This window comes from Streptomyces sp. NBC_01429 (assembly GCF_036231945.1).
GTDB lineage: Bacteria > Actinomycetota > Actinomycetes > Streptomycetales > Streptomycetaceae > Streptomyces.
The window spans coordinates 629,545-1,552,290 of record NZ_CP109599.1 but is presented as its reverse complement, the minus strand read 5'-3'; the positions used below and the strand labels follow the sequence as shown (position 1 = coordinate 1,552,290).

The window sequence follows — 922,746 nt, the reverse complement described above, 5'->3', positions numbered from 1 at the left end:
GGTCATGCCGCGGAGCACCTCGCGGACGACGCGTCGTGCGTGGTCGTCTCCAGCGCCATCCGCGCCGACAATCCCGAGCTGGCGCGGGCCGCCGAGCTGTCCGTGCCCGTGGTGCACCGCTCCGACGCGCTCGCCTCGCTGATGACGGGCGCCCGGTCGATCGCCGTCGCCGGCACCCACGGCAAGACCACGACCACCTCCATGCTGGCCGTCGCGCTCACCGAGCTGAACCTCGACCCCTCGTACGCGATCGGCGGCGACCTCGCGGGCCCCGGCACGAACGCGCGCCACGGCGACGGGGAGATCTTCGTCGCGGAGGCGGACGAGAGCGACCGCAGCTTCCAGAAGTACGACCCCGAGGTCGCGATCGTCCTCAACGTCGAGCTGGACCACCACGCGAACTACGCGTCGATGGACGAGATCTACGAGTCCTTCGAGACGTTCGTCGGCAAGGTCGTCCCCGGCGGCACCCTGGTGATCGCGGCCGACCAGCCGGGCGCCGCCGAGCTGACCGCGCGGGTCCGCGCCCTGTCCACGCCCAAGGTCGTCACGTACGGCGAGTCCGAGGGCGCTGACGTACGCGTCCACAAGGTCACCGCCCGCGGTCTGACCAGCGAGGTCACCGTCGTCCTCGACGGCCGTTTCCTCACCTTCACGGTCTCGGTCCCCGGCCGCCACTACGCCCACAACGCGGTCGCCGCGCTCGCCGCGGGCGTGGCGCTGGGCATCCCGGCGCACAATCTGGCCTCCGCGCTCGGCAAGTACACCGGCGTCAAGCGCCGCCTCCAGCTCAAGGGCGAGGCGGCGGGCGTCCAGGTCATCGACTCGTACGCGCACCACCCCACCGAGATGACCGCCGACCTGGAGGCGATGCGCGCCGCGGCGGCCCCCGGCTCCCGGCTCCTCGTGGTCTTCCAGCCGCATCTGTTCTCCCGCACCCAGCAGCTGGCCGCGGAGATGGGCCAGTCCCTCGCCCTCGCCGACGCCTCGGTGGTCCTCGACATCTACCCGGCCCGCGAGGACCCGATCCCCGGTGTCACCAGCGCGCTGATCACCGACGCGGCGCGGGCGGCGGGCGCCGAGGTCACGGCCGTCCACGACAAGGACCTGGTCCCGGACGCCGTGGCGGGAATGGCACGGCCCGGTGATCTCGTTCTCACCATGGGCGCCGGCGATGTGACGGACCTCGGTCCGCGCATCCTGGCCCGGCTGACCGACCGACCGGCCGACTGAGGAGAACGACATGCCGTACGACATCGACAAGCCGGACGAGCAGTGGCGCGCGGAGCTGTCGCCCGCGGAGTACCAGGTGCTCCGCAAGGCAGGCACCGAGCCCGCCTTCGTCGGTGAGTACACGGACACGAAGACGACCGGGGTCTACTCCTGCCGCGCGTGCGGCGCGGACCTCTTCCGCTCCGACACGAAGTTCGAGTCGCACTGCGGCTGGCCGTCCTTCTACGACCCGAAGGACACCGACGCGGTCGAGCTGATCGAGGACAACTCCCACGGCATGCGCCGGGTCGAGGTGCGCTGCGCCCGCTGCGGCTCCCACCTGGGGCACGTCTTCGAGGGCGAGGGCTACGCGACCCCGACGGACCAGCGGTACTGCATCAACAGCATCTCGCTGCGGCTGGCGCCGGACGAGGGCTGAGCCCGGCGGCGGGCCCAGCCCGCCGGAGAACGATCCCGGACGACGAGCGCCGGTCCCGTGCGGACCGGCGCTCACCGTTCGGGGGACGCGCCGTCAACCCCCGGGACAGAACCGGTGCTTGTTGCCTAGGGTTTCTCCGTGCAGACGCACGCGAGCCCCTGGGGAGGGTGAATGGCGAGCCGAAGGCTGCCACCGTTGCCGCAGTATCAGAAGGACGGGGTGACGCGGCGGCTCTGCGCCTCGGCGCATCTGGACGAGGACTTCGCCCGGCACGTGCACAGGGAGTTCACGGCCGACCGGATGACCGCCGTGGGCCTGCCGCTCGGCGTCAACCTGCTGGCGCTGGTACGCCACGCGACCGCGGCGGTACGGCGCTTCGACACCCGGGACCGCCGGCTGGCCCGGCTGTCCGCCGGGGCGCTGGGGGCTGTCGTCGTCGCCCTCTACGGTCTGGCCGGCGGGTCGTCCACCGTGGTGGGCGCGGGCTGCGCCGGGCTGCTGGCGGCCCTGGGCACCGCCTGGTGGCTCGTCCACGCCGAGGAGAGCGCGGCCCGGGACGCCGCGTTCGCGGTGTTCAGGTCGGGGACGAAGCCCGAGGAGCTCGCGACGCCGGTCGCGGGCGAGGTGGAGGACCGGCTGCGGGAGCTGAGGCGCGCCAACGTCGTGCCGTACACGGCCGCCGCCGAGCGCACCAACCCGTTCGTCGGCAGCGGGACGAAGATCAAGGAGTCGGTCTGGCAGCCCATCGACATCAGCCGCCCGGCCGCCGACCCCGCCGGCGGCAAGCTGACGATCACGCCCTTCGACGCGGTCGACCTGCATACGTACATCGCCCGTGAGATGGAGAACATCGCGGGCCTCGAAGGGCTGCGGGCCCAGAACCGGCTCTATGTGCTGGGTACGCATGTCCGTCTCATCGGCGGCGATCTGCTGCCCGATCCGCTCGGCAGGCCGCGCGCCAGGATCTCCCCGAAGCTGGTGCAGTCGGGCCTGGTCCAGCCGGGCGCGGGCGCCCGGACCTATCTGAGTCTGGAGCGGATCGGCGAGGGCGGCCGGATCATCGTGTCGATGCATCTGCGCGCCCGGCTCCAGCACCCCAGTCTGTCCTGGGAGGTCGCCGCCTACGCGATCCCTCCGGTGGGCGGCCGCCACTACCGCGTCGACACGCTGCCCATCGACGGCTTCGAGCGCTGGTGGAGCCTGGTGCGGTACGCGAGCGGGCGGTTCTGGCCCGCGCTGCGGGGCGCGGCGGGCCGGGGCCGCCGCCGTACCGCTGAGCAGAACCGGCGGCGGCGCGAGCTGGAGAAGTGGCGCAAGGACATCGGCAAGCGCCATGCCGTCTACGACCACGGAGCCGTCAGCAGCCTGCGGGAGTGGGTGTCGTCGTGGGACGGCGTCGGCCACTCCGAGCGCACGGACTCCCAGGACTTCCTGCACCGGCTCCAGCAGGGCGTCCTGATCGCGACGGAGAAGTTCCTCAAGGACCACCACGTCGACACCGGCTCCTTCGACCAGGCCCAGCAGGTCATCAACGCCCAGACCTACAATTTCTCCGGCGATGTCACCGGCCCCAGCAACTTCGGCAACAACGGCCAGATCGCCTACGGGCCCGGCCAGCAGCCGGCGGGCGCGCCGGCCGGCCCGTGACCGACAGCCTCCGACCGGCCCCGATCAGCCCGACCGGCCCGACCGGTTTCGACCCATCAGGAGTCCCATGAGCACCTTCAACTTCCACGGCGAGATCTCGGGGCCGAGCAACTTCGGCGACGGGGGAAGGATCGAGGTCCATCACCACGGCACGAGCGCGGCCGAGGCCGTACGCCTCGCCGCCGAGCTGGTGCGGCAGTTGCGCGCCGAGGACAGCCCGGCGCTCGCCGCGCAGGCCGAGGTGGTGCGCGGCGAGCTGGTACGGGCCGACGAGGAGGGCCGCCCGGCCGACCAGGGACGGCTGCGGCAGGCGCTGGAGACGATCTCGCTGGGCCTCGCGGCCGGCAGCGGAGGCGTGGCGCTCGCGCAGGAGATCGGCCGCCTGATCGGGCTGTGAGACTCCGCCCCTGTGAGACTCCGCCCCCGTCCCGCGCCGGGCCGGAACTCCGGCCCGGCACGGGCAACGCGGCGGTGAGGAGGGCTACTTCGCCCGTACGACGGCCTGCGCCCCGCCGAGCGTGAGTTCGAGACCGGAGCGCAGCGGTACGGTCTGGCCCGGCGCGATGCGCTGGCTCGTCCCGTCGGAGCGGGTCCCGGTCCACTCCGTGTCCGAGCGGTTGGCCAGCCCGAACCTGCCCGGCCTGCTGGGGTGTTCGGTCAGCTCGGCGACGAGCGTGGCGTCGCTGTAGTCGTGCCGCGCGGGCTCCGGCGCCAGATGGTGGGTGTGCAGCTTGGCGGTGCGGCGCAGCCGGACGTGGCGTTCGGTGCGCGGCGGCGGAGTGGTGATGACCAGCCGCGGCGGCAGCACCAGCGCCCCCGCGCAGGACCAGCAGGTCCCCGCGTCCGTCTCCTCGGGCTCCGTCATGTTCTGCCGCCCGCAGTGCGCGCAGTCGACCACCGAGTCCAGCACGGCCCGCAGCGCGTCCCGCCACTGCGACTCCCGTACCCGCGTGGCCGGATCGCGCAGCCCGGTGGTGAAGTTGTGCGTGAAGAGGTCCTGAAGGGTCCGGGGCGCGGCGGCCCAGGTGTGCAGGACCGTGGACTGCTCGACGGGGTCGGGCGCGTTGGAGTTGTCCGCCGGGTCGAAGACGAACAGGGGCTGCCTGCCGTACAGCCTCCGCTCCGCCGCCTCGTCGAGGCAGTGGATCGCCAACTCGTTCCTGCCCTTGAGCGGGTGATGGTTCATCAGGAGCATGAACAGCAGGACCGAGAGCGAGTGCAGATCGGTCTGGGTGCCGGGCCTGGCGCCCCGGTCCGCGCGGACCAGCTCGGGCGCCATGAACTCCATGGTCCCGGAGATCCCGCTGCTGTCCCCCTCCACCACCGCGTTGTCGTTGTCGCAGACGAGGACCTCGCCGGTGTCCGGGTCGAAGAAGATGTTGCCCCAGGAGATGTCGCGGTAGGCGATCCCCTCCGAGTGCAGCGCCTGGTACGCCTCCACCGTGTAGAGCGACGCCGCCAGCAGGGCGCGGGGCGTGGTCCGCAGCTGCCGCCGGAACAGGGCCGGCAGACCCTTGTAGCGGTCCGGACGGATGTCCATCAGATACCCGAACCCGTGCGGCGCGCGGACGTAGGACGTCGGCCACAGGAACCGGTCGTCGTCGAAGCCGCGGTCCACCAGGTCCTGGACGATCTCCTCCTGCTCGGGGGTCGCGCAGGCCGGGTAGTACCACTTGAGCGCCTTGTCGCCGCGCGCCGTCGTCACCTGGTAGACCTCGCCCTGGCCCCCCGCGCCGAGCATCCGGGTGACCTCCACCTCGTCGCCGTTGTCGGCGGTGAGGCGGGTGCCGCTGTCGAGCATGCCGGTCATCGTCTCTCCCCGTTGTCCCTGTCGTGCGTGTGCTGCGTGTCGTGCGTGTCGTTCCCGTGGTGCGGGTCGTGCGGGTCGTGCGGGTCGTGCGGGTCGTGCCGGTCGGGTCCGGGCCGCGACGGTGCCGGCGCGGGTCCGGGTGGCAGCCGTCGCCCGGCCGCGAGCGTGGTGTCGTCGCCGGAGTGCCGCGCCGCCTTCGCCAGCCACGTGGGCAGCGCGGCCCGTACGCTCTCGGTGCCCTCGTCGTCCAGCCTGCTGTCCAGACCGGTCACGAACCGGGAGAACCCCTCGTCCGAGGCGTAGCTCTTGGACAGGCCGTCCGTGGAGAGCGTGATGAGCCGCGGGGTACGGGCCGGGTCGACGATCGGCGCCCAGTGCACGCGCATCAGCCGCCACGCGTCCCGGCCGCACAGCGACTCCGTCTCGTCCCCGAGGTCCGCCTCCAGGGGCGCCAGCGGCAGTGCCGGCCGGCCGTCGCACTCGATCACCGCCAGCTCGCCGTCGCCGAGCTGCCACGCCGCGAACAGCCGTGGCGTCAGGACGGCGCCGATCAGCGTCGTACCGTACAGCAGCAGTCGCTGCTCGTCGCTGGGCCCGGGGCGGGAGCCGGATCCGGGCAGCTGACCGGATCCCGGGGTTGATCCGGGGGCCGGGGGTACGGAGCCGGGTGCAGGGCGCGGTGGGTTCCGGTCGTAGTGGCCCAGCATCTCCCGCTGCCAGGCCGCGACCAGCCTGCGCGGCATCACATGCCGGGCGTAGTGCATCAGCCGGCTCAGGCTGGGCGGCCCCGCCGAGCCCTCCGCCCTGGCGAGCGCCGCGAACTCCCGCGCGTGCGCGGCGAACAGGTCCGTGGCGCGCTGTGCCCCGATGTCGCTGCGGGCGTGCTTGGCCGAGCCGTGGCCGTCCGCGACCGCCAGCACCAGCGGCTCCTCAAGGGTGCCCGTGCCGTCCACCACGCACGCGTCCTGATTGCGCTGCTTGTTGACGCCCTGGACGCTCTCGGCGAGCGTCTCCCAGCGCGGTGCGTCGACCACGTTCACCACACGTCGTCATCGTCGTCGTCCAGCTGCGGCGGGGCGTAGGGCGGCTGCTTCACCAGCGGGTCGGGAAGGCCGGCCACCGGCTGCGAGGCGGCCTTGACCGCAGCCGTCGAGGCCCAGCGGATCGCCGCGGCCAGCTGCTTGGGGCTGTTGGCGTCCAGCGGCTGGAGCTCGGGGTTGCCGAGGAACTCCCGCAGCACGTCCCGGTCGGCGTCCTCACCGATGGCGATCGCCACCCGGACCGCCTTCTTTCCCCACGGCGTGGCGTCGACGGCCTTGAGGCCCGCCCGCCAGTCGTCGGTGGGCACCCCGTCGGAGACCAGCGCGAGCACCGGCTTGAGGGCGCGCTGCGGCATCGGCGGCGACCTGAGTTCGAGCGCGACCAGTTGCAGCGCTTCACCCAGATTGGTGACTCCGTCCACGGGCACGTCCTGCCAGACGAAGTCGTCGACCGGCACGGGGTCCTTGTGGTGCCACTGGGCGGTGGTGGAGAAGGTCAGCGTACGCAGCAGGAGCTGCGCCGCCGGGTTGTCGTGCGCGACCGAGCGCATCTCCGGGACGGCCTCCCGGATCGCGTAGTTGAGCTGGCCGATCTTCTGGCCCTGCATGGAGTAGGAGCAGTCCAGCAGCCAGATGAAGTGGACCGGCCGGTTCGCCATCGGCCCACCGGGGATGTCACTCACACCCATGTCCTCCCGTTTCGGATTCGGTTCCGGTACAGCTGTCGGTTGGGATGTCGGTTCGGATGTCGGTTCGAAGCGCGGATCAGGCTCGGTTCCTGTCCCGGCGCCGGTTCTCCGCGCGGTGGCGGGCTCAACCGACCAGCCCCGAAAGGAGCCAGAGGGTCACCGCCAGCAGCGTGCTGACGGTGATCAACAGCGCGGCGATGAACAGGCCGAGCACCATCCTGCGCCCTCGTACGACATGCGGAGTCACCACCGGCATGCTGTGTTCGACCACCTTTCCCCGTCATCTCTCTTCGCTCTCCTTCCCGCGGATCGTCTCCGGCCGGTCACTTCCCGGCCGCCGCCGCGACGCGCAGTCCCGAGCGCGACAGGAGCCACAGGACCGGTGCGGCGGCCCGCCGCTGCTCGCTGTCGAGCGCCCCGGCGCCGGTGGCCGCGTGCGCGCTCACCGACCAGTAGCGGACGGTCCCGAAGTCGTGCCGCAGACCACGCACCAGCGCGCCCAGCCCGATCTCCGTCAGCCAGCTTTCGAGGGGCGCGCCCGGTTCGCCTGATGCCCCCTGGTCCGGCGGTACGGGCAGGCTCTCCAGCCGGTCCAGGGTGTCCCGCTTGGTGATCACGACCGCCACCGGAAGGCGCCGCCGCCGTCCGGTGAGGGCCGCCAGCTCACCCGTCAGCCGCTGGTACGTGTCCAACGGCCCCTGCTCGGCGGGCCGGGCGCCCGCCGCGCGCAGCCTGTCCACGTCGTCCAGGGCCCGCCGCACCTGCGGCTCGGCCAGTACGTCGGCGACCAGGATCACCCCGTCCGCGTGGGCCAGGTAATGCTGCTCCCGTACGGAACCGGCGTCGCGCAGCGACTCGCCCATCGGGTCGTACAGGTAAAGCAGCCGGCGCCGCATGCCCCGGCCGACGGACAGCATCAGGGCCCGGGGCTGGCCGCCCTGGGTCTTGAGCGCCCAACCCGTGCTGTTCAGCTGCTGGTTGAGGGATCCGGTGTTCCGCTGATCGGTGGTGGAGGCGTAGTCGAGGGTCAACGGGCCGCCGCGCGAGAAGGACTGGAGTCCGGCGACCATCGCGGCCAGCAGCATCGTCTTGCCCGCCGACGTACCCCCGACCAGGGGCAGGTGCACGACGCGGGTACCGGCGACGGCCCCGGGCAGGTCCTGGGCGCAGTGCGGGCAGCGCATCGTGAGACGGCTCCGGCGCGCCAACGCGGTGGTGGCGAGCCGCAGACCGCAGCCGCAGGTGTGCCACAGCGCGCCGTAGCGCCCCGGCCGCAGCGCCGCGTGGGCGGTGTCGCAGTTCGGGCAGGTGTGCACGGCCAGCGGGAACGGCCGGTAACAGCCGGGGTGGGGGCACTTCATACGGACCGAGCGCGCCCGCAGCCCGAGCGCGTCCGCGCGGCGCAGCGCGAGCGCCGTCGCCGCGCCCGCGGCGTACACCACGCCGAGCAGCAGCGCGAGGACGGCGAGCACCGCCGAGACGAGCAGCGCCGCCAGCAGCGCCCCAGCGCTCGCGCCCAGGGCGGCGGCGGGCGCGGTCAGGCGCAGCACCGTACGGTTCAGCGGGCTGCGGCCCCGCGACCCGCCGGGCCTGCGGCCGCCGAGGAGATTGCGTACCGTACGGCCGAACCACCACGCCACCAGCCGGTGCCGCAGCGCGCCCAGCGCGCCGTCGGCGGCGGACCGGCCGTCCAGCCACATCTGCCGCGACCAGTAGGCCCGGTGGGCCGTCTCGCCCGCGCCGAACCGGGGGATGCGCGGATCGGGCACCCCGGCCCGCCGCGGGCCGAGGACCCGCACCGCGGACGTGAGGGAGAGGCCGAGGAAGTGCCAGAACGTGTAGCCCACGCAGAGCAGCACGGCCGCCCCCACGGTCAGCCGCAGGAGGAGGGTGCCCAGCCAGACGGCGGCCAGCAGCGGGAAGATCACGGCCGGCCGCCGTCCTCACGCGGCGGCTCCACCCCGCCGACGCGCGGCCCGTCCTGGACGGGCCGGCGGCCCCGGCCGCCGAAGCGCAGACCGAGCCGGCCCAGGGCGCCCGGCCGGTTCCAGGTACGGAACTCCTCGGCCCTGCTGCTCGCCGTACGCCGCAGACACCGCTCGACCGCGTCGGTGTCCTCGGCGGGCAGCGCGCGCACCACGGGCCGCAGCACCTTGTCGAGCAGGCCCGTACGCGTCTCGTCCCAGGCCCGGTTGGCGCCGGGCAGCGAGGACCACGCGGTGAAACAGTCCGCGGCGTACGCGGGTACGGTGCGCAGCCGCTCGCGCACCCGCTCCTCGCGGGCCGCCCGGTCGTACGCGGCGATCAGCTCCGGATCGCCGCAGTGGACCAGGGCGTACAGCTCGCCGTCGGGCCGTTCCTCGGAGAGCAGACCCCGGGCAAGGACCCCGAACGCCGTGTCCAGTACGGCCGGTTCCACCGGCTCCGCGACGGCGCGCAGCGACAGCGCCCGCTCCGTCCAGCCGGTGTCCGCCGTGCCGGCCACCAGCTTTCCGGCGAATTCGAGGAGCAGCAGGGCGCCGCGCTGCCGCGCCTCCAGCTCGCGCGGGAAGCAGCGCAGCAGGTCGTGGGCGAGATCCGGGGCGTCGGCGCGGTAGCGCGCGAGGGCCTGCGAGGCGGCGGCGGACGCGTCGCCGCGGCGGTCGGCGGACGGCTCCCGGGCCGTGTCCCCCGGCCCGTCGAGCGCGGCCCCCACCAGGGCGCTCCAGGTGCCCGCCGCGCGGTGCGCGTCGGAGCCGGTCTCGGCGAGCAGCAGCCGCGCCTCACCGGCGGTCGGCGCCCCGCCGTCCCACACCAGCCGGACGGCGGTGCGCAGGACGAGCGGGTCGGCGAACGGGGAGACGCCGGAGGCGCGCAGCACCTCGTTGAGCGCGGTGACCCGGTCGTCGCCGAGCGGGGGGAAGCGGCCGGCGCCCCCGGGCGCGGCACCCACCGGGCCCCCGGGCGTGCCACCCACCGCGCCCCCGGCCGGGGCACCCACCGGCGTCCCGGGCGCGGACATCCGCGCGCACATCCGCAGATGCGGCAGCGTCTGCACCCCCTGCGGCGAGAGCGGGACGAGCCCGAGCAGCCGGACGGCGGCCGGGGGATCGGCGGCGGCCAGCGCGTCGAGCGCGCTGAGCAGCGCGCTGCGCAGATCGAAGTGGTCCTCCAGCGCGGCCGCCACCCCGGGCGTGTAGGCGCGCTCGGGGTCGGTGATCAGCGCCTGGGACAGCCGGCGCGCGAGCCCCGGCAGCAGATCCGCGCAGTCCACGCCGAGCGGCTCGGCGACCCGCAGCAGCTCCACCGCGCGGGTGGTGGGCGGCCCGTCGTCGGCCGCCGCACCGGCGACGCCGTCGCGCAGCTCGTCGGCCAGCTCGGCCGCCAGGCGGCGCCTGAGATCGCCGGGCAGCGAGGCGGGGCGCAGTGCGCCCAGGTCGATCCCGGCGTCCGGCGTACGGACCGCCTCGGTCAGTACGAGAGCCCCGAGCGGCGCGGTCGCTGCCATCGGAGCCCGGCCGTCGAGGGCCGCGAACAGCCCGGCCAGGGCGGCCGTCTCGGCGGGCGTACGGTCCTCGGCGGGCGCACACAGCCCGTCGAGGAACCGGGGCAGCCGCTCGGTGTCCAGCGCGTGCGTGTGCGCGGGCTCGCGCGCCCAGCGGGCCGCTTCCGTCCGGCCGTCCGTCCCCGGGCTGATCCCCGTGCACAGCGCGAGCGCCGCCAGCGGCCCCGCCGTGAACCGGCCGCCCGGCAGCCCGGCCGCCTCGGCGAACAGCTCGGGCGCCCTGCCCAGCCAGACGCGCGCGGCGGTCAGCGCCCAGGCGTCCGGCGCCGGGCGCTCCGTCCCGTGCGCGGGGCGCGGCTCGCGGGCCGGGCCGCCGCCCCCGGCGCAGTCGAGCACCAGATAGCGCGGATCGTGCCGGTCCAGGCCCTGCGCGTCGTCCGGCAGCACGCCGACGATCTGCTGCCGGGCGAGCTGCGGGCGGCGCGTGTACGTGGTGAAGGTCAGCCGGTGGGCGCTCGCGCGCGGCAGGACCGTACTGGCCAGCGCGATCCACCGCGCCACATCGGCGCTGTCCCGCTCCACCAGGACGATCTGCGGCGCCGTCTCCCGCAGCACCAGCTCGCGCAGACCGGCGAAGAACTCAGCGAGCCACGCGGCGCGGCCGGCCGCGAACGACACCAGCCCGCGCCGGTCGAAGCTCCGCGCCACCGGCAGCTCCGCCAGCGGCGCCGGACTGCCGCCCTCGGGGGTGCCGGCCGCCCACTGCGGGGAGTCCCAGGCGCTGATGGGAGGCACGCCGGGGGAGAGCGGGGTGTCCGCCGGGACGTGGACGGCATGGGCGTGGAAGTTCCCCCAGCGCCCGCTGTAGTCGGCGCCCGTGTACACCGTCCTGGCCAGCAGCCGGCTCCCGTCGGAGAGCACGCTGTGGCTGAACGCCTTGGGGAACAGGTCGAGTTCGGCCGCCGTCGGGCGCGGCGGTGCCTCGTGCGGCGGCTCGTACCCGATGAGCTGCTCGGCCTCTCTGAGCAGGGACTCGGGGACGCCGGGCGTGACCGCCGTGAAGCGGAAGCCGGACCCGTCGGGTCCCGGCGGGGCCGAGGTGTAGTGCAGCTGTGCCAGGCTCATGCGCCGGCTCCCTTACTCCGCGACGTGCTGTTCTTCTGTACGGGAATGAGACCGCGCCGCCCGAGCAGCCACAGCAGCGGGTCCTCCACCCGCAGCGGCCGGGGCCCCGACGTGGGCGCGTCGGCCGGGGCGTCGGACGGCGGCGGCGAGCCGAGCGCGGAGACCCCGAAGAGGGACAGCTCGGCGAAGTCGCGCTCCAACTGCCGGTAGAGCGCCCCGGAGTCCCAGCCGTCCATCAGCGAGCGCAGCTCCTCGTGCGCGGCCAGCCGGTCGTCGTCGTCCAGCGCGCCCCCGCTGTGCGGCGCGTTGCGCAGGACGGCGGAGTGCGGGCCCAGCAGCGGCCGCAGCATGTCCGACTTGCTGATCGCGACGGCCATCGGGGTGGAGATCCGGCCGCGCGAACCTCCCCGCCCGTGCGCCCGCAGCTGCGCGGCGAGATCGGCCGCGATCTGCTGCGGCGGGGTCTCGACGGCGGGCGGGGGAGGGCCCTCACCGGGCACCAGCTGGTCCCGTACGGCGCCGAGTTGGAGCGGATCGACGAGCAGGATGATGCCGTCGGCCGCGCCGAGGTAGTGGGTGTAGCGGTCCATGGCCTCGGAACTCTTCAGGTCCTCGCCCGCCGCGTCGAAGAACACCAGCGCGGTGTGCCGGGTGCCGTCGCCGAGACGCCCCCGGCGGGGCAGGCTCAGCCGGTACAGCAGCGGGTCGTTGAAGCCCAGGGCGGCCGGGCGGGTGGTCCCGGGCAGCCGCAGCCGCTCGTAGAGGTCCTCCGCCATCTCCCGGTCCCGGCGCTGGGTGTCGCTGCCCATCGCGGCGAGCGACGCGTCGAACGCGCGCCCCACCCGGTTGCGCACCTCGTTCACCAGCACCGACACATAGGTGCTCTTGCCGGACGCCTTGGCGCCGACCAGCGCGATGATGCGGCTGTCCTGGTCGCAGTAGTCGCTGGGCAGGTCGCTGTGGCAGCTCCGGCAGACCCGCACCGGGGTGGACACCCCGCAGCCGGGGCACGCCGCGCGCGATCCGCCGCGCGGCCCGGTGAGCGCCCCGAGCGCGCCCAGTCCGGCGCGCCCCCGTCCGGGCGTGAAGACCGGCCCTCTCATCCGGAGCGCGGGAGGCACGCTCGGCCCCATGAACTCACCCCAGACATCGTCGCGTTCGGCCGCGCAGGGCGTGCCGCCCCGGACGCCCGTCGCCGTCATCAGACAGCGGTAGGGCAGCCGCGCGGCCGGAGCGCGGTCGAAGCAGTAGGGACAGATGACGCTCGTCATGTCAGCGAACCACCAGGTGAGCGGGGGAGGGTTCTTGGAGACGTACGGAGGCCGCCCGGCCGCCGAGCAGGAAACCGCGCAGGGCGTACGGGGGCGGGCAGCCGGCCGGCTGGAGCGCGCGCTCGACCGTACCCGCGCGCCGCAGCTCCGCACCACTGAGCCGCAGCACGACCGTACCGTCGCCCGGATCGCGCGGCCGGACCGGTGAACGGCTGTCGCCCGAACGGGCGACCAGTACGAACTCGGGCAGCCCGGAAGCCGGTTCGTCGTCCGGCGCGCGGAGCGTGACCCGGACGGTGGCTGGCTTCCTGCGCAGCGGACGGCGCGGCCCCGGGATGATGCCGTACGCCACGATCACCTCGGACGGCAGCACGGTCTCGGCCCGGCCCAGCGGGACGACGACCGCGTCCGGGACGGTCGTCACGGGGGTCGCGGCGACCCGGGCCCCGGAGCGCGCCACGGGCACGTACAGCCCCTCGCGCACGAACACGCTGCGGGTCACCCGGTGTTCGGCGTGCCGCCCGTCCTGCGTCACGGCCACCGTCACCTGCCCGGCCCCGTCGGGCCAGTCGAGGCCGATCCGCGCGAGCCCCTCGTCGGTGCGCTCGACGGTCAGCCCGGTGACCGGGTGCGGCGCATCGACGAGGACGTCGGGACCCGCCACCGCGCGGTCGCCGAGCACCGCCAGGGCCACCACCCGGGTGGTGGTGCCGGGCGGCGGGAAGGACACCTCGCCCGTGCGCGGCCAGTCCAGCGGCGCGGGGGAGGCCGCGGACACGGCCGGCAGCTCCGTACCGGGCGCCGGTGGCGCGCCGGTCCACTCCACCAGGCGCACGGTGGCGCCCGCGCCGCCGGTCCAGCCGAACCGCACCCCGCCGCCGTGCGGTTCGGCGGTGAGGGCGAGCACCGGCCGCGGCCACACGCGGACGGTGCCGGACGCCTCGACGCCCGGCGACGCGACGTCCCGGCCGTTCCCGGCGCGGTAGTGGCAGCGGATCCGTACCCGGTATGCGCCCGGCGCCAGCCCGCGCGCGGTGAACCCGGCGGACGGCGTCCCGGCGTCGACCTCCCGGCCCTCGGAATCCGTCAGCGTCACGGTGACCCCGGCGGCCCGGGGCGGCTCGTGCCAGGCCGCTTCGAGGCGTTCGGGGCCGTCGGTGAGGACCAGTCCGGTCACCTCGGGCATGACGCGCAGCGGCGCCGACACCAGCGGCGGCGCGTCCGCCCTCCCGCCGCGCAACGGGAGCACCGCGTACCGGACTTCGCTCCCGAACGGCGGACTCGCGTCGCGCGCCGAACCGGCCCGGGTGGTCCCCCTCGCCGGGATCCCGGCGACGATCGGGGAACGGCCGGGCGTACAGGTGAGCCTGATGACCCGCCAGGAGTCCGGGACCCGCTGGGCGAGCGCAGTGTCCCAGGACAACTCCACCGCGTCCGGGGCCAGTCGCGCGGTCAGCCGCTCCGGCGCGCCCTCGGCGGGCAGATGCGCCCCGACGAGCCCGCGCAGCGCCCGTCCGCTGTCGGACGCCAGCCGGACCGCGCGCAGATAGTGCTCGCCGGCGCCCTCCGTGTCGCCGGCGCCGTCCAGCAGCCGCGCCCGGTCGAGGACCTGCGCCGTCTCGCGCTCGCGCGCGGCGATCCGTCGCAACCGCCGGGCCAGCGGCGGGTCCTGTCCACCGTCGGCGGGCAGCAGCGCGGCCAGCCGTACGGCGCCGCGCAGCCGCCCGTCCCGCCAGGCGTCCTCCAGCCCCTCCGCCGCGCCGCGCTGATCCCGGTTCAGCCGCCGCCGCGCCCGAGCCGCGTACACGAGCGCCGCCGCCTCGTCCGGATCGACACCGAGCGCGACGGCGGTCTCCGCCCGCGCACCGTCCGGATCGTCCTGCAACAGCTCGGTCAACTGGTAGAGCAGCACGCGCCGCAGGGCCTGCGGATCCCGGTCGTGCAGCGTCTCCAACCGGCGCAGCAGCGCCCCGTCGCCGGAGCCGCTCCCCTGGAGCCGCCGCAGCGTGTCGCCGTCCAGCCGCCGCCAGCCGCGCGGCGCGCGCGGCAGATACACGCCGTCGAGCACGCGCAGCCTCCCGCCGCGCGCGACGAGCGCCTCGCCCAGGTGCCGCAGCCCCAAGGCGCGCTGCCGGTCGAGGAGTTCGCGGTAGCCGGGGACGAGGGGAGCGAGCGGGAGTCCGGGCAGGGCGGAGGGCAGGCCGAGGTGATACCCGAACTCCAGCCCCACCGTGCGCCCCCGTAGCCCCTGTTCAGCTCTGCGTCACCGTCCCAGCAGATCTTCTACCGCATCTTTCACCGCTCGCGACAGCTTTTTGGGCATTCCGGCCTTTCGGCCCGGCCGGACGGGACTTCTGTGACAAGGACGGGACACGGCGACGGGCCCTGGGGGTGCGATATGCCCTATGCGGGCTGGAGCAGGTCCCAGCGGTTGCCGTAGAGGTCCTCGAAGACCGCGACCGTGCCGTACTGCTCGTGGCGGGGCTCCTCCAGGAAGCGGACACCGGCGGCCAGCATGCGGGCGTGGTCGCGGGCGAAGTCCTCGGTGTGCAGGAAGAAGCCGACCCGGCCGCCGGTCTGCGCGCCGACGCTCGCGCGCTGGGCGTCATCGCCCGCGCGGGCGAGCAGCAGGCCGGACGAGCGGTCGGGGGCCGGGACCCCGGGGGCGGCGGCAGAGTCCGTGGATGCGTCGGCCGGGCTCGCGGGGCCGGCGGCCGGTCGCGGGCGGACCACGACCCAGCGGGAGCCGTTGCCCCGGTCGGTGTCCTCGACCAGCTCGAAGCCGAGCGCGTGCGTGTAGAAGGCGATGGCCTTGTCGTAGTCGTCCACGACAAGAGTGACCAGGGCGATATGTGACATGAGAAGTACGTTATACGTATGACTTGTCAGGTCGCAAGCATGGCCCGGCGGGGCGCTAGCATCGAGGTGGGGGCGATCACGGGGAGCCTCGCGCGGCGAGCGCGCGAAACGGACACGACGGACACGGGCGGAGGCGATGGTGTGGGGCTGTTCCGGCGAGGGCCGAAGCGCGACGGGCGCGACACGCCCCGGGACCCCGCGTTCTCCTTCTTCTCGGTCGACGAGGCCGCCCTCTTCCGCGGCCAGGTCCGCGAGGCGTTCGCGGAACACGGCCTGGAGGTCACGCTCTACGCGGACATGGTGACGGACAGCTCCGGCCGCCGGTTCGGTCTGGGCAATCTCGCGGCGGTCTGCCACAACGACGAGCGCGGGCCGCGGGTCTGGGGCGACCTCGCCCGCCGGCACGCGGGCATGGTGCTGCGCACGATGGACGGCCCCTCCGCCCTGGACACCCTGCCGCCCGAACAGATCCGCGCCCAGCTCTACCCCCGGGTGATCGGCGAGGACAGCCTCGACCCGCAGTCCTTCGGATACGCGCGCTCGGTCGCCCCCGGGCTGTACGAGGTGCTCGCCCTCGACCTTCCCGAGAGCGTCATGATGCTCACCGACGAGGCGCTGGAGCCGCTCGGCGAGATACGGCGGCTGCGGCAGCGCGCGCTGGAGAACCTCCGTGAGCTGCCGGTGGAGGGCCGCGAGACGGTCAAGGACGCCGACGGCATGCGCTACGAGGTGATCCTCGGCGACTCCTTCTACACGGCGAGCCGGGTGCTGGCCCTGGAGTCGGTCGTACGGGACGTCACGGGGCAGTGGATCCCGCCGGAGGGCGCCCTCGTCGCGATGCCCTTCCGGCATCAGCTCGCCTTCCACGTCATCAGGGACACCACCGTCGTCCCGTCCCTGAACGCGCTGGCGTCGTTCGCCGCCTCGGGGTACGAGGACACGCCGGGGGCGATCAGCCCGTACGTCTACTGGTGGCGCGGCGGCACCCTCACCCAGCTCAGCGCGCGGGACGGCGACGGGCTGCGGATCGTCGTCGGGGACGACTTCCACGAGCTGCTGGAGCGGCTGAGCGCGCGGGACCTCCCGGAATAGGTCCCGCACGAGGGCCGGTTGACGAAGCGGCATGCCGACCGGCCGGGGCGGTACGGGGGTCACCCGTCGGCCAGCACCACGCACGACTCCGGCGGCAGCCGCAGGACGCCGTCCCCGGCCGGTTCCTGGCGGTCCCACGAGGCCAGTACCCGGACCCGCCCGCCGGCACCGCCCACCGGGATCTCCACCGCCCGCGCCGAGAGGTTCACCGCGACCCGCAGATCGCCCCTGCGGTAGGTCAGCCAGCGCGCCACCTCGTCGTACGCCACCCGCACCGCCGCCAGGTCCGGGTCGGAGAGGTCCGGCTGCGCGTGGCGCAGCGCGATCAGCTCGCCGTACCAGGCCAGCAGGCGCGCGTGCGGCTCCCGGGCCCGCTCGGAACGGTCCAGGCAGGAGCGCTCGCGGGTCCGGGGGTCCTGCGGGTCGGGGATGTCCTCGGCCGCCCAGCCGTGCGAAGCGAACTCCCGCCGTCTGCCGTTGCGTACGGCCTCGGCCAGCTCCGGATCGGTGTGGTCGGTGAAGAACTGCCAGGGCGTTCTCGCGCCCCACTCCTCGCCCATGAACAGCATCGGGGTGCAGGGCCCGGTCAGGACGAGCGTGGCGGCGCAGGCGAGCAGCCCCGGGGAGAGCGTGGCCGGGAGCCGGTCGCCGAGCGCGCGGTTGCCGATCTGGTCGTGCGTCTGGGCGTAGCCGAGGAAGCGGTGCGCGGGGGTGCTCGTACGGTCGACGGGCCGGCCGTGCGTCCGGCCCCGGAAGCTCGAATACGTACCGTCGTGGAAGAAGACCCGGGTGAGGGTCTTGGCGAGCGCGGCCAGCGGCTCGCGGGCGAAGTCGGCGTAGTAGCCCTGGGATTCGCCGGTGAGGACGGTGTGCAGGGCGTGGTGGAAGTCGTCGTTCCACTGCGCGTGCAGCCCGAGGCCGCCCTGCGCGCGTGGTGTGGTCGTACGGGGGTCGCCGAGGTCGGACTCGGCGATCAGGAAGAGCGGACGCCCCAGATCGGCGCTCAGCGAGTCGACCGCCGCCGACAGCTCCTCCAGGAAGGTCAGCGCGCGCCCGTCCGCCAGGGCGTGCACGGCGTCGAGCCGCAGCCCGTCGAGGCGGAAGTCCCGCAGCCAGGCCAGCGCGCTGTCCAGCAGGTAGGCGCGCACCTCGTCCGAGCCGGGCGCGTCGAGATTGACGGCGGCGCCCCACGGGGTGTGGTGCGTGTCGGTGAAGTACGGGCCGAAGCGCGGCAGATGGTTGCCGGACGGGCCCAGGTGGTTGTGGACCACGTCGAGCACCACGCCCAGGCCGAGCCCGTGCGCCGTGTCGACAAAGCGCTTGAGCCCCGCCGGGCCGCCGTACGGCTCGTGGACCGCCCACGGCGACACCCCCTCGTACCCCCATCCGTGGGTGCCGGGGAACGGGCACACCGGCATCAGCTCGACATGCGTGATCCCCAGCCCGGCCAGCTCCGCGAGGTGCTCCGCCGCCGCGTCGAAGGTGCCCTCACGGGTGAAGGTGCCGATGTGCAGCTCGTACAGGACGGCGCCGGGCAGCCCGCGCCCCGGCCACGGGACGCGCCACTCGTACGCGTTCTGGTCCACGACGGCGCTCGGTCCGTCCGGCCCCTGCGGCTGGCGGCGGGAGCGCGGGTCGGGCAGCGGGGGACCGCCGTCGAGCGCGAAGGCGTACCGGGTGCCGTCGGCGGCGTCCGGCACCTCGGCCGTCCACCAGCCGGGGCGCTCGGGGTCGGGGCGCATGGGCCGGCCGCCGGCGCTCCCGCCGGCGGCCTCCCGCTCCGCGTCCATGAGCTGGAGTACGACCCGGTCCCGCGCCTGCGGCGCCCACACCTCGAACTGCACGAGCGGTTCCCCCTCGTCGTCGCCGGTCCTGCCGTCCCCCGTCATCTCCCATGGTGACAAGAGTGACGGCCCGGGGCCCGGTGATCGCGGCGAATCGGGTGGCCGCGCTCACCGGACCCCGCCGGACGGCCGGGGCGTGGCCGGGGCCGGGCGACGGGGGCGGGCGGGAATGACGGCCCGTCTGGACACCTCACGTCCTTCGGAAGGACAATCACGTCTGTGACGTCCTCCTTCGAGTCCCACACGTCCCCCGCGCGGCTCTCCGACGCCGAGCGGGACCGTGTCCTCGCGGTGCTCAGAGAGGGTGCGGCCCAGGGCAAGCTGTCGCACGACACCTTCCTGCGCCGGATGGATCTGGCGCTGGCCGCCCGCAGGGTCGAGCAGTTGCGGCCGCTCACCGCGGACCTGGAGCACGAAGCCCCCTGGGCGCGGCGGCTGTTCGGCGCGGTCGGCGGCGTATCGGCGTTCTCGCAGCGGCTGCGCCGGGCCTGGCAGGCCGAGAAGCTCCCGAAGCTGCTGCTGCCCCAGCCGGGCCCGTACCCGCTGCGCATAGGCCGCGATCCGCTGAACGGACTACGGCTCAGCCACGACACGGTCTCCCGGCTGCACGCCGAGCTGAGCATGCAGGGCGGCCTGTGGATCCTGCGCGACCTCGGCTCCACCAACGGCACGACGGTCAACGGCCGCCGCGTGACGACGACGGCCGTGGTGCGGGACGGCGACATGGTCGGCTTCGGGCAGATGAGCTTCCGCCTCGCCACGAACTGAGCCCGGCCGCGCCCCGCGTGGGGCCGCCGCGCGGCTCCGGTCCGGGGCGGGCCCCGGCGGACCGGGGCCCCGGCCCGCCGTCACAGGGTGGGGGGTCAAGACGGCGGGCCGGGTGTTTCCGGCGTCCGGTGGGGGCCGGGCCGGAGTCGGGGACCGGCCACCGGTCGGTGGACCGGCGGGCCGGCCGGGACGCTGGTCCCCGGGGTCGGAGGGTCCCTGGGCTCGGAGGGTCAGTGGACCGAGCAGGGCGGGGCGGTGGCGGTGTCCGGCGGTCCTCCCGTGACGACATAGCTGAAGGTGGTGGAGGCACCGGCCGCCAGCGAGCCGTTCCAGTCGACGTTGTGGACCATGACCTCCTGCCCGCCGTAGGTGGCGCTGCCGTTCCAGAGGCTGTCGACCTTCTGGCCGCCCGGCAGGGTGAACTCGACCATCCAGCCGAGGATCGGGTTGGGGCTGGTGTTCTTCACCGTGACCTCGGCCTGGTAGCCGCCCGACCACGAGTTGGTGGTCGCCCTGGTGGCGGTGCAGGTCGCCGTCGGGTCGGTGGGCGGGTCGGTCGGGGTGCCCGCCTCGCCGACACCCGTCACCTCGCCCTTGCCGCCGTCGAACACGACGTCGGAGCAGCTGTAGAAGGTCTCATTGCTGTCCGAGCGCTGCCACACCATGTAGATGAGGTGCCGGCCGCTCTTGCCGCTGGGCAGGGCGCCCGTCCACTTGTAGGCGCCCTCGACGGTGCCGGCCGAGCCGGTGACCTGCGGGTGGTCGACGGTCAGGAAGGGCTGCGGCTCCAGGTCGTCCCAGCTGGAGGTCTTGGTGGGGTCGTAGCCGTCCTTCGTGATGTACACGTAGAACCAGCCGGGGTGCGCCGCCCAGGCGTTGTACGAGAAGTCCAGCGACGCGCCCGAGGTCAGATGGGTCAGCGGCCAGTCGTTCCTGGCCAGGTCGAAGCCGGTGAACGTGGAGTTGCCGCCGCTGCACAGCTGGCCGTCGGGGATGAAGCCCTTGGTGCGCCCCGCGCCGTCGGAGCGCAGGACCGAGAACCAGTTGTAGAGCGGGGTCGTGCCGCCCGCCGCGACGGCGGCCTTGCAGGCGGGGTTGACGGGCTTGATCTCACCGGTGCTGGTCAGGCCGTCACGCCAGCACATGAAGGTACGGCTGGCGGGCTGCATGGGGGTGCCGTGGGCGTCGGAGGTCCCGCTGCCGGTCATGACCAGGGCGAGGGCGGGCAGGACGGCGAGCAGGACGAGGAGTACGGCTCTGCGGGGGTGTAACAGCCACAGTGGGGGGCGGCGGTTCATCGCGCGAGTCCCTTCGGCGTGACGGACGGTGCGGGGTGCGTCGGGCGAGGAGCTTGGGGGCGACCGCCGGTGATCAGGATGATGAGATCATGACAATCGGGTGCATGGGAGCGCTCCCATTTCGGAACGTAGCGCGGCTGGGCCACTCTGTAAACGACTCCGTCCGGATTTCCGTCCGGATTTTCTGCCGACCGTACGAACGCGTCCCTTCCCGCGCCCCCTTCCCGTGCCCCTCCCCGCGCCTCTCTCCGATTTCCGGGTCGCTTTCCCGCGCCCCGCGACGCGCCCGCCGCCCCGCCTCAGATCACGGTCAGCAGCGCCACCGGGGAGTCCGCCAGCAGTTTCCCGAGCCGCACCGCGCCCGACACCTCGCGCCCCGTCAGCACCTCGCGCCACCGCCCCGCGGGCAGCGGCAGCTCGGTCGCCCCCCAGCCGCCCGCCCGCTCCAGCCCGTACGGCAGCCGGGTCACCACCGTGACCACCCGGCCGGTGCGCGCGAAGGCCAGGCAGTGCGCGGCGGCCGGGCCCACCGCGTGCAGCGGGGTGTACGTGCCCGACTCGCCGAAGACGCCGGGCTGTTCCCGGCGCAGCCGCAGCGCCGCCGTCGTGATCACGGTCCTGTCGTCCGGCGGGCCCGTCCTGAACGGCCGCCGGTTGTCCGGGTCCACCAGCGCGACGTACTCGCGCTCCGTGCCCTGGTAGAGGTCCGGCACCCCCGGCATGGTCAGCTGCACCAGCGCCGCGCCGAGCGCGCCCGCCCGCACGTGCGGCGCGAGCGCCCGGTTGAACGCGGCGACGGTCCGCCGCGCCGGTCCGGCGGGGCCCGTCTCGACGAACTCCGTCACGGCGCGCTCGTACAGCGGGTCCGGCTCCGTCCAGCTGGTGTGCAGCCCGGCCTCCCGTACGGACTTCAGCAGCGCGGGCACCATCCGGGCGCCCTCGGGCGGGCTGCCGTCCGAGGCCGGGGTGAAGCCCACCGCCGTCTGCCACGCCTGCCACGCCACCTGCGGATCGGGGGCAGGCGCCCCGGTCGTGGCCAGCTCCTCGGCCACCTGGGCGAGCAGCTCGTCCCACCGCTCCGGGCACTGCGACAGGACGGCGATCCCGGCCCGTACGTCCGCGCTGCGCTTGGTGTCGTGCGTGGTCAGTACGGTGCCGGTGGCGGGCCAGTCGCGCGCCAGCCGGAGGCAGTAGGCGTGGAAGCGCTCCGGCGACACCGAGGGGTGCCCCGGGTCCCCGCCCACCTCGTTGGCCGAGAGCAGCGGCACGTACCGGTAGAACGCCGTGTCCTCCACCGACTTGGCGCGCAGCGCGGACGCCGTCTGCGCGAAGCGCGCGCAGAACGCCACGTGGTCGGGGCCCGAGCCGAGCCGGCCGAGCGCCAGCTCCCGCACCACGTCCACGGCCGCCGCCTCCCGCTCTACCGCGAACACCGCCTTCGCCTGCCGGACCGCCTCCTCGGAGACCGCCGCCTCGGCCGCCTCCGGGCAGGGCCCGCCCGCGCCGGCGTACGGGCGGTAGACGGGCACCCGTACGAGCAGCTCCCTGACGGCCGTGAGCAGCGCCCAGGGCGCGTGGTCGCGCAGCGCGGGGTCCGCCGCGCAGACGCGCTCCGCCGTCCGGACGAGGGCGGCGGTCTCGGCCGCCAGCTCGTGGAAGACCACCTTGTAGGCGGCCCTGCGCACGGTCCCCGCCCAGTAGCCGCCCCGGTCCCCGACCGGCGCCGCGACCTCGCGGTAGCGCCGTTCCAGCGCCTCGGCGCCCGCCGGGTCGGTGAACACCCCGTCGATATGGCGCAGCGCGTCGTACCCGGTGGTGCCGGCGACCGGCCACCCGGCGGGCAGCACCTCGTCGTCGGCGAGGACCTTCTCCACGACCGTCCAGCAGCCGCCCGTCGCCTCGCCCAGCCGGCGCAGATAGCCCTCCGGGTCGGCGAGCCCGTCCGGGTGGTCGACGCGCAGTCCCTCGACCACGCCGTCCCGTACCAGTTCGAGGATCTTGGCGTGGGTGGCGGCGAAGACCTCCGGGTCCTCCACCCGTACCCCGATGAGTTCGGAAATGGTGAAGAAGCGCCGGTAGTTGAGTTCCGTACGGGCCAGCCGCCACCAGGCGAGCCGGTAGTGCTGGGCGTCGAGCAGCTCGGGCAGCGGGAGGTCCTCGGTCCCGGGCGCGAGCGGGAAGCACAGCTCCTCGCCGTGGCGGAGCGTGCCGTCCTCGACCCGCAGCGCGTCCAGTTCGTCCCCGACCGGGCCCGGCAGCACCGGCAGCAGCACCTTGCCGCCGCCCGCGGCCCAGTCGATGTCGAACCAGCGGGCGTAGGGGGAGGCCGGCCCCTCGCGCAGTACCTCCCACAGCGCCTTGTTGTGGCGGGGCGAGGCGGCCATGTGGTTGGGCACGATGTCCAGGACGATCCCGAGCCCGTACTCGCGGGCCCGGCCCGCCAGGGCGCGCAGCCCCTCCTCGCCGCCCAGCTCCGCCCGTACGGCTCCGTGGTCGACCACGTCGTAGCCGTGCGCCGAACCGGGCACGGCTTCGAGGACCGGCGACAGATGCAGATGGGAGACCCCGAGCGCGGCGAGATAGGGCACCGCCCGCGCGGCGGACGAGAACGGGAAGTCCGGCTGGAGTTGCAGCCGATAGGTCGCGGTGGGAGTCATACGGTCGTACGTACCCCGGATAGCGGGTGATGCGCCATACGAGTGGGCCGTGTGCTCATGGCTTGTACACATACGGCGTGGTCGTGCTCAGCGTCGTGAAGCCGAGCCGGTCGAGGACGGGCCGGCTCGTCTCCGCCGCGTCCACCTGGAGGAAGCGGTAACCGCGCGCGGCGGCGATCCGGGCCCGGTGGGCGATCTGCGCCCGGTACAGCCCTCGGCCGCGCCACCGCGGCACGGTGCCGCCGCCCCACAGACCGGCGAAGTCGGTGCCGGGCACCAGCTCCATCCTGGACGCGCTCACGGGGACGCCGTCCGCCAGGACGACCACCGCCGCCAGCGTCTCGGGAGCCCGGGCGAGCCGGTCCTTCAGCCGCTCGCGCAGCGCGCCGGCGTCCTCGCCGAAGGCGAGTTCATGGACGTCGGCCAGCAGATCCACCCCCGCCGCTTCGGTCACCGGGAGCAGCCGTACGCCGTCCGGCGGCCCGGCCCCGCCCGTCTGCGCCGCGCTCTCCGCCACCATCAGGGACTCCGGGGGCCCGGGGACGAACCCGGCCGCCCGCAGATGGCGCGCGAGAGCGGCGGGCCGGTCGTGGGAGTAGAGCTTCCACTCGAACCCGACGCCGAGCGGGGAGAAGTGCTCCACCTGCTCGGCGACGGCCCGCGCCGCCGTGCCGTCCCGCAGGTCCGACCACAGGACCCCGTTCCAGTCGTGCGCGCCACCGGTCTGCCGTACGACGTCGCCGGCCCGCTCCACCCGGGCGCCGGCGCCCTCCGCCGGGGCGTCCCGTCGCATCTGCCGGTCGAACGCGGCGAGCACTTCCTTCGGATCCATCAGGCCACGGGACCACCGGCGGGGCGGCGCGGCAACCGGTTTTCCCGGCCCGCGCCGCGCCGCACCGCCCCGCGCCCCGCCGCACCGCCCCGCGCCCCGCCGCACCGCACCGCCTACGCCGGCCGCATCAGCACCGTCATGCTGCGGCCGATCATCGTGAGCCGCTCACCCCCGTCGACCTTCTCGCCCTGCCCCGGGACCACGCCCTCCGGCCGGGCCGTGTCCACCATCAGCTGCCACTGCTCCCCGTGGTTGACCGGCACCACGAACTCCAGCTCCTCGGCGCTCGCGTTGAACATCAGCAGGAACGAGTCGTCCGAGATCCGCTCGCCGCGCGGACCCGGCTCCGAGATGGCGTGACCGTTCAGGAAGACCGTCATGGCCTTGGCGTGCGCCGCCTGCCAGTCCTGCTGGGTCATCTCCTCGCCCTCCGGCGTGAACCACGAGATGTCCGACAGGTCGTCGTGCGTCCCCTCCACCGGCCGCCCGTGGAAGAAGCGCCTGCGCCGGAAGACCGGATGGTCGCGCCGGAGCCACACCATCGCCTGGGTGAAGGCCAGCATCCCGCCGTCGGTCTCGGCGCCCTTCTCCGGCCAGCGGACCCAGGAGACCTCGTTGTCCTGGCAGTACGCGTTGTTGTTGCCGCCCTGGGTGCGGGAGAACTCGTCCCCGTGGCTGAGCATCGGCACGCCCTGCGAGAGCATCAGCGTCGCGATGAAGTTCCGCATCTGGCGCTCGCGCAGCTCGACGATCCCGGGATCGTCGCTCTCGCCCTCGGCCCCGCAGTTCCAGGACCGGTTGTGGCTCTCGCCGTCCCGGTTGTTCTCGCCGTTGGCCTCGTTGTGCTTGTCGTTGTACGAGACGAGGTCGTGCAGGGTGAAGCCGTCGTGGCAGGTGGTGAAGTTGATGGAGGCCAGCGGCCGGCGCCCGTCGTCCTGGTACAGATCGGACGAACCGGTCAGCCGGGACGCGAACTCCGCGAGCGTCCTCGGCTCGCCGCGCCACAGGTCGCGCACCGTGTCGCGGTACTTGCCGTTCCACTCGGTCCACAGCGGTGGGAAGTTCCCCACCTGGTAGCCGCCCTCGCCCACGTCCCAGGGCTCGGCGATCAGCTTCACCTGGCTGACCACCGGGTCCTGCTGGACGAGGTCGAAGAAGGACGACAGCCGGTCCACCTCGTGGAACTGGCGGGCCAGCGTCGCCGCGAGGTCGAAGCGGAAGCCGTCGACGTGCATCTCGGTCACCCAGTACCGCAGCGAGTCCATGATCAGCTGGAGGACGTGCGGGCTGCGCATCAGCAGCGAGTTCCCGGTGCCCGTGGTGTCCGTGTAGTAGCGCTGGTTCTCGCCCAGCCGGTAGTACTGCGCGTTGTCCAGGCCCCGGAAGGAGAGCGTCGGGCCGAGGTGGTTGCCCTCGGCGGTGTGGTTGTAGACGACATCGAGGATGACCTCGATCCCGGCGCGGTGCAGCGCCCGGACGGCCTGCTTGAACTCCAGGACCTGTTCGCCCCGGTCGCCCCAGGAGGCGTAGGCGTTGTGCGGGGCGAAGAAGCCGATGGTGTTGTAGCCCCAGTAATTGGCGAGCCCGGCGTCCACCAGCCGGTGGTCGTTGACGAACTGGTGCACCGGCATCAGCTCCAGCGCCGTCACCCCCAGCTCCGTCAGGTGTTCGATCACCGCGGGATGGGCCAGTCCCGCGTAGGTGCCGCGCAGCTCCTCGGGCAGCTCCGGGTGGAGCATGGTCAGGCCCTTCACATGGGCCTCGTAGAGCACCGTGCGGTGGTAGTCCGTACGGGGCAGCCGGTCGTCGCCCCAGTCGAAGTACGGGTTCACGACGACCGAGGACATCATGTGGGGAGCCGAGTCCATGTCATTGCGCGACTCCGGCTTGCCGAAGTGGTAGCCGTACACCGACTCGCCCCACTCGATGCTGCCGCTGATCGCACGTGCGTACGGATCGAGAAGCAGTTTCGCGGAGTTGCAGCGGTGTCCGCGCTCCGGCTCGTAGGGCCCGTGGACCCGGAAGCCGTAGCGCTGCCCCGGCATGATGCCCGGCAGATAGGCGTGGCGTACGAAGGCGTCCGTCTCGCGCAGCTCCACCGCCGTTTCTGAACCGTCGTCGTGCAGAAGGCACAACTCGATTCGGTGGGCGGCCTCTGAGTAGACCGCGAAGTTGGTGCCGGCGCCGTCGTAGGTGGCGCCGAGGGGATACGTCTGTCCCGGCCAGACCTGCATAGATATGACTCTTCCACTTCTGATCCGGGTGCTGCGGGCTTCTTGAGCCAGATCTTCCCCGAAATCGGGGCAACCTCCTAGGACCCCGAGAAGTTCTCGGCGCTTCTCGCCGGGCGTCAACCCCGGGCGTCAACCGCGTGTGCCGCACTGCCGGGCGCAGTGCGGCCCGGCCGGGTTGACGGGCTCGGCGGCCTCTGGGGCGTCCTCTCGTCCCGTGCGCCCCGGCGCGGACCGGGCGCAATTCCTATGAATCAGCTCACTACGGCTCAACTCGACGCCAGGAACAAGCCTCATGATCAAGGGAGTTGAGAAAGGAGACGGTGCATCCTGCTGCACCGTCTCCGCTCGGCGGAGTACCCTTCCTTGATCGTTGAATAGGGAGAGAAGGCAGGTGCGCGGGTGAGCTCGGGAGGGCTGGAGCTGCCGCCCGGTGACGCAGGTCACGCGGGGGAGTCCGGCGACATCCCGCCCGGAGCGGTCTCCCTCGCACGGCCGATGGAGATCGGGGCGGAACTGGACTGGGGCGCGGACGCCTGGAGCGAGGTCCGTACGCGCGCCCAACGCGCCGGGCGGGCGTATATCTGGCTGAATCTGGTGGAGCAGCGGCTGCGCGCGGTCGTCGCCGCGGTCCTGCGGCCCATCTACGAGCCGGTGCACGGCGAGGAGTGGGTGGTCGCCGCCGCCGGGCCCGCCGGACAGGAGTGGGTGCAGCGCGCCGTCGCCGTACGGGAGGTGTCGCGGCGCAAGGGCTATCTCCTCGACCCGGCCGACGACAACGTGCTGAGCTTCCTCACCCTCCCGCAGCTGCGGGAGCTGATGGTCCAGCACTGGCCCTGCTTCGAGCCCTACTTCGACGACCGCCGCGACGTGGAGCTGGCGCTCGACGAGCTGGAGGTCGCGCGGAACGTCGTCTCCCGCAACCGGGCGCTCTCCGAGACGGTCCTCGCCCAGGCGGAGCGGGCCTCGGCCCGGCTCCTGGAGATCCTGGGCGGCGGCGGGGTGCCGTCGTCGGCGCGGCTGCGGGTCGACGCGGTGGAGGACCTGGTCGGCGACCGGTACGCGGACGTCGTCTCCGTGCACTCCGACCGGGTCAGGCTGCAACGGCAGATCCCCGCCGAGGACCTCTTCGGCGGCGCCCGGCGTGTCGACGCCATCGGCATCGGGCTGAACCTCCTCGTGCAGAACTTCTCCGGGCGCCGGCTGATCCGCCTCGCCGAGTCCGGCTGCCGGATACGGCTGGTCTTCCTCAACCCGGCCAGCAGCGCGGTCAAGCGCCGCGAACGCGAACTGGGACTGCGCAAGGGCGAGCTGAGCCGCTCGGTGGAGATGAACATCCTCCATATGCGGCGGGTGCGCTCCAAACTGCGCGACCCGGGCGCCTTCGAGATCCATGTCTTCGACGAGACCCCGCGCTTCACCGCCTATCTGGTCGACGGCGACGGCCCGGACGGGCTGGCCGTCGTGCAGTCCTATCTGCGCCGGGCGCGCGGCATGGAGGCGCCGGTGCTGGTCCTGCGGGGCGGCGGGCGTGAGGTGGTGCGTTCCGGGCAGGACACCGAACACGGACTCTTCCAGACCTATCGCGAGGAGTTCGAGTCGGTCTGGACGGACTCCCGGCCGGTCTCCTGACCGGCCCCGGGTCGCCCGCCGGCCGCCGCGCCGGCCTCGTTGTCAGTGCCGCGTGGCAGGGTGAATGTCCAACGGGGGAAGCTCCACCGCGGCATGAGGGAGGGCCATGATGACCTGGCACGGTGAACCGCTGGTCGGTTTCGATCTGGAGACCACAGGGACCGACATCGAGTCCGACCGTATCGTCACGGCGGCGCTGGTGGCCGTGGAGGCGGACGGCCGGCTGCGGAGCGAGCGGACCTGGCTGCTCGATCCCGGGGTGCTGATCCCCGCGCAGGCGGCCGAGATCCACGGCATCTCCACGGAGCACGCCCGCAGGCACGGGAGGCCGGCCGCGCCCGCGGTCGAGGAGATCACCTCGGCGGTCGCCGAGGTGCTGCGCTCGGGCACCCCGCTCGTGGTGATGAACGCGCGCTACGACCTCTCGCTGCTGGACCGCGAGTGCCGGCGCTACGGGGTGGAGCCGCTGGCCGGGCGGCTGCGCGGCAAGCCCTCGCCCATCATCGACCCGCTGGTCCTGGACAAGCACGTCGACCGGTACCGCAAGGGCAGGCGCAATCTCCAGGCGCTCTGCGATCACTACGGCGTGACGTTCGACAACGCGCACGACGCCGTCGCCGACGCGGTGGCCGCGGCTCGCACGGCGCGGAGTCTGGGTGTGAAGCACGCGAGGATAGGCGCGGCGGCCGCGGCGGATCTGCACGAGCTTCAGGTGCGTGCGGCGGCCGAGCAGTCGGCGTCACTCCAGAGCTATCTCCGGCGCACGTCGAACCCCGAGGCGACCGTCGAGGCCGCCTGGCCCGTCGTGCCGTACAGCCACTGACGTCCGGACCCGCTGCCGTGCGGCGGTGGTGGCGACGCTTCGTCATGCTATGGCCGGTGATTCCGGGTCCTATGCGGTTTCTTCCGTAAAAGTGCCCATGAGCCCTCGGTTCTCTGTCACCGTGGCACGACCCAGGCAGGGCCGCCGCCGCTGTCCGCGCGACAGGAGACCGTCTCATGACCGCAGAGCTTCCGTACGCCGCACCCCGTACGCCCGAGGAGGAGTCCCGGGCCCGGGACCGGTACAGCGAGGGGTTGTTCAGCCACGCGATCGACGGTGAGCGGCAGCGGCTGGCGCTGCTGGAGTCGCTGCTCGACGGGCACACCCGGCGGCGGCTGACCGCGCTGGGGGCCGGGCCGGGGACCGATGTGCTGGAAGTGGGCGGCGGGGGCGGGTCGGTGGCGCGCTGGCTGGCCGGCCGGGGAGCGCGGGTGACGGTCACCGACCTGGACACCCGCTTCCTGGACGAGCTGGGGGAGCTGGGCGTGCGCGTGCTGCGGCACGACCTGTGCGCCGACGACTTCCCGCCGGAGTCGTTCGACCTGGTGCACACCCGGTACGTGGTGATCCACCAGGCGGCCCCGGACCGGGCGGTGGCCCGGCTGGTCCGCTGGCTGCGGCCCGGCGGGGTGCTGGTGCTGGAGGAGCCGGCGTCCTTCAGCGTGATGGAGTCGCCGCATCCGGCCTACCGGAAGGTGATGCGGGACTTCCGCGCCCATCTGGAACGGTCGATCGGCTCGGACACCGGCTGGGCCCGCACCCTGCCCGAGCCGCTGCGACGGGCCGGTCTGACCGGCGTCGGGCTGGACGCGCGGATCCAGGTGGTCCACGGCGGCGGCACGGAGGCCCTCTGGTGGCGGATGAACCTGGAGCGGTCCCGCGCGGCGATGGTGGCGCACGGGGAGGTGTGCCACGAGGACTTCGAGGCGGCCTACGAGGAGTTGGCGTCGCCGGGCTTCCACGACCTGGCCCTGACCGTCATGACGGCCTGGGGGCGGCGGGCGGGGTGAGGGCCTGGCCCGTCGCCGGCTCCGCCAGCAGATCGGCCGGGATGCCGCCCTTGCCGGGGGCGTAGTAGTTCTTGATCTCGGCCTCCCAGATGTCCACCCCGACCCGGTCGGCGTCGTCGGGCTCGAAGGCGTCGAAGAGGGCGTGGATGTTCGGCAGGCCGAAGCCGACGCCCCGCATCATGCCGATGAACACCGGGCGGGTGACGGTACCGCTGCCGTCCAGGTCGCCGAGGCGCGCGAAGCCGGCCGCGAACTCGCCGACCGCCTCGTCGAAGCGCTCGGGGCTCAGGACGCACGCCTGGTACTCCTCGTAGCTGATCCGGCCGTCCCGGTTGGCGTCGAGTTCGCTGAGCAGCGTGGTCCAGTAGCGGGTGAAGCCGGCCCGCATCGCCTGCTTCCGGGCCTCCTCGGCGCCGGGTACGGCCGCGGCGACCCGGCTGCTCATCAGATCGAAGTCGTCGGATTCCAGGAAGCCGTTGCCATCGGCGTCGAACAGGGTGAACACGAGCTTGACCCGGTTGACCGCTTCTGCGCGCATGGTCTCTCACCTCTTGTCAGGCCAGGGAGGGGCGTTGTGCCGTCACTATGCGGGCTGCGGAATTCGGGTTCGTGAGGAAGGCCGAGCTTTCATCAGAAAGAATGAAAAAGGCGGCACTCCGGCATGAACCGCCCACTCGTTGGCCGTGTTCGGGCGATGTACGCGTGGTTCAGAAGGGGTACCAGCGGACCTCGGGGTCGTCCTGGCGCAGCGAGGCGACCCGCCGCCGGAACTCGTCCAGCGCCTTCGGATTGGCCGGGGCGTGCTGGGCGACCCAGGCGCAGCTGGCCGTCTCCCGCGCGCCGCGCAGCACCGGACAGCCGGACCACTCGCGGACGTCCCAGCCGTAGACCTCGGTGAAGGACGCGTACGCCTCGGCGGGCAGACCGTACCGGTCCCGGGAGAGCGCCATGACCACCAGGTCGTGCTCGCGGAAGTCGGCGGAAAAGGTCTCCAGGTCCACCAGGACCGGTCCGTCCGGGCCGACATGGACGTTGCGCGGCAGCGCGTCGCCGTGGATCGGGCCGGTCGGCAGCCGGGGTACGAGGGTGGCCGCGGCCTCGGCGAAGCCGTCCCTGCGGCCCCGCAGGTAGTCGGCGTCGGCCGGGTCGATCGCGTCGCCCGCGATGCGCAGCCAGCGCTCGACGCCGCCCAGCAGCTCCCGGCGGGGGAGCGTGAAGGAGCCGGGCGCGGGCAGCGCGTGCACCAGCCGCAGCAGCGACGCCAGATCGGCGGGCCCGGCCGGCCGTACGGCGGGCGGCAGCCGGTGCCAGAGGGTCACCGGGTGCCCCCGCACCGAACGGGCCTCGGGCTCGGCGGCCCGTACGGCCGGAATGCCCGACTCCGCGAGCCAGGACGCGAGGGCGACCTCGCGCCGGGCCCGGTCGAGCAGCTCGGTGTGGGCCGTGGCGTCCCGGCCGACCTTGACGACCAGCCCGGCCGTCCCGAACACCGCGTTCTCGCCCAGGGCCAGCAGCTCCGCGTCGTGCGGCAGTCCGGCCCCGGCCAGGATCTCCCGCGCCCGCACCTCGTCCATCGATGGCTCACTCACGTCAGGTGGTTCCGATGGGCCAAAGTCTCGCATCCGGGCCGGGCGCGGTCCGCGTGGGGAGTGAGGGCCGGGGCGGCGGGGGCCCGGACGGGGGCCCGGGGGAGCCGGAGGCCCGGAAATCACATTGCACGAGACGTCTCGTCTCGCTTACGGTCGCGTCATGACCGCAACGAAGCGTTCCCATATCGCCATGTTCTCCATCGCCGCGCACGGCCATGTGAACCCGAGCCTCGAAGTCATCAGGGAGCTGGTGGCCCGTGGCCACCGCGTCAGCTACGCGATCCCCGCCGTCTTCGCCGAGAAGATCGCCGAGACCGGCGCCGAGCCGGTGATCTACTCCACCGTCCTGCCCTCGCCCGACGACGACCCCGAAGCCTGGGGGACGGAGCTGATCGACAACGTCGAGCCGTTCCTCACCGACGCGATGCGGGCGCTGCCGCAGCTCGCGGCGGCGTTCGAGGGCGACGAGCCCGATCTGGTCATCGGCGACACCACGTCCTTTCCGGCGCCGGTCCTCGCGCACCGCTGGGGGGTGCCGTTCTTCCAGGTCTCCACGCACATGGTCGGGTGGGAGGGGTACCGGGAGGAGGTGGCCGAGCCGATGCTCGCCGAGCTGGAGTCGTCCGAACGCGGCCGGGCCTACCGGGCGCGTTTCACCCGCTGGCTCCAGGACAACGACATGGGCCACACGGATCCCGACCTGCTGTCCGCCCGGCCGGACCGGTCCATCGTGCTGATCCCCAAGGTGCTCCAGTACAAGGCCGACCGGGTGGACACCTCCGTCTTCACCTTCGTCGGCGCCTGTCAGGGCGACCGCACCGCCCAGGGGCACTGGCAGCGGCCCGCCGGGGCCGAGAAGGTGCTGCTGGTCTCGCTCGGCTCGTCCTTCACCAAGCAGCCGGACTTCTACCGGGCCTGCGTCGAGGGCTTCGGGAATCTGCCGGGCTGGCACGTCGTGCTCCAGATCGGCGCACATGTGGAAGAGGCCGCGCTCGGTGACGTACCGCCCAACGTCGAGGTGCACCGCTGGGTGCCGCAGCTCTCCGTGCTCAAGCAGGCGGACGCGTTCATCACCCACGCGGGCGCGGGCGGCAGCCAGGAGGGGCTGGCGACGGCCACGCCCATGGTCGCCGTACCCCAGGCCGTCGACCAGTTCGGCAACGCCGACATGCTGGTCTCGCTCGGTGTCGCCCGCCGGATCGACACGGAGGCGGTCACGCCCGAGGCGCTGCGCGAGGCGGTGCTCGCCCTGGACTCCGACCCCGAAGTGGCGCGCAGGCTGGAGGAGATCGGCCGGGAGATGGCGGCCGAGGGAGGCACCCACCGGGCGGCGGACCTGATCGAGGCGGAGCTGCCGAGGGCATGACGGCTCCGGTGTCGGACCCCCGCCCTATCGTGGGGCCATGACCACGACGTACGCGGCGCTCCTGCGCGGGATCAATGTGAGCGGGCACAGACCGGTGCCGATGGCGGACCTCCGCGCGCTGCTGTCGGAGCTGGGGCACGGTGAGGTCCGTACCCACCTCCAGAGCGGCAATGCCGTCTTCAGCAGCTCGTCGGACGACGAGACCGCCCTCGCCGTCGCTCTGGAGCGCGCCGTCGAGGCGCGGTTCGGGTTCGGTGTCGACTGCCTCGTGCGGAACGCCGCGTATCTGCGGGCGGTGGCGGACGCCTGTCCCTTCCCCGCCGCCACGCTGGAGGGCAGGCAGCTCCACTGTACGTTTCTCTCCGGGGGCGTGGGCCCGGAGAGATTCGCGTCCATCGACCCGGCGGTGTATCTGCCCGAGGAGTTCCGGCTGGGCGACCGGGTGCTGTATCTGTACGCCCCCGACGGGCTCGGCCGCTCCAAGCTGGGCCAGGCCCTGTCGCGACCGGCCCTGTTCAAGGGGGTCACGGCCACCAGCCGCAACTGGAACACCGTCGTCAAGCTCGTGGAGATGACCGGCGACCGGTCCTGACTAGACCGGTGCGGGACCCGGACCCGGGCCCGCCGTCGCCGGGGCGACCCGTTCCGCCCGCGCCGTCCAGCGGCCGTCGGTGCGGGAGATCCGTACCGGATGGTCGAAGCACTTGCTGACCCGGTCCGTGGTGAGGACGTCGTCGGCCGGGCCCGAGCCCACGCACTGGCCCGCCCGCAGCAGCATCGCGTGGGTGGTGGAGGCGGGCAGCTCCTCCAGGTGGTGGGTGACCAGCACGGTCGCCAGCTCGGGGTGTTCCAGGCGCATCGTGTCCAGGCTGCTCAGCAGCTGCTCGCGGGCGGCGAGGTCGAGACCGGTGGCCGGCTCGTCGAGCAGCAGCAGCCGGGGCCGGGGCATCAGGGCGCGCGCGATGAGCGTACGGCCGCGCTCGCCCTGCGAGAGCGTCGGCCAGCGCGCCTCCTCCTTGCCCGCCATGCCCAGCATGGCCAGCAGCTCCTCGGCCCGCTCGCGCTCCCGCGCCGGCGGCGACCAACGCGGCAGCGGCTCGACGGAGTTCGTCAGCCCGGTCAGGACGACATCGCGGACCCGCAGCGGCGAACGCAGCGGATGGCGCGGATTGACATGGCCGAGCAGGGCGCGCAGTTCACGCAGATCGACCCGGCCGAGCGCCTCGCCCAGGATCTCCACCGTGCCGCGGGTGGGGTGCGTGACCGCGCCCACCATCCCGAGCAGGGTGCTCTTGCCCGCGCCGTTGGCACCGAGCAGCGCCCAGTGTTCCCCGGCCCGCACCGTCAGGGAGATCGAGTCCAGGAGCAGTTTTCCCTCGCGTACGAAATCGACCTCGTCCGCGCGCACCACCATGGTCATGAATCGGATCGTATCCCTTCGCGCCGACGGCCCCTCACCCGTCTCGCCCATCACTGTGAGGCAACGTTCGTCGCCGCGCGTCACGATGGGTGCAGAACGCCGCCCCTCTTTCCCGACGTGCGGCCTGCTGCCCGAGCACCGTACGGCGGAGATGCCCCGTCCCGGTCGCGGGCGTCCGAAAGGATCCCAGGAAATGAGCGAGATATCCGGCAGGCGCCGTCCGGTCCGCATGGCCGCCTGTGTCTTCAGTCTTGCCCTCGCCGCCGTCGGCACGGCCGGTACGGCCGGTCTCGCCGTCGCCGACGGCGCGGGCGCCGCGGGCAGCGGCCCCGACTTCGGCTTCGGTCCCGCGCCGACCGGCGACCGTACCGTCCAGCCGCTCAAGAACGCGTGCTCGTCGGGGCGGCCGCAGGCCCTGTGCCGCAACATCGGCGTCACCGACGGCTGGTACGAGGGCAGGACGGTCACGTTCCTGTACACCCAGAACTTCTACTGCGATCCGTCCGTCCCCTCCGGGGCGGCCAGCAAGTGCGAAGCCGGTACGAAGGCCAACCGCGTGCCGCCCGGGACCACTTCGGAGCGGTTCACCGACCCGCTCTACATCCCGGTCCCGCTGTTCTCGCCGGGCCCGGCCGCGCTCCAGTGCCCCGCGAACGAGCCGTGTGTGGACCACCCCACCAGCATCGACCTCTCGGCTCTCTCCGCCGCGCTCAAGACACCGGCCGCGAAGCTGAGGAACACCATGCTCCCGGGGCACGACCACATCATCGCCGACCGCAACAAGGACCGGCCCGAGTGGTGGCCCGTCAAGGTCGTCGCGGTCAGCGACCCCGACTCCTACGCCAAGATCCGGGCGGGCAAGGACCTCGCCACGGTGACCAAGCTGGCCGCCGACCCCCACTCGGGGGTCACCCGGCCCATCGACACCAATGTCTTCCTCTGGTTCCAGACCCTTCCCGGAACGAACCAGGACGGCGCGACCGACGACGGTGTCCCCGAGAACAGCGCCTCCGACGACGCTGCCGCCGAGAACAGCACCGCCGCCGAGAACAGCGCCTCCGACCACGCGGACGCGCCCAAGGCCGCCGACACCCCGCGGGCTTCCCGGGACGGCATGCCGAAGGGCGGGGTCGCCGCCGGGGCGGGCAGCACCCAGGGCCTTCAGCACCCCGTGCTGCTCGGCGCGGGCGGCACGCTGCTCGCCGGAGCCGCGGGCGCCCTGGTGCTCCGGCGCCGGCAGAACACCGCCCACCGGAACTGACGGCGACACGGGGAGACGACACGATGAAGCAGGGCCCGCACCGGGCCCGCCGGGACGGCCGCCGCACGCTCTGGACCGCGGTGGCCGCCCTGTGCGCGCTCGCCGGAAGCGTGGCGATCGGCGTGGCCGTCGCCGATCAGACGCCCCCGCCGCCCCGGGCCGCGGTCGCGGGGACCGTACCGCCCCGGACCCCGGCGGACCGTCCGGGACAGGCCGAGCCGCCGGGCATGCCCCGTTCCGTACCGGTCGAGGTCGCCATCCCCGAGGCGCGCCTCGCCGCGCGCCTCCAGCCGGTCCGCACGACCGGCCGGGGCGAGCTGCCGCTGCCCGCCGATCCCGCGCGGGCGAGCTGGCTCGCGTCGTCGGTCACCCCGGGGGAGCGCGGCACCGCCGTCCTCGCCGGACATGTCGACTCGGCCGACGGCCCCGCCGCGTTCTACGGACTCGGCGCCGTCACCCCCGGCATGGCGGTCACGGTCCGCCGCGCCGACGGCAGCACCGCCCGGTTCACCGTCGCCGCCGTCGCCGTCTACCCCAAGGACCGGTTCCCCGACAGCGTCTACGCCCCCACCGCCTCCGCCGGCCTGCGCATGATCACCTGCACCGGCTGGGACCGCGCGGCGCGGACCTACCGCGACAACGTCGTCGTCTACGCCACCGCCGCGACGGAGCGGCACCGGACACCGGAGAAGTGAATCCCCCGGATATTCCCGGGCTTTACGGAGAATCGATCCTGCGTCCGCGCGAATTTCGCGCGCGCCGATACCGCTCCACCTCGTCGGCTTATTGCGACTGATATGCAATAGGGTCGCGGTGGTATCGATCGGCCCAGTCGTCCGGCCCGTGTCGCGAGGGGTTTTCCGCGCCCCTGTGGTGCCCGTACCACCCGCTTCACCTGCGGTTGTTCGCGATCGCGCCGCGCGATGGCACGCCACGGCCGCGCCCTGTCGGCGTGTACCGCCCGCTCTTCGTGGTTCTCTGCGTTCTGCGCATCGATTTCCGGTGCGCGGTGACAGCCGACCTGCGAAGGTGCCCTGACCTTCGTGGAAGCCGCCCGGACACGTTTCGATGTCCTGCCCGCTGGGTCGATGCATCACACCTCCCCCATCTGAATTCCCTCGCGCCCGCGTGCGGCAGGACGGTACGCGGGCCGGGTGGCTTCGCAGCGAGAGGAACCCCATGAAGACTCCTTCGGCACGGCCTCGTACGCGCCGTGCTCTCGACCATTCCCTGCTGGTCCTGGGTGCGGGCGCGCTGGCCACCGGGCTCGGCGCGCTGACCCTGGCCCCGGGCGTCAGCGCCGCCTCCAGCCACCGCGAGGCTCCCCTGATCGCCGGGGACCCCCGGGCCGACAACACCGACGTGTACGCCTTCACCAGCCCGGACCGCTCCGACACGGTGACGCTCGTCGCCAACTGGATTCCCTTCGAGGAGCCCAACGGCGGCCCGAACTTCTACGCGTTCGCCGACGACGCCCGCTACCACATCAAGATCGACAACACCGGGGACGGGCGCCCGGACGTCACCTACACCTGGCGCTTCCGCAATATCGTCCGCGACGACGCGAACCAGTTCCTCTACAACACGGGCCCCGTCCGTACGCTCAACGACCCCAACCTCAACTTCCGGCAGGTGTACGACCTGACGGTGACCGACCACGGGCGCACCCGCACCCTGCTGCACGACGCGCCGGTCGCCCCCTCCCGGGTCGGCCCCGCCTCGATGCCGGACTACGCGTCCCTGCGCGACCAGGCCGTGCGTAACGCGCCCGGTGGCGCGAAGGCGTTCGCCGGCCAGGCCGACGACCCGTTCTTCGCCGATCTGCGCGTCTTCGACCTGCTCTACGGCGGCAACCTCAGCGAGGTCGGCCAGGACACCCTGGCCGGCTACAACGTGAACTCCGTCGCCCTCCAGATCCCCAAGAAGGACCTGGCCCTGCGCGGCAACCCGGGCCGCAACCCGGTCGTCGGCATCTGGTCCACCACCGAGCGCCGGGGCGTGAACGTCACCGACAGCCGCGCCAAGGACACCGACGGGGGCTGGCGGCAGGTCTCCCGGCTGGGCAACCCGCTGGTGAACGAGGTGGTCGTGCCGCTCAAGTACAAGGACGCCTTCAACTCGATCTCGCCGGACCAGGACCGCACGGTGCAGCCGGTCGTCGACAAGGTCTACGACCCGATCCTGCCCAAGCTGATCCAGAAGGTGTACGGGATCCCCGCGCCGAAGACGCCGCGCGACGATCTCGCGGAGATCTATCTGACCGGCATCTGCAAGGCGTGCGGGCCGATCCAGGCCGACCTGAACGCGCACAGCCTCAACAAGGACGCGAACCCGGGACAGTTGGTCCCGGCCGAGGAGCTGCGGCTCAACATGGCCGTCGCACCCACGGCGAAGCCGCAGCGGCTCGGCGTGCTCGCCGGCGACCTGGCCGGCTTCCCCAACGGCCGCCGGCTGACGGACGACGTCATCGACATCTCCCTCCAGGCGGTCGAGGGCGCTGCGCAGACCGGCAAGCTCGTCCCGGCGCTGGCGGCCGGTGACAAGGTCAACGCCAACGACCTTCCGTTCGGGGCCCGGTTCCCGTACCTGGCGCTGCCGCACACCAAGGCCGTGAACTCGCCGAGCACCGGGGCGAAGCGGTCCTCCGTGCTGCACCCGGACAACGCCGTCGCGATCGGTGGCCTGGGCGCGCTGCTGCTGGGCACCGGCGGGTTCCGCGTCTGGCGCCGCCGGGCCGCCAAGGTCTGACACGGCGGAACGACAGGCCGGGCTGGGCCCTTCTCCCGGGGCCCCGCCCGGCCCACCCCATCCGTGCGGCCGGAGAAGCCGCGTACCGCACCCGCAGCCCGTAGCCCGCACGCAGCCGCAAGCCGAGGAGGACCGTGCCTCAGCCGCATCCCCACTCCCACTCCCACTCCCACTCCCCGTCCCAGGTCCCTCCTCATCCCCCTTCCCCTTCGCCGGTATCGCCTCCGCCGCCCGGTGAGCGGGGCGTCGGCCGGGGCCGCGGACGGCTGCGCGGTACGGCGGTGACCCTGGCCCTCGGCGCGACGCTCTTCGCCGCCGGCGCGGTCGGGCTGACCCCGGCGGGCTCCGGTACCGGTGCCGACGGCGGCCCGGCGGACACGGTGACGGCCGGAGCGCGGAGCGGGTCGCCGGAGGCGATGCGCGAGCGGCTGCGTCGGCTGCCCGAAGACGCCCCCGGCTGGGCCTCGTTGGGCATGGCCTACGTACAACAGGCGCGCACCACGGCCGATCCCGCCACTTACGTGAAGGCGGAATCGGCGCTGCGGACCTCTCTGAAGGTCCAGCCCGCGGACAACTACGCCGCCCAGACGGGCCTCGGCGCCCTGGCCGCAGCCCGGCACGACTTCGCCGGGGCCCTGGACTGGGGCCGCAGGGCCGTCACCACCAACCCTTCGGGATCCGCGGCGTACGGTGTGCTCGCCGACGCGCACACCCAACTCGGCCGGTACGAAGCCTCGTACCGGGACGTCCAGCGCATGACCGACCTGCGTCCCGACACCTCCTCGCTGGCCCGCGCCTCGTACACCTGGGAGCTGCGCGGCGATGTCCCGCGCGCGAGAGCGCTGATGAAACGCGCGCTGGACGACGCGTCGACGCCGGGGGACAAGGCGTTCACCCGTGCCCATCTCGCCACCCTGGCCCAGGAGTCGGGCGATCCGCGCACCGCGCTGCGCGAGGCGGGGCAGGGGCTGCGGACCGCTCCGCGCGACCCGCAGCTGCTGGAGGCGCGCGCCCGTGCCCACGGGGCGCTCGGTGACAGCGGCCGGGCCGTCGCGGACTACACGGCGGCGGTCGCCGTCACCCCGCTGCCGCAGTACGTCCTGGGTCTCGGCGAACTCCAGCAGTCGCTGGGGCGGGCGGACCTGGCCGAGGAACAGTACGAAGTCCTGCGCGCCCAGGACCGGTTGCGCGCGGCGGCGAAGGCCGTGCCCGATGTGGACGCCATCCTCTTCGAGGCCGACCACGGCGACCCGCGACGCGCCGTCCGCCTGGGCCGCGCCGCCGTCGCGAACCGGCCCTTCATCGCCGTACAGGACGCGTACGCCTGGGCGTTGCACCGCGCGGGACAGGACGCGCGGGCGCTGCCGTACGCCGACCGGGCGCTGGCGCTCGGCACACGCGGCGCGCTCTCCCACTATCACCGGGCGATGATCGAACGAGCCCTCGGCGACCCGGCGGCGGCCCGCCGGGACCTGGAGACGGCCCTCGCCATCGATCCGCACTTCCACCCCCTGCACGCATCCGCCGCGCGGTCCGCGCTCCAGCGAATCGACACCGACACATGAACCTCCGCCCCCTCTTCCGCGCCGTCGCGGTGTGCGGCCTCACGGCGATCGCCGCCACCGCCTCCGCCGTCGCCGCGCCGACGGCCTCGGCCCACCCCCTGGGCAACTTCACCGTCAACTTCCACACCGGACTGACGTTGCGTCAAGACGGTGTCGACGCCACCCTCGTCGTCGACCGCGCCGAGATCGCCGCCGCGCAGGAGCGGGTACGCGTCGACCGTGACGCCGACGGGACGGTCGACGCGGCCGAGGCCCGTACCCACGCCGGCGAGGAGTGCGCCACGGCGGCGGGGCTGCTACGGGTGGAGGTGGCGGGCCGGCGGCTGGAGTGGACCGCGACGAGCAGCGCGTTCACCTACCACCCGGGCGAGGCCGGGCTCACCACGAGCCGGCTGACCTGCGGCCTCACCTCGGCGGCTGACCTGCGCCGCCCGTCACGCATCACCGTGCGCACCGGATACGACAGCCGCCGTATCGGCTGGCAGGAGATCACCGCACGCGGCGAAGGGGTCACCCTCACCGACTCCGACGTACCCGCCCGTTCGGCCACCGACGCACTGCGCCACTACCCCACGGACCCGCTGGCCGACCCCCTCGACCAGCGCTCCGCCGCGGTGCGCACCGCGCCCGGCGGGGGCGCCGGGGCCCCGGAGGCGTCGGCCGCCCTGCCGGGCACCGGGCCGTTCGCCACCGTCCTGGACCGGGTCTCGGGGGTCTTCGACTCATTGGTCGGCAGCCGTGAACTGACCGTCCCCGTAGGGCTGCTGGCGCTGCTCCTCGCCGTCGTCCTCGGTGCCTCGCACGCCGTGCTGCCCGGCCACGGGAAGACCATCATGGCGGCGTACCTCGCCGGCCGGCGAGGCACGCCCAGGGACGCGGTCACCGTCGGCGCCACGGTCACGCTCACGCACACCGCCGGGGTGCTGGTCCTGGGGCTCCTGCTGCCGGTCGCGACCACGCTCGCGGGCGAGACGGTGCTGACCTGGCTGGGGCTGGCCAGTGGGCTGCTGGTGACCGGCATCGGACTGTGGCTGCTGTACGGGGCGGTACGCAACCGGCCCACGCACGGCCACAGCCATGGTCACGGTCACGGACACGGACATGGGCATGATCACGACCATGCTCACGGACACGACCACGGGCACGACCACGGGCACGACCACGGGCACGACCACGGGCACGACCACGGGCACGACCACGGGCACGACCACGGGCACGACCACGGGCACGACCACGGGCACGACCACCACCCTCACGCCCCCCGCCCCCGGAGCGAGCCGAGGAACCTGCTGCCCGGCCGCCGCCGGCCCGGCGCCGCCACCGTGCCCGCGGCGGACGGCTCGGCCCTCGCCGTCCTCACGGACGAGCACACCCACGCGCCCCGTGCCCACGCGCCCCACTCCCACACCCACGCACCCCACACCCACGCACCCCACACCCACCACAAGGCCCCCGGCGTGACCCGGGGCGGGCTGATCGGCATGGGCATCGCGGGCGGGCTCGTGCCCAGCCCCTCCGCCCTCGTCGTCCTGCTGGGAGCCGTCGCCCTCGGCAGGACCGCCTTCGGCGTGCTGCTGGTCGTCGGGTACGGACTGGGCATGGCCGCCACCCTCACCCTCGCCGGGCTCCTCCTCGTCCGGCTGCGCGACCGCCTCGACCGCACCGCACGCGCCGCCACCACCGGATCCCGCTGGGCCGGGCTGCGCCGGTGGGCCAGGATCGGGCCGGTCATCACCTCCACGCTCGTCCTGCTCGTCGGCGTCGGACTGACCCTGCGGGCCGCCGCGGGCCCCTGGTAGGAAGCCCGGAGCCTTCCCCCGAGGGGGCGGGGGGGGAGGGGCTTGATCCGTTCCAGCGGACGAAGGAGACTGGAACGGTCGCCACGCCACCCAGCCGCGCCACTGCCCCGCGGCCCCATCCGAGCGGAGTCAGGATGCGCCACGTCATCATCGGGGCCGGAGCGGTCGGCGGCGCCATCGGCGGACGGCTCGCGGAGGCGGGGCAGGACGTGGTGCTCGTCGCGCGCGGCGCGCACTACGAGGCGCTGCGCGAGCACGGCCTCACACTCACCACCCCCGACGGCACCCGCGTCCACCGGGTGCCGGTGGTCGACCGGCCCGAAGCGCTCGAACTGCGCCCGGACGACGTCCTGTTGCTCGCGGTGAAGATCCAGGACAGCGTGGCGGCGCTGGACGCGTGGTCGGCGCGGCCGGTGGCGGGCGCCGGTCCTGCGGGCGCCACGGCCGGGGAGGTGCTGCCGCTGGTCTGCGCGCAGAACGGGGTCGAGGGCGAGCGGCTCGCGCTGCGGCGCTTCCGCCGGGTCTACGGCATGTGCGTCTGGCTGCCCGCGACCCATGTCGAGCCGGGCGAGGTCGTGGCGCAGTGCGCCCCGTACACCGGCATGCTCCACCTCGGCCGCTACCCCTCGGGCGACGACGGGACGGCGCGGGCCCTCGCCGCGAGCCTGGAGAAGGCCCGGCTGCTCGCCCCGCTCGCCCCGGACGTGATGCGCTGGAAGTACGCCAAGCTGCTGTCCAACCTCGTCAACGCGATCGAGGCCGTCACCGGCCTGCTCGGCGAGGATTCCCGCGACCTCGTCGACCGCGTGTACGCGGAGGGTACCGCCGTGCTCGACGCCGCCGGGATCGCCTTCGCGAGCCGGGAGGAGCAGGCCGCGGCCCGGGGCGACCTGGTCTCCTTCGCGCCCACCGCCGGTGGGCCGCGCGGCGGCGGCTCGTCCTGGCAGAGCCTCAGCCGGGGTACGGGCACGATCGAGGCGGACTATCTGAACGGCGAGATCGCCCTGCTCGGCCGCCTCCACGGTGTCCCGACCCCGGTCAACGACACCCTCCAGCGCATCGCCGACGCCTTCGCCCGGGAGCGCCGCGCCGCCGGTTCCCTGACCGTCGCCGAACTGACCGCCCTCATCGACGCCGTCTAGGGCGGCAGGAGCCCCGGACACGCCCTGGAACGTCCGGCCCGCCACCGCTCCTTGGGGTGAAGCTCCCCCCCACGGGCTGTCCGCGTCCCCGCCGCGGCGCGACACTGGCTGCTCGGAGGTGACAGGCAATGTCGATTCGTCGGGTGTCGTGTCCGGCACGGATCCTCTTCCTCGATGCGGAGATGGCCGTGCTCGACAAGCTGGAGGGCGGGTTCGCCCCCGAGCGCGCGCTGTGGTGCGCGCTGGAGGAGGGCCACGAGGGGCTGCACCATGTGATCGCGCAGTGCGTGGGCGGTACGGAGACGACGGCGCCCTGGGTCATGTGGGCCCGGTGGCCGAGGGGCAACGAGTACGGTCCTGAGCGCGAACTGCTGCGCCTGGACCCCTGCCCCGCCAAGTTCCTCGCGGGCGCCGTGTCGGAAGAGGCGTGCAGTCTGCCGCTGGGCCATGTGGGCCGCCACGACTACGAGTTCGGGCCGCCGCTCACCGAGGCGGACGTCATGCCGGACGCGCTGCTGCGGCGCCTGGACGAATAGCGGGAACGGATCCCGGGCTACGCGGGCCGCGCCAGCGCTCCGTGCCACTTCGCCGTGTGCCACCGCGCGCGAGGCGGCCGCTCCTCGGCCACCGCCGCCTCGTACCGCCGCAGCAGCAGCCGTGCCAGCTCCGGCGCCGCGCCCAGCACCTCGGCCAGGACGTCCGCGCCGCCCGCGCGGGCGCCGTCCGCGATCCGGTCGGGCAGCCGCCCGGGGGCGATGACGTACGGGGCGACGGCGACCCGCCGTACCCCGGGGGCCGCCCGCAGCTCCCGCACCACGTCCTCGGTGCGGGGCAGGGACGCGGAGGCGAACGCGGGCCGCACGGCGCACCAACCGCTGTGCCGCCACTCCCGCGCGAAGCCGGCGATCACCGCGATCGCCTCCGGGTCCGACGAGCCCGCCGAGGCCAGGACGACCCCGGTCGAGCTCCGGTCGCCGGGCGTGAGCCCGGCCTCGAACAGCCGTCGCTCCAGCGCCTCGGTCAGCAGCGGCGCCGGGCCGAGCACCCCGGCCTGCCGGATCCGCAGCCGCGGGTGGCGGTGCGCAGCCTCGCGCAGGACGGCCGGGATGTCGGACTTGGCGTGGAAGGCCCGGGTCAGCAGCAGCGGCAGGGCCACCACGTCCCGTACGTCATCCGCCGCCAGCCGGTCCAACTGTCCATGCGTCGAGGGGGTGTTGAAGTCCAGGAAGGCGGCCTCCACCCGCAGTCCGGGGCGCAGCGCGCGCAGCCGGCCGGTCAGGGCCTGCACGGTCGCGGCGTGCCTCGGGTCGCGGCTGCCGTGGGCGATGACGAGCAGCACCGGCGGCGCGGCGTCCGGCGGAACCGGCTCGGACACCGGCCGGGGTACGTACAGGCGCATCGCGATCAGCTCCTCGCCAGCAGACCGCGACCGCGCAGCACCCGTCGCTCCAGCGGGCTGAAGATCAGCAGGTCGATGGCGATGCCGACGATCAGGATCAGGAATATGGCGAGGAACACCATCGACATGCTGCTGTTCGTGCGGCCGTTCTCCAGCAACTGGCCGAGCCCGACGCCCAGATCGGGCGAGGACGCGATGATCTCGGCCGCCATCAGCGACCGCCAGGAGAACGCCCAGCCCTGCTTGAGACCGGCCAGATAGCCGGGCAGGGCGGCCGGCATGACGATGAGCCAGGTCCCGCGCAGCCCGGTGGCGCCGAGCGTGCGGCCGGCCCGCAGGAAGAGCGGCGGCACCTGATCGACGCCGGACACCAGCCCGTTGGCGATCGAGGGGACCGCGCCGAGCAGGATGACCGCGTACATCATGGAGTCGTTCAGCCCGAGCCAGATCACGGCCGGCGGCACCCACGCCACCGACGGCAGCGACTGGAGTCCGGACAGGATCGGGCCGATGGCCGCGCGGACGAACTTCACCCGGGCGACCAGCAGTCCGAGCGGGGTGCCGATCACCAGCGCCAGCAAAAAGCCAAGCAGCCCGCGCGAGACACTGGTCCAGATGTAGCCGAGCAGGGTGCCCTGGGCCCAGGCGTCGGACAACTCGCCCCACACCGCGCCCGGTGACGGCAGTTTGTAGTCGTCGGTGACCTTCGCCCAGACGAGGACCTGCCACACCACCAGCACCAGCGCGACGGCGACGACCGGCGGCAGGACCTTCTGGGTGAGGGTCTGGCGCAGCGGTGTACGCCGGGTCTGGACGGTGTTCAGCGCGTCGAGTCCGGCCTCCAGACCGGCCATGTCGCCGGGGGAAGCGGCCTGTTCGGCCTGTTCGGTGCGGGAGTCGCCGGGCGCGGAGCCGTCCGGCCCCTGGGCCTTCGGCGCCGTCGTCTCAGTGCTGGCCATGGCGGCGGATCTCCCCACGCAGTTCTTCGGTGATCTCGACGGACAGCTCCGCGACCGCGGGGTCCTCGATACGGCGCGGCTGAGGGATGTCCACCCGCCACTCGCGGGCGACCCGGCCGGGCCGCGACGACAGCAGGACGACGCGCTCGGCGAGCCGTACCGCCTCCCGCACGTTGTGCGTCACGAACAGCACCGACAGCCGCGTCTCGCGCCAGATCCGGGTCAGTTCGTCGTGCAGCACGTCTCTGGTGATGGCGTCGAGCGCCGCGAAGGGCTCGTCCATCAGCAGCAGACTGCTGTCCTGGGCGAGCGCGCGGGCCAGCGCCACCCGCTGCCGCATCCCGCCCGACAGCTCGTGCACCCGCTTGCCGTACGCGCCCTCCAGCCGCACGAGACCGAGCAGCCGCTCCGCCTCGCCGCGCCGCTCCTGCTTGGGCACCCCGCGCAGCCGCAGGGCCAGTTCGATGTTCTTGCCCGCGGTCAGCCACGGGAACAGCGCGTGTTCCTGGAACATCAGGGCGGGCCGGCCGCCCGGGGTGTCGATGGACCCGGCGGACGGCCGGTCGAGGCCGGCGACCAGATTGAGCAGGGTGGACTTGCCGCAGCCCGAGGCTCCCAGGAGGGTGACGAACTCGCCCGGCGCGACATCGAGGGTGATGTCGTCCAGGACGAGCTGTTGTCCGTCCGGTGTCGCGAACGACTTCGAGACGTGCGCGATGCGGGCGGCGTGGTCCACCGCGGGCGTGGACTCGGCGGGCTTGGCGAGGATCGATGCCACGGTCGTCACCTCCTGGGAACGGGGGCTGAGGGCTACGGGAACAGGGGCTCGGGCGGGGAAATACGGGTCACTTGACGCCGAGTCCGGCGTCGGAGACCTCGGGCTCCCCGGCGGCCTTGAGGACCTTGTTCAGGGGCTTCAGGTCGTAGATCCCGTCCAGGTCCGGCTTCTTGAGCAGACCCGCCGCCACGGCGTGGTCGGCCTCGGCCCGGAGCGTGGCGGCCAGCGGGTCGTCGGTGAACCGCAGCGACTTCCAGGCCGGGTCCAGCACATCGGCGGGCAGCGCCTTGCCGGAGAGGCCCTCCAGGGCCTTGTTGGCGCTGGCCTTCGCCTCGTCCTCGTGGGAGTTGATCCAGGCGTTCGTCTTCACCGAGCCGCGCAGGACGGCCTCGACGGCGGCGGGGTGCTCCTTGAGGAACTTCTGCGACACGATGATGTTCGTGATCACGAACTTCTTGTCGGGCCACAGCGTCGCCTCGTCCAGGATCTCCTTGGCGCCCTCGGCGACCAGCTTGGACGCGGTCGGCTCCGGCACCCAGGCGCCGTCGATGGAGCCGGACTTGTAGGCGTCCGGGGTGATCTTGTTGTCCGTGCGGACGACGGAGACATCGCCCTTGCCGGACTGGGCGTCGACCTTCCAGCCCTTCTCCGCGATCCAGTTGAGGAACGCCACGTCCTGGGTGTTGCCGAGCTGCGGGGTGGCGATCTTCTTGCCCTTGACGTCGTCCAGGGTCCTGATCTTCTTCGGGTTGACCACCAGCTTCACCCCGCCCGACGCGGAGCCGCCGATGATGCGCAGGCTCTTGCCGCCGGTCTGGGTGAAGCCGTTGATCGAGGGGGAGGGGCCTATGAAGCCGATGTCGATGCTGCCCGCGTTGAGCGCCTCTATCTCGGACGGGCCCGCGTTGAAGGTCGAGCCGACCACCTTCGTCCCGCCCAGCTCCTTCTGGAACAGGCCCTTCTGGACCCCGACCAGGGCGGTGGCGTGGGTGAGGTTGGGGAAGTAGCCGATACGGACGGTGTCGAGCCCGTCGGTCTTCTTCGCGCCCGTCGCCACTCCGGTCGCCTCGCTGGAGGCCGTCTTCTCGGAGCCGTAGCCGCAGGAGGAGAGCACGACGGCGAGCAGGGGCAGGGCGGCGACGGCGGCCACGCGGCGGCGGGTGGTGGTGCGGGAGGCAGGCACGGGAGGGGTTCCTCTCGTTGGCCCGGTGCTCACGCCCTGAACGGATACGGGGGCGTGGCCGGGAGAGCGGCAGATCTTCGACGACTGTCGTCGAGCGGGTGGTACGGGTGGGGCTGGTGGTGCGTGCTGGCGCGCGAGCGGTGCGCGTACGTCATCGCGCACATCGCGCCACCCCGCCCGTTCCCGCGCCGAGGGCGCCGCTGCCCACCCGGCCGCCCTCCTTCGCGAACGTGCCGTACATGTCGTACACGGCCGAGGACATCAGAAGTCCCAGCCCTGGTCGTCGTCGGCCGGAGCGGCCGGCTCCTCGGCCGGGGCCGCGGAGTCCGAGAAGGCCGCGCCCGCCATGCCTGCGGTCAGCGTGGTGCCGTCGGCGGGGTCGATGAGCAGGAACGATCCGGTACGGCGCGAGTCGGCGTACGCGTCGAGCGCGAGCGGCTCCGCCGTACGGACCACCACGCGGCCGATGTCATTGGCGACGAGCTTCCCGGGGGCCGGGTGCTGGGACAGGTCGTCCAGGGTGAGCCGGGACGGGATGTCCTTGACGATCGCCTTGACCGTACGGGTGGTGTGCTTGAGCAGCACCCGCTGGCCCACGTTCAGCGGCTGGTCCGCGACGTGGCAGACGGTCGCCTCGATGTCCTGGCTGGTCGTGGGCGCGTCCCCGGAGGGCACGATCAGGTCGCCGCGCGAGATGTCGATGTCGTCGTCGAGGAGCAGCGTCACGGACTGCGGGGTCCAGGCCGTGTCCACGGCCTTGCCCAGCAGGTCGATCCCGGCGACCTTCGACGTACGGCCGGAGGGCAGTACGGTCACCTCCTCGCCGACCCGGAACGCACCGGCCGCGATCTGGCCCGCGTACCCCCGGTAGTCGGGGTGTTCGGCGCTCTGCGGCCGGATGACGTACTGCACGGGCAGCCGGGCGTGGCAGGTGGCCAGGTCGTGGCTGACCGGGACCGTCTCCAGGTGTTCGAGGACGGTGGGGCCGCCGTACCAGTCCATGTGCGCGGAGGGCTCCACGACGTTGTCCCCGGCGAGTGCGGAGATCGGGATCGCGGTGATCTCCGGCACGCCGAGGGAGGCCGCGTACGCGGTGAACTCCTTCGCGATGGCGGCGAACACCGGCTCCGCGTACTCCACCAGGTCCATCTTGTTGACGGCGAGGACGACATGCGGGACGCGCAGCAGGGCGGCGACGGCGGCATGGCGGCGGGTCTGCTCCACCACTCCGTTGCGGGCGTCCACGAGCACGACGGCCAGCTCCGCGGTGGAGGCGCCCGTCACCATGTTGCGGGTGTACTGCACATGGCCCGGGGTGTCGGCGAGGATGAACCGCCGCCGGGGCGTGGCGAAGTAGCGGTAGGCGACGTCGATGGTGATGCCCTGCTCGCGCTCGGCCCGCAGCCCGTCCGTGAGCAGCGCCAGGTCGGGTGCCTCCTGGCCGCGGCTCAGCGAGGCGCGCTCGACGGCTTCGAGCTGGTCGGTGAGGACCGACTTCGAGTCGTGCAGCAGCCGGCCCACCAGGGTGGACTTCCCGTCGTCCACCGAGCCCGCGGTGGCGAAGCGCAGCAGGGTGGGCTCGGCGAGCCGCGTGGCGTCGTCCGTGTGAGTGCTCGGCATGGCTAGAAGTACCCTTCGCGTTTGCGGTCTTCCATCGCGGCCTCGGACATCTTGTCGTCGGCGCGGGTCGCGCCGCGCTCGGTGAGCCGGGAGGCGGCGATCTCGGTGATCACCGCGTCGAGGGTGGTGGCGTCGGAGTCGACGGCCCCCGTGCAGGACATGTCGCCGACCGTGCGGTAGCGCACCAGGCGCGTCTCGACGCTCTCGCCGTCCTTGGGGCCGCCCCAGTCACCGGCGGTCAGCCACATGCCGCTGCGGCTGAACACCTCGCGCTCATGGGCGAAGTAGATCTCCGGCAGCTCGATCCCCTCGCGGGCGATGTACTGCCACACGTCCAGCTCGGTCCAGTTGGAGAGCGGGAAGACGCGGACGTGTTCGCCGGGGGCGTGCCGGCCGTTGTAGAGCTGCCACAGTTCGGGCCGCTGGCGGCGCGGGTCCCACTGGGAGAACTCGTCCCGCAGCGAGAACACCCGCTCCTTGGCGCGCGCCTTCTCCTCGTCGCGCCGCCCGCCGCCGAAGACCGCGTCGAACCGCTCGGCCTGGATCTTCTCGGTCAGCGGCACGGTCTGGAGCGGGTTGCGCGTGCCGTCGGGCCGCTCGCGCAGCTTCCCGGCGTCGATGTACTCCTGTACGGAGGCGACGTGCAGCCGCAGTCCGTGCCGCTCCACCGTGCGGTCGCGGTACTCCAGCACCTCGGGGAAGTTGTGGCCGGTGTCCACGTGCAGCAGGGTGAACGGCACCGGCGCGGGCGCGAACGCCTTGAGCGCCAGATGCAGCATGACGATGGAGTCCTTGCCGCCGGAGAAGAGGATCACCGGCCGCTCGAACTCGCCCGCCACCTCGCGGAAGATGTGCACGGCCTCCGACTCCAGCGAGTCCAGGTGGCTCAGCGCGTACGGGGCGCTCGTGCCCTCGGTGACGGCTGCGACGGTGGTGGTCACGCGAGACCCCTCTCGGTGAGCAGCGCGTGAAGCGCGCCGGCGGACTCCTGCACGGACTGGGTGTGCGACTCGATCCGCAGATCGGGCCTCTCCGGCGCCTCGTAGGGGTCGTCGACCCCGGTCAGCCCGGAGAGTTCACCGGCCGCATGCTTGGCGTACAGCCCCTTCACATCGCGTACCGAGCACACCTCGACCGGTGTGGCCACATGGACTTCCAGATACCGGGTGGCGGCGGTCTCGTGGTGCTTGCGCACGGCTTCGCGGCTGTCCGCGTACGGGGCGATCACCGGGACCAGCGCCTTGACGCCGTTCGAGGCGAGCAGCTCGGCGACGAAGCCGATCCGCGTCACGTTGGTGAGCCGGTCCTCGCGGCTGAAGCCGAGGCCCGCGGAGAGGAACTCCCGGATCTCGTCGCCGTCGAGCACCTCGACGCGGTGGCCCTCGGCACGGAGCCGGTCGGCCAGCGCGGTCGCGATGGTCGTCTTGCCGGCGCTGGGCAGACCGGTGAGCCAGACGGTGGCGCCCTGCTCCGCCACGTTCAAGGATTCCTCCTGATGGTCCGTCATCAATGCAGCCCGCATTCCGTCTTGGTCCGGCCGGCCCAGCGGCCGGCGCGCGCGTCCTCGCCCGCCAGGACCCGGCGGGTGCAGGGAGCGCAGCCCACCGAGGCGTAACCGTCCGTCAGCAGCGGGTTGGTGAGCACGCCGTGCTCGGCGACGTAGGCGTCCACGTCGTCCTGGGTCCAGCGGGCGATCGGCGAGACCTTGACCTTGCGGCGCTTCGCGTCCCAGCCGACCACGGGGGTGCCGGCCCGGGTCGGGGACTCGTCGCGGCGCAGCCCGGTGGCCCAGGCGTCGTAGCCGCTCAGCCCCGTTTCGAGGGGCTGGAGCTTGCGCAGGGCGCAGCACAGGTCGGGGTCGCGGTCGTGCAGCTTCGGGCCGTGCTCGGCGTCCTGCTCGGCGACGGTGCGCGTCGGCGTCAGCGTGATGACGTTGACGTCCATCACGGCGTCGACGGCGTCCCGGGTGCCGATGGTCTCGGGGAAGTGGTAGCCGGTGTCGAGGAAGACCACGTCGACACCGGGGCGTACCCGGGAGGCGAGGTGGGCGACCACCGCGTCCTCCATCGAGGAGGTGACGCAGAACCTCGCGCCGAAGGTGTCCGTCGCCCAGGTGAGGATCTCCGGCGCCGTGGCGTCCTCCAGCTCGCGGCCGGCGCGCTCGGCGAGTGCCCTGGGATCGTCGGTCTCCGTCAGTGCCGTCATATCTCTTCCCCTCCGTCACTCCGCTGGAGCCCCCGGGTCAGCAACCCGAGGAACTTCAACTGGAATGCGCGATTGCATGCCGCGCATTCCCAGGCGCCGTGACCCTGCTCGTTGGGACGCAGGTCCTCGTCGCCGCAGTACGGGCAGTAGAAGGGTGCGGCGCGCTCGCTCATGACAGTGCCTCTTCGCCGGCGCGCGCCGCCCAGGTGGCGAAGCGCTCGCCGTCCTCGCGCTCCTTCTGGAAGCGGCCGAGCACGCGCTCGACGTAGTCGGGCAGCTCCTCGGAGGTGACCTTGAGCCCGCGGACCTTGCGGCCGAATCCGGCCTCAAGACCGAGCGCGCCGCCCAGGTGCACCTGGAAGCCCTCGACCTGGTTGCCGTCCTTGTCCAGCATCAGCTGGCCCTTGAGACCGATGTCCGCCGTCTGGATCCGGGCGCAGGCGTTGGGGCAGCCGTTGAGGTTGATGGTGATCGGCTCGTCGAACTCCGGGATGCGGCGCTCCAGTTCGTCGATGAGCGTGGCGCCGCGCCGCTTGGTCTCCACGATGGCCAGCTTGCAGAACTCGATGCCGGTGCAGGCCATGGTGCCGCGCCGGAACGGCGACGGGTTGACCCGCAGGTCCAGCGCTTCGAGACCGGCCACGAGCGAGTCGATCCGGTCCTCGGTCACATCGAGGACGATCATCTTCTGCTCGGCGGTGGTGCGCAGCCGCCCCGAGCCGTGCGCGTGCGCCAGCTCGGCGATCTTCGTCAGCGTGGTGCCGTCCACCCGGCCGACGCGCGGCGCGAAGCCGACGTAGTAGCGCCCGTCCCGCTGCCGGTGCACCCCGACGTGGTCGCGCCAGCGGTGTACGGGCTGCTCGGGGGCGGGCCCGTCGATCAGCTTGCGCTCCAGGTACTCGTCCTCCAGGATCCGGCGGAACTTCTCCGGACCCCAGTCGGCGAGCAGGAACTTCAGCCGGGCGCGGGTGCGCAGCCTGCGGTAGCCGTAGTCGCGGAAGATCGAGATCACACCGGTGTAGACGTCCGGGATCTCGTCCAGCGGCACCCACGCGCCGAGCCGCTGGCCGATCTTGGGGTTGGTGGAGAGCCCGCCGCCGACCCACAGGTCGAAGCCGGGGCCGTGCTCGGGGTGGTTCACCCCGACGAACGCGATGTCGTTGATCTCGTGCGCCACGTCCAGCGAGGGCGATCCCGAGATGGCCGACTTGAACTTGCGCGGCAGGTTCGAGAAGTCGGGGTTGCCGACGATCCGGCGGTAGATCTCGTCCACGGCGGGGGTGCCGTCGATGATCTCGTCCTCGGCGATGCCCGCGACGGGCGAGCCGAGGATCACCCGGGGCGTGTCGCCGCACGCCTCGGTGGTGGAGAGCCCGACCTCTTCGAGGCGCCGCCAGATCTCCGGCACGTCCTCGATCCGGATCCAGTGGTACTGGACGTTCTGCCGGTCGGTGATGTCCGCCGTGCCGCGCGCGAACTCCTGCGAGATCTCGCCGATGACGCGCAGCTGCTCGGTGGTCAGCCGCCCGCCGTCGATCCGTACCCGCAGCATGAAGTACTCGTCGTCCAGCTCCTCCGGCTCAAGGATCGCGGTCTTGCCGCCGTCGATCCCGGGCTTGCGCTGGGTGTACAGCCCCCACCAGCGCATCCGGCCGCGCAGATCGTTGGGGTCGATCGAGTCGAACCCCGCCTTGGAGTAGACCGTCTCGATCCGTGCCCGGACGTTGAGACCGTCGTCGTCCTTCTTGAACTGCTCGTTGCCGTTGAGCGGAGTGAAGTGACCCACGGCCCACTGGCCCTCGCCGCGGTGACGGCTCACCTTGCGGCGGGGCGTGGGGGTGGACGGCTTTTCCGGGGTGGCGGCCATGACGAATACGTCCTTCGAGACATGCAGGAGGGCGGCTCTGAACCGCACACGCGCGCGAGGGCGCGACAGTGCGCGGCAGGGACAGGTGGGACGGGGAATCGCGGGGGCGCTGGGACTCTCAGCCCGCCGGACAGATGGCGCTGGACATACGGCCGAGGTCGACGTGGCGCCGACTCACCAAGGCAATTCCAGCTCTGGACATGACGGAAGCGTGTCACGCAGATCTCGGGGCAGTCCACTACCTTCCAGCATGTGGACTCGATCGTCTCAGTTGGTGGGACGTTGTGGTGTCCGTCACGGCAGGCTGGGGTTTAGGGCCGCGCTCCCCAGTCGGTCTCCGGCTCGGTCCTGGTGTCGAAGAGCCGGAATCCCCGGCGCAGATAGTTGTCCATGGCGTGCGGGCCGTCCTTGGAGCAAGTGTGCAGCCAGACCCGCTTGGTCGGGGTGAGACCCGGCCAGCGCTCGGCCAGGTCCCAGGCGCGGGCCGCGCCGTACGACAGCAGATGACCGCCGATGCGCCGGCCGCGGAAGGCGGGCAGCAGGCCGAAGTAGACGATCTCGACCGTGGCGCCCGGCTGCGCCGTTAGCTCCAGATACCCGGCCGGCGTGCCCCTCTCGTACGCCACCCAGGTCTCGACGCCCGGCCGCTCCAGCGCCTGGCGCCACTGCTCCCGCGTCAGCGCGTTCCGGTCCGTCCAGCTCACGTCGGCGCCCACCGACGCGTACAGGAACCGGCTGAACTCCGGCGAGGGCACCTCGGCCCGTACGATCCGCACCTCGTCCGGCACCGTCGCGGCGGGCCGCAGATCGGCGGGGGAGGTCTGCTCCAGGGACCACGTGGTCACGGTGATGCTCATGCGGGTCAGGAGAACACGTGTCCGCTCCGCGCTCCAAGCCGGTACGCGACGGACCCGGCGTCCCGCGGCCCCCGCCGGTGACGGCCGCCGGCCGCCCCGTCGTCATGGGTACGGCGGCTGCCGCGCGCTCAGCACCGCCGGGGCCGTCGAGTGGGGCAGCAGCAGGGCCGGGTCGTCCGGGCCGACCACCTCCACCTCGACCTCCTCGCTGAAGCGGTAGGGACGGTGCGCCAGCACACCCGACAGATGGCGCCGCACCCGCGACATCTCGGCCCGGACCGTCACCGTACGGGTCGGATCGCCGAAGACGTCGGCGGCCAGCTGCGCCGCGCTGCGGCCGTCCCGGTGCACGGCCAGCACATAGAGCAGCTCGGCGTGGCGCGGGGTCAGCTCCTGGGTCCAGCTGCCCGCGGAACCGGACACGGCCACCGACCAGCGCCGGGGGCGGCTGAGGTCCAGCACGACCCGGCTGGCGGGCTCGCTCGGCGGCTGCCCCGGATCGTCGTGCACCTGTATCAGCCAGCCGCCGGGCAGCGGCTCGACCGTGCACATGCCCAGCGACGGCTGCCAGACCCGGCCCGCCCGGAACGACTTCGGCAGCGGCAGCCGGTCCACCGGCGCCATCCCCGTGACCGCCGCCGTCCAGCCGTGCGTGTCGACGGCGAGGGCGCGCCCGCCCAGCCGGCACATGATCGGCGAGGCCACCGAACGGAGCCGGTCCAGGGCCCGCCCGTGCCGCTCGCGCATCTCGCTCTCGGCGATCCTGGCGACCGAGCTGACCAGCGCCAGGGTCGTCGGATGGAAGCCGCGCGCGGGCCCGCTCACATCGATCACGCCCAGCAGCCGGCCGTCGCGCGGATCGTGGACGGGGGCCGCCGCGCAGGTCCAGGAGTGCAGCGCGTGCGCGAAGTGCTCGGCGGAGTGCACCCGTACCGGCCGGCGCGTCACCAGCGCCGTACCGATGGCATTGGTCCCGGTGGTCTGCTCGGACCAGGCGGCCCCCTCCTCCAGCCGGATACCGCTGGCCCGGCGCAGCACGCCGAGGTTCCCCTCACGCCACAGCACCCGGCCCTCGCCGTCGCTGACCACCATGATCTGGAGCGACGCGTCGATGATCCCGCCGAGGGACTCGCTGATCATGTGTAACGCCTCACCGAGCGAGGAGGTACGGCGCCGGTGCTCCAGCTCGTCCGGCTCCAGCACCGTGTCGCCGCCGGTCGGCCGGCCGGGGTCGAGCCCCAGGCGCAGCATGCGCTGCCAGGACGCCTCGATCAACGGCCGCGGCGCCACCGGCGGCCGCTCGCCCGCGAGGGCGGCGCTGTGCACCTGGTGGAGCAGCCGGCCGGCCTGCGCGTGGTCCATGGCCATGAGCGTGGTCAGGTCGAGCGGAGGATTCTTCAGCGGTGTGTCCTTCATCGGGGTTCCCCTGTGAATCAGCGGTGCGGTAACGGTTCTCCTGCAACGGCCTGCAACTCTGGTAAACGGCAGGCCGGTGCCTGAAAGTGACTGTGAGTCAGGGGTGGCGCCGTGTCGGCGCGGCGCCACCCCTGGCCACCTCCGGCCCTCGGCACGGGCGGGGCCGCGGACGTCTCAGCCGACGGGCCGCGCCCGGTCCACGACCGACGCCAGATCGAGCGTGTGGGGCAGCGTGCCGAAGGCCGTACCCCAGTCCCGGCCGAGCCGGGAGGCACAGAACGCGTCCGCCACCTCCGGCGGCGCCCAGCGCACCAGCAGCGACCCCTGGAGCACCAGCGCGATCCGCTCCACCAGCCGTCTGGCCCGCGCCTCGATGCCGCTCAGATCGGCCAGCTCGGTCAGCAGCCCCTTGATCGCGCCGTCCAGCCGGTGATCGGCGCCGCGCGCCGCGCCGACCTCCTGGAGGAAGGCGTTCAGCGCCGCCGGCTCCCGCTGGAGCGCCCGCAGGACGTCCAGGGCCTGCACATTGCCCGAGCCCTCCCAGATCGAATTGAGCGGCGACTCGCGCAGCAGCCTCGGCATGCCGGACTCCTCCACGTACCCGTTGCCGCCCAGACACTCCAGGGCCTCGGCGGTCACCGGCGTGCACCGCTTGGTCACCCAGTACTTGGCGGCGGGCACCGCGAGCCGCAGAAACGCCCGGTCCTGCTCGGTGTCCGCGTCGTAGGCCGCCGCGAGCCGCAGCGCCAGCGTCGTCGCCGCCTCCGACTCCAGCGCCAGATCCGCCAGCACGTTGCGCATCAGCGGCTTGTCGATCAGCTCCCCGCCGAACGCGCCCCGGTAGGTGGCGTGGTGCACCGCCTGTGCCACCGACTGCCGCATCAGCGCGGCCGACCCCAGCACACAGTCGAGCCGGGTGGCGGCCACCATCTCGATGATGGTGCGCACCCCGCGGCCCTCCTCGCCGACCCGGCGCGCCCAGGTGTCCTCGAACTCGACCTCGGCGGAGGCGTTGGAACGGTTGCCCAGCTTGTCCTTGAGCCGCTGGAGCCGGAAGACGTTGCGCGTCCCGTCCGCCAGCACGCGCGGCACGAGGAAACACGTCAGACCGCCCGGGGCCTGCGCCAGCACCAGGAATCCGTCGCACATCGGCGCGGAACAGAACCACTTGTGCCCGGTCAGCAGGTACTCGCCCGCCGCGTCCAGCGGCCTGGCGGCCGTCGTGTTGGCCCGTACGTCACTGCCGCCCTGCTTCTCCGTCATCCCCATCCCGAACAGCGCGCCGGCCTTCCCGGCCGCCGGCCGCAGCCCCGGCTCGTACCGGTGGGAGGTCAGTCTCGGCTCCCACCGCGCCGCCAGCGCCGGATCGGCGCGCAGCGCGGGCACCGCGGCGTGCGTCATCGACAGCGGGCAGCCGTTCCCGGCCTCCGCCTGCGTCCACACGAAGAAACCGGCCGCGCGCCGCAGATGGCCGTCGGGCCTGCCCCACGCGTCGGTCAGCCCGGCGCCGACCGCCCGGTCGAGCAGCCGGTGCCAGTCGGGATGGAACTCGACCTCGTCGATCCGGTTCCCGTAGCGGTCGTGGGTGCGCAGGACCGGCGGGTGCTCATTGGCCCGCCTGCCCCACTCCTGTACCTCGAAGGAGCCGGCGGCGCGGCCGAGCCCGGTCAGCTCCGCCCGGGTCGCGTCGAGCAGCCCGGGCGCGCTGTGCCGCTCCACACCCTCGGCGAGGGCCCGGTCCGTACCGAAAACGTCGTATCCGACCAGCGGAGGTACCTGGTTGGTCACTGTGTGGGTGCTGGCTGCCATGCCGATACGGTAAGGAGGTGCAGGCAGCAAAAGAAACACCCGAGCGGCCAGCGGGTCGACTCCACCGGGCCAGAGTCCTCTACCGCAACGTCTCGAAACGGAAGATGGCCTGGCTGCTGCTCAAGGACACGGTCAACTCGTGCGTCGAGTACCGCATCCTGGGACTGGCGGCGGAGGCGGCGTTCTTCACGCTGCTCTCGCTCCCGCCGCTGCTGCTCGGACTGATCGGTCTCCTCGGCTACGTGGACGACTGGACCAGCACCGCCACGGTCGCCTCCTTCGAGAGGAACATCCTCGCCGCCGTCGGCACGGTGCTCTCCGACCGGGGCGTCAACCAGATCGCCAAACCGCTGCTCGACGACATCACCGAGGGCGGCCGGCCCGATGTGATCTCGCTCGGCTTCGCCATCGCCCTGTGGTCGGGCTCCCGCGCGGTCAACGTCTTCGTCGACACCATCACGGTGATGTACGGGCTCGACGGGCAGCGCGGCATCGTCGCCACCCGGCTCCTCGCCTTCCTGCTCTACATCGTGGCGCTCCTGATCGGCGCCGTGGTCCTGCCGCTGGCGGTGGTCGGCCCCGACCGGGTCGTGGAGCTGATCCCGTGGGGCACGGAGGTCGTCAGCGTCCTGTACTGGCCGGTGGTGATCCTGCTGTCCATCGCCTTCCTCACCACCCTCTACCACGTGTCCGTACCGGCCCGCTCGCCCTGGGTCGAGGACGTGCCCGGCGCGCTGGTCGCCCTGGGCATGTGGGTGCTCGGCAGCTTCCTGCTGCGGATCTATCTCACCAGCACCGTCGAGGGCCCCACCATCTACGGCTCCCTCGCCGCGCCCATCGCGGTGCTGCTGTGGATAGGCGTCTCCGCCTTCGCCGTCCTGGTGGGCGCCGCCGTCAACGCCGCCATCGACCGGGTCTGGCCGTCGGTCGCCACCGCGGCGGCGCGCGCCGCCAACGACCGGCAGCGCGCGGCCCAGGCGGCGGAGACGGTGGCCCGCGTGTCCTTCTCGGACGACGCCCCGGACGGCCCGCAGGACGACGACGTCACCGATCCGGACATGCCCTCGGAGTTCCCCGAGCGCTGGTCCCGGTTCCTGCCGCCGGACGACGTGAAGTCCCGCATCACGGGCCGCGACCACCGCGACGCACCGTAGCGCGCCGCGGCCGGCGCGCCGCGCGTAGCCTTGAGGGCATGTACGAGGAACGGGCGGCACGACTGGACGGCGCGGTCGTGTGGACCCGTACCGGCACGCCCGGCGACCGCTCCGACCCGTACCCCGTCCTTCCCGACGGCTGCATGGATCTGCTCTGGACCGGCGGCCGGCTCCTGGTCGCCGGGCCCGACACCCGCGCGCACATCCCGCGGGGACCGAGCACGCGCTACTGCGCCGGAGTGCGCTTCGCGCCCGGGACCGCGCCCGCGCTGCTCGGCGTTCCGGCGCGCGAACTGCGCGACCTGCGGGTGGAGACGGCCGATCTGTGGTCCCCGGCCGAGGTGGGCCGGCTCACCGCGCGGCTGGCCGCGGCCCCCGACCCGGCGGCCGTCCTGGAGGATGTCGCCCTCGGCCTGGCCGCCGGGGCCGGGCCGCCCGATCCGCTGCCGCGCGCGGTCGTCGGCGCGCTCGACGCGGGCCGTACGGTCGCAGCGACCGCCGACGCCGTCGGCCTGAGCCCCCGCCAGCTGCACCGCCGCGCCTTGGACGCCTTCGGCTACGGGCCCAAGACGCTGGCCCGGGTCCTGCGGCTCCAGCGCGCGCTGGCCCTCGTACGGCGCGGCGTGCCGTACGCCGAGGCCGCGCTCGGCGCGGGCTGCGCCGACCAGGCGCACCTCGCGCGGGAGGTGCGTGAGCTGGCCGGACTGACCCTCGGCGGTTACGCGGCGCTGGCGAAGAGGGAGACCTCGCAGCCGTCCGGGTCCAGGACCACCGCGTAACGCTGCCCCCAGACGGCGTCCCACGGCTCGATGCCGCTCCGGTATCCGGCCGCGACCAGCGAGGCGTGGGTGGCGTCCACCTCGGCGGGTGCTCCGCACAGGAAGGCGAGGCCGACCCGGCCGCCGCCCTGCGGCCTGGTCCAGCCGGGATCGTACGACCGTACGGTCTCCTCGGTGTCGAACAGGACGCGCAGCCCGCCGGGCAGCACCGCCTCGGCGTGCGGCGCCGCGTCCGCGTCCGCCGGGACGTCCAGGCCGAGCAGCCGGTAGAAGGCGAGCGAGGCGGCCATGTCGGAGACGACCAGGCCGATCGCGTCGAAGCGCGGGGTGGTGGGTGCCGGGGAGCCGGTCGGTGAGGTGTCGGTCATGTGCCCCACCGTAGGCAGCGGCGCCGGGCCCGGTCTTGAACGAATCGGACGTCACCGCCGGTCGTGATCGCGGGTGCGCACACACGCGCGGCGGGCCGCGCACCAGGTGCGCGGCCCGCCGGTGGAGCGAGAGGCGGGTCAGGCCAGGCTGACGCCGTACGCGTTCAGGGCCGCGACGACCGGCTGGAAGAACGTGGTGCCGCCGGAGGTGCAGTTGCCGCTGCCGCCCGAGGTCAGGCCGTACGCGACGGTGCCGTTGAACAGCGAGCCGCCGCTGTCACCGGGCTCGGCGCAGACGTTGGTCTGGATCAGGCCGGTGACGATGTTGCCGCTGCCGTAGTTCACGGTGGCGTTGAGACCGGTGACCGTGCCGCTGTGGACGCCGGTGGTCGAGCCGCTGCGCCGGACGGTCTGCCCGACGCTGGGGTTGGCGGCCGAGGTGATGGTCTGGTACGAGCCGTTGTACAGGTAGACCCGGCCCTCGGAGTTGGCCGAGCTGCTGTGCTGGATCAGGCCGTAGTCGTTGCCCGGGAAGCTGGAACCGACGCGGGAGCCGAGCAGCGCGGTACTCGACGAGTTGGTGTACCAGGTGGCGCCCGCGTTGGTGCAGTGCCCGGCGGTCAGCGCGTAGTACGTGGAGCCGCTGCGCACGTTGAAGCCGAGGGAACAGCGGCTGCCACCGGTGTAGATGGCCTGGCCGCCCGCGATCAGCTCACTGAACTGCCCCTCGGTGTGCTTGATCGTCAGACCCGCCTCGGTGTCGGCCACCGTGCTCTTGATCGTGGCGATCTCGGCGTCCGTGACGGTGCTGTCGACGGTGACGACGACCTTGCCGGTGGCCTTGTCCGTGTACCAGGCCGTGCCGGCGATGTCCGTGTCCTGGACGGCGGCGCTGGCCGTCGCCAGGGCGGCGGCGGACGGGAGCGCTGCCGGTGCGGGCTGGGCGACGGCGCTGGGGGCCGCAAGCGCGACAGCGGTGACCAGACCGGAGGTGACGGCGAGGAGCCGTACGCGTCTGGAGACCGAGCCGAGGGGGGAGAAGCGCTTGAAGGTCACAACATCCTCCATTGGGTGGGGGAAACACGCGGCCCGTTTGGGTGAGCGGGCCACAGAGGCGCGACCGTCCGCGGTCAGGTTTTTGACCGTGAACCTGTCAATGCATGACTGAATCGTTGACTTCGTTTGACCTCCGGGCAAGGTTCACTTCTGGACCGGTCTCCCCGGGCGACCCGTACGGCCCCGATTCCGGGGCGAATCGCTGCCCGGAACCGCCGCGGGGCCCGGGCGTGTCGGCCTCGCCGGTGATCCCGCGGGCGCGATCCGCGCGGCCTCGGGCGGCGGGGGAGAGGCCGGGTGAGGGAGTGTCAGAACACCCGCTCAGCATGGGAATTGCCCGCTGACGTCATCCGGCCACCTGGCGAGGGCGCCGCGTATCCGTATGCGCCACGGTGCGTGCTGGGTGTATGACGCAGTGAGTTCGATATCCGGTGAAGGGTGGGTGATGGGTCCCAGGTCTACGCGCGACACTCGTCCGCATGTGCGAGGTAACCCCGAAATGCGCTCGTGTTGATCATGGCTGAATATCGCCGTAACGGAGCAGGGGAGGGGGCGGATTGACGCCACGTCGCCCCCGGATTCGACCGGAGGGGCGCTCTTGCGTGGCCTGTGTGGCGTGTGCTGTGCGAGGTGTGCCGGGGGAGTGCCGCTGGAGTGCCGGGGAGGGACCGGCGCGCGCCGGTGGGGGAGGGGCGCCGCTGTCGGCGCGCGCCGGGCCAGGCCGCTACAGCGCGCCGTACACCGCGTCGGTCAGCGCCGTCCGGCGCGGATCGTCCGCGATCCTCGACCCCATCCGGTTCATGACGTACCCCAGGCTGACGCCCGCCTCCGGGTCGGCCAGCCCGCAGGAACCGCCGGCGCCATCGTGCCCGAACGCCCTCGGATTGGGCCCGTACGAACGGTTCTCGCCGCTCAGCCAGAGCCCGAGACCCGCCTCCGTCTCGTGCGCGAAGCCGGGACCCAGCACCAGGTCCCGGCCGCGGCCCTGGCCCTCCCGCACCCGCTCCACGGTCTCCGCCGAGAGCACGCGGTGCTCGCCGTACCGGCCGCGCCCGGCGAAGATCCCGTACAGCGCGGCGACCGCGCGGGCCGTGCCGTGGCCGTTCGCGGCCGGGATCTCGGCGGCCCGCCACGCGGCGCTGTTGGCGATATCGGGGGTGAGCACGGGATTGGTCATGGCCGCCAGTGCCACGGGCGGCGCCTGGGCCGACAGGGCGGCTGTCCCGGCGTCCGAGGGCGGGGTGACGGGCGGCACCAGCTCGGCGGCGCGGTGGGCCTCCTTCTCCGGCAGTCCGATGGTGAAGTCGATGGCGAGCGGTTCCGTCACCTCCTGGCGCAGAAACGCGCCGGGCGGCAGACCGGTGATGCGCCGGACCACCTCACCGACCAGGAAGCCGTAGGTGATCGGGTGGTAGCCGGACCGGGTGCCGGGCTCCCACCAGGGCTCCATGGCGGCGAGCCGCGACGTGGTCAGCTCCCAGTCGTAGAGCTGCTCGACCGTGTGCGGCTCGCGCAGCCCGGCCAGCCCCGCGCGGTGCGCGAGCAACTCCCGTACGCGCACGCCCTCCTTGCCCGCCGCCGCGAACTCCGGCCAGTACGCGGCGACCGGCGCGTCCGGGTCGAGGAGCCCGCGGTCGATCAGCAGGTGCGCGCACAGGGCCGTCGCCCCCTTGGTCGTGGACCACACATTGACCACGGTGTCCCGCTGCCAGGGTCTGGTGCGCGCGGCGTCGGCCCAGCCGCCCCACAGGTCGACCACCGTCTCGCCGCCCACGGTCACGGCCACGGCGGCGCCGAGTTCGTCGTGCTCCCGGAAGTTCCGCTCGAACGTGGCGCGTACGGCGGCGAACCGTTCGGCGCACTCCCCCTCGATCCGCGGTACGAGTCGTGTCATGGACCCCTCCCTCACCCCGGTCGGACCCGGTGGGCCCGCTGAGATCCGGCTCCCGGGCAACATACCGACTGGTCGGAGGGGTGTGGAAGGTGCTGGACGGCGCCGGGCCGGGCGGCGGCCGACGGGGGCTTGTCGGTCCGGGGGCCCTGTCAGTCCGGTGCGGTGCGCCGCCGGTGGCGGGTGACGGCGTCGTTGTTGGCGCACCGCACCGAGCAGTAGACGCGCTTGCCGTTGCGCGAGGTGTCCACGAAGGCCAGGGCGCACGCGGTACGGGCACACCGGCCGAGCCTGGTGTGGCTGGCGAAGCAGACGACGTACGCGAGCCCGGCCGCCGAGGCGGCGCGGATGTGCGCGACCGCCCCCAGCGCGGGGTCCGCGTAGTGCAGATGCGGGCCGTGGCCGTCGTGCGTCGTGATGTACGGCCTGCTGGCGGCGTCGGCCAGCAGGCCGTTGACCCGGTCGCGGCGCTCCTCCAGCTCCTGCGGGCCGAAGCAGGGGGCCAGCCGCCGGCTCCAGACCTCGACGGCGGCGGCCTCGGCGGCGGACAGCGAGTGGCGGACGATACCGCGCGCGATCAGCAGCGGCTCCAGCCCCTCCGGGGTGAACGGCCCGGGCGCGTTCGACAGATCGGCGGCGAGGAGCGCGGCCTCGCCACCGTAGTGATTGAAGCGCATACCGCCAACGTATCGAATGTAATGGTTGAACGTCTCTAGGTGATGACGTCAACCTGATCGTATGCGTAGTTGCGGCAGTGACGTATGTGCGAGCGACGACCGGTGCGCGGTGTGCGACAGGGTCGGGGCGGCGGACGAGTCCAGCTGGTCCCTGCTGTCCTGTCACACGACGTCGGAGGGGATGGTGGAGTACTGCGTCTGCCGCTGCGGCACGGTGGCGGTCCTGACCGACGGCCGGATCACCAAGGTCTTCGGCGCCCGGGACCGGCGCGCGGCCGGGAAAGGCGCGCCGACGGGGTGACGGCTCCGCTGAGGGGCCCGTACGGGGGTAACCGTAAGCGGAAGCGGCACGGCCGACCCGGCGTGCGGAGCCCTCCAAGCCCCAAGGAGGAGAGCGCGTGAGCGACCTCCAGATCATCGTCGTCGTAGGCGCCCTGCTGGTGGCAGTCACTCTGGGCGCCGCGATCACCCTGACCGTCCGGCTCGTCAGGACCCGGAGCGCCCTGCGCAAGGCCGGGGTCCCGGTCGAGAACCGCTGGGTGTTCTGGGCGGCCATCGCCTATCTGATCCTGCCGTTCGACGTGCTGCCCGACCCCGTGTACATCGACGACATCGGCGTCCTGCTGCTGGCGCTGCGCTCCATGCGCTCGGCCGAGGGCAAACTGCCCTACGCCGCGGCCCAGCTGGGCAAGCTCAAGCACGGGCCGCGGCCCTAGGCCCCGGACTGGGGGCCAGGCCCCGGTCCGGGGGCCTGGCCCGGCCGCCGGACCTGCCCCGTCCGGTCGGATGATGATCGGACCGCGCCACTAGAGTTCCGCTGATGCTCATCCCGGCACGAGAGGTATCAGTGACTCAGCACGGCAGCGTCAACGGTGACGGCAACGACAGTGGCAGTGGCAGTGGCGGCGGCGACGGGAGCGGTGGCCCCGGCGACTGGTGGCGCGAGTCGGTCGTCTACCAGGTGTACGTCCCCAGCTTCGCCGACGCGGACGGCGACGGAATGGGCGACCTGCGCGGCATCGCCGACCGGCTCGGCCATGTCGCGGAACTGGGCGCGGACGCGATCTGGCTCACGCCGTTCTACCGCTCCCCGCTCGCCGACGGCGGGTACGACGTCGCCGACCACCGGGACGTCGATCCCCGGCACGGCACCCTGGACGACTTCCGGGTCCTGCTCGGCCGGGCGCGCGCGCTCGGGCTGCGCACCATCGTCGACATCGTGCCGAACCACACCTCCGACCAGCACCCCTGGTTCGCCGAGGCCCTGGCGGCGGACCCCGGCTCGGCGGCCCGCGACCGGTACGTCTTCCGGGACGGCACCGGCCCCGACGGCGCGCGGCCGCCCGCCGACTGGCAGTCGAAGTTCGGCGGCGCGGCCTGGACCCGGGTCCCCGACGGCCAGTGGTACATGCACATCTTCGCCGCCGAACAGCCCGACCTGAACTGGGAGAACCCGGACGTCATCGCCGACTTCGAGCGCACCCTGCGCTTCTGGCTCGACCTGGGCGTGGACGGTTTCCGCATCGATGTGGCCCACGGCCTGCGCAAGGACCTCGCACCGCCGCTGCGCGACACCCGGGGCGGCGACTCGGCCTCCCTCAACTCCCCGCCGAGCGGCGAGGACCATCCGTTCTGGGACCGCGACGAGGTGCATGACGTCTACCGGGCCTGGCGCAAGATCACCGACTCGTACGCACCGCCCCGGATCATGGTCGCCGAGGCGGGCGTCAGCGCGGCCCGGCTGCCCCTCTACACCCGGCCCGACGAGCTTCAGCAGGCGTTCAACTTCTTCCATCTGCGCTGCCCCTGGGAGGCCGGGGCCTTCCGGGGCGTCATCGACACCTCGCTGGCCGGCGCCGCGTCCACCGGGTCGCTGCCGACCTGGGTGCTCTCCAACCACGACGTCGTGCGCCACCGCAGCCGCTACGCGCTGCCCGACTCCACCGACCTGCCCGGCTGGCTGCTGACCGGCGGCCTCGACCCGGCCGCCGACGAGGAGCGGGGCCGCCGCCGGGCGCGGGCCGCCGCCCTGCTGACCCTCGCACTGCCCGGCACGACCTATCTCTACCAGGGTGAGGAGCTGGGGCTGCCCGAGGTGGCCGACCTGCCCGAGGACGCCCTGCGCGATCCGATGTGGGAGCGCACCGGACACGCGCGCAAGGGCCGCGACGGCTGCCGGGTGCCGCTGCCGTGGACCGGTACGGGGCCCTCGTACGGCTTCGGCCCGCAGGGCAGTTGGCTTCCGCAGCCGGACGGCTGGGGCGCGTGGTCGGTCGAGGCCCAGAGCGGCCGGCCCGGCTCCTTCCTGGAGCTGTACCGCACGGCGCTGGCGCTGCGCCGGGGCTTCCGCGGCGACGAGCGCTTCACCTGGCTGCCGTCGGCCCCGGGCGAACTCGCCTTCAGCAAGGGCGCGGGCCTGGTCTGCCGGGTCAACCTCTCCGGCGAGCCGCTGCCGCTGACCGTACCCACCGGTTCCGTGACCCTGCTCACCAGCGACGAGTTGACGGCGGACGGGGCGGGGAACGCCGACGGGCCGGGCCTGCTGCCGCCGGACACGGCGGTCTGGCTGGATTCCAGGGCCCGCTGAACGACGCGTGCCCGTCAGCCGCGTGGGCTGACGGGCACGGAGGAACTCCGGCGGTGCCGGGGCGTGTTACGGGTACGTCTGCGCGTGCTTCGGGTTCGCGCCGTGCGCGTTCGGACCCTGCTCGCCCTCAAGGGCGAGGAAGACGATCAGGATGATGAAGCCCACCAGCGGTACCAGGGCTATGAGCAGCCACCAGCCGCTCCTGCCGGTGTCGTGCAGCCGCCGCACGGCCACGGCGAGGCTCGGGATGAGGATGGCCAGGCCGTAGAGCGCGTTGAGCAAGTTCTCCGCGCCGATGACGCCGCCGATCACGCCCACCGCGATGGAGATCACGAAGTTGAAGAGGAAGAACATCCAGTATTCCTTGCGGCGCGCCCGGCCGCTGAACACCGCGTACTGCTTCAGGACGTCGACGTACCAGTTCATGCGTTTCCCCCGAGAGTGGTGAGAGTTGACCTGCCGTGGCGGCTCGGGTCAGGGCGAAAGGTATGTGGCTTGAACTGCACAGGTCAAATCGGCCGGTCGCGGACGCTTCGCGTGCGTTCGGTACCGCGGCCGCTACCGCGCGTGCCCCGTTTGCGGGATAGATTCTCGGTAGCTAACCTGACACTCGGTTTCACATTCGACATCTGGACTCATCGCCGGGTTCGAGGGCTGGGCGCGAGAGCGGGCGGCGCGCCACCCCGGCCGGCCGAATTGGAGACGTGACCCCATGACCGAGACCGAGACCCTCGGACTCATCGGCACCGGCATGATCGGCGGCGCGCTGGCGCGCCTCGCCGTCGCCGCCGGCCTGGACGTCGTACTGAGCAACTCCCGAGGCCCCGAGACCCTCTCCGGCCTGGTCGCCGAACTCGGCGCCCGCGCCCGCGCCGCCACCCCCGCCGAGGCCGCGCTGGCCGGGGACCTGGTGGTGGCGACCGTCCCGCTCAGCGCCTACGAGCGGCTGCCCGCCGCCGAGTTGGCGGGCCGGACCGTCATCGACACGATGAACTACTACCCGGAGCGCGACGGCCGCGTCGCCGTGCTGGACGAGGGCGGGCTGACCTCCAGCGCCCTGGTGCAGCGGCACTTGGCCGGGGCCCACGTGGTCAAGGCGTTCAACAACATCGACTTCCACCGCCTGTTCACCCTCGCCCGGCCCTCCGGCGCCCCCGACCGCAGCGCCCTGCCCCTCGCGGGCGACGACGAGGCCGCCAGGGCGCGGGTGGCCCGGCTGCTGGACACCCTCGGCTACGACGCGGTGGACACCGGCACGCTCGACGCGAGCTGGCGCAGCGAACCGGGCACCCCCGTCTACGTACAGCCGTATCTCCGGACGCGGCCCAAGGGGCTGAGCGAGGAGGACAAGCAGAGCTGGTTCTTCGACACCCCGGGGGTGCCGGTCCCCGCCGACCGGGTGCGCGAGCTGACGGCCGCCGCCGTCCGCGGGCCCGCCGGCGGCTCCCGCGCGGCCGTCATCGACGACTGAGCGCATCGACGACTGAGCGCGCGGGACGGGGGCGCGCACAGGGCGGGGCGCGGCCGGGAAAATGCCTCGCGGTGGTGTGCGGGGTGTGGCTAGGGTGGGCGTCGTCCGGGAGCGGCGGCCGTAACGTGCCGCCTTCGGGGCTTTGCCGGCGTGTGGAGAAGCAGGAGGTGAGGACATTGATGACGGTCACAGTGCTGGGCGCTGCCCAGGTTCAGAGGTTCATCGTTCCCACCCCTGTGGTCTCCGGCTGACCTTCCTGCTTCACTTCCGCGCCTGTGCGCGCGTGCCGGGACCGCCCTTCGAAGGGTTTCCCGTTGTCTTTCTCCTCTCTTGAGGTCTCCTCCGTTGCGCATCCTCTCGCCGCTTATGGCTGGGACGCGGGCCGGGAGGCCGAGTTCGCCCCGTACGCCGCGCAGGGGCTGGTGCCCGGTCGCGTCGTCCGGGTGGACCGTGGGCTGTGTGATGTCGTCACCCCGGACGGCACCGTACGGGCCGACACCGAGTTCGTCGTTCCCCGTGACCCGATGAAAGTCGTGTGCACCGGGGACTGGGCCGTCGTCGACCCGGACGGCGACCCCCGGTACGTACGCGCGCTGCTGCCGCGCCGTACCGCGTTCGTACGGTCCACCTCCTCCAAGCGGTCCGAGGGGCAGATCCTCGCGGCCAACGTCGACCACGCGGTCATCGCGGTCTCCCTCGCGGTCGAACTCCACCTGGACCGCGTCGAACGCTTTCTCGCCCTGGGGTGGGAGAGCGGCGCCCTGCCGCTCGTCGTGCTCACGAAGGCGGATCTCGTGACCGACCCGCACGTCGTCGACCACCTGGTCCAGGACGTGGGGACCGTCGCGCCCGGGGTGCGGGTGCTGACGGCCAGCGCGATGACGGGGGAGGGCGTCGACGTCCTCTCCGCCGTCCTGTCCGCCGGTACGAGCGTGCTGCTCGGCGCCTCAGGGGCCGGGAAGTCGTCCCTGGCCAACGCCCTGCTCGGGGAGGAGGTGATGGGCGTGCGGGCCGCCCGTGACGTCGACGGCAAGGGGCGCCACACCACCACGACCCGCAATCTGCTCGCGCTGCCCGGCGGCGGGGTCCTCATCGATACGCCCGGACTGCGCGGCGTCGGACTGTGGGACGCGGAGGCCGGCGTCGGGCAGGTGTTCTCCGAGATCGAGGCGCTCGCCGAGCGGTGCCGGTTCCACGACTGCGCCCACGACGCGGAGCCGGGCTGCGCCGTGCTCGCCGCGGTGGCGGACGGCTCGCTGCCCGGCCGACGGCTGGAGAGCTACCGCAAGCTGCTGCGGGAGAACCGGTTCATCGTCGCCAAGACCGATGCCCGGCTCCGCGGCGAGCTGCGGCGCGACTGGAAGCGCAAGGGCGCGGAGGGCCGCGCGGCGATGGAGGCCAAACGCGGCCGCATCAGGTAGCCCCACCGCCGGTCACGGCATCTCCCGTACGGCGAGCGTCCCGTACGGGCCCGGTCTCTCCCGGGGGCGCCTCGGCGTCCCCGGGAGAGGGACGGACAGGAACACGACTCGGGACTACGGGCTCACGCCGTCCAGGCCCCAGCTCTGGATCTTGCGGGGGTGAATGCGGATCAGTTCCTCGCTGAGCAGCTCACCGAGATCGTGCGGGCCGATCAACAGCTCGGCCTCACCCCGGATGTCCACTCCGCGTACCGCCCACGGTTCGGTGCTCACGATGTCGTCCACGACGAGCGCCACCCGGGGGTTTGCCTGGAGGTTGCGCCACTTCTTGGTGGTCCCCAGGGCGAAACCACCGATCAGGAGGGTTCCGTCGTCCTGCGGGTAGAACGCGACCGGGTTGGCCTGCGGCTGCCCCTTGGGGTCGACGGTCGCCATCCGCCCCAGCCGCTGGGTCTTCAGATACGCGCGCTCGGCCTCACTGAATTGGGTCATGAGGTCAGCCTCACACGGGTACGCGCGCACGCGCATCGGTTCCTGGTCCTGGTCCCCTGGTCCTGGTCCTCCGATCCGCCCACCTGTTCCGGTCACCGTTCCTCGGTTTCCGGACACCGTCCCGCGAGGGGATCAGGCCCAGATCACCGTTCCCAGCCACGCGCCCACCACCAGCAGACACGCGAACAGCTCCACCAGCAGCGAGCTGCCCGCCGCGCGCATCACCGTACGGGTCGACGCCCAGCCGTCCCGGTGGCTGCCCAGCCGTACCCGCTCCGCGCCGTAGATCCCGCCGACGAACCCCGCGATCCCGCCCACCACCGGCACCACGAAGAACCCCGCGATCCCCGACACCCCGCCGGTGACCAGGGTCCGGTGCGGCGCCCCCGTCCTGCGGGTCCTGCGGCCCGGCAGCAGCGGACGCAGCGCCTGGTTGAGCAGGAGCAGGGCCGTCGCCCCGATCAGTACGGCCCAGGCGGGACGGGTGGTGTCGGTCAGCGCCCACCAGAGCACGGCGGCCCATACGATCGCCTGCCCCGGCACTCCGGGGACCAGCACGCCGAGCAGACCGAGCAGCATGACCAGGCCCACCAGCACGAGCTGCCACACTTCCATTCGCCAACTGTGCGGTATCCCGGTCATTTCCGCAGGTCGCGTGCCACCCATTCCTTCTCGTACGCGTGCCACCCCAGCTGGAGCCGGGTGGTCACCCCGCTCAGCTCCATCAGCCCGCGCACCCTGCGCTGCACGGTCCGCAGCCCCAGATCGAGCTGTTTGGCGACGCGCGCGTCGGTCATCCCGGCGAGCAGCAGCGAGAGGATCTCCAGATCGGTGGCGTCCGGGCCGGGCAGGCGGTCCTCCGCCACCGCGCCCGCCGCGCCGCCGCCCTGGTCACCGGCGCCGCCCGCGCCCTCCGTACGGAGCCGCAGCGGCAGCGCCTCGCGCCACACCGCCTCGAAGAGGCCCATCAGCGACTCCAGCAGCCCGCTGGCGTGCACGACCAGCGCCGCGGGCTCCGCACCCGGCCCGGTCAGCGGGACCATCGCCAGGGTGCGGTCCGCGACGACGAGCTTCGTCGGGACGCGCTCGGTGACACGGACCCGCTCGTCGCGGCCGAGAGCCGCGGACAGTTCGCTGACCCCGGCGGGCAGCGAGAGCACCTCGCGCTCGATCACCACTCGGTAGGCCACGCCGCGCGCCGCCGCCCGCTCCTCCGCCTCGTTGTCGATGCCCGTCACCGCGACGGGCTGCCCGGTCACCAGGGCGCAGACCTCCTCGACGGCCCCCAGCTGGAGCTGGCGGAACCGGTGGGCCACGGCGCTCGCGCCCGTCACCACCTCGATCAGATCGTGCACGGCCTGCTCGGTGGCCTCCGCGCGGTACTCCTCCGCCAGCACCACCGCCGCCAGCTCGGCCCGCTCCAGCTCGTGCCGGTGCTGGGTGAGCAGCGCCCCGAGGGCGACGGCGGGCGGCGCGGCGACCCAGCGGCCGGTACGGGACGAGGACTGCGCGGCCAGCCCGTGCCGCTCCAGCCTGCGCAGCGCCTGTTCGGTGTCCGGCTCGGGGAGCGCCAGCCGGTGCGCCAGATCCGCGACCTCGGCGGCGCCGATCGCCACCAGCGCGCGGTACGCGGACTCCTGTCTCTCGTCGAGACCTATCGCTCCCAGCCCCAGCACTCCCGCGACCTCCCTGTACGACCGGTCCATGACCGGTCCGTGACCGATGCACGCACGGCTTCGCGTACGTACGGCTTCTCGCACGTCTTCCGTACGGCCCGCCCCCGGCGCGCCCGCCCCGGACGCGCTCCGTTCTCCGGCGGGCCGTGGCGGATACCGGCCACGGCGTAAACCCGCCGCCCCCATCATCCCTGTAGCGGCCGCCACTCTGCCAAGGTGGCGCCATCACAGCTGCGACAGGCCGCGGTCATATGCCCCCTGGGTACCCTTGACCCGGCTCCCGCCCGGGAGCGACGACGTGTGGGGCCACGGCCCCCCGCGTCCGCACCGGCCGGCCCTGTGACTGTTCGCCGGGCGTCCTTCCCGTGGGGGGTGGGGCCGCCCGGCGGACTCTTTTTCCGATGTCCGTGTCCGCGCCGCCGGCCCGGCCGACAATGGGCACATGAGCCAGCAGGGGGAGACACCCGCCGCCGACGAGTGGTGGAACCGGCTGTACGACGAGTCCGCACCGGACGCCGGTCCCGCCGCCGCGCGAGCGGAAGAGACCATTGACGACCGCTTCGACTCGGCGGCGCACGCGGTGACCGGCCCGGTCACCGACGCGCTGCCGGGAGCGGCGCCGGAGCCACCGGCCCCCGCCCGCCCCGAGCCGCGCCGGGCGCCGCCCGGCCCCCGTACCGCCCCGACCCACCTCGGTGACCGGCCGCCCACCTACGACCCGGAACCGACGGCGCTGCCCGTCGCCCACGCCGACCGGCTGGACGAGATCGTCCCCGACACCGTGCTGGACGGCGCCTCCTACGGGACGTACACCCTGCGGGCCGTGTCCGTACGGGGCGACTCCGCGCGCTACCGGGGCGAGCCGCGCAGGGACGCCCTGCTCACCGCCCGCTTCGGCACCGGCCCCGGCGCCCTCGTCCTGGTGGCCGTCGCCTGCGGCGCGCGCGGCGTCGAGGGCGCCCACCGGGCGGCGGCGGACGCCTGCCACTGGATCGGGACCGCCGTCGGCCGCAGCCACGGCCGGCTCTCCGACGACATACGGGCCGGCCGCCGGGGCGATCTGAAGTCCGGGCTGCACCGGCTCACCGACCGCAGCTTCGGCAAGCTGCGCGCCCGCGCCGCCGAGCTGGGCGTACGGCCCGAGGAGTACAGCGCGGGACTGCGCTGTCTGCTGCTCTCCGCCGACCCCGAGTGCCGGACCCGGGTGTTCTTCGGGATCGGCGACGGCGGACTCTTCCGGCTCAGGGACGGCGCCTGGCAGGACCTGGAGCCTCTGCTGCCCGATCCGGCCGCCGTCACCGGCGCCCCCGTCGTCGGCTTCGGCTCACCGCCCCCGGAGAGCCGGGTGGGCGCCGGTGCCGGTCGCTCCGCACGGCCCGCGGACGGCGAGCCGGCCACCATGGACCCGGACATCGCGGGCCCGCGCTCCCCGTACACCGAGGGCCCGCTGCCGCCGCCGCCCGAACCGTTCCGCTTCCGGGCCTCGGTCGCCCGGCCGGGCGACACCCTGCTGCTGTGCGGCCCCGGTCTCGCGGAGCCCATGCGCGACGAACCCGCCCTGACCAAGGAGCTGGCCGACCGCTGGGCGGCCGCGGAGCCGCCTGGTCTGGCCCAGTACTTCGAGGACGCCAGCCTCAGGGTCAAGGGGTACGCGGACGACCGCACGGCCGTCGGCGTCTGGGAGGCGTAGGGCCTAACCGCGCGTGCGGGACCGCGCCCGGCGTGGGTTGATGGACACCGGAGCCCCCCCGGCCCGTCGTCCGCGCCCCTCCGGCGACCAGAAAGGTGCGCGTCCCATGGCCAAGCAGAACGTGGCGGAGCAGTTCGTGGACATCCTCGTCCGGGCAGGTGTCCAACGGCTGTACGGAGTCGTCGGCGACAGCCTCAACCCCGTCGTGGACGCCGTCCGCCGGACCCCGGAGATCGACTGGGTCCATGTCAAGCACGAGGAGACCGCCGCCTTCGCGGCCGGCGCCGAGGCCCAGATCACCGGCAAGCTCGCCGCCTGCGCCGGCTCCTGCGGCCCCGGCAACCTCCACCTCATCAACGGCCTGTACGACGCCCACCGCTCCATGGCGCCCGTACTCGCCCTCGCCTCCCACATCCCCTCCAGCGAGATCGGCCTCGGCTTCTTCCAGGAGACCCACCCCGAGCAGCTGTTCGGGGAGTGCAGCCACTACAACGAGATGATCTCCCACCCGCGGCAGATGCCACGGCTGCTCCAGACGGCGATCCAGCACGCCGTCGGGCAGAGCGGCGTCAGCGTGGTCACCCTGCCCGGGGACATCGCCTCAGCGCCCGCGCCCGAGAAGGCGGAGGAGCACGCCCTCGTCACCTCGCGCCCCTCCGTACGCCCCGGTGACGCCGAGATCGACCAGCTGGTCCGCATGATCGACGAGGCGGACCGGGTCACGCTCTTCTGCGGCAGCGGCACGGCCGGAGCGCACACGGAGGTGATGCGGTTCGCCGAGCGGATCAAGTCGCCGATCGGCCACGCCCTGCGCGGCAAGGAGTGGATCCAGTACGACAACCCCTTTGACGTCGGGATGAGCGGACTGCTCGGATACGGCGCCGCCTACGAGGCCACCCACGAGTGCGATCTGCTGATCCTGCTCGGCACCGACTTCCCGTACAACGCCTTCCTGCCCGACGACGTCAGCACCGTGCAGGTCGACATCAGGCCCGAGCGCCTCGGCCGGCGCTCCAAACTGGACCTCGCCGTGTGGGGCGACGTCCGCGAGACGCTGAACTGTCTGACGCCCCGGGTACGCGCCAAGTCGGACCGCCGCTTCCTCGACAAGATGCTCAAGAAGCACGCCGACGCGCTGGACGGCGTGGTCAGGGCGTACACCCGCAAGGTCGAGAAGCACATCCCGATCCACCCGGAGTACGTGGCCTCGGTCCTGGACGAGATCGCCGACGAGGACGCCGTGTTCACCGTCGACACCGGGATGTGCAACGTGTGGGCGGCCCGCTACCTCACGCCGAACGGCCGCCGCCGCGTGATCGGTTCGTTCAGCCACGGCTCGATGGCCAACGCGCTGCCGCAGGCCATCGGGGCGCAGTTCACCGACCGGAACCGGCAGGTCGTCTCGATGTCCGGCGACGGCGGATTCGCCATGCTCATGGGCGACTTCCTCACCCTCGTCCAGTACGACCTGCCCGTGAAGGTGGTCCTCTTCAACAACTCCGCCCTGGGAATGGTCGAGTTGGAGATGATGGTGGCCGGACTCCCGGCGTACGGCACGGACAACCACCCCACCGACTTCGCCGCCGTGGCCCGCGCCGCCGGTGCCCACGGGGTACGGGTGGAGAAGCCCAAGCAACTGGCGGGTGCCCTGAAGGACGCCTTCGCCCACCGGGGGCCCGCCCTGGTGGACGTCGTCACCGACCCCAACGCGCTCTCCATCCCGCCGAAGATCCGCGCGGAGATGGTGACGGGCTTCGCGCTCTCCGCGAGCAAGATGGTGCTGGACGGCGGGGTCGGCCGGATGGCGCAGATGGCCCGCTCCAACCTCCGCAACGTGCCCCGCCCCTGACGCTCGGTGCGGGAAGGGGCACCAGGAGGTGACGAACGCCATGAGTGGCCCATTACGGGCTGGGAATGCATCTCTTGAACGAGGCGCGCGCAAGGCGCCGTCGGCCACCAGGGGCGGGGGGACAGCGTGACAAGAGGTATCCGGCGCAGAGTGGGGGGCGCCGATCTCGCGGCCGTGCCCGAAGTCAGGCACGCGCTGCGGGAGATGCTGCGGCACTGGACGGAGCGGGACTCCGCCGAGGTGGCGGAGCTGCTCATCAGCGAGCTGGTCACCAACGCCCTGGTCCACACGGAGACCGGAGCGGTGGTCACGGCGACGGTCGCGGACTCCCGGCTGCGGGTGGAGGTGCGGGACTTCGTCGCGGCGCTGCCCCGCCCGCCCTTACCCGACAGGCCGGTTCCGGACGACTCCACGCACGGCAGGGGGCTGGCGCTCGTGCGGAGTCTGGCGGACGACTGGGGGATACGGGCCAGGCCGGTCGGCAAAGTGGTCTGGTTCGAGCTGAACGGGGAATGCGCGTAAAGGACTTGGCCGCGGACGATGCGTAGACGTGATCATCCCGGGGTAGGGACCGGGTATGGATACAAGAAACGTACGGGACGCGAAGGACCGGCGTGACGGTCGTCCGCCACACCGGTCCAGGTGGTGATCGCGCTTCGTGCTGTCGGACTCGGTCCGCTCAGCCCGCCCGGCCTCAGCCGAACTGCCGCTCCATCTCCTTGAGCTTGCGCTCCAGGGAGTCGAGCCGCGGCAACGCCTGGGTGTCGTCCTCGGCGGTGAGATCCACGGTGCGGGTCTCATTGCTCTGCACGGGCTGAAGGGAGAGCCGAGATCGCTGGGGCAGCTGTCCCGGCTCGGGTATAGCAGGCTCCGCGGCGGCCTCGACGGCCGGCTGGGAGCCAGAACCTCCATTCGAGGGAGGAAGGGCGACCTGGCGGCCGCCGCGGCCCCAGGCCCGGTGCTGACGATTGAGCGCCTTGATCTGAGCGCGCTCCATCTTCTCCTGCTCGCGCCGGGTACGGCGGTTCTGCTCCTTCTGCCGCCGGTCGTCGCGGACTTCGTCGACCGCCTCGTCCAGCGTGCGGACTCCCTCGAGAAGCATCAGCGACCAGGCGCCGAAGGTCTCGCGGGGCGCGCGGAGCCACCGGACGATCCGGATCTGCGGCAGCGGACGGGGGACCAGCCCCTGTTCGCGCAGCGCCGCCACCCGGGTCTGCTTCAGCGCGCGGTCGAACAGCACCGCGGCCGAGAGGGACATGCCGGCGAAGAAGTGCGGAGCGCCGTCGTGGCCGAGACCCCTGGGCGCGTGCACCCAGTTGAACCAGGCGGCGGCACCCGCGAACGTCCACACGAGCAGACGCGAGCCGAGGGCCGCGTCGCCGTGGCTGGCCTCGCGCACCGCGAGGACCGAGCAGAACATGGCCGCGCCGTCGAGGCCGAACGGGACGAGGTACTCCCAGCCGTCCGAGAGGCCGAGGTTCTCCTGTCCGAAGCCGACCAGGCCGTGGAAGGAGAGCGCGGCCGCCACGGCGGCACAGCAGAACAGAAGGGCGTAGGAGGCGATGCCGTAGATCGCTTCCTTGCGTCTACGGCGCTCCTCACTGCGTTCCCAGGAGTCCTCGGCGGCCGAGGACTTCTGACTGGCGCGCTTGCCGCGCGCGAGCAGAGCCACCGCCACCAGGATTCCGACGATCAGCACGACGCCGGGAAGCAGCCAGTTCAGCGATATGTCGGTCAGTCGCATGCGGTGTTCCTTGCATCGCAGTAGGGCGTGTTGGACGCCATTTTGGCGGAAGTACGGTGCCCCTCAGAGGGTTTCGGGACAAGAGAACACCAACGAGGCGGTGCGGCACACAAATATGCACGATCGGCTAGCGCTACCGTTCGGCAGGTGGCTGTCATGTTCGATTAATATCACCCCGTGGGGTGGCGTGGAATTCGAGGTGACGAGCAGTCAGGAGCGCACGCCGAGCTTGCGGATCCGGTCGTCGTCGCAGGTGCGCGGACAGGTGACGCAGGTGTCCTCGGGACGCAAGGTGTAGAAGAGACAGCAACTCGCCCGGTCACGGGTCGGCAAAGATTCGCCGTCGGGTCCGGTCAGTTCACGGAATCCCGCCGTGCCCACGTACGGCTTGGTCGTGCCCGGCAGCAGCTCCTCCAGCTCCGTCATCGCGCGCCGCTCCTCGCCCAGCAGATGCGCGAGGTACCAGAGCCCCTCGACGATCTCGTCGGTCGCCATGCCCCACAGCGCCCTGCGGCCGCGCCGCATGTGCGGGGCGAAGCCGTCCAGGACCGGTTCGAGATGCTCGGCGACGGCCGCGCGCACCTCGGCGCGCAGCGCCTCCTCGTCCGGCACGACCCTGGCCTGCGGCAGGGTGGCGGCCGGGTCGTCGGGCAGACAGGCGAACGGGCCGGACCTGACGGTCATCCGGCCCAGCGCCCGCTGGAACGAGACCGCCTCGACCGGCACGCGCGGCACCCGGCGCAGCAGGAACCACGGCATGGTGATGAGCAGACAGGCCGGCCAGGCGTAGCGGTGCAGCGCGAAGCTGGCGATCACGTCGGGGCGGGCCCGCTGTCCGTAGTCCCGCAGCACCTGCGCCTCGTCCCAGGCGAGAAAGGTGTCGAGCGCCGGGCCGCCGGCCGCGAGATCGGCGGCGCCCACCCAGCCACCGCCGAAGGGCGGCCGCTCACTGTCGGTGAGCACATCGATGCTCAACGACGGGAACACCTCGGTCAGACGGGCGTAGGCGTCCGCGACGGGGGAGGCGGCAGCGGCGGGGAGCACAGCGGGGACGGTCATGCAGGGGACCACCGAATCGGGATCGTTTGCAGGTAAGCCTTACCTTACCGGATGTGATCGAGGTTTGAACTGCGGCTCGGTCGGCCTATCGTGCACAGGGAAGATCCGGCCCGCCGCGCGTGGCGTCGGCCGGACGGTGGAGGAGGACCCGGGTGGAGCAGGGCAGAGGGCGTGCGAACGCGGCGTCCGCCGCGCCCGCGCCCGGTGCGCCCCCGGCCGTGCGGTACGCGGCGGCGACTGGGCCGTCCGGGTCGGTGCCGCCCCGCGTCCCGCCGCCGGCCACGCCGCCCTGTGTACCGCCGGTCCTCCCGCCTGCCGCGCCGCCCGCGGTCGGCCCCGGCGCGGCCTGCCGGGTGCCGGAGCAGCCGCGGACGACGGCCCGTCCTCACGGCGGGCAGGACGGCGTGCGCGGGGAGCACACGCACAGTGACCCCGTACCGCCCGAGGGCGCGGGGGGCCACGCCGTACGCCGGCACTCCGTGCGCGGGCAGGTCCTCGACGCGCTGCGTGACGCGCTCGTCGGTGGCGAGCTGGTGCCCGGTGAGATCTACTCGGCCCCCGCGCTCGGTGAGCGCTTCGGCGTCTCGGCGACTCCGGTGCGGGAGGCGATGCAGCAGCTGGCGCTGGAGGGGGCGGTACGGGTCGTGCCGAACCGGGGCTTCCGGGTCAACGAGCGCAGTACCCGGGAGCTCGCCGAGCTGGCGGAGGTGCGGGCCATGATCGAGGTGCCGGTGATGCTGCGGCTCGCCCGTAGCGTCCCGGCCGAACAGTGGGCGGCGCTGCGGCCGTTGGCGGAGGCCACGGGCGCGGCCGCCGCCGTGGGGGACCGGGCCGCGTACGCGGACAGCGACCGCGCGTTCCACCGGGCGGTGCTCGCGCTCGCCGGCAATCAGCAGCTGGTCATGGTCGCCGAGGATCTGCACCGCAGGTCCCAGTGGCCGCTGGTGAGCGTGCCCGCGCCGCGCCAGGCCGATCTGGTGGCGGACGCGGCGGAACACTCGGCGCTGCTGGACGCGCTGATCGCCCACGATCTGACGGCGGTCCAGTCCCTCGTACGGGAGCACTTCACGGGTGCGGCGGGCTGACCCGCCCCTCGTCGGCGACGGCACGCGGGGCGGGCGCGGGTCAGCGGGCCGCGGTCAGCGGGCCCGGGCCGCCTGGGCCGCGGCGACGGAGGCGGTCAGCAGCTCGGCGTCGAACAGCGTGGCGTCGGCGAGCCGGTTGGCTCCGGCGTAGGCGTTGAGCATGGCCTTCGTGGTGCGCAGGGCCGAGGGGGAGCGGCGGAGCAGCGGCTTGGTCCAGCGGTCGATGGTGGCGTCGAGCTGGTCCTCCGGGACGACTTTGTGCAGGATGGCCAGCTCGGCGGCTTTGGCGGCGTCGAACTTCTCGGCGGTGAGCAGCAGTTCGCGGATCCGGGCCGCTCCCGTCTCGTACAGCATCCGCGGTGTGATCCCGCCCCAGGCCGGCGGAACACCGAGTCCCAGCTCGGGTATCCGGTAGTGGCTGGTGTCCGCTCCCACCCGCAGATCGCAGAAGACCGCGAGCCCCAGCCCCGCTCCCATCACCCCGCCGTGCAGCCGCGCGATGGTGACGACCCCGGTGTTCGCCAGCAGGTCGCACATCCGGCGTGCCTTGTTGGCGAGCGCGCGCATGTGCGCGTTGCCGGTCTCCGGGGAGAGCAGCGAGGGGAACTCGGCACGGTCCCCGCCGAGACAGAAGTCGGCGCCCGCTCCGGAGAGGATCAGCACGCGGACGGTGGGGTGGTCGTCCAGCGCGCCGAGAACGGCGAGGAGTTCGTCGAGGAGCAGGCCGGATATGGCGTTTCCGGTCTCCGGGCTGTTCAGCCGCACTCTCACCACCGCATCGTCGTGCTCGACATGCAGGGCCTTGAGATCATCAATCATGTTTTTCTTGATTCCTGACGGACGGTTCTGGAGCCGGGACGGTGATGAAACGATTCGTCACTTTTGTCGAACCCGGCTCAGGCCGCCGTCACCATAAGACGGTTGAGCCGGCGGAACGAAACCCGGGGCTCCCAGGCGGGTGCTTCGCTTATACGGAGCGCGGGCATCCGCTTGAGCATCGAGGTCAGCAGCAGTTTCCCTTCCAGCCGGGCCAGCGGCGCACCGAGGCAGTAGTGAATTCCGCTGCCGAAGCCGAAATGGGACGGCCTGCGGCCGACGTCGAAGTTCTCGGGGTCGGTGTACTGCCGCGGATCGTGCTGGGCGGCCCCGACCATCAACTGCACCATCTCGCCCTCGCGTACCAGGGTGTCCCCCAGCACGGTGTCCTTCGGTGCCACCCGGCTGATCGCGTGGATCGCCGGGTCGTAGCGCAGGGTCTCGTCGACGACGTGCGGAATGTGCTCGGGGTGGGCGCGCAGCCGGTCCAGCTGCTCGGGGTGCTCCAGCAGCAGCCGGACCATGCTGGACAGCAGGTGTTCCGTGGTCTCCAGCGCGGCGACGATCACGAAGACCGCCATGGAGTGGGCCTGGGCGTCGGCCGTCTCCCGGTCCGGCTCCAGCGTGTCCCAGGTCGCGATCCACGAGGAGACCGGATCGTCCCCCGGCGCCCGGCGGCGTTCCCGCACCAGCGCGGTGAAGTACTCCTGGAGGCCGTGGGCCGCCGCGTCCGCCCGCGCCAGTTGGCTGGGGGTCGGGAAGAATTCCTGGCTGAGGGTCTGATCGTTGGTCAGGGACCTCAGCAGTGAATAATCGGCGCGGGGAAGTCCCAGCCACGTTCCGATCGACATGACGGGCAACTCGTCGGCGACCAGGGAATTGAAATCGGCCGGACCTTCGAGCAGTTCTTTCTCAAGACGATCGAGAACCACATCGATGTTTCCGGCGATCGATCCCTTTATTTCTGTCAGGGTACTTCGGTCGAACATGTTGCCCGCCGAACGCCGCACTCTCGTATGGTGTGGCGGATTGAGCATGGGAAGTGATTTCGCCGTTTGCAGTGAGGCCGGTGTGTTCCAGCGGGCCGCGTTGCCCTGGCTGGTCCGCCACTGGGTATCCGGCACTCTCCACGTTCTGCTCCTCATGACCTCGTCGCACAGAGCGTACGAGGTGACGAGGTGTCCGCCCCAGGGAGAGGGGAATATGTCGCCGAGATTCCTCAGTTCCGTGTAGAGGGCTTGAGGATTCGACTGGCCTTTCCTGGTCCGTAGCCGAGAGAAAAGAGAGGCCACAGTGCGGCGGTCGACGGCTGGGGTGGTCAGGGTGGGTTCCACGAGAATCTTTCTCTCAAAGGATCACGTAAGGTTTCCAACCCTGACTACCCCTCGGGTGGAACGCCCATGCGACGGTGGGCGTCCCTGTGGTGTTGCAGATGTCACCCCTTCCACCAGGAGAGGAAACCACTCCAGAAAGTCCCCTTTTGGGGGCGTCGCTGTTGTTCCGTCACCGGAGTTTTCGGAGCGGACCGGGCATCGGCCGGGAAACCCGTGGCGGCCGGACTTTCCCTTCTTACCGGGGTGAACCGGGCGGGCAGCGCGGCGAGCGCGCGGTGCAGCGGACCCGGCCGCCAGGTCAGGGAGGCGACCGGAACGCTCAGCTCGATGTCCGGCAGCTTGTTGAGCAGCTTCTCGATCGTCAGGATGGAGATCAGCAGCGCGGGATCCTTCGCGGGGCACGCGTGCGGGCCCGCGCCCCAGGCCAGATGAGCGCGCTTGCTGAGCGTCTGACGGCTCGTGGAGAGACTCGGGTCGCTGTTGGCGGCCGCGAAACTGATGAGCACGGGGTCGCCGGCGTTCAGCTTCGTTCCCGAGAGATCCACGTCGTACACCGGATAGTGCCCGCCCCAGTTGGCTATGGGCGGGTTGTTCCAGAGCACGTCGTTGATGGCGTCCTCGACCAGGAGGCTCGCGCCGTGCTGGTCCCCCGCGTACCTCTCGTCGGAGAGCAGGAGCCGCAGCGCGTTGCCGATGAGGTTCTGGGTGGGCTCGGCGCCGCCTCCGATCAAGGTCATGATCTCGGAGATCAGTTCCTCGTCCGTCAGCCGGCCCGGATGCTGCATCAGCCAGGAGGTGACGTCGTCACCGGGCTGGGCACGCTTCAGAGCGATCAGCTCCATCAGCGTCTCCGTCAGCAGCTCGATGGCCTTGTCCGCCTCGACGCCGTCCATGAGGCAGGAGATGCTGAAGACCAGCTGGTCGCCCAGTTCCGGGGGGCAGCCGAAGAGGTCGTTGAAGACCAGCAGCGGCACCAACTGGGCGTAGTCGGCGACCAGGTCGACCCTGCCCCGGCCGTTGAACTGGCTGATGAGATAGTCCGAGACCCGGTCGACATGCCGGCTCAGCCGGTGTGTGTCGATCTTGGCGAACGTCTCCGTCACGACCTGACGGTGCCTCATGTGCTCGGCGCCGTCGGAGTAGAGCGAGTTCGGCCGGTAGAGCATCATCGGGACGATCGCGCTGTCCAGGGGGACCTCGCCCGCGTTGAGCGCGCGCCAGCGCCGCGCGTCCCGGACGAAGGTCTCCGGGTTCTGAAGGACGTGCAGCGCCGCCGCGTAGTCCGTGACGAGCGAAGCCTCCACGCCGGGCGACAGCTCGACGGGGGCGGCGGGGCCGAACTGCCGCAGGTACTCGTAGAAGCCGTTCGGATCAGCGGCGAACTCGGGACCGTACAGGGGGACGCTCTTGCCGCTGCCGTGCGCCGGGCAGCCCGGTGGTGGGGAGGGGAAATCCGAGGGGGATTGCATGGGCCGGGCTCCTAGGTGAGGCGTGTCTGGAGGTAGCGGACGAGCGAGATGAGCGCGTTCGCCGAAGAACGCTGGTCACGCGCGTCGCAGTTGACGAGAGGCGTCTCGGGGAGCAGGTCGAGTGCCTCCCGGATCTCCGCGTCCTCGTGATTCGGCCGGTCGTCGAACCGGTTCACGGCGATGGCGTACGGGATCCCGTAGTGCTCGACGAGGTCCATCACGGGGAAGGACTCCTCCAGGCGCTCCGGATCCACCAGTACCAGTGCCCCGAGCGCACCCCGGGACATGTCTTCCCAGACCTGTACGAAGCGCTGCTGCCCCGGCGTCCCGAAGAGGTAGAGGACCAGCCGCTCGCTGAGCGTGAGCCGGCCGAAGTCCATCGCCACCGTCGTCGTGGTCTTGCCGGTCGTGCCCTTGAGGTCGTCGATTCCCTCGCCCGCCTGCGTCATGACCTCTTCGGTGCGCAGCGGCGGAATCTCGGACATCGTCCCGATGAATGTGGTCTTGCCTACGGCGAAATGCCCGACCACCAGGATCTTCGCCGCGGTCTGCACCGATTCGCGCAGATAAACACCATCATCCAAAGCGGGCTTGAAGGCCATGCAGCACCTCCTCCAATATGTTCCGGTCGACAAGCTTCGCGGCAGGGATAGGGGCCCGCGTGACGAGGTACCCGCCCTGGGTGAGATCGGACAGCAGAATCTTGACGACGCCCACCGGGAACTGGGTGTGCCCGGCGATTTCGGCCACCGAGAGATGGCCCCCGGAGCACAGCTCCAGAAGACGGCGCTTCTCGGGGTCGAGATGCTGGATCGGCGGAGAGTCCTGCGCCGTGGTCACCAAAGTGATCAGCGAGAACTTGTCGTCGTCCAGCAGACTGCGCCCGTTTGTGATGACATATGCCGGAACTAATGGGGTGGCGGCCTGTTCCTGATCCGGTTCATCCGGTGTCGTCATGCCTTGGTGTCAGCAATCTCGCGAGGGGGGCTGGTCAGGGCTTTGCCGAGCTGGCCGACGAGCTGCTGCATACGGAACGTGATCTCGGCCATGTCGACCTCGGGCGTCGCGGAAACCGCGAGATAGGCGCCTTCGCCGGCGGAAATGAGGAAGACCCAGCCGTGGTCGAACTCCACCAGGGTCTGGCGCCACTGCCGCCGCTGGTTTCCCGGCACGCCGCAGAAGTCGACCACGGTCCGGCTCAGCGACTGTATTCCGCTCATGGCGGCGGCGACGGTGTCGGCCTGGTCCTTGCCGACATCCTTCGACCGCGCCATGAGAAGGCCGTCGGCCGAGACGAGAATCGCGTGCTGCGCCTCGGGCACTTCCAGGGCACTGTCAAGCATCCATGACAGGTCGTAATTCACTGAGTCTCATGCCCTTCGCTGCTTGCGTTGGTGGAACGGCGGCCGGACTGCGTTCCGCGCTGGAACGCGCCCATGACGGAGGCGGCTTGTTCGCTGGAGCGAGCCGGGATGTCCGGGGTGTCCGCGGCGGGGACGATGGATATCGCGCCTCTGCGCCGGCGTTTGGGGAGGCCGCCGAAGGTGGTTGAGGGGGCCACGGGGTTCTCCTCGGGCGGCATCGGGGAAGACGCGGCCACGGTGGGGAACTCCTTCGGCTCGGGCTGGGGCTCGGGCTCTGGCGCGGGCGCTGGCATGGTCGTGAGGAGTTCCTCCGGGAGCAGCACGACCGCTCGCACACCGCCGTACGGGGATGTCGAGTCCACGGAGACGGTGAAGCCGTACCTGGCGGCGAGGACACCGATCACGGTGAACCCGAACTGCGGCGGATTGCCCAGACCCGAGACGCCGGGGGAGCGGTCACTCGAAAGGAGCTTCGCGGCGCGGCTCTTCTCCTCCTCGTTCATACCCACACCGGCGTCGTCGACGATGATGCAGACGCCCTTGGGCACGGGCCGGATATTGATCTCGATGATCGTTTCCGGCGCGGAGTAACTGGTCGCGTTGTCCAGCAGTTCGGCCAGGGTCAGCGCGACCGGTTCGACGGCGCGGCTGACGATCGCGAAATTACTCTGGGCCCGGATCTCCACACGGGTGAAGTGGCGGATTCGGCCCTTCGCGCTCCGGACCACGTCATAGAGCGAGGCGGAGGCGCGCTGCCTGCCGAGCCAGCCGTCGCAGAGCACGGCGATGGACTGCGCACGCCGCGCGAACTGCGAATTCATGTGGTCGATGTCGAGGAGGTCCTGGAGAATCTGGAGTTCTCCGTACTTGTCCTGCAACTTCGTGATGGCCAACTGCTGCTCACTGGCGAGACCCTGAAGCGTACGCATGGCGGACTTCAGCGCCGTCTTCGTCGCCTCCTCGGCCCGGTCCTTCGCCTCTTCCACGGCCTCGGTGTAGTGGTCCTCGAGGTTGGCGTAGTGAGTCTTCAGCTCCTGTTTCTCTTGGCGTAGCTCGGCATTCTTCTTCCTGCCGCGAATAATCGCGGTAGCGGCGACAGGAGTACCAGCGATCAGACCCCAAAGCGCTGGATCCTGGAGGTATTGCGTCATAAGGCTCTCTTCGGGCGACTGGGCCACCGGTTACTGAATGGCTGGCGGGTGCTGTCGAGTGCGCCCCCAGTTACAGGCATCTCGCGGCCACAGATATGTGGGATCGGCCGCGCATACTCGCCTGGCCGGACAGCCTCGAAAGGCCCGGCTGATGGCATAGTTCTCCCCCGGGGTGGCGGATTTCTGGGCCGATGCGCTGACTTTCCTGTTATGCCATAGCGGGTTTGGCACCGCTTGGCAAGCTTGGCGATCTTATCACCACGAGCTGATCGGACCCTGGGTCGATCTGTTCCCTTTCCGGCGTCTGACGGGTATTCAGCGATGCTTCCGTTTTGGGGGAGTTGGTGAGCGTTGCGGGCCCCTCGGAAGCGGCTCCGGTCCGGGGGCGTTGCCTATTTTTCGGGCGAATCATCCCCTCGGCCGTGCCGGTCGGCACGTGCCACGGGCACAGTCGTGATGAGGTCGTGATGAGGTCGTGCGAAGCCGGTGCGGATGTGGCTGCCCCGGCAGCCGCTGTCGACGGAACTTTCCACGGCCCGGGGGCGAATTTCCGCCGTCCTGCTCGGCGGCCCCGAACGCTCGTTAGGGTGCGGGGAATGGGTGACTCGTACACGGAGCCAGACGTCCCTGACCGGCGCGGCGGGCTTGCGTTACTTGTGGTGGCTGGTCACGAGCCAGCGCGGACGAGCGGCCGTCGGCGCGACCTGGGGCAGCGTCTGGATGGTCGGCCTGACCCTTCCTTCGTATCTGCTCTCGCGCGCGATCGACGACGGGCTGGAGCCGGGCGACCGAACGGCGTTCCTCGGCTGGACCGGGGTGCTCCTCGCGACCGGTGTGCTGACGGCGGGCGCGAAGTGCTGCGCGGTGTCGATCTGACCGTGAGTCCCGGCGAACGGCTGGCCGTCGTCGGCGCGTCCGGCGCCGGCAAGTCCACCCTCGGCAGGCTCCTCGCGGGCATCGACCGCCCGCGCGAGGGCGCGGTGACGGTGGGCGGAGCGGAGATCGCCGCCCTCGGCCCGGAGCGACTGCGCCGCCAGGTCGTCCTGGTCACCCAGGAACACCACGTCTTCATCGACACGGTCCGCGACAACCTGCTCATGGCCGCGCCCGGGGCCACGGACGGCGAGGTGCACGCGGCGCTCGACGCCGTGGGCGCGGGGTGGGTGGCGGACCTGCCCGACGGCCTCGACACCGCGCTGGGTGCGGGGGAGTTCTCCTTCGACGGCGCGAGGGCCCAGCAACTCGCCCTGGCGCGCGTGGTGCTGGCCGACCCGCACACCCTCGTGCTGGACGAGGCGACCGCCCTGCTGGACCCGGCCACCGCGCGCCACGCGGAACGCGCGCTGGCCGCCGTGCTGGCGGGCCGCACCGTCATCGCCATCGCCCACCGGTTGCACACCGCGCGGGACGCGGACCGGGTGGCGGTGATGGACGACGGTCGGCTGACGGAGCTGGGGACGCACGACGAACTGGTGGCGCGGGGCGGTGCGTACGCCCGGCTGTGGCACTCCTGGCACGGCGACCCGGCGCCGCCGACAGCCGCGCCTCCCGCGACCGCGCCTCCGGCCCCCGGCGGTGGTGCGGCGTCGATTCCGGCCCCCGGCGACGGCCGGGCGGTGGTCACAGAGCGGGGGCCGGGGGCGGAGTGAGCTGCTCGGCCAGCCAGGTGGGGACGCCGCCCAGCAGCCGGAACAGCCGGCCCGCCTCCGCGCGCAGCCGGGTCGCCTCCGGCTCCGGTTCCGCGTCGGCGAGCGCGGCCAGCGCGGGCGCCGTACCCACCAGGTAGCCCAGCTCCTCGCGGATACGGAGGGACTCCGCGAAACCGTGCCGGGCTTCCGCCAGTTCGCCCTCGCGCAGCGCCAGCCCGGCCAGATGGCGCCAGGTGAACGAGAGCAGCAGCGTCTCGCCGTGCGCCGTGGCGGCGGCGTGCGCCCGGCGGTACGCGGCGCGCGCCGACTGGGGCGAGTCGGAGAGGTGCTCGGCGACCAGCCCGCGCCGGAAGTCGAGCAGCGCGCGCCCCCGGGCCGTCGGATCCAGCAGCGCGGCGGCCCGCCCGAGCGCCGCACGCGCCTCGTCCGCGCGGTCGCGCACCCCGAGGACGGTCGAGGCGTAGGCGAGATGGCCGCGCTCACAAGCGGCGGCCCCGCGTTCGTGGTCCTCGCGGGCCGTGGCCTCCGCCGCGCGCAGGGCGTCCTCGGCCTCCGGCCAGCCGCCGCCGGTGAACAGACAGCGCTCCACGAGCAGCGCGGCGCGCTGGAGCGCCGGGGCGGGCGCGGTGGCGTGCGGCGCGAGCAGGGCCGCCGCGTCTGTCCAACAGCCGCGCGAGCGCAGCCGCCATATGGCTGTCTGGAGAGGGTCGTCACCAGAGATGGTTCCGGAACCAGACATGGCGGATTGCGCCACATTGCCCTCCCCGAGCGCGCCATTGTGCTGTTGAGTGTGGAGGCATCTCAGCATGGATCACCACGTCCGGCCAATAGGTCAGGTGAAAGAATTCACAATCACCTGGTCGCCGGAGGGGACCGTGAGGGGCGCCGCTCCGGGGCGCGCGGCCGGCCGCTGTGGACCCCGTCGAGCCCTCGCCACGCCCGTCACCTGGGGCGACGGCTTCCCGACGGTCCGTGGCGGGGGCGCCGCCCACCGTGCACGCGACGTGGTGGATCTTCCCGCCGGCTTTCCGGGTGACGCGGTCAACGACGGTTGAAGGCAACGCCGGTTGAAGGCGACGCCGGTGACGGTGGCTCGGGTCAGACCATCCTCAGCGCCAGGAAGAAGTCCAGCTTGTCCTCCAGGCGGGACAGATCACGGCCCGTCAGCTGTTCGATCCTGCCCACCCGGTACCGCAGCGTGTTCACATGCAGATGGAGCCTCGCCGCGCACCGCGTCCAGGAGCCGTCGCAGTCGAGGAACGCCTCCAGCGTGGGGATCAGCTCCGCGCGGTGACGCCGGTCGTACGCGCGCAGCGGGTCCAGCAGCCGGGCGGTGAAGGCCCGGCGCACGTCGTCCGGCACGAAGGGCAGCAGGAGGACGTGGGAGGCCAGCTCGTGGTGGCCCGCCGCGCAGACCCGGCCGGGCCGGGCCGCCGCCACCCGGCGCGCGTGGCGCGCCTCCTCCAGGGCGCCCCGCAGCCCCTCCGCCGACTGCACCGCCGCGCTGACGCCCAGGGTCAGCCTGCCGTCGTCCGCGAGGCCGCGCGCGAGCGGGGCCTGTACGGCGGCGAGGAGGGCGTCGGCCTGCACCCCGGCGGCCGCTTCCGGCGCCCGGTCCGCCGCCGGTGTCTCCGTACCCGCTTCCGCCGCGCCGTCGACTCCGGTGGCTCCGGCCGCCTCGGGGGCCCGCGTCACCACGGGCAGCGGGACCAGCGCGATCGCCTCGTCGCCGTCCCTGGCCACCGCGATCCTGTCGTACTCCCCGCCCGCGCCCGCTCCTGTCCCCGTACTCGTGCCCGCGTCCGTTCCCGCCGGGGAGATCAGGATCTCCTCCAGCAGCGACCGGGCCACCGCGCCGTCCGCGACGGTCTCTCCCGGCGCGGAGCCCGCGCCCGTCTCCCCGCGCGTCCAGTCGACCCTGGCCACGACCAGCTGCCACAGCGGCGCCGTGGCAGCGCCCGGCAGCAGCACCGGCGCCGCCACCCGCAGCCGCGCGTCGATCTCGGCGGCGGCCGCGCCCGCCTGGACGAGTTCCAGGATCTCCTCGGCGAGCCGCCGCCGGACCGTACGGGACGCGTCGCGCCGTTCCCGTTCGACCGCGATCAGCTGGGCCACCCCCTGGAGCAGATCCAGCCGCTCGGCCGGCCAGTCGGCCGCGTCCGCCTCCACCGCGAGCAGCCAGTCGCACAGCGCCCGCTCCCGTACGTCGCCCGCGTCCCGTACGCCCTGATCGGCGACGGCGACCGGGAACAGCGAGTAGACCGTGGAGTCGACGGCCGTACGGTGCGGGCCCCGGCGCCCCGCGCGCACGGCGGCCAGCTGTTCGCCCGCGAGCGCGGCGGCCCGCGCGGGCGGCAGCGCCTCGGCAGCGCCCGCGATCCGGCGGCCGGTGGGGGAGAGCACCCAGGCCCGCAGATCGAGATCGGAACCGAGCAGGTCGAGGACCACCTCGGGGCCGCCGCCCGCCGGGCCCGAGGTCATCAGCCTGCGGTGCCGGTCGACGACCGCCGCGAGGTCCCCGGCCCGCTCGCCGGAGACCTGGCGCACCACGTGCTCGGTGACGGTGGCGAAGGCCACGCTCTCGTGCACGGCGAAGAGCGGCATCCGGTGGCGTACGCACGCCTCGATCAGATCGTCCGGGATACCGGCGAGTTCCGCCTCGCCCGCCGCGAGCCCGGCGACCCCGGCGCCCGCCAGGATCCGTACGAACGGCTCCGACTCCTCGGCGTCCCGGCGCCAGGCGAGCCCCGTCAGGACCAGCTCGCCGCCCGAGAGATAGCGGCTGGGATCGCGCAGATCGGTGGTCATCACCCCGCGTACGGTCCGGTCCAGTTCGTCCGCGCCGCCGAGCAGCCGCAGCCCCAGCGCGTCGGTCTCCAGCAGTGCGCGCAGCCGCATCTCGTCGCCGCCGATCTCTCTTGTGGTTTCCGGGCTCCGACGGGCCCTCGGGTGGCGGGCGGACGCCGCGGGTTTCGCGCGGAAGACCGTTCGGTTACGGGTGCCTCGCCTTTCGTTCGAATCTACAAGACTCTGATGGAGGGCGGCCAATTCCTTCATGGTTTTGGTGACTGCCCGGCACGGAACCACTGCTTGTGTACTTGTGCGAACCCGCCGTTTCCCGGACTCCCAACGATCGCGATCGGTCGAAACAACAGAATCCAAGAATGAAGAGAGCCACTCATGGACTTCCTTCGCCCCGCCAGCTGGCAGGAGGCGCTCGCCGCCAAGGCCGCGCATCCCACCGCTGTGCCCATCGCGGGTGGCACGGACATCATGGTCGAGATCAACTTCGATCACCGGCGGCCGGAACATCTGCTCGATCTGAACCGCATCGGGGAACTGCGCGAGTGGAGCGTCGGCGACAAGGCCGTCCAGCTGGGCGCCTGCGTCCCGTACGCCCGCGTCATGGAGCACCTCCGGGGCCCGCTGCCCGGTCTCGCGCTCGCCGCGCACACCGTCGCCTCGCCGCAGATCCGCAACCGGGGCGGCGTCGGGGGCAATCTCGGCACCGCGTCCCCGGCCGGTGACGCCCATCCGGCGCTGCTCGCGGCGGGCGCCGAGGTCGAGGCCGAGTCGGTGCGCGGCTCCCGGCTCATCCCGATCGACGACTTCTACACCGGAGTGAAGCGCAACGCGCTCGCCCCCGACGAGCTGATCAGAGCCGTCCACATCAAGAAGGCCGGGGGACCCCAGCAGTTCTCCAAGGTCGGCACCCGCAACGCGATGGTCATCGCCGTCTGCGCCTTCGGGATCGCCCTGCACCCGGAGTCCAGGACCGTGCGGACCGGCATCGGCTCGGCCGCGCCCACCCCCGTACGGGCGCGCGACGCCGAGTCGTTCCTGACCGCCGCGCTGGACGAGGGCGGCTTCTGGGACAACGGCAGGATCATCACGCCCTCGATCGCCAAGGAGTTCGCCACCCTCGCCTCGGCCGCCTGCGCCCCCATCGACGATGTGCGCGGCACCGCCGCCTACCGCCGCCACGCGGTCGGCGTGATGGCGCGCCGCCAGCTCGGCTGGGTCTGGGAGCAGTACCGAGGCGCCCGGCGCCCTCTCGAAGGAGCTGCGTAACCATGCGGGTCAATTTCACGGTCAACGGGCGCCGGCAGGAGGCCGACGACGTCTGGGAGGGCGAGAGCCTCCTGTACGTCCTGCGCGAACGCATGGGCCTTCCCGGCTCCAAGAACGCCTGCGAGCAGGGCGAATGCGGTTCCTGCACGGTACGGCTGGACGGCGTCCCGGTCTGCGCCTGTCTGGTGGCGGCCGGGCAGGCCGAGGGGCGCGAGGTCATCACGGTGGAGGGGCTGGCCCAGTACGCCAGGGACCGCGCGGCGGACCGCGCGGAGGGGCACACCGACGCGGACGAGGAAGCCGGCGCGGACGAGGAAGCCGGCGCGCTCTCCCCCGTCCAGCAGGCGTTCATCGACGCGGGCGCCGTGCAGTGCGGTTTCTGCACCCCCGGCCTGCTCGTCGCCACCGACGAGATGCTGGAGCGCAACCCGTCACCCTCCGACGCGGACATCCGCGAGGCGCTCTCCGGCAACCTCTGCCGCTGCACCGGCTACGAGAAGATCCTCGACGCGGTCCGGCTCGCCGCCGCCCGGCAGGACGAGGTGACCCGGCCATGACCACCCCCCGTACCCCGCTGGGCGTGCCCACCAGCCTCACCCAGGGATCCAGGACCAGGGGCGGGATCGGCGAGTCCACCCTCCGTCCGGACGGCACCCTCAAGGTCGAGGGCGAGTTCGCCTACGCCTCGGACCTGTGGCACGAGGACATGCTGTGGGGCCACACGCTGCGCTCCACCGAGGCCCACGCCGAGATCAGGTCCATCGACACCGCCGAGGCCCTCGCCACCCCGGGCGTGTACGCCGTACTCACCTACGAGGACCTCCCCACGACCGTCAAGACCTACGGTCTGGAGATGCGGGACACCCCCGTCCTCGCCCACGGCAAGGTCCGTCACCACGGCGAACCGGTCGCCCTCGTCGCCGCCGACCACCCCGAGACCGCGCGCCGCGCCGCGGCGAAGATCCGGGTCGACTACGCGGAGCTGCCGCTCGTCACCGACGAGGCGTCGGCGACGGCCCCGGACGCGCCGCTGATCCACGAGGACCGGACCGACCACCACAGCGGCCACGTCCCGCACCCGAACATCGTCCACCGCCAGCCGATCGTGCGGGGCGACGCCGCGCAGGCCGCCGAGCGCGCCGACGTGATCATCACGGGCGACTACGTCTTCGGCATGCAGGACCAGGCGTTCCTCGGCCCGGAGTCCGGCCTCGCCGTGCCCGCCGAGGACGGCGGGGTCGAGCTGTACGTCGCCACCCAGTGGCTCCACTCCGACCTCTGGCAGATCGCCCCCGTCCTCGGCCTGCCCGAGGACAAGGTCCGCATGACGCTCTCCGGGGTCGGCGGCGCCTTCGGCGGCCGGGAGGATCTCTCGATGCAGATCCACGCCTGTCTGCTCGCGCTGCGCACCGGCAAGCCCGTCAAAATCGTCTACAACCGGTTCGAGTCCTTCTTCGGCCATGTCCACCGCCACCCCGCCCGGCTCCACTACGAGCACGGCGCGACCCGCGACGGCCGGCTCACCCACCTGAAGTGCCGGATCGTGCTGGACGGCGGCGCTTACGCCTCCTCCACCCCGGCCGTCGTCGGCAACGCCGCCTCCCTCGCCGCGGGCCCGTACGTCGTCGAGGACGTCGACATCGAGGCGGTCGGGCTCTACACCAACAACCCGCCCTGCGGCGCGATGCGCGGCTTCGGCGCCGTACAGGCGTGCTTCGCCTACGAGGCGCAGATGGACAAGGTGGCGGCGGCGCTGGACATGGACCCGGTGGAGTTCCGCCGGATCAACGCCATGGAACAGGGCTCGCGCCTGCCGACCGGCCAGCTGGTCGACTCCCCGGCGCCCGTCGCCGAGCTGCTGCGCCGGGTCAGGGCCAGGCCGCTGCCGCCCGAGCGGCAGTGGCTGTCGGCCGGGGAGGCGGCGGACGTACGAGAGCTGCCGGGCGGTCTGTCCAACACCACGCACGGCGAGGGCGTCGTACGGGGGGTCGGCTACGCGGTCGGCATCAAGAACGTCGGCTTCTCCGAGGGCTTCGACGACTACTCCACCGCGCGGGTACGGCTCGAAGCGGTCAACGGGGTGCCGGTCGCCGTCGTCCACACGGCGATGGCCGAGGTCGGCCAGGGCGGCGTCACCGTCCACGCGCAGATCGCCCGTACCGAACTCGGCGTCACCCAGGTCACCATCCACCCGGCGGACACCCGGGTCGGCTCGGCGGGCGGGACGTCCGCCTCCCGTCAGACGTATGTGACGGGCGGCGCCGTGAAGCACACCTGCGAGAACGTCAGGGCGAAGGTCCTGGAGATCGGCCGCCGCAAGTTCGGCACGTACCACCCGGCCTGGGCCACCGCCGAACTGCTGCTGGAGGACGGCAAGGTCGTCACCGACGGCGGCGAGGTGCTGGCCGGCCTCGCCGACGTGCTGGAGGACGAGGCGGTGGATCTGGAGCTGGAGTGGCGCCACCGCCCGACCGAGGCGTTCGACCGCCGTACGGGACAGGGCGACGGCCATGTCCAGTACTCGTTCGCCGCGCACCGGGCCGTCGTGGAGGTCGATACCGAGCTGGGCCTGGTCAAGGTGGTCGAGCTGGCCGTCGCGCAGGACGTCGGCAAGGCGCTCAACCCGCTGTCCGTCGTCGGCCAGATCCAGGGCGGCACGACCCAGGGCCTGGGGGTGGCGGTCATGGAGGAGATCATCGTGGACCCGGTGACCGCGAAGGTGCGCAATCCGTCCTTCACCGACTATCTGATCCCCACCATCCTCGACACCCCGGCCATCCCCGTCGACGTGCTCGAACTCGCCGACCCGCACGCGCCGTACGGTCTGCGCGGCGTCGGCGAGGCGCCGACGCTCTCGTCCACGCCCGCGGTCCTCGCCGCCATCAGGAACGCGACCGGCCTCGAACTGAACAGGACACCGGTACGCCCGGAGCATCTGACCGGCACCGGCACCGGCACATGAGGAGGCGGGCATGCTGGACATCGCCGACGAGCTGAACCGGTGGGTCGCCGAGGGCCGTGAGGTCGCGGTCGCCACCGTCGTGGCGGTCAGCGGCAGCGCGCCCCGGCTGCCGGGAGCCGCGCTCGCCGTCGACGCCGGGGGAGCGGTGATCGGCTCGGTCTCCGGCGGGTGCGTGGAGGGCGCCGTCTACGAGCTGTGCCGGCAGGCCCTGCGCGACGGCGTCACGGTGCTCGAACGGTTCGGCTACAGCGACGACGACGCCTTCGCCGCCGGGCTGACCTGTGGCGGTGTCATCGACATCCTGATCACGCCGGTACGGGCCGACGCGCCCCGGCGGCCGGTCCTCGCCGCCGCGCTGTCCGCCGCCGTGCGCGGGGAGGCGGTGGCGCTCGCCCGGGTCGTCGAGGGCCCGGAGGCGCTGCGCGGCCGGGCGCTGCTGGTGCGCCCCGACGGCTCGTACGAGGGCGGCCTCGGCGGCGACCCGGAGCTGGACCGTACGGCGGCGGCCGAGGCGCGCGCCCTGCTCGACGCGGGCCGCACGGAGACCGTCGTCATCGGGGAGCGCGGCTCGCGCTGCGGGCAGCCGCTGACGCTCCTGGTCGAGTCCGGCACGGAGCCCCCGCGCATGATCGTCTTCGGCGCCGTCGACTACGCCGCCGCGCTGGTCAGCACGGGCAGGTTCCTCGGCTACCACGTGACGGTCTGCGACGCGCGCCCGGTCTTCGCCACGCGCGAGCGTTTCCCGGACGCCGACGAGGTCGTGGTCGACTGGCCGCACCGCTATCTGGAGTCGGCCCGGGTCGACAGCCGTACGGTGCTCTGCGTGCTCACGCACGACGCCAAGTTCGATGTGCCGCTGCTGAAGCTCGCGCTGGGGCTGCCCGTCGCGTTCATCGGCGCGATGGGCTCGCGGCGTACGCATCTGGACCGCGAGAGGCGGCTGCGTGAGAGCGGCGTCACCGACGCTCAACTCGCCCGGCTCCGCTCGCCGATCGGCCTGGACCTCGGCGCCCGTACGCCCGAGGAGACCGCGCTGTCGATCGCGGCGGAGATCGTGGCGGCCCGGCGGGGCGGCAGCGGGGTCCCGCTGACGGGGGCGTGGACCCCGATCCACCATGAGCACGACCAGCGGCGCGAGAGGCGGCGGACGGCGCGGTTCGGCTCGCCCCGGTGAACCGGTCACGGCCGCTCGGGCCCCGCCCGCGCCGGGCGGACGTCATCCCCGTATGAGGCTCCGTTGTGCGCCGCGTCCCCCACGGATGGGGCGCACAACGGAGCCTTCGCCCGCCTCTTGGGCGGGGGCGGCGCTCCCAGCGCCGGGTTGCGGCAGCCCGAGCGGGGCGGCATTGGAGGAGCCGCCTCCTCCGGTGTGGGAGCGCTCCCATGAGTCTTGTCGAGCGGCCCCCGCCGCGTCAAGGCCGGTGACGGTGCCTCATGTCCGCAGGCCGAAAAGGCCCGTTGGTCCGCCGGTCAGAGGTCACCCGACCGGTTCTCAGCCCGAGGCGCGCTTGACCAGTTCCGTGCGGAGCACCACGTGCTGCCAGGCCGCCGAGGAATCCGACAGCGTCTCCAGCAGCACCCGTGCCATCGTGCGGCCCATCTCCGCCACGGGCTGGCGCACGGAGGTCAGCTGGGGGTCGGTGTGCCGGGAGATGGGGGAGTCGTCGAACCCCACCACTGCCACGTCCTCCGGCACCCGCCGGCCCGTGGACCGCAGGGTGTGCAGGGCGCCCACCGCCATCACGTCGGAGGCGGCGAAGACCGCGTCGAGGCCCGGGTTGCGGGTCAGCAGCTCGCCCATCGCGCGCCGCCCGCTCTCCTCGGTGAAGTCGCCGTGCGCGATCCAGGAGCCGCCGTCCCGGGCGTCCCCGACCGCCTCCTCGTATCCGCGCAGCCGGCACTGCGCCACGTACATGTCCAGGGGGCCCGTGATGGTCCCGATCGCGCGCCGTCCGGACTCCGCGAGATGGCGCACGGCCGCCCGCGCGCCGCCCACGTTGTCCGAGTCGACGTACGAGACGGACTCGTCCCCCGACCGCCGTCCGCTCAGCACCGTCGGCATCTCCATCTCCGCGAGCAGATCGGGCAGCGGGTCGCTGCCGTGCACGGAGACGAGGAGGACGCCGTCGATGCGGCGGGCGCGGGCGTACTGGAGGAAACGCTCCCGCTCCTTGTCCGTTCGGACCAGGGTGAGCAGGAGTTGCAGATCGGTGTCGGCCAGCGCGTCGCCCACGCCGTGCACGATGTCGGAGAAGTACGGCTCGGCGAAGAACCGTTTCTCGGTCTCCGGTATCACCAGCGCCACGGCGTCGGAGCGGCTGCCCGCCAGGGCGCGCGCGGCCCGGTTGGGGATGTAGCCGAGCTGGGCGATCGCCTGCTCGACCAGGTGTCTGGTGGTGTCCTTCACGCGCGGCGAGTTGTTGATGACACGGGACACCGTGCCCCGGCCGACCCCCGCGAGCGCGGCGACCTCCTCCAGGGTGGGCTGGCCGGTACGCGCCTTCGTCACCTTCGTCACCATCGTGGGACCTCCAGTCGGCCTGTGCCCGGCCTGATGGGTGAGCGGCGTACGGGCTGCCAGTCATCCAACCACTGGGAGCGCTCCCATGCACAGAAAAGGCCGGTCAAGAGGGCCCGGCGCGAGAGAGGGCCGAACGGGCGACCCGGGCCCGTCGCCGGCCGCCGCTCCATTTGACAGCAACGGAATTGACGATCCGTCAGTTCTTGTTTGTTCCCGTGGGGGCGTTCTCACTATTATCCGGCGATGATCATAAGTAGACGGTCGGCAGCCGCCGTGTGCGGTCTGGTGGCCACCCTGGCCGTAGGGCTCTTCCCTCCCGCCGCAGCCGCCGCCGATGAACCCGCGGGGAATCCGGCGCCGAAAGTCGATCTCGTCCTCGATGTCAGCGGCTCCATGCGGACCCGCGACATCGACGGCAAGTCCCGGATGACGGCGGCCAAGCAGGCGTTCAACGACGTACTGGACGCGGTGCCGCAGGAGGTGGAGCTGGGCATCCGCACCCTCGGGGCCGACTATCCGGGCAAGGACACCAAGGTCGGCTGCAAGGACACCAAGCAGCTCTACCCGGTGGGCCCGCTGGACCGCACGGAGGCGAAGACCGCGATCGCCACCCTCGTCCCCACGGGCTGGACGCCCATCGGCCCGGCGCTGCTCGGCGCGGCCGACGACCTCGGGGAGGAGGGCGACGCCAGCCGTCGCATCGTCCTCATCACCGACGGCGAGGACACCTGCGCCCCGCTCGACCCGTGCGAGGTGGCGCGCGAGATCGCCGCCAAGGGCATCCACCTCACCATCGACACCCTGGGCCTGGTGCCCGACGAGAAGACCCGTCAGCAGCTCACCTGTATCGCCGAGGCCACCGGCGGCACCTTCACCGCCGTCCAGCACACCGACGAACTCTCCCGCCGCGTCACCCAGTTGGTGGACCGCGCCGCCGACCCGGTGGTCAACCCGGTCGCCACCGAGGGCGCGTCGCGCTGCGCCGACGCCCCGCAGATCAAGCCCGGTCTCTACAGCGACCGGGAGAAGTTCTCCGAGCACCGCTGGTACCGCGTGGACGTCCTCCCCGGCCAGGAACTGCGCGCCTCGGTGAGCGTGGGCGCCGACCGCGCCGTCGACCAGGACTACGGCGTGCTGCTGCGCGCCGTCACCGCCAGCGGCCGCGAGATCGTCCGCGGCTCGGAAGCGGGCGACGGACGTACGGACGTGATCTCGTCCGGCCTGCGCTATCCGAAGCCGGAGCAGGACGACACGGACGACGACGACAAGCCGGCCGCCGAGACGGTCTGCCTCCAGGTCAGCAACTCCTTCTCCGCGCCCGCTTCGGTCAAGACCACCCCCGGGCTGCCCGTCGAGCTGACCGTCGACCTCGTCGACGCGCCCGACACCGCCTCCGACGTCGCCTCGTTCGGCCTCGGCCGGGGCTGGTGGCTGCTCGGCGTCCTCGCCCTCACCGGGCTCGTCGCCGGACTGCTCTGGGGCTGGATCTCGCGCCTGCGTCTCGTCTGGAGCAACTGATGCGTATCACCGGCATGTTCACGGGTTCCCTGCTCGCCGCCGTGCTGCTCCTCGGTACGGCGGGCGGCGCGGTGGCCGACGAGACCCCGGACCCCTCCGGGACGGCCACGGGCTCCTCCGACGGCTCCGACAGCGCGGAGGCGCCGACGGAGGCCGGTACGTCGTTCCGTACGGCCACCGCCTTCCGGCCCGGCCAGCGGGCCACGGCCGGCGCCTCGACGGGTGACTACCTCTACTGGGTCTTCCCCGTCGACGTGGGCCAGCGCGCCACCGTCAAGGCCAAGGTCGCGCTGCCCGACTCCGCCGCCGCCCGCAAGGGCCCGGTGACCTGGCAGGTCGACGTCTACGACGGGCTGCGCCGCCGCCAGGCGTGCGTGTACGGCGCGCAGACCAGGACGCTCGCGGCGGACAAGCAGTCGGTCGAGCTGCGCTGCGTGCTGCGCACCGTCCGGGCCTGGGCGGAGCCGTGGTCCAACGACCCGCTGCCGGGCAGCTACTTCGTACGGCTGACGGTCCTCGACGCCCAGGAGCAGGACCTCGGGCTGCCGGTCCAGACGGAGATCGAGGCGCAGACACCCTCCCAGGGCGGCGCCCACGCGGTCGACGGCAAGCTGTCCGTACCGCTCACCCCGGGCCGTACCACCGTCGCGCAGAGCGGCGGCGGCGCGTCGGGCGACGGCGCGCGGCTGGCCGCGTCCGGCGTCGAGCCCGAGGGCGGCTGGTCCACCGGCCGCTGGACGGACCGCTGGCTGTGGACCGTGGGCGGCGGCGTGCTCGGCGCGCTCGCGGGCATCGCGGGCTACTGCCTCGCCCGGCCCGCCCGCCGTGCCTCGGCGCCCCGGGTGTAGGAAATGTGACGGAGTGACGGGGGCCGGTGGCCCGGGGGAGATCCCCGGCCGCCGGCCCCCGCCTCGTGGTACGGAAGGTACGCGTACGCCTCCCGCGCCCCTGCTCCGCGCCGTAGGCGCCCCCCCATGGCGCGGTCCAGGATCTTCGCCAGCGCCAGCGGCTCGGCGCCCGGCGTCCACGCGATCAGCGTCGCCTCGACGCACCCCAGGGCCGCGGCGATCACCGCGTGGGCGCGCGGGTCTCCCCCTCCGTGCCTCTCCCAGTGGGCCGGGGAGTCGGTTCAGGGCAGCAGCCCCGCCCGCCGCGCCGCCACCACCGCCTCCAGCCGGGTGGCTGCGCCCAGCTTGCGCATCGCCGCGCGCAGATAGCCCTTCACCGTCTCCGGCCGCAGCCCCAGCGCCTCGGCCGCCGTCGCGTTGGTCGAGCCCGCCGCGACACACGCCAGCACATCCACCTCGCGCGGCGCGAGCGCCACCGGGAACGGGCGGAGCCGTTCCTCCCCGGCCGGCTCCGCCGCACCCGCCAGCCGTCCGCAGGCGGCGAGCAGCTCCTCGCGCAGCTCCGGGTCGGCGATCCGGGGCGCCAGCGCCCGCAGTTCGCCGTGCGCCGCCCGTACCTCCTCCCAGGCCCCCGGGCCCGCCACCGGCTCCCGCGTCACCGAGAGCAGCCGCCGCACCTCGTCCCGTACGACCAGGGCCTGTTCCACGTCCCGGGCGGCGCTCACCGCCGCGTCGAAGACGCGCTCACCGATCGGCAGCGCGCCGCGCAGCGCGCCGTACAGCACCCCGCGTACCTCGCGCCGTACGACCACGGGCACCGCCACCACCGAGCGCAGCCCCTCGGCGGCCACGGCGGCGTCGTACTCGTGGCTGATGTGGCGCGCCACCCGGTAGTCGGTCACCGCGCAGGGGCGGGCCAGCGCGATGGACTTGCCGCCCAGCCCGTTGCCCGAGGAGATCCCCAGACCGCGCAGCGCGACGGTCGCCGCGCCGGTCAGCTCGGCGATCCGCAGCCGCCCCACCTCGTGCAGCAGCCCGCCGAAGGCCACCGGCAGCCCGGTCGTCCTGCGCAGCCGCAGCAGCGCCGCCCGCATCTCGGCTACTCCGCTCGCTCCGGCCGCCCCGGCACCGCCGTTCGCCTCGGCCACGCGTCTTCCTCCCGCCGGCTGTGTCACCACCCCCGTTCGGGGCTGGTGGGGCCTGTGTCACTGATTACACGATGTTAGTGAACGGTCCCGCAATGAGGAGGACACATGACGGCAAGGAAGCCGGGTGGCCCGACCGGACCCACCGAGCGGTTCAGGACGGCCCGGGACTTCCTCCTGGCGCACCGGGAGGACTACGCGACGGCGTACGAGGGCTTCTCCTGGCCGCGCCCCGAGCGGTTCAACTGGGCGCTCGACTGGTTCGACCGGATCGCCGAGGGCGACGGCGGGCGGGCCGGCGACCGCGAGGCGCTGCACATCGTCGAGGAGGACGGCCGCCGCACCCGCGTCACCTTCGCCGAGATGTCCGCGCGCTCCGACCGTGTCGCGAACTGGCTGCGCGAGCGGGGCGTACGGGCCGAGGACCGCGTCCTCGTCATGCTCGGCAACCAGGTCGAGCTGTGGGAGACCGCGCTCGCCGCGATGAAGCTGCGGGCCGTCGTCATCCCCGCCACCCCGCTGCTGGGCCCCGCCGATCTGCGCGACCGCGTCGAGCGCGGCCGGGCGGGCCATGTGATCGTCCGCGCCGAGGACACGGCGAAGTTCGCCGAGGTCCCGGGCGGCTTCACCCGGATCGCGGTGGGCGACGAGGTGGCCGGCTGGCTGCCCTACGCCGAGGCGTACGAGCGGCCCGAGGGCTTCGAGCCCGACGGTGTCACCCACGCGGACGATCCGCTGCTGCTGTACTTCACCTCCGGCACGACCGCCCGCCCCAAGCTGGTCGAGCACACCCATGTCTCGTATCCGATCGGCCATCTCGCCACGATGTACTGGATCGGGCTGCGCCCCGGTGACGTCCATCTGAACATCGCCTCACCCGGCTGGGCCAAGCACGCCTGGTCGAACCTCTTCGCGCCCTGGAACGCCGAGGCGACCGTCTTCATCCACAACTACACCCGGTTCGACCCGGCCCGGCTGATGGCGGAGATGGACGACGCGGGCGTCACCAGCTTCTGCGCTCCGCCGACCGTCTGGCGGATGCTCATCCAGGCCGATCTCTCCCAGCTGCGCACCCCGCCGCGCGAGGCGGTCGCCGCGGGCGAACCGCTCAACCCCGAAGTGATCGAGACGGTGCGGCGCGAGTGGGGTGTGACGATCAGGGACGGCTTCGGCCAGACCGAGACGGCCGTCCAGGTGGCCAACGCGCCGGGCCAGCTGCTGAAGGCGGGCTCCATGGGGCGGCCGACGCCCGGCTACAAGGTCGAGCTGCTCGATCCGGTCACCGGGGCGCCCGGCGCCGACGAGGGGGAGATCGCGCTCGATCTCGCGGCGCGTCCGGTGGGTCTGATGACCGGCTACCACGGAGATCCGGACCTGACGGCCGAGGTGATGGCGGGCGGCTACTACCGGACCGGTGACATCGGCGCGCGGGACGAAGACGGATACGTATTTTATGTCGGTCGATCGGATGACGTATTCAAATCCTCCGACTACAAGATCTCCCCGTTCGAGCTGGAGAGCGCGCTCCTGGAACACGAGGCGGTCGTCGAGGCGGCGGTCGTGCCCGCGCCCGATCCGCTGCGGCTGTCGGTGCCCAAGGCGTATGTCGTCCTGGCCGAGGGCTGGGAGCCGGGGCCCGACACGGCGAAGCTGATCTTCGCCCACTCCCGGGCGCTCCTGGCCCCGTACAAACGCGTCCGGCGCCTGGAGTTCGCCGACCTGCCCAAGACCGTGTCCGGGAAGATCCGCCGCATCGAGCTGCGCGAGCGGACGGAGAACGGGGGCGGCGTGGAGTACGACGAGGGGGACCTGCGGTGACGCGGCGGGGCGCACCGTCGTACACACACGGCACCGGTACGACTCCCCTGCTCGGCTCCACCATCGGCGCCGACCTCGACCGGGTCGTCGCCTCCTTCCCCGACCGCGAGGCGCTGGTCGACGTCCCCTCGGGGCGGCGCTGGACCTACGCGGAGTTCGGCGCCGCGGTCGACGAGCTGGCGCGGGCGCTGCTGGGGAGCGGGGTGGCCCAGGGGGACCGGGTGGGGATCTGGGCGGTCAACTGCCCCGAGTGGGTGCTCACCCAGTACGCCACCGCCCGGATCGGCGCGATCCTGGTGAACGTCAACCCGGCTTACCGGACGCACGAGTTGGAGTTCGTCCTCGGCCAGTCGGGGACCTCGCTGCTGATCGCGTCCCTCGCGCACCGCACCAGCGACTACCGGGCCATGGCCGAGGAGGTGCGGCTCCGGTGTCCGGCGCTGCGGGCCGTGCACTACATCGGGCATCCGAGCTGGGACGAACTGCTGTCGCGCGGAGCCGAGGTGACGGACGATCACCTGTCCATACGCGCGGCGGGGTTGTCCTGCGACGACCCGATCAACATCCAGTACACCTCCGGCACCACCGGCTTCCCGAAGGGAGCCACCCTCTCCCACCACAACATCCTCAACAACGGCTATTTCGTGGGGGAGACGGTCGGTTACACAGAGCGCGACCGGGTCTGTCTGCCGGTCCCCTTCTACCACTGCTTCGGCATGGTGATGGGCAATCTCGGCGCCCTCTCGCACGGCGCGTGCGTGGTGATCCCGGCGCCGTCCTTCGAGCCGGAGGCCACCCTCCGCGCGGTCCAGGACGAGCGCTGCACCTCGCTGTACGGCGTGCCCACGATGTTCATAGCCGAGCTGAACCTCGCCGGCTTCGCCTCGTACGACCTCACCTCGCTGCGCACCGGCATCATGGCGGGCTCCCCCTGCCCGGTGGAGGTGATGAAACGGGTCGTCGGCGAGATGAACATGGCCGAGGTGTCGATCTGTTACGGCATGACCGAGACCTCGCCGGTCTCCACCCAGACCCGGCGCGACGACGACCTGGAACGGCGTACGGGCACGGTGGGCCGGGCGCTGCCGCACATCGAGGTCAAGGTGATCGATCCGGTGACCGGGGTGACGCTGCCGCGCGGCGAGCCCGGCGAACTGTGCACCCGGGGCTACAGCGTGATGCTCGGCTACTGGAACGAACCGGAGCGCACGGCGGAGGTCATCGACGCCGGCCGCTGGATGCACACCGGCGACCTGGCGGAGATCGGCGCGGACGGATACGCGCGGATCGTCGGCCGCATCAAGGACATGATCATCAGGGGCGGGGAGAACGTCTACCCCCGCGAGATCGAGGAGTTCCTGTACGGCCACCCCAAGGTCGCGGACGTCCAGGTGGTCGGCGTCCCCGATCCGAAGTACGGCGAGGAGATCCTCGCCTGCGTGGTTCCCCGCGACCCGGCGGCGCCGCCGTCCCTGGAGGAGATCGTCTCGTACTGCCGGGAACGGCTCGCGCACTACAAGATCCCGCGCCGGGTGGAGGTCGTGGACGCCTTCCCGATGACGGTGAGCGGAAAGGTCAGGAAGATCGAACTGCGGGAACGATTCGCCGGCCCGCGGCCTCGATAAGAGCCCCGGGCGCCGGAGCCCGAGCGCGATCCCGAGCGCGATCCCGAGCCCGAGCCCGGGTCACGGCCCGGCCGAGACGAGTTCGTCCGCGGGGCCGTTGACGGGTTGCGGGGTGCCGGTGAGGTCCAGGACGAAGAGGGGGAGACCGAGGGCGTCGGCGCGGCTCCGCGCGTCCTCCGCGTACCCGGCCAGCGCGAAGTAGACGCTCGCGGTCGACGCGCTGAGCCCGTTGAGCCACAGGCACTCGACGGCGCGCAGGGACGCCGGGCTGGTCGTCGGGTCGACCTGGGCGACGACATCGGGACCGTGCAGATCGACACCGGCGTCCCCGGGCGCGCCGGGCGGGGGCGGCCCGTCGGGGGAGGGCGGCGCTCCGGCCCGTACGACGCTCTTGAAGCCCAGCCAGCGCAGATAGAGCGCGGCGGCGGTCACCACGTCCTGGGACGTACGGATCGTCATGGGCCGGAAGGTCGGCCGGGGCGTCCGGGGGGTGCGGGGCAGCGGGATGTGCGCGGGCCGCTCGGCGCCGGGCGCCGCCCGCGCAGGCTCCGGGTCCCGTTCCCGTTGCCATTCCCGTCCCTGAGCGGCGGGCGGCGTCGGCTCCGTACCCGCGCCCTCCACCGGGATCCGCAGCGCCGTACCGCACGGGCAGCCCAGCTCCGGCCGCGGCCAGTCGCCGTCGCGCCCGCACGCCGCGCAGCGGACCGTCACCCACTCGTCCTCCCAGGCGCGGTGCGCGACCGGCTCGGCGGGCGCGTCCGCGCGCAGCGGCGGTGACACGGGCGAGCCGCACACGCAGGGGTGCGCGGCCGCCCTGAAGACATGGCGGCTGCCGCAGGACGGACAGCACACCGAAACGCTCTCTCCCATCACGCCTCGCCTCCTCCGGTCCTTCTCGTTCGGGTTCCCCGGCCCATGGTCCACCAGGAGCGCGTCGTCCGGGGCGGGTTTCCCGCTCCGCGCGCTGCCGTGCGCCAGGTCGTTACGCTGGGTCCGGCAGCTCGCGCCCCTCGGCCACGAGGGAGGCGCGGCCCTGAACGGTGCGTGGAGGCACGGTGCGTTTGCGAGTGGAGTTCACGACCGAACCCTTCGACCTGGAAGAGGCGCCCGCCCACGCGGTGGTGGCCCGCGAGGTCGTGCGGGGCGCCGCGCTGGACGCCGTGGACGTCGGCCCGTTCGGCAATACGGCGGAGGGCGGCGCGGACGCCGTACTGGCGGCGGTGGACACGATGCTGCGCCGGTCGCTGGCCGTGGGCGCCACGCGGATCTCGCTCCAGATCAATGTGATCGAGGGCGCGGCAGGTGAGGCTGTCCCCGACGATGCCGGTGACCCCGCGGCCCCGGAGGCCGGCCGGTGACCCCGCGGCCCGACCACCCCTTCGTCGCGGCCGTCAAACCGCTCGTCGACGCCATGGGCGGCGAGTTGCTGGCCCCGGAGGCCGCCGAGCCCGACGATGTCGTCCTCGCCTGGGAGGGCGAGGCGCTGCTCGCCGTGCGCCTGCCGCAGCTCTCGGACTCCCTGGACCACATCCTGGCGGCGCTGGAGCGCCGGCACGGCATCCCGCTCGCCGATCTCGACCGCAAGGCCAAGCAGTCGGTCGTACGGAATCTGGAGGCGCGCGGCGCCTTCTCCGTACGGCACGGCGTCGAGACGGTGGCGAGCGCCCTGGGGGTCAGCCGGTTCACCGTCTACAACTACATCAACTACGCCAACGAGCAGCGGGCCAAGGCGCAGGAGTCCAAGGCGCAGGGGGCCAAGGCGCAGGAGGGCGACGAACGGCCGGCCCGGGGCGACGGCTGACCCCGCGCCGGGACAGCCGCCCCGCGCGGATTACGGAGCCACCGGGTAGGAGGGCAGATCGAGCGAGGAGTTGGCGATCCTTCCCGCGTCGCCGACCTCCAGGTCCTCGCCGGTGAACAGCGCCTGGTCGCGCCGCCTCAGCTCCTCGGCCGTGCCCGGGGTGATGGCGGCGAGTCCTTGGAAGGCGAGCGCCTGGTTCGTCTCCACGAACGTGCGGGTCCGCTCCTCGTAACCGGCGAAGGCCGTCGGGTGGTCGGCGGCCGTGGCCAGTTCGCCCGCCAGGACGTAGGCGCCGGCCAGCGAGATGCTCGACCCCTGCCCGGAGTAGAACGAGGGCGCGTGGGCGGCGTCACCGGCGAGCGCGACCCGGCCGTGGGACCACCGGGGCAGCTGGATCTGGCCGGCGGCGTCGAAGAAGATGTCGTCGGCGGCGCGCATCGCCTCGACCATGGGCGGAATCTCCCAGCCGTATCCGGCGAAGGCCGACGCGACCAGATCACGCTGGGCGGCCGGGTCGCGGAAGGTGCCGGTGGGCGGCTCGGGCACGGCGAAGGTCAGGAGGGCGAACACCTGGTCGCTGTCCCGGACGGCATAGCGGGTCGCGGACTTGCCCGGGGCGTTCCACAGCACGGCCTCGTGCGACAGCCCCAGGTCGTTGGGCATGGTGAAGCCCATGAAGCAGTGGCCGAGGTAGCGGTGGTACGTCGCCTCGGGGCCGAAGGCGAGGCCCCTGGTGTGCGAGTGGATGCCGTCGGCCCCGACGACCAGGTCGAAGGTGCGCCGCGATCCGCTCCGGAACGTGATGTCGACCCCGGCCGCGTGCTCGTGGAGGGTGTCGATGGAATCCCCGAAGAGGAACTCGACGTCGTCACGGACGCTGTCGTACAGGGCGAACGCGAGTTCTCCGCGCGGCACTTCGATGTCGCGTCCCTCCACCCCGCCCGTCAGCTCCTCGGGCCGGACGGAGCCGACCGGGCGCCCGTCGACGTCGACGAAGGAGGCTTTCCGGCTGTCGATATGGGCGTCCCGCAGCCGGGGGAGCAGGCCCATGCGGTCCACGACCTCCACCGCCGTGCCGCGGATGTCGATGGGGTACCCGCCGCCGCGCACCGTGGCGGCCTTCTCCACGACCGTGACCTCGAAGCCGTACCGGTGGAGCCAGTGGGCCAGGGCCGGGCCGGCGATGCTGGCGCCGGAGATGAGGACGCTTCGCTTCGGTGACCTGCTCATGTGTGTTCTCCTCGGGTCCGGTCGCAGATTCCCATCATCTGCATACCTGAGTTAGGTATCTTTTCTGAGGGCGCGGAGCGGGGCCCCGTGCGGTGGTGATGAGGTAACTGTATACCTAACTTAGGTATACGAAGTCTCGCATGATCGGCGCCCGGGAAATTCAACAAACTGTTGACGTGGTGTCGCGCGGGGCGTTAGCTAGGACTCGACCCGCCCCGGCGTGGGCTCCCGCCCCGCGCGGTTCCGTCCGGCGCGCCGCCGCCCCACGTACGTACAGCCACGGAGGCTCCCGTGACGTCGACACCGGCTCCGCCCCCGGGCCTCGCCCGCTTCAACGCCGCGCCCGACCGTACGGCCCTGGCCGCGCTGCGGGACGTCTGCGCGGCCTCCGGGTGGGGGAGCGCGCTGCTCGCCGGGCGTCCGTACGCCACCGCCGACGGCCTCCTCGCCGCGAGCGACGCCGCGACGGCCGCACTGGACGGTGCGGAGCTGGACGACGCGCTGGCCGGGCATCCGCCCATCGGCCGGCCCAAGCCCGGGGATCCGGTGTCGGCCCGCGAACAGCGCGGGATGGCGGGCGCGTCCGAGGTGCTCAGGGCCGAGATGCTCGAACTGAATCTGGCCTACCAGGACCGGTTCGGCCATGTATTCCTGATCTGCGCCACCGGGGCGAGCGCGGAGGGGATGCGCGACGCGCTGAGGACCCGGCTCGGCCATACGCCCGAGCGGGAGCGCGAGATCGCGCGCGCCGAACTCGGCAAGATCAACCGCATCCGGCTGACCCGGCTCGCCGAGGGGGCCGCTGCCCCTGCCTCCGGCCCCGGTGGTGTCCCCGCGGCGGCGGCCTCGGTCTCCACCCACATTCTCGACACCAGCGCCGGACGCCCCGCCGCCGGTGTGCCGGTGTCCCTCGCCGCCCTGGTCGGCGCCGACGACGCGCGCTGGGTGGCGCTCGGCGGCTCCAGGACCGACGGCGACGGTCGCTGCAAGGATCTGCCCGCCCTGCCGGAGACCACCACGCGGGTACGCCTGGACTTCGCGACCGAGGAGTACCTGGCGGCGAAGAACACCACCACGAACACCGCGAGCACCACCACGAACGCCGCGAACAACACGAGTGCCACCACGAACACCGCTCAGAACGCCGACGGAGACGGAGATACCGGCGGTGGTGCGCCGTTCTTCCCGGAGGTGACGATCACGTTCCGCGTCAGCCCCGGCGAGCACTACCACGTACCGCTGCTGCTCAGCCCCTTCGGCTATTCGGTATACCGAGGGAGCTAGAGACGGACATGCCCACGATTCTCGGCCAGAACCAGTACGGCAAGGCGGACACCCGCGTCGTCAAGGTCGTGCGCGACGGCGCCACCCACCACCTCAAGGACCTCAATGTCTCCATCGCCCTCTCGGGTGACATGGACGACGTCCACCACTCCGGCTCCAACACCCATGTCCTGCCGACCGACACCACCAAGAACACGGTGTACGCGTTCGCCAAGCGGCACGGCATCGAGTCGGCGGAGCGGTTCGGCATCCTGCTGGCCCGGCACTTCGTGACCAGCCAGGAGCCGATACACCGGGCGCGCGTCCGGATCGAGGAGTACGCCTGGCAGCGGCTGGGCGGCCACTCCTTCGCCCGTACGGGCCAGGAGACCCGGGTCACCGAGATCACCTTCGACGGGACGGCGTGGCAGGTCATCTCCGGGCTGAAGGACCTGACCGTGCTGAACTCGACGGACTCCGAGTTCTGGGGCTACGCGAAGGACGAGTACACCACGCTCAAGGAGGCGTACGACCGTATCCTCGCGACCGACGTCTCAGCCCGCTGGCGGTACGGCTGGTCCGGCGACGAGGCGTCGGAGCCCGACTGGGACCGGTCGTACGAGGAGGCCAAGCGCCACCTGCTCGAAGCCTTCGCCGACACGTACTCGCTCTCGCTCCAGCAGAGCCTGTACCGGATGGGCGTGCGGGTCGTCGACCACCGGGACGAGATCGAGGAGATCCGGTTCTCGCTGCCGAACAAACACCACTTCCTCGTCGACCTGGAGCCGTTCGGGCTGAAGAACGACGTCGAGGACGGAGCGGTCTACCACGCCGCCGACCGGCCGTACGGGCTGATCGAGGCCACGGTCCTGCGGGAAGGGGCCGAGCCGCGTATCCCGGTGGACTGACCGCCGTCCGACGGGAGGCAGGCCGACGAGAGAAAAGCTCGCGAGAGAAACGAGGGGCACCGCCATGGCGGCTTCGCGCATCGTCATAGAGAACTGCGCCATCGCGACGGTGGACGCGCGCGACACCGAGTACGCCTCGGGCCATGTCGTCGTCGCCGGCCGGCTGATCGAGTCCGTGGGCGCGGGGAGCGCCCCGGCCGGCCTGGAGAACGTGGTGCGCCGCGTCGACGGCACGGGCCACCTCGTGACCCCCGGCCTGGTCAACACGCACCACCACTTCTACCAGTGGATCACCCGGGGCCTCGCCACCGACCACCACCTCTTCGACTGGCTCGTCGCGCTCTACCCCACCTGGGCGCGGATCGACGAGCCCATGGTCCGCGCGGCGGCCGCCGGTTCGCTCGCGATGATGGCCCGCGGCGGTGTCACCACGGCGATGGACCACCACTACGTCTACCCGCGAGGCGCGGGCGATCTGTCCGGCGCGATCATCGGGGCGGCGGCGGAGACGGGCGTACGGTTCACCCTCGCCCGGGGCTCCATGGACCGGGGCGAGTCGGACGGCGGGCTGCCGCCCGACTTCGCCGTCGAGACGCTCGACGACGCGCTCGCCGCCACCGAGGAGACCATCGACACCTACCACGACGCCTCGCCCGACGCGATGACACGGATCGCCGTCGCGCCGTGCTCGCCCTTCTCCGTCTCCACCGCGCTCATGCGGCAGGGAGCGGAGCTGGCGCGCCGCAAGGGGGTCCGGCTGCACACGCACGGCAGCGAGACGGTGGAGGAGGAGCAGTTCTGCAAGGAACTGTTCGGCATGGGCCCCACCGACTACTTCGAGTCCACCGGCTGGCTCGGCTCCGACGTGTGGATGGCCCACTGCGTCCACATGAACGACTCCGACCTCGCCGCCTTCGGCCGTACGGGCACCGGGGTCGCCCACTGTCCGTCCTCCAACGCCCGCCTGGCCGCCGGGATCGCGCGCGTCCCCGACATGCTGGCGGCGGGCATCCCGGTCGGCCTCGGCGTGGACGGCACCGCCTCCAACGAGTCGGGCGAGCTCCACACCGAGCTGCGCAACGCCCTGCTCGTCAACCGCCTCGGCCCGCACGGCCGACGGGCCCTGACGGTACGTCAGGCGCTGCGCCTCGGCACGTACGGTGGCGCGCAGGTGCTGGGCAGGGCCGACCGCATCGGCTCCCTGGAGGCCGGGAAGCTCGCCGACCTCGTGCTGTGGAGGCTGGACACCCTGGCCCACTCCTCCATCGCCGACCCGGTCGCCGCGCTGGTCCTGGGCGCTGCGGCCCCCGTCACGCTCTCCCTCGTCAACGGCCGCACGGTGGTCGAGGACGGCCGGCTGACGACGGTCGACGAGGACGCCCTCGCGCGCGCGACACGGAGCGAGGCGCGACGGCTGGCGCGGATCACGGCGGACGGCCGCGCGTAGGACTCTCGTCCCGACCGCGCGCGGCTCAGCCGATGTGGTACGAGTCGCCGTACGTCTTCCAGTCGAGCGGCGGGTCGAGGTCCAGATTGCCCCGGTCGAGGAAGACGCGCTGCTCCGTGTCGATCCGGCTGGTGTTCGTGTGGGACGGTTCGCGGCGCATCGCGGCCACGCGCGCGTCGAGGAACGCGTCGAGATACGCGGTCTCGTCGCCGCCCCGCTCGGGCGACTCGGCCTCGCGCAGGGCGTTCTCCCGGATCGTGCGGAAGCCGATCGAGCCCTTCGCGTCGCCGTATCCGTGCATCACATACGCGTCGTAGTAGATGAACTGCCCCAGCGCTCCGAGCCCGTCGGCCTTCGCCCGGGAGACCGCCGGGGTGAAGTAGATACGGTCGCGCTCCGCGTCCTGCGCCGCGCGCAGCGCCTTGTCCTCGGCCGCCTTCTTCCACGCCGTGGTGAAGGCGCTGCCGAGCCCCTGGTGGGAGTCGCTGCCCTCGACGGCCCGCAGCGCGGGCAGGAAGCGCGCCAGCGCGTTGTCCGGCCGCGCCTTGGTGTAGCGCTCGACGACATGCAGCAGGTCGCCGCAGCCGGTGCAGAAGCCGACGATGCCGGCGGTGTAGCCGCGGCCGTCGCCGATGTCCTCGATGTAGCCGTACTGGGCCCGCCAGTCCAGCGAGGAGTTCTCCGCGCTGGAGACCAGCCGCATGGCGATGTCCTTCTTCGTAGGGCCGTCCAGCCCGGCGGACGCGGACCCCGACGCCGAGGACGTGCTGCATCCCGCACAGAGGACGAGCACCGGCAGCAGCAGGATCAGCAGCAGTCGGCGGAGCGCGTGGATCACGTATCGGCCCTTTCCCCGTGGTATGTACCGGCCTGACACGACATTACGCGAGGCCGCGACAGCCCGGTCCGGCCTGTGGACAACCCTCGCTTGACAAACAGAGTTGCCGATACGGCAATGGGAGGATGGCGGACACGAGAACAACAGGCACGGGTGCGGGCGAGGGCGAGCACCCGGCGGCGCGTACCGAGCCGGACGACGGCGGCTTCACGACCGTACTGACCGGGGTCGGCCCCCGGCTGCGGGCCATCCGCCGGGATCGCGGCACCACCTTGAGCCGGCTCAGCGAGGTGACCGGGATCTCCCTCAGCACGCTCTCGCGTCTGGAGTCCGGACAGCGCAAACCCACGCTGGAACTGCTGCTGCCGCTGGCCAAGGCGTACGGGGTGCAGCTGGACGAGCTGGTGAACGCGCCGCGCACCGGCGACCCCCGTGTCCACTTCCGTCCCTTCACCCGGCACGGCATGACCTTCCTGCCGCTGACCCGCCACCTCGGCGGCGTACAGGCGTACAAGCTGATCATCCCTGCCGGGCGGCAGCTACAGGGTGAGCCGGAGCAGAAGGTGCACGAGGGCTACGAGTGGATGTACGTCCTCGCCGGACGGCTGCGGCTGTTCCTCGGCGAGCACGATCTGACCCTCACCCCGGGCGAGGTGGTCGAGTTCGACACCCGTACCCCGCACGCGTGGACCAGCGCAGGACCGGAAGCGGTGGAGGTCCTCAGCCTCTTCGGACCGCAGGGCGAGCGGATGCACGCACGCGCACGTCCGGCCGGGCAGTAGCGGTCCGGAGGGGCATTGTCAGACCCCCGTGGCAGTATCCGGAACATGAATCTCACACAGAGTGACGCCCCGTCCGTCGCCGAGGTCTTCTCCGATCTGGACGACCGCCCGTGGGCCGAGCTCGACCACGCCTACGGCGACGCCGACGATGTGCCGGACCTGCTGCGGGCGTTGGCGAGCGAGGACGGGGCGGAGGCGGAGGAGGCCATCAGCGAGCTGTACGGCAGCATCCTCCACCAGGGGTCGGTGTACAGCGCGTCGGCATGCGCCGTGCCGTATCTCGCCGGGCTGGCCGCGGCCGGTGTGCGCACCGCCGAACTGGTCGCCTTCGTCGGCGGCATAGCCGAGGGGGACGGCGTGTACGACGGGACGCCGCCCGGCCACTGCCAGGCGGCGGCCGTGGCACAACTCCCGCTGATCCTGCCGCTGATCGAGTCGGACGCGGTGGACGTACGGCAGGCGGCGGCCTGGACGGCGGCGAGCACGGGCGCGGCGGAAGCGGTGTTTCCCGCGCTGGCGGCTCGCTGGACCCGGGAGAAGGAGCCGCTCGTACGGGCGGAGCTGCTGGCGGGGCTGGTGAGGCTGGCCGAAGCGAGTGCGGACGCGGCGGAGACCGCACGGACGCTCGCGACGGCGTCGCTCGACGGCGAGGAGCCCGCCGAGCTGCGGATCGCCGCCGTCCTGGGCTGTCTCGACCTCGGCCTGCCGTGGACCGGCGCGCACCACGACACGGTCCTGGCGCTGCTCCCCACCGACCGGCTGGTCGCGGGCAGGCTCGACACCGAGCGCACGGAACCGCTCCAGCGCGTCACCGACGCCCTGCTCCGCCGGGACACGCCCGCCGACCGCGAAGCGGCCCTCGCCCTGCTCGACGCCGCGCTGAGGACGACGGACACCGAGGCCCGCGCGGAGGCGCTGTGGGCGGCCGAGCAGGCATGCCTGTTCTCGCGGGCCGCTCCGGCGCGGCTCGCGGACGCGGTGATCGCGCTGCTGGCCGACCGGGCCTCGGCACGCTCCGCCCTGAGCGTCCTCGACAAGCTCGGCCCGCTCGCCGGTCCTGCCGTTCCCGAACTGGTCGCGCTCACCTCCCACGAGGGAGTCCTGGCGGATCTCGCGCTGAAGGCCCTGGTCCGACTGGCCCCCGCGCAGGCCGCACCGCTGCTCGCCCGGGACCTGGGTGACCGTCCCCATGCCCTGGGCGCGGCGGTCGGATTCCTCAGCGGCCGGACAGCGGCCCAGGCCCCGCTTCCGTTCGACGAGGATCTGCTGGCGGCCGTACGCGCCCGGCTGACCACGCCGGATCTCGACGGCAACGAGCCGATCCACCTCGCGCTGCTGCTCACCCCCTGGGGCGAGCGGGCCGCCGCAGCGGCGCCCGAACTGGCACCGTATCTGGACGGGTTCGCCCTCTCCGTGGCCCCCGCGCTGGCGGCCATCGGCCCCGAGTGGGCGGTGGGCCCGCTGACCGGGACCGCCACCGAGGGGTCCGAGACGGCCCGGTTGCCCGCCGCCCGCGCGCTCTTCGGTCTCACCGGCACCACCGAACCGCTGCTGACGGTCATCACGGCCGACCTTGCCTCCGGCGACACCTACCGCGTCCGGCAGGCCGCGGAAGCCACCGAGGCGCTGGGCCGTACCGAGGCCGGGCCCGCCGCCGTACTGCTGCCGCGCCTGCGGGCGGCCCTGGGCACGGACGGGAGCCGCACCACCCACCCGAGGATGGAGGCAGACCTGGCCATCGCCCTGGCACTGCACCGCCTGACCGGCGACCCGGCCGACGCGCTGCCGGTGATCGAGAGCGTCCTGGGGGCGGTCGACGACGAGTGGATCCGCTGGCCCGCGGTCCACGCGGCCCGCGCCGCCGCCCTCCTCGGCCCGGCCGCCGCGCCCCTGCGCCCCCTGCTGGAACGCGGCCTCACCCGCCCCGAACTGGCCCCCGCGATGGCCCTGGCCCTCCTGGCCACGACCCCACCCGGCCGGCACGGGCACACCCCCGACCTGGCCGACGCACTCCTGACCTCGGCCGAGACCGACGCCGACCCCATGGGCGCGCTCGAAGCCCTGACCGCCCTGGGCGCCGACGCCCTCACCACCCCCCAGCTCCACCGGCTCACCGACCTCGCCACCCGCGACCGACGCGTCCTGATCACCGCACTGGAACCCCGACCGGCCCACGCCGACGCCCACTTCCGCGAGACAGCGCAGGCACTCCTGCGCACCCGCACGACCCAGCCGTTCTGACCCGTTGACGATCCCTGCCACCGCCCCTCGCCGTCGGCCGGACGGGTTAGGGTCGGTCAGCAGAAAGACACCATCCCCGAGTACACGCACCACGGAGGTCGGACCGTGACGGCTGAAGGAACACCCCCGGTGCCCCGCCCCGGCCCCCCGCGGTCCGGACGGCAGCGCAAGCCGGGATGGTTCCAGCCCAGGCGGTCGACCCACACCTGGGAGCAGGACGGGCTCGACCACATTCGCCGGCTCATGCCGAACACCGAGCCGTACCGGGCGTGGGCGACCTTCTCCTTCACCGCGGCCTCCGGCCGTACCAACGAGTGCGACCTCTTCATCGCCGTCCCCGGCGGGCTGTATCTGCTCGAACTCAAAGGCCACCCCGGCAGGGTGGTGAACCACAGCGACACCTGGCAGTTCCACGACGACCGGGTGCGCACCCTGAAGAACCCGCTGCATCTCACCGACCTCAAGAGCAAAGAGCTGAAAGGACAGTTGGAGCGTGCGGCCCGTGCGAAGGGTGTGGACCCCCGCCGGGTCCCGTTCATCAAGCCCGCCGTCTTTCTGCACGGCCCCGGTCTGGAGAGCGGACTCGACGAATTCCAGCGCATCGGTGTCTACGGACGTAACGACGGCTCCAGCGGTCTCGGCCTGATCTGGGACGATCTGCTGGGCCGGCCACCGGAGCGCGAGAGCTGGCGCATCACACCGCAGTCCGCCCAGCTCGTCGACGAGTTGATGCAGACGATCGGGATCAGCCACTCCACCGCCCATCTGCGCTTCGGCGACGACTGGAAGCTCGAACCCCACGCCCTCGACGCCGGCCACGGATGGGAGGACAGGCTCGCCGCCCGGGTCGACGGACTGGTCCAGGAGGAGGGCCGCGTCCGTATCTACCTGGTCGAGCAGCTGGCGAGCGACGCGGCGCGGCGGGCCGCGGACCGCGCCGCCCGCCGCGAGTACCAGGTGCTCCAGGGCATCACCCACCGCGGAATCGCGCAGGCCGCGCAGATCAGGGAGCATCAGGGCGGGCCGGCGATCCTCTTCCGCCATCGCCATTCCGATCTGCGGCTCGACGCGTATCTCGACGCGTACGGCGGCCGGCTGACCTCCGCGGTACGCCTCGATCTGGTCCGGCAGCTCGCCGAGGCCCTCCGCTACGCCCACCACCGGTCCCTCTACCACCGTGCCCTCGCGGCCCGTTCGGTGTACGTCACCGCGAAGGACGACGGCACCGACCCCGTCGTACGTATCACCGACTGGCAGACCGCCGCCCGGGACTTCGACACCAGCTCGATGCGCTCCATCGGGGACACCCCGCTCGACCCCGGGCTGATCGAGGACGCGGCCCAGATCTATCTCGCTCCCGAGACCGACCGGGAATTCGCCGACCCGGTGGACCTCGACGTCTTCGGCCTCGGCGCGCTCGCCTATCTCCTGCTCACCGGCGAGCACCCCGCCGCCCGGCGCACCGCGCTGATCGAGCGGCTGACCGCCGACGGCGGCCTGCACCCGTACGCCGTCTCGGACGGGCTCACCGACCGACTCGACGACCTGGTGTTCCGGGCGACCCGCGCCGAGGTCAACGACCGTCTCCCCTCGGCGGACCAGTTCCTCGATCTGCTCGACAGCGCCGAGCAGGAGACCGTGGCCCCCGAGCCGGCCGTCGTCGACACGGACCCCCTCACCGCGCTCCCCGGCCAGCTCCTCCACCCCGACTGGACCGTACGGCGGGTGCTCGGGACCGGAGCGACCGCACGAGCCCTCCTCGTGGAGCGGATCGTGGCGGGTGCGGAGGGGCTGGACGGAGAACCGGTCCGGGAGGAGCGGGTGTTCAAGGTCGCCCTCGACCGGGACAAGGACGCGCGGCTCTACGCGGAGGCGAATGCTCTCAAGGCGGTGGGCGGCGGGCGTATCGTCCGGCTGCTCGACGGGCCGCGGGAGATCGCCGGCCACACCGTCCTCGAACTCGACTGCGCGGGGGAGACGTCGCTCGGCGGGCGCCTGCGCGACCGGGGCCGGCTCAGCTATGCGGAGCTGGAGCGCTACGGGAACGACCTGTTCATCGCTCTCGACCAGCTGGCAGCCAAAGGCGTCCGGCATCGCGACATCAAGCCGGACAATCTCGGTCTGTATCAGCGCGACGACGGATCCTCCCAGCTGATGCTCTTCGACTTCTCGCTGGCCGATGCCTCCGAGCGGGACGTCACCGCCGGCACGCGCGGCTATCTGGATCCCTTCCTCGGCAGCGTCCGCAGGTCCCTGTACGACGACCACGCGGAGAGGTACGCCACCGCCGTCACCCTGCACGAGATGGCGTCCGGAGAGCGGCCCGTCTGGGGTGATGGCCAGAGCGACCCGCGGATGAGCGAGGACATCCGGCCGTACATCGCCACCGAACTGTTCGAAGCCGATCTGAGCGACGGACTGACCGCCTTCTTCCAGCGGGCCATGCACCGCGACGTCGACCACCGGTTCGACTCCTTCCAGCAGATGGAGGATGCCTGGCGGCAGGTCTTCCGCGCCGCCGATGCCGCCCGGCCCGCCACCACCCCGGCGACCATCGGCTCCGCCGCCGCGACCACCGAAGAGGCCCGTGACGCGGCGGCCGCAGCCGCCGACCTCACGCTCGCCCTGGGGCCCGCGGGACTGTCCCCCCGCGCCGAATCCGTCGCCAATGGTCTGGGCGCGGCGACCGTGGGCGAACTGCTCGACATCCCGCTGCACACCGTCGCCCGGGCCCGTGGCGCCGGCGTGCTCGTACGACGGGAGCTGGGCCGCCGCCACAAGCAGTGGACGGCCCGGCTGCGTCGGCCGGGGGCCCCGCCCGAGCCACGGCCCGCCCCCGCACGTACGGCAGGATCCGCGACGGCGTCCGTAAACCCTGCCGACCGCCCCGAGGAGCCGTCGGCCGAGCTGATCGCGCACGAATCCGTCGACTCGCTCGCCGTCCGGCTGACCCCGGGCCCGGCCAGGGGCAACAATCTGCGCCCGGCCGTCGTCCGGCTGACGCTCGGCATTCCCCAGCCGAGGGACGAGGGCGGCGGTGTCTCCCCCCTCGGCCCCTGGCCCCCCCAGACCGTGATCGCCAAGCATCTCGGCACCAGCCAGGCCACGGTCTCGCGCCACCATGTCGCCGCGATCGAGGAGTGGAGCGCGGCACCGTGGCTGACCGCCGTCCGGGACGAACTGGTGGGAATCCTGGAGCTGTCCGGCAGGGTCATGACCGTCCAGGAAGCAGCCGCCGAGCTGCGTATCCGGCACGGTGCGGCGGACGACACCGCCGAGCGGACCCTCGCGAAATCTCTCGCGGTGGTACGCGCCGCCGCCGACGCGGAGGTCTTTCAGCGCGGTGCGTCGGCCGAGGAGTACGAACCCCGGTTCGCCGTGCTGCGCCGGGGCTCCCGCGTCCTGCTGGCCCTGGAATCCCTGCCGGGTGCCGACGATCCCACCCCGCAGGAACTGGCCGACTACGCGGCGGCCCTGGGCCTGGCGGCCGACCGGCTGGCGGCCGAGGACCCGCTGCCCGGCCGTGGTTCCGTCGTCCGTACGCTCCGGGGCACCTCAGCCCCGGACGGTATGCCGCCCCTCGCCGACACCCGGCTCGTCTCCCTCGCGGCCTCGGTCGCCCAGGACGCCGCGGCCTCGCCCCGGCTGGAGCTGTATCCGCGCCGGCTCGGCCTCGCCCGCGCGCTGCGTATCTCCCAGGCTCCGGCCGGACTCCGGCAGGAGACGGGTATCTCCGTCACCGAACTCCTGGCCCGGGTGAAGGTCCGCTTCCCGTCCCTGCCCCTCGCCGAACCACCGACCCATGTCGAGATCGGCGACGCGCTGAAGGAGGCCGGCTTCGACACCGAGTACGACGTGGACCGCAGACGGTTCTTCCCCCGGGCCGTCGAGCCCGTGGACCGGACCAGCTCCACCCGCACCCGTACGAGCGTGCTCCTCGCCGCCGCACAGTCCGCCGCGGTCACCGGCCGCGACCCCCGAGCCGTACTGCACACCAGGCTGACCGAGTCCGTCCGGAGCGGCGGCTTCCTCGCGATCACGGTCAAGGGCACCGAACTGCCCGGCACGGCCGCGGCGCTCGCCCGCGCCTATGGCGTGGTGCCGGTGGACCTGGGCGCCGAGTTCATGACGACGTTCCGCGCGCTCGCCGAGGAACTGGGCACGGAGTGGCCGAAGGTTCTGCGCGCCGACGCCGCGTTCACCTCCTCAGGTGAACTCCGGCCGGGTCTGCGCTCGTACGTCGAGCAGGTCACCGAGCGGCTGACGGCCCGGCTGTCCGCCCTGGCCGAGGAGTCCGGTCCCAGAGCGGTGCTCTTTCTCCACAACGCGGGCCTGATCGCACGGTACTTCGACGGCGGTGGCCACACCCTTCTGGTGACGGTCCAGCAGGCCGCCCGCCGTCCGTCCCGGACCCCGCACGGCCTGTGGGTGCTCTGCCCCATGGAGGACCCGGCCCAGACACCGACGCTCGACGGCCGGACGGTCGAGGTCGTCGACCGGGCCACGGAATGGGCGGTGCTGGACGCACTGTTCCTCAAGGAACTGCGGACCGGTGCAACAGCTGAACATCAGGTTGACGAAATCGGGCGTGTTGGATGACCCCTGCTGATATGCACATATCTCCAGGGGGGCCTGCCGGAAGGGACACCCCTGTGTCCGCGGCCCCAGGAGGTCCTTCCGTATGCCCCATCGGCACACGACCGCCCGATCCGTCGGGAGCGACCCCGGACTCGACCGGCTGAAGACGGTTCTGGAGAGCTGGCGCACCTCCCTGCTGGACATGGGCGGACGCAACCGGCTCCTGAACTTCCGGCACGCCGGAAAGAGCGGCACCACACTGGAGTTGACCTCACCCGACCCCTCCGTCCTGCTGGACGGACTGGCCAAGGGGTGGGACTTCGCCCGGGTCGTGGAGGAACCGGACTCCACCGGGGAGGACGCGGGCAGCGGTACGGAGACCGGTAGCGTTGAACGCCCTTTCCTCCCCGGGCCGGTCACGCCCGGGCTGGTCACCCAGAAGTCCACCCAGGCCGCGCTGGACAGCGCGCTGTACCGGCTTCGCCAGAAGGCGGGCCAGATGTACAACGACTACGGCCTGTGGGTGCTGTGGCTCGGGGTCGGCATGCTCGACTGGCGCGAGGACGGTGCGTACGAGAGCAGCTCGGCCCCGCTGCTGCTGGTCCCGGTGGAGCTGCGCAGGGACAGCAACCGCCGCTTCCGGCTGTACCCGGCCGAGGGTCAGGACCGCATGCACAATCCGGCCCTCGCGGTGAAGCTGGAGCGGCTCGGTATCGACTGGACTCCGGTCACCGCCAAGGACTCCGCCGACCTGGCCGCCCTGCTGTCCGCCGCGCGCGAGGTAGCCGCGGGCCAGAAGGACTGGTCGGTCGACGACCGGAGAGTGCTCGGACTGTTCGCCTCGCACCGCGAGGCCATGTACCAGGACCTTCAGCAGAACGAGGACCGTATCCTGGCCCATCCGCTGGTACGGGCCATCGGCCTCGGCCCGGATGCGGGCCTGCCCGACGAGCTGATCGGCTTCGAACCCCCGGAGCTGGACCGTATCGACGACGTCCAACTGCCCGAGAAGACACCGCTGGTCATGGACGCCGACGCGTCGCAGCGGCAGTGCATCGCGGCGGCTCTCGACAACCGTTCGTTCGTGATGAGCGGCCCGCCCGGCACCGGCAAGAGCCAGACCATCACCAATATGATCGCCGCCCTCATCCACTCCGGCCGCAGCGTGCTCTTCGTCAGTGAGAAGGCCGCCGCACTCGACGTGGTGCGCAACCGGCTGCGCGGGGTCGGGCTCGGCGACTTCGTCATGGCGCTGCACAGCGGGGACATCAGCAAGAAGGCGGTGGCGGGCGAACTCGCCCGGGTCCTGACCACCGAGGCGCCCGTCAGCGGCGCCGCCGAGCACGAGCTGGAACGGGCCCGGCAGCTGAGGGTGGAGCTGTCCGCCTACGCCGCCGCGATGAACCAGCTCCGGGAGCCGCTCGGGCTCACCCTGCACGACGCCCTGGGACGCCTGATCCAGCTGGCCGGAGAGGACACTCCACACCTTCCGCTGACCGCCCGGAACGCCGGCACCGTCAGCGGACTGAGCGCAGGCGGCCTGCGTGAACTCCGTACCGCCGCCGAGGCCATCAGCCGCGCCTGGCGCCCCGCCGCCGAGGGGGACTCCTTTCCCTGGCGCGGACTGACCGGCGCCTCGGCGCCCGCGGTGCTCTCCGAGGCCGCCGACGCGCTCGACGCCCTGCGCACGGCCGCGGGCCGCCGGCCGTTCCCCGCAGCGATGGCCGAGCCGCGCTCGGTGCGCGAACTCCAGCAGACGGTACGGTCGCTGCGGGCCGGCCTCCCGGCTCGTACGACCACCACGGCCTCCGGCCTCCCCGAAGACGTATCCGGTCAACTAGCCGAACTGGCAGACCTGTTGGGCATGCCCAAGCCGGATCGGGCCGACGCTGCCTCCGCCCTGTGCGAGCTGGCCGATCTGACCACCGCCACCCACCGTCCGCCCCCGGGCTGGTTCGACACCGGCGCCCTGACCGAGTCACACCGGGCGGCACAGGAGCTGCGCGACGCCCTCGACGTGGAGGCGAAGGCCCGGGCGGCGGCCGAGGATGTCTTCGGCGAACAGGTCCGGGAAGCGAGCGACCTGCCCGCGCTGGTCCAACGGTTCGCGAAGGATCACCGCGGACCGATCGCCCGCTTCTCCGCCCAGGCCAGGGCCGACCGCGCCACCGTGGCCGCCCTCACCCACGACGGCGGCTGGAACAAGAAGCTCCCGGCCCGGCTGGATCAGGCGCTGGCCTGGCACCGGGCGGCGACAGGGACGGCCGGTCTCAGGGAGAAGCACAGCGGCCTCCTCGGCCGGTACACCCCGGACGCTCAGGACGGCCTGGAAGCCCTCGACAGCGCCCTGGCCACCGCCGACCGCATCGCGACCCTCACCCGCGACACGCCTCCGAGCCCCCTGGCCGCCGACCGCCTGGCCGACGGCGCCGACCCCGACCCGCTGCCCGGCCTCCTCGCAGGCCAGGTACGGCGCGCACTGGGCGACTGGTGCGACGAGGCGACCCGCCGGGCGACCCGCTGGGCGAGCGCCGCCGAGAAGCTGATCGGTCTCTTCGACGCCGCCCGCGGAGCCCAGCTGTCCCCGGCCCTCCTTGGTGGCCTCGACCAGGCCCGGCATACGGTCGACGGCCTGCTCGCCGACCCCCGCGGCCCCGAGGAGTGGCAGGCGTACCGCGACGGCCTCGCCGTCCTCGCCCGGCACGGCGCCGACGATCTCGTACCCCGCGCGGCCGAGCGCGGCATCGATCCGACGCACCTGCCCGCCGTCGTCGAACAGGCAGTGTTGACCTCCTGGACCGACGGCATACTCGCCACGGACCCCCGGGTGCGCAGCACGCGCTCGGACGACCTCGACGCGCGGGTCGCCGACTTCCAGGAGGCCGACCGCCGCCTGGTCGCCGCCGCGGCCGGCGCGGTGATCGAGGCGTGCAACAAGCGCCGCCCACGGCGCTTCGGCGGAGGCGGCGGAGCGGTCATCGTCCGGGAGGCGGAGAAGAAGACCCGGCACCTGCCGGTGCGCGAGCTGCTCGGCAGAACACGCGACGTCGTCCAGCGGATCAAACCCTGCTTCATGATGAGCCCGCTGACGGTCAGCCAACTCCTGCCCGCCGAATACGACTTCGATGTGGTGATCTTCGACGAGGCATCCCAGGTCCGTCCCGGCGACGCGGTCAACTGCGTCTACCGGGGCAGAAGTCTGGTCGTCGCGGGGGACGAGAAGCAGCTGCCGCCCACCTCGTTCTTCGACACCTCGGTCGAGGACGATCCCGAGGACGACGTCGGGGACATGCCCGACTCCTTCGAGTCGCTGCTGCACGCGTGCAAAGCCGGAGCCATGCGCGAGCTGTCCCTGCTCTGGCACTACCGCAGCCGCCACGAGAACCTGATCACCTTCAGCAACCACTCGTTCTACAAGAACTCGATGGTGACCTTCCCCGGCGCCCTGGACGAAGGCAATGACGTGGGCGTCGCCTTCCTCAAGGCCGACGGCGTCTACGACAAGGGCGGCCGACGGGACAACCTGAAGGAGGCGGACTTCGTCGCCGGGCGCGTGATCCACCACTTCGACACCCGCCCCGGCCGCACCCTCGGTGTCGTCGCCCTCTCCCAGGCCCAGGCCACCGCCATCGACCAGGCCGTCCAGCAGGCCCGCCTGAGCCGCCCCGATCTGGATCACTGCTTCACCGAAGGACGGCTCGACGGCTTCTTCGTCAAGAACCTCGAATCGGTCCAGGGCGACGAGCGCGACGTCATGATCATGTCCGTCGGCTACGGCCCCGACGAGCACGGCAAGCTCGGCCTGAACTTCGGCCCCATCAACAAGGGCGGCGGCTGGCGCCGCCTCAACGTCGCCGTCACCCGCGCCCGCTACCGGATGGAGGTCGTCGCCTCGTTCCGTGGCGGCAGCCTCGCGGACAGCACCAACGAGAGTGTCCAGCACCTCAAGCGCTACCTGGAGTACGCGGAGAACGGCCCGTCCGTCCTGGCCCGGGACGTCGTCCAGAGCGACGCGGAGCCGGACAGCCCCTTCGAGGAGTCGGTACTCGGTGTCCTGCGCGGCTGGGGCTATACGGTCCAGCCCCAGGTCGGCGTCGCGGGCTACCGCATCGACCTGGGCCTGCGCCACCCGGAGCTGCCCGGCGCGTACGCCCTGGGCATCGAGTGCGACGGCGCCATGTACCACTCCTCCAAGGCCGCCCGCGACCGCGACCGGCTGCGCGAGCAGGTCCTGAACGGCCTGGGCTGGCGGCTCTACCGGATCTGGGGCACCGACTGGTACCGGGGCCGGACGGCGGCGGAGCTGCGCCTCCGCACGGCGGTGGAGAAGGCGATCGCCGAGGGCCCGCTCATGGACCGGGCGCCGGTGACGCCATCGGGCGGCGGTGATGCGGGTGGTGCCCATGGTGCCGGTGACGCCCCGACGTATGGGACGGCAACCGGCCCGTACCCCCCTCAGGCCATCACGGGGACCAAGGATCCGGCGGACGCGGCCGGGGGCACGGTGGAGGTCGTGCACGAACGGGTGCCGGTGGCCCTCGCGGAGGCAGACCGTGGGTGGAGCGCCCCGTACCGGACCAGTTCCGTGGTGGTCACCCCGCGCCACGAACTCCACACCCTGGAAGCCAGGCCCGCCCTGCGCAAGCTGCTGACGGCGGTCATCGACGAGGAGGGCCCGGTCCATACGGATCTGCTCGTCCAGCGTGCGCGGGAGGCGTGGGGAGTGGCGAGAGCGGGCAGCCGCATCCGGCAGAACGTCCTCACCGTGGCCGACGCGCTGGTCAGGTCGGGAAGGCGACCGAGCGCGACGGCTTCTACAACAACGCCGGCCGAACCGTACCGGCGGCCCGCCGTCCCGACGGAGGCGAGACGGCACGGAAGGTCACCCAGATCGCCCCGGTGGAGCGCAGGCTGGCGCTGAGGAAACTCGCGGCTGAATGCCCCGGTATGTCAGAGGATGAACTGATTCGTCAGGCGTGTGAGTTCTTCGGATGGCGCCGACTGGGCAGCGATATCCGCGATGCCCTGGCGGACGACATCACCGAACTCCACGAACGAGGCACCCTCACGGGCGGGCCGGACCGTATCAACGCCGGTTGAGCGGTCGGGCGTGGCGGGCCTGCGGAGGAAAGCGCGGGCCGAGTAGGTGGGCGCGGGCTGGCAGGATGGACGGGTTGGACGGTGGGCCCCTGGGCCCGGACCGCGAGCCCCCGGCTCTTGACGGGGGTGGGGGCTGTGCGCGGGACGGCGAGAAGGGGGGATGTGTTGGGAACGACGGAGAGAAGGACGCCCCGGTGGACAAGGCCGCACTGCTCAAGGACCTTCGAAAGCAGGTCACCGCGCTGGAGGACGACCTGCGGGCCCGCACGGAGTCCGAGGACGACATCCGCGCACGGCTTGAGCAGGAGTACGAAGCGGCCCGCGCGGCCCTGCGCACGGCAGCCACGTACGGGGCCTGGCGGGACGAACGCGTCACCCAGGCGGCGGCGGCCTGGATCCTGGCCTGCGTCTTCGTCCGCTTCTGCGAGGACAACCGCCTCATCGACGTCCGCTTCCTGGCGGGCCCGGGCGAGGGTCTGGCGGACGCGGAGGACCGGCACGCGGAGTTCTTCCGTACATCTCCCGAGCTGAACGACCGCGACTGGCTCGAAGCGTCCTTCACGTACCTGGCAGGCGCGCACGAGGCGGCGGCCGGCCTCTTCGACAAGGCCCACAACCCGCTGTGGGAGCTGTCGCCGTCGTACGGCGCGGCAACGAGGCTGCTGCAGTTCTGGCGGGCGCGGGGAGCGGACGGCGAGATCGTCCACGACTTCACGCAGGGCGCGGCGGGTGTGGGGGTGAGCGCGGGTGACGGCGCTGGGGTGGAGGGCGCCGGGGCCGAGGGCGCCGGGGAACGTCAGGACGAACGTGGCCTCGACACCCGTTTCCTGGGCGACCTCTACCAGGACCTGAGCGAACACGCGCGCAAGACGTACGCGCTGCTCCAGACTCCCGAGTTCGTCGAGGAGTTCATCCTCGACCTGACGCTGGAACCGGCCGTCGAGGCGTTCGGCCTGGAACCGGAGTGGAAGTACGGACCGGTCGGGGAGGGCGGCGCGGCTCGACGCGGGCTGCGCTGCATCGACCCGGCCTGCGGCTCGGGGCACTTCCTGCTGGGCATGTTCCGGCGACTGCTGGAGAAGTGGCGCGCCCTGGAACCGGGCACTCAGGACGACGTACTCATCCGGCGCGCCCTGGAGTCCGTCCACGGCTGCGACAAGAACCCCTTCGCAGTGGCCATCGCCCGCTTCCGGCTGCTGGTCGCGGCGCTGGGGGAGTACGGCGAGACGCGGCTGGCGGCGGCGCCGGGGTTTCCGATCAACGTCGCGGTCGGGGACTCGCTGCTGCACGGTCGGGACGCGGGGCGCGACAGCGACCCGACGTTCGATGACGTGAAGGACGCGGGGCCGTTCTTGTACCGGACTGAGGACGTGCGGGAGTTCAAGGAGAGCGTTGACCTGCTGGGGAGGGGGAGCTACCACGTGGTGGTGGGCAACCCTCCTTACATCACGGTCAAGGACAAGCAGGAGAACGAGAATTACCGCAGGGCGTATTTTGCTTGCGCGGGGAAGTATGCGTTGTCGGTGCCGTTCGCACAGCGGATCTTTGAGCTTGCGGTGCGGGGGTCGGGGACGGATCGAGCAGCTGGGTTTACGGGGCAGATCACGTCGAACTCCTTCATGAAGAGGGAGTTCGGCAAGGTGCTTATTGAGTCATTCCTGCACGGGGGGCCTTACAAGGACCCGGTGACGAAGCGGAAGGGCGACTATCCGGGCGTTGACCTGAGCCACGTGATTGACACGTCCGGGGCGTTTATTCCGGGGCACGGGACGCCGACGGTGATTTTGGCGGGGCGTAACCGGACGGCTATGCAGGGGGATCCGGTGCGGGCGGTGCTGGGGGTTCGGGGTGAGCCGAATCAGCCGGAGGATCCCGCGCATGGGCTGGTATGGAGGGCAATCGTCGAGCAGGTGAGTCAGCCAGGATACGAGTCGGGCTGGGTGAGCGTGGTCGATAGGCAACGAGGCAGCCTTAGCGAGTTCCCCTGGAGCCTGAGTGGGGGTGGTGCTTCGGATCTGAATGCTGCTCTGGATGCGGCACCTCGCGTTCTGGGGTCTCTGCTGGACAGACCCATTGGCTTTGCCAGCTTCCCGGGGCAGGACGAAGTTTTCTTCCTCTCGGAGTCTTGGTTCCGTCATCACCAGGACTCTGCGGATCTGCGTAGGGAACTGGTTATCGGTGAAGTAGTGCGGGACTGGCGTGAGGCATGCGAGACACCGGCGTTGGTTCCGTATGACGAGGCCCATGCTGCGGTGCCCTTGGACGTAGACACAGGTTGGGGGCGTCACCTTTGGACAATGCGGCGGGTGCTGGGTTCAACGACGGGCTTCGGAGGTGACACACGTGCCGACTCTGATGAGCCCTGGTGGACCTGGTATCGATGGGTATCGGAGAGGTATCGGACACCACTCTCGATCACGTTTGCATTTGTGGCGACGCATAACCACTTTGTGCTGGACCGTGGTGGGAGGGTTTTTAACAGGTCCGCACCTGTGATCAAGCTTCCGGAGAGGGCAACGGAGGATGAGCATCTGGCGCTGCTTGGGGTGCTGAATTCGTCGACGGCTTGTTTCTGGCTCAAGCAGGTCAGCCAGGGCAAGGGCGGCAGCGGTCTGGGGCGTGGCCTCCAGGACGAGGAGTGGGAGGAGCGCTACGAGTTCACCGGAACCAAGCTTCAAGAATATCCCCTGCCAGCAGACCTCTCCCTGAACCTCGGTCGGCTCTTGGACTCCCGGGCTACATCGCTGGCAGGCTACGAGCCTTCCGCCATCACCGCCGCAGCTCTCCCGACGCGTCTCCGTTTTGATGAGGCTCGCACCAAGCACGCCAGCCTCCGCGCCCAGATGATCGCCATCCAGGAAGAGCTGGACTGGACCGTTTACGGTTCGTACAACCTCCTCACCCCCGCTGAGGTGGCCCGTACAACGCTTCCCAGCCCGACCGACACCCCCGAAGTCGCCCTCGGTGAGCGGGCCTTCGAGATCGTGCTCGCGCGCAAGGTGGCCGCCGGGGACGCGGAGACCGCGTGGTTCGCGCGGCACGGTTCGACGCCCGTCACGGAGATCCCCGTGCACTGGCCCGATGCGTACAAGGCCGTCGTCCAGGCCCGGATCGACATCATCGCCTCCCGCAAGGACATCGCGCTCATTGAGCGTCCCGAGTGCAAGCGGCGATGGTCCAGTGAGCCCTGGGAGAAGAAGGAGAAGGAAGCCCTGCGGGCTTGGCTGCTCGACCGGTGCGAGGACGAGAAGCTGTGGTTCGGCCTGCGCGACGGCTACCGCGCGCCGCGCACGCTCACCGTCTCTCAACTCGCCGACGCGCTGCGCACGGACGCCGATGTCGTGTCCGTTGCCGAACTGTACGCGGCCGACCACTTGGGCAAGCGAGATGCGACCCTGGCGACTGTGCTGGCCGAGGTCATCGCGGCGGAGCACGTGCCGTACCTCGCGGCGCTGCGTTACAAGGACTCCGGTCTGCGGAAGCGGGCGGAGTGGGAGCAGGTGTGGGAGCTTCAGCGCGAGGAGGACAAGACGGGCGAGCGGCTCGACATCGCCGTACCGCCGAAGTACTCCTCCGCCGACTTCCTCAAGCACTCCTACTGGTCACATCGCGGAAAGCTCGACGTACCGAAGGAGCGGTTCGTCTCCTATCCCGACGCGTCGCCCGACTCCGATCCGACGCTTCTGCTCGGCTGGGCCGGCTGGGACCACAAGGATCAAGTGCAGGCACTCGTCAACCTCGTCAACGACCGCACCATCCAAGCCGACTGGCAGACTCCGCGCATCGCGCCCCTGCTGGCAGGCATCCAGGAACTGATGCCATGGGTTCGTCAGTGGCACGGTGAGCACGACGAGGAGTGGGGCGGAACTCCGGCCGAGGAGTATCAGGCTTTCCAGGACGAGCAGTTGCCCAAGCACGGGTTGTCCGTCCAGGACCTGGCCGCCTGGCGTCCGGAGAAGAAGACGCGCGGTACGGCGAAGAAGAACAGCGACTGACCCGAGAGGTCGTGCAGGGCCCTGGCCCCGGATCGCTTCCGGCTCCAGGGCCCTGCCCATGCCGGTTCAGACCTGTCTGGCGAACCCGACGAAGTCCGACCATGAGTCGATGGTGATGGACAGGACCGGTCCCGTGCTGATCTTCGAGTCCCTCACACGTACGGTGTCGGGGCACTTCGCCACCTCGATGCACTCGCCGCCCGCCCCGCTGCTGTAGGTGCTCTTGAACCAGGCCAGTTCACGGGCGCTCTTCGTGGCCTCTTCAATGATCATAGTTCTCCCAGCAACTGCTCGACGAAGGACAACGACTCCTGTGGGGTGAGAGCCTGCGCTCGGATAATGCCGTACCGCGCTTCAAGCGCGCGAACCGACTTCCGATCCGTCATGAGACGACTGTCCTCCTGGACTTCCACGTACGCGACCCGCTGCTGCCGATTGGTCTCAATCAGGCTCATCGGACCGCCCAGCCCGGCATGATCCTCACGGTCTGTCGGCATCACCTGAATATCCACGTTACGCGGCTGACCGGACAGGAGAATCTGCTCCAACTGGCGTCGCCGTACTGCCTGGCCGCCCACTGGGCGTCGCAGAACAACTTCCTCGATGACGAAGCTCACAAGCGGGGCGGGCTTGCGCGAGAAGATCTTTTGGCGTGCGAGTCGTGCCGCCACACGGAGCTCGATGGTCTCCTCGTCCAGCATTGGCCGCCACATCGCGAAGACCGCCCGCGCGTAGTCTTCGGTCTGGAGCAGCCCCGGCACCGCGTGGTTCGCGTACACATGCAGCTCGACCGCGTCCGCCTCCAGCTTCGCCGCCCGCCGGAAAAAGCCCGGATACCGCGCCCGCTCCACCTCGTCCTTCATCGCCTTGAGCACGCCCCCGGCCGCCAACACCTCGTCGGCCTTGTCGATCATCCAGGGCTTTGGCACCCGCCGCCCCTGTTCCACCGAGGCCATCTGGTCCGCGCCGTAGTTGAGCTGCACCCCCAACTGCGCCTGTGTGAGACCCGCTTGTCTCCGGAAAAGCTGTACCTGCTTGCCGAAGCACTTGAGGAACCGGGCCCCCGAGTCGTCCCGGTCGTCCAGCCCGTCAACATCGATATCGATGTCCCCGTCGGTGTCGGCGCTCCCGCTCACGCTCCCGCCCGCTGTGCTCTCCGTCCCCACCCCGCCCGGCGGCTCCGGCCGCGCCCCCGGCCCCGGCGCCGGCCTTGGGCCCGTACCCGAGACCGCGTTCGTACTTCCGCCCGCATCCGCGTCGGTCGTCATGTTCCACTCACCTCCGCCGCGCCGCGCGCTGCGCGTGCGCCCCGAACTCGCATGGTTTTCTCAACGGTCGTGTCGTCGTTCGGCGTTACTCGTACCGGCCGTACAGATTGCTTCCGCACTCGTACACGCAGCCTCGGTGCTGCCAAAGGGGCTGGTCAGCCGCCAGAACGGACAGCCAGGGTCGGTGCGTATGACGACCGAAATGCCCGCCCTCTCGTCCACGCCTCCCCCCTCACCCGTCTCTCGTACCTCGCCCACCTCGGCGGCCTCTCCCACTTCGTGCACTTCATCGGCCCCTTCCACCTCGTCCACGTCGTCCACCTCACCCACCGTTCGTGAGTTCGCGATGCGGTTCACCTCCACTCCCCGGGGTGCGCGGCTCGGGCGGCGGTTGGTCGCGTACCGGCTGGACGAGTGGGGGTATCCGTACACCTCGGACGTCAACGAGACGATGACGCTCATCACCGCCGAACTCACGGCGAACGCCGTGCGCCATGGGCACGTCCCGGGCCGGGACTTCCATCTCCGGCTGACGGATTCCGAGACTGCCGACACCACGCACTCACGCCGGTTCACCCTGCGTGTCGAGGTCACCGACACCCGCTCCGAACGGCGGCCGGCGGTAGCCGCGCACCCGAGCCCGACGCCGACATCGACCTCGTACCCGAATCTGAGTCCGAACCCGCACCCGCACCCGGCCCCGAGCCTCACCCCGTACCCGATCCCCGAGCCGGAGGCCGAGTCCGGGCGTGGGCTTTTCCTGGTCTCGCAGTTGGCCGACCGGTGGGGAATCGCGCCGCGCGACGGTGGTGGGCCCGGCAAGACCATCTGGGCCGAGTGCACGGGAGAATCAGCCACAGGGCGCCCTTCCGGCAGCAGCACCCGCATCGCCGCCCGCTCCGGCGACCGCACCGAGCCCACGGCCGGGCTCGTGGGTCTCCTGACCGGCCTGCGTCACGATGACGTCCTCCAGCCGGACGGAGAGGGCCTGCGCGCGCCGGGAGTCCCAGAGCCAGACCCGGTCTCCGGAGGTGCCGAAGGTGAGCAGGGGCCACTCGGTATCGAGCGGACCATTGAAGACGGCGATCCTGTCTTCTACCGGCTCGACGCAGACGAACCGGCCCTGAACACCGAAGTACGAGGCGGGAGTCCGGCCGGAGCGGGCGTCGGCCCACGCCCTGCCTGCGGCGTTCTCGAACTGGACCACTCCGGCCAGCAACGAGATGGAGACAACGACGAGTGTGGTGAACGGGATGCCGGTGATCACCAATCCACGGGAGTTGACCCACTGATGGAAGTGACGCATCCATCCGGCGAAAGCCAGTACCAGCGCAGCCATCAGGAGTGCGGCGGCCACCGGCGCGGCTGACGCCGCGTACTGCCAGTACACGGATACGGAGGCGGCTTCCGAGGGCAGCCCGAAGGCACGGCGCAGATACATGGTGTGGAGCAGACCGCCGAACCACGGCAGTGCCAGCGCGAGAGCCGATGCGAACGCTGGTAGCGCCCAGTTGGCGTGACGGCCGAACCACGAGTGCACCAAGGCCCAGGTGAGTCCACGGATGATGAATGCCAGGAGCCCGATGCCGAGCGCGGCGAGCAGCGCCACGAGCGCCGCCTGCCGGGGTGTTCCGGGCGCGTTCCTCGCGTACATCGCACCCGTCAGAAAAAGAAAGCCGATCAGTCCGGCGCCCGAGGCGAGCTGGGTGGCCAGACGCGGACGCCCCCACAGCCTGGTCATCGCCCGGCCGGTGGGCCACACCAAGCCCACCGCCACCGCCACGGGCGCCAAGGCCCATGCTCCGTCTCCGTGCAGGACGACCATCGCGATTCCGCTGCCCATGACTACCGGCACGATTCCGTACACCGGAAGGAGGAGACGCCAGTAAGGAACGGTGGGCCGGGGCGACGGACCGTTCGGATCACGGCCCACCATGCGGTCCGGGACCCGCAGCGAGTGGGTGTCGCGGTCGTACGGGTGGCCGGTCAGCGCCCCTGCCGTCAGGCGAGCCGCGACCCGGTCGACGTCGGGCGTTCCGGCCCGGCGGATGAACCTCTCCGTGGTCACCAGGCCCAGTGACGTCCGCAGCCGGGCCAACCGGGCCTGCCGCCGCGATGTCGTCGGCAGGGTGCGGTAACTGTGGTAGCCGGAGCGGTAGTCGTATTCCAGATCGTGCTGGATCAACTGGGCGTCCACCACCCACATGCCCGCCTGGTATCGACGCGCCAGGCTCACGATCTCGTCCGACGCAGCTGCCACGGCACCGAACTTCGCCCCATGGAGCCTGACTTCGGCCATCAGTCCCGTACGGCCGTGCCCCAGCCACTCCGTATCCCGCCCCCGCGCTTCTCCCCGACCGTGTCCCTCCCACCTCCGGACCGGCCAGCCGCGCGCCTCGAGCAACTGCGTGGCCAGCATGATCTCGTTCGGGTTGTCAACGACCGCGACCAGCACGTCCACCCGTCGGTTGAAGGACCCCGGCGGGAGGGGGACCGCCGCCGCCGGTTCGGCGGGTCCGGAAGGTGAGGGCGCCGGGGGGACCACCGGTGGGACTGCCGGAGGGACCGTCGGTGGTGGCGCCGTGCCGTTCCTGGGAGACGGGATCCTGGTGTTCCTGGTGCCTCCGGTGTTCCCGGCGTTTCTGGTGTTCGTCGTGGTCCTGGTGAGTAACGTTCGGATGAGTCCCCATGCCATGTCCCGCCTCCTGCGCTGACGTTGTCGTCGTCGTTGTGGCTGTGACGAACGTATGCCGCGTAAGTGAGCAAGGAGGCCATTGGCGAGTAGATGCCAATTCCTCCGCATCCCCTCCTATGGCGACGCGCACGCTGTAACCCTCGTAAACCCTCGCCTCGCGCGCCCCGAGCTGGAACAATGGCCCGTCACGCCGTCGGGTGGGTGGCGGCCTGGGGGAGAGGCGCGGGAACATGGCGTACGCGGGGACGGGCGGGGCGTCGGGCGGGGATCCGGACAGCGGGTCCGACGCGGAGGCGACGGGTGAGACGGACGGCGCGCAGGCGCCGCGCGGGATCTTCGACTGCGACGAGGCACACCGTAGCCCCGTCGATGCCGACTACGCGCGGATCTTCAGCAGCGGGATGGTCGTGCTGGACACCAATGTGCTGCTCAACCTCTACCGTTCCAACGAGCAGACCCGCCGCGACACCTTCGCCGTACTGGCCAAGCTCCAGGAGCGGTTGTTCGTACCTGACCAGGTGCTGACGGAGTTCTGGCGGAACCGGGAGCTGAGGTCCGTACGCCATCACCACAGCACCAAGGCCAAGGAAGCCACTTCCGCGATGGACAAGCTCCGGCGGTCCGCGGTGGACGCCGTCGAGCGCTGGAAGAAGGACGTACGGCTCAAGGAGGACGAGCCCGCCACCGAGGACATCGACGGCGCGCTGGGCCGGCTCGGCGAGACGGCGGCCGAGCTGAAGGAACTCATCGAGGAGCAGGCGGCACGTGATGTGCTCGCCGGTACGGAGGCGACGCACACCGACCCCGTACTGACGGATCTTGAGCCGCTGCTGCTCGGGAGGATCGGTGGCCCGCTGTCGGAAGCCGCGTACGACAAGGCCGTACAGGATGCCCAGGCACGCGCCGACGAGCAGATTCCCCCCGGGTACGAGGACTTCAAGACCAAGTCGTCGGAGGGGGCGGCCGGGGACTATCTGCTCTGGCTGCAGGTGATGATCGAGGCGGAGGCGCGCGGCCGGGGCGGTGACGTACTGCTGGTCACCGGCGATGTGAAGAAGGACTGGTGGGTGACGCGGGACGGGGAGATCCCGGCGCGTCCCCGGCCGGAACTCGTCGTGGAGCTGAGGGAGTGGGCGGGGGCGCGGCTCTACATGCTCACCCCGGGTGAACTCCTGGTCCACGCGGAGAAACTGCTGGAGGGGCTCCAGGTCGATGTGGGCTCCGTATCGGACCTGGAACAGCTGCGGGAGGAGGGATGGGAGAAGGAGGGTGCCGCGAGCGGCTGGACGCCGGACTCGCTCGGTGCTCTGCTCGGTGAGCTCTCCGAGCGTTATCCGTCACATGGCAGGGTTGTGGTCAAGGCCGCGGCCAACGGCGGCTTCGTGGACCGCGCCACCGTTCTGGAGGTGGCCGGTTACGGTCCCGACCGGCAGCTCAAGGGGTTCACCCGGCCCATCAGCACGGTGACGCGCGACCTGGAGGAGCAGCAGGTCCTCACCGGCAAGGAGCCGTTTCTGCTGCGTACCATCTACGGTTCGGAGTCCCAGCCGAACAGGGCGTCCGGGTTCCGGGTCGCCGAGGAGGCGGTCGCCCTGCTGCGGAAGATCTTCGAGGACGAACCCGATACCGACGAGGGCGACCCCGCGTAGAAGGCAACCTCGGCATGAAGGGCGACCCCGCCCAGTAACCGCCCGACTGCGCAGCCGTACCTCCCCGCCGTTGTCACACGGCGTGAGCTGGCAGGATAAGGGTGAGGTATGACGGGTAGGTGCCGTACTCGCGACCACGGCACATCAAGCCACCGAGCAAGGGAACGAGAGTCACCGATGCCCACGAATGAACTCTTCCTGCGGGATGTCATCGACATCAAGGAAGACGTCCACGCCGGCGATTTCAAGGTGGAACTCTCCGGAGGCTTCTCGGAGTCGGCCGCCCGCGTCGGTGAGTACGTGGTCACCGACCAGTTGAAGCAGGCGTTCGGCTCGGCGCTCGGGATCGTACGGGCGGCCGTACGGAGCGGGAATTCGCACGCGGTGTATCTGCACGGTTCGTTCGGTTCCGGTAAGAGCCACTTCCTGACCGTGCTGCACGCGATCCTCAACAACGACCCCGCCGCCCGCGCCAAGCCCCGGCTCCAGGAAGTGATCGCCGAGCACGACGTGTGGCTGAAGGGCAAGCGGTTCCTGATGGTGCCGTACCACCTGGTCGGCTCCACCGATCTGGACTCGGCGCTGCTCGGCGGGTACGTGGCCACCGTACGCAGGCTCCACCCCACCGCTCCGACCCCGCCCGTCTACCGGGCCGACGCGATGCTCGCGGACGCGCGCAAGCTGCGGTCGAACATCGGGGACGACGCGTTCGTGAAGCTGTTGCCGGCGCAGGCCGGGGCGGCGGAGGGGGACGACGGTGATCTCGATGTGATCGGCAGCGTGGGCGGAAGCTGGACGGCCGCCGAACTGGACCGCGCCTTTGCCGCCCAGGCCGGGGACGCCCAGCGGGACCGGCTCGTGTCCGCCCTGCTGTCCGGGCCGATGGCGTCGTACGCGGACGGTGCCCGAGGCGATCACAAGGCGTTCCTGCCGCTGGAGAACGGGCTCGCGGTGATGAGCCGGCATGCCAAGTCGCTCGGGTACGAGGGGCTGATTCTCTTCCTGGACGAGCTGATCCTCTGGCTCCAGGCACACATGTCGCACCGCGAGAAGGTGAACACGGAGGTCAGCAAGCTCGTCAAGCTGATCGAGTCGGGTGACGGCGCCCGGCCGCTGCCGATCGTGTCGTTCATCTCCCGGCAGCGGGACCTGTCCCAGCTCGTCGGAGCCGATGTCGTCGGCGCCGATGTGAAGAACCTGGAGTATCAGGTCGAATATCTCGCCGGGCGCTTCGACGTGGTGAGCCTGGAGGACCGCAACCTTCCGGAGATCATCAAGAAGCGGGTCCTCGAACCGAAGGACACCCGGGCCAAGGCAGCGCTCGATGAGGCGTTCGCGACGATCGAGTCGACGAACGCCCAGGTCAAGGACGTGCTGCTGGATGCCAATGGTGCTACCCGGGCGGACTGGCGCGACTTCCGTGACGTATATCCGCTGTCGCCCGCGCTCCTGAACGTACTGGTGGCGCTGTCGGGCGCGCTCCAGCGGGAGCGGACCGGTCTGAAGCTGGTCCAGCAGATGCTCGAACGGTCCAAGGACTTCCCGCTGGGGCAGCTGATTCCGCTCGGCGATCTGTGGGACGTGCTCCAGCGCGGCAAGGGCGAGGCGTTCACCGACCGGCTGCGCAGCGAGGCCGAGGCGGCGGACCGCTTCCACCTCAAGGTGAAGGCGCATCTGCTGGAGAAGTACGGCTCGGAGGAGAACGAGAAGTTCATCGCCGACGAGCGGTTCGTCAAGACGCTGCTGCTGGCGGCGCTCGCGCCCGACGTATCGGCGCTGAAGCGGCTGACCGGTGCCCGTATCGCCGCTCTGAACCACGGATCCATCCGGTCCCGTACGGTCGCGCCGGGTTCGATGGTGGTGGGCAGGCTGCGGGAGCTGCAGGCCCGGTTCGGCGAGATCCGCTCGGACGGCCAGCAGGATCCGGTGTTCACGCTGCACCTGTCCGACCTGGACATCGAACCGCTGCTGGACATGGTGGCCGACGAGGACCGGATCGGGGCCCGCCGGATCTGGGTCAAGGACCAGCTGTGGAAGGCGCTCGGGCTGCGGGACACCGGCGCGTTCGTCTGTGAGCACGAGGTCATCTGGAAGGGCACCCGGCGCACCGCCGAGTTCGTCTTCGAGAATGTGCGGGACCCCGCGCAGCTCTCCCCGGAGCAGTTCCGGCCCGGGATGGAAGGGCGCGTCAGGTTTGTCCTGGACTACCCCTTTGATGACGGAAAGCATTTTCCCTCCGATGCCCTGAGCCGGGTCGAGGAGTTGCGCCGTGACGGGTTCACGGGGCCGGCGCTCGTCTGGCTGCCGTCGTATCTGTCCGAGCAGAAGAAGACGGAGCTGGGCCGGCTCATCAAGATCAATTACCTGCTGGAGCGGGACCGGCTCGACGACTACGCCGTCCACCTCAGCTCGGAGGACCGGGTCCGCGTCCGCCACCAGCTCTCCGCCCAGCGGGACAATCTGAACTCGCAGCTCGCCGTCGTCCTCGGCCAGGTGTACGGCATCTCCAAGGCCGACGAGGGCAGCGTGTCGATCGAGGTGCAGGGCGGGGTGCATGTCCACTCGCTGCTCCCCGAGTACGGCAGGCCCCAGCTCCAGGGGGCCAAGCCGTTCCGGGACAACATGCTGCACCTGTCCGACGGCATGTTCGACGCGCTCTACCCGGAGCATCCGAATCTCGACGTGCTCGGCGAGCGCAAGCCGGTCAGTCTCCAGGAGCTGAAGACCGTGCTGACCTGGATCAGCCGGGCCATGGACGTGGGGGACCGGCGGGTCGCCGTCGACAGCCACCAGCTGAAGACCGTCAAGAGGATCGCCGAACCGCTGGAACTCGGCCATGTCCACGACGGGCCGCTCGTACTGCGCAACGACTGGCGGGCCAGAATCAACCGCGCCGCCCAGCAGCACAAGCCGGGCGAGGAGAACCTGTCGGTCGAGGACATCCGCACCTGGATCGCCCAGGATCTCGGCTGGACCGGACTCGACAAGAACGTCAGCAGTCTGATCATCGCCACCTACGCCCTGCTCGACGACCGGGCCTGGGTCTACTACGGCAGCCCTGTCTCGCAGGTGCCCGAGCTGGAACGGATGGGCGCGGGTTACGCGCTGCGCGCCCAGCAACTGCCGAGCGAGGAGGAGTACGCCACCGCGCGCGAGCGGGCGGCGAAGATCTTCGGACTCTCGGTCGAGCCGACGCTGTTCGCGAGGAACGTCACCAAGCTCTATACCGGCGTACGGGAGAAGACGGACGCGTTCGAACGGCCCGTCAACGCCCTGCGCACCTCGCTGAACCGGCGCGCCGGCGAACTGGGCATCGCCCGGGACTCCGGCACACGGATGTCGTCCTCGCGGGACGCCGCCGACCTCCTGGCCCGTCTCATGCGGCACCACAACGCGACGGCGCTGGTCCAGGAGCTGGCCGCCGTGGCGTACGACACCACCGACGACGTACTGGCGACGGCGATCACTTCGGCACCCGATGTGCTCACGGCGCTCGACGACGCGGACTGGAAGCTGCTGGAGAGCGTGCGCGGCTTCGCCGGGCGCCAGGACGGCGTGGGGGAGCGCGCGGACCGGCTGCTGGAGGAGATCACCACGGCCGCCTCGCACAGTGAGTTCGAGCGCTCGCTGATTCCCGTGCTGGATTCCATCAGGAACCGGTCGGTGGCACTGATCCAGGAGGCGGCGCGGCTCGTACAGGTGGCGGAGCCGCCGGCGCCCGCTGTCCCGGAGCCGACGGCGGACGACGTGTCGCTGACCCGGCACGGCGACCCGGCTGTGCCCTCTCTCCCCACCCCCACCGATCCGACCGTGTCCCCGGTGGCTCCTGGACCGTCCGTGTCCACGTCGTCGGCGCCGAAGTCCGGTTCCATCCGCGTCGACCCCAGCCACCTGGAGCCCAGCCACCTGGAGAACGTGCTCAGCCGGGCGATCGACGAGCTGTGGGACGAGATCCTCGCGTACTCCTCCGCCCACCCCGGCATGGCGGTGGAGATCAGCTGGCAGGAGGTGCCGGCGGGCGGGACCGCCGCCGGTGGTGCCACCGGTACGGGCCTGGCCGCGTCCGAAGGAGACACGGCCTGATGACAGCCCGGCCACTCGTCGACCGGAAGATCATCGAGGCGCTGCTCGGCACCGAGATGGGCAAGACCGAGGACCGGCGGCTGCTGCTGGTGAACGCCCGTTACGAGGAAGCGGCGCCCCGGGAGTTCACGGCGCGGATCGGCGGCAGGGCACGGCAGGTGCGCGTCATCGACGAGGATTCCGTGCTCGGCATCGTCGACGCGTGGCAGCGTCACCGCGCGGAGCCCGGATCGGACCGGCTGCTGGTCGTCGCGAGCGGGGTGTCGGTGAATCAGCTCGGCTGGGACCTGCGGGCGTACGCCGTGGGGCGGCGCAGCCTCACCGTCGACCGGGCCGAGATCGTCAAGCAGCTGTTCGGCGCCGCCGAGCTGGACGCGCGTATGTACCGCGAGACCTGGCTGCTCGACGCACTGCTCGACGCGGAGCCCGGCGACGGCTGGCCGCGCGGGGAGGCACTCCTCACCCGGGACACCGCCGTACGGTCGCTGGTCCGGGTGCGGCTCGGGCTGGGGCCCGGGGGCCCGGGCGACCCACTGGACCTGGACGTCAGTGTGCTGCTGGCCTGGTCCCGCACGATCGGTGGCCCTGCCCGGTTCGCGGAGCTGGCGGCGGCGGAACGCGCGGGCATCACCGGCTGGCTCACCGAAATCGTCGGGGCGGCGGCTCCCGCCCTGCTGGCGCTGGTCGCCGACGGGCGCGGCCAGGACGCCATGGCACTCGGCGTGCTCGGGGCGGCGCTCAGCGCGCCCGGCGCGCCCGCGGGAGCGAGCTTCGCGCTGGGTGGCCTCTTCGGAGGTTCGGCATTCCGCGCGCACCAGGATCTCCAGCCCTTCGCCGACGCGGTGACCGGCACACTGGCCCGCTGGATCGCGGAGGCCGAGAGCCACACCGTTCAAGGAGCGGAAGCAGGACAGCGCGTCCACGCCGTGCTGGAGCGCGCCGACCGGCTCGCCGAAGAGACAGACCTCCTGCGAGTGCTGCGAACCGACTCGCTGCTCCCCTCGGGCTTCAGAGCCCGGCTGCGCGATCTGGCCGCGGCCCTCGACGACTCGTCGCGGGCCGCCGAGGCGGCACTCGGCCAGGTGGTCCTCCACCAGCTCGCGAGTCTGCATCCGGAGAGCTGCGACTCCGCGCGCATGGCCGTGCGGCTGCTGCGCTGGCTGGACGAGCCCCTGCCCCCGGTGGAGTCGGTCGCGCGGGCCGTCGGCGACCAGGTCGGCCAGTGGGGGTGGGTCGACCGGGCCCTCACGGTTCTGTCGTCGGGCGACCCGATAGGCGATCCGGTGGTGGGACAGGCGTACTACCGGCTCATCGGAACCGTACGCGAGCGGCGCGCTTCCCTGGACGGGCAGTTCGCCCGCCGCCTCGCGGCCTGGACGACAACGGCTTCGCAGCTCGCGCCCGGTGGCGCGCTGCTCATCGAGGACGTGCTGGCCCGGCTGGTCGTGCCGCTCGCCGCGCAGGCGCCGCCTCTTGTGCTCGTACTGGACGGGATGAGCGCGGCGGTCGCGGCACAGCTCGGTGACGAGATCGATCGCAAGGTATGGACCGAAGTGGTGCCCGCGCCCACCGCCGGTGTTGGCGCGCACCGTGCGGCAGCGGTGTCGATGCTGCCGTCGGTCACCACCATCAGCCGGGCCTCGTTGCTGACCGGGGAGGCGAAGAGCGGCGGGCAGAACGTCGAGACCGCCGGGTTCGCGGCCTTCTGGCAGCGGCACCGGCGTACCGGAAGGCTGTTCCACAAAGGGCGGATCGGCGGCGCCGAGGGGCACCGGCTCGCGCCCGCCCTCCTGGAGGAGCTGGCCGGTGACGGCGTCGTCGGCGTCGTACTGAACACCATCGACGACGCACTCGACCATGGCCAGGAGGGCGCGCGCACCACATGGCGGCTGCGGGACGTCAGCCACCTGCTGGATCTGCTCAACGCGGCGCGCGGGTACGGCAGACCGGTGGTCCTCGTCGCCGACCATGGGCATGTACTGGACCGCTCGACGCCGGACGACGGGCCCGACCGGGGAACCGAGCAGGGGCCGAACCGTGGGCCGGTGAAGGTGCGCGGCGCCGGGTCGGCCCGCTGGCGTACGCAGTCGGAGGGGACCGGACGGGACGGCGTCGCCGGTGACGGCGAGGTCGAGCTGAGCGGGCCGCGCGTTCTGGCGGGCGGGGGCACGGTCGTGGCGCCCTGGCGCGAGGACATCCGCTACACGCCACGCCGGGCCGGATACCACGGGGGAGCATCCCTGGCCGAGGTGACGGTGCCGGTCCTCGTCTTCGTACCCGCTCAGGAACTGCTGCCCGAAGGATGGGTCGTCCTGCCCAGCGAACGGACGGTTCCCGGCTGGTGGCAGGGCCGCCAGGAGCGTACGGAGACCTCCGCCTCCGCTGCTTCCTCTGCTTCCGAGGCGAGGACGGAGTCCGGTGGCAGGCAGCCGCGGCCCGCCAGGCGGGTTCCGCGACAGGAGGGCGAGGGCCTGTTCGGCACCGGGGATCTGACGCCCGTACCGGCAGGGGCAACGGCTCCGGCGCCGGCCTCCGCCGTGGCGACCGAAGGACAGCGGGTGGTCGCCTCGGCGCGCTACAAGGCCCAGAAGTCCTTTGTCCGCCGTCCGCCGGAGGGGAAAGTGGTCGCCGCGGTCATCGACGCGCTCGCCGCGGCGAGCGGCAGACTCACCCCCGACGCGGTGGCCGCGGTGGCCACGGATGTCGGAGGGCGGTCGCAGCGGAACGCGGAGGTGTTCGTCACGGTGCTGCAGCGGCTCCTCAACGTCGAGGGCTACGCGGTGATCAACCTGATCGACGCCGGACGGACCGTCGAGCTGAATGTGCCGCTCCTCAAGGAGCAGTTCGGAACGGAGCAGCCATGACGGAACCGACCGGGGCGAGCGCGGCGCGCCGCCGCGAGGTGATCGACGCGCTGCGGCGTGGAACCGTACCGCAGGCCGGGCTTGATCTGTTCGCCGTCGGCCTGGACCGGTTCGCCGCGGCTCTCGACGATGATCTCGCGACGGCCGCACGCGGTGGAGCGGCCTTCCACGCCGTCCGGGGGGAGTACGGCTCCGGCAAGACCTTCTTCGCCCGGTGGCTCGCCGAACGGGCCAAGCGGGCCGGGCTCGCCACCACCGAGGTGCAGATCTCCGAGACGGAAACACCCCTGCACCGGCTGGAGACCGTCTACCGCCGGCTCACGGAACGGCTGGCCACCGGAACCCACCGGCCCAGCGCCCTGCGGGCCGTGATCGACACCTGGTTCTACACGTTGGAGGAGGAGATCCTCGACGCGGGCGAGGTGGCGGACGACGACGAAAAGGCCCTCGCGGAAGCCGTCGACGCGCTGATGGAACAGCGGCTCGCGGAAGTCGCCCGGACCACCCCCGCATTCGCCGCCGCCCTGCGCGGCTACCGTCTGGCGCGAGCCGCGGGGGACAACGCGACAGCGGATGCCCTTATCGCCTGGATCGGCGGCCAGAAGTCCGTATCGGCCGCCGCCCGGCGCACGGCAGGTGTCCGCGGTGACCTCGACCATTTCGGCGCGCTCGGATTTCTCCAGGGGCTGCTCACGGTGCTCCGCGACTGCGGACACCCCGGGCTGCTCGTCGTCCTCGACGAAATCGAGACGCTGCAGCGGGTGCGCGGAGACGTCCGCGAGAAGGGCCTCAACGCCCTGCGTCAGCTGCTGGACGAGATCGACGCGGGCCGCTTCCCCGGCCTCTTCCTCGTGATCACCGGCACCCCCGCCTTCTACGACGGACAGCAGGGCGCGCAACGGCTGCCGCCGCTCGCCCAGCGGCTCGCCACCGACTTCACCACCGACCCCCGGTTCGATTCACCGAGGGCGGTACAGCTGAGGCTGACCGGCTTCGATCTGGAATCGCTCGGCGAACTCGGCCGGAACGTAAGGGATTTGTACGGCCATTCGGCCAGGGAGCCGGCGCGGATCGCCGCGCGGGTGGACGACGCGTATATCGACGAACTGGCCGCGGCGGTGACCGGCGGCCTCGGTGGCAAGGTCGGGGTGGCACCGCGGCTCTTCCTGCGGAAGCTGGTCGCCGATGTACTGGACCGGGTTGACGAGTTCGACACGTTCGAACCTCGACGGCACTACGCGCTGACCGTGTCCGCCGCCGAGCTGACGGAAGTCGAACGCAACGCGGCGGCATCCGCCGGTGTCCCCGGAGGGGCCGCCGGCCCCGATGACATCGCGCTGGACCTGCCGTGACCGAGGCGGAGGCCGGGGCGGACAAGAGACTGGGGGCCGACGCGCTCGACTCCGTACTCGTCCATCACCTCGTCAACACCCTGGGATGGCCGGGGCTCCGGCCCCTTCAGGAACAGGCAGTCGCACCGCTGCTGTCGGGAGAGGACACGGTACTGCTCGCCCCCACCGCCGGCGGCAAGACCGAGGCGGCCGTCTTCCCGCTGCTGTCCCGCATGGCGGCGGAGCGCTGGACCGGCACCTCGGTGCTGTATGTGTGTCCGCTGAAGGCGCTGCTCAACAATCTGCTGCCGCGGCTGGAGACCTACACCGCGTGGATGGGGCGGACAGCGGCGCTGTGGCACGGTGATGTCACCACCGGGCGGCGCCGCAGGATTCTGGCCGACCGGCCCGATGTCCTGCTCACCACGCCGGAGTCGCTGGAAGCGATGCTGGTCAGCGCCAACGTCGACCATCGTGTGTTCTTCGCGGGGCTGCGCGCGATCGTCGTCGACGAGGTGCACGCGTTCGCCGGGGACGACCGCGGCTGGCACCTTCTCGCCGTACTGGAACGGCTGCAGAAGACCGTAGGGCGCCCGGTGCAGCGCGTCGGCCTCTCCGCGACCGTGGGGAACCCCGCCGAACTGCTGCACTGGCTCCAGGGTTCGGCGGCAGGCCGACGGCCGGCCCGCGTCGTAGCACCGCATCTCGACGCGGCGGCCCCCGTGTCCGCCGCGGGCCCGCCTCCGGGCGACGTCCAGCTCGACCATGTCGGATCCGTCGCCAACGCCGCCACCGTCATCGCGGCTCTGCACGCGGGCGAGAAACGGCTCGTCTTCTGCGAGTCACGGCGGCTGGTCGAAGAACTGGGCGAGAAGCTCCGACTCAAAGGAGTGACCACCTTCCTTTCGCATGCCTCCCTGTCGGTGGACGAACGGCGGCGGGCGGAGCAGGCGTTCGGGGAGGCGCGCGACTGCGTGATCGTCTCCACGAGCACGCTGGAACTCGGGATCGACGTGGGTGACCTGGACCGGGTGATCCAGCTCGACGCGCCCGCCACGGTCGCCTCGTTCCTGCAACGCCTGGGCAGGACCGGCCGCCGGGCAGGCAGCGTACGGAACTGTCTCTTTCTCGCGCTGAGCGAAGAGGGCCTGCTCGCCGCCGCGGCGTTGCTCCTGCGATGGTCCCGGGGCTGGGTGGAACCGGTCGTCGCGCCGCCCGAACCACGCCATATCGTCGCGCAGCAGCTCCTTGCTCTCTGCCTCCAGGAGCACCGGGTCGGCGAGGAGCTGTGGCACGAGTGGTGGAACGGCTTCGGGCCCTTCGGCGCGTCGGCGCAGCCGGTCGTACGCCACTTGGTGGACGAGGGATACCTGGACCGGGACGGCGGCATGCTGTTCATCGGTCCCGAGGCGGAACGCCGCTTCGGGCAGCGGCACTTCATGAACCTCACCGCGGTGTTCACGGCGCCCCCGCAGTTCACTGTTCTGCACGGCCGTACGGAGATCGGCAGAACCGATCCCGAACTGCTGACCGAAGAGATCGAGGGCCCGCGAAAACTGCTTCTGGGCGGGCGCAGCTGGCTCGTGACGTACATCGACTGGCACCGCAAACGCTGCTTCGTGGAGCCGGTCGACAGCGGCGGCAAGGCCAAGTGGAGCGGATTCGGCTTTGCCCGCGTCACGTCGTTCGAACTGGCACGTGCCACGCGGGAAGTGCTGCTCGGGGCCGACCCGGAGGTGCACCTCACCAAACGCGCGGTGGCGGCGCTCCAGGAGGCCAGGGAACACTTTCCGGAGTACGTCCACCCGGGCGGCACCCTTGTCACCCGCGGACCCGGTGGCTACCTCCGTTGGTGGACCTGGGCGGGACACCGTGCCAACGCCACTCTCGCCGCGACCCTCGGCACCGTCGCCGCGCCCGCTCAGCGGGTCAACGACTGCTGGATCCGGCTGCGCGAGGACGTGAGCCAGCAGGAATGGCAGCAGACCCGGTCCGACGCACCCGATCATCTGTGCCTCCCCGACATCGACGAACGGGCCGTGAAGGGACTCAAGTTCGCGGAGGCTCTGCCGCCGCGCCTGGCCCGCGCCACGCTCGCTGTCCGGTTCGCCGATCCGGAAGGAGCACGGAAGGTACTGGACGAACCGGTCAGGTTTGTGAGCGGGACAGGCTGAGAAGCCCGGCCCGGTCACGAACCTGACGACCTGGTGCCCGACAGTGAGCGGGCTCCGCTCAGCCCCGGAGCTGTTCGTACGCGGGGAGCGTCAGGAAGTCCGCGTAGTCGTCGTCCAGCGCGACTGTCAGCAGCAGGTCGTGGGCCTGCTGCCAGCGGCCGGCGGCGAAGGCTTCCTCGCCGAGTTCGGCGCGGAGGGCGGTGAGTTCCTCGGCGGCCAGCCGGCGGGCGAGGTCGGGGGTGACCCGTACGTCGGGGCCTTCGGGGGAGGGGAATTCGACGCCCGCGTTGATCCACTGCCAGATCTGGGAGCGGGAGATCTCGGCCGTGGCCGCGTCCTCCATCAGGTTGAAGATGGCGACCGCGCCCATGCCCCGGAGCCATGCCTCGATGTAACGGATGCCGACCTGCACGGCGTTGCGCAGGCCCTCGTACGTGGGGCGGGCGTCCAGGGAGTCGATGGCGGTGAGGTCGCCGGCGGCGACGGAGACGTCCTCGCGCAGCCGGTCCTTCTGGTTCGGGCGGTCGCCCAGGACCGCGTCGAAGGAGGCCATCGCGACGGGGACGAGGCCCGGGTGGGCGACCCACGATCCGTCGAAGCCGTCGGCCGCCTCGCGGTCCTTGTCCGCCCTGACCTTCTCGAAGGCGACCTTGTTGACCTCCGCGTCGTGCCGGGAGGGGATGAAGGCGGCCATGCCGCCGATGGCGTGCGCGCCGCGCTTGTGGCAGGTGCGGACGAGGAGTTCGGTGTAGGCGCGCATGAACGGCGCTGTCATCGTCACCGCGTTGCGGTCCGGCAGGACGAACTTGGAGCCGCCGTCGCGGAAGTTCTTCACGATGGAGAAGAGATAGTCCCAGCGGCCCGCGTTGAGCCCGGAGGCGTGGTCGCGCAGCTCGTAGAGGATCTCCTCCATCTCGTACGCGGCGGTGATCGTCTCGATGAGCACCGTCGCCCGGACGGTCCCCTGAGGGATGCCCACGTACTCCTGGGCGAAGACGAAGACGTCGTTCCAGAGGCGCGCCTCCAGGTGCGACTCCGTCTTCGGGAGGTAGAAGTACGGGCCCTTGCCCAGCTCGATCAGCCGCTGGGCGTTGTGGAAGAAGTACAGCCCGAAGTCGACCAGCGCGCCGGGGATCCGCTCGCCGTCCAGCTGAAGATGGCGCTCCGCCAGGTGCCAGCCGCGCGGGCGCATCACGACGGTCGCCAGCTCGTCGGCGGCCTTGAGCGCGTACGACTTGCCGGAGCCCGGGTCGGTGAAGTCGATACGGCGGCGGTAGGCGTCCCGCAGGTTCAGCTGGCCGCCGATCACGTTCTGCCAGGTGGGAGCCGAGGCGTCCTCGAAGTCCGCGAGCCAGATCCGCGCTCCCGAGTTCAGCGCGTTGATCGTCATCTTGCGGTCGGTGGGGCCGGTGATCTCCACGCGGCGGTCCGCCAGCGCGGCCGGTGCCGGCGCGACGCGCCAGCTGTCGTCCTCGCGTACGGCGGCGGTCTCCGGCAGGAAGTCCAGGCTGGAGGTGCGGGCGATCTCGGCGCGCCGCTCGGTGCGGCGGGCGAGCAGCTCGTCACGGCGGGGGGTGAACCGCCGGTGCAGCTCAGCGACGAAGGTGAGGGCGGCGTCGGTGAGTACCTCGTCCTGCCGGGGCAGAGGCTCGGCGTCGACGATCGCCAGCGGGGAGGGCGCTGCTGCGGACATGAGCTGTCACTCCTTCAGGGACGCTTCTGACTCGTGGAGAATAGTTTTCTCATGGTGGAAGTTCAATGGTTTGTTGAAGAGGGTGGTTCCGGCGCCGGTGCGAGGCGCCACAGATCCTCCTCGGTGTCGATGTCGTAGGCGCTCGCGACATCCCCGCACTCCACCGCGACGATCTCGCTCCCGTGCGCCTTCAGGTAGACACGTGCCCCCCGGTCGCCCCGCGCATCCGCCGCCACCCCCGCCCAGTGCTCGCTGCCGAGCAGCACCGGATGGCCGCGCCTTCCCCCGTACGACGCCGTCGCGAGCGAACGCGGGTCGCGGTACGCGGCCACCATCCGGGCCACCGCCGCCGCGCCGATGCCCGGCTGGTCCACCAGGAGCACCAGCGCCGCCGCCGCGCCCGTACCGGCCAGGGAGTCCAGCCCGGCCCGCAGTGAGGTGCCCATTCCCTCCTGCCATCTCGGGTTGCCGACCAGGACGCAGCCGGCCAGTCCGGACGGTCCGGGCGGTCCGGTCGGCGCGGGCAGTCCTGCCGGTCCTGCCGGTCCGGGCTGTCCTGCCCGTTCCGCCAGGTCGCGTACCTCCCGCTCCGCCGCGCCCAGCACCACGTGCACCGGAGCGCAGCCCCCTTCGCGCAGGGCGCGCGCCGCGTGCTCGACCAGGGGGCGGCCCCGGTGCGTCAGCAGCGCTTTCGGTCTGCCGCCCAGCCGCCGCCCTCCACCCGCCGCGAGCAGCAGCCCGGCCACGGGCGGAGCGGACGGTCCGGGGGCGTGAGCGGCTGGTTCGCCGTGGGCGTCTGTCACGGGTGCGGCTGCCATGCGCCCTGCATACCATCCGCGCGCCGCGCGCCTCCTGTGCCGCCGGTTGCGCGGAGTGGCGCGTACGGCACGCGATGGCGTTAACTTGCGCGCGAACCTTGGCGCTTGACCACCGTCCAGGGGGGAATCGGTATAGCGGCACGGAGCCGTGCCCGGGTACATCGGTGTGCCCGGGGCGAGGGGCGAGGGGGAGAGCTGTGTTGCGGAGCGTGGGGCAGCCGTCGGTGACGGAGCGGGGCGAGGATCCGAGAATCGTGGGGCTGGGTGTGGCGGTGGCCCAGCTCCGGCGCGAACTGGCCGGGTATCAGGCGGAGTTCCGGGACCGGGCGATCGCCGAGGACGAGCTGGCGGCCCTCGCCGCGATGGTGGCGGGCGGTGCGCCCGAGACCGCCAGGATGCGCCGCTCGCTGCTGCTGATCGTGGGCTCGATCGGGTCGGTCAGCGCGCTGCGGAAGCCGCTGATGGACGTACGCAACGCCGTCGACCTGTTCGGCGACACCCCGCGTCCGCCCCGCTGAGGCCCCGCTGAGGTCCCGGTCCCGCTGAGGTCCTGGTCCGGCTGAGGTCCCGGTCCGGCCGAGGCCCGGCCGGGGCCCGGGCCTCTCGGCCCGCCGGTCGCGCGTCAGCCGGCCGTCGTCGCGCTGGTCAGAGCCACGGAGAGATCCCGCGCCACCTCCTGGAGCACCGGGACGATCCGCTCCGTGGCCTCCTCCGTCACCCGGCCCGCCGGGCCCGAGATGGAGATGGCCGCGGCCGTCGGGGAGTCCGGGACGCTGACGGCCAGGCAGCGGACGCCGATCTCCTGCTCGTTGTCGTCGATCGCGTACCCGGCCCGGCGCACCAGCTCCAGGGCGTCGAGAAACCCGTCGGGCGTCGTGATCGTCTTCTCGGTGGCGGCCGGCATCCCGGTACGGGCCAGCAGCGCGCGCACCTCCTCCGGCGGGAGGTGCGCGAGCAGCGCCTTGCCCACCCCCGTGGAGTGCGGCAGCACCCGGCGGCCCACCTCGGTGAACATCCGCATCGAGTGCTTGGACGGGACCTGTGCGACGTAGACGACCTCGTCGCCGTCGAGCAGCGCCATGTTCGCGGTCTCGCCGGTCTCCTCGACCAGCCGCGCCAGATACGGCCTGGCCCAGGTGCCCAGCAGCCGTGACGCCGACTCGCCGAGCCGGATCAGCCTCGGCCCGAGCGCGTACCGCCGGTTGGCCTGCTGGCGCACGTACCCGCAGACGACCAGGGTGCGCATCAGCCGGTGGATGGTCGGCAGCGGCAGCCCGCTGCTGGCCGACAGCTCGCTCAGCCCTACCTCGCCGCCCGCGTCCGCCATCCTTTCGAGCAGGTCGAAGGCACGCTCAAGAGACTGGACGCCACCGCCGGCGGCGGATTTGGCGGAGTCGGTGGTGCTGGCGCTGGACGACGGCACGGCAACGGTCCTTTCGGGACGGGCGAAGCGGACGCGGCGGGCGGGGGAGGGCAGGCATGCAGCCTACCGGCCGCGCCGTCCGGCCCCCGGCGGACGAGCCGCCCCCTCCGCACCGCCCTCCGCCCCCTCCGCGCACATCGCCGCACCGCTCCCCGCACCGCTCCCCGCACCGCTCCCCGCGCCGGGCAACGCGCCGGAAACGTCTCGGGAGCGCGCGGGGAACCCTGGTGCCCTTGACTGGTCCTGCGTCCTGAGTGAAGACTCCTTCAACAGTTCGTTGAATTCGCTGGTACGTCCGGAAGGGCCACGCGTGTCCGATGTGAACCTGGTGCTGCGTTCCACCCGCGTCGTCACCCCCGAGGGCGTGCGCCCCGCCTCGATCGCGGTCGCCGGTGCCACGGTCGCGGCCGTCCTGCCGTACGCGTGCGAGGTGCCGGCGGGCGCCCGGCTGGAGGACGTCGGGGACGACGCCGTACTGCCCGGTCTCGTCGACACCCACGTCCATGTCAACGACCCCGGACGCGCCGAGTGGGAGGGGTTCTGGACCGCCACCCGCGCCGCCGCCGCCGGTGGCATCACCACGCTGCTCGACATGCCCCTCAACTCGCTGCCGCCCACCACGACCCCCGCCCACCTGGAGACCAAGCGCGCGGCCGCGCGCGGCCGGGTCCATGTCGACGTCGGCTTCTGGGGCGGCGCGGTGCCGGACAACGTGAGGGACCTCTGGCCGCTGCACGACGCCGGGGTCTTCGGCTTCAAGTGCTTCCTGTCGCCGTCCGGGGTGGAGGAGTTCCCCGAGCTGGACCAGGAGCGGCTGGGCCGCTCGCTCGCCGAGATCTCCGGCTTCGGCGGACTGCTGATCGTGCACGCCGAGGACCCGCACGCCCTGGAGTCCGCGCCCCGGCGGGGCGGGCCCGCCTACGCCGACTTCCTGGCGTCCCGCCCGCGCGGCGCCGAGAACGCGGCGATCGCGGGCCTCGTCGCGCAGGCCGAGCGGCTCGACGCCCGGGTGCACGTCCTGCACCTGTCCTCGTCGGACGCGCTGCCGCTGATAGCCGCGGCCCGGCGCGCCGGGGTGCGGATCACCGCAGAGTCCTGTCCGCACTTCCTCACCCTCACGGCGGAGGAAGTCCCGGACGGGGCCACGGAGTTCAAGTGCTGCCCGCCGATCAGGGAGGCCGCGAACCAGGACGCGCTGTGGCAGGGGCTCGCCGACGGCACGATCGACTGTGTCGTCTCCGACCACTCGCCCTGCACCTCCGATCTCAAGACCCCCGACTTCGCCACCGCCTGGGGCGGCATCTCCTCCCTCCAGCTGGGACTCCCGGCGATCTGGACCGAGGCGCGCCGGCGCGGCCGGCCGCTGGAGGACGTCGTGCGCTGGATGTCGACGGCCCCCGCCGCGCTCGCGGGCCTGACCCGCAAGGGCGCGATCGCGGCCGGACGCGACGCCGACTTCGCGGTCCTCGCGCCCGAGGAGACCTTCACCGTGGACCCGGCCGCGCTGCACCACCGCAACCAGGTGACGGCGTACGCGGGCAGAACCCTGCACGGCGTGGTCAGGTCGACCTGGCTGCGCGGTGTTCCGGTCGTCCGCGACGGCGCCTTCACCGAGCCCGCCGGACGACTGCTCGAAAGGAACGAGTGAACGTGCCCGATACCCGGTTCACCGGTGACGCCCGGCCGTACGGCGGCGGCGACCCGTACGCCGACTACCGCGCCGCCGACTTCCCCTTCACCCACCTCACCGACCTCGCCGACCGGCGGCTCGGCGCCGGGGTGACGGCCGCCAACGACGAGTTCTTCGCCGAGCGCGAGAACATGCTCAGGCCGGAACCCGCCGCGTTCGAACCGGAACGCTTCGGCCACAAGGGCAAGATCATGGACGGCTGGGAGACCCGCCGCAGGCGCGGCACCGGCGCCGCGCGCCCGCACCCCGCCGACACCGACCACGACTGGGCGCTGGTCAGGCTCGGCGTCCCCGGGGTGATCGGCGGCATCGTCGTCGACACCGCGCACTTCCGGGGGAACTACCCCCGCGCGGTCTCCGTGGAGGCCACCGCGCTGCCCGGCACCCCGTCCCCCGATGACCTCCTCGCCGACGGGGTGGAGTGGACGGTCCTCGTGCCCCGTACGGAGATCGGCGGCCACGCGGCCAACGGCTTCGCGGTCGACGTCCGGCGGCGCTTCACCCATCTGCGGATCAACCAGCACCCCGACGGCGGGATCGCCCGGCTGCGGGTGTACGGCGAGGCCGTGCCCGACCCGGCGTGGCTCGGCGCCCTCGGCACGTTCGACGTCGTCGCGCTGGAGAACGGCGGCCGGGTCGAGGACTCCTCCGACCGCTTCTACTCACCCGCCGCCAACACCATCGGGCCCGGCCGCTCCGGCCGGATGGACGACGGCTGGGAGACACGGCGCCGCCGCGACCGGGGCCACGACTGGATCCGCTACCGGCTCGCCGAGCAGGCCGAGATCCACGCCGTCGAGATCGACACCGCCTACCTGAAGGGCAACGCCGCGGGCTGGGCCACGCTCTGGGTACGGGACGGTGCGCCGGAGCCCGAGCCGGATCCGGCGCCGGGAACACCGGCGGAGGAAGAGTCCGGGACCGGGGCCGGGACGGGCGGCTGGACCGAGATCCTGCCCAGGACCGCGCTCCAGCCCGATACGAACCACCGCTACGTACTGCCGGCCGGCGTGGTCGCGTCCGAGGCGCGGATCGACATCTTCCCCGACGGCGGGATCTCCCGGCTGCGGCTGTTCGGCTCCCTGACGGACCGGGGCGCGGAGCGGCTGGCCGCGCGCCACCGCGAACTGGGCGGCTGAGCGGCCGGGAAGGAGCAGGGGAGGAGCAGGGACCGGCACCGAAGTCGGCAACCCCGCGACTTTGGTACCGACCCCGCTCCGGCGCGCACCACCACGTCTCCCACCTGCGTAACTTGGTGGGCATGACACGCACGGACTACTCCTGGCTGCTGCCCTCGGAGATGATCTACCCGAGGGACCCCGAGCCGGCCGGAGACCACGACCTCGACCCCGGCCCCGACCGTGCCCCCGGCCTCGACCGTGCCCCCGGCCGGTACGGCGCGGCCCGGGTCCGGCCGCGCCGTACCGTGCGGGACTGGATCGTCGACACGTTCATGACGCTGCTCGCGGCGGGCATCGGGCTGCTGACCCTCCAGAGCATCCAGCAGACGGACAACTCCGATCCGGTCCTCTTCCTCGATATCGCCGGGACGGTGCTGGCCTGCTGCGGCCTGTGGCTGCGGCGGCGCCGGCCGGTGGAGCTGGCGCTCGTGCTGGCGGTGCTGAGCATGGTGGCTCCGGCCGCCGGCGGGGCCTCGGTGGTCGCGCTGTTCTGTGTGGCCGTGCACCGGCCGCTGCGGCCCGTGCTGATCGTCGGTGTGGTGTCGCTGCTCACCGGGATCGGGCAGGCGTACCTCCGCCCGGATCCGAACAGCTCGGTCCCGACCACGGTCATCGCCACCCTGGCCGTCATCCTGCTGTCGGTCGGCTGGGGCATGCTCGTACGGGCCAGACGCCAGCTGGTCGCGGCGCTGCGCGAGCGCGCGGTGCGCGCGGAGGCCGAGGCGGCGCTCCGTGCCGAGCAGGCGCAGCGGCTCGCCCGCGAGGAGATCGCCCGGGAGATGCACGACGTCCTCGCGCACCGGCTGACGCTGCTGAGCGTCCACGCGGGCGCGCTGGAGTTCCGGCCGGACGCTCCGGCGCCCGAGGTCGCCAGGGCGGCGGGGGTGATCAGGGACAGCGCGCACGAGGCGCTCCAGGACCTGCGCATGATCATCGGGGTGCTGCGGGCGCCCGGCGACGAGGGCGACCGGCCGCAGCCCACCCTGGCCACCCTGGACGCGCTGGTCGACGAGGTCGGGCAGGCCGGGATGGACGTCGCGCTCGACAGCCTCGTCGACGACCCCTCCGCCGTGCCCGCCGCCCTCGGCCGTACCGCCTACCGAGTCGCCCAGGAGGGCCTGACCAACGCCCGCAAGCACGCGCCCGGCAGCCGGGCGACCGTCGAGGTCGGCGGCGGCCCCGGGGAGGGGCTCACCATCGAGGTGCGCAACACCCCGCCCCCGGGCGAGGTCCCGAAGGTGCCCGGCTCGGGACAGGGGCTGATCGGGCTCACCGAACGGGCCGCGCTGGCCGGTGGCCGGTTCGAGCACGGGCCCACCGGGGACGGCGGGTTCGCCGTCCGGGCTTGGCTACCGTGGAGTCCATGACCACCAAGGCCATCAGACTGATCATTGTTGACGACGACCCGCTCGTTCGCGCCGGGCTCACCCTGATGCTCGGCGGCGCCGACGACATCGAGATAGTGGGGGAGGCGGCCGACGGCACGGAGGTGTCCTCCCTGGTCGAGCGCGTCGCGCCCGATGTCGTCCTGATGGACATCCGGATGCCCTCCATGGACGGCCTGACCGCCACCGAGGCGCTGCGCGCCCGCCCCGGCGCCCCCGAGGTCCTGGTGCTGACCACCTTCCACGCCGACGAACAGGTGGTACGGGCGCTGCGCGCGGGCGCGGCCGGCTTCGTCCTCAAGGACACCCCGCCCGCCGAGATCGTCGCGGCGGTACGCCGGGTGGCGGCCGGTGATCCGGTGCTCTCGCCCGCAGTCACCCGTCAGCTGATGACCCGGGTGGCGGGGGAGGGGACGGCGGCCGGGAGCCGCGGGAACAGCGCCGCCGACCGGCTCGCCGCGCTCGCCGAGCGCGAGCGGGAGGTCGCGCTCGCGGTCGGCCAGGGCCGGTCCAACGCGGAGATCGCCGCGAGCCTCTACATGAGCCTGCCCACGGTCAAGGCGCACGTCTCCCGGATCCTGGCCAAGCTCCGCCTCAACAACCGGGTGCAGATCGCCCTGTTGGTGCATGACGCGGATCAGGCCGCCGCGGCCGGATCCGCTCGCGGCCGGTGGAGCGTGCGGGGCGGCGACGTAGGCTGATCCGATGGCTGTTATCGAACTGGCGGACTACGGACCGGACTTCAACGTCAACCCCTACCCGTACTACGCGAAGCTGCGGGAGACGGGACCCGTCCACGAGGTGATCTCCCCGGACGGCAGACAGTTCTGGCTGGTCGTCGGATACGAGGAGGGGCGCGAGGCCCTCGCCGACCCCCGGCTCTCCAAGGCGCTCGACACCATGGGGTACGAGTCGGCCGACGAGGCCATCATGGGCCCGCACGTCCTCGTCCTCGACCCGCCCGACCACACCCGGCTGCGCAAGCTCGTCGCCCCCGAGTTCACCGGGCGCCGGGTGGACCGGCTGCTGCCGCGCATCCAGCGGATCACCGACGAACTCCTCGACGCGATGGGCCCGTCGGGGCACGGCGACCTGGTCGACGCGCTGGCCTTCCCGCTGCCCATCACCGTCATATGCGAGCTGCTCGGCGTCCCGCACGCCGACCGTGACACCTTCCGCGCCTGGACCAACGAGATCGTCGCGCCCACGACCCCCGACGGGGCGCGGGTCAACACCATCGAGCTGTGCGCGTATCTCGACGAACTCATCGAGGACAAACGGGCGGCCGGTCCCAGCGACGATCTGCTCTCCTCGCTGCTGCGCACCAGGGCGGAGGACGGCGACCGGCTGTCGGCCGCCGAACTGCGCGCGTGGGCCTATGTCCTGCTGATCGCCGGACACGAGACCACCGTCAATCTGATCGCCAACGCGGTACGGTGCCTGCTCGCCCACCCCGACCAACTGGCCGCGCTGCGAGCCGACTTCGGGCTGATCGACGCGGCGGTCGAGGAGACGCTGCGGTTCGAGGGCCCGGTGGAGAGCAGCACCGTACGGTTCACCCGCGAGCCGGTCACGCTCGGCGGGGCGGAGATACCGGCGCAGCGCACCGTCCTGGTCTCGCTCGCCTCGGCGGACCGCGACCCGGCCCGCTTCCCCGACCCCGACACCTTCGACATCCGCCGGTCGGCGACTCCCGGGCGCGGCCCCGGCCATCTCGCCTTCGGCCACGGCATCCACTTCTGCGTGGGCGCTCCGCTGGCCCGGCTGGAGGCCCGGATCGCCCTCCGCACGCTGCTGGAACGCTGCCCCGATTTGGCGCTCGACCCCGAGGCCGGGGCGTACGACTGGCTGCCGGGGCTGCTGATCCGCGGGGTGCGCACGCTCCCGGTGCGCTGGTAGCCGTACGGCGTCGGCGGCCCGGTGGCCCGGCGACCCGGAGGTCCCGGCCGGCCTCAGCCGCCCGGGATCTCCGCCAGACTCACCGGGCGCCGCTCGCGCCGCGACAGCTCGCACGCCTCCGCGATGCGCAGCGCGTGCAGCGCCTCGCGGCCGTCGCAGGGGTTCTCCAGGGTGCCGGTGACGACCTGGAGGAAGGCGTCCAGCTCGGCCTCGTAGGCGGGGGCGAACCGCTCCAGGAAGCCGGGCCACGGGTTGTCGCAGGGCGGCGGGCCCTTGGGCTCGGTGGAGGTGATCGGCGTACGGTCGTCGAGGCCGACCGCGAACTGGTCCAGCTCACCGGCCAGTTCCATCCGTACGTCGTAGCCGGCGCCGTTGCAGCGGGTCGCGGTGGCGGTGGCCAGCGTCCCGTCCTCCAGGGTGAGTACGGCGGCGGCGGTGTCGATGTCGCCCGCCTCGGCGAACATCGCGGGCCCCGCGTCCGAGCCCGTCGCGTACACCTCCACCACCTCCCGCCCGGTGACCCAGCGCATGATGTCGAAGTCGTGGACCAGACAGTCGCGGTACAGACCGCCGGACAGCGGCAGATACGCGGCGGGCGGCGGCGCCGGGTCCGAGGTGATCGCCCGTACGGTGTGCAGCCGGCCGAGCCGTCCCGACCGTACGAGCTCGCGCGCCATGGCGTACCCCTCGTCGAAGCGGCGCATGAAGCCCAGCTGGAGCACCGTGCCGGCGGCCTCGACCTCGCCCACCGCGCTCAGGGTGCCCGGCAGATCCAGCGCGATCGGCTTCTCGCAGAAGGCGGGCAGCCCGGCCCGCGCGGCCCGGCTGATGAGGTCGGCGTGGGCGGAGGTCGCCGAGGCGATCACCACGGCGTCCACGCCCCACGAGAAGATCTCGTCGACGGAGGGGGCCGCCGTCGCCCCCGTACGGTCGGCCACGTGCGCGGCCCGCGCCGCGTCCGTGTCCGCGACGACCAGGGAGCCGACCTCCCGATGACGGCTGAGAACGCCCGCGTGGAAGGTGCCGATACGGCCGGTGCCGATGAGTCCGATGCGCATGGCCCCAAGGTGTTCACAGGGCACACACGCTGTCAAGCAATTGTCCGGACAACCTGACTTCCCGGCTTCCCGTCAACATGGCATGCGACTACGCTCGGCGCGTGCCCCCTCAGCCGAGATCATCCCGACCCGGACCGGAGACGGCCGGAAGCGAGACGGCCGGACCGCAGACCGCCGGACCCGAGACAGACAGTGCCCCGCCGCCCGCGCCCCCTTCGTCCCCGCCGCCCGAGCCCTCACCGCCCGAGCCCGCGCAGCTCCAGCTCGGCGTCGACCGCACCAGCCCGGTCCCGCTCTACTTCCAGCTGGCCCAGCAGCTGGAGGCCGCCATCGAGCGGGGCGGACTCGCGCCGGGCAGCCTGCTCGGCAACGAGATCGAACTCGCCGGCCGGCTCGGCCTGTCCCGCCCCACCGTCCGCCAGGCCATCCAGTCGCTCGTCGACAAGGGGCTGCTGGTGCGCCGCCGGGGCGTCGGCACCCAGGTCGTGCACAGCCAGGTCAAGCGCCCGCTGGAGCTGAGCAGCCTCTACGACGACCTGGAGGCGGCCGGCCAGCGCCCCGCCACCCGCGTCCTGCGCAACACCGTCGAGCCCGCCACCGCCCAGGTCGCCGCCGCGCTCGGCGTGCCCGAGGGCGCCGAGGTGCTGCTCGTGGAACGGCTGCGGTACGCCCACGACGAACCGATGGCGTTCCTGCGCAACCGGCTGCCGGTCGGGCTGTTCGACTGCGACACACGGCGGCTGGAGTCCACCGGGCTCTACCGGATGATGCGGTCCGCCGGGATCACCCTGCACAGCGCCCGCCAGTCGGTCGGCGCCCGGGCCGCCACCGCCGAGGAGGGCGAGCTGCTGACGGAACCGTCCGGAGCCCCGCTGCTCACCATGGAGCGCACCACCTTCGACGACACCGGCCGGGCCGTCGAGTTCGGCTCGCACATCTACCGGGCCTCGCGCTACGCCTTCGAGTTCCAGCTCCTCGTACGCCCGTAGCCGGCCGGCGGCCCCCGGCCGGGCGTCCTTCCGGGGACTATCCCGTACCCGATGGGTTACGTGGGGATGTCCATGACCGATACTTGGGCGCCGGGCCGGGTCTGTACGAGCCCCCGGCCGCTTCCAGGACTACTTCAAGAAGGGCACGGCGTCGTGGCAACGGTTCGGACAGGGGTACGCGCGATGCGCGCGGTGCTGGCTGCGGTCCTCGGGGTATCGGTCCTCGCGGGATGCAGCAGCACCGGCGGCAAGCGCGCCGAGGAACGGGCCCAGCGGGCCGCCGAGGGGCGGGCCGCGGTGAACACACCCCGCTGGACCGTGGCCATGGTCACCCACTCGGGAGACGGCGACACCTTCTGGGACATCGTCAAGGGCGGCGCCAAGCAGGCGGCAGTCAAGGACAACATCAAGTTCCTGTACGCCAACAGCGACGAGGGCCAGCAGCAGGCCCAGCTCGTCCAGTCGTACATAGACAAGAAGGTCGACGGGCTGATCGTCACCCTCGCCAAGCCCGACGCCATGAAGGACGTCGTCACCAAGGCCGTCAAGGCGGGCATCCCGGTGATCACCGTGAACTCGGGCGCGGCGGAGTCCAAGAAGTACGGCGCGCTCACCCACATCGGCCAGGACGAGTCCATCGCCGGTGAGGCCGTCGGCGAGGAGCTGGACGAGCGCGGCAAGAAGAAGGCCCTCTGCGTCATCCACGAGCAGGGCAACGTCGGTCACGAGCAGCGCTGCGCCGGTGCCAAGAAGACCTTCGGGGGCACCATGCAGAACCTCTACGTCGACGGTACGAACATGCCCGACGTCCAGGCGTCCATCGAGGCCAAGCTCCAGACCGACAAGAACATCGACTCCGTCGTCACCCTCGGTGCCCCCTTCGCGGACGCCGCCGTGAAGGCGAAGCAGAACGCGAACAGCAAGGCCGAGATCGACACCTTCGACCTCAACCCCAAGGTCGTCTCCTCCCTCAAGGCGGGCACCCTCGGCTTCGCCGTCGACCAGCAGCCCTACCTCCAGGGGTACGAGGCCGTCGACCTGCTCTGGCTCTACCGCTACAACGCCGACGTCCTCGGCGGCGGCCGCCCCGTCCTGACCGGCCCGCAGATCATCACGGAGAAGGACGCCGACGCGCTCGCCGAGTACACCAAGCGGAGCACCCGGTGAGCGTGACCGCACCCCCCGCCGGCGACGAACGCCTGCTGCGCACCTCACCGCTGCGCCGGCTGCTCGGCCGGCCCGAGCTGGGCTCGGTCGTCGGCGCGGTGGCCGTCTTCCTCTTCTTCGCGGTCATGGCGGACTCGTTCCTCCAGCTCTCCAGCTTCGGGACGGTCCTGTACGCGGCCTCCACGATCGGCATCATGGCCGTCCCGGTGGCCCTGCTGATGATCGGCGGCGAGTTCGATCTCTCCGCCGGTGTGATGGTCACCAGCTCCGCCCTGATCTCCTCGATGTTCAGCTACGAGATGACGGCGAACGTCTGGGTGGGCGTCGGGGTGTCGCTGCTGGTCACGCTGGCCTTCGGCGTCTTCAACGGATTCCTGCTGACCCGCACCCGGCTGCCCAGCTTCATCATCACGCTCGGCACGTTCCTGATGCTCACCGGCCTCAATCTCGGCGTGACGAAGCTGATCAGCGAATCGGTGTCGACCAAGACCATCGGCGACATGGAGGGCTTCGCCTCCGCCCGCGCGGTCTTCGCCTCGCAGCTGTCCCTCGGCTCCATCGACCTGAAGGTCACCATCCTGTGGTGGGCCGCCCTCGTCGCGCTGGCCACCTGGATCCTGCTGCGGACCCGCTTCGGAAACTGGATCTTCGCGGTGGGCGGCAACGACGACGCCGCCCGCGCGGTCGGCGTCCCGGTGGTGCGGACCAGGATCGGGCTGTACATGGGCGTGGCCTTCTGCGCCTGGATCTCGGGCCAGCACCTGCTGTTCTCGTTCGACGTCGTCCAGTCCGGCGAGGGCGTCGGCAACGAGCTGATCTACATCATCGCGGCCGTCATCGGCGGCTGTCTGATCACCGGCGGCTACGGCTCCGCCATCGGCTCGGCGGTCGGCGCGTTCATCTTCGGCATGACCAGCAAGGGCATCGTGTACGCGGAGTGGGACCCGGACTGGTTCAAGTTCTTCCTCGGAGCGATGCTCCTTCTGGCCACCCTGCTCAACGCCTGGGTGCGCAAGCGCGCGGAGGCTTCCCGATGACCCTGGTCGAACTCGACGACGTCAGCAAGTACTACGGCAACGTGCGCGCGCTGGAAGGCGTCTCGCTGGAGGTCAACGCCGGCGAGATCAGCTGTGTGCTCGGCGACAACGGCGCCGGGAAATCCACCCTGATCAAGATCATCGCCGGGCTGCACCGGCACGACGCGGGCGTCTTCTCGATCGACGGCGAGCCCACCTCCCTGGCCTCCCCGCGCGAGGCCCTGGACCGGGGCATCGCCACCGTCTACCAGGACCTCGCCGTCGTCCCGCTCATGCCGGTCTGGCGGAACTTCTTCCTCGGCTCCGAGCCGACGAAGGGCGCGGGTCCGTTCAAACGGCTCGACGTCGCCCTGATGCGCGAGACCACCCGCACGGCGCTGCTGGGCATGGGCATCGACCTGCGCGACGTCGACCAGCCGATCGGCACCCTGTCGGGCGGTGAGCGCCAGTGCGTGGCCATCGCCCGCGCCGTCCACTTCGGCGCGAAGGTCCTGGTCCTGGACGAGCCCACGGCGGCCCTCGGGGTCAAGCAGTCGGGTGTGGTGCTCAAATACGTGGCCGCCGCGCGTGACGCGGGACTCGGAGTGGTCCTCATCACGCACAATCCTCACCACGCGTATCTCGTCGGTGACCGATTCGTGCTGCTCAAGCGCGGCGTGATGGCCGGGAGCCACACCAAGGACTCGATCACCCTGGACGAGCTGACGCGCCAGATGGCGGGCGGTTCCGAGCTGGAGGAGCTGAGCCACGAGCTGGAGCGCGCCCCCGCCCCGCCCGTCCCCGGCGGCCCGGCGGCCGGCGGGAACCCCGAGGGCTGAACCGGCGTCCTGTCCTTCCGTAGGACGCTCCGTACGACCCTGTCGTACGACCCGCTGTGCGGCCCCCGACGGGCCGCACAGCGAACCCGCCCGCCCCGGATGGCACAATCTGGCAGGGCGGACACCGTCCGCCGCCGCTGCCCGTCCGGGCCAGCCGGCCCCCGACCCGCAGGGACGACACGACTCGTGCGAGCACCCAGCCGCCGCCCCACTCGGTACGGCAAGACTGAGCCGACGGCCACGAGGGGGACGCGCCGATGAGCACCTACCGCGACTTCGCCCACCGGGGCACCGCGCGCGCCACCGTCCTGCGGACCGTGGGCACCCGGGAGCGCCGCTCCCTCCTCACCGCGCCCCGGGTGCCGACCGTCGGCATCGACATCGGCGGCACGAAGGTGATGGCCGGCGTCGTCGACCCGGACGGCAACATCCTGGAGACGCTCAGGACCGAGACGCCGGACAAGTCCAAGAGCCCCCAGGTCGTCGAGGACACCATCGTCGAGCTGGTCCTCGACCTCTCCGACCGGCACGACGTGCACGCCGTCGGCATCGGCGCGGCCGGCTGGGTCGACGCGGACCGCTCGAAGGTGCTCTTCGCCCCGCATCTCGCCTGGCGCGACGAGCCCCTCAGGGACGCGCTCTCCTCGCGGCTCGCCGTCCCGGTGATGGTCGACAACGACGCCAACACGGCCGCCTGGGCCGAGTGGCGCTTCGGCGCCGGGCGCGGCGAGGACCATCTCGTCATGATCACGCTCGGCACCGGGATCGGCGGCGCCATACTGGAGGACGGCCAGGTCAAGCGCGGTAAGTTCGGCGTCGCCGGCGAGTTCGGCCATATGCAGGTCGTCCCCGGCGGCCACCGCTGCCCGTGCGGCAACCGCGGCTGCTGGGAGCAGTACAGCTCGGGCAACGCCCTCGTACGGGAGGCCAGGGAGCTGGCCGCCGCCGACTCCCCGGTCGCGTACAACATCATCGACCGGGTCAAGGGCAACGTCCAGGAGATCACCGGACCGCTCATCACCGAACTCGCCCGTGAGGGCGACGCCATGTGCGTCGAGCTGTTCCAGGACATCGGCCAGTGGCTCGGCGTCGGCATCGCCAATCTGGCCGCCGCGCTCGACCCGTCCTGCTTCGTCATCGGCGGCGGCGTCAGCGCCGCCGACGATCTGCTGATCGGCCCCGCCCGCGACGCCTTCCGCCGTAACCTCACCGGCCGCGGCTACCGCCCCGAGGCCCGGATCGTCAAGGCGCAGCTCGGCCCCGAGGCCGGCATGGTCGGCGCCGCCGACCTCTCCCGGCTGGTGGCCCGGCGCTTCCGCCGCGCCAAGCGCCGCCGCGTGGAGCGCTACGAGCGGTACGAGCGCTACGCGCAGGCCATCCGCAACCCGCGCACGCCCCAGGACCCGGCCTCATGACGCTGGGAAGCGTGCGCGACAGCGCCGTGGCGGGAGCCGGGGGTACGGGCGACGGGGGCGGCGGCGAGATCCCCGGCCCCGGTCCCGGCCCCGGCGGCCGGCCGCCGGAGGACCGGCGGCACCGCAACCGCCGCCGCTGGCTGACGGCCATCGTCATCGTGCTGCTCATCGGCATCCCGGCCGGCTATCTGGTGATCTCCGCCGGGCAGAGCCGCGACAGCGGGCGCGACAAGGAGCTGGAGTCGTCCGCCACCGGCCTCCAGCAGCTGCGCCCGTCCAAGATGAAGCGGCGCGTCTTCGAGGTGCCCGTCCCGGCGGGCGCCACGGACGTGCGCTACTACGAGACCAGCAACTGGCGCACCAGCCGGCTGTACGTGCAGTTCGACGTCACCTCCGGGCGGCTCGACACCTTCCTGACCGAGCTGGGGACCACCCGTTCCGCGCTCAAGGACGGCTCTCTGACCATCGCCCCCCGTGACCGGGACGTGGTCGGCTGGAACTTCGGCATCCCCGGCCACGACTGGGCGGGCCTCAGCCACCGGCAGGAGAGCCCCCGGCCCAGCCAGGACGTCGTGGTGGACCTGACCGACCCCGGATTCCCCCGGGTGTTCGTCGTCTCGTCCACCACGCCCTGAGGCACGCGGGCCCCGCGGCCGCGGCCGGCGGTGTTTGCCGCCGCTGTCTCCGGGCACCTGACCGTATGACCCGTAACGACCCGTACGACTCGATTTATCACCCTCCGGAGTCGAACGTGAGCGTCGCCCGTGCGCCGGGCATTCCCGAGGCGCCCCTCTCCGGCGTGATCCGGGGGGTTCGCGGAAGGAGCGGCATGAACAGCGAACGACTCACCGAACTGGCGCAGCAACTGAGGGTCGACTCGGTACGCGTCGCCGACACGGCGGGGTCCGGACATCCCACCTCCTCGATGTCCGCCGCCGACCTCATGGCGGCCCTCCTCGCCAACCACCTGCACTACGACTGCGACCACCCCGAGCACCCGGGCAACGACCGTCTGATCTTCTCCAAGGGCCACGCGTCGCCCCTGCTGTACTCCATGTACCTGGCGGCGGGCGCGATCGACGAGGAGGAGTTCCTCACCTACCGGACGCTGGGCAGCCGGCTCGAAGGCCACCCCACCCCGCGGCTCCCCTGGGTCGACGTGGCCACCGGCTCGCTGGGCCAGGGGCTGCCCGTCGGCATCGGTATGGCGCTGGCCGGACAGCGGCTCGGCCACGTCCCGTACCACGTGTGGGTGCTCTCCGGCGACAGCGAGATGGCCGAGGGCTCCGTGTGGGAGGCGATCGAGCACGCGGGCGACCAGCATCTCGACTCGGTGACCCTCGTCATCGACGTCAACCGGCTGGGCCAGCGCGGACCCACCCGCCACCAGCGTGACCTGGACGCGTACGGCCGCAGGCTGCGCGCGTTCGGCTGGCACACCGTCGAGATCGACGGCCATGACATGGACGCCGTGGACGCCGCCTTCGGCGAGGCGAGGTCCACCCCGCGCCGGCCGACCGCCATCATCGCCGGCACCCGCAAGGGGCGCGGTGTGCGCTCGGTCGAGGACCGCGAAGGCATGCACGGCAAGCCGCTGCCGGACGCGGAGAGCGCCATCGAGGAGCTGGGCGGCCGTCGCTCCATCCGGGTACCGGTGGCCAAGCCCGCCGAGCCGGGGACGACCCTGCGCACCGGGCGCACGACCGAGCCCGTCGAGCTGCCGCGCTACGACGTGGGCGACGAGGTCGCCACCCGCGACGCCTACGGCAGGGCGCTCGCCGCCCTCGGCACGGCCCACGAGGACGTCGTCGTACTCGACGGCGAGGTCGGCGACTCCACCCGCGCGGAGTTCTTCGCCAAGGAGCACCCCGAGCGGTACTTCGAGTGCTACATCGCCGAACAGCAGATGGTGGCGGCGGCCGTCGGCATGCAGGCGCTTGGCCTGTCCCCGTACGCGTCGACCTTCGCCGCCTTCCTGACCCGCGCCCACGACTTCGTGCGCATGGCGGCCGTCAGCAGGGCCTCCCTCACCGTCGTGGGCTCCCACGCGGGCGTCGCGATCGGCCAGGACGGCCCCTCCCAGATGGGCCTGGAGGACATCGCGATGTTCCGCGCCGTACCCGGCAGTACGGTGCTCCACCCCTGCGACGCCAACCAGACGGCACGACTCGTGGAGACCACGCACGAGCTGTCCGGGGTCCGCTATCTGCGCACGCTCCGGGGCAGTACCCCGGTCATCTACGGGCCCGACGAGCGGTTCCCCATCGGCGGCAGCAAGACACTGCGCCGTTCCGACGGGGACCGGGTGACCCTGATCGCCGCAGGGACCACCGTCCACGAGTGCGTCGAGGCCGCGGACGCGCTCGGCCGCCAGGGCATCCCCGTGCGCGTCATCGACCTCTACTCGGTCAAGCCGGCCGACGAGACCGCGCTCCAGGCGGCCGCGGACGACACGGGCTGTCTGATCACGGTGGAGGACCACCATCCCGAGGGCGGGATCGGGGACGCGGTGGCCGAGGTCTTCTCCGACGGCCGTCCCGCGCCCAGGCGCCTCGTCCGGCTGGCCGTGGGGAACGTGCCGGGCTCGGCGACACCGGAGGAACAGCTGCGTTCCGCCGGTATCGACGCCGAGTCGGTCGCCGCGGCGATCCGGCTCCTGGTGGAGAAGATCATGGTCTGACGCGGGGAGCGGCCGCCCGCCGCCCGGCCGCCCGTCCCGCGTGCTCACCGGTTACGGGCCGCCGCGCACCGCCTCGGCCCGCTCGCCCCGCACCGTGTCGACGAACGCCGCCGGGTCCCCGGGCAGTTCGTCGCCGCGCCACGCCACATGACCGTCGGGGCGGACCAGCACGAAGGCGCGCTCGTAGAGCTTGGCGACCTCCGCGCCGCCCCCGCCGCGCACGGTCAGCGGCACCCCTCGCTCGGCGAACGCCCGCTCCACACCGGCGAGTTCGGTGCTTCCCTCAAGTCCGCCGTGCTCGGCGAAGCGCAGCAGGACGAACCCGCGCCCGAACAGGTCGAGCGTGGAGGCGGTGGCGTCCCACCACGCGTGCGCGGCCCGGTAGCCCGGCTCGCTGCCGGGCCGCCAGCCGGCGTCCGGCCTGCCGCGGCGCACCGGCACGCCGGGATCCTCGATGACGGCGGGGGATCGGTAGCGCTGCCCGAAGTGGATCTCCGGGGCGTCGAACTCCCGCTGTGCGCCGCCGCTCTCCAGCCGCTTCGCCATCTCCGCACGGGCCCGTTCGCCCTCGGGCCCGTCCAGATGGATCTCCGGCGGCACCTGTCTGCGCATGGTGCGCTGAAGGTTGAGGTTGGCCTCCTCCAGGCTCGCCAGCGCGATCGGTCTGCGCTCGGTCTCGTACGTGTCGAGCAGGTGGCGCCCGGCCCAGCCGTCCAGCGTGGCGGCGAGCTTCCAGCTCAGGTCCGCGGCGTCACCGATGCCGGTGTTGAGCCCGAAGCCGCCGGCGGGCGCCAGTGTGTGCGCGGCGTCGCCGGCGAGGAAGACGGGCCCGGCCCGGTACCGGTCGGCGACCCGGTGGGTGAGATGCCACGCGCCGTCGCTCAGCAGCTCCACCGGGGTGTCGAGGGCGAGGGCGGCGCGGATCAGCGCCAGCGCGTCGCCGCCGCCGGCGTCGCCGTCCGCGCTCACCACCAGGTTGTACAGGTCGCTGCCGTTCAGCGAGCGCATGGGGAAGCGCAGTGTGGACGAGAGCATGAGGAAGTGGACGAGGGCGGCGCGGTCGCCGAGCCGCTCCTTCAGCTCGGGGGCGCGGAAGAGGATGTTGCGGAAGACCTGCGTACGGTGGCGCGCCGGGGCGCCGATGCCGCAGGCCGCGCGGATGGGGGAGGCGGCGCCGTCGCAGGCGACCAGGAACCGCGCCCGGATGCCGCCGGTCGTGCCGGTGGCGTGGTCGGTGAGGGTGGCGTCGACATGGCCGTCGGCCCGCCGCACGCGGTCGATGGTGGTACGGAGCCGCAGCGGACCGTCCGGGTGGACGCCCACCGCCCGCGCCAGCACCGGATTCAGCCAGTGCGCCGGGCACATCTGGTCGGGCTCGGGGGTGTGCGCGAACGCCGGGCGGTTCCCGGCCGTTCCGCGCCGGTACCGGAAGACCTCGTGGCCGCCGACCCTGGTCACCCAGGCGATGTCCAGGGGGTGGTCGGCCGGCCATCCGGCGCCGCGGACGGCGTCCGCGACACCCCAGCGGCGGAACAGCTCCATCGACCGCGGACCGATCGTGCTCACCTTGGGGTGCCGGACGGTTCCGTCACCGGCGTCGGCGACCACGCAGCCGATCCCGCGGTACGCCAGGTCCAGCCCCAGCGCCATCCCGACCGGGCCGCCGCCCACGATCAGCACGTCGGTCCGCTCTCCGGAACGTGTCATGTCGCCCCCGCCCTCTCGCCGTCGGTCCCGCTCATGGGCGTTCCGCGATGACCAGGAGGCAGCCGAAGTCGTCGACCCCCGCCAGGTCGGACGGCCGGAAGGCGTCGTCGGTGAAGTCGAAGTTGCCCTCGTTCATGGCCGCGGGGCGGTCCTCCGCCGTCGCCACCTTGGCCAGCTCCTCGGCGAGGCGCAGCGTGGTCTGCTCCGTGATGTCGAGGATGCCGCGCAGCCGCAGACCGGACCGGTGCAGCAGCGCCACGTAGTCGTCGATGTCGGCGGTGGTGGACATCAGGTCGCGGCAGAACTTGTCGATGCCGGGGTGCCGTACCGCCTTGCGCGGGTGGCGCTCGAACACGTCGGTCAGGACGATCCGGCCGCCGGGGACGAGCACCCGGGCCACGTCGGTGAGCACCTGCTGCCGGTCCGGCATGTGGCAGAGCGACTCCAGGGCCATCACGGCGTCGAACGACCCCTCGGCGAAGGGGAGTTTCATCGCGTCGCCGTGCTGGAACACGGCCCGGTCGGCGAGCCCGGCCTCGTCCGCGAGCCGGTTGGCGGTCTTGATCTGTTCCTCGCTGATGCTGATGCCGGTGACCCGCGCGCCGGTGTGCGCGACGACCCGCAGACCGGGACCGCCCACCCCGCAGCCCAGGTCGAGGACGTGGGACGAACCGTCCACCTTCAGCCAGTCGGTGAACACATCGGTGAGCCGGTCCATCGCCTCCTCGATGGTGGCCCTGGAGTCCGGTGTGTCCCAGTAGCCGATGTGCACGTTGGGGTTGAAGCTGCCGTCGTGCATCGCGCTCAGGGTCAGCCGGTCGTACAGCTCTCCGACGGCTCCCGGTACGGGCAGGGTCCGGGTGGATTCGGTCATGGCAACGGCCTTTCGGTTCGTGGTGCGGGACGGTGGTACGAGAACGGCGGTACGGGAGGGTGGTGGTCGGGCGCGGCGGTCAGCCGCGCGGGCCGGGGGGCCGGGCGTCCGCGACCCCCGCGGTGTCCGGGAGCCGTCCCCGCTCGATCTCCCGGCACCGTTCGTAGTCGGGCAGCAGGCCCCGCTCCCGCGCCTCGGCGAGCGTGAGCGCCGCGCGGTCCCGCGCGGAGAGGACCGGCTCGCCGGCGGTGAGGGGCAGCCCGAGCGCCGGATCGAGGACGGACAGGGCGAGTTCGTGCTCCGCGACGTAACTCCCGGAGAGCATGTACGACATGACGGTGTCGTCCTCCAGTGCCACGAACGCGTGGCCCACTCCCACCGGGAAATAGCTCGTCCGGTGGTCCCGCTGGTCCATCAGCACGCTGTCCCACGCGCCGAACGTGGGCGAGCCGACCCTGATGTCGACCACGATGTCCAGGGCGCTGCCGCGTGCGCAGTAGACGTACTTCGCGGTACCGGGCGGCGTCGCGGTGTAGTGGATTCCCCGCACCACGCCGCGCCGGGACACACTGTGGTTGGTCTGCGCGACGCGGAAGAGGGGGGCGCCGTGCGCCTCGGTGAACGCCTCCTCCTGGAACGGCGAGAGGAACAGGCCCCGGTCGTCGGGGAAGACGCTGGGGGTGAATTCGAGTGCTCCCTCGACGGCGAGTTCGCGTACTTTCACATCGGCTCCCATGGCTCGGTGGACGGCGGGACTGGGTGTCACAGCGTGGTCAGCACCTCGCGCACCGCGTGGATGACCTTGTCCTGGAGGTCGGCGGAGAGCGCGGGATACATCGGCAGCGAGAAGATCTCGCCGGCCAGCGCCTCGGTGACCGGGAGCGAGCCCTTGCCGTACCCGAGGTGCGCGAAGCCGGTCATGGTGTGCACCGGCCACGGGTAGCTGATGTTCAGCTGGATGTCGTACGCCTTGAGGCGCTCGATGACGGCGTCGCGCCGGGGATGGCGCACCACGTACACGTAGTACACGTGCTCGTTGCCCGGTGCGGTGCGCGGGAGTTCGAGGCCGGTGCCGGCGAGACCGTCGGCGTAGCGCCGCGCGACGGCCCGGCGGCCGGCGATGTAGGTGTCGAGCCGCCCGAGCTTGCGCCGCAGGATCTCGGCCTGGACCTCGTCCAGGCGGCTGTTGTGGGCCGGGGTCTCCAGGGTGTAGTAGCGGTCGTCCATGCCGTAGTACCGCAGCCGCCGCAACCGGTGCGCCACGGACGCGTCCGAGGTGATCACCGCGCCGCCGTCGCCGTACGCGCCGAGGACCTTGGTCGGGTAGAAGGAGAACGCGGCCGCGTCACCGGTCGCGCCCGCCGGCGTACCGCCCTGCCGGGCTCCGTGTGCCTGGGCGCAGTCCTCCAGGACGACCAGGCCGTGCCGGGTGGCCAGCTCCTTCAGGGGGGCCAGGTCCACGCACTGTCCGTACAGGTGCACCGGGAGGAGGCACCGCGTGCGGTCGGTGATCGCCGCCGCCACCTGGCCGGTGTCCATGAGGAAGTCGTCCGCGCGGATGTCGACGAAGACGGGGGTGGCGCCGGTGGAGTCGATGGCGACCACGGTCGGCGCCGCGGTGTTCGACACCGTGATCACCTCGTCGCCCGGTCCGACGCCCAGCGCCTGGAGTCCGAGCTTGATCGCGTTCGTGCCGTTGTCGACTCCGACGCAGTGGCCCACCCCGTGGTGGGCGGCGAACTCCGCCTCGAACCCGCGCAGGCTCTCGCCGAGCACGAGCTGCCCCGAACCGAAGACCGTCTCTACGGCGTCGAGGATGTCCTGACGCTCGTTGTCGTACTCCGCCAGGTAGTCCCATACACGCGTGGTCATGTATCAGCCTTTCCGGAAATCGGAGGTGGTTGCCCTCACCGGCTCTCCTGTTGGTGCCGGGCCAGGGCGGCGACCGTGCGGCGCACCCCTTCGGGGAGCGATGTCCGGGGGCGCCAGCCGGTGGCGGCCCGGAACGGGGAGGAGTCGATGGTCACGCTGCGGAAGTCCGTCACGGGCGCGTGCGAGGGCGGACTGACGCACACCACGGGTACGGGGGGCCGCCCGGTGTGGTCGGACACGGTCCGGGCGACGAGCCGGAAGACGTCGCCGAGCGCGTCGCCCCGGCCGGCGCCGATCAGCCAGTGGCCGCCCACCAGCGGGTCCGGGTGGTCGAGCGCCGCCGTGAACGCCGCCGCCACATCGTCGACATGGACCAGATCGCGCCGTACGGTGCCGTCGTGCCACATGGTGAGCGTCTCGCCCGCCAGCGCCCGCCGCGCCATGGCGGACACGACACCGCGGTCGGCGGCGCCGGGCGCCGCGCTCTCGCCGAACACCGTGGGCAGGCGCAGGCTGATGCCGCGCACCCGGCCCTCGGCGGTGGCCTTCTTCAGGAGGTGTTCCGCCGTCAGTTTCTGCCGGTCGTAGGCGGTTTCGGGATGGTCGGGCTCGCTGCCGTCGAGCGGCTCGCGCGGCGGTGTGCCGACCTGCGAGGCGGCGCCGCCGTACACCAGCAGCGGGGGCGCCGCGCCGTCGGTGCCCGGCCGCAGCACGTCGAGCAGGTCCCGCATCACCCCCACGTTCACGCGCTCGGCGCTTGGCTCGCTCTCGGCCGCCCGCCACCCGCCGTCCGCCAGGAGCAGATGCACCACCGCGTCCGATCCCGCGACCGCCTCGGCGAGCGCCGCCCGGTCGGTGAGATCGGCGGTGACGACGGTGGTCCCGGCCGGGCCGGGGACCGGCTCGCTCGGCCGGCGCGCCACCGCCCGCAGCCGGATCGGACGGCGCGCCAGTGCGCGGATGACGGCCGAGCCCACGAAGCCCGAGGCGCCGAGCACGGTGATCAGCGGTCCGGGGGCCGCCGGTGTGCGCGTCATGTCACACCCCTTCCCGGGGACGCGTCGCCGTGGCGTTGAGGCAGGCCAGCAGGGTGCGGGCCTCGACGTTGAGATAGTGGCCGTGCCGGGTGAGGGCGCTGAGCTGGGCCGGGGTGGCCCACGTATAGCCGGGGGGCGGGTCGAGCGCGGCCTCGCTCCCGTCGGCGTCGACGGCGAGATACCGGTTCCTGGCGTTCAGGAACCGTCCGCCCTCCTCGGAGTGGACGGCCTGGTAACGGATGTGCGACGAGGGGGCGTTGAGGACGGCGTCGAGGAAGCGCGGACGGTTCTCCACCGGGAGGTGGGCGTAGTTGCCGGGCGTGCACTGAACGGTCGGGGCCAGCTCGACCGTGTCCAGACAGCCGCCCTCGGCCCGCGCGTGCACCAGCACGTGCCGTACCCCGTCGATCTCGCGCACGAGGAACGCCGCGATGCCCACGCCGACGGGTTCGAGCAACGGCTGTGTCCAGCTGACCACTTCGCGGTTGCCGGCCCGTACGGAGACGGCGGCGATCCTGAAGTAGCGGCCGTCCTCGTGCTCGATCGTCTCGGCGCCCTGCCGCCAGCCGCGCACCGAGGCGAGCGGAATGCGCCGGGCGCGCACGTCGTGACGGGAGCGCTCGCCGGTGAACCACGACAGCAACTGGACGTCGGAGAGCAGCGCGCCGGACGTCCGGTCGCGGGCCGGCAGACAGGACAGCACGGTCCTGGCATTCATGTTGATCAGGTCGTCCACGTGCAGCAGTTCGGCGATCTGGCCGAGGGTGAGCCAGCGGAAGTCGTCCAGTTCGGGGACCTCGTCGAAGGTCTCGACGATCATGTTGCGGTTGGACTTGTGGAAGAACCACGAGCCCTGCTCCGACTGGAGGACGTCGACGATGACACGGTCGGGGTCGGGCCGGAAGAAGGCGTCGATGAGCTTCACTTCCGTACCCCGGTGGGCCCTGGTGTAGTTGCTGCGGGTGGCCTGCACGGTCGGGGAGAGCTGCAACAGATTGGGCGTGCCCGGCTCCATCTTGGCCTGCATCAGGAAGTGCAGCACTCCGTCGAACTCCTTGGCCAGGATGCCCAGGATGCCGACCTCGGGCTGTCTGATGACCGGCTGCTGCCACTCCCGCCTGGGGCCGTCGCCGTGCGGGCCGTCGCGTTCCACCACATGCATCCCCTCGACGGTGAAGAACCGCCCGCTGCGATGCGTGAGATTGCCGGTGCCGCTCTCGAAGTGCCACTCGTCCAGCGCCGCGAACGGTACGCGTTCCACGTGGAAGACGTTGGCCCGGCGGCGCGCGGCCAGCCAGTCGCGCACGTCCTCGGTCCGCAGCCGCGCCCCGCGGCCGGTCGCGGCCGACAGAGCGAGACGGTCGGCCTGCTCGCGGTCCTCGCGCGGACGCACGGCGGTGGCGGCTGCGGCGGCGGGCGGTGGGATGAGACTGGAGGACATCGAAGGACTCCCTGTCTGCGGGGCATCGGAACGGAATCGGTGTGCGCCCGGCCGGCACGCGCCCGGCCGCACCCGTCGGATCAGGGCCGCCGCGCGGTGATCAGGACGTAGCCGGTGTGCGGGTGCTTCCCGAAGGTCTCCATCAGGTCGGCCGCCGCGTCGATGTGCTCCGCCGCGGCGGGGTCGAGTGAGGCGGCGAGCTGCCGGAAGGCGGCCGAGACATGCCCGTAACTGGGCCGTACCCGCTCGCTGATGTCCGTCATCTCCAGCAGCTGCCAGCCTGATTCCGCCAGGCGCGCGCGGTGCTCGTCGGGTGTGTTGATCCCGGCGATCTGATAGACGCGCAGCATGTCGTCGAGCAACGCCCTGTCGTGGCCGGTGAACGGCTGCCGTTGGCACTGATCGGCGATGACCAGCAGACCGCCGGGGCGCACGGCCCGGTGGATCCGTGCCAGGGCGGTCGCCTGGTCGGGCATGTGCAGCAGCGATTCGATCGCCCAGGCCCCGTCGAAGGAACCGTCCTCGAAGGGGAGGTCCATGGCGTCGGCGAACCGGAAGGAGACCCGGCCGCGCGCGGCGGAGCCGTCCGCCCGCTCCGCCGCCTGGGCGAGCTGCTGTCGGCTGACGGTGATGCCGGTCACGTGTACGTCGTGCGCTCCCGCGACGCGCAGCGCCGGATCGCCGTTGCCGCAGCCCACGTCCAGGAGCCGCTGCCCCGGCCGGAGGGCGAGCCGCCCGGCGACGAGGTCGGTGAGCCGGTCGGTGGCCTCGTCGATCGGGACGTCGTGGCCGTCGTCCCAGTAACCCACGTGGATGTTGCCGCCCAGGGCGGTCGTGGCGCCGGCGTCGGCGAACTGGTCGTACGCCTGGCCGACGGAGTCGGGGGCGGTGTCGGACTGCTGCGTCATACGTGCCTTCTTTTCGTGCGGTGCCGGTGGGCCGCCGCGGGTCACGGGAGGTCGGACAGGGTGAGGACCAGACGGGACGGCCCGTGGAAGACCATGTCGTCGGCGTAGTCGACCTGCTGGCCGCCGCCGCTCAGGCCGGGCAGGCCGTCCAGCAGCGCCTTCAGGCCGATCTCGGCCTCGGCGCGGGCCAGCGTCGCGCCGAGGCAGTAGTGGATGCCCATGCCGAAGCCCAGATGCCGGTCGGCGGGGCGGCGCACGTCCAGGTCGTCGGGGCGCGGGAAGCGCGCGGGATCCCGGTTCGCGGAGCCCAGCAGGGCGACCACGCGGCTGCCGCGCCGCACCTCGTACGCCCCGAGGCGGGTGTCCTCGTACGCCCATCGCGTCACCGCCTGCACCGGCGGATCGTGGCGCAGCAGCTCCTCGACCGCCCCCGGGGGCAGCTCGGGGGCGGCGCGCAGCTCGTCGAGGACCCTCGGGCGCGCCCGCAGCGCCAGCACCGCCTTCGCCAGGAAGTTGGTGGTGGTCTCGTGTCCGGCGGTGAGCAGGTGGACGCAGGTCCCCACGATTCCGTCCACGGTCAGCGGCGCGCCGCCGTCCCGGGCGCGGACGAGGAGCGTGAGCAGGTCGCCGCGATCGTCGCCGTGCCGTCGGCGCACCTCCCGCCGGAAGTAGCCGGCGAACTCCCGGGAGGCGGCCTCGGCCCGCGCGTAGCCGCCCGTGCCGCCCCGCGAGCGGGTGGTACTGGCCTCCTGGAGGGCCACCGCGTTGGCGCGCAGCCACGCGTGGTGCTCGCGCGGGATGCCGAGCAGTTCGGAGATGACGAGGACGGGGAACGGCGCGGCGAAGCCCTCGACGAGGTCGGCCTCCCGCTGCCGTCCGAGCCGCTCCAGCAGCTCGTGCGCGATCTGCGCGATACGGGGCCGCAGACCGGCCACGACCGAGGGCGAGAACTCCGTGCCGAGCAGGGAGCGCAGCTCGGTGTGGCGCGGCGGGTCCATGAACACCAGCCAGTTCTCGACGACGGCCCGCAGGGCCCGGTACTCGGCGGGCACCGGGACGGGCACCGTGCCGGGATCGCCGGACGCCACGCGCGCGTCCCGGCCGAAACGCGGCCCGGACAGCACCCGGACGACCTCGTCGTAGGAGAAGGCGTAGAAGGTCTCCGGCCCGCCCGTGCCCGGCGCTCCGCGATGGACGGGCGCGCTCTCCCGGTAGCGCCGGTACACCGGGTACGGGTCGGCGATGTCCTTCCTGTCCCAGCCCTTGAGGTCGAACCGCGGCAGTGTCGCGGATGGCATGCGGTCTCCTTCGGTTGGCGGTGTGGCGTCGCCGCTTCGGGCACGCCGCCGGGGGCGCGCTAGCGGCGCGGCAGCCGGAAGTGGTCGGCCCAGAACGCGCTCATCTCGCCCACGCGGGCGGGCACCAGGGGGTGCTTGCCGCAGGCCGCCGCCAGATGGTCGAGGCGCAGCGCGATACCGCGCCGCGCCACGTCCGGACGGGACACCGGCGCGGGCTGCTCGGCCAGTTCGAACGACGGCCCCGCGGTCCTGCCCCGGCGCCCCGACGGCAGGGTCACCAGCAGTTCCGCCAGCGGCCGCATCAGGCCCGTCATCATGTCGATCGCCGCGTTCATCAGGTCGGACCGCCGCAGGCTCTCGTCCGGGCGCTCGCCGAAGTGCTGGACCATGAGCTGGAGCGCCATGAAGTAGGAACGGTTGAACAGCTCCATGACCGCCCGGGCGTCCGGATCGGTGACCGTCTCGGCGGCCGGGTTCCCCTGCCCGAGGGTCGGGTTCCGTACGACGGGATAGGCCGGGTTCCACCGTTCGCCGCCCGGGTGCGGCCGCCCGGTCGGTGCGTGGTGGAGCAGCTCGGAGACGCGCAGGAACGACGTGTAGTGCGAGTCCTCGGCGGGCGGTCGCCCGCCGTGCGCGTCCTGAGCGGTGCGCGGCCCGAGCACCCCGCCCTCTCCCTGCTCGGTGATGACGTCGATCGCGAACAGCGCCCCGGCGAGGTCGTCGACCTCCAACTGGTAGTCGGGGTGGCGCCGGTTGACCGACTCCCGCAGGAAGAGGTGGTGTTCACCGCCGCCCCGGCCCTTCTCCACCAGGAACGGATCCGGGACGCGTTGCAGGCCGTCCCTGAGGTCCGCGTACAGCTCGCTCAGCGAGGCGTAGGGGTGCCGGTCGTCGTGGGCCGCGGGGGCCGCCCCCGTGTCGCCCCGCCGTACGTCGCCGACGAGGCCCTCCGGCCGCTCGATCAGTACGAACCGCTCGACGCTGCCCGGTCCCAGCCGCTCCAGGGAGAAGTCCAGCGGCACCGGAAGCTCGTGGTTGATCGTGCCGAAGTCGATCCGGGGCGTGTGGAACGGCTCGCCCACCGCGGTGAGGATGTTGTTGACGAGGAGGAAGTGGATCATCTCCTCGCGGGCGATGTTCAGCAGCATGCTGCGGATGCCCTCGTCGAGGGTCTCCCCGCCGTCGCCGCAGGCGAGCCGGAGCTGCTCGGGCGTCCACACCCCCCGCCGCACGTACTCCAGGCCCGCGCCGTGGGTGGGCACCGAGTAGGCCGCGTACAAGTACTGGAGCATGACGGCCAGTTCGATCGTCGCGGCGTCGCGCAGCGCCTTGACGAGCCGGCCGCGGGTGGTGATCCGCCCGCTGCCCTGTCCGCCGCGTGGACTGCCGCTGCCGCTCGCGCGACCGGCCGCCGGCACCGTCAGGAGTACCTCGTCCGGCGCCTGCTGGGCCCGCAGGTACGTCAGCAGGAGCCGCGCCTTCGGCTCGGACAGGTCCCGGGTCGGCGGCATGTAGTAGGTCTTCGCCTTGTTGCGCGGGTCGCACATCTGCCAGATCAGCTTCGCGTACGTCTCCACCTTGCACCGGTCCGCCAGGCTGAAGACCTCCGCCTTCATGAAGGAGTACAGGTGCTCGTAGTACGCGAAGACCTCCGCGTACACCAGGTCGAACGTCACCTCGTCCTGGCCGATCCCGGCCAGCCGCCAGTCGTCGGGCAGCACCCGCACCGACACGTACCCGGCGCCGGGCCAGTAGCCGAGCGCGTCGTCCCGGTCGTCACCGAGCGCGGCGGAGCCGGGGAGGTCCGGGTCGCACGGCAGGTCACCGGCGCCGGTGGACAGCAGGACCCGGGCGGTACCGGCCGCCCCGCCGCGCAGGGTGAACCAGCCGAGGCCCGCGTCGTCCGTGTCCAGCTCGCACGCGCCCGACCAGGTGCCGGAGCCGTCCCGCCGGCCCGTGCGCAGCCGGACGACCTCGACGTCGGAGCACCGCGCCTCGGGGGAGCGCGCGGACGGATCGCGCGGCAGGGCGCGGGGGTTGAAGAACTGCCGTACGCCGATCCCGCCGACGGCGCGGGGACGGCCCCGTACGAAGGACCGCACGCGCACCTCGACGTCGTGGTCCGCGTCGTCCGGGCCCCGGGGATGCTCCAGGAAGAGACACGCGTCATCGGCCTGGACGTTGATCTCCTTTTCGCGCAGGTGCACCACCGGGCCGCCGGGGCCGGTGCCCACCAGGCACAGCGCCTCCGCGGCGGCGGCGTCCGCCGGGATGCCGAGGGGGACCGTCACCAGGCCGCCGGTCAGGACGTACTCCTGCCCGAGGTACGCCTGCCGGGGCACCCGGGCCACCAGCCGGTCGCTGTCCGCCGTGCGCAGTTCGAGATCGCCGACATCGACGGGCACGGCGGTGATCATGTTGAGGGTGACGTGGCCGTCCGTCAGCTCGACGGTGAGGTTGTGCGGCCCGCGGGGGGCCCGGCCGGACACCCGGCGGTCCGGGACGAGCAGCCGGCCCGCCGGGTAGGTGCGCGGCTCGTGCGGGCGCCAGGGCGCGATCGTCCCGCGCAGCCGCCACCGGCTCGGCCGGTCGGGTGCCTGCGGAGGGGACAGGTGGCTGAGCGCGAACTGCACCACCAGGCCGCCGGCCTCCCCGGATTCCACCGCGGCCCGCAGCCGCCGCACGGCCGGCGAGCCGGCCGCCTCGTCGAGCCAGGTCAGCTCCTCGTGCTCGGTCACGAACTGGTGGACCACGGAGCGGCCCAGCGGCCTCGCCCGCCGGTGACCGCCGGCGTCGTCGATGTCTACGTCGCCGACACGGCCGGAGTTGTGCCACCTCGGGGGGTGGAAGCCCCGGACGGCTCCGGCGGCCGCGTACCCCACGTCGTGGGAGCGTCCGTCGCGCCCGAAGCAGAACTGTCCGACCATGAGCGCCGTGGTCCAGTCGGAGGACGGATCGACGTCGAAGACCCGGGCCCGGTTGACCGTGGTGGCCAGGTACTCGTTGTAGTGCCCCCACATGTCGACAGCGCGCCCGACCATCGGATCTGCGGTGTCGATGTCGCCCGCGCGGGCCTCGGCACTGACGATCCGCGCGTCGATCGAGAAGTGCCCGTTGCCGGCGAAGTCCTCGCCCTTGGCCGCGCTGAAGGGCCCGTCGGGCGTCGGCCGGCCCGTGCTGTCGAACCGCGGCCCCAACCGGTCGAGGTAGTCGTGGTACTCGGCGGCCGGCCGGTGCGCGGGGAAGGGCTCCCCGTCGGCGGTGAGCGCCGTGTTCGTCGCCAGATCGACGAGACCGCCGCGCGGCCCGGTGGGCAGGTGGGTCGTCGCCACTCCGCGGAAGTGCAGCCGGGGCAGGTCGAAGACGCTCACGCCGACTCCTCCGAGCGGCACGGCCGGGTGACGGCGAACACCCGGCTCGCCCGCGGCTCGTACCACTCGATCTCGTGCGCGGCGTCGATGGCCGACTCGATCGCGCCCTCGATCCACGCGGGCTTCGACGAGCAGTGCTCGCCCGCGAAGGAGAGGCCCTTCTGCGGCCGGGCCGCCTCCCGCCGCTCCGCCTCGCGGAGAGCGGCCTCCTGGTTCCAGCGGACCGTCGCCGCGCCCCGGGACCAGCGGCGCGTGCCCCAGTCCCGGGCCGCCATGCCCAGGATCATGCCCCGTCGGCGCAACTCGGGGTGCATCAAGCTCAGTTCCTTGAGCACGATCGCGTTCCGGTCCGCCTCGCTGAGCCGGCTGAGCGTGTCGGCGTCCGGCCCGATGCTGTAGCTCGCGAGCAGCACCGCGCCGTGCGCCGGATCGCCCTCGGCGGGCGGGTAGTAGGTCTGCCGTACGTGCCCGCCGGTGAAGGAGGCGCCCCCACCGATCCCGTCCTTCTCCCAGAAGGGTTCACGGCAGTGGAAGGCGATCTTCGTCGCCGCCCAGTACTTCGTCTGGTGGACGATGTCCAGCTTCTCCTGGTCGAAGCCGGTCAGGCGCATTCTCTTGAGCACCGTGAACGGGATGGTGCACACCACGTAGTCGCAGGTCTTGGTGAGGGTTCTGACGCCCTGACGGATCCGCAGCACCACCGCGTCGTCCCGTACGTCGATGCCCACCACCTCCCGGCCGGTCGAGATCTCACCCCGGATCCGCGAGGCGAGCCGCCGGGGGAGCGCGTCCATTCCGCCCCGCAGCCGCACGATGGTGGAGCTGGTCTCGTCCAGCACATCGTCGAGAAAACGCTCCAGGCGTGGCGGGCAGAACGACCGCACCTGCGGATGGTCGGAGAAGAAGGCGTGCAGATCGATTCTGTTTCTCGTGGTGCCACATCTGTAGGGCGTCAAATCGATGTGATCGACGAGATTCAGCAGTTCCACTCCTATTTCGTCGTGCAGTCCGTCGTAGAACTGACGCGGCGCGATGGCTCTTATGCTGGCATCCAGCCAGGCGCCGAACAGTAAGGTGTCGTCCCGGTACTGACGGTGAGGCAGCCCGGCGGCGAATTCGTCCACGAGCGTTTCATGGGCGTCGCGCACCCGAAGGTATCCGGCGGAACTCGGCAGGTAGGCGGCGTCGTCGGAGAACAGCGTCCGGAACTCGCTGACCTGGTTCTGTAGCCCCAGCTCGGCGATGTAGTGCATGGTCAGCCGGTGCCCGGCGGGGATCCGCATCGCGCCCAGCTCGGCGATCGGCCCGGACTGGCCGGCGCCGGGAAAGCGATGGGTGTGAACGCGGCCGCCGATCTCGTGGCTTCCTTCGATGACGTGGACGTGATGTCCGAGGCGCTCCAATTCATAGGCCGCCACCAGACCCGCGATTCCGGCGCCGAGGACGGTGACTTTCTTCGGTCCGCCGATGGAGCCGTCCCGCCCGTCAACGTCAATCTCCTGTAGGTGTGCCGTCACGGATTTCCTCCAGTACGCGATGTCCGAGGCCGGGGAGCATGTCCTGGATCGACGCCAGCGCCTTTCCCGGTCCTGGAAGGGCGATGCCGGGGAGTGCTGTCCGTAATTCTCCGCGCGGTGACGGCGCGCCCGTATCCCCCGGCGGACCCGGGCACGGACGGTTCGGTCGGCGATCCGCCGGCGCGGCCGGGGTGTCATGGCGGCGCCATCCCGCGCGAACGCGTGGGGTTTTCACCGCACCCCCGCCCGGGGCCCGCAGCGGGGCGATGCTGGCGTGCGTGGCCGAACGGCGAACGAGAGGTGCTGACGCGGCCAGGTCCGTGAGCGCTCCCGAGCGCTCCATGACCGCCGGGGCCGACCGGCGGGAACGGTGACACGAGAACCCGAGGGAGGCGACGTTGACGCGCGTGCTGATCGCTACCACACCGGCACCGGGACACATCGTCAGCATGCTCGAAGTCGCCCGCGAACTGGCCCGGCGCGGGCACGAGGTGCGCTGGTACACGGGCCGGGCCTTCCGCAAGCAGGTGGAACAGGCCGGGGCGTGCTTCGAGCCGATGAGCGCCGGGCTCGACTTCGGCGGCAAGAGCAGGGAGGAGGCATTCCCCGGCCACGCCGGGCTGACCGGGATCGCCAGTTTCACGATCGGTGTCCGGGACATCTTCTACCGGACCGCGCCGCGCCAGATGGACGACCTGCTGGCGGTGCTGGAACGGTTCCCGGCGGACTGCGTCGTCGCCGACGACATGTGCTACGGCGCGTGCTTCGCCGCCGAGCGCACCGGGATCCCGCTGGCCTGGCTCAGCAACTCGGTCTACATCCTGGGCAGCAGGGACACCGCCCCGCTCGGACGGGGGCTCGGGCCCAGCTCGTCGCCGCTCGGCCGGATACGCAACGCGCTGCTGAGATTCGCCGGGGACCGGGTGGTGATGCGGGACCTGCGCCGGGAGGCCGACCGGACCCGGGCGCTGGTCGGGCTGCCGAGGCTGAGGACAGGCGCCATGGAGAACATCGCGCGCCCACCGGCCCTCTACCTGGTCGGCACGGTGCCCTCGTTCGAGTTTCCGCGCAGCGACCTGCTCCCGGGCACCCACTTCGTGGGCGGACTTCTCGGACTTCCCCCCGACGACTTCGACCCGCCCGGCTGGTGGGCGGAGTTGCGCGGCGGCCGGCCGGTCGTGCTGATCACCCAGGGCACCACCGCCAACGACGTCGAGTGGCTGCTCGTGCCCACCGTCCGGGCACTGGCCGGCCGGGACGTCCTCGTCGTGGTCACCACCGGGAGCGGCCTGGACGTCGACCGGCTGCGGCCGCTGCCGGACAACGTCCGGCTGGAGCGGTTCATCCCGTACCACCATCTGCTGCCGCACGTGGACGTGATGGTGACCAACGGGGGCTACAACGGCGTCAACGCGGCCCTGGCCCAGGGGGTGCCCCTGGTCGTCGCGCCGCGCTCGGAGGAGAACCCCGACGTGGCGGCGCGCGTCAAGTGGGCCGGGGCCGGTGTGGTCCTCCGCCGGCGGGCCGTATCGGAAGCCGGCCTGCGCGACGCGGTGGCCACCGTACTGAACGACGAACGCTACCGGCGGCGCGCACGCGCCCTGGCCGAGGAGCACCGGAGCCGCGACGCCCCGCGACGGGCCGCCGAACTGATCGAGTCCATGGCCGATTTCCAGGGCCAGATTCCCACCGGAGGAGCCACACGGTGAACACCACGACGAACGTCACAGCAGAGACCGGCCTGGCGGAACCCCCCGAGACGACCATGCCGACGGACCCGGGGCCCTTCGACTGCATGCCGGATCTGCTGGCGGCCGCGCGGGTGGCGCCGGTCGTCCGGATTCCCTACCTCGACCACCACGCCTGGGTCGTGTGCGACCCGGAGCTGGTGCGGATCGCGCTCACGCACCCGCAGTTGGACAAGGACGTGTCCCTGGTCCCCGACTGGATGCGCAGGCCGGGTCTGATGGTGGGATCGCAGCCGGACCCGGAGTACGCCCGCGCCATGATCATGAGCGACGGCGAGCACCACGCGCGGATCCGGCGGCTGCACGCGCCGGTGCTGAGCCCGCGCAACACCGAGCGATGGGGCGCGCGGGTCAGCGTCAAGGTCGACGGATTCCTGGACGAGCTGGAGCAGTCACGTTCCGGAGCGTCCGCCGAGGTCAACGTGGTGACGGACTACACGCACCGGATTCCGCTGGCGTTCATCTCCGAGATGCTCGGCCTGCCCCCCGAGGCCGAGCGGCAACTGCGCGGCATCACCGACGTCATGCTCTACTCCTCCGACTACCCGGCACGCACGGCGGCGGTCGGCGCGCTGTACGGGGCGGTCGAAGGCTGGGTGCGTGACCCGGCCCCGCTGCGCGACGGCGTGATCACGGGGCTGCTGGCCTCCTCCGACGGGCCGGACGCGGCGGTCACCGAGGGCGAGGTCATCGTCTGGACACTGGGGATGATCATCACTGGCTACGAGACGACCGGGAGCCTGATCTCCGCGTCGCTGTACGAGGCGCTGCGGCGGCCCGCGCGGGAGCGGCCGGAGACCGACGACGAGATCAGGGCATGGGTCGAGGAGACCCTCCGGGTGCACCCGCCCTTCCCGCACCCGACCTGGCGCTTCGCCACCGCGGACATCGATCTCGGCGGCTATCTGATCCCCAAGGGCACCCCGGTGCAGGTCAGCATCGCGGCGGCGAACCGGGAGCCGGGCGAGGAGGCCGACAGCTTCGCCGCGGAGCGGCAGGGACAGGGGCATCTCACCTTCGGCCTGGGCATGCACTACTGCATCGGCGCCTCGCTGGTCCGACTGGAGGCGCAGATCGCGGTACGCGGATTCCTGCGCCGGTTCCCGCGGGCGCGGCTGAGCACCGGCAGCGCCGTGGAGTGGGAGTCGGAGTGGATGATCCGCCGGATGAGCGTCCTGCCCGCCACGCTGTTCTGAGGACGGCGGGCGGGATGCTCATCCGGCGGGCGGCGGGCGGCGGGCGGCGGGCGGCGGGGGAGAAGCGGGGAGGGACGGCTTCTCCCCGGGGTCCCCATCAGGCGGTGAACCGGCTCAGGGCCACCCGGGACCGGATCCCGAGCTTGCGGTAGATCTGCCGCAGATGGAACCCGACCGTGTGCGGGGAGATGAACAGATGGCGCGCGGCCTGCTGGTTGGTGAGCCCGCCCGCCACCAGTTCGGCCACCTTGCGTTCCGTCTTGGTGAGGCTCTCCCAGCCGGAGTCCGGGCGCTTCGCCCGCGTCCAGTGCCTGCGCCGCACGCCGAGCCGGCGCAGCCGGGCCCGCACGCGTGCGGCGTCCCGCTCGCCGCCGAGCGCGCCGTAGGCGTTCATCGCGCGGTCCAGCTCGCCGATCGCGGTCTCGTGGTCGCCGCGGCCGAGCAGGAGCCCGGCATGGTCCTCGGCCGCGGCGGCCCGCGCCCACGGGCTCCGGTGCAGCCGGCCCGCCTGGACCAGGGCCTCCACGTCTCCTTCGGCGAGCGCGCGGGCGTGCGTGGCCGCGGCGAGCACCGCGGGCACGCGCCGGTTGCGCGCGCGGAGGTACTCCGTCGTGTCGATCACCGCCCGGACCACGTCCGGCATGTCGGCCGCGAGCGCGCAGCGGACACACCAGGCCGCGGTGGCCGGATCCTCCAGGACGAGTTCGCGGAGCGCGCCGGCGTTCGCCCCGATCTCCGCCAGTGTCTCCGTCGCCGCCCGGGGGCCCGCCTGGGCCTCGGCCAACTGGGCGTTCAGCAGCCGGCGCGCGGCCCACCAGGGGCTGGAGACATCCTGCGGGAAGTCCTTCTCCAGGGTCCTGATGTGCTCCTCGGCCTGGGCGAGCGCCCCCCGGCGCAGCGCGACCTGGGCCAGCACCAGCCACGCCTGCGGCGCGAGCATCGGCAGGTACGGGCCGTCCGCGCCCACACCGCCCCGTACCGCCTCCTCGGCCTCGTCCAGGCGGCCCTGGGCGAGATGGAGCGGTGCCAGGAGCAGGGCCGGTACGGCGGTGGCCAGCGTCCTCGTCTCCGAGGCGGCCGCGCGGGCGGAGCACCGGATGACCGTCGCCGCCTCCTCGTACTCGTCGGTCCTGGTGAGCGCGAGGGCGAGGAACCAGCGCGGATCGAGGAGCTGGGTGTCCTCGCCCTCCCGGTCGAGCGTGACGGCTCCGCGCAGGGTCCCCACCGCGTCGCCCACCCGGCCCTCGCGCCACTGGCCGCACGCGTGGAAGGTCAGCGCGCCGACGCGCACGGCCCGGGAGTGCAGGTCGGGTGCGCCGACGATCTTCCGGGCCCGTTCGTCCGCGGTGCTGTCGCCGGTCAGGTAGGAGGCGGCGAGATGGGTGATCACGGCTTCCGGGTGCTGGAACCCGTCCTCACGCGCCGCGAGCGCGTCGCGCGCGGTCCGGTGCGCCATCCGCGTGTTCCCCAGCAGCAGCAGCGCGGCCGACATCGACGCCCGCAGCGCGCCGATGTCTCCGGTGAGCGCCGCCGGCAACGGGGCAGGGAGCCTGCTGGCCTCGTCGATCGTGTCCTTGGCGAGGGTCATGGCCCGGTCCAGGTCGCCCGCCCGGGTGAACGCCTCGACCGCGGTCTTCGCCAGCCGCACGCGCTCGGCCCGCCCGGGGGCCAGCAGCTCCATACCGCGGGTCGCCAGCCACGCCGCGGTCGACGGATCGGCGGCCAGCAGCCGTTGGGCTCCTTCGGCGATGACGCGCAGCGCCTCCCGGTTGCCGGGCTGGGCGATGTGCACCAGCTGGAGCGCGGCGCGTTCGATGCCGCCGGGACGCGCCAGCAGCATCTCCGCCGCCTGCCGGCGCAGCAGCGCCCGTAACGGTGGCGGTACGGAGTCGAGCAGCACGCGCCAGACCGGCTCGCTGCGGAACGCGAGGTCGTGCTCGCCGCAGACCAGCAGCCTCCGGCCGACCGCCTCGTCCACCGCCGCCAGCAGGCCGACCGGTGCCTCGCCGAGCATGGCAGACAGATCCTCCGGTGCGAACGGCGAACCGAGCACCGCCGCCAGCCGCAGCGCCTTCATGGTGGGCTCGGAGAGCGACCGGAGATCCCTCCGGATCAGCGAGGAGAAGCGCGCCGGTACCGGCGCGGGCATGCCGCGGCCGACCCCGGCGGGCGCGTCGCCGAGCGCGCCGGGCCGCAACCGCGAGGTGCCGTCGACCACGCACAGGTCGCCGTCCTCCGCGAGCCCGCGCACCAGCTCGATCACCGCACGCGGCGTGCCGTTGACGCCGTCCGCCAGGGCGAGGAGCGCGGGGGCGGGGACGGCTCCGGTGCAGTCGGCGACCAGTTGCGTCAACGCGTCGCCCGGCAGCGGCCCCAGCTCCCGCACCGGTTCCACCGGGACTCTGCCCCGGAGCTTGTCGAGACAGGTCTTCACCGGCTCGTACGGCGCGGCGTCCAGGTCCGGGGTGAAGGCGAGCAGCCAGAGGACCGGGCGGCCGCCGAGGGCCGCGACGAGGTCGCACAGGGCCGTCAGGGCGGGAGGGTTCGCCAGTTGTAGATCGTCGAGCGCGACGAGGGCCCGGAGGTGTTCGGTGTCGTCGCGCAGCCAGGCCCGCGCCGCCTCGATCGCGGACGCCGCGCTCGGGTGGTGGAGTCTGTCCTCGCCGGCGCCCGGGGTGTGCGGGTGGGTACCGGTGGGAACCGGAGCCGTCCTGCCGCGGGCGGTGTCGGGGCCGGCCGAGACGCCGTTGACGACCGCGAAGCCGTTCCTCTCCGCGATGGTGACGGCCTCGGTGAGCAGGCGGGTCTTGCCCGCGCCGGGTGGCGCCTCCACCAGGAGGACCTTGCTCCGCCGGGCGTTCGTCACGCCGCGCAGGTTCGCGCTGATCTGTGCCAGCTGTTGGTCCCGCCCGCGCATCTGCGGCAACGGCCGTGCGTGAGGACCCATGACGGCTCCCTGTCGCGAGGTCTAGTCCACGAACTTGACGCTTCTGAAGACGGCGCTGGTGTGGCCGTGCGGGTCGACGGCGTGGGTGGGAGTGCCGGGACAGCCCGTCAGGCTGTAGAGGAGTGCGGTGGCGTTGGTCCTGTTGAGGACGAGTCCGTCACCGGTGACGGACTCGCAGCGGCCGGAGGAAGGGTCCGTGAGCGTCTCCGGGGCCGAGCGCGTGGCGTAGACGAGCGTGCCGCTGGCCTGCCGGACGACCAGCACGCTGCCGAAGGGGATGTCGTCCTTCCCCGTGTCCGGGGCGACCTTGACGGGAATCCCGGAGCAGTTCGGGCTGGGGAAGAGCTGGACCTCCTGGTTGGTCAGGTTGTCGACGCCGATGCCGCCCGGGGAGGTGCGGCAGCCGTACGCCGGGTCGGTGACGATGTGCGATTCAGGGGGCGGGGTGTAGGTGAAGATCCCGCTCGCCGCGGTGGCGGTGCTGCCGGGCGATGTCAGGAACAGGGTGAGGGCGGTGACGGACAGCGCTGCGCGAGAGGTCGGCATGTGCGGATGGTCCTTTCGGCGGGCCGTACGGCCGCGCGGCGGAGCCCGGCCACGGGGGGCGGGGCCGGCCCACCGCGCGGTGGGCCGGCCGGCCGGCTGCGGGAAGGGGGCAGCCGATGGAAGGGGCAACCGGCGGAGGGCGTCAGCAGATGGGAGGGATCAGCCGATGAACTTGACGCTCCTGAACTCCGCCTCGTAGTGCTGCGCGTGCGGATCGAGCTCCACGGCATGGGTGCCGGCGCAGCTCCGCTCGGCGTACAACAGCGCGTAGGCGTCGGTCTTGTTCAGCGTGTTCTTGATGCCGGTGACGTTGTAGCACTTGCCGGTCACCGGGTTTTCCAGGGTGGCGAGCTGGTCGTTGGGCTGCGTGTAGACGAACGTGCCGGCCGCCGCGTACGCGCTGGTGGTGGTCCCCAGGGCGAGCATGGCGGCCGTGCCTGCTACGGCCGCGCACAGAGCAACGCGCTTCATGAGGAAGTTCCTTTCGGTCCGCACTTCTTGCTACTCCCCGAGTTCGTCCGACTCCATGGAGTAATGGATTCCAGGCTGGCACGGCCGCCACCCGGAAACCACCCCGCACAACAGGTCACTCCACGGCGCTAGCAGCACAACTGTCGCGGCCCGCACCTCCATACGCCCCCGGAGTGCCGGTATGGAAAGCCGGATGTGGAGGATCTTCGTCCGGCGGCGGACACATGAGGAGGTCCGGCGCGTGTCCCCGACCCACTCCCCGAGGAACTGCGAGATATGGGAGCGTGAGCGGGCGAGCGAGACGACGACCAGGGGTGCTTGATGCCCGGCTCGACGAAGAACGCACGGCGGACACCGACTTCGGTACACCCGGACTGAAGCGGTGCGCCGCGCGGTCACTGCGCCCGGTTCCGCGAGCGCCTCGGGTCCGCGACGGGCATCTCGCCACGCTCGGAACGCCGCGGTCCCGTTGTCCGATTCGCGCCGCGCGGCGGGCGACCGGCCCCAGGGAACGGGGGCGGCGAGTCGCGCAGTGCGCGCCGCGTGTCCACGGTGGCACGGGGTGACGCCCGTGGAGCTCGCCGGCGCGCCGGTGCGAGCCGCACTGCGCGGCGTGCCGGCGTACCGTGGCTTCCTGAACGCCTTCGGCCGGTTGAGCAGGCCCGTGGTGACGACCGAGTGTGTGAGTCGCGGGTGGCGCCACGTCAGGAACGAAGGGTGCGCAGGCCGGTACGGATTTCGCCGACCAGGATCTCGGGCTGTTCCAAGGCCGCGAAGTGCCCGCCCTTGTCGGCCTCGCCGTAGTGGATCAGATTGCTGTAGGTGTCTTCGATCCAGCTCCGTGGCAGGCGTGGGATGTCCTTGGGGAAGACGGTCACCGCGACCGGAAGCGTCAGCCGCGGGCCGGCGGGAGTGGCCGATCTGTTCTCCCAGTAGACGCGGCCGGACGACGCCGCGCTGTTGGTGAACCAGTAGAGGGATATCGCGTCGAGCATGTCGTCCGCGCTGAGGGCGTCCTCGGCGAGCCCGTGGTTGTCGGTCTTGGACTGGAACTTCTCGTAGATCCAGGCTGCCTGACCAGCGGGAGAGTCCGCCAGGGCGAATCCGACAGTCTCCGGCTTCGTGCTCTGAAGGTGGTTCGAGCCACCGAGATCGCCGGTGTAGAGGGCGAGGGTCTCCACGGCGTAGCGCTGTTCGGGCGACAAGGTGTCGGGTATCTGTGCGGGAAAGGCGAACTGGGTGTTCAGATGAATTCCGAGAAGCCCCTCGGGTCGCATGGCCCCGAGGGCGGTGGTGACGACGGCACCCCAGTCGCCGCCTTGCGCGGCCCATCTCGTGTAGCCGAGACGCTTCATGAGCTCCACCCACGCGCTTGCGATGCGCGACACCGTCCACCCGGTCTCCGTGGGCTTCTGGGAGAACCCGAACCCGGGGAGCGACGGGACGACGACGTCGAACGAATCGGCGGCGTCTCCTCCGAACGAAACCGGATCGGTCAGCGGGCCGATCAGCTTCAGGAACTCGACGATCGAGCCGGGCCATCCGTGCGTCAGGATCAGCGGCATCGCGTCGGGATTCTTGGACCTGACGTGGATGAAGTGGATGTCCAGCCCATCGATCTCCGTCAGGAATTGAGGGAAGTGATTGAGCTCGGACTCGAAGCGCCGCCAGTCGTAGCCGCGCTCCCAGTAGTCGACCAGAGCCCTGGCGTTCTCCACGCGAACCCCTTGCGACCAGTCGCCCACCGTCTCCGGGTCCGGCCATCGAGTTCTGGCCAGTCGCTGCTTCACGTCATCGATCTCCGCATCCGAGATCGAGATGGTGAACGGGCGGACGAGGGTCGAGGGTGGCGGCGTCGGTGCGGTCATCGTCTTCTTCTCTTCTCCTGGGCTTCGAGGCACAGCACAACCCTTCATTGCACACTGGTGTGCAGTGTATTTCGTTGCACGCCAGTGTGCAACACTGCTGTCGTGCCTACCGAGTCCTCCCGTGTGCGCTCCATGAACGAGACGCGCGATCGCATCCTCGACGTCGCCCTCGATGTGCTGGGAGAGAACCCCGACGCCGGAATGGGCGACATCGCCTCCGCTGCCGGCGTCGTCCGTCGCACGGTCTACGGCCATTTCCCCTCGCGCCTCGACCTGGTTCGGACACTCACGGCGCGGGCCGTCGCCGAGATGACGGCCGTCCTCGCCGAAGTCAACGCCTCCGACGTGGAAGCCGACGCGACGTGGGTCGAATTCATCGCCCGCGTCTGGCCGGTGGCGCACCGCTACCGCGTGCTGTTGGCGCTGCGCCGCGGCGAGTACGGCGAGGCGATCCACGGCCTGCTCGGGCCGGTCGATGAGCTCCTCGCCGACCTCGTGAAACGGGGCCAGGACGGCGACGTGTTCGCACAGCACCTGCCGGCGGGCATTCTGAGCCAGGTCGCCTACGGCGTCGTGTTCGCCATCGCGGACAGCGACCTGTCGAACGGGACCGTCGGCGCCCGAGCGGCGACGATCACGAGCCTGCTGATGCTGGGAGTTCCCGAGACGCGCGCGATCGCTCTCGTGGGCGACCGGTCCTGACCCGCCGTCAGGTGCGCCTGTACGACGCTCGGGCGTCCTGCCTCACATATCTCGCCAACATGGGCGTTCCGGACCACCTGTTGGCCCGGTGGGCGGGACATACGAACGTCCTGACCACCAAGAAGAGGTGGTACGTCGAACCGGGCGTGGAGGACCTTCGTGGAGCTGCCACAGTGCGGGGCGGGCCGCATGGGTCCGGAGACGACATACCGCGCTGTCGTGAGAGATTGTGAGATATGAGAGCGTGAGGCGGATGAGCGAGACACCACCCAAGACCCTGCAATACCGCTTTGACGGGCCAGAAGACGCCCCGGTCCTCGTGCTGGGTCCCTCACTTGGTACCACATGGCACATGTGGGACCGCCAAGTGCCCGAGCTGGCCCGCCAGTGGCGGGTGCTCCGCTTCGATCTGCCCGGTCACGGCGGCGCTCCCGCGCATCCCGCCACCAGCGTCCCCGAACTGGCCGAACGGCTGCTCGCCACCCTCGACGGGCTCGGCGTGCAGCGCTTCGGATACGTGGGCTGCTCCATCGCCGGGGCCATCGGCGCCGAGCTGGCGCTGCGCCGCCCCGACCGGATCGCCTCGCTCGCGCTGGTGGCCGCCTCGCCCCGCTTCGGCACCGCCGACGAGTTCCGGCAGCGCGGGGTGATCGTACGGGCCAACGGGCTCGACCCGGTGGCCCGCACCGCGCCCGAGCGCTGGTTCACCCCCGGGTTCGCCGCCGCCCAGCCGGCCATCGTCGAGTGGGCCGTCCAGATGGTCCGCACGACCGACCCCGGCTGCTACATCGCCGCCTGCGAGGCGCTCGCCGCCTTCGACATCCGGGCGGAGCTGGGCCGTATCGCCGTACCGACCCTGGTGCTGGTCGGCGCCGAGGACCAGGTCACCGGACCGGCCGAGGCGCGGACCCTGGTCGCCGGGATCCCCGACGCGCGGCTGGCGCTGGTGCCCGGAGCCTCCCACCTGGCGCCCGTGGAGCAGCCCGCGGCCGTCACGGACCTGTTCGTCCGCCATTTCTCCACCGCCTGGTTCAACCCCTCCGACACGGCCACCGGCCTGACGGTGCTGCCCGACCGGATGGCGCAGCCCTCCGTCTCGGCGCCCGCCGGACCGGTCGCCGAGATCGCCCCCGCCGAACAGCCCCGCGCCGTCTCCAACGGCCGCGCCGATCCGTACGAGGCGGGGATGCGGGTCCGCAGGGAGGTCCTCGGCAACGCCCACGTGGACCGGGCCACGGCGGTGGCCGACGGCTTCTCCGGCGACTTCCAGGAGCTGATCACCCGCTACGCCTGGGGCGAGGTGTGGACCAGGGAGGGCCTGGACCGCCGTACCCGCAGCGCGGTGACGCTGACCGCGCTGATCGCCGGCGGCCACCTGGAGGAGCTGGCCTTCCACACCAGGGCCGCGCTGCGCAACGGGCTGACCCCGGCCGAGATCAAGGAAGTACTGATCCAGACCGCCGTCTACTGCGGCGTTCCGGCGGCGAACACGGCGTTCCGGGTGGCCGGGGACGTCATCCGGGAGGAGACGACGCCCGAGGCGTAGCAGGATGGAAGGTGTCCGGCACGACCCGGGGGACCCGGCAGCGACGAGAGAGAGGCGGCGAGCGGTGAGACTCACCAAGAGGACCCACGCCTGCGTACGGCTGGAGAAGGACGGGCGCACGCTCGTCATCGACCCCGGCGCCTTCACCGAGGAGGACGCCGTCGTCGGCGCCGACGCCCTCCTCGTCACCCACGAGCACCCCGACCACTTCGACGAGGGACGGCTGCGGGCCGCCCTCGAAGCCAACCCGGCCGCCCGGCTCTGGACGCTGCGCAGCGTCGCCGGACAGGTCTCCGCCGCGTTCCCCGGCCGGGTCCACACGGTGGGGGAGGGCGACGCCTTCACCGCGGCCGGATTCGACGTCAGGGTCTACGGCGAGCTGCACGCCGTCATCCACCCGGACCTGCCGAGAGTCACCAATGTCGGCTATCTCGTGGACGGTTCGGTCTTCCACCCGGGCGACGCGCTCACCGTCCCCGACCACCCGGTCGACACGCTGATGCTGCCCGTGCAGGCACCGTGGAGCAAGATCTCCGAGGTGATCGACTACGTGCGCGAGGTCAAGCCGCGCCGCGCCTTCGACATCCACGACGCCCTGCTCACCGACCTGGCCCGCCCCGCCTACGACCGGCAGATCGGCGCGCTCGGCGGCGCGGAGCACGGCCGGCTCGCCTCCGGCGAATCCGTCGACCTGTGATCGCCGCGCCGGGCACTGTCGTACCCCGCCGCTAGGGTGTCTTCCATGCGCATCGCCACCTGGAACGTCAATTCGATCACCGCCCGGCTGCCCCGGCTGCTGGCCTGGCTGGAGAGCAGCGGCACGGACGTGCTGTGCGTCCAGGAGACCAAGTGCGCCGAGGCGCAGTTCCCGGCCGACCAGCTCCGTGAGCTGGGATACGAGTCGGCGGTCCACGCCACCGGCCGGTGGAACGGGGTGGCGCTGGTCTCCCGGATCGGTCTGACGGACGTCGTCAAGGGCCTGCCCGGCGGCCCGGAGTACGAGGGGGTGGCGGAGCCGCGGGCGGTCTCGGCGACCTGCGGCCCGGTCCGCCTCTGGTCGGTCTACGTGCCCAACGGCCGCGAGGTGGGCCACGACCACTACGGCTACAAGCTCGCCTGGTTCGAGGCGCTGCGCGCGGCCGTCACCGAGGACGCGGCGGGCCCGCGCCCCTTCGCCGTGCTCGGCGACTTCAACGTGGCCCCGGCGGACGAGGACGTCTGGGACCTGTCCCGGTTCGAGGGCGCCACCCATGTCACCCCCGCCGAGCGGGCCGCGCTCGCCGCGCTGCGCGAGGAGGGGCTGAGCGACGTGGTGCCGCGCCCCCTCAAGTACGACCGTCCGTACACCTACTGGGACTACCGCGAGCTGGGCTTCCCGAAGAACCGGGGCATGCGCATCGACCTGGTGTACGGCAACGCGCCGTTCGCCGGGGCCGTCAAGGACAGCTACGTCGACCGCGAGGAGCGCAAGGGCAAGGGCGCGTCCGACCATGCCCCGGTCGTGGTCGATCTCGACGTCTGACCCCACCGCGTCCGGGGCCGCTCCGCCCCCGCTCCGGTTCAGCGCGCTCCGGCGGCGGCGGGGGCCGGCCCGCCGGAGCGGGCGTGGCCGCGGATCGTGTGCCAGACGCGGTGGACGGTGGCCTCGGTGAGCAGGGGCGAGCCCAGGGCCGCGCGCAGGACCTGACGGCCGTCGACGGCGCTCGCCGTGAGGGCGACGGCCGGGTCCCCGGCCAGGCTCTCGGCGACCTCGCGGGTCCGCAGGTCGGTGTCGAGCCGGAAGACGACGAGGCCGAGTTGATGGGCGACGAGATGGAAGCCGGCCTCGCCCGCGACGAGTTCGGCCAGCAGCGCGGCCATGCGCACGTCGTGGCGGATGGCGTCGCGCAGCCCCGTCAGGCCATGGGCGCGCATGACGTACCAGAGCTTGAGGGCGCGCATGGGCCGCCCCAGCGGGATCTGCCAGTCGCGGTAGTCGACCACGTGTCCGGCGTCGGTGGCGTCGTTGCGCAGATAGGCCGGGGAGACGCTCATGGCCTCGGTCAGTGACCGGCGGTCGGCGGTCCACATCACATTGCACGGGGTGCCGGTCCGCATCCACTTGTGCGCGTTGACGGCGTAGGAGTCGGCTGCCTCGACGCCGTCGTTGAGCCACCGGTGCTCCGGACACAGGGCGGCCGAGCCCGCGTAGGCGGCGTCGACATGGAGCCACACCCCCTCCTCGCGGCAGATCCGGCCGATCTCCGCCAGCGGGTCGACCGCGCAGGTGTTGGTGGTGCCCACGGTGGCGACCACGATCGCCGGGACGGCGCCGTCCCGGCGATCGGCGGCGATCCGCCCGCGCAGCGCCTCCGGGTCCATCCGGGCGGTGCCGGGCAGGGTGGGGACGGCGGCGCTCTCGCCGAGGCCGGCGACGCGGGCCGCCTTGGCCACACAGGAGTTGGCCTCGTCCGTGCGGTACAGCCGGTAGCGGCCCTCGGTGCCGTGACCGCGCCACCGTCCGTGCGAGGCCCGGTGCAGGGCGGCGACGACGGCGACCAGCACGGCGGAGGAGGCGGAGTCCTGGATCACACCCCCGCCGTTGCCGGAGGTGTGGAGGAAGTGTCCGGGCAGGCCGAGGGCCTGGGCGAGCCAGTCGGTGACCACCTGTTCCAGTTCGGTGGCCGCGGGTCCGGTCGCCCACATCATGCCCTGCACCCCCAGCCCGGCGGTCACCAGCTCGGCGAGCACCGACGCCGGTGAGTTGCTGGTGGGGTAGTAGGCGAGGAACGCCGGGTGCTGCCAGTGGACCAGGCCGGGCACGACGGTGTCCCAGGTGTCCTGGAGGATCCGGTCGAGCGGCTCGCCCTGTTCGGGCGGCTCCGCGGGCAGGGCGGCGGCGGTGGCGCCGGGGGCGCGGAGCGGCTCCACCGGCAGCCGCTCGTCCGCCAGGGCCCGCCAGTGGTCGACGAGGTGGTCGACGGCCTCGTGGACGGCGGCGCGGAACGGCTCAACTTCGTTACCGAGAGACATGATGGCGAACTCCGAGCGATCGTGGGCTACCTTTCGTTCCGCTATGGAACGTCATATCCCGTTACTCGTCCTCGCCCCGCCCGACCGGCTGCCCGCCGGCTTCGACGGCCTGCGCGCCGCGAACGACGCCGGGAATGCCGGGGACACCGGGGGCGCCCCGCCGGACGCGCCCACCCACACGTTGCCGGACCCCCGCGAGGCCGCCTATGACGCCTACTTCCGCGTCACCCGTTCCTCCCGCCCCCCGGCGCCGCTCCTCGCCTCGGCCCTCCGGCAGACCCTCTCCGCAGTCCGCACCGGCCTTCCCGAAGCCGCGCACGAACCCGCGTTCGACGAGGTGCTCGCCGTCGCCGGCTTGACCGGGCCCCCGGCTCCCGCCCCGTCTTCCGTCTCGGCCCCCGCCCCGGCTCCCGCACCGGCCCCCGCCGACGGGCCGGCCCGCTGGCTGCACGGGCACCGTCTCTTCTTCGCCCTCATCCAGGCCACCACCGTCGGGCTCGCGCAGGCCGTCCACGCCGCCGAACCCGGCACGGCCGACCGGGGCGCCACGGCGGCGGCCGTCTGCCTGCGGGCCGCCACCGCCGCGCTCCGTATCGCCTCCGACTTCCCCGCGACCGACTACGAGGAACTCGTCCGGCCCTCCATGGAGCCGCCGCGGCAGCCACTGAAAGGGTTCTCCGGGCTCTGGTCGGCCGATCACCACGTCCTGATCGAGCACCTGCGCGTCTGGGGACGGTCCCCCGGGCGCGCGAGGGGGCCGACGCCGGGCGAGCCCTGCGCGCGGCCCTGGAGGAGGCGTACGCGGCCCACGTGGGCGTCTGCCGGCGCTTCGTCGGCGCGGGGCCCTCGCTGCTCGGCGGATCCCAGGACGGGGCCGCGACGCTCGCCGAACTGGGGGCGGCCCGCCGCCGGCTCCTGGACTGACCCCGCCCACGCCCACGCCCCACGCCCACGCCCCACGCCCACGCCCGCGCCCCTACTCCCGCTCGCAGTCGACGGACCACGGGCCATCCCGCATCGCCACCATCAGCCACCGCCCCAGGAGGCCGCCCATGCCCCATCCCGCCGCCCCCGGTTCGCACTGCCCCGCCCGGCGCCTCGTCCTCGATCCGCTCGTCGGGGACATCGAGGACGAGCACGCCCGGCTGCGCGCGGCCGGTCCGCTGGTCGCCGTCGAGCTGCCCGGCGGGGTGCCCGCGTGGGCCGTCACCCACCAGGCCGAGGCCAGGCGCCTGCTCACCGATCCGCGCCTGGTCAAGGGCATCAACGCGTGGCACGCCTGGCGGCGCGGCGACATCCCCGCCGACTGGCCGCTGATCGGGATCGCCGACCACGGCCGGTCCATGTTCACCGTGGACGGCGACGAACACCGCCGGCTGCGCGGCCCCGTCGCGCAGGCGCTCAACTCCCGGCGGGTGGAGGGCATGCGCGCGCGGATCACCGAGCTGACACGGGAACTCCTGGACGCGCTGCCGGACGACGGAGGACCGGTCGACCTGAAGGCGGCCTTCGCGCTGCCGCTGCCGATGAACGTCGTCAGTGAGCTGATGGGCGTCGGCCACCGGCAGCGGGCCGGGTTCCAGGCCCTGTTCGACACCTTCCTCTCCACCCAGACGGCCCCCGCCGAGGTGGCCGCCAACCAGGCCGAGCTGACCGCGGTGATGCGCTCCCTGGCGGCCGCCCGCCGGGAGCGCCCCGGCTCCGACCTGACCAGCACCCTCGTCGGGACCCGGGGGAGCGACGACCCGTTCACCGACGAGGAGATCGTCAGCACGCTGCAACTGATGATCGGATCCGGCTACGAGACCACGGTCTGCCTGATCGTGAACGCCGTCGTCAACCTCGCCACCCACCCCGGCCAACTGGCCCTCGTCCGCTCCGGTGCCGTCGGCTGGGACGCCGTCGTCGAGGAGACCATGCGCTACTCCGCGCCGAACTCGAACTTCCTCATCCGCTTCGCCGCCGAGGACGTCCCCGTGGGAGACACCGTGCTCGCGCGCGGCGAGGCCCTCGTCGTGTCCTACGGGGCGATCGGCCGCGACGAGCGGTGGCACGGCCGGACGGCCGGCGACTTCGACATCACCCGCTCACCCAACCGGCACATCTCCTTCGGCCACGGCCCGCACGTCTGCGTGGGGGCCGCCCTGGCCCGGCTGGAGGGGCAGGTGGCGCTCCGCGCGCTGTACGAGCGGTATCCGGACCTGACGCTCGCCGTCCCCGCCGAGCGGCTGCCCCACCAACCCGCGGTGACCCAGAACGCGCTGAGCGAGCTGCCGGTGCTCCTCGGGCCGCGAGCCCCTATGGTGCCCGGGCCGACGTGATGGCAGTCTGGCCGGCATGAACATCCCTTTCTTGGACAACTGGCGCAAGCGGCACGGCGAGGACGCCGGGGCGTCGCTCGCCTCCGCCGCCGGCGGTGACCAGGAGGGCGTGACCGAGCTGCTCTCCGAGTGCGAGCTGCTGCGGGTCCTGGCGGGGCAGAGCGGGCTCGAACTGGACGACTCCCCGGCCTCGTTGGACGCGCTCGACCAGCTGCCGCCGCGCTGGCGCGACGACCCGGAGGAGCTGCCCCGGCTGGGCAACGACGCGGGGCTGTATCTGGGCACGGTGATCGTCCGTACGGTGCCGGGCGCGGTCTGGCAGATCTGGCCCGGCGGCCACCCGGTGGTGCGGCTGCTCTCGGGGCGCGAGATCCAGGTGGTCGAGGCCGGACTCGACTGGGCGGCCACCGGAGCGCCCGAGTTGTCGCAGGTGTACGGGGAGGCCGCCGAGGTCTGACCCGCCCCTGCGCCCCGCCCCTGCGCCCCGCCCCGGCACCCGCCCCCGGCACCCCGCCCCGCACCCGCCCCGCCCGGTGTTCGGCGGTCCGCACCCGGCCCGGGCCGGCCCCCGCCTCTCTTTTGCAGTAAATACGGCTTATATCCCGTATGCGCGTGTCGTGTGTGAAGTCCCTTGCCCGGCTGGATAGTTTGCGCGGACTTCGACACAGCCGAGAGTGGGTGGGGCAGGGTTATGGCCGTCGATCCGTTGATCGAGCTCCGTGACGTCAACAAGTACTTCGGGCAGCTCCATGTCCTCCAGCACATCGATCTCACGGTCGCGCGCGGCGAGGTGGTCGTGGTCATCGGCCCCTCCGGCTCGGGGAAGTCCACCCTCTGCCGGACCATGAACCGCCTGGAGACGATCGAGTCGGGCCGGATCACCATCGACGGCCGCCCCCTGCCGGAGGAGGGCCGCGGGCTCGCCCGGCTCCGCGCCGAAGTGGGCATGGTCTTCCAGTCGTTCAACCTCTTCGCGCACCGGACCGTGCTGGCCAATGTCTCGCTCGCGCAGATCAAGGTACGGGGGCGCAAGAAGGAGGACGCCGACCGGCGCTCCCTCGAACTCCTCGACCGGGTGGGACTCGCCGACCAGGCCGCCAAGCTGCCCGCCCAGCTCTCCGGCGGCCAGCAGCAGCGCGTGGCCATCGCCCGCGCGCTGGCGATGGACCCGAAGGTCATGCTCTTCGACGAGCCGACCTCGGCGCTCGACCCCGAGATGATCAACGAGGTCCTCGAAGTGATGCGGCAGCTCGCCCGCGACGGCATGACCATGGTCGTCGTCACCCACGAGATGGGCTTCGCCCGGTCCGCGGCCAACCGCGTGATCTTCATGGCCGACGGCCGCATCGTCGAGGACCGCACCCCGGAGGACTTCTTCACCGCGCCGGCGAGCGAGCGCGCCAGGGACTTCCTCTCCAAGATCCTCAAGCACTGACGGGGGCGCGGCCGATGACACACCTGCCACGCGGGAGAAGAGCCCTCACGGTGCTGGTCCCGCTGCTGCTGGCGCTGCTCGCGCCACTCGCCGCCGCCGGCTGCGGCAGGGCGGGCAGCCCGCCCGTGAAGGGCCCGAGGGCCGACGCCCTGCCGCACTACCGGGTGGACCGGTCCTTCCGGCTGCCCGACTCGCCCGTCTGGAAGAAGGCCGAGCGGCGCGGCCATCTCGTCGTCGGAGCCAAGGAGGACCAGCCGTACATGGGCGAGAAGGACCCCGCCACCGGTGTCTACTCCGGCTTCGACATCGAGATCGCCAAGATGATGTCGGCCTCGCTGGGCTTCGACCCGAAGACCGTCCAGTTCCGCACGATCGCCTCGGCCAACCGTGAAACCGCCCTCCAGAACGGGCAGATCGACTACTACGTCGGCACGTACACCATCAACGACAACCGCAAGAAGCTGGTCGGCTTCGCGGGCCCCTACTACATGGCGGGCCAGTCCCTGCTGGTGCGGACCGACGAGCACGGCATCGACGGGCCGCGCGACCTCGACGGCAAACGCGTCTGCTCGGCGTCCGGATCCACCCCGTACCAGCGGATCCAGCACGACTATCCGCGGGTCGAACTCGTCGGCTACGACACGTACTCCGTCTGTGTCGACAACCTGCTGACCTACCAGGTCGACGCCGTCACCACCGACGACACCATCCTCCAGGGCTACGCGGCCAAGGTGCCCAAGGAGCTGAAAGTGGTCGGCAGACCGTTCTCGAAGGAGCCCTACGGCATCGGCGTCCCGCGCGGCGACAACGCCCTGCGGCTCGCGCTCGACGACGCCCTCGCCGTCCACGAGCGCAACGGCGACTGGCAGAGGGCCTACGACGCCACCCTCGGCCTCTCCGGGCGCAAGGCCACCCCGCCCCCGCCCATCGACCGCTACCCGGCGAGCTGAGGCAGGCGCCATGGACGTACTCACCAAGAACTTCTCCCTCTACGGCAAGGGCTTCCTCGGCACCCTCGAACTGACCGTCTACGCCTCGCTGCTCGCGCTGGCGCTCGGCTTCGTCATGGCCTCGTTCCGGGTCGCGCCGGTCCGCTCACTGCGCGCGCTGGGCACCGTATGGGTCACCGTGCTGCGCAACACCCCGCTGACGCTGCTGTTCTTCGCGGTCGTGCTCGGACTGCCGCGCTTCGGTCTCGTCCTGCCCTTCCAGCTGTTCGCGGTCCTCGCGCTCGGCTGCTACACCTCCGCGTTCATCTGCGAGGTGCTGCGCTCGGGCATCAACACCGTGCCCACGGGCCAGGGCGAGGCGGCGCGCAGTCTCGGGATGGGCTTCGGCCAGACGCTGGGCACGGTGGTGCTGCCGCAGGCGTTCCGTACGGTCATCCCGCCCATCGGCTCCACCCTGATCGCTCTCGCCAAGAACTCGGCGATCGCCGGCGCGTTCAGCGTCACCGAGCTGCTCGGCACCTACAAGAGCCTCAACGAGATGGGCTACAGCATCGTCTGGACCTTCGTCTGGATCGCCGTCGGATACCTGATCATCACGCTGTCGATCAGCGCGCTGTTCACGGTCATGGAGAAGCGCTGGGGGACCGCCCGATGAGCCGTACGACCGTCACCACCGGGCCGACCGCCCTCTACGACATCCCCGGGCCCAGGACCCGCCGCCGTCATCGTCTCTACGGAGTGGCGGCGACGGCCGCGATCGCCGCGCTCGTCGGCTGGCTGCTCTATCTGCTCTTCGACACCGACCAGTTCACGGCCACCAAGTGGAGCCCCTTCGAGTACCGGGGGATCCAGGACCTGCTGCTGCGCGGCCTCGGCAACACGCTCAAGGCGTTCGCCCTCGCCGCGGTGCTCTCGCTCGCGCTCGGCGCGCTCCTCGCCTCGGGCCGGCTCTCCGAGCACCGGCCGCTGCGCTGGACCGCCACCGTCCTGGTCGAGTTCTTCCGCGCCATGCCCGTGCTGGTGATGATCTTCTTCATCTTCGTCGCGCTCAAGGTGCAGGCCCTGCCCGCGCTGGTGGCGGGGCTCACGCTCTACAACGGCTCCGTGCTCGCCGAGGTGCTGCGCACCGGAGTGAACTCGGTGGAGCGCGGTCAGCGGGAGGCCGCGTACGCCCTCGGCATGCGCAAGACGCAGGTCATGTCGTACGTGCTGGTGCCGCAGGCGGTCCGCGCCATGCTGCCCACGATCATCAGCCAGCTGGTGGTCGCTCTCAAGGACACATCGCTGGGATATCTGATCACTTATGAGGAGTTCCTCCATGCCGGAAAGCTCATCGCGTCGAATCTCGACTACGATTTGCCGTTCATCCCCGTGGTGATGGTGATTTCGCCGATCTACATCGGGATGTGCATGCTGCTCTCCTGGTTCGCCCACTGGCTGGCCAGGCGTCAGCGGCGCAATCCGAGAACCGGTGGAGCGGGTGACGCCCCGGCCTCCCCGGGGACGCTGCTGCCGGGCGCGCGGTAGCACAGGGCAGTGGCCCGCCCGGCGGCAGCCGGAGATCACTTCTCGTACGACGGGGAGAAGGTCAGCTGCGCGCCGGACGGGCCGTGCTCGGGCCGGGCGGCGGTCGGTTCGTGCCTCGGGTCAGCCGGCGGACGGCTCGGGTTCCGGGGCGGGTGCGAGGGCCGTCCGGGTCACGTCCGCCACCAACTCCACCACATCGGGCCCGTACGCCTGCGAGTTCACGACCTTCAGCAGCAGACAGAACGACTTGTCGCCGTGCTTGCGCGCGAGCTTCTCGTGGTGGCGCGCCAGATAGCGCGAGGCCGCCTGGTTGGTGATCGCCCGCTGTCCGCAGAAGAGGAACACCGGCCGCGCCTCCTCACCGGCCGTCAGCCGCGCCAGCAGCACGTATTCGGCCACTCCCGGCTCCACGCGGTAGTGCTCGGTGCCGATCCGCAGGGCGCCGCGCTCCGCCTTCGGCTCGGGCTCCGTGTTCATCCTGATGCCGGGCAGCAGGGAGGACAGGTGGGCCCCCATGCGGCGATTTGAACCGGGCCCGCCGACGCAGAACTCGGTGCGCTCCCCGAACCCCCGCCGGGCCGTGTCGTGCTGGACGATCTCGGCGTGCGCCCCGCACCCCTTGATCAGGGCCGACAGCTCCAGCAGCGCGAAGACGTCGTAGCGGTGGACCGCGCCGTCACCGCCCGCCTCGCGGTTGACGACGAGCAGACATTCGGAGTGGCCGGGCAGCCCGAAGAACGCCTGTTTCCTGCGCAGTCCGCGCCGCCAGAGATAGGTACGGGCGAGCCAGCCCAGCGAGGCGCTGAGGCCCGCGGCGACCACGCCGAGCACGAGATTGCGTATGTCGTCAGTCATGGGCGCGCATGCTAGCGGCAGCCCGCCGAAGCCGAGACGGTCCTGACGCGGCGGGCGCCGTGAAGTTAGGCTGCGCGGACTGTTCCTGACTGGAGGTACGGATGCGTCGCTCCGCTGCGCGGAATGTCTCGCTGGTGGCCCTGGCCGCCGCCCTGCTGTCCGTCGGGGCGGCGCCGCCCCCGTCGGCATCCACCGGTTCCCCGGCCGTGCCCCCCACGGCCAAGACACCGGTCGCCGCGGGGTACGGGGGCGCGGTGGCGAGCGTCGACGCCGACGCCTCGGCCGCCGGGATCGAGGTGCTCAGGCGCGGCGGCAACGCGGTGGACGCGGCCGTCGCCACCGCCGCGGCGCTCGGGGTGACCGAGCCGTACTCGGCCGGAATCGGCGGCGGCGGCTACTTCGTCTACTACGACGCCAAGTCCCGTACGGTGCACACCATCGACGGCCGCGAGACCGCCCCGAAGTCCGCCGACAGCTCGCTCTTCCTGGAGAACGGCGCCCCGATCCCGTTCGCGGACGCGGTCACCAGCGGCCTCGGTGTCGGTACCCCCGGCACCGCCGCCACCTGGGACACCGCCCTCGGCGCCTGGGGCAGCCGGTCCCTGGGGCAGGTGCTGGCGCCCGCCGAACGGCTGGCGAAGAACGGCTTCACCGTCGACGAGACCTTCCGCTCGCAGACCCAGTCCAACCAGGCCCGGTTCGCCGACTTCCCCGCCACCGCGGAGCTGTTCCTGCCGGGCGGCCGGCTGCCGGTCGTCGGATCGGTCTTCAAGAACGCCGATCTGGCCCGTACGTACGCCGAGTTGGGCCGCAAGGGCACTGGCGCGCTCTACCGGGGCGAGCTGGGCCGCGACCTCGTGCGTACGGTCCGCAAGCCCCCCGTCGACCCGGCGGCCGACCGGGTCGTCCGGCCCGGCGACCTGACCGCCCAGGACCTCGCGGCGTACCGCACGAAGCGCCAGGCGCCGACCGAGGTCTCGTACCGGGGGCTCGACGTGTACGGCATGGCGCCCTCTTCCTCGGGCGGTACGAGCGTGGGCGAGGCCCTCAACATCCTGGAGGGCACCGACCTTTCGAAGGCGAGCCGGGCCGGGTATCTGCACCGCTTCATCGAGGCCAGCCGGATCGCCTTCGCCGACCGGGGCCGCTGGGTCGGTGACCCGGCCTTCGAGGACGTACCGACCAAGGGCCTGCTCTCCCAGCGGTTCGCGGACTCCCGGGCCTGCCTGATCAAGGACGACGCCGTCCTCAAGAGCCCCCTCGCGCCCGGCGATCCGAAGAACCCCGCGCCGTGCGACCGGGGCGGCACGGCCGCGCCCACCACCTTCGAGGGGGAGAACACCACCCACCTCACGGCCGCCGACAAGTGGGGCAATGTCGTCGCCTACACCCTGACCATCGAGTCGACGGGCGGCAGCGCCATCACCGTGCCCGGCCGCGGCTTCCTGCTCAACAACGAGCTGACCGACTTCTCCTTCGCCCCGGCCAACCCGGCGGTCCACGACCCGAACCTGCCGGGTCCGGGCAAGCGCCCGCGCTCCTCCATCTCCCCGACGATCGTGCTCGACCGGCACGACCGGCCGGTGCTGGCCGTCGGCTCGCCGGGCGGCGCGACCATCATCACCACGGTGCTCCAGACCCTGACGGGACACCTCGACCGGGGACTGCCGCTGGTCGACGCCATCGCGGCCCCCCGCGCGAGCCAGCGCAACGCGGCCGCGACGGAGCTGGAGCCGGGACTGTGGAACAGCCCGGTGCGCGCGCAACTGGAGGCGCTGGGACACGTCTTCACCCAGAACCCGGAGATCGGCGCGGCGACCGGGGTGCAGCGCCTGCCCGACGGGCGGTGGCTGGCCGCCGCCGAGCGCGAACGCAGGGGCGGCGGCTCGGCGATGGTCGTCCACCCGGCCGGGAAGCGGTAACCCGGGGCGGGGACCGGGCCGGGGGCGCGGAGGATCAGGGCCGGGGGTTCGGGGCCCGGGGAGTCGGTACGGCCGGTCCCCGCGCCCTCAGAGCGCGGTGAGGATGCGCGGGCCCTCGTCGGTGATCGCGACCGTGTGTTCCGTATGGGCCGCGCGGCTGGCGTCCAGGGTGCGCACCGTCCAGCCGTCGCGCGCCGTGAAGTGCCGGTCCGTGCCGCTGCCCGTCAGCATCGGCTCGATCGCCAGCACCATCCCGTGACGCAGCGTCATGCCGCGTCCGGCGCTGCCCTCGTTGGGCACTCCGGGGTCCTCGTGCATCTGGCGCCCCACCCCGTGACCGCCGAGGCCGTCGGGGATGCCGTACCCCGCCGCCCGGCAGACGCGGCCGACCGCGTGCGCGATGTCGCCGACGCGGTTGCCGACGACGGCCGCCGCGATCCCGGCGTTCAGCGCCTCGTACGTCGTGTCGATGAGCCGCAGGTCGTCGGGGCGGGCGCGGCCGACCGTGAAGCTGACCGCCGCGTCGCCCACCCAGCCGCCGAGCACCGCGCCGCAGTCGATGGACACCAGGTCGCCGTCGTGCAGCCGGTAGGAGCCCGGGATGCCGTGCACGATCGCGTCGTTGACGGAGGCGCAGATCACGGCGGGGAAGGGCGTGGGCGCCCAGTCGGGGTGATAGTCGAGGAAGGGGGAGCCCGCTCCGGCCTCGCGCAGCACGCCCCGGGCGGTCGCGTCGAGCGCGCGCAGGGCGACGCCCACGGCCGCCGCCTCGCGTACGGCCGCCAGCGTCCGCGCGACGACGCGGCCGGCGGCGCGCATGGAATCCAGGGACGCGTCGGATTTGATCTGCACCATTCCCACAACTATGCCGGTCGGGAGCGCGGACCGGAATCGGTGTCTCCGCGCGGAAGTTCCGCGGGACCGGGACCGGCCGCGCCCCCGGCCCCCGCACGTCCGCCGCCCTCCACGCGCCGGTTCGGGCTAGGGTCCGTGGGGTGACCACCATCGAGGAACTCGGCCGCAGCCGCTACGTGAGCATCACCACCTACCGCAAGGACGGCACCGGCGTCGCCACCCCCGTCTGGCACGCGGTGGACGGCGGTGAGCTGTTCATCTGGACCCGCTCCGACTCCTGGAAGGTCAAGCGGATCCGCAACAACGGAAAGGCGCTGGTGACCGCCTGCGACGCGCGTGGCAGGATCGCGCCGGGGGCGGTGGGCGCCGAAGGAGTGGCGCGGCTGCTCGACGCGGCGGAGCTGGGCCGGGTGCGCCGGCTGATCGGCGCCAAGTACACCTGGCAGTTCTGGCTGGTCGACTGGCCGGCCATGGTCGTACGGCGCGGCAAGCGCCCGCACACCGGCATCGCCGTCACGCTGGACGCCGCACGACCGGACGGCTCCGGCGCGCCTGAGACCGCCGCCTGAGACCGCCGCGTGAGGCCGCCGCACCGCGCCGGAAAACTGTCCGTAGCCGTCCCGTAACACGGCTGGGGTGAAATGCCCGCAGACCGAAGTGTGTTCCCTCCGGCAGGGGACCCGCAGGGACGGGGCAGCGATGGCGGGGCATCAACTCCCGGCACAGACCGGGGACTTCGCGCGGTATTTAAAGGACCTGGCGGCGCGGCTCGACCCGGCCGGCGGCTGGTACGGCGTCTTCGGGCACCGCGACCCCGAGGGGCTGCGCGCCTGCTTCGACGGCAGCCAGATCCCGCCCTGGGACGTGGTCGAGTCGCTGCTCCAGGACTTCGCGGCCGGCCGGGACCAGCGGCTGGCGGTGCGCGAGACCGAGCGCGCCCGGCGGCTGCACGCCGCGTCCGTCGCCGCGTACGACCGGCTGCCCGGCGGCGGCGAGGCGCTGTCGGAGCGGCTGCGGCTGATGCTCCGTGAGCAGACGTACGCGGCGGGCCGGGCCGACGAACTGGCGCGGCTGCTCCGTAGCGCGCCGGAGGGCTCGCCCCAGGGGGAACAGCTCGGCCACGACCTGGCCTGGGTCCGTGACGACCACGCGCGCGCCACCGCGCGCTGCGCCGAACTCCGCACCAGGCTGGCGGCCCTGACCGCGCCCGGCTCCACCGCCCCGCGCCCGCGCCCGCCCGCTCCGGACGGCTGGTTCCGCGCGGAGCCTGCCCCGGCGGACCTGGTGACGGCCGCGCCCGACGGTGCGCCCCACGGTGTGGTGGAGGGCCCGGCGGGCGGCGCGGCGGACGTCCCCGGCCCCGAGGCGCGGCCGGAGGGCAGGAGCGGGAAGAAGGCGCGCAAGGAGAAGCGCCCCGCCCCCCAACGCAAGCCGCGCGGCGCCCGCTTCGCCGGGATCGAGGACGAGGAGCCCGACGCCGCCGCGCCCGCGCCGCTCGCGCCTCCACAGGGCGCCCCCGCCACCCCGCGTGGCGCCCGCTTCGGCGGTGTGCCGACGGCCCGGCCCGTCGGACCGACGGCGCCCGAGGCCACCCCGGAGGACCAGCGCGCGGCGACGGAGACCGTCGCCCGGCTGATCCGGCTGCGCGCCGAGGGCCGTTCCGGCGAGGCCCATGTCGTCCTCTGCGAGGCCGCGAGCCGCCCGCCCGGCCAACTGCCGCAGCTCGCCGCCGAACTGCACCGCGCCGGGCTCGGCGCCGACTGGGCCGAACTGCTCTGGGAGGCCGCCTTCCTGCCGCCCGCGCAGCTCGCGGCGGCGGCCGGGGCGCTCGCCCTGGCGGGCCGGGACGACGACTGCGGTCAGCTGCTGCGCCAGGGCGTCTCCCGGCCGGCCGGGGAGATCAGCGACGCCGTCCTCGCGCTCGGTGACGCGGGCCGGGGCCAGGAGGCGCGGGCGCTGCTCACCGCCTTCGTGCAGGCCCGTGCGCCCGAGGACGCGGCGCTGGTCGCCGCCCCGGATCCCGGCAGGCTCGTCCCGCAGCTGATCGACGCGGCCCGTACGGTCTCGGTCGCCAGGGAGCGCGACCTCGTCCACGCGCTGCGCGTCGCGGGGATCGGCAACGCCTGAACCGGGTGTACGCGCCCGGTGCCGTAGCCGTAGCCGTAGCCGTAGCCGTAGCCGTAGCCACTGCCGGGGCCGCGCCGTACCCGTGGCGTATCCCTCGCCGTACCCCGCGCCGTCCCCCGTACTTCCCCAGTGTGTGCCCCATTCTGGCGTGAACCGCCCGATGTCGACCGCTCGGGTGTGAAACTTGATCGACTCTGCGGGTTAACGACGATGGTCTTGCCCCCGTGTGGGACGGGGCTTACGTTCTCCTCCTACGCATCGAATCTACGTGCGTAGAGCGCACCGACGCACCCGCCGAAGGAGCAGCTCGTGGCCTCAGTCGTACGCGCCGCACTTGTCCAGGCGACCTGGACGGGCGACACCGAATCCATGATCGCGAAGCATGAGGAGCACGCCCGCGAGGCGGCCCGGCAGGGCGCGAAGATCATCGGATTCCAGGAAGTGTTCAACGCGCCCTACTTCTGCCAGGTGCAGGAGCCCGAGCACTACCGATGGGCGGAACCGGTCCCGGACGGACCGACCGTGACCCGGATGCGGGATCTCGCCCGGGAGACCGGAATGGTGATCGTCGTTCCGGTCTTCGAGATCGAGCAGTCCGGGTTCTACTACAACACGGCGGCGGTCATCGACGCCGACGGCTCGTATCTCGGCAAATACCGCAAGCACCACATCCCGCAGGTCAAGGGGTTCTGGGAGAAGTACTACTTCAAGCCGGGCAACGCCGGCTGGCCCGTCTTCGACACCGCCGTCGGCAAGGTCGGCGTCTACATCTGCTACGACCGCCACTTCCCCGAGGGCTGGCGCCAGCTCGGGCTGAACGGCGCGCAGATCGTCTACAACCCCTCCGCCACCTCCCGGGGTCTGTCCAGCTACCTCTGGCAGCTCGAACAGCCGGCCGCCGCCGTCGCCAACGAGTACTTCGTCGCCGCGATCAACCGCGTCGGCCAGGAGGAGTACGGCGACAACGACTTCTACGGGACGAGCTACTTCGTCGACCCGCGCGGCCGGTTCGTCGGCGAGACGGCCAGTGACAAGCAGGAGGAACTCCTCGTCCGTGACCTGGACCTGGGCCTGATCGAAGAGGTACGGCAGCAGTGGGCGTTCTACCGGGACCGCCGCCCCGACGCGTACGAGGGGCTGGTGCGGCCGTGACGGAGCTGTACGGCCGGCACCGCGCCGTCCTCCCCGACTGGCTGGCGCTGTACTACCAGGACCCCATCGAGATCACCCACGGCGAGGGCCGCCACGTGTGGGACGCCGAGGGCAACCGCTACCTCGACTTCTTCGGCGGCATCCTCACCACCATGACCGCCCACGCGCTGCCCGAGGTCACCAAGGCGGTCAGTGAGCAGGCCGGGCGGATCATCCACTCCTCCACGCTCTATCTCAACCGCCCCATGGTCGAACTCGCCGAGCGCGTCGCCGGTCTGTCCGGCATCCCCGACGCCCGGGTCTTCTTCACCACCTCGGGCACCGAGGCCAACGACACGGCGCTGATGCTCGCCACCGCGTACCGGGGGTCGAACCAGATCCTCGCGATGCGCAACAGCTACCACGGCCGGTCCTTCTCCACCGTCTCCGTCACCGGCAACCGCGGCTGGTCGCCGACGACGCTCTCCCCGCTCCAGACGCTGTACGTGCACGGCGCCGTCCGCGACCGGGGACCGTACGCAGGGCTCACCGACGCGCGGTTCACCGAGGCGTGCGTCGCCGACCTGGAGGACCTGCTCGGCCACGTCCGTACCCCCGCCGCGCTGATCGCCGAACCCATCCAGGGCGTCGGCGGCTTCACCGCCCCGCCCGACGGGCTGTACGCCGCGTTCCGCGAGGTCCTCGACCGGCACGGCGTCCTGTGGATCAGCGACGAGGTGCAGACCGGCTGGGGCCGCACCGGCGAGCACTTCTGGGGCTGGCAGGCACACGCCGGGAACGGCCCGCCCGACATCCTCACCTTCGCCAAGGGCATCGGCAACGGCATGTCGATCGGCGGCGTCGTCGCGCGCGCCGAGATCATGAACTGCCTGGACGCCAACTCCATTTCGACCTTCGGCGGCAGCCCCGTCACCATGGCCGCCGGGCTGGCCAACCTCTCGTACCTGCTGGAGCACGACCTCCAGGGCAACGCCCGCCGCGTCGGCGGACTGCTGATCGAGCGGCTGCGCGCCATCGGCGCGCGCGTCGACTCCGTCCGGGACGTACGCGGCCGGGGGCTGATGATCGGCATCGAGCTGACCAGGCCGGGCACGGCCGAGGCGGCGCCGGAGACGGCCGCCGCGGTCCTCGAAGCCGCCCGCGAGGGCGGGCTGCTGATCGGCAAGGGCGGGGGACACAACACCAGTGTGCTGCGCATCGCGCCCCCGCTCTCGCTCACCGTCGCCGAGGCGGAAGAGGGCGCGGAGATCCTGGAACTGGCCCTGCGCAGCGCCTAGTCACTCCCCGGCCGCGCGGCCCCCCCCCGGCCGCCCGTCCCCGTCCGTCGTTACGAGAGGGAGCGTCACCAGCATGAGCAGCACCCGCACCCTGATCCGCGGCGGTCTCGTCGTCACCGCGTCCGACGAGATCCACGCCGATGTCCTGATCGAGGACAGCCGCATCGTCGCGCTCGCCGCACACGGCTCCGGCACGGCCGAGGGCTGGACCGCCGGCCGTACGATCGACGCCACCGGGAGGTACGTCATCCCGGGCGGTGTCGACGCGCACACGCACATGGAGATGCCGTTCGGCGGCACCTTCGCCGCCGACACCTTCGAGACCGGCACCCGGGCCGCCGCCTGGGGCGGTACGACCACCATCGTGGACTTCGCCATCCAGACCCCGGGCGGGTCGCTGCGCGAGGGCCTGGACGCCTGGTTCGCGAAGGCCGACGGCAAGTGCGCCATCGACTACGCGTTCCACATGATCATGGCGGACGTCAACGAGAGCTCCCTCAAGGAGATGGACCTCCTCGTCCAGGAAGGCGTCACCTCCTTCAAGCTGTTCATGGCCTACCCGGGCGTCTTCTACAGTGACGACGGCAAGATCCTGCGGGCCATGCAGCGCGCCTCGTCCAACGGCGGGCTGATCATGATGCACGCCGAGAACGGCATCGCGATCGACGTCCTCGTCGAACAGGCCCTGGCCGAGGGCCGCACCGACCCCCGCTACCACGGCGAGGTGCGCAAGGTCCTGCTGGAGGCCGAGGCCACCCACCGCGCGATCCAGCTCGCCCGGGTCGCCGACGCGCCGCTGTACGTCGTCCACGTCTCCGCCGAGGAGGCCCTCGCGGAGCTGGCCACGGCCCGGGACAAGGGGCTGCCGGTCTTCGGCGAGACCTGTCCGCAGTACCTGTTCCTCTCCACCGACAACCTCGCCGAGCCGGACTTCGAGGGCTCCAAGTACGTCTGCTCGACCCCGCTGCGGCCCAAGGAGCATCAGGCGGCCCTCTGGCGGGGGCTGCGGACCGACGACCTCCAGGTGGTGTCCACGGACCACTGCCCGTTCTGCTTCGCCGGTCAGAAGGAAATGGGCCGCGGCGACTTCTCGAAGATCCCCAACGGGCTGCCGGGGGTGGAGAACCGGATGGATCTGCTCCACCAGGCCGTGGTCGAGGGCCGGTTGAGCCGCCGCCGCTGGATCGACATCGCCTGCGCCTCCCCGGCCAGGATGTTCGGCCTCTACCCGCGCAAGGGCACCATCGCGCCGGGCGCCGACGCCGATGTGGTCATCTACGACCCGCACGCCGAGCAGACCGTCTCGGCGCGCACGCACCACATGGCCGTGGACTACTCCGCCTACGAGGGCAAGCGGATCACCGGCCGGGTCGAGACGGTGCTCTCCCGGGGTGAAGTGGTCCTGGAGAAGGGGGAGTTCAAGGGCAGGGCCGGACACGGCCAGTACACCCCCCGCTCGACCTGCCAGTACCTCGACTGAGTTCAGTACCTCACCTGAGTTAGGGAGCGTCTCACGCCATGGACTTCGGACTCGTTCTCCAGACCGATCCGCCCGCCTCGTCGGTGGTCGGCCTCATGCGGCGCGCGGAGCGCAACGGCTTCCGGTACGGCTGGACCTTCGACTCGGCCGTGCTCTGGCAGGAGCCCTTCGTCATCTACAGCCGCATCCTGGAACACACCACCAGCCTGGTGGTGGGCCCCATGGTCACCAACCCGTCCACCCGGACGTGGGAGGTCACCGCCTCCACCTTCGCCACCCTCAACGACATGTACGGCAACCGCACCGTGTGCGGCATCGGCCGCGGGGACTCCGCGATGCGGGTGGTGGGACGGCGCCCCAACACCCTGGCGACCCTGGGCGAGGCCATCGACACCATCCGCGACCTGGGGGAGGGCCGGGAGGCGCTGATCGACGGCCGGCCGGTGCGGCTGCCCTGGGTGCGCGACGGGAAACTGCCGGTGTGGATGGCGGCGTACGGCCCCAAGGCCCTGGCCCTGGCCGGGCAGAAGGCCGACGGCTTCATCCTCCAGCTCGCCGACCCGTTCCTCACCGAGTGGATGGTCAAGGCCGTCCGCACGGCCGCCTCCGACGCCGGCCGCGACCCCGACTCCGTCACGATCTGCGTGGCCGCGCCCGCCTATGTGGGCGACGACCTCGCGCACGCGCGCGAGCAGTGCCGCTGGTTCGGCGGGATGGTCGGCAACCACGTCGCCGACCTGGTGGCGCGCTACGGCGAGCACTCCGGGCTGGTGCCTGACGCGCTGACGGACTACATCAAGCGGCGCGAGGGGTACGACTACAGCCACCACGGCCGCACCGGGAACCCGGACGCCGGCTTCGTACCGGACGAGATCGTGGACCGGTTCTGTCTGCTCGGCCCCGCCGAGGCGCACATCGAGAAGCTGCGGACGCTGCGCGATCTGGGCGTCGACCAGTTCGCCGTCTACAACATGCACGACGCGAAGGAAGCGACGATCGACGCCTACGGCGAGCGGATCATCCCCGCGCTCCGGTAACCGGACCGGCCCCGCTCCCCGCGCCGCTCGCACCCACCCGCCCGCACGGCCCCGTTCGACGTCCCCGCCATCCGCCCTCGAACGAAGGGTCCCGCCGTCATGACCGCGACCGTACCGCCCACCTCCGAACCGGACCCGATAGCCGAAGGGCGGGGCCGCGTCGAGCTGCCGCCCGGCGCGATCCCCGAGGACAGCCGCTACGCCAACGCCGATCTGCTGCCCGTCCCGGTCGCCCGGCGCAGCTGGACGACGTACAACTTCGCCGCGCTGTGGATCGGCATGGCGCACAACATCCCGTCCTGGATGCTGGCCTCCGGACTGGTCGCCCTGGGCATGGACTGGAAACAGGCGGTCCTCACGATCGCGCTGGCCAATCTGATCGTGCTCTTCCCGATGCTGCTCACCGGCCACGCCGGACCCAAATACGGTGTTCCGTTCCCCGTGCTCGCCCGCGCCTCCTTCGGAGTGCGCGGCGCCAATCTGCCGGCGCTGATCCGGGCGGCCGTCGCCTGCGCCTGGTTCGGGATCCAGACCTGGATCGGCGGCCAGGGCATCTTCGTCCTGCTCGACAAGGTCTTCGGCGGATGGGCGCAGGCGTCGCGGATCGGCGGCCAGCCGTGGACGCTGTGGGTCTGCTTCGTGCTCTTCTGGGCGCTCGAACTCGCCATCATCTACCGGGGGATGGACACCCTGCGGCGGTTCGAGAACTGGGCCGCGCCCTTCGTGATCGTCGGCGCGCTCGTGCTGCTCGGCTGGATCACCGTCAAGGCGGGGGGAGTCGGCCCGCTGCTCGGCCAACCCTCCCGGCTGGGCTGGGGCAAGGACTTCTGGCCGGTCTTCTTCCCGTCGCTGATGGGGATGATCGCCTTCTGGTCCACCCTGTCGCTCAACATCCCCGACTTCACCCGCTTCGGCGCGGGCCAGCGCGCCCAGATCTGGGGCCAGACCCTCGGCCTGCCGACCACCATGACGCTCTTCGCGCTGCTGTCGGTCTTCGTCACCTCCGGCTCGCAGGCGGTGTACGGGACGACCATCTGGGACCCGGTCGAGCTGGCCGCGCGGGCCGACAACGTCTTCGGACTGCTCTTCGCCCTGGTGACCGTGCTGATCGCGACGGTCTCGGTGAACATCGCGGCCAACATCGTCTCGCCCGCCTACGACCTCGCCAACCTCGCGCCGAAACTCATCAGCTTCCGTACCGGCGCGCTGATCACGGGCGTCGTCGGGGTCGTCATCATGCCGTGGAAGCTCACCGCCACCCCGGAGCTGTACATCTTCACCTGGCTCGGCCTGGTCGGCGGTCTGCTCGGTACGGTCGCCGGCATCCTGATCGCCGACTACTGGATCATCCGCCGTACCGTCCTCGACCTGGCCGACCTCTACCGCCCCGGCGGCCGCTACTGGTACGTGAAGGGCTGGAACCCGCGCGCGGTGCTCGCCTTCGCCTTCGGCGGGCTCCTGGCCGTGGGCGGCTCCCACTCGGCCCCGGGAGAGGGCCCGTTCCCCGAGGACGGGCTGATCCCCTACCTGAAGCCGCTCGCGGACTACGGCTGGGCGGTGGGGCTGACGGCGTCGCTGGTGCTGTACGTCGTACTGACCCTGCGGACGACGCACCGCGGAGCCCTCCCGGGGACCGGGACGGACACCCGTTAGGGAACCCGCGCCGTCCACCGCGCCGTGGAGAACTTCGTCGCGACCAGCTCCTCGGCGCGCGCCAGCTCCGCGTCGGTGGCCCTGCCCGTCGTGAGACCGTACCGGCCCCGGAAGGAGTCGATCATCCGCTCGATGACGGCCTCGCGCTCCAGCCCGGTCTGCCGCCGCAGCGGATCGACCCGCTTCTTCGCGCTGCGGGTGCCCTTGTCGGACAGCTTCTCCCCGCCGATGCGCAGCACGTCGAGCATCTTGTCGGCGTCGATGTCGTACGCCATGGTCACGTGGTGCAGCACCGCGCCCCGGCCGTCCACGACGCGCTTCTGGGCCGCGCCGGCGATCTTGCCCTGGTCGGTGGCGATGTCGTTGAGCGGCTGGTACCAGGCGGTGATGCCCATGTCGCCGAGCGCGGAGAGCACCCAGTCGTCCAGATACGCGTAACTGTCCGCGAAGGAGAGGCCGGAGACGAGGGACTGCGGTACGGAGAGGGAGTACGTGATGGTGTTGCCGGGTTCGACGAACATGGCGCCGCCCCCGGAGACCCGGCGCACCACCGTCACACCGTGCCGCCGCGCGCCCGCCGGGTCGACCTCGTTGCGCAGCGACTGGAAGCTGCCGATGATCACGGCGGGCGAGTCCCACTCCCAGACCCGCAGCGTCGGCGGGCGCACCCCGGCGGCGACCTCGGCCGTGATGACCTCGTCCAGCGCCATGTGGAGGGCGGGGGACTGCGGTGGCTCGTGGATCAGCTGCCAGTCGTAGTCGCTCCACTCGGTCGCCCCCGCCAGCGCCCGCCGCACGGCGACGGCCACGCCCTCGGCGCTCAGCCCGTACATCACGGTCCCCGCGGGCAGCGCCGCCTCGATCCGCGCGGCGAGCCCGGCGGCGTCCGTGTCGGCGGGGGCGCCCTCCAGGGCCCGGTCGATCGCCCCGATCGCCTCGTCGGGCTCCAGGAAGAAGTCCCCGGCCACCCGCACCCCGCGCAGCGCCCCGTCCGCCACGTCCAGGTCGACCACGACGAGCTTGCCGCCGGGGACCTTGTACTCACCGTGCACGCTCATGCCTCCGCGTCCGCCCGGGCCCGAACGGCCCGGCTCCGACCAGCCACAACGCCCGGATCGGGGCCTTCATTCCGTAAGGCCCGTTCTACCCGCCCCGCTCCGGCCGCCCCGCTCCACCCGCTCCGCACGCGCGCGCCGGACGTGGGTAGCCTGCTGCCGGCGGAGCGTCCGTTCCAACGGTGAGGTGACACAGGTGCGGTTCACGACCCGGCCCACTCTCCAGGGCACCTTCGGCATGGTGTCGTCCACCCACTGGCTCGCCTCGCAGTCCGCGATGGCCGTGCTGGAGGACGGGGGCAACGCCTTCGACGCCGCCGTGGCCGCCGGGTTCGTGCTGCATGTGGTGGAGCCGCATCTGTGCGGGCCCGCCGGGGAGGTGCCGATCATCGTCGGGCCCGCCGGGGGAGAGGTGCGCGTGCTCTGCGGGCAGGGGACCGCGCCCGCGGGGGCGACCGTCGAGCACTACCGTTCCCTCGGCCTGGAACTCGTCCCCGGCACCGGGCCGCTGGCCGCCGCCGTGCCCGGGGCGTTCGACGCCTGGATGGTGCTCCTGCGCGACCACGGCACGAAGCCGCTCGCGCGGGTGCTGCGGTACGCCATCGGGTACGCGGAGGACGGCCACCCGCCCGTCGAGCGGATCGGCGAGACCGTCGGGACGGTGCGGGAGCTGTTCGAGACGGAGTGGACCTCCTCCGCCGAGGTGTACCTGCCCGGCGGCCGGGCGCCCGCGCCCGGGACACTGCTGCGCAACCCCGCCCTCGCCGCGACCTGGCGCCGGCTGACGGCCGAGGCCGAGCAGCGGGGCGGGGACGACCGGGTGGGCCAGATCGAGGCCGCCCGGCGGATCTGGCGCGAGGGCTTCATCGCCGAGGCGCTGCTCGCGCAGTCCGCCCGGCCGACCCTGGACACCAGCGGCTCCCGGCACACCGGCACCCTGACGGCCGCCGACCTGGCCGGCTGGTCCGCGACGTACGAGGCGCCCGTCACCCACGACTGGGACGGCTGGACGCTCTGCAAGGCGGGCGGCTGGAGCCAGGGCCCCGTCCTCCTCCAGCAGCTGGCGCTCCTGCCCCCGCGCGCCGCCGACCTGCCGCCGTACGGCTCCGGCGCGTACGTCCACCGGCTCATCGAGGGCTCCAAGCTCGCCATGGCCGACCGGGAGGCGTGGTACGGGGACGCCGCCGACGTCCCCCTCGGCACGCTGCTCTCCGAGCCGTACAACACCGCGCGGCGCGCCCTCATCGGCGAGCGGGCCTCGTACGACCTGCGGCCGGGCAGCCCCGACGGCCGCGTGCCCGTGCTCAGCGCGCACGCCCACGCCGTCGCCTCGGGCCGGGGCCACCTCGACCCGCCGACGGCACCCGGGGCCGGCGAGCCGACCGTGGCGGCGAACGGCGGCACCCGGGGCGACACCTGCCACGTCGACATCGTCGACCGCTGGGGCAACATGGTCGCCGCCACCCCCAGCGGCGGCTGGCTCCAGTCCAACCCCGTCGTGCCCGAGCTGGGCTTTCCGCTCGGCACCCGGCTCCAGATGGCGTGGCTGGAGCCCGGCCTGCCGAACTCCCTGACCCCGGGCCGCCGCCCCCGCACCACCCTCACCCCCTCCCTCGCGCTGCGCGACGGGGTGCCGGTGCTGGCGTTCGGCACGCCCGGCGGTGACCAGCAGGACCAGTGGCAGACCCACTTCTTCCTGGCGCTCGCCCTGCGGCCCCCGGTACGCGGCGGACTCGACCTCCAGGGCGCCGTCGACGCGCCCAACTGGCACCACGACAGCTTCCCCGGCTCCTTCTTCCCGCGCGGCATGCGCCCGGGCGCGGTGACCGTGGAGGCGGGCACGGACCCGGACGTCATCGCGGAGCTGCGCCGCCGCGGCCATGACGTGACCGTCGGCCCGGCCTGGTCGGAGGGGCGGCTGTGCGCGGTCGCCAGGAATCCGGCGAGCGGCGTCCTCTCGGCCGCCGCGAACCCGCGCGGCATGCAGGGTTACGCCGTCGGACGCTGACCGGCCACCCGGTGCGCCCCGCTGCCCGTCACGGCGGCGTGATTGGCTGGGCACATGATCGATGACTCAGTGTTCGGAACGGTTCCCCTGCGCGGCACGGCCGACGGCCCCGGCGTGGCCGCCGTCGAGGCGGCGGTACGCGCCGCGGCGGCGGCCGAGATCATGCCGCGCTTCCGGCAGCTGGCCGCGCACGAGATCGTGGAGAAGAGCGGCCCGCACGATCTGGTGACCGTCGCCGACCGGCGCGCCGAGGAGCACCTCACCGCCGCCCTCACCAAGCTGCTGCCCGGCTCGGCGGTGGTCGGCGAGGAGGCCGTCCACGCGGACCCGGCGGCCTACGGCGCGCTGCGCGGCGACGCGCCCGTGTGGATCGTGGACCCGGTGGACGGCACCCGCCAGTTCGTGCGCGGCGAGCCCGGTTTCTGCACGCTGGTCGCGCTCGCGCAGCAGGGCGAGCTGCTGGCCTCCTGGACCTACGCGGCGGCCCTGGACCTGATGGCGATCGCGGTACGGGGCCGGGGCGCCGTCCTCAACGGCGCCCGGCTCAACTCCGGCGCCCCCGAGCCCGGCGCGGCCCTGAAGGTCGCGCACTCCCACCCCGACTACACGTCGGACGCGCAGAAGAACGCGCTGCTCGGCCTGGACTGCGCGGACATCGAGGCCCGGCCCTGCGGTGCTGCGGGGATGGAGTACCTGTCCGTGGCGCGCGGCACGCTCGACGCGGTGGCCTTCAACTGGGAGCTGGCCTGGGACCACGCGGCCGGGCTGCTGCTCGTCACGGAGGCGGGCGGCGCGCAGACCACGCTGGCGGGCGAGCCGTACCGCATCGCCGGCGGCAACACGCTCCCGTTCACGGCGGCGCGCGACGCGCGGACCGCGCGGCGGGTACGGGAGCGGCTGCGCGCCGGGGGCCGGGGGACGGCGGGTGAGCGGGACGGCGGGTGAGCGGGGTGTGAGGTGGGCAGGACGTCAGGTGAGCAGCCCGAGCAGCCGCTCGCACGCCGCGCGTTCGCTCGGGTCGCGGGCGACGACCTCGTACGCTCCGCGCTCGTACGTCCCGGTCTCCCACGCCCCGTCCCCGGCCCTGCGCAGAAACAGGAAGTCGGGGGGCGTGGGGACCGGTTCATGGACTCCCTCGATGCGGTAGTAGCCGTCGGGTACCCCGGCCGCGCTCAGCGCGGCCCGCAGCGTGTGGCGGTCCATGGCGGAGACGTTACGCGCCGGCCGGCGCGAGGTAGTCGTGGTCCAGCAGCCACTTCACGCTCAGCCGCTCACCGGGACCCGGGTCGAGGAACACCGGGTCGAGCTTGATCTGCTGGCCCCGGCCCGGCTGCTCGAACCACGGGGCGATGCCGCCCTGCCACACGGAGAACGGCTTGACGACCTTGTAGACGTGGTAGTCGCAGGGGAACGCCTCGTCACGGGTGTTGAGGTTCTGCGGCGGCAGCGCACGCTTGGCGTACGCGTCACCGGCGGGCGCCAGGTAGGAGCCGAACTCGGAGCCGAACCGGTCCAGACGCTCACCGGCGCGCAGCTCGGTGGCGTTCTTGTCCGGCACGCCGTTCACATCGGCGAATCCGTCGTTCGGCGGGTACTTCCAGCTGCCCGAATCGGCGGGCCCCTCCCAGTACTTCTTCAGGAAGGCCGCGGGTGACAGATGCCCGGTCCGGTGGTAGCCCTTCAGCAGCGGACCGACCGGCGCCTGCCACCTGTTGGGCAGGTGCTCGGGGCCGAGCCGCGCGTCGTCCCGGAACTTCCCGGTGCAGGGCTCGGGCCGGGGCGGGAGCGGGATCGCGGCGGTGGGCGGGGCGGACGCCACGGCCCGGCCGCTCTCCGTCGGCCGCTCGGGGGGAGCCGCGTGGGCGGCGGGCGCCATGGCCAGGAGGGCGGTGATGCCCAGCCCGGCCAGGAGAGTGCGCATTCGGTTCACTGAACGAGTCCCTTCACAGGCTGATGCCTCATCGAACGACGAGGAATAGTGACGGAGGGTAGTAGATCACGTGCGAGAAGTGACATCGCGTCCGGGGGCACGCCGCCGAACCCGCCCCGCCGCCAACCGCCAACCGTCAACCGCCCGCCGCCGAACCCGCCCCGCCGCCCGCCGCCGCTGTCAGCCGTCCGCCTCCAGCACCGCCCGTACCTCCCGTACCAGCGCGTCCGCCTCCGCCACCGCCCGCGCGGCCGGCGCGCGCAGCGCCTCCGCGACGCGCCGCCCGAAGCCCGGCGGGGTGTCCGGGAGAGCCGCGGCGGCGGCCGTCGCGCCCTTCTCGTTGAGGCACCACGTCCGGTGGTGGGCGTGCAGGCACTGGACGAGGACGCCGAAGGCCCGGGACAGGCACAGCGCCACGAACAGCGCGTCGTCACCGCCGGCGCCGCCCTCGCGCCCCAGCGTCTTGCGGGCGGCGGCCACCGAGAACTCCGCCTCCCACACCGCCCCGGCCAGCGCCGTCCGCAGCGGCTCCGGGTAGTCGGCCGTCTCCGCCCGCAGACGCGTCAACTCGCCGTACGGATCAGCCAGTACGCGGCAGAGCGCGACCTCCCCGGCGTACGCGGGCGACCAGAAGCCGAGGGGATGGCCGGGCTGGATCCCCACCTCGTACCGGCCCTCCCGGCAGTCCGTCCAGACCCGCTCCACCCGGTCGAGATCGCGCAGGATCCAGTCCACGGCGACGCCGTCGACGGTCAGCCAGCTGCCGCCGTTCACCCAGGGCCCCCAGCCGCCCGGGCCCGCGACCTCCACCGGTGAGCCCGCCGGTCCTTCGGCCACCTCCGCCGCCAGCGCCGTCAGCGCCGCCACGTCCGGCGTCCCCCGGTAGTAGACGCCCAGGTCCCAGTCGGAGCCCGGGCGCTCGGCACCCCGGGCGCGGCTGCCGCCGAGGGACACGGCGCGTACGCCCCGAACCCCGGTCAGCCGCGCCGCCATCGCCCCGATCACTTCTTCCATGGATGCCTCCACCGGCCGGTCCGCATGCGCGTTCATGGTCGCGGACCGTACCCGCTCCCGGGCTGTCGGTGCCCGGGAATATCCTGGGGTCCCTGGCCGGTGGCTGACAGAGCTGACAGAGGAGCCGAAGGTGACGTCGATGCTCGATGCGGTCGTCGTGGGGGCGGGGCCCAATGGGCTGACCGCCGCCGTCGAGCTGGCCAGGCGCGGGTTCTCCGTGTCCGTGTTCGAGGCCAAGGAGACGGTGGGCGGCGGGGCGCGGACCGAGGAGCTGACCCTGCCCGGATTCCGCCACGACCCCTGCTCGGCGGTCCACCCGCTGGGTATCGGCTCGCCCGTCTTCAAGACGATGCCGCTGGCGCGGTACGGACTGGACTGGCTGCACCCCGAGTTGCCCATGGCGCACCCCTTCGACGACGGCACGGCGGCCGTGCTGTCGCACTCCGTCGCCGAGACGGCCGCCTCCTTCGGCCCGCGCGACGCCGGGGCGTACCGGCGGCTCGTCGCCCCGTTCCTCGGCAAGTGGGACTCGTTCGCGACGGACTTCATGTCCCTGCCGCTGACCGCGCTGCCGCGCGACCCGGTCACCCTCGCCCGCTTCGGACTCGTCGGACTGCCCCCGTCGACCTGGCTGATGCGCCGCTTCCGCGACGACCGGGCCAGAGCACTCTTCGCCGGGCTCGTCGCCCATGTCATCGCCCCGCTGGGCGGCTTCGCCACCGGCGCCGTCGGGCTGGTCTTCGCGCTCGCCGCGCACGCGGGCGGCTGGCCGATGCCGCACGGCGGCTCGCAGTCGATCTCCGACGCCCTCGCCGCGTATCTGCGCGCCCTGGGCGGCACCGTCCACACCGGATACGAGGTCAAGCGGCTGGACGAGCTGCCGCCCGCCCGCGCCTACATCTTCGACACGTCCCCGACCGCCCTCGCCCGGATCGTCGGCCTCGGCCGCGCCTACGACGGCTACCGCTACGGCGCCGGCGTCTTCAAGATCGATTACGCCCTGGACGGCCCGGTGCCCTGGACGGCCGAGGAGCCGCGCCGGGCGGGCACCGTACAGATCGGCCCCAGCAGCCGGGAGATCGGCACCGCGCTGCGCCGGGCGGCGGGCGGGCAGGCGCCGGACACGCCGTTCCTGATCACCTCGCAGCCCAGCCTGGTCGATCCGTCGCGCGCGCCGGAGGGCAAGCACGTCTTCTGGGCGTACGGCCACGTACCCAACGGCTGGCAGGGCGACTTCACCGACTCGATAGAGCGTCAGATCGAGCGCTTCGCCCCCGGTTTCCGCGACCGGGTGCTGGCCCGTGCCACGGCGGGACCGCGCGAACTGGCCGACCGCAACGCCAACTACGTCGGCGGGGACATCGCCTGCGGCGCCGCCTCCGGGCTCCAGCTCCTGCTGCGCTCCAAGCTCTCGCTCTCGCCGTACACCACCGCGCACCCCGCGGTCTTCCTCTGCTCCTCGGCCACCCCGCCGGGGCCCGGGGTACACGGCATGTCGGGGCACAACGCGGCGAAGGCGGTGTGGCGGCGGCTGCGCCAGGACTGATCCTGCGGGTGGCCTCCCGTCCCGTACCGTCCCGGGCCGGCCCGGGACGCGGCGCACGACCGGCCCTTCCCGGCACCGTTACGGGCACACGGGACCCGGACGCTCGACGGCGCGGTCGTGCGTCGCCCCGCCCCGGGGGGAGCCGGGCGAGGACCGCCCGCGGGCACGCGCCTATGCGGGGTTCGTACAGGCTTCCGGCGACCGCTGGGTCCTGGTCGACCGGGGCTCCGACGGGAAGCCGCCGCTGCCCGGACCGCGGGGCCGAAGCCCGCGGCGGCCGAAGGCTGATGTCGTTTTCTCGCCAGTCGGGAGGGTGCCGGTGCTGGATGATGGAGCCATGCGCACCGCGATGCACACCGACACCGAACGCTGTGTACGGGCCGTCAGATCCAACGATGCCCGGTTCGACGGCTGGTTCTTCACGGCCGTCCTGACCACCGGGATCTACTGCCGGCCCAGCTGTCCCGCCGTGCCGCCCAAGGCCGAGAACATGACGTTCTACCCGAGCGCCGCCGCCTGCCAGCAGGCCGGGTTCCGCGCCTGCAAGCGGTGCCGGCCCGACACCAGCCCCGGATCCCCGGAGTGGAACGCCCGCGCCGACACCGTCGCCCGCGCCATGCGGCTCATCCAGGACGGGGTCGTGGACCGCGAGGGCGTCCCCGGGCTCGCCGGACGGCTCGGCTACTCGGCGCGACAGATCGAGCGCCAGCTGCTCGCCGAGCTGGGCGCCGGTCCGCTCGCGCTGGCCCGCGCGCAGCGGGCGCAGACCGCCCGGCTGCTCATCGAGACGACCGCGCTGCCGATGGCCGACGTCGCCTTCGCGGCGGGATTCGCCTCCATCCGCGCGTTCAACGACACCGTCCGTGAGGTCTTCGCGCAGGCACCGAGCGAGCTGCGGACCCGGGCCGCCGCGCGCGGCCCCCGCGCCTCCGCCGCCGACGGCACCCGAGGGGTGATCTCGCTGCGCCTGCCGTTCCGCGCGCCGCTCACCCCGGACAACCTCTTCGGCCACCTCGCCGCGACCGCCGTGCCGGGCGTCGAGGAGTGGCGGGACGGGGCCTACCGGCGCACGCTCACCCTGCCGTACGGGCACGGCATCGCCGCGCTCACCCCGCGCCCCGACCACATCGCCTGCCGGCTCTCGCTCACCGACCCGCGCGATCTCACCCTGGCCATCAGCAGCTGCCGCCGCCTGCTCGACCTGGACGCCGACCCCGTCGCCGTGGACGAGCAGCTGCGGGCCGACCCCCGGCTGGCGCCGCTGGTCGACAAGGCCCCGGGGCGGCGGGTGCCCCGTACCGTCGACGCCGCCGAGTTCGCCGTACGCGCCGTACTGGGCCAGCAGGTCTCCACCGCCGCCGCGCGGACACACGCGGCGCGGCTGGTGACCGCGCACGGGGTGCCGGTCGAGGACCCCGAGGGCGGGCTCACTCATCTCTTCCCGACACCCGCCGCGCTGGCCTCGCTCGATCCGGAGGCCCTGGCCCTGCCCCGCACCCGGCGCACCACCCTCACCACGCTCGTCGCGGCCCTCGCCGACGGCTCGCTGCGGCTGGGACCCGACAGCGACTGGGAGCAGGCGCGCGCCCAGCTGGCGGAGCTGCCCGGATTCGGGCCGTGGACGGTCGAGGTGATCGCGATGCGCGCGCTGGGCGACCCCGACGCCTTCCTCCCCACCGACCTCGGCATGCGCCGGGCCGCCCAGGGCCTCGGCCTGCCGTCCACCCCCGCCGCGCTCACCGCGCGCGCGGCGGGCTGGCGGCCCTGGCGCGCGTACGCCGTCCAGTACCTGTGGGCCACCGACGACCACGCCATCAACCGCCTTCCCACGTAAGCACCCCCCACCACCCTCGGGTATCCGCGTAAGGAGATTCCCCATGACCACCCCGCGCACCGTGGACACGGCTCAGGTCGTCCACACGGTGATCGACAGCCCCTACGGCCCGCTGACGCTCGTCGCCACCGACGGCGCCCTGAGCGGCCTCTACATGACGGAACACCGCCACCGTCCGCCCCAGGAGACCTTCGGCGTCCCCGACCCCGGTCCCTTCACCGAGGTCGCGCGTCAGCTCGGCGCCTACTTCGACGGCGAGCTGACGGAGTTCGACCTCCCGCTGCGGATGGCGGGCACCCCCTTCCAGCGCGAGGTCTGGGAGGAGCTGAAGAAGATCCCGTACGGCGAGACCCGTTCCTACGGCGAACTCGCCGAGGCCCTCGGCAAGCCCGGCGCCTCGCGCGCGGTGGGGCTGGCCAACGGCAAGAACCCGGTCAGCATCATCGTCCCCTGCCACCGGGTGATCGGTTCGACCGGCAGCCTCACCGGATACGGCGGCGGGCTCGACCGGAAGCAGCGGCTGCTGGCCTTCGAGTCGGCCGGAGCGCAGGCCACGGAGACCGCGACCCTCTTCTGAGCGCGGCCCGCGCCGGTGTCCGGCCGGATCCGATCGGGGATCCGGTCAGGCGTCCGGCCGGACACAACAGTGCCCCGGCCGGACACACCGGCGCGTGAACCGCCGTCCCGGGTCGCCCGTCCGGCGCGATCGTTGTTCTACGTTGACTCCCCACGGCACAGGCACACTCCAGGGACGCGACGTATGAGCACCCTCAGCACATCGCCCGACGAAGCCGTGGGCGAGCGCGCCACGGGACGGCTGTTCGGCCTCTCCGACGCGGTCTTCGCGATCGCCATGACCCTGCTCGCGCTCAACCTGAGCGTGCCCTCGCTGGGCGACCACCCGAGCGAGGGCGCGCTGCGCCACGCGCTGGCCGAGCAGGGCCCGCACTACCTGGCCTTTCTGCTGAGCTTCTACGTGACCTCCGTCTACTGGCGCCGCCACCACGCCGAGATGCGCAGTGTGCGCGTCAGTCACCCGGCCCTCGTACGGTGCACGATGATCCTGCTCCTCGCGGTGAGCGCGCTGCCGTTCGTCGCCAACCTGCTGGGTACCTACGGCGGTCAGGCCGGGATCGTGCTCGCCGTCTACGCCGGGGTCAATGTCGTCGCCATCGGAGCGCTGCTGCTGATCCGCTACGTGGTGCGCCACCACCGGCTCTCCAAGGATCCGGGTCCCCGGCCCGAGAGCCTTGAACTCTGGTTCGACTTCGCCGCGTTGCTGCTGGCCGTCCCGTCCGGTTTCCTGTTCCCCGGCCACGGGGTGATCGCGCTGATCGCCCTGCTGCTCGTCAGCGGCCGGGCCGGCTGGTTCATGACGCGCCTGCGACGGCGGCGAAGGGATTCGGCACATTCCCCGTCCAGCGGCGCAGGACCGCACGGCCGGTCTGGAGGGTGACCCCGTCGGCCCGTACCGTGCCGGCCTCGGCGACGTAGTACAGCCCGTCGTCGAGCGCGACCAGCCCGTACTGCCCGGCCGACTCCCAGCCGTACACCCCGGACCCGGCGTCGTGCAGCCCCTGCGGCAGGAGCGACAGCAGCCGGCCGCGTTCGGGCGCGGGCTGGCCCCGGACGACGCCGTCGACGGGACGCTTCGAGCCGTCCACGACGAAGAGCGAGTAGTCGGGGAAGTGTGTTTTGGTGCCCTTGTAGACGGCGAGCAGCCAGTTGCCGGTGTGCCGGTCGTACTCCAGATTCTGCACCCCGTAGGTGGTGTTGCCGGTGTACGCGAAGTACTTGCCGTCGGGGGAGGCCGGGCCGCTGGTGTGCGGCGCCCGCTCGGTCAGCGGGCGCTCGTAGCTCTTCCACCGCCGTACGTCGTACTGGAGCAGGACCTGGTGGTCGTTGTCCTCGCGGCCGGTGTTGGCGTAGACCCCGTACGCGACGGTGAGCCGCTCGCCGCCCGCGCCGTCCAGGGCCGGGCCGAAGGCCACCCCGTCGATGCCGCTGCAACCGTAGCGGTGGTCGGGGGTGTCGGCGGTGTCACCGTCGAAGACACCGTTCCCGTCCATGTCGGCCGTGTAGTCCCGCACGACCTCGCCGAGATGGACGGTGGAGACCACACCGGTGGAGGCCGCGTCCATGTCCATCCGGGTGATCCGCTCCCCGTCGAAGACGGCGATGTAGAACGCCTTCGCCGCCTTGTATTCGAGGGAGCCGTAGACCCTGCCGTCCCGCTCGTTGAAGTCCAGGTCGCCGAGGTGGCCCGTGAAGCCGGTGACGGAGCCGAGCGGGGTGCCGCGCAGATCCGTCTTGACCAGCAGGTTGGTGAAGGAGAAGTACAGGTGCCCGGCACGGCGGTCGACGGCCATGCCCTGGAGATGACCGGACCGCCAGGCACCGCCGTCGACCGACGCGGGGAGCCGCGGGAGCTTCCGTACGGTGGCGACGGGGGCCGCGGTCGCGGGGGCGACGGTGGCGCGGGCGACGGCATCGGAGGGCACGGCCCGCGGCCCGCCCCCGCCCGCCAGTATCACCGCGGTCAGCACGGCCGGTACGACGGCCCCCGACGCGCGCAGGACGGCGGCCGCCCGGCCACGCGCCCGGATGCCACTCGTTCGGGTGGGACACGCCAGGGTGTTACGCGCCTGACGGTTCCTCAGTCTGCTGGATCGCGTGCGCATCGGGGCCTCCGCGAGTCGTGGGGGGACTCCAGGATGATGCCGCTCCCGCGTGCACGGCGGACCAACGCGGCGTGAACGGCCCGGCATGCCCCCGACGGTCCATCAACTCACCGCCGGGGAAGGCGCTCCTCGTCCTCGGCGTCAGCCCGTCCGCTCCGGCAGGGCGACGGGCATCACCAGCGTGGTGAAGCCGCCCTGGTCCGCGGAGCGCACCACGACCGGTTCGGTGGCGGTGGCGATCTCCAGCAGGATGTCCGGGCCCACGCTCGTCTCCAGGGCAGCGACGAGTACGGCGGGATCGAAGCCGATCCGCAGGGGCCGCTCGCCCATGCGGACGGCCGGCAGATCCGTGGCCCCGGAACCGTCGGGCAGCGCGACGGTCAGCTCGTCCGTACCGAGCCGCAGCGCGACGCCCGGGGTGTCGCCCAGGGCGCCGACGGCGGTCAGCAGGGCCGCCCGGTCCACGATCACCCGGTGCCGATGCGGCGTCAGGGCCGCGAGCATCTCGCGATAGGCGGGGAACTCTCCCTCGAAAAGGGGAAGTTCACGGGTGTCCGTGCCGTCCGTGTCGTGCGCCCCGGCACCGTCGGGCCCCGCCTCCAGGGTCACCGCCGCGCAACGCGCCGCCCAGGCCCCGATCTCCACCAGCCGTTCCGCCGCCACCAGCAGCGCCCGCTCCGGCCCCTCCACCGTCATCACCGGCTTCAGCCCCCGTACCGCCATGCGGTAGCGGTCGGTGGCCACCAGCCGCACCTCGTCCGCGTCGATCTCGACGAGGACGTGGCCGAGGACCGGGATCCCCGGGTCCGTGCCGATCGCCGGTACGACCTGACGTATCGCGCTCGCCAGTTCGGCGCCGCCGAGCCGGACCCGGGTGGGTGTCGGGGTCCCGTCGTCCCCGGGGGCGGGGGAGTCCGCGCCCGGCATGGCGCGCAGCACGGCCGCGATCGCGGCGTCGGCCGTCCTGCTCCGGTCCCGCACGGTGGTGCGGTGCCGCTCCAGAACGGCGCGCGCCTCGGCCACCTCGCCGTCGAGGACGACCGTGACATCCGCGAGCGGAAGTCCGGCCTCCCGCAGGCTCCGCAGCATGTTGGCGCGGATCGCCTGGTCGGGGCTGTAGGAGCGGTAGCCGGTGAGCGCGTCCACCCGGGCGGGCGGCAGGACGCGGCAGTCGTCGTAGAAACGCAGGGCGCTCGGCGTGAGACCGACGCGCCGGGCGAAGGCGCTGATGCTCAGCAGTTCGGGCGGTGCGCCGAGGGTGAGATCGACGAGGGTGCCGCGCGTCGCGCCACCCGCCGTACCGCCCGTACCGCCCGCACCGTCCGCGCCGCTCCTGCCGCCCGTACCGCCCGTGCCGTCGGTCCCGTGGGGAGTGTTGTCCGTAGTGCTGTCCATGGCGGCGATTCTCGACGTTCACGCCGCCTGAAAGTCAACTCCGGCCGGGACCGGCCCGTTTCGTCAGACGCGGTGGCCGTTCTCCAGCTCCACCGTGCCCGTGCCCGCGCCCCCGTCCGACTCCAGCGCGTCGAGCGCGATCAGCACCCGCCGCCCGAGCGACCCGGGCAGATACGCGGGGACCTCGGCGCGCTCCACCAGCCGCCACGACAGCAGTTCCTCCTCCTGGAGAACGATCGCCGCGAGCCGCTCCTCGCTCAGCACCCCGCCGTCGTAGAGGTACGAGGCGACGGGCGGCCGGCTCTCTCCCTGCACCCAGTCCACGGTCAGCAGCGTCCCCGGCCGGATGTCGAGGCCGATCTCCTCCAGCGTCTCGCGCCGCGCGCCCTCGCGCGGGGTCTCGCCGTCGTCGGACTCGATGGTCCCGCCGGGCAGCGCCCAGCCCTCCCGGTAGTTGGGCTCGACGATCAGCACGCGGCCCGCGCCGTCCCGCAGAAGCACGGCGGCGCCCGCGAGGATACGGGGGAGCGAGGCGATGTACGCGGCGTAATCGGCGGCCTCGGCGGCGGCCGCGTCGGATTCCTGGGCGATAGCGGTAGCGGGAGCGGGGGTCTGGGTATCGGTGTCCGTCACACGCGAAGAGTATCGGGCGGGAGGGGCGCGCCATACATACGTAAATATCCAATATCGGCTCGTGGTATGCGGTGCCGGCCGGAGGGTCCGGGCCGGTGACCATGGGCATACCCCTGCCGTGCGGATAGGGTCGGACCGGCGCGACACCTGTTCGAAAGCAAGGGATACAAGGTGACGGACGGAGCGGTAAACGGTTCGGCACGCGTACTGATCGCGGCGGACAAGTTCAAGGGCTCACTCACGGCTCTGGAGGTCGCACAGCGGGTCACGGCGGGGCTCCACGAGGTCGCCCCCGGGGTGCCGGTCGAGACGCTGCCCGTCGCGGACGGCGGCGACGGTACGGTCGCCGCCGCGGTCGCGGCCGGCTTCGAGCGGCGCGAGGCCCGCGTCACCGGACCGCTCGGCGACGAGGTGACGGCGGCCTACGCGCTGCGCGACGGCACGGCCGTCATCGAGATGGCGGAGGCGTCCGGCCTCCAGCACCTCCCCAAGGGGGTCTTCGCGCCCCTCACGGCGACCACCCACGGCTCCGGCGAGCTGCTGAGCGCCGCGCTCGACGCGGGCGCCCGCTCCATCGTCTTCGGGGTCGGCGGCAGCGCCACCACCGACGGCGGCGCCGGCATGCTCGGCGCGCTCGGCGCCCGCTTCCTGGACGCCGGCGGACAGCCCGTGGGCCCGGGCGGCGGCGGACTGCGGGACCTCGCCACCGCCGACCTCTCGGGTCTCGACCCGCGTCTCGCCGCCGCGGACATCGTGCTCGCCAGCGATGTCGACAATCCGCTGACCGGCCCCAAGGGCGCCGCCGCCGTCTACGGACCGCAGAAGGGCGCCACCCCCGAGGACGTCGCCACGCTCGACGCGGCGCTCGCCCGCTACGCCGGGGTGCTGGAGGCGGCCCTCGGGTCCCGTGCCGCGCATCTCGCGTTCTCGCCCGGCGCGGGCGCGGCGGGCGGTATCGGGTACGGCGCGCTGGTCGGCCTCGGCGCCCGCTTCCGCCCCGGCATCGACGTCATGCTCGACGTCCTGGGCTTCGCCCCGGCGCTGGCCAGGGCCACCCTGGTCATCACCGGCGAGGGATCGCTGGACGAGCAGACCCTGCACGGCAAGGCCCCCGCGGGCGTCGCGGCGGCGGCCCGCGCCCGGAACATCGAGGTCATCGCGGTCTGCGGGCGGCTGAGCCTGCCCCCGGAGGCCCTCGGCCGCGCGGGCATCCGCCGCGCCTACGCCCTCAGCCACCTGGAGCCGGACCCGGCCGTGTGCATGGCCGAGGCCGGCCCGCTGCTGGAGCGCCTCGCCGCGGACATCGCGCGCGACTTCCTGGTCTGAGCGAGCGGACCGTCGCGGTCAGCAGGCCGCGAGCGGCGGTCGGCGGACAGCGGACAACGGAAAGGCCCGGGTGCGAGAAGCACCCGGGCCTTTCCACGTTGCCACGTACCGCTACGGCAGCTGCGCCGCCCGTGCCTCGCGGCGGTTGCCGCGGAAGGTGTTCACCCGGCGCGCCGTGGCGAAGAGCGGGATCACCGCGCCCGTCACCACCTGGAGCGCACAGCCCGTCTGGAGCAGCAGCTGACCGCCCGGCGCGTCGAACGCCCAGGCCGCCAGCAGCCCCATCGCGGCGACGATCCAGCTGAGCATCGCCAGCGCGAGCACACCGCGCGGCTTCGGGTACTCGACCCGGCTCACCATCAGCCATGCCACGCCGATGATCGCGAGCAGCGTCGGTACGAAGGGCAGCTCCAGCAGCACGATCGAGATGACCGTGAGGGCGCCGAAGGGGCTCGGCATGCCCTGGAACATGCCGTCCTTCAGCGTCACGCAGGAGAATCTGGCCAGCCTGAGCACGACGGCGAGCAACACCACGATCGCCGCCAGCGCCGACACCCGTTGATGCGCGTCGTCCGCGACCATTCCGTACACCAGTACGAAATAGGCCGGGGCGAGACCGAAGCTGATCAGGTCGGAGAGGTTGTCCAGCTCCGCGCCCATCGGAGAGCTGCGCAGCTTGCGCGCCACGAGACCGTCGAACAGGTCGAAGATCGCCGCGGCGAGCATCAGGATCACGGCCGTCGCGGCGGAGTGCCGCGCCATGCCGCTCTCGTCGCTGCCCGTGAGGTGCGGGATGAGAATGCCGGTGGTGGTGAAGTAGACGGCCATGAAGCCGCAGGTGGCGTTACCGAGCGTGAGGGTGTCCGCTATCGACAGCCTCAGCGACAGCGGCATCTCCTCGGCTTCGGCATCCGCCTTGGCCTCTGCCTCGGCGACCCAGCCTGCTTGCGTATCGGGATCAATCACGGTCAATTCGAGTCACCCCTGCGGTCGTGGTCTGGCCGACCTCGACAGCGACATCGACACCTTCCGGAAGGTAGATGTCGACGCGCGAGCCGAACCGGATCAGGCCGATGCGCTCGCCCTGTTCCACCTTGGTCCCCTGGGGCAGATACGGAACGATGCGCCGGGCAACCGCGCCCGCGATCTGCACCATCTCGATGTCGCCCAGCTCGGTGTCGAAGTGCCAGACAACGCGCTCGTTGTTCTCGCTCTCCTTGTTGAACGCCGGAACGAATCCGCCGGGGATGTGCTCCACGGAGGTCACGGTTCCCGCGAGCGGAGCGCGGTTGACATGAACGTTCAGCGGGCTCATGAAGATGGCGACCCGAGTGCGCCCGTCCTTCCACGGCATGATGCTCTGCACCACACCGTCGGCCGGGGAGATGACCCGGCCCTGCGTGATCTCGCGCTCCGGGTCTCTGAAGAACCACAGCATGCCCGCCGCGAGCGCGGTGGCGGGCACGGCGAGGGCTGCCGCACGCTTGGAGCGGCGGGCACGGGCCAGGCCGATCGCTGCGGTCGCGACGGTCGGCAGGAGCCACGGCGATGCTCCGCGTGCGATGCGGACCCGGCCGCTGGGTGCAGAGGTTTGGCTGTGGGGCATGGATGACCTTCGTAGCGGATGATGCCGCGCTGGCAACGGGGGACGGCGGCTTTCCAGCGATGGTACTGGTTGTGAGCCGCAACTGAGCAAGCCAGCACCCGAGTCGAGCGGCTTGAAGCGTGCGGCACACGTCGATCTGGTGTGATCTTCTTCGCCGTCAAATCGGTTCAAAGGCGATAATTATCCCTGGAATCGGTACTCCTCCAGCAGTCGGCGGCCGATGATCATTTTCTGGATCTCGGCGGTACCCTCGCCGATCAGCAGCATCGGCGCCTCGCGGTAGAGGCGCTCGATCTCGTACTCCTTGGAGAAGCCGTAACCGCCGTGGATACGGAAGGCGTCCTCGACGACTTCCTTGCAGTATTCGGAGGCGAGGTACTTCGCCATCCCTGCCTCCAGGTCGTTTCGTTCCCCGGAGTCCTTTTTGCGTGCCGCGTTGACCATCATCGCATGGGCGGCCTCGACTTTGGTAGCCATCTCGGCCAGCTTGAACTGGATCGCCTGGTGCTGGGCGATGGGTTTTCCGAATGTGTGGCGTTGCTGGGCATATGAGACGCCGAGTTCGAAGGCGCGCTGTGCGACCCCGCAGCCACGCGCCGCGACATTCACCCGGCCGATCTCGACACCGTCCATCATTTGGTAAAACCCTCGACCGGTGGTGCCGCCGAGTACCCGATTGGCCGGAATGCGAAGTCCGTCCATCACCAGCTCGGTGGTGTCGACGCCCTTGTATCCCATCTTGTCGATCTTCCCGGGGATGGTGAGGCCGGGCCGTACCTCGCCGAAGCCGGGCTCCTTCTCCACCAGGAACGTCGTCATCGACTTGTGCCGGGCCGTCCCCTCCGGATGGCCCTCGTCGCTCCGGCAGAGCACGGCGACCAGATGGGACGTACCGCCGTTGGTCAGCCACATCTTCTGGCCGGTCAGTACATAGGAGTCCCCGTCCCTGGTCCCCTTGGACGTGATCGCCGAGACGTCCGAGCCGAGAGCCGGCTCCGACATCGAGAAGGCGCCGCGCACCTCGCCGGCCGCCATGCGCGGCAGGAAAGTGTCCTTCTGCTCCTGGGTGCCGTACTGCTTGAGCAGATACGCCACGATGAAGTGCGTGTTGACGATGCCGGAGACGGACATCCAGCCGCGCGCGATCTCCTCCACGCAGAGCGCGTAGGTGAGCAGGGACTCACCGAGTCCGCCGTATTCCTCCGGGATCATCAGCCCGAACAGTCCGAGTTCCCGCAGACCCTCGACAATCCTCGTCGGATATTCGTCGCGGTGTTCCAGTTCGGTGGCGACCGGAAGGATCTCCTTGTCGACAAAGTCCCTTACGGTCGACAGGATCTCCCGCTGAATATCGGTCAGCCCCGCGGTCTGCGCGAGTCGGCTCATCACTTCTCCCGTGGCGTCGGCGCGGACTTCGGCGCGGATTTCGGTTGCGGGCGGCCGGGCTGTTCTCCGCCGCGCTCCTTCACGCAGGACTCGGTGGGGACCATTACCTTGCGGCGGAACACACACACCACGGTGCCGTCCTGCGTATAGCCCCGGGTCTCCACCTGGACGATTCCGCGGTCGCTCTTCGACTTCGACGGCGTCTTGTCCAGGACCGTCGTCTCGCCGTAGAGCGTGTCGCCGTGGAAGGTCGGCGCGACATGCCGCAGCGACTCCACCTCCAGATTGGCGATGGCCTTGCCGGAGACGTCCGGCACCGACATTCCCAGCAGCAGCGAGTAGACGTAGTTGCCCACGACGACGTTCTTTCCGAAATCCGTCGACCCCTCCGCGTAGTGGGCGTCCAGATGCAGCGGGTGGTGGTTCATGGTGAGCAGACAGAAGAGATGGTCGTCGTACTCCGTGACCGTCTTGCCGGGCCAGTGCTTGTAGACGTCGCCGACCTCGAACTCCTCAAAGGTGCGTCCGAACCGCATCGGGCTCACCCCTCCGGCGCTTCGAACGAGGAGGTACGGGACAGCCCGGCGGCCCGGCCCTTGCCGGCGATCACCAGCGCCATCTTCCGGCTCGCCTCGTCGATCATCTCGTCCCCGAGCATTGCCGAGCCCTTCCGGCCACCGGCGTCCGAGGTGTGGAAGTCGTACGCGTCGAGGATCAGCTCGGCGTGGTCGTAGTCCTCCTGCGAGGGCGAGAAGACCTCGTTGGCCGCCTCGATCTGACCCGGGTGCAGCACCCACTTGCCGTCGTAGCCGAGCGCGGCGGCGCGGCCGGCCACCTCGCGGAAGCCGTCCACGTTCCTGATCTGGAGATAGGGGCCGTCGATGACCTGGAGGTCATGGGTGCGGGCCGCCATCAGCAGCTTCATCAGGATGTAGTGGTAGGCGTCCGCGGGATAGCCCGGCGGCTGCTCGCCCACCACCAGGGTGCGCATGTTGACGGAGGCCATGAAGTCCGCCGGGCCGAAGATGATCGTCTCGGTGCGTGGTGAGGCGGCGGCGATCGCGTCCACGTTCACCAGCCCCTTGGCGTTCTCGATCTGTGCCTCGATGCCGATCCGGCCCACCTCGAAGCCCATCGTCTTCTCGATCTGGGTGAGCAGCAGGTCCAGCGCCACGATCTGCCGCGCGTCCTGCACCTTGGGCAGCATGACGCAGTCCAGATTCGGTCCGGCGCCCTCCACGACCGTGATCACATCGCGGTAGGTCCACTCGGTCGTCCAGTCGTTGACCCGCACCACCCGGGTCTTGCCCGTCCAGTCGCCCTCGTTGAGCGCCTTGACGATGGTGTGCCGGGCGTCCGGCTTGGCCAGCGGCGCGCAGGCGTCCTCCAGGTCCAGGAAGACCTGGTCGGCCGGGAGCCCCTGGGCCTTCTCCAGGAATCGCGGACTCGAACCCGGCACGGCCAGGCAGGATCGGCGCGGCCGGAGCCGGCCGGCCGTGGTGACGGGCGTGGTGGTGGTGGGCGGGGTCATGCGGGAACCTCCAAGGGGTCGAGCTTGTTCGCTTTACGGATCTCGTCGACGATACGACCGATGATCTCGGTGATCCCGAAGTCCTTCGGGGTGAAGACGGCGGCGACTCCGGCCGCCCGGAGCAGCGCCGCGTCCGCGCTCGGGATGATCCCGCCGACGATCACCGGCAGATCGCCCGCGCCCGCCTCGCGCAGCCGTACGAGCACATCGGGCACCAGGGCGGTGTGCGAGCCCGACAGGATCGACAGCCCCACGCAGTGCACGTCCTCGGCCAGCGCCGCGCCGACGATCTGTTCCGGCGTCAGCCTGATGCCCTGGTAGACCACCTCGAAGCCGGCGTCCCTGGCGCGCACCGCGATCTGCTCGGCGCCGTTGGAGTGTCCGTCGAGTCCCGGCTTGCCGACCAGTAACCGCAGCCGTCCCGTGTTCAGCTCCGCCGCCGTACGGGACACCTTCTCCCGTACGGCCGCCAGCGGGGTGCCCGCCCCTGCGGCCACCGCGACCGGTGCGCCGCCCACGCCCGTCGGGGCGCGGAACTCGCCGAACACGTCGCGCAGCGCCCAGGACCACTCGCCGGTCGTCACCCCGGCCCGCGCGCACTCCACGGTGGCGGCCATCAGATTGCCGGTGCCCGCGGCCGTCCGCTTCAGCGCGGACAGCGCGTCGGCGGCCCGGGACTCGTTGCGGGCGTCGCGCCAGTCGTGCAGGGCGGCCACCACCCGGGCCTCGTTGGCCGGGTCGACCGTCATGATCGCGGTGTCGAGATCGGCGGTCAGCGGGTTGGGCTCGGTCGACTCGTAGCAGTTGACACCGACGACCTTCTCCTCGCCGGACTCGATCCTGGCCCGGCGCTCGGCGTGCGCGGAGACCAGCCGCGACTTGAGATAGCCGGACTCGACGGCCGCCATCACGCCGCCCATCTCCTCGATCCGGCCGATCTCCTCGAACGCCTCGGTGACCAGGGCCGCCACCTTCGCCTCGACGACAAGTGAGCCCTCGAAGAGGTCCGCGTACTCCAGCAGATCGCTCTCGTGTGCCAGCACCTGCTGGATGCGCAGCGACCACTGCTGGTCCCAGGGCCGGGGCAGCCCCAGCGCCTCGTTCCAGGCGGGCAGCTGCACCGCGCGGGCGCGGGCGTCCTTGGAGAGCGTCACGGCGAGCATCTCCAGCACGATGCGCTGGACGTTGTTCTCCGGCTGCGCCTCGGTCAGCCCGAGCGAGTTGACCTGGACGCCGTAGCGGAAACGGCGCTGCTTGGCGTTCTCGATCCCGTACCGCTCCCGGGTGATCCGGTCCCAGATGCGGGAGAAGGCGCGCATCTTGCACATCTCCTCGACGAACCGCACGCCGGCGTTGACGAAGAAGGAGATCCGCGCGACGACCTCGCCCCTGCGCTCCTCGGGGATCCGCCCGGACGCGAACACCGCGTCGAGCACGGCGACCGCGGTGGACATCGCGTACGCGATCTCCTGGACGGGGGTCGCTCCCGCCTCCTGGAGGTGGTAGCTGCAGATGTTGATGGGGTTCCACTTGGGGATGTGGGCGACCGTGTAGGTGATCATGTCCGTGGTCAGCCGCAGGCTCGGCACCGGCGGGAAGACATGGGTACCGCGTGAGAGGTACTCCTTCACGATGTCGTTCTGCGTCGTCCCCTGGAGCCTGGTGATGTCCGCGCCCTGCTCCTCCGCGACCACCTGATAGAGCGCCAGCAGCCACATGGCGGTGGCGTTGATGGTCATCGAGGTGTTGGTGCGCTCCAGCGGGATGTCCTGGAACAGCCGCCGCATGTCGCCCAGGTGCGAGACCGGCACCCCGACCCGGCCGACCTCGCCGCGCGCGAGGACGTGGTCCGGGTCGTAGCCGGTCTGGGTGGGCAGGTCGAACGCGACGGAGAGCCCGGTCTGTCCCTTGGCGAGGTTGCGGCGGTACAGCTCGTTGGACGCCTCGGCGGTGGAGTGACCGGCGTACGTCCGCATGAGCCAGGGGCGGTCCTTCTGGCGATCGGTCACGTCGCGCTCCTGAAGAGGTTGATCGCGTCGAGATGCCGGGCGCGCAGCTCCTCGTCCCGTACCCCCAGCCCCTCGCGCGGCGCCAGCGCCAGCACCCCGACCTTGCCCTGGTGGAGGTTGCGGTGCACGTCGTACGCGGCCTGGCCGGTGTCCTCCAGCGCGTACACCTTCGACAGCGTCGGATGGATCCTGCCCTTGGCGACCAGCCGGTTCGCCTCCCACGCCTCCCGGTAGTTGGCGAAGTGCGACCCGATGATGCGCTTGAGCGACATCCACAGATAGCGGTTGTCGTACTCGTGGGTGTAGCCGGAGGTGGAGGCGCAGGTGACGATCGTGCCGCCCTTGCGGGTGACGTACACACTGGCGCCGAAGGTCTCGCGTCCCGGGTGTTCGAAGACGATGTCCACGTCCTCACCGCCCGTCAGCTCGCGGATGTGCTTGCCGAAGCGCTTCCACTCGCGCGGGTCCTGGTGGTGCTCGTCCTTCCAGAACCGGTAGTCCTCGGCGGTGCGGTCGATGATCGCCTCGGCGCCCATCCGGCGGCAGATCTCCGCCTTGCGGTCGCTGGAGACCACACACACCGGGTTCGCGCCGCCCGCGAGCGCGAACTGCGTCGCGTACGAGCCCAGTCCGCCGCTCGCGCCCCAGATCAGGACGTTGTCCCCCTGCTTCATGCCGGCGCCGTTGCGCGACACCAGCTGGCGGTACGCGGTCGAGTTGACCAGACCGGGCGCCGCCGCCTCCTCCCAGCTCAGATGCTGGGGCTTGGGCATCAGCTGGTTGGACTTCACCAGGGCGAGTTCCGCGAGGCCGCCGAAGTTGGTCTCGAAGCCCCAGATCCGCTGCTCGGGGTCGAGCATCGTGTCGTTGTGTCCGTCGGACGACTCCAGCTCGACGGACAGGCAGTGCGCCACCACCTCGTCGCCCGGCCGCCAGGAGTTGACCCCGGGACCGGTGCGCAGGACGACTCCGGCGAGGTCCGAGCCGATGACGTGGTACGGCAGATCGTGCCGCCGCGCCAGCTCGCTCAGCTTGCCGTACCGCTCCAGGAAGGCGAAGGTCGGCAGCGGCTCGAAGACCGAGGTCCACACGGAGTTGTAATTCACCGAGCTGGCCATGACGGCCACGAGGGCTTCGCCGGGGCCGAGCGGGGGCACCGGCACCTCGTCGAGATGGAGCGAGGCGCGGGGGTCCTTCTCCCCGCTGGGCAGCTCCGCGAACATCTCCGTCTCGTCCTTGTGCACGGTCACCGCACGGTACGAATCGGGGACGGTCAGCGCGGCGAAGTCGGCGGACGTACTGTCCGGCGACTGGATCGCCTCCAGGATTTCCTTCACGGTATGGCCTCCGGCGAAGCTGAGGGTGCGAGTACGGCTGAGGGCGCGCGGGCGGGTGGCTGAGTGCCCGGCTGACGGGGTGGAGGTGTGCCGTCGGTTCGGCGGACGGTGCTGATCACGTGGTGTTGATCGCGTGGTGCTGATCGCGCTGATCGGTGGCGCCTGGTGGGCGCGCGGGTGCCTGTGACGCAGGCGTCCGGGCGCACAAGCGAGAAGGCTTGCGGGAACAGCCGGACAACATCAACGTATGGCACGCCGTGACAGGTGACAAGGCACTGGGTGCCAAGAATCTGTCTCAATTGTCGAAGGGGTGGCACGCATGAGCAATGTCTACCGCCCGAAGTGCCGTGAATATCACTTCGGGTGGCCGCATGACTGCGGAGGGTGGCGGATCAGGCGTTCTTGAGCGCCTGCTTGATGGTGCGCATGACCTCGTCCAGCGGGGCGTCGGTGTGGGCCACCGCCACCACCACGTCCCCGCTGGTGCGCGCCGTGGCCGCCGGGCGGCGGGGCGTCTCGCCCATAGTGCGGCCCGCGCCGATACCGCTGCCGAAGGTCTCGCGGACGATCGCGAAGGCGTGGTCGAGCTGTGTCTCGACGTCACCCTGGCCGTCGGCCCGCAGCCAGCGACGCAGCACATGGTTGTGCGCGGTGACGACGGCGGACGCGGCCACCTCCGCCAGCAGCGGGTCGTCGTTGCCGTCGGTGTGGTCGCGCTCGTCGAAGTGGCCCAGCAGATAGCGGGTGAACAGCCGTTCGTAGCGGGCCACCGAGGCGATCTCCGCCTCCCGCAGCGTGGGCACCTCGCGGGTGAGCTTGTAGCGCGCCACGGAGACGGCGGGGGAGCCCGCGTACATCCGCATGACTTCCTTGATGCCCCGGCAGACCGTGTCCAGCGGGTGCTCGTGCGCGGGGGCGGCGTTGAGCACCGCCTCCGCCCGTACCAGCGTGTCGTCGTGGTCCGGGAAGATCGCCTCTTCCTTGGAGCGGAAGTGCCGGAAGAAGGTCCGGCGGGCGACCCCGGCCGCGGCGGCGATCTCGTCGACCGTCGTCGCCTCGTACCCCTTGGTCGCGAACAGTTCCATCGCCGCCGCCGCCAGTTCGCGGCGCATCTTGAGCCGCTGAGCGGCGGCGCGGGTGCCCGCGGCGCTCTCGGGAACGTCGGACTTGCTGCTGGAACGGGCGGACCTGGCGGGCTGGGACATGAGGTGAACGTACTGCATCGGCGCCGCGGGGCGCGCCCGAGGGGGCGGCCCGTCGGCCCCCTCGCCGGCCCCGCCGCCTCCCCCTCCGTCCTGTCTTTCGCCCTGCTCAGGGCCCTTCGCCCCGCCCCGGTCGGCGCCCTGCTCAGCGGCGCTCGGCGTACTCACGGAAGCCGCGTCCCGTCTTGCGCCCCAGGCACCCCGCCGCCACCAGTTGCTCCAGCAGCGGCGCGGGCGCCAGCGAGGGGTCGCGGAACTCCTGGTGCAGACCGCGCTCGATGGCGAGCGAGACGTCGAGGCCGACGACGTCGAGCAGTTCGAAGGGGCCCATCGGATAGCCGCCGCCGAGCTTCATCGCCGCGTCGATGTCGTCCATCGTCGCGTAGTGCTCCCCGACCAGCTTGACGGCGTTGTTGAGGTACGGGAACAGCAGCGCGTTGACGATGAATCCGGCGCGGTCGCCGCAGTCGACCGGGTGCTTGCCGACCGCCGCGCTCACCTCGCGGACGGTGGCGTGGGCGCTGTCGCAGGTCAGCACCGTACGGACCACCTCCACCAGCCGCATCGCCGGCGCCGGGTTGAAGAAGTGCATGCCGAGGACGTCCTGCGGGCGGGAGGTCGCGCGGGCGCAGGCCACCACCGGCAGCGAGGAGGTCGTGGTGGCCAGCACCGCGCCGGGCGCGCACACCGTTTCGAGCGCGGCGAACAGCTGCCGCTTGACCTCCAGGTCCTCGGCCACCGCCTCGACGGCGAGATCCACCGTGCCGAGCGCGTCGAGCGATCCGGCCGGGGTGATCCGCGCCAGGGACGCGACGCGGACCTCCGGGGTCAGCCGCCCCTTCGCCACCGAGCGGTCCAGGGACGCGGCGACCCGGGCCCTGGCCGCCATCGCCCGCTCCTGGGTACGGGCGGCGAGCACCACGTCGTACCCCGCCGTCGCGAACACCTCGGCGATGCCGCTCGCCATCGTGCCGGAGCCCACGACGCCGACCGAGGCGACGGGCCGCGCCGGGGCGGTCCACGCGGCGGGCGACGGGGTGAGCGCGTCCGGCACCGGCGCGGCGCCGCCCGGCGCCTCGTACGTGTAGAAGCCGCGCCCGGCCTTACGGCCCGTCAGCCCGGCGTCGGCGAGCTGCCTGAGCACCGGCGCGGGCGCGTGCAGCCGGTCGTGCGAAGCGGCGTACAGGGCGTCGAGCACGGTACGGGCGGTGTCGATCCCGATCAGGTCAAGCAGCGCGAGCGGCCCCATCGGCAGCCCGCACCCCAGCCGCATCGCCGCGTCGATGTCGGCGCGCGAGGCGTACCCGGCCTCGTACATCGCCGCCGCCCGGTTGAGATAGCCGAACAGCAGCCCGTCCGCGACGAATCCGGGCCGGTCGCCCACGGCCACCGGCTCCTTGCCCAGCGCGCGGGCGAGCGCGGTGACGGCCGCGACGGCCCGCGGCGAGGTCAGCACCGACGACACCACCTCCACCAGCCGCATCGCCGGGGCGGGGTGGAAGAAGTGCAGGCCGAGCACCCGCTCGGGGTGCGCCGAGCCGGCGGCCAGCCGGGTCACGGACAGCGCGTTCGTGCCGGTCGCGAGGATCGCGGTGGGGCCGACGATCCCGTCCAGCTCGCTCAGCACCCGGCGCTTGGTCTCGTACTCCTCCGGCACGACCTCGATCACCAACCGGGCGTCGGCGGCGGCCCGCAGGCCGGAGAAGGTACGGAAGCGGGCGAGCGCGGTCAGCCGCCGCGCCGCGCCGAGCCGCCCGCGCGCCACCGCCCGCGCGGTGGATTCTTCCAACGCGCGCACGGCCCGCGCGGCGGCGGCCGGGTCGGGATCGATGCCGATGACCTCGCGGCCGGAGAGGGCGAGAAGCTCGGCGATGCCGGTCCCCATCGTGCCGAGGCCGACGACGGCGACGGGCGAGAGCGGGGTGTCGGTGTCGGTGCTGGTGCTGGTGCCGTTGTCGGCGCCGGGAGAAGTGTCCGTACGGATGTCCATCGGGGGACTCCAGGGGATGAGTGACGGCTGAGGGCGCGCGCGAACGGCGGCGCGGGTGAGGGAAGTCGTGGGGCTGCGGCGGACCCTGTCCCGGGGTCGCGCCGTACACGTGAGTGCCGCTGAACCGACAGCGGCGGGACTTGCGACGGCTGCGTCACCAGGCCGTCGAAGCCGCGGAGTTCATCCGCTCATCTGAGGTTAACCGACGAGTAACGAGCGCGCCAGGGGTGGGCGGGTGCCCGGTCACTGTGTGGTGCGTCACCGTCACCGGAGTCGATACGCTGACCCGTATGGATGAGGACTTCCGCTCACTCGCGGACCGGGTGCGAGGCGAGTCCGGCGGCTCCGCCACGTGCGAACGGCTGCTCGCCACGGAGGACACGGAAGAACTGGCCGAGGTCCTCACCGCGCCCCAACAGCCCCTGTGGGCACGGGAGACGGCCGCCTTCCGGCTCGGCTGCGCCGGGGACCGCCGGTCCTTCGAGGCGTTGGTGCTGCTCCTCAACCACCGCGACCCCGAGCGCTGCGTCAGCGCCTCGTACGCCCTGGCCAGGCTCGGCGACGCGCGCACGCCCCGGGCCGCCGCCGCGCTCGCGACCAACGCGCTGCGGACGGCCTACGCGCTGCACCCCGTACGGCTGCTCACCGAACTGCGCGCCCCCGAGTCCGTACCGGCGCTGACCGCCACGCTGAAACGCCTGCTGGCCCCCGACGACCCGCACTGGCGGGTGGCGCTCGCCTGCGTGGAGGGCTTGGGCCGGCTCGGGGACGACCGGGCCCGCGCCGTGCTGGAGGCCGCCCGCACTCACCCGAGGCTGGGCGCGGCGGCCGAGGAGGCGCTCAGCCGTCTCGCGTAACGCAGCTCGCGCACCGCGACTCCCGCTATCTCGAACGACGCCTCCGCGCCGTCCGGCCGGAGCCCGTCCCGCGCGTAGAAGGCTCTCGCGCGCGCGTTGCCCGCGAGCACCCAGAGCAGCAGCACCCGGCTTCCCCGTGCCTCGGCGCGGGCCGTCAACGCGGCCATCAGCGCCCGGCCGACCCCGGTGGACAGGTACGCGGGCAGCACGTAGAGCGTGTACAACTCGGCCGCTCCGGCCGGCGCGTCCTCGTCGCGCCCCGGGCCCAGACACCCCCACCCGACCACCCGTCCGTCGCGCTCCGCCACGAGATTCACGGCCCGTCCCGCGCCTTCGCCGAACTGCTCGCGGCGTACCGCCGTCTCCTCCTCGACGCTCATCGCGTCCAGATACGTCCGCGGCACGACCCCGGCATACGCGTGCTGCCAGCCGCGCACCCGCACCTCGGCGACCGCCGGACAGTCGTCGGCGGTCATCTCCCGGATGTGCGGACGCGTGGGTTCGGTCATGCGGGCATCCTCCCCGACGCCCCTGGCGACGGGCCAAGGGATTTCGCCGCCCGCCTCACAGCAGCGTGAGCTGGGTGGCCCCTGGTGGCTGCTCCGGGGTCGGGGCCAGGGCCGGGGGCGGTGGGATGCGGCGGGCCGCGCCTCGGCCCGCGGGGCCTATTCCGTACTCGTCGGCCAGTTCGTGCACCTGCCGGGTGATCCGGCGCTGGTAGGAGGTCGGCGCGTACGCCCCGTCCGCGTACAGCCGCTCGTACCGGTCCACCAGGCCCGGATGGTGCCGGTTCAGCCAGGTCATGAACCACTCGCGCGCGCCGGGCCGCAGGTGGAGTGCCAGCGGGGTGACGGAGGTGGCGCCGGCGGCCGCGATCGCCCGTACCGTGGCGCGCAGTTGGTCGGGGCTGTCGCCGAGGAACGGGATGACCGGTGCCATCAGTACCGCGCAGTCGATGCCGTTGGCCGTCATGGCGCGTACGACGTCGAGGCGGCGCTCGGGGGAGGGCGTGCCCGGCTCGACCGTGCGCCACAGCTCCCGGTCGGTGAAGCCGACCGACACCGAGACGCCCACCTCGGTGACGTCGGCGGCCTGGCGCAGCAGTTCCAGGTCGCGCAGGATCAGCGTGCCCTTGGTCAGGATGGAGAAGGGGTTGGCCCGGTCGCGCAGCGCCGAGATGATGCCCGGCATCAGCCGGTAGCGGCCCTCGGCCCGCTGGTAGCAGTCGACGTTCGTGCCCATGGCGATGTGCGCCCCCTGCCACTGCGGGGAGGCCAGCCGGTCGCGCAGCAGCTCCGGGGCGTTGATCTTGACGACGATCTGCGAGTCGAAGTCCAGCCCGGTGTCGAGGTCCAGATAGCTGTGCGTCCTGCGGGCGAAGCAGTAGACGCAGGCGTGGGTGCAGCCCCGGTACGGGTTCACCGTCCATTCGAACGGCATGCGGGACGCGCCCGGCACCCGGTTCACGATCGAACGGGCGCGGACCTCGTGGAAGGTGATGCCGCGGAATTCGGGTGTGTCGAAGGTGCGGGTGGTCACCGCGTCCGTACGGAAGAGCGCGATGTCCCCGGTCGGCCCGTTCGTCGAGGCGTTCTCGACCAGATTGTCCCAGCGCATGGGGGCCTCCTCTGTAGCACTGGCCACAGAATAGAACATTTGTTCCCTTGATCGCCGGGACCCGGATTTGGGCGGGCGTGCCGGAGGGTGGTTGGGTGGCCGCACCCCACCGAAATACCGAGTGCTGGAGGAAGATCCATGGCGCAGGTCGAGGCCACGACGGAGCGAATCATCGCGGCGGACCCGGAGACGGTGTTCGATGCTCTGGCCGACTACGAGAACACCCGCGCGAAGCTTCTGCCGGGCCAGTTCAGCGAGTACGAGGTGCGGGAGGGCGGCGACGGTGAGGGCACCCTCGTCCACTGGAAGCTCCAGGCCACCAGCAAGCGCGTCCGGGACTGCCTGCTGGAGGTGACCGAGCCGACCGACGGTCAGCTGGTCGAGAAGGACCGCAACTCCTCGATGGTGACCACCTGGATCGTCACTCCGGCCGGTGAGGGCCGTTCGAAGGCCGTCGTCACCACGGTCTGGGACGGCGCGAGCGGCATCGGCGGCTTCTTCGAGCGGACCTTCGCCCCCAAGGGTCTTGGCCGCATCTACGACGAGGTGCTCGGGAAGCTCGCCACCGAGACCGAAGGCAAGGCCGGGACCGGGGCCGAGGCCGCCGGGACCGAGCCCGGGACCAGGCCCGAGACGCCCGAGGCATAGCCACCCGCTCCGGCAGATCGTTGCCGGAGTCACCGATTCGAGTGGTCTTCCCCGCGGCGTCGTGACCGTGCCGTCGCGCGTCGCCCGTGCGACACGCCGCGGGAAAGCCGCTGATGAGCGCCTCGGCGCCGCCGGTCCCCGGCCAACTTCCCCTCGTCACAGCCCCCTTCGGGGCGGATAATCCCGCTTGCTCCCGCTCGGCGCGCGATGTGAACAATGACGCCGCGCAGGTGTGACGAGGGGAGCAGTACGTGGGCGGGACCACTCTGGTGAAGGGCGTCGAGCGGGACGCGGGCGGGGGCGCCGGGCCGGCCGCCGGGCCGTTCCCCGCCGTCGCGGCCGAGGACGGGCCGCCGCCACCGCTCACGGACGGCGCCGTCGCCGCCGCGCCCCTCAGCCCCCGCCGGGTGCGGCTGGTCTTCGTCGGGCTGATGCTCGCCATGCTGCTCGCCGCGCTGGAGCAGATGATCGTGGCGACCGCGCTGCCCAAGATCGTCGGGGAACTCCAGGGCCTGGACCGGATGTCCTGGGCGATCACCGCGTATCTGCTCACCTCCACGGTCGGGCTGCCGGTCTACGGCAAGCTCGGGGACCTGCTCGGCCGCAAGGGCGTCTTCCAGTTCGCCATCGTCGTCTTCGTCATCGGATCCGCGCTGGCGGGCTGGTCGCGTTCGATGGACCAGCTGATCGCCTTCCGGGCCCTCCAGGGCGTCGGCGCGGGCGGTCTGATGATCGGCGTCCAGGCGATCATCGCGGACATCGTGCCGCCCCGGCAGCGCGGCCGGTACATGGGGCTGATCGGCGGGTCCTTCGGGGTGGCCTCGGTGGCCGGGCCGCTGCTCGGCGGCTTCTTCACCGACCACGTCTCCTGGCGCTGGTGCTTCTACTTCAACGTGCCCTTCGGGCTGCTCACGCTCGCCGTCGTCAGTGTGGTGCTCAAACTTCCCCGGCCCCCGGCGCGCGCCCGCTTCGACGTCCTCGGCGCCCTGCTGCTCGCCGCCGCCTCCACCTGTCTGGTCCTGCTGACCAGCTGGGGCGGTACGGAGTACGCGTGGGGCTCCCGCGTCATCCTGGGGCTCGCGGCGGGCGCGCTGGGCAGCGCCCTGCTCTTCGTGGCCGTCGAGTACCGCGTGGCCGAACCGATCATTCCGCCGCGGCTGTTCCGCGATCCGGTCTTCGCCGTGTGCGGCATGATCGGCATGGTCGTCGGGGTGGCGCTGTTCGGCGCGGCCAGCTATCTGCCGACCTTCCTCCAGATGGTCGACGGGGCCAGCGCCACCGAGTCGGGGCTGCTGATGCTCCCGATGATGGGCGGCATCGTCGTCGCCTCGGTCTCCTCCGGCCAGCTGATCAGCCGTACCGGCCGCTACAAGCGCTTCCCGGTGCTCGGCGGCTTCCTGTCGGTGCTCGGGATGTGGCTGCTGTCGCGGCTGGAGGCCGGCACCTCCCGGCTGGAGGTCGGCCTCGCGCAGGCGGTGCTCGGCCTCGGGATCGGCCTGGTGATGCCGGTGATCGTCCTCGCCGTGCAGAACGCCGTCCCGCCGTCCGACATCGGCGCCGCCACCAGCGCCAACAACTACTTCCGGCAGATCGGCGGCAGCGTGGGAGCGGCCGTCTTCGGCACGCTCTTCGCCGGCCGCCTCGCCGACGCGCTGGCCGACCGTGTGCCCGCCGGGACCGGACCGCTGAGCGCCGACTCCATCACCCCGCAGTCGGTCCGCGCCCTGCCGCCCGCCGTGCGCGACGGCTACGTCCAGGCGTACGCGGACGCGATGCCGCGGATCTTCCTCTATCTCGTGCCGGTGCTCGCCCTCGGCCTGTTGATCACCTTCTTCCTCAAGGAGAAACCGCTGGTGTCCCAGAACGCCCCCGCCACCGAGTCCGGCGCGGTCCCCGCCGCCCCCTCCGTCCTGCCGGAGCCGCGGACCCCGTCCGCCGCCGCCCCGCACATCCCGGGGGTCGCCGTCTGTGGCACCGTCCAGCACCACGACGGCACCGTCGTGCCCCGGGCCGCGCTCACCCTCATCGACGTCCAGGGCCAGCAGATCGGGCGCGGGGCGAGCGGCGGGGACGGGCGGTACGCGCTGAGCGTGCCCGGCTCCGGGTCGTACGTGATGATCGCGGCGGCGGGCGGGCACCAGCCCCAGGCCGTCACCGTGACCGTCGGCGAACGGCCCGTCGAACTGGACGTCGTCCTCGGCGGCGCGGGACGCCTCGCCGGGTCCGTACGCACCGCCGACGGCACCCCGGTGCGCGACGCCGCCGTGACGCTCACCGACGTACGCGGAGACGTCGTGGCGTCCACCCGCAGCGGCCGGGAGGGCAGTTACGTGATCTCCGAGCTGGTGGCGGGGGAGTACACCCTCGCGGCCAGCGCGCCCGCCTTCCGGCCCGCCGCGCTGCCCGTCAGCGTGCAGGCGTCGCGGGAGACCCGGCAGGACATCGAACTGGCGGGCGGGGCCGTGCTGCGCGGCACCGTGCGCGCCGGGGGCGGCCGTCCGGTCGAGGACGCGCGCGTCACTCTTCTCGACGCGGCGGGCAATGTGGTGGACACCCTCACCACCGGTCTCGACGGCACCTTCCGCTTCGTCGACCTGTCGTCCGGCGAGTACACGGTGATCGCCGCGGGCTATCCGCCGGTCGCCACGGTGCTCCGGATGGCGGGCGGCGGACGGACCGAACGGGATCTCCAGCTGGGCCACGAGGACTGACTGAATTTCAGTCAGTCAGCGGTTGTGCGCGGGCGCACAACCTATTGGTTCAATGCCCGGCGCACAGCACGCCGAGGGCCGTACCGTGGAGGGTGGAGCCGCGGATTCTGGCGGCAGGGAAGGAGCCTCCCACCCATGGACAGTGGCATTCCGCCGGGGCCGCCGCAGCGGTTCGCCGCGGCCGGAAGGATTCCGCTCGCCGTGGTCGTCGTGGACGGGGACGGCCTGGTCTCGCACTGGTCCTCCGGCGCGCGACGGCTGTTCGGACCCGCGAGGGAGGAAGCCGTCGGCCGCTCCGCCGCCGACCTGATGCCGGTCGCCGGCGCGCTGGCCGAGGAGGAACGGGGCGTCGCCCACGGCTGGTACGACCCCGAGGACGAACTGGGCCCCGGGCTGCACGCCCGGGGTTCCTACCCCACCGCCGGCCGCGCGAAGGTCTCCGACCCGGAGCGGGGCCGTACGGATGTGCTCTGGTGGGCCTATCCGCTGATCGGTCCCGGCCCCGGACGCCATCTCGTCCTGGCGGCGGACGCGGGCCAGTTCGCCGCCGGGGACGACGCCGGGCAGGGCGCGCACCTGCGGATGACCCCGGGCTTCGCCCTGCACACGGAGTTCCAGCACGCGGACACGCTGGCCGGGCGGCTGCCGGACATCCTGCCGAACATGGGCCCCGCCGAGTCCACCCGGATCGTCGCGCAGGTCCTCGACATGGGCTACCCGGTACTGGAGTTCAGCCGGCACGACCGGGTGCCCGTCACCCCCGACTGGGGCGTGCCGCGCCGCTCGCCCGAGCGGTACGAGACCGATGACGTCCGCCCCGACGCCGGAGGACTTCGGCGGCGGGCGGCGCCCCGGCCCCAACTCGACCTGGAATACGCCGCCGTGCGCGAGCGGCTGGAGTTCCTGAACGAGGTCAGCGGCCGGATCGGCTCCTCCCTCGATCTGGCCAGCACCATCCGCGAGGTCACCAGCGCCGCCGTCCCGCGCTTCAGCGACTTCGCCGGCACCCATCTGCGCGCCGCCGTCCTGGCCGGTGAGGGGTTCCCCGACGGTGTGCCGGACGTGACCACCGTCTGGCACCGGGTCTGGGTCGAACACAACGACGAGCCGGGGCGCTGGGACGACACGGTGCCGGTCGGTGAAGCCATCGCCTTCCCGGAACACACGCCGTTCTTCCAGTGCATGGTCACCGGTGAGCCCGTGCTGATCCCGCGCATCAGCGAGGAGGACGGCAACCGGATCTCCGGGCAGTTCGAGAAGCGCGACCTGCGCCCGCTCATCAACCACCGCTCGATGCTGCTCGTACCGCTGAAGGCGCGCGACGTGGTGCTCGGCTTCATGGTGCTGATGCGCAGGGCCGAACGCGAGCCGTTCGACGACATGGACCGCACGACCGGCGCCGAACTCGCCGCCCGCGCCGGGCTCGTGCTCGACAACGCCCGCATGTACACGTACCAGGAGAACGTCGCCGAGACCCTCCAGGACAGCATGCTGCCGCAGGTCGCGCCGCGCATGGCGGGCTGCGACATCGCCACCCGCTATCTGCCGGGCGCCCTGCTCGGCCGGATCGGCGGCGACTGGTTCGACGCGGTGAAACTCCCCGGCTCGCGCACCGCGCTCGTCGTCGGCGACGTCATGGGGCACGGCCTCAACTCGGCCGCGATGATGGGTCAGTTGCGTACCGCCGTGCAGACCATGGCGACCATGGAGATGCCACCGGCCCAGCTGCTGCGCAACCTCGACGACCTCGCGCAGCGCCTCGGCGAGCTGTACCTCGCCACCTGTCTCTACGCGGTCTACGACCCGATCAGATCCGAGATCCAGATCGCCAACGCCGGACACATCCCGCCCGTGCTCGTCCGCGCCGAGGACGGCAGCAGCGAGGTGCTCGACGTACCGACCGGCGCTCCGATCGGGGTCGGTCAAGTGGCCTTCGAGACGGCCGCCTTCACGGTCCGGCCCGGCGACCGGCTGGTGCTGTGCACCGACGGCCTGGTAGAGGTGCGCGGCGCGGACATCGGCGACGGACTCGCCGCGCTCTGCGCCTCCGCCGCCCACCCCGCCGCCTCGATGGACGACGCCTGCGACACCATCATCCGCGCCCTCAACACCCGCGAGGGGCGCAAGGACGACGTGGCGCTGCTGATGGCCAGGCTCAACGGGATCGAGGACGACGACGTCGCGGAGTACGAACTCGCCCTGGACCCGGAAGAGGTCGGCCGGGCCCGCCGGCTGGTGCGCCGGCAACTGCTGGACTGGGGGCTGCCCGGCGCGGTGGACTCGGCGCAGCTCATGGTCAGCGAGCTGGTCACCAACGCCGTGAACCACGCGCGCTCCCACCCGGTGGGGCTGCGCCTGGTCCGTACGGACGCCCTGCTGTGCGAGGTCCGCGACGACGAACCGGCCCCCGCGGCGCTGCTGGACGCGGGACCCGACGACGAGTCCGGCCGCGGGCTGCGGGTCGTGAGCAGTCTCGCGCGCGAGTGGGGCACCAGCAGTTCGGCGCACGGCAAGACGGTCTGGTTCGAACAGGCGCTCACCCCGAAGCGGGGGGCCGGTGCGAACGGACGGTGAAGGACGGTGAAGAAGCGCGCGACACGCTTGCCCTCCCCACCACCGCGAACGTAGTCCGGTCTCTGCAACTCGCCGTGGGCGAGCCCGAGTTGGGAGACAATATGGATGTATCACCACGCTATCGCGCGTCATGGGAAGGCTACTGGCGGGAGACCTCGGACGCCCCGGGCGAGGCCATCTGGGACGCCGACCCCTCCTTCTCCGCCGAGCCCCACAGTGAGCTGCTGCTCCCGTACGCCGACACCTCGCTCCCGCTGGTCGACCTCGGCTGCGGCAGCGGCACCCAGACCCGGTATCTCGCCACGCGCTTCGCCCGCGCGATCGGGGTGGACCTCTCGCAGGCGGCGGTCGAGCACGCGCGCCGCGCCGACCCGGCGGGCGTGGCGGAGTTCGAGCAGCTCGATCTCGTCGACCACGACGCGGTGCGGGCCCTGAGCGAGCGGATCGGCGACACGAACGTCTACATGCGGGCGGTCATCCACCAGAGCGAGCCCCAGGACCGGGCCGCGGTGGCGGCCGCGGTCACCACGCTGCTCGGCTCGCGCGGCCGGGCCTTCGTCACGGAGCTGACCAGCGCCTCCAGAGACGTCCTCCAGCAGGCGGCGCAGGGTCCCGGCGGCCCGCCCGAGAAGCTGCGGCGGGTCTTCGCGCACGGCCTCAAGCCGGCCGACGCCGAGGACGAGGAGGTGCCGGGACTGCTGCGCGCGGCGGGGCTGACCGTACTGGCCTCCGGCGACGCCCCGCTGCCCCAGACGGAGTATCTGCCGGACGGCGCGCGGATCGAACTGCCGGCGCGCTGGTACGTCCTCGCGGGGCGGTGAGCGGCCCCGACCCGACGCCGCGGTGAGCGGCCCCGACCCGCCCCGCGACCCACCTCGGCGCGGGGCGGGCCGGAGTGATCTACTGGGGCGCCGGTGAAACCGAAGTCACTGATCCACGCCGGCGGCCCCCGCCGGCCGCCCGAACCGGGAGGATGGCGCCACCATGAAGATTCTCATCAGCGCCGACATGGAAGGCGCCACGGGGGTGACCTGGCCGGCCGATGTGCTGCCGGGCACGCCGCAGTGGGAGCGCTGCCGTGCCCTCTTCACCTCCGATGTCAACGCCGCCGTCCTCGGCTTCCTCGACGGCGGCGCCGACGAGGTGCTCATCAACGAGGCGCACTGGACCATGCGCAATCTGCTGCTGGAGCGGCTGGACGAGCGCGCGCAGCTGCTCACCGGGCGGCACAAAGCGCTCTCCATGGTGGAGGGCGTGCAGCACGGCGACGTCGACGGCATCGCGTTCGTCGGCTACCACACCGGCGCCGGCGCCGAGGGCGTCCTCGCGCACACCTACCTCGCCAACTCCCTCACCGGCGTCTGGCTCAATGGCGAGCGGGCCAGCGAGGGGCTGCTGAACGCGCGGGTCGTCGCGGAGTACGGCGTCCCCGTGATCCTGGTCACGGGCGACGACCTGACCTGCGAGGACGCGATCGGATACGCGCCCGAGGCGCACAAGGTGGCGGTGAAGGACCATGTGTCGCGGTACGCGGCGGTGTGCCGGACCCCGGCCCGTACCGCCGCGGACATCCGCGCCGCCGCGCAGCTCGCGACGGGGCTCGCGCACCGGCACGAGCCGGTCGACGGCGGGCCGTTCACGGTGGAGATGGAGTTCGACGCGGCGCACCTGTCCGACGTCGCCACGGTGGTGCCGGGCGTCGCGCCCAGCGGCGAGCGCCGGGCCGCCTATACGAGTACGACGATGTACGAGGCCATCCGTACCTTCAAGGCGGTCACCACGATCGTCTCGGCCTCGGTGGAGGAGCAGTATGGCTGACATGACGCACGACGACACGAGGGAAGCCCTCGACGGGACGGCGCTGGACGAGGTGGTCGCCTTCACCTCCGATCTCATCCGTATCGACACCACTAACCGGGGCGGCGGCGACTGCCGCGAGCGGCCCGCCGCCGAGTACGTCGCCGAGCGGCTCGCGGACGCCGGGATCGAGCCCGTCCTGCTGGAGCGGACCCCCGGCCGCACCAACGTGGTGGCCAGGATCGAGGGCACCGACCCGTCCGCCGACGCGCTCCTGGTCCACGGCCACCTCGACGTGGTGCCCGCCGAGGCCGCCGACTGGAGCGTCGACCCCTTCTCCGGAGAGATCAAGGACGGGGTGGTGTGGGGGCGCGGCGCCGTCGACATGAAGAACATGGACGCGATGATCCTGTCCGCCGTCCGCGCCTGGTCCAGGACCGGCGTCCGGCCGCGCCGGGACATCGTGATCGCCTACACGGCGGACGAGGAGGCCAGCGCCGAGGACGGCTCGGGCTTCCTCGCCGACCAGCACCCCGAACTGTTCGAGGGGTGTACGGAGGGCATCAGCGAGTCCGGCGCCTTCACCTTCCACGCGGGCCCCGGCATGACCCTCTACCCGATCGGCGCCGGAGAGCGCGGCACCGGCTGGCTCAAGCTCACCGCTCACGGCCGGGCCGGCCACGGCTCCAAGGTGAACCGCGCCAACGCGGTCAGCAGGCTCGCCGCCGCCATCGCCAGGATCGGTGACCACCTCTGGCCGGTCCGGCTGACCCCGACCGTTCGGGCCGCCCTGGCCGAACTCGCCGTGCTGTACGGCATCGACACCGACGTGTACGCGGCGGACTTCGACCCGGACGATCTGCTGGGCAAGCTCGGCCCGGCCGCCGCGCTGGTCGAGGCGACCATAAGGAACAGCGCCAACCCGACGGTCCTGGAGGCCGGTTACAAGGTCAACGTGATCCCGGGGCAGGCCACGGCCTATGTGGACGGACGGATGGTGCCGGGCGGCGAGCTGGAGTTCCGCACCACCATGGACCAGCTCACCGGCCCCGACGTCGACTGGGAGTTCCACCACCGCGAGGTCGCGCTCCAGGCGCCGGTCGACTCACCCACCTTCGCCAAGCTGCGCGCCGCCGTCGAGCGCTTCGACCCGGACGGCCACGTCGTGCCGTACTGCATGTCGGGCGGCACGGACGCCAAGCAGTTCTCCCGGCTGGGCATCACCGGCTACGGCTTCTCCCCGCTCAAGCTGCCCCCGGACTTCGACTACCAGGCGCTCTTCCACGGCGTGGACGAGCGGGTGCCCGTCTCGGCACTGCACTTCGGCGTCCGGGTCCTCGACCACTATCTGAAGACCGCCTAGGAGCGTTCGTGGAGACAGCGCAGAGCGCGGAGAACACCGGGCGCGGCGCGGTGCGCGTCGGACCGTACGGGACCTGGCCGTCCCCGGTCGACGCGGCACTGGCCGCCTCGCACGACGGCCGGCCCGAGTACGTGGGCGCGGTCGGCGACGAGGTGTGGTGGACCGAGCCGCGCCCGGCCGAGGCGGGCCGCCGCGCGCTGGTGCGGCGGCGGGCCGACGGCCGCGAGGAGCCGGTGCTGCCGGCCCCCTGGAACGTCCGCAGCCGGGTCATCGAGTACGGCGGGATGCCGTGGGCCGGGGCCGTGCGCGCCGACGGCGGGCCGCTCGTCGTCTTCGTCCACTTCCCCGACCAGCGGCTGTACGCGTACGAGCCGGACGGCGCGGGCGGCCCGAGGCCGCTCACGCCGGTGTCCGCGACCGGCGGCGGGCTGCGCTGGGCCGACCCGGTGCTCCACCTCGACCGGGGTGAACTCTGGTGCGTGCTGGAGGAGTTCACCGGTGAGGGCCCCACCGACGTACGGCGGGTGATCGCGGCGGTCCCGCTGGACGGCTCGGCCGCCGAGGACCGTACGGCCGTACGGGAGCTGTCCGACGACCGGCACCGCTTCGTCACCGGCCCCCGGCTCTCCCCGGACGGACTCCACGCCGCGTGGATCGCCTGGGACCATCCGCGGATGCCCTGGGACGGCACCGTGGTGATGCTCGGAGAGGTGGCCGACACCGGGCCCTTCGGCGCGGTCAGGCCGGTCGTCGGCGACACCGACGAGTCCGTCGCCCAGGTCGACTGGGCCCCCGACGGCTCACTCCTCTTCGTCTCCGACAGCGGAGGCTGGTGGGAGCTGCACCGCGCCCGGGTGGACCGGGGCGTGCCGGGCGTGGTCGCGAGCACCGTCCTGTGCCCGGGACGGAACGAGGAGTTCGGCGGGCCGCTCTGGAAGATCGGCCTCCAGTGGTTCCACCCGCTGGCCAACGGACTGATCGCTGTCGTCCACGGCCGGGGTACGACGGCCCTCGGCGTCCTCGACCCGGCGACCGGCGACCTGGTGGACGCGGCCGGACCCTGGACCGAGTGGGCCCCGACCCTCGCCGTCCGGGGCGACCGGGTGATCGGCGTCGCCGCCGGACCCCGCAGCGCCTACGAGGTCGTGGAGCTGGACACCGGCACGGGACACACCCGGGTGATCGGCGCGGCCCACCACGACGCGGTGGACCCCGCCCACTACCCCGAACCCGTGCTCCGTACCTTCACCGGACCCGGCGGCCGGGAGATCCACGCCCAGATCTATCCGCCGCACCACCCCGGACACACCGCGCCCGAGGGCGAGCTGCCGCCGTACGTGGTGTGGGCGCACGGCGGACCCACCGGGCACGCCCCGCTCGTACTGGACCTGGAGATCGCCTACTTCACCTCCCGGGGCATCGGCGTCGCCGAGGTCAACTACGGCGGCTCCACCGGCTACGGGCGCGAGTACCGCGACCGGCTGCGCGAGCAGTGGGGCGTGGTCGACGTCGAGGACTGCGCGGCGGTCGCCGGGGCGCTGGCGGCGGAGGGGACCGCCGACGCCGCCAGGCTCGCCGTGCGCGGCGGCAGTGCGGGCGGCTGGACGACGGCGGCCTCGCTGACCTCCACCGACGTCTACGCCTGCGGCACCATCAGCTACCCGATCCTGGACCTGCTCGGCTGGGCCACCGACGAGACCCACGACTTCGAGTCCCAGTACCTGGAATCGCTCGTCGGACCGCTCGCCGAGGTCCCGGAGCGCTACCACGAGCGTTCGCCGCTGCACCACGTGGACCGGATCACCGCGCCGTTCCTGCTGCTCCAGGGGCTCGACGACGTGATCTGCCCGCCCGCGCAGTGCGAGCGCTTCCTCGGCGCGGTGGCCGGACGCGGCATCCCGCACGCGTACCTCACCTTCGAGGGCGAGGGGCACGGCTTCCGCAGGGCCGACACCATGATCCGCGCCCTGGAGGCCGAACTGTCCCTGTACGCGCAGACCTTCGGCATCGTCCGCGACGACGTGCCGCGGCTGGAACTGAAGCGATGACCACCGGGACCAGGGCCCTCGCGCCGCTGACCCGGCCCGCGCGGCTGCGCCCCGGGGCCAGGGTCGCCGTCGTGGCGCCCAGCGGGCCCGTGCCCGAGGAGCGCCTCGAATCGGGGCTGGACATCCTGCGCGGCTGGGACCTCGACCCGGTGGTGGCTCCCCATGTCCTCGACCGCCACCCCCGGTTCGACTATCTCGCGGGCACCGACGAGGCCCGCGCCCGCGACCTCCAGGAAGCCTGGTGCGATCCGTCGGTGAGCGCGGTGCTGTGCGCCAGGGGCGGGTACGGAGCCCAGCGCATGGCGGATCTGCTGGACTGGACCGCGATGCGCGCGGCGGGCCCCAAGGTCTTCGTCGGCTACAGCGACATCACCGCCCTGCACGAGGCGTTCGCCGTACGGATGGGGCTGGCCACCCTGCACGGCCCCATGACCGCCGCCGTCACCTTCCTCAAGGACGCCGGGACCCAGGAGTCGCTGCGCGCCACGCTCTTCGAGCCCGAATCGGTACGCACCCTCGCGCTGGACACCGCCCGCACCCTGGTCCCCGGCCGGGCGGCCGGGGTCACGCTCGGCGGCTGCGTCAGCCTGCTCGCCGCCGAGCTGGGCACCCCGCACGCGCGGCCCTCGGCGGCGGGCGGGCTGCTGCTGATCGAGGACGTCGGGGAGGAGCCGTACCGGCTCGACCGGATCCTCACCCAGCTGCTGCGCTCCGGATGGCTCGACGGCGTCGCCGGGATCGCACTCGGCTCCTGGGAGCGGTGCGGCCCGTACGAGGAGGTGCGCGCGGTGCTGCTGGATCGGCTGGGGACACTGGGCGTGCCGGTGGTGGAGGAGCTGGGCTTCGGCCACGCGGACACCGCGCCGACCATGCCCCTCGGCGTACCGGCGGTGCTGGAGGCGGCGCCGGGGGAGGGGCGCGCGACACTCATTCTGGACGTACCGGCGTTGACCTGACGGCCCCGTGCGGGAGCACTACGCTGGTCCGATGTCCGACCGTGCACCGCAGCTCCAGTCCCCGCCCGCGCCTCCGACGCCGCTCGGCGAGGGCCCCCGTACCTTCGTACGCGCCTTCCGTCAGGCCGACGCCGAAGAGTTCACCGCCCGCGCCCGCGAGAGCGCGGACCTGCACGCGCCCTGGCTCCCCCTGCCGAGGGACGCGGAGGCGTACGCCGTGTACGCGGGCCGGCTCATCGAGGACCCCGCCAGGGCGGGCCATCTCGTCTGCGCCGCCGACGACGGCGCGATCGCCGGGTTCATCAACATCAACAACATCGTCCACGGCGCCTTCCGGTGCGGTGCGCTCGGCTACGGCGCGTTCGCGCACGCCGCCGGGCGCGGACTGATGGGGGAGGGGCTCGGCCTGGTCCTGGCCCACGCCTTCGGCCCGCTCGGGCTGCACCGGCTGGAGGCCAACATCCAGCCGGGCAACACCCGCTCGCTCTGTCTCGTACGGCGCGCCGGATTCCGGCGGGAGGGGTACTCGCCGGAGTTCCTGCACATCGACGGGGCCTGGCGCGGCCACGAGCGCTGGGCGATCACCTCGGAGATGGTGTCCGAGGCGATGGCGGGCGACGCGCCGGCGGCCGACGCGTGGTGAGGCGCCTCAGCGGCCCTTGCGATTGACCTTCATGGTGTCCATGTCGGTGACCGTGGAGCGCAGCTCGCCCCACGCGCCGCCCAGCGCCCGCAGCGCGGTCTCGGCGCGCTCCTCGGCGAGCGCGCCCGCCATCTCCTCGCCGTCCGCCGCGTCGGAGACCACCACGTGGCGGAAGCTGAAGTGCTTGAGCGTGCGGTCGTAGGTCAGCGATCCCTCCGGGGTGAACCGCATCTGTGTCAGCCCGTGGTCCGCCACCTCCGCGAGCAGCCGGGCCCGTACCTCGTCACTCAGCCCCTGCCAGCTTCCGCGCACGATCACCCGGTACGTGTGCTGCGTGGTCATTGCGTGGCCCGCTCTCTGCTCGCCCAAACCGTTCGACCGGTAAGGGTACGGAAGCGGGAAGGGCGCGACCACGGAATTTCGTGGCGGCCGACGCGCCGTCCGGCCCGGGGGCGCGGCGGGCTCAACGTGCCGGTGGACGGCCCGGATCCGCGGGTGGCACGGTCGTCACCGCAGCACCCCGGCCGCGCGTGCGGCGGCCAGCCACTCCGGGAACTCCTCCATCAGCTGGTCGTACAGCACTCCGTCGGGGATGTCGGCCGGGCGCAGGCCGGCCGGGAAGAACCCCGCGTTGTCGACGACGCGCTTCGCCGGCACCGCCAGGTCGTCGAGCTTCCGCAGGAACGTGAACTCGTCGTCGCCGAACCCGATGAACTGCCAGAACAGCGGCAGCCGAGCGGCCTTGCACAGGGTCTGTTCGGCGGCGCGGCGGGAGTTGGGCGACCCGTCGGTCTGGAACACCACGAACGCGGGGTCGTCCGTCCCGGTGCCGAGGTAGTGGTCGATGACCTCGTCCATCGCCGCCGCGTAGTTCGTGGAGCCCATCCGGCCGTACCGCCGGTGCAGCTCATCGATACGGCCCCGGTAGGCGTCGAGGCCGATCTCGGCGGGCTCGTACGCGTCGCTGTCGAAGAACACCGTGGGCACGACACCGTCGTCGTCGAGGTTGGCGGACAGCGCGAGGATCTGCTCGGCGAGGTGCTGGACACTGCCGTCACGGTAGTAGGGGCCCATACTCCGGGAGCGGTCGAGGACGAGGTACACGGCGGCCCGCTGCCCGGCCAGCCCGGCCTTCCTGAGGCTGACGGCAGCGCTCTTGGTGAGGTCGACGAGCCCGGCGGGGATCTTGTCGAGGCTGATCGGCATGTCTGTCTCTTCCTTTCGTCCGGCGCGTCCGGCGCGTCCGGCACGCGGGGTCCTTGGCGCGGCGGCACACCGAAGGCGCCGGGCGCGTCAGCCCGCCTCGGCGGCCTTGCGGTCGACGTACTCGAAGATCGAGCCGTCGGGGTGGACGGCGATCAGGTTGCGGCCCACCGGAGTCGTCACCGGACCGACGATGACCTGCGCGCCGACCCCGGTGAGGACGGTGTGCGCCTCCTCGACGTCCTTGACGGCGATGGTGGCCGTCACCTTGCGCAGGACGTCGATCTCCGATGCCGGCCCGCTCATCAGCAGGAAGCAGCCGACGGCGGCGACCGAGACCCCGCCGCGCTCGAAGCGGAGCGCGGCGCTGCCGGTGAGACGTTCGTAGAACGCCACCGAGGTCTCCAGGTCGTCGACGCAGATGCGCAGCGTGGTTCCCAGGATTTCCATGCCGCACAGGGTAGTTGGTGGAGCCGCCGCCGTGGGGCGCGGGAGCCCGGCCGGTCGCGTGGCGGGGGAGCCGCTCAGGCCCGGCAGAGGATCTCGCCGTGCGGGACCAGGAACCAGGCGTCCTCGGCGGCGCCCCACTCCCGCCACCCCCGCGCCAGCTCCGCCAGCCGCTCGGCCGTGGCGTGGCCGCCGCCGACGGCCAGCCCCGCGTACTCCGACGCGGTCGTCCGGTCCGCCCACAGCCCGCTCCACCAGGCGCGCTCCTCCGGGGTGGCGAAGCACCAGGCGCTCGCCGTCGCGGTGACGGCGTCGTCGTCGAAGCCGGCCTGCCGCGCCCACGACACCAGCCGGCGCCCGGCGTCCGGTTCGCCGCCGTTGGCACGGGCCACCCGGCGGTACAGTTCCTGCCAGTCGTCCAGCACCGGTACGGCGGGGAACCAGGCGAAGGCGGCGTAGTCCGCGTCGCGCACCGCGACCACCCCGCCCGGCCGGCACACCCGGCGCAGCTCGCGCAGCGCCCGTACCGGGTCCCCGACGTGCTGGAGGACCTGATGGGCGTGGACGACGTCGAAGGAGTCGTCGGGGAAGTCCAGCGCGTGGACATCGGCGACCGCGAAGCGGACGTTGTCCACCCCGGCCGAGGCCGCCGCCTCCCGCGCCTTGTCCAGTACGTCACCGGCCGCGTCCACGGCCGTCACCGTCCCCGGGGCCACCCGCGCCGCCAGATCGGCGGTGATGGTCCCCGGTCCGCACCCCACGTCCAGCACGTCCTGGCCGGGGCGCAGTTCGGGGAGGAGGTAGGCGGCCGAGTTGGCGGCGGTGCGCCAGCGGTGCGAGCGCAGCACCGACTCGTGGTGCCCGTGGGTGTAGACAGCGGTCTCTTTCGGCATGGCCGGACTCCCTCTCCGCTCCTGCAAGTGGTCCTGCCACGCTACGCCCGCATGTCGGATGGTGAGACCTGCGTCTTGCCATGTGGTCACCGGCTCTGGGGTGCGCGCCGCCGGACCCGCCCTACAGCAGCGCCTTCGGCCGGTAGACCCGCAGCGCCTCCGCCGCCTTGTCGAGGGTCAACTCCCTCGGTGCCTCGGCGACTTCGCCGTCGAAGGCCAGCGGGGTGCCCGGCGCGATGCCCGCGACGCGCACCCGGCGCATCCGCTCGGCCGCGTGGAAGGGGGAGCGGCTCAGCGGGCCCGCCAGGGCGGCGCCGAGGAGCCGCAGCCCCGGGGTCCGACCGCCGTGGACGATCCGTACGTCCAGCAGCCCGTCGGCCAGATCGCGGCGGTGGCCCGGGGTGGGGCCCATCTGCCCGTAGATGCCGTTCCCGGCGAACAGCAGCCACAGCGAGCGCCGCCGGCCCTCGAACTCGGCGTCCAGCAGATGCCGGCCGCGCAGCACCTTCAGCGCCGCCAGCACCCCGGCGGGCCAGCCGCCGATCCGCGGCGACCAGTGCTCGCGCACCCGTACCAGCTCCGGGTAGACGCCCAGGCTGAAGGTGTTGAGGAAGTGGCCCGGCGTCTTCCCGTCCGGGCCGGGGGTGAAGCGCCCCAGGTCGACCCGGACGGCGTCCCCCTCGGTCACCGCCCTGACCGTGTCGTGGACGTGCTCTATGCCCAGGTCGTACGCGAAGTGGTTCAGCGTGCCGCCGGGGAAGACGGCCAGCGGCAGCCCGTGCCGCACGGCGATCACGGCGGCCCGGTTGACCGTACCGTCGCCGCCGAGGACCCCGAGCGCGCGGCAGTGGGCCGCCGCCTTCTCCAGCTCGCCCTCGACCTCCTCGGGGGCGCACTCCACGACCTCCGCCTCCGGCAGCGCGTCGTGCACCAGGCTCGCCGTGTCCGAGGAACCGGACGCGCGGTTGACCACCACGACCAGATCCCGGCCGCCGGGCAGCGCGGGCGCCTCGGCGTACGGGCGGCCCGGCGAGGGCAGCTGGGCGCGCGTCGGCACCAGCCCGCGCACCGCGAAGGCCGCGCCCACCCCCAGCGCCGCGCCCACCACCACATCGCTCGGATAGTGCACGCCGGTGTAGACGCGGGAGAGCGCCACGGCGGCGGCCACCGGCGCCACCGCCGCGCCCCAGCCCTTCGACTCCAGCGCGACCCCGGTCGCGAAGGCGGCGGCCGAGGCCGCGTGCCCGGACGGGAAGGAGGTGGTGAACGGCTGCCGCTTCAGCTGCCGGATGACCGGGACGACATCGAGCGTCGGCCGCCGCCGCCGTACCGCGTGCTTGCCCACCGTGTTGATGGCCGCCGAGGCGAGCCCCAGCGACACCGCGCCCCGCAGGGCCGCCCGGCGCGACCGCGCGCTCCGGCCGAGCACGGCGATCCCCGCCGCCGCGCCGAACCACAGCAGCCCGTGGTTGGCGCCGCGGCTCAGCCGGGGCAGCACCGGGTCGGCGCCCGGCCAGTGCCGGCCGGCGACGGAGCGGAAGACGCGCTGGTCCCAGGAGTCGAGCAGTGTCGCGAAGGTGTCAGCCATGGCACCCGGCTACCCCGGGGGCGCGAGGTCAAGCGGCGCGGTCCGGGGAGCACGGAGCGGCGAACTTCCGTATAAAGGGCACAAAGGATGGCGAACATCCCCCAAGCCCGATGTGCTCACTGGCTCACGACGGCTCCGGCGCTCCCGCCGGTCCCGCCGGTCCCGACGGGAGGTGTCGCGGTGCGGCCAACGGCAGCCGAGGGCCGCGGCCCCGTACGGTACGGTCCGCCCGCGCCCGGCACCGGACTGCCCGTGCTCCCCGAACTGGCCGAGGTGTGCGCGGCCGCCGCCCGGCACGGCGCGCCCCAGCCGCCCGGCGGCGGCGCGGCCCTGCGGGAGGCGGCCTGCGGCTACTGGTGGCGGCGCGGCCTGCACGGCGGCCCCGACGACATGGTGGCCGCCCCCGGCGCGCAGCCGCTGCTGTTCGCGCTGCTCGCCGCGTACGACGGGGACGTCCTGATGTCCCGGCCCTGCCCCGCCTGGTGGACCCCGCAGGTCCGGCTGCTGGGCCGCCGCGCCTACCACGTGCCCGCCCCGGCGGACGCGGGCGGCGTGCCCGATCCGTTCGCGCTCCTGGAGACGGTGCGCCGGGTACGGGCCGAGGGCGGCGCCCCCGGCGTGCTGCTGCTCTCCCCGGCCGACGACCCGACCGCCACCGTCGCCCCGCCCGAACTGGTCCGCGAGGTGTGCGAGGCGGCCGTCGGGGAGGGGCTGCGCATCGTCAGCGACGAGACCTGGCGCGACACCGTGCACCGGCCGCACGAGACCGTCCTGTTCAGCCCGGCGGAGATGTGGCCCGACGAGGTCGTGGTCGTCGCGGACGCGGCGGGCTCCCTGCTGCCCGCCGGCTGGCCGATGGCCGTCGCCCGCTGTCCCGCCACCCCGGCGGGCGCCGCCCTGCGGGCCAGGACGCTCGATCTGCTCACCGCGCTGGGCGCGACGGTCGCGGGACCGGTCGCGGCGGCCGCCGCGTACGCGCTCGCCGGGCCCGACGCGGTCACGGCCAGGGCTCGGGCCGCCGCCGGGCTGCACGCGCGCGTGGCCGCGGCCGTCCACCGCGCGGTGCTCCTCTCGGGCGCGCTCGCCAGGACCCCGCAGGCCGGCCGCCATCTCTACGCCGACCTCGGGCCGCTGCGCGAGCGGCTGGCGGGCGTGGGGGTCACCGACTCGATGGAGCTGGAGAACCATCTGAGCGGGCGGCTGTCCATGTCCGTACCTGGCGGTCACCGGTTCGGCGACGAACCGGGCGCGCTGCGCGTACGGCTCTCCACCGGGCCGCTGCTCGGCGCGACCCGCGCGCAGCGCCTGGAGTCCCTCACGGCGGCGCGGCCCCTGGAACTGCCGCATGTCGCACGGGCGTTGGACACGCTCGCGGCGGCCTTCGGCGAGCTGAGCTGAAGCCTGCCGAGCTGAAGCCGACTGAGCTGAAGCCGGCCGAGCTGAGGCCGACTGAGCTGAAGCCGGCCGAGCTGAGGCCGCCGGCCCCGCGAGGAGTCACCTCGTACGCGCGGACCGGCGGACGCCCTACGTCCGCTGCTCCTCCGAGCCCGGCCCGCGCAGCCTGCGCCAGAGCGCCGGGGCCGCGCTGAGCACCACCGTCAGGACCACCGCGGCGAGCACCCCCTCCCACGGCTCGGGGAAGAGCGAACCGCCCGCGACCCCGATCAGCATGTACGTCGCCGACCAGGCCAGACACGCCGGCACATCGCCCCGCGCGAACCGGCGCAGCGGCCAGTCCCCGAGCAGACACGCCAGCATCACCGGAATGCGCCCGGCCGGCACCAGCCGGGACAGCACCAGCACCGTCACCCCGTTCTCCCGCAGCTTCGACTGCGCCTGCTCCAGCCGGTCCCGGGGCGCGTGCGCGCGCAGCGCGGTCAGCCAGCGCGAGCCGTTCTTCGAGCCGACCCCGCGCCGGCCCAGCCAGTAGAGGGCCACGTCACCGACGAACGACGCGAACGACGCGACGAGGAATACGTAGAGCATCGAGAGCGGATCGGTCTGGTGGAAGGCGACCACGGCCGCCGAACTCACCACCGCCCCCGTCGGCACCACAGGCACCAGCGCGCCCAGTGCCACCAGCAGGAACACCGACGGATAGGCGACGGCCTGCTGGGTCGACTCCGGCGGCAGCTCCGCCAGCCGCGTGATCAGCCGGTCGATCACGGAGCGGCCTCCGGCGCCACGCTCTCGCCGTGGCCCAGCGGATGGACGGACACCTTGGGCGCGAGCCCGGCCGCCTTCCGCGCGAACTCGTCGCCCGGCCCGTAGAACTCGTGCGGCCTGACCCCGTCCAGACCGATCGGCCAGTACGTGCCGTAGTGCACCGGCACCGCCACGCTCGGCGCCAGCCGGGCCAGCGCCTCGGCCGCGCGCTCCGCGTTCAGATGCCCGGGCCCCAGGTGCGGCCCCCAGCCGCCGACCGGCAGCAGCGCCACATCGACCGGTCCCACGGCCTCCGCCATCCCGTCGAAGAGCCCGGTGTCCCCGGCGAAGTACGTCCGCGACTCGCCGCTGATCACAAAGCCGAGCGCGGGCGAGCGGTGCGGCCCCACCGGCAGCCGCCGGCCGTCGTGGTGGGCGGGCACGGCCCGCACCCGCACCGCCCCGACCTCCACCTCGTCACCGGCCTCGACCTCGGTGATCCGCAGCCCGCCCGGATTCCGGCGCGAGTCGAGCCTCCTGAGCCCCGGGACCGACCACGCGGCGCCGCGCGGCACGAGCAGCCGGGTGCCCGGCGCGAGCCGCGTCAGCGACCGCGGATGGAGATGGTCGGAGTGCAGATGCGAGACGAGCACGACATCGGCGACCGCAGCCTCGGGCGGCGGCAGGGGACCGAGCCGGCGCCGCAGATGCGCCAGCCGGCGCACGAACAGCGGATCGGTCAGCACCCGGACACCGGAGTCCTCGACCGTGCAGGTGGCATGACCCCACCAGGTGATGACAGTTCCCAACCCGACCTCAGCTCCGTCCCGCCCGGGGGCACGCCGCGCACACCCGGGGCTCGATCTCCGCCTTCAGCGTACGGGGGTGTCCATGGGGGCGTGCGAGATGTGGCTCAGGCGGGCGCGATGCGCCCGGGCGCGCCCCCGTGCCCACCTCCCGCGCGCCTGCCCGCCGGGTCCGGGAGCGGGTTAGGGTCGCCCGGACGGGACGGACGGGGGCGTCGGGACCGTGGGATCGGGGAGTCGTGGGGGACCGGCATGGGTGAGGTACGTGTGGCCGTGATCGCCAGTCATACCCCGCTGGAGGAACTCGACAGCGACCCCTTCCTCGTCGACACCCGGGGCCAGCACGACATGTGCGCGCGCTGGGCCGAGGCCCAGGGGTACGCCGTCACCCGGCAGCTGCTGCTCTACGGGCTGCGCCCCGACCACCGGGGGCTGTGGCTCGATGTCGAGGCGGGGCTGGTGGACGTCTTCGTCGCGGCCGGGGACCGGGTGCTGGAGCGGGCGTTCACCTCGGCGTCCGACTTCGCGGCGGAGTGCGAGCGCAGGGGCGTACGGCTGGAGACCGTCGGCCTGGACGAGCCGCGCTACGACGCCGCGATGAAGGCCGAGGTCCACCGCCGCCTCTCGATCCCGATGGCCGGCTACCGGGGCCGCTGAGCGGCATCGAGGACCGGTACGCGTCTTTATCACGGCCGCCGGTCCCGCACCACCCCCCGGGGTCCGTCCGCCGCGCTGTGCGAGGCTGGGGCGGAGCCCGTGAACGGTACGGGCGCGGACATGAGGTGAGGGGAACGTGCTCAAGGGGCGATGGCGTACGACAGGCAGCGCCCTGCTGCGGATCATCACCGTGTGGGCGGTCTCCACGCTCACCATGCTGCTGCTCGCCGCGGTCCTGCCCGACTTCCACCTCCAGTCGGAGGACGGGGACAGCGTCACCAGGACCGCCCTGACCGCCGCCTGGGGCGCGGGGGCGTTCGGTCTGCTGAGCGCGCTGGTCTGGCCCGTGCTCGTCCGGGCGCTGCTGCTGGTGCCCGCGCTCGTCCTCGGCCTGCTGGTGTTCTTCCTCAACGGCTCACTGCTGCTGATAGCGCTGCGGCTGATCCCCGACGGCCGGGGCGCGGCCGATCCGCAGACCGCGGTGGTGGTCGCGGCCGTGATGTCCGCCGTCGCCTCGGCGACCTCCACGGCGCTCGCGGTCGGTGACGACGGCGCCTACCGGCGCAGGCTCTCGCGCCTCGCCGTCCGGCGGCGCCGCCGGACCGGCGAGGACGGCCGGCACGGCGGGCTGCCCGGCACGGTCTTCCTCCAGCTCGACGGGGTCGGGCACCGGGTGCTCCAGGACGCCGTCGCCGACGGGCTGATGCCCCGTCTCGCGAGCTGGCTCGGCGAGAGCCCCACCGGGAAGAACTCCACCGGGAAGAACTCCACCGGGAAGAGCCCCGCCGGGAAGAGCCGCGGGACGTGCGCCGACGACCCGGAGCCCGGCCCGCCGCCGACCCACCGGCTGGTGCCCTGGCGCACCGACTGGTCCAGCCAGACCGGCGCCAGCCAGCTGGGCATCCTGCACGGCTCCAACCACGACGTGCCCGCGTTCCGCTGGTACGAGAAGGACACCGGCCGGATCATGGTCAGCAACCGGCCCGCCAGCGCCGCCCGGCTCCAGCGCCGGGCCATCGAGCGCACCGGCGACGGCGGTCTGCTCACCTTCGACGGCGCCAGCCGCGGCAACCTCTTCACCGGCGGCGCCGACCAGCTCGCCCTGGTGCTCTCCATCGCCGCCCGGCGCGGCAGGGCCAACCGCTCGCGCGCCGGGTACTTCGCCTACTTCTCCGACCCGGCCAACGCCGTCCGTACGGTCGTCTCCTTCGTCGCCGACGTCGGCCGCGAGATCGGCCAGTCCGTCCGGGCCCGGCTGCGCGGCGACCGGCCGCGGGTCGGCCGGGGCGGGCTCTACCCGTTCATCCGGGCCTTCGCGACCGTCGTCGAGCGGGACGTGGTGGTCACGGCGGTCATCGGGGACATGCTCGCCGGACGCACCGCCGTCTACGCCGACCTCGTCGCCTACGACGAGGTGGCCCACCACTCGGGACCGCACAGCCGCGACGCGGCGCAGGTCCTGGCGCGTCTGGACCGCTCGGTCGGCCTGATCGCCAAGGCCGCCGAACACGCCCCGCGCGGCTACCGGATCGTGCTGCTCTCCGACCACGGCCAGAGCCCCGGCGAGACCTTCGAGGCCGCCTACGGACTCACCCTCAAGGACCTCGTCAGAGCGGGCTGCGGACTGCCCGTGCCACGCCGGGCCCAGCGCACCAGGAGCGGCGCCGAGGCCCGCGACGCCGCCCGCCACGCCGTACTGAGCGCCCTGCACCGGCCGGAGCCGGAGGGCGCGGAGGAGGAGCCGGCGCCCTCCGGCTCCGACCCGGTCGTGCTCGCCTCAGGGAACCTCGCCCTGATCTCGTTCCCCGACGTACCGGAGCGGATGAGCCGCGAGCACATCGACCGGCGCCACCCGGCGCTGCTGCGCACCCTCGCCAGCCATCCTGGCATCGGCTTCCTGCTGGTGCGCAGCGAGGAGCACGGCTCGGTGGTGCTCGGTCCCGGCGGGGCCGAGGTGCCGGTCTCCGAACTGACCGACGACGGGCCGCTGGCCGGTATGGGGCCCGGCGCTGCCGACGCCGTACGGCGCACCGACGGCTTCCCGCACGTCGCGGACATCATGGTCAACTCGATGTACGACCCGCAGACGGGCCGGGTGCACGCCTTCGAGGAGCAGATCGGTTCGCACGGCGGGCTCGGCGGCGAACAGGCGTTGCCGTTCCTGATGTCACCGCTGACGCTCTCCGCGCCGGTGCCGGACGGCGCGGAACTGGTCGGCGCCGAGCAGGTGCACCAGGTGCTCGGACGCTGGCTACGCGAGGCCGGCGGCCCCCAAGTACCGCTGGACGGACCCGAAGCGCGGTCCGTGCCGGGGGCCGGATGCGGGTCGCATATGCGCACTACGGTGGCACGAACCGCCGAGGACGAGCTGGACACGGCGTGATCCCCGTCCCCCGTGCGGGCTGTTTCCGCCGGTAGCAGGTCGGGGCGGGGTGCATACCTGGGCAGGTCAGGCATGTCCAGGAGGTCGTGCCCATGCGCCGTACCGTGCTCGCTGTTCCCCGTGGCGCCGCCGCGGCAGCCGCTCACGCCGCCGCGACGCGCCGGGGCGTGCTGATCCTCCTGCTGGTGCTGGCCGCCTTCCTGGGCATGGCGCTCGAACCCTGCGCGGCTGCGGTACGGGGCACGCCGCCGCCTCCGCCCCTTGCGGGATCCCGTGATCCCGCGGGCGAGGTGCAGCAGGACACGGCCGAGACGGAACAGGCCACGCCCGCCAGGATCCAGCGGGCGGGCAGGGCCAAGGTGGAGCCCCCGGCGCCGCTCGGCTCCCGTGCCATGGAACCCGCCCCGTACACCGTGCGCTGCGGCTCCGCGCTGACCCCGCGCGTGCCCGCTTCCTCGCGCTGCGACGTGCTGCGCTGCTGACAGGTCCGACGCACCGTCAGCAGTCCCTTCAGCACCGCATCGACGCACCGTGAGGACACCGCCATGCCCGTTGATCTCTTCGCCGCGCTCAGCGCCATGATCCGTGCCGAGGCCGCACGTGCCGACGAGTCGGCCTCCCGTCTCCGGGCCGTGGGCCCGGGGGGCTCGGGACCGGACGGCAAACCCGTCGCCGCCGCCGCCTCGACCGCCTCTTCCGGGAGCGCGGAACCGGAGCGCGCCGAGCGCCCCGGCCGCGAGGACCGGAGGTAACCGCACCCCGCTGAGAGCCGGTCGCGCCCGCGCGGACGCGACCGGCTCTCTCAGGAGCTGTTGTCCCACTCCCGCGCCGGGGCCGTGCTCTCCCGCTCGATCAGCCGGGGGAGCGGCACTTGTACGGTGCGGGCCCCGCCGCCGTCGAGCAGCGCGGCCAGTTCCCCGGCGGCGAGCCTGCCGAAGGCCACCGGGTCCCGGGAGAGCGCCGTCAGCCACGGGCGCACCAGCCGGCACAGCGCCGAGTCCTCCCAGGAGACGATCGAGACATCGGCGGGCACCGAGAGCCCCAGCCCCGTCGTGACCGCCGCCCCGGCCGCCGCCATCACATCGTTGTCGTAGATCAGCGCGGTCGGCGGGCGGGGCCCCTCCAGCACCCGGCGGGTGACCTCGCCGCCCTGGGTGTCGGAGTAGTCGGTGGTCAGTGAACGCACTTCGGAGAGCCCGTACCGGCCGGCCTCGCTCCGCAGCGACCTGATGCGCCGTTCGGTGTGGGCGAGCGAGGGCAGCCCCGCGATGTGCGCGATCCGGCGGTGGCCCAGCTCGTGCAGCCGGCCGACGACGGCGGCCATGGCGCCCGCGTCGTCGGCCCGTACCTGCGACAGACCGCGATGCGGCTCGCCCGCCCCGTCGTCGTCCCCGGTCCCGTCGCCCTCCCGGCCGGGCAGCGCGCCGATGACGACGGCGGGAAGTCCCAGCTCATCGAGGAGGCCGGGCCGCGGGTCGTCGGTCCTGGGGTCCACCACGAGGACCCCGTCGACCCGGTGCTCGGCCCACCACCGGCGGTAGACCGCGCATTCGGCCTCCACGTCCTCCACCACCTGGAAGAGCAGCCCGAGTTGGCGATCTGACAGGATCTCCTGGATGCCGGAGATCAGTTGGAGAAAGAACGAGTCCACCCCGAGGGTCGCCGCGGGCCTGGCCAGTACCAGGCCGACCGTGGCGGAGCCCTCGCCGGAGAGCGCGCGGGCCGCCGTGCTGGGCCGCCAGCCCAGCTGTTCGGCGACCCGGCGCACCCGGTCGCGGGTCACCTCGGAGACGCCGGGACGGTCGTTGAGCGCGAAGGACACGGCGCTCTCCGAGACCCCGGCGCGCTGGGCGATGTCCTTCATCGTCGGGCGGCGCGCGGGGGTGCGCCTGGCCGCCGGAGCGTTCTTGGCCGACGGTCGGTTCGCTGCCACCCGTGTACCTCTCCACAGGGGTGCCGCGGGCTCCTCCGGTCCGGCCGGACGAGCCAGGTGGACCCCGGACTAATGCGCTTGAGCACAAGCATCCTAAAGCGCATTAGTCCCCACTGCAAGAAAGGCAATTTTGAGGCTCTGACCTGCTGAGTTGTCGGTCAGATCCAACTTTGCCGCAAAGATTCTGTTGACTTTCCGACCACTACATTGCAAGGTCTGCTGGACATCAGTGACCGGAGGCTCGCTCCCCCGGCCCGCAGTCCGCACGCCTGGTCCGAGCGAAGGAGCCGTTTCACCGTGCGTATCTCCCGCAGAGCAGTAGCCATCGCCGCTGTTCTCGCCACTGTTCTGCCTCTCAGCGCCTGCGGAGGATCCGACAGCGAGTCCTCCGACGCCTCCGGCGCGGTCAAGGGCAAGATCACCTTCCAGACCTGGAACCTCCAGGCGAACTTCAAGGACTACTTCAACGGAGTCATCAAGGACTTCGAGAAGAAGTACCCCGACACCGAGGTGAAGTGGGTCGACAGACCGGCCGAGGGCTACGCGGACAAGCTCAGCGCGGACGCCGCCGGCGGCACGCTGCCCGACGTCGTCAATGTCTCCCCCGACCTGGTGACCCCGCTGGCGAAGGCCGGACTCGCGCTCGACCTGGACAAGGACAAGACCTCGTCCGCGTTCAGCGAGGAGTATCTGCCGGGCGCCTGGAAGAGCCACCAGATACCGGGCATGGAAGGCACGTACGGCTTCCCCTGGTACCTGAACACCGGTCCGACCTTCTACAACAAGCGTCTCTTCAGCGAGGCCGGCCTCGACCCCGAGAAGCCGCCGACGACCTACGACCAGCTCTTCACGGACGGTCTCAAGCTCGCCAAGCAGACCGACGGCAAGGTCGCCACCCTCGCCCAGGTGCCCACCATCGAGGACTTCGGCCGCTACGGCGTCCAGTTGATGAACAAGGAAGGCACCGGATTCGCCTTCAACGACGCCAAGGGCGTCGAACTGCTCACCAACTACAAGAAGATGTTCGACAGCAAGGCGCTCGACCCGCAGGCCCTCACCGCGACGCCCGAGAGCGCCGGCACCAAGTTCCTCACCGAGTCCGTCGCCATGAACCCGGGCAGCGCGTTCGACCTGGACAACTTCAAGAAGAACGCCCCGAACCTCTACAAGAACATCGGGATCACGGACCAGATCAGCAGCACCGGCAAGGTCAACATGTACGTCATGGGCGTCATGGTCAACGCGAAGACCAAGCAGAAGCCCGCCGCGGTGGCCTTCGCCCACTTCGTCACCGACGCGACCCGCCAGATGTCCTTCGCCAAGCAGGTCGCCATCTTCCCGAGCACCAAGGGATCCCTGGACGACCCGTACTTCACCAAGGAGGACGGCACGGACGAGACCCGGGTCCGGATCGCCGCCGCCAAGTCCCTGAAGAAGGCCGAGAACTACACGCCTGTCCTGTTCAGCGAGCAGATGAAGACCGAGCTGCGCAACCAGGTGGCGAAGGCGCTCCAGGGTAAGCAGAGCCCCCAGGAGGCGCTCGACCAGGCCGTGAAGGCCTGCGACCGCCTCCTCCAGCAGAGCTGAGAGCCGAGCCCCGCACCATGACAAGCTCCACCGCCCCCAGGGCACTTCCCCCGGACCCCGCGGTGGCGGGGCCCACGCTCCGGAGCTCCGGCTCCGGGCGTGGGCCCCGCGGCGGGACCCTCCGCGGGATCAGGCGCCAACTGCCCATCAGTCCCTGGCTGTTCGCAGCCCCCGGACTGCTGGTGATCGGCGCCTTCAGTCTCTACCCCTTCTTCAGTACCCTCATCAACTCCTTCACCGACAAGCGGACCCTGATACCCGGGAAGTACGTCGGCCTCGCCAACTTCCGTGAGCTGCTGCACGACGAGATGTTCTGGATCGGGCTGCGCAACAGCACGCTCTACATCATCGGCGTCGTCCCCGCCCTGGTCCTGCTGCCGCTCCTGCTGGCCATGCTCGTCCAGCGGCACATCCCCGGCATCTCCTTCTTCCGCTCCGCCTTCTACACCCCGGTGGTCGCCTCGATCGTCGTGGTCGGGCTGATCTGGGTGTGGCTGCTGGACGACCGGGGCCTGGTCAACTCGCTGCTGGAGGCGGTGGGGATCGGCCGGATCGGCTTCCTCAGCGACCAGTGGCTGCTGCTGTTCAGCGCGATGGCCGTCACGGTCTGGAAGGGCCTCGGCTACTACATGATCATCTATCTGGCCGCGCTGGCGAACGTACCGCGCGAGCTGCACGAGGCCGCCGCGGTGGACGGCGCCGGAGCGATCCGGCGGTTCGTCACCGTCACCGTACCCGCCGTCCGTTCCACGATGGTGCTGGTCGGCGCGCTCTCCTCGGTCGCCGCCTTCAAGGTGTTCTCCGAGGTCTATCTGATGGCCGGCCCCAGCGGTGGCCCGGCCGGCGAGGACACCACCCTGGTGATGCTCGTCCAGCGGGTCGGCACCGGGCTGAGCGGCCGGGTCGGCTACGCCTCCGCCATCTCCGTGGTCGTCTTCTGCGTCACGGTCGCCCTGATGCTGCTGGTGCTGCGCGCCGACCGCAAGGAGGACGCGTGAGCATCCTGAAGGTCACCGACGCCGAGGGCCGCCGTGTCGCGCCCTGGCAACTGGTGCTGCGCTACGCCCTGCTGCTCGCCGTACTGGCCCTGATGATCGGTCCGTTCCTCTGGCAGCTGTCCACCTCGCTCAAGGGCCAGACGGAGGACATCTACAGCTCCCCGCCGTCGTTCTTCCCGAGCGATCCGACGCTGCACAGCTACACCCGGATCGCTGAGGTCATCCCGGTCTGGGAGTACGCGTTCAACTCGGTCAAGGTGGCCACTGCCAACGTTGTCACCAACTGTGTGGGCGCGGCGCTGGCCGGGTACGCGCTGGCCCGGCTGCGCTACCGGGGGCGCCGGGCGGCGACGCTCGCGTTCATCCTCGCGATGCTCGTCCCCGTCGAGGGCATCATCATCGCCCAGTTCACCACCATGCGGGACCTCGGTCTCAACAACACCCTCCTCGGGGTGCTGCTGCCCGGGTCCATCGGCGCCATGAACGTCCTGCTGATGCGCAACGCCTTCCTCAACCTGCCGCAGGAGATCGAGGAAGCGGCCTTCGTGGACGGTGCCAATGTCTGGCAGCGGTTCCTGCGGATCGCGCTGCCCGCCGTCAAGGGGACCATCGCGGTGGTCGCGATCTTCTCCTTCATGGGCGCCTGGGACGACTTCCTCTGGCCGCTGATCGTCCTGAGCGATCCGGAGAACTTCACCCTGACCATCGGGCTGAACTATCTGCACGGCACCTTCGCGCAGAACCCCCGGCTCGTCGCCGCCGGCACCATCATCGCCGTGGCGCCGCTCATCGTGCTCTTCGCCTGCCTCCAGAAGTACTTCTTCCGGGGCGTCGGCGAGGGCGCTGTCAAGGGCTGACCCACCGCACACCCACACCCCCCGCACGTCAGCCGCAAGAAACAGGAACGCTGCCCGTATGAGCTTCTCCGCACCGCGCTTCGGCGTGAACTACACGCCCAGCCAGGGCTGGTTCCACCACTGGCTGGACTTCGACCTGGACGACGTGCGCGCCGATCTGGACTCCATCGCCGGGCTCGGTCTCGACCACATCCGGGTCTTCCCGCTCTGGCCGCTCTTCCAGCCCAACCGCACCCTGATCAGGCCCCGCGCCGTCGAACAGCTGGTCCAGCTCGCGGACGCCGCCGCCGAACGCGGACTGGACGTCAATGTCGACGGGCTCCAGGGCCATCTGTCCAGCTTCGACTTCCTGCCCGCGTGGACGCAGACATGGCACCGGCGCAACCTCTTCACTGACAACGATGTCGTCGCCGGGCAGGCCGAGTACCTCCGTACGCTCGCCGCCGCGCTCGCCGACCGGCCGAACTTCATCGGCATGACCATCGGCAACGAGATCAACCAGTTCTCCGGGCCGCCGCACCCCGACCCCGACCGCATCACCCCCGCGCAGGCGGACGCGTGGCTGCGGCGGCTGCTGGACGCGTGCGAGGAGGGGGCGCCCGGCAAGCTCCATCTGCACGCCGAGTACGACGCCGCCTGGTACCTGGACGACCACCCCTTCACCCCGGCGCAGGCGGCCCGGCTCGGCGGGGTCACCGCCGTGCACTCCTGGGTGTTCAACGGCACCGCCCAGCGGCACGGCCCCACCGGCACGGCCACCGAACACCACGCCGCGTACATGATCGAGCTGGCCAAGGCGTGGGCGCGCGAACCGCACCGCCCGGTCTGGCTCCAGGAGGTCGGCGCCCCGGCGCCGCTGATCGCGCCCGAGCACGCCGCCGCGTTCACCGAGGCGACCGTCGCGAACGCGCTGGACTGCGCGGACGTCTGGGGCGTCACCTGGTGGTGCTCGCACGACGTGTCGCGCACACTCGCCGACTTCCCCGAGCTGGAGTACAGCCTCGGACTGCTCACCAACGACCGCAAGGTCAAACCGGCCGGAGAGGCCATCGCCCGGATCGTCGAGGACTGGCGCGGCGGGCAGTACGCGCCCGCGCCCCGTACCACCGCGCTCGCCGTCGACATCGGCGACGACGCGACCGGGCCCGCCCGGTCCACCTGCGCCCCCGGCGGGGCGTTCTTCGAGGCGTTCGCCCGGCTCACCGAGGCGGGCGTACGGCCCGCGGCGGTCCTGGCGAGCAGGGCCGGGGACCAGGACCATCTCGCCGCCCGTGGTATCACCGAAGTGGTCCACCCGGACCAGGTTCCGTAACCCGACGGCCGTCGGCCCGTACCCCCGTACCCGTACACCGCACCCATACGTACCTCCGCACTTCAGGAGCACCCGCATGCACGATGACCGCAGCCTCGTCGAAGGCCGTCTCAAGCGTGTCCTCGACGAGCGCGTCCGGCCCGCCGTCTACCCCGAATCCATCCCGCTGGACGTCGCCGTCTGGAACGCGCCCGGCGAACCCGTACCCGTGGCGGAGGGGCTCGCCGGACCGGTCGAACCGGTCGCGGTCGGCGACCGGTGGGGCGCTCCCTGGGGCACCTGCTGGTTCCGGGTCTCCGGCACCGTCCCCGAGACGTGGGCGGGCCGTACCGTCGAGGCGATCCTCGACCTCGGCTTCGACGAGAACATGCCGGGATTCCAGTGCGAGGGCCTGGTCTACCGGCCCGACGGCACCCCGGTGAAGGGCCTCAACCCGCGCAACCAGTGGGTGCGGATCGGCGAGCCCGTCGCAGGCGGCGAAGAGGTCCTGCTGCACATCGAGGCCGCTTCCAACCCCGTCATCCTGGACTACCACCCCTTCCTGCCCACGCGGCTCGGGGACAAGGAGACGGCGGGCAGCGAGCCGCAGTACACCCTGGCCCGGATGGACCTCGCGGTCTTCGACCGGACCGTCTGGGAGCTGATCCAGGACTTCGAGGTGCTCGGCGAGCTGATGGCCGAACTGCCCGTCGAGGGCGCCCGCCGCTGGGAGATCCTGCGCGCCATCAGCCGCGCGCTGGACGTCATCGACCTCCAGGATGTGGGCGGCACCGCCGCCGCGGCCCGCGAGCAGCTCGCCGGGGCGCTCGCCAGCCCCGCGCCCGCCACCTCCCACCGCATCAGCGCGGTCGGCCACGCGCACATCGACTCCGCCTGGCTGTGGCCCCTGCGCGAGACGGTCCGCAAGGTCGCCCGGACGACGGCCAACATGACGGCGCTGCTGGAGGACGAGCCCGAGTTCGTCTTCGCGATGTCGCAGGCGCAGCAGTTCGCCTGGATCAAGGAGCACCGGCCCGAGGTCTACGCCAAGGTCAAGAAGGCCGTGGCGGAGGGCCGCTTCGTGCCGGCCGGCGGGATGTGGGTCGAGTCCGACACCAACATGCCGGGCTCCGAGGCGATGGCCCGCCAGTTCGTGCACGGCAAGCGGTTCTTCCTCGACGAGTTCGGCATCGAGAACGACGAGGCGTGGCTGCCGGACACCTTCGGCTTCGCCGCCGGACTGCCGCAGATCATCAAGGCCGCCGGGTCCAAGTGGCTGCTCACCCAGAAGATCTCCTGGTCCACGATCAACAAGTTCCCGCACCACACGTTCAACTGGGAAGGCATCGACGGCACCCGGATCTTCACGCACTTCCCGCCCGTCGACACCTACAACTGCTCCATGACGGGCGAGCAGATGGCCCACGCGGCCAAGAACTTCAAGGAGAAGGGCGTCGCCCGCCACTCCCTCGCGCCGACCGGCTGGGGCGACGGCGGCGGCGGTACGACCCGCGAGATGATCGCCAAGTCGGCGCGGCTGAAGGACCTCGAAGGCTCCGCCACCGTCGAGTGGGAGGCGCCCGGCGCGTTCTTCGCGAAGGCCGAGGCGGAGTACCCGAACCCGCCGGTCTGGGTCGGCGAGCTGTACCTGGAGCTGCACCGCGCCACGCTCACCAGCCAGGCGAAGACCAAGCAGGGCAACCGCCGCAGCGAACACCTGCTGCGCGAGGCCGAGTTGTGGGCCGCCACCGCCGCCGTACGGACCGGCGCGGCCTACCCGTACGAGGACCTCGACCGGATCTGGAAGACGGTGCTGCTGCACCAGTTCCACGACATCCTGCCCGGCTCCTCGATCGCCTGGGTGCACCGCGAGGCCGCGAAGACCTACGAGGGCCTCGCCACCGAGCTGAACGGCATCATCGACTCCGCCCAGCGCGCCCTGGCCGGTGACGCCGCCGGCTCCACCGACCTGGTCTTCAACTCCGCCCCGCACACCCGCGGCGGCGTCCCGGCCGGCGCCGCCGGACCGGCCGGCGCGGCCGCCGGCGTGGAGCTGTCGCCGCGCGAGGGCGGCGGGTACGTGCTGAGCAACGGGCTGCTGGAGGTCGAGATCGACGGCCGCGGCCTGGTGGTCTCGGCGTACGACATCAGCGCGGAGCGCGAGACGGTCGCACCGGGCGAGGCCGCCAACCTGCTCCAGATCCACCCCGACTTCCCCAACCAGTGGGACGCCTGGGACGTGGACGAGTTCTACCGCAACACCGTCACCGACCTCACGGACCTCGACGAACTCACCCCGGTGGAGGGCGGCGTCCGTGTCGTCCGCTCCTTCGGCGACTCGCGCGTCACCCAGCTGCTGACGCTCACGCCCGGAGCCAAGCGGCTCGACATCGACACCGAGGTCGACTGGCACGAGACCGAGAAGTTCCTCAAGGCGGCCTTCCCGCTCGACGTCCACGCCGAGCGGTACGCCTCGGAGACCCAGTTCGGCCACGTGTACCGCGCCACCCACACCAACACCAGCTGGGAGGCGGCCAAGTTCGAGGCGTGCAACCACCGCTTCGTCCACCTGGAGGAGCCCGGCTGGGGCGTCGCGCTGGTCAACGACTCGACGTACGGACACGACGTGACCCGTACGGTCCGCGCCGCCGACGGCGGCACGACCACCACCGTACGCGTCTCCCTGCTGCGCGCCCCGCGCTTCCCCGACCCGGAGACCGACCAGGGCGTCCACCGCTTCCGGCACGCCCTGGCCCCCGGCGCCGCGATCGGGGACGCGGTCCGCGAGGGCTACCGGGTCAACCTGCCCGAGCGCCGGATCACCGGAGCGGCCGCCGAGGTGGCCCCGCTGGTGAGCGTCGACAACGACGCCGTCGTGATCAGCGCGGTCAAGCTCGCCGACGACGGCAGCGGGGATCTGGTCGTCCGGTTCTACGAGTCGACCGGCGGCCGGGCGAAGGCCCGCGTCGACCTCGGCTTCGAGGCCACCGGGCTGGCCGTGACCGACCTGCTGGAGCGCCCGCTGGCGGACACGGAGCCCCCGGTGCTCGACGGCGGGACGGTCGGGCTCTCGCTGCGCCCGTTCGAGCTGATCACCCTGCGGCTGCCGCGCGGCTGACGGTCCGCCGCCGAGGGACAGGAGGCGGGCGCCCCGGATCCGGGGCGCCCGCCTCCCGGCGTGCGACCGCCCTCACTTGCTCAGCACGTTCGCCCCGATGATGAACAGCCCGAGCAGCATGTCCACCCCGCCGACCCGGCACGCCGCCGCCCGGCCGCGTCCCGCCACGCGCGCGGCCCAGAAGCCCCAGCCGAACAGGGCGAGCGTGTTGAGGGCCAGCGCGACATCGATCGCCGCCCCCTCGCCCCACCACCCGGCGTGCGACCCGAGCAGCGCGGCCACCGTCGGCAGGACCGCGGCCAGCAGCGGCCACTCGGCGAGCACGGACCGTACGGTACCGGCGGTGACCGCCGTCTTCTCCGTCGTCTGACGGGCGATCGTATGGGCGTAGCCGTGGGCGGCCGCCGACGCCAGGGCCGCCAGCAGCACCCACACCGCGTCGTAACCGGGGGCGTCCGGGCCGGCTTCGTGGTCCAGGGCCGCCGCCAGCGCGCTGGCCAGGACCGTGCCGTAGACACCGCCGAACAGCAGCCGTTGCAGGTGTGCGGCGCGCTCGGCACGCCCGTCGTGATCGCGCAAGGTACGCCTCCCGAGGCGAACGAATCATTCCGCTTCGAGAGATGTAACAGCACACACGGCGGATCCCCGGGCAACGACGCCGTACGCGCCGTCCCCGGGGATCCGCCCTCCTGACAGAACTTCCGGACTTCCGGACCGGGCGGTCCGCTCACTCCTCGACGAGCATCCCCGAGCGCAGCCGCGCGATGATGCGGTTCAGCAGCCGCGACACATGCATCTGCGAGACGCCCAGCTCGGCGCCGATCTGCGACTGGGTCATCTCCCGGCCGAAGCGCATCTCCACGATGCCGCGCTCGCGCTCGTCCAGCTGCTCCAGCAGCGGGGCCAGCGCGTGCAGGTTCTCGACCTTCTCCATGGCGGGGTCCGCCTCGCCCAGCACATCGGCGAAGGTGCGGCCGCCGCCGCTCGTCGCGCCCTCGTCACCGGTGGGCATGTCCAGGGAGCCCGCCGTGTAGCCGTTGGTGGCGACCAGGCCCTCGACGACCTCTTCCTCCGTGATGCCGAGCAGCTCGGCGAGCTCCTTGACGGTCGGATCCCGGTCCAGGCTCGTGGCCAGGTGCTCCTTGGCCTTCGCCAGCTCGACGCGCAGCTCCTGAAGGCGGCGCGGAACATGGACGGCCCAGCTGGTGTCGCGGAAGAAACGCTTGATCTCACCGACGATGTAGGGGATCGCGAAGGAGGTGAACTCGACTTCGCGGGAGAGGTCGAAGCGGTCGATGGCCTTGATCAGACCGATCGTGCCGACCTGGAGGATGTCCTCCATGTCGCCGCCGCCCCGGTTGCGGAACCGGCCCGCGGCGAACCGGACGAGCGACTGGTTCATCTCGATGAGCGTGTTGCGCGCGTACTGGTAGTCGTGCGTGCCCTCTTCGAGCACCTGGAGCTGGTCGAAGAACAGCTTCGAGAGTGCTCGCGCGTCCTTCGGCGCGATGTTGCCCGGGTCCTCGATATACGGCAGTTCGTCGACACGTGTTGTCGAACCACAGGTCAGGACGCCCTCCGCCTGCTCCACTTGGGCAGCACGCACAGTTGTGGTCGTCATGACTTCACTCCTCCATCGCGGTGGACCGTTCAAGGTGAGCTTCTGCCCCCCTTTCGCCGTCCCATGCGCGATGCACGCGTCGGATTCCGAAATTCCGGTCTCCGCGCCCACCCCCCCGCCCGGCACGGCGGCCCGTCGCCGCGCGGGGGACACCGTATCGTCGGCCGCGTCGCTGCCCGTACCCGGAAGGAGCCCCGGCCATGGTCGCCGAACCGCTGTCGCAGAACGAGGCCGAGGAGCGGCTGCGGCCGTTGTCCGGCTGGTCGCTCCAGGACGGGCGCGTCACCCGCACCTACCGTCTGGGCACGCACTTCGCCGCCGTCGCCATGGTCGTGCACATCGGCCAGATCCAGGAGGAGCTGAACCATCACTCCGAGCTGACCCTCGGCTACAGCACCGTCTCCCTCGCCGTCTCCACCCATGACGCGGGCGGCGCCGTCACCGGGCTGGACATCGCGCTGGCCGAGCGCGTCGAGTCGATCGCCGGGGCGCACGGCGCGCGTTGACCCGGCGCCGGGCGGCGCCGGGTCGGTGCGGCGGACGGATCAGTGCGGCGCCCGGATCAGTTGACGTCCGCCGGGTGGGAGCCGATGCGCCGGCCCTCGTCGAGCGCGGCGAACGCCGCCAGGTCGTCGGCGTCCAGCTCGAAGCCGAAGACGTCGATGTTCTCCTGGATCCGCGACGGCGTCACGGACTTGGGAATCACCACGTTCCCCAGCTGGAGGTGCCAGCGCAGCACCACCTGCGCGGGGGTGCGCTCGTGCTTGCGGGCGATCGCCACGACGGTCGGGACCTCCAGCAGGCCCTTGCCCTGGCCCAGCGGCGACCAGGCCTCGGTGAGGATGGAGCGCTCCGCGTGGAAGGCGCGCGACTCGGCCTGCTGGAGCTGCGGGTGCAGCTCGATCTGGTTGACGGCGGGGACCACGGAGGTCTCGCCGAGCAGCCGCTCCAGGTGCTCGGGCAGGAAGTTCGAGACGCCGATGGCCTTGGCGCGGCCGTCGGCGAGGATCTTCTCGAACGCCTTGTACGTGTCGACGTACGTGTCCGCGGCCGGCTTCGGCCAGTGGATGAGATACAGGTCGACGTAGTCGAGGCCGAGCTTCTCCAGCGACACGTCGAAGGCGCGCAGCGTCGAGTCGTACCCCTGATCGCCGTTCCACAGCTTCGTGGTGACGAAGAGGTCCTCCCGCGCTATCGCGGACTGCGCGAGGGCCTTGCCCGTGCCCTCTTCGTTGCCGTAGATGGCGGCGGTGTCGATGCTGCGGTACCCGGCCTCCAGCGCGGTGGCGACCGCCTTCGTCGCCTCGTCGTCGGGCACCTGCCAGACGCCGAAGCCGAGCTGGGGCATCGTGGTGCCGTTGTTGAGAGTGAGGGTGGGGACCTTGCTCACGAGCGGTCGATCCTAACGTCGTCGGTTGCTTCTCGGTGGTCCAACGATCTCAGGGGCGGACGGATTCCCCGTCACCCCCACCGTCATCGTTTCCCCCGGGGCCCCAGGACAATGCGTCCGCACCACGCGTCATCGGTAGAGCGCGTCGACCTCGACGCTGTACGCCTCCTCTATCGCCCGGCGCTTCAGCTTCAAGGACGGTGTCAGCAGCCCGTGTTCCTCGCTGAACGGATGGGCCAGGATCCGGAAGGTACGGATCGACTCGGCCTGGGACACCGCCGTGTTCGCGGCCACCACCGCGCGTCTGATCTCCTTCTCCAGCTCCCGGTCCCGCACCAGCTCCATGGGGGAGAGCGGCGGCTTGCCCCGGATGGCGAGCCAGTGCTCCACGGCCTCCGGGTCCACGGTGACCAGCGCCGCGATGTACGGCCGGTCGTTGCCGACGACGATGCACTGGGCCACCAGCGGATGCGTCCGCACCCGCTCCTCCAGCGCCATGGGCGCCACGCTCTTGCCGCCCGAGGTCACCAGGATCTCCTTCTTCCGCCCGGTGAGCGTGAGATAGCCGTCCTCGTCCAGCACCCCGAGATCGCCGGTGGCCAGCCAGCCGTCGCGCAGCACCGCGCGGGTGGCCCCCGGGTCGTTGAGATAGCCGGAGAACACCTGGCCGCCGCGCAGCCACACCTCGCCGTCGGCCGCGATACGCACCGAGGTGCCCGGGATCGGCTGCCCGACCGTGCCGTACCGGGCGAGCCCGGGGGGATTGGCGGTGGCCGCCGCGCTGGTCTCGGTCAGCCCGTACCCCTCGTACACGGTGACGCCGGCGCCGGCGAAGAACAGCCCGAGCCGCCGGTCCATCGCGCTGCCGCCGGACATGGCGTGCCGGACCCTGCCTCCCAGCGCGTCGCGCACCTTGCCGTAGACGGCCTTCTCGAAGAACTGATGGCGCATCCGCAGCCCGGCCGAGGGGCCGGGACCGAGGCCGAACACGCGCTGCTCCACGGCCTCCGCGTAGCGCACCGCGACCTCCACCGCCTTGTCGAAGGCCGGTGCCCTGCCGTCCGTCTCGGCCTTGCGCCGCGCCGCGTGGTAGACCTTCTCGAATACGTACGGCACGGCCAGCACGAAGCTCGGCCGGAACGCCGCCAGATCGGGCAGCAGCGCGCTCGCCCGCAGGACGGGCTGGTGGCCCAGCTTGACCCGGCCCCGGATCGCCGCGATCTCGATCATCCGCCCGAAGACGTGCGAGAGCGGCAGGAAGAGCAGCGTGGACGCCTCGGCGCCGAGGTCGCCCCGGAAGACCGGCTCCCAGCGCTCCAGGACCGTATCGGCCTCGAACATGAAGTGGGAGTGGGTGATCACGCAGCCCTTGGGACGGCCGGTGGTGCCCGAGGTGTAGATCACCGTGGCGACGGAGTCCGGTGTGACGGCCCTGCGGTGCCGGTGCACCGTCTCGTCGTCCAGCCCCGCGCCCGCGGCGAACAGCTCGTCCAGGGCGCCGACGTCCAGCTGCCAGAGGCGTTTGAGCCGGGGCAGCCGGTCTATCACCGAGCCGACGGTCATCGCGTGGTCCCCGTGCTCGACCAGACAGGCCGAGACCTCCGCGTCGTGCAGGATCCAGTGGACCTGCTCGGCCGAGGACGTCGGATAGACCGGTACGGGCTGGGCGCCGACGGTCCACAGCGCGAAATCGAAGAGCGTCCACTCGTAGCGGGTACGGGACATGATCGCGACCCGGTCGCCGAACCGCACGCCGTGCGCCAGCAGCCCCTTGGCCAGCGCGAGGACCTCGTCACGGAATCCGGCCGAGGTCACGTCGTGCCAGCGGCCGGCCTCGTCCTTGCGGCCGAGCGCGACCCTGCCGGGATCGGAGCGGGCATGATCGAAGACCGCGTCAGCGAGCCCGCCCACGTGGGGGGCGGCCGGCAGAGGGGGGACGGTGAACTCGCGCAATGACTCGCTCCTTGTGGCGCTCCGCACAGCGCCGGTGACGGTACCCCACTGCCCGATCCGGTGGGAGTGCGTCCGTATAACTGGTACGAAATTCGTATCACCCCAGGTCAGCGCGGGATCGACGACAGGTGCCCGGGGGGTCGGCGAGGGTCGGGGAGACCATCAGACCCCGGAGTAACCGCACCTGGCGGGAATCTCCACCGAATCCGTGCACATCGGTCACCGACGTTCTACGGCGACGCGCGCTCGGGTGTGCGGCGCCGCGCTTACGCGTCCGCCCGGCGGTGCAGCCGGTCGCCGCCGGCCAGGATCGCGGCGGCCAGCGCGTCCGCCGCCGCCCGGGTCGCCTCGCGGCCGGGCCGCGCGCCGCCGGTGGCCGGAGCGCCGTGCTCCCGGTCGGCGTGCAGCAGGACGAAGTCCACCGCGCCCAGCTCCGGCAGGTGCTTCGCCCGCAGCGGCACCAGCCCCGGCGGGATCAGCCCCCGGGTGTGGGCCATCACGCCGAGCCCCGCGCGGGCCGCCGCGATCAGCCCGCTCAGGCTGCCGCTCGTGCACGCGACGCGCCAGGGCCTGCCGTGCGCCTCCAGCACCTCCAGCGCGCGGGCCCGGGTGAGCGCGGGCGGCGGGAAGGCGATCAGCGGAACCGGCCGGTCGGGGTCCAGCCGCAGGTGCGGGGCTCCGATCCAGGCCAGGGTGGACTGCCAGACCAGCCGGCCGTGGGTGTCGCCGGGACGGCGCTTGGCCAGCACCAGATCGAGCAGCCCCGTCGCCAGCCGCTCGTGCAGGATGCCCGACAGCTCCACGGTCAGTTCGAGATCGATCTCCGGGTGGTCGTGCCGGAAGGACTCCAGGATCTCCGGCAGCCGGGTCAGGACGAAGTCCTCGGAGGCGCCGAACCGCAGCCGGCCGCGCAGCCGGGTACCGCCGAAGAACGCCGCCGCCCGGTCGTGCGCCGCCAGGATCGACCGGGCGAAACCGAGCATGGCCTCGCCGTCCTCGGTCAGCTCCACGCTGTGCGTGTCCCGGGTGAACAGCGGCCGTCCCGTCGCGTCCTCAAGACGCCGCACGTGCTGGCTCACCGTGGACTGGCGCAGCCCGAGCCGGCGGGCCGCCTGCGTGAAGCTGAGCGTCTGGGCCACGGCGAGGAAGGTGCGCAACTGTCCCGGGTCGTACATCCCACCAGGCTACGGCGTTATCGCGGAACGCGATGACAGTGAGAGCGGTATACGGGATTCCCGATCAAGTCGAACAGGTGGACCATGGGGAGGCGCGATCCGCGGCCACCGCGCGATCCGCACTCCAGAGCCGTAACGACCGCCCGGCCCGCACCGCCGGACAGCAGCCAGTAGTGGAGCACATGAACCGCCGCACGACTTCCGCACCGCCCGAGCCCTCCGCCGCGCCCGGGCCCTCCTCGCCGCCACCGCGGCCGCCGCGCCGGCTCCGCCTGCCGTCCTGGCTGCCCGTCGACCCGTACGTACTGGCGCTCCTCGCGACCGTCGGCCTCGCCTCGCTCCTGCCGGTCTCCGGCGGCGCGGCGGAGGTCGCGAGCGGCGCGTCGACCGGCGCGGTGGGGCTGCTGTTCTTCCTGTACGGCGCGCGGCTGTCCACCGGCGAGGTGGTCGAGGGGCTCAAGCACTGGCGACTCCATGTCACCGTCCTCGCCTGCACGTTCGTGGTCTTCCCGCTGCTGGGGCTGGCCACGGCCGGCCTCGTGCCGTACGTCCTGACCCCGCAGCTCCAGGCCGGGGTCCTCTTCCTGTGCCTGGTGCCCTCGACGGTCCAGTCCTCCATCGCCTTCACCTCGATCGCCCGGGGCAATGTGCCCGCAGCGATCTGCGCGGGCTCCTTCTCCAGCCTCATCGGCATCGTGATCACCCCGCTGCTCGCGGCGCTGCTCATCGGCGGCGGGACCGTCGGCGTCTCGGTGGACTCGCTCCTGCGGATCGTGGCCCAGCTGCTGCTGCCCTTCCTCGCGGGCCAGTTGCTGCGGCGCTGGATCGTCGGGTTCCTCGCCCGGCATAAGCGGGTCCTCGGCCTGGTCGACCGGGGGTCGGTGCTGCTGGTCGTCTACACCGCCTTCAGTGAAGGTGTGGTCACGGGCATCTGGCACCAGGTGACCCCCGTCCGGCTCGCGGGACTGCTGGCCGTGGAGGCCGTCCTGCTCGCGGCGATGCTCGCCGCCACCTGGTACGGCGGCAAGCGGCTCGGCTTCGACCGGGGCGACCGGATCGCCATCCAGTTCGCCGGGTCGAAGAAGAGCCTGGCGGCGGGGCTGCCGATGGCGACCGTCCTGTTCGGGGCGGGCGCGAGCCTCGCGGTGCTGCCGCTGATGCTCTTCCATCAGATGCAGCTGATGGTGTGCGCGGTGATCGCCAAGCGCCGGTCGCGCGACGAGGAGCCGGACGCCGCCGAGCGGGCCGGGAGCCCGGACGCGGTGGCCGCCGGGGCGGCGGCCCGTACGGCCTGAGTGCGGCGGCCGGTACGGCCCGGGTCGGTCAGGCGCCGCCCCCGCCCTCGGCCGCGACCGGCGCCCAGTCCGCGCCGATCATGGTCCGGACCGCCGAATCGACCAGCGCGTCGGCCGCCTCGCGGGTGGGTTCCCCCAGGCGGCCGTCGAGCAGCAGCGAAGTGAGCCCGTGTACGAGGGCCCATACGCCGATCTTGAGCGTCTCGCGGTCCCGGGGAGCCGCGAAGCCGGCGATCCGTGTGGTCACGACGGCCTGCGCCGCGTCGGAGGCCGCGATCACTTCGGGCAGGCTCACGCAGACATGCCCGAACATCAGGCGGAACAGGCCGGGATGGTCGAGCGCGTAGTGCACCGTGGCGCGGGCCATCGGCGCCACCGCGTCCGCCAGGGCCGCCGACGGGGAGGCCGCCCGCGATGACCCGGCCGCGCCGCCCTCCGTGCCCACGGACGACGCGGCCTCAAGGCGCGCGGTGAGTTCGGCGAACCCGTGCGAGGCCAGCGCGGCGAGCAGCGCCTCCTTGTCCCGGTAGTGGCGGTAGGGCGCGTTGGCGGACACTCCGGCGTCCCTGGCCACCGCCCGCAGGGACAGCGCGTCCACTCCGCCGGCGTCCAGCAGGCGCAGGGCGGACCGCAGCAGGGCACCCCGCAGATCGCCGTGGTGGTAGCTCTGCCGATCAGATGTTGACACTGCGCACTTCCTTGGGTGATTGTTGACGCCGTACACATTCTGCGCCGGACTGGCCGAGCGCGGCGCGCGACTCGCCCGCTCTCTCATCCGGCCTCCCGCCGTCGTTCGAAGGAATCCCTCGTATGTACGACTATCGCGGCACCACCACGCTCGTCACCGGAGCGTCCAGAGGGATCGGCAGGGCCTGTGCGCGCGACCTCGCCCGTCGCGGCTCGAACCTGGTCCTGGTGGCCCGTTCGGCCCCGGCGCTCGACCGGCTCGCCGGCGAGATCCGCGCCGAGCACCGGGTGGACACCCTGGTGCTCGGCGCGGATCTCGCCGACCCGGCCGGGCCCGGGACCGTCGCCGACGCGCTGCGCGAGCGGCACGTGAGCGTCGATCTCCTGGTCAACAACGCGGGAACGGGCTCCATCGGCCCCTTCTTCGGCCGTCCCTTCGAGCAGAGTCTGCGGTCGGTCGACGTCAATGTCACCGGCCTGATGCGGATGACCCGGCTGATCGGGGCTGACATGCTCGAACGCGGCTCGGGCGGGATCATCAACGTCGGTTCCACCGCTGCGTTCCAGCCCATGCCGTACCAGGCGAGCTACTCCGCGACGAAGGCGTTCGTCCTGTACTTCACCGAGGCACTCGCGCACGAGCTGCGCGGCACCGGAGTACGGGTCATGGGCGCCCACCCCGGCGCGACCGAAACCGGCTTCTTCGACAGCACCACCGCCGTCATGGACCCCAGGGTCACCGACAGCCCCGAGTCGGTCGCCGCGCGGACCCTGGACGACTTCGCGCGCGGCAGGGCGGCCTCGTACCCCGGCCGGGCGCTCCATCGCTGGACCACCTGGGCGCCGCGGCTGCTGCCCCGCACGGCCGTCACGCGCGCCGTCGCGGCGGTCAACCGCAAGGCGGGTTTCCACGATGTCCAGGACGTCATGAGCGGCCCGGCGTCCTGACGTCCCCGCCGTACGGCGGGGACGTCAGGACGCCGGGCCGCTCACACCTCGCTGTGCAGGGCGATCCGATGGTCGCCCGCGTACACGTTCATGGACGGGCCGCGCAGGAAGCCGACCAGCGTCAGACCGCTCTCCGCGGCCAGGTCGACGGCGAGCGACGACGGCGCCGACACCGCCGCCAGCACCGGAATGCCCGCCATCACGGCCTTCTGCGCCAGCTCGAACGAGGCGCGGCCCGAGACCAGCAGGATCGCCCGGGACAGCGGCAGCAGATCCTCCCGCAGCGCCCGGCCGACCAGCTTGTCCACGGCGTTGTGCCGCCCGACGTCCTCGCGGATGTCCAGCAGCTCGCCGTCCTCGGAGAACAGCGCCGCCGCGTGCAGCCCACCGGTCCGGTCGAAGACCCGCTGCGCCGCCCGCAGCCGGTCGGGGAGGCCGGCGAGCAGAGCGGGCTCGACCAGGACCGGGGGAGTGTCGGCGATCGGGAAGCGGGCCGTGGTCCGCACGGCGTCCAGGCTGGCCTTGCCGCACAGTCCGCACGACGAGGTCGTGTAGACGTTGCGCTCCAGCGTGATGTCGGGGACCGGCACTCCGGGCGCGAGCTGTACGTCGACCACGTTGTACGTGTTCGAGCCGTCCTCCTTCGCCCCGGCGCAGTACACGATGGACCGCACGTCCGCGCCCGCCGCGAGTACGCCCTCGCTCACCAGGAAGCCGGCGGCCAGCGCGAAGTCGTCGCCGGGGGTGCGCATCGTGATGGCGAGCGGTTTGCCGTTCAGCCGGATCTCCAGCGGCTCCTCGGCCACCAGGGTGTCGGGCCGCGCGGAGACGACACCGTCCCTGATCCGGATGGTGCGGCGGCGCTCGGTGACCCGTCCCATGGTGATCAGTCCTCCTCGTCGACGTGATGCTGCGTGTGTCACTCATTGTCCGGCACCACGGGGATCCCGCCCCGGCCGGTTCACGATCCGCCATGTTGAAGATCTTCCCAAGGCCGGATCCGGTTCCTAGAGTTCGCGACCATGACCCCACCTCTCGCCCCCGCAGGATGGAGCCGCTGGCTGGTACCGCCCGCCGCGCTGTCGGTCCATCTCTCGATCGGCCAGGCCTACGCCTGGAGTGTCTTCAAGCCACCGCTCGAATCCGCGCTGAATCTCTCCGGCACCCAGAGCGCCCTGCCCTTCCAGCTCGGCATCGTGATGCTCGGGCTGTCCGCCGCGTTCGGCGGCACCCTCGTGGAGCGCAACGGGCCGCGCTGGGCCATGACGGTCGCCCTGTGCTGTTTCTCCTCGGGCTTCCTGCTCGCCGCGCTCGGCGCCTACACCGAGCAGTACTGGCTGATCGTGTTCGGCTACGGGTTCGTCGGCGGGATCGGCCTCGGCATCGGCTACATCTCCCCGGTCTCCACCCTGATCAAGTGGTTCCCCGACCGGCCAGGCATGGCCACCGGCATCGCCATCATGGGTTTCGGCGGCGGCGCGCTCATCGCGTCGCCGTGGTCCGCGCAGATGCTGGCGTCCTACGGCTCCGACAGCCGGGGCATCGCGTTCGCCTTCCTGACGCACGGGCTGGTGTACGCGGTCTTCATGTCCCTCGGCGTGCTGCTGGTGCGCGTTCCCCCGCCCGGCTACCGGCAGCGCGAGCCGGACGTCCCCGCGCAGCGGGCCGCGCCCGACGCCGGGCCCCGGGTGTCGGCGCGGTCGGCCGTGCGCACCCCGCAGTTCTGGTGCCTGTGGGTCGTCCTGTGCATGAACGTCACCGCGGGCATCGGGATCCTGGAGAAGGCCGCCCCGATGATCACGGACTTCTTCGCCAGTACGGCCACGCCGGTCTCGGTCTCCGCCGCGGCGGGCTTCGTCGCCCTGCTCTCGGCCGCCAACATGGCGGGTCGTATCGGCTGGTCCTCCACCTCGGACCTGATCGGCCGCAAGAACGTCTACCGGCTCTATCTGGGCGCCGGCTCGGTGATGTATCTGCTGATAGCCCTGTTCGGCGATGCCTCGAAGCCGCTGTTCGTCATCTGCGCGCTGGTGATCCTCTCCTTCTACGGAGGCGGCTTCGCCACCATCCCCGCCTATCTCAAGGACCTCTTCGGCACCTATCAGGTCGGCGCGATCCACGGCCGGCTGCTCACCGCCTGGTCCACCGCCGGAGTGCTCGGCCCGCTCATCGTCAACAAGGTGGCGGACAGCCAGGAGGCGGCGGGAAAGAGCGGCGCGGGGCTGTACGGTCTCTCGTTCGCCATCATGATCGGCCTGCTGGTCGTCGGCTTCGTCGCCAATGAACTGGTCCGTCCCGTACACCCCCGCCACCATGTGCAAGAGCCGAAGGAGACAGCCGATGACCAGGTCAGCAGCGACACCGGCCGCACCGTCTGAGCCCCGCCGTACCGGTCTGATCGTCTTCGCCTGGCTTTGGGTGGGGATCCCGCTCGCGTACGGTGTGTACGAGTTGGTCCTCAAGGCGGCTCAGCTTTTCACCCGATGATGTGGAGTCTCCAAACCGAACGGGAGAATCCTGTTGGTTCACCTGCACCCGTACCGGTGAGTCGCTGACAAGACTGGAGCATTCCTGACGTCGAAACAGAGGGGGTCCCGGGCATGACCGGCACTCGTATCGCCGCGCTCGGGCACTATCAGCCCGCCAAGGTGCTCACGAACCACGATCTGGCGGCGATGGTCGACACCAGCGACGAATGGATCAGCAGCCGAGTCGGTATCAAGACCCGGCACGTGGCGGGCCCGGACGAGCCGGTGGACGAGCTGGCCGCGCACGCCGGTGCCAAGGCGCTGGCCGCGGCCGGGCTGACCCCCGGGGACATCGACATGGTCCTGGTCGCCACCTCCACCGCCATCGACCGCTCGCCCAACACGGCGGCCCGGGTGGCGGCCCGGCTCGCCATGGGCTCGCCCGCGGTGATGGACATCAACGTCGTGTGCGCGGGCTTCACTCACGCCCTCGCCACGGCCGATCACGCCGTACGGGCCGGCTCCGCGACCCGCGTCCTGGTCATCGGCGCGGACAAGATGGCCGCGATCGCCGACTGGACGGACCGGACGACCTGCGTACTGCTCGGTGACGGCGCGGGCGCGGCCGTCGTCGTCGCGACCGAGCCCGACGAGGAGCCGGGCATCGGACCGGTGCTCTGGGGCTCCGTGCCCGAGATGGGGCACGCCGTACGGATCGAGGGCACTCCGCCGGTGTTCGCGCAGGAGGGCCAGTCGGTCTACCGCTGGGCGACCACCCAGCTGCCGCCCATCGCCCGCAAGGTCTGCGAGCGGGCCGGGTTCGCCCCCGAGGAGCTGGGCGGGGTCGTGCTGCACCAGGCGAATCTGCGGATCATCGAGCCCGTCGCGCAGAAGATCGGCGCGGTCAACGCCGTGATCGCCCGGGACGTCGTGGAGTCCGGCAACACCTCGGCCGCCTCGATCCCGATGGCGCTGTCCAAACTCGTGGAGCGCCGGGAGATCCCGTCGGGCGCGCCGGTGCTGCTGTTCGGTTTCGGCGGCAATCTCTCGTACGGCGGTCAGGTCGTCCGCTGCCCCTGACGCCGCTCACGCCGCTGGCGCCCGCCTCCGGCGCCCACGGGTGACCGTTCGCATCCGAACGCGACTCGAACACCGTCCGTAACCCCTCGCCGGTCGGTAGACTGTAGACGATAACCAATGTCTGGATGTCGTCACGCGACACGGCGTCACCACCGTCGTGTCCACGGCCGGCCAGGAGGGGGACCGCGATGCTGTCCGCGAAGTTGGCACAGGGCGCCCTGCCCAAGCTCGAACGCCCGGGTCCACTGCGTGAGCGCGTCTACGAGGCGCTGCTCGAACTGATAACGACCCGGGCGCTCCAGCCGGGCCAGCACCTGGTCGAGAGCGAACTCGCGGGCCATCTCGGGGTGTCGCGGCAGCCGGTGCGGGAGGCGCTCCAGCGGCTCAACACCGAGGGCTGGGTCGATCTGCGCCCGGCCCAGGGCGCGTTCGTCCACGAACCGACCGAGGACGAGGCGGACCAGCTGCTCACGGTCCGTACGCTCCTGGAGGCGGAGGCCGCCCGGCTCGCCGCGGCCAACTCCGGTACGGCGGGCATCGCCGCGCTGGAGGAGCTGTGCGCGAGGGGGGAGCGGGCGGTGGCGGACGACGAGGTGGACCAGGCGGTCGCGGCCAACGCCGCCTTCCACGCCAAGGTCATGGAGCTGGCGGGCAATGTCGTGCTGGCGGAGCTGGCGGGGCAGGTCGACCGCAGGGTCCGCTGGTACTACACACCGGTCGCCCGGCAGCGCGGCAAGGATTCCTGGATCGAGCACCGGCAGTTGATCGCCGCGATCGCCGCGCGGGACGAACGGCGCGCTACCGAGATCATGAAGGCCCACACCGAACACACCAGAACCAGCTACCACCAGCGCGAACGCACCTGATCGCGCCCGGTGCCGGCCGCTGCCCCGGGCAGCGCCCGCCGCCGGTGAACCCCTGGGCCGCCATGCGTGGGACGCGTGGCGGCCCTCCCTTTGTCCTCGGTGTGGAGAAAGTTGGGATGGATTCACGCTCAACTTCTTCCCCCTGCGAGCAAGCGCTGCTACGTTCCCTCAAAAGCCCGGGACACACCTCCGGGTGTCGATCCACGAGGGACGGCCGGCCGAGAAGGCGGGGAGGGGCGCGTGAGACGCATGACGGCACGACCTGCCAACGCGCACCAGGCGCGACTGCTCCGGCTGTTGCGCGACGGTGGTCCCAACTCCCGTGCACAGCTCGGTGATCAGGTGGACCTCTCCCGCTCGAAGCTCGCCGTCGAGGTGGACCGGCTGCTGGAGACCGGCCTGGTGGTCGCGGACGGACTCGCCGCATCGCGCGGCGGCCGGCGCTCCCACAACATCCGGCTCGCGCCCGCCCTGCGCTTTCTCGGCGTCGACATAGGCGCCACCTCCATCGACGTGGCCGTGACCAACGCGGAGCTGGAGGTGCTGGGACATCTCAACCACCCCATGGATGTCCGCGAAGGACCGGTCGCCGTCTTCGAGCAGGTGCTCGCGCTGGCGGCCAAGCTCAAGGTCTCCGGTCTCGCCGAGGGGTTCGACGGAGCGGGCATCGGGGTCCCGGGCCCGGTCCGCTTCCCCGAGGGCATCCCGGTCGCCCCGCCGATCATGCCGGGCTGGGACGGTTTTCCGGTCCGGGAGGCGCTCAGCCAGGAGCTGGGCTGCCCGGTCATGGTCGACAACGACGTGAACCTGATGGCGATGGGGGAGCAGCACGCGGGCGTCGCCCGCTCCGTGGACGACTTCCTCTGCGTCAAGATCGGTACCGGTATCGGCTGCGGCATCGTCGTCGGCGGCGATGTCTACCGGGGCACGACCGGCAGCGCCGGCGACATCGGCCATATCCAGGTCGAGGCCGACGGCCGTGCCTGTGCCTGCGGCAACAAGGGCTGCCTGGAGGCGTACTTCAGCGGCGCCGCGCTCGCCCGCGACGCCGAGGCGGCGGCCCGCGAGGGCCGTTCGCCCGAACTGGCCGCGCTGCTGGAGTCCGCGGGCCGGCTCACGGCCGTGGACGTCTCGGCCGCCGCGGCGGCCGGTGACCCCGCCGCCCTCGACCTCATCCGGGCGGGCGGGAACCGCGTCGGCCAGGTCATCGCCGGACTCGTCAGCTTCTTCAACCCGGGGCTCGTGGTGATCGGCGGCGGGGTGACCGGCCTCGGCCACACCCTGCTGGCGAGCGTCAGGACCCAGGTCTACCGGCAGTCGCTGCCGCTGGCCACCGGCAATCTCCCCATCGTCCTGGGGGAGTTGGGCCCGACCGCCGGAGTCACCGGCGCGGCCCGGCTCATCAGCGACCACCTCTTCTCGCCGGCCTGACGGCCGGTGGCGCTCCACCAGTTCGACCCGTACCGCCTGTAGCACGTGCGCCACCCGCACCACCCGCAGCACCTGTACGAGCCGCACCACCCGCAGCACCTGTACGAGCCGCAGTACCGCACGAGCCGCACCAGCCGCATTCGCACGAGCCGCATCCACCCGACAGCTCCGCACCGCCGCACCTGGCTCCGCCCCGTTCCTCACCACACCCAGCTCTTCTTCAGCCCTGCCCGCTCACCGGCCGCATCCGCCGAGGGGATACGCCATGGCACCCACACCACCCACGACCCCGCTGCTCACCATGTCCGGCATCACCAAGACCTTCCCCGGTGTCCGCGCCCTCGACGGTGTGGACCTGGAGGTCGAGGCGGGAGAGGTCCACTGTCTGCTCGGCCAGAACGGCGCCGGGAAGTCCACACTCATCAAGGTGCTCGCCGGGGCCCACCAGCCCGACGACGGTGTGATCAACTGGCGCGGCGACGAGGTCACACTGAAGTCGCCCATCGCCGCGATGCGGCTCGGCATCGCCACCATCTATCAGGAACTCGACCTGGTCGAGGGCCTGTCGGTGGCCGAGAACGTCTTCCTCGGACACGAACCGACCACCGCCGGATTCGTCGTACGGGGCCGGGAGGCGAGGAGCGCGGCGACCGGGCTGCTGGCGCGCCTCGGCCACCCGGAGATCCTGGCCCACCAGCTCGTCGGCTCGCTCTCCGCCGCGCAGCAGCAGATCGTCTCGATGGCCCGCGCGCTCTCCCACGACGTAAGGCTCATCGTGATGGACGAGCCGTCCGCGGCCCTCGACCCCGACGAGGTCGACAATCTCTTCCGTACGGTCGCCACCCTCACCGCCGACGGTGTGGCCGTCATCTACATCTCCCACCGGCTGGAGGAGATCCGGCGCATCGGTGACCGGGTGACCGTCATCAAGGACGGCCGGACCGTCGCCGTCGCGCTCCCCGCGAAGCAGACCCCGACCCGTGACGTCGTCGCGCTGATGACCGGCAGGAACGTCGAGTACGTCTTCCCCGAGCGGCCCGCCGCGCCCGCCGAGGGGGCGCCGCGGCCCGAACCCGTACTGCGGGTCGAAGGGCTCTCCAGGGAAGGGGAGTTCGCCCCCCTCGACCTCGAACTGCGGCCCGGCGAGATCGTCGGCCTGGCCGGGCTCGTCGGGTCGGGGCGCTCCGAGATCCTGGAGACGGTGTACGGCGCGCGCAAGGCCACCTCGGGCCGCGTCCTGGTCAACGGCGCCCCGCTGCGGCCCGGCAGCGTCCGCGCCGCCGTGCGCGCCGGACTCGGGCTCGCGCCCGAGGAGCGCAAGGCCCAGGGGCTGCTGATGCTCGAATCGGTCACCCGCAACGTGTCGGTGTCCTCGCTGCCCCGTTTCGCCCGGGCCGGCTGGGTCGACCGCGCGGCCGAGCGCACCGCGGCCCGCGAGGCGACCAGGGAACTCTCGCTGCGCCCCGACAACCCGGACGCCCGGATCCGTACCCTCTCCGGCGGCAACCAGCAGAAGGCGGTGCTCGCGCGCTGGCTGCTGCGCGGCTGCCGGGTACTGCTGCTCGACGAACCGACGCGCGGTGTCGACGTGGGCGCCCGTGCCGAGCTGTACGCCGTGATCCGGCGGCTGGCCGACGAGGGGCTCGCCGTACTGCTCGTCTCCAGCGAGGTCCCCGAAGTGCTGGGCCTCGCCGACCGGGTGCTGGTCCTGCGCGAAGGGCGGGTCGTCCACCGGGCGCCGGCGCGGGAGCTGGACGAGCACCGAGTCCTCGATCTTGTGATGGAAGGGAGCCCGACACCATGAAACAGCCTGCCTCCGAGGCGCGGCAGGGCGGGCCCGACGCCGCGGCCACGCCCGATCCGGCCCCGTCGTCCGCCGCCTCCGACGTGTCCGTCAAGTCCACTGAACCGAAGGGGGGGTGGCGGGCGCTCGGGCTGCGGCTCGATGTCCGTAACCTCTCCCTGCTCGGGGTGCTGGCCGCTCTGATCGTGGTCGGCGGCATCACCAAGCCCGACCAGTTCCTGGACACCAACAACCTCCAGCTGGTGCTGACCCAGGCGTCGGTCATCGGTGTGGTCACGGTGGGCATGACCTTCGTCATCACCAGCGGGGGCATCGACCTCTCGGTCGGGGCCATCGTGGCCCTCTCCTCGGTGTGGGCCACGACGCTGGCCACCCAGGAGTTCGGGTTCGCCGGCATCCTCTTCACCGCGGTCCTGGTGGGGGTCGGCTGCGGGCTGGTGAACGGTGTGCTGATCGCGTACGGCGGGATGGTGCCGTTCATCGCGACACTCGCGATGCTCGCCTCCGCCCGCGGTCTCGCCCTCATGATCACCGACGGGAAGACCCAGATCGTCACCGTGACCTCGGTGCTCGACCTCGGTGTCCCCGACTCCTACGTCCTGGGCATTCCGCCGCTCGTGCTGGTCTTCGCGGCCGTCACGGTCGTCGGCTGGCTGATCCTCAACCGTACGACCTTCGGCCGCCGCACGGTCGCCGTCGGCGGCAATCCGGAGGCCGCCAGGCTGGCCGGTATCGACGTCCGCAGGCAGCGGCTGTACCTCTACCTGTTCTCCGGGCTCTGCTGCGGCATCGCCGCCTTCCTGCTGATCATCCTGGCCGGCTCGGGACAGAACACCAACGGGAACCTGTACGAGCTGGACGCCATCGCGGCGGCGATCATCGGCGGCACCCTGCTCAGCGGTGGCCGCGGCACGATCGTCGGCTCCGTCCTCGGCGTTCTCGTCTTCACCACCATCACCAACATCTTCGCTCTGAACAATCTCCAGAGCGACGTTCAGCAGATCGCCAAGGGCGCCATCATCGTCGCCGCCGTACTGGTCCAGCGCCGCACACTGCGCAACGGCGAGTCCTGACACTCCGTCAGCACTCGCACCCGCACCCCCCGCCCTACCCGAAGGGTTGAACCGCCATGCCAGAAACCAGTCGCAGAAGACTTCTTTTCGGCACCGCCGCCGTCTCCGCCGGCGCCTTGCTCACCGCCTGCACCAGCAACGAACCCACGAAGCAGGAGCCCGCCTCGAACAGCGGGCCGGCCGCCTCCGGCGGCAAGCCCGGCAAGGCCGTCACCATCGGCTTCGCCGGCCCCCAGGCCGACCACGGCTGGCTGAACGCGATCAACGAGCAGGCCAAGTCGCGGGCGAAGACGTACTCGGACGTGACGCTGGACATCACCGAGGGCTCCAACGACATCGCCGCGCAGATCGGCCAGGTCGAGACGCTGATCAACAAGAAGGTCGACGTCCTGGTGATCCTGCCCGCCGACGGCAAGGCGCTCACCCAGGTCGGGCTGAAGGCCATGCGCGCCGGAATCCCGGTCATCAACCTGGACCGGATCTTCTCCAACCCGCAGGCGTTCCGCGCCTACATCGGCGGCGACAACTACGGCATGGGCGTCAGCGCCGGCAACTACATCGGCGAGCTGCTCAAGGACAAGAAGGACGCCAAGGTCGTCGAGCTGGCCGGGATCGACGGGCTGGAGCTGACCCAGCAGCGCTCCAAGGGCTTCGACGACGCCCTGAAGAACTACCCGAACATCAAGAAGGTCGCCCGCCAGGCCGCCGACTTCACCGTCGAGTCGGGCCAGGCCAAGATGGCCCAGCTGCTCCAGGCACAGCGCTCCTTCGACGCCCTGTGGAACCACGACGACGACCAGGGCGTGGGCGCGCTGCGTGCCATCCAGCAGGCGGGCCGCGACGACTTCCTGATGGTCGGCGGCGCCGGGGCCAAGGCGGCGATGGACGCCATCAAGGCCGACAACAGTGTGCTCAAGGCGACCGTCCTCTATCCGCCGACCATGGCCGCGTCCGCCATCGACCTGGCCCGCACCCTCGGCCAGTCCAAGGGCATCAGCGGCCTCGCGGAGCTGGAGATCCCCGCCCAGGTCACGCTCTACTCGGCCGTGGTGGACAAGGACAACGTCGACCAGTACCTCCCCACGGGCTTCCGCTGACCGGCCCCGGCCGGACCAGCGGCCGAGGGGCTCTCGTTTCCCCACGAAAGACCCTGGCTGTCCCCACTGTGCGAGATGACGAGGAGTTATCCGGATGACCCCCAGTCCCACGGAAGCGTCGGAGCAGGAAGCCGGTCCACCGCCCGCACTCGGCATCGGCATGGTCGGATACGCGTTCATGGGTGCCGCCCACTCACAGGGCTGGCGCACCGCAGGACACGTCTTCGACCTGCCGTTGCGGCCCGTACTCGCCGCGGTCTGCGGCCGTGACGAGACCTCCGTCAGGGCTGCCGCGGCGAAACACGGCTGGGCCGCCGCCGAGACCGACTGGCGGCGGCTGATCGCACGCGACGATGTGCAGGTGGTCGACATCTGCACCCCGGGGGACAGCCACGCGGAGATCGCCATCGCCGCGCTGGAGGCGGGCAAGCACGTCCTGTGCGAGAAGCCGCTCGCCAACTCGGTGGCCGAGGCCGAGGCGATGGTCAGGGCGGCGGAGGCGGGCCGGGCCCGGGGGCAGCTGTCCATGGTGGGCTTCAACTACCGCCGGGTGCCGGCCGTCTCGTACGCCAGGAAGCTGATCGAGGACGGCCGGCTCGGCACCCTGCGCCATGTCCGGGTCACCTATCTCCAGGACTGGCTGGCCGATCCGCTGGCCCCGCTCACCTGGCGGCTCGACCGGGAGCGCGCCGGGTCGGGCGCGCTGGGTGACCTGGGGGCGCACATCGTCGACCTCGCGCAGTTCCTGACGGGAGAGCCGCTGGCCGGGGTCTCGGCGCTCTCGGAGACCTTCGTACGTGAACGGCCGGTCCTCGGCGGGCCGAGCGCCGGGCTGTCGGGAGCCGCCGGCAGCGCGTACGGACCGGTGACCGTGGACGACGCGGCGGTGTTCACCGGCCGGCTCGCCTCGGGCGCGCTGGCCTCCTTCGAGGCCACCCGGATGGCCTCGGGGCGCAAGAACGCGCTGACCCTGGAGATCAACGGTGAGCGCGGCTCGCTCTCCTTCGACCTGGAGCGGCTCAACGAGCTGTCGTTCCACGATCACGCCGAACCGGCGGCCTCGGCCGGCTTCCGCCGCATCCTGGTCACCGAGCCGGAGCATCCCTACCTGGAGGCGTGGTGGCCGCCGGGGCACGGGCTCGGCTACGAGCACACCTTCGTCCACCAGGCGCGCGATCTGGTGACGGCGATCGCGGCGGGGACCGACCCGGCGCCGTCCTTCGCCGACGGGCTCCAGGTGCAGCGGGTACTCGCCGCCGTGGAGGAGAGCGCGGCGAAGAACGCCGTGTACACCCCCGTACCGCCCCCGTCGGGAAACCCTGCCTAGGAGGAGAACCGTATGCCCCGTCCCTTCACTCTCTTCACCGGCCAGTGGGCCGATCTTCCCCTGGAGGAGGTGTGCCGGCTCGCCCGTGACTTCGGTTACGACGGGCTGGAACTCGCCTGCTGGGGCGACCACTTCGAGGTCGACAAGGCGCTCGCCGACCCGTCCTACCTGGAGGGCCGGCACCAGCTGCTCGACAAGTACGGGCTCAAGTGCTGGGCGATCTCCAACCATCTGGTGGGCCAGGCGGTCTGCGACAACCCCATCGACGAGCGCCACCAGGGCATCCTGCCCGCCGGGATCTGGGGCGACGGCGAGGCGGAGGGGGTCAGACAGCGCGCCGCGGCCAGGATCAAGGACACCGCGCGGGCCGCCGCCGCCTTCGGCGTCGACACCGTCATCGGCTTCACCGGCTCGTCGATCTGGCATCTGGTCGCGATGTTCCCGCCGGTGCCGCCCGGCATGATCGACCGGGGGTACGAGGACTTCGCGGAGCGCTGGAACCCGATCCTGGACGTCTTCGACGCCGAGGGGGTGCGCTTCGCCCATGAGGTCCATCCGAGCGAGATCGCCTACGACTACTGGACCACGCACCGCGCCCTGGAGGCGGTCGGCCACCGGCCCGCGTTCGGGCTGAACTTCGACCCGAGCCACTTCGTCTGGCAGGACCTCGACCCGGTGGGCTTCCTCTACGACTTCCGGGACCGGATCTACCACGTCGACTGCAAGGAGGCCCGCAAGCGTCTCGACGGCCGCAACGGGCGGCTCGGCTCCCATCTGCCCTGGGGCGACCCGAGGCGCGGCTGGGACTTCGTCTCCGCCGGGCACGGCGACGTGCCCTGGGAGGACGTGTTCCGGATGCTGCGGTCCATCGGCTACGAGGGTCCCGTCTCGGTCGAGTGGGAGGACGCGGGCATGGACCGGCTGGTCGGCGCCCCGGAGGCCCTCGCCGACCTCAAGCGCTTCGACTTCGACCCGCCGTCGGCGTCCTTCGACGCGGCGTTCGGCGGCGACCGGTAGTACCCGGTGCTGATCGGAACACCGGACGGGTGCGCGAGGGCGGGCCGTCCGGCGTTCCGGCGACTGTCTTTGTCCTGCGCCTGGGGAAAGTTCAACTTAACCCCTGCGCAAGGTCTTTCGGTCCGGGACGAACCCGGCTACGGTCCATTGAGGTGTACAGGACACGGCCGGTCGCGGGACACGACCGGCCGGCACCACAACAGAGTCGCTCTCCGATGTGACGGCGCACGTCGGTGACACAGCCACCCGGAGGCCGGGCGCGGGGACGCGCACCCACTCCTCCGGCACGGCAACCCGCACGTACGAACAGCCCACTGTGGAGGACTTTCGTGCCCAGAAAACGCCCCAGAGCCAGATCCCTCCTCGCACTCCTGACGGGCGCCGTGCTCGTGGGATCGAGTCTCGGAGCCGTACCCGCCACCGCCCACGACCCGGGGCCCGTGCCCTCGGAGGAGAGCTTCCAGCAGGTCACCCTCGCCAAGGGCGCCGACGAGGTGGGCGAGCCGATGTCGCTCGCGATCCTCCCGGACCGCCGGGTGCTGCACACCTCGCGCGACGGCACACTGCGCATCACCGACGCGGGCGGTGACACCACCGTGGCCGGCCGGCTCGACGTCTACAGCCACGACGAGGAGGGCCTCCAGGGCGTCGGCGTCGACCCGGACTTCGCCGAGAACCGGGCCATCTACCTCTTCTACGCCCCCGAACTCGACACCCCGCCCGGTGACGCCCCCGAGAACGGGACCGCCGCCGACTTCGCCCCCTTCGACGGATACAACCGGCTCTCGCGCTTCACCCTGAACGAGGACGGCACCCTCGACAAGGCGAGCGAGAAGAAGGTCCTCGACGTCGCCACGTCGCGCGGCACCTGCTGCCACGTCGGCGGCGACATCGCCTTCGACGCGGACGGCAACCTCTATCTGTCGACCGGCGACGACACCAACCCGTTCGCCTCCGACGGATACACCCCGATCGACGAACGGGCCGACCGCAACCCCGCGTTCGACGCCCAGCGCAGCTCCGGCAACACCAACGACCTGCGCGGCAAGGTGCTGCGCATCAAGGTCGCCGAGGACGGCTCGTACACCGTCCCCGAGGGCAACCTCTTCGCCCCGGGCACCGACAAGGCCCGGCCCGAGATCTACGCGATGGGGTTCCGCAACCCGTTCCGCATCTCCGTCGACCAGCAGACCGGTGTCGTCTACGTCGGTGACTACGGCCCCGACGCCGGCGCCGCCTCCCCGACCAGGGGCCCGGCCGGCATGGTGGAGTTCGCCCGGGTCACCGAGGCCGGGAACTTCGGCTGGCCGTACTGCGTCGGCAAGAACGAGCCGTTCATCGACTACGACTTCGCCACCAAGGCGTCCGGCGCCGCCTTCGACTGCGCGGCACCCAGGAACACCTCGCCGAACAACACCGGACTCACCGATCTGCCGCCCGCCCAGCCCGCCTGGATCGACTACGACGGCGGCAGCGTGCCCGAGTTCGGCACCGGATCCGAGTCCCCGATGGCCGGCCCGGTCTACCGCTACGACGCCGACCTGGACTCCCCGGTGAAGTTCCCCGAGGCGTACGACGGCGACTTCTTCGCGGGCGAGTTCGGCCGCCAGTGGATCAAGCGGATCGAGCAGTCCGACGACGGCACGGTGGGATCCATCAACCCGTTCCCGTGGTCCGGCACCCAGGTCATGGACATGGAGTTCGGCCCGGACGGCGCGCTCTACGTGCTCGACTACGGACTGTCCTGGTTCGGCGGCGACGAGCACTCCGCGCTCTACCGCATCGAGAACGCCACCGGCGGCAAGTCACCCATCGCGGTGGCCGCAGCGAACAAGACCTCCGGTACGGCCCCGCTGAAGGTGAACTTCTCCTCGGCCGGCACCTCGGACCCGGACGGCGACCCGCTCGACTACGCCTGGGACTTCGGCGACGGCGGTACCTCGACCGAGGCCAACCCCGCGTACAAGTACAAGAAGAACGGCACCTACACGGCCCGGCTCACGGTCACCGACCCCACCGAACGCACCGGTACGGCCTCGGTCCGCGTGGTCGTCGGCAACACCGCGCCCACCGTGACCCTCGAACTGCCCGCCGACGGGACGCTGTTCAACTTCGGCGACAAGGTCCCCTTCAAGGTGAAGGTCACCGACCCGGAGGACGGCACGATCGACTGCTCCAAGGTCGTCGTCCGCTACATCCTCGGCCATGACAACCACGGCCACCCGATCACCTCCACCAACGGCTGCGAGGGCACGATCACCGCGCCCGCCGACACCGAGCACGACCCCAACGCCAATATCTTCGGGGTCATCGACGCCGAGTACACCGACGGCGGAGGCGGCGGCCAGGCCCCGATCACCAGCCACGGCCAGGCACAGCTCCAGCCGCGCCACCGGCAGGCCGAGCACTTCAACAACTCCTCCGGCATCACCGTCTTCGAGAAGGCGGCGGCCAACGGCGGCAAGACCGTCGGTGACATCGACAACGGCGACTGGATCTCCTTCAAGCCGTACAACCTGACCGGGTCCAAGACCCTCACCGCCCGGATCTCCTCCGGCGGCGCGGGCGGATTCCTGGAGGTGCGCACCGGCTCCGCCGACGGCAAGCTGCTGGGATCCTCGCCGGTCCCGGTGACCGGCTCGTGGGAGACCTTCCAGGACATCGACGTACCGCTGCGCTCCGTACCGACGAAGACCACCGAACTGTTCCTGGTCTTCAAGGGCGGCTCCGGCGCGCTCTTCGACGTGGACGACTTCAAGATCTCCGCGAACGCGCCCGGCAAGACCGAGAAGCGGGTCCTGGTCTTCTCGAAGACCGCGGGCTTCCGGCACGACTCGATCCCGGAGGGCGTGGCCGCGCTCAAGGAGCTGGGGAAGACCACCGGCATCACCGTCGACTCCACCGAGGAGGCCGGCCAGTTCACCACCAACAACCTGGCCAGGTACGACGCGGTGGTGTTCCTCTCCACCACCGGTGACGTCCTCAACTCCGACCAGCAGAAGGCGTTCGAGAACTATGTGACCACCGGCGGCGGCTACATGGGCGTGCACGCCGCGGCGGACACCGAGTACGAATGGCCCTTCTACGGGGGCCTGGTGGGCGCCTACTTCGACTCCCACCCGGCGATCCAGGACGCGACCGTACGGGTCGAGGACAAGAGCCACCCGGCGACCGAGCACCTGGACGACGCGTGGCAGCGCACCGACGAGTGGTACAACTACCGCACCAACCCGCGTGATCAGGCCCGGGTCCTCGCCACCCTGGACGAGACCACCTACGAGGGCGGCAACATGAAGGGCGATCACCCGATCGCCTGGTGCCAGACCTACGAGGGCGGCCGGTCGTTCTACACCGGTGGCGGACACACCAAGGAGTCCTACGCGGACCAGCCCTTCCGGCAGCACCTGCTGGGCGGACTGCGCTACGCGGCCGGCCAGGTCAAGGCCGACTGCAAGCCGCGGACCGGCTACCGCTCCCTCTTCAACGGCAAGACCCTGGAGGGCTGGAAGCAGGCGGGACCCGGCAAGTTCGACGTCGTCGACGGTGAACTGCGCTCCGAGGGCGGCATGGGGCTGCTCTGGTACCAGGCCAAGGAGCTGAAGTCGTACTCGCTGAAGCTCGACTGGAAGATGCGGGGCGACGACAACTCCGGTGTGTTCGTGGGCTTCCCGCCCTCCGAGGACCCCTGGTCGGCGGTGAACAACGGGTACGAGGTGCAGATCGACGCCACCGACACCCCCGACCGCACCACCGGCGCGATCTACGGCTTCAAGTCCGCCGACATCAAGGCCAGGGACCGGGTCCTGCGCCCGCCGGGCCAGTGGAACAGCTACGAGATCAAGGTCCAGGGTGAGCGGCTGAGGGTCTTCCTCAACGGTGTGAAGATCAACGACTTCACCAACACCGACCCGGCCCGCAGCCTCACCAGCGGACACATCGGCCTGCAGAACCACGGTGCCGACGACAAGGTGTCGTTCCGCGACATCCAGCTCAAGGAGCTGCCCTCCTAGGGGCTTCGACGAAAGCCCCGGGGCGGCCCGTCAGCCGGCGGCGGGCGGGGAGGCGCCGTACTCCCCGCCCGCCGTCCCCCACCGATCCACCTCCGCCTGCACATCGACCTCGACATCCAGCTCCAGATCCGCATCCCCTCATGTCCCTACATACACTGGCAGGGAGGCAGCCCGTGACGACGACCGGTCCCAGGACGACGACCAGAAGTGAACCCCACGCTGTACGCACCGGAGTCTGGTTCGTCGGAGCGCGCGGCTCCGTCGCCACGACGGCCGTCGCGGGATGCGCGGCGGTCACCGCCGGGCTCCACCCCCCGACGGGCATGGTCACCGAGACCCCGCCCTTCGCCCGGGCCGCACTCCCCGCGCTCTCCTCGCTCGTCTTCGGCGGCCACGACACCGCGAGCTGCCCGCTGCCCAAGCGCGCCGAGGCGCTGACCGCCGCCGGTGTGCTGCCGTACGGTCTGACCGCCGCGATCCACACCGAACTCGACGCGGCCGACCGGGAGATCAGGGCCGGCGGACCGCACCCCGGCGACACCAGGAGCGACGAGGAGATCATCGCCTCCTTCGCCGACGACCTCACCGACTTCGCCCGGCGCACCGGCGTCGCCCGGACGGTCGTCGTCAATCTGTCCTCCACGGAACCCACCCCGGCACCGGACGACCCACGGCTGCCCGCCAGCTCGCTGTACGCGGCCGCCGCCGTCCGGGCCGGCTGCCCGTACGTCAACTTCACCCCCTCCACCGGGCTGCGCACCGGCCCCCTCATGGCCGCCGCCGAGGCCCGCGGACTTCCCCACGCGGGCCGCGACGGCAAGACAGGCCAGACGCTGCTCCGTTCCGTACTCGCCCCCATGTTCGTCCAGCGCGCCCTGTCCGTACGGGCCTGGTCGGGCACGAACCTGCTGGGCGGCGGGGACGGGGCGGCGCTGGCCGACCCGGCCGCCGCGGCGGCCAAGAACGCGGGCAAGGAGCGCGTCCTCGCCGACACCCTGGGCGCGGCGCCCGAGGGCGAGGTCCACATCGACGACGTTCCGGCCCTCGGCGACTGGAAGACCGCCTGGGACCACATCGCCTTCGACGGGTTCCTCGGCTCGCGCATGATCCTCCAGACCATCTGGCAGGGGTGCGACTCGGCGCTCGCCGCGCCGCTCGTACTCGATCTGGCCCGGCTGGTGGCCCGCGCCCACGAGGCCGGGCTGAGCGGGCCGCTGCCCGAGCTGGGCTTCTACTTCAAGGACCCGGACGGCGGACCGGCCGCGCTCGCCGAGCAGTTCGAAGCGCTGCTGTCCTTCGCCGGGCGGCTGGGGCCGGTGGCACAGGCCCCGGAGGAGACCGGGTGAGCGCGCGCGCCTGGGCCGAACTCCTGCGGGTGTCGGCCCTGTTCACGGTCCCGGGCGACGCCCTGGCGGGGGCGGCGGCCGCGGGGCTGCGGCCCGGCCGCGGCACCGCGCTCGCCGTGGGGGCCTCGCTCTGCCTGTACGAGGCGGGCATGGCGCTCAACGACTGGGCGGACCGCGCGGAGGACGCGCGCGAGCGCCCGCACCGCCCGATCCCCTCGGGCCGGATCTCCCCGCCGGCCGCCCTCGCGGCGGCGGGCGGTCTGACGGCGGCGGGCCTCGCCCTCGCCGCCCGCGCCGGCCGCCCCGCCCTGGTGGTGGGCTCGGCCCTCGCGGCCACGGTCTGGTCGTACGACCTGTGGCTCAAACACACCCCGGCGGGCCCGGCGGCGATGGGCGCGGCCAGGGCGCTGGACCTGCTGCTGGGCGCGACGGCGACGGCGACGGCTGACGCGGCGACGCGGGCAACTGTCGCGGGCGCCGCGACGGGGGCTGCCGTTACGGGCGCGGCACGGCTCCGCTCCGCCCTGCCGTCCGCCGCGCTGCTCGGCGCGCACACCGTCGCCGTCACCACCGTCTCGCGCCGCGAGACACAGGGCGGATCGACGGCCGCGCCGCTCGCCGCGCTCGCGGTCACGGGGGCGCTGGGCGCGTCCGTGGCACGGTGGCGCCCCTCGGCACCCGGCCCGGCCCGGGGCGGCACACCGGCACCCGGATCCGTACCCGTACCCGGACGCGTGCCCGTACCAGGACCCGTGCCCGGGGCCGCCGCCGGCACCGCCCTCGCCACCGCCCTGGCGGCCGTCTACGCGGGCACCGCCGGGCGGCCCCTGCTGCACGCGGCGCTCAATCCGTCCCCGCCCCTCACCCAGCGCGCCGTCGGTGGGGGCATCCGGGCGATGATCCCGCTCCAGGCCGCGCTGGCCGCGCGCGGCGGCGCGGCCGGGGTCGCGCTCGGCGTCATGGGGCTGGTGCCACTGGCCCGTACCCTCGCACGGAGAGTGAGTCCGACATGAGTCCGCGTTTCGGTTACGGCACCAACGGGCTCACGGACCTGCGGCTGGACGACGCCCTCGCACTGCTCGCCGACCTCGGCTACGACGGGGTCGGGCTGACCCTCGACCACATGCACCTCGACCCGCTCGGCCCCGACCTGCCCGACCGCACCCGGCGGGTCGCCCGGCGCCTCGCGGAGCTGGGACTCGACGTCACCGTCGAGACCGGCGCCCGCTATGTCCTCGACCCCCGCCGCAAACACGGCCCCACCCTGCTGGACCCGGACCCCGACGGCCGCGCCGCCCGTACCGCGCTGCTGGTCACCGCCGTACGGGTGGCCGCCGACCTCGGCGCGCACGCCGTGCACTGCTTCAGCGGCATCACCCCGCGAGGCACGGACCCCGACACCGCGTGGAAGCGCCTCGAAGAGGCCATGGGACCCGTACTCGACGCGGCGGACGCCGCCGACATCCCGCTCGCCGTCGAGCCGGAACCCGGCCATCTCGTCTCCTGCCTCGCCGACTTCCACCGGCTCAGACACCTCCTCGGCGACCCCGACCCGCTCGGCCTCACCCTCGACATCGGCCACTGCCAGTGCCTGGAGCCCGCGTCGCCCGCCGACTGCGTGCGGGAGGCGGCGCCCTGGCTGCGCCACGTACAGATCGAGGACATGCGGCGCGGAGTCCACGAGCACCTTCCGTTCGGGGACGGCGAGATCGACTTCCCGCCGGTCCTCGACGCGCTCGCGGCCACCGGATACCAGGGCCTGACCGTCGTCGAGCTGCCCCGCCACTCGCACGCGGGACCCGAAATGGCCCGCCGGTCGCTCGACTTCCTCCGCACGGCAGGGGTGAGGGCATGACACCGCAGGGCGTGACACCGCAGGGCGTCACACCGACGGACGGCGGGGACCTCGGCCCCACACCGGCCCGCGACGACCTGGCCGCCCCGCTCCCCCCGGACGCCGCGTCCTGGCTCGAAGCGGCCCTGGCCGAGGCGGCGGCCGTCCGCGGTGCGGACGAGGACCACGCCGCCGCCTGGGAGCTGCGCTTCGCCGCCGCCGGACGGCACTGCGGTCCGGATCTGGCCGGCTCCGTACGCGCCCGGCTGCTGGCGGCGGCCGGCGCCGGGCCCGTCACCCTCACCCGGCTCTACCGGAGCGGCACCGCCACCGAGCGCCTGGCCGTCCTGTCCGCCCTGCCCGACCGGATCCCGGGGCCCGAGGCGCTGCCGCTGGTCGAGGACGCCCTGCGGACCAACGACACCCGGCTGATCGCCGCCGCCGTCGGCCCGTACGCCGCCGCCCATCTCGACGCCCACGCCTGGCGCCACGCCATCCTCAAATGCCTCTTCACCGGGGTACCCCTCGGCGCCGTCGCCGGCCTGGCGCGACGCGCCCGGGCCGACGCCGAACTGGCCCGGATGCTCGCCGACTTCGCGGCCGAGCGCACCGCCGCCGGGCGTCCCGTACCCGCCGACCTGCACCACGCGTCGCATCTCACCGGCGAGGAGTCCTGATGCGCATCTTCGACCCCCACATCCACATGACCTCCCGCACCACCGACGACTACCGGGCGATGTACGCCTCCGGAGTCCGCGCCCTGGTCGAACCGTCCTTCTGGCTCGGCCAGCCGCGCACCTCGCCCGCCAGCTTCTTCGACTACTTCGACGCGCTGCTCGGCTGGGAGCCCTTCCGCGCCGCCCAGTACGGCATCGCCCACCACTGCACACTCGCCCTCAACCCCAAGGAGGCGAACGACCCGCGCTGTCTGCCGGTCCTGGACGAACTGCCCCGCTATCTGGTCAAGGACGGCGTCGTCGCCGTCGGCGAGATCGGCTACGACTCGATGACCCCAGCCGAGGACACCGCCCTGGCCACCCAGCTCCAGCTCGCCGCCGACCACGGCCTGCCCGCACTCGTCCACACCCCGCACCGCGACAAGCTCGCCGGGCTGCGCCGCACCATCGACGCCGTACGGGAGTCCGCCCTGCCGCCCGAGCGGGTCCTGCTCGACCACCTCAACGAGACGACCGTCAAGGAAGCCGCCCAGAGCGGCAGTTGGCTCGGCTTCTCCATCTACCCGGACACCAAGATGGACGAGGACCGGATGGTCGCCGTCCTCAAGGAGCACGGCACCGAGAAGGTGCTCGTCAACTCCGCCGCCGACTGGGGCAACAGCGACCCGCTCAAGACCCGCAAGGTGGCCGACGCGATGCTCGCGGCCGGATTCGGCGAGGACGACGTCGAGACGGTCCTGTGGCACAACCCCGTCGCCTTCTACGGACTCAGCGGCCGGCTCCAGCTCGACGTTCCCGCCCCCGAGGCGCTCCACGAGGGCAACTCCGTGCTGCGCGGCGGGGAGTGAGCGCATGCGCTTCCGCCACCCCGACGGCTCCACCGTCCACCTCGCGTACTGCACCAACGTCCACCCCGCCGAGACCCTCGAAGGGGTCCTCGGCCAACTGCGCGACCACTGCGAACCGGTCCGCAGACGCCTCGGCCGCGACCGGCTCGGCATCGGCCTCTGGCTCGCCAAGGACGCCGCGAAGGCCCTGATCAACGATCCGGTGGCGCTGCGCGGGCTGCGGGCGGAGCTGGACCGGCGCGGCCTGGAGGTCGTCACACTCAACGGCTTCCCCTACGAGGGATTCGGCGCCGAAGAGGTCAAGTACCGCGTGTACAAGCCGGACTGGGCCGACCCCGAGCGGCTCGCGCACACCGGCGATCTCGCCCGGCTGCTGGCCGCGCTGCTGCCCGACGACGTCACCGAGGGCTCCGTCTCCACCCTCCCGCTCGGCTGGCGCACCGCCTGGGACTCCACCGCGGCCGACACCGCCCGCAAGGCGCTGACCACCCTCGCCGAACGGCTCGACGCGCTGGAGGAGCTGACCGGCAAGTCCATCAGCATCGCCCTGGAGCCCGAGCCCGGCTGCACCGTCGAGACCACCGCCGACGCCATCGGCCCGCTGACCGACCTCGCCGCGCGGCGCATCGGCGTCTGCGTCGACACCTGCCATCTCGCCACCTCCTTCGAGGACCCCGCCACCGCCCTGGACGCGCTGGCCGCCGCCCACCTCACCATCCCCAAGGCCCAGCTCTCCGCCGCGCTGCACGCCGAACAGCCCCACCTGCCCGAGGTGCGCGAGGCGCTGGCCGCCTTCGCCGAACCCCGCTTCCTGCACCAGACCCGGGCCCGCACGGCCGCCGGGCTGCTCGGCACCGACGACCTGGACGAGGCCCTCGCCGGCGGCGCGCTGCCCGACGACACACCCTGGCGCTCCCACTTCCACGTCCCGCTGCACGCGCCGCCCGCCCCGCCGCTCACCTCCACCCTCCCCGTACTCCGGGACGCGCTGACCCGGCTCGTCGGCGGGCCGGCCCCGCTGACCCGCCATCTGGAGGTCGAGACCTACACCTGGCAGGCGCTCCCCGCCGAACAGCGCCCCCGCTCGCGCGGCCGGCTCGCCGACGGGATCGCCGCCGAACTGACCCTGGCCCGCGATCTGCTGATCGACCTCGGCCTGAAGGAGCTGCCGTGACCGAGAGCCCGAGCCCCACGCCGCTGCTGGTCCTCGACGTGGTCGGCCTCACCCCCCAGCTGCTCCGCCACATGCCCCGTCTCAAGGAGCTGGCGGCCACCGGCTCCCGGGCCCCGCTGACCACGGTGCTGCCCGCCGTCACCTGTAGCGCCCAGTCCACCTTCCTCACCGGGACGCTCCCCGCCGAGCACGGCATCGTCGGCAACGGCTGGTACTTCCGTGAGCTGGGGGACGTACTGCTCTGGCGCCAGAACAACGGGCTGGTCGCGGGGGACAAGCTCTGGGACGCCGCCCGCCGCGTCCACCCCGGCTACACCGTCGCCAACGTCTGCTGGTGGTACGCGATGGGCGCGGACACCGACTACACCGTCACCCCGCGCCCCGTCTACTACGCGGACGGCCGCAAGGAACCCGACTGCTACACCCGGCCCCCCGAGCTGCACGACGAACTCACCGAGGAACTCGGCACCTTCCCCCTCTTCCACTTCTGGGGACCCGGCGCCGACCTCGTCTCCTCGCAGTGGATCGTGGACGCCACCCGGCACATCATCCGGACCCGGCAGCCCGATCTGGCCCTGTGCTACCTCCCGCATCTCGACTACGACCTCCAGCGCTTCGGCCCCGACGACCCGCGCTCCCACCGCGCGGCCGCCGACCTCGACGCCGTCGTCGCCCCGCTCCTCGACGACGCCGCCGCCGAGGGCCGTACCGTCGTCGCGCTCTCCGAGTACGGCATCACCCCGGTCTCCCGGCCCGTCGACATCAACCGCGCGCTGCGCAGGGCCGGGCTCCTGGAGGTGCACACCCAGGACTCCATGGAGTACCTCGACCCCATGGCCTCCCGTGCCTTCGCCGTCGCCGACCACCAGCTCGCGCACATCTACGTACGCCGCCCGGAGGATCTGGAGGCGACCCGCGAGGCGCTCGCGGGTCTCCCCGGGATCGACGAGATCCTGGACGACGAGGGCAAGAAGGCCCACGGACTCGACCACCCCCGCTCGGGCGAGCTGGTGGCCGTCGCCGAACCCGACGCGTGGTTCACGTACTACTACTGGCTGGACGACGACCGGGCGCCCGACTTCGCCCAACTGGTCGAGATCCACCGCAAACCCGGCTACGACCCCGTCGAGCTGTTCATGGACCCCCTCGACCCCTACGTACGGCTCAAGGCGGCCAAGGCCATCGCCCGCAAGAAGCTCGGCATGCGCTACCGCCTCGCCGTCGTCCCCCTGGACCCCTCGCCCATCCGGGGCAGCCACGGCCGCCTTCCGCGGAGCGACGACGAGGGTCCGCTCCTCATCTGTTCCACCCCCCGTGCCGTCGGTGACCGCGTGGCGGCCACCGATGTGAAGTCCCTGCTCCTCCAGCTCGCCGGACTGCGCTGACCACCGCTGCGCGACGGCGAGCACACGACACAAGGAGTTCCGTACATGAGCCGCAAGAAGTCAGCCGACCCCGAACTCGCGCACCAGCTCAGCAGGCGCGGCATGCTCGGTGTGGCCGCCGGTGTCTCCGCCGCCGCCCTGCTGGGCGCCTCGGCCGTCCCCGCGGCGGCCCAGGGCGCGCAGTCCGGCCACGGCCACGGACACGGCCCCGGCACCGGCACCGGTCCCGGCAAGGGACAGCCCGTCCTGACCCCGGGCCGGCTCGGGGTCCAGCTCTACTCCCTGCGCGACAAGGTCTCCACCCTCGGCTTCGCCAAGGTCTTCGACGAGCTGGAGCGCTTCGGCTACGACGAGATCGAGTACGCGGGCTACACCCAGGGCGAGGCCGGAGCGATCACACTGCCGCAGCTCAAGCGGCTGGCCAGGGACCACGGCCTCAAGGGCATCGGCAGCCACGTCAACTACTACGACGACAACAACCCCGGCGCCTACAGCTTCGCGCAGAACCTCACCAAGGTCCTGGACGACGCCCAGGCGCTCGGCCTCGAACACGTCGGCACGGCCTCCGGACCGTTCCGCTACGGATCGACCGTGGACGCCTGGAAGCGGGCCGCCGCGGACTTCAACACCTACGGCGCCGCGGCCAAGCGGCGCGGCATGAAGTTCTACCAGCACAACCACGCGGAGGAGTTCTCCTTCGCCACCGACAAGCCGAACGTCCGCCTCTACGACGTGCTGCTCGCCGAGACCGATCCGAACCTGGTCTATCTGGAGATGGACATCTACTGGGCGTTCGCCGGCCAGTTCCGCTTCAGCAGGACCGTCGAGGGCCGGCCCGCCCCCTTCGACCCGCTGAGCTACGTCCTGAAGCAGCCCCACCGCTACCCGCTCTTCCACGTGAAGGACGGGATCGAGGACATCGCCGCCCGCGACGGCTACCGGATGGTGGACGTCGGGGACGGCGACATCGACTACAAGCGCTTCATCTCGGCCGTGAACAAGACCCGCGACGGCCGCCGCGCACACCACTGGCAGGTCGAGCACGACCAGCCGGTGGACTCGCTCGCCTTCGCCCGGAAGTCGGCCGCGCATCTGCACTCCCTGCGCGAGAAGTGCTGACCCGCCTCCGGACCCGCCTCTGAACACCGCGGGTGTACGGTACGGCCCGCCGCGCGGCTGCTCACACGCCGTGCGGCGGGCCGCCCGGCTGCCGCAGCGTCAGCGAGATCCCGGCGGCGATCAGCGACACCACACCGGATGCCGTGTACGCCCCCGCGTACCCCCACGACGCCACCACCACCGCGCCGATCCCGCCGCCGAACAATCCGCTGACCAGCTTCGCGCTGTACACCATGCCGTAGTTCGAGGCGTTGTTGTTCTCACCGAAGTAGTCCGGTACGAGCGCGGCGAACAGCGGATAGAACGCGCCGCCGCCGAAGCCGGAGAGGAAGGCGAAGACCAGGAACAGCGTCTGGTTGCGCATCTCCCCGGCCCACAGCACACCGAACTGCGCCACGGCCAGCACCAGACAGACGTAGGTGAGAGTGGCGCGCCGGCCCAGCTTGTCCGAGAGCCAGCCCACCACCCCGCGCCCGGTGCCGTTGATCACCGACATCACACCCATCGACGAGGCCGCGATCAGCGGACCGAACCCCATCTCCTTCGCGAAGGGCACCTGGAACGAGATCCCGAAGATGGAGACGCCCGCGCAGCACAGCATGCACAGCCACATCAACGGGACGGTGCCGGTCCCTAACGCCTCCCTCGGGCTGAACTGCCGTACCGCCGGAGGGTTCTTGGCCAGTGCGGCGGCGGACTTGGTGTTGCCCGTACGGCTGACCGGATCGACGTGCGCGGGCCACCAGTTCTTCGGCGGGTCCTTGAAGAACAGCCCGGCTATCAGGGTCAGGGCCAGGACGTACACACCGACGAGGTCGAGCACCGCGTGGTAGTTCGAGGTGTCGAAGCCGTAGGTGAACAGAAAGATGAACGGAACCGCACCGTAGGCGAAGGCGCCGTTGACGAACCCGGTCTTGCCGCCTCTGCGCTCCGGATACCACTTGCCGACCATGTTCACACTGGTCGAGTAGATCAGCCCCGAGCCGACCCCGCCGAGCAGGCCGAAGCCGGCCAGGGCGAGCCAGAAGTTCGGCGCGTGACTCAGACTGAGGAAGCCGAGCAGTGAGCAGAACGAACCGATGATCATGGCGGATCTGCTGGTCAGGATGCCCTTCTCGCGCAGCCGGCCGGCGGGGAAGGAGACAGCGGCCTGGAAGAAGATCCAGACACTGAGCACCCAGAAGGTGTTGGTCGAGGTCCAGTGGTGCGCTCGGGAGAGCGTCTCCTCGGCGGCTCCGAAGGCGTACTCGAACACACTGATGGCGAGCATGGCGAGCCACGGCAGCGCCACCATCGTCCAGCGGGGGAGGCCGAGGATCTGCCGGTCGGACTCGCCGACCCGGTAGACCCGGCCGCGTTCGTCGGTGATCTCGCGGTAGTCCGCGCCGGGCCGAGCCGGCGCGGACGTACCTGAGAGAGGTTCCGCTGTCATGTCAGTCGATCTCCTCAACAGTCCGGTCGCCCAGCAGCCCAGCCGCCCGGGCCCACGCGTACTTGGCTCCCAGCACGGCGACGGGCCGCTCCGTGGTGTATGGATAGGCCACCACCCCGTGCTCGAACAGGTACCGGCACGCCTCCTCGACCTCCACATCGCCCGCGAGCGACGCCACGACCGGCTTGTGGATGCCGCGCTCCCGGAACTCCGCCACCACCCGGGCCGTCAGCTCGGCGAACACCATCGGCGGGGTGACGATGGTGTGCCAGTAGCCCAGCACCAGCGCGTGGATCCGCGGATCCTCCAGACCGAGCCGGATCGTCGCCTCGTACGTGGACGGCGGCTCGCCGCCGGTGATGTCCACCGGGTTGCCCGCCGCGCCGAAGGGCGGGATGAACGCGCGGAACGCCCGGTCCAGATCCGGCGGAATCTCCATCAGGGAGAGCCCGTTGTCGACGATGGCGTCCGAGAGCAGCACCCCGGAGCCACCCGCGCCCGTGATGATGACGACGTTGTCGCCCCGCGGCGTGGGGAGCACCGGCAGCGCCCGCGCGTACTCCAGCATCTCGTTCAGCCCCGGCGCCCGGATCACCCCGGCCTGGCGCAGGATGTCGTCGTACACCGCGTCGTCCCCGGCGAGCGCGCCCGTGTGCGAGCCGGCCGCCCTCGCACCCGCCTCCGTACGCCCGGCCTTGAGGACCACCACCGGCTTCTTCGGCACGGTGGCCCGCGCCGCCGCCACGAAGGCGCGGCCGTCCTTGAGGTCCTCCAGGTGCATGGCGACACACTCGGTGTGCGGGTCCTCGCCGAACCAGGTCAGCAGATCGTCCTCGTCCAGATCCGACTTGTTGCCGAGACCGACGATGGCGGACACCCCGGTCCCGGTCGACCGCGCGAAGCCGAGGATCGCCATCCCGATGCCACCGGACTGCGAGGTCAGCGCCACCCCGCCCCTGACGTCGTACGGGGTGCAGAAGGTGGCGCACAGGTCCTGCCAGGTGGAGTAGTAGCCGTAGATGTTCGGCCCGAGCAGCCGCACCCCGTACCGCTCCGCGATCTCCACGATCCTTTCCTGGAGGGCGTGTTCACCGGTCTCCGCGAAGCCGGACGGGATCAGCACGGCGTTCGGCACGCCCTTGCGGCCGACCTCCTCCAGCGCCGCGGGAACGAACTTCGCCGGGATCGCGAACACCGCCACATCGGGCTCGCCCGGAACGTCCAGCACGCTCTTGTACGCCTTGCGGCCGAGTATGTCGTCGGCCTTGGGGTTCACGGGATGGATCTCGCCGGGAAATCCGCCGTCGATCAGATTCCGCATGACCGAATTGCCGATCTTGCCCTGCTCGTTGGAGGCGCCGATCACCGCCACCGAGGCGGGCTTCATCAGCCGGTCCATCGAGACGAGGATCTCCTCGCGGGTGTACGTGCGCCGCTGGAGCGGCGGTCGCGTGGAGAGCAGGATCCGCACGTCGGCGGCCATCACCCCGCTCGCCGAGGCGAACACCGGATTGAGGTCGACCTCCGCGATCTCGGGGAAGTCCGCCGCGAGCCGCGACACCCGCACGATCAGCCCGGCGAGCGCGTCCCGGTCGACGCCGGGGGCGCCGCGCACCCCGCGCAGGATCTCCGCCGCGCGGATCCCGTCGAGCATCGACAGCGCCTCGTCCGCGGAGGCCGGGGCGAGCCGGAAGGTGACGTCCTTGAGGACCTCCACCAGCACCCCGCCGAGACCGAAGGCCACGATCTTGCCGAACGTCGGGTCCGTGACCGTGCCGATCAGCACCTCGGTGCCCTCGGGCACCATCTGCTGCACCTGTACGCCGAGGATCCGGGCGTCCGGCGCGTACGCGCGGGCGTTGGTGACGATCGCGGCGAAGGCCCCGCGCACCTCGGCGGCCGAGGTGAGGGAGATCCGCACACCGCCCGCGTCGGTCTTGTGCGTGATCTCCGGCGAGACGATCTTCATCGCGACCGGGAAGCCGATCCGCGCGGCGAGCGCCACCGCCTCGTCGGCGGTCTCGGCGAGCGCCTCGGCCGGAGTGGGGATGCCGTACGCGTCCGTGACGGCCTTGCCCTCGGGCGCGGTGAGGGAGGTGCGTCCCTCGGCGAGCGCGGCGTCGAGGACGGCGCGTACCGCGCGCGCGGCCTCGCGGTCCTGCCCGCTCTCCTGCCGACCGTCCTGCTGACTCTCCTGCTGATGGTCCTGCGTGGTGTTCACTGTCAGATGACTCCGTCCGTCTTGAGAAGCCGCAGATCCTCTTCGCTCAGGCCGAGTTCGCCGCCGTACACCTCCGCGTTGTGCTCGCCCAGCAGCGGCGAGGTGACCACCTCCACGGGGGAGTCGGAGAGTTTGAGCGGGGAGCCCACCGTGGTGAAGGAGCCGCGCTCGGGATGGGGGACCTCGACGACCATCCCGTTGGCGGCCAGCGAGGCGTCCTCGACGATCTCCCGGGTGGAGAGGATCGGACCGCACGGGATGTTGTGGGCGTTGAGCCGCTCCAGCACCTCCCACTTGGGCAGGGTGGCCGTCCACTCCTCGATGAGCTGGAACATCTTGCCCAGCTTCGGCAGCCGCGCCTCGGGCGTGGCCCACTCCGGGTCGTCCGCCAGCTCGGGACGGCCCATCAGCGCGGTGACCGGCCGCCAGCCCACCGGCTGCACGATCACGTACACATAGTCGTTGGGCCCGCCGGGCGCGCAGCGCACGGCCCACCCGGGCTGCCCGCCGCCGCTCGCGTTGCCACCGCGCGGCACCTCGTCGCCGAAGTCGTCGTTCGGGTACTCGGCGAGCGGTCCGTGGGCGAGTCGCTGCTGGTCACGGAGTTTCACCCGGCAGAGATTGAGCACGGCGTGCTGCATGGCGACATTGACCCGCTGGCCGCGCCCGGTGTGCTCCCGCTGGAAGAGCGCGGCGAGAATGCCGGCGACCGCGTGCACCCCGGTGCCCGAGTCACCGATCTGGGCGCCGGTCGCGAGCGGGGGACCGTCCTCGAAACCGGTCGTGGACATCGAGCCGCCCATGGCCTGGGCGACGACCTCGTACGCCTTGAAGTTGGTGTACGGGCCCTCCCCGAACCCCTTGATGGAGGCGTACACGATGCGCGGATTGATCTCCTGGATGCGCTCCCAGGTGAACCCCATCCGGTCCACGGCGCCGGGGCCGAAGTTCTCCACCAACACGTCGGAACGGCGGATGAGTTCCGTGAGGATCTCACTTCCGCGCTCCGTCTTGGTGTTGAGGGTGATGGACCGCTTGTTGCAGTTGAGCATCGTGAAGTAGAGCGAGTCGACATCGGGCAGGTCGCGCAGCTGCTTGCGGGTGATGTCGCCGGACGGCGACTCCAGCTTCACCACGTCGGCGCCGAGCCAGCCCAGCAACTGGGTCGCGGACGGGCCCGACTGAACGTGCGTCATGTCCAGGACGCGGACGCCGGAGAGCGCCTTCGGGCCCGCCGGGTCATCGAGAGCCGAGGTCATGGGGGAGGCTCCTTCGCTCACTTGTACATGGTCTGGTTCATGGTTCCGGGGGCGTACGCGTCGGGATCCACCCAGACGTTGATCAGCGACGGCAGCCCGGACTCGCGCGCCCGCCGCAGCGCGGGGGCGATCTCGGCGGGGTCGCGGACCTCCTCGCCGTAACCCCCCAGCATCTGGGCGAACTTGTCGTAGTGGACGTCGCCGAGGGTGTTCCCGACCCGCTCGCGCTCATCGCCGTACTTGGCCTTCTGGCCGTAACGGATCTGGTTCATCGAGGAGTTGTTGCCGACGATGCCGACGAAGGGCAGGTTGTAGCGCACCAGCGTCTCGAAGTCCCAGCCGGTCAGCGAGAAGGCGCCGTCACCGAAGAGGGCGACGACCTCCTCGTCGGGCCTGGCCTGCTTGGCGGCGAGGACGAACGGCACCCCGACACCGAGGGTGCCGAGCGGGCCCGGGTCCATCCAGTGGCCCGGTGATTTGGGCTGGACGACCTGCCCGGAGAAGGTGACGATGTCGCCGCCGTCCCCGATGTAGATCGAATCCTCGGTGAGAAACTCGTTGATCTCGCTGACCAGCCGGTACGGATGAATGGGCGAGGCGTCCGAACGCAGCTGCGGCAACCGCTTCTCGATCGCGGCCTGTTCGGCGGCACGCAGCTCGTCCAGCCACGCCTTGCGCTTGACCGCACCGCCGCCCAGCCGCCCGCTCGCGGCCTGGGTGACGGAGGCCAGGACGAGCCCGGCGTCACCGACGATGCCGAGGTCGATGTCCCGGTTCTTGCCGACCGTACGGTAGTCGAGGTCGATCTGGACGACGGTCGCGTCCGGCGAGAGCCGCTTGCCGTACCCCATCCGGAAGTCGAAGGGCGTACCGACGATGACGATGAGGTCGGCGTGGGAGAACGCGTAGCGCCGGGAGAGCTGGAAGTGGTGCGGATCGCCGGGCGGCAGGGTGCCGCGCCCCGCGCCGTTCATGTACGCGGGGATGTTGAGGGTGCGCACCAGCTCGACGGCGGCGTCCGTTCCCCGGGTCGTCCAGACCTGGCTGCCGAGCAGGATCGCCGGCTTCTCGGCCCGGACGAGCAGGTCGGCGAGAGTCTCGACGGCCTCGGGGTCGCCGGCCGAGCGGGTCGAGGCCCGGTAGCGGCCGGCCTCGGGGACCCGGGCCTTCGCCACCGGCACCTTGGCGTCGAGCACATCGCGCGGGATCTCCAGGAAGGACGGCCCCGGTGCGCCGTGGTAGCACTCGCGAAAGGCCATGGACACCATGTCGGCGGCGCGCGCCGTGTCCGGCACGGTGGCGGCGAACTTGGTGATCGGCGTCATCATGTCGACGTGCGGCAGGTCCTGCAGCGACCCCATCTTGTGCTGGGAGTGGGCCCCTTGGCCACCGATGAGCAGCATGGGGGACTCGGCGCGGAACGCGTTGGCGACACCGGTGACGGCGTCGGTCGTCCCGGGACCGGCGGTGACCACCGCGCAGCCCGGCTTGCCGGTGATCCGGGCATAGCCGTCGGCGGCGTGCGCGGCGACCTGCTCGTGGCGCACGTCGACGACTTCGATGCCCTCGTCGACGCAGCCGTCGTAGATGTCGATGATGTGGCCGCCGCAGAGTGTGTAAATGACCTCGACACCCTCAGCTTTGAGTGCCTTGGCGACCAGATGACCACCGGAGATGAGTTCCTGGCTGTCGTCGGGCATGAGGAGGTCCCTGTCCCTTCGTAGGGGAGGACGACCGCCCTCCCAGAACATTGCATACAGTCGACGAATACTGTATGAAGATTGTTATCCCGCATCCGGCGGACGGTGTCCAGAGGGCATGCGGCACTTTCGGGGAAGCGGCACTTTCGGGAAAAGGGGCCGGGCCCGGCCCGGCGGGTGCGTGCCGCGCCGCCGCCGCGCGATGGTCACGGCCCTCGGGGACGCCCGCCGGCCCGCTCCCCGCACGGCGCGTACCCGGCCCGCCGCGCCCCGTGCGCACGACGCCCGTCGCGCACCGCTGACCACCGGATATGGGGGTGAGAGCGCCCGTCGACCCCTGGTATTGTTGAGCCTGTCGCCGCGACCACGGGAAGCGGTTCGACCACTCGTCCGGGTGGCGGAATGGCAGACGCGCTAGCTTGAGGTGCTAGTGCCCTTTATCGGGCGTGGGGGTTCAAGTCCCCCCTCGGACACCAAGGTCATCCGACCAAATGAAGCCGGTCAAACCGACGTTATGTCGCTTTGGCCGGCTTCGTTGTTGTGGTGGCGGCCGCGATCAGCCCTGTTCGGGCGAGCCGGGCGGCGGCACGGATGCGGTGAGCGGCACGACTTTGAAGTACTCGTCGATGTGGTTGATGAGCCGCCGTCGAACCGGAAGTGCATCGCCGCGTGTACGTCACTGCGGGACCCGTCGGTCATGGTCAGGTGGAGTACTTGCTGCTGGAGCACTTCGTCGCCGTCCTGGAACTGCCGCGCGATGCCGTACCGAAGTGTCTCGACGCCGGGGCCGGCTCTTCGTGGCTGCTCAGATGCTCAGGCCGGGCATTCGGGCGACCTGGAGCTGCTGGAGCATGTGCGGGCCGTCCGTGTTGAGCCAGTAATCGACGAACCGGCCGTCCTGGATGAGGAGTGTGTCGGTCCCGGTGAAGGTGACCACGGTCCCGGCCGGGGCCTTGGCGCCGGGGAGGCCGCCCTCGTGCTAACGAGCGTAAGGCTACAGGTGTAATGTGAGTGCGGGCAAGTGGCTACGGTCGTAAGCTTTTGCATGTAAGGTTAAGCGGCGAAGGGGGCGACGGTTCACCCCGACAGCCCCGCCCGCGGCCTGCCTACCGGATCGCGACCAGTACGTAGCTGTCGCCGAACTGCCAGACGGGCGCCGCGTGTTCGAAGCCCGCGTGTCGCAGTAGTTCGGCATGGCGCTGCGGTGGCAGGTCCTCGCCCGCCTCGCTGATCGGGCCCCGGCGGCCGCGCTCCGCGAGCAGGTCCGTCAGCTCCGGGTCGTCCGCCACCGCCGCCCACCACGCGTCCCAGTCCTCGTGGGCGAAGGCCCGCTGCCGCTGTGCCCGGCACCGGCCGACGTGTTCCGCGATGCGGGAGTGCGCGGCGCCGCCGCGGCCGCCCCGGTCGCGCTGGGGGAGGTGGTCGGCGTTGATGAGGACACCGCCGGGGCGCAGCGCCGCCGCCAGTTGGGCGTAGGTCCGCCGCAGTGTGTTCTCGGAGAGGTAGTGCAGCGCGGTGGTCGACACCGCCGCGTCCAGCGGCCGGTCCAGTTCCAGGGCCGCCGTCCAGCCCTCCTCGCCGATCTCGACGTCCACGTACCGGGCCGCGTCCGGGTGGTGGGTTCTGGCCAGCTCCAGCAGCAGGGGGTCCATGTCGGCCGCCACGATCTCCGCCCGGGGCAGCCGCGCGGCCATCCGCGCGGCCAGCGACCCCGGTCCGCAGCCGAGGTCGACGACGTACGGCCGGGGCTGCTCCCGTGTCACGTACCCCACGACGTCGGCGATCACCGAGAAGCGTTCCTCGCGATCGACGGCGTACCGCGCCTGCTGCAACTCCCATCGCCGCACCCACGATTCAGCCGTCGCCATACTCAGCCCCATCTGGCCGTGCCACCTTCGCCCATCTCGTGCCCGACTGCCTGACACCCCCGAATCTACAGCTGGAAACGGTTCCCATTATCGCGCGATGGTGTGTCGCCGCCCCCGTCACTCCAGCGTGGTGAGGACTTCGAGCAGCCGGTCGATTTCCCCGGGCGAGTTGTAGACATGGACGCTGACCCGTACGGAGCTGGACTTCTCCCCGCCGTCGCCCTGGCAGTGGTCGTCCGTACGCACCATGAAGCCGTGGCTGAACAGGATGAAGCCCAGATCGCTCGCGCCGATGGCACGGTGCCGGAAGGTCACGATGCCGCACCGGTGCTGGACGTCCGAGTCCAGCGCCAGGCTCTGCCGGCATCCCAGGACGTCGTAGGCGCCCAACTGCCGCAGCCCGTCGGTCAACCGGAGGGCGAGCGCGGTCGTCCAGCGTTCGATACGGTCCTCTCCCGCCTCCCGCAGCCAGTCGAGGGCCGCCGTCAGACTCACGATCCCCGTGGTGTTGGGCGTACCGCTCCAGCCGCCCGGGACGAACCGGGGGCCGCGCCGCTGACGGGCCCACACGGCCCCCGAGCCGGGCAGGGCCAGGGCCTTGTGCCCGGAGAACGCGACGAAGTCGACGTCGAGTTCCGCGACCGAGACGGGCAGATGACCGACGCTCTGCGCCGCGTCCAGACAGATGACGGCATCGGGACCGACGGCCTCGCGGACGCGGTGCACGTTCATGTCCGCTCCGTAGACGTGGTGCACATGCGTCACCGCGACGAAGCGGGTCCGGGGGCCGGCCGACGCGGCGAGCGCGGCCGGGTCGTAGTCCCCGGAGGACGCCTGGTACGGCATCTCCCGTACCGTGATCCGCTTTCCCCGGGCCGCGAGCAGCTCCCGCGCCTCCAGCCAGGGCACCAGATTGGCCTGATGGTCGGCGAAGGGCACGACGATCTCGTCCCCGTCGTCGAGCAGTTCGGGCAGCCAGTCGCGCGCGACGGTCCGCAGCCCCTCGGTGGTGCCGCTCGTGAAGTGGACGGTGGACTCCAGCGGCGCGGGGTCCGAGAGGAAGGACCTGATCCGGTCGCGGGCCCGTTCCACCAGCTCGGTCGAGGCGTTCGCCCAGGGGTAGGTGCCGCGCCCCGCGTTGGCGTTCGCGGTGGTGAGATAGGTCTGTACGGCGTCCAGCACGGCCCGGGGCTTCTGGGCCGTCGCGGCGCTGTCGAAGTAGACCAGCTCCGGATGCGCGGTGATGATGGGGAACTCGGCCCGCAGCGAGCGGTGCCAGGGGCCCAGCTCCGCCGGGAAGGCGGCTTCGCGCGGTCCCGTGGCGCCGGGGGGCTCGGGGACCTGGTGCGCTTCGGGGCAGTCGGGGGATCCCGGTGCTCCCGGTACGGCAGGCGCGCTCATCCCGTCAGTCCCTCCCCAGCGGAGCGCCGGCGTCGCGCCAGGCGATGATGCCGCCCGCCAGACTCCGGGCGTCCGTGTGTCCCATCCGGGTGAGCAGCGCCGCGTACCGGGCGGATCTGTCGCCCACGGGACAGGCCAGCAGCAGGGGTTTGCGCTTGCTGAACGGGAGGCCGCCGCGGATCAGTTCGGCGAACAGCTCGTCCACGATGTTGATCGCGTGCTCGATGTGCAGCGCGGCGTACGCGGACGGACTGCGCAGGTCGATGACGAGCGGCTGCTCGCGCGCGATCCACTCCTGGGCCTCCGGCGCGCTCAGGGCGGTGACCGCCGCGATCTCGGCGTCCGGCACGTCGGACAGCGAGTTCTTGCGGGGTGCCAGGCCGACGGCCTCGGGGCGGCGCTGCTTGACGTAGCTGAGATAGCTCTCGATCCGGTCGCAGACGATGAAGACGGCGGTCCTGCGCTTGTCGCCGTCCGTCAGCTCCGCGTCCAGCTCCCGCAGATGCCGTACGGTCCCGAAGTAGGCCGCGCCCCCGGTGGGACCGGCGAGGATGCCGCACCGGCGGGCCAGGGTCAGCATGCCGTCGATGGCCTCGTCGGCGGTCACGGACTCCATGGTGTCGTAGGTGGCCGGGTCGAAGAGGCCCACCTCGTGCACCTCGTCGATGGTGCGGATCCCCGGGATGAAGTCCGACTTGTGCGCCACCAGTCCGACGACCCGCACCCGCGGATCGTGCTCGCGCAGCGCCCTGGCCACCCCGGTGGAGGAGCCCGCGGTGCCCACACACGCGACGAACCAGTCCGGCACCCGGCCGTCGAGGTCCTTCACGATCTCGGGACCGGTGCCCAGCGCGTGCGCCTGCGTATTGCGGTCGTTGAAGTACTGGTCGGTGTGCAGGTACGCGCTGCCCGGCTCGGAGAGGGTGCGGTGGAAGAGGGTGAGGGGATCGTCGGTGTCGGTCGGGTCGAGGCACTCGCTGCGTCCCGGCAGCTCCTCGATCTCGGCACCGAGCAGCAGCAGGAGATCCTTGATCTCCGGGACCCGCATCCGGTTGGTGACGCTCTTGAACGACAGCCCGTGCATTCCGGCCAGCACGGACAGGGCCTTCGCGGTGTTGCCGCTGGAGAGTTCGACGATCTGGCTGCCCGCGCGCACGGCGCCGTCCAGCTCCGGGCGGACCATGTTCCACGCCGCCCGGTCCTTGACCGAGCCGAAGGGGTTGAACATCTCCAGCTTGCCGTACAGGTCGATATGGCGCAGACCGTGCACCCGCGGATCGATGCGCACCAGCGGGGTGTTGCCGATGGTCTGGGTGATGCTGTCGTACCTCACGCCTGTCCTCCCTGACTCAGCGTCGGCCAGTACTGCTCGTCGAGACTCCAGCGCCAGAGGTCCCCGTCCTGCCAGGCGGCCACCGCACGCGCGGCCGGCAGGCGCTGTGCGTGGCTCGTCCGGAAGTCCATGCAGTAACCGGCGGTGTTCACGAAACCCAGCAGATCACCGGGGTTCGGCAGACTCGGCAGGAACACCGTCCTGCGCGAGATGAGATCGGCCTCCAGGCACAGGCCGCCCGCGAGATAGACCCCCACCGCGTCGCCGTCACCGGCCGGAGCGGCTCCGCCGCGTCCGATGACGACGGGGTCCATGAAGACTCCGTGCTCCTCCAGGCCGATGTCGTCGGCCTTGGCCTCCAGGCGCACCAGGTACGGGCCCGTCCCGTCGCGGCGTACTTCGAGCACCCGGGCCAGGATCAGCCCGCACTGGTCCACCAGCGCCCGGCCCGGCTCGGTGTACAGGTCGAAGAGGTTCTCCAGGAGCAGCGCGGACAGCGGCCGGCCCGGCGTGGCCGAGGCGGGGCTCGACAGCAGCTCGTCGAGGTAGCCCTCGCCCGCCGTCGCGCGGTGCGCGGGATAGAGCCCCAGCGAACCGCGCAGCGTCCCGGCGTCGTTGCGCAGCCCGTAGCCGTAGCCGCGCCAGGTCATGGCGGGCCGCTGTCCCAGGACGGACTGGGTGAGCGCGGAGGTGTAGCGCTCCCACTGTTCCCGGTGGGCGAGGTAGCTGACCCCGAAGCCGCCTCCCGTGTCCACGACATGCGGGCTGAACCCGTGTTCCCGCAGGGTCCCCAGGGCGCTGACGCACCCCTCCAGGGCGAGCGCCTTCTCGGCGACGCTCGTGGTGTCCAGATGGAAGCCGACACCGATCAGCTCGATCGCCTCGCGGTGCCGGTCCGCGGATTTGATCAGTTCGTCGAGCGCGCCCACGGGGGAGCCGAACCGGCTCGCCCGGCTGAGCACCTTGACCCCGCCGGAGCCGGGGGCCGCGCCGGTGCCGAACGCGGACAGCCGCAGTACGGTCCGTACCCGGGGCAGCGAGCGGGTCCGTACGAGGTCGCCCAGCGCGTCCAGTTCCGCGAGGCTGTCGACGTTGACGGTCACCCCGGTACGCGCGGCGAGCCACAGGAACGCCGGGTTCTTCGGCCCGGTCGCCATGATCCGGCCGGGCGCGAATCCCGCGCCGAGCGCGTGCTGCAACTCGCCCAGCGACGCGACGTCCACGCCCGCGTCGGTAGCGGCGAGCCGGCGCAGCAGTGCGCTGGAACGATTCGCCTTGTGGGCGAAGTAGACCTGTCCGCCCAGCTGATGTCCGCGGTACGTGGCCCGGAACCGGTCGAGATTGTCGGCGATCTGGTCGGGAAGCACGATGTTCAGCGGTGAACCGAGCGCGTCGACGAGATCGTGGGTGAAGCCGTCGGCCCGGAGTAACGCCGCCGGGCGCGGTTCCACCCGGGGCTCCAGGTACAGCGGCAGAGCGTTCATCAGTCCCCCCTCGGCCGGCTGAGGCAGCCGATCTCATTTCAAGTGATATTCATTTCCCTTTCTGTGGCGGCCTACGCGCCCGCGAGTCGCCGAGCGGCCGGAGCCCGCCGTCGGACGCGGGCGGACGACCGGGAGCGACGCGATCGGGAGTGACGCGATCGGGCGGCGGCACATGACCGGCGGAACGTGCAGCCCCCTGAACTCCCGGGACTATTCCTGGCCGTTTCTGACCATTTTCCGCTACGGGTATCGGCGCCGGATCGTAACGGGTCCAGGATGTACCCGTGCTGGGCAACCTTCCCGTCGTCACCACCAGTTTCGTCGGCCGAATGGGCGAACTGGGCGCTGTCGAGCGGGCATTACAAGAACACCGGCTGGTCACTCTCACGGGCAGCGGGGGAGTGGGCAAGAGCCGCCTCGCGCTGCGCGCCGCCGGCCTGGCGCAAGGCCGCTACCCCGACGGCGTCTGGTGGGCCGACCTGTCCCACCTCTACGACGACCGGCTGTTCGTCGCCACGGTCTGCGACGCGGTCGGGCTGCTGGACCACAGCGCGCGCCGTCCCGTGGAGGCGCTCTCCGAATGGCTGGCCGGCCGCCGGCCGCTGCTGGTCCTCGACTGCTGCGAACGGATCGTGGCCCCCTGCGCCCGCCTGGTCGCCGAACTCCTCGCCGCCGCGCCCGCGCTGACCGTCCTCACCACCAGCAGGCAGCCGCTGGGCACCGACGGGGAGCGCCTCCTCGACATCGGACCGCTGCCCGCGGGCGGCGACGGCGCCGAGGCCGTACGCCTCTTCCGCGACCGCGCCGCCACCGCCGCGCCCCAGCTGTCCCTGGACTCCCCGAGCGCCGGGGCGGCGGCCGCCGACATCTGCCGCAGACTCGAAGGGATCCCCCTGGCCCTGGAACTGGCCTGCGCCCGGCTCGGCGAGAACAGCGTCGAGGAGATCGCGGGCCGGCTCACCTCCCGGCTCGACGTCCTCACCGACGACACCGTCTGGCCCCAGCGCCACCGGGCGCTGCGCACCGCCATCGGCTGGAGCCACGAACTCTGCGCCCCGCTCGAACGCCTCCTGTGGGCCCGGCTCTCCGTCTTCCCCGGCACCGTGGACCCGGCCGACGCCGGGGCCGTCTGCGCGGGCGGCCCGCTCACCGCCCGCGCCGTTCCCGCGCTCCTGGAGGGGCTCGCCGCGCAGTCCGTGCTCCAGCGGGACGGCGACCGGTACCGGATGCTCGACACGCTGCGCGAATACGGCGCCCTGTGGCTCGGGGAACTCGGCGAGGAGGACCTCCTCGCCCGCCGGCACGCCGCCCACTTCGCCGACGTCGCCGCCCGCGCCCACACCGGCTGGCTCGGCCCGCGCCAGGTCGAGTGGTACCGCAGGATCGCCGACTGCCACGCTGACCTGTGCGCCGCGCTCGACCACCTCCTCGAAGAGGACACGGAGCGGGCGGTGGAGATGGCGGGGCGCACCGGGCTGTTCTGGAGCTGCTGCGGCCATCTGCACCAGGCCCGCGGCTATCTCGAACGCGCCCTCGCCGGCTCCTCCGCGCGCGGACCGCACCGTACCCGCGCCCTGTGGGCCCTCGGCATCACCCGTACGCTCCAGGGCGACCACGAGGCCGCCCGCCTGCTGGGCGAGGAGTGCACCCTCGCCGCCTGGCACGACCAGGACCCCGAGTCCATGCTCTCCGCCGCCCACTCCGTCAGCTTCACCCTCCTGATGATGGGCCGCCCGCAGGCCGCCCACACCGTCAGCGACCGCGCGCTGGCCCATCTGACCGGCGACCCGCTGGACGCCCCGTCCTACATGCGCTGCCGGGTGATAAGAGTCTTCGCGCTGTCCGCGCTCGGCCGCCTCGACGAGGCGTACGAGGACGCCACCGGCCTGCGCCGGCTCAGCAAGGGCTACGGCGAGCACTGGGCCCGCGCCTACGCCGACCACCAACTCGCCCTCATACAGCTCATGCGGGGCCGGCCGGGCGACGCCGAGGGCCACGCGCGCGCCATGCTCGCGGGCAAGTACCGGCTGCGGGACAGCCTCGGCATCGCCCTCGGCCTCGATCTGCTCGCCGGGGCGATCGCCGCCCAGGGCGACGGCGTGGCCGCCGCCCGTACCTCCGGCACGGGGCACACCTACTGGCGGATGATCGGCCACCCCCACCGGGGCAGCCCGGAGCTGAGCGCCATCCGCGACCAGTGGGAGCGCCAGGCGCGCGAGGCGGCGGGCAATCCCGCCTACGAGAGCGCCTACCACCGGGGCGTCGAGCAGGACGCCGAGAGCGGCCTGGCCCTCGCGCTCCAGGGCCAACTGCCTTCGTAGACGCGGTGCGGGCCCCTGGCAAGCCCTCGCGGGCCCGCACCGCCGGTACCGCGAGGCCCGCGCCCCGCACCTCGCGACGGCGGCCCCCCTGGCTCCCGGCGCGCGCCGCCGGTTACGGTCCTGCCATGCCTGACTTCGCGCCCCGGTCGCCCGCCTTCCTCGCCGACCCGTACCCCGCCTACGCCGAGCTGCGCGCCCGGGGCCGGGCGCACTACTACGAACCGAGCGACCAGTGGCTCGTCCCGCACCACGCGGACGTGTCGGCGCTGCTGCGCGACCGGCGGCTCGGCCGCTCGTACGGGCACCGCTTCACGCACCAGGAGTTCGGCAGGACCCCGCCGCCCGCCGGTCACGAACCGTTCCACGAGCTGAACGACCAGGGGATGCTGGAGCTGGAGCCACCGGACCACACCCGCATCCGGCGCCTCGTCTCCAAGGCGTTCACCCCGCGTACGGTCGAACAGCTCCAGCCGTACGTACGGAACCTCGCGGCCGAGCTGGTGGCCCGGCTCGTCGCCGAGGGCGGCGGCGACCTGCTGACCGCCGTCGCCGAACCGCTGCCGGTCGCCGTCATCGCCGAGATGCTCGGCGTCCCCGAGACGGACCGCCCGCTGCTGCGGCCCTGGTCGGCGGCGATCTGCGCGATGTACGAGCTGAACCCGTCCGAGGACACCGCCCGCCACGCGGTCACCGCCTCCGCCGAGTTCTCCGCGTATCTGCGCGGACTCATCGCCCAGCGGCGCGCCGCGCCCGGCGAGGACCTGATCTCGGGACTCATCGCCGCCCACGACGAGGGCCGGAAGCTGACCGAGGCCGAGATGGTCGCCACCTGCGCGCTGCTGCTCAACGCGGGACACGAGGCCACCGTCAACTCCACCGTCAACGGCTGGCACGCCCTGTTCCGGCATCCCGCGCAGCTCGCCGCCCTGCGCGCGGACCGTGCCCTGCTGCCCACCGCCGTGGAGGAGCTGATGCGCTACGACACCCCGCTCCAGCTCTTCGAACGGTGGGTGCTCGACCCGGTCGAGATCGGCGGAACCACGATCCCGCGCGGCGCCGAGGTCGCCCTCCTCTTCGGCTCGGCCAACCACGACCCCGCCGTCTTCGCCGCGCCGGACGACCTGGACCTGGCCCGCCGCGACAACCCGCACATCTCCTTCAGCGCGGGCATCCACTACTGCATCGGTGCCCCACTGGCCCGTATCGAACTGGCCGCTTCCATGGCCGCGCTGCTGGAGCTGGCCCCCGGGCTGCGCCCGGCGGGGGACCCCGTCCGCAAGCCGAACTTCGTGATCAGAGGACTGGAGGGGCTGCCGGTCCTGGTGTGAACCCCCTGGCCGTCCCGCTCACTTCGCGGGCTCGGGGAGCCGGCCGACCTCCTGCTCCCCGGCCTTCGGCAGGTACCTGCCGATCAGGAACTTGTACAGGCCCGCGCCGAGCGGGCCGCCGATCAGCGGGCCGACGATGGGCACCCAGAAGTAGAGATTGCCGTACTGATCCCGCCACGCCCCGTGGTAGCCGGTGATGAAGCTGGCCAGCCGGGGGCCGAAGTCGCGGGCCGGGTTGATGGCGTACCCGGCGTCGGTGCCCCACGCCATGCCGATCGCCACGACCAGCAGACCGATGAGCAGCGGGCCGAGGTTGGCGCCCGGCGGGGTGTTGAGCAGATCGGTCAGCGCGAAGAGGACCAGGCCCAGGATGGCCGTACCGATGATCTGGTCCCGCAGCGCCCCCCACTCGCTCACCGGGAGCGTGCCGTTGCCGGGGAGCGTGTTGAACACGATCTGCGACTTGTAGGTGTGGCCGGGGTCGAACTTGGCCAGCACCTCCGTGTAGTTCCAGCGCACAAGCAGCGCCGCCACGAACGCTCCCGCCGTCTGCGCCAGCATGTACGGGAGCACCTTGCGCCAGGAGAAGCCGCGGAAGATGGCGAACGAGAGGGTCACCGCCGGGTTGATGTGGGCGCCGCTGATCCGGGCGGCCACATAGACGCCGAGGGTGACACCGAGCCCCCACGCCCAGGCGATGCTGTCGTGGTCGCCGAGCCCCCCGGCCAGCACCTGGGCCACCACTCCGCAGCCGAAGAGGATGAGGACCATGGTCCCGGCGAACTCCGCGGACAGTTCGCCGATGAGCCCCCCGCCTCTTTTGCCTACGCGTTTGCCTACGCGTTCCTTCATGGTTTCTGCCTTCCGCGATCCATGGGCGAATGCGCTGTACTTCTCGGCATTCTGTGCCGGGGGCGGACGTCGCGCGACGCGCGGGCGGAGCGCGGAACACTGGGCCGGGCGTGGTGCGGGCGGTGCCGCCGCTGAGGTCGGAGCGCGGCCCCGGGCCCCGGGACGGGGCGGTGGCCCGGGGGCCATTGGAGTGGCGGCGGGGCCGGATCAGCCCCGGGACGCCCGCGAACGGGCGTGCAGGGCGCTGGCGACCCGGGGGCCCAGCCGGCGCTTGAGCCCGCGCAGGAAGTCGAGCCGCTCGGCCGCCCGGTCCAGCCGGTAGTAGAGCCCCGGCGGGATGTGCGGCAGCAGCGGCGAGTGCCGCTGGCCGAGCAGCGCGAACATCCGCTCCGGGGGCAGACCGGTGTAGCGGGGCAGGTTCTCGTACCACTGGGCGCTGTAGCGGGCCGCGCTCTGCACCGCCAGCAGCGCCGACCTGCGCTCCCGCTCGTAGCGGGCCAGCGCGGACGGCAGCTCCCGCTCCGCGCCCAGCGCGCCCGCCAGCGCGATGGCGTCCTCCAGCGCGAGGGTGGTGCCCGCGCCGATGGAGTAGTGCGTGGTGTGCGCGGCGTCGCCGAGCAGGACCAGGTTGTCGCGGTACCACCGGCGGTTGGTGAGCGTACGGAAGTTCAGCCACCGCGCGCTGCCGTCCTCGTGGGCCCGGCCGATCAGCGCGTGCCCGTCCAGCGGCTCGGCGAAGAGCTTCTCCAGAACGGCCAGGCCGTCCGCCTCGTTCGCCTCGTGCAGCCCGAGTCCGGTCCAGGTCTCGGCGGAGCACTCGACGACGCAGGTGCTGTGCTCCGCGCTGAACCCGTACCCGTAGCACCAGATCCAGCCGTGTTCCGTCTCCACGAAGGCGAAGGTGAAGGCGTCGAAGACCTTCGTGGTGCCGAGCCAGATGTACATGTTCCGGCCCGCGACCGCGCGGGTGCCGAAGTGGTCCGCGTGGCGCTCGCGCAGCGTGCTGTTGACGCCGTCGCAGGCGACGACCAGATCGGCGGCGGGCGGCTCGGCCCCGGCCGGGATCCCGTGCTCGAACTCCACCCGCACCCCGAGGGAGACGGCCCGCTCGGCCAGGATGCCCAGCAGCCGGTGCCGGCCGATGCCGAACCCCTCGTCACCGTGGTGCACGGTCGTACGGTCGCGGATGTGCGCGACCCCGTCGCTCCAGCAGATCGAGTTCTCGCCGATCGCCCGCGCGGACTCCGGGTCGTGGCCGTGCAGCTTGTCGATGAGGCCGCCCCAGTACGTCACCCCCCACCCGTAGGTCGACCCTGCCGGGTTCCGTTCGAGGACGGTGATGTCGTGGGACGGGTCCTGCCGCTTCAGCAGAATCGAGAGATACAGGCCGGCGGGCCCGCCGCCGACACAGGCGACCTTCACAGAGACTCCCTGGCGTCACGCGAAGTGATGATGGAGTGACCAAAGGTAGCGGCGGCCGTCGGGGCCGGGCGGGCGGCGCGCGGTGTGCGCGGCGTCCGGCGGGCGGCGGGGCAAGGTCATTCGGCCACCATGCGCGAGTAAAAACTTGCTATATTGCGCAAGCGTGCAATTCACTTGGGTCGATGCAACGCTCGTACCGCCCAAGGAGATTCTCCATGCCCCTCACCACGGGAGCCCGGCCGCGCCGCCGACCGCTCCTGGCCCTGGTCACGCTCTTGCTGGCAGGCGCCGCCGCTCTGCTCGCGCCCGGGACCGCCCACGCGGCGAGCGGCCCCGCCGAGGTGGCCGAAGCGCTGAAGAAGAGCCCCGTGTACGTCGATCCCCGGGTCGCCGGGCAGCTGCCGAAGGCCGATGCCGAGGCGCTCGCGAAGAAGATCGAGGACGCGGACAAGCCGGTGTTCGTCGCCGTGCTGCCGGCGGGCGACGCGTTCCCCCGCAAGACGCTCCTCGCCGACGTACGCGCGCTCACCGGCATCACCGGGGTGTACGCGGTCCGCCTCGGTGACGCCTTCAGCGCGGGTTCCGACCCGCAGGTGATGTCCCGCGACGCCGTCGAGAATCTCCGGGGCGCGGCGCGCCGCTCCTCGCCCGACGACGCCACCGCCCAGCTCAACAGCTTCGTCGACCAGGCGCTCCAGCAGGCCGGGGGCAGCGCCCCCGCGTCCTGGGACGGCGGTCCGGACGGCGAAGGGGGCTCCGGTGGCTCCGGGGCGCTGATCCTGGGCGGCGTGGCCGTCGCCGGCGGGGCCGGGGCGTACGTCCTGTACCGGCGTAGGAAGCGCGAGCGCGAGGAGCGGGCGCGGGCCGAACTGGCCGCCCTGCGCGTGGTGGTGGACGAGGACATCACCGCCTTCGGCGAGGAGCTGGACCGGCTGGACTTCACCCCCTCGGAGCCCGGCGCCAACGACGAGATGCGCCAGGACTACGGACAGGCCCTGGACGCGTACGAGACGGCCAAGACGCAGGTCGCCGCCGCCTCCGGCCCCGACGACATCCGGCCGGTCGTCGAAACCCTGGAACAGGGGCGGTTCGCGCTGGCGACCCTCGCAGCCCGGCGCACCGGCGACCCGCTGCCCGAGCGCCGGGGGCCCTGCTTCTTCGACCCCCGGCACGGCCCGTCGGTCTCCGATGTGATGTGGGCCCCGCCCGGCGGCGCCGACCGGGCCGTGCCCGCCTGTGCCACGGACGTGGAGCTGATGGCCCGGGGCGGGACGCCGCAGTCCCGCATGGTCGACACCGCGCAGGGCCCGCAGCCCTACTGGAACGCCGGACCGGGCTACGCGCCCTGGGCGGGCGGCTACTTCGGGGTGGCCGCCGGTGCCGTGGGCGGTCTGCTGATGGGGACCATGATCGGCTCCATGCTCAGCGCGCCCTCCGCCTTCGCCGACTCCGGCGCGGGCATCGGCGAGAGCCTGCCCGAGGGCGGGGACGTCTCCGGAGCTGACTTCGACGCGGCCGATTTCGGCGGCGGGTTCGGCGGCTTCGGCGGTGGATCGGGCGACTCGGGCGGCGACTTCGGGGGCGGCGACTGGTGAGCCGGTGACGGGAGGGGCACGAGAACGACCCACCGTCCGGATCTGGCCGGTTCCGGGCGCCGGAGCGGGTCATTTCCGTACGGCGTCACCGGACTTGGCCCAGTTGGCGCGCAGCCGTCCCACATAGGAGGCGGCCTGGCTGCCCGGCGCCACGCCGCGCGCGAAGGCCAGCATGTTGCCCGCTCCGGCGTTGTAGCCGAGGGCCAGCAGCTCGTCCTTGCCGTAGGAACCCGACCTGTCGGCGGGCAGTCGTGCGGCGAGATCGTGCAGATGCCAGGCCGCCGCCTCGATGGCCAGGTCCCGGTCGTCGGGCAGCTCCTCCCACCGGCGGCCGGCGAAGTCCCGGCCCCGCTTGGTGTCGTCGAAGGCGGCCCGGTGCATGTTGGCGATGCCGAACGAGGCGCCGGGCTTGTGGCGCTGCCAGGCCCGCTCCAGCGCCGGATCGTGCGGCTTGTACGCCTCGTTGTAGAGGATCGCCATCAGCAGCCGGGCGCTGATCCCGGCCCGCCCGGAGTACGTGCGCACCGGAGCGGCGAAGTCCGCCGGGTCGTACACCGAAGCCGGCGCGGAGGAGGTGGCGGGGGCAGGGACGGTGGCGCTGGGCGACGCGGTGGCCGACGGGACGGGCGGGACGGGCGGGGCGGAGGTGGCGGCGCGGTCCGAGGGGCCGTCCGGCCCCGGCCCCGGCTCCGGCGCCGCGCCGCAGCGGGCCAGCGCCACGACGGCCACCGCCAGGACCAGCGCCGTCCACCACGGCCGCCGTGCTCCGGATCCGGCCATCACGTCCGCCCTTCCGCGCGCACCCGCGCCGTCCCGTCGGCCGCGCCGGTCAGCGGCGCGGCCCGGGGGCCTGACCGTCGAATCCGCCCTGCCGGTCGCCGCCGCCCTGTTCCGCGTCCACCGCCCCGTAGATCAGGTCCTTCAGCCCCTCCGGGTCCGGCACGTGCTTGAGCGTGAGCATTCCCTGTTCGGAGGCGGACTGGATGTACAACGTCCCCTCCCGCATGAGGCGTTCCCACAGCGTCGCGCGGAACGACACGTCGTTGACCCGGATCAGCGGGATGCTGTGGCCCGTCTTCGTCAGGAAGCCACTGCGCTTGTAGATCCGCTTCGTGGTGACGATATAGACGGTGCTGCGCCACTTGAGCAGCGGTATCAGCCAGAACCAGAGGGAGGCGACCAGGGCCAGGCCGACGATCACGTAGTCGGCGTTGGTGCCCCAGTCCTCGCCCGCGGGGGTGAGCCAGAGGAGGACGGCCGCCACGACCCAGATCAGCGCCAGGATCAGGAACTCGCTGACGATCTCGGTCCAGTGCTGGCGGGTGGCGTGCACAAGCTGTTCATCGGGCGCCAGATGGCGGTCTACGGAAACCATGTGCGGAATCCTGGCACAGCGTGCGTCCCGTCGAAACTCATCGCCCGAAGGAGCGCTGTTCGGCGCGGTGTCACCGGGGGGTGGTGGCGTGTTCATGTCCCGCTTCTAGCGTCGGCCGCCTGACCCGAGGAAGCACCCGCGCGTCCGTGGCCGGCCCACGGCCCGCGCCGGAAGATATGAGGAGTTGTCCCCCTATGCGAGGCAGACCCGTCAAGGTTCTGACCGTCCTGGCCGTGACCGGCACGCTGGCCGCGGGAACCGCGGTCGCGGCCAACTCCGCTCCGCAGCGCGGTACCGGCGGCACCGAGATCCGCAATGTCATCTACCTGGTCGGCGACGGCATGGGACGTACGCATGTCACCGCGGGCCGGGACCGTTTCTACGGTGCCGAGGGCAAGCTCAACATGGAGCGTCTGCCCTACACCGGAGCGGTCGCGACCTACGCCGTCGAGAAGGACAGCGACAAGCCCGCCCTGGTGACCGACTCCGCCAGCTCCGCCACCGCCTGGGCGTCCGGCGTCAAGACGTACAACGCGGCGATCGGCGTGGACTCGTACGAGAAGCGCGTCGTCACGATGATGGAGCAGGCCAAGGCGGCCGGCTTCGCCACCGGCAACGTCTCCACCGCAGAGATCACGGACGCCACCCCCGCCGCGCAGGTCAGCCACGCGCTGCTGCGCGGCTGCCAGGGGCCGGTCTACTCGGACGCGGCCTGTCTGCCGAAGAAGGACGACGGCTCCTACGAGACGCCGCCGAAGGACAAGACGCTGATCACGCCGATCGCGCAGCAGATCGCGCGCAACGGCACCGCCGACGTGATCCTCGGCGGCGGCCTCGCCCGGTTCCAGCCGGACGACCAGAAGGCACTGAAGGCCCAGGGCTACGACGTGCTCGGCAGCTTCGGCGACCCGAAGCTGGCGGCCCAGACCGCCGACAGCCAGCAGGTGGCCACCAGGTCCGACCTGGAGAAGACCCGCGCGAAGAAGGTCATCGGCCTGTTCAACCGCGGCAACCTCACCGTCGAGCAGGCGAAGGCGGGTCTCGGGGCCGGTGCCCCGCAGAAGCAGGAGCCCACACTCGCGGAGATGACCCGCAAGTCGATCTCCCTGCTGACCGACGCGCAGCGCGCCCAGGTGAAGGGCAAGCCGAAGGGCAAGGGCTTCTTCCTCCAGATCGAGGGCGCCCAGATCGACAAGCGTTCGCACGCCAACGACGCGTCCCAGACGCTCGGTGAGATCAAGGCGTTCGACGACGCGGTCAAGGCCGCGCACGACTTCGCCAAGAAGGACGGCCACACCCTCGTGGTGGTCACGGCGGACCACGAGTGCGCCGGGTTCAACATCATCGAGAAGGGCAGCTACGTCAACGCGGAGGCGGCGGCTCCGCCCGCCAACGCCGACTCCGGCAACACCGCGAACAACAGCACCCCCTCGCGTTCGGCCTCGGGCGCCAAGGACCCGGTCCGCTCCAGCGGCATCGCCAACGGCTCGGGCGCGGGCGACGCGAAGAACTTCGGCCCGGCCACCTTCCGTACGCCGGACGACCCGAAGAACGTCAAGGACGGCAGCCCGGACGCCAGCCTGTGGCTGACGTACCTCTCCGGCAACCACACCGGCGCCGACGTGCCGATCTACGCGTACGGCCCGAACGGCGCCGCCTTCGCCGCCAGCCAGAACAACACCGAGCTGTACGGCAAGCTCTACCGCTCGCTGTTCGGCAAGGCCGCGCCCCGGCGCTGACACCGGCCGCCGGCACGGCAGGCGGCGCCGACACCGGCCGCCGACACCGTCAGAACGCAACCCGGGGGCCGGGAGGGCGGGGCCCGCACCACGCCTCGCCCTCCCGGCCCCCTCCGCGACTCCTGGAGCCACCACCGATGAAGCACCTCACACGCGGGACGGCGTTCGCGCCGGCCGTGGCCCTGCTCGTCGCCCTCACCGCCGGCTGCGGCGCGGGCGGGGACACGGGGGACGACGCGCGCGAGAAGGCCGGCGAACCGGCCGCCACCGCGACCTCCGTCGCGCTGCCCGCCCCGCGCTCCGCGCCGGAGCCCGCCGCCACCGTCGCCGCCCCCGCCCGGTCCGGCGAGGTACGTGTCGAACAGGGGCCGTTCACCGACCGGGTGAGACTGACCGGCCTGAAGCTGACCGGCGAGCCCGCCGTCACCGGCCATCTCACGATCACCACCGACGTCAGCCATGTCCTCGCGCTCGAAGTGCGCGCCGCCTACTACGACGACGCCGGACGGCTGCTGGGCACCGGCACGTTCGAGTACCAGGAGGAGGGCGGGGAAGGCGGGCACGCCCACGCCGACGCGGCCCACGGGGGCTCGGAGGCGGGCGGCGCGGGCATCGACCTCACCGTCCCGGCGAAGAAGCTCACCGGTACGCCGGCCGCCGCGGTGCTCTCGGTGCCGGTCCTGGTGAACGAGTAGCCCCTCCCGCCTGTCTCCCCGCCCCTGCCGCGCGGCGTCGCACGGCCTCGCACGGCCTCGTCCGGCCTCGTCCGGCCTTGTACGGTCTCGGCGGTCGGCGCGTCCGGCGGCAGGCGCGTCGAGCGGCCGGGGGAAACGCGGGCGGCGCACACATCCTTTGGCCGCTCTCCTCCGTTGACCGGGGTGACACCCCGGATCCGCTGAAGGAGACCGCTCATGAGGACCTGTTCCAAGGCCGCCACCGCCGTCGCCGTCACCACCGCGCTCGCGTTCGCGCTGCCCGCCGCGACAGCGTCCGCGCACGGCGACCCCGTCACGGTGCGGGCGGAGGGGCGCTTCGTCACTCCTGCGTCCGCACATCCGTCGGACGCGCTGACGTACGACACGAGGACGGTGCCCGTGGGGGCCCGTATCTCCGTCACCGAGCGCGTCGAGCGGCTCGCCGGGGGTCCGGCCACCACGGTCGTGCTCAAGGTCAGCGGTCTGCTCCCGGGCCGCGCGTACGGCGCGCATGTGCACACGGAGCCGTGCGGGCCGTCCCCCGACGACTCGGGCCCGCACTACCAGAACGTCCCCGACCCGCGTCAGCCGTCCACCGACCCCGCCTACGCGAACCCGGTGAACGAGGTCTGGCTCGACTTCACCACCGACGCCCGGGGCACCGGCGCCGCCGTCTCCCGGCACCACTGGCGCTTCCGTCAGGGCGGGGCGCACGCCGTCGTGATCCACGAACACGGCACCGCCACGGACCCCGGCGACGCGGGAACGGCGGGGGCCAGGGCCGGATGCCTCACCGTGCCCTTCGAGAGCGGCGTCCGGGGAACGGCGAAGTGGACCGGGGAGCCGATCGCGGAGCAGCCCGCGGCGCCGACGGGGAGTCCGGCGCGCTTCCGGGGATGAGACAGCGGGACGGGATCGCGGGACATCGGCGACACGTCCTGGCACCCCCACGGCTCCTACGGCTCCCACGCCCCGGCGGCCCGGACCGCGGTGCGGCCCGGACCGCGGTGCGGTCCGGGCCGCCGGGGCGGGCGTACGGGCCGGGTCAGCGGCCGAGCGCCCTGGAGAGCTGTTGCTTGTTCATCGACGAACGGCCTTCCACGCCACGCTTCTTGGCCTCGGCGTACAGCTGGTCCCTCGTCGGCCCCTGCGCGCCGCTGTGCGAGCGCTGTCCCCCGCGCTGCGGCGCGGACTTCGGGTCCCGGAGGGAGGTCCTGCTCGCCGACCGCGACTCACCGGAACGCGCGCGTTCCTTGTTGACCGTGCGGGACGCCATCTCCTTCGCCCGTTCTGGGGACCGGCCGCGCTTCTCCGCACCCTCCTTGATGTGCTCGTACTGACGCTCCCGCTTGGGACTCGCACCTCGGGGCATGAAACCTCTCCTTCGACTGGATCGCGCGTCGCACGCGCCTGAAACGGCGGGGGAGCGCGCGGCCGGAGAGGGCCGCCGCGCCGCGCCCGCCCTCCCCACTCCACGCCCGGACGGCACGGCGCGCGACACGGCGGGGGCCGTACGGGGGCTCGGGGGTACGGCACGTGGAGGCGTGGCGGTGCGCACACCCTCCGCACTCGACCAGTAACGGACAGGCGACCCCGCTCGTCCGTCCGGTGCGCGACCGGTCTACACGGGGTGCGCCGCGACCGAAGCGGTGAGGTCCTGCTGCCCGCCGCTGGCGATCATCCGTACCTCGTCGAGGTCGCTGATCTCCGCCAGGACGATGCCCGTGTCATCCGCGTACAGCGGGTGCCCGCCGGGGCCCTTGCGGTCCGTACGGTGCACGACGACGGTATCCACGTCGCCGCCCGGGACGGTGACCGGGGCGGGGGCGCCGGAGTGCGAGAAGACCAGCTCGTAGTGGTCGGACCTTCCCATGTCGCCTCCTTGACGAGGAAGCCCTGCATGTCCGGTTTTCAGTCTAATCGCGGCACGGCGGCGCCGTCGCGGGAGAGCGGGGCCGGTCCCGGAACGGGAGTCCGGGACCGGCCCGGGGGAAGCTGTGCGGGTCAGGACTCCTTGACGGCGTCCGGCTCGCTCTTCCCGTCCTTCTCGTCCAGACCCTCGATGAAGCCCTTGGCCTTCTCGACGCCCGTGTCGAGATGATCGCTGTACTTGCCGTCGGTCTTGTCGTCGATCACCGAGGCGACCTTCTCCAGCCCCTGGCCGATCATCTCGCCGTGCTCGCTCGCGAGGTCGGTCGCCTTGTCCTTGAGGTCCTTCAGCCGGTCAAACATGAATGCTCGCTCCTCCGGATGCGATCAGCCACCACCGACAGCAACCGTCGGCCCAGCTCGGAATCATACCGAGCCGTCCGGTGCCGTCGGAGTCCGAAGAGGGCGAAGAGGCGGGCGGGGGCGGGCACATGGGCGGAGACCGGGCGTCCGGGCGCCGTCGCACGTGTTGACGTGGTTCGACGCTGACCCGTCGGGGGCACGCGGCCCGCGGCGGCGGCAGGGGTCCTGGTGCGAGCCGTCGGCGCCGCGCAGGATGGGCAAGTACCGCGCTTGCCGTTGCACGCCCGCCGCGCACGCATGAGCCCCCGGAAGGGTCACGCATGACCGACAGCGCCCCCGTACCGCGACCGAGCCGTTACGCACACGAGCTGCTGACCCGCTTCACCGATCCGGAATCCCGGTTCGGCCCGCTGCCGATCTGGTGGTGGAGCGGCGCGACGATCACCAGGGAGGAACTGCGCCGGCAGATGGGGCAGATGGTGTCCCAGGGCATCCGGCAGGCCGTCGTGATGTGTCTGGCGCCCACCGGGCCGATGTTCGGCTCGCTGGCCGACGACCCGCCCTTTCTGAGCCCCCGGTGGCTCGCACTGCTCGACACCGCCTGCGCCGACGCCGAGGAACTGGGCTTCAGCCTGTGGATGTACGACCAGATCGGCTTCTCCGGCGCCAACTTCCAGGGCCGGCTGACCGCCGACCGGCCCGAGTTCGCCGGACTCGCCCTGCACCGCTCCACGGTCAGGTGCGCGGGGGACGAGGAGACCGTCCTCGCCCCGCCCGAGGGACACACGGCCCTGGCCGCCTACGCGGAGGTCGAGGCGGGGGACGGCGTGTCCGGAGCGGGTGGCGCCGCCTCGCGCGTCCGGGTCCCGCTGACCCGCGGTACGGCGCGCTGGAGCGGCGCTCCGGCCCGTATCACCCTCGTGCACAGCGGCACCCGCGGATTCGACTACTTCGGCGAGGACGCCTGCGCCGCGCTGCTGGACCAGGTCCACGGCACCCTGGAGCGCCGCGTCGGGCACTGGTTCGGCCGTGCCATCGGCGGCTTCTTCCAGGACGAGCTGCCCGCCATGCCCACCTGGGGCGGGGACTTCGCCGAGACCTTCACCGCACGCTACGGATACGACCCGCTGCCCCGGCTGTGGGCCCTGTGGGACGACGGGACGGAAGACGCCGCGGGCGACGGTTCGGACGCCGCCGAAGCGGCCCGGTTCCGGCGGGACTACCACGCGCACCGTGCCCGCCTCGGGCGGCGCGGATTCTTCGACCGCCTCGACGCCTGGTTCGCCCGGCACGGCCTGATCTGCGGCTTCGACCAGCCATCCCCCGCCCGCGAGGGCGACCCCAACGGCGGGGTCCAGGTGTACGGCGACTACCTCGCCACCCACACCGGCTACGGCGCCCCCGGCAGCGACCACTGGGGCGACCCGAAGACGCACAGCTCCCTCGCGCACGCGCGCGGGCACGAGCGGACATGGATCGAGGCGTTCCACTCCACCGGCTGGGGCGGCACCCTGGAGGAGACCTACGACTGGCTCGCGCCCCTGCTGCGCCGGGGCGCCAACCTGTACGACCCGCACGCCGTCTACTACAGCACCGCGGGCGGCTGGTGGGAGTGGGCGGCGCCCTCCACCTGCTGGCGCCAGCCGTACTGGCCCTCGTACCACGTGTTCTCGGGCGCGGTCGCGCGGCTGTGCTCGGTCCTGACGGCCGGAACACACGTGTGCGACACGGTGCTGCTCTCCCCGACGACCACGGCCCAGGCGTACCAGCGACTCGACGGGCCGCTCGGCCCGGCCCGTACGGCGGCGGCCGTCTACCACCGTCTCAACGGCCGGAGTTCGTGGTACGCGGAGGAGCGCGGCTTACTGGAGCGCGCCGGGATCGACCACGACGTCCTGGACGAGACGACCCTCGCGTCCGGGACCTTGGTAACGGATGGCACGGACAGCGTCGGCGGCACGGACAGCACCGGCGGCACGGACGGCGCCGGTCTGCGTGTCGGGGACGAGACCTACCGCACGGTGATCCTGCCGCCGGTGCGGGCCCTGCACGTGCGCGCCGCCCGAACGCTGGTCCGCTTCGCGGCGGCGGGCGGCCGGGTGATCTGCGTCGGCCGCCCGCCGGAACTCTTCCTCGGCGAGGAGCCGGACCCGTCCCAGGACACGGCGGCAGAGGCGTTCGGCGCCGCCCTGGCCCGGGGCGCCTTCGTCCTGGCCGAAACCGCCGACCAGGTGCCCGAAGCGGTGGCGAGCGGTCCGGTGCGGGTACGGGCGGACGCGCCGTTCCTGCTGCGCCGGCACGGTGACTGCCACGTGCTGACCCTGGTCGCGCACGACGAACGGTCCGGCACCGAGGCCCCCGTGGTCTCGCTGGACACCGGGGACTGGTGGACCGGGGGCTTCCCCTGGGAGGAGTACTGGGAGCAACTGCGCACCACCGGCTACCGGTTCCGCCCGCCGGGCGCGCGCCGGGCGCGGGTCCGGGTGACGGGCCTGGGCCCCGACCGGCCGCGCGCCCAGCGCTGGGACCCGGGGACGGGACACCGTACGGATCTGCCCGTGACCCCTGCCCCCGACGGGGAGTGGCTGCTGGACCTCGGCTTCGAGGACGGGCCGGTCGCGCTGGTCGTCCTCGCGCCCGCGCTGCCCGTGCCGACGCGCGCACCGCTGGGCGAGGAGCGCGACAGCCTTCCGGTCGACGGCCCGTGGACGGCGCTGGCGACCTCGACGCTGGACAACAGCCGGGGGGACCTGGCGGCGGCCGACCGTACCGGCATCCTGCCCATCGAGGTCTGGCGCATGGATCATCTGACCGACGGCTACGGCGGCGGCTACGGCGCGGGCAGAAGCAACGACCGGGGCAGAGGCGATGGCGCGGGCAGAGGCAACGGCATGGGCAGGAGCAACGGCGTTGGCAAGGGAAGGGGCGCGGGCCCCGTGCCCGGCGCGGCGGCTCCCTGGCGGCCCGTCGTCGCCGGGTACGGGCCGTTCGCGCTGGTGCGCGGACCCTGGACCGGAGCCGAGCCGCCCGCCGACGGCTGGCGGCCCGCCCAGTGGTCGCTGTCCCGGGGCATCCGCAACGACCCGGCCCACGCCGAAGCGCTCGGCCCCAAGGGGTACGTTCCCGAGGAGTTCCTCGACTGGCGGCGGGTTCCGGCGGGTGGCCGCGTCGCCGTCCGCACCCATCTCGCGCTGCCCGACCGCGACGGGCTGTATCTCGCCGTGGGAGCCAACGCGGCGCGCCGGATCACGGTCGACGGCGCGCCCGTCACCGTACGGGACTCGGGCTACCAGTCGTTCAGTCTGCTGCCCGTGCGGGCGGCGGGGCGCACCGTCGAGCTGGAGATCGAGCTGGAGGCCGTGGTGGAGGGACCGGTGCGCGCCTCCTTCGCCGTGGTGCGCGGACCGCTCGCGTACCGTCGCCCGGCCTGGCTCGAAGCGGCGGACGACACCGCCGCCGTCGTCGGCGAGAGCAGGGACCTGACCTTCCGCACGCGCCTCGACGCGCTGCCGCCCGACTGCACGATCCAGGTCGGCAGCGACGGCCCGTGCGGGGTGTTCGTCAACGGCGTCGAGATCGGCAGACAGGGCGACTTCAACCCGTATCCCGGCCATCGCGAGATCCGGATCCACCCGTACGAGATCCGGGAGCGGCTGCGGATCGGTGAGAACACCGTGGTGCTGCGGGTGACGCGGGCCGGATCCGCCGCCGGATCCGCGGCCGGCTCGTCCGAGGGTTCGCCGCCGCCCGCGCCGACCGCCGTCGTACTGGACTCCCCGCCCCGGCTCCGGGGCGGCCTCGGCTGGATCAGCGGGCCCGGCTGGCGGGCCTTTCGCGAGGACGAACGGGTTCCGCTGCGCAGTCGGCTCGCCAGTCCCCGGGACCCGCGCTTCGCGTGCGTCTGGGCCAGGCCCCATCCGCTGCCGGGCGCGCACTGGCTGGAGCCGGCCGCCGCACCGGGCGGGGTGGTCGAGCCGCTCGTGCCCGACCTGTCCCCGGGCGGCGGGCGGACCGAATGGCTGCGGCTGACCGCACCGCTCGGCACCACCTCGCTGTCCGTCCCCACCTCCCTGCCGACCACCGTCGTGGTGGCGGGCGAGGAGTACGCCATGGAGGCGGGCCGGGTCGTGCTGCGGCGCCCCCTCGCCGCCGGTACGCCGGTGTATCTGCGGATCACCGCCACCGACGGCCGCCGGGGCGGAGCCCTCCTCGACACGGCCGTGACGGCCGAAGTCGCCGAGGCCGCCGCCCCGTTGGCGAGCTGGGAGGAGCTGGGACTGCGCTCCCTGGGAGGCGAGGTGCGCTACCGGACGACGGTGTGCGCGCCCGAGCGGTGGTTCCGGCACACCACCACCGCCGCCGCCGGTACGGACGGCGGGCGGGTGCTGCTCGACCTCGGCGAGGTCCGCGGCTGCGCCGATGTCACGGTCAACGGCACCCTGACGGGACGGCTCGTCTGGTCGCCCTGGACCAGTGATGTCACGGACGCCCTGCGACCCGGCGAGAATCGGATCGAGATCGTGGTGCGCGGCACGCTCGCGGGCTATCTGGACGACGCCTCACCGACCGGCGCGGTCGTCGCCGGCCAGATCCGTACCGGCCTCTTCGGCCCCGTACGGCTCGTGCGTCACGCGCGCGAGCCCGCGTCGGTCACGACCGGTCCCTGAGGGCGGCGGCCGGAGCGACCTCCCAAACCCGCACGACCTCCGCCTCGACGCGCTCCAGCGCCACGTGGAACGGGGCGCCGCCCGGGTCGGGGCGGGCGGCGGGCGGGAAGCGGACCGGCGAGTCGGCGGCCAGCGGCAGCAGCCGCAGTTCGACGGTCCGCTCCCGGGGTTCCCCGGTGAGCGGACCGAGCGCGCTCAGCCCGATCTCCCAGGGGCGCCCGTGGCAGAAGTCGTCGGCGAACAGCGAGCCCGCGCGGTCCCTGTCTTCACCCGCGTCCCGGCCCCCGTTCCTGTCCCCGATCCCGTCCCCGTCCTCTTCTCCGTCCCGGTGGCCGTAGGCGCGGGCCGTGTCACCGCTCCAGTGCACGCGCAGCAGCAGTTCGTCCGCGTCGGTGGGGATGCCGGTGACCCGGACGCGGTGGATCTCCGCGTTCTCGTACGCCTCGGCGGCGGGGGCGCTCGCCCGTCCGGGTACGCGGGTGACGGCGGCCGGGGGAGCGGCGGCCTCCCGGATCCGCCGTACGGTGACCCGTACGCCGTCGTCGGGACCGTCGTCGGGACCGCTGTCGGGCAGCAGTGTGTAACGGGTGAACACACCGTCGGCCGCCGAGGAGAGCGTGGCGCCCGGCACCTCGGGCAGCCGTTCCGGCGCGGGCAGCAGGGCGAAGTCCGGGCGGTCACGGGCGGTGTGCAGCCGCAGCGCCCCGTCCTCGTCGGTGACGGCGTCCGCGCACAGCACCAGCCGCTCGGCGCCCAGGACGTCGAGCGGGACGGCGGTGCGCGCGGTGGCCCGGTCGAGCACCAGGATGTCGGTCTCGCCCGCGTCGGTGCCGACGGTGATCAGGCAGTCCGTACCCGGCCGCACCCCGCCGACCAGCACCGCGTCGCCCGTGTCGGTGACGTCGGCGCCCTCGGGGACGCGGATCGGGGCCGGGGCGGGGCGGGCGAACGCCAGCTCGACGGGGATGCCGTCCTCGGCGGCCAGCACCAGCACCTGACGGCCGCCCAGCTCCCGGACGCACACCGGCTGCGCGGTGGCCCAGGCCAGCCGCACACCGGCGGTACACAGCCCGACCGGCCAGCAGAAGTACGCGCCCGAGGGGACGGTCACCGGACGGTGCGGGAACCGGACCCGGTGGCCGTCCGGGAGCGCGAGGTCGAACCGTACGCCGGGATGGTCGGGCAACGGCTCGTGCGGCTGGTGGTTGTTGACGAACAGCCAGCCGGTGTCGCCGTCGGAGCGCAGGGCCCAGCGCAGGGTGGACGTGTCGCCGGGGCCGGCCGGCCGCCGGTCGGGCAGCACACTCGCGCACGGCGCCAGCGCGGGGCCGAAGTCGGCCAGCATCAGGTGCTGTTGGCGCAGTGCGAAGTAGTGCTCCCTGGCCTGGCCGTACTCGCCCAGCGGTGCCTGGAAGTCGTAGGTCAGCTCCGGCAGGTCGTTGGGCGAGCCGGTCGCGTGGGACTCCTGGAGGCCGGGGCCCGGGTTGGTGCCGCCGTGGAAGACGTAGTAGCCCTGCCAGTTGGAGCCGCAGCCCAGTTTGGTCAGGGCGAGCGCGGCGACATCGTCCGGGGCGACCCGCACCCTGCGGTGGTACGCCTGCGCCATGCCGCCGCCCAACTCGCAGGTGGCGAAAGGGAAACGGCTCGGGTCGGCGGTGCTCGCCGCGGCCGCGCCGGTGCGCAGATCGGCGCCGATGCCCGGATCGTCGCGGTCGTGGCCGAAGAGGAAGTTGGCGCGGCAGCTGTCGTCCCAGGGATCGTCGGAGCCGAACCAGAAGCCGTCGGTGTATCCGCCGTACAGCGGGAGCAGTTCGTCCCCCGGCAGCCGCACGCCGCCCCAGGCGGTGGTGGTCCACAGCGGCGCGTCGAGGCCCAGCTCGGCGGCGAGCGCCTTGAGTCTGGCCAGGTGCCCGGGGTCGGCGAACAGCTCGTTCTCGATCTGGAGGGCGAGCACCGGCCCGCCGGAGGCCCGGTCGAGGCCGCGCAGCTGCTCGGCGACCGCGCCGTACCAGCCGCGCACCAGCGCCAGATAGCCCGGGTCGTCGCTGCGTACGGTGATGTCCCGCGCCCGTACCCAGTCGGGCAGCCCGCCGCCCCGCGCCTCCGCGTGCACCCACGGGCCGATCCGCGGTACGAAGCCGAGACCGAGCCGCGCGCACAGCTGCGCGAAGTGCCGTACGTCGAGGTGGCCGTCGAAGCGCGGGGCGCCCTCCTCGGGGGCGTGGTGGAGCCAGAACAGATAGCTCGCGACGGCCGTCGCGCCACCGCTCCTGATCTTCCGCAGCGCCTGTTCCCAGCGGGCGCGGGGGTGGCGGCTGTAGTGGTACTCGGCGGTCACCGGTATGTGGGGGACGCCGCCTCTGGTCAGGAAGCGGCTGGTGACCTCGATGGGGTGGGGGACGCCCGGCCGGTCGCCCAGGTCGAGATGCCCACGCAGCGGTGGCTCCGGCCGGTCCGTCATGCTCAGGGTGTGCTCCACGGCCCCACTCCTCCCCGCCCCCCGTCGGAGGGTCAGCCGCCGGAGGCCGGTGACCTTGTGCGCGACCGGATCTGATCGTGCGTCAGATAGGAGTCGGTGTACTCGAAGTCGCGCAGGGTGGCCGGTCGGCGGCTCTGGAATCCGGTACGGACGTAGTCGTCGCCCGCCGCCGCGTTCAGCAGCCAGTTGGTCATCGTACGGACCTTGGCGACATTGGTGCGCAGCGCCATCAGATGATAGCCGCGCGCCACGGCCTGGGCCGGAAGACCGGTCAGTTGCAGGCCGAGGGGGCGGGACACCGCGTCCCTGCCGCCGAGGTCGACCACCAGACCGAGGTCCTTGTGGACGTAGGAGCGCGGGGCGGTGCCGCGCAGCGAGGCGGTCACGTTGTCGGCGGCCGTCCGGCCCTGGCGCTGGGCGTGCTGTGCGGTGGGCGGGCAGACGGCGCCGTCGCCCTTGGTGAGGTCGGGCACGGCGGCGGCGTCGCCCAGGGCGAAGACCCCGTCGGCGCCGGGCACGGTGAGCCGGCTGGTGACGGTGAGCCGGCCCCGTTCGGTCTCGGCGCCCAGGGTGGCGATCAGCGGGCTCGCGGTGACGCCCGCCGTCCAGACGAGGGTGCGGCAGGGCAGCGCGCGGCCGTCGGTGAGGGTGACCAGCTCGGGTTCGACCTTGGCGACCGAGACACCGAGGGACACCTCGATGCCGCGGGCGCGCAGGATCCGCAGGGCGTCCGTGCCGAGCTTGTCGCCGAGTTCCGGCATCAGCTTGGGCGCCACGTCGACGATGTGCCACTTGATCAGCCGCGCGTCCAGCCGGGGGTAGCGCCGGGCCGCCGACATGGTGATGCGCTGGAGGCAGGCCGCCGTCTCGGTCCCCGCGTAGCCGCCGCCCACCACGATGAACCGCAGCCGGGAGGCGCGCTCGGCCTCGTCGGTCGCCGCGTCGGCCAGATCGAGCTGGGCGATGACGTGATCGCGCAGATACGCGGCCTCGGCGAGCGTCTTCATGCCCAGGGCGTGCTCGGACAGGCCGGGGATGTCGAAGGTCCTGGTCACGCTGCCGGGCGCGAGGACGAGATAGTCGTACCGTTCATCGACGATCTCATCGGTGATCTTCCGGATGACGCACACCTTGGCGTCGGTGTCCACACCGATGGAGCCGCCGGGGATGACGCGGGTGTGGTGCAGCCCGCGCCGCAGCGAGACCGCCACGGACTGCGGGGTGAGCACCCCGGAGGCCACCTGGGGCAGCAGGGGCATGTAGAGCTGGTAGCTGAAGGGCGCCACCAGGGCGATCCGCGCCTGCTCGGGCGAGAGGGTGCGTTCCAGGCGGCGGGCGCACTCGACTCCGGCGAAGCCGCCTCCGACGATGAGGATCCTTGCTCGTGTCATGGTCCCTCTTCTGCTCGCTCCGTGAGGGTTCCAGTCCCCGGCGTCCGGCATTCGGGGGTAAGCCGGTCCGTACGGATGAAGCCCGGCCGCGGCGCGGGTCCGGCGGGCACCCGGAGAGCCGGGTGCCCGCCGGGGCGGTTCACTCCGCGACGTGGATGAGGCGGGTCGGGCACATCATGGCCGACTGCCGCACATCCTCGTGCGTCTCCTCGGGCGGCTCGTCCTGGAGCAGCAGGACGATGCCGTCGTCACCCTGGTCGAAGACATCGGGCGCGAGCATCACACACTGGCCCGAGCCCACACACTTGTCGGTTTCGATGCTGACGCGCATGGCGGGCAGACCTCTCCTCGGGGGCCGGTCACCAGGTGACGGGCAGTTCGTAGATGCCGTAGACCATCGCGTCGTCCTTGAACTGGAGTTCGTCCAAGGGCGTGGCGAGGCGGAGTTCGGGGATGCGGCGGAAGAGGGTGCCGTAGACGATTTCGAGTTCGAGGCGGGCCAGGTTCTGGCCGATGCACTGGTGGATCCCGTACCCGAAGGCGAGGTGGTTACGGGCCTCCCGGCGGATGTCGAGGGTGTCGGGGTCGTGGAAGACGGCCTCGTCGTGGTTGGCGGAGTTGTTGAGGGCGAGGATGCCCTCGCCGGCCCGGATCGTGGTGCCGCCGACTTCGATGTCCTCCAGGGCGACGCGGGCGGTGCCGGAGTCGGAGATGGAGAAGTAGCGCAGCAGTTCCTCGATGGCCCTGGGCAGCAGCGCGGCGTCGTTCTTGACGGCGTCCAGCTGCTCGGGGTGCTCCAGCAGCGCCAGCACACCGAGCGCGATCATGTTGGCACTCGTCTCGTGCCCACCGACCAGCATCAGCCGGGCCATGGTCACGATGTCGGTGTGGTCAGCGACCGGCTCGGCGCGGTTCTTCTCGATGAACCGGCTGATCAGATCGTCACCGGGCTCGTTCTCCTTCGTGGTGACCAGCTTGTCCAGATACATGTCCAGACCGGCCACCGCCGCCCCGTACTCCTCCTGGCTGATGTCGCGGTTCATCATCAGCGCCGACCACTCCTCGAACTGCCGGTGGTCCTCGTAGGGGACCCCGATCAGTTCGCAGATGACCAGCGAGGGCACCGGCAGGGCGAGGGCGGTCACCAGATCCACCGGGCCGCCCGAGGCGAGCATCGCGTCGATCCGCTCGTCCACGATCTCCTGGATCCGCGGCCGCATCTCGCGCACCCTGCGGGCGGTGAACTCGGGGATCAGCATGCGGCGCTGATCGGTGTGCTGCGGCGGATCCATCGACAGGAGCATCAGCCGGACGGACTGGAGCATCTCCTCCGGGATGTGGAACTGGTGCGGGTAGCCGGGGAGTTTGAGGTTCGAACTCACCCGGGCGTCACCGAGCACCTCCTTGACGTGGTCGTGCTTGGTGACCAGCCAGGTGGGCTTGCCGTTGACCTTGAGGGTCGCGCGGGAGACCGGCTCGGTCTCGCGGAGCTTGGCGTACTCCTGCGGCGGGGCGAACGGGCAGGTGCGCACCATCGGGAAGGCGGGATGCTGCGTCGCCACCTCGTCCCGGGTGCCTTCGGCGGACTGGGTCATGGATGCCCTCTCGAATCGAAACGGGGTGCCGGAGCGGAGCGGCGGTGTGCTGAGGTGCCGGTGCGGCACCTACCAGGTGACGGGCAGCTCGTAGACGCCGAAGACCATCGCGTCGTCCTTGAACTTCAGCTTCTCCAGGGGCGCGGCGAGGCGGAGTTCGGGGATGCGGCGGAAGAGGGTGCCGTAGACGATTTCGAGTTCGAGGCGGGCCAGGTTCTGGCCGACGCACTGGTGGATCCCGTAACCGAAGGCGAGGTGGCTGCGGGCCTCCCGGCCGATGTCCAGGGTGTTCGCGTCCGGGAAGACCGACTCGTCGTGGTTGGCGGAGTTGTTGAGCGGCAGGATGCCCTCGCCGGCCCGGATGGTGACACCGCCGATCTCGATGTCCTCCAGGGCGACGCGGGCGGTGCCGGAGTCGGAGATGGAGAAGTAGCGCAGCAGCTCCTCGACGGCCTTGGGCAGCAGCGCCGAGTCCTTCTTGACGGCGTCGAGCTGGTCCGGGTTCTCCAGCAGCGCCAGGGTGCCGAGCGCGATCATGTTGGCGGTCGTCTCATGGCCGGTGACCAGCATCAGCCGGGCCATGCTGACGATGTCGGCGTGGGTCACCGCCGGCTCGGCGCGGTTCTGCTCGATCAGCCGGCTGATCATGTCGTCGCCCGGCACGGACTCCTTGGTGGTGACCAACTGGTCGACGTACTGGTCCAGTTCATAGTGCGCGACGCCACGTTCCTCGTCGCTGATGTCATGATTCATGATCTGCCAGGCCCAGATCTCGAACCGCTCGTGGTCCTCGTACGGCACCCCGAGCAGTTCGCAGATGACCAGGGAGGGCACCGGCAGGGCGAGGGCGGTCACCAGATCCACCGGGCCGCCGGCGGCGAGCATCGTGTCGATCTGGTGGTCCACGATCTGCTGCACCCGCTCCCGCAGCGCGCGCATCGACCGGACGCTGAACTCCGGTGCCAGCATGCGCCGCTGGACCGTGTGGTCCGGCGGATCCATCGACAGGAAGGTCAGTGGCACCGCCTGGAGCATCTCCTCGGGGACCGGCACCTGGAGCGGATAGCCGGGCAGCTTCAGATTCGCGGTCACCCGCGAGTCGCCGAGGATCTTCTTGATGTGATCGTGCTTCGTGATCAGCCACGCGGGCTTGCCGTTGACCTTGAGGCTGGCGCGCGAGACCGGCTCGGTCTCCCGCAGCTTGGCGTACTCCTCCGGCGGGCTGAACGGGCAGGCGCGCGCCATCGGGAACGCGGGATGCCGCGTCGTGTCGTGGTCCTGTTCGGCTGGTTGGGTCATGATGCCCTCTCGCACTCGATACGTCGTACGCGCGGACACGTCGAGCAGCCGCCCGTGGCGGTGCCGGGCGCGGCGCTTTCCGACCGCTGCTCGCACGCTAAACAGCGGGCCGACCGGATCACACCCCTACACCCCCCTGGTGCGCTCCGCCGCTGGTCCCGGGCCTGCCCGGGCCCCGGCGCGGCACTGCGCCAACGGTCCCGGGGGTAGGGGCCGTTAGGGGTCCAGAAGCGGTGCGGTGCCGGGTTAGCGTCGTCCCGGATCACGGTCCCGTGCATCCCCCGGATCAGGTCTGTCGATGGAGGTGGTCACCGTGTCCCCGGACCCCAGCGCGAAGGGCACCGTCCCTTTCGGGGAGTACCGAACGTGGTACCGGGTCACCGGCGACCTGCACAGCGGCCGGCCGGCCGTCATCGCCGTGCACGGCGGCCCCGGCAGCACCCACGACTATCTGCTCAGTCTGGCCTCCCTCGCGGAGAAGGGCTGGCCGGTGGTCCACTACGACCAGCTCGGCAACGGCGGATCGACCCATCTGCCCGACAGGGAAGCCGACTTCTGGACGGTGGAGCTGTTCCTCGCCGAGCTGGACAATCTGATCACCGAACTCGGCGTCGGCTCCGGCTACGTCCTGTTCGGCCAGTCCTGGGGCGGGCTGCTCGTCGCCGAGCACGCCAAGGCCCGGCCGGCCGGACTGCGCGGGCTGGTGATCGCCAACGCGCCCGCCTCGTACCCGCTGTGGCTCAGCGAGATGGCGGTGCTGCGGGCCGCCCTGCCGCCCGGGGTGCAGGAGACGCTGCTGCGGCACGAGGCGGCCCGTACCACCGACGACGCCGACTACCTGGCGGCGATGCGGGTCTTCTACAACCGTCATGTGTGCCGGACCGTTCCGTGGCCGCGCGACTTCCTCTCCTCGTTCATGGAGATCTACAACGACCCGACCGTGTACTACACGATGAACGGGCCCAACGAGTTCCACGTGATCGGCACACTGAAGGACTGGGGCGTCATCGAGGGACTGCCCTCGATCGAGGCGCCGACGCTGCTGATCGGCGGCCGGTACGACGAGGCGACACCGGTCACCATGCAGCCCTATTTCGACGGCATTCCCCAGGTGCGCTGGGAGATCTTCGAGAACTCCAGCCACCTTCCGCATCTTGAGGAGCCGGAGCGGTTCGACGAAGTGATGGTCGAGTTCCTGAAGAGCCTGTAGTGCCCGCAGTGCCCGCAGTGCCCGTAGAGGAAGAGTCTGTGGAGGGAGGCAAGGCCGTGGTGAACGAAACAGCGATCGTCTTTCCCGGTATGGGCCCGTCCGCCTTCGCCGATGTCGGCCGGTTCATGGTGGTCAATCCCTACGCCAGGAGCCTGGTCGCCATCGCCGACGAGGTGCTCGGCTACTCGCTGGTCGACGCCTTCCGCGAGGCCGACGGCGACTACTCGGAGGCCGCCCAGGTCGCCTTCCTGGTGAACTGCCTGGCCTCCGCGCACTGGGCCACCCGGACCCTGTCCGTCGAACCGGCGCTGTGCGTGGGACCCAGCTTCGGCGAGAAGGCCGCGATCGCCTACTCCGGAGCACTGCCCGTCGCCGAGGCCATCCGGATGACCGCGGAACTCGCCCGCTGCATGGACGACCACTTCCGCCGTGAACACACCGACATCGTCTGCCTGTCCTTCGTGCGCACCCCCGAGAAGGAACTCGACGAGATCCGCGCGGAACTCGACGCGGAGGGCGAGTGGCACGACATCACCTGCTACTTCGACGAGGGCTTCTACATGCTCGCGCTGCGGGAGGGCCTCGTACCCCGGCTCCAGAACCGGCTGCGCTCCGTCGGCGGGATGTCGCTCTACACCATGCGCCCGCCCATGCACTCGGCCGCGTTCGCCGGGCTGCGGGACAAGGCCGAGCGCGAGGTCCTGTCCACCCTCGACTTCCGTGACCCGCACCTGCCGGTCGTGGCCGACCAGGACGGCACCATCGTCCGCACGGCCGACGGCATCCGCACCATGCTGCTCGACAGCTTCGTGCGCCCCCTGAACTGGCCGGAGGTGGTGGCCGCGCTCCAGCGGTCCGGCATCCGGCGGGTCTGTGTCGCGGGACCGGACAGCCTGTTCGGCCGCGTTCCCTGTACGACGAGCAACTTCGAGGTCATCCCCGCCAATCCGCGGCTTGCGATGACACCGCGGCGCCGGGCCGGCGCCGCGTGAGCACACCGACCTTTTGGAGTCAGCATGTGGGACGACCAGTTCGAAGAACTGCTGCGCAGGTTCCTGCCCTTCCTGCCGCCGCAGGAGCCGCTGGAGAGCGACGTCAAACTCCGTGACCTCGGGCTCGACTCGCTCGGCACCGTGGAGCTGCTCGGCAATCTGGAGAACGCCTACCAGGTGCGGTTCCTCGACGGCGCGCTGACCATGGAGACGTTCGAGACCCCGGGCGTCCTGTGGAAGACCGTGGAGAACATGCTCCAGCGCACCGCCGGATAGCGGGACATCACGGTGAGGGCCCCGATGAACGGCATCGACATCGACAACGGCACGGGCGACGGTGTGGACGGCAGCACGCACGACACACTGCCCGGACGGTTCCTGCGCGGACTGGCCAAGTCTCCCGACCGGCCCGCCGTGCGGTCCGGCGAGGTGACGCTGACCTACCGGCGGCTGCACGAGCGCGCGCTGCTGCTGGCGGGCTCGCTGCTGGCCGCGCTGGACACCCGGCCGCCCGCGGTCGGGGTGCTGGCGGGCAAGGGAGCCTCGGCCTACGCGTCGGTCCTCGCCGGTCTGTACACCGGGATCACCATGGTCCCGCTACAGCCCGCCTTCCCGGCCGCGCGCACCCTTCGGATGATCGAGGCGAGCGGGGTGCGCGCGCTGATCGCCGACGACGACTCACTGCCCGCGCTCATCGCGCTGCGGGACCTCGGTGTGGACCTCCCGGTGCTGTACGCGCCGGCCGGGGACACCACCGGGGCGGACACCACCGGAGCGGACGGGGAAGGGGTGGACGGGGACGGGGTGGACCACAAGGGAGTGGAACACACCGCGACCGGCCGGCTCAGGACCGTCGCCCTCGATCCGGCCGCCGCGCTGGCGGCGCCGAGGCCCGTACGGGCCGAGGACATCGCGTACACCCTGTTCACCTCGGGCTCCACGGGCCGGCCCAAGGGCGTGCCGGTCACCCACGCCAACACCGCGCACTACTTCTCCCTGCTCGACGCGCGGTACGACTTCGGACCCGACGACGTGTTCTCGCAGAACTTCGATCTCAACTTCGACTGCGGCATGTTCGACCTCTTCTGCGCCTGGGGCGCCGGCGCCACTCTCGTGGTGCCACCGCCGCAGGCGTTCCGCGACATGCCCGCCTTCGTCGCCGCCCACGGACTGACCGTCTGGTTCTCCACCCCCAGCGCCATCGCGCTGATCCGCCGCATGGGCGGCCTGCGCCCCGGTTCGATGCCCTCCCTGCGCTGGAGTTTCTTCGCGGGGGAGGCCCTGAGCTGCCAGGACGCCGAGGACTGGCACGGCGCCGCGCCGGGCGCCGAGCTGGAGAACCTGTACGGGCCCACCGAGCTGACGATCACCATCAGCGCCCACCGGTGGACCGGGGAGCGCGGGCTCAACAACATGGTGCCGATCGGCTCCGTACACAGCGGCCACGACGTACTGCTGCTCGACCCGCCGGAGGACTCGCCGGGCGGCCCGCCCGCCGAGGAGAACGCCACCGAGGAGAACGCCGCCGAGGAGAGCGCCACCGAGGGGGAGTTGTGCATCGCGGGCCGCCAGCTCACCCCCGGCTATCTCGACCCCGCCGACGACACCGGCCGGTTCTTCCACCGGTACGGCAGGCGCTGGTACCGCACCGGCGACCGGGTCAGACGCACGGACGGCGGTGTGCTCCAGTATCTGGGCCGCAAGGACGCCCAGGTCCAGGTGCACGGCGTACGGGTGGAGCTGGCCGAGGTGGACGCCGCGGTGCGGGCCGGCGGCGGAGTGCAGGACGCGGTCACCGTGGCCGTACCCGCCGACGAGTCGGTGGAGCTGGTGGTGTTCTACACCGGCACCCCGGTCTCCGCCGTCCAGCTGGCCCGGGACGCGCGCGCGGTGCTGCCCGCCGCGGTCGTCCCGAGGAAATACGTGCATCTCGCCGAGTTCCCCCTGAACTCGAACCGAAAGATCGACCGCAGGAAGCTCGCCCTCCAGGCCGCGACGACCGTCGACTGAGACGGCCCGTCCCCCGGCTCTGCGCGAGGGCTCTGATGAAAGGTAGTACGGGGCGCCGTGAACCGTAATTCGACATCGGAAGCCCGGCCTGACGTGCTGGTGCACCAGGTGCTTGACGAGGCGACAGCGGACACCGGACCCGGCGCCGTCGCGGTCGCCGACCGCGACGGGCGCTGGACCTACCCGGAACTCGTCGCCCACAGCCACGCCGTGGACGCGTGGCTGGAGTCGCGCGGGATCGGCCCCGGCGACCGGGTGCTCGTCCAGGTGCCGAGCACCCGCGAGCTGGTCGCGCTGTTCTACGGGGTCTCCCGGCGCGGTGCGGTGTTCGTGCCGGTCAACACCGGTATGAAGGACTACCATCTGCGCTCGGTCCTCACCAACTGCGAACCCCGGCTGGTCATCGCCGCCGACGCGTCGGTGGCCGCACTCGGCTCGTTCTCACCGGTCACGGTCCTCGGACTGACCGAGGTCTGGGACGAGGTGTCCGCGCGGTACACGGCGGGCGCGCGGGCGCTCACCCCCGCGGTCACCGGCCCCGAGGACATCGCCGTGCTCGTCTACACCTCGGGCAGCACCGCGGCGCCGAAGGCGGTCATCTGCCCGCACGGCCGGATGGTCTTCGCCTCCGAGGCCATCAATCTCGAACTCGGCTACCGCCCCGACGACGTGGTGTTCTGCCGGTTCCCCATCTCCTGGGACTACGGGCTCTACAAGATCCTGCTCTCCGCCCTCGGCCGCTCGGAACTGGTGCTCGCCGACGGCGAGTCGGACCTGGTGCTGCTGCGCCGGATCCGCGAGTCCGGCGCCACCGTGGTCCCCATCGTGCCGTCCCTGGCCACGATGATCTGCACCCTGGCCGAACGCGAGCCGGAACAGGTCTCGCGGGTACGGATGTTCACCAACACCGGCGCCGCCCTGCCCAAGCAGACCGCCGACGGGCTGCGGGCCGCGTTCCCCGGCGCCGAGGTGGTGCGCCAGTTCGGCCAGACCGAGTGCAAGCGCATCTCCGTACTGCCGCCGGAGTTCGAGGACAGCAAGGCCGACTCGGTCGGCCGGCCGCTGCCCGGTACGACGGTGTTCATCCTCGACGAGACCGGGACCGAGGTGCCCGTCGGTGAGACGGGCGAGATCGTGGTCGAGGGACCGCATGTCATGCCCGGCTACTGGCGGGCCCCGGAGATCACCGAACGCACCTTCCGCCCCTCACCGGTCGACGGCCGCAGGCGGCTGCACACCGGCGACTACGGCCACGTGGACGAGGACGGCTTCCTGTACTACGAGGGCCGCCGCGACGACGTGTTCAAGCGCAAGGGCGTGCGGATGAGCACCACCGAGATCGAGGCCGCCACGATGGACATCCCCGGTGTCCGGGCCGCCGCCGCACTGCCGCCCGCCGGCGACCGCGACCTCGCGGTGTTCGTCGAGGGCGAGGTGGAACCGCACACCGTGCTGCGCGAGCTGTCCCTGCGGCTGGAGCCGGCCAAGGTGCCCGGCGTCTGCCGGGTGATCGACGAGCTGCCCCTGACCCTGCACGGAAAGCACGAGCGCAAGCAGCTCGCCCTGATCCTCGAAAGGACCCTGTCGTGACCGGCCACACCGAACTCGCCAAGCGCTTCGGCACCCCGTCGTACGTGTACGACCTCGACCGCGTCGCGGCGGCGAAGCGCGACCTGTTCGCGGCGCTGCCCGACGAGGTCGACGTGTTCTACGCGGTGAAGGCGAACCCGCACCCCGAGATCGTGCGGGAGATGGGCGTCGCCCAGGAGCGCGGCGGCGCCCGGCGGCGCGGCTGCCGGGCGGAGATCAGCTCCGTCGGGGAGCTGACCGCCGTCCTGGACGCCGGGCTCGACGCCGCCGAAGTGCTCTACACCGGCCCCGGGAAGACCGACGAGGAGATCGCGGAGGCGCTCGCCCGGGGCGTGCGGCTGTTCTCCGTCGAGTCCCTCGGCGACCTGCGGCACATCGGCGCGGTCGGCGTACGGCTCGGCGTCGTCGCGGACTGCCTGCTGCGGGTGAACAGTGTCAGCGCCAGTGCCTCGACCAGCATCCGGATGACCGGCGTCCCCTCCCAGTTCGGCTTCGACAGCGAGACACTGCCGGCCCTGCGCGACGAGCTGACCGGCGTCGCCGGAACCACCGTGGCCGGGCTGCACTTCTTCCCGCTCAGCAACTCCGCGGACGAGCCGAGCCTCATCGCCGAGTTCCAGCACACCATCGCGCTGGCCGCCCAGTTGCAGGACGAACTCGGCGTCGCCTTCCGGTTCGTGGACATCGGCGGCGGGTTCGCCGCACCGTACGCGGTGATCGGCGAGCGGCCGGTCTACGGCGCGCTGCGCGCGGCGCTGGCGGAGAGCCTCGACACCCACTTCCCCGGCTGGCGCGACGGCGGCCCGCGCATCGCCTGCGAATCGGGGCGCTATCTGGTCGCCGACAGCGGCACCCTGCTGGTCGGTGTGGTCAACCTCAAGGAGAGCCGCGGCCGGCGCTTCGTCATCCTCGACGGCGGAATCAACTCCTTCGGCGGGATGTCCGGCCTCGGCCGTATCCTGCCCGTCTCCGTGCGTCCGTACGAGACCGGCGCGCCGCACGAGCAACTGGCCAGCCTGGTCGGGCCGTTGTGTACCCCCGGCGACATCCTCGGGCGGGACATCGAACTGCCCGCGCTGGCGCCGGGCGACACCGTCGCCATTCCCAACGCCGGTTCCTACGGTGTGACGGCCAGCCTGCTGATGTTCCTCGGCAGGCCCGCGCCCGCCGAAATCGTCGTCAGGGGCCCGGAGGTCGTCTCGGCCTCCCGCATTCAGCACACTCGCGACTACGAACTGGGACGGGGGCTGTGATGAGCGCAGCGGTCAACAGGGGCGAGAGCGTCGTCGTCGCCGGTGGCACATCGGATTCACACACCTGGAATCTGGTCTTTCTCCAATTGCTGCTGGAGGAAATGGGGTACGACGTGGTCAATCTCGGCCCGTGCGTACCCGAGGACCTCCTGATCGCGGAGAGCCTGGCCCGCCGGCCCGCGCTGCTCGTCCTGAGCAGCGTCAACGGCCACGGATACCAGGACGGAATGCGGATGATCACCCGGCTGCGGGAGCGCCCCGAACTGAGCGGAATTCCGGCGGTCATCGGCGGAAAACTGGGCATCTCCGGTGCGCAGGACGCGGCGGAGCGGGCCAATCTGCTCCAGGCCGGATACGACGCGGTGTTCGACGACAGCGCGGGCGACATCGACACCTTCCGGCGGCTGCTCGACTCGCTCCCGCAGCGCACCCCGGCATGACGGGCACCGGGTTCGGCGCCTTCGTGCGCCGGGCCCACGACGCCGGGAGACTGGTGGTCCAGCCCCGGATGGGGATGAGCGAGCCGGACAGGATGCGGGCGGGACTGCGCGCGACCAAGGACGCCCGCGCGACGACCGTCGGCACCATCACCCTGGACAGCTACACCCGGGTGGGAGATCTGGAGTCCGCCGGACTCGCCCTGCTGGAAGGGGTGTCGCTCAACGGCTATCCGATCGTCAGCCACGACCTCGCGACCACGGCCGGGGTCGTGGACGGCCTGTACGGCGCCGACTTCCCCATCCAGGTGCGGCACGGATCCGCCACCCCCGAGGACATCTTCCGGGCGCTGATGACCGCGGGACTCGACGCCTCCGAGGGCGGCCCCGTCTCGTACTGCCTGCCCTACGGCCGGATCCCGCTCCAGGAGTCGATGGACAACTGGTCGCGCTCGTGCGAGCTGTTCGTCCGCTCCCGCGAGGCCGGCATGGACCCCCATCTGGAGACCTTCGGCGGCTGCATGCTGGGCCAGCTCTGCCCGCCGAGCATGCTGGTGGCGATCAGCGCGCTGGAGGCGCTGTTCTTCCACCGGCACGGGGTGCGCTCCATCTCGGCCAGCTACGCGCAGCAGACGAACGCGCGACAGGACGCCGAGGCCGTGGCCGCGCTGCGCCGGCTCTGCGCCGAGCTGCTGCCGGGGGCGGACTGGCACGTCGTCATCTACGCGTACATGGGCGTGTACCCCGTGTCGCCGCGGGGCGCGTACCGGCTGCTCGGCCAGGCGGCCGAACTCGCCGCCGCCTCGGGCTCCGAGCGGCTCATCGTCAAGACCGTCGCCGAATCCGTCCGGATCCCCACGATCGAGGAGAACGTCGGCGCGCTGGAGTACGCGGCGGCCGCGGCGGCCCGCACCCCGGTCGACACCGGGGCCGACGCCGACTCGCAGACGTACGCGGAGGCGTCGGCGCTCGTCGACGCCGTACTGAACATGGCGCCGGATCTCGGCACGGCACTGCTGCTGGCCTTCCGGCGCGGATATCTCGATATTCCCTACTGCCTGCACCCGGACAACAGCGGACGCAGCAGAAGCTATATCGACGGCGAAGGACGGCTGCGCTGGGCGGATATCGGGAAATTGCCTCTGAGTGGTCTGGTGGACACCTACGGCGCGCGCACCATAACCTCCGGCGAACTTCTGGAATCCCTTTCCTATATCCGTCGGAAGTTCGACCTCGAAACGCCCGTGTGATCCGTAGGGGTGCGTAAGGGTGTAGCCCCTCATGGGACGTCACTACCGTGTGGAAAAACGGTTTCGGCCGAAAGTGGAGATGCGTGGATGAACGAGTCCGGTTCCAGTTCCCGTCCCGATTCAGCGCTGGCACGGCTGCTGGCCACCACCCCGCCGTCCGAGCACCACAGGGTCGTGCTCGACCTGGTGCACACCTGCGCGCTGGCGGCGCTCAAGGCAGCACGCCCCGACACGGCCGACACACTGGACACCACGCTCTCCTTCGCCGAGCTGGGCTTCGACTCGCTCGCCGCGGTGGATCTGCACCGACGGCTGAGTGAGCGGACAGCCCTCGAACTCCCGGTGACACTCGCCTACGACTGCCCGACCCCCGGGGCACTCGTGGAGCGCCTGCTGACCGGGGCACTGGGCACCGGGGCCGAGATCACGGCCCCGGTGCCCGCGGCATCCGCCGGTGGCGCGCCGGGTGAGCCGGACGAGCCGATCGCGGTCGTGGGCATCGGCTGCCGCTTCCCGGGCGGCATCGACACGCCCGACGCCCTGTGGCGGCTGCTCGCCGACGGCGGCGAGGTGCTGTCCGCGTTCCCCGACGACCGGGGCTGGGACCTGGCCGGGATGTTCGACGAGGACCCCGACCAGCCCGGCACGAGCTATGTCCGCAGCGGCGGATTCCTCGACACCGCGACCGAGTTCGACGCCGACTTCTTCGGGATCAGCCCGCGCGAGGCCCTCGCCATGGACCCCCAGCAGCGCGTCGTGCTGGAGACCGCCTGGCAGGCCCTCGAACACGCCGGGATCGACCCCACCGGGCTGCGCGGTACGGCGGCCGGGATGTTCTTCGGCGCCGAGGTGCAGGAGTACGGTCCCCGGCTGCACGACGCGCCCGACGGACTCGACGCCTATCTGATGACCGGGAACGCGTCCAGTGTGATCTCCGGACGCGTCGCCTACGTACTGGGCGCGCAGGGCCCGGCCGTCACCGTCGACACCGCCTGCTCCGCCTCCCTGGTCGCCATCCACCTCGCCTGCCAGTCGCTGCGCCGGGGCGAGTCCTCGCTCGCGCTGGCCGGCGGTGTCGCCGTGATGGGCGGCCCCGGTGTGTTCACCGCGTTCAGCAGGCAGCGCGGGCTCGCCCCCGACGGCCGCTGCAAGGCGTTCTCGGCCGCCGCCGACGGTACGGGCTTCGCCGAGGGCGCCGGCGTCCTCGTCCTCGAACCGCTCTCCGAGGCACGGCGCCGGGGCCACCGGGTGCTGGCCGTGGTCCGCGGCTCGGCCATCAACCAGGACGGCGCGAGCAACGGACTCACCGCGCCGAGCGGCGCCGCGCAGCAGAGCCTGGTCCGCCAGGCCCTGGCGAACTCCGGGCTGACGGCCGCCGAGGTCGACGCCGTGGACGCGCACGGTACGGGCACCACCCTCGGCGACCCCATCGAGGCCAACGCGCTGATCGCCACGTACGGCCGGCAGCGTCCGGCGGACGAGCCGCTGCTGCTCGGGTCGGCCAAGTCGAACCTGGGACACACCCAGGGCGCCGCCGGGGTGGCCAGTGTCATCAAGATGATCCTCGGCATGCGCCACGGGTTCCTGCCGAAAACACTGCACATCGACGCCCCGAGCCCGCACGTCGACTGGTCGGCCGGGGCCGTCGAACTGCTCACCGAGGGACGGCCGTGGCCCGACCGGGGGCGGCCGCGCAGGGCCGGGGTGTCCTCGTTCGGGGTCAGCGGCACCAACGCGCACATCATCGTGGAACAGCCCGAGGAGCCGGAGACCGCCGACCGCGACACCGCGCAGGGCGCCCCTGGCGTGCTGCCGTTCGTCCTCTCGGCGCGCGGCGAGCAGGCGCTGCGGGCCCAGGCGTCCGCCCTGCTCCCGCTGGTGGACGAGGCACCCCTCACCGGTCTGTCGCACTCCCTGGCCACTACCCGCGCCGCCCTCGCGGACCGCGCCGTGGTCGTCACCGAGGACCGCGACGAACTGCGGGCCGCGCTGACGGCGATCGCCGGGGGAGTCTCCCGTCCCGGTGTGGTGACCGGCGGTGGCGGGTCCGGCGCGGGCGCTGGCTCCCGTGCCGCTGCCGGGAAACTCGCGTTCCTCTTCACCGGGCAGGGCAGCCAGCGTCTCGCCATGGGACAGGAACTGGCCGACCGCTACCCGGTGTTCGCCGAGGCGCTGGACGAGGTGGCCGGCTACCTGGACATGCAGCTCGAACTACCGCTGCACGAAGTCCTGTTCGCTGCTCCCGGCTCCCCGGAGGCGGAGCTGCTGCACACCACCGAGTACGCCCAGCCCGCGCTGTTCGCCGTCGAAGTCGCCCTGTTCCGGCTGATGGAGAGCTGGGGCGTGCGCCCCGACTACCTCGCCGGGCACTCGATCGGCGAGCTGGCCGCCGCGCAGGTGGCCGGAGTGCTGACGCTGGAGGACGCGGCGATCCTCGTCGCCGCGCGCGGCCGGCTCATGCAGGCACTGCCCTCCGGCGGCGCGATGGTCGCCGTCGAGGCCGCCGAGGACGAGGTGACGCCGTCGCTGACCCCCGGGGTCGCCGTCGCGGCGGTCAACGGACCCGCCTCCGTGGTGCTCTCCGGCGCCGAGGACGAGGTGGAGCGGATCGCCGCGACCCTGGCCGCCCGCGGGCTGCGCACCAAGCGGCTGCGGGTGAGCCACGCCTTCCACTCGCCGCTGATGGAGCCGATGCTCGCCGAGTTCCGCCGGATCGCCCAGGTGCTGGAGTACGCCGAGCCCGCCATCCCCGTCGTGTCGACGGTCACCGGAGAGCTGGCGGGCGCCGAACTGAGCACGCCCGAGTACTGGGTGGAGCAGATCCGCGCCCAGGTCCGCTTCCTGCCCGCCGTGCGCGAGCTGGAGGGCGCGGGCGTCCGCACCTTCCTGGAGATCGGCCCCGACGGCGTGCTCAGCGCGATGGGCCAGGAGTGCGCCGAGGGGGCCGGCACCGCCTTCGCCCCGCTGCTGCGCCGGGACAGGCCCGAGGAGCACGAAGCGGTCTCGGCCCTCGCGACGGCCCACGCGCGCGGTATCCGTATCGACTGGGACCGGTTCCACGCGGGACGCGCCGCGCGCCGCGTCGAGCTGCCCGTATACCCCTTCCAGCGCCGCCGGTTCTGGCTGGAGCAGGGCTCGGCCACCACCGGCACGGCCGACCTCGGCCAGCTCGCCGCCGGACATCCGCTGCTCGGCGCGGTGGTCGCCGTCGGCGCCGACGGAGTGGTGCTCACCGGACGGCTGTCGACGCGCGCCCAGCCCTGGCTGGCCGACCATGTGATCGCCGGCCGGGTGCTCTTCCCCGGCACCGCGTTCGTCGAACTGGCGCTGCGCGCCGGGGAGCAGGTGGGCGCGGGCGCGCTGGAGGAACTCACCCTCGGCGCACCGCTGGTGCTGCCCGCCGACGGCGCCGTCGCCGTACAGGTCGCCGTCGCTGAGCCCGACGAGGCGGGCCGCCACCCGCTCACGATCCACTCCAGGGCCGAGGGCGCCGAGGCCGGGCCGTGGACCCGGCACGCCGCCGGTGTGCTGGTGGCCGCCACGGACCCCGCGCCGTCGGCGACGGCCGCGTGGCCGCCGCCGGGCGCCGTACCCCTCGATCTCACCGGTGTCTACGACGGGCTCGCCGCCCAGGGGTACGGGTACGGGCCCGCCTTCCAGGGCCTGCGCGCGGCCTGGCGGGACGGCGACGACATCTGCGCCGAAGTCGCCCTGGACGAGGAGGCGGCGGAGGCGGCCGGGTTCGGCCTGCACCCCGCCCTGCTCGACGCGGCGCTGCACGCCTCCGATCTCGGCGCACCGGCCCGCTCCGAGGTACTCGTCCCGTTCGCCTGGAGCGGGGTGCGCCTGCACGCGGTCGGCGCCGCCGCGCTGCGGGTACGGATCTCCCACACCGGCCGCGACACGCTCGCGCTCGAACTCGCCGACGCCGCCGGGGAGCCGGTGGCCACCGTACGGGCGCTGGTCTCCCGGCCGGTGCCGGACGGCGAGGTGCTCTACGCGGTACGGCCGGTGCCGCTGGGCGGTGTCCGCTCCCAGAACGGCCCAGCGGTGATCGCGGAGTGGGACGGGGACCTCGACGCGCTCGCCGGGCCCGGACGGACGACCCCGGACGCGGTGGTCCTGCGGGTCGCGGCCCCGGACACCGCCACGGAGACCGCCCCGGACGTCGTCACCGAAGCCGCCAGGACCGCGACCGGATCCGTACTGACGTCCCTTCAGAACTGGCTCGCCGACGACCGGTTCACCGCGTCGCGGCTCGTCGTGGTGGTGTCGTCCGCGCTGGCCCACGCGCCGGTGCGCGGCCTGGTGCGCTCCGCGCAGGCCGAGAACCCCGGCCGGATCGTTCTGCTGACCCACGAGGGCGCGCTCCCCGAACCGGACCTGAACACCCTGCTCGCCACCGGGGAACCGGAACTCACCCTGAGCGAGGGCGAGTTCACCGCGCCCCGGCTTACCGCCCTGCCGCCCGCCGCCCAGCAGGCCCCGGAGTGGGGCACCGTCCTGATCACCGGCGGCACCGGCGGGCTCGGCGCGCTGGTCGCCCGGCATCTGGTCCGGGAACACGGCGTACGCTCCCTGGTCCTGGCGAGCCGGCACGGATCGGCCCCCGAGCTGCACGCGGAGCTGACCGCCCTCGGCGCCGATGTGACCCTGGCGGCCTGCGATGTGAGTGACCGTCAGGCCCTGGCGGCGCTGCTCGAAGCGCACCCCGTCGACTCGGTGGTGCACGCCGCCGGCGGGGTGCGGGACGGAGTGATCGGCTCCCTCACCGACGAGCTGATCGACGAGGTGTTCCGGGCCAAGGTGGACGGCGCGTGGCATCTGCACGAGCTGACCCGGGACCGGCCGCTGACCGCCTTCGTGCTCTTCTCCTCGCTCGCGGCCGTGCTGGACGGCGCCGGGCAGGGCAACTACGCGGCGGCCAACGCCTTCCTCGACGGCCTCGCCGCCCACCGCGCGGACCTCGGCCTGAGCGCCACCGCCCTCTCCTGGGGGCTGTGGGCCACCGACACCGGCATGGGAGCGGCGCTGGACGAGGCGGCGCTCGCCCGTATCGCCGGCTACGGCCTGCCGGGACTCGGCGCGGCGCACTCCCTGCGCCTGTTCGACGCGGCCGTACGCACCGGCGAGCCCCGGGTGGCCCCGGTCGAGGTGGACGCCGCCGCCGTACGCGTCCGGGCCGACGGAATCCCGCCCCTGCTCAGCGCGCTGGTGAGGCCGGCCACCCGGCGCGCCACCGCCGCCAGGGCACGCCGCGCCGCCGGGGCCGACAGCGCTCTGGCCGCGCTGCCGCCCGCCGAGCGGGACCGTACCCTGCTCGAACTGGTACGCACCGAGGTGGCGGCCGTCCTGCGCCACGAGAGCGCCGCCGCCATCGACCCGCACCGGGCGTTCACCGAGATCGGATTCGACTCGCTGTCGGCGGTCGAACTCCGCAACCGGCTGAACTCCGCCACCGGACTGACCCTGCCCGCCACCCTCGTCTTCGACTACCCCGCGCCCAGGGCGCTCGCCGACCACATCCGCGACACACTCTTCGGCGCCGAACCGGCCGCCCCCGCGCCCGTCGTCACCACGGCCGCCCCGGACGAGCCGATCGCCATCGTCGGGATGAGCTGCCGCTACCCGGGCGGCGTCGCCTCGCCCGAGGAGCTGTGGCGGCTGGTGGCCGACGGCGTCGACGGGGTGTCCGGGTTCCCGGCCGACCGGGGCTGGGACACCGACACGCTCTACGACCCCGAGCCCGGAAAGCCGGGCAGGACCTACACGCGCGAGGGCGGATTCCTTTACGGGGCGGCGGAGTTCGACGCCGACTTCTTCGGCATCAGCCCGCGCGAGGCCGTCGCCATGGACCCCCAGCAGCGGCTGCTGCTGGAGGTCTCCTGGGAGGCGTGCGAACGGGCCGGCATCGACCCCGCCACCATCCGCGGCACCAGCACCGGTGTGTTCGCCGGGGTGATGTACCACGACTACGGCACCTGGCTGACCGACGTCCCCGACGACGTCGCCGCCTACTTCGGCAACGGCAACCTCGGCAGTGTCGTGTCGGGCCGGGTGGCCTATGCCCTCGGCCTCGAAGGCCCCGCGGTCACCGTGGACACGGCCTGCTCGTCGTCGCTGGTCACCCTGCACCTGGCGGCGCAGGCGCTGCGCCGGGGCGAGTGCTCGCTCGCCCTCGTCGGCGGGGTCACCGTGATGTCCACCCCCGACACCTTCGTGGACTTCAGCCGCCAGCGCGGTCTCGCCGCCGACGGCCGCTGCAAGTCGTTCGCGGCCGGCGCCGACGGCACCGGCTGGGGCGAGGGCGCCGGCATGCTGGTGGTGGAGCGGCTCTCCGACGCCCGGCGCAACGGCCACGAGGTCCTCGCCCTGGTACGCGGCAGCGCCATCAACTCCGACGGCGCTTCCAACGGACTCACCGCCCCCAACGGCCCCTCCCAGCAGCGGGTGATCCGCGCCGCCCTCGCGGGCGCCGGGCTGACGGCCGCCGAGGTCGATGTCGTCGAGGCGCACGGCACGGGCACCACCCTGGGCGACCCGATCGAGGCACAGGCCCTGATCGCGACGTACGGCCAGGAACACACCGACGACCGCCCGCTGTGGCTCGGCTCCATCAAGTCGAACATCGGTCACACCCAGGCCGCCGCCGGGGTCGCCGGTGTCATCAAGATGGTGATGGCCATGCGCCACGGCACACTCCCCAAGACCCTCCACGTGGACGCGCCCTCCGATCAGGTGGACTGGTCGGCCGGCGCGGTGGATCTGCTCACCGAGTCCCGCCCCTGGCCGTCCGACGGCGATCCGCGCCGGGCCGCCGTCTCCTCGTTCGGCATCAGCGGCACCAACGCGCACGTGATCCTGGAACAGGCCCCCGAGCCCGTCCCGGTCCCCGCCGCGACCACCGCCGGACACCCGGCGCCCGGCCTCGTGGCGCTGCCGCTCTCCGCGCGCGGCGCCGACGCGCTGCGCGCCCAGGCCGCCGGGCTGCGGACCACGACGGCCGAGGCAGCGGATCCCGTCCCCCTCGCCGACCTGGGCCACGCGCTCGCCACCACCCGGAGCGCGCACAGCCACCGCGCGGTGGTCATCGCCCCGGACCGCGCCGCGTACGACACCGCCGTCGCCGCGCTGGCCGAAGGGGCGAGCGCGCCCGGCCTGGTCACCGGCGCCGTCACCGAGGGCGGCCTCGCCTTCCTCTTCTCCGGCCAGGGATCGCAACGGCCCGGCGCGGGACGGCAGTGGTACGAGACGTTCCCGGTCTTCGCCGAACACTTCGACCTGGTCGCCCGCGAGCTGGACAAGGCGCTCGAACGCCCCCTGACGGAGGTTGTGTTCGGCGAGGACGCGGAGCTGCTCGGACAGACGGTGTACACCCAGGCCGCGCTCTTCGCGACGGAAGTGGCGCTGTTCCGGCTGCTGGAGTCCTTCGGGCTGCGCCCGGACGCGCTGGCGGGCCACTCCATCGGCGAGTTCGCCGCCGCGCATGTCGCCGGGGTCTGGTCGCTGGCGGACGCGGCCACCGCCGTCGCCGCCCGGGGCAGGCTCATGCAGGCGCTGCCCGAGGGCGGCGCGATGGTCGCCGTACAGGCCGCCGAGGAGGAGATACGTCCCCTCCTCGACGCGGACGGGCGCGTGAGCGTCGCGGCGGTCAACGGACCGCGCTCCGTGGTGGTTTCGGGCGACAGCGAGCCGGTGCTCGAACTCGCCGCCCGCTTCCCCACGTCCAAGCGGCTGAAGGTCTCGCACGCCTTCCACTCGGCGCGCATGGACGCCATGCTCGACGCGTTCCGCGAGGTCGTCTCCGGTCTCACCACCGCCGATCCCACCATCCCGGTCGTGTCGACACTGACGGGGCGGACCGCCACCCCGGCGGAGCTGCGCTCGCCCGACTACTGGGTGCGGCACGTACGGGAGACGGTACGGTTCGCGGACGGCGTTGAGACCCTCCTCGCGCAGGGCGTCTCCACCTTCCTGGAGCTGGGGCCCGGAGCCGTCCTCACCGCCATGGGCCAGGAGTGCGCCGAGGGCCGCGCCGAGGGCGCCACGGAGCCCGGGGCGGTGTTCGTGGCGGTCGGCCGCAAGGACCGGCCGGAAGTGGCCGAACTGCTGGGCGCGCTCGCGCTGGCGCACACGCGCGGCGCCGACGTCGACTGGTCGCCGCTGCACGGCGGCCGCACCGGGCGCCGGGTCGAACTGCCCACCTACCCCTTCCAGCACCGCCGCTTCTGGCTGGACGGCCCCGTCGCGAAGGGCGACGCGGGCGGCCTCGGCCAGGCGCCGGTCGACCACCCCCTGGTGAGCGCCGAGATCAGGCCGGCCGCCTCCGACGGCGTCATCCTCACCGGACGGCTCTCCGCCGCGACCCACCCGGCACTCGCCGACCACGCCGTGTTCGGCACCGTACTGCTGCCGGGAACCGCGCTGGTCGACCTGGCGATCCGCGCGGGCGACGCGCTCGGCCTGCCGGTGCTGGCGGAACTGACGCTCCAGACACCGCTGTCGCTGCCCGCGCGCGGCGCCGTACAGCTCCAGGTGGTCGCGGAACCGGACGGCGAGGTGGAGATCTTCTCCCGGGCGGAGAGCGCCGCGCCCACCGCGGCCTGGACCCGCAACGCCACGGGCACCCTGACCGCACGGGGCACCGGCCGGCCCGAGCCGCTCACCGCATGGCCGCCGCCCGGCGCCGTCCCGGTCGACCTGACCGGGCTCTACGAGCGGATGCACACCGACGGTTACGAGTACGGGCCCGTCCACCGGGGCCTGCGCGCCGCCTGGCGGCGCGGGGACGAGGTCTTCGCCGAGCTGGGGCTGCCCGGGTCGGCCCGCCAGGAGGCCGCCCGGTACGGACTGCACCCCGCCGTCCTGGACTCCGCCCTGCACGCCACGTCCCTGTTCGAGGACGCCGAGCGGGCCGACGAGGGGCAGATCCTGCTCCCGTTCGCCTGGCACGACGTCACCCTGCACGCCACCGGCGCCCCCGCCGCCCGCGCCCGGCTAGGCCGCGACGCCACCGGGCGGGTGCGGATCGAGCTGGCCGACGAGGGCGGGCTGCCGCTCGCCACCGTCGGCGGGTTCGTGACCCGGCCGGTGACGGCCGAGCGGCTCGGCGCGCGGACCGACTCGCTCTTCGCCGTCCAGCGGGTCCCGCTGCCGCCGCGCGGTCCGGGCGGTGCGGGGGAGCGCGCTTACGCCGTGCTCGGTACCGGCGATCTCGGCCTGGGACTGCCCGTCCACCCCGATCTCGCCGCACTGGCCGGAGCCACCCCGGGCGCGCTGCCCGGCGTGGTGCTGCTGCCCGTACCCACGGCGGCCGGCGAGCCGCCCGAGGCCGTACGCGCGGCCCTCGGCGCCGTGCTCGCCACGGTGCGGCCGTGGCTCGCCGACGAGCGGTACGCCGACTCGACCCTGGTGGTGCTCACCGGATCCGGCCCGGAACACGCCCTGGCGGACGCGGCGGTACGGGGGCTGGTGCGCGCGGCGCAGGCCGAGGACCCGGGCCGGATCCTCCTCGTCGACACCGCGGACGCCCCGCTCTCGCCGGCGGCGCTGGCCACCGCGCTCGACTCCGGCGAGCCGGAGGTGGTGCTGCGCGGCGACGACATCCGGGTACCGCGGCTCGTCGGCGTCACCGTCCCCGAAGCCCCCGCCGACGCGCCGGAGGAGGGCGGCCCGGACTGGGGCACCGTCCTGATCACCGGCGGCACCGGTGGGCTCGGCGCGCTGATCGCCCGGCACCTGGTCCGCCGGCACGGCGTGCGGAACCTCGTCCTGGTCAGCCGCCGGGGCCCCGACGCGCCCGAAGCCAAGCGGATCCAGGACGAGCTGGCCGAACTCGGCGCGCACACCGAGGTGGCCGGCTGCGATGTCGCCGACCGCGAGTCGCTCGCCGCGCTGCTCGCCGCGCATCCCGTGGACAGCGTCGTGCACACGGCGGGCGTCCTCGACGACGCGCTGATCGGATCGCTCACGCCCGAGCGGCTCGACACCGTACTGCGCCCCAAGGCCGACGCCGCGTGGCACCTGCACGAACTGACCAGGGAGCGCGGTCTCGCCCACTTCGTGCTGTTCTCCTCGTCCGCCGGCACCCTCGACGCCACCGGGCAGGGCAACTACGCGGCGGCCAACGTCTTCCTGGACGCCCTGGCCGAACACCGCCGGGAGCTGGGACTTCCCGCCCTCTCCCTCGCCTGGGGGCTGTGGAGGGAAGCGGGCGGCATGGGCGGACAGCTCGACGCGGCCGACCTCCAGCGCATCGAACGCTCCGGAATCGGCGCGCTGGACCGGGCCGAGGGGCTCGGCCTGTTCGACGCCGCCCTGCGCGCCGACCGCGCCACGCTCGTACCCGTACGGCTGGACCTCGCGGCGCTGCGCGGGCGCGGCGACGCCGTACCCGCCGTCCTGCGCGACCTCGCCGGGCCGGTGGCACGGCGCGACGCGCGCGGCGGCGCACCCCGCGAGACCGGGGCCGCCGAGGTGCCCGCGCTCGTGCGGCGGCTGAGCGCCCTCCCGGCCGCCGACCACGAACACGCGGTGCTGCACGCGGTACGGGGCGAGGTCGCCGCCGTACTCAACCACGAGGGCGCCTCGGCGATCGAACCGAGGCGCGCCTTCACCGAGTTGGGCTTCGACTCGCTCGCGGCGGTGGAGCTGCGCAACAAACTCAACGCGGTGAGCGGGCTGCGGCTGCCGTCCACCATGATCTTCGACTACGCGACCCCGGTGGCGCTGGCGGCCTACCTGCTGGAGCGGCTGGCGCCGGAACCCGCGGCGCCCGCCGCACCGGACGAGGACGCCGACGATCTCCGGCTGCGCGAGGTGCTCGCGGGCATTCCCATGGCCCGGATCCGCGAGGCGGGTCTGCTCGACACCTTGCTGACACTGTCGAAGCCGCTGCCGGACCCCTCCGTACCGGCCCCGGACACCACCGGCCCGGCCGCGGAGGCCACGAGCGCGGCGATCAAGAGCATGGACATCGCCGCTCTCGTCCGCACCGCGCTCGACCACAGTGACGCCAAGTAACCAGCGACGCCCAGCAATCAGCGACGCCAAGCAATCAGGGAGCGACACGGACGTGGATACATCTGTCGAGCAGATCGTCGAGGCGCTGCGCGAGTCGTTGCTGGAGAACGAACGGCTGCGCCAGCGGAACGCGGAGGTCACGGCCGCCGCCGAGGAGCCGGTCGCGATCGTGGCGATGAGCTGCCGCTACCCCGGCGGCGTCGACTCGCCCGAGCGGCTGTGGCGGCTGGTGGACGAGGGTGTCGACGCCATCGGGGACTTCCCGGCCAACCGTGACTGGGACGTCGAGGGCCTGTACGACCCGGACCCGGACGCGCCGGGCAGGACCCATGTCCGCGAGGGCGGATTCCTCTACGACGCACCGGAGTTCGACGCCGGGTTCTTCGGTGTCTCGCCCCGCGAGGCCCTCGCGATGGACCCGCAGCAGCGGCTGCTGCTGGAGACCGCCTGGGAGGCGTTCGAGCGGGCCGGTATCGACCCGCACACCCTGCGCGGCAGCCGCACCGGCATCTTCGCCGGGGTGATGTACCACGACTACGGCAGCTGGCTGACCGAGGTGCCCGAGGGCGTCGAGGGATATCTCGGCAACGGCAACCTGGGCAGTGTGGCCTCCGGCCGGGTCTCCTACACCCTGGGTCTTGAGGGCCCCGCCGTCACCGTGGACACCGCCTGCTCGTCCTCCCTGGTCGCGCTGCATCTCGCCGCCCAGGCGCTGCGGCAGGGGGAGTGCTCGCTCGCGCTCGCCGGCGGGGTGACCGTGATGTCCACCCCCGACACCTTCGTGGACTTCTCCCGGCAGCGCGGGCTGTCCCTGGACGGCCGCTGCAAGTCGTTCGCCGAGGGCGCCGACGGCACCGGCTGGGGCGAGGGCGCGGGGATGGTGCTGCTGGAGCGGCTGTCCGACGCCACGCGCAACGGCCATCCCGTACTCGCCCTGGTCCGGGGCAGCGCCACCAACCAGGACGGCGCGTCGAACGGACTGACCGCCCCGAACGGCCCCTCCCAGCAGCGGGTCATCCGGCAGGCGCTGGCCAACGCCCGGCTCACCGGTGACCAGGTGCACGCGGTGGAGGCGCACGGCACCGGCACCCCGCTCGGCGACCCCATCGAGGCGCAGGCGCTGCTCGCGACCTACGGCCGGGACCACACGCAGAAGCAGCCGCTGTGGCTGGGGTCGATCAAGTCGAACATCGGTCACACGCAGGCGGCGGCGGGCGTCGCCGGTGTGATCAAGATGGTGATGGCGATGCGGCACGGCAGGCTGCCGAAGACGCTCCACGCCGACCGGCCCTCCTCCCAGGTGGACTGGGAGGCGGGCGCCGTCGAGCTGCTGAGCGAGGCGCGGGAGTGGCCCGAGGGCGACGCGCGGCGCGCCGCGGTGTCGTCGTTCGGGATCAGCGGCACCAACGCGCACGTGATCCTGGAGGGCGTGCCCGAGGCAGCGCTGGACGGGTCCACCGAACCCACCGGGCCCGCGCGGGACACCGACGCGTGGACCGGCCCGCTGCCGCTCGTCCTGTCCGGGAAGGGCGAGGCGGGACTCGCCGCCCAGGCGCGGCGCTTGCTCGACCGCATCCCCGGCGCCCCTCTGCCCGACGTCGCCCACGCGCTGGCCACCTCCCGGGCGGCGCTCAGCCACCGCGCGGTGGTGATCGGCGCCGACCGCGAGGAGCTGACCGCCGGACTGACCGCCCTCGCCGGGGGACAGGCCGCTTCCCAGGTGGTACGGGGCGACCGGGCGGCCGAGTCCCGCATCGCCTTCGTCTTTCCCGGCCAGGGCTCGCAGTGGATCGGCATGGCCTCCGAACTGCTCGCCGCGGAACCGGTGTTCGCCACCGCGATGACCGAGTGCGCCGAGGCCCTCGCGCCGCTGGTGGACTGGGACCTGCTGGAGACCGTACGCGGCGGACAGCCGCTGGACCGGGTGGACGTCGTCCAGCCCGCGCTCTGGGCGGTCATGGTGTCGCTGGCGCGGATGTGGCGCTCGTACGGGGTGGAGCCCGCCGCCGTGATCGGCCACTCCCAGGGCGAGATCGCGGCGGCGTGCGTCGCCGGAGCGCTCTCCCTGACCGACGGCGCCAAGGTCGTCGCCCTGCGCAGCCGGGCCATCGCCGGGGAACTGTCCGCGCGTGGCGCGATGATGTCCGTCGCGCTGCCGGTGGAGCGGGTGCGCGAGCGGCTCACGCCGTACGACGGCCGGATCTCGGTCGCCGCCGTCAACGGCGCGGCCTCGGTGGTCCTGTCCGGCGACACCGGGGCCGTCGACGAGCTGTGCGAGACGCTGAAGGCCGAGGGCGTGCGCGCCAAACGGCTGCCCGTGGACTACGCCTCGCACTCGGCCCAGGTCGAGTCGATCCGCGACCGGCTGCTGACCGAACTGGCCGACGTCGCGCCCCGGCCGGCCGAGGTGCCGTTCTACTCCACCGTGACCGGGGCGCTGCTCGCCACCGAGGGGCTCGACGCCGAGTACTGGTACACGAATCTGCGGCAGAGCGTGCTCTTCGACGACACGACCCGGGTGCTCCTCGACAGCGGCTACGGCGTGTTCGTCGAGTGCAGCCCGCACCCCGTCCTCGTCCACAGCATCGAGGAGACCGCCGACGCCGTGGGCGCGGAGGTGGCCGGCATCGGCTCGCTGCGCCGCGACGAGGGGGGAGCGGCCCGGTTCCTGACCTCGCTGGGCGAGGCGTTCACGCGCGGCGTGCCCGTCGACTGGCGAACGGCCTTCTCCGACCGGCCCGTTGGCCGCTTCGATCTGCCCACCTACGCCTTCCAGCGGGAGCGCTTCTGGCTCGGCCGTTCGCCGGGCGTCGGCGATGTGACGGCGGCGGGACTGACCACCGCCGGCCACCCGCTGCTGGGCGCGGCGGTCACCGTCGCCGAGGGCGGCATGCTCTTCACCGGCCGGCTCTCGGCCGCTACCGCGCCGTGGCTCGCGGACCACGCGGTGGGCGGCACGGTCCTGCTGCCCGGCACGGCCTTCGTGGAGCTGGCCGTCCGGGCGGGCGACGAGGTCGGCTGCGGGCAGGTGGAGGAGCTGACGCTGGAGGCGCCGCTGATCCTGCCCGCACGCGGAGCCGTCCAGGTGCAGTTGAGCCTCGGCGAGGACGACGGCACCGGCCGCCGACCGCTGGCCGTGCACTCCAGGACGGAGGGCGACGAGGGCGACTGGACGCGCAACGCCTCCGGCCTGCTGGCGCCCGACGCCGCCGACGCCGGATTCGACCTGGCCGCGTGGCCGCCCCCGGACGCCCGGCCCGTACCGCTGGACGGTGTGTACGACCGGCTGGCCGAGCAGGGCTACCACTACGGCCCCGCCTTCCAGGGGCTGCGCACCGTGTGGACCCTCGGCGACGACACCTTCGCCGAGGTCGAACTCCCCGTGGAACCGTCCGACTTCGCCCTGCACCCCGCCCTCTTCGACGCCGCGCTGCACGCCGCCGGTCTGGGCGATGCGGGGGCCGGCACCGAGGCCCGGCTGCCCTTCGCCTGGAACGGTGTGTCGGTGTTCGCCGCCGGCGCGACCGCCCTGCGGGTACGGATCAGCGGTACGGACACCCTGCGCATCCAGCTCGCCGACGCCACGGGCGCCCCGGTCGCCTCGGTCGACGGGCTCACCACCCGCGCCGTCGACCCGGCCGCGCTCTCCTCGGCGCCACGCTCCGACGACCTCTACCGGCTCGACTGGCCCGAACTGCCCGCCGTGACCGCCCCCGCGACCGCCCCCACCTACGCGGTGCTCGACGCCGGGCTGCTGGGAGCGGTCGGCCCGGACGCCGACGGCCTGTACGCGAGCGGCCTCGACGCCCTGGAGACCGTGCCGGACTTCGTGGTGCTCCCGCTGGGCGGCGCCCCGGACCGGGAGGACCGGGACCCGGTCGCGGGCGCGCGGACGGCGGCCGTGCAGGTCCTGGAGACCGTACGGCAGTGGCTGACCGGCGACCGGTTCGCCGCGTCCCGGCTGGTGGTCCTCACCCGGCGCGCCGTCGCGGTGGGCGCCGAAGGCGTCGACGACCTCCCCGGCGCCGCCGTCTGGGGTCTGGTGCGTGCCGCGCAGGGCGAGAACCCCGACCAGTTCGTCCTGGTCGACACGGACACCGCCCTGGACGGATCCGTGGAGGCCGCGGTCGCGGCAGCGGCCTCCGGCGAGCCCCAACTCGCCCTGCGCGACGGCCGCGTCCACCTCCCCGCAATGGCCAGGGGAGCCGCACCGGACCCCCGCGACGGCACGGGCGGCTCCTCCTTCGGGCCCGAGGGCACCGTCCTGATCACCGGCGGCACCGGGGTGCTCGGCTGCCTCGTCGCCCGCCATCTGGTGACCCGCCACGGCGTACGCAGGGTCCTGCTGGCCGGTCGCGGCGGTGTCGCGTCCGACGACCTCTCCGATCTGACCGCCGACCCGGACGTCACGGTCACCGTCGCCGCGTGCGACGCGGCCGAGCGCGACCAACTCGCCGCGCTGCTCGCCTCCGTACCCGCCGAGCACCCGCTCACCGGAGTGGTGCACCTGGCCGGGGCGCTGGACGACGGGCTGGTCTCCGCGCTCACCCCCGAGCGGCTCGACACGGTGCTGCGGCCCAAGGCCGACGCGGCCTGGCATCTGCACGAGCTGACCCGGGACCTCGGCCTCACCGCCTTCGTCCTCTTCTCCTCGGCGGCCGGCACCCTGGACGGCGCGGGCCAGTCCGGCTACGCGGCGGCCAACGCCTTCCTCGACGGACTGGCCCACCACCGCGCCGCCCTCGGCCTGCCCGCCACCTCGCTGGCCTGGGGCTTCTGGGAGCAGCGCACCAACATGACCGCGCATCTCAGCGACGCCGACGTGGCGCGGATGGCGCGCTCCGGCGTGCGGCCGCTGGCCACCGCCGACGGGCTCGCCCTGTTCGACACGGCGCTGGCCGCCGCCGAGACCGTCCTGTTGCCGATCGGCCTCGACCTGGCCGTACTGCGCCGCGCCGGGTCGCCGGCGCCGCTGCTGCGCGGGCTGGTACGGACCCCGGCCCGGCGGACCGCGGCCTCGGCCGCCACGGGCACCACCCTCCAGGACCGGCTGATCGCGCTGGCCCCGGCCGAGCGCGCCGCCCTGCTCTTCGAACTCGTCCGCACCCATGTCGCCGCCGTACTCGGCCACGAACCCGACATGGTCCTCGATCCGCGCCGCGCCTTCCGCGAGGCCGGATTCGACTCGCTGACGGCGGTGGAGCTGCGCAACCGGCTCGGCGCCGCCGTCGGGCTCCGGCTGCCCGCCACCCTGGTCTTCGACTATCCGGACTCCACCGCGCTCGTCGGCTATCTCGTCGCCGAGCTGGTCGGCTCGGCGGAACCGGCCGCCACCGGGCCCGCCGTCACCGTCCCCGTCCCCGTCCAGGACGAACCGATCGCGATCGTGGCGATGAGCTGCCGCTATCCCGGCGACGTCAGCACCCCGGAGGAGCTTTGGCGGCTGCTCGCCGACGGCGGCGACGGGATCTCCGCGTTCCCGGCGGACCGGGGCTGGGACGTGGCGGGGATCTACGACCCCGAGCCGGGCACCGCGGGCAAGTGCAGCACGCGGGAGGGCGGATTCCTCCACGACGCCGCCGACTTCGACGGCGACTTCTTCGGAGTCTCGCCGCGCGAGGCCCTGGCGATGGACCCGCAGCAGCGGCTGCTGCTCGAAGTGTCCTGGGAGGCGCTGGAGCGCGCGGGCATCGACCCGCACTCGGTCCGCGGCAGCCGCACCGGCGTCTTCACCGGGGTGATGTACCACGACTACGGAAGCAGGCTCAGCAACGCCCCCGAGGCGGTACGCGACTATCTGGGCAACGGCAGTCTCGGCAGCGTCGCCTCCGGCCGGGTCGCCTACACCCTGGGGCTGGAGGGTCCCACGCTCAGCGTGGACACCGCGTGCTCCTCGTCGCTGGTGGCGCTGCATCTCGCGGCGCAGGCCCTGCGGCAGGGCGAATGCACCCTGGCGCTGGCCGGCGGCGTCTCCGTGATGTCGACCGTCGACACCTTCGTGGACTTCAGCAGGCAGCGCAATCTGGCGGCCGACGGGCGGGCCAAGTCCTTCGCCGACGCCGCCGACGGCACCGCGCTCTCCGAGGGCGCCGGGATGCTGCTGCTGGAGCGGCTCTCGGACGCGCGGCGCAACGGCCACGAGGTGCTGGCCGTGGTACGCGGCTCCGCCGTGAACCAGGACGGCGCCTCCAACGGGCTCACCGCGCCCAACGGCCCCTCCCAGCAACGCGTGATCCGCCAAGCGCTGGCCAGTGCCGGTCTGGCCGCGACCGACGTGGACGCGGTGGAGGCGCACGGCACGGGGACCACGCTCGGTGATCCGATCGAGGCGCAGGCGCTGCTGGCGACTTATGGTCAGGACCGGTCGGAGGAGAGTCCGTTGTGGCTCGGTTCCATCAAGTCGAACATCGGTCACACGCAGGCCGCGGCCGGGGTGGCGGGTGTGATCAAGATGGTGCTGGCGATGCGCCACGGCGTGCTGCCGAGGACGCTGCATGTGGACGAGCCGTCGGACCAGGTGGACTGGTCGGCCGGTGAGGTCAAGCTGCTCACCGAGGAGCGTGAGTGGCCGGAGACGGGCCGTCCGCGCCGGGCCGGGATCTCCTCCTTCGGCATCAGCGGCACCAACGCCCACACCATCATCGAGGCCGTCGAGCCGGAACCCGCCGGGCGCCCGGACGCGGAGCCGGCCGGGCCCGTACCGCTGCTTCCCGTCCTCCTGTCGGCCGCCACCCCGCAGGCCCTCGCCGCACAGGCCGAGCGGCTGCTGCCGCTGGCGGACGAGTCGATCGCCGATCTCGCCTTCTCGCTGGCCACCGGCCGGGCGGCCCTCGCGCACCGCGCCGGGATCACCGCCCGCGACCGGGACGAACTCACCGCCGGACTGGCCGCGTTGGCGTCCGGAGCGGCCGGCTCGCCCGGCGCCACCCTGCCCGGGACGACCGCGCCGGGAGCGGCCGTGCCCGGCCCGGTGCGCGGTAAGCAGGTCGCCGGGAAACTCGCCTACCTCTTCACCGGCCAGGGCGCCCAGCGCCCCGGGATGGGGCAGGCCCTCTACGCCGAACACCCCGCGTTCCGCGCCGCGCTGGACGACGCGTGCCGTCACCTCGACCGCGAGTTCGCCGTCCAGCTCGGCGCCCCTGCCACGACCGCGCTGCGCGAGATCGTCTTCGCCGCGCCCGACAGCGCCGAGGCCGCGCTGCTCGACCGCACGATGTACACGCAGAGCGCCCTGTTCGCCGTGGAGAGCGCCCTGTTCCGGCTGCTGGAGTCCTGGGGCGTCCGCCCCGACCTGCTCGCGGGCCACTCCATCGGCGAACTCACGGCCGCGCACGTCGCCGGGGTGCTCACCCTGGAGGACGCCGCCCGGCTGGTGGTGGCCAGGGGACGGCTCATGCAGGCACTGCCCGCCGGAGGCGCGATGCTCGCCGTCGACGCCACCGAGGAGGAGGTGCTCCCGCACCTCGGGGACACGGTGAGCGTCGCGGCCGTCAACGGCCCGCGCGCCGTGGTCGTCTCGGGCGACGAGGAGGCCGTGGCCGCGGTCGGCGCCGCCTTCGGGGACCGCCGTACGAAGCGGCTCCGGGTCAGCCACGCGTTCCACTCGCCGAGGATGGAGCCGATGCTCGCGGAGTTCGCGGAGATCGCCGCCGGCCTGCGGTTCGAACCGCCCGCCCTCGCGATCGTCTCGAACCTGACCGGCGCCCTGGCGACCACCGAGGAACTGACCTCGCCCGCCTACTGGGTGCGCCACGTGCGCGAGGCCGTGCGCTTCGGCGACGGCGTCCGCACCCTGGAGGCCGAGGGCGTACGGACCTTCCTCGAACTGGGTCCCGACGCCGTGCTCTCCACCATGGGCACCCACTGCCTCACCGACCCCGAGCGCTCGGCGCTCGTCCCCCTCCTGCGCCGGGACCGCGAGGAGCCCGTCGCGCTGAGCACCGCGCTGGCCACCCTGCATGTGCGGGGCATCGCCTTCGACCGGCACCGGGTGTACGCGGGCGACGGCGTCCGCAGGATCGGCCTGCCGACCTACGCGTTCCAGCGCGAGCGGCTCTGGCTGGAGGACGGACCGTCAGGTGTCCTCGACGCCGGCGGACTTGGCCAGATACCGGCCGGACACCCGCTGTTGGGAGCCGAGATCGCGCTCGCGGAGGGCGACACCGTCGCGCTCACCGGCCGGCTCTCCCTCGACACCCACCCCTGGCTCGCCGACCACGCCGTCGCCGATGTGGTGCTGCTGCCGGGCAGCGCGTTCGTGGAGCTGGCGGTCGGCGCGGCCGACCGGGTGGGCGGCGCGCAGGTCGAGGAGCTGACCATCGAACGGCCCCTGATCCTCCCCGCGCACGCCGCGATCCACCTCCAGGTGGTCGCCGGAGCGGCGGACTCCACCGGCCGCCGCCCCGTCACCGTGCACGCCCGCGCCGAGGACGACGGTACGGGCGCGGCCTGGACCCGGCACGCCACGGGCGTCCTCGCGCCGGCCGCGGCCCCGGAACCCGCCGCGCTCGCCGTCTGGCCGCCGGAGGGCGCCGTACCCGTCGATCTGACCGGCTCGTACGACCGGCTCGCGGACCAGGGGTACGGCTACGGCCCCCTCTTCCGCTGCCTGCGCGCCGCGTGGCGGCTCGGCGAGGAGGTCTACGCGGAGCTGGCCCTGCCCGAGGGCGCGCAGACGGCCGGGTTCGGACTCCATCCCGCGCTGCTCGACTCCTGCCTGCACACGATCGATCTGCTCGACGGCCAGGACCCCACCGTGATGACGCTGCCGTTCGCCTGGGAGGGCGTGTCGCTGTACGCGGCGGGCGCCTCGGCGCTGCGGCTGCGGCTCACCCCGCACGGCGCCGAGCGGATGAGCCTCCAGCTCTTCGACCCGGCGGGCGCACCCGTCGCCGTGGTCTCCTCGCTGCGGATCCGCCCCGTGACGGCGGAGCAGCTGGCCCCGCCCGCCCCCGTCACCGGCGACCTCTTCGCGCTCCACTGGACGCCGCTGGAACTCTCCGGTGACGCGGCGGACCCGACCGGTGGGCGCCCCGCCGACCGGGTGCTGTTCGCCCCCGCGCCCGGTGGTACCAGCACCCCCGTCGCCGCCCGGGAGGTGGCGGGCCAGGTGCTCGCGACGCTCCAGGAGTGGCTGTCCGACGACACCGCGCGACTGGTGGTCGTCACCAGGGGCGCGGTCGGCGTGGACGGGGTGGACGACGAACCCGAGCTGACCCAGTCGGGGATCTGGGGTCTCGTACGCTCGGCGAACGTCGAGTACCCCGGCCGGCTGGTCCTCGCCGACCTCGACGACGACCCGGCCTCCGAGGCCGCGCTCGCGGCGGCGCTCGCCACCGGCGAGCCGGAACTCGCGCTGCGGGGCGGCCGGGCGTACGTCCCCGGGCTCACGGAGGCCGCCGACGACGGCTCCTTCGCGGGCCTCGACCCGGAGGGCACCGTACTGATCACCGGCGGTACGGGCAGCCTCGGCCGGCTGCTCGCCCGGCACCTCGTCGACACGTACGGGGTCAAGCACCTGATCCTCGGCAGCCGCAGCGGCTCCACGCACGGGCTCGACGACCTCGGCGCCGCAGTCACCGCCGTCACCTGCGACGCCGCCGACCGGGACGCGCTGGGCGACCTGCTGGCCTCCCTGCCCACCGATCATCCGCTGACAGCGGTGGTGCACGCGGCCGGGGTGCTGGACGACGGCCTGGTCTCGGCGCTCGACCAGGACCGGCTGGACGCGGTCATGCGGCCCAAGGCCGACGCCGCCTGGAATCTGCACGAGCTGACCCGGGATCTCGATCTCGCCGCCTTCGTCCTGTTCTCCTCGGCCGCCGCCACCCTGGGCGCCGCCGGGCAGGGCAACTACGCGGCGGGCAACGGCTTCCTCGACGCGCTGGCAGCCCACCGCCGCGCCGCCGGGCTGCCCGCGCACTCGCTGGGCTGGGGGCTGTGGGACACGGCCTCCGGCATGGCGGGCGGCCTCGGCGAGGCCGAGCTGCGGCGGCTGGCCCGGGACGGCGTGGAACCGCTGCCCGCCGACCGGGCGCTGGCGCTCTTCGACCGGGCGCTCGCCTCGGACCGTGCCGTACTCCTGCCGATGCGGGTACGCCCCACCGAGGACGCGCCGGCGCTGGTACGGGCACTCGCCCCGGCCCCGGCCCGGCGGACCGTACGGGAGACACCGGCCGCCGCCGATCAGGCGCGGCCGCGGCCGGAGGCGCTGGCGGACCGGCTCGCCGGGCTGACCCCGGCCGACAGCAGGAAGCTGCTGGTGGAGACGGTGTGCGGCCATGTCGCCGAGGTGCTGGGACACACCCGCGCCGAAGCGGTCGACCCGGAGCGGGGATTCGGCGAGCTGGGCGTCGACTCGCTCTCCGCCCTGGAACTGCGCAACCGGATCAGCGCCGACACCGGGGTCAGGCTCTCGACCACCCTGACCTTCGACTACCCGAATCCGGCCGCCATCGCCGCACTGCTCTTCGACGAACTGGCCCTCGCCGACGGGGGAGCGGCCCCGGACGCCGAGGCCGAGGTGATCCGGCTGGAAGCCCTGCTGGACGCCGCGGCCGTCACCGAGGAACAGCGGTCGCGGGTCGGCCTGCGGCTGCGCGCGATGGCGGCGAAGTGGACCGGCGGCCCCGGCGAGAGCGAGCGGGAGAGCGGTCCCAGCGGACCGGGGCTCGAATCGGCCTCCGCGGACGAGCTGTTCGGAATCCTGGACGACGAACTGGGAACGTACAGCTGACCGGGCACAGGTGACGGCCCGCCGGCGGAACCGGCGGGCCGTCACCTGTGGCGCGTACGGGAGGTAAAGGCTGAGACGGGGGACGAGCGGGTCATCCGGCCGGTCCTACACGGCCGTCGACCGGCTCCCGGGTATTCGCTCCGACATGGTGGGGATCCGGTGCTCCAGCACCTTCGACGGCAACTCCGCCCGGCTGGCGACGTTCAGCTTCCGGTAGACACGCGTCAGATGCTGCTCCACCGTGCTGACCGTCACATGGATCCGGCTGCTGATCTCCCGGTTGGTGTACCCGAGCGCGGCCAGCCCCGCCACCCGGCACTCGGCATCGCTCAGGATCGGCGCGATGTCGTCACCGGCCGGGGGACCGGTCGGCGGGGGATTGTCCAGCCGGTTGCCCACCGGCGAGGCGATCCGGCAGACCTCCGCCTCCTGGGCGGCCTGACGCGCCACGAGACGGGCCCGCGCGTAGTCGCCCAGCTCGTAGTGGGCCGCCGACAGGTCGGCGAACGCCAGCGAGAGTTCCAGCCGGTCACCGCAGGCCTGGAGCAGATCGATCGCCTTGCGCAGCAGCGAGGCGCGGTGCCGGGGCTGGCTGGCGCCGGCCAGCACCCGCAGCGCCATGGCGCGCGAGCGCGAGCTGTGCCCGCCGGGCAGCCGGATCTGCTTCTCGGCCCACTCCTTGGCGAGCCTGACCTTGCCGATCCGCAGATTGGCCTGGGCGAGATCGATGCGCCAGGGAACGCCCTGCTGAAGATCGGGGTTCCGGTCGCGCATCAACTGGCCGCACGCCTCGAAGTCGTTGAGCGCGGCGAACGCCCGGTCGGTCGCGAGGTGGTGATGGCCCCTGGCCCGCAGGTACTGGATTCCGAAGATGGTCTGGAACATGGTGTCCGGCACCTTGCGCTTGAGCAGCTCGGCGGCGGCCGCGTGGTTGCCCAGGTGCGTGTGCGCGAAGATCGCCGTGGACAGGGGGAGTCCGACCAGCACCCCCCAGCCCTGCGGATGCAGCAGATCCAGGGCCTCGGTCGCGCGGGTCCCGGCGGTGACCACATCGCCCTGGAGCATGGCGAGTTCGGCTCTGATGCTGCTCAGTAACGCCTGCCAGGTGGTGGCGCGGCGCTCCACCGCGCACTCCAGCAGCGCGTCGCAGGTCTCGACGGCGATCGCGGTCCTGTCGGTGTGCGCGATGGCCAGCAGGGACATCGCCACCAGCTCCAGTTTCAGATGGCTGAACTGGTAGCTCTGGAGCGACTCGGCCACATTCGCCACGGACTCGTCGGTGGCGAGCCCGTTGACCAGCAGCGCCACTTTCGTCCAGAGGCTGTCCGCGCTGTCCGGGGTGGCGCGCTCCAGTGCGGCCGTCCTGGTCAGGTCGGCGCGCCGGCTGACGCGCGGCACACCGTAGAACCAGTGTCTGATGAAGTCGACCTCGGCCATGACCTGCGCGTCGGCCACGGTGTGCGCGCCGCCCAGGGTGGTGACCGTCTCGGCGGCCAGTTCGGCGTCGCCCTGCCACAGCATGTGCCGCAGCACCGTCGCGGTGTCCTGCACATCGAGGGTGTCCTCCAGTACCGCCTGGCGCAGCGGTTCGAGGTGCGGCGCCGCGGCGGCCGGGTTCACCCGCCACTCCGCGCGGGCCAGTTCGGCGGAGAGGGCCTGCCACTCGTGCTTGTCCTCGCACTCCCGCAGGGCGAGTTGGAGGAAGTCCGTCGACTGGCCGACGTTGTCCACGGCCAGTTCCTGCTCGGCCGCCAGCCGCAGTACGGCCGGCCCCCACGGCTCGGTGACCTGATCGGCCGCCACCAGGTGCTTCGCCACGTCGGGCGCGGGCGCGCCGTCCAGGTAGAGGAGGCGTGCGACGGCGCTGTGCAGCCGTGACCGTTCGGCCGCCTCCATGTCGCCCAGCACCGCGCTCGCGGCGGCCGGGTGGCGGAAGCGGTAGCCGCTGAGCAGGCCCATCGAGTCGAGGATGTCGACGACTTCCTGGACCGAGTCGGGCGACGTGTCCGCGAGCGGCGCCGCGGTCTTCGCGGTCGCCTGTTCGCCGAGCGCGGCGATCGCCCTGGCCACCCGCAGCTGGAGGGAGTCCCCGCGCTGGAGGCAGTCGAGCACGGCCTGCCGGTAGGCGAGGCTGGCGACGGGCTCACCGATGGTGGTGCCGAGCCGGGCGCTGTCGTCCAACAGGGCGTTCACCAGCATCGGGTTGCCCGCGGTCGTACGGTGGTAGACGCTGCTGGCGTCCGTGGGCAGCGGCTGGTCCGTCTGTATGGAGAGCAGCCGGGCCACGCCCTGCGGGGAGAGCGGCCTCAGCCGTACCCGGCGGTGCGGCAGCCGGATCAGCTCCGCGTGGACCCGGGGCCCGGTCGGGCCGAACTGTTCCCAGCTGACACACACCACCATGATCTTCTTCGACCGTATCCGTCTCAACAGATGAAGGACGGTCTGCAAAGACGCACTGTCCATGAGATGGGCGTCATCAATGGCGATGACCATCGGGTCGTCCTTCGCCAGTTCCAGCAGGGCGGCGGAAACGACATGGCTGGATTGTGTGTCGCATTTCACCTGATCCAGAGGGCCGGAATCGACTCCTCCGTTATGCAGCAATTGCCGGATCACGGCCATCGGATGTGACCGGTCGGCGAGGGAAGCGGTGGCCGTCAGTAATCTCGCGTCTGTTTCGCCCGCAGTATTCAAGAATTCATCTATCAGTCCGGTCTTCCCCGATCCGGGGCCTCCGGTGATGATGACGAGTTGCCCTGATCCGTCGAAGGACTCGGCGAATGCGCCGCGCAGGATTTCCAGTTCTTTGTCACGATCGAACAGGTACATCTTGGTCCCCAGTGGTCAGCATTCCCGGTAGGTTGCGCACCCTCCCACGCCAGTTCCAGCAAGCAGGATCGTCCGCTGGTCGTGGGGGGCGAACTGGTGACGTCCGTGAGGTGCTGTGCCGTTCAGCTGGTCGCGGCACCGGGCGTCGCGGAAGGAAGGTGTTCCAGGATCTGCACTAGTAGTGGCTGCGCGCGGGAGCGCCGGATGCCGCTTCCGGCCGCGGTGGGCATGGCGGAGGCGGAGAAGCGCGCCCCGATGTTCCGGCCGACGGTTTTCGGTGGCCGGTGCGGCCGCCCGGCCTTCAATTCATCAAAAAGTAACAAGCAATTCATCGCCATTGCAGTTTCCATGGCCCCCGCGCGTGTTTATTGAAGGTGAAAACTAAATCACGTTTTGAGCCTGGCAGGATCGGATGCTAATTGGCTTTGGTAACGATGTCAACCAGGACTTGAGGGGGTTCGGCCCCGTCCTGACCCGGTCGAAAGTGCTTGTGAGTTTTTGTTGGATCATGGGCAACCGAAAAGCCTCGAAGAGCCTCGGATTCGGGCGGAGGACCGCACGCTTCGGGCGCGCATAAGCCTCATGGCTGCCCGATCGGGCACCGTACGGGTCCCGCTGGGGGCGGTAGGGGTTGGCCGGTACCTCCCGGGCTCCTTAGCCTCCGACTGGCGGGGACGTGGATGGAGAGGTCAGGCATCCCCCTCGCGAAGTCAGGGACCCTTTGATTCCGAAGGCTTGTTTCGATTTCGATCGGATGGCTGCGCTGGTGAACAACGAGGACCAACTGCTCGACTACCTTCGGCGAACGGCTTCGGATCTGCGCGAGACGCGGCGCCGGCTGCGCGAGTCCGAGAACCGGGCGCACGAACCGGTGGCGATCGTGGGCATGGGATGCCGGTACCCCGGTGGTGTCAGCGCTCCCCAGGAGCTGTGGGACCTGGTCGCCGCCGGCACCGACGCCGTGTCGGACTTCCCCGTGAACCGCGGCTGGGACATCGAATCCCTCTACGACCCCGACCCCGGCCGGCCGGGCAGGACCTACGCCCGCACCGGCGGATTCCTGCACGACGCCGCCGACTTCGACCATGACTTCTTCGGGATCAGCCCGCGCGAGGCGCTGGCGATGGACCCGCAGCAGCGGCTGCTGCTGGAGACCTCCTTCGAGGCGTTCGAGGACGCCGGGATCGTGCCGTCCGCGCTGCGCGGCAGCAGGACCGGGGTGTTCGCCGGAGTCATGTACAACGACTACGCGACCAGGCTGAGTTCGGCCCCCGACGACCTCGACGGCTATCTCGCCAACGGCAGCGCCGGAAGCATCGCCTCGGGCCGGGTCGCCTACACCTTCGGTCTTGAGGGACCGGCCGTCACCATCGACACGGCCTGCTCGTCCTCCCTGGTCGCGCTGCACTGGGCGGTGCGCGCCCTCCAGTCCGGCGAATGCACGCTGGCGCTGGCCGGCGGGGTCACCGTGATGTCGACCCCCGAGACCTTCGTCGACTTCAGCCGTCAGCGCGGACTCTCCCCGGACGGCCGCTGCAAGGCGTTCGCCGCTTCGGCCGACGGTACGGGCTGGGGCGAGGGCGCGGGCATGCTGCTGGTCGAGCGGCTCAGCGACGCGCGCCGCCTCGGCCACCGGGTACTGGCCGTGGTCAGGGGCACCGCCATCAACTCCGACGGCGCCAGCAGCAGGCTGACCGCGCCCAACGGCCCCTCCCAGCAACGCGTGATCCGCCAGGCGCTGGCGAGCGCCGGACTGAGCGCGGCGGACGTCGACGCGGTCGAGGCGCACGGCACCGGCACCTCCCTCGGCGACCCGATCGAGGCACAGGCACTGCTCGCGACCTACGGTCAGGACCGCCCCGACGGGCGGCCGCTGCGGCTCGGTTCGATCAAGTCGAACCTCGGGCACACCCAGGCCGCCGCCGGAGTGGCCGGGGTGATGAAGATGGTCCTCGCGATGCGGCACGGCACGCTGCCCAGGACCCTGCACATCGACGAACCCTCGGCGCAGGTCGACTGGGACGCGGGCGCCGTGGAACTGCTCACCGAGCAGCTGGCGTGGCCGGAGACCGGGCGGCCGAGGCGCTCCGCGGTCTCGTCGTTCGGCATCAGCGGCACCAACGCGCACGTGGTGCTCGAAGAGGCGCCGGCCGAGGAGCCCACGGCCCCGGTGCGGGAGCCCACGGCCCGCGCGGAAGAGGCCACGGACCCGGCCGGGGACTCGACCGCCCCCGATGGCGGCTCCACCGTGGTCCCGTGGCTCCTGTCGGCGCGCACCCCGGCCGCGCTGGCCGGTCAGGCCCGGCGGATACGGGAGTGGGTCACCGGCCGCCCCGGCCTCGACCCGGCCGACGTCGGCCTCTCGCTGGCGACCACCCGTTCCCACTGGGAACACCGCGCGGTCGTCGTCGGCGCCGACACCGGCGAACTCCTCGCCTCGCTGATCCCGCTCGCCGCGGAGGCCGGCACCGGGTCCGGCGCGGGGGCCGGGAACGACCGCTCCCGCGGACTCGCCGGCCGGGGCAAGGTGGCCTTCCTCTTCACCGGCCAGGGCTCCCAGCGTCCCGGCATGGGGCGCGAACTGCACCGCGCCTTCCCGGTGTTCGCCGCCGCGTTCGACGAGGTGGCCGCGCTGATGGACCCGGAGCTGAACCGCCCGCTGGTCCAGGTGATCGAGGACGGCGACGAGACCCTCCACCGCACCGACCACGCCCAGGCCGCGATCTTCGCCGTCGAGGTGGCGCTCTTCCGGCTGCTGGAGTCGCTCGACGTGCGCCCCGACTTCCTGGTCGGTCACTCGGTCGGCGAACTCGCCGCCGCACACGTCTCCGGGGTGCTGTCGCTCCCTGACGCGGTCACGCTGGTGCTCGCGCGCGGCGGGCTGATGAGCGGGCTGCCCGAGGGCGGCGCCATGACCGCCGTGCGCGCCGCCGAGGCCGACGTCCTGCCCCACCTCGCCGAGCTGCCGGGACGTGTCGGGATCGCCGCCGTCAACGGGCCCCGCGCGGTGGTCGTTTCGGGCGAGGCTGACGCGGTCGCCGAGATCGCGTCCCGGTTCGACAGGACCCGCCCGCTCACCGTCTCGCACGCCTTCCACTCGCCGCTGATGGAACCGATGCTGGCGGAGTTCGGCGATGTCGCCAAGACACTGACGTACGGCGCGCCCGCCATCCCGATCGTGTCGACCCTCACCGGCGCCCTCGCCACCGCCGAGGAGCTGGGCTCGCCCGAGCACTGGGTGGACCATGTGCGCGGGCCGGTCCGCTTCGAGGCGGCGATGAGCACGCTGACCGGTCTGGGGGTCCGTACGTCGGTGGAGCTGGGCCCCGACGCGGTGCTGACGGCGATGGCCCAGGACTGCGTCTCCGAGGGCCTGCTGTCCGCCGCGACCATGCGCCGTGACGGCGGCGAGGAGCGCGCGTTCCTCGCCGGGATCGCCCGGCTGCACACGCACGGCGTGCCGGTCGACTGGGCCGCCTGCTTCGCGGGCCGCCGCACCGGCCGCCCGGCGGCCCGGGTGGATCTGCCCACGTACCCGTTCCAGCGCGGCCGGCTCTGGCTGGAGTCGGCGGGCGGCGGCGGTGACGCGAGCGGACTCGGCCAAGTGTCCGCCGGACACCCGCTGCTGGGCGCGGTGACGGAGCTGCCCGACACGGGCGGGGCCGTGCTGACCGGACGGCTCTCGCTGTCCGCGCAGCCCTGGCTCGCCCACCATGTGGTGCTCGGTACGGTCCTGCTGCCCGGCACCGCGTTCGTGGAGCTGGCCCTCCAGGCCGGCGACCGGGTCGGCTGCGAGGTGGTGGAGGAGCTGACCCTCCAGGCGCCGCTGGTCCTCCCGGAACAGGGCGCGACGGTCGTGCAGGTGGCCGTCGGCGCCGACGACGGCGGACGGCGTTCGCTGACGGTGTACTCCCGGCGCGCCGACACCCCCGAGGCGCCCTGGAGCCGCAACGCGAGCGGTGTGCTGCGGGGCGGGGACGGCACGGCGGCCGGTTTCGATCTGAGCGTATGGCCGCCCGAGGGCGCCGAAGCCGTCGAACTCGGCGAGCTGTACCCCCGGCTGGCCCGGGTCGGCTACGGCTACGGCGAGGTGTTCCAGGGGCTGCGCGCCGTATGGCGGCGGGGGGAGGAGCTGTACGCCGAGGCCGCGCTGCCCGAGAGCGCGCGGGCCACCGCCGGGTCGTACGGGGTGCACCCCGCCCTGCTCGACGCCGTGCTCCACGTGAACCTGCTCGAACTCGGCGACGGCCAGGCGGTCCTGCCCTTCACCTGGAGCGGGGTCGCGCTGCACGCGGCCGGGGCGGACACCCTGCGGCTGCGCATCACCAAGGACGGCGAGGAGGCGGTGGCGCTGGCCGTCGCGGACGGCGCGGGCGCGCCGGTCGCCTCCGTCGGCGCCCTGGTCGCCCGCCCGGTGTCGGTGGAACAGCTGGCCGCTGATCCGGGCGAGTCGCTCTACCGTCTCGATCTCGTGCCGGTACCGGTTCCCGCCGGGCCCTCCACCGTCGGACTGGCGGTGTGCGGCCCGCACGACCTCGGTCTCGACGTACCGGTCCACGCGGACCTCGGCTCGTTCGACGGACCGGTGCCCGACGTGGTCGTCCTTCCGGTACCCGTGAGCCCCCTGGCCGACGTGCCGGCGGCGGTCCGCGACACGGTCGGCCGCACCTTCGCGGCCCTGCGCGAGTGGCTGGCGGACGGGCGGTTCGACGGAGCCCGGCTCGCGGTGGTGACCCAGGCGGGCGAACTGAGCCACGCGCCGCTCGCCGGTCTGGTCCGCGCCGCCGAGTCCGAGAACCCCGGCCGCTTCCTGCTGGTCGAGAGCGACGGCACGCGCGGCCTGTCCGCGGCGCTCGCCGCCGGCGAGCCCGAAATCACCGTACGGGAAGGCGAGTTGTTCGCGCCCCGGCTGGCCAGGGCGAAGCCCGGCGGCCCGCCCGTGTGGGACGTCGAAGCGACCGTGCTGATCACCGGCGGCACCGGCGGCCTCGGCGGGCTGATCGCCCGTCACCTCGTCACCGACCACGGCGTACGCACCCTGCTGCTGACGAGCAGGCGCGGCGAGGACGCGCCCGGCGCGGCCCGACTCCGCGCCGAACTGGAGGAGCTGGGCGCGGACGTCACGATCGCGCGCTGCGACGCCGCCGACCGCGACCAGCTGGCCGACCTGCTCGGCCGGCACGACGTACGCGGCATCGTGCACGCGGCCGGTGTGGTCGACAACGGAATGCTCGGCTCGCTCGGCGACGAGCGGGTGGAGCGCGTACTGCGGCCGAAGGTCGACGCGGCCTGGAACCTGCACGAGCTGACCCGCGACCGCGACCTCACCGCCTTCGTCCTGTTCTCCTCGACCGCCGGACTGCTGGTCGGCGGCGGACAGTCCAACTACGCGGCGGCCAACACCTTCCTGGACGCCCTCGCAATCCACCGCCGCGCGGCCGGACTGCCCGCCGTGTCGATGGCCTGGGGCCTGTGGTCCGAGGTCGGCGGCCTGGCCGGACAGGTGGACGACTCCGACCTCGAACGCATGCGCAGGATCGGACTGCCCCCGCTGTCCGCCGCGCGGGGCCTGGAACTCTTCGACGCGGCCCTGGACTCCCCGGACGCGCTGGTCGTCCCGGTCCTCCTCGACCTCGCCGCCGTACGGGCCAGGGCCGACGGTGTGCCCCCGCTGCTGCGCGGGCTGGTCAGGGGCGCCCCCCGGCGGGCGGCCGGAACCACCGGGACGGGCGGCGGGAGCGGGGAGATGCGGTCCTGGCGCGAGCGGCTCGTACCGCTGCCGGAGCCCGAACGGGACCGCGCCCTGCTGGAGTTGGTCCGCACCCATGTCGCCGCCGTCCTCGGACACGACTCGGCGGAGTCGGTGGACCCGGGACGCGCCTTCCAGGAGATGGGATTCGACTCGCTGGCCGCCGTGGAACTGCGCAATCTGCTCGGCGCCGCGACCGGCCTCTCCCTCCCGGCCACCCTGGTCTTCGACCAGCCCGCGCCCGTCACGCTGGCCGCCTACCTCAAGGCGGGACTCGTGCCGGGCCCCGCCGACCAGGCGCGCTCCATGGTCGGGGAGGTGGACCGGCTGGAGGCCGCGCTGGCGGCGCTGCCCGACCAGGACGGCTCGCACGCCCGGATCACCGCCCGGCTGGAGGCGCTCCTGCGGACCTGGCACGACACCCACGGCAGGACCGGCGACGCCGGGCCGCCCGAGGACATCGGTACCGCCACCGACGACGAACTCTTCGCGAGGATCGACAACGAACTGGGAGCCCAGTGATGGAACAGCAGGCCGGCGTCGACAAGCTGCGCGACTATCTCAAGCGGGCGACGACCGAACTGGAGCGCACCCGCCGCCGGGTGCGCGAGCTGGAGGATCAGGACCGGGAGCCGATCGCGATCATCGGCATGGGCTGCCGCTACCCCGGGGGCGCCCGCTCGCCCGAGGACCTCTGGCGGATCGTGGACGAAGGCGTGGACGTCGTCTCGGGCTTCCCCGTCGACCGCGGCTGGGACGTGGAGTCGATCTACGACCCGGAGCCGGGGAAGACCGGCAAGAGCTACGTACGCCACGGCGGATTCCTGCACGACGCGGCCGAGTGCGACCCCGCCTTCTTCGGGATCAGCCCCAAGGACGCGCCCGGCACCGACCCGCAGCAGCGGCTGCTCCTCGAAGTCTCCTGGGAGGCGCTGGAGCGGGCCGGGATCGATCCGCAGTCGGTGAAGGGCAGCCCGACCGGTGTGTTCGTCGGTCTGATGCACCACGACTACGTGGGCGGCACCATCTCCGGCTCCATCGTCTCCGGCCGTATCGCCTACACCCTCGGCCTCGAAGGGCCCGCGGTCACGATGGACACCGCGTGCTCCGCCTCGCTGGTCGCGCTCCACCTGGCCTGCCAGGCGCTGCGCAAGGGGGAGTGCACCCTCGCGCTGGCCGGCGGCGCCGCCGTGATGGCGAGCCCGGAGATGTTCATCGAGTTCAGCGAGCGCCGGGCGCTGTCAGCCGACGGCCGCTGCCGCTCCTTCTCCGAGGACGCCTCCGGCGCGGCGTGGTCCGAGGGCGCCGGGATGCTGCTGGTGGAACGGCTGTCCGACGCGATACGCAACGGGCACGAGGTGCTCGCCGTGGTCCGGGGCAGTGCGATCAACCAGGACGGCGCCTCCAACGGCATGACCGCCCCCAGCGGACCGGCCCAGATCCGCGTCATCCGGCAGGCGCTCGCCGACGCGCAGCTCTCCCCGAACCAGGTCGACGTCGTCGAGGCGCACGGCACCGGCACCACCCTCGGCGACCCCATCGAGGCACAGGCCGTCATCGCCGCGTACGGCCAGGACCGGCCCGAGGGGCGGCCGATGTGGCTCGGCTCCATCAAGTCGAACATGGGACACCCGCAGGCCGCCGCCGGGGTGGCCGCCGTGATCAAGATGGTCATGGCGATGCGCTCGGGCGTGCTGCCCAAGTCCCTGCACTCCGACCGGCCGACCACCGCCGTGGACTGGACGGCGGGCGATGTCGAGCTGCTGACCGAGGCCCGGCCGTGGACCACCGAAGGGCAGCCGCGCCGCGCCGGGGTCTCCTCGTTCGGGATCAGCGGCACCAACGCGCACATCATCATCGAGGAGGCCCCGCCCGCCGAGGCCCCCGAACCCGCCGGGGAGCGGGCACCGTCGGCGCTGCCGGTGGTGCCCTGGGTGCTCTCCGCCCGTACCGCCGACGCGGTGAGGACCCAGGCGAGCCGGCTGCTCACCGTGGCGGGCGACCACGACCCGGCCGACATCGGCTACTCGCTGGCCACCACCCGCTCCGCCTTCGCCCACCGGGTGGCCGTCACCGGCCGGACCCGCGACGAACTGCTCGACGGGGTGCGCGCGATCGCGCAGGGGCGTACGGCACCGGTGGTCGCCGCCGAGCCGGGACGGCTCGCCGTGCTGTTCTCCGGGCAGGGCTCGCAGCGCGCCGGCATGGGGCGTGAACTGTACGACTCGTACCCGGAGTTCGCGCGGGCCTTCGACGAGGTGTGCGCCGAGTTCGACCGGCACTTCGCCGCACACACGGCCACACACCCGGACCCGGACACCGGGGCGCACGACGGCCGGCCGCTGCGCGAGGTGATCCTCGACGCGGACTCGGAGCTGCTGCACCAGACGATGTACACGCAGGCCGCCCTGTTCACCTTCGAGGTCGCGCTGTTCCGGCTGCTGACCGCCTGGGGCATCCGGCCGGACCTGCTCGGCGGCCACTCGATCGGCGAGGTCGTCGCCGCCCACATCGCCGGTGTGTTCTCGCTCTCCGACGCCGTCGCCCTGGTCGCGGCGCGCGGCCGGCTCATGCAGTCGCTGCCCGCCGGCGGCGCGATGGTCTCGCTGCTGGCGAGCGAGGACGAGGTCACCCCGCTGCTCACCGAGGGCGTCGACATCGCCGCCGTCAACGGGCCCCGCTCGGTGGTCGTCTCGGGCGACGAGGAGGCCGTCACCGCACTGGCCGGGCACATCGGGAAGACCACCCGGCTGCGCGTCTCGCACGCCTTCCACTCGCATCTGATGGACCCCATGCTGGAGCCCTTCCGCGAGGTGCTGAAGGGGCTGGAGTTCCACCCGCCGCGGCTGCCCGTCGTGTCCAACGTGACCGGACTGGTCAGCGACGAACTGACCTCGCCGGAGTACTGGGTCCGGCATGTCCGCCACGCCGTCAGGTTCCACGACGGCGTGCGCACCCTCGCGGCCGAGGGCGCCACCCGCTTCCTGGAGATCGGCCCCGACTCCGTGCTCACGAGCATGGCCCAGGACACCGTGGACGAGATGATCGGCACCCAGCGCCGCGACCAGGAGGAGGCGCGGGCGCTGCTGACCGCCGTCTGCCGGCTGCACACCGGCGGCCTCGTCCCCGACTGGCGGGTGATCTTCGACGGGGCCCGGGTGGTCGGCCTGCCCACCTACCCCTTCCGCCGCGACCGCCACTGGGAGAACGCCCCCTCGCTCACCGGCCCCGCCACCTCCACCGGCCCGTCCGACGAGGGCGACGCGTTCTGGGAGCTGGTACGCGGCCAGGACATCCCCGCCGTCGCCGCCACCCTCGGCGTGAGCGACGAGGCGTCGGTCGCCGCGCTCGTACCGGCACTCGCCTCCTGGCACGACCAGCGGCAGGCCAACTCCACCGTGGACAGCTGGCGTTACCGCGTCGGCTGGCAGATGCTGCCCGGTACGGAGGACACGGCCGCGCTGCCCGCTGGCCGCTGGCTCGCCGTCGTCCCCGAGACCCGGGCGGGGGACGCCTGGACCGGGGCCGTGCTCACGGCGCTCACCGAACGGGGCCTGCTGGTCGACACCCTCGCCGTCCCCGCGAGCGCCATGGACCGTACCGCGCTGGCCGGACTCCTCGCGGAGCAGGGCGAGTGCGACGGAGTGCTCTCCCTGCTGCCGCTGGACTCCCCGCTCACCGCGACCTCCGCCCTCGTCCAGGCGCTCGGCGACGCCGGGACCGCCGCCCCCCTGTGGACCGTCACCCGTGACGCCATGGCCCACGAGTCGTCCGCCCGCCCCGACGGCTTCGGCGAGGCACGGGTCTGGGGCCTCGGCCGGGTCGCCGCGCTGGAGCACCCCGAGCGCTGGGGCGGCCTCATCGACCTGCCCGCCGAACCGGGACCCCGCACCCGGGCCAGGTTCGCCACCGTACTGAGCGCGCCCGGCGACGAGGACCAGATCCTCGTCCGCGAGTCCGGCGCCTTCGCGCGCCGCCTGGAGCACGCGCCGCCGCGCGCCGGCGCGCCCTGGAGCCCCACCGGCACGGTGCTGGTCACCGGCGCCACCGGCGCCGTCGGCACCGAGATCGCCCGCTGGCTGGCGGCCGAGGGCGCGGAGCACCTGCTCCTCGTCAGCCGCCGGGGCGAGGACGCGCCCGGCGCCGCCGAACTGGTGCGCACCCTGTCCGAGACCGGTACGAAGGTCACGCTGGCCGCCTGCGACGTCGCCGACCGCGACAGCCTCGCCAAGCTGCTGGACACCGCCGTACCCGACGAACACCCGCTGACGGCGGTCATGCATCTGGCCGGTGTGCTGGACGACGGCGTGCTCGACGCGCTCACCCCCGACCGGTTCGACGCCGTACTGCGCCCCAAGGCCGACGCGGCCCGCAACCTGCACGAGCTGACCGAACCGCTCGGGCTCAGCGCCTTCGTGCTGTTCTCCTCCCTCACCGCCACCGTCGGCGGCGCCGGACAGGCCAACTACGCGGCGGCCAACGCCTATCTCGACGGCCTCGCCGAATACCGGCGCGCGTCCGGGCTCGCCGCCACCTCGGTGGCCTGGGGGCCCTGGGGCGGCGCCGGAATGGCCGACCACGGCGCCGTGCGCGACGCGGGCCGGGGACTGGGCATCGCCTCGATGGACCCCGCCCGCGCGGTCACCGCGCTGCGCCGCGCGCTGGAGTCCGGCGACACCACCGTGACCGTGGCCGACGTGGACTGGACGAAGTTCGTCCCCGCCTTCACCTCCACCCGGCCCAGCCCGCTCTTCGCCGGTCTGCCCGAGGTCCAGGGGCTGGCGACCGCGCGCGACACCTCGGTCCCCGACGACCTCGCCCAGCGGCTCGCCGCGATGACCGGCGGCGAGCGGGACCGCGCGCTGGAGGAACTGGTCTGCGGCCAGGCCGCGTTGGTGCTCGGCTACGACGGAGCGGGCTCGGTCGAGCCGACCGCAGCCTTCCGCGACCTCGGCTTCGACTCCCTCACCTCCGTCGATCTGCGCAACCGGCTCAGCACCGCGGCCGGTGTCCCCCTGCCCGCCACACTGATCTTCGACTACGCGACACCCACCGCGCTCGCCAAGTACCTCGGTACGGAGCTGGGGGAGCCCGACGCGTCCGCCGACTCGGTCCTCGCGGAGCTGGAGCGCCTGGAGGCCAGGCTCGCCGGACTCAGCGCCGAGGACATCGAGCAGGGCCGCCTCACCGCACGGGTGCAGGCGGTGCTCAACGGACTCAACGAGACGCTGGCCGCGGGCAACGGAGTGTCGGTCGCCGGCCGGCTCGAGGACGCCTCCGCCGACGACGTCTTCGCCTTCATCGACAACGAACTCGGCTCGGCGTGACCGGGTGACCAGGTGACCGGGCGGTACGGCCGTCCCGCGACCGTACCGCCCGCTCCCGTCCCCGGTCCCGGGCCCGTACCGCCGCCCGGTCCGCCGGCCCCCGCGCACCCGCCAGAGGCCAACCCTTCCGCACAGAAGTGGCGACACGCGATGACCAACGATGACAAGCTGCTCGACTATCTCAAGAGGGTCTCCGCGGATCTGCACCAGACTCGGCAGCGGCTGCGCGAGGTGGAGACCGAGGAGAAGGAACCGATCGCCATCGTCGGGATGAGCTGCCGCTTCCCGGGCGGTGTCAGCACCCCGGAGGAGTTCTGGCGGCTGGTCCACGACGGCACCGACGCCATCACCGACTTCCCGGACAACCGGGGCTGGGACATCGCCTCGCTCTACGACCCGGACCCCGACGCGGCCGGCAAGAGCTATGTGCGCAGGGGCGGATTCCTGCACGACGCGGGGGAGTTCGAGCCGGACTTCTTCGGTATCTCCCCGCGCGAGGCCATCGCCATGGACCCGCAGCAGCGGCTGCTGCTCGAAGTCTCCTGGGAGGCGCTGGAGCGCGCGGGAATCGCGCCGGACTCGGTCGCCGGCGCGCGCGTCGGGGTGTTCGCGGGCACCAACGGACAGGACTACCGCGATCTGCTGGCGAAGCTGCCGCAGGACACCGAGGCGGCCCTCGGCACCGGCAGCCTCGCCGCGGTGATCTCGGGACGCATCTCCTACACCCTCGGCATCGAGGGCCCCGCCGTCACCATCGACACGGCCTGCTCCTCCGCCCTGGTCGCCCTGCATCTGGCCGTCCAGGCGCTGCGGCAGAAGGAGTGCACCCTCGCGCTGGCCGGCGGCGCGACGGTGATGTCCACCCCCGGCTCCTTCGTCGCCTTCAGCCGCCAGCGCGGACTGGCGCTCGACGGCCGCTGCAAGTCCTTCGCCGACGCCGCCGACGGCACCGGCTGGGGCGAGGGCGCCGGGATGCTGCTGCTGGAGCGGCTCTCGGACGCGCGGCGCAACGGCCACGAGGTACTGGCGGTGGTACGCGGCTCCGCCGTGAACCAGGACGGCGCCTCCAACGGGCTCACCGCGCCCAACGGCCCCTCCCAGCAACGCGTGATCCGCCAGGCACTGGCGAGCGCCGGACTGAACGCGGCGGACGTCGACGCGGTCGAGGCGCACGGCACCGGCACCACGCTCGGCGACCCGATCGAGGCACAGGCACTGCTCGCGACCTACGGCCGGGGCCGGCCCGAGGGACAGCCGCTGTGGCTCGGCTCGGTCAAGTCCAACATCGGCCACACCCAGGCCGCCGCCGGGGTGGCCGGTGTGATCAAGATGGTCATGGCGATACGCCACGGCGTGCTGCCCCGGACCCTCCACGTCGACCGGCCCTCCGACCAGGTCGACTGGACGGCGGGCCAGGTCGCGCTGCTCTCCGAGACCCGGCCGTGGCCCGAGGCCGACCGGCCGCGCCGGGCCGGCGTCTCGTCGTTCGGCGCGAGCGGCACCAACGCGCACACCATCATCGAGCAGGCACCCCCGGAGACCACCGGCGAGGACCCCGGGGCCGCGCCCACTCCCGTCACCGCCCCCTCGACCCTCCCGTGGCTGGTCTCCGGACGCACCCCCGAGGCACTGCGCGCCCAGGCCGCCCGCCTCCTGACCGCCCTCGCCGCCGCGGACCCCGTGGACGCCGCGTACTCCCTGGCCACCACCAGGACCGCCCACCAGTACCGCGCCGTCGTCCTCGGACAGGACCGCGAGCAGCTGCTGAGCGGGCTGACCGCCGTCGCGGACGGCTCCGCCGGGGTGCCGCGCGGCCGCACCGTCAAGGGGCTCACCGCCTTCCTCTTCACCGGCCAGGGCTCCCAGCGCCCCGGCATGGGCCGGGAGCTGTACGCGGAGTTCCCCGTCTTCGCCGCCGCGTTCGACGAGATCTGCGGCCACTTCGGCGCCGGACTGCGCGACCTCGTCTTCGGCACCGACCCCGAGCCGCTGAACCGTACGGAACACACCCAGGCAGCGCTGTTCGCCGTCGAGGTGGCCCTGTTCCGGCTGGTCGAGTCCTGGGGGCTGCGCCCCGACTATCTGGCGGGCCACTCCATCGGCGAGCTGGCCGCCGCCCATGTCGCCGGAGTGCTCTCCCTGCCGGACGCGGCCACCCTCGTCGCGGCGCGCGGCCGGCTGATGGGCGCCCTGCCGCCCGGCGGCGCGATGATCGCCGTACAGGCCACCGAGGACGAGGTGACCCCGCTGCTCACCGAGGGCGTGGACATCGCCGCCGTCAACGGCCCGCGCTCCGTGGTCGTTTCGGGCGACGAGGCGGCCGTCGTGGAGCTGGCCGCCCGGTTCGCGAAGACCAAGCGGCTCCCCGTCTCGCACGCCTTCCACTCCCCGCTGATCGAGCCGATGCTCGCGGAGTTCCGCGCCGTCGCCGAGTCGCTGACCTATGCCAGGGCGACCGTGCCCGTGGTGTCGAACGTGACCGGACGGCTCGCCACCGACGAGCTGGCCTCCCCCGGGTACTGGGTGCGCCACGTGCGCGCCGCGGTGCGGTTCCACGACGGTGTGCGCGCCCTGGAGGAGGCGGGCGTCACCCGCTTCCTGGAGCTGGGCCCCGACGCCGTCCTGACCGCGATGGCCCGCGAGTGCCTCGGCCCCGAGCGCGCCGAGGACGCCGTGCTGGCCTCCGCCACCCGGCGCGAGCGCCCCGAGACGGGGACCCTGCTGACCGCCGTCGCCCACCTCCACATCGGTGGCTCCTCGCCCGACTGGAGCGCCCTGTTCGACGGCGCGGCCCGCGTCGACCTGCCCACCACCGCCTTCCAGCGCGACCGCTTCTGGGCCGACGTGCCCCCCTCGGCCGGCGATGTCGGCTCGGCGGGCCTCGACCCGGCCGACCACCCGCTGCTCGGCGCGGCCACCATGCTGGCGGACTCCGACGGCGCGGTCCTCACCGGCCGGCTCGCGGTGCGCACCCACCCCTGGCTGGCCGACCACGTCGTCGGCGACTCCGTCGTCCTGCCCGGCACCGCCATGGTCGAACTCGCCGTCAGGGCCGGCGACCAGGTCGGCTGCGGCCGGCTGGAGGAGCTGGCCCTCGAAGTCCCGCTGATCCTCCCCGAGGACGCGGGCGTACGGGTACAGGTGACCGTCGGCGCCCCCGACGCGTCCGGCGCCCGCACCGTCAGCGTCCACTCGCGCGACGAGAGCGCTGCCGTCGACGAGCCGTGGACCCTGCACGCCGCCGGACTGCTCGCCCACGGCCCCGCGCTGCCCGGCGAGCCGCTCACCGAATGGCCCCCGGCGGACGCCGAACCCCTCGAAGTGCGGGGCCTGTACGAGAAGCACGCCGCCTCCGGCCTGCGCTACGGCCCGGCCTTCCAGGGTCTGCGCGCCGCCTGGCGCCGCGCCGACGAGGTGTTCGCCGAGGTACGGCTGCCCGAGGGACCCGCGGCCGACGCGGGCCGCTTCGGACTCCACCCGGCCGCCTTCGACGCCGCGCTGCACGCGCTCGCGCTCATCGGCGACGGCTCCGACGACGAGACGGCCCGGCTGCCGTTCATGTTCTCCGGGGTGTCCCTGCACGCCGTGGGCGCCTCCGTGCTGCGCGTACGGCTCACCCCGTCCGGAACCCACGCCTTCGCCGTCGACCTCGCCGACGCCGCCGGCGCCCCCGTCGCCACCGTCACCTCGCTGGCCTCCCGTCCGCTGACCAACCTCCGCCCCTCGCAGGCTCGTTCGGCCGACGGCCTGTACCGGCTCGACTGGACCCCGCTCCAGCCCGCCGAGGACGGCCAGGACATCGAGTACCGCACCCTGCACACCGCCCCCGGCACCGACGCCGAGGCCGTACGCGCGGCGGCGCACACCGCGCTCGCCGCGCTCCAGGACGACGACCCCCGCCCCCTGGCCGTCGTCACGCGCGGCGCGGTCTCGGCCGCGGGCGAGGACGTCACCGACCGGGCGGGCGCAGCCGTGTGGGGCCTGGTGCGCTCCGCGCAGTCGGAGAACCCCGACCGCTTCGTCCTGGTGGACCTCGACACCGCCGTCCCGGACGCCGACGCGCTCCTCCCCTCGCTCCTCGCCTCGGGCGAGCCCCAGATCGCGGTACGGGACGGTGTGCCGTACGCCGCCCGGCTGACCGGCGCCGAGCTCGCCGCCGAGGACCCCGCCGAACTCGGCCCCGATCTCGACCCGGAGGGCACCGTCCTGCTGACCGGCGCCACCGGGGGGCTCGGACCCGTACTGGCCAGGCATCTGGTCACCCGGCTCGGGGTGCGCAGGCTGCTGCTGCTCAGCCGGAGCGGCGCCGCCGACGCCCTGGTCGAGGAGCTGACCGGGCTCGGCGCCCACGCCGCGGTCGCCGCCTGCGACGTGGCGGACCGCGACGCGCTGGCCGGGGTACTGGCCGCCGTCCCCGCCGCACATCCCCTCACCGCCGTCGTGCACGCCGCGGGCATCCTCGACGACGGGGTGGTCGCCTCCCTGACCCCCGAGCGGATCGACGCCGTACTGCGGCCCAAGGTCGAAGGTGCGCTGAACCTCCATGAGCTGACGAAGAATCAGAACCTTGCCGCCTTCGTGCTGTTCTCCTCGGTGGCCGGGGTGGTCGGCGCCCCCGGACAGGGCAACTACGCCGCCGCCAACGCGTTCCTCGACGCGCTCGCCGCCCACCGCCGCGCCCAGGGCGCGCCCGCGCTCTCGCTCGCCTGGGGGCCCTGGGTCCCGGCCGGCGGCATGACCAGCGGCCTCGACCACGCGGACCGCGCCAGGATCTCGCGCGGCGGTATGACGGAGCTGACCGTCGAGGAGGGCGTCGCCCTCTTCGATCTCGCCCGCCGCACCACCCACCCCGCCGTCGCCCCCGTACGGCTGAACCTCGCCGCGCTGCGCGGCCAGGGCGCCGCGCTCGCCCCGGTGTTCCGCGCGCTCGTCGGCGGCCGTACGGTACGGCGCGAAGCGTCGGCCGAGGACACCGAGTTCACCTTCGCCGAGCGGATGGCGGAGCTGACGGACACCGAGCGCGCCGACGCGCTGCTGCACCTGGTGCGGGTCCAGGTGGCCGCCGTACTCGGGCACACCACGCCCGAGGCGATCGAACCGGGGCGCGCCTTCAAGGACTTCGGCTTCGACTCGCTCGCCGCGATCGAACTGCGCAACGCGCTCACCGCCGAGACCGGACAGCGGCTGCCCGCGACGCTCGTCTTCGACTACCCCTCGCCGGACGCGCTCGCGACGTATCTCGCCGGGCGGCTCGGCGGCGAGCAGGCGGGACCGCGCAAGCGCACCCGCACCAAGGCGGTACGGGCCGACGAACCGCTCGCCATCGTCGGCATGTCCTGCCGCTACCCCGGCGGTGTCGCGTCGCCGGGCGAGCTGTGGCAGCTCGTCGCGGACGGCACCGACGCCATCTCGGAGTTCCCGGACAACCGCGGCTGGGACACCGACCGCATCTACGACCCGACCGGCGAGCGCCCCGACACCACCTATGTGCGCTCGGGCGGATTCGTGCATGAGGCGGGGGAGTTCGACGCCGCGTTCTTCGGCATCAGCCCGCGCGAGGCACTGCTGATGGACCCGCAGCAGCGGTTGCTGCTGGAGGGTGCGTGGGAGGCGCTGGAGAGCGCGGGCATCGACCCCGGATCGCTGAAGGGGAGCCGTACCGGTGTGTTCGCCGGGGTGATGTACCACGACTACTTCGGCAGTTTCGGCAGTGGCAGCATCGTGTCGGGGCGGGTGGCGTACACGTTGGGTCTTGAGGGTCCGACGCTGTCGATCGACACGGCGTGCTCGTCGTCGCTGGTGGCGCTGCATCTGGCGGCCCAGTCCCTGCGCAACGGCGAATGCACCCTCGCCCTGGTCGGCGGGGTCGCCGTGATGGCCACCCCCGACACCTTCGTCGAGTTCAGCCGCCAGGGCGCCCTGGCCGCCGACGCCACCTGCCGCGCCTTCGCGACCGGGGCGAGCGGCACCGTCTGGGGCGAGGGCGTCGGCGTGCTCGCCGTCGAGCGGCTCTCGGACGCGCGGCGCAACGGCCACGAGGTACTGGCCGTGGTACGCGGCACGGCCGTGAACCAGGACGGCGCCTCCAACGGGCTCACCGCCCCCAACGGCCCCTCCCAGCAACGCGTCATCGAACAGGCCCTGGAGAACGCCCGGCTGACGACCGCCGACGTCGACGTGGTGGAGGCGCACGGTACGGGGACCACGCTCGGTGATCCGATCGAGGCGCAGGCGCTGCTCGCGACCTACGGTCAGGACCGGTCGGAGGAGAGCCCGTTGTGGCTCGGTTCGATCAAGTCGAACATCGGTCACACGCAGGCCGCGGCCGGGGTGGCGGGTGTGATCAAGATGGTGCTGGCGATGCGGCACGGGGTGCTGCCGAGGACGCTGCATGTGGACGAGCCGTCGGACCAGGTGGACTGGTCGGCCGGTGAGGTGAGGCTGCTGACCGAGGAGCGCGAGTGGCCGGAGACCGGGCGCCCGCGCCGGGCCGGGATCTCCTCGTTCGGCATCAGCGGCACCAACGCCCACACCATCATCGAGGAGCCCCCGCGCGACACCGCACCGCGGCGGACGTCCGCCCCCGAGCGGCCCGCCGGTGCCCCCGTACCGTGGCTGCTGTCCGCGAAGACCCGCGCGGCGCTGCCCGCCCAGGCCGGGCGGCTGCTCGCGTACGTCGACGCCCACCCGGAGCTGACCCCCTCGGACATCGGCTCCTCGCTCGCCACCGCCCGTGCGCACTTCGCCTACCGGGCCGCCGTCTCCGGCACGGACCGTACCGAACTGCGCGACTCCCTCGCCGCGCTCGCCGAGGGCGTCTCGGCGCCCGGGATCGCCGAGGGCGTCGCCGCCGGCACCGCGCGACCGGTGTTCGTGTTCCCGGGACAGGGCTCGCAGTGGTCCGGCATGGCCACCGAACTCCTCGCGTCCTCGCCCGAGTTCGCGCGGAGCATGGACGAGTGCGGCGCCGCCTGCGCGCCGTACGTCGAGTGGGACCTGCTCACCGAACTCAGCGGCCCGCTGGACCGGGTGGACATCGTCCAGCCGGTGCTGTGGGCGGTCATGGTCTCGCTGGCCCGGACCTGGTCCGCGTACGGAGTACGGCCCGCGGCCGTGATCGGCCACTCCCAGGGCGAGATCGCGGCGGCCGTGGTCGCCGGGGCCCTCACCCTGGAGGACGGCGCCCGTATCGTCACCCTGCGCAGCAAGGCCATCGCCGACGACCTGTCCGGCGGAGGCGGCATGATGTCGGTCGCCCTGCCCGCCGAGGCGCTCGCCGAGCGGCTCGCCGCCGACTGGGAGGGACAGCTCTCGGTCGCGGCCTTCAACGGCGCGGGATCCACCGTGGTCTCCGGCTTCCTCGACGCGCTGGACCTGCTGCGCGACCAGCTCAAGGAGGAGGGCGTCCGGGTCAAGCGGCTGCCGGTGGACTACGCCTCGCACTCCGCGCAGGTCGAGTCCATCCGCGAACGGCTGCTCGACACCCTGGCCGAGGTCGCGCCGCGCCCCTCCGAGGTGCCGTTCTACTCGACGGTCACCGGCGCGCTCATCGACACCACCGAGCTGGACGCCGAGTACTGGTACACCAACCTGCGCCGTACCGTCCTGTTCGAGCAGGCCACCAAGGCGGCCATCGCGGCGGGCCACGGTGTGTTCATCGAGTCCAGCCCGCACCCGGTGCTCACCGTCGGCATCCAGGAGACGGACGACGCGGTGAGCGCCGTCGGCACTCTGCGCCGGGACGACGGCGGGCAGCCCCGCTTCGTCGGCGCGCTCGGTGAGGCGTACGCCCACGGTGTGAGCGTCGACTGGGGCGTCCTGCTCGACGGCCCCCGGCCGCGCCGGGTCGAACTGCCCACGTACGCCTTCCAGCACGAGCGGTTCTGGCTGGACAGCGCGGCGGGCGGCGGGGACGTCACCTCGGCCGGTCTCACCCAGACCGACCACCCGCTGCTGAGCGCCGCGATGGAGCGCGCCGACACCGACGGGGTGGTGCTCACCGGGCGGCTGGCGACCGGAACCCACCCCTGGCTGGCGGACCATGTGGTCGGCGGGGAGACGATCTTCCCCGGCACCGGATACCTCGAACTGGCCGTGCGCGCCGGCGACCAGGTCGGCTGCGGACGCGTCGCCGAACTGACCCTCCACGCACCCCTGGTGCTGCCCGAGCACGGCGCGACCCAGTTGCAGGTCGTGGTCGGCGCGGCCGAGGAGTCCGTCCGCCCGGTCACCGTCTACTCGCGCCCCGAGAGCGCGGCCGACGACCAGCCGTGGACCCGGCACGCCGACGGACTGCTGGCACCTGGCGGCACTCCGCCGGAGCCGGAACTCGCCGTCTGGCCGCCCACCGGCGCCCGGCCGGTCGACCTGGACGGGCTGTACGACCGGCTCGCCGAGGCCGGACTGCGCTACGGGCCCGCCTTCCAGGGCCTGCGGGCCGCCTGGCTGCTCGGCGACGAGGTGTACGCCGAGGTGGGCCCCGCCCAGCAGGTCGACGGGTACGGGCTGCACCCGGCGCTCTCGGACGCCGCGCTGCACGCGGTCGGTCTGACCGGGGCGGCGGGCGACGACGCCCTGCTGCCGTTCGTCTGGTCCGAGGTGCAGCTGCACGCCACCGGGGCGACGGACCTGCGGGTACGGCTGCGGCCCACCGGCTCGGGGTCCGGATCCGGGGCCACGGTGTCCCTGACGGTCGCGGACGCCACCGGGGCGCCCGTGGCGACGATCGGCGCCCTCGCGCTGCGGCCCATCCCGGCGGAGCAGCTCGCCGCCGCCGCCAGGTCGGCCCGCGCCGGCTCGCTCTACCGCGTCGACTGGATCCCGGCGCCGGGCACCACCGCGCCCGCCGCCACCACACCCGCCACCACCACACCCGGCCCGGAGGTGCTGCACACCCCGGCAGGGATGAGCGCCACCGAGGTCAGGGCCGCCATCGGCGCCGTACTCGACGGGCTGCGCGAGCGGCTGGCCGACGACCGGTTCGCCGACGCCACCCTGGTGGTGGTCGCGGGCGCCGATCTGGCCGGAGCCGCCGTCGGCGGTCTGGTCCGCTCGGCGCAGTCCGAGAACCCCGACCGGATCGTCCTCGTCGAGACGGACGGCTCCCCGGTCACGGACGCCCTCCTCGCCTCGGCCGTCGCCGCCGGGGAGCCACACGTCGCGCTCCGGGACGGCGCCGTCCACCTGCCCAGGCTCGTCAGGGCCGACGTGCCCGTGGAACAGCCGCCGTTGGACCTCGGACAGTACGGCGACGGCCCCGGCACCGTACTGGTGACCGGCGCGAGCGGCGCGCTCGGCGGTATCGTCGCCCGCCGTCTGGTGACCGAATGGGGCGCCACCCACCTGCTGCTGGCCAGCCGGCGCGGCGCCGACCCGGAACTCGTCGCCGAGCTGACCGCGCTGGGCGCTGCCGTGGAATCGGCCGCCTGCGATGTCGCGGACCGCGACGCCCTCGCCGCCGTACTGGCCGCGATCCCGGCCGAACGGCCCCTGACCGCCGTCGTCCACGCGGCCGGGGTGCTCGCCGACGGTGTGCTCTCCTCCCTCACCCCCGAACGGCTCGACACCGTGCTGCGCCCCAAGGTGGACGCGGCCGCCAACCTGCACGAACTGACCGCCGGGCTCGACCTGCGGGCGTTCGTGCTCTTCTCCTCCGCCTCCGGCACCCTCGGCTCGCCCGGCCAGGCCAACTACGCCGCGGCCAACGCCTATCTCGACGCGCTGGCCGGGCACCGCCGGGACCTCGGGCTGCCCGCCGTCTCCATGGCCTGGGGACTGTGGGCGCACGCCAGCGGGATGACCGGCACCCTCGACGACACCGACCGGTCCCGGATCTCCCGGGGCGGGGTGGCGGCGCTGGAGACCGACGAGGGCCTCGCCCTCTTCGACGCCGCGCTGCGCTCGCCCGACCCGGCGGTGCTGCCGATGAAGCTGGAACCGGCCGGGCTGCGCGCCCAGGGCGAGGGCCTCGCCCCGCTCTTCCGCGGCCTGGTGCCGGTACGGCGGCAGAGCACGGCCGGCGCTCCCGCCGGCGGCGCGGACTCGCTGCGGCGCCGCCTCGCCGCACTGCCGGAGACCGAACGCGAACCCGTACTGGTCGATCTCGTACGCGGCCATGTCGCCACGATCCTCGGCCACCGCTCCCTGGAGACGGTCGGCCGCTCCACGGCCTTCCGCGAGCTGGGCTTCGACTCGCTGGCCGCCGTGGAACTGCGCAACGGGCTCACCACGGCCACGGACCTGCGGCTCCCCGCCACCCTCGTCTTCGACCACCCCACCCCGGTCGAACTGGCCCGCTACCTCCTCGGGGAACTCGTCGAAGGGCTCGCCGCGAGCCAGGAGACGGCGTCCTGGGCACCCGCCCCCGCCGCCACCGACGACGATCCCATCGCGATCATCTCCATGAGCTGCCGCTTCCCCGGCGGGGTCGACTCGCCGGAGGAGCTGTGGCGGCTGGTCGCCGAAGGGACCGACGCCGTCGGCGAGTTCCCCGCCGACCGGGGCTGGGACCTGGACACCCTCTACGACCCGACCCTCGACCGGCCGGGCACCAGCTACGCCAAGGAAGGCGCCTTCCTCTACGACGCCGGGGACTTCGACCCCGCGTTCTTCGCCATGGACCCCGAAGAGGCCCTCATCACCGACCCGCAGCAGCGGCTGCTGCTGGAGACGGCCTGGGAGGCGCTGGAGCGCGCCGCCATCGACCCCGCCCGGCTGCGGGGCAGCGCCACCGGTGTGTTCGCCGGTGTCATGTACCACGACTACTTCGAGAGCTTCGGCTCCGGCAGTGTGGTCTCGGGACGCGTCGCCTACACACTCGGGCTCGAAGGCCCCACCATCTCGGTCGACACCGCCTGCTCGTCGTCCCTGGTGGCGCTGCATCTCGCGGCCCAGTCGCTGCGCCAGGGCGACTGCACACTCGCCCTCGCCGGCGGGGTGACGGTGATGGCGACCCCCGGCACCTTCGTCGAGTTCAGCCGCAGGCGCGGGCTGTCGCGCGACGGCCGGTGCCGCCCGTTCGCTGACTCCGCCAACGGCACCGGATTCGGCGAGGGCGCGGGCGTCCTGCTGCTGGAGCGGCTCTCCGACGCCCGCCGCAACGGCCACCAGGTGCTCGCCCTGCTGCGCGGCACCGCCGTCAACCAGGACGGCGCCTCCAACGGACTGAGCGCCCCCAACGGCCCCGCCCAGCAGCGCGTCATCCGCCGCGCCCTCGCGTCGGCCGGTGTGTCCGGCGGCGAGGTCGACGTGGTCGAGGCGCACGGCACGGGCACCACCCTCGGCGACCCCATCGAGGCGCAGGCGCTGATCGCCACGTACGGCCGGGAACACACCGAGGACAGCCCGCTGTGGCTCGGCTCCGTCAAGTCCAACATCGGCCATACGCAGGCGGCCGCAGGCGTGGCCGGTGTGATCAAGATGGTGCAGGCCATCCGGAACGGTGTGCTCCCCAAGACGCTGCACGTGGACGAGCCCTCCCGGCACGTCGACTGGACCGACAGCCACGTACGGCTGCTCACCGAGTCCCGCGCCTGGCCCGAGCGCGACCATCCGCGCCGCGCGGGGATCTCGTCGTTCGGGATCAGCGGCACCAACGCGCACGTGGTGATCGAGGCGGCCGACGCCGCCGCCGAACCCGCCGACGACCGCACCGCCGAACCCGGCGACGGGCAGGACAACACCCCCGTGGCGGGCGCCCCCTGGCTGCTCTCCGGACACACCGAGGAGGCGCTGCGCGCCCAGGCCGACCGGCTGCACACGTACCTCACGCGCACGGACCGCGACCGGGAACCCGCTCCGCACGAGATCGCCGGCGCCCTCGCCACGGCACGCACCGCGCTCACCCACCGGGCCTCGGTGACCGGGCAGCACCACGAGGAACTCCTCGCCGGTCTGCGGGCGTTGGCCGACGGCCTCTCCTCGGCCTCCGTCACCACCGCGGCGGCGACCGACGCCAAGCTCGCGTTCCTGTTCTCCGGACAGGGATCGCAGCGCGCCTCGATGGGGCTCGAACTGGCCGGGACCTTCCCCGCCTTCGCCCGCGCCCTCGACGAGGTGTGCGGCCATCTCGACCCGCTGCTGGAGCGCCCGCTGCGCGAGGTACTGGCCGACGGCGAGCTGCTCGCCAGGACCGAGTACACCCAGCCGGCGCTGTTCGCCGTCGAGGTCGCGCTGTTCCGGCTGCTCGAATCGTGGGGCGTACGGCCCGATCTGCTGGCCGGGCACTCCGTCGGGGAGTTCGCCGCCGCGCACGTGGCCGGGGTCTGGTCCCTCGCGGACGCCGCGACCCTCGTCGCCGCGCGCGGCCGGCTGATGCAGGCGCTGCCCGGGGGCGGCGCGATGGTCGCGGTCAACGCCCGCGAGGACGAGATCGCACCGCTGCTCACCGACCAGGTGTCCGTCGCCGCCGTCAACGGACCCGAATCCGTCGTGCTCTCCGGCGAGGCGCGGGCCGTACGGGCGATCGCGGGACGCTTCGCACGCACCAAGGAACTCAACGTCTCGCACGCCTTCCACTCACCACTGATGGATCCCGTGCTCGACGAGTTCCGGGAGATCGCCGCCGGCCTCACCTATCTGCCCCCGCGCATCCCCCTCGTATCGGCCCTGACCGGGGACCGGATCACCGCCGAGGAGATCGGCTCGCCCGAGTACTGGGTACGCCACGCCCGCGACGCGGTGCGGTTCGCCGACGCCGTGCGCGCCCTCGAAGAGGCGGGGGCGCGGCGGTTCGCCGAGATCGGCCCCGGCGGGGTGCTCACCGCGATGGCCGCCGAATGCCTCACCGGCGACGCGGCGCTGATCCCGCTGCTGCGCAAGGACAAGGACGAGACAGCCGCCGTGCTCACCGCGCTCGGCGCGCTCCACACGCACGGAGTCGCCGTGGAATGGGCCGAGTTGCTCCCGGCGGGACCCGGGACCGACCTGCCCACCTACGCCTTCCGGCGCACCCGCTACTGGATGGAGTCCGTCACCGGCCAACAGGGTCCCGTCGACCACCCGTTGCTCGGCACGGCCGTCGAACTCGCCGGAACAGAAGGGGTGCTGTACACCGGCCGCCTCTCGCTGCGCGACCATCCATGGCTGGCCGACCACGCCGTCGGCGGGGCCGTGCTGCTCCCCGGCACCGCGTTCGTGGAGATGGCCCTGGCCGCCGGCGCTTCCGTCGGCTGCGGCGCCGTCGAGGAGCTGACCATCGCCGAGCCGCTCCTCCTGCCCGCCGACGCGGCCGTACGGCTCCAGTGCACCGTCGGCGCCCCCGACGCCTCCGGCGCCCGCACCTTCCAGGTCCACTCCTGGGCGGGGGACGACGCGCCGTGGACCTGCCACGCCACCGGCCTGCTGCGCGCGGCCCGCGAGGAGGCGCCGTTCGCCCTCACCTCCTGGCCGCCGGCCGGCGCGGAACCGCTCGATCTGACGGGGACGTACGAACGGCTGGCCGAGCTGGGAGCCGACTACGGACCGCGCTTCCAGGGGCTGCGCGCCGCCTGGCGCCAGGGCGACGAGGTGTACGCCGAGATCGCCGTCGACCCCGGTCAGGACGCGGTGGGCTCCCCGGACTCCGCCGCCGCCCTCGGTATCCACCCCGCGCTGTTCGACGCCGCGCTGCACGCGATCGGACTGCGCGAGGGCGCGGCCGAGCGGATGACACTGCCGTTCGCGTGGAGCGGTGTGGAGCTGTACGCGGCCGGCGCGACCGCGCTGCGGGTACGGATCACCTCCGGCACGTCCGGCTCCGTACGGATCGAGGCCACCGACGGCGCCGGGGTGCCGGTGCTCGGCGTCGAGTCCCTGGTGCTCCGCGAGATCTCCGCCGACCGGCTGGCCTCGGCCGCGGCGGGCCGCCACGACTCGCTGTTCGCCGTCGAGTGGGTCGGCTCGCCGGCCGACGCCGTGCCGTCCGCGGGACACTGGGTGGTGCTCGGTACGGACGCGCGGGACGCGGCCGAAGCGCTGGCGGGCGAGGTCGCGGTGGTCCACACCGCCGCCGGACTCGAAGAGGCCGCGGCGGCGGGACCGGTCGACACGGTCGTCCTCCCGTACACCGCCGAAGGCGATCCGGACGCGGTCCGCGCCGGGGCCGGAGCGCTGCTGGAGCGGCTGCGGTCCTGGCTGGCCGACGAGCGGTTCGCCGACTCGACCCTCGTCGTGGTGACGAGCGGCGCCGTCGCCCTCCCCGGGGAGGACGTCACGGACCTGGCGGGCGCCACCGCGTGGGGACTCGTCCGCTCCGCGCAGTCCGAACACCCGGACCGGATCGTGCTGGTCGACCTCGACCCGGCGGACGCCCACGCCGCGTCGTACCGGCTGCTCCCCGTCGTGGTCGCGTCCGGTGAGCCGCAGACCGCGCTGCGCTCCGGCGCGCCGAGCACGCCGAGGCTCAACCGGGCCCCGCTGTCCGCGCCCCACCAGCCCGTCGACTGGACGGGCGGACCCGGCGGCGGATCCGTGCTGATCACCGGCGGGACCGGAGCGCTGGGCCGGCTGGTGGCCCGCCATCTGGTCACCGAACACGGCGTCACGGAGCTGCTGCTGCTCAGCAGGCGCGGCCCCGAGGCGCCCGGCGCGTCCGCGCTCACCGGGGAACTGGCCGCACTCGGCGCCGAGGTCACCCTCCTCGCCTGCGACGCGGCCGACCGGGACGCGCTGGAGCGGGTGCTCGCCGAGCATCCCGTCTCCGCCGTCGTCCACACCGCCGGTGTGCTGGACGACGCGACGATCACCTCGCTCACCCCCGAGCGGATGGACGCCGTGCTGCGGCCCAAGGTGGACGCGGCCTGGAATCTGCACCAACTGACCCTGGACCGGCCGCTGTCGGCGTTCGTGCTGTTCTCCTCGGCGTCCGGTCTGCTGGGCAGCCCGGGGCAGGGCGGTTACGCCGCCGCGAACGCCTACCTCGACGCGCTGGCCGCGCACCGGGCGGCGCGCGGCCTGCCGGGTGTGTCCCTGGCGTGGGGCGCGTGGTCCGGCGGTGGCATGGCCGACCGGCTCGGTGACACCGACGCCCGCCGGCTGGCGCGGTCCGGGGTGCTCGCGCTGGACGAGGAGGCCGGGCTCGCGCTGTTCGACACGGCGGTCGGCCGCGAGGAGACCGTACTGCTGCCGGCCCGCCTCGACCTGGCAGCGATGGCCGGGACGGGCCGGGTGCCGCCGCTGCTGCGCGGCCTGGTCAGGTCGCCCGCGCGGCGGGCCGTACGGGCCGAGTCCACGGAGTCGGCCGCGTTGCGGCGCGAACTGGCGGCGGTGGCCCCCGAGGAGCGGGCCGGGCTGCTGCTCGCCGTCGTCGGGGAGCAGGCGGCCGGAGTCCTCGGCACCGGCGCCCCGGAACCGGGGCTGGCCTTCAACGAGCTGGGGTTCGACTCGCTCACCGCGGTCGAGTTCCGCAACCGGCTCAACGAGGTCACCGGACTGAGGCTGCCCGCCACGCTCATCTTCGACTACCCCCACCCGGAGGTGCTCGCCGACCATCTCGCCACCGCGCTGGCACCGGCCGTCCCCGCCGCCGACGGCACGGGGGAGGACGACATCCGGCGGGCCCTGACCGCCATCCCGCTGGCCAAGCTGCGTGACTCCGGGCTGATGGACAGCCTGCTGGAGCTGGCCGGGATGAGGCCGCACAACGGCGACGGCAACGGCGCCGGGCCCGAGGAGCGGGCGTCGATCGACGCCATGGACGCCGAGAGCCTGATCAGTCTGGCCCTCGACGACGGCGCGGACGACGACGCCCTGTGACCCCGGGCCGTTGTGACCCTCAGCCCCCGCGACAATGCCTGTGACAAGGAGTGGGAACGTGGCTCAACCCGGGAACCCGGACACCAGAATGGTCGAAGCCCTCCGCGCTTCGCTCAAGGAGACCGACCGGCTGCGGGAGCGCAACCGCGCCCTGACCGCCGCGATCCGGGAGCCGATCGCCATCGTGGGGATGTCCTGCCGCTACCCCGGCGGGGTGGGTAGCCCCGACGAGCTGTGGGATCTGGTCGCCGGGGGAGGGGACGGCATCACCTCCTTCCCCGACGACCGGGGCTGGGACCCCGGCCTCTACGACCCCGAGCCGGGGACCGAGGGCAAGAGCTACACCGACGAGGGCGGATTCCTGCATGAGGCGGGGGAGTTCGACGCCGGGTTCTTCGGCATCGGGCCGCGTGACGCGCTGCTGATGGATCCTCAGCAGCGGTTGCTGCTGGAGGGTGCGTGGGAGGCGCTGGAGAGCGCGGGCATCGACCCCGGATCGCTGAAGGGGAGCCGTACCGGTGTGTTCGCCGGGGTGATGTACCACGACTACTTCGGCAGTTTCGGCAGTGGCAGCATCGTGTCGGGGCGGGTGGCGTACACGTTGGGTCTTGAGGGTCCGACGCTGTCGATCGACACGGCGTGCTCGTCGTCGCTGGTGGCGCTGCATCTGGCGGCCCAGTCCCTGCGCAACGGCGAATGCACCCTCGCGCTGGCCGGCGGAGTCACGGTCATGGCCTCGCCCGGCACCTTCGTGGAGTTCAGCAGACAGGGCGCGCTCTCCCCGGACGGCCGGTGCAAGTCGTTCTCGGCCGAGGCGAACGGCACCGGATTCGCGGAGGGCGTCGGTCTCCTCGTGGTGGAGCGCCTCTCCGACGCGCGGCGCAACGGCCACGAGGTACTGGCCGTGGTACGCGGCTCCGCCGTGAACCAGGACGGCGCCTCCAACGGGCTCACCGCGCCCAACGGCCCCTCCCAGCAACGCGTGATCCGCCAGGCACTGGCCAGTGCGCGGCTCTCGGCCGGTGACGTGGACGCGGTGGAGGCGCACGGCACGGGGACCACGCTCGGCGACCCGATCGAGGCGCAGGCGCTGCTCGCGACCTACGGTCAGGACCGGCCGGAGGAGAACCCGTTGTGGCTCGGGTCGGTGAAGTCGAACATCGGCCACACCCAGGCGGCCGCCGGGGTGGCCGGGGTCATCAAGATGGTCATGGCGATGCGCCACGGCGTGCTGCCCAGGACCCTGTACGCGGACGAGCCGTCGGAGCAGGTGGACTGGTCGGCGGGCGAGGTCAGGCTGCTCGCCGAGGAGCGCGAGTGGCCTGAGACCGGGCGCCCGCGCCGGGCCGGGATCTCCTCGTTCGGCATCAGCGGCACCAACGCCCACACCATCATCGAGGAGCCCCCGCCGGCCGAGCCGGCCCCGGAGCGAGCGCGGGACCAGAACGGGGCACACGACCAGAGCAGTGCCCGGGACCAGAGCAGTGCGCGGTCCCAGGAGCAGCGGCCTGCCGCGGAAACACCCCCGTCCCTCGTGGTGTGGCCGCTGTCCGCGCGCGGCGCCCTCGCCCTCCCCGCCCAGGCCGACCGGCTGCGCGCCTTCGTCGAGGAGCGGCCCGAGCTGACCCCCGCCGCCCTCGCCGCTTCGCTCGGCACGAGAAAGGCGGTCTTCGGCCACCGGGCCGCCGTCGTCGGCGCCGACCGCGCACAACTGCTGGACGCCCTGGGCGCGTTGGCCGCCGGGGACAGCCCGCCCACCGTCATCAGGGGCCGGGCGCGCCCCGGTGCCCGTACGGCCTTCCTGTTCACCGGACAGGGCGCCCAACGGCTCGGCATGGGCGCCGGACTGCGCGCACACCACCCGGTGTTCGCGGAGACCTTCGACGAGGTGGAGGCCCGGCTCGACGTCGGCCTCGGCGATGTCCTGAACGGTACGGACGCGGCCCTGGCCGACCGTACCCTCTACGCGCAGACCGGCCTGTTCGCCTTCGAGGTGGCCCTCTTCCGGCTGCTCGAATCCTGGGGCGTGCGGCCGGACTTCGTCGCCGGGCACTCCATCGGCGAGCTGGCGGCGGCCCATGTCGCCGGGGTGCTCACCCTGGAGGACGCCTGCCGGCTCGTCGCGGCCAGGGGCCGGCTGATGCAGGCGCTGCCGCCGGGCGGCGCGATGGTCGCGATCCGGGCGGCCGAGGAGGAGGTCCGCCCGCTGCTGACCGGGCGGGTCGGGCTGGCCGCGGTGAACGGGCCCCGGGCCGTGGTGCTCTCCGGCGACGAGGACGAGGTCCTGCGGATCGCGGAGGGCTTCGGGAAGACGAAGCGGCTGAAGGTCTCGCACGCGTTCCACTCGCCGCTCATGGAGGACATGCTCGCGGACTTCCACGAGGTCGCCAGCGGCCTCGACTTCCACGAGCCGCGCATCCCCCTCGTCTCCAACCTGACCGGCGCCCGGGCTGACGCCGGTCTGCTGCGCGACCCCGGGTACTGGGTACGGCACGTGCGCGAGCCCGTACGGTTCGCGGCGGGGGTCGCGGCGCTGGCCGAGGCCGGGGTGAACCGCTTCGTGGAGGTGGGCCCCGACGCCGTACTGACCGGGATGGCCCAGGAGTGCGTCGACCGCACGACCGCGGAGTTCATCCCCCTCGGGCGGCGGCGCGGACCGGAGACGACGGCACTGCTCTCCGGGATCGCACGGCTGTACGTGGACGGACTCGCCCCCGACTGGCAGGCGCTCTTCCCGGGAACGGAGCGGGCGCCGGTCCCCGCGTACGCCTTCCAGCGCGAGCGGTACTGGCTCGCGGCGGACGTCGCCCTGACCGTGGGACTGCCGTCCCCGGCCGCGGAACAGGAGCCCTCCCTCCTCGCCGTCGAGCCGCTGCGCGACCGGCTGGCCGTCGCGTCCCGGCACGAGCAGGTGGAACTGCTGACCGGGCTGGTGCGGGCACGGACCGCCGCCGTACTCGGCCATCCGGGACCCGAACTGGTCGAGCCGGACGTCGGTTTCCTGGAAGCCGGCCTGGACTCGGTGTCGGCGGCCGAACTGCGCGCCGCCCTCGCCACGACCACCGGGCTTCCCCTGTCGGCCGGTGTGGTCTTCGACCACACCACACCCACCGCGCTGGCCGAGCACCTGCACGAGAAGCTCGTTCTCGGGGACGTTGGGGAGACCGGGGACGCCGGGCACACCGGAGAGGACGGGCACACCGGGGACGCGGGCGCGCCGGACGAGTCCATCAGCGGCCTGCTGCGCCGGGCGGCCTCGGCGGGTCAGATGATGAAGGGCCTCAAGCTGCTGAGCGCGGTGGCCGACATCCTCCCCGGCTTCTCGTCGGCGGCCGAACTCGGGCCCCCGGACGAGCCGGTGCGCCTCGCCCGGGGCGACGAGGGCCCCAAGCTGATCTGCCTCCCGTCACCGATGGCGCTGGGCGGCGCCCAGCAGTACGCCCGGTTCGCCGCGCACTTCCGGGGCCGCCGCGAGGTCGTCGTACCGCCCGTACCCGGGTTCGGTACGGACGAGACGCTGCCCCTGACCGTCGGCGCGGCGGTCGAGGTGTTCGCCGAGGGGGTGCGCGCCGCCGCCGGGGGCGATCCGTTCGTCCTGCTCGGCTACTCCTCCGGCGGCCAGTTCGCGCACGCGACCGCCGAGATACTGGAGAAGGCCGGCACCCCGGCCGAGGCCGTCGTCCTGCTGGACACCTATCTGCCGGGCGACGACGGCGACAGCGAACTGTGGCGCCAGATGTTCCAGGGGATGCTGGACCGCGAGTCGTCCTTCGGCCGGTTCAGCGCCGCCCGGCTCGCCGCGATGAGCCGGTACAGCGATCTGATCCAGGACTGCCTGCCGGGCGGGCTGTCGGCCCCGGTCCTGTTCGTCCGGCCCACCGACTCGTTCGCGGCCGGCGCGGGGACGGAGAACTGGCGCGCCTCGTGGGACGGCGAACACACACTGCGCGAGGTGCCGGGAAACCACTTCACACTGCTGGAGGAGTCGGCCACCACGACCGCCGAGGCGGTCGACGGCTGGCTGGCGCGAAGGTGAGACAAGGCTGAGCCGGCGGCGGTGGCGGGGTCCAGGACCCCGCCACCGCCGCTTTCCTTCCCGGTGGTGTGCGGTGGTGCCGGGGCGAGCGCGACCTTCGCCCACCCCGGCACCACCACCGGGGTCAGGACGGTGTGACGGTCACCAGACCCGCCGCGCGGAAGTGGCGCACCCACGCGTCCACTTCGACGCGCAGTTCGTCGGGCTCGCAGCCCCACTGCGCGGCGAGCGCCCGCGCCGCCGGTTCGGATCGCCAGCCGTGCCGCTGGAGTACGATCCACATCGCCGTGCCGATCGGACCGCACTCGTGCCGGATCCCGGTACGTGGCGAGTACAGCTCGATATGGCCGTTGGGCAGCACGATCGCGGACAGTTCCCGTTCGGCCCTCATCCGCACGCGCGCCTCCACCGCTGCCCAACCCGCCGGCCTCTGGCGACGTACTGCACCGCGCACATGACTCATGATTCCCTTCGGGGGGTGTGTGGCCATGCGGACCGATTGCCCCTGCGCTGTCCGGTCCGCCGTTCGGCCCCTGTGTCATACCCGACGCTACCGACCGGTGACGGAGAGTGGAACAGCGCTGGCAGCCATTCCCACGGTGGTGCTGTCACCACCCCGGAGACGGAGCTTTCCGCAGGGTGGAGAAACTTCTACCTCGCATACACCTACTAGACCCAATGTGGTGTGCGCGGGCCGCTCCTAGTGTGAGAACTCAGCTCGCGCGAGGTGCGTGACATACGTTGTTGAGAGGCCACAGTGCACACACGGGACAACAGTCGAGAAGCGGTGGCGGTGCGGCTTCAGGCCGTCAGGAAGATCTACGGCAAGGGCGACAACGAGGTGGCCGCGCTCAAGGAACTGACCATGAGCTTCGGCACCGGCACCTTCACCGCGGTGATGGGACCGTCGGGATCCGGCAAGAGCACGTTCCTGCACTGCGCCGCCGGTCTCGTCCAGCCCACCTCGGGCTCGGTACTCGTCGGTGGCACGGACCTCGCGGAGCTGGACGAGGTGCGGCTGACCAAGCTGCGCCGTGACCGGATCGGCTTCATCTTCCAGTCGTTCAACCTGCTGCCGGCGCTGACGGTGATGCAGAACATCGTCCTGCCGCTCCAACTGGCCGGAAAGCGGCCGGACAAGAGCCAGATCCGCAACGTGGTGGACCGGGTGGGGCTCTCCGAGCGCCTCGGCCATCTGCCCGGCCAGCTCTCCGGCGGCCAGCAGCAGCGGGTGGCCATCGCCCGCGCGCTGGTCATGCGGCCCGCGGTGGTGTTCGCGGACGAGCCGACCGGCGCGCTGGACACCCGGAGCGCGGCGGCGGTGCTCGGACTGCTGCGGGAGTCCGTCACCTCTATCGGCCAGACCCTCGTCATGGTCACCCACGACCCGGTGGCCGCCTCGTACGCCGACCGCGTGGTGTTCCTCGCCGACGGCCGGTTCGTCGGGGAGCTGCACCGGCCCACCGCCGAGGCCGTCGCCGCGCGGATGACCCGTCTGGGTGCCTGGGACGACGACGCGTTCCAGTCGGCTCCCGCCGTCGCGGAAGGCCGACGCTGATGTGGATGCTCGCGTTTCGCACACTGAGGTTCCGTAAGACCAGCTTCGTCGCGACCTTCGTCTCGATGTTCCTGGGTGCCGCGATCGTCATGGCCTGCGGCGGGCTGATCGAGACCGGGATCCGGATGGCGGCGCCCGCCCAGCGGCTGGCCGCCGCGCCGATCGTGGTGACCGGTCAGCAGGACCACGACTCCACGGCGCTGACGGAGCGCGGCCGGATCGACGCGGGCCTGGTCGAGAAGGTCGCCGCCGTCCCCGGGGTGGAGAAGGCCATCGGCGATGTCTCCTTCCCGGCCTCCGTACTGACCGAGGACGGCCGGGTCGCCGGCGGGTCCGACGCGTCGTACGGGCACGGCTGGGACAGCGCCGAGCTGGCCCCGTACCGGCTGACCAGCGGCAAGGCGCCCGCCGCCGACGACGAGGTCGTCCTCGACGCCGGGCTGGCCGCCGCCTCCGGCGCGAAGGCCGGCTCCGGCGTCGACGTCGTCGTGTCGGGCGTCACCCGGACCTTCGTGGTGACGGGTGTCGCCGCGCCCCGGAGCGACGCTGTCGAACGCTCCTCGCTGTTCTTCTCCGGCCCGCGGTCCGCGCGGCTGGCCACCGAGAGCGGCAGGATCGACTCCATCGGCGTGCTGCCCGCCCCCGGCACCGACCTCGCCGCGCTCACCGACCGGGTGAAGTCGGCCGTCGGCGACGGCGCGACGGTCCTCACCGGTGAACGGCGCGGCCTCGCCGAGCTGCCGGGCACCCTCGCCAGCCAGAAGACGGTCACCATCCTCGGGGCGATCTTCGGCAGCTTCGCCGTCCTGGTCGTCATGTTCGGTGTCGCCTCGACGCTGGCGCTCTCCCTCCAGCAGCGGCAGCGCGAGATGGCGCTGCTGCGCGCCATCGGCACCACGCCCGCCCAGATCCGCCGGATGATCGTCGGAGAGACCGCCGCGCTGTCGCTGCTGGCGACGGGGCTGGCGATCGTGCCCGGATTCTTCCTCGGCGAGGCGCTGTTCTCCGTGCTCACCGGCAGCGGTGTGGTGTCGGCGGAGATCACCTTCCACGAGGGCCGGATCCCCATCGCGGCCGGCGCGCTCGTGGCGATCGTCGCGGCGCTGGGCGCCACCCTGTTCGCCGGCCGGCACGCGGCGCGCACCGATCCCGTCGCCGCGCTCGCCGAGAGCGCCGTCCAGGCCCGCTGGTTCACCCCCGCCCGGCTGATCCTCGCGCTGTTCTTCCTCGTCAACGGGATCGCCCTGGCGTTCGTCACGGCGACGGTCATGGACGACGGCCCGACGCTCGCGAGCACCGCGGGACCTGCCTCCGTGCTCTTCTCCATCGGCCTCGCGCTGCTCGCCCCCGGCATCACCAAGGCGATCGTCGTGACGATCGGCCGGCCCGTGAAGCTGGTGTCGGGGATGTCCGGCTACCTCGCCGTCCGCAACGCCACCACCAGCAATGTGCGGATGGCGGGCGCCGTCGCGCCGATCGTGCTGCTCGTCGCGATCGCCACCGGCACCCTCTACATGCAGTCGACGGAGGACGAGGTCTCGGCGAGCAGCTACTCGGACAACGTCCTGGCCGACTACGTACTCAACTCCTCCACCGGCGGCTTCGCGGCCGGCGCCGTGGACCGGGCCCGCGCGGTGTCCGGTGTGTCCGGCGCCTCCGAACTCGTCACCTCCAACGGGTTCGTCGACAAGAACGGCGGCTCCGAGACCGAGCTGTACGGGGTGTCCAGTGCCGACGCGGCGAAGGTCCTCGCCCTCGACACCGTCTCCGGATCGCTCGGAGACCTGGACGGCAACACCGTCGCCCTGTCGAAGAAGCAGGCCGAGAAGTACGGCGTCGGTGTCGGCGACACCCTGCCCATCCACTTCGGCGACGGTGCCGGGGCCGCCCCGAAGGTCGTCGCCCTCTACGCCGACAACCCGCAGCAGGAGTATCTGCTGCTGCCCTCCCGTACGCTCGCCCCGCACACCATCGACGGCCTGCCGCACCAGATCCTGATCCGGGCGGACGCGGGCGCCGCCGACCGGCTCGGCGCGGAACTCGACACCCTCGCTGCGTCGTTGCCGGGCACCCGGGTCGCCGACCGGTCCACACTGACCAGCGAGAACAACCAGATCCAGCAGATCCTCGTGTCGGCGAACTACACGATCGTCGCCATGATCGTCGGATACGCGGCGATCACCGTGGTCAACACCCTGGTGGCGGTGACCCGCAAGCGGCAGGGCGAGTTCGGACTGCAGCGGCTGACCGGCGCCACCCGGGCCCAGGTGATCGGCATGCTGAGCGTCGAGGGCGGACTCGTCGCCTTCATCGCGACCGTGCTCGGCACCCTCGCCGCCGCCACGACCATCGTCCCGTACAGCCTCGTCAAGACCGGCTCCCCGATGCCGCTCGGCTCGATCGGCATCTATCTGGCGATCGTCGGGGGCGCGCTCGTGCTGATCTTCGGCGCGACGCTGGTGCCCTCCTGGCGCGGGATGCGCACCCCGCCCATCGAGACACTGACGAAGGCCGCGTGAGCGACAGCGCCTCCACCGGCTGTCCCAGCCGCTGTGCCGCCTCCGGGAAGAGCAACTATGCTGACCGGGGGCGTGCCTGTACCCACGACGCATGGGGGAGCATGAGCGAGCGGCCGTGGGCCGGGCCACTGGCCGCCGTGCGTGCCCGTACCCGCACGGCGGGCACCGACACCCTGGTGGGAATCGCCGTCGCGTCCGGCGCGCTGGCCTCGGTCTGTCTCTTCCTGGTGACCACCTACTTCGTGGGCCTGTTCGTCATCGGCATCGGCGCCGCCGCGCTGCCGGTGGTCACCGGAGCGGTCCGGCGGCTGTGCGACGCCAACCGGCGCGTCGCGGGCCGGTACGGGGTGCCGATCGGCGACCCGTACCGGCCGGAGCCCGAGTTCGAGAAGGACATCGTCGGATGGATGCGCCGCTGCAAGTGGATCCTCACCGACCCGGCCAGCTGGCGCGATCTGCTGTGGCTGCTGCTCAACAGTGCCGCCGGGCTGATCGGCTTCGTACCCGCCGCCGTCCTCTACTACGCGCTGGAGGGGCTCGCGCTGGCCGGCGGCCTGTGGCAGCCCGTCCTGCGGGCCGGCGGCGGTGGACGCTGGTACTGCCTGGTCCCGGTCGACAGCTGGCTCAGCGCGCTGGCGGCCGGAGTACTCGCCGTCGGGGTCCTCGCCCTCTGGACGCGGACCAGCAGGCTGCCCCTCGTCGCGCACGCCCACTTCACCCGCTTCCTGCTCGGACCGACCGAGCGGGCCGTCCTCGCCTCCCGGGTCAGGCATCTGGCCGAGACCCGGTCCGGCGCGCTGGACACCCAGGCCGCCGAACTGCGCCGGATCGAACGCGATCTGCACGACGGCGCCCAGGCCAGGCTGGTCGGTCTCGGCATGACCCTCGGCGCCGTCGACCGGCACCTCGACGCCAACCCGCAGGAGGCGCGCCGACTGCTGCGGGACGCGCGCACCTCCTCCGTACTGGCCCTGCGCGAACTGCGCGACCTCGTACGCGGGATCCATCCGCCGGTCCTCGCCGAGCGGGGGCTCGCCGACGCGCTGCGCGCCCTGGGACTCGCGAGCCCGCTGCCGGTCGAGACCTCGGTGGACATCCCCGGCGAGCTGCCGCAGCCCGTCGAGTCCGCCGTCTACTTCTCCGTGTCGGAACTGCTCACCAACGCGCTGAAGCACTCGGGCGCCGAACACGTCACGATGGACGCCCGGTACGAGGACGGCGCGCTGCGCGCCCGCGTCACCGACGACGGGCAGGGCGGCGCCACCGCCGGGCTGGGCAGCGGCCTCGACGGCATCCGCCGCAGGCTGGCCACCTTCGACGGAACCCTGCACATCAGCAGTCCCCCCGGCGGTCCGACCGTCATGAACATGGAGATACCGTGCGCGTTGTCCTCGCCGAAGACCTCTTCCTCCTGAGGCAGGGGCTCATCCAGCTGCTGGAGGCATACGAGTTCGAGGTGGTGGCCGCCGTCGACAACGGCGAGGACCTGTCGGCCGCGCTCGTCGCACACCGGCCCGACATCGCCATCGTGGACGTCCGGCTGCCGCCGACCTTCACCACCGAGGGACTGAAGGCCGCCCTACGGGCCCGGAGCGAACTGCCGGGGCTGCCGATCCTGGTGCTCTCCCAGCACGTCGAGCAGATGTACGCGCGCGAACTGCTGGCGGACGGCACGGGCGGGATCGGCTATCTCCTCAAGGACAGTGTGTTCGACAGCGACGAGTTCGTCGACGCCATCCGCAGGGTCGCGGCCGGCGGTACGGCCATGGACCCGGCGGTCGTAGCCCAGCTGATGGTCAGTCACGCCCGCGACGAGCCCCTCGGCACCCTCACCGCACGCGAGCGCGGTGTGCTGGAACTCATGGCGGAGGGCTGCTCCAACAACGCCATCGCCGGGCGGCTGCACATCAGCGAGGGGGCCGCCGCCAAACACATCTCCAGCATCTTCGCCAAACTCCTGCTGCCGCAGGACAGCGACAGCAACCGCCGGGTCCTCGCGGTCCTCGCCTACCTCAACGCGTGAGGGGGCGGGCCGGGGTACGGGGGCGGCCGCCCGCGCCGACCCGTACCGCGGCGAAGGCCAGCACGGCGATCACCTCGACGGCGGCCCCGGCCAGCAGGGCGCCCGGCAGCGACCGTTCGGCCAGCGGCCCGGCGAGCGCGGCGCCCAGCGCGAATCCGGTGATCTTCAGACTCGCCCCGATGACGAAGATCCGGCCGCGCAGCCGCTCGGGGGCCTCCCGGTGGCGCACCGCGAACACCGCGGTGAGCTGAGGCCCTTCACCGATTCCGGCGATCACCACCGCGACGGCCAGGAGCACGGGACGGCCGGCCGCCGCGCACAACAGGGCGAGCGCCAGGGCCAGCGCCCCGCACCACACCACGGTGTCCGGGCGCGGCTGCCTTCGCAGGCGGGCGAGTACGGCGTTGGCCGCGAGCGCCGAGGCGGCGACACCGGAGAGCAGCAGCGCGCCCCGGCCGGCCGCGCCGAAGTCCCGCGCGGCGAGCGGCGGACAGCAGGCGACCAGCAGCCCGGCGCCCACGCTGGAGAGCACCGAGGTGAGCGTCGTACGGGCCAGCGGCCGGTTGCGGACGACGGCCAGGAACCCGTCGGCCAGCGCGCGGCCCAGCGGTTCCGGCCGCCCGGCGCCGGCCGCCGGCGCGCGCCCACCGGCCGGGGGCAGGGCCAGCGCCGACGGCAGCGCGAGGCAGATCAGCGCCGCGGCGACCAGCACCCCCGCCCGGCCCCCGACCACCCCGGCGACCACCCCGGCCAGCGCCGGGCCCGCCAGGCTCGCGAAGTTGAAGGTCATCGCGTCGAGCGCGGTGGCGCGCGGCAGCGCAGCGCGCCCGGCGACCCGGGGCAGCTGAGCGGTCCAGCCGCCGGACAGGGCCGGGCCCAGCAGCCCCGCCGCCACGGCGAGCAGCACCGGAACCGCCACCGGCACCCGCCCGAGGCTCATCACCACGACCACGAGCGCCGCCGCGTACCCGGCGAGCGCCCCGGCCAGCAGCCGCCCCGGCGCCACCGCCCTGTCCAGCAGTACGCCGAGGAGGGGACCGCCCACCGCCGCCGACACCGTGAGGGCCGCGAGCAGCGACGAGGCGGTGGCCGCCGAACCGGTGACCGCCAGCCCGGCCAGCAGCAGCGCGGGCCCCGACATCTCGTCCCCCGTACGGGCAACCGCCGCCCCGGCGAGATGGACCCCGGTCGCGTAACGCTTTCGCATGAGCGGAACGTTACGGGGGTAACGGAAACCTTCGCTACATGCGTTACATCGGCCTGCGTTACATTGGCCGGGTGCTGCCCCCGAACGACGACTGGTCCACCCGCCACTCCGTCCAGGCCACGGCCCGCCGGACCGTCGCCCTGGTCAACGTCCTGTCCGGCGACCGTCCCGGCCCCGACACGGTCGCGGAGGTGCTGCGCGCACACGGCGAGAGCGTCCCGCTGCCGCTCTCCGAGGAGGACGTCGACCAACTGCGCGCCACCGCGCTGCTGTTGCGGGAGGTCTTCGCCGCCCCCGACACCGACGGCGCCGCCCGCGCGGTCAACGGCCTGCTGCGGCGCACCGCCGGCGCCGTACGCCTCACGTCCCACCACGGCGCCACCCCCTGGCATCCCCACCTCGACAGCGACGACGAAGCGCCCTGGGGCGAGTGGTTCCTCGCCTCGTCCTGCCTGGCGCTGACCGTCCTCCTCTGGGACCGGCAGCGCCCGCCCGGCGGCCTCTGCGCCTCGCCGAGCTGCACCGACGTCCTTCTCACCCAGGGCGGCGGACCACCGCGCCGCTACTGCTCGCGCCGGTGTGCGACACGCGAGCGCGTGGCCGCCCACCGCCGCTCCCGGGGCTGAGAGAGGCGCGCCCGGGGGACCTCGGGATGTTTGAATCTGTCGGAAATTTTCGGAACTTGTTCGGCGTTCCCAACGGCGTTCCTCGTGTGTAGCGTCTACCAGGACCGGAACACAGCCCGCGCGGAGCTGTGCCGGCGTCCTTCCCGGTCTCGGCCACGTCCCAGGAGAGTTCGTTGAAACCACCGCCCTACCTCGCCGCCGCCGACCGCTACGCCGACATGCGGTTCGCGCGCAGTGGCCGCAGCGGGGTCAAGCTGCCCCAGGTCTCCCTGGGGCTGTGGCACAACTTCGGTGACACCACCCCGCTGGAGAAGCAGCGCGCGGTGCTGCGCCGCGCGTTCGACCGGGGCGTCACCCACTTCGACCTCGCCAACAACTACGGTCCGCCCTACGGCAGCGCCGAGGCGAACTTCGGCACGCTCTACACCCAGGACTTCCGGCCCTACCGCGACGAGCTGTTCCTCTCGTCCAAGGCGGGCTACGACATGTGGCCCGGCCCGTACGGCGAATTCGGCTCGCGCAAGCACGTGCTCGCGAGCCTGGACCAGTCGCTGGCCCGGATGCGCGTCGACTACGTCGACCTCTTCTACTCCCACCGCTACGACCCCGAGACCCCCCTCGAAGAGACGGTGGGGGCGCTCGCCTCGGCCGTGCGGCAGGGCAAGGCGCTCTACGCCGGGCTGTCCAACTACCCGACGGAGCAGATGCGTCAGGCGGCCGGGATGCTCAGGGAACTCGGCACCCCGCTGCTGATCAACCAGCACGCGTACAACATCCTCGACCGTACGATCGAGGACAACGGACTGATCGCCGCCTCCGACGAGGTCGGCGCCGGAGTCATCGCGTTCTCCCCGCTCGCCCAGGGGCAGTTGACCGACCGGTACCTCAACGGGGTGCCCGCCGACTCGCGGATGGCCGTCGGCCACTTCCTGAAGCGGGACGCGCTCAGCGAGTCCAAGGTCGCCGCGCTGCACGCGCTCAACAAGCTCGCGGGCGAGCGCGGCCAGACCCTCGCCCAGCTCGCGCTGACCTGGGTGCTGCGGGACGAGCGCGTCACCTCGGTCCTGATCGGCGCCAGCAGTGTCGAGCAGCTCGACCAGAACCTGGTGGTGCTGGAGGCAGGTGCCCTGGAGGACACCGAACTCGCCGCGATCGACGCGCTCCTCGCGGAGCACGGCTTCGGCGCGTAACCCCGACCGCGCGAAGCGGGCGGTGCCGACCGGCACCGCCCGTCTTCGCGTGCCCGCGCGCCGTTACCGGTCCAGTTCCGCGCGGAACCCGGTGAGCAGGTCCTTCGTGCGGGTGGCGGGCTCCGCGTGGGTCACCATCATGTCCATCGCCTGCATGTGCGCGGTGACCTCGCTGTCCTCGTCGAGGTAGAGCGCGCCGGTCAGATACTCGATGTAGACCATGTCGCGCACCTCCGGGATGTCGAAGCGGAACAGGACGAACGGGCTGTAGGTGCCCGCGTGCGGGCCGGTGGCGAACGTGGCGATCTGGAGCGTCACCCTCGGCAGCTCGATCATCTCCAGCAACCGGTCGAGCTGCGCCCGCATCACGGCCCGCGAACCGACCGGCCTGCGCAGCACCGTCTCGTCGAGCACGGCCCAGAAGACCGGCGCGTCCTGGCGGTCGGGCAGCGTCTGACGCTCCAGCCGCAGCGCGACATGGCGGTCGATCCGGTCGCGGTCGACCGTACGGCCCACGGATCCGGTGGTCAGGACGGCGTGCGCGTACTCCTCGGTCTGGAGCAGCCCCGGCACGAAGTGCGGCTCGTAGGCGCGAATGGTCCTGGCGGCCTCTTCGAGGCTGACGTAACCGCTGAACCAGTCGGGCAGTATGTCGTGGAACCGCTGCCACCAGCCCGGCTTGTTCGCCTCCTCCGCCAGCCGCAGGAAGACCTCGGCCTCCGGGGCGGCCAGCCCGTAGGCGGGCAGCAGGAGTTGTACGTACGGGATCTTGAGCGCGACCTCCGCCGTCTCCATCCGCCGGATGGTGGCCACCGTGACACGCAGCAGCCGGCCCGCCTGCTCCCGGCTGAGCCCGGCCTTTTCGCGCAGGGCACGCAACTGTCTGCCGAGAACGAGCTGCCCGATCGTCGGGGCGGATCGGGGCTCGCTCACACCCCACCCCCGTGTGCCGGCTCCATACCCGGGGAGTCTGCCACAGCGGGCATTCCGGGGGCAGGGGCACGCGGCAACTCCACGCGGAGAAAACGGCCCTGACGAACCGTGAGGCACCGACGCCGCGCGGTCACTGCCCGGCGAGCCCCGTCGTCGCCACCCCCCGGACGATCTGCCGCTGGAAGAGCGCGAAGACCACCAGCAGCGGCAGCCCCGCGATCACGACGGACGCCATCATCTGCGCGTACCGCAGGCCGTACGAGGACTGGACGTTGACCAGACCGACGGGCAGCGTCATCCCGTTCGGATCGGTGGTGACCAGGAACGGCCACAGGAAGTTGTTCCAGGTCGAGATGAAGGTGAAGATGGCGACCGCGGCGAGCACCGGCCGCGAGAGCGGCATCACGATCGTCCAGAAGACCCGCCAGCGCCCGGCCCCGTCGACGAACGCCGCCTCCTCCAGCTCGCGCGGCACCCCGTCGAAGAACCTCACCAGGATGAATACCATCGCCGGCACGGCCACCTGCGGAAGGATCACCCCCCAGTAGGTGTCCACCAGACCCAGCTGGACCATCTCCGCGAACAGCGGCGCCATCAGCACCTGCGGCGGCACCATGATTCCGGCGAGTACCACCCCGTACAGCAGCTTGCGGCCCCGGAAGTCGGTGCGCGCGAAGCCGTACGCCGCCATCGCGCAGAACACCACCGTCAGCAGCGTGGTGACCACCGAGATGTACGCGGTGTTGAACAGCCAGCGCACCAGATCACCGGTCTCCCACACCTGCCGGTACGCCTGGAGCGTCACGGTGGAGCCGATCCACCGCAGCGGTGTCCTGGTCGCCTCCGCCTCCGGTTTGAGCGAGATGGCCAGCGCCCAGGCCAGCGGCAGCACCCACACGGCGGCCAGCAGCAGCGACCCCGCCAGCAGGACGGCCCTGCCCGGGGTCCAGCGGGCCCTGCGGCCCTCGTCGTCCGCGACAGCACTCACGAGGACTCCTCACCACCTCGGCGGGACAGCCGCAGCTGCACCAGGGACACGATCACGATCAGAGCGAAGAAGAGATACGAGACGGCGGACGCGTAGCCGATGCGGTAGCCCGTGAAGCCCGCCTGGTAGACGTACTGGAGTATCGGACGGGTGGAGTCGTCGGGCCCGCCGCCCGTCATGATGTACACCTGATCGAAGATCTTCAGGGAGGCCAGCACCTGGAGGATCAGCACCACCCCGGTCGTCCGCCGCAGCATCGGCAGGGTGATGTGCCACAGCCGCTGCCGGCCGCCCGCGCCGTCCAGCTCCGCCGCCTCGTACACGTAGCGGGGGATGGACTGCAACGCCGCCAGGTACAGCAGGAAGTTGAAGCCCACCGTCCACCACACGGTGGCCGCGACCACCGACAGCATCGCGTACCGCTCGTCGGTGAGCCAGCCGATGCCGGGGTGCAGGCCGAACGAGGCGAGCAGTTGGTCGGCGAAGCCGAAGTCCGACGGGAAGATCACCCAGAGGAAGAGCAGCCCCACCACCCCGGACGGCAGCAGGAACGGCGCGAACCAGGAGAGGCGCCACAGCCACCGCACGAAGCGCAGATGGTGGGCGAGCAGGGCGAAGACCAGCCCGCACAGCACCAGCGGGACCGTGGACAGCACGGTGAACCACACGGTGTTGCCCATCGAGGACCAGACACCGGGGTCGCCGAACGCCTCCGCGTAGTTGTCGAGGCCGACGAACTCGCCGCCGGAGCCGGTGATGTTGTCGCTGCGCAGGCTCATCCCGACACCGGAGACCAGCGGCCACAGCAGGAAGAGGGTGTAGGTGAGCAGGAAGGGGGCGATGAACAGCAGCCCGTGCTCGGTCCACCGCCGGCGGATCCCGGTGGGTCGGGCGGGCCCGGCGGTGCTCGTGGTCATACGGCGCCTCCGAGCGGATCGGGGGTGTCCAGCAGTTTGCGCAGCCGGGCCTTGGCCTCGCGCAGCGCGTCGCGGGGCGTACGGGAGCCGGTGAGCACCCCGGAGAACACCGCTCCCAGCTCGATCCACATCAGGGAGGCCGAGCCCGCGAACCACGCGGGCTGATCGAGCGCGACGTCGTTGATGACGGAGCGGTACGCGGACTGCGGGGTGAGCCGCAGATACGCCGGGTCGTCGAGCGTGGGCAGATAGGCGGGTACGTGACCGCCCCTGGCCCAGTCCACCGAGTGCTTCACCATCCAGGCGACGAAGGTGTGGGCGGCCTCGTTCCCGGCGCCCGAGCGGTCCTGCTGGTGCGGCAGGACGAAGGAGTGGCAGTCGGCCTGGGCGGCTGCGCTGCCCAGGAGGGCGGGCACCCGGGTCATGGAGAACGGCAGTCCGGAGAGGGTGAAGGTGGTCACCTCCCACTCGCCGTTGAGGTGGAAGGCCGTCTTCCCGTCGTTGAACACGCCGATCGCCCCCGCGTAGTCGGTGCGGCGCGCCATCAGCCCCTCGTCGGTGAGCATCGCCATGTAGTCGAGGGCCCGCAGCGCCCTGGTGTCGTCCAGGGCGAGCCGTTTGCCGTCGGCGGAGAGCACGGCGCCGCCCGTCTGCGCGTACAGCGTGGCGAACAGCCGCCAGGGGGTCGCCGCGTCGGGGCCGAGCGTCTCGGTGGTCAGGGCGGGCACGCCGGTGGCCTTCTTCGCGGCCCGCAGCGCGGCGGTGAACTGCGCCGAACCGGCGATCGGCCGCAGCCCTCCGTCGTCGCCGAGGAGTCCGGCCCGCGCGCAGACGTCGGTGTTGTAGTAGAGGACCATCGGGTGCGTGTCGAGCGGGATCGCGTACTGCCGGCCGTTGAAACGCCCGCGCCGCCAGATCTCCGGGGGGAACCGGTCGGCCCGGACCCCGTGCCCGGACAGCAGGTCCAGGTCGAACGGGTCGAGCAGCCGGCCCGGCGCGAACCCCGCGAGCCGCGCCAGATGCGACACCGCGACCTCGGGCGCCCGCCCGCCGGCCCCCGCCATCCCCAGCTTCGTGTAGTACGGGCTGCCCCACTGGAGCTGGGCCGCCTCCAGGCCGATGTCCGGGTGCGCGGCGGCGAAGGCGTCGACCATTCCCGTCATGGTCACACCGTCACCGCCGCCGAAGAGATGCCAGTAGCGCAGCCGGGTCCTTCCCTCCGCGACACCGGAGGGCGCCGCGCACCCCGTCGTCACCGCGCCGGCGGCGCCGAGGCCGCCGACGGTGGCCACCGCTCCGCCCAGACCCGCGAGCGCGCGTCTGCGGGTCAGCGGCGGTCGCGGGTCCTGGCCCCGGTCCGGCCGGTACTCCCGCCCGCCGTCCGGTGCCGGCCGCTCACTCGCCGGTGCCGGCCGTTCACCCGGCGCTGATCGTCCTGGCCGTCCCATACCTCACCTCGTCGTTCGGTATTTCGGATGACGCACGTCATTGCGAACGGGACGCGACCGTAGGGGTGTTGGAGCTTTCGCGTCAACGATTCGCGCACGCGCGCCCGCGAAATCCCGCCCACTCCCGAGGTGGCGAGTCTTGACACGCCGCGACGCGAATCCTACGGTACCGAGTGCCGATAAACGGAACTGCGTCCCAATGAATGGGACTTCAGGGAGCGCCGGACCGTTCGGTTCCTGTCACTGTCGACGGAAGAAGTGGCCGCGTATGACCTCGCAAGTCCGTGGCCCGGAGCTGTCCGGGCAACACCTTCAGAGCGCTACGGCGAAGATTCTCCGGCGAGTGGTTCCGCTCTTCGCCGTCATGATGATGTGCAATCAGCTCAACCGGTCCAATATCGGATACGCCCAGTCGCATCTGGAGGCGGATCTCGGAATCGGGGCGGCGGCCTACGGACTCGGCGCCGGACTGTTCTTCGTCGCCTACACGCTGTTCGAGATTCCCAGCAACGCGCTGATGGCGAGGTTCGGCGCCAAGATATGGCTCTCCCGGATCTGCGTGAGCTGGGGAATCGTCTCCGCGTGCATGCTCTTCGCGCAGGGCGAGTGGAGTTTCTATTTCCTCCGGTTCCTGCTGGGAATGGCCGAGGCGGGATTCGTGCCCGCCGTTCTCTACTACCTCACCAAGTGGCTGCCCAACTCGCACCGGGGCCGGGCCAACGCGCGGTACGCGGTGGGCGCCCTCGTCGCCTTCTCCCTCTCCGGTCCGGTCTCCGGCCCGCTGCTCTCGATGCACGGGCTGTGGGGGCTCTCCGGCTGGCAGTGGATGTTCCTGACGGAGGGTCTGCTCTCCGTCGGCGTCGGGGTGTTCGCCTTCTTCTGGCTCGACTCGGAGATCGAGGACGCCCGCTGGCTGACCGGCCCGGAGCAGCAGGCGCTGATCACGGCCATCGACGCGGACGACGCGGCCGCTTCGGCCGGGCACGGGGCGACGGGCAGCGGCCTGTGGTCGGTCGTGCGGGCCCCGAAGGTCCTGCTGCTCTCGTTCATCTACTTCTCGGTCCAGATGTCCATCTACGCGAACACCTTCTGGCTGCCCTCGATCGTCCGGGGTATCCAGGGCACCAACGATTTCACGGTGGGGCTGCTCTCCTCGCTGCCCTGGATCTGCGCCATCTTCGCCATGTTCCTGCTCGCCCGGATCGGTGACCGTACGGGCCGGCGCAAGCCCCTGCTGATCGGTGCCCTGATCGTGGCGGCGGTCGGTTCCTACGCGGCCGCTGTCTCCTCTCCCGTGCTCGCGCTGGTGATGCTGTGCGTGGCCGCCATGGGATTCAAGAGCATCAGCCCGATCTTCTGGCCCATCGTGCAGGGAACGGTGCATCCCATGGTGATCGGCATGGCCATCGCGCTCATCAATTCCCTTGCCAATCTGGGGGGATTCGTCGCTCCGTACGGATTCGGCCTGGTGCAGGAGAGGACCGGGAGTACGGCCTGGGGGCTGATAGCCCTGGCCGCCTTCTCGCTGGTCGCCGCTCTCGCCGTGTGTTTCCTCTCCGACACCCCGGCGACACGGAAGGGGGCGCCGCCGACGGCGGAAGCCGTCAAGGGCCCTGCCGAACCCCTCCATGGAACCCCGTCCCACTGAACAGGATGCCCCGCCCCGCCTCCGCCCCGCCTCCGTGGCGAGGCCGGTGGGGGCGGATGCGGGCGCGCCACCCTCCCCGGGAGATCACCTCATGCACCTGGCCACCATCGTCCAGCAGGGCCGCCGCGCGCTTGTCAGCAGGACCGGCGCCGGTCACGACTGGCGGCCCGCGCCACCGTCCCTCTCGCTGGCGGACGTCATCACGGGCGGCGTCCTGCCGCCGCCGACCGGGGAACGGGCCGCCGCCGGTGACCCCGTCCTGCCGTACCGGCCGGCCACGCTCTACGGGATCGGCCTCAACTACCGTGACACCATCGCCGAGATGGGCTGGGAGCCGCCGAGCGAGCCTTATCTCTTCCCCAAGCTCTCCTCCAGTGTCATCGGCACCGGCGAGGCCGTCGAGTTCGACCCCACGCTGACCCGGCGGGTCGACTGGGAGACGGAACTGGCCGTCATCATCGGCACCGAGGCCAGGAACGTGCCGGAGGCCGACGCGGCGGATCATGTCTTCGGCTACACCGTCGCCAACGACATCTCCGCCCGCGACCTCCAGGAGAGCGACGGGCAGTGGCTGCGCGGCAAGGGGCTGGACACCTTCTGCCCGCTCGGCCCGGTCGTGGTCACGGCCGACGAGATCCCCGACCCGCACCGGCTGCGGGTGCGCACCCGTGTCAACGGCGAGACGGTCCAGGACGGCACCACGGCCGACATGGTCTTCCGCATCCCCGAACTGATCGCCCATCTCAGCCGGTTCTTCACGCTGCGGCCCGGCGATGTGGTGCTGACCGGGACACCGGCCGGCTGCGGGGACTTCATGCGGCCCCCGCGCGCGCTGCGGGACGGCGACGTGCTGGAGTCGGAGGTCGAGGGGATCGGCTGCCTCGTCAACCCCGTACGCGAGGTGGTGCGCGACGGCGCGCCGCGCTCCGGGCGGGCGCCGGCCGGCCGTCAGGAGGCGGGCGGCAGATAGCCGAGATCGGCCGACAGCTCCCGGCACACTTGCGCGACGACCGGGCCGTACGTCGGGACGAGCGGCTCCATCCGCTCGGCCACGCCGGCCACGCTGATGCAGGCGACGGGCAGACCGGTGTGGTCGAAGACGGCGGCGCCGCAGCAGCAACTGGACTCGTCGAACTCCCGCAGGTCCGAGGACCAGCCGCGCTCGCGGGTGCGCTCGATCTCGGCGTGCAGGTCCGAGACGGTGGCCGCCGTCACCGGCGAGAGCGGCGAGCGGACCAGCTCGATCAGGGTCTCCTCCAGTCTCGGCTGCGGCAGTGCCGCCAGATAGGCGCGCCCCAGCGACGTGGAGTGCAGCGGCCTGGAGGCGCCCAGCTCGGCGGTCACCGCGGCGGGCCGGGTGCCGCGCTCGCGGTGGACGAAGACCATCGTGAGGCCGTTGGGCACCCCGAGACTGACGGTCTCCTGGGTCAGATCGGCGAGCTTGCGCAGGGCGGGGGCCGCCGCGTCGCGCAGATTGGTCGAGGCCACCGCCGCCGAGGCCAGCCGCACCGCCGCCGAGCCGAGACGCCACTGTCCCGCCGCCGGGTCGTGGGCCAGCCAGCCCTGTTCGTGCAACCGGTCGACCAGCCGGTACGCGGTGGAGCGGGTCAGCCCCAGCGCCTGCGCGATCTCGGGCGTGGATGCGCCGCGCGTCCTGGCCACATGGGTCAGGATCGCGAGCCCCCGGTCCAGGGCCCCCGCCGCCCGTTCGCCCGTGCCCGCTCCGCCCGCCTCGCCCATCGTCGCTCCCGGTTCGTGTGCCGTACCGCTGGTCGTGCCGTACTGCTGGCCCGGCGGTTGAGACTACCGACCCACCGATGGCGCTGTCACCGGGACTTGTGTGGCCCCAGGGCGCCTTGCTACGTTCAATATACCCACTGGACGAGATTGAGTCCCAATGAATGGGACTTTCGAATCGCGGTTACCTCGCTCTCGCGGATTAAGGAGCACGATGAGTGACTCACCCCGCATCACCGATGTCCGGCTGACGCCGATCCTCATGGCCGACGCGCCACTGCTGAACATCGCCGGTGTCCACCAGCCCTACGCCCCCCGGCTGATCGTCGAGATCGAGACGGAGAGCGGCACCGTCGGGCTGGGGGAGACCTACGGGGACGGGGCGTATCTGGACCTCGCGGCCCGCCTCGCCCCGAAGCTGAAGGGCCTGCCGGTCGGCGGGATCAACGCCATCTGCGGCATCGGGCGGGAGGGCGACCGGCGCGTCATCGATCCGCACCCCGACGCCAGTGGCTATCGCGGCCTGCTGACCAGCGAGAAGATGCGGCTGAGCATCGTCTCGGCCTTCGAGACCGCCGCGCTGGACGCCTACGGCAGGGAACTGGGCGTCCCCGTCCACGCCCTGCTGGGCGGCAAGGTCCGCGACCGGGTCGACTACGCGGCGTACCTCTTCTACAAATGGGGACGCCACCCCGGCGCGGACGACCCCCAGGACGACTGGGGCGAGGCCGTCGACCCGGCGGGGGTGGTGGCGCAGGCCCGGCTGTTCCACGAGCGCTGCGGTTCGCGCTCCTTCAAGCTCAAGGGCGGCGCGTTCCCGCCCGACCAGGAGGTCGCCGCCGTCAAGGCGCTGGCCGACGCCTTCCCCGGCAGCCCGCTGCGCCTCGACCCCAACGGAGCCTGGTCACTGGAGAACGCCGTCCGGGTCGCCGAGGAACTCACCGGCGTCGTGCAGTACCTGGAGGACCCCACCGCCCGGCTGGAGGACATGGCCGAGGTCCACCGCCGTACGGGCATGCCCCTGGCCACCAACATGGTCGTCACCGCCATCGAGGAGGTGCGCCCCGCCTTCGACCTCGACGCGGTGCAAGTGGTGCTCTCCGACCACCACTTCTGGGGCGGGCTGCTGGCCACCAGGGATCTCGCGGCGGTGTGCCGCGCCCACGGCAGGAACATCTCGATGCACTCCAACACCCATCTGGGCATCAGCCTCGCCGCCATGACCCAGGTCGCTGCCACCCTCCCCGGCCTGGACCTCTCGTGCGACACGCACTACCCGTGGCAGTCCGAGGACGTCATCACCGAGCCGATCGCCTTCCAGGAGGGCGCCGTCGCCGTGACCGACACCCCCGGCCTCGGGGTGGAGCTGGACCGCGACGCGCTGGCCCGGCTGCACGAACGCTGGAACCGCCGCCCCGACATGCGCGAGCGCGACGACATCGCCGCCATGCGCGCCGTACACCCCGATCACCAGCGCCCCACCCTCCCGAAGTTCTGAGGTGAGCCCGAATGTCCCCCGCTCATGAGCACGAGCCCCTCGACCCCCAGGTCCTGGACAAGCTCCGCCGTATCAGCACCGCCACGCTCGCCACCCGGCTGTTCGCCGTCGGCCTGCGACAGCAGTTCCTCGTGGGGATCGCCCCGCTCAACCCCGACCTGGACGGATTCGTCGGCGAGGCGTTCACCATGCGCTTCATCCCGGCGCGCGAGGACATCGACACCCTCGAAAGCCTGCCCGGCGAGGACAACCTCCAGTGGCTGGGGGTGGAGAGCCTCACCGAGGGCCAGGTGCTCGTCATCGACAGCCGCAGCGACATCTCGGCCGCCTCGGCCGGCGACATGCTCGTCACCCGCGCCCTGCACCGGGGCGCCGCGGCCTTCATCACCGACGGCGCGTTCCGGGACGGACACGTGCTGCGGACGCTGCCCCTGCCGACCTACGCGCGCGCCGTCACCGCCACCACCCGCCTCACCAGTTTCCATGTCGCGGACCTCCAGGTGCCCATCGGCTGCGCCGGCGTCGCCGTCTACCCCGGCGACGTCCTGGTCGGCGACCGGGACGGCGTGATCGTCGTCCCCCGCTATCTGGCGCCGCGCATCGTCGACGAGGCGCTGGAGCAGGAGGAACTGGAGGCGTATCTGCACACCCGCGTCCACCAGGGAGAGCCGCTGCTCGGCGGGTTGTACCCGCCGAGCGACGAGACCAAGGAGCAGTACCGCCAGTGGAAGAGGACCCGCGCATGACCGCGACGCCGACCCCGCCCCCGCCCCCGGTCCCGGTCCCGTTCCGGGATCTCGCCGAGCCGGAGCGCCGCGCGTGGATGGAGGCCACCATCCGTACGTACTTCGACGGCTGCAACGAGGCCGACGTCGAGAAGATGGCCGCCACCTTCCACCCCGACGCCGTCCACTACTTCCCGCCCGGACTCGACGGCCCCTGGACCGGCGCCCGCACCATCGCGGAGAACTGGCGCCGGCTCACCCTGACCATCGGGTCCGCCTGGACCATCGACCGGCTGGTCGCCGACCCGGTGGCCCATCAGGCCGTCATCGAGTGGACGCACTACAAGACGCGGCAGGACGGATTCCTGCGCGGCGACGAGTGGTACGACTTCGACCCCGTCACCGGTCTGATCACCGAGATCCGCGCCTACTACGCCGCCCGCTCCGACGGACGCGACCACGTCGAACTCGAAGGGTTCGACTACGCGGCGCGCGGCTATCACCTGTCCTGCCCCGTGAACCGTCCCCACCCCGACGCCCAGTACTGAACCGAGGAGACCCGCATGACGTCCGCCACCCGGCCCGAGAAGCCCAAGCCGTTCGCCACGGCTCCCGGGGAAGCCACCCTCGACCGCATCTCCGCCGTCCAGGTCTCGCTCGTCCGGCTGCCCCTGCACGCCCCGATCAGCGACGCCAAGGTACTGACCGGCCGTCAGAAGCCGCTCACCGAGATCGCGTTCCTCTTCGCGCGCATCACCACCGAGGGCGGCCACGAGGGGATCGGATTCGGCTACTCCAAGCGGGCCGGCGGCCCCGGCCTGTACGCCCACGCCCAGGAGATCGCGCCCGAACTCATCGGCGAGGACCCCAGCGACACCGGTCGGCTCTGGCAGAAGCTCGTCTGGGCCGGCGCCTCGATGGGCCGCAGCGGCCTCACCACCCAGGCCGTCGCCGCCTTCGACATCGCCCTGTGGGACCTCAAGGCCCGCCGCGCCGGACTGCCGCTGGCCAAACTGCTCGGTGCCCACCGCGACTCCGTACGCTGCTACAACACCTCCGGCGGCTATCTGTCGATGCCCCTCGACCAGGTACGGGAGAACACCAGCCTCTCCCTGTCGCGCGGCATCGGCGGCATCAAGATCAAGGTGGGTCAGCCGGACACCAAGGAGGACCTGCGCCGCGTCCAGGCCGTCCGTGAGCACATCGGCGACGACGTCCCGCTGATGGTCGACGCCAACCAGCAGTGGGACCGCACCACCGCCGTCCGGATGGGCCGCGCGCTGGAGCGCTTCGACCTCACCTGGATCGAGGAGCCCCTCGACGCGTACGACGCCGAGGGCCACGCCGCCCTCGCGGCGACCCTCGACACCCCCGTCGCCACCGGCGAGATGCTCACCAGCGTCGCCGAGCACACCGGCCTCATCATGTCCGGCGCCGCCGACTTCATACAGCCGGACGCACCACGCGTCGGCGGCATCACGCCCTTCCTCCAGATCATGGCCCTCGCCGACCACAAGTCCCTCGCCATGGCCCCGCACTTCGCGATGGAGATCCACCTCCACCTCGCCGCCGCGTACCCGCGCACCACCTGGGTCGAGCACTTCGAGTGGCTGGAGCCGATGTTCAACGAACGCCTGGAACTGCGCGAAGGCCGCATGGTCGTGCCCAGCCGCCCGGGTCTCGGCCTCTCGCTCAGCGACCAGGCGGCCGCGTGGACCTCGGACGAGGTCACGGTCACGGGCTGACCGCTCCCGTACGGCCGCGGAGTGAACGGGTCCATACCGGGTCCGTACCGTTCCTCGCGCGGGGTGTTGACGTGTGTGCGTTCTGTGATGGAGCATCAGTCGCCCCGCCCGATCGGGGCAGTTGAGCGCCGTGGAAGCGAAGGAGCCGGTCATGGGTGGAACAGCGAAGACCGACGGCCCCGCAGCCGGTTCCTGAACGGATCGCCGTGTCGGGCCGTTATCTCGACGTCGATGAACTGACCCTGCGGGCAGAGGCGTTGGCCTCGGCCCGTCCCGACCTGGTCGGCCTGCGCCGGATCGGCTCCTCGCGTTCCGGGGAGCCGATCCGGCTGCTCTCCGTCGGCCGGGGGAGCCGCGACGTACTGGTGGTGGCCGGGCCGCACGCCAATGAGCCGGTCGGCGGTGTCACGGCGCTGCGGCTGGCCCGCTATCTGTGCGGGGCGTCGAAGCCGTCCGGCTCGGGCCGGCGGTCCGGGCCCGCCGATACGGCCTGGCACTTCGTCCTGTGCGCCGACCCCGACGGCGCCCGCCGCAACGAGCGGTGGATCAAGGGTCCGATGACCCTCTCGCACCACTTCCGCAACTTCTACCGCCCCGGCTTCGCCGGGCAGCCGGAGTGGCTGCCCACCGAACCCGGCGCGGCGGCGCTGCCGGAGACGGCCGCGCTGCTCGGTCTCCAGGACGAGCTGCGGCCGTATCTCCAGTGCTCGCTGCACGGCGTGGACGTGGGCGGCACCTTCGTCCAGCTGACCCGGAGCCTGCCCGGGTTCTCCGGTCATCTGACCGGATCCGCCCGCGACCTCGGCATACCGGTGGAGCGGGGACCGTACGACGCCTTCTTCTGGCCGAGTCCAGGACCGGGCGTCTTCGACATGCCGCGCCCCAGGGAGACGGACCAGTTCGCCTCGCTGCCCGCCGCCACGGCCACCTCCACCTGGGCCCATCCGCACCGGTACGGGACCGTGACCGCGATCATCGAGTCCCCGATGTGGGCGGCCGACGCGGTCGCCGACACCTCCCGCCACCCCGATCCGTACGCCGCTCTGGAGACCATCAGCCGTACGCTCGCGGCGGAGACGCGGTATCTGTCCGGTCTGCTGGAGCGCGTACGGCCCGGCCTTCCCGACAGCGCCGCGCCCCTGCTCACCCCGGTGGCCGAATTCCTCGCCGTCTCGGCCGACCTGGCCGGGGAATGGTCGCCGGACGTGGCCCTCGGCGCCTCCGGCGCGCTGCCGCCGATGAACCGCGCACGCGTCATGGCGCTGCGGATCGCCGCGCGCCGGCTCATGATGCGCTCGGCCGGGCTGCTCCACCAGATGCTCGACGACGGCGGCGAGGGCGCGCGGGGACACCGGCTCGTACGGGGGGCGGCGCCCGAGGTACGCGCCGAGCTGCAACGTTTCCTCACCGAGGGATGCGAGGCGTTCGAGGCCGACTGCCGCGTCCGCTGGATACCCGTCAGCGACCAGGTCGAGCACCAGTTCAGGGTGGTACTGGCCGCAGCCGAACTGGCCGCGCGGACCTCGCGGACCGCGCCGGCCCCCGAGGCGGCGGACGACGGCCCACCGGACGGCGACATTCCGCGGCCGAGGGCGGTACGGGCGTGACACCGGCCACCGGACCGGGGGCGGGACGGCCCGCCCCGGCCGCGCCGTCCCCTTTACTCCTCAAACGGCCGATGCGCAGTCGAACGGCGAAAATCGTGCGGAATCAAGGCCATCGGTGGCCTCGCGGGGCTACCCTCGACACTTGACCTGCGCACTGTTCGAGAAGATCCGAGAAGTCCGAGAAGGGAAGGGATGCCGGTGTACCGGCCGCAGCACACGGTCACCCTCCCACTGCTGGAGCGTGAACCCGAACTCGCCGCGGCGGCCCACGCCGTGGACGCACTGTGCGGACCCTCGCCCACCGGCGGGCTCCTCGTCTACCGGGGAGCGGCCGGCCTCGGCAAGACGGCGCTGCTCACCGAGGTGCGGCGGCTGGCCGCGGGGCGCTGCGCGGTATGGAACGCGCGAGGCGGCGAGACCGTCACGCCCGGCCCGTTCGATCTCGTACAGCAGCTGCTCCGAACCGTCCTGACGCCGGATCAGCCGCACGACCGGGCAGCCGGTCCCGCCGGCGCGTCCGGCCCGAGCGGCGTGAGTGACGCGCACGCGGAGCACGACAAGCGCGCGCCCTCCCCGAAATCGCCGGCGGGAGGGGCGGGGAACATCCGGGAACTGCTCGGTGACCGCTACGAGATAGTCGGCCCCGCCCTCGGCGTCACACCTCCCGGCGAGCAGCACGCCGACCCGCAAGGGGTCAGGGACGGGCTCGACGCGCTGGTCGAGCGGCTCGCCGCGACCCACGGTCCGCTGCTCCTCATCGTGGACGACGCGCAGTGGGCCGATCTGGAGACGCTCTCCTGGCTCGCCTCCTTCGCCCGGCGCCTCGGGCGCGGGCTGCCCGTCCTCGTGGTGGTGGCCTACCGCACGGAAGAGGCCGTCGGCGAGACCGAGCGGTATCTGCGGACCCTCGGCATCCATGCCCGACTGCTGGTCACCCTGCGCGAGTTGACCGGCGAGGCCATCGCGGCCCTCACCCGGGCCGCGCTCGGCGAGCACACCGACGACGTGTTCTGCCGCGAGGTGTGGGCGGTCACGGGCGGCAACGCGTACGAGACGGTGGAGCTGCTCGCCAAGGTGAGCGACAGCGGGCTGCGCCCGGTCGAGGAATACGCGGGTGAACTGCGCGCCCTGGGCGCCTCCGCGCGGGGCACCGGTCTGATCACCCGGCTGGAGAAACTCGGCACGGCCACCACCCGGTTCGCCTGGGCCGCCGCGATCCTCGGCACCGACATCTCGCTGGACCTCGCGGTCTCGCTCGCGGGCATGAACCACGAAGAGGCCGCCGAGTGCGCCGAACGGCTGCGGACCGCGCGCATCCTCGTGGGCACCGACCCGCTGGAGTTCGTCCATCCGCTGATCGCCGGATCGGTCTACCGCGCCATCCCGCCCGGCGTGCGCACCGCGATGCACGGCCTCGCCGCCTGGGCGGTCTCCCGCAGCGGCCGGGGAGCCGCGGCGGCGGCGCCGCACCTCCTCGAAGTGCACCCGGACGGCGACCCCGAACTGGTCGAGCAGCTGCGCGAGGCCGCCGCCGAGCACCTCGCGGTCGGCGCGCCGGACGCCGCCCGCCGGTGCCTCGAACGCGCCCTGCTGGAACCGCCGTTGTCCTCCGTACGTACCGTCCTGCTGTACGAGCTGGGCTGCGCGACGCTGCTCACCTCACCGGCCACGACCGTCGACCATCTGCGGGCGGCGCTCGACACCCAGCAACTGGACGATCCGCTGCGGGTGGACGTGGTCTTCCGGCTCTCCCAGGCGCTCACGCACAACAACCAGACCGGTGACGCCGCCCATGTGGTGGCGGCCGAGGCGGCCCGGATCCCTGAAGGCCCCGCCAGGATGCGACTCCAGGCCGCGCACTTCCTGTGGGAGGGCGTGCAGGCCATCGAGGACGACGGCCCCGACCGCTCGCGCCGGCTGGCCAGGATGGCGAGCGGGCTCGGCGGGCGCGGCAACACCGAGCGCGTGCTGCTGATGCTGCGCGCCTTCGACGGCACGGCCCGGGGCGAGAGCGCCGAGGAGGTCGTCCAGATCGCCGAACGGGCCCTGGTGGACGGCGGATTGCCGGCCGGTGTCGGCTGGACCGACACCGCGTGGGGCTTCGAGCCGCCGGCCCTGCTCGGTCTCTCCTACGCCTTCGCCGACCGGCTCGACCGCGCCGAGTCGCTGTTCACCGAAGCGCTGCGCGCCTTCGAGATCTCCGGCTGGAGCGGCGGCCATCTGGCCTTCGCCCACGCCCTCGTCGGGTACGTCCAGCGCAGGCGCGGCCGGCTCGCGGACGCCGAGATGTATCTGCGCGAGAGCCTGCGGCTGGCCGACCGCGTCGGCAACGGCCTCCCGATGCACTGGGACGCGGCCTGCATGCTCATCGACACCCTGCTCGCGCGCGGCCATGTCGACGAGGCCGCGGCGGCCGCCGAACGTTACTCGTTCGCCACGCCGTACTCCTCCTCGATCGTTATTCCTGATGCTCCGTCAGTACGGGGAAGGCTGCTGCTCGCCCTCGGTCGCAAGGACGAGGCGATCTCCGAACTCGCGGCGACCGGGGAGGCGTTGGCCGCGCGTGGTCGGCACAGCGTCGTCATGGCGCCGTGGGCCCTCGACCTGGCGCGAGCCGTCGCGGAGGACGATCCCAGGCGCGCGGCGCAGCTCGCCTCGTACGCCCGCGACCGGGCGGAACGTTTCGGTACGCACACCGCCATCGGTGTGGCGCTGTGCGGCGCGGCCGCTCTGAAGGAGGGCCCGGCCAAGATCGAGCTGCTGGCCCAGGCCGTCGCCCATCTCGAAGCCTCGCCCTGCCGGTACGAGCTGGCCGTCGCGCGCGTCGAGTACGGCATCGCGGCCGGCTTCCCCGCCGAGCTGGGCTGGGGCCTCGAACTGGCGGAGAGCTGCGGCGCGGACGGTCTGGCGGACCGGGCCCGGCGCGCGATGGAGTCCCGGCACGCGAAGCGCTGACCGGCGGTCGCGTGCCGGGCCCGGGTCCCGGATGTGTGGCGTCGGGCGCCTGGCGGGTTCGGCTGACGCCGGGGGCCGGGGGCCGGTATGTGGCGTGGCGGCCGGTGCCGGGCCGCGCGGGGACAGCCGTCCGCCGAGCGGTACGCTCGCACTCTGGCCGTCTGCCCCCGCCCGCGCTGTCCCAGGAGACCGGAACCCTTGTCCGAGCTGCCCGCCCCCACCACCCCGGGTGCCGTCCCCGCCCCGGCCCTGCGGGCCGACTGCGACAACTGCTTCGGACTGTGCTGTGTCGCGCTCACCTTCTCGGTCTCGGCGGACTTCCCGGTCGACAAGAAGGCCGGTGAGCCCTGCCGCAATCTGCGCACCGACTTCCGCTGCGGTATCCACCGCGAGCTGCGCGGCAAGGGCTTCCAGGGCTGCACGGTGTACGACTGCCTCGGCGCCGGCCAGAAGGTCTCCCAGGTCACCTTCGGCGGCCGGGACTGGCGCGAGGCCCCCGAGAGCGCCGAGCGGATGTTCGCCGCGCTGCCCGTGATGCGGCAACTCCACGAGCTGCTCGGCTATCTGAACGAGGCCCTGGCCCTGGAGCCGGCCCGCCCCCTGCACCAAGAGATCGCCCGCGCCCTGGACGAGACCGAACGCCTCACCCTGACCGGCCCCGAGGCGCTCCTGGAGCTGGATGTGGCGGCGCGCCGCGCAGCCGTCAACCCCCTGCTGCTGCACACGAGCGAGCTGGTACGGGCCCAGGTGCGCGGCAAGGGCAAGCGGAAGAACCACCGGGGCGCCGACCTCTTCGGCGCGCGGCTCAGGGGCGCGGACCTGCGCGGCGCCGATCTGCGCGGCGCGTATCTGATCGCCGCTGATCTGCGCGGCGCCGATCTGCGACAGGCCGATCTGATCGGGGCGGATCTCCGGGACGCCGATCTGCGCGGCGCCGATCTGACCGGTGCCTTCTTCCTCGTCCAGCCCCAGCTGAACGCGGCGAAGGGGGACCCGGCCACCAGGATCCCGCCCTCGCTCACCCGCCCCGGCCACTGGTAGAGCGGGCCGTCCCGTTCGCCGGTCCCGTCCGGTCTGCTCCGGTCCAACCCGGTCAGCTCCAGTCCGCGTGTGTCACCCGAGCTGGTCCCGGCGCCGCGCCGACCGTCGTACGAGAAAGAGCCAGACCGCGGCGAGGCAGGAGCCGCCGATGAGGCCGACGGGCAGCAGACGCGAGGATCCCGATTCCTCCCCGTCGCCCGCGGCCCGCGCCTCGGCGACGTTCGCCGCCGGTACCGCCGAACCCGCGGGCGCCGTGCGCAGCGCCTTCGCGACCGGCCCCTTCACCCCACCCGCCGGTGCGGTCTCGTCCGGCGATACGGGAGGCAGCGGCGGCAGGGGCGGCGCGGGCGGCTGGAGCGATCCCACGGGGGAGACCCGGCGCCCGGCCGAGAAGCCCCAGTCCAGCAGGGACCGCGCCTCCTCGTAGACCGCGTAACCGCCGCCCGCCTGCGGGTTCATCACCGTCACCAGCAGCGTGCGGCCGCCCTGCCTGGCCGCCGCGATCAGGGTGTTGCCCGCGTCGGAGGTGTAGCCGTTCTTGACGCCGATCAGCCCCGGATAGGGCGCGACCCCGTCCTCGCCGCTCAGCAGCCGGTTGGTGTTGATGATGCCGAACGTGCCGCCGCCGTCACCGGGGAACTGCGCGTCGACGGTCGAGCTGTACCGGACGAAGTCGGGCGAGGCCAGCCCCGTACGCCCGAAGACCGCCAGATCGTAGGCGGAGGTCACCTGACCCGGCGCGTCGTATCCGTCGGGGGAGACGACATGGGTGTCCAGCGCGCCCAGCAGCTTGGCCTTCTCGCGCATCTGGGTGACCGTCGCGTCCCAGCCGCCGTTCATCTCGGCGAGCGCGCGCACCGCGTCGTTGCCCGAGCTGAGGAAGACTCCTCGCCACAGGTCGGCCACCTCGTACGACTGGCCGGGCACGACCCCCACCAGACTGCTGCCGGGGCCGATGTCGTCCAGCTCCGACTCGCTGACCGTGTGGTGGGCGTGTTGGGACAGATGAGGCAGGGCCGTGACGGCGAAGAGCGTCTTGAGGGTGCTGGCCGGGGGCAGTTTGAGGTGCGCGTTGTGGGCGGCGAGCACCTCACCCGTACGGGCGTCCGCGACCAGCCAGGACAGTGCGGACACATCGTCGGGCAACGCCGGCGCGCCCCGCGCGGGCCGTACCTGTGTCCCCTGCCGGTGGAGCAGCGAGCCGTCCGCGGGGGCGGCCGGGGCGGCGGGGGCCGGTGGGATGTCCGGTGCTGCCGAGCTGCGGGAGGCGGACGCGGCAGGTGCGGCGGAGGAGGGGGTTCCCGCGACCGCGGGGGCGCCGGGCAGGCCCGGCGCCCGTACGACCGGATCGGTACCGGCGTCCGCGGCGGCCGGGGTGGCCGCGGGCAGCAGGACCAGCAGGCCGGTGGCGACGGCCACCGTGCCGGAGAGCGCGGAGCGCGTCACGGATCTGATGATCATTCGGCCACGGTAGGAACAGACTGTCCACCGCGCCCCTCGCGTGAGCCGACCGGATGTATCCCCGTCCGACCGGTCGCGGCGGTGGCCTGCACCCGATCGGGTGAATTCGGGTGCGCTCGGCTCTCTCCGTCGACCGGCGGCCGGTCGTCAGCGGTCCCGTGGTCAGCGGCCGTGGTCAGCCGGAAGCCGGAAGCCGCCGGCCGTCCGCCGTCAGCGCTCTGCGGCCTGGGCGGGCTCCGCGGCCGGGGCCGACTCGGCCGCCATCGCCGTGATCTCGGCGCCGAGCACGTCCAGCAGCTTCAGTTTCTCGGCCGCTTCGGTCCCGGGGGCGGCCGAGTGGGCGACGATACGGAGATCGCAGCCCGGCACGGTGAAGGTGTCGCAGTCGACCGTCAGGGGGCCGATGTCCGGGTGGTGGACGGTTCTGACGCCGGTGTCGTGCGATCCGTCGATCCGGGAGTTCCACAGCCCACCGAACCGGTGGCTCACCCGCCGCAGCTCCCCGATCAGGAAGCGGAGGCGCACATCGGTGGGGTAGTGGACCGTCGCGGTCCGCAGGTCGGCGACGAGGGCGGCCTCGAAGCGCGCTTCCTGTTCCGGGGTGTACGCGATCCGGCTGGGCTGGCCCGTGAAGTGGTGCCAGGCGGCGTTGCGGCCCCGGGGGGAGATCTCCGCAGGATCGCCGAAGAGCGCGGCCCACAGCGGATTCCAGGTGATCAGGTTCCAGGAGGCGTCGTGGACGCCGACTGGGGCCCCGGCGAGCCGGCCGAGCAGCCTGCGCACGCTGGGCGGGACGAGGTCCGAGACCCGCCCCACGGCGGGCGGGGACTGCCCGGCGAGAAGGAAGAGATGTCTGCGTTCGTCGTCGGAGAGCCGCAGGGCGCGCGCCAGTGACGTCAGCACCTGGACGGACGGGGAGGTGGCCCTGCCCTCCTCCAGCCGGCCGAGATAGTCCGCGGGCAGCCCGGTGAGCTGCGCCAGCTCCGTCAGCCGCAGTCCCGCGGCACGGCCGGACTCGTCGGCGGGCAGCCCGGCCTCGGCCGGTGCGATCCGGTCACGCCAGCGGTGCAGGGCCGTGCCCAGCTCTCCGTGTCGGGTCATGGAGTCAGTATCGGTGCGTACGGCGCGCTCCGCCTGATACCGCCGAGTACCTTCCGGTATTCACCGTTCTGCGCCGTGCTTTCCTCCGTCCCGCAGCGCACCTGGTTCCACATGGTCGGGAAAGATGACCGGAAGAGGCCCTCTTCCCGAACGGCATTGGCCCCAACCGTCGTTGCGAGTAGTCGCCAACCACTCCCACCTGGCCGGGATCCCGATTACGGTTGATCGCGAAACGTGGCGCGGGGTCTTCTCGGAGGTTCCGCCCGCAGACCGGGGAGCGGGGGAGCGGACATGCTGGATCCCATGTCACTGGCGGCGATCACCGCTGTGCTGGGCGCAGTGGGCCTGGGGATGGCCAATGAGGCCGGGAAGTGGGCCTGGGAGTCGGCCGGCGGCCTGGTCCGGCGGATCGCGGGTCGTGAGGTGACCGCACCCGCCGGCCCCGAGGAGCTGTCGGCCGTGGCGCGGCTGGTCCACGAGGGAGTGTCGCGCGATCCCGCGCTCGCCCGCGCCTGGGCGGCCTTCGCCCGTACGGCACCGGGCCCGGGGACCGCCGATTCCATACCGTCGCTGCCGCCGTCCGTCCGCTTCTTCACCAACCGTCAGACCGCGATGCGCCTGCTGCGCCGGGAGGCCACGCGCAAGGCCGACGGGCGGCCGAAGGTCGCGGTGGTCCACGGCCCCGAGGGCATCGGCACGAGCACGCTCGCCATCCACTGGGGAAGCCGCGAGGCGGACCTCTTCCCGGGCGGCATGCTCTACGCGGATCTGCGCGGCGCCTCGTCGGGGACCGCTCTGGACCCCTCGGCGCTGCTGCGCGGCCTGCTCGCCGACCTGGGCATGAGGGACGAGGAGATACCGCGGGACACGGCGGGCCGCAAGGAGTCCTTCCGGCGCTGTGTGGCCGACCGCCGTCTCCTCGTCGTGCTCGACCACGCCCACTCGGCCGCGCAGATCAGGGCCGTGCTCACCTCCGCGCCCGGGGTCTTCACCCTGGTCGTCGCGCGCCGTCCGCCGACCGGTCTCGACGCGCTCGCGATCCCCGTCGGACCGCTCTCCGACAAGGACGCGCTGCGGCTGCTCACCGACCTCGCGGGGAAGCGCGCCATGGCCGAGGCCCGTGCCGTGCTGCCGCGCGTGCTGGAGCGCTGCGCCGGCTCGCCGTACGCGCTGCGTGCCGCCGTACCCCGGCTGACCGGTCCGGGCGCTCCGGGCGGTCCGGGCGAGTTCCGCGCGCAGTCCGGCACCCGCCGACCGGAGGAGGCACCCACCGTGTCCGAAGCCGACCCCGTCCGCGTCGCGGTCGAGAGCGCCTATCGCGCGCTGGAGCCCGGCGTCGCCAGGGTCTACCGGCTGATGTCACTGCGCGAGTGGCCGGCGTTCGGCCCCGCCGTGGTCGCCCACACGCTCGGAATCACGGAGGCCGAAGCCGTACGGGCCCTCGGCGAGCTGGCGGACCGGCAGCTCCTGGAGCCGGGGGACACCGACCGCTACCGCTACCGTCCCGTGGTCCGCGAGCACGCCGAGTCGGCCGCCTTCCGCGAGGACCGGATCGCGGCCTGTGCGGCGGCCCTGGCCCGCTCGGTGCGCTGGTACGCGCGCTTCGCGGCCCGCGCCCGGCTCGCCGCGCTGCCCCGGGGGTGGGCGATCGGCCCGCTCTACGACGAGCTGCGGGAGAGCCCGTCGCCGTACGGGGGAGAGGGCGAGGCGCTCACCGCCCTGGCGGACGAGCTGGGCAATCTCGTCCAAGCGGCCCTGGCCGCCGAGGAGTCCGGAGACCCGGACTCCGTGTACCAGCTGTGCCAGGCGCTCTGGCCGCTCCAGCTCAAGGCGGGCCATCACGACGAGGTGCTGCCCGCGCTCCGGGCCGGGGTGCGGGTCGCGGAGGCCCACGGCCGGGGCACGCGGTCGGCCGGCCGGATGCACTCACTGCTCGGGCTCGACCTGATGGAGCTGCTGGAGTACGAGGAGGCCGAGGTCCGACTGCGGTCGGCGGCACGGGCCGAGGAGGAGTCCGGGCACCGGCTGGGCCAGGCGTCGGCGGTCGAGTCGCTGGGGCTGCTGAGGCTGCGCCAGTGGCGCTGGCGGGAGGCGTACGCCTGCTTCGAGGAGGCCGCGGCGGTCCTCGGGCTGATCGGCCCGCAGGACGAGGGAGCCCGCGAGGTGCCCCGCGCCCTGGCCCTGCTCGAACGGCACCGTGGCCGGGCCTTGCGCGGCCTCGGCGACTTCACCGGCGCCCACATCCGGCTGGACGCTGCGCTGCGGTACTTCCGCGCCGAGGGCGAGGCGTACAACACCGCCCGGACGCTCACCGATCTCGCGGAGACGCATCTGGCCGAGGGCGATCCGGCCGGTGCGCTGCCGCTGATCGACGAGGCCACGGCCACGCTGGACGAGGAGAGGGCCGCCTACCATCTGGTCCATCTGCGGGCCCTGCGCGAGCGCTGCCTCAGCGCGACGGAGGAGTGACAGGAGCGAGGGAGGAGTCGGGCCGCACGGCGGGAGTGACCGAGACCTGGTGGACGCGCCCGCCCGTCCGCACCGTCAGCCCGTTCGCCGCCAGGTCCGCCACCCGTAGCCCCGAGGCGAGCAGGGCGTACAGCGCCGAGACATACGCGGCGGGATCGGCGCCCGGGGAGGGCCCGCAGAGACGCAGCAGCGTCCCGGCTCCGCCTCCGCCGCGCCGGTCGGTGCCGCGCGTGCGGACCAGGCAGTCGCCGCCGTCGGTGAGGAACGCGGCCAGGGCGCAGTGCGGATGGCGGGCCAGCACCTCGGCGGTCCACTGCTCGGGACCGCCGAACCGGGGGTCGTCGGCCGCGCCGTCCCGGACGATGACATCGGCCAGGGCCAGCCGGCCGGGGTCGAGGGTGTCCTCGTGCACGGCGGTGTGCGTATCGCCCTCGCCCGCCGGCTCCGACCGCGGATCCGCGTAGCGGCCGACCTCGACCTCACCCGTCTCCCGCAGCCGTGTCACCACCCGCATCGGGGTGGACCTGACGGTCCGCTCGTACGCGGGCAGCGGCAGCGGGTCGAACAGGGCGGGCTCCCCGGGCTCCGGGATCCCGATGAGCCGGTAGAAGTGGTGGCGCAGCAGCGCCGCCGCCTCGCCCGGCACCGACGAGACCAGCTCGGCCGGCCCCGGCTCGTGCCCCGTGGGCGACGGCCGGCCGGGGCCGGGGCCGGTGCCTTCCGGCAGCAGGGCGTCGAGTTGTGTCCGCAGCGGGGCGTACGGGGAGAGCCGGGGCGCCTGCCGTACGAACGCGGCGACGGGGGACGTGGCGTCTAGCCCGGCCGCCGACGCGGCGCCCAGCAGCACGGGGGTGCCGAGAGCGGCCCCGTAGTAGCTGACGGAGCCCCCGTCCCCGATGATCACGTCCGCCGCGATGAGCGCCTGACGCCAGCTCTCCAGCGGATCCACCAGCGCCAGGCCACCGCGCCGGGCCCGGTCCAGCCAGGCGCGGATCTGCCCGGGACCGTGACCGTGCCAGATATTGGGGTGCAGCACGGCCGCCACCCGGTACTCGTCGGCGGGCAGTTCGGCGGTCAGCCGGGGCAGCAGCGTGGGCAGGACGTCGTCGGCGCCGCCGTCACCGAACAGGGAGTCCGGGTTCCAGGTCGAGTTCAGCAGGACGAGCCGCTGTCCGGGCCGTACGTCGAGGGCGCGCCGGAAGCGTTCCCGGTAGGGCAGCGCGGCCAGTATCCGGTCGAAACAGGGGTCGCCGGCGACGACGGCGGTCGGGACCGCCTCCGGGCAGGCGGCGCGCAGCCGTTCGAGCTGCTCGGGGTGCGAGAGGACCAGCGCGTCGGCGACGGGGGAGCCGTCCGCGAGCGCCCACTCGCGGGACAGCCCGAAGACCGGCGGCGGCACGGCGGCAGCGGGCGCGACAGGCACGGCGCTGTCGGGCGAAAGGCGTCCGGTGTCCGGTGTCCGGTGTCCGGTGTCCGGTGTCCGGTGTGGCCAGCCTCTTATTGTAGCCAACACCGTGCGAGAGAACAGCCAACTTCGCGTCAAGGCAGTGCAGTTCGCCGCCGAAACTCGCCGAGATCGCCAGCTCCACCGGGAGCTCGCGCGCTTGCTCCCACGGCAGGACGGGCAGTCCGGTCCTGGCCAGCAACTCGGCCACGCCCGACTGGAACGGCGAGGATCCGGTGCAGGTGGCGAGCGCCTGCACCCGCAGATCGTCACGGAACAGCGGCAGCACATCGAGGAGCCGGGTCGCCGAGGTCACGTTGTGGACGACGAACAGCACCCGTCGGCAGCGCCCCCGGGTCGTCCACCGCGCGGAGTCGGCCCCCACCGGTACCCGTAGCCAACCGGCCCGCCCCTCACCCACTCTTCGCCCCGCGTCGTCCGTACCCGGGCTCAGATCTCCAACTCGTTCTCGATGCGCCGCAGATTGTGCCGCGCCAGCGCCAGATTGGCGCGCGAGCGGTCGAGCGCCAGGTAGAGGAAGAGCGAGCCGTGACTGGAGGACAGCGGGCGGATCAGGTGGTACTGCTTGCCGAGGGTGATCAGGATGTCCTCCACGACGTCGTCGATGTCCAGCGTGGCCAGGGTGCGCGCCTTGGCGCGCACGACCTCGGTGTTTCCGGCCGCGGCGATCTCCAGGTCGAGATCCTTCCCGCCGCCGAGGAGTCCGAGCGACATCCCGCTCTCGTAGTCGACCGCCGCCACACCGATGGCGCCCTCAATGGTCATGGCCTCTTTGAGCGCGGTCTCAAGGTTCATCGTGGGTCCTGTTTCCTCAGACTGACGGCGGTCGGTCGTCCGTAGTGGCCGAACAGCCAAGGGGACAAAAGACGCCAAGAGTGGTCACCAAAAAGCAAGTTACAGACTAGGCTACTGTGTAATCTGTCTTAAAATGAAGGGGGTGCACGTGTCAACCCTGGAGGCATCCCTGTCCAGGCTCCTGGAGACACCCGGAGTCGTCGGAGCCGCGCTGGTGGACGCGGTGACCGGACTCACCTACTGCGCGGTCGGTGACGCGCGGGCGGCCGGCGACGGAGCGGACACGGCGGAACTGGCAGCCGTGATCACCGACCGGGTGGGCCCGGCGGGCGACGGCGGCGAGCTGGAGAGCGTCATCGTGACGACCGCGCGCCACTACCACGTGGTGCGGACCGTGCGGCGCGCCGGAGACCCCTTGCTCCTCGTCGCGGCCCTGGACCGTGACCGGACGAATCTCGCGCTGGCCCTGCGGCAGTTGAACGGCCATGTGGAAGGTGTGCTGGCATGACGGCAGGCGGTCCCGGCCCCCGGGGTACGGAGCGGGGCACGGGTACGGAGCGGGACGCGGGCGCGGAAGGGGGCCGTCCGGTACGCGGCGGCTCGCCGCGCAACGTTCCCGCGCTGCTGCTGCGGCTGCGCCAGGACGGGTTCAGTGGCACCGTACGGCTCTCCGGCACCCCTGGCGGAACGATTCATCTGCGTGCCGGGCTGATCCACGCCATCGAGACCCCGGGCACTCCGTCCGTCGAGTCCGCCCTGCTCAAGTCGGGCCGCGTCGACGACGAGGGCTGGGCGGCCGGACTCACCGCCGTCCGCGACCTCGACGGCCTCGGTGCCGCGCTGGTCGCGCAGGGGCGCGTCGGCGCGGCCGAACTGGAGATCGTCTGTGCCGGGACCGTCTTCGAGGGCGCGTTCGCCCTGGCCCTCGGCGGCCCCGGCGAGTGGGAGGTCGGCGATCCGGCTCCGACCGTGCTGACCAGGCACGGTGTCGAGCCACAGGCCGTCGCGGAGGAGACGGCGCGCAGGCTGGCCCTGGTGTCCCGGCAGTGGGGATCGCCGGCGGAACTGGCCAGGGTGAAGACCCGGCCGGCCGGACGCGCCGACGTCAGGGCCGAGCGGCTGCCCGATCGCTACCGGGCCGTGCTCGCCCTCGCCAACGGCCGTCGCACGTCCCGGGACCTGGCGTTCACGCTGGGACGGGGCCTGTTCGGCGTGATGGTCGATCTGATCCGTATGAACGACCTCGGGCTCGTCCAGTGGGAGGGCCGCGCGCCCATCGGCCGGCCGAGCACCGCGCCGCGCGTCGTCGGGGACGGCCGGTCCCCGGCGCCCGCGCCGTCCCCCGTACCCGCCGCCTCGCTGCCGCGCCGCGTCCCCGGTGGACGTCCGGCACGGCAGGCCGGTGACGAGCCGCGCGTGTCCGGCGGACCGGAACCGACCGCACCGCAGGCCGGCTTATAGCGGGCCGAAGCGGCTCGGAACCGCGGACTCGCAACCGCGGACTCAGGATCGCGGACTCGGGACCCGGAAATCAGGTCCTGGGACCGAGCCCGTGTACGACGCCCCACGGCACGTCCCTCGGCCGGATCATCACCAAGGAGCGCACACCATGCACGCACACTCGTCCGCCACTTCTCCCGCCCCTCTCGTCGATGTGCTGGCCTCGCTGCGGGAGAGGGTGATGGGAGTGTCGGAAAGCGTCCTCTCCACGGCCGACGGCCTGCTGGTGGCCGCCGACACCGACACCGCCCAGCCCGAGGCGATCGCGGCTCTCGCCGCGGCGACCCTGGGGCTCGGCGCGCGGATGGCCCAGCAGGCGGACGCCGGTTCGCTGCGTGATGTGGTCATCCGCTGCGGCGGCGGTCAGATCGTCGTCCTCTCGGTGGGCGACCGGGCGCTGCTCTCCATCCTCGGCGACGAGGGCATCGATGTCGCCGCGCTCCAGCGCGAGTCACCCGCGATCGTCGAGGAACTCCTCGCTCTCCTCGCGGCGGACGTACCTTCCTGACCGCACCACCCGCCCCCGCAGGGGCCGTTCCCGCAAGGGAGCGGCCCCTGTCGCGTTTTCCGGCCGGGTGTTCGCCACTCGTACGGAAGTCGTCACGCTTCGTGCCCCGGCGGCAGCACTGCGTGCAAATGCGCGAGTGTATGCCCGATGGTGTGGCCCGTGCAGGAGGTTGCGCGAATACGCCGAAGTGGCGCGTGAGGCGGGCTAAGCTCTCGCGGAGCGCGCCGAGTTGATACGTAATCAGGCACTTGTTCCCCCAGGTTCCGTGATTGTGCGAATTATCCGACCTGAATCGACCGCCAGAGGGCTTACATGGTTCGTGTTGAAGCACCCCCGAATGATCAAGCGTCACCCATCGTGCGCGCGCTGGTACTCCCCGTCGTTCTGCTGATCGGCGCCACGGCGGCGGCGGTGGCGCTCGTGCCGGAGGACGCGCGCATACCGCTCGCGCTGTACGGCGCGTTCGCGATCGGTCTGTTCGCCTGGTGCGCACGCGAGTTGTCCCGTCGCCGGGGCACCATCGCCGCCCTGCGCGAGCAGCACGCCCACCGCATCGCCGCGCTGGAGTGGCGGCTCGCCGAGCACGACGAGGAGACGGTCCGGCTCGGCAAGGAACTGATGCCGGCCGCCATCCACCGGCTCCGGCAGGGCGAATCGCCCATGGAAGTGATGCGCGCCGTCGTGGACGGCGACGAGCGCTACCGCGAACTGCCCGCGGCGCAGCGCTCCTTGCTCCGCTCCGTACTCCAGATCGTCGATGACGAGGAGGCCATGCGCGAGTCCGCGCAGCGCTCCTTCGTGAACATCGCCCGCCGCGTGCAGTCCATCGTGCACCAACAGGCCAGCGAGCTGCGGGAGATGGAGGAGGCCCACGGCCGCAACCCCGAAGTCTTCGACGACCTGCTGCGCATCGACCACGGCACGGCGCTGATCGGCCGGCTCGCTGACAGCATCGCCGTACTCGGCAAAGCCCGCCCCGGCCGCCAATGGCCCAAGCCCGTACCGCTGTTCAGCGTGTTGCGCGGCGCGATGTCCCGGATCCTGGAGTACCAGCGCGTCGATCTGCACTCGATCGCCAAGGTCGCCATCATCGGCACGGCCGTCGAACCGCTCATCCACGCCTGCGCCGAACTCCTCGACAACGCCACCCGCTACTCGCCGCCGCAGACCCGCGTCCATGTCACCGCGGTCGAGGTGCAGACCGGCATCGCGATCGAGATCGAGGACGGCGGCGTCAGCCTCAGCGAGGAGGCGCGGGCCAGGGCCGAACGCATGCTCGCCCAGGCCCAGGCCGGCATCGACCTCAACGACCTCGGCGAGACCCCGAGGCTCGGCATGGCCGTGGTCGGCCGGCTCTGCCAGATGTACAACCTCCAGGTCTCGCTGCGGCAGTCGGCGTACGGCGGGGTCCGCGCCGTCCTCATCGTGCCGCGCGACGTCGTGACCACCGGTCCCGCGCCCGGTATCGCCCATGGCATCGGCGCCTCGGCTGGTCCCAAGGGCAGCACCAACGACCTGCCCACCACGGACATGCTCCGGCCCGCGAACCGGCCGCCCCGGCCCGTCACGGGCCCCCAGCGGACGGCCCCGGTCGTGGTCCCGGCCATGGAGGACGACATTCCCGTGGTGACCGAGTGGACGGACAACGGACTGCCCCAGCGGCGCAGCCGCGGCCGCGCCCCGCTCGGCTCGCACAACCTGGGGCTGGTGAACAACGGCCGCACGGGCGGCCGCACCTCCGCCCCCGGCGGCGTGGACGGGGCGTCCCCGGCGGGCGCGTTCGGCGCTCCGGCCCAGCGGCGGGACTCCGCCCGTACCCACGACCAGGGCGCGGGCCAGGAGGGCACGGCGGAGAAGAAGCCGGGCCCCGGTATCTGGCTCGACGCGTTCACGAAGGCGGTCAACGGCACCCCCCAGGAGCCGTCGGCCGGGACAGCACAGCCGCCGGACCGGCCAGGCGACCGCGGCGAATCCGACGATGTGTGGGGCAAGGGAGATCTGAAGTGATCCAGCAGCGGGCGAACATGGACTGGATGCTCAAGGAGCTGGCCGACGGGGTGCCGCAGATCCACCAGATCGTGGTGCTCTCCGCCGACGGGCTCAGGATCGCCCGGCACGGCGGCGACCCGGACGCGGCCGACCGGCTCGCGGCGGCCTGCGCCGGGCTCCAGAGCCTGGCCGCCGCCGTGGCCGTCGAGATCCCCGGCAGCGACGGCCGGATGCGGCTCGTCGTCATCGAGATCGGCGGAGGCTTCTTCTACCTGATGGAAGCGGGCGCCGGCGCCTACCTCGCGGTCCTCGCCGCCGACACGGTGGACGCCGGGCTGGTCGGTGCCCGGATGCGGGACATGGTCGTGCGGATCGGCGCCCACCTCACGAGCCCGCCGCGCCACGACGGGCAGGCCGGATGAATATCCCTCCCCAGCGAGAACGACGGCGGCCCGACGCGGACGTCTCGGACCCCGAGCGGCTGTACGTGATCACCGGCGGCCCCGACGGCACCGAACGCGCGTCCCTCGACCTGGTCACCATGATCGTGGCGCGGGTGGAAGCGTCGCCCATGGTCCCGCCGGAGCAGGCCAGCATCCTGCGGCTCTGCCGGGCTCCGCTGTCCGTGGCCGAGCTGTCGGCCTATCTCAGCCTGCCCTTCAGCGTGGTGACCGCGCTGCTGACCGAACTCCTCGCGACCGAGCTGGTCGAATCGCGCGCGCCCATCGTGCGCGCCGCCCTCCCCGACCGGTCCCTCCTCGAAGCGGTGATGCATGGACTTCAGAAACTCTGACACGATCACCGGCCCCCGGAGCGAGGACGTCCTGCCCACCACGGCCACCTCCGCCGTGAAGATCGTGATCGTGGGCGGATTCGGGGTCGGCAAGACGACGATGGTGGGCTCGGTCAGCGAGATCCGTCCGCTCACCACCGAGGAGACCATGACCCAGGCCGGGGTCGGGGTGGACGACAACTCCGGTGTCGAGTCCAAGACCGCCACCACGGTCGCCATGGACTTCGGCCGCATCAGCATCACCGAACAGCTGGTGCTCTACCTCTTCGGCACCCCCGGCCAGGAGCGCTTCTGGTTCCTGTGGAACGGCCTGTTCGAAGGCGCGCTGGGAGCCGTGGTGCTGGTCGACACCCGCCGCCTCGAAGTCAGCTTCGACGTGATCGGACGGCTGGAGGAGCGCGGCGTGCCGTTCGTCGTCGCCGTCAACACCTTTCCGGACGCGCCGCACCACCCCGTCGAAGCGCTGCGCAAGGCACTCGACCTGCCGGACGAGGTCCCGATGGTCGACTGCGACGCGCGGCTGCGGGCGTCGAGCCGCGATGTGCTGCTCACGCTGATGCGCTATCTGCACACGCTGGCCGCGCCGCCGCGCTGACCGGCGGACGCGGGTCCGGTGGCGCGCGGCGCGCTCCGCCCGTCCCCGTACCCGCGCCGCCGTCCCCCGGTACATCCGCACGCCCGTGCGTCCGTACCCCATAGCCCTCTTCCTCCCTTCCGGCCTCATCCCTGGAGCGACCGTGAACACCCCCTTCTCCCACCGGCCCGGGCCGGACGACCACGCCGCCCCGCCGCCGGGCTGCCCGGCCCACGGCCTGAGTTCCCACGACATGAGCGGCCTGGCCGGCCTGAACGGTACGAGCCCGGGCGGCCCCACCGGCGCCCCCGGCACCCCGCCGCCCGGCGGGCTGCGGCGGCTGTACGGGCCCGAGGCGGAGAACGACCCGATGGCGCTGTACGAGAAGCTGCGCGCCGAGCACGGTTCCGTGGCGCCCGTACTGCTCCAGGGCGACGTACCGGCGTGGCTGGTGCTGGGGCACAGCGAGAACCTGCACATGACCCGCACGCCCTCGCAGTTCTCGCGCGACTCCCGGCGCTGGCGCGCGCTGCACGACGGAACCGCGCCCCCCGACCACCCGCTGGCCCCGATCTTCACCTGGCAGCCGATCTGCGTGTTCGCGGACGGCGCCGACCACGAGCGGCTGCGCGGCGCGGTCACCGACTCGATCGCGCGCATCGACCACCGGGGCGTACGGCGCTACATCAACCGCTACAGCAACCGTCTGGTGAACGACTTCTGCCGGGACGGCAGGACCGATCTGGTCGGCCGGTTCGCCGAGCACCTGCCGATGATGGTGATGGCGCAGATCCTCGGCATGCCGGAGGAGTACAACGAACGGCTGGTGCAGGCCGCCCGCGACATGATCAAGGGCACCGAGACCGCCAACGAGTCCAACGCCTATGTGATGGCCGCGCTGATCCGGCTCGTCAAGCGCCGCAGGGCAGCGCCCGAGGAGGACTTCGCGACCTGGCTGGTGGAGCACGAGGCCGGGCTCACCGACGACGAGGTCAGCCAGCATCTGCGGCTGGTGCTCATCGCGGCGTACGAGACCACCGCCAACCTCATCGCCAATGTGCTGCGCATGGTGCTCACCGACCCGCGGTTCCGCGCGCAGTTGAGCGGCGGCCACATGACCCTGCCGGAGGCGGTCGAGCAGACGCTCTGGGACGAGCCGCCGTTCACCGCGATCTTCGGCCGCTGGGCGGTCGGCGACACCGAACTCGGCGGCCAGCGCATCAAGGCGGGCGACGCGATGATCGTGGGCATCGCGGCGGCCAACGTGGACCCGGTGGTACGGCCCGATCTCAACGCCCACATGCAGGGCAACCGAGCCCATCTCGCCTTCAGCGGCGGCCCGCACGAGTGCCCGGGGCAGGACATCGGCCGTGCCATCGCCGACACCGGGATCGACGCGCTGCTGATGCGGCTGCCGGATCTCCAGCTCGCGGTGGACGAGCGCGAACTGCGCTACTCCGGCGCGCTGATGTCCCATCAGCTGATGGAGCTGCCGGTGACGTTCGCACCCCGGCCCCCGCAGGACGTGACCGGCCCGCCGAGCCCGTCGACCGCCGTGCCGCGCCCGCAGTGGCAGGTGGAGTCGCCCCGGCCGCCGCGCTCCGTACACCCGCCGGTGGCGGGCGCCGGGGGAACGGTGACGGCGGAGGCGGCCCCGGCCACCTCGGCCGCCACGGCCACGGCCGATGCCCCTGCCGCCCCGGGCTCCGCCGCGTCGATCCCCGAGCAGCGCACGGGCAGCGCGCCGCAGCGGGCCTGGCAGGCGCTGTCCCGCTGGTGGAACGGGAACTGAAGGCGGACGGGAACCGACGGCGGACGGGAACCGACGGCTGAACGGGAAACCGACGGCTGAACGGACAGGCTGGGGCCGGACGCCCGCGCGGGCCGGTGGGTCAGCGCACCGGCTCCAGCTGGTCCCACCACCAGGCGATGGTGGGAATCGGCAGCGGCTCCAGGCTGTTGTCGGCGGGCTGCCGCTTCCACCACCCGCCCGGGGTGGCCTTCGGCCCGGACGGCACGGCGTAGCGGGGGCAGGCCGACGCCCAGTCGAGATGGCCCCGGACGAACTGGCCGAGCCCGGTCACGTACCGGCGCAGCTCCTCGTTCGCCCCGTCGAGGACCTGCGCGGACAGCCGGTCGAAGAGCACCATGATCCGGTCCCGCATGGTCACCACCCGGACGAGCGCGCGCTGCGGTTCGCAGTCCTGTTCCTGGCAGACGACATCGATCAGATTGAGGTTGTCGTCGGCCCGCTCCAGCTCCTTGTTGCGGGAGTAGAGGTCGTTGTCCCAGCTGACGAGGGTCCAGGTGATCTCGGTCAGGGCCCGCACCCGGGGGTCGTGGAGATCCTCGTCGGTGACCGAGAAGCCGCCGACGATCTCGATCATCGCGGTGGACGGGGCCATGCCGATGGCGCGCATCCACAGGGTGACGTAGTCGTCCAGCGACGGCAGTTCGGACCGCCCGCGCCAGGACGCCTCCCACACCAGCCCCGAGGTGTAGACGCGCATCGCTTCCGTCATCCGCCGCAACTGGCGCGGTGAGGCGTACCGTTCCAGCTCCACCCGCAGCCGGCGCAGCGCCGCCGTGTGCGGAGAGTCGTTGGGCGAGCCCGCGTCCGGGGACTCCACGGCGCGCATGATCCGCGAGGTCTCCTGGGCGAGCAGGTCCGCCGTGGCCGCGGACTCGTCGCACACGCCGTCGTCCAGCGAGAAGAGCACGGCGTGGAACTTGGACATCAGGGTGAGCGGTTCGAGCTGCCCGTAGGGCATGGTCGACGCGGTCAGCCCGCCGAAGTCGCACACGGCGAGCCGTTTGATCTGCTGTTCGTCCGTGTCGAGCCGCTGCTGGAGCATCCACCGTACGGTCTGATCGTTGAGCACTTCGACGGACTGGTGCCGCGCGGGCGGAACAGGGCAGTAGAACGGCACAGCGGGGAGCTGCTGGGCCAGGCGCTGTTCCGAGACGCAGGACATGATCGGCCTCCTGGGCGGCGGGAATACGGTGCGGGGGGACAAGGAGCGGTGCCGTTCGGGGAGCGTATATGTCCAGGTCGAATCGTCAATAACGAGGCAACTTGCCATCGCCTGGCTTGAATTGACTGATTGTGAGCTAGTCCGATCACTCCCGTGCGCCTCCACTCCGCCGACGCGCACCCCCAACACGCGCTCCCTGGTTGCCCCGCGCGCTTCCAGCATGCGCCCCCGGCCCGCCCCCTCGCCGTACCGCCGCCACCCGTCCGAGTCGAATTTTCGTCACGGCTCGTATATCGCGCGCCCGGGGAGCGAGAGGGGGATCGTTCGGTACGGGTACGTCAAAGAGCGGAGACGCGGTGAGACGATATGCGTACGTTATGTGAGCCCCGCGCGTGGCCGCACGGCCAGATGTGCGACAGGCCGGTGGCCCCTCGGGGGAGGGGCCACCGGCCTGTCGTCGCGCCGCGCCCGTCCCCACGGTGCGGCGCGGGCGGTCCGTCGTCATCCGCTCGGACGACGGACCGCCCGTCTAGAGGGCCGCGGCCGCGCGCAGCCCCAGGAGGGGGAGGATCGTGGCGTCGAGAAAGCGGTTGAGGTACGCCTCGTCCGCGTGACGGCCCTCCAGCGTCGGCCGGGCGCGCATGACGCCGGTCAGCTGGACCGCCACGAACTCCGAGGCCGGGTTGTCCGCCGCGATCTCGCCGCGTTCCACCGCGCGCCCGACCATGGTGTCGATCGCCGCGATCTCGGGGTCGATGAGGACCTCGCGCAGGGCCCGTTGCAGCTCGGGGTGCTGGAACGCGGCCTGGCTGAGCGCGCGCATCAGCGGGATGTCGCGCCCCGAGAACACCGCCGCCGACCGGGCCACGGCGCGCAGATCGCCCTCCAGTGTTCCGGTGTCGACGTCCGCGAGCCGGAAACAGCTCGTGCCGCGCAGCGCGGCGGCGACCAGCTGCGGCTTCGTACCCCACTGACGGTAGAGCGTGGACTTGCCGCAACGGGAGCGGGCCGCGACGCCTTCCATGGTGAGGGCGTCGTAGCCGCCCTCCCTGAGCAGGTCGAGAGCTGCCTGGTAGAACTCCTGCTCGCGCTCCGGCGTGATCTTGGAGCGGCGTTGCGTCGTCGTCATCGTCTCTCCCTGCCCGTCATGGCATCGATACGGCAGTGTACCGATACGCCAGTGTACCGATACTATTTCGTATCGGTACACTGGCGTATCGATAAGGGCGCGGTCCAGAACGCGTCGCCGTAACGCCACGTCGTCCCCGCGCGCCGTGCCGACCATGTGAAGGGGGCGGGTGGTGAACATCGACGCCCGCACGGGGCCCGCCGAACGGAAACCGGACGTTTCCACCCGACCGCCCCTCGTGCGCGAGCTGCTGCTCGTCGCCGGACTCTTCCTCGTCTACAAGCTCGGCAGACAGGCCGCCACCGGACACACCGCCGAGGCGTTCCGCGACGCGGACCGCGTCCGGGGCTGGGAGCGGGCGCTCCATCTGCCGGGGGAGGGCGCCGTCCAGGGCGTCCTGCTGCACGACACCACCCTGGTCCAGCTCGCGAACACCTACTACGCGACCGTGCACTTCCCCGCGACGGTGCTCTTCCTGGGCTGGCTCTACTGGCGCAGGCCCGGTCACTACGTATGGGCGCGACGGGTGCTCGCCGCGCTGACCGGCGCCGCGCTCGTCCTGCATCTGCTGATGCCGCTCGCCCCGCCGCGTCTGCTGGCCGCGACCGGTCTGGTGGACACCGGCCGGGTGTACGGGCCGACGGTGTACGCCGCGTCCCCCGCGCACGACACGGTGGCCAACCAGTTCGCGGCGATGCCCTCGCTCCATGTCGGCTGGGCCCTGATGGTCGCCGTCGGACTCATCGCCGCCACCAGGACGCGGTGGCGCCGGCTCTGGCTGCTGCACCCGCTGCTCACGCTGTTCGTCGTCATAGGCACCGCCAACCACTACTGGCTCGACGCGGCCGTGGCCGTCGCGCTGCTGGGCGTCGCGCTGGCGTTCATCAGGGCGCCGGGCGCGGCCGTACGGCGCCGGGGATCCCTCGTCGTACGGTCTTCGGCCGCGCGGCCGAAGACCGTACGGCCCGCCGCGGGCATCCCGGAACAGGCCCCTGCCGGGGCCCCTGCCGGGACCGTCGTCGGCGTCACGTCGGGAGCGGCGCGATGAACGGCGGGACGGCGGTCGCCGTGGCCCTCTCGCTGGTCTCGGCCTTCGCGTACGCCTCGGCCGCCGTGGCGCAGGAACGCCTCGCCGCCCGCACCGCGCCCGGGACCCCGCTGCTCACCCTGCTCGGGCGCGGCGCCTGGTGGGGAGCGGTCGGGCTGAACGCGACGGGCGCGCTGCTGCATGTCGTGGCCCTGACGTACGGGCCGCTCACGGTCGTCCAGCCGCTCGGCGCGCTGACGCTGGTCGCTGCCGTGCCGCTGGGCGCGCGCCGGGCCGGGCGCCAGGTGGGCAGGGGCGAGTGGCGCGGCACCGCGTACACGCTCGCGGGGCTCGCGGTCATCCTGCTGACCGCCGCCGGTACGCATCCGGGCGCGACGCTCTCGCTGTCGCAGGCGCTTGCCGTCGCGGGGCTGGCGCTGGCTCTGGTCACGGTTCTGACCAGGCCCGGAGCCCGCCCCGGACTGCGGCACGCGGCGGCCTCCGGAATCACCTCGGGCGTCGCCTCCGCCCTCACCCAGACCGTCACGGTCGCCGCCACGGCCCGTGGCGCCGGCGCGCTGCCGTGGTGGCAGGTCGCGGCGGTCGCGCTGGTGGTCGCTGCCTTCGCCTCGGGCGGTCTGCTGCTCTCCCAGACGGCGTACCGGGGCGGTCTGGGCGCCCCGCTCGCCGTACTGACCCTCGCCAACCCGGTCGCCGCCTCCGTCATCGGCCTCGCCCTCCTCGGCGAGCGCCTCCGGGGCGGCGCCGTGGGGATCGCGGCGGCGCTGGTGGGCGCGGTGCTGGCGGCGCGCGGCGTGGTGCTGCTGACCCGGACCGCCCTCGTGCCCGTACCCGTACCGGGCGCCGAGGCGGATGGTGAGCGGGACCGGCAGCCTGGCCGGGACCCGGAGCACCGGACGCGGTACGGGCCGTCCGCGCCGTACGGCCCCTACGACCACCCGTACGAGCCGGTCGGGACGGCGGCTCCGGCGGCGCGGACACGCACCCCGGTGCTGTCCTCCGCACAGCTCCCGGCCCCGGAACCGGTTCGGACGGCTCCAGCCGCGGCCTCAGCCCCCGACCCCGTACGCGCCGGTCCGGTCGCTCGGCGCTCCCGCCTCCCGCGCCTCGCCCGGCGCGGGGCCGCGCCGACCGCCCCGGCGGCGGAGCCCGCTGTGGTGCCCGGCCTGGTGCCCGCGCTGGGGCAGCTCGTCGCGGAGCGGGAGCGGGAGCGGCCCGCGCGCGGCAGGGGCTCGCGGGTACGGGCGCTCCAGGAGCGCCGCCGCCGGATACGCCTGCGCCGGGTCCACCGGCGGCGCGACAAGTGCACCTACCAGTAGCCCTCGGCGCGCACCCGTCGCCCGTCGCGGGCGGCGGGTGCGAAACGGGTGTGAAGCTGAGCTGTTGGCGCGGTTAAGAAATCCTCGATGGACCGAACGCCCCTCGGCTCGGCAGATTGGTGCACGACCACGGAGCGGTGATCACGTACGAGCGGTGCTCACCGCACGGACGACGGTCACCGCTCAGCACCACCACCCCGGGAGCCGCGCCCATGAAGGCACTTGTCAAACAGCAGGCCGAACCGGGGCTGTGGCTCATGGACGTGCCGGAGCCGCGCACCGGGCCGGCCGACGTACTGATCAAGGTGCTCCGTACCGGTATCTGCGGCACCGACCTGCACATCCGCTCCTGGGACGGCTGGGCGCGCAGGACGGTCACCACCCCGCGCGTCCTCGGCCACGAGTTCGTCGGCGAGGTGGTCTCGGTGGGCGACGCCGTACGGGACGTCGCCGTCGGCGATCTCGTCAGCGGCGAGGGCCATCTCGTCTGCGGCAGCTGCCGCAACTGTCTGGCCGGGCGCCGCCATCTGTGCCGGGGCACCGTCGGCCTCGGCGTCGGCCGCGACGGCGCCTTCGCCGAGTACGTGGCCTTGCCCGCCACGAACGTCTGGGTGCACCGGGCGGAGGTGGACCTCGATGTCGCCGCGATCTTCGACCCGTTCGGCAACGCCGTCCACACCGCCCTCTCCTTCCCGCTCGTCGGCGAGGACGTCCTGATCACCGGCGCCGGCCCGATCGGCATCATGGCCGCGGCCGTCGCCCGGCACGCGGGCGCGCGCAACGTCGTGATCACCGACGTCAGTCCGTACCGCCTGGAACTCGCCCGCAAGGCCGGCGCCACCCTGGCCCTCGACGTCTCCGGCACCGGCATCTCCGAGGCCCAGCGGCTGCTCGGCCTGAAGGAGGGCTTCGACATCGGCCTGGAGATGTCCGGCCGCCCCGAGGCCATGCGCGACATGGTCGCCAACATGACGCACGGCGGCCGGATCGCCATGCTCGGGCTGCCCGCCGAGGAGTTCGCCGTCGACTGGTCGAGGATCGTCACCTCCATGATCACGATCAAGGGCATCTACGGCCGCGAGATGTTCGAGACCTGGTACGCGATGACGGTGCTGCTCGAAGGCGGCCTCGACCTCACGCCGGTCATCACCGGCAGCTACGGGTACGAGGACTTCGACGCGGCGTTCGACGAGGCGGCCACCGCCCGCAGCGGCAAGATCATCCTCGACTGGACAGCCTGACCAACCAAGACAAGAAGGAGCCCTCATGTACGGGTCCGTCCGGGACGAACTGTCCGCCACGCTCGACGAGATCCGCGCCGCCGGTCTCTTCAAGCCCGAGCGCGTGATCTCCACCCCGCAGAGCGCCTCCGTCGCCGTGACCGCCTCCGGCGGGACGGACGATGGAGAGAAGGCCGACGGCGCGGTCCTCAACTTCTGCGCCAACAACTACCTCGGGCTCGCCGACCACCCCGAGGTCGTCGCCGCCGCCAAGGACGCCCTCGACCGGTGGGGCTACGGCATGGCCTCCGTACGGTTCATCTGCGGCACCCAGGAGATCCACAAGGAGCTGGAGGGGCGGCTGTCGGGCTTCCTCGGCCAGGAGGACACGATCCTCTACTCCTCCTGCTTCGACGCCAACGGCGGAGTCTTCGAGACTCTCCTCGGCCCCGAGGACGCGGTCATCTCCGACGCGCTCAACCACGCCAGCATCATCGACGGCATCCGCCTCTCCAAGGCCCGCCGGCTGCGCTACGCCAACCGCGACCTCGCCGAACTGGAGACCAGGCTCAAGGAGTCCGCCGACGCCCGGCGGCGGCTGATCGTGACGGACGGCGTGTTCTCCATGGACGGCTATGTCGCGCCGCTCGACGAGATCTGCGACCTCGCCGACCGGTACGACGCGATGGTCATGGTCGACGACTCGCACGCCGTCGGCTTCGTCGGCCCGAACGGCCGCGGCACCCCCGAACTGCACGGCGTCATGGACCGGGTCGACATCGTCACCGGCACCCTCGGCAAGGCGCTCGGCGGCGCCTCGGGCGGCTATGTCGCCGCCCGCGCCGAGATCGTCGCGCTGCTGCGGCAGCGCTCCCGCCCGTATCTCTTCTCCAACTCGCTCGCGCCGGTCATCGCCGCCGCTTCGGTCAAGGTCCTCGACCTGCTGGAGGGCGCGGGCGGGCTGCGGGAGCGGCTGAGCGCCAACACCGCCCTCTTCCGCGAGGAGATGACCGGGGCGGGCTTCGAGATCCTGCCCGGCGACCACCCGATCGCCCCGGTCATGATCGGTGACGCGGCGCGGGCCGGCCGGATGGCGGAACTGCTGCTGGAGCGCGGGGTGTACGTGATCGGATTCTCCTACCCGGTCGTGCCGATGGACCGCGCGCGGATCAGGGTGCAGCTGTCCGCCGCGCACTCGACGGCCGAGGTGCGCCGGGCGGTCGCGGCGTTCGTCGACGCGCGCGCGGTGCTGGAGCGGGAGAGCTGACCGAAGGGGAGCCGACGCGGGGGAGGCCCACGCCGGGGGCTGGCAGCGGAGGCTGACGGCGGGGGCTGACGACAGGGGCCAACCGGGCCGATTCGGTCGATACCTCTCGGCCTGGCAGGATGGCCTGCGTGATCGACCCCCGGCGGCTGCGTGTCCTGCGGGCCGTGGCGGACCACCGTACGGTGACCGCCGCGGCGGCCGCGCTCTACCTCACGCCCTCGGCCGTCTCCCAGCAGCTCGCCGCCCTGGAACAGGAGACCGGCCACGCGCTGCTGACCCGCAGCGGCCGGGGTGTGCGGCTGACGGCGGCCGGGGACATCCTGCTCGGCCACACCCACGAGGTCCTCGCCCAGCTGGAGCGCGCCGAGGCCGAACTCGCGGCCTACGCGGGCGGCACGGCGGGCGAGGTCACGGTCGCCGCGTTCGCCACCGGCATCGCGGAGGTGCTCGCCCCGGCCGTCGAGGCGCTCGCGGGCGCGCACCCCGGCATACGGGTACGGGTACGCGACGCCGAGGGCGACGAGAGCCTGCCGCTCGTGCTCGGCGGACAGGCCGATCTGGCGGTCGCGGTCGAGTACCGGGGCGCGCCGCGCGAGGACGACCCCCGGCTCTCCCGGGTGCCGCTGTACGCGGAGCCGTTCGACGTGGTCCTGCCCGCGGCGCACCCGCTCGGTCTCGCGCCGCGGGTGGCGCTCGCCGAGCTGGCCGACAGCGACTGGATCGGCCCGTACCCCGGCAACCCCTGCCACGACGTCATCCAACTGGCCTGCGAACTGGCGGGCTTCCAGCCGAGACCGGCGCACTTCTCGGACGACTTCCGCGCGGTCGTCGCCCTCGCGGGCGCCGGCGCCGGGGTGGCGCTGGTCCCGCGCTCGGCGCTGCGCGGCATGGAGCTGAAGGGGACGGTCGTACGTCCGGTGGCGGGTCCGGCCGCCACCCGCCGGGTCTTCGCCGCGGTCCGCAGGGGCGCCGAGAACCACCCGCTGATCCGCCCGCTGCTCGACGCGCTGTCGCTGGCGGCGGGCGGACTCAGAACGGGCTGAGCTTCCTGGACGTAAGGGGCCCTGGACGTAAGGTCCCTGGACGCGTAACGGCCCGGTGCACGAGGGAGCACGGATCGGGCCGTGCGTCCGAAGCGGCCTCGTCCGGCTCGGCTCAGCTCAGCAGACTCGGCGCCGCCCTGTCCAGGACCGAGCCCACCCGCTCCCAGGTCTCCGTGTCCCGCTCCACCGGCGGCAGTTCCGGGCCCGCGCCCGTCTCCCACGATGTCGCGACGGTCACCGGGTCCTCGCCCGTGGCCGCGCCCGCCGCCAGCGCCGCAGCGCCGAGGGCGACCAGCTCGCCGCTGGCGGGGACGATCAGCGGACGGCCGGAGAGCCGCCGCACCGTCTCGACCCACATCCGGCCCTGCGCGCCGCCGCCGACCAGCCGCAGCGGGCGGCCGGCGACCTCGGGCGCGGCGGGGTCGAGACCGCAGGCGCGCATGACCTCGTCCAGGGCGCGCAGTACGGTCACGGCCGCGCCCTCGTAGGCGGCGCCCAGGAGCTGCTGCGGCGTGGTGTCGTGCCGGATGCCGGTCAGCAGCCCCGACGAGGCCGGCAGGTCGGGGGTGCGCTCGCCGTCCAGGTACGGCAGGAGTACGGCCTCGCCGCCCGGCGTCGCGTCCTCGCGGTCGAGGCGGAGCAGCGCCGCCACCTTGTCCACGGCGAGCGTGCAGTTGAGGGTGCAGGCCAGCGGCAGATACGTACCGTCGGCGGCGGCGAACCCGGCGAGCGCCGCGGATCCCGGGCGGGTGCGGGTCGCGGCGAAGACCGTGCCCGAGGTGCCCAGGCTGAGCACCGGGTGGTCCAGCAGCCCGGCGCCGCCGAAGCCCAGGCCGACGGCGGCGCTCATGTTGTCACCGGTACCGGCGGCGACGGCGATGCCCGCGGGCAGGCCCAGTTCGGCGGCGGCCGCCGCGGTGAGCGAGCCGATCCGCGCTGCGCCGGTGGTGGCGACGGGCGGCAGCAGATCGGTGTCGAGCCCGAGGAGCGCGAGCAGTTCGGCGTCGTACTCACCGGTGGCCGTCGAGTACCAGCAGGTGCCGGAGGCGTCGCCGGGGTCGGTGGCGGGGGTGCCGGCGAGCCGCTCGGTCAGGAAGTCGTGCGGCAGCCTGATGGCGGCCGTGGCGTCGGCGACGGCCGGGTCGTTCTCCCGCAGCCACTGCCACTTGGAGGCCGTCATCGACGCCACCGGCACCGAGCCCGTACGCGCCGTCCAGGCGTCGGGGCCGCCGAGCGTCTCGGTCAGCGCGGCGGCCTGCGGGGCCGAGCGGGTGTCGTTCCAGAGCAGCGCCGGGCGCAGCGGCCGCCCGGCGCCGTCCAGCACCACCAGTCCGTGCTGCTGTCCGGCGACGGCTATGCCGATGACCGCCGAGGGCTCCACGCCGGACTCCTTGAGTCCGGCGCCGACCGCGTCGCGCAGCGCGGTCCACCACACCTCGGGGTCCGTCTCGCGCGCGCCGCCCTCCCCGGTCACCCGGTGCGGCGCGCGGCCCACGGCGAGCAGCCGGCCGGTGGCGGCGTCGGTGAAGGCGGCCTTCGTGGACTGGGTGGAACTGTCCACGCCGATGACGACCTGGCTCTGCGACATGCGGCTCTACCTCCGGTTTTTGGATCTGGAGGAACAAATTACGCGATGGTGCGACGCACGGGAACAGCGAGGACGATCAACCCCCGGACAACCTCGGCGGCCGCTCGGTCCCCTCCGGATGAGGGTAGGGACAATTCCGGGTCGTCCTCCGGTCTTTTGCCCGCCCGCACTCCGTGCTTTATTAGTCATGTCAGTAAACAAATAGGTCCGGCGCGTGCCGGAGCTAGCCATCGAAGGCGGCCAGAGGATGACGGAACGCTTCACACCCACCCCCGCGGACAAGTTCAGCTTCGGTCTGTGGACCGTGGGCTGGCAGGGCCGGGACCCGTTCGGCGACGCCACCCGCCCGGCCCTGGACCCCGTCGAGTCCGTACAGCGGCTCGGGGAGCTGGGCGCGTACGGCGTGACCTTCCACGACGACGACCTCATCCCGTTCGGCTCGTCCGACACCGAGCGCGAGTCGCACATCAAGCGCTTCCGGCAGGCGCTGGACGCGACCGGCGTGGTCGCGTCCATGGTCACCACCAACCTCTTCACCCACCCGGTCTTCAAGGACGGCGGCCTCACCGCCAACGACCGCGACATCCGGCGCTTCGCGCTGCGCAAGGTGCTGCGCAACATCGACCTCGCCGCCGAACTCGGCGCGAAGACCTTCGTCGCCTGGGGCGGCCGGGAGGGCGCGGAGTCGGGCGGCGCCAAGGACGTACGGCTCGCCCTCGACCGGATGAAGGAGGCGTTCGACCTCTTCGGGGAGTACGTCACGGAGCAGGGCTACGACCTGCGCTTCGCCATCGAGCCCAAGCCCAACGAGCCGCGCGGCGACATCCTGCTGCCGACCGTCGGCCACGCCCTCGCGTTCATCGAGCGGCTGGAGCGCCCCGAGCTGTACGGCGTGAACCCGGAGGTCGGCCACGAGCAGATGGCCGGGCTGAACTTCCCGCACTCCGTCGCCCAGGCGCTCTGGTCGGGCAAGCTCTACCACATCGACCTCAACGGCCAGAACGGCATCAAGTACGACCAGGACCTGCGCTTCGGCGCGGGCGATCTTCGGGCAGCCTTCTGGCTGGTCGACCTGTTGGAGACCGCGGGCTGGGAGGGCACCCGGCACTTCGACTTCAAGCCGCCGCGCACCGAGGACTACGACGGGGTGTGGGCCTCCGCCGCCGGGTGCATGCGCAACTACCTGATCCTCAAGGAGCGCGCCGCCTCCTTCCGCGCCGATCCGCTGGTCCAGGAGGCGCTGCGCGCCTCGCGTCTCGACCAGCTGGCCGAGCCGACCGCCGCCGACGGGGTGGCCGGGCTGCTGGCCGACCGCACCGCGTACGAGGAGTTCGACCCCGAGGCCGCGGGTGCCCGCGGCATGGCGTTCGAGCACCTGGACCAGCTCGCGATGGACCACCTGCTGGGCGCGCGCTGACCGAGGCGGCCCGGGCCCGATGACGGGCCCGGGCCGGGTACGACAGGACGCGGCGAGGGGTACGGGGGGTACGGGGGAACCCCGGGGTACGGGGAGACGCGGGTCGCCGTGGCGCTCGGCCGGCCGGTCTCAGTCCGTCCCCCGCCGCGCCCCGCGCCCCGCGTACGCCACCGGATCGGCCAGCACCGACCGTACGACCAGGGCCGCGGCGCCGCGTGCCGCGTCACCGGCGGAGGAGGAGGCGCGCAGCCGTCCGCTGTCGCGCGGCCACAGCCCCGAGACCACCCGGGCCGTCAACTCCCGGTCGGCCGCCGGTGACAGCCGGGGCATCAGCTCCCGGTAGATCCCGCCCAGCACCACCGCGTCCGGGTCGAGGAGATTGACCGCGCCCGACAGCACCCGGCCGAGCATCGTCCCGGCCCGCTCGACGGCGGCCACCGCGAGCGGGTCGCCCGCGGTCACCCGGCGCGCCAGCTCCGCCAGGCCCGGCGCGCCGGAGTCCTCGTCGACACCGGCCGCCCGCAGCAGCGCCGAGAGGCCCGCGTACTGCTCCAGACAGCCACGCGAGCCGCACCGGCAGAGCGGACCCGTCGCGTCAGCGACCACATGCCCGATCTCCCCGGCGAAGCCGTGCGCCCCGCGCAACAGCTCCCCGTCGAGCACCAGAGCGCCGCCGACCCCGATCTCGCCGGTCAGATAGAGGAACGTACGGATCGGGCCCAGATCGCCGAACCACAGCTCGGCCAGCGCCGCGAGATTGGCCTCGTTCTCCGAACTCACCGGCAGCGCGGGCGTGTCCGGCCGCAGCCCGGCGAGCGCGCGGGCGAACAGCTCCTCGGCGGGGACCCGGTTCCAGCCCAGGTTGGGCGCCTGACGGACCGTACCGCCCGACACCAGCCCCGGCAGGGCCAGTTGGACCCCCACCGGGTGCAACTCCTGCTCGGCCGCCGACTCCAGGGTCCGCGCGGCGATCCGCGCGCCGCGCGCCAGGACCCCGGCGGGAGCGGCACCCCGGTTGTCGAGGTGCTCGGTCAGCCGGACCCGGTCGGTGCCCGCGAGGTCGACCACGCACACCGACACGTAGTCGATATTGATCTCGACACCGATTCCGGCCGGCCCGGAGCGCGTCACCTTCAGCACGGTGCCGGGGCGGCCGGCCTGCCCGCTGAACGTCTTCCCGGACTCGGAGAGGAACCCGCTGTCCAGCAACTGCTCGACCAGCGACGACACGGCCGCCCGGGTCAGCCCCACCCGCCCCGCCACGCCGGCCCTGGTCGCCTCGCCCTCGTCCCGTACCGCCCGCAGCACGAGGCTCAGATTGTGCCGGCGCACGGTCTCCTTGTCGGCCTTCGCGCCGAGGGAGGTGTGGTTGCTGTTCATGTCCCGCACGAGCCTATGCGATCGGCCGCGCGGGCCGTCGGCGCTCGGCGTCGGCGCCGCCGTTCACCCGTACGGTCGGACGGGTCGCCGGGGATGCCGCCGGGGAGGCGGTGAAGCATCCGCACCCTTTCAGCCGTACTCCTCACCGTTCCACGTACGTCCACGCACCTCGTCAAGTCCACGCACCTCATCAGGGAGTCGAACCGCCCCATGAACGAAGCCGCCCGCTTCTCCGACCGCGTCGCCGTCGTCACCGGAGCCGCCTCGGGCGTCGGCGCCGCCACCGCCGTGCGGCTCGCCGCCGAAGGTGCCTCCGTCGTCCTCGCCGACCTCGACGGGGAACGGGGCGTCCCCCTCGCCGCGCGGATACGCGCCTACGGCGGTCGCGCCGCCTTCGTCGCCGCCGATGTCGCCGACCCGGACGGCTGGGACCGGATCATGGCGGCGGCGCACACCTTCGGGCCCGTCGGCGTCCTCGTCAGCAACGCCCACACCACGGAGGTCGCCCCCGCGCACGAGCTGTCCCTGGCCTCCTGGGAACGGCAGCTGGCCGTCAATCTCACCGGCGGCTTCCTCGGCTTCAGAGCCGTGCTGCCCGATCTGCGAGAGCGGCGCGGCTCGGTGGTGCTGACCTCGTCGGTCCACGCGCACAAGGGCGTCCCCGGCCATCCCGCGTATGCCGCCGGCAAGGGCGCGCTGCTCTCGCTCTGCGCTCAGCTCGCCGTGGAGTACGGACCCGAGGTACGGGTCAACGCCGTGCTGCCGGGGCCGATCCTCACCACCGCCTGGGAGGAGGCACCGCGGGAGGAGCGCGAGCGTGGCGCCGCCGGGACGGCGGCGGGCCGCTTCGGGAGGCCGGAGGAGGTGGCCGCGGCGATCGCCTTCCTGGCGGCCGACGAGGCGTCGTACATCACCGGGTCGAGCCTGGTCGTGGACGGCGGCTGGAGCGTCGTGAAGTCCCCGGCGTGAAGTCCCGGGCCTGAAGCCTCGGCCCGAGCGCCGCACGAAGGTGGCGGGGCGCCCGTACGGCACGGGCGCCCCGCCACCTCTCCGCCTATTCGCCGGCGGGCGTCAGCGCCTGGGAGGCCCCGTCCCGCGCCCAGGCGGGCGCCGTGCCCGAGAGCTGGCAGACCATGAGGTAGAAGGGGATGGGCGGGGTGTAGGGCGTGTGCGCCTCGGGCCAGTGGATCAGCTTGGGGTGCGCCGCCGGTACGGCCGTACCCGTGATGTAGCGGGCCGGTGACGGCCAGGTCAGATCGAGGTCCGAGCCCGCCGGGACGATCCACCACCACCAGTCCGCGTCGGCGAAGACGCAGCCGGTCCTGGGCAGCCGCGCCATCAGCCGGAAGCCGTGCTCCGCCGGGACACCGACCGCGTCGCACCCGAGCGCCGCCGGCAGCGTGGGCGGCAGCGGCAGCTCGACCCGGCCGGGCAGCTCGGCCCGGTCGGCCGCGGGGTGGTCGCGCAGGCCCCGGGAGAGGCGGTGCAGGGCGCTCCTCAGCACGGCGTCCCCGATCCGCGCGACGCGCCGTTCGATCCCCGTGACACGCCGTTGCCTCCGTGCGGCACACCGTTCGTTCCGTGCGACACGCCGTACACGGGTGTCCCCGGATGCGCGTCGCCCGTGCCCGCCCGGCCGCCGTGCGGCAGCTCGGCCCAGACGACACGCCCGGGGCCGTACCCGGATGTGTCGTGGGCGCCCCAGCCGCTGCACAGGGAGTCGACGAGAAAGAGACCGCGGCCGCCCTCACCTTCGCTCTCGTCGACGCCGGTGTGGTGCAGCTGTGGTCCCGTCGGTCCGTATCCCTGGTCCTCCACGGCTATCCGCAGATGTCCCTCGCCCTCGCGCAGCTCGCAGACGACCCGGTGGCCCGCCGCGTGCACGACCGCGTTCGTCACGAGTTCCGACACGACGAGGACCGCCGTCTCGCGGGTCGGCTCGTCCAGATCCCAATGGGCGAGCCGGTCCCGGGTGAGCTGTCTCGCACGGCCGACCGATTCGGCGTGGGCCGGCAACTGGAACCCGTAACGGCGGACGACGTTGCCGGGGCACAGGGCGATGAGCTGGGGGGTGAGCGCGTTACCAGGTGCCACGACCGATTCCTAACGGTGGGGGAGCAGCGGATGAGCGCGGGCCTCTCCCATGGCTGAGCGCGACAACCGCGTGTACTGGTTCACCGATCCACTCTCCACCCGCCGAGGACACTTGGCAAGTGGCACTCTGAAAAATTCAGAGTGCCGTGTTCTTCGTCCTGGAGGCATGGCAGACTGCTGCCAACTGTGCGTGGGGAGGTAGAAGTGAGTGAACCGCGGTCCGCCCCGACCGTGGGACAGGTCGTGCTCGGCAGACGTCTGCAAGATCTGCGTGAGCGCCGCGGCCTGAAACGCGAGGAGGCCGCCAGGCTTCTGCGGGTGGCTCCGGCGACGATCCGCCGGATGGAGACGGCCGAGGTCGCGCTCAAGGTCCCCTATGTGCAGCTGCTGCTCAAGGCGTACGGCATCCCGGACGACGAGGCCGACGCCTTCGTCGAACTCACCGAGGAGGCGAACAAGCCCGGCTGGTGGCAGCGCTTCCACGACATCCTGCCGGACTGGTTCAGCATGTACGTCAGCCTGGAGGGTGCCGCGGCGCTGCTGCGGGCGTACGAGCCGCACTTCGTCCCCGGACTCCTCCAGACCGAGGAGTACGCCCGGTCCGTCATGATCGCCGGGGCCGTGGGACAGGCCCAGCCGGACGACATCGAACGCCATGTGGCGCTCCGGATGGAACGCCAGTCACTGCTGACCCGTGAGAACGCGCCCAAATTCTGGGTGATCATGGATGAGACCGTGCTGCGCCGCCCCGTCGGGGACAGCCCGGACGTCATGCGCGGACAGATCGACCGGCTGCTCGAAGCCACCGCCCTGCCCCATGTGACGATCCAGATCGCGGAGTTCTCCAGCGGGCACCACCCGGGTACCTACGGGCCGTTCGTGATCTTCCGCTTCGCCGTACCGGAACTGCCGGACATGGTCTACAGCGAATACCTGACCGGCGCCGTATATCTCGATGCCCGTCCCGAAGTGGCCACCCATCTGGAGGTCATGGACCGGATGGCGGCTCAGGCCGCGACTGCACAACGCACGAAGGAGATCCTCAAGGATGTCCGCAAGGAGCTGTGAATGGATCCCATATACAACGGCATGCCCGCCGCCGACCTCGGCGCCGAGGGCTGGCACAAGCCGTGGAGCGGCGGTAACGGCGGCAACTGCATCGAGGCCATGAAGCTGGCCGACGGCAGAGTCGCCATGCGCCAGTCCGCCGATCCCGACGGGCCCGCGCTGATCTACACCACCAGTGAGATCGCCGCGTTCATCCAGGGAGCCAAGTCGGGTCAGGCGGACTTCCTGCTCACCTGATCCCGACCGTCTCAGCTGTACCGCCCCACCGTTCCGCCCATCGACCTGAGACCCAGGGAGCGCACATGACGGGGCCCGACCCGATCGACACCACCACGCCGCATCCCGCCCGGGTCTACGACTGGTTATTGGGCGGCTACTTCCTCTAAATAGAGTCTACCCAGGGAGCGGCTGACCAACCTCTCTGAGAGGTAAAGCCCCTGGTGAGACTGCATGATGAGGTACGCGTGGCGTGTCGGAGCTGCTCGAACCTCGCCCCTGTGGGCCATGCATCCACCGGACGTATCCGACAACGGGGAAGCGCGGCGTCGCAGCACTTTCAGGTGTGGTGCGGCGCCGCGCTATGTCCGGCCTGTCCAGACAGGAAAACCCCAGCTCACCGTGCTTATACCGGTGAACTGGGGCTGATGGGTGGAGAGTTGATCTAGGGTGTGGGTCAAGGGTCCCCGGGCACTAAGCCTGTCCGGGGACCCCCTAGCCCTCTTGGCGCCCGGAGGGATCTTCGTATGCCTCGGGGCGCGGGCGGTATGTCTCCCACGGGGAACGTGACTGGCTGGGTGTGTAGCGCCGCTTACCCCATTGCGACTCCGGCGGCGGATTGTCCCCCAGTGCGGGACTCTCGCCCCAAGCGCGGTAGCAGCGCACCAACCAATCACTTGCCTCTTTGCGCGTGTCCCACGACAGCTTGCGTCCGTGCAGTGAGCATGGCTGACGGAACGTCAGATCCATGATCACGTACCGTGTTGCTTCCTCTCGCACTTCGTAGCGATCCTGCGGCCCCCACCAACCCCCGGCAGTGCCACATGCGGCCAGCCAATCCCGCGCGGCCTTTCCGGTGCGGAACTTGAGCCGAACATTCCTTCCCGTCTCGTCGGGCAGGGAGCAGATCGCATCTCCCAGCAACTCGTCAGCGATCAGGTACGCGCCCGATAGCTTCGAGTACAGGACCCTGTATCGGGCCCGTGTTCCCCTGTGCAGTGTGTGATGTGCCATAGGCACAGCCTAAGACTCACCCTGGCTGGATTTCTACGAAAAGGGGACCATTGCGATCCTGCCAACTTCGGCCCTGCGCAATGTGATCAGCCCCTTCGCGCTGCATATTGGCTCGTAGCGGCGCCAAAACTGTCAGCAGAACGTGTGCCTGCGCGTCCGGGCTTTGAGTTCGTGTCGCCTGTCGCAAAGCGGCAGCGATGACGTTCGCGGCTGCGTCTGTGTCGGGCACCCGTTCCGTGCCTGCGCCGTGTCCCTCCAGTACCCATTTCACCGTGATCATGCGTTCATGCTGACACGGTCCGAGTGCGGCTGAGAGGTGTTGAGTCGCCTCAACCGGTTTGCTATTTGCTCTTGACGTTTGCTGGTGCACACGCACATGCTCGTGACTCATCAGGACGAGAGCCGGGCTAGTGAGCTGGCTTGGTGCTCGTCGTCGTGCGAGCCGAAGGGCTGAACATGCACAAGATCTATGGCAAGTTGGGCGCCGCGCTGGCTGCGGCGGTGGCTGTGCTGCTGGCCGTGGTGGGGGTGACTGCCTCGTCGGCGACTGCTGCGCCCGTGGCTGTTGGTGCCACTAGCGCAACCACCGTGGGTAGCAAGATCACTGCCGGTTCGAGCAAGTGGGTAGCTGTGAACGGGCTGCGGCTGCGCTCCACTCCGGGTTACGGGGGCTACGTCAAGGGGCTTCTCTACGACGGAGATCGCGTGTTCATCCGCGAGACGTTCACGTCGTCGTACCGGCTGTCGGGGTGGGTCGGCGTGGTCCTCAAGATCAAGAGCAAGGGTGGCTTGCCGAGGATGACGCGGGGCTACGTCTGGAAGTCCTACCTCGCATAATCGCCTCGCGGGTGGGTGCTCCTGGTGGTGACTGCCCGCTGTGAACGACGCGTGGTGCGGCCCCTCCCCTAGTCAGAGGGAGGGGCCGCACTGGCGTTGGCGGGCTGGTTGCTGGCTGGCGGGGGGTCGTGTTCGTGGCTGAAATCATCTAGCTTTGCTGTCGCAACGGCATTCGGATGTTTGGGGGACATGGTCATGAATGAGAGACGCAGAAGAGGGGCGGCAGGGAACGAACGGTGCGGTAGTGGCCTGCTGTGGCTGCCGGGGGAGGATTACGTAGGGGAGTGGCGCGCGGCGCGGGATGCGGTGGCGGAGATCAATGAGGCGCTGTCTGCGGCGGGGGTGGACGCGGGGGAGCTGTGGGCGGTGGCGAGCACGGATGGGGAAGGGCGGGCGGCTGTCCGGTTGCGGGCGACGCCTGCGGGGGCGCGTCTGGTGGCACGGGCGCTGCGGCGGGGTAGCGGGTGAACGGGCGGCGGCTGCCGAGCTGCTGGTGGGCACGTGGCCGGCGGGGCGGGCCGAGGCTTTGGGCGGGAGCTGCCATGGGGCGAGAGACCAGGGGGCCTTACGCTCCTGCGGCGAATCGGGCGGTCTGTGGACCTGCCCGCGTTTGCGTCCGATTGGCCCCCTGGTCTTGGAGGCTCGCCCCATGGTGGCTGCCTAAAGCCTCGGTCCGCCCTGCCGTCCACCCCTGGCCCACGGCGGGTGAACGGCGGCACCATGGACGGACGGACGGACGGACCGGGAAGGGGCTGTGATGGCGCGCAAGGGGAAGACCATCGGCCGGGTGCTGCGGAGCAAGGGGCGTGGGCGGGTCGCGGTCGAAGAGGACGGGCGGGGGCACCAGTGGGTGACCTGCTCCGGATGCGGCCGGGCGATCTACGCGCCCGGTCCCGGTTCCGCTGGAGCCAGGCAGCGGGAACACGCGGATACGTGCACACGTTGACGCCTCGGCCTGAAAGGGCTGTTGGGCGGGACGCTCGTCGGCCTTGGTACGACTCAGGCGCGGGCCTGGTGAAGGGCGGCGGGCGCGCGGCCGGGACCGGCCGTCAGGCCGCATGCCCGGCCGGGGGCGCCCGGCCGTCCGGCGCGCCGTAGGCGCGCCCTTGAGTAAGTAGAGAAAGGTTAGACCGGTCCCCGGCGCTTGGTGACCTTGGTCGGGCTGATGCGGTACGAGAGCTGGGCTTGGTCCGCGCTGATGCTCAGCTTCTCCAGAATCAGCGGGCGGCCGGTGGCTGTCGCAGTCACTCGGTACGTGATCAGGATCGGGCTGCTGTCGCTCATGCCGAGGGCTGCCCGCTCGTCGGGGCGTGGGCTGCGGGCGGTGACGCGCTCAGTCCAGGTGAGTTTGTGCCCTGCGGCGGCTAGTGCGTCGTAGATGGCGGTGGGTGCCATGTCGGGCGACTTCGCCAGTGCGGGCACCTCTTCGGCCGTGTCGAAGGGGATCAAGGTGCTGTGGCTCGCGCGGACCCTGGTTGCGCGGTCCGTCAGCAGACGCTCGGCAACAAAGACGGCTTCCTCGTCGCGGGCCAGTAGCTCGGCCTCAACTCCCGTGGCATGTCCTCGGGTGACGGCGGGATACTCCGCCTCGACGCCTTCCCAATCTTGCCCGTACCGCTGCCCCTGCTGCGTGATGGAACGGCCAACTACCGTTGCGGGAAGCCCTGTTGACCGCACGAAGGTGCCTCGGCCGTGCCTGCTCTCCACCAAGCCTCTTGCCCGCAGCTCTCCGACCGCTGCCCGCGCTGTGGGGCGTGAGATCCCAAAACGGGCCATTAGCCGAGTCTCGCTCGGGAGCAAAGATCCGGGCTCGTGCTGGCCTGCGGTGATTGCGCCGCTCAACGTGTCGGCCACCTGCATATAGATGGGGCTGGGACGAACGATGTCGCCTGCCATGTGTGCCTGCTCCCTGGGTGCTCCGCCTCGTGTTCGTCAGGATAAGTCCTGGACATCCAACGAGGGTCTGAGTCATGATTTGCACTCGTCCTGATAAGTCGCAGTTGCAAAGCCGCGGCTGGTTCGGATCGACTCAGAGAGGATGTGAGTACCTGTGCAGAACATCCCAGTTGACGTATCCCGCCTGGGGTCTTTGATGGTTGTGGTCCCTCCGGAACCGCGCGTCAACCAAGACACCGGGGAAGTTCGCAAGGATCGCGAAGGTAACGTGATCTACGTGGTGGGGCTGTCCGTTCGGCAGAAGGCCACTCGTCGCGCGGACGTGATCGAGGTAGCGACTCCGGGTGAACCTGCGGGCCTGGAAGAGGGCATGCGGGTGCACGTCAACGACTTGGTGGCGGTGGCCTGGGAGATCGACGGGCGCAAAGGAACCAGCTTTCGCGCGTCGACCGTGACCCCCGTCGCCATGTCGGCGGCGCCCTCCGCTCCTCCTTCGGGAACATCGGCGGGGCGGGGAAAGACGGCTTCGGGTGGTGGTGACCAGTGACGGCGGTGACCGAGCCTGACTGGGACTGGGAAGCCCTGTACGACCGGCTGACCAGCCTGGCGACCATCGCGCACATCATCGACTCCACGCCCCTCGACCGCGCCACGCGCCACGTGTCGCTGCAACGGCTCGTGCGCGACACCGATGAGGCGTCCAAGATGGCGGCGTTCATCCTGGCGCGGGAAGGGGGGACCCCCGCATGAGCAACGCTGATCCGGTCCGTCGCCTGATGCGTGACCTTCGGGTGCTGTCGGCCTGCGAATCGCTGCTGTCGGCGCTTCCGGCCGGTGACGCGGTGGACGGCGTACTTGCCCTGACGCTCCGTCATGCGACGACGGCCGCCGACTCCGCGCGAATAGTCCTCAAAGATCGACAGGAACGCCGTAGCGGGGGTGGTCGCTGATGCCATGGGAACTGATCATCTGGCTGATCTCCGCCGTGCTGTGCCTGGCGCTGATGTCCCAGTGGTGGTGGCAACCGCGCCTTCCTGACTGGATCGGGCGGGCGCAGAAGGGGCCATGGCTCTGGTACTTGGGCGGCTACCCGCTGACGGTCCTGCGCATGGTCGCCACGTGGCGCAAGCTGTGCCAAACGGCCGATCTATGCGTGGTGCGGCGCCCGCGCTACACCATGATCGGTAAGGACTCGATGGTTCGGGGGATGGCTCTGCGACCCCTTCCGCCTCGTCTGGGCCTGCCGCTGGTGACGCCCAACGGCCTGGTGGTGCGTGTGCATCTGCATCCTGGTCAGACCCCCAGGGAGTTCATCGCCAACGCTGATGCCTTCGCGCACGCCTGGCGGGTCCACATGGTCAAGGTGGTCTCACCCAAGCGCGGGCAAGTGTTGATCATCGCGACGGCCAGTGACCCGCTGACAGACTCCGCTGTGGGCGCGCTTGCCGATTGGCGGACGGTCTTGCCCCCCGCGCGTCTGCTGGCCGCGATCGTCGGCCGGACCGGTGAAGGCTCCGCATGGATCATGGACTTCCGCAAGGTGCCCCACTGGCTGATCGCCGGTGCCACACAGTCGGGAAAGTCAACACTGCTCTCCTCCCTGCTGACCGAACTGGGCGGCCAACCGGTTGGGCTGGTCGCCATCGATTGCAAAGGAGGCATGGAACTCTCCCTGTTCGCCCGTCGCCTGTCGGCGCTGGCCACCTCACGTGATGAGGCGGTGGTCCTGCTGTCCGCGCTCGTGACAGAGGTGGAGCGGCGCATGTACCAGTGCCGTAAGGCCGGTGTCCGCTCGGTCTGGGAACTGCACGATGACGTGCGACCGGTGCCCGTGGTGGTGATCGTGGATGAGATCGCGGAACTGTACCTGTCGGGCGGCTCGCTCACCGGACGGAAAGAGGCGGTGGAGTGCTCGACCCTGCTGCTTCGCCTCGCTCAGCTCGGCGCGGCGCTCGGCGTCCACCTGGTCGTCGCAGCACAGCGTTTCGGCTCAGACCTGGGGCCCGGTGCAACCGCGCTACGCGCTCAACTCGGCGGCCGTGTCTGCCATCGGGTCAACGATGAACAGACAGCAGAGATGACTCTCGGGGACCTCTCGCCCGACGCCGTGGCGGTCGCACAAGCCATCGGGGACGACGAACAGGGCGTCGCCGTGACCACGGTCGGCGGGCACTGGATGCGTACCCGCTCCGCCCTGGTCACCCCGGCTGCGGCACGCGAATACGCCGCGCGGGACGCACACCTGACACCCCACATCATCGGTGTCAGCAGCGCCCTGGAAACGGGAGGTGACGGGGAATGACAGTCCTGGCCTGGGGCATGTCGGAAGCTGCCGCGCTCCCTCTCGCGCTGGTCTTCCTGCTGGCAACCATCCTGCTCATCCGCTCGCGTGAAGTCGTCTGGTGGAGCGCGGGCCTGATCTTCCTGTGCGGCTTCTACATGAGCCAGACAGCCGCGTTCTACATGATCTCCGGCCTAGTTACCTGGCTCGTAGGGCGCCTACTCGGCTAATGCCGCAGACCACGGGGTGAACGATGCCTCACCGCTACGTCAGATGCCCGTACTGCCGACGTACTCGGCAACGCACAACCGGCGGCCACCTGCGGCGCTGCCGCTGCTGCCGCAACCCCCGCCGCGACCGCTGACCGTACGGCATTCACAACACAACGCCACAGTCACAACACAACACACTGCACCAGTCACAACACACCACTAGGGAGCTTTCCGCGTGATCCCCCTCTCCGATCCGTCGTCGGCAGTCCGCACGGCTGCCCCTCGTGGAAGGTCTCCGCCCGGCATGTACGCCACCACTGCTGAGGCGCGGCGCTCCGTCCTTGACCGGTCGGCGCGTCTGCGCCTTCTCTCTGAAACAGACCGTGACCTCATACGCCTTGTCCAAGAGCCCGGATTCCCTCGCTGGCTCGACCAGATCAAGGCCACCGGTGGATGCGCCCACCCCGTCTACCTGTCCGGCCACACCACTACCCACGATGCCGACACCGGGGCCGTGCTGCGGCAGTACGACACCACCGACGAACCGGGCGGGCGCCTCGCCGTACGCTGCCGCAACCGCCGTTCCTCTCGCTGCGGTCCCTGCTCCCGGCTCCATGCGGGAGACACCTTTCACCTGATGCGCGCGGGCCTGACAGGCGGCAAGAGCGTGCCCGACGCGGTCACCACTCACCCCCGGCTGTTCGCCACCCTGACAGCCCCCTCCTTCGGCCCGGTCCATCGCACCACCCCGGACGGCGGCCCCTGTCGTCCCCGCCGTGACGGCGGTCGCTGCGAGCACGGGCGCCATGTCGGCTGCGGCCTCATCCACGCTGACGACGATCAGCAAGTGGGCCGACCCTTGTGCCCGGACTGCTACGACTACACCGGTCACGTGCTGTGGCACGCCCATGCTGGGGAACTGTGGAACCGCACTTGCCGGGCGATCCGGCGTCACCTCGCCACGGCGGCCGGCATACGCCAATCCCGGATAAGTGATCACCTGCGGCTAAGCTTTGCCAAGGTCACGGAGTACCAACGGCGCGGCGCCGTGCACTTCCATGCCGTGATCCGCCTCGACGGCCCGGACGGTCCCAACACCCCTCCGCCCGACTGGGCTACACCCCAACTGCTTGCTGACGCGGTCCGCTCCGCTGCGGCCCTGGTGGACGTCCCCATGCCCTACATGCCTGGCCTTGGCGAGCACGTGTTCCGCTGGGGCGAACAACTCGACGTACGGCCCATCCGTTCCGGCTTCGCCAACGGCGGCCCCCTCACCGATGAGGCCGTGGCAGCGTACGTCTCCAAGTACGTGACCAAGAGCGTGGGAGACGCCTCGGGCGGCATCGACTACCCGATACGAACTCGGGAAGCCCTTGACCTGGACCTAGTGCCCGTGTCGGCCCACCTGCGGGCCCTGATGGGCTCCTGCTGGCGTCTGGGCGGCCTTCCGGGGCTGGAACACCTCCGGCTGCGCACGTGGGCTCACACGCTCGGCTACCGGGGTCACATCCTCACCAAATCCCGCCGCTACTCGACCACGTACGGGGAGCTGCGCGCGGCACGCGCCGAACACGCACGCGACCGCTCGGTTCCGGCGCTGAACACCGCCAGCGCGGTCACCTTGTCGGCATGGCGGTACGTCGGCTCGGGCCATACCTCCGGCGCGGCCCTGATCGCTGCTGGCATCGCCCAAGACCTCGCCATTCTGCGGGACCTCAGACGCGAGAAAGGATCGACGAAATGGGGACCTGATGACTGAGCCCGTGGGCTGGTTCCACTTCGACCCTCCGGCCGGTGACCTAGCAGGGGGAACGCCTCATTGGCGCGTCACCACTGATGACCCGGAAGTCGCGAGAAACGTGTCACGCATCCTGGGTGGCAAGTTTCAGAAAAAGGAAGCTCCTTTCATAGGTCAACTGGAAGTGCGTACGGAGTCGGCGACTGTAGATATCATTGTCGAATCGGTAACGGATACCATCGCTTTCCGGTTGGCATCGTTCACAGATCTCGGTTCTTTCGGAATTTATTTTCGAGCCTGGAAACTGAGAGAAGTAATGGGAGACGTGGAAGAGGAATTCGGGAGAATTGGCGGAATGGGTCGAGGTTTGCTAACTGTCGAGCCAATGGATGTCGTGGCTTTGAATGGCATGATCCTTCGCTATGCTCGGCCAATGCTGACCGTGTTCCCGACATAGGCGTCGACGCAAAAAAGCCCCGGAAAGCGTGTTGGCTTTCCGGGGCTCCCGTGTGTGAATCAGGTCGACTCGTTCGAATCCTCCTGGTGGTGGGTGTATGGATTGGCGCCTGTGATGGCGACTCGTTCTTTTGCTCCCGCTGGGTAGAGCTTCACCTTGATTGAGAACTTCGCAAGCATTTCGCGCTTCTCTGCGTTGCCTGTGGCTGCGTGCCATTCATCTGCAACCGTCTTTCCCGTCGGGACCATCTGAATCCCTGACGGTTTCTCCGGAAGCTTCTTAAGTTTAGTAATCTCATCGCCCATGCGTTGATACTCCCTCCGGTACCAATCGGCGTCATCCGGTGAGTCATAGAGTCCCGCTGTGCGGTCTTCCCTCAAGCGGCTCCGATTCTTGTTCAGTTCTGTGATACGCGCCCCATGCCGTGTGCCGGGGATGAACTCCTTCCGCATCACTTCGGCGCTCCCGTACCGGGCGAGGAACCATTCCTCTGCGTGTCCGTCCAGAAGATGCATGAGCATGAACGGGGCGGGGCTGCAATGTTGCGACGTTGCGATTCCCTTTACGCGTGCCGTACATCCGTAGGCGATTTTGTGCGACGGACCTGCGGTGTACAGGCGGACGCCACACACTCCGCACTCCGATAGACCAGCCGTCAACATGTGCACAGTCCTAGGTGCTCGGGGTGCGCCGCCCCATTTTGGAGCTGTCTTGGCGATTAGTGCATCGCGCGTCTCGCTGCTCCAAAGTCCTTCTGCGAGTTTGATGGGTTCTCCGTCATCTCCTAGAACTGGCTTTTCGGAGTGCATGAGATATCCCAGGCTCGCCTCGCCCGTGAGGATTGTGAGAACTGTCCTAGCGGTCCAGAGTGATCCCCTAGCCTTTCCGCCGTACATGACTCTGCGGTAATCGGCTGGCGAAGGTACTTTCTCTCGGTTGAGTCGTGCTGCCTCGGTTGCGGCAGTGATCAATCCTGTCTCGTCTGTAAGAATGCGCCTCGCGATATTGCGGGCGTTCTGTGCGGACTTCTCGCTGATCGCCATGTGGTCGATTTTCCCTTTGGCGGTCAGTCGAATGAAGTGATACCCGTAGGCGGCGGCATTTGTCTTTGTCCCTGCCTTCCTTGCCCTTACCGTCTCGTCGCGGTTACGGGTGCGAATCTGTCGGTGCTCCATCTGAGCGCCCAGAGCTTTGAATGTCAGTTCGTTCTCTTGGTTCGGATCGTCAAGATCCCAAATTCCCGGATGATCGGCCGTTACCAACACTCGGCCTTGTTCATGATTGTTGTAAGCCGTATTCAGGACGTCCCGGACGTTCCTTCCGATACGGTCGACGGCAGAACCGACGATGCCGTCGTAGTCTCCTTTCTCGCCTCGCAACCACGGGCCCAACTTCGGACGTGAGAATGGGTCTGTTGCCCCGGACACCTCCCAGTCATCGGCCCACCCGATGATGTGGCCTCCCACTGCTTCCGCTGCTGACAGGATCTGACCTGCCTGCTTCACCGGTGAGTTGGTGCTGTCCTTTTTCCTCGACAGACGGCGCACGGCGACGAAGCACTTGCCGCATCCGTCGTACGGTGTTGTCTCCACATCTACGTTCATTCCCGCCACGACCCCTCGTGTCACTCTCGCGTGACTACATTTGGCGGAAGTAGCTGGGCGGAAAGGACAACTATCCGGTGGACGAGGAGATGGCACGCGGCCTCGTCGCCCTGGACGCCCGCGCTCCCGAGATGGCCCGGGTCAACAGGGCGTTCATGCACCGGGCCGTCCGGTGGCTCGTCACCGTCGGCGGGGTGCGCCAGTTCCTCGACATCGGCACGGGGATTCCCACCGAGCCCAACCTGCACCAGATAGCGCAGGGGGCCGCTCCCGAGTCCAGGGTCGTCTACACGGACAACGACCCGATCGTGCTGCGCCACGCCGAGGCCCTGCTGCGCTCCACGCCGCAGGGCGTGACGGAGTACGTCCAGGCCGATGTGCGCGAACCCGAGGCCATCATCGAGGCGGCGGCCAAGGTCCTGGACCTGGAGCGGCCGGTGGCGCTCTCGCTCGTCGCGCTGCTGCACTTCGTCTCCGACGAGGACGGCGCGTACGAACTGGTGCGCCGGCTGCTGGCCCCGCTGCCGTCCGGCAGCTATCTGGTCCTCTCCCACGCCACGGGGGACTACGACCGGAGCAGCGCGGACCGGGCGACGCGGATGTACCGGGAGCGGGGGCTGACGCTCGCCATGCGCTCCCGCGAGGAGTTCACCGCCTTCTTCCGGGGGCTCGAACTCGCCGAGCCCGGTATCTCGCTGGCCGCCGACTGGCACCCCGGACTCGGGGAGCCCGTCCCGGTCCCCGGCGACGGTCCCGTCCCGGGGTACGTGGGCGTGGCACGCAAGCTCTAACCGAATCACGGGGGCGCGGCGTCGCAGCACTTTCAGGTGCGCTGCGGCGCCGCGTGTTTTCTCCCGGGTCGGGTTCGGGCGTCAGGCGCCCACGCGCCGCTTGTTCCAGACGTCGAAGCCCACCGCGGCCAGCAGCACCAGGCCCTTGATGACCTGCTGGTAGTCGGTGCCGACGCCCACCAGCGACATGCCGTTGTTCAGCACGCCGAGCACCAGCCCGCCGATGATCGCGCCGAACACCGTGCCGACCCCGCCGCTCATCGACGCGCCGCCGATGAACGCGGCGGCGATGGCCTCCAGTTCGAAGTTGATGCCCGCCTGCGGCACACCCGCGTTCAGCCGGGCCGCGTAGACCACCCCGGCCAGCGCCGCGAGCACCCCCATGTTGACGAAGACCAGGAACGTGACGCGCTTGTCCTTGACCCCGGACAGCTTCGCCGCCGCCTGGTTGCCGCCCAGCGCGTACACATGACGGCCGATCACGGCGTTGCGCATCACATAGCCGAAGCCGATCAGCAGCGCCGCGAGCAGCAGCAGGACCACCGGCACGCCCCGGTAGCTGGCCAGCGTCATCGTGAAGGCGAGGACGGCGGCGGCGAGCGCCACGCACTTGAGGACGAAGAGGTTGAGCGGCAGCACCTCCAGCTCGTACTGCTGCTGCCTGCGCCGGTCCCGGAACTCCTGGAACAGCGCGAAGGCCAGCAGCGCGAGCCCCATCAGCACGGTCAGGTTGTGATAGTTCGTGCTGGGGCCGACCTCGGGCAGATAGCCGGTGGAGATCTTCTGGAAGCCCTCGGGGAACGGGCCGAGCGAACGCGATCCCAGGAAGATCTGCGTACCGCCGCGGAAGAGCAGCATCCCGGCCAGTGTGACGATGAACGACGGGATGCCGACGTACGCGATCCAGAAGCCCTGCCAGGCCCCGGCGATCGCCCCGATCAGCAGCCCGAGGATCAGCGCCAGCACCCAGGGCATGTCGTGTTCGACCATCATCACCGCGCAGGCCGCGGAGACGAACGCGGCCAGCGAGCCGACCGAGAGGTCGATGTGGCCCGCGATGATGACGATCATCATGCCGATGGCCAGCACCAGGATGTAGCTGTTCTGGAGCACCAGATTGGTGACGTTGTTCGGCTTGAGGAGCACACCGTCGGTCCATATCTGGAACAGGACGACGATCAGGCCGAGCGCGATGAGCATGCCGTACTGCCGCATGTTGCGGCGTGCGGCCTCCAGCAGCAGCTCCCCGGTGGCCGAGCGCCCCGCGGGCGGCTTCGGCGGGGAGTCCTTCGGTGTGTCGCCCTTCGGCGTGTCGGTGGTGACCGGACCCATGTCGACTACCTCGTGTTCTTGGTCATGTGGCGCATCAGGACTTCCTGGGTCGCTTCAGCGCGCGGGATCTCACCGGTGAGCCGGCCGGCCGCCATCGTGTAGATGCGGTCGCACATGCCCAGCAGCTCGGGGAGTTCTGAGGAGATGAAGATGACGGCCTTGCCCTCGGCGGCGAGCTTGTCGATGACCGTGTAGATCTCGTACTTCGCGCCCACGTCGATACCGCGCGTGGGCTCGTCGAGGATCAGCACATCGGGCCCCGCGAAGATCCACTTGCTGAGGACGACCTTCTGCTGGTTGCCCCCCGACAACCGGCCGACCTGCTCGAAGACCGTCGGGGCCTTGATGTTCATGCTCTTGCGGTACGACTCGGCGACCCGGCTCTCCTCGTGCTCGTCGACGATGCCGCGCCGGGACACCTTGGACAGCGCGCTCAGGCTGATGTTGCGGCCGATCGTGTCGATGAGGTTGAGCCCGTAGTGCTTGCGGTCCTCGGTGACGTACGCGATGCCGTGCTCGACCGACTCCGGCACCGTACGGGTACGGATCTCGCGGCCGTCCTTGACCACCGTGCCGCTGATGTTGCGGCCGTAGCTGCGCCCGAAGACGCTCATCGCCAGCTCGGTGCGGCCCGCGCCCATCAGCCCGGCGATCCCCACGATCTCGCCCCTGCGGACCTGGACCGAGACCCCGTCCACGACCTTGCGCTGCTGGTCGATCGGGTGGTGCACCGTCCAGTCGCGTACTTCGAGCGCCGGATGCGCCCCCGGCTCGCCCTCGTAGGGGGTGCGGTCGGGGAAGCGGTTGTCGAGGTCGCGGCCCACCATGCCCCGGATGATCCGGTCCTCGGTCGTGGACTCCGCCCGTACGTCGAGGGTCTCGATGGTCCGGCCGTCCCGCAGGATGGTGACCGAGTCGGCCACCTCGGAGATCTCGTTGAGCTTGTGCGAGATGATGATCGAGGTGATGCCCTGTTCCTTCAACTCCTTGATCAGGCGCAGCAACTGGGCGCTGTCCCCGTCGTTGAGAGCCGCCGTCGGCTCGTCCAGGATCAGCAGCTTCACCTTCTTGGCGAGCGCCTTCGCGATCTCCACGAGCTGCTGCTTGCCGACGCCGATGTCGGCGACCCGGGTCTGCGGATGCTCGTTCAGACCCACCCGCTTGAGCAGGGCGGCGGCGTGCTTCAGCGTGTCGTTCCAGTTGATGAAGCCGCGGCCGGCGTGCTCGTTGCCCAGGAAGATGTTCTCGGCGATCGACAAGTAGGGCACCAGGGCGAGTTCCTGATGGATGATCACGATGCCCTGGGCCTCACTGGCCTTGATGTCCTTGAACGCGCACGGGGCGCCGTCGAAGAGGATCTCTCCCGAGTAACTCCCGTGCGGATGAACGCCGCTGAGCACCTTCATCAGGGTGGACTTGCCCGCGCCGTTCTCGCCGCAGACCGCGTGCACCTCGCCCCGCTCGACCGTGAGGCTGACGTCGGAGAGGGCCTTGACCCCGGGGAAGGTCTTGACGATGGAACGCATCTCCAGGACCGCGGCGGCCGGCGTACGGGACGCGGCCGCGGCGGCTGGTGCGGAGGCTCCGCTCACTTCAGGTCACTCGCCTTGATGTAGCCCGAGTCCACCAGCTCCTTCTGGTAGTTGGACTTGTCCACGCCGACCGGCTTGAGCAGATAGGCCGGGACGACCTTCGCCTCGTTGTCGTAGGTCTTCTCGTCGTTGACCTCGGGCTTCTTGTCGTGCAGCACCGCGTCCGCCATCTGCACGGCCCGCTCGGCCAGCAGCCGGATGTCCTTGTAGACCGTCATGGTCTGCCGCCCCGCGATGATCGACTTCACCGAGGCGATCTCCGCGTCCTGCCCGGTGACCAGCGGGTAGGGCTTGGCCTTGGTCCCGTAGCTGTCGGATTTCAGCGACGACAGGATGCCGATCGAGATGCCGTCGTACGGCGAGAGCACCGCGTCCACCCGCTGCGAGCTGTACGCCTTGGTGAGCAGGTTGTCCATCCGCTTCTGCGCGGTCCCGCCGTCCCAGCCCAATGTGGTGATCTGGTCCAGCCGGGTCTGGTTGCTCCTGACGACGAGCTGCTTCTTGTCGATGTACGGCTTGAGCGTCTTCCACGCGCCGTCGAAGAAGTAGCGGGTGTTGTTGTCGTCCGGCGAACCCGCGAACAGTTCGATGTTGAACGGGCCCTTCTCGCTGCCGTCCTTCAGACCGAGCTTGTCGACGAGGTACTCGGCCTGGAGCACCCCGACCTTCTCGTTGTCGAACGACGCGTAGTAGTCGACGTTCTTCGTGCCGAGGATCAGCCGGTCGTAGGAGATGACCTTGATGTTCTGGTCGGCGGCCTGCTGGAGCACATCGCTCAGCGCCTTGCCGTCGATGGCCGCGACGACCAGCACGTCCACGCCCTTGGTGATCATGTTCTCGATCTGGGCCACCTGTTGGGCAACGTTGTTCTCGCCGTACTGGAGGTTGGTCTTGTACCCCAGCTTCTTGAACTGCGCGACCATGTTGTCGCCGTCGGCTATCCAGCGCTCCGACGACTTGGTGGGCATGGCGATGCCGATGGTGGCGTCCTTGGGGTCCTTGGCGCCCTCCTTGCTGCCGCCTTCGCCGCTCTGCCCGCAGGCGGCGAGGGAGAGAACCAGGGACACGGCGGTGACGGCGAGTGCGGCTCGACGGGTTCGCATGGGTGCATCAGTCCTTGTCATGGGTCACGGAAAAGCGGTTGAGCGGTCCCGGCAGCCGGGAACCGAGCGGCGACATTCCGCCGTCGGCCCCGTGCCGGGCGAGCAGATCGAGCACGAGCCTGCCGCGGCGGACCCGCTCGCGGGCACTGCTCAGGGCAGTCTCGCGAAACTGGGCTCCGTAGGGATAGATGCCGGGGGCCTTGGAAAGGCCGAACTTGAGATAGAGCGGGGCGCCGCGCCGGATCAACTCGGCGGCCTCGTACATCCGGACGTAGCCGCCGAGGTCGTCGGGCGCCTCGATGTAGAGGTCCATGGGCGCGCGGCTGACCCGGCGGATCTCGGTGAAGTGCGCGAGCGCCAGGTCCGAGGGGATGTTGACCGAGTCGGCGCCCAACTGCTCGAACACGGCGTACGACGCCGGGTTGACCGGGCCGATCAGCGCCGACACCTTGAAGGTGGTGTCGGCGGGCAGCACGCCGCGCTCGCGCAGCCGGTGCAGGGTCCACAGCACCCCCTCGTCCGCGACGAGCAGGCACTTCACCCCCAGCTCGGTGGCGCGCGCGGCGTCCTCCACACAGCCCGCCAGCGCGTCGTGGCCCCGGGCGCGCAGCCCCGCGCCGCGGGAGTCCGTACGGGTGGAGGCACCGATGTCCCAGGTACCGCGCGGCCCGGTGAACAGGCACAGCTCGATGTCGCGGGAAGCGCAGGCGTCGACCATCTCGGTGATGTCGGCGTCGGAGAGCATCCAGACACCGCTGCCCTGGCTGATGCGGTGGACGGGCACATCGAGCCTGGCGGACTCCTTGAGCACCTCAGCGAGGCACTCCGGGCCCTCCACGGAGGGGACTTCGGTACGCCAGGTACCGCCGTCGGGGAAGGCGTGCGGGGAGGTGTCCGCGGGGTCGAGGTCGGGCGCGGCCAGCCCGAGCGCGGCGAGCGCCTGCGCGCCGGGGCGGCGGGGGGCGGGGGCGGAAGCTTCGGTCACGGACGAGTCCTTCGGTTCAGTGATGCGCGTGGTCGTGGTGCGGAAGGCGATGGACGAGCGGCGGGCGACGAGCGGCGGTGCGGGGCGGGCGCACGGTCAGGGGCGCAGCAGCACCTTTCCCGTCCCCGCGTCGCCGCCGCCGACCAGCGCGACGGCCTCGCCGAACCGCTCCAGCGGGAACTCGTGGGTGATGAGCGGCGCCGGGTCCAACAGGCCGGTGGTGAAGGCCCGTACAGCGTAGGACCAGGCGGCGGACGGCGCGCCGAAGACGCTGCGCACCGTCAGCTGATGCAGCGACAGATGCACCGGGTCGATCCCGGTGGCCCCGGGGGTGAACATCCCGGTGAGCACCACCCGGCCGCCCCGCCGGGCCAGCAGACACGAGGAGGCGGCGGTGGCGGGCGCCCCGGCCGTCTCCACGACCAGGTCGTAGCGCCCGTGCAGCTCCTTGGCCTCCTCCGGGGTTCCCGCTCCGGTCGCCCCGAACTCCCTTGCCTGCTCGGTCCGTCGGGCCCGCGGGTCGATCACGGTCAGCTCACCGGGGGAGGAGGCCGCGAGCAGCTGTACGGCGAGCAGCCCCAGGGTGCCGGCGCCGACCACGGCGATCCGCTCGCCCGGCTCGGGCCGCCCGGCCCGTACCGCCGCGGCGACCACCGCGGCGGGCTCCAGCAGGGCGGCGGCGCGCAGATCGGCGTCGTCGGCCAGCGGGTGCAACAGCCGCGCGGGGACCACGACATGGTCGGCGAAGGCGCCGGGCACGGTGAAGCCCGTCTCCTCGTAGCCGCCCTCGCACAGCGAGGTCTCGCCCTCCCGGCACCGGTCGCACGCCCCGCAGGCGCGGAAGCCCTCCGCGACCGTACGGCGGCCGATCAGCTCGCTGCCGACCCCGGCGCCCACCGCGTCCACGGTCCCGGCCCACTCGTGACCGGGCGTCACCGGGTAGCGCACATAGGCCGCGTCGCGCCGGCCGTCGTACACCTCGCGGTCGCTCATGCAGATCCCGGCGGCGGCGACCCGTACCCGTACCTCACCGGGGCCCGGCACCGGCTCGGGGCCCGTCACCAGCCGGTGGACACCGGGCCGCTCGACGACGACCGACCGACCGCTCACCGGCCGGCCTTCGGATCGCGCTTCTCCCAGCCCTCGGCCCACAGGTCGAACCGCGCCCGCTGCTGCGGGAATTCGGCTGCCGCGTCCACGTCGAACTCGACGCCGAGGCCCGGCGCGTGCGAGATCTCGAAGCAGCCGGTCTCCGGGTCGACCTGCGGGGCGCCCTTGACGACCTTCTTGATCTCCGCGTCCGCGAAGTCGTTGAAGTGCTCAAGGATCTTGAAGTTCGGCGTGCAGGCGGCCACTTGGAGACTCGCTGCGGTCAGCACCGAACCGCCGACGTTGTGCGGCGCGATCAGCGTGTAGTGCGTCTCGGCGGTCGCGGCCAGCTTCCTGGTCTCCAGGATGCCGCCGATGTGGCCCACGTCCGGCTGGATGATGTCGGCGGCCTGCGACTCGAACAGCTCGCGGAACTCGATCCGGTCGTGGATGCGTTCGCCGGTGGCCACCGGCAGATCCACCCGCTCGGCCACCTTCGCCAGCGCCTTGAGGTTCTCCGGCGGCACCGGCTCCTCCAGCCAGGCCGGGGCGTACGGGGCCATCTCGCGTGCGAGCCGGATGGCGGTCGACGGGCTGAACCGCCCGTGCATCTCCAGCATCAGCTCGGCCTCGGGCCCGATCGCGTCCCGTACCGCCTCGATCAGCGCCACCGCGTCATTGCTCGCCGCCCGGTCCAGCTCGAAGTGGCCGGTCCCGAACGGGTCGATCTTCAGGGCCCGGTAGCCGCGCGCCACCACGGCCTGGGCCGCCTTGTGGTACGCGTCAGGGGTCCGCTCGGTGGTGTACCAGCCGTTGGCGTACGCCTTGACCCGGTCGGTGACCTTGCCGCCGAGCAGCTGCCAGACCGGCACGCCCAGGGCCTTGCCCTTGATGTCCCAGCAGGCCATCTCGACGACCGCGATCCCCGACATGACGATCTCGCCGGCCCGCCCGTAGTCGCCGTACTTCATCCGGCGTACGAGGTCCTCGACCGAGAACGGGTCGGAGCCCTTGATGTGGTTGGCCTCGGCCTCCCGCAGATAGCCGATGAGCGCGTCTGTTCTGCCGAGCATCCGCGTCTCGCCGACTCCGGTGAGACCATCGTCGGTATGGACCAGGACGTAGGTGAGGTTACGCCACGGCGTACCGACGACATGCGTGCTGATTCCCGTAATGCGCAAGGCGATGTCCCTAGGGTGCGTTCGAAATTTCGTCACACGTTCGAAATCGTGGCGTGACCGTATTCAGGCTCTCCGAGGGGTGTCAATGGGTAGTGCACCGGTTAGCCTGTGTTCGTCATCTCGGCCGACGGCCGAAGTACCGAACAAGAGGGGTGGGTGGTCGGTCGTGGGTCGCCTGGTCCCCGCGGTGACGCGGGCCCTGGACATACTCGAACTCTTCCTGGAGGGCGACGGCACGCTCTCCGCGCCCGACGTCATCCGCAGACTCCAGCTGCCGCGCACCACCGTGCACGAACTGCTCACCACGCTCGCGGCCCGTTCCTATCTGGCCGCCGTCCCCGGCCAGCCCGGCCGCTACCGGCTCGGGGTGCGCTCCTACCAGCTCGGCAGCCGCTACGCCGAGCAGCTCGACCTCGCCGCCGAGGGCCGGGCGGTCGCCCGCGAGATCGCCGAGACCTGCGACGAGACCGTCCATGTCGCCATTCTGGAGGACACCGACGTCATCTACATCGCGAAGGTGGACTCCACCCACGCGGTCCGGATGGTCTCCGCCGCCGGGCGCCGGCTGCCCGCCCACTGCACCTCGGTCGGCAAGATGCTGCTCGCCTCGCTGCCCCAGGACGACCTCGATCTCCGTATGGCCGACCACGAGTTCGTCGCGATGACGCCCGCCAGCCTGACCGAACCCGAAGCGCTGCGCGCGGAGCTGACCGGCATCAGGGAGCGCGGCTTCGCAGTCGAGCACCGCGAGTCCAACCCCGATGTGAGCTGCGTGGCCGCGCCGGTACGCGACCGGGTCGGCCGGGTGGTCGCCGCCCTGTCCATCTCCGTACCGATGATTCGCTGGAGCGACGAGCGCGAAGTAGAACTCGCCCAGCTCGCCGTCAAGGGCGCGGGCGCGCTCTCCGCGCGGCTGGGACACCGGGGCCGCCACTGAACGCGGCCGGGACGCGGGGGACAATGGCGCCATGGCCCGTCGCACCTCCCGTACCGTCCGCACCACCCGCCGCGCCGTCGGCGCCGTCACCGCCGACTCGCCCTGCCCCTGCGGGCAGAGCGCCCCGCACGGGCGGAGCGCCCCGTACGGCGAGTGCTGCGGGCGGTTCCACACCGGCTCGGCCGCGGCGCCGACGCCCGAGACGCTGATGCGCTCCCGCTACAGCGCCTTCGCCGTGCTCGACGCGCCGTATCTGCTGCGCACCTGGGCCCCCGCCACCCGGCCCGCGCGGCTGGAACTCGACCCGGGGACGCGCTGGACCGGTCTGGAGATCGTGGAGACCACGGAGGGCAGCGCGTTCCACACCACCGGGACCGTCACCTTCCGCGCGCGCTTCCGGGAGGACGGCCGGGACGGCGAACTGCTGGAACGCAGCCGGTTCGAGCGGCACGAGGGCGCCTGGGTCTACGTGGACGGCACCTTCCCCGAGTGACCGGCGCGTGACCGGCGAGCGGCCGACGCGGCGGCTGACGCGCGGTCGGCGCGCGGTCGGCGTGGAGGCTGACGCAGGCTCGACGCGGTCGGCGCGAGATCAGCCCGTGGTCGCGCGCGTGGCCCCCGACGGCCGCAGCCCGTGACCGCCCGGCAGATCGTGCGCCAGATCCTCGGCGAGCAGCCGCTTCGCGATCGCGTCCGCGGCGTCGCGCAGCTCGCGGTCGCTCGGCCGCCCCCGGTCGGCCTCCAGCCGCTCGCTCAGCCAGCGCCCCCAGGCCCCGGCGATCACGCCGGCCTCACGCCGTCCCGCCTCCGTGTGCGAGAGCAGATTGCCGGTCCGGCTCAGATACCCCTCCTGGACCATCCGGTCGAAGACCGGCAGCAGCACCTCGGGCGGGATCCGGTGGCGTCCGGCGATCAGCCCCAGACTGGCGTGGCCGACCATCCGGGTGAACAGCTCGACCTGCATCACGGCCCACGCCCCGGCCGTGTCCAGCCGCGTGTCGGAGGACGCGAGGATGCCGCGCGCCTCCTCCTTGTGCGTGGAGCGCAGGATCTTGCCCACGGACAGCTCCAGCAGCCGCGCCGAGTCGCCCGAGCCCGGCGACGCGAACCCCTCGCCCATGTCGGTGGAGCCGGCCCGCGCCGAGTCGCGCAGCTTCACCTGCTTGAGGAAGAGGGCCACCACGAACCCCAGCAGCGCCACCGGGACCGTCGCCAGGAACACCGTGTGCAGCGAGTCCGCGTACGCCTGGATCACCGGCCCCGACTGCGCGGCGGGCAGCCGGTGCAGCCCCTGCGGGCTCTGCGCCGCCTTCGCGACGGCCGCCGGATCGGCGCCCGCGCCCGCCGCCCGCACGGCCTCGGCCATACCGGTGCGCAGCCGTGGCTTGAGGGAGTTGGCGTAGATCGTGCCGAAGACGGCGGTGCCGAAGGCGCTGCCCAGCGTACGGAAGAAGGTGACCCCGGAGGTGGCCGTGCCGAGGTCCGCGTACTCGACGGTGTTCTGCACGGCGATCGTCAGCACCTGCATGGAGAGCCCGATCCCCAGCCCCAGCACGAACATGGCCGCCGACTCGCGCCACACCCCGGAGCCGGGCCCCATCCGTGACAGCAGATACAGCCCGACCGCCATCACCAGCGAGCCGACGATCGGGAACAGCCGGTAGGAGCCCGTCCTGCTGACCACGTTGCCGCTGAAGACCGAGGCGATCAGCAGGCCGATCACCATCGGCAGCGTACGGACGCCGGAGATCACCGCCGAGTCGCCGTCGACGTACTGGAGATACGTCGGCAGGAACGTCATCGCGCCGAGCATCGCGAACCCCACGATGAAGCTCAGCACCGAACAGACCGCGAAGACCGGGGTACGGAACAGCCGCATCGGCAGCATCGGTTCGGCCGCGCGCGTCTCCACCAGGCAGAACAGCGCCAGCGCGACGATCCCGCCGGCGAAGAGTCCCAGGATGACGGGGGACCCCCACGCGTACTGGTTGCCGCCCCAGCTCGTCGCCAGGATCAGCGCGCTCGCCCCCACGGCCACCAGCGCGATGCCCGGATAGTCGATGGCGGGCCGGGACACCGACTTGACGGACGGGATGGTGCGGGCGGCGGCGATCACCACGGCGATCGCGATCGGCACATTGATGTAGAAGCACCAGCGCCAGCTCAGATTGTCCGTGAAGACCCCGCCGAGCAGCGGCCCCACCACCGTGGCGACACCGAACACCGCTCCGATCGCGCCCTGGTACTTGCCCCGTTCGCGCAGCGGGATGACATCGGCGATGAGCGCCATCGCCGTGACCATCAGCCCGCCGGCCCCGATGCCCTGGAGTGCGCGCCAGGAGATCAGCAGCGTCATGTCGGTCGCCAGACCGCAGAGGAACGAACCGGTGATGAAGATGATGGCCGAGATCTGGAAGATCAGTTTGCGGCCGAAGAGATCACCGAACTTGCCGACCAGGACGGTGGCGACGGTCTCGGCGAGCAGATACGAGGTGACCACCCACGACATGTGCGCCGCGCCGCCCAGGTCCGAGACGATCGTCGGCAGCGCCGTACCGACGATCGTCTGGTCCAGCGCCGCGAGCAGCATGCCGAGCATGATCGTGGCGAAGACGACGTTCCGCTGTCGCTTGTCGAGCACGGGCGGCGCGGGAGCCGAAGCGGGGGGCCTGGTCACGCTGGCAGTCGTCATCTCCGCACCGTCACACCCCTTGCGGCGGTACGCATGCGGGGGCGGCCAGACCGGTGAGAGAACGTTCAACCGGGTTTACGGAGCCGAGGCGCGGCCGGGTCCCGGCGTACGGCTCGGCTGTTCTACGGCTCGACGGCTCTACGGCTCCACGGCCGTGCCCGCCCGCCCCGCGCCGACCTGCGCGGCACAAGTGGGCACCGGCGCCTCGGCCAGCACGCCGCGCATGTCGCGCACCGCCTGCCAGGTGCCCCGCCAGGTGCCGGTCACCTTGGACTTGCCCGCGCGCGGCAGATACGGCACGTCCCGTTCCGTGACGCGCCAGCCCGCGTCGGCGGCCCGTACGACCATCTGGAGCGGATAGCCGCTGCGCCGGTCGGTCAGCCCCAGACCGAGCAGCGCCTCCCGGCGCGCCGCCCGCAAGGGGCCCAGATCGCGCAGCCGTACCCCGGTCCTGCGGTACGTCATCCGGGACAGCGCCAGATTCCCGGCCCGCGCGTGCGGCGGCCAGGCGCCCCGGGTCTGCGGCCTGCGCCGGCCCAGGACGAGATCGGCCCGGCCCGCCGCCACGTCCGCGACGAAGGCGGGCAGCAGCCCGGGGTCCAGGGACGCGTCGCAGTCGCAGAAGCAGACGAACTCGGCCTCGGCGGCGAGCAGTCCGGCGTGGCAGGCCGCCCCGAAGCCGCGCCGGGGCTCACGCACCACCGTCGCGCCGAGCCCGGCCGCGATCTCCGGCGATCCGTCGGAGGAGCCGTTGTCCACGACGATCGCGCGCCAGCCGGCCGGGATGCGCTCCAGCACCCAGGGCAGGGCGAGGGCCTCGTCGAGGCAGGGAAGCACGACGTCCACCGTGGTGGGGGTCGAATGGGTCATGTCCAGCACCGTCCGAATTCCGAAGCCGACAAAACGACAAAGACAGAGGCAGAGCCAAAGACAGAGACAGAGGCGAGCGACCGGCGCCCCCCGCGGCTCAGGAACCGGCGGCCACCGGTCGCTGTCCCGCCCGCGCGAACTCCGTCATGCCCGCCTCGAACGCGACGGCGGGCCGCCAGCCCAGCTCCGTCCGCAGCCGCCGCGACGACGCCGTGATGTGCCGGACGTCGCCGAGCCGGTACTCGCCGGTGACCACGGGGTCGGGGCCGCCGTGCGCCGCCGCCAGCGCCGCCGCCATCTCGCCCACCGTGCGCGGGTCACCGCTGCCGGTGTTGAACGCGGTCAGCGCGCCCGCCTCCCGCTCCCGTACGGCGGTCAGCGCCAGCGCGTTGGCCGCCGCCACATCCCGTACGTGGACGAAGTCCCTGCGCTGGCCGCCGTCCTCGTAGACCCGGGGCGCCTCCCCGCGCGCCAGCGAGGAGCGGAAGAACGACGCGACTCCCGCGTACGGCGTGTCGCGCGGCATTCCCGGCCCGTACACGTTGTGGTAGCGCAGCGAGAGGGCCCGGCCGCCGGTGGCCCGCGCCCAGGCCGCCGCCAGATGCTCCTGGGCCAGCTTGGTCGCCGCGTACACATTGCGCGGATCGGTGGCCGCCTCCTCGCCGATCAGCCCCGGCGCCAGCTCCGCGCCGCAGCGCGGACAGCCGGGCTCGAACCGGCCGGCCGCCAGATCGGCCGCCGTCCGTGGCCCCGGCGCGACCCGCCCGTGCAGCGGGCAGTCGTAACGGCCCTCGCCGTACACGACCATCGACCCGGCCAGCACCAGATCCCGTACGCCCGCCGCCGTCATGCCCGCGAGCAGCGTGGCCGTGCCCAGGTCGTTGCAGCCCACGTAGGCGGGCGCGTCGGCGAAGTCCTTGCCGAGCCCCACCATCGCCGCCTGATGACAGACCGCGTCCACCCCGCGCAGGGCGCCCGCCACGGCCGCCTCGTCCCGTACGTCCGCGTGGATCCACTCGGCCCCGGGCGGCCGGGACGGCGGTACGGGATGGGCCGAGGGGAGCAGGGCGTCCAGGACCACGGGCTGATGGCCGAGCGCGGTGAGAGCCGCGACGATGTGCGAGCCGATGAAGCCCGCGCCTCCGGTGACGAGTACACGCATGGGGCGACGTTAAGCGCGCCGGGGCCCGGGCCGCGGGTCACGCGCCGGTGCGTCACCGCTCCGTGGGCCCGCCTCCTCCCGCCGGGTCAATGGTGCCCCGGTGGCGCCAGCACCTCCGCCAGGTCGTAGCGGACCGGTTCCTCCAGCTGCGCGTACGTGCAGCTCGCCGGCGTACGGTCCGGGCGCCAGCGGCGGAACTGCGTGGTGTGCCGGAACCGGTCGCCCTCCATATGGTCGTACGCCACCTCGCACACCCGCTCGGGCCGCAGCGCCAGCCACGACAGGTCCTTCGTGCCCGACCAGCGACTCGGCCCGCCCGGCAGCCGGGCGCTCTCGTGCGCCGACTCCTCCGCCCAGGCCGCCCAGGGATGGCCCCGCGCCGTCTCCATGCGCAGCGGCGCCAGCTCCTCGGCCAGCTCCGCCCGGCGCCGCATCGAGAACGCCGCGCACACCCCGACATGCTGGAGCACGCCCCCGGAGTCGTACAGACCGAGCAGCAGCGACCCCACGACGGGCCCGCTCTTGTGGACCCGGTAGCCGGCCACCACCACATCCGCGGTCCGCTCGTGCTTGATCTTGTACATCGACCGGGTGTCCGGCCGGTACGGCAGATCGAGCGGCTTGGCGACCACCCCGTCGAGCCCGGCGCCCTCGTACCGCTCGAACCACTCGTGGGCCAGCTCCGCGTCGGTGGTGGCGGGCGCCAGATGGACCGGCGCGCGCACGCCCGCGAACACCGCCTCCAGCGCCTCCCTGCGCCGCTCCTGAGGGACGGGAAGCAGTGAGACGTCCCCCAGGGCGAGCAGATCGAAGGCGACGAAGCTCGCCGGTGTGCGCCCGGCGAGCGCGTCCACCCGGGACTTCGCCGGATGGATACGCTCGCTGAGCAGCTCGAAGTCCAGCCGGTCCCCGTGCACGATCACGATCTCGCCGTCCACCACGCACCGCTCGGGCAGCTCCGCGAGCAGCGCCGTGACCAGCTCGGGAAAGTAGCGGGCGAGCGACTTCCCGGTCCTGCTGCCGATCACCACCTCGTCCCCGTCGCGGTGGACGATCGCCCGGAAGCCGTCCCACTTGGCCTCGTACTGCATCCCCGGCGGGATACGGGACACGGACTTGGCGAGCATGGGTTTCACGGGAGGCATGACCGGAAGATCCATGCGTCGATTGTGCTGGCGAACGCCCCGCGCCGCCCGATATGCGCGCGGTCGGCGTGCATTCCAGCGATACGCGTTCCCCCGATATGCGCTCCGCGCCCGACCGGCCTACCGTGGCGCACATGGGATCGGGTCAGGCGGTGGAGCTGGAGGCGGGCGGCCGGACCGTACGGCTGTCCAGCCCCGAGAAGGTCTACTTTCCCGAGCGCGGCTTCACCAAGCTGGACGTCGCCCGCTACTACCTGGCCGTCGGGCCGGGCGTCGTCCGCGCCCTGGGTGACCGGCCGACCACCCTCGAACGCTTCCCCGAGGGCGTCGACGGCGAGTCCTTCTTCCAGAAACGGGCCCCCAAGAACCTGCCCGACTGGATCCCCACGGCCCGCATCGACTTCCCCAGCGGCCGGTCCGCCGACGAGATCTGCCCCACCGAGGTGGCCGCCGTGCTCTGGGCGGCGAACCTCGGCTGTCTCACCTTCCACCCCTGGCCGGTCCGCCGGGGCCGCACCGACCACCCCGACGAGCTGCGCATCGACCTCGACCCGCAGCCGGGCACCGACTTCGCCGACGCGGTCCGGGCCGCCCACGAACTGCACGCCTTCCTCGACGAACAGGGCCTGCGCGGCTGGCCCAAGACCTCCGGCGGCCGGGGGCTGCACGTCTTCGTCCCCATCGAACCCCGCTGGACCTTCACCGAGGTGCGCCGCTGCGCCATCACCATCGGCCATGAGCTGGAACGGCGGATGCCGGGCCGGGTGACCACCGCGTGGTGGAAGGAGGAGCGCGGCGAGCGGATCTTCGTCGACTACAACCAGACCGCCCGCGACCGCACCATCGCCAGCGCCTACTCCGTACGCCCCCGCCCGCACGCCCCGGTCTCCGCGCCACTGCGCTGGGCGGAGCTGGACGACGTGCGGCCGGCCGACTTCGACCTGGCGACCATGCCCGTGCGCTACGCCGAACTCGGCGACGTGCACGCGGACATGGGGGAGCGGGCGCACAGCCTGGAAGGGCTGCTGGAGCTGGCCGACCGGTACGAACGGGACCACGGCCTCGGCGACATGCCGTACCCGCCGGACTATCCGAAGATGCCGGGCGAGCCGAAGCGGGTCCAGCCGAGCCGGGCACGGCGCGAGGAGCCGTGAACCGCGTGTGCCCCTTCCCCCGCCGGGAGAAGGGGCACACCAGCGCACACACGGCGCTGTTCACAGCGTTTCGGCTACAGCTCCTTGATCCGGACGTTGCGGTACGAGATGACGTCCGTCACGCCGTGCACCTGGAGCCCGACATAGCCGGTGGCGTAGCGCCTGCCGTCCGTGCCCGGGTCACCCGCGCGCGCCGGGTAGAACTCCTGGCCGCCGAAGTTGTCGAACTCGTTGATCAGGACACCGTTGCGCAGGATCTCGTAGTGCTGGCCGACCACGCGGATCTCGTAGTCGTTCCAGGTGCCCTTCTCGGTGACTCCCGCGCCGCCCAGACCCACGCGGTCGAAGCCGTAGACCGAGCCGGTCTTGTAGAGGTCGCCGTCCGGCTTGTCGAGGATCTGGATCTCGTGGCCGTAGTTGATGGCGACCCACTCGGGCCGGGACTCCTCGGGGTGGTCGTGGACGTACGGGAAGCGGACGAAGACACCGCCGTTGGCGTTGCCGTTGCCCGGGGCGTCGTCGCGGAACTGGAGCTTCAGCGAGAAGTCACCGTACTTGCGCTGCGGGAACCACAGCATGCCCATGCCGTCGACCGTGGTGCTGCTGGTGATGGCGCCGTCGTCGGAGAGCCCGAACGCGCCGCCGCCGACCTGCTCCCACTTGGCGAGGGACGCCGCCGTGCCGTCGAAGAGATCGCGGTAGCCCTCGGTCTGACCCGGTGTGCCGATCTTCGAGTCCGTGGCGGCCTTCGTGATCTTCTCGAACTCGCGCTCGTCGATGACGTTGTCGAAGAGGAGCTTGTCGAGCACGGAGTTGACGTGCTTCAGGAAGAGGGCCTGGGAGGTCCACTCCTTCTCGTCCTCGATCAACTCGTTGATGGTGCACCGGTTACGGGTGAGCCGGTTCGGCACGCCCGTGTCGACCGTGCCGACGAACACCGTCAACCGCTCGTCGAACTCCGGGCAGTTGGGCGAGGGTACGCCGCCGCTCTGGGCGACGGTGAACGACACCTGCTTCGCCTGCGCGGTGTTGCCGGCCTTGTCCGTGGCCCGGTACGAGAGCGCGTGGTAGCCGACCCGGTCGACGATCACCGGCGCGGTGTAGGCGAGGTACGGCCCGCTGTCCAGCGAGTACTCGATCTTGTCCACGCCCGACTCGGAGTCGGTCGCGGTGATGGTCACCTTGGCGCTGGTGATGAACGCGCCGTTGGAGTTCTTGTCACCCGTGACCGTCACCCCCGTCACCGGCGGCGTGGTGTCCTTCACCGGCGGTGCCACGACGGTGAAGGTGACGGTCTTGGCCGCCGCCATGTTGCCCGCCTTGTCCGTCGCGCGGTAGCGGACGGTGTGCGCGCCGAGGTCGTGCACCATCACCGGAGCGGTGTACGGCTGCCACGCGCCGTCGGTGCCGAGCGCGTACTCGATGGTGTTGACGCCCGAGCCGGTGTCCGAGGCGGTGACGGTGACCGTGGCCATCGACAGGTAGTTCCCCGCGTCGTCCTGCTCGCCGCTGACCGTCGCCGAGGTCTCCGGCGGCGTGGTGTCGTCGTTCGACGGGGCGACGACGGTGAAGGTCACCGACTTCTCCTCCGCCACGTTGCCGGCCTTGTCGGTCGCCCGGTAACGGACCGTGTGCTCGCCCACCTGGTCGATCACCACCGGGGTGGTGTACGGCTGCCACTCGCCGTCCGCCCCGACCGCGTACTCGGTCGTCGCCACGCCCGAGCCGTCGTCGGTCGCGGACACGGCCACCGTCGCGGAGCCGACGTACGCGCCGTCGGCGTTCTTCTGCCCGGTGACCTCGGCCGAGGTCACCGGCGCCGTGGTGTCCTCGCCGCCGCCCGCCTCGGTGACGGTGAGGGTTCCGGACATCTGGCCGTGGCCCGGGATGACGCAGTGGTAGCGGTAGGTGCCGGGGGTCAGATTGACCTCGACGCTGTACTTGCCGCCGTTGCTGTCGCCGGGGTTGGCCAGGATGTTCACCTGGACATCGCTGTTGTACGCGGGGTCCGAGGTGTCGAAGGTGAGCGTGTGCGGCATGCCGAGGGTGTTGCCGGTGGCCTCGCTGTTCTCGAAGACGAGCGTCGCGGGACCGGCCTCGGCCGTGGTGGGAGCGGTGAGGTAGTGATCGATGGGGTCACCGGCGGTCCAGGTGAGGACCTGGGCCGCGGCCACCTTCTCGTTCCCGCCCGCGGGCTGCCCGCCGGCATCGTCGCCGGCGCGGCCGTACGCGGCCGTCGAGGTGAGCCCGAGCACCATCACCAGCGCGCCCAGCAGCGCCGTCCACAGCCGCAGGGCCCGGTGCGCGGGCCGATTTTTCAAGCGCTGTCTCACTATTCCGCCTTCCTGACCAGGTCCTTGGCGGCCGGGGTCGGTGCGCCGCCCTTGTACGACACGCGCCACAGCGCGGACTGGGAGTCGGAGGTGAAGAAGCCGCGTCCGTAGTCGAGGACGTAGAGCGAGCCGTCTGGGGCGAACTTCCAGTCCATCAGATTGCGGATACCGCCCTGACCGACCGGAATGATCTTCTTCAGCGACTCGGCGGAGGTCGGCAGGCCGCCCTTGGCCATGGTCTTCGGGTCGGTCAGCACCGCGTGGCGCGGGTTGTCCGCGTCGTAGAAGTCACCGACGAACCACTTGCCGTCCCAGTACGCGGGCCACTTCTCCGCGCTGGTGCTCCGCTCGTCGTACCGGTAGACCGGGCCGTCCATGGCCGCCTGGCCGCCGCCCTTGAGCCACGGCAGCAGGAACGTGCCCTGGCTCGCCTCGTAGCTGGGGATGCCGTTGGCGTCGCGCGGGAAGTCCGGGCCGCCGCCCTGCGGCGAGTACCAGATGTTGGTGGGCGTGACGGGCGGCAGGTTCACCAGACCGTTGTTGTTGGGGGACTCGTTCTTCGGGGCGTTGCAGTCGTACCAGCCCAGCGGCTTGGTCGGGTCGGGCAGATTGCGGTCCCGGTAGGGCTGGTTGTTGCCCATGCAGTACGGCCAGCCGTAGTTGCCCGGCTTGGTGATCGCCGAGAACGACTCGTACTTGGCGGGGCCCCAGGTGGTGGACGGCGCGCCCGCGTCGGGGCCGACCCAGCCCGCGTAGAGCGTGTCGGTCTTCTTGTCGATCGAGATACGGGACGGGTTGCGCACCCCCATCACATAGATCTCGCCGCGGGTCTTGCCGCCGCCCTCGGCCTGCTCCTTGCCCGTGAAGAGGTTCCCCTCGGGAAGGGTGGCCGTCCCGTCGGGCTCCGGGTGGATGCGCAGGATCTTCCCGTTGAGGTTGTTGGTGTTGCCCGCGGTCCGGCGCGCGTCCGCGAACGAGACGCCCTTGTAGGCCGGTTGCGGGTTGTTGCCCGAGTAACCGTCACTGAACTGGGACGAGTTGTTGTCGCCCGTCGCGATGTACAGGTTGCCGTTCGAGTCGAAGGCCATCCCGCCGCCCGCGTGGCAGCAGCTGTGGACCTGCACCGGCCACTTGAGCAGGACCTTCTCGGAGGCGAGGTCGAGCTTGTACGTCGTCCGGTTCAACGTGAAGCGGGAGACGCGCCGTTCGGCGATCCGCTTGTCACGGTCGAGCCCGGAGTGCGGGGTGTAGTGGAGATAGATCCAGCCGTTGGACTGGAAGGCGGGGTCCAGCTCGATGCCGAGCAGCCCCTCCTCCACCTTGACCAGCTCGTCGCCGCCGCCCTTGTTGCCGAAGATGCTCAGCTCGCCGGCGAGCGTCGCCTTCTTGGTGAGCGGGTCGTAGACATGGATCTGCCCGGTGCCCTTGCCGACGTCGGGGTCGTTCCAGTCGGTGATCACCGGGTCGCTGTTGTCGCCACCGCCGCGGCCGATGTACAGCACCCGGCCGTCGGGCGCGGCGACCAGGCCGTGCGGCTCGCCGATCTGGTCCTGCTCGCCCGGCTGGTTCGGCTGGGTGACGCGCTCCGCCTTGTAGTTGGCGTCGATGGTCGCCTTGCAGTCGGCGGCGGAGATCCGGGTGGTCCACTGGAGGGCGCCGCGCAGATGGTCGCGGAAGTCGGTCTCCGCGTACGAGTCGGCGGTGCCGCCCATCCCGGTGTAGAAGGACCGGCCGCCGTCGTAGTCACGGCACCAGGAGATCGGGTGATCGGCCCCGTTGGCGCCGGTGACGGGCTTGTACGTGTTCTCCCTGACCCGGGCGACGGTGTGCACCTTGCCGGTGGGATTGCTCGACCAGTTGAACCACTTGTCGGGCCGCTTCCACTCCAGCGGGAGGCTCTTGGTCGCCGGATGGATCCGGTCGCCGACCTCCACGGTGGCGCGCTGGACACTGCTCGGGGCGCCGGTCGGCCTGGCGCCGATCAGCCCGGTGAACCAGTCGGAGTACGGCTCCGTACGGGCGGCCTCGTGGATGCCGAGGAAACCGCCGCCCGCCTTGACGTAGGACTCCAGGCCCGCTTCCTGCTCGGGGTCGAGCACATCGCCGCCGCCGGTGAGGAAGACGATCGCGTTGTACGTGCCGAGCTTGTCGGCGTTGGTGAAGACCGAACCGTTCGCCGTGGCCTCGGTCTTGAACCGTCCCGCGGCCGGCCCGGTCAGGCCGATCGACTCGATGGCCTCGATACCGGCGTTGACGACCGGCGACTCCTCGGTGGCCGAGGCGTGGAAGACCAGCACCTTGACGTCCTCGCCGCCCGGCGGCGACGGGAGGGACAACGTTGTCGACGCCGGTTCCGGATACGGCTTGGCCGTGGCGGTGGTGCCGCCGAGCAGAGAAGCCGCCATCGTGCCGGCCACCAGACCCGCGGCCATGGCACGTCTGGATCGAGGCGATCTCGACCGGTGACGTGGTGCGCGCTGCATCTGTTCACCCACCCCTCTTTGGTCACAGCAACAGTTGGTCATAGCAACAGCGCCTGAAGCTAGACCTCTTTCGCCGACTCGCCAATAGGTACGACCGCAATCACCCCAACTTTGTCCTGAGTGTGGATAAACCAAGTTCCCTGGTCTACCGTGTGGCCGTCCCCGGGGTCTCATGTGCCCCGCAGATTTCCGTACGGCACTGGGGAGTTCGGCATGGCCATGGACAGACGGAGCTTCAACCGGCGGCTGTTGGCAGGAGGAGCGGTCGCCGCGACCGGGATCACCTCGCTGTCCGTCGCCTCGGCCTCGGCCCCGGCCGCGAGCGCGGCGGACACCCCGCCCAGAACGGCCCCGGCGGGCGGTCAGGTGCGCCGGCTCACGATGTTCGCCGAGACCCTGCCCAACGGCCAGATGGGCTACGGCTTCGAGCGGGGCAAGGCGTCCGTCCCCGGCCCGCTGATCGAGCTGAACGAGGGCGACACCGTCCACATCGAGTTCGAGAACACGACGGACGTCCCGGTCAGCCTGCACGTCCACGGCGTGGACTACGACATCGCCAACGACGGCACCCGGATGAACAAGAGCCATGTCGAACCCGGCGAGACCCGCACCTACACCTGGCGCACCCACGCCCCGGGCCCGCGCGCGGACGGCACCTGGCAGCCGGGCAGCGCCGGGTACTGGCACTACCACGACCATGTCGTGGGCACCGACCACGGCACGGGCGGGATCCGCAAGGGCCTCTACGGGCCGGTCGTCGTGCGCAGGAAGGGCGACATCCTGCCGGACAAGCAGTTCACCATCGTCTTCAACGACATGACGATCAACAACAAGCCCGCAGCGGAGAGCCCCAACTTCGAGGCCACCGTGGGTGATCGCATCGAGATCGTCATGATCACGCACGGCGAGTTCTACCACACGTTCCATATCCACGGTCATCGCTGGGCCGACAACAGAACGGGCCTGCTGACCGGCCCCGACGACCCGAGCCGGGTGATCGACAACAAGATCACGGGACCGGCCGACTCCTTCGGCTTCCAGATCATCGCGGGCGAGCGCGGTGGCGCGGGCGCCTGGATGTACCACTGCCATGTCCAGAGCCACTCGGACATGGGCATGGCCGGTCTGCTGCTGATCGCGAAACCGGACGGCACGGTCCCGGGGTACGACCCGGACCACCCGCACCACTCCGCCGCATCGGCGGGCGACGACGCGCACGCGGGGCATTAGGCGACGCGCGGGCGGCTTGTCAGGCGCACGGAGCCATCGGATCCGGGCTGCTGTCGCGGACACCGGAGGCGGGGCGTGTGCGGTCGCCGGGAACAGGGAGGAGACTGGGAGACGGAGCGGGGATCCTACGAAGGAGCACGCCATGCTCACCACTCCCTATGCCATCGGCGCCCCCATCTGGGTCGACCTCCGCACCCCGGACATGGAGGGGGCCGCCGCCTTCTACCGGGCCCTGTTCGGCTGGGAGCACGGGCCGGCCGGGCCCGGCACCGGCGGTTACGGCTTCTTCCGGCTCGACGGCGGGACGGCGGCCGGCGCCATGCCCCTGGAGCCGGGACAGGGGCCGGCGTCCTGGTCGCTGTATTTCGCGACGCCCGACGCCGACGCCACGGTCGTGGCCGTACGGCGGCGCGGCGGCTCGGTGGCGGCCGGGCCGAGGGACGTCACCGACCTCGGCAGGATGGCGGTCTGCGCCGATCCGGGCGGCGCGGGCTTCTCGCTCTGGCAGCCGGGCACGAACGCCGGCCTGGACGTCGTCAACAGCCCCGGCGGTTTCTGCTGGGCGGAGCTGTACGCCTCGGACGAGGACGTCGCGTACGCCTTCTACAGCGCGGTCTTCGGCTGGCAGGCGCTGAGCGTACCGATGCCGGACGGCAGCGGTACGTACCGGATGGTCAACCCGGCCGGTCAGGGCCCGGAGGGCATGTTCGGCGGATTCGTCCCGCTCGGCACCGACCCGGCCGAGTCCGGCGGCGCGCCGCACTGGCTGCTCTATTTCGCGGTGACGGACTGCGAGGCTACAGTTACGGCGGCGCGCGAGCTGGGCGGTGAAGTCCGGGTCGGGGCGACGGACATCGAGGGCGTCGGACGGTTCGCGAAGCTGAGCGATCCGTACGGTGCGCGGTTCGCGCTGATGCAGGGCGCGCGGCGGGACGCCTGAACGGCCGGGCGGGAGACCGCCGTTGACCGCTCGTCAATCACATGTTTATCGCGCTCCGGCAGGGTGACCGGCATGCCGATCAACATCACCGCCAGCACCACCGCCCCGACCGACCATGCGGGCGCCGACCGTACGGGGACCACCCGTACGAAGGACGAACTCTCCTGGCAGGAGAGCGCGTTGTGCGCCCAGACCGGGCCGGAGTTCTTCTTCCCCGCCCCCGGCTCCTCCACCCGCGAGGCGAAGCGCCTCTGCGGCGCCTGCGAGGGCCGGGTCGCCTGCCTCCAGTACGCACTCACCCACGACGAGCGCTTCGGCGTCTGGGGCGGCCTCTCGGAGAAGGAGCGGCAGAACCTCCGCCGCACCGCGAGCTGAGACCGGGGGCGACGCGGCCACCTCGGCGGGCTCCCGTACCGCTGGGGAGCGGTCCGGTACGGGGGTGCCCGCCGGGGCGGCCGTCGCGGCGCCTCTGCCTCGGGTGTCAGCCCGCCGCGCGCGCGGCCATCCGCGCCTTGCGGGTGGCGAGCTTCTCGTCGAACTTGCTCGCCTCGGTGTCCAGGCCGTTCATGTACAGGCCCAGCTCCTCCTGCGCCTTCAGTCCGTCCGGGCCGAGTCCGCTTATGTCCATGACCTTCAGGTAGCGCAGCACCGGCTGGATCACGTCGTCGTGGTGGATCCGCATGTTGTAGATCTCGCCGATGGCCATCTGCGCGGCGGCGCGCTCGAAGCCGGGCATGCCGTGGCCGGGCATCCGGAAGTCGACGACGACATCGCGGACCGACTGCATGGTCAGGTCCGGGGCGAGCTCGAAGGCCGCGGCCAGCAGGTTGCGGTAGAAGACCATGTGCAGGTTCTCGTCGGTGGAGATCCGCGCCAGCATCCGGTCGCAGACCGGGTCGCCCGACTGGTGACCGGTGTTGCGGTGCGAGACGCGCGTCGCCAGCTCCTGGAAGGCGACGTACGCGACGGAGTGCAGCATCGAGTGCGCGTTGTCCGACTCGTACCCCTCCGCCATGTGCGCCATCCGGAACTGCTCCAGCTTGTCCGGGTCCACGGCGCGCGAGGCGAGCAGGTAGTCGCGCATCACGATGCCGTGCCGGCCCTCCTCGGCGGTCCAGCGGTGCACCCAGGTGCCCCAGGCGCCGTTGCGGCCGAAGAGGCTGGCGATCTCGTGGTGGTAGCTGGGGAGGTTGTCCTCGGTGAGCAGGTTGACCACGAGCGCGATCTTGCCGACCTCGGTGACCTTGGACTGGTCCGCCTGCCAGGCCTCGCCGTCCTCGAAGAAGCCGGGGAAGTTACGGCCGTCCGACCAGGGCACGTACTCGTGCGGCATCCAGTCCTTGGCGACCTTGAGGTGGCGGTTGAGTTCCTTTTCCACCACCTCTTCCAGGGCGAACAGCAGTCGGGCGTCTGTCCACGCGTCCGAACTGCCGAGGTGGGGAGAGGTGATCGACACGGGTGCTCCAGGGGGACGGAGATGTACCTACGGGTTCGTAGGTTACGACACCGTAGGTTAAGGCCGCGATAAGCCGGAGCCAAGCCCCGTGGCCGAAGAAGCCCTTACGCTCCGTTATGCGTACAGGTCGCGCAAGCGTACCGAGAGGCAGGTCACGCACCCTTCGAGCTTCTCGAACTCGCTGATGTCGACCGGCACCGGGGTGTAACCCAGATCCGTCAGCAGCGCGGCGGTCCGGGGCGCGCTCGCCGCGATGAGCAGTTTCCCGCCGCCCAGCAGCACCACGTGGCCGCCGGACTCCTCCGGTACGGGCAGGAAGCGCGGGAAGACGGACGCGGCGTCCACCAGCGGCCCGTACCCGATGACCGTCGAGTCCGGCAGCGCCGTCACCGCCGACTTCAGATGCAGCACCTTGCTCACGGGTACGGCCACCACCCGCGCCCCGAGCGGTTCGAAGGCCGCGCGCAACTGTGCCACGCCTGCCGCGTTCGTCCGGCCGCCCCGGCCCACGTAGACCGTGTCGCCGACCTTGAGCACATCGCCGCCGTCGAGCGTGCCCGGCTCCCGCACCCGGTTCACCGAGCAGCCGAGCGCGCCGAGTTCCTCCTCCACCGCCGCCGTCTCCGGACGGCGCGTGAGGGCGCCGGGCCGGGAGATCAGGGCGACGTTCCGGAACATCACCACCGTGTCCTCGACGAACACCCCGTCCGGGCAGTCGTCCACCGGCGCCACCTCGACGGTCTCCCAGCCGTGCTCGCGCAGGGTGCGGGCGTACTCCTCCCACTGGCGCAGCGCGAGCCCGGCATCGACGGCGGCGGACCGCTCGATATGGGTCACCAGCCCCTCGGCGAGGCGCGGGCTCGGGCGGCGGATCAGGGCTTTCCTGCTGGTCACGGGCGAACCTCCGGGGTGATGAGGGCGGTGGGTCGGTACCCGCCCATCATCGCCCCGGGGCGCCGGCCGCCCGGACCGGGGTGGCCGGGCCGTACGTGCCCGGGGTGGCCGGGGCCGTCCGGACCCGGGGCCGTCCGGCCGTACGGAGCGCTCAGGCGGTGCCGCCCGCCGCACGCACCTCCTCGGGGGTGGTGTCGCGCAGTTCACCGTCGAGCAGCAGCCAGCGGGTGATCCCGATCGACTCCAGGAACGGCACATCGTGGCTCGCCACGATCAGCGCGCCCCGGTACGCCTCCAGCGCGGCCGTGAGCCGGCGCACGCTCGCGAGGTCCAGATTGTTCGTCGGCTCGTCCAGCATCAGCAGGCGCGGCGCCGGTTCGGCCAGCAGCAGGGCGGCGAGCGAGGCGCGGAACCGCTCTCCGCCCGACAGCGTGCCGGCCGGCTGATCGGCCCGCGCGCCCCGGAAGAGGAAGCGGGCCAGTTGTGCCCTGATCAGGTTGTTCGTCGCCTCCGGGGCGAGCCGCGCGACGTTCTCCACCACGCTCAGCCCGTCGTCGAGGACATCGAGGCGCTGCGGCAGGAAGCGCAGCGGCACCTGGGCCAGCGCCTCGCCGGAGACCGGCGCCAGCTCCCCGGCGACGGTGCGCAGGAGCGTCGTCTTGCCCGCGCCGTTGCGCCCCACCAGGGCGATCCGCTCGGGGCCGTGGACGGTGAACTCGCCGCGCGCCTCGGCTCCGTAGCGCAGCCGCAGGTCACGCAGGGTCAGCACGCCGCGCCCCGGATGGACCGTGGTGTGCGGCAGGTCGATCCTGACCTCGTCGTCGTCCCGTACCGCCTCCACCGCCTCGTCCAGGCGCTCCTTGGCCTGGCTGAGCTTCTCGGTGTGCATGACGCGGTGCTTGCCGGCGGATTCCTGGGCCGCCCGTTTGCGCGCGTTCATGATGATCTTCGGCTCGCGCCTGTTGTCCCACATCTTCTGGCCGTACCGCTTGCGCCGGGCCAACTTGATCTGGGCATCGGCGAGTTCGCGCTTCTGGCGGTGCACGTCCGCCTCGGCGACGCGGACCATCCGCTCGGCCGCCTCCTGCTCCTGGGCGAGGGCCTCCTCGTACGCGTCGTAGTTGCCGCCGTACCACCGCACCTCGCCGTCCCGCAGCTCGGCGATCTGGTCGACGCGCTCCAGCAGTTCGCGGTCGTGGCTGACCACGACCAGCACCCCCGACCAGGAGTCGACGGCGTCGTAGAGCCGCCGCCGCGCGTGCAGATCGAGGTTGTTGGTCGGCTCGTCCAGCAGGAGCACGTCCGGGCGGGCCAGCAGCAGCGCGGCCAGCCGGAGCAGGACGCACTCGCCGCCCGACACCTCGCCGATGGTCCGGTCGAGTCCGATACGGCCCAGACCGAGCTGGTCGAGGGTGGCGACGGCCCGCTCCTCGACGTCCCAGTCGTCGCCGACGGCGGTGAAGTGCTCCTCGCTCGCGTCGCCGGCCTCGATGGCGTGCAGCGCGGCACGGGTCGCGGCGATGCCGAGGGCGTCGTCCACCCGCAGCGCCGTGTCGAGCACCACGGTCTGCGGGAGGTATCCGACCTCGCCGGTGATGCCGATCCGGCCCTCGGCGGGGGCGAGATCATTGGCGATCAGCCTCAACAGGGTTGACTTTCCGCATCCGTTGAGGCCGATCAGCCCGGTTCTGCCGGGGCCGACGGCCAGTTGGAAGCCGTCGAACACCTCGGTCCCGTCGGGCCAGGCGAAGGACAGGGCGGTGCAGGTGATGTGGGTGGTGGGGGAGGGGGCCATGGCAGGTCTCCGGTCGCGGCGGGGGCTCCCGGGCGAGAAGGCGCGGCGGGAACCCGGTGGTTCGGGGCAACGGATGGAGACACCGCGATCCGGGGAGTCCTGGGCGGACGGGAGAGATCCCGGTCGGGAGGACGGCTGGATCCTGTCCGGCGGGATCGCCTGGACGGGACCTGGGCAGCCGAGGTCACACACGATCCGCGCGGCGGCCGGTGAACGGCGGGCCGGGCGGCACGGTGTCTCAGGACCTCAGATGCGCAACGTCCTACTCCGATCGGCGACAACAGGACATGACCCACGGTAGGGAGGGGGCTCGGCGGGTGTCAACGCGATTGATGAGCCCTCGGACGCGCGGGCGCGATCGGTGGGTGGATCGGGAGGGGTGCGGGGGGAGGCGGGGCGTACGGACGACCGGACCCTCAGCGCGCGTCGCGCAGCAGTTCGGTCAGATCGTGGTCCAGATTCAGATAGAGATGCTCGCGGCCGGCCGGCACGAGCCCCTGGACGCGGTCCAGGAAGCGCCGCAGCTCCGAGGTGCGCAGATGGACCATCGCGGTGCCCTCGGGGGCGTGGAACTCCAGGACCGTACGCCCGTACCCGAAGGGCCGCACCCGCACATCGCCGACACCGGCGGCCTCGCTCACCCCGGTGGCCAGCAGCTCGCGGGAGAACTCCCACGTCACCTCGGTGCCCTCCAGCGTGGCCGGGGGCGGGAAGGCCATCCGCACGGCGAACGGGTCCTCCCGGTCGTAGAGGAGCGTCGCGGGAACGGTCTCCATCCGGGGAGCGGACGAAACGAGTCTGGCCTGCACGGCCTGCTCGATGACGGGTGACATGTCCTGCTCCCCTTCGTCGCACGGTGGTCCGACGGCATCGGACCGGAGATCGATCGCGGTCTTCCCCGCGGGAAAGACGGCCCACAGGGAAAGACGGTGGAAGGGCTCGATACGTGCGCGGAAAGGGGAGTGAGTTGTGTCACCGTACGGCGGGAGCGGCGCCCGCGCCACCGGCCGGACGACAGCCGCGAGAGCCGGTCGCCATGCCTGCCGCCGGGCGCTACGCCTGCCGCCGGTACGGCTCCAGCGCGGGCGCGGTCTTCGTCGCGGCGAACTCGGTGATCCGGTACACGCAGACCGCGCCGGTCACGAACGGATCGGCCGCCGTGAGCCGTTCCATCTCCGCGCGGTCCTCCCCGACCGCCAGGATCACCCCGCCGTCGCGCGGGTTCTTGCGGCCCGAGGCGATGAAGGTACCGGCCGCGTATCCGGCGTCCAGCCAGGCCGCATGGGCGTCGATCAGCGCGTCGACGCGCTCGATGGATTCCGTGTAGGTCAATTCCAGTACGAACATGATCATCAGCCTATGACCGCGAGCGGGGCTCTAGGCTGTGCTCGCCATGAAGAAGATCAGAACACCCGCCGACGAGGCCGAGGCCCGCGCCGTCCAGGACGAGCTGCGCGGCCTGGTCGTGCGCGACGAAGCGGGCCCGCCCCCGGGCACGGGCCTGGTCACCGGCGTGGACGTGGCCTACGACGACGAACGCGACCTCGTCGCCGCCGCGGCCGTCGTGCTCGACGCGGCCACCCTCGATGTCGTCGAGGAGGCCACGGCCGTCGGCCGGGTCGCCTTTCCCTACGTGCCCGGTCTGCTGGCCTTCCGGGAGATCCCGACCGTCCTGGCCGCGCTGGAATCCCTGACCTCGGACCCCGGTCTGGTCGTCTGCGACGGCTACGGGCTCGCCCACCCGCGCCGCTTCGGGCTCGCCGCCCATCTCGGCGTGCTGACCGGACTGCCCGTGATCGGCGTCGCGAAGAACCCGTTCACCTTCTCCTACGACCCGCCGGGCCCCCGGCGCGGGGACTCCTCGCCGCTGCTGGCGGACGACGGGGAGGAGGTCGGCGCCGCGCTGCGCACCCGGGCCGACGTCAAGCCCGTCTTCGTCTCGGTCGGCCACCGCGTCGACCTGCCCACCGCCCGCGCGCACACCCTCCGCCTCACCCCGCGCTACCGCCTGCCCGAGTCCACCCGGCGCGCCGACGCCCTCTGCCGCCGGGCGCTGCGCGACGCGACCGCGGCGACGGGGAGTTCGCCGGGCGGGGCCAGCCGGGCGGCGGGTGACGGCGGCGTGGGATCCGGCCCGTCCTACGGCGTAGGCTCGTAGGTGCTGAGCGCTTGCTCACCACGACGGGTCGTGCCGGGTGGTGACGGGCGCCCGGCACGCGGCCCGTACCTCCGTCACACGGTCGCACCGCCACCATCGGGCGGATCAGTCGGATCAGTTGTGTCACAGAGCGCTGGGGGCCCCATGACGGCGACAGGAAGCGGTCCGCTGACCGGTGTACGCGTGGTCGAGCTGGCCGGGATCGGTCCCGGCCCCTTCGCCGCCATGACGCTCGCCGACCTCGGCGCCGATGTCGTAAGGGTCGACCGGCCGGGCGGCGCGGGGCTGGGCATCGATCCGGCGTACGACCTCACCAACCGCAACAAGCGCTCCGTGCTCATCGACCTCAAGGCCGACGACGGGGCCGCCCGCGTCCTCGAACTGGCCGAGCGCGCCGACATCCTCATCGAGGGCTACCGGCCGGGCGTCGCCGAGCGCCTCGGCATCGGTCCCGCTCCGTGTCTGGAGCGCAACCCGCGGCTCGTGTACGGCCGGATGACCGGCTGGGGGCAGGACGGCCCGCTCGCGGAGCGCGCGGGACACGACATCGACTACATCGCCGTGGCCGGGGCGCTCTCCATGATCGGCAAGGACGACGAGCCGCCCGCGCTGCCGGCCAATCTGCTCGGCGACTACGCGGGCGGCGCTCTCTACCTGGTCATCGGGGTGCTCGCGGCGCTCCAGCACGCCCGTACCCCGGACGGCGCCGGACAGGTCGTGGACGCGGCGATCGTGGACGGCACCGCCCATCTCACCACCATGGTCCACGCCATGATGGCGGCGGGCGGCTGGCAGGACCGGCGCGGGGCCAATCTGCTCGACGGCGCCAGCCCCTTCTACGGTTCGTACGAGACCGCCGACGGCCAGTACATGGCTGTCGGCGCGCTGGAAGGGCGGTTCTACCGGCAGTTCGTGGAGCTGCTCGGCATCGCCGGCGAACTGCCCGCCCGCAACGACATCGACCGCTGGGACGAGCTGCGGGAGGCGGTCGCCGCCCGGTTCAAGGGGGAGACCCGGGAGCGGTGGACCGAGATCTTCGCCGGGTCCGACGCCTGTGTCGCGCCGGTGCTCTCGCTCCGCGAGGCCCCCGCGCACCCGCATCTCGCGGCCCGCGCCACCTTCACCGAGCACGCGGGCATCGTCCAGCCCGCCCCCGCGCCCCGCTTCTCCGCCACCCCGGCCTCCGTGCGCCGCGCGCCCGCGCGGCCCGGCGCGGACGCCGCCGAGGTCGCCCGCGACTGGCAGCTGCCGAGCCGCGACCCGGACGCCGGTCCCGCCTGAAACACCCGAACCGACCGAACCGAAAGGCAGTCGCCGTGAGCAACGAAGCGTACGTGTACGACGCGATCCGCACCCCGCGCGGCCGGGGCAAGGCGGACGGAGCCCTGCACGGCACCAAGCCCATCGATCTCGTCGTCGGTCTGATCCACGAGCTGCGCGCCCGCCTCCCCGGACTCGACCCGGCGGCCATCGACGACATCGTCCTCGGAGTGGTCAGCCCGCTCGGTGACCAGGGCTCGGACATCGCCCGGGTCGCGGCCGTCGCCGCCGGACTGCCCGACTCCGTCGCCGGCGTACAGGAGAACCGCTTCTGTGCCTCCGGTCTCGAAGCCGTCAACCTGGCCGCCGCCAAGGTCCGTTCCGGCTGGGAGGACCTCGTCCTGGCGGGCGGCGTCGAGTCGATGTCGCGGGTGCCGATGGGCTCCGACGGCGGCGCCTGGGCGATGGACCCGATGACCAGCTTCGCCACCGGCTTCGCCCCCCAGGGCATCGGCGCCGACCTGATCGCCACCCTCGGCGGCTACAGCAGGCGCGACGTCGACGAGTACGCGGCGCTCTCCCAGGAGCGGGCCGCCGCCGCGTCGAAGGACGGCCGCTTCGCCCGCTCGCTCGTCCCCGTTCTCGACGGCAACGGACTCACCGTCCTCGACCACGACGAGCACCCGCGCCCCGGCACCACCGCCGACTCGCTCGCCGCGCTGAAGCCGTCCTTCGCGCGGATCGGCGAGGCGGGCGGCTTCGACGCCGTCGCCCTCCAGAAGTACCACTGGGTCGAGGCCATCGACCATGTCCACCACGCGGGCAACTCCTCCGGCATCGTGGACGGCGCGGCCCTCGTCGCCATCGGCTCCCGGGAGACCGGTGAACGGTACGGGCTGACGCCGCGTGCCCGGATCGTCTCCGCCGCCGTCTCCGGATCCGAGCCGACGATCATGCTCACCGGACCGGCTCCCGCCAGCCGCAAGGCCCTCGCCAAGGCGGGACTGACGATCGACGACATCGACCTCGTGGAGATGAACGAGGCCTTCGCCGCGGTCGTGCTGCGTTTCGTGGACGACATGGACCTCACCCTGGACAAGGTCAACGTCAACGGCGGAGCCATCGCGCTCGGCCACCCGCTCGGAGCCACCGGCGCGATGCTCCTGGGCACCCTCGTGGACGAACTGGAGCGCCAGGACAAGCGGTACGGGCTCGTCACGCTCTGCGTCGGCGGCGGCATGGGCGTCGCCACCGTCGTGGAGCGCCTCTGACCGCCCGCCTCTGACCGCCCGTCCCTGTCCGGCCCCGCCTCCCGATCCCCGATCCGGAACTCCCCATACGGAGCAGCAGCATGAGCGAGCCCACCGCCCCCGCTTCCCCCGCCTCCCCGGATTCTCCCGCCATCCGCTGGGAGCGGGACGGCACCGGAGTCGTCACCCTGGTCCTCGACGACCCGGACCAGTCCGCCAACACCATGAACCAGGCGTTCCGGGACTCCCTCGCGGTGATCGCCGACCGCGCCGAGGCCGAGCGGGACTCCATCCGGGGCATCGTCATCACCTCCGCCAAGAAGACCTTCTTCGCGGGCGGCGACCTCAAGGACATGATCACGTACGGGCCGGCGGACGCCCGGCCGGTCTTCGAGGGCGGCATGGCCGTCAAACACGCCCTGCGCCGCCTCGAAACCCTCGGCAAGCCGCTGGTCGCCGCCATCAACGGGGCCGCCCTGGGCGGCGGTTACGAGATCGCCCTCGCCTGCCACCACCGCATCGCCCTCGACGTCCCCGGCTCCCGGATCGGGCTGCCCGAGGTCACGCTCGGGCTGCTGCCCGCCGGCGGCGGGGTCACCCGTACCGTACGGCTCCTGGGGCTGGCCGACGCGCTGCTCAGGGTGCTGCTCCAGGGCACCCAGTACCCTCCGGCGCTCGCCCTGGAGAACGGTCTGGTGCACGAGGTCGCCGCCACCGCAGACGAGATGCTCGCGAAGGCCCACGCCTTCATCGACGCCCACCCCGCATCGGCGCAGCCCTGGGACGTCAAGGGATACCGGATGCCGGGCGGCACCCCGGCCAGTGGGCCTCTCGCCGCCCAATTGCCCTCTTTCCCGGCCAACTTGACCAAGCAGCTCGGCGGCGCCCCGTTCCCCGCGCCGCGCGCGATCCTCGCGGCGGCCGTCGAGGGCGCGCAGGTCGACTTCGAGACCGCGCAGACCGTCGAGGCCCGTTACTTCACCGGGCTGGTGACCGGACAGACCGCGAAGAACATGATGCGGGCGTTCTTCTTCGACCTCCAGGCCGTCAACTCCGGTGCGAGCCGCCCCCGGGACATCCCGCGGCGCGAGGTGCGCAAGGTGGCGGTCCTGGGCGCCGGGATGATGGGCGCCGGCATCGCCTACTCCTGCGCCCGCGCCGGATTCGACGTCGTCCTCAGGGACGTGTCCCCGGAAGCCGCCGAGCGGGGCAAGGAGTACGCGCGCGGGCGCCTCGCCAAGTCGCTCGCCCGGGGCCGTACGACGGAGGCCGACCGCGACGCGCTGCTGGCCCGGATCACCCCCACCGCCGACTCGGCCGACCTCGCCGGGTGCGATGTCGTCATCGAGGCGGTCTTCGAGGACGGCGCGCTCAAGCGGAAGGTGTTCCAGGAGGTGCAGGACCTCGTGGAGCCCGACGCGCTGCTCTGCTCCAACACCTCCACCCTGCCCATCACCGAGCTGGCCGAAGGCGTCCACCGGCCCGCCGACTTCATCGGGCTGCACTTCTTCTCACCGGCCGACCGGATGCCGCTGGTCGAGATCATCAAGGGCGGCCGGACCGGCGAAGAGGCCCTCGCCCGCGCCTTCGACCTGGTGCGCGCGCTGGGCAAGACCCCGATCGTCGTCAACGACGCGCGGGGCTTCTTCACCTCGCGGGTGATCGGACGCTTCCTCAGCGAGGGCGTCGCGATGATCGGCGAGGGCATCGAGCCCGCCTCGGTCGAACAGGCCGCCGCGCAGGCCGGCTACCCGGCCAAGGTCCTGGCCCTCATGGACGAGCTGACCTTCACCCTCCCGCGCGCCATCCGCGAGGAGGCCAGGCGGTCGACGGAGGAGGCCGGCGGCGTCTGGACCGGGCACCCCGCCGACTGGGTCGTCGACCGGATGGTCGACGAGTTCGACCGCCCGGGGCGCGGCGCCGGCGCCGGCTTCTACGAGTACGACGAGAACGGCGCGCGCACCCGGCTGTGGCCGGGGCTGCGCGAGCACTTCTGCACGGAGGCCACCGACGTCCCCTTCCATGACATGAAGGAGCGGCTGCTCTTCTCCGAGGCCCTGGACGCCGTCCGCTGTCTGGAGGAGAACGTGCTGACCTCGGTCGCCGACGCCAACATCGGCTCCCTCATGGGCATCGGCTTCCCCGCCTGGACCGGCGGCGTGCTCCAGTACATCAACGGGTACGAGGGCGCCCTGCCCGGCTTCGTCGCGCGCGCCCGCGAGCTGGCGGAGCTGTACGGCGAGCGCTTCGAGCCCCCGGCGCTGCTGGTGGCGAAGGCGGAGCGGGGCGAGACGTTCGGCGACGGCTGACAGCCGGCCGCCCGGTGGTGGGCCTCCCGGCCCACCACCCGTGTCAGGCGTCGGCCGTGAGGTAGGCGATCACCATGTCGCCCAGCAGCGCGCGATAGTGCTCCCGGCGGTCCGGCGCCGTCAGGTCGCGTCCGAACAGGCTGCTGAAGGTATGCCTGTTGGCCACCCGGAAGAAGCAGAACGAACTGATCATCGCGTGCAGATCGATGGCGTCCACCTCGGCGGTGAAGACGCCCTGCGCCCGCCCCTCGTCCAGGATCCGGCCGATGACCGCGATCGCGGGGGAGTTGAGCGAGCCGAGCGTCGACGACGCCGCGATGTGCTCCGCCTCGTGGATGTTCTCGATCGAGACCAGCCGGATGAAGTCCGGATGCGCCTCGTGGTGGTCGAAGGTGACCTCGGCCAGCCGCCGGATCGCGGAGACCGGGTCCAGATGCGCGACGTCGATCTCCTGCTCGGCGGCCCTGATCACCCCGTACGCCCGCTCCAGCACCGTGGTGAACAACTGCTCCTTGCTGCCGAAGTAGTAGTAGATCATCCGCTTGGTGGTCCGGGTGCGCGCCGCCATCTCGTCCACCCGGGCGCCCGCGTACCCCAGCCGGGCGAACTCCCGGGTCGCGACGTCGAGGATCTCCTCCCGGGTCCGCGCCGCGTCCCGCGTGCGCGTGACAGGTGGTGTCGACGGGGGGACGGCGGCTCCCATGGGGCTCCTCGCGGCGAAGTGCGTGGTGGGCCCCGAGTCTAACGAGACGGCTCCTGGCCGGGGGTGGGCCGCGGGCCGCGGCGGTCAGCCCCGGCCGGCGGCGTGCTGGACGGCGAGGCGTACGGGCGCGTTCCGGGCGCCGTAGCCCCGGTAGCCGCCGGTGCGCTGGACGATCTCGAAGAAGACCCGTCCCACCGTCGCGGTGTAGCAGTGGTGGAACTCCCCGTCCGCGTCGCGGTCGTAGAGGATGCCGTACTCGCGCAGCGCGGCGAGCCTCCCCGGGGCCCACGTATAGCGGGCCTCCAGGTCGTCGTAGTAGTTGCCCGGGACGCGCAGCAGTCCGGCGCCGCGCTCGCGCAGCCGGCGCGCGGTGGCCACGATGTCGTCGGTGGCGAGTGCGATGTGCTGCGGGCGCGCCGACCGCTCGCCGGGCCCGGGGGCGACGTTCAGCGCGATCCGCAGGGAGCCGTCGGCGTTGGACACGGCGCGGCTGCGCACCAGCCCGAACGGGTCCGCCAGGTCCAGGCTCTCGTCCGGTTCGAGGCCCAGCACACTCCGGTAGAAGAGGGACGCCTCGTCGAACTGGTGCCAGGGCTGGGGCAGCGCGACATGGTCGATACGGGTGAGACCGGTGGGTTCCCCGGTGCCCGTGATCCCGGTGTCGCCGGGGCCGGGGACCGCCGGGAAGTCGCCCCGCCAGCCCGCCGTCCCGCCTGTTGCCCCGCCTGTTGTCCCGTCCGCCGCCGTGCCGCAGAAGAACAGCTCGGTGCCGTCCGGCGCCGCCACCGCGTCCAGCGGCGCGTCCCGCTCGGCCCGCCTGCGCGGCACGACCGGTGCCAGCAGCGCCTCGGCCCGCCGTACGGCCGCGTCCTGGGCGGGGGTCTCCAGACCGAGGGCGGCGAGGGCCGCGCCGTCCCGCCGGCCGGCTCCGGCGCCGCTGAGCAGGATCCGCGCCTCGCCCTGCTCCCACAGGTCCACCGGCTTGGTGGCGTGCCGTCCCGTCCGGGCGAAGCCGAGTGTGCGCAGCAGGGCGCGCAGCGGTTCGGTGTCGGCGGTGACCAGCTCGGCGAAGGCGAACCCCGTCGCCGCGACGGGCGCGGGCGGCGCGCTCAGCCCCGCCGACTCCTCCAGGGTGAGCAGCGAGCGCAGCGCGTCGACCGCCGTACGGCCCGCGTCCCCCTGCCGGAAGACGTCGTTGAACACCTCCAGCGACAGCGGCCCGGTGTAGCCGGCCCGCACGGTGTGCCCCACCAGGCCAGCGAGGTCGAAGTCGCCCTGGCCGGGGAAGCAGCGGTAGTGGCGGCTCCACTGGAGGACGTCCATGGCGATCCGGGGAGCGTCCGCCAGCTGGAGGAAGAAGATCTTCTCCCCGGGGATCTCCTCGATGCCCCGGGGATCGGACCCGCGCGAGAGGATGTGGAAGCTGTCCAGGCAGACGCCGAGCGCGGGATGGCCCGCCGCCTCGACGATGCGCCAGGCGTGGTCGTACGTATGGACGTGCCGTCCCCAGGCGAGCGCCTCGTAGGCGAGCCGGATCCCGTGCTCCGAGGCCAGCGAGGCGAGCCGGTGGAGCTGCTCGGCGGCGAGCGCGTCGTCGTCGACCGCGTCGGGCGAGACGCTGGAGCAGACCAGCAGCAGATCGGCGCCGAGCCGCTCCATCAGAGCGAACTTCCGCTCCGCGCGCCGCAGATTGCCGGCGAGGATCTCCTCGGGTACGGCCTCCGCGTCCCGGAACGGCTGGTAGAGGTCGATGGTCAGGCCCAGATCGGCGGCGCGGGTACGGATCTCCTCGGGGCTCAGGGGGCTCGCGATCAGATCGTTCTCGAAGATCTCGACCCCGTCGAACCCGGCGGTGGCGGCGGCGCCGAGCTTCTCGGAGAGAGAGCCGCTCAGCGACACCGTGGCGATGGACTTGCGCAGGGCGGTCTTCCGCACGGCGGTCTTCCTCACGGGGTGGGGGCGCCGACGAGGTCGGCGAAGTCGTCGAGCATCAGGTCGGGGTGCGGCTCCAGGCCGGTGAACAGCCGGAACGCGTCGGCGGCCTGGAAGACCGCCATGGCGCCGCCGTCGAGGGTGGGGCAGCCCAGATCGCGGGCCAGCCGCACGAGTTCGGTGTCGAGCGGCCGGTAGACCACCTCGGCGACCCACAGCCCCGGCCGCAGCAGTCCGGCGGGCAGCGGCAGCCCGGGGTGGCCGGCCATGCCGGTGGGCGTCGCGTGGACGAGGCCGTCGGCGCGGGCGAGCCGCCCGGCCAGGTCGCGGCCGGCGAGGGCGCTCGCGCGGCCGGGCCCGAAGTGCGCGTTCAGCGCGTCGGCGAGGGCCACCGCGCGGGCGTGGTCGGTGTCGGCGAGCGCGAGCCGGTCGGTGCCGAGGGTGAGCAGCGCGTGCGCGACGGCTGCCCCGGCCCCGCCCGCGCCGAGCTGGACCACCCGGCCGGTGGGGACCCCGGGCAGCCCCCGGGCGAAGGACTGCGCGAAGCCGGTGACATCGGTGTTGTGCCCGATGGTCCGCCCGTCCCGGAAGACGACGGTGTTGACCGCGCCGAGCGCCGCCGCCCCCGGGGACAGCTCGTCCAGATGCCCGATCACCAGCTGCTTGCAGGGGTGCGTGATGTTCAGCCCGTCGAACCCGAGCGCGCCCGCGGACCGCACCAGTTCACCGACCGCCTCGGGCCCCACCCCCAGCCGGTCGATGTCGATGACGCGGTAGAGCAGCCGCAGTCCGTGCCGGTCCGCCTCCCGCTCGTGCAGAGCGGGGCTGAGCGAGGGGCCGATGCCCGCCCCGATCAGACCGGTGAGGTACGAGGCGCCGGTCATCGGACCACCGCCGTCAGCCGGGCCAGCTGCGCCAGTCCCAGCGCGTAGCCGTACGCGCCCGCCCCGCAGATCACGGTGGAGGCGACGGCCGAGACGTACGAGAAGTGCCGGAACGGCTCGCGGGTGTGGATGTTCGACAGATGGACCTCCACGACCGGGAGGTCCGAAGCGGCGAGCGCGTCGCGCAGCGCCACCGAGGTGTGGCTGTAGCCGGCCGGGTTGATGAGGATGCCCCGGTGCGCGGTACGGGCCTCCTGCACGGCGTCGATCAGCACCCCCTCGTGGTTGCTCTGCCGGAAGTCGGCCCGCAGGCCGTGTTCGGTCGCGGTGGCGTGGCACAGCGCCTCGATGTCGGCGAGGGTCTCCTTGCCGTACACCTCGGGCTCCCGCACCCCGAGGAGGTTGAGATTGGGGCCGTTCAGTACGAGGACGGGGCGGGCCGTGGAGCGGTCGGACGGGTCAGTCATCGGTGATCTTTCCGGTGAGGGGGAGTGGGCGGGCCGGGATGTTCGGTCCGCGAACGGGGGGCCGGTCCGGGCGGGCCGGCCCCGGCCGGGTCGGGCGCGGGGCCGGCCCGCCCGGTCAGGCGCGTACGGAGCGCGGGGTGTCGCTCCCGGACGGGGTCCGGCCGTCCCCGCCGTCCCCGTCCGCCGGGTCGCTCCTGACGCCGAGTTCCGCGGTGGGCACTCGATGAGTCTCCCGGCCGGTCACCACGGCCAGCGAGCTGAGCGCGCAGAAGACGGCGGTGAAGATCCCTACCCCCACCCAGTTGTCCCCGTCGGGGCCGGCGATCCGCGCCGCGAAGCTCACGGCGAATCCGGCGACCGCGAAGCCGATCTGGGTACCGATCGCCATGCCCGAGAGCCGGACCCGGGTGGAGAACATCTCCCCGTACAGGGACGGCCAGATGCCGTTGGCCGCGCTGTAGACGACGCCGAAGAACACGATGCCCGCGAGGAGCACCAGCGGATAGGAGCCGGTCGAGATCGCCCACAGATAGACGAAGACCATCACTCCGGAGCCGAGCGAACCGATGAGGAAGACGGGCTTGCGGCCGATCCGGTCCGAGAGCCGCGCCCAGAGCGGGATGGCCAGCAGGGCCACGGCGTTGGCGCTCACCCCGACCCACAGCATGGCCGTCCTGCCCATGCCGACGGCGTCACTGGTCGCGTACGAGAGGGCCCAGACGGTGAAGATCGTGGAGACGGTCGCGATCGTGGCCGCCGCGACGACGCGCAGCACATCGGCCCAGTGGTTGCGCAGCAGATGGACCAGCGGCAGCTCGGCCCGCGTCCGGGCCGCCGACTCGCGCTCGCGCTGGAAGACGGGGGTCTCCTCCAGATTGCGCCGGATGAGATACCCGGCCACCGCGACGAGGGCGCTCAGCAGGAACGGGATCCGCCAGCCCCAGGTGTAGAGCTGGTCGTCGGGGAGCGCGGCGACCGGGATGAAGATCAGGGTGGCGAGGATCTGACCCGCCTGGGTTCCGTTCAGGGTGAAGCTGGAGTAGTACCCGCGCCGGTCCTCGGGGGCGTGTTCCAGCGTCATCGAGCTGGCGCCGGCCTGCTCGCCCGCGGCCGAGATCCCCTGGAGCATGCGCATCAGGACCAGCAGGACGGGCGCGGCGGCCCCGATCTGGTCGTAGGTGGGCAGAACGCCGATGAGGAACGTCGAGATGCCCATCAGGATCAGGGTCAGGACCATCACCCGGCGCCGGCCGAGCCGGTCGCCGATGTGGCCGAGGAACAGCGCGCCGAGCGGCCGGGTCGCGTACGCCACTCCGAAGGTGCCCAGCGAGATGAGAGTCGCGGTCGCGGGGTGGTCCGGGTTGAAGAAGACCTTGGGGAAGATCAGGGCCGCGGCGCTGCCGTAGATGAAGAAGTCGTAGTACTCCAGGGCGCTGCCGATCCAGGCGGCCACGGCCGCCTTGCGGGGCTTGCCCTGCGGGGCTGCCGGTGCCGGTCGCGAGGCGTCGGGCGAGTGTGCGGACACGCGGGCTCCTCAGAGGGGGGACGGGACGGGGAGGCGGCGCAGAGCGCCCGGTGCGCGAGGGCGCTCGGCACGAAAGACGCGCTAATTAACGCACTGGATAGTTAATTACGTTGAGCAGGATCCTCGGACCGGCACCGGAAACTGTCAAGACATCGCGCGGAAACCTCTCCCGAAGGCGCGGTGGCGCTTGGCTGCCCGTCGCGTCCCGCACGACACGCGATGCCCGTACGTCCCGCTTTCGCCGGACTGATCACTCAACGGGAATAATGTTCCAGTTCCTGCCCTGCCCGTGGACGGTGTCACATGAGTGCTGCACGACCGAAGTCACCGAACCCCCGACGGAGCGGGAAGCCCGGCCGCGGCGGCGCCCCCGCCAACGACCGGCTGCTCCGGATCCTGCTGCGCCGCCGCAAGGAGCCCCTCAGCGCCGACGACGTCACGGTCACCGACAAGCCCGAGGTGCGCCGGGCGGTCTCCGCGGCCGCTCTGGGCAACACCATGGAGTGGTTCGACTTCGGGGTGTACGCCTACCTGGCGGGCACCCTCGGCAAGGTCTTCTTCCCCTCCAGCTCACCGGGGACCCAGGTGGTCTCCACCTTCGCCACCTTCGCCGCGGCCTTCCTGGTCCGGCCCCTCGGCGGCCTGGTCTTCGGCCCGCTCGGCGACCGCATCGGCCGTAAACGCGTACTCGCCGCCACCATGATCATGATGGCGATCAGTACGTTCGCCGTCGGCTTCCTGCCCGGCTACGGCACCATCGGCTTCGCCGCGCCGCTCCTGCTGCTGCTCTGCCGCCTCGTCCAGGGCTTCTCCACCGGCGGCGAGTACGCGGGCGCCACCACGTACATCGCCGAGTACGCACCGGACAAGCGGCGCGGATTCCTCGGCAGCTGGCTCGACTTCGGCACCTTCGTCGGCTACTCGCTCGGCTCCGGCATCGTCACCCTGCTCACGGCCCTCCTCGGCGAGGACGGCATGGTGGACTGGGGCTGGCGCCTGCCGTTCCTGGTGGCGGGACCACTGGGGCTGATCGGCCTCTACATGCGGCTGCGGCTGGAGGAGACCCCCGCCTTCCAGAAGGAGAGCGAACAGGCCGAGCTGCGCGCGCGGCAGAGCGGCCCGGACCAGGACCCGGTCGAGGAGGCCCGGCAGTCCGGCAAGGGGCGGCTCAAAGAGATCTTCACCCGGCACTGGCAGGCCGTGCTGATCTGCATGGGACTGGTCCTGCTCTACAACGTCACCAACTACATGGTGACCTCGTACCTGCCCACCTACATGACCGAGACCGTCGGCCAGGAAGCCCTCACCGCCCAGCTGCTGGTGCTCGGGACGATGGTCGTGGTCGTCCTCACCATCACCACCGTGGGCCGCACCTCCGACCGGTGGGGCCGGCGCCCCGTCTTCATGGCGGGCAGTATCGCGCTGGTCGTGCTGTCCGTACCCGCGTTCCTGCTGATCCGCACCGGCGGCATCGTGCTGTCGGCCCTCGGCTGCCTGATCCTCGGGCTGCTCCTGGTGTCCTTCGCCGGTACGTCCGCGTCCACCCTGCCCGCGCTCTTCCCCACCCGGCTGCGCTACGGCGCCCTGTCGATCTCCTTCAACATCTCCGTATCGCTCTTCGGCGGTACGACACCGCTGTTCGCGTCCGGCCTGGTGGAACTGACCGGCAACGACATGGTGCCCGCGTACTACCTGATGGTCGCGGGCGTCATCGGCTTCGTCTCCACCCTCTTCCTGCACGAGACCGCCGGCAGGCCGCTGCGCGGCTCCGGGCCGATGGTGGAGGACGAGGAACAGGCCCGCCGGCTCGTCGCGCACAGCCGTACGGAGGCGGGGCGCCGGGCCAGGGACGTCTGGCTACGGCTGCGCCACCCCCGGGCCCCGCACCACCAGGACCCGGGTGGCCCCGACGGCCAGGGCGGCCCGGACCGGGGCTGAGCACCGGTCCGCGCCGCCCGGCCATTCCGGTACGCGCGACTCGTCAGCCGAGACCGAGACCGCCGCGGCCGACGACCTCCGCGTACCAGCGCGCGCTGTCCTTGACCGTGCGGCGCTGCGTCGCGAAGTCGACGTGCACGATGCCGAACCGCTTGCTGTACCCGTACGCCCACTCGAAGTTGTCCAGCAGCGACCACAGGAAATAGCCGCGCACCGGCGCGCCGTCGCCGATCGCCCGGTGGACGGCGGTCAGATGCCCGCGCAGATACTCCACCCGCTCCGGGTCGTGGACCGCGCCGGACGGGTCGGCGTAGTCGTCGTAAGCGGCCCCGTTCTCCGTGACCATCAGCGGGGTGCCGGGCAGCTCGTCGCGCAGCCGCGTCAGCAGCTCGTACAGCCCGTCCGCGTCGACCGGCCAGTCCATCGCGGTGCGCGGACCCGGCGCGGGGAGGAAGCGCACGCGGCCCTCCGCGCCCGGCCACGGCGACGCCTCCTCCGTGTCCCCGGCGGGCTCGCCGGGGGAGGCCGCCGCGACGACCGTGGGGGAGTAGTAGTTGATCCCCAGCGAGTCGATGGGCGCCGAGATCGTCTCCAGATCGCCGTCCCGCACGAACGACCAGTCCGTCACCGAGGCGGTGTCCTCGACCAGGTCCTCCGGCAGCCGCCCGTGGAACACCGGATCGAGGAAGATCCGGTTCCCCACCGCGTCGATCCTGCGCACCGCGTCCAGGTCCGCCGCCGAGTCCGTCAGCGGACGCAGCGAGTGCAGATTCAGGGTCAGCGAGACCTCGGCCTTCGCCGGCAGCGTCTCGCGCAGCGCCCGGGTGGCCAGACCGTGCGCCAGATTGAAGTGGTGCGCGGCGCGCAGCGCGGCGGCCGGGTCGGTGCGGCCCGGGGCGTGCACGCCGGACGCGTACCCGAGGAACGCCGCGCACCAGGGCTCGTTGAGCGTGGTCCACGTCGTCACCCGGTCGCCCAGCGCCTCGGCCGTGATCCGCGCGTACTCGGCGAACCGCTGCGCCGTCTCGCGCTGCGGCCAGCCGCCCGCGTCTTCCAGCTCCTGGGGCAGATCCCAGTGGTAGAGGGTGGCGACCGGCGTGATGTCCGCCGCGAGCAGCCCGTCCACCAGCCGCCGGTAGAAGTCCAGCCCCCGCTGCACGGCCGGTCCGCGTCCCGTCGGCTGGACCCGCGGCCAGGCCACCGAGAAGCGGTAGTCCGTGACGCCCAGCTCCTTGAGCAGCGCGATGTCCTCGTCCAGCCGGTGGTAGTGGTCGGCGGCGATGTCGCCGGTGTCACCGTTGCGCACCCGGCCGGGGACGCGGCTGAAGGTGTCCCAGATGGACGGGGTACGGCCGTCCTCGGCGGCGGCGCCCTCGATCTGGTACGCGGCGGTGGCGGTCCCCCAGCGGAAACCGCGCGGGAAGCGCAGCTCCGTGGCGATCGGGGAACGTGCGTCGACAGCGGTCATGTGGAAGGAACTCCTGTGAGAAGAGGCGGAACGAGTGGCGGGAACGTAGGGGGGAAACAGGGACGGAGCGGTGACGGACCCTCAGCCCTTGACGGCGCCCTGCATGATGCCGCCGACGATCTGCCGTCCGAGCAGCCCGAAGACCAGCAGTACCGGCAGCGTGCCGAGCAGCGTGCCCGCCATGATCACGGACTGGTCGTGCACATAGCCGCCGCCGAGCTGGCGCAGCGCCACCTGAACGGTCGGGTTCTGCGAGGAGAGCGCGATGATCGGCCAGAAGAAGTCGTTCCACGCGGCCATGAAGGTGAGCATGCCCAGTACGGCCATCCCCGGGCGGGCGATGGGCACCACGATCGACCAGAAGATCCGCGCGGTGGAGGCGCCGTCCACCCGCGCCGCCTCGATCAGCTCGTCCGGCAGCGACTGCACCAGGTACTGCCGCATGAAGAACACCCCGAAGGCGGAGACCAGTCCGGGCAGGATGACGGCCTGGAGCTGGTTCACCCACTGGAGCTCCGCGATCAGCATGAACAGCGGAATGACCCCGAGCTGCGGCGGGATCATCATGGTGCCGATGGTGATGGCGAGGAGCGCGCCCCGGCCCCGGAAGCGCAGCTTGGCGAAGGCGAACCCGGCCAGGGTGCAGCACAGCACCGTACCCACCGTGATCGAGCCCGACACGATCAGCGAGTTGAGCAACGCCTTGCCGATATCGGCCTGTTCGAGCACCGCCTCGAAGTTGCCGATCAGGTTCGGTCCCGGCAGCAGACTCGGCGGCACCTTCGCCAGATCGGCGTTGGAGCGGCTGGCCGCCACGATCGTCCAGTAGAACGGGAACGCGGAGAACAGCAGCGCGACGGCCAGGATCACATACGAGAGCTTCCCGCCGTGCTGGGTGCGCCCGGCCCGGCTCCGGCGGCCGGGCGGCTTCGGCCGGTCCGTGTCCCCGGCGGGCTCGGTGGGCGGGGTCGGCGGTGCGGCGAGCGCGGTCATCGGCCGGCCTCCTTGCGGGAACGGCGCCGCGCGATCAGGGCGTTGACCCCGACCAGCAGCACGATCAGAACGAACATCACCCAGGCGATCGCGGCGGCCCGGCCCAGATGGAAGAAGCCCCAGCCCTGCTCGTACATGTAGAGGCCGAGCGTCTGGTACTGGTGCGAGATCCCGCCCGAGATGGACCCCTCGAACAGCAGTGGCTCGCCGAACAGCTGGGTGGCGCCGATGGTCGAGACGACGACGGTGAAGACGATCGTCGGCCGCAGCCCCGGCAGGGTGACATGGATGAACTGCCGCCAGCGCGAGGCGCCGTCGACCTCGGCGGCCTCGTACAGCTCGCTCGGAATGGACTGCATGCCCGCCAGGTAGATCAGCGCGTTGTACCCCGTCCAGCGCCAGACGACGATGGAGGAGACGGCGATCTGCGAGGCGACCGTGCCGGTCTGCCAGTCCACCGGGCTGATGCCCACCAGCCCCAGCACGTAGTTGATCAGCCCGAAGTCGCGGCCGAAGAGTTGGGCGAAGACCAGGGTGGCGGCGGCCACCGAGGTGGCGTACGGCAGCAGCATCGCCGTACGGACGAAAGTCCGGCCCCGCAGCTTGTAGTTGAGCAGATGCGCCAGCCCCAGCGCCATCACCAGCTGCGGCACGGTCGACAGCACACCGATGGTGAAGGTGTTGCGCAGCGCGGTCCAGAAGAACTCGTCACCGAAGATCGAGGCGTAGTTGCCGAAGCCGCGCCACTCCAGGTCGCCGGGCGTCTGGAGCTCCACCCGGTAGAGCGAGACGTACGCGGTGTAGAGCAGCGGGAAGAGCCCGAAGGCCGCGAACAGGGTGAAGAACGGGGCGAGGTAGGCGTACGGCGAGAAGGCGCGCCAGGCGCGGCGCGCGGCGGACGCCCGGCCCGCGGGGCGTCCGGGCGGCGGCGCGGGCGCGGCCTTCGCCGCGCCCGCCTTCGCGGTGCCAGTGAGAGTCATGGAACGGCCTTCGGGAGCGGGAGCGGAAGAAGGAGAAGGAGCGGGGACACGGGCAAGTGGGGCCGGGGCCGGTCCCGTTCACAGGACCGGCCCCGCCGAACCGCTCAGCCGATGACGTTGTCGACGCCCTTCTTCGCGTTCGACCACGCCTTGTCGGACGAGATGCCCTTGCGCTCCACCTCGCTCAGCGCGTTGGTGATCTGCTGGGCGACGTTCTGGTCATGCACACCGAGGACCTGTACGGGGGCGTCCTTGGCCGCGTCGCCGAAGATCTGGCCCGTCGGCGCGTCGGAGAAGTACGGGTCCTGGGCGTCCGCGACCTTCTCGATGGCGCCCGTGGAGGACGGGAAGATGCCCTGGTCCCGGAAGAGCTTCTCCTGCTGCTCGGGGGCGGTGAGCCACTTGATCAGCTCGTACGCCTCCTTCTTGTGCTGGGCGGCGCGCGGTACGGAGAGATACGAGCCGCCCCAGTTCCCGGCGCCGCCGGGCAGCTTGGCGATGTCCCACTTGCCGGAACCGTCCTTGCCCGCCTGGCCCTTGATGTAGCTGAGCATCCAGGCCGGGCACGGCATGGTGGCGAACGAGCCCGCCGCGAACGCCTGGTTCCACTGGGGTGACCACTGGTCGAGCTTGGCGCTCAGCCCGGCGCCCGCCGCCGTGACCGAGGCGGCCCAGGCATCCTTGACGGCCGGGTTGTTCTCGTAGATCAGCTTGCCGGAGGCGTCGTAGTACCGCTCCTTCTCCTGGCCGATCATGATCGAGTAGAGGCTGCCGACGCTGTCGAGCCAGGCGCTCTTGGCCGGCGCCTTCTTCTTGTACTCCTTGCCGAGCGCGAGGTAGCCGTCCCAGGTGGACCACTTCTCCGCCAGCTCGGTCCGGTCGGTCGGCAGGCCCGCGGCCTTGAACAGATCCGTCCGGTAGCACATCGCCTCGGGCCCGACGTCGGTGCCGAGCCCCAGCACCCGGCCGTCCTGGGTCGTCGCCGCCGACCACTTGGCGTCGGCGAACTGGTCCTTGAGCTTGTCGGCGCCGAACTGCTTCAGGTCCTCGAACTTGTCGGCCTGCTGCTGGGTGACCGAGGCGATCCGGCCGACCTCGACGCCCTGTACGTCGGCCAGTCCGCCACCGCCCGCCAGCCGGGTCTGGAGCGACTTCCAGTAGTCGGCCTCGTCCTCGGTGTCGCTCTGCTTGACCGTGATCTCCGGGTGGAGCTTCTGGTACTCCTCGTAGAGCCCGGCCTCCTTGTAGCCGAACGATCCGAAGAGGTCGACGGTCAGTGTGACCTTGCCGCCCGCGCTGTCGGAGGTTCCTCCCGAGGAACCTGATCCACACGCGGCGAGCAGTGCCCCGGAGAGCACGACCGCACCCAGGCGGACCGCGGCCCTGCCGGCGGCTCGGGCGATGGGCATGAGAAGCCTCCTTTGGCTTCGAAGTACAGACGAGAGCCATTGAGAGCGCTCTCAAAACCTGGGGTGGAGCGTGCCCCGGGCTGCCTCCCTTCGTCAAGACTCGAACGCGTAACGGCCGGGTCTCGGCGGGAACTCCCGTTTGTGTCGGGCGTATTGACACTTCTGTTTCAGGAGTTTTACGTTTCTTTGCATCTGAGAGCGCTCTCGGATGCCCTTTCCCCCCATGCTCTTGAGGTGTCGTCCATGTCCGTCTCCCGAGCCAGACCCGCCTCAGCGCTGGTCCTGGTCGCCGCCCTCGCCGCCGCCGGCCTGGGCCCCGCCGCCGCCCCCGCGGTGGCGGCCGAGATCCCCGCAGGTGCGGGCAGCTACTCCGACACCCGGCCCGCCGGCACATCGGGCCCCACCACCAACACCGGAACCCCGGTCACCCCCAAGGTGACCGAGTCCGCCCGGGACAAGCCGGTGCCCACCAACGACTGGTGGTCGTCGCTGGCCTTCCAGCGGTACGGCGACAACCCGTACTCGACCCCGATGTACGGCCACCCGCTCACCTACCAGGCGACGTCGGGCGGTCTGGAGGTCGGCTATCCGACCTCGCCGTCGATCGTCGGCGACGGCCGCCAGTACGAGTACCCCCACAAGGCCGACCTCACCGTGGGCCTGACCGGGCTCAACTCGCCGGACACCAAGGCCGACGACTGGTCGGACTGGACCGTCACCCCGTACTGGGCGGACGGCACCCGCACCCTGCGGACCACCATCGGCCACGGGCTGCCCTTCGTCTACGCCAAGGGCTCGGGCGGCGACGCGCGGATCACCACCGCCGCCGCGCCCGAGGTCTTCGCCGACGACGGCAATGTCCTCGGCATCACCGTCGCGGGCCACCACTACGCCCTGTTCGCGCCCACCGGCAGCGACTGGACGGTCTCCGGGTCCACCGTGACGGCCGGGCTCGGCGCCCACGACTACTTCTCGCTCGCCGTGCTGCCGTCCACCGACGCGCTCGCGACGTACCGGAAGTACGCGTTCAGCTTCGTCACCGGCTCCGAGGTCAGCTGGAGCACCGAGGGCGGCAAGGTCGGCGCGACCTACCGCCTCACCACCGAGCCGCAGGAGGGCACCGAGACCGGTACGCTCCAGGCCCTCTACCGGCACCAGTGGCTGCACACCACCGACGCGCTCACCCCTTACACCTACGTCTCACCGCGCTCCACGATGAAGGTGCGCGAGGGGACGTCCTTCAGCACCGAGCAGGCGTCCTCCGGGGTGCTGCCCGCGCTGCCGGAGTCGAGCGGTGTCGACCGGGCGCGGCTCAAGGGGTATCTGGACGAGGTGGCGGGCGCGGCCGATCCGTTCTCCGGCGCGACGGACACGTACTGGACCGGCAAGGCGCTCGGCAAGCTGGCCCAACTGGTGCCGGTGGCCGACCAGATCGGCGAGAGCGCCACGCGCGACAAGCTCCTCGGGCTGATCAAGAACCGGCTGGAGGAGTGGTTCACGGCGGGCGGCGCGTCCGAGTTCTCGTACGACAAGGACTGGAAGACCCTGACCGGTTACCCGGCCTCGTACGGCAGCGACACCGAGCTGAACGACCATCACTTCCACTACGGCTACTACGTGTACGCGGCGGCGATCGTCGCCCAGTACGACCAGGCGTGGGCGGCAGACTCGGCCTGGGGCACGATGGTCAAGACGCTGGTGCGCGACACCGCCAACCCCAGCCGCGACGACGCGGACTTCCCCTTCCTGCGCGGCTTCGACATCTACGCGGGCCACAGCTGGGCCTCGGGTCACCAGGGCTTCGCCGCGGGCAACAACCAGGAGTCCTCGTCGGAGTCCATCAACCTGAGTGCCGCGCTGGTGCTGTGGGGCTCGGCGACGGGTGACAACAGCCTGCGCGACCTGGGCAGCTTCCTGATCGCCACCGAGTCCGAGGCGATCGCCCAGTACTGGTTCGACGCCGACCAGGAGGTCTTCCCGGCCTCCTTCGGCCACGAGACCGTCGGCATGGTGTGGGGCAGCGGCGGCGCGTACTCCACCTGGTGGACCGCCAACCCCGAGGAGATCCACGGCATCAACGTCCTTCCCGTGACCGGGGGTTCACTGCACCTGGGCCGCGAGAAGGAGGCGATCAAGCGCAACCTCGCCGAGATGGAGCGGGAGAACGGTGGTCCGGCCGCCGAATGGCGCGACATCCTCTGGGAGTTCGAGTCGTTCGCCGACCCGGCGGCCGCGAAGGCCAAGTGGGACGCGGGACACGCCGACTACACGCCCGAGGACGGTGAGACCAAGGCCCACACGTACCACTGGCTCACCACCCTGGACGCGCTGGGCGCCCCCGACGCGACCGTGACCGGCTCCATCCCGACCTCCGCCGTCTTCAGCAAGGGCGGAACGCGCACCTACGCGGCGCACAACTTCGAGTCGGTGGCGCGCACGGTCACCTTCTCGGACGGTACGACACTCGACGTACCGGCCAGGTCGACGGCGACCCGGTAACCGCACCGCGCTCGGACGCATCACACACGGACGTACCACGCGTCACGCACCGCTGTACGTACGGCGGGTCTCCCCTCAGGCGGAGGCCCGCCGTACCAGCGTCGTCGGGGTGATCACCGAGGACGGTCCCGGACCTTCCCCCGCCCGCTCCCGGTCCAGACCGCGCAGCAGCAGCCGCGCCATCAGCCGGCCCTGCCCCTCGATGTCCTGCTGGACGGTGGTGAGCGGCGGATCGGTGGCCGTGACCACCGCGTCCACATCGTCGAAGCCGACCAGCGCCACCTCGTCCGGCACCGCACGGCCGCGCTCCCTCAGGACACGCAGCGCGCCCGAGGCCATCAGATCGTTGCCCGCGAAGACCGCGTCCAGATCCGGACACCGCTCCAGCAGCTCCGCCATGGCCCGCGCGCCGCTCTCGGCGGTGAACGCGCCCTCGGCGATCAGCGCCGGATCCCCGTCGGGCAGCACATCGCGGTAGCCGTCGAGCCGGTCGATGGCCGAGGTCTGGTCCAGCGGCCCGGCGATGTGCGCGATCCGCCGCCGCCCCAGACCGCACAGATACCGCACCGCCTCGCGGGCCCCGCCCCGGTTGTCGGCGTCGACGTACGACACCGCCTGCCGGTCCGCCGTCGGGCGGCTCGGCCGGCCACCGTAGACCGTCGGCATCCCGGCCCGCTCGATGATGGCCGGGATCGGATCATCGGTGTGCAGGGAGAAGGCGAGCGCGCCGTCGACATGGCCGCCCGCCAGATAGCGGGCGATCCGGTCGTAGTCGCCGGGCCCTTCGAGCAGGAGCAGCACCAACTGGGTGTCGTGCGCCGTCAGTTCCTTGCTGATGCCGCGGATCTGCTGGGAGAAGAACGGGTCGGAGAAGATCCGGATCTCCGGCTCCGCGATGATCACGGCGACCGCGCCGGTGCGCCGCGTCACCAGGGAGCGGGCCGCGTGGTTCGGTACGTATCCCAGCTCCTCCACCGCCTTGCGCACCTTGTCGGCCAGCGGCTCGCGCACCCCCGCGCCGCCGCGGACGACCCGGGAGGCCGTGGCCCGGGAGACCCCGGCGCGCGTGGCGACGGCTTCCAGCGTGGGACGGGACCCGGGGGACGGCTCGGACAAAACGTGCGCTCCTCGTGGGCGGTAGAGGCGGTGACGCCGCATCCGTCGATCCACCGCATCCGGCTGGATCGCGATGGTGCGGATACGGCGGGACAAAGCCGGACGGCTACAGCGTAACCGCTCGTCCCGCCCTGTTGGGAGCGCTCTCAGGCTGTTCGCGCCGCGCATGGCGTGGGAGCGGCCGCTTCGGCCGCCGTCGCCTCCGGTGCCGGTGCGGGATCCCGCGCCCTGCCCGACCTCCGGCCGTTCGCTGCCCGTCCGCCACCCTTCCCGTGCCCGTGTCCCGCCCGCCCCGGTACCCCCGCCGGTCCGGTACTGCCCTCTTTTGAACGGGAGTTGACCGGGGTAGCTTCCGCCCCATGGAGATCCGTGCGCGGGGAGCCCGCTGGTCGTGCAGAGCGCTGGTCACGGTGGCGTCCGCCGCCCTGTGCGGGGTGCTGCTCGCCCCTACGGGAGCACAGGCCGCGACCCCGGGCCCGGCCCCGGGCCCGGCAAAAGCCCCGGTGAGGGTGAGCGAGCCCGTCTACTCGTACGAGGGCGCCATCCGCGAGTCCGTCTGGGTGGACACCGGCCTGGACGGGGACGGGGACGGCAGGACCGACCGCGTCGCCGTCGACATCGTCCGCCCCGGTGAACCCGCCCGCGAGGGCCGGAAGATACCGGTCATCATGGACGCGAGTCCGTACTACTCCTGCTGCGGCCGGGGCAACGAGAGCCAGCGGAAGACCTACGACGCCAACGGCGACCCCCTGGGCTTCCCGCTCCACTACGACAACTACTTCGTCCCGCGCGGCTACGCCTTCGTCGCCGTCGACCTCACCGGAACCAACCGCTCCGACGGCTGCGTGGACGTCGGCGGACGCTACGACGTCCAGTCCGCCAAGGCCGTCGTCGACTGGCTGGGCGGCCGCGCCCAGGGCTACGCGAGCCGCACCGGCGGCCAGGCGGTGCGGGCCGACTGGACCACCGGCGCCACCGGGATGATCGGCAAGAGCTACGACGGCACGATCGCCAACGGCGTCGCCGCCACCGGCGTCGAGGGCCTCAAGACCATCGTGCCGATCGGGTCCATCAGCTCCTGGTACGACTACTACTTCGCGCAGGGCGCGCCCCTCTACAGCTCCGGCCCCGACTGGCTCTCCAACTACGTGGAGAGCCCCGAGGCCCGCACCCGCTGCCAGGCCGTCCAGCGAAGCCTGGTCGAGGGAGCGCCGCGCACCGGCGACCGGACGCCGCTGTGGACCGAGCGCGACTACGTACGCGACGCGCACAAGGTCACGGCCAGCGTCTTCGCCGTCCACGGCATGCAGGACCTCAACGTCCGTACGAAGCACCTCGGCCAGTGGTGGGACGCGCTCGCCGACGCGGGCGTGGAGCGCAGGATCTGGCTCTCCCAGACCGGCCACGTCGACCCGTTCGACTTCCGGCGCGCCACCTGGGTGTCCACCCTGCACCGCTGGTTCGACCACTACCTGCTCGGCTACGACAACGGCGTCGAGCGCGAACCCATGGCCGACATCGAGCGCGCGCCCGACCAGTGGTCCACCGACCGCGTCTGGCCGCCGCGCACCACCACCGCCACCACCCTGCGCCCCGGCGCCGGAACGGTCCCCGGCGTCGGCACCCTCGGCCGTACTCAGGCGGCGCCCGGCACCACGGAGACGTTCACGGACGACCGGCGCCAGAACGAGGAGGACTGGGCCGCCGCCATCGACCGCTCCACCCCCGCGAAGAACGGATTCATCACCCAGCCGCTGAGCCAGGACCTGCGGCTGTCGGGTTCCGCGCGGGTGACCGTCACCGCCACCCCCTCCACCACCACCGCGCATCTGACCGCCGTCCTGGTCGATCTCGGACCCGACACCATCCGTGACTACGGCGCGTCCGGCGAAGGCATCAGCACCCTCACCCACCGCACCTGCTGGGGGCCGAGCACCGCCGCCGACAGCTCCTGCTACCTGGAGACCGCCGCCCGCACCACCGACGTCGACCACACCGTCTTCAGCCGGGGCTGGGCGGACCTCGGCACCTACGCCGACCCGGGCAAGGGCCGTCCGCTCACCCCCGGCACGCCCTACACGCTCACCATCGACCTCGCCGCGAGCGACCACGTCGTCCCGGCCGGCCACCGGCTCGCCCTGATCGTCGGCGGCACGGACAGCGGCCTCATCGACCCGCCGTCCACCACCCCCACCCTCACCCTCGACCTGGCCCGTACGGAGGCGGAGCTGCCCCTGGTCGGCGGCGCCGCCGCGTTCCGGCGCGCCACCAGCGGCTCCGTACCTCCGCACAGCGCACCGAGCGAGTCCCGTCCGAGCGGCGTGGCCGTGCCGCGTCCGACCCCTCCGATCCCGGGAGACCGCAGTTGATGACGTTCCGACCGGCACCGCGCGTCCGCGCCCTCGCCCTGGCGGTCACCGCCGCCGCGTTCATCGCGCCGCTCGTCACGATGCCCGCCCAGGCCGCCGCCACCCCCGCCACCGACGCGGCGCCGCGCACCGGCTTCGAGGCCAACGGCGGCGCGCGGTGGACCAGCCAGCCGCAGGAACAGGAGTTCCTCTCCGAGGTGGCCCGGGGCAGCGCCGCCCAACTCACCACGATCGGCACCACCAAGCAGGGCCGCCCGCTCCAGCTCGTGGACCTCGGCGCCCGGCACGCGCCCGTCACCGTACTGCTCGTATGCAGCCAGCACGGCAACGAACCCTCCGGCCGCGAGGCCTGCCTGAGCACCGTCCGCGATCTCGCCTACGCCAAGGACAGCGCCACGAAGCGGTTCCTGGCCCGGACCAACGTCCTGGTCCTGCCCACCGCCAACCCGGACGGCCGCGCCGCCGACACCCGGGGCAACTCCGACGGCACCGACATCAACCGCGACCACATCGAACTGAAGACGGCCGAGGCCCGCGCCATGGCCGCCGTCATCCGCGACCGGCGCCCCGAGGTCATCTACGACCTCCACGAGTACGGCGCCACCCCGCTCTACTACGACAAGGACCTCTTCGACCTCTGGCCGCGCAACCTCAACACCGACCCGCACGTGCACGACGAGTCGCGGACGCTCTCCGAGCGGTACGTGCGCCCCGCCGCGCAGGCCGGCGGCCACTCCACCGGCACCTACGGGATCTGGACCGACCCGGTCACCGGCGACCCGGTCCGGCAGACCGCGGGCGACGGCCAGGAGCGCATCCTGCGCAACGCGTCGGGCGTCAAGCACGCGCTCGGGCTGCTCATCGAGAGCCGCGTCAACCCGGTGACCGAGGAGGAGAAGGCCGACGCCGCGGTCAACAACAAGCGCCGGGTGACCAGCCAGCTCGACGCCCTGAAGGGCCTGTTCACCTTCGCCGGTGAGCGGGGCAGCCGGATCGCCGCCGCGACGGCGAGCGCCCGGCTGACCGGGCTGAAGGACCGCGGGCCGATCTACCTCGGCGGCGCGGACAACGACCCGGCCACCCCCGACCGGATCATCCAGAACCCGCCGTGCGGCTACCGGCTCGACGCCGCCCAGTACGCGGACGTCAAGGACGAACTCGCCCTGCACGGCGTCCTGTCGCTGCCCGTGGGCAAGGGCGCGTACGTGCCGCTGCGGCAGTCGCAGCGCGCGCTGGCGGCGCTGCTGCTCGACGAGCGGGCGGAGTACCACCTGACGGCGGGGCGGCCGGTGGCCTGCTAGGCCCTGCCCAGCCTGTCACCGGCGACACCCACCGAAACGGTCCCTGTCGAGCGTCCGCGACGCGGCAGGCGGCAGGGAGGCGATCCCGATCATCCCGGCACGCGGCACCCGGGCACTCGGCCACCGCACGGCTCAAGGCGCCAGAGGCTCAAGGCTCCACGGGTTCAGGGCTCCAGGAGGCTCAACGCCCCACGGGACCGCCCGGCAGTTCGTCCGTCGCCAGCCGGGCGGCCTCCCGCGCGCACCCCCAGGCCACGGTGACGCCCGCGCCGCCGTGGCCGTAGTTGTGCACCACCCGGCCGCCGCCCGGCAGGGGCGACGCCTCCAGCCGTACCTCGGGGCGTGACGGCCGCAGTCCCACCCGGTGCTCCAGCACCCGCGCCCCCGCCAGCTCCGGCCGGATCCTGGTGCAGCGCGCGACGATCGCGTCGGCCTCGGCCGCGTCGGGGCCCAGATCCCAGGAGTGCTCTGTCGTGGTGCCGCCGAGCAGCACCCCGTACGGCTGCGGCATCACATACGTGGTCTCGGCGGAGCCCGGCGGCGTTCCCACGAACCACTCGTCGATGCCCGGGTTCTCCACGATCACCACCTGTCCGCGCACCGGCCGCACCGACGCGTCCGACGCCAGCTCACGGGCGCCGAGCCCGGAGCAGTCCAGCACCACGGGCGCCTCGGCGGCCGGTTCGGCGAAGCCCGTGACCGTACGCCGCTCGACCGTGCCGCCGGCCGCGCGCAGCCGCGCCTTGAGATACCGCAGATGTACGGGCATGTCGATCAGCGGCACGGTGGCCCGCAGCCCCTGGCCGAACCCCTCGGGCAACTCGTCGGCACGCGCCTCGCGCAGCCCGCGCACCTTGGTGGCCCAGCCGCCCAGACCACCGAGCGGGGTGTCCGCCATCAGCCCGGGGACCAGCCGCACCCCGGTCCGGTCCGGATGCCGCGCGAGATCCTCGTAGTGGCGCAGCGACTCCTCCAGCCAGCCGCCGACCCGGTGGGCCGGCTCGATGCGGTACGGCCAGAACAGCGCCCCCGCCACCGCCGACGTGGTCCGCCCGACCGGATCACGGGTCCACAGCGCGACACGACGGCCGCCCTCCGCGAGTACCAACGCCGTCGTCAGTCCGATGACTCCGCCGCCGACCACGATCACATCGCTCTTGCTGCCGCTCATGCCCGGACGGTAGCGGAATCCGGATGCCAGGCCCATTCCGTGGCCGGTACCCGGAAATGATCATGGCGGCATGTCGTTCCCGTCCGCTCCCGCACCCCCGGCCGCGCGCCGGCGACGGCCTGCACGCCCGGACGCTTCCGCAAGATCCACCGCCGCTGAGCCCCGGCGGCGGCCGTTAGGATCGACGGTCTGATGACTGCCACGCTCGTAGCCAAGGATCTCGCCGCAGGACACGGCGACCGTTCACTCTTCGCCGGGCTCGACCTGGTCGTCGCGCCCGGCGACGTGATCGGACTCGTGGGTGCCAACGGCGCCGGAAAGTCCACCCTGCTCCGGCTGCTCGCCGGACTCGACACACCCGAGGACGGGGAGCTGAGGCTCTCGCCGCCCACCGCTGCCGTCGGCCACCTGCCCCAGGAGCCGGAGCGCCGCGCGGGGGAGACCGTACGGGACTTCCTCGGCCGCCGTACCGGCGTCGCCGCCGCGCAGAGCGCGCTGGACGAGGCCACCCAGGCGCTGGTGGACGCCGCGCCCGGCGCGGACGACGCCTACGCCGCCGGGCTGGAGCGCTGGCTCGCCCTCGGCGGCGCCGACCTGGACGAACGGGCCGAGGAGATCGCCGCCACGCTCGGTCTGACCGTCGGTCTCGACCAGCCCATGACGACGCTCTCCGGCGGCCAGGCGGCCCGCGCGAGCCTCGCCTCGCTGCTGCTGTCCCGCTACGACGTCTTCCTGCTGGACGAGCCCACCAACGATCTCGACCTCGACGGTCTGGAGCGGCTGGAGAAGTTCGTGACCGGCCTGCGCGCCGGGACGGTCGTCGTCAGCCACGACCGCGAGTTCCTGGTGCGCACCGTGACCAAGGTCCTGGAACTCGATCTGGCCCAGCAGCGGATCACCCTCTACGGCGGCGGCTACGAGGCGTATCTGGAGGAGCGCGAGACCGCGCGGCGGCACGCCCGCGAGGAGTTCGAGGAGTACGCGGACAAGAGGTCCGCGCTGGAGACGCGGGCGCACACCCAGCGCTCCTGGATGGAGAAGGGCGTCAAGAACGCCCGGCGCAAGGCGACCGACAACGACAAGATCGGCCGGAATCTGCGGACGGAGTCCACCGAGAAGCAGGCCGCGAAGGCGCGCCAGACGCAGCGGATGATCGAACGCCTCGATGTCGTCGCGGAGCCGCGCAAGGAGTGGGAACTCCGGATGGAGATCGCCGCCGCCGACCGCTCGGGCGCGGTCGTCGCGACCCTGAACGCCGCCGGTGTGACCCGCGGCGACTTCCGCTTCGGCCCCGTCACGCTCCAGATCGACCGGACCGACCGCGTCGCCATCACCGGCCCCAACGGCGCCGGGAAGTCCACGCTGCTGGCCGCCCTGCTGGGCCGCCTCCCGCTGGACACCGGCCACGCGACGCTCGGCTCCGGTGTGGTCGTCGGCGAGGTCGACCAGGCGCGCGCGCTCTTCCACGGGCCGCAGAGCCTGCTCGACGCGTTCCGCCCGGCCGTCCCCGACACCGAACCGGCCGAGATCCGCACGCTCCTCGCCAAGTTCGGCCTGAAGTCGGACCATCTGAACCGCCCCGCGACGACCCTCTCCCCGGGCGAACGGACCCGCGCGGCGCTGGCGCTGCTCCAGGGCCGGGGCGTCAACCTCCTGGTCCTGGACGAGCCGACGAACCATCTCGACCTGCCGGCCATCGAGCAGCTGGAGTCGGCGCTCGACTCGTACGACGGCACGCTGCTGCTGGTCACCCACGACCGCCGCATGCTCCACGCGGTCCGCACGACGCGGCGCTTCGTGGTGGCGGACGGCAGGGTGAGCGAGGAGTAGGACCGCCGAGGGGCGGGGCCCGCGCGGGCCCCGCCCCTCCTGCCGTCAGCGCTTGCCGCCCCGCCCGGGGTCCGTCAGCCCCGCCCGGCGCAGCGCGTCGGCCATCGCGCTGTTCGCCGGGGCGGGAGCTCCCTGGCGGGCACCGCCACCGCCACCGCCGCCGCGGTTGCCGCCGCGTCCACCACCGTTGCCGCCGCGCCCGCCGCCGCCCTGGCGCTGCTGCGGCGGCCGGCCGCCGCCTCCCGGCCGGTCCGACTTCGCCGCGGACGTGGTCGAGTCCGCGGTCGCCTCGTCGTCCAGGCGCAGGGTCAGCGAGATCCGCTTGCGGGGGATGTCGATGTCCATGACCTTCACCCTGACCACGTCGCCCGGCTTCACCACCTCGCGCGGATCCTTGACGAAGTTCCTGGACATCGCAGAGACATGGACCAGCCCGTCCTGGTGCACCCCGATGTCCACGAACGCGCCGAAGGCCGCGACATTCGTCACGACCCCTTCCAGCACCATCCCGGAGGCCAGGTCGCCGATCTTCTCGACGCCGTCCTTGAAGGTGGCCGTCTTGAAGGCCGGGCGCGGGTCCCGGCCCGGCTTCTCCAGCTCGCCCAGGATGTCCGTGACGGTCGGCAGACCGAAGGAGTCGTTCACGAAGTCGCCGGGCTTCAGGGAGCGCAGCACCGAGGAGTTCCCGATGAGGGACGCGACATCGGCGCCGGTGGTCCTCACCATCGACCTGACGACCGGGTACGCCTCCGGGTGCACGGACGACGCGTCCAGCGGATCGTCCCCGCCGCGGATCCGGAGGAAGCCCGCGCACTGCTCGTACGCCTTGGGGCCGAGCCTGGCCACGTCCTTGAGCGCGCGCCGCGACCGGAACGGGCCGTTGGCGTCGCGGTGCGCGACGATGTTCTCCGCGAGCCCCGCGCCGATACCCGAGACGCGCGAGAGCAGCGGCGCCGAAGCGGTGTTGACATCGACACCGACGCCGTTCACACAGTCCTCGACGACGGTGTCCAGGGAGCGGGAGAGCTTCACCTCGGAGAGGTCGTGCTGGTACTGACCGACGCCGATGGACTTGGGGTCGATCTTGACGAGTTCGGCCAGCGGATCCTGGAGCCGGCGCGCGATCGAGACGGCGCCCCGGATCGACACGTCCAGCTCGGGCAGCTCCTGCGAGGCGAAAGCGGAGGCCGAGTACACGGAGGCGCCCGCCTCGGAGACCATCACCTTCGTCAGCTTCAGCTCGGGATGCCTGGCGCACAGCTCACCGGCGAGCTTGTCGGTCTCCCGGGACGCCGTGCCGTTGCCGATGGCGATCAGATCGACCGCGTGTTCCTTCGCCAGCCCGGCCAGCCTGGCCAGCGACTCGTCCCACCTGTTCGCCGGGACGTGCGGATGGATCGTGTCGGTGGCGACGACCTTGCCGGTGGCGTCGACCACGGCGACCTTCACCCCCGTACGGAAGCCGGGGTCCAGGCCGAGCGTGGCGCGCGTCCCGGCGGGGGCCGCGAGCAGCAGGTCCCGCAGGTTCGAGGCGAAGACCCGTACGGCCTCGTCCTCGGCGGCCGTCCGCAGCCGCAGCCGCAGATCGATGCCGAGACGCACCAGGATCCTGGTCCGCCAGGCCCACCGGACGGTGTCCCCGAGCCACTTGTCGCCGGGACGGCCCCGGTCGGCGACGCCGAAGCGGCGCGCGACCATGGCCTCGTACGCGCCGGGTCCGGGCAGCTCCGCCTCCGCCGCGGGCTCCTCCGGCTCCATGACCAGGTCGAGGACATCCTCCTTCTCGCCGCGGAACATGGCGAGGATCCGGTGCGAGGGCAGCCGGGAGAAGGGTTCGGCGAAGTCGAAGTAGTCGGCGAACTTGGCGCCCGCCTCCTCCTTCCCCGTCCGTACCTTCGCGGCGAGCCGTCCCCGGGTCCACATCCGCTCGCGCAGCTCCCCGATGAGGTCCGCGTCCTCGGAGAACCGCTCGGTGAGGATGGCGCGCGCGCCCTCCAGGGCGGCGGCGGGATCAGCGACGCCCCGGTCCGCGTCCACGAACGCGGCCGCCGCGGCCTGCGGTTCCACCGACGGATCGGTCAACAGGCCCTCGGCGAGCGGTTCGAGACCTGCCTCACGGGCGATCTGCGCCTTGGTGCGCCGCTTGGGCTTGAACGGCAGATAGATGTCCTCCAGGCGCGCCTTGGTGTCGGCGGCCCGGATCCGCGCCTCCAGGGCGTCGTCGAGCTTGCCCTGTTCCCGGACGGATTCCAGGATCGCGGTCCGCCGCTCCTCCAGCTCCCGCAGATAGCGCAGCCGCTCCTCCAGGGTGCGCAGCTGCACGTCGTCGAGCATCTCGGTCGCTTCCTTGCGGTAGCGCGCGATGAACGGCACGGTCGAGCCGCCGTCGAGCAGCTCGACCGCCGCCCTCACCTGCCGCTCCCGCACACCGAGTTCCCCGGCGATCCGGTTTTCAATGGATGTCGTCACGCTCACGCTCCGCTGTTCATTGGTCCGCCACCAGCATTGTGGCAGGCGGCAGTGACATCGGCGGGCGCGACCGGCCCCCGACCGGCGCTCAGCGCACGCCGAACAGCCCCGCCGGGAACGCCCCGGCCGCCACCGCCGTCGCCGTGAAGGCGCCCGCCAGCTCGGTGAGCCGGGCCACACCGGCCGCGCCCAGGCGCTCGTACGGGGCCCGGTCCAGCCGGTCGGTCTCGTACTCCAGGGTCTTGCGCAGCTCCGTGCCCGCCGGGGTCAGCTCGTCCGCGCCGTCCAGCAGCCCGCGCGCCCGCAGCCGCTCCTGGGCCGCCGTCCACTCCTCCTGGCTCCAGCCGCGGCTGGCGCGGACCCAGCCCTGCTCCATGCCCCGGCCGCTCGCGGTGTGGCTGGTCAGCGCCTCGACCGGGTCGAGTTCCGCGGTCACCAGCACCGCGAGATGTCCGTCGCCCCGGTGTTCGCGCAGCAGCGTCGCGGCGTGCCAGAGCGCGAGATGCGGCGCCCGCGGCACCGGCAGGTCGGCGTTGGCCGCGTACAGCGGGCGCGCCGGGCGCGTGCCGGCCCCGGCCGCCAGCAGCGCCAGTTCGGCCGCCTCGGCCAGCTCCCGCGACGCGATGGCCTCCTCGCCCAGCAGCCGCCGCAGCATCGAGTCGGCGGCGCGCAGGCGCGCGTCGAGCGCCTGCGCGGGGGAGACGGTCTCCCACAGACGCGGGATGTACCGGCCGACGTGCTCGTGGCTGAAGTTGTAGAAGGCCGCGGTGACGACCCCCGCGCCGACCGGGCCGAGCGGAGCGGCCCGGGCCGCGAAGTAGGCGCCCCGCGCGTCCACGTCCAGGCGCGCGAACTCGCTCGTGAGGTCGGGGGAGAAGTACAGGGCCGAGTGGAGGGGATTGAGGACGGCTTGACAGTGCCGCGCGGCGCGGTCGGTCCGGGAAGTCATGGCATTCACGTTACCGACTGGTCGGTACGAGGCCACGGGCGAGGTGGGGATGGCAGGAAAAGAGGGGTATTCGTCATTGCGGACACCGTTCCCGGCCCCGAAGAATGAGCCCCATGACCGAGCGAACCGTGCTCGTCGTCCTCTTCGACGACGTGCAGAGTCTCGACGTGACAGGGCCGGTCGAGGTGTTCACGGGCGCCGCCCTCGCGGCCGGCGACCCGGGTGCCTACCGGATCCGTACCGCCTCCCTCGACGGCGCCCCCGTCCGCACCAGCAGCGGGCTCGTCCTCGTCCCCGACCTGGCGCTCCGCGACGCCCCCGACCCGCACACACTGCTCGTCCCCGGCGGACCGGGCACCGATGTCCCCGACCCGCGTCTGATCGCCTGGCTGCGCGAGCGGGCGCCCCGGGCCGGCCGGATCGTTTCGGTCTGTACGGGAGCGCTGCTGCTCGCCGAGGCGGGGCTGCTCGACGGGCGCCGCGCGACGACCCACTGGCGCGCCACCGAGCACCTCGCGAGGAACCATCCCGCCGTCGATGTCGAACCCGACCCGATCTACGTACGCGACGGCGAGATCTCCACCTCGGCCGGCGTCACCTCAGGCATCGATCTCGCCCTGGCCCTGGTGGAGGAGGACCTCGGCCGAGACGTGGCGCTCACCGTCGCCCGCCATCTCGTCGTCTTTTTGCGCCGCCCCGGAAACCAGGCGCAGTTCAGCGCCCAGCTCGCCGCCCAGAGCGCGCGCAGCGAGCCGCTGCGCGCGGTGCAGAGCTGGATCAGCGAGTACCCCGGCCGCGATCTCTCGGTCGAGTCCCTGGCCGCCCGCGCCCGGCTCTCACCGCGCCACTTCGCCCGGGCCTTCCGCGCGGAGACCGGCGTGTCCCCGGGCCGCTATGTCGAGCGGGTGCGGATCGAACACGCCCGCCGGCTGCTGGAGGACAGCGCCGACGGCGTCGAGGAGATCTCCCGGGCCTGCGGATACGGCACGCCCGAGGCGATGCGCCGGGCCTTCGTCAAGACCCTGGGGACGGCCCCGGCCGAGTACCGCCGCCGCTTCCGGCCCGCCGGATCCCCGCTGCCGGCCCACCCCTGACCACCACACTCGAACCTCACTCCGGAAAGGCCCGCCATGCGGATCGCCATCCTCCTCTTCGACCGCTTCACCGCGCTGGACGCCGTCGGCCCGTACCAGATGCTCTGTTATCTCCCCGGCGCCGAGACCGTCTTCGCCGCCGAGCGCACCGGCCCCTTCCAGGACGACGCCGGGGCCCTCTCGCTCGTGGCGGACAGGACCCTCGCCGAGCTGACCGCCCCCGACATCCTGGTCGTGCCGGGCGGTCCCGGGCAGCTGGACCAGATGGAGAACGGCGCGCTGCTCGACCGGCTGCGGGCGCTGGACGCCACCACCACCTGGACGACCTCCGTCTGCACCGGCTCACTGCTGCTCGCCGGCGCCGGTCTGCTCAAGGGCCGCCGCGCCACCTCGCACTGGGCGGCGCTCGAACAGCTGCGGACGTACGGCGTGGAGCCGGTCTCCGAACGGGTCGTCACGGACGGCAAGTACCTGACGGCGGCCGGGGTCTCCGCCGGGATGGACATGGGCCTCACCCTGGCCGGCAGGGTCGCGGGCGACCGGTTCGCCCAGAGGGTGCAGCTCCTGACGGAGTACGATCCGCAGCCGCCCTACGACGCCGGGTCCCCGGCGAAGGCACCCGCCGATCTGGTGGCGGAGCTGCGCGGCTAGGGCGTGTCAGGCGCCGGTGTTCCCGGGGGTGTCCAGGTGAAGCGCGGCTCCCGGCGCTCCAGGAAGGCGGCGGCCCCCTCCGCCGTATCGCCGCTGCCGCGCGCCTGCGCCGCCCAGTACGGGGCCGTACCGGTACGCCCCGAGGCGAACTCCTTGGCCGCCGCCTGGGTCAGGGCCGAGCGCGAGACGAGCAGCCGCGTGAACTCGGCCACCCGCTTGTCCAGTTCACCGGCCGGCAGCACCTCGTCCACGAGCCCGGTGCGCAGCGCCCGGTCCGTGTCGATCAACTCGGCCGAGAACAGCAGGTACTTGGCGGTCGCCGGGCCCACCAGCGAGACCAGCCGCCGGGTGGACGACTCCGGGTACACGATCCCCAGCCGCGCCGGAGTGACGCCGAAGAGGGCGCCCTCCTCGGCGAAGCGCAGATCGCAGGCGGCCGCCAACTGGCAGCCGCCGCCCACGCAGTGGCCCCGCACGGCGGCGAGCGTCGGCCGCGGGAAGGCGGCCAGCGCCTCCTCGGCCCGTACCGCCAGCGCCTGCGGTTCCTCGCCCGGCGCCGCGGGGTCCCGCAGCGAGGAGATGTCCGCGCCCGCGCAGAACGTGCCGCCCCCGCCGGTCAGCACCAGGACCCGTACGGCGGGATCGGCCGCCAGCCGGTCGAGCAGCGGTGGCAGCTCCCGCCACATGGGCGCCGTCATGGCGTTGCGCTTGGCGGCGTGGTGGATGACCACGTGCGCCGTACCGTCGGTGACGGTGTGCAGCAGTTGGGGCTCCATGTTCCGGATGCTATCCCTCGGGCACATGCCGCTCCGCCCCGCCGGTCAATTAGCGCTGGAGAGCGATCTGTTTCGCGCTGCTTTCTGTCAAAAGAGCACTCACTTCGCCAATAGCTGCTGACTTCTGTTCAGTAGTCCGGAACGGACTATCTCGGTCCCCACACTCGGTAATCGTGGGAGTCCGTCGGTGGCGGACACCGACGCGAAGACGACCGGTCCAACCGAAGGTGGGATACCTCAGCATGGAGAGCCGCGTGAGCGTTCCGGCCCGGCCGCTGCCGTACGAGGGGGTCTGGCGCTTCACGGCCCCCACCGCCGACGTCTCCGTACCGCGCGCCAGGCACGCCGTACGCGATCTGCTCCGGCGCCAGCGCGTACCGGTCAGGGACGTCGTGGTGCAGGGAGTGCTGCTCATCGTCTCCGAGCTGGTCACCAACGCCGTGCGCCACGCGGCCCTGCTCTCGCCCGAGGTGTCCGTCGAGGTCGCCATCGGCGCGGAGTGGATCCGGGTGTCCGTCGAGGACAACCACCCCTACCGGCCCACCGCGCTGGAGACCGACCACGCGCAGACCGGCGGGCGCGGGCTGCTGCTCGTGCGGGAGACCACCCGCGAGGCCGGCGGTGGCTGCGGGGTCGAGCACACCGCCGGCGGCGGGAAGATCGTCTGGGCGGTGCTGCCCTTCCTCTGCCCGGTCGCCGCGGAGCGTCCGCGCGGGAGCGTCACCAGCCCCCGGCAGAGCCTGTGAGCTCCCTGACCGCCGGGCGCGCCGCGTCCAGCACGGTCATGAACCACGCGGAGAACGGCGCCGCGCGGTGCCGCTCGGTCAGCTCGGCCGGGGTGACGAACGCGGTCTCGCCGACCTCCTCCGGGTCGGGGAGCGGCGAGGACTGCGCCAGCCCGACGAAGAGGTGGTTGTACTCCTGCTCGACGAGTCCGGACTCCGGGTCGGGGTGGTTGTAGCGCACCGTGCCCGCCTCGGCGAGCAGCGAGGGCGAGATGCCCAGCTCCTCGTGGGTGCGGCGGGCCGCCGCCGCGAACGGCGCCTCGCCGGGGTACGGGTGCCCGCAGCAGGTGTTCGACCAGACGCCGGGGGAGTGGTACTTGCCCAGCGCGCGGCGCTGGATCAGCAGCCGGCCCTGCTCGTCGAAGAGGAAGACGGAGAACGCCCGGTGCAGCCGGCCGGGCGGCTGGTGGGCGCTGAGCTTCTCGGCGGTGCCGATGGTGTTGCCGTGCTCGTCGACCAGCTCCAGCATGATCGTTTCTTGTGCGCCGTTCGACGAGCTGTTCGCCGTAGTGACTGGTGTGGTCGGCATAACCATCCTTCGCTTCGGGCCTCGGCCGCCAAGTCTGCCGTACAAAAGCCCCGTGTCCGTACTTCGGGGGCGTGGGCATGTCCGTTCGGCCCGGGGCCCCGGACCGAACGGCCGGCCGGTGTCAGTGGCAGAGCTTCGCCTCGTGCTCCGCGTGCCCACCCGGCTCCAGCTGGAAGGTGCAGTGCTCGACGTCGAAGTGGTGGCCGAGGCATCCTTGCAGGTCGTGCAGCATCTTCTCGTGCCCCGCCACATCCAGGGACTCCTGGTCGACCACCACGTGCGCGGAGAGCACCGGCATCCCCGAGGTGATCGTCCAGACGTGCAGGTCGTGCACGTCCACCACCCCGGGCAGCGCCAGCATATGTGCCCGTACCTCGCCCATGTCCACGTCCTTCGGAGCCGCCTCCAGCAGGACGTCGAGCGTCTCCCGGAGCAGCTTGAGCGTACGCGGGACGATCATGAGGCCGATCAGCAGGCCCGCGATCGGGTCGGCGGTCTGCCATCCCGTGGCCAGGATGATCCCGGCCGAGACCAGCACCGCGAGCGAGCCGAGGGTGTCCGCGAGGACCTCCAGATAGGCGCCGCGCACATTGAGGCTCTCCTTCTGCCCGCGCATCAGCAGGGAGAGGGAGACGAGGTTGGCGGCCATACCGATCAGGGCGAAGACGATCGTCAGCCCGCCCTTGGTCTCCGGCGGCGTGATGAAACGGTCGACCGCCTCGTAGAGGAGGAAGCCGCCGACGCCGAGCAGCAGCAGACAGTTGGCCAGCGCGGCGAGGATCTCGGCCCGCGCGTAGCCGAAGGTGCGCTTCGCCGTCGCCGGGCGCCCCGCGAAGTGGATGGCCAGCAGGGCCATGCCGAGCCCCACCGCGTCCGTCGCCATGTGCGCCGCGTCGGCGAGCAGGGCGAGCGAGTCGGAGAGGACCCCGCCCACGATCTCCACCACCATCACGGACAGCGTGATCGACAGCGCTATCCGCAACCGGCCCCGGTAGGCGGCGGTCGCGGTCCCCGCCGGTGGTGCTCCGTGCGTGTGTCCGTGGTTGTGCCCTGCCCCCATGAGGACGCCTCCCGGTCGTCTGGGCGATCTGCCGACCACGCAAGTGAACACCGGTGGGGGGTATGGGGCAACACGGGACTGAACACCGTTGTCAACTGCTCTGACCTGCGGAAATGATCGCAGGTCAGAGCGTTGACAAGATCACTCTCGCGAGGCGGCGGGTCAGCTCGCCCGCGCGGCCGGACGGTGCGTCCGCCAGCCCGCCCAGGCCGACTCGACCATCTCGCGCACCCCGCGACGGGCCGTCCAGCCCAGCTCCTCGGAGATCAGCTCGACCGAGGCGACCGCCCGCGCCGCGTCCCCGGGCCGCCGGGCCCCGATCACCGGCGGCGTACGGTCGCCGGTGACCTCCGCGACCAGATCGGCCAGCTCGCGCACCGAGACGCCCTCGCCCCGGCCGATGTTGACCGTGAGGTCCGACGGCTCCCCTGCGGCGTCCAGGTCGGCCAGCCGGCGCGCGGCGGCGAGATGGGCCTCGGCCAGGTCCGCGACATGGATGTAGTCGCGGACACAGGTGCCGTCGGGCGTCGGGTAGTCGCCGCCGAAGATCAGCGGGGCCTCGCCCCGGCTGATCCTGTCGAAGAACATCGGAATGATGTTGAACACCCCGGTGTCGGACAGCTCGGGCTGCGCCGCGCCCGCCACATTGAAGTACCGCAGACAGCCGGTGGCCATCGCGTGGGTCCGCCCGGTCGCCCGCACCAGCCACTCGCCCGCGAGCTTGGTCTCGCCGTACGGATTGATCGGCACCGCCGGAGTCCGCTCCGTGATCAACTCCACATCCGGCACCCCGTACACGGCCGCCGACGAGGAGAAGAGGAAGCGCCGGACATCCGCCGCCACCACGGCCTCCAGCAGCACCGTGAGCCCGTGCAGATTCTCCCGGTAGTACATCAGCGGCTGCTCGACGGACTCGCCGACCCGCTTCTTGCCCGCCAGATGCACCACCCCGGTGACCCCGTGCCCGGCGAGCGTGCCGTCGAGGAGTTCCCGGTCCAGCAGCGAGCCCCGCACCAGCGGGATCTCCGGCGGCAGCCGCTCCGCGAATCCGGTCGACAGATCATCGAGGACGACCACCCGTTCCCCCGACGCGGCCATCGACCGCGCCACATGTGCCCCGATATAACCCGCTCCGCCTGTGATCAGCCACGTCATGGGGCCACCCTAGAGTGCCGTCCCGGACGGCGGCCGTCCCGGACGGCCCCCCGTCCCGCCGGTCGCGGTTTGGTGGGACGCGCACCGATCGACAATGATGATCCACGCCTGGGCGGTTCCCCGCCCGGACCAAGGCGACCGGGGCGTAAACGGGCGGTGAACTCGCCCTTCCGTCCATCCGATAGCCTCTGCCGACATGCCGCCCCCGCCCGGATACCGGGCGGTGCCGTCGCGCCCCCAGCCCTGTCAGTGCCAAGGAGTGAGTTCGTCTGCCGACCGCCATCCTCGCCGGTCCTCCGGTACCCGGATCGTCGCTCGAAGGCGATCTGCGGGCGCTGGGTTTCGACGTACGTAACGCGCCGGGCGCCATCGAGGCCCGGGAACTGATCGCCTCGGCCCCCGCCGCCGAGCGGGTCGCCCTGGTCGACCCCCGCTTCGTCGGCCACGTCCACGCCCTGCGGCTGGCGCTGACCGACCCGCGCTTCCCGGCCGCCGCCGTCCCCGGCGCGCTCACCGCCCAGCCCGAGGCGCGCCCCGCGCTGCTGCGCGCCCTGACCGCGCTGGCGGACGACGGGACCCCGGCGCGGACCGGCACGGCCGGGCCGCACGCGGCCACCGCCACCGTCGCCGCGCCCTCCCGCCCGGACACCGAACAGCTCGGCTCCGCACCGGACTTCGCCGGACCGGTGAGCCCCTCCGGTCTGGACCTCGCCGACCGGGCCGCGCTCGCGCTCGACGCCGACGGCACCCCGGTCACCCGGCCCGACCTGGGGTCGCTCATCGCCGCCGTACCGGCCAACGCGCGCACCAGGGAGAAAGCCGCCGCCGAGGTCGCCGCCGTGGACGACGAGGCGGTACGGCTGCGCTCCGCGGTCAAGGCCCGCGACGGCTTCTTCACCACCTTCTGCGTCAGCCCGTACTCCCGTTACCTCGCCCGCTGGTGCGCCCGGCGCGGACTGACCCCCAACCAGGTCACCACCGCCTCGCTGATCACCGCCCTGATCGCGGCGGCCTGCGCGGCCACCGGCACCCGCGGCGGCTACGTCGCCGCCGGCGCGCTGCTGATCTTCTCCTTCGTCCTGGACTGCACCGACGGGCAGCTCGCCCGCTACTCGCTCCAGTACTCCACGATGGGCGCCTGGCTGGACGCCACCTTCGACCGCGCCAAGGAGTACGCCTACTACGCGGGCCTCGCGCTCGGCGCGGCCCGCGGCGGTGACGACGTATGGGCGCTGGCGCTCGCCGCGATGGTCCTCCAGAGCTGCCGGCACTTCGTCGACTTCTCGTTCAACGAGGCCAACGCCGACGCCGCCACCGCGGCGGCCGACGGCAAGGCCGTGGTGGGCACCCCCACCTCCGCCCTCTCCAGCAGGCTCGACAGCGTCGGCTGGACGGTCTGGATACGCCGCATGATCGTGCTGCCGATCGGCGAGCGCTGGGCCATGATCGCCGTCCTCACCGCCCTGACCACGCCCCGGATCGTCTTCTACGCCCTGCTCGCCGGCTGCGCCTTCGCCGCCTGCTACACCACCGCGGGACGGGTCCTGCGCTCGGTGACCCGCAAGGCCGTCCGTACCGACCGCGCCGCCGACGCGCTCGCCGACCTGGCCGACTCAGGACCGCTCGCCGAGACCGTCGCGCGGGTGCTGCGCCGCCCGGCCCGCGCGCTGCGCGGCCCGCTGCCGTTCCTGACCGCGCTGGCCGGCGGCGCCGCCGTCGTCTGCGCGGCGGCCTTCGCGCACCTCGACAGCCCGGTGCTCCTCCTCGGCGCCCTGGTGTACGTCCTGACCTCGGGGTTCGTCGTCGCCCGCCGGATGGGCGGCGCCCTCGACTGGCTGATACCGCCGGTCTTCCGGGCGGCCGAGTACAGCACTGTCCTGATCTTCGCCTTCCGCGCCGACGTACCCGGCGCCCTGCCCGCGGCGTTCGGGCTGGTCGCGGCGGTCGCCTACCATCACTACGACACGGTGTACCGGATCCGCGGCGGCGCCGGAGCCCCGCCCCACTGGCTCGTCCGGCTGCTCGGCGGGCACGAGGGCCGTACGTTCCTGGTCGTCCTCGCCGCCTTCCTCACGCGCGGAAGCGACTTCGCGCCGGTCCTGACGCTGCTCGCCGTCGCCGTGGCGCTGATCGCGCTCACGGAGTCCATCCGGTTCTGGGTGTCCTCCGGAGCCCCCGCCGTACACGACGAAGGAGAAACCGCATGATCGGCCTCGTACTCGCCGCCGGTGCAGGACGGCGTCTGCGCCCCTACACCGACACGCTGCCCAAGGCCCTCGTGCCGGTCGACCCGGCGGGGGAGGGCACCACCACCGTCCTCGACCTGACCCTCGGCAACTTCGCCGCGGTCGGGCTGACCGAGGCCGCGATCGTCGTCGGCTACCGCAAGGAAGCCGTGTACGAGCGCAAGGCCGCCCTGGAGCGGACGTACGGCCTGAAGCTCACCCTGATCGACAACGACAAGGCCGAGGAGTGGAACAACGCCTACTCCCTCTGGTGCGCCCGCGACGTCCTCGCCCGCGGGGTCATCCTGGCCAACGGTGACACCGTGCACCCCGTCTCCGTCGAGAAGGACCTGCTCGCCGCGCGCGGCGAGGGCCGCCGGATCATCCTCGCCCTCGACACGGTGAAGCACCTCGCCGACGAGGAGATGAAGGTCATCACGGACGGCGCCGGGGCCGTCACCCGCATCACCAAGCTGATGGACCCGGCCACCGCGACCGGCGAGTACATCGGCGTCACCCTGATCGAGCCCGAGGCCGCCGCCGACCTGGCCGACGCGCTGCGCACCACCTTCGAGAAGGACCCCGACCTCTACTACGAGGACGGCTACCAGGAGCTGGTCGACCGGGGCCTGACCATCGACGTGGCGCCCATCGGCGACATCCCCTGGGTCGAGATCGACAACCACGCCGACCTCGCGAAGGGCCGTGAGATCGCGTGCCAGTACTGACCCGGCTCATCCCCTCGCCGGTCGTCGTGGACATCAGGCCCGGCGCCATGGACGATCTCGCCGGTCTCCTCGCGGACCAGCGGATCTCCGGCTCGGGCAGGCTGGCCATCGCCATCAGCGGCGGCTCGGGCCTGGCCCTGCGCGAGCAGCTCGGCCCGCTGCTGCCCGACGCCGACTGGTTCCCGGTCGGCGACGGCACGATCGACTCGGCGGTCAAGCTCGCCGACGACATCAAGGGCAAGCGGTACGACGCGGTGGTGGGCCTCGGCGGCGGCAAGATCATCGACGTGGCGAAGTACGCGGCGGCCCGGGTCGGACTGCCGATGGTGGCCGTCGCCACCAACCTCTCGCACGACGGCATCTGCTCGCCCGTCTCGATCCTCGACAACGACAACGGCCGGGGCTCCTACGGCGTCCCCACCCCGATCGCCATGGTGGTCGACCTCGATGTCATCCGGGACGCGCCGCCCCGCTTCGTGCGCTCCGGGATCGGGGACGCCGTCTCCAACATCTCCGCCATCGCGGACTGGGAGCTGTCCCACCAGATCAACGGCGAATCCGTCGACGGCCTCGCCGCCGCCATGGCCCGTACCGCCGGCGAAGCCGTCCTGCGCCACCCCGGCGGGGTCGGCGACGACGAGTTCCTCACCGTTCTCGCCGAGGCGCTGGTCCTCTCCGGCATCGCCATGTCGATCAGCGGCGACACCCGGCCCTCGTCCGGCGCCTGCCACGAGATCAGCCACGCCTTCGACCTGCTCCACCCCAAGCGCGCCGCGCTCCACGGCGAGCAGGTCGGCCTCGGCGCGGCCTTCGCCATGCATCTGCGCGGCGCCCACCGGGAGTCGCGGCTCTTCACCGAAGTGCTGCGGCGCCACGGGCTGCCCGTGCTGCCCGAGGAGATCGGCTTCACCGTCGACGAGTTCGTACGGGCCGTCGCCTACGCGCCGCAGACCCGTCCGGGCCGCTTCACCATCCTTGAGCACCTCGACCTGTCCACCGACCAGATCAGGGACGCGTACGCCGACTATGCCTCGACCCTCAGTAGCTGAACTCCGCCCGGTCGTCCACCCGGCAGGAGTGAAGGACCGGCGCAGTGGTGAGCACTGGGCCGGACGTATGTACATGCGGGAAATCTCGCTGCGCGTCGACCGGTACCTGGTGAACACACGGGTCACGCCCAACCAGCTGACGTACGTGATGACCGTCGCCGGTGCCCTCGCCGCCCCCGCCCTCCTGGTGCCGGGCATCACGGGCCCGCTGCTCGCCGTGCTGGCGGTCCAGCTCTATCTGCTGCTGGACTGCGTCGACGGGGAGATCGCCCGCTGGAAGAAGCAGTACTCGATGACCGGGGTGTACCTGGACCGGGTCGCCGCCTATCTGTGCGACGCCGCCGTTCTGGTCGGCTTCGGGCTGCGGGGCGCCGACCTGTGGGGCACCGGCCGGACCGACTGGCTGTGGGCCTTCCTCGGTACGCTCGCCGCCCTCGGCGCCATCCTGGTCAAGGCCGAGACCGACCTGGTCGGCGTCGCCCGTCATCAGCAAGGGCTTGCCCCGGTCAAGGAGTCGGCCTCCGAGCCGCGCTCGTCCGGTATGGCGCTGGCTCGCAGGGCCGCCGGGGCGCTCAAGTTCCACCGGCTCATCCTCGGTATCGAGGCGTCCCTGCTGATCCTTCTCCTGGCGATCCTGGACTCGGCCAGGGGAGACCTGTACTTCAGCCGCCTCGGCATCGCCGTCCTCGCCGGGATCGCGATCCTCCAGACGCTCCTGCACCTGGTCTCCATCCTGGCGTCCAGCAGGCTGAAGTGAGCGGCATGCGGCTCGGCGCGGTGATCATCACCATGGGTGACCGACCCGGTGATCTGCGCGCGCTGCTCGACTCGGTCGCCCGGCAGGACGGCGACCCCATCGAGACCGTCGTGGTCGGCAACGGCGCCCCCGTGGGCGCCGTTCCGGCCGGGGTGCGGACCGTCGAGCTGCCGGAGAACCTCGGTATCCCGGGCGGCCGCAACGTCGGCATCGAGGCGTTCGGCGCGGCCGGTTCCGACGCGGACGTCCTCCTCTTCCTCGACGACGACGGGCTGCTGGACCGCACCGACACCGCCGAGCTGATCCGGAAGGCGTTCACCGCCGATCCCGCCCTGGGCATCGTCAGCTTCCGGATCGCCGACCCGGAGACCGGAATCACCCAGCGCCGCCACGTCCCCCGGCTGCGCGCCTCCGACCCGCTGCGCTCGTCGCGGGTGACGACCTTCCTCGGCGGGGCCAACGCCGTACGGACGAAGGTCATCGAGGAGGTCGGCCCGCTCCCCGGCGACTTCTTCTACGCGCACGAGGAGACCGACCTCGCCTGGCGGGCCGTGGACGCCGGCTGGATGATCGACTACCGCGCCGACATGGTGCTCCTCCACCCGACCATGCCGCCGTCGAGGCACGCGGTCTACCACCGCATGGTCGCCCGTAACCGGGTGTGGCTGGCCCGTCGCAATCTGCCCGCGCCTCTCGTTCCCGGCTATCTCGGTGTGTGGCTCCTGCTCACTCTGGTCAGACGTCCCTCCGTGCCGGCGCTCAAGGCATGGTTCGCCGGGTTCCGGGAAGGCTGGGCCACGCCGTGCGGCCCGCGCCGTCCCATGAAGTGGCGTACGGTGTGGCGGCTGACCCGGTTGGGCCGACCGCCCGTCATCTGACAAGCTCGGCTCTGAGAGCATCGGGCGTACTTCTCCCGGGGCGCGGGTCCCCCGCCCTCGCCCGACCGGCTGCGCATCTTGAACACGAAAGTTTCAACTTGTGAGTGACACAACCCAAGAGGGTGCGATCGCTGTGAGCGCCCCCCCTTCGCCCGACGACGGTCTGTCCTCGGCCGATCTCGCCGCCAAGTACGGGCTGGCGGTGAGCGGTGCCCGGCCAGGACTGCGGGACTACATCCGGCAGCTGTGGGGCCGGCGCCATTTCATCCTGGCCTTCTCCCAGGCGAAGCTCACGGCCCAGTACAGCCAGGCGAAGCTGGGCCAGCTGTGGCAGGTGGCGACGCCGCTGCTGAACGCCCTTGTCTACTACTTGATCTTCGGCCTGATCCTCGGGACCAGGAAGGGCTTCAGCCAGGAAGTATTCATCCCCTTCCTGGTCACCGGCGTCTTCGTCTTCACCTTCACCCAGAACTCGGTGATGGCCGGGGTCCGGGCGATCTCCGGCAACCTGGGCCTGGTGCGGGCGCTGCACTTCCCCCGGGCCTCCCTGCCGATCTCCTTCTCGCTCCAGCAGCTCCAGCAGCTGATGTACTCCATGATCGTCCTGGTCGTCGTGGCCGTCGGCTTCGGCAGCTATCCCCGGCTGAGCTGGCTGCTGGTGGTGCCCGCGCTGGCCCTCCAGTTCGTCTTCAACACCGGGCTCGCGCTGATCATGGCCAGGCTGGGCAGCAAGACGCCCGACCTGGCCCAGCTGATGCCGTTCATCCTGCGTACCTGGATGTACTCGTCCGGGGTGATGTTCTCCATCCCGGTCATGCTGGAGAAGAAGCCCGCCTGGATCGCCGACGTCCTTCAGTACAACCCGGCCGCGATCTACATGGATCTCGTCCGGTACGCGCTGATCGACGGCTACAGCTCATCGAACCTGCCCGCGCACGTCTGGCTGGTGGCGCTGGCGTGGTCGGTGCTGCTGGGCGTCGCCGGCTTCGTGTACTTCTGGAAGGCTGAGGAGCGGTACGGCCGTGGCTGAGGAGAAGAACCAGGGACGGATCCCCACCGTCATCGCCGACGACGTGCACATCGTGTACCGCGTCAACACCGGGGGCAGCGCCAGAGGCAGCGCCACCGCGGCCCTGAGCCGCATACTCCGGCGCGACAAGGGGGAGTCGCGCGGGGTCCGCAAGGTGCACGCCGTGCGGGGGGTCACCTTCACCGCGTACCGCGGCGAGGCGATCGGCCTGATCGGCACCAACGGCTCCGGCAAGTCGACCCTGCTGCGTGCCATCGCGGGTCTGCTCCCCGCCGAGAGCGGCAAGGTCTACACCGACGGCCAGCCGTCCCTGCTCGGGGTCAACGCCGCCCTGATGAACGATCTGACCGGTGAACGCAACGTCATCCTCGGCGGCCTCGCCATGGGCATGACCCGCGAACAGATCAGGGACCGCTACCAGTCGATCGTCGACTTCTCCGGCATCAACGAGAAGGGCGACTTCATCACGCTGCCGATGCGCACCTACTCCTCGGGCATGGCCGCCCGGCTCCGGTTCTCCATCGCCGCCGCCAAGGACCACGACGTCCTGATGATCGACGAGGCGCTGGCCACCGGTGACCGCCGGTTCCAGATCCGCTCGGAGCGGCGGATCAGGGAACTGCGCAAGGAGGCGGGCACCGTATTCCTGGTCAGTCACAGCAACAAGTCGATCAGGGACACCTGCGACCGGGTGCTGTGGCTGGAGAAGGGCGAGCTGCTGATGGACGGACCCACCGACGAGGTGCTCAAGGCGTACGAGAAGGAGACCGGCAAGTAGTCACCCGGCCCGCCCCCGCCGCGGTCGTACGGCCCCCGCCGGATCCTCTCCGGCGGGGGCCTTGTGTCAAAAGTCGGTCAAGTCCATTACGCCGGGGGATGGTTGGGATGGGTCGCGATGCTCTTGTAATGCGCTCAACACCCCGAGGTGTTCCTCTTAGTTGTACAACGTAAGCTGTGCTGGGCCGATTCGCGGCAAGTGGGGCCAATACCCACTGAGCACCCTGCCCGCCGAGCGGCCTTCCGCACTCGCCGCGACCGGCGGCGTGTCCGAAATGGGATGTATTGAGTCGGCAGTGTAGAACGGGAGATGTGACGGCAATGACGGAAAATCTCCAGCTCCGCGAGGATTCCGCCGTCCCCGTACCGGGCAGTGCGCGGTGACGGGCACCCCACGGGTGGGCCCCGGCGGCTCCGCGCGCGCCACCCTCGACAAGGCCACGGAGGAGAACTTCCCCGTGGCACCGTTCTTCCTGCCGCGCGCCTGGCGCGACGACCTGATGGCCGTGTACGGCTACGCGCGGCTGGTGGACGACATCGGCGACGGCGATCTGGCCCCCGGCGGCGCGGACGCCCGCCACCTCGGTGTGGACCCCGCCTCCGCCGACGACCGGACCGCGATGCTCGACGCCTTCGAGGCCGACCTGCGGCGCGTCTTCGATCCGGCGGGCCCGGCCCCCGCGCATCCGCTGCTGCGCGGCGTGATCCCGACCGTCCGGCGCCGCTCGCTCACCCCCGGGCCGTTCCTCGGTCTGATCGAGGCCAACCGGCAGGACCAGTTGGTGCGGCGCTACGAGACCTACGACGACCTGCTCGCGTACTGCGAGCTGTCCGCCAACCCGGTCGGCCGCCTCGTCCTCGGGATCACCGGCACCGCGAGCCCCGAGCGGATCCGGCGCTCCGACGCCGTGTGCACGGCGCTCCAGATCGTCGAGCACCTCCAGGACGTGACCGAGGACCTCGGCCGCGACCGGGTCTATCTGCCCGCCGAGGACATGAAGCGCTTCCACGTCACTGAAGCGGATCTGGCCGCGCCGAGCGCCGGCGCCTCGGTGCGCGCCCTGATCGCCTTCGAGGCGGAACGCGCGCGGCTGCTGCTGGACGAGGGCACCCCGCTGGTGGGCAGCGTCCACGGCAGGCTCAGGCTGCTGCTCGCCGGATTCGTGGCCGGAGGGCGCGCCGCCCTCGTTTCGATCGCGGCCGCCGGGCACGATGTGCTCCCCGGGCCGCCCAAACCCACCAAGCCGCGTCTGCTGCGCGAAGTGGGAGCCGTCCTGCGACGTGCGCACAGAGAGGGGTGAGCGGGAACATGGAGGGACAGACGCCCATGTCCGCACCGGTACTGGCGGCCTACAGCTACTGCGAGGCCGTCACCGGGCAGCAGGCCCGTAATTTCGCCTACGGCATCAGGCTGCTGCCGACCGACAAGCGGCAGGCCCTGTCCGCGATGTACGCGCTCGCCCGCCGGGTGGACGACATCGGGGACGGCACGCTGGCGCCGGGGATCAAGCAGGCGCGGCTCGACGACACCCGCGCCCTGCTGGAGCGGGTCCGCGCCGGCGAGATCGACGAGTACGACACCGACCCGGTCGCCGTCGCCCTCGCGGACGCGGCGCACCGCTTCCCGATCCCGCTCGGCGGGCTCGACGAGCTGATCGACGGCGTGCTGATGGACGTCCGGGGCGACACCTACGAGACCTGGGACGACCTCAAGGTCTACTGCCGGTGTGTCGCCGGGGCCATCGGGCGGGTCTCGCTCGGCGTGTTCGGCACCGTGCCGGGCGCGCCCGGCGCCGAGCGCGCCGCCGAGTACGCCGACACGCTGGGGCTCGCCCTCCAGCTGACCAACATCCTCCGGGACGTGCGGGAGGACGCGGGCAACGGGCGTACGTATCTGCCCGCCGACGACCTCGCCAAGTTCGGCTGCTCCGAGGGATTCCACAGCGCCACCCCGGCCGCCGGAGCCGACTTCGCCGGACTCGTGCACTTCGAGGTGCGCAGGGCGCGCGCCCTGTTCGCCGAGGGGCTGCGGCTGCTGCCCCTGCTCGACCGGCGCAGCGGTGCCTGCACGGCCGCCATGGCGGGGATCTACCGCAGGCTCCTCGACCGGATCGAGCGCGACCCGCTCGCCGTCCTGCGCGGCCGGGTCTCGCTGCCCGGTCACGAGAAGGCGTATGTCGCGGTGCGCGGGCTCTCCGGTCTCGACGCCCGGAACATCTCCCGGCAGGCCGTCAGGAGGCGCGGCTGATGCGGCACCCCGTGCGCGTCGCCCTGTCGCCCGCCGCCCCCGCCCGGCCCCTCCCGTCGAATATGTGTACGCACCGGAATCGCTCAACCCCGGATGTATATGACGCGTCCCTGACTACGACGGCCGTAGGAGGGAACGTATGAGGTCGACCGAGGACGGCACGCGGGCCCACCACGCGGTCGTGGTCGGCGCTGGGCTCGCCGGGATCACCGCCGCCCTACAGCTCGCCGACGCGGGGGTGCGGGTGACGCTCGTCGAGGGACGGCCGAGGCTCGGCGGCCTTGCTTTCTCCTTCCGCCGCGGCGACCTCGTCGTCGACAACGGCCAGCACGTCTATCTGCGCTGCTGCACCGCCTACCGGTGGTTCCTGGACCGGGTGGACGGCGCCGCGCTCGCGCCGCTCCAGGACCGGCTGGACGTTCCCGTGCTCGACGTCGGCTCCGGCCGCGGCCCCCGGCTGGGCCGGATCCGCCGCAACGCGCTGCCCGTACCGCTGCATCTGGCCGCCGGACTCGCCGCGTACCCGCATCTCTCGCTCGCCGAACGGGCCTCCGTCGGCCGCGCCGCGCTCGCCCTCAAACGGCTCGACCTCGGCGATCCCGCCCTGGACGACACGGACTTCGCCACCTGGCTCAGCCGGCACGGACAGTCCGCCCGCACCATCGAGGCGCTGTGGGACCTGGTCGGCGTGGCGACCCTCAACGCGACCGCGCCCCACGCCTCCCTCGGGCTCGCCGCCATGGTCTTCAAGACCGGACTGCTCTCCGAGCCCGGCGCCGCCGACATCGGCTGGGCGCGGGTCCCGCTCGGCGAACTGCACGACACCCTGGCGCGCAAGGCGCTGGACTCCGCGGGGGTACGCACCGAGCTGCGCACCCGCGTCGGCTCCGTCTCCCGCGCCCCCGGCGGCGGCTGGCACGTCGACCTCGACGGCGAGCGGCTCGACGCGGACGCCGTCGTCCTGGCCGTACCCCAGCGCGAGACGCACGACCTGCTGCCCGAGGGCGCGCTCGAACACCCCGGCCGGCTGCTGGAGATCGGCACAGCGCCGATCCTCAACGTCCATGTCGTCTACGACCGCCCGGTGCTCCGGCGCCCCTTCTTCGCCGCGCTCGGCACGCCCGTCCAGTGGGTCTTCGACCGCACCGACGCCTCGGGGCTGAAGGAGGGCCAGTACCTGGCGCTGTCCCAGTCGGTGGCCGACGACGACATCGACGCGCCCGTGTCGGAGCTGCGCGCCCGCTATCTGCCCGAACTCGAACGCCTGCTGCCCGCCGCCGGGGGGGCGGAGGTACGGGACTTCTTCGTCACCCGGGAGCGCACCGCGACGTTCGCCCCCGTCCCCGGCGTGGGCAGGCTGCGGCCGGCCGCCCGCACCCGCGCCCCCGGCCTCTACCTGGCCGGCGCGTGGACCGCCACCGGCTGGCCCGCGACCATGGAGGGCGCGGTGCGCAGCGGCTTCAGCGCCGCGGGCGCGGCCCTGCGTGAACTCGGCCGCCGCCACGAACACCCCTTGCGGGAGGCGGCATGAGCCCGAGTACCGCACCAACGAGTACTGGAACAAGAGGAGAGACCGTGCCGACTGTGCCCCCGGCCAATCCGGCTGTCGACACCGCGGATGTCCACGCGCTGCTGGAGCGCGGGAGGAGCCTGTCCACGCCGGTGCTGCGCGCCGCCGTCGAACGGCTCGCCGCACCCATGGACACCGTCGCCGCCTACCACTTCGGCTGGATCGACGCCGAGGGCCGGCCCGCCGACGGCGACGGCGGCAAGGCGGTGCGCCCCGCGCTCTCGCTGCTCTCCGCCGAGGCGGCCGGAGCCACCGCCGAGACGGGCGTTCCCGCCGCCGTGGCGGTGGAACTCGTCCACAACTTCTCGCTGCTGCACGACGACCTGATGGACGGTGACGAGCAGCGCCGCCACCGCGACACCGTATGGAAGGTGCACGGTCCCGCGCAGGCCATCCTGGTCGGCGACGCGCTCTTCGCGCTCGCCAACGAGGTGCTGCTGGAGATCGGCACGCCCGAGGCGGGCCGCGCGACCCGCCGGCTGACCACCGCCACCCGCAAGCTGATCGACGGTCAGGCCCAGGACATCTCCTACGAGCACCGCGAGCGGGTCACCGTCGAGGAGTGCCTGGAGATGGAGGGCAACAAGACCGGCGCCCTGCTGGCCTGCGCGGTCTCCATCGGCGCTGTCCTCGGCGGAGCCGATGACCGGACGGCCGACACGCTGGAGGCGTACGGCCACCACCTCGGCCTGGCGTTCCAGGCCGTGGACGATCTGCTCGGGATCTGGGGCGATCCCGAGGCCACCGGAAAGCAGACCTGGAGCGATCTGCGCCAGCGCAAGAAGTCGCTTCCCGTCGTCGCCGCGCTCGCCGCGGGCGGCCCGGCGTCCGAGCGGCTCGGCGAACTGCTGGCCGCCGATGCGAAAAGCAATGATTTCGAGACCTTTTCCGAGGAAGAGTTCGCCACGCGCGCGGCGTTGATCGAGGAAGCTGGTGGCCGCGAGTGGACCTCCCAGGAGGCCCGCAGGCAGCACGCGATCGCCATCGAGGCTCTTGATGGTGTGGACATGCCGGAAAAGGTCCGGGCGCAGCTCGTCGCGCTCGCCGACTTCGTCGTCGTACGGAAGAGATGATCACGATTCCCTTATGCCTCCTTTCCTGGTGTTGATCCCCATATCCCGAGCAGTCGCCGTCCGCCGCCCTTAACAGCGCCGGACGACGGAGACCCCAGCACAGCAGAAGCACACCACTGCACGAAGGGGAAGCCATGACAGCGACGACCGACGGAAGCACCGGGGCCGTGGGACCCCGCGCACCTTCGGGCAACGGAACCACCGATACCACCGTCCCCGCGCCGGGCGGTGACCCGATCAGGGTCGCCGCCGAGCGGGCCACCGCACGATCCGTCGAGCATCTGCTCGGCCGGCAGGACGCCCAGGGATGGTGGAAGGGCGACCTGGCCACCAATGTGACGATGGACGCCGAGGATCTGCTGCTGCGTCAGTTCCTCGGAGTCCAGGACGCCCGCACCACCCATGACGCGGGCCTCTTCATCCGGGGCGAGCAGCGCGCGGACGGCACCTGGGCCACCTTCCACGGCGGCCCCAGCGACCTCTCCGCCACCGTCGAGGCGTATGTCGCCCTGCGACTGGCCGGGGACCGGCCCGACGACCCGCACATGGCGCGTGCCTCCCAGTGGGTACGCGAACACGGGGGAATCGCCGGGAGCCGGGTCTTCACCCGGGTCTGGCTGGCCCTCTTCGGCTGGTGGAAGTGGGAGGACCTCCCCGAACTGCCCCCGGAGCTGGTCTTCCTGCCCAAGTGGTTCCCGCTCAACATCTACGACTTCGGCTGCTGGGCCCGGCAGACCATCGTGCCGCTGACCATCGTCTCGGCCAAGCGGCCCGTACGGCCCGCGCCCTTCGCCCTCGACGAACTGGTCGCCGCCCCGCCCGCCGGCGGCCGGAGCGCTCGGCCGGCGCCGGTGACCAGCTGGGACGGCGTCTTCCAGCGGCTCGACAAGGCCCTGCACGTCTACCACCGGTTCGCGCCCCGCAGGCTGCGCAGAAGCGCCATGAACGCCGCCGCGCGCTGGATCATCGAGCGCCAGGAGAACGACGGCTGCTGGGGCGGGATCCAGCCGCCCGCCGTCTACTCCGTGATCGCCCTGCACCTGCTCGGATACGACCTCGACCACCCGGTCATGCGCGCCGGACTCGAATCGCTCGACCGGTTCGCCGTCCGCCGCGAGGACGGCGCCCGGATGATCGAGGCGTGTCAGTCCCCGGTCTGGGACACCTGTCTCGCCACCATCGCGCTCGCCGACGCGGGGCTGAGCCCCGACCACCCGGCGCTGGTCAAGGCGGCCGACTGGATGATCGGCGAACAGATCGTGCGCCCCGGCGACTGGGCGGTGCGCAGACCCGGGCTCACCCCGGGCGGCTGGGCGTTCGAGTTCCACAACGACAACTACCCCGACATCGACGACACCGCCGAGGTCATCCTCGCGCTGCGCCGGGTCGCGCACCCCGACACCGAGCGGCAGGACGCCGCGATCGAGCGCGGTGTCGGGTGGAACCTGGGCATGCAGTCCAGGAACGGGGCCTGGGGCGCCTTCGACGCCGACAACACCAGCCCGTTCCCCAACCGGCTGCCGTTCTGCGACTTCGGCGAGGTCATCGACCCGCCCTCCGCCGACGTCACCGCGCATGTCGTGGAGATGCTCGCCTACGAGGGCAAGGCCCACCACCCCGACACCCGGCGCGGAATCGAGTGGCTCCTCGCCGAACAGGAGACCTTCGGCGGCTGGTTCGGGCGCTGGGGCGTCAACTACGTGTACGGAACGGGATCGGTGGTGCCCGCGCTGACCGCGGCGGGGCTGCCGACCTCCCACCCCGCGATCCGGCGCGCCGTCTCCTGGCTCGAATCCGTCCAGAACGAGGACGGCGGCTGGGGCGAGGACCTGCGCTCGTACCGCGACGAGGCGTGGATCGGGCACGGCGCCACGACCGCCTCCCAGACCGCCTGGGCGCTCCTCGCGCTCCTCGCGGCCGGGGAGCGGGAGAGCAAGGCCGTCGAGCGGGGCGTCGCCTGGCTCGCCGAGACCCAGCGGGAGGACGGCTCCTGGGACGAGCCGTACTTCACCGGTACCGGCTTCCCCTGGGACTTCTCGATCAACTACCACCTCTACCGGCAGGTCTTCCCCCTCACGGCGCTCGGCCGGTACGTCCACGGAGAGCCCAAGGCCCTCGCCGCACTCGCCGGCACGCGCAAGGGGAGCTGATGGAGCGGTCCTCGGGGCCGTCGCCCCGTCCCGCTCCGCCCACCTCGCTCCTGATCGCCTGCGCGCTCTCCATCGAACGCCTCGCCCTGCGCGGCGGCCGGGGCGAGGCGGCCGGACCGGTGACCGTGGTGCGTACGGGCATGGGGCCCAGGAACGCCGAGCGCGCAGTGGCACGCGCGCTCGGCGAGCCCGCGCACCGGGACGCGGCCGTCATCGCGTCCGGATTCTGTGCCGGGCTCGCCCCGGGGATGCGCCCGGGTGACCTGATCGTCGCCGAGGAGACCCGGGGCCCGCGGGGCACCATCCCCTGTACGGGGACGGGGCCGCTCGTCGACGCCCTGGTCAGGGCCGTACCCGGGCACACGGTCCACACCGGGCCGCTGACCGGCTCCGACCACGTGGTACGGGGCCGGGAGCGGGCGGCGCTGCGCGCCACCGGGGCGCTCGCGGTGGACATGGAGTCCGCCGCCACGCTGCACAGCGCGCTGGCGTCCGGCCCCCGCCCGGTTGCGGCCGTCCGGGTGATCGTGGACGCTCCAGAGCATGAGCTGGTCCGTATTGGCACAGTGCGCGGTGGAATATCAGCCTTTCGTGTTCTTCGTGCCGTCTTTCCTGCTTTTCATGAATGGCACCGTTCTTTGCTGCTCCCCAGGAGGTGAGCTAGATGGCCATGCCGCTCCGTCAGACCATCAGGGTCGGGACGTATCTCTTCGAACAGAAGCTGCGCAAGCGTGAGAAGTTCCCGCTCATTGTCGAGCTGGAACCCCTCTTCGCCTGCAATCTGGCCTGCGAGGGCTGCGGGAAGATCCAGCACCCCGCCGGGGTCCTGAAGCAGCGCATGCCCGTCGCCCAGGCCGTCGGGGCGGTGCTGGAGTCCGGCGCGCCGATGGTCTCCATCGCCGGCGGTGAGCCGCTGATGCATCCGCAGATCGACGAGATCGTCCGTCAGCTGGTGGCCAAGCGGAAGTACATCTTCCTCTGCACCAACGCGATGCTGCTGCGCAAGAAGCTGGACAAGTTCACCCCCTCGCCGTACTTCGCCTTCGCCGTGCACATCGACGGGCTGCGCGAGCGGCACGACGAGTCCGTGGCGAAGGAGGGCGTGTTCGACGAGGCCGTGGCGGCCATCAAGGAAGCCAAGAGCCGCGGCTTCCGGGTGACCACCAACTCCACCTTCTTCAACACCGACACACCGCAGACGATCATCGAGGTGCTCAACTACCTCAATGACGACCTGAAGGTGGACGAGATGATGATCTCGCCCGCCTACGCCTACGAGAAGGCCCCCGACCAGGAGCACTTCCTGGGTGTCGAGCAGACCAGGGAGCTGTTCAAGAAGGCGTTCTCCGGCGGCAACAGGGGACGCTGGCGGCTGAACCACTCGCCGCTGTTCCTGGACTTCCTCGAAGGCAAGGCCGACTTCCCGTGCACGGCGTGGGCCATCCCCAACTACTCGCTCTTCGGCTGGCAGCGGCCCTGCTACCTGATGAGCGACGGGTATGTGCCGACGTACCGTCAGCTCGTCGAGGAGACCGACTGGAGCAAGTACGGCCGCGGCAAGGACCCGCGCTGCGCCAACTGCATGGCGCACTGCGGCTACGAGCCGACCGCCGTCCTCGCCACCATGGGCTCGCTGAAGGAGTCCCTGCGGGCGGCTCGCGAGACGGTCGTCGGGACGCGGTGACGTCATGACCGCCGGAGAGCCGGTCGCGCCGGGGGGACCCCGCGCGACCGGCCCGGCGGTCACCGCGGGCCCGGGAGGGCAGGGGGCCCGCCGTCGGTGGCTGCCCGCCGCCACCGTGAGGTGAAACGTATCCGAGAGGGGGCCGCACGTGTCGATCCTGGAAAGTGTCCGGGGGCCGGACGATCTCAAGGCGCTGACAACGGACCAACTCGGCGAACTGGCCGAGGACATCAGAGAGTTCCTGGTCCGCGCGGTGGCCAGGACCGGCGGTCATCTCGGGCCCAACCTCGGGGTGGTGGAGCTGACCATCGCCCTGCACCGGGCCTTCGACTCACCCGTCGACCGCGTCCTGTGGGACACCGGCCATCAGAGCTATGTGCACAAACTGCTCACCGGACGGCAGGACTTCTCCAAACTCCGCGGCAAGGGGGGCCTGTCCGGCTACCCCTCCCGCGAGGAGTCCGCGCACGACGTCATCGAGAACTCGCACGCCTCCACCGTGCTCGGCTGGGCCGACGGCCTCGCCAAGGCGCGCGAGGTGCTCGGCCGGGACGAACACGTCGTGGCCGTCATCGGTGACGGGGCGCTCACCGGCGGTATGGCCTGGGAGGCGCTGAACAACATCGCCGCCGCCAAGGACCGTCCGCTGATCATCGTCGTCAACGACAACGAACGGTCCTACGGGCCGACGATCGGCGGCCTCGCCAACCACCTCGCCACCCTCCGTACCACCGACGGCTACGAGGACGTCCTCGCCTGGGGCAAGGACCTCCTCCAGCGCACCCCCGTCGTGGGCCGGCCGCTCTACGAGTCGCTGCACGGCGCCAAGAAGGGCTTCAAGGACGCCTTCGCCCCGCAGGGCATGTTCGAGGACCTGGGCCTCAAATACGTCGGACCGATCGACGGACACGATGTCGCCGCCGTGGAATCCGCCCTCCTGCGGGCGAAACGCTTCCACGGACCCGTACTGGTGCACTGCCTGACCGAGAAGGGCCGCGGCTACGCGCCGGCCCTGGAGGACGAGGCGGACCGCTTCCACACCGTGGGCGCGATGGACCCGCTCACCTGCGAGCCCCTGACCCCGCCGGCCGGCCCGTCCTGGACCTCCGTGTTCGGGGACGAGATCGCCGAGATCGGCGCCGAGCGGCCGGACGTCGTGGCGATCACGGCGGCCATGCTCCACCCCGTCGGGCTGACGAAGTTCGCCGAACGCTTCCCCGACCGGGTCTGGGACGTCGGGATCGCCGAGCAGCACGCGGCGGTCTCCGCCGCCGGCCTCGCCACCGGCGGCCTCCATCCGGTCGTCGCCGTCTACGCGACCTTCCTCAACCGCGCCTTCGACCAGGTGCTGATGGACGTCGCCCTGCACCGCTGCGGCGTCACGTTCGTCCTCGACCGGGCCGGGGTCACCGGCACCGACGGCGCCTCGCACAACGGCATGTGGGACATGTCGATCCTCCAGTGCGTGCCCGGCCTGCGGATCGCCGCCCCGCGCGACGCCGCCCAGCTGCGGGCCCAGCTGCGCGAGGCCGTCGACGTGGACGACGCGCCGACGGTCGTACGGTTCGCCAAGGAATCGGCCGGCCGGCCGATCGAGGCCGTCGGACGGCTGGGCGGAATGGACGTGCTGCGCCGGGCGGAGGACGCCGAGGTGCTGCTCGTCTCGGTGGGCGCCCTCGCCCCCGTCTGTCTCGCGGCGGCCGAGCTGCTCGCCGAGCGCGGCGTCGGCTGCACCGTCGTGGACCCGCGCTGGGTCAAGCCCGTGGACGAACAGCTCGCGCCGCTGGCCGCCGGGCACCGGCTGGTCGCCGTGGTGGAGGACAACAGCCGCAGCGGCGGCGTGGGTTCGGCCGTGGGCCAGTCGCTGCGCGACGCCGGTGTGGACGTACCGCTGCGGACCTTCGGCATCCCCGAACAGTTCCTCGCCCACGGCAAGCGCGCCGAGGTACTCGCCGACATCGGGCTCACCCCGGTGGAGATCGCGGGACGGATCAGCGCGGCCCTAGGCCCCAAGGAGAACAAGGAATGACGACCGAGCCCAAGGGCTTCGACCTGCAAAGACTCCTCGCCGAGCGCGGCGCCGAGCGCTATGAGCTGCACACCAGGCATCTCAACCACCAGCTCCCGCGCATGCTGCACACCATCGGCTTCGACCGGGTCTACGAGCGGGCCGAGGGCGCCTACTTCTGGGACGAGGACGGCAACGACTACCTGGACATGCTGGCCGGCTTCGGCGTGATGGGCCTGGGCCGGCACCATCCCGTCGTACGCAAGGCCCTCCACGACGTCCTCGACGCCTCGCTCGCCGACCTCACCCGCTTCGACTGCCAGCCGCTGCCCGGCCTCCTCGCCGAAGAACTCCTCACCCACAGCCCCCATCTGGACCGGGTGTTCTTCGGCAACAGCGGCACGGAAGCCGTGGAGACGGCCCTCAAGTTCGCCCGGTACGCCACCGGCAGGCCCAGGATCCTCTACTGCGCCCACGCCTTCCACGGACTGACCACCGGCTCGCTGTCGGTCAACGGCGAGGACGGCTTCCGCGACGGATTCGCGCCACTGCTGCCCGACACGGCGATTCCCATGGGCGATCTCGACGCGCTGGAAAGGGAGTTGAAGCGGGGCGACGTCGCCGGATTCGTGGTCGAGCCGATCCAGGGCAAAGGCGTGCACGCGGCGCCGCCCGGCTTTCTGCGCGCCGCCCAGGAGCTGCTGCACCGCCACAAGGCACTGCTCATCGTGGACGAGGTGCAGACCGGTCTCGGCAGGACCGGCGACTTCTACGCGTACCAGCACGAGGAGGGCGTCGAGCCGGACCTCGTCTGCGTGGCGAAGGCGCTCTCCGGCGGCTATGTGCCGGTCGGCGCGACCCTCGGCAAGGACTGGATCTTCAGACGCGTCTACTCCTCGATGGACCGGGTCCTGGTCCACTCGGCCAGCTTCGGCTCGAACGCCCAGGCCATGGCGGCGGGGCTGGCCGTCCTCGCCGTGATGGAGGACGAGGGGACCGTGGCGAACGCGCGCGTCACCGGTGATCTGCTCAGGACCCGGCTGGCCGCGCTCGTCGACCGCTACGAGCTGCTGCACGAGGTACGCGGCCGGGGTCTGATGATCGGCATCGAGTTCGGCCGTCCCGACTCGATCAGGCTGCGCGGCCGGTGGACCATGCTCCAGGCCGCCCGCAAGGGACTCTTCGCGCAGATGGTGGTCGTACCGCTGCTCCAGAAGCACCGGATCCTCACCCAGGTCTCCGGCGACCATCTGGAAGTGATCAAGCTGATTCCGCCGCTGACCATCGGGGAACGGGAGGTCGACCGCTTCGTGGACGCCTTCACGGCCGTGATGGACGACGCCCACGGCGGCGGCGGGCTCATGTGGGATTTCGGGAAGACACTGGTGAAGCAGGCGGTCGCCAACAGGTAGCCGCCGACCGACGCGACGTTTTGCCTCTGAGGCAAGGGATTTGCCTCAGAGGAAAGATGCTGGCGCAATGGAGGTATGAGCACACCTCCCGCCGGAGAGCCGCCCGACGACCCCACCGACCAGCTGCCCGACGTCGCACCCCGCCTGCGCGAGCTGCGCCGGGGCCGACGGCTCACCCTGGAGGCGGCGGCCCGGCGGGCGGGGCTCTCGCCCGCCCATCTGTCCCGGCTGGAGACGGGGCGCCGCCAGCCTTCGCTGCCCATGCTGCTCGGGCTGGCCCGTATCTACGGTACGACCGTCTCCGAACTCCTCGGGGAGCTGCCGTCGGAACGCGATCCCATAGTCCGGGCCGCCCGGATGGAGCCCGTGGCGGCCGACGGCTGGACGTACCACCAGGCCGGAGCGCCCGGCAGAGCCATGCAGCCGCTGCGGCTCCAGGTGCCGTACGGGGTGCAGGGCGACCTCGTCCGCGTACACCCGGGGGAGGAGTGGCTCTACGTCCTCGACGGGCCGCTGCGGCTGAGCCTCGGGGATGCCGCGCATGTGCTCGGCCCCGGGGACAGCGCGCACTTCGACTCGCTCACCCCGCACCGGATCGCCGCGGCCGGTCCCGGGGGGACCGAGCTGCTCTTCGTCCACACCCTGCTGCAGAGCCCCGCCGCCGAGCTGTGCTTCGGCGGCGAGGTTCATCGCCGCTGACCTGCCGAGAGAGGTCCGCCACCATGCCGGAGACAGAGAAGACCGTGCCCACCACCGAAGCCGCCGGACCCGCCGAGCCCGCGGAACCCGCCGAACCGGAGGCGGCGCCGGACACCGTGCCGGACCGAGCGCCGGACCGAGCGCCGGACCGGGTGCCCGATCGGGTGATGGACGAGGAGAAGACGTTCCCCATGGGGCTGGTCATCCGGCTCTTCGCCTATCTGGTGGCGGGCCATGTCCTCGCCTTCTTCCTCTATCTGCTCTTCACCCTGGGAGCCAAGGGGTAGCGGGCCGGGGCGCCGTCAGCCGTTGCCGCCGCCTTCTTCGAGGAGCCGGTCGCGCAGCCGCTCGCGCGTCTCGGGGGCGAGCCCGAGCCCCTCGGTCAGATAGCGCTCGGTGGTTCCCCAGGTCTTCTCGATGCTCTCGAACGCGGCGGCGAGGTACTCGGCGCGGGCGTCGAAGAGCGGACCGAGCAGCTCCATCACCTCCGGGGAGGTCCCGGCCGGGGAGCTGTCGCTGCGGCGCACCCGGTAGCGGCGGTGCGGATCGTTGGACATCAGGTAGTCGGCCTCGATCGCGTCGGGCTCGACCCCGACCGCCAGCAGGGTCACCGCGATGGAGAGCCCGGCGCGGTCCTTGCCCGCAGCGCAGTGCATGAGCGCGGGGACGGCTTCCTCGGCGAGCGCGTGCAGCACCCGGCTGTGCTCGGCGGTGCGCTCCGTGATGATCGTCCGGTACGAGCCGATCATCCGGGCCGCGGCTTTCCCCTCGGCGAGCAGCGAGCGCAACTGGTCGAGATCGCCGTCCCGGACCATCCGCCAGAACTCCGCGCCGTCGGCCGGGTCGGAGAGCGGGATGTTCACGTGGCGCACACCGGGCAGCTCGACATCCGAGCCGTCCAGCCTCAGATCGGCGGAGTTGCGGAAGTCGAACACCGTGTGCAGCCCGAGGCCGGCGAGGTACGCCGCGTCGGCGGCGGTGGCGTGGGCGAGGTGGCCGCTGCGGAAGAGGACGCCGCCGCGCACCCGCCTGCCGTCCGTGGTCGGCAGGCCGCCCACGTCGCGGAAGTTGCGCACAGCGGACAGCTGGGGTTCTGCCGACGGGACTTGCGGAAGCTGCTGCGTCACGGCGTGCTCCTCCGTGTCTGCCGCCGGCGCGGCTCGCCGACGAAGTCGACTCCTGACCCTACGACATCCGTTCGGGAGTGATCGGAGGTATCGGGTCCGGCGGGACAGGATTCAGATGCCCACCAATCGGACATCGCACGAGGTCGAATATCGCCCTAATAGGGATCTATCCGTATTGCGATGTTATGTATAACCTGCCCTGTTAGCAGGGGAGATGAGAGGTCGCGGGTGAGCAGGATCATATCCGTGACGTTGCGTGGTGACGGTGGGAAGGGGGAGCGCCACCTCGTAAGGGAACCGAAGATCCGTAGTCCACGCAGGGTGACGGGTGGTGCTCGGTGATATTCGAGTGACGGGCCGTGGCTCAAAACAGCCGCTTGTTCCGGCCGTCCGACTCGCTTACGTTCACCCTCAATCCGGACGGAACGCCGAATCCTGCCGCCGACCGGACCACACATCCACCCATCCACGTGTGGCAGGAGCGGGGGACCCAGGTAGTACGCCGATCCGGACACTCCGGAGCGGCTAGGGGTGAAGTCGCGCACCACGCGCGACCGGGCAGCTCCAGCCCGAACCCGACAGCTCACCTCGTAGGCGCCGGAGAGGAACGCACCATGCCCGCCAAGGGTAAGCACCGCCGCCCCAAGGCCAATCCGTTCTCGCGCGGATTCATCGTCGCCGGTACGGGGAGCGCCGCCATCGCGCTGCCGCTCATCGGCGCCACCGGTGCGCACGCGGCCCAGCAGGGCGCCGCACCCGCCGCCGCGCCGCAGGCGGCCCCCGCCACGACGCACACCGCGCCGAGCCTGCCGCTCGCCGCGCAGCAGTCCGCCGTGACCCGGACGACCGCGACGCAGACCGCCGCGCAGGCGACCGCGACGACGAAGAAGACCAAGGTCTACTCCGTGGTCTCCGGCGACTATCTGTCCAAGATCGCGGCGGAGCAGCGGGTACGGGGCGGCTGGCAGCAGCTGTACGAGGACAACCGCCAGGCCATAGGCGGCGACCCCGGGCTGATCCACCCCGGTCTGAAGCTGAGCATCGGCGCGCGGGCGGCCTCGGCGCCGTCCACCACGTCGAGCGGCGCGGCCGAGGCGCCGGCGAAGTCCTCCGGCACCGGCTCCACGGCGCCCAAGTCCTCGGCGCCGAAGTCCACCGCGCCCAAGTCGTCCGGCACCGGCTCCAGCGCTTCCGCGGGCACGTCCACCGGCACCTCCGCCTCCAACACGGCCACGCAGACCACCGGGGCCGGCTTCACCAAGCCCGTCGACGCGTCGATCGGCACCTCCTACCGCGCGGCGGGCGGCAGCTGGTCCAGCGGCTACCACACGGGCGTGGACTTCATCGCCTCGTCGGGCTCCACGGTCAAGGCGATCGGCGCGGGCACCGTCGTGTCGGCCGGATGGGGCGGCTCGTACGGCAACCAGGTCGTCATCCGGCACAGCGACGGCAAGTACTCGCAGTACGCCCACCTGTCGGCCCTGTCCGTCTCCGTCGGCCAGAGCCTCTCCGCCGGGCAGCAGATCGGCCTCTCCGGCGCTACCGGCAACGTCACGGGACCGCACCTGCACTTCGAGGTCCGCACCGGCCCCGACTACGGCTCGGACATCGACCCGATCGCCTACCTCCGCTCGCAGGGCGTCACCGTCTGACCCGTCCGTCCCGACGGCATCCGCCACCCGGCCCGTCACGGCCGTCGCCCGGTACCTCGTACCGGGCGGCGGCCGTTTCCGGCTATTCCCGGTTGGGGGAAACTTGACCGATGGTGTTTCTCACCCCTGGTCAACCCCTCCTTACGGTCGCGTAGGTCACATCCCCGGGTGAAGGATGTCTCGCTGTGGCAAACGATTCGAGAACAAGAAGAAATGATGTGTTCGGGTCGTACGCGGCGATCGGCGACAGTTTCACGGAAGGCGTCGGCGACCCGGGACCCGACGGTCTGTTCGTCGGCTGGGCGGACCGGCTCGCGGTCCTCCTCGCCGACCAACTCCCGCACACCGGTACGACGGTGGACACCGCGCACGGGGACTTCCGCTACGCCAACCTCGCCGTACGCGGCCGACTCCTCGACCAGGTCGTCGAGGAGCAGATTCCCCGGGCGAGGGCTCTCGCCCCGGACCTGGTGACCTTCTGCGCGGGCGGCAACGACATCATCCGTCCCGGCACCGACCCCGACGAGGTGGCCGAACGCTTCGAGCGGGCCGTCGCCGACCTCACCGAAGCCGTCGGCACCGTCGTGCTGGCCACCGGCTTCGACACCCGTGGCGTCCCCGTACTGCGCCATCTGCGCGGCAAGATCGCCACGTTCAACCTCCACACCCGGTCCATCGCCGACCGTTACGGCTGCTCCGTGCTGGACCTCTGGTCCCTCAAGTCGGTCCAGGACAGGCGGGCCTGGGACGGCGACCGGCTGCATCTGTCGCCCGAGGGGCACACCCGGGTCGCGCTGCGCGCCGCCCAGGTGCTCGGGGTCGACGTCCCCGCTGACCCGGACCAGGCATGGCCCCCGCTGCCCCCGCGCGGCACCCTGGAGGAGCGGCGCGACGACATCCACTGGGCGCGCGAGTATCTGGTCCCCTGGATCGGACGCAGGCTGCGCGGCGAGTCCTCCGGCGACCACGTGGAGGCGAAACGGCCCGATCTTCTGCCCCTCGAACACTGAGGCGACGGGAGCCCGGTGGCCCCCGTCACGTCGAGCCGGTCGGGGACAGGGATATGGCGGGAGTGGGGGCGGGGGCGGGGACGCGCTCCAGCACTCCGCCGGCGAAGACGTCGTACAGCGGCAGCGTCTCCAGGTGCACATAGCCGATGTGGCAGTCGCACACCGCCAGCGGGCACTCCCGCGGCGCCAGCGCCCGCCGGTACGAGCCGTCGTACAGATTGCCCAGCTCGGCGGGGACGAAGTGGCAGCGCCGCACCGTGCCCGCGCCGTCCACCGAGATCACCGACTCGCCCGTCCGGCAGGGCAGACCGGCCGAGCGGTGCGGATGGCGGCTGTACGGGAAGAGCGGATCGAGGTCCGTCCAGCGGGCGGCCTCCTCGTCCGTGTACGTGTGCCCCTCGGCCGCGTTGATCCAGAGATAGACGTGCGCGGGCAGCTCGGCGCGCAGCCTGCGGGCGGGCTCCAGATGCTCGTCGAGGCCGACGACCCCCACGCTGAACCGGATGCCCAGACGCGCCAGTTCACGGGCCTTCGTGAGGAACCGGTCGTACGGCGTCTGCCCCGGGTGGTACGTGCACCACAGCGCGAGCTTCTCGGGGTCGGCGTCCGCCAGCCAGTCGGTGCGGCAGCTCAGATTCGTCTGGATCGCCACCCGGCGCAGGTGCGGCAGGTGCGACAACTCGGTGAGCGTCCGCCGGTACCAGGACCGGACCAGGCCCTCGCCCCAGGGGGTGAACAGCACCGACAGCCGGTCGTCGGTGGGCCGTGAGGCCCAGGCGGCGAACCGCTCCAGGGCGGCCCGGTCGGCGCGCAGCTGACCGGGGCTGTCGCGCCGCTTCGCGAACGGGCAGTAGGGGCAGTCGTAGTCGCAGGAGGCGAGCGGGCCGCGGTAGAGGATCGTCAGGTCCACAGGGATCTCACTTCGGCAGATACGCGGCCATCGCGGCCCGCACGGCGGGGGAGAAGAGGGCCGGGCCCAGCGCGTCCGAGTGCGCGAGCCCCTCGGGCGAGAGCCGCAGCAGGCCGGGGTCCGCGCCCTCGTCCAGCCAGCCGAGCGCGGCGAACCGGTCCAGCTCGGCCGGGAAGTCCTCGGCCGGCGCCGAGCCGAACCGCTCCCGGTACTCCGCCACCTCCAGGCCCCGCGACTGGAGCAGCGACTGGAGCAGATGACGGCGGCGGGCCTCGTCGCCGTCGACGCGGCGCCCCACCTCGGCGCGGGAGAAGTCCTCCGTCGCGGTGTACGTGTCGATGATGGCCCGGATCTCGCGCATGTCGACGGCGTAGTCGAAGGAGTAGTGGAGCGCGGAGGTGTACGAACGGGCCCCGCAGCCCAGCCCGATCATGCCGTCCGTCTGGCACGCGTAGTCGTCCGCGCCCTGCGCGGGCGAGCCGGGGCGGCGGAACATCCGCATGGACACCTGCTCGTAGCCGTGGCCGAGCAGATGATCGCGCCCCTGCCGGTAGAGCCGCAGCCGCTGGGCGTCCCAGGCGGCGTCCCCGCCCGCGCCGAGCCTGCCGAGGCCGGTGAGCGGCCGGACGTACAGGGGGTAGAGGTACAGCTCCTCCGGCTGCCAGGCCAGCGCGGCGTCCAGGGAGTGGCGCCAACTGGCCTCGGTCTGGCCGTCGATGCCATAGATCAGATCGATGTTGAGGACGGGGATCCGCGCGTCGCGGATGCGGCCGAGCGCGGCCTCGGCCTCGGCGCGGCGCTGCGGCCGCACGGCGGCCTTCGCCTCCGCCCCGACGAAGGTCTGGACGCCGATGCTCAGCCGGGTGGCGCCCCGGTCGGCGAGCACGGCCAGCCGGTCGGCGGTGGCCGTGGCGGGGGAGGTCTCGACGGAGAGCGGGACGGCGCGCAGATCGGCGCCCATGCGTTTCTCCGCGATGTCACAGAGCCGCTCCAGCTCCCCGGCGGTGAGGAAGGTGGGTGTACCGCCGCCGAAGGCCGCGGCGGCGAACCGCGGGGCACCGGGGCCGTCGGGGCCGTCGAGCGCGTCGCGCACGGCGGTCGCCTGGCGGTCCAGGGCATCGAGATAGCGCGTCGTCAGCTCGTCGGGGGCGCCGATCCGGGTGAAGAGGTTGCAGAAGCCGCAGCGGACCTCGCAGAACGGTATGTGCAGATAGAGCGAGAGGGCGTCCTTGCGCTCCCCGGCCCACAGCTCGCGCAGCGCGGGGCGGTCGGCCAGCGGGCGGTAGGCCGTCTTGTGCGGATAGGCGTAGACGTAGCTCTCGTACGGGCGCGGCACGGCGTGGCTCCCGTACGGGAGCGGTACGGCGGGTGTGGTCATCGGGCTCCACCTGGCTCCAGGAAGAAATGGGCGTACGGCACGGTCCACACGGACTCGTGGCCCAGCCGGTGACCGGTCCAGCCCTCGTCCCCGTAGGCGGTGCCATGGTCCGAGCAGACGATGGCGAAGCAGCGGCGGCGGCTGCTCGCGGCGGCGAAGAGGCGGCCGATGTGCCGGTCGACGTACTCCAGCGCGGCGGCGTGCGTGGCCCGGGAGTCACCGGCCTCCCGGGTGGCGCCCGGCAGATGGAACCAGTTGGGCTGGTGCAGCGCGGCCACATTGACGAAGAGGAACAGCCGCCGCCCGGGATCGAGACCGGCGATCACCTGCTCCGCGCGGTCGACCTGGGCCTCGAAGGAGGTGGGCGAGGCGACACCGAACTCCGGCTCCCAGTGGCTCTCCTGGAACATGCCCGGCAGTACGGAGCCGAGCGCCCCCCGCTTGTTGAAGAAGCCGACCCCGCCGACGCACACCGTGCGGTAGCCCGCCGAGGCGAGCCCGGAGACCAGATCGGCGCTGTCGAACACGTAGGTCCGCTCGGCGGTGGACTCGCTGCCGCCGAAGCGCGCGGCGAACAGCCGCGGATGCGGCCCCTGGGCGGCGGGGGTGGGCAGGAACCCGGCGAAGATCGCCTGGTGCGAGGCGTAGGTGAAGCTGCCCGGCGCGTGCCGCTTCTCCCAGCGGCCTTCCGGCAGATGGCGGGCGAGATGGGGGATCCGGCCCGCCGCCGCGAGTTCCCGCGCGACGTCGAAACGCAGGGTGTCGAGGGTGACGAGCAGCAGATCGTCCCGCCCGACGACCTCGTTCATGTCGATCGGGCCGGCCGGACCGGCCACGTCCCTCACCTCGGGGCCCGGCATGCCACACCTTCCTCCGGGGCACGGACGGCGCGCCGGGGCAGCGCCGCGAGCTGCGCCGCATAGGTGTCCAGCCCCTCGGCGCCGCTGCCCGGCAGGCCGGTGAGGCGGGGCAGCAGATCGCCGAAGGCGTTGACCTCGCAGACGGAGAACCGCCGCCAGTCGGACGACGGCATCAGGTCGACACCCACACAGTGGGTGCCGGGGAAGCAGTCCGCGGCCTGTTCGCACAGGGCGAGGGCGGCGGACCAACTGCCGCCGGACGCCTCGGTCTCGGCGCGGACCGCGTCGAGGTCACCCCGCGCGCCGCCGAGATGGAGATTGGTCATGGGGGAGCGGCTGGTCCGTACGACCGCGTGGGTCGCCCGGCCCGCGACGACCACCACGCGCAGATCCGCCGACCTGCCGTCCACCGTGCCCTTGGCCAGCCACCGTTCGATGTGCAGGCCGTCGGGGGCCAGGGTGTCGACGATGGCGGCCACCGCGCGCTCGCCCGTATAGGTGCGCACCCGCAGCGAGTTGTAGAGCCGCCCGGCCGCGTCCCGCTCCACCGACGTGGTGGCCCGCACCCGGCCGGGCCCCGCGATCTGCACGGCGAGGACTCCGGAGGCGGAGGAACCGTGCGCGATCTTGACGAACGCCCGGCGCAGCCCGGCCCCGGCCATCAGGGCCCGTACGTCGTCCCAGCCATGGACGGCCGGGGCGTCGGCGCCCGAGGTGGGCGACTCGGGAACCGCCACGCCCGCCGCGTCGAGCACGCCGTGGCACAGCCGCTTGTCGAAGAGCACCGCCAGCTCCTCCGGGTCGTCCAGCAGCTCGGCCCCGGCGCCCCGGGCCCGCTCGCCCAGCTCGCGCGCTGCGGCGGTGAACCGCTCGTACCAGCGGCCCGTGCCCTCGACGCGGGTGGAGTCCTCGGCGCCGCGCAGCAGCCGGTCCACCTCGGGGTCCTCGCCCGGCGAGTCGATCCGTACGGTCTCACCGGCCGCGAACCCGGCCCGGCCACGCAGCACATCGAGCCAGGACACCTCCCGGGCCGGGGGCAGCCCGGCGGCCCGTACGGCGTCCTGGAACAGCGTCGTGCGGCGGTTGCCGGGGATCCCGACGACGGTCAGTCGCGGCTCCCGGTCCCGGCCGCTGGAGAGGGGGCGCACGGGCTACTCGGCCACCGCGACGTAGCGGTGTTCCTCGTCGTCCCACTCCTCCGGTTCCTCGACCTCGGAGAGGTCGACCTCCACTCCGGCCGCGCCGAGGGTGGACAGGAGACGCGCGCGTGTCTCCTCACCCACGTAGTGGTGATGCAGATCGAGTCTCTTCAGGTGCGTGAGCGACTGGCCCGCGAGGAGCGCTTCCGCGCCTTCGTCTCCCAGGGTGCCCATCGAGAGATCGAGACTCTCCAGACGGGCCACGACGGGGGCGCCGGACAGCGCGGTCGCGATCTCGTCCTGGATGTCGCTGTTGCGCAGCGCCAGATGGCGCAGCCTGGGGAGGCGGGAGCCGGCCAGGATGGGTTCGAGGTCGGACACGTTCGTGTTCGCGCCGTATTCGTCCGTGCCGAGCCAGAGGTCCAGGCTCTCCAGCGAGGGCAGGTCGCTCGCGCCGATGCCCCGCACCACCTCGGCGTCCAGGCCGCCCGTCTCGATGGTGAGCGAGCGCAGCCGCTCGTGCCGTACGGCGGGGAACACCAGGCCGGCGCCGCCGCGCGCTCCGAACTCCTCCAGCCCGGGGAAGGCGTCCAGCAGCGGGGTGAGCGCTCCCTGGGTGATCCAGGAGATCTCGCAGTCCTGACTGATCATGTCGCCGATGAACAGGGCGCGCAGTCCGGGCAGCCGGTCGCGGGCCGCGACCAGGGCCGACACGATCGGGTCGGACGCCGATTCGTACGCCTCGCTCCACGAACCGACGATCAGCGCCCGGACGCCGGTGGTGTCGACGCTCGCCGTGAAACGGGCGAACGCCTCCTCCCACTCCTCGTCCGCACCGTACGAATCGACCGAGATACGCCAGGCCACCGAGGCCGGGTCCGGCAGCTCCCCGGTCCGGTCGGCGCCGGGGAAGCCGAAGACGGGCAGGCCGTACAGCTCCCGCAGGTAGTCGTCGTTGTTGGTCATGTCGAACGCTCCAGACACCGGCGTGCGGTGGTCGGTTGATGTGGAGCAGTTCTACCAAGCGCCACTGACAACGCCGGTGGCGAGGCTCGCCCGTGCGCCGCTCAGACGCTGTCGACCAGCAGCGCGTCCGGCCCGATCAGCGCCTCGCCGCCCTCCGCCGTGCAGGCGTGGGCGCCCGCCAGCGCGCCCAGCCGGGCGCACTCCTCCAGGCCCCGGCCGGCCAGCCTGCCGTGCAGGAAACCGCAGACGTACGCGTCGCCCGCGCCGTTGGAGTCCACCACGGGACCGGGCGGCGGGGTCGCGGGGACCGGGCGCGGGGTACGGCCGCCCTCCCGCGTCATCAGATACGAGCCGCCCGCCCCGGCCATGGCGATCACGGCCTCGGCGCGGCCCTCGCGCAGGATCTCCCGCATCACGGAGGCGATGCGCTCCTTCGCGCCCGCCGCGCTGAGGAAGACCAGATCGGAGCGGAAGGCGAACTCCCGGTGGTAGTCCGACAGTCCGTCCCAGTCGTGCAGATCGGTCGAGACCGGTACGCCCAGCGCCTCGATGTCGTCGAAGAGGTACCGGGCGAAGTTGGTGAGGGAGAGATGCGCGTGACGCGTACGGCGCAGATGCGGCAGATAGAAGTCGCGCGGCATCCGCAGATCGTCCGGGTCCCGGGCGTCGTGGAAGGACATCCGGCGGCCCGTCCTGTCCACGAGGTTGACGGCGCGGCGCGTGCCCGCCGGGGATATCAGCGCCTCGAAGTCCACCCCGCCGGCGGCCAGCCGCTCGCGGACCTGGCCGCCCGTCCAGTCGTCGCCTATGTAGTCGAGGAACTTCACGTCCAGGCCCAGGGCCCGGCAGCCGAGCGCCACATTGCCGCCCGTGTGGCCCGGCCATTCGCGGATCGGCCCCACCGAGACCGAGTCGGCCAGTGGTACGGGCAGCGAGTCGACCCGGACGACGGTGTCCACCCCGCTGCCTCCGACGACCAGCACGTCGTGATGGAGCTGATCGGTCTGATCGGTCCCCTGCTGAGCCACAATCTCCCTCTCCGGTGCCCTGATGTCCGCCGGCCCGACCGGGCCCGGCGTCCCTGTGCGTACCGCCGCGCTACCGGCCCCGCCCCTGACTGCCCCCGCTGTCGCCGTCACCCTATCGAGCGGCCCGGCGACGACGGCCGGATTGGGGGCGTACTCGGGAATCCTGGGGGCACTGACAACGTTGGACCGGCGTACGAGGCGCCGGGTCGTGTCCTGATCGAGTGTGATCGACTCGACCCGCGCAGTTCTGTATACACGGTCATAATAGGACGAAATCGAACCTCCAGGAGGTGCTGTGACAGGCGCTGGTTCCCCCCTTCCGTTGCGTTCACGGCTGCGCTCGCTGCGACCCACCGCCTTCGGGGCCGACTCGGCGGGCGAGAGGCTGGAGCGGATCCACCGCTCGCCCAACTTCGCGGACGGAGTGTTCCAGAACCCGGTGGGGTCCAGGACCAGACCGTCCGGCGCCTCGGGCCTGGAGCTGGCGAAGATCTACTTCCAGAAGGACGCGCGTACGCGCCGGGCCCCGTCCGGCGCCATCCCTGTCCACCCCACCACCCTCGCGGACCTCGCCAAGCCCCCCGCCTCGGGGCTGCGGCTCACCTGGATGGGGCATTCCACCGTCCTCGCCGAGATCGACGGCCGGCGGGTGCTCTTCGACCCGGTCTGGGGCGACCGCTGTTCGCCGTTCGCCTTCGCGGGGCCGAAGCGGCTGCACCCCGTACCGGCACCGCTCGCCTCGCTCGGTCCCGTCGACGTGGTCGTGATCTCCCACGACCACTACGACCACCTCGATCTGCCCACGATCAAGGCGCTCGTCTCCACCGACACGGTCTTCGCCGTGCCGCTCGGCGTCGGTGCCCATCTGGAGAGCTGGGGGGTGGCTCCGTCCCGGCTGCGGGAACTCGACTGGAACGAGTCCACCGAGGTCGCGGGTATCCGGCTGACCGCCACCCCCGCGCGCCACTTCTGCGGGCGCGGCCTGCGCAACCAGCAGCACACGCTCTGGGCTTCGTGGGTGGTGGCCGGACCCGAGCACCGGGTCTACCACAGCGGCGACACCGGCTACTTCCCCGGCTTCCGGGACATCGGGGCCGAGCACGGCCCCTTCGACGCCACCATGATCCAGATCGGCGCGTACAGCGAGCACTGGCCCGACATCCACATGACCCCGGCCGAGGGGATGCGCGCCCACCTCGACCTCCAGGGCGGCCGCCCGTCCGGCGTCATGCTCCCCATCCACTGGGGCACCTTCAACCTCGCCCCGCACCCGTGGGCCGAGCCCGGCGAGGGTACGGTGGCCGCCGCCGACGAGGCGGGCGCCGGGCTGGCGCTGCCGATCCCCGGACAGCCGTTCGAGCCCACGGGGGACGGTGTCCCCGACTCCCCGTGGTGGCGTTCCGTGGCGGTGCCCCCGGCCGGCGGCTGGCCCGCGCGTTCCGCGCCCGCGATCGCCGAGGTGATCGCAGGTACGGACCTCGGCGCCGGGCCGAAGGGGACGGGTGCGGCGGGCCGGGCCGAAGAGACGGCGTCCTCCGCGTAGCCAACCCGCGGCCGCGCGTGGCGGCGGCCGTACGACGGACGACGGCCTGTCCGGGTGAGGTTCGCCCGGACGGGCCCAGTGGGGCCGGGCTGTCGCCCGGCCCCACTCGCGTGCCCGGCCCCGGCCCCGGTTCCGGCCCCGGCCCCGGTTCCGCGGGCCGTGCGGGCAGCTCGCGCACACCGCGCCGCCGGAGCCCTCGTTCGAATGCCGTATTTCGTGCTGGTGTGCGATGCCTCATCCCGGGGTGGGACGCTCTGTGGGGAACTTCGTCAACTCCCCACCGCGAGGGAACGCTTGACGACTACCGTGTGTGCTCGGTGATCAACGGAGGGCTGAAGCGGCATGCGCCGGTCCTGCCGCTGCGCCGTTTCCGGAACACCAGCACGACGCCGCTTCCCGGGGCCTCACGTACCGAGGACACTGATGTCTCAACTTCGCGCACCCGCCGCGCGGCCCGAGCGCCGCGAGGGCGGGCGGCACGGCCGGCCCGGCCCCCGCTCGCCGCTCTCCCCGGCCAGGGCGCAGGCACAGGCGCCGACGGCGCCCGACGCCCGCATACGGCCGCAACTCGTACGTACGGCGGTTCTGCCCGCGATAGTCGCCGCGCTCAGCGGCGCGGCGGCCGTGATGCTCGTCCTGCGCTCCACCGGCGCGGAACCGACCGCGCGGATCTGGACGGCCCTGTTCGGGACGGCGCTGCTCGCCTTCGCCGCCATCGCCGCCGCCGCGCTCGGCGCGGAACGTACCGCCAGGTCCTTCCTCGGGCGCTGCGACGAACTGCGCCTCTCCAGCGCGCGCGGACAGGCCGAGCTGCGCGCGGTGGTCGAACGGCTCGGACGGGGCGAGAAGGTCGGCGAGAGGACCGGCGAGAGGACCGGCGAGAAAGCCACCGCGGCCGTCCTCGGCGGCGATGAATTCGACCTGCTCGCACGGGAACTGAGCCGCTCCCAGGAGGCCGCCCTCGGCGCGGTCGTGCAGGCGTCCCAGATCTCCGGGAGCGTCAAGAACGAACAGAAGGTCGAGGTCTTCGTCAATCTGGCGCGCAGGCTCCAGTCGCTGGTCCACCGCGAGATCCAGCTGCTCGACGAGTTGGAGAACGAGGTCGAGGACCCCGAACTGCTGAAAGGTCTCTTCCACGTCGACCACCTGGCGACCCGTATCCGCAGGCACGCCGAGAACCTCGCCGTGCTCGGCGGGGCCGTCTCCCGGCGCCAGTGGAGCAGGCCGGTCGCCATGACGGAGGTGCTGCGCTCGGCCATCGCCGAGGTCGAACAGTATCCGCGGATCAAGCTGGTGCCGCCCATCGACGGCACCCTGCGCGGCCACGCGGTCGCCGATGTCATCCACCTGCTGGCCGAACTGGTCGAGAACGCCACGCTGTTCTCCTCCCCGCACACCCAGGTCCTGCTGCGGGCGCAGCATGTGACGGCCGGGCTCGCCATCGAGGTGGAGGACCGGGGGCTCGGGATGCCGGCGGGCGAGCAGAAGCGGATGAACGCCCTGCTCACCGACCCCGATCGGGTGAATGTGGCGCATCTGCTCCAGGACGGGCGGATCGGACTCTTCGTGGTCTCGGCGCTGGCGCGCAGACACGGGATCGCGGTACGCCTCCAGGCCAACATCTACGGCGGTGTCCAGGCCGTACTGGTCCTGCCGCAGACGCTGCTCGGCTCGGACCGGACCGACGGCCCGGGACACGGGCAGGGTCAGGGTCAGGGCTCGGCCGCTCCGGCGGGCCCACCCGTACCGCGGCACCAGCCGTTCACCGGGCAACAGCAACAACAGCCGCCGCATGAGCAGCCGCAACAGCTCCAGCCGCAGCAGCAGCCGATGCCGCCGAAGCCTCAGACGTACGAGAGGCAGCCCCACTCACAGTCGTCCGAGAACGGCGCCGGGCAGCCCGGCGCCCCCGCCCCGCTGCCCGTCCGGGGCGCGCACGCGCAGCGCCCCGGCCCCCGCCACGCCGACCGGCGCCCCGAGTCCGCCCCCGTACCCCCGCCCCGGCCGCCCGCGGCCCCCGCTCCCGCCGCCCCCGCTCCCGGCGCGGACGACGGTGTCATGGAGCCGGACGGCACGATCCACAGCGCCGCGAGCAAGCCCCAACTGCCCCGGCGGCGCGGCCAGGAGCATCTGGTACCGCAGCTCAGGGACGCCCCCGCCCCGCCCCGGCCCACCGAGCCGACGCTCCACGATCCCGGCCTGATGGCCGCCTTCCAGCGCGGCATCGGCCTCGCCGAGTCCCAGCCGGTCCACGGTGCCTCGCCTGCCTCACCGGCCGATCCGCTCGACGACCGCCCCGCGGCCCCTCTGCCGGAACCGCAGCGCCACGACACCACCCCCACTTCGAAGGAGTAGATGAACCATGGCGAGCGATGTGCCCACCGGCCATGTCTCGGACCTCGACTGGCTGTTGAACGGTCTGGTCCAGCGAGTCCCCTATACGCGCAGCGCCGTGCTGCTCTCCTCCGACGGCCTGGTCAGGTCCATGCACGGCATGGACGCCGACAGCGCCGACCACATGGCGGCCCTGGCCTCCGGTCTCTACTCCCTGGGCCGCAGCGCCGGGGCGCGCTTCGGCGACGGGGGTGAGGTCCGCCAGGTCGTCGTGGAGCTGGACTCGACCCTGCTCTTCGTCTCCACGGCGGGCTCCGGCACCTGTCTCGCCGTGCTCGCCGGCCGCGAGGCGGACGCCGCGGTGCTCGGCTACGAGATGGCGATGCTGGTCAAGAGCGTACGGCCGTATCTGGTCACCCCCCTGCGACAGGGCGCCGGTACGTCACCGGGCGCCGAGGCCCGCTGACCGTGCCGCTCCCGACGGAAGGACCGTGGCTCGACGACGCGGCCGGCCGCCTGATCCGCCCGTACGCCGTCAGTGGAGGCCGGACCCGGCCGACGACGGCGCTGGACCTGCTGACGCTGGTGATGTCCACGGGGTCGGTGCCCGAGGCGCATCTCGGTCCCGAGCACGCCCAGGCCGTCGGGCTCTGCCAGGGGCCGACCTCGGTGGCGGAGATCGCGGCGCATCTGCGGCTGCCCGCGACGGTCACCAAGGTCCTGCTCTCCGACCTGGTGGACTGCGGGGCGATCGCCGCACGGCCACCGAACAGCTTCGACAACCCCACCGACCGTTTCCTGCTGGAGGCAGTGCTCGATGGCCTACGACGACAGCTCTGACCCCCTGTCCGGGTTCGCCCCCGCCCCGGCCCTCCGTGCCGACCCCCTTCCGGCGCCGGAGCCGGAGCCGTTCCCGACCGCGCTGAAGGTCCTGGTCGCGGGCGGGTTCGGGGTCGGCAAGACGACGTTCGTCGGGGCGGTCAGCGAGATCGCGCCGCTGAGCACCGAGGAACTGCTGACCCAGGTCAGCGCGGCCACCGACGATCTGACGGGGGTCGAGGCCAAGACCTCCACGACGGTCGCCATGGACTTCGGCCGGCTGACGCTCGACGAGCGGCACGTGCTCTATCTCTTCGGCACCCCCGGCCAGGAGCGCTTCTGGTTCATGTGGGACGAGCTGTCACGGGGCGCGCTCGGCGCGATCGTGCTGGCCGACACCCGGCGGCTCGAATACTCCTTCTCCGCCGTGGACTTCTTCGAGCAGCGCGGCATCGGATTCGTCGTCGCGGTCAACGAGTTCGACGGTTCGTACCGCTACGAACCGGAGGAGGTGCGGGCCGCGATAGACCTCAAGCCCGAGGTGCCGATCGTGCTCTGCGACGCGCGGATCGCCAGTTCCGGTATCCAGACCCTGGTCACGCTCGTTCAACACTTGATCACCTCGTCCCCGCCGCTGCCTCCCGTACCGGAGAACGCCGAATGACCCTGATATCCCCGACCGACGGAGCCCGCGCATGACGTACGACCCGATCGGCCGTCTGCTGCTGACCCCGGTCGACCAAGGGGCGCCCGAGCGGGCGGTGCGGCTGCGCGGGCTCGGCCTCGGGGAGCGCCCGGAGCCGGCCCTCGACGCCTACGCCGGCCAGCTGGCCCGGATGACCGGCGCTCCGTACGCGATGGTCAACTTCATCGACGAACACCGGCAGTTCTTCGCGGGACTGCACGCGCCGCCGGGCGACCTGGGCGAGCGGTTCATGGCCAAGGACCACGGCTACTGCCCCTATGTGGTGGTCCGGCGCAAGGCGCTGGTCCTGGAGGACGTACGGGACTTCCCCCGGTTCGCCGGGAACGCCCTGGTGGACGAGATCGGCATCCGCTCGTACCTCGGTGCGCCGCTCATCGACCGGACGGGCATGGCGCTGGGCACCGTCTGTGTCGCTGACACCGAGCCGCGGCGCTGGGGGCGGACCGGGCTGGACACCATCAAGTCGTTCGCCGGGCAGCTGATGGCGGAGATCCACCGCAGGGAGTCCGGCCATCTCTGAGACCGTGAGACCGTCCCGCCCTGTCTCGGATACGGGATATCGTTCCAGATGTGAGAGAGAACGCTGACGACCCCGTCGACGCGCTGCTGGCCGAGCGCCTCGCCGAGCTGCGGAGCGCGCGCGGCTGGTCCCTGGAGGAGCTGGCCCGCCGCAGCGGAGTGAGCCGCTCCACGCTGTCGCGCGCCGAACGCGGCGAGATCAGCCCCACCGCGTCGCTGCTCGGCCGGGTCTGCGCGGTGTACGGACGCACCATGTCGCAGCTGCTCAGCGAGGTCGAGGCGGAACCCGCTCAGCTGGTCAGGGCGGCGGAGCAGACCGTCTGGACCGACGCGGCCTCCGGTTTCGTACGCCGCTCGGTCTCGCCACCGCAGGCCGGGCTGCGGGCCGAGGTGGTCGAGGCCACCCTGCGGGCCGGCGCGGACGTGGCGTACGAGCGGCCGCCGGTCCCGGGCATGGAGCAGCACCTGTGGGTGCTGGAGGGAACGGTCGAGTTCACGGTCGGGCGCGAGCCGCACCTTCTGCGCACGGGCGACTGCCTGCGCACCCGGCTGTGGGGGCCGACCCGGCTGCGCTGCCCGGGACCCGGGCCCGCCCGGTACGCGATCGTGGTGGTCCAGCCGTGAGGCACGAGGTGGCGGCCCTGTCCGCCGACGGACTCCTCGCCGCCGCCGACGAACTGGCCGAGCTGCTGGTCGACGCGGTCGCGGGCGGGGCCTCGGTCGGATTCCTCGACCCGCTGGACCGGGCCGCCGCCGCCGGCTGGTGGCGGGCGCAGGCCCCGGCCGTACGGGACGGACGGCTGTCCGTACGGGTCGCCAGGTCCGGCGGGCGCGTCATGGGAACGGTCGGGGTGACGTACGCCGACAAGGCCAATGGCCGCCATCGCGCCGAGATCGGCAAGCTGCTCGTCCACCGCGAGGCCCGGGGGCGCGGCCTCGGACGTACGCTGCTCACCGCCGCCGAGGAGGCGGCCGCAGGGTCCGGGGTGACGCTGCTGCTGCTCGACACCCAGACCGGCAGCCCCGCCGAGGCGCTGTACCGGTCCGCGGGGTGGACGGCGGTGGGGGTGGTCCCGGGACACGCGGCGGACCCGGGCGGGACGCCGCGCGCGACGACGTTCTTCTACAAGGACCTCGCCGCCGGGGCCGACGAGCCCGCCCCGGGCCCCGCCCTGACCGCGGCCCCGGCCGCGGCGCCGGTCAGGGGCGCTCCAGCCAGCCCCTGACGAACATGGCCTGCCCGGCGTGCTGGAGGTCGTCCGCGACGACGCTGACCAGCCGTGCGCCGAGGGTCACCGGCGGGGTCCACGCGTCGTCGACGATCCGCCCGAGGTCCGCGTCGTCGAGCGTGCCGAGATACGCGACCGTCCGGTCGTGCACGGCGTCGTGGTACCCGGCCAGCAGATCGGCCCCGACGCCGCTGCCGCCGAGCGCGGCCACGTCCTCGGCCCGGTGGCCGTACCCGGTGGCACCGGACGGGAACGGCAGCGCGAACCGCTCCGACCACCGCTCCGCGAGCCAGACCTCCTCCGTCCCCGCCACGTCCGCGACATGGTCGTCCTGGACCCGGGTGAGATGCCAGACGAGCCAGGCGATGGAGTTCGCGCCGTCGTCGAGCCGCACGGCCAGCTCGTCGGGGGAGAGGCCGTCCACCGCCTCGTGGACGATCTCGCGGATCCGGCCGAAGGCGTCGATCAGCAGGTCACCGCTCGCGGTCATGACGGGCTCCTCTCGTGGGGACGTACGGGGCAGGTCTTCAGGGTCCCCCGTACGGGCCGCGCGGGCACGGCGACGCGCCTTTCGTGTCTCTCGTACCGCTCACGCGGTGAGCCGGCCGGGCCCGCCCGGAAAGCGGTTCGTGATCACCGCCCGGAGTGCGGTATTGTTCTCATGCGCGTTCGGACCGGGGAAACCGCAGGTCAGACGGGCATCGGGACGTGGCGCAGCTTGGTAGCGCACTTGACTGGGGGTCAAGGGGTCGCAGGTTCAAATCCTGTCGTCCCGACTCATGGGAGTCGAGGTCAGGGCCGGTATCGGAGGAATCCGATACCGGCCCTCGATCGTTTTTGGGGACCAGCTGGGGACCAGCGTCCTTGACCGGGTCAGCGGGTCATGACGATGGGGCTCGGCAGCGAGCGTGGTGCGCGCAGCGCGTTGAAGTGGGCCGAGAGCGCCGCTCCGGCTGCTGTGATCGTGTGTACGTCGGGGTGCAGGTAGCGCTGGGTGGTGGTCAGGGTCGTGTGGCGAGGCCGTGAGTGGCACTGTACGACCGGCGCGTCAGCCAGAGGTGATCTGACTCCTCTACACCGCAGGCCCTCCGGGCATGGGCGCGGAGGGCCTGCGGCGTGCCGGGGAGAGGGGAACAGTTGCGACGTATCCCCGTCGCCTCTCCCCACCACCCGTGTCCGGGACATGGGGGAAGAGCCTGGAAGGCGGCGGACGGCTACTCGTCGTCCGAGCCCCAGCCCCCGTCCTGGTTCTGCGTGTACTGGACACCCGCACCTTCACCCGCGCTGAGCTGCGCGCTGAACTGCTGGAAGTCCGAGTAGTCGTCCGCGTGGGCCGACGTGACGGCGATTCCGCTGAGCACGAGAGATCCGAGAAGTACGGCGGCGATACGGCGCATTGAGCGTCCTCCACTGTCCACTAAGGTCGAGTGTCACCCTTGCTCACCCATATTCGCGAAGCGGTGCACGCGGACGGGGGCGCCGCGCCCGGGCCGGTCCGAGGTAACGATTCACCATCTGACACCGCCCGACGACCGATCCGGAGGCAACCCGGTATTCCGTTGCCTGGCCCGGCCTGGGGAGACCTCGACCCCACCCAGCACCTGGTACGCCCGGCCAACCGGCCGGGCACCGCGATCTCATGCCGGCGCCCGAAGCATTGTCCCGTCGGCGCCGCGCGGGGCGGGGCGGGCGGTCCGGTCGGGGTCAGACGACGATCATGGTGAATGCCTGGTTCTTGCGGGCGGGGCCCTTGGCGGTGCGCACCAGTACAGAGCCGGTACTGCTCCCGCACACGGACTGCTTGGAACGCGCGACCTCGATGATGGAGTTCCGGTCGGCGCTCAGGTTCGGCGACACCAGGATCACCGCGGTGGTGACGTTGAACCCGGAGGCGGAGACGTTCACGCAGTACTCGCCCACGCCCTTGCGCTGGACCGACGTGACGGCCTTGCCCCGGATCAGCTTGCCCGCCGCGTCGACGACCGCCGCGGCCCGCGCGTACGGAGCCACCGCGACCGGCGCCGCGGCCGGGGCGGCGGGCGCCTTGTCCGGCACCGCGACCGCGACCGCACCCGCGGCGAGCACACACGCCGCACCGGCCGCCACGGCGACGACAGGCGATTTCCTGAAAACCGTCATGAGGAACCTCCCTTGCACACCAAACAATTGACTACCCACAGTGCCGAACGACTCCTATGGGTGACCAGGTCGCATGGGTACGTTCACTCGTACGAGTTCCTCCACGCAGCGCCACTCGCGGGCAGCGCCGCCGCAGCCGCGCCCGAGCGTCCCGTCCGTCCGGCGACGTCGTGCCGCCCGGCGGCGAAGAAGGCGGCCGCGACCGCCCCGCGCTTCCCTCGCGGCCCGCTCGCTGACGGTTTCGAGGCGCCGGGTGGGGCAGGGTCCGGCGGCGTCCGTTGTCGGCGGTGCCCGGCACAGCGGTGAAGACGGCGCCCGGGTCTCGATCTCCAGCACGGTGGTGGGCTTCCATCCGAGGGTTTCCCGGGCGAGCGTGATGTCGGGGCAGCGCGCGGCGCCCCCCCCCGATTCCGCGCTCGCGCCGGTCCTGACAGTGCCGGAGCCGACCGTGGCGACCACCAGTGCGGCCAGGTTCCCGATCCCGGTGCCCTCGCCGGCACCGAAGGTTGACCGGCCCGGGGGCATCCGACTCCATCATGGCGATCAGCCCGGCCACGAAATCGTCGACGTAGCAGAGGCTGCTGACCGCGTCCGGCCCGTTCACCACGAGTTCCTGCCCGGCCAGGGCCTTCACCACGAACGCCGCGACCACGCGCCGGTCCGAGGGCAGCATTCCGGACCAGCTCCTGGTCGTCGTCGATGTCGGCGGGCTCCTCCGGAGCGGGGACGACGGCGGCCGGGCGCGGCGCGGGCAGCACGACCGGGTCGCCGGCGCGTCCACGACGTCGTCGGTCGACTGAGCGGCTGCGGCTTCGGCGCGGTGGGCCTTGGCGGCGGTCTGCCTACCACACCAGCCGGGGCAAGTCCGGTACGAAGGGCGGCGTGACCCTCTTCTACTACTTCAAGGGCACGGCCATGCACCTGATCGCTCTTGGGTCCCACGCGAGCGCGGTCACCTACACCATCGATCGCGATCTCGGCCAGGAGCCTGGCGACGGCACCAAGACCGTGCGGGCCTTCCAGAAGAAGAAGACCGTCAGCACCGGCGGCATCTGGTGGGGGAAGTAGCCGCCCGAGCCGGTATCGGTGGCGGTGCACTGAACCCGTGGGGCCCGTGCACCGCCACCGGCTGCCTCCCCTCACCCCGGCCAGGGCCGCCGAGGTCTCCTTCACCGCCGACGAGCGCCCGGACCGCACGCGAGGCTTCCGCCGGCCGGGCCGACCGCCAGTCGCCCCCGGTCTACATCCCGTCGGCGGGCCGTCAGCTTGTCCTACCTTCCAGGCGTGGGTCTGAGTCGGTCATTCGTAAGATCGACGGGCCCGGGGGTTCTGGGTATGGCTGTGAGCTTGTCGCCGTTGGATGGCTCAAAGAACTTGGCCGCCCGGAGCCCCGCGACGACTCGACCGCTAATTGGGATACGCGACTTGATCGCTTCGTAGGACAACGTCGGCGAGGTCGTTCTTTATCTACCGGGCCTCGAACGGCTTCTTGAACTGAGTCGCTCACCTGGGGGTTCGCCGGACGTGAGGTCGGCCTTCGTCTGATCCTGTGCTCCGACCAAGGTGCACGTGACCGAGACGAAGGCCGTGAGGATGAGTCTGCTGGTATGCGAACTGACGGAACCAGCACGGCGGATCACCGGCAGCGACCGGCTGCTGGCCGTCCGTGGCCGCAAGGGGTTCCAGGCAGGGCGTCCTGTCGGCGCGGGCACACTCTTGAACGTCCCGGCCGCCACCCGGCGCAGGTTCGCCGGATCAGCCATCCTCCAGAACTTGAACGCCTCCACGTCGGCGGGCACCGCCTCACGACGGCCAATCCGCAGCCCTCGACGCACCAGCGCTAACCATGCACGAGCTCGTTAGTGATCACATAGCGCAGCAGCAGAGCCCGAAGCCGTCTGCGGCTCCGGGCCCTGCGCCGTGTCGACGGGCTCCGGGATCAGACACAGGCGCTGAGCTGAGCGCGGCGGCCACGGAGACAGGACAGTGGCCAGGAGGGAGAGAAGAGCGATCCGTAGCCGCCGAGCGGGACGGTCAGGGCCGAGTGCGAGAACCGGGTCGGCATGCTTGCACCCCGACCATGATCGTTCTCAGCGCCACCGCTGTACCGACGTTCTCTGAGGCCGTACTTACACCCGAAAGCCCCCATTCGTAGGTGACAAGGCTGACGGCGTGTCGGGTGGCCGTCGGCTTGCCGGCATCGAGAGAGTGACCTGTTGATTGCACTACGTCACCATCAGGAGTAAGTGATGCCCGAAGTCACCACCCCGTACGCGACCGGCACGCCGTGCTGGGTCGACCTTTCAGCCAAGGACCAGCAGGCGGCACTGGACTTCTACCAGGCCTTGTTCGACTGGAAGTTCGACGTGGGCCCGGCAGAGCTCGACGGGCACGCGGTCTGCGAGGTGAACGGAAAGGCCGTGGCCGCTATCGGCCCGGCCATGCCAAGCGGCGAGGGCATGACGCAGCCGCCGACTGCCTGGATCACCTACCTGGCCAGCACCGACGCGGAGGCCACCGGAGCCGCGATCGACGCCGCGGGCGGCACCGTGCTCTATCCCGTGGCGGACGTCGCAGACCGCGGCCGGATGTTGATCGCCGCGGACCCGCAGGGCGCCGTGTTCGGCGTCTGGCAGCCCGGCAAGTTCTCCGGCGCCCAGGTCGTCAACGAGCCCGGCTCGCTCTCCTGGAGTGAGCTGCACACCAGTGACGTGCCTGCCGCCGCCGCCTTCTACTCAGAGGTGTTCGGCATCGAGATGACGCTCGTTGAGGGCCTGGAGTCCGAACAGGACATGCGGGTCGGCGGCCGTACATTCGGCACCATCACGTCGGTCACCTTGCCCGACATGTCGGCGCGCTGGCTGCCCTTCATCGCGGTCGACGACGCGGATGCCAGCACGGACGCCTTGGCCAGGCAGGGCGGCATGGTCCTCATCCCGCCGTCCGAGACCCGGATGGGCCGGACGACGGTAACCGCCGACCGTGAGGGAGCGGCGTTCGCGATGATCAGGCCGAAGTCGAAGTAGACGGCAACCTACGCCCGATGCCTGCCCGGCCTCCGGGCAGGCATCGCAGACGGAGCCTCAGATGTTGTTCAGCTCGTCGAGGGTGTAGACCGGGAAGTTCTGTTCCGTCCCGAAGGGGTCGTCGGGGGCATCGTCCGGCCCTCGCCGCACGGCCACCAGGCGAGCACTGGCATCTTCTGTGTCCCGCATGCGGATGCTGCCAGTGTTCTGATCGTCAGAGATCCACATATCGCCCTTGCCCGCGATATCCATGCGCAGCCTGAACGCAATGTGGGCGCTGGTGATCGCGGCATCTTTGATGGCGGGCATCTTCCAATCGCCGTCCGTGGCGAGGTAGTAGTCCTTGCCTTTGCGCAGGTACAGGCTCTGCCAGTGGCCGTTGCCGGGCCGCCACTGGAGCTGGCTGGTCCTGAGGGCGTATGTGTCGAGTTCGGTGGCGGTGGTGCTGAACCGGAACTGCACCAGGCCGGAGGGCGCCCCCGCCTTGGGCGACATGTCCTTGCCGACGAGCCCCACCGGATGCATCTTCCGCCCGTCGTCACCGTTCTCCCAGTACAGGACGAACGCCATCCCGCCCCGCAGCGGCTGCTTCTTACCGCCCGGACCGTTGTAGTGGATCCCCATGCTGATTCCCCTCCTCGCGTGCCGCGGTCCCGGCCGACCGGCGGCGTAAGCAATGTGGCGCCTTCATGGAACCCCACTTGATCACCCAACGTCAAAGATTCACTCCATAGAGTGACTAAATCAATCGTCATCCCGCACCCCACTACGACGTGGGCAAGACCGTCGAACCGCCCGCTGTCCGCGAGTCGGACGTCTGCATCACCATGGGCTGCGGCGACACCTGCCCCGTCTTCCCCGGCAAGCGCTATCTCGACTGGAAGCTGGAGGACCCGGCGGGTCAGGGATCTGGCGAAGCCTCACAAGCACCGAGCTGTTCACCGGCCAGCTCGACCTGGGCGCCGAGGGCTACCGTCGCCGCCCCGACCACGCGCACCAGCGTGCCGGGGGTGTTCGCTGCCGGCGACATCGTCGGCCACACCTACCGCCAGGCCATCACCGCCGCCGGCACCGGCGCGGCCGCGGCCCTGGACGCCGAGCGCTACCTCGCTGCCCGTGGCGCCGTCGAGACTGAGCCGGAGACCGCCGCCTTCCCGACCTGAGCGGCGCTGGGAGGAGGACTCGCCCTGTCCCGCAGTACAAGTAGGGAAGGTTGAGCGTTCTCACCGAAGGTTCCGGATCGTTTGATCTCCGGCGTCTTGGGGCGGCAGAGCCATCGCAGGGTTCCGGACGATCTTGATCAGCGTGTCTCCCTTGGTCATCCGCTCGTTGGGGGACGGGTATCGAAGACCTTCTAACGAAAGGAACCGCGGTGATCGTAAGGATCATGGGCGAGGGTCAGTGGACGGTGGCGGAATCCAACCTCGACGTGCTGAATGCGCTGGACAGTCAGGTGGTTTCCGCGGTGGAAGACCACGACGAGGAAGCCCTTGGGGGCGCCTTGGCCGCTCTTCTCGGCAAGGTTCGAGAGGTGGGCACCTCGCTGCCCGATGATGCTCAGGAAGCCAGCGACCTAGTCCTTCCGTCATCTGATGCTTCCCTCGACGAAGTCCGCGAGAAGCTGAGCGACTCCGGCCTCATCGCTGGCTGACCTCCGGACCCGGCACTGACCAGGTCCCGCACGGCCGGGCCTGGTCAGCTGGGCCACTCAAGGTTCAGTGGGAACGCCCGCGCCCAACGCGGAGTACGACGACCGCGAGCTCCTGGACCTCACCGGCCTCACCAACTGCACCCTCTACTTCACCCCGGCACCGGCGAGGATCCCGTGCCCGCAGGCGGGTAACCCCGCCGGCGGGCATCCGTGGGCACCGACCGCTGCGACGTGTCCGACAGAGCGTCCTGGCTGTCCCGTCTCGCCGGCCCCGGTCTGCCTGGGTCCGGTGAGCGGGCCTGGGTCCGGTGGGTGGGGTTCATCGTGTGCTGAACGTCTTCGTGAACTCGTCGAAGGTGATTTCCTTGTTGTGGTCGGCGTCGCTTTTGTCGAAGAACTCAATGGCCTCGTCGATGTCCTTGAAGTCCGCAAAGGCGAACTCGGAGGTACCGCCCTCCTTGCGCGCCTTCACCCGCAGGGCGGTGATCAGCTCGCCCCGGGTGAGGACGCCGTTCTTGTTGAGGTCGAGCGAGTTGAACAGGCTCCGCAACTCGGCTTCGTTTACCAACATGTACGTACTCCTTCGACCAAGATGTCCGGCATGTGCCAGGACAGACTGCCCACGCTCCGCGGCACGAACCCGGTCCCGACCCGATCGGGTGACCGGCCACCACCTCCGCCCGTCACGGTCGACCGAGCCGGACATCGAGGTGGCCGTTCACCTCGCCCGTGCGGGCCTTCGCACCGGGCACTGTGCGGGCGAAAGTCCCAGGAGCCGCACCCGCACGGTCTCCCGGCAGGCATCCAGGAGGCGCTCGCCCGAGGAGGCGGACACCGTGCCGGCCGCCTGGCGCGGGGATGTCACGTGGGGCCGGCCCCCGGCCTGGAGACGACGACCCCGCCACTCCCCGATGACCTTGGCAACCGGCTCCAGCGGCATGGATGTTGATCCGAGAACTGTCTCCTCACGCGAAGTAGGCCAGCCAGTGGGCCGGGCGCCCGGCGGGCCGTCGGTGAGCAGCGTGACGCCGCCGACCGGGGCGCCGCCGAATTCGGTCGGTTGACCTCGGCCGTCACCGGGGGAGTTGGGAGGTCCTCTCCGGATGGGCGACGCCGACGTAGTGCATGGCGGTCTTTTCCGTGATGCCGAACAGGCGCGTCAGCTTCAGCGGATCGCCGGTCTCGAACGCCTCGTTGAGGATCCGGTCCTGTCGAAGGCCGTCCAGCGTGAACCCCTTGGGCAGGTGCCTGTGCAGCATCGTCATGCTGACCGGCGGGTGGTCGGGATCGAGCGCGGTGCGCTGGCTGACGAGCAGGTGCGGGTTGGTCGAGGCCAGGCCAGCGCCGATGGCGGTAGGTCAGCCACTCGGCGGCGAGGGCGTGGGTGAACTCCTCGATGTAGAGGGTGTGGCGCAGCATGCCGCGGCGGGCATCAGGGACCTGAGCGGGGAGCGGTCACGGTGACGGTTCCGTCGGGTCCGCTTCTGGGCGGTGAACGCCGTTGAGCCCGGCGGCGAGCGGGTGCTCGTCGCCGGGCTCAGGGTTCTCGCCGTTCCCCGTCCCCACGGGTCCGGCGAGTGCGGGGCCGATACCGCCATGGTGGCCCCGGTCTCAGGGGGTGGCTGCCTGCGGGAGGCGGCCGCCGGGTTGGTTACTTGCTGAGGACGCGTTCGGGGGCGTCCTGGTCGGCCGGTGTCGCGGGGGCGGGGTGCTTGCGGGTGATGGCCTCTCCTTCGACGTCGATGCGGGGCAGGATCCGGTCGAGTCGGCGCGGCAGGCGCCAGGCGCGGTCGCCGAGGAGGGCGAGGACGGCGGGCACGATGGCCATCCGGACGACGAAGGCGTCGAAGAGGACGGCGATGGCGAGCCCGAAGCCGATCATCTTGATCATGGATTCGTCGGCGCCGACGAATCCTGAGAAGACCGCCACCATGATCAGCCCGGCGGCGACGACCACGCGGGCGCTGGTGCGGAATCCGGAGACGATCGCCTGCCGGGCCTGCTCACCGTGGACGTATGCCTCGCGGATCCGGGAGACCAGGAAGACCTCGTAGTCCATGGCGAGGCCGAAGACGATGCCCACCAGGAAGATCGGCATCATGCTCATGATCGGGCCGGTCTGTTCGACGCCGAGGAGTGCGGCGCCGTGGCCGTACTGGAAGACCGCGACGACCACACCGAGCGAGGCCAGTACGGAGAGCAGGTAGCCCAGGGCGGCCTTCAGCGGTACCAGCAGGGAGCGGAAGACCAGGAGCAGCAGCACGATCGCCAGGCCGACCACGACGATCAGGTAGGGGATCAGCGCGTCCTGGAACTTCTTCGCGACGTCGATGTTCATCGCGGTGCTGCCGGTGACCTCGTAGGTGGCGCCGGATTCCCGCTCGATGCCGGAGCGTTCGGCGCGGATGGTCTTGACCAGGTCGATGGTCCTGGAGTCGGTGGGGCTGGTGGAGGGGGTTGCGGAGAGTATCGCGGCGTCCTGGGTCTTGTTGAACTGTGCCGGGGAGACGGAGACGACGCCCGGGGTGTCCGCGATCCGCTTGCTGATCACGGCGGCGGCCGCCTTGGAATCGTCGGTCCCCTTGGTGTCGACGACGATGGTCAGGGGGCCGTTGAAGCCGGGGCCGAAGCCGTCGGCGAGAGCGTCGTAGGCGCGGCGTTCGGTGGTGGAGGTGGGCTTGGCCTCGTCGCCGGGCATGCCCAGTTGGAGGTCGGCGGCCGGCACGGCGAGCGCGCCCAGGCCCACGACGCCGAGCAGCAGCACGGGCAGGGGATGGCGTATGACCAGGCGTGCCCAGCGGCTGCCGGCGTTTTCGGCGTTGCCCGCGCTGTCCGTCTTGGCACGGCGGGGCTTCTTTCCCTTGCGGACGCGGCGTGCGAGGACGGCGTCGGGCCAGAAGCCGAGGAGGGCAGGGACCAGGGTCAGGCAGATGAGGACGGAGACGACGACGGCGCCGGCCGCGGTGAGACCCATCTTGGTGAGCATCGGGATGCCCACCACCGACAGTCCGGCCAGCGCGATGACCACGGTCAGACCGGCGAAGACCACCGCGGACCCGGCCGTACCGACGGCCATGGCCGCGGCTTCCCTCGGCGCGCGGCCCTTTCCGCGCTCCTCGCGGTAGCGGGAGACGACGAACAGGGCGTAGTCGATGCCGCAGGCCAGCCCCAGCATGGAGGCGAGCGTCCCGCTGGTCAGGGAGAGTCCGAACGTGCTGCCCAGGGCGATGATGGCGGTCATGCTGACGGCGACGCCGATGACGGCGGTCAGCAGCGGCAGCCCGGCCGCGGCCATGGACCCGAAGGTGATCAGCAGGACCACCGCCGCGATCGCGATGCCGATCATCTCGGCGGACCCGCCCGCCGCCGGCTGCGTCGCCAGGGCGTCGCCGCCGATCTCGACGGTCAGGCCCGCGTCCCGGGCCTGTTCGACGGCGTTCTCCAGGTGCTCCTTGCCGGCATCGGTCAGATCGGCGGCGGGGGCTTTGAAGGAGACGGTGGCGTAGGCGGTGGAGCCGTCCTCGCTGACCGCCTTCGCCTGGAAGGGGTCCACCGCGCCGGCCACCTGCGGGCCTTCGGCGGCCTCGTCGACCAGATCCTCGATCACGGCCTTGTTCCCGGCGGCGGTGACCTTCTCCCCGCTCGGCGCGATGAACACGATGCGGGCGCTCGCCCCGTCGGCTCCCGTGCCGGGGAAGCGCTCGTCCAGGAGATCGAACGCCTTCTGGGACTCGATGCCCGGCATGGCGAACCCGTCATCGGGAGCGGCCGGGGCCCTCATGGCGGCGAAGCCGACAGCGCCCAGGACGGCTACCCACAGAAAGGTGACGAGCCATCGCCACCTGAAAGCGACGCGGCCCACGTGGTACAGGAAAGTTGCCATGGCGGTGAGAACGCCTCCACATCGGCGGTACAGGACAGAGGGGAAGAGAGGCTCCCTCCGTCCGCGTCGGGTGGAGACGGGGACGGCGTGCCTCAGTGATCTCCACGATCCGCTCCGGCGGGCTCCGCCACGAGGGACCACCCTCCCGAACCCGGGGTGTAGCCAGCTACACCCTCCCCGCCGTTCCGGCCCCGTCGGGGCCGAGGAAGCCGGTCACGCGTCGTGGCCGAGGGCATGACTCATTCGTGAATCGGCGACCGCCATTGGTACCCGGTGTCATGCTGGAGACTGTGACTCACTCATGCGAGCAGGGGCCGAGCGAGAGGTAGGGTCGTGAGGTGAACGCAGGACCGCGTACGAGAACAAGGGACATCGCACGGGCGGCCGTGCGGTCGGAGCTGGCTCAGGCGGCCTACGACCTGATCCGTCGCGAGGGCTTCGACCAGGTCACCGTCAACGACCTGGCCGCGGCGGCGGGAGTGTCCCGCAGCACCTTCCTGCGGTACTTCGGTACGAAGGAGGACGCCGTCCTCGGCGCCGTCGAGGCCCAGGGCGAGCAGTTCGCCGAGGCCCTGCGCGCCCGCCCCGCCGACGAGGACGACTGGACGGCGCTGCGGCGTTCGCTGGACGCCCTCGTCGAGCCGTACCGGCAGGATCCGGCCGAGGCGCTCGCGACGACCCACCTCATCATGGGCACTCCGGCCCTGTGCAGCCGGCGGCGGGAGAAGCAGAACGGCTGGCGCCCGTTTCTGGTCCGGGCGCTCGCCGAGCGCACCGATCCGCCGCGGCCCGAGACGGTGGCGCTGTCGGTGAAGGCCGCCGCGGCGCTGGAGTGTCTGAACATCGCCCTGGACCACTGGACCGGGTCCGACGGACGTGCGGACCTCGTCGGCCTCCTGGACGAAGCCTTCGCCACGCTCACGCTCCCGTAGGCGGGGCGCGGGTGTGGAAGGGCCCGGGACACGCGGACCAGCCACGCACATGTCCTGGTGCCTACGCACCACGCGCGCACACGCACCGCAGGCCGACTCGGGCCTCAGCGGGGCTTGATGCCGCGTTGTCCGCCGCGCGGGAGCCGGTCCGGGGCGGCCCGGGGCGGCCCGGGCTGTCCCGGACGCCGCCCGGCCCGCCCCGGGGGCGGACGGCGTCCGGGGTGGGGTGAGGGTCAGGAGCAGCCGGAGGCGATTTCCTGGAAGTTGTCGTAGTGGTCGCCGGTGTACCAGACGGTGTGGGTGTCGGGGTCGCGGACCAGACGCTCGGCGTCGCGATGCTGTCCGGGGTTCCGGGGGTTGACGTCGTACTCGCGGTAGGTGCCGTCGGCGGGGAGGTCGCCGGAGCGGTTGCGGTAGGTGTTGCTGCCGCGGATCACGAAGCGGGTGTTCACGACCGGGTAGTCCGTGGGGCGGTTGGCGGCCGGCCAGTCCAGTTCCTTCCAGATCCCGCAGGCCTCCTTGACCTGGCCGGGGAACGCCTCGACGGGCTGTGGGGGATCGATGACATCGGCGGCCCGGGGAGCGGGCGCCGGTACGGGGGTTCCCGCTGTCGCGGAGGAAGCGCCCGGAACGGCGAGCGCGGTCAGCAGCAGAGCGGCGGCTGCCGCGTAACGCTTACGGAAGAGAGTCATACTCCTCCAAACCGGCCGCCGGGCCGATCGGTCACGGCCTGTCACGCCGCCTCGTTCGCGTCCCGGGCGGGATGCCGGGCGGGGTACCGGCTCGGGACCCCGGTGACTGTCGCGCGTCCGGCCGGCCTTGCCGGAATCGTTGACGCGCCCGCGTCCCGAATCTATCTTCTGATCGGATTACCGAACGATGTTCGTCATATCGAACGGCCAGTGCTTCGTGAGGAGACGTGCCCAGTTCCGCGACCGGCACCTCTCGCAGACGCAGACGCACACAGAGACGAGGAAGCCATGGCACCGCCCCTCACCCGACGAGCCCTCCTCCGGACCGCGGCGATCGCCGCGGCGTCCTCGGGGATCTCCTCCGTCGCGACGGGTCCCTCCGCCGCCGCCACCCTCCCGGCACCGGCCTCCTGGAAACTCCACCCCTTCGGCCTCGACGAGGTGACGCTGCATCAGGGCGTCTTCGCCACGAAGCGCCGGTTCATGCTCGATCACGGCCGTGGCTACGACGTGGACCGGCTGCTCCAGGTCTTCCGGGCGAACGCCGGGCTCTCCACGCGCGGCGCGGTCGCTCCCGGCGGGTGGGAGGGCCTCGACGGCGAGGCCAACGGCAATCTCCGCGGCCACTACACCGGCCACTTCCTCACGATGCTCGCCCAGTCCTACGGCAGCACCGGGGACCGGGTGTACGCCGACAGGATCGGCTCCATGGTCGGCGCCCTGGCCGAGGTCAGGGCCGCGCTCCGGACCTCCCCCGCCGTACTCGGCACGGCCGGCCGATTCGGCACCGCCGCCGAGAACGTCCGCGGCTCCCACCAGTACGTCGACCTGCCCGCCCCGGTACTCGACGGCGCCGCCGACGTCACCCTGTCGGCCTGGGTCCGGCCCGCTCACGACGCCGCCTGGGCGCGCGTCCTCGACTTCGGCGACGACACCTCCCGCTATCTCTACCTCGCCGCCCGCGACGCGAACGGGGTGCCGCGCTTCGCCGTGACGGCCACCGGGGCCTCGGGCGAGCAGGCCCTCGTGGGCGACGCGCCGCTCCCGCCGGACCGGTGGAGCCACCTGGCGGTCACCATCGGCGGCCGCACCGGCACGCTCTACGTCAACGGAACCGCCGTGGCGCGGCACACGGGAATGACCCTCAACCCGGCGTCGCTGGGCACACTGCGCGACCACTGGCTGGGCCGCTCCCACTACTCCGCCGATCCCGTGTTCGCCGGTGCCCTCGACGAGTTCAACATCTGGTCGCGCGCGCTCACCGCCGAGGAGATCACGGCGCTCCAGGGCAGCCGCGCCGCCGATTCCACTGCGGGCCCCGGCGACCTGGCCTCGTACGCCTTCGACGAGACCGCGGGCGGCACCTTCGCCGACGGGTCGGGGCGCGGCCTGCACGCCACACTGCGCCGCACCTGGGGCGGGCCGAGCCATCCGGGGTTCCTCGCGGCGTACCCGGAGACGCAGTTCATCACGCTGGAGTCCATGACCAGCAGCGACTACGGCGTGGTGTGGGCGCCGTACTACACCGCGCACAAGATCCTCAAGGGTCTGATCGACGCCCATCTGGCCACGGACGACGCGCGGGCGCTCGACCTCGCCTCCGGCCTGTGCGACTGGATGCACTTCCGGCTGTCCCGGCTGCCCGCGAGCACGCTGCAACGCATGTGGGGCATCTTCTCCAGCGGCGAGTTCGGCGGGCTGGTCGAGGCGGTCTGCGATCTGTACGCCCTGACCGGGAAGGCCGAACACCTCGCTCTGGCGCGGATGTTCGACCTCGACTCCCTCATCGACGCCTGCGCCGCCGACCGGGACGTCCTCGACGGCCTGCACGCCAACCAGCACATCCCCATCTTCACCGGGCTCCTGCGGCTGTACGACGTGACGGGCGAGGCCCGCTACCTCGCCGCCGCCAGGAACTTCTGGGACATGGTCGTCCCCGGCCGGATGTACTCCATCGGCGGCACCAGCAGCACCGAGTTCTGGCGGGCCCACGGCGTCGTGGCGGGAACGATCAACACCACCACCGCCGAGACCTGCTGCGCGTACAACATGCTCAAACTGAGCCGCGCGCTGTTCCTCCACGACCAGGACCCGAAGTACATGGACTACTACGAACGCGCGCTCTACAACCAGGTCCTCGGCTCCAAGCAGGACAGGGCGGACGCCGAGAAGCCGCTCGTCACGTACTTCATCGGACTGACGCCCGGTCATGTCCGGGACTACACACCGAAGTCGGGAACCACCTGCTGCGAGGGCACCGGGATGGAGAGCGCCACCAAATACCAGGACTCGGTGTACTTCAGGGCGGCCGACGACAGCGCCCTCTACGTCAATCTGTACAGTCCGTCCACGCTGACCTGGGCCGAGCGGGGGCTCACCGTCACCCAGAGGACCGACTACCCCACGGAACAGGGCTCCACCCTGACCATCGGGGCCGCCGGGGGCCGCTCCGCCGCCTTCGAGCTGCGGCTGCGCGTGCCGTCCTGGGCGGACGGCGGCTTCGAGGTGACGATCAACGGTCGCGGGGCGGAGGGGACGGCGCGCCCCGGCAGCTACTTCGCGATCGCCCGTACCTGGCGCGCCGGTGACACCGTCCGCGTCCGCGTTCCCTTCCGGGTCCGGGCCGAGCGGACACCCGACGACCCGACCCTCCAGTCGCTCTTCCACGGTCCGGTCAATCTCGTCGCCCGCTCCACCGCGACGAGTTATCCGCGGTTCGGGTTCTACGGCAACGCCTCGCTCTCCGGGGACCTGCGGCCCGCCCTCACCCCGGTCGAGGGCAAGCCGCTCCACTACACCCTCCGCGGCACCGAGTTCGCCCCCTTCCTCGAAGGGACGCAGGACCCGACCCATGTCTACTTCCGCCGGGACGAACCCCGCGTCGTCTTCGGCGGTACCGACTCGGGCGTCGCCAATCCGGCCCGGCCCGACGGTACGAGCCTGCTCGACGAGATCTGGGCGGGCGCCCCGTTCGCGGACAAGGGCGCGCTCGTCGCGCGGGTGCGCGGCACGGTGGACGCCTGGGTGGCCGAGGGGCTGCTCGGCGGCGCCGACGGCCGGACGGTGGTGAGCACGGCGCGCAGCGCCTCCTACCTGCCCTGACCCCGGCGGGTCCGCCGTGATCCCGTCCGGCGGACCCGCCCGCTCCCGCGCCGGTTGGCCCGGCTGCCGCGTCCCGGTGGCCGGGGGAGCGGCGCGAATGCAGCGTGGGTGCCATGGCACAGACTTCGACGACGGTGTCCGGCCCGCGCCGGACGCCGCCGAGGCCGGGAGCGGCCTGGCGGGCCGGCGGCGGTCTCGCCGGGCCGGCGGCCGTCGCGGTCGTCTACACGCTCGTACAGCTGGCGCTGCTGGTGGCCGGGGCGGGGCTCGGCTGGGACGAGACGGTGTACGTCAGCCAGGTCAGCCCGGGGGTGGACGCCGCGTTCTTCAGCGCGCCGCGCGCCCGGGGCATTACGTTCCTCGTCGCGCCCCTGACCGCGCTGACCCCGTCCGTCGAGGCGCTGCGGGTCTATCTGGCCCTGCTGTCCGGCGCCGGACTGTTCCTCGCGCTGCGGGTGTGGCGCCCGCTGCTCCCGGCGCGCGTACTGACCCTGGCCGGCGCGCTGTTCGCCGGACTGTGGATCACCGTGCTCTACGGGCCGCAGGTGATGCCCAATCTGTGGGTCGCGCTCGGTTCCCTCCTCGCGGTGGGCTGTTTCCTGCGCGCCGCCCGGGACCGCGCGGACCGCGCCGCCCTCGCCGGGCTCGGCGCCGGGATGGCGTTCGTCGCGCTGATGCGGCCCACTGACGCCTGCTGGCTCGCGCTGCCGCTCACCGTCGCCGCGCTGTGCGTCGGTGCGTGGCGGCGTCCCGTTCTGCTGCTGACGCTCGTCGCGGGGGTGGTTGTCGGCTGCGCGCCCTGGGTCGTCGAGGCGTATCTGAGCTACGGCGGGCTCGTCGCGCGGCTGCGCCGGGCCGACGAGATCCAGGGCGCGCTGGGCTGGCACCTCGCCTTCTACGACCAACTGCGCGCGCTTCAGGGGCGATTGCTGTGCCGCCCGTGCGACGTGGCATGGCGGCGGCCGGGCACGGGGGTGTGGTGGTTCGCGCTGCCGCCGCTCGTCGCCGGCGGCGTCCTGCTGGCGGCCCGGGTCCGGCTGCGGGCCGTCGTGCTGGTACCGGCGCTGGCCGGGCTGTCGCTCGCGGTGCCGTATCTGCTGCTGATCGGCTACGCGGCGCCGCGCTTCCTGCTGCCCGCGTACGCGCTGCTCGCCCTACCGGCGGCGCTCTGTCTGCTGTGGATCGCCGAGGCCGCCCGCCCCCGGCCGGTGGCGGCCGCCGGGCTCGCCGTACTGCTGGGCGCGCATCTGGTCGTCCAGTACGGGATCCTCGACGGCGCCGCCGCGCGCGCCCGCGTCAACCGGACCGCCTTCGGCCGGGTGGCGGCCGAGCTGGGCCGCCAGGGGGTACGGCCGCCCTGCGTGGTCAGCGGCGAGGAAGCCGTACGGATCGCCTTCCGCGCCCGCTGCGCGTCACGGCAGACCGGCGGCCACGATGCCTCCATCACCCCGGCGCGGCTCGCGGCCCTCGCCCGCGACCGTCCGGTGGCGGTCGTGGTGTCGGGGGCGGACGAACCCCCGGCGTACGCGCGCTCCTGGCGTCTGCGGCGCCTCCCGGACCTGCCGGGCACGCACCACCTGCGCGCCTACGTGTCGCCCTCGGCGGGGCGCTCACCCAGTGTTTTGGTGATGGAAGTCATTTTCATATAGCGTGCGGCTCAGTCACACGCACCCCGGAGGTTCGCCATGGCCGTACCCAAGCGGAAGATGTCCCGCAGCAACACCCGCCACCGCCGCGCCCAGTGGAAGGCGGCCACCCCGCAGCTCGTCCCCGTCACCGTCGACGGCGCCTCGTACCTCGTACCCCAGCGCCTCGCCAAGGCGTACGAGCGCGGTCTGCTGCGCCCGGACGGCTGAGCCCGTATGCGGCACGCCCCCCTGCCCGTGACCGTGCTGTCGGGATTCCTCGGCGCGGGCAGGACCGCACTGCTCGACCAGGTCCTCGGCAACCGCGCGGGTCTGCGTCCCGGGGCGCTGCACGACGCGCTCACCGCCTGTCTCCTGACCGACGGCGACCGGGACCGGGAGTGCGACGATCCGTTCCCCGCCTGGGACACGTACGGGAGCGACGACGCCTGTGCGCACGAGCACCCCGAGCGGACGGGTCCCGAGACGGGTCCCGTGGAGCCGCGTGCCGTGGAGCCGCTTCTCCCGGAGGTCTGAGGAGCGGCCGAGCGTCACCCGCCCTCGCGGTGGAGGGCGGGTGACGCGCCTCAGCGCGCCGGGCTCAGCGCGGGCAGGGACGACGTGGCATGGGCCGCCGCCGGGCCCGGGTGGCGGGCCAGTCCCGTCGGCCCGGCGGGCAGGCAGGACTGGAGGGCGGACAGCAGCCGCTGCACGTCGTCGTGCGGGCGCACCACGAGCCGCACGAACTGACTGCTGCTGCCGAGCTTGTTGCCGCACTCGCGGATGAAGATGCCGTACTGGGTGAGCAGCCGGTCGCGCAGCGCCACACCGTCGACCCCGTCGGGCAACTTGACCAGCAGGAAGTTCCCCTGGGAGAGAAAGACGATGAGATCGGGCACCGCCGCCAGCGCCTGCGCCATATGGGCGCGGTCACGCGAGAGCAGCGCCAGGCTCTCGTGGTACTCCACCCCGTACTCCTTGATCATGAAGACGACGCTCTCGGCGAAGGAGTTCAGATTCCACTTCGGCAGCGCCCTGCGCACCGTCGCGGCGAGCGCCGGATTGGCCACGAGGTAGCCGAATCTGATGCCGTGCAGCCCGAAGTTCTTGCCGAGACTTTTCAGCACGATCACATTCGGCCGGATGGCCGCCTCGTCGGCGACGGACGGCGCGCGTTCCGCGTCCACGAAGTCGATGAACGACTCGTCGACGACCACCAGGTCCAGGTCCGACAACTCATCGAGCAGCCACAGCACTTGATGACGGCGCAGATAGCCGCCGTCCGGGTTGTTGGGGTTGCAGATGACCGCCACCCGGGAGCCGCGCTGCCGGATGAAACGCACGTACTCCCGCAGATCGAGTGTGAAGTCCTGGTCCTCCTGGAGGGGGAACATGTCGACGCGCTTGCCGGTCTCCATCGGCTGGTCGGTCCACCTCCCGAAGGTCGGGATGGGGATGGCCAGGCTCTCCTTCACCAGCAGATGGTCGATCCAGGTGATCAACTCGGTGGAGCCGTTGCCCATGGCCACCGTCTGCGGGTTGAGGCCGAGGACCGAGCACAGCTCGGAGGTCACCGTGTCGGCGTCGCTCGGGTAGTACTTCAGGATGGATTCCAGCGATCCCCGCATCCTGGTGAACATGTCCGGCGTGGGGAAGTACGGGTTGCACGGAATGCAGAAGTCGACCCGCTCCTGCACCGGTTCGGCCCTGGCGTAGGGCGAGTGCCGCCCCACGGGCTCGACCTGATCCGCCGAGTCCGCCGGTGACAGCCGGGACAGCATGGCCCAGGAGGGACTGTGCGCCGCGGTGTGCAGGAGGCCGGTTTCGGGTGACGGGGACATAGGTGCGGTCTCCTTCTACGGTCGGACCAGTGTGAGCGGACGGTACGGACGACAGCCGTACGGGTGGGGCCGCACGGAGGGGAGGTACACGCGGGGGAGGTACGGGTGGGGCCGTACCGGTGAGGGGGGAGGGAGCCGGTGGATCCGTACGGTGGGGGACGTACGCATCCACCGGCCGGTAGGGGCCGGGCGTGCGGAGGTCAGCGGACGCGCCGCTTGCGCAGCAGGAACACGCCGATCCCCGCGAGGATCGCCGCGCCCCCGGCCGCCATCGGCACGATCTCGGACGGTGAACCGACGGGCACGGTGTCGGCCGCCCGCGCCGCCGAAGCCGTGTCGTCGGCCGGCGGCTCGGAGGCGACCGGAACCCCGGCAGCCGCTCGCGCGGTGGTCTCCACCGGGGAGGGAGTGGCCGAAGGAGCCGTGGGGGAGAGCCCGGTGGGGGAAGGCGCGGGCGTGTGCTGATGGGTGGGGAGTGTGGTGACCGGCCGGGGCGCGAAGGACGGCGGCTGTTCGGGCGTCACCGCCCCTGCCTGCCCGTCCTCGTCGGCCGCCTCGCCGGGGAAGACGACGTCGGAGCACGAGTAGTACGTGTCGGGCGTGCTGGTGTTCCGCCAGATCGTGTACAGCACATGCCGGCCGGTGCGGTCCGTGGGCAGTGTGCCCGAGATGCGGTACGCGCCGCCCTCCAGCTGCGGGTCCCGCGCCGTGGCGAACGGCTCAGGGGCCAGATCGTCCCAGGTCAGAGCCGTTCCCGGCGCGTATCCCTGGCGGGTGAGATAGAGGCTGAACGACCCCTCGTGGGGGATGGTGGAGCGGTACGTCATGGTGAACGCCGCCCCGGCGCGCAGGGTAGTGGCCGGCCAGTCGGCGCGGGTGACGTCGAGCCCCTTGAACGCGTCGAGTCCGCCGCTGCACAGCCTGCCGTCCGGGATGGACTCGCGGTCCCTGCCGTCGACCCCGGCGAGCCGCAGATTGTCCCAGTCGTCGAACGCTCGGCCGTCGTTGGCGGCGACGGCCGCCCGGCAGGCGTCCGAGGAGGCCGCCGCCCCGCCGTCCGGGCCGCAGGCGGCGGCCCGGCTGAGCGGGTCCGTCGGCGCGCCGTGCGCGTACGCGGGCCCCGCGCCGAGCGCCGTCAGTGCCGTCGCACCCGCGAGCAGGAGTGGAACAGTGCCGGCGAAGGCCGCTGACGCGGCAGTGCGATGGCGGAACATCCGTGACAGACCTCCTCGGTGGGCCCCGCCAACCTCGGGGCCCAGCAACCTGCCGTCTATTACGGCCGTCGCCCGCCGGGCGTTCAGCGCACCCGCGACGATCTTGCGAGGAGGCGCGCTGACCCTCTGGACCGGTCAACTCCCTTGCTCTGAAGCCTAGATGGGGGCGCCCGGTGGGACGCGCGGCTCGGGGCCGAGCCGCGGCGCCCGGCTCTGCCCCGCCAGGAACCCGCTGATCGTCCGGGCCGCCTCCCGCTCCGCCTCGCCGCCGTTCCGCCACTCCTCGGCGAACAGCCGCAGCCGCGCGCCGATCCCGGCCCGTACGGTCGCGTGCGGGACGTCGCCGCCCATCACCCCGAGCACGGCCCGCAGCACCGCCCAGCCCGCGGTCTCCTGGACGGCCGCCGCACCGGCCTGGTCCGGGGCTTCCCCGGACGGCGGGTCGGCCGGGCGCCACGCGGCGCGCAGCAGGGTGTCCACCACCGCGCCGGGCGAGGGTACGGCGGGATCCACGGCGTGCTGCCAGCCCAGCCGGTTGAGCCGGGCCGGATCCAGCAGCTCCCGCGTGACCAGCGCCACCGTCGCCTCCACCGCCGCGAACGGGTCGAAGACGCGGCCCGCGCGCGTGTCGAAGTACTCGGCGGTCCGTTCGTACCGGATGGCGGGCGGCGTGAGCACGGACAATACGTGAGCGGGCAGGGCGAGTTGGTCGGCGCGCAGCAGCTCGGCCAGCCGGTCCAGCGCCCGCCGCTGGATGTCCGCCCCGACGGGTACGGTGCCGGCGCCGTCCTCGCCCGCCAGCCCGTAGCCGTACCGCACCCCGCCCACCAGGCGGGCGACGGCGGCGAGTTGGGAGCGGTGGTAGAGCTGGAGCAGCACCGCGCGCTCCTCCAGCTCCCCGGTCTGCCGGCCGGGCGGCAGCACCGCGCGCGAGAAGCCGTCGAGCGCGGCACGCCGTACGGCCAGCGCCTCGTCCAGGGCGGCGAAGGCGTCGGAGACCGGCGCGACCCAGACGACGGCGTCCGCGTGCGCCGCCTCGGGGCCCCGCGCGTCCTCGTCGGTCACGTAGAGCAGTCCCCGCTCGGCGGCCGTGCGCCGCAGCCGCGCCAGCGCGGTGTCCTCGTCCTCCCCGGGGAAGCGGCCGTAGGCGTGGGCGACCAGGAAGTGGTCCCAGGGGCCGAGCCCTTCGGGGTACGCGTGCGCGGAGTCGGGGCGGCCGTCCGGGCCGACCGTGACGCGGGGGTGCGGATAGTCCATCACCGAGGGGCTCGGGTGGTGCGTGCTGGCGAAGTTGTGCATGAAGCCCAGCGCGTGGCCGATCTCGTGGGCCGCGAGCTGCCGCATCCGGCTCAGCACCAGCGCCTCCACCGCCGCCAGCCGCTCGCTCTCGTCCGGCTTGCCGTACGGCGCGTGGAGCGCCTCGGCCAGCGCGGTGATCTGCTCGACGCGCTGCGAGCCGAGCCGGACCCGGCCGCAGATGATCTCGCCGGTGCGCGGGTCGGTGAGCCCCTGGCCGTGCGACCAGCCGCGGCCGTCCCGGTGCACCCAGCGGACGGAGTTGACGCCGAGGTCGTGGTCGTCGGGACCGGCCGGGGCCACCTCGACGCGGAAGGCGTCGCGGAATCCCGCCCGTTCGAAGGCGTCCCGCCACCAGTTGCCGCCCTCGACGACGGCGCCGCGCACGGGTTCGGGGACGGCCGGGTCGATCAGGAAGACGATCGGACGCCGTACGGCCACGGGCGCGCCGACGGACGCTTCTCCCTCGGCCGGTTCGAGCCGGAAGCGGGGCTGGAGTTTCACCTGGGTGCCCGCCCGCGTACCGGCGCCGTGGTCGTCGTGGCCGATGCCGTAGGCGCCGGAGGCCGGGTGGTAGCGGCGGGCCCTCATCGCCGGATCGGGCAGCGGGACGAGATGGAGCTGCTGGACGACGCTGAGGGCGCGCGGCGCGGGCACCACGTCCCGCAGCGCCGCGCCCGGCGAGGTGCCCGGCAGTGCCCTCAGGGTGAGCAGCGCGGGCAGCCGGGTCCCGCCGGGGCCGGTCGTCGCCTCCCGCGCGAGCGGGAAGCTCGCGTCCGGATCGACCTCGTACGCCCCCTGTTCCCGGGCCCGCAGGTCCTCCGCGATCCCGTGGAAGTCGGTGAGGGCCAGGCCGGTCGCGTCGACCACCGCGGCGCCGTCGCGCTCGCGCAGCACCGGGGCGCTCCAGACGACCGAGGTGGCGAAGGACTCCTCGCCCGCGCGGACCGCCGCGGCGTCTCCGGTGGCCAGATGGTGCTTGTTGCGGAGCACGAGCAGCACCCGGCCGCCGATCCGGCGGAACTCGGCGACCTTGACCTTTCCCGCCTTGCCCCGGTCGAGACCGAGTGCGCTGGAGCCCGCGCCGTGCGAGAGCGCGGCCATCAGCAGGAACGGTTCGCCGAAGCGCCCGATTCCGAGGAGCAGCCGGTCGTCCTCGGGGTCCGCGCACAGGCCGAGGAAGTCCGGCGGGGCGTCGGGGCCGGGGCCGGGGCCGGGCAGGTCCGGCGCCGCGCCGGTCGTCCGTGCTGGGGGCAGGTCGCTCACGCCGGGCTCGCTTCTCTCGCGTATGCGGAAGAGCAGATCGTACGTCCGTGACGTATCGGGCCGGATGTCCGGGCCCACCGGCCGGTCTCCTGCGGCCCGTCTCCTGCGGCGGGGCCGCCGGCAGCGGGCCGTCAGCCGTCGGCGGGCTCGGCGGGGATCTCGTACGCGAGCCGGAACCGTTCGCCGGGCACCACGAGATCCGCCGTCTCCAGCGGCCGGTCGCCCGCGTAGTAGGTCCGCTCGATGGCGGCGACGGGCGCGCCCGGGGTCAGATCGAGCGCGTCGGCCTCCTCCCGGGTGGCGGTGCGGGCGGTGACGGTCTCGGTCGAGCGGGTGATCCGGAAGCCGATGTACGACATCCGGGCCACCACGCTGCTGCCCGCCATGGGGCCCGCGCCGGGCAGCGAGACGGGGGTGCCGCCGGTCACGGTGAGCGGCTCCCAGCTGACGCAGAACATGGCGGGCCGGCCGTCCCTGGTGATCATGTATTCGCTGCGGATCACGGGTTCGGCGGCGGGGACCGCGAGGCGCAGGGCGATGTCCTGCGGCGCCTCGCCGGTGGTGGAACGCGGCGTCCCGCGTACCGAACGGCCGTCGTCGCCGGTGGCGTCGCCGCCCGCGCCGTCCCGGGCGATGCTTCCGGGGCCGCTGCCGGGGGCGGTGCTGCCCGGGGCCGCGCTGCCCGGGGTCGCGCCGTCCGGAAGCGTGCCATCCGGAACCGCGCCGTCCGGAAGCGCGCTGCCCGGAACCGCGCCGTCCGGGGCGGCGCGGGACGGCGCGGGCCCCGCTCCTGTCCGGGCCGCCGTGACCGCGAGCCTGCCCTGGAGGCGCTCATGCGTCCAGGACCTGGCCATCGTCCCGGACGAGGGCCGCTCCCGTACGAACACACCGCGCCCGGCCCGCCCCTTGACGAGCCCGTCGGCGGTCAGGGCGCGCACCGCCGCCGCGGCGACGTTCGAGCCGACGCCGTAGCCGCGCGCGAGTGCGGCGCGGGACGGAAGGGGGTCTCCCGGTGCGAACTCACCCGTCTCGATGCGGCGCCGAAGGTCTTCCGCAACCGCCCGATAGGCCGCGACCGCCATCTGATGTCTCACCTTTCGGACAGCGTCTCAGTAAGTGAGAAGTTTCTCCTCGGATCCGGCCCGCCCGGGACGCTCCGCTCCTGATCTTCGGGAGCGGTCGCCGAGCACCTGATGCATCAAGTGAGGCCGAAAATCCACTATCCCGGGAAGTCTGCCACGTGAGCCCGGCGACCTGTTGCATCAGGTGCCCCTGTCCGCATGCGTCCCGGCGTGCCCCGTCCGCCCACGGAACAGCCCTGTTCCGCAGGGGTGGGGGCTTTGCGCGGGCGCCCCGCGCGGAGCTACTTTCAGCTCCTGTCCCACCGGCAGCCGTGTCCTTTCGGCCGGACAGGGGGACGGACAACCGCACGGGTACGGGTGAGGAGGACCGAGAATGAGCCAGGGCACAGAGCACGGCGCTCCGCACCGTCCCGGTCTGGCCGAGCACACCGACGCCGCCCGTCGCGTCCTGCTCACCCCGGACCACCCCGGCGCCCTCACCCCCGCACTGCGGATCATGGCGGCGGCCCGCGCGGCCGAACACACGGGGCAGCCCCGGCTCGCCGCGCGCTACCGGGCCCTGGCCCCCGGCGCCGCACCGGAAGGATCCGCCGCACCGGACGGATCCCGCGCCCCGGAACCCGCTACGCCCGAGGCCCGCGCGCTGGCCGAGGCCGTCCAGGACTTCACCGACAGCGTCACGTTCGACCCCGCGGGCACCGGCCCGGCCGCTCTGCGGAATCTGGCCGCTCACGGACTGGACGCGCCGGCCGTCGTGGCCCTCGCCCAGATCTGCTCCTTCGTCGCGTACGAGGCCCGCGTCGTCTCCGGGCTCGCGCTGCTGGCCCAGGCGCAGGCCCCGGCCGACGAGGCCGCCGGGACCGCCGGAACCGCCCGGCCGGGAGACACCCCCGCGCCGCCGTCCGCACCACAGGAGCGGGACTTCACGCTGGACCAGCTGACCTGGCGGCCGCGCGTCCCCGCCGTCGACGCCGACGCGCTCACCGACACGCAGCGCGCCGTCCTCGACGCGCACACCACCCTGTCGGCCGCCTCGCCGTACTACCGGACGCTGCTGCACGACCCGGCCGCGCTCGACCACCGCACCCATGTCTACAACGCCGTCATGTACGGCCGGGGCGGCCTGCCGCGCGCCGAACGCGAACTGGCGACCCTGCTGGTCTCCCGTGCCAACGGCTGCGTCTACTGCGCCTCCGTGCACGGCAGGAAGTACGCGCAGCTGTCCCGCGACGAGGCGGCCGCGCTGCGCGTGCTCGGCGAGGGCGCCGCGGCGCTCGCCGGTGACGCCCGGGGCCTGGCCCTCGCCCGCTTCACACAGGCCCAGACGCTCACGCCGCCCGCCGCCACCGCCGCGGACGTGGCCGCCCTCCGCGAGGCCGGTCTCGACGAGGCCGCGCTGACCGATCTCGTCCACGCCGTCGCCCTGTTCGGCTGGGCGAACCGTCTGATGCTCGTCCTCGGCGACGTACACCCCGCCAGGAAGCTCGACGCGGGCATTCCGCGCACCGACGCGCGGGAGTCCTGTAGCGGGACGTCGGGCCGGACCGCACGGGCGGGCGACGCGTAGCCGTCCCCCCGCGGGCCCCGGCCCGACGTCGCCCCGCGCCCGTGGCTCCTCAGCTCCTCGGAAATCCTCGGCCCCCTCGGAACCCCTCCCGGATCCGCGCCCCCGACCCTCCCGATCCCGCCCGACCGGAGACCGCCATGCCTGCCCTGCGCCCCGCCCTCACCACCGTCGCCGTACTGACCGGTACCGCCCTGCTCGCGACGGCCTGCTCCTCCTCCGCCACCTCGCCCTCCGGCTCCTCGGGTGACGCGGGCGGCAAGCAGACCGTCACCTTCATGGGGTTCTACGGCACCTTCCAGGACTCCTTCACCAAGACGGTGATCAAGCCCTTCGAGAAGGCCAACCCGGACATCACCGTCAAGTACGTCCCCATCCAGAACTCCGCCGAGGTGCTGGCCAAGCTGCGCGCCAGCACCAAGCGCCCGGTGGCCGATGTGGCCCTCATGGACAGCTCCGTGGCGCCGACGGCCAACAAGGAGAAGCTGTTCGCGCCGCTCGACGCCGCGAAGGTCCCCAACCTCGACCACCTCGTCCCCACCGCGAGGAGCAAGGACGGCTACGGGCCCGCCGTCACCTTCGACAGCCTCTCGATCCTCTACAACTCCAAGAACGTCAAGAAGGCGCCCACCAGCTGGAACGACCTCTGGAACGCGGAGTACAAGGGCAAGCTGGCGATGCCCGTCGCCGACACCCGCGGCGTCGCGCTGATCATCGCCCTGGAGAAGATCCTCGGCGCCGACTACCAGAAGGACATCGACCCAGCGATCGACAAGCTCAAGAGCCTGTCCCCCTCCGTCCAGACCTGGCAGCCCTCGCCCGACGTCTACACCGCCATCCAGTCGGGCGACGCGGACGTCGCCGTCGGCTGGAACGCCCGGGGCCAGTACTACAAGGACTCCTCGCAGGGCGTCGTACAGCCGGTGCTGCCCAAGGAGGGCACGGTCACCCAGGTCAACACCATCAACCTGGTCAACAACTCCTCGCACACCGCCGCCGCGCAGAAGTTCATCGACTACGCGATCGGCGCCGAGGCCCAGAAGGCCTTCGACGACGAGGCCTTCTACGCGCCGGTCAACAAGGACGTCCGGCTGGCGCCCGAGACCAAGGAGCGCACGCAGGCGTCCGCCGTGCAGCAGAAGAACCAGATCCCCGTCGACTGGGCGTGGCTGACCACCCGCTACACCGCCTGGGTCGACCGCATCAAGCAGGAGGTCATCGGTGGATGACACCTCGGTGAGCGACGGACACCTCGTACTGGAGTCCCTGGCCAAGACCTACCCCGGCAAGGACGGCGCCGCCGTGCGCGGCATCGACCTGACCGTGGAACGCGGCCGCATGCTCGCCGTCCTCGGCCCCTCCGGCTGCGGCAAGTCCACCACGCTGCGCATGATCGCGGGGCTGGTGGAGCCCACCTCAGGGCGGATCCGGGTCGACGGCAGGGACCTCACCGACGCGCCGGTGCACCGCCGCGACATGGGCGTCGTCTTCCAGTCGTACGCGCTCTTCCCGCACCTGGACGTCGCCCGCAACGTCGCCTTCGGTCTTGAGATGCGCAAGACCCCCAAGGCGGAGCTGAAGCGCCGGGTGGACGAGGCGCTCGAACTGGTACGGCTCGGTCATCTCGCCGGCCGCCGGATCGCCCAGCTCTCCGGCGGCCAGCAGCAGCGCGTGGCGCTGGCCCGCGCGCTGGTCGTGGAGCCGGCCGTGCTCCTGCTCGACGAACCGCTGTCGAACCTGGACGCGCAGCTGCGCTCGGCGATGCGCGACGAGATCGTGCGCATCCAGCGCGAGACGGGCGTCACCACCGTCTTCGTCACCCACGACCAGCAGGAAGCCCTGTCCATGGCCGACAGCGTCGCCGTCATGAACCAGGGCCGGATCGAGCAGGTGGGCACCCCCGAGGCCATCTACGAGCGCCCGGAACGCCCCTTCGTCGCGCGGTTCGTGGGCCGCGCCAACCTGCTCGACGGCACGGTCACCGGCACCGAGGGGGACACGGCCTCGGTCGACCTGCCCGGCCTCGGCACGGTCCGCGCGGCCGGCGACCGGGTGGCGGTGGGCGACACGGCCACCGTCATGTTCCGTCCGCACCGGATCGCCCTCACCGCAGCGGCCCCCGGCAGCGGCGCCGTACGCGGCACGGTCCTGTCGGCGGGATACGCGGGCGAGACGGTCGCCTACCGGGTGCGCCTCGGCGACGACGGGCCCGTACTGGACGTCGAACGGCCCACCGGCGCGCACGCGTCGTACGGCCCCGGCGCCGAGGTGGAGCTGTCCTGGGACCCGAAGGCCCCCCGCCTGGTGGCCGGCGAGAAGGGCACGGCGTGACAGCGGACACCGTGACCCCGTCTCCCGCGACCGCCCCCGCGCGCGGGCGGACCCCCGTACGCGGGCGGGGACCGGCGCGCGCGGCGCTGGCCCTGCTGGTGCCCGGCCTGCTGGCCCTGCTGCTGACGTACGCGCTGCCGCTGGTGTGGGTGGTGCGGATGTCGCTCAACGAGTCGGGGGAGGGCGGCCTGATCCGGCAGACCGTCTCCCTCGCCACCTTCGGCGAGGTGCTCGGCAGCTCCCACTACTGGAACGTGATCCGGCAGACCGTCGAACTCGGCGTGCTGGTCACCTTCTTCACCCTGATCGTCTCCTACCCGGTGGCCCTGTTCCTGGCCCGTACCACCAGCCGGTGGCGCAGCCTGCTCATGGCGCTCGCCATCGCGCCGCTGCTGATCTCGTCGGTGGCGCGCACCTTCGGCTGGATGGCGATCCTCGGCCGGCAGGGAGTCGTCAACAAGACACTGGACGCTCTCGGGCTGATCGACGCCCCGCTGCACCTGGCCAACAACCTCACCGGGGTGGTCATCGCCTCGACCGAGATCTACATGCCGTTCGCCATCCTCGCGATGATCAGCGGCTTCGGCCGGCTCGACCCCGCCCTGGAGCACGCCGCCGCTTCGCTGGGCGCGCCCCGCCGTACGGTCTTCCGCCGGATCGTCCTGCCACTCACCCTGCCGGGCGTGCTCACCGCCGGGCTGCTGGTGTTCGTCCTCAGCCTGAGCGGCTACGTCACCCCGCGGCTGATCGGCGGCGGACGCGTCTTCGTGCTGGCGACCGAGATCTACGACGAGGCGATCACCAGCCTCGACTGGCCGGTGGCCGCGGTCCTCTCGATGCTGCTGCTCGCGGTGTTCGGGATCGTGATCGCGGTCTACCTCTGGGCGCAGAGAGCCCTCGAAGCCCGCTTCACCGGCGCACAGGAGGCCCGCTCATGACCACGCGCCGGCTGACCGGGGCGGTGTGGGCCGTCGTGCTCACCGTCCTCTATCTCTTCCTGCTCGCGCCGATCCTCGTCGTCCTCGTGGAGTCCTTCGACCACTCCACCTATCTGCGCTTCCCGCCGGAGGGCTTCAGCCTGGAGTCCTACCGGCAGGTCTTCGCCAACGACGCCTTCCGCGAGGGCTTCAAGGTCAGCGGGATCACGGCCGCGGTGACCGCGCTGCTGGCGATGGCGACCGGGGTACCGGCCGCGCTGGCGCTGACCAGGCTGCGCTTCCGGGGCCGGGCCGCGATCGAGGCGGTCTTCCTCTCGCCGCTGCTCGTACCGCACATCGTGCTCGGTCTCGCGCTGCTGCTCATCCTGGCGCCGATCCCGCTCACCGACACCTACTGGGGGCTGATCCTGGCGCATCTCGGGGTGAGCGTGCCCTATGTCGTACGGACGGTGTCCGCCGCGCTGGTCTCGGCGGACCCGAGGGCCGAGGAGGCGGCGCGCACGCTCGGTGCGAACGGACTCAGGACGTTCTGGCGGATCACCCTGCCCGCCATCCGCCCGGGGCTGTTCTCCGGGGGCGTCATCGCCTTCCTGCTGTCCTTCGACGAGACCGTGATCTCACTCTTCGTCTCCGGCCAGAACACCGTGCCGCTGCCGGTCGCCGTGCTCCAGTACGTCGAGTACCGCAGCGATCCCTCCGTGGCCTCCCTCTCCGTCCTGCTGGTGCTGCTCTCCGTGGTCGTCGTCGTGCTCGTGGAGCGCGGCCTCGGACTGCGCCGCACGCTCAGATCCGGCTGAGCCCCCCACATCCGTCCGTACCGCTCCAAGGAGTTCCACCGTGTCCGACAGCCCGGCGCAGCCCCTCGACCCCACCGCGCTCCACCGTGACAGCGTCGTCTTCAACGCGCTCGACTGCACCCCGCTGGCCTGGGCGGACGAGACCTACCTCGGCAAGCTCGCCGCCTCCGGCGTCACCGCGATCAACCACGCGGTCTCCATCTCCCAGGACTACGACGCCGCCGCCGCGTCCATCGTCGGCTGGCAGCGGCGGCTCGCGGAGACCGACGGCCGGGTCTTCCAGGCGTACGGACTCGACGACGTCGCCCACGCCAAGGCCGAGGGCCGGGTCGCCTGGTTCGCCGGCTTCGAGGACAGCAAGCCGGTGGGGGAGGACCTGTGGCGGCTGGAGACGCTGTACCAGCTGGGGCTGCGCTTCATGGGGCTGACGTACCAGAACCGCAACTACGCGGGCGACGGCAGCGGCGAGAGCGCCAACGGCGGGCTGAGCCGCTTCGGCCGCGCCCTGGTCATGGAGTGCAACCGGCTGGGCGTCGCCCTCGACCTGTCGCACACCGGTGAGCGCTCCACCCTGGAGGCCATCGAGGTGTCCGACCGGCCCGTCCTCGTCACCCACGCGGGGCTGACGCACTTCGTGGACAGCCCGCGCAACAAGAGCGACCGCGTGGTGCGGGAACTGGCCGCGCGCGGGGGCGTGTTCGGACTCGCCGCCAAGTCCGGGTTCCTCACCCCGGACGGGCTGACGCGGCGGCCCGGCGCCGACGTCTTCGCCGACAACATCGACTACCTCGTCGAACTGGTCGGCATCGACCACGTCATCGTCGGCACCGACGTCGGCGACGAGCGCAAGTACTCCCGCGAGGGCATGGCGCGGGTGCGCCGCCTCTACCCGGAGATCCCCATCGTCGGCGAGGACCTCGACCTCGACCGCATCCACCCCGAGGGCATGGGCACCCCCGCTGACCTGCCCCGCATCACCGAGCTGCTGACCGGCCGCGGATACAGTGGCGAGGACATCACCAAGGTCCTCGGCGGGAATCTGACGCGGGCCCTGGCGGAGATCTGGGACTCGGGAGTGTGAGCGTGCGCCGTCCGATCAGCGTCGCGGTGGTCGGGGCCGGGCCGCGCGGCACCGCCGTGGTCGAACGCCTGATAGCCAACCTCGGGCCGCACGGGTCCTGGGCGGGCGCCCCGGCCGAGCTGCACGTCGTGGAGGAGCACACGCCGGGCGCCGGCCGGGTCTGGGATCCGGCACAGCCCGAGCACCTGCTGATGAACACGGTCGCCGGGCACGCGACCGCGTTCCCCGACGACACCGTGACGATGGACGGCCCCGCCACCACCGGGCCCACGCTCATGGAGTGGGCGCGCGAGCACGCGCCCGGCCTCGAACCGTGGCAGCACCCCCACCGGGCGCTGATGGGCCGCTATCTGGCCTGGGCCCACCAGTGGATCGTCGGGGGAGCGGCCCCGGCCACCCGCGTCGTGCCCCACGCCACCCGCGCCGTCGGACTGGACGAGGCGCCCGGGGACCGGCTGCGGCTGCGCCTCGCCGACGGGACCGAGCTGCTCGCCGACGCGGTGGTCCTCGCCACCGGCCACACCGACCAGCTGCCGTCGGCCGAGGGCCGCGCGCTCGCCGCCGCCGCCGAGCGGCACGGGCTGCTGTATCTGCCGCCCGGCCACCCCCGCGAGACCAGGCTCGATCTGCTGCCGCCCGGGGAACCGGTCCTGGTCCGGGGGCTGGCGCTCAACTTCTTCGACCAGCTGGCGCTGCTCACCGCCGGACGCGGAGGCCGCTTCGAACCGGCCGGTCCTGACGGCCGGCTGCGCTATCTGCCCTCCGGCCGGGAGCCGCTGGTCCTCGCCGGGTCGGGGCGCGGCGTGCCGTACCTGGCCCGTAATCAGGTGCCGGGGCAGATGCCGACGGGACACACACTGGTCCACTTCGACGGGGCGGCCCTCGCGCGGCTGACCGCGCGGGCGCCGGGCACCGTCGACTTCCGGACCGAGGTGCGCCCGCTGATCGAACGCGAGGCCGCCGCCGCGTGGGACCGGGTGGGCGACCCGGCAGCCGGCCCCTTCGACCTGGCGGCCGTCGACCGGCCGCTGTCCGGGCGGAAGTTCGCCGACCGCGCGGAGTTCGGCGGATGGCTGCGGGAGTGGCTGCGCGCCGACATGGCGGCGGCCAGCGCACCGGAGCTGAGCCCGCTCAAGGCCGCCGCCGGGGCGGTCACCGCGGTGAAGGGGCAGGTACGGCGGCTGGTGGCGGCCGGGGTGCTGAGCGGCGCCTCGTACCGCGAGCTGGAGTGGTTCCGCTCCTTCGGAGCGCATCTGTCCAGCGGCCCGCCCGCCAGCAGGATCGCCGAGCTGATCGCCCTGAACGAGGCGGGCGTCGTCGAGTTCACCGGGGCGCGGCCCGCCGTCACCGTGGACGCCGCGACCGGGCGCTTCACCGTCACCTCCGCGACCACCCGCGCCCCCGCGGCGACGGCCCGCGCGCTGCTGGACGCCTGGCTGCCCGGCCAGGACCTGGCGGGAACCGCCGACCCGCTGCTCGGCGGACTGGTCGCCGCCGGTCTGGCCCGCCCGCACACGGCGGGCACGGGCGAGGGTACGGAGGTGACGGGCGCCCTCGACGTGGGCGCGGACGATCTGCGGGTGCGCACCGCCGACGGACGGCCGCACCCGCGTCTCTTCGCGGTCGGCATCCCGGTCGAGGGCGTGCACTGGAACACCCCGATCGGGGCACGGGCGCGGGCCGACGCGGAGATGTTCCGCCAGGCCGACACGATCGCCCGCTCCGCCCTGGCGGCACCGCTCGGCTGACCGCCCCGGGCAGGTCAGCCGAGCAGCGCCGCCACCGCCACCAGCACCGGCACGGACGCCACCGTGGACAGCAGAATCGATTCGCGCGCCAGCCGTTCGCCGACCCGGTACCGCGAGGCGTACGTGTAGAGGTTCTGCGCGGCCGGCAGCGCGGAGGTCACCACCACGTCCAGCAGGGCCGCGCCGTGCAGCCCGAAGACCCCGGCCCCCAGCGCCCACGCCGCCAGCGGCATGCCCACGGCCTTCAGCCCGGCGGAGAGCAGCACCGCGAACCGGTCGGGGCCCCGGCCCGGCATCGCGCTGCCGCACAGCGAGATCCCGAAGGCCAGCAGCACGGCGGGCACCGACATGTTGCCGATCAGGATCAGCGGATCGAGTACGGGCCCCGGCACCGTCCACCCGGCCGCGGCGAACGCCACACCCAGCAGTGAGCTGGCGCCCACGGGGTTGCGCAGCGGGGTGGTCACCCGCTGCCAGACCGAACGTTTCTCCGCGTCCCCCGACAGATCGAGCACCGTCAGCGCGATCGGGGTGGCCACCAGCTGCTGGAACAGCAGGACGGGCGCCACCAGCGAGGCATCACCGAGCACGTACACCGCGATCGGGATGCCGAGATTGCCCGCGTTGACATAGCTGGAGCACAGCGAGCCGATCGTGGTGCGCCCCACGTCCCAGCGGCGGATCAGGGCGACCGCGACGAACGCGCCGGCGGCGATGAAGGTGCTGATGGCGGTGATCAGCAGCCTGCTGGAGAGGATCACCGACAGATCGGCCCGCGCGAGCGTGGTGAACAGCAGGGCGGGGGTGGCCACATGGAACGCGAGCTTGGTGAGCACCTCACGGCCGTTGTCCCCGAGATACCGGCGCCGCCCGATCACATAGCCGACCCCGATGACCACCGCGATGACGGCGAAACCGGTCAGAACTCCGCGCACGGCATGTTCCCGTCATGAGTGGAGGCGGTGGTCTGCGGTGGCACGGATAGATGGATCACGCAGCAACTTTCCCGAGGAAGGTCGGGCCAGGTCAACGTGATCTCGCGCACCGATACGGGAGGCCCGCCACAGGGTGCCCGCGAAGTCCGTTCCGGCAGGTAATACGGTGAGAGCGAGGAGTGTGTTTCGGCCCGGCACCGCCACTCACCAATCCGCCGCGCACGACCCCGCCGCGCACGACCCGCCACTCACGAGACCGCCACTCACGGCAGACAGCGCCGCGACCCCACCCGCCATCCGCCCCACGGACCACTTCCCCCCGTCGATCGAGGAGCACGCCCATGACCCCCGCCACGCCCACCCCCGCCGAGGCCTCCGCCGAAGCCGTCGCGCGGCTGCGCGCCACCTTCGGGACCGGCCGGACCAAGGAGCTGTCCTGGCGGCTCGGCCAGCTGGCGGCGCTGCGCGCGCTCCTCACCGAGGAGGCCGAGACGCTCCAGGCGGCGCTGCTGGCGGATCTGGGCAAGAACCCCGTCGAGGCGTACCGCGCCGAGGTCGGCTTCACCATCAACGAACTCGACCACACGGTCACCCACCTGGAGGAATGGCTGCGCCCGAAGGCCGCCGCCGTCCCCGACGCCTTCCTCCCCGCGGAGGCCCGGGTCGTGCGGGACCCGCTCGGTGTGGTGCTGATCATCGCGCCGTGGAACTACCCCGTACAGCTGGCTCTCGCGCCGCTGGTCGGCGCGCTCGCGTCGGGCAACGCCGTGGTCGTCAAGCCGAGCGAGCTGGCCCCGGCCACCTCCGCCGCGCTGGCGGGGCTGCTGCCGAAGTATCTCGACACGGACGCGGTCGCCGTCGTCGAGGGCGCGGTCCCGGAGACCACGGCCCTGCTGGAGCAGCGCTTCGACCACATCTTCTACACCGGCAGCGGCAATGTCGGCCGCATCGTCATGACCGCGGCGGCCAAGCACCTCACCCCGGTCACCCTGGAGCTGGGCGGCAAGAGCCCCGTCGTGGTCGAGCCGGGCGCGGATCTGGAGGTCACCGCGCGGCGGATCGCGCGCGGCAAGTTCGCCAACGCGGGCCAGACCTGTGTCGCCCCCGACTACGTCCTCGCCATCGGCGACACGGCGGCCCGGCTGGAGCCGTACCTCGCCGCCGCGGTCCGGGAGCTGTACGGGGACGACACGGCCGCCAACCCCGGCTACGGCAAGATCGTCAACGACCGCAACTTCGACCGGCTGACCGGCCTCCTCGGCGCCGGACGCGTCGTCACCGGCGGCGGCCACGACCGTACCGCCCGCCACATCGACCCCACCGTCCTCGCCGATGTACCGCCGGACGCCCCGGTGATGAGCGAGGAGATCTTCGGTCCGATCCTGCCGGTCCTCCCCGTACCCGACCTGGACGCCGCGATCACCTTCATCAACGACCGCGACAAGCCGCTCGCCCTGTACGCCTTCACCGGGTCCGACCGCACCAAGGAACGGCTCACCCGCGAGACCTCCTCCGGCGCCCTCACCTTCGGCCTCCCCGTCCAGCACCTCGCCGTGCCCGAGCTGCCCTTCGGCGGCGTCGGCGCGAGCGGCATGGGCCGCTACCACGGCGAGTACTCGATCGACACCTTCAGCCACGCGAAGGCGATCCTCGACAAGCCGCTGGACTGACGCCGTCCGACGGCGGCCCGGTCAGGGGCAGCCGGCCGCAGCCGGCTGCCCGGAGCTGGCGCGGGCCAGCACCTCCGGGTCGAGCAGGGTCAGGGACGGCGCGGTGGGCCGGCCCTCGGCGATCGCGCGCCACAGCAGCTCGGTGGCCTCGCGGGCCATCCGCCGCTTCGGGAGCGCCACCGTGGTCAGCGGCGGATGCGCGTGCGCGGCCTGCGGGATGTCGTCGACGCCGATGACCGAGATGTCCTCGGGCACCCGCAGCCCGTGGTGGCGCACCGCCTCCATCACCCCGAGGGCGGTGGCGTCCGTGGAGCTGAACACGGCGGTCGTACGGTCGTGGACGGGCCGCTCGGCCCGGTCGCGCAGCGCGCGCGAGGCCGCCTCGTACCCGGACTCCGGCGTCGCCCCCGGCGCGGCGAACACCCACTCGTCCGGTACGGACACACCGTCCTCGGCGAGCGCGCGGCGCAGCCCCGCCACCCGTACCCGGTGCGCCGGCAGGTCGGCGACCACCGTCACCCGCCGGTGCCCCAGCTCCCGCAGATGCCGGCCGGCGAGATACCCGGCCCGCTCGAAGTCGATGGTGACGACGGGCAGGGTGCGCGGCGGGTCGATCTCCCACGCGCACAGGACGAGCGGCGGCCCGTGCCCCTCCGGCGCCGGCGGGCACTCGCTCAGGTCGAAGTCGCCGGCCACGAGCAGCGCGTCCACGGAGCGGCTGGAGAGGGAGGCCAGCTGGCGCCGGGCCCGCGCCCCGTCGCCCCGGGTGGTCGCCAGCAGCAGATGGTAGCCGCGCGTCTCCAGCAGCGCCTCCACCTCCTCGACCACCGCGGAGTAGAAGGGGTTGGCGACGGTCGGCACGACGAAGCCGACGGTCATGGTGGTGCCGGTGGACAGTCCCCGGGCGACCAGATTGGGCGTGTAGCCCAGCTCGTCGATCGCCGCCTCGACCTTGGCCCTGGTCCCGGCGCTGACGACCGTGCGTCCCCGGACCACATTGGACACGGTCTGTTTGGTGACGCCGGCGCGCTTCGCGACGTCCGCCATGGTGACCACCGAGCGGTACCGCCTTTTCTTTTGACCGGTAAATCATGATTTGGCTCTGTAGTCTCGCGCACGCCGGGGGCGCGGTCAAGTGATCCGGTCGGGGGTGCCGGGCCGGATCCCGTCAGCGGGTCAAATCCCGTGCGTGCACCATCTCTTGACGCCTCGGAAACGCGCCGTTAACGTCTCGCCCAGTCTTTGACCGGTCAAATCGTGGACGTCACTCCTTACCCCCCACTCCTCGCCCCACCCCGTACGGGTCCATCCGAAGGAGCCATCTATGTCAGGTACACAACACATCCCCGCCGCGAGCCGCCGCGATCTCCTGAAGGCCGTCGCCGGAATCGGCGCCGCCGCCATGGTCGGCACGACGGCCGTCACAGCCCTCGCGGGCACCGCCCACGCCGCGCCGTCGGCCGCCGGCCACCCCGGAATGCTGCACACCCAGGCCGACTTCGACCGGATGGCCGCCGCGGTCAACGCCGGTACCCAGCCCTGGAAGGCGGGCTGGGACGTGCTGATCGGCAACTCCCACTCCCTGCCCACCTGGACCGCCAACCCGCAGAGCGTCATCTACCGGGGCGGTGGCAGCGAGAACTACGGCATCCTCTACAACGATGTCGCCGCCGCCTACCAGAACGCGCTGCGCTGGAAGATCCAGGGCCTGACCGCCCACGGCGACGCGGCGCGCGACATCCTCAACGCCTGGTCGGGCAAGCTCACCGCGATCGACGGCAGCGCCGACCGCTTCCTCGCCGCCGGGATCTACGGCTACGAGTTCGCCCAGGCCGCCGAGATCATGCGCGGCTACAACGGGTTCGACCTCGACCGCTTCAAGACCATGATGCTGAACGTGTTCTACCCGCCCAGCAACAGCTTCCTGGTCGATCACAACAGCGCGTACATCTCCAACTACTGGGCGAGCTGGGACCTGTGCAACCTCGCCAACGTCCTGGCCATCGGGATCCTCTGCGACGACCAGGCCAAGATCGACCAGGCGGTCACGTACTTCAAGACCGGCGCCGGCATGGGCTCCGTCCTCAACGCCATCCCCTACGTCTACAACGACCAGGGCCTCGCGCAGTGGGTGGAGAGCGGCCGGGACCAGGGCCACACCATGCTCGGCATCGGGCTGATGGGGACGGTCTGCGAGATGGCCTGGAACCAGGGCATCGACCTCTACGGCTACGACGACAACCGCTTCATGAAGGCGTGCGAGTACGTCGCCAAGTACAACCTCGGCGGGAGCGTCCCCTTCACCGAGTACACGTGGCACTACGGCGCACCCGGTGTGTGGGAGGGCTGGCAGACCTTCACCGCGGTGTCGGCCGACAGCCGGGGGCAGTACCGGCCGGTCTGGGCGCAGCTGTACAACCACTACGGGGTGCGCAAGGGGCTCTCCGTCCCCAACACCAAGGCGTACGCGCAGCTCGTCCAGCCCGAGGGCGGCGGCGGTGACTACGGTTCCACCAGCGGCGGTTACGACCACCTCGGCTTCGGCACCCTGACCCACACCCGGTAGCAGCGCGGCCTCGGCCGCGACCGGTCGCCGCGACCGGGCAGCGTCCCGGACCGGGCCCGACAGCACGCCCGGCCGCCGCCCGCTCTTCCGGGGCGGCGGCCGGGCGGCCGGGAGCGGGCCCCCTACCGGGCCTCGCCGGTCGCCACCCGGCCCTGGAGCGGCGCGGACTCGCCCGTGCTCGGCTTCGGGGCGTCCGGCCGGCGCATGAAGGCGACGCCCAGGGCCGCCAGTACGGACGCCGCCGCGAGGGCGTACAGACCGCCGTGCGTCGTGCCGGTGGTGTCCTTCAGATATCCGAAGAGCGTGGGGGAGACGAAGCCGCCCAGGTTGCCCAGGGAGTTGACCACCGCCAGCCCGGCCGCGGCGATCTTCAGGTCGAGCCCGGACTGCGCCATCGGCCAGAACAGGGTGGCGGCGCACTTGCCGCCGACCGCGGCCAGGGTGATGGCGACCAGCCCGAACCAGGGGGAGCCCAGGGTGGCGAGGAAGGCGCCCGCCGCCGAGAGGATGAGACTGATCGCCAGATACGGTCGGCGGTCCCGGGCGCGGTCGGTGAAGTGGCTCATCGAGTACATCGCGATCACCGCGCAGATCCACGGGATGGCGGACAGCAGCCCGATCTGGAAGGGCGAGAGCCCGCCGATCTCGGCGACCAGGCTCGGCAGCCAGAACGTGATCGCGTAGCCGGTCAGGGCCATCGCGAAGAAGACGCCGGTCAGCAGCGCGACCTGCGGGTGGACGATCAGCTTGAGCCGCGACACCTTGGGCGCCCGGCTGCGGGACTCCTGGTCGCGCGCGACCGCCGAGCTCAGCGCCTCCTTCTCCTCGTCGGTGAGCCAGCGGGCCTCGCCGATGCGGGAGACCAGGAAGAATCCGGCGACGATCCCGACCACGATGGAGAAGGTTCCCTCCAGCGCGAACATCCAGCGCCAGCCGGCGAACCCGCCCAGACCGTGCAGCTCCAGCAGCGCCCCGGTGATGGGGCCGGTCACGATGTACGCGGTGGCGGAGCCGCCCAGGAAGATCGCGCTCGCCCGGCCCCTGCTGGAGTCCGGCAGCCACTGGGTGAAGTACAGGAGCACGCCGGGGAAGAAGCCCGCCTCGGCGACACCGAGGACGAAGCGCAGTACGTAGAACGTCGTGACGTTGTGGATGAGACACATCGCCAGGATCACCAGACCCCAGGTGATCATGATGCGGGTCAGCCAGACCCGGGCGCCGAAGCGCTCCATGAGCATGTTGCTGGGCACCTCGAAGAGCGCGTACCCGATGAAGAACAGGCCCGCGCCGAGGCCGTAGGCGGTGGCGCTGACTCCGACGTCGGCCCTCAGCTCGTCCTGGACGAACCCGACATTCGTCCGGTCCATCTGGTTGACCAGGAGCATGAGTACCAGAATGGGCAGCATGCGGCGCAGGAATTTGCCGACCGCGCGGCTTTCGGCGTCGGGCTCGCTCTTGGGACTCTTCGCAAGAGGCTGCGGGACCATCGTTGTCTCCCACTTCGATTGCCGTGACGGCAAGCCAGATATGTCTGGGGCCCACTCCGTTGACCGTGTGGGCCGGACTCCGCTCGCGAAGGCGAGGGGTCTCGGTGCGCCCCCGAGCGGGGCGGTGTACAGCTCAGTCGTATATGTATGTGAACATCTGTCACACGTGTGGTCACGTTACGGATGGGTGTCCACCGGGTCAATGGCTTGCCGCGCGAAATCTCGCCGGGCCGCCGCGATCACCCGGTCAGCAGTGCGAAGCACGTCAGGAGCGGTGGGTGACGGGAGGATCGCTTGACGGTTCCGGTGCCGCGTCCTAAGTTGACTGACGTTTCCATAAACGTAGCTCGCGGTTATATACGTGAACGGAGTCTTATGCTTGACGGAGTGCTGTTCTTTCCGGTCACACCGTTCGCACCCGACGGCGCCCTCGCCCCCGAGGCCCTCCGGGCGCATGTGAGGGCGGGTGTGGCGGCCGGTGCGGGCGCGGTCTTCCCCGCCTGCGGCACCGGAGAATTCCACGCCCTGTCACCGGACGAACACACCGAGGTCGTCCGGTACGCGGTCGAGGCCGCCGAGGGCAAGGTCCCCGTCTACGCCGGTGTCGGCGGCCCGCTGCCCACGGCCGTGGCCCTGGGCAGCGCGGCACGCGAGAACGGCGCCGACGGGCTGCTCCTGCTCCCGCCGTACCTCGTCGCCGGGGATCAGGCCGGTCTCGTGCGGTACGTACGGCAGGTCGCCGAGGCGGCCGGACTGCCCCTGATCGTCTACAACCGCGCCAACGCCCGGTTCACCCCGGAAGCCGCCGCCGAGGCCGCCGCGATCGACGGCGTCGTCGGCTTCAAGGACGGCGTCGGGGACATCGAGACGCTGGCCAGGACCGTCTTCGCCGTACGGGAGGCGCTGCGCGAGAGCGGCAAGCCGTTCCAGTTCTTCAACGGGCTGCCCACCGCCGAGGCCACCGTCCCCGCCTACCGGGCCATCGGCGTCCCCCTCTACTCGTCCGCCGCCTTCTGCTTCGCCCCCGAGATCTCCCTCGCCTTCCACCGTGCGGTGACCACCGGGGACGACAAGCGCGCCGACGCGCTCCTGGCCGGCTTCTTCCACCCCCTGGTCGCCCTCCGCGACAAGGTCCCCGGATACGCGGTCTCCCTGGTCAAGGCCGGTGTGAGACTGCGCGGCCTGGACGCCGGCCCCGTACGCGCCCCGCTCAGCGACCCCGCCCCGGAGGACCTCGCCGCACTCTCCGCGCTCCTGGAGCGAGGACTCGAACTGGTAAGGAGCGCCTGACAGTGAGCACCGAACAACTGCGGATCTCCGCCGTCACCATCACCCCCGTAGCCTTCCGCGACCCGCCGCTCCTCAACTCGGTCGGGGTCCACGAGCCGTACGCGCTGCGCGCGATCGTCGAAGTGCGCACCGACGGCGGGCTCACCGGGCTCGGCGAGACCTACGCCGACGCCCGCCACCTGGAACGCCTCCAGGCCGTCGCCGAGCACATCGTCGGACTCGACGTCTACGCCACCGAGGAACTGCACCGGAGGGTCGGCGAGATCATCGCCCGGGTCGGCGGCGTCGGCGGCTCCGGGCTGACCGGGATGGTCACCACGAGCAGCACCGTCGACCGCGTGCACTCCCCGTTCGAGGTCGCGCTCCTCGACATCCAGGGACAGGCGTGCGGCCGGCCCGTCTCCGACCTCCTCGGCGGCGCCGTGCGCGCCGCCGTGCCCTTCAGCGCCTACCTCTTCTACAAGTGGGCCGCCCACCCCGGCGCCGAGCCGGACGAGTGGGGCGCGGCGCTGGACCCCGAGGGCGTGGTGGCCCAGGCCCGGCGCATGGTCGACGCGTACGGATTCACCGCCATCAAGCTCAAGGGCGGCGTCCTGCCGCCCGAGGAGGAGATCGAGGCGGTACGGGCGCTGCGCGCCGAGTTCCCCGAGCACCCGCTGCGGCTCGACCCGAACGCCGCCTGGACGGTGCCCACCTCCGTCAAGGTCGGCCAGGAACTCGACGGCGTGCTGGAGTACCTGGAGGACCCCACCCCGGGCATCGAGGGCATGGCCGCCGTCGCCCGCGAGGTGTCGATGCCGCTGGCGACCAACATGTGCGTCGTCGCCTTCGACGAACTCCACCCCTCGGTGGCGGTGGACGCCGTCCAGGTCATCCTCTCCGACCACCACTACTGGGGCGGGCTGCGCCGCTCCAAGCTCCTGTCCGGCATCTGCGACACCTTCGGCATGGGTCTGTCCATGCACTCCAACTCGCATCTGGGCATCAGCCTCGCGGCCATGACGCATCTCGCTGCGGCCACCCCCAACCTCACCTACGCCTGTGACACCCACTGGCCGTGGAAGACCGAGGACGTCATCGAGCCTGGCGTACTGGAGTTCAAGGACGGCTCGGTGGAGGTGCCCACCACCCCGGGACTCGGCGTCACGCTCGACCGTGACGCCCTGGGCACCCTGCACGAGCAGTACCTGGCCAGCGGGCTGCGCAACCGCGACGACACCGGCTACATGCGCACCATCCACCCGACCTACCGGGCCACCAACCCGCGCTGGTAGCCGGGCGGCCCCCGCCCGGCCCCCGGCCGGGCGGGCCGCTCAGTGCCGTACGAGCGCCCTGATCAGCTTGCCGCCGTCGCCGAGCAGATCGACCGTGACCTCGGCCAGCCGGTGCACCAGCGGCCAGCCGTATCCGCCGGGCAGCCACTCCTCGTGGTGCGCCGCGGTCGCCGGCAGCGACGGACTCGCGTCCCGTACGGCGATCTCCACCACGCCGACACCGGCGGAGACCCGAAGCCCCGTCACCCCGCCCGCGTGCCGTATGGCGTTGGTGACCAGCTCCGACACGATCAGCAGCACATCGACCGTGGTGTGCTCCGGCACGGTCGGCGCGTGCCGGCGCAGAAACGAGCGCACCAGCGCGCGCGCCTCCGCCGTGCCCGCGGGCCGCGCCTCCAGCAGGGCGGACGCCCCCGATGCGGCCTGGTCCGCCCCGTCGTCGACCGTGGTCATCCCCGCACCCCCGTACCGGCTGTGGTTGGGCAGAGCATCGCATGTTTCCCGCGCGGGCGAGCCGGTGTGCCGGAATGCGGTGATCCGCCCCCGGGCACCCGGCCCGCGCCGGGGAGCGTTCTCCCACCGCGGCCGGACCGGTGGGGCGGCCGTCGCATATGCTTCCCGCCGGAACGACGCCGGGTGACCGGCGCCGTCGGGTGAGGGGGTGGAGTGTGGTCGAGTTGCCCGTGGGCCTCGCGGCGCGTCCGGCGGGAGGCCGCCGTACCGCGGTGCCGGGAACGGTCGCCCAGGGCGGCGCGGGCCGCGTGCCGGTGCCCGGGACCGTACCCGCGCCGGGGCCCTCTCCCGACGCCGTCGCGGTCGTCCGCGACGCGCGGTGGGCGCTCGACGCGGTCATGCTGCTCGTCGAGGACGACGCGGGCGACGCGCTGCTGGTGGAGGAGATGCTCGCCGACAGCGACCTCGACTCCTCGCTCACCTGGTGCCAGACGCTCGCCGAGGGGCAGCGGTTCCTCGCCGACCGGACCGCCCCGGTCTGTGTGCTGCTCGACCTCCATCTGCCGGACGTCCACGGGGTCGACGCCGTCACCCGCATCCTGCGCACCGCCCCCGACGCGGCCATCGTGGTCCTCACCGGGATGGCGGAGGGCGAGGCCGGACTCTCGGCCGTGGCGACCGGCGCGCAGGACTACCTCGTCAAGGGACGCATCGACCCGGAGGCGCTCAGCCGGGCCGTCCGCTACGCCCTCCAGCGCAAGCAGGTCGAACAGGCCACGGCCGCCCTGCGCGCCAACGAGCTGATGGCACAGGAGAACGCCCGTCTCGAACGCGGTCTGCTGCCCGTGCCCCTGCTGCGCGGCGACGACTTCGAGGCCGTCGCCCGCTACGAGCCGGGGCGCGTCCACGGCCTGCTCAGCGGCGACTTCTACGACGTCGTGCAGACCGCCGACGGCACGGTCCACGCGGTGATAGGCGACGTGTCGGGCCACGGCGCCGCCGAGGCGGCCCTCGGCGTCTGCCTGCGGGTCGCCTGGCGTACGGCCGTGCTGTGCGGCACCCAGCCGCTGGAACGGATCCGGCTGCTGGAGGAGATCCTCGTCGCCGAACGCTCCGACCCGCACGTCTTCGCCACCGTCACCTCGCTCGTCTTCCCGTCCGGCGGCCGGGAGGTGCGTGTCGTGCGCGCCGGACACCCGGGGCTGCTCGTACGCCACCACGCCACCGTCCGCTGGGAGGAGCCGCGGGCGGGCATGGCCCTCGGGCTGCTGCCCGGCGCGGGACGGTGGACCGAGACCATCCTGCCGCTGCCGCCCGGCGGCCATGTGGTCCTGTTCACCGACGGCCTCTTCGAGGGACGCACCGGACCCGCCACCCGGCTCGGAGAGAGCGGGCTGCTCGGGCTCGCCGCCCGGCACAGCGCGCTCCCGGCGAGCGCCTTCGTCGACGCGCTGGTCGGCGGCGCGGCCGAGGGAGCGGCGCCCTACGGCGGGCTCGCCGACGACGTCGCCGTACTCCACCTCGGCTGGAGCCACACACCATGACCGGCGCCCGGAAGACCACGCACACCACGCACACCACGCACACCTCGAACACCGCGGAGAACACCGTCCCTACGGAGAAGAACGCCCCCCGCGGCCCCGCCTCGCGGCTCTCGGTGCAGGGCTGGGTCCAGCTGATCCTCGGGGCGCTGGTGCTGGTGGTGTGCGGCTGCACCGTCGTCGCCGGTGTCCTGCTGACCCGCACCAACGACCGCACCAACGAACTCGTCGACCGCATCCAGCCCGCCAGGTCCAACGCCTTCCAGCTCCAGCGCGCCCTGCTCGACCAGGAGACCGGAGTGCGCGGCTTCGCCCTCAGCGACGACCCGTCGTTCCTCGCGCCGTACAAGAAGGGCGTCACCGACGAGCGGCACTACACCGGCCGGATGAGCGCCGTCATCGGGTCCGACCCGCGCTTCGCCGGGGACCTCGACCGCATCACCCGCGCCGCCGAGAAGTGGCGCGCCGAGGAGGCGGAGCCGCTGGTCGCCTCCGTACGGGCCGAAGGCGCCGCCGCGGCCTCCGCCGACCGGGTCACCCGCAGCAAGCGGAGCTTCGACGAGCTGCGGCGGCTCTTCGCCGTCCAGCAGACCCACCTGGACGAGGCCAGGGACAGCGCGCGCCAGGAGCTGAACGACGCCCGCGCGCTGCGGGACGCCGTGTTCATCGCGATCCTCGTCGTCTTCGTCGTCGCGGTGCTGGTCCTCGCCCTCGTCCTGCACCGCATGGTCGGCCGGCCGCTCGGCGCGCTGCGCGCCGCGTCCGACGGCGTACGGGACGGCGCCTTCGACCGGCGCATCGAGGTCGGCGGCCCCTCCGACCTGCGTGCCGTCGGCGCGGCCGTCGAGGACATGCGCCGGCGCCTCGCCGACGAACTCGCCGCGAGCCGTTCCCGGGAGGCGCTCCTCGCCGAGCAGACCGAGGAGCTGCGCCGTTCCAACTCCGAGCTGGAACAGTTCGCGTACGTGGCCTCGCACGACCTCCAGGAACCACTGCGCAAGGTCGCCTCCTTCTGCCAGCTGCTGGAGAAACGGTACGGCGATCAGCTGGACAGCCGTGGCAAGCAGTACATCGACTTCGCGGTCGACGGCGCCAAACGGATGCAGATCCTCATCAACGACCTGCTCACCTTCTCCCGGGTGGGACGGGTGCACGACGCCTGGCAGAGCGTCGCACTCGACCAGGTCCTCGACCGGGCCCTCGGCAACATCGCCCTGGTCGTCGAGGAGTCGGACGTCACCGTCGTACGGGAGGACCCGCTGCCGGAGGTGACCGGCGATCCGACCACGCTCACCATGCTCTGGCAGAACCTCCTCGGCAACGCGGTCAAGTTCCGCCGCCCCGACGTGCCGTCCCTGATCACCGTCGGATGCCTGCGCGAAGGGGACCAATGGCATCTGACCGTCACCGACAACGGCATCGGGGTCGCGCCCGAGTTCGCGGAGAAGGTCTTCGTCATCTTCCAGCGGCTGCACGCCAGGGACGAGTACGAGGGCACCGGCATCGGTCTCGCGCTCTGCCGCAAGATCGTGGAGTTCCACGGTGGCGGAATCCGGCTGGAGCCGGTGCCCGAGGGCGGCACCCGGATCCACTTCACGCTCCCCGCCCTGCCCGAGGACGACCCGGAGGAGCCGGCCGGATCCGCGGATCCGCAGGCGTCCGGGGAGCCCGAGGGACCGGATGCCGGGACCCACACCCCGCCCGGCCACCCGCACGACGCACCGACGACCACCCCGCACGGAGCCGCCCAGTGAACAACCGCGTAGAGCCCATCGAGGTCCTGCTCGTCGAGGACGACGCGGGGGACGAGCTGATGACCCGCGAGGCGTTCGAGGACAACAAGATCCGCAACACCCTCCACGTGGTGCGCGACGGCGAGGAGGCCCTCGACTTCCTCTACCGGCGCGGCGCCCACCAGCAGGCACCCCGGCCGGATCTCGTACTGCTCGACCTGAACCTGCCCAAGTACGACGGGCGCCAGGTCCTGGAGCAGATCAAGTCCGACCCGGAGCTGTCGCTGATCCCCGTGGTGGTGCTGACCACCTCCTCCGCCGAGGAGGACATCCTGCGCAGCTACAAACTGCACGCCAACGCGTATGTGACCAAACCGGTCGACCTCGATCAGTTCATCGCGGCCGTCCGCCAGATCGACGAGTTCTTCGTCAGCGTGGTCCGGCTTCCCGGGCGCGGCTGAGAGGCCGGTGGAGGGCGAAGACCGTGACACCTTTCACGAAACCGGTGGGCATACCCGCGGCGTGTGAGGGCATAAGGGGATCGGAGAAGGGGGTCCCGCGATCGCCCTCACCGGTGCGCGGGCAGGAACTATGAACGAACAGATCATCAGCGGTACGGGGTTCGCGGCCATCGCGGACTCCGTTGCGTCACTGCGCCGGGCCGGCCAGTTCAGCGGCGAGCCCGGCTGCATCGCCGACGCCAGACTGCTCGCCGTCCAGTTCCTCCAGCAGCTGGAGGCCGAGTGGTTCGCCACGCTGGGCGAGCGCACGAGCGGCGATCTGCTGCTGGTCGTCAGCGAACTGGTGACCAACGCCGAGCGGCACAGCCACGGCCCGTACGTGCTGGAGCTGGAGGGCACCGCCCGGCAGGTGATCGTCACCGTGTACGACAGCAGCTCGGTCCTGCCGTGCCGCTACGAGCGCGATCCCGGGCGGCTGGGCGGGCACGGGATGGAGATCGTGCACGCCATCGCCGACGGGCTGCTCGCCGAGCGGGTGCCGGTCGGCAAGCGCGTCCAGGCCGTCTTCGACCTGGAGCGCCGCCGGGTCACGGCCTGACGTCACGGCCCGACGTCAGCCGCCCGGACCGGAGCCGGTGGCACCGTCCCTGCCGAACCAGTCCAGGCAGAGCACCAGCGCGTCGTCCGTCGACTCGGCGTCCCGGTAGGCCGCCAGTTCCCGCAGCACCGCGCGCGGCACCATGGCGGCCGGCAGCAGACCGCTGGCGCCGATCGCCCGCGCCAGCGCCCGCTCCCCGTACGCCTCGCCCTGCGGCGAGAGCGCCTCGTATACCCCGTCGCTCAGGAAGAGCAGCCGGTCACCGGGCAGCACCCGGAAGGTCTGCGCCACGTACTCCGACTCCTCGAACATGCCGAGGGGCAGCTGCGCCTCCAGGTCGACGCGCTCCACGGCCCTGCCCCGCATGCGCCACAGCTGCGGCGAACCGGCGTCCACGACTTCCACCCGGCCCGTGTCGAGTTCGAACCGCAGCAGCAGCGTGGAGACATAGGACGCGCCCCCGTACTGCGCGTACAGCGCCTGGTCCGCCAGCGACGCCTGGTCGGCGAGGCCGATCCCGGCACGACGGGCGTTGCGCAGGGCGTTCACGGCGAGATTGGTGAGCAGGGACGCCTGGATGCCCTCGCCCATCCCGTTGGTCACCGCGAGCGTCAGCTCGTCGGAGTCCGACGCCCAGTCGAAGTTGTCCCCGTGGATGGCGTAGGCGGGCTCCAGCTGCGCGCCGATGGCGTACTCCCGCGCGGTGCAGGCGCGGGCGGGCAGCAGCTGCCACTGCATCTCGGCCGCCAGGGTGAGCCGGCTCGCCCGCCGGGCCCGCCGGTAGAGGTCGGTGTCCCGCTCGGCCACCAGGATCTCGTGCCCGAGCAGCTCCGCCACCTGCGTCAGCTCCTCGACCGTGTCCGGCGTGGACAGATCGCCGGGCAGCCGGACCGTCAGAATGCCGAGCCGCTCGCCCCGGACGGTGACCGGCAGATGGTGATCCACCGCGTCCCCGTGCCGTACCTGCTGCTCACGCGGCTCCTGGCTGCCGAAGGCCCGGCCCTCGGGGGTGTTGTGCAGCGACAGCGTCCCGTCGGGACGCTCCGCCGGGTCGACGGGCTGGAGCACCGTGAGCCCGTAGTCGGCCAGGTAGAGCTGTACGGTTGCTGTGCCGTACGCGGCGGTGATCGCGTCACGCACCGAGTCCACCAAGGCGTGCGGAGCCGCTGTGCGGACCGCTCTTTCCACATCCGCGAGTAGAGTCACGAGTCGTTCGAGCCTTCTTCTTCAAGGGGCGGTCGGTCCGGGCTGACAAAAACCCACGCCGGATGAAAGGGTGAATCGATGTCCCGCTTCACCGGTGAACCGCGCCGACGCGATCAGGTAGCCGAGGCCGCCAGTGCGGCCTCGGAGCTGCTGGAGCTGCTGTGGGGGCGGGGCCAGGAGGCCGCGCCCTCGGGGCCTGTCCCGCCGTCCCAGCTACGGGCCCTTCTGGTCATCGAGAACCAGGAGGGCGCCAATCTGCGGACCCTCGGTGACGCGCTCGGCTCGCGGCCGTCCTCCGTGTCCCGGCTCTGCGACCGGATGGAGGCCATGGGCCTGGTGTCCCGCTCGCCCAGCGCGATCAGCCGCCGCGAGGTCGAGCTGCGGCTGAGCCGGCGCGGGCACACCGTACTGAACGAGTACCGCGCCTTCCGTACCCGCGAGGTCGGACTCGTACTGGAGCGGATGGCCCCCTCCGACGTCCTGACCCTGGCCGAGGGCCTCAGCGCCTTCCGTGCGGCGGCCCTCGCCGGCCTCGGCCGGGAGGACGCCCCGGCCGCCGGTGCCGATTCCGGCGCGGACGCGGACTCCGCGCGGAGCGATGTGGCGGACAGCGCATAGCTTCATTCGGCCCCACTTCCTGGCAGCGACACGTTACTCTCCGCGCAGAGCAGTTGTGCGGAAGCCGTGAACAGATTGTTGCGCACCAGAGAATGTTGTCAAATGGCAACTGTCACTTCTATCGTTGGTGCCGCTGTTCTCCTACCCAGCCTCGAAGGATCCCCGTGCAACCTCCTTACAGCGCAGGTCAGGCCATAGGCCTGGTCAAGAGACAGGTCGGCGACGCGATGGTCGTCGCCGTCAGCGGTGATCTCGACGTCGAGAACATCGCGCCCCTCGGCACCGCGCTGGCCGAGGCGGGGGAGAAGGTCACCGGCCCGGTCGTCGTGGATCTGTCCCGCGTCGACTTCGCGGACTCCACCACGGTGAACCTGCTCCTCCAGGCCCACGGTTCCCTGGGACCGAGACTACGCCTCGCCCAGCCGTCGGCCTTCGTCCAGCGCCTGTTCGCGGTCATCGGACTCGAACAGGCGCTTTCCGTGTACGGCACGGTCGAGGACGCGCTCGCGGCCGCCGAGCCGTCGGAGGCGCTCGCTCCCGACGGCGGCGAGTGAGCGGCTCCGGCGGACGGACGTCACCCGGGACTCTTCAGCATCGATCGCGGGGGTACACGACGCTGAAGAGATCGCGGCACGTGACGTCCAACCATCGGGGTGAGCCCAATGCACCACTTGCTCAGGAGCGACAACAAGTCCGACATCCCCGACGGCCCGACGGAGTGGGCCTGCCGGCCCGAGCTGGCGGCCGAGGCCCGGGAGGCGACGGACGGTTTCCTCGCCGGGCTGTGTCCCGAGCCCTCCGACCGCACGCGGCAGAACCTGCTCCTGGTGGTCTCGGAACTGGTGACCAACGCCCTGCGGCACGCCGGTGAGGTCACCTCTCTGCGGCTGCGCGCGGACCGCCGCAGCCTCCAGATCGAGGTCCGCGACCCGAGCCCGGTGCTGCCGCTGGACCGTACCCCCGACCTCACCGGCAGGTCCGGCGGTTTCGGCTGGCCGATGGTCCAGCGGCTGGCGGACCGGGTCAGTGTCCGCCCGGCCTCCGGCGGCGGCAAGATGATCCTGGCGGTCCTCGTGCGCTGAGCCCCGGCGGTTCTCGTACGCCAAGCCGCCCCATGACCGGGAGTCGTCCGCTCCGGTCATGGGGCGGGTGCCGGCGGGCCGGGCGGGCCTGCCCCGGCGCCGCTGTGTCAGCGCGTGTGCGTCGTCAGTCCGCGTACGCCTCGAGTTCGGAGAGCTGCCCCGCGGGCCAGCCGGTGTTGGCCGTGAAGGTCAGCCGCAGATAGCGGGCCGGGGTGCCGTCGAGGGCGATGGTCGCCTTGTTCCCGCCGGCCGGATCGAAGGTGTGGCCCGCCGAGCCCTTGAGCGTCGTGTACGACGTGTTGTTCGTGCTCCCCGACACGCTCAGGGTCTGGGTACGGGTGGACCACGCCGCCGACGGCGGCAGCTTCAGCACCAGGCGCTTGACCGCACGGGCCGCGCCGAGGTCCACGGTGATGGACTGCGGGAAGGCGTTGTTGACGCTCTCCCAGTAGGTGTTCGCGTCGCCGTCGACCGCGTTGGCCGCGCCGTACACGTCGGCGTGGCCGGAGTCGGTGACCGGGCGGCCCTGGGCGAGGTTCCCGTTCGCCGGCGGCGTGGTCGGCGGGTCGGTCGGGGGTGTGGTGGGCGGGTCGGTGGGCGGAGTCGTGGGACCGCCCGGCACACCGCCGTTGGTCCACACCGGGTCGGGCCAGGTCCCCGTGCAGGCGGGCGGATCGGCGTACCAGCCGGAGTTCCCGGTGCCCCGGGTGATCTGGAAGCCGCTGCCCACACAGTTGTGGATCGGGTTGGACTGGGCGATGTGGGTGGCGGTGACATTGGTGAACGATGCCGTGCCGGGGGCCTGGATCTGGAGCGCGTACGTCCCGGCGCCGTCGATCTTGATGTTGTTGAAGCGCAGCCCGTTCGTCGCGCCCTCGATCAGATGGATCGCGGCGTAGGAGCTGTCCAGGACCTCGCTGTCGGTGATGTCGATGGTGGCGTTGATCGGTTCGTTGAGCCCGCTGAACCACATCGCGCCGACCCCGAAGCGCCAGTTGAAGTCGTTGTTCCCGGCCCGGATGAGGGTGTTGCGCGCGGCGGTGATCGTGCCGGAGACCGCCGTGCCCTGGCCGGAGTTGACGCCCGGATAGCGGTTGGCGATGTGCAGGCCGCCGCCGTTGGTGATGGTGTCCGACATGACGTTGTCGGAGAGCGTGATGTCCTTGCCGCCGTACGTGACGATGTTGTTCGCCAGGATCGGCAGGATCACGGTGTTGAACGTGAACTTGTTCTTCACGTTCGGGATGTTCTCCGCCCACATGGCCAGACCGTCGTCGCCGGTGTTGCGCACGAAGGTGTTGGTGACCGTGGAGTTCGTGACGCCGTAGTGGAAGTTCACACCGTCGGCCGTCTGGTCCAGGATGCGGCTGTTCTTGATGGTGAGGTTGTCCATCGGGCCGTCCATCCAGGCGCCGCACTTGGTGTGCTGCATCCAGACGTTGTCGATCACCGAGTCGGACATCGCGCCGCCGATGGCGTTGACCTGGTCCTCGTCCACACGTTCACGGATGTCGCCCATGATGGCGAAGTCCTTGAGCGTCACCTGGCTGCTGCCGCCCGCCGAGGCGTACTTGCCGTACACACCGACGGCCTTCTTGCGGTCCACCGGGTCGCGTCCGGTCAGCACGCTGTACCAGGGGCCGGCGCCGCGCAGGGTGACCTTGTCGACCACGATGTGGTCGCGTACCTGGAAGGTGCCCTGCGGCAGGTAGACCTCCTTGCCCTGGGTGCGCCCCGCGTCGACCGCCGCCTGGATCCTGGCCGTCGAGTCGGCGGCTCCCGTCGGGTCGGCGCCGAAGTCGCTCACCACGTCCAGCGCGCCCGAGGGTCTGCCGATCGGCGCGGCGACCTGCTCGAAGTCGGCCAGGTCGAGGGTGAACGTGGGTGAGGCGGCCGTCGAGGAGACCTGGAGCCTGACCTTCGTACCGGTCGGCAGGGTGGAGCCGAACATGGTGCGGGTCTCGTCGTAGAAGTGGTGCGGATTGGTGTCACCGGGGTTGTTGTTGAAGGGATAACCCCCGTAGAACCAGCCGTACTTGGAGGTCACCGGCACGCTCTTGAGCGAGGTTCCGTCGATGCGCAGGTCCAGGCTCGCGTCCCGGCCGGTCCCCGCCGCGTTGTCCGGCAGCGAGTAGCGGAACGACATCGCGTTCGCCGGGGCGGTGAGGGTGAACTCCACGTACTCACCGACCGCGTCGAGCGTCACGGCCTGCCGCCCCGAGGCCTCCGAGGGCAGCGATCCGTAGAGCCGGTCGGGGCCGATCAGGGTGCCGTTGGTGGCGGCGTACTCCGCCTCCTGTTCCTTGAACGGTACGGTCGCGCCCCGGCCCTGTACGTCCAGCGGCGAGGGCGCGGGCACCGCGGCGGCCTGCGCCGCCGGCGCGGTGGACAGCGCCACGGCCGCGGCGGTCCCGGCCACCGTGAGTGCGAGGGACACGGACGCGGCCAGGCCGCGGCGCAGCAGCCGGCCCCGGAGAACTCCGAGGGGGCCAGGGGGTCTTGGTCGTGCGGGGGGAAGGTTCACCGACATCGTCCTTGCGGCTCGTGGGGACTCGCGGACGCAAAAAGGCTAGAAGTGGCACCACAAGAAGTCTATGAATCTGCGCAAAATTCGACGATGAAGTTAAAAATCATCGACCTTGAGCAGAGTGGCCGACAGATGGCCGGAGTGGGGAGCGGCGCTGGGGACTCCCCTCGCGCTGCGCGCCCACCACCGGCCCCACGCGCACCCCTTGTCGTGCGGACTCGGTCGGCCCTACGATGCCTGCCGGGCCATGAAACGTTTCAATCCGCGTCGCGATTCGAGGGAGCCGCTATGGGCATGGGCTGGACACGCCGAGGTCTCCTGCACACCTCCGTGGTCGGGGCCGGGGCGGGAGTGCTGGGGGCGGCGGCCGCCTCCCCGGCCGGTGCGTCCGGCGCGGCGGGGGGCCCGGCGGGCAAGGGCGGCGGTGGCGCGCTGCGGGTGGTGACCGCGACGGTCGAGTACACCGAGCGGCTCCTCGGCACCGATGTCGCCCGTCCCCTGCTCTCCTGGGAACTGGAGGCGACCGGCGCCCCTTCCGGTGGCCGTGGCCAGGGCCGCGGCGGGCGGCCGAGCGCACGGCAGAGCGCCTATCGGATCAGGGCCGCCGCCGATCCGCGCGACCTCGCCGCCGGGCGCGGGCTCCTGTGGGACAGCGGCCGGGTCGACTCCGACCGCAGCGTCGCCGTCCCGTACGGGGGACCCGCGCTCGCTCCCCGTACCCGCTGCCACTGGCAGGTCCGCGTCTGGGACGCCGACGGGCACGCCTCGCCGTGGAGCACGGCCGGCTGGTGGGAGAGCGCGCTCGGCGGTGAACGCTGGGAGGCCGAGTGGATAGGCGCCGACCCGGCCGCCGCGCCGCCCGGTTTCGCCGGCGCCTCCTGGATCTGGACCCCGGACGCCACCACCTCCAACGCCCCTGTCGGACCATGCCGGTTGCGCGGCGCCCTCGAACTTCCCCCCGGCGCCGACATCACGCGCGCCACCGTGCTGGCCACCGCCGATGACGACTTCACCCTCTGGCTGGACGGCCACGAGGTGCTGCACGCCCCCGAGCGGACCGACGGCTGGCGGACCGGCCGGATCGCCGATGTCACCGAGGCCGTACGGTCGGCGGGCACCCGCGTCGTCCTCGCCGCACTCGCCACCAACCGGGGCAACGTCTCGGTCAACCCGGCGGGACTGCTGGTCAGGCTGCTGGTCGAGACCGCCGCGGGGGCCAGTGTGCAGCTGGTCACCGGAGCGGACTGGCGGGCCACCGACGCCGACCCCGAGGGCTGGCGGCGCCCGGACTTCGACGACAGCGGCTGGCCCGGCGCTGCCGTCCTCGCCCCGTACGGCCAGGGCCCCTGGGGCAGCGGCGTCTCGATCGCCGCGCCCGAGGCCGCCGCACCCCTGCTGCGCCGCGCCTTCACCGTGTCCAAGCCGGTCAGCCGAGCCCGGCTCTACATCAGCGGACTCGCCTACTACGTAGCCGAGTTGAACGGCGAGCGCGTCGGCAGCCAGGTCCTCGACCCGGCCTTCACCGACTACGACGAGACGGTGATGTACGCCGTCCACGACGTCACCTCGCTGCTCCGGCGCGGCGCCAACGCGATCGGGGTGACCCTCGGCCGGGGCTTCTACGGCATGACCACCCCCAACGTCTGGAACTGGCACCAGCCGCCCTGGCACGGCGAACCCCGGCTGCTGTGCCGGCTGGAGGCCGAGCACCCCGACGGCTCCCGTACCACCGTCGTCAGTGACACCGACTGGCGCATCACCGAAGGGCCCACGCTCACCAACTCCCTCTACGCGGGCGAGACCTACGACGCCCGGCTGGCGCCCGCCGGGTGGACGAAGCCCGGCTTCGACGACAGCGCCTGGCGCCGCCCACGGCCGCAGAGCGCGCCCGGGGGTACCCTGCGCGCCCAGCCGCACGACCCCATCGAGATCGTCGAGACCCTCACCCCCACCGCGATCACCGAACTGGGCGACGGTGTGTACGTGGTCGACATGGGCCGTACGACAGCGGGCTGGACCCGCCTGAGCGTACGGGCCCCGGCCGGCACCGTCGTCTCGCTGGTCCACGGCGAGCGGCTGGCCGACGACGGCAGTGTGCAGGCCGAGACCGGACATGTGCCCGGCCGGTTCCAGCGCGACGAGTACATCTGCGCCGGCGGCGGGCGCACCGAGGTGTGGGAGCCCGCCTTCTCCTACAAGGGCTTCCGTTATGTGCAGGTCAGTGGCGTGCCCAGCCGTCCGCGCCCGTCCGACGTGCTCGGCCGGGTCGTCCACACGAAGGTGGCCGAGGTCAGCGGCTTCGAGTGTTCGGAGCCGTTCTACGAGCAGCTCGACCGGGCGATGCGCCGCACCCTCCTCAACAACCTGCACGGCATCCCCACCGACACCCCCATGTACGAGAAGAACGGCTGGACGGGCGACGCACAGCTCGGCGCGCCCGTCATGGAGTACGCCTTCGGAGTGCACCGCTTCCTCGCCAAGTGGCTCGGAGACCTGGCGGACAGTCAGAACGCCGACGGACAGCTGCCGGTGATCGTGCCGAGCGGCGGCTGGGGCTACGGTGACCTGGGCCCGTCCCCCGAGTGGACGACCGTATATCCCTTCCTGGTACGGGAGATGTACCGGATCTACGGCGACGACCGGGTGGCCCGCGAGCACTGGACGACCCTGACCCGTTATCTCGACTGGGAGTTGGAGCGGCTCCGCGACGGTCTCGCGGTCACCGCGCTCGGCGACTATCTGCCGCCCGGCTACGGCGGCAACCCGCCCGAGGACACCCGGCTGACGGCGACCGCGTATCTGCACCGCGCCCTGACCCAGACGGCCGAGCTGGGAGAACTGCTGGGCCACGACGGGACCGCCGAACGCTACCGGCGGGCCGCGGCCGGGCTCAAGGAGGCGCTCAACGCCACCTTCCTCAACGCCTCCGGCCACTACAGCACGGCGAAGGACCCCGGCTACCGGCAGACCTCCAACGCCCTCCCGCTGGCCTTCGGGCTGGTCCCCAGCGGCGCCCACGCCTCGGTGCTCGACAGCCTCGTCGCCGACATCACCGCGCGCGGCGACCATCTCAACACCGGGGCGCTGGGCACGAGCGTGCTGCTCCGGGTGCTGTGCGCGCACGGCCGTCCCGAGGTCGCGCACGCGATCGCCACCCAGCGCACGTACCCGAGCTGGGGCCACTGGTTCGACAACGGCGCCGACACCATGTGGGAGATGTGGCCGCTCGACTCACGCTCCCGCGACCACTACTTCCAGGGCACGGTCGCGCAGTGGCTGTACGAGAACGTCGCGGGGCTGCGCCCCGGGGACGCCGGCTACCGCACCTTCACCGTGCGCCCCGACGGCCGCACCGGGGTCAGCTGGGCCCGTACCTCGATCCGTACGGTGCGCGGGACGGCATCGGTGGCCTGGTCGCAGATCGGCCGCGACCTGCGGCTCACGGTGGGCGTCCCGGTCGGGGCGACGGCCGAGGTCCACGTCCCGGCGGACCGGCGCGAACAGGTGAAGGCGCCGGCCGGAGCGGAGTATCTGCGCACCGAACCCGGCTTCGTGCTCTACCGCGCGGGTCACGGCTCCTGGGACTTCGTGGGACGTTCCTGAGGGCCGTGCTGTGCCACCGTACGGAGAAAGGTTCTGATCCATCCGATGTCTGACGCATCATCACCTCCATGGGGGGACTTCCCCACGCCCCCGCGCCCGACATATGCTCCGCCCATGCGCGCCGCCCTGTTCCTCACCTGCGTCAATGACGCCGTGTATCCGTCCACCGGCATCGCGACCGTACGGCTCCTCGAACGCCTCGGCGTCGAAGTCGACTTCCCGGAGGGGCAGACCTGCTGCGGACAGCCCCAGTACAACACCGGATACCGGCGGGAGACGGAGCCGCTGGTCCGGCGGATGGCCCGGGTGTTCGCCGGATACGACTACGTGGTCACCCCCTCCGGATCCTGCGCCGCCATGGTCCGCAAGCACTATCCCGGCATCGGCGACGAGGCCGCGGCCTCCCTCGCGGCGCGCACCTACGAGCTGACCGAGTTCCTGGTCGACGTGGTGGGCGTGACCGATGTCGGCGCGTACTTCCCGCACACCGTCACCTACCACCCGTCCTGTCACGGACTGCGGATGCTCGGGCTCGGGGACCGGCCCAGAAAGCTGCTGGAGTCGGTCCGCGGGCTGGAGCTGCGCGAGCTGCCCGGCGCGGACGAGTGCTGTGGCTTCGGCGGCACCTTCGCCGTCAAGAACTCCGATGTTTCGGCAGCCATGGGCCAGGACAAGGTCCACAACGCGGTCGCCACCGGCGCGGAGGTGCTGTGCGGCGCCGACAACTCCTGCCTCATGCACATCGACGGCATCCTGAGCCGTGAGGGCGCCGCCCCGCGCGCCGTGCATCTCGCGGAGATCCTGGCGTCGACCGAAGAGGAGCCCTGGTCATGAGCGGTACGTATCTGGGGATGCCCGCGTTCCCGGTGGCGGCGAAGGAGGCCGTGGGCAACGAGACGCTGCGAGCCAATCTGCGGCACGCCACCCACACCATCCGCGACAAGCGGGCGAAGGCCGTGGCGGAGCTGGACGACTGGGACCGGCTGCGCGAGGCCGGAAAACAGATCAAGGACCACACCCTGCGCCATCTGGACCGCTATCTGATCCAGCTGGAGGAGTCGGTGACGGCGGCGGGCGGCGTGGTCCACTGGGCGGCCGACGCCGACGAGGCCAACCGCATCGTGACGGACCTGGTGAAGGCCACCGGCGAGAGCGAGGTCGTCAAGGTCAAGTCCATGGCCACCCAGGAGATCGGCCTCAACGAGGCGCTGGAGGCCGAGGGCATCTCCGCGTACGAGACCGACCTCGCCGAACTCATCGTGCAGCTCGGCGAGGACCGGCCCTCGCACATCCTGGTCCCCGCGATCCACCGCAACCGGGGCGAGATCCGCGACATCTTCCGCGACCGGATGGGAGCCTGGGGCCGGGCGGCCCCCGAAGGTCTCTCCGACACCCCCGGCGAACTCGCCGAGGCCGCGCGGCTGCATCTGCGCGAGAAGTTCCTGCGCGCCAAGGTCGGTGTGTCCGGGGCCAACTTCATGGTCGCCGAGACCGGCACCCTCGTGGTCTTCGAGTCGGAGGGCAACGGACGCATGTGCCTGACGCTGCCCGAGACACTGATCTCGGTGGTGGGCATCGAGAAGGTGGTGCCGAGCTGGCGGGATCTGGAGGTCTTCCTCCAGACGCTGCCGCGCTCCTCCACGGCCGAGCGCATGAACCCGTACACCAGCATGTGGACCGGGACCCATGACACCGACGGCCCGAGCACCTTCCACCTGGTCCTGCTCGACAACGGACGCACCGGCACACTGGCCGACGAGGTCGGCCGCCAGGCGCTGCGCTGCATCCGCTGCTCGGCCTGCCTGAACGTCTGCCCGGTGTACGAGCGGGCCGGCGGCCACGCTTACGGCTCGGTCTACCCGGGCCCCATCGGGGCCATCCTCAGCCCCCAACTCCGCGGCACCGAGAGCGAGATCGACGCCTCGCTGCCGTACGCCTCCTCGCTGTGCGGAGCGTGCTACGAGGTGTGCCCCGTCGCCATCGACATCCCCGAGGTCCTGGTCCATCTGCGCGAGCGCGTCGCGGACCAGGGCGGCAAGGGCCACCGGCTGGAGAAGGCGGCGATGAAGGCGGCGGGCTGGGTCTTCGACCATCCGCGCGTCATGGCCGCGGGGGAGCGGGCCGCGTCGCGCACCCGCGGGCTGCACCCCTCGAAAGTGCCGGGCGCCGGTGCCTGGACCAACGCGCGCGACCTGCCGAAACTGCCGCCGGAGCCGTTCCGCGACTGGTGGAAGAAGAACCGCGGGAACGACCGTAAGGACAGTGGGACATGAGCGGGGTCACGGGTACCGGTACGAGTACGGGTACGGGGACGGGGACAGGCCCGGACGGCGACGGCAGCGGCGGGGGAGCGGGTGCCGATCCGGGCTCGGGCGGGGGCTCGGGCTCGCGGGAACGGATCCTCGCCCGGATCCGTACCGCTGTCGCCGACGCCCCGGACGCTCCGGAGCCCGTACGCGACTACCTCGACACGCACACGCCCGAGAGCCGCACCGTCGACCTGCTCGCCGAGAACCTCGCGGACTACCGCGCCCTCGTCCACCGCACCGACACCGCGGGACTGCCCGCGCTCATCGGACGACTGCTGGCCGAACGGGGCGCCCGTACGCTCCTGGTCCCGCCGCTGCTGCCGCCCGACTGGCTCGCCGGCACACCGGACGGCCTCACCCGGATCGCGGACGACCCGGCGATCACCGCCGGGGAGCTCGACACGGTCGACAGCGTCGTCACCGGCTGCGCCCTGGCCATCGCCGAGACCGGCACCCTGGTCCTCGACGCGGCCCCTGACCAGGGACGACGCCGTGTCACGCTCATCCCCGACCACCACATCTGCGTGGTACGCGTCCCGGACCAGGTCGTCGGCTCCGTACCGAGGGCCATGCCCCGGCTCGACCCGACCCGCGCGCTGACCTGGATCTCCGGCCCGTCCGCCACCAGCGACATCGAACTCGACCGGGTGGAGGGCGTGCACGGCCCGCGCACGCTGGAGGTCATCCTGCTCACGGAGTGAGGGGGCCCGGCCGGCGGGTCAGGCGGGGCGCCTCCCCGGCGGCGTCCACCGGCCCGTCCGCCTCCGTCCGCTCCACCCGCCGCGCCAGCTCCCGGGCCCACGCCGCCAGCCCCGCCACATCGAGGCCGTGCGGATCCGCGTACGCGCCGATTCCCGCCGCGCCCCGCCGCAGCAGCCGCGCGCCGCCCGTCGTATTGCCCCGCGCGGCGTGCGTCAGCCCCACCGCGAGCTGCGCCATCCCCCGCCACAGCGCCCGCTCCTCCTCGGGCCCCGACTTCCACGCGTCCTCGAACACCTCGTGCGCGTGGAACGGCTGCCCCCGGTCCAGCAGCAACTGCGCCTCCCGCAACGTCTCCGGCGCCGTACGCACCACCCCCTCGGGCTGCCGCTCCACCCCCTGGGCCCCATAAGGCAACGGCCGCCCCAGCCCGTCCCGGGGCCGCGCGCTACGAGCCCGCCCCTCACTGTCCCGATCCCGCCCGTTCTCGCTCATCAGCCGATTGTCCTCCCGCCGGGTGGCGTCCTGCCCGCTGCCAGGAGTGAGGTAATGTACTCCTGCGTGGTCGGACCGGGCGGGAAACCCTCCGGCGGACCGGGCATCGGGACGTGGCGCAGCTTGGTAGCGCACTTGACTGGGGGTCAAGGGGTCGCAGGTTCAAATCCTGTCGTCCCGACTTGTGTTTTCGCAGGTCGTAGGCGGTATCGGAGAAATCCGGTGCCGCCTTTCCGTGTTTCCTGGGGACCAGTTGGGGACCAGGGGGTCTCACGGTGTCGTCCTGCCGCCGGTTGGACGGCGAGGGTGAGGGGCGTGCGGACGGGGTCGAGGTGTGCGGTGAGGGCGTGGCCGGCGTTGGTGATCCGGGTCATGTCGGGGTGGAGGCAGCGCCGGACGGCGAGGGAGGGATCGAGTGTCTTGAGTTCCAGGTCCCGCAGGGCCAGGTCCATATCGCTCGTGCCGTACTCGGACAGGGCACCGTGGCCACGTCCGGAGCGATACCGGTCCGGGCGGGCCTGGAGGATGCCGGAGATCCACTCCTCGGCCTGCCCGCCGTTGTCCGCGCCGACGAACACGCCCGGCACTTCGCACCTGACGGGCTCATCCCTTACACCGGAGCCGAGATCCCCGAACTCCTCGCCCTTGCCCCCACCCGTCGGCCCCCCCCGCACAACGGCAGAGTCGCGCACGGCCTGCGTCGGTCACACCCGAGGCGGCAGCACCAGGCCGTCTCCAACGGAGGTCACCGCAGACGCCGGACCAGCGAGCCCGCCCTGAAACGTGACTGAATGGGGTAGTTATCGCCAAGGGCAGCGTGGCAGTCCCGGAAAAGGATCCTCAGATGTCCACACGAAGTTGGCGGGGACGTTGCCCCACCCCTGTACGGCTGGGAGCTGAACAATCTCGTCGCCCTGTGTGTAGTACCAGACGTTGTTGCCACCAGGGTGCGGGTCTCCCAGAGTCCAGCATACGAACCAGCTGGTCGTGGACTTGAGGCGGCCGGTCAGCGGAGCGGAGGGGGTCGCACGACCGTAGAGATCGGCGGGGACGTTCTCGCAGTAGAGATCCTTGGTGAAGGTATTCCCGAGAGTGTCCGCATGCGGCGTGTTCTCGCGGATGTAACAGGTTCGCGCCGCCGGCGTCGCCGTCGCCGCGGCCGCGCCGGAAGCGGTGGGGACGCACATCGCGGCTGCGAGTGTCAGGACCAGGATCGCGGCGGGGCCTTGGCGCGGGCGCTTTTTCACCGGTCTCCCCGCACGTTGTCCGGGGTGCAGGCGGGCAGTCCAGGGAACGGGTCCGTCGTGGTGGTGAGCCGGTAGGCGGGGACGTAGCCCCAGCCCTTGCGCAGGGGCCAGTTGAGGATCTTGTCGCCTTGTGTGTAGTACCAGATGCGATTGCCCCCAGCGTGAAGCTCGCCCGTCTCCCAGCAGACGAACCAGCTCAGAGTGCTGGTGAGCTTGGCATTGACGGTGGCGTAGTTCTCCGATTTGACGTATACGTCGGCGGTGACGTTCTCGCAGTAAAGGTCCTTGGTGAACGTCTTGTTGACGTGATCGGTGTGCGATACGTCGGTTCTGATCTGACAGATGCCTTGGGCGTCCTGGCCGCCAACGGCCACCGCCGACGGTGCCGTGACCGTCATCGCCGTGACGACGCTGACGAGTAACGAGAGCGCTGTACGGACAGCGACGCTCCATCCGACCGGTTTCATGGTGTCAGCCCTTCTTTCTCATCCGGTTTATGCCCACGAGCACTTCGGCAGCCCGGGAACGGGGTGGGAGTCCGACTGCAGCATGCTGGCGGGCAGATAGCCCCATGCCGCGGTGGACGGCCGGGAGACGACTTCGTCGCCCTGCGTGTAGTACCAGAAATTGTCGCTGCCGGAAGCACCGTCTCCGGTCTTCCAGCACACGAACCAGCTGCGGGTGGTGTGAATCCTCCCGACTACCGGGCTGTTCACGAAGGACTGCAGCCTGACGTCGCCGGGGGAGTTGTCGCAGACCACGTCGTGGTCGAACCACATGCCGGTCCAGTCGACGTGCTCGGACCCTTCGCGTGTCTGGCAGGCGGCTGCGGCTCGGGGCGCGCCATGTCCTGTCCGGCCGGTCCTCGCCGGGTCCGGGGCATCTGACTCCGCACGTCGCGGCGTTGTTGGTGTGTCCCCTGGTGGCGTACCGCACCGGACTCCGTGGTCCGATCCGACCTGGCCGACCGGGCAGGAAGTGGACGTACGCGCGGTGGTCCCGATGCCCGCGCTCGCCGTGGCGGCGGAGGCGGCCGTACCCGCCAGGACCGCGACGGCGGCCGGAATGGTGATCAGGCGTCGATTCCATGACGTCGGCATGGGGCGTCCTTTCGGTCTCCGTCGACCGGTTGGGGTGAATCAGTACCCGCCCGTCTTCATCCGAACCTTCTCCGTCATTCTCAGGAGATCAGCCCGTGACGAATCGGAGCCGAAACGGTGTGCGAATAGGAAGCTACTCCACGGTGGGGCCGGAGGAGGCCAACTTCGCGATAGCGCGTACCGTGCTCGGCGCGGTAGAGGTGCGTGAGCTGCCAAGCGATCAAGGAGGGGCGGATGTTGCGGGAGGCGAGTACGTGTCGCGCGAGCCGGTCCAGCTCTTCGCCTCCATCACGGGTCCCCATCCCTTTGCGATTCGGTGCGAACGGAAGTCCAAAATGGAATCCCTGTACGACTTGTTGAGTGAAGATGAAACTCAGAGCCCGAACGGGGGCAGGGCGCTGAAGACGAGTACGGAATATAGCGCAGCGCGGAACGCGATGAAAGCCGATTCGAGCAGGCGCGGCTCGACCTTCCGACGGGCAATGAGCCCCACAGCGTTCTTCTGCATCGTGAAGAACTCTTGTCACAGCAGATCGAAGATCGCTGTGCGCCGGCCGGCATCCGGGTCCAGGTCGAGAGACGATCACGATCGACACACCCATCGGGGGCGCCGAGTGGCTGTTCGCGCGCTTCGACGGGCGGGTCGTCCACGGCGTGGACGCCGTGGACGACCCGATCACCCTCGATCGCGCTCTCACCAGCACCTGGGGTCAGGGCATCGGGGCCGAGATCATGGGCCGGGGCAAATCCCCCGCAGACCGGCGGCGAGGCGGGTAGACGACGCCCCTACTCGAAGCGTGCCGGGTCGCCCGCGCCCCGGCGCACGATCTCGACGTCGCCGCCCGAGAAATCGATCACCGTGGTGGGTTCGGTGCCGCAGTCGCCCGAGTCGATCACGGCGTCCACCACGTGGTCGAGCCGTTCCTTGATCTCCCAGCCCTGCGTCAGCGGTTCGTCCTCGCCCGGCAGCAGCAGGGTGCTGGAGAGCAGCGGCTCCCCCAGCTCGGTGAGCAGTGCCTGCGTGACGACGTGGTCGGGGATCCGGACGCCGACCGTCTTCTTCTTCGGGTGCAGCAGTTGGCGCGGCACCTCCCTGGTCGCCGGGAGGATGAACGTGTAGCTGCCCGGCGTCGCCGCCTTGATCGTCCGGAACACGTCGTTGTCGATCTGTACGAACTGCCCCAGCTGTGCGAAGTTCTGGCACACGAGGGTGAAGTGGTGGCGATCGTCGAGGTCGCGGATCGCCCTGATCCGGTCGATGCCGTCGCGGCTGCCGAGCTGGCACCCCAGGGCGAAACAGGAGTCCGTCGGATACGCGACGAGCGCGCCGGAACGGATGCTGTCGGCCACGCTGCTGATGGTGCGCCGCTGAGGGTTCTCCGGGTGCACGTCGAAGTATTTCGCCATCAGTTGAGCGTACGTGATGGCCCCCCGCGCCCTCACGAGGCCGCCCGGCCCGCCGCATCGCCGACTCCCCGGACTTCTTTCCGCAGGCGGCTGGTGACGCACGGTTGAATCTCGCATCTTGTGCCCATTGCATGTGCTCAGCGTGATTTCCCCTGATTCCGCGTCAGTGATTCGCGGATCGAGCCGCTGAGTACTCCAGCCGTAGATCGTGATGTGACGGACCAGCGGCCTAAGACGACGGCCTCGCCCCACCCTCGGTAGTGGCCGCAGGCCCTAGGTCCGCGCGCGGTTCCCGGCCTCGCGGCCGACGGCGTCGCCGTCCTCCGGCTCCGGCGGCCCGGACGGGGTGCGGCGTTCCAGGAGTGCGAGGAGCGGGCCGGTCATGGCGGTGGTGACCAGCGCCATCACGACCATGATCGAGTACATGTCCTGGTCGAGCAGCCCCAGTTGCAGTCCGATCGACAGCACCACCAGCTCCGTGAGACCGCGCGTGTTCATCAGGACGGGCAGCACCGCCGCCGAACGCGCCGGCAGCCGCCCGATCCGCGCGGCGGCGTAGGTGCCGCCGGTCTTGCCGACCACCGCCACCGCGATGACCAGCACCAGCTCGCCGACGCCGCGGACGTCCAGTCGGCTGAGATCCACCGAGAGACCGCTGAGCACGAAGAAGGCGGGCATCAGCAGCGAGGAGATCTGCTCGGCGGACTCCCGCAGACGGCCCAGCGCCGACGGGGCCCCGGCAGGGCCCGCGCCGGTTCCGTCACCGCCGTCGAGGTCCTCCTGGTCGCGCGGGACGACGAGCCCGAACAGGAGCGCGCCGAAGATCAGGTGCATGCCCATGGCCTCGGTCGCCGCGGCGGAGAGCAGCGCGCCGACGATCAGCGCGAGCGGCCCCGGCCGCCGGGCGGTGCGGGCCAGCAGCGGGCGCACCACGAGCAGCATGAACAGCAGGTAGGGCACGAACAGCAGGACGATCGCCCGCCCGTCCGACACCACCGCGGTGAGCGCGGCGAGACCGGCCCAGGCGAGGACGTCCACCACCGCGGCGGACGCCATGGCGACGGTGCCCTCCAGCGTGCGGGTCAGACCCCGGTCCGAGAGGATGCGGGCCAGGACCGGCAGCGCCGTGACCGAGAGCGCGAGGCCCAGGAACACGACGGAGGCGGTCGACCGGCCGCCGGAACCTCCCGGCGGCAGCACCGCCCCCAGCCCCGTGCCGAGCAGGAAGACGGGGACCGTGGCCCCCACGGTGACGACGGCGGTGGCGCGCGACTGCTTCGCCAGCTCCGCCGGCCGCAGGTGCAGGCCGACGCCGAACATGAAGAGAGCAAGCCCGATGTCGGCGACCGCCAGGAGCAGCGGGCGGATGTCCGTGGGGAAGAGGAACCCGCCGACGGCACCGTGCAGGACGGTGGGGCCGATCAGGACGCCGGCGGCGATCTCACCGACCACGGGTGGCTGGCGCAGCCGGACGGCGAGCCGCCCGGCGACCCGGGAGAGCGCCACGGCGGCCGCGATCCCGGTGAAGAGGTGGACGATGTCCGGGCTGGTGCTCATGGCGTCTACCGCCCTTGGATGAGGAGAACGAGGAGAGTGAGGGGTCCGTCCGACGGGGTGGGCGGAGGAGGACCGTGCGCCGCTCCCCACCGATGGGCCCGCCCCCACCGATGGGCCCGCCCGGGTCGGCCCGCGGGGTCGGGCGGCGGCAGGCCGGTTGCGGTGGCGACCGTGCCGGATCGGACGACGACGGCGCGGCCCAACGGCGGAACGGGGAGGCGACGGCGCGGCCCAACGGCGGAACAGGCGGCGCGACGGATCGGGGACGCGGCGAGCGGGGGAGGGCCTCGGCCCGGCGGTCGCCCGCCGGGCCCGTCCCTCCCGGCGGGAGGAGTTCCGGGTCAGGCGGCCAGCGCCTGGCGCCACCGTACCGGCGCGCCCACCCGCAGCACCGAGTTGCGGTAGATCCGCGCCGCGAGCACCATGCAGCAGGCCGTGACGGCCAACAGGATTCCCGCGGCGGCCATTTGCTCCTGCACCGTCACCGTGCCCACGGACGCCTTGAGCGGCATCAGCAGCCCGGAGAACGGCGGCACGTACTGCGCGACCGAGACCCAGGGCGCGGAGAGCTGGGCGGCGGCGGCCGTCGCCGCGCCGACCGGCGCCAGGGCGAGCAGCATCACCGGCGTCAGCACGCCCTGGAGGTCCTCGGGTCTGGACACCAGCGATCCGGCCGCCGCGTACAGCGAGGCGAACATGGCGAAGGTCAGCAGGAACCAGAGCACCGTCACCAGCAGGGCCCGCGGCCCCGGCATCGCGGTGGCCGGCTCGGAGAGCACCGACTGCGCCCCCACCACCGCCCCCAGCATCGCGGCCACCTGCACCATGCCTGCCGTGACGATCCCGGCGACCTTGCCCACGAGCAGTTCCAGCGGGGTCAGCGTGGCGAGCAGCACCTCCACCACCCGGGTGGACTTCTCCTCGACCACGCCCTGCGCGATCACCGAACCCTGATTGACGATCTGCATGAACAGCACGATGATCAGGCTCGCCGCCGCGCCCAGTTGGAGCGAGCCCACCGATTTCCCGACGGTCACGGAGGTGGGCGCCGCCGCCTCGGTGTCCCGCGCGAGCCGCCCCAGGTCGACGTCCTGCCGGAGCAGGGCCTGGTTGCCTGCCCAGGTCCTGGCCAGCGCCTCGGCGCCCGCCCGTGCCTGATCGCTGGTGTCGGCGCGGGTCAGCAGCGAGGCGCGGCCCGCGCCGACGACGACCGCCGCGTCCGCGTCGTTGTCCCTGACGAGCCCGCGCGCCCGCGGCATGCCGTCGCAGGACGTCACCCGGACGCCGGGCGGCGCGGTGCCGAGGGCCGGGGCCGGTGTGCCGCAGACGGCCACGGTGGCGGAGGTGGTGTGCCCCATCAGGCTGAAGCCGATCACCAGGCCGAAGGTGATGAGGGAGAGCAGGGCCAGGCTGATGACATAGCCCCTGGTCATCATCCGCGCCCTCAGTTCCCGGACGTAGACCAGGCGGACGCGGGCGGGGCGCGGCGTGTGCCGCTCGGAACCGGGGCGCTTCACGCGGTCACCTCGTCCATCTCGGCGGTACGGTCCTCGGAGCCCGCGTCCGGCGCTGGCGGGTCACCGCCCGGTTCGACCAGGTCCCGGAAGAGTTCGGCGAGGCTGGGCACGTGCCGCCGCATCTCCCGGACCGTGCCGTGCCGCACCGCCTCCACCAGCAGGTCGTTCTCGCTGCGGCCCGCGGCGAGGTCGACCAGGACGCCCTGCTGGTGGGCCTTGAAGCCGGCGGCGGCGGGGCACCCCGCGGGCCAGTCCTCGCCGGCGCCCTCCACCTCGACGTACACCTGGCCGCTCGCCTGCGCGGGCCGCAGCTCCGCCAGGGAGCCGCAGGCCACCCGGCGTCCGGCGCGTACGATCGCGACCCGGTCGCAGAGCTGCTCGACCAGGTCCAGCTGGTGGCTGGAGAAGAGCACGGGCACGCCCAGCGCGGCCTTGTCGCGCAGGACGTCGCTCATGTCGTCGACGGCGAGCGGGTCGAGCCCGGAGAACGGCTCGTCCAGGACGAGGACCTCGGGGTCGTGGACGAGGGCGGCGGCCAGCTGCACGCGCTGCTGGTTGCCCAGGCTGAGGGTGTTGACCCGCTTGTCGCGGTGCTGTGTGATCCGCAGCCGCTCGGTCCAGCGGAGCATCGCCTCGCGGGCGTCGGCGCGGGAGAGCCCGTGGAGTTCGCCGAGGTAGACCAGTTGCCTGGCCACGGTCATCCTCGGGTACAGGCCGCGCTCCTCCGGCATGTAGCCGAACCGCGCCGACTCCAGCCGCCCGACCGGAGCCTCACCCCACAGGACCTGTCCCCGGTCCGGTGCGAGGACCCCGACGCCGATGCGCATGGCGGTGGTCTTGCCCGCCCCGTTGCCCCCGACGAAGCCGGAGATCTCCCCGGGTCTCACGGTCAATGTCAGTGAGTCCAGGGCCTGTTGCGATCCGAACCGCTTCGACACTCCCTCGAGAACCAATGGCTTCACAGCCTTCCCCCTTCTGCCTGCCTGTGCCGTCGATGTGTGCGCGGAGTCTACTTTCCTGTTGGGAAAATACCTGCTACTTTCTCGACAGGAAAGTAGCAGTGCTCCTCAGGAAGAAGCGAGGGCCGATGGCGTCCGACGACCAGCACGACAGGAACCCCTCCGACCAGCGGGCCGTGACGCCGGCCGATGCCGCCGCCGCGCTCGACGACATCCGCAGACGCCAGGAGCAGTCCGGCGTCGCCGAACTCCGCTTCGGGCTGTCCCGCCCGACGCTCCTGACGGCGGCGCTGCTGCTGTTCGTCTCCTTCGCCTCCTACGACCTGCCCAACCCCTGGGGCGGCGCGGTGCTGCTCCCGGGGCTGCTGCTGGTGGCGCTGCTGGTGGTCCGTCACACCTACGGCGCCCCGGTGCGCAACCGTCCGGCCCCTCGCGCCGTGCTGATCGGGCTGGTCTGCGGACTCGCCGGGTACGCGGTGTTCCGGGGACTGGCCGCGGCGCTCTCCTCGGGCGGCGTACCGGGACCCCACGCCGTCGCCGCCGCGGTGGTGGTCGGTGCCGGCCTGCTGGTGGCACCCCGCGCGCGGGGGTACGCGGAGGAGCGGCTGCGGCGCCGGGCCGAGCGGCGGATCTGATGGACGCCGACTTCGACGCCTTCCTGCACCCGGCCCCGCGGCTGACGATCGTCGCCCTGCTGGCGCCCGCCGGATGGACCGAGTTCGGATTCATCCGGGACGCGATCGGCTCCAGCGACTCCGCCCTGTCCAAGCAGTTGTCGGCCCTCGCCGCCGAGGAGTACGTCGAGGTGCGCAAGCAGGTGGGGGTGGGCGTCCGGCGCACCCTCGCCCGGCTCACCCCGAAGGGGCGGGAGGCGTTCCTGCGGCACGCGGCGGCGCTCGAACGGATCGCGGCGACGGCGCGGGCGGCACGCCCCGCCGACTGACCGCTCCCGTCGGCCCGGCGGCACGCCCCGCCGGCCGACCACTCCCGTCACCCCGGGGGCACGCCCGGGGGCGGACGCGCGACCGAACGGGCCGTGGGGTACCGGCCCGTCCCTTTCCCGTACCCACCTCCCTGTACACAACGTTCACCACAGGAGATTCAGTGCGATGATCGAAGTCCGAGAGCTGACGAAATGGTACGGAAGGACCCGGGCGGTCGACGCGCTCAGCTTCCGCGTCGAGCCGGGACGGGTGACCGGATTCCTGGGCCCCAACGGCGCCGGCAAGTCCACGACGATCCGCGCGATGATCGGCCTCGACCGCCCCACCTCGGGCGAGGTCCTCATCGACGGCAAGCGCTACGAGGACCTGCCCCGCCCCCTGAAAACCGTCGGCGCCCTGCTCGACGCCCGCGCGGTGCACGGCGGCCGTAGCGTGCGCGGACACCTGGCGGGCCTGGCCCGCAGCAACCGCATCCCGCCCGGCCGCGTCGACGAACTCCTGGAGGCCGTCGGACTCGCGAGCGTCGCCGACAAGCGCGCGAAGGGCCTCTCGCTGGGCATGGCGCAGCGCCTCGGCATCGCCGCCGCCCTCCTCGGCTCCCCCCGTGCCCTGCTGCTGGACGAGCCGGTCAACGGCCTCGATCCGGAGGGCGTCAAGTGGATCCGGGACCTGATGAAGCGCATGGCCGACGAGGGCCGGGTGGTCCTGGTCTCCAGCCACCTCATGAGCGAGATGGCGCTGACCGCCCAGCACCTGATCGTGATCGGCCGCGGCCGGCTCCTCGCCGACACCTCCGTGGACGCCTTCATCACCGACAACTCCCGCTCCTACGTGCTCATCCGCACACCCGAACCCGAGCGCATGCGCGACCTGCTGGCCGCCCGCGGTGTCCACGTGGACACCGGACCCGACGGCGCGCTGGAGGCGGTCGGCACCGACCCCAGGACGGTGGGCACCCTGGCCGCCGAGCACCGGATAGCCGTCCACGAGGTCAGCCCGCGGACCGCCTCGCTGGAGGACGCGTTCATGCAGTTCACCGCGGACGCCGTCGAGTACCGCGCCGAGCAGGAGGCAGTGCGATGAGCAACGACCTGAACGCGGCCGTCGGATTCGAGCTGTCCAAGATGCGCACCCTGCGCTCCGTGCCGTGGAGCCTGGTGCTCTGCGTCGCCCTCAGCCTCGCCTTCGCGGTGCTCACCGGAGCCGTCGTGCGGCACCAGTACGCGGACAAGCCCGCCCCCGCCTCCTTCGACCCGGTCTCCACCGGATTCAGCGGACTGCGGCTCGGCCTGATCGGACTCGTCGTCTTCGGAGTCCTCGTCGTCACCAGCGAGTACTCCTCCGGCACCATCCGCAGCTCCCTGGCCGCGGTGCCGAGGCGCGGCGTCTTCTACGCGGCCAAGATGCTCGCCGGCGGCCTGACGGCGCTGGTCGTCTCCGTCGCCGCGGTGTTCACCAGCTTCCTCCTCGCCCAGGCCACCATGGGCGACGAGAGCGTCTCCCTCACCGCCGACGGTGTGCCGACCGCCCTGGCCGGCGCGGTGCTCTACACCACCCTGCTCTGCCTGTTCACCATGGGCATCGCCGTCCTGCTGCGCTCCTCCGCGATCACCATGGGCATCCTCGTCCCGCTCTTCTTCACGGTCTCGACGATCCTCACCAACATCCCCGGCGTCGGAAAGGCCGCGCAGTTCCTGCCCGATCAGGCCGGCGGACTGGTCCTGTACCGCGAGGTGCCCGACGGCTATGTGCTCGGCGCCTGGTCGGGGCTCGGCGTCCTCGCGGTGTGGACCGCCTGCGCGGCGCTCGCCGGATACCTGGCCCTGCGGCGCCGCGACGCCTGACACCACCGCCCCGGTCCGGGCATGCGGAGCTTATGCGCGGGCGATGCGGACTCTCCCCGGTCGGCGATGCGGCGGCCGAATGTCGGTCTCAGATGATCGGTACAGGCGCTGGTCACGAACGACAGTTCGGGGCTCGCATCCACCACACAAGGGAGAACCCCATGTACCAGGGCGACCTGTCCCTCCTCGAGGAGATCGAAGAGCAGGACTTCGACGGCATAGCGTACGGCGCGTGCACCACCAACACCTTCTCGCTCTCGGACGCGCTGGGCAACAGCGGCGGCTGGTGCACCCTCACCAAGGAATGCCAGCCCAACTGCAACTGAGCTCTGCCACGGCAGACGAGGGAGAGCCATGCAGAACGAGAAGGACGTCCTCGGGGCGTACGACGAGGCCGAGCTCATCGAGTTGAGCGAGGCCGATGTCACCGGTGGTACGACGCCGGTCTCCGTCGCGGTCACGATCGCGGCCAGTGCCGCGTTCTGCCCGACCACCAAGTGCACCAACTCCTGTTGACAACTGACCTCTGCCAGGGGTGGGGAAGGAAGATCATGCAGAACGAGAAGGACGTCCTCGGGGCGTACGACGAGGCCGAGCTCATAGAGCTGAGCGAGGCCGATGTCACCGGTGGTACGACGCCGGTCTCCGTCGCGGTGACGGTGGCGGCCAGCGTCGCCTTCTGCCCGACCACCAAGTGCACCAGCTCCTGCTGAGTGCCCTGTAGGTCGGTGTAAGCGGGCGGGGCGGAACGGACCGGCCCTCAAGCGTCCATTCCGCCCCGCCTTTGGGGGCACTTCACATCGCGTGCAGAAGGACAGCAATGAGATCTGCGATCAACCTCTACCCGGAGTTCGACGAGACCGAGATCGGTGAGACCATCACGCCGCTCGCGCCCTTCGACGACCACGTCCTCGCCGTGGTCGCCGGTGAGCCGCAGCGGCCCGCCGCCGCGTCCGAGCGGCCCGGGATCGTCGAGGACTGGCTGACCCGGCCGGAGCAGTACCCGTTCCAGCGCGTGATCAGGTCCATCGCGGCGGGCGCCGCGGACGGAGATCCGCTGGGCGCCTTCCCCGGTCTGTTCGCCGACCCCGGCACCGCGTTGATCGAACTGCTCGGCAGGGTCGAGATCCGCGTCCGCGAGACGTGCACCCGGCCGCTGGTCGCGGCCGTCAACCACGCCCGCGAACAGGGACTCCTGAAGGGGGACAGCTCCGAGGAGCGCTACCGGTACTTCGTGGACGAGGCCGCCCGCGGCTCGTTCACCGCCACCGGAGGTCTCAGTTTTCCCGTCCTGCGCGACCTCACCCCGGTGGTGCTGGCCTCCACCGTCGACGCCGTCGTCGAGCTCTGCTCCCGGGTCGCCGCCGACCGTGAGGCCCTCCGCGACACCTTCGCCCTCGCACCGGACGACCGCCTGCGCTCCTTCGGCACCCCCGAGGGCGACACCCACCACCACGGCCGCGCCGTCTGCGTCCTCACCTTCGAGTCCGGCGCACGTCTGGTCTACAAACCCCGCGACGTCTCCTGCGAGGCCGCCTACGTCCGCCTCGCCCGCGAACTCAACTCGTCCTTCGGCACCCGGCTCGTCACCGCCACGGCGCTCGCCCGCGACGGCTACGGATACGTCGAACACATCGAGACCGAGGACGTCTCCGACATCTCCGAGCGCTTCATGCGCGACAGCGGCGAACTCGCCGCCGTCCTCTACGCGCTGAACGCGCGCGACATGCACTTCGAGAACATCCTGCCGACCCGCCGCGGTCCCGTCCCGGTGGACCTCGAAACCCTGCTCCACCCGGAACGGGTCCACGACGGGCCGGTCCCCGAAGCCGAGGGGAACGCGTACACCACCATCGGGCAGTCGGTCTACGGCGTGGGAATCCTGCCCCTGGTGATGGCCGGCCGGAAGAAGGACCGCGGCGGCCACGTCGACCTCGGATTCCTCGGCGGACCCGGGCGCGGCACCTCCCCCTTCAAGCAGGTGACCTTCGACGCGCCCTACACGGACCGCATCAGACTCTCCCTCAGGCCCCAGGGCGTCCAGGGCCGCAGGACCGTCGTCGGCGAGCGCACCGAGCAGGAGATCCTGCGCCTGGGCCGCGAGATGGCCGACGGCTTCACCCGGACCTACCGCGCGCTCCTCGCCGCACCCGACACCTGGACCGCGCTGCTGCGCACCACCGCCGAGGGCCTGCGCATCCGCTACGTCCACAACCCCACCGCGCTCTACTCCCAGATCCTGCGCATGACCACGGGACCCAGCGCGCTCGACGACCCGGCCACCTACCTCGCGCTGCTCAAGCGCGTCGCCATCGCCAGCAAGACCTCGGCCCGGCCGCTGATCGTCTCCGAACTGCGCCAGATGGCCGAACGGGACGTCCCCTACTTCACCGTCGGCGCCACCGCCACCCGCGTCTGCGACGGCGACGCCCACGAGGTCGGCGCCGCGCTCGGCCACTCCCCGCTCGACCTCGCCCTCGCCAAGGCCGCCCGCCTCGGCGAACGCGACCTCGCCCAGCAACTGCGCCTCATCCGCTCCGCGTTCACCGCGCAGTTCCCGGACAACCACCTCTCTCCCGCGCAGGACACCCGGGCCCCCGCCGCGGACACCGACGCCGCCCCCGACGAGCGCCGTGAACTCCTCGCCCTCGCGCGCGAACTCTGCGACGACCTCGTCGAGACCTCCCTGCCCGACCGCTTCGCCCACCTGCCCAGGACCTGGATCGGCCCGCTCGCGTCCGCCGAGGCAGACCGCCCCTGGCCCCCCGGCGTCCTCGGCTACGACCTCTACACCGGGCGGACCGGGATCGCCCTCACCCTCTGCGCCGCCGGACACGTCCTCGACGACGACCGCTACCTCGGCGCCGCCCGCCAGGTCTTCTCCGCGACCGCCGACATCCTCGCCTCCCACCGCTACGAGTCCCGCAGCCTCCAGCAGGCCGGATACGGCGGCTACACCGGCATGGCCGGCATCCTGTTCACCCTCTCCGCGGCCGGCCGCCTCAGCGGCGAGGACGACTGGGTGAACGCCGCCCGGGGCGCCGTCCCCCTGGTCCTCGACCAGATCCGCGCCGAGCGGACGGGCAACCTCCCGCTGGACGTCATCAGCGGACTCGCCGGCGTCCTCAACTGCGTTACCGACATCCTCGGCCCCGCGCAGAACGAGGCGGTCACCGAGATCGCGCTCCTGCTCGCCCAGGAGATCCAGCAGGACGGCCCCTTCGCCCGCTCGGTCCTCGACCAGTCGGGATTCGCCCACGGCATCAGCGGAGTCGTCCACGCCCTTTCCCGCGCCCACGGCCTGCTCCCCGCCGCCCACCGGCCGCGTGTCGAGACGGTCCTCGGCACCCTCGTGAGGCGCCTCGACGGGTTCTACCACCCGGACGAGCGGAACTGGTCCTCCCGCGGATCGGGCGAGGGGACCTTCGCGACCGGCTGGTGCCACGGCTCCACCAGCGTCGCCCTGGCCCTGTCCGCCTACGCCACCGTGCCCGGCGCCGACGACGTCACCGCCCCGCGCGACCAGGCGGTCGACAACACGCTCCGCCTCGGCTTCGGCCGCAACCTCACCTGGTGCCACGGCGACCTCGGCAACCACGCCGTCCTGCGCCACATCGCGGGCCCGCACGGCACCCCGCTGCACACCCGGGTGCGCGAGCAGGAACGCCGCTGGCTCAGGCCCGAGACCTTCCGCCGCAAGACCGCCGACCCCGACAGCCGGTACGCGCACACCAACAGCCTCATGGTCGGCAGCGCCGGGCTCGCCCTGCACCTGCTCAACCGGATCGACCGGGACCTGCGCCTGTGCCCGCTCACCCTCACCGCGGGAGGGCGCTGACCATGACGACACCCCGCCGGGAGAAAACCGCCACGGCACGCCGGGTACCGACCGTCACCCAGGTCACGCAGACGGAGTGCGGCCTCTGCTCGTGCGTCGCCCTGCTGCGTTACCACGGGCGCGCCGAGGAGATCGTCAGCGCCCGCGAGGTCATGGAGGCCGGCCGCGACGGCCTCTCCGCCGGCCAGCTCGCGCAGTTCCTGCAATCACGCGGCATGCGCGTCAAGCCGTACCGGGTCAGGAACGTGGCCGCCCTCGCTGACTTCACCTCACCGGTCATCCTCTACTGGGAGAACTACCACTTCGTCGTCCTGGAGAACTTCGACGGCCGCACCGCGGTCGTCATGGACCCCGCGGTCGGACGCCGCCGCATCAGCCGCGAGGAACTCGAGAAGGGCTTCACCGAGATCGTCCTCGCGGCCGAGCCCGGCGAGGAGTTCGAGCGCAAGCGCGCCAGGCCGTTCGCCGAGTGGCGCAAGTTCCTGCTGCTCACCAGGGAAGCGAAGAAACGCATCGGCATGGTGGCCCTGCTGTCGCTCAGCGGGTACGGCACCGTCCTCGGCATCCCCGTCCTCACCCGCTGGGCCGTCGACCGGTACGCCCACTGGGACGGCCTCGAGGACTCCGCCGTGCTGCTCGGTGCCGTCGTCGCCGCCGCCCTGTGCTACTACCTGCTGCACCTGACGCGCGTCATGCTGCTCTCCTCGCTGGTCGCCGTGCTCGGCAAGGACCTGATGAGCCAGACGTTCACCCGGCTCCTCAACCTGCCCTTCAAGTTCTTCACCACCCGGCCGCCAGGTGAACTCATCTACCGGCTCAACAGCGTCACCTCGGTCCGCGACCTGATCTCCTCCCGGATGGCCCAGGGCGTCCTCGACGTGGGCACCCTCGTCTGCGTCACCGTCTACCTGCTGGTCACGGAGTGGCGCCTGGGCCTGGTCGCCGTCGGACTCTTCCTGCTCAACGCCCTGTACCTGATGCGGACGCGGTACCGCGTCACCGAGGCCGTCGACTCCGAGATCGCCTACCTCGCCAAGAGCCAGGGCACCCAGCTCGACGCCATCGTCTCCATCCCGGCGATCAAGATGGGCGGCTACGCCGAGGAGTTCCTGACCGGCTGGAGCCAGACCTACAGCAACTCCCTCGACGCGATGAAGACGCGCATGCGGCTCCAGCAGGGCCGCATAGCCGGACTGTCCACCACGACCCAGATGTTCGGCCCGCTGGTCCTGCTGCTGTTCAGCCTCTACCTGGTCGGCCACGGCGGCCTCTCCCTCGGGGCCGCCGTGTCGGTCCAGGCGATCTCCGCGACGTACTTCTCCCTCGCCGGCTCCGTCTTCCAGACATACACCTCCTTCAACGAGGTGTCCCGGTACGTGTCCCGGCTCGCGGAGATCTCCGAGGAGGAACCGGAGTCACCCGGCGGCACCCGCACCGAACCCGCCTCGGCCTCCATCACCCTCAAGAACGTCGGCTTCCGCTTCACCCGCCACAGCGACACGGTGGTCAAGGACGTCACCATGACGATCGGCGCCGGAGAACGCGTCGCCCTCGTCGGTCCCTCCGGCTCCGGCAAGAGCACCCTCGGCCGCATCATCTGCGGGCTCTACGGCCCCAGCGGCGGAACCATCGAGTTCGGCGGCCACGACATCGAGGAGTACGACAGGACCGCCCTGCGCCGCACCATCGGATACATCCCCCAGGAGGTGCACATGCACAACCGCACCATCCTGGAGAACCTGACCCTCGGCAAGGACCTCTCCGAGGAGCACGTACGCGCCTTCTGCGACCGCCTCGGCATCCTCGACTTCGTCGACGACCTGCCCATGGGGTTCAACACCCTCGTCTCCGACATGGGAGCCAACTTCTCCGGAGGCCAGCGCCAGCGGATCGCCATCGCCCGCGCCCTGCTCGGCAACCCGCGGATCCTGGTCATGGACGAGGCCACCGCGGCACTCGACAACATCAACGAACGCCGCGTCATGCGGGTCATCTCCGAGATCGGGGCCACCCAGGTCGTCATCGCGCACCGCCTGGCCACCGTGCAGTCGGCCGACCGCATCTACGTCCTCGACAAGGGCACGATCACCGAGTCCGGCACCCACGAGGAACTCCTCGGCGAGGGCGGGCTGTACGCAGACCTGTACGGAGACGACCAGCGGGAGGAAACGCTGGTGGGGGGAGAACGAGCGTGACCGACCCACAGGTGGCAGTCGTCGACTTCCTGCCGTTCTACACCGACCGGGTACCCCGGCAGGCGGTCGTGGACCGACTGCGCGAACCCCTCTCCCGCGTCGCCACGCCCGAGCACGCGCGGCACCTCACCGACCAGATCTGGGAAGACCTCGTCACCACCGTCGAGGGACACTCCCTGCGCGTCCTGATCGGCGAGTTCCACGCGTTCAGGGAAGCCCGGGGACTGCCCATGTCCGCCGACGGCGACGAGGCGCTCCGCATGTTCCGCCGCCACCTCGACGACCCCGGCAACTGCCGCGACCTCCTCGGCCGTTACGAGGTGCTGCGCCGCCGCCTCACCGTGGTCCTCGACCACTTCCTCGACGCGTACGACGACCTGTTCACCGCCTTCCACCAGGACCGGGCGCGGCTCGTGGCGAGCGGCCTGCTGGCGGACGCCCACGACACTCTCGTCTCCCTCATCACCACCGGCGGCGACCCGCACAACGACAACCGGCGCGTCGTGGCCGCATGGCTCGCGGGCGGCGGAAAACTGGTCTTCAAACCCCGCACCCTGGCGGCCGACGACTTCGTCCGCGACCTCTACGCCGCGGCCGCCCCCCACCTCGCCCACTCCCTCGACGGCTGCGTACCGGCGTCGCTGTCCGTCGGCGACCACGGATGGCAGCGGTTCGTCACCCCCCGCCCCATGACCGAGTCCGACCAGCCCGCCCGGTACTTCTACCGCTTCGGCGCGCTGTGCGCCCTCTTCGGCGCCATCGGAGCCTCCGACCTCCACGACGAGAACCTGCTGGCCGCGGGGGAGCACCCCTGCGTGATCGACACGGAGATGATGCTGCGCCCCGGCGCCGGGACCGGGACCGACTCCCTGGAGAACCGCCTCATCAACCACGTCGAGGCATCCGTCGCCTCCACCATGCTGGTCCCCAACGTCCGCCCCGAATCCCCGATCGACGTGATCATGGCGGGCGTCGGCGTCGGCCCCGAACAGGTCTCCGGCAAACTGCGCAGGACCGTGATCGACGGCGCCGGCACCGACGCCCTGCGCCTGCGCTGGGAACCCGTCGTCTACCGGCACAAGGAGAACGTGCCGCGGCTCGGCGAGGAGCGGCTGGCGGCCGTACGGCACTACCGCGACATCGTCGCCGGATACACCGACGCGCTGGGCGCCGTCCGCCGGCGCGGGACCGTCGAGGGCGTCCTCGACCGCCACCCCGGCCTGCCCGTACGCTGCCTGATCCGCTCGACGATGGTGTACGGACGCTTCATCGACGCCGCCACCCAGCCGCGCTACCTGCGCGACCCCGGCGAGACGGCACGCCTGCTGGGACTGCTGAAGCAGTTCCCCCGCCATCTGAGCCCCGAGGCCCGCGTGTTCGCCGGCGAGGCCGAACGCACCGCGCTCGACACCGGCAACGTCCCCTACTTCACGGCCCGCGCCGACTCCACCGAGCTGGCCACCAACACCGCCCGCCAGGACGCCGCCCACCCGTCGTCACCGGCCGACTTCGCCCGCGCCGGCCTCGTGCTCCACGCCGGACAGAGCGACACCTACCACCGGTTCGTCCTGGAGGAGTGCTTCGGTGAACTCGCCGAGGCGGCCCCCGACGTCATGGCCGCCGGCAGCGTCTTCGCCCCCGTCCTGCACACCACCGCCGACGAGCCGTGGTGGCCCCGGGTGGCCCGCATCCTCCAGGACATCCGGGTGACCCACCAGGACGAGCACGGCACACAGAGCGGCTGGATCGGGGGAGTGGGACCCGACAGGGGCGTCCCCACCATCGTGCCGGGCAACTACCTCTCCTTCCACGACAACGGAGGGATCGTCACCTTCCTCCAGGCCGCCGCGCGGGAGGACCCGGACCTCGGCGCACTGCACCGCAGCGCCGAACGCGGCCTGGACGCACTCCTCGGCGTGTACGACGAGGCGCTGCTGCGGGCCCCCGAGAGCGTCTTCACCGGAGCCGCCTCCCACCTGCTCACCCGGCCCGACCGCCAGGACCCCGTCTGGACGGCCCGGCTGCTGGAGCGGATCCCGGAACGGACCGAGACCGGCACCCTGGAGACGGACCTCGCCAACGGCCCCGCGGGACTCCTCATGGCCGTCCTGGCACGCCTCGAAGCGGGCCGGCCGCCTCTGCTGGACGAGGACCGGCTCACCGGCCTGTGCGACCTGGTCCTCAGCCAGGCACGGAAACCCCTGGACCGCCCCTGGTTCGATGTCGCCCACGGAGATGTCGGCATGCGCTGGGCCGTCTCCCGCATCGGCAGGCACCTGGGCGACCAAGCCCTGACCGACGCGTCCGCGCAGTGGCTGACCGAACGCCTCACCGACGCCGAACAACCCCCCGTACCGGGATGGTGCAACGGCAGTGCCGGACTGCTGCTCGTCGCCGCGGAGATCCTCACCTCCGCGGGCCGCACCGGAACCCCCGCCGACCGCCGCCTCGCCCAACTCGCCGACCGTGCCACCACGTTGCGCGAGCAGGGCCCCGTGGACCTGTCGGTGTGCCACGGCTCCGCCGGAGTGATCCAGTCACTGATCACGGCGAGTACGCTCCTGCGGGACCCGTCCCTGCTCGACCGGGCGGCCGACCACCGCGTCCGTGTGACGCGGGCGGCCCGCGAACGGGGGTTCCACACCGGCTGCCCGGGGAGAACCTCACTGCTGGGCTACATGTTCGGCTGGTCGGGCATCGGCCACACGGACCTCCTGCTGAACCGGGCACTCGACGGCCGGCCCCCGGCCTTCGTACCGGTCGCGCTGACGGCCTCCGGCCTCCCGGAGCCCCCGCCCCCGCGGCCACGCCACGGGAACGCCCCCACGGATGTCCCGCGTTGATCCACTGCGACAAGGAAGAACGACAGATGAACCAGAACAAGCAGAACGGCATGGCCCCCGCGTATCCCCTCTTCATCGGGGCCGTGATCGCCGCCGTGGCCTTCAGTCAGGACAACCGCGGCGGTGCCGTGCTCGGACTGGTGGCCGGTGCAGTCATCTCCCTGATCGTGTCGGTACGCCGACGGAAGCGGTAGCCCGCGATGAAGTACTCGATCCTCCTGCCGGTGGTGCCGGCCCGGCCCGAGCAGGCGGTTCTCTTCGCGAACCTCGTGCAGTGGACCTCCGCCGAACGCCTCTGGCAGGGCCAGTCGCTGCTCCTCGACCCCCACCACCTGGCGGCCTGGCTCGCCGGGATCGGGGTGCGCGTGCCCATGGGTTTCGGGGTCTCCCTGATGCCCATGCGGTCGCCCTACCAGGCGGCCTCCGAGGCGCGCTCGGTCGCCCTCGCCACCGGCCACCCCGTGGTGGCCGGGTTCGGCCCGGGACCCACCTCCTTCCAGAGCGCGCTGCTCGGACGGCCCTACACCCGTCCGTTGCGGGCCTGCCGGGAGTACGCGACGATCGTGCGCGCCCTGGTGGCGGGCGACGACGCCATGGTCGAGGGCGAGTACTTCTCGGTCGCCGCCCGGCTGCTGAAACGTCCGGCACCCCCGGTGGAGGTGGGCCTCGGGGTGCTCCGGCCGAAGATGGCGGCCCTCGCGGGCGAGGTCGCCGACCGCGCCATCACCTGGCTGCTGCCGGCGAGCCACCTCGGCGAGACCCTGATCCCGGCGATGCGCGCCGCCGACCGCAAGCTGGAAGGCGCCGTGCGCACCACGGCCATCGTGCCGCTCGCCGTCGAGCGTGAGGGCCGGGACGCCACCGCCCTGGCCGAGGCGACCTGCGGGAACCACCTCAAGGCGCCCCACTACCAGGACGCCCTGCGCACGGCCGGCATCACCGTCTCCGACCACGGCGACGCGCGGGACGCCGCGCGGATCGTGGACGCGGGAGCCTTCCTCTACGGCAGTGTGGACCACCTCCACGACCGGCTCGCCGAGTTCGCCGCCGCGGGGGTCGACGAGGTCGTCCTCAACACCATGGGCGTCGCGCAGCTGCACGGACCGAAGGCGGCGGCGGCCGACCTCCTGCAACTCCTCGGTGGGGCGAAGGACGCGCCGACGCCCGACGCCGCCCTCACCTGACGCGCGGCCGGCCGGGCGTCACCCCGCCCGGCCGGTCCGCCGGATCAGCTCCTCCCCACCCCACACACGCGTTCGCGCGTCACCCGCCGTGCCCCGACCACAGTCCGCCAGCAGAGAGGGCGACCGCACATGTCCCGTACCGAGAACGTCGATGTCGTCGTCGTGGGAGGCGGCCCGGCCGGATCGACCGCCGCGAGCCTGCTCGCCAAGGCCGGCCACACCGTACTCGTCCTGGAACGCGAGACCTTCCCCCGCTACCACATCGGGGAGTCCATGGTGTCCGGCATGGCCCCGCTCATGGAGGAACTGGGCCTCATCGAGGAACTCGACGCCCGCTTCCGCCACAAGAGCGGGATCACCCTGCGCTGGGGCAGGGACCCCGAGCCCTGGCGCAGCGACTTCTCCGCGGCCTTCTCCGCCACCGGCAGCCACTTCACCCACGCCTGGCACGTCACACGCGGCGAGTTCGACGAGCTGATGCTCGACAACGCCCGCAAGCTCGGCGCCCAAGTCCACGAGGCCGCCCAGGTCACGGAGGTCCTCCAGGACGGGACCGGCCGGGTCACCGGAGTGGCCTACGCACAGGACGGCGAGACCCACCGGGCCACCGCCCGCTTCGTCGTCGACGCCTCGGGCCAGGGCCGCACACTGACCCGCCAACTGACCCGCACCAACTGGCAGGAGGACCTGCGCAACGTCGCGGTGTGGACCTACTACGACTCCTTCACCCCCATCGCCGACCAGGACGACATCCTCGTCGAGGCCATCCAGGGCGGCGGCTGGGTGTGGGGCATCCCGCTCTCCGACACCAAGCTGAGCCTCGGCTACGTGCTGCCGGCCGAGCAGCTCGCCGAACGCACCCGCGGCGGCCGCACCCAGCGGGACGTCTTCCTCGACTGCCTGCACGGCAGCCACGTGGCGAAGACGATGGTCGACGTGGAAGCCCTCGGCGACCTGCGCACCACCCGCGACTGGTCCCACGTCTGCGACACCTTCCACGGCCCCGGCTGGGTCGCCGTCGGCGACGCCGCCGCCTTCATCGACCCCCTCTTCTCCTCCGGCGTCTGGCTCGGCACCTCGGGCGCCTGGCTGGCCGCGCGGGCGATCGACGCCGCCCTCACCGACGGCACCCGCGAGGAACAGGCACTGGACCGGTTCGACTCCCTCTACCGCCAGTTGTTCAAGGACATCCTGGCCTACGTCCGCTTCTTCATGGACCCGACCCGGCTCCGCGAGGAGTACGAGGAGCGGGCACGGGAGATCGGGAAGATGGTCACCCAGAGCTCACGGGTCGGGTTCGTCTCGATGATCTCGGGAGTGAACGCCGTCGCCGACGTCGTCGACTTCGACCCGATGAGCGTCGAGGACGTCGAGGACGTTCTCCAGGAGTGGGACGAGCAGACCACCGCGAGCGGGAACACCGTCGCCGACGACGACGAGCGCACCCGCGCCCAGGAGGTGAAGGCGCCCTGACGGCGCCCGCACCCCGGAATCCGGGCTCCCCGGAACCCCGGCACCCGGCGCCGCCCCACGCGGCGTCCGGCTGCCCGACCGAATGGAGAACCACGCCTTGTCCCCGCGGCTTCGGCCTCTCCCCACGACGACGGCCGCCTCGGATTTCGCCTGGCCGACCCCGCCGAACCGGCCCGCGCCGGGCCCCAGGACGAGGGCCCGCGCGCCCGCGCCGCGCACGGCGATGACGGACACGGGACGCGGACGGACCGGTCGACCACGCGCGCGGGGCACCTGGTCGACCGGCCGCTCGGAAGAGCCGTCCCGTCAGATCCACTGCCGGCGCGACGCCTGCACACCGGCCGCGAAGCGGCTGGAGACACCGAGCCGCTCCATCAGCGCGGCCAGCTTCCGCCGCTCCGTGCGCACACTGATGCCCAGACTCCGCGCCACCGTGCTGTCGGTGAGCCCCTCGGCGAGCAGCTCCAGCAGCCTGCGCTCCTGGGGCGTGATCTCGTCGAGCGCTGACTCATGGGGAGCCGCCTCCTGCGGAAACCGGCTCGCGTGGTCCCAGTGCGCCTCGAACAGCGCCCGCATGGCCAGCACCACCAGCCTGTTCCTGAACAGCAGCGTCGCGCCCGTGCCCTGACCGGGCAGCCCGCTCACCACCGCGGCCGTGGTGTCCACGATCAGCAGCCGCATCGGCAGGGACGGCGCGGTGCGCACCTCGCAGTGGTGCTCCGCCATCCACCGGGCGTGCGATCTCGTCACCCGGTCACGCAGGACACTGTCGATGTAGATCGAGCGGAAGCGCACCCCGCGGGCCAGCGCGCGCTCGTTCAGGGGCCTGGCGGCCCTCACCGACTCCTCGGTCAGTCCCCCCGCGGGGTGGAACGCCAGGCTCTCCTGATCGCACGACTCCGCCAGCGCCTCGATACGGGTGCGGATGTCGTCGATGTGGTGCAGCCACTCGATGCCGTCGACCTGGGCCGACCGCCCGGCGGCCGCGTACTCCGCCGCGATCGCGTCGAGCACTGTCGTGTTGTGCTTGAAACGGTGCTCCCGCCAGGCGAGTTCCTCCTGCTCCCGTTCGAGCAGGACCCTCATGCCGTGCAACGGGTCGACGGCTCTCAGCCCTCCGGGGGAGTGCTGGGACGGGGCGAGCAACGACAGGCCGACGAGGCGTTCTATGGCCGCCCGGACGCTGTCGTCGTCGCTGTCGGTCAGTCGGGCCAGCTCATGCGCGTCCTGTTCGTTGTGGAACAGGAATGCGCGATACACCCGGAGTGTTTCTTGGTCAAGTGTCAGCACATCCGTCAAGGTGTTTCCCCCCGTGAGTCGCCCTGAGAACCAGCGCACGCAGATCACATGCCCTCACTCGGCGATGACAGCCGGTGTGTTCTCGATGGCGCTCCTGTCAACAACCTGCATGATCGTCATGATAGCGACTCGTGTCGCCGGGCGTGTCTTCCGGACGCCGGCTCATTCCTTCCGCTCACCGTCCCTTGAGTATCTACGGAGTTGGCCGAAAGAGACCTCCGTCGTCGCGGACGACCGGCACGCACGGTTCCGGTTCGTCCCGTCATGTCCCGGATCTATGTGGCAACAGGCTGCCCGGCAATTACCTGACAGTTCGAGCATGCGGACAGGCGGGATACCCAAATGATTACCTCTCTTCGGCCGCCGGTCCTGCCGGAAGAGGGCGGAGCGGCGACGGCGAAGGGGGGCGCCGCCGGCTGGCTTCCTCCCCCTGACCGTTGCGCACACACGAATCGGAGTCGAGGCATGTTTTCTGGCCGTCGCGTCTGCCCAGGCACCGCCGGGCGCGCCGTGAACCGTGAGGTCGCCGGAGCCCGGACCAGGCCCGGCGCCTCGCGCGGCCTGTGATCGCGAACGACGACGCGAACGCCCGCGGGCCGTGTGCCCGCCGTCGGGCACAGTGAACAGATCATCATATTGAGGAATTGTGGGGGACAATTATGACCTCGATCAAAGGACGTTACATCGTTCTGCTGAGATCCTTTCCCGAGAGAAAGGAGCAGCTGACGGATACGTGCTGTCCGCTCCCATGGAAGGGATAGGTGGCACGATGCTGTTCAGAATTCTGGGACACCTCCGGGTGCAGGAAGCGGTCGAGGTTCGTTCCCCCACGCGGCGGGCGATTCTCACGGCCCTGCTCCTGCGGTCCGGACACCCCATCGGAATGACGGAACTCGCCGAACTCCTCTGGGACGACCCGCCCATGTCGGCCGGCGCGAACATCCGCAGCCACTTCACCGGACTGCGACGCGACCTCGACCGGGCCATGCCGGGACTGAGCCACCGGATCAAGACCTGCCGAGGCATCCGCAGCGGCTACCGGATCGAGGCCGGACCCGAAGAGGTGGACCTCCCCACCTTCGTCCAGGACTCCCGGCAGGGCCGCGCCTGCCTGGCACGGGGCGAGGTCGACAGAGCCATCGCCGTACTCGAGGACGCACTGGTCCTCTGGCGCGGCCCGTTCGGCCAGGACCTCCCCATGACGCGCTGGTTCGACGCGCACGCGACGGGACTGAGCAACGGCCGCCTCGACACCTACGAGGACCTTTTCACCGCGCTGCTCATCGCGGGCAGGACCGAGATGCTCGCCTACCGCATCGAGACGGTCATCGCGGAAGCACCGTACCGGCAACGCCTGTGGGAACTCCTCGCGGCCGTGCACTGCGTCCAGGGCGACTCGGCAGGCGCCCTGAGCGTCATCAAGCGCTGCGGGACGGTTCTGGTCGAGGACCTCGGCCTCGACGTGCCCCCGAGAATCGAGGCCATCAGGGGAGCGGCGCTCACCTGGGACGGCGACGAAGCCCTGCGCCTGGCCGTACGCCCCGCCTCCGCCCGCCCCCGGGCCCGCGACGACGGACCCGGCACCGGGCACCAGGAGGCCCTGCCGCTCTGCGCGACGCCCGCCTCCCGGATCCCCTTCCGGGAGAAGGCCGGGTGAGAACCCCGGCCCGACGGCACAGCCGCCGGCCGCTTTCGGTGAGAAGAGGACCCGCGGCCCCGGAGGCCCGACGGACGCACCGGCGAACAGCCGGTCCCCGCACCCTTCCCTGACCGATGACCAGCCCCACGGCGTCGCACGCGAGGGCACACACCGCAACCGTCGAACCCGAGTGCCGACGCCGAATCACGGAGGAGCCATGGAACACCCGAGAGACCTCTCGAACGCGATGGACGACGTCGTCGCCACACTGACCGCCGGAGACTTCCTCCCGCGGGTCTACCACCACGAACACCGCGTGTTTCCCGGTGCCGCGGAGAAGATCACAGACCTCTTCGGCTGGGACGACCTGAACCAGATCCTGGAGACGCATCAACTCCGCTCCCCGCAGCTGCGGTTGTCGCGTGACGGCAAGCAACTCCCCGAGACCGCCTACATGGAGGCGCGCGCGGCAAGGCGCGGACGGCGGCGGATCCGCGTCGATCCGGCGAAGCTCCGCGCGGCGCTGAGCACCGGCCACACCCTCGCGATGCGGTACATGGACGAGATCCACCCCGGACTGTCCCAGCTCTCCGAGGCGTTCGAACGCAGACTGCTCAGCGACTTCGAGTTCAACCTCTACGCCTCCTGGCAGCCCACCGGCGGGTTCAACGCCCACTGGGACAACCACGACGTGTTCGCCATCCAACTCCGGGGAAAGAAGCGGTGGCGCATCCTGGGGCGCAACGAATTCTCCATGCACGCACGGGACTCGGCGATGGGAACGCCCCCCGCCGAGGTCGTCGACGACCTGGTGCTCGCTCCCGGCGACGTCCTCTTCCTGCCGCGCGGCTACTGGCACGACCCGGTGACCGAGGAGGGCCCCTCGCTCCACATCACCGGCTCGATCCCCAGCACCACGGGCATGGACCTGGCCCGCTGGCTGCTGGACCAGCTCCGCGAGGACGAGGCCATGTGCGCCGAACTCCTGCGCTTCGGCGACCCGGAGGGCCCGCGCGAGGTGCTGCGCAGGGTACGGGAGCGCCTTGACGAGGCGTTCGACGAGGAGGACCAGCTCAAGCGGTTCTTCGCGGTCCGCGACGGCGCCCAGTTCGGAAGGTTCAAGCTGGGCCTCCCGGACGTGGACACCACCGCACCGGTGAGGTAGGCCGCCCCTGACCGAGCCGCCGGCCCCGGTCGGCGGCTCGGCCGGGCGGCGAATCCCGACGATGGTGACGTAGCCGTACCGGCCCCAGGAGGAGCCGGGGCCGACGGCCGCGTCGTTGACCCAGGTGTGAGGTCGCGGCGTTGTCGCGGTGACCGGAGCGGCGATGCCGCGGATGGGTTGCGGCGGTCGCGCGGGGCCCACCGGGTTGAGGTGCCTCTCGCCGCGTGCGTCACAATGAGGGCACGAGGCGACGGGGACCAGGAAGCCGGTGCGAATCCGCGCGGTCCCGCCGCTGTGACCGGGAAGCGAACCTCCCGCACGCCACTGACCGCGGTACGCGGACGGGAGGCGGAGGCGAGCGACGATCCGGGAGCCAGGAAACTGACCCGTCGCCGGTCCGACGACTGGGGCGAGGACACCCCGGAGAGGCTCGATGTGACGACGCATGCCCGGACGCAGCCGGAGCGACGACCGCAACCAGGCAGGCGCGGTGTGCTGGCGGCCTGAGGCGCCCTGGCGCTCGCCGGTTCCGGCCTGCTGAGCGGCTGCGGCGGTGACACCAAGGACGGGGGAGGCGGCGACCGGTTCCGCGCCGCGTTCACCTCCGGCGGCTCCCAGGAGACCCTCGACCCGCACGTCGCGCCGAACTTCGTCGACCGGGCCCGCGCGAAGGCCCTCTACGACACACTCGCTACGTACGCGGAGGACATGTCGGTGCGCAAGCGGCTCGCGGAGTCGTGGGAGAGCGACTCCTCGGGCACCCGGTGGCGCGTACGCCTGCGCGATGCGGCGTTCCACGACCGGAAGCCGGTCACCGCGAAGGGCGTCCTCTACAGCTACCGTCGCGCCGCCGACCCTGGGGAATGGCTCGCCCTCGCAGGTGTTGCTCTCCGCGATCGACTTCACCGCGAGCAGGGCCGACGGCACGCGGTCCGTGCTCTTCGTGCTGAAGGCGCCGAACTTCGAGTTCCCCACCGTCTTCGCCGGTCCCGGAACCGAGATCATCCCGGACGGGACGACCGACTTCCGCAAGCCGGTCGGCTCCGGCCCCTTCAGCTACGTGTCGTTCACCCCCGGCGGCACCGCCCGCTACCGCGGCTGGGCGGATCACTGGGACGGTGCCCCGTACATCGCCGAGCTGGAGATCGTCCCCGCCAACGTGCAAGATCTGCACACCGGACGTGCCAGCCGTCAGGGCGTGAGGAGCAAGCAGATCGCGGCTCAGCCCTGCTGGCGGTGCGGCTGCCGGCCAGCAGCTGCACCGCATCGGTTAAGGACGTCACTCCTGGCGGTAGTCGGGGTGTTCCGCGTATGCCTGTGCGAGGACGCGAATGGTGTAGGTGAGTCCCGCTTTGCGGGAGTCTGTGGAGTCCACGGTGTTGTAGTCCCGCGCCAGCAGGTCGATCAGGTCGAGCATCGGCAGGTGACTGTCGAGCAGTGCCTCGGCACCGAAGGTGTGGGCCACGTAGGCGTAGGCATGGTTGTCCTCCGCGTTCCGTGCGCGGAGGAAGTTCAGAAGGTCGTGCATGCGCTCATCTTTGCGTGCCGCCCTCCTCGTGGAGGCGGCAGCCTGGGGCAATCCTCGTGCTCAGCTGCGGGTCCAGATACGGATGGCGGCGAAGTGGAGGGCAGCTTGGTAGGCGAGGGCGAGTTTGTCGGTTCGCATGGTCAGACCGCGCCATTGCTTGAGGTGGGCGATGCGGCGTTCAACCGTGTTGCGCTCTTTGTCGGTGCCCGATCTGGTCGGCGGGCTGAGGGATGACGGCCCGGACAGCAGGTCGGCCGAGTTCTCGGTCTCCCAAGTCCGCCGCGCGGAACCCGGATCCTGGCCATGATGGCCTTGAAAGTGGGTGCGTCACCGGCCTGACCGGACCGGCAGTGACGTGCAGGGTCAAGGGTCGTGCGTGGCTGTCGCTGGCCAGACGAACCTTGGTACTCGGGCCACCGCGAGAACGACCGAGTGCGTGATCGTCAGGTTCCGAGCGGTGGGGCGCCCTTTTTTCTGGCTCCGGCAGCGTGCCGGTGGGCCCGGCAGACGGTTGAGTCCACCGACATTGTCCGACCGACGTCGTCCACGAAGTTCGCCACGGACAGTATCGCCAGCGCTAGCCGAGGTTTCCAAAGACGCGCGGTACCCACTGATCGAGCTGGGTGCCGAAGGCTGCTGCCGATGTGATATCGAACGCCGGTATCGGTCCGCCGTCGTCGAGGCCGTCGAAGTAGTCCACGTCAGCCCAGCCGCCGCGGAACAGCACCACGGACAGCCCAGCGTCCCCCGGGCCGGAGATGAGCACGCCGACGGAGTCGGGATCACTCACGAGAGTTCTGTCAGTCTCAAGCCGCTGAGGCCACGGCGCGGTTCCGTCCCGCCACGTCACCTGCCCAACCTCGCGGCCGGCCGCCAGCCATCGCACAGCCCGCTCAGCGATTACTGCGGCTGCCTGATCAAGATCGATGACGCGCTCCATGAGCGGATGATGCCCCACTCCGGCGCACCGTTCCACTGACTTCCGCACACCCTCCGGTCGGACCGCACACCACCGAGCCGACTCCGGTGCTCTCAATTCTTAGCGACATGTTCAGAGTGCCCTGCCGTCAACCGCACTTGGAAGCCACTGACAAACGCTCTCCAGTCTCACCTCGCCCGCCCAGGGCTGGTATCGAAAGTCCCGCCTGCCTGGCGACGCCTGGCACGGACGCTCGCTGCGTTGTCGGTATCGTTCCAGTACATCCAGTACATCCAGTACTGGAATGATCCTCAGCCCTGTGATCGTACGCACCAGACGCCGCCGCCCGTTCTACGGGCGGACGACGCTACCTTCGCAACACGCTAGTAATCGATGACCCAGGTCATGGTGCCGCTACGGGCACCGCAGGCGACGGCGCTGTTGCTCCACTTGAGGTAACCGCATGTGGAGTTGCCGATCGGAGTCCGCGCGTTGTCGCTCAGGGATGCCACGGACCAGTTGGTCTCCGCGCTGGTGCAGGCACGCAGGTATACGCGCTGTTCATGAGCCTGGCCGGTCATGCACCAATTACCCAGACCGGGGAAGCGGTTCTGAAACTGGAAACCGACGTTGGCCCAGCGCTGGTTGGCGTGGTTCTTGTCGCACGTGACCAGGTCGAGGTAGTGGTTGTAGTCCGGGGCGGTGAGGCACTTGCCGGTCGCCACGTTTCGGATGCTGAACCCGCTCACCGCCGCCTGGGCGGGAGTCGCCGTGGCAGCGGCGCTGACAGTGAGAACTGCCGAGGCGCACATGGCCGCGATTTTCGCCGAGGCGCGCATGCTGTTTCCTTTCGTCGCGGTGGTCACCAACACGACGGAACCAAGCTGGCTGAACGTGACATGGCCTGACGAGGAATTTAGTCCGGAGCTGCACCCCGGCCTGGCGTGGAAGGCTTGGCCCAGGGCAGCGGCAACATCAGCCCCGGGCAGCAGAACGACCAGTCGGCTCCAGGTGTTGGCGTCCGGCCGCAGCCGGGGCGAGACGTCCGCGGTCGGCACCAGCCGGCCGTCCGCAGCACAGGACAGCAGTTGCACCAGGACGTCACCGCCCAGGCGTGGATCCGCGAGCACCGGTGGGCACAGGTCCGCGAGCAGCAGGTCGCCGCCGCCACCCGGCACTGGGTGCACGCCCTGAACCAGGATCTCGCCGACAAGGGCGTCTACGCCGGTCTGCTCCTGGTGGCGGGGGTCGTCGAGGGCAGCCAGGCGCAGCGGGAGGCGGTCCGGCTCGGTATGGACCTCACCGCCATCCCCACCGTCTCGCCGGCCGACCTCGCCGACGCGCACTTCGACCTGTTCACCACGCGCGACCGCGTCGAGCGGATCGTTCCGCGGAACGCGTCCTGACCGGCCACGCCGCCCGCGTGTGGTCCCGGCCCCGGGGGAGCAGGACCATACGGCGGGCGCAGGGCGCTCGGCACCTCCAGACCCCAGGAGTGATCCATGGACTCGAAGACCATCGTCATCACCGGCGCGAGCGACGGCGTCGGTGCCGACGCCGCCCGGCAGCTGCATCGCCGCGGCCACCGGGTCGTCGTGGTGGGGCGATCCCCGCGCAAGACCAACGCCATCGGCGACGAACTCGGCGTCGACCGTCACGTCGTCGACTTCTGCCGCCTCGCGGACGTCCGCGCACTCGCCTCCGATCTGCGCGGCGCCCATCCCCGTATCGACGTGCTGGCCAACAACGCCGGCGGCATCTTCGGTGACCGCACCAAGACCGTGGACGGTTTCGACGTGACCTTCCAGGTCAACCACCTCGCGCCGTTCCTCCTCACCCACCTGCTCCTGGACACCCTCACCACCAGCGGGGCCTCGGTGATCCAGACCTCCAGCGCCGGTGCGCGCCTGCTCGGCAAAGTCGTCCTGGACGATCTCGAACACGACCGGGACTTCACCCCGCAGCGTGCCTACGGCACCGCCAAGCTGGACAACATCCTCTTCACCCAGGAACTGCACCGCCGCTTCCACGGCCGAGGCATCTCCGCGGCCGCCTTCCACCCCGGCACCGTGGCCTCCAACTTCGCCTCCAACTCAGGCAACTTCGTGCAGCGCATGTACGGCAGCCGCGTCGCCCGGCTGCTGATGACGCCACCGGCGAAGGCCGCCGGGCAACTCGTCCGGCTCGCCGAGGGCCGCCCCGGTACGGACTGGGTCTCCGGCACCTACTACGAGAAGGGCAAGCCCGCGAAGCGCAACCACCCGCAGACGCGCGACAAGGACATCTCCCGGCAGCTGTGGGACAGGAGCGAGCAACTGCTGTCGCTCCCTCAGGAATGGCCCGAAGCCCCGGGGCGAGTGCCCCGGGGCTCTTCGTCGGCCGGGCGGCCGCGGTGGAGGGCCCGCGCAGGGCGGGGCGTCTAGAAGAAGTGCTTGCGTCCACCGATCGTGCGTCCGCTCGCGCCCAGGATCCACAGGACCGCGCCGACCACGACAAGTACACCGCCGACGGTCGTCAGCAGCGAGATACCGACCAGCAGGCCGATGATGAGCAGAATGGCGCCAAGGACAATCATGTCGGTTCCGATCTTCACGTCTCTTCGGTGCTGTGGGCCTTCGCCCTGACTCGCAGCACCCTCCTCCCGCCCGCCGCATACCGCGGAGCGGGTGAGATCCAGGCCGTCCGCGCGATCGGCGGTGACCGGATCCCTGTCGTGCTTTCTTCGTGTGCCCCGCTCTCGGCCACCCATGCCCACCCGCCGGGGGCCGCCGTCGTCAGGGGCTCGCGTGAGCGCCGAGGTCCCTCCGAGCCGGTGCGGAGGGACGGAAGTAAGCATTTCTACGGACGTGGCGCCCGCCCGCCGCTCCTACTGTCCTTCCACGAGCCCCCGACCGGGATCACCGGACACGGGGCGGGGCTCAGGACGGAGAGCGAATATGAGCCGTTTGGAAGGAAAGATCGCACTTGTCAGTGGCGGGGCCCGGGGCATCGGACGGGGGATCGCCGAACTCTTCGCCGCGCAGGGGGCCACGGTGGTGGCCGCCGATGTCATCCGGCCCGAACCCGGGACGCCGGACGGCCGGGCGGATGGTGCCGGGGCCGTCGCGTTCGAATGGCTCGACGTGACGGACGAGGACGCCTGGGCCCGTGTCGTGGGCGTGGTCGAGGACCGCTACGGCGGTATCGATGTCCTGGTCAACAACGCCGGAGTCGGCTCGTACGAAGCCGTCCACGAGCTGGACGCCGCCGAGTGGGACCGCGTACTCGGTGTGAACCAGACCGGTGTCTTCCTCGGGATGCGGGCCGTGATTCCCGCGATGCGGCGGCGCGGTGGCGGTTCGCTCATCAACATCTCCTCGATCTACGGCGCCGCCGCTGTGCCCGGATCGCTCGCCTACCAGGCGACGAAGGGCGCGGTGCGCAGCATGACCCGCAACGCGGCCGTCACCTACGCCGCCGAGTCGATCCGGGCGAACGCGGTGCTGCCGGGCTGGATCCGTACGCCCATGACCGAGTCGCAGAGTGCCGAGTTCAACGACGCCGTCATCGCGTCGACTCCGATGGGCCGGGGCGCCGAGCCACTGGACATCGCGTACGGGTGTGTCTACCTGGCGTCGGACGAGTCGTCGTACGTGACCGGTACCGATCTGGTGATCGACGGCGGTTTCCTGGCGCGCTGACCCAGCGCGCCGCCTTCCCGCACCACAGCACACCGAAACCGCACCACAGCACATCCGCACCACAGCACATCCGCACCGCACCTCATCACACCGCACCACAACACACCGCACTGTGACCGGCCGTGTGCCGGTAGGACTGGAGAGCACATCATGGGGCGTTTGGCGGGCAAGGTGGCCCTGGTCACCGGGGGTTCCCGGGGGATCGGTCGGGGGATCACCGAGGCGTTCGTCCGTGAGGGCGCCGTGGTCGTATCCGCCGATCTGACCGTGGCGGACCCACCGGTGCCCGGCGTCCGGGAGATCCGTCTCGATGTCACGGACGAGAACGGCTGGGCGGAGGCCGTCGCCGGTGTGGAGAGCGCGCACGGTCGCCTCGACATCCTCGTCAACAACGCCGGTCTCATCTCCTACGAGCCCATCGACACCCTCACCCTCGCCGAATGGGACCGGGTCATCTCCGTCGATCAGACCGGTGTCTTCCTCGGGATGCGGGCGGCGATCCCCGCGATGCGGCGCGCGGGCGGTGGCTCGCTCATCAACATCTCCTCGGCCTGGGGCGTGGTGGGCGGTGTGGGGACCCACGCGTACCACGCCGCCAAGGGCGCGGTGCGCAGCATGACCCGCAACGCGGCCATCACGTACGCCGCCGAGTCGATCCGCGCGAACTCGGTGATCCCCGGCTGGATCGAGACCCCGCTGACCGACGCGCAGCCCGCCGACCTGAACGCGGCGGTACTGGCGGGCACGCCGATGCGCCGAGGTGGCACGCCGGCCGAGATCGCCTACGGATGCGTGTACTTGGCGTCGGACGAGTCGTCGTACGTGACCGGTACCGACCTGGTGATCGACGGCGGGCTGCTCGCCCAGTGAGCCGCCGCCCACCACAGAGTCGCCCGTCACCGTGCCGCCCGTCACAGTGCCGCCCACCACAGAGAGGACAGATCCGAGATGAGTAACTCCCTGACCGTCGCGGCGGCCCAGTTCGAGATGCGCGAGGTCGACGGATTCGGCGCCTTCGCGGGACAGGTGCGCGGCCTCCTCGACCGTACGGACGGCGCCGACCTGGTGGTGCTGCCCGAGCTGTTCACGGCGGCCCTCTTCACGGCACGCCCCGGCTGGCGCGCCGACCCCGTCGGCGAGCTGAGCCGCATCGCGGACTACACCGACGACTACGGCGCCCTGTTCCAGGACTTGGCCCGCACCCGGGGCCAGGTCATCGTCGCCGGCTCCCACCTGGTGCGTGCCCCCGACGGCGACGGGGTGCACAACACGGCGTTCGTGTTCTTCCCCGACGGCTCGGTCGTCCGCCACATCAAGACCCATATCTTCCCGGCCGAAGCCGGCTGGGGGACCGGCGAGGGAGACGCGCTGGAGCCCTTCCGCGTCGGCTCCGTCACCGTCGGCGTCTCCATCTGCTACGAGACGGAGATCCCCGAGGTCGCGACGGTCCTCACCCGCAAGGGCGCGGACCTGATCGTCAGCCCTTCCTACACCTTCACCCCGGCCGGTTTCTGGCGCGTCAGACACTGCGCCCAGGCCCGCGCCATCGAGAACCAGGTGTACGTGGTGCACTGCCCGACCACCGGCGACCCCGGGGCTCCGCTGTCCCCGGGCAGGGGCCGCTCCTCGGTCCTCGGCCCCTGCGACGCGGGCTTCGCCCCGGACGGTGTGCTCGCCGAGGCCGCCCCGGACACCCAGGACGTCGTCATGGCCCGGCTCGATCTCGACCTGCTCCACGAGAACCGGCGTACGGGTGCGGCCACCACCCACACCGACCGGCGCCGCCGCGCTTCGGTCTACCGCGACTACGCCGACGAGCTGCTCGCCGGTCTCTGACCCACGGCCGGCCCCCGGCCTCCGGCACCTCTTCCCGCGCACACCCTCTCCCATCGGAGGACGACATGCCTCTCCACCTTCCCGAGGGCAAGACCCTCGCCGTCTCCATCGGTGCCGACTTCGACGCGCACAGCGTCTGGATGGGCACCTTCAACCTCAGCAGCCCCAGCTATCTGTCCCGTGGTGAGTTCTGCGCCGAGGTCGGGGTGCCGCGGCTGATCAGCCTCTTCGAGCGGTACGGGGTACGGGCCACCTGGTGCACTCCGGGGCACTCGATGGTGACGTTCCCCGAGCGCTTCCGGGAGATCGTGGACGCCGGTCACGAGATAGCCGCCCACGGCTGCTACCACGAGGGGGTGCCGAGCCTCGACCTCGATACCGAGCGGCGGTTGATGGCCGCGCAACTGGCCCAGCACGAGAAGCTGGTCGGGGTCCGCCCGCGCGGATACCGTTCGCCGGCCTGGGACTTCACCGACGGGACCCTTCAGATCCTGGAGGAGAACGGTTTCGAGTGGGACTCCTCGCTGATGGGCCGTGACTTCGAGCCGTACCACCCCCGGCCGGTGACCGTGGGCTGGGAGGAGGGCAGCAGCTTCGGTCCGCCGAGCCCGCTGCTGGAGTTCCCCGTCTCGTGGTTCCTCGACGACTTCCCCGTCGCCGAGTACATCCCCGGCGTCAACCAGGGGCTGGGCTCCAGCGAGGTGATGTTCCAGCGCTGGAAGGACCACTTCGACTACGCCTACCAGCATGTGCCGTCAGGTGTGCTCGCGCTGACCGTGCACCCGCAGACCATCGCGCGTGCGCACAACCTGATCGGTTTCGAGAAGCTCATCGACTACATGCGCGGTCACGAGGGCACCTGGTTCGCCGGTCTGAGCGAGATCTACGACACCTGGACCGAGGACTGAGAGGGCCCCGCCGCACACACTGCACACACCGCACGCACCACACCCCGCACACACCGAACCCACCGCACGCACCACACCCCGCAGACACCGCACCCCGCGCCCGCTCCCCCGGCCGCCCCACCCCCCGCGCTCCCCGTGTCACCTCGCCCGTACCCCCGTAGGGAGAACGACCATGGAACGACTTCTCAAGAGCTCCGGCGCGCGCAGACCCGGCACCGGCACCGGCACCGGCACCGGCACCGGCACCGGCACCCGCACCCGGCGCGGCGCGCGCTCCCTCCTCTCGGCCGCCGCCTGCGTGTTCGCCGTGACACTGACCGCCGCGGCGTGTTCCGTCCCCTCCGACCAGGCCGCGTCCACCGCCGACGGCGCCTCGTCCACGGGCGCCAAGGGCCCGGCCGAGGTCTCCGATCTCAAGATCGCCTACTTCTCGGCGGGCACCAGCAACGCCTACCTCCAGGCGGCCATCAAGGCGGCCAAGAAGGAAGCCGGCGCGCTGGGGGTGAAACTCGACGTCTTCGACGGGCAGTTCGACGCGCAGAAACAGTTCGACCAGATACAGACGGCGCTGACCAGCGGCCGGTACAACGCCTTCGCCGTCGAACCGAACGACGGCAACCTGGTGTGCAAGCTGCTCACCAAGAACGCCGCCGACAAGGGCATCCTCGTCTCCGTCTTCAACCTGCCGATCTGCGGCCGTGCCACCGAGCTGGGTGACAAGACGTGGGAGCCGGGAACCGTCACCTATGTCGGTGGCCAGACCCTCGACGTCTACCGCGCGTGGGTCGACCAGGTGATCAAGGACAACCCCGGGGGCGCCAAGGTGGCGCTCATCTCAGGCCCCGACCTCAACGCCAACACCATCTGCTTCCAGGAGGCGGCGAAGGAGTTCGCGAAGCACAAGGGGTTCAAGGTCGTGGCCCGGCAGTCCACCGACTACACCACGCCCAAGGGCCTGGCGGCGGCCCAGACGATCCTGCGGGCCAACCCGGACCTCGACGTCATCATGTCCAACTTCTCCGGGATGAGCCGCGGTGTCGTCCAGGCGGTCAGCGGTGTGAAACGCGCCGGGAAGGTCAAGATCTACGACTTCGGCGGCGACGCCTGGGCGCTGGACTCGGTGAAGCGGGGCTCCCTGGAGCAGAGCGTGATGATGCTGCCCGCGCAGGAGACCATCGAGGCGATCCGGGCACTGGCCGACCACGTCAAGGGCGAGGACGTGCCGCACTTCATCAACCTCACCGAGTCGTCCGCGCTGCCCGGCACGCCCTTCGCCACCCGGGCGACCATCGGCGACTTCCACCCCGAGTACTGAGCCGGTCCGTGCCGTGTCAGGAGAGGAGCCAGAGATGACAGCGGAACCCACCGCGTCCGGTCCGGCCGCGTCCCGTCCGGTGGCGCAGCCGCCCCCGCCGGCCGTGGTGTGCCGGGGAGTCGGCAAGGTGTTCGGCAAGACGTACGCGGTACGCGACGTCGACCTGGAGATCCCCGCCGGCGCCGTACACGCCCTCGTCGGCGAGAACGGCGCCGGAAAGTCCACCCTGCTCGGGATGATCAGCGGCCGGCTCGCCGCCGACACCGGCTCCGTGGAGGTCTTCGACACCGTCCTGGGCGCCGGCGGCCCGCGCAAGGCGCGCGGGCTCGGCCTGGTGACGGTCTATCAGGAACTCACCATGGTGCCCGCGCTGAGCGCCGAGGCGAACGTCTTCCTCGGCGGCCAGCTCACCCGGCACGGGCTGCTCTCCCGCCGCGAGATGCGCCGCCGGTACGAGCGGATGTGCGCGGACTTCGAGGTGTCGATCCCGGCCGACGCCCTCGCCCGTACCCTGTCCGTCTCCCAGCAGCAGATCCTGGAGATCATGCGCGGTGTCCAGGCAGACGGCCGGGTGCTGCTGCTGGACGAGCCGAGCGCCGCGCTCGCCGAACACGAACGGGACATCCTGTACCGGATCCTGGACCGGCTGCGCTCCCGGGGGACGACCATCGTCTTCGTCAGCCACAACCTCGAAGAGGTGCTCCGGCTGAGCGACACCATCTCCGTACTGCGCAACGGGCGCCTGGTGGAGACCGCGCCCCGGGAGCGGTGGAACCGGCAGGCGCTGATCCGCTCCATGGTCGGACGGGAGATCGGCGTGACCGCCCGCGGCGGCACCCACGAGCCGGGCGGCCCGGCGCTGGAGGCGTCCGGAGTCACCGTTCCCGGCATCGTCGACGACATCGGCGTCCGGGTCCACCAGGGCGAGATCGTCGGCCTGTGGGGACTGGTCGGCTCCGGCCGCACCACGTTCATGCGGGCCCTGGCGGGCCTGGACCGTACGTCGTCGGGTGAACTGCGCCTGGGTGGCGAGCCCGTGCCCTGGCCGCGCTCCGCCCGGGACGCCATCAGGAGCGGCGTGGTCATGGTCCCCGAGGACCGCAAGAACGGGCTCGTACCCGGCATGGACGCGGTGGGCAACGTCAGTGTCGGTGTCACCCGCCCCACCCGGCTCGGCCGTATCGACCGCGGACGGGAACGCGCCGAGGCCGAGGAGTTCACCCGCTACTTCGGCTTCGCCGCCGACCGGCTGGACGCCCCCGTGCGCCATCTGTCCGGCGGCAACCAGCAGAAGGTCCTGCTGGCGAAGTGGGCGGCCCGCACCCCGCGCGTGTTCCTCATCGACGAGCCGACACGCGGGATCGACGTCGGCGCCAAGTCCGAGGTGCTGGCCAGTCTGGTCAGCCTCGCGCGCGACGGCGCCGCCGTGATCGTGACCTCCTCCGAACTGGAGGAGGTGCTCGCCATCGCGAACCGTCTCCTGGTCTTCGCGAAGGGGCGGGTGGTCGGTGAGATCCCCGCCGACTCCCCCCGGTTCCGGGTGCGCGACATCGTACGCCTGGGCTTTCACGAGAAGGAGACCGACAGATGAGTTCACCGGCCGTGTCCACCACACCGTCCGTACCACCCACCGGCGGCGCGGGCGCGCCCGCCGGACCGGAACACCCCGCCGACGGCGCCGCGGGTACGGGCCGGGCCGCCCGCGTCCGGGCGGTCGCCCTGCGCTACAGCATGCTGTGGGTCCTGGTGGCCCTCGTCCTCGCCGCCACCCTGCTGTACCCCGGCTTCCTCCAGCCCGCCAACGTGCAGGACATCCTGACGCAGAACGCCGCCGTGGGCATCATCGCGGTGGCCATGACGTTCGTGATCATCTCCGGTGGTTTCGATCTCTCCGTCGGGGCCACCTACGCCCTGGGGGCCACGGTCTTCGCCGGGGTCACCAAGAGCACCGGGTCGGTCGTCCTGGCGGGCGGCTGCGCCCTGCTGGCTGGGTTCGCCGTGGGCGCCGCGAACGGCACGATCATCGCCCGCTGGAAGGTGAACCCCTTCGTCACGACGCTGGGCATGTCCTCGGTGATCGCGGGGCTGGCCTACGTGTACTCCAACTCGGCGCCGTTCATCGTGGACGGCATCTCCTTCCAGTACCTGGCCCTCACCGCGGTCGCCGGGGTGCCCCTGCCGATCTGGATCCTGCTGGTCGTCTTCCTCGTCGGCGCCGTACTGCTCTCGCAGACCGGCTACGGGCGCAACATCTACGCCATCGGCGGCAACGAGGAGGCGGGCCGGCTGTCCGGCCTGCGGGTGCCGTGGCTGGTGGGCAGCGCGTACGTGATGACCGGAGTGACGGCCGCGCTCGCGGGGATGATGGACGCCTCCCGGCTCGGCGTGGGCCAGGCCGATGTCGGCGCGACCGTGGCGCTGGACACCATCGCCATCGTCGTGGTCGGCGGCACCTCCCTGCGCGGCGGCGAGGGAGCCGTCTGGCGCTCCGGGGTGGGGCTGCTGATCCTCGCGACGCTGACCAACGTGTTCTACAGCCTCAACATCAGCCAGCACTGGCAGCTGATCGCGAAGGGCACCATCGTCGTGGCGGCCGTCGCGCTCGACTCCCTGCTGCGCAGCCGACGGACCTGAACCGCCCACGGCCCCGGAAGCCCGGACCCGGGAGGCCCGGATCCCCTGATCCCCCGTGCGACCGGTGCGGGGGTGAAGATGGCAGGAAGATGGCCGAAACAACTCCTTATCTGTTTGTTACGTATATCCCTGTTGGTCGGCGCCTGTCCCCGGCATGATGAGCGCGTATCACACTGCGGTCCCGGGACTGTCCGGGCACCGCGCCGGGGCCGCGTCGTCCGCGGCCGTCCTCATACAAGGGACGGGGGATATGCCCGTGTCCACAGTGAAGAAAACTCCTCCTCCCCGGCACCACGGCACGCCTCTGACACCCCCGGCCACCGCGATCGTGCTGGCCGACGGGCAGGTCGAGGCCACCGAGCGGGCCCCAGGTGCCGCGTCCGCCGCGCCGGACCCGGCCGTCGCCTTCCTCCGTACACACACCGCGCTGACCGACCTGATCAGCGCGTGTGTGCGGACCGAGCCCGGCCGGATCGGTTTCATGTGGACCGACAGCACGGCCCGGGGCCTGGTCCGGGTGTGGGTGGATCCCTTCCGCGACGCGGGGGACCGGCCGCTGGGCCGTGTCCTGATCGAACCGTGTCACCCCTCGCCGTACGGGCTGACCCTGCGGGAACTCGACGTCCTGACCCTGATCGTCGCCGGGCTCACGAACAACGAGATCGGCGAGCGGCTGTTCACCAGCCCCCGTACGGTGACCACCCACGTGGACCGGCTGCTGACCAAACTCCAGCTCTCCAGCCGCGCCGCGGCCGCCGCCGTCGCACTGGACCAGGGCCTGGTCCGGCTGCCGTTCCCCGGCGGGGGCGCGCCGTTCGGACGTCTCGCGGTGGGCCGGATCGCGGTCGCCGCGCAGGGCGGCACCCCCGTACCGGCGCCCGTTCCGGGACCGGTCCGGCCGCTGCGCCGGCGCCCGCTGCTGCTGGGCGCGGTCCTGCCGCTGACGGGACCGGCGGCGGACGACGGCAGGGAGATGCTGCTGGCGACCCGGCTCGCGCTGGAGGAGATCAACGACCTGGGCGGGATCGCGGGCCGCCGGGTCGAGGTGGTCACCGCGGATGTGGAGGTGACGGATCCGGCCTCGGTACGGGGGGCGTTCGAGGAGTTGGTGGCCCTGGAGGTCGACGCGCTGACCTCCGGCTACATCGGTCCGCAGGACGTGGCGCACGAGATCGCGGCGGACTACGGCTGTCCGTACCTCCACGCGGCGACACTGGACTCGATGGTGGCGCGGGTCGCGGACGACCCCGGGCGGTACGGCGGTGTGTTCCAGGTGTGTCCCAGCGACACGCGTTACGGCCCCGGCTACGTCCGCTTCCTGACCCGGCTGCGGGAGAGCGGCCGGTGGCGCCCCGATTCGAACCGGCTGGTGGTGGTGCAGGGAGTGTGGCCCCTGGGCGATCTGGGCCGGGGGGAGATGGACCGGGCCGTGGAGGAGGGCGGTTGGTCCCTCACCGTGCTGTCGGGCATCGGCATGGCCGGGGCGGAGTGGGAGTCGGTGGCCCGGCGGGTACGGGAGATGGCCCCGGCCTCGGTCCTGGTCGGCCACTACTTCATGCCCGGGAGCCTCGCGTTCCTGCGCGAACTGCTGCGCGACGGCGGTCCGCCCGTGCTGCCGTACCTCCTCTACACCCCCTCCATACCGAGCTTCCGGGAGGCGCTGGGGCCGCTGGCCGAGGGGCTGCTGTGGGCGACGGTGACGGGTACGTACGCCGACCACATCGGCCGTTCCTTCGCGGCGCGTTACCGGGTGCTGCACGGTGTCGCGCCCGGCCGCTCGCACGCCGGGATCGCCTACGACCGGGCGCGGATGATCGCCGGGGCATGGTCGCGGGTGGACGATCCCCGGGACTACCGGCGGGTCGCCACCGCGCTGCGGACCACGATCCACCGCGGTGTGAACGGCGCCTACTACCTGGCCGATCCGGGGCAGGCCGCGCTGGCGTATCCGGAGCTGACTCCGGACCCGTCGATCGGCCAGGCCCACCTCGTGCACCAGATCCAGGACGGCCGGCACCGCATCCTGTCGCCGTCCCCCTACGCCGACGGCCGGTTCCGGCTGCCGCCCTCGTACACCGTCCCGGGGCCGTCGGGAGCCGGTGGAGCCGGAGTCGGTGGATCCGGAGCCCGCTGACGCCCGGTCCGTCCGGGGAGGGGCGGCGCGGCAGGACGGCCGGTCGGTCGGGCGGGGCGTCTCGCGTACGGGCTCGACGGTTCAGGTGCGCAGGTGGGAGGCGCCGTTGACATCGAGCACCGTGCCGGACGACCAGGCGGCTTCCGGCGAGGCGAGATAGAGGACGGCGGCCGCCACTTCCTCGGGGGTACCGACCCGGCCGAAGGGGCTCTGGTCGCGCAGCGCCCCGCCCTCCGGGCCGGCCAGCTTGCCGGCCTGCCGCTCGGTCGCGACGAAGCCGGGCGCCACGGAGGTCACCGAGATGCCGTGCGGCGCCAGCGAGACGGCCATCGACTGCCCGAAAGCGTGCAGCGCGGCCTTGCCGGCCCCGTACGCGGGGAAGTCGGGCTCACCCCGGAAGGCGCCTCGGGACCCGACGTTGACGATGCTGCCCGGCTCACCGCGGTCGATGAGGTGCCGCGCGACCCCGTAGGTCACGTTCACGGCACCCAACAGGTTGACCTGGATCATGCGATGCCAGATCTCCCGCCAGTCCGCATAGGAGACGTCGGCCACCGCGTGGCGGTTGTCGGCGCCCGGCGCGAGCGCGGCGTTGTTCACCAGGACGTCGACTCCGCCGAGAGCCCGCACGGCCTCGTCGACGATGCCCCGGGCCACCTCGGGGTCCGCGAGATCGCCGCCGACCAGCACATGGCCGTCGCCGGGCAACTCCCGCAGCGTCCGCTCCCCGTCGTCGCGCCTCGTCGCGTAGTGCACCGCCACGCGGTCACCGCGTTCGGCGAACGCGCGGGCCACCGCCCGGCCGATACCCCGGGACGCCCCGGTGACCAGGACCCGCCTCATGACGCGAACACCTTCGACGGACGCACCGCAGGACGCATGGGCATGACGCAACTCCTCAATGATCGGTCGGGCTTCGAGAATGATCGTCGGGCTTCGAGCCTGTTCCGCACCGCGTCCGAATGTCAACATGGAGACATGGCCTCGGGGCCGGTACGGCCGGGTCCTCCACGCCGCGCACCAGCCTCTGTCGTGTGGTGTGCATCACATGATGGGACTCTCGTGGCGTAAGCGGAGGGCGTGGTGCCGGGGCCCGTGAGGCGGTTCGCGTACCCGCGCCGGAACTCGGCGTCACCGCGCTGATCGCTGAGTCCCGCCCCGAACCGGCCCGGCGGCCAGCCCGCGCAGGAACCCGTCCACCAGCGAGGTCTGTACGGACTCGGGGAACCGCTCGGGGTCGAAGAGGGCCTGGACGACCAGACCGTGCGTGAACGCGACTGCCGCGGCGGCGAGTTGGTCGAGGTCGGCGGCGGCCGGCAGTTCGCCGCGGTCGCGCGCGGCATCGAGGTGCGGCCGGACCGCGGACCGCATGCGCGCGTAACGCTCCGCCTGGCCGGAGCCCAGCCCCTCGTCGGCCAGGGCGAGGTCCCAGGAGCTGACCCAGACGCGGTTGCGGGCCGTGCCGTCCTCGGTGAGCGGCAGAACGTCCAGCAGCACCGCGCGCAGGGCGGCGAGTCCCTCGGTGGGCCGGTCGCGCCGGGGGCGCTCGGCGGAGCGCTTCTCCAGGACGTCCAGGGCGTGGACGACCAGCGCCCGCTTGGTCGGGAAGTAGTGCATGAGCATCCCGGTCGAGACGCCCATCTCGGCCGCGACGGCGCGCAGCGTCAGGCCGCCGAACCCCTTGTCGGCGAGCGTGCGCCACACCGCCTCCGAGACGTCCTCACGGCGGGCTTCGCGGTCTCCTCGGGCGGGCGGCATGGCTGTTATCTTACATACCGAACGCTCGTTACGTACCTGTTCCCGTGAGTCCCCGCGTCGAAAAGAGACCGCCGTGTACGCGCTCGCCCTGGGCGACAACGCCCTGCTCCGCCCCCTCGAACCCTGGCAGGCGCCGGAGTTCCTCGCCCACATCGACCGCGCCCGGCCCAACGTGGACCCCTGGATCCCCTGGGCGACGTTCTCCACCGACCTGGCCTCGGCCACCGCCGTCCTCCAGCGGTACGCCGACAACCAGGCCAAGGACACGGCGCGGATCCACGGCATCTGGCTGGACGGCACACTGGTCGGCGGCGTCATGTTCACCACCTTCGACGCCGCCTCCGGGGTCTGCGAGATCGGCTGCTGGCTGGAGGCGGCGGGGGAGGGGCGCGGCCTGGTCAACAGGGCGTCCCGCGCGCTGATCGACTGGGCGTTCGGGGAGCGCGGGATGAGCCGGGTCGAATGGTGGGCCGCGTCGGGCAACACCCGCAGCGCCGAGGCCGCGCGCCGGCTCGGCATGACCCGCGACGGGGTGCTGCGGCAGCGCTACCCGTACCGCGGTGTCCGGCACGACAAGGAGATCTGGTCCGTGCTCGCCGACGAGTGGCCCGCCTCCTCCTCCTCCTCGGAGCGCCCCGAGCCCCGTCCGGCCTGACAGCGCGTCACCCCGTCGCGGACTGGACGCGAGTCGTGTTCGCCCCGAGAATGACTCTGCGATTCGCGAACAGTCCGAACAGGTCATCTCCCAAGGGGTGTTCATGCGTCGTCTGCTCATCGGACTCACCGCCCTCGCGATCGTGGCCCCCCTCACCGCCTGCGGTTCGACGGACTCCCCGGGCGGGCGGCGGGACGACGGTTCGGCCGCGATCACCGTGGGCGTCATCCCCATCGTGGATGTCGCCCCCATCTACCTCGGCGAGAAACAGGGCTTCTACCGTGACCGGGGCATCGACCTGACGCTGAAGACCGGTCAGGGCGGCGCCGCGATCGTGCCCGGCGTGATCAGCGGCCAGTTCCAGTTCGGCTTCTCCAACGTGACCTCCCTGCTGGTCGCCCAGGCCAACAAGGTGCCGGTGCGGGCGGTGGCGAACGGGGGCGCCTCGACCGGCCGGGACGGCGCGGACTTCGGCGGCATCACCGTCGGCAAGGACAGCGCCCTCAAGACGGCCAAGGACCTCGCCGGCAGGAAGGTCGCCGTCAACACGCTCAAGAACATCGGTGACACCTCGGTACGGGAGTCGGTGCGCAAGGCGGGCGGCGACCCGGACCGGGTCACCTTCGTCGAGCTGGCCTTCGACCAGATGGCCGCCGCCCTCGACAGCGGCCAGGTCGACGCCGCCTGGGCGGTCGAACCCGCGCTCTCCACCATCAAGGGCAGAGGCGGCAGGGTCATCGCCTCCAACTTCGTCGACGTGGCCCCCGACCTCACCGTCGCGCTCTACTTCACCTCCGCCGAGTACGCGCGGCGCAACCCCGAACTGGTGGAGAAGTTCCGGGCGGCCACCAAGGAATCGCTCGCCTACGCCACCGGCCACCCCGACGAGGTACGGGAGATCCTCACCACCTACACCCGGATCCCCGAGGCGACCCTGCGCGCGATGACGCTGCCGCACTGGCCCCAGGAGCCCAACCGGGCGTCGATCGAGACGCTGGCCGCACTCGGCGAGAAGGACGGGATCTTCAAGTCGGCGCCCGATCCGGACGAGCTGCTGCCATGACGGCGGCCGCGCCCGGCCCCGGCGTCGGCTCCCCGCCCGGGACCGGCCAGGGCTCGCCGTCCGGGACCGGCGCCCCGCTCACGGATACCGCCGCACCCGGACCCGAACTCGGCCCTGGCCCCCGACCTCAACCCGAACTCGGCCCCGGCCCCGGCAAGAGCCTGCCCGGCCCGTCCAACGCCCTCCTCGGCCTCGCCGGAATCCTCGGCTTCCTCGTCTGCTGGGAGGCCGTGTCCCGGGCCGGTGCCGTCTCCGCCGACTTCTTCCCGCCCGCCTCCCGCGTCCTGCGGGCCCTCGCCTCCGAGGCCGCCGAGCCCGCGTTCTGGTCGGCGCTCGGCGACACCCTCACCGGGTGGGCCCTCGGCCTCCTCATCGCCACCGCCGCCGCCCTCGCCACCGGGACCGTGATCGCGGTCGTACCGTATCTGCGCGAGGTGACGGCCTCGACCGTCGAGTTCCTGCGCCCCATTCCCTCCGTCGCGCTGATCCCGCTGGCCGTCCTCCTCTACGGCACCGACCTGCGCTCCACCCTGCTCCTGGTCGTCTACGCCGCCTTCTGGCAGGTCCTGGTCCAGGTCCTGCACGGCGTCCAGGACGTCGATCCGGTCGCCGAGGAGACCGCCCGCTCCTACGGCCTCGGCACCTGGGCGCGGATCCGCCATCTGCTCTGGCCCACCGCGCTGCCGTACGTCATGACGGGCGTCCGGCTGGCCGCCGCCGTGGCCCTGATCCTCGCCGTCACCGCCGAACTGGTCATCGGCGCGCCGGGGCTCGGGTCCCGGATCGCCGTCGCCCAGACCTCCCAGGCCGTCCCCGAGATGTACGCCCTCGTGGTGGTCACCGGACTGGTCGGGCTGCTGATCAACCTCGGGGCGAGGCTGGTGGAGCGCCGGGCCCTGTTCTGGCACCAGTCCGTACGCGGGGAGGCCGCCCTGTGAGACTCGCCCTGCGCCGGGCGCTGTTCACCGTCGCGCTGCCCGCCCTGCTCCTGCTCCTGTGGCTGGCCGCCTCGGCCGGCAGCACCAGCGTCTACTTCCCGCCCCTGCGGACGATCCTCGGCTCGTTCGGGGAGGTGTGGAACGCCGACCGGCTCACCCACGACGTCCTGCCCAGCCTCGGCCGGCTGGCCGCCGGCTACACGATCGGGGCCGCCGCCGGAGTGGCCGCCGGGGTCCTGATCGGAACGCACCGCAGGGTACGGGCGACGGCCGAACCCGTCCTGGAGTTCCTGCGGGCCGTTCCGCCGCCGGTGCTGGTGCCGGTCATCATGCTGTTCGCCGGTATCGGCGACACGATGAAGATCGTGGTCATCGCGAGCGGCACGGTCTGGCCCGTCCTCCTCAACACCGTGGAAGGCGCCCGCGCCGTCGACTCCGTGCTGTCCGAGACCGCCCGGTCCTACCGCGTCACCGGCATCGCCCGGCTGCGTCATCTCGTACTGCCCTCGGCGGGCCCGCAGATCTTCGCGGGGCTGCGGCAGGCCCTCTCGATCGGGATCATCCTGATGGTCATCAGCGAGATGTTCGCGGCCAGCAACGGCCTCGGCTTCGCCATCGTCCAGTTCCAGCGTGGGTTCGCGATCCCCGAGATGTGGAGCGGGATCCTGGTCCTGGGGCTCCTCGGGTTCCTGCTGGCCGCGCTGTTCCAGCTGGTCGAGCGCCGGGCCCTGCGCTGGTACCACGGTCTGCGCGCGGCCAGGCGGTCGTCATGAAGGGACACCCCATGCTGGACGTGCGCGGCCTGCGGAAGATCTACGACGGGCACGGCCGCCGGGTCGAGGCGGTCCGCGACCTCACGTTCACCGTCGCCGCCGGTGAGCTGTGCTGCCTGGTCGGCCCCTCGGGCTGCGGCAAGACCACGCTCCTCAAGTGCGTCGGCGGACTGCTCGCCCCGACCTCCGGCGAGGTGCTCCTGAACGGCGAGCGCGTCACCGGACCGCCGCCGGCGATGGCCGTCGTCCTCCAGGAGTACGGCCGCAGCCTCTTCCCCTGGATGAGCGTGCGCGCCAACGTCGAACTGCCGTTGCGCCAGAAGAAGTCGCTCGGCAAGGAGCGCCGCAGCGCGCTGGTGGCCGACGCCCTGCGCGCCGTCGATCTCGCGGACGCGGGCGCCGCGTACCCCTGGCAGCTCTCCGGCGGCATGCAGCAGCGGGTGGCGATCGCCCGCGCCCTGGCGTACGAACCCGAAGTGCTGCTCATGGACGAGCCGTTCGCCGCCGTGGACGCCCAGACCCGCGCGGAACTGGAGGATCTGGTCCGCCGGCTGTGGCGGGAGCGGGGCATGACGATCCTCTTCATCACCCACGACATCGACGAGGCCGTCTACCTGGGACAGCGGGTCCTGATCCTGTCCGCCTCACCGACGGTGGTACGCGAACAGCTGACGATCGGCCTGCCGGCCGACCGGAACCAGCTCACCACCCGGGCCGAGCCGGGCTTCGCCGAGCTGCGCACCCGGGTGTACGAGCAGATCCAGGCGGCGATCCACGCGGGCCGGGGCTGAGCGGCCGCCGCGCGCCCGCCCCCCCGTCCCTGTCCCTGTCCCCGCCCGTCCCGACGAAGATCGAAGTTCCGCGTTCCCGGCCGTGTCCGCGCGCCGGTCGGCGCCCTCGCGGCGGGTATCGTCCGGACGGACCCGGAAGGACGCGCCGGATGAACACGATCACCAACTGGCTGAACGGGCTCTCCGGCCCCCTGATCTACGCCGTGGTCGGCGCGCTCGTCTTCTGCGAGGACGCGCTGTTCATCGGCTTCGTCCTGCCCGGCGAGACCGCCGCGATCCTGGGCGGAGTCCTGGCGGGCCAGGGCAAGGTGTCCCTGTGGTGGCTGACGGCGGTGGTGGTGCTCGCCGCCGTCCTCGGCGACAGCACGGGATACGCGTTGGCCCGCCACTTCGGCGACCGCGTCCTGACCACCCGTACGCTGCGCAGACGCCAGGAGCGGACCGACCGTGCCCGCGTGATGATCCGCGAACGCGGCGCGGTGGCGGTGTTCCTGGCCCGCTTCGTCGCCTTCCTCCGGGCGTTGATGCCCGCGCTCGCCGGCCTCTCGGACATGGCGTACCGCCGGTTCTTCCTGTTCAACGCCCTGGGCGGACTGAGCTGGGGCATCAGCTGCACGGTGCTCGGCTACTTCGCCGGGGCCGCGTTCACCCGTATCGAGTCGCGGGTGGGGGTGATCGCGGCGGCGGCGGCCGTGGCGGTCGTGGTCGTGGCGCTGACCGTGTGGGGGCTGCGCAGACGCCGCAGGGAGCGCGCGGAACGTGCGGCGTACGACGCGCGCGAGGAGCGCGCGGAGCCCGGGGACTCCGACGAGCGTGAGGATCCCCAGGACCGCGAGGATCCGGAGAAACCCCGCTGACCGCGCCGCCGCCTGCCCCGCGCCCTCCCCGCGCCCGTCCCGTCAGGCGCTCAGCGCCGCAGCGACCACCGCCTTGGCCTCCTCCTGCACCCGGCCGAGATGGCCGGTGCCCAGGAAGGACTCCGCGTAGATCTTGTAGACGTCCTCGGTGCCCGAGGGGCGGGCCGCGAACCAGGCGTTCTCGGTGGTCACCTTGATGCCGCCGATGGCCGCGCCATTGCCGGGCGCCTCGGTGAGCACCGCCGTGACCGGCTCACCGGCGAGCGTGTCCGCGCTGACCTGCGCGGGCGAGAGCCGGGCCAGGACCGCCTTCTCGTCCGGGGTGGCGGGGGCGTCGATCCGCGCGTACGCGGGTTCCCCGAAGCGGCCGGTGAGCGCCGCGTAGTGGGCCGAGGGCGAGGAGCCGGTGACCGCGAGGATCTCCGAGGCGAGCAGCGCCAGGATGATGCCGTCCTTGTCGGTGGTCCACACCGAACCGTCGTGCCGCAGGAACGAGGCGCCGGCCGACTCCTCGCCGCCGAAACCGAGCGAGCCGTCGCGAAGCCCGTCCACGAACCACTTGAAGCCGACGGGCACTTCGACCAGCCGGCGGCCGAGATCGGCGGCGACCCGGTCGATCATCCCGGAGGACACCAGCGTCTTGCCGATGCCCGCGCCCGCGGGCCACCGCTCGCGGTGGGCGTACAGATAGCCGATGGCGGTCGCCAGATAGTGGTTCGGGTTCATCAGCCCGCCGTCGGGCGTGACGATGCCGTGCCGGTCGGCGTCGGCGTCATTGCCGGTGGCGATCTGGTACTGCCCGCTCCGGCCGATCAGCGAGGCCATCGCGTACGGCGAGGAGCAGTCCATCCGGATCCTGCCGTCCCAGTCCAGCGTCATGAACCGCCAGGTGGGATCGGTCAGCGGATTGACCACGGTCAGATCGAGCCGGTGCTGCTCCGCGATCCGGCCCCAGTACGCGACCGAGGCGCCGCCCAGCGGGTCCGCCCCGATCCGGACACCGGCGGCGCGCACCGCGTCCAGGTCGAGGACGGACGGCAGGTCCGACACGTACGTACCGAGGAAGTCGTACCGTCCGGTGCCCGGCGCGGCCAGGGCGCGCGCGTACGGGATCCGGCGTACGTCCTTCATGCCGCCCGCGATGATCTCGTTGGCGCGGTCCTGGATCCAGTCGGTCGCCTCGGAGCCCGCCGGGCCGCCGCTGGGCGGGTTGTACTTGAAACCGCCGTCGGCGGGCGGGTTGTGGGACGGGGTCACCACCACCCCGTCGGCGAGAGCCGAGGTACGGCCCCGGTTGTGCGTGACGATGGCGTGCGACACGGCGGGGGTGGGGGTGTAGCCGTCGGCGCTGTCGACGAGCACCGTCACCCCGTTGGCGGCGAACACCTCGACGGCGGTCACCCGCGCGGGCTCGGACAGCGCGTGGGTGTCGGCGCCGAGGAAGAGGGGACCGTCCGTGCCCTGCCGGGTCCGGTACTCGCAGATCGCCTGGCTGGTCGCGGCGATGTGGTCCTCGTTGAACGCGGTGGCGAGCGACGACCCGCGGTGGCCCGAGGTTCCGAACGCGACGCGCTGGCGGGGCTCCTCGGGGTCCGGGTGCAGCGCGTAGTACGAGGTCACCAGCCGGGCGACATCGATGAGGTCCGCCGGCCGCGCCGGCTGTCCCGCTCGTTCGTGCGGCATCTGCGCACTCCTCCACATCGGTTGGTGCGATCGGTTCTTCAGTTCATCTTCGCGGGTCGTGCGGACGGCCGGCGGCCGCCCCGCCGTACGGACCCGGCACCCGGCGGGCTTCTCAGCTCGTGGCGAGGGTGGAGTCACGCACCATCAGCTCCGGGGTGAACCGGCGGGAGCGCGCGGTGCGCCCCTCGACCATTCCCACCAGCGCCGTCGCCGCCCGCTCGCCCATGTCGCGCATCGGGGAGCGTACGGAGGTGAGGGGGATGGGCAGTTGGGCGGAGAGCGGCACATCGTTGTAGCCCGCCACGGCGATGTCCCGGCCGGGGGTCAGCCCCGAGGCGCGCAGCGCGCCCATCACCCCGATCGCGGCGAAGTCGTTGACGGCGAAGACGGCGGTCGGCCGCGGCTCGGCGGCCAGCAGCCGGTGCGCGGCCCGCTCACCGCCGTGCACGTCGAAGGGCGCGTTGACGATCAGCTCCGGGGCCACGGGTATGCCCGCCTCCGCGAACGCGTCGGTGAAACCCTTGGTCCGCTCGACCCCGGTGGAGGCGTACGGTTCGCCCGCCACCACGCCCACCCTGCGGTGCCCCAGCGACAGCAGATGCTCCGCCACCAGCCGCCCGCCGACCAGATCGTCGCAGGTGAAGGAGGTGACCCCGCGCAGCCGCCTGGACACCAGCACCAGCGGCACCCCGCGCGCCACCAGCTCGGGGGCGAGGGTCGTGTCGCCGCGCGCGTCGCCGAGGAGCAGCCCGTCGACCCGCAGCGCGAGCAACCGCTCGACCTTGGCGCGCTGGACCGCCGGATCGTCTCCCGTGTTGGAGACCACGGCGTGGTACCCGGCCGCCGCCGCGCCGGCCTCGATGCCCTCGTAGACCGTGGCCAGCACGATGTCGGTGAGCCGGGGGACCAGCACCCCCAGCAGCCGGGAGCGTCCGGTGCGCAGACTCGCGGCGGCCGGGTTCACGACATAGCCGAGGCGCCTGGCCGAAGCGCGCACCCGGTCGGCGGTGGCCGCGCCCACCCCGGCGCCGTCGCGCAGCGCGCGGGAGGCCGTGGACTGGTGGACACCCGCGTCGGCCGCCACATCGGCCAGGGTCACACCGCTCTCTCCCGGCTCGCGGGGATCGCGGGTGTCTGCGGGCTGTCGTCTCACGGCCGTCGTCTCCTCGTTCCTGTCCCCGAATTTCCGGAACCATCATCTTCCATGAAGATCCGATTACGGGGGTTGCCCTCCGGGGCGAGTATGGAGCACAGTTGCGCAATCGTTCTCGCAATCGATTGTGGAGCCTCGCATGCAGCTGCGTCTCATCGGTACGGGTGGCACCATCGCCAGCCGCTCCACCCCCGCCGGGCGGGTCGCCTCCGTCGGTGTGAAGGAGCTGCTGGAGACGGCGCTGGTCTTCCCGGTGCCCGAGCGGGCCCGGGTCACCTGCGACGAGATCGGCCTGCGGGCCAGCTTCGCGCTCGGCCTGCCCGATCTGGCCCACCTGGCCGGGGCGGTGGGCCAGAGCCTGGCCGAGGGAGCCGACGGCGTGGTCATCACCCACGGCACGGACTCCATGGAGGAGACCGCCTTCGCGCTCGCCCTCGTCCACGACGACGACCGGCCGATAGTCCTGACCGGCGCCCAGCGGCCCGCCGACGACCCGGCGGCCGACGGACCGCGCAATCTCGCCGCCGCCCTGACCTGGGCCGCCCACCCCGCGGCCCGGCGCCACGGCGTCAGCGCGGTCTTCGACGGCGCGGTCTGGCCCGCCATCGGCCTGCGCAAGACCGACACCCTGGCGCCCGCCGCCTTCGGCGCGCCGGGGCGCGGCCCGCTCGCGCGGGTGGACGACGGCCGGGTGCGGCTGATCGGCCGGCCGCCGCGCCCCGCCGCCCTGATCTCGGCCGACGACCTCGGCCGGCTGCCCCGGGTGGACGTGGTCCCGCTCTACGTCGGCTGTGACACCGCCCTGCTCGACGCGGCCGTGGCCGCCGGGGCGCGCGGCGTCGTGCTCTGCGCCTTCGGGGCGGGAAACGCCCCGCCCGAGGTGACCGAGGCGGTCGGCCGGCTGGTCGCGGACGGCATCGCGGTCGCCGTCGCGAGCAGGGTGCCCACCGGAGCGACCTCGGCCGCTTACGGCGCGGGAGGCGGCGCCGACCTGCTGCGGGCGGGCGCCGTCTTCGCCTCCGACCTCTCGCCGTGGCAGCTGCGGCTGCTGCTCGCCGCCGCACTGCACCGTACGGCGGGGCAGGGGCCGGCGGGGGCCGCCGAGGCGACACGTACCTGGCTCACCGACGCCGGGCACCAGACCGGGTGAACACACCGGCACCGGGCGGCCGGCGGCCGCCCGGTCGACGGCCGCCCGGTGGACCGGGACCAGAAACACACCGACAGGCACGCGGAACACACCGACACACGCAACACACCGACAGGAGAAGCGATATGCCGAAAGAGATTCTCGTGGCCTACGGAGTCGACGTCGACGCGGTCGGCGGCTGGCTCGGCTCGTACGGGGGAGAGGACTCGCCCTGCGACATCTCCCGCGGCCTGTTCGCGGGCGAGGTGGGCGTCCCCCGGATGATGGAGCTGTTCCGCCGCCGGTCCATGAGGACCACCTGGTTCTGGCCGGGCCACTCGATCGAGACCTTCCCCGAGGAGTTCGACGCGTGTACCGCCGCCGGCCACGAGATCGGGGTGCACGGCTACAGCCACGAGAACCCGATCGCGATGAGCCGGACGCAGGAGTCCGACATCCTCGACCACTGCATCGACCTGATCTCCACCCGCATCGGACGCCGTCCCACCGGATACGTCGCGCCGTGGTGGGAGTTCTCCGGGGTCACCAACGAGCTCCTGCTGGAGCGCGGGATCACCTACGACCACTCGCTGATGCACCGCGACTTCGAGCCGTACTACGTACGGGTCGGCGACAGCTGGACGAAGATCGACTACGACCGGCCCGCCCAGGACTGGATGAAGCCGCTGGAGCGGGGCGCGGAGACCGGCCTGGTGGAGATCCCGGCCAACTGGTACCTCGACGACCTGCCTCCGATGATGTTCATCAAGGCCAGCCCCAACAGCCACGGCTTCGTCAACCCCCGTGACCTCGAACAGATGTGGCGCGACCAGTTCGACTGGGTCTACCGCGAGAACGACTACGCGGTCTTCACCATGACCGTCCACCCCGATGTGTCGGGCCGCCCGCAGAACCTGCTGATGCACGAGCGGCTGATCGACCACATCGACGCGCACGAGGGCGTCCGCTGGGTCACCTTCGACGAGATCGCCACCGACTTCGTCCGCCGTCGCCCGCGCGCCTGATCCCTCGCCCCGGGGCCCGGGGCCGCCGCCCGGGGCCCGCATCCCCACCCGGGTCCGGCACTCCGTCCCCACCGCACACCGCACACCGCACACCACACACCACACCACGTCCCACCGCGTCCCGGTGAGCGCCGCGCCTCTCCTCCCGGCCCGGCACCCGCGTCCGACGGCCCATCCCCGCACGTCGGACGCCCCGCCCGTCCCCTCCCCGCCGGTCTCCGGCGCCACGGCCACATCCCCGGGCCGGCGCCGGAGGACCCGCCCCCTCCGCGCGTGCCGCTCCCCGCCGCGCACCGTCACCCGCCGCACACGTCGTGGCGCGTCGCGACACGTCGTACGTGCCGTACCCCCGTCCCCACTTCCGTTCCTCCGCATCGGAGACCGCCGTGCACTCTTCAGCGACACCCCCGTCCCCCGCCACACCGTCGTCCCCCATAGCCGAGTCCGGGGAACCCCAGCGCTCCGGGGAACCCCAGCGCACCGAACCCCAGCGGTCCGAGGCGGCGCTGCCGTCCCGCAAGCTGGTCGTCCGGGCCTCCGTGATCTGCTTCCTGGCCTGGGTCTTCAGCGTCTACGACTTCACCCTCTTCGGCACCCTGCTGCCCAAGATCTCCGAGGACTTCGGCTGGTCCAACGCGACCGCCGCCAATGTCGTCACCGGGGTCACGGCGGGCACCTTCGTGGTCTCGCTCTGCGTCGGCCCCATCCTGGACCGCTTCGGCCGCCGCCCGGCCCTCATGATCACCTCGGCCGGCGCCGCCTTCACCTCCGCCGCCACCGCACTGGTCATGGGCCCCGTCTCGATGGTCGCCGTCCGCGCCTTCTCCGGCTTCGGCTACTCGGAAGAGGTCGTCAACACCGTCTATCTCAAGGAGATCTACGGAAAACACCCGAGGCGCGGCCTGTACTTCAGCTTCGTCCAGAGCGGCTGGCCGGTCGGCGCCCTCGTCGGCGCCGGTGTCACGGCCCTGACCCTGCCCACCTTCGGCTGGCGCGGCAGCTTCGTCATCGCCGCGGTACCCGCCCTGATCATCGCCGTACTGATGCGCACCCTGCCCGAGTCCCCGGTCTTCCTCGGGCTCAGGAAGGCCCGCGCGCTGCGCGCCGGGGGCCGTGCGGCCGAGGCCGCCGAGCTGGAGAAGTCCGCCGGCATCGAGACCAACGAGAGCAAGCCCGGACTGCGTGAGGTCTTCGCGCCCGCGCTGCGCCGGCACACCCTCTGTCTCTCGGCGGCCTGGCTGCTCAACTGGATGGGGATCCAGATCTTCTCCGTCCTCGGCACCACGGTGCTCGTCGAGGCGAAGGGCGTCTCGTTCAGCAGCGCGCTGCTCGTCCTCGTCCTCGCCAACCTGGCGGGCTTCTTCGGCTACGTCTTCCACGGCTGGCTCGGCGACCGCGTCGGCCGCCGCACCACCATCATCATCGGCTGGAGCTGCGGCGGCGTCGCCATGACGGCGATGCTCTTCGGCCCCACCACCACCGCGGCCGTGATCGGTCTGTACGCGCTCGGGCTGTTCTTCCTGACCGGCCCCTACTCCGCGATGCTCTTCTACATGAGCGAGTCGTTCCCGGAGCAGGTGCGCGGGATCGGCGCCAATGTGGCCCACACCATGGGGCCGGTCGGGGCCATCGTCGGCTCGGCGCTGCTCGGCGCGCTGCTCTCGGCCGGGGTCTCGATGACCATGGCGGCCTTCGTCGCCGGAGCCGTCGGCATCTTCGGCTCCGGCCTCGTGATGCTCGGCGCGCGCGGCGACGACCGCCGCGCCGCCCCGGAGCGGATCACCCCGCAGGCCGGCTGACCCGGCCCGACACCCCTCACCCGCACAGAGATCCCGACACCCCTCACCCGCACAGAGATTGGGACACCATGACCGACGTACGACAGCGCGGCGCCGCCCTCGTCACCGGAGGCGCCAGCGGCATCGGCAGGGCGACGGCCGTGGCCTTCGCCGAGGCGGGCATCGACACCGTCATCGGATATCACACCGCCGATCCGCACGATCCGCGGGAGACCGTCGACGCCGTCCTCGCGGCCGGCGGCCGATGTCTCGCGGTCGAGGCGGACGTCGCGGGCGCCGAGGGCCCCGAGCGGCTGGCCGAGGCCGCCGTCGCCACGTACGGGAGGCTGGACATCGCCGTCGCGGCGGCGGGCATCCTGCGCCGGGCGCCGCTCGCCGAACTCACCGACGACGCCTGGGACGGCATGCTCGGTGTCGACCTCACCGGGGTCATGCGCACCTTCCGCTCCGCCGCCGAGCGGATGACGGGCCCCGGCGCCCTGCTCGCCGTCTCGTCCATCGCGGGCGGCGTCTACGGCTGGGGCGATCACGTCCACTACGCGGCGGCCAAGGCGGGCGTGCTGGGACTCGTACGCTCCCTCGCGGTCGAGCTGGCGCCGCGCGGGATCCGGGCGAACTCCGTCATCCCGGGGCTGATCGAGACGCCGCAGTCGCTGGACGCGCGCAACTCGCTGGGACCCGAGGGGCTGCGCGCGGCGGGCGCCGGGATTCCGGCGGGCCGGGTCGGACGCCCGGAGGAGGTGGCCGCCGCGATCCGCTTCCTGTGCGCGCCGGAGGCCTCGTACATCACCGGGCAGCAGCTCATCGTGGACGGCGGACTGACCGTCCGCTTCCCCGACTGAGCCCTCCCGTCCCGAAGCTCTCCCGAACCGAGCCCTTCCGGTCCGAAGCCGCCGGACCCTCTCGGCCCACCACTCACGCCTCATCACGTCTCATCACGACTCACGGAGCGACGACCATGAGCACCCCGCACCCCCGTACCGTCCTGATCACCGGCGCCGCCAGCGGAATCGGCGCCGCCACCGCGGAGGCGTTCGCCCGGGAGGGCGACCGGCTGGCGCTCGCCGACCGCGACACGGAGAAACTCGACGCCCTGCGCGAGCGGCTCCCGGGCGCCGCCGCCGTCACCCTGCACACCCTCGACGTGGCCGACGCCGACCAGGTCAGGGAGACCGTCGAGGAGGTGGTGCGCGCGCACGGCGCGGTGGACGTCCTCGTCAACTCGGCCGGAATCCTCACCGAGGTCCCGCTCGCCGAGATGGACCCGGCGGTCTGGGACGAGACCATCGCCGTCGACCTGCGCGGGGTCTTCCTCAGCTGCCGCTACACCCTCCCGCACATGATCGCGCGGGGCGGCGGGCGCATCGTCAACATCGCCTCCCAGCTCGGCCAGAAGGGCGGCGAGGGGCTGACCCACTACTCGGCCGCCAAGGCCGGTGTCATCGGCTTCACCAAGGCGCTCGCGCGGGAGGCCGCCCCGCACAACGTCCTGGTCAACGCCATCGCCCCGGGACCGGTCGAGACCCCGCTGGTCGACGGGCTCAGCGCCGACTGGAAGCGAGCCAAGCAGGCGGAACTCCCGCTCGGCAGGTTCGGCAGGCCGGAGGAGATCGCGCCCACCGTGCTGCTGCTCGCCTCCGACCCGGGCGGCAACCTCTACGTCGGACAGACGCTCGGCCCGAACAGCGGCGATGTGATGGCATGAGCGGGTCGACAAGGGACAGCTGAGCGGAAGGCGACCTCATCATGTGCGGTGTGTGCGGGCGGCCCGCGACCGGCTGGGCCGAGCGCGTGGCCCCGCTCGGCCCCGGCGGTACGACCGCCCGGCACCGGGCCGTCCGGCGGCTGCTGGCCGGTACCCGGATCACGGTGCGGCCGTGGCCGGGCGGCGGCTGGCAGCTCGCCGACCGGGCGGGCCGCTGGCGCCACTGCCCGGATCTCGCGGCGCTCTGGGGGACGGTACGGTCCCTCGCCGGGCCGGTGATCACCCCCGGCCCGGCCGATGCCACCCGGAGCTGGACCCTCCCCGGCGCCGACGTGCCCCGGCCCGATCCGCACGCCCTGGTGGTCTGGACGGCCGCCGCACTGCACGCGGGCCCCGGCCCGGAGGGCCTGTCCGTACGGGCGGCGGGCTGGCGGCTGACCGGCGCGGCGGCCCCTGACCCGCTCACCCCGAACCCGCTCACCCCGAACCCGCTCACCCCCGTCCGCTGCGCCGGGGACGGACTGACCGTCGAGGCGCCTTCGGGCGCCCGTACGCTGGCCCGGCAGCTCGCCGAGCTGATGGCGCCCCCGGCGCGGTGACGGCCGACGCTACCCGTGGAACCGACATTTCCGCAGGTCAGAGCAGCTTTGTCAGAGTGCGGTGTTAGCCTCGTGGCATGGATGCGCAGGATCTCGCCAACCTCGCACACCTGCGCCGGGCGCGGGACGCGATCGACCGCGACTACGCGCGCCCGCTCGATGTGCCGACGATGGCCCGGTTCGCGCTGATGTCCCCGGCCCACTTCTCGCGGCGGTTCCGGGCGGCGTACGGCGAGACGCCGTACAGCTACCTCATGACCCGTCGTATCGAGCGCGCGATGGCGCTGCTGCGGGCCGGGTGGAGTGTGACCGACGCGTGCGTGGAGGTCGGCTGTACGTCGCTGGGCTCGTTCAGCTCGCGCTTCACCGAGATCGTGGGGGAGCCGCCGAGCGCGTACCGCGCCCGGGAGCACCCCGCCGTGACGGCGATGCCCCCGTGCGTGGCGAAGGTGCGCACCCGCCCGGCCAGGGACCTGCCGGTCAGGGCAGTGCCGTCCGGAGCCGGGCCGACGGGGGACGGGCCTACGGGAAACGGACCGACGGGAGCCGGGCCTACGGGCGGTGTCGTACCGAGCAGGATTCGAGAAGCGCCCCCCGAGGCCGCCGCCTAACGTTGGCCGCATGAACATCGCACTCCAGTACTGCCACATCACCGTCAACGACCTCGACGAGACGCTCGCCTTCTACCGCGACGGCCTCGGACTCGACATCCGCAACGACGTCGCCTCGGGCGACTTCCGCTGGGTCACCCTCGGCAGCGCGACCCAGCCCGGCGTGGAGATCGTGCTCTCGGAGCCGCACGCCGGCCGGTCCCAGGCCGACGGCGACGCCCTTCAGGAGCTGCTCACCAAGGGCGTTCTGCCGATGGTGATCTTCCGCTCCGACGATCTCGGCGCGACCTTCGAGAAGGCGCTGGCATCCGGCGGCGAGGTGCTCCAGGAGCCCACCGACCAGCCCTGGGGCCCCCGCGACTGCGCGTTCCGGGACCCCTCGGGCAACATGGTGCGGATCTCGCAGGCCCCCAAGGAGTAACCCGGCGCGTCGCGGCCCCCGGCCGGCGGACCGGTCCCCCCCCGAGCCGGTTCGATAAGGTGGCCCATCACGCCTTCAGTACGCTCCGCGGCGTCGTGCCCGCATCATCGAAGGGGTCGAGGATGGCCACCATCAGGGACGTCGCCGAACGGGCCGGGGTCGCGCCGAGCACCGTGTCGTACGTCTTCAACGGTTCCCGGCCCATCTCCGAGGAGACCCGCCGCCGGGTGCGGGAGGCGGTGGACGCGCTCGGCTACCACCCGCGGGCCAGCGCCAGGACGCTGCGCAGCAGCCGTACGCACGTACTCGCGCTCGCCCTGCCCCGCGCCGCCGGGGAACGGCACTCGGTGGACGGCCGGTTCGCCATCGAGGTCAGCGACGCCGCCAACGCCCGCGGCTTCGATCTGCTGCTCACCACCTCCCGTGACAAGGCCGAGGGGCTGCGCCGGGTGGCGCGCAGCGGACTCGCCGACGCGGCGGTCCTGATGGCCGTCGACATGGAGGACGCGCGGATCGACGTCGTACGGGAACTGGTCTTCCCCGCCGCGCTCATCGGGCGCCCGGCGGACGAGGACGCCCTCCCGTGGACCGACCTCGACTGGGAGGAGGCGGCGGCCCTCGCCGTACGCGAACTGGCCGCCGCAGGCCACCGCGACCTGGTCTATCTGGCGCCCGGCGAGTCGGAGGTCAGGGGGCGGCGCAGTTACGCGCTGCGGGGGATCGCGGGCGCGCGGCTGGGGGCCCGTACCACCGGGGCCGCCGTCGAGGTGGTCCACTCGGTCAACGACCCCGCCAGCCTCGCCCAGCGGCTCCACACCCTGCTCGGGGACGGCCGCGCGGCCGGGGGAGCGCGGCCGACCGCGCTCGTCGTCCAGCACCCCTCGGCGCACCACCACATCCTGGCGTCCGTGACGGCGGCCGGGCTGCGGGTGCCGGAGGACCTCACCGTCGTGGTGATCGGCACGCTCCCGGGCGACCCGTCGAGCCGACGGCTGCCCCGGATCGAACTGCCCGTCGCGACACTGGCCACCGAGGTCACCCGGCTCGCCGTCTCCGCCGCCGCGGCGCTGCGCGAGGACCCCGCGCGGGGTACGGAGCCCGGCGAGCGGCTGCTCGCCGACGCGGTGGGCCATCTGCTGATCGCCCCCGCCCTGCTGCCGGGCACGGCCCCGCTGGGCCCCGAACGGTAGACCGCTCCCCGATGCCGCGCCCGTGACCGGGCTCGGCCGCCGCCGCGCTCCCGACCGGGCCGCCCGGCCGCTTCCGCGCGCCGTGCGCGCCGGTGCGCGGCTCACCGTGCGCGTTCACGCGATCCGTGTCGCACCCCTTGTCGCCGTTTCCGGGAGCGCCTAGCATCGCCGCATCGTCCATCGAATCGATTCGATGCTCGTTCGACACGCTGTTCTCCACCGGTGCGGGCACCCCCGCCGACACCGCCCGCACCACCCCGCGCACCACCTCCGTCTCCTTACAGAGCCGTAGACCGAACGGAGAGCCTCTCGCCATGCCTCAACTCCGCCGGCGCCCACCGGCGCCGACCCTGATCCTCACCGCGCTCCTCGTCACCCCGGGCCTGGCCGGATGCGCCAAGGCGCCCGATTCCGGGACGTTCACCGTGCTGAACTCGGCCACGGACACCCATGAACACGCCGCGCAGCAGGAGTTCTTCGACCGCTGCGCGAAGCCGCTCGGCGTACGGGTCAGGCAGACCAGCGTCCCCGCCGACCAGGTCGCCTCCAAGGCGCTGCGGATGGCCTCGTCGCACTCCCTGACCGACATCCTGGAGCTGGACGGCTCCGAGCTGCCCCAGTTCGCCGACACCGGCGGTCTCGTGCCGCTCAAGGACGCCGGGGTGGATGTCACGGGGATGTCCGAGGGCGCCGTGAGCATGGGCAGCTTCCGCGGCACCCCGTACGGCATCGCCCGGTCGGTCAACTCGCTCGCGCTCATCTACAACGCGGACCTCCTGCGCGAGGCGGGTGTCGAACCGCCCACCACCTGGGACGAGTTGAAGACCGCGGCCAAGAAGCTCACCCGGGGCAGGACCTTCGGCATGGCCTTCAGCGCGACCCCCGACGCGGACGGCGTCTATCAGTTCCTGCCGTTCTTCTGGTCGGGCGGCGGTGACGAGTCCCGGCTCGACGACGGCAAGGGAGCACCGGCGCTCCAGCTCTGGAAGGACCTCGTCACGAGCAAGTCGGCCTCCAGCGCCGTGGTCACCTGGAACCAGCAGGACGTCAACGACCAGTTCATCGCCGGCCGCGCCGCGATGATGATCAACGGCCCGTGGCAGGTGCCGGTACTCGGCGCCCACAAGGACCTCAAGTGGGAGGTCGCCCCCGTACCGGTCCCCGAGGCCGGCCGCCCCCCGGTGCCGCCGATCGGCGGCACGGTGATGGCCCTGCCGAAGACCGGGGACAGCGGACGGCAGCGGACGGCCGCGAAGATCCTCAACTGTCTCAACGAGCAGCGCAACCAGGTGGACTGGGGCGAATCCGTCTACAACGTCCCCACCCGCACGGCCGCTGCGGCCGCCTACAAGGCCCAGAACCCCAAGCTCGGCGCCTTCGCCGACCAGGTGGCCACCGCCCGCTCGCGCACCGGCCGGGTCGGGGCCCGCTGGCCGGTCGTCTCCGACGCGCTGTCCGGCGCGTTCCAGTCCGTACTGACCGGGCGCGCGACGCCCGAAACCGCCCTGAAGCAGGCCCAGTCACGGGCCACGGCCGGAAAGTGAGGTGAGCGAACCGTCATGACCACCACCGTCACCACCGCCGTACCCGCGCCGTCAGCGCCCGCGAAACCGGCCGGCCCGGCCCGCGAGCGCCGGCGCGCCACCCTGCTGCGCTGGTGCTTCGTCGCCCCCGCGGCCCTCTACATGCTGGCCTTCTTCGGCTACCCGCTCGTACGCAACATCCTGATGAGCTTTCAGCACTACACGCCGCAGACCTACTTCACCGGTGAGTCGCCCTTCAACGGCCTCGACAACTGGCGCGGGGTCTTCGACAACCCGCTGTTCGCCCAGTCGCTCTGGCACACCCTGATCTTCACCTTCGGCTCCCTGCTCGGTCAGTTCGTCCTCGGCCTCGCGCTCGCCGTCTTCTTCTCCCGCCGCTTCCGGCTCTCCGGATTCGTCCGCGCCGTCCTGCTGCTGCCCTGGCTGGTTCCCATGGTCGTCTCCGCCGTCGTCTGGCGGAAACTCCTCGACCAGGAGACCGGCGTTCTCAACACACTGCTGATGGACCTGCATCTCACGTCGTCCGCGATCCCCTGGCTGAGCAGCCCGAATGTCGCCCTGTTCGCCGCGATCCTGGTCAACGTGTGGATCGGCATCCCGTTCAACATGGTGATCCTCTACGGCGGGCTCCAGGAGATCCCGCGCGATCTGTACGAGGCCGCCGCGCTCGACGGCGCCGGGGCCTGGCGTACGTTCCGCAGCCTCACGCTGCCGCTGCTGCGGCCGGTCGTCACCGTCGTGCTGATCCTCGGCTTCATGTCGACGGTGAAGATCCTCGATCTGATCCTCGCGCTCACCGGCGGCGGCCCCGCCGACTCCACCCAGACGCTGGGCACCCTCACCTACCAGCTCTCCTTCCAGCAACTGGACTTCGGCCAGGGCGCCGTGGTCGGCAATGTCCTCGTCCTGGTCAGCGCGGTCTTCGCCGTGCTCTATCTGCGCGCCAACCGTTCCGACTTCGGCCAGGGGAAGTGACCGCCGTGCCCACTCGCGCCCTACCCGTCCCCGGCACACCGCGCCGCGCCGGCAACACCGTCATCGCGCTGGCCATCCTCGTCGTCCTGCTCTTTCCGCTGTACTGGATGCTCAACATCGCCCTCCAGCCCGGCGAGAGCCTCGCCGCGACGCGCTGGCTGCCCACCTCGGCCGGCTGGGACAACTTCCAGCGTGCCCTGAGCAGTCAGGGCGGCTCGCTGGTCACCAGCCTGGTCGTCGCGGTCGGCGCGGTCGTGGTCTGTCTGGCGCTCGCCGCCCCCGCCGCGTACGCGCTGGCGCAGTTCGGGATGCGCTCGGGCCGGGCCATCGTGTTCGCCACCCTGATCACCCAGATGGTGCCGGGCATCGTCATCGCCAACGCCCTCTACAGCGCCTATGTCGATCTGGGCCTGGTCAACTCCACCCTGGGCCTGATCCTCGCCGACGCCTCGCTCGGACTGCCCTTCTCCATCGTGCTGTTGCGGGCGTTCATGGTGTCGATACCGCGCGAGGTCGTGGAGGCCGCCCTCGTCGACGGCGCGAACCGGTTCACCGCGTTCGTGCGTATCGTGCTGCCGATGAGCCGCAACGCCCTGATCAACGCCGGCCTGTTCACCTTCCTCTTCGCCTGGTCGGACTTCATGTTCGCGCTGACCCTCAACACCACGGACGACGTCAAACCCATCACGCTGAGCATGTACGAGTACATCGGCGCCCATGTCAGCGACTGGGGAGCGGTCATGGCGACCGCCGTCGTCTCCGCGGTCCCCGCCGCGATCCTGCTGGTGGTGGCGCAGAAGTACGTCGCCGCGGGGATCACCGGTGGCTCCGTCAAATAGCCGGGCCGCCCGGCCGCCCGCACCCCGGCCGTCCGCCGTGCCGACCCCACCGGCACGGCCACACCGCTACGAGCAGAAGCAGGAGCACTGATGAAGTTCACCGACGGGTACTGGCAGATGCGCCCCGGCGTCACCGCATGCCACGCGGTCTCCGTGACCGACGCCGTCGTCACCGACGACCGGGTCACCCTCTACGCGCCGGTCACCCGGGTGACACACCGGGGCGACACCCTCAACAGCCCGCTGCTGACGGTGGAATGCTGGTCACCGGCCGAGGGCGTCATCGGCGTCCGCGTCACCCACCACGCCGGAAAAGTTCCAGGGCGGCCGGAGTTCGCGCTCACCGGCGGCGTGGAGAGCAGCCACGCCAAGGTGGTCAGGGAGGGCTCCACGATCGAGCTGGTCTCCGGCGAACTCTCCCTGAGGACCGACACCGCCGCCCCCTGGCAGCTGGACTTCAACGCCGGCGGACAGACCCTCACCTCGCTCGGCCGGCGCGGCGCCGGCTTCGCCACCGACGCCGACGACCGGCACTTCATGCTCGCGCAGCTCTCGCTCGGCGTCGGGGAGAGCGTGTACGGGCTGGGCGAGCGCTTCACCCCGTTCGTCAAGAACGGCCAGACCGTCGACATCTGGCAGGCGGACGGCGGCACCAACAGCGAACAGGCCTACAAGAACGTCCCGTTCCACCTCACCAGCCGGGGTTACGGCGTCTTCGTCAACCACCCCGGGCTGGTCTCCTACGAGGTGGGCTCCGAGACCGTCGGCCGGGTCCAGTTCAGCGTCGAGGACCAGAGCCTGGAGTTCTTCGTCATCCACGGTCCAGGCCCGCGCGAGATCCTCGCCCGCTACACCGCGCTCACCGGCCGCCCCGCGCTGCCGCCCGCCTGGTCGTTCGGACTGTGGCTGTCCACCTCCTTCACCACCTCCTACGACGAGGCGACGGTCAACCGCTTCGTCCAGGGCATGGCGGACGCCGAGATCCCGCTCAGCGTCTTCCACTTCGACTGCTTCTGGATGCGCGAGTACCAGTGGAGCGACTTCGTCTGGGACCCGGACGTCTTCCCCGACCCGGAGGGCATGCTCGCCCGCCTCAAGGAGCGCGGACTGCGCGTCTGCGTCTGGATCAACCCGTACATCGCCCAGAAGTCCGCGCTGTTCGCCGAGGGGATGGCCGGGGGCTATCTGCTCAGGAAGCCCGACGGCGACGTATGGCAGTGGGACCGCTGGCAGCCCGGCATGGCCCTGGTCGACTTCACCAATCCGGCCGCCCGCGACTGGTACGCGGGCAAGCTGCGCGTCCTGCTCGACCAGGGCGTCGACTGCTTCAAGACCGACTTCGGCGAGCGCGTGCCGGTGGACGTCGCCTGGCACGACGGATCCGACCCGGAGCGGATGCACAACTACTACACGCAGCTGTACAACGAGACCGTGTTCGAACTGCTGTGCCAGGAGCGCGGCGAGGGCGAGGCCGTCGTCTTCGCCCGCTCGGCGACCGCCGGCGGCCAGCGGCTGCCCGTGCACTGGGGCGGCGACTGCGAGTCCACCTTCGAGGCGATGGCCGAGTCGCTGCGCGGCGGACTCTCCCTCGGGCTCTCCGGGTTCGGCTTCTGGAGCCATGACATCGGCGGCTTCGAGGGCACCCCGACCCCCGCCGTCTTCAAGCGCTGGGTGCAGTTCGGGCTGCTCTCCTCGCACAGCAGGCTGCACGGCTCCAAGTCCTACCGGGTGCCGTGGGACTACGGGGACGAGGCCGTCGCCGTCACCCGCTCCTTCACCCGGCTCAAGCACCGGCTGATGCCCTACCTCTACCGCGCCGCGCTCCAGGCCCGGGACTTCGGCACCCCGGTGATGCGCGCGATGGTGCTGGCGTTCCCCGACGACCCCGCCTGCCACCCGCTCGACCGGCAGTACATGCTGGGCGACGATCTGCTGGTGGCGCCCGTCTTCACCGAGGACGGCACGGTCGACTACTACGTCCCCGAGGGCACCTGGACCCAGGTACTCACCGGCGAGCGGATCCAGGGCCCCGGCTGGCGGCGCGAGACCCACGGCTTCGACACCCTGCCGCTGCTGGCCCGGCCGGGCGCGGTGATCCCGTTCGGAGCCGTGGACGAGAGCCCCGAGTACGACTGGGCGGACGGGGTGACCCTGCGGGTGTACGCGCCGGGGGACGGCGACACGGAGGCGGTGACGACCGTCCCCGCGCCGGACGGCTCGGGCGACACCGCCGTCTTCACCGTACGGCGCACGGGTACGGAGGTCGTCGTCGAGACCGGTAGCGAACTCCCCTGGCAGGTGCTGCTCGTCGGAGCCGCCCCCACCGGCGACGGCGTCGCCGACCCGCTCGGCGCGCTCCACACCTGCCCGGCCGGCACCGGCCGGCTGACCGCCCGCTGGGCCTGACCCGGTGAACTCCCGGCGGGAGGGCGCGCCCTCCCGCCGGGAGTTCACAGCGGGGCGCTCGCCGGTCGGTGGCGGTCTCCAACTGCTGGCCGTCGCCGCCTGAGCGAAGATGGTCCTGGACGCCTGGACGCCTGGACGCCTGGACATCGGCCCCGGCGAAGGGGCGGTGCCACCGGCTCACCGGCCGGTGGCACCGCCCCTCACGGGCGTTACGGCGTCTGCGTCAGCAACCGAGATCGCCGCCCGGGTCGACGCCCAGGACCGACGCGAAATTCGTGTAGAGGTCGATCCTGCTCTGCACCTGGGCGGGGTTTCCGCCGTTGCATTCGATACTGCCGTTGATGCTGCGAATCGTCTCGCCGAATCCGGCGCCATTCACCATGGCGCTGTGCGGGGTCATGGTGCCGGGGCCGCTCTGGGTGTTCCAGTACCAGAGCCCCGTCTTCCACGCCACGGCGGAATCGTTCTGCACGAGATCCGGATTGTTCAGCAGATCGATCCCGAGCGCGTCGCCCGCGCTCTTGTAATTGAAGTTCCAGCTGAGCTGAATCGGACCGCGCCCGTAGTACTTGTCCTGGCCGGCCGGGCAGCCGTACGGCTGGGTCGTGTCGCAGTAGTGCGGATAGTTCGCGGTGTTCTGCTCCACCACATGCACCAGGCCGCCGGTCTCATGACTGACATTGGCCAGGAACGCCGCGGCTTCCCGCTTCCGCACGTCGTCGCCCCCCGCACCGGAGAAGTCCGGATAGGCGCTCAGCGAGGCCGTCAGGCCGCTGTAGCTGTAGAACGGGTTCCGGTTCGGGAACATCTGGTTGAACTGGGCCTCGCTGACGACGAAGTCGTCGGCCGACGCGGCCGGAGCGGGCTGCGCCGAGGAGGAGGGCGCGAGGGAGAACAGGGAGAACGCGGCTGCCGACGCGGTCGCGGTGAGCAGCCCGATGATGCGCTTGCGCACGTGATTCACTTCCTTGGATCCGGCCGCCCGACCCGCGGCGGCCCCTGCGTGTGGGGGCGGGCGCGCCCCCGCGTGGGGGCCGGGGCGCGTCCGGTGAGAGGTGAGGGATCCGGTGCGGCTCAGCCGCCGACGTTCACGTCGATGCAGGCGTAGAAGGCGTTCGTGGTGTCCGCGATGTTCCAGACGGCCAGCACCTTCTGCTGACCCGTCAGCCCGCCGAAGTTCACGTCATGGCTGACGGTCGCGCCCGGCTGCGCGCCGTTGTCGTTGAATTCGGCGATCTTCTGTCCGCCGGCGTAGTACTCCCAGGTGCTGGTGGAGTGACGCGCGGTCAGCTGCCACTGGAAGGTCGTGGTGCTGTTGACCGGGGTCACGGTCCAGCCCTTGGAATCGTCGTCGAGTTCCGAGAACCGCGCGTTCCCGCCGCTGCAACTGGTGAGCCCCTTCGGGCCCTCCACGCTCTGCGGCTCATAGGTGATGTCGCCGCAGGCGACCGTTCCCGCGGCGCACTGCGCCTGCCGGCTGGGCGGGGACGATATGTATCCGTGGGCGCTCGCGGAACTCGCGGGAAGACTCACGACGAGTACGGGGGCGACGACGGCGCCGAGCGCTGCGGCCAGCTTCCTTTTGGTGTTCATGGGGGAAACTCCTTCACTTCAGGACTTCCCGCTGAATATGCGGACCGTGGGGGACCCGAATACCGCGGGCCGGCCTCTCGAGTGTGGGGACAAGAGGCGCGAAGGGCGGCGGCCGATTCCCTTTCCCGCGCGGTGCGTTCGGCATGGGGTCCGGCGTTGCAACCGGAAAGGGCCCGACCGCTTGGACTAGACCATACAGGCCGAGATGATCCCGTCAAGAGGGTTGTGTGAAAGGCCAGTTGAGGCGGTGGATGGGTGCGGCGCGCCCGGTAAAAGACCTGATCGATGCTTTTCTCGGCGCTCTGCGCGAAATGCCCGGCGCCGGAGTGAGGGGCGGGGCGTGGGCCGGTCAGGGCGGCCGCAGTCGCCCTGACACGGATACGGGTCGCGGACGCCGGATCGGGGACGCCGGGTCGCGGATACGGGATCGCGGATGCGGGATGGCGGTCCAGCGGTCATGGTGAACGGGAGTACGTCCCGAGCGAGGAGCCCGCACATGTCGATGCTCGACAAGCTGAAGAGTCTGCTCAAGGGCCATGAGAGCACGGCCCGCCAGGGCGTGGAGAAGGCCGGTGACGCCTTCGACCGGAAGACGGGGAACAAGTATCAGAGCCAGGTCGACGCCGCTCAGAAGAAGATCGACGAGCAGATCGGCACGGACGAACAGCACCCCGGCGACCGTCCCCCGAACAGCTGACCCGGCACGCGTGACGCGCTGACGCGCGACGGCAGGACGAGGCCGCCGCGCGTCAGCCGCGCGCGGGGGCCGCGTGTGGGCGCCCGTACGGGTCGCGTCCCTGCGGGGCGCCGAGCACCTCCCGTACGGCTCTCGCCCGTGCCGCACCTCCCGTACGGCCCTCTCCCGTCCACCCGGGCCCGGTCGAACCGCAAGCGCTCCGCGGCCGTGCCATGAGTGACCGGCCGTGCCGCCTCACGGCACGGCCACGCCCGTCACCGGAGAGGGACCGACCCGCGATGATCAGAACCGAGTTACCCCGCCACTCCGCCCGGCGCGCCCGCCACGCGGCCGTCGTCCTGGCCCTCGCCCTCACCGCGCTGGTCGCGGTCCCGACCGCGTCCTCGGCCCGGCCCGCCGCCGCCACCGAGGTCGTCACCTGGGCCGCCAGCGCCGACCGGCTGGACGCGGCCGTGCCCGGGCGCACCCACCGCGTCGTCGTCCACACCAGCGCGGGCGGCCGCGACCTGCGCGTCCGGCTCTCCAACGCCTTCGGCGAGCAGCCCGTGACCTTCGGCCGCGCCTACGCGGGACCGCGCGCCTCCGGCGCCGCCGTCGTGCCCGGCCGCAACCGCGCGCTCACCTTCCGGGGCGCCGCCTCGGTCACCGTCCCGCCCGGCGGCTCCGTCTACAGCGACCCGCTGCCCGGCACCGTACGCCCCGGCGCCGATCTCGCGATCAGCCTGTACGTGCGGGACGCGGCCGGTACCGCCACCGGCCACCGGATGGGTCTCCAGACCTCCTACATCGCCCCCGAGGGCGACCACGCCGCCGAGGAGTCCGACGCCGCCTACACCGAACGGACGACCTTCCGCCACTACCTCGACGCGGTGGTGGTCGGCGCACCGGCCGGCACCGGAGCCGTGGTGGCGCTCGGCGACTCGATCACCGACGGCGCCGTCTCCACCCCGGACACCAACCGCCGCTGGCCCGACTTCCTCGCCGCCCGGCTGCGCGACGACCGCCGGACCTCCCTCAAGGGCGTGGCCAACGAGGGGATCTCCGGCAACAAGGTCCTCGGCGACGGCGCGGGCGTCAGCGCGCTCAAGCGGCTGGACCGCGACGTCCTGTCCCAGCGCGGCCTGCGCACGGTGATCCTGCTCGAAGGCGTCAACGACATCAAGGCCACCCCCGCCCCCACGGCCGCCGAACTGATCGACGGATACCGGCAGATCATCGCCAGGACCCACGCCGCCGGTGCCTGCGTGGCCGGCGCCACCGTCATGCCGTACGAAGGCTGGGGCGAGTGGAAGGAGAGCGGCGAAGCGGTCCGCCGGGAGGTCAACGCCTTCATCCGCGACAGCGGCGCCTTCGACGCCGTCGTGGACTTCGACGCGGTCGTACGCGACCCGGCGGCCCCGGCGAGGATGCTGCCCGGGTACGACAGCGGGGACCATCTGCACCCGAACGACGCGGGCATGGAAGCGATGAGCGACCGCGTCGACCCGCGCGCCCTGCGCTGCTCCCGGTAGCCCGCGTGGCCCGCGCAGCTTCGGTGGCCGCCGCGGTGCCGCCGCCGAGGTGAGCGAGGCGGGCTCCGGAACCCGTACGGCGCAGCAACGCAGCGCTCTTGTGCCCCGGACCCCGGAGAGTGGGGACGTACGCCCGTTCCCGCCCCGAGGCACCTGCGACGTGCCCCGACACCCCGGAGCCCGCCATGACTTGTCACACCCGACGCGACCTCGGCCTGCTCGCCCTGCGGCTCGGCACCGGAGGGGTGCTCGCCGCGCACGGCGCCCAGAAGCTGTTCGGCTGGTTCGGCGGCGGGGGCATCGAGGGGACCGCGCAGGGGATGGAGGCCATGGGCTACCACCCGGCCAGGCCGAGCGCGATCGCCTCCGGGGCCGTCGAGGCCGGGGGCGGTCTGCTGCTCGCCCTGGGCCTGGCCACCCCGGCGGCCGGCGCCGCCGCCGCGGGCGGCATGGCGGGAGCGGCGGCGGTGCACGCGCCCAGCGGGTTCTTCGCGCAGTCGGGCGGCTTCGAGTATCCGGGCTTTCTCGGCTGGACCGCCGCGTCCATCGGGCTGGCGGGCGCCGGGCGTTACTCGCTCGACCACGCGACCGGCCACTGCTTCGACCGGCACTGGATGGTCCCGGTCGCCTTCGCTGCGAGCGCGGCGGCCGCCGTCCTGGTCATCCGCAAGCGCGCCCGGGGGCTGGCGGCGGCGTCCGACGAGACCGCGCCCGGCGACACGGCTCCGTAAGAGAGCGGATCAGGTCGTTAGCCTTGCCCCATGCTCGCGCTGCTGCACACCTCCCCGGTCCATGTCCCGGTCTTCGACGCCCTCGCGGACGCGGACCACCCCGGGCTCGCCCTGCGCCATCTGGTGCGCGAGGACCTGCTCGCCGGAGCCAGGGCCGCGGGTCCCGAGGCCGTGGCGCACGAGGTCGGGGCCGTGCTGGCGGGTGCGGTCGCCGAGGGCGCGACGGCCGTGCTGTGCACCTGCTCGACCCTCGGCGCCGTCGCGGAGAAGGCCGCCCCCGCGCTCGGCGTGCCCGTGCTGCGGATCGACCGGCCGATGGCCCGGATCGCGGCGTCGGCCGGGCGGGTCGTGGTCGTCGCCGCGGTGGAGAGCACCGTGGGGCCGACGGCCGCGCTGATCCGCGAGGAGGCGGCGGGGCGGGACCTCGCGCTGCGCACGGTGCTGGCCGAGGGCGCCTGGGAGCTGTTCGAGGCGGGCGACCGCGAGGGCTATCTCGACGCGGTGGCCGCCACCGCCGACGCCGTCACGGGGGCCGACGTGATCGTGCTCGCGCAGGTGTCGATGGCCGACGCGGCCGAACGCGTCACGAACGGCGTTCCGGTGCTCGCCGGTCCGCGCACGGGACTGGCCGCCGCCGTGGCCGCCACGACCGCCGCCGGGGCCGCCGTCGGCAACCGTACGGGCTGATCACGCGTGGATCCGGCGCGCGTGGGCACGCGCTCCGGGAGACATTGGGAACGCACGACTCCCGCACTTCTGGAGGACAGGCATGACCAGTCCCTACCCCGACCCCGTACCGCCGTCGCCCACCCCGCCGCCGGGACCTCCGGGGCCCGTTCCCGGGCCGGTTCCGGCGCCGCCGCCGGGTCCCGCGCCCATGCCGGGGCCCGATCCGGTCCCGTCGCCGCCGGGCCCCGGCCCCGCCCCCGTACCGCCGCCGGAGCCCGAGCCGCAGCCCGGTCCCGTGTAGGACCCGCGCACGAAGAGAGCGGTGGGTGAAACGCGCGTCGGGCCGCCGGACCGGCTGGCGACAGCCGGTCCGGCGGCCCGACGGCCGTACGCGCGAAGCGGTCAGTCGCTCGCGACCTCGGAGCGGTCCCCGCCCCACAGCGTGTGGAACGAACCCGGGCGGTCCGTGCGCCGGTAGGTGTGCGCGCCGAAGAAGTCGCGCTGGCCCTGGGTCAGCGCGGCGGGCAGCCGCTCGGCCCGCAGCGCGTCGTAGTACGAGAGCGCGGCGGCGAAGCCCGGCGTCGGGACGCCCTGGTGGACCGCGGAGGCGACGACCGCGCGCCAGTCCTCCTGCGCCGAGCCGATCTCCTCGGCGAACTGCTTGTCGGACAGCAGGCTCGGCAGGTCGGGCCGCGCGTCGTACGCCTCGCGGATCCGGTCGAGGAACGCGGCGCGGATGATGCAGCCCGCCCGCCAGATCGCGGCGATCGACCCCAGGTCGATGTCCCAGCCGTACTCCTCGCTGCCCGCCTGGATCTGGTGGAAGCCCTGGGTGTACGAGACGATCTTCGACGCGTACAGCGCCTGCTCGACCTGGTCGGCGAAGCGCGCCGCGTCGGCCTCGGAGAGCGGCGTCGCCGTCGGGCCCGGCAGCGAGCGCGACGCCTCACGCAGTCCGGCGTGTCCGGACAGCGAGCGGGCGAAGACCGCCTCCGCGATACCGGAGACCGGGACGCCGAGGTCCAGGGCGATCTGTACGGTCCAGCGCCCGGTGCCCTTCTGCTCCGCCTGGTCGGTCACGATGTCGACGAACGGCTTGCCGGTGGCCTCATCCGTATGGGCCAGCACCTCGGCCGTGATCTCGATCAGATACGAGTCGAGGCGGCCGGTGTTCCACGCCTTGAAGGTCTCGGCGATCTTCGCGGGGGAGTAGCCGGCGACGGACCGCAGCAAGTGGTACGCCTCGGCGATCAGCTGCATGTCGGCGTACTCGATGCCGTTGTGCACCATCTTCACGAAGTGACCCGCTCCGTCCGGGCCGATGTGCGTGGAGCACGGGGCACCGTCCTTCGCCTTCCCCGCGATCCTCTCCAGCAGGGGACCGAGCGACGCGTACGACTCGGGCGAGCCGCCCGGCATGATGCTCGGGCCGTGCAGCGCGCCCTCCTCGCCGCCGGAGATGCCCACGCCGACGAAGTGGATACCGCGCTCGCGCAGCTCCTTCTCGCGGCGGCGGGTGTCGGCGAAGTGCGCGTTGCCGCCGTCGATGATGACATCGCCCTCTTCGAGCAGCGGGGCGAACTCCTCGATGACGGCGTCCGTCGGGTCACCGGCCTTGACCATGATGACCAGGCGGCGGGGTCGCTCCAGCGCCGCCACGAACTCCGCGGCCGACTCGGCCGCGACGAACGTCCCCTCGTCGCCGAACTCGTCCACCAGAGCACGGGTCTTCGACGCGGTGCGGTTGTGCAGCGCGACGGTGAAGCCGTTGCGGGCGAAGTTCCTGGCGAGGTTGCGGCCCATCACCGCGAGCCCGGTGACGCCGATCTGGGCAGTACCACTCATGCGTGTGCTCCTGGATATCCGTCGGGTGTCGTGCTGGTCGCTGTGCCGCGCTCCGCAGAGGGATACGTACTGCTGAACACGGCCGTTCACTCATCGTCAAGCGCCCCGGGGGCTTCCGCATTCCGGGACCGGTCCGGGAGCCCGGAGGCGGGACCGTTCACAGAGTATTGACATGTTCTCAGCGGCGGCGTAACACTGACACGGCCTCGGAGAGCGCTCTCCCGCTGTAACTCCGGTGATTCCGGCGCGATTCCAGCGCCGGCCGCACGGCCCAGCACGGCCCCGCACGGTCCAGACGCACTCGTCCCCCCACCGCGCGCCCCCGACGCGCGCGGCTGAAGCGGCACGGAGGTCCGCATGGCCGAGAGATTCCGCAGTACCGCCCTGATGTCCACGCTGCTCGTCGCCACCGTCCTGGCTCTGGTGGCCCTCGGGCTCACCGCGATACCGCGCGCCGCCCGCGCCGAGGCCGCCACGGCCCCGGCGGCGGGGGCGGCCGCCCACATCGGACACACGATGGCGAAGCCCGCCCTCGTACCGTCCGGCGACGACCCCGACGGCGACGGGTACATTCCGGCGAACCCGCCGGTCACCGGCGTGGAGCCGTCCACCGAGATCCCGCCGCACCGCTACTTCCACGAGTTCCAGGCGAACTGCTCGGTCACCCACACCCGGCCCGACGACCCGATCGTCTTCCCCGGGCAGCCCGGCGCTTCGCACGACCACACCTTCATGGGCAACAACACGACCGACGCCCACTCCACCACGGCCTCGCTCGGCGCGGGCGGCACGGCGTGCAAGGCGCCCGGCGACAAGTCCGCCTACTGGATGCCGACGCTGTTCAACGGGAACACCGAGGTCCGGCCGGAGGGCCCGCAGACCATCTACTACAAGTCGGGGGTCACCGACTACCGCTCCGTACGCCCGTTCCCCAAGGGGCTGCGCTTCGTCGTCGGCAGCCCGATGCAGTCGGCCGCCGAGTTCCGCGGCCATCCGGGGTGGGTGGAGGGCTGGGAGTGCGGTGAGCAGTACAACAACACCGAGTTCCCGGCGAACTGCCCGACGGCCCGCGACGTCCAGCTCAACCTCCGCTTCCAGGCGCCCAGTTGCTGGGACGGAAAGTATCTGGACACCCCGGACCACCAGAGCCACATGGCCTATCCGACCGCGCAGGGCGCCAATCAGGACGTGTGCCCGGCCTCGCACCCGGTGGCGCTGCCGATGATCGAGTTCAAGATGGCCTGGCCCGTCAATGGGGACATGTCGCAGGTCAGACTGGCGAGCGGCACCGGGCACTCGTTCCACTACGACTTCTTCAACGCCTGGGACGACGCCACCCTGAAGGCCCTGGTGCGGCACTGCGTCATCGAGGGTCTCCAGTGCGACGCCCGGGGCTACGACCAGACGCACCCGGAAGCCGGCGCCGCGCTCGACGCCAACTACGAACTGCCCTGACCCCTTTCCCCCCCCACCGCGCTCTCCCGCCACGGGTGCGACCGCACCCTCGCGGGAGAGCGCTCTCCCAGTCCCGAGGAGACCGCACACCATGCACCGACCAGCCAGCACCAAGAGGCGCGCGGCGCCGCTCGCCCTCGCCGCCCTGTTCGCGTCCTGCGCGGTCGCCCTCCCGGCCCCCGCCGCGCACGCGGCGGGCAGCGTCGTCAAGGTCACCGGAGCGCAGGGCTCCTGGCAGCTGACCGTCGACGGCGCGCCGTACCAGGTCAAGGGCCTGACCTGGGGCCCCGCCGTGTCCGACGCCGCCCGCTACATGCCCGACGTCGCTTCGACGGGCGCCAACACCGTACGCACCTGGGGCACCGACGCCACCAGCAAGCCGCTGTTCGACGCCGCCTCCGCCAATGGAGTCAAGGTCATCGCCGGCTTCTGGCTCCAGCCGGGCGGCGGTCCCGGCAGCGGCGGCTGCGTCGACTACCTCACCGACACCACGTACAAGAACAACATGCTCGCCGAGTTCCCCCAGTGGGTGAACACCTACAAGGACCACCCCGGGGTCCTGATGTGGAACGTCGGCAACGAGTCCGTCCTCGGCCTCCAGAACTGCTACAGCGGCGCCGCGCTGGAGCAGCAGCGCGACGCGTACACCACCTTCGTCAACGAGATCGCGAAGAGGATCCACGCCGTCGACCCCAACCACCCGGTCACCTCGACCGACGCGTGGACCGGCGCCTGGCCCTACTACAAACGCAACGCGCCCGATCTCGACCTGTACGCCGTGAACTCCTACGGCGATGTGTGCAATATCCGCAAGACGTGGGAGGACGGCGGCTACACCAAGCCCTACATCGTCACCGAGGGCGGCCCCGCCGGTGAGTGGGAGGTGCCCGACGACGCCAACGGGGTGCCCGACGAGCCCACCGACACCGCGAAGGCGGCCGGCTACACCAAGGCGTGGGAGTGCGTCACCGGCCACCGGGGAGTGGCACTGGGTGCCACTCTCTTCCACTACGGGACCGAGTACGACTTCGGCGGCGTCTGGTTCAACCTGCTGCCCGCGGGCGAGAAGCGGCTCTCGTACTACGCGGTGAAGAAGGCGTACGGGGGCGACACCTCCCGGGACAACACGCCCCCGGTGATCTCCTCCATGGCGGTCGACGGAGCCGGCTCGGTGCCGGCCGGCCGGGAGGTCGCCGTCCGCGCCTCGGTCGCCGATCCGGACGGCGACCCGCTCTCGTACCAGCTGCTGCTCGGCGGCAAGTACGTGGACGGTTCCGGGCAGTTGACCGGCGTGCCCTTCACCTCGGCCGGTGACGGCACCTTCAGGTTCACCGCGCCCGACCGGCTCGGTGTCTGGAAGGTGTACGTCAAGGCCACCGACGGAAAGGGCAACACCGGCATCGAGACCAGGTCGTTCAAGGTGGTGCCGCCGCCCGTCGCCGGCACCGATCTGGCCCGCGGCAAGGCCGCCACGGCCTCCAGCTGGCAGACCGGCGGCACCGGCTGCCCCTGCGGTCCCGGCAACGCCGTGGACGGCTCGCTGGACACCCGGTGGGCGAGCGACTGGAGCGATCCGCAGTGGATCCAGGTCGACCTGGGCGCCAGGACCGCGTTCCGCCACGTCCAGCTCGTCTGGGAGACCGCGTACGCCAAGGGGTACACGCTCCAGACCTCCGACAACGGCCAGGACTGGACCACGCTGCGGACCGTCACCGACGGCAACGGCGGGGTCGACGACCACGAGGTCGACGCGACCGCCCGCTATGTGCGGATTCACGCGACCGAGCGCGGCACCGCGTGGGGGTACTCGCTCTACCAGCTCGGCGTCTACAACTGACACGCCCTCAAAATCCGCGTCGGTCCGGGAATCGTCTCCGGGCCGGCGCGGACCATTTTTGGTCTGTCCATGCCCGCATACGGGCAGCGTTTCCTGGGCAGGGGCGGACCCAAGCGGGCACCGAACGGGCACGCGCCCACCCGCATACGGGCAGTGATCCGCGTAACACCGACCCCCTTTCCCCGGTTGACCAGTACGGCTACTCTTCGTCAAACGGGCATGAACGGTCACAGTCGATGCTGCGAAGAGCCTGGTCGCAGCGGGTCCGTTGCTTGTACAAACGACGCATGAGCCCGAACGGGTGCTGAGCCGCAGCAAGCAGGGAAGTGTGTTGTCGTGGACACCGACGAACGCAGACGAGAGATTCTTGAGATCGCCCGACGTGACGGGTCAGTGGAGGTAACAGCACTGGCCGGAAAGCTTCAGGTCGCCAAGGAGACCGTCCGGCGTGATCTGCACGCCCTTGAGGGACACGGACTGGTCAGGCGCACCCACGGCGGCGCCTATCCGGTGGAGAGCGCCGGGTTCGAGACGACCCTCGCGGTCCGGACGACCCGGCTCGTACCGCAGAAATCACGGATCGCGGCGGCCGCCGCCGATCTCCTCGGCGACGCGGAGACGGTCTTCGTCGACGAGGGCTTCACCCCCCAGCTCGTGGCCGAGGCGCTGCCCCGCGACCGGCCGCTGACCGTGGTCACCGCCTCCCTGGCCGTGGCGACCGCGCTCGCCGACGCCGAGAAGATCGCCGTACTGCTGCTCGGCGGCCGGGTACGCGGATCGACGATGGCGACGGTCGACCACTGGACCACCCGGATGCTCTCCGAATTCGTCATCGACCTGGCGTACGTGGGAGCGAACGGCATCTCCCGCGAGTACGGCCTCACCACCCCCGACCCGGCCGTCAGCGAGGTCAAGGCGCAGGCCATGCGCAGCGCCCGCCGCCGGGTCTTCGCCGGCATTCACACCAAGTTCGGCGCGGTGAGCTTCTGCCGCTTCGCCGACGTGAGCGACTTCGAGTCGATCGTCACGGACGCCGGGCTGCCCTCGGCCGAGGCCCAGCGGTACTCGCTGCTCGGGCCGCAGGTCATCCGCGTCTGAACCGCGGCCCCGGCCGCCCCCCTGTCTCCGTAGCCGCCCCCTCCTCCGCGCCTTCCTCCGGCGGGAGGCGGATCGGCGGCGCCCCGGACCCTTACCGCAACGAATGATCAGGAGAAATCTCATGCCCCTCCAGCAACGACGACGTGGAATCCGCGTAGTGGGTGCGAGCGTGGCCCTCACGGGCCTGCTCGCGGGGTGCAGCGGCGCCGGTGGTGCCTCCTCCTCCGGAGGAGACGAGACCATCAACGTGCTCATGGTGAACAACCCGCAGATGGTCGAGTTGCAGAAGCTGACCGCGGACAACTTCACCAAGGAAACCGGGATCAAGGTCAACTTCTCGGTCCTGCCGGAGAACGACGTCCGCGACAAGATCACCCAGGACTTCGCCAACCAGGCCGGTCAGTACGACATCGCCACCATCAGCAACTTCGAGGTTCCGTTCTTCGCGAAGAACGGCTGGCTGCACTCGCTCGACGAGTACACGAAGGAAGACAAGGACTACGACCAGGGCGACATCCTCAAGCCCCTCCAGGAGTCGCTGACCGCCGAGGACGGCAAGCTCTACGGTCAGCCCTTCTACGGCGAGTCGTCCTTCCTGATGTACCGCAAGGACGTCTTCGAGGCGAAGAACCTCACCATGCCGGCCAAGCCCACCTGGAAAGAGGTCGCCAACCTCGCCGCCAAGGTCGACGGCGCCCAGAAGGGCATGCGCGGCATCTGTCTGCGCGGCCTGCCGGGCTGGGGCGAGGTCATCGCCCCGCTGACCACGGTCGTCAACACCATGGGCGGCACCTGGTTCACCAAGGACTGGGAGGCGCAGCTGACGTCCCCCGAGTTCACCAAGGCCACCAAGTTCTACGTGGACCTGGTCCGTAACCACGGCGAGGCGGGCGCCCCGCAGGCCGGCTACGCCGAGTGCCTCAACAACATGACCCAGGGCCACTCGGCCATGTGGTACGACGCCACCGCCGGCGCCGGCTCGCTGGAGGCCAAGGGCTCCCCGGTCAAGGGCAAGATCGGCTACGTACCGGCGCCCGTCGACAAGACGGACAGCTCCGGCTGGCTCTACACCTGGGCCTGGGGCATGCAGAAGGCGTCCAAGAAGACCGACAGCGCCTGGAAGTTCATCTCCTGGGCGTCCGGCAAGGAGTACGAGAAGCTCGTCGGCGAGAAGATCGGCTGGTCCAACGTCCCGGCCGGCAAGCGCGCCTCGACCTACACCAACCCGGACTACCTGAAGGAAGCCGGCGCGTTCGCCGAGGTCACCAAGGACGCCATCGCCAACGCCAACCCGACCGACCCCGGCACCCAGCCCCGTCCCACGGTCGGCATCCAGTTCGTCGACATCCCGGAGTTCACGGACCTGGGCACCAAGGTCTCGCAGGAGATCAGCGCGGCCATCGCCGGTAAGAAGTCGGTCGAGGACGCCCTGAAGACCTCGCAGAAGCTCGCCGAGAAGGTAGGCGCGAAGCAGCGGTGAGTACCTCCGTCAGCACACCCCCACAGTCCCCGGCCGGCGCGCCCAGCGCCTCCGCGCCCCGGCGCGCCGGCCGGGGCGGTGCCGGGCGCGCCCGCGCCTGGGCCACCCGCGCCCCCCTGCTGCCCGCGCTCGTCTTCCTGGTCGCGGTCACCCAGCTGCCCTTCGTGGCGACCCTGGTCATCTCGCTCTTCGACTGGAACTCGCTCTCCCCGGACGACCGTTCCTTCGCGGGCGTCTCCAACTACGGCTCCGTGTTCACCGACGCCGACCTGCGCGACTCGGTGTTCACGACCATCCTGCTCACCGCGACCGTGGTGATCGTCAGCGTCATCCTCGGACTGCTGCTGGCGCTCCTGCTCGACCGCAAGTTCCTCGGTCGCGGCCTCGTCCGTACCCTGCTGATCACGCCCTTCCTGCTGGTGCCCGTCTCGGCGGCGCTGATGTGGAAGCACGTGCTCTACAACCCGGAGTACGGCCTGCTCAACGGCGGCTGGGCCTGGTTCACCGGGCTCTTCGGGGTGGAGAACCCCACCCAGCCCGACTGGATCTCGGACATGCCGCTGATCGCGGTCGAGACCGCCCTCATCTGGCAGTGGACGCCGTTCATGATGCTCATCCTGCTCGCCGGACTCCAGAGCCGGCCCGCCGAGATCATCGAGGCGGCGAAGCTGGACGGCGCGACGCTCTGGCAGACCTTCCGCTATCTGACGCTGCCGCATCTGCGGCGCTACCTGGAGCTGGGCATCCTGCTCGGGTCGATCTACATCGTGCAGAACTTCGACGCGGTGTTCACCCTGACCTCCGGCGGACTCGGCACCGCGAACCTGCCGTACACCATCTACCAGACCTTCTACCAGGCTCACGAGTACGGACTGGCCTCCGCCGCGGGAGTCGTCGTCGTGATCGGCACGATCGTGATCGCGACCTTCGCCCTGCGCGTCGTCTCGTCCCTCTTCAGTGAGGAGGCGAACCGCGCATGAGCACCCTCTCCGTACCCGACGCCGCCCCGGCCGCGCGTCAGCGCGTCGACAAGTACGCCCCCGCGGCCAAGCGGGCCAGGCGGCGCTCCGCCGGTCTGGGCTTGCTGGCCTGGATCATCGGCATCGTCTTCTGCCTGCCCGCGCTGTGGATGCTGCTCACCTCCTTCCACTCGGAGGCGGACGCGGCGACCAACCCGCCGTCCCTCACCGCGTCGCTCACCCTCGACAGCTACCGGGTGTTCTTCGGCGAGGGCGGCGGCGCCAGCCCCTGGCCGCCGCTGATCAACTCGCTGACGGCGTCGCTGTTCTCCACGCTGTTCGTGCTGGTCCTGGCGCTTCCGGCGGCGTACGCGCTCTCCATCAAGCGGGTGGAGAAGTGGACGGACGTCATGTTCTTCTTCCTCTCCACGAAAATGCTGCCGGTCGTCGCGGGGCTGCTGCCCGTGTACCTCTTCGCGAAGAACGTCGGCATGCTGGACAACATCTGGCTGCTCGTCATCCTCTACACGTCGATGAATCTGCCGATCGCCGTCTGGATGATGCAGTCCTTCCTCGCGGACGTGCCGGTCTCCATCATCGAGGCCGCCCAGGTGGACGGCGCCCGGCTGCCGACCGTCCTGATCAGGGTGGTCGCGCCGGTGGCCGCGCCCGGCATCGCGGCGACGTCGCTGATCTGCTTCATCTTCAGCTGGAACGAGCTGCTCTTCGCCCGGGTGCTGACCGGGGTGACCGCGCAGACCGCGCCCGTGTTCCTGACGAGCTTCGTGACCAGCCAGGGGCTCTTCCTGGCCCAGCTGTGCGCGGCGTCCGTCGTTGTCTCCCTGCCGGTGCTCGCCGCGGGGTTCGCCGCCCAGGACAAGCTTGTCCAGGGCCTTTCTCTTGGAGCTGTGAAGTAATGAGGGCAGCGATCGTCGAAGCCGTCGGCAAGGTCTCCGTCACGACGGTTCCCGACCCGACCCCCGGCCCTCGGGACGTTGTGGTGTCCGTCGCGGCGTGCGGACTGTGCGGTACCGATCTGCACATCCTCCAGGGCGAGTTCGCGCCCACGCTGCCGATCATCCCCGGTCACGAGTTCGCCGGTGAGATCGTGGAGATCGGCGCCGACGTGACCGAGCTGGCGGTGGGCGACAAGGTCGCCGTGGACCCGTCGCTCTACTGTCACGAATGCCGCTACTGCCGCACCGGGCGCGGCAACCTGTGCGACCGGTGGAACGCGATCGGCGTCAGCAAGCCGGGCGGCGCCGCCGAGTACGCCGTCGCGCCCGTCGCCAACTGCGTGAAGCTCCCCGACCACGTCGACGTCAAGGACGCGGCGCTGATCGAGCCGCTGTCCTGCGCGGTGCGCGGGTACGACGTGCTCAAGTCGACGCTCGGCGCCGAGGTGCTGATCTACGGATCCGGCACCATGGGGCTCATGATGCTCGAACTCGCCAAGCGCACCGGCGCCGCCTCCGTCGACATGCTCGACGTCAACGCGGAGCGGCTGGCGACCGCCGGCAAGCTCGGCTGCTCGCGCTCGGCCGCCTCGGCCGACGAGTTCGACCGGCCCGGCGGCTGGGACCTGGTGGTCGACGCGACCGGCAACGCGGGCGCCATCCAGGACGGTCTGGGCCGGGTGGCCAAGGGCGGTACGTTCCTCCAGTTCGGGGTCGCCGACTACGCGACGACCGCCGTCATCGAGCCGTACCGCATCTACAACCAGGAGATCACCATCACCGGCTCCATGGCGGTGCTGCACAGCTACGAGCGCGCCGCCGCGCTGTTCGCCTCCGGCGTGCTCGACCCGAAGGTCTTCATCAGCGACCGGCTGCCGCTGGAGCAGTACCCGCAGGCCATCGACAAGTTCAAGGCGGGCCAGGGCCGCAAGATCGTGGTCGAGCCGTGACCCCGGCGCGCGAGGCCGGACCGGGCGCCGTCCTGGTGCTGGGGGAGGCGCTCATCGACCTCGTCCCCACGCCGGACGACCCGGCCGGCTTCCGGGCCGAACCCGGCGGGGCGCCCGCCAACGTCGCGGCCGGGCTCGCCAGGCTCGGTACGCCCAGCTGGTTCGCGGGCGCGCTCGGCGGCGACGGCTTCGCGCGGCTGATCGAACAGCGGCTGGTGTCCGCGGGCACCGAACTGGGCCTGTGCGCCCGCTCGGAGCTGCCCACGACGCTCGCCGTCGCCGACCCGGGCCCGGACGGCACCAGCTACCACTTCCATCTCGCGGACACGGCGACCTTCCGGCTGCCGGACCACTCCGCCGAGGTGGAGCGGTTCGCCGTGGTGTACGCGGGCGGGGTCGCCGCCGCCGTCGACCCGTCCGCCGACGCGGTCGCGGCCACCGCGCGCGCCGGAGCGCGCCACTCCCTGCTGGTGGTCGACCCCAACGTCCGCGAGGACCGGACGATCGACCCCGTGCTGAGCCTGCGCAGACTGCGCGAGCTGTGCGAACTGGCGCAGGTCGTCAAGGCCAGTGACGAGGACCTGGCCCGGCTGTGGCCGGACACCGACCCCGACGAGAGCGGCCGCCGGCTGGCGGCGGGCGGCCGGCTCGTGCTGGTCACCCGGGGCGCCGAGGGCAGTACGGCGTACGCCGGCACCGCCGAGCCGGTCTCCGTGTCCGCCGTGCCCGTCGAGGTGGTCAACACCATCGGCGCCGGGGACGCCTTCATGGCTGCGGTGCTCCACTGGCTGAGCACCGCGCCGGTCGACCGCGCGGGCGGACCGGCCCTGCTGGAGCGCGCACAGATCGCGGAGATGCTCGGCTTCGCGTCGAGAGTCGCCGCCTCCGTCTGCGCCAAGGCCGGTACCGAACCGACGCCTCCCCTGCCGGGAGAACGCTGATCCGACGCGGACTCCGGGCCCCGACGAGAGCCCGGAGCACGCACCGAAACCACCTCCCCGCAGTGGCCGGAGCCACCGCCCTTCACCGACAGGGCGGTGGCTCCGGCCGTTTCACGAGCGGGTGCCGGTATGGAGTCCGGGCCTGGCGGTGTCACGCGGCGCGACGGCCGCGCCCGGAGGCCGCCCGGATGATCTCCGCGTACCGGTGGCCGCTGCCCTTGACCGTCCGGCGCTGCGTCCCGTAGTCGACATGCACCAGACCGAACCGCTTGTCGTAGCCGTACGCCCACTCGAAGTTGTCCATCAGCGACCAGGCGAAGTACCCGGCCAGCGGCGCGCCCTTCTCCACCGCCCGCGCGCAGGCCGCCAGATGCTCCTCCAGATAGCGGGTCCGCTCCGGGTCGTCGACCGTGCCGTCCGCCCGTACCGTGTCGGGGAAGGCCGCGCCGTTCTCCGTGACGTAGAGGCGCCGCGCGCCGTACTCCCCGGTCAGCCGGCCGAGCAGCTGCTCCAGGCCGTCCGCGTGCACCTCCCACCCCATGTGCGTGGTGCGGGCGTCGGCCACCTCGACCTGTCGTGCGTACGGTACGGGGCCGGTCGGATCGTCCCGGACGATCTGGCGGAAGTAGTAGTTCAGCCCCAGCCAGTCCAGCGGCGCCGCGATGGTCTCCAGGTCGCCGGGGCGCTCGGGCAGCTCCACCCCGTACAGCTCCCGCATGTCCGCCGGATAGCCGCGGCCGTGGATCGGGTCCAGCCACCAGCGGTTGGTGTGGCCGTCGGCCCGCACGGCGGCGGCGCGGTCCGCCTCGCTGTCGGTGGCGGGCTCGATCGGGCTGAGGTTGTTGACGATGCCGATCCGGGCGTCGGCGGAGGCGGCGCGGATCGCCTGGACGGCCAGGCCGTGTCCGAGGTGCAGATGGTAGGAGGCGCGCACGGCGGCCGTGAGATCGGTCAGCCCCGGCGCCATCCGGCCTTCGAGATGGCCGATCCACGACGAGCAGAGCGGCTCGTTGAGGGTCGCCCAGTCCTTCACCCGGTCGCCCAGGCGCCCGGCGACGACGGAGGCGTACGCGGCGAAGTGCTCGGCGGTCTCCCGGACCGGCCAGCCGCCCCGGTCCTGGAGGACCTGCGGCAGGTCCCAGTGGTAGAGGGTCGCGAACGGGGTGATCCCCGCCTCCAGCAACCCGTCCACCAGCCGGTCGTAGAAGTCGAGCCCCGCCTTGTTCACCGGCCCGTCGCCGCCCGGCACGATCCTCGGCCAGGCGAGGGAGAAGCGGTAGGCGCCGACGCCGAGCCGCCGCATCAGCGCGATGTCCTCGGGCACCCGGTGGTAGTGGTCGCAGGCGACGTCGCCGGTGTCACCGTTGTCGACCGCGCCGGGCGTGTGGGAGAAGGTGTCCCAGATGGAGGGGGTGCGGCCGTCCTCGGCCACCGCGCCCTCGATCTGGTACGCGGCGGTGGCGACGCCCCAGGTGAAGTCGGCCGGGAGGGCGTTGAGGTCGTTCACGTACTGCCTTTCCGCAGGGGGCACCCGGGGGTCGGCCGGGCGCCGGGGGGTCACTTGACGGCGCCGGCGGTCAGACCGGCGACGAGATAGCGCTGGAGGAGCAGGAACCCGGCGACCACCGGCACGCTGACGACCAGCGAGGCGGCCATGACCTGGTTCCAGTACACGTCGTTCTGGGTGGCGTAGCCCTGGAGCCCGACGGCCAGGGTGCGGGTGGCGTCGTTGGTCATGACGGAGGCGAAGAGCACCTCGCCCCAGGCCGTCATGAACGCGTAGACGCAGACCGCGACGATGCCGGGGGTCGCGGCCGGCACCACCACCCGGAAGAGCGCGCCGAACGCGCCGCAGCCGTCCACCATGGCGGCCTCGTCCAGATCCCTCGGGATGGAGTCGAAGTAGCCGATCAGCATCCAGATGGAGAAGGGCAGCGAGAACGTCAGATAGGTGAGGATCAGGCCGCCGCGCGACCCGTACAGGGCGATTCCCGTGGTGTTCCCGATGTTCACGAAGATCAGGAAGAGCGGCAGCAGGAAGAGGATGCCGGGGAACATCTGGGTGGAGAGCACGGTGACGGTGAAGACCCGCTTGCCCCGGAACCGGTAGCGGCTGACCGCGTACGCGGAGAACACCGCGATCACCACCGAGAGCACCGTCGCCGACCCCGCCACGATCAGCGAGTTCACGAAGTAGCGGGCCAGCGGGACGGTGTCCCAGATGTCGAAGTAGGGGCGGATCGTGAGATCGGTGGGGATCCACTGGAACTTCCCCGAGACGTCCTGGAGCGGCTTGAGCGAGCTGCTGATCATCACGTAGACGGGCAGCAGCGCGAAGACCGTCAGGAACGTGAGGACGACGCGCCGGGTCCACAGGAAGGACGCCGGCGGCGCGAGCGGGGAGCGCGGCCCGCCCCGGCGCGGGGTGCTAGACATCGGAGCCCTTCCTCCCACGGGTGGTGAGCAGCAGATAGACGGCTGTGACCAGCAGCAGGAAGAGCAGCAGGAGCACGGACATCGCGGAGCCCGAGCCGAAGTTCCAGGTGACGAACGACGACTGGTAGATATGGATCGAGATCAGATCGGCCGCTTCCGGCGCCGACTTGCCGAACAGCACGTAGGGCGTGTTGAAGTCGTTGAACGTCCAGAGGAACAGGACGAGCACCAGCACCTGGTTGACCGGACGCAGCGACGGCAGGGTGATCCGGCGGATCTGCTGCCAGATCCCCGCGCCGTCGATCGACGCGGCCTCGTACAGCTCGCGGGGGATGTTCTGGAGGCCCGCCATCACGATGAGGAAGGCGAACGGCCAGGACTTCCAGACGGCGACGACGATCAGCGCGTAGAAGCTGTTGTCGCCGATCAGCCAGAAGGACGGCTGGCCGGTCAGGCCGAGCTGGTCGTGCAGGACGTGGTTGACCAGCCCGTTGTCCCGCTGGAACATGAAGGCCCAGGTGATGACGGCCGCGTACACCGGCAGGGCGTACGGGACGAGGAAGACGGCCCGCAGGATGCCCCGGCCCCGGAAGCCCTCCTGGAGCAGGATCGCGGCGGTCACGCCGAACAGCCAGCACAGACCGACGGCGCACAGGCTGAACACACAGGTGACGAGGAAGGAGTGGAGCAGGGCCTGGCCGATCGGAGCGTCGAAGTCGACGGCGACGCGGTAGTTCTCCAGGCCCGTCCACGGCGCCTCGCCCCAGTTGCGGATGTAGAACTGGGTGAGCTGACGGAAGCTCATCACGATCCCGATGATCATCGGGATCAGATGGACGAGCAGTTCGAGCAGCACGGCCGGCAGGAGCAGCAGATAGGGCAGACCGGCGCGGCGGACACGGTCGGGGACGCGCGGCAGCCTCCGGCGCTTGTCCCCGCCGTCCGGTCCCTGCCCGCCCTCGGCCCGGTCCGTAGGGCCGGCCGTCACGGTGGCGGTCATGGTCGGGGCCTCAACTCTGCATCTGCTGCTGGGCCTTGGTCAGGCGGGCCCTGACCGACTCGGTGGTGACCGGCCGGCCGGCGGCGGCGTCGGCCCACAGCTCCTTGACGGCCGTGCCGACCGTCGTCTCGAACTGCGACTCGGACGCCACCTGCGGCAGCGGCGCGGCGCTGGTCGCGAGCGTGTCGCGCAGGACCTTCAGCTCCGGCGCGGAGAACGCCTCGTCCTCCTGGGCCGCCTTCACCGGCGGAATCGCGCCGTAGGTCTTGTTGAGGAGAATCTGTTCCGCGTCGCTCGTCATGAACTTGACGAACTTCTTCGCGCCGTCGATGTTCTTGGTGTTCTTGAAGACCGCCATGTTGATCCCGGCGACCATGGAGTTGGTGCTCTTGTCCGCGCCCGGGGCACCGGCCGGCACCGGTACGGGGGCGACGCCCCAGTCCGCGGGCTTCATGCCCTGCGAGGCGAAGGTGGAGGCGGCGGCCTGCCACAGCACCATCGCGGTCCTGCCCTTGGAGAAGTCCTGGAGGGACTGGTTCTGGGCGTACTCCGCGTTGCCCGGCGCGATGATCTTGTCCTTGGCCATGAAGTCCACGTACTGCTTCACGGCGGCGACCGCGCCGTCCGAGGTGAAGGTCGGCTTGCCCGCCGCGTCGAAGAAGTCGGCGCCGTGCTGCTTGGCGAGGACGAACACCTGGTGGATGTTGTTGGAGAGGTTGGCGCCCTCGGCGCCCAGCGCCCACGTGCCGTCCCCGGAGAGCTTCCTGCCGTCCTCGACCAACTCGTCCCAGGTGGCCGGGGGCGTGCTGATGCCCGCGTCGGCGAACATCTTCTTGTTGTAGTAGAGCGCGTAGGCCAGCGAGTACAGCGGTACGGCCGCGGGGTCCTGGTCCGCCGCGCCCGTGGAGCCGACCGCCGAGTCGACGAACCTGTCCCGGCCGCCGATCGCGTCGAAGTTCTTCTTGTCCCACGGCAGCAGCGCGCCGGTCGCCTGGAGCGAGGCCGACCAGGTGTTCCCGATGTTCAGCACGTCGGGGCCCTGACCCGAGGTGGTGGCGGCCAGGATCCGGTTGAGCAGATCCGCCCACGGGACGACTTCGAGCTTGACCGCGATGCCCGTCTCCTTCTCGAACTTCTTGAGTTCGGGGGTGAGTATCTTCTTGTCGGCCTCGATGCTGGGGCCCTGGTTGGACGCCCAGTAGGTGAGGGTCTTGGGCGCCTCGTTGCTGCCGCCGCCGGACGACGAACCGCCGCCGCATCCGGTGACGGTGGCGAGGACGCCGAGGACGGTGACGGCTGCCGCGGCTCTGACTCTGCGCATGTGCGTGGCCCCTCTTTGGGGATGGCCGTGTTCACGAGAGGAACCAACCTCGGACCAACGGCCTCCAAGACTTAATTTATGCCGTGATTTAAGAGGTGAGGGAAGGTCGCGTCAAGGCTTGCGACCGGGGTATGTTGCGTCGAGGGAAGGAGCACCATGGCGGAGCGTGACAGACGGACAGTGCGTGACCTGCGCCGGGGCAACCGGGCACGGATTGTGCAACGGTTGTATTTCGACGGTCCGCTGAGCCGCCAGGAGCTGGGCCCGGCCACCGGGCTGAGTTCCGGGTCCATCAGCAACGTCGTCGCCGAACTCGTCGCCGAGGGCCTCCTGGAGGAGGCCGGGGTGGTCGACTCGGACGGCGGCCGTCCGCGTACCCTGCTGCGGGTCGCCCCGGGCGGCGGGCTGCTGATCGGCATCGACATCGGGGAGACCCGGGTGCGGGTCGAGCTGTTCGACCTCACCCTCACCGAACTCGCCCGCACCGACCGGCTGCTGGCCCAGCACGGGTACGACGTCGACCGCGTCGTGGAACACGTGCGCACCGGCGTCGCCGATGTGCTGCGCGACGCGCAGGCCGACCCGGAGCGGCTTCTCGGTATCGGGATCGGGGTCCCCGGGATCATCGAACGCGGCGGCCCGGACGGCGACGTGGTCCACGGGCCGACCATCGGCTGGGACGCGGTCCCCTTCGAGGCGCTGCTGCGCTCGGCCCTCGACGTGCCCTCCGAGGTGCCGCTGTTCATCGACAACGGCGCCAAGACCCTGGGGCAGGCCGAGATGTGGTTCGGCGGCGGCCGGGGGACCGGTACCGCCGCCATCGCGCTCATCGGCTCGGGGATCGGCGCGAGCGTCGTGCACGGCGGCGCCCTGATCGAGGAGAGCGGCCGGGGCAGCGCCCTCGAATGGGGCCACACCACGGTACGGATGGGGGGCCGGCGCTGCCGCTGCGGTTCCATCGGCTGTCTGGAGGCGTACGCGGGCGCGGAGGCGATGCGCGAGCGCTGGCACGAGGCGGGCGGACCGCTCCCGGACGACGCGGACGACGAGACGGCGCTCGCCGCCCTGCTCGCCGCGGCCTTCCCGGGACCGGAGGGGCCCGAGCCCGACCCGGTCGCGGTCTCCCTGCTGGCGGACACGGCCGAGTGCCTGGGCGCGGCCCTGGGCGATCTGATCAATCTCTTCCTGCCGGAGCGTGTGCTCCTCGGCGGCTGGGCGGGGCTGCTGATCGGCCCTCGGCTGCTGCCGGAGATCCGCCGCCACGCGCGGGCGTACGCCCTCGCGCCCGCCCTGGCCCGTACCACGATCGAACTGGGCCGGCTCGGACCCGACGCGGTCACGGTGGGGGCGGCCACGCTGCCGCTCGCCGGGTTCCTGGAGCGCGGCGGCAGCAGGCCGCGGCCGGCCGGGCCCGCGGGCGAACCGGAGCCCGGCGGGGTGAGCGCGCCCCGGCGCTGGCAGCGCGCGCCGGCGACGGCGGCGGAGAGCCCCTGAGGTGACGGGGCGCCAGGCAGTGGCGGTCGGGTCGTGGCGGCCGGGTCGTGGCGGCCGGTAGCGGTCAGGCCGAGCCGCGTACCACCAGCGACGGCTCGAAGATCACCGAGGTGACGGCCCGGTCGGACCCGGCGAGCCGCTCCAGCAGCAGCCGCGCCATCCGCGCCGCCATCTCCTCCACCGGCTGGCGCACCGTGGTGAGCGGCGGGCGGCAGGAGAGGGCCGCGCTGCTGTCGTCGAACCCGATCACGGCGACGTCCTCGGGCACCCGCCTCCCGTGCTCCCGCAGCACATGGCAGGCGCCCACCGCCATCAGGTCGTTGGCCGCGAACACCGCGTCCAGATCGGGGTGTTCGGCCAGCAGCCGCGCCATCGCCGCCTCGCCGCTCTCCTGGGTGAACCGGCCCTCGGCGACGGGGATGTACGGATGCCCCCCGTCCGCCATCGTGTCGCGGAAGCCCGCCAGCCGCTCCTGCCCGGCGGGCACGTCCAGCGGTCCGGTGATCGTGGCGACCCGGCGGCAGCCGCGCGCGAGCAGATGCTCGGCGGCCAGGCGCGCGCCGTCGCGGTGGGCGAGATCCACGTAGCTGATCCGGGTGGGCCGGGCGGGGCGCGCGTAGAGCACGGCGGGCAGTCCCGCCTCCGTGATCAGGGCGGGCAGCGGATCCTCGGCGTGCGTCGAGACCACCAGCGCGCCGTCGGCGCTGCCCTGACGCAGATACGCGAGGACCTCCTCGCGGGCGCGCGAGGTCTCGGCGAACATCAGGACCGGATACATCCCGCGCGGCCGCAGATGGCTGACGACCCCGGTGACCACCCGGCCGAAGAACGGGTCGGCGAAGACCCGCGCGGTGAAGGAGCCGCTGCCGTCCTCGCCCCCGGCGCCGTCCGTGTCGCCGTCGTTGCCGGGCGCCGGATCCGGCGCGGGCCGGTCCTCGCGGGCCGGGTCCGGGTCGTCCCCGGCGCCCGAGACCACCAGCGCTATGGCGTCGGTCCTGCGGGTGACCAGCGAACGGGCCGCGCGGTTGGGCGCGTACCCGGTGGCGGCCACCGCCCGCCGGACCGACTCCTGGATCACCGGGTCGACATTGCGGACCCCGTTGACGACCCGCGAGACCGTGGCCCGGGAGACACCGGCGGCCCGCGCCACATCCTCCAGGGTGGGTGCGCCCGCCGGTCGCAGATCTTCCGTCATGGTCCCCTTTATAGCATTAATGGAGAGCGCTCTCCGGGGGCGTTTCCCGCGCCGCCGGGGACAGGGCCGTCACCGCGCGGAGCGGCAGGTCACCGGCCGACCGCCCGCAGAGCAGGGTCACCTCGCCCGGCTCCGTCACCCAGCGGTGCTCCCGCGTCGACCAGCGGGCCGCCGCCCGGCCGTCCACCCGTACCACCGCGACGGCCCGCTCGCCGGGGTCCGAGGTCACCGCCGTGTGCCCGACGAGCCGGGGCACCGGTGGCCCGCCGTCCGGCTCGGGCCCGGCCAGATAGAGCTGGACGACCTCGCGCCCCCGGCGCGCGCCCGTGTTGCGCAGCACGGCCCGCACCTCGAACGGCTCGCCCGCGCCCACCTCGGCGGGCACCTCCATCGACTCGTACGCCCAGGTCGTGTACCCGAGGCCGTGGCCGAACCAGTACGCGGGGACGGCGCCCGCGCGCAGCCAGGCCCGGTAGCCGATGAACGGGCCCTCGGCGTAAGGGAGTACGCCGCCCTCCGGGCGGGTGCGCAGGACGGGGGCGTCGTCCTCGGCGGCCGCCCAGGTCGTGGGCAGCCGGCCGCCCGGCTCCGCGCGCCCGAACAGCACATCGGCCAGCCCGGCCCCGGCCTCCTGCCCGGGGAACCAAGCGAGCAGCAGCGCGCGGGCCTCGTGGCGCCAGGGGAGGGTGACGGGGCCGCCCGTGTTCAGCACCACCACCGTGCGCGGATTGGCCCCGGCGACCGCCCGCACCAGCGCGTCCTGACCCTCGGGCAGCGCGAGCGTGTCCCGGTCGCGGCCCTCGGACTCGCTCTCCCGGGTCGCCCCCACGACCACCACAGCGACCTCCGCGTCCCGGGCCACGGCGACCGCCCGCTCGTGCTCCGCCACCGCGTCGCCCGGCGGCGGGGCGGCGGCCAGCACGGTGGCGACCCCCGTACCGGCGCCGAGCCCGCGCCTGACGACCAGCTCCACCTCCCGGCCCCCGGTCAGCGGCGCCCGGACGCGGCGGTAGGGCGGGTCGACATGGACCCGGGTCGGATCGTCGGAGTCCACCGGGAAGGTGCCGGTCAGCACGGTCCGGCCCGCGACCGACAGGGAGAGCGGACCCCAGCCGGCGACCGCCAGCGTCCAGGTGCCGTCCCGGTCGGGCCGGAACAGCGCCCGGATCTCCACGGTGTGCGCCCCCGGCACCTCGGCGGGCTCCACGATCCGCCCCGACAGCCGGTGCTCGGCGTGGAGTTCGGCCCCGGCCGCGTCCAGCAGCCGCACCAGCACGCCCGGTTCGCCGCCGCGCGGATCGCGGGTGTCCGCCCGGTCCAGCGGCCGGGGCAGGGTGCTCGACGGCAGCCCGGGGGCGTGCACCACCCGCGCGGTCCCGGCCAGTGCGGCCGTGATGCCCTCCAGCGGCGTGACCAGGGAGGCGGGGAACACCTCGGCGCTGCCGCCGCCCTGGATCCGTACGTCCGTCGCGTGCGGGCCGATCACCGCGACCGAGCGCAGCCGGGCCGGGTCGAGCGGCAGCAGGGAGCCCTCGTTGCGCAGCAGGACCGTCCCGGCGGCGACGGCCCGGCGCAGCAGTCCGCGCTCCCGCTGCCGCGCGTCGCTTCCTGATGGTCCGTCAGTTCCCTTGGCCGCGGCAGCCCATGACGTTCCGCCGATCGCCACCTCGGGCGGATCTTCCCACGCGCCCGCCCACGCGGCCAGCCGCAGCAGCCGCCGTACCTTCTCGTCGATCACCTCCACCGGCACGGCGCCCGCCTCCACGGCGGCGCACAGTCCGTCCGCCCAGGGGCTCGCCGGGCCCGGCATCGCCAGATCCTGCCCGGACCGCGCGGTGTCGAGCAGCGAGCGGACCGCGCCCCAGTCGGAGACGACCGGACCCTCGAAGCCCCACTCGTCCTTCAACGGCCGCTCCAGCAGCGGCCCCGCGCTCATGGTGCGGCCGTTGACGCGGTTGTACGCGGACATCACCACCCGTACCCCCGCCCCGACCGCCGCCTCGAAGGGGGCGAGATAGACCTCGCGCAGCGTCCGCTCGTCCACCCGCACGTCGACCGTCAGCCGGTCGGTCTCCGCGTCATTGGCGACGAAGTGCTTCGCGGTCGCCGCGACCCCGCCCGCCTGGATGCCCCGGATCAGGGCCGCGCCCGTACGCCCGGTCAGCAGCGGGTCCTCGGAGAAGCATTCGAAGTGGCGGCCGCCCAGCGGCGACCGGTGCAGATTGAGGGTCGGCGCGAGCAGCACGTCGACGCCCTTGCGCCGGGCCTCGGCGGCGAGCAACCCGCCCGCCTCGTGGACCAGTTCCTCGTCCCAGGACGCCGCGAGCGCCGTGGGGGAGGGCAGCACGAGCGCGGTGTCGCGTTCGTCCCAGGCCGTCCCGCGCACCCCGGCGGGCCCGTCGGAGAAGGTGAGGGCGCGCAGTCCGGCGGCCGGTTCCGCGTAGGTGCGCCAGGTGTCCGCGCCGGTGAGCAGCCGCACCTTCTGCCGGATGTCCAGCTTCTCCAGCAGACGGCCGATCTCGGCCCCGGTCAGCTCCGCCCCCATGGCTGCTCCCTCCGCGTACGTCGTGCGAACGTATGTGGGAGAGCGCTCTCCCCGGCGTCAAAAGGGTTGCCGGACGGCGTCCCCGTGTCAATGGCGGCAATTTCCGGCTCCCGCGGACACATCGGGCCCCGGAGTGGGACGCTGAGGGACGGCCGACGGCCCGCGTGCGGCGGGTGAAGGGGTGAGGTCTTGTCACGGTCCTTACTCAGCCCTTACGTTGGCCGCTCGCGACGAGTCCTACAGCCAGTGGGGGAACCAAGCCATGGCCGCAACCGGTCGGCACCGCCGATACCAGCCGAGCCGAATCAACCGCGCGTCGCTGACCGTCACGGCGGGCGGCGCGGGAATGGCGCTGCCGCTCATCGCGGCGGGCGCGGCGCACGGCGCTTCGGTGGACACCTGGGAGAAGGTCGCTGCCTGCGAGTCGACCAGCAACTGGCAGATCAATACCGCCAACGGCTATTTCGGCGGTCTCCAGTTCACCCAGTCCACCTGGGAGGCGTACGGCGGCGCACGGTTCGCCGCGCGCGCCGATCTCGCCACCAAGGACCAGCAGATCGCGATCGCGGAGAAGGTCCTCAAGGGGCAGGGCGCCGGAGCCTGGCCCGTCTGCTCGGTCCGGGCCGGACTGACCCGTGGCGGCGAGGCGCCCGACATCACGACCGGGAGCGACCGTTCCACCGGGAACACGCCCAGCGCCGAGACCCGGGCGCGCAGCGGGCCGATCGAGGTCAAGAGCGAGCCGGACGCGAGCCCCGCGAAAACCGGGACGAGCACGCGGAAGGCCGCGTCGCCCACCTCCGTACCGACCAAGCGCGAGGGTTACACCGTGGCGCGCGGCGACTCGCTCTCCGGGATCGCCGTCGAGGAGTCCGTCAAGGGCGGCTGGCAGCGGCTGTACGAGGAGAACCGCCGGCTCATCGGATCCGATCCCGACCTGATCTTCCCCGGCCAGAAGCTCGTCCTGCGGGTCCAGACCCCGGTGAAGGGCAGCGCCCCAGCCCCGCAGAAGCAGTCCGCGAAGCCGAAGACGGCCGAGAAGCCGAAGCAGACGGCGAAGCCCGAGGCGACCGCGAAGTCGAAGCAGGCCGAGAAGCCCAGGACCGAGGCGAAGACCGAGCACAAGCAGCAGGCCAAGGCACCGGCCCGCACCGAGACCGGTACCAAGTCCGGCGCGAAGAAGACCAGTACGCTCACCGCCCCGGTCGCCGCCTCCACCGGCACCCAGTACCGCCAGGCCGGCTCCTGGGCCAGCGGCTACCACACCGGTGTCGACTTCCCCGTGCCCACCGGCACCTCCGTCAAGGCAGTCGGCCCCGGCACGGTCGTCTCGGCGGGCTGGGCGGGGGCGTACGGCTACCAGGTCGTCATCCGGCACGCGGACGGCAAGTACAGCCAGTACGCGCACCTCTCCGCCCTCAACGTGCGCGAGGGCCAGACGGTCGGCGGCGGCCAGCGGATCGCGCGGTCAGGAACCACCGGCAACAGCACGGGACCGCATCTCCACTTCGAGATGCGTACGGGGCCCGGTTACGGATCCGACATCGACCCCCTCGCCTACCTGCGGGCCGGCGGAGTGCGCCTCTGAGTACCCGGCGCGCTCCGGCCGGGGCCCGGAGGTGAGCAGGATCAGCCCGCCCGCCGTCAGGACGCCCGCGCCGAGCGCCAGCAGCGTGCCGAGCAGCCCGTACCGGAACCCCTCGCCGAAGAGGGTGATGCCCACCGCCGCGGCGACCACCGGGTTGACGACGGTGACCGCCGCCAGGGGCGCGGCCAGCCCCGCGCCCCGGTAGGACGCCTGCGAGAGCAGCAGCCCGAGCGCCGCGAGGGCGGCGATGACCAGCATGCTGGGTACCTGTACGGTCGCCCCGCGCGAAGTCCAGTCCACGGCGACGGTCTTGGTGAAGACCGAGCCGATACCGAACGCCACCCCGGCGGACCCGGCCAGCAGCAGACTCCGCACGGCGGGCCGGTGCACGAGCTGCGCGGTCAGGAAGAGCAGCCCCACCCCGGCGAAAGTGGCCGCCGTCAGAATCACCCGCTCCAGGCCGTCCAGCGAGTGGGCGTCGGTGGAGCCCGTCAGCGCGAGCAGCCCCGCCAGCCCCGCCGTCGTCATGATCGCGCCGCGCCACGCGGTGCGCCCGGCACCCCTGCCCACGAACAGCGCCGCCAGGGGCAGCGCGAAGACGATGGTGAGCGCGCCGAGCGGCTGCACCAGACTGAGCGGCCCGAACGCCAGCGCCGCGACATGGAGCACCGCCCCCAGCCCGTTCAGGGCCACGGCGGCCCACCACACCCCGTGGTGCAGGGGTGCGTAGGGCCGGTCGGGAGTGGCTGTCGCGACCCGTTCCTGGAGAATGGCCCCGGACGCGTAGACGATCGCGGAGACCAGGGACAGCAGGACGGACAGGGCCAGAGCACTCATGCCGTCCACGATCTCCCGGACGGGGAGTTTCGTCGTCGTCCTGTAGTTGGCAATCCGGTGTACTGCTCCAGTTGTAGGGCGCACCGCCGATGTCCACCCGCAGACGGTATCGACCCAGGTCAACGTCGGTAACGGCGAGCCGGGCCGAGACGCCTGCCCGGGCGTCCCGGCCCGTGGTCAGAGCATCCGGCGCCGCCGCCCCAGCCAGGTCTGCGCGATCACCACCACCGCGAGGAACGCGCCGCTGACGACCTGCTGGTACGCGGAGTCCAGCGAACCGATCTGGTTGATGACGTTCTGGATGACCTTCAGCAGCAGCACCCCCACCAGCGACCCGCTGATGAACCCGAAGCCGCCGGTCAGCAGGGTGCCGCCGATGACCACGGCGGAGATCGCCTCCAGCTCCATACCGGTGCCGAGAATGGTCACCCCGGAGACCAGCCAGGCCGCGTTGAGCGCTCCGGCGAGCCCCGCGCAGAGCCCGGAGAGCGTGTAGACGGCGATCTTCGTACGGGCCACCGGGGCGCCCATGAGGGCCGCGGCGTCCTCGTTGCCGCCGACCGCGTACACGTACTGCCCGAAGCGGCTGCGGCGCAGCGCCAGCGCGCCCAGCACGAAGAGGGCCACCGTGATCCACACCGGCACGCCGATGCCGAGCAGGGTGTCCTGGCCCAGCCGCGCGAAGAACGAGGTGTCGTCGACCAGATAGGTCGTCGAGCCCTCGTCGGTGACCGACAGCAGCACCCCCCGCGCCAGCAGCATCGCGGCGAGGGTCACGATGAACGGCGCGAGCCGGGCCCGCGCGATCAGCAGGCCGTTGACCATGCCGATCAGTCCGCAGACCGCGAGCGGGAGCAGCAGCGCGACCACGGTTCCGTACTGCGATCCCCAGGCCGCGAGCACCCCGCCGAGCGCGAACAGCGACCCCACGGAGAGGTCGATGCCGCCGGTGATGATCACGAAGGTCATGCCGAGGGCGACCACGGCGAGGAAGGCCGAGGAGACCGCCATGTTCTCCAGGTTGTCGCCGGTCAGAAAGGTGTCGAAGCCGATGGAGGCGGCGAGCGCCACCAGCACGAGCGTGACGAGCGCGCCGTGTTGTTGGGCGAGCGCGCTGAACCGTTCGCCCCGGCTCGCGCCGAGCGGCTCCGCGCGCGCCGGCGCGGGCGCGCTCTCGGTCGTCGTGGTCCGCACAGCGGTCACCGCTTCCCCCGTTCCCGCGCCGCGTACACCGCGAGCACGATCACCACGGCCTGGGCGATCTGCGTCCAGGACGGCGGCAGATCGTGCTTGATGAGTGTGGCGGTCAGCAACTGGATCAGTACGGCGCCCGCCACGGTGCCGCCGATCCGGATCCGGCCGCCGGTCAGGGGCGTGCCGCCGACCACCACCGCGGTGATCGCCGACAGCTCCATCAGGGTGCCCAGCGAGGTCGGGTCGCTCGCCTGGAGCCGGGCGGTGGCCAGCACGCCCGCGATCGCCGCGAGCACGCCCGAGCAGACGTAGACGAGGATCAGCACCCGGCGCACCGGCAGACCCGCCAGCCGCGCGGCCGGCCGGCTGTCCCCGATCGCCAGGAGCTGCCGGCCGAAGGTGGTGCGCCGTACGGTGAAACCGACCGCCAGCGCCAGCGCGGCCGCGATCAGTACCAGATACGGGACACCGAACAGATCGCCGGAGCCGAGCGCGGCCAGGCCCGGGTCCCGTACGTCCTTCAGCTGCGGCAGCAGCACCAGCGCGATGCCGCGCCCCGCGACCATCAGCGCGAGGGTCGCCACGATGGGCTGCACCCCGATGAAGGCGATCAGCGAGCCGTTGGCGAGACCGATCACCGCCCCGCCGAGCACGGCCACGATCAGCGCGATCCACGGCCCGTAGCCGAGATAGAGCGAGAGCAGGGACGTGGAGAGCGCCATCACCGAGCCGACGGACAGATCGACGCCCTCGCTGCCGATGGCCAGCGCCATCCCGAGCGCCACGATCAGCACCGGCGCGACCTGCACGGCCTGGGTACGGAAGTTCTCGGCGGACAGGAAGTGCGGGGTGAACGCGACGTTGGCGAGCAGCAGCACGGCCACGCCCGCGTACACGCCGTACTCCTGAAGGAACGTCAGCACCCGGGCGCGGTCCAGGGGGACGCGCCGGGGCGCCGTCAGCTCACTCATCCCCGTCCCCCTCCGCTCCGGGTGCGCGCTCCGCCGCGATCGCGTGCAGCAGCCGCTCCTCGGTGACCTCGGCACCGCTCAACTCCGCCACCACCGCTCCGTCCTTGAGGACCACGACCCGGTCGGAGCCCTCGATCAGCTCCTCCATGTCGGACGAGATCAGCACCACCGCGAGCCCCTCGTCGGCGAGTTCGTCGATCAGCCCCTGAACCTCGGCCTTGGCGCCGACGTCGATGCCCCGGGTGGGCTCGTCCAGGAGCAGTACCTTCGGCCGCATGGCGAGCCAGCGGGCGAGCAGCACCTTCTGCTGGTTGCCCCCGGACAGCTCGCCGACCTTCTGGTGCGGGCCGGACGCCTTGATCCGCAGCCGCTTCATGAAGGTGTCCACCAGCCGGTCGATCCGGGCGTCGTCCACCAGTCCGAAGCGGGAGAGTCCGGGGAGCGCGGCCAGGGCGATGTTCTCGCGCACGGACAGACCGGGCACGATGCCCTCGGCCTTGCGGTCCTCGGGCAGCAGGCTGATACCCGCCCTGATCGCCGCGGGCGTGGAGCCGCCGCGTACCGGCGCCCCCGCCACCAGTACCCGGCCCGAGTCGGTGGGCAGCGCCCCGGCGATGGCCCGCGCGGTCTCGCTGCGGCCCGAGCCGAGCAGCCCGCCCAGGCCCACCACCTCGCCGGGACGGACCCGGACCGAAACCGCACGCAGTTGATGACTGACCGTCAGATCTGTTGCTTCGAGCACGGGTTCGCCGCCGGTGTCGTGCGCGCCGGTGAATTTCGTGAGCCCTTCGCCGCGCACCTCGCTCATCTCGCGCCCCAGCATCAGGGAGACCAGCCGCAGCCGGTCGAGATCCGCGATCGGGCCGGTGTGGACCCGCTTGCCGTCCCGCAGCACGGTGACGGTGTCGCAGACCTCGTACAGCTCGTCGAGCCGGTGGCTGACATAGACCACCGCGATCCCGCGCTCCTTGAGCATCCGGATCACACCGAACAGGGTGCTGACCTCGCGCGGTTCGAGCGAGGAGGTGGGCTCGTCCATGATGACCACCCGCGCGTCGACCGAGACGGCCCGCGCGAGCGCCACCATCTGCTGGGCACCGACCCCGAGCGAGCGCAACGGCCGCCGTACGTCCACCCGCAGGCCGAGCCCGCCCAGCGCCTCGGCGGCCTCGCGGTGCATCCGGCCGAAGTCGATCAGGCCGAGCCTGCCGCGCGGCTCGCGCCCCAGGAAGAGGTTGCGGGCCACGGACATCAGCGGGACGAGATTGACCTCCTGGTAGATGGTGGAGATCCCGGCGTGCTGCGCCTCCAGCGGGGTGGCGAACCGTACCGGCCCGCCCCGGAAGGTGATCTCGCCCCGGTCCGGCCGGTACACCCCGGTGAGCAGCTTGATGAGGGTGGACTTGCCCGCCCCGTTCTCGCCGATCAGCGCGTGGACCTCGCCGGGCCCGACGGCGAAGTCCACGCCGTCGAGCGCCCGCGCGCCGGGGAAGGATTTGGTCAGTCCGCGCACCGACAGCAGGTCGGATGTCACTGACGTCACGTCAGAAAGCCTTGTCCAGATCGGCCTTGGCGTTCTCGCCGGTGTAGGCGCTGTCCTGGATGACGATGTCCTGGTCGACCTTGTCGCCCTTGGTGAAGGTGTCGAGCGTCTCGAAGGCGAGGGGGCCGAACCGCGGGTTGGACTCGATGACCCCGGAGATCCAGCCGTCCACGATGGAGCGCACCGCGTTGCGGGTGCCGTCGACCGTCACGATCTTGACGGCGCCGGGCTTCTTGCCCGCGCTCTTGAGGGCGTTGACGGCGCCGAGTCCCATCTCGTCGTTCTCGGCGTAGATCCCGGTGATGTCCGGGTTGGACTGGATGAGCTGCTCGGTGACCTGCTGGCCCTTCTCCCGGGCGAACTCGCCCGTCTGCTCGAACACCACGTCGAGGTCGGGGGCCTTCTCCTTGATCCGGTCCTTGAACCCCTTGGTCCGCTCGGTGGTGACATTGTTCCCGGCCGCGCCGAGCAGGATGGCGACCTTGCCCTTCCCGCCGGTCGCCTCGATCATCTGATCCGCCGCGCGGCTGCCCTGCTCGATGAAATCCGAGCCGATGAAGCTCACATAGTCCTTGCAGGCGGTCGCGTTGATCTTCCGGTCGATGGTCACGATCGGGATCTTCTTCGCCGCCGCCGCGCGCAGCACCGGACCCCAGCCGTCCGAGTTGAGCGGCGCGATCACCAGCAGGTCCGCGCCCTTGGCGATCAGGTCCTGGACATCGCTGATCTGCTTGGAGAACTGCGACTGGGCGTTGGCCGTGAGGAGTTTGACGCCCCGGCGCTTCGCCTCCGCCTTGATCGAGGCGGTCTCGGCGATCCGGAAGGGGTTGGCCTCCTTCTCGGACTGGGAGAAGCCCACGGTGGCGTCGGCGAGGTCGGACTTCGTGCCGCCGAACTGGTCGACGGTGCAGGTGGCGGTCTTGCCCGCGCCGGGAGTGGCGACGACCTGACCGCCGCCGCTCCCGGTCGCGGTGGCGGAGTCGCCGGCCTCGTCGGACTCGGACTTGGCGCATCCGGCGAGCGCGAGGGAGGCGACCAGGCTCGCGGCGAGAACAGCTGTGGTGGTGGAACGGCGGACGGCGGAAGACTTCATGGCGGAACCCCATCTCGGCGCGGCCCCGCGCGAAAGCACGCGGAGGTCCGGCTCGTACGGTCTGCTGGTCGGCATGGTCCTGCTGCGATCGTTCGATGGGTTTTTACATCGTTGTACGGAGCCTGTAAACCCCACGCGTCATAACAGCCCTCCGCGCGGGGTCATCGCCCGCCGATCGTGCTCTCCCGCTCCACCAGCCGGAAATCCGCCCGGAGTTCGCGCGCACCGCCCGGTCCGGCGGGCCCGCCGGGGGCGGCCGGACCCGGCTCACCGCGCAGCCGTTCCACCACGCACCGTACGGCGAGCCGCGCGATGGTGTGCTTGTCCGGCGAGATGGTGGTCAGGGTCACCGCGCCGTAGCGGCCCTCGGAGATGTCGTCGAACCCGACCACCGCGACATCGTCCGGCACCCGCAGCCCCCGCTCCGAGAGCACCCGCATCGCGCCGATCGCGATCAGGTCGTTGTACGCGAAGACCGCGTCCGGCCGCTCGCCCGAGTCCAGCACGGCCGCCATCGCCGCCGCGCCGTCCGCGTGCTCCCAGCCGCCCGTCGCGGCGATCAGCGAGTCGGGCGCGGGCAGCCCGGCCGCCGCCAGCTCCGCCCGCCAGCCGCGCACGCGCAGCTGGGAGGGCTCGTTGACCCGGTCCGTGCGCGCCCCCAGGAAGACGATCCGCGACCTGCCGAGACCGAGCAGATGCCGCACCGCCGTCCTGGCCGCCGCGACGTTGTCGATCGCGATGTGGTCGTACGGCAGGTCGTACTCGCGCTCGCCGAGCAGCACCAGCGGGGCGTCGTGGTCCCGGGCGAGCAGATCCTCGCGCTCCAGCTCGATGGGGCTCAGGATCAGCCCGTCGATGACCCGGGCCCGGAACCCCTGGCTGACGAGAACCTCCTGCTCGCGGCGGCCCCCGGTGTGGTCGAGCAGCACGGTGTAGTCGTGCTCGGCCGCCGCGTCGATGACCGCGCCGGCCAGCTCGGCGAAGTACGGATTGCCCAGCTCGGGGACGGCCAGCGCCAGGATGCCGGTACGACCCTTCCGCAAATGACGGGCCGTCAGATTGGGCCGGTAGCCCAGCTCGTCGATGGCCCGCTGGACCCGGGAGCGCATCGCGGGAGTGACGTGCGGGTAGTTGTTGACCACGTTCGAAACGGTCTTGATCGAGACGCCCGCGCGTTCCGCGACGTCCTTGAGGCTGACGGACACCGACACTTCCCCTCCGGGGCCGACCCGCGGGCCCGCCCTCATGGCCATGGTGCGCGATGGTGTACAGCGGGTCCAGGGCGCACGGAACCGCACCTTGTCATGACCCTGGACATCGAGCGGAACGGCGTGCTGTCATGCCAACTGCCGTTCCTTCCAACGTTGTACAGACTGACGCAGCGAGCCGCCACCCTCTCATCGCAAGGAGGATTTGTGCGCATCCGAAGAAAACTGGCCCTCTTGCTCGCCGCCGTGCTGGGCGTCGCCGGGCTCTCCGCCGCCCCCGCGGCCTCGGCCTCGGACCCGCCGGTCGAGGCCCACGGCCTCAAGGGCGAGTACTACACCCAGTCGGCCCCCGGAGCCTTCGACTTCCACGAACTCAAGGCCACCGCCTTCGACCCGACCATCGACTTCGGCAATCTGGAACCCCGGCTGAGCGCCACCACCGGCCGCACGACCGATGTCAACGCCCGCTGGACCGGGAAGATCGTGCCGGCCACCACCGGCGCGCACACCTTCTCGATGATCGGCGACAACGGATTCCGGCTCTGGGTCGACGGCCGGCTCACCATCGACCACTGGGTCGACGACTGGGACAAGGAACAGACCGCCCAGCCCGTCGATCTCACCGCGGGCCGGGCCTACGACATCAAGGTGGAGTACTTCCAGCACTACGGCGGCGCCAACCTCCGGCTGCGCTGGACCGAGCCCGGCGGCAGCAAGCAGCCGGTGCCCCAGTCGGCGTTCCGGCTGCCGGACGGCTACGCGTACGACGGCGCCCTCGCCGCCACCGTGCTGCCGGACGGCCGCACCCTGCGGCTCGACTTCGCCCAGAAGCTCGCCGCGCCGCGCGCCGGGGCCCTCGCCGGACTGCGGGCCGTCATCGGCGGCGCCGAATGGCCGCTGGGCACCGTCAAGCGGGACCCGAAGGACGCCCGGCGGCTGCTGGTCACACTCAAGGAACCCGTCGTCGGCAAGGGCGGCACCGCCGATGTGCGCTACGACGGCACGGGCGGTCTCGTCTCCCAGCAGGGCAAGCGGGTCGAGGCGTTCTGGAGCAGCGGGCCCAACCACTCGGAGTACGAGCTGACCACCCCCTGGGCCAAGGACGTCGGCCCGAAGAACGCCCACCCCGAGTACCCGCGCCCGCAGCTCACCCGAGACGCCTGGCAGAACCTCAACGGGCAGTGGCAGTTCGCCGCGGCGAAGAAGGGCGAGAGCCCGCCGTTCGGCAGGACGCTGGGCGAGAAGATCCTCGTCCCGTACCCCGTGGAGTCCCAGCTCTCCGGCGTCGAGCGGCACGAGGACCGGATGTGGTACCGCCGTACCTTCACCGTCCCGGCCAACTGGCAGGTCGGCAAGGGCAAGCGGCTCAACCTCAACTTCGACGCCGTCGACTGGCAGGCCGAGGTCTACGTCAACGGCAGGAAGGTCATCGAGCACAAGGGCGGCTACGACCGGTTCAGCGCCGATGTCACCGACGCGCTGAAGCCCGGCCGCACCCAGGAGCTGATCGTCGGCGTCTACGACCCGACCGACGCCAAGGACGGCGAGAATCCGCCCATCGGCAAGCAGCGCCTCGACCCGAGCGGCATCTGGTACACCCCCTCCTCCGGGATCTGGCAGACCGTCTGGATGGAGCCCGTCGCGGCCGACCACATCGGCTCCCTCAAGCTCACCCCCGACGTGCCGGGCCAGAAGCTCGCCGTCGAGGTGCGCGGCCTGAGCGACGGGATACCGGTGACGGCCACCGCCTACAACGGCAAGCGCAAGGTCGCCACGGTCTCCGGCCGCAGCGGTACGGCGCTGAGCGTGCCCGTCCGCGACCCCCGTCTCTGGTCGCCCGACGATCCGCATCTGTACCGGCTGGAGGTGAAGGCCGGGGCGGACACCGTCGGCAGCTACTTCGGGATGCGCTCCATCGCGGTCGAGAAGGTGGACGGCACCCCGCGCACCCTCCTCAACGGCAAGCCCACCTTCCTGATGGCCACCCTCGACCAGGGCTTCTGGCCGGACGGACTGCACACAGCGCCGACCGACGAGGCGCTCGCCTTCGACCTCAAGGAGCACAAGAGGCTCGGCTACAACTCCGTGCGCAAGCACATCAAGGTCGAACCCGACCGGTGGTTCTACTGGGCGGACCGGCTCGGGCTCCTCGTGTGGCAGGACATGCCCGCGATGAACACGATCACCCCGAACACGGAGTCCCGCGCCCAGTACGAGCGCGAGATGAAGAAGATGATCGACCAGCACAGCAGCAGCCCCTCGGTGATCATGTGGGTCACCTTCAACGAGGGCTGGGGCCAGTACGACCAGGCCCGGGTCGCCGACCAGGCCAAGGCGTGGGACCCGACCCGGCTCATCAACAACATGAGCGGCGTCAACTGCTGCGGCGCGGTGGACGGGGGCAACGGCGACATCGCCGACGCCCACGGCTATCCGAGCGCGCAACTGCCGGCCCCCGACGGCAGACGGGCGCTGGTCGCCGGTGAGTACGGCGGTCTCGGCCTCGCCGTGCCGGGCCACGCCTGGCCGGTGCAGCACACCTATGTGGGCGTCGACCAGGCCGCGTACACCGACGCGTATCTGGCCGAGCTGGACAAGGTGCGCACCCTCGCCTGCCGGGGCGGCAACGGCGCGGTCTACACCCAGATCACCGATGTGGAGGGCGAGCTGAACGGACTGCTCACCTACGACCGCAAGGTGATGAAGCCCGACGTGAAACGGCTCAAGGCGGCCCATGACGCACTGATCCGCGACGCCTCGGACCCGTCCTCGATGGAGTGCGCCACCTCCTGACCGAGCGGCGAGAACGGCCCCGGTCCCTGCCTCCCCGCAACGGACCGGGGCCACCCGCGCGCCCGGACGGGCGCGGCCCGGGACGCGGGAGCGGGGAATCCGTCCCGGTGGCCGGACGCCGGGAATAGAGCGCCGGAGATCCGCATTTCCCCTCTGTCACCGGAAGAGTCGACGATCGAGGTCAGCGCGCATGAGTGGTACCCGGCAGTCCGTACAGCATCCGCGGGACCGGCCCGCGGGCTCCGCCGACGCCGCGCCCCACCCGCTGGACCGGCCCGCGTACTCCGCGCTCACCGGAGCCCACGCGCACCTCGCCGAGCGGCGCGGCCGGCTGCTGCGCTACCTGCCCGACGTCTCGCCGTGGCTGGCGCTGCCCGAGGACGCCGACGCCGCGGACTGGGCCGACGCCGCCGCGCTCGCGGGCCCCGGCGGAGGCATCGTGCTCGCCGGATACCTGGGCGCCGTGCCGGACGGCTGGGAGGTCACCTTCCGCGCCGAGGGCGTCCAGCTCGTCGACGCCGGACTCGCCACCGCGCCGGACGCCGAGGCCGTACGGCTCGGCCCGGCCGAGGTGCCCGAGATCCTCGACCTGGTGGAGCGCACCCGGCCCGGACCGTTCCTGCCGCGCACCATCGAGATGGGCACGTATCTGGGGATCCGGCGCGACGGCGTGCTCGCCGCGATGGCGGGGGAGCGGATGCGCCCGGACGGCCACACCGAGATCAGCGCCGTCTGCACCGCCCCGGAATTCCGCGGCCAGGGTCTCGCGGCCCGGCTCGTCCTGGCGGTCGCCGACGGCATCAGGGAGCGCGGCGAGATCCCGTTCCTGCACGCCGCCGCCGACAACACGAACGCCGTCAGGCTGTACGAGAAGCTCGGATTCGCGCTGCGCCGCACGACCCGGTTCGTCGCGGTCCAGGTACCGGGCTGAGCGGCGGGCCGTCCGAGCGCCTGCCGCGCCGTCCGCCCGCCCTCCCGGCCGTCCGTCGGCGCTCCGGACCCCGCCGACCGGATAAGATGTTGGGATTTTGTTGACCCCCGGCGCGTCGGTATGCTCCTGACCTGCGGGGATCGCCGCAATAGCCAACAAAAGCCCCAACGGGGACTCCGGCGTACGGGTGACCCACGAGTGATCGAGGAACGGCAACAGCGATGACGGTGACAGAGGACGGCCCCGCGTACGGCGCCACCGAGGCGCACGGCGAGACCCCGGCGTACGGCCCCGGCATCGACCCCGAGCGCATGGCCGTCTGCCTGGCCGTGCTCGACGAACTCGACAAGCTGGACGTCGACCACCCCGACGCGATCGCGGTCCGGCGCGCCACCGCCGGGATCTACCGGACCGTCAAGCAGCGCCGCCGCCAGGACCGCAGGGCCGCCAAGACCGCCCACGACAAGGCCGTCACCGAGGCCACTGCCACCGGCTCCGCCGAGCGCATCGACGACGAGACCCAGGGACTGCTGCCGTCCTCCTCGGCCGGGGGCGAGATCGCGGGCATCCTCCGGCGCCCGCGCTCCTGCTACATCTGCAAGTCCCGCTACACCGAGGTCGACGCGTTCTACCACCAGCTCTGCCGGCCCTGCGCGGCCGAGAACCGGGCCCGCCGGGACGCCCGTACGGATCTGACGGGACGCCGCGCGCTGCTCACCGGCGGCCGGGCCAAGATCGGCATGTACATCGCGCTGCGGCTGCTGCGCGACGGCGCCCACACCACCATCACCACCCGCTTCCCCGGTGACGCGATCCGCCGCTTCAAGGCGATGGAGGACAGCGCCGACTGGATCCACCGGCTCAAGATCGTCGGCATCGACCTGCGGGACCCCGCGCAGGTCGTCGCCCTCGCCGACTCCGTCGCGGCCGAGGGCCCGCTCGACATCCTGATCAACAACGCCGCGCAGACGGTGCGCCGCTCCCCGGGCGCCTACCGCGAACTCCTCGCCGCCGAGTCCGCCCCGCTGCCCGCCGGCGAACTGCCCGCCTCCCACGTCATCGGCGCCTTCGGCAGCGGCGCCCAGGCCGTGCTGCCCGCCGCCGGCGCCGAGGCGCTGAGCGCCTCCGACGTCACCGGCCTCGCCCTGGTCGGCGGCTCCGCCACGCTCGCCAGGATCGAGGCGGGCACCGCGATCGACGCCGGCGGACTCGTACCCGACCTGCACGACTCCAACAGCTGGGTCCAGACGGTCTCCGAGGTCGACGCGGTCGAGCTGCTCGAAGTGCAGCTGTGCAACTCCACCGCGCCGTTCATCCTCATCAGCCGGCTGCGCCCGGCGATGGCCGCCGGGGCCGGGCGGGCCTACGTGGTGAACGTCTCCGCGATGGAGGGCGTCTTCAGCCGGGGCTACAAGGGCGCGGGCCATCCGCACACCAATATGGCGAAGGCCGCGCTGAACATGCTCACGCGCACCAGCGCGCAGGAGATGTTCGAGAAGGACCGGATCCTGATGACGGCCGTCGACACCGGCTGGATCACCGACGAGCGCCCGCATCCGGACAAGATGCGGCTGGCCGACGAGGGCTTCCACGCCCCGCTCGACCTGATCGACGGCGCGGCCCGGGTGTACGACCCGATCGTGCGCGGCGAGAGCGGCGAAGACCTCTACGGCTGCTTCCTCAAGGACTACGCGCCCGCCAACTGGTAGACCGTCACTCCGCCGTCCGCCAACCGGTAGTACGCCGACTGGCCGGAACATCACCCGAAAGCGAGCCCTATAGAGCGCACTGCCGCTCATCTGGTTACTCTGGTGCGTGCACGGCCAACGCAGGGGATCCACCGTCCTCACGGCCGCACCACTGGGACAGGCCCACCACCAACGGCCGTTCCCGTCCGAAAAACGGCGCCACCGCGACGGAACCCACCTGTCCCAGAGTTACCCGACACAAAGGAGTGCGCGGTGACACCAGAACTCACGCAGTACGAGGAACGTCCGGCGGAGCCAGTCGAACGCAAGCGCGGGGGAGCCGAGAAGATCGGCAACCTCGAAGTGTGGGCCCGGTCCGCCCCGATCAGGCTGGCCGGTTACGAGGACGACCTCGCCGAGCCGCACATCCTGCCCGGCGTCGACTGACCCACCCGGCCCACTCGGCGCACCCGGCCCGCCGGGTGCGCCCCGGCCGGGCGCGCGAGTCGCGCGTCCGGCCCGCAGCCGACCGGTTCGCCGGGCGCCAGAGCCGGGCTGACCAGCACGGACGCACCGCACTCCGGCGTGCGGCCGGACGTACCGCACCTCCGCCCGTGGCGACGGCCCTCCGCCCGACCGCGTCCAGGCCCCGGGCGTGTCGCGGGCGGCCCGGCTTGCGGGCCCCCCGCGGGTCCGGCAGATATGGAGCGACATCCCTGGAGGAAGAAGAACGGGAGACCCAGGTGCGCTCACTCATCCGCCGTCGGTACGCCGCGCTCGCCGCACTGTCCGCCGGAGTGCTGGTCACGGCAGGCTGCGGGATCGGCGGTGGCGGCGGGCACGCGTCGGATGCCAGGGAGCTGTATCTCCAGCCGGCCGGCGCCGCCGGGCCCGACCCGTTCACCGCGCCGCAGCGCGATGACACGCCGAGCGGCCGGGCCGCGCGGAACAAGGCCACGCCGAGCAGGGGCCTCCAGGGCAGTGCTCCCGGCAGCGGGGCCCCGGAGAGCGGACGGGAGGCGGGCCAAGCCGGATCGGCGCCGACCGCACCGCGCGCCCTGCCGGGCTCCACCCCCGGGCTCTACGGCGGCGCCTCCGCCACCGGCTGCGATGTGGCACGGCAGGTCCGGCTGCTGTCCAAGGACCCGGCGAAGTCCCGCTCCTTCGCGCGGGCGGCCGGGATCGGCAAGGAGTCCGTCCGCGACTTCCTGCACGCGCTGACCCCCGTCGTGCTGCGGGCCGATGTCCGGGTGACGGACCACGGCCACCGCGCGGGGGCCGCCACCGCCTTCCAGGCCGTGCTCCAGTCGGGCACCGCCGTGATGGTCGACGGCCGGGGGCTGCCGAGGGTCCGCTGCGCCTCCGGGAACCCGCTGGGACCGCCGGTCGCCTTCAAGGGCTCGGTGGAGTACCGGGGCGAGCGCTGGGCGGGCTACCGGACCGAACGGGTCATCGTCATCCACCGCTCCGAGGAGGACCTCGGCGGTCTGGTCATCGTCGACCCCGTCGACGGCGCCTGGGTGGAGCGGCGCAGCGGCACCGACGGCGGCGAGGACATCGCGCCCGCGGTCCTCCCGGCGTACGGGCCCGACGCCGACCTCAGCGACCCCGAGGTGGTGAAGCCGCCGGACGCGCTCCTCCCCGGCGAGCCCTCCGCCCCCGCGTCCGCCGCACCCTCCGCCGACGCCTCGGCGCCTGGGCGTGCGCCGGCGGAGCGGCAGCGGACCCCGGAGGCCGAACCGGCGGACCCGGGAACGGCCGACGGCGGCTCCGTACCGAACGACGGCGAGCTGTTCGGCCCGCTGCCCGACGGGCAGCAGCCGGGCGCCGCGGCCGACGAGGCCCTGGTCGGCCCCGACGCGTTCCAGGGCTGAGCGGAACTCCACGGTGCCGGGGATGTTCCGCGGGTCGCCCGGACCGCTCGAAAAATCCGACAAATGATGACAGAGTGTCTCCATGGCTGAACGGGCAACGGGTCCCCTGTCGCTTCCCGACGACTGGCCCGTCCAGCCGGTCACCAGCCTCTCCCTCAACCGGATGGGCACCTTCGACTGGGACATCGCCAGCGGACTCCTGCATCTGGACGCGCCCGCCCTCGACGTCCTCGGACTGCGCGCCGACGAGTTCGACGGCCGGGTCCGCGGCCTGGCGGCCCTGATCCCGCGCGGTGAGGTCAACCGGCTGGACCTGGTGGTCGAGCGGGCGTTCCGGGACGGCAGCGCGACCTACGGCGCGTATCTGCGGATCCGCCGCCGGGACGGGACGCTCTACTGGGCCCACACCCAGGGCGCCATCCGCCGCGACGGGGACGGCCGGCCCTTCCGGGTCATCGGCGTCGTCCGCGACGCCACCCAGGAGCTGGCCGACTCCACCGCCCGGCTGGAGCTGAACGCCGTACGCCGGGTGCGGACGAGCGTCGTGGAGGGGACCACCGCCGCGCTCGCCCACGCCAGGACCGTCCAGGACGTCATCGACGTGCTGAAGGCGTCCCACGGCCTGGCGCACCTCGGCGCCACCAGCCTGGTCATGGGGCTGATGGAGGCCGGGCGCATCCATCTGGTGGCGGAGGGCCCCGAGGGCTCGTACGTGCCGGGGACCCGGGTGACCAGGACCGACGAGGAGTACCCGATGAGCGAGGTCGTCACCACGCTCAGCCCCCGCTTCATCGAGTCCGCCGAGGAGTTCGCCGACTCCTACCCGCTGTTGTGGCCGCACATCAGCGGACTCGGCATCAACAAGGCCGCCTACCTCCCGCTGATCGCCCAGGCGCGTCCCGTCGGCGCGCTCGGGCTGCTCTACCGGGACAGGGGCGGCTTCACGGCGGAGGACCGCAACCTGCTGGTCGCCCTCGGCAGCAGCATCGCCCAGAGCCTCCAGCGCGCCGTCCTCTTCGAGCAGGAACACGATCTGGCCGAGGGGCTCCAGCAGGCGATGCTGCCCCGCCGTATCCCCGCCGTCGAGGGCGCCGAGATCGCCGTGCGCTACCGCTCGGCCCGGCTCGGCCGGGACATTGGCGGCGACTGGTACGACGTCATCCCGCTGCCGGGCGGCCGGGTCGGTACGGTCATCGGGGACGTGCAGGGACATGACACGCACGCCGCCGCCGTGATGGGACAGCTCCGCATCGTGCTGCGGGCCTACGCCGCCGAGGGCCACACCCCGGCCACCGTGATGGCCCGCGCCTCGGTCTTCCTGCACGAACTGGACACCGACCGCTTCGCCACCTGCGTCTACGCGGAGGCCGACCTGACCACCGGACTGGTCCAGGTGGTCCGGGCCGGCCATGTCGACCCCCTGGTCAGGGACGCCGACGGCAGCTGCCGCAGAGTTCTGGTGCCCGGCGGGCTGCCGCTGGGGCTCTCCGCGGCCTTCGGGGTCCTCGACTATCCGGTGGAGACCGTCGAGCTGGACCCCGGCCAGGCGCTGCTGCTCTACACCGACGGCCTGGTGGAGCAGCCGGGCGCCGACCTCGACGACGGGATGCAGCTGCTGGCCGGTCTGGTGGCGGACGGGCCGCGCGATCTCCAGGCGCTGGCCGACCGGCTCTGCGAGGTGGTCGACGCGCGGGGCGGCGAGGACGACGTCGCCGTACTGCTGCTGCGCCGGGGCGGCGCGCGTCCCGAGCGCTCCGCGGGCCGGCTCCAGCAGCATGTCCCCAAGGCCGATCCGCAGGCGCTGAGCACCGTGCGCCACATGATCAGGGCGGCGGTGAGCGCCTGGGGCGCCGGGGAGCGCTCCGACGGGATCGAGCTGGCCGCCGACGAGCTGATCACCAACGCGCTGACCCACGCCGAGAGCGCGGCGACCGTGGTCGTACGGGTGCTGCCGAGGGCCGAGCGGCGGATCAGGGTGGAGGTCGAGGACGGCTCCAGCGCCCTGCCGCACCGGCGCGACGCCGGGGCGTCGGGCGTCTCGGGGCGCGGGCTGCTGCTGGTGGAGGAGCTGGCCGACGGGTGGGGCGTGGAGTCGCGGGGCAGCGGCAAATGCGTCTGGTGCGAGTTCATCGTCCCGGACCGGCCGGCGAGATGAGCCCGTACGGGAATCCCCGTACGGCAATCACCCGCACCTGACGCGGTCGCACATGGCGGTGGCCGGGCACGTGACCGGCTGAAAGCGACATGTCGGCCCGCCGGGCCCGCACCCGTGAGCGGCAGTGCCCGCAGAGGTGTTGACGGGTCGGGCCGGTGCATGAATATTCGTCATGATCCGGTACACACACCTCGGGAGGCCACGGATGCGGCACACCACGCTCGGACACAGCGCGGTCGGGGTGACGGAACTGTCCTTCGGGGCGGCCGGGACGGGCAACCTCTACGCCCCGCTCGCCCCCGAGCAGGCCGCGGCCGCCGTCGACGCCGCCTGGGACGCCGGTATCCGGTACTTCGACACCGCGCCCCACTACGGCCTCGGGCTCTCCGAGCGGCGGCTCGGCGAGGCGCTGCGCGACCGGCCCCGGGACGAGTTCACCGTCTCCACCAAGGCAGGCCGGCTCCTCGAACCCGTCGCGGCCGGCGCCGCACCCGTCGCTGACGACCTCGACCACGGCTTCGCCGTACCGGCCACCCACCGCCGGGTCTGGGACTTCAGCGCCGACGGGGTACGGCGCAGCGTCGAGGAGAGCCTGGAGCGCACCGGCCTCGACCGGATCGACATCGTCTATCTCCACGACCCCGACGACCACGCGGAAGCGGCCTTCCGGCAGGCGTATCCGGCCCTGGAGCGGCTGCGCGCCGAAGGCGTCGTCGGGGCGATCGGCGCCGGGATGAACCAGACAGCGATGCTCACCCGCTTCCTGCGCGACACCGACGCCGATGTCGTCCTGTGCGCCGGACGGTTCACCCTGCTCGACCAGTCGGCGCTCACCGAGCTGCTCCCCGAGGCGACCGCGCGCGGCAGGAGCGTCGTCGTCGGCGGAGTCTTCAACTCCGGGCTGCTGGCCGACCCGCGCCCCGGCGCGACCTACGACTACACCGCGGCCCCGCCCGCCCTGCTCGACCGGGCCCTGCGCATGGACGCCGTCACCCGGCGCCACGGCATCCCGCTGCGCGCGGCGGCCCTGTGCTACCCGCTGCGCCATCCGGCCGTCGCCAGTGTCCTGGTCGGCGCGCGCTCGGCGGCGGAGATACGGGACGCGGTCGCGCTGGCGGAGCGTACCGTCCCCGACGACCTGTGGGCCGAGCTGCGCGCCGAAGGGCTGCTGGACGGGGAGACGGTCCGATGACCGCGCCGCCCCCGCCGGCCGGCCTCCTCGACGCCCATCACCACCTGTGGGATCTCTCCGTACGCGACCAGGACTGGATCACGGGCCCCGAAATGGCCCCGCTCCGCCGGAACTTCACCCTCGCCGACCTGGAACCGGAGGCGCGGGCGGCCGGGGTGGGCGCCACCGTACTCGTCCAGACCGTCCCCGACCCCGGCGAGACCCCCGAGCTGCTCGCCGTGGCCGACGGCGGTGAGCTGATCGCGGGCGTCGTCGGCTGGACCGACCTCACCGCGCCGGACGTGGCGGGCACCCTCGCCGCCCTGCGCGCCCTCCCCGGCGGCCACCGGCTCGTCGGCGTGCGCCACCCGGTCCAGGGCGAGAGCGACCCGGAGTGGCTGCTGCGCCCCGAGGTGCTGCGCGGGCTGCGCGCCGTCGCGGGCGCGGGGCTCGCGTACGACCTGCTGGTACGGCCGCACCAACTGCCCGCCGCCGTGCGGGCGGCGCGGCTGCTGCCCGGGCTGACCTTCGTCCTCGACCATCTGGGCAAACCGCCGGTGGCGGCGGGGCCGTTGGAGCCCTGGGCCGGGGACTTCCGGGCGCTGGCCGCCGAGCCCAACACCGTCTGCAAGCTCTCCGGGCTGGTCACCGAGGCCGCGTGGGAGTCGTGGACGGCCGGGGACCTGCGTCCGTACGGGGACGTCGCCCTCGACGCGTTCGGCCCCGGCCGGCTGATGTTCGGCTCCGACTGGCCGGTGTGCCGGCTGGCCGCCCCGTACGGGACGGTGCTCGACGCGGCGCGTACGGTGACGGCCGGCCTGAGCGCGGACGAGCGCGACGCGGTGTTCTCGGGGACCGCCCGGCGGGTCTACGGCCTGTGACCCCGACGCCCGCGCCCCCGCCCCCTACACCCGGGGCACCGGCCGTGTCCGGCCCCCGGCCGCGCTCAGGAACGCCTGCCCCACCGCGTCGGGGAACGGGTTCATCCCGAGCAGCGCGGTGACCGAGCCGGTCGCCAGCGCGTGCCAGGTACGGGCCCGGCGCAGCATCGCGTGATCGCCGCCGGTGAGCAGTACGGCGCAGGCGTCCGCGCCCGCGTCCCTGGCCCGGGCGGCCATGGCGACACTGCCGCGCGGATCCGTCATCCGGTCCCGGTCGCTGTGCAGCAGCACCACCCGGCGGCCCCTCAGCTGCTCCACCGGCTCCTGCGGCGGGCACCAGGGGGCGAGCCCCACGACGCCCGTCACCAGATCGTGGCCGGCGGCGGCCAGCGCGGCCCGGCCGCCCATCGAATGCCCCACGAGCACCACCGGCACCGTGGAGACCAGTTCCTCCAGCGAGTCCAGCGCCCGCAGCGCGTCCCGGGCGGCGTCGGCGCGGCTGCCGTTCCACCCCCGGTGCCGGTAGCGGACCCGGCCCACCACGATGTCGCACCCCTCGGTGGCCCGCAGTACCGCGCGGGTGAACGGCCGCATCCGGGCGGCCGCCGCGTTCAGCCGGGCCGGCGGGTCCATGCTGTCCGCGCGACCGCCGTGCAGCACCAGGACGGCGGCGCGCGGCCGTGCCGCCGTCCTGTCGAGGACCAGGGCGGACGGGACGGTGGTGGCTCGGTCGCGTACGGGCACGTGGGGCCTTCCTTCCAACGGTGGTCTCCGCGGGGGAGTACCTCTCGCGGTGTATTCGTGGCCGAGGGGCCGGCGGACGCCTCGGGCCCGCTCCTTGTGGGCCGTATCACGCGGTGGGCCGGTGCCCACCCCGCCCACCGGGCGTTCGCGCGGCGCCTGCGGCACGCTGGACGTATGCCGGAAGTACCCGAAGTCGAAGCGCTGCGCGAGTTCCTCGACGAACACCTGGTGGGCAAGGAAATCGTCCGTGTCCTGCCGCTGACGGTCAATGCCCTGAAGACCTACGATCCGCCGCTGACCGCGCTGGAGGGCGCCACGGTCACGGCCGTGGCGCGCCACGGCAAGTATCTCGACATCGTCGCGGGGGACGCCGCGCCCGGCGGGCTGCACCTCGCGGTCCATCTCGCCCGCGCGGGCTGGCTGCGCTGGAAGGACTCCTTCCCCGCCGAGCCGCCGCGGCCGGGCAAGGGGCCGCTGGCCCTGCGCACGGTGCTCGCCGGGGGCGACGGCTTCGATCTGACCGAGGCGGGCACCACCAAGCGCCTCGCGGTCCATCTCGTACGCGACCCGACCGACGTCCCCGGCATCGCCCGGCTCGGTCCCGATCCGCTCGCCGACGCCTTCGACCGGGCCGCGCTGGCCGCACTGCTGGCCGGGGAGGGGCGCCGGATCAAGGGCGCCCTGCGGGACCAGCGGCTGATCGCGGGCATCGGCAACGCCTACAGCGACGAGATCCTGCACGCGGCGCGGATGTCGCCCTTCAAGCCGGTGAAGAACCTCTCCGAGGACGAGATCACCACCCTCTACGAGGCGATGCGCGCGACCCTCGGCGAAGCGGTCGAGCGCTCGCGCGGGGTGGCGGCCGGACGGCTCAAGGCGGAGAAGAAGAGCGGGTTGCGGGTGCACGGCCGGACCGGCGAGCCGTGTCCTGTCTGCGGGGACACCATCCGTGAGGTGTCCTTCAGCGACTCCTCGCTCCAGTACTGTCCCACCTGCCAGACGGGCGGCAGGCCGCTCGCCGACCGCAGGATGTCGCGGCTGCTCAAGTAGGCGCCCGCCCGGGACCGGCACCGGGATCGCCACCGGAACCGATGCGGAACCGGGGCAGCGGCCGGACGGAGCACCGTGGCGCTCATCCGCCGATCGTCACCAGCAGACGGCCGTCCGAGGCGCGCACCTCGAAGCGCGCGATCTCCCCGGGACGCAGCGCCGCCCCGCCCCGGGTGACCAGCCGCTCGCCGTCCTGCGCGTGCGACGCCCAGGTCATCACCGTCTCCCGCGACCCGTCGAGGCCCACCGCGATGAGCGCGCAGACCTCGGAGACGCCGGGGCGGACCAGCTCCAGGCCGACGTCCGTGCCCCAGACCGTCTCCGCCGTCGTCACCACGGCCGAGGTCCCCGTCGCCCGGTCCGAGGCGGTCCACCGTACGGTCGCGGGGCCGCCCGGGTCCGTCCCGGACGCCGCGCCGAGCACCGCGAGCGGCCCGCCCACCACGAGCACCGCCGCCACGGCCGCCAGCGCGAGGCGCCGCCTGCGGCTCTTGCGCCGGCCGGCGGCCGTACGGTCGAGCAGCCCGGCCAGCAGCTCCGGGCCGGCGACGGCGTACGGTGCCACCTCGGCGGGGGTCTGCCGGGCATATCGGTCGAGTTGTGCCTTCACTCCGCCGAAGTCCGCCAGCAGCAGTGTGCACTGCGGGCAGACCATCAGATGGTCCTCGAAGCGGAAGGCGTCCGAGGCGTCCAGCACCCCGAGGGCGTAGGCGCCGACATCACGATGGAGGTCCAAGGTCCGCATATTGTCTGTTACGCAGCGAAGTACGGATTCACTCAAACCGTGGCGCGTTCGCATGACGATCCCACGGGTCCTGCCCGGTCCCGTGCGGCCCCGCAGGATCTAAACTCCGGCCTCATGCTGCGCGTACTGGCTGTGGACGACGAAGAACCGGCCCTTGAGGAGCTGCTCTATCTGCTCAGGGCCGACCCGCGCGTCCGTGCGGCCGAAGGAGCCACCGGCGCCACGGAGGCGCTGCGCCGGATCGGCGCCGCGCTCGACTCGGGTCCCGCGGGGCCCGACGCCGTCGATGTGGTCTTCCTCGACATCCACATGGCCGGGCTCACCGGACTCGATGTCGCCCGGCTGCTGGCCGGCTTCGCCGAGCCGCCGTTGATCGTCTTCGTCACGGCGCACGAGGGCTTCGCCGTGCGGGCCTTCGATCTCAAGGCCGTCGACTACGTGCTCAAACCCGTCCGCAGGGAGCGCCTCGCCGAGGCCGTACGCCGGGTCGCCGAACTGGTGGGCGAGCGCTCCCCGGCGCCCGAACCGCCCCCGGCCGCCGACCAGATCACGGTCGAGCTGGGCGGGGTGATCCGGTTCGTCGCCGTGGCCGACATCGCCTACGCCGAGGCCCGGGGCGACTACGCCCGGCTGCACACCGACACCGGCAGCCATCTCGTACGGATCCCGCTCAGCACACTGGAGGAGCGCTGGCGCTCGCGCGGTTTCGTCCGGATCCACCGCCGCCATCTCGTCGCGCTGGCCCGGATCGACGAACTGCGCCTGGACGCGGGCGCGATGAGCGTCCGCGTCGGCGACGCCGAGCTGGCCGTCAGCCGCCGCCACGCCCGCGCGCTGCGCGACCTGCTGATGCGGCAGGAGCGATGACGGGGGAGTCCGCGCCCCGGCGCGAGGTCGTCACCGGTGAGCCCCGGCGCGTACGCCCGCTGCCGCGCTACCGCGCCCAGGCCGAGATCGAGGAACAGACCGCCCTCGGCGACGCCTATGTCCGCTCCCTGATGCGCAGTCAACTACGGGCCGGGCTCACTGTGTTCACGGTGCTCGCGCTGACCGGCGGCACCCTGCCGCTCGCCTTCGCCGCCCTGCGCGACGCGACCGCCGTCTGGGCGGTGCTCGGCTTCGCCGCGTATCCGCTGCTCACTCTGGGCGGCTGGTGGTACGTACGGCGCGCGGAGCGCAACGAGCGTGACTTCGCCCGGCTGGTGAAGGGGCGGCCCGCGCCGTGAGCCAGAGTTACACGGTGACGGCCGTCGCCGTCGTCGTGCTCGCCACCGTGCTCGTCGGCGGCTTCGGGCTGCGGATATCCCGTACCACCTCCGACTTCTACGTCGCCTCCCGCACGGTCGGCCCCGCGCTCAACGCCGCCGCGATCAGCGGCGAATACCTCTCCGCCGCCTCCTTCCTCGGCATCGCGGGCCTGGTGCTGCTGCACGGCCCCGACATGCTCTGGTACCCGGTCGGCTACACCGCCGGATACCTCGTCCTGCTCGTCTTCGTCGCCGCGCCCCTGCGCAGGTCCGGCGCCTACACCCTGCCGGACTTCGCCGAGGGACGGCTCGAATCGCGGGCGGTGCGCCGACTCGTCAGCGTGTTCGTGGTCGGCGCGGGCTGGCTCTACCTCGTCCCCCAACTCCAGGGCGCGGGACTGACCTTGAAGATCCTCACCGGAGCGCCCGGCTGGTTCGGCGGAGTGCTCGTCGCCCTGGTCGTCGTGGCGGCGGTCGCGGCGGGCGGGATGCGCAGCATCACCTTCGTCCAGGCGTTCCAGTACTGGCTCAAGCTCACCGCGCTGCTGGTGCCCGCGATCTTCCTGCTGCTGGCCTGGCGGGGCGACGACCGGCCGCGCCCCGCCCTCGACCTCGCCTCCGCCGTCGCCGTCCGCGCGGACCATCCCCTCTACGCCACCTACGGCCTGATCGTGGCGACCTTCCTCGGCACGATGGGGCTGCCCCATGTCGTCGTCCGCTTCTACACCAGCCCCAACGGCCGGGCCGCCCGCCGCACCACCGTGGCCGTACTGGCGCTGATCGGCGTGTTCTACCTGCTGCCGCCCGTCTACGGAGCGCTCGGCCGCATCTACGCACCGGGGCTTCCGCACGGCACCGACGCCGACGCCGCCGTGCTGCTGCTGCCGGAGCGGGCGATCGGCGGCCTCGGCGGGGATCTGCTCGGCGCCCTCGTCGCGGGCGGCGCGTTCGCCGCGTTCCTCTCCACCGCCTCCGGACTGACCATGGCCGTCGCCGGCGTCCTCACCCAGGACGTACTGCCCGCGCGCGGCGTACGGCAGTTCAGGCTCGCCACCCCGCTCGCCATCGTCGTCCCGCTGTGCGGATCGCTGCTGGTCAGCAACGCGCCCGTGGCCGACTCCGTGGGCATGGCCTTCGCGGTCTCCGCCTCGTCGTTCTGTCCGCTGCTGGTCCTGGGCATCTGGTGGCGCCGGCTCACCCCGCCCGGCGCGATCGCCGGGCTGCTGCTCGGCGGCGGACTCTCGTTCGCCGCGACGGTGATCACGGTGACCGGGACCGTACGGTCCGGCTGGCCGCACGCCCTGCTCGCCTGGCCCGCCGTCTGGTCCGTACCGGTCGGCTTCCTCGCCATGATCCTGGTGTCCCTGGCCACCAGGACCCGGATACCGGCGGGCACCAACGCCGCCATGACCCGCTTCCACCTGCCGGAGGGTCTGACATGAGCCCGTCCGCCCTCGCCGTGCTGACGGTGCTCGCCGCGCTGCTCCTCGCGGGCGGCTTCCTGCTCGGCCGGCGCACCGCCCGCCCCGCGCGCCCCAGCGATGTCGGCACCCCCGTGGAGCACGCCACCTTCGAGACGCTGCACACCGCCTCCCTCGCCGCACCCCCGCTGCGAGCCGGACTCACCGAGGAGAGCGCGCGCAAGGCCGCCCGGCGGCTGCGCTCCCTGCTGGGCACCGACGCGCTCTGCCTCACCGACCGGGAGCGGGTCCTCGCCTGGGACGGCAGCGGTGAGCACCACGGCGAGCGGGTGATGGAACGGGTCGAGGGGGTGCTCGACAGCGGCCGCGGCACGGCCTTCGCGGACGGCTGCGGCGACCTGGACTGCTCCCTGCGCTGGGGCGTCGCCGTCCCGCTCACCGTCGACAACCGGGTGCTCGGCACGCTGGTTGCCTACGCGCCGCGCGAGTCCGCCGTCCTGGTCAGAGCCGCCGGAGAGGTCGCCCGCTGGGTCTGCGTACAGCTGGAACTGGCCGAGCTGGACCGCTCCCGCACCCGGCTGATCGAGGCCGAGATCAAGGCGCTGCGGGCCCAGATCTCGCCGCACTTCATCTTCAACTCGCTCGCCGCGATCGCCTCGTTCGTCCGTACCGACCCGGACCGCGCCCGGGAACTCCTGCTGGAATTCGCGGACTTCACCCGCTACTCGTTCCGCAGCCACGGCGACTTCACCACCCTGGCCGACGAGTTGCACTCCATCGACCAGTATCTGGCCCTGGTGCGGGCCCGCTTCGGCGAGCGGCTCTCCGTGACGCTCCAGGTCGCCCCCGAGGTGCTGCCCGTCGCGATGCCGTTCCTCTGCCTCCAGCCGCTCGTGGAGAACGCCGTCAAGCACGGCCTCGAAGGGGCCGCCACCACCAGCCGGATCACCATCAGCGCGCTCGACGCCGGAGCCGAGGCCGAGGTGGTCATCGAGGACGACGGGGTCGGCATGGAGCCGGACCGGCTGCGCCGGATCCTGCGCGGCGAGGGCGGCGCGTCCACCGGGATCGGCCTGCTCAACGTGGACGAACGGCTGCGCCAGGTCTACGGGGACGAGTACGGCCTGGTCATCGAGACGGGCGTCGGCGCCGGTACGAGGATCACGGTCCGCATCCCCAAGTACCGCGCGGGCGTGCACGGCAGCTGACCGGGCCCGCGCGGCGGCCGGCCCGCACCGGGCGGCCCGTACCCCGCACCCGCCGGCACGCGCGCGAGCACGTGGACCGGCCGTACGCCGCGCGCCGGTTCAGAACAGATGAATCGCCAGATGCCCCAGCGGCAGCCCGAGCTGCCACGCCGGCGTCCACACCTGCGGCCCCTCCTCCTCGCCAGCGGTGAACGGATCGGCGCCGTAGGGCGCCATGGCGTCGAGGTCCGGCGCGAGCAGCTCCGTCTCCTCCAGCCACCGCCAGGCGGTGCCCGCCAGCGCCAGATCGGGATCGCGCTTCTGCGAGCCCGACTCGAAGTCGACCGCCTCCAGCCGGTCGAGCCGCGCGCAGACCCACTCCCGCCAGCACGTCCCGTACGCCGTGAGCGAGCGCCACTCCTCCATCCTGGCCACGACGCGCGGGCCGCCCACCGAGCCGTCGGAGAGGAAGATGGTCAGGGCCAGCGCGTCCCGGCCGGCCCGGTACTCCAGGGTCGTCGGTGGCATCAGATCGCCGGTGCGCAGCAGCTCGTCGGCGATGTACTCCGCGTACATCCACGCCATGGGCACCAGCAGCCCGCCACCGCCCGCCCCTTCCCCTTCAGTACATTCCGGACGCATCGATTTTCCGCCTTCCTTCCTTCCCCCGAAGCCTGCTTAAGGGAGCATTGAACCGGCGGCAGCCCCTCCGCGTGGCCAGAAGGGCAGGATCGGGCGGCTGACGGGAGCGGATTGTGACGGGTGTGGCCGACGGTGACGGGTCCGCCGATGGAGCGGACGAATCCGGCCCACATGTGCGGTCGCTGCTCGGCGCCTATGTGCTCGAAGCGCTCGGCCCCGAGGAGGACCGGCGGGTCGCGGACCATCTGGCGGGGTGCGACCCGTGCGGCGCGGCCTATCTGGAGGTGGCCGACACGCCGTCACTGCTCGCGTTCCTGGACGAGGACGACCTCCGGTAGCCGGGCAGCGCGCGGCCCAGTGCCCGCAGGGCGTAGTAGGAACGGGACTTGACCGTGCCCGGCGGAATGCCCAGCACCGCCGCCGCCTCGTTCACGCTCAGCCCCCGGAAGTAGAGCTGGACGAGCACCGCGCGGTGCTCGGCGCTCAGGGTGCGCACCGCCCGCCGCACGTCCAGCGCCGCGACGGCGCTCTCCGTACGGTCCTCGGGGTCGGGCGTGGCGGCGAGGCCCGCGTCACCGACCTCCGGCGGGCGGGCCAGCCGCGATCTGCGGGCGTCGATCGCGAGCCGGCGGGCGACGGTGAACAGCCAGGGCCGCATCGACTCGAACGGCCCGTCGAACGCCTCGGGGTGGAGCCAGGCCCGCACCAGGGTCTCCTGGACCAGGTCCTCGGCCCGCTGCCGGTCGCCGTAGGTCAGGCCGAGCAGGAAGTTCAGCAGGGCGGGCCCGTGCCGGCGCTGAAGGTCGCTCAGCGCTCGCTCGTCGGTCGTCTCCGTGGCCGTGGTCATCGTGAACGCCCTTTCCCGCCGGTGCGGCTGTCCCGCGCGGCGCGCTGCCGTGTGGCGTATCCGAACGCATGGCGGCGCCGGGGGACAGACAGCGCGCAGAGATCTGCGACGAGCGGTCGCTCACTGCGACGAGTGGTGCGGTGAACGGTCGTCAGGGGGCGTTCGGTCCTATTGGGGCGTGGTGTCGGCTTGGCTCCTTGACATCCGTTTATATGACTATATGGATTCATGGGGACGGTATTCCCGGACCATGGAGCGCCCCCGATGACTCAGCGCATGCGATACGGAGCGGTGGCCGCCGCGGCCCTGCTCGGCACGGCCGCGGCGGCCTGCGCCGGCCCCCCGGGACCACCCGGACCGCACGGCCCCCCGCGCGGGGGCTCCGCCCCGGCCACCGCGCCGGCCCGGGGCTTCACCCTGGCCGCCTCCGGCGACGTCCTGCCGCACGAGTCGGTGATCAGCCGGGCCCACGCCGACGCGGACGGCTCCGGCCACGACTTCGCGCCGATGCTCGCCGCGGTCAAGCCCGTCATCTCCGGGGCGGACGCGGCGATCTGCCACATGGAGACCGTCTACGGCGAGGACGACGGCCCCTTCACCGGCTACCCGGACTTCGTCTCCCCGCCCGAGGTGGCCCAGGGGCTCAAGGACACCGGCTACGACTCCTGCTCCACCGCCTCGAACCACGCCCTCGACGACGGCTCCGCCGGGGTACGGCGCACCCTCGACGCCCTCGACAAGGCGGGCGTCCGGCACACCGGCACGGCCCGCTCGGCCGCCGAGGCGACGCGTCCCGCCCTGCTGACGGCGGGCGGCGCCCGGATCGCCCAACTGTCCTACACCTACGGCGTCAACGACCATCCGTTCCCCGACGGACAGCCCTGGGCCGTCGCCCTGATCGACGAGAAGAAGATCGTCGCCGACGCACGCGCCGCCAGAAAGGCCGGCGCCGACGTCGTCGTGGTCAGCCTTCACTGGGGCACCGAGTGGCAGACCGACCCCGACGAGATCCAGCTGGACCTGGGCCGCGGGCTCACCGCGTCCCGCACCGGCGCCCGGCCCGACATCGATCTGATCCTCGGCACCCACGCACATGTCCCGCAGGCGTACGAGAAGGTCAACGGCACCTGGATCATCTACGGCATGGGCGACCAGATCGCCGGTGTGATGACCAACGACGACGGCGAGCTGGACGGGCGCGGCAACCAGGGCTCCATCGGCCGCTTCACCTTCGGGCCGCCCGCCGCGAAGGGGCAGCGCTGGCCCGTCCGCAAGGCCGAGTTCATCCCGCAGCTGATGGACACGGACACCGGCCGCGTGGTGAACCTGCGCGAGGCCGTCCGCCAGGACCCGGAGCGCGACGACTACCGCGAGGTCCTCTCCGACATCAGCGCCACCGTCCTGAGCCGCGGCGCCGCGGCCGACGGACTGACCCCCGGGTAGCCGCTCCCGCCGGGCGCGGGCCCCGCTCCCGGCCTACGGGACGACCGTCACCGGCCAGCGCCCGGCCTTCACCAGCCGTACCGCCACCGAACCGACGATCCGGTGCCCCGCCGACTCCGAGGCGCCCACCACCACCGCGTCCGCCGTCAGCTCCTCGGCCGCGGTGACCAGCCCGTTGTACGGGTCGCCGTGGAAGGTGTGGAACTCCCAGCGCACGTCCCAGACATCCTTGACGCGCTCTATGGCCGTACGGATCTCCCGCACCAGCTCCTCGGCCACCTCGCCGGTGGTCGCCACGGTCGGAATGCCGAGCGAGGCACCGGCCGCCATCACGGGCTGTACGTAGACGATGGCGAGCAGCGCCTTCTGCCGCCGCGCGAGACCGCCCGCGTAGGCGGCGGCGCGGAACGAGGACTGCGATCCGTCCACGCCGACGACGATCACCTTCGGGCCGTCGGTCCCGCGTTCGAATCGAGTGTGCTGCTGGTCGGTCACGGCAGGCAGGCTACCGGCTCCCGACGGGCGACCCGGCGGCGGTCTCCCTAGAGTCGGATCATGAGTGTCCGCGCGCAGGAGTCCCCGTCCGCCCGCGACCGCTTTCTGAGCCGGGTGCCGGGCGCGTTCGCGATGTTCTTCGTGGCTCTCGGCCTGTACTGCGCGGTCATCGCGCTCATCGCCCCGCTGCGCCGCGCGGCCGGGCCGGTCACCCTCTTCCTCGACACCGTGTTCGTCCCGGTCAGCGCCAACCTCGCGTACGCCGTCTTCCTGCTGTTCCTCGCCGCGGCCATCGGCGCCAGGAAGCGCGTCGCCTGGTGGCTGGTCGTCGTCTACCTGGGGCTGCTGGTCCTGGTCGACGTACCGCTGGTGACACTGGAGGAGTGGGAGTGGCTCCCCAACCTCGTGCTGTGCTGCGCGGCGCTCGCCGTGCTGGTCCTCGCGCGCGGCCGCTTCTACGCCGAGACCCGCCACGGCGCCTTCCGGCGGGCCCTGCTGGTGCTGGTCCTCTCACTGGCCGCCGGGACCCTGCTCGGCTGGGGCCTGGTCGAGCTCTTCCCCGGCACGCTCGTCCCCGGCCAGCGGCCGCTGTGGGCCGCCAACCGGGTGCTGGGCGGGCTCGCCTCCGGCGGCAGCTTCGACGGAACCCCGCCCCGGGCGCTGTTCTTCTTCCTCGGGCTGTTCGGCGCGCTGGCGCTGCTCGCCGCCGCCGGATCCCTCTTCCGCTCCCAGCGCATGGAGTCGGCCCTGCACGGCGACGAGGAGCCCCGGATCCGCGCCCTGCTGGGCGCGTACGGAGCACAGGACTCCCTCGGCTACTTCGCCACCCGCCGGGACAAGGCCGTCGTCTTCTCGCCCAGCGGCAAGGCCGCCGTCACCTACCGCGTCCAGACCGGTGTCTGTCTCGCCAGCGGCGACCCGGTCGGCGACCGGGAGGCGTGGGCGCCCGCCATCGCGGCATGGCTCGACCTCGCCCGCCGCTACGCCTGGGCCCCGGCCGTGATGGGCGCCTCGGAGACGGGCGCCACCGCCTACGCGCGCGCCGGGCTCGGCGCCATCCAGCTCGGTGACGAGGCGATCCTGCGCACCGACCGGTTCGACCTGGCGGGCCGCGAGATGCGGGTCATCCGGCAGGCCGTCAACCGGGTCCGCAGAGCGGGCGCCACCACCCGTATCCGCCGTCACTCGTCCCTCACCGGAGAGGAGATGGCCGAGGTCACCGACCGGGCCGACGCCTGGCGGGACACCGAGGCGGAGCGGGGCTTCTCCATGGCGCTCGACCGGCTCGGCGACCCGGCCGACGGCGACTGCCTGCTGGTCGAGGCGATCGACGCGGAGGGCCGGGTGATCGCGCTGCTCTCCTTCGTCCCCTGGGGCGCCGACGGCATCTCGCTGGACCTGATGCGCCGCGACCGGGGCGCGCCCAACGGGGTCATGGAGTTCATGGTCGCCGAGCTGTGCGACCGGGCGCCCCGGCTCGGCGTCCGCCGGATCTCGCTGAACTTCGCCGTCTTCCGCTCGGCCTTCGAGGAGGGCGCCAGGATCGGCGCGGGACCGGTGCTGCGGCTGTGGCGCGGCCTGCTGCTGTTCTTCTCCCGCTGGTGGCAGCTGGAGGCGATGTACCGCTCCAACGTGAAGTACCGGCCGCAGTGGTTCCCGCGCTTCCTGTGCTACGCGGACGCCGGCTCGCTCGCCCGGGTCGCGCTCGCCTCCGGGATCGTCGAGGGGTTCGTGCCCGTACCGCGGCCGTTCGCGCGACGACGGCGCCGCCGCGGGCCGGGCGTGCTGGGCGTGCTGGGCGGCGCCGCTCCCGTCCCGCTCCCGCCCGCGGTCCCCGGCGCCGCCCCGGGGCTCGCACCGGTCGGCGGGCCGGGGGAGCGGCACCTGCCCGAGCAGACGCGGATCCGCCACCGCAAGCTCGAACGGCTGCGCGCCGAGGGCACCGACCCCTACCCCGTCACGGCCGCCGCGCGCACCGGCACCCTGGCCGAGATCCGCGCCCGCCCCGCACCGCCGGCCGGCTCCCGCACCGGCGGGGGCGCGCCGGTCACCGCCGCCGGACGGGTGATGGCGGTACGGGACCTCGGCGGCATCGTCTTCGCCGTCCTGCGCGACTGGTCCGGCGACCTCCAGATCGCCCTCACCCGCGAGGGCGACGGCGCCGGCGGCCCGCTGGAGCGCTTCACCCGCGACATCGACCTCGGTGACCACATCACCGCCACCGGCCGGATCGGCGCCAGCGACCGCGGCGAGCCGACCCTCTTCGCCACCGACTGGCAGCTCACCGCCAAGTGCCTGCGCCCGCTGCCCGACAAACGGCGCGGACTCGCCGACCCCGAGGCCCGGGTCAGAGCGCGCCATCTCGACCTGGTGACCAGGCCCGGCGCCCGCACGGCCGTACGGGTGCGCTCCGCCGCCGTCCAGGGGCTGCGCCAGGGCCTGCTGGACCGGGGGTACCTGGAGGTCGAGACACCGATGCTCCAGCAGATCCACGGCGGCGCCAACGCCCGCCCGTTCACCACCCACATCAACGCCTACGACCTCGACCTCTACCTGCGGATCGCGCCCGAGCTGTATCTGAAGCGGCTGTGCGTGGGAGGCATGGAGAAGGTCTTCGAACTGGGCCGCACCTTCCGCAACGAGGGCGTCTCCGCCAAGCACAACCCCGAGTTCACCATGGTGGAGGCGTACCAGGCGTTCGCCGACTACGACGTGATGCTCGATCTGGCCCGCGAACTGATCCAGGGCGCGGCCACCGCCGCCCTCGGCGCGCAGATCGCCCGCAGAACCGGCCCCGACGGCAAGCCCTTCGTCCTCGACATCTCCGGACCGTGGCCGGTCAGGACGGTGTACGGCGCCCTCTCCGAGGCGCTCGGCGAGGAGGTCGGCGCCGACAGCGGCGAGCGGGAGCTGCGCCGCCTCTGCGACCGGGCCCGGGTGCCGCACACCCACTGCGGCGGCCGGGGAGCGGTGGTCCTGGAGATGTACGAGCGGCTGGTCGAGGCGCGGACCGGGCCGCCCGTCTTCTACAAGGACTTCCCGGCCGACGTCTCCCCGCTCACCCGCCCGCACCGCCACGACCCGCGCCTGGCCGAGCGCTGGGACCTCGTCGCGTACGGCGTCGAACTCGGCACCGCCTACTCGGAGTTGACCGACCCGGTGGAGCAGCGCCGCCGGCTCACCGAGCAGTCCCTGCTGGCGGCGGGCGGCGACCCGGAGGCGATGGAGCTGGACGAGGGGTTCCTCGACGCGCTGGAGTGCGCCATGCCGCCGACCGGCGGTCTGGGACTCGGGGTCGACCGGCTCGTCATGTTCCTCACCGGGCTGACCATCCGTGAGACACTTCCCTTCCCGCTGGTGCGCCGTGGCTGAGACCCGTACCCCGCAACTCGCCCCATCGGGTGCTTTCCCCCGGACGACCGGTGTGGGGGAGCGGTACGGAGCGGCCGCCGTGCGAGCCATTGGTCATGAAAAAGGACCAGATGCTTCCGGGGCGGCGTACCGTCCTGCGAATCGGCGCCTGTGCCGGAGTGGCCCTCGCCACCCGGCTGCTGACCGCCGGACAGGCCCAGACCCCCGACCGCGCCGCGCCCCCGTCCCCGGCCGCCGGACCACCGGCGGCGGGAGCCCCCGCCGGCGCCCCCCAGCGGCCCTCCGCGTACCGGCTCCAGCCCATGACCGAGGGGGCCCTGCCCGGATCGGGCAGGGCGGCGCCGCCCGTGCGGGTGAAACCCATCCTCGAACTGCCGGAGCTGGGCGACACGATGGTGCTCACCTTCGACGACGGCCCCGACCCCTCCTACACCCCCGCCATCCTGAGCACGCTGCGCCGGTACGACGTACGCGCGATGTTCATGGTCTGCGGCGAGATGGCGCACGACAACCGCGACCTGCTGCGCCGGATCTCCGACGAGGGCCATGTCATCGGCAACCACACCTGGTCGCACCCGCTGATGACCAGGCTCACCCGCTCCGGGATCCGCGGCGAGATGGAGCGCACCAGCGAGGTGGTGGCACAGACCGTCGGCGAGCCGCCGCTCTGGTACCGGGCGCCCTACGGCGCCTGGAACCGGCACTCCTTCGAGGTCGGCGCCGAGCTGGGCATGGAACCCCTCGCCTGGACCGTCGACTCGCTGGACTGGACGACCCCGGGGACCGGCACCATCGTCCGCCGTGTGGTGGACGGCGCCGGTCCCGGCGTCGTCATCCTGTCGCACGACGCGGGCGGCGACCGCACCCAGAGCGTGGTGGCGCTGCGCCGCTATCTGCCCCGGCTGCTGGACGCCGGCTACCGCGTCGCCGTACCGCACCGCTGACCCGGCGGGCTCCGCGTGGCGGCGGGCCCGGCTGGTCAGCGGGTGCTGACCAGCCGGGCGAAGACGACGACATTGCCGTCGTAGCCGCCCGCCCGCGAATACCCGCCGCCGCAGGTGATGACCCGCAGCTCGGCGTGGCCGGTGTCGCCGTACACCCGGGAGCCCGGGAAGTCGTTCTTGGCGTAGACCTCGACCCCGTAGATCTCGAACTCGGCGGTGCGGCCGTCGTACCGGTCCACCTCGATGTGCCGGCCCTTCTCCAGCGAGCCCAGCCCGTAGAAGACGGCGGGCCCCGTGTGGTTGTCCACATGGCCGACGACCACGGCGGTGCCGCGCTGCCCGGGCGCGACGCCGTTCTGGTACCAGCCCGCCAGGTTCGGGTCCTGCGCGGGCGGGGCGGCGATCCAGCCGTCCGGGTGGAGCCCCACGTCCACGACCGGCGTGTCGACCTTCAGGTCGGGGATGCGCACCCGTGACATCGGGGCGTACGGCAGCGGCTTCACGACCGGGACGGTGGTGGTGGCGAGCGCGGCGGGATCGGCCAGCCCGGCCGACGCCGCGGCGGCGGGCTGCGGCGGTCCCAGCGGTGTGTCGATCCCGTTGCGCATCAGCGCGATGCCGGTGAGCATCACGAGAGCCAGAACGCCCCAGGGCGAGCGCTTCCTCGACTCAGGGACGTGGTGGTCCTGGCCCATGGTTCTCCCTTCGTGGCACCTGCTGGCACGTTAAGGGCGCGGAGCCCGGGCGGCGATCACTGGCGGGCGAACGGGTGGCGGGGACGGGCGCGGTGACCCATTGGAGGGGCCCGCGCCCATAATATTTCTGACGGTCTGTGACCTGCGGCTCCGTCCGGCACGGGCGCCGTTCGACGGCGTGTCGCCTCACTGGGGTGGACCAGTGCCGAAATGCGCCGTTCCGGTCGCGCGGTGAGGGTTCGTCATGGAAGGCGTACTCGTCGAATTTCCCGGAGCACCGCTTTGGGGCGTCTTCCACTGGAGGTTCAACGATGCGTGCTTCACGCGCTCTCGCGGTGACCGCGGCCGCCTGCGCGGCCGTGGCGCTCTCCGCCCCGCTCGCCGCCGCCACCAACGGTCCGAGAGACGTCACCGTCAACCCGTACGAGGTCCACCAGGGCGGCACGCTCCACATCCGCGTCGCGGGCTGCGGCCACGGGGGCAGCGTCACGTCCAACGCCTTCTCCAGGGCGGAGCTGTCGGACAACGAGTCGGGACACTCCTCGGCCAGGGTCCGCATCCACGACCGCACCACCCCGGGCCACTACAACCTGGCCGTGCGGTGCAGCGACAACGACCGCGTCGCCACGCACCAGTTCCGGGTGCTGGAGGGGCGGGGCGCGCTCGGCGGTCTCGGCGGTTCCGTCGGCCCCGGTTCCACGGAGGTGGCGGTCGGCGGCGGGCTGGTCGCCGCGTCGGCGGTGGGCGGTTCGCTCTTCCTCGCGCGCCGTCGCCGGGCGAGCGGCGCGGGCGTCTGACCGTACGTCCGGGGGCCGGGCTCGCCGGTCCCCCGCGCACGGACGCCTGTCGCCCCGAGTCCTGGCGGAGGACTCGGGGCGACAGGCGTCCGTGCGCGTGCGGTGCCGCTTCGTGCGGTGGCCGGGGTACGTGACGGTCAGTGGCCGCGGCCGTCCGCCCGTCGCCGCACCACATGGGCCGTGCCGAGGGCGGCTGCCGCGACCAGCCCCGCCCCCGCGGCGAGTTCGCCGGTGCTCACGCCGACGCTGCCGCCCAGACCGCCCCTGACCCCGCTGGGCACGACCGTGGAGGTCGACCTCGCGGTCGGGGTGGCGGGGACGGCCGCCGCACGGGTCGGAGTACGGGTCGGTGTGGCGGTCGGGGCCCGGGTGGCGCCCGAGACCTTGAGGTCGGTCCGGCCCATGACCCCGTTGCAGGTGAAGGTCACCTGGTAGGCCGCGCCCGGCTTGGCGTCCCAGTCGACCGTGGCGAGGGCGGTGCGGCCGGCCGGGATGTTGACGGTGTCGAAGACCCCGGAGGACGCGGTGGCGGTCGAGGCGCAGTTGGTGACGCCCAGGGTCACCCGGCCCCCGGGCGCGACCGTGGCGGGGCTGACGGTGAAGCCGAACGGAGCGGTGCCTCCGTCGACCGCCGCCGTCGCGGTGGGCGCGGCCAGAGCGAGTGCGGCCACCGCTAGCAGAGCGGCGGACGGGGCGCATATCGCGCGCATGGTGAATCCTCCGGGTCCCCGAGGAGCAGCTGCGGAACCGTTTTCCACACAAGCCGGTACATGCGCCTCGATGCCGGAAACGCTAGGAGCGCCTTATCACAGCCGCGATCGCTGACGGTCGAATGGGGCACGGGTGTCCCCCGGTCGGCGGACCCCCGTGCCCCGTCGCTCATCCGCTCAGGAGCCGATGTGCGGGAACAGGTCGAGGAAGGGCCTCGTGCTCGCGCCGATCCCCCGGCCGTAGGGCGCGTCGAAGTCCCAGATGAGGAAGAGCAGGAAGGAGATCAGCACGCTGAACAGGCCCGCCAGCAGCAGCTCGCGGAAGGTGCGGCGGATCTGGAGCACGAAGATCAGCCCCACGGTGACCACCGCGCCGATGATCAGGCCGAACCAGACGACCCCCGGCATGGTGGCCCGCGCGTTCGCCCCGCGGGCGCCCCTGGCGTCGTCGGCGGCGGCCACCTGGTCGACCAGCGGCTGATACGCCTGTCCTTCGAGGTCGGTGCGGGGCACGAACTGGGTGACGTCCGTGCGGATCCGGTCGAACAGCTCGGTGCCCCGGGTGCTCAGCGCCGCGTGCTCGGACAGGTGCGGCCACTCCGTGCGGACGACGTACGAGACATACGCGTCCACGTCGTCCCGGATCCTCTCCCGGGTCTCGGCGGGGTAGACCTGGACCCGCTGGGTGATCTCGTGCAGGGCCTGGGCCTCCTGGCGCACGGAGTCCTGGGCCGCGCTGCGGCCCTCCCAGACCCCGGCGATCGCGAGCCCCAGCACGATGGCGTAGATCACGCCGATCATCATCGTCATGTAGTCCATGACGTCCGGGGTCCCGCTGGTGTCGTCGTCGGCGCCGACATGACGGCTGCTGTAGACGACGATGGTGAGGACGACCGCGCAGGCGGCGGCCATCGCGATGCTCAGTACGAGCCATTCCGACATGGTGTCTCCGTGGATCAGCGGGAACGGGGGCGCAGCACGGCGACGGCGAGCACCGCCGGGGCCGTGAGCAGGAGCATCATCAGGACCGGAGAGGTGTGATTCCGCGGCTGTTCACGCGTCGCCTTGCGGTAGACGGGCACGGCGACCGAGGACGGGGTGGGTGCCGCCGACGGGGTGGGCGACGGCGTCGGCGAGGGCCGCGCCGGGACCTTCGTGGCGGGCGGCGGCGCCGGCGCCTGGACGGGCACGGGCGCGGGGGGCGGTGTCGCGCGCGGCGGCCGGGGCGTCGGCCGGGCGGCCGGCGGCGGTGGCGGCTTCGGCACCACGACCGGCGGCGGTGGCGCGGGCGGCGTGGGCCGCGGTGGCGGGCTCGGCGGCGGAGGTGTCGGTGGCGGCGGTGGTGTCGGGGGAGGCGGCGGAGGTGTGGGCGGTGGCGGGGGTTTCGGCGGTTCGGGCGGCGGGGGAGGCGTCGGGGCCGGCGAGCAGTGTCCGCCGCCCGCCGACGCCCATGCGGAACCTCCCGCCCCGCCGGAGGCATAGGCGCAGCTGTCCGCGGCGGCGGGCGCGGCCGACAGAGATATGAGTGCGGCGACTGCGAGGAGCCGTCCGACGAGCGATCCGTACACGGGCGGGAGCTTGTTCCTCTTTCGGCCTCGGCACGCCGGAAGTCGTTCGGATTCCCCCAAATAGGGGGTATTTGGCGAGGGGTTCGTGAGGTCGCGCAAGATTTTTTCGGCCGCGTTGAACGCGGAGCCACCCCTGCCGCGTACTTAAGGCCAGGAAGCAGCGCAGATCGGCGCAGCAACTGGCTTACTGACAACAGGAGTTGACATGAACACCTGGCGGAACGCCTCGCTCGCGGTGACCGCGGCGGCCGTACTGGCCCTGACGACGGCGTGCGGTCAGGACCAGGGCACCAACACCAACGGGCAGTCCGTCGGGGCGGCCAAGCCGGCCGATGCCGGATACGGCTCCGGCAGTGACTACGGATCGGACGCGGGTACGGCGAACACCGCCGCCGCCAAGCCGGCCGGACAGCTCACCGTCGCCACCAACGCGAAGCTCGGCAAGGTTCTCACCGACGGCGAGGGATTCACCCTCTACCGCTTCGACAAGGACACCGCCAGCCCGCCGAAGTCCAACTGCGAGGGAGACTGCGAGAAGGCGTGGCCGGTGGTCACCGCCGACAACGCCAAGGCCGCGGCCGGTACGGACGCCCAGCTGCTCGGTGAGGTCACCCGCGCCGACGGGACGAAGCAGCTCACCGTCGACGGCTGGCCGATGTACCGCTACGCCAAGGACACCGCCGCCGGTGACGCCAACGGCGAGGGCGTGGGCGGCACCTGGTTCGCCTCCGCCCCCGACGGCAAGAAGGCCGCCGCCGCCGGCGGCGGAGCCGCGGGCAGCGACACCGCGGGCGGCGGGACCGCCCCGGCCGACCTCAAGGGTCTGTCGGTGCGCAAGGACGCCAAGCTCGGCGACATCGTGGTGGACGCGAAGGGCATGACGGTCTACCGGTTCACCAAGGACTCCGCCTGGCCGATGAAGACGGCCTGCACCGGCGAGTGCCTCGACAAGTGGCCGGTTGTCGCCCCTGTCGACAAGAACGACTCCGACGCGGCCATTCTCAAGAAGGGCTTCGTGACCTTCGACCGGCCCGACGGAATCAAGCAGCAGACCATCGACTGCTGGCCGATCTACACCTTCGCCGACGACAAGAAGCCGGGCGACACCAATGGCCAGGGCGTAGGAGGCACCTGGTACGCGGTTTCCCCGGATTCCAAGCTGGTCGGGGCGTCCGAGTAGTCCCCACGCCGACCGCCCCGGCCTGCCGGGCCGCTGTCGCACCTCCGGGTGCGCCGGCGGCCCGGTTGTACTTTCACCGGCGTGTGACCAAGAACGGATCGCTAATTTCCGTTTGGGCTCGCTCTCTTGGCGGTCGATCAGTAGCCTCGGCTCGAACAACCGGCCATGTACATGGCCGTGTCCCGTGGCGACTTGTTGGAGATCTCGATGGAGCGTCCCGCCTGGGCCCCGCAGGGCATCGACATATCGATGCCGAGCGTTTCCCGCATTTATGACTACTATCTGGGCGGTTCGCACAATTTCGAAGTGGACAGGGAAGCGGCTCGCAAGGCCATGGGGTTCATGCCCGGCCTTCCGACGATCATGAAGGCGAACCGCGCGTTCATGCGCCGCGCGGTGCAATTCGCCCTGGATGAAGGCGTTACCCAGTTCCTGGACATCGGTTCCGGCATTCCGACCTTCGGCAGTGTCCACGAAGTCGCGCAGCGCGCGAACCCGGACGCCAAGGTGGTGTACGTCGACCACGACCCGGTCGCCGTCGCCCACAGCCGGGCGGTCCTGGCGGACAACCCCAACGCCACCGTGCTCAACGCCGATCTGCGCGATCCGGCCTCGATCCTCAAGAGCCCCGAGCTGGCCCTGCTCGACCTGGACCGGCCCGTGGCGCTGCTGCTGGTCTTCGTCCTGCACTTCCTGGAGGACGCGGACGATCCGTACCGCGCGGTGGCCGAGCTGCGGGACACGCTCGCCCCCGGCAGCCTGCTCGTCCTCACCCATGCCTCGTACCACGGCGTCCCGGTCTCCGAGGAGGAGGCGGGCGGCGCGGTCGCCGTCTACAAGGACATCCGCAACCCGCTGGTGATGCGCAACCGCGAGCAGACGAACCGATTCTTCGACGGCTTCGAGCCGGTCGAGCCCGGCCTGGTGTCCATGCCGCACTGGCGCCCCGACTGCCCCGCCGAGGGGGAGGACCCGTACGCGTTCTCCGGCTTCGCCGGCGTGGGACGCAAGGCGTGATGGTGCCGGAGGCGACGGGCCCGGAGGCGGACCCCGACGGCCTGGAGGACAGACTCAGGCGTTTCGCGACGATCTGGAGCCGGGCGATCTTCCCGGCGACCGCCACGTCCTTGACGCGCCCCGAATTCGAAACACTGCTCCTGCCGCTGGCACGGACGTTGCAGGAGGCGCTGCACGCGTACCCCTTCGACACCACACCGGCCGCCCGCGTGGGCACCGCCCTGATCGCGGGACACTGCACCGACCCCGAGGCCCTCGGCCGCACCCTCGGCGTCATCGACTCGTATCTGGTCCTGTACTGCGGTACGGACGAACTCACCACCGAGGACAACCGGGCCCGCTGCGCCCGCCTCCAGCACGCCCTGGCCGCCGGCTACGCCCAGGCGCTGCGCGAGCGCACCCTCGCCGAGCAGGAGGCGATCGCCCGCTCCGCGCTCGCCGCGCGCAGCGACGCCGAGGACGCCCTGCACGCCACCCAGGCCCGCTTCCACGCGGTGTTCGAGGGCGCGGCCATCGGCATCGGCATCGCCGACCTGGACGGCAACGTGCTGGAGGTCAACGACACCCTCACCCAGATGTTCGGCGGACTCGAACACCATGTCCGCAGCCGCAACGTGAGCGAGTGGGTCCACCCCGAGGACGCCCCCCACGTCTGGCGCATGTACGGCGAGCTGGTACGCGGCGAGCGCGAGCACTTCCAGGTCGAGAAGGCGTTCTACCGCAACGACGGCACCGTGCTCTGGACCAACCTCACGCTCTCGCTCCTGCGGGACGCCGAGGGCGCTCCGCAGTACCAGCTGGCGCTGATGGAGGACACCACCGAGCGGCGGCTGCTGCATCTGCGGCTGCGCTACGAGGCCACCCACGACGCCCTGACCGGGCTGCCGAACCGGACGCTGTTCTTCGAACGCCTGGAGAAGACGCTCGCCGCCGGCGGCGACGCGCGCTTCGGCCTGTGCTACCTCGACCTCGACGGCTTCAAGGCAATCAACGACAGCCTCGGCCACTCCTCGGGAGACCGGCTGCTGGTCGAGGTCGCCGACCGGCTCCAGAGCTGCGCCACCGCCTCCGGCGAGATGGTGGCCAGGATCGGCGGCGACGAGTTCGTGGCGCTGACCACCGGGCCCGACACCTGTGGCGGCGTCTCCGAGCTGGCCTCCCGGATCCTGGGCGTCCTCGCCTCGCCGGTCCGCATCGAAGGCCGGGAGTTCACCGTCCGGGGCAGCATCGGCATCGTGGAGGGTCCGGCCGCCGGACGCAGCCCCGCCGAGGTGCTGCGCAGCGCGGACATCACCATGTACCGGGCCAAGGCGGCGGGCGGCAACCGCTTCGAGCTGGCCGACCCGGAGGCCGACGCCCGCGCCATCACCCGGCACGGACTGACCACGGCGCTCCCGGCGGCCCTGGAGCGCGGCGAGTTCTTCATCGAGTACCAGCCGCTGGTACGGCTCGACGACGGTACGGTGCACGGCGCCGAGGCGCTGGTGCGCTGGTCCCACCCGCAGCACGGCGTCCTCGGCCCCGACCGGTTCATCCCGCTCGCGGAACACACCGGACTGATCGTCCCGCTCGGCCGCTGGGTGCTCGAACAGTCCGTACGGCAGGCCCGGTTCTGGCAGCAGCAGCTGCCCGAGGGAGCCCTCGGGGTGCCGCTGCGCGTCAATGTGAACCTGTCGCCCGCCCAGCTCCACCACCCCGGCCTGGTCACCGACACCGTCGAGGTGCTGGAGCGGATCGGCCTGCCGCCGGGCGGCCTGTGTCTGGAGGTCACCGAGTCGGCGCTGATCGGCGCGGACGAGGACCTGCTCAAGCCGCTGCGCCAACTCGCCGAGATGGGCGTGGACATAGCGCTGGACGACTTCGGCACCGGCTACTCCAACCTCGCCAATCTGCGTCGGCTGCCGGTGAGCGTGCTCAAGCTGGACCGTTCCTTCACGCAGGGCATGCAGCAGCATCCGGCCGATCCGGTCGATCTGAAGATCGTCGAGGGGATCGTCTCGCTCGCGCACAGCCTTGAGCTGGCCGTGACGGTCGAGGGCGTGGAGACCGGTGCGCAGGCCGACCATCTGCGCCGGCTCGGCTGCGACACCGCGCAGGGCTGGTACTACGCCCGGCCGGGCCCGCCCGAGCGGCTGCACACCCTGCTGCTGGCGGACGCGGTCTGATCAGCGGCCCTTCGGGGCCCCGCCCTTCGGCGCCCGGACCGCCGTCGCGGCGGTCCGGGCGGCGTTCTGCGTGGACAGCAGGACCTTCTGCAGCTCCCGGGCCGCGCGCGGTGGGGCGACGTCGTTGCGGTGGGCGAGGGCGATCGTCCGGCTCAGTCCCGGGCCGGCCAGCGCGGTGACGCGCAGATCGGGGGTGCGCGCCGCGACCATGCTCGGTACGACCGCGAGGCCGAGACCGGCCCGTACGAAGCCGAGGACGGCGTCCATCTCGCCGCCCTCCACGGTGAAGGACGGTTCGAAGCCCTCGGCCCGGCAGGCGGCCACGGTCAGCTCCCGCAGGTCGTAGCCGTGCCGGAACATCACCAGCGGCCGGCCCGCCAGATCGGCGACGGCGAACGGGTGCCGGGGCGCCGGGGCGGTGACCGAGGAGACCACGACCAGATCCTCGTGGAGCAGCTCGACCGTGGCCAGCGCGGGGGAGCCGGCGGGCAGCGGCATCACCACCAGCGCCAGATCGAGCGCCCCGCGCGCCAGCTCCCTGACCAGGTCGTGCGAGCCGCTCTCCTCGATCAGCAGCTCGATGCCCGGGTGCAGATCGTGGAAGGCCCGCAGCACCTCGGGCAGCAGCCCGGTGCACAGGCTCGGCGGCGCCCCCAGCCTGACCCGGCCGCGCCGCAGCTGGACCAGCTCCTGCACCTCGACCCGGGCCGTCTCCGTGTCGGCGAGGATGCGCCGGGCGAGCGGGAGCAGCGCCTCGCCCGCGTCGGTGAGCGAGACGTTGCCCCGGGCGCGGCTCAGCAGCTCGGCGCCCAGTTCCTTCTCCAGCGCCCGGATCTGCTGGGAGAGCGAGGGCTGCGAGACATGGACCCGCTCGGCGGCGCGGGTGAAGTGCCGGGTCTCGGCGACGGCCACGAAGTACAGGAGCTGCTGGAACTGCATACCGCCGAGGATAGCCCCACGATAGGCACAGGCTATGGAGATCAGCCGGACCATGTCTTGGACCTCTCGGCCGCGGCGGCCTAGCGTGCTGCACATGGCTCTGGCAACGCGGACGGACCGGAAACAGCGGACGGACCGAAAACAGACGGACCGGCGACCGTCCCTGGTCCGCACCCTCTGGGCATCCACGATCGGGAAGAAGACGGTCATGGCCGTCAGCGGCCTGATCATGCTCGGCTATCTGGTCGCGCACATGTTCGGCAATCTCAAGATCTTCTTCGGCGCCACGGAATTCAACGGCTACGCGCACTGGCTGCGGACCATGGGCGAGCCGATCCTGCACCACGAATGGGCGCTGTGGATCGTCCGGCTGGTCCTGGTCGCCGCCGTCGTCCTGCACGCGGTCTGCGCCTACCAGCTGAGCCGCCGCGACCTCGCCGCCCGCCCGACCGGGTACGCGCACAAGCGCCGCCGCGCCAGTTACGCCACCCGCACCATGCGCTGGGGCGGTGTCATCCTCGCCCTGTTCATCGTCTGGCACATCCTCGACCTGACGACCGGCACCGTGCACTCCGGCGGCTTCCAGCCGGGCCACCCGTACCAGAACGTCATCGACACCTTCTCCACCTGGTACGGCAACGCCGTCTACCTGCTCGCGATGCTCGCCCTCGGCCTCCACGTCCGGCACGGCTTCTGGAGCGCCGCCCAGACCCTCGGCGTCGGCAGCGCCACCCGCGAGCGCGTCCTGAAGGCCACGGCCAATCTGCTGGCGCTGGTGCTGACCGCGGGCTTCATCGCCGTACCCGTCGCCGTCATGACCGGAGTGGTGAGCTGACATGAACGAACCCACCCGCTACACCGAATACACCACCGGCGAGCCCATCGCCGACACCAGGGCGCCGGACGGACCCGTCGCCGAACGCTGGAACCGGCGCCGCTTCGAGGCGAAACTCGTCAACCCCGCCAACCGCCGCAAACACACCGTCATCGTCGTCGGTACGGGACTGGCCGGCGGCGCCGCCGGCGCCACCCTCGCCGAACAGGGCTACCACGTCGTCCAGTTCTGCTACCAGGACTCCCCGCGCCGCGCCCACTCCATCGCCGCCCAGGGCGGGATCAACGCCGCCAAGAACTACCGCAACGACGGCGACTCCATCCAGCGCCTCTTCTACGACACCGTCAAGGGCGGCGACTTCCGCGCCCGCGAGTCCAATGTGCACCGCCTCGCCGAGGTCTCCGTCGAGATCATCGACCAGTGCGTCGCCCAGGGCGTGCCCTTCGCCCGCGAGTACGGCGGCCTGCTCGACACCCGTTCCTTCGGCGGTGTCCAGGTCTCCCGCACCTTCTACGCGCGCGGCCAGACAGGCCAGCAACTGCTCCTCGGCGCCTACCAGGCGCTGTCCCGGCAGATCGCCGCCGGCGCCGTCGAGATGCACGCCCGCACCGAGATGCTCGACCTGCTCGTCATCGACGGCCGGGCGCGCGGCATCGTCGCCCGCGACCTGATCACCGGCGAGATCACCCCCTACATCGCCGACGCGGTCGTCCTCGCCTCCGGCGGTTACGGCAATGTCTTCTACCTCTCCACCAACGCGAAGAACAGCAACGCCACCGCCGTCTGGCGGGCCCACCGGCGCGGCGCCCACTTCGCCAACCCCTGCTTCACCCAGATCCACCCCACCTGCATCCCGCGCTCCGGCGAGCACCAGTCCAAGCTGACGCTGATGAGCGAGTCCCTGCGCAACGACGGCCGGATCTGGGTGCCGGCCGCGCCCGGCGACCAGCGGCCGCCGGGCGAGATCCCCGAGGACGAACGCGACTACTACCTGGAGCGGATCTACCCGGCCTTCGGCAATCTCGTCCCGCGCGACATCGCCTCACGGGCCGCGAAGAACGTCTGCGACCAGGGGCGCGGCGTCGGCCCCGGCGGACAGGGCGTCTACCTCGACTTCGCCGACGCCATCGCCCGGCTCGGCCGCGCGGCGGTCGAGGAGAAGTACGGCAACCTCTTCGAGATGTACGAGCGGATCACCGCCGAGAACCCGTACGAGGTCCCGATGCGGATCTATCCGGCGATCCACTACACGATGGGGGGACTGTGGGTCGACTACGACCTCCAGACCACCGTCCCCGGGCTCTTCGCCATCGGCGAGGCCAACTTCTCCGACCACGGGGCCAACCGGCTCGGCGCCTCCGCCCTCATGCAGGGCCTGGCCGACGGCTACTTCGTCCTGCCGTCCACCATCAACGACTATCTCGCCCGCCATCCGCACCACGACACCGTCGACACCTCCCACCCCGCCGTCACGGAGACCCTCGCGGACACCGAGGACCGGCTGCGGCTGCTGCTCGCCGTGGACGGCGACCGCACGCCCGACTCGTTCCACAAGGAGATCGGCGAACTCCTCTGGGAACACTGCGGCATGGCCCGCACCGAGGCCGGTCTGCGCAAGGCGCTCGACCGCATCCCGCAGATCCGCGAGGAGTTCTGGCGCCGGATCAAGGTGCCGGGCACCGGCGAGCAGTTCAACCAGTCGCTGGAGAAGGCCAACCGCCTGGTCGACTACCTCGAACTGGCCGAGCTGATGTGTCTCGACGCCCTGCACCGCGCCGAGTCCTGCGGCGGCCACTTCCGCGAGGAGTCCCAGACCGGGGGCGGCGAGGCCGAGCGGCGCGACGAGGAGTTCTCGTACGCGGCCGCCTGGGAGTTCAGTGGCACCGGCACCCCGCCCGTCCTGCACAAGGAAGACCTCGTCTTCGAGTACGTCCACCCCACCCAGCGGAGCTACGCATGAGGCTCACCCTGCGCGTCTGGCGCCAGCCCGGCGCCGACGCACCCGGCGCCATGGTCACCTACGGCATCGACGGCATCTCCGAGGACATGTCCTTCCTGGAGATGCTCGACACCCTCAACGAGGAGCTGATCCTCAAGGGCGACGAGCCGGTCGCCTTCGACCACGACTGCCGGGAGGGCATCTGCGGCGCCTGCGGCGTCGTCATCAACGGCGACGCCCACGGCCCCGAGCGCACCACCACCTGCCAGCTCCACATGCGGCACTTCGCCGACGGCGACACCATCGACGTCGAACCCTGGCGCGCCGGGGCCTTCCCCGTGGTCAAGGACCTCGTGGTGGACCGCTCCGCCTTCGACCGCATCATCGGCTCCGGCGGCTACATCACCGCGCCCACCGGCGCCGCCCCCGAGGCGCACGCCACCCCGGTGCCCAAACCCGACGCCGACTTCGCCTTCGAACACGCCGAGTGCATCGGCTGCGGCGCCTGCGTGGCGGCCTGCCCCAACGGCTCGGCGATGCTCTTCACCTCGGCCAAGGTCAACCACCTCAACGTGCTGCCGCAGGGCGCGCCGGAGCGCGAGACCCGGGTGCTGGACATGGTCGCGACCATGGACGACGAGGGCTTCGGCGGCTGCACGCTGGCGGGGGAGTGCGCCACGGCCTGCCCGAAGGGGATTCCGCTGCCGTCGATCGCCGCGATGAACAAGGAGTGGCTGCGGGCGGCGCGCAAGGCGCCGCGGTAGAGGCCGTCACCGCGTCCCGGCCCCGGGCACGAGGAGGGCGGCCAGCCGTCGGTACGAGTCGAGCAGCGCTTCGCGGTCGTACGTGCTCGTCGTGACCAGGAACTCGTCCGCGCCGGTGCGCGCCAGCAGCTTCTCCAGGCCCGCAGCGACCTCGTCCGCCGTGCCGTACAGCCGGCCGCGCGCCGCCTCCTCGAACAGGGCGCGCTCGCGCTCCGTCATGACGGTCTCCCGCACCGTCGCGACGGACGCGAGCGGCGGGAAGTCGCCGCGCGTGCGGGAGTACGCGGTGGCCCACGCCTCCGGCAGCAACAGGGCGCGCGCCTCCTCGGTGGTGGCCGCGACCGCGACCGTACCGGAGACGACGACATGCGGCCGCTCGCCCCAGCCGGACGGGCGGAAGGCCGCGCGGTACTCCTCGATCGCCCGCAGCATCGCGTCCTCGCCCCGCACCGGCGCGACCACCAGCGGCAGCCCGGCCCCGGCCGCGACACGCGCGCCCTTCCCGGTGGCGAGGACGAACGCGGGCACGCGCAGTCCCTCGGCGGGGCGGGCGTGCACCCGGGGGTGCGCGCCCTGGTCCCCGGTGAAGTAGCCGAGCAGCTCGGCGAGCTGTCCGGCGAAGTCGTCGGCGTCCCGCTTGTCCCGGCCCAGCGCCGCCCGTATGCCGTCGGTGAATCCCACGGAACGCCCGAGCCCCATGTCGATCCGGCCCGGGAACAGCGACTCCAGCACCCCGAACTGCTCGGCGACCACGAGGGGTTGGTGATTGGGCAGCATGACCCCGCCGGTGCCGACCCGGATCGTCGAGGTCGCGGCGGCGACGGCCGCCGCCAGCACCGTGGGCGCGGAGCCGGCGATTCCTGGCACGCCGTGGTGCTCGGCGACCCAGAAGCGGTGATAGCCGAGCGCCTCGATCCGCCGGGCCAGGTCCACGGTGTCGCGCAGCGCTCGCGGGCCGTTCCCGCCCTCGCGGACATGGGAGCGGTCGAGTACGGAGAAGGGGACGGTCGACAGAGGGCTCACGGAGTGTTCAACAACGCGACGGCGCGAGGATTCCCCGGGGCCGACGCGTTGTCGAACGCTCCGTGCCCCCGCGTTCAGACCTCGTCGTCCAGCCGGAAGCCGACCTTCAGCCCCACCTGGTAGTGCTCGATGTCGCCGTCCACGATCTGGCCGCGTACCTCGGTCACCTGGAACCAGTCCAGACCGCGCAGGGTCCTGGCCGCGCGGCCGACGCCGTTGCGGATGGCGTCGTCGACGCCCTCGTGGGAGGTGCCGACGATCTCGGTGACCCGGTAGGTGTGCTGGGACATGGGGCCTCTCCTCTGTGTCTGCCCTCGGCGTCCCCGTCATCGGCCGCGTCTGCGTCATCGACGTGTCCGCCGCGGCGGGGACGCGGTGTCACTCCACCGTGCCCCACGGCGCGGCGCTCCGCGAGATGTGCGCCGCCGGGGCGGCCGCCGACGGTACGTCGTGGTCAGAGGTGTGCCGCGCCCGTTCGGGCAGCCGCCGGGCGTGTCGCTGCCCGCGGGGGGCCGCCTGCGGGGCTTGACCAGCCCTTTGGTACGTACCAAAATCCCCAACACCCGTGCGAATTCTTTTCGTGTCCCCCACGTCGGGCTCTCTTTTCGTGCCATCACGCTCTCGTGCCACCACGCAAGAAGGTTGACCTACGTGAAGAACCGCTGTCTTGTCTGCTCCGTGGCCCTGGTCTCCTCCCTCTCGCTCGGAGGCTGCGGCATGCTGCCGGGCACCGGGTCCGATTCCCCGACGGTCACCGTCTGGCTGATGAAGGACAGCGTCTCCGACGACTTCCTCCAGCGCTTCGTCGGCGAGTACGAGAAGGAGAACCCGTCCGTCGAACTGGACGTGAAGATCCAGGAGTGGACCGGCATCGGTGAGAAGGTGCTGTCCGCGCTGGAGAGCGACGACGCCCCCGACGTCATCGAGGTCGGCAACACCCAGGTCGCGCAGTACGCGCAGAGCCGCAATCTGCGCGATCTCACCCTGGAGTCGGTACGGGACCTGGGCGGCGAGGACTGGCTGCCCGGTCTCGCCCAGCCGGGCAGCATCGGCGGCGCGCAGTTCGGCATTCCCTGGTACGCGGCCAACCGGGTCGTCATCTACAACAAGGACCTCTTCGCGCAGGCCGGGATCGAGGAGCCGCCCAAGACCCGCGCGCGCTGGCTGACCGACACCGCCGAGCTCAACACCGGCGCGAACCAGGGCATCTACCTCGCCGGCCAGGACTGGTACACCCTGGCCGGTTTCATCTGGGACGAGGGCGGCGAACTGGCCGTCGAGTCCGGCGCTCAGTTCCAGGGGGCCGTCGACTCGCCCGCCGCCCTCAAGGGCATGGCCTTCTACAAGGACCTCCAGGCGCTGGGCAAGGGCCCGAAGGACTCCGATGAGGCGACACCGCCGCAGGCGGAGGTCTTCGCCAAGGGCGATGTCGCGCAGATCATCGCCACCCCCAGCGCCGCCAGGATCATCGAGGAGAAGAACCCCGCGCTCAAGGGCGTCCTCGGCTTCTTCCCCGTCCCGGGCAAGACCGCGGCCAAGCCGGGAACCGTGTTCACCGGCGGGTCCGATCTGATCGTGCCGCAGAACGCCAGCCACCGTTCCGCCGCCGTCGACGTGGTCAAGGCGCTGGCGGGCGAGAAGTGGCAGACCGAACTGGCCAGAACCATGAGCTACGTGCCCAACAAGACGACCCTGGCCGGGGTGATCGAGGGCGACGAGAGCACCGCCGCGATGGCGGTCGGCGCCGCGCGGGGGCGGGCCACCCCGAACTCGCCGCAGTGGGCGAACGTCGAGTCCGACAACCCGATCAAGCCCTACATGACGGCCGTCCTCCAGGGCCGGGATCCCAAGGAGGCCGCGAAGACGGCCTCCGACGCCATCACCACGGCCCTGGAGGACTGACCGGCACTTCGGGGATTCAGCCGTCCCACATCCGCACTCCGCCGTCCGGTCACGTCGAATCCAGCCGGTCACGGAAGAAACGAGGTGCCGGGCCGTCGCGTGAGCGGCGGACCCCGGCGCCCGCCTCTCCCCACCGGCACAGGAGTCCGCCATGACCGCCGTCGCCCCCGCCCCGCTCCCCGTCCCCGCGCCCTCCCCGCTGCCGTCCGGCCCGGCCGGCGCCGGGCCGCGCTACGCCGTCTCCCTCGCCCGCACCGAGGAGGACGTACGGGCCGCGCAGCGCCTGCGCCACCTCGTCTTCGCCGGCGAGCTGGGCGCCCGCCTCGACGGGCCGGAACCCGGCCTGGACAGCGACGCGTTCGACGCCCACTGCGACCACCTGCTGGTCCGGGAGGAGCCGAGCGGCGAGGTCGTCGGCACCTACCGGCTGCTGCCGCCCGAGCGTGCCAGGGCCGCCGGACGGATCTACTCCGACAGCGAGTTCGACCTCGCCCGGCTCGCCCCCATCCGGCACGACCTGGTCGAGGTCGGCCGCTCCTGCGTCCACCCGCTGCACCGCACCGGCGCGGTCATCGCGCTGATCTGGGCCGGACTCGCCCGCTACATGACGGCGAGCGGCCACAACTGGCTGGCCGGCTGCTGCTCGGTGCCGCTCGCGGACGGCGGCGCGCTCGCCGCCGCCACCTGGAACACCGTGAAGGACAAGCACCTCGCGCCCGAGGAGTACTGGGTCACCCCGCACCGGCTCTGGACCCCCGCCCCGGGCGCGGCCACCGCGGCGCCCGCCGAACTGCCCGCGCTGCTGCGCGGCTACCTGCGCCTCGGCGCCTGGGTGTGCGGGGCGCCCGCGCACGACCCGGAGTTCGGCGTCGCCGACCTGTACGTCCTGCTCTCGATGCGCCGGACCAACCCCCGCTATCTGCGCCACTTCCTCTCGCTCGCCCCCTCCGCGTGAGCACCTGGCCGCCCACCGCGCCCTGCACCCCCGGCGACTGCGCCACCCGCCACGGCCCCCCGGCCGGCCCGGCGACCGCCGCCGGCCGGCTGGTGGCGGGGTGCGCGCTGGTGCTGGCCGGGGCGCTGCTGACACCGCTGCTCGCCCCGCTGGGCGCGGCGGTACGGGACCGGCTGACCCGGCGCTGGTGCCGTACGGTGCTGCGGGCCTTCGGCCTGCGGGTCGACGTGCGGGGCGCCGAGACGGCGCGGCCCGCGCGCGGAACCGGCGTACTGGTCGTCGCCAACCACATCTCCTGGCTGGACATACCGCTGCTGGCAGCCGTGTTCCCCGCCCGGATGCTGGCCAAGAGCGAGATCGGGCGCTGGCCCGTCCTCGGCGCGCTGGCCGCCAGGGGCGGCACGCTGTTCGTGGAGCGCGACCGGCCGCGGGCGCTGCCCGGCACCGTACGGACCCTGGCCGCCGCGCTCACCGCGGGCTCGCGGGTGGCCGCCTTCCCCGAGGGGTGCACCTGGTGCGGCCGGGACCAGGGCCGCTTCACCCGGGCCGTCTTCCAGGCGGCGCTGGACGCGGGCGCCGCCGTCAGGCCCGTACGGATCACCTACCGCGCCGCGCGCGGAACGCCGTCCGGCGCACCGGCGTACGTCGGCGACGACACCCTCCTGGCGTCCCTGTGGCGGGTGGTGACGGCCGGTGGGCTCACGGCCGAGATCACGGTCCTGCCGCTGATCCCCGCCGGACGCCACACCGACCGCCGCGCCCTGGCCGCGGCGGCCCGGTCAGCCGTGACCGGGGGCGCCGCCGAACGGTGGGACCCCGTTCCCGGTCAGACCGCCGTGGCCAGCGACAGCGCGAACCGCTCCGCTCCGTCCGTCCACCAGTGCCTCAACTCCATTCCCGCACCGGCCAGTTCATCCCGTACCCGGTCCTGACGGAACTTCGCCGACACCTCCGTACGCACCTCCTCGCCCGCCTCGAAGTGCACCACCAGATCCAGTTCCGGGATCTTCACGGTCAGGGCCCGGCGCGCCCGCAGCCGCATCTCGATCCACTCCCGCTCCCGGTCCCAGCGCGCCACATGGGTGAAGTCGCCGGGGTCGAAGTCCGCGCCCAACTCCCGGTTGATGACGGTGAGTACGTTCTTGTTGAAGGCCGCGGTCACCCCGGCCGTATCGTCGTACGCCCGGACCAGCACGGATGCGTCCTTGACGAGATCCGTACCGAGCAGCAGCGCGTCCCCGGGCTCCAGCAGCGTCCGGACGAGCGCCAGGAACTCCGCGCGCTCCGGCGGCAGCAGATTGCCGATCGTGCCGCCGAGGAACGCGACCAGCCGGGGGCCCGGGGTGGCGGGCAGGCTCAGCGCATGGGTGAAGTCGGCGATCAGCGCGTGCACCCGCAGTCCGGGCCGCTCGGCGAGCAGCGCCGTCGCTGCGCCGGTCAGCGCGCTCTCGCTCACATCGACCGGCACGTAACTCGCCAGACCGGTCAGCTCGTCCAGCAGGTGCCGGGTCTTGTCGGACGAGCCCGACCCCAGCTCGATCAGGGTGCGCGCCCCGGTCGCCGCCGCGATCTCCGGCGCCCGGTCGATGAGGATCTCCCGCTCGGCGCGGGTCGGATAGTACTCGGGCAGGGTGGTGATCTCGTCGAACAGCTCACTGCCCCGGGCGTCGTAGAACCACTTGGGAGGCAGTGTCTTGGGGCTACGGGTCAGGCCCTGGAGCACATCGGCGCGCAGAGCCGCGTCCGTGGCGTCCTCGGGGAGCGTGCGGGTCAGCTGGAACGGGCTCACGCGGAGGGCTCCTTGAGAGGGGTCAGCAGGACGTCGTCGCGGGTCGCCACCAGCAGGGTGCGGTCCGGGACCTCGCGCCAGCGGGGGTCGTCGTCGTACGGCTCCGAGGCCACCGCCACCGACCGGTGGCCGGGATCGGCGAGATACCACAGGGAGTCGCCCCACGCGGTCGCCGCGATCCGGGCGCCGTCGGTGACCAGCAGATTGAGCCGGGAGGCGGGGGCCTCCCGCGCCACATCGGTCACGGTGTCGGTCAGCGCCTGCCCCAGCTCGTCGCCGGCCCGCAGCCGGTGCAGCAGCAGCGCCCACACCAGCGCGGAGTCGCTGCGGGCCGCCAGGGCGAGCAGCTCCTCGGCGGGCAGGGCCGCGGCCGGGGCCGCGAGCGAGCCCGGCCAGCCGCCCACCGAGCCGTTGTGGCTGAACAGCCACGGCCCGGCGGCGAACGGCGCGGCGGCCGCCTCCCCGTCGGCGCCCGGCAGGGTCGCGTCCCGTACCGCCGCGAGCAGTGTGCCGCTGCGGACCACCCGCGCCAGATCGGTCAGCCCGACATCGGCCCAGATGGGACCGGCGCGCCGGTAGCGGGCCGGCACCGGATCACCCTCGGCGTACCAGCCCACCCCGAACCCGTCGGCGTTGACCGTCCCGTGCCGTTGCCGGCGAGGCGCCCAGGACTGCCGGTACAGCCCGTGCGGAGGCTCGAAGATCAGCTCGCCGAGCGCCACCGGCGGCCCCGTATAAGCGAAGTGACGGCACATCAGGCACCCTCGCCGGGCAGGGCGGCGCGCGCGGTGCGGAACCCGGAGAAGATCTGGCGGCGCACCGGCAGGTCCCAGTTGCGGAACGTGCCCCGGCAGGCCACCTCGCCCACCGCGAACGAGCCGCCCCGCAGCACCTTGTGCGCGCTGCCGAAGAAGACCTCCGAGTACTCGCGGTACGGGAACGCCACGAACCCCGGATAGGGCAGGAAGTCGCTCGACGTCCACTCCCAGACGTCCCCGATCAGCTGCCGCACCCCGAGCGGGGACGCCCCCAGCGGATAGCTGCCCGCCGGGGCCGGCCGCAGATGGCGCTGGCCGAGGTTGGCGTGGTCCGCGGTGGCCTCCTCGTCGCCCCACGGATGGCGCAGCGACCGGCCGGAGACGGGATCGTGCCGGGCGGCCTTCTCCCACTCCTCCTCGGTCGGCAGCCGCCGCCCCGCCCAGCGGGCGTACGCGTCGGCCTCGTACCAGCTCACATGCAGCACCGGCTCGTCCGCCGGGACCGGCTCCACCGTGCCGAAGCGGCGGCGCAGCCACTGACCGCCCTCGCGCCGCCAGAACAGCGGCGCGCCGATGGAGTGCTCGCGGATCTGCGCCCAGCCCTCCGGGGCCCACCAGCGCTCGTCCGTGTAGCCGCCGTCCTCGATGAAGCCCTGGTAGGCGCCGTTGGTCACCGGAACGGTGTCGATACGGAACGCGGGCACCAGCCGCTGGTGCGCCGGGCGTTCGTTGTCCAGCGCCCACGGTTCCGCGGAGGTGCCCATGGTGAACGGACCGGCCGGCACGAGCACCTCGTCCGGCAGCCCCGCCGTGTCCCCGGCGGGCGGCGGGGGCGCGGTCAGCGCGGTGGGCCCCCGGCGCAGCTGGTGGGTGATGAGCATCGTCTCGTCGTGCTGCTGCTCGTGCTGGGCGATCATCCCGAACGCGAACCCGGCGTCCAGCAGCGGCCCGCCGCGCAGCGGGGAGCGCTCGATGACGTCGAGCACCCGCCCCCGTACGTCGGCGGCGTAGGCGCGCGCCTCGGCGGGCGGCAGCAGCGGCAGCGTGGGCCGTGCCGCACGCGGATGCTCGAACGCGTCGTAGACGGAGTCGATCTCGGGGCGTAGCGCGTCACGTCCCGCGACGGCCCGCAGCAGCCACTGCTCCTCCTGGTTGCCGATGTGCGCCAGGTCCCAGACCAGCGGCGACATCAGCGGCGAGTGCTGCGCCGTCAGGTCGTGGTCGTCCACGCAGGAGGTCAGCAGGGCCGTGCGGTCCCGGGCGGCCGTCAGCGTGGTGACGGCGCGCTGGCGCAGCAGCTCGGTGGAGAGGTCGACCGCCTCGGCGGATCCGGCGTGGCCGGTGGTGTCGGCGATGTCGGTCATGGGCGCAGGTCCTTCCCGGTCACGGGGATACGCTGATCATCCGCCGGGCAGCGGCCCGGCACCACGTAGCGCTCGGTGAACGCGGCGACCGCCTCCTGGACGGCGGGGGTCGCCCCGATGCGGGGGAGCGCCTCCCTGGCCGCGGCGAAAGCGGCGATCGCCGCGCTGTGCAGCTCCGGGTCCGCCAGCCCGTACCGCGCGGCGTTGACCCACAGCGGATTGTGCGGAGCGGGCAGCGCGCCCGCCGTCTCGGCGAGCGGCTTGACGGCGCGGTAGACCGTCTCGGACGCCTCCGGATCGTCGAACAGCGCGGTGGTGACCGCGAGCGGCACCATCCAGCCGTCCTCGCCCGGCTGGGCGTCGATCATCCGCAGCTCCAGATGGCCGCGCGGCCGTACCGGCGGGAAGAGCGTCGTCAGGTGGTAGTCGAGATCGGCGCGGAGCGGCGGACGCGGCACGCCCGACCGTATCCACTCCCGGAAGGTCAGCCCCTCCGGAACGGCCCAGGGCCCCCGCGGCGCCCGGACGCACATCACCGGCGCGTCCAGGGCGTGCGCGGCCCAGCCCGCGCGCGGCTCGTGGCGCGGGGCGGGCGCCCCCGTACGGGCCGGGTCCAGCTCGGACCACAGTGCCTGCCGGGTGGAGCGCCAGCCGGTCGGGGCGCCCTCCCGCACCGAGGAGTTCGCGAACGCGGCGACCAGCACGGCGCCCAGCAGATGGGCGAGCTGCCAGCGTCTCGCGTAACCGAGCGGCCCCGGCTCCTCGTGGCCCGCGTCCAGACACACCTGGATGGACGCGGTGGTGCGCATCATGGCGCGCCCGGCCGGACCGATCCGGTCGAGATAGGTCTCCATGGCGTCGTAGCGCGGCTCGCGCAGCATGCGGTCCGGAGAGTGCCAGGGGTCCTGTCCGATGCCCGCGAGCGCGAGTCCCGCCGCGCGGAGCACGGGCCGTACCGTGTCCAGGTCCGCGGCGGTGGTGGTGACGCACTCCATCAGTGATCCGGCGGGGGCCGAGCTGAGTTCCAGCTGACCGCCGGGTTCGAAGGTGAGTGCGGAGTTCAGGCGCAGGGTACGCAGCGTGCCGAACGCCTCGGTGAGGCGGCGGGCCGGTACCGCGCTCTCGGGGGAGCGCAGATCGTGTACGAGCCATTCCAGTTCCACTCCCACGGTGCGGGGCGGGCCTGTTTTGAAACAGATGCCGTGCAGCAGATCCTCGGCGTCGCTCTCGCCGAGAGGTGGTCCCTCGTCGGTGCAGTCATCGGATGGCATGGGCCGGATCCTCCTGTCGAAGACCATGACCGGACTCCGCCCCCGGGCAGGGGGAGCGGAGCGCTTCGTCCAACCTAAAGCCACTCTCGCCGCTTCGCACAAGAGTGCCCCCATGGTCACTGTTCCGTCAGAAATCCGGTTGCCCCGGGGGAGATCGTTCACTCAGGATTCGCCTTATGAGCGCACGGCTGCGGGGGATCGCCAAGGAAACCGAGGAGATCGTCCGAACGGGGGGATACCGGGCGGCCGACGGCCGCGACGTCGACCTTCGCGCGGCCCTGGACGCGGCGGTGGCGGGCACGCGGATGTACGGTCCCGGACCCGTCGCGGTGCCTGGTCGGGACCGGGGTACGCACCCCCGGGCGGCGCCCGCCGAGGCCACCGTCGAGGTGACCGGTGAGTCCAGCCTCGCCGCCGCCCGGCGGCTGACGCGGGAGCGCCCCGGCGCGGTGGCCGTCCTCAACTTCGCCTCGGCGCGCAACCCCGGCGGCGGCTACCTCAACGGCGCGCAGGCGCAGGAGGAGGCGCTCTGCCGGGGCTCCGCCCTGTACACCACCCTGCTGCGCGCGCCCGAGTTCTACGCGTACCACCGCGCCGACCGCGGCCCGTTCTACAGCGACCGGGTGATCCACTCGCCCGGGGTCCCGGTCTTCCGCGACGACCGGGGCCGGCTGCTCGACACGCCGTACGAGGCCGGCTTCCTCACCGCCGCCGCGCCCAACGCGGGCGTGATCGCGCGGCGCGCCCCCGACGAGGTGCCGCTGATCGCCGCCGCGCTCGCCGCCCGCGCGGAACGGGTGCTGGAGACGGCGGCGGAGCGCGGCTACCGGCGGCTGGTGCTCGGCGCCTGGGGGTGCGGGGTCTTCCGCAACGACCCGGCGACGGTCGCCGAGTCGTTCGCGACGCTCCTGACCGGCGGCGGCCGGTTCGCCGACCGCTTCGACGAGGCCGTCTTCGCGGTCCTGGACCGTACGGCGGACGCGGCCACCCTGGGGGCGTTCCGGCGGGTGCTGAAGCGCTGACGGCCCGGTCCGCCCGCCGCCGCGCGCCGGGCCGTCGGCCGGGTGCGGGCGGTCAGCTCCAGCCGTAGCGCTCCCGCAGCCGGTTCACCACCAGATTGAACCGTCCCCGGTCCAGGGCACACGCCTCGCGCCGCATGCCCGCGTCGTGCAGACGCAGCACCCGGTCGATGTCCACCCAGGACTCGCGGCCCTCCCGGTCCCACGGCCCGACGCCGATCGGCACCCACTCGCGGTCCGTGTCGTGGCGCTTGCTGGAGAGCTGTACGGCGAGCACCGTACCGGCCGTCTCCCGGGCGACCACCAGCACCGGCCGGTCCTTGCCACGCCCGTCGTTCTCCTCGAACGGCACCCAGGTCCAGACGATCTCGCCGGGGTCGGGGTCGCCGTCGTGCTCCGGGGCGTACGAGGTACGGACGCGGCCCACGTCGCGCGGGTCGGCCTCGGTGGTCGCGCTCGGGCCCCGGCGGCCGGGGAAGTCGGTCTCATGGTCACGGTCGCTGTCGCGGCTGCCGTTGCCGTTGCCGGCAGAGGAAAGGAAGGTCATCCGCAAGAGGGTAGATCCCGCACGTCACGGCGGGGTTGGCGGGGCGCGTTCCGCCGGCCGCCGCGACATGCGGGGGCGGTGGCCGGTGGCTAGCGTCGAGGCATGACTACCGTTCCGCGGCGCTTCGAGATCCTGCTGGTCGCCGGTTTCACCGACTCCGACGAGACCCCGCCCACCTCCGCGCACGCCCTGCGCTCCGCCGTGGTGGAGGCGACGGGCGAGACGGGGGAGTCCGGCTATCCGCGCTACGCGGGCAACGGGATGGAGGCGGACATCGACCCCGGGACCCGCACGGTCGAAGCGCTGCTGGTCGACGGCGCGGAGATCGACTACGGCCTCTCGGTCCGTGTCGTCGCCGCGCCGGTCACCTGATCCTCGTCGGCCGATCCGCGTCAGCCGGTCTTCGTCAGCCCGTCCGCATCCGCCGGTCCGTATGTATCCGCCGGTCCGCGCCCTCGGCCGCGCTCAGCCGGAGCCCTCGGCGCCCTCGCCCGCCTGGTTCTTCGCCTCGGCCTCCGCCACCGACTTGCGCACCTCGTCCATGTCGAGCGCGCGCGCCTGGCCGATCACGTCCTCCAGGGCCGTCTCCGGCAGCGCGCCGGGCTGGGCGAACACCGCGACGTTGTCCCGCACGATCATCAGCGTCGGGATGGAACGGATGTCGAACGCGGCGGCCAGCTCCTGCTGCGCCTCCGTGTCCACCTTCGCGAAGACCAGATCGTCGTGCCGCTCCGACGCCTTCTCGTAGACCGGGGCGAACTGGCGGCAGGGACCGCACCAGGAAGCCCAGAAGTCGATCAGGATGAAGTCGTTCTCCGACACCGTCCGGTCGAAGTTCTCCTTGGTGAGTTCCACCGTTGCCATGGTCCGCTACCTCTTCCTGCTCTTCGGGTGAACCGCCTGCGACAACGGCCGTCGCCGCCGGCGTATTCCTGACTCGGTCGACTGGCCCCTGCCCGAAGATCGTGTGGCCATGCCGGGGACCGCCCAGCAGACTGACCCCATGACAGTAGTGACGGAAACCCTTGAGTACGACGTCGTGGTGCTGGGTGCGGGACCGGTCGGTGAGAACGTGGCCGACCGGGTCAGGGCGGCCGGTCTGAGCGTGGCCGTCGTGGAGAGCGAACTGATCGGCGGCGAGTGCTCGTACTGGGCCTGCATGCCCAGCAAGGCCCTGCTGCGCCCGGCGATCGCCCGCGCCGAGGCCCGCCGGGTGCCGGGGCTGAGCGGGTCCGTACAAGGACCGCTCGACACACCGGCCGTACTCGCCCACCGCGACGCGTTCACCTCGCACTGGAAGGACGACGGCCAGGTCGCCTGGCTGGACGGCATCGGCGCCGCGATCCACCGCGGACACGGGCGGCTGGACGGGCCGAAGCGCGTCACCGTCACCGGCCCCGACGGCGAACGGCTGGTGCTGACCGCCCGGCACGCCGTCGCCGTGTGCACCGGCAGCCGCGCCGTACTGCCCGATCTCCCGGGGCTCGCCGACGCCGCGCCGTGGACCAGCCGCGAGGCGACCAGCGCCCAGCGGGTGCCCGCCCGGCTCGTCGTGGTCGGCGGCGGAGTGGTCGGCGTGGAGATGGCCACGGCGTGGCGGGCCCTGGGAGCCGAGGTCACCCTGCTGGTGCGCGGCGAGGGCCTGCTCCCCCGGATGGAGCCCTTCGCCGGTGAACTGGTCGCCCAGGCGCTGACCGAGGCGGGCGCCACCGTCCGTACGGGCGTCTCCGTCAGCGCCGTCGAGCGCGACGGCTCCACCGGGCCCGTCACCGTCACCTTCGCGGACGGCGAGCGCGTCGAGGCCGACGAGGTGCTCTTCGCCACCGGCCGCGCCCCGCGCACGGACGACCTCGGCCTCGACTCCGTCGGGCTGGAGCCGGGCTCCTGGCTCACGGTCGACGACAGCTGCCGGGTCGAGGGCAGCGACTGGCTCTACGCGGTCGGCGACGTCAACCACCGCGCCCTCCTCACCCACCAGGGCAAGTACCAGGCACGGGTGGCGGGCGCCTCCATCGCCGCCAGGTCCCAGGGCGTCAAGGCGCTCGGCTCGGCCCCCTGGACCGCCCACGCGGCGACCGCCGACCACCGGGCCGTCACCCAAGTCGTCTTCACCGACCCGGAGATCGCCTCGGTCGGCCTCACCCTCGCCGAGGCCGAGTCGGCGGGCCGCCGGGTGCGCGCGGTCGACTACGACCTCGCCGGAGTCGCGGGCGCCGCCCTCTACGCCGACGGCTACCGGGGGCACGCCCGCATGATCGTCGACCTGGACGGCGAAACCCTCCTCGGCGTCACCTTCGCCGGCCCCGCCGTCGGCGAACTGCTCCACTCCGCCACCGTCGCGGTCGTCGGCGAGGTCCCGATCGACCGCCTCTGGCACGCGGTGCCCGCGTACCCGACGATCAGCGAGGTGTGGCTGCGGCTGCTGGAGACGTACCGGGGCTGACGCGTGGGCGCAGCCCCGGGGCGAGGGCGAGGGTCACCGTGAGGGAGAGTGCCGCCAGCACCGCCATCGCCGTCCCGGCCGAGGTGTACTCTGCCACGCCCCCGGCGAGCGCGGCGCCCACGCCCTGCGCGGTGAGCGTCCCGGACGACTGGAGCCCGAGGGCGTGCCCGGTCAGTCCGTCCGGGACCAGCGCCATCAGCCGTTCCTGGAACAGCAGGCTCCCCGCGTAGCCGACGGAGGCGACGGTGACGACGGCCAACGCGGCGGGCGCCGCCGGTCGCAGGGCGAGCAGCGGGTACGGGGCGGCGAGCAGCAGATACAGCGGAACGCCCAGCCTCCCCCGCCACCGCCGGGGGAGGAACCGCCCGGCCACCAGGTCCCCGGCCAGCATGCCGAGCGCGGCGAAGGCGAGGAGCGCCCCCGCGTACCCGGGCCCGTACGGGAGCGCGTACGGGACGTAGAGGGACTCGCAGCCGACGATCAGGCCGTTGGGGATCCACAGGGCGAGGTAGACGTACCGGCGGGGTGCGGACGAGAAGAGCAGCGCGTTGTTCCGCCGGGTCGCGGCCACCGACACCCGCCCGGCGGCGCGCGGCGGGCGGGGCCGCAGTCCGTCTCCGGGCGCGGCGCGGCCGCGGCGGCCGGTCCGCGCCAGGCACGCGGCGGCGGCGGCCGGACCGCCGGGGCGAACGCGGTCGGACGGCGCCCGGCCCGGCCCCCGGCCCCCGGGACCGGCACCGCGCTCAGGTCGCCGTCCCGCCGTCGAGCGTCTCGCGCAGGATGTCCGCGTGTCCGGCGTGCTGGGCGGTCTCCGCGATGACATGCGTCAGCACCCGGCGCACGCTGCGCACCTCTCCCGGCTCGTGCCAGGGCGCCTCCGGCAGCGGGTGCGTCGCCGACAGATCGGGTACGGAGGCGATGATCTCCTCGGTCCTGGCGGCGACCTCCTCGTAGCGCGCGATGATTCCGGCCAGCGTCTCGCCGGGCAGCATCCGGAAGTTGTTCCGGTGGTCGATCGCCCACTGCGGATACTCGGTCGCTGTACCGGCCCTGAAGTCGGCCCAGGTGACGCCCTCGGGCAGGTCGTAGTTCAGCGCCGACGGGCCGTCGACGGCGAAGCGCAGCCAGCCCTCCTCGATGGACGCGACATGCTTGACCAGCCCGCCCAGGCTGAGCGCGCTGACCGTCGGGTGCTCGCCGCCCTGCTCGTCGCTGATCCCGCCGACGGTCCTGGTCAGGGCGGACCGCGCCGCCGCGAGCGCGGCGAGCAGGTCGGTCCGCTCGGCGTCGAGGGTGGCGCGGGGAGTGGTCGGGGTGGTCATGGTGATCAGGGCCTTCCGGTCGTTCTCGTTCTCCGGCGCGAGGTCTCTGGCGCCCGGTCCGGCTCGTCGTCCCGCAGGAGCGGCCAGGAACCACAGTCGCAGGAGAAGCGGTCAGGATGTGGCCTCTTCTCGCGGCAGTATGGGAGTCATGCCGAAGACCTCCGCGCGACTGCTCTCGCTGCTCTCGCTGCTCCAGGCACGCCGCGACTGGCCCGGCGCGCTGCTGGCCGAGCGGCTGGACATCAGCCCGCGTACCGTGCGCCGCGACATCGACCGGCTGCGCGAACTGGGGTACCCGGTCGTGGCCGCCAAAGGCCCCGACGGCGGGTACCGGCTCGACGCCGGCACGGAGCTGCCCCCGCTGCTCTTCGACGACGAGCAGGCCGTCGCCCTCGCCGTCGCCCTGCGGATCGCCGCCACCACCGGTGCGGACATCGGGGAAGCGGCGGCCCGCGCGCTGAACACCGTCCGGCAGGTCATGCCCGCCCGGCTGCGCCGCCGTATCGACACCGTGCGGGTCACCGCCGTCGAGCAGCCGGACACCCGGTCGAATCCACAGGTGGACAGCGGGGTGCTGATGGCGCTCAACGCCGCCGTCCACGCCCGCGAGGAGCTGCGTTTCGACTACCCTCCCGCGTTCCCGCCGGGGGCCGCCCCCGGCGTCGCGGAACTTCCCTGGCGCCGGGTCCAGCCCCACCACCTCGTCACCCGGGGCGGCCGGTGGTACCTCGTCGCCTGGGACCTCGACCGCGCGGACTGGCGCACCTTCCGCGCGGACCGCATCACCCCGCGCACCCCCACCGGGCCCCGCTTCACCCCGCGCGAAGTGCCCGGCGGCGACGTGGCGGCCTTCGTCGCCGGCCGCTTCAGGGGCTCGGACGGTCCGGGCGACTGGCCCTGCCGGGGCGAGGTGATCCTCGACCTGCCCGCCGCCGTCGTGTCCCGCTACACCGACGGCGAGGTCATCGGGGAACTCGGCCCGAACCGCTGCCGGCTCGTCCTGGGCTCCTGGTCCTGGCCCGCCCTGGCCGCGGCCATCGGCGGCTTCCACACCGGCATCGAGGTCGTCGGCCCGGCCGAACTCAAGGACGCCTTCGCGGACCTGGCCCACCGCTACGCCCGCGCCGCGACCGGCGAGCCGCTCCCGCAGCGCGAGGGCTGAGGGGGCGGACGCGAGCGCGGACGCGGGCGCGAACGCGCGCGAAGGACCGGGCCGGATCTTGCTGCCGCTTCCGGTCAACTCGCCTTTCTGACAAGGGCATTGACTACTCGTCAGTAAGTACTCCAGTGTGGTGCGCATGGCGATGGCGACAGCGGCACGCGGTACGCGACGGCGGTTACGGGTACGGGGACTGACCGGGCCGCTGGCCCGGCGGCGGGGGCCGGGGCGGCGGAGCCTGCTGCTCGGCGCCGCCCTCGCTCTGCTCGCGGCGGGTGCCGTCGGCGGCCCGCCCGCCGAGGCGGCGGACGGCGCCCCGCTGTGGTTCGACGGCGTGGTGGCCACCGAGATATCCGCCGACGGCACCCGCTTCACCGACGGACACGGGCGCGAGGTCGTCCTGCGCGGATTCAACGTCTCCGGCGAGACCAAGCTGGAGGAGAACGGCGGTCTGCCCTTCGCCAGTACGGCGGACGCCCGCACCTCCGCTGCCGCACTGCGCTCACTCACCGGCGGCAACGCGGTGCGCTTCCTGCTGTCCTGGGCCCACGCCGAATCCGAACCGGGGAAGGTCGACACCGCCTATCTGGACCGCGCCACCGAACAGATCAAGGCGCTTCTCGACGCCGGACTGCGGGTGTTCCCCGACTTCCACCAGGACCTCTTCTCCCGTCATCTGTTCCACAAGGACAGCTGGTACACCGGTGACGGCGCGCCCCGCTGGGCCGTCGAGGCGGGCGGGTACCCCGTCGAATCCTGTGGCATCTGCGTCCTGTGGGGCCAGAACATCACCCAGAACCAGGCCGTCAAGAACGCCACCCGGGACTTCTGGCACAACCGCGTCCTCACGGTCACCACGGGCACGGGAGCCGGTGCCCCGACCCGCTCCGTACCCGTCCAGGACGCCTTCCTCGACACCGCGCAGCGGACGATGGCCCATCTCGCGGGACGGCTCACCGCGGACCAGTTCGCCGGGATCGTCGGCTTCAACCCGTACAACGAGCCGTACGCGGGCGAGTACACCACGGGTCAGAACAGCCGCACCTGGGAACGGGACATGCTCGTACCGTTCTACGAGCGCTTCCGGGCCCGGATGGACCTGGCGGGCTGGCGCGACAAGCCGCTCTTCGCCGAACCCAACATGTTCTGGAACGCCAATCTGGACCTCGCCCGGCAGGAGGGCGGTCTCCTCGACGCGGGCGTCCTCGGCAAGCGCTACGTCTTCAACACCCACTTCTACGACCAGAAGGCCATCTCCGGGGTCTTCATGTGGGGCAAGGCGAAGGACGGCCAGTACAGCGGGGACTTCGGCACGGTCCGCGACCGCGCCTCGGCGCTCAACACCCCCGCGATCGTCAGCGAGTTCGGCCATCCGCTGAGCGGATACACCTCGGACAAGGCACCCACCGTCGACAAGGCGATGTACCAGGCCCTCGACACCCGGCTGCCGGGAGCGGCCTGGTGGACCACGCCGGCGCGGTCGGGGCCCGTACTCTCGGCCACCCAGTGGCAGTGGGACATCTACAGCGGCCGCCACCGCGAGGCGATGAACGGCAACGCCGGCAAGGTCCTCACGGCGGGGGACGCCTGGAACGACGAGGACCTGTCCGCCGTCGCGCTCGACTCCTCGGGCCGGGCCGTGCTGCGCCAGGACGCCCGGCTGCTCGACCGGCTCTACCCGGGCGCGGTGGCGGGCCGTACCCTCGCCTTCAGTTACGAGGACCGCTCCCGGGACGGGGACACGGCCCTGACCTGGAACTCCATCCCCGACACCATGCCCAGCACGGCGCGCCTGGTGGGCGGCGGACGGTACGGCGTGCTGGTGTGGCGCTCCGGCTCCGAGGGGGCCGGCGCCGCCCCGACACAGCTGCATCTGCCGAGCGGGTTCGCTCCGTCCTCGACCACGGTCGTCTCCGACCTCGGTACGGTCACCGGCCTGCCCGACTACACCGCGCGCGGCCGGGCGGCGGACCACCCCATCGCCTCGGCCGTCGAACCCGGCACCACCGACGCGCGGCGCCTGCTGCTCTCCGCCCCGGCGGCCGCGGACGGAGCCGGGGCCGTCCACTACGCCCTGGTCGCCGACGGCTCCGCCGCGCCCACGGCGGAGCTGCGGGTGGCGGCGCAGCGCGAACTGGCCGCGTGGGTGGCGGGCGCGGGCTTCCCCGCCTCACCGTGACCCCGCGTCTCCCCGCTCCCGTCACGCCGTCGCCCCGTCACGTAGTCAGCCCGTAACCCGTAACCCGTAACCCGTGCCCCGGTGGGTCCGCCCGCCGGGGCACGACCGTGGCGGCGAGCGTCCCGGACCGGATGCCGGAGCGGCGTCGGTACGCGGCTGTGCCCCCCCACTTCGGCACACGGGTCGCCGCCGACGTCCGCAGTGTGTGAAAGGTTTCAACATGGCGCACGTCCAGGGAAGTTAAACCCGGGCCAACTGCCGCGTCAATGGTACGTACTTGGAAATCTTCCGGCGCCGTCCCAAGCGTCCCGGACTCTTGACACGTCCCATGCGCCTCCTTACTTTCACCGAAGTGAAACGATTCACTGTCGAGTCGTATCGGAGCCGCATTGTGATCAGCAGAAGACGACTGCTCGGTACCACCGCCACGGCCGTGGGAGCGGCCATGGTCGCCGGACCCGGCCCGGCCGCCGCGCTGACCCAGGAGCCGGGAAGCGGCGCCCTCGCCGAAGGCCCGGCTGCCGGGTCGGCCGTCCGGGTCACCGCGCCGACGGTCGAGTACGTCAGCCATCCGCTCGGCCTCGACACGCCGCGCCCCAGGCTGAGTTGGCCGGTCGTGTCCGCCCGTCCCGGCCAGACGCAGCGCGCCTACCAGGTCAGGGTCGCCACCGACCCGGGCCGGCTCGGGAAGCCGGACGTCTGGGACAGCGGCAAGGTCGAGTCGCCCGACTCGACCCTGGTCCCGTACGGCGGCCCCGCGCTCAAGTCCCGTACCCGCTACCACTGGTCCGTGCGCGTCTGGGGTGCCGACGGCAAGGTCTCCGCATGGAGTGCGCCGTCCTGGTGGGAGACCGGACTCACCGATGCCGCCGACTGGACCGCGCGCTGGATCGGCGCCCCCGCCTCCCTCGTCGGAACACCCGCGCTGGACAGCGCCTCCTGGATCTGGTTCCCGGAGGGCGATCCGGCGGTCGAGGCCCCGGCGGGGACCCGCTGGTTCCGCGGCCGGGTCGACGTGCCGGCGGGTGTCACCCGCGCCCGCCTGGTCATGACGGCGGACGACGGCTACACCGCCTACGTCAACGGGACCCGCGTCGCGCACGCCGAGGCCGACGGCCCCGCCGAAAACTGGCGCCACCCCGCCCTGGTGGAGGTGGCCGCCCAACTGCGCCCCGGCGCCAACGTGATCGCGGTCTCCGCCACCAACGCGACCGTCAGCCCGGCCGGACTGCTCGGCCTGCTGGAGCTGACGACCTCCGACGGGATCCGGACCTTCGCCACCGGCGACAGCTGGCTGACGGTCAGTCAAGAACCTACGGGAGACTGGAAGTCCGCCGGATACGACGACGCCGCGTGGTCCGCAGCCAAGGCGCTCGCGCGATGGGGCACGGGCCCCTGGGGCAAGGTGGCGGTCTCCTCCGCGCCCGCCGCGCAGCTGCGCCAGGAGTTCCGGCTCCCGCGCAAGACCGTCGCGCGCGCCCGGCTCTACGCCACGGCCCTCGGCGTGTACGACGCGCACCTCAACGGGCGGCGCGTCGGCGAGGACCGGCTCGCCCCCGGCTGGACCGACTACCGCAAGCGGGTGCAGTACCAGACGTACGACGTCACCGGCCTGCTCGTCCCCGGCGCCAACGCCCTCGGTGTCACCCTCGCCGCCGGCTGGTACGCCGGGAGCGTCGGCATGTTCGGACCGCACCAGTACGGCGAACGACCCTCGCTGCTGGCCCAGTTGGAGGTCACATACACCGACGGTACGACGCAGCGGATCGTCTCGGACGGCGACTGGCGCGCCGGGGCCTCCCCGGTGACCGACGCCGACCTGCTGATGGGGGAGGCGTACGACGCCCGGCTGGAGACCGCGGGCTGGACGCGCGCCGGTTACGACGCGACCGGCTGGACGAAGGCCGAGCCGGTGCCCCCGGCGGACATCGCGCTGGTGGCGGCGATCGACGGCCCCTCGCGTGTGGAGACCGAACTCACCGTCAAGAAGATCACCGAGCCGAAACCGGGCGTCTTCGTCCTCGACCTCGGCCAGAACATGGTCGGTACGGTCCGGCTCAAGGTCACCGGCGCCGCCGGCACCACCGTACGGCTGCGCCACGCCGAGGTGCTCAACCCCGACGGCACCGTCTACACCGCCAACCTGCGCACCGCCCGCGCCACCGACACCTACATCCTCAAGGGCGGCGGCCAGGAGACGTACGAGCCCCGCTTCACCTTCCACGGCTTCCGCTACGTCGAGGTGACGGGCTATCCGGGGCGGCCCGCGCGCGACGCGGTCGTGGGACGGGTCATCCACACCTCGGCGCCGTTCACCATGGACTTCAAGACCGACGTCCCGATGCTCAACCAGCTGCACAGCAACATCACATGGGGCCAGCGCGGCAACTTCCTCTCCGTCCCCACCGACACCCCCGCCCGCGACGAACGGCTGGGCTGGACCGGGGACATCAACGTCTTCGCCCCCACCGCCGCCTACACCATGGAGTCGGCGCGCTTCCTCACCAAGTGGCTGTGGGACCTGCGCGACGGCCAGTTGTCCGACGGCGCCTTCCCCCATGTGGCGCCGGAGGTCGGCGCGATGGGCGGCGGCGCCGCGGGGTGGGGCGACGCCGGAGTCACCGTCCCCTGGGCGCTGTACCAGGCGTACGGGGACACCCGGGTGCTGGAGGACGCCTGGGCGTCGATGCTGAAGTGGCTCGACTATCTGGAGCGGCACAGCGACGGCCTCCTGCGCCCGGCCGACGGCTTCGGGGACTGGCTCAACATCCAGGACGAGACACCCAAGGACGTCATCGGCACCGCCTACTTCGCGCACAGCGCCGATCTCGTCTCCCGGATCGCCGAGGCGCTGGGCAAGGATCCGGCGCCGTACCGGACGCTGTTCGGCCGGGTCCGTGACGCCTTCCGCGCCGCGTACGTCTCACCGGGCGGACGGGTCAAGGGCGATACGCAGACCGGATACGTGCTGGCCCTCTCCATGGACCTGCTGGCCGCCGCCGACCGCGCGCCCGCCGCCGACCGCCTGGTGGAGCTGATCAAGGCCAAGGACTGGCATCTGTCGACGGGCTTCCTCGGCACCCCCCGGCTGCTGCCCGTCCTCACCGAGACCGGCCACACCGATGTCGCCTACCGGCTGCTGCTCCAGCGCACCTTCCCCAGCTGGGGCTACCAGATCGACCGGGGCGCCACGACGATGTGGGAGCGCTGGGACTCCATCACCCCCGACGGCGGCTTCCAGGACGCCGGGATGAACTCGTTCAACCACTACGCGTACGGCTCGGTCGGGGAGTGGATGTACGCGAACATCGCGGGCATCGCGCCGGGTGGCCCCGGCTTCCGCGAGATCACCGTCCGGCCCCGGCCGGGGGGCGGGGTGACCCGCGCCGAGGGCCGCTTCGACTCGGTCCACGGACCGGTCACCACCCAGTGGCAGACCGACGCGAAGGGATTCCGGCTCACCGTCTCCCTTCCCGCCAACACCACCGCCGAGGTATGGATATCGGCCAAGGATGCCAAGAAGGTCGGCCACGGCAGTACGAAATTCCTGCGGATGGAGGACGGTTGCGCGGTCTTCGCCGCGGGCCCGGGCCGACACCACTTCACCGCCTGACCCAGCGGCCGGCGCGCCGCGCTCCGTGCTCCGCGCGAAGCGGCACAGGAGCCTTACGGAAAAGACCGGGTGGCCCGGCCGGACGAACCAGTCCGGCCGGGCCACCCGCATGTATTCAGGGGCGTATCGTACACAGGGCCAGCAGACAGAAATTGACCCCCTGGGTATTGCTGGGACCCGAGCCGGGACCGGAATCCCCGACCGTGCAGCGGGCCAGCAGGCAGAAATTCGCCCCCTGAATACCCCGGTAGGAGTTGGCGAACGGAGAGGCCGTGGTGTTCCGCGCCTTCTCCGCGGTCGCGGCCGCCGTAGTGGTCGCCGCCGCGGCCGGGGTCCGGGCCTCGACGGCCGACGCGCTCGCGGCGCCCGAAATCAGCAGAATCCCGGCGGCGGCGGTCGCGGTACCCCAGCGCATAAGGGAAGCAGACATATTCAAGGGCTCTCCAAGTGTCGTGGAAGCGGCGGCGAAAGGGTGTCTTCCTCATGTGTTCGGTGCCGGCTGACGGATCGTTTGGTCCGGATCGCCATCTGTGACGCAGGTCTCCTTCTGTGCATTGACGAATGTGCGGATTGAAGGAGCGTCAGTTCATTCTCTGTGTCCTGAGTCACATGACCAATCCGCCGCGGCCGCGCCTCCGAATTGCTTCCCGTGAGCGCAATTGAGGCGATGTCGATTGCGCCCCGACCCGCATTGAGGTGGATACGCGTGACCGACGACGTACAGCACGACAGGAATCCGAAGACGGAACTCCCGCTGACCGCGGCCCAAAGGGGGCTGTGGTTCGCCAGGAAACTCGACCCGGAGAATCCCGCGTACAACGTTGCCGAGTACGCCGATGTCCGGGGCCCGCTGGACCCGGCTCTGCTGGAAAAGGCATTCCTCCTGGTCGCCGGTGAGACGGAGGCCATGCGGCTCACCTTCGGTGAACGTGACGGCATTCCCTTCCAGACGGTCCACGCGCACAGCGCCGTCGAACTTCCGCTGGTCGACCTCTCCGGCCACCAGGACCCGCACGGCGAGGCGCTCGCCCGGATGGAGGCGGTCCTCGCCGAACCCGCCGACACATCGACCGGGCCACTCGTCCTGACCACGCTCTACCGGCTGGCCGAGGACCGCCACCTCTTCCACCAGCAGGTACACCATCTCGCCCTCGACGGCTACGGCGCGGCCGTCGCGCTGACCCGGATCGCCGACGTCTACACCCGGCTGGCCGCCTCGCCCCAGGAGCCGATCGCCTTCCGGGCGGCTCCCCTCGGCCCCGTCGTCGCGGAGGACCTGGCCTATCAGGACTCCGAACAGCGCCTGGAGGACCAGCGGTTCTGGACCGGGGCGACCGCCGGCGCCCCCGCCCCGACCGGCCTGGTCGACGCCACGGCCGCGCCCGGTCACGGCTGCCACATCGTGCGGGGCGGGCTGGACGCGGCCGCCGCGGAGCGGCTGCGCGCCGCCGCCAAGACGGCCGGCGTCGCCTGGCCCACCTTCTTCATGGCTGCCATGGCGGTCTGTCTCCACCGCGACCGCGGTCTCGGCCACGTCGTCCTCGGCCTTCCCGTGACCGGCCGCCGCACCCCCACCGCGCGCGCCACCCCGAGCATGCTCTCCACCATCCTCCCGCTGGGCCTGGAGATATCCCCGTCCGACCGCGTCCGTGACGTCGCCAAGCGCGCCTCGGCGCGGGCCCGGCAGGTACTGCGCCACCAGCGCTACCCGGCCGAGAGCCTCCGCCGCGACCAGGGACTCGCCGGGGTACGGGACCGGCTGACCGGACCGGCCGTCAACGTGCTGGCCTTCGACGACACGCTGCGCTTCGGCCCGGCCTCCGCCACCGTGCGCAATCTGTCCGTCGGCCCCGTGGACGACATGGTCCTCGCCGTCCACGCCTCGTACGCCGACGGCGCGCTGCGCGTCGATCTGCTCGGCAACCCCGCCCTCTACACCCCCGAGGAGCTGGCGCGCCACCACGACCGGCTGCGCCGGCTCATCGACGCGTTCACCGACGACCCGGACAGCCCCATCGGCTCGCTGCGGCTCATCGGCGACGACGAGCGGCACCACGTCATCGGCCTGGGCCTCGGCTCGGGCAACGCGCCCGGCAACACGCCCGGCGGCGAACCGGCCGAGCCGTCCGCGCCCCTGCCCGCCCAGCTCGCCCGGCAGGCCCGCCTGACGCCCGAAGCGACCGCCGTGGTGTCCGGCGACGCCCGGCTGACCTTCGCCCGGCTGGACGAGCGGGTCGCCGCGCTCGCCGCCGCGCTCTCCGCGCGCGGCGCCGGTCCCGGCACCCGCGTCGCCGTCGGACTGCCCCGCTCCACGGACCTGATCGTCGCGATGCTCGCGGTCATGCGGACCGGGGCCGCCTACCTCCCGGTCGACCCCGCGTACCCCGCCGACCGGATCGCGTACATGATCGAGGACTCCCGGCCGGTCGCCCTGGTGGCCACCGCGCGCACCGCGCCGCTGCTGGACCCCGCCGGCGGCCTCCCGCTGGTCGACCCGGCCGAAGCGCTCGCGGCGCCCGGCGCGGGAACGGGCTCCCCGGTCGTGCCCGGCGCCCACGACGCCGCGTACGTCATCTACACCTCCGGCTCCACCGGCCGCCCCAAAGGCGTGGTCGTGGAGCACCGTTCGCTCAGCAACCTCCTCGACCACCACCGCCAGGAGGCCCACGCGGAGGCCGAACGGGCCCTCGGGCGCCGGCTGCGGGTCGCCCTCACCGCCCCCACCTCCTTCGACGCCTCCTGGGACCCGGTCCTGTGGATGGCCGAGGGCCACGAGCTGCACATCGTCGACGACACCACCCGCCGCGACCCCGAGGCGCTGGTCGCCCTCCTCGCCGAACAGCGCGTCGACGCCATCGAGACCACCCCCACCCACCTGCGCCAACTGCTCACGGCGGGCCTGCTCACCGGCCCCGCGCACCGCCCCCGGGTGATCGCCCTCGGCGGCGAGGCCGTGGACGACTCTCTCTGGCACGAACTGGCCGGCCGCCCCGAGCTGCTCGTCTACAACTTCTACGGTCCCACCGAGACCACGGTCGACGCGGTCACCACCCGCGTCACCGGCCCGTTCCCCGCCATCGGACGCCCCGTCAGCGGCGCCGGGGCCTATGTCCTCGACCCCGCGCTCCACCCGGTGCCCCAGGGCACCGCCGGTGAGCTGTACCTGTCCGGGGAGGGCGTGGCGCGCGGCTACTCGGGACGGCCCGGGCTGACCGCCGAACGCTTCCTGCCCGACCCGTTCGGCCCGCCCGGCGCCCGGATGTACCGCACCGGCGACCTGGCCCGCTGGAGCGAGAGCGGCACACTGGAGTTCCTCGGCCGCGTCGACCGCCAGATCAAGGTCCGGGGCCACCGCGTGGAGACCGGCGAGATCGAGGCCGCGCTGCGCACCCTGCCCGGTGTCAGCGCCGCTGCCGTGGCGCTGACCACCCCCGCCGCGGGCGTCGAACGGCTCGCCGCCTACCTGGTGACGGAACCGGCTGACGGGACCACCGACCCGGCGCGGATCCGGGACGCGCTGGCCGCGCTGCTCCCCGAGCACATGGTGCCCACCGCCTACGCCACCGTGGACCGCCTCCCGCTCACCCCGCACGGCAAACTCGACACCGACCGGCTCCCCGAGGCCCTGCCCGTCGCCACCTCCGGCGCCGAGGCGCGCACCCCGCGCGAGGAGCGGATGTGCGAGCTGTTCGCCGCCTGCCTCGGCCTGCCCCGGGTCGGCCGCGACGACAGCTTCTTCGCGCTCGGCGGCCACTCCCTGCTGGCGACCCGGCTGGTGAGCCTGATCCGCGCGGCCTTCGGCGCCGAGGTGCCGATCCGGGCGCTGTTCGAGACCCCGACCCCGGCGGCCCTGGCCGCCCTCCTGGACACCGCGTCCCCCGCCAGGGCGCCGGTCGCTGCGGTCGAGCCGCGCCCCGCCCGCGTGCCGCTCTCCTTCGGCCAGCAGCGGCTGTGGCTGCTGGAACGGATGGGCGAGGCGGGCCCCGCCTACCATCTGCCCATCGCGCTGCGCCTGACGGGACGGCTCGACCGTACGGCCCTGGCCGCGGCCCTGGAGGACCTGGTACGGCGGCACGAGAGCCTGCGTACCGTCTTCGCCGAGGACGAGGACGGCCCCCACCAGCGCGTCCTGCCGCCCGAAGCCGCCCGGCTGCCGCTGCGGATGGCCGTCGCCACGGCCGGCGCGCCGGTGCGCCCCGACGACCGGCCCTTCGCCCTCGACCGCGACATACCCGTGCGCGCCCAGCTGTTCTCCGTGGACCACGCCGAGTGGATCCTGATACTGACGATCCATCACATTGCCGCCGACGGCTGGTCGATGGGCCCGCTGATGCGCGACCTGTCCGACGCGTACGCCGCGCGCCGCCGGGGCGCAGCCCCGGACCGGGAGCCGCTCACCGTCCAGTACGCCGACTTCGCGATCTGGCAGCGCGCCCTGCTCGGCGACCCGGACGACGAGGACAGCCTCGCCCGGCGCCGCCTCACCCACTGGGCCGCCGTCCTCGACGGCCTCCCGCCCGAGATCACCTTCCCGGCCGACCGGCCGCGCCCCGCCAGGCCCTCCGGGCAGGGCGGCACCGTACCCGTACGCCTCGACGCCGCCACCCACCGGGCGCTCGCCGAACTGGCGGGCGACAGCGGCGCCAGCTCCTTCATGGTGCTGCACGCCGCGCTCGCCGCGCTGATGACCAGGCTCGGCGCCGGGGACGACCTCGCGATCGGCACCCCGGTCGCCGGCCGCACCGACGAGAGCCTCACCGAGATGGTCGGCTTCTTCGTCAACACCCTCGTCCTGCGCGCCGACACCTCCGGCGCCCCCGCCTTCCCCGAACTGGTGCGGCGGGTACGCGACGCCGACCTGGCCGCCTACGCCCACCAGGAACTGCCCTTCGAGCGGCTCGTGGAGGAGCTGGCGCCCTCCCGCTCCCTGTCCCGGCACCCTCTCTTCCAGGTCATGCTCAGCCTCAACAACGCGCCCGCGCCGCGCACCGCGCTCGACGGACTCGCCGTACGCCACGACGCGTCCATCGGCCGGGCCGGTGCCAAGTTCGACCTGACCTGGGACCTCGCGGAACACCACGACACCGACGGCGCGCACACCGGCATCAGCGGCGAACTGGAGTTCAGCCAGGACCTCTTCGAGCGCGCCACCGCCGAGCGCTTCGTCGAACACTTCACCCGGCTACTCGCCCAACTGCTCGCCCACCCCGAACAGTCCTTCACGGACGTCGAGTTCCTCACCCCCGACCAGCGCCGCGCCGCGCTCGACGAACTGCCGCGCACCCTCCCGCTGCCGTCCGCCGCCACGCCGCTCGGCCAGTCGGGACCCGCGGGCCCCGACTGGACGGTCCTCGACATCCTCACCACCCGCGCCGTCGTCACCCCGGGACGCACGGCCGTCGTCGCCACCGACGGCCGGCTCACCTTCGGCGACCTGCTGGAGCGCTCCGGTCAACTCGCCGGGAGACTGGGGGAGTCGGGCGTGCGGCGCGGCGACCGGGTGGCGGTCGCCCTGCCCAGGACCACCGCGCACATCGTCGCGATCATCGGTGTGCTGCGCGCCGGAGCGGTCTACGTCCCCCTCGACCCGTCCCACCCGCGCGCCCGCAACGAGCTGATCCTCGACACCGCCTCGCCCCGACTCGTGCTGACCTCCGCCGAGACCCGCGACGCCCTGCCGCCCGGCCCCGAGCAGCTCCTCCTGGACTCCGCCACCGCTGCCGTCCCCGGCACTGAACTCCCCGACCCGCCACGCCCCCACGACGCGGCCTATGTGCTCTACACCTCCGGCTCCACCGGCCGGCCCAAGGGCGTGGTGGTCGAGCACCGTTCGCTCGCCAACCTCTTCGCCAGCCACCGCGAGAAGCTGATGGCGCCCGCCGAGACGGAGAACAACGACCTGCCGCTGCGCGTCGCGCTCACCGCCGCGACCACCTTCGACGCCTCCTGGGACCCGCTGCTCTGGATGATCGCGGGACACGAACTCCACCTCGTGGACCACGACACCCGCCGCGACCCCGAGGCGCTCACCGCACTGCTGCACGAGCGGGCGATCGACGTCGTCGAGACCACCCCGTCCTTCCTCGAACAGCTCAGGAGCTGCGGCCTGTTCGCCCCCGGCCGGCCCCGGCCCCGGGTCCTCGCCCTCGGCGGCGAGGCCGTCAACGAGGCGCTCTGGAACGAACTGGGCTCCCTGCACGACATCGCCGTGTGGAACCTGTACGGCCCCACGGAAGCCACCGTCGACAGTGTGATGGGCCGGATCACCAACGGCACCCGGCCCCATCTGGGCCGGCCCGTCTCGCACACCCGTGCCCGGGTGCTCGACGCGCGGCTGCGTCCGGTGGCCCCCGGCGCGACCGGCGAGCTGTACCTCTCCGGGACCGGCCTGGCCCGCGGATACGAGAACCGCACCTCGGCGACCGCCGCCCGCTTCCTGCCCGACCCGCACGGCGCGCCGGGCGCGCGGATGTACCGCACCGGCGACCTCGTCCGGCGCCGGGACGGCCGGCTGGAGTACGTCGGCCGCGCCGACGGGCAGATCAAGGTACGCGGCTTCCGCGTCGAGACCGGCGAGGTCGAGGCCGCGCTCACCGGCCACCCCGATGTGGCCAGGGCCGCCGTCGCCGTACGCCCCGACGCGCACGGCGAGGGCCGGCTCGTCGCCTGGGCCGTGGCCTGCGACGGACAGCGGCTGTCCGCGCGCGGCCTGCGCTCCTTCGTGGCCGACCGGCTGCCCGGCTACATGGTCCCCGCCACCGTCGTCCCCGTCGGGTCGCTCCCGCTGACCCCGCACGGCAAGGTCGACTTCGACGCGCTGCCGACGACGGACGGGAGCGGCGAGGCCGACGAGGACCCGCCCCGCTCCGCACGGGAGGAGATCCTGTGCGCGCTGTTCGCGGAGAGCCTCGGCCACGAACGCGTCTCCCGCACCGGCGACTTCTTCGAACTGGGCGGACACTCCCTGCTCGCCACCCGGCTGGTCGGCCGGATCAGGGCCGCGTTCGGCGTCGAACTGCCCGTACGCTCCCTCTTCGAATCGACCACCCCGGCCGCCCTCGCCGAGCGCCTCGACGAGGCGGGCACCGCCCGGCCCGCGCTGCGGCGCGGCAGCCGGCCGGCGCTGCCCCCGCTGTCCGCCGCCCAGCGGCGGCTGTGGTTCCTGCACCGGATGGACCCGGACGACGGCGCCTACCACATCCCGATCGCCGTCCGGCTGACCGGCGAGCTGGACCGGGCCGCCCTGCACCGCGCGCTCGCCGACGTGGTGGCGCGCCACGAGAGCCTGCGCACCCTGATCCAGGAGAGCGACGACGAGCCCTTCCAGGCCGTGCTCGACCCCGGCGACGCGCGCCCCGGCCTGCCGGTCACCCGCGTCACCGAGGCCACGCTCGCCCCGGCGCTGCGGGCCGCCGCCACCCTCCCCTTCGACCTGGCCGGCCACCTCCCGCTGCGCGCGGAGCTGTTCGAGCTGGCCGAGGACAGCCACGTCCTGTTGATGACGGTCCATCACATCGCCGCCGACGGCTGGTCGATGGGCCCGCTGGCGGAAGACCTCGCCGGTGCCTACTCGGCCCGTACGGCGGGCCGCGCCCCCAGCTGGGCGCCGCTTCCCGTGCAGTACGCCGACTACGCCCTGTGGCAGAACGCCCTGCTCGGCCCGGCGGACAGCGCCGACTCGCTCGCCGCCCGGCAGCTCGCCCACTGGACGGCGCGCATGGCCGGGGCGCCCGAGGAGACCCCGCTGCCCGCCGACCGGCCGCGGCCCGCCGTCTCCTCCGGCCGGGGCGGCACGATCACCTTCCAGCTCGCCGGGGACACCACCGAGAACCTCTCCCGGCTCGCCAAGTCCTCCGCCACCAGCACGTTCATGGTGCTGCACGCCGCGCTCGCCGCGCTGCTGCACCGGGTGGGCTCCGGCGACGACCTCACGATCGGCACCCCGGTCGCCGGCCGCACGGACGAGGCGCTCGACGGACTCGTCGGCTTCTTCGTCAACACCCTCGCGCTGCGCGTCAGCACGGCCGGCGACCCGGCCTTCCGCGAACTGCTCGGCCGGGTACGGGAGACGGACCTCGCCGCCTACGCCCACCAGGAACTGCCCTTCGAGCGGCTCGTGGAGGAACTCCAGCCCACCAGGTCCCTCGCCCGCCACCCGCTCTTCCAGGTGATGCTGACCCTCAACAACAACCGGGCACCCCGGCTGGACCTGCCGGGGCTGCACGCCGAACTCGACGGGGTGGAGACCGGGGGAGCCAAGTTCGACCTCTCCTTCGGCTTCACCGAGCGGCCCGGCGGCGCGGACGGCTCCACCGTCCTCGACGCCACCCTGGAGTTCGGCGCCGACCTCTTCGACAGCGCCACGGCCCGACGGATCGCGGACTGGTTCGCCCGGCTCGTCCAGCTCGCCGTCACCGCGCCCGACACCCCGCTCTCCGCGCTGACCCTGGTCGATCCGGACGAGGAGGCCCGCCTTCTCGCCCTCGGCGACGGCGGCCCGGCCGCCGGGGACGCGGGCACGGTCCTCGACCGGTTCGCGCGGACCGTGCGGGAGGCGCGCAGCGGCGACCTCGCGGTCACCGCGCCCGACGGCCGGCTCTCCTTCCCGGAGCTGGACATACGCTCCGACCGGCTCGCCGCGCTGCTCGCGGCGTCGGGCGTACGGCGCGGCGAACCGGTGGCGGTCCTGCTGCCCCGCTCCACCGACTCGATCGTCGCCCTCCTCGGCGTACTGAAGGCGGGCGCCGTCTACGCGCCCCTCGACGCGTCCCTGCCCGACGGCCGGATCGAAGCCGTCCTGGCCGACGCCCGCCCCCGGCTGGCCGTCACCGCGCGCGCCACGGCCGACCGGATCCCCGGCTCCGTACCCCAACTGCTCCTGGACGGCGACGAGGCGGCCGGGGCGCTGGAGTGCGGCGCCCCCGGCGCCGTCCCGGACCGGCCCGCCTCCGGCGACGCCGCGTACCTGCTGCACACCTCCGGCTCGACCGGCCGGCCCAAGGGCGTCCTCGTCGGCCACGGCTCGCTGGCCCGGCTGCTGGAACACCACCGGCAGCACGTCTTCGCCCCCGCCGTCCGGGACGCCGACGGGAAGCGGCTCGACATCGCCCTCACGGCCGCCCTGTCCTTCGACGCGTCCTGGGACCCGGTGCTCTGGATGATCGACGGTCACCATCTGCACGTCCTGGACGACCTCACCCGGCGCGACCCGGAATCCCTCGTCGCCTGCGTACGGGCACGCGGCCTCGACGTCCTGGAGACCACCCCGACCCACCTGCGCCAGCTGCTGGACCTCGGCCTCCTCGCCGACGGCGCCCACCGCCCCGCCGTACTGATCCTGGGCGGCGAGGCCGTACCCGCCGCGCTCTGGACCGAGCTGCGGGCCGTCACCGGAGTGCGCGGCTGGAACTTCTACGGCCCCACCGAGGCCACCGTCGACACCCTGGAGGCGCCCATCGGCGCGGGCCGCGGCTCGGCCGAACGCCCCGTCCTGGGCACCCCGGTCACCGGCACCCGCGCCTACCTCCTGGACGCGACGCTGCGCCCGGTGCCCACCGGCGTCGAGGGCGACCTCTACCTCGCCGGTGACAGCCTCGCCCTGGGCTACCACGGCCGGCCCGCCGAGACCGCCGCCGCCTTCCCGCCCGACCCGTACGGCCCCGCCGGCGCCCGGATGTACCGCACCGGCGACCGCGCCCGGCGCACGGCAGACGGCGCCCTGGAGTTCGCCGGACGCTCCGACGGCCAGCTCAAGATCAGGGGCTTTCGCGTCGAACCCGACGAGACGGCCGCGGTCCTCGCCTCGCACCCCGGCGTCGCCCATGCGGCGGTCGTCGCCCACGGCGCCGAAGGGGCCGAGGCGCGCCTCGCCGCGTACCTCGTCCTCGCCGAAGGCTTCGACCAGGACGTCCTGGACGCCGTACGCGACCACGCGGCCCGCCTGCTGCCCGCCTACATGGTCCCGGCCGGCTGGCAGATCCTCGACCGGATCCCGCTGACCCCCAGCGGCAAGCTGGACCGCCGGGCCCTGCCCGACCCCGCGCCCGCCAGGACCGGCTCCGGGGGCCGGGCCCCCCGAGGCCCGCGCGAGGACGTCCTGTGCACCCTGTTCGCCGAGGTGCTCGGCGTCGAACAGGTCATGATCGACGACGACTTCTTCGCGCTCGGCGGCCACTCGATGCTCGCCACCCGGCTCATCGGCCGCATCCGAACGGCGCTCGGCGTGGAGGTGTCCATCCGCACGCTCTTCGAGGCGCCCACCGTCGCGGCGCTGGCGGACCGGCTGCTGGACGGCGCCGCCGACAACGCGCTCGCCACCCTGCTGCCGCTGCGTACCCCGGGCGACCGGCCGCCGCTGTTCTGCGTCCACCCGGCCGGCGGACTCGCCTGGTCGTACGGCGGACTGCTGCCGCACCTGGACAGCGACCGGCCCGTGTACGGACTCCAGACCCCGAACCTCGACGGCGCCGCCGCCTTCCCGGACTCGATCGAGGCCATGGCCGCCGTCTACGTCGAGGAGCTGCGCACGGTCCAGCCGCACGGTCCCTACCACCTGCTCGGCTGGTCCTTCGGCGGCAACGTCGTCCAGGAGGTCGCCGTCCAGCTCCAGGAGGCCGGTGAACAGGTCGCTCTGCTCGCCATCCTGGACGCCTTCCCGCTGCCCCCGCTGGACGACCTGGACACCGCGGGACGCGACACCGTCTTCCGCGCGCTGCTCAGCAACCTGGGCGTGGACGCGGCGGCGCTGGAGGGCGCGGGCGCGGTCGACGCGGCGTCCGTGCGCGACGAGTTCCGGCGGATCGGCAGCCCGCTGGGCTCGCTCGAACCCGTCACCATCGACGCGATGGTCGACAACTTCGCCGGCCAGTCACGCCTGATGAGGGCGTACACCCCCCGTACGTTCCACGGCCCCGTGCTCTTCTTCACCGCGACCGAGGACCGGGCCGGCCACACCTTCGGGACCGGCCTGTGGGCGCCGTACATCGACGGCCCCATCGAGAACCACGACGTGGCGTGCGCCCACGCCCAGATGATGCAGCCGGCCGCCAGGGAGCGGATCGGCGTCACCGTGGCCGCGGCCCTGCGCGCCACCACTCACCGCACCGCACAAGGAGACCCGTCATGACGAACCCCTTCGACGACCCCAGGACCCAGCACCACGTCGTGGTCAACGCCGAGGACCAGCACGCCCTGTGGCCCTCCTTCGCAGACGTCCCGGACGGCTGGGACCAGGTCTTCGGCCCGGCGGACCAGGCGGCCTGCCTGGAGTACGTGGACCTCAACTGGACGGACCTGACGCCCAGGAGCGCGCGCACGGCGGTGGGATGACCTCGCGCACCCGGCCCTGCCCGCACGTCCGACCGGCCCGCACGTCCGACCGGCCCGCGCGGCCGACGAGAGGCAACGATGACGGCTCAACACCCCGTGGCGATACGCGCCGAGGGGCTCACCAAGAGATTCGGCGACAAACAGGCCCTGGCGGGCGTGGATCTGGAGGCACCGGCCGGCAGCGTGCTGGGCGTTCTCGGCCCCAACGGCGCGGGCAAGACCACCACCGTCCGGGTGCTCTCCACCCTGCTGCGGCCGGACGCCGGGCGGGCCTGGGTGGCCGGGCACGACGTCCTCAGGGATCCGGAGAGCGTACGGGCCAACCTGGGGCTCTCCGGCCAGTACGCGGCCGTCGACGAGAAGCTCACCGGCCGGGAGAACCTGTATCTGGTCGGCAGGCTGTACGGCATGAGCCGCCGGGCCGCCCGGCAGCGCGCCGGTGAACTCCTCACCCGCTTCCGGCTGGAGGAGGCCGCCGACCGGCTCAGCGGGACCTTCTCCGGCGGTATGCGGCGACGGCTGGACCTGGCGGGCGCGCTGGTCGCCAGGCCCTCCGTCGTCGTCCTGGACGAACCCACCACCGGCCTCGACCCCCGGGGCAGGTCGGACACCTGGGCGTCCATCAGAGAACTCGTGGACGCGGGCACCACCGTCCTGCTCACCACGCAGTACCTGGAAGAGGCCGACCAGCTGGCCGACTCCATCCTCGTGATCGACAGCGGCCGGGTGATCGCCCGGGGCTCCGCCGCCGAACTGAAGGCACGCGTCGGGGGCGAGCGGCTGGCGCTGACCGTCCCCGACCCGGCCGCCCGCTCCCGCGCCTACGAGGTGCTCCGCTCCCTGGGCGCCCACGAACCGGATCTCGACCGGCGCACCGGACGGTTCACCGTCACCACCGACTACGGCGCCGAGACCCTCGAATACGCGCTCGGCCGACTGCGGCTGGCGAACGTCGCCGTACACGACGTGGAACTCGCCCCTCCCACTCTGGACGACGCCTTCCTCGCCCTCACCGGACAGGAGGCCGCCCCGAGCCCGCCCGCCCCCGCCGGACAGGACACCGACCCGCGGACACTCACCCTCGCCGCGGTCCCCGCCGCCGGCGCCCCCACCGACGAGGAGGCGGCATGGCGTCCATGACCCGGGTGGCGCGCGACGCGTCGATCATCGCCTGGCGCAATCTGCTCAATCTGCGGCGCACTCCGGGATCGGTGATCGCCGCCCTCGTCCAGCCCGTCATGTTCGTCCTGCTGCTCGCCTACGTCTTCGGCGGCAGTCTGGGCGGCGGCGACTACCGCACCTTCCTGATGGGAGGCATCTTCGCCCAGGCCGTCACCTTCAACGCGGCCTTCACCGCGCTGGGGCTGGCCCACGACATGGACAAGGGCATCGTGGACCGCTTCCGCTCGCTGCCCATGCCGCGCATGGCCGTGATCCTCGGCAGAACGCTCTCCGACCTGATCATGAGTACGGTCACCCTGGTGGTCACCTCCCTGTGCGGGCTGCTGGTGGGGTGGCGCGTCGCCGGCTCCCTCGGCGCCATGATGGGTGCCTATCTGCTCATCCTCTTCTTCGCCTTCGCGATGTCCTGGGTGGGAGCCACCATCGGGCTGATGGCGCGCAGCGTCGAGGTGGCGCAGAGCGCCGGTCTCATCTGGCTGTTCCCCGTCACCTTCGTCTCGTCGTCCTTCGTCTCCACGGCCACGATGCCCGGTCCGCTCCGTACCGTCGCTGAGTGGAACCCGATCTCGGCCGTCGCGACCGCCGTGCGCCGGCTCTTCGGCAACCCGCCCCCGGGCGGCATCCCGGTCGGCGACGCGTGGCCCGTCGTGCACGCGCTGCCCTACGCGCTGCTCTCCGCCACCGCGATCACGGCCGCGTTCATGCTGCTCGCCCTGCGCCGCTTCCGGGCCGTCACGGTCGGGTGAGACCGGCCCCCGCCGCCGCACGGCAAGATCCGGACGGGAGGCCCCGGGTCAGCCGGACCGGCGGCCGCGTCTTCGTCCCGCCGCGTGCGCGCCGCGTCTTCGGGTCCGGCGCACCGGGGTGAGCAGCAGATAGATGGTGGCGAGGACGGCGATCGCCTGCGCGATGACGGCCAGCCGCTTGTCGGTGTACCAGTGGGGCTCGTACATGTTCGGGAAGGGGCCCAGGGCGCCCACGTCGACATAGCGGTAGATCAGCAGCAGCGCCAGACCACCGGCGGCGACGACCCAGGCGAACAGATCGCCCGGCACCCGGCGCCAGGCCAGCACCAGCAGCGCGGCGAGCGCGGCCAGCCCCGCCTCGATACGGAAGAGGTCGCCCTGGCCGATGCTCCCGGAGACCGCGTCGTACCGGTCGGCGAGGTGCGCGTGCAGATACGCGTCCCAGGCGAGGGCGGCGGCGGCCACCAGCCGCGCCAGGGCACGCAGCACGCGCCGCGTGCGCCCGGGACCGGAGGCCGCGCCGGGTGCTGGATCGGACGGCGCGGCCGGCGTCGCGCCGGAGTTGACTGATGGCATCACGGCTCCCGCGGGTGAGTACCTCTGAGCGGCCGCCGGTGGCCTCTCGCGCGGTGACGGTCTCGGGACGACCACGCGCCGGCCACGGCTGTACGCCCCACTAGACTCCACCGGCCGCCGCACGGCTAGCGGGCGGACCCGTCCGGTGGAGGCGCGGTGGGTCGGCCCGCGCCCCGTCCCCGGTCCGCCCGTGCGTAAGGTGCTCGGCCGCGACGCGGTCCGCTGATGTCGTTTCATGACCTCAACGATGACCGCTGCGACGGCTGGTGAACATCCGGTATGCCCCTGAATACGAGTTGAGGGGGAACCCTTGGATCAGCTCGGGGTCGACAGCGCGCGCAGCACGGAGTAGGCGCTCTGGATGAAGCTCCCGTCGGCGGCCGGCCCCGTGTTCGCCAGGGCGACCACAGCGGTCCTGCGCGTCGGACAGAATCCGGCGAACGCGCTGAACCCGCGCGTGCCGCCGGAGTGGTGGTAGAGGTCGCCGCCCGGCCGGACCCGGATGTTCCAGACCAGCCCCAGCCGCCGGGCGCCGCCCCCCAGCGCGAGCCGGGGGCGCGTGACATCGGCCAGTGCCGCCCGCAGCCCACCGTCCCCCGGCGCCCCCGCCGGGTCGGTCAGCGCGTCGAGCAGCGTGAGCAGGTCGCGCGCGCAGGAGCGCGCCGCGCCGGCCCCGGCCAGCCCCGGGATCAGCCAGGGCGGCCGGGCCCGGCCGTGCCAGTAGCCGACCGCCCCCACGCCCTCCGCCGCGCACCCGGTACGGCGCAGTCCGAGCGGCGCCAGCACCCTGGCCGCGAGGAGTTCACCGTAGCCCCACCGCCCTCCCGGGCGGTCCGGCGCGGCCCGGACCAGCAGCTCACCGAGCAGCCCGACCCCGAAGTTGGAGTAGCGCACCCGCTCGCCCGGCCGTACGTGGGTACGGGTCCTGGCCAGGGAGCACAGCAGGTCGTCCGCGGAGAAGCCGGCGTACGGATTGCTGAACCACCGGGGCGCGGCGGCGGCGAGGAAGCCGGGCGGCAGCCGGGGCAGCCCCGAGGTGTGGGTGGCCAGATGGAGCGGGGTGATGGATCCGCCGGGAGTCCGGGGGAGCGCGCCGGACGGCAGGAACCGGGCGAGGGGATCGCCGTACGCCAGCTCGCCGCGCGCGACCTGTTCGGCGAGCAGCAGCGCGGTGAGGCACTTGGTGACCGAGCCGATCTCGAACGAAGTGTCGGCCGTGACGGGGACGCCGCCGCCGTGCGCCGTACCGCCGTGCGTCACGACGGCCCACCGCTCGCCCTGGCGCAGCGCGACGGCCACCCCGCTGGCGCCGCGCGCCGCCGCCGTGATCGCGGCGGCCGGAGCGCGGGCCCACTCGGCCGGCGGCGGCCGGTCCGGGGTCTTCACCTCGTACACCGTCCCGGTGACCCCCGCCGTCATGAGCGGGACCCGAGATTACGGGAGACGGCGAGGGTACCGGCGACGGCGGCGACCACGGTGGTGTGGTGGTGCGCGCCGAACCGCTCCCGGTCGTCGCCGGTGACCGGATGGCCGTCCCGGGGCATCAGCCCGTCCTCGTGCTGGATCCCGGCGAGCAGCTCCCAGACCGCCGGATCGCCCAGCGGCTCGGGCAGGCAGTTGTCCACGATCAGCAGCTCGGCCACCAGGTCCCATTCGCCGATCTCGGCCCAGATGTCGATCCACGCGGGCAGCCACTGGGTGAGGTACCGGCTGATGTCGTCGGGCAGCCGCGCGGGCAGCCGCCCCCAGTCGGTGATGTGGAAGACGGTGTGCGTCATGCTGTACGCGGTCAGCCAGTCGATCAGCCACGGTTCGGGCAGCGCCCCCAGCCAGGTCGCCGCCGTCAGCCCGGCCCAGTCCGCGTCCTCGGCGCGATCCCCCGCACCGCCCTCGCCCCGGTCGAAGCCGCTGATCCGGGCCGCGTTGGCGACCGCGAGACGCCGGTTGGGCAGGACCTCGGCCGCGCGGGCCGAGCGCAGCGAGGTGGTGTGCCGCAGCAACTGGTCCAGGCACTCGTGGCGGTAGCCGCAGCGGGCGTAGTGGGCGTAGGTCTCCAGCGGGTCGCTCATCATCGGGTAGCGCAGCAGCCGTTCGTGCAGCATGGAGCCGCCGCCGAGCTGCTTCCAGCCGAAGTCCAGCAGCTCGCGCGCCAGCCGGAGTTCGGTACTGCCTGCCACCGCCTCGCGCAGGACGAGCGAGGCGGCCAGGCCGGTCTCGCCCAGCGGTTTGTAGACGGTGTCGGGCTCGGCCAGCTCCGCCGTGCTGCCGGGCGGCAGCGCGCCCTGTTCCCGGTGCGTGTGGAGCCAGCCCAGCGCGCGCGTGGTGATGCGGTGGGCGTGCCGTGTGACGGAGATGGCCATCAGGTACCGGTCCGATCGGATGGTTCGTGCGCGGGCCGGCCGGTGAGCGTCCGGCGGGCGATCGCGGTGTCCAGCGCCGTCCGGTCACCGGCCGCCATCAGAGCGATGTGCTCCACCAGCGGCGCCGGGTCGAGCGGCAGCCCCACCCCCTCGGCGTGCAGCCAGGCCAGCCAGCGCGCGATGCGGGCGGCGGTGGGATAGTCCCGGCGCAGCGTGGCTCGGGTCGCCCCGCGCGCCAGTGCCAGGGGCGCGCGCCTGGCCGCTTCGTGCACCGGACCGTCCAGACCCGGGAGCGCCAGGGTGCACAACTGCCCCATCCGTACCGACCATGAGGCCCAGTCGGCACCGCCCCCGGCTGCGGGAGCGGCCGGCGGCTCCGCCGTGACTCCATCCGTGTCACGGCCGGTGAGTGCGGTCAGCAGGGTGACGGTGGCCCAGTCGCGCCACGCCATCAGCCAGGCCGCCTCGGGCCCGTCGGGCGGTGCGGGAACGCCGCCCGTCGCGGGCAGCGCGGTGAAGGACAGCGCGACGGCCTCCGCGTCCCGCGCGTGCAGCGCGGCGCCGGCCAGCAGGGCCGGGGCGAAGGCGTCGGCACCGACGATCCGGACGGCGGCCAGCGCCGCGCCGGGATCCGGTGAGCGCTCGACGTGTTCGGCGACCATGGCCGTACTCCCGGCGCCCTGGAGGGCGCCGAGAGTACGTCGTGCCAGGCCGGCCGCCGACACCTGATAGGAGGTCCGCGACCGGTCGCCGGTCACCGGTCCTTGGGCTCCTTCGGCGAGAGAAGGGCCAGCAGCAGCAGAACGCCGCCCGCTTCCGGCGCGTAGACCGGAGCGTCACTGACGGGGGCTTCGGGTTCGGCCATCGCCGTGCCCAGCGCCGTTGTGTCCAGGGTGAGTTCTTCCGGCCTGAAGGTCTGAGAAAGCATCGTCGGCTCCTCGGGTAGATGCCATGGCCCTGAGTGGGCCATGCCACGCATCACCCTAATATTCATCCGACAAACCGGCCATTTAAGGATGAGTTGGACATGTGGATCACGGGGTGGGCCGCCGTCCCTCCTGGATGTGGAAGGGGACGGTCGTCACCACGATCTTCGGCAGGTGTCGCAGCGCCCGCCGCAGCCGCCCCGCCAGCGGACTCTGGAGGATCCGGTGCCACCAGTGGCGCACGACGATCTCCGGGATGATGACCGTGATGGTCAGGTCCGGGCGCTGATGGTGCAGCGACTCGATATAGCTGATCAGCGGCGTCACGATCGCGCGGTACGGGGACACGACGATCCGCAGCGGAAGGTGGTCGCCCCACAGCAGCCATGCCTCGCGGAAGCGCTCCGCGTCCTCGTCGCTCGGGCTGACGTGCAGGGCGAGGACGGGCTGCTGGAGCGAGGCCGCGTACGCCAGCGCCCGCATGCTCGCCTGGTGCAGCGCGTCGACGGGCACGACGGAGAGATGGCGGATCTCCTCCGGGGTGTCCTCGGCCTCCGAGTCCGCTTCCTCCTCCGGCGCGGCCCCGTCACCCGCCGCCCGCCGGACGGGCGGCGCGGACCGCGCCGGGGTACAGGTGTCGGGCGGCGGCGAGAGCGTGCCGCTGGGGATCTCGATCGTCTGCGGATGCAGCCGCAGCGCCGCGGCCACCCTGTCGTAGTAGCGCCGGATCCGCGTGGTCACCAGCAGGAACCCGGTGACGGCCAGGATCGCGACCCAGGCGCCCTCGGTGAACTTCGTGATCCCGGCCGTGATGAAGACGAGCGCGGAGAGCAGCGCGCCGGTGGCGTTGAAACACAGGCTCTTGCGCCAGTGCCGGTCGCGCTTGCGCCACCAGTGCACCACCATGCCGCTCTGCGACAGCGTGAAGGCCAGGAACACCCCGACGGCGTACAGCGGGATCAGCGCGTCGGTCCTGCCCTCGAACGCGACATAGACCACAGCGGCCGCCACCGAGAGCAGGATGATCCCGTTGCTGAAGGCCAGCCGGTCTCCCAGCCGGGTGAAGATCCGCGGCGCGTGATTGTCCCGCGCCAGCAGGAACAGCACCCGGGGGAAGTCGTTGTACGCGGTGTTCGCCGCGAGCAGCAGCACCAGCGCCGTCGCCGCCTGGGTGAACACGTACAGCCCGCCGTCGCCGAAGCTGCGGTGCGCCAGCTGGGAGAGCACGGTCTCCCGCGACTGCGGCACGACGCCCTCCAGATGGACCATGGCGACCGTCCCGGCGAACATCGTCACCAGCAGCCCGATCATCCACGACAGCGTCGTCCTGGCGTTGCGCCAGGGGACCGGCTTGAACGCGGGGACGGCGTTGGAGATCGCCTCGATACCGGTCATCGCGGTGGAGCCGGAGGCGAACGCCCGCATCACCAGCAGCAGTCCGACGCCCTCGACCGCGTGCACCGGCGGCGTCGGTACGGGCTCGAAGCCGCGGCCCGCAGCGTGGTAGAGGCCGAACGCCACCAGCGCGGCGATCGCGATGATGAACGCGTACGTGGGCGCCGCGAACAGCGCGCCCGCCTGCCGGACGCCACGCAGATTCCCCGCCAGCAGCAGCGCGATGACCAGCACACCGATCAGAACGATATCGCCGCTCAGCCCGGGCAGCGCCGAGGTGACCGCGGCCATCCCCGACGACACCGAGACCGCGACGGTCAGGATGTAGTCCGTCATCAGCCCGGCCGCGGCCACCAGCCCCGGCACCCGCCCCAGATTGTCCGTGGCCACGATGTACGAGCCGCCGCCGTGCGGATAGGCCCGGATCGTCTGACGGTACGACAGCCCGACCGCCAGCATCAGGAAGACGATCGCCAGCGCCACCGGCGTCGCGTACGCCAGCCCCGCCGTGCCGGCGAGGACCAGCACCGTGACCAGCGCCTCCGGACCGTAGGCCACGGACGACAGCGCGTCCGCCGACAGCACCGGCAGCGCCACCAGCTTGCGCATCCGCTCCCGCGCGATCGCCGTACTCCGCAACGGCGCCCCCAGCACGGCCCGCCGCACCCGCGTACTGAACCCGCCGGGCGGCGCCGCCTCCCGCGCCTCCGCCGCGCGCCCGGCCGCCTCCGTACCACGCGCGGAACCTCTGCCCGCCGCCCCGACGAGCGGTGCGACCTTGACGAACCGGCCGAAGCGGGCCGGCACGATCTGCGCGGGCTCGGGGTAGCTGCCGACATCCGGATCCACCGGCAGAGCGTTCCGCCAGGCGTCGGGTTCGGCGGACACCCGCCCCCACTCCCGCCCCACCTGCCGCAGCAGCATGGACTGTTCCGCGTCGGGCCTCGGCACCGACACGGGCGGCGCCGCCGGATCGACCGGGCCGTGATCGCTTCTGCCGTCCTTGTTCCGGTCTCCCGGGGGCCCTTGGGTATCCGTCACGTCCGCGAGTCTCTTCGGCGGACCGTGCCACGGGTTTCACATCGGCCCGACGACACACGGACGGACCCTTCGACAACCCGTTCGGCCCTGCGGCCCCGGGCCGCAGAGGGAAGCGGCGGGGGAAGCCGCTGTCGGCCGGGCGGGCTCGCTCACCGCGCCCCGGCGCCGTACATCGGGAAGAATCCGGAGGGCGGCCCTCCCCTCGGGCGGCTCGACGAGGTGCCCGACAGCGAGAGGAGAGATCCCCATGAACAGTACGGATCAGGCCGACGGCGGACAGCGGCCCGTGGACGAGGTCGTGGTGGCGCTCAGCGGCGGCGCGAAGGAGGACGCACGCGAGGTGTTCGGCGCGCTGCGCACCGCGTACGGCTGCGACCGCGCGGCCGAGGACGTGCCCCAGGAGGCACCGGGGGGCCGTCCGATGGTCTGGATCGCCACGTTCGACGCGTCGGACGTACGGGCGAAGCCCCGCCCCGCGCGCCTCACGGCCCCGGTCGTCGCCACTCTCCAGGGCGGCTACGCGGCGGTGGAGAGCCTGCGCTCCAGCCTGGCCTCGGCGTTCGCCGTACGCGTGGTCGGTACGGCCTCCGGCGACCAGGAGGAGGAGCTGCAGCTGCGGCTGGAGAGCCGGCCGTAGCGCCCGGGGCGCGGGCACGGCCCGGCGCCCCCTGGTCCGTTCGTGTTGCGGCGGCACTCCGGGAGGCGCACGCTGGGGTGACCCAGAAGTGATGGCCGCTCACGCTTCGTGCTCGGGAGCCGTTGACGCACAACGTGGTGAAGACCGTGGGCCTTCCTGTGAGGAGACTTGCCCATGACCGTTCCACTCGTGCGTCACTACGTGGTGGAATCGCCCGCCTCGCCGGAGCGCGTACCGCGCCTGAGGCGCATCGTCGTCGCGCATCTGCGGTACTGGAGACTGGAGTTGGAGGTCGGGCCGGTGAGCGCGGGACTCGGCGCGCTGCTGGCCAACGTCCACCGCCATGTCGGCGAGGACACCCGGTGCGCGGTCGAACTGCGCTGGACCGGACGCCATCTCACGGTCTCGGTCGAGGACGAGGGGCCCCGGCTGCCCCGGCTGCTCAGCGCGGGCGGCGGCGGGCTCGCCCGGGTCGCCGCGCTCAGCGACAGCTGGGGCACCTGCGCCACGGACCGGGGAAAAGTCGTCTGGTTCACCAGGAGCGTGGCGACACCGCAGGACATACCGCGACGGCCGGCTCCACCGCTCACCCCGGTCGGTACGGTGTGCGGGCCGCCCGGGCGCCGCGCCGGCCACGAGCCCCTCACGACCGCGCACGGAGGGTTCAGCGCCCGGCCGTGACTCAGCCGGACCCGGGGCCGCCGTCCTGGTCGTCCGGATCGTCCGGGTCGTCCGGTACGAGATGCACCGCGGCCTCCTCCGCCGAGGCGGCGGCGCCGTCGATGCCGACATCGCTGGCGATCATGTCCTTCTCGGCGTCCTCGTGGGCGCCTTCGTCCGGCGCCACCAGCCGGCCCGAACGCTCGTCACCGACCTCGTCGTCCAGTTGCTCGCCCTCCCCGTACGGCAGATCCCCGATGCCGTCCCCGGCCGGGACGGCGTTGTCGGGCACCTCCTCGGCGAGGCGCTGGTCCAGGGACTCGCCCGCCAGCCGCTCGGCCGCCGTCGTCCCCGTGTGCTCCACGCCCAGCGGGCGTTCGGGCGGGGACCAGCCCTCGTCGAACGGGTCGGAGCCGCGGTCGACGAGGGTGTCCTCGGAGTCCAGGATGCCCTGGTCCTCGCCGATCTCGGCGTGGTCGGGCTGGTAGACCTCGTCTCCCATCGCCTCGCTCCTGTCGCCGCTCACGTCGTTCACCTCGTTCGCCACGTCCCGGTGTGCCGCGTACGGTGCCGCGCGGGCACCTGGCCCGGGGGCGATTCATCCGTCGGATCCACCCTCCCACCTCTCACCGGTGTGTCAAACGGCAGCTGAAACAGCACGTCAGCGCGGAGACGCCGGGCCCCGAAAGAGATGGCGCGGGCGGCGGAGACGGTGCGGAGGGGACTCGGAGGGGACACGTCCGGTGTTTCGATGTGTCCCGATCTGTTTCGTTCCGGGCCACGGGGTACGCGATACCCCACACACCGAGCGGAGGAGAAGACCCCTGATGACTGCGCGGCTGACCATGGCACAACTGGACACCGGCCAGGACGCCGACACCTGGCAGTGGCTGCGCGACGCGGCCTGCGTCGGCGCCGACCCGGAACTGTTCTTCCCCGTGGGCGATTCCGGGCCCGCCGTTCAGCAGGCCGAGCGGGCCAAGCAGGTCTGCCACAGCTGTCCGGTGGAGAGCCAGTGCCTCGAATGGGCGCTCAACACCGGCCGTACCACCGGAGTGTGGGGCGGTACGGACGAGGAGGAGCGCAGGCGGCTGCGGCGCCGCGCCGACCGGCGCCGCGGCGCGCAGGGCGGCCAGCCCCGCGGCTCCCGCCCGCCGGCCTCGGGCCGTTCGCGGCGGCCCTGAACGTTCCGGCTGAACCACCGGGCGGGATCGCCGGCCGGCCGGCCGCTCGCGGGAATAGGGTGGGGCGCCATGAGCAATCTTGATCGTCAGGCCGCCGTCACCGTCTGCGGCGGTCGCGGCTTCGTCGTCGCCGAGCCCGTACGGGAACTGCTGAGCCCCCGCCGGGTCCAGCTGGGCGAGTCCACCGAGGTCCGCAGGCTGCTGCCCAACCTCGGCCGCCGCATGGTCGGCGCCTGGGCCTTCGTCGACCACTACGGACCCGACGACATCGCGGACGAGCCCGGAATGCAGGTGCCGCCCCATCCGCACATGGGGCTCCAGACCGTCAGCTGGCTGCACGACGGGGAGGTGCTGCACCGCGACAGCCTGGGCAGCCTACAGACCGTACGCCCGCGCGAGCTGGGCCTGATGACGTCCGGCCGGGCGATCTCCCACTCCGAGGAGAGCCCCCGCGACCACGCCCGTCTCCTGCACGGCGCCCAGCTCTGGGTCGCCCTGCCCGAGGCCCACCGCCAGGTCGCCCCCCACTTCCAGCACCACACCGACCTCCCCGTCGTCACCGCCCCCGGCCTCACCGCCACCGTCATCCTGGGCGCCCTCGACGGAGCCGTCTCGCCGGGCACCGCCTACACCCCCCTCACCGGCGCCGACCTGACCCTGACCGCCGGCACCGAAGCCCGCCTGCCGCTCGAACCCGACTTCGAGTACGCCGTACTGTCCATGTCGGGCGAGGCGGAGGTCGACGGTGTCCCCGTACTGCCCGGCTCGATGCTCTACCTGGGCTGCGGCCGTACCGAACTCCCGCTCCGTGCCGTCTCCGACGCCGGCTTGATGCTTCTGGGGGGTGAGCCCTTCGAGGAGGAGATCGTCATGTTCTGGAACTGGATCGGACGGTCCCAGGAAGACATCGAGCAGGCCCGCGAGGACTGGACGAACGGCACCCGCTTCGGCGAGGTGAAGGGCTACGACGGCCCTCCGCTGCCGGCCCCCGAACTGCCCGCCACCCGACTGAAGGCGCGGGGAAGGGTGCGTTGACCCGCACTTATGCCGAAAACCAGGGGAGGCTGTGGCGACTGTGCAGGCATTCCGTTTTTGATCGGGAGGTCGTGTCCGATGCGGCCTCTGAAGGACTGTCCCCCCGCAGGACGGCCGATCGATCGCGACGCCGACTGCGGGATGAGCCTGCGCGACCTCGGGTCCGCGCTCGCCCTCGATGTCGCCGACGAGGGCACGCACGCCCTCGACGCGAAGAGCCTCTTCGCACGCGGCGCGACCACGGGGCCCGGGTCGGGTATCGGGCTGGCCCTGGCGCGGGAGCTGGCCGGGGCCGCCGGGGCCCGCATCGCGCTGAGCGGGACCGCGCCGACCCGGTTCACGCTGCTGCTCTTGTTGTCCGGGCGCGCATGACCCGGTTGGCCGCGAGCTTCTGGAGCAGGCTGTAGGCGAGGACGGGCAGCAGGAGCTGCGGCCGGTCGGGCATCGCGGTGGTGATGAGCACGGCGCCCGCGCTGCTGTTGCTCATCCCGCAGGCCAGCGTGACGGACGTACCGGCGCGGGTCTCCAGCCGCAGGGCGTGGACGGCGAGGCGGCCCCAGGCGAAGGACAGCCCGCAGACGGCTGCGGCGGTGCACGCGCCCGCCGCGAGCAGCAGCGGGCGGGGGTGCGTGAGGAACTGCCCGATGGCGCCGCTGGCATTGACATAGGTGAGGGCGAGCGAGGCGAGCACCGCGCCGAGGGCCGCCGTGGGGAGTACGGCCCGCGTGACGGAGCCCGGCAGGACGAGGCGGCAGGCGATGCCGACGGCGCAGGGCAGCAGCACCCCGGTCAGGGCGAAGCCGCTTCCGGCTCCACGGGCCGCGGCCGACAGGGTGTGCGCGTATTCCGTGCTGAGCAGGGGCGTCAGGGCGCCGACCGTGGCCGGGACGGTGAGCGGGCTGATGAGTGTGGAGACGATGACCAGTCCCAGTATCGTCGGCTCGTCCCCGCGTCCCCCGCCGCTCCACACGGTGGCTCCAGCGGCCACCGGCATGGCGACGGTCAGGATCATCGCGGCGGTCATGCCGCTGCCGCCGTCAGCGTCGGGCGAACAGCGCAGCGCGAGCGCGATGCCCGGGATGATCAGCAGCGGCGCCGTCAGGTGGAGACCGAGGCCGACCAGCAGGATGCGGGGGCTGCGCAGCATGCGGGCCAGGGCGTTCGGGCAGGACCGCAGAGCGGCCGTGAAGAGGACGGAGGCAAGCAGGATCTGAGTGGTGTTGACGCCGACGCGCAGGTCCGCGCCCACAGTGAGGCCGTGGATGTGGCGCAGCCACAGACCCGGCGCGGGAAGGACCGCGGCGGCGGCGTAGGCCGCACAGGAGGCCCAGCCGAGCCGTCTGCGCAGGAACTCCAGGGGCCGGGACGCGGGATGTACGGGAGCGGAATCCACGGGCGCCGGATGTACGGGCCCAGGCTCGGTCGCGGTCGGCATGGCGGGGAGGCTATCCCCGCGGACGGGCCCGCCGGGCCGCATGAGCGGGCCGGGGCACACGTGCTCAGGATGTGTTCAGGTTGGGCCTGGCACCGTCTGGCTCCATGACATACGAGACGCAGCAGCCTCCCGCCACAGGGACGGCCACCGGCAGCGGCCCGGCCGGGGTGCGCTGGAACAAGGTCCCCGAAATCACCGCCTACTTCTGGGTGATCAAGGTGCTGTGCACCACGGTGGGCGAGACCGCGGCGGACTTCCTCAACGGCCGGCTGGGCATGGGGCTGACCGGTACCTCGCTGGTGATGGGCGCGTTTCTGGTCCTGGCCCTGATCGCGCAGTTCCGCACCACCACCTACCGGCCCGGCGTGTACTGGCTGGTCGTGGTGCTGGTCAGCGTCGTGGGCACGCTGATCACCGACAACCTGACGGACAACCTGGGCGTTCCGCTGGAGGCCACGACCGCCGTGTTCGCGGTGGCACTGGCGGCCGCGTTCCTCATCTGGTTCAAGACGGAAGGGACGTTGTCGATCCGTCGCATCGACTCGGCGCGCCGCGAGGCGTTCTACTGGGCGGCGGTGCTGCTCACCTTCGCTCTGGGCACGGCCGTCGGCGACCTGGTGGCGGAGCAGCTGTCCCTGGGCTACTGGGTGGCGGCACTGCTGTTCGGCATCCTGATCGCGGCGGTCGCCCTGGCCCACTACGCCATGGGGCTGGGCGCGGTGCTGAGCTTCTGGACGGTCTACGTCCTCACCCGGCCGCTGGGCGCGTCGGTGGGCGACTTCCTCTCGCAGCCGACCGACGAAGGCGGCCTTGGCCTGGGCACGGTGATCACGAGCGCGCTGTTCCTGGTCGTGATCCTCGCCCTCGTGGTGTTCCTGGCCGTGACGCGGCGTGACGTGACGAAGCAGGAGCAGGTCACCCAGCCGGCAGTGTGACGACGAACCGGGCCCCGGGAGCGTGGCGTTCGTCATGGCGGACGTCTCCGTCGGCGGAGCGGGCCAGGCGTCGTGCGAGCGGCAGCCCCAGGCCGGCTCCGCCGTGCCCGTCGCCAGGATCGGCCCGCCGCCCCGGGTGGAACAGGTCCGGGATGAAGGCCGGGGGCACGCCCGGACCGTCGTCGCTCACTTCGACGACCACGCTCCCCTCCTCCCGGCGGGCCACCACCCGGACGCTGGAGCGGGCATAGCGCAGGGCGTTGTCCAGCAACGGGCTCACCGTGCGCTCGAGCACAGCGGCCGGTACACCGGCCGTCAGGCCCTCGGCGGCTTCAACCTCGACCGTCTCGGATGCGGAGGAACGCCCTGCGAGGCGGAGCAGTACGGCCAGCACCTCGGTAGTGCCGGGCAGCGGGGCGCCGGCGCCGCGGGCGTCGTCGAGCAGGGTGTCGCAGATCGTCCGCATCGACTGTGCGGCGTCGGTGATCGCCGCGCAGGCCAGTTCCGTCTCGACGGTTGTGCGGGGCCGGGCGCGCCACCAGTCGAGTTCGGCGATGATCCGGGCGAGCGGGTTGCGCAGTTCGTGGGAGAGCTCCCTGGTCAGCTGCTGTTCGTGGCGCAGCCCTGCCCGGATGCGGTCCAGCAGGGCGTCCAGGGAGGTGCCCAGCCGGGCGAGTTCGGCCGGGCGGGCGCTGCCGCCGAAGCGGTCGGCGGCGGCCAGCGCGCTCCAGGCGGTGGCCTGGTCGGTCATCGTGCGGACGGGGCGCAGGGCCCGTCCCACGGCGAGGCGCGTCAGTACGTAGGTGCAGGCGAGCATGGCCGCGTCGAGGCCGAGGGACGCGTACAGCACGGTGTCCGCCGAGCTGCGGTAGGGGGCGAGGCCGAGGGCGGTGACCACGGCCGCCCGGGCGGGCCCGGGGCCGGGGACGGGCTGGGTGCACAGCCGTACAGGCTCCGCGCTGTCCAGAGTGACGCAGCGGCGGCCGCCGCCGGCGGCGAGGGCGTCGGCGGCCCGGGTGAGCGGCCCGTCGACGGCGGCGGGCGGCGCTTCGAGCCGCTCGGACCCGGCGTAGATCCACACGTCGGCGTCGAGCAGGTCGTCGTGCGGTACTTCCACGACACGGGCGGTGGCGCCGGTGGTGTCCACGGTCGCGGCGACGGCGGCGGCCCGGGTGTGCAGATGGTCGTCGGCCTGCTGCTGGAGCCGCTGGCGGACGACTCCGTTGAAGGCGACGGTCAGGACGACCATCAGGAGGGCGGCGGCGGTGACGGCGACCAGGGCGAGCCGCCCGCGCAGGGTGTTCGGCCCCGGACGGTGCGGGAGTAGCCTCGCGACGCGCGTCCTCACGAGAGCCGGTGTCCCATGCCGCGACTGGTCGTGAGGGTCAGGGCGCTGCCCGCGGTGCGCAGTTTGCGGCGCAGGCGGCTCAGGTACTGGTCGAGGGTGTTGTCGGTGACCCGGGCCCCTTCCGGCCAGCCGGCCCGGAGCAGCTCGCGGCGCTGTACGAGGCCTCCGGCCGAGGCGATGAGCGCGGCCAGCAGCCGGAACTCGGTCGGGGTGAGGTCGACGGGCTGCCCCGCGGCGGTGCAGGTGAAGCGCACCGGGTCGAGCACCAGGTCCCCGGTCGTGGCCGGGACGCCGGGGCCGGCCCGTCTCAGAGCCGCGCGCAGGCGGGCGGCGAGCTCGGCCAGGTGGAACGGCTTGGCCAGATAGTCGTCGCCGCCCGCGGAGAATCCGGAGAGCCGGTCGGCGATCCCGTGGTGGGCCGTGAGGAAGACGACGGGGGCAAGGTATCCGTTGGCCCGCAGAGCCTGGCACACGTCGCGGCCGTCCGCGTCCGGCAGCCCGACGTCCAGGACGATCGCGTCGAAGCCGTTCGCGGCGAGGCGCAGCGCGCTCGCACCGTCCTGGGCCGGCATCGCCTCGAAACCCTCGTCCCGCAGGCCACGCAGGAGTACGTCGCGCAGGGCGTGATCGTCCTCCACGACGAGGACGCGCCGCCCGGTCACCGTACGGTTTCCCGCGTACGCCACAGGTACGCGCAGGCGGCCAGGGCCAGCCATGCCGTGGCGAACAGCCAGCCGCCGAGCACGTCGCTGAACCAGTGCACGCCGAGATACACCCGGGTCAGGCCCACGGCCGCGCCCCAGACGCCGATCAGGACGGCAGCCAGCCGTGGGACGCGAGGGCCGCGGAGCAGCAGGGCGGCGATCAGGAGGCCCGCGGTCATCGCGCCGGTGGTGGCGTGACCGGAGGGGAAGGACCACCCCGAGGCGTGCGTCGCCCAGTCGGCGAGCGGCGGCCGGGGGCGGGCGATCAGCATCATGACCGCGTACCGCAGGGCCTGGCCCGCGCCGAGGCAGAGGGCGAGCGCGGCGGCGGTGATGACACGCTGCCGGGTGGTGCGGCCCACGGACAGACCCGCCAGGATGACCGCCGCGAAAGGGATGGCCCCGGAGCCGGTGGCGGTGACCGCGCGCGACAGGGCCAGGGCGGGACCGGGCCGGTGCGCCAGCGACCAGGTGTGCAGCGCAGCGTCGCCGGGCAGCAGCCCATGCGGCGCGTGGAACACCGCTACGGCGAGCAGGGCGAAGGCGGCCGACGCGGCCAGGGCCGCCCAGCCGCACAGGCGGGCGGCCCTGTGGCGGGTCACGCCGCGGCCAGCAGCGGGCGCAGCGGGCCGTCCTTCAGCCGGGCCGCGAGCTCACTCTGCTTGCGCCGCACCGCCCAGGTGGCGAGGAGGGCGACGAGGGCGCCGACAGCGAACCCGACGAGGACATCGTGCGGGTAGTGCACGCCCACCCAGACCCGCGAGGCCGCCATCAGGACCGCCGCCGCCAGGGCGATCAAACCCACGCGGCGCGATACGAGGAGCAGCGCGAAGGCCGCAGCCGAGGCGAGGGCGGCATGGTTGCTGGGGAAGGACCAGTCACCGGCCGCCGGGCACGCTTCGAGGGTGACCACGCTCAGCTGCTGGCAGGGCCGGTCCTCACGGACGGCCAGTTTCAGAAGGGAGTCGATGCCGAAGGCGAGGACGGTGACGAGCGGGACCGCGAGAGCGGTGACCGCCGCCGGGGTGCCCGCGCGGCGGGCCTGCCACCAGGCGAGGAGCATCAGCAGCGCGAAGACGCCCAGCCCGTAGGCCGACCAGCCGGTGATCAGGCTGTCGACCCAACCGGGGGCCCGGTGGGCGAGGTCGACGATCTCGCGGTAGGCGGGGCCGTCGATGGCCGAGCCGTCGTACGGGGGAGTCATCAAGCGGATCCGTTCTGGTGCCTGCCGGCCCTCCGGGAGCGGAGCAGTTCGATCGCCAGCGGCAGCAGGGACACCGCGACGATGAGGGCGACGATCGGCAGCAGGTACCGGTCAACGTTGGGGATGGAGGAGCCGAGCGCGTAACCGGCCAGCACCAGGCCCACCGTCCACACCAGCCCGCCGGCCACCTGCCACAGGGTGAAGACGCGGGCCGGGATGTTCAGCGCCCCGGCGAGCGGGTTCAAGACCGTGCGCACCACGGGCACGAAGCGGGCCAGCACGATCGCCTTGGCGTGCCCGTAGCGTTCCAGCAACTCCTGCGCGCGCTCGGCGCCCTCGTGCAGGCGCTTGGACCTGCTCCGGGACAGGACCGCTCCGCCCGCCCGGCGCCCGATGAGGTATCCGACCTGGGCGCCGGTCAGCGCACCGGCCACCGAAGCCGCAAGGACCCAGGGCAGGGATAGCGTCGCAGCCTTGTCCGCGGAGCCCGCGCACAGCAGGCCCGCGGTGAAGAGCAGGGAGTCGCCTGGCAGGAAGAAGCCGACCAGCAGTCCCGTCTCGGCGAACATCACCACCGCGATGCCCAGGACACCGAAGGTCGCCAGTAGCGACTGGGCATCGAGGAGGTTCACCGCTAGCGACGATGCGGCGAGGACGGATAGGGCCATGAGTGGGTGGCCTCTCGCTGAATGCGGGCAGGGGACAGCCGGATGGAACAACCGATCGACTACAGTCACGTAGACGGTCTACTGAACTGTAGACGATGCGGAGATGGGGAGAAGGTAATGGCCGAGGGTGCTGCCGAGCGCAGGGGGGCCGGTGAGCTGGAGGCGAGCGTGCTCGCGGCGCTCTGGGCCGCGGACGGGCCCCGGACCGCCGGGCAGGTGCAGCGCGGCCTGCCGGTGGAGTTGGCCCGCACGACTGTGACGACGATCCTGTCCCGCCTCTTCGAGAAGGGGACCGTCGGCAGGGAACGCTCCGGTCGCGGATTCGCCTACTTCCCCGTCCAGGACGCCCACGGCCTGACCGCCCGGCGCATGCACCACGAACTCGACAAGGACACCGACCGCCAGACCGTGCTGGCACGGTTCGTCTCCGATCTGGGCCCCAAGGACGAGCGCATACTGCGCGACCTCCTGGAAAGCGGTGGCGGCCGGTGATCACCGCGCTGCTCGTGCCGCTGCTGATGCCGTTCGCGGCGCCGGCGCTCACTCGGTGTGCGGTTCCGCGCCTTCGGCCGACGGCCGCGCTGTGGGCGCTGACCGCGACGGCGTGCGTGTTGGCGGGCGGCTGGCTGGCCGCGCTCGGCGGCCTGCTCCTCGCCGGCGCGCTCACCGTGTCCGCCTTGGCCCGCCTCGGCCACCTGATCCGCCCCCTGGACTTCGCGCCCGTCGTGGTCGCTTATCCGGCGACCGCACTCGCCGTCGGCGCCCTCGCTGTCTGCGCGTACGCCATGCCCCGGTCGGCCCTGAGCCAGCTCCGCCAGTACCGCACCGCGCACGCACAGCTGCAAAACGCCCCCACCGCGGGAGACCTCAGCGTCCTGGACCGCCCAGAAGCCGATGCCTACGCCCTTCCGGGGAACCCTGGGCGCATCGTGGTGAGCTGTACTGAGTTTCGTGGAGTCCAATGATCTTGTTTCAGGCGGGCTGCGGGGCTTGTCCCAGGCTCTGCCAGAAGTCCCGTTCGTACTCGGCGGGCGGTACGTAATCGAGAGCGGAGTGGAGACGCTCTTCGTTGTACCACGTGACCCATTGGAAGATCGCTCGCTCGACCTGGCCGACGTCCCGCCAGGGACCCTGCATTTCGATCAACTCAGCTTTGAAGGTGCCGTTCAGCGCCTCGGCCATGGCGTTGTCGTACGAGTCCGCGATGGAACCGACCGACGCGGAGGCGCCGGTGTCCGACAGCCGGTCCGTGTAGCGAATTGATACGTATTGCGACCCCCTGTCGGAGTGGTGGACCAGGCCGGAGCCCTTCTTGATCCGCCGACGCCGCAGCGCCATCTCCAGTGCTTCCAGAGGGAGTTCGGTCCGCATATGGTTCGCGATCCGCCAGCCGACGATCATGCGGGAGAACACGTCCAGGACGAAGGCGACGTAAGCCCAGCCGGACCAGGTTCTGACATAGGTCATGTCGGCGACCCAGAGCCGGTCGGGGCCGTCGGCGGTGAAGTCCCGGTCGACCAGGTCCGGCGGCCTCGGCGCCGACGGCTCGCTGACGGTGGTTCGCCGGCGCCGGCCGCGGACGACGCCCTCGATGCCGAGCTCGGCCATCAGCCGCTCGATCGTGCAGCGGGCCACCTCGATGCCACCGCGCCGCAGCGCGCGGGTGATCCTTCGGGCTCCGTAACTCCCGCCGGACTCGGCGTGGGTCTGCTCGATCATGGGCATGAGCTGTTCCTCCCGCGGTCGGCGGGCGGACTTCGGGCGCTTCTCGCGGGCGAAGTACGTCGACGGCGACAGGTCCAGCTCCCGGCAGACGGGATCGACCCCGAAGCCCTTCTCGCGCAGGTGGTCCATCACCTGCACGGCCTCGTCCGGGAACGGTCGATCCCCTGGGCACAAAACACCGAAGCGGCCTTCAGGATCTCATTGGCCCACCTCAACGCAGCGTTCTCCTCGCGGAGTTGCTTGAGTTCGTCGAGCCCGGCCGTACTCAGCCGGCCGTCGCGTTCACCGGCATCCGCCTCGGCCTGGCGGACCCAGCCGCGCAAGGCTTCCTCGCGGATGCCGAGGCCCTTCGCAACGTGCGCGACGGGACGGCCCGTGGCGCGGACCTCGCGGACCGCCCGCACACGCAGCTCATCGGGGTATTTCCGTGGTGCCGGCACTGATGTCGTTCCCCTTCACCAGGATCGGAACCCTGGCATCAGGGACTCCACGAATCTCAGTGCAGCTCACCCGAATATCGCGAACGAGGCGGTGCGCCGGCTCATTGAGCGGCCGACGATGTGAGCCTGCGTGAAGTCGCCCGCGTGGGAACAGATGCCGCGTAACCGGCCGAAGGGTCGTTGAAAAAGCCGCTGTTGCTCACTGAGCGAGTGATGCGTCCCGAGGGGGCGTGTCGGCTGAGGGCGGCGCCTGTGCGGCCCCACCCCCAGCCGACGCGACGTGTCAGACCGCGACGGTGTCCTTGCGCGGTTCCTCCGGCTCCAGCCGCCGGTTCAACTTCTCACCTTCGATGTCGAGGTCCGGCAGCGCCTTGTCGAGCGACTTGGGCAGCCACCAGGCCGCGCGGCCCAGGAGCGACATGACCGCCGGCACCAGAGTCATGCGGACGACGAAGGCGTCGATGACCACACCGATGGCGAGTGCGAACCCGATGGACTTGATGATCGGGTCGTCCAGCAGGACGAAGCCTCCGAAGACGGACGTCATGATGAGCGCGGCGGCCGTGACGACACGGGCGTTGTGCCCCATCCCCCCGACCGTGGCCTGCTGCGGATCCGCGCCGTGGACGAAGTCCTCGCGCATGCGTGAGACCAGGAAGACTTCGTAGTCCATGGCCAGTCCGAAGAGGATGCCGATGAGCAGGATCGGCAGGAAGCTGACCAGCGGGCCGGGCGTGTCGATGCCGACCAGCGAGGCGAGGTGCCCTTCCTGGAAGATGGCGACGGTGATGCCGAAGGTCGCGCCCACGGTGAGGAGGAAGCCCAGCGCGGCCTTGACCGGAACCAGGACCGACCGGAAGACCAGCATGAGCAGCAGGATCGACAAGCCGACCACGAGGAGCAGATAGACCGGCAGGGCGTCGGCGAGCTTCTCCGAGACGTCGATACCCAGCGCCGTCGCTCCGGTGAGGGCGATGTCGGCGCCGTCGATCCCGGCGACGCGGTCGCGGATGTCACGGACGGCGTTCTCGGTACCGACGGCGGTCGGACCTGCCTCGGGGATGATCGTCAGCAGCACGGTGGTGCCCTGCTGGTTCGGCTGCGGTGGAGCGACCGCCAGAATGCCGTCGGTCTCCTGGATGAGTGCCGCGGCCTTCTTCGCCGCCGCGCCGGTCGACGAGGCGTCCGCGCCATTGACGACGGCGATGAGGCGTCCGTTGAAGCCCTCGCCGAAGCCTTCCGAGGTGAGGTCGTACGCCTCGCGTGCGGCGGAGCCCTCGGCAGCGGTGCCCGCGTCCGGCAGCGCCAGGCGCATGTCCTGGACGGGAAGGGCCAGCGCGCCCAGGCCGACGATGCCGACCGCCAGCAGCGGGATACGCAGCTTGGTGACGAGCCGTCCCCAGGTGAACCCGAAGCCCTCGGTGGCCTCGCCGAGCGCCGCGTCTTCGGCAGCCGCCCGGCGCTGCTTGCGCGGCAGGATCCTGTTGCCGGCGAAGGAGAGGAAGGCCGGCAGCAGGGTGAGCGCGACCAGGACGGCGACAGCGACCGTGGCCGCCGCTGCCAGGCCCATCACGCTCAGGAAGGGGATGCCGACGACGGAGAGACCGGCCAGCGCGATGACGACGGTGGCTCCCGCGAAGACGACCGCGGAACCGGCCGTGCCGGTCGCGCGGCCCACCGCTTCCTCGGGCGCCAGACCCTCGGTGAGGTACTGGCGGTAGCGCGAGGTGATGAAGAGCGAGTAGTCGATGCCGACGGCCAGTCCGAGCATCAGTGCCAGGATCGGCGCGGTGGAGGTCAGTTCGATGACGCTGGTCAGGGAGAAGAGGCCGGCCATGCCGACCGCGACACCGATCAGCGCGTTCAGCAGGGTCATGCCGGCGGCGACGAGCGATCCGAAGGTGACGACCAGGACCATCGCGGCGACCATCACACCCAGGGCCTCGGTGGAGCCGACCTCCACCTTGCCCCCCATGATCTCGCCGCCGTGCTCGACCCGCAGTCCTTCGGCGTCGGCGCCCACCCGCTCATAGGCCGACTTCTGTGCGTCGGTGACCTCGTCGAGCCCCTTCGTGAACTGCACCTGGACCAGCGCGTAGCGGCCGTCCTCGGAGACGGAGCCCGTCTCGAAGGGGTCCAGCGCGGCGGTGACCCCGTCGATCGAGGCGGCTTCCTTCACCACCGGTGCCACCGCGGAGGGGGTGAGCTTCGAGTCCTGGGAGGCGGCGATGATGATGGCGCCGGTTGCGCCGCCCGCCTGGGGGAACTGCCGGCCGAGATCGTCCAGGGCCTTCTGGGACTCGGTGCCCGGCATGGAGAACTTGTCGGTGGTCGGGCTCATCAGGGTGGCGGCTCCGACTCCGAGCACGGCGAGCAGAAGCAGCCAGGCCGCCGCTATTCGCCCCCTGCGTCGAAAGGAGAACTGGCCGAGCCGGTACAGCAGGGTCGCCATGGGGTGTGGGACTTTCCGTGAGGGGTCAGCTGGGGGTGTGGTGCAGAGCCCGCAGCGCACTGCGGATCATTTCGGCGCGCAGGACATCGTCCGGCGCCACTTCCTTGTCGCTGGCGCTCGTGATGAAGACGGCGCCCATCACCATCCACGCGGCCACCCGGGCCGGTGGCTGGTGCGAACCGCCGGACAGCGCGTCGAGCAGCCTGTCCGCCAGTTCCATGACGTTCAGGGCATCGTGACGGGACATCTCGGCGATGTCCTCGAAGAGGAGCCGGATCTCACGGCTGAACCGCAGGGCGAGGTCGACGTATCCGGTGACGGTCATCTCCACTCGCGACTCGCCCTCCACGGCGGCCACTTGGTCGAGCAGGGTGGCGAGGGCGTCCCGGGCCGGCGTCAGCAGCTCGGTACAGATCGTTTCCTTGCTGGAGAAGTGGTACAGGAGCAAAGCCTTTGAGCAGCCGGCGTCGGAGGCGATGTCCTGCAACGAGGTACCTCGGAAGCCCTGTACGGCGAACTGTCGTAGAGCCGATTCCAGGATCAGGCCGCGCATCGCGGAGGCGGATCGTGCCATGCACCCGACCTTAACTGTCCGATCGGTCAGAGCTGAACGATCGGACAGTATTCCGCCGTGACCTTCATCATGAACGGGACATCAAGGGGAGGCGCGCGGCGGTGGCGGAAGTGGCGGCCCCCGAACTGCCCGCGACCCGGCTGAGGCCGAGGGGAAGGGTCCACTGAGCCGGGTGTAGGCGCCCGCCCCTCGGCGGGCGCCGGCCGGGGGCCGGTTCAGCCGTTGAACCTGTCCGGGTCGAACCCGGTGCGCTCGTCGCGGTTGAGGGCCGATATCTCACCGACATCACTCTCGGTGAGTTCGAAGTCGAAGAGTGCGAAGTTCTCCTCGATCCGCTTCCGCGTGACGGACTTGGGGAAGACGATGTCGCCACGCTGCACGTGCCAGCGCAGGGTCACCTGCGCGGCCGACCTGCCCACCCGCTCCGCGATGCGGGTGATGGTCGGGTCTCCGAGCACTTTGCCCTGCGCGATGGGCGACCACGCCTCCGTGGCGATGTCGTGTTCGGCGCCGAAGGACCTGACGGAATCCTGGGTCAGGTACGGGTGCACCTCGATCTGGTTGACGGCGGGCACCACCGTGCTGTTCTCCAGCAGCCGACGCAGGTGGTGCGGCTGGAAGTTGGAGACCCCGATCGCCTTGACCCGCCCGGAGCGGTAGATCTGCTCCAGGGCGTTCCAGGTCTCCACGAAGTCACCCGAACCCGGCAGGGGCCAGTGGATGAGGAAGAGGTCCAGATATTCCAGACCGAGTTGCGTCATGGTCCCGTCGAACGCCCGCAGGGCGTCGTCGTACGGGTGCGCGTCGTTGTCCAGTTTGCTGGTGACGAAGACGTCGGCGCGGTCGAGACCGGAGTCCCTGACCGCCTGGCCGACCTCCTTCTCGTTGCCGTACATCTCCGCCGTGTCGATGTGCCGGTAGCCGGTCTCCAGGGCCGTCAGGGTGGTCTCACGGGTCTCTTCCGGCGGAATCTGGAAGGTCCCGAAGCCGAGCTGGGGGATTTTCACACCGTTGTTGAGGGTGATGTCAGGTATCGCCGGCACAGTGGGCTCCTTGCTGTTGCTGCCTGGTAAGGCCGTGGACCGTCGGTGTCGCTCGTCGCCGTCATTCCCGTGGTTCCAGGCGGACGACGATGCCTTTGGAGGTCGGCGTGTTGCTGGTGTCGGCCACGCTGTCCAGCGGAACGAGGACGTTGGCCTCCGGGTAGTAGGCGGCGGCGCAGCCGGGGGTCGTGGGGTAGGAGACCAGCCGGAAGTCCTCGGCGCGGCGTTCGGTGCCGTCCTGCCAGACACTGACCACGTCCACCCGGGCGGCGTCCTTCAGCCCGAGGGCGCGCAGGTCCGCGGGGTGGACGAGCACGATGCGGCGTGAGCCGTGGATGCCTCGGTACCGGTCGTCGGTGGTGTAGGGCACGGTGTTCCACTGGTCGTGGGAGCGCAGCGTCTGTAGCAGGAGATGGCCTTCGGGGGCGCTCAGTGCCTCGAAGCCGTTGCGGGTGAACAGCGCCTTGCCGCCGGGGGTGGGGAAGACGCCTTCGTTCACCGGGTTCGGCAGGCCGAAGCCGCCCGGCTTGCGCACTCTGGTGTTGAAGTTCTCGAAGCCGGGGACGACGCGTGCGATGCGGTCCCGGATATGGTCGTAGTCCGCCTCGAAGTCCTCCCAGGGCACGGGCACCTGGTCGCCCAGTGTCCGGCGCGCCAGCCTGCTGAGGATGGCGACCTCGCTGAGCAGGTGGCTGGACGCCGGCTCCAGACGCCCGGACGAGGCGTGCACCTGGCTCATGGAGTCCTCGACGGTGATGAACTGCTCCTCGCCGCTCTGGCTGTCCCTCTCGCTGCGGCCGAGGGTCGGCAGGATCAGCGCGGTGTCGCCGCAGACGGTGTGGGAGCGGTTGAGCTTGGTGGAGATGTGCGCGGTGAGGCGGCAGCGGCGCATCCCCTCTTCGGTGAGGTCGCTGTCGGGGGCGGCCCGTACGAAGTTGCCCGCGAGGCCGAGGAAGACCTTGGCCCGGCCTGCCAGCATGGCCCGGATGGAGTCCACCGTGTCCAGACCGTGGTGGGCGGGCGGGGTGAAGGAGAACTCGCGTTCGAGGGCGTCCAGGAACTCCTGGGGCATCTGCTCCCAGATGCCCATGGTGCGGTCGCCCTGGACGTTGCTGTGTCCGCGTACGGGGCAGACTCCGGCGCCCGGCCGGCCGATGTTCCCCCGCAGCAGTTGAAAGTTCACCAGCTCGCGGATGGTGGACACTCCGTGCTTCTGCTGGGTGAGTCCCATCGCCCAGCAGACGACGACGCGTTCGCTGGCCAGGACCCGGTCGCGCAACTCCTCGATCTGGCTCCGGGCCAGGCCGGTGGCGGCCAGGACGTCCGGCCAGGAGACGGTGGTGCGGATGTGGGCGGCGAACTCTTCGAACCCGCTGGTGTGGTGGTCGATGAAGTCCCGGGCGAGCACCGTCCCCGGCGCGGCGTCCTCGGCCTCCAGCAGGAGCAGGTTCAGGGCCTGGAAGAGGGCGAGATCGCCACCGAGGCGGATCTGGAGGAACTGGTCGGCGATGGTGGTGCCCCGGCCGATCACCCCGCGTGGTTTCTGCGGGTTCTTGAAGCGCATGAGGCCCGCTTCGGGGAGCGGGTTGACGGCCACGATGTGACCGCCCCCGCGTTTGGTCTCCTCCAGCGCGGAGAGCATCCGGGGATGGTTGCTGCCGGGGTTCTGCCCGACGGTGAGCACGAGATCCGCGTGGTGGATGTCCAGCAGGCTCACGTCGCCCTTGCCGATGCCCAGCGTCTCGTGCAGCGCCGCTCCGCTCGACTCGTGACACATGTTGGAACAGTCCGGCAGGTTGTTGGTCCCCAGGGCTCGGGCGAAGAGCTGGAGGACGAAGGCGGGCTCGTTCCCGGCCCGGCCCGAGGTGTAGAAGATCGCCTCGTCGGGGGAGTCCATGGCCCGTAGCTCGTCGGCGATCAGCTCCAGGGCGGCGTGCCAGCTGATCGGCTCGTAGTGGTCGGCCCCCGGCCGCTTCACCATGGGGTGCGTGAGCCGTCCCTGCTGGTTCAGCCACCGGTCCGAGGCGCGTGCCAGTTCGGAGACGGAATGCCGTTGGAAGAACGCGGGGGTGACGCGCCGCGTGGTGGCGTCGTCGTTGGCGTGCTTGGCGCCGTTCTCGCAGTACTCGTTCGTGTGGCGCCGGCCCGGCGCGGGGTCGGGCCAGGCGCAGCCCGGGCAGTCGAAGCCCTTGGTCTGGTTGATGTCGAGCAGGTTCAGTGCCGTACGGCGGGGCGATGTCTCGGCGAGGGAGTACTCGATCGCGTGGGCGACCGCCGGGACGCCGGCCGCCCAGGTCTTCGGGGGAGTTGTTCTCGCCTGCTCGCCGCCCGGGTCACCCGATGATTCGCGCACCGCCACACCTTCCGCTCGGCTTTTCGCTTCGTACGGTCTGCTTCAGCCGCTCGGCCAGTTCGGCACCGGCGGCGGCAGACGGTCGGAGTCCGGTTTGACACGGCCGTCGCTGATGGTGCCCCGCCACCGCCCGGTCTCCCGGCCCTGGCCCTCGATGTACTCCTTGAAGCGCCGGAGATCCGCGTGGACCTGCCTGCGGACCACGCCCAGGGCGTCCCCGGCGCGTTCGACGGCGCCGCGCGGGGCGAAATCGATGCGGAGGGTGACCCGGCAGCGGCTCTCCCCCAACGGCAGGAAACACACCGAACCGGTCAGCCGGGGCGGGCCCACCGTGCGCCACACCACTCGGTCGTCGGGGCGCTGCTCGGTGATCTCCGCGTCGAACTCGCGGGTCACACCGCCGAACCCGGTCACCCAGTGCGTCATGGCGGAACGTGACCGATCCACCCGCCGCACTCCCCGCATGAACCGGGGAAAACACTCGAACTGGGTCCACTGGTTGTAGGCCATACGGACCGGAACCTCGACATCGACAGCGCCTTCGATGACGCTCATGGCCGCCCTGCCTCTCCGCCACGGCTCAGGGGCGCGGCACCCGGCCGGGTGTCCGTTTCGGCCATTGTCGACCAGGTCGATGCCCACCGCGACCTGCGGCGGGGCGACCGGGTGTCCCGGACCGGTCCCGGACGGCCACGCGTGAAACCGGATCACGTTCTGGGCGACAAGGGCTACAGCTCCAAGGCCATCCGGCTCCGGCTCCGGCTCCGGTGTGGGCCCCGGAGGAGGGCTTGGCGTAGCCCCAGGTGTCCTTGCGGCAGGCGTAGCAGACGTACGTGCTCTTCGAGAGCTTTCCCTTGGCGGTGTAGGCGTGATCCGTGAATAACCAGGCGATTACCCCATAGGCTCGACGGCCGGGCAGCGTACGAAGTCCGGCGAAAAGGCCCGCCGTTGAGTTCCCGCTGCGTCCACTCCGTCGCTGTCAGGCAACCATGCGTGTGGCGCAGGGGAACGAGGAGTGAACGGTGCCGGTGACGCCCGAGGCCGGATACAAGGTCGGTGACCGTTATCCCGACGCCGCCGAGGCGCACCGCCTGCTGACGCGGTCCGTCCCGCCGCCCCCGCACGTCCGGGCGAAACCGCACGACGGCCGCACACTGGCTCTGGCCCCCCTCCCGCCTCCTCGCGCCTTCGCCCCTCTCCGGTCTCTCGGGCTCCGGCTGCCGAGGGCCGTGCGCCGTCGGCGCCGTTCGTCGGCGCTCACGCTGGCGGCGTTGCTTCTGGCAGCGGCGGTCACGGCCGGTCTCCTCGTCGTCCGCGGTGGTCGGGAGAACGATGGCGGGCGCGCGACGGGCGCGGGCGACGAGACGCCTTCCGCGACCTCGGCCTTGGCACGTGCCGGTGCCATCGGTGATCCCCGGGACGCGGACCCCTGCGAGCTGCTCGACGGTTCCGGATCCGTACCGGGATTCCGTGGCGGGATGTGCCCGACGAGTACGGGCCGTGGGGTCGGGTCTAGGACCTGTTCCGCCGGTGGCAGCGGAACGGCACCTGGCACCGGATACTCACCCAGCTTCAGTCCCTGGCCGATGCGAACGGTGCGATCACGTGGGACCTGAGTGTCGACTCCACGGTCTGCCGCGCTCACCAGCATGCGGCCGGGGACCGCAAGCAGGGCGACCTGCGGAAGGAACCACCAGGTGGCCTGTTCACCGAGCCCAGTGATCACGGACTGGGAAGGTCGCGCGGCGGGTTCTCCACCAAGCTGCACCTGGCCGTCGAGCAAGGCCAGAAGCCCATGTCGATCGTGATCACGGCCGGGCAGCGCGGCGACTTGCCGCAGTTCGAAACCGTGTTGGAGAAGGTCCGCGTGCCTCGCATCGGGCCGGGGAGGCCGCGTATCCGCCCTGATCGCGTGCGGGCGGACAGGGCGTATGCCTCCCGTGCCTTGCTCTTGGTAATTGCGGGATCTGCCGGCGCGGGCTCTCGCGGCCTTGTCGGCCGTTGCTCTGAGGGCCGAGGTGGAGAGCTGCCCGCAAACCGGGCGACTGTCGGCTGACGCTCCTGCGGCACCCGCGTCGCACGCCACCAGCTCCGACGCAGGGTGGGCAGCGGTATGGATGATCAATCCAACAACAATCAACATGCTCGGAGAGTCCCGAGGGGAGGTGCGATCCGGTACCCCGGTGGCGGCATGCCATGCAACTCTCATGTGATACGAGTGAGTTCTGCATGTCAAAGCCGCTAATCCGGTGATGTGGGTGCAGGCGGAGCCGAAAGGGTGCCAAGTTTTACTGGGTGAAGTGATTGACAGAACCAAGCCGACTTGACATTTTAAAACGGTTTCCAACGAACACCTTCACCAAGCATGAACTGTCGGGACGGACCGGTTTCGCAGCCCCTCCACGTCACCGGCCCGGTGACCGCCCCGTTTGCAGACGACACATGTCGCCCTGCCTGGCTCCCACGACGCACCACCCGTGACACTCCTCGGACCACGCATGTCTGGGAGCGCTCCCAGGCGGTGGAGGGTGTCCGGCTCCACACGGCTCGCACCACCTGCGGGACCGCGGTCTCGCATCTCACGCTCGGACTCAACGAGGAGGATCTGTGCGCAAGTTCTTGCGATTCGCGCTTTCGGCCGTCGTGGTCGTGGCCGCGTTACCGATCTCGCTGTCCGCCGCCCCGTCGCCGGCTCAGGCCCTGGAGAACAACCTGGCCCGCACGCCGCAGATGGGGTGGAACGACTGGAACAGCTTCGGCTGCGACGTCAACGAGACCCTGGTCCGGCAGACCGCGGACGTGATGGTGTCCAGCGGCATGGCCGCGGCCGGCTACCAGTACGTCAACATCGACGACTGTTGGTCGGAGTGGAACCGGGACGGCAACGGCAGTCTGGTGGAGGACCACAACAAGTTCCCCAGCGGCATGAAGGCACTCGCCGACTACGTGCACGGCAAGGGGTTGAAGCTGGGCATCTACTCGTCGGCCGGCACGGTGACGTGCCAGGGGTACCCGGCGAGCCTGGGCTACGAGCAGCGGGACGCGAACACGTGGGCGTCGTGGGGGATCGACTACCTGAAGTACGACAACTGTGGTGATCACCAGGGTCGCAGCGGTCAGGACCGCTACACAGCGATGCGTGACGCCCTGGCGAACACCGGTCGGCCGATCCTGTTCGCGATCTGCAACTGGGGTGAGGACGACGTCAACCAGTGGGGACCGGCGACCGGCAACTCGTGGCGCACCACGTGGGACATCGAGGGCAACTGGAACTCGGTGATGGGTATTCTCGATGCCCAGCCAGGGTGGGCCGGCCTCTCCAAGCCGGGGGCCTGGAACGACCCGGACATGCTGGAGGTCGGCAACGGCCTGTCCGACACCGAGTCCCGGGCGCACTTCAGCCTGTGGGCGCTGCTCAACGCGCCGCTGCTGGCCGGCAACGACCTGCGCACCATGAGCGAAGCCACGCGTTCGACCCTGACCAACACCGAGGTCATCGCGGTCAACCAGGACTGGGGCGGCCGGCAGGGCAACCGGATCGCCGACTACGGCGACACGGAGATCTGGACCAAGCCGATGGCCAACGGGTCCATGGCTGTCGTGCTGCTCAACCGCGGCAGCGGCACGAGCACGATCAGTACCTCCGCCTCCCAGATAGGCCTCGGGTCGGCGTCGAGCTACTCGGTTCGTGACCTGTGGGCACACACCACCAACTCCACCAGCGGCACCATCAGCGCGTCGGTGCCCAGTCACGGGGCCGCGATGTACATCGTCACCGGCGGCGGCGTGAGCGACCCCGGTACGTCGTTCGGGCTGCGCGGGCAGGATTCGGGGCGGTGCCTGGACATCACCGGTGCGTCGCAGGTCAACGGTGCGTTGGCCGAGATCTGGGACTGCCACGGCGGGGCGAACCAGTCGTTCACCTCGACCTCGGCCGGGGAGTTGCGGGTTTACAACAACACCAAGTGCCTGGACGTGTACGACAACGGCACGGCCAGTGGCACGGCGGTGGAGATCTGGGACTGCAACGGTCAGAGCAACCAGCAGTTCGGGGTCAACAGTGACGGCACCACTACCGCTGTGGGCGCGAACAAGTGCCTCGACGTCGCCGGCGCCGCCAACGGCGCCAAGGTACAGATCCGGGACTGCAACGGCGGCGGCAACCAGAAGTGGACCAAGGTCTGAGGACAGCCCTCGCGTCTACCGGGCCTGGACCTCGCCCAGCCTGGACGGAGCCTGGACGCAGATCGCGAACCCGTTCGCCGGACTGACCAATGTGACCTTCCCCAACGGACAGTGGACCAATGACGTCAGCCACGGGGAACTGATCCGCACCGGGTACGACCAGACCATGGAGATCGATCCCTGCGACTTGCGACTTCTCTACCAGGGCGTGGATCCGGGATCCACCAACGTGCCGTATTCACAACTGCCTTACCAACTGGGCCTGCTCACCCAGACCAACCCCTGCTGACCGGACGGCCGCTCGCCGGTCAGGGCATGAGGAAGACCAGGACGATGGCCGCGATACGTGTGTTTCTCTCCTTGCACGTGGCGGGTTGGTCAGGAGGCGGCTTCGATGGTGTGGCGGTCGGCCTCGGCAATCCGGTCGGTGTCGGCGTCGATGTCGCCGAGGATGAGCAGGTCGGCGTAGGCGGAGTCGCCGTCGCGGTAGAAGCGGGCCAGGTTGCCCCAGGGCGCGTAGTAGGTCAGGTCGCCGGCCTTGGGCACTGCCGGCTCGGGAGCGCCGGAGGTGGTCAGCCCGTGCGGCAGGCCGGCGATCCGCTCCGTCTGCTGGAAGTCCTCCAAGTCCAGTGTGAGCGGAAGCAGTTAGGCGAAGTCGAGGGCGGCAGGGCTGTCGTTCAGGTCACCCTCGACGGAACGGCCGTCGAGGGTGACCCGGATGTCCATGGTGGTGTTCCTGTCGGACGGTGCGGTGTGTGCCTAGGCCGTCGGTGTCTGCTGCCTGGTGGAGGATGTCGCACGCGGCGGGGCCGGCGAGGTGTCGGCGCAGGCCGCCACGGCCAGCAGGAGAGCGGTGGCCGGGACGGCGCGGGCGAGGGCTCCGCGCATGGGGGTACTTCCTTCGGTGCGTGGGTCGGTGTGCCGCGGCCGGTGGTCGTGACGGGCTGCGGCACACCGAGCCTCACACGCGAGGACAGGCGCCAAAAGCAGAGAAAACCATCCCGGGAGGGGCACATCCTGGGAGTAAATCCTCCCCCCCCTTCCCCAAGTGCGACCGATGTCGTGCTGGGAAGCACGACCAGCAACGCTCCCCTCAATGAGCTGGGAGAATTCCTCAAGAAGCGCCGCTCGGAGCTGAGCCCGCGCACGGTCGGACTGCCCGAGACCCACAGGCCCCGACGGGTGGCCGGGCTGCGCCGCGAGGAGGCCGCCGAGCTCGCCAACATCAGCACCGACTACTACACCCGTCTCGAACAGGGCCGCATGCAGGCATCCGCGCCCGTGCTGGACGTCCTCGCCCGCGTACTCCATCTGGACGACGACGAGCGCGGCTACCTCTTCCAGCTCGCGGGCAAGACCACCACCCGTACCCGGCGCCGGGTACGGGTGGTGGTCTTGCCGCAGCTGCAGCGGGTCCTGGACGATCTCACTGCCACCCCGGCCATCGTGCAGGGGCCGACGCGGCGACACCCTGGCCTGGAACGCGCTGGCCGCCGCCCTGGTCACCGACTTCTCGCAGATCCCGGAGAAGCACCGCAACTACCCCCGGATCCAGTTCACCGATCAGGCCATGCGCACCCTGTACGCCGACTGGGAGACCGCCGCGCAGATCTCCGTGGCCCAGCTGCGGACGGAGGCCGCGAAGTGTCCCGAGGATCCCCGCCTGATCGAGCTGGTCGGTGAACTGTCGCTGCGGGACAAGAAGTTCGCCCGGTGGTGGGGTGACCATCAGGTGGCCTCCCGCACCGTGGGCACGAAGAGCCTCAACCATCCGGTCGTCGGAGAACTCGTCCTGGACTGGGACACCCTCACCGCCAACACCGACCCCGACCAGCACCTGACCGTCTGGACCGCCGCCCCCGGCTCGCCCACCCACGAACGGCTGCGCCTCCTCGCCTCCTGGGCCGCCGAGCAGAACCTGTCCGCCTCACAGACGCCTGCCTGACCCCGGAGACCCCCGCCGACGGGAGGGATCGGGACGAACGAGCCCAGCAGCACGTTGAGTCCGTTCCCGGCCGTGAGTGCGGTAGCCGCCCGCGGACATGCGGGCGGGCCGCCGCCGCGACGCCCGGGAAGCGTCGTACGGCGGCGGCCCTGGAGGTCCGGCAGCCGGACGGGGGGGACCGACTACCGGACGGCTTGGTGGCCCGCTGGGGCCTTGTGCCGGACAGTGCCTCGGCAGTGCCCGGGACTTTGCTCGGCTCCACCGCTGCGCGGCGATGTCCCGGAGGGCCTTGCGGCGATCGGCCTCGGACATCGTGTCGCCCAGGCCCTGACGGCGGTCACGGCCCATGTCGTACATGCTGACCGTGGCGACGGCCTTCATCCGAGGGTCGACCTGCGCTGCGCTCAGCGCGAAGCCGCCGCTGCCACAGACACCGATGGCACCGATGCGCTCGTGGTCCACGAGCGGGTGCACGCCGAGGAAGTCGACGGCGGCACTGAAGTCCTCGACGAACGCTTCAGGAGAGCAGATCACCCCGGACCGGTCGAGGACGAACGTGGAGTAGATGGCCACCACCGGGTGCACGCCGCCCATGGACAGCCCGGCGGCCATCGTGACCACGTGCTGCTCGGCGATGCCGACGCCGATCACCCGGTGCGGAAACCTGCGCTGGAGCGGCACAGCGGTACGGGTCTCTTCGCCGGCGTCCCGCAGGACTTCACCGCCGTGCGCTACCACTCGCTGAGCGTCGCCGAGCCCGTGCCCGCGCACCTGGAGGTCACCGCGCGCGCCGAGGACGGCGTGATCATGGGCCTCGCCCACCGCGACGGGCGTGGCGGGGCGTGCAGTTCCACCCGGAGTCGATCTGTACGGAGCACGGCGCCCGCCTCGTGGCCAACTTCCGGGACCTGGCACTGGCTGGGCGCGACAGCGGCACGGGCCCGTACGAGGGCCGGGCCGGCGCCGTGCCCGCACCGGCCGACGACTTCGCCTACTACCGGCGCCTGCGGCGGCTCAACCCCGCCCCCTACGCCGCGCTGCTGCGCCTCGGCGACCTCGTGGTGTTCAGCTCCTCGCCCGGGCGGTTCCTCAAGGTGGACGCCGCCCGTACGGTGGAGGCGAAGCCGATCAAGGGCACGGCCCCCCGGCACCCGGACCCGGACACCGACGAGGCCACGCGCCGCGCCCTGCGCACGGACCCCAGGACGCGCGCCGAGAACCTGATGATCGTGGACCTGCTCCGCAACGACCTCGGGCAGATCTGCGAGATCGGCACCGTCACCGTCCCCTCGCTCATGGCGGTGGAGTCCTACTCCGGCGTCATCGGCTTCGTCGGCTACACGGGCACGGCGGACCTGAGCATCACCATCCGCACCGCCGTCAGCCACGACGGCGAACTGACCATCGGCGCGGGCGGCGCCATCGTCCTCGACTCCGACCCGGAGGCCGAGTACGAGGAAATGCTCCTCAAGGCCCAGACCACCCTGCGCGCACTGCCGACGCAGACGTACGCGCACGGGGAGCCCGGCGGGCGGTGACGCGCACCGGCCGCGCGCGAGCACGGGAGCGGGCCGGTGCGCGGGCTCCCCGGCCGGGCTCCGCTCCGAAGCGGCGTCCTCTGCGGCGTCCTCTGTGGTGATCGTCCGGGCGGGCTCGGTCACAGCAGACGGCAGGGTGGCATGGCCGGCCGTCAGAATGACGATTCATGCAGGGACAAGATCGGTCCAGTGACAGCATGAGACCCCCCCTGCTTCACCGCCGTGATCACCTGCCGAGAAGGGATCTCAGCACGGCTACGTATTCGGGGCCGGTATTCAGCGGCGCATAGGCAGGAGGCTCTGCCGGACTGGTGAAAGCGTCCAGGGGCTGGACGACGACGCCGTAATCGGGCCGGTGTTTGTACTGGATCGACATCCGGTCGCGATGCACTCTTCTGACACGGTGCGGGGCTGCCCGGTGGCGCCCGTTGGACCATCGCTGTACGTAGTCGCCGAGGAAGAGGAACAGCGCGCCGGGAACGGTGGGGACCTCCAGCCAGTGCCCGTCGGCATCGCGGACCTCCAGGCCCGGTTCGTCCTGATCCAGGATGGTGAGCAGGGACAGGTCGATGTGCGGGGACATCGCACCCGCTGTGGAGCCGGGGCCGGAGGAGCTGATCGCACCGTAGTGGTTGAGGCCCAGCCGGTGCAGCGGGCCCTGCGCGAGGTAGGGGGAGAACGCGTCTTCCTCGAGCCCCAGGTCCAGGGCGCAGGCGGCGAGGACGGCGTCGCCCAGCCGCGTCAGGTGGCCGAAGAGCTCCAGCGATGTCACGAACGGTGCGTGACAGAAGTCCGCGGACACGGAAAGGGGGAGTTCGCCGGTGGTGTTGCCGATCCGGTACTGCTCGCACGCCTCGGTGCCTCCGTGGGTGCGGCTGCGTTCTCTGCCGAGCCCGCGGTACCCCAGGAACTGGGAATGCTCAGTGGCGTCGTACCTGCTCTTCTCCGCCTGGGGCAGTTGGTAGAACCGCCGCGTCTCCGCATAGACCTCTGCGACCAGATCGGCTGGGACGCCGTGGTTGTGGACGAAGACGAACCCTCTGAACCGTAAGTCCGCGCCCAGACCGGAAGCGACCTCTGCCCGGTCCTTCGCAGTCCAGCCGGCAGCGTGCCCCGGCAACTGTATGTGCGGTATCACCCGTGTCCTCCCGTGCGATCACCGATCGGGACGTGCCGAGCCCGGCTCCTCCACGGAGCCCCCTTCGAACCATGCTCGGAACCGAGGCCCGAACCCATCTGTCATCGTGGAGGGTGCCGCGCCGTTCGTACAGGCCGCCTCCTGGGCATTCCACCGTCGGCCGGTGGCCCGCCCGAGCCCCGCGAGGGGCGGGAGGACGGCCACCGGCATCAGGCCCGGTCCCTTCACGTCGGTACTCCAAAGGGAAATGAGCGGCCGCCATCCGAACTGCGCCCCTGTGGCTACTTGTTGCGATCGTCGTCGATGCCCAGCCGCTGTTCCGACCGGTCGAAGCCTGTTCAACGACACCGGGCCGGCGCAGTATCGCTCCGGAGCCCGACTCGCCCGAAGCGCAGAGTGTTCAGCCCGTACCTGGTCCATGCGACAGTCGCGTTATCGTAGCCGCTTGAGCGCGTGGAGTAACCACGCGTCCCGGGGGCTCCGTACGGCTGCTTCCCGGCCTGGCGGAGAGGAACGAGGCTGCGATGAGCTTGTCGAAACCCGAGATCGATATTCCCGAGGGAGACGCCCCCAGCGACCTGCGGATCAGGGACATCGTCGTGGGGGACGGGGCGGAGGCGAAGTCCGGTTCCGTCGTGGAAGTCCACTACGTCGGCGTCACCTTCGCCACCGGGGAGGAGTTCGACGCCTCCTGGAACCGGGGGCAGACCTTCAGGTTCCCGCTGGGGGGCGGGAGGGTCATCAAGGGGTGGGACCAGGGCGTCGAGGGAATGAAGGTCGGCGGCCGGCGCGAACTCATCATTCCCCCGCACCTCGCCTACGGCAACCAGTCGCCCTCGCCTCAGATCCCGGCCGGTTCGACGCTCGTCTTCGTCGTCGACCTGCTGGGTGTCTGAGACCGCTTCATCGCCGCCCGGCCGGACCATCCCGAGGCCAGGCCGGGCGGCATGCGTCCGCTCAACCGGAGAGCCGCCGGCTCCACGAACCGAGCCAACCCGGCGCGCCGGTCCCAGGAAGATATCGATCAGGCCCGCGAGGACTGGATGAATGGGACCCGCTTCGGCGTGGTGAAGGGCTACGGTGGCCCTCCGCTTCCGGCTCCCGAACTGATCGCCGAGGGGAAGGGGGTGCTGAGCTGCTCTTATGCCGAGAGTCAGGGGCGGTGGAGGCGACTGCGCAGGCATTCCGTTTCGGGGCGGAGAGTGGCGGCACGGCTGCGAGGAGTCAGGCGCGGGTCCGCCGGGCTGCGGGCCTGTCGCCCGCCTTCCTCCGTGTCAGTCCCCCTCATTGAGAGCCTTGGAACGTGGAGTGTCTCTGCTGGCGCCGGGCGGCAGGCCCGTGACGCGCTTGAAGGCACGGCTGAAAGCCGCCTGAGAGGTGTAGCCGAGGCGTCGCGCCACGGACTGGATCGGCGACGTGCCCTCGGCCAGCCACTGGCCGGCGAGGAGCATCCGCAGCTCCGTGGCGTAACGGAGAGGCGGCATGCCGATCGTGGTCTGGAATCGGTCTGCGAAGACAGACCGGGAGACATTGCACTCGGCTGCCAGTTCCGCCACGGTCCAGTGGTGCCCGGGCTGTCTGTGCAGGACCAGGATGGCGCGTGCCAGGCGGGGGTCGCGCAACGCGGCCACGAGGCCGGAGGTGTTGTCGCATCCGCATTCGATCCAGCCCCGCACGATCATGGCCGCCGCCACCTCGGCCAGACGGGCGAGAATGCCGGCGAAGCCCACGCGTGCGGAGCAGAGTTCGCGCCTCATCGACGTGAGGATCGGCAGCAGCCCGGGGTACCGCTCCCCTCCGGCATCGACCAGCATGACGTGGGGCATCAGCTGGCTGAGGCCCTGCATCCCGCCGAGGTCGAACTCCATGGACCCGTTGAAGAAGATCGCGCTGGGATTCGGTTCGGTGCTCGGGCAGGCGTCCACGTCACTCACCGCGTTGCTGAGGGGGACCGCATCGAAGCTGTCCATGCCCAGGGCCGGTATGTCCGGACCGGAGAGCAGCTGATGGGACTCGCCGTGTGGCATGAATACGGCGTTGCCTGCCGAGAGCTCATGGACAGTCCCGTCCTCGGTACGCAGGACTGCGGAGCCGACGGCGAGGAAGTGGAAATAGGCACGGCCGGGCTCGGCTTCGAATCTGAGGCCGAACCGCGGGCCGACGTGGACGCGACGATAGCGGACGCCGCGCAGCCGCATGCTGGTCAGCAGTTCGCTGATGAGGTCGGACGACAGGGCGAACTGCCCTGTGGCCCCGCCCGGAGTCTCGGTCAAGGATTGCGGACTTTCTGTCATAGCTCATCCTGAAGTTCGCGTGCAGGCTTGACTCGAACCTCTCATGCGACTCAGGAGAAGTAAAAGTTGAGCAGTGATGTGTGCGGCACCGTGCCCGATACCAACCCCGGCGAAGCGGCCGATGGGGAACTGGTACCGCCCGAGCAGGCCCCTTCGGCGTGGGCGGCGGTGTTCTCGCTGGCGATGGGTGTTTTCGGGCTGCTGACCGCGGAATATCTGCCGGCCAGCTTGTTGACGCCGATGGCCGCCGACCTGGGAGTATCGGAAGCTTTGGCGGGGCAGGCGGTCACTGTCACGGCGGTGGCAGCGATGCTTTCCGGGCTGTTGACGGCGAGCCTGACCCGGAGGCTCGACCGAAGGGTCGTGTTGCTCGGCTTCACCGTCCTGATGATCGTATCCAACCTGCTGGTGGCCGTAGCCGCCAACATGATGGTGCTGTTGTTGATGCGGATCCTGCTGGGTGTCGCGCTGGGTGGCTTCTGGAGCATGGCGGCGGCGGTGGCGATGCGGCTGGTGCCCGCGGCTCTGGTTCCGCGTGCGGTATCGATCATCTTCAGTGGCATCGCGGTGGCGACCATCGTGGCGGTGCCGCTCGGCAGCTACCTCGGCGAGCTGTCCGGCTGGCGCAGCACCTTCCTCGCGGCAGCCGCGCTCGGTGTGGTGACGTTGGTGTTCCAGTTGTTCGCGCTGCCCCGGATGGCGCCCCGCGGCACGGCACGGCTGGGTACGTTGTGGGAGGTGCTGCGGCGCCCGGGCTTCGGGGTGGGCATCGTCGGGATGCTGCTGGTTCACATCGGGCACTACGCGCTGTTCACCTATATCCGGCCCGCTCTGGAGAGTGTGGTGAAAGTCGACGTCGAAGCGTTGGCGCTGCTGTTGTTCGTCTTCGGAGTGGCGAACTTCGTGGGCACGCTGCTGGCCGGGTGGCTTCTGGAGATCAGCCTGCGGCTGACGCTGGCACTGATGCCGGCGCTGATGGGCGTTGCGGCTCTGGGCCTGGCGCTGCTTCCCGCCGGGCAAGCCGGGTACGCGGTTCTGGTGGTTCTCTGGGGCCTGGCCTTTGGCGGTGTGTCGGTGGCATGGTCGAACTGGTCGACTCGCATGGTGCCTGACCAGGCGGAGAGCGCGGGCGGGCTCGTGGTGGTAGGTGTGCAGTCCGCTATCGCCGGCGGGGCTGCCGCCGGTGGTCTGATGTTCGGCATCGGCGGCGTCGTCACCGTATTCATCGTGTCCGGCGTCGTGCTGCTCGCCTCCGCGTTGCTGATCGTGCTGCGGGTCACAGCGCCCGGCAGCGCGCCGGGAGTTGATGCGTCCGTAGGATCCGATCCCGCCGCGTGCTGACCGCGTCGATGACGTTCGCGAGCGGCTCCGCGACCCGGCCGCCGTCCGCGACCTGCTCGACAACCTGTTGGTCACCGTTCGTGTGCCGGGGCTATCCGGGGATGGTGCTGAGGTCGGCGCCGGTCAGGTCACAGCTTGCGTCCCACAATCGTGTCGCGACGGAGTGGTCGGTCAGGTGGTTCCACAGCGCTTCGCGTCGGGGTTCGCCGCGCAGGCCGAAGACGCGCGGTCCCCACAGTTGGCCTCCACGCACGGCCGGGTCGAGCACTGCCCGGACCGCGGGCCATGCGCCGGCGTGCTTGCCCTGGACGAGGAGGGCCGCGGGGTGCTGCGCTCAGCCGTGCGCCGGTGGTTCGCGCATCGTCCGGGGGGACGTCGGTGCCGGAGATGATCCCGTTGATCCAGTCGGCGTGCAGCGCGACGTCGGTGTACAGCGTGGGCGGCGAGTCGATGTTGGCGCCGGGGCCGCTGACCACACCGGCCAGCGCCCACTCGTCGCCGTCGCGGACGAGCGCGGGGCCGCCGGAGTCCATGTTGGCCGCGGCGACGCTGCCGTCGCGGCTGCCGACGCACAGGTCTCCGCTGGGCTCGGCCACGGGACAGACCGAGAGTGGCTGCACCACGGTGTCGGCCTCCCGCAGCCGTGTGGGGAGACACGCGGGGTCGTCGATGTCGTCGCAGGTCATGCCCCAGCCCATGATGCGGACGGGGGTGTTCTCCGGGGGCGTGGCCGAGGCGATGCGTACGGGCTTGGCCCGAACCGGGGTCCGCAGGTGCAGCAGTGCGAGGTCCTTGCCCCAGAACCCTCCTTCGTCGTGGTTGGTGGCCAGCCGGTAGTAGTGGTCGACTTCGGCGACCTCACCTCCGGACGTGGTGTCCAGTGACCCGACCCGGACCTTCCAGCCACGCGGGACACCGACCCTCGCCCCGGTGGGGTTCTTGCCGGCGCAGTGGCTGGCGGTCAGTACCCATTGCGGTGCGAGGACCTCCACCCCGCAGCCGTGTTTGTCGGGGCGCGGTGGCGCGGGAAAGGAGGGCTGGAACGAGCCCATGAACGAGTAGGCCCGGGTCGACTCGGTGCCCCCCTTGATGGCCTGCGCCGGAGAGGCTGCCATCAGGGGCACGGTCAGCGCGAGTACGGTGCCGAGCAGCAGAGATTGTTTTCGCATGCGCCGCACCGTATGAAGTCGGTGTACCTGCCTCGGGACCAACGCACGACCGTCTCGTAACAGCGCTCGGCCCCGGCCGCGGACGGCAGCATGCCGCCCCCTTGAAGGTCTTCACGCGTCGGCGGCGGCTCCCTCACCGGTGACGGGCGGGTCGCGGTGCAGCCAGTCCAGGAACGGCTTCGGAGCGAGGGCGCCGACCCGCTTCCGGTAGGCGTCGAGATCGTCCTCGGTGAGAAAGCTCCGACTGTCGCCCGATCGCCCGCCGCGGAAGAATTTCGCCGGATCCCTGAGTATTTCGGTGTCGGGTGCCAGTCGCTCCGCGCGACTCTTCATCTCGTCGAACGTCGCGGCCTTCACCAGATCGGGCCAGACCGACTCGGTCACCGTGATGCCCAGCCACTCGGCCAGTGCCGCCATCTGGCCGGCGAGGTCGTCGCACAGGTCGACGTAGTGCAGGACCTTCACGTTCGGCTGCGTCTGCCGGTTCCACGCGTCATAGAGGTGATGGATCGTCTGGTGCAGGCTCTCGGGGACCTCTATTCCCTGGTCGTCGGTCGGCTGGGGCAGACACCAGTACTGGAGCCATTCGCGCATCGACGGGAGTGCCGGGGCAGCCTGTTGGGACTGTGCGTCCGGGCCGTCCTGGCCGTCCTGGGCAGCGGACACTCGCTCGACGTCGATGTTGGCGGTTTGATGGTAGACGGACAGGGCCCGGTCGAGAGGGTGCCTGGCGACCACGACATAGCTGACGCGCGGGTCGATCGGCAGGCCGTCGAGCGGAGTGTGCGTCTTGATGACACGGCGGTGCTTCTGCGCCGCGAGACGCGCGTACACCTCCTCCTGTGAACGCAGTCGGTCCAACCAGGTGGGCTGGTCCAGCCACGGTGACAGGTCTTCCAGCGGCTGCGGGAGGTCGGGCGTCTGGAAGATGAGCAACGCGCACATCATCTGTACCCATGTCGTGCCCGATTTCGGCGGGGTACTGACGACGATATCGCCGTCGCGCAGCGGAAAGTCGTCCCAGCGGACGCTGTTGTGCTCCGGCGACAGGTATCGGCGCTGTGCTTCTGGCATGGTCATCCCCCGGTCACGCTGAGGACGCCACTCAGCGCTGATTCGGTGTGAGGCGCCGGGACGTGAGCGGTATTGCGCTGTGCGGATCGGTCGACGAGCGGCCGTAGCGAGGTGTGAGGAACGGTTTTCGGGACCGGTTCGGGATCGTGCTCCATCGGGACAGTGCCCTGGACGTGCATGGCAGCACTCCTTGTGGATGCGTACAGAAGTGACGGATACGGTTCCAACCTTGCGTTGTCGTGGTGGAGACACATCCGCGATCGCCGCAGTTACGGCCGAGCCGGAGGGGCTCCTCACGGGCGGTCGTCGACCGTGACGCGCACGGCCCGTCCGCGTACTTCGTCCACGCATTCCATCAGGGCGATCGCGTCCCGCCGCCGGTCGGCCTCCGCGCTCGGGTCACCCACTTCGCCCCCGCGCACCGCGGCCGCGAAGTCCGCCAGACAGAGCCGCAGTTGATCCGACGCCGGTAGCGTGAACCGCTCCTCGTGGTCCTGTTCCTCCAGCACCAGAACCGGCTGGTGAGCCGCGGGCGGGGTGAACGCGCGCGGCACCGACAGCCGGCCCCGGTCTCCCCACAGCGTGTACGACGACGCATACGCGTGCTCGAAGCCGAAGGTCACCTGGGCCAGTACTCCGGAGGACGAGACCAGCAACGCCTGCCCCGACAGATCGAGCCCGTCCGAGGCACGGATGCGCAGCGTCGCCCCCGCCACCCGCGGCGCGGGCCCCAGGAGCAGCGCTGCGGCGCGCAACGGATAGACGCCCACGTCGAGCAGCGCCCCGCCCCCGAGGCCGGGTGCGTACCGGATGTCGTCAGCGGGCAGCGGCGGAATACAGAAGGACGCCTGGAACGTGCTCGGTGTGCCGATCCGTCCGCGCCGCACCAGGCCGGCGGCGAACGCGTGCTGCGGATGGTGCGGGAACATGAAGTTCTCCCGCAGCACGAGACCGCGCTCCCGCGCGAGGGAGCACAACCGGCGTGCCTCGTCGGCGTTCACCCCGAGCGGCTTCTCGACCAGGACGTGCTTGCCCGCGCGGAGCGCGCGGTCCGCCCATTCGTGGTGCAGCGCCGTCGGCGTGGAGATGTACACCGCCTCCACGTCCGGGCGATCGAGCAGCGCCGCGTAGTCCGTCTCGGCGGCACAGCTGAACTGCTGGGCGAAACGGCCGGTCTTCTCCGCTGACCTGCCGGCGACCGCGACGAGATCGATCTCCGGCATGCCCACCGCGGTGGGCAGCACGCGCCTGAGGGCGATGGACGACGTGGCGAGCGCCCCCAGCCGCACCGGCCGGACCCCGGCCGGGCTCACCACGCCCGCAGCGCCGCAACCAGGGTCCTGGCCTGCACGTTCACGTGATGGTTGTAGCGGAGCAGCTCGTCCAGCTGACATGGTGTCACCCAACGGAAATCGTCCGACAGGGCGGGGAAGTCGCTCTCCACCTCGATGATCAGGTAACGGCTCCGGGCGTGCCAGAACCGGCCGCCCTCCTCCGACAGGACCACGTCGTAGCCGGCGCCGTCGGCGCGGGCCAGTGCCTCGGCGAGATAGGGCGGCTGGTCGGCCACGGGCAGATGGGCGTAGTTCTCGGGCGCGCACTGCACCGTAGGGCCCAGCTCGACCACGTTGAGGAAGCCCGGCTCGGCCCGCGCCCGCAGCAACGCGTGCGGTACGCCGTCGACACGGCGGACGAACAGGGCCACGACGCCCGTGCCGTACGGTTCGAGCAGCGGCTGTGACCAGGCGGGCACCTCACGCCGGTGCGAGGAGACGTCGACCGCCACCACCTTGAAGTGCAGCGCCCGCTCGTGGGCCACCTCCTCCGCGGTGCGGTGCCAGCCCACGGTCTGGTCGAGGCCGATTCGCACCACCTCGACCTCGTGCTCGGCCCGCCGCCGCGTGATCCAGCTACGGATCTCCCGATCCGCGTGGAGCGCCCGCTGCGTGTCGTCCTGCCGCCAGTCCGGGAGGCAGGACAGGACGGTACGCGCGTCCATGTTGACCAGGTTGTCCTGCCGCAGCAGCGCGTTGACCTGTCCCAGTGTCAGCCAGGCGAAGTCCTCACCCGCCTCGGCCTCGGGTCCGACCTCCACGATCATGTTGCGGTTGCGCTTGTGCAGGAACCACGAGCCCTGTTCCGACTGGAGGACGTCCGAGACGACGGCGCCGGGTTCCGAGCGGCGGAAGAGATCCAGGTAGGGGACGGCGGAACCACCGTGCACCCTGAGGTAGTTGCTCTTGGTCGCCTGCACGGTCGGCGACAGTTGCACACCGTTGACGTTCCCCGGCTCGGGCTTCGCCTGCATCAGCAGATGCGGCACACCGTCGAAGTCCCGCAGCGCGATGCCGAGGATGCCGATCTCCGGCTGCCGGATGATCGGCTGCGACCAGGCGGACACCGGACCGAAGTCCGACCGCACTCGGAGACCGTGCACCGAGAAGAACCGTCCGCTGACATGCCGCAGATCGCCCGTCCGTTCGTCGAAGCCCCAGCCGCGCAACGCGGCGAACGGTATCCGCTCCACTCGCTGCGCGTGCTCGCGACGCCGGCTGTCGAGCCACCCCAGTACCTCGGGGTTGCTCATCACCCCGCCGTCGACCGCGGCGGCGGAGGCGGCAAGTCTCGACACACTGAGGGGCGCCGCGACGCGGCGTGGCAACATCAGTCCTGTCGCGGTCATCGACTCCGCCTTTGCTCGTTCCGGGAAATACGGCCGCCGAGAGCGCGGCGATCCGCGGGTCTGCACCGTGTACGGGGCCGGCAGCGCGCCGCCGCCCAGCGTGTGGATACCAAGGGTGGATCGCGGTGTCTGTCGCGCAGCAAGACTGGCACAGGAAGGTGTGCTTGGCACCGGTACGGGGCGCGACCGGTTCCGTAACTGCGGCTCTCGCGGATCACCGCTCCTGTCGCGACACGTGAGGATGGCGGCGTTCGGGTGGTCACCCACGTAGGACGGCATGTGAGGGAGAGACTGGCGTGAATCCTTTCGACGACCCCGGCGCCGAGTTCTTGGTGCTGGTCAACGACGAGGGACAGCATTCGCTGTGGCCCGCCTTCGCGGATGTGCCCGGCGGCTGGGATGTCGCCCACGGCAAGGACACACGTGAAGCGTGCCTGGCCCATATCGAGGAGAACTGGACGGACATGCGGCCCAAGAGCCTCATCGAGGCGATGGGCGACTGAGCCGTCGGGAACACCGGAGAAAGGACCAACGGGAATATGGCGTCGCCCGCCACCGGTGAGAGCAGGTGGTTCCGCAGGTTCCATCCCAGCCCGGAGGCCGAGATCAGCCTGGTGTGTCTGCCGCACGCCGGGGGGACAGCGAGTTTCTACTTCCCGCTCGCCGAGCTGCTGCCTCCGGCCGTGGAGGCCCTGGTCGTCCAGTACCCGGGGCGACAGGACCGGCTGCGTGAGCCGTGTATCGAGAGCGTCCCCGAGATGGCGCGGGCCGTCTTCGACGTGCTCAAGCCGCTCGCCGCGAAGCGTCCCGTCGCACTGTTCGGTCACAGCATGGGCGCCAGTGTCGGATTCGAACTGGCCATGCTGCTCGAACACGAGCTGGGCACAACCCCCCGGGCGCTCTTCGTGTCCGCCAGATCCGCGTCCTCGCTCCACCGCGGCCGCGACATCCACCGTCTCGACGACGCGGGGCTCGTCGCCGAGCTGCGACTGCTCAGTGGCACCGACGCGCAGATCCTCGACGAACACGAACTGCTGCAACTGGTCCTGCCGTCGATCCGCGGCGACTACAAGGCGTTCGAGACCTACACGGCGGAGCCCGGCGCGGCACTGCGGTGCGATGTCGTCGCGCTCACCGGGGACGCCGACGACCACGTCCCGGTCGAGGAGGCGGCGGGCTGGCGGGAGCGCACCACGGGCGGCTTCGACCTGCGGGTCTTCCCCGGGGGCCACTTCTATCTCGCCGACCACGGGGCGGCGGTGGCCGCGGCGATCACGGACACCCTGTGCGCGGCGCCGACCCGCGGCGGACGAACCAACGGCTGAGGAGCACCCGACGATGCGTGTACTTTTCGTGACGCTCTCCGACAGGTCACATCTGCTGTCCATGGTGCCGCTCGCCTGGTCCCTGGCCGTCGCGGGCCACGACGTCCAGGTCGCCAGCAGCCCGGCGCTGGTGGACGCCATCAAGGGCATGGGGCTGACCGCGGTCTCCGTCGGCGAGGACCACAACTTCCACGAGATGCTGGCACGCAACCGTGGCTCCCTGGAGAACCCGCTGTCCGACTGGTCCACCCCGACCCTCGAAACACACTCATGGGAGCTGGCGCTGGCGAAGCTCAGGGCCGGCGTCATGTTCTCCCACCAGGTCTACAACGACCCCATGATCCCCGACCTGGTCGCCCATGCCCGCCGGTGGCGACCCGACCTGGTCATCTGGGAACCCCTCACCTACGCGGGACCGGTGGCGGCGCGCGTCGTCGGCGCCGCCCACGCCCGGCTGCTGTGGTGCTTCGACAATCACTCCGCGATGCGCGACGTCTTCCTCCGACGCCGGGCGGAACGCCCGCGCGAGCGCCGGGAAGACCCGATGGCCGACTGGCTCGGCAGGCATCTCGGCCGCTACGGCAGCACGTTCGACGAAGAGGTCGTGGTCGGCCAGTGGACCATCGACCAGGTACCCACCAGCCTCCAGTTCCCGCTGACGGTGGAGCGGATACCACTTCGCTACCTCCCCTACAACGGCCCCTCCGAGATCCCGGACTGGCTGCACGAGCCACCCGAACGCCCACGCGTCGTCCTGACCCCCGGCCTCTCCACACACGCCGTGGTCGGCGACACCCTCCTCCCGATCCCCGACATGATCGACACGATGGGCGACATGGACATCGACGTGGTGGTCACACTGCCGCCCGCCGAAGCCGCGAAACTCACCAAGGTCCCCGGCAACACCCGTATCGTCGACTTCGTTCCCCTGCACGCCCTGCTTCCCACCGCCTCAGCCGTCATCCACTACGGCGGCTTCGGCTCCTGGAGCACGGCACTCGCCAACGCCGTACCCCAGTTCATCCCCACCATCCGCTACGCCGACTGGTGGAACAGGGCGGCGAGCCTGGCCGGGGCCGGTGCGGGAATCGCCGTGCACGCCTCCGAGCTGACGACCGACGTCCTGCGCGACGTTGTGCAACGGCTGCTGGACGAACCGTCCTTCGCGGGCGGAGCCGAGCGGCTGCGCCAGGAGAACCTGACCGCACCCACCCCGCACGATCTGGTGCCCGTACTGGAAAAACTCACCGAGGAGCGTCGCCGATGAAGGTCCGCGAGCTGGCAGTGCCCGGCGCCTACGAGTTCGTACCCGACGTGCACCGCGATCACCGCGGCGCGTTCGTCGCCCAGTACACCGAATCCGCCTTCTCGGCAGCCGTGGGATACCCGCTGCGGCTGGGCCAGGTCCACCACAGCTTCTCCCGGCGCGGGGTCGTCCGGGGCGTGCACTACGAGGACGTACCGCCCGGCCAGGCCAAATTGGTGACCTGCCCCGCCGGGGAACTGCTCGACGTGGTGGTCGACCTGCGGGTGGGTTCCCCCACGTTCGGCCGCTGGGACAGTACCCGGCTCAACCCCGAATCCTGCCGTGCGGTGTACCTGGAGGAGGGACTCGGGCACGCGTTCGTCGCCCTGCGGGACGACACGGTGGCCGCCTATGTGACGTCGGTGGAGTACGACCCGGCCACCGAGCACGAGATCGACGCCTTCGACCCGGCCCTCGGGCTGCCCTGGCCCGAAGGCGTGGAGTACCTGGTCTCCCCGCGTGACCGGGACGCGCCGACGCTGGACGAGGCCCGTCGCGCCGGCAGGCTGCCGTCGTACGAGGCGTGCCGGGCGCTGCATGCGGACACGCACGTGGAGCGGGGTGACCGGGCCCGATGAGCGAAGTGACCGACGCGCACGCGAGCTCGGCCGTCGTCCTCGGCGGCACCGGATTCATGGGCCGGAACATCTGCACAGCGCTGGCCGCCCGCGGATACGACGTCCTGGCCGTGGCGAGGAAACCCGCCGAGCCGGCTCCCGGGGCCCGCTTCCTCGCGCTCGACGTGACCTCCGCGACGGTCGGGGACATCGCCGAGGCCGTGGGCCCGGCGGGGCTCGTCGTCAACGCTGCGGGCGACATCGGGGCGGACGACGAGGACCGCATGACGGCCGAGCACGTCCTGCTCGTCGACCGGCTGGTGCGCGCCGTATCGACGCTCCGCCGACGGCCGAGGCTGCTCCAGCTCGGCACCGTGCACGAGTACGGTCCTGTCCCCGAGGGCACCGCCATCGCGGAGGACCACCCGACCGCCCCCGGCAGCGTCTACGCGCGCACCAAGCTGGCCGGCAGCCGCATCGTCCTGGATGCCACGGAGGCGGGACGCGTGGACGGTTGCGTGCTCCGCCTCACCAACGGCTGCGGCCCCGGCGCTCCGTCGCACGGCTTCCTCGGCCGACTCGCCGCGCAACTGCGTGCCACCAGCGAGGAGGCGCCCCTCGACCTGACAGTCGTCGACGACCAGCGCGACTTCGTCGACGTACGCGACATCGCCGATGCCGTGGTGCTGGCGGCGGGCGTGCGGGAGACCGCGCACCTGATCAACATCGGTTCGGGGACCGCCACCAGCATGCGGGAACTCGCCGGAATCCTCGTCTCCGTATCGGGCGTGCCCCCGCACCTGGTGCGCAGAGGGCAGGCCCCGGTGCACAGCAAGGGCGGCGCGTGGACCCAGGCCGACATCCGGCTCGCGCGCAGGGTGCTCGGCTGGTCCCCGCGGGTGCCGCTGAAGCAGTCCCTGCACGACCTGTGGGCCGCGTCGTGACTCCTTACTGCCTGACTCTCTGACTCGGCGCGGCCGCTAGGCGGACGGTGCGCTGTCGAGTCGGAGCAGGTCGGCCGTCATGGGGAGCTCGCGGTGCGGTTCGAGCGAGTCGAAGGAGTGCGAGTGGTGTCCTTCGGCCACCGGCTTGCGGGTCAGAAAGGCCAGCAGGTCCCGCGTGGCCCGCTTCGACCGGTCCGCGGCGTACAGGGTCGAGACGCTGTGCTTGCTCTCGTGGTCGACGATCAGGCACGTGTCGAGGAAGTCACGATGCTGCGCTTCGGCGCGAACGAGGTCGGCGTTGGTGTCGTGCCATCGGGTGCCGTTCACCTCGCGCATGTCGTGCAGGAAGGTGACGGCGCTGTCGTCCGTCATGTTCTCGCTGCCCAGGTAGGTCGTCATGGTGTGGTCGACGCCGTCGCTGTGCACTCCTTCGAGCGCCGGCTCGCCGATCAGGTCACCGTCGGTGGTGGTCCTCACATTGAGCAGTGTGCAGATCCACCGGTCGCTGTCGTAGTCCAGTTTCGGCCGGTGGGTGACCGTCACGCCGTCGAGGACCATGAACTTGAAGACGAAGAGCGCCTGGAGGGCGGTGTTGAGCTGGAGGTCGTTCTGAATCTCGTCGAAGACGCGTACCCGGCCGGAATCGTGCCGCACGAAGTCGTCCTCCATGGACAGCATGAACGGCTGGAATTCGAGCCGCCGTACCCGCATGGACTGTGTGTCGAATCCGAAGCGGCCGGTCCTGGTCTTCCGGAACGGAAGGGTCGGGTCGCTCTTCAGCTCGTCGCTGACGGTGGCGAGGTTTTCGAGGTCATCGTCCGTGGCGCCCAATTCCTTGACGATCCCGGTGAGCTGGGCTCCGGGGACGAAAGCGAAACGGTCGCGGATATAGGTCGAGCGTATCTCTGCGATCTCGGAAGCCACGGCGTCGTGTTTCGGCATACCCCTTGTTCCCTCCATGGTGATACAGCGGATTGGATTGGCTGAGGCCCATGGCCGATCGGGTGTGATGCGCGAAGTCCGGGTGATGTACCAGGTCCGGGAATCCGCTCGTAAAGGCGCGGTTCACCGGAGGACGGGATCGGCCGGCCGGAGCCGGAACGCTCAGCACGTGCTGACATCACATTTATCATCCGACGGCCCGTCGGGCAATGGACCGCGAAAGCTGTCGCCGAGGCGGACGATCCGCGGCGGCACTCGGTGAAATGCGCGTTTGACCGCCCGGACGCACACGTCACCGGCGTTTCGGGAGGGCCCGGAACTTCCTCTTGCCCGCTCTGGGGCGCCGGTGCGATCGCCGCCGTAACGGCGGTGATCGCCGACGTCGCCGAAGGGTGTGGTGTCGGACAGTCAAGGGCGGTTGATGACCGGTATATCGAGAACGAGAACTCCACGCCGGGCTTCTTCTGAATTCGTTTCCGTTCGGCCGTACGTCCGGTGCTGGAGGTTTCTCTCGATGACGACTGTCGGCCTGCCTGGAGAAGTGCTCACCGGAGGCACCGGAGGCGCTGTCGACCCGGACACGGCGATAGCCGTGATCGGTGTCTCGTGCCGGTTCCCGCGGGCGGAGAGCCCGCAGCGCCTGTGGGAGCTGCTGGCAGCGGGCGGGAGCGCCGTCACCGAGGTCCCGCCGGACCGCTGGACGGGTCCGGCCTCGGACGGGGCGCCACGGTGGGGCGCCTTCCTCGACCGGCCCGCGGACTTCGACGCGGGCTTCTTCGGTCTCTCCCCCCGCGAGGCGCCTTTCGTCGATCCGCAGCAGCGACTCGTACTGGAGCTGGGCTGGGAGGCACTTGAGGACGCCCGCATGGTCCCCGGCGAGGTCAGCGGCAGCCGACTGGGCACGTTCGTCGGCGTGAACGCCGACGACTACGCGAAGCTGCTGACGCGTCATGCCCAGGCACTCGGCTCCCACCACACCATGCCGGGCATCCAGCGCGGCGTCATCGCCAACCGGCTCTCCGCCTTCCTCGGCGCCGGCGGCCCGAGCCTCACGATCGACTCCGCGCAGTCCTCCTCCCTGGTGGCCCTGCACCTGGCCTGCGCGAGTCTGCGGTCAGGGGAGTCGGAACTCGCCATCGCGGCGGGCGTCAACCTGCATCTGATGCCGGAAGGCGTGCTGCTCGCCGAGAGCTTGGGCGGCCTCTCGCCGGACGGCCGCTGCTACACGTTCGACGCCAGGGCCAACGGTTACGTGCCGGGCGAGGGCGGCGGCGCCGTCGTGCTCAAGCGGCTCAGCGCCGCGCTCGACGACGGGGACCGCGTCCTGTGCCTGATACGTGGCAGCGCGACCAACAACGACGGCAGGGGGGAGACGCTCACCTCGCCGACGGTGGGCTCCCAGGCCGACGTCGTCACCCGGGCCTACGCGGATGCCGGACTGCCCCCGACCGCCGCCCGCTACGTCGAACTGCACGGCCCCGGAACCCCGGTGGGCGACCCGGTCGAGGCCGCCGCACTGGGAGAGGCCATCGGCCGTCGGCTTCCCGCAGGCCGGCCTCTGGCGGTCGGGTCGGTCAAGACCAACATCGGCCACCTGAGCGGCGCGGGCGGTATCGCCGGGTTCATCAAGACCGTCCTGGCCATCGAGCACCGGCTGCTGCCCGCCAGTTTGAACTTCGAGACACCGAACCCCCGGATCCCCCTGGACGATCTCAATCTCCGGGTGCAGCGGGAACTCGGTCCGTGGCCCGGGGATCCGGCGCCGGACGAGCAACTCGTCGCCGGAGTCAGCTCCTTCGGGATGGGCGGAAGCAACTGCCATGTCGTGCTGTCGGACTGGCGGCCGGAAGGCGCGGACGAGCGCACCGGCGGGGGTACCGGACCGGATCTGCCGGTCGTGCCCTGGATCGTCTCCGGCCGCTCCCCGGAAGCACTGCGCGGACAGGCGCGCCGACTGGCCCGGTTCGCCGGGGGAGCCGGTGACGTGGACGCGGTGGACGCGATGGACGTGGTGCACGCGGCGGACGTGGGCTGGTCGCTGGTGTCGTCGCGGTCGCGCTTCGCGCACCGTGCGGTGGTGCTGGGCGCGGGTCGGGGTGCGCTGACCGAGGGGCTGTCGGGGCTGGCCGAGCGGGGCGGCGGACCCGGGGTGGTGTCCGGTTCTGTGGTGGACGGTGGCGTCGGGGTGGTGTTCTCGGGCCAGGGCGCGCAACGAGCCGGCATGGGTGAGGGCCTGTCGTGTTTCGGCGCGTTCGCCGAGGCACTGGACGAGGTGCTGGGCGTCTTCGACGAGGTCGTCGGCGATGTGGCCGCTGACGTACGTCTCCCTCAGAAGTGGCGGGAGTTCTTCGGTGTCGGAGACGACTACTCGGGCCGACTGCGTGAGGTGATGTCCGGAGGCGTCGACGGGCTGGACGGGACGGGGTGGGCGCAGCCCGCGCTGTTCGCTTTCGAGGTGGCTCTCTGGCGCCTGCTGGGCTCGTGGGGCGTGCGTCCTTCGGTCGTGGCGGGTCATTCGCTGGGTGAACTGGTGGCCGCTCATGTGGCGGGTGTGTGGTCGCTGCGGGACGCGGCCCGGGTGGTGCTGGCGCGTGGCTGGCTGATGCACGGCCTGCCGGTCGGCGAGGGCGTGATGGTGGCGGTGGGCACCGGGGCGGAGGCGGTGCGTCTGGGGGACGGCGTGGAGCTCGCGGCGGTGAACGGCCCCGAGTCGGTGGTGCTCACGGGCCCGGTCGAACCGGTGCTGGCCGAGGTGGAGCGCCTGGCGGGTCTGGGGGTCAGGACGCGGCGTCTGGCGGTGTCGCACGCGTCTCATTCGGCGCTGATGGAGCCGATGTTCGAGGCGTACGGGCGGGTCGTGGGGTCGGTGGAGTCCCGGGACCAGTCGGTGCCGGTGGTGTCGACCGTCACGGGACGGGTGGCGGCTCCGGGGGTGTTGCAGGATCCGGAGTACTGGGTGCGCCAGGTGCGCAGGACGGTGCTGTTCGCCGACGCCGTCGCCACGATGCGCGAGCACGGGGTGGCGACCTTTCTGGAGATCGGCCCCGACGCCGTTCTCACCCCCATGGTCAAGGAGTCGGTCCGGGCCCGGACCGAGGACGGGCGGACGCCCTCCGACGTCGCCGCCGTCCCGTTCTGCCGCAGGGACCGGGACGAGACGCACACCGCGACAACCGCGCTGGCCCAGCTGTGGGTGCGCGGAGCGGAGGTCGACTGGCGGCCGTTCTTCGCGGGGGCGCTCCAAGTCGACCTGCCCACCTACGCGTTCCAGCGCCGGCGGTACTGGTTCGAGAGCCGGGAGTCACCGGAACGGACGGTCGCCGAACCCCCTCGGAAGGTCCTCGACGAGCCCGACGGGACAGACGGGACCGACGAGCCCGAAGAGCCCGAAGGGACCGAAGGGACCGGGGTGGCAACGGCGTCGGGCCCGGAGCGGTCCGACGGACACCTCGTCTCCGTCCTGGCCGGGCTGTCCGAGCCCGAACAACGTGACGCCCTCATCGACGCGGTGTGCGACCAAGCGGCGGCGGTCATGGAACACACCGGCCTGGTCGATGCCACCCTGACCTTCAAAGACCTCGGCTTCGACTCCCTGATGGCACAGGAGCTGGCCGACGGTCTCGCCGCACGCACCGGTCTGCCCGTCGCCGGCCGCCTCGTCTTCGACTACCCGACCCCGCGCGGTCTCGCCCACCACCTCCACGAGGAGATCACCGGAAAGCGGCGGGCTGCCGTCACGCGCGTCGCGGAGGCGACGGCCGAGCCGCTGGCCATCGTGGGCATGGCGTGCCGCTACCCCGGCGGCGTGAGCTCGCCCGAGGAGCTGTGGGAGCTGGTCGTCAGCGGCGAGGACGCCATCTCCGGTTATCCCGCCGACCGGGGCTGGGACCTGGACGCCCTCTACCACCCGGACCCCGAGCACTGGGGCACCAGCTACACACGCAGCGGCGGCTTCCTCACCGGGGCCGGCGACTTCGACGCGGAGTTCTTCGGGATCTCGCCGCGTGAGGCGCTGGCGATGGACCCGCAGCAGCGGCTGCTGCTGGAGACGTCCTGGGAGGCGCTGGAGCGCGCCGGAATCGATCCGCGATCGCGCCGCGCGTCGGCGACCGGTACGTACATAGGCGCCACCACCCACTTCTACGGTCCACGCGCTCATCAGGCCACCGACGGCTTCGCCGGTTACCTGCTGACCGGTAACGCGCCGAGCGTGATGTCCGGCCGCATCGCCTACGCCCTCGGCCTGGAAGGTCCGGCGGTGACGGTGGACACGGCGTGTTCGTCGTCACTGGTGGCGCTGCACCTGGCCGGTCAGGCGCTGCGTTCCGGCGAGTGCGACCTCGCCCTCGCCGGCGGTGTCACGGTCATGGCCTCCCCGGACATGTTCATCGAGTTCAGCCGGCAGCGCGGGCTGTCGGCTGACGGCCGGTGCAAGGCGTTCGCGGCGGATGCGGACGGTACGGGGTGGGGTGAGGGCGTGGGCGTGCTGGTGGTGGAGCGGCTGTCGGACGCCAGGCGCAACGGACACCACATCCTTGCCGTGGTGCGCGGTTCCGCGGTGAACCAGGACGGCGCGTCGAACGGGCTGACGGCGCCGAACGGCCCGTCACAGCAGAGGGTGATCCGGGCGGCGCTGGCGAGCGCGGGAATCGGCGCCGGTGAGGTCGACGCCGTCGAGGCGCACGGTACGGGGACGAAGCTGGGGGACCCGATCGAGGCGGAGGCGCTGCTCGCCACGTACGGGCGGGACCGGGGCGGGGACCGTCCGTTGTGGCTGGGGTCGCTGAAGTCGAACATCGGCCATACGCAGGCGGCCGCCGGTGTGGCCGGTGTGATCAAGATGGTGCTGGCGATGCGGCACGGGGTGCTGCCGAAGACATTGCACGCGCAGGAGCCGACGCCGCAGGTGGACTGGTCGACGGGCGGGGTGGAGCTGCTGACCGAGGCCCGTGCGTGGGACGGGGGCGGTCGTCCGCGCCGGGCGGGGGTGTCCTCGTTCGGCATCAGCGGCACCAACGCACACGTCATCCTGGAGGAGGCCGAAGACGTCGAAGACGCCGAAGAGGCCGAAGAGTTCGAAGAGCCCCCGCACGGGCCGGGAGCACCGCGGCGGGAACCGGGTGACGCCCCCGCCGCCGTGCCCTGGGTCCTGTCGGGCCAGTGCGAGGCGGCGCTGCGCGGGCAGGCCCGGCGGCTCGCGTCCTTCCTGGAGGCGCGCCCCGAGGTGTCGCCCGTCGACGTCGGACTGTCACTGATCACCTCGCGGTCGCTCCACGAGCGGCGCGCGGTCGTGACGGGCGGCTCGCGGCAGGAACTCCTCGAAGCTGTACGGGCCGTGGCGGAGGGCACCGCGCCGAGCGGTGCGGCGCGCGGCGGCGGAATCACGCCTCGGCCCGTGTTCGTGTTCCCCGGGCAGGGATCGCAGTGGGTGGGCATGGCCCGGGAGCTGCTGTCGTCCTCGACGGCGTTCGCCTCCCGGATGAACGAGTGCGCGGTGGCGCTGTCCTCGTTCGTGGACTGGTCGCTGCTGGACGTGCTCGACGACGCCGACGCGCTGGAGCGCGTCGACGTGGTCCAGCCGGCGCTGTGGGCGGTCATGGTGTCGCTGGCCGAGGTATGGCGCTCGTACGGTGTCGAACCCGCGGCCGTGGTGGGCCACTCGCAGGGGGAGATCGCGGCCGCGGTGGTGGCCGGCGGCCTGTCGTTGCGGGACGGGGCCCGGGTGGCGGCGCTGCGCAGCCGCGCCATCGGCACCTCGCTGGCCGGGCGCGGCGGGATGGTGTCGGTGGCGTCTCCGGTCGACGACGTGCGCCGGCGCGTCGAGGCGTCGGGCGGGGCGGTGGCGGCGGTCAACGGCCCCTCGTCCACGGTGGTGTCGGGTACGCCGGAGGCGCTGGACGCACTGCTGGCGCGGTGCGAGCGCGACGGGATACGGGCGAGTCGTGTGGCGGTGGACTACGCCTCGCACTCCTCGCAGGTCGAGGAGGTGCGCGAGCGCGTCCTCGCCGATCTGGCGCCGGTGGAACCCGGGGCGTTCGCGGTGCCCTTCTTCTCCACGGTCACCGGGGAGTGGCTGGAGGGCGGGCGTGGCCCGGACGCCGAGTACTGGGTGCGCAACCTGCGGCAGACGGTGCGTTTCGAAGAGGCGATCCGGGCACTGGCCGGTTCGGGCTTCGGGGCGTTCGTGGAGTGCGGCGCGCACCCCGTGCTGACCGCGAGCATGCGAGAGACGCTGGAGAGTGCGGGCAGCGACGCGGTGGTGGTCGGCTCGCTGCGGCGTGACGACGGCGGTGCGCGACGTGTGCTCACGTCGCTGGGCGAGGCCTTCGTCCACGGTGTGCCGGTGGACTGGACGCGGGCGTACACCGGTTCGGGGGCGCGGCGCGTCGAGCTGCCCACCTACGCGTTCCAGCACGAGAGGTTCTGGTGGGCTCAGGACGCCGCGCCCGCGCCGGAGGGCGGCACGGCGGACGCGGCGTTCTGGCAGGCCGTGGAGGGCGACGACGCGCAGGCGCTGGCCGGCGCACTGGACGTCGACGCCGACGACACGTCGCTGGCGCACATGCTGCCCGCGTTGAAGTCCTGGCGGCAGCGGCAGCGCGTGACCTCGACGGTGGACGGCTGGCGCTACCGCACCCGTTGGGTGCCCATGAGCACGGCGCGCCGGCCGGCGCTGTCCGGCACCTGGCTGCTGGTCGCCCCGGAGGGCTGCGCCGCGGACGTCGTCGGGCCGACCGCGGCCGCCGTGCGCGACCACGGCGGCGACGTGGTCACCGTCGAGCTGCCCGCCGGAGCCACCCGCGACCGGATCGCCGACGTGCTGCGCGGTGCGCGGGCGGCGGGCGGCGCGTACGCGGGTGTGCTGTCGCTGCTGTCCCTGGCCGACGGGCCGCCCGTCGGAACCGGCGTCCCCCGGGCGGGCCTGACCGGGACGCTCGCCCTGTTCCAGGCGCTGGGCGACGCGGCGGTGAACGGCCCCCTGTGGTGCCTGACCCGCGGCGCGGTGGCCGTGCCGGACACGGACAGGGCCGGCGCCCCCGCCCAGCGGATGGTGTGGGGCCTCGGCCGGATCGTGGCCTTGGAGCACCCGGAGCGGTTCGGCGGCCTGGTGGACCTGCCGGAGCACTGGGACGCGCACGCGGGCCGCCTGCTGGCGGCGGTCCTGGCCGGCGCCGAGGGCGAGGACCAGGTCGCGATCCGTCCCTCCGGAACGTTCGCCCGCCGCCTCGCCCGGGCCCCGCGTCTCGACCCGCGGGCGCGGTGGCAGCCGCGCGGCACCGTGCTGGTGACGGGCGGCACCGGTGCTCTGGGCGGGCGGGTGGCCCGCTGGCTGGCCCGGTCGGGCGCCGAGCACGTGGTGCTGGCCGGCCGTCGCGGACCGGACGCGCCCGGCGCCGGTGCGCTGCGCGAGGAACTGGAGGCCACCGGCGCGCGGGTGACCCTCACCGCCTGCGACGTGAGCGACCGCGCGGCACTCGCCCGGCTCCTCGACGGCGTATCCGACGACTGCCCGCTGTCGGCGGTGGTCCACACCGCCGCGGTCCTGGACGACGCGGTCGTGGAACGGCTGACCCCCGAGCAGATCGACCGCGTACTGCGGGTGAAGGCCGACGGCGCCTGGTACCTGCACGAGCTGACCGACGGCATGGACCTGGACGCCTTCGTGCTGTTCTCCTCCGTGGCGGGCACCCTGGGCGCCACCGGACAGGGCAACTACGCGCCCGGCAACGCCTACCTCGACGCCCTGGCCGAGTACCGGCACGGCTTGGGCCTTCCCGCGTCCTCGGTGGCCTGGAGCGCCTGGGCCGACGAAGGCATGGCCGAGGGCGGGATCGGCGCGGCGGCGCGCCGGCACGGCCTGCCGGAGATGGCCCCCGAACCGGCGGTGTCGGCGCTGGCGGGCGCGGTGGCCGAAGGCGAGCCAGGCGTGGTGATCGCGGACATCGAATGGGACAGGTTCCACGTGGCGTACACCGCCACGCGCCCCAGCCCCTTCCTCGCCGACCTGCCCGACGTACAGCGGCTCGCACGGGCGGCCGATCCCGGCACGCACGCGGCGAACACGCCCGGCGGCCTGGTCGGCAGGCTGGCCGGCCTGCCGACCAGGGCCGAACAGGAGACGGCGGTGCTCGCCGTGGTACGCGGGCAGGTGGCGTCGGTACTGGGCTACGCGGAAGCCGAAGCGGTCGATCCGTCCCGCGCGTTCAAGGACCTCGGCCTCGACTCGGTGACCGCCGTCGAACTGGGCAACCGCCTGAGCGTGGCGACCGGCCTGAGCCTGCGGCCCACCGTGGCCTTCGACTCCCCGAACGCCCGTGCGCTCGCGGCCCGTCTGCGCGCGGAACTGCTCCCCGGGCCGGAGGCGGCGTCCGCCCCGGCCGTGGCCGCCGGGCCGGCGACGGGCGAGGACCCCGTGGTCATCGTCGGGATGAGCTGCCGGTTCCCCGGTGACGTCCGGTCACCCGAGGACCTGTGGCGGATGCTCGACACGGCCGGGGAGGGCATCACCCCGTTCCCCGACGACCGTGGCTGGGACCTGGAGGCCCTGTACGACCCGGACTCCGGCTCCGGCCCGGACTCCGGCTCCGGCCGCGATTCCGGCTCCGGCCGCGCCGGGACGTCCTGCGCCGCCGAGGGCGGCTTCCTCCACGACGCGGGGGACTTCGACGCCGACTTCTTCGGGATCTCGCCGCGTGAGGCGCTGGCGATGGACCCGCAGCAGCGGCTGCTGCTGGAGACGTCCTGGGAGGCGCTGGAGCGGGCGGGCATCGACCCCTCCGCGCTCAGGGGCACCGCCACCGCCGTCTTCGCCGGGACGAACGGTCAGGACTACCTCGCCATGAGCCCCGACGTCCCCGAGGAGGCGGCGGGATACGTCACCACCGGCGTCACGGCCAGTGTGCTCTCCGGACGCGTCGCCTATGCGCTGGGTCTGGAGGGGCCCGCGGTGACGGTGGACACGGCGTGCTCGTCCTCGCTGGTGGCCCTGCACCTGGCCGTACAGTCCGTGCGCACCGGCGAGTCCACGCTCGCCCTCGTCAGCGGGGTGACCGTCATGGCCACGCCCGGCCTGTTCACCGAGTTCACCCGCCAGGGCGGGCTCGCTCCCGACGGGCGCAGCAAGGCGTTCGCGGCGACGGCCGACGGCGCCGGCTTCTCCGAGGGTGTGGGCGTCCTGGTGGTGGAGCGGCTCTCGGAGGCCCGGCGCCGGGGGCACCGGGCGCTGGCGGTGGTACGCGGCTCGGCCGTGAACCAGGACGGCGCCTCCAACGGTCTGACGGCGCCGAGCGGTCCCGCGCAACAGCGGGTGATCCGGGCGGCGTTGGCGAGTGCGGGAATCGGCGCCGGTGAGGTCGATGCCGTGGAGGCGCATGGTACGGGGACGAGGCTGGGTGATCCGATCGAGGCGGAGGCGTTGCTGGCCACGTACGGTCGTGACCGGGGCGGGGACCGTCCGTTGTGGCTGGGTTCGGTGAAGTCCAATATCGGGCACACGCAGGCGGCCGCGGGTGTGGCGGGTGTGATCAAGATGGTGCTGGCGATGCGGCACGGTGTGCTGCCGCCCACCCTGCACGTCGACGAGCCGTCGGCGCACGTCGACTGGTCCGCCGGCACGGTGAGGCTGCTGACCGACCCCGTCGTGTGGCCCGATACGGGCCGACCGCGTCGGGCCGGTGTGTCCTCCTTCGGCGTGAGCGGAACGAACGCCCACGTCATCCTGGAACAGGCACCGGAACAGGCACCGGAACAGGCACCGGAACAGGCACCGGAACAGGCGGCCGGGGCGGACGGCGGGGTCGTGCCGGGCACCCTGGCGGTTTCCGCCGGCGGTGTCGTTCCCTGGGTGCTGTCGGCCAAGTCCGAGGCGGCGGTCCGGGACCAGGCCGCGCGGTTGCTGCCGCTCACCGAAGGGGCCGCGGGGCCGGCCGCGGTGGCACCGGGCGATGTCGGTCTCTCGCTGGCGGCCACCCGCGCGGTGTTCGACCGTCGCGCGGTGGTCCTGGGCGCGGATCGCGCCGGCCTGGCGTGTGGTCTGACCGCTCTGGCGGAGGGGCGGGAGGCCCCCGGTGTGGTGCACGGTGCCGTGGCCGGCTCCGACGACAGGGTGGTGTTCGTCTTCCCCGGCCAGGGGTGGCAGTGGCTGGGGATGGCGGTCGAAATGCTGGACGCGTCGCCGGTGTTCGCGGAGTGGATGGGGAAGTGCGCGGCGGCGCTGGCGCCCTCGGTCGAGTGGTCGTTGGTGGACGTCGTACGAGGCGTCGAGGGCCCGGAGTGGATCGACCGGGTCGACGTGGTGCAGCCGGTGATGTGGGCGGTCATGGTGTCGCTGGCGGGAACGTGGCGTTCGCTGGGCGTGGTGCCGTCCGCGGTGGTGGGGCACTCGCAGGGAGAGATCGCGGCCGCGGTGGTGGCGGGCGGGTTGTCCCTGGAGGACGGTGCGCGGGTCGTGGCGGTGCGCAGTCGCGCGTTGCGGGCACTGTCGGGCCGCGGGGCGATGGCCTCGGTGAGTCTGCCCGCGGCGGCGGCCGAGGAGCGGTTGGCCGCCTGGGGCGAGCGGTTGTCGGTGGCGGCGGTGAACGCGCCGACGGCGGTGGTGGTGTCGGGCGAGAGGGAAGCCGTCGAGCAGTTCCTGGAGGTGTGCGAGGCGGAGGGTGTACGAGCACGCCGGGTGTCGGTGGACTACGCCTCGCACGGTGCGCAGGTCGAGGCGATCGAGGCCGAGCTGGAGCGGAACCTCGCCGGGATCGCGCCGCGGCGGTCGTCGGTCCCGTTCTATTCGACGGTGACGGGCGGTGTGCTGGACACGGTGGAGCTGGACACGCGGTACTGGTACCGGAACCTGCGCGGGAGGGTGCGGTTCGACGAGACGGTGCGGGTGCTGCTGGGCGAGGGCTTCCGGGTGTTCGTGGAAGCCAGCGGGCATCCGGTGCTGGTGATGGGCGTGGCGGAGACCGCCGACGACTGCGGGGTCGACATCGCGGCGGTGGGGTCGTTGCGCCGCGGAGAAGGCGGTCCCGATCGGTTGCTGACGTCCGTGGCCGAGGCGTTCGTGGGCGGCGCCGTGGTGGATTGGCCGGCGGTGTTCGCGGGATCGGCGGCGCGGCACGTGGACGTGCCGACGTACGCGTTCCAGCGCCGGCGGTACTGGCTCGCCCCGCGCGTCGCCGCGGTGTCCGGTGACGCGGCCGCCTCGGTGGGGCTGGAGCCGACGGAGCACCCGTTGCTGGGGGCGGCGGTGCCGCTGCCCGGGTCGGACGGGTTCCTGCTGACGGGGCGTCTGTCGCCGCGCGCCCAGCCATGGCTCGCCGAACACGTGCTGCTGGGGCGGGTGGTCGTGCCGAGTTCGGCACTGGTGGAGATGGCCCTGCGAGCGGGCGAGGAGGTGGGGTGCCCGCGGCTGGAGGAACTGACACTGGAGGCGCCGCTGGTCCTGGCCGACGAGGACGCGGTCCGGGTGCAACTCGTCGTCGGCGGGCCGCAGGAGGAAGGCCGGCGCGAGCTGAGCGTGTACGCCAGTGGCGGCGGCAGCGGTGCGTGGACGTGCCATGCGCGGGGTGTGCTGGGCGCCGGTGGTGAGACGGACGTCTCCGGGGACATGAGCGCTTGGCCACCGGCGGAGGCGGAGGCGGTGGACTTCGCCGGGACGTACGAGCGGTTGGCGGGCGTGGGGCTTGCCTACGGGCCGGCGTTTCGCGGGTTGCGGTCGGTGTGGCGCCGGGGAGAGGAGGTCTTCGCCGAGGCGGAGTTGCCCGCGATGCCGGGCACGGAGCGCCTGGGGATGCATCCGGCGCTGCTGGACGCGGCGTTGTACGCGTGGCTGGCGTGCGCGGACGGCATTGCGGACGGCGCCGGGGACGGGGTGCGGTTGCCGTTCGCGTGGAGCGGTGTGTCGCCGCACGGGGCCGCGGCTTCTACGGTGCGGGTGCGGCTGGCGCCGAGGGGAGACTGCGGGGTGTCGGTGGCGGTGACCGATACGGCGGGGATGCCGGTGGTGTCGGTGGACGCGCTGGTCACCCGGCCGGTGCGGGAGGCGGACCTCGCGGCCTCGGTGGGGGCGGGGGACCGCTCGGACCGGGGGGCCGTACGTGGCGCCGAGGCGTTCACCCCGAGCCCGGCCCCGCCGAAGGGACGCGTCCGTCGGCCGGTCCCCGTACGAAGCGCCCCTACCCGTGCCGAAGCCTCCCGTTCGGAAGAGGCGCCGTTGATACGGCGTTTGTCGGGCCTCGGCCACGCGGAGCGACAGCGGGTGCTGCTCCGGTCGGTCAGGGAACACGCCGCGGCCGTCCTCGGTCACGGGGCCGTGGGGTCGGTGGCGCCCGATCGCGGCTTCCTCGACCTCGGCTTCGTCTCGCTCTCCGCGGTGGAACTGCGCAACCGGCTGAACGCGGCCACCGGGCTGCGGCTGCCCGCCACCCTGATCTTCGACCACCCGAGCCCGGCCGCGCTCGCCGAACACCTCGGAAAGGAACTGGCACCCGCCGGGGCGACGGCGGACGTGGACCCCTCCCTGACCGCCGAGCTGGACAGGCTGGAGGCCGCGCTTCTCGGCACGCGCGTGCGGCCGGACGACGCGACGCGGGCCATGGTCGCGAGCCGCCTGACGAGCGTTCTGTCCCGGTGGAGCGGCGACCGGGACGGCGCGGTCACGGACGTTCCCGTTCCCGTTCCCGACGCCCTGGCACCGGACGACTCGGCACCGGACGGTACGGAGAGGGCCCCGGCCGACGTCCCCGGTCATCTGGAGTCCGCGGAGGCCGACGAGCTCTTCAGCTTCATCGACCGGGAATTCGGGCCCTCCTGAACGGCACGCTCTCGCACACCCGCACACCCGTCGCACGCCGCACACCCAAGCTCCCGAAGCCCAATCCCGTGAGGTATCGATGTCGGAACAAGAGAAGCTCGTCGGCTACCTCCGACGCGTGACCGCCGATCTGCACCGGACGCGCCTGCGCCTTCAGGAAGTGGAGGCGGCGGCGCGGGAGCCGATCGCGATCGTCGGGATGAGCTGCCGCTACCCCGGGGGCGTGCGGACCCCCGAGGATTTCTGGGAGCTGCTGGCAGGCGCACGGGACGCGATCACGGCCTTCCCCGAGGACCGTGGCTGGGACGTCGACGCCCTGTACGACCCGGATCCCGACCGGCCGGGCACCTCCTCCACCCGCCAGGGCGGTTTCCTCGGCGACGCGGGGGACTTCGACGCCGACTTCTTCGGGATCTCGCCGCGTGAGGCGCTGGCGATGGACCCGCAGCAGCGGCTGCTGCTGGAAACGGCGTGGGAGGCCGTCGAACGGTCGGGCATCGACCCCGCGTCGCTCAAGGGGAGCCGGGCCGGTGTCTTCGTCGGGGCCGTCGCCCCTGACTACGGCCCCCACCTGCACCGGGCGTCCGGCGATGTCGAGGGCCACCTGATGACCGGCACCGGCCTCAGCGTCGCGTCCGGACGCGTCGCCTATGCGCTGGGTCTGGAGGGGCCCGCGGTGACGGTGGACACGGCGTGTTCGTCCTCGCTGGTGGCCCTGCACCTGGCCGTGCAGTCCCTGCGCCAGGGCGACTGCTCCAGCGCGCTGGTCGGCGGTGTGACGGTCATGGCCACGCCCGGTACCTTCATCGGCTTCAGCAGGCAGCGCGGGCTCGCCCCGGACGGCCGGTGCAAACCCTTCTCGTCCGCCGCCGACGGCTTCGGTCTCGCCGAAGGCGCCGGCATGCTGTTCCTGGAGCGGCTGTCCGACGCGCACCGCGACGGCCATCCGGTGCTGGCCGTCGTGCGCGGCACGGCGATCAACCAGGACGGGGCCAGCAGCGGACTGTCCGCACCGAACGGTCCCGCGCAACAGCGGATGATCCGGGCGGCGTTGGCGAGCGCGGGGCTGAGCGCGGGCGAGGTCGACGCCGTGGAGGCGCACGGCACGGGGACGCGGCTGGGTGATCCGATCGAGGCGCAGGCGCTGCTGGCCACCTACGGGCGTGACCGGGACGCGGACCGTCCGTTGTGGCTGGGTTCGGTGAAGTCGAATATCGGGCACACCCAGGCGGCCGCGGGGGTGGCCGGTGTGATCAAGATGGTGCTGGCCATGCGGCACGGTGTGCTGCCGGCGACGCTGCACGCCGACGAACCGTCGATGCACGTCGACTGGGCGGCCGGCACGGTCCGGCTCCTCACCGAGGCCACCCCGTGGCAGCCGGGTGGGCGACCGCGCCGGGCAGGTGTCTCCTCGTTCGGCATCAGCGGCACCAACGCGCACGCCATCATCGAGCAGGCCGCCGGTCCGGTCGAGGGCGAAGCGGACGGCGGACCGGATGACGACGCCGTACCGTCCGCCGTGGTCCCGGCGTCGCTCCCGCTCGTCCCGTGGGTGCTCGCGGCCAGGTCGGCGGCGGCCCTGCGCGGCCAGGCCGCCCGGCTGCTGGACCACGTGCGCGGGCATCCGGAGGTTGCCGCTGCGCACACCGGTCTGTCCCTCGGCACCACCCGAACTTCCTTCGAACACCGCGCGGTGGTCCTCGCGCCGGACCACGCGGGCGCGGTGGGCGTGCTGGAGAAGTACGTCGCGGGCCACGACACCCCGGGGCTTGTCACCGGGCTCGCCCGGCGCGGCACCGATGTGGCGCTGGTCTTTCCCGGGCAGGGAACGCAGTGGGCCCGGATGGCGGCCGAACTGCTGGACTCCTCACCGGTGTTCGCGGCGCGGATGGACGAGTGCGCCGACGCGCTGGCGCCGCACGTGGACTGGTCGCTGCCGGACGTCCTGCGGTGCACCGACGGGGACGGCTGGCTGGGCCACGTGGACGTGGTACAGCCGGTGTTGTGGGCGGTGATGGTGTCACTGGCCGAGCTGTGGCGTGCGTACGGCGTGGTGCCGGCGGCGGTGATCGGTCACTCCCAGGGGGAGATCGCGGCCGCGTGTGTCGCGGGCGGGCTGTCGCCGGCGGACGCGGCACGGGTGGTGGCGCTGCGCAGTCGGGCGTTGCGGGCGCTGTCGGGCCGGGGCGGTATGGCGTCCGTCGGTCTGCCGGTCGCCGAGGTGCGGGAGCGGCTGTCCGCGTGGCGCGGACGGCTGTCGGTGGCGGCGGTGAACGGGCCCTCGGCGGTGGTGGTGTCGGGTGACACCGACGCGCTGGAGGAGCTGCTGGCGCGGTGCGAGCGCGAGGAGGTACGGGCGCGCCGGATTCCGGTGGACTACGCCTCGCACTCCGCACATGTGGAGGAGATCGAGGGTGAGTTGCTGCGCGATCTCGCGGGGATCGCTCCGCGGTCCTCGGCGGTGCCGTTCTATTCGACGGTGACCGGCGGGGTGCTGGACACGGCTGAGCTGGACGCCGCCTACTGGTACCGGAACCTGCGGCAGACGGTCCGCTTCGACGAGACGGTACGGGTCCTGCTGGGCGAGGGCTTCCAGGTGTTCGTGGAGGCCGGCGCCCATCCGGTACTGACCATGGGGATCGAGCAGACGGCCGACGACCACGGAACGCGGGTGACGGCGGTCGGGACGCTGCGCCGTGGCGAGGGCGGGCCCGCGCGGTTCCTGACTTCTCTGGCCGAGGCGTACGCCGGTGGCGCCGACGTCGACTGGCGGGAGGTGTTCGCCGGTACCGGTGCGCGACGCGTGGACCTGCCGACGTACGCCTTCCAGCGCCGCCGTTACTGGCTGGGCTCCGGGGCGGCCGAGGCCGGTGACGTGGCGTCGGCGGGGCTGACCTCGGCCGGGCACCCCTTGCTGGGCGCCGTCGCTCCGTTGCCCGACTCCGGTGGTTTCCTGCTGACGGGCCGTCTGTCGCTCCGTACCCACGCCTGGCTCGCCGACCACGCGGTGCTGGGCCGTGTCGTCCTGCCCGGCACGGCGTTCGTCGAAATGGCGTTGCGAGCGGGAGACGCCGCCGGATGCGACCGGCTGGAAGAGCTCACACTGGAGACGCCGTTGGTACTGCCCGAAGACGGCGCGGTCCAGGTGCACCTGGTGGTGAGCGGGCCGCGGGAGACGGGGCACCGCGAGTTCGGTGTGTACGCGCGCCGCGACGACGCGCCGGACGACTCGTGGACGCGTTGCGCGCGAGGCACGCTGACCGCCGAGAGCCCGGCAGTGATCTCCCCGGAGCTGAGCGTCTGGCCGCCGGCCGGGGCCCAGGCGGTCGGGACCGCCGGCCTCTACGAAGGGCTGGCGGCCACCGGGCTCGCGTACGGCCCGGCCTTTCGCGGCCTGCGCGCCGCCTGGCGCCGAGGCGACGAGCTCTTCGCCGAAGTGGCGCTGCCGGAGGAGACGCGAACCGAGGCGGGCCGCTTCGGGGTGCATCCCGCGTTGCTGGACGCTGCGCTCCACGTCTGGGCGGTCCATGACGGTACGGACGACGGTGCGAGTGCCGGGCGGGTCCGGTTGCCCTTCGCGTGGAGCGGTGTCTCCTTGCACGCGGTCGGGGCTTCGGCGGTGCGGGTGCGGCTGGCGCCGACCGGCGACGGCGGGGTGTCGGTGGCGGTGGCCGACGCGGTGGGGGCGCCGGTGGCCTCGGCGGACGCCCTGACGACGCGTCCGGTGGGGGAGGCGGAGTTCGCCGCCTCCGCCGGAGTGGGGGAGTGGCTGTACCGCGTGGAGTGGGTGGCCGCGCCGCCCGCCACCGGGCCGGACGCCGGGGTGCACGGATGTGCGGTGGTCGGCGAGGACGGCCTCGGAGTGAGCGAGGGGCTGGGGGCGCGGACGTATGCGGACTTCGACGAGGTCGGCGAATCTGTGCCCGCTGTCGTGGTGGTGTGCGTTGACGGTGTGAGCGATCAGGGTGTGGTGCCGGGGGTGACCGCGGCGGTCGACCGTGTTCTGTCCCTGGTACAGCGGTGGTTGGCACAGGAGAGGTTCGCCGGGTCGCGGCTGGTGGTGGTGACGCGGGGGGCGGTGGCGGTCGAGGCCGGTGAGGACGTGCGCGATCCGGCCGCGGCCCCGGTGTGGGGACTGGTGCGCTCCGCGCAGGCCGAGCACCCGGAGCGGTTGGTCCTGCTGGACGTGGACGACGCCGGCGTTTCGCCGGACGCCCTGCACGAGGCGGTGTCGACCGGGGAACCCCAGATCGCCGTGCGAAGGGGGGCCGTACAGGTGCCGCGCCTGACCCGGGGCCCGGCGAGCGGAGTGCTGGTGCCCCCGGACGAGGGGCGGCCATGGCGGCTGGAGCCTTCGCAGGAGCGGACGCTGGAGGGACTGACGTCGGCGCCGGCCGAGGACGCGGCTCGCGAACTGGGCGCGTGCGAGGTGCGCGTCGCCGTGCGCGCGGCAGGGCTGAACTTCCGCGACGTGCTCATCGCGCTGGGCATGTATCCGGACCACGGGGCGCCGATGGGAAGCGAAGGAGCCGGTGTGGTGGTGGCCACCGGCCCGGGAGTCGAGTCCTGCGCCGTCGGTGACCGCGTGATGGGCCTGTGGACCGGCGGGTTCGGGCCGCTGGCGGTGGCGGACCACCGCACCCTGACCCGGATCCCGGACGGCTGGTCGTTCACCGAGGCCGCGTCGGTTCCGGTCGCGTTCGTGACGGCGCTGTACGCGTTGCGCGAGCTGGCGGGTGTACGGCCCGGTGAGTCGGTGCTGGTGCACTCCGCGGCCGGTGGGGTGGGGATGGCGGCGGTCCAACTGGCGCGGGTGCTCGGCCTCCAGGTCTTCGCCACCGCGGGACCCGGCAAGGGGGACGTGCTGCGCGCTCTGGGAGTCGACGACGCGCGTCTGGCGTCGTCGCGGTCTGTGGAGTTCGAGCAGCGGTTCCGGTCGGCATCGGGCGAGCGTGGTGTCGATGTCGTGCTGGACTCCCTGGCGGGTGAGTACGTAGACGCCTCGCTGCGACTGCTCGGCGAGGGCGGGCGTTTCATCGAGATGGGGAAGGCGGACGTGCGGTCCGCCGACGAGGTGGCGGCGGCGCACCCCGGTGTGACATACCGGGCGTTCGACCTGGTGGAAGCGGGGCCGGAGCGCATCGGGGCGATGCTCACGGAGATCGTCGGCCTCTTCGAGCAGGGTGCGCTCAAGCGGTTGCCGACACGGGTGTGGGATGTGCGCCGGGCCGGTGAGGCGTTCCGGTTCATGCGTCAGGCGCGGCACACGGGGAAATTGGTGCTGAGCGTGCCGGCCGCCCTGGACCCGGAGGGGATTGTCCTGGTGACGGGCGCGGGGGGCGTGCTGGGTGGTCTGGTGGCCCGGCACCTGGTGGCCGAGCGCGGAGTGCGGCACCTGCTGCTGGTCAGCCGCCGCGGCCCGGCGGCCGAGAGCATGCCGGAGCTGGAGAGGGAGCTGACCGGCATGGGGGCGTCGGTGACCGTCGCCGCCTGCGACGTTGCCGATCGCGACGCCCTGGCGCAGGTGCTCGCCGGGTTGCCCGGCGGGCGAGGTGTGACGGGCGTGGTCCATGCCGCCGGGGTGTTGGACGACGGGACGGTGGCGTCCCTGACGCCGGAGCGGGTCGCCGCGGTGCTGCGGGCGAAGGTGGCGGGGGCGTGGAATCTGCACGAGCTGACCCGGCACCACGATGTCGCGCTGTTCGCGCTGTTCTCGTCGGCCGCCGGTGTGTGGGGATCGGCGGGGCAGGCGAACTACGCCGCCGCGAACACGTTTCTGGACGGGCTTGCCGCGCATCGTCAGGCCAGGGGTCTGGCCGGTGTGTCGCTGGCGTGGGGCATGTGGGCCGAGCGCTCCGGTATGACGGAGCACCTCGGTGAGGCGGACCTGGCGCGGATGGCGCGGGTCGGTGTGGTGCCGTTCTCGTCCGACGAGGGGCTGCGGCTCTTCGACGCGGCGCCCGCCCTGGCGGAGAGCCTGGTGATACCCGCCCGGCTGGACACCGGCGCCCCGGCCGCCTCCGGCACCGCGGTCCCCGCCCTGCTCAGGGGACTCGTACGACGGCCCGTCCCCGCACGACGCACCCCCCTCCACGCCGATCCGCGCCACCCGGCCGGCAAGGCCACCGAACTGCGGCAGCGGCTGCTCGGCATGAGCCGCGCCGACCGCGGCCACACCGTGCTGGAACTCGTCCACGCGCAGGTCGTCGCCGTGTTGGGGCACGCCACACCCGACGCGGCCGAGCCCGACCGGGCGTTCAAGGACCTCGGCCTCGACTCGCTGACAGCGATCGAGCTGCGGAATCTGCTCAGTGCGACGACCGGGCTGCGCCTGCCGGCCACGCTCGCCTTCGACTACCCGAACAACAAGGCGCTGAGCGCGTACATCCTGGCCGAACTGGTGGGGCGGGCCGACGCCGACGGCGCGGCGGCGACGTCCCCGGCCGGCCGAGACGAGAGCGCGTCCGAGGACGACCGCATCGCGATCGTCGGGATGAGCTGCCGTTACCCGGGCGGCGTGACCTCCCCGGAGGAGCTGTGGCGGCTCGTCGTCTCCGGCGGGGACGCGATCGGCGGACTGCCCACCGACCGTGGATGGGATCTCCAGGGCATCTACGACCCTGACCCCGACGCGCCCGGCAGGACGTACGCCCGCGAGGGCGGTTTCCTCTACGGCGCGGGCGAGTTCGACGCGGAGTTCTTCGGGATCTCGCCGCGCGAGGCGCTGGCGATGGACCCGCAGCAGCGGCTGGTGCTGGAGACCTCGTGGGAGGCGCTCGAACGCGCCGGGCTGGTCGCGTCGTCGCTGCGCGGCAGCAGGACGGGTGTCTTCGTCGGCTCCCACTACCAGGAGTACGGCCCGCGGCTGCACGAGGCGGTGGAGGGTTTCGAGGGCCACCTGATGACGGGGACGGCGGGCAGTGTCCTGTCCGGGCGCGTGGCGTACTCCTTCGGTTTCGAGGGACCCGCGGTGACGGTGGACACGGCGTGTTCGTCGTCGCTGGTGGCCCTGCACCTGGCGGTGCGGTCGCTGCGTCAGGGCGAGTGCGACCTCGCGCTGGCCGGCGGTGTCGCCGTCATGCCGGACCCCGGCCCGCTCATGGCGTTCAGCAGGCAGCGCGGTCTCGCACCCGACGGGCGGTGCAAGACGTTCGCGGCGGCGGCGGACGGGACGTCGCTCGCCGAAGGTGTCGGTGTGCTGGTGGTGGAGCGGCTGTCGGACGCCCGGCGCAACGGACACCCGGTCCTTGCCGTGGTGCGGGGTTCCGCGGTCAACCAGGACGGTGCGTCGAACGGGCTGACGGCGCCGAACGGCCCGTCACAGCAGAGGGTGATCCGGGCGGCGCTCGCGGACGCGGGGGTGTCGGCGGCGGACGTCGACGCCGTGGAGGCGCACGGGACGGGGACGAGGCTGGGGGACCCGATCGAGGCGCAGGCGTTGCTGGCCACGTACGGGCGCGAACGACCGGGCGGCGACCGGCCCTTGTGGCTGGGGTCGCTGAAGTCGAACATCGGCCATACGCAGGCGGCCGCCGGTGTGGCAGGCGTGATCAAGATGGTGCTCGCGCTGCGGCACGGCGTACTGCCGCCCTCGCTGCACATCGACGAGCCGACACCCCACGTGGACTGGTCGGCCGGTGGGGTCGAGCTGCTGCGGGACGCGGCGCAGTGGCCCCGGGCGGAGGCACCGAGGCGTGCGGGCGTGTCGTCGTTCGGGATCAGCGGGACGAACGCGCACGTGATCGTGGAACAGGCTCCGCGGGAGGAGCGGGTGGAGACGCCCGCGGAGGACGCGGGCGTGGTGCCGTGCGTGGTCTCCGGGCGTTCGGAGGCGGCCCTGCGGGCGCAGGCGGAGCGTCTGGCGGAGCTGGTGCGGGCCGACGAGGGCTTGTCGCCGGCCCGGGTGGGGTCGTCGCTCGTGACGTCCCGGTCGGTGTTCGAGCACCGTGGTGTGGTGCTCGCCGCGGGGCGTGACGGGCTGGAGGCGGGCCTCGCGGCTCTGGCGTCGGGGAAACCGGCGGCCGGTGTGGTGCGCGGCACCGTTCTCCCCGGGAAGTCGGCGGTGCTGTTCTCGGGACAGGGCAGCCAGCACATCGGCATGGGGCGGGGGCTGTACGAGAGGTTCCCGGTGTTCGCGGATGCCTTCGACGCGGCGTGCGCGCGATTCGACGCCCTGCTGGAACGGCCGCTGCGGGAGGTGGTGTTCGGGGACGCGGCCGCGTTGGCCCGGGCGGATTTCACGCAGTGCGGGCTGTTCGCGGTCGAGGTGGCCCTGTTCCGGTTGGTGGAGTCGTGGGGTGTGCGGCCGGACTTCGTGGGCGGTCATTCGTTGGGGGAGGTGGTGGCCGCGCACGTGGCGGGGGTGCTGTCGCTGGAGGACGCCTGTGCGCTGGTGGCGGCCCGGGGCCGGCTGATGGGGCAGTTGCCCGAGGGCGGGGTGATGGTGTCGGTGCGGGCGGCGGAGGCGGAGGTGGTGCCGTTGCTGGCGGGGCGCGCGGACGAGGTGAGCGTCGCGGCGGTCAACGGTCCCGCGTCCGTGGTGCTCTCGGGAAGGGAGGCGGCGGTCGCCGAGGTCGTGGGGGTGTTGCGGGAACGGGGCGTGGAGACGAAACGGCTGAACGTGTCGCACGCTTTCCACTCGCCCTTGACGGAGCCGGTGCTCGCCCCGTTCCGCGAGGTGGTGGAGGGGCTCTCCTTCCGCGCGCCGCACCTTCCCGTGGTGTCGAACGTGACCGGCGAGGTGGCCTCGGCCGACGAGTTGCGCGCGCCCGGACACTGGGTACGACACGTACGGGAGACGGTGCGCTTCGCCGACGGCGTGGCGGCGCTGGCCGGGCGGGGAGTGACGACGTTCGTCGAACTCGGTCCCGACGGTGTGCTCTCCGGGATGGGGCACGAGTGCCTGCCCGACGCGGTGTTCGCGCCGGTGCTGCGCGGGGACGCGGACGGGGCCGGCTCCGTCGTCGAGGGGCTCGCCCAGGCGTACGTGCGGGGCATGGCGGTGGACTGGCCGGCCGTCATCGCCGCCGGCGGCTCCTTGCCGCAGCGCGTGGACCTGCCGACGTACGCCTTCCAGCGGGAGCACTTCTGGCTCCGCTCGACCGCCGGGACCGCCGCGACGACCGCCGGTGACACGGCGCCCGAGGGCCCGGCCGACGCCGGTTTCTGGGAGGCGGTGGAGCGCGGTGACGCGAGCGCGCTCGCGAGCGAGCTGTCGGCCGAGGACGCGGACGGCGCGGGTGAGTCGCTCGCGGCGGCGCTCCCGGCGCTGTCGGCGTGGCGGCGGCGTCGGCGGGAGCGGGGATCGGTGGACGCGTGGCGCTACCGGGTGGCGTGGTCGCCGGTGGCCGGGGGGACGGGCACGCTGACGGGAACGTGGCTGGTGGTCGTCCCCGAGGGGCACACCGCGGACCCGTGGGTGTCGCACGTCGTGAAGTCGGTGGCGGGGCGCGGGGCGTCCCCCGTGATCGTGGAGCCGGCGCCGGGCGCCACGGACGGCGACGCGGTGGCAGCGGCGTTGCGCGCGGCGCTGGCGCGGGCCGGTGACCCGGCGATCACCGGCGTGTTGTCGTTGCTGGCGCGGGCGGAGGGACGGCACGCGGTGTACGGGTCGGTGCCGCTGGGAGTGGCGTTGACCCTGGCCATGGTGCGGGCCGCGGGCGAGTTGGGTATGCGCGCCCCGGTCTGGTGCGTCACCCGCGGGGCCATGTCCGTGAACGGCGCGGAACGGGTGCGCGGCACGGAGCAGGCCGGGGTGTGGAGCCTGGGACGGGCGGCCGGCCTGGAGACGCCGGAGCGTTGGGGCGGGATGGTGGACCTGCCGGACGCGCTGGACGAGTGGGTCATGGACCGTCTGGCCTGGGTACTCGCCGGCGGCTCGGGCGAGAGCGAGGTGGCGGTCAGGGGCGCGGGTGTGTTCTGCCGCCGTGTGGTGCGGGCCGCCGCGGGCGGACGCCGTGGTGCCGGGTGGCGGCCCTCGGGAACCGTGCTGGTCACGGGCGGTACGGGAGCGTTGGGCAGGCACGTGGCGCGGTGGCTGGCACGCGCGGGCGCCGAGCGCCTCGTTCTCGTGTCCCGCCGCGGCCCCGGGGCCGACGGCGCGGACGACCTGCGCCGGGAACTGGAGGCGCTGGGTACGCGGGCGGAGGTGGTGGCCTGCGACGTGGGCGACCGGACGGCCGTCGCAGAACTGGTGGCGCGGGTAACGGCGCGGGCACCGCTGACGGGAGTCGTCCACACGGCCGGTGTGCTGGACGACGGTGTGCTGGAGGGGCTCACCGTGGAACGGTTCGAGGAGGTCCTGCGGTCGAAGAGCGAGGCGGCGTGGCATCTGCACGAGGCCACGCGGGACCTGGGGCTCTCGGCGTTCGTGCTGTTCTCCTCGGTCGCGGGCGTCCTGGGTTCCGCCGGGCAGGCCAACTACGCGGTCGCGAACGCCCTCGTGGACGCCCTCGCCGAGTGGCGGCGGGCCGAGGGGCTGGCGGCCACCTCGGTGGCGTGGGGGCCGTGGGCGGGTGAGGGCATGGCCGCCAGCAGCGGTGAGGCCAGTGGCAACATCCGCCGCGGCGGCCTGACCCCGATGGACCCGCGATCGGCCCTCATGGCGCTGGAACGGGCACTGGCGGAGGACGGGACCTCCGTCGTCGTCGACGCCGACTGGCATCGCTTCACCGCCGCGTCCGAGGCCCGCTTCGTGGAACGGCTGCTCAGCGGTATCCCGGAAGTACGGCGGCTGGTGACGGACGCGGCCGACGGCACCGATGCGACGCGGGCCGAGGATCCGGCCGCCCTCGCCGGGCGCCTGCGATCCCTGCCCGAGACCGAACGGAGCCGGGAACTCCTGGAACTCGTACGCGCCCACGCCGCCGCCGTGCTGGGGCACACCGGCGTGGACGCGATCGCCCCCGGCCGCCGCTTCACGGAGATGGGGTTCGACTCCCTGACCGCCATGCGTCTGAGCAACCGGCTCGGCGCCGCCACGGGCGTCCGGCTCACCGCCGCGACGGTGTTCGCCCACATCACCCCGGCCGCCCTGACCGACCACCTGCTCGCCACGTACGCGGCTCCCCCCACGCGTCCGAGGCCCCGGCTGCGGCTGCGGGAGCGGGCATGACGGCCGTCGGCCGCGACCGGACCGGCCGGAACACACCGCGCGACCGCGGCCCGCGGACGTCCCGGTTCCCTCTCGATTACCCACGCGCCGGTGTCTCCTGCTCAGCGCGTAACCGTGGCTCTCGCCGATGCCGGGCCGACTGCCGCGCGTGATGATGGCCGACGTTCGGAGAACCCCTGACCACACCGGGAAACGACATGAGAGGCAGAGAGCGGCGTGAATTCTACTGTTGAGTCAGATTACGACGTCATAGTCGTCGGGGGTGGTCCTGGCGGGTCCACGCTGTCGACGCTGGTGGCACTCCAGGGCTATCGGGTGCTGCTCCTGGAGAAGGAGGTCTTCCCGCGACACCAGATCGGCGAGTCACTGCTCCCCTCCACCGTGCACGGGATCTGCCGCCTCCTCGGAGTCACGGAGGAGCTGGAGAACTCCGGCTTCATGAAGAAGCACGGCGGTACCTTCCGGTGGGGGCTCAACGCTGAGCCCTGGACCTTCGATTTCTCCGTCTCCGCGAAATTCTCGGGCCCGACCTCCTACGCCTACCAGGTCGAGCGCATGAAGTTCGACAAGATCCTCCTCGACAACGCCCGCCGCAAGGGGGTGGACGTCCGCGAACGCTGCGAGGTCGTGGCGGTTCTTGAAGAAGAGGGCCGGATCCGCGGTGTGCGGTACGACGACGCCGAAGGTGTCCGGCGGGAGGTCCGCGCCAAATTCGTGGCGGACGCCTCGGGGAACAAGAGCCGCATTCACAAGGAGATCGGCGGCGCGCGCCAGTACTCGGAGCTGTTCCGGAACATCGCCGTATTCGGCTATTTCACCGGCGGCAAGCGCATGCCCGCCCCCGGGACGGGCAACATCGTGTGCGCGTCGTTCGATCTCGGCTGGTTCTGGTACATCCCCCTCTCCGATCAACTCACCAGCGTCGGCGCGGTGCTGAGGCGTGAGGCGCTGGAACGCCTCAGGGACGGGCCCCGGGAAAAGGTGCTGGCAGCCCTGATCGACGAGTGCCCGCTCATCGCCGACTACCTGTCGGACGCGGAGCGGGTCACGGAGGGCCCGTACGGGGAGGTCCGCGTCCGCAAGGACTACTCCTACATCCAGGAGAAGTTCTGGCGGCCCGGCATGGTGCTGGTCGGCGACGCCGCCTGCTTCATCGACCCGCTGTTCTCCTCCGGCGTTCATCTGTCCACGTACAGCGCCCTGCTGGCGGCCCGGTCGATCAACACCACACTGCGCGGCGCCATCGACGAGGCCGACTGCTTCCGCGAGTACGAAGCCCGCTACCGCGGGGAGTACGACGTGTTCCACGACTTCCTGGCCGCCTTCTACGACCTCCAGAAGGACGAGCACGCGTACTTCCGTGAGGCGAAGAGTGTGACCGGGAGTTCCGCCTCGGCCGAGGAGTCGTTCGCGGAACTGGTGGGCGGCGGCGCGTCCGACGAGACGGCGCTGATCGGCACGGCGCCCTCCGTCAACCCGGAACGCCGGGCGCAGCTGCTGGAGCGCTCGCGGAACATCCACTGGCAGGGATCCCGGGTCCAGGTCCAGGCGGTCTTCGGCGAGAGCCTGGGGGACGACCCTCAGTACGAGGGCGGTCTGGTCGAGTCACCCGACGGTATGCACTGGGCCCGCTCCGAACAGCCCGCTGCCTGACGGACGCCCACGGGACGACCGGCCACCGGCGGGTGCGGTGGTGCTCCTGGCGCCCCGCCGCGGTCGTCCCCGCGGTCTCGACGGGGCCCTTCTCACGACGTCGGCGCGTCCGCCCCGGACGCGTCGACGTCGATCTCGATGCCGGCGACCGCGAGCAGACGGCCCGTACCGGAGTCGCGCATGGCCATGTCGGCGATCTCGATCCGCGGCCGCGCCGTGCTGCGCCACCTGCGCACCGTGATGGTGAACACCGCGCCGGGGTCGGCGTTGCCGAAGTACCCGACCTTCTGGTCGACCACCTTGCGCCGCAGGAACCGCGCGTCGCCGCGGCCGAGCGACCGCCACACGCGCAGCAGGGCCGTGTCGAAGATCGAGAAGTACGAGGCGAAGTACACGAGCCCGGCGCCGTTGAGGTCGCGCGCGACGTCCAGCGCGTACTCGGACGTGTGGTCGGGCCCGGCCGTGACCAGGCCGGGCGGCTCCGCCGAGTAGAAGCTGCCCGCCTCGCGGGCGCGTCCGACGAGGGTGCGCGGGGAGTGGGCGTTGGGCAGCCGGGGGAGGCCGCCGTAGGAGAAGTCCGGGGGCGCGACCTGGGACAGCCGCTGGTTGCTGCCCTGGCGGTCGCGGGAGATCCAGCGGTTGAAGTTCTCGGCGTAGAGACAGTCCGGGTGGGGGCGCTCGTACAGCTCCTCGGGGGCCAACGGCGCGTCGTCCAGGCCCAGCCTCGCCGGCGCGAGCCGGTGGAGCGTGATCACGCCCTGGCTGCCGAACTGGAACACCCGCGAGCTGACCTGGAGCTCGTCGCCGAAGGCGAGGCCGTGGGGATGGACGACATCGCCGCCGCGTACGTGGAAGTAGTAGAAGGACAGATAGGCGGGCTCCCCCTCGGAGGTGCGGGCCGCGTGCACGTTGGTGTGGCAGGCGGCCGCCACCGCCTCCCAGGTCCAGTCCCCGATCCGGCCGAAGACGAGTGATCCGCCACCGCACATGCCCGGGGCGACGACCACATGGCGGGACAGCGTACTGTCGTCGATCACCCGGACGGGCTGTGCCGTAGTGCTCCGGTTCACTGTTCCCACCTTTCTGATCGGGCTGAGCGGGCCGTTCGCGGGGCGTTCACCGTTCCGCCGCCCGTGAGTCAACCGCCCCGGCCCCTGCCGACGTCCTCGTGAGCCATGCGGCCGAAGCGGCGAGGAAGGCGTCGTTGTCCTCGGCGCGACCGATCGACACGCGCACACCCTCGCCCGGAAACGTCCGCACGGCGATGCCCCTGGCCGTGCACCACCTGCCGAACTCGGCCGAGGCGTCGCCCAGCCGGAGCCAGAGGAAGTTGGCGTGGCCGGCCGGAACGTCCCAGCCGTGGGCCGCCAAGGCGTCCCGGACCCGGCCGCGTTCCGCGACCGTGGCGTCGACGCGGCGCAGCAACCGGTCCTCCAACCCGAGGGCCGCCACGGCCGCTCGCTGCGCGACCCCGTTCACCGCGTAGGCGAGGCATGCCTTGCGCAGCTGCTCGGTCACGCGGGGATGCCCCACGAGGTAGCCGACCCGGAGGCCGGCGAGTCCGTAGGCCTTCGAGAACGTGCGCAGCACCACGAGGTTCGGATACGCCGCGCAGAGGTCCAGGCCGCTCGACGCGGCCGGATCGCGCGCGTACTCGTAGTACGCCTCGTCGAGGGCGACCAGGCAGGTCGCCGGGGTACGTGCCAGGAACTTCCGCAGAGCCTCCCGGGTGACCACCGTGCCCGTCGGGTTGTTGGGATCGCAGATCAGGACCAGCCGCGTGGCGTCCGTGACCCGGTCGGCCATGGCCGGGAGATCGTGTGTGCCGTCGACCAGGGGCACCCGTACGGAGCGCAGGCCGGCGAGGTCGGCGAGAACGGGGTACAGCTCGAACGACCGCCAGGCGTAGACGACCTCGGTGCCGGGGTCGCCGACGGACTGCATCAGCGTCTGGAGGAGCGCGACGGACCCCGCGCCCACCACGACCTGGTCGTCCGTGATCCCGTGCGTCCGCGCGATCGCACGCGTCAGCTCGCCGCACTCCGGATCGGGGTAGCGGTTCACCGTCGGGGCCGCACCCGCGATCGCTTCCACGATGCCCGGCAGCGGGTCGTGGGGGGATTCGTTCGCCGACAGCGGGTGCGTGGGCGCCGCCGTATGCACGCCCTCGGTCGCCCGGTATGCGGTGAGACGGCCGAGGACCGCGCGGAGTCGGGGCAAGGACAAGGGGACTCCCAAGCTCGCAAGGCCGGTGCGTCGTGGTCCGGCGGGTTGTCCGGTGCCATCCGGTGTTGCCCACCGGTCTCCGGTGGGTCGTGGGACAGGCCAGGCTCAGGGGCGCCCCTCGGCGGCCTCGACTCCGGCGCCCGGCAGCCGTTCCTCCAGCAGACGCCCGATGTCCGCGACCGTGGCGGCGTCCAGCAGCTCGTAGTCCTGGACCTCGATGCCGAGCCGGGTGTGCAGCAGCGCCGCCAGTTCCACCGCCGTGAGGGAGTCGAGGCCCACCTCCTCGCGGCGGGCCGTCGGCACGACGTCCTCCTCCCTCATCTGGAGGTCGTCCACCAGGATTCCTTTGAGTACCTCGTACATGGCTCGTTCCTCTTTCGCCGTCACAACTGACCGGAGGGCCGCGGTTCCCGGGCGGGCCGGCCGCTGCGGGCCTCCTCCCGCAGGGCGAGTGCGACGTCCACGATGAGGTCTTCCTGGCCGGCCACCGCCTGCCGCTCGCCCAGCTCGAAGAAGACGTCGCGCGGGTCGACCCCTTCGCGCCGGGAGACGTCGAGGACCCGGTTCTTGAAGCCGGAGAACACTCCGGACAGGCCGCTGACGACGCCGACGGAGTCGATGGTCGGCGGGGAGGGCATCAGCTCGCGTCCGGCGAGGTCCGCCGCGTCCAGGAGACCGTACAGATCGATGCCCGTGGCGAACCCCATCCGCTCCAGCACGGGTACCAGGACTTCGAGTTGGGTGTTGCCGGCCCCGGCGCCGAAGCCCCGGGCGCAGGCGTCCACGATGTCCGCCCCCGCCTCGACCGCGGCGACCGAGTTGGCGACGGCCATACCGAGGTTGTTGTGCCCGTGGAACATCACCGGTACGTCGACGGCCCGCCGGATGGCGCCGACGCGTTCCGTCACGTCCGCCGGCAGGAAGTGACCGGAGGAGTCGAGAATGCCCACCCCGCTCGCCCCGTACCCCACGAGCCGGGCGCACTCCTCCGCCAGCTGCCCGGGAGTGGCCATGTGGCTCATCAGGAGAACGCCGTGCGCTTCGACACCGGCGTCGCGGAGGAACCCCAGATGCCGCTCGGCGAGGTTCCCCTCGGTGCAGTGCGTGCCGATCCGTACCACGTCGACGTCGTGGGCGATGGCCCTCTTGAGGTCCTGGACGGTGCCCCATCCGGGGATCATGAAGGCGGCCATCCTGCTGTTCGGCAGCGCCTCCCGTACGACGGACAGCATCTCGTCGTCGCCGAGCCGCGCCCGGCCGGCCTGGAGGGAGGACGCGCCCAGACCGTTGCCGTGCCCCACCTCGACCACCGGGACACCGGCTGCGTCCGCGGCCGCCGCGTACCCGCGGAGCTGTTCGGGGCCGAGCGCGTGGCGGACCGCGTGATGTCCGTCGCGCAGGGTCGGATCATGCACGAGAACCGGCTTCCGCCCGTCGCTCTTCCCGTCCGCCGTCCCGATCACGACATCACCGCCCCGGCCGCGGGGACGTGGGCCGCCGCGTACAGCTCGGCGACCTGGAGCGCGGCGGAGTTGATGATGTCGAGGTTGCCCGCGTACGGCGGAATGCGGTCACCGGACGAGGTCACCTCGATGGCGACGAGGGCCTTCCCGCCGTCCACGACGCACGCCGTGACCTCGAAGCCACCGGCGAACGCCCGGACCGGTTCCGTCGCGGTCGCCACGGCCGCGCGCACGGATCGCTCGGTCAGCCCTTCCCCCAGCACGGACATGGCGACGCGGAAGGTCGCCGGCGGCCTGGCGGGGCTCACATTGAGGATCGCCTTGACGTCCGCGACCCCGGTGAAGCCACGGACCGCGTCCTGGGTGGTCTCGATGTACTCGTCGAGATTCAGCCGGGTGGACGGGCCCACACTCGGACTGGCCGCGGTGGCCACCACCTCGACGTAGTCGATCCGGTGCCGCCGCGCGATCGCGTGCAGGATCGGGATCGACGCCTGGCCGCCACAACTGATCATGTTGATGTCGTCGTGGTCCAGGACGTCCGCCCCGTTCACGGTCGGGACCACCATCCGCCCCACCCTGCTCGGCGTCAGGTCGACGAGCATCGTCCCGAGGGGCCTCAACCGCTCCGCGTGCTCGGCGTGCGACACGGCGTTGGTGGCGTCGAAGACCACGTCGAACGGGTCCGGAGCGTCGACCAGGGACTGGACGCCGCTCGTCGCGGTCGGCAGCCCGAGCCTGGCCGCGTGCCGCAGCCCCGGCGCGTCCTCGTCGCGTGCCACGACCAGCCGGCAGTCGAGGGAGCGCGAACGCATGATCTTGGCCGCGAGGTCGACTCCGATGAGGCCGGCGCCGAGCACCGCCGCGGACAGTCGCCCGTTTCTTCTCCTGGCCGTACTCCTGGCTGTACTCATCGCTGTGTCGCCCTTCCTTGTGCGCAGACCCGCTTCGACGAGCCCTGGTACGGCGTTCCGGTCGGAAGGAACCGGCATCTAGGGACCGTCCACGTGCAGGGTGAGGGAGCCCAGCCGGTCGAACTCGGCGACGAACGTGTCCCCGGGGCTCATCGGGACCGCGGCGTGGAGCGCCCCCGTCATGATCAACTGCCCCGCCTCCAGGGACACCCCGCGCGCGCCCAGCACGTTCGCCAGCCATGCCACGACCGCGACCGGATCTCCCAGGGCCGCGGCTCCGGCGCCGGTCGCCACGATCTCGCCGTTGCGCGAGAACACCATGCCGGTCAGACGGGGGTCGCAGTCCGCGAGGGAGACGGCGGACCGGGCCAGGGCCACGGCACCGTTCGACGCGAGATCCGCGATGGTGTCGGCGAGCCCGATGCGCCAGTCCTCGATCCGGGAGTCGACGATCTCCAGTCCCGCCATGACCTCGGCGACGGCTCCGCGCGCCTGCTCCGGCGTGATGCCGGGACCCGTGAGGGGCGCGCCGAGACGGAAGACGATCTCGGCCTCCACCTTGGGCGCGATGAACGAGTCGCACGACACGGTCGCCCCGTCCGCGTACACGGTGGAGGCCAGCACGGGGCCGTAGTCCGGTGTGTCGACGCCGAACATGTCCTGCATCGCGGCGGAGGTGAGGCCCGCCTTGTACCCGATGACGTGATCGCCGTCCGCGACGAGCATCCGCACGAGTTCACGCTGGACGGCGTACCCGTCGTCCATGTCCAGGGTGGGGTCCGCGTCGGTGAACGGCGCGACGGGTACCCGCTTCGCGCGCGCCTCGTAGAGGGCTCTGGCTCGTGCCGTGGTGTCTCGTGCCGTGGTGTCTTCGGCCGACATCCTCACAGTGCTCCCGTCCTATCCGGCGGCCACGAACATCCGGCTGCCGGGCATCCGCAGCGGTGTGCTGGTCACGTCCGGGAACCCGGCCCGACGGAACGCGGCGCGCCACTCCTCCTCGGGCGGCAGCCGTACGTCCATCGAGGAGGAGTGCAGGTACGTGAAGAGCGCGCTGAAGCCGCGCTCCCCCGGACCGGCGGCGTAGGGCACCGCGTCGGTCACCACGAGGCACCCCCCGTCCGCGATCGACGCCCGGCAGGTGCGCAGCACACCGTCGAGCACGTCGGGCCTGCTCACCACGTCGTGCATCACGAATCCCGCGTGCACGACGTCCGCGTCCCGCACCGGAGAGGGGTCGTCGGCGAGCGATTCGATCGAACGGTTCACCACCCGGAGACGATCGCCGACCTCGGCCCGCCGGGCGGCCTGTTCGGCTTCCTCGCAGGCCGCAGCGCTCAGGTCCAGCGCCAGCCCGGTGCTGTCCGGGAGAGCGGTCAGCAGATGGATCAGCAGTCCGCCTGCTCCCGCGCCGAGGTCCACGATCCGCCGCGGTTTGCGCTGGGTGATCTCCTCGATGACGCCGGGGTAGAAGCCGTACGACCCGATCCACCGGGACGAGACCGCCACCCGCCGCCCGTCCCGCTGGTACCGCGCGCCCGCCGCCGCGGGATCGCGGAGAAACAGCGCCGCGTTGTCGACGTACGGGCGGTTCGCGTTGAGCGCCCAGGAGAGGTAGCCGGCCGCGTACCTGCGGTCGGCCATGTCGGAGCAGGGCGTGAAGTGGTGTGCTTCCTCGCCCCGCTCCAGCAGTCCCGCGCGGAGCAGCGCGTCGAGAAACGCGGCGGCACCGGACTCGGGAACGTCGGCGGCCGCCGTCACCTCGTGGAGGGTGAAGGGCGCGGCCCGGTCCAGGAGGGTGGAGAGGCCGAGGCCCTCGGCGATCTCGAGGAGAGCGGCGTCGGCGGCGAGATCGGCGGCGCTCCCCCTGGAGTCGGTACTGTTCATGCGTCACTCCCGGATTGAGGAGGAAACTTCTCGAAGTAAGGCGTCGTAGGGTGTCCCGCGCGGGCGAGCCGGGTGACGTCGAGCAGAGGCGGCCGGGCCCCGTCGGCCTTGCCGTACGGCCGGGAAGGGTGGGACCACCGATCCGGCGCCCGTCCCCGGTCTTCCCTGCGTCATGATTCGGTGACACGCGGCCCGGAGACATCGGTGACGACCGCCGTTACGGTCGCGGTGCCGCCCGGCCGGACCTCGGCAGGGCAGCGTCGGAACCCTCCCCGGCGGGCCCGGGCTTCCTGCCGCGCGCTCGTCCGCGCGCCCTCCGCGAGAGAGGGACACACGCGCCGCTCCGTGGCCGACCCGACCGGCGGAACGACGGAAGAACCGTGGGGCGAGGCGTAACTGTGGCTCCCACCGATGCCGTGAGCAGGCATGTCTTTGGAGCATCACCCACGTTGGAGTGGACGCACGGTTTGGTCGGCGCCCGGATCCCCGGCCGCCGCAGGGATCGCCCGAGCCCTGTCCCAGTCGTTCTCCTTCCTTCGCCGGATGCGCCCGCCCGTAAGGAGTTCTTGTGATCCCCGCTTCGTACGCGCAGCGTCAGATGTGGTTCCTGGACCAACTGGAAGGCCCGACCGCGCTCTACAACATCCCGCTGGTGCTGCGGATGTCCGGACGGCTGGACGTCGTGGCGCTGCGGGCCGCGCTGGACGACGTCCTGGCCCGGCACGAGAGCCTGCGCACGCGTTTCCCGCAACGGGACGGGGAGCCGTACCAGCAGATCCTCTCCCCGGACGAGGCGAGCGTCGGCCTGACCCTGGTTCCCACTCCCGCCGACGGGGTGGAGTCCGGCATCGCCCGCGCGTCCCTGGAGCTCTTCGACCTGGCGGCCGACATCCCCTTGCGGGCCACGCTGCTCACTCCGGTGTCCGGGCGGCCGCCGGCGGACCGCGACGCGGTGGTGACCGGTGAGTGCGTGCTGGTGCTGGTGGTGCACCACATCGCGGGCGACGGATGGTCGGTGGCCCCGCTGGGTCGGGATCTGTCGGAGGCGTACGCGGCGCGGTGTGCCGGGCGGGCGCCGGGCTGGGAGCCGCTGCCGGTGCAGTACGCCGATTACGGCCTGTGGCAGCGGGAGTTGCTGGGCGAGGCGGACGATCCGGACAGTGTGCTGGCCGGGCAGCTCGGGTACTGGCGCGAGGCGCTGGCCGGGGCGCCGGAGGAACTGGCCCTGCCGGTGGACCGGCCGCGGCCGGCGACAGCCGACCATTCCGGCGGACTGGTACGGATCGACCTGCCGGCCGACCTGCACGCGGGGTTGGCGGAGTTGGCGGCCCGGCAGGGTGTGACGGCGTTCGTGGTGTGGCAGGCGGCGGTGGCGGTGCTGTTGTCGAAGCTGGGTGCGGGGGAGGACATCGCGATCGGCAGCCCGGTGGCCGGTCGTAATGACGAGGCGCTGGAGGATCTGGTCGGGTTCTTCGTGAACACGCTGGTGGTGCGTACCGATCTGTCCGGTGGCCCGAGTTTCGCCGAGGTGGTGGACCGGGTGCGGGTGCGGGTGCTGGGTGCGCTGGAGCACCAGGAGGTGCCGTTCGAGCGGCTGGTGGAGGAGCTGGCCCCGGCCCGTTCCGTGGCCAGGCACCCGCTGTTCCAGGTCAACGTCACACTGCACAACACCCCCGAGGGGACGGTGGACCTGCCGGGCCTGGCGGTCCGGGCCCGTCTGGGAGAGGTGCCCCTGGCCAAGTTCGACCTGGACTTCCAGGTGATGGAGCGGTTCGACAGCGAGGGCCGGCCGGCCGGTACGGACGCCGTGCTCATCTACGCCGCCGCCCTGTTCGACCGGGCCACCGCCGAAAACGTCGTCACCCGCCTCGTCCGGGTCCTCCGCGCGGTCGTCGCCGATCCCGGAGCCGGGCTGGACCGCCTTGAGGTGGTGGACGCCGACGAACGCCGGCGGACGCTGGTCGAGTGGAACGACACCGCGCGCCCGGTGGCGGCCGCGACGGTGCCGGAGCTATTCGGCGCGCAGGCGGCCCGCACCCCTGAGGCCGTGGCCATGGTGTCCGGCGCGGCACGGGTCTCGTACGCGGAACTGGAAGCGGAGTCGAACCGGTTGGCCCGCTATCTGATCGCGCGGGGGGTGGGCCCGGAGTCGCTGGTGGCGGTGGTGATGGACCGCTCGCCCGAGCTGGTCACCGCGCTGCTGGCGGTGCTGAAGGCGGGCGGCGCGTATCTGCCGGTCGACCCGGAATACCCGTCCGAGCGCATCACCTCGGTGGTGGCGGACGCGGCCCCGGTCGCCCTGCTGACCACTGCCGCGGTCTCCGGCCGCCTGGGCCGGTCGGAAGCACAGGCCGGAGGGTCCGTGCCGCGGTGGGTCGTGCTGGACGATCCGGCGGTACGGGCCTCGGTGGCCGGGCAGGACGCACACGCCCTGGTCCAGGCCGACCGAGCCGCCCCGCTCCGGCCCGAACACCCGGCCTATGTGATCTACACCTCCGGATCGACCGGTGCTCCCAAGGGTGTCTCGGTCGCTCACACCAGTGTGGTGACCCTCCTGCGGGGAGCGGGGGAGCGGTTCGGCTTCGACGGCGAGGACGTGTGGACCTGGTTCCACTCCTTCGCGTTCGACTTCTCGGTGTGGGAGCTGTGGGGCGCCCTGCTGCACGGCGGGCGCCTGGTGGTGGTTCCGTTCGAGGTCTCGCGCTCCCCCGAGGAGTTCCTGCGCCTGCTGGCGCGGGAGCGGGTGACGGTGCTCAGCCAGACCCCCTCGGCCTTCCACCAGCTCGTACGGGCCGACGAGCAGCACGCCGAGGTGGGCGCCGAACTGGCTTTGCGGCTGGTGGTGTTCGGCGGCGAGGCGCTCGACCTGCCCCGGCTGCGGGAGTGGTACGCGCGGCACCGGGGCGAGGCACCGGTGCTGGTGAACATGTACGGCATCACCGAGACCACCGTGCACGTCACTCACCTCCGGCTCGACGCGGCCATGGTGGACGGGGAACACGTGGGCAGCCTCATCGGGCACCCGCTGGACAACACCCGGGTGTACGTTCTCGACGGCTTCCTCAAGCCGGTGCCGGTGGGCGTGGCGGGTGAGCTGTACGTGGCCGGTGCCGGGCTGGCCCGGGGGTACCCGCACCGGCCGGGCCTGACCGCCGAGCGGTTCGTGGCCTGCCCGTTCGAGGGGGCCGGCGGGCGGATGTACCGGACCGGGGACGTGGTGCGCTGGACCCGCGGCGGGCGGCTGGAGTTCGTGGGACGGGCGGACGACCAGGTGAAGGTCCGGGGGTTCCGGATCGAGCCGGGTGAGGTGGAGGCCGTGCTGCTCGCCCACGAACAGGTGGGGCAGGCCGCGGTGGTGGTCCGTGAGGATCAGCCGGACGACAGGCGTCTGGTGGCGTACGTGGTTCCGGCGCGTGGCACATCCGCGCCTGACCACGGCCAGGAGGACCCCGAGGCCCCGGGCGGCACGAGCGCGCTCGCCGGTGAACTGCGCACGTACGCGAGCGCGTGCCTGCCCGAGTACATGGTGCCGTCCGCTGTGGTGGTGCTGGACGGCCTGCCGTTGACGGTGAACGGGAAGCTGGACCGCAAGGCCCTGCCGGCGCCCGACGCGTCCGTGCCGGCACACGGGCCGCGCACACCGCGGGAGGAGATCCTGTGCGAGGAGTTCGCGGCGGTTCTCGGGCTGCCGCGGGTGGGCGTCGACGACAACTTCTTCGAGCTGGGCGGGCATTCGCTGCTCGCTGTGTCCTTGGTCGAACGGCTGCGGCAGCGGGCTCTGACGGTCGACGTGCAGTCGTTGTTCACGGCACCGACGGTGGCCAGTCTGGCCGTGGTGGCCGGTCAGTCCGAGATCGAGGTTCCCCCGAACATGATTCCGGCGGGCGCCGAGGCGATCACGCCGGGCATGCTGCCGCTCGTCGATCTGACCGACGAGGAGGTCGAACGGATCGTCGCGCAGGTACCGGGCGGAGCGGCGAACGTGGCGGACGTGTATCCGCTGGCGCCGTTGCAGGAAGGCATCTTCTTCCACCACCTCATGCGGGACACCGGCAACGACGCGTACGTCGTGTCCATGGTGCTGGAGTTCGATTCCCGGGCCCGTCTGGACCGCTACCTGGAGGCTTTCCAGACGGTCGTGGACCGGCACGACACCTTCCGGACGGTGTTCCTGTGGGAGGGCCTGCGGGAGCCGGTCCAGGTGGTGCTCCGCGAAGCGCGGCTCCCCGTACGGGAAATCACCCTGGACGGCACCGCCCCCGACACGGTCCAGGAGCTGCTGACCGCGAGCGGTTCGGCGATGGACATCGGCCGGCGTCCGTTGCTGCGGGTGTGCGTAGCGGCCGATCCGGACGGTGAACGCTGGCGCGGAGTACTGCAGTTCCACCATCTCGTGCAGGACCACACCGCCCTGGACGTGGTGCTGGACGAGATGCGGGAGATCCTGGACGGGCGGGCGGACCAGCTCCCTGCGCCCCTGCCGTTCCGCACGTTCGTGGCGCAGGCACGGCTCGGCATACCGCCCGCTGAGCACGAACGGTACTTCGCGGGACTGCTGGGAGACGTGACAGAGCCGACGGTTCCGTTCGGGCTGGTGGACGTGCACGGGGACGGTACGGCGGTCAGGGAGGCCCGTCTGCCGGTGGACGGGCGGCTGGCGGTGCGGCTGCGGCAGCAGGCCAGTCTGCTGGGGGTGAGCCCGGCGACGGTGTTCCACACCGTGTGGTCCCGCGTCCTGGCGTCGGTCTCCGCCCGCGACGACGTGGTGTTCGGCACCGTGCTGTTCGGACGGATGAACGCAGGAGCGGGCGCCGACCGCGTGCCTGGACTCTTCATCAACACGCTGCCGGTGCGCGCCCGGGCCGGCGGCGGCGTCGGTGTGCGTGACGCGCTGCGCGCGATGCAGACGCAGCTCGCCGACCTGATCGTGCACGAGCACGCCTCGCTGGCCGTCGCCCAGCGGGCCAGCGGCGTCCGCGCCCCCGCTCCGCTGTTCACCGCCCTGCTGAACTACCGCCACTTCTTCAGCGGCGACTGGGTGGCGCCCAGGCCGCACGGGACCGAGATCCTCGGCGCCTGGGACCGGACCAACTACCCCCTCGTCGTGTCCGTGGACGACAGCGACTACGAGTTCGCCTTCGTCGTGCAGGTGGCCGCGGCGATCGACCCGGACATGATCGCCCGCCTGCTGCACACCACCACCGAGAACCTGATCGACGCTCTGGAACGGCATCCGGACACCCCGCTCGACCACATCGACGTTCTCGCCCCGGCCGAGCGACGGCGGATTCTGGCGGAGTGGAACGACACCGCCCGCCCGGTGCCCGTCACCACCCTGGCGGACATGTTCACCGCCCGGGCCGTCCGTACCCCCGATGCCGATGCCCTGGCCTACGAGGACATGCGGCTGTCCTACGCCGAGCTGGAGGCGCGTTCCAACCGCCTCGCCCGGTATCTCATCACGCGCGGAGTGGGGCCGGAGTCCCTGGTCGCCGTGGTGATGGACCGCTCGCCCGACCTGATCACCGCGCTGCTGGCGGTGCTGAAGGCCGGTGGCGCCTACCTGCCGATCGACCCCGGCCAGCCCGCCGAACGCGTCGCCTTCATGTGCGCCGACGCCGCCCCGGTCGCCCTGCTCACCTCCACGGCCATCGCCGGCCGGCTGCGCGAACCCCACGCGGACGGGCACGGCCCGGACGCCGGACCGCGGTGGATCACGCTGGACGACCCGGTGGTCCGGGCGACGGCGGCCGACCAGGACCCGCGCGCACTCACCCAGGCCGACCGGATCACCCCGCTGCGTCCGGACCACGCCGCCTACGTGATCTACACCTCCGGCTCCACCGGGACGCCCAAGGGCGTCGTGGTGGAGCACGCGAACGCCGTGAACCTCATGGCCGACCGCTGGCCCGGCCTGGACCGCGACAGCCGGCTGCTGCAATTCGCGTCGATCGGCTTCGACGTCGCGACCTGGGAGATCATGATGGCGTTCTCCGCAGGGGCCTGCCTGGTGGTGGCGCCGGCCGAGCAACTGCTGCCCGGAGCCGGACTGGCCGGTGTGATCGCCCGGCACGCCGTCACGCACCTCCAACTCCCGCCCACGGTCCTCGGCATGGTCGAGACCGAGGCCGAACTGGCGACCGTACGGACGCTGCTGGTCGCCGGCGAGGCACTGGGCTCCGAACTCGTCGACCGGTGGGGCGCGGACCGCTGGTTCGGCAACGCGTACGGACCGACCGAGACCACCGTGATCGCCGCCTCAGCGGGCCCGCTGCGCCCCGGTGACCTCCCGTGCATCGGCCGGCCGCTCCCCAACACCGGCGTCTACGTCCTCGACGGACACCTCGCGCCCGTACCCGTGGGGGTGGTGGGCGACCTCTACGTCTCCGGCTCCGGTGTCGCCAGGGGGTACCTGAACCGCCCTGGGCTCACCGCCGACCGGTTCGTGGCCGATCCGTTCCGGGGGGCCGCGGAGCCCGGCGGCGGGCGCATGTACCGCACCGGGGACAGGGTGCGCTGGACCCCTGACGGCCAGCTCCTCTACGTCGGCCGCGCCGACGACCAGGTGAAGATCCGCGGCTTCCGGATCGAGCCGGGCGAGGTCGAGGCGGTGCTGACCGCGCACGAGCGGGTGGCGCGGGCCGTGGTCGTCGTCCGGGAGGACACCCCCGGTGACAAGCGGCTGGCGGCCTACCTCGTCCCCACCGGTGCCCCCGTCGCCGGCGAGAAGCTGGAGCCGGTCGTACGCGGGTACCTGGCCGCCAGGCTGCCGGAGTACATGGTGCCGTCGTCGATCGTCGTACTGGAACGGCTGCCGCTGATGGTGAACGGCAAGCTGGACCGCGCCGCCCTCCCGGCGCCGTCCCACGCCCCCGACGCGGGGCGGCGGCCTCGCACCATGCGCGAGGAGCTTCTCGGCTCTCTCTTCGCGCAGGTGCTGGGCCTGCCCCGGGTCGGGGCCGAGGACGACTTCTTCTCCCTCGGCGGGCATTCGCTGCTCGCGGTGCGGCTGGTCAGCAGGATCCGCGCGGTCTTCGGCGCGGAGGTGCCGGTGCGGACGGTGTTCGAGGCGCCGACCGTGGCCGGTCTGGCGGCGCGGCTGGCGGAGACCGGTGGTGTGCCCGCGCGGCCCGCGGTGGTGGCCGGGCCGCGTCCGGGGGTGTTGCCGCTGTCGTACGCCCAGCGCCGGTTGTGGTTCCTGGACCGTCTCGAAGGCGCGAGCCCGCTGTACAACGTCCCGCTGGTGCTGCGGCTGTCCGGGCGGCTGGACGTGGCGGCGTTGCGCGCGGCGCTGGCCGACGTGGTGGCGCGGCACGAGAGCCTGCGGACGCGTTTTCCGTCGGTGGAGGGGGAGGCGCACCAGGAGATCGTGCCCGTCGCCGAGGCGCGTGTCGCCCTGCCGCTGGTCCCGGTCGCCGCCGCCGACGAGCTGGCGGCGCGGATCGAACGGGCCACCTCCCACGCCTTCGACCCGGCGGCCGAACTGCCCGTGCGGGCCACCCTGTTCGCGCTCGACGCGGACCAGCCGCCGCAGGCGGACGCCCCGGTGGTGACGGGTGAGTCCGTGCTGGTGCTGGTGGTGCACCACATCGCGGCCGACGGGTGGTCGGTGGGGCTGCTGTGGCGGGATCTTTCGGTGGCGTACGCGGCGCGGCTGGCCGGTCGGGCGCCGGGCTGGGAGCCGTTGCCCGTGCAGTACGCCGACTACACGCTGTGGCAGCGGGAGTTGCTGGGCGAGGCGGACGATCCGGACAGTGTGCTGGCCGGCGAGATGGCGTACTGGCGCGAGGCGCTGGCCGGGGCGCCGGAGGAACTGGCCCTGCCGGTCGACCGGCCGCGGCCCGCGGAGGCCGGCCACCGGGGTGGGCTGGCGAGCTTCCGGATCCCCGCGGAGCTGCACACGGAGCTGGCGGAGCTGGCCCGTGCCGAGGGCGTGACGATGTTCATGGTGTGGCAGGCCGCGGTGGCGGTGCTCCTGTCGAAGCTGGGCGCGGGGGAGGACATCGCGATCGGCAGCCCGGTGGCCGGTCGTAACGACGAGGCGCTGGAGGATCTGGTCGGGTTCTTCGCGAACACGCTGGTGGTGCGCACCGACCTGTCCGGTGGCCCGAGCTTCGCCGAGGTGCTGGGCCGGGTGCGGGCGGGCGTGCTGGGCGCGCTGGAGCATCAGGAGGTGCCGTTCGAGCGGCTGGTGGAGGAGCTGGCCCCGGCCCGGTCCATGGCCAGGCACCCGCTGTTCCAGGTCGCCCTGACCCTGCACAACGTCCCGGACGTGCCGCTCGACCTGCCCGGGGTCGAGGTCGGCGCCCTGCCGCCCGGGGCCCAGGGCGCCAAGTTCGACCTGGACATCGAGGTCGTCGAGCGATTCGACGCGCTGGGTCAGCCCGCCGGTCTTGACGGCGGCATCACGTACGCTGCCGACCTGTTCGACCGGACCACCATGGACACGCTCGTCACTCGGCTGATCCTGGTCCTGCGGGCGGTCGTCGCCGACCCCCGTCGGCCCCTCCGCGGCATCGACCCGCTGGATGCCCCGGAGCGGCGACAGATACTGACGGAGTGGAACGACGCCGCCCGTTCAGTGCCTGCGGAGACGCTGCCGGAGCTGTTCGCCGCGCGGCCCGCGCCCGCGCCCGACCCCGCGACGCCGGAACCCGGTGGGGAGCGCGCGTCCCTCGCACACCCGCCGCTCGGCACACGTGTCTACGTCCTGGACGACTCCCTCGAACCGGTGCCGCCGGGGGTGGCCGGTGAGCTGTATGTGACGGGTGCCGCGCTCGCCCGTGCGGAACGGGACCGTCCGGGTCGGGTCGCCGAGCAGATCGTGGCCTGCCCGTTCGAGGAACCCGGCGCACGGATGTACCGCACCGGGAACGTGGCGCGATGGGACCGCGCCGGCCGGCTGGAGCTCGTGCGCCGGGCGCGGGAGCAGGCGGAACCCGCCTCCGCCGCCCCGTCCGCCCCCGCGTCCCGGTCCGGCACGCCACAGAGGCGACCGGCCACCGTACGCGAGGAGCTTCTCCGCGCGGTCTTCGCCCAGGTGCTGGGCGTGGAGCGGGTCGGGGCCGACGACAGTTTCTTCGCGCTGGGCGGGCATTCGTTGCAGGCGGTACGGCTGGCCAGCCGGATCCGCACCGTGCTGGGTGTCGAACTGCCCGTCCGCGTCCTCTTCGAGGCGCCGACCGTGGCTGGTCTGGCGGTGCGGTTGGCGGAGGCGGGTGGTGTTCCGGCGCGGCCCGCGGTGGTGGCCGGGGTGCGTCCGGGGGTGTTGCCGTTGTCGTATGCGCAGCGGCGGTTGTGGTTCGTGGACCGGCTTGAGGGCGCGAGTGCTCTGTACAACGTTCCGTTGGTGTTGCGGTTGTCGGGGCGGTTGGATGTGGCGGCGTTGCGGGCGGCGTTGGGTGATGTGGTGGCGCGGCACGAGAGTCTGCGGACGTGTTTCGGGGTGGTGGAGGGGGAGCCGTACCAGGAGATCGTGCCGGTGGGTGAGGCGGGTGTGGATCTGCCGGTGGTTCCGGTCGTGTCCGACGTGCTGGAGGCGGAGGTCGACCGGGCGTGCTCGTACGTCTTCGACCTCGCGCGCGAACTGCCCGTGCGGGCCACGCTGTTCGCGCTCGACTCGGACCGGGCGCCGTCGGGGGACGCCCCGGTGGTGACGGGCGACTGCGTGCTGGTGCTGGTCGTGCACCACATCGCGGGTGACGGCTGGTCCATGGGAGTGCTGTGGCGGGATCTGTCACTGGCGTACACGGCGCGGTGTGCGGGGCACGCACCGGGCTGGGAGCCGCTGCCGGTGCAGTACGCCGACTACGCGTTGTGGCAGCGGGAGCTGCTCGGCGAGGTGGACGATCCGGACAGTGTGCTGGCCGGTCAGGTGGCCTACTGGAAGGCGCAGCTCGGGGGCGCGCCGCAGGAGTTGGAGCTTCCGGCGGACCGGAGGCGGCCCGCGGCGGCCAGTCACCGAGGCGGCTGGGCGGCGATCGACGTTCCACCGCGCCTCCACGCCGGCCTGGCGGAGCTGGCCCGTGCCGAGGGCGTGACGATGTTCATGGTGTGGCAGGCCGCCCTGGCGGTGCTGCTGTCCAAGCTGGGCGCGGGCAAGGACGTCCCGATCGGCAGCGCGATCGCCGGACGGACCGACCAGGCGGTGGAGGATCTGGTCGGGCTGTTCATGAACATGCTGGTGGTGCGCACCGACCTGTCCGGTGACCCGAGCTTCACCGAGGTGCTGGGCCGGGTGCGGCGGTCCGCTCTGGGTGCGCTGGAGCACCAGGAGGTGCCGTTCGAGCGGCTGGTGGAGGAGCTGGCCCCGGCCCGGTCCCTGGCCAGGCACCCGCTGTTCCAGGTCACCATGACGGTGCAGAACGTCCCCGAGGCGACGATCGACCTGCCCGGCCTCGACGTCGAGGTACGCCCGGGCCGGGTCACCACGGCCAAGCTCGACCTCGACTTCCAGGTCGTCGAGCGGTACGACGACCAGGGGCGGCCCGGCGGCATGCTCGGCGGGCTCACCTACGCCACCGACCTGTTCGACCGGGCCACGGCCGAGACGCTGGTCACCCGGCTGATCCGCCTCCTGACGACCGTCACCGACGGCCCCGCCCGCCCGGTCAGCCGCCTGGACCTGCTGGACCCCGCCGAGCGGCGGCGACTGCTGACGGAGTGGAACGGTGACCGCGGTCCGGCCGCAGTCACGGTGCCGGCGCTGTTCACCGAGCACGCCACCCGTACCCCCGGCGCCATCGCCCTGGCATCCGGCGAGGAGCGGGTCTCGTACGGTGAACTGGAGGCCCGGTCCAACCGTCTCGCCCGGTATCTGACCGACCGCGGGGTGGGCCCCGAGTCCCTCGTCGGGGTGGTCATGGACCGGTCGATCGACCTGGTGACCGCTCTGCTGGCGGTGCTGAAGGCCGGCGGCGCGTATGTGCCCGTCGACCCCGGTCAGCCGGCCCAGCGCATCGGGCAGGTGCTGCGGCAGGCCGGTGTGGACGTGTGCCTGGCCGACCCGGTGTACGCGCCGACCGTGCGGGAGCACGCCGGCACGGTGGTCGTGGCCGCCGCGGACGGGCCGCAGGCTCCGTGGGCCGGTGCGCCGGACTCGGCCGTACCGGTGCGGATCCTGCCCGACCAGCTGGCCTACGTGATGTTCACCTCCGGATCGACGGGTGAGCCCAAGGGCATCGCGACCACCCACCGCGACATCATGGAACTGGCCGGTGACCGCTGCTGGCACTTCCCCGGGCAGTCCCGGGGCCTGTTCGCGGCGCCGCACACCTTCGACGGCTCCACCCTCGAACTGTGGGTACCGCTGCTGACCAGCGGACAGGTGGTCGTCGCCCCCCGGGGCCGGATCGACGCGGCGCTGCTCAGGTCGCTGATCGGCGATCACGAGCTGACCCACGTCCAGTTGACCGCGGGGCTGTTCCGGGTGATCGCCGAGGAGGACCCCACCGCCTTCGCCGGGGTGCACGAGGTGTTCACCGGCGCGGACGTGGTCCCCACCGAGGCGGTACGGCGGGTGCTGGAGGCCGTGCCCTCGATCACGGTCCGCAACACGTACGGCCCGACCGAGGTGACCGTCATCGGCACCCAGATCCCGATCCAGGATCCTGAGTCGCTCGGGGATGTCGTGCCGGTCGGGTATCCGATGGACGACACGCGGATGTACGTGCTCGACGAGTACCTCAACCCCCTGCCGACGGGGGTGGCCGGTGAGCTGTACATCGCCGGCGCCGGGCTGGCCCGGGGGTATCTGAACCGTCCGGGACCGACCGGTGAGCGCTTCGTGGCCTGCCCCTTCGAAGGGGCGGGTGCGCGGATGTACCGGACCGGCGACGTGGTGCGCTGGAACCGAGCCGGTCAGCTGGAGTTCGTGAGCCGGGCGGACGACCAGGTGAAGATCCGGGGCTTCCGCGTCGAGCCGGGTGAGGTCGAGGCTGTGCTGGCCCGGCACGAGCTGGTCGCCCAGGCGGTCGTCCTCGCCCGCGAGGACACCCCCGGTGACAAGTACCTCGCCGCCTACGCGGTCCTCACCCACGACGCGGCCGACGCGGGATTCGCCACGGTGGCGAGGGACTTCCTGGCGAGCCGGCTGCCGCAGTACCTGGTGCCGTCGGCGGTGGTGGTGCTGGAGCGGCTGCCGCTGACGGTGAACGGCAAGGTCGACCGGGCCGCGCTGCCCGCGCCGCACCACGCCTCCGGCACGGGACCGGGCAGGCGCCCGGCCACCGTGTACGAGGAGCTTCTGTGCGCGGTCTTCGCCCAGGTGCTCGATGTGCCCCGGGTCACCGTGGAGGACGACTTCTTCGCGCTGGGCGGGCATTCGCTGCTGGCCGTGCGGCTGGTCAGCCGGATCCGGGCGGTCATGGGTCTGGAGGTCCCGGTCCCGGCGGTGTTCGAGGCGCCGACCGTGGCTGGTCTGGCGGTGCGGTTGGCGGAGGCGGGTGGTGTTCCGGCGCGGCGTGCGGTGGTGGCCGGGGTGCGTCCGGGGGTGTTGCCGTTGTCGTATGCGCAGCGGCGGTTGTGGTTCGTGGACCGGCTTGAGGGCGCGAGTGCTCTGTACAACGTTCCGTTGGTGTTGCGGTTGTCGGGGCGGTTGGATGTGGCGGCGTTGCGGGCGGCGTTGGGTGATGTGGTGGCGCGGCACGAGAGTCTGCGGACGTGTTTCGGGGTGGTGGAGGGGGAGCCGTACCAGGAGATCGTGCCGGTGGGTGAGGTGGGCGTGGATCTGCCGGTGGTTCCGGTCGTGTCCGACGTGCTGGAGGCGGAGGTCGACCGGGCGTGCTCGTACGTCTTCGACCTCGCGCGCGAACTGCCCGTGCGGGCCACGCTGTTCGCGCTCGACTCGGACCGGGCGCCGTCGGGGGACGCCCCGGTGGTGACGGGCGACTGCGTGCTCGTGCTGGTGGTGCACCACATCGCGGGTGACGGCTGGTCCATGGGGCCGCTCCTACGGGGTCTGTCGGCCGCCTACGCCGCCCGCCTCGCCGGGCGGGTACCGGGCTGGGAGCCGCTGCCGGTGCAGTACGCCGACTACGCGTTGTGGCAGCGGGAGCTGCTCGGCGAGGTGGACGATCCGGACAGTGCGCTGGCCGGTCAGGTGGCCTACTGGAAGGCGCAGCTCGGGGGCGCGCCGCAGGAGTTGGAGCTTCCGGCGGACCGGAGGCGGCCCGCGGTGGCGAGCCGCCGCGGTGGCTGGGTGCCGCTGACCCTGCCGGCCGACCTGCACACGGAGCTGGCGGAGCTGGCCCGTGCCGAGGGCGTGACGGTGTTCATGGTGTGGCAGGCGGCGGTGGCGGTGCTGTTGTCGAAGCTGGGTGCGGGGGAGGACATCGCGATCGGCAGTCCGGTGGCCGGTCGTAATGACGAGGCGCTGGAGGATCTGGTCGGGTTCTTCGTGAACACGCTGGTGGTGCGCACCGACCTGTCCGGTGGCCCGACTTTCGCCGAGGTGCTGGGCCGGGTGCGGGGCAGGGTGCTGGGCGCGCTGGAGCACCAGGAGGTGCCGTTCGAGCGGCTGGTGGAGGAGCTGGCCCCGGCCCGTTCCCTCGCCAGGCACCCGCTGTTCCAGGTCATGCTGGCGGTGCAGAACGTCCCCGGGGCGACGATCGACCTGCCGGGCCTGGACATCGAGGGCCGGCCCTCCGAGGTCCGCATGGCCAAGTTCGACCTCGACTTCCAGGCCGAGGAGCGCTTCGACGACCAGGGGCGGCCGGCCGGTGTGAACGGCGGGCTCACCTACGCCTCCGACCTGTTCGACCGGGCCACGGCCGAGACGCTGGTCACCCGGCTGGTCCACATCCTGCGCACGGTCACGGCCGACCCCCACCTGCCCCTGAGCGGAATCGACCCCCTCGACGCCGACGAGCGGCAGCGCGTCCTGACCGAGTGGAACGACACGGCACGCCCGGAACCCGCCGCCACCGTGCCCGAGTTGTTCGGGGCGCAGGCCGCCCGCACCCCCGACGCCGTCGCGCTGGTCAGCGGCTCGGCGCGGATGACGTACGCGCGGCTCGACGCGGAATCCAACCGGCTCGCCCGGCACCTGATCGACCACGGGGTACGTCCCGAGTCCGTGGTGGCGGTGGTGATGGACCGTTCGCCCCAGCGGGTCGTCCTGCTGCTGGCGGTGCTGAAGGCGGGGGGCGCCTATCTGCCGATCGACCCGTCGTACCCCTCCGGTCGCATCGGTCTCATGGTGGCCGACGCGGCCCCGGTCGCCCTGGTCACCACCGCGTCCTCCGCCGGCCGGCTCGACCGGCCCGACCCGGACCTCCTCGACCCCGGAGCAGGCCCGGAGTGGATCACGTTGGACGATCCGGCGGTGCGGGCGGCGGTGGCCGGCAAGGACGACGGCCCGCTCACCCGGCTGGACCGAGCGGTACCGCCGCGCCCTGACCAGGCCGCCTATGTCATCTACACCTCGGGCTCCACCGGCACGCCCAAGGGCGTCACGGTCACCCACCGGGGAATCGACCGTCTGGTGCGTCCGGCCGAGTACGCCGATGTGGGTCCCGGTGACGTCGTGGCGCATCTCGCCTCGGTGTCGTTCGACTGCACCACCTTCGAGATGTGGATCCCCCTGGTCAACGGGGCGACACTCGCGGTCGGCCCCGCCGGGACGCTGTCCGTGCCCGCCCTCGGCCGCTTCCTGCTCGCGCACCGGGTCACCGTCGCGGTGCTGCCCACGGGACTGCTGCACCAGGTGGTGGACATCGACGTCGAGGCGCTGCGTGGCGTCCGCAGCCTCCTCACGGGCGGGGACGTGCTCTCCGTACCGCAGTGCCGGACCCTGCTCGAAGCCCTGCCGGGCACCCGGCTCGTCAACGGGTACGGCCCGACGGAGAGCACCACCTACACCCACACCCACCCCGTCACCGGGGCCGACGTCGGCGACGGGGGCGACATTCCCATCGGGCGCCCGCTGGCCGACACCCGGGCGTACGTGCTGGACGAGCGGCTGGCTCCGGTCCCGGTGGGGGCGCCGGGAGAGCTGTATCTGGCCGGGGCCGGGCTGGCCCGGGGGTATCTGAAGCGTCCGGGGCTGACCGGTGAACGGTTCGTGGCCTGCCCCTTCGAGGGGCCCGGTGCGCGGATGTACCGGACCGGCGATCTGGTGCGCTGGAACCGCGCCGGTCAGCTGGAGTTCGTGGGCCGTACGGACGACCAGGTGAAGATCAGCGGCTTCCGCGTCGAACCCGCCGAGGTCGAGGCGGCGCTGGCCGCCCACGAGCTGGTCGCCCAGGCGGTCGTCGTCACCCGCGAGGCCGCCCCGGGCGGCAAGCGCCTGCACGGCTACGTGGTGCTCCGGCCCGACGCCGCCCTCGCCGGGCAGCCGGGCGGGACCGCGGCGGCCCCCGCGATACGGGAGTCCCTGGCGGCCCGGCTGCCGGCGCACATGGTGCCGTCGGCGGTGGTGGCGCTGGAGCGGCTGCCGCTGACGGCGAACGGCAAGGTCGACCGGGCCGCGCTCCCGGAGCCGGACCACCACTCCGGTGCGGGACGGTCGCCGGCCACCGCCCGCGAGGAGCTCGTGTGCTCGGCGTTCGCGCAGGTACTGGGGGTAGCGCGGGTCGGGGTCGAGGACGACTTCTTCGCCCTGGGCGGGCATTCCCTGCTGGCGGTGCGACTCGTCAGCCGCATCCGGGCGGTCCTCGGCGTGGAGGTCTCCGTACGGACCGTGTTCGAGGCGCCGACCCCGGCCGGTCTCGCCCGGCGGCTGGCGCGTCCCGGCGGCCCGGCGCGGCCGGCGGTGGTGGCCGGGCCGCGACCGCGCGAGCTGCCGGTGTCGCCCGCGCAGAGCCGACTGTGGTTCCTGGACCGGCTCGAAGGTCCCAACCACATGTACAACATCTGCCTGCGGCTGCGGCTGTCCGGGCAACTGGACACCGCAGCCCTGCGGGCGGCCCTCGCCGACGTCGTGGCCCGGCACGAGAGCCTGCGGACCACCTTCCCCCTGGTGGGCGACCAGCCGTCCCAGCGCGTCCGGCCCGTCGGAGAGGCGGCCGTCGAGCTGCCGGTCACCGACATCGAGCCCGGGGAACTGGAGGAGCACCTCGGCCGGCTCGCCGCCCACGCCTTCGACCTCGCCGCCGAACTCCCGCTCAGGGCCGACCTGTTCCGCCTGGCCCACGGCGAGTCACCCGGCGAAGGGGAGTGGGTGCTCTCGGTGGTCCTCCACCACATCGCGGGGGACGGGTGGTCGATGGGCCCGCTGTGGCGGGACCTGTCGGAGGCGTACGCGGCGCGGTGCGCCGGACACGCACCGGAGTGGGAGCCGCTGCCGGTGCAGTACGCCGACTACACGCTGTGGCAGCGGGCGTTGCTGGGTGAGGCGGACGACCCGGGCAGCCTGCTCGCCGGGCAGGTGGCCTACTGGAAGGACCGGCTCCGGGGGGTGCCCCAGGAGCTCGCCCTCCCGGTGGACCGGGCGCGGCCGGCGGTGGCGAGCCGCCGTGCCGGATGGGCGCCGCTGCGGATACCGGCGGAGACGTACGCAGCCCTGACCGAGCTGGCGCGTGCTCAGGGCGTGACGATGTTCATGCTGCTCCACGCGGCGGTCGCGGTGCTGCTGTCGAAGAGCGGGGCCGGCCGGGACATCGTGATCGGCAGCCCGGTGGCCGGCCGGCTGGACCAGGCCCTGGACGATCTCGTCGGGTTCTTCGCCAACACCCTGGTGCTGCGCACCGATCTGTCGGGTGACCCGGACTTCGTGGAGCTGCTCGACAGGGTGCGCGCGGCCAGCCTGGAGGCGTTCGAGCACCAGGACGTTCCCTTCGAGCGGCTGGTCGAGGAGCTGGCCCCCGCGCGTTCGATGGCCAGGCCCCCGCTGTTCCAGGTCCTGCTCGCCGTGCAGAACAACCCTCGGGCGGTGCCGCGGCTGCCCGGTGTGCGGGTGACCGAGAAGCCCGCCGGGCTGCTGTCGGCCAGGTTCGACCTGGACATCGAGGTCCACGAGCGTCGTGACGAAGCGGGGACGCCGGTCGGCCTGGACGGCGGGATCGTGTTCGCGGCCGAGCTGTTCGACCAGCTCACCGTGGAGACCCTCGCGGCCCGGCTGGTACGGGTCCTGGAGGCGGTCACAGCCGACCCCACCGCGCCGGTCCACCGCATCGACCTGCTCGACGGCGCGGAACAGCGGCGGATGCTCCAGGAGTGGAACGACACCGCCCGCCCGCTGCCGGACGCGACCCTCGGCGACCTGTTCCGCCGGCAGGCCGACCGTACCCCCGACGCCGTCGCACTCGTCTCCGAGGGCGAGCGGATCTCCTACGCGGAGCTGGAAGCGCGGACCAACCGGCTCTCCCGGTACCTGATCGCCCGTGGCGCTGGACCGGAAGCCGTGGTCGGCGTGGTCCTCGACCGCTCGGTGGAACAGGTCGTCGCGCTCCTGGCCGTCGTCAAGGCCGGCGGCGCCTACCTGTCCATCGACCCCGGCCAGCCGCTGCGGCGCGTCGGCCAGGTGCTCGCCGACGCCTCTCCCGCGGTCGTGGTGAGCACCGGCGAACTCACCGGCCGTCTGACCGCCCATCTGCTCGAACGCCACACCGGCCACGCCCGGTCGGCACCTGTCGCGGCGGAGTGGATCAGGCTGGACGATCCGGCCGTGCGGGCGGCCGTGGCCGCTTCGGACGCCCGGACGGTCACCGACGCCGACCGGACGACGCCGCTGCTGCCCGGCCACCCGGCCTATGTGATGTACACCTCCGGATCCACCGGCACACCGAAGGGCGTGAGCGTCCCGCACCACGGGGTGGTCAACCAACTGGCCTGGATGCAGGAGGAGTTCTGCCTGGGGGTGACGGACCGGATCGTGCAGAAGGCGTCGTTCGCGTTCGACGCCTCGGTGTGGGAGCTGTTCTGGCCGTTGCTGAACGGCGCCGGGATGGTGATGGCCCGGCCGGGCGGCCACGGGGATCCCGCGTACCTGACCGAGTTGATCAACCAGGAACAGGTGACGGTCGTCCAGTTCGTCCCCTCCATGCTGCGGGCGTTCCTGGAGGACGCCGCCGCCGTGGAGAAGTGCACCAGTCTGCGGACGGTCATATGCATCGGGGAGGCACTTCCGGCAGCGGTGCGCGACCGCTTCCACACGCTGCTGCCGGTGCCGTTGCACAACCTCTACGGCCCCACCGAGGCCTCGGTCGCCGTCACCTCGTGGCGGTGCGATCCGCTGCGGGACGGCACGACGGTGCCGATCGGACGGCCTCTCCGGAACATCCGGGCGTATGTGCTCGACGAAGGGCTCAGGCCGGTGCCGCCGGGCGTGGCGGGCGAGTTGTACGTCGCCGGTGACGGGCTGGCCCGGGGCTATCTGGGACGTCCGGCGATGACGGCCGAGCGGTTCGTGGCCTGCCCGTTCGGGCCGGCGGGTGAGCTGATGTACCGGACCGGGGACGTGGTGCGGTGGGACGCCGAAGGGCGCCTGGAGTTCGTCGCCCGTGTGGACGAGCAGGTGAAGATCCGGGGTATCCGGATCGAGCCGGGTGAGATCGAGGCGGTGCTGACCGGGCACGAGCAGGTGGCGCAGGCGGCGGTCGTCGCCCGTGAGGACACCCCCGGTGACCCGCGGTTGGTGGCCTATGTCGTTCCTGAGGCCGGGGCCGGGGCCGGTGACGGGGCCGGTGACGGGGCGACCGGTGCGGCCGGACCCGGTGCCGGTGGAGCGCCGCTGGACGCGGTGGTACGGGAGTTCGCGGCGAGCCGGCTGCCGGAGTCCATGGTGCCGTCGGCGGTGGCGGTGCTGGAGCGGCTGCCGCTGACGGCGAACGGCAAGCTGGACCGGGCCGGGCTCCCCGCACCGGACTACACGGCCGGCACCGGAAGGGGCGGAAGGGGCCCGGCCACGCTGCGGGAGCAACTGCTCTGCTCGGTCTTCGAGCAGGTGCTCGGGGTGTCGTCCGTCGGGGCCGAGGAGAGCTTCTTCGAGCTGGGCGGACACTCGCTGATGGCGGTGCGGCTGGTCAACCGGATCCGGGCGGTCCTCGGCCTGGAGGTGCCGATGCGGGCGGTGTTCGAGGCGCCGACCGTGGCCGGCCTCCTCGCCCGGAGCGCCGAGGGCGGCGAGCGGAAGCCCGCGGACGTGCTGGTGCCCCTTCGGCCGACCGGTGACCACGCGCCGTTCTTCTGCGCCCACGCCATCATGGGGCTCGGCTGGGAGTACGGCTGGCTGGCCGACTGCGCGCCGGAGCGGTACCCGTTCTACGCCCTGCGGCCGCGAGGGCTGGACGCGGGCTCGGCCGAACTGCCCGGCTCCCTCGCGCGGATGGCCGCCGATTACGTCGCGCGGATCCGTACCGTCCAGCCCAACGGCCCTTACCACCTGCTGGGCTGGTCCTTCGGCGGCCATGTCGTCCAGGAGATGGCCGCTCAGCTGGAGGAGGCCGGCGAAGAGGTGGCGGCCCTGGTCGTGGTGGATTCGAGCCCGTTGGACGGCCGTCCCACCACCGAGGTGCGGGCGGACTTCGCCGAGCAGGAGAACACGGTGGCCGAGGCTCTCACCGGCGAGGAGCACGAGGCGTACGTCCGGATCGTCCGCAACAACACGAAGATCCTGCTGGCGCACCGGACGCGGAAGACGGCCGGCGACCTGCTGCTGATCTCCGGTGACGCGGACGCGAAGGCCGACCTGTGGCGCCCCTCGGTGTCCGGCGAGGTCCGGGAGCACACGCTCGACCGCCCGCACCGCGAGATGCTGCTGAACCCCGAGGCCGCGCGGCAGGTCTGGGACATCGTGGCGAACGAGCTGGGCCGCGCCGAGACCGATTAGCCCCGTTCGGGGTGCGTTCCCTTGCACGGGCACCGAGCTGCCGCAGGGTCATCGATGAGGAGGAAACCCCATGCAGGACACAGCCTCTCGCGGGGCGGACGACGCGCGGGCCACACCTGCCCCGGAACCGTCCGCCGGGCCGGCCGGCGCCGTCACCGGCCTCGCCCGCGCCTGCGGCGTCGGCGCCGGGACGGTCGAGGCCGCCGCCCGGCTGAAGGTCGCGGCCGCCGCGACCGGGGCACCCGTCCTTTCCCCCGACGCCACCTGGCGCGACCTGATCCGGCGCGTGGCCGCGCCGGGCGGGCGGAAGGAGGCCGACGACGCCTGGGAGAGCGCGACCGGGCTGCCCCACCTCCCCGCCGAGCGCCTGGCCGGCCACGCGCGGGTCGCGCTGCGCGCGCTCACCGAGTTCCCCGACGAACCGCACACCGGCCACGGCCTGCTGTCCGAGGCGGAGACCGAGGCGACGATCGCCTTCTGCTCCGGTCCGGTGAAGCCGCTGCCGGGGCGCCGTTTCCACGAGCTGTTCGAGGAGCGGGCCCGCCGTCACCCCGACGCGGTGGCCGCCGTCCAGGGCGGCCGGAGCTGGACCTACCGCGAGGTGAACGAGAACGCCAACGCCATCGCCTGGGCCCTGCACCGGGAAGGGGTGGGCGCCGAGGACGTCGTGGCGGTGGTGACGGAACGCACCCTGGAATGGCTCGCGGCCGTCATCGCCGTCTTCAAGGCGGGCGGTTGCTATCTGCCCCTCGAACCGCACTTCCCCGCCGAGCGGATGGCGAACACGCTCACCAGGGCGGAGTGCGTGTGGGTGCTCGCCGACCACGGCGTCGCGCCGCTGGAGGAGGCGCTGGAGGCGGCGCCGGCCGGCCGGGACACCCGGCGCCTGTACGTGGCGGACCTTCTCGCGGGAGCCGGCCCGCGCCACGACCTGGACCTCGCCGTGGCGGGGGACCAGCTCGCGTACATCTACTTCACCTCGGGCTCCACCGGCGAGCCCAAGGGCGCCATGTGCGAGCACGACGGCTTCCTCAACCACCTCTACGCCAAGATCGAGGACCTCGGCGTCCAGGAGGGGGACGTGGTGGCGCAGACCGCGCCGCAGTGTTTCGACATCTCGCTGTGGCAGCTCGTCTCCGGGCTCCTCATGGGCGGCCGGACGCTCATCGTCGAGCAGGACGTGATCATGGACGTGCGCACGTTCATCGACGCCCTGGCCGAACACGGCGTCCACGTGGCGCAGTTGGTGCCCACGTACCTCGAACTCCTCCTCGCCACGCTGGCCGAGGAACCCCGGGAGCTGCCCCGTCTGCGCGTCATGGCGGTCACCGGCGAGGCGCTGAAGAAGGATCTGGTACGCCGCTGGTTCGACGCCCTCCCCACCGTGCCACTGGTCAACTGCTACGGCCTCACCGAGATCAGCGACGACTCCAACCACGGTGTCATGCGCGCCCTGCCCGCCCACCGCTCCGTGCCGCTCGGCGACCCCGTGCGCAACGCGCGCGTCTACGTCATGGACGAGAGGCTCCAGCTCCTCCCGGTGGGTTTCCCGGGTGAGATCGTGATCGCCGGCGTCTGCGTGGGCCGCGGATACGTGAACGACCCGGAGCGCACGGCGGCCGTCTTCGGCCGCGACCCCCACCGGCCGTCCGAGCGCCTCTACCGCTCGGGCGACTTCGGCCGCTGGCTGCCCACCGGCGAGATCGAGTACCTGGGCCGGCGCGACTCGCAGATCAAGATCAGCGGGTTCAGGATCGAGATCGGCGAGGTCGAGGACCGGCTCCTCCAGGTCTCCGGCGTCCGGGACGGCGCTGTGGTCGTCGCCGGATCCGACACCGAGCCGCAGCTCGTCGGCTACTACACCGGAACGGACGCCCCGGACGCGGAGCAGGTCGCCAGGGCGCTCGCCAGGACCCTGCCCGCGTACATGGTCCCGCCGCGCCTCTACCACACCCCCGAGCTGCCCCTGTCCGGCAACGGCAAGATCGACAGGATCTCCCTGACCGGTCTCGCCCGGCGGCAGCGGGACGCCACCGCGTACGTGCCGGACACGGAGTTCACCACGGAGACCGAGCGGAGGATCGCGGACCTGTGGGCACAGGTGCTCAAGGTGCCGCCGGAGCGGATCGGACGCGACTCCCGCTTCACCGAACTCGGCGGTACCTCGCTCTCCGCGATCCGCCTGTCGATCGCCCTGGACCGGCGGGTGAGCGTCGCCGACCTGTGGGACACCCCCACCGTCGCGGACGTCGCCGCCCTGCTCGACCGCAGGGCCGCCGCGGCGCCGGACACCGGGGCGCGGCCCGTACCCCGCGTGCTCGCCGCACGGCCCGACCGGGGCCCCGCCGCCTGGGCCGCCGACCACCGCGCCGCCGTCCGTGCGGCCGTCGCCGAGTCCGGCGCCGTGCTGCTGCGCGGCCTCGGTGTGCGCACCGCCGCCGATGTCGCCGCGGTCGCGGAAGGACTCGGGGTCACGGCGATGACCGAACGCGAGGGCTTCGCCCCGAGGACCGCCCATTCCCCGGGGCTCTACTCCTCCAGCCACTGGCCGTCGGACGAACCGATGTGCATGCACCATGAACTGAGCTACGCCGCCGACGTCCCCGGCACCCTGGTCCTCGGCTGCCTCACGGCCCCCGACCGGGGCGGCCGGACCAGCGTCGCGGACTCCCAACAGGTCCTCAAGGCGCTGCCGCCCGGCCTCGTCGCCCCCTTCGAGCGCCACGGCTGGCTGCTGACCCGCATGTACCACGAGGTGGGCATGGCCTGGCAGGACGCGTTCGGGACCGACGACCGCGCCGAGGTGGACGCGTACTGCGCCGCCGCCGGCATCGGCCACGAGTGGCTGCCCGGGGACCGGCTGCGCACCCGGCAGCGGCGCGCCGCCGTCGTACGCCATCCCACGACGGGCGTGCCCGGATGGTTCAACCAGATCGCCTTCCTCAACGGGCTGACGATGGACCCGGCCGTCCGCGAGTACCTCACCGACGTCTACGGGCCGCAGGGCCTGCCGTTCGACACCGCGGTGGGTGACGGCACGGCCATCGACGGCGCCACCGTGGAGGCCGTCAACGCCGTGTACGACCGGTTCACGGTCGGCGAGCCGTGGCGACGCGGGGACGTCCTCGTCGTCGACAACCTGCGGATGGCCCACAGCCGCGAACCGTTCGAGGGAGAGCGCGAGATCGTGGTGGTCATGGGGGACGCGGTGCGGATCCCCGGCCACGTCCGGCCGGACACCGGCGGTGAGCAGGCGTGAGCGGCGCCCGCTCCGTACTCCGGCCGCGCCCGCCCCGCCCCGCGCCATGACGGCAGGACCAGGGCGCGCGACGAGCGTCGAGCCGCAGCCGGTCCCCGGTGCCGCGCCGCGCGCCGTCCCCGCGTCCTCGGCACAGGAACGCGTGTGGTTCGCCGACCGGATGGCACCCGACGCGTCGGCGTACCGGATCGTGGACGAGCTGGTCGTGCACGCCGAGGTGACCGAGGCCGACCTGCGGGGCGCCTTCGCCCTGCTGGTGCGGCGCCACGAGGCCCTGCGCACCGCCCTGCGGATCGTGGACGGACGGCTCACGCAGTACGTACTCCCGCGGATCGACCCGGAGCTGCGCCACACCGACCTGACCGGCGCGGACGACGCCCGGCAGGCGGACGTCCGGCGGTCTCGCAGGGCGGAGCTGGTGCGGCTGCCCTTCGACCTGGAGCGGGCCCCGCTGTGGCGCGCGGAGCTGCTCGCGCTCGGGGAGACGCAATGGGCGGTCGTCTTCGCCGCCCACCACGTCGTCTACGACGCCGCCTCACGGTTCAACCTCCACGTCGAGCTCACCGAGATCTGCGCGGCCGTCGAACAGGGGCGGGAGCCGAAACTGCCGGAACTGCCCCTGAGCTACACCGGCTACGCCCAGCGGGAGCGCGACCGGCTGTCGCCCCCACGGCGCGCCGAGCTGGCCGCGTACTGGCGCACGCGGCTGGCCGGGCTGCCACCCGTCCACCGCCTGCCGCTCGACCGACCGCGGCCCGCGGCCAGGACGTTCCAGGGGGCCGAGGTGCGGGCCTGCCTCCCCCCGGAGGTCACCGCGTCGCTGCCGGGCTCGGCACGGCGGCTCGGCACCGAGCCCGTCATGCTCTGCCTCGCCGCCTACGTGGCCCTGCTGCACCGCCACTCGGAGCAGGAGGACATCGTCGTCGGTCTGCCGGTGACGGGCCGTCGCCAGGCCGACCTGCTGCCGATGATCGGCACGTTCGTCAACATGCTGGTGGTCCGGGTCGATGTGAGCGGCACTCCGGCCTTCGCCGAACTGGTCGGCCGGGTACGGGCGGCGGCCCATGTCGAGGAGCGGTACGACATCCCCTTCCAGACCCTCGTCGAACTGCTGCCCGTGCCACGGCTGCCCGGGGTGCCGCCGCTGTACCAACTGGCCTTCAACCACGTGCCCGCCGGCGGCGGTCCGGGGGCGGCCCCCTCCGGTTCCGGCGGCTGCGAGGACGACCTGCTGCTGGAGGTCACGGCCGACACGGTCCGCATCGAGTACAACGCGGCGCTCGTCGAGAAGAGCACCGCCGACACACTGCTCGCCGACTACCTCGCGCTGCTCGTCGCGGGACTGTCCGATGCGGACATGCCCCTGCCGTCTCTCCCGGTCGCGCCCCGAATGGGCGACACCCGGGCGCCCCGCCCCGCCCGGACGGCCACGGGCGGCGAGCCGCGCACCGCGACGGCGAAGCTGGTCGCCGACGCGTGGCGCGCCGTCCTCGGCACCGCGGTGACCGACGTCCACGACGACTTCTTCCACCTGGGCGGTCACTCGGTGCAGGCCCTGCGCATGCTGTCGCGCCTCGCGGCTGACCACGACGCCGAGCTGAGCATCCGGAGGTTCTTCGCCGACCCGACGGTGGCCGGTCTCGCCACCGAACTCGAACGCAAGCGCCCGAGGAGGACGACATGGCGGTGACGGGCAGGATCGACGGCGTACCGAGCGGCATCTGGCACGAGGAGGTGCTCGCCCCGCAGTTCGCCTACGAGGTGGAGCACCTCCTCGGACACTATCTGGCCATCGAGAAGGTCCTGCTGCTGGAGTACGCGCGGATGGGACTGGTGGACGCCGCGGGGGCGGCCGGAATCGGGGCCCGGCTCGACTCGCTCACCCCGGACGCCGTTCGCGCCGATCCGAAGGAGAACATGTCGGACATCTCCTTCGCTGTCGAGCGGCACGTCCTGTCCGGCCCCGTCCCGCCGTTTCCCGCGTGGCACGTGGACCGCAGCCGCAACGACCTCCAGGTCTGCGCCCAGTTGATGTCCGCCCGCGAGAACCTGACCGCCGTCGCCGCCGACCTGCTGTCGTTGGGCCGTGCGGTCACCTCGCTCGCCGCCCGGTACGCCGACGTGCCCATGCCGGGATACACCCACGCCCAGGCCGCGCAGATCATCAGCCCCGGCTTCCACCTCGCGGCCCTCGCCGCCGAGACCACGGTCACGCTGCGCAGGATGCTGCACACCTACGACGAGGCCGACGCCTGCCCGCTCGGCTCGGGCACGATGGCCGGCCAGGAGCTCGCCTGGGACCGCGCGCGCATGGCCGAACTGCTCGGCTTCTCCGGCGTCCAGTCGCACGCGCTGGTGGCCGTCGCCTCCCGCGGCTGGGCCCTGGCGATGGCCGGCGACCTGGCCGGGTACGCGGTGACGCTGAGCCGTTTCACCACCGACCTGATGGCCTGGGGCGGCAGCGGCTTCGGCTTCCTGGAGCTGCCCGACGAGCTGTCGGGCATCTCGGCGGCCATGCCGCAGAAGCGCAACTTCCCCGTACTGGAGCGCATCCGCGGCCGGTGCGCCCACGTCACCGGGTGCGCGGCCGACCTCGCCGCCGGGCAGCGCAACACCGCGTACACCAACACCGTGGAGGTGTCGAAGGAGGCGGGCGGCCACCTGCGCACCCAGTTCGACGCCATGCGCTCGGTGCTGCGGCTGACGCGGGCGGTCATCGCCGGAGCGGGCTTCTCGGCGGACCGGATGCGCGAGGCGTGCGCGGGGGAGTATCTGGGAGGATTCACCCTCGCGAACCGGCTGACGCTGGAGTGCGGCATCCCCTGGCGGACGGCCCAGGTGATCTCCGGGCGGTACATCAAGCGCGCCCTGGAGAAGGGGCTGAGGCCCGCCGAACCGGACGGCGCCCTGCTGGCCGCGCTCTGCGCCGACGAGGATTACGAGGTCGCGCGCGCCGACGCCCTCCTCGTCGCCGCCTTCGACGTGGACGAAGGACTGCGGGCCAAGCGGTCGGCCGGCTCGTCCCACCCCGACGAGGTGCGCGCGATGCTCGCCGGCCAGGACGGCGAACTCGCGAGGCTCACCGACGAGTGGTCGCTGCGCGAACGGCGGTCCGCCGATGCCGCCCGCCGACGGGACGACCTGCTGGCGACGGCCGAGCGGCGGTCATGAGGGAGCCGGCGCTGGTCACCCGCCGGCCGGGCGTGGACCTGCGCGAGGGCGTCGGCACCGCCCGCGGAACCTTCGGCGAACTGCTGCAAGGGGTGTTCTCCGACGGGGTCGACTTCCTCGTCACGTTCCCGATCACCCGCGGCACCCGGGCGTGGTTCCGGTACGACCGCGACGGCCCGCTGAGCGTCTTCCCCTCCCACAAGACCAAGTCGCTGCGCGTGGCACGAGCCATGCTCGACGCCCAAGGGGCCGGCGGCGGCTCGCTGGTCCTCGACAGCGGCCTGGCCGTGGGGAAGGGGCTCTCCAGTTCCTCCGCCGACCTGGTCGCCACGGTCAGGGCCGTGGGGGCGGTGCTCGGCGTGGACACCTCGCCCGCTGCCGTCGAGGGCTGGCTGCGCCCGATCGAGCCCACGGACGGGGTGATGCACCCGGGCATCGTGGTGTTCGAACACCGGACGGTCCGGCTGCGCGCGTCGCTCGGCACTCTGCCCCCGGCCACGGTGGTGGCCGTCGACGAGGGCGGTCACCTCGACACGGTGGCCTTCAACCAGCGCCGCCACCGCCGCACGGCCGCCCAGAAGCACGAGTACGAGCGCCTGGTGCGGGACCTCGCCACGGCCGTCGAGCAGGGTGACCTCGCCCGGGTGGGCGCGATCGCCACACGCAGCGCGGTCCTCAGCCAGCGGCTGGCTCCCAAACGGAACCTCGACGCCATGATCAGGGCCCGCGACGAGACCGGCGCTCTGGGCGTGGTCTGCACCCACAGCGGCACCATGCTCGGCCTCCTGCTCGACGCCGCCGACCCCGACCACCGGCACAAGCTGCTCGCCGCCTCGGCGGCATGCTCGCGGCTGCCCGGCACCACCACCGTCTTCCGTTCGTTCACGTCACCAGGGAGCGCGCATGCGTTGTGACACCGTCGTCGACGCGATAGGCAACACCCCGGTCGTACGGCTGCGGGTGGACGCCGCCGAGGGGGTCGAGGTCTACGCCAAGCTGGAGCTGCTGAACCCCTACGCCATGAAGGACCGCGTCGCCCGGCAGATGATCCTCGAAGCCCGCCGGTCCGGTGCGCTCGCGGAAGGCGCACCCATCGTGGAGAGCTCCTCCGGCACGATGGCGCTGGGAATCGCTCTCGTCGGCACCTACCTGGGGCACGCCGTACACATCGTCACGGACCCCCGCATAGACCCGATCACCCTCGCCAAACTGGAGGCCCTCGGGTGCGTGGTCCACGTGGTGGAGGCGATGACCGGGCAGGGGTGGCAGGGCGCCCGGCTGGAGCGGCTCGCGGAGCTGATGAGCGGCATGCCCGGCGCCTACTGGCCCCAGCAGTACAACAACCCGCAGAACCCGGCCGCGTACCGCACGCTGGCCGGCGAACTGATCGACGACCTGGGAACGGCGGACGTCGTGGTCGGCTCCGTCGGCAGCGGCGGCTCCCTGTGCGGCACCTCGGCGGCGCTGCTGGAGCGGCTGCCCGACCTGAAGGTGGTCGGTGTCGACTGCGTCGGCAGCATGCTCTTCGGCCAGCCCGACGTACCGGCCCGCAAACAGAGCGGACTGGGCAACAGCCTGTACCCGGACAACATCGACTACCGCCTCCTCGACGAGGTGCACTGGCTCTCGGACGACGAGGCATTCGACGCCACCCGGCAACTCGCCCGGGAACAGCAGATATTCGCCGGGAACACCTCCGGGTCGGTGTACCGGATCCTGACCCACCTCGCCGCCGAGGCGTCGCCCGGCACCCGCCTGGTGGGAATCCTGCCGGACCGCGGCGACCGCTACGTCGACAGCGTCTACCGCCACCGGCCCGCCGGCCCCGTCGCCGCCCGGCCTGCCGAGGTCCCCTACGGCACGACGGTCACCCGTTGGTCGTTCGCCTCGATCCCGCGCGGGAACCGCCCCGTCCTGGCCTTTCTGGAGTCGAACACGACAGGGACCGGCATGCTCGCGCTGCGCACCGCGGTGCGGCTCGGCTTCGAGCCGGTCCTGCTGGCCAAGGACCCGGCGCGCTACGCCGGCCTCGACGGCACCGGCTGCCGGACGGTCACCTGCGACACCGAGAGCGACGCGGACGTCCTCCGGGCGGTTCGGGAGGCGACCGGGGAGCGGACCGTCGCGGGGCTCACCACGACCAGTGACTTCTATCTGGAACACACCGCACGGCTGGCCGCCGCGCTCGGCCTGCCGGGTCACGCCCCGGAGACGATGACGGTCTGCCGCGACAAGTCGCTGACCCGCGTGGCGCTGAGGGACGCGGGAGTGCCGCAGCCGGCGTTCGAAGTGATCGGCGACCGCGCCGACATCGCCGGCGCCGTCGCCTCCGTAGGTCTGCCGTGCGTGGTCAAGCCCGTGGGCGGATCGGGGTCCCAGGACGTGCTGTGGTGCGCCGACGCCGCCACGGCCGCGGAGCACGCCGCACGCGTCCTGGCCGTCACCGAGAACGTCCGCGGACAGGCCACCGCCCGCAAGGTCCTGGTGGAGGAGTACGCCCGCGGGCCCGAATACAGCGTGGAGATGTTCTGCGACCACGGGGAGGCGACCTGCGTAGGGGTGACCCAGCGCACCGTCAGCGCGCTGCCGTACTTCGTCGAGACCGGCCATGTCTTCCCCGCCGAGCTGCCGGAGGCCGCCTCCGGCGAACTCGCCGAGGCCGCCCGCCAGGCGCTCAAGGCCGTGGGCTTCGACCGGGGTCCTGCACACGTCGAGATCAGGATGACGGACACGGGTCCCGCGGTCATCGAGATCAACGGCAGGCTCGCCGGCGGCATGATCCCCGAACTCGTGCGCGCGGCGACCGGGATCGACCTTCTGGAGCAGCAGGTGCGGGCCGCGGCCGGCTACCCCGTCCGGCTGCTCCCGGACCGGACCCGGCACACGGGCATCAGGTTCCTGACCGCGCGGCGGGCGGGACGCCTCGTGGCCATCACGGGAACCGCGGAGGCGGAGCGGGTGCCCGGAGTCGAACGTGTGGTGACCACCGGGTCCCCGGGCCGTGCGGTCCGGCCGCCGCGCGACGCCTACGACCGGCTCGGCCACGTGATCGCGGGCGGCGGCTCGGTCCGCGAGGTAGAGGAGACCCTGGACGCCGCCGTGCGGCTGATGGACGTGGTGACCGTCCCGGAGTGACCGCGGGCGTACGCCCCCGCCGGTGCGGCGGGGGCCGAGCGGGGGCCACACCTGTGCGGCCCCCGCGAGGGTCAGGACCAACGGTGCGGTCGTCCGCCTCTTCGCCCGCCCCGCGGGTCACGCGATCGGGAGGACCGGGCCGCACCTACTGCCGGCATCTACACGAGCGCACCGCCGTCGGCCAGCGGCCCCAGGCCCCGGGGGGACAGTACGGTGCGGTGCGCGGTCGCCGTTCGCTGCTCCACGGCCCACGCCGCGATATGCGCACGCGAGCGCAGGCCCAGGGTGGTCCTGATGTGGCGGATGTGTGTCTCGACGGTGCGCACCGACACATGGATACGGGCGGCGATCTGCCGGTTGGTCAGCCCTTCGACCACCAGCGTGGTCACGTCCCGTTCCCGCTTGCTCAGCAGGCTGTCGGCCGCTTGCACGGCCGTGCTGGTCGCCTGGGAGCCGAGGGCGAAGGCCAGGACATGGTTCGGCCGCATCGCGCGTCCGGCTTCGAGCGAGGCGCTCGCCCGGCCGGCCGGCAGGGCCCTCAGCGCCGCGGACCGTGCCGCGTCCACCCGCTCCTGCCACCACGCGCCACCCCACGAGGAACGCGGGCCGATCCGCTCGGCCGCCCCGATGAGCTGAAGTACCTTCTCGAACCGGTAGGCGCGGGCGGCGACGATGGCCAGTCCCTGGAACGAGTCGACCGGACCGCGCGTGTGCACCGCGGGAGTACGTGACGACTCGGCGAAGTACGCCTCCGCCGTCGGCAGGTCGTCCTTCTCGAGAGCGAGCGCGCCCGCCGTGACGAGACTCGCGTGCAGCCACCGCGGCGACACGTTCGTCCGCAGAAGGGGCAGCACCTCCTCGATCACCTGCTCGGCCCGGCCCACCTCACCGTTCAGCAGCTGGTACCGGGCGAGACCGGCCCGGCAGAGGGCCGTCAGGGTCTCGCTGCGCAGCCGGTGGCCGATCTTCAGGCACTCCCACAGGTCCGCCACAGCACTGCCCTGGTCGCCGTGTGTCTCGTGGAGCGCGCTGCGCAGCAGCAGGAGACGGCTGAGGAACGGATCGCGGTTGTTGTCGCGTTCCAGCTCCACGGCCTGCGAGGCGTAGCGCAGGGCCGCGCCGTAGTCCGCCTGCCGTCCCGCCAGCGCGGCCGCACACGCCAGGGCGACGCTCCGGTAGGACGGCGACTCGATGCCGCGGTCCAGGACGTGCGAGACCAGCGTCAGCGTGTCGCCAGCGGATCCCCGTGCCAGCTCCACCGTGGCCAGGGCGCCGACCAGGAGCAGTTGGCGCTCGTCCGTGCCGGTCATCAGCCGGCGGAGGGCATGGGTGAGGTTGCCGTGTTCCTCCTCCAGACGCCGGAGCACCGCGGGCTGGATGAAGATGTCCCGGTGGAGCGGTTCCGACAACCGTGTCAGCCAGGTCACCAGCCGCCCGTACGTCTCGGTGTCCTCGCCTTCGGCGACCAGCCGTTCGTGACCGAAACTTCGCATCGACTCCAGCAGCCGGAACCGGGCCAGGCCGTCCTGATCGGTGTACGGGGTGATGACGGACTTGGCCGACAGGGCGATCAGCAGTTCGGACGTGCCCGGTTTCGCCGCGTCGTCCTCGGCGGCCACCGCGGCAGCCGTGTCGAGCCCGAACCCGCCCGGTATGACGGACAGTCTCCGCAGCAGCGACCGTTCGGCCGGATTCAGCAGGTCGTAGCCCCACTGGAGGGAGGCCCGCAGGCTCTGGTGCCGTTGGTCCGCCAGGCGCCATCCGTTGGTCAGCAGGGACAGGCGGTCGTCCAGGCGGGCCCTGACCTCGACCGACGGAAACATCTTTATCAGCCGGGCGGCCATCTCGATGGGGAGCGGCAGGCCGTCCAGCCGGATACAGATCTCGCCGACGTGCCTGGCGTTCTCCTGGGTGAGCTGGAAATCGTGCACCACGGCTCGCGCCCGGTCCAGGAACAGCAGCACGGCGTCCGACCGCAGACACTCCGCGAAGAACGAATCGCTGTTCATATCGGGCAGTGCCAGACCGGAGAGCGAGAATATCGCCTCCCCCGGGAGACGCAGCGGTTCACGGCTGGTGGCGACGACCCACAGACACGGGTGTCGCGGCAGCAGTTCGCTGAGCACCAACCCGCACTCGTCCAGGACGTGCTCGCAGTCGTCGAGCACCAGAAGGCGGTCTCCCTCGTTCGTGTACGGGGCCGCCCGCGGTGCGCCCGGAGCACCGTCCTCGGCCGGCTCGCCGGCGGCGATCAGGATCCGCCGCCGTATCTCGTCGATGTGGGTCAGTGCCGCCAGCTTCACGACGACGACTTCGCAGTGCCTGCTGCGTTGCTCCTGACCGGCCAGTTCCAGGGCCAGGCGCGTCTTGCCCACCCCGGCGGGTCCCGTCAGCGTCAGCAGTCGTACGGTGCGGAGCAACCGGCTCAGCTCCACCATCTCGTCGGTCCTGCCGACGAAGCTGCTCAACTGGGTCAGGGGGCCGCCGCCGACCGCCGTGCCCATCCCGCCGGCTTTCTGCCGCTGCCGATAGGAACGCTGTCGGCAGGCGTTCGAGCAGTACCGGGAGCGCGGCGGTGTCGCGCTTTCGGGGTTTCTCTTGTGCATGTGCTTGCCGCACATGTCGCAGGAAATAGTGGTGTGGGGGGATTCTGAGGTCAATTCCGGCACCTCTCCGTAAGTGCTGCCTTGCGTTGACGTCGCCGCGGGCCATGGGGGGCACATCCGCTGTGACTGAAGGATTTCGCGACGATGACATACGGCTGTAGTGCGCGAATGAGGCTGGATCACCCGCGAACGAACGCAGTGGTGCTTGCCGTCGGAAGTGATTTCCGGGGCGCGTCCCAGCGCCAGGGATTACCTTCCGGGAAAAATGGAGGGGGGAAGAGGGGCGTGACGGATGAAATCCTGCGTGTGACGTTCCGCCGGGCGGCTTCGGGGCGACGCTGTCGTCGCTGTCGTGCCGTGATGACGCGCCGCGGCGCGGGTCGGTTATCGGCTCAGGGGAGTGACAGGTGAAGGAGAGGCCGGTACTTTCTCGTGCCTCTTGCTGTGGGACGCCAGGGCTTGTGACCGGTCGACATCCACGGCACGTACGCCTTTCCCGCGCCGGGAGATGAGAGGCCGCTGATGAGCTCATTCACGTGGGTAAGACGCAAACCGGAGCTCTCCTTTCGGGTTCCGGACCTCGATGTCACTTTCGTGACCGTGCGGTAGCTGCCCCCGTCAGCGGTTTGGCGTCCCATGCCAATCACGCCGCGACTGCATCTAATCATGATTGAACGCACGGCCCAAGCCCGTTCTGTTTTCATCGCTGCCCGAATCCTGCCCGCATGCGGCCGTGAAATGCTCCCCTTTATTCGGGAAATGCCGTAAGTGTGCTGCCCCTTGGGGTGGTTTCGTCGCGGGCGGGCGGCGCCTCCGTCTGGGCGCGCGGGTCGCCGGCCCGGGGTGCCGGCGGCAGACGCCGGGGTGACGACGCCCGTGGCTGTCACGGACGTTCGGCCTCCCGTAACTGCGGCAAGCACTGGTGCCGCTCACGGAGATTTTCTGGAGCATCACGTTCATGTCGAGGCGCCGTCCAGGCCGACGAGGCTTGCCCGGAATCCGCGACCGGTTCGGCCGGACCGGTCACGTGTCATACGGAGGAGAAACGTGCGCGCAACGCAGCAACCGGCGGCCTCGGCTCCGGAAATCCCTCCGGAGCGGACGGGCTCCGGTGCCCCGGGTATCGCCGGCGTCGGCACCGCCGTGCCGGCGACCTCCTACACACAAGAGGAAGTCCTCGACACCTTCGGCATCACCGACCGGCGGATCCGCTCCGTCTTCCTCGGCGGTGCCATCGAACGCCGCAACCTCACCCTGCCCCCGACCGGCCCCGACGGGCTCCCCGCCGTCGAGTCCCAGGGCGACCTGCTGCGCAAACACGCCGCGAGCGGACTGCGGATGGGCGGCGAGGCCGTCGGACGCTGCCTGAAGGACGCGGGCGCCGTGCCCGGCGACATCCGGTACCTCTGCTGCGTCACCTCCACCGGACTGCTCACCCCCGGATTCTCCGCGCTGCTCATCAAGGACCTGGGGATCGAACAGTCCTGCCAGCGCCTGGACGTCGTCGGCATGGGCTGCAACGCCGGGCTGAACGCCCTCAACGCCGTCGTCGGCTGGGCCGCCGGCCATCCGAACGAGCTCGCCCTGATGGTGTGCGTCGAGGTCTGCTCCGCCGCCTACGTCTTCGACGGCACCATGCGCTCCTCGGTGGTCAACAGCCTGTTCGGCGACGGCGCCGCGGCCGTCGCGGTCCGCGCCGCTCCGCGGGAGCCCCCGCCGGACCCGGCTCTGCTGCGGTTCACCAGCCACATCATCCCCGAGGCGGTCGACGCGATGCGCTACGACTGGGACGACGGGCACGGCAAGTTCAGCTTCTACCTCGACCCCGAGGTCCCCTACGTCGTGGGGGCCAACGCGCGGACAGCCGTGGCGCGGCTCCTGGACGGCACCGGACTGCGCGTCGGCGACATCGCCCACTGGGTGGTGCACTCCGGCGGAAAGAAAGTCGTCGACTCGGTCCGCGTGAACCTCGGGCTGTCCCGGTACGACGTGCGGCACACCACCGGGGTCCTGCGCGACCACGGCAACCTCTCCAGCGCCTCGTTCCTGTTCTCCTACGAGCGGCTGCGTGACGAGGGGGTCGCGGTACCCGGTGACCTCGGGGTGCTGATGACGATGGGACCCGGGTCGACCATCGAGACGGCCCTGGTGGGCTGGTGACGGAAGAAAGGTGTGCCGACATGAGGACCGAGCCCGACCGGACCCCGCTGCCCGACGGCCTGGGCACCCTGGCCCGGCTGGACGGCGGCGGCCCGCTGCCCGAGTTGACCGCGGCGCTGAACGCCGTGTGCGAGGAGGCCGAGGACCAGCGGCAACGGACGGCCGTCGCCCTCCGGTTCGCGCCGTCGCCGCCCGGGGCCGGCGAATGGCCCGGCGACGTCTCCATCCACGAGGTCAACCGCTGGGAACGCGCCGTCCGTCGCCTGGAACGCCTCGACAACGTCACCATCGCCGTGGCCCAGGGCACGTGCGGCGGCCCCGTCCTCGACCTGCTGCTGGCCGCCGACTTCCGGATCGGCACCCCCGACCTGAAGCTCGTACTCCCGGTCAACCACGGGCAGTTCTGGCCCGGTATGACCCTCTACCGGCTCGTCCGGCACGTCGGTCCGGCCCGTGCCCGTCGCCTCGTGCTGTGGGCCACCGACATCGCCCTCCCCGACGCCATCGAACTCGGCGTCATCGACGAGGTCGGCAACGACGTGACCGAAGCCGTCCGTAAGGCGGCCCTGGCGCGCGGCGGGCTGTCCGACGGTGAGGCCGCGATCCGCCGCCGGTTGCTGGAGGAGGCCGCTTCCGCCGAGTACCAGGACGCCTTGGGCGCGCATCTCGCCGCCTGCGACCGCGAGTTGCGCCGCCTGCGAAGCAGTGCGCCCGGCGCCTCGGCCGGGACGGCGGCGGGCCGCGCCGGGGCGGCCGGATGAGCGCCGGCGCGCCCAGCGGCGCCGCCCTCGATCCCGTACCCGAGCCGACCGGCGGCGTCGATACGGACGCCCGCCGCCTGGCCGAGTACATCGCCGGCACGGAGCGGCGGCTCGCGGCGCTGCCCCCCGTTCCCGACCGCACTTTCGACGACCGGGGCCGCGCCGCCGCGGTCCACGGGCGCGCCCGCCGGGCCCGCCGGGCCTTCCTCGCCCGGCACACCGAGACCGTTTACGGGGTGCTCACCGACGGCCTGACCCGTCCCGTACGCCTGGCCGACCTCGTCCACGAGGCCGCCGACCGGTTCCCCGGCCTGGTGCCGACCCGTGCCCAGATGGCGGCCGAGCGCCGCTTCGTCCAGGCGGAGAAGGAGGGCCGGGAGATCGACCAGGGCATTTTCTGCGGTGCGGTGCTGCGCTCGCCCACCGCAGGGCGGCACCTCGTCGAGACGATGCTCGGGCCCACCCCACGCGCCCTCACGCTGCTCGACGGCTTCCGCACCGCTGGCCGGATCGAGCTGGACACCGTGCACCTCGAACGCCGGGGCGTCGCCGGTCATATCGAGTTCCGCAACGCCGACCGGCTGAACGCGGAGGACGACCGGCTGATCGCGGACCTGGAGACCGCTGTCGACCTGGTCCTGCTCGACGACGCGGTCAAGGTCGGTGTGGTGCGCGGCGGCACTGTCGATCACCCCAAGTACCGGGGCCGGCGCGTCTTCAGCGCCGGGGTCGACCTGACCGGCCTGCGCGACGGGCGGATCTCCTTCGTCGACTTCCTCCTGGGCCGCGAGCTCGGCTACGTCAACAAGATGCTGCGCGGCCTGCTCCCCGCCCCGTCGTCCGGTGACCGGTGCGAACGGAGCGCCGGCAAGCCGTGGATCGGCGCCGTCGACACCTTCGCGATCGGCGGCGGTATGCAGCTCCTGCTGGTCCTCGACCACGTCATCATCGCGGAGAACGCCTACCTCGCCCTGCCCGCGGCGGAAGAGGGCATCGTGCCCGGCCTGGGCAATCTCCGGCTCACCCGGCTCACCGGGGCCCGGCTGGCCCGTCAGGTGGTGCTCGGCGGAC

Annotated in this window: 694 protein-coding genes, 3 tRNA genes, 22 pseudogenes and 2 riboswitches (2 of these 721 cut by a window edge); of the genes and pseudogenes, 413 read left to right on the top strand and 306 right to left on the bottom strand. The window is 72.1% G+C overall.

Annotated features, from left to right (window positions below; translation table 11 throughout):
- The 4 genes from murC to OG627_RS06400 form a co-directional block, all read left to right on the top strand.
- On the top strand, positions 1-1,233 hold the 3' portion of the coding sequence (gene murC, locus OG627_RS06415; RefSeq protein WP_329062308.1) for a UDP-N-acetylmuramate--L-alanine ligase. The gene continues 183 nt to the left of window position 1, outside the view; the window shows 1,233 of its 1,416 coding nt (coding positions 184-1,416); its start codon lies beyond the left edge, outside the window; the stop codon is at positions 1,231-1,233.
- A 10-nt stretch (positions 1,234-1,243) separates the two neighbouring features.
- Positions 1,244-1,651 carry a peptide-methionine (R)-S-oxide reductase MsrB gene (gene msrB, locus OG627_RS06410; RefSeq protein ID WP_329062306.1) on the top strand — a complete coding sequence of 136 codons (408 nt, stop codon included), beginning with the start codon at positions 1,244-1,246 and terminating at the stop codon, positions 1,649-1,651.
- Positions 1,652-1,822: 171 nt separating this feature from the next.
- A complete protein-coding gene (locus tag OG627_RS06405) occupies positions 1,823-3,298 on the top strand; it encodes a hypothetical protein (RefSeq protein ID WP_329062304.1) in 1,476 nt (491 codons plus the stop codon).
- A 67-nt stretch (positions 3,299-3,365) separates the two neighbouring features.
- Entirely contained in the window at positions 3,366-3,695 is a 330-nt protein-coding gene (locus tag OG627_RS06400; RefSeq protein ID WP_329062302.1) for a hypothetical protein, read from the top strand.
- Positions 3,696-3,779: 84 nt separating this feature from the next.
- Here the strand turns inward: OG627_RS06400 and OG627_RS06395 are convergent, their stop codons facing one another.
- From OG627_RS06395 to OG627_RS06355, 9 genes are all read right to left on the bottom strand, one after another.
- The gene (locus tag OG627_RS06395) at positions 3,780-5,108 is read right to left on the bottom strand and encodes a protein kinase domain-containing protein (protein WP_329062300.1); all 1,329 of its coding nucleotides are present in this window, start codon (positions 5,106-5,108) and stop codon (positions 3,780-3,782) included.
- Entirely contained in the window at positions 5,105-6,151 is a 1,047-nt protein-coding gene (locus tag OG627_RS06390; RefSeq protein WP_329062298.1) for a protein phosphatase 2C domain-containing protein, read from the bottom strand. The genes OG627_RS06395 and OG627_RS06390 overlap by 4 nt, the downstream gene beginning before the upstream one ends.
- A complete protein-coding gene (locus OG627_RS06385) occupies positions 6,145-6,807 on the bottom strand; it encodes a vWA domain-containing protein (protein ID WP_329072421.1) in 663 nt (220 codons plus the stop codon). The genes OG627_RS06390 and OG627_RS06385 overlap by 7 nt, the downstream gene beginning before the upstream one ends.
- 154 nt (positions 6,808-6,961) lie before the next feature.
- Positions 6,962-7,093 (bottom strand): hypothetical protein, encoded by a 132-nt coding sequence (locus OG627_RS06380; RefSeq protein ID WP_329062297.1) that lies wholly within the window; start codon positions 7,091-7,093, stop codon positions 6,962-6,964.
- A gap of 67 nt (positions 7,094-7,160) precedes the next feature.
- On the bottom strand, positions 7,161-8,765 hold the full coding sequence (locus OG627_RS06375; protein WP_329062295.1) for a TRAFAC clade GTPase domain-containing protein: 1,605 nt from the start codon (positions 8,763-8,765) through the stop codon (positions 7,161-7,163).
- The gene (locus tag OG627_RS06370; RefSeq protein ID WP_329062293.1) at positions 8,762-11,446 is read right to left on the bottom strand and encodes a GTPase-associated protein 1-related protein; all 2,685 of its coding nucleotides are present in this window, start codon (positions 11,444-11,446) and stop codon (positions 8,762-8,764) included. Before OG627_RS06370 ends, OG627_RS06375 begins: the two co-directional genes overlap by 4 nt.
- The gene (locus tag OG627_RS06365; protein WP_329062291.1) at positions 11,443-12,717 is read right to left on the bottom strand and encodes a TRAFAC clade GTPase domain-containing protein; all 1,275 of its coding nucleotides are present in this window, start codon (positions 12,715-12,717) and stop codon (positions 11,443-11,445) included. Before OG627_RS06365 ends, OG627_RS06370 begins: the two co-directional genes overlap by 4 nt.
- 1 nt (position 12,718) lies before the next feature.
- Positions 12,719-14,947 carry a hypothetical protein gene (locus OG627_RS06360; protein WP_329062290.1) on the bottom strand — a complete coding sequence of 743 codons (2,229 nt, stop codon included), beginning with the start codon at positions 14,945-14,947 and terminating at the stop codon, positions 12,719-12,721.
- A gap of 173 nt (positions 14,948-15,120) precedes the next feature.
- The gene (locus OG627_RS06355) at positions 15,121-15,576 is read right to left on the bottom strand and encodes a VOC family protein (RefSeq protein WP_329062288.1); all 456 of its coding nucleotides are present in this window, start codon (positions 15,574-15,576) and stop codon (positions 15,121-15,123) included.
- Between the two features lie 141 nt (positions 15,577-15,717).
- Here OG627_RS06355 and OG627_RS06350 point away from each other — a divergent pair, with 141 nt between their 5' ends.
- Complete coding sequence (locus OG627_RS06350) at positions 15,718-16,668, top strand: hypothetical protein (protein ID WP_329062286.1); 951 nt, start codon at positions 15,718-15,720, stop codon at positions 16,666-16,668.
- Positions 16,669-16,727: 59 nt separating this feature from the next.
- Here OG627_RS06350 and treZ read toward each other — a convergent pair whose 3' ends face one another.
- Positions 16,728-18,512 carry a malto-oligosyltrehalose trehalohydrolase gene (gene treZ, locus OG627_RS06345; RefSeq protein ID WP_443073609.1) on the bottom strand — a complete coding sequence of 595 codons (1,785 nt, stop codon included), beginning with the start codon at positions 18,510-18,512 and terminating at the stop codon, positions 16,728-16,730.
- Positions 18,513-18,731: 219 nt separating this feature from the next.
- Here treZ and OG627_RS06340 point away from each other — a divergent pair, with 219 nt between their 5' ends.
- Positions 18,732-19,280 (top strand): DUF1707 and FHA domain-containing protein, encoded by a 549-nt coding sequence (locus OG627_RS06340; protein ID WP_329062284.1) that lies wholly within the window; start codon positions 18,732-18,734, stop codon positions 19,278-19,280.
- Positions 19,281-19,510: 230 nt separating this feature from the next.
- Here OG627_RS06340 and OG627_RS06335 read toward each other — a convergent pair whose 3' ends face one another.
- From OG627_RS06335 to glgX, 4 genes are all read right to left on the bottom strand, one after another.
- Positions 19,511-20,578: a lytic polysaccharide monooxygenase auxiliary activity family 9 protein gene (locus OG627_RS06335; RefSeq protein WP_329062282.1), complete on the bottom strand. Its 1,068-nt coding sequence runs from the start codon at positions 20,576-20,578 to the stop codon at positions 19,511-19,513.
- A gap of 299 nt (positions 20,579-20,877) precedes the next feature.
- Positions 20,878-23,235, bottom strand: a complete 2,358-nt coding sequence (gene treY, locus OG627_RS06330) for a malto-oligosyltrehalose synthase (RefSeq protein WP_329062279.1) — start codon at positions 23,233-23,235, stop codon at positions 20,878-20,880.
- Positions 23,236-23,290: 55 nt separating this feature from the next.
- Entirely contained in the window at positions 23,291-24,067 is a 777-nt protein-coding gene (locus OG627_RS06325; RefSeq protein ID WP_329062277.1) for a GNAT family N-acetyltransferase, read from the bottom strand.
- 113 nt (positions 24,068-24,180) lie between these two features.
- Positions 24,181-26,301: a glycogen debranching protein GlgX gene (glgX, locus tag OG627_RS06320; RefSeq protein ID WP_329062275.1), complete on the bottom strand. Its 2,121-nt coding sequence runs from the start codon at positions 26,299-26,301 to the stop codon at positions 24,181-24,183.
- Between the two features lie 399 nt (positions 26,302-26,700).
- On the opposite strand from glgX, the gene OG627_RS06315 reads away from it, so the two are divergent.
- The 3 genes from OG627_RS06315 to OG627_RS06305 all read left to right on the top strand — a co-directional run bounded on the left by OG627_RS06315 (position 26,701) and on the right by OG627_RS06305 (position 29,763).
- Positions 26,701-27,930, top strand: a complete 1,230-nt coding sequence (locus tag OG627_RS06315) for an SAV2148 family HEPN domain-containing protein (RefSeq protein ID WP_329062274.1) — start codon at positions 26,701-26,703, stop codon at positions 27,928-27,930.
- A gap of 109 nt (positions 27,931-28,039) precedes the next feature.
- Complete coding sequence (locus tag OG627_RS06310) at positions 28,040-28,753, top strand: 3'-5' exonuclease (protein ID WP_329072416.1); 714 nt, start codon at positions 28,040-28,042, stop codon at positions 28,751-28,753.
- A 176-nt stretch (positions 28,754-28,929) separates the two neighbouring features.
- Entirely contained in the window at positions 28,930-29,763 is an 834-nt protein-coding gene (locus tag OG627_RS06305; protein ID WP_329062272.1) for a methyltransferase domain-containing protein, read from the top strand.
- On the opposite strand, the gene OG627_RS06300 is transcribed toward OG627_RS06305, so the two are convergent.
- Together OG627_RS06300 and OG627_RS06295 are read right to left on the bottom strand one after the other, a co-directional pair.
- Positions 29,732-30,301: an EF-hand domain-containing protein gene (locus OG627_RS06300; RefSeq protein WP_329062269.1), complete on the bottom strand. Its 570-nt coding sequence runs from the start codon at positions 30,299-30,301 to the stop codon at positions 29,732-29,734. The two genes, OG627_RS06305 and OG627_RS06300, sit on opposite strands and share 32 nt — an antisense overlap.
- Before the next feature lie 169 nt (positions 30,302-30,470).
- Positions 30,471-31,337, bottom strand: a complete 867-nt coding sequence (locus OG627_RS06295; RefSeq protein ID WP_329072414.1) for a phosphotransferase enzyme family protein — start codon at positions 31,335-31,337, stop codon at positions 30,471-30,473.
- A gap of 175 nt (positions 31,338-31,512) precedes the next feature.
- On the opposite strand from OG627_RS06295, the gene mgt reads away from it, so the two are divergent.
- Complete coding sequence (mgt, locus tag OG627_RS06290) at positions 31,513-32,718, top strand: macrolide-inactivating glycosyltransferase (RefSeq protein WP_329062267.1); 1,206 nt, start codon at positions 31,513-31,515, stop codon at positions 32,716-32,718.
- Positions 32,719-32,755: 37 nt separating this feature from the next.
- A complete protein-coding gene (locus tag OG627_RS06285) occupies positions 32,756-33,310 on the top strand; it encodes a DUF1697 domain-containing protein (protein WP_329062265.1) in 555 nt (184 codons plus the stop codon).
- Here OG627_RS06285 and OG627_RS06280 read toward each other — a convergent pair whose 3' ends face one another.
- On the bottom strand, positions 33,311-34,138 hold the full coding sequence (locus OG627_RS06280; RefSeq protein WP_329062263.1) for an ABC transporter ATP-binding protein: 828 nt from the start codon (positions 34,136-34,138) through the stop codon (positions 33,311-33,313).
- 193 nt (positions 34,139-34,331) lie between these two features.
- On the opposite strand from OG627_RS06280, the gene OG627_RS06275 reads away from it, so the two are divergent.
- The 7 genes from OG627_RS06275 (at position 34,332) to OG627_RS06245 (ending at position 43,189) form a co-directional block, all read left to right on the top strand.
- The gene (locus OG627_RS06275; protein ID WP_329062261.1) at positions 34,332-35,399 is read left to right on the top strand and encodes a hypothetical protein; all 1,068 of its coding nucleotides are present in this window, start codon (positions 34,332-34,334) and stop codon (positions 35,397-35,399) included.
- 23 nt (positions 35,400-35,422) lie between these two features.
- Entirely contained in the window at positions 35,423-36,094 is a 672-nt protein-coding gene (locus tag OG627_RS06270; RefSeq protein WP_329062260.1) for a sortase domain-containing protein, read from the top strand.
- Between the two features lie 484 nt (positions 36,095-36,578).
- On the top strand, positions 36,579-38,147 hold the full coding sequence (locus OG627_RS06265) for a DUF4331 domain-containing protein (protein ID WP_329062258.1): 1,569 nt from the start codon (positions 36,579-36,581) through the stop codon (positions 38,145-38,147).
- A gap of 281 nt (positions 38,148-38,428) precedes the next feature.
- A complete protein-coding gene (locus OG627_RS06260) occupies positions 38,429-39,712 on the top strand; it encodes a tetratricopeptide repeat protein (RefSeq protein WP_329062254.1) in 1,284 nt (427 codons plus the stop codon).
- Entirely contained in the window at positions 39,709-41,511 is a 1,803-nt protein-coding gene (locus tag OG627_RS06255; RefSeq protein WP_329062252.1) for a HoxN/HupN/NixA family nickel/cobalt transporter, read from the top strand. Before OG627_RS06260 ends, OG627_RS06255 begins: the two co-directional genes overlap by 4 nt.
- Positions 41,512-41,645: 134 nt before the next feature.
- On the top strand, positions 41,646-42,653 hold the full coding sequence (locus OG627_RS06250) for a ketopantoate reductase family protein (protein WP_329062250.1): 1,008 nt from the start codon (positions 41,646-41,648) through the stop codon (positions 42,651-42,653).
- A gap of 128 nt (positions 42,654-42,781) precedes the next feature.
- On the top strand, positions 42,782-43,189 hold the full coding sequence (locus tag OG627_RS06245) for a hypothetical protein (RefSeq protein ID WP_329062248.1): 408 nt from the start codon (positions 42,782-42,784) through the stop codon (positions 43,187-43,189).
- Positions 43,190-43,206: 17 nt separating this feature from the next.
- Here OG627_RS06245 and OG627_RS06240 read toward each other — a convergent pair whose 3' ends face one another.
- From OG627_RS06240 to OG627_RS06175, 14 genes are all read right to left on the bottom strand, one after another.
- Positions 43,207-44,052, bottom strand: a complete 846-nt coding sequence (locus tag OG627_RS06240) for a sirohydrochlorin chelatase (protein WP_329062246.1) — start codon at positions 44,050-44,052, stop codon at positions 43,207-43,209.
- Positions 44,053-44,057: 5 nt separating this feature from the next.
- Entirely contained in the window at positions 44,058-45,011 is a 954-nt protein-coding gene (locus OG627_RS06235; RefSeq protein ID WP_443073421.1) for an ABC transporter permease, read from the bottom strand.
- Entirely contained in the window at positions 44,998-45,798 is an 801-nt protein-coding gene (locus OG627_RS06230; RefSeq protein ID WP_329062244.1) for an ABC transporter ATP-binding protein, read from the bottom strand. Before OG627_RS06230 ends, OG627_RS06235 begins: the two co-directional genes overlap by 14 nt.
- A gap of 58 nt (positions 45,799-45,856) precedes the next feature.
- The gene (locus tag OG627_RS06225; protein WP_329062241.1) at positions 45,857-46,972 is read right to left on the bottom strand and encodes an aliphatic sulfonate ABC transporter substrate-binding protein; all 1,116 of its coding nucleotides are present in this window, start codon (positions 46,970-46,972) and stop codon (positions 45,857-45,859) included.
- Positions 46,973-47,233: 261 nt separating this feature from the next.
- Complete coding sequence (locus tag OG627_RS06220) at positions 47,234-48,592, bottom strand: sulfate adenylyltransferase subunit 1 (protein ID WP_329062239.1); 1,359 nt, start codon at positions 48,590-48,592, stop codon at positions 47,234-47,236.
- Between the two features lie 2 nt (positions 48,593-48,594).
- On the bottom strand, positions 48,595-49,533 hold the full coding sequence (gene cysD, locus OG627_RS06215) for a sulfate adenylyltransferase subunit CysD (RefSeq protein WP_329062237.1): 939 nt from the start codon (positions 49,531-49,533) through the stop codon (positions 48,595-48,597).
- Complete coding sequence (gene cysC, locus OG627_RS06210; protein WP_329062235.1) at positions 49,530-50,075, bottom strand: adenylyl-sulfate kinase; 546 nt, start codon at positions 50,073-50,075, stop codon at positions 49,530-49,532. Before cysC ends, cysD begins: the two co-directional genes overlap by 4 nt.
- Positions 50,076-50,098: 23 nt before the next feature.
- Positions 50,099-50,797: a phosphoadenylyl-sulfate reductase gene (locus OG627_RS06205; RefSeq protein ID WP_329062234.1), complete on the bottom strand. Its 699-nt coding sequence runs from the start codon at positions 50,795-50,797 to the stop codon at positions 50,099-50,101.
- Positions 50,794-50,970, bottom strand: coding sequence for a hypothetical protein (locus OG627_RS06200; RefSeq protein WP_329062232.1), 177 nt, complete (start codon positions 50,968-50,970; stop codon positions 50,794-50,796). Before OG627_RS06200 ends, OG627_RS06205 begins: the two co-directional genes overlap by 4 nt.
- On the bottom strand, positions 50,967-52,664 hold the full coding sequence (locus OG627_RS06195) for a nitrite/sulfite reductase (protein WP_329062230.1): 1,698 nt from the start codon (positions 52,662-52,664) through the stop codon (positions 50,967-50,969). The genes OG627_RS06200 and OG627_RS06195 overlap by 4 nt, the downstream gene beginning before the upstream one ends.
- Positions 52,665-52,782: 118 nt before the next feature.
- Positions 52,783-52,866, bottom strand: a complete 84-nt coding sequence (locus tag OG627_RS06190) for a putative leader peptide (protein ID WP_309471194.1) — start codon at positions 52,864-52,866, stop codon at positions 52,783-52,785.
- Positions 52,867-52,975: 109 nt separating this feature from the next.
- Positions 52,976-53,521 carry a GNAT family N-acetyltransferase gene (locus tag OG627_RS06185; RefSeq protein ID WP_329062228.1) on the bottom strand — a complete coding sequence of 182 codons (546 nt, stop codon included), beginning with the start codon at positions 53,519-53,521 and terminating at the stop codon, positions 52,976-52,978.
- Positions 53,522-53,623: 102 nt separating this feature from the next.
- A complete protein-coding gene (locus OG627_RS06180) occupies positions 53,624-54,937 on the bottom strand; it encodes a helix-turn-helix domain-containing protein (RefSeq protein WP_329062226.1) in 1,314 nt (437 codons plus the stop codon).
- Positions 54,938-55,111: 174 nt separating this feature from the next.
- The gene (locus OG627_RS06175; RefSeq protein WP_329062224.1) at positions 55,112-56,746 is read right to left on the bottom strand and encodes an acyl-CoA dehydrogenase family protein; all 1,635 of its coding nucleotides are present in this window, start codon (positions 56,744-56,746) and stop codon (positions 55,112-55,114) included.
- A 17-nt stretch (positions 56,747-56,763) separates the two neighbouring features.
- Between OG627_RS06175 and OG627_RS06170 the strand changes: the two genes are divergently transcribed.
- Both OG627_RS06170 and OG627_RS06165 read left to right on the top strand, forming a co-directional pair.
- On the top strand, positions 56,764-57,900 hold the full coding sequence (locus tag OG627_RS06170) for a YihY/virulence factor BrkB family protein (RefSeq protein ID WP_329062222.1): 1,137 nt from the start codon (positions 56,764-56,766) through the stop codon (positions 57,898-57,900).
- A gap of 38 nt (positions 57,901-57,938) precedes the next feature.
- Positions 57,939-58,679 (top strand): helix-turn-helix transcriptional regulator, encoded by a 741-nt coding sequence (locus OG627_RS06165; protein ID WP_329062220.1) that lies wholly within the window; start codon positions 57,939-57,941, stop codon positions 58,677-58,679.
- On the opposite strand, the gene OG627_RS06160 is transcribed toward OG627_RS06165, so the two are convergent.
- The 4 genes from OG627_RS06160 to OG627_RS06145 form a co-directional block, all read right to left on the bottom strand.
- Complete coding sequence (locus OG627_RS06160) at positions 58,619-59,047, bottom strand: VOC family protein (protein ID WP_329062218.1); 429 nt, start codon at positions 59,045-59,047, stop codon at positions 58,619-58,621. The genes OG627_RS06165 and OG627_RS06160 overlap by 61 nt on opposite strands.
- A gap of 138 nt (positions 59,048-59,185) precedes the next feature.
- Positions 59,186-60,103, bottom strand: coding sequence for a S1 family peptidase (locus tag OG627_RS06155; protein WP_329062216.1), 918 nt, complete (start codon positions 60,101-60,103; stop codon positions 59,186-59,188).
- A 724-nt stretch (positions 60,104-60,827) separates the two neighbouring features.
- Positions 60,828-61,997: a serine hydrolase domain-containing protein gene (locus OG627_RS06150; protein ID WP_329062214.1), complete on the bottom strand. Its 1,170-nt coding sequence runs from the start codon at positions 61,995-61,997 to the stop codon at positions 60,828-60,830.
- A 149-nt stretch (positions 61,998-62,146) separates the two neighbouring features.
- A complete protein-coding gene (locus OG627_RS06145; RefSeq protein ID WP_329062212.1) occupies positions 62,147-62,671 on the bottom strand; it encodes a CGNR zinc finger domain-containing protein in 525 nt (174 codons plus the stop codon).
- 61 nt (positions 62,672-62,732) lie between these two features.
- Between OG627_RS06145 and OG627_RS06140 the strand changes: the two genes are divergently transcribed.
- From OG627_RS06140 to OG627_RS06130, 3 genes are all read left to right on the top strand, one after another.
- Complete coding sequence (locus tag OG627_RS06140; RefSeq protein WP_329062209.1) at positions 62,733-62,972, top strand: hypothetical protein; 240 nt, start codon at positions 62,733-62,735, stop codon at positions 62,970-62,972.
- 97 nt (positions 62,973-63,069) lie between these two features.
- A complete protein-coding gene (locus tag OG627_RS06135) occupies positions 63,070-63,387 on the top strand; it encodes a YkvA family protein (protein WP_329062207.1) in 318 nt (105 codons plus the stop codon).
- 245 nt (positions 63,388-63,632) lie between these two features.
- Positions 63,633-65,258, top strand: coding sequence for a glycoside hydrolase family 13 protein (locus tag OG627_RS06130; RefSeq protein ID WP_329072405.1), 1,626 nt, complete (start codon positions 63,633-63,635; stop codon positions 65,256-65,258).
- Positions 65,259-65,324: 66 nt separating this feature from the next.
- Here OG627_RS06130 and OG627_RS06125 read toward each other — a convergent pair whose 3' ends face one another.
- Entirely contained in the window at positions 65,325-65,684 is a 360-nt protein-coding gene (locus OG627_RS06125) for a DUF805 domain-containing protein (protein ID WP_329062204.1), read from the bottom strand.
- Between the two features lie 286 nt (positions 65,685-65,970).
- Here OG627_RS06125 and OG627_RS06120 point away from each other — a divergent pair, with 286 nt between their 5' ends.
- Positions 65,971-66,729, top strand: coding sequence for an NADPH-dependent F420 reductase (locus tag OG627_RS06120; RefSeq protein WP_329062202.1), 759 nt, complete (start codon positions 65,971-65,973; stop codon positions 66,727-66,729).
- 314 nt (positions 66,730-67,043) lie between these two features.
- Positions 67,044-68,150: a ribosome small subunit-dependent GTPase A gene (rsgA, locus tag OG627_RS06115; protein ID WP_329062200.1), complete on the top strand. Its 1,107-nt coding sequence runs from the start codon at positions 67,044-67,046 to the stop codon at positions 68,148-68,150.
- 114 nt (positions 68,151-68,264) lie between these two features.
- On the opposite strand, the gene OG627_RS06110 is transcribed toward rsgA, so the two are convergent.
- From OG627_RS06110 to OG627_RS06100, 3 genes are all read right to left on the bottom strand, one after another.
- Complete coding sequence (locus OG627_RS06110) at positions 68,265-68,642, bottom strand: PPOX class F420-dependent oxidoreductase (protein ID WP_329062198.1); 378 nt, start codon at positions 68,640-68,642, stop codon at positions 68,265-68,267.
- Positions 68,643-68,774: 132 nt separating this feature from the next.
- Complete coding sequence (locus OG627_RS06105; RefSeq protein WP_329062197.1) at positions 68,775-69,257, bottom strand: DUF456 domain-containing protein; 483 nt, start codon at positions 69,255-69,257, stop codon at positions 68,775-68,777.
- A 23-nt stretch (positions 69,258-69,280) separates the two neighbouring features.
- Positions 69,281-70,348 (bottom strand): helix-turn-helix domain-containing protein, encoded by a 1,068-nt coding sequence (locus OG627_RS06100; protein WP_329062194.1) that lies wholly within the window; start codon positions 70,346-70,348, stop codon positions 69,281-69,283.
- Between the two features lie 412 nt (positions 70,349-70,760).
- Between OG627_RS06100 and OG627_RS06095 the strand changes: the two genes are divergently transcribed.
- The 3 genes from OG627_RS06095 (at position 70,761) to OG627_RS06085 (ending at position 74,379) form a co-directional block, all read left to right on the top strand.
- Positions 70,761-72,008 carry a protein phosphatase 2C domain-containing protein gene (locus tag OG627_RS06095; RefSeq protein WP_329062193.1) on the top strand — a complete coding sequence of 416 codons (1,248 nt, stop codon included), beginning with the start codon at positions 70,761-70,763 and terminating at the stop codon, positions 72,006-72,008.
- 106 nt (positions 72,009-72,114) lie between these two features.
- A complete protein-coding gene (locus tag OG627_RS06090) occupies positions 72,115-73,857 on the top strand; it encodes a pyruvate dehydrogenase (protein ID WP_329062191.1) in 1,743 nt (580 codons plus the stop codon).
- Between the two features lie 126 nt (positions 73,858-73,983).
- The gene (locus OG627_RS06085; RefSeq protein WP_329062188.1) at positions 73,984-74,379 is read left to right on the top strand and encodes an ATP-binding protein; all 396 of its coding nucleotides are present in this window, start codon (positions 73,984-73,986) and stop codon (positions 74,377-74,379) included.
- A gap of 172 nt (positions 74,380-74,551) precedes the next feature.
- Here the strand turns inward: OG627_RS06085 and OG627_RS06080 are convergent, their stop codons facing one another.
- A complete protein-coding gene (locus OG627_RS06080) occupies positions 74,552-75,601 on the bottom strand; it encodes a DUF2637 domain-containing protein (protein WP_329062186.1) in 1,050 nt (349 codons plus the stop codon).
- Positions 75,602-75,811: 210 nt separating this feature from the next.
- Complete coding sequence (locus OG627_RS06075; protein ID WP_329062184.1) at positions 75,812-76,660, bottom strand: (2Fe-2S)-binding protein; 849 nt, start codon at positions 76,658-76,660, stop codon at positions 75,812-75,814.
- 254 nt (positions 76,661-76,914) lie between these two features.
- Between OG627_RS06075 and OG627_RS06070 the strand changes: the two genes are divergently transcribed.
- Positions 76,915-77,745 carry a GntR family transcriptional regulator gene (locus OG627_RS06070; RefSeq protein ID WP_443073608.1) on the top strand — a complete coding sequence of 277 codons (831 nt, stop codon included), beginning with the start codon at positions 76,915-76,917 and terminating at the stop codon, positions 77,743-77,745.
- Positions 77,746-77,799: 54 nt separating this feature from the next.
- Here OG627_RS06070 and OG627_RS06065 read toward each other — a convergent pair whose 3' ends face one another.
- The 7 genes from OG627_RS06065 to OG627_RS06035 form a co-directional block, all read right to left on the bottom strand.
- Positions 77,800-78,564 carry an enoyl-CoA hydratase/isomerase family protein gene (locus OG627_RS06065; protein WP_329062182.1) on the bottom strand — a complete coding sequence of 255 codons (765 nt, stop codon included), beginning with the start codon at positions 78,562-78,564 and terminating at the stop codon, positions 77,800-77,802.
- 77 nt (positions 78,565-78,641) lie between these two features.
- On the bottom strand, positions 78,642-79,895 hold the full coding sequence (locus OG627_RS06060) for a cytochrome P450 (protein WP_329062180.1): 1,254 nt from the start codon (positions 79,893-79,895) through the stop codon (positions 78,642-78,644).
- 101 nt (positions 79,896-79,996) lie between these two features.
- Positions 79,997-81,364: a cytochrome P450 gene (locus OG627_RS06055; protein ID WP_329062178.1), complete on the bottom strand. Its 1,368-nt coding sequence runs from the start codon at positions 81,362-81,364 to the stop codon at positions 79,997-79,999.
- A gap of 11 nt (positions 81,365-81,375) precedes the next feature.
- The gene (locus OG627_RS06050; RefSeq protein WP_329062175.1) at positions 81,376-81,966 is read right to left on the bottom strand and encodes a GTP-binding protein; all 591 of its coding nucleotides are present in this window, start codon (positions 81,964-81,966) and stop codon (positions 81,376-81,378) included.
- On the bottom strand, positions 81,941-82,321 hold the full coding sequence (locus OG627_RS06045; protein ID WP_329062173.1) for a DUF742 domain-containing protein: 381 nt from the start codon (positions 82,319-82,321) through the stop codon (positions 81,941-81,943). Before OG627_RS06045 ends, OG627_RS06050 begins: the two co-directional genes overlap by 26 nt.
- Positions 82,318-82,728 carry a roadblock/LC7 domain-containing protein gene (locus OG627_RS06040; RefSeq protein ID WP_329062171.1) on the bottom strand — a complete coding sequence of 137 codons (411 nt, stop codon included), beginning with the start codon at positions 82,726-82,728 and terminating at the stop codon, positions 82,318-82,320. The genes OG627_RS06045 and OG627_RS06040 overlap by 4 nt, the downstream gene beginning before the upstream one ends.
- A complete protein-coding gene (locus OG627_RS06035; protein WP_329062169.1) occupies positions 82,725-83,879 on the bottom strand; it encodes an ATP-binding protein in 1,155 nt (384 codons plus the stop codon). The genes OG627_RS06040 and OG627_RS06035 overlap by 4 nt, the downstream gene beginning before the upstream one ends.
- 600 nt (positions 83,880-84,479) lie before the next feature.
- On the opposite strand from OG627_RS06035, the gene OG627_RS06030 reads away from it, so the two are divergent.
- Together OG627_RS06030 and OG627_RS06025 are read left to right on the top strand one after the other, a co-directional pair.
- Positions 84,480-84,755: a hypothetical protein gene (locus OG627_RS06030; RefSeq protein ID WP_329073214.1), complete on the top strand. Its 276-nt coding sequence runs from the start codon at positions 84,480-84,482 to the stop codon at positions 84,753-84,755.
- Positions 84,725-85,528: pseudogene (locus OG627_RS06025) on the top strand (ATP-binding cassette domain-containing protein); the annotation flags it as partial. The gene OG627_RS06030 and the pseudogene OG627_RS06025, both read left to right, overlap by 31 nt.
- On the opposite strand, the gene OG627_RS06020 reads toward OG627_RS06025, so the two are convergent.
- Together OG627_RS06020 and OG627_RS06015 are read right to left on the bottom strand one after the other, a co-directional pair.
- Positions 85,500-86,267 carry a hypothetical protein gene (locus OG627_RS06020; RefSeq protein WP_329062167.1) on the bottom strand — a complete coding sequence of 256 codons (768 nt, stop codon included), beginning with the start codon at positions 86,265-86,267 and terminating at the stop codon, positions 85,500-85,502. The pseudogene OG627_RS06025 and the gene OG627_RS06020 sit on opposite strands and share 29 nt — an antisense overlap.
- Before the next feature lie 359 nt (positions 86,268-86,626).
- Positions 86,627-88,426 (bottom strand): PucR family transcriptional regulator, encoded by a 1,800-nt coding sequence (locus tag OG627_RS06015; RefSeq protein ID WP_329062165.1) that lies wholly within the window; start codon positions 88,424-88,426, stop codon positions 86,627-86,629.
- A gap of 282 nt (positions 88,427-88,708) precedes the next feature.
- Here OG627_RS06015 and OG627_RS06010 point away from each other — a divergent pair, with 282 nt between their 5' ends.
- Genes OG627_RS06010 through OG627_RS05995 form a run of 4 tightly spaced genes read left to right on the top strand, consistent with a single transcriptional unit; the run spans position 88,709 to position 93,735 of the window.
- A complete protein-coding gene (locus tag OG627_RS06010; RefSeq protein ID WP_329062163.1) occupies positions 88,709-89,599 on the top strand; it encodes an FAD binding domain-containing protein in 891 nt (296 codons plus the stop codon).
- Positions 89,600-89,601: 2 nt separating this feature from the next.
- Entirely contained in the window at positions 89,602-90,156 is a 555-nt protein-coding gene (locus OG627_RS06005; RefSeq protein WP_329062160.1) for a (2Fe-2S)-binding protein, read from the top strand.
- Positions 90,153-92,561, top strand: a complete 2,409-nt coding sequence (locus OG627_RS06000; RefSeq protein ID WP_329062158.1) for a xanthine dehydrogenase family protein molybdopterin-binding subunit — start codon at positions 90,153-90,155, stop codon at positions 92,559-92,561. Before OG627_RS06005 ends, OG627_RS06000 begins: the two co-directional genes overlap by 4 nt.
- 10 nt (positions 92,562-92,571) lie before the next feature.
- Positions 92,572-93,735, top strand: coding sequence for an XdhC/CoxI family protein (locus OG627_RS05995; protein ID WP_329062156.1), 1,164 nt, complete (start codon positions 92,572-92,574; stop codon positions 93,733-93,735).
- Positions 93,736-94,053: 318 nt separating this feature from the next.
- Here the strand turns inward: OG627_RS05995 and OG627_RS05990 are convergent, their stop codons facing one another.
- Complete coding sequence (locus OG627_RS05990) at positions 94,054-95,082, bottom strand: LacI family DNA-binding transcriptional regulator (RefSeq protein WP_329062154.1); 1,029 nt, start codon at positions 95,080-95,082, stop codon at positions 94,054-94,056.
- 243 nt (positions 95,083-95,325) lie between these two features.
- Here OG627_RS05990 and OG627_RS05985 point away from each other — a divergent pair, with 243 nt between their 5' ends.
- Both OG627_RS05985 and OG627_RS05980 read left to right on the top strand, forming a co-directional pair.
- Positions 95,326-96,600 (top strand): VWA domain-containing protein, encoded by a 1,275-nt coding sequence (locus tag OG627_RS05985; RefSeq protein WP_329062153.1) that lies wholly within the window; start codon positions 95,326-95,328, stop codon positions 96,598-96,600.
- Positions 96,600-97,448 (top strand): hypothetical protein, encoded by an 849-nt coding sequence (locus tag OG627_RS05980; protein WP_329062151.1) that lies wholly within the window; start codon positions 96,600-96,602, stop codon positions 97,446-97,448. The genes OG627_RS05985 and OG627_RS05980 overlap by 1 nt, the downstream gene beginning before the upstream one ends.
- 281 nt (positions 97,449-97,729) lie before the next feature.
- Here the strand turns inward: OG627_RS05980 and OG627_RS05975 are convergent, their stop codons facing one another.
- Positions 97,730-98,542 carry a helix-turn-helix transcriptional regulator gene (locus OG627_RS05975; protein WP_329072400.1) on the bottom strand — a complete coding sequence of 271 codons (813 nt, stop codon included), beginning with the start codon at positions 98,540-98,542 and terminating at the stop codon, positions 97,730-97,732.
- 159 nt (positions 98,543-98,701) lie between these two features.
- Between OG627_RS05975 and OG627_RS05970 the strand changes: the two genes are divergently transcribed.
- Positions 98,702-100,411, top strand: coding sequence for an AMP-binding protein (locus tag OG627_RS05970; RefSeq protein ID WP_329062149.1), 1,710 nt, complete (start codon positions 98,702-98,704; stop codon positions 100,409-100,411).
- Entirely contained in the window at positions 100,408-102,036 is a 1,629-nt protein-coding gene (locus OG627_RS05965; RefSeq protein WP_329062147.1) for an AMP-binding protein, read from the top strand. The genes OG627_RS05970 and OG627_RS05965 overlap by 4 nt, the downstream gene beginning before the upstream one ends.
- A 60-nt stretch (positions 102,037-102,096) precedes the next feature.
- Here OG627_RS05965 and OG627_RS05960 read toward each other — a convergent pair whose 3' ends face one another.
- Positions 102,097-102,906: a hypothetical protein gene (locus tag OG627_RS05960; protein ID WP_329062144.1), complete on the bottom strand. Its 810-nt coding sequence runs from the start codon at positions 102,904-102,906 to the stop codon at positions 102,097-102,099.
- A 185-nt stretch (positions 102,907-103,091) separates the two neighbouring features.
- Between OG627_RS05960 and OG627_RS05955 the strand changes: the two genes are divergently transcribed.
- Both OG627_RS05955 and OG627_RS05950 read left to right on the top strand, forming a co-directional pair.
- Entirely contained in the window at positions 103,092-103,394 is a 303-nt protein-coding gene (locus OG627_RS05955; RefSeq protein WP_329062142.1) for a hypothetical protein, read from the top strand.
- Positions 103,395-103,447: 53 nt separating this feature from the next.
- Positions 103,448-103,837, top strand: a complete 390-nt coding sequence (locus OG627_RS05950) for a helix-turn-helix domain-containing protein (RefSeq protein WP_329072398.1) — start codon at positions 103,448-103,450, stop codon at positions 103,835-103,837.
- Positions 103,838-103,867: 30 nt separating this feature from the next.
- Here OG627_RS05950 and OG627_RS05945 read toward each other — a convergent pair whose 3' ends face one another.
- Positions 103,868-105,067: an FAD-dependent monooxygenase gene (locus OG627_RS05945; RefSeq protein WP_329062140.1), complete on the bottom strand. Its 1,200-nt coding sequence runs from the start codon at positions 105,065-105,067 to the stop codon at positions 103,868-103,870.
- 291 nt (positions 105,068-105,358) lie between these two features.
- Between OG627_RS05945 and uraD the strand changes: the two genes are divergently transcribed.
- The 3 genes from uraD to OG627_RS05930 all read left to right on the top strand — a co-directional run bounded on the left by uraD (position 105,359) and on the right by OG627_RS05930 (position 108,685).
- Positions 105,359-106,351, top strand: coding sequence for a 2-oxo-4-hydroxy-4-carboxy-5-ureidoimidazoline decarboxylase (gene uraD, locus OG627_RS05940; protein ID WP_329062138.1), 993 nt, complete (start codon positions 105,359-105,361; stop codon positions 106,349-106,351).
- Between the two features lie 8 nt (positions 106,352-106,359).
- Complete coding sequence (pucL, locus tag OG627_RS05935) at positions 106,360-107,238, top strand: factor-independent urate hydroxylase (RefSeq protein ID WP_329062136.1); 879 nt, start codon at positions 106,360-106,362, stop codon at positions 107,236-107,238.
- Between the two features lie 64 nt (positions 107,239-107,302).
- A complete protein-coding gene (locus OG627_RS05930; RefSeq protein WP_329062134.1) occupies positions 107,303-108,685 on the top strand; it encodes an 8-oxoguanine deaminase in 1,383 nt (460 codons plus the stop codon).
- A gap of 25 nt (positions 108,686-108,710) precedes the next feature.
- Here the strand turns inward: OG627_RS05930 and OG627_RS05925 are convergent, their stop codons facing one another.
- Positions 108,711-109,478 carry a chitosanase gene (locus OG627_RS05925; protein WP_443073607.1) on the bottom strand — a complete coding sequence of 256 codons (768 nt, stop codon included), beginning with the start codon at positions 109,476-109,478 and terminating at the stop codon, positions 108,711-108,713.
- Between the two features lie 170 nt (positions 109,479-109,648).
- On the opposite strand from OG627_RS05925, the gene OG627_RS05920 reads away from it, so the two are divergent.
- From OG627_RS05920 to pglX, 6 genes are all read left to right on the top strand, one after another.
- Complete coding sequence (locus OG627_RS05920) at positions 109,649-110,305, top strand: helix-turn-helix domain-containing protein (RefSeq protein WP_329062132.1); 657 nt, start codon at positions 109,649-109,651, stop codon at positions 110,303-110,305.
- Positions 110,306-110,350: 45 nt separating this feature from the next.
- A complete protein-coding gene (locus tag OG627_RS05915) occupies positions 110,351-112,546 on the top strand; it encodes a hypothetical protein (protein ID WP_329062130.1) in 2,196 nt (731 codons plus the stop codon).
- Positions 112,547-112,675: 129 nt separating this feature from the next.
- Positions 112,676-117,145: a BREX system serine/threonine kinase PglW gene (gene pglW, locus OG627_RS05910; protein ID WP_329062128.1), complete on the top strand. Its 4,470-nt coding sequence runs from the start codon at positions 112,676-112,678 to the stop codon at positions 117,143-117,145.
- 82 nt (positions 117,146-117,227) lie between these two features.
- The gene (locus tag OG627_RS05905; protein WP_329062126.1) at positions 117,228-122,045 is read left to right on the top strand and encodes a DUF3320 domain-containing protein; all 4,818 of its coding nucleotides are present in this window, start codon (positions 117,228-117,230) and stop codon (positions 122,043-122,045) included.
- Positions 122,046-122,071: 26 nt separating this feature from the next.
- Positions 122,072-122,224 (top strand): hypothetical protein, encoded by a 153-nt coding sequence (locus tag OG627_RS05900; RefSeq protein ID WP_329062124.1) that lies wholly within the window; start codon positions 122,072-122,074, stop codon positions 122,222-122,224.
- Positions 122,225-122,418: 194 nt separating this feature from the next.
- Complete coding sequence (gene pglX, locus OG627_RS05895) at positions 122,419-126,219, top strand: BREX-2 system adenine-specific DNA-methyltransferase PglX (RefSeq protein WP_329062122.1); 3,801 nt, start codon at positions 122,419-122,421, stop codon at positions 126,217-126,219.
- Between the two features lie 66 nt (positions 126,220-126,285).
- Here the strand turns inward: pglX and OG627_RS05890 are convergent, their stop codons facing one another.
- The 3 genes from OG627_RS05890 to OG627_RS05880 are packed head-to-tail and all read right to left on the bottom strand — an operon-like array spanning position 126,286 to position 127,844.
- Complete coding sequence (locus OG627_RS05890; RefSeq protein ID WP_329062120.1) at positions 126,286-126,492, bottom strand: DUF397 domain-containing protein; 207 nt, start codon at positions 126,490-126,492, stop codon at positions 126,286-126,288.
- On the bottom strand, positions 126,489-127,487 hold the full coding sequence (locus tag OG627_RS05885; RefSeq protein WP_329062118.1) for a helix-turn-helix domain-containing protein: 999 nt from the start codon (positions 127,485-127,487) through the stop codon (positions 126,489-126,491). The genes OG627_RS05890 and OG627_RS05885 overlap by 4 nt, the downstream gene beginning before the upstream one ends.
- 60 nt (positions 127,488-127,547) lie before the next feature.
- On the bottom strand, positions 127,548-127,844 hold the full coding sequence (locus tag OG627_RS05880; protein ID WP_329062116.1) for a hypothetical protein: 297 nt from the start codon (positions 127,842-127,844) through the stop codon (positions 127,548-127,550).
- Between OG627_RS05880 and OG627_RS05875 the strand changes: the two are divergent.
- A pseudogene (locus OG627_RS05875) lies at positions 127,834-128,325 on the top strand (ATP-binding protein); the annotation flags it as partial. The gene OG627_RS05880 and the pseudogene OG627_RS05875 sit on opposite strands and share 11 nt — an antisense overlap.
- Before the next feature lie 12 nt (positions 128,326-128,337).
- Here the strand turns inward: OG627_RS05875 and OG627_RS05870 are convergent.
- Complete coding sequence (locus OG627_RS05870) at positions 128,338-129,747, bottom strand: hypothetical protein (RefSeq protein ID WP_329073212.1); 1,410 nt, start codon at positions 129,745-129,747, stop codon at positions 128,338-128,340.
- A gap of 665 nt (positions 129,748-130,412) precedes the next feature.
- Between OG627_RS05870 and OG627_RS05865 the strand changes: the two genes are divergently transcribed.
- The 5 genes from OG627_RS05865 to OG627_RS05845 all read left to right on the top strand — a co-directional run bounded on the left by OG627_RS05865 (position 130,413) and on the right by OG627_RS05845 (position 142,283).
- Positions 130,413-131,831, top strand: a complete 1,419-nt coding sequence (locus OG627_RS05865; protein ID WP_329062114.1) for a PIN domain-containing protein — start codon at positions 130,413-130,415, stop codon at positions 131,829-131,831.
- Positions 131,832-132,008: 177 nt separating this feature from the next.
- Positions 132,009-135,914, top strand: a complete 3,906-nt coding sequence (locus OG627_RS05860) for a PglY protein (RefSeq protein ID WP_329062112.1) — start codon at positions 132,009-132,011, stop codon at positions 135,912-135,914.
- Positions 135,914-138,778 carry a BREX-2 system phosphatase PglZ gene (gene pglZ, locus OG627_RS05855; RefSeq protein ID WP_329062110.1) on the top strand — a complete coding sequence of 955 codons (2,865 nt, stop codon included), beginning with the start codon at positions 135,914-135,916 and terminating at the stop codon, positions 138,776-138,778. Before OG627_RS05860 ends, pglZ begins: the two co-directional genes overlap by 1 nt.
- Positions 138,775-140,130 (top strand): BREX system ATP-binding protein BrxD, encoded by a 1,356-nt coding sequence (brxD, locus tag OG627_RS05850; RefSeq protein ID WP_329062109.1) that lies wholly within the window; start codon positions 138,775-138,777, stop codon positions 140,128-140,130. Before pglZ ends, brxD begins: the two co-directional genes overlap by 4 nt.
- On the top strand, positions 140,127-142,283 hold the full coding sequence (locus OG627_RS05845) for a DEAD/DEAH box helicase (protein ID WP_329062107.1): 2,157 nt from the start codon (positions 140,127-140,129) through the stop codon (positions 142,281-142,283). The genes brxD and OG627_RS05845 overlap by 4 nt, the downstream gene beginning before the upstream one ends.
- Before the next feature lie 58 nt (positions 142,284-142,341).
- Here OG627_RS05845 and aceB read toward each other — a convergent pair whose 3' ends face one another.
- Together aceB and OG627_RS05835 are read right to left on the bottom strand one after the other, a co-directional pair.
- A complete protein-coding gene (gene aceB, locus OG627_RS05840; protein ID WP_329062105.1) occupies positions 142,342-143,976 on the bottom strand; it encodes a malate synthase A in 1,635 nt (544 codons plus the stop codon).
- A 62-nt stretch (positions 143,977-144,038) separates the two neighbouring features.
- Positions 144,039-144,794: a nucleotidyltransferase family protein gene (locus OG627_RS05835; protein ID WP_329062103.1), complete on the bottom strand. Its 756-nt coding sequence runs from the start codon at positions 144,792-144,794 to the stop codon at positions 144,039-144,041.
- A 197-nt stretch (positions 144,795-144,991) separates the two neighbouring features.
- Between OG627_RS05835 and OG627_RS05830 the strand changes: the two genes are divergently transcribed.
- Entirely contained in the window at positions 144,992-145,312 is a 321-nt protein-coding gene (locus tag OG627_RS05830) for a DUF5955 family protein (protein WP_329062101.1), read from the top strand.
- A gap of 104 nt (positions 145,313-145,416) precedes the next feature.
- Here the strand turns inward: OG627_RS05830 and OG627_RS05825 are convergent, their stop codons facing one another.
- Positions 145,417-146,217 carry an IclR family transcriptional regulator gene (locus OG627_RS05825; protein ID WP_329062099.1) on the bottom strand — a complete coding sequence of 267 codons (801 nt, stop codon included), beginning with the start codon at positions 146,215-146,217 and terminating at the stop codon, positions 145,417-145,419.
- 310 nt (positions 146,218-146,527) lie between these two features.
- On the opposite strand from OG627_RS05825, the gene allB reads away from it, so the two are divergent.
- From allB to OG627_RS05800, 5 genes are all read left to right on the top strand, one after another.
- Entirely contained in the window at positions 146,528-147,865 is a 1,338-nt protein-coding gene (gene allB, locus OG627_RS05820; protein WP_329062097.1) for an allantoinase AllB, read from the top strand.
- A gap of 2 nt (positions 147,866-147,867) precedes the next feature.
- Positions 147,868-149,046 (top strand): allantoicase, encoded by a 1,179-nt coding sequence (gene alc, locus OG627_RS05815; RefSeq protein WP_329062095.1) that lies wholly within the window; start codon positions 147,868-147,870, stop codon positions 149,044-149,046.
- Positions 149,047-149,168: 122 nt separating this feature from the next.
- A complete protein-coding gene (locus OG627_RS05810) occupies positions 149,169-150,455 on the top strand; it encodes a sensor histidine kinase (protein ID WP_329062093.1) in 1,287 nt (428 codons plus the stop codon).
- Positions 150,452-151,174: a response regulator transcription factor gene (locus OG627_RS05805; RefSeq protein ID WP_329062091.1), complete on the top strand. Its 723-nt coding sequence runs from the start codon at positions 150,452-150,454 to the stop codon at positions 151,172-151,174. The genes OG627_RS05810 and OG627_RS05805 overlap by 4 nt, the downstream gene beginning before the upstream one ends.
- A gap of 4 nt (positions 151,175-151,178) precedes the next feature.
- Complete coding sequence (locus OG627_RS05800) at positions 151,179-152,372, top strand: cytochrome P450 family protein (protein WP_329062089.1); 1,194 nt, start codon at positions 151,179-151,181, stop codon at positions 152,370-152,372.
- 53 nt (positions 152,373-152,425) lie between these two features.
- On the opposite strand, the gene OG627_RS05795 is transcribed toward OG627_RS05800, so the two are convergent.
- The gene (locus OG627_RS05795) at positions 152,426-153,430 is read right to left on the bottom strand and encodes a Gfo/Idh/MocA family protein (protein WP_329062087.1); all 1,005 of its coding nucleotides are present in this window, start codon (positions 153,428-153,430) and stop codon (positions 152,426-152,428) included.
- A 101-nt stretch (positions 153,431-153,531) separates the two neighbouring features.
- Here OG627_RS05795 and OG627_RS05790 point away from each other — a divergent pair, with 101 nt between their 5' ends.
- The 7 genes from OG627_RS05790 to OG627_RS05760 all read left to right on the top strand — a co-directional run bounded on the left by OG627_RS05790 (position 153,532) and on the right by OG627_RS05760 (position 161,536).
- Positions 153,532-154,419 (top strand): GntR family transcriptional regulator, encoded by an 888-nt coding sequence (locus OG627_RS05790; protein WP_329062085.1) that lies wholly within the window; start codon positions 153,532-153,534, stop codon positions 154,417-154,419.
- A 153-nt stretch (positions 154,420-154,572) separates the two neighbouring features.
- A complete protein-coding gene (locus OG627_RS05785; protein ID WP_443073420.1) occupies positions 154,573-155,586 on the top strand; it encodes a sugar ABC transporter substrate-binding protein in 1,014 nt (337 codons plus the stop codon).
- Positions 155,583-156,623, top strand: coding sequence for an ABC transporter permease (locus tag OG627_RS05780; protein ID WP_329062083.1), 1,041 nt, complete (start codon positions 155,583-155,585; stop codon positions 156,621-156,623). Before OG627_RS05785 ends, OG627_RS05780 begins: the two co-directional genes overlap by 4 nt.
- On the top strand, positions 156,620-157,441 hold the full coding sequence (locus OG627_RS05775) for an ATP-binding cassette domain-containing protein (protein ID WP_329062081.1): 822 nt from the start codon (positions 156,620-156,622) through the stop codon (positions 157,439-157,441). Before OG627_RS05780 ends, OG627_RS05775 begins: the two co-directional genes overlap by 4 nt.
- Before the next feature lie 257 nt (positions 157,442-157,698).
- Complete coding sequence (locus tag OG627_RS05770) at positions 157,699-158,856, top strand: ROK family glucokinase (RefSeq protein ID WP_329062078.1); 1,158 nt, start codon at positions 157,699-157,701, stop codon at positions 158,854-158,856.
- A complete protein-coding gene (locus tag OG627_RS05765; RefSeq protein ID WP_329062076.1) occupies positions 158,853-159,491 on the top strand; it encodes a hypothetical protein in 639 nt (212 codons plus the stop codon). The genes OG627_RS05770 and OG627_RS05765 overlap by 4 nt, the downstream gene beginning before the upstream one ends.
- A gap of 194 nt (positions 159,492-159,685) precedes the next feature.
- Positions 159,686-161,536 carry a transketolase gene (locus tag OG627_RS05760; RefSeq protein ID WP_329062074.1) on the top strand — a complete coding sequence of 617 codons (1,851 nt, stop codon included), beginning with the start codon at positions 159,686-159,688 and terminating at the stop codon, positions 161,534-161,536.
- A gap of 51 nt (positions 161,537-161,587) precedes the next feature.
- On the opposite strand, the gene OG627_RS05755 is transcribed toward OG627_RS05760, so the two are convergent.
- The 10 genes from OG627_RS05755 to OG627_RS05710 form a co-directional block, all read right to left on the bottom strand.
- Positions 161,588-163,243, bottom strand: a complete 1,656-nt coding sequence (locus OG627_RS05755; RefSeq protein WP_329062072.1) for an FAD-dependent monooxygenase — start codon at positions 163,241-163,243, stop codon at positions 161,588-161,590.
- A gap of 31 nt (positions 163,244-163,274) precedes the next feature.
- The gene (locus OG627_RS05750) at positions 163,275-164,117 is read right to left on the bottom strand and encodes an SAM-dependent methyltransferase (protein ID WP_329062070.1); all 843 of its coding nucleotides are present in this window, start codon (positions 164,115-164,117) and stop codon (positions 163,275-163,277) included.
- 79 nt (positions 164,118-164,196) lie between these two features.
- A complete protein-coding gene (locus OG627_RS05745; protein WP_329072391.1) occupies positions 164,197-164,841 on the bottom strand; it encodes a dTDP-4-dehydrorhamnose 3,5-epimerase family protein in 645 nt (214 codons plus the stop codon).
- A gap of 38 nt (positions 164,842-164,879) precedes the next feature.
- Positions 164,880-165,989: a DegT/DnrJ/EryC1/StrS family aminotransferase gene (locus tag OG627_RS05740; protein ID WP_329062068.1), complete on the bottom strand. Its 1,110-nt coding sequence runs from the start codon at positions 165,987-165,989 to the stop codon at positions 164,880-164,882.
- Between the two features lie 35 nt (positions 165,990-166,024).
- The gene (locus OG627_RS05735; protein WP_329062066.1) at positions 166,025-167,026 is read right to left on the bottom strand and encodes an NAD-dependent epimerase/dehydratase; all 1,002 of its coding nucleotides are present in this window, start codon (positions 167,024-167,026) and stop codon (positions 166,025-166,027) included.
- 1 nt (position 167,027) lies between these two features.
- Positions 167,028-168,467, bottom strand: a complete 1,440-nt coding sequence (locus tag OG627_RS05730) for an NDP-hexose 2,3-dehydratase family protein (RefSeq protein ID WP_329062064.1) — start codon at positions 168,465-168,467, stop codon at positions 167,028-167,030.
- 80 nt (positions 168,468-168,547) lie between these two features.
- Positions 168,548-169,375 (bottom strand): SAM-dependent methyltransferase, encoded by an 828-nt coding sequence (locus OG627_RS05725; protein WP_329062062.1) that lies wholly within the window; start codon positions 169,373-169,375, stop codon positions 168,548-168,550.
- A 41-nt stretch (positions 169,376-169,416) separates the two neighbouring features.
- Positions 169,417-170,673, bottom strand: coding sequence for a cytochrome P450 (locus OG627_RS05720; protein ID WP_329062061.1), 1,257 nt, complete (start codon positions 170,671-170,673; stop codon positions 169,417-169,419).
- A gap of 59 nt (positions 170,674-170,732) precedes the next feature.
- On the bottom strand, positions 170,733-174,044 hold the full coding sequence (locus OG627_RS05715; protein ID WP_329062059.1) for a ferritin-like domain-containing protein: 3,312 nt from the start codon (positions 174,042-174,044) through the stop codon (positions 170,733-170,735).
- On the bottom strand, positions 174,041-175,561 hold the full coding sequence (locus tag OG627_RS05710; RefSeq protein WP_329062056.1) for a flavin monoamine oxidase family protein: 1,521 nt from the start codon (positions 175,559-175,561) through the stop codon (positions 174,041-174,043). The genes OG627_RS05715 and OG627_RS05710 overlap by 4 nt, the downstream gene beginning before the upstream one ends.
- Positions 175,562-175,968: 407 nt before the next feature.
- Between OG627_RS05710 and OG627_RS05705 the strand changes: the two genes are divergently transcribed.
- Positions 175,969-177,270 carry a glycosyltransferase gene (locus OG627_RS05705; RefSeq protein WP_329062055.1) on the top strand — a complete coding sequence of 434 codons (1,302 nt, stop codon included), beginning with the start codon at positions 175,969-175,971 and terminating at the stop codon, positions 177,268-177,270.
- Positions 177,267-178,505: a cytochrome P450 gene (locus OG627_RS05700; RefSeq protein WP_329062052.1), complete on the top strand. Its 1,239-nt coding sequence runs from the start codon at positions 177,267-177,269 to the stop codon at positions 178,503-178,505. Before OG627_RS05705 ends, OG627_RS05700 begins: the two co-directional genes overlap by 4 nt.
- A 97-nt stretch (positions 178,506-178,602) precedes the next feature.
- On the opposite strand, the gene OG627_RS05695 is transcribed toward OG627_RS05700, so the two are convergent.
- The 4 genes from OG627_RS05695 to OG627_RS05680 form a co-directional block, all read right to left on the bottom strand.
- Positions 178,603-181,452: a LuxR C-terminal-related transcriptional regulator gene (locus tag OG627_RS05695; RefSeq protein ID WP_329062050.1), complete on the bottom strand. Its 2,850-nt coding sequence runs from the start codon at positions 181,450-181,452 to the stop codon at positions 178,603-178,605.
- Positions 181,453-181,473: 21 nt separating this feature from the next.
- Entirely contained in the window at positions 181,474-181,998 is a 525-nt protein-coding gene (locus OG627_RS05690) for a hypothetical protein (RefSeq protein ID WP_329062048.1), read from the bottom strand.
- A 159-nt stretch (positions 181,999-182,157) separates the two neighbouring features.
- Positions 182,158-182,469 carry a hypothetical protein gene (locus tag OG627_RS05685; RefSeq protein WP_329062046.1) on the bottom strand — a complete coding sequence of 104 codons (312 nt, stop codon included), beginning with the start codon at positions 182,467-182,469 and terminating at the stop codon, positions 182,158-182,160.
- Positions 182,470-183,173: 704 nt separating this feature from the next.
- On the bottom strand, positions 183,174-184,337 hold the full coding sequence (locus tag OG627_RS05680; RefSeq protein ID WP_329062044.1) for an epoxide hydrolase family protein: 1,164 nt from the start codon (positions 184,335-184,337) through the stop codon (positions 183,174-183,176).
- Between the two features lie 132 nt (positions 184,338-184,469).
- Between OG627_RS05680 and OG627_RS05675 the strand changes: the two genes are divergently transcribed.
- From OG627_RS05675 to OG627_RS05660, 4 genes are all read left to right on the top strand, one after another.
- The gene (locus OG627_RS05675; protein ID WP_329062042.1) at positions 184,470-185,039 is read left to right on the top strand and encodes a TetR/AcrR family transcriptional regulator; all 570 of its coding nucleotides are present in this window, start codon (positions 184,470-184,472) and stop codon (positions 185,037-185,039) included.
- A gap of 253 nt (positions 185,040-185,292) precedes the next feature.
- On the top strand, positions 185,293-186,585 hold the full coding sequence (pcaDC, locus tag OG627_RS05670; protein ID WP_329062039.1) for a bifunctional 3-oxoadipate enol-lactonase/4-carboxymuconolactone decarboxylase PcaDC: 1,293 nt from the start codon (positions 185,293-185,295) through the stop codon (positions 186,583-186,585).
- 64 nt (positions 186,586-186,649) lie between these two features.
- Complete coding sequence (locus OG627_RS05665; RefSeq protein ID WP_329062037.1) at positions 186,650-187,282, top strand: MBL fold metallo-hydrolase; 633 nt, start codon at positions 186,650-186,652, stop codon at positions 187,280-187,282.
- 45 nt (positions 187,283-187,327) lie between these two features.
- A complete protein-coding gene (locus OG627_RS05660; RefSeq protein WP_329062034.1) occupies positions 187,328-188,107 on the top strand; it encodes an exodeoxyribonuclease III in 780 nt (259 codons plus the stop codon).
- Positions 188,108-188,145: 38 nt separating this feature from the next.
- On the opposite strand, the gene OG627_RS05655 is transcribed toward OG627_RS05660, so the two are convergent.
- Positions 188,146-189,597, bottom strand: coding sequence for a pyridoxal phosphate-dependent decarboxylase family protein (locus OG627_RS05655; RefSeq protein WP_329062032.1), 1,452 nt, complete (start codon positions 189,595-189,597; stop codon positions 188,146-188,148).
- Between the two features lie 1,052 nt (positions 189,598-190,649).
- Here OG627_RS05655 and OG627_RS05650 point away from each other — a divergent pair.
- The 6 genes from OG627_RS05650 to OG627_RS05625 all read left to right on the top strand — a co-directional run bounded on the left by OG627_RS05650 (position 190,650) and on the right by OG627_RS05625 (position 195,830).
- Positions 190,650-191,918 (top strand): cytochrome P450 family protein, encoded by a 1,269-nt coding sequence (locus tag OG627_RS05650; protein WP_329062030.1) that lies wholly within the window; start codon positions 190,650-190,652, stop codon positions 191,916-191,918.
- A 16-nt stretch (positions 191,919-191,934) separates the two neighbouring features.
- Positions 191,935-192,375 carry a DUF6278 family protein gene (locus OG627_RS05645; protein ID WP_329062028.1) on the top strand — a complete coding sequence of 147 codons (441 nt, stop codon included), beginning with the start codon at positions 191,935-191,937 and terminating at the stop codon, positions 192,373-192,375.
- Positions 192,376-192,609: 234 nt separating this feature from the next.
- Positions 192,610-193,353: an amino acid ABC transporter ATP-binding protein gene (locus OG627_RS05640; RefSeq protein ID WP_329062026.1), complete on the top strand. Its 744-nt coding sequence runs from the start codon at positions 192,610-192,612 to the stop codon at positions 193,351-193,353.
- A 14-nt stretch (positions 193,354-193,367) separates the two neighbouring features.
- Positions 193,368-194,303 carry a glutamate ABC transporter substrate-binding protein gene (locus tag OG627_RS05635; RefSeq protein ID WP_329062024.1) on the top strand — a complete coding sequence of 312 codons (936 nt, stop codon included), beginning with the start codon at positions 193,368-193,370 and terminating at the stop codon, positions 194,301-194,303.
- A 10-nt stretch (positions 194,304-194,313) separates the two neighbouring features.
- Positions 194,314-194,958, top strand: coding sequence for an amino acid ABC transporter permease (locus tag OG627_RS05630; RefSeq protein ID WP_329062022.1), 645 nt, complete (start codon positions 194,314-194,316; stop codon positions 194,956-194,958).
- Positions 194,955-195,830, top strand: coding sequence for an amino acid ABC transporter permease (locus tag OG627_RS05625; protein WP_329062019.1), 876 nt, complete (start codon positions 194,955-194,957; stop codon positions 195,828-195,830). The genes OG627_RS05630 and OG627_RS05625 overlap by 4 nt, the downstream gene beginning before the upstream one ends.
- 120 nt (positions 195,831-195,950) lie before the next feature.
- On the opposite strand, the gene OG627_RS05620 is transcribed toward OG627_RS05625, so the two are convergent.
- Positions 195,951-196,685 (bottom strand): hypothetical protein, encoded by a 735-nt coding sequence (locus tag OG627_RS05620; RefSeq protein ID WP_329062018.1) that lies wholly within the window; start codon positions 196,683-196,685, stop codon positions 195,951-195,953.
- A 101-nt stretch (positions 196,686-196,786) separates the two neighbouring features.
- Here OG627_RS05620 and ggt point away from each other — a divergent pair, with 101 nt between their 5' ends.
- Positions 196,787-198,607, top strand: a complete 1,821-nt coding sequence (ggt, locus tag OG627_RS05615) for a gamma-glutamyltransferase (RefSeq protein ID WP_329062015.1) — start codon at positions 196,787-196,789, stop codon at positions 198,605-198,607.
- 87 nt (positions 198,608-198,694) lie between these two features.
- Here the strand turns inward: ggt and map are convergent, their stop codons facing one another.
- Positions 198,695-199,462: a type I methionyl aminopeptidase gene (gene map / locus OG627_RS05610; RefSeq protein WP_329062013.1), complete on the bottom strand. Its 768-nt coding sequence runs from the start codon at positions 199,460-199,462 to the stop codon at positions 198,695-198,697.
- A gap of 140 nt (positions 199,463-199,602) precedes the next feature.
- Between map and OG627_RS05605 the strand changes: the two genes are divergently transcribed.
- From OG627_RS05605 to OG627_RS05575, 7 genes are all read left to right on the top strand, one after another.
- Positions 199,603-200,031 carry a PPOX class F420-dependent oxidoreductase gene (locus OG627_RS05605; protein ID WP_329062011.1) on the top strand — a complete coding sequence of 143 codons (429 nt, stop codon included), beginning with the start codon at positions 199,603-199,605 and terminating at the stop codon, positions 200,029-200,031.
- 130 nt (positions 200,032-200,161) lie between these two features.
- Positions 200,162-201,589 (top strand): hypothetical protein, encoded by a 1,428-nt coding sequence (locus tag OG627_RS05600; RefSeq protein WP_329062009.1) that lies wholly within the window; start codon positions 200,162-200,164, stop codon positions 201,587-201,589.
- 309 nt (positions 201,590-201,898) lie between these two features.
- Positions 201,899-202,741: a nitrilase-related carbon-nitrogen hydrolase gene (locus tag OG627_RS05595; RefSeq protein WP_329062007.1), complete on the top strand. Its 843-nt coding sequence runs from the start codon at positions 201,899-201,901 to the stop codon at positions 202,739-202,741.
- Positions 202,738-204,018 (top strand): aspartate aminotransferase family protein, encoded by a 1,281-nt coding sequence (locus tag OG627_RS05590; protein ID WP_329062005.1) that lies wholly within the window; start codon positions 202,738-202,740, stop codon positions 204,016-204,018. The genes OG627_RS05595 and OG627_RS05590 overlap by 4 nt, the downstream gene beginning before the upstream one ends.
- 73 nt (positions 204,019-204,091) lie before the next feature.
- Complete coding sequence (gene hydA, locus OG627_RS05585) at positions 204,092-205,498, top strand: dihydropyrimidinase (RefSeq protein ID WP_329062004.1); 1,407 nt, start codon at positions 204,092-204,094, stop codon at positions 205,496-205,498.
- 38 nt (positions 205,499-205,536) lie between these two features.
- Positions 205,537-206,535 (top strand): TIGR03842 family LLM class F420-dependent oxidoreductase, encoded by a 999-nt coding sequence (locus tag OG627_RS05580; protein ID WP_329062002.1) that lies wholly within the window; start codon positions 205,537-205,539, stop codon positions 206,533-206,535.
- A 99-nt stretch (positions 206,536-206,634) separates the two neighbouring features.
- Positions 206,635-208,188 carry an NCS1 family nucleobase:cation symporter-1 gene (locus tag OG627_RS05575; RefSeq protein WP_329062000.1) on the top strand — a complete coding sequence of 518 codons (1,554 nt, stop codon included), beginning with the start codon at positions 206,635-206,637 and terminating at the stop codon, positions 208,186-208,188.
- Here OG627_RS05575 and OG627_RS05570 read toward each other — a convergent pair.
- Positions 208,185-209,240: a lipoate--protein ligase family protein gene (locus OG627_RS05570; RefSeq protein WP_329072389.1), complete on the bottom strand. Its 1,056-nt coding sequence runs from the start codon at positions 209,238-209,240 to the stop codon at positions 208,185-208,187. The genes OG627_RS05575 and OG627_RS05570 overlap by 4 nt on opposite strands.
- A 241-nt stretch (positions 209,241-209,481) precedes the next feature.
- Here OG627_RS05570 and OG627_RS05565 point away from each other — a divergent pair, with 241 nt between their 5' ends.
- Positions 209,482-211,251 (top strand): gamma-glutamyltransferase family protein, encoded by a 1,770-nt coding sequence (locus OG627_RS05565; RefSeq protein ID WP_329072387.1) that lies wholly within the window; start codon positions 209,482-209,484, stop codon positions 211,249-211,251.
- Positions 211,252-211,305: 54 nt separating this feature from the next.
- A complete protein-coding gene (locus tag OG627_RS05560) occupies positions 211,306-212,196 on the top strand; it encodes an inositol monophosphatase family protein (protein WP_329061998.1) in 891 nt (296 codons plus the stop codon).
- Positions 212,197-212,220: 24 nt separating this feature from the next.
- Here the strand turns inward: OG627_RS05560 and OG627_RS05555 are convergent, their stop codons facing one another.
- The 3 genes from OG627_RS05555 to OG627_RS05545 all read right to left on the bottom strand — a co-directional run bounded on the left by OG627_RS05555 (position 212,221) and on the right by OG627_RS05545 (position 214,231).
- Positions 212,221-212,454 (bottom strand): hypothetical protein, encoded by a 234-nt coding sequence (locus tag OG627_RS05555; protein WP_329061995.1) that lies wholly within the window; start codon positions 212,452-212,454, stop codon positions 212,221-212,223.
- Between the two features lie 10 nt (positions 212,455-212,464).
- A complete protein-coding gene (locus OG627_RS05550; RefSeq protein ID WP_329061993.1) occupies positions 212,465-213,181 on the bottom strand; it encodes a TNT domain-containing protein in 717 nt (238 codons plus the stop codon).
- A 180-nt stretch (positions 213,182-213,361) separates the two neighbouring features.
- Positions 213,362-214,231, bottom strand: a complete 870-nt coding sequence (locus tag OG627_RS05545; protein ID WP_443073419.1) for a nucleotidyltransferase domain-containing protein — start codon at positions 214,229-214,231, stop codon at positions 213,362-213,364.
- A gap of 94 nt (positions 214,232-214,325) precedes the next feature.
- Between OG627_RS05545 and OG627_RS05540 the strand changes: the two genes are divergently transcribed.
- From OG627_RS05540 to OG627_RS05525, 4 genes are all read left to right on the top strand, one after another.
- A complete protein-coding gene (locus tag OG627_RS05540; protein WP_329061991.1) occupies positions 214,326-215,741 on the top strand; it encodes a phytoene desaturase family protein in 1,416 nt (471 codons plus the stop codon).
- 349 nt (positions 215,742-216,090) lie between these two features.
- Positions 216,091-217,575: an AlkA N-terminal domain-containing protein gene (locus OG627_RS05535; protein WP_329072383.1), complete on the top strand. Its 1,485-nt coding sequence runs from the start codon at positions 216,091-216,093 to the stop codon at positions 217,573-217,575.
- A gap of 43 nt (positions 217,576-217,618) precedes the next feature.
- Positions 217,619-218,152, top strand: coding sequence for a methylated-DNA--[protein]-cysteine S-methyltransferase (locus tag OG627_RS05530; protein WP_329061990.1), 534 nt, complete (start codon positions 217,619-217,621; stop codon positions 218,150-218,152).
- A gap of 183 nt (positions 218,153-218,335) precedes the next feature.
- Entirely contained in the window at positions 218,336-219,031 is a 696-nt protein-coding gene (locus OG627_RS05525; protein WP_329061987.1) for a TMEM175 family protein, read from the top strand.
- Here the strand turns inward: OG627_RS05525 and OG627_RS05520 are convergent.
- The 3 genes from OG627_RS05520 to OG627_RS05510 form a co-directional block, all read right to left on the bottom strand.
- On the bottom strand, positions 218,946-220,256 hold the full coding sequence (locus OG627_RS05520; RefSeq protein ID WP_329061985.1) for a hypothetical protein: 1,311 nt from the start codon (positions 220,254-220,256) through the stop codon (positions 218,946-218,948). The two genes, OG627_RS05525 and OG627_RS05520, sit on opposite strands and share 86 nt — an antisense overlap.
- A gap of 141 nt (positions 220,257-220,397) precedes the next feature.
- Complete coding sequence (locus OG627_RS05515; protein ID WP_329061983.1) at positions 220,398-221,651, bottom strand: DNA polymerase III subunit beta family protein; 1,254 nt, start codon at positions 221,649-221,651, stop codon at positions 220,398-220,400.
- Between the two features lie 63 nt (positions 221,652-221,714).
- Positions 221,715-222,242, bottom strand: coding sequence for an NUDIX hydrolase (locus tag OG627_RS05510; protein WP_329072381.1), 528 nt, complete (start codon positions 222,240-222,242; stop codon positions 221,715-221,717).
- Positions 222,243-222,455: 213 nt separating this feature from the next.
- Here OG627_RS05510 and OG627_RS05505 point away from each other — a divergent pair, with 213 nt between their 5' ends.
- Complete coding sequence (locus OG627_RS05505; RefSeq protein ID WP_329061981.1) at positions 222,456-223,610, top strand: glycerate kinase; 1,155 nt, start codon at positions 222,456-222,458, stop codon at positions 223,608-223,610.
- Positions 223,611-223,721: 111 nt separating this feature from the next.
- On the opposite strand, the gene pssA is transcribed toward OG627_RS05505, so the two are convergent.
- From pssA to OG627_RS05460, 9 genes are all read right to left on the bottom strand, one after another.
- Positions 223,722-224,576 carry a CDP-diacylglycerol--serine O-phosphatidyltransferase gene (gene pssA, locus OG627_RS05500; RefSeq protein WP_329072379.1) on the bottom strand — a complete coding sequence of 285 codons (855 nt, stop codon included), beginning with the start codon at positions 224,574-224,576 and terminating at the stop codon, positions 223,722-223,724.
- Positions 224,569-225,216 (bottom strand): phosphatidylserine decarboxylase, encoded by a 648-nt coding sequence (locus OG627_RS05495; protein WP_329061979.1) that lies wholly within the window; start codon positions 225,214-225,216, stop codon positions 224,569-224,571. Before OG627_RS05495 ends, pssA begins: the two co-directional genes overlap by 8 nt.
- A gap of 180 nt (positions 225,217-225,396) precedes the next feature.
- A complete protein-coding gene (locus tag OG627_RS05490; RefSeq protein WP_329061977.1) occupies positions 225,397-226,602 on the bottom strand; it encodes an acyl-CoA dehydrogenase family protein in 1,206 nt (401 codons plus the stop codon).
- Entirely contained in the window at positions 226,602-227,138 is a 537-nt protein-coding gene (locus tag OG627_RS05485) for a MaoC family dehydratase (protein WP_329061976.1), read from the bottom strand. Before OG627_RS05485 ends, OG627_RS05490 begins: the two co-directional genes overlap by 1 nt.
- Positions 227,139-227,143: 5 nt before the next feature.
- Entirely contained in the window at positions 227,144-228,133 is a 990-nt protein-coding gene (locus tag OG627_RS05480) for an HpcH/HpaI aldolase/citrate lyase family protein (RefSeq protein ID WP_329061974.1), read from the bottom strand.
- Positions 228,130-230,142: a protein meaA gene (locus OG627_RS05475; protein ID WP_329061972.1), complete on the bottom strand. Its 2,013-nt coding sequence runs from the start codon at positions 230,140-230,142 to the stop codon at positions 228,130-228,132. The genes OG627_RS05480 and OG627_RS05475 overlap by 4 nt, the downstream gene beginning before the upstream one ends.
- The gene (ccrA, locus tag OG627_RS05470) at positions 230,139-231,479 is read right to left on the bottom strand and encodes a crotonyl-CoA carboxylase/reductase (RefSeq protein ID WP_329061969.1); all 1,341 of its coding nucleotides are present in this window, start codon (positions 231,477-231,479) and stop codon (positions 230,139-230,141) included. Before ccrA ends, OG627_RS05475 begins: the two co-directional genes overlap by 4 nt.
- A gap of 392 nt (positions 231,480-231,871) precedes the next feature.
- A complete protein-coding gene (locus OG627_RS05465) occupies positions 231,872-232,684 on the bottom strand; it encodes a TetR family transcriptional regulator (protein ID WP_329061967.1) in 813 nt (270 codons plus the stop codon).
- 142 nt (positions 232,685-232,826) lie between these two features.
- On the bottom strand, positions 232,827-234,566 hold the full coding sequence (locus OG627_RS05460) for a 3-hydroxyacyl-CoA dehydrogenase family protein (RefSeq protein ID WP_329072377.1): 1,740 nt from the start codon (positions 234,564-234,566) through the stop codon (positions 232,827-232,829).
- 395 nt (positions 234,567-234,961) lie between these two features.
- On the opposite strand from OG627_RS05460, the gene OG627_RS05455 reads away from it, so the two are divergent.
- Positions 234,962-235,528, top strand: a complete 567-nt coding sequence (locus OG627_RS05455) for an adenylosuccinate lyase (RefSeq protein ID WP_329061965.1) — start codon at positions 234,962-234,964, stop codon at positions 235,526-235,528.
- Here the strand turns inward: OG627_RS05455 and OG627_RS05450 are convergent.
- Entirely contained in the window at positions 235,477-236,037 is a 561-nt protein-coding gene (locus OG627_RS05450) for a GNAT family N-acetyltransferase (protein ID WP_329061963.1), read from the bottom strand. The two genes, OG627_RS05455 and OG627_RS05450, sit on opposite strands and share 52 nt — an antisense overlap.
- 55 nt (positions 236,038-236,092) lie before the next feature.
- A complete protein-coding gene (locus tag OG627_RS05445; protein ID WP_329061961.1) occupies positions 236,093-237,145 on the bottom strand; it encodes an Rv2578c family radical SAM protein in 1,053 nt (350 codons plus the stop codon).
- A 138-nt stretch (positions 237,146-237,283) separates the two neighbouring features.
- On the opposite strand from OG627_RS05445, the pseudogene OG627_RS05440 reads away from it, so the two are divergent.
- From OG627_RS05440 to OG627_RS05400, 9 genes and pseudogenes are all read left to right on the top strand, one after another.
- Positions 237,284-237,721 (top strand): annotated as a pseudogene (locus tag OG627_RS05440) (SRPBCC family protein); the annotation flags it as partial.
- Between the two features lie 323 nt (positions 237,722-238,044).
- Positions 238,045-240,504 carry an MFS transporter gene (locus tag OG627_RS05435; protein ID WP_329061959.1) on the top strand — a complete coding sequence of 820 codons (2,460 nt, stop codon included), beginning with the start codon at positions 238,045-238,047 and terminating at the stop codon, positions 240,502-240,504.
- Positions 240,505-240,639: 135 nt separating this feature from the next.
- Positions 240,640-243,078 carry an ATP-binding SpoIIE family protein phosphatase gene (locus OG627_RS05430; RefSeq protein WP_329061958.1) on the top strand — a complete coding sequence of 813 codons (2,439 nt, stop codon included), beginning with the start codon at positions 240,640-240,642 and terminating at the stop codon, positions 243,076-243,078.
- Positions 243,079-243,179: 101 nt separating this feature from the next.
- Complete coding sequence (locus OG627_RS05425; protein WP_329061957.1) at positions 243,180-243,899, top strand: class I SAM-dependent methyltransferase; 720 nt, start codon at positions 243,180-243,182, stop codon at positions 243,897-243,899.
- A 163-nt stretch (positions 243,900-244,062) separates the two neighbouring features.
- Positions 244,063-244,896, top strand: coding sequence for a M55 family metallopeptidase (locus OG627_RS05420; RefSeq protein ID WP_329061955.1), 834 nt, complete (start codon positions 244,063-244,065; stop codon positions 244,894-244,896).
- Between the two features lies 1 nt (position 244,897).
- A complete protein-coding gene (locus OG627_RS05415; protein ID WP_443073606.1) occupies positions 244,898-246,238 on the top strand; it encodes a M20/M25/M40 family metallo-hydrolase in 1,341 nt (446 codons plus the stop codon).
- Positions 246,239-246,246: 8 nt separating this feature from the next.
- Positions 246,247-248,286, top strand: a complete 2,040-nt coding sequence (locus OG627_RS05410) for a S9 family peptidase (RefSeq protein WP_329061952.1) — start codon at positions 246,247-246,249, stop codon at positions 248,284-248,286.
- Complete coding sequence (locus tag OG627_RS05405; protein WP_329061951.1) at positions 248,283-249,242, top strand: S66 peptidase family protein; 960 nt, start codon at positions 248,283-248,285, stop codon at positions 249,240-249,242. The genes OG627_RS05410 and OG627_RS05405 overlap by 4 nt, the downstream gene beginning before the upstream one ends.
- 31 nt (positions 249,243-249,273) lie before the next feature.
- The gene (locus OG627_RS05400) at positions 249,274-249,885 is read left to right on the top strand and encodes a GNAT family N-acetyltransferase (protein ID WP_329061949.1); all 612 of its coding nucleotides are present in this window, start codon (positions 249,274-249,276) and stop codon (positions 249,883-249,885) included.
- A gap of 6 nt (positions 249,886-249,891) precedes the next feature.
- Here OG627_RS05400 and OG627_RS05395 read toward each other — a convergent pair whose 3' ends face one another.
- The 5 genes from OG627_RS05395 to OG627_RS05375 form a co-directional block, all read right to left on the bottom strand.
- Positions 249,892-250,227, bottom strand: coding sequence for a DUF6204 family protein (locus tag OG627_RS05395; protein WP_329061948.1), 336 nt, complete (start codon positions 250,225-250,227; stop codon positions 249,892-249,894).
- A 165-nt stretch (positions 250,228-250,392) separates the two neighbouring features.
- Positions 250,393-251,091, bottom strand: coding sequence for a VWA domain-containing protein (locus OG627_RS05390; protein ID WP_329061947.1), 699 nt, complete (start codon positions 251,089-251,091; stop codon positions 250,393-250,395).
- A gap of 87 nt (positions 251,092-251,178) precedes the next feature.
- Positions 251,179-251,538 (bottom strand): VOC family protein, encoded by a 360-nt coding sequence (locus OG627_RS05385; protein ID WP_329061944.1) that lies wholly within the window; start codon positions 251,536-251,538, stop codon positions 251,179-251,181.
- A 74-nt stretch (positions 251,539-251,612) separates the two neighbouring features.
- Entirely contained in the window at positions 251,613-252,428 is an 816-nt protein-coding gene (locus tag OG627_RS05380; protein WP_329061942.1) for a class I SAM-dependent methyltransferase, read from the bottom strand.
- Positions 252,429-252,549: 121 nt separating this feature from the next.
- Positions 252,550-254,016 carry a bifunctional phosphatase PAP2/diacylglycerol kinase family protein gene (locus tag OG627_RS05375; RefSeq protein ID WP_329061940.1) on the bottom strand — a complete coding sequence of 489 codons (1,467 nt, stop codon included), beginning with the start codon at positions 254,014-254,016 and terminating at the stop codon, positions 252,550-252,552.
- A 180-nt stretch (positions 254,017-254,196) separates the two neighbouring features.
- Between OG627_RS05375 and OG627_RS05370 the strand changes: the two genes are divergently transcribed.
- Positions 254,197-255,414, top strand: a complete 1,218-nt coding sequence (locus OG627_RS05370; RefSeq protein ID WP_329061938.1) for an aminotransferase class I/II-fold pyridoxal phosphate-dependent enzyme — start codon at positions 254,197-254,199, stop codon at positions 255,412-255,414.
- 126 nt (positions 255,415-255,540) lie between these two features.
- Here OG627_RS05370 and OG627_RS05365 read toward each other — a convergent pair whose 3' ends face one another.
- Together OG627_RS05365 and OG627_RS05360 are read right to left on the bottom strand one after the other, a co-directional pair.
- Entirely contained in the window at positions 255,541-256,182 is a 642-nt protein-coding gene (locus OG627_RS05365) for a DedA family protein (RefSeq protein ID WP_329061936.1), read from the bottom strand.
- Complete coding sequence (locus tag OG627_RS05360; RefSeq protein WP_329061934.1) at positions 256,179-256,970, bottom strand: MBL fold metallo-hydrolase; 792 nt, start codon at positions 256,968-256,970, stop codon at positions 256,179-256,181. The genes OG627_RS05365 and OG627_RS05360 overlap by 4 nt, the downstream gene beginning before the upstream one ends.
- 249 nt (positions 256,971-257,219) lie before the next feature.
- Here OG627_RS05360 and OG627_RS05355 point away from each other — a divergent pair, with 249 nt between their 5' ends.
- The 4 genes from OG627_RS05355 (at position 257,220) to OG627_RS05340 (ending at position 260,759) form a co-directional block, all read left to right on the top strand.
- Positions 257,220-257,624, top strand: coding sequence for a hypothetical protein (locus OG627_RS05355; protein ID WP_329061932.1), 405 nt, complete (start codon positions 257,220-257,222; stop codon positions 257,622-257,624).
- Between the two features lie 136 nt (positions 257,625-257,760).
- On the top strand, positions 257,761-260,007 hold the full coding sequence (locus tag OG627_RS05350) for a phage holin family protein (protein ID WP_329061931.1): 2,247 nt from the start codon (positions 257,761-257,763) through the stop codon (positions 260,005-260,007).
- A gap of 92 nt (positions 260,008-260,099) precedes the next feature.
- Positions 260,100-260,489, top strand: a complete 390-nt coding sequence (locus tag OG627_RS05345; protein ID WP_329061930.1) for a hypothetical protein — start codon at positions 260,100-260,102, stop codon at positions 260,487-260,489.
- Between the two features lie 63 nt (positions 260,490-260,552).
- On the top strand, positions 260,553-260,759 hold the full coding sequence (locus OG627_RS05340; protein WP_329061928.1) for a hypothetical protein: 207 nt from the start codon (positions 260,553-260,555) through the stop codon (positions 260,757-260,759).
- Between the two features lie 50 nt (positions 260,760-260,809).
- On the opposite strand, the gene OG627_RS05335 is transcribed toward OG627_RS05340, so the two are convergent.
- The gene (locus OG627_RS05335) at positions 260,810-261,871 is read right to left on the bottom strand and encodes a LacI family DNA-binding transcriptional regulator (protein WP_329072375.1); all 1,062 of its coding nucleotides are present in this window, start codon (positions 261,869-261,871) and stop codon (positions 260,810-260,812) included.
- A 366-nt stretch (positions 261,872-262,237) separates the two neighbouring features.
- On the opposite strand from OG627_RS05335, the gene OG627_RS05330 reads away from it, so the two are divergent.
- The 5 genes from OG627_RS05330 to OG627_RS05310 all read left to right on the top strand — a co-directional run bounded on the left by OG627_RS05330 (position 262,238) and on the right by OG627_RS05310 (position 269,791).
- Positions 262,238-263,527: an ABC transporter substrate-binding protein gene (locus OG627_RS05330; RefSeq protein WP_329061926.1), complete on the top strand. Its 1,290-nt coding sequence runs from the start codon at positions 262,238-262,240 to the stop codon at positions 263,525-263,527.
- Positions 263,528-263,544: 17 nt separating this feature from the next.
- Entirely contained in the window at positions 263,545-264,525 is a 981-nt protein-coding gene (locus OG627_RS05325; RefSeq protein ID WP_443073418.1) for a carbohydrate ABC transporter permease, read from the top strand.
- The gene (locus OG627_RS05320) at positions 264,522-265,382 is read left to right on the top strand and encodes a carbohydrate ABC transporter permease (RefSeq protein WP_329061924.1); all 861 of its coding nucleotides are present in this window, start codon (positions 264,522-264,524) and stop codon (positions 265,380-265,382) included. Before OG627_RS05325 ends, OG627_RS05320 begins: the two co-directional genes overlap by 4 nt.
- 58 nt (positions 265,383-265,440) lie before the next feature.
- Positions 265,441-266,694: a glycoside hydrolase 5 family protein gene (locus OG627_RS05315; protein ID WP_329061921.1), complete on the top strand. Its 1,254-nt coding sequence runs from the start codon at positions 265,441-265,443 to the stop codon at positions 266,692-266,694.
- Between the two features lie 76 nt (positions 266,695-266,770).
- Positions 266,771-269,791, top strand: coding sequence for an alpha-mannosidase (locus tag OG627_RS05310; protein ID WP_329061919.1), 3,021 nt, complete (start codon positions 266,771-266,773; stop codon positions 269,789-269,791).
- Positions 269,792-269,863: 72 nt separating this feature from the next.
- On the opposite strand, the gene OG627_RS05305 is transcribed toward OG627_RS05310, so the two are convergent.
- Positions 269,864-270,370 carry a hypothetical protein gene (locus OG627_RS05305; protein ID WP_329061917.1) on the bottom strand — a complete coding sequence of 169 codons (507 nt, stop codon included), beginning with the start codon at positions 270,368-270,370 and terminating at the stop codon, positions 269,864-269,866.
- Positions 270,371-270,518: 148 nt separating this feature from the next.
- Positions 270,519-271,412: an RNA polymerase sigma factor SigF gene (locus OG627_RS05300; protein WP_329061915.1), complete on the bottom strand. Its 894-nt coding sequence runs from the start codon at positions 271,410-271,412 to the stop codon at positions 270,519-270,521.
- A gap of 200 nt (positions 271,413-271,612) precedes the next feature.
- Between OG627_RS05300 and OG627_RS05295 the strand changes: the two genes are divergently transcribed.
- Positions 271,613-271,918: a 4a-hydroxytetrahydrobiopterin dehydratase gene (locus OG627_RS05295; protein ID WP_329061913.1), complete on the top strand. Its 306-nt coding sequence runs from the start codon at positions 271,613-271,615 to the stop codon at positions 271,916-271,918.
- A 56-nt stretch (positions 271,919-271,974) separates the two neighbouring features.
- Here the strand turns inward: OG627_RS05295 and OG627_RS05290 are convergent, their stop codons facing one another.
- From OG627_RS05290 to OG627_RS05280, 3 genes are all read right to left on the bottom strand, one after another.
- A complete protein-coding gene (locus OG627_RS05290; RefSeq protein ID WP_329061911.1) occupies positions 271,975-272,802 on the bottom strand; it encodes an aldo/keto reductase in 828 nt (275 codons plus the stop codon).
- A 129-nt stretch (positions 272,803-272,931) separates the two neighbouring features.
- Entirely contained in the window at positions 272,932-274,755 is a 1,824-nt protein-coding gene (locus OG627_RS05285; RefSeq protein ID WP_329061909.1) for an AMP-dependent synthetase/ligase, read from the bottom strand.
- Between the two features lie 266 nt (positions 274,756-275,021).
- On the bottom strand, positions 275,022-275,930 hold the full coding sequence (locus OG627_RS05280) for a LysR substrate-binding domain-containing protein (RefSeq protein ID WP_329061907.1): 909 nt from the start codon (positions 275,928-275,930) through the stop codon (positions 275,022-275,024).
- Between the two features lie 182 nt (positions 275,931-276,112).
- Here OG627_RS05280 and OG627_RS05275 point away from each other — a divergent pair, with 182 nt between their 5' ends.
- Positions 276,113-277,225: a bile acid:sodium symporter family protein gene (locus OG627_RS05275; RefSeq protein ID WP_329061905.1), complete on the top strand. Its 1,113-nt coding sequence runs from the start codon at positions 276,113-276,115 to the stop codon at positions 277,223-277,225.
- 28 nt (positions 277,226-277,253) lie between these two features.
- Here the strand turns inward: OG627_RS05275 and OG627_RS05270 are convergent, their stop codons facing one another.
- Positions 277,254-277,913 (bottom strand): TetR/AcrR family transcriptional regulator, encoded by a 660-nt coding sequence (locus OG627_RS05270; protein WP_329061904.1) that lies wholly within the window; start codon positions 277,911-277,913, stop codon positions 277,254-277,256.
- A gap of 122 nt (positions 277,914-278,035) precedes the next feature.
- On the opposite strand from OG627_RS05270, the gene OG627_RS05265 reads away from it, so the two are divergent.
- Positions 278,036-278,860, top strand: a complete 825-nt coding sequence (locus OG627_RS05265; protein ID WP_329061902.1) for an SDR family NAD(P)-dependent oxidoreductase — start codon at positions 278,036-278,038, stop codon at positions 278,858-278,860.
- A 41-nt stretch (positions 278,861-278,901) separates the two neighbouring features.
- On the opposite strand, the gene fdhD is transcribed toward OG627_RS05265, so the two are convergent.
- Entirely contained in the window at positions 278,902-279,741 is an 840-nt protein-coding gene (gene fdhD / locus OG627_RS05260) for a formate dehydrogenase accessory sulfurtransferase FdhD (protein ID WP_329061900.1), read from the bottom strand.
- Between the two features lie 141 nt (positions 279,742-279,882).
- On the opposite strand from fdhD, the gene OG627_RS05255 reads away from it, so the two are divergent.
- The 19 genes from OG627_RS05255 (at position 279,883) to OG627_RS05170 (ending at position 303,416) form a co-directional block, all read left to right on the top strand.
- Positions 279,883-281,238 (top strand): OFA family MFS transporter, encoded by a 1,356-nt coding sequence (locus tag OG627_RS05255; RefSeq protein ID WP_329061898.1) that lies wholly within the window; start codon positions 279,883-279,885, stop codon positions 281,236-281,238.
- Entirely contained in the window at positions 281,141-281,347 is a 207-nt protein-coding gene (locus tag OG627_RS35445; protein ID WP_443073417.1) for an MFS transporter small subunit, read from the top strand. The genes OG627_RS05255 and OG627_RS35445 overlap by 98 nt, the downstream gene beginning before the upstream one ends.
- Positions 281,348-281,460: 113 nt before the next feature.
- Positions 281,461-282,408 (top strand): beta-ketoacyl-ACP synthase III, encoded by a 948-nt coding sequence (locus tag OG627_RS05250; RefSeq protein ID WP_329061896.1) that lies wholly within the window; start codon positions 281,461-281,463, stop codon positions 282,406-282,408.
- A gap of 188 nt (positions 282,409-282,596) precedes the next feature.
- Positions 282,597-283,274, top strand: a complete 678-nt coding sequence (locus tag OG627_RS05245) for a GntR family transcriptional regulator (protein ID WP_329061894.1) — start codon at positions 282,597-282,599, stop codon at positions 283,272-283,274.
- Between the two features lie 249 nt (positions 283,275-283,523).
- On the top strand, positions 283,524-284,705 hold the full coding sequence (locus tag OG627_RS05240) for an ROK family transcriptional regulator (protein WP_329061892.1): 1,182 nt from the start codon (positions 283,524-283,526) through the stop codon (positions 284,703-284,705).
- Between the two features lie 265 nt (positions 284,706-284,970).
- Positions 284,971-286,509, top strand: coding sequence for a sugar ABC transporter ATP-binding protein (locus tag OG627_RS05235; RefSeq protein ID WP_329061890.1), 1,539 nt, complete (start codon positions 284,971-284,973; stop codon positions 286,507-286,509).
- Positions 286,506-287,582, top strand: a complete 1,077-nt coding sequence (locus tag OG627_RS05230; protein ID WP_329061888.1) for an ABC transporter permease — start codon at positions 286,506-286,508, stop codon at positions 287,580-287,582. Before OG627_RS05235 ends, OG627_RS05230 begins: the two co-directional genes overlap by 4 nt.
- A 56-nt stretch (positions 287,583-287,638) precedes the next feature.
- On the top strand, positions 287,639-288,679 hold the full coding sequence (locus OG627_RS05225; RefSeq protein WP_329061886.1) for a substrate-binding domain-containing protein: 1,041 nt from the start codon (positions 287,639-287,641) through the stop codon (positions 288,677-288,679).
- Between the two features lie 94 nt (positions 288,680-288,773).
- Positions 288,774-290,006, top strand: a complete 1,233-nt coding sequence (locus OG627_RS05220) for a Gfo/Idh/MocA family protein (protein ID WP_329061884.1) — start codon at positions 288,774-288,776, stop codon at positions 290,004-290,006.
- Positions 290,007-290,018: 12 nt separating this feature from the next.
- The gene (locus OG627_RS05215; RefSeq protein ID WP_329061882.1) at positions 290,019-291,023 is read left to right on the top strand and encodes a sugar phosphate isomerase/epimerase family protein; all 1,005 of its coding nucleotides are present in this window, start codon (positions 290,019-290,021) and stop codon (positions 291,021-291,023) included.
- 329 nt (positions 291,024-291,352) lie between these two features.
- On the top strand, positions 291,353-295,033 hold the full coding sequence (locus OG627_RS05210) for a ThuA domain-containing protein (RefSeq protein ID WP_329061880.1): 3,681 nt from the start codon (positions 291,353-291,355) through the stop codon (positions 295,031-295,033).
- Positions 295,034-295,206: 173 nt separating this feature from the next.
- Entirely contained in the window at positions 295,207-296,379 is a 1,173-nt protein-coding gene (locus OG627_RS05205) for an inositol-3-phosphate synthase (RefSeq protein WP_329061878.1), read from the top strand.
- Entirely contained in the window at positions 296,376-297,392 is a 1,017-nt protein-coding gene (locus tag OG627_RS05200; protein WP_329061876.1) for an SCO3242 family prenyltransferase, read from the top strand. The genes OG627_RS05205 and OG627_RS05200 overlap by 4 nt, the downstream gene beginning before the upstream one ends.
- On the top strand, positions 297,389-298,234 hold the full coding sequence (locus tag OG627_RS05195; protein ID WP_329061874.1) for a sugar phosphate isomerase/epimerase family protein: 846 nt from the start codon (positions 297,389-297,391) through the stop codon (positions 298,232-298,234). The genes OG627_RS05200 and OG627_RS05195 overlap by 4 nt, the downstream gene beginning before the upstream one ends.
- Positions 298,231-298,890: an EboA domain-containing protein gene (locus OG627_RS05190; RefSeq protein ID WP_329061872.1), complete on the top strand. Its 660-nt coding sequence runs from the start codon at positions 298,231-298,233 to the stop codon at positions 298,888-298,890. The genes OG627_RS05195 and OG627_RS05190 overlap by 4 nt, the downstream gene beginning before the upstream one ends.
- The gene (locus tag OG627_RS05185; RefSeq protein WP_329061871.1) at positions 298,890-299,738 is read left to right on the top strand and encodes a TatD family hydrolase; all 849 of its coding nucleotides are present in this window, start codon (positions 298,890-298,892) and stop codon (positions 299,736-299,738) included. The genes OG627_RS05190 and OG627_RS05185 overlap by 1 nt, the downstream gene beginning before the upstream one ends.
- A 4-nt stretch (positions 299,739-299,742) precedes the next feature.
- Complete coding sequence (gene eboE, locus OG627_RS05180) at positions 299,743-300,912, top strand: metabolite traffic protein EboE (RefSeq protein WP_329061869.1); 1,170 nt, start codon at positions 299,743-299,745, stop codon at positions 300,910-300,912.
- Positions 300,909-302,297: a nucleotide pyrophosphatase/phosphodiesterase family protein gene (locus tag OG627_RS05175; protein WP_329061867.1), complete on the top strand. Its 1,389-nt coding sequence runs from the start codon at positions 300,909-300,911 to the stop codon at positions 302,295-302,297. The genes eboE and OG627_RS05175 overlap by 4 nt, the downstream gene beginning before the upstream one ends.
- A gap of 45 nt (positions 302,298-302,342) precedes the next feature.
- Complete coding sequence (locus tag OG627_RS05170; RefSeq protein ID WP_329061865.1) at positions 302,343-303,416, top strand: sugar phosphate isomerase/epimerase family protein; 1,074 nt, start codon at positions 302,343-302,345, stop codon at positions 303,414-303,416.
- A 61-nt stretch (positions 303,417-303,477) separates the two neighbouring features.
- Here the strand turns inward: OG627_RS05170 and OG627_RS05165 are convergent, their stop codons facing one another.
- Genes OG627_RS05165 through OG627_RS05150 form a run of 4 tightly spaced genes read right to left on the bottom strand, consistent with a single transcriptional unit; the run spans position 303,478 to position 310,028 of the window.
- Complete coding sequence (locus OG627_RS05165; protein WP_329061863.1) at positions 303,478-304,848, bottom strand: OFA family MFS transporter; 1,371 nt, start codon at positions 304,846-304,848, stop codon at positions 303,478-303,480.
- Between the two features lies 1 nt (position 304,849).
- Positions 304,850-307,069, bottom strand: a complete 2,220-nt coding sequence (locus OG627_RS05160) for an acetate--CoA ligase family protein (RefSeq protein ID WP_329061861.1) — start codon at positions 307,067-307,069, stop codon at positions 304,850-304,852.
- Positions 307,070-307,071: 2 nt separating this feature from the next.
- A complete protein-coding gene (frc, locus tag OG627_RS05155) occupies positions 307,072-308,328 on the bottom strand; it encodes a formyl-CoA transferase (RefSeq protein WP_329061859.1) in 1,257 nt (418 codons plus the stop codon).
- Positions 308,329-308,345: 17 nt separating this feature from the next.
- Positions 308,346-310,028 carry a thiamine pyrophosphate-binding protein gene (locus OG627_RS05150; RefSeq protein ID WP_329061857.1) on the bottom strand — a complete coding sequence of 561 codons (1,683 nt, stop codon included), beginning with the start codon at positions 310,026-310,028 and terminating at the stop codon, positions 308,346-308,348.
- A 388-nt stretch (positions 310,029-310,416) separates the two neighbouring features.
- On the opposite strand from OG627_RS05150, the gene OG627_RS05145 reads away from it, so the two are divergent.
- Positions 310,417-310,504 (top strand) — tRNA-Leu (locus tag OG627_RS05145).
- A gap of 329 nt (positions 310,505-310,833) precedes the next feature.
- Here OG627_RS05145 and OG627_RS05140 read toward each other — a convergent pair.
- The 5 genes from OG627_RS05140 to OG627_RS05120 form a co-directional block, all read right to left on the bottom strand.
- The gene (locus tag OG627_RS05140; RefSeq protein WP_329061855.1) at positions 310,834-310,965 is read right to left on the bottom strand and encodes a hypothetical protein; all 132 of its coding nucleotides are present in this window, start codon (positions 310,963-310,965) and stop codon (positions 310,834-310,836) included.
- A gap of 169 nt (positions 310,966-311,134) precedes the next feature.
- Positions 311,135-311,908 (bottom strand): class I SAM-dependent methyltransferase, encoded by a 774-nt coding sequence (locus OG627_RS05135; protein ID WP_329061854.1) that lies wholly within the window; start codon positions 311,906-311,908, stop codon positions 311,135-311,137.
- Positions 311,909-312,013: 105 nt separating this feature from the next.
- A complete protein-coding gene (locus OG627_RS05130) occupies positions 312,014-313,297 on the bottom strand; it encodes an aminotransferase class V-fold PLP-dependent enzyme (RefSeq protein WP_329061852.1) in 1,284 nt (427 codons plus the stop codon).
- A 4-nt stretch (positions 313,298-313,301) separates the two neighbouring features.
- Entirely contained in the window at positions 313,302-314,630 is a 1,329-nt protein-coding gene (locus OG627_RS05125; RefSeq protein ID WP_329061850.1) for a pyridoxal-phosphate dependent enzyme, read from the bottom strand.
- Entirely contained in the window at positions 314,627-316,114 is a 1,488-nt protein-coding gene (locus OG627_RS05120) for an alanine racemase (protein WP_329061849.1), read from the bottom strand. The genes OG627_RS05125 and OG627_RS05120 overlap by 4 nt, the downstream gene beginning before the upstream one ends.
- 287 nt (positions 316,115-316,401) lie before the next feature.
- Between OG627_RS05120 and OG627_RS05115 the strand changes: the two genes are divergently transcribed.
- Together OG627_RS05115 and OG627_RS05110 are read left to right on the top strand one after the other, a co-directional pair.
- Positions 316,402-318,435, top strand: coding sequence for an ATP-binding protein (locus OG627_RS05115; protein WP_329072371.1), 2,034 nt, complete (start codon positions 316,402-316,404; stop codon positions 318,433-318,435).
- Positions 318,436-318,560: 125 nt separating this feature from the next.
- On the top strand, positions 318,561-319,763 hold the full coding sequence (locus OG627_RS05110) for a cytochrome P450 (protein ID WP_329061847.1): 1,203 nt from the start codon (positions 318,561-318,563) through the stop codon (positions 319,761-319,763).
- An 18-nt stretch (positions 319,764-319,781) separates the two neighbouring features.
- Here the strand turns inward: OG627_RS05110 and OG627_RS05105 are convergent, their stop codons facing one another.
- Together OG627_RS05105 and OG627_RS05100 are read right to left on the bottom strand one after the other, a co-directional pair.
- Entirely contained in the window at positions 319,782-320,615 is an 834-nt protein-coding gene (locus tag OG627_RS05105; RefSeq protein ID WP_329061845.1) for an MIP/aquaporin family protein, read from the bottom strand.
- 207 nt (positions 320,616-320,822) lie between these two features.
- The gene (locus tag OG627_RS05100) at positions 320,823-322,037 is read right to left on the bottom strand and encodes an FAD-dependent monooxygenase (protein WP_329061843.1); all 1,215 of its coding nucleotides are present in this window, start codon (positions 322,035-322,037) and stop codon (positions 320,823-320,825) included.
- 215 nt (positions 322,038-322,252) lie between these two features.
- Here OG627_RS05100 and OG627_RS05095 point away from each other — a divergent pair, with 215 nt between their 5' ends.
- The gene (locus tag OG627_RS05095; RefSeq protein WP_329061841.1) at positions 322,253-323,632 is read left to right on the top strand and encodes a hypothetical protein; all 1,380 of its coding nucleotides are present in this window, start codon (positions 322,253-322,255) and stop codon (positions 323,630-323,632) included.
- Between the two features lie 69 nt (positions 323,633-323,701).
- Here OG627_RS05095 and OG627_RS05090 read toward each other — a convergent pair whose 3' ends face one another.
- Positions 323,702-324,412 (bottom strand): lytic transglycosylase domain-containing protein, encoded by a 711-nt coding sequence (locus OG627_RS05090; RefSeq protein ID WP_329061839.1) that lies wholly within the window; start codon positions 324,410-324,412, stop codon positions 323,702-323,704.
- Positions 324,413-324,461: 49 nt separating this feature from the next.
- The gene (locus OG627_RS05085; protein ID WP_329061837.1) at positions 324,462-325,007 is read right to left on the bottom strand and encodes a PH domain-containing protein; all 546 of its coding nucleotides are present in this window, start codon (positions 325,005-325,007) and stop codon (positions 324,462-324,464) included.
- 194 nt (positions 325,008-325,201) lie between these two features.
- Between OG627_RS05085 and OG627_RS05080 the strand changes: the two genes are divergently transcribed.
- From OG627_RS05080 to OG627_RS05070, 3 genes are all read left to right on the top strand, one after another.
- A complete protein-coding gene (locus tag OG627_RS05080; RefSeq protein WP_329061835.1) occupies positions 325,202-326,746 on the top strand; it encodes an alkaline phosphatase in 1,545 nt (514 codons plus the stop codon).
- 137 nt (positions 326,747-326,883) lie between these two features.
- Positions 326,884-327,441: a hypothetical protein gene (locus tag OG627_RS05075; protein ID WP_329061833.1), complete on the top strand. Its 558-nt coding sequence runs from the start codon at positions 326,884-326,886 to the stop codon at positions 327,439-327,441.
- 216 nt (positions 327,442-327,657) lie between these two features.
- On the top strand, positions 327,658-328,341 hold the full coding sequence (locus OG627_RS05070) for a superoxide dismutase family protein (RefSeq protein WP_329061832.1): 684 nt from the start codon (positions 327,658-327,660) through the stop codon (positions 328,339-328,341).
- Between the two features lie 145 nt (positions 328,342-328,486).
- On the opposite strand, the gene OG627_RS05065 is transcribed toward OG627_RS05070, so the two are convergent.
- The 3 genes from OG627_RS05065 to OG627_RS05055 all read right to left on the bottom strand — a co-directional run bounded on the left by OG627_RS05065 (position 328,487) and on the right by OG627_RS05055 (position 329,673).
- Positions 328,487-328,813 carry a plasmid stabilization protein gene (locus OG627_RS05065; protein WP_329061830.1) on the bottom strand — a complete coding sequence of 109 codons (327 nt, stop codon included), beginning with the start codon at positions 328,811-328,813 and terminating at the stop codon, positions 328,487-328,489.
- 249 nt (positions 328,814-329,062) lie between these two features.
- The gene (locus tag OG627_RS05060) at positions 329,063-329,314 is read right to left on the bottom strand and encodes a DUF6296 family protein (RefSeq protein ID WP_329061828.1); all 252 of its coding nucleotides are present in this window, start codon (positions 329,312-329,314) and stop codon (positions 329,063-329,065) included.
- Between the two features lie 131 nt (positions 329,315-329,445).
- On the bottom strand, positions 329,446-329,673 hold the full coding sequence (locus tag OG627_RS05055) for an antitoxin (RefSeq protein WP_329061826.1): 228 nt from the start codon (positions 329,671-329,673) through the stop codon (positions 329,446-329,448).
- Between the two features lie 320 nt (positions 329,674-329,993).
- On the opposite strand from OG627_RS05055, the gene OG627_RS05050 reads away from it, so the two are divergent.
- On the top strand, positions 329,994-334,340 hold the full coding sequence (locus tag OG627_RS05050) for a hypothetical protein (RefSeq protein ID WP_329061824.1): 4,347 nt from the start codon (positions 329,994-329,996) through the stop codon (positions 334,338-334,340).
- Here the strand turns inward: OG627_RS05050 and OG627_RS05045 are convergent.
- The 5 genes from OG627_RS05045 to OG627_RS05025 all read right to left on the bottom strand — a co-directional run bounded on the left by OG627_RS05045 (position 334,324) and on the right by OG627_RS05025 (position 341,104).
- Positions 334,324-336,819, bottom strand: a complete 2,496-nt coding sequence (locus OG627_RS05045) for a beta-galactosidase (protein ID WP_329061823.1) — start codon at positions 336,817-336,819, stop codon at positions 334,324-334,326. The genes OG627_RS05050 and OG627_RS05045 overlap by 17 nt on opposite strands.
- 32 nt (positions 336,820-336,851) lie before the next feature.
- A complete protein-coding gene (locus tag OG627_RS05040) occupies positions 336,852-338,210 on the bottom strand; it encodes an NAD(P)/FAD-dependent oxidoreductase (protein WP_329061821.1) in 1,359 nt (452 codons plus the stop codon).
- Between the two features lie 139 nt (positions 338,211-338,349).
- Positions 338,350-338,541 (bottom strand): ferredoxin, encoded by a 192-nt coding sequence (locus OG627_RS05035; RefSeq protein WP_329061819.1) that lies wholly within the window; start codon positions 338,539-338,541, stop codon positions 338,350-338,352.
- A 28-nt stretch (positions 338,542-338,569) separates the two neighbouring features.
- Positions 338,570-339,805 (bottom strand): cytochrome P450, encoded by a 1,236-nt coding sequence (locus OG627_RS05030; protein WP_329061818.1) that lies wholly within the window; start codon positions 339,803-339,805, stop codon positions 338,570-338,572.
- Positions 339,806-339,874: 69 nt separating this feature from the next.
- The gene (locus tag OG627_RS05025; protein WP_329061816.1) at positions 339,875-341,104 is read right to left on the bottom strand and encodes a cytochrome P450; all 1,230 of its coding nucleotides are present in this window, start codon (positions 341,102-341,104) and stop codon (positions 339,875-339,877) included.
- Positions 341,105-341,417: 313 nt separating this feature from the next.
- On the opposite strand from OG627_RS05025, the gene OG627_RS05020 reads away from it, so the two are divergent.
- The 10 genes from OG627_RS05020 (at position 341,418) to OG627_RS04975 (ending at position 371,603) form a co-directional block, all read left to right on the top strand.
- Positions 341,418-342,314, top strand: a complete 897-nt coding sequence (locus OG627_RS05020; RefSeq protein ID WP_443073416.1) for a proline iminopeptidase-family hydrolase — start codon at positions 341,418-341,420, stop codon at positions 342,312-342,314.
- Between the two features lie 56 nt (positions 342,315-342,370).
- Positions 342,371-343,306: an ACP S-malonyltransferase gene (locus OG627_RS05015; protein ID WP_329061812.1), complete on the top strand. Its 936-nt coding sequence runs from the start codon at positions 342,371-342,373 to the stop codon at positions 343,304-343,306.
- A 24-nt stretch (positions 343,307-343,330) separates the two neighbouring features.
- Complete coding sequence (locus tag OG627_RS05010; protein ID WP_329061811.1) at positions 343,331-343,582, top strand: phosphopantetheine-binding protein; 252 nt, start codon at positions 343,331-343,333, stop codon at positions 343,580-343,582.
- A 24-nt stretch (positions 343,583-343,606) separates the two neighbouring features.
- Positions 343,607-345,316 (top strand): AMP-binding protein, encoded by a 1,710-nt coding sequence (locus OG627_RS05005; protein WP_329061809.1) that lies wholly within the window; start codon positions 343,607-343,609, stop codon positions 345,314-345,316.
- Between the two features lie 57 nt (positions 345,317-345,373).
- The gene (locus OG627_RS05000) at positions 345,374-346,906 is read left to right on the top strand and encodes an AMP-binding protein (RefSeq protein ID WP_329061807.1); all 1,533 of its coding nucleotides are present in this window, start codon (positions 345,374-345,376) and stop codon (positions 346,904-346,906) included.
- The gene (locus OG627_RS04995; RefSeq protein ID WP_329061805.1) at positions 346,903-348,159 is read left to right on the top strand and encodes a type III PLP-dependent enzyme; all 1,257 of its coding nucleotides are present in this window, start codon (positions 346,903-346,905) and stop codon (positions 348,157-348,159) included. Before OG627_RS05000 ends, OG627_RS04995 begins: the two co-directional genes overlap by 4 nt.
- Complete coding sequence (locus OG627_RS04990) at positions 348,159-348,599, top strand: cobalamin B12-binding domain-containing protein (RefSeq protein WP_329061803.1); 441 nt, start codon at positions 348,159-348,161, stop codon at positions 348,597-348,599. The genes OG627_RS04995 and OG627_RS04990 overlap by 1 nt, the downstream gene beginning before the upstream one ends.
- On the top strand, positions 348,596-349,846 hold the full coding sequence (locus OG627_RS04985) for a methylaspartate mutase (RefSeq protein WP_329061801.1): 1,251 nt from the start codon (positions 348,596-348,598) through the stop codon (positions 349,844-349,846). The genes OG627_RS04990 and OG627_RS04985 overlap by 4 nt, the downstream gene beginning before the upstream one ends.
- A gap of 87 nt (positions 349,847-349,933) precedes the next feature.
- Positions 349,934-360,868, top strand: a complete 10,935-nt coding sequence (locus OG627_RS04980; RefSeq protein WP_329061800.1) for a type I polyketide synthase — start codon at positions 349,934-349,936, stop codon at positions 360,866-360,868.
- Positions 360,869-360,920: 52 nt separating this feature from the next.
- Complete coding sequence (locus OG627_RS04975; protein ID WP_329061798.1) at positions 360,921-371,603, top strand: SDR family NAD(P)-dependent oxidoreductase; 10,683 nt, start codon at positions 360,921-360,923, stop codon at positions 371,601-371,603.
- Positions 371,604-371,708: 105 nt separating this feature from the next.
- Here OG627_RS04975 and OG627_RS04970 read toward each other — a convergent pair whose 3' ends face one another.
- Complete coding sequence (locus OG627_RS04970; RefSeq protein ID WP_329061795.1) at positions 371,709-374,432, bottom strand: helix-turn-helix transcriptional regulator; 2,724 nt, start codon at positions 374,430-374,432, stop codon at positions 371,709-371,711.
- A 766-nt stretch (positions 374,433-375,198) separates the two neighbouring features.
- On the opposite strand from OG627_RS04970, the gene OG627_RS04965 reads away from it, so the two are divergent.
- The 4 genes from OG627_RS04965 (at position 375,199) to OG627_RS04950 (ending at position 405,276) form a co-directional block, all read left to right on the top strand.
- On the top strand, positions 375,199-380,703 hold the full coding sequence (locus tag OG627_RS04965; protein WP_329072368.1) for an SDR family NAD(P)-dependent oxidoreductase: 5,505 nt from the start codon (positions 375,199-375,201) through the stop codon (positions 380,701-380,703).
- Entirely contained in the window at positions 380,703-385,508 is a 4,806-nt protein-coding gene (locus OG627_RS04960; RefSeq protein ID WP_329061793.1) for a type I polyketide synthase, read from the top strand. The genes OG627_RS04965 and OG627_RS04960 overlap by 1 nt, the downstream gene beginning before the upstream one ends.
- Positions 385,509-385,658: 150 nt before the next feature.
- Positions 385,659-401,240, top strand: coding sequence for a type I polyketide synthase (locus tag OG627_RS04955; protein WP_329061791.1), 15,582 nt, complete (start codon positions 385,659-385,661; stop codon positions 401,238-401,240).
- A gap of 58 nt (positions 401,241-401,298) precedes the next feature.
- Positions 401,299-405,276, top strand: coding sequence for a type I polyketide synthase (locus OG627_RS04950; RefSeq protein WP_329061790.1), 3,978 nt, complete (start codon positions 401,299-401,301; stop codon positions 405,274-405,276).
- A gap of 124 nt (positions 405,277-405,400) precedes the next feature.
- Here the strand turns inward: OG627_RS04950 and OG627_RS04945 are convergent, their stop codons facing one another.
- Positions 405,401-405,673 carry a hypothetical protein gene (locus tag OG627_RS04945; RefSeq protein WP_329061788.1) on the bottom strand — a complete coding sequence of 91 codons (273 nt, stop codon included), beginning with the start codon at positions 405,671-405,673 and terminating at the stop codon, positions 405,401-405,403.
- A gap of 360 nt (positions 405,674-406,033) precedes the next feature.
- On the opposite strand from OG627_RS04945, the gene OG627_RS04940 reads away from it, so the two are divergent.
- From OG627_RS04940 to OG627_RS04925, 4 genes are all read left to right on the top strand, one after another.
- Entirely contained in the window at positions 406,034-406,834 is an 801-nt protein-coding gene (locus OG627_RS04940; RefSeq protein ID WP_329061786.1) for an ABC transporter ATP-binding protein, read from the top strand.
- A gap of 5 nt (positions 406,835-406,839) precedes the next feature.
- Positions 406,840-409,353, top strand: a complete 2,514-nt coding sequence (locus OG627_RS04935; RefSeq protein WP_329061784.1) for an FtsX-like permease family protein — start codon at positions 406,840-406,842, stop codon at positions 409,351-409,353.
- A gap of 101 nt (positions 409,354-409,454) precedes the next feature.
- Complete coding sequence (locus OG627_RS04930) at positions 409,455-410,768, top strand: sensor histidine kinase (protein ID WP_329061782.1); 1,314 nt, start codon at positions 409,455-409,457, stop codon at positions 410,766-410,768.
- Positions 410,732-411,376: a response regulator transcription factor gene (locus tag OG627_RS04925; RefSeq protein ID WP_329061780.1), complete on the top strand. Its 645-nt coding sequence runs from the start codon at positions 410,732-410,734 to the stop codon at positions 411,374-411,376. Before OG627_RS04930 ends, OG627_RS04925 begins: the two co-directional genes overlap by 37 nt.
- Here the strand turns inward: OG627_RS04925 and OG627_RS04920 are convergent.
- Positions 411,366-412,583 (bottom strand): MFS transporter, encoded by a 1,218-nt coding sequence (locus tag OG627_RS04920; RefSeq protein ID WP_329061779.1) that lies wholly within the window; start codon positions 412,581-412,583, stop codon positions 411,366-411,368. The two genes, OG627_RS04925 and OG627_RS04920, sit on opposite strands and share 11 nt — an antisense overlap.
- A gap of 38 nt (positions 412,584-412,621) precedes the next feature.
- Here OG627_RS04920 and OG627_RS04915 point away from each other — a divergent pair, with 38 nt between their 5' ends.
- Together OG627_RS04915 and OG627_RS04910 are read left to right on the top strand one after the other, a co-directional pair.
- Positions 412,622-413,209, top strand: coding sequence for a CGNR zinc finger domain-containing protein (locus OG627_RS04915; RefSeq protein WP_329061778.1), 588 nt, complete (start codon positions 412,622-412,624; stop codon positions 413,207-413,209).
- Positions 413,210-413,427: 218 nt separating this feature from the next.
- Positions 413,428-414,399 (top strand): aldo/keto reductase, encoded by a 972-nt coding sequence (locus OG627_RS04910; protein WP_329072367.1) that lies wholly within the window; start codon positions 413,428-413,430, stop codon positions 414,397-414,399.
- A gap of 63 nt (positions 414,400-414,462) precedes the next feature.
- Here the strand turns inward: OG627_RS04910 and OG627_RS04905 are convergent, their stop codons facing one another.
- The 4 genes from OG627_RS04905 to OG627_RS04890 form a co-directional block, all read right to left on the bottom strand.
- Entirely contained in the window at positions 414,463-415,332 is an 870-nt protein-coding gene (locus OG627_RS04905; protein WP_329061776.1) for a helix-turn-helix domain-containing protein, read from the bottom strand.
- 130 nt (positions 415,333-415,462) lie between these two features.
- Positions 415,463-416,320 (bottom strand): carbohydrate ABC transporter permease, encoded by an 858-nt coding sequence (locus OG627_RS04900; RefSeq protein WP_329061773.1) that lies wholly within the window; start codon positions 416,318-416,320, stop codon positions 415,463-415,465.
- On the bottom strand, positions 416,317-417,237 hold the full coding sequence (locus OG627_RS04895; protein ID WP_329061770.1) for a carbohydrate ABC transporter permease: 921 nt from the start codon (positions 417,235-417,237) through the stop codon (positions 416,317-416,319). The genes OG627_RS04900 and OG627_RS04895 overlap by 4 nt, the downstream gene beginning before the upstream one ends.
- The gene (locus tag OG627_RS04890) at positions 417,234-418,685 is read right to left on the bottom strand and encodes an extracellular solute-binding protein (protein WP_329061767.1); all 1,452 of its coding nucleotides are present in this window, start codon (positions 418,683-418,685) and stop codon (positions 417,234-417,236) included. Before OG627_RS04890 ends, OG627_RS04895 begins: the two co-directional genes overlap by 4 nt.
- Before the next feature lie 343 nt (positions 418,686-419,028).
- Here OG627_RS04890 and OG627_RS04885 point away from each other — a divergent pair, with 343 nt between their 5' ends.
- Together OG627_RS04885 and OG627_RS04880 are read left to right on the top strand one after the other, a co-directional pair.
- Positions 419,029-420,333, top strand: a complete 1,305-nt coding sequence (locus tag OG627_RS04885) for an MFS transporter (protein ID WP_329061766.1) — start codon at positions 419,029-419,031, stop codon at positions 420,331-420,333.
- Between the two features lie 91 nt (positions 420,334-420,424).
- The gene (locus OG627_RS04880) at positions 420,425-421,303 is read left to right on the top strand and encodes a fumarylacetoacetate hydrolase family protein (protein WP_329061764.1); all 879 of its coding nucleotides are present in this window, start codon (positions 420,425-420,427) and stop codon (positions 421,301-421,303) included.
- On the opposite strand, the gene OG627_RS04875 is transcribed toward OG627_RS04880, so the two are convergent.
- The gene (locus OG627_RS04875; RefSeq protein ID WP_329061762.1) at positions 421,282-422,073 is read right to left on the bottom strand and encodes an IclR family transcriptional regulator; all 792 of its coding nucleotides are present in this window, start codon (positions 422,071-422,073) and stop codon (positions 421,282-421,284) included. The genes OG627_RS04880 and OG627_RS04875 overlap by 22 nt on opposite strands.
- A gap of 211 nt (positions 422,074-422,284) precedes the next feature.
- Here OG627_RS04875 and OG627_RS04870 point away from each other — a divergent pair, with 211 nt between their 5' ends.
- The 7 genes from OG627_RS04870 to OG627_RS04840 all read left to right on the top strand — a co-directional run bounded on the left by OG627_RS04870 (position 422,285) and on the right by OG627_RS04840 (position 431,641).
- Complete coding sequence (locus OG627_RS04870; protein ID WP_329061760.1) at positions 422,285-423,568, top strand: enolase C-terminal domain-like protein; 1,284 nt, start codon at positions 422,285-422,287, stop codon at positions 423,566-423,568.
- A gap of 11 nt (positions 423,569-423,579) precedes the next feature.
- Entirely contained in the window at positions 423,580-424,314 is a 735-nt protein-coding gene (locus tag OG627_RS04865) for a ribonuclease activity regulator RraA (protein WP_329061758.1), read from the top strand.
- Positions 424,311-424,841 (top strand): nuclear transport factor 2 family protein, encoded by a 531-nt coding sequence (locus OG627_RS04860; RefSeq protein ID WP_329061756.1) that lies wholly within the window; start codon positions 424,311-424,313, stop codon positions 424,839-424,841. Before OG627_RS04865 ends, OG627_RS04860 begins: the two co-directional genes overlap by 4 nt.
- 15 nt (positions 424,842-424,856) lie before the next feature.
- On the top strand, positions 424,857-426,038 hold the full coding sequence (locus OG627_RS04855; protein WP_329061754.1) for an L-talarate/galactarate dehydratase: 1,182 nt from the start codon (positions 424,857-424,859) through the stop codon (positions 426,036-426,038).
- Positions 426,039-426,193: 155 nt separating this feature from the next.
- Positions 426,194-427,645 carry a M14 family zinc carboxypeptidase gene (locus tag OG627_RS04850; protein ID WP_329061752.1) on the top strand — a complete coding sequence of 484 codons (1,452 nt, stop codon included), beginning with the start codon at positions 426,194-426,196 and terminating at the stop codon, positions 427,643-427,645.
- 192 nt (positions 427,646-427,837) lie between these two features.
- Positions 427,838-430,600, top strand: coding sequence for an AAA family ATPase (locus OG627_RS04845; protein WP_329061749.1), 2,763 nt, complete (start codon positions 427,838-427,840; stop codon positions 430,598-430,600).
- A gap of 207 nt (positions 430,601-430,807) precedes the next feature.
- The gene (locus OG627_RS04840; RefSeq protein WP_443073605.1) at positions 430,808-431,641 is read left to right on the top strand and encodes a pentapeptide repeat-containing protein; all 834 of its coding nucleotides are present in this window, start codon (positions 430,808-430,810) and stop codon (positions 431,639-431,641) included.
- A gap of 72 nt (positions 431,642-431,713) precedes the next feature.
- On the opposite strand, the gene OG627_RS04835 is transcribed toward OG627_RS04840, so the two are convergent.
- Both OG627_RS04835 and OG627_RS04830 read right to left on the bottom strand, forming a co-directional pair.
- Complete coding sequence (locus OG627_RS04835) at positions 431,714-433,102, bottom strand: D-alanyl-D-alanine carboxypeptidase family protein (protein WP_329061745.1); 1,389 nt, start codon at positions 433,100-433,102, stop codon at positions 431,714-431,716.
- A 210-nt stretch (positions 433,103-433,312) separates the two neighbouring features.
- On the bottom strand, positions 433,313-434,203 hold the full coding sequence (locus tag OG627_RS04830) for a helix-turn-helix transcriptional regulator (protein ID WP_329061743.1): 891 nt from the start codon (positions 434,201-434,203) through the stop codon (positions 433,313-433,315).
- Between the two features lie 291 nt (positions 434,204-434,494).
- Here OG627_RS04830 and OG627_RS04825 point away from each other — a divergent pair, with 291 nt between their 5' ends.
- Positions 434,495-436,672, top strand: coding sequence for a tetratricopeptide repeat protein (locus OG627_RS04825; RefSeq protein WP_329061741.1), 2,178 nt, complete (start codon positions 434,495-434,497; stop codon positions 436,670-436,672).
- On the opposite strand, the gene OG627_RS04820 is transcribed toward OG627_RS04825, so the two are convergent.
- Together OG627_RS04820 and OG627_RS04815 are read right to left on the bottom strand one after the other, a co-directional pair.
- Positions 436,653-438,095 (bottom strand): hypothetical protein, encoded by a 1,443-nt coding sequence (locus tag OG627_RS04820; protein WP_329061739.1) that lies wholly within the window; start codon positions 438,093-438,095, stop codon positions 436,653-436,655. The two genes, OG627_RS04825 and OG627_RS04820, sit on opposite strands and share 20 nt — an antisense overlap.
- Positions 438,096-438,566: 471 nt before the next feature.
- On the bottom strand, positions 438,567-438,932 hold the full coding sequence (locus tag OG627_RS04815) for a hypothetical protein (protein ID WP_329061737.1): 366 nt from the start codon (positions 438,930-438,932) through the stop codon (positions 438,567-438,569).
- 133 nt (positions 438,933-439,065) lie between these two features.
- Here OG627_RS04815 and OG627_RS04810 point away from each other — a divergent pair, with 133 nt between their 5' ends.
- From OG627_RS04810 to OG627_RS04775, 8 genes are all read left to right on the top strand, one after another.
- Positions 439,066-439,440, top strand: a complete 375-nt coding sequence (locus tag OG627_RS04810) for a hypothetical protein (RefSeq protein ID WP_329061735.1) — start codon at positions 439,066-439,068, stop codon at positions 439,438-439,440.
- Positions 439,437-440,393 (top strand): hypothetical protein, encoded by a 957-nt coding sequence (locus tag OG627_RS04805; RefSeq protein ID WP_329061733.1) that lies wholly within the window; start codon positions 439,437-439,439, stop codon positions 440,391-440,393. The genes OG627_RS04810 and OG627_RS04805 overlap by 4 nt, the downstream gene beginning before the upstream one ends.
- Positions 440,394-440,541: 148 nt before the next feature.
- Entirely contained in the window at positions 440,542-440,940 is a 399-nt protein-coding gene (locus tag OG627_RS04800) for a roadblock/LC7 domain-containing protein (protein ID WP_329061732.1), read from the top strand.
- 312 nt (positions 440,941-441,252) lie between these two features.
- Entirely contained in the window at positions 441,253-442,947 is a 1,695-nt protein-coding gene (locus OG627_RS04795) for a sensor histidine kinase (RefSeq protein ID WP_329061731.1), read from the top strand.
- Positions 442,944-443,351 carry a roadblock/LC7 domain-containing protein gene (locus OG627_RS04790; RefSeq protein WP_329061730.1) on the top strand — a complete coding sequence of 136 codons (408 nt, stop codon included), beginning with the start codon at positions 442,944-442,946 and terminating at the stop codon, positions 443,349-443,351. Before OG627_RS04795 ends, OG627_RS04790 begins: the two co-directional genes overlap by 4 nt.
- Complete coding sequence (locus OG627_RS04785) at positions 443,348-443,722, top strand: DUF742 domain-containing protein (RefSeq protein WP_329061728.1); 375 nt, start codon at positions 443,348-443,350, stop codon at positions 443,720-443,722. The genes OG627_RS04790 and OG627_RS04785 overlap by 4 nt, the downstream gene beginning before the upstream one ends.
- Complete coding sequence (locus OG627_RS04780) at positions 443,703-444,317, top strand: GTP-binding protein (RefSeq protein ID WP_329061727.1); 615 nt, start codon at positions 443,703-443,705, stop codon at positions 444,315-444,317. Before OG627_RS04785 ends, OG627_RS04780 begins: the two co-directional genes overlap by 20 nt.
- 142 nt (positions 444,318-444,459) lie before the next feature.
- Positions 444,460-446,088, top strand: a complete 1,629-nt coding sequence (locus OG627_RS04775) for a cytochrome P450 (protein ID WP_329061725.1) — start codon at positions 444,460-444,462, stop codon at positions 446,086-446,088.
- Positions 446,089-446,188: 100 nt separating this feature from the next.
- Here the strand turns inward: OG627_RS04775 and OG627_RS04770 are convergent, their stop codons facing one another.
- Positions 446,189-447,271 carry a terpene synthase family protein gene (locus tag OG627_RS04770; RefSeq protein ID WP_329061723.1) on the bottom strand — a complete coding sequence of 361 codons (1,083 nt, stop codon included), beginning with the start codon at positions 447,269-447,271 and terminating at the stop codon, positions 446,189-446,191.
- A 529-nt stretch (positions 447,272-447,800) separates the two neighbouring features.
- Positions 447,801-448,400, bottom strand: a complete 600-nt coding sequence (locus OG627_RS04765; protein ID WP_329061721.1) for a TetR/AcrR family transcriptional regulator — start codon at positions 448,398-448,400, stop codon at positions 447,801-447,803.
- 178 nt (positions 448,401-448,578) lie between these two features.
- Between OG627_RS04765 and OG627_RS04760 the strand changes: the two genes are divergently transcribed.
- From OG627_RS04760 to OG627_RS04740, 5 genes and pseudogenes are all read left to right on the top strand, one after another.
- Positions 448,579-449,448 carry a phosphatase PAP2 family protein gene (locus tag OG627_RS04760; protein WP_443073604.1) on the top strand — a complete coding sequence of 290 codons (870 nt, stop codon included), beginning with the start codon at positions 448,579-448,581 and terminating at the stop codon, positions 449,446-449,448.
- A pseudogene (locus OG627_RS04755) lies at positions 449,445-450,278 on the top strand (hypothetical protein); the annotation flags it as partial. The gene OG627_RS04760 and the pseudogene OG627_RS04755, both read left to right, overlap by 4 nt.
- Positions 450,279-450,979: 701 nt before the next feature.
- Positions 450,980-452,008 carry an L-threonine 3-dehydrogenase gene (gene tdh, locus OG627_RS04750; protein ID WP_329061717.1) on the top strand — a complete coding sequence of 343 codons (1,029 nt, stop codon included), beginning with the start codon at positions 450,980-450,982 and terminating at the stop codon, positions 452,006-452,008.
- 25 nt (positions 452,009-452,033) lie between these two features.
- Positions 452,034-453,254 (top strand): glycine C-acetyltransferase, encoded by a 1,221-nt coding sequence (locus OG627_RS04745; RefSeq protein WP_329061715.1) that lies wholly within the window; start codon positions 452,034-452,036, stop codon positions 453,252-453,254.
- Positions 453,255-453,382: 128 nt separating this feature from the next.
- Complete coding sequence (locus OG627_RS04740) at positions 453,383-454,297, top strand: LysR family transcriptional regulator (protein ID WP_329061713.1); 915 nt, start codon at positions 453,383-453,385, stop codon at positions 454,295-454,297.
- A 112-nt stretch (positions 454,298-454,409) separates the two neighbouring features.
- Here the strand turns inward: OG627_RS04740 and xylB are convergent, their stop codons facing one another.
- Positions 454,410-455,885 (bottom strand): xylulokinase, encoded by a 1,476-nt coding sequence (gene xylB / locus OG627_RS04735; RefSeq protein WP_329061711.1) that lies wholly within the window; start codon positions 455,883-455,885, stop codon positions 454,410-454,412.
- Between the two features lie 247 nt (positions 455,886-456,132).
- Here xylB and xylA point away from each other — a divergent pair, with 247 nt between their 5' ends.
- Positions 456,133-457,302: a xylose isomerase gene (gene xylA / locus OG627_RS04730; protein ID WP_329061709.1), complete on the top strand. Its 1,170-nt coding sequence runs from the start codon at positions 456,133-456,135 to the stop codon at positions 457,300-457,302.
- A gap of 129 nt (positions 457,303-457,431) precedes the next feature.
- On the opposite strand, the gene OG627_RS04725 is transcribed toward xylA, so the two are convergent.
- On the bottom strand, positions 457,432-458,682 hold the full coding sequence (locus OG627_RS04725; RefSeq protein ID WP_329061707.1) for an ROK family protein: 1,251 nt from the start codon (positions 458,680-458,682) through the stop codon (positions 457,432-457,434).
- A gap of 210 nt (positions 458,683-458,892) precedes the next feature.
- Between OG627_RS04725 and OG627_RS04720 the strand changes: the two genes are divergently transcribed.
- On the top strand, positions 458,893-459,651 hold the full coding sequence (locus tag OG627_RS04720; RefSeq protein ID WP_329061705.1) for an SDR family NAD(P)-dependent oxidoreductase: 759 nt from the start codon (positions 458,893-458,895) through the stop codon (positions 459,649-459,651).
- 85 nt (positions 459,652-459,736) lie between these two features.
- Here the strand turns inward: OG627_RS04720 and OG627_RS04715 are convergent, their stop codons facing one another.
- Both OG627_RS04715 and OG627_RS04710 read right to left on the bottom strand, forming a co-directional pair.
- Positions 459,737-460,186 carry a hypothetical protein gene (locus OG627_RS04715; protein ID WP_443073415.1) on the bottom strand — a complete coding sequence of 150 codons (450 nt, stop codon included), beginning with the start codon at positions 460,184-460,186 and terminating at the stop codon, positions 459,737-459,739.
- Between the two features lie 134 nt (positions 460,187-460,320).
- A pseudogene (locus tag OG627_RS04710) lies at positions 460,321-460,776 on the bottom strand (ATP-binding protein); the annotation flags it as partial.
- Between the two features lie 204 nt (positions 460,777-460,980).
- Between OG627_RS04710 and OG627_RS04705 the strand changes: the two are divergent.
- Both OG627_RS04705 and OG627_RS04700 read left to right on the top strand, forming a co-directional pair.
- Positions 460,981-461,844, top strand: coding sequence for a helix-turn-helix domain-containing protein (locus tag OG627_RS04705; protein ID WP_329061703.1), 864 nt, complete (start codon positions 460,981-460,983; stop codon positions 461,842-461,844).
- Positions 461,845-462,081, top strand: a complete 237-nt coding sequence (locus OG627_RS04700) for a DUF397 domain-containing protein (RefSeq protein ID WP_329061701.1) — start codon at positions 461,845-461,847, stop codon at positions 462,079-462,081. It begins immediately after the preceding gene.
- 1,009 nt (positions 462,082-463,090) lie between these two features.
- Here OG627_RS04700 and OG627_RS04695 read toward each other — a convergent pair.
- Complete coding sequence (locus tag OG627_RS04695) at positions 463,091-463,354, bottom strand: hypothetical protein (RefSeq protein WP_329061699.1); 264 nt, start codon at positions 463,352-463,354, stop codon at positions 463,091-463,093.
- 143 nt (positions 463,355-463,497) lie between these two features.
- Between OG627_RS04695 and OG627_RS04690 the strand changes: the two genes are divergently transcribed.
- The gene (locus tag OG627_RS04690) at positions 463,498-463,911 is read left to right on the top strand and encodes a hypothetical protein (protein ID WP_329061697.1); all 414 of its coding nucleotides are present in this window, start codon (positions 463,498-463,500) and stop codon (positions 463,909-463,911) included.
- A 1,125-nt stretch (positions 463,912-465,036) separates the two neighbouring features.
- Here the strand turns inward: OG627_RS04690 and OG627_RS04685 are convergent.
- Positions 465,037-465,771: a GntR family transcriptional regulator gene (locus OG627_RS04685; RefSeq protein ID WP_329072361.1), complete on the bottom strand. Its 735-nt coding sequence runs from the start codon at positions 465,769-465,771 to the stop codon at positions 465,037-465,039.
- A gap of 190 nt (positions 465,772-465,961) precedes the next feature.
- On the opposite strand from OG627_RS04685, the gene OG627_RS04680 reads away from it, so the two are divergent.
- From OG627_RS04680 to OG627_RS04650, 7 genes are all read left to right on the top strand, one after another.
- Entirely contained in the window at positions 465,962-466,354 is a 393-nt protein-coding gene (locus OG627_RS04680) for an SCO3933 family regulatory protein (RefSeq protein ID WP_329061695.1), read from the top strand.
- Positions 466,355-466,359: 5 nt separating this feature from the next.
- Positions 466,360-466,557 (top strand): hypothetical protein, encoded by a 198-nt coding sequence (locus OG627_RS04675; RefSeq protein ID WP_329061692.1) that lies wholly within the window; start codon positions 466,360-466,362, stop codon positions 466,555-466,557.
- Positions 466,554-466,757, top strand: coding sequence for a hypothetical protein (locus tag OG627_RS04670; RefSeq protein WP_329061690.1), 204 nt, complete (start codon positions 466,554-466,556; stop codon positions 466,755-466,757). Before OG627_RS04675 ends, OG627_RS04670 begins: the two co-directional genes overlap by 4 nt.
- The gene (locus OG627_RS04665; protein WP_329061688.1) at positions 466,757-468,109 is read left to right on the top strand and encodes an FtsK/SpoIIIE domain-containing protein; all 1,353 of its coding nucleotides are present in this window, start codon (positions 466,757-466,759) and stop codon (positions 468,107-468,109) included. The genes OG627_RS04670 and OG627_RS04665 overlap by 1 nt, the downstream gene beginning before the upstream one ends.
- A complete protein-coding gene (locus OG627_RS04660; protein ID WP_329061686.1) occupies positions 468,106-468,318 on the top strand; it encodes a hypothetical protein in 213 nt (70 codons plus the stop codon). Before OG627_RS04665 ends, OG627_RS04660 begins: the two co-directional genes overlap by 4 nt.
- A gap of 286 nt (positions 468,319-468,604) precedes the next feature.
- Positions 468,605-470,059: a replication initiator gene (locus tag OG627_RS04655; protein WP_329061684.1), complete on the top strand. Its 1,455-nt coding sequence runs from the start codon at positions 468,605-468,607 to the stop codon at positions 470,057-470,059.
- A complete protein-coding gene (locus OG627_RS04650; protein WP_329061682.1) occupies positions 470,052-470,495 on the top strand; it encodes a hypothetical protein in 444 nt (147 codons plus the stop codon). Before OG627_RS04655 ends, OG627_RS04650 begins: the two co-directional genes overlap by 8 nt.
- Positions 470,496-470,554: 59 nt before the next feature.
- On the opposite strand, the gene OG627_RS04645 is transcribed toward OG627_RS04650, so the two are convergent.
- Positions 470,555-472,099 carry a recombinase family protein gene (locus OG627_RS04645; protein WP_329061680.1) on the bottom strand — a complete coding sequence of 515 codons (1,545 nt, stop codon included), beginning with the start codon at positions 472,097-472,099 and terminating at the stop codon, positions 470,555-470,557.
- Positions 472,100-472,152: 53 nt separating this feature from the next.
- On the opposite strand from OG627_RS04645, the pseudogene OG627_RS04640 reads away from it, so the two are divergent.
- Positions 472,153-472,890 (top strand): annotated as a pseudogene (locus OG627_RS04640) (SAM-dependent methyltransferase); the annotation flags it as partial.
- 81 nt (positions 472,891-472,971) lie between these two features.
- On the opposite strand, the gene mmsB reads toward OG627_RS04640, so the two are convergent.
- The 6 genes from mmsB to OG627_RS04610 form a co-directional block, all read right to left on the bottom strand.
- Positions 472,972-474,222 carry a multiple monosaccharide ABC transporter permease gene (gene mmsB, locus OG627_RS04635; RefSeq protein WP_329061678.1) on the bottom strand — a complete coding sequence of 417 codons (1,251 nt, stop codon included), beginning with the start codon at positions 474,220-474,222 and terminating at the stop codon, positions 472,972-472,974.
- A gap of 5 nt (positions 474,223-474,227) precedes the next feature.
- Positions 474,228-475,814, bottom strand: coding sequence for a multiple monosaccharide ABC transporter ATP-binding protein (gene mmsA, locus OG627_RS04630; protein WP_443073414.1), 1,587 nt, complete (start codon positions 475,812-475,814; stop codon positions 474,228-474,230).
- Complete coding sequence (chvE, locus tag OG627_RS04625; RefSeq protein ID WP_329061676.1) at positions 475,811-476,917, bottom strand: multiple monosaccharide ABC transporter substrate-binding protein; 1,107 nt, start codon at positions 476,915-476,917, stop codon at positions 475,811-475,813. Before chvE ends, mmsA begins: the two co-directional genes overlap by 4 nt.
- Positions 476,918-476,924: 7 nt before the next feature.
- On the bottom strand, positions 476,925-477,902 hold the full coding sequence (locus tag OG627_RS04620) for a hypothetical protein (RefSeq protein ID WP_329061675.1): 978 nt from the start codon (positions 477,900-477,902) through the stop codon (positions 476,925-476,927).
- A gap of 96 nt (positions 477,903-477,998) precedes the next feature.
- A complete protein-coding gene (locus OG627_RS04615; protein ID WP_329061673.1) occupies positions 477,999-479,012 on the bottom strand; it encodes a zinc-dependent alcohol dehydrogenase in 1,014 nt (337 codons plus the stop codon).
- The gene (locus tag OG627_RS04610) at positions 479,009-480,172 is read right to left on the bottom strand and encodes a mandelate racemase/muconate lactonizing enzyme family protein (RefSeq protein WP_329061671.1); all 1,164 of its coding nucleotides are present in this window, start codon (positions 480,170-480,172) and stop codon (positions 479,009-479,011) included. The genes OG627_RS04615 and OG627_RS04610 overlap by 4 nt, the downstream gene beginning before the upstream one ends.
- A 166-nt stretch (positions 480,173-480,338) precedes the next feature.
- On the opposite strand from OG627_RS04610, the gene OG627_RS04605 reads away from it, so the two are divergent.
- The gene (locus tag OG627_RS04605) at positions 480,339-481,109 is read left to right on the top strand and encodes an IclR family transcriptional regulator (RefSeq protein ID WP_329061669.1); all 771 of its coding nucleotides are present in this window, start codon (positions 480,339-480,341) and stop codon (positions 481,107-481,109) included.
- A gap of 31 nt (positions 481,110-481,140) precedes the next feature.
- Positions 481,141-481,602 (top strand): YchJ family protein, encoded by a 462-nt coding sequence (locus tag OG627_RS04600; protein ID WP_329061667.1) that lies wholly within the window; start codon positions 481,141-481,143, stop codon positions 481,600-481,602.
- A gap of 99 nt (positions 481,603-481,701) precedes the next feature.
- On the opposite strand, the gene OG627_RS04595 is transcribed toward OG627_RS04600, so the two are convergent.
- The 4 genes from OG627_RS04595 to OG627_RS04580 all read right to left on the bottom strand — a co-directional run bounded on the left by OG627_RS04595 (position 481,702) and on the right by OG627_RS04580 (position 486,993).
- Entirely contained in the window at positions 481,702-483,801 is a 2,100-nt protein-coding gene (locus OG627_RS04595) for an MDR family MFS transporter (RefSeq protein ID WP_329061665.1), read from the bottom strand.
- 138 nt (positions 483,802-483,939) lie between these two features.
- A complete protein-coding gene (locus tag OG627_RS04590) occupies positions 483,940-484,671 on the bottom strand; it encodes a glycosyltransferase family 2 protein (RefSeq protein WP_329061663.1) in 732 nt (243 codons plus the stop codon).
- 97 nt (positions 484,672-484,768) lie between these two features.
- Positions 484,769-485,833 carry an NAD-dependent epimerase/dehydratase family protein gene (locus tag OG627_RS04585; RefSeq protein ID WP_329061662.1) on the bottom strand — a complete coding sequence of 355 codons (1,065 nt, stop codon included), beginning with the start codon at positions 485,831-485,833 and terminating at the stop codon, positions 484,769-484,771.
- An 86-nt stretch (positions 485,834-485,919) separates the two neighbouring features.
- On the bottom strand, positions 485,920-486,993 hold the full coding sequence (locus tag OG627_RS04580; protein ID WP_329061660.1) for an ATP-dependent DNA ligase: 1,074 nt from the start codon (positions 486,991-486,993) through the stop codon (positions 485,920-485,922).
- A 119-nt stretch (positions 486,994-487,112) separates the two neighbouring features.
- Here OG627_RS04580 and ligD point away from each other — a divergent pair, with 119 nt between their 5' ends.
- Positions 487,113-488,132, top strand: coding sequence for a non-homologous end-joining DNA ligase (gene ligD / locus OG627_RS04575; RefSeq protein WP_329061658.1), 1,020 nt, complete (start codon positions 487,113-487,115; stop codon positions 488,130-488,132).
- A gap of 74 nt (positions 488,133-488,206) precedes the next feature.
- On the opposite strand, the gene OG627_RS04570 is transcribed toward ligD, so the two are convergent.
- A complete protein-coding gene (locus tag OG627_RS04570; RefSeq protein ID WP_329072357.1) occupies positions 488,207-490,390 on the bottom strand; it encodes an OmpL47-type beta-barrel domain-containing protein in 2,184 nt (727 codons plus the stop codon).
- A 74-nt stretch (positions 490,391-490,464) separates the two neighbouring features.
- On the bottom strand, positions 490,465-492,897 hold the full coding sequence (locus OG627_RS04565) for a ThuA domain-containing protein (protein ID WP_329061656.1): 2,433 nt from the start codon (positions 492,895-492,897) through the stop codon (positions 490,465-490,467).
- Positions 492,898-493,167: 270 nt separating this feature from the next.
- Here OG627_RS04565 and OG627_RS04560 point away from each other — a divergent pair, with 270 nt between their 5' ends.
- From OG627_RS04560 to OG627_RS04550, 3 genes are all read left to right on the top strand, one after another.
- On the top strand, positions 493,168-494,178 hold the full coding sequence (locus OG627_RS04560; protein ID WP_329072355.1) for a multicopper oxidase domain-containing protein: 1,011 nt from the start codon (positions 493,168-493,170) through the stop codon (positions 494,176-494,178).
- 142 nt (positions 494,179-494,320) lie between these two features.
- Entirely contained in the window at positions 494,321-495,118 is a 798-nt protein-coding gene (locus OG627_RS04555) for a VOC family protein (protein WP_329061654.1), read from the top strand.
- Positions 495,119-495,190: 72 nt separating this feature from the next.
- Positions 495,191-495,493: a WhiB family transcriptional regulator gene (locus OG627_RS04550; protein ID WP_329061652.1), complete on the top strand. Its 303-nt coding sequence runs from the start codon at positions 495,191-495,193 to the stop codon at positions 495,491-495,493.
- A 106-nt stretch (positions 495,494-495,599) separates the two neighbouring features.
- Here OG627_RS04550 and OG627_RS04545 read toward each other — a convergent pair whose 3' ends face one another.
- From OG627_RS04545 to OG627_RS04525, 5 genes are all read right to left on the bottom strand, one after another.
- Entirely contained in the window at positions 495,600-496,574 is a 975-nt protein-coding gene (locus OG627_RS04545; protein ID WP_329061650.1) for an acyl-ACP desaturase, read from the bottom strand.
- Between the two features lie 114 nt (positions 496,575-496,688).
- Positions 496,689-497,468, bottom strand: a complete 780-nt coding sequence (gene ddaH / locus OG627_RS04540; RefSeq protein WP_329061648.1) for a dimethylargininase — start codon at positions 497,466-497,468, stop codon at positions 496,689-496,691.
- A gap of 151 nt (positions 497,469-497,619) precedes the next feature.
- Positions 497,620-499,263 carry an ABC-F family ATP-binding cassette domain-containing protein gene (locus OG627_RS04535; protein WP_329061645.1) on the bottom strand — a complete coding sequence of 548 codons (1,644 nt, stop codon included), beginning with the start codon at positions 499,261-499,263 and terminating at the stop codon, positions 497,620-497,622.
- Between the two features lie 416 nt (positions 499,264-499,679).
- On the bottom strand, positions 499,680-500,096 hold the full coding sequence (locus tag OG627_RS04530) for an SsgA family sporulation/cell division regulator (RefSeq protein ID WP_329061643.1): 417 nt from the start codon (positions 500,094-500,096) through the stop codon (positions 499,680-499,682).
- 220 nt (positions 500,097-500,316) lie between these two features.
- Positions 500,317-500,610 (bottom strand): YciI family protein, encoded by a 294-nt coding sequence (locus tag OG627_RS04525; RefSeq protein ID WP_329061641.1) that lies wholly within the window; start codon positions 500,608-500,610, stop codon positions 500,317-500,319.
- Between the two features lie 46 nt (positions 500,611-500,656).
- Between OG627_RS04525 and OG627_RS04520 the strand changes: the two genes are divergently transcribed.
- The 4 genes from OG627_RS04520 to OG627_RS04505 all read left to right on the top strand — a co-directional run bounded on the left by OG627_RS04520 (position 500,657) and on the right by OG627_RS04505 (position 506,240).
- Positions 500,657-501,421: an endonuclease V gene (locus OG627_RS04520; RefSeq protein WP_329061639.1), complete on the top strand. Its 765-nt coding sequence runs from the start codon at positions 500,657-500,659 to the stop codon at positions 501,419-501,421.
- A gap of 144 nt (positions 501,422-501,565) precedes the next feature.
- Entirely contained in the window at positions 501,566-502,702 is a 1,137-nt protein-coding gene (locus OG627_RS04515; RefSeq protein WP_329061637.1) for a CaiB/BaiF CoA transferase family protein, read from the top strand.
- 35 nt (positions 502,703-502,737) lie between these two features.
- Positions 502,738-503,952 carry an acetyl-CoA C-acetyltransferase gene (locus OG627_RS04510; RefSeq protein ID WP_329061635.1) on the top strand — a complete coding sequence of 405 codons (1,215 nt, stop codon included), beginning with the start codon at positions 502,738-502,740 and terminating at the stop codon, positions 503,950-503,952.
- Positions 503,953-504,032: 80 nt separating this feature from the next.
- Positions 504,033-506,240, top strand: a complete 2,208-nt coding sequence (locus tag OG627_RS04505; RefSeq protein ID WP_329061633.1) for a 3-hydroxyacyl-CoA dehydrogenase NAD-binding domain-containing protein — start codon at positions 504,033-504,035, stop codon at positions 506,238-506,240.
- A gap of 43 nt (positions 506,241-506,283) precedes the next feature.
- On the opposite strand, the gene OG627_RS04500 is transcribed toward OG627_RS04505, so the two are convergent.
- From OG627_RS04500 to OG627_RS04480, 5 genes are all read right to left on the bottom strand, one after another.
- Positions 506,284-506,943 carry a TetR/AcrR family transcriptional regulator gene (locus OG627_RS04500; protein ID WP_329061631.1) on the bottom strand — a complete coding sequence of 220 codons (660 nt, stop codon included), beginning with the start codon at positions 506,941-506,943 and terminating at the stop codon, positions 506,284-506,286.
- 84 nt (positions 506,944-507,027) lie between these two features.
- Positions 507,028-508,863, bottom strand: coding sequence for a bifunctional sugar phosphate isomerase/epimerase/4-hydroxyphenylpyruvate dioxygenase family protein (locus tag OG627_RS04495; RefSeq protein WP_329072353.1), 1,836 nt, complete (start codon positions 508,861-508,863; stop codon positions 507,028-507,030).
- Between the two features lie 26 nt (positions 508,864-508,889).
- Complete coding sequence (locus OG627_RS04490) at positions 508,890-509,759, bottom strand: shikimate dehydrogenase (protein ID WP_329061629.1); 870 nt, start codon at positions 509,757-509,759, stop codon at positions 508,890-508,892.
- Complete coding sequence (gene aroQ, locus OG627_RS04485) at positions 509,756-510,226, bottom strand: type II 3-dehydroquinate dehydratase (RefSeq protein WP_329061627.1); 471 nt, start codon at positions 510,224-510,226, stop codon at positions 509,756-509,758. Before aroQ ends, OG627_RS04490 begins: the two co-directional genes overlap by 4 nt.
- Before the next feature lie 115 nt (positions 510,227-510,341).
- Entirely contained in the window at positions 510,342-511,751 is a 1,410-nt protein-coding gene (locus OG627_RS04480; protein ID WP_329061625.1) for an MFS transporter, read from the bottom strand.
- A 384-nt stretch (positions 511,752-512,135) separates the two neighbouring features.
- Here OG627_RS04480 and proP point away from each other — a divergent pair, with 384 nt between their 5' ends.
- Positions 512,136-513,689: a glycine betaine/L-proline transporter ProP gene (gene proP, locus OG627_RS04475; protein WP_329072350.1), complete on the top strand. Its 1,554-nt coding sequence runs from the start codon at positions 512,136-512,138 to the stop codon at positions 513,687-513,689.
- A gap of 43 nt (positions 513,690-513,732) precedes the next feature.
- On the opposite strand, the gene OG627_RS04470 is transcribed toward proP, so the two are convergent.
- The 4 genes from OG627_RS04470 to OG627_RS04455 all read right to left on the bottom strand — a co-directional run bounded on the left by OG627_RS04470 (position 513,733) and on the right by OG627_RS04455 (position 518,539).
- The gene (locus tag OG627_RS04470; protein ID WP_329061623.1) at positions 513,733-515,157 is read right to left on the bottom strand and encodes a GH1 family beta-glucosidase; all 1,425 of its coding nucleotides are present in this window, start codon (positions 515,155-515,157) and stop codon (positions 513,733-513,735) included.
- Between the two features lie 81 nt (positions 515,158-515,238).
- Positions 515,239-516,150, bottom strand: a complete 912-nt coding sequence (locus tag OG627_RS04465; protein ID WP_329061621.1) for a carbohydrate ABC transporter permease — start codon at positions 516,148-516,150, stop codon at positions 515,239-515,241.
- Complete coding sequence (locus OG627_RS04460; protein ID WP_329061620.1) at positions 516,147-517,130, bottom strand: carbohydrate ABC transporter permease; 984 nt, start codon at positions 517,128-517,130, stop codon at positions 516,147-516,149. The genes OG627_RS04465 and OG627_RS04460 overlap by 4 nt, the downstream gene beginning before the upstream one ends.
- Positions 517,131-517,234: 104 nt before the next feature.
- Entirely contained in the window at positions 517,235-518,539 is a 1,305-nt protein-coding gene (locus OG627_RS04455; protein WP_329061618.1) for an ABC transporter substrate-binding protein, read from the bottom strand.
- Between the two features lie 243 nt (positions 518,540-518,782).
- Between OG627_RS04455 and OG627_RS04450 the strand changes: the two are divergent.
- Positions 518,783-521,032 (top strand): annotated as a pseudogene (locus OG627_RS04450) (glycosyl hydrolase); the annotation flags it as partial.
- 81 nt (positions 521,033-521,113) lie between these two features.
- Here the strand turns inward: OG627_RS04450 and OG627_RS04445 are convergent.
- Positions 521,114-522,154 (bottom strand): LacI family DNA-binding transcriptional regulator, encoded by a 1,041-nt coding sequence (locus OG627_RS04445; RefSeq protein WP_329061615.1) that lies wholly within the window; start codon positions 522,152-522,154, stop codon positions 521,114-521,116.
- A 359-nt stretch (positions 522,155-522,513) separates the two neighbouring features.
- On the opposite strand from OG627_RS04445, the gene OG627_RS04440 reads away from it, so the two are divergent.
- A complete protein-coding gene (locus tag OG627_RS04440) occupies positions 522,514-524,523 on the top strand; it encodes a Xaa-Pro dipeptidyl-peptidase (protein WP_329061612.1) in 2,010 nt (669 codons plus the stop codon).
- Entirely contained in the window at positions 524,523-525,824 is a 1,302-nt protein-coding gene (locus OG627_RS04435) for a M14 family metallopeptidase (RefSeq protein WP_329061610.1), read from the top strand. The genes OG627_RS04440 and OG627_RS04435 overlap by 1 nt, the downstream gene beginning before the upstream one ends.
- A 181-nt stretch (positions 525,825-526,005) precedes the next feature.
- Here the strand turns inward: OG627_RS04435 and OG627_RS04430 are convergent, their stop codons facing one another.
- Positions 526,006-526,995 (bottom strand): FAD-dependent oxidoreductase, encoded by a 990-nt coding sequence (locus OG627_RS04430; RefSeq protein ID WP_329061608.1) that lies wholly within the window; start codon positions 526,993-526,995, stop codon positions 526,006-526,008.
- 192 nt (positions 526,996-527,187) lie between these two features.
- Between OG627_RS04430 and OG627_RS04425 the strand changes: the two genes are divergently transcribed.
- On the top strand, positions 527,188-528,825 hold the full coding sequence (locus OG627_RS04425) for an ABC-F family ATP-binding cassette domain-containing protein (protein WP_329061606.1): 1,638 nt from the start codon (positions 527,188-527,190) through the stop codon (positions 528,823-528,825).
- Positions 528,826-528,870: 45 nt separating this feature from the next.
- On the opposite strand, the gene OG627_RS04420 is transcribed toward OG627_RS04425, so the two are convergent.
- Positions 528,871-531,294, bottom strand: a complete 2,424-nt coding sequence (locus OG627_RS04420) for a Tex family protein (protein ID WP_329061604.1) — start codon at positions 531,292-531,294, stop codon at positions 528,871-528,873.
- An 88-nt stretch (positions 531,295-531,382) separates the two neighbouring features.
- A complete protein-coding gene (locus tag OG627_RS04415; RefSeq protein WP_329061603.1) occupies positions 531,383-532,243 on the bottom strand; it encodes an SCO6745 family protein in 861 nt (286 codons plus the stop codon).
- Positions 532,244-532,356: 113 nt separating this feature from the next.
- On the opposite strand from OG627_RS04415, the gene OG627_RS04410 reads away from it, so the two are divergent.
- Together OG627_RS04410 and OG627_RS04405 are read left to right on the top strand one after the other, a co-directional pair.
- Positions 532,357-533,337, top strand: coding sequence for a GlxA family transcriptional regulator (locus tag OG627_RS04410; RefSeq protein ID WP_329061602.1), 981 nt, complete (start codon positions 532,357-532,359; stop codon positions 533,335-533,337).
- Positions 533,338-533,373: 36 nt separating this feature from the next.
- Positions 533,374-533,988: a DJ-1/PfpI family protein gene (locus OG627_RS04405; protein ID WP_329061601.1), complete on the top strand. Its 615-nt coding sequence runs from the start codon at positions 533,374-533,376 to the stop codon at positions 533,986-533,988.
- Here OG627_RS04405 and OG627_RS04400 read toward each other — a convergent pair.
- Positions 533,985-534,764 carry an enoyl-CoA hydratase/isomerase family protein gene (locus tag OG627_RS04400; protein WP_329061600.1) on the bottom strand — a complete coding sequence of 260 codons (780 nt, stop codon included), beginning with the start codon at positions 534,762-534,764 and terminating at the stop codon, positions 533,985-533,987. The two genes, OG627_RS04405 and OG627_RS04400, sit on opposite strands and share 4 nt — an antisense overlap.
- 242 nt (positions 534,765-535,006) lie before the next feature.
- Between OG627_RS04400 and OG627_RS04395 the strand changes: the two genes are divergently transcribed.
- Positions 535,007-535,510: an ATP-binding protein gene (locus OG627_RS04395; RefSeq protein ID WP_329061599.1), complete on the top strand. Its 504-nt coding sequence runs from the start codon at positions 535,007-535,009 to the stop codon at positions 535,508-535,510.
- Here the strand turns inward: OG627_RS04395 and idi are convergent.
- The 3 genes from idi to galE form a co-directional block, all read right to left on the bottom strand.
- Positions 535,485-536,078, bottom strand: a complete 594-nt coding sequence (idi, locus tag OG627_RS04390) for an isopentenyl-diphosphate Delta-isomerase (RefSeq protein ID WP_329061598.1) — start codon at positions 536,076-536,078, stop codon at positions 535,485-535,487. The two genes, OG627_RS04395 and idi, sit on opposite strands and share 26 nt — an antisense overlap.
- 121 nt (positions 536,079-536,199) lie before the next feature.
- The gene (locus OG627_RS04385; RefSeq protein ID WP_329061596.1) at positions 536,200-537,138 is read right to left on the bottom strand and encodes a cation diffusion facilitator family transporter; all 939 of its coding nucleotides are present in this window, start codon (positions 537,136-537,138) and stop codon (positions 536,200-536,202) included.
- A gap of 162 nt (positions 537,139-537,300) precedes the next feature.
- Positions 537,301-538,293: a UDP-glucose 4-epimerase GalE gene (gene galE, locus OG627_RS04380; RefSeq protein WP_329061594.1), complete on the bottom strand. Its 993-nt coding sequence runs from the start codon at positions 538,291-538,293 to the stop codon at positions 537,301-537,303.
- A 269-nt stretch (positions 538,294-538,562) separates the two neighbouring features.
- On the opposite strand from galE, the gene OG627_RS04375 reads away from it, so the two are divergent.
- The 18 genes from OG627_RS04375 to OG627_RS04290 all read left to right on the top strand — a co-directional run bounded on the left by OG627_RS04375 (position 538,563) and on the right by OG627_RS04290 (position 558,868).
- Positions 538,563-540,500 carry a DUF5941 domain-containing protein gene (locus tag OG627_RS04375; RefSeq protein ID WP_329072348.1) on the top strand — a complete coding sequence of 646 codons (1,938 nt, stop codon included), beginning with the start codon at positions 538,563-538,565 and terminating at the stop codon, positions 540,498-540,500.
- Entirely contained in the window at positions 540,497-541,246 is a 750-nt protein-coding gene (locus tag OG627_RS04370; protein ID WP_329061592.1) for a phosphocholine cytidylyltransferase family protein, read from the top strand. Before OG627_RS04375 ends, OG627_RS04370 begins: the two co-directional genes overlap by 4 nt.
- Entirely contained in the window at positions 541,234-542,295 is a 1,062-nt protein-coding gene (locus OG627_RS04365; RefSeq protein ID WP_329061590.1) for an iron-containing alcohol dehydrogenase family protein, read from the top strand. Before OG627_RS04370 ends, OG627_RS04365 begins: the two co-directional genes overlap by 13 nt.
- Positions 542,273-543,052: a CDP-alcohol phosphatidyltransferase family protein gene (locus OG627_RS04360; RefSeq protein ID WP_329061588.1), complete on the top strand. Its 780-nt coding sequence runs from the start codon at positions 542,273-542,275 to the stop codon at positions 543,050-543,052. The genes OG627_RS04365 and OG627_RS04360 overlap by 23 nt, the downstream gene beginning before the upstream one ends.
- Positions 543,053-543,057: 5 nt before the next feature.
- A complete protein-coding gene (locus OG627_RS04355) occupies positions 543,058-543,930 on the top strand; it encodes a glycosyltransferase family 2 protein (RefSeq protein WP_329072346.1) in 873 nt (290 codons plus the stop codon).
- Between the two features lie 100 nt (positions 543,931-544,030).
- Complete coding sequence (locus OG627_RS04350; RefSeq protein ID WP_329061586.1) at positions 544,031-544,960, top strand: ABC transporter permease; 930 nt, start codon at positions 544,031-544,033, stop codon at positions 544,958-544,960.
- Entirely contained in the window at positions 544,953-545,738 is a 786-nt protein-coding gene (locus OG627_RS04345) for an ABC transporter ATP-binding protein (RefSeq protein ID WP_329061584.1), read from the top strand. Before OG627_RS04350 ends, OG627_RS04345 begins: the two co-directional genes overlap by 8 nt.
- Positions 545,739-546,117: 379 nt before the next feature.
- On the top strand, positions 546,118-547,038 hold the full coding sequence (hpnC, locus tag OG627_RS04340; RefSeq protein ID WP_329061582.1) for a squalene synthase HpnC: 921 nt from the start codon (positions 546,118-546,120) through the stop codon (positions 547,036-547,038).
- 8 nt (positions 547,039-547,046) lie between these two features.
- The gene (gene hpnD, locus OG627_RS04335; RefSeq protein ID WP_329061580.1) at positions 547,047-547,985 is read left to right on the top strand and encodes a presqualene diphosphate synthase HpnD; all 939 of its coding nucleotides are present in this window, start codon (positions 547,047-547,049) and stop codon (positions 547,983-547,985) included.
- A 139-nt stretch (positions 547,986-548,124) separates the two neighbouring features.
- Positions 548,125-549,516, top strand: coding sequence for a hydroxysqualene dehydroxylase HpnE (hpnE, locus tag OG627_RS04330; protein WP_329061578.1), 1,392 nt, complete (start codon positions 548,125-548,127; stop codon positions 549,514-549,516).
- A 53-nt stretch (positions 549,517-549,569) separates the two neighbouring features.
- A complete protein-coding gene (locus tag OG627_RS04325; RefSeq protein ID WP_329072344.1) occupies positions 549,570-550,628 on the top strand; it encodes a polyprenyl synthetase family protein in 1,059 nt (352 codons plus the stop codon).
- Between the two features lie 134 nt (positions 550,629-550,762).
- Positions 550,763-552,778 (top strand): squalene--hopene cyclase, encoded by a 2,016-nt coding sequence (gene shc, locus OG627_RS04320; protein ID WP_329061576.1) that lies wholly within the window; start codon positions 550,763-550,765, stop codon positions 552,776-552,778.
- Positions 552,778-553,437: a phosphorylase family protein gene (locus OG627_RS04315; RefSeq protein ID WP_329061574.1), complete on the top strand. Its 660-nt coding sequence runs from the start codon at positions 552,778-552,780 to the stop codon at positions 553,435-553,437. Before shc ends, OG627_RS04315 begins: the two co-directional genes overlap by 1 nt.
- Before the next feature lie 5 nt (positions 553,438-553,442).
- Entirely contained in the window at positions 553,443-554,462 is a 1,020-nt protein-coding gene (gene hpnH, locus OG627_RS04310) for an adenosyl-hopene transferase HpnH (protein WP_329061572.1), read from the top strand.
- A gap of 148 nt (positions 554,463-554,610) precedes the next feature.
- Positions 554,611-556,491, top strand: coding sequence for a 1-deoxy-D-xylulose-5-phosphate synthase (dxs, locus tag OG627_RS04305; protein WP_329061570.1), 1,881 nt, complete (start codon positions 554,611-554,613; stop codon positions 556,489-556,491).
- Complete coding sequence (locus tag OG627_RS04300; protein WP_329061568.1) at positions 556,488-557,882, top strand: aspartate aminotransferase family protein; 1,395 nt, start codon at positions 556,488-556,490, stop codon at positions 557,880-557,882. Before dxs ends, OG627_RS04300 begins: the two co-directional genes overlap by 4 nt.
- A gap of 75 nt (positions 557,883-557,957) precedes the next feature.
- Positions 557,958-558,581, top strand: a complete 624-nt coding sequence (locus OG627_RS04295; RefSeq protein ID WP_329061566.1) for a helix-turn-helix domain-containing protein — start codon at positions 557,958-557,960, stop codon at positions 558,579-558,581.
- A gap of 167 nt (positions 558,582-558,748) precedes the next feature.
- Positions 558,749-558,868 (top strand): DUF6126 family protein, encoded by a 120-nt coding sequence (locus OG627_RS04290; protein ID WP_329072342.1) that lies wholly within the window; start codon positions 558,749-558,751, stop codon positions 558,866-558,868.
- 15 nt (positions 558,869-558,883) lie between these two features.
- On the opposite strand, the gene OG627_RS04285 is transcribed toward OG627_RS04290, so the two are convergent.
- Positions 558,884-559,708: a tyrosine-protein phosphatase gene (locus OG627_RS04285; RefSeq protein WP_329061564.1), complete on the bottom strand. Its 825-nt coding sequence runs from the start codon at positions 559,706-559,708 to the stop codon at positions 558,884-558,886.
- Between the two features lie 449 nt (positions 559,709-560,157).
- A riboswitch (cyclic di-AMP (ydaO/yuaA leader) is annotated at positions 560,158-560,320 on the top strand.
- A gap of 2 nt (positions 560,321-560,322) precedes the next feature.
- Here OG627_RS04285 and OG627_RS04280 point away from each other — a divergent pair.
- Together OG627_RS04280 and OG627_RS04275 are read left to right on the top strand one after the other, a co-directional pair.
- Positions 560,323-561,360 carry a M23 family metallopeptidase gene (locus OG627_RS04280; protein ID WP_329061562.1) on the top strand — a complete coding sequence of 346 codons (1,038 nt, stop codon included), beginning with the start codon at positions 560,323-560,325 and terminating at the stop codon, positions 561,358-561,360.
- Between the two features lie 185 nt (positions 561,361-561,545).
- Positions 561,546-562,370, top strand: a complete 825-nt coding sequence (locus OG627_RS04275) for an SGNH/GDSL hydrolase family protein (protein WP_329061560.1) — start codon at positions 561,546-561,548, stop codon at positions 562,368-562,370.
- A 25-nt stretch (positions 562,371-562,395) separates the two neighbouring features.
- On the opposite strand, the gene OG627_RS04270 is transcribed toward OG627_RS04275, so the two are convergent.
- The 6 genes from OG627_RS04270 to OG627_RS04245 form a co-directional block, all read right to left on the bottom strand.
- A complete protein-coding gene (locus OG627_RS04270) occupies positions 562,396-563,280 on the bottom strand; it encodes an STM4011 family radical SAM protein (RefSeq protein WP_329061558.1) in 885 nt (294 codons plus the stop codon).
- A 7-nt stretch (positions 563,281-563,287) separates the two neighbouring features.
- Positions 563,288-564,658, bottom strand: a complete 1,371-nt coding sequence (locus OG627_RS04265) for an STM4012 family radical SAM protein (RefSeq protein WP_329061556.1) — start codon at positions 564,656-564,658, stop codon at positions 563,288-563,290.
- Complete coding sequence (locus OG627_RS04260; RefSeq protein WP_329072340.1) at positions 564,655-565,467, bottom strand: STM4013/SEN3800 family hydrolase; 813 nt, start codon at positions 565,465-565,467, stop codon at positions 564,655-564,657. Before OG627_RS04260 ends, OG627_RS04265 begins: the two co-directional genes overlap by 4 nt.
- 32 nt (positions 565,468-565,499) lie before the next feature.
- The gene (locus OG627_RS04255) at positions 565,500-566,666 is read right to left on the bottom strand and encodes an STM4014 family protein (RefSeq protein WP_329061554.1); all 1,167 of its coding nucleotides are present in this window, start codon (positions 566,664-566,666) and stop codon (positions 565,500-565,502) included.
- Between the two features lie 3 nt (positions 566,667-566,669).
- Entirely contained in the window at positions 566,670-567,623 is a 954-nt protein-coding gene (locus OG627_RS04250; RefSeq protein WP_329061552.1) for an STM4015 family protein, read from the bottom strand.
- A gap of 101 nt (positions 567,624-567,724) precedes the next feature.
- A complete protein-coding gene (locus OG627_RS04245; RefSeq protein WP_329072338.1) occupies positions 567,725-568,603 on the bottom strand; it encodes a carbohydrate kinase family protein in 879 nt (292 codons plus the stop codon).
- Positions 568,604-568,946: 343 nt separating this feature from the next.
- Here OG627_RS04245 and OG627_RS04240 point away from each other — a divergent pair, with 343 nt between their 5' ends.
- The 8 genes from OG627_RS04240 to OG627_RS04205 all read left to right on the top strand — a co-directional run bounded on the left by OG627_RS04240 (position 568,947) and on the right by OG627_RS04205 (position 575,798).
- Entirely contained in the window at positions 568,947-570,194 is a 1,248-nt protein-coding gene (locus OG627_RS04240) for an MBL fold metallo-hydrolase (protein WP_329061550.1), read from the top strand.
- 423 nt (positions 570,195-570,617) lie between these two features.
- The gene (locus OG627_RS04235; protein WP_329061548.1) at positions 570,618-572,549 is read left to right on the top strand and encodes a sensor histidine kinase; all 1,932 of its coding nucleotides are present in this window, start codon (positions 570,618-570,620) and stop codon (positions 572,547-572,549) included.
- A 7-nt stretch (positions 572,550-572,556) separates the two neighbouring features.
- Positions 572,557-572,994, top strand: coding sequence for a roadblock/LC7 domain-containing protein (locus tag OG627_RS04230; protein ID WP_329061546.1), 438 nt, complete (start codon positions 572,557-572,559; stop codon positions 572,992-572,994).
- A 2-nt stretch (positions 572,995-572,996) separates the two neighbouring features.
- The gene (locus OG627_RS04225; protein WP_329061544.1) at positions 572,997-573,368 is read left to right on the top strand and encodes a DUF742 domain-containing protein; all 372 of its coding nucleotides are present in this window, start codon (positions 572,997-572,999) and stop codon (positions 573,366-573,368) included.
- Positions 573,346-574,011: a GTP-binding protein gene (locus tag OG627_RS04220; RefSeq protein ID WP_329061541.1), complete on the top strand. Its 666-nt coding sequence runs from the start codon at positions 573,346-573,348 to the stop codon at positions 574,009-574,011. Before OG627_RS04225 ends, OG627_RS04220 begins: the two co-directional genes overlap by 23 nt.
- A gap of 31 nt (positions 574,012-574,042) precedes the next feature.
- A complete protein-coding gene (locus tag OG627_RS04215) occupies positions 574,043-574,573 on the top strand; it encodes a GAF domain-containing protein (RefSeq protein ID WP_329061539.1) in 531 nt (176 codons plus the stop codon).
- 50 nt (positions 574,574-574,623) lie between these two features.
- Positions 574,624-575,196 (top strand): helix-turn-helix domain-containing protein, encoded by a 573-nt coding sequence (locus OG627_RS04210; protein WP_329061537.1) that lies wholly within the window; start codon positions 574,624-574,626, stop codon positions 575,194-575,196.
- Positions 575,193-575,798, top strand: a complete 606-nt coding sequence (locus tag OG627_RS04205) for a GNAT family N-acetyltransferase (protein WP_329061535.1) — start codon at positions 575,193-575,195, stop codon at positions 575,796-575,798. Before OG627_RS04210 ends, OG627_RS04205 begins: the two co-directional genes overlap by 4 nt.
- Here the strand turns inward: OG627_RS04205 and OG627_RS04200 are convergent.
- Positions 575,773-576,291: a mycothiol transferase gene (locus tag OG627_RS04200; RefSeq protein ID WP_329061533.1), complete on the bottom strand. Its 519-nt coding sequence runs from the start codon at positions 576,289-576,291 to the stop codon at positions 575,773-575,775. The genes OG627_RS04205 and OG627_RS04200 overlap by 26 nt on opposite strands.
- A gap of 212 nt (positions 576,292-576,503) precedes the next feature.
- Here OG627_RS04200 and OG627_RS04195 point away from each other — a divergent pair.
- Positions 576,504-576,577, top strand: a tRNA-Pro gene (locus OG627_RS04195).
- A 438-nt stretch (positions 576,578-577,015) separates the two neighbouring features.
- Here the strand turns inward: OG627_RS04195 and OG627_RS04190 are convergent.
- Both OG627_RS04190 and OG627_RS04185 read right to left on the bottom strand, forming a co-directional pair.
- The gene (locus tag OG627_RS04190; RefSeq protein WP_329061531.1) at positions 577,016-577,198 is read right to left on the bottom strand and encodes a hypothetical protein; all 183 of its coding nucleotides are present in this window, start codon (positions 577,196-577,198) and stop codon (positions 577,016-577,018) included.
- A 307-nt stretch (positions 577,199-577,505) separates the two neighbouring features.
- Positions 577,506-577,940, bottom strand: a complete 435-nt coding sequence (locus OG627_RS04185; RefSeq protein WP_329061529.1) for a hypothetical protein — start codon at positions 577,938-577,940, stop codon at positions 577,506-577,508.
- Positions 577,941-578,822: 882 nt separating this feature from the next.
- Here OG627_RS04185 and OG627_RS04180 point away from each other — a divergent pair.
- Positions 578,823-579,008, top strand: a complete 186-nt coding sequence (locus OG627_RS04180; RefSeq protein ID WP_329061527.1) for a hypothetical protein — start codon at positions 578,823-578,825, stop codon at positions 579,006-579,008.
- A 1,181-nt stretch (positions 579,009-580,189) separates the two neighbouring features.
- Positions 580,190-580,966: a VOC family protein gene (locus OG627_RS04175; protein WP_329061525.1), complete on the top strand. Its 777-nt coding sequence runs from the start codon at positions 580,190-580,192 to the stop codon at positions 580,964-580,966.
- 57 nt (positions 580,967-581,023) lie between these two features.
- Here OG627_RS04175 and OG627_RS04170 read toward each other — a convergent pair whose 3' ends face one another.
- Positions 581,024-581,590, bottom strand: a complete 567-nt coding sequence (locus tag OG627_RS04170) for a hypothetical protein (RefSeq protein WP_329061523.1) — start codon at positions 581,588-581,590, stop codon at positions 581,024-581,026.
- A gap of 170 nt (positions 581,591-581,760) precedes the next feature.
- Here OG627_RS04170 and OG627_RS04165 point away from each other — a divergent pair.
- From OG627_RS04165 to pspAA, 3 genes and pseudogenes are all read left to right on the top strand, one after another.
- Positions 581,761-581,874: pseudogene (locus OG627_RS04165) on the top strand (phosphotyrosine protein phosphatase); the annotation flags it as partial.
- Positions 581,875-581,894: 20 nt separating this feature from the next.
- Positions 581,895-582,129, top strand: a pseudogene (locus tag OG627_RS04160) (thioredoxin-disulfide reductase); the annotation flags it as partial.
- A gap of 209 nt (positions 582,130-582,338) precedes the next feature.
- Complete coding sequence (pspAA, locus tag OG627_RS04155; protein ID WP_329061521.1) at positions 582,339-582,617, top strand: PspA-associated protein PspAA; 279 nt, start codon at positions 582,339-582,341, stop codon at positions 582,615-582,617.
- A 319-nt stretch (positions 582,618-582,936) separates the two neighbouring features.
- Here pspAA and OG627_RS04150 read toward each other — a convergent pair whose 3' ends face one another.
- From OG627_RS04150 to OG627_RS04140, 3 genes are all read right to left on the bottom strand, one after another.
- Positions 582,937-583,188, bottom strand: a complete 252-nt coding sequence (locus OG627_RS04150) for an EF-hand domain-containing protein (protein ID WP_329061519.1) — start codon at positions 583,186-583,188, stop codon at positions 582,937-582,939.
- Positions 583,189-583,690: 502 nt separating this feature from the next.
- Positions 583,691-583,876, bottom strand: a complete 186-nt coding sequence (locus OG627_RS04145; RefSeq protein ID WP_329061517.1) for a hypothetical protein — start codon at positions 583,874-583,876, stop codon at positions 583,691-583,693.
- Positions 583,877-584,268: 392 nt separating this feature from the next.
- A complete protein-coding gene (locus OG627_RS04140; RefSeq protein WP_329061515.1) occupies positions 584,269-586,500 on the bottom strand; it encodes an MMPL family transporter in 2,232 nt (743 codons plus the stop codon).
- Between the two features lie 338 nt (positions 586,501-586,838).
- On the opposite strand from OG627_RS04140, the gene OG627_RS04135 reads away from it, so the two are divergent.
- Positions 586,839-587,432: a TetR family transcriptional regulator gene (locus OG627_RS04135; RefSeq protein ID WP_329061513.1), complete on the top strand. Its 594-nt coding sequence runs from the start codon at positions 586,839-586,841 to the stop codon at positions 587,430-587,432.
- 233 nt (positions 587,433-587,665) lie between these two features.
- Here the strand turns inward: OG627_RS04135 and OG627_RS04130 are convergent, their stop codons facing one another.
- A complete protein-coding gene (locus OG627_RS04130) occupies positions 587,666-588,124 on the bottom strand; it encodes a ribonuclease domain-containing protein (RefSeq protein ID WP_329061511.1) in 459 nt (152 codons plus the stop codon).
- Between the two features lie 288 nt (positions 588,125-588,412).
- Between OG627_RS04130 and OG627_RS04125 the strand changes: the two genes are divergently transcribed.
- The 4 genes and pseudogenes from OG627_RS04125 to OG627_RS35440 form a co-directional block, all read left to right on the top strand.
- Positions 588,413-591,226: a beta-L-arabinofuranosidase domain-containing protein gene (locus OG627_RS04125; protein ID WP_329061510.1), complete on the top strand. Its 2,814-nt coding sequence runs from the start codon at positions 588,413-588,415 to the stop codon at positions 591,224-591,226.
- A gap of 113 nt (positions 591,227-591,339) precedes the next feature.
- Positions 591,340-592,875, top strand: coding sequence for a hypothetical protein (locus tag OG627_RS04120; RefSeq protein WP_329061508.1), 1,536 nt, complete (start codon positions 591,340-591,342; stop codon positions 592,873-592,875).
- Positions 592,876-592,911: 36 nt separating this feature from the next.
- Positions 592,912-593,082 (top strand): 50S ribosomal protein L32, encoded by a 171-nt coding sequence (gene rpmF, locus OG627_RS04115; RefSeq protein WP_329061506.1) that lies wholly within the window; start codon positions 592,912-592,914, stop codon positions 593,080-593,082.
- Between the two features lie 6 nt (positions 593,083-593,088).
- A pseudogene (locus OG627_RS35440) lies at positions 593,089-593,190 on the top strand (GTP-binding protein); the annotation flags it as partial.
- Between the two features lie 314 nt (positions 593,191-593,504).
- Here the strand turns inward: OG627_RS35440 and OG627_RS04105 are convergent.
- The 4 genes and pseudogenes from OG627_RS04105 to OG627_RS04090 form a co-directional block, all read right to left on the bottom strand.
- Positions 593,505-594,692, bottom strand: a pseudogene (locus tag OG627_RS04105) (pyridoxal phosphate-dependent aminotransferase); the annotation flags it as partial.
- Between the two features lie 200 nt (positions 594,693-594,892).
- Positions 594,893-595,906, bottom strand: coding sequence for a lytic polysaccharide monooxygenase auxiliary activity family 9 protein (locus OG627_RS04100; protein WP_329061501.1), 1,014 nt, complete (start codon positions 595,904-595,906; stop codon positions 594,893-594,895).
- A gap of 156 nt (positions 595,907-596,062) precedes the next feature.
- The gene (locus OG627_RS04095; protein WP_329061499.1) at positions 596,063-598,468 is read right to left on the bottom strand and encodes a zinc-dependent metalloprotease; all 2,406 of its coding nucleotides are present in this window, start codon (positions 598,466-598,468) and stop codon (positions 596,063-596,065) included.
- Positions 598,469-598,599: 131 nt separating this feature from the next.
- A complete protein-coding gene (locus tag OG627_RS04090; RefSeq protein ID WP_329061497.1) occupies positions 598,600-599,550 on the bottom strand; it encodes a GntR family transcriptional regulator in 951 nt (316 codons plus the stop codon).
- A 373-nt stretch (positions 599,551-599,923) separates the two neighbouring features.
- Between OG627_RS04090 and OG627_RS04085 the strand changes: the two genes are divergently transcribed.
- The 7 genes from OG627_RS04085 (at position 599,924) to OG627_RS04055 (ending at position 608,009) form a co-directional block, all read left to right on the top strand.
- Positions 599,924-601,117, top strand: coding sequence for a peroxidase-related enzyme (locus OG627_RS04085; protein ID WP_329061495.1), 1,194 nt, complete (start codon positions 599,924-599,926; stop codon positions 601,115-601,117).
- 137 nt (positions 601,118-601,254) lie between these two features.
- Entirely contained in the window at positions 601,255-602,343 is a 1,089-nt protein-coding gene (locus tag OG627_RS04080) for an ABC transporter substrate-binding protein (protein WP_329061493.1), read from the top strand.
- Positions 602,336-603,445: an ABC transporter ATP-binding protein gene (locus OG627_RS04075; protein WP_329061491.1), complete on the top strand. Its 1,110-nt coding sequence runs from the start codon at positions 602,336-602,338 to the stop codon at positions 603,443-603,445. Before OG627_RS04080 ends, OG627_RS04075 begins: the two co-directional genes overlap by 8 nt.
- The gene (locus OG627_RS04070; RefSeq protein WP_329061489.1) at positions 603,442-604,383 is read left to right on the top strand and encodes an ABC transporter permease; all 942 of its coding nucleotides are present in this window, start codon (positions 603,442-603,444) and stop codon (positions 604,381-604,383) included. Before OG627_RS04075 ends, OG627_RS04070 begins: the two co-directional genes overlap by 4 nt.
- Positions 604,380-605,180 (top strand): ABC transporter permease, encoded by an 801-nt coding sequence (locus tag OG627_RS04065; RefSeq protein WP_329061487.1) that lies wholly within the window; start codon positions 604,380-604,382, stop codon positions 605,178-605,180. The genes OG627_RS04070 and OG627_RS04065 overlap by 4 nt, the downstream gene beginning before the upstream one ends.
- Before the next feature lie 40 nt (positions 605,181-605,220).
- Entirely contained in the window at positions 605,221-606,261 is a 1,041-nt protein-coding gene (locus tag OG627_RS04060) for a dipeptidase (protein WP_329061485.1), read from the top strand.
- Positions 606,262-606,263: 2 nt separating this feature from the next.
- A complete protein-coding gene (locus OG627_RS04055; RefSeq protein ID WP_329061482.1) occupies positions 606,264-608,009 on the top strand; it encodes an FAD/NAD(P)-binding protein in 1,746 nt (581 codons plus the stop codon).
- Positions 608,010-608,023: 14 nt separating this feature from the next.
- Here OG627_RS04055 and OG627_RS04050 read toward each other — a convergent pair whose 3' ends face one another.
- Positions 608,024-608,944: an AEC family transporter gene (locus OG627_RS04050; RefSeq protein ID WP_329061480.1), complete on the bottom strand. Its 921-nt coding sequence runs from the start codon at positions 608,942-608,944 to the stop codon at positions 608,024-608,026.
- Between the two features lie 341 nt (positions 608,945-609,285).
- Here OG627_RS04050 and OG627_RS04045 point away from each other — a divergent pair, with 341 nt between their 5' ends.
- On the top strand, positions 609,286-610,614 hold the full coding sequence (locus OG627_RS04045) for an aldehyde dehydrogenase family protein (protein ID WP_329061479.1): 1,329 nt from the start codon (positions 609,286-609,288) through the stop codon (positions 610,612-610,614).
- A gap of 21 nt (positions 610,615-610,635) precedes the next feature.
- Here the strand turns inward: OG627_RS04045 and OG627_RS04040 are convergent, their stop codons facing one another.
- Positions 610,636-611,661, bottom strand: coding sequence for a LacI family DNA-binding transcriptional regulator (locus OG627_RS04040; RefSeq protein WP_329061477.1), 1,026 nt, complete (start codon positions 611,659-611,661; stop codon positions 610,636-610,638).
- A 277-nt stretch (positions 611,662-611,938) separates the two neighbouring features.
- Here OG627_RS04040 and OG627_RS04035 point away from each other — a divergent pair, with 277 nt between their 5' ends.
- Positions 611,939-613,180 (top strand): alginate lyase family protein, encoded by a 1,242-nt coding sequence (locus OG627_RS04035; protein ID WP_329061474.1) that lies wholly within the window; start codon positions 611,939-611,941, stop codon positions 613,178-613,180.
- A 122-nt stretch (positions 613,181-613,302) separates the two neighbouring features.
- Here OG627_RS04035 and OG627_RS04030 read toward each other — a convergent pair whose 3' ends face one another.
- Positions 613,303-614,667, bottom strand: coding sequence for an MFS transporter (locus tag OG627_RS04030; RefSeq protein ID WP_329061472.1), 1,365 nt, complete (start codon positions 614,665-614,667; stop codon positions 613,303-613,305).
- A 375-nt stretch (positions 614,668-615,042) separates the two neighbouring features.
- Between OG627_RS04030 and OG627_RS04025 the strand changes: the two genes are divergently transcribed.
- Together OG627_RS04025 and OG627_RS04020 are read left to right on the top strand one after the other, a co-directional pair.
- The gene (locus OG627_RS04025; protein WP_329061470.1) at positions 615,043-615,957 is read left to right on the top strand and encodes a 5-dehydro-4-deoxyglucarate dehydratase; all 915 of its coding nucleotides are present in this window, start codon (positions 615,043-615,045) and stop codon (positions 615,955-615,957) included.
- A gap of 2 nt (positions 615,958-615,959) precedes the next feature.
- A complete protein-coding gene (locus tag OG627_RS04020; RefSeq protein WP_329061468.1) occupies positions 615,960-617,231 on the top strand; it encodes a glucarate dehydratase family protein in 1,272 nt (423 codons plus the stop codon).
- A gap of 39 nt (positions 617,232-617,270) precedes the next feature.
- Here the strand turns inward: OG627_RS04020 and OG627_RS04015 are convergent, their stop codons facing one another.
- Positions 617,271-617,684, bottom strand: a complete 414-nt coding sequence (locus OG627_RS04015; RefSeq protein ID WP_329061467.1) for an ATP-binding protein — start codon at positions 617,682-617,684, stop codon at positions 617,271-617,273.
- A gap of 398 nt (positions 617,685-618,082) precedes the next feature.
- Here OG627_RS04015 and OG627_RS04010 point away from each other — a divergent pair, with 398 nt between their 5' ends.
- From OG627_RS04010 to OG627_RS03995, 4 genes are all read left to right on the top strand, one after another.
- Positions 618,083-619,228 carry a PP2C family protein-serine/threonine phosphatase gene (locus OG627_RS04010; RefSeq protein ID WP_329072335.1) on the top strand — a complete coding sequence of 382 codons (1,146 nt, stop codon included), beginning with the start codon at positions 618,083-618,085 and terminating at the stop codon, positions 619,226-619,228.
- Positions 619,225-620,979 carry a sensor histidine kinase gene (locus OG627_RS04005; protein WP_329061465.1) on the top strand — a complete coding sequence of 585 codons (1,755 nt, stop codon included), beginning with the start codon at positions 619,225-619,227 and terminating at the stop codon, positions 620,977-620,979. Before OG627_RS04010 ends, OG627_RS04005 begins: the two co-directional genes overlap by 4 nt.
- Positions 620,976-621,419: a response regulator gene (locus OG627_RS04000; protein WP_329061463.1), complete on the top strand. Its 444-nt coding sequence runs from the start codon at positions 620,976-620,978 to the stop codon at positions 621,417-621,419. The genes OG627_RS04005 and OG627_RS04000 overlap by 4 nt, the downstream gene beginning before the upstream one ends.
- 130 nt (positions 621,420-621,549) lie before the next feature.
- Complete coding sequence (locus OG627_RS03995) at positions 621,550-622,017, top strand: ATP-binding protein (protein WP_329061460.1); 468 nt, start codon at positions 621,550-621,552, stop codon at positions 622,015-622,017.
- A gap of 15 nt (positions 622,018-622,032) precedes the next feature.
- On the opposite strand, the gene OG627_RS03990 is transcribed toward OG627_RS03995, so the two are convergent.
- The gene (locus OG627_RS03990; protein ID WP_329072333.1) at positions 622,033-623,166 is read right to left on the bottom strand and encodes a PP2C family protein-serine/threonine phosphatase; all 1,134 of its coding nucleotides are present in this window, start codon (positions 623,164-623,166) and stop codon (positions 622,033-622,035) included.
- A 135-nt stretch (positions 623,167-623,301) separates the two neighbouring features.
- Here OG627_RS03990 and OG627_RS03985 point away from each other — a divergent pair, with 135 nt between their 5' ends.
- The 3 genes from OG627_RS03985 to OG627_RS03975 all read left to right on the top strand — a co-directional run bounded on the left by OG627_RS03985 (position 623,302) and on the right by OG627_RS03975 (position 624,923).
- Entirely contained in the window at positions 623,302-623,841 is a 540-nt protein-coding gene (locus tag OG627_RS03985) for a MarR family winged helix-turn-helix transcriptional regulator (RefSeq protein WP_329061458.1), read from the top strand.
- 194 nt (positions 623,842-624,035) lie between these two features.
- Complete coding sequence (locus tag OG627_RS03980; RefSeq protein WP_443073603.1) at positions 624,036-624,395, top strand: STAS domain-containing protein; 360 nt, start codon at positions 624,036-624,038, stop codon at positions 624,393-624,395.
- Between the two features lie 108 nt (positions 624,396-624,503).
- A complete protein-coding gene (locus tag OG627_RS03975; protein ID WP_329061455.1) occupies positions 624,504-624,923 on the top strand; it encodes an ATP-binding protein in 420 nt (139 codons plus the stop codon).
- Positions 624,924-625,047: 124 nt separating this feature from the next.
- On the opposite strand, the gene OG627_RS03970 is transcribed toward OG627_RS03975, so the two are convergent.
- The gene (locus tag OG627_RS03970; RefSeq protein WP_329061453.1) at positions 625,048-627,453 is read right to left on the bottom strand and encodes a discoidin domain-containing protein; all 2,406 of its coding nucleotides are present in this window, start codon (positions 627,451-627,453) and stop codon (positions 625,048-625,050) included.
- A gap of 291 nt (positions 627,454-627,744) precedes the next feature.
- On the opposite strand from OG627_RS03970, the gene OG627_RS03965 reads away from it, so the two are divergent.
- The 4 genes from OG627_RS03965 (at position 627,745) to OG627_RS03950 (ending at position 634,063) form a co-directional block, all read left to right on the top strand.
- Entirely contained in the window at positions 627,745-631,053 is a 3,309-nt protein-coding gene (locus OG627_RS03965) for a family 78 glycoside hydrolase catalytic domain (protein WP_329061451.1), read from the top strand.
- Between the two features lie 114 nt (positions 631,054-631,167).
- Entirely contained in the window at positions 631,168-631,887 is a 720-nt protein-coding gene (locus tag OG627_RS03960) for a (Fe-S)-binding protein (RefSeq protein ID WP_329061450.1), read from the top strand.
- Entirely contained in the window at positions 631,884-633,326 is a 1,443-nt protein-coding gene (locus OG627_RS03955; protein ID WP_329061448.1) for a LutB/LldF family L-lactate oxidation iron-sulfur protein, read from the top strand. The genes OG627_RS03960 and OG627_RS03955 overlap by 4 nt, the downstream gene beginning before the upstream one ends.
- Positions 633,323-634,063 (top strand): LutC/YkgG family protein, encoded by a 741-nt coding sequence (locus OG627_RS03950; RefSeq protein ID WP_329061446.1) that lies wholly within the window; start codon positions 633,323-633,325, stop codon positions 634,061-634,063. The genes OG627_RS03955 and OG627_RS03950 overlap by 4 nt, the downstream gene beginning before the upstream one ends.
- Here the strand turns inward: OG627_RS03950 and OG627_RS03945 are convergent.
- Positions 634,053-634,556: a DUF309 domain-containing protein gene (locus tag OG627_RS03945; RefSeq protein ID WP_329061444.1), complete on the bottom strand. Its 504-nt coding sequence runs from the start codon at positions 634,554-634,556 to the stop codon at positions 634,053-634,055. The two genes, OG627_RS03950 and OG627_RS03945, sit on opposite strands and share 11 nt — an antisense overlap.
- A gap of 107 nt (positions 634,557-634,663) precedes the next feature.
- On the opposite strand from OG627_RS03945, the gene OG627_RS03940 reads away from it, so the two are divergent.
- Positions 634,664-634,737: transfer RNA gene (locus tag OG627_RS03940), tRNA-Pro, on the top strand.
- Between the two features lie 1,062 nt (positions 634,738-635,799).
- Here the strand turns inward: OG627_RS03940 and OG627_RS03935 are convergent.
- From OG627_RS03935 to OG627_RS03910, 6 genes are all read right to left on the bottom strand, one after another.
- Positions 635,800-636,270 (bottom strand): hypothetical protein, encoded by a 471-nt coding sequence (locus OG627_RS03935; RefSeq protein WP_329061442.1) that lies wholly within the window; start codon positions 636,268-636,270, stop codon positions 635,800-635,802.
- Positions 636,271-636,297: 27 nt separating this feature from the next.
- Positions 636,298-636,903 (bottom strand): hypothetical protein, encoded by a 606-nt coding sequence (locus tag OG627_RS03930; protein ID WP_329061440.1) that lies wholly within the window; start codon positions 636,901-636,903, stop codon positions 636,298-636,300.
- Between the two features lie 786 nt (positions 636,904-637,689).
- Positions 637,690-638,310 (bottom strand): L-threonylcarbamoyladenylate synthase, encoded by a 621-nt coding sequence (locus OG627_RS03925; RefSeq protein WP_329061438.1) that lies wholly within the window; start codon positions 638,308-638,310, stop codon positions 637,690-637,692.
- A 273-nt stretch (positions 638,311-638,583) separates the two neighbouring features.
- Complete coding sequence (locus OG627_RS03920) at positions 638,584-639,867, bottom strand: cation:proton antiporter (protein WP_329061436.1); 1,284 nt, start codon at positions 639,865-639,867, stop codon at positions 638,584-638,586.
- Positions 639,868-640,208: 341 nt separating this feature from the next.
- On the bottom strand, positions 640,209-641,384 hold the full coding sequence (locus tag OG627_RS03915) for an ABC transporter permease (RefSeq protein ID WP_329061434.1): 1,176 nt from the start codon (positions 641,382-641,384) through the stop codon (positions 640,209-640,211).
- A complete protein-coding gene (locus OG627_RS03910; protein ID WP_329072331.1) occupies positions 641,381-642,322 on the bottom strand; it encodes an ABC transporter ATP-binding protein in 942 nt (313 codons plus the stop codon). Before OG627_RS03910 ends, OG627_RS03915 begins: the two co-directional genes overlap by 4 nt.
- A gap of 149 nt (positions 642,323-642,471) precedes the next feature.
- On the opposite strand from OG627_RS03910, the gene OG627_RS03905 reads away from it, so the two are divergent.
- The 13 genes from OG627_RS03905 to OG627_RS03845 all read left to right on the top strand — a co-directional run bounded on the left by OG627_RS03905 (position 642,472) and on the right by OG627_RS03845 (position 656,664).
- Positions 642,472-642,978 (top strand): hypothetical protein, encoded by a 507-nt coding sequence (locus OG627_RS03905; RefSeq protein ID WP_329061432.1) that lies wholly within the window; start codon positions 642,472-642,474, stop codon positions 642,976-642,978.
- Entirely contained in the window at positions 642,978-643,286 is a 309-nt protein-coding gene (locus tag OG627_RS03900) for a transcriptional regulator (RefSeq protein WP_329061430.1), read from the top strand. Before OG627_RS03905 ends, OG627_RS03900 begins: the two co-directional genes overlap by 1 nt.
- A gap of 166 nt (positions 643,287-643,452) precedes the next feature.
- Positions 643,453-644,370: an ABC transporter ATP-binding protein gene (locus tag OG627_RS03895; protein WP_329061428.1), complete on the top strand. Its 918-nt coding sequence runs from the start codon at positions 643,453-643,455 to the stop codon at positions 644,368-644,370.
- Complete coding sequence (locus tag OG627_RS03890; protein WP_329061425.1) at positions 644,367-645,131, top strand: ABC transporter permease subunit; 765 nt, start codon at positions 644,367-644,369, stop codon at positions 645,129-645,131. The genes OG627_RS03895 and OG627_RS03890 overlap by 4 nt, the downstream gene beginning before the upstream one ends.
- Positions 645,132-645,292: 161 nt before the next feature.
- A complete protein-coding gene (locus OG627_RS03885; RefSeq protein WP_329061423.1) occupies positions 645,293-645,457 on the top strand; it encodes a plantaricin C family lantibiotic in 165 nt (54 codons plus the stop codon).
- A gap of 28 nt (positions 645,458-645,485) precedes the next feature.
- Positions 645,486-645,647, top strand: a complete 162-nt coding sequence (locus tag OG627_RS03880) for a class II lanthipeptide, LchA2/BrtA2 family (RefSeq protein WP_329061421.1) — start codon at positions 645,486-645,488, stop codon at positions 645,645-645,647.
- Between the two features lie 35 nt (positions 645,648-645,682).
- Positions 645,683-645,844: a class II lanthipeptide, LchA2/BrtA2 family gene (locus OG627_RS03875; protein ID WP_329061420.1), complete on the top strand. Its 162-nt coding sequence runs from the start codon at positions 645,683-645,685 to the stop codon at positions 645,842-645,844.
- Between the two features lie 107 nt (positions 645,845-645,951).
- Entirely contained in the window at positions 645,952-648,969 is a 3,018-nt protein-coding gene (locus tag OG627_RS03870) for a type 2 lanthipeptide synthetase LanM family protein (protein WP_329061419.1), read from the top strand.
- Positions 648,970-648,971: 2 nt separating this feature from the next.
- Positions 648,972-651,164, top strand: a complete 2,193-nt coding sequence (locus OG627_RS03865) for a peptidase domain-containing ABC transporter (RefSeq protein WP_329061418.1) — start codon at positions 648,972-648,974, stop codon at positions 651,162-651,164.
- Positions 651,161-654,007 (top strand): type 2 lanthipeptide synthetase LanM, encoded by a 2,847-nt coding sequence (lanM, locus tag OG627_RS03860; protein WP_329061416.1) that lies wholly within the window; start codon positions 651,161-651,163, stop codon positions 654,005-654,007. The genes OG627_RS03865 and lanM overlap by 4 nt, the downstream gene beginning before the upstream one ends.
- A 26-nt stretch (positions 654,008-654,033) precedes the next feature.
- Positions 654,034-654,201, top strand: a complete 168-nt coding sequence (locus OG627_RS03855) for a hypothetical protein (protein WP_329061414.1) — start codon at positions 654,034-654,036, stop codon at positions 654,199-654,201.
- Positions 654,202-654,207: 6 nt separating this feature from the next.
- The gene (locus OG627_RS03850) at positions 654,208-655,191 is read left to right on the top strand and encodes an LLM class flavin-dependent oxidoreductase (protein ID WP_329061412.1); all 984 of its coding nucleotides are present in this window, start codon (positions 654,208-654,210) and stop codon (positions 655,189-655,191) included.
- A gap of 129 nt (positions 655,192-655,320) precedes the next feature.
- On the top strand, positions 655,321-656,664 hold the full coding sequence (locus tag OG627_RS03845; protein WP_329061410.1) for an NAD(P)/FAD-dependent oxidoreductase: 1,344 nt from the start codon (positions 655,321-655,323) through the stop codon (positions 656,662-656,664).
- Positions 656,665-656,970: 306 nt separating this feature from the next.
- On the opposite strand, the gene OG627_RS03840 is transcribed toward OG627_RS03845, so the two are convergent.
- Positions 656,971-657,924, bottom strand: coding sequence for a helix-turn-helix transcriptional regulator (locus tag OG627_RS03840; RefSeq protein ID WP_329061409.1), 954 nt, complete (start codon positions 657,922-657,924; stop codon positions 656,971-656,973).
- A gap of 808 nt (positions 657,925-658,732) precedes the next feature.
- On the opposite strand from OG627_RS03840, the gene OG627_RS03835 reads away from it, so the two are divergent.
- The 4 genes and pseudogenes from OG627_RS03835 to OG627_RS03820 form a co-directional block, all read left to right on the top strand.
- Positions 658,733-659,620 carry an AfsR/SARP family transcriptional regulator gene (locus tag OG627_RS03835; protein WP_329061406.1) on the top strand — a complete coding sequence of 296 codons (888 nt, stop codon included), beginning with the start codon at positions 658,733-658,735 and terminating at the stop codon, positions 659,618-659,620.
- Positions 659,621-659,819: 199 nt separating this feature from the next.
- Entirely contained in the window at positions 659,820-660,767 is a 948-nt protein-coding gene (locus tag OG627_RS03830; RefSeq protein ID WP_329061404.1) for a cupin domain-containing protein, read from the top strand.
- 205 nt (positions 660,768-660,972) lie between these two features.
- A riboswitch (cobalamin riboswitch) is annotated at positions 660,973-661,171 on the top strand.
- Positions 661,172-661,475: 304 nt separating this feature from the next.
- Positions 661,476-661,568 (top strand): annotated as a pseudogene (locus OG627_RS03825) (hypothetical protein); the annotation flags it as partial.
- Positions 661,552-661,863: pseudogene (locus OG627_RS03820) on the top strand (hypothetical protein); the annotation flags it as partial. The pseudogenes OG627_RS03825 and OG627_RS03820, both read left to right, overlap by 17 nt.
- A gap of 183 nt (positions 661,864-662,046) precedes the next feature.
- Here OG627_RS03820 and OG627_RS03815 read toward each other — a convergent pair.
- From OG627_RS03815 to OG627_RS03800, 4 genes and pseudogenes are all read right to left on the bottom strand, one after another.
- Positions 662,047-662,295: a hypothetical protein gene (locus OG627_RS03815; RefSeq protein ID WP_329061402.1), complete on the bottom strand. Its 249-nt coding sequence runs from the start codon at positions 662,293-662,295 to the stop codon at positions 662,047-662,049.
- Positions 662,296-662,355: 60 nt separating this feature from the next.
- Positions 662,356-662,888: pseudogene (locus tag OG627_RS03810) on the bottom strand (IS5/IS1182 family transposase); the annotation flags it as partial.
- Complete coding sequence (locus tag OG627_RS03805) at positions 662,873-663,235, bottom strand: hypothetical protein (RefSeq protein WP_329061400.1); 363 nt, start codon at positions 663,233-663,235, stop codon at positions 662,873-662,875. The gene OG627_RS03805 and the pseudogene OG627_RS03810, both read right to left, overlap by 16 nt.
- A gap of 362 nt (positions 663,236-663,597) precedes the next feature.
- Positions 663,598-664,308 carry a ricin-type beta-trefoil lectin domain protein gene (locus OG627_RS03800; protein ID WP_329061398.1) on the bottom strand — a complete coding sequence of 237 codons (711 nt, stop codon included), beginning with the start codon at positions 664,306-664,308 and terminating at the stop codon, positions 663,598-663,600.
- Here OG627_RS03800 and OG627_RS03795 point away from each other — a divergent pair.
- Both OG627_RS03795 and OG627_RS03790 read left to right on the top strand, forming a co-directional pair.
- A complete protein-coding gene (locus OG627_RS03795) occupies positions 664,303-664,620 on the top strand; it encodes a hypothetical protein (RefSeq protein ID WP_329061396.1) in 318 nt (105 codons plus the stop codon). The two genes, OG627_RS03800 and OG627_RS03795, sit on opposite strands and share 6 nt — an antisense overlap.
- 96 nt (positions 664,621-664,716) lie before the next feature.
- Positions 664,717-665,637, top strand: a complete 921-nt coding sequence (locus tag OG627_RS03790) for an SDR family NAD(P)-dependent oxidoreductase (protein ID WP_329061394.1) — start codon at positions 664,717-664,719, stop codon at positions 665,635-665,637.
- On the opposite strand, the gene OG627_RS03785 is transcribed toward OG627_RS03790, so the two are convergent.
- A complete protein-coding gene (locus OG627_RS03785; RefSeq protein ID WP_329061392.1) occupies positions 665,634-665,789 on the bottom strand; it encodes a hypothetical protein in 156 nt (51 codons plus the stop codon). The genes OG627_RS03790 and OG627_RS03785 overlap by 4 nt on opposite strands.
- Before the next feature lie 361 nt (positions 665,790-666,150).
- On the opposite strand from OG627_RS03785, the gene OG627_RS03780 reads away from it, so the two are divergent.
- The 8 genes from OG627_RS03780 to OG627_RS03745 all read left to right on the top strand — a co-directional run bounded on the left by OG627_RS03780 (position 666,151) and on the right by OG627_RS03745 (position 675,721).
- Positions 666,151-666,894 (top strand): SDR family NAD(P)-dependent oxidoreductase, encoded by a 744-nt coding sequence (locus OG627_RS03780; protein ID WP_329061390.1) that lies wholly within the window; start codon positions 666,151-666,153, stop codon positions 666,892-666,894.
- Between the two features lie 150 nt (positions 666,895-667,044).
- The gene (locus OG627_RS03775; RefSeq protein ID WP_329061389.1) at positions 667,045-667,764 is read left to right on the top strand and encodes an SDR family oxidoreductase; all 720 of its coding nucleotides are present in this window, start codon (positions 667,045-667,047) and stop codon (positions 667,762-667,764) included.
- Between the two features lie 78 nt (positions 667,765-667,842).
- Positions 667,843-668,730, top strand: coding sequence for a nitrilase-related carbon-nitrogen hydrolase (locus OG627_RS03770; protein ID WP_329061387.1), 888 nt, complete (start codon positions 667,843-667,845; stop codon positions 668,728-668,730).
- A 65-nt stretch (positions 668,731-668,795) separates the two neighbouring features.
- A complete protein-coding gene (locus OG627_RS03765) occupies positions 668,796-669,638 on the top strand; it encodes a polysaccharide deacetylase family protein (RefSeq protein ID WP_329061385.1) in 843 nt (280 codons plus the stop codon).
- Positions 669,639-669,810: 172 nt separating this feature from the next.
- Positions 669,811-670,953, top strand: a complete 1,143-nt coding sequence (locus OG627_RS03760) for a sugar ABC transporter substrate-binding protein (RefSeq protein ID WP_329061383.1) — start codon at positions 669,811-669,813, stop codon at positions 670,951-670,953.
- A gap of 34 nt (positions 670,954-670,987) precedes the next feature.
- Complete coding sequence (locus OG627_RS03755; RefSeq protein WP_329061381.1) at positions 670,988-672,544, top strand: sugar ABC transporter ATP-binding protein; 1,557 nt, start codon at positions 670,988-670,990, stop codon at positions 672,542-672,544.
- Positions 672,541-673,587 carry an ABC transporter permease gene (locus tag OG627_RS03750; RefSeq protein WP_329061379.1) on the top strand — a complete coding sequence of 349 codons (1,047 nt, stop codon included), beginning with the start codon at positions 672,541-672,543 and terminating at the stop codon, positions 673,585-673,587. The genes OG627_RS03755 and OG627_RS03750 overlap by 4 nt, the downstream gene beginning before the upstream one ends.
- Positions 673,588-673,843: 256 nt before the next feature.
- Complete coding sequence (locus tag OG627_RS03745) at positions 673,844-675,721, top strand: ABC transporter substrate-binding protein (RefSeq protein WP_329061377.1); 1,878 nt, start codon at positions 673,844-673,846, stop codon at positions 675,719-675,721.
- Positions 675,722-675,802: 81 nt separating this feature from the next.
- Here OG627_RS03745 and OG627_RS03740 read toward each other — a convergent pair whose 3' ends face one another.
- Complete coding sequence (locus OG627_RS03740; RefSeq protein WP_329061375.1) at positions 675,803-676,564, bottom strand: SDR family NAD(P)-dependent oxidoreductase; 762 nt, start codon at positions 676,562-676,564, stop codon at positions 675,803-675,805.
- 288 nt (positions 676,565-676,852) lie between these two features.
- Positions 676,853-677,479, bottom strand: coding sequence for a TetR/AcrR family transcriptional regulator (locus tag OG627_RS03735; protein WP_329061374.1), 627 nt, complete (start codon positions 677,477-677,479; stop codon positions 676,853-676,855).
- A 73-nt stretch (positions 677,480-677,552) separates the two neighbouring features.
- Between OG627_RS03735 and OG627_RS03730 the strand changes: the two genes are divergently transcribed.
- The 6 genes from OG627_RS03730 to OG627_RS03705 all read left to right on the top strand — a co-directional run bounded on the left by OG627_RS03730 (position 677,553) and on the right by OG627_RS03705 (position 682,556).
- A complete protein-coding gene (locus OG627_RS03730; RefSeq protein ID WP_329061371.1) occupies positions 677,553-678,134 on the top strand; it encodes a GNAT family N-acetyltransferase in 582 nt (193 codons plus the stop codon).
- Between the two features lie 103 nt (positions 678,135-678,237).
- Complete coding sequence (locus OG627_RS03725; protein ID WP_329061370.1) at positions 678,238-679,197, top strand: ABC transporter substrate-binding protein; 960 nt, start codon at positions 678,238-678,240, stop codon at positions 679,195-679,197.
- Positions 679,194-680,135: an ABC transporter permease gene (locus tag OG627_RS03720; RefSeq protein WP_443073413.1), complete on the top strand. Its 942-nt coding sequence runs from the start codon at positions 679,194-679,196 to the stop codon at positions 680,133-680,135. Before OG627_RS03725 ends, OG627_RS03720 begins: the two co-directional genes overlap by 4 nt.
- A complete protein-coding gene (locus tag OG627_RS03715; RefSeq protein ID WP_329061367.1) occupies positions 680,132-680,908 on the top strand; it encodes an ABC transporter permease in 777 nt (258 codons plus the stop codon). The genes OG627_RS03720 and OG627_RS03715 overlap by 4 nt, the downstream gene beginning before the upstream one ends.
- Entirely contained in the window at positions 680,905-681,699 is a 795-nt protein-coding gene (locus OG627_RS03710) for an ABC transporter ATP-binding protein (RefSeq protein WP_329061366.1), read from the top strand. The genes OG627_RS03715 and OG627_RS03710 overlap by 4 nt, the downstream gene beginning before the upstream one ends.
- Before the next feature lie 149 nt (positions 681,700-681,848).
- The gene (locus OG627_RS03705) at positions 681,849-682,556 is read left to right on the top strand and encodes a DedA family protein (RefSeq protein WP_329061364.1); all 708 of its coding nucleotides are present in this window, start codon (positions 681,849-681,851) and stop codon (positions 682,554-682,556) included.
- 42 nt (positions 682,557-682,598) lie between these two features.
- Here the strand turns inward: OG627_RS03705 and pgm are convergent, their stop codons facing one another.
- Positions 682,599-684,239, bottom strand: a complete 1,641-nt coding sequence (gene pgm / locus OG627_RS03700; RefSeq protein WP_329061362.1) for a phosphoglucomutase (alpha-D-glucose-1,6-bisphosphate-dependent) — start codon at positions 684,237-684,239, stop codon at positions 682,599-682,601.
- 112 nt (positions 684,240-684,351) lie between these two features.
- Complete coding sequence (locus OG627_RS03695; RefSeq protein ID WP_329061360.1) at positions 684,352-685,392, bottom strand: LacI family DNA-binding transcriptional regulator; 1,041 nt, start codon at positions 685,390-685,392, stop codon at positions 684,352-684,354.
- A 139-nt stretch (positions 685,393-685,531) separates the two neighbouring features.
- Here OG627_RS03695 and OG627_RS03690 point away from each other — a divergent pair, with 139 nt between their 5' ends.
- From OG627_RS03690 to yicI, 13 genes are all read left to right on the top strand, one after another.
- The gene (locus OG627_RS03690) at positions 685,532-686,542 is read left to right on the top strand and encodes an asparaginase (RefSeq protein ID WP_329061358.1); all 1,011 of its coding nucleotides are present in this window, start codon (positions 685,532-685,534) and stop codon (positions 686,540-686,542) included.
- Between the two features lie 125 nt (positions 686,543-686,667).
- Positions 686,668-687,546 carry a polysaccharide deacetylase family protein gene (locus OG627_RS03685; RefSeq protein ID WP_329061356.1) on the top strand — a complete coding sequence of 293 codons (879 nt, stop codon included), beginning with the start codon at positions 686,668-686,670 and terminating at the stop codon, positions 687,544-687,546.
- A 386-nt stretch (positions 687,547-687,932) separates the two neighbouring features.
- Positions 687,933-689,345, top strand: coding sequence for an MFS transporter (locus OG627_RS03680; protein ID WP_329061355.1), 1,413 nt, complete (start codon positions 687,933-687,935; stop codon positions 689,343-689,345).
- Positions 689,346-689,413: 68 nt separating this feature from the next.
- Complete coding sequence (locus tag OG627_RS03675) at positions 689,414-690,187, top strand: SDR family NAD(P)-dependent oxidoreductase (protein WP_329061354.1); 774 nt, start codon at positions 689,414-689,416, stop codon at positions 690,185-690,187.
- Positions 690,188-690,303: 116 nt separating this feature from the next.
- On the top strand, positions 690,304-691,050 hold the full coding sequence (locus OG627_RS03670) for an SDR family NAD(P)-dependent oxidoreductase (RefSeq protein WP_329061353.1): 747 nt from the start codon (positions 690,304-690,306) through the stop codon (positions 691,048-691,050).
- A 50-nt stretch (positions 691,051-691,100) separates the two neighbouring features.
- Positions 691,101-691,649: a hypothetical protein gene (locus OG627_RS03665; protein ID WP_329061351.1), complete on the top strand. Its 549-nt coding sequence runs from the start codon at positions 691,101-691,103 to the stop codon at positions 691,647-691,649.
- 77 nt (positions 691,650-691,726) lie between these two features.
- On the top strand, positions 691,727-692,260 hold the full coding sequence (locus OG627_RS03660; RefSeq protein ID WP_329061349.1) for a helix-turn-helix transcriptional regulator: 534 nt from the start codon (positions 691,727-691,729) through the stop codon (positions 692,258-692,260).
- A 10-nt stretch (positions 692,261-692,270) separates the two neighbouring features.
- Complete coding sequence (locus OG627_RS03655) at positions 692,271-692,681, top strand: VOC family protein (RefSeq protein WP_329061347.1); 411 nt, start codon at positions 692,271-692,273, stop codon at positions 692,679-692,681.
- A gap of 122 nt (positions 692,682-692,803) precedes the next feature.
- On the top strand, positions 692,804-693,871 hold the full coding sequence (locus tag OG627_RS03650) for a LacI family DNA-binding transcriptional regulator (RefSeq protein WP_329061345.1): 1,068 nt from the start codon (positions 692,804-692,806) through the stop codon (positions 693,869-693,871).
- Positions 693,872-694,185: 314 nt separating this feature from the next.
- Positions 694,186-695,415, top strand: coding sequence for an extracellular solute-binding protein (locus OG627_RS03645; RefSeq protein WP_329061343.1), 1,230 nt, complete (start codon positions 694,186-694,188; stop codon positions 695,413-695,415).
- A gap of 15 nt (positions 695,416-695,430) precedes the next feature.
- Positions 695,431-696,390, top strand: a complete 960-nt coding sequence (locus OG627_RS03640) for a carbohydrate ABC transporter permease (RefSeq protein ID WP_329061341.1) — start codon at positions 695,431-695,433, stop codon at positions 696,388-696,390.
- Positions 696,387-697,229, top strand: a complete 843-nt coding sequence (locus OG627_RS03635) for a carbohydrate ABC transporter permease (RefSeq protein ID WP_443073412.1) — start codon at positions 696,387-696,389, stop codon at positions 697,227-697,229. Before OG627_RS03640 ends, OG627_RS03635 begins: the two co-directional genes overlap by 4 nt.
- 90 nt (positions 697,230-697,319) lie before the next feature.
- Positions 697,320-699,635 (top strand): alpha-xylosidase, encoded by a 2,316-nt coding sequence (gene yicI, locus OG627_RS03630; protein ID WP_329061339.1) that lies wholly within the window; start codon positions 697,320-697,322, stop codon positions 699,633-699,635.
- A 223-nt stretch (positions 699,636-699,858) separates the two neighbouring features.
- On the opposite strand, the gene OG627_RS03625 is transcribed toward yicI, so the two are convergent.
- Positions 699,859-700,590 (bottom strand): chitinase, encoded by a 732-nt coding sequence (locus OG627_RS03625; RefSeq protein ID WP_329061337.1) that lies wholly within the window; start codon positions 700,588-700,590, stop codon positions 699,859-699,861.
- A 119-nt stretch (positions 700,591-700,709) separates the two neighbouring features.
- Positions 700,710-701,228 (bottom strand): lytic polysaccharide monooxygenase auxiliary activity family 9 protein, encoded by a 519-nt coding sequence (locus OG627_RS03620; protein ID WP_329061335.1) that lies wholly within the window; start codon positions 701,226-701,228, stop codon positions 700,710-700,712.
- A 496-nt stretch (positions 701,229-701,724) separates the two neighbouring features.
- Here OG627_RS03620 and OG627_RS03615 point away from each other — a divergent pair, with 496 nt between their 5' ends.
- From OG627_RS03615 to OG627_RS03600, 4 genes are all read left to right on the top strand, one after another.
- Complete coding sequence (locus OG627_RS03615) at positions 701,725-701,925, top strand: antitoxin (protein WP_329061334.1); 201 nt, start codon at positions 701,725-701,727, stop codon at positions 701,923-701,925.
- A gap of 278 nt (positions 701,926-702,203) precedes the next feature.
- Positions 702,204-703,436: an SGNH/GDSL hydrolase family protein gene (locus OG627_RS03610; RefSeq protein ID WP_329061332.1), complete on the top strand. Its 1,233-nt coding sequence runs from the start codon at positions 702,204-702,206 to the stop codon at positions 703,434-703,436.
- A gap of 185 nt (positions 703,437-703,621) precedes the next feature.
- Positions 703,622-704,167, top strand: coding sequence for a DoxX family protein (locus OG627_RS03605; protein WP_329061330.1), 546 nt, complete (start codon positions 703,622-703,624; stop codon positions 704,165-704,167).
- 30 nt (positions 704,168-704,197) lie between these two features.
- Positions 704,198-704,854, top strand: a complete 657-nt coding sequence (locus OG627_RS03600; RefSeq protein WP_329061328.1) for an aspartate/glutamate racemase family protein — start codon at positions 704,198-704,200, stop codon at positions 704,852-704,854.
- 384 nt (positions 704,855-705,238) lie between these two features.
- Here the strand turns inward: OG627_RS03600 and gndA are convergent, their stop codons facing one another.
- The gene (gene gndA / locus OG627_RS03595) at positions 705,239-706,681 is read right to left on the bottom strand and encodes an NADP-dependent phosphogluconate dehydrogenase (protein WP_329061326.1); all 1,443 of its coding nucleotides are present in this window, start codon (positions 706,679-706,681) and stop codon (positions 705,239-705,241) included.
- 357 nt (positions 706,682-707,038) lie between these two features.
- Between gndA and OG627_RS03590 the strand changes: the two genes are divergently transcribed.
- The 8 genes from OG627_RS03590 to OG627_RS03555 all read left to right on the top strand — a co-directional run bounded on the left by OG627_RS03590 (position 707,039) and on the right by OG627_RS03555 (position 716,357).
- Entirely contained in the window at positions 707,039-708,136 is a 1,098-nt protein-coding gene (locus OG627_RS03590; protein WP_329061325.1) for a DUF1996 domain-containing protein, read from the top strand.
- A 91-nt stretch (positions 708,137-708,227) separates the two neighbouring features.
- Positions 708,228-709,973 carry a discoidin domain-containing protein gene (locus OG627_RS03585; RefSeq protein WP_329061324.1) on the top strand — a complete coding sequence of 582 codons (1,746 nt, stop codon included), beginning with the start codon at positions 708,228-708,230 and terminating at the stop codon, positions 709,971-709,973.
- A 336-nt stretch (positions 709,974-710,309) separates the two neighbouring features.
- Positions 710,310-711,071 carry a DeoR/GlpR family DNA-binding transcription regulator gene (locus OG627_RS03580; RefSeq protein ID WP_329061323.1) on the top strand — a complete coding sequence of 254 codons (762 nt, stop codon included), beginning with the start codon at positions 710,310-710,312 and terminating at the stop codon, positions 711,069-711,071.
- A 121-nt stretch (positions 711,072-711,192) separates the two neighbouring features.
- Positions 711,193-712,551: an ABC transporter substrate-binding protein gene (locus OG627_RS03575; RefSeq protein ID WP_329061321.1), complete on the top strand. Its 1,359-nt coding sequence runs from the start codon at positions 711,193-711,195 to the stop codon at positions 712,549-712,551.
- Positions 712,548-713,531 carry a carbohydrate ABC transporter permease gene (locus tag OG627_RS03570; RefSeq protein WP_329061319.1) on the top strand — a complete coding sequence of 328 codons (984 nt, stop codon included), beginning with the start codon at positions 712,548-712,550 and terminating at the stop codon, positions 713,529-713,531. The genes OG627_RS03575 and OG627_RS03570 overlap by 4 nt, the downstream gene beginning before the upstream one ends.
- Positions 713,528-714,427, top strand: coding sequence for a carbohydrate ABC transporter permease (locus OG627_RS03565; protein ID WP_329061317.1), 900 nt, complete (start codon positions 713,528-713,530; stop codon positions 714,425-714,427). Before OG627_RS03570 ends, OG627_RS03565 begins: the two co-directional genes overlap by 4 nt.
- Complete coding sequence (locus tag OG627_RS03560) at positions 714,427-715,416, top strand: zinc-dependent alcohol dehydrogenase family protein (RefSeq protein ID WP_329061315.1); 990 nt, start codon at positions 714,427-714,429, stop codon at positions 715,414-715,416. Before OG627_RS03565 ends, OG627_RS03560 begins: the two co-directional genes overlap by 1 nt.
- A complete protein-coding gene (locus tag OG627_RS03555) occupies positions 715,413-716,357 on the top strand; it encodes a carbohydrate kinase family protein (RefSeq protein WP_329061313.1) in 945 nt (314 codons plus the stop codon). Before OG627_RS03560 ends, OG627_RS03555 begins: the two co-directional genes overlap by 4 nt.
- 151 nt (positions 716,358-716,508) lie before the next feature.
- On the opposite strand, the gene OG627_RS03550 is transcribed toward OG627_RS03555, so the two are convergent.
- From OG627_RS03550 to OG627_RS03535, 4 genes are read right to left on the bottom strand one after another with little or no spacing between them, the layout of a single operon-like run.
- On the bottom strand, positions 716,509-717,864 hold the full coding sequence (locus OG627_RS03550) for a GH1 family beta-glucosidase (protein ID WP_329061311.1): 1,356 nt from the start codon (positions 717,862-717,864) through the stop codon (positions 716,509-716,511).
- 50 nt (positions 717,865-717,914) lie between these two features.
- Positions 717,915-718,793 (bottom strand): carbohydrate ABC transporter permease, encoded by an 879-nt coding sequence (locus tag OG627_RS03545; protein WP_329061309.1) that lies wholly within the window; start codon positions 718,791-718,793, stop codon positions 717,915-717,917.
- Complete coding sequence (locus tag OG627_RS03540) at positions 718,786-719,793, bottom strand: carbohydrate ABC transporter permease (protein ID WP_329061307.1); 1,008 nt, start codon at positions 719,791-719,793, stop codon at positions 718,786-718,788. Before OG627_RS03540 ends, OG627_RS03545 begins: the two co-directional genes overlap by 8 nt.
- Positions 719,794-719,803: 10 nt before the next feature.
- Positions 719,804-721,114 carry an ABC transporter substrate-binding protein gene (locus OG627_RS03535; protein WP_329061305.1) on the bottom strand — a complete coding sequence of 437 codons (1,311 nt, stop codon included), beginning with the start codon at positions 721,112-721,114 and terminating at the stop codon, positions 719,804-719,806.
- A gap of 156 nt (positions 721,115-721,270) precedes the next feature.
- On the opposite strand from OG627_RS03535, the gene OG627_RS03530 reads away from it, so the two are divergent.
- The gene (locus OG627_RS03530) at positions 721,271-722,608 is read left to right on the top strand and encodes an ROK family transcriptional regulator (RefSeq protein WP_329061303.1); all 1,338 of its coding nucleotides are present in this window, start codon (positions 721,271-721,273) and stop codon (positions 722,606-722,608) included.
- A gap of 64 nt (positions 722,609-722,672) precedes the next feature.
- Here the strand turns inward: OG627_RS03530 and OG627_RS03525 are convergent, their stop codons facing one another.
- Positions 722,673-723,803, bottom strand: coding sequence for a LacI family DNA-binding transcriptional regulator (locus tag OG627_RS03525; protein WP_329061301.1), 1,131 nt, complete (start codon positions 723,801-723,803; stop codon positions 722,673-722,675).
- Between the two features lie 16 nt (positions 723,804-723,819).
- The gene (locus OG627_RS03520) at positions 723,820-726,348 is read right to left on the bottom strand and encodes a glycoside hydrolase family 3 C-terminal domain-containing protein (protein ID WP_329061299.1); all 2,529 of its coding nucleotides are present in this window, start codon (positions 726,346-726,348) and stop codon (positions 723,820-723,822) included.
- Positions 726,349-726,610: 262 nt separating this feature from the next.
- Here OG627_RS03520 and OG627_RS03515 point away from each other — a divergent pair, with 262 nt between their 5' ends.
- A complete protein-coding gene (locus OG627_RS03515; protein ID WP_329061297.1) occupies positions 726,611-727,936 on the top strand; it encodes a transglycosylase family protein in 1,326 nt (441 codons plus the stop codon).
- On the opposite strand, the gene OG627_RS03510 is transcribed toward OG627_RS03515, so the two are convergent.
- From OG627_RS03510 to OG627_RS03485, 6 genes are all read right to left on the bottom strand, one after another.
- The gene (locus OG627_RS03510; RefSeq protein WP_329061294.1) at positions 727,817-728,773 is read right to left on the bottom strand and encodes a DMT family transporter; all 957 of its coding nucleotides are present in this window, start codon (positions 728,771-728,773) and stop codon (positions 727,817-727,819) included. The two genes, OG627_RS03515 and OG627_RS03510, sit on opposite strands and share 120 nt — an antisense overlap.
- A 177-nt stretch (positions 728,774-728,950) precedes the next feature.
- On the bottom strand, positions 728,951-729,967 hold the full coding sequence (locus OG627_RS03505) for an ABC transporter permease (protein WP_329072325.1): 1,017 nt from the start codon (positions 729,965-729,967) through the stop codon (positions 728,951-728,953).
- A gap of 5 nt (positions 729,968-729,972) precedes the next feature.
- Positions 729,973-730,938 (bottom strand): ABC transporter permease, encoded by a 966-nt coding sequence (locus OG627_RS03500; protein ID WP_329061292.1) that lies wholly within the window; start codon positions 730,936-730,938, stop codon positions 729,973-729,975.
- The gene (locus OG627_RS03495; protein ID WP_329072323.1) at positions 730,931-732,460 is read right to left on the bottom strand and encodes a sugar ABC transporter ATP-binding protein; all 1,530 of its coding nucleotides are present in this window, start codon (positions 732,458-732,460) and stop codon (positions 730,931-730,933) included. Before OG627_RS03495 ends, OG627_RS03500 begins: the two co-directional genes overlap by 8 nt.
- A gap of 22 nt (positions 732,461-732,482) precedes the next feature.
- Positions 732,483-733,574 (bottom strand): ABC transporter substrate-binding protein, encoded by a 1,092-nt coding sequence (locus tag OG627_RS03490; protein WP_329061290.1) that lies wholly within the window; start codon positions 733,572-733,574, stop codon positions 732,483-732,485.
- Positions 733,575-733,735: 161 nt separating this feature from the next.
- Positions 733,736-734,779: a LacI family DNA-binding transcriptional regulator gene (locus OG627_RS03485; RefSeq protein WP_329061288.1), complete on the bottom strand. Its 1,044-nt coding sequence runs from the start codon at positions 734,777-734,779 to the stop codon at positions 733,736-733,738.
- Between the two features lie 210 nt (positions 734,780-734,989).
- Here OG627_RS03485 and OG627_RS03480 point away from each other — a divergent pair, with 210 nt between their 5' ends.
- The 8 genes from OG627_RS03480 (at position 734,990) to OG627_RS03445 (ending at position 746,275) form a co-directional block, all read left to right on the top strand.
- Positions 734,990-737,575 (top strand): PA14 domain-containing protein, encoded by a 2,586-nt coding sequence (locus OG627_RS03480; RefSeq protein WP_329061286.1) that lies wholly within the window; start codon positions 734,990-734,992, stop codon positions 737,573-737,575.
- Positions 737,576-737,765: 190 nt separating this feature from the next.
- Positions 737,766-738,506: a GNAT family N-acetyltransferase gene (locus OG627_RS03475; RefSeq protein ID WP_329061284.1), complete on the top strand. Its 741-nt coding sequence runs from the start codon at positions 737,766-737,768 to the stop codon at positions 738,504-738,506.
- A 221-nt stretch (positions 738,507-738,727) separates the two neighbouring features.
- Positions 738,728-740,215, top strand: coding sequence for an SDR family NAD(P)-dependent oxidoreductase (locus tag OG627_RS03470; protein WP_329061282.1), 1,488 nt, complete (start codon positions 738,728-738,730; stop codon positions 740,213-740,215).
- Between the two features lie 252 nt (positions 740,216-740,467).
- Positions 740,468-740,641, top strand: coding sequence for a hypothetical protein (locus tag OG627_RS03465; RefSeq protein ID WP_329061280.1), 174 nt, complete (start codon positions 740,468-740,470; stop codon positions 740,639-740,641).
- Between the two features lie 296 nt (positions 740,642-740,937).
- The gene (locus OG627_RS03460) at positions 740,938-742,068 is read left to right on the top strand and encodes a DUF6777 domain-containing protein (protein ID WP_329061277.1); all 1,131 of its coding nucleotides are present in this window, start codon (positions 740,938-740,940) and stop codon (positions 742,066-742,068) included.
- A gap of 82 nt (positions 742,069-742,150) precedes the next feature.
- Positions 742,151-744,223 (top strand): SpoIIE family protein phosphatase, encoded by a 2,073-nt coding sequence (locus tag OG627_RS03455; protein ID WP_329061275.1) that lies wholly within the window; start codon positions 742,151-742,153, stop codon positions 744,221-744,223.
- Positions 744,224-744,428: 205 nt separating this feature from the next.
- A complete protein-coding gene (locus OG627_RS03450; RefSeq protein ID WP_329061273.1) occupies positions 744,429-745,415 on the top strand; it encodes an aldo/keto reductase in 987 nt (328 codons plus the stop codon).
- Positions 745,412-746,275, top strand: coding sequence for an amidohydrolase family protein (locus OG627_RS03445; RefSeq protein ID WP_329061271.1), 864 nt, complete (start codon positions 745,412-745,414; stop codon positions 746,273-746,275). Before OG627_RS03450 ends, OG627_RS03445 begins: the two co-directional genes overlap by 4 nt.
- Positions 746,276-746,299: 24 nt before the next feature.
- On the opposite strand, the gene OG627_RS03440 is transcribed toward OG627_RS03445, so the two are convergent.
- A complete protein-coding gene (locus OG627_RS03440) occupies positions 746,300-747,019 on the bottom strand; it encodes an alpha/beta fold hydrolase (protein ID WP_443073411.1) in 720 nt (239 codons plus the stop codon).
- A 174-nt stretch (positions 747,020-747,193) separates the two neighbouring features.
- Here OG627_RS03440 and OG627_RS03435 point away from each other — a divergent pair, with 174 nt between their 5' ends.
- A complete protein-coding gene (locus OG627_RS03435) occupies positions 747,194-748,069 on the top strand; it encodes an Fpg/Nei family DNA glycosylase (RefSeq protein WP_329061269.1) in 876 nt (291 codons plus the stop codon).
- A gap of 82 nt (positions 748,070-748,151) precedes the next feature.
- On the opposite strand, the gene OG627_RS03430 is transcribed toward OG627_RS03435, so the two are convergent.
- Positions 748,152-748,814 (bottom strand): zf-HC2 domain-containing protein, encoded by a 663-nt coding sequence (locus OG627_RS03430; protein ID WP_329061267.1) that lies wholly within the window; start codon positions 748,812-748,814, stop codon positions 748,152-748,154.
- A 114-nt stretch (positions 748,815-748,928) separates the two neighbouring features.
- Here OG627_RS03430 and OG627_RS03425 point away from each other — a divergent pair, with 114 nt between their 5' ends.
- Genes OG627_RS03425 through OG627_RS03410 form a run of 4 tightly spaced genes read left to right on the top strand, consistent with a single transcriptional unit; the run spans position 748,929 to position 752,690 of the window.
- The gene (locus tag OG627_RS03425) at positions 748,929-749,681 is read left to right on the top strand and encodes a LytR/AlgR family response regulator transcription factor (RefSeq protein WP_329061265.1); all 753 of its coding nucleotides are present in this window, start codon (positions 748,929-748,931) and stop codon (positions 749,679-749,681) included.
- Entirely contained in the window at positions 749,678-750,040 is a 363-nt protein-coding gene (locus tag OG627_RS03420) for a hypothetical protein (RefSeq protein WP_329061263.1), read from the top strand. Before OG627_RS03425 ends, OG627_RS03420 begins: the two co-directional genes overlap by 4 nt.
- Entirely contained in the window at positions 750,037-751,503 is a 1,467-nt protein-coding gene (locus OG627_RS03415; RefSeq protein WP_329061260.1) for a sodium/solute symporter, read from the top strand. Before OG627_RS03420 ends, OG627_RS03415 begins: the two co-directional genes overlap by 4 nt.
- Positions 751,500-752,690, top strand: a complete 1,191-nt coding sequence (locus OG627_RS03410) for a histidine kinase (RefSeq protein ID WP_329061258.1) — start codon at positions 751,500-751,502, stop codon at positions 752,688-752,690. The genes OG627_RS03415 and OG627_RS03410 overlap by 4 nt, the downstream gene beginning before the upstream one ends.
- Positions 752,691-752,789: 99 nt before the next feature.
- Here the strand turns inward: OG627_RS03410 and OG627_RS03405 are convergent, their stop codons facing one another.
- Positions 752,790-753,311 (bottom strand): hypothetical protein, encoded by a 522-nt coding sequence (locus OG627_RS03405; protein ID WP_329061256.1) that lies wholly within the window; start codon positions 753,309-753,311, stop codon positions 752,790-752,792.
- 122 nt (positions 753,312-753,433) lie between these two features.
- Between OG627_RS03405 and OG627_RS03400 the strand changes: the two genes are divergently transcribed.
- Entirely contained in the window at positions 753,434-753,649 is a 216-nt protein-coding gene (locus tag OG627_RS03400) for a zf-HC2 domain-containing protein (protein WP_329061254.1), read from the top strand.
- Here the strand turns inward: OG627_RS03400 and OG627_RS03395 are convergent.
- Complete coding sequence (locus tag OG627_RS03395) at positions 753,586-754,158, bottom strand: sigma-70 family RNA polymerase sigma factor (RefSeq protein ID WP_329061252.1); 573 nt, start codon at positions 754,156-754,158, stop codon at positions 753,586-753,588. The genes OG627_RS03400 and OG627_RS03395 overlap by 64 nt on opposite strands.
- Positions 754,159-754,422: 264 nt before the next feature.
- On the opposite strand from OG627_RS03395, the gene OG627_RS03390 reads away from it, so the two are divergent.
- Positions 754,423-755,601 carry a CapA family protein gene (locus tag OG627_RS03390; RefSeq protein ID WP_329061249.1) on the top strand — a complete coding sequence of 393 codons (1,179 nt, stop codon included), beginning with the start codon at positions 754,423-754,425 and terminating at the stop codon, positions 755,599-755,601.
- A 33-nt stretch (positions 755,602-755,634) separates the two neighbouring features.
- On the opposite strand, the gene OG627_RS03385 is transcribed toward OG627_RS03390, so the two are convergent.
- Positions 755,635-756,096: a universal stress protein gene (locus OG627_RS03385; RefSeq protein ID WP_329061247.1), complete on the bottom strand. Its 462-nt coding sequence runs from the start codon at positions 756,094-756,096 to the stop codon at positions 755,635-755,637.
- Between the two features lie 60 nt (positions 756,097-756,156).
- Here OG627_RS03385 and lysX point away from each other — a divergent pair, with 60 nt between their 5' ends.
- Together lysX and OG627_RS03375 are read left to right on the top strand one after the other, a co-directional pair.
- On the top strand, positions 756,157-759,468 hold the full coding sequence (lysX, locus tag OG627_RS03380) for a bifunctional lysylphosphatidylglycerol synthetase/lysine--tRNA ligase LysX (RefSeq protein WP_329061245.1): 3,312 nt from the start codon (positions 756,157-756,159) through the stop codon (positions 759,466-759,468).
- A 95-nt stretch (positions 759,469-759,563) separates the two neighbouring features.
- On the top strand, positions 759,564-760,412 hold the full coding sequence (locus OG627_RS03375) for a polysaccharide deacetylase family protein (RefSeq protein WP_329061243.1): 849 nt from the start codon (positions 759,564-759,566) through the stop codon (positions 760,410-760,412).
- Positions 760,413-760,447: 35 nt separating this feature from the next.
- Here the strand turns inward: OG627_RS03375 and OG627_RS03370 are convergent, their stop codons facing one another.
- Complete coding sequence (locus tag OG627_RS03370) at positions 760,448-761,107, bottom strand: class F sortase (protein ID WP_329061241.1); 660 nt, start codon at positions 761,105-761,107, stop codon at positions 760,448-760,450.
- A gap of 311 nt (positions 761,108-761,418) precedes the next feature.
- Here OG627_RS03370 and OG627_RS03365 point away from each other — a divergent pair, with 311 nt between their 5' ends.
- Positions 761,419-761,904, top strand: coding sequence for a hypothetical protein (locus OG627_RS03365; protein ID WP_329061239.1), 486 nt, complete (start codon positions 761,419-761,421; stop codon positions 761,902-761,904).
- A 137-nt stretch (positions 761,905-762,041) separates the two neighbouring features.
- Here the strand turns inward: OG627_RS03365 and OG627_RS03360 are convergent, their stop codons facing one another.
- The 3 genes from OG627_RS03360 to OG627_RS03350 form a co-directional block, all read right to left on the bottom strand.
- Positions 762,042-762,614 (bottom strand): hypothetical protein, encoded by a 573-nt coding sequence (locus OG627_RS03360; protein ID WP_329061237.1) that lies wholly within the window; start codon positions 762,612-762,614, stop codon positions 762,042-762,044.
- Between the two features lie 177 nt (positions 762,615-762,791).
- The gene (locus OG627_RS03355; protein ID WP_329061235.1) at positions 762,792-763,556 is read right to left on the bottom strand and encodes a bestrophin-like domain; all 765 of its coding nucleotides are present in this window, start codon (positions 763,554-763,556) and stop codon (positions 762,792-762,794) included.
- 111 nt (positions 763,557-763,667) lie between these two features.
- Positions 763,668-764,066 (bottom strand): hypothetical protein, encoded by a 399-nt coding sequence (locus OG627_RS03350; protein WP_329061233.1) that lies wholly within the window; start codon positions 764,064-764,066, stop codon positions 763,668-763,670.
- Between the two features lie 321 nt (positions 764,067-764,387).
- Here OG627_RS03350 and OG627_RS03345 point away from each other — a divergent pair, with 321 nt between their 5' ends.
- The 3 genes from OG627_RS03345 (at position 764,388) to OG627_RS03335 (ending at position 768,544) form a co-directional block, all read left to right on the top strand.
- Positions 764,388-765,362: an SCO0930 family lipoprotein gene (locus OG627_RS03345; RefSeq protein ID WP_329061231.1), complete on the top strand. Its 975-nt coding sequence runs from the start codon at positions 764,388-764,390 to the stop codon at positions 765,360-765,362.
- A 207-nt stretch (positions 765,363-765,569) separates the two neighbouring features.
- Positions 765,570-766,379, top strand: coding sequence for an SAM-dependent methyltransferase (locus tag OG627_RS03340; RefSeq protein ID WP_329072318.1), 810 nt, complete (start codon positions 765,570-765,572; stop codon positions 766,377-766,379).
- A complete protein-coding gene (locus tag OG627_RS03335) occupies positions 766,379-768,544 on the top strand; it encodes a putative bifunctional diguanylate cyclase/phosphodiesterase (RefSeq protein ID WP_329072316.1) in 2,166 nt (721 codons plus the stop codon). Before OG627_RS03340 ends, OG627_RS03335 begins: the two co-directional genes overlap by 1 nt.
- Here OG627_RS03335 and OG627_RS03330 read toward each other — a convergent pair whose 3' ends face one another.
- Positions 768,545-769,483 carry a LysR family transcriptional regulator gene (locus OG627_RS03330; RefSeq protein ID WP_329061229.1) on the bottom strand — a complete coding sequence of 313 codons (939 nt, stop codon included), beginning with the start codon at positions 769,481-769,483 and terminating at the stop codon, positions 768,545-768,547.
- Positions 769,484-769,577: 94 nt separating this feature from the next.
- Here OG627_RS03330 and OG627_RS03325 point away from each other — a divergent pair, with 94 nt between their 5' ends.
- The 3 genes from OG627_RS03325 to OG627_RS03315 are packed head-to-tail and all read left to right on the top strand — an operon-like array spanning position 769,578 to position 773,021.
- Entirely contained in the window at positions 769,578-770,318 is a 741-nt protein-coding gene (locus OG627_RS03325; protein WP_329061228.1) for a succinate dehydrogenase, read from the top strand.
- Between the two features lies 1 nt (position 770,319).
- Positions 770,320-772,278 carry a fumarate reductase/succinate dehydrogenase flavoprotein subunit gene (locus OG627_RS03320; protein ID WP_329061226.1) on the top strand — a complete coding sequence of 653 codons (1,959 nt, stop codon included), beginning with the start codon at positions 770,320-770,322 and terminating at the stop codon, positions 772,276-772,278.
- Positions 772,275-773,021: a succinate dehydrogenase/fumarate reductase iron-sulfur subunit gene (locus tag OG627_RS03315; protein WP_329061224.1), complete on the top strand. Its 747-nt coding sequence runs from the start codon at positions 772,275-772,277 to the stop codon at positions 773,019-773,021. Before OG627_RS03320 ends, OG627_RS03315 begins: the two co-directional genes overlap by 4 nt.
- A gap of 6 nt (positions 773,022-773,027) precedes the next feature.
- Here the strand turns inward: OG627_RS03315 and OG627_RS03310 are convergent, their stop codons facing one another.
- Both OG627_RS03310 and OG627_RS03305 read right to left on the bottom strand, forming a co-directional pair.
- Complete coding sequence (locus tag OG627_RS03310; RefSeq protein WP_329061222.1) at positions 773,028-774,044, bottom strand: LLM class flavin-dependent oxidoreductase; 1,017 nt, start codon at positions 774,042-774,044, stop codon at positions 773,028-773,030.
- Positions 774,045-774,118: 74 nt separating this feature from the next.
- Positions 774,119-774,334 (bottom strand): dodecin, encoded by a 216-nt coding sequence (locus OG627_RS03305; RefSeq protein WP_114626422.1) that lies wholly within the window; start codon positions 774,332-774,334, stop codon positions 774,119-774,121.
- 361 nt (positions 774,335-774,695) lie between these two features.
- On the opposite strand from OG627_RS03305, the gene OG627_RS03300 reads away from it, so the two are divergent.
- The 3 genes from OG627_RS03300 to OG627_RS03290 all read left to right on the top strand — a co-directional run bounded on the left by OG627_RS03300 (position 774,696) and on the right by OG627_RS03290 (position 777,833).
- Entirely contained in the window at positions 774,696-775,946 is a 1,251-nt protein-coding gene (locus OG627_RS03300) for an extracellular solute-binding protein (protein WP_329061217.1), read from the top strand.
- A 151-nt stretch (positions 775,947-776,097) separates the two neighbouring features.
- Positions 776,098-776,901, top strand: a complete 804-nt coding sequence (locus OG627_RS03295) for a GNAT family N-acetyltransferase (RefSeq protein ID WP_329061215.1) — start codon at positions 776,098-776,100, stop codon at positions 776,899-776,901.
- Positions 776,898-777,833, top strand: coding sequence for a lysophospholipid acyltransferase family protein (locus tag OG627_RS03290; RefSeq protein ID WP_329061213.1), 936 nt, complete (start codon positions 776,898-776,900; stop codon positions 777,831-777,833). The genes OG627_RS03295 and OG627_RS03290 overlap by 4 nt, the downstream gene beginning before the upstream one ends.
- Here the strand turns inward: OG627_RS03290 and egtD are convergent.
- The 4 genes from egtD to egtA are packed head-to-tail and all read right to left on the bottom strand — an operon-like array spanning position 777,728 to position 782,083.
- A complete protein-coding gene (gene egtD, locus OG627_RS03285; RefSeq protein WP_329061211.1) occupies positions 777,728-778,690 on the bottom strand; it encodes an L-histidine N(alpha)-methyltransferase in 963 nt (320 codons plus the stop codon). The two genes, OG627_RS03290 and egtD, sit on opposite strands and share 106 nt — an antisense overlap.
- On the bottom strand, positions 778,687-779,445 hold the full coding sequence (gene egtC, locus OG627_RS03280; RefSeq protein ID WP_329061209.1) for an ergothioneine biosynthesis protein EgtC: 759 nt from the start codon (positions 779,443-779,445) through the stop codon (positions 778,687-778,689). The genes egtD and egtC overlap by 4 nt, the downstream gene beginning before the upstream one ends.
- Positions 779,445-780,812, bottom strand: a complete 1,368-nt coding sequence (egtB, locus tag OG627_RS03275; protein ID WP_329061207.1) for an ergothioneine biosynthesis protein EgtB — start codon at positions 780,810-780,812, stop codon at positions 779,445-779,447. Before egtB ends, egtC begins: the two co-directional genes overlap by 1 nt.
- Entirely contained in the window at positions 780,809-782,083 is a 1,275-nt protein-coding gene (gene egtA / locus OG627_RS03270; RefSeq protein ID WP_329061205.1) for an ergothioneine biosynthesis glutamate--cysteine ligase EgtA, read from the bottom strand. Before egtA ends, egtB begins: the two co-directional genes overlap by 4 nt.
- 176 nt (positions 782,084-782,259) lie before the next feature.
- Here egtA and OG627_RS03265 point away from each other — a divergent pair, with 176 nt between their 5' ends.
- Positions 782,260-783,105, top strand: a complete 846-nt coding sequence (locus OG627_RS03265; protein ID WP_329061203.1) for a TIGR02452 family protein — start codon at positions 782,260-782,262, stop codon at positions 783,103-783,105.
- 52 nt (positions 783,106-783,157) lie between these two features.
- On the opposite strand, the gene OG627_RS03260 is transcribed toward OG627_RS03265, so the two are convergent.
- Positions 783,158-783,649: a type II toxin-antitoxin system PemK/MazF family toxin gene (locus OG627_RS03260; protein WP_329061201.1), complete on the bottom strand. Its 492-nt coding sequence runs from the start codon at positions 783,647-783,649 to the stop codon at positions 783,158-783,160.
- 102 nt (positions 783,650-783,751) lie between these two features.
- Between OG627_RS03260 and OG627_RS03255 the strand changes: the two genes are divergently transcribed.
- Positions 783,752-784,021, top strand: coding sequence for a hypothetical protein (locus OG627_RS03255; protein WP_329061199.1), 270 nt, complete (start codon positions 783,752-783,754; stop codon positions 784,019-784,021).
- Positions 784,022-784,114: 93 nt separating this feature from the next.
- Here the strand turns inward: OG627_RS03255 and trxA are convergent, their stop codons facing one another.
- Entirely contained in the window at positions 784,115-784,513 is a 399-nt protein-coding gene (trxA, locus tag OG627_RS03250; RefSeq protein ID WP_329061197.1) for a thioredoxin, read from the bottom strand.
- Between the two features lie 139 nt (positions 784,514-784,652).
- Between trxA and OG627_RS03245 the strand changes: the two genes are divergently transcribed.
- Positions 784,653-786,092: a dihydrolipoyl dehydrogenase family protein gene (locus OG627_RS03245; protein WP_329061195.1), complete on the top strand. Its 1,440-nt coding sequence runs from the start codon at positions 784,653-784,655 to the stop codon at positions 786,090-786,092.
- Here OG627_RS03245 and OG627_RS03240 read toward each other — a convergent pair.
- Positions 786,049-786,705 (bottom strand): annotated as a pseudogene (locus tag OG627_RS03240) (MFS transporter); the annotation flags it as partial. The gene OG627_RS03245 and the pseudogene OG627_RS03240 sit on opposite strands and share 44 nt — an antisense overlap.
- 130 nt (positions 786,706-786,835) lie before the next feature.
- Positions 786,836-787,414 carry a DinB family protein gene (locus tag OG627_RS03235; protein ID WP_329061193.1) on the bottom strand — a complete coding sequence of 193 codons (579 nt, stop codon included), beginning with the start codon at positions 787,412-787,414 and terminating at the stop codon, positions 786,836-786,838.
- Positions 787,415-787,562: 148 nt separating this feature from the next.
- Between OG627_RS03235 and OG627_RS03230 the strand changes: the two genes are divergently transcribed.
- The 3 genes from OG627_RS03230 to OG627_RS03220 all read left to right on the top strand — a co-directional run bounded on the left by OG627_RS03230 (position 787,563) and on the right by OG627_RS03220 (position 794,365).
- Positions 787,563-788,576, top strand: a complete 1,014-nt coding sequence (locus tag OG627_RS03230; protein WP_329061192.1) for a helix-turn-helix transcriptional regulator — start codon at positions 787,563-787,565, stop codon at positions 788,574-788,576.
- 136 nt (positions 788,577-788,712) lie between these two features.
- Entirely contained in the window at positions 788,713-790,752 is a 2,040-nt protein-coding gene (locus tag OG627_RS03225) for a cellulase family glycosylhydrolase (RefSeq protein ID WP_329061190.1), read from the top strand.
- Between the two features lie 391 nt (positions 790,753-791,143).
- The gene (locus tag OG627_RS03220) at positions 791,144-794,365 is read left to right on the top strand and encodes an alpha-L-rhamnosidase (protein WP_329072314.1); all 3,222 of its coding nucleotides are present in this window, start codon (positions 791,144-791,146) and stop codon (positions 794,363-794,365) included.
- A gap of 115 nt (positions 794,366-794,480) precedes the next feature.
- On the opposite strand, the gene OG627_RS03215 is transcribed toward OG627_RS03220, so the two are convergent.
- Complete coding sequence (locus tag OG627_RS03215) at positions 794,481-794,795, bottom strand: hypothetical protein (RefSeq protein ID WP_329061188.1); 315 nt, start codon at positions 794,793-794,795, stop codon at positions 794,481-794,483.
- Between the two features lie 276 nt (positions 794,796-795,071).
- Here OG627_RS03215 and OG627_RS03210 point away from each other — a divergent pair, with 276 nt between their 5' ends.
- The 4 genes from OG627_RS03210 to OG627_RS03195 all read left to right on the top strand — a co-directional run bounded on the left by OG627_RS03210 (position 795,072) and on the right by OG627_RS03195 (position 807,621).
- Entirely contained in the window at positions 795,072-805,490 is a 10,419-nt protein-coding gene (locus OG627_RS03210; protein WP_329061186.1) for a non-ribosomal peptide synthetase, read from the top strand.
- The gene (locus OG627_RS03205; RefSeq protein ID WP_329061184.1) at positions 805,487-805,693 is read left to right on the top strand and encodes an MbtH family protein; all 207 of its coding nucleotides are present in this window, start codon (positions 805,487-805,489) and stop codon (positions 805,691-805,693) included. The genes OG627_RS03210 and OG627_RS03205 overlap by 4 nt, the downstream gene beginning before the upstream one ends.
- Positions 805,694-805,771: 78 nt before the next feature.
- Entirely contained in the window at positions 805,772-806,833 is a 1,062-nt protein-coding gene (locus tag OG627_RS03200) for an ATP-binding cassette domain-containing protein (protein WP_329061182.1), read from the top strand.
- Positions 806,821-807,621, top strand: a complete 801-nt coding sequence (locus OG627_RS03195) for an ABC transporter permease (RefSeq protein WP_329061180.1) — start codon at positions 806,821-806,823, stop codon at positions 807,619-807,621. The genes OG627_RS03200 and OG627_RS03195 overlap by 13 nt, the downstream gene beginning before the upstream one ends.
- Before the next feature lie 48 nt (positions 807,622-807,669).
- Here the strand turns inward: OG627_RS03195 and OG627_RS03190 are convergent, their stop codons facing one another.
- The 6 genes from OG627_RS03190 to OG627_RS03165 form a co-directional block, all read right to left on the bottom strand.
- The gene (locus tag OG627_RS03190; RefSeq protein WP_329061178.1) at positions 807,670-808,197 is read right to left on the bottom strand and encodes a hypothetical protein; all 528 of its coding nucleotides are present in this window, start codon (positions 808,195-808,197) and stop codon (positions 807,670-807,672) included.
- A gap of 315 nt (positions 808,198-808,512) precedes the next feature.
- A complete protein-coding gene (locus OG627_RS03185; RefSeq protein ID WP_329061176.1) occupies positions 808,513-809,616 on the bottom strand; it encodes a serine hydrolase domain-containing protein in 1,104 nt (367 codons plus the stop codon).
- Complete coding sequence (locus OG627_RS03180) at positions 809,613-810,557, bottom strand: DUF6895 family protein (protein ID WP_329061174.1); 945 nt, start codon at positions 810,555-810,557, stop codon at positions 809,613-809,615. Before OG627_RS03180 ends, OG627_RS03185 begins: the two co-directional genes overlap by 4 nt.
- Positions 810,557-811,315, bottom strand: coding sequence for a hypothetical protein (locus tag OG627_RS03175; RefSeq protein WP_329061172.1), 759 nt, complete (start codon positions 811,313-811,315; stop codon positions 810,557-810,559). Before OG627_RS03175 ends, OG627_RS03180 begins: the two co-directional genes overlap by 1 nt.
- Positions 811,312-811,485: a hypothetical protein gene (locus OG627_RS03170; protein WP_329061170.1), complete on the bottom strand. Its 174-nt coding sequence runs from the start codon at positions 811,483-811,485 to the stop codon at positions 811,312-811,314. Before OG627_RS03170 ends, OG627_RS03175 begins: the two co-directional genes overlap by 4 nt.
- Before the next feature lie 106 nt (positions 811,486-811,591).
- Positions 811,592-813,487, bottom strand: coding sequence for an APC family permease (locus tag OG627_RS03165; protein WP_443073602.1), 1,896 nt, complete (start codon positions 813,485-813,487; stop codon positions 811,592-811,594).
- 679 nt (positions 813,488-814,166) lie between these two features.
- On the opposite strand from OG627_RS03165, the gene OG627_RS03160 reads away from it, so the two are divergent.
- Together OG627_RS03160 and OG627_RS03155 are read left to right on the top strand one after the other, a co-directional pair.
- Positions 814,167-814,556 (top strand): hypothetical protein, encoded by a 390-nt coding sequence (locus OG627_RS03160; RefSeq protein ID WP_329061168.1) that lies wholly within the window; start codon positions 814,167-814,169, stop codon positions 814,554-814,556.
- 174 nt (positions 814,557-814,730) lie between these two features.
- A complete protein-coding gene (locus tag OG627_RS03155; protein ID WP_329061166.1) occupies positions 814,731-815,237 on the top strand; it encodes an ATP-binding protein in 507 nt (168 codons plus the stop codon).
- 1 nt (position 815,238) lies between these two features.
- Here OG627_RS03155 and OG627_RS03150 read toward each other — a convergent pair whose 3' ends face one another.
- Complete coding sequence (locus OG627_RS03150) at positions 815,239-815,718, bottom strand: DUF5709 domain-containing protein (RefSeq protein ID WP_329072310.1); 480 nt, start codon at positions 815,716-815,718, stop codon at positions 815,239-815,241.
- A gap of 343 nt (positions 815,719-816,061) precedes the next feature.
- On the opposite strand from OG627_RS03150, the gene OG627_RS03145 reads away from it, so the two are divergent.
- From OG627_RS03145 to OG627_RS03135, 3 genes are all read left to right on the top strand, one after another.
- Positions 816,062-816,400, top strand: a complete 339-nt coding sequence (locus tag OG627_RS03145; protein ID WP_329072308.1) for a WhiB family transcriptional regulator — start codon at positions 816,062-816,064, stop codon at positions 816,398-816,400.
- A gap of 69 nt (positions 816,401-816,469) precedes the next feature.
- Positions 816,470-817,435, top strand: coding sequence for a pirin family protein (locus OG627_RS03140; RefSeq protein WP_329061164.1), 966 nt, complete (start codon positions 816,470-816,472; stop codon positions 817,433-817,435).
- Positions 817,436-817,513: 78 nt separating this feature from the next.
- Positions 817,514-817,807 (top strand): ATP-binding protein, encoded by a 294-nt coding sequence (locus OG627_RS03135; protein WP_329061162.1) that lies wholly within the window; start codon positions 817,514-817,516, stop codon positions 817,805-817,807.
- Here OG627_RS03135 and OG627_RS03130 read toward each other — a convergent pair.
- Complete coding sequence (locus OG627_RS03130; RefSeq protein ID WP_329061161.1) at positions 817,773-818,870, bottom strand: sodium-dependent transporter; 1,098 nt, start codon at positions 818,868-818,870, stop codon at positions 817,773-817,775. The genes OG627_RS03135 and OG627_RS03130 overlap by 35 nt on opposite strands.
- A gap of 104 nt (positions 818,871-818,974) precedes the next feature.
- Between OG627_RS03130 and OG627_RS03125 the strand changes: the two genes are divergently transcribed.
- A complete protein-coding gene (locus tag OG627_RS03125; protein WP_329061159.1) occupies positions 818,975-819,805 on the top strand; it encodes a COG4705 family protein in 831 nt (276 codons plus the stop codon).
- On the opposite strand, the gene OG627_RS03120 is transcribed toward OG627_RS03125, so the two are convergent.
- Genes OG627_RS03120 through OG627_RS03100 form a run of 5 tightly spaced genes read right to left on the bottom strand, consistent with a single transcriptional unit; the run spans position 819,786 to position 823,729 of the window.
- On the bottom strand, positions 819,786-821,153 hold the full coding sequence (locus OG627_RS03120; RefSeq protein WP_329061157.1) for a sensor histidine kinase: 1,368 nt from the start codon (positions 821,151-821,153) through the stop codon (positions 819,786-819,788). The genes OG627_RS03125 and OG627_RS03120 overlap by 20 nt on opposite strands.
- A complete protein-coding gene (locus OG627_RS03115) occupies positions 821,150-821,815 on the bottom strand; it encodes a response regulator transcription factor (RefSeq protein ID WP_329061156.1) in 666 nt (221 codons plus the stop codon). Before OG627_RS03115 ends, OG627_RS03120 begins: the two co-directional genes overlap by 4 nt.
- The gene (locus tag OG627_RS03110) at positions 821,812-822,459 is read right to left on the bottom strand and encodes a phosphatase PAP2 family protein (protein WP_329061154.1); all 648 of its coding nucleotides are present in this window, start codon (positions 822,457-822,459) and stop codon (positions 821,812-821,814) included. The genes OG627_RS03115 and OG627_RS03110 overlap by 4 nt, the downstream gene beginning before the upstream one ends.
- Positions 822,456-823,061, bottom strand: coding sequence for a phosphatase PAP2 family protein (locus tag OG627_RS03105; RefSeq protein ID WP_329061152.1), 606 nt, complete (start codon positions 823,059-823,061; stop codon positions 822,456-822,458). The genes OG627_RS03110 and OG627_RS03105 overlap by 4 nt, the downstream gene beginning before the upstream one ends.
- A complete protein-coding gene (locus tag OG627_RS03100; RefSeq protein WP_329061150.1) occupies positions 823,061-823,729 on the bottom strand; it encodes a DedA family protein in 669 nt (222 codons plus the stop codon). Before OG627_RS03100 ends, OG627_RS03105 begins: the two co-directional genes overlap by 1 nt.
- Before the next feature lie 117 nt (positions 823,730-823,846).
- Here OG627_RS03100 and OG627_RS03095 point away from each other — a divergent pair, with 117 nt between their 5' ends.
- Both OG627_RS03095 and OG627_RS03090 read left to right on the top strand, forming a co-directional pair.
- Entirely contained in the window at positions 823,847-824,221 is a 375-nt protein-coding gene (locus tag OG627_RS03095) for a BlaI/MecI/CopY family transcriptional regulator (protein ID WP_329061148.1), read from the top strand.
- On the top strand, positions 824,218-824,694 hold the full coding sequence (locus OG627_RS03090; RefSeq protein ID WP_329061146.1) for a hypothetical protein: 477 nt from the start codon (positions 824,218-824,220) through the stop codon (positions 824,692-824,694). Before OG627_RS03095 ends, OG627_RS03090 begins: the two co-directional genes overlap by 4 nt.
- Before the next feature lie 7 nt (positions 824,695-824,701).
- Here OG627_RS03090 and OG627_RS03085 read toward each other — a convergent pair whose 3' ends face one another.
- The 7 genes from OG627_RS03085 to OG627_RS03055 form a co-directional block, all read right to left on the bottom strand.
- Positions 824,702-825,583 carry an IS3 family transposase gene (locus OG627_RS03085; RefSeq protein ID WP_329061144.1) on the bottom strand — a complete coding sequence of 294 codons (882 nt, stop codon included), beginning with the start codon at positions 825,581-825,583 and terminating at the stop codon, positions 824,702-824,704.
- Entirely contained in the window at positions 825,583-825,894 is a 312-nt protein-coding gene (locus OG627_RS03080; protein ID WP_329061142.1) for a transposase, read from the bottom strand. The genes OG627_RS03085 and OG627_RS03080 overlap by 1 nt, the downstream gene beginning before the upstream one ends.
- 283 nt (positions 825,895-826,177) lie before the next feature.
- Positions 826,178-828,346: an MMPL family transporter gene (locus tag OG627_RS03075; protein ID WP_329061140.1), complete on the bottom strand. Its 2,169-nt coding sequence runs from the start codon at positions 828,344-828,346 to the stop codon at positions 826,178-826,180.
- Positions 828,347-828,371: 25 nt separating this feature from the next.
- Positions 828,372-828,920 carry a TetR/AcrR family transcriptional regulator gene (locus OG627_RS03070; protein ID WP_329061138.1) on the bottom strand — a complete coding sequence of 183 codons (549 nt, stop codon included), beginning with the start codon at positions 828,918-828,920 and terminating at the stop codon, positions 828,372-828,374.
- Positions 828,921-829,135: 215 nt separating this feature from the next.
- A complete protein-coding gene (locus tag OG627_RS03065) occupies positions 829,136-829,963 on the bottom strand; it encodes an aldo/keto reductase (RefSeq protein WP_329061136.1) in 828 nt (275 codons plus the stop codon).
- A gap of 61 nt (positions 829,964-830,024) precedes the next feature.
- On the bottom strand, positions 830,025-832,316 hold the full coding sequence (locus OG627_RS03060; RefSeq protein WP_329061134.1) for an FdhF/YdeP family oxidoreductase: 2,292 nt from the start codon (positions 832,314-832,316) through the stop codon (positions 830,025-830,027).
- 42 nt (positions 832,317-832,358) lie between these two features.
- Positions 832,359-832,871 (bottom strand): SRPBCC family protein, encoded by a 513-nt coding sequence (locus OG627_RS03055; protein ID WP_329061132.1) that lies wholly within the window; start codon positions 832,869-832,871, stop codon positions 832,359-832,361.
- Between the two features lie 889 nt (positions 832,872-833,760).
- On the opposite strand from OG627_RS03055, the pseudogene OG627_RS03045 reads away from it, so the two are divergent.
- From OG627_RS03045 to OG627_RS03035, 3 genes and pseudogenes are all read left to right on the top strand, one after another.
- Positions 833,761-834,258 (top strand): annotated as a pseudogene (locus tag OG627_RS03045) (IS5 family transposase); the annotation flags it as partial.
- A 665-nt stretch (positions 834,259-834,923) separates the two neighbouring features.
- Positions 834,924-836,501 carry a ricin-type beta-trefoil lectin domain protein gene (locus tag OG627_RS03040; RefSeq protein ID WP_329061130.1) on the top strand — a complete coding sequence of 526 codons (1,578 nt, stop codon included), beginning with the start codon at positions 834,924-834,926 and terminating at the stop codon, positions 836,499-836,501.
- A complete protein-coding gene (locus OG627_RS03035) occupies positions 836,395-836,790 on the top strand; it encodes a non-reducing end alpha-L-arabinofuranosidase family hydrolase (protein WP_329072303.1) in 396 nt (131 codons plus the stop codon). The genes OG627_RS03040 and OG627_RS03035 overlap by 107 nt, the downstream gene beginning before the upstream one ends.
- An 89-nt stretch (positions 836,791-836,879) precedes the next feature.
- Here the strand turns inward: OG627_RS03035 and OG627_RS03030 are convergent, their stop codons facing one another.
- Positions 836,880-837,146: a cyclophilin-like fold protein gene (locus tag OG627_RS03030; RefSeq protein WP_329072301.1), complete on the bottom strand. Its 267-nt coding sequence runs from the start codon at positions 837,144-837,146 to the stop codon at positions 836,880-836,882.
- 114 nt (positions 837,147-837,260) lie between these two features.
- Positions 837,261-837,389: a hypothetical protein gene (locus OG627_RS03025; RefSeq protein WP_329061128.1), complete on the bottom strand. Its 129-nt coding sequence runs from the start codon at positions 837,387-837,389 to the stop codon at positions 837,261-837,263.
- Between the two features lie 174 nt (positions 837,390-837,563).
- On the opposite strand from OG627_RS03025, the pseudogene OG627_RS03020 reads away from it, so the two are divergent.
- A pseudogene (locus tag OG627_RS03020) lies at positions 837,564-838,446 on the top strand (helix-turn-helix domain-containing protein).
- On the opposite strand, the gene OG627_RS03015 reads toward OG627_RS03020, so the two are convergent.
- Complete coding sequence (locus tag OG627_RS03015) at positions 838,429-839,127, bottom strand: alpha/beta hydrolase (RefSeq protein WP_329072299.1); 699 nt, start codon at positions 839,125-839,127, stop codon at positions 838,429-838,431. The pseudogene OG627_RS03020 and the gene OG627_RS03015 sit on opposite strands and share 18 nt — an antisense overlap.
- Here OG627_RS03015 and OG627_RS03010 point away from each other — a divergent pair.
- Positions 839,068-839,214: pseudogene (locus tag OG627_RS03010) on the top strand (hypothetical protein); the annotation flags it as partial. The gene OG627_RS03015 and the pseudogene OG627_RS03010 sit on opposite strands and share 60 nt — an antisense overlap.
- 74 nt (positions 839,215-839,288) lie before the next feature.
- Positions 839,289-839,984 (top strand): chorismate-binding protein, encoded by a 696-nt coding sequence (locus OG627_RS03005; RefSeq protein WP_329061126.1) that lies wholly within the window; start codon positions 839,289-839,291, stop codon positions 839,982-839,984.
- Positions 839,985-840,210: 226 nt separating this feature from the next.
- Here OG627_RS03005 and OG627_RS03000 read toward each other — a convergent pair whose 3' ends face one another.
- Entirely contained in the window at positions 840,211-841,122 is a 912-nt protein-coding gene (locus tag OG627_RS03000) for a 2OG-Fe(II) oxygenase family protein (RefSeq protein ID WP_329061124.1), read from the bottom strand.
- A 524-nt stretch (positions 841,123-841,646) separates the two neighbouring features.
- Here OG627_RS03000 and OG627_RS02995 point away from each other — a divergent pair.
- Both OG627_RS02995 and OG627_RS02990 read left to right on the top strand, forming a co-directional pair.
- A complete protein-coding gene (locus tag OG627_RS02995) occupies positions 841,647-842,018 on the top strand; it encodes an FKBP-type peptidyl-prolyl cis-trans isomerase (protein WP_329061121.1) in 372 nt (123 codons plus the stop codon).
- 108 nt (positions 842,019-842,126) lie between these two features.
- Positions 842,127-842,231 (top strand): annotated as a pseudogene (locus OG627_RS02990) (pirin family protein); the annotation flags it as partial.
- A 165-nt stretch (positions 842,232-842,396) separates the two neighbouring features.
- Here the strand turns inward: OG627_RS02990 and OG627_RS02985 are convergent.
- Positions 842,397-843,416: an AraC family transcriptional regulator gene (locus tag OG627_RS02985; protein ID WP_329061119.1), complete on the bottom strand. Its 1,020-nt coding sequence runs from the start codon at positions 843,414-843,416 to the stop codon at positions 842,397-842,399.
- 66 nt (positions 843,417-843,482) lie between these two features.
- Between OG627_RS02985 and OG627_RS02980 the strand changes: the two genes are divergently transcribed.
- A complete protein-coding gene (locus OG627_RS02980; protein ID WP_329061117.1) occupies positions 843,483-844,757 on the top strand; it encodes an MFS transporter in 1,275 nt (424 codons plus the stop codon).
- A 91-nt stretch (positions 844,758-844,848) separates the two neighbouring features.
- On the opposite strand, the pseudogene OG627_RS35435 reads toward OG627_RS02980, so the two are convergent.
- The 5 genes and pseudogenes from OG627_RS35435 to OG627_RS02960 form a co-directional block, all read right to left on the bottom strand.
- Positions 844,849-845,128: pseudogene (locus OG627_RS35435) on the bottom strand (SDR family NAD(P)-dependent oxidoreductase); the annotation flags it as partial.
- A gap of 39 nt (positions 845,129-845,167) precedes the next feature.
- A pseudogene (locus OG627_RS35430) lies at positions 845,168-845,872 on the bottom strand (S1 family peptidase); the annotation flags it as partial.
- 165 nt (positions 845,873-846,037) lie between these two features.
- A complete protein-coding gene (locus OG627_RS02970) occupies positions 846,038-847,000 on the bottom strand; it encodes a sulfotransferase domain-containing protein (RefSeq protein WP_329061115.1) in 963 nt (320 codons plus the stop codon).
- A gap of 293 nt (positions 847,001-847,293) precedes the next feature.
- Entirely contained in the window at positions 847,294-848,316 is a 1,023-nt protein-coding gene (locus tag OG627_RS02965) for a Gfo/Idh/MocA family protein (RefSeq protein WP_329061113.1), read from the bottom strand.
- Positions 848,310-849,683, bottom strand: a complete 1,374-nt coding sequence (locus OG627_RS02960; protein ID WP_329061111.1) for an NDP-hexose 2,3-dehydratase family protein — start codon at positions 849,681-849,683, stop codon at positions 848,310-848,312. The genes OG627_RS02965 and OG627_RS02960 overlap by 7 nt, the downstream gene beginning before the upstream one ends.
- A 296-nt stretch (positions 849,684-849,979) precedes the next feature.
- On the opposite strand from OG627_RS02960, the gene OG627_RS02955 reads away from it, so the two are divergent.
- The 5 genes from OG627_RS02955 to OG627_RS02935 are packed head-to-tail and all read left to right on the top strand — an operon-like array spanning position 849,980 to position 853,815.
- Complete coding sequence (locus tag OG627_RS02955; RefSeq protein ID WP_329061109.1) at positions 849,980-850,186, top strand: MbtH family protein; 207 nt, start codon at positions 849,980-849,982, stop codon at positions 850,184-850,186.
- A 36-nt stretch (positions 850,187-850,222) separates the two neighbouring features.
- Entirely contained in the window at positions 850,223-851,008 is a 786-nt protein-coding gene (locus tag OG627_RS02950) for a thioesterase II family protein (RefSeq protein WP_329061107.1), read from the top strand.
- Positions 851,009-851,021: 13 nt separating this feature from the next.
- Positions 851,022-852,275: an activator-dependent family glycosyltransferase gene (locus OG627_RS02945; RefSeq protein ID WP_329061105.1), complete on the top strand. Its 1,254-nt coding sequence runs from the start codon at positions 851,022-851,024 to the stop codon at positions 852,273-852,275.
- Positions 852,272-852,892 carry a dTDP-4-dehydrorhamnose 3,5-epimerase family protein gene (locus OG627_RS02940; protein WP_329061102.1) on the top strand — a complete coding sequence of 207 codons (621 nt, stop codon included), beginning with the start codon at positions 852,272-852,274 and terminating at the stop codon, positions 852,890-852,892. Before OG627_RS02945 ends, OG627_RS02940 begins: the two co-directional genes overlap by 4 nt.
- Positions 852,889-853,815 carry an NAD-dependent epimerase/dehydratase family protein gene (locus OG627_RS02935; protein ID WP_329061100.1) on the top strand — a complete coding sequence of 309 codons (927 nt, stop codon included), beginning with the start codon at positions 852,889-852,891 and terminating at the stop codon, positions 853,813-853,815. Before OG627_RS02940 ends, OG627_RS02935 begins: the two co-directional genes overlap by 4 nt.
- Before the next feature lie 36 nt (positions 853,816-853,851).
- On the opposite strand, the gene OG627_RS02930 is transcribed toward OG627_RS02935, so the two are convergent.
- Positions 853,852-854,739 carry a 2OG-Fe dioxygenase family protein gene (locus OG627_RS02930; protein WP_329061098.1) on the bottom strand — a complete coding sequence of 296 codons (888 nt, stop codon included), beginning with the start codon at positions 854,737-854,739 and terminating at the stop codon, positions 853,852-853,854.
- A 532-nt stretch (positions 854,740-855,271) separates the two neighbouring features.
- Here OG627_RS02930 and OG627_RS02925 point away from each other — a divergent pair.
- From OG627_RS02925 to OG627_RS02915, 3 genes and pseudogenes are all read left to right on the top strand, one after another.
- Positions 855,272-867,559: a type I polyketide synthase gene (locus OG627_RS02925; protein WP_329061097.1), complete on the top strand. Its 12,288-nt coding sequence runs from the start codon at positions 855,272-855,274 to the stop codon at positions 867,557-867,559.
- Positions 867,560-867,638: 79 nt separating this feature from the next.
- Positions 867,639-878,603: pseudogene (locus tag OG627_RS02920) on the top strand (type I polyketide synthase); the annotation flags it as partial.
- A gap of 285 nt (positions 878,604-878,888) precedes the next feature.
- Positions 878,889-880,325, top strand: a complete 1,437-nt coding sequence (locus OG627_RS02915; protein ID WP_329061093.1) for a tryptophan 7-halogenase — start codon at positions 878,889-878,891, stop codon at positions 880,323-880,325.
- Between the two features lie 92 nt (positions 880,326-880,417).
- On the opposite strand, the gene OG627_RS02910 is transcribed toward OG627_RS02915, so the two are convergent.
- The 7 genes from OG627_RS02910 to OG627_RS02880 all read right to left on the bottom strand — a co-directional run bounded on the left by OG627_RS02910 (position 880,418) and on the right by OG627_RS02880 (position 886,815).
- On the bottom strand, positions 880,418-881,395 hold the full coding sequence (locus OG627_RS02910; RefSeq protein ID WP_329061091.1) for an LnmK family bifunctional acyltransferase/decarboxylase: 978 nt from the start codon (positions 881,393-881,395) through the stop codon (positions 880,418-880,420).
- 46 nt (positions 881,396-881,441) lie between these two features.
- Complete coding sequence (hisC, locus tag OG627_RS02905) at positions 881,442-882,551, bottom strand: histidinol-phosphate transaminase (RefSeq protein WP_329061089.1); 1,110 nt, start codon at positions 882,549-882,551, stop codon at positions 881,442-881,444.
- A 105-nt stretch (positions 882,552-882,656) separates the two neighbouring features.
- A complete protein-coding gene (locus tag OG627_RS02900) occupies positions 882,657-882,914 on the bottom strand; it encodes an acyl carrier protein (RefSeq protein WP_329061087.1) in 258 nt (85 codons plus the stop codon).
- A 20-nt stretch (positions 882,915-882,934) separates the two neighbouring features.
- Positions 882,935-883,966: a 4-hydroxy-2-oxovalerate aldolase gene (gene dmpG / locus OG627_RS02895; RefSeq protein WP_329061085.1), complete on the bottom strand. Its 1,032-nt coding sequence runs from the start codon at positions 883,964-883,966 to the stop codon at positions 882,935-882,937.
- A 44-nt stretch (positions 883,967-884,010) separates the two neighbouring features.
- Entirely contained in the window at positions 884,011-884,928 is a 918-nt protein-coding gene (locus OG627_RS02890; RefSeq protein ID WP_329061082.1) for an acetaldehyde dehydrogenase (acetylating), read from the bottom strand.
- Between the two features lie 78 nt (positions 884,929-885,006).
- On the bottom strand, positions 885,007-885,810 hold the full coding sequence (locus OG627_RS02885) for a 2-keto-4-pentenoate hydratase (protein ID WP_329061080.1): 804 nt from the start codon (positions 885,808-885,810) through the stop codon (positions 885,007-885,009).
- An 18-nt stretch (positions 885,811-885,828) separates the two neighbouring features.
- Entirely contained in the window at positions 885,829-886,815 is a 987-nt protein-coding gene (locus OG627_RS02880; RefSeq protein WP_329061078.1) for a class I SAM-dependent methyltransferase, read from the bottom strand.
- Positions 886,816-887,383: 568 nt separating this feature from the next.
- Here OG627_RS02880 and OG627_RS02875 point away from each other — a divergent pair.
- The 6 genes from OG627_RS02875 (at position 887,384) to OG627_RS02850 (ending at position 916,148) form a co-directional block, all read left to right on the top strand.
- Positions 887,384-906,583 (top strand): non-ribosomal peptide synthase/polyketide synthase, encoded by a 19,200-nt coding sequence (locus OG627_RS02875; RefSeq protein ID WP_329061076.1) that lies wholly within the window; start codon positions 887,384-887,386, stop codon positions 906,581-906,583.
- A gap of 70 nt (positions 906,584-906,653) precedes the next feature.
- Positions 906,654-909,842: a non-ribosomal peptide synthetase gene (locus tag OG627_RS02870; protein WP_329061074.1), complete on the top strand. Its 3,189-nt coding sequence runs from the start codon at positions 906,654-906,656 to the stop codon at positions 909,840-909,842.
- 46 nt (positions 909,843-909,888) lie between these two features.
- Entirely contained in the window at positions 909,889-911,532 is a 1,644-nt protein-coding gene (locus OG627_RS02865; RefSeq protein ID WP_329061072.1) for a condensation domain-containing protein, read from the top strand.
- Positions 911,523-913,013, top strand: coding sequence for an argininosuccinate lyase (locus OG627_RS02860; protein WP_329061070.1), 1,491 nt, complete (start codon positions 911,523-911,525; stop codon positions 913,011-913,013). The genes OG627_RS02865 and OG627_RS02860 overlap by 10 nt, the downstream gene beginning before the upstream one ends.
- Positions 913,010-913,927: a GHMP family kinase ATP-binding protein gene (locus tag OG627_RS02855; RefSeq protein WP_329061068.1), complete on the top strand. Its 918-nt coding sequence runs from the start codon at positions 913,010-913,012 to the stop codon at positions 913,925-913,927. Before OG627_RS02860 ends, OG627_RS02855 begins: the two co-directional genes overlap by 4 nt.
- Entirely contained in the window at positions 913,917-916,148 is a 2,232-nt protein-coding gene (locus OG627_RS02850; protein ID WP_329061066.1) for a pyridoxal-phosphate dependent enzyme, read from the top strand. Before OG627_RS02855 ends, OG627_RS02850 begins: the two co-directional genes overlap by 11 nt.
- Before the next feature lie 158 nt (positions 916,149-916,306).
- On the opposite strand, the gene OG627_RS02845 is transcribed toward OG627_RS02850, so the two are convergent.
- A complete protein-coding gene (locus OG627_RS02845) occupies positions 916,307-918,652 on the bottom strand; it encodes an ATP-binding protein (RefSeq protein WP_329061065.1) in 2,346 nt (781 codons plus the stop codon).
- Positions 918,653-919,840: 1,188 nt separating this feature from the next.
- On the opposite strand from OG627_RS02845, the gene dpgA reads away from it, so the two are divergent.
- The 3 genes in view from dpgA to dpgC are tightly spaced (at most 20 nt apart) and all read left to right on the top strand, a layout consistent with a single transcriptional unit that may run on beyond the window.
- Positions 919,841-920,914, top strand: a complete 1,074-nt coding sequence (dpgA, locus tag OG627_RS02840; protein ID WP_329072297.1) for a 3,5-dihydroxyphenylacetyl-CoA synthase DpgA — start codon at positions 919,841-919,843, stop codon at positions 920,912-920,914.
- Between the two features lie 20 nt (positions 920,915-920,934).
- Positions 920,935-921,675, top strand: a complete 741-nt coding sequence (gene dpgB / locus OG627_RS02835; RefSeq protein WP_329061063.1) for an enoyl-CoA-hydratase DpgB — start codon at positions 920,935-920,937, stop codon at positions 921,673-921,675.
- Positions 921,672-922,746, top strand: the 5' portion of a protein-coding gene (gene dpgC / locus OG627_RS02830; RefSeq protein WP_329061061.1) for a (3,5-dihydroxyphenyl)acetyl-CoA 1,2-dioxygenase DpgC. Its footprint extends 332 nt past the window's final position; 1,075 of the gene's 1,407 nt are visible here — the first part of the coding sequence; the start codon lies at positions 921,672-921,674; its stop codon lies beyond the right edge, outside the window. The genes dpgB and dpgC overlap by 4 nt, the downstream gene beginning before the upstream one ends.

Coding starts and splice junctions, on each gene's coding strand:
- msrB (WP_329062306.1), top strand. CDS start 1,244: ATGCCGTACGACATCGACAAGCCGGACGAGCAGTGGCGCGCGGAGCTG.
- OG627_RS06405 (WP_329062304.1), top strand. CDS start 1,823: ATGGCGAGCCGAAGGCTGCCACCGTTGCCGCAGTATCAGAAGGACGGG.
- OG627_RS06400 (WP_329062302.1), top strand. CDS start 3,366: ATGAGCACCTTCAACTTCCACGGCGAGATCTCGGGGCCGAGCAACTTC.
- OG627_RS06395 (WP_329062300.1), bottom strand. CDS start 5,108: ATGACCGGCATGCTCGACAGCGGCACCCGCCTCACCGCCGACAACGGC.
- OG627_RS06385 (WP_329072421.1), bottom strand. CDS start 6,807: ATGGCGAACCGGCCGGTCCACTTCATCTGGCTGCTGGACTGCTCCTAC.
- OG627_RS06380 (WP_329062297.1), bottom strand. CDS start 7,093: ATGCCGGTGGTGACTCCGCATGTCGTACGAGGGCGCAGGATGGTGCTC.
- OG627_RS06370 (WP_329062293.1), bottom strand. CDS start 11,446: ATGAGCCTGGCACAGCTGCACTACACCTCGGCCCCGCCGGGACCCGAC.
- OG627_RS06365 (WP_329062291.1), bottom strand. CDS start 12,717: ATGACGAGCGTCATCTGTCCCTACTGCTTCGACCGCGCTCCGGCCGCG.
- OG627_RS06355 (WP_329062288.1), bottom strand. CDS start 15,576: ATGTCACATATCGCCCTGGTCACTCTTGTCGTGGACGACTACGACAAG.
- OG627_RS06335 (WP_329062282.1), bottom strand. CDS start 20,578: ATGAACCGCCGCCCCCCACTGTGGCTGTTACACCCCCGCAGAGCCGTA.
- treY (WP_329062279.1), bottom strand. CDS start 23,235: ATGACTCCCACCGCGACCTATCGGCTGCAACTCCAGCCGGACTTCCCG.
- OG627_RS06325 (WP_329062277.1), bottom strand. CDS start 24,067: ATGGATCCGAAGGAAGTGCTCGCCGCGTTCGACCGGCAGATGCGACGG.
- glgX (WP_329062275.1), bottom strand. CDS start 26,301: ATGCAGGTCTGGCCGGGACAGACGTATCCCCTCGGCGCCACCTACGAC.
- OG627_RS06310 (WP_329072416.1), top strand. CDS start 28,040: ATGACCTGGCACGGTGAACCGCTGGTCGGTTTCGATCTGGAGACCACA.
- OG627_RS06305 (WP_329062272.1), top strand. CDS start 28,930: ATGACCGCAGAGCTTCCGTACGCCGCACCCCGTACGCCCGAGGAGGAG.
- OG627_RS06300 (WP_329062269.1), bottom strand. CDS start 30,301: ATGCGCGCAGAAGCGGTCAACCGGGTCAAGCTCGTGTTCACCCTGTTC.
- OG627_RS06295 (WP_329072414.1), bottom strand. CDS start 31,337: ATGGACGAGGTGCGGGCGCGGGAGATCCTGGCCGGGGCCGGACTGCCG.
- mgt (WP_329062267.1), top strand. CDS start 31,513: ATGACCGCAACGAAGCGTTCCCATATCGCCATGTTCTCCATCGCCGCG.
- OG627_RS06285 (WP_329062265.1), top strand. CDS start 32,756: ATGACCACGACGTACGCGGCGCTCCTGCGCGGGATCAATGTGAGCGGG.
- OG627_RS06280 (WP_329062263.1), bottom strand. CDS start 34,138: ATGACCATGGTGGTGCGCGCGGACGAGGTCGATTTCGTACGCGAGGGA.
- OG627_RS06275 (WP_329062261.1), top strand. CDS start 34,332: ATGAGCGAGATATCCGGCAGGCGCCGTCCGGTCCGCATGGCCGCCTGT.
- OG627_RS06270 (WP_329062260.1), top strand. CDS start 35,423: ATGAAGCAGGGCCCGCACCGGGCCCGCCGGGACGGCCGCCGCACGCTC.
- OG627_RS06265 (WP_329062258.1), top strand. CDS start 36,579: ATGAAGACTCCTTCGGCACGGCCTCGTACGCGCCGTGCTCTCGACCAT.
- OG627_RS06255 (WP_329062252.1), top strand. CDS start 39,709: ATGAACCTCCGCCCCCTCTTCCGCGCCGTCGCGGTGTGCGGCCTCACG.
- OG627_RS06250 (WP_329062250.1), top strand. CDS start 41,646: ATGCGCCACGTCATCATCGGGGCCGGAGCGGTCGGCGGCGCCATCGGC.
- OG627_RS06245 (WP_329062248.1), top strand. CDS start 42,782: ATGTCGATTCGTCGGGTGTCGTGTCCGGCACGGATCCTCTTCCTCGAT.
- OG627_RS06240 (WP_329062246.1), bottom strand. CDS start 44,052: ATGCGCCTGTACGTACCCCGGCCGGTGTCCGAGCCGGTTCCGCCGGAC.
- OG627_RS06235 (WP_443073421.1), bottom strand. CDS start 45,011: ATGGCCAGCACTGAGACGACGGCGCCGAAGGCCCAGGGGCCGGACGGC.
- OG627_RS06220 (WP_329062239.1), bottom strand. CDS start 48,592: ATGCCGAGCACTCACACGGACGACGCCACGCGGCTCGCCGAGCCCACC.
- OG627_RS06205 (WP_329062234.1), bottom strand. CDS start 50,797: ATGACGGCACTGACGGAGACCGACGATCCCAGGGCACTCGCCGAGCGC.
- OG627_RS06200 (WP_329062232.1), bottom strand. CDS start 50,970: ATGAGCGAGCGCGCCGCACCCTTCTACTGCCCGTACTGCGGCGACGAG.
- OG627_RS06195 (WP_329062230.1), bottom strand. CDS start 52,664: ATGGCCGCCACCCCGGAAAAGCCGTCCACCCCCACGCCCCGCCGCAAG.
- OG627_RS06190 (WP_309471194.1), bottom strand. CDS start 52,866: ATGTCCAGAGCTGGAATTGCCTTGGTGAGTCGGCGCCACGTCGACCTC.
- OG627_RS06185 (WP_329062228.1), bottom strand. CDS start 53,521: ATGAGCATCACCGTGACCACGTGGTCCCTGGAGCAGACCTCCCCCGCC.
- OG627_RS06180 (WP_329062226.1), bottom strand. CDS start 54,937: ATGAAGGACACACCGCTGAAGAATCCTCCGCTCGACCTGACCACGCTC.
- OG627_RS06175 (WP_329062224.1), bottom strand. CDS start 56,746: ATGGCAGCCAGCACCCACACAGTGACCAACCAGGTACCTCCGCTGGTC.
- OG627_RS06165 (WP_329062220.1), top strand. CDS start 57,939: ATGTACGAGGAACGGGCGGCACGACTGGACGGCGCGGTCGTGTGGACC.
- OG627_RS06160 (WP_329062218.1), bottom strand. CDS start 59,047: ATGACCGACACCTCACCGACCGGCTCCCCGGCACCCACCACCCCGCGC.
- OG627_RS06150 (WP_329062214.1), bottom strand. CDS start 61,997: ATGACACGACTCGTACCGCGGATCGAGGGGGAGTGCGCCGAACGGTTC.
- OG627_RS06145 (WP_329062212.1), bottom strand. CDS start 62,671: ATGCGCTTCAATCACTACGGTGGCGAGGCCGCGCTCCTCGCCGCCGAT.
- OG627_RS06140 (WP_329062209.1), top strand. CDS start 62,733: ATGCGTAGTTGCGGCAGTGACGTATGTGCGAGCGACGACCGGTGCGCG.
- OG627_RS06125 (WP_329062204.1), bottom strand. CDS start 65,684: ATGAACTGGTACGTCGACGTCCTGAAGCAGTACGCGGTGTTCAGCGGC.
- OG627_RS06120 (WP_329062202.1), top strand. CDS start 65,971: ATGACCGAGACCGAGACCCTCGGACTCATCGGCACCGGCATGATCGGC.
- OG627_RS06110 (WP_329062198.1), bottom strand. CDS start 68,642: ATGACCCAATTCAGTGAGGCCGAGCGCGCGTATCTGAAGACCCAGCGG.
- OG627_RS06105 (WP_329062197.1), bottom strand. CDS start 69,257: ATGGAAGTGTGGCAGCTCGTGCTGGTGGGCCTGGTCATGCTGCTCGGT.
- OG627_RS06100 (WP_329062194.1), bottom strand. CDS start 70,348: ATGGACCGGTCGTACAGGGAGGTCGCGGGAGTGCTGGGGCTGGGAGCG.
- OG627_RS06095 (WP_329062193.1), top strand. CDS start 70,761: ATGAGCCAGCAGGGGGAGACACCCGCCGCCGACGAGTGGTGGAACCGG.
- OG627_RS06090 (WP_329062191.1), top strand. CDS start 72,115: ATGGCCAAGCAGAACGTGGCGGAGCAGTTCGTGGACATCCTCGTCCGG.
- OG627_RS06080 (WP_329062186.1), bottom strand. CDS start 75,601: ATGCGACTGACCGACATATCGCTGAACTGGCTGCTTCCCGGCGTCGTG.
- OG627_RS06075 (WP_329062184.1), bottom strand. CDS start 76,660: ATGACCGTCCCCGCTGTGCTCCCCGCCGCTGCCGCCTCCCCCGTCGCG.
- OG627_RS06065 (WP_329062182.1), bottom strand. CDS start 78,564: ATGATTGATGATCTCAAGGCCCTGCATGTCGAGCACGACGATGCGGTG.
- OG627_RS06055 (WP_329062178.1), bottom strand. CDS start 81,364: ATGCAATCCCCCTCGGATTTCCCCTCCCCACCACCGGGCTGCCCGGCG.
- OG627_RS06050 (WP_329062175.1), bottom strand. CDS start 81,966: ATGGCCTTCAAGCCCGCTTTGGATGATGGTGTTTATCTGCGCGAATCG.
- OG627_RS06045 (WP_329062173.1), bottom strand. CDS start 82,321: ATGACGACACCGGATGAACCGGATCAGGAACAGGCCGCCACCCCATTA.
- OG627_RS06035 (WP_329062169.1), bottom strand. CDS start 83,879: ATGACGCAATACCTCCAGGATCCAGCGCTTTGGGGTCTGATCGCTGGT.
- OG627_RS06020 (WP_329062167.1), bottom strand. CDS start 86,267: ATGTCTGGTTCCGGAACCATCTCTGGTGACGACCCTCTCCAGACAGCC.
- OG627_RS06015 (WP_329062165.1), bottom strand. CDS start 88,426: ATGCGGCTGCGCGCACTGCTGGAGACCGACGCGCTGGGGCTGCGGCTG.
- OG627_RS06010 (WP_329062163.1), top strand. CDS start 88,709: ATGGACTTCCTTCGCCCCGCCAGCTGGCAGGAGGCGCTCGCCGCCAAG.
- OG627_RS06005 (WP_329062160.1), top strand. CDS start 89,602: ATGCGGGTCAATTTCACGGTCAACGGGCGCCGGCAGGAGGCCGACGAC.
- OG627_RS06000 (WP_329062158.1), top strand. CDS start 90,153: ATGACCACCCCCCGTACCCCGCTGGGCGTGCCCACCAGCCTCACCCAG.
- OG627_RS05995 (WP_329062156.1), top strand. CDS start 92,572: ATGCTGGACATCGCCGACGAGCTGAACCGGTGGGTCGCCGAGGGCCGT.
- OG627_RS05990 (WP_329062154.1), bottom strand. CDS start 95,082: ATGGTGACGAAGGTGACGAAGGCGCGTACCGGCCAGCCCACCCTGGAG.
- OG627_RS05985 (WP_329062153.1), top strand. CDS start 95,326: ATGATCATAAGTAGACGGTCGGCAGCCGCCGTGTGCGGTCTGGTGGCC.
- OG627_RS05980 (WP_329062151.1), top strand. CDS start 96,600: ATGCGTATCACCGGCATGTTCACGGGTTCCCTGCTCGCCGCCGTGCTG.
- OG627_RS05975 (WP_329072400.1), bottom strand. CDS start 98,542: ATGCGGGCGGCGCTGCTGCGGCTGCGCAGGACGACCGGGCTGCCGGTG.
- OG627_RS05970 (WP_329062149.1), top strand. CDS start 98,702: ATGACGGCAAGGAAGCCGGGTGGCCCGACCGGACCCACCGAGCGGTTC.
- OG627_RS05960 (WP_329062144.1), bottom strand. CDS start 102,906: ATGGGAGAGAGCGTTTCGGTGTGCTGTCCGTCCTGCGGCAGCCGCCAT.
- OG627_RS05950 (WP_329072398.1), top strand. CDS start 103,448: ATGGGCGGCGAGTTGCTGGCCCCGGAGGCCGCCGAGCCCGACGATGTC.
- OG627_RS05945 (WP_329062140.1), bottom strand. CDS start 105,067: ATGAGCAGGTCACCGAAGCGAAGCGTCCTCATCTCCGGCGCCAGCATC.
- pucL (WP_329062136.1), top strand. CDS start 106,360: ATGCCCACGATTCTCGGCCAGAACCAGTACGGCAAGGCGGACACCCGC.
- OG627_RS05930 (WP_329062134.1), top strand. CDS start 107,303: ATGGCGGCTTCGCGCATCGTCATAGAGAACTGCGCCATCGCGACGGTG.
- OG627_RS05920 (WP_329062132.1), top strand. CDS start 109,649: ATGGCGGACACGAGAACAACAGGCACGGGTGCGGGCGAGGGCGAGCAC.
- OG627_RS05915 (WP_329062130.1), top strand. CDS start 110,351: ATGAATCTCACACAGAGTGACGCCCCGTCCGTCGCCGAGGTCTTCTCC.
- OG627_RS05905 (WP_329062126.1), top strand. CDS start 117,228: ATGCCCCATCGGCACACGACCGCCCGATCCGTCGGGAGCGACCCCGGA.
- OG627_RS05900 (WP_329062124.1), top strand. CDS start 122,072: ATGTCAGAGGATGAACTGATTCGTCAGGCGTGTGAGTTCTTCGGATGG.
- OG627_RS05890 (WP_329062120.1), bottom strand. CDS start 126,492: ATGATCATTGAAGAGGCCACGAAGAGCGCCCGTGAACTGGCCTGGTTC.
- OG627_RS05885 (WP_329062118.1), bottom strand. CDS start 127,487: ATGACGACCGACGCGGATGCGGGCGGAAGTACGAACGCGGTCTCGGGT.
- OG627_RS05865 (WP_329062114.1), top strand. CDS start 130,413: ATGGCGTACGCGGGGACGGGCGGGGCGTCGGGCGGGGATCCGGACAGC.
- OG627_RS05860 (WP_329062112.1), top strand. CDS start 132,009: ATGCCCACGAATGAACTCTTCCTGCGGGATGTCATCGACATCAAGGAA.
- pglZ (WP_329062110.1), top strand. CDS start 135,914: ATGACAGCCCGGCCACTCGTCGACCGGAAGATCATCGAGGCGCTGCTC.
- brxD (WP_329062109.1), top strand. CDS start 138,775: ATGACGGAACCGACCGGGGCGAGCGCGGCGCGCCGCCGCGAGGTGATC.
- aceB (WP_329062105.1), bottom strand. CDS start 143,976: ATGTCCGCAGCAGCGCCCTCCCCGCTGGCGATCGTCGACGCCGAGCCT.
- OG627_RS05835 (WP_329062103.1), bottom strand. CDS start 144,794: ATGGCAGCCGCACCCGTGACAGACGCCCACGGCGAACCAGCCGCTCAC.
- OG627_RS05810 (WP_329062093.1), top strand. CDS start 149,169: ATGACACGCACGGACTACTCCTGGCTGCTGCCCTCGGAGATGATCTAC.
- OG627_RS05805 (WP_329062091.1), top strand. CDS start 150,452: ATGACCACCAAGGCCATCAGACTGATCATTGTTGACGACGACCCGCTC.
- OG627_RS05800 (WP_329062089.1), top strand. CDS start 151,179: ATGGCTGTTATCGAACTGGCGGACTACGGACCGGACTTCAACGTCAAC.
- OG627_RS05795 (WP_329062087.1), bottom strand. CDS start 153,430: ATGCGCATCGGACTCATCGGCACCGGCCGTATCGGCACCTTCCACGCG.
- OG627_RS05775 (WP_329062081.1), top strand. CDS start 156,620: ATGACCCTGGTCGAACTCGACGACGTCAGCAAGTACTACGGCAACGTG.
- OG627_RS05770 (WP_329062078.1), top strand. CDS start 157,699: ATGAGCACCTACCGCGACTTCGCCCACCGGGGCACCGCGCGCGCCACC.
- OG627_RS05765 (WP_329062076.1), top strand. CDS start 158,853: ATGACGCTGGGAAGCGTGCGCGACAGCGCCGTGGCGGGAGCCGGGGGT.
- OG627_RS05760 (WP_329062074.1), top strand. CDS start 159,686: ATGAACAGCGAACGACTCACCGAACTGGCGCAGCAACTGAGGGTCGAC.
- OG627_RS05755 (WP_329062072.1), bottom strand. CDS start 163,243: ATGACACGTTCCGGAGAGCGGACCGACGTGCTGATCGTGGGCGGCGGC.
- OG627_RS05750 (WP_329062070.1), bottom strand. CDS start 164,117: ATGACCGAATCCACCCGGACCCTGCCCGTACCGGGAGCCGTCGGAGAG.
- OG627_RS05740 (WP_329062068.1), bottom strand. CDS start 165,989: ATGACCACGCGTGTATGGGACTACCTGGCGGAGTACGACAACGAGCGT.
- OG627_RS05735 (WP_329062066.1), bottom strand. CDS start 167,026: ATGACGCGCACACCGGCGGCCCCCGGACCGCTGATCACCGTGCTCGGC.
- OG627_RS05730 (WP_329062064.1), bottom strand. CDS start 168,467: ATGTCCTCCAGTCTCATCCCACCGCCCGCCGCCGCAGCCGCCACCGCC.
- OG627_RS05725 (WP_329062062.1), bottom strand. CDS start 169,375: ATGACGCAGCAGTCCGACACCGCCCCCGACTCCGTCGGCCAGGCGTAC.
- OG627_RS05720 (WP_329062061.1), bottom strand. CDS start 170,673: ATGCCATCCGCGACACTGCCGCGGTTCGACCTCAAGGGCTGGGACAGG.
- OG627_RS05695 (WP_329062050.1), bottom strand. CDS start 181,452: ATGGGTCCTCACGCACGGCCGTTGCCGCAGATGCGCGGGCGGGACCAA.
- OG627_RS05690 (WP_329062048.1), bottom strand. CDS start 181,998: ATGCCGACCTCTCGCGCAGCGCTGTCCGTCACCGCCCTCACCCTGTTC.
- OG627_RS05685 (WP_329062046.1), bottom strand. CDS start 182,469: ATGAAGCGCGTTGCTCTGTGCGCGGCCGTAGCAGGCACGGCCGCCATG.
- OG627_RS05680 (WP_329062044.1), bottom strand. CDS start 184,337: ATGACCGCACCGACGCCGCCACCCTCGACCCTCGTCCGCCCGTTCACC.
- OG627_RS05675 (WP_329062042.1), top strand. CDS start 184,470: ATGAACGAGACGCGCGATCGCATCCTCGACGTCGCCCTCGATGTGCTG.
- pcaDC (WP_329062039.1), top strand. CDS start 185,293: ATGAGCGAGACACCACCCAAGACCCTGCAATACCGCTTTGACGGGCCA.
- OG627_RS05660 (WP_329062034.1), top strand. CDS start 187,328: ATGCGCATCGCCACCTGGAACGTCAATTCGATCACCGCCCGGCTGCCC.
- OG627_RS05655 (WP_329062032.1), bottom strand. CDS start 189,597: ATGTCTCTCGGTAACGAAGTTGAGCCGTTCCGCGCCGCCGTCCACGAG.
- OG627_RS05650 (WP_329062030.1), top strand. CDS start 190,650: ATGCCCCATCCCGCCGCCCCCGGTTCGCACTGCCCCGCCCGGCGCCTC.
- OG627_RS05645 (WP_329062028.1), top strand. CDS start 191,935: ATGAACATCCCTTTCTTGGACAACTGGCGCAAGCGGCACGGCGAGGAC.
- OG627_RS05640 (WP_329062026.1), top strand. CDS start 192,610: ATGGCCGTCGATCCGTTGATCGAGCTCCGTGACGTCAACAAGTACTTC.
- OG627_RS05635 (WP_329062024.1), top strand. CDS start 193,368: ATGACACACCTGCCACGCGGGAGAAGAGCCCTCACGGTGCTGGTCCCG.
- OG627_RS05630 (WP_329062022.1), top strand. CDS start 194,314: ATGGACGTACTCACCAAGAACTTCTCCCTCTACGGCAAGGGCTTCCTC.
- OG627_RS05625 (WP_329062019.1), top strand. CDS start 194,955: ATGAGCCGTACGACCGTCACCACCGGGCCGACCGCCCTCTACGACATC.
- OG627_RS05620 (WP_329062018.1), bottom strand. CDS start 196,685: ATGACTGACGACATACGCAATCTCGTGCTCGGCGTGGTCGCCGCGGGC.
- ggt (WP_329062015.1), top strand. CDS start 196,787: ATGCGTCGCTCCGCTGCGCGGAATGTCTCGCTGGTGGCCCTGGCCGCC.
- map (WP_329062013.1), bottom strand. CDS start 199,462: ATGGTGCAGATCAAATCCGACGCGTCCCTGGATTCCATGCGCGCCGCC.
- OG627_RS05600 (WP_329062009.1), top strand. CDS start 200,162: ATGGCGGGGCATCAACTCCCGGCACAGACCGGGGACTTCGCGCGGTAT.
- hydA (WP_329062004.1), top strand. CDS start 204,092: ATGAGCAGCACCCGCACCCTGATCCGCGGCGGTCTCGTCGTCACCGCG.
- OG627_RS05580 (WP_329062002.1), top strand. CDS start 205,537: ATGGACTTCGGACTCGTTCTCCAGACCGATCCGCCCGCCTCGTCGGTG.
- OG627_RS05575 (WP_329062000.1), top strand. CDS start 206,635: ATGACCGCGACCGTACCGCCCACCTCCGAACCGGACCCGATAGCCGAA.
- OG627_RS05565 (WP_329072387.1), top strand. CDS start 209,482: ATGGTGTCGTCCACCCACTGGCTCGCCTCGCAGTCCGCGATGGCCGTG.
- OG627_RS05560 (WP_329061998.1), top strand. CDS start 211,306: ATGATCGATGACTCAGTGTTCGGAACGGTTCCCCTGCGCGGCACGGCC.
- OG627_RS05555 (WP_329061995.1), bottom strand. CDS start 212,454: ATGGACCGCCACACGCTGCGGGCCGCGCTGAGCGCGGCCGGGGTACCC.
- OG627_RS05545 (WP_443073419.1), bottom strand. CDS start 214,231: ATGAACGCGCATGCGGACCGGCCGGTGGAGGCATCCATGGAAGAAGTG.
- OG627_RS05535 (WP_329072383.1), top strand. CDS start 216,091: ATGCACACCGACACCGAACGCTGTGTACGGGCCGTCAGATCCAACGAT.
- OG627_RS05530 (WP_329061990.1), top strand. CDS start 217,619: ATGACCACCCCGCGCACCGTGGACACGGCTCAGGTCGTCCACACGGTG.
- OG627_RS05525 (WP_329061987.1), top strand. CDS start 218,336: ATGAGCACCCTCAGCACATCGCCCGACGAAGCCGTGGGCGAGCGCGCC.
- OG627_RS05520 (WP_329061985.1), bottom strand. CDS start 220,256: ATGCGCACGCGATCCAGCAGACTGAGGAACCGTCAGGCGCGTAACACC.
- OG627_RS05515 (WP_329061983.1), bottom strand. CDS start 221,651: ATGGACAGCACTACGGACAACACTCCCCACGGGACCGACGGCACGGGC.
- OG627_RS05495 (WP_329061979.1), bottom strand. CDS start 225,216: ATGCCCCACAGCCAAACCTCTGCACCCAGCGGCCGGGTCCGCATCGCA.
- OG627_RS05490 (WP_329061977.1), bottom strand. CDS start 226,602: ATGAGCCGACTCGCGCAGACCGCGGGGCTGACCGATATTCAGCGGGAG.
- OG627_RS05485 (WP_329061976.1), bottom strand. CDS start 227,138: ATGCGGTTCGGACGCACCTTTGAGGAGTTCGAGGTCGGCGACGTCTAC.
- OG627_RS05480 (WP_329061974.1), bottom strand. CDS start 228,133: ATGACCCCGCCCACCACCACCACGCCCGTCACCACGGCCGGCCGGCTC.
- OG627_RS05465 (WP_329061967.1), bottom strand. CDS start 232,684: ATGTCCCAGCCCGCCAGGTCCGCCCGTTCCAGCAGCAAGTCCGACGTT.
- OG627_RS05460 (WP_329072377.1), bottom strand. CDS start 234,566: ATGGGGACCGGCATCGCCGAGCTTCTCGCCCTCTCCGGCCGCGAGGTC.
- OG627_RS05455 (WP_329061965.1), top strand. CDS start 234,962: ATGGATGAGGACTTCCGCTCACTCGCGGACCGGGTGCGAGGCGAGTCC.
- OG627_RS05450 (WP_329061963.1), bottom strand. CDS start 236,037: ATGACCGAACCCACGCGTCCGCACATCCGGGAGATGACCGCCGACGAC.
- OG627_RS05445 (WP_329061961.1), bottom strand. CDS start 237,145: ATGCGCTGGGACAATCTGGTCGAGAACGCCTCGACGAACGGGCCGACC.
- OG627_RS05430 (WP_329061958.1), top strand. CDS start 240,640: ATGGACAGTGGCATTCCGCCGGGGCCGCCGCAGCGGTTCGCCGCGGCC.
- OG627_RS05425 (WP_329061957.1), top strand. CDS start 243,180: ATGGATGTATCACCACGCTATCGCGCGTCATGGGAAGGCTACTGGCGG.
- OG627_RS05420 (WP_329061955.1), top strand. CDS start 244,063: ATGAAGATTCTCATCAGCGCCGACATGGAAGGCGCCACGGGGGTGACC.
- OG627_RS05415 (WP_443073606.1), top strand. CDS start 244,898: ATGACGCACGACGACACGAGGGAAGCCCTCGACGGGACGGCGCTGGAC.
- OG627_RS05405 (WP_329061951.1), top strand. CDS start 248,283: ATGACCACCGGGACCAGGGCCCTCGCGCCGCTGACCCGGCCCGCGCGG.
- OG627_RS05400 (WP_329061949.1), top strand. CDS start 249,274: ATGTCCGACCGTGCACCGCAGCTCCAGTCCCCGCCCGCGCCTCCGACG.
- OG627_RS05395 (WP_329061948.1), bottom strand. CDS start 250,227: ATGACCACGCAGCACACGTACCGGGTGATCGTGCGCGGAAGCTGGCAG.
- OG627_RS05390 (WP_329061947.1), bottom strand. CDS start 251,091: ATGCCGATCAGCCTCGACAAGATCCCCGCCGGGCTCGTCGACCTCACC.
- OG627_RS05385 (WP_329061944.1), bottom strand. CDS start 251,538: ATGGAAATCCTGGGAACCACGCTGCGCATCTGCGTCGACGACCTGGAG.
- OG627_RS05380 (WP_329061942.1), bottom strand. CDS start 252,428: ATGCCGAAAGAGACCGCTGTCTACACCCACGGGCACCACGAGTCGGTG.
- OG627_RS05375 (WP_329061940.1), bottom strand. CDS start 254,016: ATGGCTGACACCTTCGCGACACTGCTCGACTCCTGGGACCAGCGCGTC.
- OG627_RS05355 (WP_329061932.1), top strand. CDS start 257,220: ATGGGTGAGGTACGTGTGGCCGTGATCGCCAGTCATACCCCGCTGGAG.
- OG627_RS05345 (WP_329061930.1), top strand. CDS start 260,100: ATGCGCCGTACCGTGCTCGCTGTTCCCCGTGGCGCCGCCGCGGCAGCC.
- OG627_RS05340 (WP_329061928.1), top strand. CDS start 260,553: ATGCCCGTTGATCTCTTCGCCGCGCTCAGCGCCATGATCCGTGCCGAG.
- OG627_RS05335 (WP_329072375.1), bottom strand. CDS start 261,871: ATGAAGGACATCGCCCAGCGCGCCGGGGTCTCGGAGAGCGCCGTGTCC.
- OG627_RS05325 (WP_443073418.1), top strand. CDS start 263,545: ATGACAAGCTCCACCGCCCCCAGGGCACTTCCCCCGGACCCCGCGGTG.
- OG627_RS05315 (WP_329061921.1), top strand. CDS start 265,441: ATGAGCTTCTCCGCACCGCGCTTCGGCGTGAACTACACGCCCAGCCAG.
- OG627_RS05310 (WP_329061919.1), top strand. CDS start 266,771: ATGCACGATGACCGCAGCCTCGTCGAAGGCCGTCTCAAGCGTGTCCTC.
- OG627_RS05300 (WP_329061915.1), bottom strand. CDS start 271,412: ATGACGACCACAACTGTGCGTGCTGCCCAAGTGGAGCAGGCGGAGGGC.
- OG627_RS05295 (WP_329061913.1), top strand. CDS start 271,613: ATGGTCGCCGAACCGCTGTCGCAGAACGAGGCCGAGGAGCGGCTGCGG.
- OG627_RS05280 (WP_329061907.1), bottom strand. CDS start 275,930: ATGTACGACCCGGGACAGTTGCGCACCTTCCTCGCCGTGGCCCAGACG.
- OG627_RS05275 (WP_329061905.1), top strand. CDS start 276,113: ATGAACCGCCGCACGACTTCCGCACCGCCCGAGCCCTCCGCCGCGCCC.
- OG627_RS05265 (WP_329061902.1), top strand. CDS start 278,036: ATGTACGACTATCGCGGCACCACCACGCTCGTCACCGGAGCGTCCAGA.
- fdhD (WP_329061900.1), bottom strand. CDS start 279,741: ATGGGACGGGTCACCGAGCGCCGCCGCACCATCCGGATCAGGGACGGT.
- OG627_RS05255 (WP_329061898.1), top strand. CDS start 279,883: ATGACCCCACCTCTCGCCCCCGCAGGATGGAGCCGCTGGCTGGTACCG.
- OG627_RS35445 (WP_443073417.1), top strand. CDS start 281,141: ATGAACTGGTCCGTCCCGTACACCCCCGCCACCATGTGCAAGAGCCGA.
- OG627_RS05250 (WP_329061896.1), top strand. CDS start 281,461: ATGACCGGCACTCGTATCGCCGCGCTCGGGCACTATCAGCCCGCCAAG.
- OG627_RS05245 (WP_329061894.1), top strand. CDS start 282,597: ATGCTGTCCGCGAAGTTGGCACAGGGCGCCCTGCCCAAGCTCGAACGC.
- OG627_RS05240 (WP_329061892.1), top strand. CDS start 283,524: ATGACGGCACGACCTGCCAACGCGCACCAGGCGCGACTGCTCCGGCTG.
- OG627_RS05235 (WP_329061890.1), top strand. CDS start 284,971: ATGGCACCCACACCACCCACGACCCCGCTGCTCACCATGTCCGGCATC.
- OG627_RS05230 (WP_329061888.1), top strand. CDS start 286,506: ATGAAACAGCCTGCCTCCGAGGCGCGGCAGGGCGGGCCCGACGCCGCG.
- OG627_RS05225 (WP_329061886.1), top strand. CDS start 287,639: ATGCCAGAAACCAGTCGCAGAAGACTTCTTTTCGGCACCGCCGCCGTC.
- OG627_RS05220 (WP_329061884.1), top strand. CDS start 288,774: ATGACCCCCAGTCCCACGGAAGCGTCGGAGCAGGAAGCCGGTCCACCG.
- OG627_RS05215 (WP_329061882.1), top strand. CDS start 290,019: ATGCCCCGTCCCTTCACTCTCTTCACCGGCCAGTGGGCCGATCTTCCC.
- OG627_RS05195 (WP_329061874.1), top strand. CDS start 297,389: ATGAGTCCGCGTTTCGGTTACGGCACCAACGGGCTCACGGACCTGCGG.
- OG627_RS05190 (WP_329061872.1), top strand. CDS start 298,231: ATGACACCGCAGGGCGTGACACCGCAGGGCGTCACACCGACGGACGGC.
- OG627_RS05185 (WP_329061871.1), top strand. CDS start 298,890: ATGCGCATCTTCGACCCCCACATCCACATGACCTCCCGCACCACCGAC.
- eboE (WP_329061869.1), top strand. CDS start 299,743: ATGCGCTTCCGCCACCCCGACGGCTCCACCGTCCACCTCGCGTACTGC.
- OG627_RS05170 (WP_329061865.1), top strand. CDS start 302,343: ATGAGCCGCAAGAAGTCAGCCGACCCCGAACTCGCGCACCAGCTCAGC.
- OG627_RS05165 (WP_329061863.1), bottom strand. CDS start 304,848: ATGACAGCGGAACCTCTCTCAGGTACGTCCGCGCCGGCTCGGCCCGGC.
- frc (WP_329061859.1), bottom strand. CDS start 308,328: ATGACCTCGGCTCTCGATGACCCGGCGGGCCCGAAGGCGCTCTCCGGC.
- OG627_RS05150 (WP_329061857.1), bottom strand. CDS start 310,028: ATGCCCGACGACAGCCAGGAACTCATCTCCGGTGGTCATCTGGTCGCC.
- OG627_RS05135 (WP_329061854.1), bottom strand. CDS start 311,908: ATGGGGCTGAGTATGGCGACGGCTGAATCGTGGGTGCGGCGATGGGAG.
- OG627_RS05130 (WP_329061852.1), bottom strand. CDS start 313,297: ATGAGCGCGCCTGCCGTACCGGGAGCACCGGGATCCCCCGACTGCCCC.
- OG627_RS05120 (WP_329061849.1), bottom strand. CDS start 316,114: ATGAACGCTCTGCCGCTGTACCTGGAGCCCCGGGTGGAACCGCGCCCG.
- OG627_RS05110 (WP_329061847.1), top strand. CDS start 318,561: ATGCCTGACTTCGCGCCCCGGTCGCCCGCCTTCCTCGCCGACCCGTAC.
- OG627_RS05105 (WP_329061845.1), bottom strand. CDS start 320,615: ATGAAGGAACGCGTAGGCAAACGCGTAGGCAAAAGAGGCGGGGGGCTC.
- OG627_RS05095 (WP_329061841.1), top strand. CDS start 322,253: ATGCCCCTCACCACGGGAGCCCGGCCGCGCCGCCGACCGCTCCTGGCC.
- OG627_RS05090 (WP_329061839.1), bottom strand. CDS start 324,412: ATGGCCGGATCCGGAGCACGGCGGCCGTGGTGGACGGCGCTGGTCCTG.
- OG627_RS05085 (WP_329061837.1), bottom strand. CDS start 325,007: ATGGTTTCCGTAGACCGCCATCTGGCGCCCGATGAACAGCTTGTGCAC.
- OG627_RS05080 (WP_329061835.1), top strand. CDS start 325,202: ATGCGAGGCAGACCCGTCAAGGTTCTGACCGTCCTGGCCGTGACCGGC.
- OG627_RS05075 (WP_329061833.1), top strand. CDS start 326,884: ATGAAGCACCTCACACGCGGGACGGCGTTCGCGCCGGCCGTGGCCCTG.
- OG627_RS05070 (WP_329061832.1), top strand. CDS start 327,658: ATGAGGACCTGTTCCAAGGCCGCCACCGCCGTCGCCGTCACCACCGCG.
- OG627_RS05065 (WP_329061830.1), bottom strand. CDS start 328,813: ATGCCCCGAGGTGCGAGTCCCAAGCGGGAGCGTCAGTACGAGCACATC.
- OG627_RS05060 (WP_329061828.1), bottom strand. CDS start 329,314: ATGGGAAGGTCCGACCACTACGAGCTGGTCTTCTCGCACTCCGGCGCC.
- OG627_RS05055 (WP_329061826.1), bottom strand. CDS start 329,673: ATGTTTGACCGGCTGAAGGACCTCAAGGACAAGGCGACCGACCTCGCG.
- OG627_RS05050 (WP_329061824.1), top strand. CDS start 329,994: ATGACCGACAGCGCCCCCGTACCGCGACCGAGCCGTTACGCACACGAG.
- OG627_RS05040 (WP_329061821.1), bottom strand. CDS start 338,210: ATGACACGAGCAAGGATCCTCATCGTCGGAGGCGGCTTCGCCGGAGTC.
- OG627_RS05035 (WP_329061819.1), bottom strand. CDS start 338,541: ATGCGCGTCAGCATCGAAACCGACAAGTGTGTGGGCTCGGGCCAGTGT.
- OG627_RS05030 (WP_329061818.1), bottom strand. CDS start 339,805: ATGACCCAGTCCGCCGAAGGCACCCGGGACGAGGTGGCGACGCAGCAT.
- OG627_RS05025 (WP_329061816.1), bottom strand. CDS start 341,104: ATGACCCAACCAGCCGAACAGGACCACGACACGACGCGGCATCCCGCG.
- OG627_RS05010 (WP_329061811.1), top strand. CDS start 343,331: ATGTGGGACGACCAGTTCGAAGAACTGCTGCGCAGGTTCCTGCCCTTC.
- OG627_RS05005 (WP_329061809.1), top strand. CDS start 343,607: ATGAACGGCATCGACATCGACAACGGCACGGGCGACGGTGTGGACGGC.
- OG627_RS04990 (WP_329061803.1), top strand. CDS start 348,159: ATGAGCGCAGCGGTCAACAGGGGCGAGAGCGTCGTCGTCGCCGGTGGC.
- OG627_RS04985 (WP_329061801.1), top strand. CDS start 348,596: ATGACGGGCACCGGGTTCGGCGCCTTCGTGCGCCGGGCCCACGACGCC.
- OG627_RS04980 (WP_329061800.1), top strand. CDS start 349,934: ATGAACGAGTCCGGTTCCAGTTCCCGTCCCGATTCAGCGCTGGCACGG.
- OG627_RS04970 (WP_329061795.1), bottom strand. CDS start 374,432: ATGTACCTGTTCGATCGTGACAAAGAACTGGAAATCCTGCGCGGCGCA.
- OG627_RS04960 (WP_329061793.1), top strand. CDS start 380,703: ATGGAACAGCAGGCCGGCGTCGACAAGCTGCGCGACTATCTCAAGCGG.
- OG627_RS04955 (WP_329061791.1), top strand. CDS start 385,659: ATGACCAACGATGACAAGCTGCTCGACTATCTCAAGAGGGTCTCCGCG.
- OG627_RS04935 (WP_329061784.1), top strand. CDS start 406,840: ATGCTCGCGTTTCGCACACTGAGGTTCCGTAAGACCAGCTTCGTCGCG.
- OG627_RS04930 (WP_329061782.1), top strand. CDS start 409,455: ATGAGCGAGCGGCCGTGGGCCGGGCCACTGGCCGCCGTGCGTGCCCGT.
- OG627_RS04920 (WP_329061779.1), bottom strand. CDS start 412,583: ATGCGAAAGCGTTACGCGACCGGGGTCCATCTCGCCGGGGCGGCGGTT.
- OG627_RS04915 (WP_329061778.1), top strand. CDS start 412,622: ATGCGTTACATCGGCCTGCGTTACATTGGCCGGGTGCTGCCCCCGAAC.
- OG627_RS04910 (WP_329072367.1), top strand. CDS start 413,428: ATGCGGTTCGCGCGCAGTGGCCGCAGCGGGGTCAAGCTGCCCCAGGTC.
- OG627_RS04895 (WP_329061770.1), bottom strand. CDS start 417,237: ATGACCACGAGCACCGCCGGGCCCGCCCGACCCACCGGGATCCGCCGG.
- OG627_RS04890 (WP_329061767.1), bottom strand. CDS start 418,685: ATGGGACGGCCAGGACGATCAGCGCCGGGTGAACGGCCGGCACCGGCG.
- OG627_RS04880 (WP_329061764.1), top strand. CDS start 420,425: ATGCACCTGGCCACCATCGTCCAGCAGGGCCGCCGCGCGCTTGTCAGC.
- OG627_RS04875 (WP_329061762.1), bottom strand. CDS start 422,073: ATGGGCGAGGCGGGCGGAGCGGGCACGGGCGAACGGGCGGCGGGGGCC.
- OG627_RS04870 (WP_329061760.1), top strand. CDS start 422,285: ATGAGTGACTCACCCCGCATCACCGATGTCCGGCTGACGCCGATCCTC.
- OG627_RS04865 (WP_329061758.1), top strand. CDS start 423,580: ATGTCCCCCGCTCATGAGCACGAGCCCCTCGACCCCCAGGTCCTGGAC.
- OG627_RS04860 (WP_329061756.1), top strand. CDS start 424,311: ATGACCGCGACGCCGACCCCGCCCCCGCCCCCGGTCCCGGTCCCGTTC.
- OG627_RS04855 (WP_329061754.1), top strand. CDS start 424,857: ATGACGTCCGCCACCCGGCCCGAGAAGCCCAAGCCGTTCGCCACGGCT.
- OG627_RS04845 (WP_329061749.1), top strand. CDS start 427,838: ATGCCGGTGTACCGGCCGCAGCACACGGTCACCCTCCCACTGCTGGAG.
- OG627_RS04835 (WP_329061745.1), bottom strand. CDS start 433,102: ATGATCATCAGATCCGTGACGCGCTCCGCGCTCTCCGGCACGGTGGCC.
- OG627_RS04830 (WP_329061743.1), bottom strand. CDS start 434,203: ATGACCCGACACGGAGAGCTGGGCACGGCCCTGCACCGCTGGCGTGAC.
- OG627_RS04825 (WP_329061741.1), top strand. CDS start 434,495: ATGCTGGATCCCATGTCACTGGCGGCGATCACCGCTGTGCTGGGCGCA.
- OG627_RS04815 (WP_329061737.1), bottom strand. CDS start 438,932: ATGAACCTTGAGACCGCGCTCAAAGAGGCCATGACCATTGAGGGCGCC.
- OG627_RS04810 (WP_329061735.1), top strand. CDS start 439,066: ATGAAGGGGGTGCACGTGTCAACCCTGGAGGCATCCCTGTCCAGGCTC.
- OG627_RS04805 (WP_329061733.1), top strand. CDS start 439,437: ATGACGGCAGGCGGTCCCGGCCCCCGGGGTACGGAGCGGGGCACGGGT.
- OG627_RS04800 (WP_329061732.1), top strand. CDS start 440,542: ATGCACGCACACTCGTCCGCCACTTCTCCCGCCCCTCTCGTCGATGTG.
- OG627_RS04795 (WP_329061731.1), top strand. CDS start 441,253: ATGGTTCGTGTTGAAGCACCCCCGAATGATCAAGCGTCACCCATCGTG.
- OG627_RS04785 (WP_329061728.1), top strand. CDS start 443,348: ATGAATATCCCTCCCCAGCGAGAACGACGGCGGCCCGACGCGGACGTC.
- OG627_RS04780 (WP_329061727.1), top strand. CDS start 443,703: ATGGACTTCAGAAACTCTGACACGATCACCGGCCCCCGGAGCGAGGAC.
- OG627_RS04770 (WP_329061723.1), bottom strand. CDS start 447,271: ATGTCCTGCGTCTCGGAACAGCGCCTGGCCCAGCAGCTCCCCGCTGTG.
- OG627_RS04765 (WP_329061721.1), bottom strand. CDS start 448,400: ATGACGACGACGCAACGCCGCTCCAAGATCACGCCGGAGCGCGAGCAG.
- tdh (WP_329061717.1), top strand. CDS start 450,980: ATGAAGGCACTTGTCAAACAGCAGGCCGAACCGGGGCTGTGGCTCATG.
- OG627_RS04745 (WP_329061715.1), top strand. CDS start 452,034: ATGTACGGGTCCGTCCGGGACGAACTGTCCGCCACGCTCGACGAGATC.
- xylB (WP_329061711.1), bottom strand. CDS start 455,885: ATGTCGCAGAGCCAGGTCGTCATCGGCGTGGACAGTTCCACCCAGTCC.
- xylA (WP_329061709.1), top strand. CDS start 456,133: ATGACGGAACGCTTCACACCCACCCCCGCGGACAAGTTCAGCTTCGGT.
- OG627_RS04725 (WP_329061707.1), bottom strand. CDS start 458,682: ATGAACAGCAACCACACCTCCCTCGGCGCGAAGGCCGACAAGGAGACC.
- OG627_RS04720 (WP_329061705.1), top strand. CDS start 458,893: ATGAACGAAGCCGCCCGCTTCTCCGACCGCGTCGCCGTCGTCACCGGA.
- OG627_RS04700 (WP_329061701.1), top strand. CDS start 461,845: ATGGATCCCATATACAACGGCATGCCCGCCGCCGACCTCGGCGCCGAG.
- OG627_RS04695 (WP_329061699.1), bottom strand. CDS start 463,354: ATGATCACGGTGAAATGGGTACTGGAGGGACACGGCGCAGGCACGGAA.
- OG627_RS04685 (WP_329072361.1), bottom strand. CDS start 465,771: ATGCAGGTGGCCGACACGTTGAGCGGCGCAATCACCGCAGGCCAGCAC.
- OG627_RS04670 (WP_329061690.1), top strand. CDS start 466,554: ATGAGCAACGCTGATCCGGTCCGTCGCCTGATGCGTGACCTTCGGGTG.
- OG627_RS04665 (WP_329061688.1), top strand. CDS start 466,757: ATGCCATGGGAACTGATCATCTGGCTGATCTCCGCCGTGCTGTGCCTG.
- OG627_RS04660 (WP_329061686.1), top strand. CDS start 468,106: ATGACAGTCCTGGCCTGGGGCATGTCGGAAGCTGCCGCGCTCCCTCTC.
- OG627_RS04655 (WP_329061684.1), top strand. CDS start 468,605: ATGTACGCCACCACTGCTGAGGCGCGGCGCTCCGTCCTTGACCGGTCG.
- OG627_RS04650 (WP_329061682.1), top strand. CDS start 470,052: ATGACTGAGCCCGTGGGCTGGTTCCACTTCGACCCTCCGGCCGGTGAC.
- OG627_RS04645 (WP_329061680.1), bottom strand. CDS start 472,099: ATGAACGTAGATGTGGAGACAACACCGTACGACGGATGCGGCAAGTGC.
- mmsB (WP_329061678.1), bottom strand. CDS start 474,222: ATGGGTCCGGTCACCACCGACACGCCGAAGGGCGACACACCGAAGGAC.
- chvE (WP_329061676.1), bottom strand. CDS start 476,917: ATGCGAACCCGTCGAGCCGCACTCGCCGTCACCGCCGTGTCCCTGGTT.
- OG627_RS04600 (WP_329061667.1), top strand. CDS start 481,141: ATGGCCCGTCGCACCTCCCGTACCGTCCGCACCACCCGCCGCGCCGTC.
- OG627_RS04595 (WP_329061665.1), bottom strand. CDS start 483,801: ATGACGACTGCCAGCGTGACCAGGCCCCCCGCTTCGGCTCCCGCGCCG.
- OG627_RS04590 (WP_329061663.1), bottom strand. CDS start 484,671: ATGACCCATTCGACCCCCACCACGGTGGACGTCGTGCTTCCCTGCCTC.
- OG627_RS04585 (WP_329061662.1), bottom strand. CDS start 485,833: ATGCGTGTACTCGTCACCGGAGGCGCGGGCTTCATCGGCTCGCACATC.
- OG627_RS04580 (WP_329061660.1), bottom strand. CDS start 486,993: ATGGATCTTCCGGTCATGCCTCCCGTGAAACCCATGCTCGCCAAGTCC.
- ligD (WP_329061658.1), top strand. CDS start 487,113: ATGGGATCGGGTCAGGCGGTGGAGCTGGAGGCGGGCGGCCGGACCGTA.
- OG627_RS04570 (WP_329072357.1), bottom strand. CDS start 490,390: ATGGTGCTCGGGCTCACCTCGACGGCCGCGTACGGCCGCGCCGGCGAC.
- OG627_RS04565 (WP_329061656.1), bottom strand. CDS start 492,897: ATGGCCGCGGGTCTGGTGGCCGGCACGATGGCGGCTTCTCTGCTCGGC.
- OG627_RS04560 (WP_329072355.1), top strand. CDS start 493,168: ATGGACAGACGGAGCTTCAACCGGCGGCTGTTGGCAGGAGGAGCGGTC.
- OG627_RS04555 (WP_329061654.1), top strand. CDS start 494,321: ATGCTCACCACTCCCTATGCCATCGGCGCCCCCATCTGGGTCGACCTC.
- OG627_RS04550 (WP_329061652.1), top strand. CDS start 495,191: ATGCCGATCAACATCACCGCCAGCACCACCGCCCCGACCGACCATGCG.
- OG627_RS04535 (WP_329061645.1), bottom strand. CDS start 499,263: ATGGCCCCCTCCCCCACCACCCACATCACCTGCACCGCCCTGTCCTTC.
- OG627_RS04530 (WP_329061643.1), bottom strand. CDS start 500,096: ATGTCACCCGTCATCGAGCAGGCCGTGCAGGCCAGACTCGTTTCGTCC.
- OG627_RS04525 (WP_329061641.1), bottom strand. CDS start 500,610: ATGTTCGTACTGGAATTGACCTACACGGAATCCATCGAGCGCGTCGAC.
- OG627_RS04520 (WP_329061639.1), top strand. CDS start 500,657: ATGAAGAAGATCAGAACACCCGCCGACGAGGCCGAGGCCCGCGCCGTC.
- OG627_RS04515 (WP_329061637.1), top strand. CDS start 501,566: ATGACGGCGACAGGAAGCGGTCCGCTGACCGGTGTACGCGTGGTCGAG.
- OG627_RS04505 (WP_329061633.1), top strand. CDS start 504,033: ATGAGCGAGCCCACCGCCCCCGCTTCCCCCGCCTCCCCGGATTCTCCC.
- OG627_RS04500 (WP_329061631.1), bottom strand. CDS start 506,943: ATGGGAGCCGCCGTCCCCCCGTCGACACCACCTGTCACGCGCACGCGG.
- OG627_RS04490 (WP_329061629.1), bottom strand. CDS start 509,759: ATGACCGGCGCCTCGTACCTCACCGGTCTGATCGGGGCGGGCATCGGC.
- aroQ (WP_329061627.1), bottom strand. CDS start 510,226: ATGACTGACCCGTCCGACCGCTCCACGGCCCGCCCCGTCCTCGTACTG.
- OG627_RS04470 (WP_329061623.1), bottom strand. CDS start 515,157: ATGACCGCTGTCGACGCACGTTCCCCGATCGCCACGGAGCTGCGCTTC.
- OG627_RS04465 (WP_329061621.1), bottom strand. CDS start 516,150: ATGACCGCGCTCGCCGCACCGCCGACCCCGCCCACCGAGCCCGCCGGG.
- OG627_RS04460 (WP_329061620.1), bottom strand. CDS start 517,130: ATGACTCTCACTGGCACCGCGAAGGCGGGCGCGGCGAAGGCCGCGCCC.
- OG627_RS04455 (WP_329061618.1), bottom strand. CDS start 518,539: ATGCCCATCGCCCGAGCCGCCGGCAGGGCCGCGGTCCGCCTGGGTGCG.
- OG627_RS04440 (WP_329061612.1), top strand. CDS start 522,514: ATGGAGATCCGTGCGCGGGGAGCCCGCTGGTCGTGCAGAGCGCTGGTC.
- OG627_RS04435 (WP_329061610.1), top strand. CDS start 524,523: ATGACGTTCCGACCGGCACCGCGCGTCCGCGCCCTCGCCCTGGCGGTC.
- OG627_RS04430 (WP_329061608.1), bottom strand. CDS start 526,995: ATGAGCGGCAGCAAGAGCGATGTGATCGTGGTCGGCGGCGGAGTCATC.
- OG627_RS04425 (WP_329061606.1), top strand. CDS start 527,188: ATGACTGCCACGCTCGTAGCCAAGGATCTCGCCGCAGGACACGGCGAC.
- OG627_RS04415 (WP_329061603.1), bottom strand. CDS start 532,243: ATGACTTCCCGGACCGACCGCGCCGCGCGGCACTGTCAAGCCGTCCTC.
- OG627_RS04410 (WP_329061602.1), top strand. CDS start 532,357: ATGACCGAGCGAACCGTGCTCGTCGTCCTCTTCGACGACGTGCAGAGT.
- OG627_RS04405 (WP_329061601.1), top strand. CDS start 533,374: ATGCGGATCGCCATCCTCCTCTTCGACCGCTTCACCGCGCTGGACGCC.
- OG627_RS04400 (WP_329061600.1), bottom strand. CDS start 534,764: ATGGAGCCCCAACTGCTGCACACCGTCACCGACGGTACGGCGCACGTG.
- OG627_RS04395 (WP_329061599.1), top strand. CDS start 535,007: ATGGAGAGCCGCGTGAGCGTTCCGGCCCGGCCGCTGCCGTACGAGGGG.
- idi (WP_329061598.1), bottom strand. CDS start 536,078: ATGCCGACCACACCAGTCACTACGGCGAACAGCTCGTCGAACGGCGCA.
- OG627_RS04385 (WP_329061596.1), bottom strand. CDS start 537,138: ATGGGGGCAGGGCACAACCACGGACACACGCACGGAGCACCACCGGCG.
- galE (WP_329061594.1), bottom strand. CDS start 538,293: ATGACGTGGCTGATCACAGGCGGAGCGGGTTATATCGGGGCACATGTG.
- OG627_RS04370 (WP_329061592.1), top strand. CDS start 540,497: ATGATCGGCCTCGTACTCGCCGCCGGTGCAGGACGGCGTCTGCGCCCC.
- OG627_RS04360 (WP_329061588.1), top strand. CDS start 542,273: ATGCCTCGACCCTCAGTAGCTGAACTCCGCCCGGTCGTCCACCCGGCA.
- OG627_RS04355 (WP_329072346.1), top strand. CDS start 543,058: ATGCGGCTCGGCGCGGTGATCATCACCATGGGTGACCGACCCGGTGAT.
- hpnD (WP_329061580.1), top strand. CDS start 547,047: ATGGAGGGACAGACGCCCATGTCCGCACCGGTACTGGCGGCCTACAGC.
- hpnE (WP_329061578.1), top strand. CDS start 548,125: ATGAGGTCGACCGAGGACGGCACGCGGGCCCACCACGCGGTCGTGGTC.
- shc (WP_329061576.1), top strand. CDS start 550,763: ATGACAGCGACGACCGACGGAAGCACCGGGGCCGTGGGACCCCGCGCA.
- OG627_RS04315 (WP_329061574.1), top strand. CDS start 552,778: ATGGAGCGGTCCTCGGGGCCGTCGCCCCGTCCCGCTCCGCCCACCTCG.
- hpnH (WP_329061572.1), top strand. CDS start 553,443: ATGGCCATGCCGCTCCGTCAGACCATCAGGGTCGGGACGTATCTCTTC.
- OG627_RS04300 (WP_329061568.1), top strand. CDS start 556,488: ATGACGACCGAGCCCAAGGGCTTCGACCTGCAAAGACTCCTCGCCGAG.
- OG627_RS04295 (WP_329061566.1), top strand. CDS start 557,958: ATGAGCACACCTCCCGCCGGAGAGCCGCCCGACGACCCCACCGACCAG.
- OG627_RS04290 (WP_329072342.1), top strand. CDS start 558,749: ATGGACGAGGAGAAGACGTTCCCCATGGGGCTGGTCATCCGGCTCTTC.
- OG627_RS04280 (WP_329061562.1), top strand. CDS start 560,323: ATGCCCGCCAAGGGTAAGCACCGCCGCCCCAAGGCCAATCCGTTCTCG.
- OG627_RS04265 (WP_329061556.1), bottom strand. CDS start 564,658: ATGACCACACCCGCCGTACCGCTCCCGTACGGGAGCCACGCCGTGCCG.
- OG627_RS04260 (WP_329072340.1), bottom strand. CDS start 565,467: ATGAACGAGGTCGTCGGGCGGGACGATCTGCTGCTCGTCACCCTCGAC.
- OG627_RS04250 (WP_329061552.1), bottom strand. CDS start 567,623: ATGACCAACAACGACGACTACCTGCGGGAGCTGTACGGCCTGCCCGTC.
- OG627_RS04235 (WP_329061548.1), top strand. CDS start 570,618: ATGTCTCAACTTCGCGCACCCGCCGCGCGGCCCGAGCGCCGCGAGGGC.
- OG627_RS04230 (WP_329061546.1), top strand. CDS start 572,557: ATGGCGAGCGATGTGCCCACCGGCCATGTCTCGGACCTCGACTGGCTG.
- OG627_RS04220 (WP_329061541.1), top strand. CDS start 573,346: ATGGCCTACGACGACAGCTCTGACCCCCTGTCCGGGTTCGCCCCCGCC.
- OG627_RS04215 (WP_329061539.1), top strand. CDS start 574,043: ATGACGTACGACCCGATCGGCCGTCTGCTGCTGACCCCGGTCGACCAA.
- OG627_RS04200 (WP_329061533.1), bottom strand. CDS start 576,291: ATGACCGCGAGCGGTGACCTGCTGATCGACGCCTTCGGCCGGATCCGC.
- OG627_RS04190 (WP_329061531.1), bottom strand. CDS start 577,198: ATGCGCCGTATCGCCGCCGTACTTCTCGGATCTCTCGTGCTCAGCGGA.
- OG627_RS04185 (WP_329061529.1), bottom strand. CDS start 577,940: ATGACGGTTTTCAGGAAATCGCCTGTCGTCGCCGTGGCGGCCGGTGCG.
- OG627_RS04175 (WP_329061525.1), top strand. CDS start 580,190: ATGCCCGAAGTCACCACCCCGTACGCGACCGGCACGCCGTGCTGGGTC.
- OG627_RS04170 (WP_329061523.1), bottom strand. CDS start 581,590: ATGGGGATCCACTACAACGGTCCGGGCGGTAAGAAGCAGCCGCTGCGG.
- OG627_RS04150 (WP_329061519.1), bottom strand. CDS start 583,188: ATGTTGGTAAACGAAGCCGAGTTGCGGAGCCTGTTCAACTCGCTCGAC.
- OG627_RS04145 (WP_329061517.1), bottom strand. CDS start 583,876: ATGCTGCACAGGCACCTGCCCAAGGGGTTCACGCTGGACGGCCTTCGA.
- OG627_RS04140 (WP_329061515.1), bottom strand. CDS start 586,500: ATGGCAACTTTCCTGTACCACGTGGGCCGCGTCGCTTTCAGGTGGCGA.
- OG627_RS04130 (WP_329061511.1), bottom strand. CDS start 588,124: ATGACTCTCTTCCGTAAGCGTTACGCGGCAGCCGCCGCTCTGCTGCTG.
- OG627_RS04125 (WP_329061510.1), top strand. CDS start 588,413: ATGGCACCGCCCCTCACCCGACGAGCCCTCCTCCGGACCGCGGCGATC.
- OG627_RS04120 (WP_329061508.1), top strand. CDS start 591,340: ATGGCACAGACTTCGACGACGGTGTCCGGCCCGCGCCGGACGCCGCCG.
- rpmF (WP_329061506.1), top strand. CDS start 592,912: ATGGCCGTACCCAAGCGGAAGATGTCCCGCAGCAACACCCGCCACCGC.
- OG627_RS04100 (WP_329061501.1), bottom strand. CDS start 595,906: ATGTTCCGCCATCGCACTGCCGCGTCAGCGGCCTTCGCCGGCACTGTT.
- OG627_RS04090 (WP_329061497.1), bottom strand. CDS start 599,550: ATGGCGGTCGCGGCCTATCGGGCGGTTGCGGAAGACCTTCGGCGCCGC.
- OG627_RS04085 (WP_329061495.1), top strand. CDS start 599,924: ATGAGCCAGGGCACAGAGCACGGCGCTCCGCACCGTCCCGGTCTGGCC.
- OG627_RS04080 (WP_329061493.1), top strand. CDS start 601,255: ATGCCTGCCCTGCGCCCCGCCCTCACCACCGTCGCCGTACTGACCGGT.
- OG627_RS04065 (WP_329061487.1), top strand. CDS start 604,380: ATGACCACGCGCCGGCTGACCGGGGCGGTGTGGGCCGTCGTGCTCACC.
- OG627_RS04045 (WP_329061479.1), top strand. CDS start 609,286: ATGACCCCCGCCACGCCCACCCCCGCCGAGGCCTCCGCCGAAGCCGTC.
- OG627_RS04040 (WP_329061477.1), bottom strand. CDS start 611,661: ATGGCGGACGTCGCGAAGCGCGCCGGCGTCACCAAACAGACCGTGTCC.
- OG627_RS04035 (WP_329061474.1), top strand. CDS start 611,939: ATGTCAGGTACACAACACATCCCCGCCGCGAGCCGCCGCGATCTCCTG.
- OG627_RS04030 (WP_329061472.1), bottom strand. CDS start 614,667: ATGGTCCCGCAGCCTCTTGCGAAGAGTCCCAAGAGCGAGCCCGACGCC.
- OG627_RS04025 (WP_329061470.1), top strand. CDS start 615,043: ATGCTTGACGGAGTGCTGTTCTTTCCGGTCACACCGTTCGCACCCGAC.
- OG627_RS04015 (WP_329061467.1), bottom strand. CDS start 617,684: ATGACCACGGTCGACGACGGGGCGGACCAGGCCGCATCGGGGGCGTCC.
- OG627_RS04010 (WP_329072335.1), top strand. CDS start 618,083: ATGCTGCTCGTCGAGGACGACGCGGGCGACGCGCTGCTGGTGGAGGAG.
- OG627_RS04005 (WP_329061465.1), top strand. CDS start 619,225: ATGACCGGCGCCCGGAAGACCACGCACACCACGCACACCACGCACACC.
- OG627_RS03995 (WP_329061460.1), top strand. CDS start 621,550: ATGAACGAACAGATCATCAGCGGTACGGGGTTCGCGGCCATCGCGGAC.
- OG627_RS03985 (WP_329061458.1), top strand. CDS start 623,302: ATGTCCCGCTTCACCGGTGAACCGCGCCGACGCGATCAGGTAGCCGAG.
- OG627_RS03975 (WP_329061455.1), top strand. CDS start 624,504: ATGCACCACTTGCTCAGGAGCGACAACAAGTCCGACATCCCCGACGGC.
- OG627_RS03970 (WP_329061453.1), bottom strand. CDS start 627,453: ATGTCGGTGAACCTTCCCCCCGCACGACCAAGACCCCCTGGCCCCCTC.
- OG627_RS03965 (WP_329061451.1), top strand. CDS start 627,745: ATGGGCTGGACACGCCGAGGTCTCCTGCACACCTCCGTGGTCGGGGCC.
- OG627_RS03960 (WP_329061450.1), top strand. CDS start 631,168: ATGCGCGCCGCCCTGTTCCTCACCTGCGTCAATGACGCCGTGTATCCG.
- OG627_RS03955 (WP_329061448.1), top strand. CDS start 631,884: ATGAGCGGTACGTATCTGGGGATGCCCGCGTTCCCGGTGGCGGCGAAG.
- OG627_RS03950 (WP_329061446.1), top strand. CDS start 633,323: ATGAGCGGGGTCACGGGTACCGGTACGAGTACGGGTACGGGGACGGGG.
- OG627_RS03945 (WP_329061444.1), bottom strand. CDS start 634,556: ATGAGCGAGAACGGGCGGGATCGGGACAGTGAGGGGCGGGCTCGTAGC.
- OG627_RS03935 (WP_329061442.1), bottom strand. CDS start 636,270: ATGAAACCGGTCGGATGGAGCGTCGCTGTCCGTACAGCGCTCTCGTTA.
- OG627_RS03930 (WP_329061440.1), bottom strand. CDS start 636,903: ATGCCGACGTCATGGAATCGACGCCTGATCACCATTCCGGCCGCCGTC.
- OG627_RS03925 (WP_329061438.1), bottom strand. CDS start 638,310: ATGGCGAAATACTTCGACGTGCACCCGGAGAACCCTCAGCGGCGCACC.
- OG627_RS03920 (WP_329061436.1), bottom strand. CDS start 639,867: ATGAGCACCAGCCCGGACATCGTCCACCTCTTCACCGGGATCGCGGCC.
- OG627_RS03905 (WP_329061432.1), top strand. CDS start 642,472: ATGGCGTCCGACGACCAGCACGACAGGAACCCCTCCGACCAGCGGGCC.
- OG627_RS03900 (WP_329061430.1), top strand. CDS start 642,978: ATGGACGCCGACTTCGACGCCTTCCTGCACCCGGCCCCGCGGCTGACG.
- OG627_RS03895 (WP_329061428.1), top strand. CDS start 643,453: ATGATCGAAGTCCGAGAGCTGACGAAATGGTACGGAAGGACCCGGGCG.
- OG627_RS03890 (WP_329061425.1), top strand. CDS start 644,367: ATGAGCAACGACCTGAACGCGGCCGTCGGATTCGAGCTGTCCAAGATG.
- OG627_RS03885 (WP_329061423.1), top strand. CDS start 645,293: ATGTACCAGGGCGACCTGTCCCTCCTCGAGGAGATCGAAGAGCAGGAC.
- OG627_RS03880 (WP_329061421.1), top strand. CDS start 645,486: ATGCAGAACGAGAAGGACGTCCTCGGGGCGTACGACGAGGCCGAGCTC.
- OG627_RS03875 (WP_329061420.1), top strand. CDS start 645,683: ATGCAGAACGAGAAGGACGTCCTCGGGGCGTACGACGAGGCCGAGCTC.
- OG627_RS03870 (WP_329061419.1), top strand. CDS start 645,952: ATGAGATCTGCGATCAACCTCTACCCGGAGTTCGACGAGACCGAGATC.
- OG627_RS03865 (WP_329061418.1), top strand. CDS start 648,972: ATGACGACACCCCGCCGGGAGAAAACCGCCACGGCACGCCGGGTACCG.
- OG627_RS03855 (WP_329061414.1), top strand. CDS start 654,034: ATGAACCAGAACAAGCAGAACGGCATGGCCCCCGCGTATCCCCTCTTC.
- OG627_RS03850 (WP_329061412.1), top strand. CDS start 654,208: ATGAAGTACTCGATCCTCCTGCCGGTGGTGCCGGCCCGGCCCGAGCAG.
- OG627_RS03845 (WP_329061410.1), top strand. CDS start 655,321: ATGTCCCGTACCGAGAACGTCGATGTCGTCGTCGTGGGAGGCGGCCCG.
- OG627_RS03835 (WP_329061406.1), top strand. CDS start 658,733: ATGCTGTTCAGAATTCTGGGACACCTCCGGGTGCAGGAAGCGGTCGAG.
- OG627_RS03830 (WP_329061404.1), top strand. CDS start 659,820: ATGGAACACCCGAGAGACCTCTCGAACGCGATGGACGACGTCGTCGCC.
- OG627_RS03815 (WP_329061402.1), bottom strand. CDS start 662,295: ATGCACGACCTTCTGAACTTCCTCCGCGCACGGAACGCGGAGGACAAC.
- OG627_RS03805 (WP_329061400.1), bottom strand. CDS start 663,235: ATGGAGCGCGTCATCGATCTTGATCAGGCAGCCGCAGTAATCGCTGAG.
- OG627_RS03790 (WP_329061394.1), top strand. CDS start 664,717: ATGGACTCGAAGACCATCGTCATCACCGGCGCGAGCGACGGCGTCGGT.
- OG627_RS03785 (WP_329061392.1), bottom strand. CDS start 665,789: ATGATTGTCCTTGGCGCCATTCTGCTCATCATCGGCCTGCTGGTCGGT.
- OG627_RS03780 (WP_329061390.1), top strand. CDS start 666,151: ATGAGCCGTTTGGAAGGAAAGATCGCACTTGTCAGTGGCGGGGCCCGG.
- OG627_RS03775 (WP_329061389.1), top strand. CDS start 667,045: ATGGGGCGTTTGGCGGGCAAGGTGGCCCTGGTCACCGGGGGTTCCCGG.
- OG627_RS03770 (WP_329061387.1), top strand. CDS start 667,843: ATGAGTAACTCCCTGACCGTCGCGGCGGCCCAGTTCGAGATGCGCGAG.
- OG627_RS03765 (WP_329061385.1), top strand. CDS start 668,796: ATGCCTCTCCACCTTCCCGAGGGCAAGACCCTCGCCGTCTCCATCGGT.
- OG627_RS03760 (WP_329061383.1), top strand. CDS start 669,811: ATGGAACGACTTCTCAAGAGCTCCGGCGCGCGCAGACCCGGCACCGGC.
- OG627_RS03755 (WP_329061381.1), top strand. CDS start 670,988: ATGACAGCGGAACCCACCGCGTCCGGTCCGGCCGCGTCCCGTCCGGTG.
- OG627_RS03750 (WP_329061379.1), top strand. CDS start 672,541: ATGAGTTCACCGGCCGTGTCCACCACACCGTCCGTACCACCCACCGGC.
- OG627_RS03740 (WP_329061375.1), bottom strand. CDS start 676,564: ATGAGGCGGGTCCTGGTCACCGGGGCGTCCCGGGGTATCGGCCGGGCG.
- OG627_RS03735 (WP_329061374.1), bottom strand. CDS start 677,479: ATGCCGCCCGCCCGAGGAGACCGCGAAGCCCGCCGTGAGGACGTCTCG.
- OG627_RS03725 (WP_329061370.1), top strand. CDS start 678,238: ATGCGTCGTCTGCTCATCGGACTCACCGCCCTCGCGATCGTGGCCCCC.
- OG627_RS03720 (WP_443073413.1), top strand. CDS start 679,194: ATGACGGCGGCCGCGCCCGGCCCCGGCGTCGGCTCCCCGCCCGGGACC.
- OG627_RS03710 (WP_329061366.1), top strand. CDS start 680,905: ATGAAGGGACACCCCATGCTGGACGTGCGCGGCCTGCGGAAGATCTAC.
- OG627_RS03705 (WP_329061364.1), top strand. CDS start 681,849: ATGAACACGATCACCAACTGGCTGAACGGGCTCTCCGGCCCCCTGATC.
- pgm (WP_329061362.1), bottom strand. CDS start 684,239: ATGCCGCACGAACGAGCGGGACAGCCGGCGCGGCCGGCGGACCTCATC.
- OG627_RS03690 (WP_329061358.1), top strand. CDS start 685,532: ATGCAGCTGCGTCTCATCGGTACGGGTGGCACCATCGCCAGCCGCTCC.
- OG627_RS03685 (WP_329061356.1), top strand. CDS start 686,668: ATGCCGAAAGAGATTCTCGTGGCCTACGGAGTCGACGTCGACGCGGTC.
- OG627_RS03675 (WP_329061354.1), top strand. CDS start 689,414: ATGACCGACGTACGACAGCGCGGCGCCGCCCTCGTCACCGGAGGCGCC.
- OG627_RS03670 (WP_329061353.1), top strand. CDS start 690,304: ATGAGCACCCCGCACCCCCGTACCGTCCTGATCACCGGCGCCGCCAGC.
- OG627_RS03660 (WP_329061349.1), top strand. CDS start 691,727: ATGGATGCGCAGGATCTCGCCAACCTCGCACACCTGCGCCGGGCGCGG.
- OG627_RS03655 (WP_329061347.1), top strand. CDS start 692,271: ATGAACATCGCACTCCAGTACTGCCACATCACCGTCAACGACCTCGAC.
- OG627_RS03650 (WP_329061345.1), top strand. CDS start 692,804: ATGGCCACCATCAGGGACGTCGCCGAACGGGCCGGGGTCGCGCCGAGC.
- OG627_RS03645 (WP_329061343.1), top strand. CDS start 694,186: ATGCCTCAACTCCGCCGGCGCCCACCGGCGCCGACCCTGATCCTCACC.
- OG627_RS03640 (WP_329061341.1), top strand. CDS start 695,431: ATGACCACCACCGTCACCACCGCCGTACCCGCGCCGTCAGCGCCCGCG.
- yicI (WP_329061339.1), top strand. CDS start 697,320: ATGAAGTTCACCGACGGGTACTGGCAGATGCGCCCCGGCGTCACCGCA.
- OG627_RS03620 (WP_329061335.1), bottom strand. CDS start 701,228: ATGAACACCAAAAGGAAGCTGGCCGCAGCGCTCGGCGCCGTCGTCGCC.
- OG627_RS03615 (WP_329061334.1), top strand. CDS start 701,725: ATGTCGATGCTCGACAAGCTGAAGAGTCTGCTCAAGGGCCATGAGAGC.
- OG627_RS03610 (WP_329061332.1), top strand. CDS start 702,204: ATGATCAGAACCGAGTTACCCCGCCACTCCGCCCGGCGCGCCCGCCAC.
- OG627_RS03605 (WP_329061330.1), top strand. CDS start 703,622: ATGACTTGTCACACCCGACGCGACCTCGGCCTGCTCGCCCTGCGGCTC.
- OG627_RS03600 (WP_329061328.1), top strand. CDS start 704,198: ATGCTCGCGCTGCTGCACACCTCCCCGGTCCATGTCCCGGTCTTCGAC.
- gndA (WP_329061326.1), bottom strand. CDS start 706,681: ATGAGTGGTACTGCCCAGATCGGCGTCACCGGGCTCGCGGTGATGGGC.
- OG627_RS03590 (WP_329061325.1), top strand. CDS start 707,039: ATGGCCGAGAGATTCCGCAGTACCGCCCTGATGTCCACGCTGCTCGTC.
- OG627_RS03585 (WP_329061324.1), top strand. CDS start 708,228: ATGCACCGACCAGCCAGCACCAAGAGGCGCGCGGCGCCGCTCGCCCTC.
- OG627_RS03575 (WP_329061321.1), top strand. CDS start 711,193: ATGCCCCTCCAGCAACGACGACGTGGAATCCGCGTAGTGGGTGCGAGC.
- OG627_RS03565 (WP_329061317.1), top strand. CDS start 713,528: ATGAGCACCCTCTCCGTACCCGACGCCGCCCCGGCCGCGCGTCAGCGC.
- OG627_RS03560 (WP_329061315.1), top strand. CDS start 714,427: ATGAGGGCAGCGATCGTCGAAGCCGTCGGCAAGGTCTCCGTCACGACG.
- OG627_RS03545 (WP_329061309.1), bottom strand. CDS start 718,793: ATGTCTAGCACCCCGCGCCGGGGCGGGCCGCGCTCCCCGCTCGCGCCG.
- OG627_RS03540 (WP_329061307.1), bottom strand. CDS start 719,793: ATGACCGCCACCGTGACGGCCGGCCCTACGGACCGGGCCGAGGGCGGG.
- OG627_RS03535 (WP_329061305.1), bottom strand. CDS start 721,114: ATGCGCAGAGTCAGAGCCGCGGCAGCCGTCACCGTCCTCGGCGTCCTC.
- OG627_RS03530 (WP_329061303.1), top strand. CDS start 721,271: ATGGCGGAGCGTGACAGACGGACAGTGCGTGACCTGCGCCGGGGCAAC.
- OG627_RS03525 (WP_329061301.1), bottom strand. CDS start 723,803: ATGACGGAAGATCTGCGACCGGCGGGCGCACCCACCCTGGAGGATGTG.
- OG627_RS03520 (WP_329061299.1), bottom strand. CDS start 726,348: ATGGGGGCGGAGCTGACCGGGGCCGAGATCGGCCGTCTGCTGGAGAAG.
- OG627_RS03515 (WP_329061297.1), top strand. CDS start 726,611: ATGGCCGCAACCGGTCGGCACCGCCGATACCAGCCGAGCCGAATCAAC.
- OG627_RS03510 (WP_329061294.1), bottom strand. CDS start 728,773: ATGAGTGCTCTGGCCCTGTCCGTCCTGCTGTCCCTGGTCTCCGCGATC.
- OG627_RS03500 (WP_329061292.1), bottom strand. CDS start 730,938: ATGAGTGAGCTGACGGCGCCCCGGCGCGTCCCCCTGGACCGCGCCCGG.
- OG627_RS03490 (WP_329061290.1), bottom strand. CDS start 733,574: ATGAAGTCTTCCGCCGTCCGCCGTTCCACCACCACAGCTGTTCTCGCC.
- OG627_RS03475 (WP_329061284.1), top strand. CDS start 737,766: ATGAGTGGTACCCGGCAGTCCGTACAGCATCCGCGGGACCGGCCCGCG.
- OG627_RS03470 (WP_329061282.1), top strand. CDS start 738,728: ATGACGGTGACAGAGGACGGCCCCGCGTACGGCGCCACCGAGGCGCAC.
- OG627_RS03455 (WP_329061275.1), top strand. CDS start 742,151: ATGGCTGAACGGGCAACGGGTCCCCTGTCGCTTCCCGACGACTGGCCC.
- OG627_RS03450 (WP_329061273.1), top strand. CDS start 744,429: ATGCGGCACACCACGCTCGGACACAGCGCGGTCGGGGTGACGGAACTG.
- OG627_RS03445 (WP_329061271.1), top strand. CDS start 745,412: ATGACCGCGCCGCCCCCGCCGGCCGGCCTCCTCGACGCCCATCACCAC.
- OG627_RS03435 (WP_329061269.1), top strand. CDS start 747,194: ATGCCGGAAGTACCCGAAGTCGAAGCGCTGCGCGAGTTCCTCGACGAA.
- OG627_RS03430 (WP_329061267.1), bottom strand. CDS start 748,814: ATGCGGACCTTGGACCTCCATCGTGATGTCGGCGCCTACGCCCTCGGG.
- OG627_RS03425 (WP_329061265.1), top strand. CDS start 748,929: ATGCTGCGCGTACTGGCTGTGGACGACGAAGAACCGGCCCTTGAGGAG.
- OG627_RS03420 (WP_329061263.1), top strand. CDS start 749,678: ATGACGGGGGAGTCCGCGCCCCGGCGCGAGGTCGTCACCGGTGAGCCC.
- OG627_RS03410 (WP_329061258.1), top strand. CDS start 751,500: ATGAGCCCGTCCGCCCTCGCCGTGCTGACGGTGCTCGCCGCGCTGCTC.
- OG627_RS03405 (WP_329061256.1), bottom strand. CDS start 753,311: ATGCGTCCGGAATGTACTGAAGGGGAAGGGGCGGGCGGTGGCGGGCTG.
- OG627_RS03395 (WP_329061252.1), bottom strand. CDS start 754,158: ATGACCACGGCCACGGAGACGACCGACGAGCGAGCGCTGAGCGACCTT.
- OG627_RS03390 (WP_329061249.1), top strand. CDS start 754,423: ATGACTCAGCGCATGCGATACGGAGCGGTGGCCGCCGCGGCCCTGCTC.
- lysX (WP_329061245.1), top strand. CDS start 756,157: ATGAGTGTCCGCGCGCAGGAGTCCCCGTCCGCCCGCGACCGCTTTCTG.
- OG627_RS03375 (WP_329061243.1), top strand. CDS start 759,564: ATGAAAAAGGACCAGATGCTTCCGGGGCGGCGTACCGTCCTGCGAATC.
- OG627_RS03370 (WP_329061241.1), bottom strand. CDS start 761,107: ATGGGCCAGGACCACCACGTCCCTGAGTCGAGGAAGCGCTCGCCCTGG.
- OG627_RS03365 (WP_329061239.1), top strand. CDS start 761,419: ATGCGTGCTTCACGCGCTCTCGCGGTGACCGCGGCCGCCTGCGCGGCC.
- OG627_RS03360 (WP_329061237.1), bottom strand. CDS start 762,614: ATGCGCGCGATATGCGCCCCGTCCGCCGCTCTGCTAGCGGTGGCCGCA.
- OG627_RS03355 (WP_329061235.1), bottom strand. CDS start 763,556: ATGTCGGAATGGCTCGTACTGAGCATCGCGATGGCCGCCGCCTGCGCG.
- OG627_RS03350 (WP_329061233.1), bottom strand. CDS start 764,066: ATGGGCGTCGGCGGGCGGCGGACACTGCTCGCCGGCCCCGACGCCTCC.
- OG627_RS03345 (WP_329061231.1), top strand. CDS start 764,388: ATGAACACCTGGCGGAACGCCTCGCTCGCGGTGACCGCGGCGGCCGTA.
- OG627_RS03340 (WP_329072318.1), top strand. CDS start 765,570: ATGGAGCGTCCCGCCTGGGCCCCGCAGGGCATCGACATATCGATGCCG.
- OG627_RS03335 (WP_329072316.1), top strand. CDS start 766,379: ATGGTGCCGGAGGCGACGGGCCCGGAGGCGGACCCCGACGGCCTGGAG.
- OG627_RS03330 (WP_329061229.1), bottom strand. CDS start 769,483: ATGCAGTTCCAGCAGCTCCTGTACTTCGTGGCCGTCGCCGAGACCCGG.
- OG627_RS03325 (WP_329061228.1), top strand. CDS start 769,578: ATGGCTCTGGCAACGCGGACGGACCGGAAACAGCGGACGGACCGAAAA.
- OG627_RS03320 (WP_329061226.1), top strand. CDS start 770,320: ATGAACGAACCCACCCGCTACACCGAATACACCACCGGCGAGCCCATC.
- OG627_RS03315 (WP_329061224.1), top strand. CDS start 772,275: ATGAGGCTCACCCTGCGCGTCTGGCGCCAGCCCGGCGCCGACGCACCC.
- OG627_RS03305 (WP_114626422.1), bottom strand. CDS start 774,334: ATGTCCCAGCACACCTACCGGGTCACCGAGATCGTCGGCACCTCCCAC.
- OG627_RS03295 (WP_329061215.1), top strand. CDS start 776,098: ATGACCGCCGTCGCCCCCGCCCCGCTCCCCGTCCCCGCGCCCTCCCCG.
- egtC (WP_329061209.1), bottom strand. CDS start 779,445: ATGTGCCGTCACTTCGCTTATACGGGGCCGCCGGTGGCGCTCGGCGAG.
- egtB (WP_329061207.1), bottom strand. CDS start 780,812: ATGACCGACATCGCCGACACCACCGGCCACGCCGGATCCGCCGAGGCG.
- egtA (WP_329061205.1), bottom strand. CDS start 782,083: ATGCCATCCGATGACTGCACCGACGAGGGACCACCTCTCGGCGAGAGC.
- OG627_RS03265 (WP_329061203.1), top strand. CDS start 782,260: ATGAGCGCACGGCTGCGGGGGATCGCCAAGGAAACCGAGGAGATCGTC.
- OG627_RS03260 (WP_329061201.1), bottom strand. CDS start 783,649: ATGACCTTCCTTTCCTCTGCCGGCAACGGCAACGGCAGCCGCGACAGC.
- OG627_RS03255 (WP_329061199.1), top strand. CDS start 783,752: ATGACTACCGTTCCGCGGCGCTTCGAGATCCTGCTGGTCGCCGGTTTC.
- trxA (WP_329061197.1), bottom strand. CDS start 784,513: ATGGCAACGGTGGAACTCACCAAGGAGAACTTCGACCGGACGGTGTCG.
- OG627_RS03245 (WP_329061195.1), top strand. CDS start 784,653: ATGACAGTAGTGACGGAAACCCTTGAGTACGACGTCGTGGTGCTGGGT.
- OG627_RS03235 (WP_329061193.1), bottom strand. CDS start 787,414: ATGACCACCCCGACCACTCCCCGCGCCACCCTCGACGCCGAGCGGACC.
- OG627_RS03230 (WP_329061192.1), top strand. CDS start 787,563: ATGCCGAAGACCTCCGCGCGACTGCTCTCGCTGCTCTCGCTGCTCCAG.
- OG627_RS03225 (WP_329061190.1), top strand. CDS start 788,713: ATGGCGATGGCGACAGCGGCACGCGGTACGCGACGGCGGTTACGGGTA.
- OG627_RS03215 (WP_329061188.1), bottom strand. CDS start 794,795: ATGTCTGCTTCCCTTATGCGCTGGGGTACCGCGACCGCCGCCGCCGGG.
- OG627_RS03205 (WP_329061184.1), top strand. CDS start 805,487: ATGACGAACCCCTTCGACGACCCCAGGACCCAGCACCACGTCGTGGTC.
- OG627_RS03200 (WP_329061182.1), top strand. CDS start 805,772: ATGACGGCTCAACACCCCGTGGCGATACGCGCCGAGGGGCTCACCAAG.
- OG627_RS03195 (WP_329061180.1), top strand. CDS start 806,821: ATGGCGTCCATGACCCGGGTGGCGCGCGACGCGTCGATCATCGCCTGG.
- OG627_RS03190 (WP_329061178.1), bottom strand. CDS start 808,197: ATGCCATCAGTCAACTCCGGCGCGACGCCGGCCGCGCCGTCCGATCCA.
- OG627_RS03185 (WP_329061176.1), bottom strand. CDS start 809,616: ATGACGGCGGGGGTCACCGGGACGGTGTACGAGGTGAAGACCCCGGAC.
- OG627_RS03180 (WP_329061174.1), bottom strand. CDS start 810,557: ATGGCCATCTCCGTCACACGGCACGCCCACCGCATCACCACGCGCGCG.
- OG627_RS03170 (WP_329061170.1), bottom strand. CDS start 811,485: ATGCTTTCTCAGACCTTCAGGCCGGAAGAACTCACCCTGGACACAACG.
- OG627_RS03165 (WP_443073602.1), bottom strand. CDS start 813,487: ATGCGCAAGCTGGTGGCGCTGCCGGTGCTGTCGGCGGACGCGCTGTCG.
- OG627_RS03160 (WP_329061168.1), top strand. CDS start 814,167: ATGAACAGTACGGATCAGGCCGACGGCGGACAGCGGCCCGTGGACGAG.
- OG627_RS03155 (WP_329061166.1), top strand. CDS start 814,731: ATGACCGTTCCACTCGTGCGTCACTACGTGGTGGAATCGCCCGCCTCG.
- OG627_RS03150 (WP_329072310.1), bottom strand. CDS start 815,718: ATGGGAGACGAGGTCTACCAGCCCGACCACGCCGAGATCGGCGAGGAC.
- OG627_RS03145 (WP_329072308.1), top strand. CDS start 816,062: ATGGCACAACTGGACACCGGCCAGGACGCCGACACCTGGCAGTGGCTG.
- OG627_RS03140 (WP_329061164.1), top strand. CDS start 816,470: ATGAGCAATCTTGATCGTCAGGCCGCCGTCACCGTCTGCGGCGGTCGC.
- OG627_RS03135 (WP_329061162.1), top strand. CDS start 817,514: ATGCGGCCTCTGAAGGACTGTCCCCCCGCAGGACGGCCGATCGATCGC.
- OG627_RS03130 (WP_329061161.1), bottom strand. CDS start 818,870: ATGCCGACCGCGACCGAGCCTGGGCCCGTACATCCGGCGCCCGTGGAT.
- OG627_RS03125 (WP_329061159.1), top strand. CDS start 818,975: ATGACATACGAGACGCAGCAGCCTCCCGCCACAGGGACGGCCACCGGC.
- OG627_RS03105 (WP_329061152.1), bottom strand. CDS start 823,061: ATGACTCCCCCGTACGACGGCTCGGCCATCGACGGCCCCGCCTACCGC.
- OG627_RS03100 (WP_329061150.1), bottom strand. CDS start 823,729: ATGGCCCTATCCGTCCTCGCCGCATCGTCGCTAGCGGTGAACCTCCTC.
- OG627_RS03095 (WP_329061148.1), top strand. CDS start 823,847: ATGGCCGAGGGTGCTGCCGAGCGCAGGGGGGCCGGTGAGCTGGAGGCG.
- OG627_RS03085 (WP_329061144.1), bottom strand. CDS start 825,583: ATGGACCACCTGCGCGAGAAGGGCTTCGGGGTCGATCCCGTCTGCCGG.
- OG627_RS03075 (WP_329061140.1), bottom strand. CDS start 828,346: ATGGCGACCCTGCTGTACCGGCTCGGCCAGTTCTCCTTTCGACGCAGG.
- OG627_RS03070 (WP_329061138.1), bottom strand. CDS start 828,920: ATGGCACGATCCGCCTCCGCGATGCGCGGCCTGATCCTGGAATCGGCT.
- OG627_RS03055 (WP_329061132.1), bottom strand. CDS start 832,871: ATGAGCGTCATCGAAGGCGCTGTCGATGTCGAGGTTCCGGTCCGTATG.
- OG627_RS03025 (WP_329061128.1), bottom strand. CDS start 837,389: ATGCGCGGAGCCCTCGCCCGCGCCGTCCCGGCCACCGCTCTCCTGCTG.
- OG627_RS02995 (WP_329061121.1), top strand. CDS start 841,647: ATGAGCTTGTCGAAACCCGAGATCGATATTCCCGAGGGAGACGCCCCC.
- OG627_RS02985 (WP_329061119.1), bottom strand. CDS start 843,416: ATGACAGAAAGTCCGCAATCCTTGACCGAGACTCCGGGCGGGGCCACA.
- OG627_RS02970 (WP_329061115.1), bottom strand. CDS start 847,000: ATGCCAGAAGCACAGCGCCGATACCTGTCGCCGGAGCACAACAGCGTC.
- OG627_RS02960 (WP_329061111.1), bottom strand. CDS start 849,683: ATGACCGCGACAGGACTGATGTTGCCACGCCGCGTCGCGGCGCCCCTC.
- OG627_RS02950 (WP_329061107.1), top strand. CDS start 850,223: ATGGCGTCGCCCGCCACCGGTGAGAGCAGGTGGTTCCGCAGGTTCCAT.
- OG627_RS02945 (WP_329061105.1), top strand. CDS start 851,022: ATGCGTGTACTTTTCGTGACGCTCTCCGACAGGTCACATCTGCTGTCC.
- OG627_RS02940 (WP_329061102.1), top strand. CDS start 852,272: ATGAAGGTCCGCGAGCTGGCAGTGCCCGGCGCCTACGAGTTCGTACCC.
- OG627_RS02935 (WP_329061100.1), top strand. CDS start 852,889: ATGAGCGAAGTGACCGACGCGCACGCGAGCTCGGCCGTCGTCCTCGGC.
- OG627_RS02925 (WP_329061097.1), top strand. CDS start 855,272: ATGACGACTGTCGGCCTGCCTGGAGAAGTGCTCACCGGAGGCACCGGA.
- OG627_RS02900 (WP_329061087.1), bottom strand. CDS start 882,914: ATGTACGAGGTACTCAAAGGAATCCTGGTGGACGACCTCCAGATGAGG.
- OG627_RS02890 (WP_329061082.1), bottom strand. CDS start 884,928: ATGAGTACAGCCAGGAGTACGGCCAGGAGAAGAAACGGGCGACTGTCC.
- OG627_RS02885 (WP_329061080.1), bottom strand. CDS start 885,810: ATGTCGGCCGAAGACACCACGGCACGAGACACCACGGCACGAGCCAGA.
- OG627_RS02880 (WP_329061078.1), bottom strand. CDS start 886,815: ATGAACAGTACCGACTCCAGGGGGAGCGCCGCCGATCTCGCCGCCGAC.
- OG627_RS02870 (WP_329061074.1), top strand. CDS start 906,654: ATGCAGGACACAGCCTCTCGCGGGGCGGACGACGCGCGGGCCACACCT.
- OG627_RS02865 (WP_329061072.1), top strand. CDS start 909,889: ATGACGGCAGGACCAGGGCGCGCGACGAGCGTCGAGCCGCAGCCGGTC.
- OG627_RS02860 (WP_329061070.1), top strand. CDS start 911,523: ATGGCGGTGACGGGCAGGATCGACGGCGTACCGAGCGGCATCTGGCAC.
- OG627_RS02855 (WP_329061068.1), top strand. CDS start 913,010: ATGAGGGAGCCGGCGCTGGTCACCCGCCGGCCGGGCGTGGACCTGCGC.
- OG627_RS02850 (WP_329061066.1), top strand. CDS start 913,917: ATGCGTTGTGACACCGTCGTCGACGCGATAGGCAACACCCCGGTCGTA.
- OG627_RS02845 (WP_329061065.1), bottom strand. CDS start 918,652: ATGGGCACGGCGGTCGGCGGCGGCCCCCTGACCCAGTTGAGCAGCTTC.
- dpgB (WP_329061063.1), top strand. CDS start 920,935: ATGAGGACCGAGCCCGACCGGACCCCGCTGCCCGACGGCCTGGGCACC.